This is a genomic window from Pseudomonas putida, from assembly GCF_028682455.1.
In the GTDB taxonomy this organism is placed as follows: domain Bacteria; phylum Pseudomonadota; class Gammaproteobacteria; order Pseudomonadales; family Pseudomonadaceae; genus Aquipseudomonas; species Aquipseudomonas putida_AA.
Window position 1 is genome coordinate 57,672 of record NZ_JANHLD010000003.1, and the last position, 918,748, is coordinate 976,419.

General features: G+C 61.8%; 832 protein-coding genes, 5 tRNA genes, 3 rRNA genes, 1 other RNA gene and 13 pseudogenes (2 of these 854 only partly in view). 404 read left to right on the forward strand and 450 right to left on the reverse strand.

Annotation, left to right across the window (positions count from 1 at the left end):
- From NPS58_RS17355 to NPS58_RS17370, 4 genes are all read left to right on the forward strand, one after another.
- Positions 1-462: the 3' portion of a dicarboxylate/amino acid:cation symporter gene (locus tag NPS58_RS17355; protein ID WP_046815806.1), read on the forward strand. 867 nt of this gene lie to the left of the window's left edge; only the last 462 of its 1,329 coding nucleotides appear in the window; the start codon falls outside the window, past its left edge; it ends in the stop codon at positions 460-462.
- A 19-nt stretch (positions 463-481) separates the two neighbouring features.
- On the forward strand, positions 482-1,381 hold the full coding sequence (ttdA, locus tag NPS58_RS17360) for a L(+)-tartrate dehydratase subunit alpha (RefSeq protein WP_080956980.1): 900 nt from the start codon (positions 482-484) through the stop codon (positions 1,379-1,381).
- Positions 1,378-1,986 carry a L(+)-tartrate dehydratase subunit beta gene (gene ttdB, locus NPS58_RS17365; protein ID WP_046815804.1) on the forward strand — a complete coding sequence of 203 codons (609 nt, stop codon included), beginning with the start codon at positions 1,378-1,380 and terminating at the stop codon, positions 1,984-1,986. Before ttdA ends, ttdB begins: the two co-directional genes overlap by 4 nt.
- A gap of 134 nt (positions 1,987-2,120) precedes the next feature.
- Positions 2,121-2,987 (forward strand): isocitrate lyase/PEP mutase family protein, encoded by an 867-nt coding sequence (locus tag NPS58_RS17370; RefSeq protein WP_105753634.1) that lies wholly within the window; start codon positions 2,121-2,123, stop codon positions 2,985-2,987.
- Positions 2,988-3,129: 142 nt separating this feature from the next.
- Here the strand turns inward: NPS58_RS17370 and NPS58_RS17375 are convergent, their stop codons facing one another.
- Complete coding sequence (locus NPS58_RS17375) at positions 3,130-3,381, reverse strand: FAD-dependent oxidoreductase (protein ID WP_425313082.1); 252 nt, start codon at positions 3,379-3,381, stop codon at positions 3,130-3,132.
- On the opposite strand from NPS58_RS17375, the pseudogene NPS58_RS29655 reads away from it, so the two are divergent.
- Positions 3,375-3,623, forward strand: a pseudogene (locus NPS58_RS29655) (MFS transporter); the annotation flags it as partial. The gene NPS58_RS17375 and the pseudogene NPS58_RS29655 overlap by 7 nt on opposite strands.
- A gap of 41 nt (positions 3,624-3,664) precedes the next feature.
- Here NPS58_RS29655 and NPS58_RS17385 read toward each other — a convergent pair.
- From NPS58_RS17385 to NPS58_RS17400, 4 genes and pseudogenes are all read right to left on the reverse strand, one after another.
- Entirely contained in the window at positions 3,665-4,366 is a 702-nt protein-coding gene (locus NPS58_RS17385) for a TraX family protein (RefSeq protein ID WP_274116595.1), read from the reverse strand.
- Positions 4,363-4,795: pseudogene (locus NPS58_RS17390) on the reverse strand (YqaA family protein). Before NPS58_RS17390 ends, NPS58_RS17385 begins: the two are co-directional and overlap by 4 nt.
- Before the next feature lie 11 nt (positions 4,796-4,806).
- Positions 4,807-5,940, reverse strand: coding sequence for a nickel/cobalt efflux protein RcnA (locus NPS58_RS17395; RefSeq protein ID WP_274116596.1), 1,134 nt, complete (start codon positions 5,938-5,940; stop codon positions 4,807-4,809).
- Between the two features lie 7 nt (positions 5,941-5,947).
- A complete protein-coding gene (locus tag NPS58_RS17400) occupies positions 5,948-6,247 on the reverse strand; it encodes a metal-sensing transcriptional repressor (RefSeq protein ID WP_032894820.1) in 300 nt (99 codons plus the stop codon).
- Positions 6,248-6,760: 513 nt separating this feature from the next.
- Here NPS58_RS17400 and NPS58_RS17405 point away from each other — a divergent pair.
- Positions 6,761-7,498 carry a HupE/UreJ family protein gene (locus NPS58_RS17405; RefSeq protein WP_187679971.1) on the forward strand — a complete coding sequence of 246 codons (738 nt, stop codon included), beginning with the start codon at positions 6,761-6,763 and terminating at the stop codon, positions 7,496-7,498.
- Positions 7,499-7,510: 12 nt separating this feature from the next.
- Complete coding sequence (locus NPS58_RS17410; RefSeq protein WP_274116597.1) at positions 7,511-8,182, forward strand: transmembrane anchor protein; 672 nt, start codon at positions 7,511-7,513, stop codon at positions 8,180-8,182.
- Between the two features lie 293 nt (positions 8,183-8,475).
- On the opposite strand, the gene NPS58_RS17415 is transcribed toward NPS58_RS17410, so the two are convergent.
- Positions 8,476-9,858: a heavy metal sensor histidine kinase gene (locus NPS58_RS17415; protein WP_274116598.1), complete on the reverse strand. Its 1,383-nt coding sequence runs from the start codon at positions 9,856-9,858 to the stop codon at positions 8,476-8,478.
- Entirely contained in the window at positions 9,855-10,538 is a 684-nt protein-coding gene (locus NPS58_RS17420; protein ID WP_274116599.1) for a heavy metal response regulator transcription factor, read from the reverse strand. Before NPS58_RS17420 ends, NPS58_RS17415 begins: the two co-directional genes overlap by 4 nt.
- Before the next feature lie 276 nt (positions 10,539-10,814).
- Between NPS58_RS17420 and NPS58_RS17425 the strand changes: the two genes are divergently transcribed.
- Positions 10,815-11,261, forward strand: a complete 447-nt coding sequence (locus NPS58_RS17425) for a DUF411 domain-containing protein (RefSeq protein WP_274116600.1) — start codon at positions 10,815-10,817, stop codon at positions 11,259-11,261.
- Between the two features lie 51 nt (positions 11,262-11,312).
- On the opposite strand, the gene copD is transcribed toward NPS58_RS17425, so the two are convergent.
- Positions 11,313-12,248, reverse strand: a complete 936-nt coding sequence (gene copD / locus NPS58_RS17430; protein WP_274116601.1) for a copper homeostasis membrane protein CopD — start codon at positions 12,246-12,248, stop codon at positions 11,313-11,315.
- A gap of 2 nt (positions 12,249-12,250) precedes the next feature.
- Positions 12,251-12,634: a copper homeostasis periplasmic binding protein CopC gene (gene copC, locus NPS58_RS17435; RefSeq protein ID WP_274116602.1), complete on the reverse strand. Its 384-nt coding sequence runs from the start codon at positions 12,632-12,634 to the stop codon at positions 12,251-12,253.
- A gap of 190 nt (positions 12,635-12,824) precedes the next feature.
- Here copC and tnpA point away from each other — a divergent pair, with 190 nt between their 5' ends.
- The 3 genes from tnpA (at position 12,825) to tnpC (ending at position 15,086) form a co-directional block, all read left to right on the forward strand.
- Positions 12,825-13,157, forward strand: a complete 333-nt coding sequence (gene tnpA / locus NPS58_RS17440) for an IS66-like element accessory protein TnpA (RefSeq protein ID WP_009684096.1) — start codon at positions 12,825-12,827, stop codon at positions 13,155-13,157.
- Positions 13,154-13,489, forward strand: coding sequence for an IS66 family insertion sequence element accessory protein TnpB (tnpB, locus tag NPS58_RS17445; protein WP_009684097.1), 336 nt, complete (start codon positions 13,154-13,156; stop codon positions 13,487-13,489). The genes tnpA and tnpB overlap by 4 nt, the downstream gene beginning before the upstream one ends.
- A gap of 61 nt (positions 13,490-13,550) precedes the next feature.
- Entirely contained in the window at positions 13,551-15,086 is a 1,536-nt protein-coding gene (gene tnpC / locus NPS58_RS17450) for an IS66 family transposase (protein WP_009684098.1), read from the forward strand.
- 33 nt (positions 15,087-15,119) lie between these two features.
- On the opposite strand, the gene NPS58_RS17455 is transcribed toward tnpC, so the two are convergent.
- The 6 genes from NPS58_RS17455 to NPS58_RS17480 form a co-directional block, all read right to left on the reverse strand.
- Positions 15,120-15,653: an NUDIX hydrolase gene (locus NPS58_RS17455; RefSeq protein ID WP_024947944.1), complete on the reverse strand. Its 534-nt coding sequence runs from the start codon at positions 15,651-15,653 to the stop codon at positions 15,120-15,122.
- A gap of 91 nt (positions 15,654-15,744) precedes the next feature.
- Positions 15,745-16,596, reverse strand: coding sequence for a universal stress protein (locus NPS58_RS17460; protein ID WP_024947943.1), 852 nt, complete (start codon positions 16,594-16,596; stop codon positions 15,745-15,747).
- Between the two features lie 11 nt (positions 16,597-16,607).
- Positions 16,608-18,095 (reverse strand): SulP family inorganic anion transporter, encoded by a 1,488-nt coding sequence (locus NPS58_RS17465; protein ID WP_053870531.1) that lies wholly within the window; start codon positions 18,093-18,095, stop codon positions 16,608-16,610.
- Between the two features lie 418 nt (positions 18,096-18,513).
- Positions 18,514-19,446 carry a copper resistance protein B gene (locus NPS58_RS17470; RefSeq protein ID WP_274116603.1) on the reverse strand — a complete coding sequence of 311 codons (933 nt, stop codon included), beginning with the start codon at positions 19,444-19,446 and terminating at the stop codon, positions 18,514-18,516.
- Between the two features lie 10 nt (positions 19,447-19,456).
- On the reverse strand, positions 19,457-21,319 hold the full coding sequence (locus NPS58_RS17475) for a copper resistance system multicopper oxidase (RefSeq protein WP_274116604.1): 1,863 nt from the start codon (positions 21,317-21,319) through the stop codon (positions 19,457-19,459).
- 148 nt (positions 21,320-21,467) lie between these two features.
- The gene (locus NPS58_RS17480; RefSeq protein WP_253148584.1) at positions 21,468-21,677 is read right to left on the reverse strand and encodes a co-regulatory protein PtrA N-terminal domain-containing protein; all 210 of its coding nucleotides are present in this window, start codon (positions 21,675-21,677) and stop codon (positions 21,468-21,470) included.
- A 285-nt stretch (positions 21,678-21,962) separates the two neighbouring features.
- On the opposite strand from NPS58_RS17480, the gene NPS58_RS17485 reads away from it, so the two are divergent.
- The 6 genes and pseudogenes from NPS58_RS17485 to NPS58_RS17510 all read left to right on the forward strand — a co-directional run.
- A complete protein-coding gene (locus tag NPS58_RS17485) occupies positions 21,963-22,358 on the forward strand; it encodes a hypothetical protein (RefSeq protein ID WP_274116605.1) in 396 nt (131 codons plus the stop codon).
- 99 nt (positions 22,359-22,457) lie between these two features.
- A complete protein-coding gene (locus tag NPS58_RS17490; protein ID WP_274116606.1) occupies positions 22,458-22,859 on the forward strand; it encodes a hypothetical protein in 402 nt (133 codons plus the stop codon).
- Between the two features lie 125 nt (positions 22,860-22,984).
- Positions 22,985-23,236: a DUF2933 domain-containing protein gene (locus NPS58_RS17495; protein ID WP_075948124.1), complete on the forward strand. Its 252-nt coding sequence runs from the start codon at positions 22,985-22,987 to the stop codon at positions 23,234-23,236.
- Between the two features lie 90 nt (positions 23,237-23,326).
- Positions 23,327-25,597, forward strand: coding sequence for a heavy metal translocating P-type ATPase (locus tag NPS58_RS17500; protein WP_425313097.1), 2,271 nt, complete (start codon positions 23,327-23,329; stop codon positions 25,595-25,597).
- Positions 25,598-25,711: 114 nt separating this feature from the next.
- On the forward strand, positions 25,712-25,984 hold the full coding sequence (locus NPS58_RS17505; RefSeq protein ID WP_274116608.1) for a heavy-metal-associated domain-containing protein: 273 nt from the start codon (positions 25,712-25,714) through the stop codon (positions 25,982-25,984).
- 27 nt (positions 25,985-26,011) lie between these two features.
- Positions 26,012-26,125: pseudogene (locus NPS58_RS17510) on the forward strand (DUF411 domain-containing protein); the annotation flags it as partial.
- 108 nt (positions 26,126-26,233) lie between these two features.
- Here the strand turns inward: NPS58_RS17510 and NPS58_RS17515 are convergent.
- The 4 genes from NPS58_RS17515 to NPS58_RS17530 all read right to left on the reverse strand — a co-directional run bounded on the left by NPS58_RS17515 (position 26,234) and on the right by NPS58_RS17530 (position 27,848).
- Positions 26,234-26,464, reverse strand: coding sequence for a hypothetical protein (locus NPS58_RS17515; RefSeq protein WP_274116609.1), 231 nt, complete (start codon positions 26,462-26,464; stop codon positions 26,234-26,236).
- 55 nt (positions 26,465-26,519) lie between these two features.
- Entirely contained in the window at positions 26,520-26,903 is a 384-nt protein-coding gene (locus NPS58_RS17520) for a hypothetical protein (RefSeq protein ID WP_274116610.1), read from the reverse strand.
- Positions 26,904-26,993: 90 nt separating this feature from the next.
- Positions 26,994-27,440: a hypothetical protein gene (locus NPS58_RS17525; RefSeq protein WP_274116611.1), complete on the reverse strand. Its 447-nt coding sequence runs from the start codon at positions 27,438-27,440 to the stop codon at positions 26,994-26,996.
- A gap of 42 nt (positions 27,441-27,482) precedes the next feature.
- Entirely contained in the window at positions 27,483-27,848 is a 366-nt protein-coding gene (locus tag NPS58_RS17530; RefSeq protein WP_425313098.1) for a DUF6957 family protein, read from the reverse strand.
- Positions 27,849-28,106: 258 nt separating this feature from the next.
- Here NPS58_RS17530 and NPS58_RS17535 point away from each other — a divergent pair, with 258 nt between their 5' ends.
- The 4 genes from NPS58_RS17535 (at position 28,107) to NPS58_RS17550 (ending at position 30,067) form a co-directional block, all read left to right on the forward strand.
- Positions 28,107-28,589, forward strand: a complete 483-nt coding sequence (locus NPS58_RS17535; RefSeq protein ID WP_274116613.1) for a helix-turn-helix domain-containing protein — start codon at positions 28,107-28,109, stop codon at positions 28,587-28,589.
- A gap of 7 nt (positions 28,590-28,596) precedes the next feature.
- Positions 28,597-28,962 (forward strand): hypothetical protein, encoded by a 366-nt coding sequence (locus tag NPS58_RS17540; RefSeq protein WP_274116614.1) that lies wholly within the window; start codon positions 28,597-28,599, stop codon positions 28,960-28,962.
- A 98-nt stretch (positions 28,963-29,060) separates the two neighbouring features.
- The gene (locus tag NPS58_RS17545; protein WP_033038730.1) at positions 29,061-29,396 is read left to right on the forward strand and encodes a hypothetical protein; all 336 of its coding nucleotides are present in this window, start codon (positions 29,061-29,063) and stop codon (positions 29,394-29,396) included.
- Positions 29,397-29,515: 119 nt separating this feature from the next.
- A complete protein-coding gene (locus tag NPS58_RS17550) occupies positions 29,516-30,067 on the forward strand; it encodes an arsinothricin resistance N-acetyltransferase ArsN1 family B (RefSeq protein ID WP_274116615.1) in 552 nt (183 codons plus the stop codon).
- 106 nt (positions 30,068-30,173) lie between these two features.
- Here NPS58_RS17550 and NPS58_RS17555 read toward each other — a convergent pair whose 3' ends face one another.
- The 10 genes from NPS58_RS17555 to NPS58_RS17600 form a co-directional block, all read right to left on the reverse strand.
- Complete coding sequence (locus tag NPS58_RS17555) at positions 30,174-30,356, reverse strand: DUF1289 domain-containing protein (RefSeq protein ID WP_274116616.1); 183 nt, start codon at positions 30,354-30,356, stop codon at positions 30,174-30,176.
- 2 nt (positions 30,357-30,358) lie between these two features.
- The gene (locus NPS58_RS17560; RefSeq protein WP_274116617.1) at positions 30,359-30,730 is read right to left on the reverse strand and encodes a hypothetical protein; all 372 of its coding nucleotides are present in this window, start codon (positions 30,728-30,730) and stop codon (positions 30,359-30,361) included.
- A 38-nt stretch (positions 30,731-30,768) separates the two neighbouring features.
- Positions 30,769-31,695: a CDF family Co(II)/Ni(II) efflux transporter DmeF gene (gene dmeF / locus NPS58_RS17565; RefSeq protein WP_274116618.1), complete on the reverse strand. Its 927-nt coding sequence runs from the start codon at positions 31,693-31,695 to the stop codon at positions 30,769-30,771.
- Between the two features lie 19 nt (positions 31,696-31,714).
- Positions 31,715-31,990 carry a metal/formaldehyde-sensitive transcriptional repressor gene (locus NPS58_RS17570; RefSeq protein ID WP_274116619.1) on the reverse strand — a complete coding sequence of 92 codons (276 nt, stop codon included), beginning with the start codon at positions 31,988-31,990 and terminating at the stop codon, positions 31,715-31,717.
- 285 nt (positions 31,991-32,275) lie between these two features.
- Positions 32,276-32,698: an arsenate reductase (glutaredoxin) gene (gene arsC / locus NPS58_RS17575; protein WP_274116620.1), complete on the reverse strand. Its 423-nt coding sequence runs from the start codon at positions 32,696-32,698 to the stop codon at positions 32,276-32,278.
- A 20-nt stretch (positions 32,699-32,718) separates the two neighbouring features.
- Positions 32,719-33,432 (reverse strand): arsenical resistance protein ArsH, encoded by a 714-nt coding sequence (gene arsH, locus NPS58_RS17580; protein WP_096143209.1) that lies wholly within the window; start codon positions 33,430-33,432, stop codon positions 32,719-32,721.
- A 47-nt stretch (positions 33,433-33,479) separates the two neighbouring features.
- Entirely contained in the window at positions 33,480-33,950 is a 471-nt protein-coding gene (locus tag NPS58_RS17585; RefSeq protein ID WP_274116621.1) for an arsenate reductase ArsC, read from the reverse strand.
- Between the two features lie 16 nt (positions 33,951-33,966).
- Complete coding sequence (locus NPS58_RS17590; RefSeq protein WP_274116622.1) at positions 33,967-35,250, reverse strand: arsenic transporter; 1,284 nt, start codon at positions 35,248-35,250, stop codon at positions 33,967-33,969.
- Between the two features lie 24 nt (positions 35,251-35,274).
- Complete coding sequence (locus NPS58_RS17595; protein ID WP_060708143.1) at positions 35,275-35,631, reverse strand: metalloregulator ArsR/SmtB family transcription factor; 357 nt, start codon at positions 35,629-35,631, stop codon at positions 35,275-35,277.
- Positions 35,628-36,050, reverse strand: a complete 423-nt coding sequence (locus NPS58_RS17600) for an arsenate reductase ArsC (RefSeq protein WP_274116623.1) — start codon at positions 36,048-36,050, stop codon at positions 35,628-35,630. Before NPS58_RS17600 ends, NPS58_RS17595 begins: the two co-directional genes overlap by 4 nt.
- Positions 36,051-36,191: 141 nt before the next feature.
- Between NPS58_RS17600 and arsN2 the strand changes: the two genes are divergently transcribed.
- The 4 genes from arsN2 to NPS58_RS17620 all read left to right on the forward strand — a co-directional run bounded on the left by arsN2 (position 36,192) and on the right by NPS58_RS17620 (position 38,836).
- Positions 36,192-36,644, forward strand: coding sequence for an arsenic resistance N-acetyltransferase ArsN2 (gene arsN2 / locus NPS58_RS17605; protein WP_274116624.1), 453 nt, complete (start codon positions 36,192-36,194; stop codon positions 36,642-36,644).
- Between the two features lie 72 nt (positions 36,645-36,716).
- Positions 36,717-37,085: a hypothetical protein gene (locus tag NPS58_RS17610; RefSeq protein ID WP_274116625.1), complete on the forward strand. Its 369-nt coding sequence runs from the start codon at positions 36,717-36,719 to the stop codon at positions 37,083-37,085.
- 61 nt (positions 37,086-37,146) lie between these two features.
- On the forward strand, positions 37,147-38,319 hold the full coding sequence (locus NPS58_RS17615) for a DUF3800 domain-containing protein (RefSeq protein ID WP_274116626.1): 1,173 nt from the start codon (positions 37,147-37,149) through the stop codon (positions 38,317-38,319).
- Positions 38,312-38,836, forward strand: a complete 525-nt coding sequence (locus tag NPS58_RS17620; RefSeq protein WP_274116627.1) for a hypothetical protein — start codon at positions 38,312-38,314, stop codon at positions 38,834-38,836. The genes NPS58_RS17615 and NPS58_RS17620 overlap by 8 nt, the downstream gene beginning before the upstream one ends.
- Before the next feature lie 203 nt (positions 38,837-39,039).
- On the opposite strand, the gene NPS58_RS17625 is transcribed toward NPS58_RS17620, so the two are convergent.
- Both NPS58_RS17625 and NPS58_RS17630 read right to left on the reverse strand, forming a co-directional pair.
- Positions 39,040-40,482, reverse strand: a complete 1,443-nt coding sequence (locus NPS58_RS17625) for a hypothetical protein (protein WP_274116628.1) — start codon at positions 40,480-40,482, stop codon at positions 39,040-39,042.
- The gene (locus NPS58_RS17630) at positions 40,479-41,465 is read right to left on the reverse strand and encodes a nucleoid-associated protein (protein WP_274116629.1); all 987 of its coding nucleotides are present in this window, start codon (positions 41,463-41,465) and stop codon (positions 40,479-40,481) included. Before NPS58_RS17630 ends, NPS58_RS17625 begins: the two co-directional genes overlap by 4 nt.
- 328 nt (positions 41,466-41,793) lie before the next feature.
- Here NPS58_RS17630 and NPS58_RS17635 point away from each other — a divergent pair, with 328 nt between their 5' ends.
- The 3 genes from NPS58_RS17635 to NPS58_RS17645 all read left to right on the forward strand — a co-directional run bounded on the left by NPS58_RS17635 (position 41,794) and on the right by NPS58_RS17645 (position 46,997).
- On the forward strand, positions 41,794-42,423 hold the full coding sequence (locus NPS58_RS17635) for a hypothetical protein (protein WP_274116630.1): 630 nt from the start codon (positions 41,794-41,796) through the stop codon (positions 42,421-42,423).
- Between the two features lie 732 nt (positions 42,424-43,155).
- Complete coding sequence (locus NPS58_RS17640) at positions 43,156-45,591, forward strand: membrane-bound PQQ-dependent dehydrogenase, glucose/quinate/shikimate family (RefSeq protein ID WP_274116631.1); 2,436 nt, start codon at positions 43,156-43,158, stop codon at positions 45,589-45,591.
- A 113-nt stretch (positions 45,592-45,704) separates the two neighbouring features.
- Positions 45,705-46,997, forward strand: coding sequence for a carbohydrate porin (locus NPS58_RS17645; protein WP_274116632.1), 1,293 nt, complete (start codon positions 45,705-45,707; stop codon positions 46,995-46,997).
- An 83-nt stretch (positions 46,998-47,080) separates the two neighbouring features.
- Here NPS58_RS17645 and NPS58_RS17650 read toward each other — a convergent pair whose 3' ends face one another.
- Positions 47,081-47,242: a hypothetical protein gene (locus NPS58_RS17650; RefSeq protein ID WP_274116633.1), complete on the reverse strand. Its 162-nt coding sequence runs from the start codon at positions 47,240-47,242 to the stop codon at positions 47,081-47,083.
- Positions 47,243-47,314: 72 nt separating this feature from the next.
- Entirely contained in the window at positions 47,315-47,968 is a 654-nt protein-coding gene (locus NPS58_RS17655; protein WP_274116634.1) for a hypothetical protein, read from the reverse strand.
- 252 nt (positions 47,969-48,220) lie between these two features.
- Between NPS58_RS17655 and NPS58_RS17660 the strand changes: the two genes are divergently transcribed.
- A complete protein-coding gene (locus tag NPS58_RS17660) occupies positions 48,221-49,012 on the forward strand; it encodes a lipopolysaccharide biosynthesis protein (protein WP_274116635.1) in 792 nt (263 codons plus the stop codon).
- Here the strand turns inward: NPS58_RS17660 and NPS58_RS17665 are convergent.
- Positions 49,000-49,809 carry an AraC family transcriptional regulator gene (locus NPS58_RS17665; protein ID WP_274116636.1) on the reverse strand — a complete coding sequence of 270 codons (810 nt, stop codon included), beginning with the start codon at positions 49,807-49,809 and terminating at the stop codon, positions 49,000-49,002. The genes NPS58_RS17660 and NPS58_RS17665 overlap by 13 nt on opposite strands.
- Before the next feature lie 86 nt (positions 49,810-49,895).
- Between NPS58_RS17665 and panB the strand changes: the two genes are divergently transcribed.
- The 11 genes from panB (at position 49,896) to NPS58_RS17720 (ending at position 61,540) form a co-directional block, all read left to right on the forward strand.
- Positions 49,896-50,714: a 3-methyl-2-oxobutanoate hydroxymethyltransferase gene (panB, locus tag NPS58_RS17670; RefSeq protein ID WP_274116637.1), complete on the forward strand. Its 819-nt coding sequence runs from the start codon at positions 49,896-49,898 to the stop codon at positions 50,712-50,714.
- A 72-nt stretch (positions 50,715-50,786) separates the two neighbouring features.
- Positions 50,787-51,245, forward strand: a complete 459-nt coding sequence (locus NPS58_RS17675) for an Lrp/AsnC family transcriptional regulator (protein ID WP_274116638.1) — start codon at positions 50,787-50,789, stop codon at positions 51,243-51,245.
- Between the two features lie 227 nt (positions 51,246-51,472).
- Positions 51,473-53,155 (forward strand): flavin monoamine oxidase family protein, encoded by a 1,683-nt coding sequence (locus tag NPS58_RS17680; RefSeq protein ID WP_274116639.1) that lies wholly within the window; start codon positions 51,473-51,475, stop codon positions 53,153-53,155.
- A gap of 13 nt (positions 53,156-53,168) precedes the next feature.
- On the forward strand, positions 53,169-53,966 hold the full coding sequence (locus NPS58_RS17685; RefSeq protein WP_274116640.1) for a carbon-nitrogen hydrolase family protein: 798 nt from the start codon (positions 53,169-53,171) through the stop codon (positions 53,964-53,966).
- A gap of 38 nt (positions 53,967-54,004) precedes the next feature.
- On the forward strand, positions 54,005-56,371 hold the full coding sequence (gene pqqF, locus NPS58_RS17690; protein ID WP_274116641.1) for a pyrroloquinoline quinone biosynthesis protein PqqF: 2,367 nt from the start codon (positions 54,005-54,007) through the stop codon (positions 56,369-56,371).
- A gap of 140 nt (positions 56,372-56,511) precedes the next feature.
- Positions 56,512-56,583, forward strand: coding sequence for a pyrroloquinoline quinone precursor peptide PqqA (gene pqqA / locus NPS58_RS17695; protein ID WP_008365141.1), 72 nt, complete (start codon positions 56,512-56,514; stop codon positions 56,581-56,583).
- A 67-nt stretch (positions 56,584-56,650) separates the two neighbouring features.
- Entirely contained in the window at positions 56,651-57,562 is a 912-nt protein-coding gene (gene pqqB, locus NPS58_RS17700) for a pyrroloquinoline quinone biosynthesis protein PqqB (RefSeq protein ID WP_274116642.1), read from the forward strand.
- 8 nt (positions 57,563-57,570) lie between these two features.
- Complete coding sequence (gene pqqC, locus NPS58_RS17705; RefSeq protein WP_274116643.1) at positions 57,571-58,326, forward strand: pyrroloquinoline-quinone synthase PqqC; 756 nt, start codon at positions 57,571-57,573, stop codon at positions 58,324-58,326.
- Entirely contained in the window at positions 58,323-58,598 is a 276-nt protein-coding gene (gene pqqD, locus NPS58_RS17710; RefSeq protein WP_274116644.1) for a pyrroloquinoline quinone biosynthesis peptide chaperone PqqD, read from the forward strand. The genes pqqC and pqqD overlap by 4 nt, the downstream gene beginning before the upstream one ends.
- Entirely contained in the window at positions 58,570-59,730 is a 1,161-nt protein-coding gene (gene pqqE, locus NPS58_RS17715; RefSeq protein ID WP_274116645.1) for a pyrroloquinoline quinone biosynthesis protein PqqE, read from the forward strand. Before pqqD ends, pqqE begins: the two co-directional genes overlap by 29 nt.
- Entirely contained in the window at positions 59,696-61,540 is a 1,845-nt protein-coding gene (locus NPS58_RS17720; RefSeq protein ID WP_274116646.1) for a S9 family peptidase, read from the forward strand. The genes pqqE and NPS58_RS17720 overlap by 35 nt, the downstream gene beginning before the upstream one ends.
- 130 nt (positions 61,541-61,670) lie before the next feature.
- Here NPS58_RS17720 and NPS58_RS17725 read toward each other — a convergent pair whose 3' ends face one another.
- The 3 genes from NPS58_RS17725 to NPS58_RS17735 form a co-directional block, all read right to left on the reverse strand.
- Positions 61,671-61,829, reverse strand: coding sequence for a YqaE/Pmp3 family membrane protein (locus NPS58_RS17725; RefSeq protein WP_003177654.1), 159 nt, complete (start codon positions 61,827-61,829; stop codon positions 61,671-61,673).
- A 161-nt stretch (positions 61,830-61,990) separates the two neighbouring features.
- Positions 61,991-63,271 (reverse strand): aspartate aminotransferase family protein, encoded by a 1,281-nt coding sequence (locus tag NPS58_RS17730; RefSeq protein ID WP_274116647.1) that lies wholly within the window; start codon positions 63,269-63,271, stop codon positions 61,991-61,993.
- Complete coding sequence (locus tag NPS58_RS17735; protein ID WP_274116648.1) at positions 63,268-63,966, reverse strand: MOSC domain-containing protein; 699 nt, start codon at positions 63,964-63,966, stop codon at positions 63,268-63,270. Before NPS58_RS17735 ends, NPS58_RS17730 begins: the two co-directional genes overlap by 4 nt.
- A gap of 102 nt (positions 63,967-64,068) precedes the next feature.
- Here NPS58_RS17735 and NPS58_RS17740 point away from each other — a divergent pair, with 102 nt between their 5' ends.
- On the forward strand, positions 64,069-64,992 hold the full coding sequence (locus NPS58_RS17740; RefSeq protein ID WP_274116649.1) for a LysR family transcriptional regulator: 924 nt from the start codon (positions 64,069-64,071) through the stop codon (positions 64,990-64,992).
- A 238-nt stretch (positions 64,993-65,230) separates the two neighbouring features.
- Here the strand turns inward: NPS58_RS17740 and NPS58_RS17745 are convergent, their stop codons facing one another.
- The 8 genes from NPS58_RS17745 to bioB all read right to left on the reverse strand — a co-directional run bounded on the left by NPS58_RS17745 (position 65,231) and on the right by bioB (position 75,253).
- Positions 65,231-67,009, reverse strand: a complete 1,779-nt coding sequence (locus NPS58_RS17745) for an acyl-CoA dehydrogenase C-terminal domain-containing protein (protein WP_274116650.1) — start codon at positions 67,007-67,009, stop codon at positions 65,231-65,233.
- A gap of 123 nt (positions 67,010-67,132) precedes the next feature.
- A complete protein-coding gene (locus NPS58_RS17750) occupies positions 67,133-68,416 on the reverse strand; it encodes a GGDEF domain-containing protein (RefSeq protein ID WP_274116651.1) in 1,284 nt (427 codons plus the stop codon).
- 194 nt (positions 68,417-68,610) lie between these two features.
- Entirely contained in the window at positions 68,611-70,416 is a 1,806-nt protein-coding gene (locus NPS58_RS17755; protein WP_274116652.1) for a phenylacyl-CoA dehydrogenase, read from the reverse strand.
- Between the two features lie 375 nt (positions 70,417-70,791).
- Positions 70,792-71,472, reverse strand: a complete 681-nt coding sequence (gene bioD, locus NPS58_RS17760) for a dethiobiotin synthase (RefSeq protein ID WP_274116653.1) — start codon at positions 71,470-71,472, stop codon at positions 70,792-70,794.
- Between the two features lies 1 nt (position 71,473).
- The gene (gene bioC, locus NPS58_RS17765) at positions 71,474-72,298 is read right to left on the reverse strand and encodes a malonyl-ACP O-methyltransferase BioC (RefSeq protein WP_274116654.1); all 825 of its coding nucleotides are present in this window, start codon (positions 72,296-72,298) and stop codon (positions 71,474-71,476) included.
- On the reverse strand, positions 72,291-73,022 hold the full coding sequence (locus NPS58_RS17770) for an alpha/beta fold hydrolase (protein ID WP_274116655.1): 732 nt from the start codon (positions 73,020-73,022) through the stop codon (positions 72,291-72,293). Before NPS58_RS17770 ends, bioC begins: the two co-directional genes overlap by 8 nt.
- Positions 73,015-74,187, reverse strand: a complete 1,173-nt coding sequence (gene bioF, locus NPS58_RS17775) for an 8-amino-7-oxononanoate synthase (protein WP_274116656.1) — start codon at positions 74,185-74,187, stop codon at positions 73,015-73,017. The genes NPS58_RS17770 and bioF overlap by 8 nt, the downstream gene beginning before the upstream one ends.
- A gap of 7 nt (positions 74,188-74,194) precedes the next feature.
- Positions 74,195-75,253, reverse strand: coding sequence for a biotin synthase BioB (gene bioB, locus NPS58_RS17780; RefSeq protein ID WP_274116657.1), 1,059 nt, complete (start codon positions 75,251-75,253; stop codon positions 74,195-74,197).
- 88 nt (positions 75,254-75,341) lie between these two features.
- On the opposite strand from bioB, the gene NPS58_RS17785 reads away from it, so the two are divergent.
- The 5 genes from NPS58_RS17785 to rarD all read left to right on the forward strand — a co-directional run bounded on the left by NPS58_RS17785 (position 75,342) and on the right by rarD (position 80,934).
- Positions 75,342-76,079, forward strand: a complete 738-nt coding sequence (locus tag NPS58_RS17785) for a ComF family protein (RefSeq protein ID WP_274116658.1) — start codon at positions 75,342-75,344, stop codon at positions 76,077-76,079.
- A gap of 60 nt (positions 76,080-76,139) precedes the next feature.
- Positions 76,140-76,904, forward strand: a complete 765-nt coding sequence (locus NPS58_RS17790; protein ID WP_274116659.1) for a TOBE domain-containing protein — start codon at positions 76,140-76,142, stop codon at positions 76,902-76,904.
- A gap of 64 nt (positions 76,905-76,968) precedes the next feature.
- Entirely contained in the window at positions 76,969-78,870 is a 1,902-nt protein-coding gene (locus tag NPS58_RS17795) for a PhoX family protein (RefSeq protein WP_274116660.1), read from the forward strand.
- 137 nt (positions 78,871-79,007) lie between these two features.
- The gene (locus NPS58_RS17800; RefSeq protein ID WP_274116661.1) at positions 79,008-79,982 is read left to right on the forward strand and encodes a serine/threonine protein kinase; all 975 of its coding nucleotides are present in this window, start codon (positions 79,008-79,010) and stop codon (positions 79,980-79,982) included.
- Between the two features lie 64 nt (positions 79,983-80,046).
- Complete coding sequence (gene rarD / locus NPS58_RS17805) at positions 80,047-80,934, forward strand: EamA family transporter RarD (RefSeq protein WP_274116662.1); 888 nt, start codon at positions 80,047-80,049, stop codon at positions 80,932-80,934.
- A gap of 211 nt (positions 80,935-81,145) precedes the next feature.
- Here the strand turns inward: rarD and NPS58_RS17810 are convergent, their stop codons facing one another.
- Positions 81,146-81,664 carry a glycine cleavage system protein R gene (locus NPS58_RS17810; protein ID WP_274116663.1) on the reverse strand — a complete coding sequence of 173 codons (519 nt, stop codon included), beginning with the start codon at positions 81,662-81,664 and terminating at the stop codon, positions 81,146-81,148.
- A 437-nt stretch (positions 81,665-82,101) separates the two neighbouring features.
- On the opposite strand from NPS58_RS17810, the gene NPS58_RS17815 reads away from it, so the two are divergent.
- On the forward strand, positions 82,102-84,279 hold the full coding sequence (locus tag NPS58_RS17815; protein WP_274116664.1) for a malate synthase G: 2,178 nt from the start codon (positions 82,102-82,104) through the stop codon (positions 84,277-84,279).
- A gap of 63 nt (positions 84,280-84,342) precedes the next feature.
- Here NPS58_RS17815 and NPS58_RS17820 read toward each other — a convergent pair whose 3' ends face one another.
- A complete protein-coding gene (locus NPS58_RS17820) occupies positions 84,343-84,786 on the reverse strand; it encodes a response regulator (RefSeq protein WP_337994269.1) in 444 nt (147 codons plus the stop codon).
- A gap of 234 nt (positions 84,787-85,020) precedes the next feature.
- On the opposite strand from NPS58_RS17820, the gene NPS58_RS17825 reads away from it, so the two are divergent.
- The 7 genes from NPS58_RS17825 (at position 85,021) to NPS58_RS17855 (ending at position 93,106) form a co-directional block, all read left to right on the forward strand.
- Positions 85,021-86,958 (forward strand): DUF294 nucleotidyltransferase-like domain-containing protein, encoded by a 1,938-nt coding sequence (locus NPS58_RS17825; RefSeq protein WP_274116666.1) that lies wholly within the window; start codon positions 85,021-85,023, stop codon positions 86,956-86,958.
- The gene (locus NPS58_RS17830; RefSeq protein WP_274116667.1) at positions 86,955-87,659 is read left to right on the forward strand and encodes a 3'-5' exonuclease; all 705 of its coding nucleotides are present in this window, start codon (positions 86,955-86,957) and stop codon (positions 87,657-87,659) included. Before NPS58_RS17825 ends, NPS58_RS17830 begins: the two co-directional genes overlap by 4 nt.
- A 94-nt stretch (positions 87,660-87,753) precedes the next feature.
- Positions 87,754-88,272, forward strand: coding sequence for an RNA polymerase sigma factor (locus NPS58_RS17835; protein ID WP_274116668.1), 519 nt, complete (start codon positions 87,754-87,756; stop codon positions 88,270-88,272).
- Entirely contained in the window at positions 88,269-89,225 is a 957-nt protein-coding gene (locus NPS58_RS17840; RefSeq protein ID WP_274116669.1) for a FecR domain-containing protein, read from the forward strand. The genes NPS58_RS17835 and NPS58_RS17840 overlap by 4 nt, the downstream gene beginning before the upstream one ends.
- 160 nt (positions 89,226-89,385) lie before the next feature.
- Positions 89,386-91,809 carry a TonB-dependent siderophore receptor gene (locus NPS58_RS17845; RefSeq protein ID WP_274116670.1) on the forward strand — a complete coding sequence of 808 codons (2,424 nt, stop codon included), beginning with the start codon at positions 89,386-89,388 and terminating at the stop codon, positions 91,807-91,809.
- Entirely contained in the window at positions 91,809-92,936 is a 1,128-nt protein-coding gene (locus NPS58_RS17850) for a PepSY-associated TM helix domain-containing protein (RefSeq protein ID WP_274116671.1), read from the forward strand. Before NPS58_RS17845 ends, NPS58_RS17850 begins: the two co-directional genes overlap by 1 nt.
- Entirely contained in the window at positions 92,933-93,106 is a 174-nt protein-coding gene (locus NPS58_RS17855) for a hypothetical protein (RefSeq protein WP_274116672.1), read from the forward strand. The genes NPS58_RS17850 and NPS58_RS17855 overlap by 4 nt, the downstream gene beginning before the upstream one ends.
- Before the next feature lie 43 nt (positions 93,107-93,149).
- On the opposite strand, the gene NPS58_RS17860 is transcribed toward NPS58_RS17855, so the two are convergent.
- The 8 genes from NPS58_RS17860 to glnE all read right to left on the reverse strand — a co-directional run bounded on the left by NPS58_RS17860 (position 93,150) and on the right by glnE (position 103,198).
- Positions 93,150-94,586: a lipopolysaccharide kinase InaA family protein gene (locus NPS58_RS17860; RefSeq protein ID WP_274116673.1), complete on the reverse strand. Its 1,437-nt coding sequence runs from the start codon at positions 94,584-94,586 to the stop codon at positions 93,150-93,152.
- The gene (locus tag NPS58_RS17865) at positions 94,586-95,338 is read right to left on the reverse strand and encodes a lipopolysaccharide kinase InaA family protein (protein WP_274116674.1); all 753 of its coding nucleotides are present in this window, start codon (positions 95,336-95,338) and stop codon (positions 94,586-94,588) included. Before NPS58_RS17865 ends, NPS58_RS17860 begins: the two co-directional genes overlap by 1 nt.
- Positions 95,335-96,069 (reverse strand): lipopolysaccharide kinase InaA family protein, encoded by a 735-nt coding sequence (locus NPS58_RS17870; RefSeq protein ID WP_274116675.1) that lies wholly within the window; start codon positions 96,067-96,069, stop codon positions 95,335-95,337. The genes NPS58_RS17865 and NPS58_RS17870 overlap by 4 nt, the downstream gene beginning before the upstream one ends.
- On the reverse strand, positions 96,069-96,875 hold the full coding sequence (gene rfaP / locus NPS58_RS17875; RefSeq protein ID WP_274116676.1) for a lipopolysaccharide core heptose(I) kinase RfaP: 807 nt from the start codon (positions 96,873-96,875) through the stop codon (positions 96,069-96,071). Before rfaP ends, NPS58_RS17870 begins: the two co-directional genes overlap by 1 nt.
- Positions 96,872-97,996, reverse strand: a complete 1,125-nt coding sequence (locus NPS58_RS17880; RefSeq protein WP_274116677.1) for a glycosyltransferase family 4 protein — start codon at positions 97,994-97,996, stop codon at positions 96,872-96,874. The genes rfaP and NPS58_RS17880 overlap by 4 nt, the downstream gene beginning before the upstream one ends.
- Positions 97,996-99,054, reverse strand: a complete 1,059-nt coding sequence (waaC, locus tag NPS58_RS17885; RefSeq protein ID WP_274116678.1) for a lipopolysaccharide heptosyltransferase I — start codon at positions 99,052-99,054, stop codon at positions 97,996-97,998. The genes NPS58_RS17880 and waaC overlap by 1 nt, the downstream gene beginning before the upstream one ends.
- Entirely contained in the window at positions 99,055-100,104 is a 1,050-nt protein-coding gene (gene waaF, locus NPS58_RS17890) for a lipopolysaccharide heptosyltransferase II (protein WP_274116679.1), read from the reverse strand.
- 157 nt (positions 100,105-100,261) lie between these two features.
- Positions 100,262-103,198, reverse strand: a complete 2,937-nt coding sequence (gene glnE / locus NPS58_RS17895) for a bifunctional [glutamate--ammonia ligase]-adenylyl-L-tyrosine phosphorylase/[glutamate--ammonia-ligase] adenylyltransferase (protein ID WP_274116680.1) — start codon at positions 103,196-103,198, stop codon at positions 100,262-100,264.
- 428 nt (positions 103,199-103,626) lie between these two features.
- Between glnE and aceE the strand changes: the two genes are divergently transcribed.
- From aceE to NPS58_RS17920, 5 genes are all read left to right on the forward strand, one after another.
- Positions 103,627-106,272 carry a pyruvate dehydrogenase (acetyl-transferring), homodimeric type gene (aceE, locus tag NPS58_RS17900; protein WP_274116681.1) on the forward strand — a complete coding sequence of 882 codons (2,646 nt, stop codon included), beginning with the start codon at positions 103,627-103,629 and terminating at the stop codon, positions 106,270-106,272.
- 13 nt (positions 106,273-106,285) lie between these two features.
- Positions 106,286-107,920, forward strand: a complete 1,635-nt coding sequence (gene aceF, locus NPS58_RS17905) for a dihydrolipoyllysine-residue acetyltransferase (RefSeq protein WP_274116682.1) — start codon at positions 106,286-106,288, stop codon at positions 107,918-107,920.
- Between the two features lie 298 nt (positions 107,921-108,218).
- Positions 108,219-110,912: a putative bifunctional diguanylate cyclase/phosphodiesterase gene (locus NPS58_RS17910; protein WP_274116683.1), complete on the forward strand. Its 2,694-nt coding sequence runs from the start codon at positions 108,219-108,221 to the stop codon at positions 110,910-110,912.
- A gap of 84 nt (positions 110,913-110,996) precedes the next feature.
- Positions 110,997-111,662, forward strand: a complete 666-nt coding sequence (gene msrA, locus NPS58_RS17915; RefSeq protein ID WP_274116684.1) for a peptide-methionine (S)-S-oxide reductase MsrA — start codon at positions 110,997-110,999, stop codon at positions 111,660-111,662.
- Positions 111,663-111,671: 9 nt separating this feature from the next.
- Positions 111,672-112,298 carry a glutathione S-transferase gene (locus tag NPS58_RS17920; RefSeq protein WP_274116685.1) on the forward strand — a complete coding sequence of 209 codons (627 nt, stop codon included), beginning with the start codon at positions 111,672-111,674 and terminating at the stop codon, positions 112,296-112,298.
- Positions 112,299-112,437: 139 nt separating this feature from the next.
- Here the strand turns inward: NPS58_RS17920 and creD are convergent, their stop codons facing one another.
- From creD to NPS58_RS17940, 4 genes are all read right to left on the reverse strand, one after another.
- Positions 112,438-113,766, reverse strand: coding sequence for a cell envelope integrity protein CreD (gene creD, locus NPS58_RS17925; protein WP_274116686.1), 1,329 nt, complete (start codon positions 113,764-113,766; stop codon positions 112,438-112,440).
- A gap of 95 nt (positions 113,767-113,861) precedes the next feature.
- Positions 113,862-115,295 carry a two-component system sensor histidine kinase CreC gene (gene creC, locus NPS58_RS17930; RefSeq protein WP_274116687.1) on the reverse strand — a complete coding sequence of 478 codons (1,434 nt, stop codon included), beginning with the start codon at positions 115,293-115,295 and terminating at the stop codon, positions 113,862-113,864.
- Positions 115,295-115,972, reverse strand: coding sequence for a two-component system response regulator CreB (gene creB / locus NPS58_RS17935; RefSeq protein WP_274116688.1), 678 nt, complete (start codon positions 115,970-115,972; stop codon positions 115,295-115,297). The genes creC and creB overlap by 1 nt, the downstream gene beginning before the upstream one ends.
- A 112-nt stretch (positions 115,973-116,084) precedes the next feature.
- Positions 116,085-116,588: an ATP-dependent zinc protease family protein gene (locus NPS58_RS17940; protein WP_274116689.1), complete on the reverse strand. Its 504-nt coding sequence runs from the start codon at positions 116,586-116,588 to the stop codon at positions 116,085-116,087.
- A gap of 180 nt (positions 116,589-116,768) precedes the next feature.
- On the opposite strand from NPS58_RS17940, the gene NPS58_RS17945 reads away from it, so the two are divergent.
- Positions 116,769-117,653 carry an acyltransferase gene (locus tag NPS58_RS17945; RefSeq protein ID WP_274116690.1) on the forward strand — a complete coding sequence of 295 codons (885 nt, stop codon included), beginning with the start codon at positions 116,769-116,771 and terminating at the stop codon, positions 117,651-117,653.
- A 132-nt stretch (positions 117,654-117,785) separates the two neighbouring features.
- Positions 117,786-119,129, forward strand: coding sequence for an APC family permease (locus NPS58_RS17950; RefSeq protein WP_274116691.1), 1,344 nt, complete (start codon positions 117,786-117,788; stop codon positions 119,127-119,129).
- Between the two features lie 6 nt (positions 119,130-119,135).
- On the opposite strand, the gene NPS58_RS17955 is transcribed toward NPS58_RS17950, so the two are convergent.
- From NPS58_RS17955 to NPS58_RS17990, 8 genes are all read right to left on the reverse strand, one after another.
- Complete coding sequence (locus NPS58_RS17955) at positions 119,136-119,705, reverse strand: DUF2780 domain-containing protein (RefSeq protein WP_274116692.1); 570 nt, start codon at positions 119,703-119,705, stop codon at positions 119,136-119,138.
- Positions 119,706-120,045: 340 nt separating this feature from the next.
- The gene (gene fdhA / locus NPS58_RS17960; protein WP_028942224.1) at positions 120,046-121,245 is read right to left on the reverse strand and encodes a formaldehyde dehydrogenase, glutathione-independent; all 1,200 of its coding nucleotides are present in this window, start codon (positions 121,243-121,245) and stop codon (positions 120,046-120,048) included.
- A gap of 156 nt (positions 121,246-121,401) precedes the next feature.
- The gene (purU, locus tag NPS58_RS17965) at positions 121,402-122,259 is read right to left on the reverse strand and encodes a formyltetrahydrofolate deformylase (RefSeq protein WP_274116693.1); all 858 of its coding nucleotides are present in this window, start codon (positions 122,257-122,259) and stop codon (positions 121,402-121,404) included.
- Between the two features lie 11 nt (positions 122,260-122,270).
- The gene (locus NPS58_RS17970; RefSeq protein WP_274116694.1) at positions 122,271-122,903 is read right to left on the reverse strand and encodes a sarcosine oxidase subunit gamma; all 633 of its coding nucleotides are present in this window, start codon (positions 122,901-122,903) and stop codon (positions 122,271-122,273) included.
- A 96-nt stretch (positions 122,904-122,999) separates the two neighbouring features.
- Positions 123,000-126,017 carry a sarcosine oxidase subunit alpha gene (locus NPS58_RS17975; protein ID WP_274116695.1) on the reverse strand — a complete coding sequence of 1,006 codons (3,018 nt, stop codon included), beginning with the start codon at positions 126,015-126,017 and terminating at the stop codon, positions 123,000-123,002.
- Entirely contained in the window at positions 126,014-126,343 is a 330-nt protein-coding gene (locus tag NPS58_RS17980; protein ID WP_274116696.1) for a sarcosine oxidase subunit delta, read from the reverse strand. Before NPS58_RS17980 ends, NPS58_RS17975 begins: the two co-directional genes overlap by 4 nt.
- A gap of 14 nt (positions 126,344-126,357) precedes the next feature.
- Positions 126,358-127,608, reverse strand: coding sequence for a sarcosine oxidase subunit beta family protein (locus tag NPS58_RS17985; RefSeq protein WP_274116697.1), 1,251 nt, complete (start codon positions 127,606-127,608; stop codon positions 126,358-126,360).
- A 20-nt stretch (positions 127,609-127,628) separates the two neighbouring features.
- Entirely contained in the window at positions 127,629-128,882 is a 1,254-nt protein-coding gene (locus NPS58_RS17990; protein ID WP_274116698.1) for a serine hydroxymethyltransferase, read from the reverse strand.
- A 232-nt stretch (positions 128,883-129,114) separates the two neighbouring features.
- On the opposite strand from NPS58_RS17990, the gene NPS58_RS17995 reads away from it, so the two are divergent.
- Entirely contained in the window at positions 129,115-130,155 is a 1,041-nt protein-coding gene (locus NPS58_RS17995; protein ID WP_274116699.1) for a low specificity L-threonine aldolase, read from the forward strand.
- A gap of 141 nt (positions 130,156-130,296) precedes the next feature.
- On the opposite strand, the gene NPS58_RS29660 is transcribed toward NPS58_RS17995, so the two are convergent.
- The 4 genes and pseudogenes from NPS58_RS29660 to NPS58_RS18010 all read right to left on the reverse strand — a co-directional run bounded on the left by NPS58_RS29660 (position 130,297) and on the right by NPS58_RS18010 (position 132,921).
- On the reverse strand, positions 130,297-131,034 hold the full coding sequence (locus tag NPS58_RS29660; protein ID WP_425313099.1) for a methyl-accepting chemotaxis protein: 738 nt from the start codon (positions 131,032-131,034) through the stop codon (positions 130,297-130,299).
- Positions 131,035-131,160: 126 nt separating this feature from the next.
- Positions 131,161-132,234: pseudogene (locus tag NPS58_RS29665) on the reverse strand (HAMP domain-containing protein); the annotation flags it as partial.
- 157 nt (positions 132,235-132,391) lie between these two features.
- Positions 132,392-132,694, reverse strand: coding sequence for a cell division protein ZapA (locus NPS58_RS18005; protein WP_274116701.1), 303 nt, complete (start codon positions 132,692-132,694; stop codon positions 132,392-132,394).
- Positions 132,691-132,921 carry a hypothetical protein gene (locus tag NPS58_RS18010; RefSeq protein ID WP_028942234.1) on the reverse strand — a complete coding sequence of 77 codons (231 nt, stop codon included), beginning with the start codon at positions 132,919-132,921 and terminating at the stop codon, positions 132,691-132,693. The genes NPS58_RS18005 and NPS58_RS18010 overlap by 4 nt, the downstream gene beginning before the upstream one ends.
- 289 nt (positions 132,922-133,210) lie before the next feature.
- Here NPS58_RS18010 and NPS58_RS29670 point away from each other — a divergent pair.
- Together NPS58_RS29670 and NPS58_RS29675 are read left to right on the forward strand one after the other, a co-directional pair.
- Positions 133,211-133,966, forward strand: a pseudogene (locus NPS58_RS29670) (MCP four helix bundle domain-containing protein); the annotation flags it as partial.
- Positions 133,958-134,821 (forward strand): methyl-accepting chemotaxis protein, encoded by an 864-nt coding sequence (locus NPS58_RS29675; protein WP_425313100.1) that lies wholly within the window; start codon positions 133,958-133,960, stop codon positions 134,819-134,821. The pseudogene NPS58_RS29670 and the gene NPS58_RS29675, both read left to right, overlap by 9 nt.
- 61 nt (positions 134,822-134,882) lie before the next feature.
- On the opposite strand, the gene gbcB is transcribed toward NPS58_RS29675, so the two are convergent.
- Positions 134,883-135,980 carry a glycine-betaine demethylase subunit GbcB gene (gbcB, locus tag NPS58_RS18020; protein ID WP_274116703.1) on the reverse strand — a complete coding sequence of 366 codons (1,098 nt, stop codon included), beginning with the start codon at positions 135,978-135,980 and terminating at the stop codon, positions 134,883-134,885.
- Here gbcB and NPS58_RS18025 point away from each other — a divergent pair.
- Both NPS58_RS18025 and gbcA read left to right on the forward strand, forming a co-directional pair.
- Complete coding sequence (locus NPS58_RS18025) at positions 135,979-136,122, forward strand: hypothetical protein (RefSeq protein WP_274116704.1); 144 nt, start codon at positions 135,979-135,981, stop codon at positions 136,120-136,122. The two genes, gbcB and NPS58_RS18025, sit on opposite strands and share 2 nt — an antisense overlap.
- Positions 136,123-136,265: 143 nt before the next feature.
- On the forward strand, positions 136,266-137,558 hold the full coding sequence (gene gbcA, locus NPS58_RS18030) for a glycine-betaine demethylase subunit GbcA (RefSeq protein ID WP_028942237.1): 1,293 nt from the start codon (positions 136,266-136,268) through the stop codon (positions 137,556-137,558).
- Positions 137,559-138,065: 507 nt separating this feature from the next.
- On the opposite strand, the gene NPS58_RS18035 is transcribed toward gbcA, so the two are convergent.
- The 6 genes from NPS58_RS18035 to NPS58_RS18060 form a co-directional block, all read right to left on the reverse strand.
- Positions 138,066-138,836, reverse strand: a complete 771-nt coding sequence (locus NPS58_RS18035) for an electron transfer flavoprotein subunit beta (RefSeq protein WP_274116705.1) — start codon at positions 138,834-138,836, stop codon at positions 138,066-138,068.
- A gap of 15 nt (positions 138,837-138,851) precedes the next feature.
- Positions 138,852-140,075 (reverse strand): electron transfer flavoprotein subunit alpha/FixB family protein, encoded by a 1,224-nt coding sequence (locus NPS58_RS18040; protein ID WP_274116706.1) that lies wholly within the window; start codon positions 140,073-140,075, stop codon positions 138,852-138,854.
- Positions 140,075-142,024, reverse strand: a complete 1,950-nt coding sequence (dgcB, locus tag NPS58_RS18045) for a dimethylglycine demethylation protein DgcB (protein WP_274116707.1) — start codon at positions 142,022-142,024, stop codon at positions 140,075-140,077. Before dgcB ends, NPS58_RS18040 begins: the two co-directional genes overlap by 1 nt.
- A gap of 91 nt (positions 142,025-142,115) precedes the next feature.
- Positions 142,116-144,176, reverse strand: a complete 2,061-nt coding sequence (gene dgcA, locus NPS58_RS18050; RefSeq protein ID WP_274116708.1) for a dimethylglycine demethylation protein DgcA — start codon at positions 144,174-144,176, stop codon at positions 142,116-142,118.
- 15 nt (positions 144,177-144,191) lie between these two features.
- Entirely contained in the window at positions 144,192-144,722 is a 531-nt protein-coding gene (locus NPS58_RS18055) for a 4-vinyl reductase (RefSeq protein WP_003177589.1), read from the reverse strand.
- 75 nt (positions 144,723-144,797) lie between these two features.
- Entirely contained in the window at positions 144,798-145,775 is a 978-nt protein-coding gene (locus NPS58_RS18060; protein ID WP_274116709.1) for a dipeptidase, read from the reverse strand.
- Between the two features lie 301 nt (positions 145,776-146,076).
- On the opposite strand from NPS58_RS18060, the gene NPS58_RS18065 reads away from it, so the two are divergent.
- A complete protein-coding gene (locus tag NPS58_RS18065) occupies positions 146,077-146,481 on the forward strand; it encodes a lysozyme inhibitor LprI family protein (RefSeq protein ID WP_274116710.1) in 405 nt (134 codons plus the stop codon).
- A gap of 19 nt (positions 146,482-146,500) precedes the next feature.
- Positions 146,501-146,920: a DUF3010 family protein gene (locus tag NPS58_RS18070; RefSeq protein WP_274116711.1), complete on the forward strand. Its 420-nt coding sequence runs from the start codon at positions 146,501-146,503 to the stop codon at positions 146,918-146,920.
- A gap of 601 nt (positions 146,921-147,521) precedes the next feature.
- Here NPS58_RS18070 and NPS58_RS18075 read toward each other — a convergent pair.
- From NPS58_RS18075 to NPS58_RS18085, 3 genes are all read right to left on the reverse strand, one after another.
- Positions 147,522-148,112, reverse strand: a complete 591-nt coding sequence (locus NPS58_RS18075) for a DUF4225 domain-containing protein (RefSeq protein WP_425313083.1) — start codon at positions 148,110-148,112, stop codon at positions 147,522-147,524.
- Entirely contained in the window at positions 148,100-148,579 is a 480-nt protein-coding gene (locus NPS58_RS18080; protein ID WP_274116712.1) for an Hcp family type VI secretion system effector, read from the reverse strand. The genes NPS58_RS18075 and NPS58_RS18080 overlap by 13 nt, the downstream gene beginning before the upstream one ends.
- A 235-nt stretch (positions 148,580-148,814) precedes the next feature.
- A complete protein-coding gene (locus tag NPS58_RS18085; protein WP_274117568.1) occupies positions 148,815-149,762 on the reverse strand; it encodes a GlxA family transcriptional regulator in 948 nt (315 codons plus the stop codon).
- 171 nt (positions 149,763-149,933) lie between these two features.
- Between NPS58_RS18085 and choX (NPS58_RS18090) the strand changes: the two genes are divergently transcribed.
- From choX (NPS58_RS18090) to NPS58_RS18110, 5 genes are all read left to right on the forward strand, one after another.
- Positions 149,934-150,878: a choline ABC transporter substrate-binding protein gene (gene choX / locus NPS58_RS18090; protein WP_274116713.1), complete on the forward strand. Its 945-nt coding sequence runs from the start codon at positions 149,934-149,936 to the stop codon at positions 150,876-150,878.
- 77 nt (positions 150,879-150,955) lie between these two features.
- The gene (locus NPS58_RS18095; protein ID WP_274116714.1) at positions 150,956-151,840 is read left to right on the forward strand and encodes a 3-keto-5-aminohexanoate cleavage protein; all 885 of its coding nucleotides are present in this window, start codon (positions 150,956-150,958) and stop codon (positions 151,838-151,840) included.
- Between the two features lie 15 nt (positions 151,841-151,855).
- On the forward strand, positions 151,856-152,821 hold the full coding sequence (locus NPS58_RS18100; RefSeq protein ID WP_274116715.1) for an L-carnitine dehydrogenase: 966 nt from the start codon (positions 151,856-151,858) through the stop codon (positions 152,819-152,821).
- Between the two features lie 13 nt (positions 152,822-152,834).
- Positions 152,835-153,299, forward strand: a complete 465-nt coding sequence (locus NPS58_RS18105; RefSeq protein WP_274116716.1) for a thioesterase family protein — start codon at positions 152,835-152,837, stop codon at positions 153,297-153,299.
- Between the two features lie 319 nt (positions 153,300-153,618).
- Entirely contained in the window at positions 153,619-153,873 is a 255-nt protein-coding gene (locus NPS58_RS18110) for a hypothetical protein (protein WP_274116717.1), read from the forward strand.
- A gap of 64 nt (positions 153,874-153,937) precedes the next feature.
- Here NPS58_RS18110 and NPS58_RS18115 read toward each other — a convergent pair whose 3' ends face one another.
- On the reverse strand, positions 153,938-155,041 hold the full coding sequence (locus tag NPS58_RS18115; protein WP_093378649.1) for a GlxA family transcriptional regulator: 1,104 nt from the start codon (positions 155,039-155,041) through the stop codon (positions 153,938-153,940).
- Between the two features lie 408 nt (positions 155,042-155,449).
- Positions 155,450-156,826 carry an L-serine ammonia-lyase gene (locus NPS58_RS18120; protein ID WP_274116718.1) on the reverse strand — a complete coding sequence of 459 codons (1,377 nt, stop codon included), beginning with the start codon at positions 156,824-156,826 and terminating at the stop codon, positions 155,450-155,452.
- A 449-nt stretch (positions 156,827-157,275) separates the two neighbouring features.
- Between NPS58_RS18120 and NPS58_RS18125 the strand changes: the two genes are divergently transcribed.
- The 3 genes from NPS58_RS18125 to choV all read left to right on the forward strand — a co-directional run bounded on the left by NPS58_RS18125 (position 157,276) and on the right by choV (position 160,312).
- Positions 157,276-158,223, forward strand: a complete 948-nt coding sequence (locus tag NPS58_RS18125) for a choline ABC transporter substrate-binding protein (RefSeq protein WP_274116719.1) — start codon at positions 157,276-157,278, stop codon at positions 158,221-158,223.
- 65 nt (positions 158,224-158,288) lie between these two features.
- Positions 158,289-159,137 (forward strand): choline ABC transporter permease subunit, encoded by an 849-nt coding sequence (gene choW, locus NPS58_RS18130; RefSeq protein WP_274117569.1) that lies wholly within the window; start codon positions 158,289-158,291, stop codon positions 159,135-159,137.
- Positions 159,134-160,312, forward strand: coding sequence for a choline ABC transporter ATP-binding protein (gene choV / locus NPS58_RS18135; protein WP_274116720.1), 1,179 nt, complete (start codon positions 159,134-159,136; stop codon positions 160,310-160,312). Before choW ends, choV begins: the two co-directional genes overlap by 4 nt.
- Positions 160,313-160,382: 70 nt before the next feature.
- On the opposite strand, the gene hisF is transcribed toward choV, so the two are convergent.
- The 6 genes and pseudogenes from hisF to NPS58_RS18165 form a co-directional block, all read right to left on the reverse strand.
- Complete coding sequence (hisF, locus tag NPS58_RS18140; RefSeq protein ID WP_010221324.1) at positions 160,383-161,153, reverse strand: imidazole glycerol phosphate synthase subunit HisF; 771 nt, start codon at positions 161,151-161,153, stop codon at positions 160,383-160,385.
- Positions 161,154-161,163: 10 nt separating this feature from the next.
- On the reverse strand, positions 161,164-161,901 hold the full coding sequence (gene hisA, locus NPS58_RS18145) for a 1-(5-phosphoribosyl)-5-[(5-phosphoribosylamino)methylideneamino]imidazole-4-carboxamide isomerase (protein WP_028942259.1): 738 nt from the start codon (positions 161,899-161,901) through the stop codon (positions 161,164-161,166).
- A gap of 85 nt (positions 161,902-161,986) precedes the next feature.
- Complete coding sequence (locus NPS58_RS18150) at positions 161,987-162,250, reverse strand: DUF2164 domain-containing protein (protein WP_274116721.1); 264 nt, start codon at positions 162,248-162,250, stop codon at positions 161,987-161,989.
- A complete protein-coding gene (gene hisH, locus NPS58_RS18155) occupies positions 162,250-162,888 on the reverse strand; it encodes an imidazole glycerol phosphate synthase subunit HisH (RefSeq protein ID WP_274116722.1) in 639 nt (212 codons plus the stop codon). Before hisH ends, NPS58_RS18150 begins: the two co-directional genes overlap by 1 nt.
- Positions 162,888-163,481 carry an imidazoleglycerol-phosphate dehydratase HisB gene (gene hisB, locus NPS58_RS18160; RefSeq protein WP_028942262.1) on the reverse strand — a complete coding sequence of 198 codons (594 nt, stop codon included), beginning with the start codon at positions 163,479-163,481 and terminating at the stop codon, positions 162,888-162,890. The genes hisH and hisB overlap by 1 nt, the downstream gene beginning before the upstream one ends.
- A gap of 141 nt (positions 163,482-163,622) precedes the next feature.
- Positions 163,623-165,222, reverse strand: a pseudogene (locus NPS58_RS18165) (OFA family MFS transporter).
- Between NPS58_RS18165 and NPS58_RS18170 the strand changes: the two are divergent.
- From NPS58_RS18170 to NPS58_RS18205, 8 genes are all read left to right on the forward strand, one after another.
- Positions 165,152-165,358 (forward strand): hypothetical protein, encoded by a 207-nt coding sequence (locus tag NPS58_RS18170; protein WP_274117596.1) that lies wholly within the window; start codon positions 165,152-165,154, stop codon positions 165,356-165,358. The pseudogene NPS58_RS18165 and the gene NPS58_RS18170 sit on opposite strands and share 71 nt — an antisense overlap.
- 122 nt (positions 165,359-165,480) lie before the next feature.
- Positions 165,481-165,885, forward strand: coding sequence for an aspartate 1-decarboxylase autocleavage activator PanM (gene panM / locus NPS58_RS18175; RefSeq protein WP_274116723.1), 405 nt, complete (start codon positions 165,481-165,483; stop codon positions 165,883-165,885).
- Positions 165,886-165,982: 97 nt separating this feature from the next.
- Complete coding sequence (locus tag NPS58_RS18180) at positions 165,983-168,235, forward strand: AsmA family protein (RefSeq protein ID WP_274116724.1); 2,253 nt, start codon at positions 165,983-165,985, stop codon at positions 168,233-168,235.
- Positions 168,232-169,296, forward strand: coding sequence for an A/G-specific adenine glycosylase (gene mutY / locus NPS58_RS18185; RefSeq protein ID WP_274116725.1), 1,065 nt, complete (start codon positions 168,232-168,234; stop codon positions 169,294-169,296). The genes NPS58_RS18180 and mutY overlap by 4 nt, the downstream gene beginning before the upstream one ends.
- Complete coding sequence (locus NPS58_RS18190; RefSeq protein ID WP_028942267.1) at positions 169,296-169,568, forward strand: oxidative damage protection protein; 273 nt, start codon at positions 169,296-169,298, stop codon at positions 169,566-169,568. Before mutY ends, NPS58_RS18190 begins: the two co-directional genes overlap by 1 nt.
- A 91-nt stretch (positions 169,569-169,659) precedes the next feature.
- Positions 169,660-169,735 (forward strand) — tRNA-Phe (locus tag NPS58_RS18195).
- Positions 169,736-169,880: 145 nt separating this feature from the next.
- The gene (gene ppk2 / locus NPS58_RS18200; RefSeq protein WP_274116726.1) at positions 169,881-170,921 is read left to right on the forward strand and encodes a polyphosphate kinase 2; all 1,041 of its coding nucleotides are present in this window, start codon (positions 169,881-169,883) and stop codon (positions 170,919-170,921) included.
- A gap of 125 nt (positions 170,922-171,046) precedes the next feature.
- Positions 171,047-171,487, forward strand: a complete 441-nt coding sequence (locus tag NPS58_RS18205; protein WP_274116727.1) for a hypothetical protein — start codon at positions 171,047-171,049, stop codon at positions 171,485-171,487.
- A gap of 61 nt (positions 171,488-171,548) precedes the next feature.
- Here the strand turns inward: NPS58_RS18205 and gabP are convergent, their stop codons facing one another.
- Complete coding sequence (gene gabP, locus NPS58_RS18210; protein ID WP_274116728.1) at positions 171,549-172,943, reverse strand: GABA permease; 1,395 nt, start codon at positions 172,941-172,943, stop codon at positions 171,549-171,551.
- 610 nt (positions 172,944-173,553) lie between these two features.
- Between gabP and NPS58_RS18215 the strand changes: the two genes are divergently transcribed.
- The 5 genes from NPS58_RS18215 to NPS58_RS18235 are packed head-to-tail and all read left to right on the forward strand — an operon-like array spanning position 173,554 to position 177,807.
- Complete coding sequence (locus NPS58_RS18215) at positions 173,554-174,327, forward strand: ABC transporter ATP-binding protein (RefSeq protein ID WP_274116729.1); 774 nt, start codon at positions 173,554-173,556, stop codon at positions 174,325-174,327.
- A gap of 13 nt (positions 174,328-174,340) precedes the next feature.
- Positions 174,341-175,102 (forward strand): ABC transporter substrate-binding protein, encoded by a 762-nt coding sequence (locus NPS58_RS18220; protein ID WP_274116730.1) that lies wholly within the window; start codon positions 174,341-174,343, stop codon positions 175,100-175,102.
- Between the two features lie 57 nt (positions 175,103-175,159).
- The gene (locus NPS58_RS18225) at positions 175,160-175,855 is read left to right on the forward strand and encodes an ABC transporter permease (protein WP_274116731.1); all 696 of its coding nucleotides are present in this window, start codon (positions 175,160-175,162) and stop codon (positions 175,853-175,855) included.
- Positions 175,852-176,541 (forward strand): ABC transporter permease, encoded by a 690-nt coding sequence (locus NPS58_RS18230; protein ID WP_274116732.1) that lies wholly within the window; start codon positions 175,852-175,854, stop codon positions 176,539-176,541. Before NPS58_RS18225 ends, NPS58_RS18230 begins: the two co-directional genes overlap by 4 nt.
- A gap of 45 nt (positions 176,542-176,586) precedes the next feature.
- Positions 176,587-177,807 carry a methyltransferase gene (locus tag NPS58_RS18235; protein ID WP_274116733.1) on the forward strand — a complete coding sequence of 407 codons (1,221 nt, stop codon included), beginning with the start codon at positions 176,587-176,589 and terminating at the stop codon, positions 177,805-177,807.
- Between the two features lie 240 nt (positions 177,808-178,047).
- On the opposite strand, the gene mdtI is transcribed toward NPS58_RS18235, so the two are convergent.
- Positions 178,048-178,377, reverse strand: a complete 330-nt coding sequence (gene mdtI / locus NPS58_RS18240; protein ID WP_274116734.1) for a multidrug/spermidine efflux SMR transporter subunit MdtI — start codon at positions 178,375-178,377, stop codon at positions 178,048-178,050.
- Positions 178,371-178,730 carry a multidrug/spermidine efflux SMR transporter subunit MdtJ gene (locus NPS58_RS18245; RefSeq protein ID WP_028942277.1) on the reverse strand — a complete coding sequence of 120 codons (360 nt, stop codon included), beginning with the start codon at positions 178,728-178,730 and terminating at the stop codon, positions 178,371-178,373. The genes mdtI and NPS58_RS18245 overlap by 7 nt, the downstream gene beginning before the upstream one ends.
- A gap of 680 nt (positions 178,731-179,410) precedes the next feature.
- Here NPS58_RS18245 and NPS58_RS18250 point away from each other — a divergent pair.
- A tRNA-Thr gene (locus NPS58_RS18250) sits at positions 179,411-179,486 on the forward strand.
- Positions 179,487-179,971: 485 nt separating this feature from the next.
- A complete protein-coding gene (locus NPS58_RS18255) occupies positions 179,972-181,351 on the forward strand; it encodes an NAD(P)-binding domain-containing protein (protein WP_274116735.1) in 1,380 nt (459 codons plus the stop codon).
- Here the strand turns inward: NPS58_RS18255 and rfaD are convergent.
- Positions 181,348-182,379: an ADP-glyceromanno-heptose 6-epimerase gene (rfaD, locus tag NPS58_RS18260; protein ID WP_274116736.1), complete on the reverse strand. Its 1,032-nt coding sequence runs from the start codon at positions 182,377-182,379 to the stop codon at positions 181,348-181,350. The two genes, NPS58_RS18255 and rfaD, sit on opposite strands and share 4 nt — an antisense overlap.
- A gap of 70 nt (positions 182,380-182,449) precedes the next feature.
- The gene (locus NPS58_RS18265) at positions 182,450-183,649 is read right to left on the reverse strand and encodes an MFS transporter (RefSeq protein WP_274116737.1); all 1,200 of its coding nucleotides are present in this window, start codon (positions 183,647-183,649) and stop codon (positions 182,450-182,452) included.
- Between the two features lie 219 nt (positions 183,650-183,868).
- Here NPS58_RS18265 and NPS58_RS18270 point away from each other — a divergent pair, with 219 nt between their 5' ends.
- Complete coding sequence (locus NPS58_RS18270; RefSeq protein WP_274116738.1) at positions 183,869-185,533, forward strand: FMN-binding glutamate synthase family protein; 1,665 nt, start codon at positions 183,869-183,871, stop codon at positions 185,531-185,533.
- Between the two features lie 72 nt (positions 185,534-185,605).
- Here NPS58_RS18270 and NPS58_RS18275 read toward each other — a convergent pair whose 3' ends face one another.
- Positions 185,606-186,895 (reverse strand): OprD family porin, encoded by a 1,290-nt coding sequence (locus tag NPS58_RS18275; RefSeq protein WP_274116739.1) that lies wholly within the window; start codon positions 186,893-186,895, stop codon positions 185,606-185,608.
- A 426-nt stretch (positions 186,896-187,321) separates the two neighbouring features.
- Between NPS58_RS18275 and NPS58_RS18280 the strand changes: the two genes are divergently transcribed.
- Positions 187,322-189,424 carry a TonB-dependent receptor gene (locus NPS58_RS18280; protein ID WP_274116740.1) on the forward strand — a complete coding sequence of 701 codons (2,103 nt, stop codon included), beginning with the start codon at positions 187,322-187,324 and terminating at the stop codon, positions 189,422-189,424.
- Between the two features lie 450 nt (positions 189,425-189,874).
- Here the strand turns inward: NPS58_RS18280 and aguA are convergent, their stop codons facing one another.
- From aguA to NPS58_RS18300, 3 genes are all read right to left on the reverse strand, one after another.
- The gene (aguA, locus tag NPS58_RS18290; protein WP_274116742.1) at positions 189,875-190,981 is read right to left on the reverse strand and encodes an agmatine deiminase; all 1,107 of its coding nucleotides are present in this window, start codon (positions 190,979-190,981) and stop codon (positions 189,875-189,877) included.
- 59 nt (positions 190,982-191,040) lie between these two features.
- A complete protein-coding gene (gene aguB / locus NPS58_RS18295; protein ID WP_274116743.1) occupies positions 191,041-191,919 on the reverse strand; it encodes an N-carbamoylputrescine amidase in 879 nt (292 codons plus the stop codon).
- 184 nt (positions 191,920-192,103) lie between these two features.
- Entirely contained in the window at positions 192,104-195,013 is a 2,910-nt protein-coding gene (locus tag NPS58_RS18300) for an aminotransferase (RefSeq protein WP_274116744.1), read from the reverse strand.
- Between the two features lie 237 nt (positions 195,014-195,250).
- Here NPS58_RS18300 and rfbB point away from each other — a divergent pair, with 237 nt between their 5' ends.
- Genes rfbB through NPS58_RS18335 form a run of 7 tightly spaced genes read left to right on the forward strand, consistent with a single transcriptional unit; the run spans position 195,251 to position 202,321 of the window.
- Positions 195,251-196,333, forward strand: coding sequence for a dTDP-glucose 4,6-dehydratase (gene rfbB, locus NPS58_RS18305; protein ID WP_274116745.1), 1,083 nt, complete (start codon positions 195,251-195,253; stop codon positions 196,331-196,333).
- The gene (gene rfbA / locus NPS58_RS18310) at positions 196,330-197,205 is read left to right on the forward strand and encodes a glucose-1-phosphate thymidylyltransferase RfbA (RefSeq protein ID WP_274116746.1); all 876 of its coding nucleotides are present in this window, start codon (positions 196,330-196,332) and stop codon (positions 197,203-197,205) included. The genes rfbB and rfbA overlap by 4 nt, the downstream gene beginning before the upstream one ends.
- Positions 197,202-197,747, forward strand: a complete 546-nt coding sequence (gene rfbC, locus NPS58_RS18315; protein ID WP_274116747.1) for a dTDP-4-dehydrorhamnose 3,5-epimerase — start codon at positions 197,202-197,204, stop codon at positions 197,745-197,747. Before rfbA ends, rfbC begins: the two co-directional genes overlap by 4 nt.
- 2 nt (positions 197,748-197,749) lie before the next feature.
- The gene (gene rfbD, locus NPS58_RS18320; RefSeq protein ID WP_274117570.1) at positions 197,750-198,610 is read left to right on the forward strand and encodes a dTDP-4-dehydrorhamnose reductase; all 861 of its coding nucleotides are present in this window, start codon (positions 197,750-197,752) and stop codon (positions 198,608-198,610) included.
- 35 nt (positions 198,611-198,645) lie between these two features.
- The gene (locus NPS58_RS18325; RefSeq protein WP_425313084.1) at positions 198,646-200,460 is read left to right on the forward strand and encodes a sensor histidine kinase; all 1,815 of its coding nucleotides are present in this window, start codon (positions 198,646-198,648) and stop codon (positions 200,458-200,460) included.
- Positions 200,457-201,869: a sigma-54-dependent transcriptional regulator gene (locus NPS58_RS18330; RefSeq protein WP_274116748.1), complete on the forward strand. Its 1,413-nt coding sequence runs from the start codon at positions 200,457-200,459 to the stop codon at positions 201,867-201,869. The genes NPS58_RS18325 and NPS58_RS18330 overlap by 4 nt, the downstream gene beginning before the upstream one ends.
- Positions 201,866-202,321, forward strand: a complete 456-nt coding sequence (locus NPS58_RS18335) for a YiiD C-terminal domain-containing protein (RefSeq protein WP_274116749.1) — start codon at positions 201,866-201,868, stop codon at positions 202,319-202,321. The genes NPS58_RS18330 and NPS58_RS18335 overlap by 4 nt, the downstream gene beginning before the upstream one ends.
- Here the strand turns inward: NPS58_RS18335 and cysQ are convergent.
- Entirely contained in the window at positions 202,310-203,137 is an 828-nt protein-coding gene (cysQ, locus tag NPS58_RS18340; protein WP_274116750.1) for a 3'(2'),5'-bisphosphate nucleotidase CysQ, read from the reverse strand. The genes NPS58_RS18335 and cysQ overlap by 12 nt on opposite strands.
- Positions 203,134-203,700, reverse strand: a complete 567-nt coding sequence (gene nudE / locus NPS58_RS18345) for an ADP compounds hydrolase NudE (RefSeq protein WP_274116751.1) — start codon at positions 203,698-203,700, stop codon at positions 203,134-203,136. The genes cysQ and nudE overlap by 4 nt, the downstream gene beginning before the upstream one ends.
- A gap of 80 nt (positions 203,701-203,780) precedes the next feature.
- Here nudE and yrfG point away from each other — a divergent pair, with 80 nt between their 5' ends.
- Positions 203,781-204,443 carry a GMP/IMP nucleotidase gene (yrfG, locus tag NPS58_RS18350; protein WP_274116752.1) on the forward strand — a complete coding sequence of 221 codons (663 nt, stop codon included), beginning with the start codon at positions 203,781-203,783 and terminating at the stop codon, positions 204,441-204,443.
- A 3-nt stretch (positions 204,444-204,446) separates the two neighbouring features.
- On the opposite strand, the gene lysM is transcribed toward yrfG, so the two are convergent.
- Complete coding sequence (lysM, locus tag NPS58_RS18355) at positions 204,447-204,887, reverse strand: peptidoglycan-binding protein LysM (protein WP_274116753.1); 441 nt, start codon at positions 204,885-204,887, stop codon at positions 204,447-204,449.
- An 84-nt stretch (positions 204,888-204,971) separates the two neighbouring features.
- Here lysM and NPS58_RS18360 point away from each other — a divergent pair, with 84 nt between their 5' ends.
- The 4 genes from NPS58_RS18360 (at position 204,972) to NPS58_RS18375 (ending at position 209,809) form a co-directional block, all read left to right on the forward strand.
- Complete coding sequence (locus NPS58_RS18360; protein ID WP_274116754.1) at positions 204,972-205,859, forward strand: LysR family transcriptional regulator; 888 nt, start codon at positions 204,972-204,974, stop codon at positions 205,857-205,859.
- A gap of 92 nt (positions 205,860-205,951) precedes the next feature.
- Complete coding sequence (gene fdhD, locus NPS58_RS18365) at positions 205,952-206,788, forward strand: formate dehydrogenase accessory sulfurtransferase FdhD (RefSeq protein ID WP_274116755.1); 837 nt, start codon at positions 205,952-205,954, stop codon at positions 206,786-206,788.
- Positions 206,785-209,121 (forward strand): FdhF/YdeP family oxidoreductase, encoded by a 2,337-nt coding sequence (locus tag NPS58_RS18370; protein ID WP_274116756.1) that lies wholly within the window; start codon positions 206,785-206,787, stop codon positions 209,119-209,121. Before fdhD ends, NPS58_RS18370 begins: the two co-directional genes overlap by 4 nt.
- Positions 209,122-209,335: 214 nt before the next feature.
- Positions 209,336-209,809: a glycine zipper domain-containing protein gene (locus NPS58_RS18375; protein WP_274116757.1), complete on the forward strand. Its 474-nt coding sequence runs from the start codon at positions 209,336-209,338 to the stop codon at positions 209,807-209,809.
- Positions 209,810-209,833: 24 nt separating this feature from the next.
- Here NPS58_RS18375 and NPS58_RS18380 read toward each other — a convergent pair whose 3' ends face one another.
- From NPS58_RS18380 to NPS58_RS18395, 4 genes are all read right to left on the reverse strand, one after another.
- Positions 209,834-210,262, reverse strand: coding sequence for an acyl-CoA thioesterase (locus NPS58_RS18380; protein WP_274116758.1), 429 nt, complete (start codon positions 210,260-210,262; stop codon positions 209,834-209,836).
- A gap of 181 nt (positions 210,263-210,443) precedes the next feature.
- Entirely contained in the window at positions 210,444-211,985 is a 1,542-nt protein-coding gene (locus tag NPS58_RS18385) for a phosphoenolpyruvate carboxykinase (RefSeq protein ID WP_274116759.1), read from the reverse strand.
- 179 nt (positions 211,986-212,164) lie between these two features.
- Positions 212,165-213,058 (reverse strand): Hsp33 family molecular chaperone HslO, encoded by an 894-nt coding sequence (gene hslO / locus NPS58_RS18390; protein ID WP_274116760.1) that lies wholly within the window; start codon positions 213,056-213,058, stop codon positions 212,165-212,167.
- 115 nt (positions 213,059-213,173) lie between these two features.
- Positions 213,174-213,572 carry an RNA-binding S4 domain-containing protein gene (locus NPS58_RS18395; protein WP_274116761.1) on the reverse strand — a complete coding sequence of 133 codons (399 nt, stop codon included), beginning with the start codon at positions 213,570-213,572 and terminating at the stop codon, positions 213,174-213,176.
- Between the two features lie 141 nt (positions 213,573-213,713).
- Between NPS58_RS18395 and NPS58_RS18400 the strand changes: the two genes are divergently transcribed.
- Positions 213,714-214,196, forward strand: coding sequence for an ATP-dependent zinc protease family protein (locus tag NPS58_RS18400; RefSeq protein WP_274116762.1), 483 nt, complete (start codon positions 213,714-213,716; stop codon positions 214,194-214,196).
- Positions 214,193-215,098, forward strand: coding sequence for a 30S ribosomal protein S6--L-glutamate ligase (gene rimK, locus NPS58_RS18405; protein WP_274116763.1), 906 nt, complete (start codon positions 214,193-214,195; stop codon positions 215,096-215,098). The genes NPS58_RS18400 and rimK overlap by 4 nt, the downstream gene beginning before the upstream one ends.
- Here rimK and NPS58_RS18410 read toward each other — a convergent pair.
- Positions 215,095-216,408: an ATP-binding protein gene (locus tag NPS58_RS18410; RefSeq protein ID WP_028942310.1), complete on the reverse strand. Its 1,314-nt coding sequence runs from the start codon at positions 216,406-216,408 to the stop codon at positions 215,095-215,097. The genes rimK and NPS58_RS18410 overlap by 4 nt on opposite strands.
- A 127-nt stretch (positions 216,409-216,535) precedes the next feature.
- Complete coding sequence (gene ompR / locus NPS58_RS18415) at positions 216,536-217,276, reverse strand: two-component system response regulator OmpR (protein ID WP_028942311.1); 741 nt, start codon at positions 217,274-217,276, stop codon at positions 216,536-216,538.
- 241 nt (positions 217,277-217,517) lie between these two features.
- Here ompR and NPS58_RS18420 point away from each other — a divergent pair, with 241 nt between their 5' ends.
- The 4 genes from NPS58_RS18420 to NPS58_RS18435 all read left to right on the forward strand — a co-directional run bounded on the left by NPS58_RS18420 (position 217,518) and on the right by NPS58_RS18435 (position 222,617).
- Entirely contained in the window at positions 217,518-219,836 is a 2,319-nt protein-coding gene (locus NPS58_RS18420; protein WP_274116764.1) for a Tex family protein, read from the forward strand.
- On the forward strand, positions 219,833-220,219 hold the full coding sequence (locus NPS58_RS18425; RefSeq protein ID WP_274116765.1) for a PaaI family thioesterase: 387 nt from the start codon (positions 219,833-219,835) through the stop codon (positions 220,217-220,219). Before NPS58_RS18420 ends, NPS58_RS18425 begins: the two co-directional genes overlap by 4 nt.
- A gap of 153 nt (positions 220,220-220,372) precedes the next feature.
- The gene (gene gshA, locus NPS58_RS18430) at positions 220,373-221,959 is read left to right on the forward strand and encodes a glutamate--cysteine ligase (protein WP_274116766.1); all 1,587 of its coding nucleotides are present in this window, start codon (positions 220,373-220,375) and stop codon (positions 221,957-221,959) included.
- A 1-nt stretch (position 221,960) separates the two neighbouring features.
- Positions 221,961-222,617 (forward strand): TetR/AcrR family transcriptional regulator, encoded by a 657-nt coding sequence (locus NPS58_RS18435; RefSeq protein WP_274116767.1) that lies wholly within the window; start codon positions 221,961-221,963, stop codon positions 222,615-222,617.
- A 24-nt stretch (positions 222,618-222,641) separates the two neighbouring features.
- Here NPS58_RS18435 and NPS58_RS18440 read toward each other — a convergent pair whose 3' ends face one another.
- The 9 genes from NPS58_RS18440 to NPS58_RS18480 all read right to left on the reverse strand — a co-directional run bounded on the left by NPS58_RS18440 (position 222,642) and on the right by NPS58_RS18480 (position 231,625).
- Positions 222,642-222,857, reverse strand: coding sequence for a TOBE domain-containing protein (locus tag NPS58_RS18440; RefSeq protein WP_028942316.1), 216 nt, complete (start codon positions 222,855-222,857; stop codon positions 222,642-222,644).
- A 19-nt stretch (positions 222,858-222,876) separates the two neighbouring features.
- Positions 222,877-223,689 (reverse strand): aliphatic sulfonates ABC transporter ATP-binding protein, encoded by an 813-nt coding sequence (gene ssuB / locus NPS58_RS18445; protein ID WP_274116768.1) that lies wholly within the window; start codon positions 223,687-223,689, stop codon positions 222,877-222,879.
- Positions 223,686-224,480 (reverse strand): aliphatic sulfonate ABC transporter permease SsuC, encoded by a 795-nt coding sequence (gene ssuC, locus NPS58_RS18450; protein ID WP_274116769.1) that lies wholly within the window; start codon positions 224,478-224,480, stop codon positions 223,686-223,688. Before ssuC ends, ssuB begins: the two co-directional genes overlap by 4 nt.
- Before the next feature lie 10 nt (positions 224,481-224,490).
- On the reverse strand, positions 224,491-225,639 hold the full coding sequence (gene ssuD / locus NPS58_RS18455; RefSeq protein ID WP_274116770.1) for an FMNH2-dependent alkanesulfonate monooxygenase: 1,149 nt from the start codon (positions 225,637-225,639) through the stop codon (positions 224,491-224,493).
- A 58-nt stretch (positions 225,640-225,697) separates the two neighbouring features.
- Entirely contained in the window at positions 225,698-226,663 is a 966-nt protein-coding gene (locus NPS58_RS18460) for a sulfonate ABC transporter substrate-binding protein (protein WP_274116771.1), read from the reverse strand.
- Positions 226,664-226,750: 87 nt separating this feature from the next.
- On the reverse strand, positions 226,751-227,344 hold the full coding sequence (gene ssuE, locus NPS58_RS18465) for an NADPH-dependent FMN reductase (protein ID WP_274116772.1): 594 nt from the start codon (positions 227,342-227,344) through the stop codon (positions 226,751-226,753).
- A gap of 233 nt (positions 227,345-227,577) precedes the next feature.
- Positions 227,578-228,216, reverse strand: coding sequence for a peroxiredoxin (locus tag NPS58_RS18470; RefSeq protein WP_274116773.1), 639 nt, complete (start codon positions 228,214-228,216; stop codon positions 227,578-227,580).
- A 182-nt stretch (positions 228,217-228,398) separates the two neighbouring features.
- Positions 228,399-229,820 (reverse strand): group II intron reverse transcriptase/maturase, encoded by a 1,422-nt coding sequence (gene ltrA / locus NPS58_RS18475; RefSeq protein ID WP_003253430.1) that lies wholly within the window; start codon positions 229,818-229,820, stop codon positions 228,399-228,401.
- Positions 229,821-230,296: 476 nt separating this feature from the next.
- Positions 230,297-231,625 carry an OprD family porin gene (locus tag NPS58_RS18480; RefSeq protein WP_274116774.1) on the reverse strand — a complete coding sequence of 443 codons (1,329 nt, stop codon included), beginning with the start codon at positions 231,623-231,625 and terminating at the stop codon, positions 230,297-230,299.
- 452 nt (positions 231,626-232,077) lie between these two features.
- On the opposite strand from NPS58_RS18480, the gene tauA reads away from it, so the two are divergent.
- The 4 genes from tauA to tauD all read left to right on the forward strand — a co-directional run bounded on the left by tauA (position 232,078) and on the right by tauD (position 235,635).
- Positions 232,078-233,052, forward strand: coding sequence for a taurine ABC transporter substrate-binding protein (tauA, locus tag NPS58_RS18485; protein WP_274116775.1), 975 nt, complete (start codon positions 232,078-232,080; stop codon positions 233,050-233,052).
- A gap of 105 nt (positions 233,053-233,157) precedes the next feature.
- Entirely contained in the window at positions 233,158-233,952 is a 795-nt protein-coding gene (gene tauB / locus NPS58_RS18490; RefSeq protein WP_274116776.1) for a taurine ABC transporter ATP-binding subunit, read from the forward strand.
- Complete coding sequence (tauC, locus tag NPS58_RS18495) at positions 233,949-234,782, forward strand: taurine ABC transporter permease TauC (protein WP_274116777.1); 834 nt, start codon at positions 233,949-233,951, stop codon at positions 234,780-234,782. Before tauB ends, tauC begins: the two co-directional genes overlap by 4 nt.
- Positions 234,783-234,801: 19 nt before the next feature.
- Positions 234,802-235,635 (forward strand): taurine dioxygenase, encoded by an 834-nt coding sequence (gene tauD, locus NPS58_RS18500; RefSeq protein WP_274116778.1) that lies wholly within the window; start codon positions 234,802-234,804, stop codon positions 235,633-235,635.
- Positions 235,636-235,692: 57 nt separating this feature from the next.
- Here tauD and betT read toward each other — a convergent pair whose 3' ends face one another.
- Complete coding sequence (gene betT, locus NPS58_RS18505; protein ID WP_274117572.1) at positions 235,693-237,654, reverse strand: choline transporter BetT; 1,962 nt, start codon at positions 237,652-237,654, stop codon at positions 235,693-235,695.
- A gap of 257 nt (positions 237,655-237,911) precedes the next feature.
- Positions 237,912-238,844, reverse strand: coding sequence for a serine O-acetyltransferase EpsC (epsC, locus tag NPS58_RS18510; protein WP_274116779.1), 933 nt, complete (start codon positions 238,842-238,844; stop codon positions 237,912-237,914).
- 192 nt (positions 238,845-239,036) lie between these two features.
- Between epsC and NPS58_RS18515 the strand changes: the two genes are divergently transcribed.
- From NPS58_RS18515 to NPS58_RS18560, 10 genes are all read left to right on the forward strand, one after another.
- The gene (locus tag NPS58_RS18515) at positions 239,037-240,035 is read left to right on the forward strand and encodes a D-cysteine desulfhydrase (RefSeq protein ID WP_274116780.1); all 999 of its coding nucleotides are present in this window, start codon (positions 239,037-239,039) and stop codon (positions 240,033-240,035) included.
- Between the two features lie 108 nt (positions 240,036-240,143).
- The gene (tcyJ, locus tag NPS58_RS18520; protein ID WP_274116781.1) at positions 240,144-240,932 is read left to right on the forward strand and encodes a cystine ABC transporter substrate-binding protein; all 789 of its coding nucleotides are present in this window, start codon (positions 240,144-240,146) and stop codon (positions 240,930-240,932) included.
- On the forward strand, positions 240,932-241,597 hold the full coding sequence (gene tcyL, locus NPS58_RS18525; RefSeq protein ID WP_274117573.1) for a cystine ABC transporter permease: 666 nt from the start codon (positions 240,932-240,934) through the stop codon (positions 241,595-241,597). Before tcyJ ends, tcyL begins: the two co-directional genes overlap by 1 nt.
- 3 nt (positions 241,598-241,600) lie before the next feature.
- On the forward strand, positions 241,601-242,362 hold the full coding sequence (gene tcyN / locus NPS58_RS18530; protein ID WP_274116782.1) for an L-cystine ABC transporter ATP-binding protein TcyN: 762 nt from the start codon (positions 241,601-241,603) through the stop codon (positions 242,360-242,362).
- A gap of 258 nt (positions 242,363-242,620) precedes the next feature.
- Positions 242,621-243,862 (forward strand): SfnB family sulfur acquisition oxidoreductase, encoded by a 1,242-nt coding sequence (locus NPS58_RS18535; protein WP_274116783.1) that lies wholly within the window; start codon positions 242,621-242,623, stop codon positions 243,860-243,862.
- Positions 243,863-243,883: 21 nt separating this feature from the next.
- A complete protein-coding gene (locus tag NPS58_RS18540; RefSeq protein WP_274116784.1) occupies positions 243,884-245,089 on the forward strand; it encodes an SfnB family sulfur acquisition oxidoreductase in 1,206 nt (401 codons plus the stop codon).
- Complete coding sequence (locus tag NPS58_RS18545) at positions 245,089-246,474, forward strand: LLM class flavin-dependent oxidoreductase (RefSeq protein WP_274116785.1); 1,386 nt, start codon at positions 245,089-245,091, stop codon at positions 246,472-246,474. The genes NPS58_RS18540 and NPS58_RS18545 overlap by 1 nt, the downstream gene beginning before the upstream one ends.
- On the forward strand, positions 246,467-247,273 hold the full coding sequence (locus NPS58_RS18550; RefSeq protein WP_274116786.1) for a MetQ/NlpA family ABC transporter substrate-binding protein: 807 nt from the start codon (positions 246,467-246,469) through the stop codon (positions 247,271-247,273). The genes NPS58_RS18545 and NPS58_RS18550 overlap by 8 nt, the downstream gene beginning before the upstream one ends.
- Before the next feature lies 1 nt (position 247,274).
- Positions 247,275-248,402 (forward strand): methionine ABC transporter ATP-binding protein, encoded by a 1,128-nt coding sequence (locus NPS58_RS18555; RefSeq protein ID WP_274116787.1) that lies wholly within the window; start codon positions 247,275-247,277, stop codon positions 248,400-248,402.
- Positions 248,392-249,036, forward strand: coding sequence for a methionine ABC transporter permease (locus tag NPS58_RS18560; RefSeq protein WP_133216410.1), 645 nt, complete (start codon positions 248,392-248,394; stop codon positions 249,034-249,036). The genes NPS58_RS18555 and NPS58_RS18560 overlap by 11 nt, the downstream gene beginning before the upstream one ends.
- A 73-nt stretch (positions 249,037-249,109) precedes the next feature.
- Here NPS58_RS18560 and NPS58_RS18565 read toward each other — a convergent pair whose 3' ends face one another.
- From NPS58_RS18565 to NPS58_RS18575, 3 genes are read right to left on the reverse strand one after another with little or no spacing between them, the layout of a single operon-like run.
- Complete coding sequence (locus NPS58_RS18565) at positions 249,110-252,157, reverse strand: efflux RND transporter permease subunit (protein WP_274116788.1); 3,048 nt, start codon at positions 252,155-252,157, stop codon at positions 249,110-249,112.
- Entirely contained in the window at positions 252,154-253,227 is a 1,074-nt protein-coding gene (locus NPS58_RS18570) for an efflux RND transporter periplasmic adaptor subunit (protein WP_274116789.1), read from the reverse strand. Before NPS58_RS18570 ends, NPS58_RS18565 begins: the two co-directional genes overlap by 4 nt.
- Positions 253,224-254,315: an efflux RND transporter periplasmic adaptor subunit gene (locus NPS58_RS18575; RefSeq protein ID WP_274116790.1), complete on the reverse strand. Its 1,092-nt coding sequence runs from the start codon at positions 254,313-254,315 to the stop codon at positions 253,224-253,226. Before NPS58_RS18575 ends, NPS58_RS18570 begins: the two co-directional genes overlap by 4 nt.
- Before the next feature lie 148 nt (positions 254,316-254,463).
- Here NPS58_RS18575 and NPS58_RS18580 point away from each other — a divergent pair, with 148 nt between their 5' ends.
- Entirely contained in the window at positions 254,464-255,660 is a 1,197-nt protein-coding gene (locus tag NPS58_RS18580) for an AAA family ATPase (protein WP_274116791.1), read from the forward strand.
- 58 nt (positions 255,661-255,718) lie between these two features.
- Here NPS58_RS18580 and NPS58_RS18585 read toward each other — a convergent pair whose 3' ends face one another.
- From NPS58_RS18585 to NPS58_RS18615, 7 genes are all read right to left on the reverse strand, one after another.
- Positions 255,719-256,609 (reverse strand): ABC transporter permease subunit, encoded by an 891-nt coding sequence (locus NPS58_RS18585; protein ID WP_274116792.1) that lies wholly within the window; start codon positions 256,607-256,609, stop codon positions 255,719-255,721.
- Positions 256,606-257,526 (reverse strand): ABC transporter permease subunit, encoded by a 921-nt coding sequence (locus NPS58_RS18590; RefSeq protein WP_274116793.1) that lies wholly within the window; start codon positions 257,524-257,526, stop codon positions 256,606-256,608. The genes NPS58_RS18585 and NPS58_RS18590 overlap by 4 nt, the downstream gene beginning before the upstream one ends.
- Positions 257,523-258,665: a polyamine ABC transporter ATP-binding protein gene (gene potA, locus NPS58_RS18595; RefSeq protein ID WP_274116794.1), complete on the reverse strand. Its 1,143-nt coding sequence runs from the start codon at positions 258,663-258,665 to the stop codon at positions 257,523-257,525. The genes NPS58_RS18590 and potA overlap by 4 nt, the downstream gene beginning before the upstream one ends.
- 59 nt (positions 258,666-258,724) lie before the next feature.
- Entirely contained in the window at positions 258,725-259,819 is a 1,095-nt protein-coding gene (locus tag NPS58_RS18600; protein WP_274116795.1) for a polyamine ABC transporter substrate-binding protein, read from the reverse strand.
- Between the two features lie 162 nt (positions 259,820-259,981).
- Positions 259,982-261,079 carry a polyamine ABC transporter substrate-binding protein gene (locus tag NPS58_RS18605; RefSeq protein ID WP_028942347.1) on the reverse strand — a complete coding sequence of 366 codons (1,098 nt, stop codon included), beginning with the start codon at positions 261,077-261,079 and terminating at the stop codon, positions 259,982-259,984.
- A 169-nt stretch (positions 261,080-261,248) separates the two neighbouring features.
- Entirely contained in the window at positions 261,249-262,607 is a 1,359-nt protein-coding gene (locus NPS58_RS18610; protein ID WP_274116796.1) for an aspartate aminotransferase family protein, read from the reverse strand.
- Positions 262,608-262,654: 47 nt separating this feature from the next.
- Positions 262,655-264,013 carry a glutamine synthetase family protein gene (locus NPS58_RS18615; protein ID WP_028942349.1) on the reverse strand — a complete coding sequence of 453 codons (1,359 nt, stop codon included), beginning with the start codon at positions 264,011-264,013 and terminating at the stop codon, positions 262,655-262,657.
- A 602-nt stretch (positions 264,014-264,615) separates the two neighbouring features.
- Here NPS58_RS18615 and NPS58_RS18620 point away from each other — a divergent pair.
- Positions 264,616-265,992, forward strand: a complete 1,377-nt coding sequence (locus tag NPS58_RS18620) for a glutamine synthetase family protein (protein ID WP_028942350.1) — start codon at positions 264,616-264,618, stop codon at positions 265,990-265,992.
- A 94-nt stretch (positions 265,993-266,086) separates the two neighbouring features.
- Here NPS58_RS18620 and argA read toward each other — a convergent pair whose 3' ends face one another.
- Complete coding sequence (argA, locus tag NPS58_RS18625) at positions 266,087-267,385, reverse strand: amino-acid N-acetyltransferase (RefSeq protein WP_274116797.1); 1,299 nt, start codon at positions 267,383-267,385, stop codon at positions 266,087-266,089.
- Positions 267,386-267,500: 115 nt separating this feature from the next.
- Positions 267,501-268,658 carry an acetylornithine deacetylase gene (argE, locus tag NPS58_RS18630; RefSeq protein ID WP_274116798.1) on the reverse strand — a complete coding sequence of 386 codons (1,158 nt, stop codon included), beginning with the start codon at positions 268,656-268,658 and terminating at the stop codon, positions 267,501-267,503.
- Positions 268,659-268,783: 125 nt separating this feature from the next.
- Between argE and NPS58_RS18635 the strand changes: the two genes are divergently transcribed.
- Positions 268,784-270,175, forward strand: a complete 1,392-nt coding sequence (locus NPS58_RS18635; RefSeq protein WP_274116799.1) for a CYTH domain-containing protein — start codon at positions 268,784-268,786, stop codon at positions 270,173-270,175.
- Between the two features lie 3 nt (positions 270,176-270,178).
- On the opposite strand, the gene NPS58_RS18640 is transcribed toward NPS58_RS18635, so the two are convergent.
- Positions 270,179-270,649: an Lrp/AsnC family transcriptional regulator gene (locus NPS58_RS18640; protein ID WP_274116800.1), complete on the reverse strand. Its 471-nt coding sequence runs from the start codon at positions 270,647-270,649 to the stop codon at positions 270,179-270,181.
- Positions 270,650-270,774: 125 nt separating this feature from the next.
- Here NPS58_RS18640 and NPS58_RS18645 point away from each other — a divergent pair, with 125 nt between their 5' ends.
- From NPS58_RS18645 to NPS58_RS18655, 3 genes are all read left to right on the forward strand, one after another.
- The gene (locus tag NPS58_RS18645; protein WP_274116801.1) at positions 270,775-271,092 is read left to right on the forward strand and encodes a hypothetical protein; all 318 of its coding nucleotides are present in this window, start codon (positions 270,775-270,777) and stop codon (positions 271,090-271,092) included.
- A gap of 85 nt (positions 271,093-271,177) precedes the next feature.
- On the forward strand, positions 271,178-272,830 hold the full coding sequence (locus tag NPS58_RS18650) for a GspE/PulE family protein (protein ID WP_274116802.1): 1,653 nt from the start codon (positions 271,178-271,180) through the stop codon (positions 272,828-272,830).
- Between the two features lie 53 nt (positions 272,831-272,883).
- Positions 272,884-273,198 (forward strand): DUF2388 domain-containing protein, encoded by a 315-nt coding sequence (locus NPS58_RS18655; protein WP_274116803.1) that lies wholly within the window; start codon positions 272,884-272,886, stop codon positions 273,196-273,198.
- Between the two features lie 51 nt (positions 273,199-273,249).
- Here NPS58_RS18655 and gcvP read toward each other — a convergent pair whose 3' ends face one another.
- The 10 genes from gcvP to NPS58_RS18705 all read right to left on the reverse strand — a co-directional run bounded on the left by gcvP (position 273,250) and on the right by NPS58_RS18705 (position 285,519).
- Positions 273,250-276,123 carry an aminomethyl-transferring glycine dehydrogenase gene (gene gcvP, locus NPS58_RS18660; protein WP_274116804.1) on the reverse strand — a complete coding sequence of 958 codons (2,874 nt, stop codon included), beginning with the start codon at positions 276,121-276,123 and terminating at the stop codon, positions 273,250-273,252.
- Between the two features lie 81 nt (positions 276,124-276,204).
- On the reverse strand, positions 276,205-276,588 hold the full coding sequence (gene gcvH, locus NPS58_RS18665; protein ID WP_274116805.1) for a glycine cleavage system protein GcvH: 384 nt from the start codon (positions 276,586-276,588) through the stop codon (positions 276,205-276,207).
- Between the two features lie 45 nt (positions 276,589-276,633).
- Positions 276,634-277,716, reverse strand: a complete 1,083-nt coding sequence (gene gcvT / locus NPS58_RS18670) for a glycine cleavage system aminomethyltransferase GcvT (protein ID WP_274116806.1) — start codon at positions 277,714-277,716, stop codon at positions 276,634-276,636.
- A gap of 122 nt (positions 277,717-277,838) precedes the next feature.
- Entirely contained in the window at positions 277,839-279,461 is a 1,623-nt protein-coding gene (locus tag NPS58_RS18675; protein WP_274116807.1) for an ABC transporter permease, read from the reverse strand.
- A 138-nt stretch (positions 279,462-279,599) separates the two neighbouring features.
- Positions 279,600-280,601 (reverse strand): extracellular solute-binding protein, encoded by a 1,002-nt coding sequence (locus tag NPS58_RS18680; protein WP_274116808.1) that lies wholly within the window; start codon positions 280,599-280,601, stop codon positions 279,600-279,602.
- Between the two features lie 102 nt (positions 280,602-280,703).
- Positions 280,704-281,921: a 2-octaprenyl-3-methyl-6-methoxy-1,4-benzoquinol hydroxylase gene (locus NPS58_RS18685; RefSeq protein WP_274117574.1), complete on the reverse strand. Its 1,218-nt coding sequence runs from the start codon at positions 281,919-281,921 to the stop codon at positions 280,704-280,706.
- A 9-nt stretch (positions 281,922-281,930) separates the two neighbouring features.
- A complete protein-coding gene (locus NPS58_RS18690) occupies positions 281,931-282,413 on the reverse strand; it encodes a DUF4442 domain-containing protein (RefSeq protein WP_274116809.1) in 483 nt (160 codons plus the stop codon).
- A gap of 2 nt (positions 282,414-282,415) precedes the next feature.
- The gene (ubiH, locus tag NPS58_RS18695) at positions 282,416-283,609 is read right to left on the reverse strand and encodes a 2-octaprenyl-6-methoxyphenyl hydroxylase (RefSeq protein ID WP_274116810.1); all 1,194 of its coding nucleotides are present in this window, start codon (positions 283,607-283,609) and stop codon (positions 282,416-282,418) included.
- The gene (pepP, locus tag NPS58_RS18700) at positions 283,606-284,940 is read right to left on the reverse strand and encodes a Xaa-Pro aminopeptidase (RefSeq protein WP_274116811.1); all 1,335 of its coding nucleotides are present in this window, start codon (positions 284,938-284,940) and stop codon (positions 283,606-283,608) included. The genes ubiH and pepP overlap by 4 nt, the downstream gene beginning before the upstream one ends.
- A gap of 24 nt (positions 284,941-284,964) precedes the next feature.
- Positions 284,965-285,519: a YecA family protein gene (locus NPS58_RS18705; protein ID WP_274116812.1), complete on the reverse strand. Its 555-nt coding sequence runs from the start codon at positions 285,517-285,519 to the stop codon at positions 284,965-284,967.
- A gap of 152 nt (positions 285,520-285,671) precedes the next feature.
- On the opposite strand from NPS58_RS18705, the gene NPS58_RS18710 reads away from it, so the two are divergent.
- The 4 genes from NPS58_RS18710 (at position 285,672) to NPS58_RS18725 (ending at position 287,081) form a co-directional block, all read left to right on the forward strand.
- A complete protein-coding gene (locus NPS58_RS18710) occupies positions 285,672-285,881 on the forward strand; it encodes a TIGR02449 family protein (protein WP_028942368.1) in 210 nt (69 codons plus the stop codon).
- Complete coding sequence (locus NPS58_RS18715; protein ID WP_274116813.1) at positions 285,878-286,195, forward strand: cell division protein ZapA; 318 nt, start codon at positions 285,878-285,880, stop codon at positions 286,193-286,195. Before NPS58_RS18710 ends, NPS58_RS18715 begins: the two co-directional genes overlap by 4 nt.
- 18 nt (positions 286,196-286,213) lie before the next feature.
- Positions 286,214-286,391: non-coding RNA, 6S RNA (ssrS, locus tag NPS58_RS18720), on the forward strand.
- Positions 286,392-286,472: 81 nt separating this feature from the next.
- The gene (locus NPS58_RS18725; protein ID WP_274116814.1) at positions 286,473-287,081 is read left to right on the forward strand and encodes a 5-formyltetrahydrofolate cyclo-ligase; all 609 of its coding nucleotides are present in this window, start codon (positions 286,473-286,475) and stop codon (positions 287,079-287,081) included.
- Between the two features lie 18 nt (positions 287,082-287,099).
- Here the strand turns inward: NPS58_RS18725 and NPS58_RS18730 are convergent, their stop codons facing one another.
- Entirely contained in the window at positions 287,100-287,240 is a 141-nt protein-coding gene (locus NPS58_RS18730) for a hypothetical protein (RefSeq protein WP_165392175.1), read from the reverse strand.
- A 180-nt stretch (positions 287,241-287,420) separates the two neighbouring features.
- Here NPS58_RS18730 and NPS58_RS18735 point away from each other — a divergent pair, with 180 nt between their 5' ends.
- The 4 genes from NPS58_RS18735 to NPS58_RS18750 all read left to right on the forward strand — a co-directional run bounded on the left by NPS58_RS18735 (position 287,421) and on the right by NPS58_RS18750 (position 292,761).
- A complete protein-coding gene (locus NPS58_RS18735; protein WP_274116815.1) occupies positions 287,421-287,870 on the forward strand; it encodes an EVE domain-containing protein in 450 nt (149 codons plus the stop codon).
- Positions 287,871-287,963: 93 nt separating this feature from the next.
- Positions 287,964-288,923: an HlyD family secretion protein gene (locus NPS58_RS18740; RefSeq protein WP_274116816.1), complete on the forward strand. Its 960-nt coding sequence runs from the start codon at positions 287,964-287,966 to the stop codon at positions 288,921-288,923.
- Positions 288,920-291,643, forward strand: coding sequence for a ribosome-associated ATPase/putative transporter RbbA (gene rbbA, locus NPS58_RS18745; protein WP_274116817.1), 2,724 nt, complete (start codon positions 288,920-288,922; stop codon positions 291,641-291,643). The genes NPS58_RS18740 and rbbA overlap by 4 nt, the downstream gene beginning before the upstream one ends.
- On the forward strand, positions 291,643-292,761 hold the full coding sequence (locus tag NPS58_RS18750; RefSeq protein WP_274116818.1) for an ABC transporter permease: 1,119 nt from the start codon (positions 291,643-291,645) through the stop codon (positions 292,759-292,761). The genes rbbA and NPS58_RS18750 overlap by 1 nt, the downstream gene beginning before the upstream one ends.
- Before the next feature lie 12 nt (positions 292,762-292,773).
- Here NPS58_RS18750 and NPS58_RS18755 read toward each other — a convergent pair whose 3' ends face one another.
- Positions 292,774-293,178 (reverse strand): flagellar basal body-associated protein FliL, encoded by a 405-nt coding sequence (locus NPS58_RS18755; protein ID WP_274116819.1) that lies wholly within the window; start codon positions 293,176-293,178, stop codon positions 292,774-292,776.
- Between the two features lie 156 nt (positions 293,179-293,334).
- Here NPS58_RS18755 and NPS58_RS18760 point away from each other — a divergent pair, with 156 nt between their 5' ends.
- Complete coding sequence (locus NPS58_RS18760) at positions 293,335-294,312, forward strand: NADPH:quinone oxidoreductase family protein (protein WP_274116820.1); 978 nt, start codon at positions 293,335-293,337, stop codon at positions 294,310-294,312.
- A gap of 23 nt (positions 294,313-294,335) precedes the next feature.
- Here NPS58_RS18760 and NPS58_RS18765 read toward each other — a convergent pair whose 3' ends face one another.
- The 6 genes from NPS58_RS18765 to trxA all read right to left on the reverse strand — a co-directional run bounded on the left by NPS58_RS18765 (position 294,336) and on the right by trxA (position 300,421).
- Positions 294,336-294,962: an energy transducer TonB gene (locus tag NPS58_RS18765; protein WP_274116821.1), complete on the reverse strand. Its 627-nt coding sequence runs from the start codon at positions 294,960-294,962 to the stop codon at positions 294,336-294,338.
- A 168-nt stretch (positions 294,963-295,130) separates the two neighbouring features.
- Positions 295,131-295,763: a gamma-glutamylcyclotransferase gene (locus NPS58_RS18770; RefSeq protein ID WP_274116822.1), complete on the reverse strand. Its 633-nt coding sequence runs from the start codon at positions 295,761-295,763 to the stop codon at positions 295,131-295,133.
- A 277-nt stretch (positions 295,764-296,040) separates the two neighbouring features.
- Positions 296,041-297,009: a CDP-6-deoxy-delta-3,4-glucoseen reductase gene (locus tag NPS58_RS18775; protein WP_274116823.1), complete on the reverse strand. Its 969-nt coding sequence runs from the start codon at positions 297,007-297,009 to the stop codon at positions 296,041-296,043.
- Positions 297,010-298,476 carry a 4-hydroxy-3-polyprenylbenzoate decarboxylase gene (gene ubiD / locus NPS58_RS18780; protein WP_274116824.1) on the reverse strand — a complete coding sequence of 489 codons (1,467 nt, stop codon included), beginning with the start codon at positions 298,474-298,476 and terminating at the stop codon, positions 297,010-297,012. It lies immediately after the preceding gene.
- Positions 298,477-298,602: 126 nt separating this feature from the next.
- Positions 298,603-299,862: a transcription termination factor Rho gene (rho, locus tag NPS58_RS18785; RefSeq protein ID WP_010221159.1), complete on the reverse strand. Its 1,260-nt coding sequence runs from the start codon at positions 299,860-299,862 to the stop codon at positions 298,603-298,605.
- Between the two features lie 229 nt (positions 299,863-300,091).
- Positions 300,092-300,421, reverse strand: coding sequence for a thioredoxin TrxA (gene trxA / locus NPS58_RS18790; protein ID WP_136478672.1), 330 nt, complete (start codon positions 300,419-300,421; stop codon positions 300,092-300,094).
- 242 nt (positions 300,422-300,663) lie between these two features.
- Here trxA and ppx point away from each other — a divergent pair, with 242 nt between their 5' ends.
- Positions 300,664-302,166 (forward strand): exopolyphosphatase, encoded by a 1,503-nt coding sequence (ppx, locus tag NPS58_RS18795; RefSeq protein WP_274117575.1) that lies wholly within the window; start codon positions 300,664-300,666, stop codon positions 302,164-302,166.
- On the opposite strand, the gene ppk1 is transcribed toward ppx, so the two are convergent.
- Both ppk1 and hemB read right to left on the reverse strand, forming a co-directional pair.
- The gene (gene ppk1 / locus NPS58_RS18800; protein ID WP_274116825.1) at positions 302,153-304,393 is read right to left on the reverse strand and encodes a polyphosphate kinase 1; all 2,241 of its coding nucleotides are present in this window, start codon (positions 304,391-304,393) and stop codon (positions 302,153-302,155) included. The two genes, ppx and ppk1, sit on opposite strands and share 14 nt — an antisense overlap.
- A gap of 19 nt (positions 304,394-304,412) precedes the next feature.
- Positions 304,413-305,423, reverse strand: a complete 1,011-nt coding sequence (hemB, locus tag NPS58_RS18805; RefSeq protein WP_274116826.1) for a porphobilinogen synthase — start codon at positions 305,421-305,423, stop codon at positions 304,413-304,415.
- A gap of 207 nt (positions 305,424-305,630) precedes the next feature.
- On the opposite strand from hemB, the gene NPS58_RS18810 reads away from it, so the two are divergent.
- Positions 305,631-306,275, forward strand: a complete 645-nt coding sequence (locus NPS58_RS18810) for a DedA family protein (protein WP_274116827.1) — start codon at positions 305,631-305,633, stop codon at positions 306,273-306,275.
- 549 nt (positions 306,276-306,824) lie between these two features.
- On the opposite strand, the pseudogene NPS58_RS18815 reads toward NPS58_RS18810, so the two are convergent.
- Positions 306,825-307,403: pseudogene (locus NPS58_RS18815) on the reverse strand (sterol desaturase family protein); the annotation flags it as partial.
- A 113-nt stretch (positions 307,404-307,516) separates the two neighbouring features.
- Here NPS58_RS18815 and elbB point away from each other — a divergent pair.
- Positions 307,517-308,182, forward strand: a complete 666-nt coding sequence (gene elbB, locus NPS58_RS18820; RefSeq protein ID WP_274116828.1) for an isoprenoid biosynthesis glyoxalase ElbB — start codon at positions 307,517-307,519, stop codon at positions 308,180-308,182.
- Positions 308,183-308,185: 3 nt separating this feature from the next.
- Here the strand turns inward: elbB and NPS58_RS18825 are convergent, their stop codons facing one another.
- The 6 genes from NPS58_RS18825 to NPS58_RS18850 form a co-directional block, all read right to left on the reverse strand.
- Positions 308,186-308,671, reverse strand: coding sequence for a YaiI/YqxD family protein (locus NPS58_RS18825; protein ID WP_274116829.1), 486 nt, complete (start codon positions 308,669-308,671; stop codon positions 308,186-308,188).
- Positions 308,672-308,731: 60 nt separating this feature from the next.
- A complete protein-coding gene (locus NPS58_RS18830) occupies positions 308,732-310,630 on the reverse strand; it encodes a cytochrome c/FTR1 family iron permease (protein ID WP_274116830.1) in 1,899 nt (632 codons plus the stop codon).
- 169 nt (positions 310,631-310,799) lie between these two features.
- Positions 310,800-312,221, reverse strand: coding sequence for a group II intron reverse transcriptase/maturase (ltrA, locus tag NPS58_RS18835; protein WP_003253430.1), 1,422 nt, complete (start codon positions 312,219-312,221; stop codon positions 310,800-310,802).
- Between the two features lie 476 nt (positions 312,222-312,697).
- Positions 312,698-313,330, reverse strand: coding sequence for a LysE family transporter (locus NPS58_RS18840; RefSeq protein ID WP_274116831.1), 633 nt, complete (start codon positions 313,328-313,330; stop codon positions 312,698-312,700).
- An 83-nt stretch (positions 313,331-313,413) separates the two neighbouring features.
- Positions 313,414-314,001, reverse strand: a complete 588-nt coding sequence (locus NPS58_RS18845) for a mechanosensitive ion channel family protein (protein WP_274116832.1) — start codon at positions 313,999-314,001, stop codon at positions 313,414-313,416.
- Positions 314,001-315,911, reverse strand: a complete 1,911-nt coding sequence (locus NPS58_RS18850; RefSeq protein ID WP_274116833.1) for an ATP-binding cassette domain-containing protein — start codon at positions 315,909-315,911, stop codon at positions 314,001-314,003. The genes NPS58_RS18845 and NPS58_RS18850 overlap by 1 nt, the downstream gene beginning before the upstream one ends.
- 50 nt (positions 315,912-315,961) lie before the next feature.
- Between NPS58_RS18850 and NPS58_RS18855 the strand changes: the two genes are divergently transcribed.
- Positions 315,962-316,444 carry a TIGR02444 family protein gene (locus tag NPS58_RS18855; protein ID WP_274116834.1) on the forward strand — a complete coding sequence of 161 codons (483 nt, stop codon included), beginning with the start codon at positions 315,962-315,964 and terminating at the stop codon, positions 316,442-316,444.
- Here the strand turns inward: NPS58_RS18855 and NPS58_RS18860 are convergent.
- Complete coding sequence (locus NPS58_RS18860) at positions 316,420-317,499, reverse strand: AlgP family protein (RefSeq protein ID WP_274116835.1); 1,080 nt, start codon at positions 317,497-317,499, stop codon at positions 316,420-316,422. The two genes, NPS58_RS18855 and NPS58_RS18860, sit on opposite strands and share 25 nt — an antisense overlap.
- Positions 317,500-317,725: 226 nt before the next feature.
- Between NPS58_RS18860 and NPS58_RS18865 the strand changes: the two genes are divergently transcribed.
- Positions 317,726-318,391, forward strand: coding sequence for an FKBP-type peptidyl-prolyl cis-trans isomerase (locus NPS58_RS18865; protein ID WP_425313101.1), 666 nt, complete (start codon positions 317,726-317,728; stop codon positions 318,389-318,391).
- A 16-nt stretch (positions 318,392-318,407) separates the two neighbouring features.
- Here the strand turns inward: NPS58_RS18865 and NPS58_RS18870 are convergent, their stop codons facing one another.
- From NPS58_RS18870 to NPS58_RS18905, 8 genes and pseudogenes are all read right to left on the reverse strand, one after another.
- Positions 318,408-318,878, reverse strand: coding sequence for an Rsd/AlgQ family anti-sigma factor (locus NPS58_RS18870; protein WP_028942396.1), 471 nt, complete (start codon positions 318,876-318,878; stop codon positions 318,408-318,410).
- Positions 318,879-319,103: 225 nt separating this feature from the next.
- Positions 319,104-319,625 carry a disulfide bond formation protein B gene (locus tag NPS58_RS18875; protein WP_274116836.1) on the reverse strand — a complete coding sequence of 174 codons (522 nt, stop codon included), beginning with the start codon at positions 319,623-319,625 and terminating at the stop codon, positions 319,104-319,106.
- Positions 319,626-319,841: 216 nt separating this feature from the next.
- Positions 319,842-321,080, reverse strand: a complete 1,239-nt coding sequence (locus tag NPS58_RS18880) for a heme biosynthesis HemY N-terminal domain-containing protein (RefSeq protein WP_274116837.1) — start codon at positions 321,078-321,080, stop codon at positions 319,842-319,844.
- Positions 321,077-322,171: a uroporphyrinogen-III C-methyltransferase gene (locus NPS58_RS18885; protein WP_274116838.1), complete on the reverse strand. Its 1,095-nt coding sequence runs from the start codon at positions 322,169-322,171 to the stop codon at positions 321,077-321,079. The genes NPS58_RS18880 and NPS58_RS18885 overlap by 4 nt, the downstream gene beginning before the upstream one ends.
- Before the next feature lie 45 nt (positions 322,172-322,216).
- Positions 322,217-322,984: a uroporphyrinogen-III synthase gene (locus tag NPS58_RS18890; RefSeq protein WP_274116839.1), complete on the reverse strand. Its 768-nt coding sequence runs from the start codon at positions 322,982-322,984 to the stop codon at positions 322,217-322,219.
- Positions 322,981-323,922, reverse strand: coding sequence for a hydroxymethylbilane synthase (hemC, locus tag NPS58_RS18895; RefSeq protein WP_274116840.1), 942 nt, complete (start codon positions 323,920-323,922; stop codon positions 322,981-322,983). The genes NPS58_RS18890 and hemC overlap by 4 nt, the downstream gene beginning before the upstream one ends.
- Positions 323,923-324,031: 109 nt before the next feature.
- Positions 324,032-324,778 carry a LytR/AlgR family response regulator transcription factor gene (locus tag NPS58_RS18900; protein ID WP_274116841.1) on the reverse strand — a complete coding sequence of 249 codons (747 nt, stop codon included), beginning with the start codon at positions 324,776-324,778 and terminating at the stop codon, positions 324,032-324,034.
- Positions 324,775-324,882 (reverse strand): annotated as a pseudogene (locus NPS58_RS18905) (sensor histidine kinase); the annotation flags it as partial. The gene NPS58_RS18900 and the pseudogene NPS58_RS18905, both read right to left, overlap by 4 nt.
- Before the next feature lie 215 nt (positions 324,883-325,097).
- Here NPS58_RS18905 and argH point away from each other — a divergent pair.
- Positions 325,098-326,492, forward strand: a complete 1,395-nt coding sequence (argH, locus tag NPS58_RS18910) for an argininosuccinate lyase (RefSeq protein WP_274116842.1) — start codon at positions 325,098-325,100, stop codon at positions 326,490-326,492.
- 52 nt (positions 326,493-326,544) lie between these two features.
- Here argH and NPS58_RS18915 read toward each other — a convergent pair whose 3' ends face one another.
- On the reverse strand, positions 326,545-327,207 hold the full coding sequence (locus tag NPS58_RS18915) for a glutathione S-transferase (RefSeq protein ID WP_274116843.1): 663 nt from the start codon (positions 327,205-327,207) through the stop codon (positions 326,545-326,547).
- Positions 327,208-327,353: 146 nt separating this feature from the next.
- On the opposite strand from NPS58_RS18915, the gene NPS58_RS18920 reads away from it, so the two are divergent.
- The 3 genes from NPS58_RS18920 (at position 327,354) to NPS58_RS18930 (ending at position 330,979) form a co-directional block, all read left to right on the forward strand.
- Positions 327,354-327,638, forward strand: coding sequence for a hypothetical protein (locus NPS58_RS18920; RefSeq protein ID WP_274116844.1), 285 nt, complete (start codon positions 327,354-327,356; stop codon positions 327,636-327,638).
- A gap of 84 nt (positions 327,639-327,722) precedes the next feature.
- Positions 327,723-327,968 (forward strand): TIGR02647 family protein, encoded by a 246-nt coding sequence (locus NPS58_RS18925; RefSeq protein WP_274116845.1) that lies wholly within the window; start codon positions 327,723-327,725, stop codon positions 327,966-327,968.
- Between the two features lie 161 nt (positions 327,969-328,129).
- Entirely contained in the window at positions 328,130-330,979 is a 2,850-nt protein-coding gene (locus NPS58_RS18930) for a class I adenylate cyclase (protein ID WP_274116846.1), read from the forward strand.
- Between the two features lie 3 nt (positions 330,980-330,982).
- Here NPS58_RS18930 and rnk read toward each other — a convergent pair whose 3' ends face one another.
- From rnk to cyaY, 3 genes are all read right to left on the reverse strand, one after another.
- Positions 330,983-331,402, reverse strand: coding sequence for a nucleoside diphosphate kinase regulator (gene rnk, locus NPS58_RS18935; protein WP_274116847.1), 420 nt, complete (start codon positions 331,400-331,402; stop codon positions 330,983-330,985).
- Between the two features lie 133 nt (positions 331,403-331,535).
- The gene (locus NPS58_RS18940) at positions 331,536-331,757 is read right to left on the reverse strand and encodes a DUF1289 domain-containing protein (RefSeq protein WP_274116848.1); all 222 of its coding nucleotides are present in this window, start codon (positions 331,755-331,757) and stop codon (positions 331,536-331,538) included.
- 1 nt (position 331,758) lies between these two features.
- Positions 331,759-332,091, reverse strand: a complete 333-nt coding sequence (gene cyaY, locus NPS58_RS18945; RefSeq protein WP_274116849.1) for an iron donor protein CyaY — start codon at positions 332,089-332,091, stop codon at positions 331,759-331,761.
- 194 nt (positions 332,092-332,285) lie between these two features.
- Between cyaY and lptM the strand changes: the two are divergent.
- The 6 genes and pseudogenes from lptM to NPS58_RS18975 form a co-directional block, all read left to right on the forward strand.
- Positions 332,286-332,420 (forward strand): annotated as a pseudogene (lptM, locus tag NPS58_RS18950) (LPS translocon maturation chaperone LptM); the annotation flags it as partial.
- A 12-nt stretch (positions 332,421-332,432) separates the two neighbouring features.
- Positions 332,433-333,680: a diaminopimelate decarboxylase gene (lysA, locus tag NPS58_RS18955; protein WP_274116850.1), complete on the forward strand. Its 1,248-nt coding sequence runs from the start codon at positions 332,433-332,435 to the stop codon at positions 333,678-333,680.
- A 4-nt stretch (positions 333,681-333,684) separates the two neighbouring features.
- Positions 333,685-334,515, forward strand: coding sequence for a diaminopimelate epimerase (gene dapF, locus NPS58_RS18960; protein WP_274116851.1), 831 nt, complete (start codon positions 333,685-333,687; stop codon positions 334,513-334,515).
- Positions 334,516-334,528: 13 nt separating this feature from the next.
- A complete protein-coding gene (locus NPS58_RS18965; protein WP_274116852.1) occupies positions 334,529-335,266 on the forward strand; it encodes a DUF484 family protein in 738 nt (245 codons plus the stop codon).
- Positions 335,266-336,165 carry a tyrosine recombinase XerC gene (gene xerC / locus NPS58_RS18970; RefSeq protein ID WP_274116853.1) on the forward strand — a complete coding sequence of 300 codons (900 nt, stop codon included), beginning with the start codon at positions 335,266-335,268 and terminating at the stop codon, positions 336,163-336,165. Before NPS58_RS18965 ends, xerC begins: the two co-directional genes overlap by 1 nt.
- Positions 336,162-336,857: an HAD family hydrolase gene (locus tag NPS58_RS18975; RefSeq protein ID WP_274116854.1), complete on the forward strand. Its 696-nt coding sequence runs from the start codon at positions 336,162-336,164 to the stop codon at positions 336,855-336,857. Before xerC ends, NPS58_RS18975 begins: the two co-directional genes overlap by 4 nt.
- 102 nt (positions 336,858-336,959) lie before the next feature.
- Here NPS58_RS18975 and sutA read toward each other — a convergent pair whose 3' ends face one another.
- From sutA to glnK, 3 genes are all read right to left on the reverse strand, one after another.
- On the reverse strand, positions 336,960-337,283 hold the full coding sequence (sutA, locus tag NPS58_RS18980) for a transcriptional regulator SutA (RefSeq protein WP_274116855.1): 324 nt from the start codon (positions 337,281-337,283) through the stop codon (positions 336,960-336,962).
- 475 nt (positions 337,284-337,758) lie between these two features.
- Entirely contained in the window at positions 337,759-339,090 is a 1,332-nt protein-coding gene (locus tag NPS58_RS18985) for an ammonium transporter (protein WP_274116856.1), read from the reverse strand.
- A gap of 41 nt (positions 339,091-339,131) precedes the next feature.
- On the reverse strand, positions 339,132-339,470 hold the full coding sequence (gene glnK, locus NPS58_RS18990; protein WP_002555808.1) for a P-II family nitrogen regulator: 339 nt from the start codon (positions 339,468-339,470) through the stop codon (positions 339,132-339,134).
- Positions 339,471-339,877: 407 nt separating this feature from the next.
- Between glnK and NPS58_RS18995 the strand changes: the two genes are divergently transcribed.
- From NPS58_RS18995 to NPS58_RS19010, 4 genes are all read left to right on the forward strand, one after another.
- Positions 339,878-340,141, forward strand: coding sequence for an accessory factor UbiK family protein (locus NPS58_RS18995; RefSeq protein WP_038615819.1), 264 nt, complete (start codon positions 339,878-339,880; stop codon positions 340,139-340,141).
- Between the two features lie 207 nt (positions 340,142-340,348).
- Complete coding sequence (locus tag NPS58_RS19000) at positions 340,349-341,839, forward strand: YifB family Mg chelatase-like AAA ATPase (protein WP_274116857.1); 1,491 nt, start codon at positions 340,349-340,351, stop codon at positions 341,837-341,839.
- Positions 341,840-341,944: 105 nt separating this feature from the next.
- Positions 341,945-342,844 (forward strand): DUF4852 domain-containing protein, encoded by a 900-nt coding sequence (locus tag NPS58_RS19005; RefSeq protein ID WP_274116858.1) that lies wholly within the window; start codon positions 341,945-341,947, stop codon positions 342,842-342,844.
- Positions 342,845-342,968: 124 nt separating this feature from the next.
- Positions 342,969-344,399 (forward strand): mechanosensitive ion channel family protein, encoded by a 1,431-nt coding sequence (locus NPS58_RS19010; RefSeq protein ID WP_274116859.1) that lies wholly within the window; start codon positions 342,969-342,971, stop codon positions 344,397-344,399.
- 2 nt (positions 344,400-344,401) lie between these two features.
- Here NPS58_RS19010 and NPS58_RS19015 read toward each other — a convergent pair whose 3' ends face one another.
- Positions 344,402-345,688, reverse strand: a complete 1,287-nt coding sequence (locus NPS58_RS19015) for an L-pipecolate oxidase (RefSeq protein WP_274116860.1) — start codon at positions 345,686-345,688, stop codon at positions 344,402-344,404.
- Between the two features lie 122 nt (positions 345,689-345,810).
- On the reverse strand, positions 345,811-347,301 hold the full coding sequence (locus tag NPS58_RS19020) for an L-piperidine-6-carboxylate dehydrogenase (RefSeq protein ID WP_274116861.1): 1,491 nt from the start codon (positions 347,299-347,301) through the stop codon (positions 345,811-345,813).
- A 135-nt stretch (positions 347,302-347,436) separates the two neighbouring features.
- Here NPS58_RS19020 and NPS58_RS19025 point away from each other — a divergent pair, with 135 nt between their 5' ends.
- Together NPS58_RS19025 and hglS are read left to right on the forward strand one after the other, a co-directional pair.
- Entirely contained in the window at positions 347,437-348,348 is a 912-nt protein-coding gene (locus NPS58_RS19025; protein WP_274116862.1) for a LysR family transcriptional regulator, read from the forward strand.
- A gap of 80 nt (positions 348,349-348,428) precedes the next feature.
- Positions 348,429-349,826 (forward strand): 2-oxoadipate dioxygenase/decarboxylase HglS, encoded by a 1,398-nt coding sequence (gene hglS, locus NPS58_RS19030; protein ID WP_274116863.1) that lies wholly within the window; start codon positions 348,429-348,431, stop codon positions 349,824-349,826.
- A 54-nt stretch (positions 349,827-349,880) separates the two neighbouring features.
- Here the strand turns inward: hglS and NPS58_RS19035 are convergent, their stop codons facing one another.
- Positions 349,881-350,798 (reverse strand): LysR substrate-binding domain-containing protein, encoded by a 918-nt coding sequence (locus tag NPS58_RS19035; protein WP_274116864.1) that lies wholly within the window; start codon positions 350,796-350,798, stop codon positions 349,881-349,883.
- 155 nt (positions 350,799-350,953) lie between these two features.
- On the opposite strand from NPS58_RS19035, the gene NPS58_RS19040 reads away from it, so the two are divergent.
- Positions 350,954-352,336 carry a NorM family multidrug efflux MATE transporter gene (locus tag NPS58_RS19040; protein ID WP_274116865.1) on the forward strand — a complete coding sequence of 461 codons (1,383 nt, stop codon included), beginning with the start codon at positions 350,954-350,956 and terminating at the stop codon, positions 352,334-352,336.
- A 57-nt stretch (positions 352,337-352,393) separates the two neighbouring features.
- Here the strand turns inward: NPS58_RS19040 and NPS58_RS19045 are convergent, their stop codons facing one another.
- Positions 352,394-354,058 carry a putative bifunctional diguanylate cyclase/phosphodiesterase gene (locus NPS58_RS19045; protein WP_274116866.1) on the reverse strand — a complete coding sequence of 555 codons (1,665 nt, stop codon included), beginning with the start codon at positions 354,056-354,058 and terminating at the stop codon, positions 352,394-352,396.
- 265 nt (positions 354,059-354,323) lie between these two features.
- Here NPS58_RS19045 and rep point away from each other — a divergent pair, with 265 nt between their 5' ends.
- Both rep and NPS58_RS19055 read left to right on the forward strand, forming a co-directional pair.
- A complete protein-coding gene (gene rep, locus NPS58_RS19050; RefSeq protein WP_274116867.1) occupies positions 354,324-356,333 on the forward strand; it encodes a DNA helicase Rep in 2,010 nt (669 codons plus the stop codon).
- A 63-nt stretch (positions 356,334-356,396) separates the two neighbouring features.
- Positions 356,397-356,969 (forward strand): xanthine phosphoribosyltransferase, encoded by a 573-nt coding sequence (locus tag NPS58_RS19055; protein WP_274116868.1) that lies wholly within the window; start codon positions 356,397-356,399, stop codon positions 356,967-356,969.
- A 64-nt stretch (positions 356,970-357,033) separates the two neighbouring features.
- Here the strand turns inward: NPS58_RS19055 and NPS58_RS19060 are convergent, their stop codons facing one another.
- The 6 genes from NPS58_RS19060 to dadA all read right to left on the reverse strand — a co-directional run bounded on the left by NPS58_RS19060 (position 357,034) and on the right by dadA (position 363,095).
- Positions 357,034-358,941 (reverse strand): acetyl-CoA hydrolase/transferase C-terminal domain-containing protein, encoded by a 1,908-nt coding sequence (locus NPS58_RS19060; RefSeq protein WP_274116869.1) that lies wholly within the window; start codon positions 358,939-358,941, stop codon positions 357,034-357,036.
- A 138-nt stretch (positions 358,942-359,079) separates the two neighbouring features.
- Positions 359,080-359,502: a c-type cytochrome gene (locus tag NPS58_RS19065; protein ID WP_028942436.1), complete on the reverse strand. Its 423-nt coding sequence runs from the start codon at positions 359,500-359,502 to the stop codon at positions 359,080-359,082.
- A gap of 139 nt (positions 359,503-359,641) precedes the next feature.
- Complete coding sequence (locus tag NPS58_RS19070; protein ID WP_028942437.1) at positions 359,642-360,190, reverse strand: cupin domain-containing protein; 549 nt, start codon at positions 360,188-360,190, stop codon at positions 359,642-359,644.
- A 108-nt stretch (positions 360,191-360,298) separates the two neighbouring features.
- Positions 360,299-361,372, reverse strand: a complete 1,074-nt coding sequence (gene alr / locus NPS58_RS19075; RefSeq protein ID WP_274116870.1) for an alanine racemase — start codon at positions 361,370-361,372, stop codon at positions 360,299-360,301.
- Positions 361,373-361,468: 96 nt separating this feature from the next.
- Entirely contained in the window at positions 361,469-361,822 is a 354-nt protein-coding gene (locus NPS58_RS19080) for a RidA family protein (RefSeq protein WP_274116871.1), read from the reverse strand.
- Positions 361,794-363,095 carry a D-amino acid dehydrogenase gene (gene dadA / locus NPS58_RS19085; protein WP_274116872.1) on the reverse strand — a complete coding sequence of 434 codons (1,302 nt, stop codon included), beginning with the start codon at positions 363,093-363,095 and terminating at the stop codon, positions 361,794-361,796. Before dadA ends, NPS58_RS19080 begins: the two co-directional genes overlap by 29 nt.
- Before the next feature lie 156 nt (positions 363,096-363,251).
- Between dadA and dadR the strand changes: the two genes are divergently transcribed.
- The gene (dadR, locus tag NPS58_RS19090; protein ID WP_008366790.1) at positions 363,252-363,740 is read left to right on the forward strand and encodes a transcriptional regulator DadR; all 489 of its coding nucleotides are present in this window, start codon (positions 363,252-363,254) and stop codon (positions 363,738-363,740) included.
- A gap of 3 nt (positions 363,741-363,743) precedes the next feature.
- On the opposite strand, the gene NPS58_RS19095 is transcribed toward dadR, so the two are convergent.
- Complete coding sequence (locus NPS58_RS19095) at positions 363,744-364,097, reverse strand: YkgJ family cysteine cluster protein (RefSeq protein WP_274116873.1); 354 nt, start codon at positions 364,095-364,097, stop codon at positions 363,744-363,746.
- A gap of 115 nt (positions 364,098-364,212) precedes the next feature.
- On the opposite strand from NPS58_RS19095, the gene NPS58_RS19100 reads away from it, so the two are divergent.
- Positions 364,213-365,517 (forward strand): NAD(P)/FAD-dependent oxidoreductase, encoded by a 1,305-nt coding sequence (locus NPS58_RS19100; protein ID WP_274116874.1) that lies wholly within the window; start codon positions 364,213-364,215, stop codon positions 365,515-365,517.
- On the opposite strand, the gene NPS58_RS19105 is transcribed toward NPS58_RS19100, so the two are convergent.
- Entirely contained in the window at positions 365,514-365,744 is a 231-nt protein-coding gene (locus NPS58_RS19105) for a DUF1127 domain-containing protein (protein WP_274116875.1), read from the reverse strand. The genes NPS58_RS19100 and NPS58_RS19105 overlap by 4 nt on opposite strands.
- Positions 365,745-365,922: 178 nt before the next feature.
- Here NPS58_RS19105 and NPS58_RS19110 point away from each other — a divergent pair, with 178 nt between their 5' ends.
- Both NPS58_RS19110 and NPS58_RS19115 read left to right on the forward strand, forming a co-directional pair.
- A complete protein-coding gene (locus NPS58_RS19110; RefSeq protein ID WP_274116876.1) occupies positions 365,923-367,353 on the forward strand; it encodes a PLP-dependent aminotransferase family protein in 1,431 nt (476 codons plus the stop codon).
- Between the two features lie 59 nt (positions 367,354-367,412).
- Positions 367,413-368,969, forward strand: a complete 1,557-nt coding sequence (locus NPS58_RS19115; RefSeq protein WP_274116877.1) for a phospholipase D family protein — start codon at positions 367,413-367,415, stop codon at positions 368,967-368,969.
- Here NPS58_RS19115 and NPS58_RS19120 read toward each other — a convergent pair.
- Both NPS58_RS19120 and NPS58_RS19125 read right to left on the reverse strand, forming a co-directional pair.
- Positions 368,966-370,105, reverse strand: coding sequence for an MFS transporter (locus tag NPS58_RS19120; RefSeq protein ID WP_274116878.1), 1,140 nt, complete (start codon positions 370,103-370,105; stop codon positions 368,966-368,968). The two genes, NPS58_RS19115 and NPS58_RS19120, sit on opposite strands and share 4 nt — an antisense overlap.
- 94 nt (positions 370,106-370,199) lie before the next feature.
- Complete coding sequence (locus tag NPS58_RS19125) at positions 370,200-371,693, reverse strand: aldehyde dehydrogenase (protein WP_028942447.1); 1,494 nt, start codon at positions 371,691-371,693, stop codon at positions 370,200-370,202.
- A gap of 198 nt (positions 371,694-371,891) precedes the next feature.
- Between NPS58_RS19125 and NPS58_RS19130 the strand changes: the two genes are divergently transcribed.
- Positions 371,892-372,251 carry a cupin domain-containing protein gene (locus NPS58_RS19130; protein WP_274116879.1) on the forward strand — a complete coding sequence of 120 codons (360 nt, stop codon included), beginning with the start codon at positions 371,892-371,894 and terminating at the stop codon, positions 372,249-372,251.
- A 122-nt stretch (positions 372,252-372,373) separates the two neighbouring features.
- Here NPS58_RS19130 and rpmG read toward each other — a convergent pair whose 3' ends face one another.
- Together rpmG and rpmB are read right to left on the reverse strand one after the other, a co-directional pair.
- Positions 372,374-372,529, reverse strand: a complete 156-nt coding sequence (rpmG, locus tag NPS58_RS19135; protein WP_010225867.1) for a 50S ribosomal protein L33 — start codon at positions 372,527-372,529, stop codon at positions 372,374-372,376.
- Between the two features lie 11 nt (positions 372,530-372,540).
- Positions 372,541-372,777 (reverse strand): 50S ribosomal protein L28, encoded by a 237-nt coding sequence (rpmB, locus tag NPS58_RS19140; RefSeq protein ID WP_010225868.1) that lies wholly within the window; start codon positions 372,775-372,777, stop codon positions 372,541-372,543.
- A 363-nt stretch (positions 372,778-373,140) separates the two neighbouring features.
- Here rpmB and NPS58_RS19145 point away from each other — a divergent pair, with 363 nt between their 5' ends.
- Positions 373,141-374,730, forward strand: a complete 1,590-nt coding sequence (locus NPS58_RS19145) for an ABC transporter substrate-binding protein (protein WP_274116880.1) — start codon at positions 373,141-373,143, stop codon at positions 374,728-374,730.
- Here NPS58_RS19145 and radC read toward each other — a convergent pair.
- Positions 374,714-375,400, reverse strand: coding sequence for a RadC family protein (radC, locus tag NPS58_RS19150; RefSeq protein WP_274116881.1), 687 nt, complete (start codon positions 375,398-375,400; stop codon positions 374,714-374,716). The genes NPS58_RS19145 and radC overlap by 17 nt on opposite strands.
- 133 nt (positions 375,401-375,533) lie before the next feature.
- Here radC and coaBC point away from each other — a divergent pair, with 133 nt between their 5' ends.
- From coaBC to argB, 4 genes and pseudogenes are all read left to right on the forward strand, one after another.
- The gene (coaBC, locus tag NPS58_RS19155; protein WP_274116882.1) at positions 375,534-376,742 is read left to right on the forward strand and encodes a bifunctional phosphopantothenoylcysteine decarboxylase/phosphopantothenate--cysteine ligase CoaBC; all 1,209 of its coding nucleotides are present in this window, start codon (positions 375,534-375,536) and stop codon (positions 376,740-376,742) included.
- A gap of 6 nt (positions 376,743-376,748) precedes the next feature.
- On the forward strand, positions 376,749-377,204 hold the full coding sequence (gene dut, locus NPS58_RS19160) for a dUTP diphosphatase (RefSeq protein WP_274116883.1): 456 nt from the start codon (positions 376,749-376,751) through the stop codon (positions 377,202-377,204).
- A gap of 134 nt (positions 377,205-377,338) precedes the next feature.
- Positions 377,339-378,715: pseudogene (locus NPS58_RS19165) on the forward strand (phosphomannomutase/phosphoglucomutase); the annotation flags it as partial.
- Positions 378,716-378,744: 29 nt separating this feature from the next.
- Positions 378,745-379,650, forward strand: a complete 906-nt coding sequence (gene argB, locus NPS58_RS19170) for an acetylglutamate kinase (protein WP_274116884.1) — start codon at positions 378,745-378,747, stop codon at positions 379,648-379,650.
- Between the two features lie 603 nt (positions 379,651-380,253).
- Here argB and pyrE read toward each other — a convergent pair.
- Positions 380,254-380,895 carry an orotate phosphoribosyltransferase gene (gene pyrE / locus NPS58_RS19175; protein WP_038998028.1) on the reverse strand — a complete coding sequence of 214 codons (642 nt, stop codon included), beginning with the start codon at positions 380,893-380,895 and terminating at the stop codon, positions 380,254-380,256.
- Positions 380,896-380,975: 80 nt separating this feature from the next.
- On the opposite strand from pyrE, the gene NPS58_RS19180 reads away from it, so the two are divergent.
- Entirely contained in the window at positions 380,976-381,755 is a 780-nt protein-coding gene (locus tag NPS58_RS19180; RefSeq protein ID WP_028942456.1) for an exodeoxyribonuclease III, read from the forward strand.
- 66 nt (positions 381,756-381,821) lie between these two features.
- Here NPS58_RS19180 and NPS58_RS19185 read toward each other — a convergent pair whose 3' ends face one another.
- Positions 381,822-382,190, reverse strand: a complete 369-nt coding sequence (locus NPS58_RS19185; protein ID WP_028942457.1) for a DUF4870 domain-containing protein — start codon at positions 382,188-382,190, stop codon at positions 381,822-381,824.
- 24 nt (positions 382,191-382,214) lie between these two features.
- Positions 382,215-382,937, reverse strand: coding sequence for a ribonuclease PH (gene rph, locus NPS58_RS19190; RefSeq protein ID WP_274116885.1), 723 nt, complete (start codon positions 382,935-382,937; stop codon positions 382,215-382,217).
- 244 nt (positions 382,938-383,181) lie between these two features.
- Between rph and NPS58_RS19195 the strand changes: the two genes are divergently transcribed.
- Together NPS58_RS19195 and gmk are read left to right on the forward strand one after the other, a co-directional pair.
- Entirely contained in the window at positions 383,182-384,045 is an 864-nt protein-coding gene (locus tag NPS58_RS19195; protein WP_274116886.1) for a YicC/YloC family endoribonuclease, read from the forward strand.
- Positions 384,046-384,058: 13 nt separating this feature from the next.
- A complete protein-coding gene (gene gmk / locus NPS58_RS19200) occupies positions 384,059-384,679 on the forward strand; it encodes a guanylate kinase (protein ID WP_274116887.1) in 621 nt (206 codons plus the stop codon).
- Positions 384,680-384,700: 21 nt separating this feature from the next.
- On the opposite strand, the gene NPS58_RS19205 is transcribed toward gmk, so the two are convergent.
- From NPS58_RS19205 to NPS58_RS19220, 4 genes are all read right to left on the reverse strand, one after another.
- Complete coding sequence (locus NPS58_RS19205; RefSeq protein ID WP_274116888.1) at positions 384,701-386,254, reverse strand: APC family permease; 1,554 nt, start codon at positions 386,252-386,254, stop codon at positions 384,701-384,703.
- Positions 386,255-386,364: 110 nt separating this feature from the next.
- Positions 386,365-387,144 carry a gamma-glutamyl-gamma-aminobutyrate hydrolase family protein gene (locus NPS58_RS19210; protein WP_274116889.1) on the reverse strand — a complete coding sequence of 260 codons (780 nt, stop codon included), beginning with the start codon at positions 387,142-387,144 and terminating at the stop codon, positions 386,365-386,367.
- Positions 387,145-387,158: 14 nt separating this feature from the next.
- Entirely contained in the window at positions 387,159-388,652 is a 1,494-nt protein-coding gene (locus NPS58_RS19215) for an aldehyde dehydrogenase (RefSeq protein ID WP_274116890.1), read from the reverse strand.
- An 18-nt stretch (positions 388,653-388,670) separates the two neighbouring features.
- On the reverse strand, positions 388,671-390,053 hold the full coding sequence (locus NPS58_RS19220) for a glutamine synthetase family protein (protein WP_274116891.1): 1,383 nt from the start codon (positions 390,051-390,053) through the stop codon (positions 388,671-388,673).
- Positions 390,054-390,299: 246 nt separating this feature from the next.
- Between NPS58_RS19220 and NPS58_RS19225 the strand changes: the two genes are divergently transcribed.
- The 5 genes from NPS58_RS19225 (at position 390,300) to NPS58_RS19245 (ending at position 395,027) form a co-directional block, all read left to right on the forward strand.
- The gene (locus tag NPS58_RS19225) at positions 390,300-391,178 is read left to right on the forward strand and encodes a LysR family transcriptional regulator (protein ID WP_274116892.1); all 879 of its coding nucleotides are present in this window, start codon (positions 390,300-390,302) and stop codon (positions 391,176-391,178) included.
- Between the two features lie 216 nt (positions 391,179-391,394).
- Positions 391,395-391,661, forward strand: a complete 267-nt coding sequence (gene rpoZ / locus NPS58_RS19230; protein WP_028942466.1) for a DNA-directed RNA polymerase subunit omega — start codon at positions 391,395-391,397, stop codon at positions 391,659-391,661.
- A gap of 60 nt (positions 391,662-391,721) precedes the next feature.
- Positions 391,722-393,830, forward strand: a complete 2,109-nt coding sequence (spoT, locus tag NPS58_RS19235; protein ID WP_274116893.1) for a bifunctional GTP diphosphokinase/guanosine-3',5'-bis pyrophosphate 3'-pyrophosphohydrolase — start codon at positions 391,722-391,724, stop codon at positions 393,828-393,830.
- Positions 393,831-393,853: 23 nt separating this feature from the next.
- Positions 393,854-394,234, forward strand: a complete 381-nt coding sequence (locus NPS58_RS19240) for a RidA family protein (RefSeq protein ID WP_038615925.1) — start codon at positions 393,854-393,856, stop codon at positions 394,232-394,234.
- 58 nt (positions 394,235-394,292) lie between these two features.
- Entirely contained in the window at positions 394,293-395,027 is a 735-nt protein-coding gene (locus tag NPS58_RS19245) for a hypothetical protein (protein ID WP_274116894.1), read from the forward strand.
- 12 nt (positions 395,028-395,039) lie between these two features.
- Here the strand turns inward: NPS58_RS19245 and NPS58_RS19250 are convergent, their stop codons facing one another.
- Positions 395,040-395,900 (reverse strand): SDR family oxidoreductase, encoded by an 861-nt coding sequence (locus NPS58_RS19250; protein ID WP_274116895.1) that lies wholly within the window; start codon positions 395,898-395,900, stop codon positions 395,040-395,042.
- A 195-nt stretch (positions 395,901-396,095) separates the two neighbouring features.
- Here NPS58_RS19250 and exbB point away from each other — a divergent pair, with 195 nt between their 5' ends.
- The 6 genes from exbB (at position 396,096) to NPS58_RS19280 (ending at position 402,814) form a co-directional block, all read left to right on the forward strand.
- On the forward strand, positions 396,096-397,073 hold the full coding sequence (gene exbB / locus NPS58_RS19255; protein ID WP_274116896.1) for a tonB-system energizer ExbB: 978 nt from the start codon (positions 396,096-396,098) through the stop codon (positions 397,071-397,073).
- 3 nt (positions 397,074-397,076) lie between these two features.
- Complete coding sequence (gene exbD, locus NPS58_RS19260; protein WP_028942472.1) at positions 397,077-397,502, forward strand: TonB system transport protein ExbD; 426 nt, start codon at positions 397,077-397,079, stop codon at positions 397,500-397,502.
- Entirely contained in the window at positions 397,499-398,236 is a 738-nt protein-coding gene (locus NPS58_RS19265) for an energy transducer TonB (RefSeq protein ID WP_274116897.1), read from the forward strand. The genes exbD and NPS58_RS19265 overlap by 4 nt, the downstream gene beginning before the upstream one ends.
- Positions 398,237-398,329: 93 nt before the next feature.
- Complete coding sequence (locus NPS58_RS19270) at positions 398,330-399,250, forward strand: hydrogen peroxide-inducible genes activator (protein ID WP_028942474.1); 921 nt, start codon at positions 398,330-398,332, stop codon at positions 399,248-399,250.
- A gap of 9 nt (positions 399,251-399,259) precedes the next feature.
- The gene (gene recG, locus NPS58_RS19275) at positions 399,260-401,335 is read left to right on the forward strand and encodes an ATP-dependent DNA helicase RecG (protein WP_274116898.1); all 2,076 of its coding nucleotides are present in this window, start codon (positions 399,260-399,262) and stop codon (positions 401,333-401,335) included.
- Positions 401,336-401,413: 78 nt separating this feature from the next.
- A complete protein-coding gene (locus tag NPS58_RS19280; protein WP_274116899.1) occupies positions 401,414-402,814 on the forward strand; it encodes an aminoacyl-tRNA deacylase and HDOD domain-containing protein in 1,401 nt (466 codons plus the stop codon).
- Between the two features lie 22 nt (positions 402,815-402,836).
- Here NPS58_RS19280 and NPS58_RS19285 read toward each other — a convergent pair whose 3' ends face one another.
- The 4 genes from NPS58_RS19285 to NPS58_RS19300 all read right to left on the reverse strand — a co-directional run bounded on the left by NPS58_RS19285 (position 402,837) and on the right by NPS58_RS19300 (position 405,210).
- Complete coding sequence (locus NPS58_RS19285) at positions 402,837-403,211, reverse strand: helicase (RefSeq protein WP_274116900.1); 375 nt, start codon at positions 403,209-403,211, stop codon at positions 402,837-402,839.
- A gap of 181 nt (positions 403,212-403,392) precedes the next feature.
- The gene (locus NPS58_RS19290) at positions 403,393-403,668 is read right to left on the reverse strand and encodes an HU family DNA-binding protein (protein ID WP_003213368.1); all 276 of its coding nucleotides are present in this window, start codon (positions 403,666-403,668) and stop codon (positions 403,393-403,395) included.
- Between the two features lie 189 nt (positions 403,669-403,857).
- Positions 403,858-405,006, reverse strand: a complete 1,149-nt coding sequence (locus NPS58_RS19295) for an NAD(P)/FAD-dependent oxidoreductase (RefSeq protein WP_274116901.1) — start codon at positions 405,004-405,006, stop codon at positions 403,858-403,860.
- A gap of 36 nt (positions 405,007-405,042) precedes the next feature.
- The gene (locus NPS58_RS19300) at positions 405,043-405,210 is read right to left on the reverse strand and encodes a rubredoxin (protein ID WP_028942479.1); all 168 of its coding nucleotides are present in this window, start codon (positions 405,208-405,210) and stop codon (positions 405,043-405,045) included.
- A 167-nt stretch (positions 405,211-405,377) separates the two neighbouring features.
- Here NPS58_RS19300 and NPS58_RS19305 point away from each other — a divergent pair, with 167 nt between their 5' ends.
- Both NPS58_RS19305 and ubiA read left to right on the forward strand, forming a co-directional pair.
- The gene (locus NPS58_RS19305; protein WP_274116902.1) at positions 405,378-405,941 is read left to right on the forward strand and encodes a chorismate--pyruvate lyase family protein; all 564 of its coding nucleotides are present in this window, start codon (positions 405,378-405,380) and stop codon (positions 405,939-405,941) included.
- Positions 405,941-406,831 (forward strand): 4-hydroxybenzoate octaprenyltransferase, encoded by an 891-nt coding sequence (ubiA, locus tag NPS58_RS19310; protein ID WP_274116903.1) that lies wholly within the window; start codon positions 405,941-405,943, stop codon positions 406,829-406,831. The genes NPS58_RS19305 and ubiA overlap by 1 nt, the downstream gene beginning before the upstream one ends.
- Before the next feature lie 34 nt (positions 406,832-406,865).
- On the opposite strand, the gene NPS58_RS19315 is transcribed toward ubiA, so the two are convergent.
- Positions 406,866-407,237, reverse strand: a complete 372-nt coding sequence (locus NPS58_RS19315; protein WP_274116904.1) for a COG4315 family predicted lipoprotein — start codon at positions 407,235-407,237, stop codon at positions 406,866-406,868.
- A 145-nt stretch (positions 407,238-407,382) separates the two neighbouring features.
- Here NPS58_RS19315 and phoB point away from each other — a divergent pair, with 145 nt between their 5' ends.
- The 3 genes from phoB (at position 407,383) to NPS58_RS19330 (ending at position 410,881) form a co-directional block, all read left to right on the forward strand.
- A complete protein-coding gene (gene phoB / locus NPS58_RS19320; RefSeq protein WP_028942483.1) occupies positions 407,383-408,072 on the forward strand; it encodes a phosphate regulon transcriptional regulator PhoB in 690 nt (229 codons plus the stop codon).
- A 78-nt stretch (positions 408,073-408,150) separates the two neighbouring features.
- Positions 408,151-409,425: a phosphate regulon sensor histidine kinase PhoR gene (gene phoR / locus NPS58_RS19325; protein ID WP_274117577.1), complete on the forward strand. Its 1,275-nt coding sequence runs from the start codon at positions 408,151-408,153 to the stop codon at positions 409,423-409,425.
- 115 nt (positions 409,426-409,540) lie between these two features.
- Positions 409,541-410,881 (forward strand): hemolysin family protein, encoded by a 1,341-nt coding sequence (locus tag NPS58_RS19330; RefSeq protein ID WP_274116905.1) that lies wholly within the window; start codon positions 409,541-409,543, stop codon positions 410,879-410,881.
- 6 nt (positions 410,882-410,887) lie between these two features.
- On the opposite strand, the gene NPS58_RS19335 is transcribed toward NPS58_RS19330, so the two are convergent.
- The 8 genes from NPS58_RS19335 to NPS58_RS19370 all read right to left on the reverse strand — a co-directional run bounded on the left by NPS58_RS19335 (position 410,888) and on the right by NPS58_RS19370 (position 421,368).
- Positions 410,888-411,784, reverse strand: a complete 897-nt coding sequence (locus tag NPS58_RS19335) for a peptidoglycan DD-metalloendopeptidase family protein (protein ID WP_274116906.1) — start codon at positions 411,782-411,784, stop codon at positions 410,888-410,890.
- A gap of 165 nt (positions 411,785-411,949) precedes the next feature.
- Entirely contained in the window at positions 411,950-412,837 is an 888-nt protein-coding gene (locus NPS58_RS19340; RefSeq protein WP_274116907.1) for a response regulator, read from the reverse strand.
- A 164-nt stretch (positions 412,838-413,001) separates the two neighbouring features.
- On the reverse strand, positions 413,002-413,760 hold the full coding sequence (gene phoU / locus NPS58_RS19345) for a phosphate signaling complex protein PhoU (protein WP_274116908.1): 759 nt from the start codon (positions 413,758-413,760) through the stop codon (positions 413,002-413,004).
- 119 nt (positions 413,761-413,879) lie between these two features.
- Positions 413,880-414,713, reverse strand: coding sequence for a phosphate ABC transporter ATP-binding protein PstB (gene pstB / locus NPS58_RS19350; RefSeq protein WP_274116909.1), 834 nt, complete (start codon positions 414,711-414,713; stop codon positions 413,880-413,882).
- 85 nt (positions 414,714-414,798) lie between these two features.
- Positions 414,799-416,469, reverse strand: a complete 1,671-nt coding sequence (gene pstA, locus NPS58_RS19355) for a phosphate ABC transporter permease PstA (protein WP_274116910.1) — start codon at positions 416,467-416,469, stop codon at positions 414,799-414,801.
- Between the two features lie 17 nt (positions 416,470-416,486).
- Positions 416,487-418,775, reverse strand: coding sequence for an ABC transporter permease subunit (locus NPS58_RS19360; protein WP_274116911.1), 2,289 nt, complete (start codon positions 418,773-418,775; stop codon positions 416,487-416,489).
- Positions 418,776-418,914: 139 nt separating this feature from the next.
- A complete protein-coding gene (locus NPS58_RS19365) occupies positions 418,915-419,916 on the reverse strand; it encodes a phosphate ABC transporter substrate-binding protein PstS (RefSeq protein ID WP_274116912.1) in 1,002 nt (333 codons plus the stop codon).
- A 162-nt stretch (positions 419,917-420,078) separates the two neighbouring features.
- Positions 420,079-421,368, reverse strand: coding sequence for an MFS transporter (locus NPS58_RS19370; RefSeq protein WP_425313085.1), 1,290 nt, complete (start codon positions 421,366-421,368; stop codon positions 420,079-420,081).
- Positions 421,369-421,740: 372 nt separating this feature from the next.
- Between NPS58_RS19370 and NPS58_RS19375 the strand changes: the two genes are divergently transcribed.
- Entirely contained in the window at positions 421,741-422,142 is a 402-nt protein-coding gene (locus NPS58_RS19375) for an acyl-CoA thioesterase (protein WP_274116913.1), read from the forward strand.
- Between the two features lie 72 nt (positions 422,143-422,214).
- Positions 422,215-423,111 carry a D-hexose-6-phosphate mutarotase gene (locus NPS58_RS19380; protein WP_274116914.1) on the forward strand — a complete coding sequence of 299 codons (897 nt, stop codon included), beginning with the start codon at positions 422,215-422,217 and terminating at the stop codon, positions 423,109-423,111.
- Between the two features lie 60 nt (positions 423,112-423,171).
- Here the strand turns inward: NPS58_RS19380 and NPS58_RS19385 are convergent, their stop codons facing one another.
- The 5 genes from NPS58_RS19385 to NPS58_RS19405 all read right to left on the reverse strand — a co-directional run bounded on the left by NPS58_RS19385 (position 423,172) and on the right by NPS58_RS19405 (position 426,785).
- On the reverse strand, positions 423,172-423,705 hold the full coding sequence (locus NPS58_RS19385; RefSeq protein WP_274116915.1) for a DUF3299 domain-containing protein: 534 nt from the start codon (positions 423,703-423,705) through the stop codon (positions 423,172-423,174).
- 44 nt (positions 423,706-423,749) lie between these two features.
- Entirely contained in the window at positions 423,750-423,995 is a 246-nt protein-coding gene (locus NPS58_RS19390; RefSeq protein WP_028942497.1) for a GlsB/YeaQ/YmgE family stress response membrane protein, read from the reverse strand.
- 93 nt (positions 423,996-424,088) lie between these two features.
- A complete protein-coding gene (locus tag NPS58_RS19395) occupies positions 424,089-425,171 on the reverse strand; it encodes a 5-(carboxyamino)imidazole ribonucleotide synthase (protein ID WP_274116916.1) in 1,083 nt (360 codons plus the stop codon).
- A 10-nt stretch (positions 425,172-425,181) separates the two neighbouring features.
- On the reverse strand, positions 425,182-425,673 hold the full coding sequence (purE, locus tag NPS58_RS19400) for a 5-(carboxyamino)imidazole ribonucleotide mutase (RefSeq protein ID WP_028942499.1): 492 nt from the start codon (positions 425,671-425,673) through the stop codon (positions 425,182-425,184).
- 203 nt (positions 425,674-425,876) lie between these two features.
- The gene (locus NPS58_RS19405; protein WP_274116917.1) at positions 425,877-426,785 is read right to left on the reverse strand and encodes a LysR substrate-binding domain-containing protein; all 909 of its coding nucleotides are present in this window, start codon (positions 426,783-426,785) and stop codon (positions 425,877-425,879) included.
- Between the two features lie 178 nt (positions 426,786-426,963).
- On the opposite strand from NPS58_RS19405, the gene aspA reads away from it, so the two are divergent.
- From aspA to NPS58_RS19430, 5 genes are all read left to right on the forward strand, one after another.
- Positions 426,964-428,388, forward strand: coding sequence for an aspartate ammonia-lyase (aspA, locus tag NPS58_RS19410; RefSeq protein ID WP_274116918.1), 1,425 nt, complete (start codon positions 426,964-426,966; stop codon positions 428,386-428,388).
- 201 nt (positions 428,389-428,589) lie between these two features.
- Complete coding sequence (locus NPS58_RS19415) at positions 428,590-429,570, forward strand: asparaginase (protein WP_274116919.1); 981 nt, start codon at positions 428,590-428,592, stop codon at positions 429,568-429,570.
- Between the two features lie 66 nt (positions 429,571-429,636).
- On the forward strand, positions 429,637-430,629 hold the full coding sequence (locus NPS58_RS19420) for an AraC family transcriptional regulator (RefSeq protein WP_274116920.1): 993 nt from the start codon (positions 429,637-429,639) through the stop codon (positions 430,627-430,629).
- 120 nt (positions 430,630-430,749) lie between these two features.
- Positions 430,750-431,790, forward strand: a complete 1,041-nt coding sequence (locus NPS58_RS19425; RefSeq protein ID WP_274116921.1) for a histone deacetylase family protein — start codon at positions 430,750-430,752, stop codon at positions 431,788-431,790.
- A gap of 2 nt (positions 431,791-431,792) precedes the next feature.
- A complete protein-coding gene (locus NPS58_RS19430; RefSeq protein ID WP_274116922.1) occupies positions 431,793-432,893 on the forward strand; it encodes a polyamine ABC transporter substrate-binding protein in 1,101 nt (366 codons plus the stop codon).
- A gap of 3 nt (positions 432,894-432,896) precedes the next feature.
- On the opposite strand, the gene NPS58_RS19435 is transcribed toward NPS58_RS19430, so the two are convergent.
- Positions 432,897-434,426, reverse strand: coding sequence for a PLP-dependent aminotransferase family protein (locus tag NPS58_RS19435; RefSeq protein WP_274116923.1), 1,530 nt, complete (start codon positions 434,424-434,426; stop codon positions 432,897-432,899).
- 90 nt (positions 434,427-434,516) lie between these two features.
- Between NPS58_RS19435 and NPS58_RS19440 the strand changes: the two genes are divergently transcribed.
- From NPS58_RS19440 to NPS58_RS19450, 3 genes are read left to right on the forward strand one after another with little or no spacing between them, the layout of a single operon-like run.
- Positions 434,517-435,146: an FMN-binding negative transcriptional regulator gene (locus tag NPS58_RS19440; protein ID WP_274116925.1), complete on the forward strand. Its 630-nt coding sequence runs from the start codon at positions 434,517-434,519 to the stop codon at positions 435,144-435,146.
- A gap of 11 nt (positions 435,147-435,157) precedes the next feature.
- Positions 435,158-435,604, forward strand: a complete 447-nt coding sequence (locus NPS58_RS19445; protein ID WP_274116926.1) for a GNAT family N-acetyltransferase — start codon at positions 435,158-435,160, stop codon at positions 435,602-435,604.
- A 16-nt stretch (positions 435,605-435,620) separates the two neighbouring features.
- A complete protein-coding gene (locus tag NPS58_RS19450) occupies positions 435,621-436,292 on the forward strand; it encodes a GNAT family N-acetyltransferase (RefSeq protein WP_274116927.1) in 672 nt (223 codons plus the stop codon).
- Between the two features lie 113 nt (positions 436,293-436,405).
- Here the strand turns inward: NPS58_RS19450 and oadA are convergent, their stop codons facing one another.
- Both oadA and NPS58_RS19460 read right to left on the reverse strand, forming a co-directional pair.
- Complete coding sequence (oadA, locus tag NPS58_RS19455; RefSeq protein WP_274116928.1) at positions 436,406-438,214, reverse strand: sodium-extruding oxaloacetate decarboxylase subunit alpha; 1,809 nt, start codon at positions 438,212-438,214, stop codon at positions 436,406-436,408.
- Between the two features lie 11 nt (positions 438,215-438,225).
- The gene (locus tag NPS58_RS19460; protein ID WP_028942511.1) at positions 438,226-439,641 is read right to left on the reverse strand and encodes an acetyl-CoA carboxylase biotin carboxylase subunit; all 1,416 of its coding nucleotides are present in this window, start codon (positions 439,639-439,641) and stop codon (positions 438,226-438,228) included.
- A gap of 204 nt (positions 439,642-439,845) precedes the next feature.
- On the opposite strand from NPS58_RS19460, the gene NPS58_RS19465 reads away from it, so the two are divergent.
- Positions 439,846-440,793: a LysR family transcriptional regulator gene (locus NPS58_RS19465; protein WP_167332095.1), complete on the forward strand. Its 948-nt coding sequence runs from the start codon at positions 439,846-439,848 to the stop codon at positions 440,791-440,793.
- Here NPS58_RS19465 and NPS58_RS19470 read toward each other — a convergent pair.
- Together NPS58_RS19470 and hexR are read right to left on the reverse strand one after the other, a co-directional pair.
- Positions 440,735-440,953 carry a PA3496 family putative envelope integrity protein gene (locus NPS58_RS19470; protein ID WP_274116929.1) on the reverse strand — a complete coding sequence of 73 codons (219 nt, stop codon included), beginning with the start codon at positions 440,951-440,953 and terminating at the stop codon, positions 440,735-440,737. The two genes, NPS58_RS19465 and NPS58_RS19470, sit on opposite strands and share 59 nt — an antisense overlap.
- Before the next feature lie 158 nt (positions 440,954-441,111).
- On the reverse strand, positions 441,112-441,978 hold the full coding sequence (gene hexR / locus NPS58_RS19475) for a transcriptional regulator HexR (RefSeq protein ID WP_274116930.1): 867 nt from the start codon (positions 441,976-441,978) through the stop codon (positions 441,112-441,114).
- Positions 441,979-442,082: 104 nt separating this feature from the next.
- On the opposite strand from hexR, the gene zwf reads away from it, so the two are divergent.
- A complete protein-coding gene (zwf, locus tag NPS58_RS19480; protein ID WP_274116931.1) occupies positions 442,083-443,525 on the forward strand; it encodes a glucose-6-phosphate dehydrogenase in 1,443 nt (480 codons plus the stop codon).
- Here the strand turns inward: zwf and NPS58_RS19485 are convergent.
- Positions 443,522-446,392 carry a GGDEF and EAL domain-containing protein gene (locus NPS58_RS19485; protein ID WP_274116932.1) on the reverse strand — a complete coding sequence of 957 codons (2,871 nt, stop codon included), beginning with the start codon at positions 446,390-446,392 and terminating at the stop codon, positions 443,522-443,524. The genes zwf and NPS58_RS19485 overlap by 4 nt on opposite strands.
- Before the next feature lie 222 nt (positions 446,393-446,614).
- Between NPS58_RS19485 and uvrD the strand changes: the two genes are divergently transcribed.
- The 3 genes from uvrD (at position 446,615) to NPS58_RS19500 (ending at position 450,379) form a co-directional block, all read left to right on the forward strand.
- Complete coding sequence (gene uvrD, locus NPS58_RS19490; RefSeq protein ID WP_274116933.1) at positions 446,615-448,798, forward strand: DNA helicase II; 2,184 nt, start codon at positions 446,615-446,617, stop codon at positions 448,796-448,798.
- A gap of 207 nt (positions 448,799-449,005) precedes the next feature.
- Positions 449,006-449,860, forward strand: coding sequence for a Tim44 domain-containing protein (locus tag NPS58_RS19495; protein WP_274116934.1), 855 nt, complete (start codon positions 449,006-449,008; stop codon positions 449,858-449,860).
- A gap of 111 nt (positions 449,861-449,971) precedes the next feature.
- Positions 449,972-450,379, forward strand: coding sequence for an SMI1/KNR4 family protein (locus NPS58_RS19500; protein ID WP_028942518.1), 408 nt, complete (start codon positions 449,972-449,974; stop codon positions 450,377-450,379).
- 143 nt (positions 450,380-450,522) lie between these two features.
- Here NPS58_RS19500 and NPS58_RS19505 read toward each other — a convergent pair whose 3' ends face one another.
- Positions 450,523-452,283: a cation:proton antiporter gene (locus tag NPS58_RS19505; RefSeq protein ID WP_274116935.1), complete on the reverse strand. Its 1,761-nt coding sequence runs from the start codon at positions 452,281-452,283 to the stop codon at positions 450,523-450,525.
- A 323-nt stretch (positions 452,284-452,606) separates the two neighbouring features.
- Here NPS58_RS19505 and NPS58_RS19510 point away from each other — a divergent pair, with 323 nt between their 5' ends.
- Positions 452,607-453,092, forward strand: a complete 486-nt coding sequence (locus NPS58_RS19510; RefSeq protein WP_274116936.1) for an acyl-CoA thioesterase — start codon at positions 452,607-452,609, stop codon at positions 453,090-453,092.
- On the opposite strand, the gene pdxY is transcribed toward NPS58_RS19510, so the two are convergent.
- Positions 453,089-453,961, reverse strand: coding sequence for a pyridoxal kinase PdxY (gene pdxY / locus NPS58_RS19515; protein WP_274116937.1), 873 nt, complete (start codon positions 453,959-453,961; stop codon positions 453,089-453,091). The two genes, NPS58_RS19510 and pdxY, sit on opposite strands and share 4 nt — an antisense overlap.
- A gap of 118 nt (positions 453,962-454,079) precedes the next feature.
- On the opposite strand from pdxY, the gene NPS58_RS19520 reads away from it, so the two are divergent.
- Positions 454,080-454,472, forward strand: coding sequence for a DUF3301 domain-containing protein (locus tag NPS58_RS19520; RefSeq protein ID WP_274116938.1), 393 nt, complete (start codon positions 454,080-454,082; stop codon positions 454,470-454,472).
- Here NPS58_RS19520 and NPS58_RS19525 read toward each other — a convergent pair.
- Entirely contained in the window at positions 454,469-455,431 is a 963-nt protein-coding gene (locus tag NPS58_RS19525; RefSeq protein ID WP_274116939.1) for a CobW family GTP-binding protein, read from the reverse strand. The genes NPS58_RS19520 and NPS58_RS19525 overlap by 4 nt on opposite strands.
- A gap of 49 nt (positions 455,432-455,480) precedes the next feature.
- On the reverse strand, positions 455,481-456,689 hold the full coding sequence (zigA, locus tag NPS58_RS19530; protein ID WP_274116940.1) for a zinc metallochaperone GTPase ZigA: 1,209 nt from the start codon (positions 456,687-456,689) through the stop codon (positions 455,481-455,483).
- Between the two features lie 135 nt (positions 456,690-456,824).
- On the opposite strand from zigA, the gene folE2 reads away from it, so the two are divergent.
- Positions 456,825-457,712 carry a GTP cyclohydrolase FolE2 gene (folE2, locus tag NPS58_RS19535; RefSeq protein WP_274116941.1) on the forward strand — a complete coding sequence of 296 codons (888 nt, stop codon included), beginning with the start codon at positions 456,825-456,827 and terminating at the stop codon, positions 457,710-457,712.
- A 12-nt stretch (positions 457,713-457,724) separates the two neighbouring features.
- On the opposite strand, the gene NPS58_RS19540 is transcribed toward folE2, so the two are convergent.
- Positions 457,725-458,252 (reverse strand): DUF3617 domain-containing protein, encoded by a 528-nt coding sequence (locus NPS58_RS19540; protein ID WP_274116942.1) that lies wholly within the window; start codon positions 458,250-458,252, stop codon positions 457,725-457,727.
- Between the two features lie 127 nt (positions 458,253-458,379).
- On the opposite strand from NPS58_RS19540, the gene cls reads away from it, so the two are divergent.
- Positions 458,380-459,819 (forward strand): cardiolipin synthase, encoded by a 1,440-nt coding sequence (gene cls, locus NPS58_RS19545; protein WP_274116943.1) that lies wholly within the window; start codon positions 458,380-458,382, stop codon positions 459,817-459,819.
- Between the two features lie 4 nt (positions 459,820-459,823).
- On the opposite strand, the gene cfaB is transcribed toward cls, so the two are convergent.
- Complete coding sequence (cfaB, locus tag NPS58_RS19550; protein WP_274116944.1) at positions 459,824-461,008, reverse strand: C17 cyclopropane fatty acid synthase CfaB; 1,185 nt, start codon at positions 461,006-461,008, stop codon at positions 459,824-459,826.
- Positions 461,009-461,207: 199 nt separating this feature from the next.
- Here cfaB and lpdA point away from each other — a divergent pair, with 199 nt between their 5' ends.
- Positions 461,208-462,608 carry a dihydrolipoyl dehydrogenase gene (gene lpdA, locus NPS58_RS19555; protein ID WP_274116945.1) on the forward strand — a complete coding sequence of 467 codons (1,401 nt, stop codon included), beginning with the start codon at positions 461,208-461,210 and terminating at the stop codon, positions 462,606-462,608.
- 2 nt (positions 462,609-462,610) lie between these two features.
- Here the strand turns inward: lpdA and NPS58_RS19560 are convergent, their stop codons facing one another.
- The 12 genes from NPS58_RS19560 to NPS58_RS19615 form a co-directional block, all read right to left on the reverse strand.
- Complete coding sequence (locus NPS58_RS19560; RefSeq protein WP_274116946.1) at positions 462,611-463,816, reverse strand: benzoate/H(+) symporter BenE family transporter; 1,206 nt, start codon at positions 463,814-463,816, stop codon at positions 462,611-462,613.
- An 83-nt stretch (positions 463,817-463,899) separates the two neighbouring features.
- Complete coding sequence (catA, locus tag NPS58_RS19565; RefSeq protein ID WP_274116947.1) at positions 463,900-464,832, reverse strand: catechol 1,2-dioxygenase; 933 nt, start codon at positions 464,830-464,832, stop codon at positions 463,900-463,902.
- Between the two features lie 38 nt (positions 464,833-464,870).
- A complete protein-coding gene (gene catC / locus NPS58_RS19570) occupies positions 464,871-465,161 on the reverse strand; it encodes a muconolactone Delta-isomerase (protein WP_274116948.1) in 291 nt (96 codons plus the stop codon).
- Positions 465,162-465,172: 11 nt separating this feature from the next.
- A complete protein-coding gene (locus NPS58_RS19575; RefSeq protein WP_274116949.1) occupies positions 465,173-466,294 on the reverse strand; it encodes a muconate cycloisomerase family protein in 1,122 nt (373 codons plus the stop codon).
- 19 nt (positions 466,295-466,313) lie between these two features.
- A complete protein-coding gene (locus NPS58_RS19580; protein ID WP_274116950.1) occupies positions 466,314-467,075 on the reverse strand; it encodes a 1,6-dihydroxycyclohexa-2,4-diene-1-carboxylate dehydrogenase in 762 nt (253 codons plus the stop codon).
- Positions 467,076-467,140: 65 nt separating this feature from the next.
- Positions 467,141-468,151: a benzoate 1,2-dioxygenase electron transfer component BenC gene (gene benC / locus NPS58_RS19585; RefSeq protein ID WP_274116951.1), complete on the reverse strand. Its 1,011-nt coding sequence runs from the start codon at positions 468,149-468,151 to the stop codon at positions 467,141-467,143.
- A 25-nt stretch (positions 468,152-468,176) separates the two neighbouring features.
- On the reverse strand, positions 468,177-468,665 hold the full coding sequence (benB, locus tag NPS58_RS19590; protein ID WP_274116952.1) for a benzoate 1,2-dioxygenase small subunit: 489 nt from the start codon (positions 468,663-468,665) through the stop codon (positions 468,177-468,179).
- On the reverse strand, positions 468,662-470,020 hold the full coding sequence (benA, locus tag NPS58_RS19595) for a benzoate 1,2-dioxygenase large subunit (RefSeq protein ID WP_274116954.1): 1,359 nt from the start codon (positions 470,018-470,020) through the stop codon (positions 468,662-468,664). The genes benB and benA overlap by 4 nt, the downstream gene beginning before the upstream one ends.
- 106 nt (positions 470,021-470,126) lie before the next feature.
- Positions 470,127-471,083 carry an AraC family transcriptional regulator gene (locus NPS58_RS19600; RefSeq protein WP_274116955.1) on the reverse strand — a complete coding sequence of 319 codons (957 nt, stop codon included), beginning with the start codon at positions 471,081-471,083 and terminating at the stop codon, positions 470,127-470,129.
- Between the two features lie 102 nt (positions 471,084-471,185).
- Positions 471,186-472,439: an OprD family porin gene (locus tag NPS58_RS19605; RefSeq protein WP_274116956.1), complete on the reverse strand. Its 1,254-nt coding sequence runs from the start codon at positions 472,437-472,439 to the stop codon at positions 471,186-471,188.
- A gap of 93 nt (positions 472,440-472,532) precedes the next feature.
- Positions 472,533-473,864 (reverse strand): MFS transporter, encoded by a 1,332-nt coding sequence (locus tag NPS58_RS19610; RefSeq protein ID WP_274116957.1) that lies wholly within the window; start codon positions 473,862-473,864, stop codon positions 472,533-472,535.
- Positions 473,865-474,011: 147 nt separating this feature from the next.
- The gene (locus NPS58_RS19615) at positions 474,012-474,968 is read right to left on the reverse strand and encodes an AraC family transcriptional regulator (RefSeq protein WP_274116958.1); all 957 of its coding nucleotides are present in this window, start codon (positions 474,966-474,968) and stop codon (positions 474,012-474,014) included.
- 129 nt (positions 474,969-475,097) lie between these two features.
- On the opposite strand from NPS58_RS19615, the gene NPS58_RS19620 reads away from it, so the two are divergent.
- Entirely contained in the window at positions 475,098-475,991 is an 894-nt protein-coding gene (locus NPS58_RS19620) for a LysR family transcriptional regulator (RefSeq protein ID WP_274116959.1), read from the forward strand.
- A 26-nt stretch (positions 475,992-476,017) separates the two neighbouring features.
- Here the strand turns inward: NPS58_RS19620 and NPS58_RS19625 are convergent, their stop codons facing one another.
- The 22 genes from NPS58_RS19625 to rpmH form a co-directional block, all read right to left on the reverse strand.
- Positions 476,018-477,262, reverse strand: coding sequence for a serine hydrolase domain-containing protein (locus tag NPS58_RS19625; protein ID WP_274116960.1), 1,245 nt, complete (start codon positions 477,260-477,262; stop codon positions 476,018-476,020).
- Positions 477,263-477,522: 260 nt separating this feature from the next.
- Positions 477,523-479,358, reverse strand: a complete 1,836-nt coding sequence (glmS, locus tag NPS58_RS19630; RefSeq protein ID WP_274116961.1) for a glutamine--fructose-6-phosphate transaminase (isomerizing) — start codon at positions 479,356-479,358, stop codon at positions 477,523-477,525.
- On the reverse strand, positions 479,358-480,137 hold the full coding sequence (locus NPS58_RS19635; RefSeq protein ID WP_274116962.1) for a DeoR/GlpR family DNA-binding transcription regulator: 780 nt from the start codon (positions 480,135-480,137) through the stop codon (positions 479,358-479,360). Before NPS58_RS19635 ends, glmS begins: the two co-directional genes overlap by 1 nt.
- 207 nt (positions 480,138-480,344) lie before the next feature.
- Complete coding sequence (gene glmU / locus NPS58_RS19640) at positions 480,345-481,712, reverse strand: bifunctional UDP-N-acetylglucosamine diphosphorylase/glucosamine-1-phosphate N-acetyltransferase GlmU (RefSeq protein WP_274116963.1); 1,368 nt, start codon at positions 481,710-481,712, stop codon at positions 480,345-480,347.
- Between the two features lie 126 nt (positions 481,713-481,838).
- Entirely contained in the window at positions 481,839-482,255 is a 417-nt protein-coding gene (locus NPS58_RS19645; protein WP_128322008.1) for a F0F1 ATP synthase subunit epsilon, read from the reverse strand.
- Between the two features lie 44 nt (positions 482,256-482,299).
- Complete coding sequence (gene atpD / locus NPS58_RS19650; RefSeq protein WP_028942549.1) at positions 482,300-483,676, reverse strand: F0F1 ATP synthase subunit beta; 1,377 nt, start codon at positions 483,674-483,676, stop codon at positions 482,300-482,302.
- A 27-nt stretch (positions 483,677-483,703) separates the two neighbouring features.
- Complete coding sequence (gene atpG, locus NPS58_RS19655) at positions 483,704-484,564, reverse strand: F0F1 ATP synthase subunit gamma (RefSeq protein ID WP_274116964.1); 861 nt, start codon at positions 484,562-484,564, stop codon at positions 483,704-483,706.
- Between the two features lie 50 nt (positions 484,565-484,614).
- Entirely contained in the window at positions 484,615-486,159 is a 1,545-nt protein-coding gene (gene atpA, locus NPS58_RS19660; RefSeq protein ID WP_274116965.1) for a F0F1 ATP synthase subunit alpha, read from the reverse strand.
- Positions 486,160-486,180: 21 nt separating this feature from the next.
- A complete protein-coding gene (locus tag NPS58_RS19665; RefSeq protein WP_274116966.1) occupies positions 486,181-486,717 on the reverse strand; it encodes a F0F1 ATP synthase subunit delta in 537 nt (178 codons plus the stop codon).
- 12 nt (positions 486,718-486,729) lie between these two features.
- On the reverse strand, positions 486,730-487,200 hold the full coding sequence (locus NPS58_RS19670) for a F0F1 ATP synthase subunit B (RefSeq protein WP_028942553.1): 471 nt from the start codon (positions 487,198-487,200) through the stop codon (positions 486,730-486,732).
- A gap of 57 nt (positions 487,201-487,257) precedes the next feature.
- Positions 487,258-487,515, reverse strand: coding sequence for a F0F1 ATP synthase subunit C (gene atpE / locus NPS58_RS19675; protein ID WP_003097235.1), 258 nt, complete (start codon positions 487,513-487,515; stop codon positions 487,258-487,260).
- 142 nt (positions 487,516-487,657) lie between these two features.
- A complete protein-coding gene (atpB, locus tag NPS58_RS19680) occupies positions 487,658-488,527 on the reverse strand; it encodes a F0F1 ATP synthase subunit A (protein WP_010222723.1) in 870 nt (289 codons plus the stop codon).
- 16 nt (positions 488,528-488,543) lie between these two features.
- Positions 488,544-488,951: a F0F1 ATP synthase subunit I gene (locus NPS58_RS19685; RefSeq protein ID WP_010222722.1), complete on the reverse strand. Its 408-nt coding sequence runs from the start codon at positions 488,949-488,951 to the stop codon at positions 488,544-488,546.
- A gap of 149 nt (positions 488,952-489,100) precedes the next feature.
- A complete protein-coding gene (locus tag NPS58_RS19690; RefSeq protein ID WP_274116967.1) occupies positions 489,101-489,973 on the reverse strand; it encodes a ParB/RepB/Spo0J family partition protein in 873 nt (290 codons plus the stop codon).
- Between the two features lie 9 nt (positions 489,974-489,982).
- Positions 489,983-490,774, reverse strand: a complete 792-nt coding sequence (locus NPS58_RS19695) for a ParA family protein (RefSeq protein ID WP_028942555.1) — start codon at positions 490,772-490,774, stop codon at positions 489,983-489,985.
- A gap of 18 nt (positions 490,775-490,792) precedes the next feature.
- Positions 490,793-491,437, reverse strand: a complete 645-nt coding sequence (gene rsmG, locus NPS58_RS19700) for a 16S rRNA (guanine(527)-N(7))-methyltransferase RsmG (protein WP_274116968.1) — start codon at positions 491,435-491,437, stop codon at positions 490,793-490,795.
- Positions 491,434-493,326, reverse strand: a complete 1,893-nt coding sequence (gene mnmG / locus NPS58_RS19705) for a tRNA uridine-5-carboxymethylaminomethyl(34) synthesis enzyme MnmG (protein WP_274116969.1) — start codon at positions 493,324-493,326, stop codon at positions 491,434-491,436. The genes rsmG and mnmG overlap by 4 nt, the downstream gene beginning before the upstream one ends.
- A 515-nt stretch (positions 493,327-493,841) precedes the next feature.
- Positions 493,842-495,212, reverse strand: coding sequence for a tRNA uridine-5-carboxymethylaminomethyl(34) synthesis GTPase MnmE (gene mnmE, locus NPS58_RS19710; RefSeq protein WP_274116970.1), 1,371 nt, complete (start codon positions 495,210-495,212; stop codon positions 493,842-493,844).
- 82 nt (positions 495,213-495,294) lie between these two features.
- A complete protein-coding gene (gene yidC, locus NPS58_RS19715) occupies positions 495,295-496,977 on the reverse strand; it encodes a membrane protein insertase YidC (RefSeq protein WP_274116971.1) in 1,683 nt (560 codons plus the stop codon).
- Between the two features lie 2 nt (positions 496,978-496,979).
- Positions 496,980-497,225: a membrane protein insertion efficiency factor YidD gene (gene yidD / locus NPS58_RS19720; protein WP_082071379.1), complete on the reverse strand. Its 246-nt coding sequence runs from the start codon at positions 497,223-497,225 to the stop codon at positions 496,980-496,982.
- Entirely contained in the window at positions 497,218-497,622 is a 405-nt protein-coding gene (rnpA, locus tag NPS58_RS19725) for a ribonuclease P protein component (protein ID WP_045186563.1), read from the reverse strand. The genes yidD and rnpA overlap by 8 nt, the downstream gene beginning before the upstream one ends.
- 13 nt (positions 497,623-497,635) lie before the next feature.
- Entirely contained in the window at positions 497,636-497,770 is a 135-nt protein-coding gene (rpmH, locus tag NPS58_RS19730) for a 50S ribosomal protein L34 (protein WP_002551315.1), read from the reverse strand.
- Between the two features lie 580 nt (positions 497,771-498,350).
- Here rpmH and dnaA point away from each other — a divergent pair.
- From dnaA to gyrB, 4 genes are read left to right on the forward strand one after another with little or no spacing between them, the layout of a single operon-like run.
- Positions 498,351-499,865: a chromosomal replication initiator protein DnaA gene (gene dnaA / locus NPS58_RS19735; RefSeq protein WP_274116972.1), complete on the forward strand. Its 1,515-nt coding sequence runs from the start codon at positions 498,351-498,353 to the stop codon at positions 499,863-499,865.
- A gap of 39 nt (positions 499,866-499,904) precedes the next feature.
- Entirely contained in the window at positions 499,905-501,008 is a 1,104-nt protein-coding gene (dnaN, locus tag NPS58_RS19740) for a DNA polymerase III subunit beta (protein ID WP_274116973.1), read from the forward strand.
- Between the two features lie 19 nt (positions 501,009-501,027).
- Entirely contained in the window at positions 501,028-502,131 is a 1,104-nt protein-coding gene (gene recF / locus NPS58_RS19745; protein ID WP_028942563.1) for a DNA replication/repair protein RecF, read from the forward strand.
- Positions 502,132-502,135: 4 nt separating this feature from the next.
- Positions 502,136-504,553 (forward strand): DNA topoisomerase (ATP-hydrolyzing) subunit B, encoded by a 2,418-nt coding sequence (gene gyrB, locus NPS58_RS19750; RefSeq protein ID WP_274116974.1) that lies wholly within the window; start codon positions 502,136-502,138, stop codon positions 504,551-504,553.
- 60 nt (positions 504,554-504,613) lie between these two features.
- Here the strand turns inward: gyrB and NPS58_RS19755 are convergent, their stop codons facing one another.
- The gene (locus NPS58_RS19755) at positions 504,614-505,930 is read right to left on the reverse strand and encodes a sigma-54 interaction domain-containing protein (protein WP_425313086.1); all 1,317 of its coding nucleotides are present in this window, start codon (positions 505,928-505,930) and stop codon (positions 504,614-504,616) included.
- Positions 505,931-506,178: 248 nt separating this feature from the next.
- Here NPS58_RS19755 and NPS58_RS19760 point away from each other — a divergent pair, with 248 nt between their 5' ends.
- The 3 genes from NPS58_RS19760 to NPS58_RS19770 are packed head-to-tail and all read left to right on the forward strand — an operon-like array spanning position 506,179 to position 509,188.
- On the forward strand, positions 506,179-507,063 hold the full coding sequence (locus tag NPS58_RS19760) for an MBL fold metallo-hydrolase (protein WP_274116975.1): 885 nt from the start codon (positions 506,179-506,181) through the stop codon (positions 507,061-507,063).
- Between the two features lie 38 nt (positions 507,064-507,101).
- A complete protein-coding gene (locus NPS58_RS19765; protein ID WP_274116976.1) occupies positions 507,102-508,373 on the forward strand; it encodes an NAD(P)/FAD-dependent oxidoreductase in 1,272 nt (423 codons plus the stop codon).
- Positions 508,370-509,188, forward strand: coding sequence for a sulfite exporter TauE/SafE family protein (locus NPS58_RS19770; protein WP_274116977.1), 819 nt, complete (start codon positions 508,370-508,372; stop codon positions 509,186-509,188). Before NPS58_RS19765 ends, NPS58_RS19770 begins: the two co-directional genes overlap by 4 nt.
- Before the next feature lie 3 nt (positions 509,189-509,191).
- Here NPS58_RS19770 and NPS58_RS19775 read toward each other — a convergent pair whose 3' ends face one another.
- On the reverse strand, positions 509,192-510,079 hold the full coding sequence (locus tag NPS58_RS19775) for a LysR family transcriptional regulator (RefSeq protein ID WP_274116978.1): 888 nt from the start codon (positions 510,077-510,079) through the stop codon (positions 509,192-509,194).
- 137 nt (positions 510,080-510,216) lie between these two features.
- Between NPS58_RS19775 and NPS58_RS19780 the strand changes: the two genes are divergently transcribed.
- Together NPS58_RS19780 and NPS58_RS19785 are read left to right on the forward strand one after the other, a co-directional pair.
- Positions 510,217-511,866, forward strand: a complete 1,650-nt coding sequence (locus NPS58_RS19780) for a GMC family oxidoreductase (protein WP_274116979.1) — start codon at positions 510,217-510,219, stop codon at positions 511,864-511,866.
- 100 nt (positions 511,867-511,966) lie between these two features.
- Positions 511,967-513,589: an MFS transporter gene (locus NPS58_RS19785; RefSeq protein ID WP_274116980.1), complete on the forward strand. Its 1,623-nt coding sequence runs from the start codon at positions 511,967-511,969 to the stop codon at positions 513,587-513,589.
- A gap of 170 nt (positions 513,590-513,759) precedes the next feature.
- Here NPS58_RS19785 and NPS58_RS19790 read toward each other — a convergent pair whose 3' ends face one another.
- The 4 genes from NPS58_RS19790 to glyQ all read right to left on the reverse strand — a co-directional run bounded on the left by NPS58_RS19790 (position 513,760) and on the right by glyQ (position 518,127).
- Positions 513,760-514,530 carry a lysophospholipid acyltransferase family protein gene (locus NPS58_RS19790; protein WP_274116981.1) on the reverse strand — a complete coding sequence of 257 codons (771 nt, stop codon included), beginning with the start codon at positions 514,528-514,530 and terminating at the stop codon, positions 513,760-513,762.
- A gap of 61 nt (positions 514,531-514,591) precedes the next feature.
- Positions 514,592-515,125 carry a D-glycero-beta-D-manno-heptose 1,7-bisphosphate 7-phosphatase gene (gene gmhB / locus NPS58_RS19795; RefSeq protein WP_274116982.1) on the reverse strand — a complete coding sequence of 178 codons (534 nt, stop codon included), beginning with the start codon at positions 515,123-515,125 and terminating at the stop codon, positions 514,592-514,594.
- A gap of 3 nt (positions 515,126-515,128) precedes the next feature.
- A complete protein-coding gene (glyS, locus tag NPS58_RS19800; protein ID WP_274116983.1) occupies positions 515,129-517,183 on the reverse strand; it encodes a glycine--tRNA ligase subunit beta in 2,055 nt (684 codons plus the stop codon).
- The gene (glyQ, locus tag NPS58_RS19805; RefSeq protein WP_116551285.1) at positions 517,180-518,127 is read right to left on the reverse strand and encodes a glycine--tRNA ligase subunit alpha; all 948 of its coding nucleotides are present in this window, start codon (positions 518,125-518,127) and stop codon (positions 517,180-517,182) included. The genes glyS and glyQ overlap by 4 nt, the downstream gene beginning before the upstream one ends.
- A gap of 82 nt (positions 518,128-518,209) precedes the next feature.
- Between glyQ and NPS58_RS19810 the strand changes: the two genes are divergently transcribed.
- Positions 518,210-518,761, forward strand: a complete 552-nt coding sequence (locus NPS58_RS19810; protein WP_274116984.1) for a DNA-3-methyladenine glycosylase I — start codon at positions 518,210-518,212, stop codon at positions 518,759-518,761.
- A gap of 39 nt (positions 518,762-518,800) precedes the next feature.
- Entirely contained in the window at positions 518,801-519,688 is an 888-nt protein-coding gene (locus NPS58_RS19815; RefSeq protein WP_274116985.1) for a lysophospholipid acyltransferase, read from the forward strand.
- 61 nt (positions 519,689-519,749) lie between these two features.
- On the opposite strand, the gene NPS58_RS19820 is transcribed toward NPS58_RS19815, so the two are convergent.
- From NPS58_RS19820 to def, 5 genes are read right to left on the reverse strand one after another with little or no spacing between them, the layout of a single operon-like run.
- On the reverse strand, positions 519,750-520,061 hold the full coding sequence (locus NPS58_RS19820; protein WP_191833208.1) for a hypothetical protein: 312 nt from the start codon (positions 520,059-520,061) through the stop codon (positions 519,750-519,752).
- An 11-nt stretch (positions 520,062-520,072) separates the two neighbouring features.
- On the reverse strand, positions 520,073-521,446 hold the full coding sequence (gene trkA / locus NPS58_RS19825; protein ID WP_274116986.1) for a Trk system potassium transporter TrkA: 1,374 nt from the start codon (positions 521,444-521,446) through the stop codon (positions 520,073-520,075).
- 19 nt (positions 521,447-521,465) lie between these two features.
- Positions 521,466-522,776, reverse strand: a complete 1,311-nt coding sequence (gene rsmB, locus NPS58_RS19830) for a 16S rRNA (cytosine(967)-C(5))-methyltransferase RsmB (RefSeq protein WP_274116988.1) — start codon at positions 522,774-522,776, stop codon at positions 521,466-521,468.
- Entirely contained in the window at positions 522,773-523,705 is a 933-nt protein-coding gene (gene fmt, locus NPS58_RS19835) for a methionyl-tRNA formyltransferase (RefSeq protein WP_274116989.1), read from the reverse strand. The genes rsmB and fmt overlap by 4 nt, the downstream gene beginning before the upstream one ends.
- A 57-nt stretch (positions 523,706-523,762) precedes the next feature.
- A complete protein-coding gene (gene def, locus NPS58_RS19840) occupies positions 523,763-524,269 on the reverse strand; it encodes a peptide deformylase (protein WP_028942594.1) in 507 nt (168 codons plus the stop codon).
- A gap of 242 nt (positions 524,270-524,511) precedes the next feature.
- Between def and dprA the strand changes: the two genes are divergently transcribed.
- Together dprA and NPS58_RS19850 are read left to right on the forward strand one after the other, a co-directional pair.
- A complete protein-coding gene (gene dprA / locus NPS58_RS19845) occupies positions 524,512-525,618 on the forward strand; it encodes a DNA-processing protein DprA (RefSeq protein WP_274116990.1) in 1,107 nt (368 codons plus the stop codon).
- Between the two features lie 37 nt (positions 525,619-525,655).
- The gene (locus NPS58_RS19850) at positions 525,656-526,213 is read left to right on the forward strand and encodes an L-threonylcarbamoyladenylate synthase (RefSeq protein WP_274116991.1); all 558 of its coding nucleotides are present in this window, start codon (positions 525,656-525,658) and stop codon (positions 526,211-526,213) included.
- Between the two features lie 60 nt (positions 526,214-526,273).
- On the opposite strand, the gene NPS58_RS19855 is transcribed toward NPS58_RS19850, so the two are convergent.
- Complete coding sequence (locus NPS58_RS19855; protein WP_274116992.1) at positions 526,274-527,251, reverse strand: NADPH:quinone reductase; 978 nt, start codon at positions 527,249-527,251, stop codon at positions 526,274-526,276.
- A gap of 129 nt (positions 527,252-527,380) precedes the next feature.
- Between NPS58_RS19855 and hemF the strand changes: the two genes are divergently transcribed.
- On the forward strand, positions 527,381-528,307 hold the full coding sequence (gene hemF / locus NPS58_RS19860) for an oxygen-dependent coproporphyrinogen oxidase (protein WP_274116993.1): 927 nt from the start codon (positions 527,381-527,383) through the stop codon (positions 528,305-528,307).
- Between the two features lie 57 nt (positions 528,308-528,364).
- Positions 528,365-529,189, forward strand: coding sequence for a shikimate dehydrogenase (gene aroE / locus NPS58_RS19865; protein ID WP_274116994.1), 825 nt, complete (start codon positions 528,365-528,367; stop codon positions 529,187-529,189).
- Between the two features lie 57 nt (positions 529,190-529,246).
- Here aroE and NPS58_RS19870 read toward each other — a convergent pair whose 3' ends face one another.
- From NPS58_RS19870 to betC, 3 genes are all read right to left on the reverse strand, one after another.
- Positions 529,247-530,818: a SulP family inorganic anion transporter gene (locus NPS58_RS19870; protein WP_274116995.1), complete on the reverse strand. Its 1,572-nt coding sequence runs from the start codon at positions 530,816-530,818 to the stop codon at positions 529,247-529,249.
- Positions 530,819-530,890: 72 nt separating this feature from the next.
- Positions 530,891-531,811, reverse strand: a complete 921-nt coding sequence (choX, locus tag NPS58_RS19875) for a choline ABC transporter substrate-binding protein (RefSeq protein ID WP_274116996.1) — start codon at positions 531,809-531,811, stop codon at positions 530,891-530,893.
- Between the two features lie 18 nt (positions 531,812-531,829).
- A complete protein-coding gene (gene betC, locus NPS58_RS19880; protein ID WP_274117580.1) occupies positions 531,830-533,341 on the reverse strand; it encodes a choline-sulfatase in 1,512 nt (503 codons plus the stop codon).
- Positions 533,342-533,455: 114 nt separating this feature from the next.
- Between betC and NPS58_RS19885 the strand changes: the two genes are divergently transcribed.
- Positions 533,456-534,361 (forward strand): choline sulfate utilization transcriptional regulator, encoded by a 906-nt coding sequence (locus tag NPS58_RS19885; RefSeq protein WP_274116997.1) that lies wholly within the window; start codon positions 533,456-533,458, stop codon positions 534,359-534,361.
- Here NPS58_RS19885 and NPS58_RS19890 read toward each other — a convergent pair.
- Positions 534,358-534,975 carry an NAD(P)-dependent oxidoreductase gene (locus tag NPS58_RS19890; protein ID WP_274116998.1) on the reverse strand — a complete coding sequence of 206 codons (618 nt, stop codon included), beginning with the start codon at positions 534,973-534,975 and terminating at the stop codon, positions 534,358-534,360. The genes NPS58_RS19885 and NPS58_RS19890 overlap by 4 nt on opposite strands.
- 77 nt (positions 534,976-535,052) lie before the next feature.
- Here NPS58_RS19890 and NPS58_RS19895 point away from each other — a divergent pair, with 77 nt between their 5' ends.
- A complete protein-coding gene (locus NPS58_RS19895) occupies positions 535,053-535,382 on the forward strand; it encodes a DOPA 4,5-dioxygenase family protein (protein ID WP_274116999.1) in 330 nt (109 codons plus the stop codon).
- A gap of 57 nt (positions 535,383-535,439) precedes the next feature.
- Here NPS58_RS19895 and trpA read toward each other — a convergent pair whose 3' ends face one another.
- Positions 535,440-536,252 (reverse strand): tryptophan synthase subunit alpha, encoded by an 813-nt coding sequence (trpA, locus tag NPS58_RS19900; protein WP_274117000.1) that lies wholly within the window; start codon positions 536,250-536,252, stop codon positions 535,440-535,442.
- Positions 536,249-537,466, reverse strand: a complete 1,218-nt coding sequence (trpB, locus tag NPS58_RS19905; protein WP_274117001.1) for a tryptophan synthase subunit beta — start codon at positions 537,464-537,466, stop codon at positions 536,249-536,251. The genes trpA and trpB overlap by 4 nt, the downstream gene beginning before the upstream one ends.
- A 109-nt stretch (positions 537,467-537,575) precedes the next feature.
- Here trpB and NPS58_RS19910 point away from each other — a divergent pair, with 109 nt between their 5' ends.
- Positions 537,576-538,472 carry a LysR family transcriptional regulator gene (locus tag NPS58_RS19910; RefSeq protein WP_274117002.1) on the forward strand — a complete coding sequence of 299 codons (897 nt, stop codon included), beginning with the start codon at positions 537,576-537,578 and terminating at the stop codon, positions 538,470-538,472.
- On the opposite strand, the gene NPS58_RS19915 is transcribed toward NPS58_RS19910, so the two are convergent.
- Positions 538,469-538,795 carry a DUF883 family protein gene (locus NPS58_RS19915; protein ID WP_274117003.1) on the reverse strand — a complete coding sequence of 109 codons (327 nt, stop codon included), beginning with the start codon at positions 538,793-538,795 and terminating at the stop codon, positions 538,469-538,471. The genes NPS58_RS19910 and NPS58_RS19915 overlap by 4 nt on opposite strands.
- A 154-nt stretch (positions 538,796-538,949) precedes the next feature.
- On the opposite strand from NPS58_RS19915, the gene NPS58_RS19920 reads away from it, so the two are divergent.
- Together NPS58_RS19920 and NPS58_RS19925 are read left to right on the forward strand one after the other, a co-directional pair.
- On the forward strand, positions 538,950-539,165 hold the full coding sequence (locus tag NPS58_RS19920) for a dodecin (RefSeq protein ID WP_274117004.1): 216 nt from the start codon (positions 538,950-538,952) through the stop codon (positions 539,163-539,165).
- 105 nt (positions 539,166-539,270) lie between these two features.
- Positions 539,271-539,492: a DUF1161 domain-containing protein gene (locus NPS58_RS19925; RefSeq protein WP_274117005.1), complete on the forward strand. Its 222-nt coding sequence runs from the start codon at positions 539,271-539,273 to the stop codon at positions 539,490-539,492.
- A gap of 66 nt (positions 539,493-539,558) precedes the next feature.
- Here NPS58_RS19925 and NPS58_RS19930 read toward each other — a convergent pair whose 3' ends face one another.
- On the reverse strand, positions 539,559-540,563 hold the full coding sequence (locus NPS58_RS19930) for an LLM class flavin-dependent oxidoreductase (protein ID WP_274117006.1): 1,005 nt from the start codon (positions 540,561-540,563) through the stop codon (positions 539,559-539,561).
- Between the two features lie 183 nt (positions 540,564-540,746).
- Between NPS58_RS19930 and NPS58_RS19935 the strand changes: the two genes are divergently transcribed.
- Both NPS58_RS19935 and NPS58_RS19940 read left to right on the forward strand, forming a co-directional pair.
- A complete protein-coding gene (locus NPS58_RS19935; protein ID WP_274117007.1) occupies positions 540,747-541,172 on the forward strand; it encodes an OsmC family protein in 426 nt (141 codons plus the stop codon).
- 73 nt (positions 541,173-541,245) lie between these two features.
- Positions 541,246-541,479 (forward strand): DUF1161 domain-containing protein, encoded by a 234-nt coding sequence (locus NPS58_RS19940; protein ID WP_274117008.1) that lies wholly within the window; start codon positions 541,246-541,248, stop codon positions 541,477-541,479.
- A 3-nt stretch (positions 541,480-541,482) separates the two neighbouring features.
- On the opposite strand, the gene NPS58_RS19945 is transcribed toward NPS58_RS19940, so the two are convergent.
- A complete protein-coding gene (locus tag NPS58_RS19945; protein ID WP_274117009.1) occupies positions 541,483-541,896 on the reverse strand; it encodes a hypothetical protein in 414 nt (137 codons plus the stop codon).
- 53 nt (positions 541,897-541,949) lie between these two features.
- Positions 541,950-542,363, reverse strand: a complete 414-nt coding sequence (locus NPS58_RS19950) for a hypothetical protein (RefSeq protein WP_274117010.1) — start codon at positions 542,361-542,363, stop codon at positions 541,950-541,952.
- A gap of 68 nt (positions 542,364-542,431) precedes the next feature.
- Between NPS58_RS19950 and NPS58_RS19955 the strand changes: the two genes are divergently transcribed.
- Positions 542,432-543,559 carry an aminopeptidase gene (locus NPS58_RS19955; protein ID WP_274117011.1) on the forward strand — a complete coding sequence of 376 codons (1,128 nt, stop codon included), beginning with the start codon at positions 542,432-542,434 and terminating at the stop codon, positions 543,557-543,559.
- A gap of 5 nt (positions 543,560-543,564) precedes the next feature.
- On the opposite strand, the gene NPS58_RS19960 is transcribed toward NPS58_RS19955, so the two are convergent.
- Together NPS58_RS19960 and NPS58_RS19965 are read right to left on the reverse strand one after the other, a co-directional pair.
- The gene (locus NPS58_RS19960) at positions 543,565-544,215 is read right to left on the reverse strand and encodes an HAD family hydrolase (RefSeq protein ID WP_274117012.1); all 651 of its coding nucleotides are present in this window, start codon (positions 544,213-544,215) and stop codon (positions 543,565-543,567) included.
- A 29-nt stretch (positions 544,216-544,244) separates the two neighbouring features.
- Entirely contained in the window at positions 544,245-544,793 is a 549-nt protein-coding gene (locus NPS58_RS19965) for a gamma carbonic anhydrase family protein (RefSeq protein WP_274117013.1), read from the reverse strand.
- Positions 544,794-544,884: 91 nt separating this feature from the next.
- Between NPS58_RS19965 and prlC the strand changes: the two genes are divergently transcribed.
- The 5 genes from prlC (at position 544,885) to NPS58_RS19990 (ending at position 551,036) form a co-directional block, all read left to right on the forward strand.
- Positions 544,885-546,936: an oligopeptidase A gene (prlC, locus tag NPS58_RS19970; protein ID WP_274117014.1), complete on the forward strand. Its 2,052-nt coding sequence runs from the start codon at positions 544,885-544,887 to the stop codon at positions 546,934-546,936.
- Positions 546,933-547,214, forward strand: coding sequence for a YheV family putative zinc ribbon protein (locus NPS58_RS19975; protein WP_274117015.1), 282 nt, complete (start codon positions 546,933-546,935; stop codon positions 547,212-547,214). The genes prlC and NPS58_RS19975 overlap by 4 nt, the downstream gene beginning before the upstream one ends.
- Before the next feature lie 76 nt (positions 547,215-547,290).
- Entirely contained in the window at positions 547,291-548,352 is a 1,062-nt protein-coding gene (locus NPS58_RS19980) for a PA0069 family radical SAM protein (RefSeq protein WP_274117016.1), read from the forward strand.
- A 246-nt stretch (positions 548,353-548,598) separates the two neighbouring features.
- Positions 548,599-549,318, forward strand: a complete 720-nt coding sequence (locus NPS58_RS19985) for a carbonic anhydrase (protein ID WP_028942622.1) — start codon at positions 548,599-548,601, stop codon at positions 549,316-549,318.
- Between the two features lie 185 nt (positions 549,319-549,503).
- The gene (locus tag NPS58_RS19990) at positions 549,504-551,036 is read left to right on the forward strand and encodes a SulP family inorganic anion transporter (RefSeq protein ID WP_274117017.1); all 1,533 of its coding nucleotides are present in this window, start codon (positions 549,504-549,506) and stop codon (positions 551,034-551,036) included.
- Between the two features lie 49 nt (positions 551,037-551,085).
- On the opposite strand, the gene NPS58_RS19995 is transcribed toward NPS58_RS19990, so the two are convergent.
- Entirely contained in the window at positions 551,086-551,733 is a 648-nt protein-coding gene (locus NPS58_RS19995; protein WP_274117018.1) for a hypothetical protein, read from the reverse strand.
- 369 nt (positions 551,734-552,102) lie between these two features.
- On the opposite strand from NPS58_RS19995, the gene coxB reads away from it, so the two are divergent.
- Genes coxB through NPS58_RS20015 form a run of 4 tightly spaced genes read left to right on the forward strand, consistent with a single transcriptional unit; the run spans position 552,103 to position 556,367 of the window.
- Entirely contained in the window at positions 552,103-553,230 is a 1,128-nt protein-coding gene (gene coxB, locus NPS58_RS20000) for a cytochrome c oxidase subunit II (RefSeq protein ID WP_274117019.1), read from the forward strand.
- A gap of 52 nt (positions 553,231-553,282) precedes the next feature.
- Positions 553,283-554,872 (forward strand): cytochrome c oxidase subunit I, encoded by a 1,590-nt coding sequence (gene ctaD, locus NPS58_RS20005; protein ID WP_028942626.1) that lies wholly within the window; start codon positions 553,283-553,285, stop codon positions 554,870-554,872.
- 25 nt (positions 554,873-554,897) lie between these two features.
- Positions 554,898-555,467 carry a cytochrome c oxidase assembly protein gene (locus NPS58_RS20010; RefSeq protein WP_274117020.1) on the forward strand — a complete coding sequence of 190 codons (570 nt, stop codon included), beginning with the start codon at positions 554,898-554,900 and terminating at the stop codon, positions 555,465-555,467.
- 12 nt (positions 555,468-555,479) lie between these two features.
- Complete coding sequence (locus NPS58_RS20015; protein WP_274117021.1) at positions 555,480-556,367, forward strand: cytochrome c oxidase subunit 3; 888 nt, start codon at positions 555,480-555,482, stop codon at positions 556,365-556,367.
- A gap of 6 nt (positions 556,368-556,373) precedes the next feature.
- Here the strand turns inward: NPS58_RS20015 and NPS58_RS20020 are convergent, their stop codons facing one another.
- Complete coding sequence (locus tag NPS58_RS20020) at positions 556,374-556,577, reverse strand: twin transmembrane helix small protein (RefSeq protein ID WP_274117022.1); 204 nt, start codon at positions 556,575-556,577, stop codon at positions 556,374-556,376.
- Positions 556,578-556,640: 63 nt separating this feature from the next.
- On the opposite strand from NPS58_RS20020, the gene NPS58_RS20025 reads away from it, so the two are divergent.
- The 5 genes from NPS58_RS20025 to NPS58_RS20045 are packed head-to-tail and all read left to right on the forward strand — an operon-like array spanning position 556,641 to position 560,545.
- Positions 556,641-557,381 carry an SURF1 family protein gene (locus tag NPS58_RS20025; RefSeq protein WP_274117023.1) on the forward strand — a complete coding sequence of 247 codons (741 nt, stop codon included), beginning with the start codon at positions 556,641-556,643 and terminating at the stop codon, positions 557,379-557,381.
- Positions 557,347-557,940, forward strand: a complete 594-nt coding sequence (locus NPS58_RS20030) for a hypothetical protein (RefSeq protein ID WP_274117024.1) — start codon at positions 557,347-557,349, stop codon at positions 557,938-557,940. The genes NPS58_RS20025 and NPS58_RS20030 overlap by 35 nt, the downstream gene beginning before the upstream one ends.
- Positions 557,941-557,949: 9 nt before the next feature.
- On the forward strand, positions 557,950-559,032 hold the full coding sequence (locus tag NPS58_RS20035) for a COX15/CtaA family protein (protein ID WP_274117025.1): 1,083 nt from the start codon (positions 557,950-557,952) through the stop codon (positions 559,030-559,032).
- Complete coding sequence (gene cyoE / locus NPS58_RS20040) at positions 559,017-559,916, forward strand: heme o synthase (RefSeq protein ID WP_274117026.1); 900 nt, start codon at positions 559,017-559,019, stop codon at positions 559,914-559,916. The genes NPS58_RS20035 and cyoE overlap by 16 nt, the downstream gene beginning before the upstream one ends.
- Positions 559,913-560,545, forward strand: coding sequence for an SCO family protein (locus tag NPS58_RS20045; protein ID WP_274117027.1), 633 nt, complete (start codon positions 559,913-559,915; stop codon positions 560,543-560,545). The genes cyoE and NPS58_RS20045 overlap by 4 nt, the downstream gene beginning before the upstream one ends.
- A gap of 72 nt (positions 560,546-560,617) precedes the next feature.
- Here NPS58_RS20045 and NPS58_RS20050 read toward each other — a convergent pair whose 3' ends face one another.
- The 3 genes from NPS58_RS20050 to NPS58_RS20060 form a co-directional block, all read right to left on the reverse strand.
- On the reverse strand, positions 560,618-561,388 hold the full coding sequence (locus tag NPS58_RS20050; protein WP_274117028.1) for a MetQ/NlpA family ABC transporter substrate-binding protein: 771 nt from the start codon (positions 561,386-561,388) through the stop codon (positions 560,618-560,620).
- A gap of 62 nt (positions 561,389-561,450) precedes the next feature.
- Complete coding sequence (locus tag NPS58_RS20055) at positions 561,451-562,122, reverse strand: methionine ABC transporter permease (RefSeq protein WP_028942636.1); 672 nt, start codon at positions 562,120-562,122, stop codon at positions 561,451-561,453.
- Positions 562,122-563,129 carry a methionine ABC transporter ATP-binding protein gene (locus tag NPS58_RS20060; protein WP_274117029.1) on the reverse strand — a complete coding sequence of 336 codons (1,008 nt, stop codon included), beginning with the start codon at positions 563,127-563,129 and terminating at the stop codon, positions 562,122-562,124. Before NPS58_RS20060 ends, NPS58_RS20055 begins: the two co-directional genes overlap by 1 nt.
- A gap of 141 nt (positions 563,130-563,270) precedes the next feature.
- Here NPS58_RS20060 and katE point away from each other — a divergent pair, with 141 nt between their 5' ends.
- Positions 563,271-565,493: a catalase HPII gene (gene katE / locus NPS58_RS20065; RefSeq protein ID WP_274117030.1), complete on the forward strand. Its 2,223-nt coding sequence runs from the start codon at positions 563,271-563,273 to the stop codon at positions 565,491-565,493.
- A 37-nt stretch (positions 565,494-565,530) separates the two neighbouring features.
- Here katE and NPS58_RS20070 read toward each other — a convergent pair whose 3' ends face one another.
- From NPS58_RS20070 to zur, 4 genes are all read right to left on the reverse strand, one after another.
- Positions 565,531-566,244, reverse strand: a complete 714-nt coding sequence (locus NPS58_RS20070) for a PA5502 family lipoprotein (RefSeq protein WP_274117031.1) — start codon at positions 566,242-566,244, stop codon at positions 565,531-565,533.
- Positions 566,245-566,372: 128 nt separating this feature from the next.
- A complete protein-coding gene (znuB, locus tag NPS58_RS20075; protein ID WP_274117032.1) occupies positions 566,373-567,155 on the reverse strand; it encodes a zinc ABC transporter permease subunit ZnuB in 783 nt (260 codons plus the stop codon).
- Positions 567,148-567,927, reverse strand: coding sequence for a zinc ABC transporter ATP-binding protein ZnuC (gene znuC / locus NPS58_RS20080; RefSeq protein ID WP_274117033.1), 780 nt, complete (start codon positions 567,925-567,927; stop codon positions 567,148-567,150). The genes znuB and znuC overlap by 8 nt, the downstream gene beginning before the upstream one ends.
- Entirely contained in the window at positions 567,927-568,409 is a 483-nt protein-coding gene (gene zur, locus NPS58_RS20085; RefSeq protein WP_274117034.1) for a zinc uptake transcriptional repressor Zur, read from the reverse strand. The genes znuC and zur overlap by 1 nt, the downstream gene beginning before the upstream one ends.
- Before the next feature lie 66 nt (positions 568,410-568,475).
- Here zur and NPS58_RS20090 point away from each other — a divergent pair, with 66 nt between their 5' ends.
- A complete protein-coding gene (locus NPS58_RS20090) occupies positions 568,476-569,399 on the forward strand; it encodes a zinc ABC transporter substrate-binding protein (RefSeq protein ID WP_425313087.1) in 924 nt (307 codons plus the stop codon).
- Positions 569,400-569,465: 66 nt separating this feature from the next.
- Here the strand turns inward: NPS58_RS20090 and NPS58_RS20095 are convergent, their stop codons facing one another.
- Positions 569,466-570,416 carry a homoserine kinase gene (locus NPS58_RS20095; RefSeq protein WP_274117035.1) on the reverse strand — a complete coding sequence of 317 codons (951 nt, stop codon included), beginning with the start codon at positions 570,414-570,416 and terminating at the stop codon, positions 569,466-569,468.
- 64 nt (positions 570,417-570,480) lie between these two features.
- Positions 570,481-570,768: a DUF2782 domain-containing protein gene (locus NPS58_RS20100; RefSeq protein ID WP_274117036.1), complete on the reverse strand. Its 288-nt coding sequence runs from the start codon at positions 570,766-570,768 to the stop codon at positions 570,481-570,483.
- Between the two features lie 74 nt (positions 570,769-570,842).
- Between NPS58_RS20100 and polA the strand changes: the two genes are divergently transcribed.
- Positions 570,843-573,605 carry a DNA polymerase I gene (polA, locus tag NPS58_RS20105; RefSeq protein WP_274117037.1) on the forward strand — a complete coding sequence of 921 codons (2,763 nt, stop codon included), beginning with the start codon at positions 570,843-570,845 and terminating at the stop codon, positions 573,603-573,605.
- Positions 573,606-573,906: 301 nt separating this feature from the next.
- On the opposite strand, the gene yihA is transcribed toward polA, so the two are convergent.
- Positions 573,907-574,539: a ribosome biogenesis GTP-binding protein YihA/YsxC gene (yihA, locus tag NPS58_RS20110; RefSeq protein WP_101293813.1), complete on the reverse strand. Its 633-nt coding sequence runs from the start codon at positions 574,537-574,539 to the stop codon at positions 573,907-573,909.
- Positions 574,540-574,732: 193 nt separating this feature from the next.
- Here yihA and NPS58_RS20115 point away from each other — a divergent pair, with 193 nt between their 5' ends.
- The 7 genes from NPS58_RS20115 (at position 574,733) to NPS58_RS20145 (ending at position 581,848) form a co-directional block, all read left to right on the forward strand.
- Positions 574,733-575,035, forward strand: coding sequence for a c-type cytochrome (locus NPS58_RS20115; RefSeq protein ID WP_274117038.1), 303 nt, complete (start codon positions 574,733-574,735; stop codon positions 575,033-575,035).
- A 33-nt stretch (positions 575,036-575,068) separates the two neighbouring features.
- Positions 575,069-575,686, forward strand: a complete 618-nt coding sequence (locus NPS58_RS20120) for a c-type cytochrome (RefSeq protein WP_274117040.1) — start codon at positions 575,069-575,071, stop codon at positions 575,684-575,686.
- A 172-nt stretch (positions 575,687-575,858) separates the two neighbouring features.
- Entirely contained in the window at positions 575,859-576,491 is a 633-nt protein-coding gene (gene dsbA / locus NPS58_RS20125; RefSeq protein ID WP_274117041.1) for a thiol:disulfide interchange protein DsbA, read from the forward strand.
- A gap of 12 nt (positions 576,492-576,503) precedes the next feature.
- Complete coding sequence (locus NPS58_RS20130) at positions 576,504-577,358, forward strand: endonuclease/exonuclease/phosphatase family protein (RefSeq protein ID WP_274117043.1); 855 nt, start codon at positions 576,504-576,506, stop codon at positions 577,356-577,358.
- A 28-nt stretch (positions 577,359-577,386) separates the two neighbouring features.
- Complete coding sequence (locus tag NPS58_RS20135) at positions 577,387-579,315, forward strand: GGDEF domain-containing protein (protein WP_274117045.1); 1,929 nt, start codon at positions 577,387-577,389, stop codon at positions 579,313-579,315.
- A gap of 61 nt (positions 579,316-579,376) precedes the next feature.
- Entirely contained in the window at positions 579,377-580,150 is a 774-nt protein-coding gene (locus tag NPS58_RS20140; RefSeq protein WP_274117047.1) for an N-acetylmuramoyl-L-alanine amidase, read from the forward strand.
- A gap of 78 nt (positions 580,151-580,228) precedes the next feature.
- Positions 580,229-581,848, forward strand: a complete 1,620-nt coding sequence (locus NPS58_RS20145) for an EAL domain-containing protein (RefSeq protein WP_274117049.1) — start codon at positions 580,229-580,231, stop codon at positions 581,846-581,848.
- 12 nt (positions 581,849-581,860) lie between these two features.
- On the opposite strand, the gene NPS58_RS20150 is transcribed toward NPS58_RS20145, so the two are convergent.
- Positions 581,861-583,648, reverse strand: coding sequence for a KinB sensor domain-containing domain (locus tag NPS58_RS20150; RefSeq protein WP_274117051.1), 1,788 nt, complete (start codon positions 583,646-583,648; stop codon positions 581,861-581,863).
- Entirely contained in the window at positions 583,645-584,991 is a 1,347-nt protein-coding gene (algB, locus tag NPS58_RS20155) for a sigma-54-dependent response regulator transcription factor AlgB (protein WP_274117053.1), read from the reverse strand. The genes NPS58_RS20150 and algB overlap by 4 nt, the downstream gene beginning before the upstream one ends.
- 208 nt (positions 584,992-585,199) lie before the next feature.
- Here algB and NPS58_RS20160 point away from each other — a divergent pair, with 208 nt between their 5' ends.
- The 6 genes from NPS58_RS20160 to NPS58_RS20185 all read left to right on the forward strand — a co-directional run bounded on the left by NPS58_RS20160 (position 585,200) and on the right by NPS58_RS20185 (position 590,642).
- A complete protein-coding gene (locus tag NPS58_RS20160; protein ID WP_425313088.1) occupies positions 585,200-586,036 on the forward strand; it encodes a BON domain-containing protein in 837 nt (278 codons plus the stop codon).
- Between the two features lie 173 nt (positions 586,037-586,209).
- Positions 586,210-586,482 carry a hypothetical protein gene (locus NPS58_RS20165; RefSeq protein WP_274117055.1) on the forward strand — a complete coding sequence of 91 codons (273 nt, stop codon included), beginning with the start codon at positions 586,210-586,212 and terminating at the stop codon, positions 586,480-586,482.
- Positions 586,483-586,524: 42 nt separating this feature from the next.
- Positions 586,525-586,689 (forward strand): DUF1328 domain-containing protein, encoded by a 165-nt coding sequence (locus NPS58_RS20170; protein WP_009401691.1) that lies wholly within the window; start codon positions 586,525-586,527, stop codon positions 586,687-586,689.
- Between the two features lie 2 nt (positions 586,690-586,691).
- Positions 586,692-587,162 (forward strand): inhibitor of vertebrate lysozyme family protein, encoded by a 471-nt coding sequence (locus NPS58_RS20175; RefSeq protein WP_274117057.1) that lies wholly within the window; start codon positions 586,692-586,694, stop codon positions 587,160-587,162.
- A gap of 749 nt (positions 587,163-587,911) precedes the next feature.
- Positions 587,912-589,243 (forward strand): glutamate/aspartate:proton symporter GltP, encoded by a 1,332-nt coding sequence (gltP, locus tag NPS58_RS20180; RefSeq protein ID WP_028942660.1) that lies wholly within the window; start codon positions 587,912-587,914, stop codon positions 589,241-589,243.
- A gap of 169 nt (positions 589,244-589,412) precedes the next feature.
- The gene (locus NPS58_RS20185; protein ID WP_274117059.1) at positions 589,413-590,642 is read left to right on the forward strand and encodes a nucleoside recognition domain-containing protein; all 1,230 of its coding nucleotides are present in this window, start codon (positions 589,413-589,415) and stop codon (positions 590,640-590,642) included.
- Here the strand turns inward: NPS58_RS20185 and NPS58_RS20190 are convergent.
- From NPS58_RS20190 to NPS58_RS20220, 7 genes are all read right to left on the reverse strand, one after another.
- Complete coding sequence (locus NPS58_RS20190) at positions 590,624-591,259, reverse strand: ABC-type transport auxiliary lipoprotein family protein (RefSeq protein WP_274117061.1); 636 nt, start codon at positions 591,257-591,259, stop codon at positions 590,624-590,626. The genes NPS58_RS20185 and NPS58_RS20190 overlap by 19 nt on opposite strands.
- The gene (locus NPS58_RS20195) at positions 591,256-592,194 is read right to left on the reverse strand and encodes an MlaD family protein (protein WP_274117062.1); all 939 of its coding nucleotides are present in this window, start codon (positions 592,192-592,194) and stop codon (positions 591,256-591,258) included. The genes NPS58_RS20190 and NPS58_RS20195 overlap by 4 nt, the downstream gene beginning before the upstream one ends.
- A gap of 1 nt (position 592,195) precedes the next feature.
- On the reverse strand, positions 592,196-592,966 hold the full coding sequence (locus NPS58_RS20200; RefSeq protein WP_425313102.1) for an ABC transporter ATP-binding protein: 771 nt from the start codon (positions 592,964-592,966) through the stop codon (positions 592,196-592,198).
- A 29-nt stretch (positions 592,967-592,995) separates the two neighbouring features.
- The gene (locus NPS58_RS20205) at positions 592,996-594,129 is read right to left on the reverse strand and encodes an ABC transporter permease (protein WP_425313089.1); all 1,134 of its coding nucleotides are present in this window, start codon (positions 594,127-594,129) and stop codon (positions 592,996-592,998) included.
- Between the two features lie 51 nt (positions 594,130-594,180).
- Positions 594,181-595,203, reverse strand: coding sequence for a DUF5924 family protein (locus NPS58_RS20210; RefSeq protein WP_274117065.1), 1,023 nt, complete (start codon positions 595,201-595,203; stop codon positions 594,181-594,183).
- Between the two features lie 121 nt (positions 595,204-595,324).
- Positions 595,325-596,704 carry a M16 family metallopeptidase gene (locus tag NPS58_RS20215; RefSeq protein ID WP_274117066.1) on the reverse strand — a complete coding sequence of 460 codons (1,380 nt, stop codon included), beginning with the start codon at positions 596,702-596,704 and terminating at the stop codon, positions 595,325-595,327.
- Between the two features lie 37 nt (positions 596,705-596,741).
- Positions 596,742-598,400, reverse strand: a complete 1,659-nt coding sequence (locus NPS58_RS20220; RefSeq protein ID WP_274117067.1) for a Na/Pi cotransporter family protein — start codon at positions 598,398-598,400, stop codon at positions 596,742-596,744.
- Between the two features lie 635 nt (positions 598,401-599,035).
- Between NPS58_RS20220 and ltrA (NPS58_RS20225) the strand changes: the two genes are divergently transcribed.
- Positions 599,036-600,457 carry a group II intron reverse transcriptase/maturase gene (ltrA, locus tag NPS58_RS20225; RefSeq protein WP_003253430.1) on the forward strand — a complete coding sequence of 474 codons (1,422 nt, stop codon included), beginning with the start codon at positions 599,036-599,038 and terminating at the stop codon, positions 600,455-600,457.
- Between the two features lie 83 nt (positions 600,458-600,540).
- Here the strand turns inward: ltrA (NPS58_RS20225) and NPS58_RS20230 are convergent, their stop codons facing one another.
- Positions 600,541-601,314: a TerC family protein gene (locus NPS58_RS20230; RefSeq protein WP_274117068.1), complete on the reverse strand. Its 774-nt coding sequence runs from the start codon at positions 601,312-601,314 to the stop codon at positions 600,541-600,543.
- 73 nt (positions 601,315-601,387) lie between these two features.
- Positions 601,388-602,695: a CitMHS family transporter gene (locus NPS58_RS20235; RefSeq protein ID WP_274117069.1), complete on the reverse strand. Its 1,308-nt coding sequence runs from the start codon at positions 602,693-602,695 to the stop codon at positions 601,388-601,390.
- 301 nt (positions 602,696-602,996) lie between these two features.
- Here NPS58_RS20235 and NPS58_RS20240 point away from each other — a divergent pair, with 301 nt between their 5' ends.
- Complete coding sequence (locus NPS58_RS20240) at positions 602,997-603,398, forward strand: GFA family protein (RefSeq protein ID WP_274117070.1); 402 nt, start codon at positions 602,997-602,999, stop codon at positions 603,396-603,398.
- 3 nt (positions 603,399-603,401) lie between these two features.
- Here the strand turns inward: NPS58_RS20240 and NPS58_RS20245 are convergent, their stop codons facing one another.
- From NPS58_RS20245 to NPS58_RS20270, 6 genes and pseudogenes are all read right to left on the reverse strand, one after another.
- Positions 603,402-605,360 carry a DUF4105 domain-containing protein gene (locus NPS58_RS20245; protein ID WP_274117071.1) on the reverse strand — a complete coding sequence of 653 codons (1,959 nt, stop codon included), beginning with the start codon at positions 605,358-605,360 and terminating at the stop codon, positions 603,402-603,404.
- On the reverse strand, positions 605,357-605,677 hold the full coding sequence (locus NPS58_RS20250) for a DUF2388 domain-containing protein (protein ID WP_274117072.1): 321 nt from the start codon (positions 605,675-605,677) through the stop codon (positions 605,357-605,359). The genes NPS58_RS20245 and NPS58_RS20250 overlap by 4 nt, the downstream gene beginning before the upstream one ends.
- A 27-nt stretch (positions 605,678-605,704) precedes the next feature.
- Positions 605,705-605,998 carry a DUF2388 domain-containing protein gene (locus NPS58_RS20255; protein WP_274117073.1) on the reverse strand — a complete coding sequence of 98 codons (294 nt, stop codon included), beginning with the start codon at positions 605,996-605,998 and terminating at the stop codon, positions 605,705-605,707.
- Between the two features lie 120 nt (positions 605,999-606,118).
- Positions 606,119-606,436, reverse strand: coding sequence for a DUF2388 domain-containing protein (locus NPS58_RS20260; RefSeq protein ID WP_274117074.1), 318 nt, complete (start codon positions 606,434-606,436; stop codon positions 606,119-606,121).
- 296 nt (positions 606,437-606,732) lie between these two features.
- On the reverse strand, positions 606,733-606,948 hold the full coding sequence (locus NPS58_RS20265) for a DUF1127 domain-containing protein (protein WP_274117075.1): 216 nt from the start codon (positions 606,946-606,948) through the stop codon (positions 606,733-606,735).
- Positions 606,949-607,267: 319 nt separating this feature from the next.
- Positions 607,268-608,760 (reverse strand): annotated as a pseudogene (locus NPS58_RS20270) (acetyl-CoA hydrolase/transferase family protein).
- A 587-nt stretch (positions 608,761-609,347) separates the two neighbouring features.
- Between NPS58_RS20270 and ltrA (NPS58_RS20275) the strand changes: the two are divergent.
- Positions 609,348-610,769, forward strand: coding sequence for a group II intron reverse transcriptase/maturase (ltrA, locus tag NPS58_RS20275; protein ID WP_003253430.1), 1,422 nt, complete (start codon positions 609,348-609,350; stop codon positions 610,767-610,769).
- 88 nt (positions 610,770-610,857) lie between these two features.
- Here ltrA (NPS58_RS20275) and NPS58_RS20280 read toward each other — a convergent pair whose 3' ends face one another.
- The 4 genes from NPS58_RS20280 to NPS58_RS20295 all read right to left on the reverse strand — a co-directional run bounded on the left by NPS58_RS20280 (position 610,858) and on the right by NPS58_RS20295 (position 615,081).
- Positions 610,858-612,294, reverse strand: a complete 1,437-nt coding sequence (locus NPS58_RS20280) for an NAD(P)(+) transhydrogenase (Re/Si-specific) subunit beta (RefSeq protein ID WP_274117076.1) — start codon at positions 612,292-612,294, stop codon at positions 610,858-610,860.
- Between the two features lie 2 nt (positions 612,295-612,296).
- On the reverse strand, positions 612,297-612,614 hold the full coding sequence (locus NPS58_RS20285) for an NAD(P) transhydrogenase subunit alpha (protein ID WP_274117077.1): 318 nt from the start codon (positions 612,612-612,614) through the stop codon (positions 612,297-612,299).
- A gap of 11 nt (positions 612,615-612,625) precedes the next feature.
- Entirely contained in the window at positions 612,626-613,747 is a 1,122-nt protein-coding gene (locus tag NPS58_RS20290; protein ID WP_274117078.1) for a Re/Si-specific NAD(P)(+) transhydrogenase subunit alpha, read from the reverse strand.
- A gap of 407 nt (positions 613,748-614,154) precedes the next feature.
- The gene (locus NPS58_RS20295; RefSeq protein ID WP_274117079.1) at positions 614,155-615,081 is read right to left on the reverse strand and encodes a LysR family transcriptional regulator; all 927 of its coding nucleotides are present in this window, start codon (positions 615,079-615,081) and stop codon (positions 614,155-614,157) included.
- Between the two features lie 160 nt (positions 615,082-615,241).
- Here NPS58_RS20295 and NPS58_RS20300 point away from each other — a divergent pair, with 160 nt between their 5' ends.
- The 7 genes from NPS58_RS20300 to rrf all read left to right on the forward strand — a co-directional run bounded on the left by NPS58_RS20300 (position 615,242) and on the right by rrf (position 623,358).
- Positions 615,242-616,423 carry an acyl-CoA dehydrogenase gene (locus tag NPS58_RS20300; RefSeq protein ID WP_274117080.1) on the forward strand — a complete coding sequence of 394 codons (1,182 nt, stop codon included), beginning with the start codon at positions 615,242-615,244 and terminating at the stop codon, positions 616,421-616,423.
- A 14-nt stretch (positions 616,424-616,437) separates the two neighbouring features.
- On the forward strand, positions 616,438-617,658 hold the full coding sequence (locus NPS58_RS20305; protein WP_274117081.1) for a CaiB/BaiF CoA transferase family protein: 1,221 nt from the start codon (positions 616,438-616,440) through the stop codon (positions 617,656-617,658).
- Between the two features lie 553 nt (positions 617,659-618,211).
- Positions 618,212-619,748 (forward strand): 16S ribosomal RNA (locus NPS58_RS20310).
- 85 nt (positions 619,749-619,833) lie between these two features.
- Positions 619,834-619,910: transfer RNA gene (locus tag NPS58_RS20315), tRNA-Ile, on the forward strand.
- A gap of 10 nt (positions 619,911-619,920) precedes the next feature.
- Positions 619,921-619,996 (forward strand) — tRNA-Ala (locus NPS58_RS20320).
- Between the two features lie 222 nt (positions 619,997-620,218).
- Positions 620,219-623,109 (forward strand): 23S ribosomal RNA (locus NPS58_RS20325).
- A gap of 133 nt (positions 623,110-623,242) precedes the next feature.
- A 5S ribosomal RNA gene (gene rrf / locus NPS58_RS20330) occupies positions 623,243-623,358 on the forward strand.
- The 16S, 23S and 5S rRNA genes sit together here with 2 tRNA genes alongside, the layout of an rRNA operon.
- Positions 623,359-623,418: 60 nt before the next feature.
- Here rrf and NPS58_RS20335 read toward each other — a convergent pair.
- The 5 genes from NPS58_RS20335 to NPS58_RS20355 all read right to left on the reverse strand — a co-directional run bounded on the left by NPS58_RS20335 (position 623,419) and on the right by NPS58_RS20355 (position 629,597).
- Positions 623,419-624,594 carry a PepSY-associated TM helix domain-containing protein gene (locus NPS58_RS20335; protein ID WP_274117082.1) on the reverse strand — a complete coding sequence of 392 codons (1,176 nt, stop codon included), beginning with the start codon at positions 624,592-624,594 and terminating at the stop codon, positions 623,419-623,421.
- A gap of 86 nt (positions 624,595-624,680) precedes the next feature.
- Positions 624,681-627,098, reverse strand: a complete 2,418-nt coding sequence (locus tag NPS58_RS20340; RefSeq protein ID WP_274117083.1) for a TonB-dependent siderophore receptor — start codon at positions 627,096-627,098, stop codon at positions 624,681-624,683.
- A 175-nt stretch (positions 627,099-627,273) separates the two neighbouring features.
- Positions 627,274-628,242 carry a FecR domain-containing protein gene (locus NPS58_RS20345; protein ID WP_274117084.1) on the reverse strand — a complete coding sequence of 323 codons (969 nt, stop codon included), beginning with the start codon at positions 628,240-628,242 and terminating at the stop codon, positions 627,274-627,276.
- 6 nt (positions 628,243-628,248) lie between these two features.
- Positions 628,249-628,752 (reverse strand): sigma-70 family RNA polymerase sigma factor, encoded by a 504-nt coding sequence (locus tag NPS58_RS20350; protein ID WP_274117085.1) that lies wholly within the window; start codon positions 628,750-628,752, stop codon positions 628,249-628,251.
- 152 nt (positions 628,753-628,904) lie between these two features.
- On the reverse strand, positions 628,905-629,597 hold the full coding sequence (locus NPS58_RS20355; protein ID WP_274117086.1) for a GntR family transcriptional regulator: 693 nt from the start codon (positions 629,595-629,597) through the stop codon (positions 628,905-628,907).
- A gap of 280 nt (positions 629,598-629,877) precedes the next feature.
- Here NPS58_RS20355 and lapG point away from each other — a divergent pair, with 280 nt between their 5' ends.
- Complete coding sequence (gene lapG, locus NPS58_RS20360) at positions 629,878-630,594, forward strand: cysteine protease LapG (protein WP_274117087.1); 717 nt, start codon at positions 629,878-629,880, stop codon at positions 630,592-630,594.
- Between the two features lie 10 nt (positions 630,595-630,604).
- Positions 630,605-632,551 (forward strand): cyclic di-GMP receptor LapD, encoded by a 1,947-nt coding sequence (gene lapD, locus NPS58_RS20365; protein WP_274117088.1) that lies wholly within the window; start codon positions 630,605-630,607, stop codon positions 632,549-632,551.
- Between the two features lie 35 nt (positions 632,552-632,586).
- Here lapD and NPS58_RS20370 read toward each other — a convergent pair whose 3' ends face one another.
- Positions 632,587-632,928 (reverse strand): tryptophan synthase subunit beta, encoded by a 342-nt coding sequence (locus NPS58_RS20370; protein ID WP_274117089.1) that lies wholly within the window; start codon positions 632,926-632,928, stop codon positions 632,587-632,589.
- A gap of 158 nt (positions 632,929-633,086) precedes the next feature.
- Positions 633,087-647,876: a retention module-containing protein gene (locus NPS58_RS20375; protein ID WP_274117090.1), complete on the reverse strand. Its 14,790-nt coding sequence runs from the start codon at positions 647,874-647,876 to the stop codon at positions 633,087-633,089.
- A gap of 346 nt (positions 647,877-648,222) precedes the next feature.
- Here NPS58_RS20375 and NPS58_RS20380 point away from each other — a divergent pair, with 346 nt between their 5' ends.
- The 3 genes from NPS58_RS20380 to NPS58_RS20390 are packed head-to-tail and all read left to right on the forward strand — an operon-like array spanning position 648,223 to position 653,122.
- Positions 648,223-649,560: a TolC family outer membrane protein gene (locus tag NPS58_RS20380; RefSeq protein WP_274117091.1), complete on the forward strand. Its 1,338-nt coding sequence runs from the start codon at positions 648,223-648,225 to the stop codon at positions 649,558-649,560.
- Positions 649,561-649,602: 42 nt separating this feature from the next.
- Positions 649,603-651,759, forward strand: coding sequence for a type I secretion system permease/ATPase (locus tag NPS58_RS20385; protein ID WP_274117092.1), 2,157 nt, complete (start codon positions 649,603-649,605; stop codon positions 651,757-651,759).
- 1 nt (position 651,760) lies between these two features.
- On the forward strand, positions 651,761-653,122 hold the full coding sequence (locus tag NPS58_RS20390) for an HlyD family type I secretion periplasmic adaptor subunit (protein ID WP_425313103.1): 1,362 nt from the start codon (positions 651,761-651,763) through the stop codon (positions 653,120-653,122).
- Between the two features lie 59 nt (positions 653,123-653,181).
- Here the strand turns inward: NPS58_RS20390 and NPS58_RS20395 are convergent, their stop codons facing one another.
- The gene (locus NPS58_RS20395; protein ID WP_274117094.1) at positions 653,182-654,186 is read right to left on the reverse strand and encodes a helix-turn-helix transcriptional regulator; all 1,005 of its coding nucleotides are present in this window, start codon (positions 654,184-654,186) and stop codon (positions 653,182-653,184) included.
- A gap of 206 nt (positions 654,187-654,392) precedes the next feature.
- Between NPS58_RS20395 and NPS58_RS20400 the strand changes: the two genes are divergently transcribed.
- The 6 genes from NPS58_RS20400 (at position 654,393) to NPS58_RS20425 (ending at position 660,323) form a co-directional block, all read left to right on the forward strand.
- Entirely contained in the window at positions 654,393-655,211 is an 819-nt protein-coding gene (locus NPS58_RS20400; RefSeq protein ID WP_274117095.1) for a tetratricopeptide repeat protein, read from the forward strand.
- A 94-nt stretch (positions 655,212-655,305) separates the two neighbouring features.
- On the forward strand, positions 655,306-655,758 hold the full coding sequence (locus NPS58_RS20405) for a MarR family winged helix-turn-helix transcriptional regulator (protein WP_274117096.1): 453 nt from the start codon (positions 655,306-655,308) through the stop codon (positions 655,756-655,758).
- Positions 655,755-657,845 (forward strand): FUSC family protein, encoded by a 2,091-nt coding sequence (locus NPS58_RS20410; RefSeq protein WP_274117097.1) that lies wholly within the window; start codon positions 655,755-655,757, stop codon positions 657,843-657,845. The genes NPS58_RS20405 and NPS58_RS20410 overlap by 4 nt, the downstream gene beginning before the upstream one ends.
- Positions 657,842-658,054: a DUF1656 domain-containing protein gene (locus tag NPS58_RS20415; RefSeq protein WP_157190716.1), complete on the forward strand. Its 213-nt coding sequence runs from the start codon at positions 657,842-657,844 to the stop codon at positions 658,052-658,054. Before NPS58_RS20410 ends, NPS58_RS20415 begins: the two co-directional genes overlap by 4 nt.
- Positions 658,051-658,926, forward strand: a complete 876-nt coding sequence (locus tag NPS58_RS20420; RefSeq protein ID WP_274117098.1) for an efflux RND transporter periplasmic adaptor subunit — start codon at positions 658,051-658,053, stop codon at positions 658,924-658,926. Before NPS58_RS20415 ends, NPS58_RS20420 begins: the two co-directional genes overlap by 4 nt.
- The gene (locus NPS58_RS20425) at positions 658,923-660,323 is read left to right on the forward strand and encodes an efflux transporter outer membrane subunit (RefSeq protein ID WP_274117099.1); all 1,401 of its coding nucleotides are present in this window, start codon (positions 658,923-658,925) and stop codon (positions 660,321-660,323) included. Before NPS58_RS20420 ends, NPS58_RS20425 begins: the two co-directional genes overlap by 4 nt.
- A 55-nt stretch (positions 660,324-660,378) precedes the next feature.
- Here the strand turns inward: NPS58_RS20425 and NPS58_RS20430 are convergent, their stop codons facing one another.
- Both NPS58_RS20430 and NPS58_RS20435 read right to left on the reverse strand, forming a co-directional pair.
- Positions 660,379-661,125, reverse strand: a complete 747-nt coding sequence (locus NPS58_RS20430) for a slipin family protein (protein ID WP_274117100.1) — start codon at positions 661,123-661,125, stop codon at positions 660,379-660,381.
- Positions 661,126-661,127: 2 nt separating this feature from the next.
- Positions 661,128-662,501, reverse strand: a complete 1,374-nt coding sequence (locus tag NPS58_RS20435; protein ID WP_274117101.1) for an NfeD family protein — start codon at positions 662,499-662,501, stop codon at positions 661,128-661,130.
- 101 nt (positions 662,502-662,602) lie between these two features.
- On the opposite strand from NPS58_RS20435, the gene NPS58_RS20440 reads away from it, so the two are divergent.
- The 3 genes from NPS58_RS20440 to NPS58_RS20450 all read left to right on the forward strand — a co-directional run bounded on the left by NPS58_RS20440 (position 662,603) and on the right by NPS58_RS20450 (position 664,066).
- Complete coding sequence (locus tag NPS58_RS20440; protein ID WP_045181194.1) at positions 662,603-663,061, forward strand: aminoacyl-tRNA deacylase; 459 nt, start codon at positions 662,603-662,605, stop codon at positions 663,059-663,061.
- Between the two features lie 61 nt (positions 663,062-663,122).
- On the forward strand, positions 663,123-663,362 hold the full coding sequence (locus NPS58_RS20445) for a DUF2789 domain-containing protein (protein WP_274117102.1): 240 nt from the start codon (positions 663,123-663,125) through the stop codon (positions 663,360-663,362).
- A 65-nt stretch (positions 663,363-663,427) separates the two neighbouring features.
- The gene (locus tag NPS58_RS20450) at positions 663,428-664,066 is read left to right on the forward strand and encodes a hypothetical protein (protein ID WP_028943811.1); all 639 of its coding nucleotides are present in this window, start codon (positions 663,428-663,430) and stop codon (positions 664,064-664,066) included.
- A gap of 15 nt (positions 664,067-664,081) precedes the next feature.
- On the opposite strand, the gene NPS58_RS20455 is transcribed toward NPS58_RS20450, so the two are convergent.
- The 15 genes from NPS58_RS20455 to NPS58_RS20525 form a co-directional block, all read right to left on the reverse strand.
- Positions 664,082-664,522, reverse strand: coding sequence for a CBS domain-containing protein (locus NPS58_RS20455; protein WP_274117103.1), 441 nt, complete (start codon positions 664,520-664,522; stop codon positions 664,082-664,084).
- Positions 664,523-664,688: 166 nt separating this feature from the next.
- Positions 664,689-666,545 carry a DUF3857 domain-containing transglutaminase family protein gene (locus NPS58_RS20460; protein WP_274117104.1) on the reverse strand — a complete coding sequence of 619 codons (1,857 nt, stop codon included), beginning with the start codon at positions 666,543-666,545 and terminating at the stop codon, positions 664,689-664,691.
- A gap of 72 nt (positions 666,546-666,617) precedes the next feature.
- Positions 666,618-667,892 carry a VWA domain-containing protein gene (locus NPS58_RS20465; RefSeq protein WP_274117105.1) on the reverse strand — a complete coding sequence of 425 codons (1,275 nt, stop codon included), beginning with the start codon at positions 667,890-667,892 and terminating at the stop codon, positions 666,618-666,620.
- Positions 667,893-667,904: 12 nt separating this feature from the next.
- Positions 667,905-669,128, reverse strand: a complete 1,224-nt coding sequence (locus tag NPS58_RS20470) for a hypothetical protein (RefSeq protein ID WP_274117106.1) — start codon at positions 669,126-669,128, stop codon at positions 667,905-667,907.
- Positions 669,129-669,176: 48 nt separating this feature from the next.
- On the reverse strand, positions 669,177-669,680 hold the full coding sequence (locus NPS58_RS20475; protein ID WP_274117107.1) for a hypothetical protein: 504 nt from the start codon (positions 669,678-669,680) through the stop codon (positions 669,177-669,179).
- A gap of 9 nt (positions 669,681-669,689) precedes the next feature.
- Positions 669,690-670,421, reverse strand: coding sequence for a hypothetical protein (locus tag NPS58_RS20480; protein WP_274117583.1), 732 nt, complete (start codon positions 670,419-670,421; stop codon positions 669,690-669,692).
- A 32-nt stretch (positions 670,422-670,453) separates the two neighbouring features.
- Entirely contained in the window at positions 670,454-671,902 is a 1,449-nt protein-coding gene (locus NPS58_RS20485) for a formylglycine-generating enzyme family protein (protein ID WP_425313104.1), read from the reverse strand.
- Between the two features lie 91 nt (positions 671,903-671,993).
- Complete coding sequence (locus tag NPS58_RS20490; RefSeq protein WP_274117109.1) at positions 671,994-673,217, reverse strand: ABC transporter permease; 1,224 nt, start codon at positions 673,215-673,217, stop codon at positions 671,994-671,996.
- The gene (locus NPS58_RS20495; RefSeq protein ID WP_274117110.1) at positions 673,201-673,899 is read right to left on the reverse strand and encodes an ABC transporter ATP-binding protein; all 699 of its coding nucleotides are present in this window, start codon (positions 673,897-673,899) and stop codon (positions 673,201-673,203) included. The genes NPS58_RS20490 and NPS58_RS20495 overlap by 17 nt, the downstream gene beginning before the upstream one ends.
- A 5-nt stretch (positions 673,900-673,904) precedes the next feature.
- Positions 673,905-675,863: a vWA domain-containing protein gene (locus NPS58_RS20500; protein WP_274117111.1), complete on the reverse strand. Its 1,959-nt coding sequence runs from the start codon at positions 675,861-675,863 to the stop codon at positions 673,905-673,907.
- On the reverse strand, positions 675,860-676,867 hold the full coding sequence (locus NPS58_RS20505) for a hypothetical protein (RefSeq protein ID WP_274117112.1): 1,008 nt from the start codon (positions 676,865-676,867) through the stop codon (positions 675,860-675,862). The genes NPS58_RS20500 and NPS58_RS20505 overlap by 4 nt, the downstream gene beginning before the upstream one ends.
- 4 nt (positions 676,868-676,871) lie before the next feature.
- Complete coding sequence (locus NPS58_RS20510) at positions 676,872-679,583, reverse strand: virulence factor SrfC family protein (protein WP_274117113.1); 2,712 nt, start codon at positions 679,581-679,583, stop codon at positions 676,872-676,874.
- Positions 679,580-682,663, reverse strand: coding sequence for a virulence factor SrfB (locus NPS58_RS20515; RefSeq protein WP_274117114.1), 3,084 nt, complete (start codon positions 682,661-682,663; stop codon positions 679,580-679,582). Before NPS58_RS20515 ends, NPS58_RS20510 begins: the two co-directional genes overlap by 4 nt.
- A gap of 17 nt (positions 682,664-682,680) precedes the next feature.
- Entirely contained in the window at positions 682,681-684,150 is a 1,470-nt protein-coding gene (locus NPS58_RS20520; RefSeq protein WP_274117115.1) for an SrfA family protein, read from the reverse strand.
- Positions 684,151-684,396: 246 nt separating this feature from the next.
- Positions 684,397-684,531 (reverse strand): hypothetical protein, encoded by a 135-nt coding sequence (locus NPS58_RS20525; protein ID WP_274117116.1) that lies wholly within the window; start codon positions 684,529-684,531, stop codon positions 684,397-684,399.
- 159 nt (positions 684,532-684,690) lie between these two features.
- Between NPS58_RS20525 and NPS58_RS20530 the strand changes: the two genes are divergently transcribed.
- The gene (locus NPS58_RS20530; protein WP_274117117.1) at positions 684,691-685,602 is read left to right on the forward strand and encodes a hypothetical protein; all 912 of its coding nucleotides are present in this window, start codon (positions 684,691-684,693) and stop codon (positions 685,600-685,602) included.
- A 64-nt stretch (positions 685,603-685,666) separates the two neighbouring features.
- Here the strand turns inward: NPS58_RS20530 and NPS58_RS20535 are convergent.
- Positions 685,667-685,743: transfer RNA gene (locus NPS58_RS20535), tRNA-Arg, on the reverse strand.
- A gap of 259 nt (positions 685,744-686,002) precedes the next feature.
- Between NPS58_RS20535 and gabD the strand changes: the two genes are divergently transcribed.
- The 3 genes from gabD to NPS58_RS20550 all read left to right on the forward strand — a co-directional run bounded on the left by gabD (position 686,003) and on the right by NPS58_RS20550 (position 690,257).
- Positions 686,003-687,445 (forward strand): NADP-dependent succinate-semialdehyde dehydrogenase, encoded by a 1,443-nt coding sequence (gabD, locus tag NPS58_RS20540; protein ID WP_274117118.1) that lies wholly within the window; start codon positions 686,003-686,005, stop codon positions 687,443-687,445.
- 183 nt (positions 687,446-687,628) lie between these two features.
- A complete protein-coding gene (gene gabT / locus NPS58_RS20545) occupies positions 687,629-688,909 on the forward strand; it encodes a 4-aminobutyrate--2-oxoglutarate transaminase (RefSeq protein WP_028943828.1) in 1,281 nt (426 codons plus the stop codon).
- A gap of 139 nt (positions 688,910-689,048) precedes the next feature.
- A complete protein-coding gene (locus tag NPS58_RS20550; protein ID WP_274117119.1) occupies positions 689,049-690,257 on the forward strand; it encodes a response regulator in 1,209 nt (402 codons plus the stop codon).
- Positions 690,258-690,337: 80 nt separating this feature from the next.
- On the opposite strand, the gene NPS58_RS20555 is transcribed toward NPS58_RS20550, so the two are convergent.
- Positions 690,338-691,327: a GGDEF domain-containing protein gene (locus tag NPS58_RS20555; RefSeq protein WP_274117120.1), complete on the reverse strand. Its 990-nt coding sequence runs from the start codon at positions 691,325-691,327 to the stop codon at positions 690,338-690,340.
- A 137-nt stretch (positions 691,328-691,464) separates the two neighbouring features.
- A complete protein-coding gene (desA, locus tag NPS58_RS20560; protein WP_274117121.1) occupies positions 691,465-692,649 on the reverse strand; it encodes a delta-9 fatty acid desaturase DesA in 1,185 nt (394 codons plus the stop codon).
- A gap of 151 nt (positions 692,650-692,800) precedes the next feature.
- On the opposite strand from desA, the gene dibA reads away from it, so the two are divergent.
- From dibA to NPS58_RS20625, 13 genes are all read left to right on the forward strand, one after another.
- Entirely contained in the window at positions 692,801-694,696 is a 1,896-nt protein-coding gene (dibA, locus tag NPS58_RS20565) for a phosphodiesterase DibA (RefSeq protein ID WP_274117122.1), read from the forward strand.
- Positions 694,697-694,874: 178 nt separating this feature from the next.
- Positions 694,875-695,057, forward strand: coding sequence for a sulfur starvation response protein OscA (gene oscA / locus NPS58_RS20570; protein ID WP_007941032.1), 183 nt, complete (start codon positions 694,875-694,877; stop codon positions 695,055-695,057).
- Between the two features lie 86 nt (positions 695,058-695,143).
- The gene (locus tag NPS58_RS20575) at positions 695,144-696,151 is read left to right on the forward strand and encodes a sulfate ABC transporter substrate-binding protein (protein ID WP_274117123.1); all 1,008 of its coding nucleotides are present in this window, start codon (positions 695,144-695,146) and stop codon (positions 696,149-696,151) included.
- An 89-nt stretch (positions 696,152-696,240) separates the two neighbouring features.
- Positions 696,241-697,059 (forward strand): sulfate ABC transporter permease subunit CysT, encoded by an 819-nt coding sequence (gene cysT / locus NPS58_RS20580; protein ID WP_274117124.1) that lies wholly within the window; start codon positions 696,241-696,243, stop codon positions 697,057-697,059.
- Between the two features lie 14 nt (positions 697,060-697,073).
- Positions 697,074-697,946 (forward strand): sulfate ABC transporter permease subunit CysW, encoded by an 873-nt coding sequence (gene cysW, locus NPS58_RS20585; protein ID WP_274117125.1) that lies wholly within the window; start codon positions 697,074-697,076, stop codon positions 697,944-697,946.
- A gap of 3 nt (positions 697,947-697,949) precedes the next feature.
- Positions 697,950-698,939: a sulfate/molybdate ABC transporter ATP-binding protein gene (locus NPS58_RS20590; RefSeq protein ID WP_274117126.1), complete on the forward strand. Its 990-nt coding sequence runs from the start codon at positions 697,950-697,952 to the stop codon at positions 698,937-698,939.
- Positions 698,940-699,290: 351 nt separating this feature from the next.
- The gene (locus NPS58_RS20595; protein ID WP_274117127.1) at positions 699,291-701,633 is read left to right on the forward strand and encodes a TonB-dependent receptor; all 2,343 of its coding nucleotides are present in this window, start codon (positions 699,291-699,293) and stop codon (positions 701,631-701,633) included.
- A 244-nt stretch (positions 701,634-701,877) separates the two neighbouring features.
- Positions 701,878-702,660, forward strand: coding sequence for an energy transducer TonB (locus NPS58_RS20600; RefSeq protein ID WP_274117128.1), 783 nt, complete (start codon positions 701,878-701,880; stop codon positions 702,658-702,660).
- A gap of 26 nt (positions 702,661-702,686) precedes the next feature.
- Entirely contained in the window at positions 702,687-703,409 is a 723-nt protein-coding gene (locus tag NPS58_RS20605; protein WP_274117129.1) for a MotA/TolQ/ExbB proton channel family protein, read from the forward strand.
- Position 703,410: 1 nt separating this feature from the next.
- Entirely contained in the window at positions 703,411-703,812 is a 402-nt protein-coding gene (locus NPS58_RS20610) for an ExbD/TolR family protein (RefSeq protein WP_274117130.1), read from the forward strand.
- A 227-nt stretch (positions 703,813-704,039) separates the two neighbouring features.
- Positions 704,040-704,621: an alpha/beta hydrolase gene (locus NPS58_RS20615; protein WP_274117131.1), complete on the forward strand. Its 582-nt coding sequence runs from the start codon at positions 704,040-704,042 to the stop codon at positions 704,619-704,621.
- A 64-nt stretch (positions 704,622-704,685) separates the two neighbouring features.
- Positions 704,686-705,627, forward strand: coding sequence for a sigma 54-interacting transcriptional regulator (locus NPS58_RS20620; protein WP_274117132.1), 942 nt, complete (start codon positions 704,686-704,688; stop codon positions 705,625-705,627).
- Between the two features lie 128 nt (positions 705,628-705,755).
- Positions 705,756-706,541 carry a MetQ/NlpA family ABC transporter substrate-binding protein gene (locus NPS58_RS20625; RefSeq protein WP_274117133.1) on the forward strand — a complete coding sequence of 262 codons (786 nt, stop codon included), beginning with the start codon at positions 705,756-705,758 and terminating at the stop codon, positions 706,539-706,541.
- A 253-nt stretch (positions 706,542-706,794) separates the two neighbouring features.
- Here NPS58_RS20625 and NPS58_RS20630 read toward each other — a convergent pair whose 3' ends face one another.
- Positions 706,795-709,164: a penicillin acylase family protein gene (locus NPS58_RS20630; RefSeq protein ID WP_274117134.1), complete on the reverse strand. Its 2,370-nt coding sequence runs from the start codon at positions 709,162-709,164 to the stop codon at positions 706,795-706,797.
- Between the two features lie 84 nt (positions 709,165-709,248).
- Between NPS58_RS20630 and NPS58_RS20635 the strand changes: the two genes are divergently transcribed.
- On the forward strand, positions 709,249-709,815 hold the full coding sequence (locus tag NPS58_RS20635; protein WP_274117135.1) for a sugar O-acetyltransferase: 567 nt from the start codon (positions 709,249-709,251) through the stop codon (positions 709,813-709,815).
- On the opposite strand, the gene NPS58_RS20640 is transcribed toward NPS58_RS20635, so the two are convergent.
- Positions 709,794-710,363: a DUF6436 domain-containing protein gene (locus NPS58_RS20640; protein WP_274117136.1), complete on the reverse strand. Its 570-nt coding sequence runs from the start codon at positions 710,361-710,363 to the stop codon at positions 709,794-709,796. The two genes, NPS58_RS20635 and NPS58_RS20640, sit on opposite strands and share 22 nt — an antisense overlap.
- Positions 710,364-710,460: 97 nt before the next feature.
- On the opposite strand from NPS58_RS20640, the gene NPS58_RS20645 reads away from it, so the two are divergent.
- Complete coding sequence (locus NPS58_RS20645) at positions 710,461-711,402, forward strand: alpha/beta hydrolase (RefSeq protein ID WP_274117137.1); 942 nt, start codon at positions 710,461-710,463, stop codon at positions 711,400-711,402.
- On the opposite strand, the gene NPS58_RS20650 is transcribed toward NPS58_RS20645, so the two are convergent.
- Entirely contained in the window at positions 711,403-712,152 is a 750-nt protein-coding gene (locus NPS58_RS20650) for a DUF2059 domain-containing protein (RefSeq protein WP_274117138.1), read from the reverse strand.
- 113 nt (positions 712,153-712,265) lie between these two features.
- Here NPS58_RS20650 and NPS58_RS20655 point away from each other — a divergent pair, with 113 nt between their 5' ends.
- Complete coding sequence (locus tag NPS58_RS20655; RefSeq protein ID WP_274117584.1) at positions 712,266-712,898, forward strand: 2OG-Fe(II) oxygenase; 633 nt, start codon at positions 712,266-712,268, stop codon at positions 712,896-712,898.
- A 4-nt stretch (positions 712,899-712,902) separates the two neighbouring features.
- A complete protein-coding gene (locus tag NPS58_RS20660; protein WP_425313105.1) occupies positions 712,903-713,385 on the forward strand; it encodes a DUF523 domain-containing protein in 483 nt (160 codons plus the stop codon).
- Between the two features lie 47 nt (positions 713,386-713,432).
- Here NPS58_RS20660 and NPS58_RS20665 read toward each other — a convergent pair whose 3' ends face one another.
- Positions 713,433-714,200, reverse strand: coding sequence for a transporter substrate-binding domain-containing protein (locus NPS58_RS20665; RefSeq protein WP_274117140.1), 768 nt, complete (start codon positions 714,198-714,200; stop codon positions 713,433-713,435).
- Positions 714,201-714,428: 228 nt separating this feature from the next.
- Between NPS58_RS20665 and NPS58_RS20670 the strand changes: the two genes are divergently transcribed.
- Positions 714,429-714,902 carry a DUF4399 domain-containing protein gene (locus tag NPS58_RS20670; RefSeq protein ID WP_274117141.1) on the forward strand — a complete coding sequence of 158 codons (474 nt, stop codon included), beginning with the start codon at positions 714,429-714,431 and terminating at the stop codon, positions 714,900-714,902.
- Positions 714,903-714,985: 83 nt separating this feature from the next.
- Here the strand turns inward: NPS58_RS20670 and serA are convergent, their stop codons facing one another.
- On the reverse strand, positions 714,986-716,215 hold the full coding sequence (serA, locus tag NPS58_RS20675; RefSeq protein WP_274117142.1) for a phosphoglycerate dehydrogenase: 1,230 nt from the start codon (positions 716,213-716,215) through the stop codon (positions 714,986-714,988).
- Between the two features lie 173 nt (positions 716,216-716,388).
- On the opposite strand from serA, the gene NPS58_RS20680 reads away from it, so the two are divergent.
- From NPS58_RS20680 to NPS58_RS20695, 4 genes are all read left to right on the forward strand, one after another.
- Positions 716,389-717,786, forward strand: coding sequence for an FAD-binding oxidoreductase (locus NPS58_RS20680; protein ID WP_274117143.1), 1,398 nt, complete (start codon positions 716,389-716,391; stop codon positions 717,784-717,786).
- A gap of 41 nt (positions 717,787-717,827) precedes the next feature.
- Positions 717,828-718,493, forward strand: coding sequence for a fumarylacetoacetate hydrolase family protein (locus tag NPS58_RS20685; RefSeq protein WP_274117144.1), 666 nt, complete (start codon positions 717,828-717,830; stop codon positions 718,491-718,493).
- 152 nt (positions 718,494-718,645) lie between these two features.
- Positions 718,646-719,578: an SdiA-regulated domain-containing protein gene (locus NPS58_RS20690; RefSeq protein WP_274117145.1), complete on the forward strand. Its 933-nt coding sequence runs from the start codon at positions 718,646-718,648 to the stop codon at positions 719,576-719,578.
- 89 nt (positions 719,579-719,667) lie between these two features.
- A complete protein-coding gene (locus NPS58_RS20695) occupies positions 719,668-720,579 on the forward strand; it encodes an SdiA-regulated domain-containing protein (RefSeq protein ID WP_274117146.1) in 912 nt (303 codons plus the stop codon).
- Between the two features lie 58 nt (positions 720,580-720,637).
- Here the strand turns inward: NPS58_RS20695 and rpiA are convergent, their stop codons facing one another.
- Positions 720,638-721,309, reverse strand: coding sequence for a ribose-5-phosphate isomerase RpiA (rpiA, locus tag NPS58_RS20700; RefSeq protein ID WP_028943859.1), 672 nt, complete (start codon positions 721,307-721,309; stop codon positions 720,638-720,640).
- Positions 721,310-721,445: 136 nt separating this feature from the next.
- On the opposite strand from rpiA, the gene ilvA reads away from it, so the two are divergent.
- Positions 721,446-722,960, forward strand: coding sequence for a threonine ammonia-lyase, biosynthetic (gene ilvA / locus NPS58_RS20705; RefSeq protein ID WP_274117147.1), 1,515 nt, complete (start codon positions 721,446-721,448; stop codon positions 722,958-722,960).
- A gap of 39 nt (positions 722,961-722,999) precedes the next feature.
- Entirely contained in the window at positions 723,000-723,428 is a 429-nt protein-coding gene (locus NPS58_RS20710; RefSeq protein WP_274117148.1) for a DUF2269 domain-containing protein, read from the forward strand.
- A gap of 68 nt (positions 723,429-723,496) precedes the next feature.
- On the opposite strand, the gene NPS58_RS20715 is transcribed toward NPS58_RS20710, so the two are convergent.
- Complete coding sequence (locus NPS58_RS20715; protein WP_274117149.1) at positions 723,497-724,153, reverse strand: HAD family hydrolase; 657 nt, start codon at positions 724,151-724,153, stop codon at positions 723,497-723,499.
- A 140-nt stretch (positions 724,154-724,293) separates the two neighbouring features.
- On the opposite strand from NPS58_RS20715, the gene NPS58_RS20720 reads away from it, so the two are divergent.
- A complete protein-coding gene (locus NPS58_RS20720; protein WP_010222140.1) occupies positions 724,294-724,773 on the forward strand; it encodes an RNA pyrophosphohydrolase in 480 nt (159 codons plus the stop codon).
- 22 nt (positions 724,774-724,795) lie between these two features.
- Positions 724,796-727,075, forward strand: coding sequence for a phosphoenolpyruvate--protein phosphotransferase (gene ptsP, locus NPS58_RS20725; RefSeq protein ID WP_274117150.1), 2,280 nt, complete (start codon positions 724,796-724,798; stop codon positions 727,073-727,075).
- A gap of 48 nt (positions 727,076-727,123) precedes the next feature.
- Here the strand turns inward: ptsP and NPS58_RS20730 are convergent, their stop codons facing one another.
- Positions 727,124-727,870, reverse strand: a complete 747-nt coding sequence (locus NPS58_RS20730) for an NRDE family protein (protein WP_274117151.1) — start codon at positions 727,868-727,870, stop codon at positions 727,124-727,126.
- Positions 727,871-728,000: 130 nt separating this feature from the next.
- Between NPS58_RS20730 and NPS58_RS20735 the strand changes: the two genes are divergently transcribed.
- Genes NPS58_RS20735 through NPS58_RS20745 form a run of 3 tightly spaced genes read left to right on the forward strand, consistent with a single transcriptional unit; the run spans position 728,001 to position 730,626 of the window.
- Positions 728,001-728,783, forward strand: a complete 783-nt coding sequence (locus NPS58_RS20735) for a sulfite exporter TauE/SafE family protein (protein WP_274117152.1) — start codon at positions 728,001-728,003, stop codon at positions 728,781-728,783.
- Positions 728,784-728,797: 14 nt separating this feature from the next.
- The gene (gene lgt, locus NPS58_RS20740; protein WP_274117153.1) at positions 728,798-729,607 is read left to right on the forward strand and encodes a prolipoprotein diacylglyceryl transferase; all 810 of its coding nucleotides are present in this window, start codon (positions 728,798-728,800) and stop codon (positions 729,605-729,607) included.
- A 47-nt stretch (positions 729,608-729,654) separates the two neighbouring features.
- Positions 729,655-730,626: a thymidylate synthase gene (locus tag NPS58_RS20745; protein ID WP_274117154.1), complete on the forward strand. Its 972-nt coding sequence runs from the start codon at positions 729,655-729,657 to the stop codon at positions 730,624-730,626.
- A 66-nt stretch (positions 730,627-730,692) separates the two neighbouring features.
- Here NPS58_RS20745 and cadR read toward each other — a convergent pair whose 3' ends face one another.
- Positions 730,693-731,136, reverse strand: a complete 444-nt coding sequence (cadR, locus tag NPS58_RS20750) for a Cd(II)/Pb(II)-responsive transcriptional regulator (RefSeq protein ID WP_274117155.1) — start codon at positions 731,134-731,136, stop codon at positions 730,693-730,695.
- Between the two features lie 83 nt (positions 731,137-731,219).
- On the opposite strand from cadR, the gene NPS58_RS20755 reads away from it, so the two are divergent.
- The 7 genes from NPS58_RS20755 (at position 731,220) to NPS58_RS20785 (ending at position 740,196) form a co-directional block, all read left to right on the forward strand.
- Entirely contained in the window at positions 731,220-733,439 is a 2,220-nt protein-coding gene (locus NPS58_RS20755; RefSeq protein WP_274117156.1) for a heavy metal translocating P-type ATPase, read from the forward strand.
- 11 nt (positions 733,440-733,450) lie between these two features.
- The gene (locus NPS58_RS20760) at positions 733,451-734,335 is read left to right on the forward strand and encodes a LysR family transcriptional regulator (RefSeq protein WP_274117157.1); all 885 of its coding nucleotides are present in this window, start codon (positions 733,451-733,453) and stop codon (positions 734,333-734,335) included.
- Between the two features lie 148 nt (positions 734,336-734,483).
- A complete protein-coding gene (locus NPS58_RS20765) occupies positions 734,484-735,548 on the forward strand; it encodes a putative 2-aminoethylphosphonate ABC transporter ATP-binding protein (protein ID WP_274117158.1) in 1,065 nt (354 codons plus the stop codon).
- 1 nt (position 735,549) lies between these two features.
- A complete protein-coding gene (locus tag NPS58_RS20770; protein ID WP_274117159.1) occupies positions 735,550-737,274 on the forward strand; it encodes a putative 2-aminoethylphosphonate ABC transporter permease subunit in 1,725 nt (574 codons plus the stop codon).
- A 40-nt stretch (positions 737,275-737,314) separates the two neighbouring features.
- Positions 737,315-738,340, forward strand: coding sequence for a putative 2-aminoethylphosphonate ABC transporter substrate-binding protein (locus NPS58_RS20775; RefSeq protein ID WP_028943873.1), 1,026 nt, complete (start codon positions 737,315-737,317; stop codon positions 738,338-738,340).
- 163 nt (positions 738,341-738,503) lie between these two features.
- Positions 738,504-739,631: a TIGR03364 family FAD-dependent oxidoreductase gene (locus NPS58_RS20780; protein WP_274117160.1), complete on the forward strand. Its 1,128-nt coding sequence runs from the start codon at positions 738,504-738,506 to the stop codon at positions 739,629-739,631.
- Positions 739,632-739,641: 10 nt separating this feature from the next.
- A complete protein-coding gene (locus NPS58_RS20785; protein ID WP_274117161.1) occupies positions 739,642-740,196 on the forward strand; it encodes a phosphonate degradation HD-domain oxygenase in 555 nt (184 codons plus the stop codon).
- Positions 740,197-740,234: 38 nt separating this feature from the next.
- Here NPS58_RS20785 and NPS58_RS20790 read toward each other — a convergent pair whose 3' ends face one another.
- Together NPS58_RS20790 and NPS58_RS20795 are read right to left on the reverse strand one after the other, a co-directional pair.
- Positions 740,235-741,599: a GTPase/DUF3482 domain-containing protein gene (locus NPS58_RS20790; protein ID WP_274117162.1), complete on the reverse strand. Its 1,365-nt coding sequence runs from the start codon at positions 741,597-741,599 to the stop codon at positions 740,235-740,237.
- A complete protein-coding gene (locus NPS58_RS20795; protein ID WP_274117163.1) occupies positions 741,592-742,983 on the reverse strand; it encodes a DUF2868 domain-containing protein in 1,392 nt (463 codons plus the stop codon). The genes NPS58_RS20790 and NPS58_RS20795 overlap by 8 nt, the downstream gene beginning before the upstream one ends.
- A 63-nt stretch (positions 742,984-743,046) precedes the next feature.
- Between NPS58_RS20795 and NPS58_RS20800 the strand changes: the two genes are divergently transcribed.
- The gene (locus NPS58_RS20800; RefSeq protein ID WP_274117164.1) at positions 743,047-743,565 is read left to right on the forward strand and encodes a dihydrofolate reductase; all 519 of its coding nucleotides are present in this window, start codon (positions 743,047-743,049) and stop codon (positions 743,563-743,565) included.
- A 59-nt stretch (positions 743,566-743,624) separates the two neighbouring features.
- Here the strand turns inward: NPS58_RS20800 and NPS58_RS20805 are convergent, their stop codons facing one another.
- Positions 743,625-745,016, reverse strand: a complete 1,392-nt coding sequence (locus NPS58_RS20805; protein ID WP_274117165.1) for an L-cystine transporter — start codon at positions 745,014-745,016, stop codon at positions 743,625-743,627.
- A gap of 230 nt (positions 745,017-745,246) precedes the next feature.
- Here NPS58_RS20805 and NPS58_RS20810 point away from each other — a divergent pair, with 230 nt between their 5' ends.
- The 3 genes from NPS58_RS20810 to NPS58_RS20820 all read left to right on the forward strand — a co-directional run bounded on the left by NPS58_RS20810 (position 745,247) and on the right by NPS58_RS20820 (position 749,287).
- A complete protein-coding gene (locus NPS58_RS20810) occupies positions 745,247-745,780 on the forward strand; it encodes an RNA polymerase sigma factor (RefSeq protein ID WP_274117166.1) in 534 nt (177 codons plus the stop codon).
- 29 nt (positions 745,781-745,809) lie between these two features.
- Positions 745,810-746,754, forward strand: coding sequence for a FecR family protein (locus tag NPS58_RS20815; RefSeq protein WP_274117167.1), 945 nt, complete (start codon positions 745,810-745,812; stop codon positions 746,752-746,754).
- Between the two features lie 127 nt (positions 746,755-746,881).
- Complete coding sequence (locus NPS58_RS20820) at positions 746,882-749,287, forward strand: TonB-dependent siderophore receptor (protein WP_274117168.1); 2,406 nt, start codon at positions 746,882-746,884, stop codon at positions 749,285-749,287.
- Positions 749,288-749,372: 85 nt separating this feature from the next.
- Here NPS58_RS20820 and ilvD read toward each other — a convergent pair whose 3' ends face one another.
- Complete coding sequence (gene ilvD / locus NPS58_RS20825) at positions 749,373-751,214, reverse strand: dihydroxy-acid dehydratase (RefSeq protein ID WP_274117169.1); 1,842 nt, start codon at positions 751,212-751,214, stop codon at positions 749,373-749,375.
- Between the two features lie 284 nt (positions 751,215-751,498).
- On the reverse strand, positions 751,499-752,695 hold the full coding sequence (locus NPS58_RS20830; protein ID WP_274117170.1) for a class I SAM-dependent rRNA methyltransferase: 1,197 nt from the start codon (positions 752,693-752,695) through the stop codon (positions 751,499-751,501).
- Positions 752,696-752,849: 154 nt separating this feature from the next.
- Between NPS58_RS20830 and NPS58_RS20835 the strand changes: the two genes are divergently transcribed.
- Both NPS58_RS20835 and mutM read left to right on the forward strand, forming a co-directional pair.
- A complete protein-coding gene (locus tag NPS58_RS20835; protein WP_274117171.1) occupies positions 752,850-753,716 on the forward strand; it encodes an HDOD domain-containing protein in 867 nt (288 codons plus the stop codon).
- A 3-nt stretch (positions 753,717-753,719) separates the two neighbouring features.
- A complete protein-coding gene (gene mutM, locus NPS58_RS20840) occupies positions 753,720-754,532 on the forward strand; it encodes a bifunctional DNA-formamidopyrimidine glycosylase/DNA-(apurinic or apyrimidinic site) lyase (RefSeq protein ID WP_274117172.1) in 813 nt (270 codons plus the stop codon).
- Between the two features lie 6 nt (positions 754,533-754,538).
- On the opposite strand, the gene ggt is transcribed toward mutM, so the two are convergent.
- The 6 genes from ggt to NPS58_RS20870 form a co-directional block, all read right to left on the reverse strand.
- Positions 754,539-756,227, reverse strand: a complete 1,689-nt coding sequence (gene ggt / locus NPS58_RS20845; protein ID WP_274117173.1) for a gamma-glutamyltransferase — start codon at positions 756,225-756,227, stop codon at positions 754,539-754,541.
- Positions 756,227-756,478, reverse strand: a complete 252-nt coding sequence (locus tag NPS58_RS20850; protein ID WP_010222176.1) for a YfhL family 4Fe-4S dicluster ferredoxin — start codon at positions 756,476-756,478, stop codon at positions 756,227-756,229. Before NPS58_RS20850 ends, ggt begins: the two co-directional genes overlap by 1 nt.
- A 108-nt stretch (positions 756,479-756,586) precedes the next feature.
- A complete protein-coding gene (coaD, locus tag NPS58_RS20855) occupies positions 756,587-757,066 on the reverse strand; it encodes a pantetheine-phosphate adenylyltransferase (protein ID WP_028943888.1) in 480 nt (159 codons plus the stop codon).
- A 112-nt stretch (positions 757,067-757,178) separates the two neighbouring features.
- Positions 757,179-758,777 (reverse strand): GMC family oxidoreductase, encoded by a 1,599-nt coding sequence (locus tag NPS58_RS20860; protein ID WP_274117174.1) that lies wholly within the window; start codon positions 758,775-758,777, stop codon positions 757,179-757,181.
- A gap of 28 nt (positions 758,778-758,805) precedes the next feature.
- A complete protein-coding gene (locus tag NPS58_RS20865; protein ID WP_274117175.1) occupies positions 758,806-759,339 on the reverse strand; it encodes a twin-arginine translocation pathway signal protein in 534 nt (177 codons plus the stop codon).
- Positions 759,340-759,361: 22 nt separating this feature from the next.
- Positions 759,362-760,795 (reverse strand): coniferyl aldehyde dehydrogenase, encoded by a 1,434-nt coding sequence (locus tag NPS58_RS20870; RefSeq protein WP_274117176.1) that lies wholly within the window; start codon positions 760,793-760,795, stop codon positions 759,362-759,364.
- 147 nt (positions 760,796-760,942) lie between these two features.
- Between NPS58_RS20870 and NPS58_RS20875 the strand changes: the two genes are divergently transcribed.
- Both NPS58_RS20875 and NPS58_RS20880 read left to right on the forward strand, forming a co-directional pair.
- Complete coding sequence (locus tag NPS58_RS20875) at positions 760,943-761,608, forward strand: TetR/AcrR family transcriptional regulator (protein WP_274117585.1); 666 nt, start codon at positions 760,943-760,945, stop codon at positions 761,606-761,608.
- Between the two features lie 39 nt (positions 761,609-761,647).
- Positions 761,648-762,502: a sulfurtransferase gene (locus NPS58_RS20880; RefSeq protein WP_274117177.1), complete on the forward strand. Its 855-nt coding sequence runs from the start codon at positions 761,648-761,650 to the stop codon at positions 762,500-762,502.
- A gap of 60 nt (positions 762,503-762,562) precedes the next feature.
- Here the strand turns inward: NPS58_RS20880 and NPS58_RS20885 are convergent, their stop codons facing one another.
- The 4 genes from NPS58_RS20885 to NPS58_RS20900 form a co-directional block, all read right to left on the reverse strand.
- Positions 762,563-763,555, reverse strand: coding sequence for a hydrolase (locus NPS58_RS20885; protein ID WP_274117178.1), 993 nt, complete (start codon positions 763,553-763,555; stop codon positions 762,563-762,565).
- A 72-nt stretch (positions 763,556-763,627) separates the two neighbouring features.
- Entirely contained in the window at positions 763,628-764,221 is a 594-nt protein-coding gene (gene rsmD, locus NPS58_RS20890) for a 16S rRNA (guanine(966)-N(2))-methyltransferase RsmD (RefSeq protein ID WP_028943895.1), read from the reverse strand.
- On the reverse strand, positions 764,221-765,720 hold the full coding sequence (locus tag NPS58_RS20895; protein WP_274117179.1) for a M16 family metallopeptidase: 1,500 nt from the start codon (positions 765,718-765,720) through the stop codon (positions 764,221-764,223). The genes rsmD and NPS58_RS20895 overlap by 1 nt, the downstream gene beginning before the upstream one ends.
- Entirely contained in the window at positions 765,713-767,068 is a 1,356-nt protein-coding gene (locus NPS58_RS20900) for a M16 family metallopeptidase (protein ID WP_274117180.1), read from the reverse strand. Before NPS58_RS20900 ends, NPS58_RS20895 begins: the two co-directional genes overlap by 8 nt.
- 230 nt (positions 767,069-767,298) lie before the next feature.
- On the opposite strand from NPS58_RS20900, the gene ftsY reads away from it, so the two are divergent.
- The 5 genes from ftsY to NPS58_RS20925 all read left to right on the forward strand — a co-directional run bounded on the left by ftsY (position 767,299) and on the right by NPS58_RS20925 (position 772,117).
- A complete protein-coding gene (ftsY, locus tag NPS58_RS20905) occupies positions 767,299-768,810 on the forward strand; it encodes a signal recognition particle-docking protein FtsY (RefSeq protein WP_274117181.1) in 1,512 nt (503 codons plus the stop codon).
- Complete coding sequence (gene ftsE / locus NPS58_RS20910; protein WP_274117182.1) at positions 768,807-769,478, forward strand: cell division ATP-binding protein FtsE; 672 nt, start codon at positions 768,807-768,809, stop codon at positions 769,476-769,478. Before ftsY ends, ftsE begins: the two co-directional genes overlap by 4 nt.
- Positions 769,475-770,503 (forward strand): permease-like cell division protein FtsX, encoded by a 1,029-nt coding sequence (gene ftsX / locus NPS58_RS20915; protein ID WP_274117183.1) that lies wholly within the window; start codon positions 769,475-769,477, stop codon positions 770,501-770,503. Before ftsE ends, ftsX begins: the two co-directional genes overlap by 4 nt.
- Before the next feature lie 113 nt (positions 770,504-770,616).
- Positions 770,617-771,471 (forward strand): RNA polymerase sigma factor RpoH, encoded by an 855-nt coding sequence (gene rpoH, locus NPS58_RS20920; RefSeq protein ID WP_274117184.1) that lies wholly within the window; start codon positions 770,617-770,619, stop codon positions 771,469-771,471.
- A gap of 136 nt (positions 771,472-771,607) precedes the next feature.
- A complete protein-coding gene (locus NPS58_RS20925) occupies positions 771,608-772,117 on the forward strand; it encodes a DUF1993 domain-containing protein (RefSeq protein WP_274117185.1) in 510 nt (169 codons plus the stop codon).
- A 63-nt stretch (positions 772,118-772,180) separates the two neighbouring features.
- Here the strand turns inward: NPS58_RS20925 and mtgA are convergent, their stop codons facing one another.
- Positions 772,181-772,939, reverse strand: a complete 759-nt coding sequence (gene mtgA, locus NPS58_RS20930; protein WP_274117186.1) for a monofunctional biosynthetic peptidoglycan transglycosylase — start codon at positions 772,937-772,939, stop codon at positions 772,181-772,183.
- 33 nt (positions 772,940-772,972) lie between these two features.
- On the opposite strand from mtgA, the gene NPS58_RS20935 reads away from it, so the two are divergent.
- From NPS58_RS20935 to trmB, 4 genes are all read left to right on the forward strand, one after another.
- Entirely contained in the window at positions 772,973-773,344 is a 372-nt protein-coding gene (locus NPS58_RS20935) for a DUF423 domain-containing protein (protein ID WP_274117187.1), read from the forward strand.
- 101 nt (positions 773,345-773,445) lie between these two features.
- Complete coding sequence (thiS, locus tag NPS58_RS20940; protein ID WP_274117188.1) at positions 773,446-773,646, forward strand: sulfur carrier protein ThiS; 201 nt, start codon at positions 773,446-773,448, stop codon at positions 773,644-773,646.
- A gap of 48 nt (positions 773,647-773,694) precedes the next feature.
- Positions 773,695-774,489, forward strand: coding sequence for a thiazole synthase (locus NPS58_RS20945; RefSeq protein ID WP_038615579.1), 795 nt, complete (start codon positions 773,695-773,697; stop codon positions 774,487-774,489).
- Between the two features lie 9 nt (positions 774,490-774,498).
- Positions 774,499-775,221: a tRNA (guanosine(46)-N7)-methyltransferase TrmB gene (gene trmB / locus NPS58_RS20950; RefSeq protein ID WP_274117189.1), complete on the forward strand. Its 723-nt coding sequence runs from the start codon at positions 774,499-774,501 to the stop codon at positions 775,219-775,221.
- A 91-nt stretch (positions 775,222-775,312) separates the two neighbouring features.
- Here trmB and NPS58_RS20955 read toward each other — a convergent pair whose 3' ends face one another.
- The 9 genes from NPS58_RS20955 to NPS58_RS20995 form a co-directional block, all read right to left on the reverse strand.
- A complete protein-coding gene (locus NPS58_RS20955; RefSeq protein WP_274117190.1) occupies positions 775,313-775,636 on the reverse strand; it encodes a DUF3392 domain-containing protein in 324 nt (107 codons plus the stop codon).
- A 9-nt stretch (positions 775,637-775,645) separates the two neighbouring features.
- Positions 775,646-776,860: a radical SAM family heme chaperone HemW gene (hemW, locus tag NPS58_RS20960; protein WP_274117191.1), complete on the reverse strand. Its 1,215-nt coding sequence runs from the start codon at positions 776,858-776,860 to the stop codon at positions 775,646-775,648.
- Positions 776,857-777,453 carry an RdgB/HAM1 family non-canonical purine NTP pyrophosphatase gene (gene rdgB, locus NPS58_RS20965; protein WP_274117192.1) on the reverse strand — a complete coding sequence of 199 codons (597 nt, stop codon included), beginning with the start codon at positions 777,451-777,453 and terminating at the stop codon, positions 776,857-776,859. Before rdgB ends, hemW begins: the two co-directional genes overlap by 4 nt.
- The gene (locus NPS58_RS20970) at positions 777,450-777,884 is read right to left on the reverse strand and encodes a DUF4426 domain-containing protein (RefSeq protein WP_028943910.1); all 435 of its coding nucleotides are present in this window, start codon (positions 777,882-777,884) and stop codon (positions 777,450-777,452) included. Before NPS58_RS20970 ends, rdgB begins: the two co-directional genes overlap by 4 nt.
- Positions 777,885-777,906: 22 nt before the next feature.
- Entirely contained in the window at positions 777,907-778,527 is a 621-nt protein-coding gene (gene metW / locus NPS58_RS20975) for a methionine biosynthesis protein MetW (protein WP_028943911.1), read from the reverse strand.
- A 7-nt stretch (positions 778,528-778,534) separates the two neighbouring features.
- Positions 778,535-779,674, reverse strand: coding sequence for a homoserine O-succinyltransferase MetX (metX, locus tag NPS58_RS20980; RefSeq protein WP_274117193.1), 1,140 nt, complete (start codon positions 779,672-779,674; stop codon positions 778,535-778,537).
- A 130-nt stretch (positions 779,675-779,804) separates the two neighbouring features.
- Positions 779,805-780,395, reverse strand: a complete 591-nt coding sequence (locus NPS58_RS20985; RefSeq protein WP_274117194.1) for a YggT family protein — start codon at positions 780,393-780,395, stop codon at positions 779,805-779,807.
- Between the two features lie 10 nt (positions 780,396-780,405).
- Positions 780,406-781,224: a pyrroline-5-carboxylate reductase gene (proC, locus tag NPS58_RS20990; protein ID WP_274117195.1), complete on the reverse strand. Its 819-nt coding sequence runs from the start codon at positions 781,222-781,224 to the stop codon at positions 780,406-780,408.
- A 38-nt stretch (positions 781,225-781,262) separates the two neighbouring features.
- Positions 781,263-781,949: a YggS family pyridoxal phosphate-dependent enzyme gene (locus tag NPS58_RS20995; RefSeq protein ID WP_274117196.1), complete on the reverse strand. Its 687-nt coding sequence runs from the start codon at positions 781,947-781,949 to the stop codon at positions 781,263-781,265.
- A gap of 66 nt (positions 781,950-782,015) precedes the next feature.
- Between NPS58_RS20995 and NPS58_RS21000 the strand changes: the two genes are divergently transcribed.
- The gene (locus tag NPS58_RS21000) at positions 782,016-783,044 is read left to right on the forward strand and encodes a type IV pilus twitching motility protein PilT (RefSeq protein ID WP_274117197.1); all 1,029 of its coding nucleotides are present in this window, start codon (positions 782,016-782,018) and stop codon (positions 783,042-783,044) included.
- Here the strand turns inward: NPS58_RS21000 and NPS58_RS21005 are convergent.
- A complete protein-coding gene (locus NPS58_RS21005) occupies positions 783,041-783,664 on the reverse strand; it encodes a C40 family peptidase (RefSeq protein ID WP_274117198.1) in 624 nt (207 codons plus the stop codon). The two genes, NPS58_RS21000 and NPS58_RS21005, sit on opposite strands and share 4 nt — an antisense overlap.
- 247 nt (positions 783,665-783,911) lie before the next feature.
- Here NPS58_RS21005 and NPS58_RS21010 point away from each other — a divergent pair, with 247 nt between their 5' ends.
- Positions 783,912-784,331, forward strand: a complete 420-nt coding sequence (locus tag NPS58_RS21010) for a TM2 domain-containing protein (protein ID WP_274117199.1) — start codon at positions 783,912-783,914, stop codon at positions 784,329-784,331.
- Between the two features lie 44 nt (positions 784,332-784,375).
- On the opposite strand, the gene NPS58_RS21015 is transcribed toward NPS58_RS21010, so the two are convergent.
- The 3 genes from NPS58_RS21015 to NPS58_RS21025 all read right to left on the reverse strand — a co-directional run bounded on the left by NPS58_RS21015 (position 784,376) and on the right by NPS58_RS21025 (position 789,164).
- Positions 784,376-785,065 carry an SPOR domain-containing protein gene (locus NPS58_RS21015; protein WP_274117200.1) on the reverse strand — a complete coding sequence of 230 codons (690 nt, stop codon included), beginning with the start codon at positions 785,063-785,065 and terminating at the stop codon, positions 784,376-784,378.
- 1 nt (position 785,066) lies between these two features.
- Positions 785,067-786,803 carry an arginine--tRNA ligase gene (gene argS, locus NPS58_RS21020; RefSeq protein WP_274117201.1) on the reverse strand — a complete coding sequence of 579 codons (1,737 nt, stop codon included), beginning with the start codon at positions 786,801-786,803 and terminating at the stop codon, positions 785,067-785,069.
- A gap of 141 nt (positions 786,804-786,944) precedes the next feature.
- Positions 786,945-789,164, reverse strand: a complete 2,220-nt coding sequence (locus NPS58_RS21025; protein WP_274117202.1) for a primosomal protein N' — start codon at positions 789,162-789,164, stop codon at positions 786,945-786,947.
- Positions 789,165-789,332: 168 nt separating this feature from the next.
- Between NPS58_RS21025 and rpmE the strand changes: the two genes are divergently transcribed.
- From rpmE to NPS58_RS21040, 3 genes are all read left to right on the forward strand, one after another.
- The gene (gene rpmE / locus NPS58_RS21030; protein WP_274117203.1) at positions 789,333-789,548 is read left to right on the forward strand and encodes a 50S ribosomal protein L31; all 216 of its coding nucleotides are present in this window, start codon (positions 789,333-789,335) and stop codon (positions 789,546-789,548) included.
- 2 nt (positions 789,549-789,550) lie between these two features.
- Positions 789,551-790,372 (forward strand): thermonuclease family protein, encoded by an 822-nt coding sequence (locus NPS58_RS21035; protein WP_274117204.1) that lies wholly within the window; start codon positions 789,551-789,553, stop codon positions 790,370-790,372.
- 178 nt (positions 790,373-790,550) lie between these two features.
- Positions 790,551-791,819 (forward strand): malic enzyme-like NAD(P)-binding protein, encoded by a 1,269-nt coding sequence (locus NPS58_RS21040; RefSeq protein WP_274117205.1) that lies wholly within the window; start codon positions 790,551-790,553, stop codon positions 791,817-791,819.
- Positions 791,820-791,948: 129 nt separating this feature from the next.
- On the opposite strand, the gene NPS58_RS21045 is transcribed toward NPS58_RS21040, so the two are convergent.
- Positions 791,949-794,396 carry a penicillin-binding protein 1A gene (locus NPS58_RS21045; protein WP_425313106.1) on the reverse strand — a complete coding sequence of 816 codons (2,448 nt, stop codon included), beginning with the start codon at positions 794,394-794,396 and terminating at the stop codon, positions 791,949-791,951.
- A 177-nt stretch (positions 794,397-794,573) separates the two neighbouring features.
- Here NPS58_RS21045 and pilM point away from each other — a divergent pair, with 177 nt between their 5' ends.
- The 11 genes from pilM to NPS58_RS21100 all read left to right on the forward strand — a co-directional run bounded on the left by pilM (position 794,574) and on the right by NPS58_RS21100 (position 809,573).
- Positions 794,574-795,512: a type IV pilus biogenesis protein PilM gene (gene pilM, locus NPS58_RS21050; RefSeq protein ID WP_274117207.1), complete on the forward strand. Its 939-nt coding sequence runs from the start codon at positions 794,574-794,576 to the stop codon at positions 795,510-795,512.
- On the forward strand, positions 795,500-796,027 hold the full coding sequence (locus NPS58_RS21055; protein WP_274117208.1) for a PilN domain-containing protein: 528 nt from the start codon (positions 795,500-795,502) through the stop codon (positions 796,025-796,027). The genes pilM and NPS58_RS21055 overlap by 13 nt, the downstream gene beginning before the upstream one ends.
- A 77-nt stretch (positions 796,028-796,104) precedes the next feature.
- Complete coding sequence (locus NPS58_RS21060; RefSeq protein ID WP_274117209.1) at positions 796,105-796,956, forward strand: pilus assembly protein PilP; 852 nt, start codon at positions 796,105-796,107, stop codon at positions 796,954-796,956.
- A gap of 51 nt (positions 796,957-797,007) precedes the next feature.
- Positions 797,008-798,267: a type IV pilus secretin PilQ gene (locus NPS58_RS21065; protein WP_425313107.1), complete on the forward strand. Its 1,260-nt coding sequence runs from the start codon at positions 797,008-797,010 to the stop codon at positions 798,265-798,267.
- A 4-nt stretch (positions 798,268-798,271) separates the two neighbouring features.
- Positions 798,272-798,790, forward strand: coding sequence for a shikimate kinase AroK (gene aroK, locus NPS58_RS21070; protein WP_028943928.1), 519 nt, complete (start codon positions 798,272-798,274; stop codon positions 798,788-798,790).
- Between the two features lie 99 nt (positions 798,791-798,889).
- Entirely contained in the window at positions 798,890-799,987 is a 1,098-nt protein-coding gene (gene aroB / locus NPS58_RS21075) for a 3-dehydroquinate synthase (protein WP_274117211.1), read from the forward strand.
- Positions 799,988-800,003: 16 nt separating this feature from the next.
- Positions 800,004-801,593, forward strand: coding sequence for an SPOR domain-containing protein (locus NPS58_RS21080; RefSeq protein ID WP_274117212.1), 1,590 nt, complete (start codon positions 800,004-800,006; stop codon positions 801,591-801,593).
- A gap of 362 nt (positions 801,594-801,955) precedes the next feature.
- A complete protein-coding gene (gene gltB, locus NPS58_RS21085) occupies positions 801,956-806,401 on the forward strand; it encodes a glutamate synthase large subunit (protein WP_274117213.1) in 4,446 nt (1,481 codons plus the stop codon).
- Between the two features lie 33 nt (positions 806,402-806,434).
- Complete coding sequence (locus tag NPS58_RS21090; protein WP_274117215.1) at positions 806,435-807,853, forward strand: FAD-dependent oxidoreductase; 1,419 nt, start codon at positions 806,435-806,437, stop codon at positions 807,851-807,853.
- 196 nt (positions 807,854-808,049) lie between these two features.
- Positions 808,050-809,114 (forward strand): uroporphyrinogen decarboxylase, encoded by a 1,065-nt coding sequence (hemE, locus tag NPS58_RS21095; protein ID WP_274117216.1) that lies wholly within the window; start codon positions 808,050-808,052, stop codon positions 809,112-809,114.
- Between the two features lie 111 nt (positions 809,115-809,225).
- Complete coding sequence (locus tag NPS58_RS21100; RefSeq protein WP_274117217.1) at positions 809,226-809,573, forward strand: YgiW/YdeI family stress tolerance OB fold protein; 348 nt, start codon at positions 809,226-809,228, stop codon at positions 809,571-809,573.
- 60 nt (positions 809,574-809,633) lie between these two features.
- On the opposite strand, the gene NPS58_RS21105 is transcribed toward NPS58_RS21100, so the two are convergent.
- A complete protein-coding gene (locus NPS58_RS21105; protein ID WP_425313108.1) occupies positions 809,634-810,860 on the reverse strand; it encodes an MFS transporter in 1,227 nt (408 codons plus the stop codon).
- Positions 810,861-811,012: 152 nt separating this feature from the next.
- On the opposite strand from NPS58_RS21105, the gene NPS58_RS21110 reads away from it, so the two are divergent.
- Positions 811,013-811,918: a LysR family transcriptional regulator gene (locus NPS58_RS21110; protein WP_274117219.1), complete on the forward strand. Its 906-nt coding sequence runs from the start codon at positions 811,013-811,015 to the stop codon at positions 811,916-811,918.
- Positions 811,919-811,922: 4 nt separating this feature from the next.
- On the opposite strand, the gene NPS58_RS21115 is transcribed toward NPS58_RS21110, so the two are convergent.
- The 17 genes from NPS58_RS21115 to NPS58_RS21195 are packed head-to-tail and all read right to left on the reverse strand — an operon-like array spanning position 811,923 to position 826,757.
- Complete coding sequence (locus NPS58_RS21115) at positions 811,923-813,149, reverse strand: beta-ketoacyl-ACP synthase (protein WP_274117220.1); 1,227 nt, start codon at positions 813,147-813,149, stop codon at positions 811,923-811,925.
- A complete protein-coding gene (fabG, locus tag NPS58_RS21120; protein ID WP_274117221.1) occupies positions 813,149-813,877 on the reverse strand; it encodes a 3-oxoacyl-ACP reductase FabG in 729 nt (242 codons plus the stop codon). Before fabG ends, NPS58_RS21115 begins: the two co-directional genes overlap by 1 nt.
- Complete coding sequence (locus tag NPS58_RS21125; protein ID WP_274117222.1) at positions 813,870-814,340, reverse strand: hotdog family protein; 471 nt, start codon at positions 814,338-814,340, stop codon at positions 813,870-813,872. The genes fabG and NPS58_RS21125 overlap by 8 nt, the downstream gene beginning before the upstream one ends.
- Positions 814,337-815,536, reverse strand: coding sequence for a beta-ketoacyl-[acyl-carrier-protein] synthase family protein (locus NPS58_RS21130; RefSeq protein ID WP_274117223.1), 1,200 nt, complete (start codon positions 815,534-815,536; stop codon positions 814,337-814,339). Before NPS58_RS21130 ends, NPS58_RS21125 begins: the two co-directional genes overlap by 4 nt.
- Positions 815,533-816,018 carry a hypothetical protein gene (locus NPS58_RS21135; protein WP_274117224.1) on the reverse strand — a complete coding sequence of 162 codons (486 nt, stop codon included), beginning with the start codon at positions 816,016-816,018 and terminating at the stop codon, positions 815,533-815,535. Before NPS58_RS21135 ends, NPS58_RS21130 begins: the two co-directional genes overlap by 4 nt.
- Entirely contained in the window at positions 816,015-818,330 is a 2,316-nt protein-coding gene (locus NPS58_RS21140) for an MMPL family transporter (RefSeq protein WP_274117225.1), read from the reverse strand. Before NPS58_RS21140 ends, NPS58_RS21135 begins: the two co-directional genes overlap by 4 nt.
- Complete coding sequence (locus tag NPS58_RS21145) at positions 818,320-818,922, reverse strand: outer membrane lipoprotein carrier protein LolA (RefSeq protein ID WP_274117226.1); 603 nt, start codon at positions 818,920-818,922, stop codon at positions 818,320-818,322. Before NPS58_RS21145 ends, NPS58_RS21140 begins: the two co-directional genes overlap by 11 nt.
- Entirely contained in the window at positions 818,919-819,344 is a 426-nt protein-coding gene (locus NPS58_RS21150; RefSeq protein ID WP_274117228.1) for an acyl-CoA thioesterase, read from the reverse strand. Before NPS58_RS21150 ends, NPS58_RS21145 begins: the two co-directional genes overlap by 4 nt.
- Positions 819,334-820,881: an HAL/PAL/TAL family ammonia-lyase gene (locus NPS58_RS21155; protein ID WP_274117229.1), complete on the reverse strand. Its 1,548-nt coding sequence runs from the start codon at positions 820,879-820,881 to the stop codon at positions 819,334-819,336. Before NPS58_RS21155 ends, NPS58_RS21150 begins: the two co-directional genes overlap by 11 nt.
- Positions 820,862-821,800: a glycosyl transferase gene (locus NPS58_RS21160; protein ID WP_274117230.1), complete on the reverse strand. Its 939-nt coding sequence runs from the start codon at positions 821,798-821,800 to the stop codon at positions 820,862-820,864. Before NPS58_RS21160 ends, NPS58_RS21155 begins: the two co-directional genes overlap by 20 nt.
- On the reverse strand, positions 821,797-822,531 hold the full coding sequence (locus NPS58_RS21165) for a glycosyltransferase family 2 protein (RefSeq protein ID WP_274117231.1): 735 nt from the start codon (positions 822,529-822,531) through the stop codon (positions 821,797-821,799). The genes NPS58_RS21160 and NPS58_RS21165 overlap by 4 nt, the downstream gene beginning before the upstream one ends.
- Positions 822,524-824,203, reverse strand: a complete 1,680-nt coding sequence (locus tag NPS58_RS21170; RefSeq protein WP_274117232.1) for an AMP-binding protein — start codon at positions 824,201-824,203, stop codon at positions 822,524-822,526. Before NPS58_RS21170 ends, NPS58_RS21165 begins: the two co-directional genes overlap by 8 nt.
- Positions 824,200-824,745, reverse strand: coding sequence for a hypothetical protein (locus NPS58_RS21175; RefSeq protein WP_274117233.1), 546 nt, complete (start codon positions 824,743-824,745; stop codon positions 824,200-824,202). The genes NPS58_RS21170 and NPS58_RS21175 overlap by 4 nt, the downstream gene beginning before the upstream one ends.
- Positions 824,742-824,996 (reverse strand): acyl carrier protein, encoded by a 255-nt coding sequence (locus NPS58_RS21180; protein WP_274117234.1) that lies wholly within the window; start codon positions 824,994-824,996, stop codon positions 824,742-824,744. The genes NPS58_RS21175 and NPS58_RS21180 overlap by 4 nt, the downstream gene beginning before the upstream one ends.
- A gap of 9 nt (positions 824,997-825,005) precedes the next feature.
- Positions 825,006-825,278, reverse strand: coding sequence for a phosphopantetheine-binding protein (locus NPS58_RS21185; protein WP_274117235.1), 273 nt, complete (start codon positions 825,276-825,278; stop codon positions 825,006-825,008).
- Positions 825,253-826,065, reverse strand: coding sequence for a lysophospholipid acyltransferase family protein (locus tag NPS58_RS21190; protein ID WP_274117236.1), 813 nt, complete (start codon positions 826,063-826,065; stop codon positions 825,253-825,255). Before NPS58_RS21190 ends, NPS58_RS21185 begins: the two co-directional genes overlap by 26 nt.
- On the reverse strand, positions 826,041-826,757 hold the full coding sequence (locus NPS58_RS21195; RefSeq protein ID WP_274117237.1) for a beta-ketoacyl synthase chain length factor: 717 nt from the start codon (positions 826,755-826,757) through the stop codon (positions 826,041-826,043). The genes NPS58_RS21190 and NPS58_RS21195 overlap by 25 nt, the downstream gene beginning before the upstream one ends.
- A 310-nt stretch (positions 826,758-827,067) precedes the next feature.
- Between NPS58_RS21195 and NPS58_RS21200 the strand changes: the two genes are divergently transcribed.
- On the forward strand, positions 827,068-827,841 hold the full coding sequence (locus NPS58_RS21200) for a ParA family protein (protein ID WP_274117238.1): 774 nt from the start codon (positions 827,068-827,070) through the stop codon (positions 827,839-827,841).
- A 59-nt stretch (positions 827,842-827,900) separates the two neighbouring features.
- Here the strand turns inward: NPS58_RS21200 and trxC are convergent, their stop codons facing one another.
- Genes trxC through NPS58_RS21220 form a run of 4 tightly spaced genes read right to left on the reverse strand, consistent with a single transcriptional unit; the run spans position 827,901 to position 835,027 of the window.
- Positions 827,901-828,335 (reverse strand): thioredoxin TrxC, encoded by a 435-nt coding sequence (gene trxC, locus NPS58_RS21205; RefSeq protein WP_274117239.1) that lies wholly within the window; start codon positions 828,333-828,335, stop codon positions 827,901-827,903.
- A 37-nt stretch (positions 828,336-828,372) separates the two neighbouring features.
- A complete protein-coding gene (gene selO, locus NPS58_RS21210) occupies positions 828,373-829,833 on the reverse strand; it encodes a protein adenylyltransferase SelO (protein ID WP_274117240.1) in 1,461 nt (486 codons plus the stop codon).
- A 58-nt stretch (positions 829,834-829,891) separates the two neighbouring features.
- Positions 829,892-833,245, reverse strand: a complete 3,354-nt coding sequence (gene mscK, locus NPS58_RS21215; RefSeq protein ID WP_274117241.1) for a mechanosensitive channel MscK — start codon at positions 833,243-833,245, stop codon at positions 829,892-829,894.
- 39 nt (positions 833,246-833,284) lie between these two features.
- The gene (locus NPS58_RS21220; protein WP_274117242.1) at positions 833,285-835,027 is read right to left on the reverse strand and encodes a potassium/proton antiporter; all 1,743 of its coding nucleotides are present in this window, start codon (positions 835,025-835,027) and stop codon (positions 833,285-833,287) included.
- Positions 835,028-835,202: 175 nt separating this feature from the next.
- On the opposite strand from NPS58_RS21220, the gene NPS58_RS21225 reads away from it, so the two are divergent.
- A complete protein-coding gene (locus NPS58_RS21225; protein WP_274117243.1) occupies positions 835,203-837,425 on the forward strand; it encodes a dermonecrotic toxin domain-containing protein in 2,223 nt (740 codons plus the stop codon).
- A gap of 66 nt (positions 837,426-837,491) precedes the next feature.
- Here NPS58_RS21225 and betA read toward each other — a convergent pair whose 3' ends face one another.
- The 3 genes from betA to betI all read right to left on the reverse strand — a co-directional run bounded on the left by betA (position 837,492) and on the right by betI (position 841,502).
- On the reverse strand, positions 837,492-839,183 hold the full coding sequence (gene betA, locus NPS58_RS21230) for a choline dehydrogenase (protein WP_274117244.1): 1,692 nt from the start codon (positions 839,181-839,183) through the stop codon (positions 837,492-837,494).
- Positions 839,184-839,333: 150 nt separating this feature from the next.
- Complete coding sequence (gene betB / locus NPS58_RS21235; protein ID WP_274117245.1) at positions 839,334-840,806, reverse strand: betaine-aldehyde dehydrogenase; 1,473 nt, start codon at positions 840,804-840,806, stop codon at positions 839,334-839,336.
- A gap of 30 nt (positions 840,807-840,836) precedes the next feature.
- A complete protein-coding gene (gene betI / locus NPS58_RS21240; RefSeq protein ID WP_274117246.1) occupies positions 840,837-841,502 on the reverse strand; it encodes a transcriptional regulator BetI in 666 nt (221 codons plus the stop codon).
- Positions 841,503-842,141: 639 nt separating this feature from the next.
- On the opposite strand from betI, the gene NPS58_RS21245 reads away from it, so the two are divergent.
- The 5 genes from NPS58_RS21245 (at position 842,142) to NPS58_RS21265 (ending at position 849,251) form a co-directional block, all read left to right on the forward strand.
- A complete protein-coding gene (locus NPS58_RS21245) occupies positions 842,142-842,918 on the forward strand; it encodes a BRO-N domain-containing protein (protein WP_274114620.1) in 777 nt (258 codons plus the stop codon).
- Positions 842,915-844,285, forward strand: coding sequence for an ISL3 family transposase (locus tag NPS58_RS21250; protein ID WP_274112684.1), 1,371 nt, complete (start codon positions 842,915-842,917; stop codon positions 844,283-844,285). Before NPS58_RS21245 ends, NPS58_RS21250 begins: the two co-directional genes overlap by 4 nt.
- Positions 844,286-844,514: 229 nt before the next feature.
- Positions 844,515-846,461, forward strand: a complete 1,947-nt coding sequence (locus tag NPS58_RS21255) for a BCCT family transporter (protein WP_274117586.1) — start codon at positions 844,515-844,517, stop codon at positions 846,459-846,461.
- A 481-nt stretch (positions 846,462-846,942) separates the two neighbouring features.
- A complete protein-coding gene (gene ltrA / locus NPS58_RS21260) occupies positions 846,943-848,364 on the forward strand; it encodes a group II intron reverse transcriptase/maturase (RefSeq protein WP_003253430.1) in 1,422 nt (473 codons plus the stop codon).
- 146 nt (positions 848,365-848,510) lie between these two features.
- The gene (locus tag NPS58_RS21265; protein WP_274117247.1) at positions 848,511-849,251 is read left to right on the forward strand and encodes a substrate-binding periplasmic protein; all 741 of its coding nucleotides are present in this window, start codon (positions 848,511-848,513) and stop codon (positions 849,249-849,251) included.
- Here the strand turns inward: NPS58_RS21265 and NPS58_RS21270 are convergent.
- The 4 genes from NPS58_RS21270 to gpmI form a co-directional block, all read right to left on the reverse strand.
- Complete coding sequence (locus tag NPS58_RS21270; protein WP_274117248.1) at positions 849,242-850,009, reverse strand: divergent polysaccharide deacetylase family protein; 768 nt, start codon at positions 850,007-850,009, stop codon at positions 849,242-849,244. The genes NPS58_RS21265 and NPS58_RS21270 overlap by 10 nt on opposite strands.
- A 9-nt stretch (positions 850,010-850,018) precedes the next feature.
- Positions 850,019-851,338, reverse strand: a complete 1,320-nt coding sequence (locus tag NPS58_RS21275; RefSeq protein WP_274117249.1) for a S41 family peptidase — start codon at positions 851,336-851,338, stop codon at positions 850,019-850,021.
- 93 nt (positions 851,339-851,431) lie between these two features.
- Entirely contained in the window at positions 851,432-852,715 is a 1,284-nt protein-coding gene (locus NPS58_RS21280; RefSeq protein ID WP_274117250.1) for a murein hydrolase activator EnvC family protein, read from the reverse strand.
- A gap of 154 nt (positions 852,716-852,869) precedes the next feature.
- On the reverse strand, positions 852,870-854,405 hold the full coding sequence (gene gpmI / locus NPS58_RS21285; RefSeq protein ID WP_274117251.1) for a 2,3-bisphosphoglycerate-independent phosphoglycerate mutase: 1,536 nt from the start codon (positions 854,403-854,405) through the stop codon (positions 852,870-852,872).
- A gap of 215 nt (positions 854,406-854,620) precedes the next feature.
- Between gpmI and NPS58_RS21290 the strand changes: the two genes are divergently transcribed.
- The 3 genes from NPS58_RS21290 to secB are packed head-to-tail and all read left to right on the forward strand — an operon-like array spanning position 854,621 to position 855,822.
- Complete coding sequence (locus NPS58_RS21290; protein WP_028943969.1) at positions 854,621-855,034, forward strand: rhodanese-like domain-containing protein; 414 nt, start codon at positions 854,621-854,623, stop codon at positions 855,032-855,034.
- A 1-nt stretch (position 855,035) separates the two neighbouring features.
- Positions 855,036-855,290, forward strand: a complete 255-nt coding sequence (gene grxC / locus NPS58_RS21295) for a glutaredoxin 3 (protein WP_028943970.1) — start codon at positions 855,036-855,038, stop codon at positions 855,288-855,290.
- Positions 855,291-855,330: 40 nt separating this feature from the next.
- Positions 855,331-855,822: a protein-export chaperone SecB gene (gene secB, locus NPS58_RS21300; protein WP_274117252.1), complete on the forward strand. Its 492-nt coding sequence runs from the start codon at positions 855,331-855,333 to the stop codon at positions 855,820-855,822.
- An 81-nt stretch (positions 855,823-855,903) separates the two neighbouring features.
- On the opposite strand, the gene NPS58_RS21305 is transcribed toward secB, so the two are convergent.
- The gene (locus NPS58_RS21305; RefSeq protein ID WP_274117253.1) at positions 855,904-856,359 is read right to left on the reverse strand and encodes a tRNA (cytidine(34)-2'-O)-methyltransferase; all 456 of its coding nucleotides are present in this window, start codon (positions 856,357-856,359) and stop codon (positions 855,904-855,906) included.
- Between NPS58_RS21305 and NPS58_RS21310 the strand changes: the two genes are divergently transcribed.
- Entirely contained in the window at positions 856,358-856,795 is a 438-nt protein-coding gene (locus NPS58_RS21310; RefSeq protein WP_274117254.1) for a hypothetical protein, read from the forward strand. The two genes, NPS58_RS21305 and NPS58_RS21310, sit on opposite strands and share 2 nt — an antisense overlap.
- A gap of 255 nt (positions 856,796-857,050) precedes the next feature.
- Here NPS58_RS21310 and ntrC read toward each other — a convergent pair whose 3' ends face one another.
- The 3 genes from ntrC to glnA form a co-directional block, all read right to left on the reverse strand.
- Positions 857,051-858,484: a nitrogen regulation protein NR(I) gene (ntrC, locus tag NPS58_RS21315; protein WP_274117255.1), complete on the reverse strand. Its 1,434-nt coding sequence runs from the start codon at positions 858,482-858,484 to the stop codon at positions 857,051-857,053.
- Entirely contained in the window at positions 858,481-859,566 is a 1,086-nt protein-coding gene (glnL, locus tag NPS58_RS21320) for a nitrogen regulation protein NR(II) (RefSeq protein ID WP_274117256.1), read from the reverse strand. Before glnL ends, ntrC begins: the two co-directional genes overlap by 4 nt.
- A 360-nt stretch (positions 859,567-859,926) precedes the next feature.
- Complete coding sequence (gene glnA, locus NPS58_RS21325; protein ID WP_274117257.1) at positions 859,927-861,333, reverse strand: type I glutamate--ammonia ligase; 1,407 nt, start codon at positions 861,331-861,333, stop codon at positions 859,927-859,929.
- A gap of 331 nt (positions 861,334-861,664) precedes the next feature.
- On the opposite strand from glnA, the gene thiI reads away from it, so the two are divergent.
- The 3 genes from thiI (at position 861,665) to ltrA (NPS58_RS21340) (ending at position 866,971) form a co-directional block, all read left to right on the forward strand.
- Positions 861,665-863,119, forward strand: coding sequence for a tRNA uracil 4-sulfurtransferase ThiI (gene thiI / locus NPS58_RS21330; RefSeq protein ID WP_274117258.1), 1,455 nt, complete (start codon positions 861,665-861,667; stop codon positions 863,117-863,119).
- Positions 863,120-863,247: 128 nt separating this feature from the next.
- Complete coding sequence (gene typA, locus NPS58_RS21335; RefSeq protein ID WP_274117259.1) at positions 863,248-865,071, forward strand: translational GTPase TypA; 1,824 nt, start codon at positions 863,248-863,250, stop codon at positions 865,069-865,071.
- A gap of 478 nt (positions 865,072-865,549) precedes the next feature.
- Positions 865,550-866,971 carry a group II intron reverse transcriptase/maturase gene (gene ltrA, locus NPS58_RS21340; RefSeq protein ID WP_003253430.1) on the forward strand — a complete coding sequence of 474 codons (1,422 nt, stop codon included), beginning with the start codon at positions 865,550-865,552 and terminating at the stop codon, positions 866,969-866,971.
- 157 nt (positions 866,972-867,128) lie between these two features.
- Here the strand turns inward: ltrA (NPS58_RS21340) and NPS58_RS21345 are convergent, their stop codons facing one another.
- Positions 867,129-867,536: a YkgJ family cysteine cluster protein gene (locus tag NPS58_RS21345; RefSeq protein WP_274117260.1), complete on the reverse strand. Its 408-nt coding sequence runs from the start codon at positions 867,534-867,536 to the stop codon at positions 867,129-867,131.
- A 199-nt stretch (positions 867,537-867,735) separates the two neighbouring features.
- Between NPS58_RS21345 and NPS58_RS21350 the strand changes: the two genes are divergently transcribed.
- The 3 genes from NPS58_RS21350 (at position 867,736) to NPS58_RS21360 (ending at position 871,938) form a co-directional block, all read left to right on the forward strand.
- Positions 867,736-870,186, forward strand: a complete 2,451-nt coding sequence (locus NPS58_RS21350; protein ID WP_274117261.1) for a glycogen/starch/alpha-glucan phosphorylase — start codon at positions 867,736-867,738, stop codon at positions 870,184-870,186.
- Between the two features lie 141 nt (positions 870,187-870,327).
- Entirely contained in the window at positions 870,328-871,338 is a 1,011-nt protein-coding gene (locus NPS58_RS21355; RefSeq protein WP_274117262.1) for a class 1 fructose-bisphosphatase, read from the forward strand.
- 3 nt (positions 871,339-871,341) lie between these two features.
- Positions 871,342-871,938 carry a DUF924 family protein gene (locus NPS58_RS21360; protein ID WP_274117263.1) on the forward strand — a complete coding sequence of 199 codons (597 nt, stop codon included), beginning with the start codon at positions 871,342-871,344 and terminating at the stop codon, positions 871,936-871,938.
- A gap of 61 nt (positions 871,939-871,999) precedes the next feature.
- Here the strand turns inward: NPS58_RS21360 and NPS58_RS29680 are convergent, their stop codons facing one another.
- Together NPS58_RS29680 and NPS58_RS29685 are read right to left on the reverse strand one after the other, a co-directional pair.
- A complete protein-coding gene (locus tag NPS58_RS29680) occupies positions 872,000-872,800 on the reverse strand; it encodes a methyl-accepting chemotaxis protein (protein WP_425313109.1) in 801 nt (266 codons plus the stop codon).
- A gap of 54 nt (positions 872,801-872,854) precedes the next feature.
- Positions 872,855-873,892, reverse strand: a pseudogene (locus NPS58_RS29685) (HAMP domain-containing protein); the annotation flags it as partial.
- Positions 873,893-874,126: 234 nt separating this feature from the next.
- Between NPS58_RS29685 and NPS58_RS21370 the strand changes: the two are divergent.
- The 5 genes from NPS58_RS21370 (at position 874,127) to NPS58_RS21390 (ending at position 876,571) form a co-directional block, all read left to right on the forward strand.
- Positions 874,127-874,381 carry a hypothetical protein gene (locus NPS58_RS21370; RefSeq protein WP_274117265.1) on the forward strand — a complete coding sequence of 85 codons (255 nt, stop codon included), beginning with the start codon at positions 874,127-874,129 and terminating at the stop codon, positions 874,379-874,381.
- A complete protein-coding gene (locus tag NPS58_RS21375; RefSeq protein ID WP_274117266.1) occupies positions 874,378-874,953 on the forward strand; it encodes a lipocalin family protein in 576 nt (191 codons plus the stop codon). The genes NPS58_RS21370 and NPS58_RS21375 overlap by 4 nt, the downstream gene beginning before the upstream one ends.
- A 141-nt stretch (positions 874,954-875,094) precedes the next feature.
- Positions 875,095-875,580 (forward strand): Hcp family type VI secretion system effector, encoded by a 486-nt coding sequence (locus NPS58_RS21380; RefSeq protein ID WP_274117267.1) that lies wholly within the window; start codon positions 875,095-875,097, stop codon positions 875,578-875,580.
- Positions 875,577-876,290, forward strand: coding sequence for a DUF4225 domain-containing protein (locus NPS58_RS21385; protein ID WP_274117268.1), 714 nt, complete (start codon positions 875,577-875,579; stop codon positions 876,288-876,290). Before NPS58_RS21380 ends, NPS58_RS21385 begins: the two co-directional genes overlap by 4 nt.
- Entirely contained in the window at positions 876,287-876,571 is a 285-nt protein-coding gene (locus NPS58_RS21390) for a hypothetical protein (RefSeq protein WP_274117269.1), read from the forward strand. The genes NPS58_RS21385 and NPS58_RS21390 overlap by 4 nt, the downstream gene beginning before the upstream one ends.
- Positions 876,572-876,635: 64 nt before the next feature.
- On the opposite strand, the gene NPS58_RS21395 is transcribed toward NPS58_RS21390, so the two are convergent.
- Positions 876,636-878,000 carry a formimidoylglutamate deiminase gene (locus tag NPS58_RS21395; protein ID WP_274117270.1) on the reverse strand — a complete coding sequence of 455 codons (1,365 nt, stop codon included), beginning with the start codon at positions 877,998-878,000 and terminating at the stop codon, positions 876,636-876,638.
- Positions 878,001-878,142: 142 nt separating this feature from the next.
- On the opposite strand from NPS58_RS21395, the gene hutC reads away from it, so the two are divergent.
- From hutC to NPS58_RS21465, 14 genes are all read left to right on the forward strand, one after another.
- Entirely contained in the window at positions 878,143-878,853 is a 711-nt protein-coding gene (hutC, locus tag NPS58_RS21400; RefSeq protein ID WP_274117587.1) for a histidine utilization repressor, read from the forward strand.
- Entirely contained in the window at positions 878,850-879,422 is a 573-nt protein-coding gene (locus tag NPS58_RS21405; protein ID WP_274117271.1) for a HutD/Ves family protein, read from the forward strand. The genes hutC and NPS58_RS21405 overlap by 4 nt, the downstream gene beginning before the upstream one ends.
- A gap of 298 nt (positions 879,423-879,720) precedes the next feature.
- Entirely contained in the window at positions 879,721-881,400 is a 1,680-nt protein-coding gene (hutU, locus tag NPS58_RS21410; protein ID WP_264652324.1) for a urocanate hydratase, read from the forward strand.
- 67 nt (positions 881,401-881,467) lie between these two features.
- Positions 881,468-883,000: a histidine ammonia-lyase gene (gene hutH, locus NPS58_RS21415; RefSeq protein ID WP_274117272.1), complete on the forward strand. Its 1,533-nt coding sequence runs from the start codon at positions 881,468-881,470 to the stop codon at positions 882,998-883,000.
- An 89-nt stretch (positions 883,001-883,089) separates the two neighbouring features.
- Positions 883,090-884,502, forward strand: a complete 1,413-nt coding sequence (locus NPS58_RS21420) for an amino acid permease (RefSeq protein ID WP_274117273.1) — start codon at positions 883,090-883,092, stop codon at positions 884,500-884,502.
- 15 nt (positions 884,503-884,517) lie between these two features.
- Positions 884,518-885,723 (forward strand): imidazolonepropionase, encoded by a 1,206-nt coding sequence (gene hutI / locus NPS58_RS21425; RefSeq protein WP_274117274.1) that lies wholly within the window; start codon positions 884,518-884,520, stop codon positions 885,721-885,723.
- 14 nt (positions 885,724-885,737) lie between these two features.
- A complete protein-coding gene (gene hutG / locus NPS58_RS21430) occupies positions 885,738-886,532 on the forward strand; it encodes an N-formylglutamate deformylase (protein ID WP_274117275.1) in 795 nt (264 codons plus the stop codon).
- Between the two features lie 163 nt (positions 886,533-886,695).
- Entirely contained in the window at positions 886,696-887,667 is a 972-nt protein-coding gene (gene pip, locus NPS58_RS21435; protein ID WP_274117276.1) for a prolyl aminopeptidase, read from the forward strand.
- A complete protein-coding gene (dtd, locus tag NPS58_RS21440; RefSeq protein WP_274117277.1) occupies positions 887,664-888,101 on the forward strand; it encodes a D-aminoacyl-tRNA deacylase in 438 nt (145 codons plus the stop codon). Before pip ends, dtd begins: the two co-directional genes overlap by 4 nt.
- 262 nt (positions 888,102-888,363) lie before the next feature.
- On the forward strand, positions 888,364-890,079 hold the full coding sequence (locus NPS58_RS21445) for a glucan biosynthesis protein G (protein ID WP_274117278.1): 1,716 nt from the start codon (positions 888,364-888,366) through the stop codon (positions 890,077-890,079).
- Positions 890,072-892,645: a glucans biosynthesis glucosyltransferase MdoH gene (gene mdoH / locus NPS58_RS21450; RefSeq protein ID WP_274117279.1), complete on the forward strand. Its 2,574-nt coding sequence runs from the start codon at positions 890,072-890,074 to the stop codon at positions 892,643-892,645. The genes NPS58_RS21445 and mdoH overlap by 8 nt, the downstream gene beginning before the upstream one ends.
- Before the next feature lie 183 nt (positions 892,646-892,828).
- Positions 892,829-893,629, forward strand: coding sequence for a transporter substrate-binding domain-containing protein (locus NPS58_RS21455; protein WP_028945550.1), 801 nt, complete (start codon positions 892,829-892,831; stop codon positions 893,627-893,629).
- A 78-nt stretch (positions 893,630-893,707) separates the two neighbouring features.
- A complete protein-coding gene (locus tag NPS58_RS21460) occupies positions 893,708-894,670 on the forward strand; it encodes an amino acid ABC transporter permease (protein ID WP_274117280.1) in 963 nt (320 codons plus the stop codon).
- Positions 894,663-895,397, forward strand: a complete 735-nt coding sequence (locus NPS58_RS21465; RefSeq protein ID WP_274117588.1) for an amino acid ABC transporter ATP-binding protein — start codon at positions 894,663-894,665, stop codon at positions 895,395-895,397. Before NPS58_RS21460 ends, NPS58_RS21465 begins: the two co-directional genes overlap by 8 nt.
- 58 nt (positions 895,398-895,455) lie before the next feature.
- On the opposite strand, the gene NPS58_RS29690 is transcribed toward NPS58_RS21465, so the two are convergent.
- The 11 genes and pseudogenes from NPS58_RS29690 to ubiE all read right to left on the reverse strand — a co-directional run bounded on the left by NPS58_RS29690 (position 895,456) and on the right by ubiE (position 903,428).
- Positions 895,456-896,328 carry a methyl-accepting chemotaxis protein gene (locus NPS58_RS29690; protein WP_425313110.1) on the reverse strand — a complete coding sequence of 291 codons (873 nt, stop codon included), beginning with the start codon at positions 896,326-896,328 and terminating at the stop codon, positions 895,456-895,458.
- A pseudogene (locus NPS58_RS29695) lies at positions 896,311-897,372 on the reverse strand (methyl-accepting chemotaxis protein); the annotation flags it as partial. The pseudogene NPS58_RS29695 and the gene NPS58_RS29690, both read right to left, overlap by 18 nt.
- A 79-nt stretch (positions 897,373-897,451) precedes the next feature.
- A complete protein-coding gene (locus NPS58_RS21475) occupies positions 897,452-898,159 on the reverse strand; it encodes a 16S rRNA (uracil(1498)-N(3))-methyltransferase (protein ID WP_274117282.1) in 708 nt (235 codons plus the stop codon).
- Positions 898,156-898,947, reverse strand: coding sequence for a twin-arginine translocase subunit TatC (gene tatC / locus NPS58_RS21480; RefSeq protein ID WP_274117283.1), 792 nt, complete (start codon positions 898,945-898,947; stop codon positions 898,156-898,158). Before tatC ends, NPS58_RS21475 begins: the two co-directional genes overlap by 4 nt.
- On the reverse strand, positions 898,944-899,324 hold the full coding sequence (tatB, locus tag NPS58_RS21485) for a Sec-independent protein translocase protein TatB (protein ID WP_274117284.1): 381 nt from the start codon (positions 899,322-899,324) through the stop codon (positions 898,944-898,946). The genes tatC and tatB overlap by 4 nt, the downstream gene beginning before the upstream one ends.
- 3 nt (positions 899,325-899,327) lie before the next feature.
- The gene (locus NPS58_RS21490) at positions 899,328-899,603 is read right to left on the reverse strand and encodes a twin-arginine translocase TatA/TatE family subunit (protein WP_274117285.1); all 276 of its coding nucleotides are present in this window, start codon (positions 899,601-899,603) and stop codon (positions 899,328-899,330) included.
- Positions 899,604-899,628: 25 nt separating this feature from the next.
- Positions 899,629-899,964 (reverse strand): phosphoribosyl-ATP diphosphatase, encoded by a 336-nt coding sequence (locus NPS58_RS21495; protein WP_274117286.1) that lies wholly within the window; start codon positions 899,962-899,964, stop codon positions 899,629-899,631.
- Between the two features lies 1 nt (position 899,965).
- Positions 899,966-900,358 carry a phosphoribosyl-AMP cyclohydrolase gene (gene hisI / locus NPS58_RS21500; protein ID WP_274117287.1) on the reverse strand — a complete coding sequence of 131 codons (393 nt, stop codon included), beginning with the start codon at positions 900,356-900,358 and terminating at the stop codon, positions 899,966-899,968.
- A gap of 72 nt (positions 900,359-900,430) precedes the next feature.
- On the reverse strand, positions 900,431-902,038 hold the full coding sequence (gene ubiB / locus NPS58_RS21505) for a ubiquinone biosynthesis regulatory protein kinase UbiB (protein ID WP_274117288.1): 1,608 nt from the start codon (positions 902,036-902,038) through the stop codon (positions 900,431-900,433).
- On the reverse strand, positions 902,035-902,658 hold the full coding sequence (locus NPS58_RS21510; protein ID WP_274117289.1) for a ubiquinone biosynthesis accessory factor UbiJ: 624 nt from the start codon (positions 902,656-902,658) through the stop codon (positions 902,035-902,037). Before NPS58_RS21510 ends, ubiB begins: the two co-directional genes overlap by 4 nt.
- Positions 902,658-903,428, reverse strand: coding sequence for a bifunctional demethylmenaquinone methyltransferase/2-methoxy-6-polyprenyl-1,4-benzoquinol methylase UbiE (gene ubiE / locus NPS58_RS21515; protein ID WP_028945562.1), 771 nt, complete (start codon positions 903,426-903,428; stop codon positions 902,658-902,660). The genes NPS58_RS21510 and ubiE overlap by 1 nt, the downstream gene beginning before the upstream one ends.
- A gap of 125 nt (positions 903,429-903,553) precedes the next feature.
- Between ubiE and NPS58_RS21520 the strand changes: the two genes are divergently transcribed.
- The 3 genes from NPS58_RS21520 to NPS58_RS21530 all read left to right on the forward strand — a co-directional run bounded on the left by NPS58_RS21520 (position 903,554) and on the right by NPS58_RS21530 (position 905,217).
- Positions 903,554-903,829 (forward strand): polyhydroxyalkanoic acid system family protein, encoded by a 276-nt coding sequence (locus NPS58_RS21520; protein WP_105642370.1) that lies wholly within the window; start codon positions 903,554-903,556, stop codon positions 903,827-903,829.
- A 187-nt stretch (positions 903,830-904,016) separates the two neighbouring features.
- The gene (locus tag NPS58_RS21525; RefSeq protein WP_274117290.1) at positions 904,017-904,436 is read left to right on the forward strand and encodes a phasin family protein; all 420 of its coding nucleotides are present in this window, start codon (positions 904,017-904,019) and stop codon (positions 904,434-904,436) included.
- Between the two features lie 10 nt (positions 904,437-904,446).
- The gene (locus NPS58_RS21530) at positions 904,447-905,217 is read left to right on the forward strand and encodes a phasin family protein (RefSeq protein ID WP_274117291.1); all 771 of its coding nucleotides are present in this window, start codon (positions 904,447-904,449) and stop codon (positions 905,215-905,217) included.
- Positions 905,218-905,291: 74 nt separating this feature from the next.
- On the opposite strand, the gene NPS58_RS21535 is transcribed toward NPS58_RS21530, so the two are convergent.
- The 15 genes from NPS58_RS21535 to NPS58_RS21605 all read right to left on the reverse strand — a co-directional run.
- Complete coding sequence (locus NPS58_RS21535; protein ID WP_274117292.1) at positions 905,292-905,906, reverse strand: TetR/AcrR family transcriptional regulator; 615 nt, start codon at positions 905,904-905,906, stop codon at positions 905,292-905,294.
- 13 nt (positions 905,907-905,919) lie between these two features.
- Complete coding sequence (phaC, locus tag NPS58_RS21540; RefSeq protein ID WP_274117293.1) at positions 905,920-907,602, reverse strand: class II poly(R)-hydroxyalkanoic acid synthase; 1,683 nt, start codon at positions 907,600-907,602, stop codon at positions 905,920-905,922.
- A gap of 116 nt (positions 907,603-907,718) precedes the next feature.
- Positions 907,719-908,567: a poly(3-hydroxyalkanoate) depolymerase gene (gene phaZ, locus NPS58_RS21545; protein WP_274117294.1), complete on the reverse strand. Its 849-nt coding sequence runs from the start codon at positions 908,565-908,567 to the stop codon at positions 907,719-907,721.
- A gap of 62 nt (positions 908,568-908,629) precedes the next feature.
- Positions 908,630-910,309: a class II poly(R)-hydroxyalkanoic acid synthase gene (gene phaC / locus NPS58_RS21550; RefSeq protein ID WP_274117295.1), complete on the reverse strand. Its 1,680-nt coding sequence runs from the start codon at positions 910,307-910,309 to the stop codon at positions 908,630-908,632.
- 348 nt (positions 910,310-910,657) lie between these two features.
- Positions 910,658-911,035 carry a DUF971 domain-containing protein gene (locus tag NPS58_RS21555; protein ID WP_274117296.1) on the reverse strand — a complete coding sequence of 126 codons (378 nt, stop codon included), beginning with the start codon at positions 911,033-911,035 and terminating at the stop codon, positions 910,658-910,660.
- 94 nt (positions 911,036-911,129) lie between these two features.
- Positions 911,130-912,467 carry an ATP-dependent protease ATPase subunit HslU gene (hslU, locus tag NPS58_RS21560; RefSeq protein ID WP_274117297.1) on the reverse strand — a complete coding sequence of 446 codons (1,338 nt, stop codon included), beginning with the start codon at positions 912,465-912,467 and terminating at the stop codon, positions 911,130-911,132.
- A gap of 77 nt (positions 912,468-912,544) precedes the next feature.
- A complete protein-coding gene (hslV, locus tag NPS58_RS21565) occupies positions 912,545-913,075 on the reverse strand; it encodes an ATP-dependent protease subunit HslV (protein ID WP_028945572.1) in 531 nt (176 codons plus the stop codon).
- Positions 913,076-913,224: 149 nt separating this feature from the next.
- A complete protein-coding gene (locus NPS58_RS21570; protein WP_274117298.1) occupies positions 913,225-914,496 on the reverse strand; it encodes a dihydroorotase in 1,272 nt (423 codons plus the stop codon).
- Positions 914,493-915,497 carry an aspartate carbamoyltransferase catalytic subunit gene (locus NPS58_RS21575; protein WP_010221491.1) on the reverse strand — a complete coding sequence of 335 codons (1,005 nt, stop codon included), beginning with the start codon at positions 915,495-915,497 and terminating at the stop codon, positions 914,493-914,495. The genes NPS58_RS21570 and NPS58_RS21575 overlap by 4 nt, the downstream gene beginning before the upstream one ends.
- 12 nt (positions 915,498-915,509) lie before the next feature.
- Entirely contained in the window at positions 915,510-916,028 is a 519-nt protein-coding gene (gene pyrR / locus NPS58_RS21580; protein ID WP_274117299.1) for a bifunctional pyr operon transcriptional regulator/uracil phosphoribosyltransferase PyrR, read from the reverse strand.
- 60 nt (positions 916,029-916,088) lie between these two features.
- Positions 916,089-916,523: a Holliday junction resolvase RuvX gene (gene ruvX / locus NPS58_RS21585; RefSeq protein ID WP_425313090.1), complete on the reverse strand. Its 435-nt coding sequence runs from the start codon at positions 916,521-916,523 to the stop codon at positions 916,089-916,091.
- The gene (locus tag NPS58_RS21590; RefSeq protein ID WP_274117300.1) at positions 916,523-917,092 is read right to left on the reverse strand and encodes a YqgE/AlgH family protein; all 570 of its coding nucleotides are present in this window, start codon (positions 917,090-917,092) and stop codon (positions 916,523-916,525) included. Before NPS58_RS21590 ends, ruvX begins: the two co-directional genes overlap by 1 nt.
- Positions 917,093-917,367: 275 nt before the next feature.
- Positions 917,368-917,745, reverse strand: coding sequence for a hypothetical protein (locus NPS58_RS21595; RefSeq protein ID WP_274117301.1), 378 nt, complete (start codon positions 917,743-917,745; stop codon positions 917,368-917,370).
- A 365-nt stretch (positions 917,746-918,110) separates the two neighbouring features.
- On the reverse strand, positions 918,111-918,488 hold the full coding sequence (locus NPS58_RS21600) for a hypothetical protein (RefSeq protein ID WP_274117302.1): 378 nt from the start codon (positions 918,486-918,488) through the stop codon (positions 918,111-918,113).
- 2 nt (positions 918,489-918,490) lie between these two features.
- Positions 918,491-918,748, reverse strand: partial view of a hypothetical protein gene (locus NPS58_RS21605; RefSeq protein ID WP_274117303.1) — the 3' end only. The gene runs 1,245 nt beyond the window's last position; only the last 258 of its 1,503 coding nucleotides appear in the window; the start codon falls outside the window, past its right edge — the gene reads right to left on this strand; the stop codon is at positions 918,491-918,493.

Genomic DNA, 918,748 nt, shown 5'->3' on the forward strand with positions numbered 1-918,748 from the left:
GTAGTAGGCCTGGTTATCCCTTCCGGCTTGACCTTCAACCCTGATGGTCAGTGCATCTACTACACCATGGCGGCCATTTTCATTGCTCAGGCTACCAACACCCCATTGACTCTAATGGATCAGTTGATCGTTCTGGGCGTCCTGTTACTGACCTCCAAGGGCTCGGCGGGCGTGACAGGCTCGGGTTTCATCACGTTGGCTGCCACTCTGGCAACGATGGACAACATTCCGGTAGCCGGCATGGTGCTCCTGCTGGGCGTCGACCGCTTCATGTCCGAAGCACGGGCCATCACCAACACCATCGGTAACGCAGTCGGCACCATGGCAATCGCCAAGTGGGTTGGTGCTCTCGATAAGAAAAGAGTGGACTTCGTATTAGACGGCGGAATCGTGCCTGAGCAAAACCAGGTACAGGAAGCATCGCCGCTCAATATGTCGAGTCCGGTCAAATCAGCCTTGTGATGCAGTTAGGAGAGTAATCGTGGATAAAGAAGCAGCTGTTGAATCACTAACCGACGTGATGGCGAAGTTCACCGCGTACATCGGCAAGCGCTTGCCAAAGGACGTGAAAGAGAAGACTGCGAAGTTGCGGGCAGCGGAAACTAATCCGTTGGCCATTGCTGTCTACGACTCGATGGCTGACAACCAGGAGTACGCCGACAAGCTGAATCGTCCCAGCTGCCAGGACACTGGTGTGATTCAGTATTTCATCTCTGCTGGAGCCCAGTTCCCACTACTGAGTGACCTGGAGGGCATCCTGGAGAATGCGACAAAGGAGGCGACTATTAAGGGCCCACTGCGTCACAACGCCGTGGAGACCTTTATCGAGAAAAACACCGGTACCAATACTGGTTCGAAGATTCCATGGCTGGACTGGCAAATCATTCCTGACGCCGACCACGCGATCATTGATGTGTACATGGCTGGCGGCGGTTGCACTCTGCCAGGCTCGGCCAAGGTTCTGATGCCCGGCCAAGGCTATGAAGGCGTGACCGAGTTCGTCTTCGATGTGATCACCTCGCGGGGTATCAATGCTTGCCCACCACTGTTGGTCGGCGTGGGCGTGTCCACCTCGGTGGAAACCGCCGCGCGTCTATCTAAGCTGGCGATCCTGCGTCCAGTGGACTCCAGCCATCCGAACGAAAGCGCTGCGATGATGGAAAAGCTGCTGGAGGATGGCCTCAATGAAATCGGTATTGGCCCGCAGGGTCTGACCGGCAACAGTAGCGTAATGGGAGTAAACATCGAGTCTTCGGCGCGCCACCCTTCGACCATCGGTGTGGCCGTATCCACTGGTTGCTGGGCCCACCGTCGCGGCAAGATCCGAATCAACGCCGACTTGTCCTACGACATCCTCTCCCATGAAGGAGTAGTTCTGTGAAGAAGATACTGAATACGCCAATCAAGGACGAGGATCTGGCTGACCTGAACGTTGGTGACGTGGTTTACCTGACCGGCCAGTTGGTGACCTGCCGTGACGTCGCGCACCGCCGCTTGATCGAGCTCAAGCGCGAGTTGCCGGTAGATCTGCGTGGTGGGGCGATCTTCCACGCGGGGCCAATTGTTCGCAAAAAAGACGATGGCAGTTTCGAGATGGTCTCCATCGGCCCGACCACCAGCATGCGGATGGAAAAGTTCGAGAAAGAGTTTATTGAGCAAACCGGCGTAAAGTTGATCGTTGGTAAGGGCGGGATGGGGCCGGAAACGACCACAGGCTGCCTGGAGAACAAAGCGGTGCATGCTGTTTTCCCCGGCGGCTGCGCGGTACTGGCGGCGACTCAAGTCGAGGAAATTGTTCGAGCGGAATGGCAAGACCTTGGTATGCCGGAGACTCTATGGGTGAACCGAGTACGCGAATTCGGCCCGCTGATCATCTCCATCGATACCAAGGGCAACAATTTGTTCGAGCAAAACAAACTGCGCTTCAACGAACGTAAAGGCGCGGTGATCGAGAAGATCAACAGTCAGGTGCGCTTCATTAAGTGAACCAGTTGCCCGGCCATAGCGATCACGCTTTGGCCTGGCACTCGCCCGACAGTTTGCACCGCCGTCGCAACGACGAGCGCATTGCCCTCCAGGTAGTTGCACGGCGTACCTCAATGTAAACTACAGAGATTGCCATGCATAAAACCAGTCCTCACGAACTGCGCAAAATTTTCCGAGCCCTCCTTGCCGGCCAGAAGTCACTCACAACCGCCTCCGTCTTCGATCCTCTGTCAGCCCGTATAGCTGCCGATCTCGGCTTTGAGGTCGGTATCCTTGGCGGTTCGGTTGCCTCGCTGCATGTGCTCGGTGCCCCCGATATCGCGCTGATCACGTTGAGCGAATTTGTTGAGCAGGCAAGGCGTATCGGTCGGGTCGCCCAGCTGCCAGTGATTGCCGATGCCGATCACGGGTACGGCAACGCCCTTAACGTCATGCGTACCGTAACGGAGCTGGAGCGCGTCGGCATTGCTGCATTGACCTTGGAAGATACTCTCCTGCCAGCTCCGTTTGGAGGCCCAGCCTTTTCTCTTATTAGCATCGAGGAAGGCATCGGCAAACTGCGAGCCGCTCAGCGAGCTCGTCAAGATGCTGAATTGGCCCTGATCGCTCGTACCCACGCCAGCGCGCAACCGCTCACCGAAGTCATCAAGCGTATTGGGGCCTATCAAGATGCGGGGGCTGATGGAATTTGTTTGGTTGGCGTGCGGGACTTCGAGCATCTCGAAGCGATTGCCGAGGGTCTGCGGATACCGCTGATGCTGGTTACCTACGGCAATGCCGCATTGCGCGACCAGCAACGCCTCAGCCAACTTGGCGTGCGCATTGTGGTGAACGGGCATGCTGCTTGTTTTGCTGCGATCAAAGCAACCTACGATAGCTTACGGGCACAGCGTGAGATTGCCGACAAGGACAATCTGACTCCCTCGGAGTTGTCCCACCGATACACCTCTCCGAATGAATACATCACTTGGGCAGAAGAATTCATGAGCGTGACGGGATAACCATTCATTCCGTTTGCGTGAGGCTCTTTACGATTGGGAAGTGGGAGGAATGCCTAGTCTGTCGTGTTCAATTCTACTTCCTCTCTACTACAGCAAGCCTGCGATACCCTGTACTGATGCTCATAGAATGGATCACCCGGCCCTAAATGAAGGGCAGTCGTGCTTGCTCGTAACTACTCAGCACTGATGCAAACGAATCTTTGGGATTACGGGTTTCCAGTAGCTGTGCCAATATTGACGCGTCTTCCATTCCAGTCAAAAGACCTCGACCTGTCATAGGCCAGATAACATGGGCAGCGTCACCGAGAATCGCCAGGTTGCCTCGGACAAGTAGCTCTGGTTTGTACTCGGCGATGGGTGCACCACTTAATGTCTCGGGTGAGCTGATACCCATTGGCGGGATGGCTGGGTGCCAACATCAGCCTCACCGCGTCGTTTGTTGGACTCGCTGTCGTGGCCGGTAGCGCACTGCTGGTCAGCATTGTGATCTGGCGTCCGGCTCATGACCAAGAGTCGATCAAACACGCCCATGAGAACCTGCAGGACGATCACACTCACCTCGACGGCCAAAATGGCGTCGATCACGAACACCCACACGTGATCGATGATCAGCATCGCCGATGGCCCAACGGGTGATCGTAAATTCCTAAGATTTGCTAAGGCTGGTTGGCGGATATTCAGACCAGGAACCGTAGGACTTGCAGAGCGGCAAGGTGGCCGGGATAAAACCAGTAGCCCCATTGCCGCACCGGCCAGACCTTGAAGGTGAAGGCCTGACGCAGAAGCCAGAGTCCGATCAGGGGAGCAGCGAACGCAGTGCTCAAAGCCAGCAATGAATAGGTCTCAAAATCCATCGCCCTGGCCAATATGCTGCTGCGGGTGTTGATCAACAGGCATAGAGTCGCTGGCAGCAACCAAAGAATGCCGGGCCTCTTGATCGCCAACAAGACAGTCGCAGGAACGAGTGCACCGTAGAAGCCATACATCAGTGGATCATCCAGCCCATAGGCAACTATGGCGGCAATCAACGCCATAACGCCGCTCAACAAGGTACGATGCTGCCAACCCCAGGCAATCACCAGCCCTAACACCAGCGTAACCAATACGTTGAACGATCCCGAGGTGCTGATGTAGCGATAAGGCACTTCTGAAATGGCGGCGAACAACAGCATCAACGCGAGGTATCGACCGTTCGCGACAGTCATTAATTCACCTGGCTTAGAGCGCACCAAATTGGCAGCAATGGCGACGCAGAACAGCGGAAAAGAGAGCCGCCCCGGAATGAACAGAGTGGTCAGCATCGCCACCCACTTGATCAGACCCAGGCTGCTGCTTCGGCTCCTGAGCAAGGCATGCTGGGTCGTATGAGCCGTTGTCATGCCCGCCCCAGTGTGACGGCGGCCAGCACGAGATAACGCACGCCCTTGGCCAGGGTGACAATCAGCACGAAGCTCCAGAGTGGCTCGCGCATGACTCCGGCGACGATTGTCAGCGGATCGCCAATGATCGGCACCCAGCTCAGCAGCAACGACCAGCGCCCGTAGCGCAGGTAGGAATTCCGGGCCTTTTCAAGCTTGCTCTCGCTCACCGGGAACCAGCGCTTGTGGCGCAATCGCTCAACGGAGCGACCGAGAATCCAGTTCAATGCAGAGCCAAGAACGTTGCCAAGGGTGGCGACCGCCAAGAGCGTTGAAGCGACGTACTGATCGGAACATTCCAGCCAGTACCGCTTCAGACTGCATCGGCAGCAGCGTGGCGGCACCGAATGCCGCCAGAAACAGACCAAGGTAGCTGGTGAGTTCAAACACTCATCTTCACCTTATGCGTTCAAACCAACCCAGCCGTGGATGCCCACGTAGAGGCCGACTCCAATAATCAGCACGCTGGACAGGTAAGGTGCGCGGCGAGCAACAGTGCCCAACCATGGCCAGCGGTTGGACGCCTGTCTAGCACCAATGGCCGCAGCAGCACCCACCGTCACCAAAGTGATCGCCAAGCCGATGCTGAAGCACACAACGAGCATGCCACCTAGCGCCACTTCTTTGACCTGAAGACACAACAACAGAACGGTGATGGCAGCAGGACAAGGAATCAAACCGCCCGTCAAACCGAACACGACGATCTGGCCCGTGGTGACCTCACGATTGGTGAAGCGCTTACGGATATCGTTGGCATGTGCGCGCTCGTGCGCATCCTGGTAGCCATCAATCGACAACTCCAGACCTTCCAGTTCGGAATGCGCATGCTCGTGATCATGCTCCTGGTAGTCCAGATCATAATCATGGGAGTGGCCCGCATGCCCAAGGCTCAAGCGAGCACTGAACTCATGAGGTTCCGGAATATCGACTGCCGATTCCAGGAAGCCTTCGCGCTCGACGAAAGAGAACGACTGGGTGCTGCCGTCTGGACGGGTAGTCATCAGGCGAACATCTGAGGCAGCCCAGGCATGTCCGGTCAATGTCTTCAGGCGCCAATGCGGTGGCATACCCACTTCAAAAATCGACAGTTCGATGCGCCCGTGGCCGGTATCGATTCGATGAGTTTCATCATGATGATCGTGGTCATGCGAACCGTGGTGGTCATCAGCTTGCTCGAACTTGAACATCTGCTCGCCGCGCCAAGTGCGCCAGAGCATCCATAGCGCAATCACGATAATCAGTGCAGAAGAGGCAAGTTGGAAGTACGGCTCAGTGGTTTGCGCATCCAGGCCTTTGCCCAGGTACATGCCGCCGATGGCGACCAACCACACCACTGCGGTATGCGACAACGTCGCGGCCAAACCTAACAAAACAGCCTGTTTGACCGAGCCACGGATGGCTACGATGAAGGCAGCCATCATGGTTTTGGAATGTCCCGGCTCCAGGCCATGCAAGGCGCCGAGCAGGATCGCGCTCGGAAAATACAGCCAGGCGTGAGCCCCGCCTTGTTGCAGCAGTTCAGCGAAATTGGGCATGTCAGACCTAGAGGTACTTGGTGATTTGCTTGAAAGCTTCCAGTGGTGCGCGCTCGCCATTGCCTAGCGCCGAAACGGTATCCTCCAGGCAGTGATCAATGTGATCCTGGATGAGCGTACGTTTGGCCTGGCAAACTGCTTTTTCAACCGCATGCAGCTGCTGGGCGATGTCCACGCACTCACGACCCTCTTCGATCATGGTGATGATGCCGCGTAAATGCCCATCCGCCCGTTTGAGACGTTTGATGATCGCCTCATGACTTTGGTGGGTGTGGGGATGGCTGTGTTCGTGTTCGTGCTCACTCATGACTTGAGCCTCAGGCCTCAATGAATTACGCTGGCATCCTATCCCCCCCAGGGGGATGCGGTCAAACGCGTAAAAGCCCTATAAACCGAGTTGAAACCCTAACGCCATGTTCAGCAGAACACTGACAACTACGGTGGTAATCGCGCTTGCTCTCGCCATGTTGGTGGCGTGGGCCGGGCATACCTATTCGTTATCAGTGGCGTCGGAACAGCCAGTCTGGGAGATCGCGCAAGACGCCCATCACTCGCACGGCGAAGAGGCCTCAGCCAGCTACTCGAGTCTTTCAGATCACTACCATTCGCCATTGACCCCTGATCACCAGCACGAAACACCGCAACTCACAGCGGCGTTGATGCTGGCGACATCCCCAATGCTATCCATCCGGGTCGATGCGCTTCGAGACTCTATTCCCCTGCCGCCGATATTCTTGATCGAGCGTCCACCCCGTCCTTCGTTCGCATCTTGACCTTGGCCGCACTGCGGCCTTCGATCTCTGCAACGTAGGATTGATATATGCATTCGTACTCGATGAGCGGCGTCGGCGCGTTTACTGCGCCTTTGCACCGCCCCGTATTGCTGTTGTTTTTACTTGTCGCTGCACTTTTCCTGGGAATGCCCGAGGCGATGGCTCACGCCGTCGCGGAAGGTGACAAAGGCTTCATCCAGGAAAGCTCCGGCGTCATGTTGCTGCCCTTCATTTACATGGGCGCCAAGCACATGATGACCGGGTACGACCACCTGCTGTTTCTGTTCGGGGTGATCTTCTTCCTCTATCGCCTGAAAGACGTGGGGCTGTATGTCACGCTGTTCGCTGTAGGCCATTCGGTCACGCTGCTGCTTGGCGTACTTACAGAGGTCAGCATCAGCTCGTACATCATCGACGCCATCATCGGCTTCTCGGTGGTGTACAAGGCGCTCGACAACCTGGGCGCATTCCAGCGCTGGTTCGGTTTCCAACCCAACACCAAAGTGGCCACGCTGATCTTCGGCTTGCTCCACGGTTTTGGTCTGGCGACGAAGATCCAGGAATACGAGATCTCACCTGATGGCCTGATTCCGAACCTGATCGCCTTCAACGTTGGTGTTGAGATCGGCCAGTTACTGGCCCTCAGCGCGATTCTCATTTTGATGGGTTATTGGCGGCGCACCGGCAGTTTTTGGCGCCACGCCTATACCGCCAACGTCGCCATGATGAGTGCCGGTTTCCTCTTGATGGGTTACCAGATCACCGGCCTGTTTGTCTCCGCGTAAGGAATTCTGACCATGTTCAATACTCCGCTTCCAACTGTTAATGAATTGCCAAGCACTCGCAAACTGGTGCGCTCCACTGTTATTGCCCTGCTGACTGCGGTCGGCCTGCTGGTGACAGTGGTTATGCCTTCGGAATATGCCGTCGATCCAACGGGTGTGGGCCGAGCACTGGGACTGACCCAAATGGGCGAATTGAAGATCATCCTTGCCCAAGAGGCTTTAGCGGATGCAGCTCCGCCGCAAGCATCGGCATCGGCATCGGCATCGGCTCCAGCTCCAGCTCCAGCTCCAGCTCCAGCTCCAGCTCCGGAGGTTGCGCAAGTCCAACCGATTGCGAAACCGGTGGCGACACCTGCCCCTACTTTGAAAACGGATCAAATGACCGTCACGCTCAAGCCTGGCGAAGGGAAAGAAATCAAACTTGAAGTCCTCAAAGGCAAGACTGTTAGCTATGAATGGACTGCGGTTGGTGGGCCAGTAAATTACGAGACTCACGGCGAGCCGTACAACGGTGAAAAGGGCTACTTCCATAGTTACGGAAAAGACAGGCAAGTCAAAGATAACAAGGGGCAGTTCACCGCAATTTTTGACGGCACTCATGGCTGGTTTTGGCGTAATCGCAGCAACCAGGACGTGACTATCTCACTGAAAACCAACGGCGATTACTTGGGCGTCAAACAGTAATCCGGAGCAGCGAAGGCTGCTCTACTGCCAGAGAGGCTGAGTTCAGGTTGCCCACATGCCATTCAATTTCATTCATTTATGAAGAGTCTTCCAATGAACACCCCAACAACCTTGATCCGTTCGATGCTCCTGATCTGCTTCCTAGGCTTGATGACCGCGTGCGGTGGTGGTGAAAAAAACGCAACCTCCGAGAGCGCCGAACACGGTCATTCACACGAGTGACGCCATAAATAAACAAGGCCGCAATGCGGCCTTGTTCCACCAAGAAGGGCCGCCCGAGCTTTCTTTTGTTCTTAGTCAGCAGGCCACGCAGGTAAGCGGATCACGAAGGTCGTATGGCAGTCTCTGGAGACGCATCCGACGGTGCCGTCATGGGCGTCAACCAATGATTTGACGATTGCCAAACCTAGCCCAGCATTGTTTGTAGCACCATCTCTACGTGCGGGATCAGCTCTGTAAAAGCGGTCAAACAGGCGGGGCAGATGCTCTGCTGCTATCTCCTCTCCGAGATTCGTCACTGACACGCTGATCATGCTACCCAACGACTCGATTTTTACGGAGACAGTGCAGTCAGGAGGGGTATACCTGAGCGCATTAGAAAGTAAATTCGAGATCATCCTATCCAACATCGTACCGTCACCATAGACCGCGCCGTGTCCGGAGACTTGTAGCTTTGCTCCGGTGTCTTCTGCCAGCAACTGGTAATACTCGAAAAGTTTTTCGACCACCGAACGCAACTCGACTTTCTCTTTGGCAGGTAGAACCAGACCGTTGTCCGATTTTGCTAAGAAAAGCATGCCGTCAATAATGCTGGAGAGTCGGTTCAGATCCTCCAGGTTTGAATAGAGATTCTCTTCATAAGTGTCCGGTGCACGTTTCTTTGAAAGGATGACTTCGGTGTGTGTACGCAGATTGCTGATAGGGGTTCGTAGCTCGTGCGCAATATCGGCTGAAAAGTTGGACAGCCGAACAAAAGACTCTTCAAGGCGAGCAAGCATGGCGTTGAAAGAAGAGACAAGGCTCTCAAGCTCACGAGGCACCGAGTCCATCGGGATGCGTTCTTTCAGCGAACCGGCTGACATTGAGGCCGCGACTTGCGTCACCTGTGCGACCGGCTTTAACCCGCTGCGCGCCACCAGCCACCCTAACGCTGCGCTGACCAGAGCGCTGATAGCCAGCCCAATGACCAGCCACCAACGCAAAGTTTCAACGAAGTGCATGTGACTGGTGATATCCATACTTAACCATGCGGTTAGTGGCTCAGCTTCATTCACTAAATGAACTTGGGCCTTCATGCCCCTATACGTATGGCCGCCAGCCGTCCACGCCAACAAACCTTCCCCAGCCTCATGAACCTCAGCGGTAGGCTGTGCAGTTCCGTTGGGAGTAGCGAAGATCGTCCTCCCTCCGTTGGTGACAATCGATGCTGAAAGCTCCTGATGGGCGCCCAGCAGGGCTTGCAGTTGTAACACCACTTCTGAAGAGTCTACGGAGCCGGCCTCGCCATCCATGATTTGCCGAATGGATACGAGCTTTTCCGTCATCGCTTGACGGTCGAGCACTTTGAAGTGATGTCTACTAAACGCATCGAAGGTAAAGCCTGCTACAACCAGCACGGCTACCACGGCACAGACAAACATCATGCTCAAACGGAAGGTAAGAGATACACGCTTCATTCAGTATCCGGCGCATCTAGCATGTAGCCCATTCCCCTGGTGGTCTGAATCAGCTTAGTGTCGAAATCATCATCGATTTTGGCCCGGAGCCGGCGAATTGCTACTTCGATCACGTTGGTATCACTGTCGAAGTTCATATCCCAAACCTGCGATGCGATCAGTGATTTTGGCAGGACTTCCCCTCTACGGCGCATAAGGAGTTCTAAGAGGGAGAATTCTTTGGCGGTGAGGTCAATGCGTCGACCTGAGCGGGAGGCACGTCGTTTCAGAAGATCGACCTCCAGATCGCCGATTTTGATAGATGTTTGGTTGGGTACGGCTGAACCACGGCGGAGCAAGCTTCTGACGCGAGCAAGCAATTCGGAAAATGCGAAAGGTTTGACTAGATAATCGTCCGCTCCTAGTTCCAATCCTTTGACCCGGTCATCAACCCCATCCCTGGCTGTCAGAAACAAAACAGGAACTGAGCTCCCGGCTGTGCGGACAGATCGAATGACCTCCCAGCCGTCCAGGCCGGGCATCATTATGTCCAGGATCAGAAGGTCATAGGTCTCATTTAACGCATGGTGCAACGCCTCTGTTCCCGTCACAACCCGGTCAACAGTGAAGCCAGCCTCCACCAGACCCTGCTGTAGGTACATTCCGATTTTGGGTTCGTCTTCTGCGACCAAGAGTTTCATGCCCAGGCTCCGGTTTGCGGTGTTCTAGTGTGCTACCAATCTGACAACAGTGCGCAAGCTTACGTAAATGTAATTGCCTCAACAGCCAACACATACCTCCCATTCACGATAGGCCGGCGTCCGATGACAGCGGCTGTCAGGCGGCTTACAAAAATGTAATCAGCGATCTGAGCTTTTTGCGCTTAACCTACCTCCAACCACTGCGGAAGCACGGCTGCTGGCCAAGACTAGGGCTTGCAGAGCAACCGCATACTAAAACGCTACGAGGTACATCGAATGTTCAAACGAAAGCTATCGCTCGCCGTGGCCTTGATGATTTGTGGTGTCGCGCAGGCAGCTGAGCCGCTCACAATCGATGTGCATCGTGACGCGAACTGCGGATGCTGCAAGGAGTGGGTCAAGCACCTCGAATCGAATGGATTCAAGGTGGTCGACCACGTGGAAACCAACATGAACGCTATCAAGCAGAACTTGGGCGTGCCACAGGGACTCGCTTCATGCCATACGGCTGTAATCGACGGCAAATTCGTGGAGGGTCATGTCCCAGCGGATGAAATCAAGAAACTGACGGGGCGTTCAGACCTCGCAGGAGTTGCAGTGCCAGGCATGCCGGCAGGTTCTCCTGGTATGGACTACGGCCAGACTCATCAACCTTATCAAGTCCTGGGGCTCACCAAGGCAGGTGCGCAAGAGGTGCTCGCTGACTACCCGATCAGTCGATAATCGATGTCAAGATCTGAGTACCCTCGGGGTCGCTCGGATCTAGCTCCTGGATCACCCTTGAGCCATCTCGATTGAGGGGCTCAATGTTCCTAGCCAAGCCACCAAGCAAACGATGACGACAGCACAGGTCGCTTCGATCAAGACACTTTTCTTCAAAGCAGTTGCTGCCATCCAGTAATCCCCTGCTTCTAGAGCGCGCTCTAGTGAGGGACTCAGGTAGAAACGATTGAGGGTAGCAAGTCCAATCATGCCGGCGAAAAGCAAAACTTTAATTATCAGAAGAATGCCATAGGTGCTAGTTACGAGTTCGATCACTGTCGGCCCGACAATGAAGAGATAATTAGCGACGCCAGTAATTATGATTGTGCCAACAATAAATCCGCCCGCTGTTTCGAATCCTTTAAGCGCTCGTGACAGCACTCTAACGAGTTGCTCCGAATTAGCCCCTTTAATCCTCAACATGAGACTAAAGGCCGCGAGAGCTCCGATCCAGCCGCCAGCGGCGAGGAGATGCAGAATATCAGCTGCAAAGTGCCAGAATCGCTGAGTACCTTCGTCCATCGCCCCATGACCTGTCCACGCGAGCGTAGACAAAGCGATGCCGCCTGCCAAGGTCGCAACCCAGAGGCTCCCTGTTGGCCATCGCGTGCTCTGACTTGCGACAAAAATCACCGCTGCCAGCGAGATCACGCGCGTCATCCAGCTATAGCCAATCTCAGTCTCGTACAACATCATTTCCAGATGAGGTTGCAGCTCCGCCCAGTCGGATGCGCCGCTCATATTTTTTGCCATGACGATGAAGGTGGCTATCGACAAAAACACACCAACAGCAGCGATGCCAGGTATTAGCGACCCAAAATGCAACACCGCGCCTGAGACGCGCTCTTTTCCCCGAAAGCTGTAAAGCCCGAAGACTGCTAGGCCGAACAGGAGCATCAGGTCTAAGTAGAGCGCGAATCGCAGCACCACATTTAATGAGTCGCTCATACTTATTTCACTTTGAACGTTACGGCGCCGGTGATCGGGTGGGTGTCGGACGAAACGGCTCGCCACTCCACTTTATAGGTGCCGGTTGTGAGGGGTGAGACAGGGGTAACGATCATCGTTTTAGGATCACTGCCGCCGGCCACGCTCGCCTTCACACCCATAGGTGAGTTTGGCATACCAGGCATGTCGGTCATGATCAACTTGGCTCCGGAAAACTGGGTTACCAAATTCTCGGAAAAGTGCAGCTCAATTTTTGCTGGGGCCTGACCGTTCTCACCTTCAGCCGGAGTTGAAGACAACAACTTTGGGTGAGCTTGCGCAACTGCACTGAGCAGTAGGCTGGATGCAATAGCGACGGCAACAACACAGGACTTGAAAACAGACATGCAAGGCTCCTCACAGCGCTTAGCTGTTGTAATGAGGTTAGGTAATTATTTGGTGCCGCTAACTTCGATTTAGAACCACACTCGGACGTAACCGTCCGGCCAACTCACCTTCCTGACCCCGACGCCAAAGGCGATGGTGTCCACCTAATTTAAGTGGACACCATTTCTAGCCTTTTAAGCGGGTCTTTCCATGCAGTCACAACGCCGTTCCTATTCAAAATCCTTCAAGGCCCAAGTTGTCCAAGAGTGCGCCCAGCCCGGCGCATCGATTGCCAGCGTCGCGCAGAAGCACAGCCTTAACGCGAACCTCGTACATAAATGGATTAGGGTACTCACGAACAAAACCATGGCGCTGCAACCTGCTTTCATTCCAGTGCCCTTGCCGCTAGCCGGAGGACATTCGCAGGCAGCTTCATCAAGTATCTGCATTGAAATCCAGCACCCGCGTGGCACCGTCAAAGTGAACTGGCCGACCGAAAGCGCTGTCGCCTGTGCCACCTTTCTGCGAGACCTGTTGGAATGATTCGGATCGATGCCATCTGGCTTGCCACCGAGCCTATGGACATGCGCGCCGGTACCGAGACCGCGCTGGCCAGGGTGATCGCGGTGTTCGGTGTGGCGAAGCCGCACTGCGCATACCTCTTCGCTAATCGCCGTGCCAACCGAATGAAAGTCTTGGTGCATGACGGTGTGGGCATTTGGCTGGCAGCGCGACGATTGAACCAAGGCAAGTTTCATTGGCCCGGCATCCGTCACGGATCGGAAGTCGAACTCGATAACGAGCAACTTCAAGCCTTGGTACTGGGTTTGCCGTGGCAGCGGGTCGGCGCAGGCAGCGCGATCACAGTGCTTTAGCCCCTGCCATTAGCCCATCGGTTTATCGCTGTTGACGACCTACTCTGACACAATCAGCGGCATGACTTCCTCGCCCAATCTCGACCAGATGACACCGGAACAGCTGCGCGGCTTGGCCGAACAGGCTATGCAGTTGCTGTCCCAGGTCGACTCCATGAGCCAGAAAATCCAACGCCTCGAAACGGTCAACGAGCAACTGGCTCATGAAATCGCCATCCTCAAGCGACACAAGTTCGCCAAGCGCAGCGAGCAACTGAGCCCCGACCAAGGCAGTCTGCTTGATGATCTGCTCGATACCGATATCGCAGCTATCGAAGCCGAGCTGAAGGCAGCCAATCCGCCGGCCGCACCGGCCGAGCCACGTCATAAGCCCAAGCGTGCACCACTGCCGCCGCAGTTTCCGCGAACCGTGATCCGTCACGAACCAGAGAATACTCAGTGCGTGTGCGGCTGCCAGCTTCAGCGAATCGGCGAAGACGTCAGCGAGAAGCTCGATTACACTCCGGGCGTGTTCACAGTTGAGCGGCATGTGCGTGGAAAATGGACGTGTCGTCAGTGTGAAACACTGATCCAGGCGCCTGTACCGGCCCAAGTGATCGACAAGGGCATCCCGACCGCAGGCCTGTTGGCCCACGTGATGGTGGCGAAGTTCGCCGACCATTTACCGCTGTACCGGCAGGAGAAGATTTTTGGTCGGGCCGGACTGCCCATCGCCCGTTCGACACTGGCGCAATGGATCGGACAGACCGGTGTGCAGCTCCAGCCTCTGGTCGATGCGCTGCGTGAGCATGTGTTGGCCCAGGGCGTGATCCACGCCGATGAGACCCCGGTTCAGATGCTCGCACCAGGCGAAAAGAAAACCCACCGCGCTTACGTGTGGGCCTATAGCACCACGCCTTTCTCGGCCCTAAAGGCCGTGGTCTACGACTTCAGCCCCAGCCGTGCCGGCGAACATGCGCGTAACTTCCTGGGCACGTGGAACGGTAAGCTGGTCTGCGATGACTTCGCCGGCTACAAGGCCAGCTTCGAGCTGGGCATCACCGAAATCGGCTGCATGGCCCATGCACGCCGCAAATTCTTCGACCTGCATGCAGCCAATAAAAGCCAGTTGGCGGAGCAGGCGCTTCACTCGATTGGCGGGTTGTATGAAGTCGAGCGACACGCCAAGGAAATGAGCGACGAAGCCCGCTGGCGATTACGTCAGGAAACAGCGGTGCCCATCGCTGAAAAACTGCATGAGTGGATGTTGGCCCAACGCGAACTTGTGCCCGAGGGTTCGGCCACGGCCAAGGCCCTGGATTACAGCCTTAAACGCTGGGTAGCGCTGACGCGCTACCTGGAAGATGGTGCTGTGCCCATCGACAATAACCAGATCGAGAATTTGATCCGGCCGTGGGCGCTTGGGCGCTCGAACTGGTTATTTGCCGGGTCGCTGCGCAGTGGAAAAAGGGCGGCGGCAATCATGAGCCTGATCCAGTCGGCGCGTATGAATGGGCACGATCCGTATGCCTATCTCAAGGATGTACTGATGCGGCTTCCGACACAGCGGGCGAGCGAAATCACGCAATTACTCCCGCAGCATTGGATGCTTGCCTGAGGCAGGCTAAGTGGACTTCGCCAAATAGTCAGCTCAAAGGCTGATTGGCATCAACAATTCGGAAGCGACTTTTCTCAGCATGTAGGTTTCGCGCAGAATTGATTGCCCCATCGAAGACTCGTGCCGCTGCATAACGGCTTCATTGTGCGTGATTGCTTCATGCAGGTTGATCCAGACAGGCCGCATACCATTAGCGATTTCGTGGCTTTCCATTCTCACGGGCTCTAGCTGGGGCGCTACTTCGCATTGATAAAAATGCGAGGTCATGTGCATCAGATCGTACTGTGGCTTCCAGTAGGACCGGTACTCCTCGATGTAACCGTAGTGCTGGAGCACCTGTATTTCACGGGCACCAGTCTCTTCCTCCAGCTCACGCTTCAGGCCTGTGACAATGTCCTCGTCAACATCAAGGCCGCCTCCAGGAAAGCTGAAGTCGTTATAGCGCTCGGTGAACAGCAACAGGATCTGCTCACCCCGCATCACGATGCCGCGTGCTGCATGTCGACGGAATACTCTGCCCTGCTTGGATTTCAGCTCGGGGTGAACAATTTCAGTTATGAGTTGCATGGGGCTCGTTACGGCAAGATCAGTTAGTCATCGTCCAGGGTGGCCACGGCATTTCCGCAGTTCTGGAAATACTGTGGCCAGTGGAACTGGCTCAGCGAAGCAGCAATACGGGTAAAGTGGATGTTCGCAGCATCGTCGTGGTCGTGCTACCTATCAGAAACTGCCTGATGCGTGAGTGCCCGTACGCCCCCATGACCAAGAGGTCAATGCCGTGCTCTGCCTGATACGCATGCAGTGTGGACTCTACTTCGCCTGGGCGGATCTCGGTATGCACCAGCGAGCCGGAAGAGGCAAGCGTGGTTCGTGCCTTCTCCAGCGCGTTCTGGTTGTCTTCAGAATCCGCTCCAACCATGACGATATGAATTGGCAGGCCTTCACACAGCGGGCTTGAAGCAAGCATCTGTACGGTCTTGTGGCATGTAGCACTGCCGTCAAATGCCACCATGACCGTTTCAGGTTTCCTGAAATGGCTGGTTGTAATCAGGATGGGGCGGTGGATAGTTCGGACTACCGCTTCAATCTGGCTGCCAAGACTTTGGGCACTGCGCGTGCTGTCCTCACCGACTCTTCCAATCACCAGTAACCGAATATCGTCTTGGAGATCGCTCAGGCTCTCGACGAGATGGCCATGGCGCTGCTTCATATCGGGTGACATGGCGCCAGAGTGGACTGTTCGCTCGCGAGCTTTTTCAAGCATGTGCTGCCCATGCTCCAAGGCCAGTTTTGCCCGCTGCGCATCCAGCGTGGCCAACTCTTCCAGTAGATGTTCTCTGCTACCGAGACCGATATTGCCGCTAAGATCAGCGGATGCAGGATACTTCTCCTTATCCAGCACATGAAGCAAGGTCAGGGGAGCGCTGAGTCGTTGCGAGGCCCATGCTGCGTAATCGCAGACCGCCAATGAGGATTGTGAGTTATCAATGCATGCCATTACGTGGGTCATTGTCGTTCTCCTTAGTGGCTCATGAGCTTGTCGATGGCGCCGGGCTTGTCATGCACGCCGAAGCGGTCAACGATTGTTGCGCTGGCTTCATTGAGACCGAGCACTTCAACCTCAGCTCCTTCGCGTCGGAACTTGATTACGACCTTATCCAGCGCTGCGACGGCGGTGATATCCCAGAAATGCGCCTGTGTGAGATCGATGGTGACCTTGTTGAGCGCCTCCTTGAAGTCAAAAACCTCAGTGAACTTGTCCGCAGAGCTAAAGAACACCTGGCCCACGACGCGGTAAGTCCGATGCGATTTCGTCTCTTCAAGAGTGCTCTTGATATCCAGGTAGTGCCCGACCTTGTTTGCGAAGAACAGGGAGGCCAGCAGCACACCTACCAGTACGCCGTAAGCCAGATTGTGAGTGGCCACGACGACCACGACGGTCGCCACCATGACGAGGTTGGTCGACAGCGGATGCTCTTTCAGATTACGCAAGGAATCCCAGCTAAAGGTGCCGATGGACACCATGATCATTACAGCCACGAGTGCGGCCATAGGGATTTTGGAGAGCCATTCGCCAAGAAATACCACCATCAGCAGCAGGAAAACGCCGGCACACAATGTCGAGAGACGGGTGCGGCCGCCAGATTTCACGTTGATGATCGACTGGCCGATCATGGCGCAACCTGCCATACCGCCAAGCATGCCGGCAGCGATGTTGGCCACACCCTGGCCTTTGCACTCGCGGTTTTTGTTGCTGGTGGTATCCGTCAGGTCGTCGACGATGGTCGCGGTCATCATCGACTCCAGTAGGCCTACAACTGCCAGCGCTGCGGAGTAAGGAAAGATGATCCGCAGGGTTTCAAAGTTCAGCGGCACTTCAGGCCACAGAAAAATCGGCAGCGTGTCCGGCAGTTGGCCCATGTCACCGACGGTGCGGATATCCAAACCGAGGTAAATGGCGATGGCAGTCAGCGTCAGAATGCACACCAACGGAGAGGGAATCAGCTTGCCGATTTTCGGTACATACGGGAACAGGTAGATGATTCCCAGGCCCGCAGCGGTCATGGCATAGACATGCCAGGTGACATTGGTCAGCTCAGGCAATTGCGCCATAAAAATCAGAATCGCCAATGCGTTTACGAAGCCGGTGACTACCGAACGTGAAACAAAGCGCATCAACGAGCCAAGCTTCAGGTAGCCGGCAAGGATTTGAAGTACGCCACATAGTAGAGTCGCGGCCAGCAGGTACTGGAGTCCATGCTCTTTTACCAGCGTAACCATCAGCAGTGCCATGGCGCCTGTCGCCGCCGAGATCATTCCGGGGCGCCCGCCGACAAAGGCGATGACAGCACAGATACAGAAGGAGGCGTAGAGACCGACTTTGGGATCTACCCCGGCGATGATGGAAAAGGCGATGGCTTCCGGGATCAGCGCGAGTGCGACCACCAGCCCCGCGAGCACGTCGGCACGGACGTTGGAAAACCACGTTTGTCTAAGTTTTTGCAGCATATAAATATCCAAGGCAAAGCATCGCGCACGCCAAGGGAGTGGCGAGCGAATCGATACAAATTCAAATTTTGAGGATTTTTTGCTGTGTGCTTAAGGTGTAAAACCAGGCGTACAGCAGTGAGCACCCGCGAGCGAGGCTAGCGGAAGCAGGTTGTTGCGAGGGGGCGTAGCGCTAAGGCGGCGTAGGCTGCCAGTAGATCGTTTGGAGTACAGTCATGCTGATGTTCCTGTAGCTCAAGGGGTATGCGGAGCCGAAGTATACAATGAAGCCATCGTCGATTGCGACCCGCTGGCAGGCTCTGCATGACCTACGTCAGATACAGGCTTATTCAATGGGTATACCTGCGGGCAAGGCTTTGTTTTCCACCCGTTCTTGTCCGAGCTGGTCTGTGTGCTGAGGGGTGAGTTGGCCAGACGGTTACACTCGGACGCCGAGCACTAGGCGTGCTTCGTTATTATCTTCGCCTTCATCGCGGGCATAGTCTGCGGTTTTGCCGTAAGCCCGATTCCAAGTTACACCGACGTAAGGTGTGAATTGCGGACGGATTTCGTACCGGAGCCGCAAACCAATCTCACTTTCAGACAGCCCTGATCCAACTCCACGTTGGGGATCGTTTTTGCCATAGAAATTGAATTCTGCCGTCGGTTGCAGAATCAGCTTATTGGTAAGGAGAATGTCGTAGTCACCCTCCAACCGAGCAGCGGTCTGGCCACCTTCACCCAGATAAGCAGTAGCCTGGGCCTCGAAATTGTAGAGCGCCAGGCCCTGAATACCGAAAGCAGCCCACGTTTGTGGGTCGCCTGGTTTGAAGTCTTGACGAACCCCACCGACTAAATCCCACCAAGGGCTAATGGAGTGGCCCCAAAGTGCCTGAACCTCTGCTTCCTCAGTCTTCCCATTGGTGCGCTCACCTTCGGAGCGCAACCATAGCCGATCAACATCTCCCCCTATCCAACCTTGTGCTTCCCAGTTCAGCGCGCTTCCATCGTCAGCATCCTGCCATTCCAGTTTTTCAAATATAAAAAATGAGTTGATTGCAGTGTCATGAACTTCATGACCACCAGGGGCGTTATAGACTGCGGCTCTGTCAGCATCGGTAAGTGGTGGTATCGGAGTCCGGCTTTGAGTTAGTGGTTGCTTGGCGGGCTGCATACCCTCCATTTTGCTGTGATCCATGCCCTGCATCTGGCTGTGATCCATGCCCTGCATTTGGCCGTGATCCATGCCCTGCATCTGCCCAGCGGCCACGCCCTGGCTAGACTCAGCAGCTGCCGGCAAGGCAACACCAGCAGTGAGAGCGACCGTGAGTACAGCCGAGTGCATGCGAGTCCCGCTTAAGAAATTACTCATAGCCATCTCCTTATTCCTCCACGCGCACTTCACGGAACATGCCCATTTCCATGTGGTATAGGAGATGGCAGTGATAGGCCCAGCGTCCCAGCGCATCTGCAGTCACCCGGTAGCTGCGCTTTGATCCTGGCGGCATATCGATGGTGTGTTTGCGGACAAGGAATTGCCCGTTTTCGTCTTCAAGGTCGCTCCACATGCCGTGCAAGTGGATGGGATGGGTCATCATTGTGTCGTTGACGAGAACGATGCGGACTCGCTCGCCATATTTCAGCTTTAATGGCTCGGCGTCCGAAAACTTCACGCCGTTGAAAGACCAGGAAAACTTCTCCATATGACCGGTCAAATGCAATTCGATGGTTCGACTTGGCTCACGGCCATCCGGATCTTCAAATGTGCTCTTTAGGTCAGAGTACGTCAGTACCTTTCGGCCATTCTCCCGAAGGCCCATGCCAGGATCATCAAGCTTTGGCGACGTTGACATGGCCTGCATGTCGACGAGAGGATTGTTGAACTCTGTGGCTGGGTGCGACTGCATTTCCCCCATACCACTCATGCCGCCCATGGACATCTTGCTGTGATCCATTCCCTGCATGCTGTCCATACCGGACATGCCTTGCATAGCACCAGAGCTATCTTTCATGTCGCCGCCGTCCATCCCCGACATACCCTGCATTGAGCTGTCTTCCGTACCGGCCATCTTGCTGTGATCCATTGCAGCCATGTCGCCCATACCACCCATCGCGCCATGATCCATACCGGCCATACCCATGTCGGCCATGGTGACTAGAGGACGAGGGTCTAGCGCAGGTACTGGAGCAGTCATGCCAGACCGGACAGCCAAGGTGCCTCGGGCGTAACCCGACCGATCCATCGACTGCGCAAACAGTGTGTAGGCCTCTTGCGTGGGTTCGACGATCACGTCGAAAGTCTCGGCAGTGGCGATCCTGAACTCATCCACGCTTACCGGTTTGACGTATTGGCCATCAGCGGCCACAACAGTCATCTTCAAACCTGGAATTCGTACATCAAAGTAGGACATGGCTGAACCATTGATGAACCTCAACCTGAGCTTTTCGCCAGGTTTGAAGGTGCCAGTCCAATTGGAGTCCGGAGCCTGTCCGTTCATCAAGTAGGTGTACGTCGCACCACTGACGTCCGCAATGTCCGTAGGATTCATCTTCATCTCGGCCCACATCTTGCGATCAGCGACGGTCGCTGACCAACCTTTGTCAGCCACGTCATTGATGAAGTCACCCACTGTTCGCTTATGGGTGTTGTAGTAGTCCGCCTGTTTCTTCAGTGTTTTCATCAGCGAAGCAGGATTTTCATCAGTCCAGTCACTAAGCATCACCACGAGGTCGCGGTCATACTCAAAAGGCTCAGGCTCTTTGGCATCGATGACCAGTGGGCCGTACACACCAACCTGTTCTTGGAAGCCGGAGTGACTGTGATACCAGTACGTTCCGTTCTGCTTGACCTTGAACTGATAGACGTACGTGCCATCAGGCTCAATTCCATGGAAGCTAAGGCCTGGCACACCGTCCATGTTTGCCGGAAGGATAATTCCGTGCCAGTGGATAGAAGTCATATCCTTGAGGCGGTTCTTGACCCGCAAGGTCACGGTATCGCCCTCACGCCAGCGCAGCTGGGGCCCAGGAATCCCGCCATTTATGGTCATGGCCGTCCGGGAGTTCCCAGTGATATTTACCGGTGTTTCTCCGATGAAGAGGTCAAACTCTGTACCTGACAAGACATTGGCATCGCCCACTCTAGGGGCGGCCCAGATAGGGGTATGCCAGAGGCCTAAACCACCGAGAATCCCGCCTGCGGTGAGTCCTTTCACAAAGGTGCGCCGAGAGGTTTTGGCTTGCATACCGATTCATGTCCCGTCAGTCGGATGTTAGATGTGCGCACTGGGCGTGCCCCTAAGGGCTAACGCTAGACGAGCTAGTGCGCTTGATGTATCGGAAGATGCCATAAGCCAGCAAACGGGGTGATTACATTTCAGTAAGCTGGTTGGCTCAGCAATGGTGAGGCTGCTTTTCAGCCTTGAGCTTCTCTTGTGCAATATTTTCTTGCGCCTCAGCTCCGGGGGCAGACTTTCCGGTGGCCATTGCCGTCTGGCGAGCTTGTTCCATGCGCTCAACCGCACGGTCGCCGCCACCTTCGGCAAAGGCCAGGGACGATATAGCCAAACTGAGTGTAAGAATCACAACGTTGGTTGCTTTCATAGTGCATCTCCTTCAAGGAATTGACTCTCGATGAAACCAGAGAGTTTGAGCGTCAGCTCGATGAGGATGATGAGGGGACGTACCTGTCAGCACGCTTAGCCGGTGATTACACTTTTGACAGCACACGGAGAAACTCAACATCTGAAAGATCGACGGGCGTCATAAAATTTGACCGCACCACAGAACCGACAGCCGGCTGCATAAATTGATGTAGATCAACCGTGGCACTTCAATGTGGCGTATGTTGAAAAATCAAAATCCGCTAATCAGTACCGGAGATTCTCCATGTTCTGGTTTCGCCATCGTCAACCAACGTTCATACGCCTCGCCATCGTGCTGTGGGTGTTAGCGTTTGGTCTGGCAGCGACCCAGGGATGTCTGGCACAGCCCAGCCACAATCCGGCTACAACTCATGTCTCGCTGATCACCACGCAAGATCACGATAGCCACGACGCCCATGCCCTCGGTTGCCTTCAGCACTGCGCCGATGCGGCAATAGCTGTAAGTCCTTCGCTCCATCTTCAAATATTTGACCTGTTCAGTTGGACGTTTCTGCTCCTTATCCCAGCGTTGCTGATTTTGTATCCCGCCAATCCCTCCGCTTTTGCCTTTCTTGCATTACGGCGCCCTGTACCGGCCAGACCTCCTGCCCGCCTGATTTTCGTCCGTTTCAACGATTAATCCGACCTTCTGCGCGCCGATCTTCGGCGCACTGTCTGACTGCGCCAACCTGGCGCGGCTTGGTATTACCTGAGTTGTCCTGACCCTTTGGAGATTGCCATGCATGCCACATTGAAATTTATCCTCGCCACCCTGCTCGTGAGCAGCCCACTTATCGCCTCGGCAGTCGATGAGCATCACCCGGAGGGGCAGACCGCGCCCGCCAAGACAAGCGAAGCAGCTACGCCGATGCAAAACAATGTCATGACCGAGCAAATGCAAAAAATGCAGGCTGCACACGACAAGGCAGCCGCCGCCAAGACCCCTGCCGAGCGACACGCCGCCATGCAGGAGAGCATGAAGACGATGAAGGACAGCATGGCCATGATGCATAAGAACTGTCATGGCAAGGGCATGGGCATGGACGGCAACAAAGACGGCATGGAGATGGGAATGATGAACATGATGATGAAAATGATGGATCAGCAAACGAGCATGATGAACATGCCGATGAGCAAGTGACGCGCACAAGCCTGTAGGCAATGCAGCGACGGTTTTACCTTAACCAATATGCCAAGGGTAAAACTGCCGCCCGTTGCACCTTTACGACGTATCACTAAACCGCACTCCCTCAGGAGTACAGAACCATGATGAATTCGCCACATTCCGCTAACACCTCTCCAACATTTTGGAGGAGCAAACCCGGCATAGCACTGGGTATGCTGCTGGTGATCGTGCTGTTCTATCTGGCAAGAGAACACTACGGCCATATGCTGGGTTTACTGCCTTATATGATTTTGCTGTTGTGCCCGCTGATGCATTTTTTCGGGCACCACCACGGTGGTCACAATCATCACGGCGAAACCTCAGTCTCAACCAAGGATGCGAACAGGAGTTAGCTCATGCACACCCCTGAGGTTCGTCAAGAGCACGGCCCAATACAGAACTCTGAACCCCAAGCCACTGGCTCCCATGACCCGGTATGTGGCATGACCGTGAGTAACGACAGCCAGTTCAGCACGGAATATGAGGGGCAAAACTACCGGTTCTGCAGCCAGAAATGCCAAACGACCTTCAGGGCAGCGCCCGAGCGTTATCGAATATCTCAACTGAAAATCGAACCAGTCCCTCAGACAACAACAGAACCGTTAACGGGTGCCGCTGAATACACATGTCCCATGCATCCGGAAATTCGCCAGATCGGCCCCGGCGTCTGCCCTAAGTGCGGCATGACCTTAGAGCCGGTGATTCCCGAATTGGAGGAAGAAGAGAACTTAGAACTCAAGGACTTCACCCGGCGCTTCTGGTGGACATTGCCACTGACAGTGATCGTAACCGTGCTGGCTATGGGTGGCCATGCCCTGGTGCTGTTCCATGGCACCACGCAAAATTGGGTCGAGCTGGGATTGGCTACACCCGTCGTGCTGTGGGCTGGCTGGCCGTTTTATGTGCGTGGTGTGCGTTCGGTGATTCAGCGAAGTCCGAACATGTGGACGCTAATCGGCCTCGGCACGGCGGCGGCCTTCCTTTACAGCGTCGTGGCCACCCTGACCCCCGATGTATTCCCCAGCAACTTCATGATGGAGGGCCGCATCGGTGTGTACTTCGAAGCGGCGGCTGTGATCATCTCACTGACCCTTCTCGGCCAGATGCTTGAACTCAAGGCTCGCTCGCAAACCTCGGCTGCCATCAAGTCGCTGCTTGGACTGGCACCCAAAACTGCCCGACGGATCAATGCCGATGGCACGGAAGAAGACATCCCTCTGACACACGTACACAGCGGCGACACGTTACGTGTGCGACCGGGCGAAAAAGTGCCTGTCGACGGTCAGGTGTTGCAAGGCGAAAGCGCTGTAGATGAGTCGATGCTCACCGGCGAACCGATACCGATCATGAAGAGAGCCGGCGACGCGCTGATTGGCGCCACTCTCAACATCCACGGCAGTCTGGTGATGCAGGCGCAGAAGATAGGGTCGGCGACCCTGCTCGCACAGATTGTGCAGATGGTTGTGCAGGCACAACGCTCAAAAGCGCCAATGCAACGGCTGGCAGACGTGATTGCCAGTTACTTCGTGATTGTGGTGATTGCTATCGCCGCGCTGACTCTACTCGGCTGGGGGCTGTGGGGGCCCGAGCCAAGTTGGGTGTTCGGACTAATCAACGCTGTCGCGGTCATGATCATCGCCTGTCCCTGTGCCCTTGGCCTAGCGACACCAATGTCAGTCATGGTTGCCACCGGCAAGGCTGCTGGCAGTGGAGTATTGTTTCGCGATGCCGCCGCCATCGAAAACCTGCGCAAGATAGACATCTTGATAGTCGACAAAACTGGCACCCTCACTGAAGGTCGACCAGCGTTCCATAGCGTCGAGGCCGTACACGGATTTACTCAGGATGAAGTGTTGCGCCTGGCCGCAAGTCTCGATCAGGGCAGTGAGCATCCATTGGCCCACGCCATCGTCGAGCAGGCTCGTGCCGCAGGGCTAAAACTGGTGACACCTGAAACCTTCGAGTCAGCCTCAGGTATCGGTGTAAGCGGTCAGGTGGAGGGTCGCCGCCTGATGCTAGGCAATACCGCGTTGATGCAGGAGGCGGGCGTTTCCACCAAGAGCTTGCAAGTACATGCCGAGAAGCTACGCGGCGACGGTACGAGCATCATGTACCTGGCAGTCGATGGCGCCCTGGCTGGTTTGCTGGCTGTTGCCGACCCCATCAAACCCACCACGAAGCTGGCCGTAGAGCGTCTGCAGGCGGATGGCGTCAAGGTCATCATGGCCACTGGCGATGGCCTTACGACTGCTCGCTCGGTAGCTCGCCAATTGGGTATCGAGGAGGTTCACGGCGAGGTCAAACCGCAAGATAAAGAACGTCTGGTGGCATCTCTGCAACAAGCCGGACACCGGGTGGCGATGGCCGGCGACGGCATTAATGATGCCCCCGCACTGGCTCGCGCTGATGTAGGTATCGCCATGGGCACTGGCACTGACGTGGCGATGAACAGCGCTCAGGTCACCCTGGTCAAGGGTGATCTGCTCGGTATCCTGCGTGCTCGCAGCCTGTCAGTCGCAACGGTGAGAAATATGCACCAGAACCTGATCTTCGCCTTCCTTTACAACGCCATGGGTATCCCACTGGCTGCCGGCTTGTTCTTTCCACTTACCGGTCACCTTCTGTCACCGCTCATTGCCGCACTGGCCATGAGCGTGAGCTCGGCGTCGGTAGTATTCAACGCCTTGCGTCTGCGCCAGGCTTCCATTGATTGAGTGAAAACGACCGCTTGACCTTGCCATGGCAGCAAGGTTGAGGATAAGCCAACGCCGCAGAAAAGCCTCATGCGTCAGTCTTTCCATGATCAACTTTGTTGTGAGGAGTCACCAATGGAAACTGTTGAACTGCAAGTCCAAGGCATGAACTGTGGTTCATGTGTCAAACATGTCACCGAAGCGCTGCGCCCAGTTGAAGGCGTGAGTGACGTAGCAGTGGATTTACAAGCCGGACGGGTGAAGGTCAGCGGCGATTCGGACAGCCAAGCGCTGCTTGCGGCCCTGGAGAACGCGGGCTATCCAGCACAGCTGGCGACAGTGGAAAGCGTAGCGAGTAATAAAAGCTCCGGCTGTGGCGGGAACGGCGGCGGTTGCTGCTGCCGGTAAGCATTTTTTATAAACAGGAGAACTCCCATGAATGCCAGTCTGCGAATTGTTGCGTTCACGACACTACTCATGACCGGAGCGGCACAAGCCGCTGAAGTCATCGACGTTTACCGCGATCCTAACTGCGGCTACTGCAAGGCAAACCATCTCAGCTCTATCGCTACCATCATGACGCTTTAGTAAAATGCTTGAAGCGTCGTCATCAAAGGTCATCCTGCTCTTCCCGAATGTCGACTTCGCCCATCGCTCCTAGGTAAATTTTGCGACAAGGAAGCTGGTGATGAGCCCGTTTTCGAAAAGCACCCTGGGAATATCGCCAAACAAACTCGACACTTCCCATTTCTCTGTGAGCGGCTTCACTGCCTCTGCTATTAATGAATCGAGGTCGAAGTCCTGCGTTGCAACAAAGGGCCCCGCGCGGTCGTAATTCTCAAAAATGCCCGAGGCAATGCAGATGACTTCGCCTGCCTTGACGATCATGACACCACCTCGAAGCCATTCAGGAGGGTTCGCCAGTGGAAGAAGACCACGACCATTACTGTGACCCTCGCGGGGTGAAGTGGTGCATCCCCTCTGCAAGCCGCAGAAACTCACGCAGGCTTGCACGTCCATTACCCCTCTGGAACGTAGCGATGACGTACCTGGAGTTGACTGTAGTAAGTACCCAAAATCTGCCCTCGCGCTCCGCTTTAATCACGTCAGATGTTCGGATTAGATGACCATCGCTGAACCGACCATACTGGTCTTTACGGTTGTGACCAAACACTACGCCTATGCCCGCTCGGGCTTTGATCGAGGCGCCGCAGAGATACGCGGTGACGGGTCTATCGAAGCCTTGCGCCTGGGCTTTTATGATTCGTGTTAGGTCGAATTCTGTGTGGCGCTTACCATGAAAATTCAGATCAATCATGTTCAGCATTGTTGCATTCCGTTGGCGGTGTATACGGCTTAACCAGGAATTCCACACGGAACCATCCGAGCTGGTAGCGTGCAAGAATCCTGGTTAGTCTCAGGCTGATCGAATCATGTTTGCGTGATAGATAAAACGAAGGTTGCTCAGTGCATCGCAACTGAAGCCAGGCTGGTGTGAGCTGTGGTATTCGGAGCCTGTCTCGACCTCCAGCAGGCACACAACGCACTCGTTTTCGTCTTCGCCAAGTGTCACTTTCGTCAATACCTCCATCCGCCATCCCGCAGTCCCGTTCATGTGCGCCGGCGTGACTACCTGAACGTCAGTGATGATCGTATCGGCGTCTTGGGCGATCAGGATTTGCTGCAGGCGAGGCTCGTTGTCGACCATCAGAACCGCCTCGCTGATTCGCCCCCGTTGCTTGGCCTGGATGGTGACGTGATACCAGTGAGTACGTAGCACTCTAGAAATCTGATGCCATTGGCACTGACCTTCGCCAAACATACCCGGCAGGCCGAGCATGTCGTTGTCGTGTGTTCTGAACATCGTATGTCCTTGGGACTCAAGGGGCTCCGATGCGGAGCGTGGTTAGCAGAAAGAGAAAACGTCCTTCAGGGTTGCGGGCTGTTCGTGACCAGGGCCAATTAAGGCGTAAACGGTGTTTCTGGTTTCGAACAGAACACCTTCGTTGAGGCTGGTGCACATGGTCGAACGAACCCAATCGCCACGCTCGAAACGGCCCTGGCTGTCCTCGGCCACGCTGTGAGCAAACACGACCATCGGGAGCTGGCCCGTTGCATGAACCTTGGAGAGCTCTGCGGGGGTGACTTCGATGTGAAATATTGTCCAGTCCCGAATCAAGCAGTATGGCTTTTGGGGGAAACGCTGGCTCACCAAGGCTCGTGCTTCTGAGCTGCCAGACAAGCCCTCTCGGGGCGTCCGTGGCCCTTTCATAAAATCGGGTTCTACGACGCTAGCCATAAGGCATCCCCTCAGTAATTACCATCAAATTGACAATTCCAACCCTCGCTACCTACTGCTCACGACGGCTTGGCTGATCCACAACAGCGCTCCGTTCCCTAGGCCGAGGCGCATGGGCAAAGCCATTAAACCTCTACACAAGCCCGAAGGCAATCATAATGAACCTAATTGGGCGTGTTATGGCGCTTCCGAGTGTGGCTTTATCCTCAGATTTGATTGGGGAAAAAACCGATGGATGCGGCAGAAGCACTGGCTGTCGTGGTTCGCGGGATTCGCAGAGGCCAAGGTTTGTCCCAAGAGGACATCAACAATCTCGGGCGCTCTCATTTCAGCCGGATAGAGCGGGGGGAAGTAAGTATCGGACTCGATGTCTTGGTGAAGCTCGCCGGAATCCTAGGCCTCGATCCGGCTACGCTCCTGCTTATGGCGACCTCCATGCAAAATCACGAATCATTCAAAGAAGGTCAAAAACGTCTTTCGAAGCAGCTGGCAAGGATCAGAAAGGCAGGGATTGACCTTGAGATTGAGTCGCAGGCTCGGGTTGGGAAGCCACGTCCTGGTCGACCAGTTCGTCCGGAGGCGGCTATTAATGCCATTGAGGCCAATCGATTGAAGCAGTCGGGAATGCCTGTCGCTGAGATCGCGGAAAAGTTGGGGCTTTCAGAAGCGACTGTTCGTAGGTATCTGAAAACAACCAAGCCCGAACAGCCGTGATCTTTGAATGACCAGCGCCAGGCTGAAAATGTCCCAAGAAGGTTTGCTGTGGAAGACTGCCCTGAGCCATCTTGGCCCCACAGAATTGCATCAATTCGTGGTCGGCTTATGGGTAGAAGCAGGGCCTTCCGCCCGAGCAACGGTCGAGTATCTGGACGCCGAGCACGTTGGCGATGAGGTGCTGAGCATACTGAGAGATGTCCAAACTCATGTGGGCGCGGTGGTACCTTACAGGCCGGTTGAGTCAGACAGAATCGCGATCTATTCCGCTCACGCGGAGCATCTTGCCGACAAGTTGTTGCAGGCCATGCCAGTCGGAAAGCTGCCGCCCAGCTTGAAGGGTGTAAGGCTTGAGATTGATCTGGGAATGTAGATCGAGCACCGCGTGAGTCACACATGCTCCCAGAGGACGCACTGGAGCAGCCATCCTAGTAGAATTGTCGAGCTAATTGCCGCGCCTTTGAGATGTCTATGAACCCTGATTTAACTGAAGAAGAAATGCGACACGCCCTGTTTGGTACGGCTCAGCCCGAACATCAGGTGGCTGCTCCTCAAGTACAGGAGTCTTTGCTAGACGTTGTGCCTACAACGCCGGTAGTAGCTCCCCTAGTCAAGAAGAGAGCAGCAAAAGCGTTTACGCCCAGACTGCGAGTCACACTCCGGGTTGGGAACGAGTTTGAGGGGAAAATGATCGAGGTGACTCACGAGGCTGATACGTTGAGCTCGTTGCTTGCCGAGCAAGAGGCTGTGAAAGCTGCCAGAAAGAAGTACAAATATGTCGAGGTCGTATCAGTCAGATCGATGTAGAGGCCCTAGTTGAACTACTTAGGCGAATGGCAGCGCTTATAACATCTTCATATTTCGAACATGTCCAGGGCTGATCTAAAAACGGGTAATGTTCAACTTTCGAATCAGGGACGACTTACATGGCTTTGGAAATCCGTACGGCATTGGTGGTTGATGCTGTAGCCATCCAGCGCATTTACGCCTCCATCGTTTCAACAACGGCCATCTCGTTCGAGGAGATTCCGCCAAGCACTGAGGAAATCGCTCAGCGAATAGCGACAACGCTTCAGACATATCCTTACTTGGTGGCCGAAGAAGGCGGGGAGATCAGAGGCTATGCGTACGCAAGCCAACATCGAGCCCGTCCGGCCTATCGATGGGCCGTGGACGTGACGGTGTACATAGCCGAATCGGCTCGCCGTCAGGGCGTTGGCCGTGAACTCTATGAGGCTTTGCTTCCGATTCTTGAAAGGCAGAGGTTTCGAGCAGCTTACGCCGGAATTGCGCAGCCCAACGAGGGCAGTGTGGGTCTGCACGAGTCTCTGGGGTTCATCCATATCGGGACATATCCAGAGGTAGGCTTCAAGCTAGGGAAATGGCACGACGTCGGCTACTGGCGACTCGGGCTCTGCCAAGCCACCCCTCCGTTGGAACCTATTCTGTTCCCCCAGCTTGAGGTCGTATCACAGTAGGTGCCGATGTACGTCGCGGCTATCCGGCTGTGGTAGTGGATTGCCTTGTTCTTGCTTGGCCACATCTCGGGGAGAACGATCCGCAACGGTCATCGAATGCAAGTGACTAGCCGTGCGCGTTCTTCAGACCGTTCAATCGCACGTTCGCCCTTTGCACAGCGGCCATTTTTTCAGGCCGCTTCATGCGTTTCCACTTTCTGATGTCATCCTTACTTCGCCCGCAACTCACACACAGATCACCACTCAGCTGGCAAACCGAGATACAGGGATTTTCGATTTCTTTAGCCATTGTCAGTTACCTTTGAGCGCGCCTGGTTGAGCCAGACGATGTTTCCAGTCGCCACCATGGCTACGCTGGCACTCTTCCTCAGAGTCAAATCGGACGTAGCGGTCTGACAGGTTCAAGCTGATGTTGGCCTCCTTCAACGCGGTGGTAGTTAACTCAACAATGCGCGCCTTCGCGTGAATTTGGGCGAGCTTCCTATCAGCCAGCGTTTCGAACACCCAAATTACTTTCAAGGTTTCAGTCAGGGCATTCAGGTCAGCGGTATGGGTGAGCCAGGTAAAGCCTTCGATCTCATCTTTTGCTGTTTCGCACGCTTCGGTGAGCGTGGCAATTAACCGGCGTTCGATGCGCGCTAGCTCACGCTTCCCTGGTGGCATTGGGGTTCCTATGAAATCAATGGTAGGAAGATGGTGGATCAGACAGGTCGAAACTCGACCGTTAGGTGGCTTACTTCGTGAACAGGCTTGAGTCGTTCACGAATGCTTTCAGCGTTCGCAGTGGCTTTGCCAAGCACGCTTACGATAGCCGCATGCGCTTCTGGCCCGACCCGCCAGACATGCAGATCTGTAATGGTTGCATCACCTGGCTTCTCAACCAGCTCTCGAATTTCCTCTGCAACGTGCTCATCAGTTTGATCCAGCAGTACAGCAGAGGTCACACCCATCAAGCTCCATGCCCAACGCGCAATAACGATGGCCCCGACAATGCCCATTACCGGATCCAGCCATACCCATCCGAGATACCGGCCAGCTAGCAGTGCAGCAATTGCCAGGACGGAGGTCAGAGCGTCCGCTATTACATGGACGTAAGCTGATTTCAGGTTGTTATCGTTTCCGTGATGCCCATGCCCATGCCCATGATGATCATGCCCATGACTATGACCATGGCCCAGCAAAAGCGCGCTTACAATGTTAACGATCAAACCTACAATTGCGATGATCGTAGCGGTTCCGAACTGAACCTCTGTAGGCTGCAAAAGACGCATGACCGACTCTACGGCGATTACCAAGGACACAATGCCGAGAATGAGCGCCGACGCAAACCCACCCAGGTCTCCAACCTTTCCCGTACCAAAGCTGTAACGCTTGCTGGAAGCGTGGCGTTTTGCGTATCCGTAAGCAGCCGCAGCAATGCCCAAAGCACCTGCATGTGTCGCCATGTGAAAGCCATCGGCAAGTAAAGCCATGGAGCCAGTGATATAGCCGGCGGTGATTTCGCCAACCATCATCACCACCGTGAGCGCTACAACCCAGAGGGTACGCTTGGCATTTTCTTCGTGCGCTGACCCAAGGAACACGTGGTCATGTACGTGGTTAATCTCGATATTGGGGCTGCTACTCATGGACATGTACCTGGATTCTTCACTTGGAATAGCGGCGAATGGCTTCAAGAAGCTCTTCGACACCCTTATTGCGCTCTTCATCACTGAGTGATGGGTTCGCTACATGCTCTCTGGCGTGATCCTCAATAATTTCGTCCATCAAGCCGTTGATGGCTCCTCGTGTGGCAGCTACGAGATGCAATGTTTTCGCGCAATCGGCATCCGACTCCAGTGCACGCTCAACGGCTTGGATTTGCCCCGCGATGCGTTTCACGCGCTTGAGAAGATCGTCTTTGTTTGAAGCTATATGGCCCATGAGAGAACCCCCTTTAACTGTGCATACACGCATCATAGGTATACCCCCTATACCTATGCAATCACCGTTTAACGGAAAGCTCATAAACGGCTCTTTGCTGAAACTGAGGCTTCAAATTGGAGGAAGGGCGGAACAGGATGACCAGGATCTGCTATTGGCCGCTCGTTGCTATCATCGTGACAAGGCGAGCAGGTCAAACGAGATGCAATTGCTGGTCAGTTCGAATTCAAACGGTGGCTAAGTGGAGTGCGAATGGCACTCCAGGCCCACGTACTTCGGGTGGGATCAAATCCTGCGACCATGCTCATCAATTACGACTTTGCCGTCCTCTTTGACAAAGCTTCCACGCTGCTCTTGTGGTAGCAGGTCTAGGACTGCCTCTGACGGGCGACACAAGCGTGTGCCCAACGGCGTCACAACGATGGGGCGATTAATCAGGACAGGGTGAGCCATCATGGCATCGATGAGCTGTTCGTCCGTCAGCGATGCATCACCCAATCCCAGCTCTTCGTACGGAGTTCCTTTGATACGCAAAAGAGCCCGCACCCCGATACCCATATCCCCGATGAGCCTGACAAGTGTGGTGCGATCAGGCGGGGTCTTCAGGTACTCGATAACCGTCGGCTCTTCTCGGCTGTTACGAATCAACTCCAAGGTATTGCGAGAGGTGCCGCATTCGGGGTTGTGGTAGATCGTGATCTGGCTCATATCGCTTCCTCGTGCTGACGTTAGATGGAGCGCTGGTTGACGCGTTTGGACAGCTCTTCGGCGGACTCTTTACGCTCGGAGTACCGATCAACCAAATAATCCTGGCGATCCCGCAACAGCAGGGTGAACTTCATCAGTTCTTCCATCACGTCCACGAGACGGTCGTAGTATGAGGAGGGTTTCATACGGCCTGCTTCATCGAACTCGGTGAACGCCTTTGCCACCGAAGATTGGTTAGGGATGGTAAACATCCGCATCCACCGTCCAAGTACCCGCAGTTGGTTAACCACGTTGAAGGATTGGGAGCCGCCACAGACCTGCATCACAGCAAGGGTTTTGCCTTGCGTAGGTCGTACAGCACCTATCGCCAGCGGAACCCAGTCAATTTGGGCTTTGAATACTGCACTCATGGAGCCGTGACGCTCAGGGGAGCACCACACCTGTCCCTCAGACCATTGCATCAGCTCGCGCAGCTCAGCGACCTTGGGATGTGTATCGGGTGCGTCATCCGGAAGCGGCAGACCCGATGGGTCAAAGATCTTGGTTTCAGCACCAAACTCATTCAGCAGGCGTGCCGCCTCTTGCGTGACTAACCGGCTGAATGAGCGCTCTCGCGTTGATCCATACAGCAGAAGAATGCGAGGTTTATGGAGCGAAGGCGTACGAGGCGACAGTTGCTCCAGCGAAGGAATGTCGATCAGGTCGGCGTGTACGTTCGGCAATGTATCTTGCATAAAAACTCCTACGGCGGCGCCAGGTTGGGCACCGCCTCGGTTGATCTTTAAAGCGAACCGATGCGATTCAGTTCAGCTTTCAACTGTTCAGCGCTGATGGTCTTCAGTGGCAGCGCAAGAAATGCGCTCACGCGCTCGTGAATTTTGGCGAGTGTGGTTTCAAACGCTGCGGTGATCTCGGCTTCCGACCCGCTAGCGTCAGACGGGTCGGCCAGCCCCCAATGCGCCTTCAAAGCTGGCCCAAAGAAGATTGGGCATGCCTCACCCGCTGCCCGGTCACAGACAGTGATCACGATATCTGGAGGCGAGCCTTCAAAAGCATCCGAAGCCTTGCTGCTCAAGCCCGCAGTGGAGGTACCCGCCGCCTCCAGCGTTTGCAATGCCCGTTGATTCACCCGGCCACTGGGAAAGCTTCCTGAACTGACGGCTTCTACACCCTCGGGCGCCAAGTGGTTGAAAAGCGCCTCTGACAGAATGCTGCGGCAGCTGTTGTGGGTGCACATGAACAAGACTTTCATCAGACGATTCCTTGATTCAAAAACTGAGGCGCAGTGCCAGGGCGGACAATGTGGCGACGAGGATGGGCACGGTCAGCATGATCCCGGTCTTGAAGTAGTAACCCCAGCTGATCGTTATATTTTTCCGGGCGAGCACGTGCAGCCACAACAGAGTTGCCAAGCTCCCAATTGGGGTGATCTTCGGGCCCAGGTCGCAGCCGATGATGTTGGCGTAAACCATCGCTTGCTGGACAACACCATCGACTTCGGCGGCATGAATGGATAAGGCGCCTACCAGAACGGTGGGCATGTTGTTCATGATCGAAGACAGCAACGCTGTCAGCAGCCCTGTACCAAGGGACGCGCCCCAAACGCCATAACCGGCGAACACGTTCAGGATCTGCGCGATGTGGTCGGTCAGGCCGGCGTTCTTCAGGCCATAAACAACCAGGTACATACCCAAAGAAAAAATCACCACCTGCCATGGCGCCTCTTTGAGCACTTTGCTTGTATTGATGGCGTGACCACGAGCCGCGATGACGTAAAGAATGAATGCACAGACCGCTGCAATGGCGCTGATTGGCACACCCAATGGCTCAATGGCAAAGAAGCCGATCAGGAGAAGTGCCAACACCCACCAGCCGGCTACGAAAGTGGCCCGGTCGTGGATTGCCTCGTCCGGATTGTCCAGTTGGTTGAGGTCATAGGTCTTTGGTAAATCCTTGCGGAAAAACCACAACAGCATGGCTAACGTCGCTGCCACGCTGACGATGTTTACCGGCACCATGATCGATGCATATTCGTTGAAGCCTATATCGAAGTAGTCGGCAGAAACGATGTTGACCAGGTTGGAAACCACCAGCGGTAAGCTCGCCGTATCGGCGATAAAACCGGCTGCCATGACGAATGCCAACGTAGCCGCGGGAGAAAAACGCAACGCCAGCAACATCGCGATCACAATGGGTGTGAGGATCAATGCTGCTCCGTCATTGGCGAACAGGGCCGACACCGCTGCGCCCAGCAGGACGATAAATGCGAACAGCTTGCGGGTGCTCCCGCCTCCCCATCGGGCCACATGCAGCGCAGCCCATTTGAAAAAGCCTGCCTCATCAAGCAACAGACTAATAATAATGACCGCGATGAACGTTCCGGTAGCGTTCCAGACTATGCGCCAAACCTCTGGTATGTCGGCAAGGGTAACGACACCTGCCAGCAACGCCACGATGGCACCAAACATCGCACTCCAGCCAACTCCAAGCCCCTTGGGTTGCCAGATGACAAGGACGATGGTGACGATAAAGATCAATACGGCAATCAGCATTTCATTAATCCGGTTGGGCGTGAATCAGCTACACACGGCTTGGTTGATCGGACGGTCGTTCATGCCGCAGAGGCGCTTAGCCTCGGTTTCCAGCCATTGCTGATTGGCGTCTACCACTTCCTTCAAAACTGCAGTCACCCACGCGGGCAAATCAGGATTCAGTCGGTAGTACACCCATTGGCCTTGGCGACGATCCAACAGCAAACCGGCAGAGCGCAGCAGCGCCAAATGACGAGAAATCTTCGGCTGACTCAGGTCGAGTGCTGCCGTTAGCTCGCACACACACAGCTCACCTTCACTCACGACAAGCAGCGAAATTTTTGCTCGAGTGTCATCAGCCAGGCACTTGAATAAGGTGGTGGGGTTCATGGGTTCTGTCATAGATCCTCCAGGTGTTTGGTTTTGACCAAAACGAAGAGCTTGATGCGCTCGTGGATGTCGTGGAGCGTATGGCGAAATGCGCCAGGATCATCGCTAGTTACTGGGTCGGGGAAATCCCAGGCAATGACTTCACCTGCACTGGGCATTGGAAGGCACTCGCTTGCGGATTTATCACAAAGAGTGATTACGTAATCGAATCGATCAGCTTGAAACTCGCTGATGGCCTTGCTGCGCAGGCCCGTTGCATCGACTCCAACTGCCTCCAATGCCTGAGTCGTGCGCAGATCAACCTCAGACGGTTCGGCTCCTGCGCTGAAGGCCTCAAAGCGCGGGTCGGTGTGCCGCAGCAAAGCCTCTGCAAGCAGGGAACGGGCTGAGTTGGCAACGCACACGAAAAGCACTTTGATAGCAGGGCTCATGGTTGAACTCGATGTATATGGAAAATCGAATATACGCTTTGGCGAATATTCGGTAAAGCGAATATGATGACTTCTGCTTCGGCTTGAGCTGTAACAGTCCATGCAAAGCGGCACACAGGAGATGAAAGGATGGAGAGGGAGATGATTATCCAGGCAACGGAAATAGCCGGAGGGCAATGGCAGCGCTTTCGCGATGCACTGAAATCTGCTGACCTTCCATCAGACGATATTGATCTTTCGGGCCGAACCTTTTTTGAGCTCACACTGGACGGTGAGACGGTCGCATGGGGAGGATTCGAAACGCATGGTACGGACGGGTTGCTGCGCTCCATGGTCGTAGAGCCGGCGTACAGATCGAAAGGGGTTGGGGCTGAAGTGCTTCGAGCCATTGAAGCAATAGCTTCCGAGCAGGGAATCGCTCGATTTCATTTGCTGACAACCACTGCGTCAGGCTTTTTTGAGCAACAGGGCTATGCAGTAAATCAACGAGGCTCAGCGCCACCTCTGATTTCTCAAACGGAGCAGTTCAGGGGGCTTTGCCCTGGCTCGGCTTGCTACATGTGCAAAGCGTTATCTGCGAATGCACGAGAATAGCTGATCACCTTGGTGATGGATTTTAGCCTCGATGCCGGCTAGATTTGGAGCTTTCTACGATCAAGGAAGGATATGAAAAAGTTCATCGCAGTAATGGGTATCTGTGTCGCACTAGGCGGTTGCGCTACGTCCCACTACACCGCAGGACGAGACTTTCCGTCGGCCAGTGTAGCGAGCATCACCAAAGGCAAAACGACGACTACTGAGTTGAAGTCCCTGTTTGGTGAGCCCTACGCCAAGAGTGCTGTCAGCGAGACTGACGAAAAGTGGATCTACACCTACACCAATGGCTCAGCCCATGCCCAAAGCTACGTGGTCACCATGAAGGTGACGACTACGGGCTCTCAGAAAACTCTCGACGTTTTGATTCGTAATGACGTGGTCATTAACTACACGTTCAGCGAAGGCCCCGCTCCAGGCACTACCACTGCGACGAACTGAGTTCGCCACCTTGCCATTGGACGACCCACCGCGCTCAGTACGTTGTTGATGGAGCAAGCTCATGGACAGAACATATGCTTTCGTGGATGAGTCCGGGAATTCCGACCTTGATATGTCAAAGGGAGGAAGCTCGGGCTTCTTCATCGTGTGCTCCATTCTGGTGGCAGAGAAAGATCTGGAAGCTGCTTATGCCCAAGCTGAAGCACTCCGCATGCGTCATTTTCAAAAAGGTGAGATCAAATCCAGCAATCTAAAGCCGAAGGATTCAGATCGCCGTGCCCGAATCCTCAACGAGCTAGCTGAGCTGCCTTTCAAGCTCTATTTCACCGTCGTTGATAAGTCCCGAATTCACAAAGACGGCGGCCTCCGTATCAAAACCTCGTTCATAAAATACGTGAACGGGTTGCTCTATGAACGTTTGTTCCGCGCATACCCTGACCTCCAGATGATCGTAGACGAGCATGGTGGCCAGGAATTTCAGGAGAGCCTCAAAAGCTACGTTGCAGAACGATTCGTGGACGACCTCTTTGGCGATAAGGATGCCTTCCAGACGATAGCCAGTAAGGACAACGTTTTGGTTCAGGTCGCAGATTTTTTTGCTGGCTCAGTGGCTCAGATTTACGAGGAGAAAGCATCGGAAGAAGCAGTTCTTGCCTATAAGAAGATCCTCCGCAGCCTGACTCTTGGAATGCTGGAGTGGCCATCCAAGTACCAGTCTCTTCTGCCGCCACCAACGAATGAGGCTGGATATGCAGACTATCAAATACACCAGGAAGCTTTACGCCAAGCAGACCATTTTAGCGAGCGCGTTGAGGAGCATCCTGATGAGAATGAGCACCTGCAGCTAAGCATTTTACGATTCTTGAGATTTCAGAGCGAATTCGTCACCAAAGACTACGTGCCAACTGCAGAGATCATTGCCCACCTCAAAGATAGTGGCTTCGGAGAGGTCAACGACCAGAGAATTCGCTCCAGTGGCGTTGCAAAACTTCGCGACGCGGGGGTAATTATCTCTAGCGCCGTTAAGGGTTATAAAATTCCCCAAACACGTGCGGACATTAATGACTTCCTAGAGCGGGCATCAGGCATCGTCGTCCCTCTTCTCGAGCGCGTTAAAAAGGCACGAGAGGTGTATCGGCTGAGTAGTCGAGGAGAATATGACATCGTGACTGCAGCCAACCTGACTGAGCTAGCCAAGCTGCTCGCTGCGCTCGAGGCATTTGCAGATGACTGAACTCAGTCATGGCCAGGAACCTCACCAGGCTGCATTAATACAGGATGAAATCCTAGAGATCCTGAAAGAAGCCAAGGTGCTCGCGCGTAGATTCTATCGCCTCACCGGCAAGCCGCTGGGCGTGACCGGCGAGGTGGCAGAGTACGAAGCTGCTACTAGACTCGGGCTGTCACTACATCCAGCAAGGCAAGCAGGTTACGACGCTACAGAGACGCTGGAAGATGGCGTCGCGAGAATCCAGATCAAGGGCCGCTGTATCCTGAACCCGCTAAAGATTACAGGCCGTATGGGTGCAATTGATCTACGACAGCCCTTCGATATTGTGCTTTTGGTGCTGCTTGATTCTGAGTTCAACGCATTTGCAATGTACGAAGCGAGTCGTGCCAAGGTAGAGGCAGCGCTGACCTTGCCTGGGTCGAAAGCCAGAAATGAACGTGGAGCGCTGGCTATTAGGCAATTCATGTCGATAGCTAGCTTGCGCTGGGCTCGCCAAGAGCCCAGCGAATCAGAAAGTTAACTGCCAACTAGAGTCGAGACCTAGTGGTAGGGTGCTCTGAGATGCAAATTTAATGTCCCCAATACGGCACATTAACCGTCATTTTTAGGCTTAATGACCCTATCTGGGGACATTACGCTGAGCAACGGAAGACAGACAAAGGTGACTACAACTCCTACCTCAGCCTGCAACCATAAAAAGCCAACCGTAGTTATATTATAGCTTTATGAAAAAAAGGTTGTAATGTAGTTCCACGCGCAGAAAAAATAATAGTCGATGTAATTCGCTACAAAGCTAGGTGCCGCAAGTGATAGGAAGTAATGGACAATCGCTGCGTACAGACAGAAACACACAGTCCAAGCAAGCCAGTAAACTGTACGTCCGGAGGATATAGGTTTTTCAACCAAACGCTTCCAGTCGTCCGCAGACATGAAGTTGTAGATCTTCTTCCGCCATCCTTCTCGACTGCTGTCAGCAAGGCTGTTAAAACGCAAGGTGGATAGAGTGTTGATAGCTATGCTCAATATGAGAAGCGCAGAAACGCCGAGATACAGAATAGTGGTTGCTGTATCGGCTACGCCTGTAGTCGCTATCGGAGTCTTGAGAGCTAAGACAATACCCGCCACCGCGAAATCACGCCAGAGAGCTGATATTAAATCCCTTGTCGCAGTTTGTGTCTTATTAACCTCTTCCTGCAAACCCTTGCGCAGATCCCCCAGGCTTTTGACAGCCTCTTTGCTTTGATCCTGGAGATGAAAGGCGAACGCTTCCTTGGCCCCGGAGAGACTATTTTTTAATAGCGTCGTTGAGCCAGATGGCCATGTTGTCCCACTGCTCCAGTTGATAGCAATGTGGTTGTTGAAAAGTTGAAATTTCGTTTCAGACTCCCTAGGGGTAGAGTAGATCCACTGGCAGGTGTCGTGAAGTGTTTCAAACTTGATATCAGCCCAGTTAATAGGCTTGTCTATAGGTATGGGAAGCGAGCGCCCACCTCGGAATATTACGTGAGTCTCATCATCTTCCTTGCGAATCTCAGCAGGCAAGCAAAATGAAAGCTTTTCCACCGCCACGCGTTTCCAGGCTGTAAAAGGTTCGCTTTCACCAATTGGCTCAGCAGTTAGCAGCCATGGCTCAAGCGACGGAGGGGTAAGGGAGTGGGTAAGATCCCGTACCATCTTCCAAGGCTTTTCAGGATGTTGAGTGGCAGTCGGTAAATTTTTATCTCCACCCATTTCTTTCACTAGAAACTGATGGGTAGAAAACTCAAAGGTTTCTCCTGCAACCCACACACACATCTTTTTCTGTGAGTTCTGTGTTGAAAATTGATTTGTTCTCAGCCAATTTTCGAAACCTTTAATGGTGAGAAAATAACACCAGCCATCACCCGCTGGCTTTTCCAGGATGACTGTTAGTCTGTCATTTTCCACATCCGCTAAATCGAAATCTTGGATTTCTATGCTATCGGAAACTTCTCCAAAAAGCTCTATTGTTCCGATGCCCTCAGAACCAACACGCAAGGTAAGATCTTTCAATTCTCGAACAAAGTCGGAGGATGTAACGCTTACTTCATCAATTCGAAGAACAGTTGCGGTTTCGACCTGCGCAGCACCACCCGACGCTGAAAGTCGCTCAAAGAAGCTGCGGAGCTCCAGCGCTAGATGCTTCATGATTCACGCAAGCGACTTGTACGAATAGTAATGACAGTCTCATCCTTTCCATTTTCAATAGTTAAGCTTCCCTTTGCCCGTGCAGGCATATTGATGGTTATGCCTTCACTTGTTACGTATTTCTTTGCCTCATTGGTAGGTAACTCATCCTCATCATATGAGAAAACCTCGCCAGTCAAATTTAGGCCTTCCAATTCCTTGTCGAAGGTTGCCCGAATTTCATCCTGACCATTGATGCCAAAAAAATCTGTGAAAAACTCATCGACTTCAAAGTCTTTACGTTTCTTTGCAATCTCAACGACTTTCTCAGCGACTTTTGATGTTATAGCAGGAGGCAAATCACCCAGGTGTGTCCTTACAGTTTTTTTGATTGCCTTAACCAAATCTACTGTCATTTCCTTTGAGTTCCGTAGACGCTCAACTCCTAGAAATTCCTTGAAGAAGTCACTGATTCCCGAGCGACTCATTTTATCAATGATCACTACTTCTGAGTCTTTGGAATCCAAATCAATAAGGGCTGATTTCTGAAGCGCCTTTGGTGATTCAGTAAAATTGTTGGTGACGGCTTGAAGTATCGCCTGGGCACCCTTGGTTTCAAATGTCACAACTTTTTCAGAGTCATACTTTATTAAGGAATAAAATTTTTTAGCGCCTGTAACTAAACCAATTACAATCAATACGCCTGACTTCATTCGTTTATCGCCAAGGCGATGAAATTGCCGCGCCAAGCTTTTGGAGATATCGACAAAATTCGACTCGCCCTTTTCCCAACTATTTAGCTTGGCCTTTACTTGGGATATTTCAGCGAAAGAAAACTTATTTCCCTTGAGGGTTTCTTTGATGCGGTCAATGAAGAACGGCTCGAAGGTGCTTAAGGGGGTGTCGTCAAAAAGTATCGGATCATCGGCGCGATGGTGCACCACGTGAAAAATGAAATTCTCGATTTTCAGGGCGTCGATTTCTTTATCAGTAAGAGTGGCCAAGTTGAATCCTCATCCTTGCTGGTGGCTACATGCCATTAAAATTAATCTAAGCACCTTTCCAGCGTTATGCATAGCACCCACCCCAGGGCATAGCACGCGAACAACTGTATGAATATACACCTACAGGAAGCAATTGGCTGCCCTATGCTCCACCCAGGATTACTTGTCCGATGGAAGGGTCACTGGTGAGCGTGTTCTAGCGCCCATGAAAGCTGAAAACCTAGGTTGCATTTTCATTAATGCGTTTTTTGCTTTTTTGTAAAAGCACAGATTGATTTTATTTTTTTACCATGGGATGCTTCGCCTCATCTGACAGGAGATCCATCCCATGAACGACATTATTGCGCTCATCGAAAACGCCGCGAAGACGAAGAATGACCTGGCGTCCGCATCTATCCGCATGCCCAAGGAGCTCTACTCCTTCATCGAAGGTTTGGCTGATCAGCTCGACCTGAGTCGCCAGGAGACAATGCTGAAACTGCTCGAGAAGGGGGTTGAAGCTGCCAAGGCTGCTCTGAAGCTTGATGACAAAGAGCAAGCGGCGGTAGACATCGAGCTACTCGAACCATCGAGCTTCCACCTTCTGAACACGAACAAACGTCATTCATTGGAAGACCATGACCGTATGCTGAGCGAGGGTAGCGCAGCAGCTTTTTATGCCCCTTGGAAGTACAACATTGACCGTATACAAAAAGGTGATGTGGTCTTCTTGTACGAAAATGGCAAGGGGATCGTCGCCTTCGGCCAAGGTACTGGCGAAACTGAAAAGCGTGAGCATCACGGCTATCTCGAAGAGTGCCATTTTCAGCGTTTGACGGATTTCACCATCTTGGATAAGCCGATTTCAGCTGCGGAGATCAAGAGGGCGGTGCAGAAGAACGTCGTTTTCTTGCGCACGATGTCTCCTATGCCAGATGGCCAGTTGCTGCTGAATCTGATCCAGAAGCGCTCCGAGTGAAGCCTAATGGGGCCTAGTCAAAAACCATCCCAACAGAGACCAGGATCGGCTCGGTACGTTGCAGGGGAGCCAACTGCACAAGGTCAATCTCTCCCTGAGTCTGCTCAGCGCATCTCTAAAGGTTGGGATAGTACAGAGCCTACAAACACAACACCTGGGTTGTATTTATAGAATACGAAAAGATAAGTAATTTACGGCTGGACTACCCAGTATTTACTGAGTATTTATGCCATCATGGCCGGACGGACAGTACCCTTACGAACAATTTACGCACCACATAATGGTTCAAGTCCGTGTGGGCCCACCAAATACGAAAAGCCGCGCATCTGCGCGGCTTTTTCGTTCTTGCGATTTGCCTGCATCGCAGCCGGCCGGCTCTCACAAATTGTTACCATTTCAAAAATACTCTTTTCCAACCTGCTCGATTTATCCAACCGGTCCAACGCCTTAAACTTGAAACAACGCCAAGTTCCTGTACCGATCACTTGATCGCGCCACTTCGTTAAACATTGTTTTAACCCATCACAAAGCTACACCGTGCTGACCTACAGCCAGGATTAATGGCATGCCCTCTATCGCACTAACGCTTATGGCGAACTTTGCCAGTGGCGAAGCCGTGCACCGAATTCCTGTACGTACTACCCGCAACAACCTGCCGCGGCCCGCACCTCGGCCTGGTTGCGCGCGCCCTGAGGGAACAGCCATGTACTCACCAACAGAGCTTATACAACTATGACGGATCACAATCGCTGCAACGCTGGGAGGCGGTCGTTAAGCACTGCCGGGCGACTTATTTTTTCGCTACTTGTAATGTGTGTAGCGCTGGCATTGATTTACGGCGGCTCCAAGCTTCTGGCACTGGGTGGCTCAAGTTACTACTTGCTGGCGGGACTTGCCTACGCAGTGCTGGCGGTACTCGCGTTCTTGCGCCAACGAACCAGTATTGTACTTTCCTGCCTGATATTCCTTGCCACCTGCGCCTGGGCCTTTTATGAAGTAGGACAGCTCAGCTATTGGCAACTGCTGCCTCGCCTGGTCGTTCCAGCCATCATCCTGACCCTGAGCCTGTGGGTTGGCGCTGCTCTGCCCACTATCTCTTCGCGCACACGCCGGGTCGCCAACCGGTCCGGGTTTGCCGTGCTCCTGGCATTGATCGCCACGTTCATCGCCGCCTTCTTCCCGCATGGCGGGATCTCGAACCCGATCGCAGCAGGTAGCCAGCCGGCCCCGGACGCGACCTCCACAGCCCCGAATAACTGGGAGTTCTTCGGGCGCAACGCCTCGGGAACGCGCTTCGCTCCCTACACGCAAATCACCCCGGAAAACGTCAAGGACCTGCAAGTTGCCTGGACCTACAGGACCGGCCGCAGAACCACCGGCCCGGGTGCAGGTGTCGACGAGAACACGCCTTTGCAGATCGGCAATGTCCTGTACTCGTGCACGCCAGAAAACCTGATCACCGCGCTTGATGGCGATACCGGCAAACCCCTCTGGAAGTTCGACCCTCACGCCAAAAGCGCCGAGCACGTGACCTGCCGTGGCGTGGGCTATTACGACATCGACCGGGACGACAGCCTGAGCGCCGAGGTAAAGGCCTCTCACGCCAGCGAGCAGCAATGCCGCCAGCGCATCCTGGTGTCGTCTGTAGATGCCCGGTTGTTTGCCCTGGATGCCCACACCGGCACCCTTTGCCCCAACTTCGGCGAGGAGGGCTACGTTGACCTCAAGAAAGGCATGGGGCCAACGGAAGACAGCAAGCGCTACCACCCCACATCTCTACCTGTAGTCATGGGCCACCTCACGGTGGTGGGTGGCTGGGTGCGTGACATCGTGGCCGGCGAGCCTTCCGGTGCCGTGCGTGCGTTCGATGTGCTGACCGGCTCGTTGGTATGGGCCTGGGATGTCGGTGCGCCTGAGGGTACGGACACGGCGGCGGCCGACCATCAGTTCGCACTTGAAACACCTAATGTATGGACCATTCCCACCTACGACAAAGAACTGAACCTGGTCTACCTGCCTACCGGCAATGGCCCACCCGACTATTGGGGTGGTGACCGCAACCAGGTGAAAGAGAAATTCGGTACAGCGATTGTCGCGGTCGATGCATCGACGGGTAAGGCCAAGTGGGTTTTCCAGACTGTCCATCATGACGTATGGGACTACGACCTACCTTCGCAACCCGTGCTTTACGAGATGAAAAACGCACAAGGGGTCAAGACTCCGGTCCTGATCCAGACCACCAAGACAGGCCACATTTTTGTGCTGGACCGCCGCACTGGCCAGCCAGTCACCGAAGTTCAGGAGCGTCCTGTTCCCACTTCACCGGCTGCAGAAGGCGAACACCTGTCACCGACCCAACCTTACTCGGCTGGCATGCCAGTGATTGGCGCAGACCCGCTGACCGAGCAGTCGATGTGGGGCGTGTCCACTTTCGACCAACTGTACTGCCGCATCATGTTCAAGGACTCGGTGTACGTCGGCCCGTTCACACCGCCCACTGAAAAGCCGTACATCGAATGGCCTGGGCTGTTGGGTGGCATGAACTGGGGTGGTATTTCCATTGATGAAAACACCGGCATGATGTTCGTCAATGACATGCGCATGCCGCTGCGCATGTCGTTGGTGACCAAGGAAAACACCCGCAAATACAAAGTGTCGACCGACGAGGTGCCTGGCTTCATGGGCACTATTCGCCCGCAGGTCGCGGGTATCTATGGCGGTGTGAAGATCGACATCCTCCAGTCTCCCCTGGGCGTGCCATGCAACACGCCACCGTTTGGCAGCATGAGCGCCATTGACCTCAACACCCAGAAGCTGGTGTGGCAAGTGCCACTGGGCACGGTCCAGGATACCGGCCCACTGGGAATCAAGACGCACATGCAGATCCCGCTGGGAATGCCGACCCTTGGCGGCCCCACCTCGACGGCATCCGGCCTGGTGTTCTTCGCCGGCACCCAGGATTACTACCTGCGTGCGCTCGATTCGGCAACCGGCAAAGAAGTCTGGAAGGCCCGCTTGCCAGTGGGTGCCGTTGCTGCACCGCTGATCTACAAGTCCCCCACTACCGGCAAGCAGTACGTGGTGATCTCCGCTGGCGGCATGAGCCACTCGCCAGATGTTGGCGATTACGTCATCGCTTACGCGTTGCCTGACAGCAGCAAGCCGTAACCGCTGGTTGGTGCACTACGAAAATCCCCGCTCGCGGGGATTTTTTTTCCCGCCAGTCAGCCCATCACGCAAAGCCTGAACTGTGCAAAGACTTCTCATGGAGCCTGCCCAAAATGTCACTCTCCCTCCGCGCCGTGCTGACCAGCAGCCTGTGCAGCGGTTTGCCCCTATGCCTTCTGCCACTGTCCTGCGCACTGGCAGACACTGCCAACCTGATGACGCAACCTACACTCACCGGTAGCTGGGGCGGCCAGCGCCAGAAGCTGGAAGACCAAGGCATAAAGCTGACGGGCGACTACACCTCGGAAACCCTTTCCAACCTGCATGGCGGTATCAAGCGCGGCACTCGCTATGCACAACAAATACGTTTGGGTGCGCAGTTTGACTTGAGCAAACTGCTCGATATTCCAGATGCCGGGCGCGTGCAAGTGCTGGTCAATGATCGTCGCGGCCACAGCGCCACCGAAGACCTGATTGGCAACCGCATGTCCGCGCAAGAAATCTATGGGGGCCAATACACCCGGCTGACCGAGTTGAGTTATCAGCGCAATTTGTTTTCGCCAGTGCTGTCCGCCAAGGTCGGCTATATGGTCATGGGTACCGAATTCGGCGGCATGCCGATCCTGTCCAATTTTGTCAGCGCCGGCTTTTGCGCGCATCCGCTGACCATGTCCAGCGGGAGCGGCTGGGGCAACTACCCGACAGCACATTGGGGTGGCGAGTTGCGTTATGACGTCAACCCGTCGCTGACGCTGCAAACGGCCGTGTTCCAGGTCAATCCCGAGTACAACGCACGCGTCTCCAAAGCCTTCGCCATGCCCAGCAACGGTACGACGGGCGCCATCATGCCGCTGGAGGCGATCATCAACAACCGTGCATTGCTCGATGGCCAGTACAAGGTTGGCTGGTACTACGACACATCCGACTACCCCAAGATTGGCAGCACGGGAGAAAGCAGCGGCCGTACCGGCGCCTACCTGCTGGTCGACCAGGCGATCTGGCGCGATGAGCAAGACCCGGCCAGTGTCCTGCGCTTGTTCGGGCAAGCGGCCACCAGTAACGCCGCAACCTCGCCAATGCGCCGCTGGTACTCGCTGGGCCTGGTCAAACAAAAGCCGTTTGCCAACCGCCCACAAGACTCCATTTCCTTTGGCTATGGCCGCGCCGTCATCAACCCACGCACGCGGGATGTGCTGGAAGCTGGCGCAGCCACCCCAGCGGACTCTGCTGTAGTTACTGGCCTCGATAGCGGCGAGCAAGTGCTGGAACTCAACTACGGTGCGCAAGTGACACCGTGGCTACTGCTGCGTCCCGACTTGCAGTACTACATCGAGCCAGGGGCGTTCTTCGGCAAGCAACGAGGCAACGCGCTAGCGGTTGGACTGCAGATCAAGATGACGTTCTGACAGGCCGGCTCTCGACCTGCCGCTGGTTGTAGAGTAACCAGCGCCAATAAAACCGCGCATTGCGCGGTTTTTTCATGTCGGTATCAGCGTCGCGGCCCCGTGCGCTTGAGCTTTTCCAATAGCCAATCCCCGACAATCAACGGCACCCATACCAGCGGCACCAACAACAGGCTGAGCGCTGCCAGCGCGCTCAGCACGACGTTTTTCACTGATTGAAGAACGCGAAAGGCCTTATCCTGACTCATCTCGACTCCAGAGTATTGGAACCCGCACGGCATCCCTTGCGTCGGCAACGTCCAGACTCTAGTTCGATTCCCTCAGAAACGCACTCGCAATAGTGTTCGCCAGAAGTTCTTCAGCGGCGAAATGCGATGTTTTTCCCAGTTGCGCTCCCAGAACGCATCCTCGTTTCGAACCACACTTTCGATATCGCTGCCGGTAGCTGAAGCCGCATGCTGGCGAAACAGCATCGGGAACGCGCAGTGCTGCTTGATCCGCTGCTTGAACACCACATCCACCGGGGTACCGTCGTAGGGTGTCTGGGCCAGGATCCGACAGCCTTCGGGCGACAGGATGTAGGCGTGAAGCGCCACCACCCGCCCACGGGCGATGTAAGGGAACCAGGTCAGCCAGGTCTTGCCCATGCTGTAGCCCAGGTGCAGGGCCTCGAATTGGCGTGTGCGGATGAAGCGGTTGATCCAGCGTACCGGGGTCGCCTTGAGCGTGTAGGCCTTGACGTCATCCTCGAAAATCAGCACCCGCTGCAACCCTTGTTCCAGTGCTTGCCGGGCCAACGCCTGGTGCGACTCATAACAGCCCTTGACCGGGTCATCGCTGCGCTCGGCCAAGTGAAAGGTCACCGGGTTGCGAATCAGGCAGCCGACGGTCTGGTTGAACAGCTCACGCCGGTCCTGGCGCTCTTTGAGGGAAATGCAATAGACGGCATCTACGTCGAATTCGATCGTACTCACCACACCTGACCTTTGAACACCAACTGCTCTCCCGTGTGGTTCAGCCCAAAGGCGGCGATTCTACGCGCAGCAACTGCCATTACAAAGCCACTAATTACTGCGTCGCATTCCACAAGGAACCGCTATCGGTGAAAAACGGTCGAACCTTTTAACAATTCATTACACCTCAGTAAAAAAGCTACTATTTTTTTGTGGGCTTTAGCAGGTTCAAACCATCTCTTGATCGAAGATCGTTTCGTAAGGACTGGATGTATGGGCCCTTCTACAGCGCCCCCGCACGACGATGCGTTCACAGTGCATAACTTCGAGGACTGTCGGAACATCCGCTCAGGTGCGGTGTTCATCATTGCTTCGGGCCAGTCGGCGAAGGACTTTCCGATTGCGGATTTCAGCGACGTCCCCATGATCACGATGAACGGCGCCATAGCCCTGTTCGTCGACACACCCATACGGCCGTTTTTCTATGCCTGCACCGATACGCACTTTTCCATACAGCAACCCGAACTATTTGCTGAAGCCCTTCGGCGAAGTGAGCGGGTGGCGCTCTGGGAAGATCATTTTCGCGCGACACACGCAGATACCCATGCGCAGGTGTACTTCCTGAAGAAGGCGCCCAAGCCGAAACTGGCAGACCTGTGGTTGCGCAAAGATCCGCAGCTGATTCGCTACCGCTCCCTTGCAGGCTGCAGAAAGAAAGCCGGCTTCAGCAAGAACATGGCACGCGGTTTCTTCGATGCGCGCACAGTGGCTTACCTGGCGTTGCAGATCGCCTACCATGCGGGTTTCAGCAAGGTCTTCCTGGTCGGGGTGGACCTCAACCAGAACCTCCCAAGGTTCTATGAGCGCCAGGGCATTGAGCGCTCTCCTTGCGGCCTGGACCAACACTTCGCGTCACGCATTCTTCCGTCCTTCGAGCTGGTTGCCACGTCGGTGGTCGATGAGCGATTCGCTGTCTATAACCTCTCCGCTTCCTCACGGATACCGCGCAGCGTCATCCCCTATAAGACCCTGGCGGAGGTGAAGGCACTCATTCAAACCAACTGACCTGTACCCAGCCGGGCAGCATACAGACCAGGGGTCACACCATAATGGCGGGCGAACAAGGCGATAAAGGCGGATACCGAGTCGTACCCCAGCTCATTGGCCAGGTCTGTGACACTCATGCCTTGTGCCAACAGTGGCAACGCCGCCAGTAAGCGCAGTCGCTGGCGCCACTGGCGAAACGAAAGCTGTGTCTGGGACTGGAACAGCCGCACCAGCGTACGCCGCGACGCACCGGCGCACTGCGCCCAGTCTTCGATACTGCGATTGTCCGCAGGGTTGGCCTGCAGCGCCTCAGTGATCCGGCGCAGGCGCGGGTCGCTGGGCAGGGGCAAGCCAAACGGGGCTTCGGGCAAGTCGCGCAGTTCGTCGACCAGCACCTGCAACAGCCGCGCCTGCCGGCCGTGGGCGGGATCGTCGGCGGGGAAGTGGCTGGCTTTCTCGATCAACTCGCGCACCAGCGGTGTCACCTGCATCACGCCACAAGGGCGCTGATAGCCTTCAAGCAGCGAGTCATCCAGGTACAACCCTCGAAACTCCAGAGCCTGCGCACTGTAGGCCGTGTGCTTGACCCCGGCCGGAATCCACAACGCACATTGCGGCGGCAGCAGGTAACTGTGGTGCTCGGTCAGTACCTGCATGATGCCCGCACTGGCGTAGGTGAACTGCACCCAGGGATGGCTGTGCATCTCGACCCGATGGCCTGCCGGAATGGCAAACATGCGCCGGTACACCGGCCCCGGCAACTGCTCGAATTGCGGAAGTGGCGGTACCTCGATGGATTGGCTCGTTTGCAGCATTGCCTGTCTCCTTTGCTCAAGTGAGCCGACAGAGGCCGATGTTAGCCTGCGCCCGCACTCGTTGAACAACCCCTTTGGAGAGCCCCATGAGCAGCCATGTGCAAGCAACCCGAATGAGCATTCCTGCGATCGAGCAGCGCAAAGGTGCCGGTACGCTGGTGGCACTGACCGCCTACAGCACCCCGATGGCTCGCTGGGTGGATGCGGTGGCCGACGTGATCATTGTCGGCGATTCCGTCGGCATGGTCCTGTACGGCATGCCCAGCACCCTGGGCGTAACCCTGGACATGATGATCGCCCATGGCCAGGCGGTGATGCGTGGTTCACAACGGGCCTGTGTTGTCATCGACCTGCCGTTTGGCAGCTATCAGGCCTCGCCCGAACAAGCCTTCCTGAGTGCATCGAGGGTGCTGCGGGAAACCGGTGCCCACGGCATCAAGCTCGAGGGCGGCGAAGAGATGGCCGAGACGGTGGCCTTTCTCGTGCGCCGCGGAGTCCCGGTAATGGCCCATGTCGGATTGATGCCCCAGCAGGTCAACAGCCTGGGCGGTTTCAAGGCCCAGGGCCGCGATGAGAGCAGCGCCGCAAAAGTGCGCAAGGATGCACTGGCGATGCAAGCTGCCGGGGCTTTCTCGGTAGTACTCGAAGGCATTGCCGAGCCTGTGGCGCGCCACCTGAGTGAAGCGCTGAGGATTCCCACCATCGGCATCGGCGCTTCTGCGGCCTGTGACGGCCAGGTACTGGTGACGGAAGACCTGCTGGGGCTGTTCAGCGATTACCAACCGCGCTTCGTCAAGCGCTTTGCCGATCTGCAAGGGCAGATCAACCAGGCGCTGGACGGCTACGCCCAGGCGGTGCGCAACGGCAGCTTCCCCGCGCCAGAGCATTGCTTCAAGGCCCACTGACGCTCGCGCCTTGCTGGGCGGTAGGTTGAGTGGATAGGCTATCGCGCTTATCCCGTGTGCCAGAGAGTGCCCATGTCCGACAGCCGCCCCGTCGCCCTCGATGAAATCGACCGCCAGCTGATCTCACTGTTGCAGATCAACGCCCGCGAAAGCGTCGCCATGCTCGCCCGCCAACTGGGCATCGCCCGCACTACCGTCACCTCGCGCCTGGCTCGGCTGGAAAAGACCAAGGTCATCAGCGGCTACGGCGTGCGCCTGGGCCAGCGCTTGATTGATGGCGGCCTGCAGGCCTATGTCGGCATCACCGTTCAGCCGCGCTCAGGCAAGGATGTGGTGCGCCGCCTGAGCGCCATGGGGCAGATCCAGCAGCTGTGTGCGGTGAGCGGAGAATTCGACTATGTGGCCTGGCTGCGCAGCGACTCCCCGGAGCAGCTCGACCAGTTGCTCGACCAGATCGGTAGCGTCGAGGGCGTGGAAAAGACCACCACCTCGATCATCCTCAGCAGCAAAGTCGACCGCGGCCACCTGTAGGAGCGGGCTTGCCCCGCGATAGCGATGTGGCGAAAAAATCGCTATCGCGGGGCAAGCCCGCTCCTACATTTCGTCTATTTGATATACATGCTCGTCATTTAGCCTTCAGACAAATCAAATAGACGACACTCTGCATCTTAATTACGTAATCCCCGCCCTCTAAACTGGCCGCCAGCGTTTTCCTATACTCAAGCTCCGCACCCCGCGCAGCCCTGGCAAGGTCTCCCATGAACAAGAACAATCGTCACCCCGCCGACGGCAAGCAACCCATCACCATCTTCGGTCCGGACTTTCCATTCGCCTTTGACGACTGGATCGAGCACCCGGCCGGGCTGGGCAGTATTCCGGCCGAACGCCATGGCGAAGAAGTGGCGATTGTCGGTGCCGGTATCGCCGGCCTGGTGGCCGCCTACGAGCTGATGAAACTGGGCCTCAAGCCTGTGGTGTACGAAGCCTCGAAGATGGGCGGACGCCTGCGCTCCCAGGCTTTCGAAGGCACCGACGGGATCATCGCCGAGCTTGGCGGCATGCGCTTTCCGGTATCGTCCACGGCGTTCTACCACTATGTGGACAAGCTGGGGCTGGAAACCAAACCCTTCCCCAACCCGCTGACCCCGGCCTCGGGCAGCACGGTCATTGACCTGGAAGGCCAGACCCACTACGCCGAGAAGCTCGCCGACCTGCCCAAACTGTTCCAGGAAGTGGCCGACGCCTGGGCCGATGCCCTTGAAGACGGTGCCCGCTTCGGCGAGATCCAGCAGGCCATTCGCGAGCGTGACGTAGCGCGCCTCAAAGCGTTGTGGAACACACTGGTTCCACTGTGGGACGACCGCACCTTCTACGATTTCGTCGCCACCTCCAAGGCCTTTGCCAAGCTCAGTTTCCTGCACCGGGAAGTCTTCGGCCAGGTTGGCTTCGGCACCGGCGGCTGGGACTCGGACTTCCCCAACTCGATGCTGGAAATCTTCCGCGTGGTGATGACCAACTGCGACGATCACCAGCACCTGGTGGTGGGCGGCGTCGAGCAGGTTCCCCTGGGTATCTGGCGCCATGTACCCGAACGCTGCGCCCACTGGCCGGCAGGCACCAGCCTCAGCTCGCTGCATCGTGGCGCCCCGCGCCCGGGGGTCAAGAGCATCGCCCGCGATGCCGATGGGCGCCTGGCGGTCACCGACAACTGGGGCGACACCCGTCACTACGCCGCCGTGCTCACTACCTGCCAGAGCTGGTTGTTGACCACCCAGATCGAATGCGAGGAATCACTGTTCTCGCAGAAGATGTGGATGGCCCTGGACCGCACCCGCTATATGCAGTCGTCGAAAACCTTCGTGATGGTCGACCGGCCGTTCTGGAAGGACAAGGACCCAGAAACCGGCCGCGACCTGATGAGCATGACCCTCACCGACCGACTCACCCGCGGCACGTATCTGTTCGACAACGGCGACGACAAACCGGGGGTCATCTGCCTGTCGTACTCGTGGATGAGCGATGCCCTGAAGATGCTCCCGCATCCGGTGGAAAAACGCGTGAAGCTGGCCTTGGATGCCCTGAAGAAGATCTACCCGAAAGTCGACATTGCCGGGCATATCATAGGCGACCCGATCACCGTGTCCTGGGAAGCCGACCCGCATTTCCTCGGTGCCTTCAAAGGTGCCCTGCCCGGCCACTACCGCTACAACCAGCGCATGTATGCCCACTTCATGCAGCAGGACATGCCCGCCGAGCAGCGCGGCATATTCATCGCCGGGGACGATGTGTCCTGGACCCCCGCCTGGGTCGAGGGCGCGGTGCAAACCTCGCTCAATGCGGTGTGGGGTATCATGACTCACTTCGGGGGGCATACCCATCCGGACAACCCAGGCCCAGGCGATGTGTTCCACGAGATCGGCCCCATCGCCCTGGCCGACTGAAGGGAGAATCGCCATGCGCATCGGCCTGTATCAAGGGGCTCCGCAGCCACTGGATGTACCGGGAAACCTCGAGCGCCTGCACCAGCAGGCGCAGCTGGCCGCCGCTCGCGGCATCGAGCTGCTGGTCTGCCCGGAGATGTTCCTGACCGGCTACAACATCGGCAGTGAAGCAGTGGCGCGCCTGGCCGAGGCCGACGATGGGCCCTCGGCCATGGCCGTGGTAGAAATCGCCCAGAGCAACCGCATCGCCATCGCCTACGGCTACCCCGAGCTTGCCGACGATGGCCAGGTATACAACGCCGTACAGTTGATCGACGCCCACGGCAGCAGCCTGTGCAACTACCGCAAGACCCACCTGTTCGGTGGCCTGGACCGGGCGATGTTCAGCCCCGGCCCCGACCACTTCCCGGTGGTGGAGTTGAACGGCTGGCGCCTGGGCCTGCTGATCTGCTATGACATCGAATTCCCGGAAAATACCCGTCGCCTGGCCCTGGCCGGTGCCGAGCTGATCCTGGTGCCGACGGCGAACATGGTGCCGTACGACTTCATTGCCCAGGTGACCGTACGCGCCCGTGCCTACGAGAACCAGTGCTACCTGGTCTATGCCAACTACTGTGGCGCCGAAGACAAAATCCACTATTGCGGGCAAAGCAGCATCATCGGCCCCGACGGCAGCATCCTGGCCATGGCCGGTCGCGACAGTGCCTTGCTGCAGGCCGACCTCGAGCTGCAACGGGTACACGAAGGACGCGCCAGCACACCGTACCTGCACGACCTGCGTCCGGAGCTCTACGCGCCGCGCCGCGGATAATCCGCTAGCATGACGGTTCGTGCTACAACGGAACCGTCATGCCCACCGCCCTTCGACACCTCACCCTGGACAACGGCCTGCAGGTCACCCTGCGCCATGCGCCGCAGCTCAAGCGCTGCGCGGCGGCCGTGCGGGTCATGGCCGGCAGTCATGACGCCCCCCGCGCGTTTGCCGGCCTCGCGCACTTTCTCGAGCACCTGTTGTTTCTCGGCAACGAGCGCTTCCCCCTCGACGATGGCCTTATGCGCTATGTGCAGCGCCATGGCGGCCAGGTCAATGCCAGCACCCGCGAGCGCACCACCGATTACTTCTTCGAAGTGCCCCAGGCGGCCTTTGCCGGTGGGCTTGAGCGTTTGTGCGAGATGCTCGCGCGGCCTTCCTTCGAACGGGCGGCCCAGGCGCGCGAACGCGAAGTCATCCATGCCGAGTTCATCGCCTGGTCTCGCAATGCCCAGGCACAGGCTCAATTCGCGCTGCTGCAGGCCGTCTCCAAACGCCACCCCTTGAGTGGTTTCCAGGCGGGAAACCGCTACAGCCTGCCGATCCACAGTGCATATTTCCAGGTGGCGTTGCAGGGCTTTCACCAGCGCTTCTACCAGGCCGGCCAGATGACCTTGAGCCTGTGCGGCCCGCAAAGTCTCGACGTGCTGCAAACGCTGGCAAACAGCATTGCGAGCCAGATTGCCGTAGGGGCGAAGGTTGCCCAGCACCCCCCACCCGCGCTTGCCGCGCATGCGCTGGAACCGGTGCTGAACGGGTCGCAACTGGAGCTGCTGCAGGCGGTCGAGCAATTGCCTGCAGGCGCAGACCAGGCCATCGACTTCCTCACCACCTGGCTCACCGATACCCGGCCCGGCGGGCTGCTCGCAGCACTGCGTGAACGTGGATGGGCACACGCCATTGAATGCTCAGCGCTGTACAGCTTTGCCGGCCAGGCGCTGCTGCACACGCGCCTGATGCTCAGCGATCCCGCTGTTGTCGACCCGGCACAGGTACTGCTGCTCGACTGGCTGAGGTTCTTGCGTGGCGCCGACTGGACCGCGCTGAATGCGGAATATGCAGGGCTGCAACGTTGCCGTAGCCAGGCAGCAACAGCCCTCGACCTCGCCCGCCGCGACAGCACCGCGCAACCCTTTGCAGCACTGACCGAGCAAGGCCAGGCAGCCTTGCGCAGCTTGCTCGACACATTGCTGCTCGGCGCTCGACCAACGCGCCGACACGCCTGGCAATTGCCCGCCCGCGAACCTTTGCTCAATCCACAAAGCCTGGATACCAACGCCTGTGCCGCACCTGTCGGGTTGACCTGGAGCCCGATACTGCCCGCCCTGCGCCAGCAAGGCGTGGTGTACCTGCGCTGGCAGCTCACCTCCGCCCTTCGCGATCGTTTGTGGCATGTCCTCGACCGTGCCTTGCAACCGCTGCGCGAGCGTGCGGCAAGGGCGGCGGTGGAACTGCAGTTCAATACCGCGAGCGAGTTCTGGCAGGTGCGCTGCGCGGGGGTGCCGGTAGCCGTCATCGTGGTGGTCAACGAGCTGCTGGAGATACTGCCCCGGCCTTCTGCCGCAAGTTGGCGCGCCGAAGCAACCGTTGAGCCTGATTCGATGCCGATCCGTGCCTTGATCAAGCAACTCCCCGAGCAGCTCGCAGGTCCCAGCCAAGGCCCATTACCCGCCTGCACACTGAGCCAGGGCGATCTGGATGCGCTATGGCTGCACGCCACCTGGCAGGCCATGGCCATAGGCTTCGACGAACCCGCCCAACAGGCGCTCAACCGCGTGTTGCAGGCCGTTCCCGGACAACCCGGTGCGCAGCGTGCAGTCGCCATCGAACCCATTCGCCGCTGGCAGCGGCTGCCACCGCCCGCCAGCGAACAGGCCCTGCTGCTGTTCTGTGCACTGCCGGCGAGCGATGAAGCGTGCGCGCGGCTACTGGCGCAGCAGATCCAGGGGCCGTTCTACCAGCGCCTGCGCGTCGAGCTGCAATTGGGTTATGCCGTATTCAGTGCCTACCGGCAGCTTCAGGGCTGCAGTGGACTGGTGTTTGGCGTGCAGTCACCCAGCGCCAGCCATGCACAGATCCTCACCCATATCGAGGAATTCCTCGCCACGTTGCCGGGGAGCCTGACCTGCACGGCCGAGTCCCGCAAGGCGCTGGCCGAGCAATGGGAGGAAGCCTCGATGAGCAATGCCGACGTCGCCGAGTGGGCCTGGCAGGCGCATCTGGCCGGGCGACCGGGGGTACGCCTGGAGGATCTGCAGGCATCCATTCTCAGCATCCATGAAGACCAGCTGCGGCAATTGGTCGATGACCTGCAGCGCGCCACACACGGTTGGCTGTGCCTGGCCAATGGCCCTGCGGCCACTGAAGACTGGGTGATGGCCGATCCATTATTACCGAACATGTAACAGCGTTTATCTCAGGTTTAACCATTCAGTCCGTATTTTTTAGTAAGATAGCGCAATCCCGGCTATTGGAACCCCTCACCCGGAGGGTGGACTAAGTAAGTAGCTGCCAAACCCCAGACCTATCCGGAAGGAGTAATTCCATGTGGACCAAACCTGCTTACACTGACCTGCGTATCGGCTTTGAAGTGACCATGTATTTCGCAAGCCGCTGAGTCTGCTTGCGGTACAACGCCTCGGTCAGCCGGGGCGTTTTTATTTCAAGACGCGGCAGGAGTGGCCATGTACATCCAGATTCTAGGTTCCGCCGCCGGTGGCGGGTTCCCGCAGTGGAACTGCAACTGCGTGAACTGCAAGGGCTTTCGCGACGCAACCTTGCGCGCCACCGCGCGTACCCAATCGTCGATCGCCCTCTCTGACGACGGCGTCCACTGGGTACTGTGCAACGCATCGCCCGATATTCGTGCACAACTGCAAGCTTTTGCGCCCATGCAGCCGGCCCGCGCCCTGCGCGACAGCGGTATCGACGCCATCGTCCTGCTCGACAGCCAGATCGACCACACCACCGGCCTGTTGAGCCTGCGTGAAGGCTGCCCGCACCAGGTCTGGTGTACCGAGATGGTCCATCAGGACCTGACCACCGGTTTTCCCCTGTTCACCATGCTCAGCCACTGGAACGGCGGGCTGAAGTGGAACCGTATCGAGCTTGAAGGCAGCTTCGTCATCGACGCCTGCCCCAACCTGCGTTTCACCCCCTTTCCACTGCGCAGCGCCGCCCCGCCCTACTCGCCCCACCGCTTCGACCCGCACCCGGGCGATAACCTCGGGCTGATGGTCGAGGACCTGCGCACCGGCGGCAAACTCTTCTATGCCCCGGGCCTGGGCCAGGTCGACGACAACTTGCTGCAGATGATGCGCGAGGCCGACTGCCTGCTGGTCGACGGCACCCTCTGGGAAGATGATGAAATGCAGCGCCGCGGTGTCGGCACCCGCACCGGACGGGAGATGGGTCACCTGGCCCAGAACGGCCCGGGTGGCATGCTCGAAGTGCTGGAAGGCTTCCCTGCGCAGCGCAAGGTACTTATCCACATCAACAACACCAACCCGATCCTCGATGAAGACTCGGCCGAGCGCGCCGAACTGGATCGGCGCGGCGTCGAAGTGGCCTTCGACGGCATGAGCATCACCCTCTAGGAGCCGACATGAGCGACGCCAAAGCGCTGTCCCCCGCCGAATTCGAACAGGCCCTGCGTGCCAAGGGTGCCTACTACCACATCCATCATCCCTACCATGTGGCGATGTATGAAGGCCGCGCCAGCCGCGAACAGATCCAGGGCTGGGTGGCCAACCGGTTCTACTACCAGGTGAACATCCCGATGAAGGATGCCGCGATCCTGGCCAACTGCCCTGACCGCGAAATCCGCCGCGAGTGGATCCAGCGCCTGCTCGACCATGACGGCGCGCCCGGCGAAGACGGTGGCATCGAGGCCTGGCTGCGCCTGGGCCAGGCGGTAGGCCTGGACCCGGATCAGCTGCGCTCGCAGGAGCTGGTACTGCCCGGCGTGCGTTTTGCCGTCGATGCCTATGTCAACTTCGCCCGCCGCGCCAGCTGGCAGGAGGCAGCCAGCAGTTCACTGACCGAGCTGTTCGCCCCGCAGATCCACCAGTCGCGCCTGGACAGCTGGCCACAGCACTACCCGTGGATCGACCCGGCCGGCTACGAGTACTTCCGTACCCGCCTGGGCCAGGCGCGCCGCGATGTGGAGCACGGCCTGGCAATCACCCTGCAGCACTACACTACAGTTGAGGGCCAGCAGCGCATGCTGGAGATCCTGCAATTCAAGCTGGATATTCTCTGGAGCATGCTCGACGCCATGAGCATGGCCTACGAACTGAACCGCCCGCCCTATCACAGTGTCACCAGCGAACGGGTCTGGCACAAAGGAATCGCCCTATGAGTTTCGATCGCGCGCAAATCCCAAAATGGCGCCCGGGCTACCGCTTCCAGTACGAGCCGGCACAAAAGGCCCATGTCCTGCTCTACCCCGAGGGCATGATCAAGCTCAACGAAAGTGCGGCCCTGATAGGTGGGTTGATTGACGGCCAGCGTGATGTGGCGGCGATCATTGCCGAACTCGACAAGCAGTTTCCCGGTGTACCCGAGCTCGGTGACGACATCGAGCAATTCATGGAGGTCGCCCGTGCCGAACACTGGATCGTCCTTGAGTGAAGTACCGGCCAAGCCTGAGGTCGGCCTGCCGCTGTGGCTGCTCGCCGAGCTGACCTACCGCTGCCCGCTGCAGTGCCCCTACTGCTCCAACCCGCTGGACTTCGCCGCCCAGGGCCAGGAGCTGAGCACCGAGCAATGGTTCAAGGTCATGGCCGAAGCCCGGGAGATGGGCGCAGCGCAGCTGGGCTTTTCCGGCGGCGAGCCACTGGTGCGCCAGGACCTTGCCGAACTGATCGGCGAAGGTCGGCGCCTGGGCTACTACACTAACCTGATCACCTCTGGCATCGGCCTCACCGAGCAGAAGATCGCGGCCTTCAAAGACGCCGGCCTGGACCACATCCAGATCAGCTTCCAGGCCAGCGACGAGCAGGTCAACAACCTGCTGGCCGGCTCGAAGAAGGCATTTGCGCAGAAGCTGGAGATGGCCCGGGCGGTGAAAGCCCATGGCTATCCGATGGTGCTGAACTTCGTCACCCACCGGCACAATATCGACAAGATCGACCGCATCATCGAGCTGTGCATTGCCCTTGAAGCCGACTTTGTCGAGCTCGCCACCTGTCAGTTCTATGGCTGGGCGCACCTGAACCGTGTCGGCCTGCTGCCGACCCGCGCGCAACTCGAACGCGCCGAGCGCATCACCAACGAATACCGGGAAAAACTCGCCGCCGCCGGCAACCCGTGCAAGCTGATCTTCGTCACCCCGGACTACTACGAAGAACGTCCCAAAGCCTGCATGAACGGCTGGGGCAGCGTGTTCCTCACCGTTACACCCGACGGCACGGCATTGCCCTGCCACGGCGCACGCCAGCTGCCGGTGCAATTCCCCAACGTGCGCGAGCACAGCATGCAGCACATCTGGTACGACTCGTTCGGCTTCAACCGCTTTCGCGGCTATGACTGGATGCCCGAGCCGTGCCGCTCGTGTGACGAAAAGGAAAAGGACTTCGGCGGCTGTCGCTGCCAGGCCTTCATGCTCACCGGTGATGCCAGCAACGCCGACCCGGTGTGCGCCAAATCGGCCGAACACGGCATCATTCTCAAGGCGCGCGAGGAAGCTGAGCACGCCCACTTGAACATCGACGAGCTGACCTTCCGCAATGAGCGCAACTCCCGTGTCATCGCCCGTGGTTGAGCGATTCAGTGCCGAGCAGGCGGTGGCAGCCGGCACCGACTTCGCCGAGTTGCGCGTCGGCCCCCAGGGGTTGTTCTGGAACGAGTTTCGTCCACGCGATGGCGCCTGCAGGATCTGGCACTGGCGCGATGGCCAGGCCCGTTGCCTGACACCCGATGGTTTCAGCGTACGCAGCCGAGTCTACGAATACGGCGGCGGCAGTTTCTGCCTGAGCGATGACGGCCTGGCGTTCGTCAACGAGGCCGACCAACAGCTTTACACCCAGGACCTGGCCGGTGGACTGCCCCAGCCGTTGACCCAGGGACAGTGCCGCTATGGCGACCTGCGCTGGGCCGACGGGCGTGTGCTGGCCGTGGAAGAAACCCACGCAGCCGATCAGGTGGAGCATCGCCTGGTGGCCATCGGTGCCGGGCAGCGCGATGTGCTGGCCGAGGGCGCGGACTTCTACGCCGCCCCCACCCTGAGCCCCGATGGCACACGCCTGGCCTGGATCGAGTGGAGTCGCCCCGAGCAGCCCTGGACCGCCACCCGCTTGCTCTGCCGCGAGCGCCTGAGTGATGGCCGATGGACGCCGCCGCGGTGCATCGCCGGCGGCCACGGCCCGGCGCAATCCCTGCAGCAACCTCGTTTCGACGGCGACGGCCGCTTGCATTGCCTGTCCGATCGCAACGGCTTCTGGCAACCCTGGGGCGAAACTCCGACGGGTTGGCGTGCACTGCCAGCAGCACCTGCCGATCACGCCGCCGCACCCTGGCAACTGGGCGCCAGCACCTGGCTGCCACTGGGCGAGCAGTGCTACCTGGCCACCTGGTTCGAAGACGGCTTCAGTCACCTGGGCCTGTGCCATGCCGACGGCACGCTGCAAGCGGTCGATGTCGACTACAGCCGCCTGCGCTGCCTGGACCTGGACCACGACCATCTCTACGCCATCGCCGCCTCGCCGATCAGCCCGCCGGCGGTGATCGCCATCGACCGCCACAGTCACCACGTGCAGGTATTGGCCGGTGGCGTACCGCCCTTGCCAGCCGAGCGCATCAGCCAGCCGCAATCGCTGCGCTATGCCAGCGGCGATGGAATCGCCCACGGTTTCTTCTACCCGGCCATCGACTCTGCAGACCGTCCCCCGCTGGTGGTGTTCATACATGGTGGCCCGACCTCGGCCTGCTACCCGGCACTCGACCCGCGCATCCAGTACTGGACCCAACGCGGCTTTGCCGTGGCCGACCTCAACTACCGGGGCAGCAGCGGCTACGGTCGCGACTACCGCCAGGCCCTGCACCTGCGCTGGGGCGAAATTGATGTCGAAGATGCCTGCGCGGTGGTCGACCACCTGGCCAAGCGCCAATTGATAGACCCGACCCAGGCCTTTATCCGCGGCGGGAGCGCCGGTGGCTACACCACCCTGTGCGCGCTGGCGTTCCATGATGTCTTCCGGGCCGGCGCAAGTCTCTATGGCGTCAGCGATCCCCAGGCCCTGGCCCGGGCCACGCACAAGTTCGAAGGCGACTACCTGGACTGGCTGATCGGCGATCCGCTCGAGGATGCCGAGCGCTACCGGCAACGCACACCGTTGCTGCATGCAGAGCAGATCAAGGTGCCGGTGATCTTCTTCCAGGGTGAGCTGGATGCCGTCGTGGTCCCCGAGCAGACCCGCTCGATGCTGGCCGCGCTCAAGGCCAACGGTGTTCATGCCGAAGGGCATTTCTACCCGTCGGAGCGTCATGGATTTCGTACAGCGGCCAACCTGGCGCATGCGCTGGAGGAGGAATGGCGCTTCTACCGCAGGGTGCTCGAAGTCGATCGCACTTGATGTCGAGAATTTCGACGCCAGCGACCTCAGCGACCGCTACTCCCTCGCCGCTTGCTTCTTTGCCCTGGCGTGCAACATGGGTGAAGGGCGCAAGGTCGTGGCAGAGCTGAGTTACCGTTGGCGAACGGCCTTAGCGCTTGGCGATGATGTACACCGCATGCACGATCCCCGGGATGTACCCCAGCAGCGTCAGCAGAATGTTGAGCCAGAAGGCACCGCCGAAGCCGACCTGCAGGAACACGCCAAGCGGGGGCAGGAGAATGGCGATGATGATGCGGATAAAGTCCATGTGGCAGCTTCCTTGAATGATGTACAACAACTGACTGTAGCGCTGCGCCGGGGTTCAACGCGTCATACGCGGATAAAAAAACGCCCCAGGCCAAAAACTTCAGGCCCGGGGCGATGCGCAGGAACGCGAGACGGTTCGGTTACTTCACAGAACGTGAGAAATCAGGCAGTGGCTTCGCGCCGCTGGTGTTGCTGCGCCGAGTGCACGCGGGCAAAGGCCCGGGCGAGGCGCAGGAGCATTTCATCGATGTTGCCCTTGCTCACCGTGAGTGCAGGCGAGAAGCGCAATACATCCGGTTGCGGGGCATTGAGCAGCAAACCTTCGTGGAGGGCGGCCTTTACCAGCTCCGCGGCGTTGTCTTCGCTCAGTTGCAATGCCCACAGCAGGCCCTGTCCGCGTACCTGGTTCTGGGCATAGCGACCAGCCAGCCGGCTCAGGCCATCGCGCAGGTGCCGTCCGGTATCCTGGACCTGCTCGAAAAATCCCGGTTCCAGCACGGTTTGCAGCACGGCAAGGCCTGCGGCGCTCATCAGCGCATTGCCGTGATGGCTACCTTCCAGCTCGCCCGCTGCAGCGCAACAGGCACTGCCACGGGCCAGCAACGCAGCCAGCGGCACGCCGCCACCCAGGCCCTTGCCCAGGGTGATGATGTCGGCGCGCACGCCGTAGGTTTCTTCGGCCAGCAGCGCGCCACAGCGGCCAACACCGGTCTGCACCTCATCGAGGATCAACAGGATGCCCAGCTCGCGGCACAGGCGCTCGACACCTTTGAGATACTCGGCCGTGGCGGGAATCACCCCGGCTTCCCCCTGGATCGGTTCCAGCATGATCGCCACAGTGCGCGAGTCGACCGCGGCATGCAGTGCGGCGAGGTCGTTGAACGGCACCTTGCTGAAACCCGGCAGGCCCGGTTCGCAACGGTTGCACGGCGACGGGTCGGAAGCGGACAGCGCCCCCAGGCTGCGGCCATGGCAGCTCTGGCTGGCGGTGATGATGTGATAGGCGCCGTTGCGGTGCAGCTGGCCCCATTTGCGCGCCAGCTTGATCGCCCCTTCACAGGCTTCGGCGCCGCTGTTGAGCAGGTAGGCCTGGTCGCTGCCGGTACTCTGGCACAGACGATTGACCAGAGTCAGCAAGCCTCGGTTATGAAAACCGGCCCCCGGATTGATCAGCGCCTGGGCCTGGCCACTCAACGCCTTGACCAGCACGCTGGGGCTATGGCCCAGGCTGTTGACCGCGCAGCCTTGGGTGAAGTCCAGGTAGGCATGCCCTTCGCTGTCCCACAACCAGGAGCCCTGGCCACGGACAAACACCTGGGGAGCACGCTCGGTGGCGGGCATCAGGCACTCGCGAGACAAGTCTTCGCTCGCCGGCCGTATCACAGGCACGACCTTGTGCTGGGTCTGTTCCGCCGTCGGGCGCCGCAAGTTGAACAGGTTCATGCGCGCAGCCCTTCCAGCGGCAGGCCGAGCAGACGCGAGGTCCAGTCTTCGACCACACCGGTGCGCAGCCGCTTGATCGCAATATCGCGCCAGCGGGAAGACAGGGCCGGACAATCCACCAGCTTTTTCAAACCTGCATGCTCCAGAGGTTCACGGTAAAAAGTGCGCAGTGCCCAGGCCACGGTCAGCCCCGGGTAACTGCGTTGAATCAATTCAAACGGTTCTTCAGCGCTGACAAAACCAGGCTTGAGCACCCGGTAGAACCAGCCGCAGCGACCACTGTCCTGGGCCTGGCGGGGCAAGCTCGGCAGGCCCCAGCGATGGCTCAGGCGATAACAGGGTGAACGGGGCTGGCTGATCTGCAACAACGCCCCGCCCCAGCGAAACAGGTCACCCAGGCACACCTGCTCTTCGCACAGGCCGTGGGTCGAGAGGTTCTCGCCGAAGGCCGGCGCGCACCATTCAATCTGTGGATAACGTTGCCGCCACCAGGCGTAGTGCTCGGCTGGGTAGTGGTGCAATGCCCGCTCGGGGCCGGTATGAAAGCGTGGGTCGCCGTGTTCGTCGCTACCCAGCCCCTGTGGCCATAGCCACAACCGCCTTGCCACCTCTTCCTTATCGATATCGGTGAGAAGACCCAAACCGATGTTTTTTGCCTTGCCTATGTAAACGCCATCCACATACACGGTGTTCATCGCGCCTTCTGGCCCTGTAAACCTTGTGAATACGGGATAGACTAGGCTTCTTGCAGGCTAACGGCCATTTGGTTTTTCCAGCTTTTTTGATAAGTATTTCTTATGGATTTTCGCCAACTGCGTTATTTCGTCGCGGTGTATGAAGAGGGTCATGTCGGCCGAGCTGCCGAGCGGCTGTCGTTGTCGCAGCCGGCCCTCTCGCAACAGATCCGCCAACTCGAACACAGCCTGGATGTCAGCCTGTTCGAGCGCGGCAACAAACGCCTGTTGCCGACCCTGGCCGCGCATACCCTGTACAACCATGCCCTGCCCTTGCTCGACGGCCTGCAGCGCGCACGCGAGGCCTTGCGCAACTTCAAGGGCCAGTCGCTGCGTACCCTGGCCATTGGTGTACTGCAGACCGTGCGCCCGAGCCTGGTGCCCCAGCTGCTCGACCGGGTACGCAAGGCACAGCCGCACCTGGTGGTACAGATCTACGAGTTGTCGGGCCTGGAGATCGAACGGCGCCTGCTCAATGGCAGCCTGGACATCGGCATCAGCTACCTGCCCCCTCGCCAGCCGGGGCTACACGGCTTGCTGTTGTACGAAGACGAGTTGCAGCTTGTAATCCCCAATACCCACCCACTGCGGGAATTCAAGAAGGTTTCGCTCAAACAGGCGGCCGAGCTACCCATGTTGTTGCTGGGCGAGGAATTCCAGGTTCGACAGATCTGGCAGACGCAACTGGCCAACCTCGGACGGCGTCCCCAGGTGCAGGCGGAGATGAACAACATGGGTGGGATTCTCGACAGCCTGGCACACACCTCGCTGGCAACGGTGCTGCCGGGGCGGGCCAAGGAAGTGGTCGAGGATGATCAGGAACTGCTCTGGAAACCGCTGAGCGAACCACGGGTGCCGCTGAAGATCGGCCTGGTATTTCGCGATGCGCAGCGCCAGCAGGCGTCGGTCGAGCTGCTGCGTACGCTATTGGAAGAGGAAGCCGACCCACGTCATATCGGGGTGTCGCCGCTGGATGTGCTGGGCTGAAGCGGCCCGGACTTTTCTTTGGGCAAAAGAAAACCCCGCCGAGGCGGGGCTTTGCAGACTGTTTCCCTGACATCCATTTCGCCCCACCATCCTGGCAGGAATCCTTCGTGTCCATGTTCTGTACTTTGCGCTTCCTGCGCTACGTCCATGAGAGAAGATTAACTGTGGATCCAATCTTGCGATAGAGGCGAAAAGTCACCGCGTCGTGTAGGAAAAAGCTTACAAAATCCCGCCCCAATTAAAACTGCGCCGCATCGAGCAGGTACAGCGATTCGCTACCGGCTTTGACCGAAGCGCTGAGCGAGTGGATACGCGGCAGCAAACGGGCGAAGTAGAAGCGTGCTGTGCCCAGCTTGCTGGCGTAGAAGTCATCCTCGCCCTGCTTGGCCAGCGCGGTGCGCGCCATCAACGCCCACATATAGGCATAGGCGGTGTAGCCGAACACCTGCAGGTACTCCACCGACGCTGCACCGATTTCGTTCGGGTTGTTCCTGGCCCGGTCCAGCACCCAGGCGGTCAGGTCGTCGAGGTTGTCCAGGGCAGCGTTCAGCGGTTTGACGAATTCTTCCAGGTCGGCACCAGCACTGGCGGTGAAATGGCGGATTTCGTCGGCGAACAGCTTGTACAGCGCCCCCCCGCTACCCACTACCTTGCGGCCCATCAGGTCCAGTGCCTGGATGCCGTTGGTGCCTTCGTAGATCTGGGTGATGCGCACATCACGCACCAGTTGCTCCTGGCCCCACTCACGGATGTACCCGTGGCCACCGAACACTTGCTGGCCGTGCACTGCCGACTCAAGGCCCAGGTCGGTAAGGAAGGCCTTGGAAACCGGCGTCAGCAACGCGACCAGCTCTTCCGCGCGCTTGCGGGTGGTGGCGTCTTCGCTGTACTTGGCGGTGTCCAGCTGCATGGCGACATAGGTAGAGAAGGCACGGCCGCCTTCATTCAAAGCCTTCATGGTCAGCAGCATGCGACGCACGTCCGGGTGGACGATGATCGGGTCGGCGACCTTGTCCTTGGCTTGCGGGCCAGTGGGTGCGCGGCTTTGCAGACGGTCACGGGCGTACTCGATAGCGTTCTGGTAGGAGCGCTCCGCCGACGCCAGGCCCTGGATGCCGACGCCAAGGCGCTCGTAGTTCATCATGGTGAACATCGCCGCCAGGCCCTTGTTCGGCTCGCCGACCAGATAACCCACCGCTTCATCGAAGTTCATCACGCAGGTGGCCGAGGCCTGGATGCCCATCTTGTGCTCGATCGAGCCGCAGTTGGCCGGGTTGCGGGCCCCCAGGCTGCCATCGGTGTTGACCAGGAACTTGGGTACCAGGAACAGCGAGATACCTTTCGGTCCTGCCGGTGCATCCGGCAGCTTGGCCAGCACCAGGTGGATGATGTTCTCGGTCAGGTCGTGCTCACCGCCGGTGATAAAGATCTTGGTGCCGCTGACCTTGTAGCTGCCGTCCGCCTGTGGCTCGGCCTTGGTGCGGATGATCCCGAGGTCGGTACCGGCATGTGGCTCGGTCAGGCACATGGAGCCTGCCCAGACACCGGCATACATGTTCGGCAGGTACTGTTCCTTGAGCGTGTCGCTGGCGTGGGCGTTGATCGAGAGGCAGGCGCCGGCGGTCAGCATCGGGTACAGGCCGAAGGCAAGGCTCGACGAGTTGACCATTTCCTCGACCTGGGCCGAGATCACCTTGGGCATGCCCATGCCGCCGTAGGCGGGATCGCCGCCTACGCCCACCCAACCGCCTTCGGCGTAGGTCTTGTAGGCATCGATGAAGCCGGCGGGGGTGCGCACTGCACCGTTGTCCCAATGGCAGCCTTCTTCATCGCCACTGCGGCTCAGCGGCGCGATGCTCTTGCCAGTGACCTTGCCGGCCTCCTCCAGCACCGCCAGGGCGGTATCTTCATCGACGGCCTCGGCCAGGCCCGGCAATTGCGCCCAGAGCTTGGAAACTTCGAAGACTTCGTTGAGGACGAAGCGCATATCGCGCAGGGGCGCTTTATAGTCAGCCATGGCAACCTCTCACACTTGAGTCGGGACGGCCCCACGGGACCGTTTTACTGTTATGAAATCCAGTGTACCCGAACAACTTTTGCGAGACATAGGGTCATCAAGCGACCCTATAGTCACCTGCAGTCACGCCGTGCGCACCGCGCCCCGCTTGGCCTGGTGACCATAAGCCATGACACAGTTACGCCCGGCGCCCTTGGCGCTGTAGAGAGCCTGGTCGGCCGACTTGAGCACTTCGTCGGGGGAGCGGTGATCGACCAGCCGCTCGCTGACACCAATGCTGATCGTCACCGACACGCTGGAGGCCGCCGACGCTCCGCGACGCTGGCGACCTTGCTGGTCGTCCTGGGGGCGGCTGTCCTGGTTGCGTAGCTGGATGTTGTAGTTGGCGATCACCTCGCGCACCGCCTCAAGGTGCGGCATGCACTCCTCGATGCTTTTGCCGGCAAACACCAGGGCAAATTCCTCGCCGCCATAGCGGTAGGCACGACCGCCACCGGTCACCTTGGACAGCTTGCTGGCCACCAGGCGCAGCACCTGGTCGCCCACATCGTGGCCGTGGGTGTCGTTGAATTTCTTGAAGTGATCGACGTCGGTCATCGCCAGCACATAGTTGCGGCCCAGCCGCTGCATGCGTTCGTTGAGGGCACGGCGACCAGGCAGACCGGTCAGCTCATCGCGAAAAGCCATCTGATAGGCCTCATGGGAAACCGCCGCGGCGATCATCAGCATCACCTGGCTGCACATGATGTTCAGGGTGAACGGCAGGATGAAGGTTTGCGGCAGCATCCAGAAAATCCCGATCAGGCCGATGATCTGCGCGGCATGCAGCGGCCTGGGCTCGCGCAGGTACTGCACCACCAGCACCCCGAAGGCAACGAAGAACACCGGGTAGGCCAACTGGATCAGGCTCATCCATTGGCCATGCAGCGACGGCCAGCGAATCTCCGCCAGCCAGCCGAGCAGCACCTGTGGGTAACTCTGCTCCAGCCCCAACGCCACACTGCCGACCGCCAGTAGCACGGCGAAGCGCGCGATCATGTCCTGGAACAGGTGCGTGCGCTCCTGCCAGGCGCCGTACAGCGTGAACATCAGCGGCAACAACAGACAAACCAGGTGGAATACGACGGCCGCATCCTCGCGTACCCGGCCATTGTCCCGATAGAAATCGGTCTGGGTATCGAGCAGAAAATAGGCGATGTACACCGTGACCATCAGGAACAGTTCACGCTGACGGCGGTAAACGGCGCAGTAGGCGCCCCCCAACAACAGGACCAGGGTAGGCAGTACATTGAACAGCGACGTGAAGAAGACACTGAGGTCCCTCACATAGGCAGCCGCGAGCCCTGACACCAGCAAACAGACGGATGGCAGGAAGTGGCTCGGGCGTACAGCGGATAAACGAAACAAGGGTAATCTCCGACCCGGCAGATCAATAATGGCATTGTGCCTTTAATGTGTCGGCAGCGCACATGAATAGATGAGCGCCATTGTCGGAGATGGTACGAGCGGGCTTGAGCCCGCTCCCACAACAAGCCCGCATCTACAGGGCAAAAAAAAACGCCTGCCGGTGAGGGCAGGCGTTTTCGCTACAGCGCTTTGACTCAGTACGAGAGACCGAAGTGCTCTTCGTTCATGTCCATCAGGTTGTTGGCACCCGACAGCATGGTCGCCACGTGAGCACGGGTACGCGGCAGGATGCGCTGGAAGTAGAAGCGCGCAGTCTGCAGCTTGGCGGTGTAGAAGGCTTCTTCGCTGGTACCGGCAGCCAGTTTCTCGGCAGCCAGGCGTGCCATGTCGGCCCAGAAGTAGGCCAGGCAGGCGTAGCCGGAGTACATCAGGTAGTCCACCGAGGCGGCACCGACTTCTTCACGGTCTTTCATCGCAGCCATACCGACCTTCATGGTCAGCTCGCCCCACTCTTTGTTCAGTTGGGCCAGCGTTGCGACGAACTCGCTGATGGCTTCGTTGCCTTCGTTACCCTGGCAGAACTTGTGCACGATCTTGGTGAAGCCCTTGAGCGCTTCGCCCTGGGTCATCAGCACTTTACGGCCGAGCAGGTCCAGTGCCTGGATACCGGTGGTGCCTTCGTACAGCATGGAGATTCGGCTGTCGCGAACGTTCTGCTCCATGCCCCACTCGGCGATGAAGCCGTGGCCGCCATAGATCTGCACGCCGTGGTTGGCTGCCTCGAAGCCGACTTCGGTCATGAAGGCCTTGGCGATCGGCGTCATGAACGCCAGCAGTGCGTCGGCTTTCTTCTTCTCTTCTTCGTCCTGGCTGTACTTGACGATGTCGACCTGCTTGGCAGTGAAGTAGACCATGGCGCGGTTGCCTTCGGCGAACGCCTTCATGGTCAGCAGCATGCGACGTACATCCGGGTGCACGATGATCGGGTCAGCAGCTTTGTCCGGTGCTTTCGGGCCGGTCAGCGAACGCATTTGCAGGCGGTCGCGAGCGTATTTCAGGCCGCCCTGGAACGCCACTTCAGCGTGGGCCAGGCCTTGCAGCGCGGTACCCAGTCGAGCAGTGTTCATGAAGGTGAACATGCAGTTCAGGCCTTTGTTGGCCGGGCCGATCAGGTAGCCGGTGGCAGCGTCGAAGTTCATCACACAGGTGGCGTTGCCGTGGATGCCCATCTTGTGTTCGATGGAGCCACAGGACACCGCGTTGCGCTCGCCCACGGTGCCTTCGGCAGTCGGCAGGAACTTCGGCACGATGAACAGGGAAATACCTTTGGTGCCAGCCGGCGCATCGGGCAGGCGGGCCAGAACGATATGGACGATGTTGTCGGCCATGTCGTGCTCACCGGCCGAGATGAAGATCTTGGTGCCGGTGACTTTGTAGGAACCGTCGGCCTGAGGTTCGGCCTTGGTGCGCAGCATGCCCAGGTCGGTACCGCAGTGAGGCTCGGTCAGGCACATGGTGCCGGTCCACTCACCGGATACCAGCTTGGTCAGGTAGGTCTCTTGCTGCTCGGCGGTGCCGTGCTCGGAGATGGTGTTCATCGCACCGTGAGACAGGCCAGGGTACATGCCCCAGGACCAGTTCGAGCCACCGACCATTTCGCTGACCGCCAGGCCCAGCGACTCCGGCAGGCCCTGGCCGCCGTGATCGACGTCATGGGCCAGGCTTGGCCAGCCGCCTTCGACGAACTGCTTGTAGGCTTCCTTGAAACCGGTCGGGGTCTTAACGCCCGACTCGCTCCAGGTGCAGCCTTCCAGGTCACCCACACGGTTCAGCGGAGACAGTACCTGTTCACAAAACTTGGCGCCTTCTTCGAGGATGGCGTTAACCATGTCTGGAGTGGCGTCCTGGCAAGCCGGCAGGCTCTGATAATGCGCTTCGTAGCCGAGCAGCTCGTCACGAACGAAGCGAATATCACGCAAGGGGGCTTTGTAATCAGGCATAGCGATGAACCTCGGCTGATGAATCCTGGATAGGGAGACCGCGATATACCGACCAGCTCTAGGCGGCTTTCGGTCAAACAGTTGTTTGAAACATACGTTTACGCCGAAAACTTGTCAAGCATCAACCAGAGGGCAGTTCTGCCATGCCAGACTGCGCGATCGTCGTGAAAAAATCCGCCAAACAGGCGGCCGAGTGCCTGCCTGCAAGGCCAGGGCACTGATACTCAAAGATTAGTTGAGCCGCGCAGCGTGGGCTGCGGGCGCGTCAGGTGGCGGTGCAGATCAAGCTGGCGAGCATTTCGTCCGATGCTTTGGCCAATTTGGCACCTCATTCGACCGGGTGCCTGGCCTGGGCATCTGCCTGACAGCCCCGAGCTAGTCCAGCAAATCCAGCTGCAGGTGTTCGGCCACCAGTTCAGCCGAGGCCTGCTTGAGCTTGGGCACCCGCCCAAGGCAGGGCGCCGGCAAACGCTCGGCAAGGCTGGCGAGGTTTTCTTCCAGGCGCGAAGTGCGCGGCTCGACGATATTGGCAACCCAACCGGCCAGTTGCAGTCCGTCACGGGCGATAGCCTCGGCGCTGAGCAGTGCATGGTTGATGCACCCCAGGCGCACACCCACCACCAGAATCACCGGCAGCCTCAAGGCAATCGCCAGGTCCGACAGACTGGCCTCGCCCGACAACGGCACACGCCAGCCACCAGCCCCCTCGATCAGCGTGAAGTCCGCGCCCTGTTCCAGAATCTGCCGCATGGGCGCCAACAGCGCTTGCACACTCAACGCCACACCCGCCTCACGGGCTGCCAGGTGCGGCGCGATCGCAGGTTCGAAGGCGAAGGGGTTGATTTGCTCATACGGCAGCTTGACCGAACTCTGCGCAATCAATGCCAGCGCATCATCATTGCGCAGCCCCTTTGCGGTGACGGCGCACCCCGACGCCACGGGCTTGGCGCCCAGGGTGCTGAAACCCGCTTGTTGCGCCGCGTACAGCAAACCTGCGGCAATGGTCGTCTTGCCGACGTCTGTGTCGGTACCTGCGATGAAATAGGCTGGGCTCATCTCACTCCCCTTCTACCAACGGCTTTTGCAGTACACCGTAGACCACTTGGTAGGTGGCAGGCAGGCCTTGCTCCTCACGAAACTGTTCATAGGCCTGCAACAACCCCTGCATGCGCGCCCGTCCGGTCAAGCCGGCAGGACGACCAGGGTTGAGGTTGTGCGCGCCCAGGGCCTTGAGTTCATGGGTCAGGCTACGCAGGTCGGGGTAGTGCAGCACATGGGGACGGGCCTCCAGGCCCAGCACCTGCAGCTCACTTTCGGCACACAACCGTTGATAGTCCGCCAGCTGACGGAAGCGGTTCACATGCACCAGCCCGTCCACCGCCTGCCAGCTCGCGCGCAGTTCATCCAGGGTGCCAGCGCACAGGCTGGCGAAGGCCAGCACGCCACCCGGCTGCAGGACTCGATGGGCCTCGGCGAGCACTGCACGAAAGTCCGAGCACCACTGCACTGCGAGGCTGGTGAAGATCAGCTCGATACCGGCATCGCTCAGCGGCAGGCGCTCCGCATCACCGGCCACGTGGTAGTGCGCCCCGCCCAGCGTTCGCGCGTGCTGCAGCATGCCTTCGGCAATGTCCACGGCGATGCCGCTTGCCTGTGGAAAACGTGCTTGCAAGACACGGCTGAAATAACCGGTGCCGCTGCCCAGGTCCAGCCAATGGCGGGGATCGGTCTCGCTTGGCAATTGCTCGAGCAAGCGGTTGCCAACCGCGCGCTGCAGCTCGGCGACACTGTCGTAGCTGGCCGCGGCGCGGGAGAACGAGGCTGCCACCTGACGTTTGTCTGGCAGCACTGCAGGCAAGCCCGGTTGGGAAAAATCAGTCATCGCCACTCTCATGTACAAAGGCCTTGATTGCCGCCGCCAACTCATGCGGTGTTTCCATCACAAAACCATGAGCACTGTCTTCCAGCAGCCCGACTTCCACGTCGGGCAGTTCTTCCAGCAACACCCCGGCGACTTCGGCCGGCACCAGCCCGTCGCGCCCGGCAAACAGGTGCAATTGCGGGCCGCCATAGGCCTGCAACGCCGCCCGGGTGTCGAGCTTGCCGAGCACTTCGAGCCCGGCCACCAGCAGTTCCGGCGCTGGGTCCGGCAGGCTGGCGGCGAGCAGGCGTGCCAGGCTGCGCGGTTCTTCAGCGCCCTGGCTGCACAGCGAAACGAAGCGTTTGAGGGTGACCTGGGTGTGATAGCGGCAACCTTCGAGAAAGGTCTGGAAGGTGTCTTGCGCCATGCCATGAGGCCAGTCCGGGCGGCTGACGAAACTGAGGTTGCTGCCCAGGGTGATCAACCCGCGGCAATCATCGCCGCGCCGTGCAGCCAGCTCGGCGGCGAGCATGCCGCCCAGCGACCAGCCGCCCAGCCAGACAGTGCGTGGCAACTGGCGGTCAAGCTGGTCGAGCCAGTCCTTCGGGTCGTGGGAGGCGAGGTTGGGCAGCGCCTGGATCTCGACCCGCAGTCCCGGGTCGATGGCCCGCAGGGACGCCACCAACGGCTGCAAGGTAGAACTACCCAGGCCCCAGCCTGGCAACAGAATCAGGTGATTACGCATCAGCAGGCTCCAGCAGCGGATAACAGTCAGCCAATGCATCCAACAATAGCTGTACCTGCGCCTCACTGTGCGCCGCGCTCAAGGTCACCCGCAGGCGTGCGCTGCCGGCCGGTACGGTCGGCGGGCGAATCGCGGTCACCAGCAAGCCGCGCTCGCGCAGCATCTGCGACAGGCGCAAGGCCCGGGCACTGTCGCCAATCAGGATCGGCTGGATAGGCGTGAAGCTATCCATCAACCGCAGGCCGATCTGCTCGGCGCCGCGGCGAAACTGCTCGATCAAGGCTGCCAGGTGCTCACGCCGCCAGTGCTCGCCGCGCAGCAGCTGCAGGCTGCGCAAGGTAGCGCAGGCCAGGGCCGGTGGCTGGCTGGTGGTATAGATGTAGGGGCGGGCGAACTGGATCAGACATTCGATCAACTCGTCGCTCCCTGCGACAAATGCGCCGGCCGTGCCGCAGGCCTTGCCCAGGGTGCCGATCAGCACCGGCACCTGTTCATCGCTCAAGCCAAAATGCTCGACGACCCCGCCGCCGTTGCGGCCCAAGGTGCCAAAGCCGTGGGCATCATCGACCATCAGCCAGGCATCGCGCGCCTTGGCCGTCGCCGCCAGCGCCGGCAGGTCGGCAATATCGCCGTCCATGCTGAACACCCCGTCAGTGACCACCAGGGTGTTGCCCACCGCCTTGTCCAGACGGTTGGCCAGGCTGGCCGCATCGTTGTGCAGGTAGCGGTTGAAGCGCGCGCCACTGAGCAACCCGGCATCGAGCAGCGAGGCGTGGTTGAGACGGTCCTGCAATACCGTGTCGCCCTGGCCGACCAACGCCGTCACGGCGCCCAGGTTGGCCATGTAGCCGGTGGTGAACAGCAACGCCCGCGGGCGCCCGGTGAGATCGGCCAGCGCTTCTTCAACCTCGTGATGCGGGGTGCTATGGCCAATCACCAGGTGGGAGGCGCCGCCTCCTACGCCCCAGCGCTCGGCGCCAGCGCGCCAGGCGGCGATCACCTCGGGATGGTTGGCCAGCCCAAGGTAGTCGTTGCTGCAGAACGCCAGCAGCGGTCGTCCGTCCACCACCACCTGCGGGCCCTGGGGGCTCTGCAGCAAGGGGCGCTGGCGGTACAGGTCGGCAGCGCGGCGTTGTTCCAGCCGCGCGCGAAGATCAAAGGCCATGGCCGCCTCAGGCCGAGGCGGCGTTGTAGAACAGCTCGCTGCTCTTCTGCTCGATCAGTGCCTGCTCGATGGCGGCCTGATGAACCTCGTCGGCATGCTCTTCACGGGCCTCAGGCTGGATGCCCAGGCGGGTGAACAGCTGCATGTCCTTGTCGGCCTGCGGGTTGGCGGTGGTCAGCAGTTTTTCGCCGTAGAAAATCGAGTTGGCGCCGGCGAAGAACGCCAGTGCCTGCATCTGCTCGTTCATCGCCTCGCGACCTGCAGACAGGCGCACATGGGATTTGGGCATCAGAATCCGTGCGACGGCGAGCATGCGGATGAAGTCGAACGGGTCGACCTCCTCGGCATTCTCAAGCGGCGTACCGGCCACCTTGACCAGCATGTTGATCGGCACCGACTCCGGGTGCTCCGGCAGGTTGGCCAGCTGGATCAACAGGCCCGCGCGGTCGTCCAGCGACTCGCCCATGCCGAGGATCCCGCCCGAGCAGATCTTCATCCCGGCATCGCGTACGTAGGCCAGGGTCTGCAGGCGTTCGCTGTAGGTGCGGGTGGTGATGATGCTGCCGTAGAACTCAGGCGAGGTGTCGAGGTTGTGGTTGTAGTAGTCCAGCCCGGCCTCGGCCAGGGCCTGGGTTTGTTCCTGGTCGAGCTTGCCCAGGGTCATGCAGGTCTCCAGGCCCATGGCCTTGACCCCTTTGACCATCTGCAACACGTAGGGCATGTCTTTGGCCGACGGGTGCTTCCAGGCCGCACCCATGCAGAACCGGGTGGAGCCGATGGCCTTGGCGCGGGCCGCCTCCTCCAGGACCTTCTGCACTTCCATCAGCTTCTGTTTTTCCAGCCCGGTGTTGTAGTGGCCGGACTGCGGACAATATTTGCAATCTTCCGGGCAGGCGCCGGTCTTGATCGACAATAAGGTGGATACCTGGACGCGGTTGGCGTCGAAGTGCGCGCGATGCACGGTTTGCGCCTGGAACAGCAGGTCATTGAACGGTTGCTGGAACAGCGCCTTGACCTCGGCCAGGGTCCAGTCGTGACGTGTTGTTGCAGTTGTGCTGGCGCTCATCGGCGGTTCCTTGTTTAGGCTTTGTCTGGCGCCGGTACAGGAAACCCGCCAGCGCATCACGGATAGTTCGCATAGTTAAGGAAGCTCGATGCGCTGTCAACCACGACTCAAAAGCATGGTTTACAAGTGGTTAAATAATAACCATACCTGTTTGCTCTGCAACGAACCCGCCGAACAGCCCTACCCGCTGTGCGTGCCCTGTGAGGCCGAGCTGCCCTGGTTGCAGGACGGCTGCCAGGTCTGTGCCCTGCCCCTGCCGATGCAGGGCCTGACCTGCGCCCAGTGCAGCCGCCGCACACCCGCCTACTTTCGGGTCGAAGCGCCCTGGTACTACGGATTTCCACTGGATGCGCTGATCAGCCGCTTCAAATACAACAGCCAGTGGCCATTGGGGCATCTGCTGGCCCAACTGCTCGGTCGCTGGCTGAGCCATTGCTACAGCGAAGGCTTGCCGCGCCCGGCGTTGCTGATACCGGTGCCACTGGCCCGGCGCCGCTTGCGCCAGCGCGGCTACAACCAGGCGGCGATGCTGGCGAGGTGGCTGAGCGGGCACACCGGTATCACCTGCAATGAGCAAGTGCTCAAGCGCCTGATCGACACACCCGCACAACAAGGCCTCAAGGCCCGGGCGCGCCAGCGCAACCTGCGCCATGCCTTTGCCGTGATCAATCCCCACCTGATCGAGGGCCGGCACCTGGCGCTGGTCGACGATGTGCTGACCACCGGCGCCACCGTCCAGACCTTGGCCAGCCTGCTGCTCAAGGCGGGCGCGCGACGGGTCGATGTCTACTGCCTGGCCCGTACGGCCAAGCCTGGCAGCGCTTGACTTGCTGCCAGGGTGCGGGCACTTTCACCGCTGACGATTCCTATATGCCTGCCCTCACTCATGTCCTTGCCCGCCCTGCTCACCCAGCACATCGTTCGCCGCCCGCAACGCATTGCGTTGCTGCAGCACATCGCCGAACAAGGCTCGATCACCCGCGCGGCAAAGAGCGCTGGCATGAGCTACAAGGCAGCCTGGGATGCCATCGACGAACTCAACAATCTGGCCGCCAAACCCTTGGTGGAGCGCAGTGTGGGTGGTCGCGGCGGCGGTGGGGCCAAGTTGTCCCAGGAAGGCCAACGGGTGCTGCGCCTATACCAGCACCTGCAAGCCCTGCAGACCCAGATCCTGGAAGCCGCCGAAGACGCCAGCGACCTCGACCTGCTGGGGCGCCTGATGCTGCGCACCAGTGCCCGCAATCAACTGCACGGGCAAGTCAGTGCGATTGAGGCACAAGGGCATTACGACCGGATCACGCTGGCCCTTGCCGGCGACTTGAGCATCGATGCGCTGATCACCCGTGACAGCACCCAGCGCCTGGAGCTCACCCCCGGCACCACGGTTGTAGCCTTGATCAAGGCAGGCTGGCTGACCTTGCTCAGCCCGCAGGAACAAGCGCTGGAGGGCTACAACTGCCTGCAGGCGACGGTCGAGCAATTGCTCGACAATGCCCCTGAGCCCACTGAAGTACGCCTGGCCCTGTGCAACGGCCAGACCCTGTGCACCTTTGCCGAACCCGCCTGGCTCACAGCCCATGGCATTGTTGCCGGCAGTGAAATACGCGTGCAGTTCCAGCCGTCCTATGTGCTCATCGGCACCCCGTTATAAAAACCGACACAAAACCGTCATGACCCCTGACTAAGGTGACTGCCAAAACCGCAGGAAGCCTGTCATGAACCTCTTGAAAGACCATCAGCAAACCGACCTCGAACAGCTTGTCAACCTCAGCCGTCGACGTTTCATCGGTGCCGGCGCCCTGTGCGGCGCGGCCCTGTTCCTGAGCGGTAATGTGCTCAGCCGTAGCGTCATGGCCGCCAGCATCGGCGCCGCCAACAGCAGCCTGCTCGGCTTCACCAGCATTCCGGCGGCCACAGCCGACAGCATCAGCCTGCCACCGGGCTACAAGGCCTCGGTACTGATCAGTTGGGGCCAGCCCTTGCACGCCAACGCTCCGGCCTTCGATGCCTCGGGCACCGGCACGGCCAAGGACCAGGAGCTGCAGTTTGGCGACAACAATGACGGTATGAGCCTGTTCCCCTTCCCGGATGACGACAACCGGGCGCTGATGGCGATCAACAACGAATACACCAACTACCGCTACCTGTTCAGCCATGGCGGCCAGCCGGCCTCGGCCGAGGATGTACACAAGGCCCAGGCTGCCGAAGGCGTCTCGGTGATCGAGGTCAAGCGCAGCAACGGCCAGTGGCAGTTCGTCCAGGGATCGCCTTTCAACCGACGCATCCACGGCAACACGCCCATTCGCGTCAGTGGCCCGGCCGCCGGCGATGCCTTGCTCAGAACCGGCGCAGACAACAGCGGCCGCAAAGTGCTGGGCACCTTCCAGAACTGCGCCAACGGCAAGACGCCCTGGGGCACCTACTTGACGTGCGAAGAGAACTTCACCGATTGCTTCGGCAGCAGCGACCCGGCCCAGGTATTCGATGCCGGGCAGAAACGCTACGGTGCGTCGGTCACCGGTAAAGAGGTGGGCTGGCACCAACACGACCCGCGCTTTGACCTGGCCAAGAACCCCAATGAGCTGAACCGTCACGGCTGGGTGGTGGAGATCGACCCGTTCGATCCGGACTCGACCCCAGTCAAGCGCACTGCCCTGGGCCGGTTCAAGCACGAGAACGCCGCCCTCGGTGAGACCCTCGATGGCCGAGCCGTGGTCTACATGGGCGACGATGAACGCGGTGAATTCATCTACAAGTTCATCAGCCGCGATCGCATCGATCACAAGAATCCCAGCGCCAATCGCAGCCTGCTCGACCACGGCACCCTGTATGTGGCGCGCTTCGACGACGGCGACAACAATGCCGACCATCCGCGAGGCAAAGGCCAGTGGCTGGAACTGACCCACGGCAAGAACGGCCTGATCGCCGCCAATGGCTTTGCCAGCCAGGCCCAGGTGCTGATTCACGCTCGCCTCGCCGCCAGCCAGCTCAAGGCCACGCGCATGGACCGCCCGGAATGGATCGTCGTCAGCCCCAAGGATGGCCAGGTGTATTGCACCCTGACCAACAACGTCAAACGCGGCGAAGAAGGCCAACCGGCGGGCGGTCCCAACCCCCGCGAGAAAAACCTCTACGGGCAGATTCTGCGCTGGCGTGAAACCGAGGACGACCACGGCGCCATGAGCTTCGACTGGGACCTGTTCGTGGTCGCCGGCAACCCCTCCGTGCACGCGAGCGACGCCAAGGGCGGTTCGAGCAACATCACCGCGCAGAACATGTTCAACAGCCCCGATGGCCTGGGCTTCGATGCCGATGGCCGGTTGTGGATTCTCACCGACGGCGACTACAGCAATGCCGGCGACTTTGCCGGAATGGGCAATAACCAGATGCTCTGCGCCGACCCGGTGAGCGGTGAGATCCGCCGCTTCATGGTGGGTCCGGTGGCTTGTGAAGTGACCGGTATCGCCTTTGCGCCAGACCAGCGCACCTTGTTCGTCGGCATCCAGCACCCTGGCGAAACCGGCGGCTCGACCTTCCCGGATCACCTGCCCAACGGCAAGCCACGTTCATCGGTGATGGCCATAAGCCGTGAAGACGGCGGCATCGTCGGCACCTGAACATCTTCGGTAGGAACGGGCTTGCCCTGCGCTCGCGATGTGGCTGACACACCGCTAGCGCAGGGCAAGCCCGCTCCAACAGATGTGCGGTACCATGCCTGCATGATGCGGCCACCTGCCGCACAGCAGGAGCGAACATGTCCCACCCCTTCGAAACACTTACCCCCGACCTGGTCCTCGACGCCGTGGAGAGCATCGGCTTTCTCAGCGATGCCCGTGTGCTGGCGCTCAACAGCTATGAGAACCGCGTCTACCAGGTGGGCATCGAAGGGAGCGAGCCGCTGATTGCCAAGTTCTACCGCCCTGATCGCTGGACCGATGCGGCAATCCTCGAAGAGCACAACTTTACCTCCGAACTGGCCGAATGCGATGTACCCGTGGTGGCGCCACTCATCCACAACGGCGAAACCCTGTTCGAACACAGCGGCTTCCGATTCACCCTGTTCCCCCGCCGCGGCGGCCGCGCACCGGAACCGGGTAACCTGGACCAGCTCTATCGCCTTGGCCAGCTACTGGGTCGCTTACATGGGGTCGGCGCCACGCGCCCGTTCGAACACCGTGAAGCCCTGGCGGTGGATAACTTCGGCCATGCCTCGTTGAACACCCTGCTCGAAGGCAACTTCGTACCCAAGAGCCTGCTGCCGGCGTTCGAGTCGGTCGCCCGCGACCTGCTCAAGCGGGTCGAAGCCGTGTATGCCAGCACCCCGCACCAGACCATTCGCCTGCACGGTGACTGCCACCCCGGCAACATGATGTGCCGCGACGAAGTGTTCCACATCGTCGACCTCGACGATTGCCGCATGGGCCCTGCGGTTCAAGACCTGTGGATGATGCTCGCCGGTAGCCGCCAGGAGCGCCTGGGCCAACTGACCGAGCTGATGGATGGCTACAACGAATTCCACGACTTCGATCCGCGCGAACTGGCCTTGATCGAACCATTGCGCGCCCTGCGCCTGTTGCACTACAGCGCCTGGCTCGCGCGCCGCTGGGACGACCCGGCGTTTCCACGCAGCTTCCCATGGTTCGGCCAGGAGCGTTATTGGGGCGATCAGATACTTGCCCTGCGTGAGCAGATGGCTGCCCTGGATGAAGAACCGCTGAAATTGTTCTGAAGCGCGGGCCAGACTGTCTACAATAGCCACTGCTTTTAGTTAGCTGCCTAAGCAAGGAATCTGCATGCACGCCGCCAACCCGCGCCGCGGGTACATCCTGGGCCTGAGCGCCTACATTATCTGGGGCTTGTTCCCGCTCTACTTCAAAGCGCTGCAAAGCGTGCCCGCCGTAGAAATCATCGTTCACCGAATACTCTGGTCGGCGCTGTTCGGCTCGCTGCTGCTGCTGGTGTGGAAACACCCCGGCTGGTGGCGTGAACTGCGTGACAATCCCAAGCGCCTCGCCATCCTGGCGCTGAGTGGCTCGTTGATTGCCGGTAACTGGCTCACTTATGTGTGGTCGGTGAACAACGGCCGCATGCTCGAGGCAAGCCTGGGCTACTACATCAACCCGCTGATCAACGTGCTGCTGGGCATGTTGCTGCTCGGCGAGCGCCTGCGACGGTTGCAATGGGTGGCGGTAGGCCTGGCGGCGGTGGGAGTGGCACAGCAGGTCTGGCAAGTGGGTAGCTTGCCTTGGGTTTCACTGGTGCTGGCACTGAGCTTCGGCTTTTACGGCCTGATCCGCAAACAGGCGCCGGTAGCGGCCCTGCCCGGCCTTGTAGTGGAAACCTGGATGCTGGTGCCCCTGGCCATCGGCTGGCTGCTGCTCAACCCCCTGGCAACCAGTGCCCAGCCAAGCTTCTACAGCAGCACCGAGGCGCTCTGGCTGATGGCTGCCGGGCCGGTCACGCTGGTCCCGCTGGTGTGCTTCAACGCCGCCGCCCGGCACCTGCCCTACACCACCCTGGGCTTCTTGCAGTACCTGGCGCCCACCCTGGTATTGCTGCAGGCCGTGCTGCTGTTTGAAGAGCATCTGTCGAGCAGCACCCTGGTCGCCTTCATGTTTATCTGGGCGGGCCTGGCCCTGTACAGCGTCGATGCCTGGCTGAGTTTGCGCCGGCGAAGCTGATCAAAAAACGTACAAACCTTTGCAGGCCACGTAATCCGTGGCCTGCAGCAACCTCTCCCAAGGTTATCCACACCCTCATCCCCGCGCTTTGTGCACAAGCCGCTGATTATTGGTGGTTTTTTGCTCAATCGAGGCAAAGCCACGGCCCGCCTGGGCTGGCGTCGGCTTCCCCCAGCTTATCCACAGGCCGGTCCCCGACAAATCGGGATAACTAGTCTTCCGGGCGCAGCTTGAGTTCCACCATCAAATCGTCGGCCAGCGCCTCGAGCTTGGTCTGCAAGCTATCCAGGGACAACGTCAGCGGCATGGCCAGTAAGGCATCGGCGTGAAACAGCGGTTCGCTGCTCATCGGTGCTGGCCGCACGTCGGTGGTAAAGCGCTCCAGGTTGACCCCTTGCTCGGCCAGTAGGCGAGTGATGTCGCGCACGATACCAGGGCGATCATTGCCTACCAGCTCCATCGCAATCGGTTTCCAGGTGCACGACGGTTCGATGCCGCTTTCGGCGATCAACACGCGAATGTCGTACTTTCCCAGGGCCTGTAGTGCCTCGACCAGTTCATCATACGACTCGGCCGGCACCGCCACCCGCAGGATCCCGGCAAATTGCCCGGCCATGCGCGACATGCGACTCTCCAGCCAGTTACCGTTATGCTCGGCAATGCACTCGGCGATACGCTCGACCTGGCCTGCCTTGTCCGGGGCGATTACTGTCAATACGAGATGATCCACGCGCCTTACCTCTGCTGGTTGCCCTTCGGACGCCCGAAAATCAAGGGCGCGCAGAAAGTATAGGCAAGGCGCGGCAACCTGCCGCAGCTGGCCCTCAGAACAAATCGTGTACTGTTTCAAGATTTATCTGGAACAATCTGCCACTTTTTTGAGAACATACTGGCTCCCAGCGTGACCCTCTGCGACCAAATGGTCGCAGAACGACGTATTTAGTCTGATTTTCACAACCGCAGCGCATCATGTAGTATGCCGCAGCGCGGACTACAAAACGTCGAATCGATGTCTGCCAAAGGCGCCTGTGAAAATACGCAACCGCCCGCCAGCCCGTCTGGCTGGCCGCACCCAGCCGCCCATAGGGCAAGTTCTGGTGCCGTGTTTAGAGAAGCGCGCAAGGCTTAAATAGAAGAGCTGAATAGCTGAGCAGAGTGAGGCAAGCAATGACTGAACACGTTCAAGTCGGTGGCCTTCAGGTCGCCAAAGTCCTGTTCGACTTCGTGAACAACGAAGCCATTCCTGGAACCGGCGTCAACGCCGAGCAATTCTGGGTGGGGGCAGAAAAACTCATCAACGACCTCGCTCCAAAGAACAAAGCACTGCTGGCCAAACGTGATGCACTGCAGGCACAGATCGATGCCTGGCACCAGGCGCGCAAAGGCCAGGCTCACGATGCCGTGGCTTACAAATCCTTCCTCCAGGACATCGGTTACCTGCTGCCAGAAGCTGCAGACTTCCAGGCCTCGACCCAGAACGTCGATGACGAAATTGCCCGCATGGCCGGCCCGCAGCTGGTAGTGCCGGTGATGAATGCGCGCTTTGCCCTGAACGCCTCCAACGCCCGTTGGGGCTCGCTGTACGATGCCCTGTACGGCACCGACGCCATCAGTGAAGAAGGTGGCGCAGAAAAAGGCAAAGGCTACAACAAGGTCCGTGGCGACAAGGTGATTGCCTTCGCCCGCGCCTTCCTCGACGAGTCCGCGCCGCTGGCGGCCGGCTCGCATGTCGACTCTACCGCTTACCGCATCGAAGGCGGCAAGCTGGTCGTTGCCCTCAAGGGCGGCAGCAACAGCGGCCTGCGCGATGACGCGCAACTGATCGGCTACCAGGGCGATGCCTCGGCACCGACCGCCATCCTGCTCAAGCACAACGGCCTGCATTTCGAGATCCAGGTCGATGCCACCACCCCGGTTGGCCAGACCGACCCTGCCGGTATCAAGGACGTGCTGATGGAAGCCGCCCTGACCACCATCATGGACTGCGAAGACTCCGTCGCCGCCGTCGATGCCGATGACAAGGTGGTGATCTACCGCAACTGGCTCGGCCTGATGAAGGGCGACCTGTCCGAAAGCGTCAGCAAGGGCGGCCAGACCTTCACCCGCACCATGAACCCGGACCGCGAGTACACCGCGCCCAACGGTGGCTCGGTCACCCTGCACGGTCGTTCACTGCTGTTCGTGCGCAACGTTGGCCACTTGATGACCATCGACGCCATCCTCGACAAGGACGGCAACGAAGTGCCGGAAGGCATCCTCGACGGCCTGATCACCAACCTCGCGGCGATCCACAACCTCAACGGCAACACCAGCCGCAAGAACAGTCGCACCGGTTCCGTGTACATCGTCAAACCGAAGATGCACGGCCCTGAAGAAGCCGCGTTCACCAACGAGCTGTTCGGTCGCATCGAAGACGTGCTGGGCCTCAAGCGCAACACCTTGAAGGTCGGCATCATGGACGAGGAGCGCCGTACCACGGTCAACCTCAAGGCCTGTATCAAGGCTGCCAGCGAGCGCGTGGTGTTCATCAACACCGGCTTCCTCGACCGCACCGGCGACGAAATCCACACTTCCATGGAAGCCGGCGCCGTGGTGCGCAAAGGCGCCATGAAGACCCAGAAGTGGATCGGTGCCTACGAGAACTCCAACGTCGATATCGGCCTGGCTACCGGCCTGCAAGGCCGCGCCCAGATCGGTAAAGGCATGTGGGCCATGCCGGACCTGATGGCCGACATGCTCGAGCAGAAGATCGCTCACCCACTGGCGGGTGCCAACACCGCCTGGGTACCTTCGCCGACCGCTGCCGCGCTGCATGCGCTGCACTACCACAAGGTTGACGTCTTCGCCCGCCAGGCCGAGCTGGCCAAGCGTGCACCAGCGTCGGTGGATGACATCCTGACCATCCCGCTGGCCACCGACACCAACTGGTCGGAAGAAGAAAAGCGCAACGAACTGGACAACAACGCCCAGGGCATCCTTGGCTATGTCGTGCGCTGGATCGACCAGGGCGTAGGCTGTTCGAAAGTGCCGGACATCAACGATGTCGGCCTGATGGAAGACCGCGCCACCCTGCGTATCTCCGCCCAGCTGCTGGCCAACTGGCTGCGCCACGGTATCGTCACCGAGGCCCAGGTACTGGAAAGCCTCAAGCGCATGGCGCCGGTGGTCGACAAGCAGAACGCCAACGACCCGCTGTACCGCCCGCTGGCACCAGACTTCGACAACAACATCGCCTTCCAGGCGGCGGTCGAGCTGGTCGTCGAAGGCACCAAGCAGCCAAACGGCTACACCGAGCCGGTACTGCATCGTCGTCGTCGTGAGTTCAAGGCCAAGAACGGTCTGTAAGTAACCTGTCGCGGGGCAAGCTCGCTCCTACAAGCTGTTTGTAGGAGCAGGCTTGCCCCGCGATCATTTGATCCCCAGTTCCCTGCGCACCAGTTCCATCAAGCGGTCCAGGTCAATCGGCTTGAGCAGGAAGTCGACGACACTCAAGTGCATCGCCGCAATGGCGTCCGGCACATCGGCATCACCCGACACGATGATGATCGGCAACGCCGCTTTCTCCGATTCGCGAATCTGCCGAATCAGCTCCAATCCGTCGAAAGGCTCCATGCGCAGGTCTGTAATCAACAAGCCGATATCGCGTTCGCCCTTCAGGTACGCCAGCGCCCGCTCGGCATTCTGCGCGGCCAGGCACGGGATACCTTTACTCTTGAGGTAGCTGCCCAGAGCTTCGCGCGCCTGTGCGTTGTCATCGACGATCAATACCTTCTGCGGCGCAGCCGTAGGCGCTGTCACCGCCGCCAGTGCTTCACGCTCGGCGTCACTCAGTATGTCGTCTTGGTCAGGCATGGCCGTCTCGTTGAAAATCATTCGAAAAATTTCCCTTGAATCAAGTTCAGACCGCTTTTGATCGGCTTGCAACCCACTGTCGTCGGCAATTTGACACCCGTCGTGTTTATCACCCTGGCCGTCGCGCCATTTAGACTTACGTCCAATGGGCACTGGACGCGTGGCGACCGACCATGAAAGCCGAAAACAACAAGGCCGGCGCCCCTGCGCTGCCATAAAGACGCGGTAAGGTTCATGAGCAAAATGGACGCCTTCGCCCAGGCAGGAAAGACTGCAGTACTGCAGAACATCCAAGGGACCCTGCAGTTTCTGCAACGCTTTCCACCGTTCAATCTGATGGAAAACGCCCACCTGGCGTTCCTGGTGGAACAGTGCCAGCTGCGTTTCTATGCGGCCAACGACAGCATCATCAAGCCCGGCGACGGGCCGGTCGAACACTTCTACATCGTCAAGCAGGGCCGCGTGGTCGGTGAGCGCCAGCACGTGACCCGCCCCGGCACCGAGACTACCTTCGAGATCACCAGCGGCGAGTGCTTTCCGCTCGCCGCCCTGCTCGGCGAACGCGCCACCCGCACCGAACACCTCGCCGCCGAAGACACCTTCTGCCTGCAACTGAACAAGGCTGCGTTCATCCGCCTGTTCGCGTTGTCCGAAGCCTTTCGCGACTTCGCCCTGCGCGGCGTCAGTAGCTTGCTCGACCAGGTCAACCAGCAGGTCCAGCGCCGCGCGGTAGAAACCCTGGGCACCCAGTACTCGCTCAACACCCGCCTGGGTGAACTGGCCATGCGTCACCCGGTGGTCTGCGACCGGCAAACGCCGCTGCGTGAAGCCGTGGCCCTGATGCACGACCAGCAAGTGGGCAGCATCGTGATCGTCGATGCACAGCGCTTTCCCATCGGGATCTTCACCTTGCGCGATTTGCGCCAGGTGGTGGCCGATGCCAGCGCCGACGTTGCCCAGCCCATTGGCGGCCACATGACCGCCAATCCGTTCTACTTGAGCCCCCAGGCCAGCGCCTTCGACGCAGCCATTGCCATGACCGAGCGACATATCGCCCACGTCTGCCTGGTGGAAGACAAGCGCCTGTGCGGCGTGGTTTCGGAGCGTGATCTGTTCTCCTTGCAACGTGTCGACCTGGTCCACCTGGCCCGAACCATCCGTCATGCCACGCGCATAGAAAGCCTGGTATCGCTGCGCGGCGAGATCGGCCAGCTGGTCGACCGCATGCTCGCCCATGGTGCGTCGTCGACCCAGATCACCCAGATCATCACCCTGCTCAACGACCACACCGTATGCCGGGTGATCGAACTGGCCATCGAGGACAAGGGCGACCCGGGTGTGCCCTTCAGCTGGTTGTGCTTTGGCAGCGAAGGCCGCCGTGAACAGACCCTGCACACCGACCAGGACAACGGCATTATTTTCGAAGCCCGCGATGCCGCCCACGCCGCCGAGATCCGCGGCCGCCTGCTGCCTTTGGCGCAGCACATCAACCAAGGGCTGGCCCAGTGCGGCTTCACCTTGTGCAAGGGCTACATCATGGCCGGCAACCCCGAGCTGTGCCTGTCGCGCGCCGAGTGGGCCCGACGCTTTGCCGCCTTCATTCGTGAAGCCACGCCGGAAAACCTGCTGGCCTCGAGCATCTACTTTGACCTGCGGGTGGTCTGGGGCGCCGAGGAGCCGTGCGAGCAGTTGCGCCAGAGTATCCTCGAGCAGGTTGCCGACAACCGCCTGTTCCAGCGCATGATGGCCGAGAACGCCTTGCGCCAGCGGCCACCGGTGGGGCGTTTTCGCGAGTTCGTGCTGACCCGCAAGGGCAACGACAAGGCCGCCACCCTCGACCTCAAGGTCCAGGGCCTCACCCCCTTTGTCGATGGCGCCCGCCTGCTGGCCCTGGCCAACGGCATCAGCGCCAACAACACCCTGGAGCGCCTTCGCGAGTTGGTCAGCCACGAGGTGATCGACCCGCTCGATGGCGCCGCCTATGAGGAGGCCTACCACTTCATCCAGCAGACGCGCATGCAGCAGCACCAGTTGCAGAGCCGGCAGAACCAGCCCTACTCCAACCGTGTCGATCCCGACAGCCTAAATCACCTGGACCGGCGCATTCTGCGCGAGTCCCTGCGCCAGGCCCAGCGCCTGCAAGGCAGCCTGGCCCTGAGGTATCAGCTGTGAGCCTGTTCACCTGGTTGCGCCCCCGACAGATCGAGGACAGCGTTCGCCAACGAGTCGCTGGAATCCCTGTCCCCGCGCCCCTGAACGATGACACCCTGCGCCGTCAGCGCTGGGTAGTGCTCGACCTGGAGACCAGCGGCCTGAACACCAATCGCGACCAGGTGCTGTCCATCGGTGCTGTGGTGATCGAAGACGGCGCGATCGACTTCAGCCAACAGTTCGAGCGCACCCTCTATCAACGCGATCACAAGCTCACCTCCAGCGTGCTGATTCATGGCCTGGGGCCCAGCGCCATTGCGGCCGGCTGCGACCCGGCCGAAGCCTTGCTGGACCTGATGAACTTCGTTGGCGACAGCCCGGTGCTGGCTTTCCACGCACCGTTCGACCAACGCATGCTGACCCGGGCACTGAAGGACCACCTGGGGTACCGCTTGCAGCATTTCTTCTTCGATGTTGCCGAGCTTGCGCCGCTGCTCAACCCGCAGATCACCCTGCGCGAAGCCGGGCTGGATGACTGGACCGCGTGCTTCGGCCTGGAAGCCATCGAGCGGCACAACGCCAGCGCCGATGCCATGGTCACCGCCGAACTGGCCTTGATTCTGTTCAGCCAGGCCCGGCGCCAGCAGCTGGACAGCCCGGCGTTGCTCGACCAGCAGCTGCAACGCTGGCGGCGTCGGCGCCACCAGAGTCATGGCTTCTAGCGTCTTCCGATGAGCGTCAATTGCGTTTAACAAACACATTCTGCGACAATCGCGAATAATTCTCGTTAGTTAACGCATCTTTTCGGGGAACACCTTGTCGTCCGTGCAAAGCCCACACAGTGAGCTGGTCGGTACCCTCTATCGCGACCACCGCAGCTGGCTACTCGCCTGGCTGCGGCGCAACATCGTCTGCGCCGAGCGCGCCGAAGACCTGAGCCAGGACACCTTCGTGCGCTTGCTCGGGCGCGATCAGCTGCCTGCACCGCGCGAGCCCCGGGCGTTTCTGCTGGCCATTGCCAAGGGCCTGTTGTTCGATCACTTCCGTCGCGCAGCCCTGGAGCAGGCCTACCTGGCCGAACTGATGCTGGTCCCCGAAGCCGAACAGCCCTCCCCGGAAGAACAACACCTGATCCTCGAAGACCTCAAGGCCATCGACCGTCTGCTCGGCAAACTGTCGAGCAAAGCCCGCGCGGCCTTCTTGTACAACCGGCTCGACGGCCTCAATCATGCCGAGATCGCCGAGCAACTGGGGGTTTCGGTGTCCCGGGTGCGTCAGTACCTGGCCCAGGGCATGCGCCAGTGCTACATCGCGCTGTACGGTGAGCCCACATGAACAACAAACCGGTCAGCGCCCGGGTGCTGGACGCAGCAATCGCCTGGCAACTGTGCCTCGACTCGGGCAGCGGCAGCAGCGAGGAGCGCGCCGAGTTCAGCCGCTGGCTCGCCGCCGACGAAGAGCACGCACGCGCCTGGATGCAACTGGGCATGCTCGATCAACGCTTCACCGCGGCGGCGGGCCCGGCGCGCCAGGCCCTGCTGCAGTCGCGCGCCAGCCTGCGCCAGCGTGTGCGCAAGCTGGGCCGCGGCGTCGCCAGCCTGGTACTGGTGGTGGGCTTGCTCAGTTGGGTCAGCGCGCACCAGTCGCTGGGCTACTGGCTGGCCGATCAGCGCACCGCGACCGGCGAGCAACGCACCCTGCGCCTGACCGACGGCACGCTGATCAGTCTCAACACCCACTCGGCGGTAGACATCCGCTTCGATGAAAAAGAGCGCCTGATCGTCCTGCACGAAGGGGAAGTTTCCATCGAAACCGGCCACAAGGACGACAGGCCGTTCGTGGTGGCGAGCGCAGACGGACGCATGCGCGCGCTCGGCACCCGCTTCCTGGTCAAGATGGAGGACCAGGGCACCCGCCTCAGTGTCCTGCAATCGGCAGTGGCGGCACGCCCCCAGGACAGCGGCGACGAGCAGATCCTGCATGAAGGCCAGCAAGTGCTGATGACCCACGATCAGCTCGGCAAGATTACCAGCCTGGGTGTCGGCGCCGATGCCTGGACCCGCGGCATGCTGGTGGTCGACAACGTGCGCCTGAGCGACCTGATCGACGAACTGGGCCGCTACCGCAGCGGTTACCTGAATGTCGCCCCGGAAGTGGCCGACCTGCGCATTACCGGCAGTTTCCCGCTCAACGACACCAACCTTGCCCTGACCTCGTTGCTGCCCACCTTGCCGGTGCAGATCGAGCAGCACACCCCGTGGTGGGTGACGGTGGTGGCTCGCCCCTAATCCCTTTTCGCGGGGCAAGCCCGCCCCCACCGATGGGAGCGGGCTTGCCCCGCGAAAGACCCGCAATACAAATCAAAATAATTTTCACTAAGCCCTGTCACTTTTTCCAACTCACTCGGCAAGGAAGCTAGTTAGCACTTATCCGTCGAGGAGCCGCTGCATGACCCGTGCCTTTGAAACCTTCCTGCGCCCCAGCCTGCTGGCCATGGCTATTGCCCTGTCCGCCCCGCTGGTGAGCAGCCCGCTGATCGCTGCCGAGCAGTCCGCGATGCGCAGCTACGACCTGCCCGCAGGCCCCCTGTCGAGTACCCTGAACCAGATCGCCAGCCAGGCCGGCATCGCCCTGAGCCTCGACCCGAGCCTGGCGGCAGGCCGTACCTCGGCAGCGGTCAAGGGCCAGTACAACGGCGTCGGCGCCCTGCAGGCAGCCCTGCGCGGCACCGGCCTGCAACTGCAGCAGAGCAACGCGGGCACCTACAGCCTGATCGCCACTCCCGAAGGCACCCTGGCCTTGCCGGAAACCAGCATCAATGCCACCGGCGACTATGAAAGCGCCTGGGGGCCGGCCACCGGCTTCACCGCCACCCGCACCGCTGCAGGCACCAAGACCGATACGCCAATCGTTGAAGTTCCACGCTCGATGAGCGTCATCACTCGCGAGCAGCTCGATGACCGTCAGGTGCTCAACCTCAACGATGCTCTGCGCTACACCGCCGGTGTACAGAGCAGCGGCTACGCCTCCGACCCCCGTTCCGACTGGTTGCGTGTACGCGGCTTCGATCCGACCCAGTTCCTCGACGGCCTGCCCTTGCCCAAGGGCTCGTTCGCCAACCCGAAAGTCGAGCCCTGGAACCTTGAGCGCATTGCAGTACTGCGCGGCCCGGCCTCCTCGGTTTACGGTCAGACTCCGCCCGGCGGCATGCTCGATATGGTCAGCCGTCGCCCGCAGGCCGAAAGCGCCCATCAGGTCGAAGCGCAGGTGGGCAGCAACAACCACCGCCAGATCAACTTCGACAGCACCGGCAAGGTTGACGATGAGGGCCAGTTCCTCTACCGCGTCAGCGGTGTGGTACGCGACAGTGACTCGCCGACCGACCACGTTCCCGACAAGCGCTACAACATCGCGCCGAGCCTGACCTGGAACATGGATGAAGACACCAAGCTGACCTTCATCACCCAGTACACCCGCGACGATACTGGTATCTCCGGCCAGTTCCTGCCGCTGCAAGGCACCAAGCTGGACTCCCCTGCGGGCGACATCTCCCACCACAAGAACCTGGGCGATCCGGACTGGGAATTCTACGACCGCACCTACTATGCGCTCGGGTATGCCTTCGAGCACCGCCTGAACGATGTCTGGCAGTTCCGCCAGAACCTGCGCTACACCAAGAGTGACCTGTCGTTCCAGGGCATCAACGTAGCGACCATGAACAACAACACCATCCAGCCTGATGGCACCGTCCCGCGTGAAACCGGCATCGTCGACGAAGACATCAGCCAGTTCGCCGTGGATAACAACTTCCAGGCCGACTTCCAGACCGGTGACCTGAGCCACACCCTGCTGGTCGGCCTGGACCACCAGCGCTCGAACACCAACTACAAATGGGACTACGGCCTGAGCTTCAGCGTGCCGCCGGGCAATGTGATCCGCCCACCGTACGGCCAGGACTTCTCCAACGTGTCGTACTTCACCATGTACGACTATGGCCAGAAGACCTACCAGACCGGTTTCTACGTCCAGGACCAGATCGCCCTGGACAACTGGCGCCTGACCCTGGGCGGCCGTGAAGACTGGGTACACACCGGCACCACTTTCCACAACCAGAACGATGCGACCAACACCCAACGCGACAAGGCCTTCACCGGCAACGTCGGTCTGAGCTATGTCTTCGACAACGGTGTGACGCCGTACTTCTCCTACACCGAGTCGTTCCAGCCAACCACCGGCGCCGCCGCCAACACTACCGAGTCGCTCAAACCGACCGAGGGGCGTCAGTACGAGGTGGGCGTTAAGTACCAGCCGGTAGGCAGCAAAAACCTGTACACCGCTGCGGTGTATGACCTGCGCCAGGAAAACGTGGAGGTGACTGAAGGCAACATTACCCGCCAGGTTGGCGAACTGCAGGTTCGCGGCCTCGAACTGGAAGCCGTCACCCAGGTAACCGACAACCTCAAGCTGGTCGGCTCCTACAGCTACACCGATACCGAAATCCTCAAGGGTAATGCCGGAGAAAAAGGCAACCGCATGGCGCTGATCCCGCGCAACCAGGCTACCCTGTGGGCCGATTACACTTGGCACACCGGTGTGCTCGACGGCTTCGGCGTGGGTGGTGGCGTGCGCTATGTAGGCGACAACTACGGCAACACCACCAATACCGACCTGGGTTATGTCGGCTCCTACACCATCTATGACGCGTCGGTGCATTACGACCTGGGTCGTAAGGTCAACACCCTCAAGGGCATGACCGTAGCCGTGGAAGCCAAGAACCTGTTCAACAAGGACTACCTGGCCAACTGCGACGGTTACTGGTGCTACTACGGTGACGAGCGCAACGTGGTTGCCAGCGTGAACTACAAATTCTGATGAAAAGCTCGACCATACGCCGCTGGTCCTTCATCCACACCTGGACCAGCCTGATCTGCACCCTGTTCCTGCTGATGCTGGCAGTGACCGGTTTGCCGCTGATCTTTCATCACGAGATCGACCACCTGCTGGGCGATGCTCCGGAACTGAAAGTAATGCCCGCCGACACACCCAAGCTGGACCTCCAGCAACTGGTGCTCAAGGCCCAGGCCCATCGGCCCGGCGAGGTGATGCAGTATTTTGGCTGGGATGAGGACGACAGCAACGGGGTGGTGGCGATCATGGCTGCCACTGCCGGCACCGAACCCAACTCGTCACACACCTTCATGCTCGATGCCCGCACCGGCGATGCGCTGGAAATGCCTTCGGCCAACGGCGGCTTCATGATGATCATGCTGCGCCTGCACGTGGACATGTTCGCCGGCCTGCCCGGCAAGTTGTTGCTGGCATTCATGGGCTTGCTGTTCGTGGTGGCGATCGTCTCCGGCGTGGTGCTGTATTCACCGTTCATGCGCCGGCTCAAGTTCGCCACCGTGCGCCATGAGAAATCGCGGCGCCTGCGTTGGCTCGACCTGCACAACCTGATCGGTATCGTCACCCTGACCTGGGCGCTGGTGGTGGGTGTGACCGGGGTGATCAGCGCCCTCTCGGACCTGGTCATTGCCGCTTGGCGCAACGACAGCCTCAGCGCCATGGTCGCCCCTTACCGCGATGCCCCGCCCCTGACCGAACTGGCCCCTGTCAGCCGGGTATTGGACATCGCCGCCGAGGCTGCGCCAGGCATGGTGCCGGACTTCATTGCCTTCCCGGGCACGCGCTTTTCCAGCGAACACCACTATTCGGTGTTCATGAAAGGCGGCACCCACCTGACGGCGCACCTGCTGACACCGGTACTGATCGATGCGAAGACCCTGGCAGTGACCGCCGTGGGCGAGCGGCCCTGGTACATGGACGCCATGCTACTGTCGCAGCCGCTGCACTTCGGTGACTACGGCGGCCGGCCGATGCAGATTCTCTGGGCCCTGCTGGATGTGCTGACGATTATCGTCCTGGGCAGTGGCGTGTACCTGTGGGTGGTTCGGCGCCGGGCTGCAGTGCCGGCGGCACAGGCGCAGGTGACGCAATGAAGCGCAAGTCATCAAGCCTGCGTTCAGTGTTCGGGATGCCCGCACTGATCGCCCTGCTGGGTGCTGCAGGGCTGTTCGCGGCGTTGCTGGGGGATGGCTGGTGGGATGCACTGGCCTGGGTCGGGCTGGGATTGCCGGCCTGGTACAGCCTGCGCGGGTTCTGCCGGTAGCCAAACCGGTAGAAGCGGGCTTGCCCCGCTCCTACCGATCAGTTCACAGCTTGGGCAAGCACTCATCCAGGCGCTTGTACAACGCGCTGCCACTGGGCCAGTTGCGCAACAACCGGGCCCGATCACGGGCGTAAGCCGGGGCGAAGCTGAGCTGGGTGGTGTGCTGGCACATGGCATCCAGGTCGATCAGCGACCATTGGCCATCCTGCCAGAACAGGTTGTGGCCCTTCATGTCGCCATGGCTGATACGCTCGTGGATCAGCTGCGTCAACAGCGCCTGCAAAGCCGACAACTGCTCCTCGGGCACCTCGCCACTCTCGACGTAAGGCGTAAAACACTCGATCAGGTCCGGCCCGTCGGCATACTCGGTCACCAGATAAGCCCGGCTGCGCAAGCCCATGAAGCGCAGTTCCTGAACGGCCAGCGGCTTGGGCGTGGCGATGCCGAGAAACTCCAGGCGATGCCCTTCGATCCACGAATGCCAGGCCCGGCTCGGGCGCCAGAAGCGCTTGAACCAATGGGCAGTGTTCTTGATGTTGTAGCGCTTGAGTACCAACGGCCGCCCGTCCACGTCCACACGGGCGACGCTGGCCGCGCCACCGGTCTTGTACAGGTGGCCCTGGTCAATCAGCGTGTCGGCCTGCTCCAGTACCGGCAACAGCGCCTGCACCTCGTTGCGGCGAATCGAGCGCAAGCCGGAGGGGCCCCGCTCGACGCTGAACAACGTGCATTCACGCCCGGCCTTCTCCAGATAATCCTTCAGGCGCCAGCTGCGCACTTTGTCGATCTGCTTTTGCAGGGCTTCGAGCGGCAACGCATGCTCGGCGTTGGCCAGCAGGTAGTGCACCAGCAGCTCTTCAATGAACGGCTCCAGGCGCTTGGGCAACTGGGCGAACAGCACACCGAGGTTCTGCAACACCTGCGGGCGCGACAGCGGCGTGCCCTGGGTTTCAGCCTTGATACCGGCACCGTCGATCAGGTACAGCTGGCCGTCATGGCGCAGCAGGTTGTCCAGGTGCAGGTCTTCCTGCCACAGGCCCTTGGCGTGCATCAGCGCCACCGCCACCAGGGCTTCACCCAGCACCGCTTGCTGTTCATCGGCCAGCGGCGGCAAGGCTTCGACGTCGGCCCAGGCTTCGGCAAGGCTCTGGGCGCCTTCGAGGAATTCGAACAGCAGCCAACCACCCTCACCTTCGCGCAGGCCATCGGCGAGCAACAGTGGGGTGGTCAGGCCCTGGGCGGCCAGCAGGCGCGCGCCTTCGAGCTCGCGCTGAAAATGCCGTGCGGCACTGCTGCCGACCAGCAACTTGGCCAGTACCGGCTTGCCGCGCCAGACGCCAGCGCCCACATAGCGCTGCCCGGGCAATACCCGCAACAGGCTGAGCAGTTGCAATTCGGCACTGCCGGCGGCGTCGGCCAGGCTGATGTTCAGGGGCAGGTCCGGGGTACGCCCGGCATCCTTGAGTTCGGACAAACGCATCAGCGAGCCTCTTTCTCACGGCGGCGGCGCGTCAGGCGCTGCAGCCAGGTATCGACCAGCGTGCTGTCGGCGGGCTGGTCCAGGTAGGACGACAGCATCACGCGTACTTCAGCTTCGCTCCAGACCGGCGCCCGGCGCAACAGCGGTTCAAGGTCCTTGAGCCGGTCGCGCATGCCCAGCAGCAATGGTCGGGTTTTTTCCAGGTCGATCAATTGCGCCTGCCAGCCATCACTGCGGGCCCGCAGGAAAATATGCTTGGGGTAGAAACAGCCATGCACCTGGCTGGCCGCGTGCAGGGTGCGGGCCAATTGGCCACAGGCACGCAGGATGCCCTGGCGCTGGCCAACGTCCATCTCCGGCCATTGGGCCAGCAAGCCGTCCAGGTCGCTCCAGTCATCCAGGGCACGGGTCATCAGGATGGCGCGGCGTTCGCCGTCGATCTTGCGCTCGCCGTAGTACACCGCCTGCAAGGCGGGAATCCCCAGCTTCTGGTAGCGGCTGATATTGCGAAACTCGCGGGCAAAGGTCGGCTCGCCGAACGGGCTGTGCAGGGTGCGGGTCAGGTAGTCGCTCTGACGCTTGAGGTAGTAACCCTTGCCCTCCAGCTCCAGGCGGAACACGCTGCTCCAACCGCCACGGCCGGTGTTGGGCTCATCCACCGCATCCAGTTGCAGCGCCCAGAGCTGGTCGAAGCCGTTCAGGCCATGGCGCTCAAGCAGCGCCACGTCGGCACTGGCCAGAAAATCAGTCATTCGCGTCCCTCGAAAAACGTCACGACGTGCCGGATGCGGCGCTTGTCCGATTCATTGAGGCGCTCACGCCCGCGGTATTGCAGGTAGAAGCGCAGGCGCTGGGTAGCCGACAGGTGATACTTGGCCACCTTGTCCAGGCAGGCCAGGTCCTTGGTGATCCGGTAGCGCAACATGAACCCCCACCAGAAGTCGCCGGTGGGACAGTCGATGAAGAATAGCGTGGCCTGGTCGTCCACCAGCAGGTTGCGCCACTTCAGGTCGTTATGGGTGAAGTGGTGATCGTGCATCACCCGGGTATGCCGGGCCAACTGGCGGCTGATGTGATCGACCCAGCCACGCTGGGCCAGGCGCGGATCCCTGCGTTCGGCCAGGGCCGAGAGGTCTTCGGTGCGCGGCAACTCGCGGGTGATCATCGCCCCGCGACCAAAGGCCAGGCCCTTGCGCTCCAGGCCCCAGGCCACCACTTCAGCGGTAGGAATATCCCATTTGGCGAACTGCTTGAGGTTCTGCCATTCGGCCTTGATCCGCGGGCGCCCCAGGTAACGGCGCAGGCCCTTGCCGGCACCGATGTAACGCTTGACGTAGTAGTTGACCCCATCGCGCTCGACGCGAATCACTTCGCTCAGCGGGTCGTGGGTCAGGCGTTCGCCCTTGAGGGCAAAGACCGCCTCGATACTGCCAAAATCCGCCGCCAGCGCCTGGTAGCCAGGCTCCAGTGTCCAACCCGCCATCAGAGCGCGTCCCCGTATCGTTGTTTACGCTCGTAGAGCTTCTGCGCCTTGCCTTCGAGCCAGCTCAGCAGGGCCGCTTCCTCGGCCAGGATCTGGCGCAGCGGCTGCTGGAAGTAACCGCGCAGGAAGCGCAGTTTGTCGCGCCGGGTCAGGCCGATATCCAGCGCCGAGAAATACAGCGCCGCCAGGTCCTTGTTGCGCCAGCGCCGGGAGATGGTCGCACGGGTCTGGGCGCGGTGCAGGTCGATGACCGACAGCTTGAAGTCATCGGCCGTCACTTCACGGTCGGTGTGCAGCAGGAAATGGCAGATGTAGCAGTCGCGATGGTTGACCCCGGCGCGGTGCATCATGCCAGTCATGCGCGCCACCTCGGCAATCAGCGCGCGCTTGAGGCGCGGTGCCGGCGGCTGCTTGACCCAGTCGATGCTGAAGTCTTCCAGGCTGATGGTCGGTGCCAGCTCTTCGGTGACGATGAACGAATGCTGCGCCGCCGGGTTGCTGCCCCGTTCACCGTAAGCCACGGCAGTCATGGTCGGCACACCCACCTGGTGCAAGCGCTCGATGGCCTGCCATTCCTGGCCGGCACCGAGGACCGGCAGCTTGGCGGTGAACAGGTTCTTGAAGATCTCGCCCCAGCCGATGCCACGGTGGATCTTGACGAAATAGCCCCGCCCTTCGACTTCGGTGCGCAGGGTGCGACGCCCTTCCAGCTCGCGGTACACCTGCCCTTGCAGGCCCTCCACGGCATCGAAGGCATCGCGCCCGGCCCACAGGCGTTTGAACGGCTCGGCCAGTATCAGTTTCATGTACGCTCCGGGGCCAGGATCACATCGGCAGCATGCTCGGGCATGCTGTAGAGGTCGGCGGTGTCGGCAAACGCCAGGCCGTTGCGCGCCCAGGCGGCGCGGGCGGCGTCGTCTGCGAGCATGCGCTGCAGGTACTGGTTGAGCTGCTCTTGCTCGAACGGCTCATCGAGTACCAGGCCACTGTCGGCCTCGGCAATGTAATGGGCATAGCCACAAACGGCCGAGACCAGCACAGGCAAGCCTGCCACCAGCGCTTCGAGCAGCACGGTGCCGGTGTTTTCGTTGTAGGCAGGGTGAATCAGCAGGTCGGCGCCGAGCAGAAAGCGCGGGATGTCGCTGCGCCCCTTGAGGAATTGCACCTGGTCGCTCAGGCCCAGGGTCGCGCTTTGCAGCTGGAACACCTTGGGATCGTCCTGGCCGATCACCATCAGCCGGGTACGCTTGCGCAGCGCCGACGGCAGGGCGGCCAAGGCCTTGAGGCTGCGATCGACACCCTTGGTCTTGAAGCCGGAGCCGATCTGCACCATCAGCAACTGATCGTCCTTGAGGTCGAACTCGCGCCGAAACTCTGCACGGATTTCAGCGGCGTTGGCCGGTGCCCGACGGTCCTGGGAAATGCCCGGTGGCAGCAGGTGAAAACGCTCCAGCGGTGTGCCGTAGTGCTTGATGAACAGTGGCTGCTGGACCTCGGAAATCATCAGGACTTCGGTCTTGGCATCCTTGGCGAACACCGCCCGCTCGTACTCGGCGAAATGACGGTAGCGGCCCCAGCGCCGGTACAGAGGATTGCGCAGGGTCTGCGCCTTGTCTTCGAAGCAGCCGTCGGCGGCGTAGTAGACATCCAGCCCCGGCATCTTGTTGAAGCCGATCAGGCGGTCCACCGGACGCTTGGCAAGGTCGGCCTCCATCCAGGCGCTGAGCTTCTCGTTGCGACGGTGGTTGAACAACGCCTTGACCGGCGCCACCAGCACTTCGAAGCCCTCAGGCACATCGCCTTCCCAGATCAGCGTGTAGACGCGGATCTTGTGGCCACGGCGCTGGCACTCCAGGGCAATGCGCATGAAGTCACGCTGCAGGCCGCCGAAGGGGAAATATTTGTACAGCACAAAAGCCAGTTGCATCAACGAACATCCTCAGCCAGCAGCAACGCGCGCAATTGGCTCGCCACACGCTCGGGATTCAGGCGAGTGAAGCACAGTGGCCACTCGCGTTTGAGATCGAACCGGCGCTGATCATCAGCGCTCGGTTTATAAGTGCATTTTTTCTGCAGGCAGGGTGCGCAGGCAAAGTCGCTGGCCAGGTGCACCTGGGACTTGCCGTAGGCCCCGGTCAACCCCGGGTTGGTGGGGCCGAACAATGACAGGGTCGGCACATCCAGTGCCGCCGCCAGGTGACCCAGGCCGGTATCCACCGCCACGCAGGCCTTGGCAGCCGCCAGCACCCGGGCAACACCGGCCAGGTTCAATTTGGGGAGTACCTGGCAGTTGTTCAAGCCCTTGGCAATGCGCTCGGCGCGCGCCTGTTCGGCCGGGTTGCCCCAGGGCAGGCGTACCTCGAGACCTTGCTGGCCCAGGCGCTCGGCCAGCTGGCGCCAGTAAGCCTCGGGCCAGTGCTTGGTGGCCCAGGTGGTGCCGTGCAGAAACACGACAAAAGGGGCAGCAGGGGGCAGTTGCAGGCGATTCAGGTCCAGGCCGTAGTCACCCAGGCCGGCCGGCAGGTCGTAGCCCAGGGCCAGGCCGAACAGCTGGCGCACCCGCTCCACCGCATGTTGCCCGCGGGCCACCGACAAACGCCGGTCATAGAAGCGGCTGGACAACCCTTCGCGCGCCGAATAGCGGTCGAGCCCGGCCACCGGCGCCTTGACGTAGCGGGTCAGCCAAGCCGACTTCACCAGGCCCTGGGCGTCGATCACCAGGTCGTACTTGCTTTCCCGCAGGCGCTGCTTGAACTGGCGCCATTCGCCATTCTTGAAGGTCTGCCAGAGGTTCTTGCGCCAGCGACGGATCGCCACCGGGATGACCTTGTCCACCGCCGGGTGCCAGCTGGGAATCTCGGCAAAGCCTTCCTCGACCACCCAGTCGAAGCGTATGCCGGGAATCGCTCGGGCCGCATCGGTCAGCGCCGGTAGCGCATGAATCACATCCCCCAGGGACGAGGTCTTGATCAGCAGTACCCGCACTTAGTCGACCTCGGCCATGACATCAACAAGGGTCGGCCCGTCGAGACGCTGCAGGGCCGCCACCACCGCCTGCGGTTCGAGCTGGCGCAGGCAATTGTAGTGCCCGAAGCGGCAGGTACGGTCGAAGCAGGGGCTGCACTCAAGGCCCAGGCGCACGACCTCGACCTGATCGGCCAGCGGCGGGGTGAAACCCGGCGAGGTCGAACCATAGACCGCTACCAACGGCCGATTGAGCGCTGCAGCCACGTGCATCAGGCCCGAGTCGTTGGACACCACCGCATCGCTGCACGACAGCAGGTCGATGGCCTCGGCCAGCGAGGTCTCGCCGCTGAGGTTGCTGGCTTCTTCGCGCAGGCCGGGGATCAGCCGGTCGCGGATCGATTCGCCCACGGCGTGATCGTTCTTCGAACCGAACAGCCACACTTGCCAGCCTTCGCGGATCTTGACCTCGGCGACCTTGGCGTAATGTTCCGACGGCCAGCGCTTGGCCTCGCCGAACTCAGCCCCCGGACACAGCGCCAGCACCGGGCGGTCGAGGGTCAGGCCGAACTTGGCCAGGGCCGCGTCACGGCTGGCCGCTTCGATCTGCAGGTTCGGGCGTGGATAAGGTTTGGGCAGCTCGGTACCGGCCGGGTAGGCCAGGGCCATGAACCGCTCGATCATCAGCGGGTAGCGCGCCTTGTCGAGCTTGCGCACATCGTTGAGCAGGCCGAAGCGCAGCTCGCCACGCCAGCCGGTGCGCTTGGGAATGCCGGCAAAGAACGGCACCAGCGCCGACTTGAGCGAGTTGGGCAGCAGGATGGCCTGGTCGTACTGGCCGGCCAGGGACTTGCCGATACGCCGCCGGGTTGCCAGTTCCAGCGCACCGTGGCCGAGCGGAAAGCTCAAGGCCTGGCGCACTTCAGGCATGCGTTCGAGGATCGGCCGGCTCCACTCGGGGGCCAGCACGTCGATCACACACGCCGGGTGCTGCTGCTTCAGGCACTGGAACAGGGTCTGCGCCATTACCATGTCGCCCACCCAGCTGGGGCCAATGATCAAAATTCTCATGCTTTATCCAGAAACGATCAGGGAGGCTACAGACTGTCCGCGAACCGCCTGGCCTCCCCTCTTTATATTCAGGCTATATGTCGACCAGTGTACGCCACTCGGGCTGTAGTGTGGTCCTGGCAGGCTCCCTGCCGCCTGATTCGCCTGGTTCAACGACTCATGTCAGACCCAGCTCGCCCCAGATCCGCCGCACCTCGCGACGCTCCTGCACGAACAGCCCGGCATCGATCACCCCGGCCTGTTTCTGCAGCGCCTGGCGGTGCGCGGCGGAGCGAAACGCCTTGTACACCTCGCGCAGCAGCACCGCATCGCTGGCGGGCATCAACCCGGCCTGCTCAAGCTCTTCGAGGATGCGGATGTTGTCGGTCCAGCGCAGCAAGGCCGGATGGTCGTGAGACCAGGCCAAAGCGGCGTATTGCACCATAAATTCGATATCGACGATACCACCGGCATCCTGCTTGATATCGAAGGGCACACCGGCGTCATAGGCATTGGCACCCGTACCGGCCGTGCTGAGCCTGGTTCCCAGGTTGTCGCGCATCTTGGCGCGCATCTCACTGACTTCGGCGCGCAGCTTGGCCAGGTCCTGGAGTTGTCCAAGCACCCGCGCGCGCACCTCTTCAAAGGCTTTGCCCACTTGCGGGCAGCCCGCCAGCACCCGGGCACGCACCAGCGCCTGATGCTCCCAGGTCCAGGCCTCGTTCTGTTGATAGCGCTCGAAGGCACCCAGCGAGCTGACCAACAGGCCCGACGCCCCCGAGGGACGCAAGCGCATGTCCACGTCATAGAGCTGGCCGGAGTTGGTCTGGGTGGTCAGCAAATGGATGATGCGCTGGCCCAGGCGGGTGAAGAACTGGGCGCTATCGATCGGCTTGGCGCCGTCGGTTTCGGCTTGCGGGTCACCGTCATGGATGAACACCAGGTCCAGGTCCGAGCCGTGGCCGAGCTCGATACCGCCGACCTTGCCATAGCCCACAATAATGAAGCCCGGATCACACAGGCTGCCGTCACTGCGCTTTGGCTGGCCATGCCGGGACACGGTCTGGCGCCAGGCCAGGGCCAGCACCTGGTTGAGGATGGCTTCGGCCAGCCAGGTCAGGTAGTCGCTGACCTTCATCAGCGGCAGGTTGCCGGCGATTTCCGAGGCGGCGACCCGCAGGCTGTGGGCCAGCTTGAAGTGGCGCAGCGCTTCCATCTGTTGTTCGAGGTCGTCCTCGGGGATGCGCGTCAGCCGCTCACGCAGTTCGGCCGCCAGTTCCGGCGCCTGCGGCGGACTGAACAGGCGGCCTTCGTTGAGCAATTCATCGAGCAGCAGCGGGAAGCGGGTGATCTGCTCGGCGATCCACGGGCTTGCCGCGCACAGTGTCAGCAGGCGACGCAGTGCGCCGGGGTTTTCAGTGAGCAATACCAGGTACGCCGAACGCCGCGCCACGGCCTCGACCAGGGGCAGCACCCGCTCCAGCACCAGGTCCGGATCGGCATGCTCCACCGCCTGGGCCAGCAAGCGTGGAATAAAGGCATCCAGGCGCTCGCGGCCGAGCCGCTGCATGGCGCGCAACTGCGGGCTGGCACGCAGGCCGGCCAACTGCTTGAGCGCCTTGCCCGGATCGGCAAAACCGGCGTCCTCCAGCTGGCGGCACGCGGCTTCTTCATCCTGGGCTTCTTCCCAGAGCGGCAGCCACTCGCCGCCGACAATCACTTCGCCTTCTTCGCTTTCATCTTCATCCGGATCGGCGATCACCTGGCGGAAATGCCAGTCGATCCGCCCGCGCCAGTGCATCAACTGAGCATGGAAGCTGGCCCAATCGGCAAAGCCGAGCATGAAGGCGATGCGGGCACGGTCCAGCTCATCGTCCGGCAGCATCTGGGTCTGGCGGTCGGCGATGGCCTGGATGGCATGTTCGGTGTAACGCAAGAACTCGTAGCCTTCGCGCAGCTCGGCGATGACCTTTGCCGGCAGATAGCCCTGGCCCTCCAGGGTGGCGAGCACCTTGAGCAGGGGCCGCTGCTGCAGACTCAGGTCGCGACCACCATGAATCAGCTGGAATGCCTGGGCGATGAACTCGACCTCGCGAATGCCACCGGCACCGAGCTTGATGTTGTCGACCATGCCCTTGCGCCGTACTTCCTGCTGGATCAGCTGCTTCATGGTGCGCAGCGCGTCGATGGCCGAGAAGTCCAGGTAACGCCGGTAAACGAAGGGGCGCAGCATATCCAGCAACTGCGCACCGGCCACCTGGTCGCCTGCCACCACCCGCGCCTTGATCATGGCGTAGCGCTCCCAGTCGCGGCCCTGGTCCTGGTAGTACTGCTCCAGTGCATTGAAGCTGAGCACCAGGGCACCTGCCGAGCCGTACGGGCGCAGGCGCATGTCGACACGGAACACAAAGCCGTCGACGGTGATCGGGTCGAGGGCCTTGATCAGGCGCTGGCCCAGGCGGGTGAAGAACTCCTGGTTATCCAGCGAGCGCTTGACCCCTTCGGTTTCACCGCCCTCCGGGAAGGCGAAGATCAGGTCGATGTCCGAGGACAGGTTCAGCTCCACCGCGCCGAGCTTGCCCATGCCCAGCACTACCATATGTTGTGGCTGCCCGCTGCGGTGGCCAATGGGCGTGCCGAATTGCTGGCAGTGGCGTGGGTAGAGCCAGTTGTAGGCCTGGTCGATGGCGGCATCGGCAAGGTCCGACAGGTCGCGGCAGGTCTGCACCAGGTCGGCCTGGCGATTCAGATCGCGCCAGATGATCCGTACCTGCTGGCGGTTGCGCTGGCGACGCAGGTTACGCGCCAACTCGTCTTCGGTGCCGGCGGCCTGGGTCGCGGCTTCGATCTGCGCGCACAACTCGCCTGGCGCAAAGCTGCGGTCCAGTTCACCGCTGCGCTCGAGATCGATCAACAGGGCCGGATCACGCACGCACTGCTCGAGGACAAAATCGCTGGCGGCCGCGACCCGGGCAAACTGCGCCCAGCGCTCCGGCGTCCAATGTTCGATCGACAGCTCGGGGTGCTGGGCGATGGCGTTGCGCAGCGATTGTTCGTTGCGACTGACCAGCGGTACGAGGGTGGCTGGCAGGTCGACCAGCAAAGGCAGGCTCATGGTCTATCCTTGATCGGCGAGAAAGAGTGTAGGAGCGGGCTTGCACCGCCAAAGCATTTTGTCTGGCAAATTGCATTGCGGGGCAAGCCCGCTCCTGCCGACCACGGTTGGACTGTCATACAAAAGTTAGAAATAGCTGAAAAACCTGATTCTCTGGCAGAAACCATCGCAGCAAACCTTTTCGCAACTTGTTTTTAACCACCGGTATCGTTTTATCCCACAACCCGAACAGCAGCCACGAGCCATTTTTCTGTAGTTTTACTACTGCTTCGTCACTTCAAAAGCATGAAATGGTGATTCATTTGTAGTAAAACTACACAACGCCGGTACACTCTCCGGTAATCCAAGAATTTCATGTCGTCTGCCCAAAAGGCCAGTCGCAAACTCAGGCAACCGATTCTGGAAGCCTTTCCGCCCTGGAGCAAGCCATGCAAGACCTCGATCCCGTCGAAACCCAGGAATGGCTGGACGCCCTGGAGTCGGTTCTCGACAAAGAAGGCGAAGACCGCGCTCACTATCTGATGACCCGTATGGGCGAGCTGGCCACCCGTAGTGGCTCCCAGCTGCCGTACGCCATCACCACGCCATACCGCAACACCATCCCTGTCACCCACGAAGCACGCATGCCTGGCGACCTGTTCATGGAACGCCGCATTCGCTCGTTGGTCCGTTGGAACGCGCTGGCAATGGTGATGCGCACCAACCTGAAAGACTCGGACCTGGGCGGCCACATTTCGAGCTTCGCCTCCAGTGCCACCCTGTATGACATCGGCTTCAACTATTTCTTCCAGGCCCCGACCGACGAGCACGGCGGCGACCTGATCTTCTTCCAGGGCCACGCCTCGCCTGGCGTCTACGCTCGCGCCTTCATGGAAGGCCGCATCAGCGAAGACCAGATGAACAACTTCCGTCAGGAAGTCGATGGCCAAGGCCTGTCGTCCTACCCGCACCCATGGCTGATGCCTGACTTCTGGCAGTTCCCGACCGTTTCGATGGGTCTGGGCCCGATCCAGGCGATTTACCAGGCACGCTTCATGAAGTACCTGGAAGCGCGCGGCTACATCCCTGCCGGCAAGCAGAAAGTCTGGTGCTTCATGGGCGACGGCGAGTGCGACGAGCCGGAATCGCTGGGTGCAATCTCGCTGGCTGGCCGCGAGAAACTGGACAACCTGATCTTCGTCATCAACTGCAACCTGCAGCGCCTCGACGGCCCGGTTCGCGGCAACGGCAAGATCATCCAGGAACTCGAAGGCGTGTTCCGTGGCGGTGGCTGGAACGTCAACAAAGTGGTCTGGGGCCGTTTCTGGGACCCACTGCTGGCCAAGGACACCAACGGTGCCCTGCAACGCCGCATGGATGAAGTCATCGACGGCGAATACCAGAACTACAAGGCCAAGGACGGCGCGTTCGTCCGTGAGCACTTCTTCAATACTCCAGAACTCAAGGCTATGGTCGAAGACCTGTCCGACGACGAAATCTGGAAGCTCAACCGTGGCGGCCACGACCCGTACAAGGTCTATGCGGCCTACCACCAGGCGGTCAACCACAAAGAGCAGCCGACCGTCATCCTGGCCAAGACCATCAAGGGTTACGGTACCGGTGCAGGTGAAGCCAAGAACACCGCGCACAACACCAAGAAAGTCGACGTCGACAGCCTGCGTCAGTTCCGCGACCGCTTCGACATCCCGGTCAAGGACGACGAGCTGGAAAACCTGCCGTTCTTCAAACCTGAAGAAGGCAGCGCAGAGGCCCGTTACCTGGCCGAACGTCGCACTGCCTTGGGCGGTTTCGTGCCTCAGCGCCGCGCCAAGAGCTTCAGCATCCCGACCCCGCCACTGGAAACCCTCAAGGCGATCCTGGACGGTTCGGGCGACCGCGAAATCTCCACCACCATGGCCTTCGTGCGGATCCTCGCGCAGCTGGTCAAGGACAAGGAAATCGGCCAGCGCATCGTTCCTATCATCCCGGACGAAGCCCGTACCTTCGGTATGGAAGGCATGTTCCGCCAACTGGGCATCTACTCGTCCGTCGGCCAGCTCTACGAGCCAGTCGATAAAGACCAGGTGATGTTCTACCGCGAAGACAAAAAGGGCCAGATCCTCGAAGAAGGCATCAACGAAGCGGGCGCCATGTCCTCCTTCATCGCGGCCGGTACTTCGTACTCGAACCACAACCAGCCGATGCTGCCGTTCTACATCTTCTACTCGATGTTCGGCTTCCAGCGTATCGGCGACCTGGCCTGGGCCGCTGGCGACAGCCGTACCCGTGGTTTCCTGATCGGCGGTACCGCCGGCCGGACCACCCTCAACGGTGAAGGTCTGCAACACGAAGACGGTCACAGCCACCTGATGGCCGCAACCATCCCGAACTGCCGCACCTACGATCCAACCTACGGCTACGAGCTGGCGGTGATCATCCAGGACGGCATGAAGAAGATGACCGAAGAGCAGCAGGACGTCTTCTACTACATCACCGTGATGAACGAAGCCTACACCCAGCCAGCCATTCCGGCCGGCGCCGAGGAAGGCATCATCAAGGGCATGTACCTGCTCGAGGAAGACACCCGCGAAGCGGCACACCACGTACAGCTGATGGGCTCCGGCACCATCCTGCGTGAAGTGCGTGAAGCGGCGAAGATCCTGCGTGAAGAGTTCAACGTCGGCGCCGACGTGTGGAGCGTCACCAGCTTCAACGAACTGCGTCGCGACGGCCTGGCCGTAGAGCGCAGCAACCGCCTCAAGCCTGGTCAGAAGCCACAGATCACCTACGTTGAAGAGTGCCTGGCTGGCCGTAAGGGCCCGGTTATCGCCTCCACCGACTACATGAAGCTGTTCGCCGAACAGATTCGCCAGTGGGTGCCGAGCAAAGAGTTCAAAGTCCTGGGTACCGATGGTTTCGGTCGCAGCGACAGCCGCAAGAAACTGCGTCACTTCTTCGAAGTCGACCGTAACTTCGTCGTGCTGGCTGCACTGGAAGCCTTGGCTGACCGTGGCGAGATCGAACCCAAGGTTGTGGCCGACGCCATCGCCAAGTTCGGTATCGACCCGGACAAACGCAACCCACTGGACTGCTGAGGAGTATTTTTAAGTGAGCGAACTCATTCGCGTACCTGACATCGGCAGCGGTGAAGGTGAAATCATTGAGCTGTTCGTCAAAGTCGGCGACCGCATCGAGGCTGACCAGAGCCTGCTGACCCTGGAGTCCGACAAGGCCTCCATGGAGATCCCGGCCCCCAAGGCCGGTGTGATCAAGTCGCTGAAGGTCAAGCTGGGCGACCGCCTCAAGGAAGGCGACGAGCTGATGGAACTGGAAGTCGAGGGCGCAGCCGCTGCGCCCGAGGCTCCGGCCGCCGCACCGGCTGCCGAAGAGAAGCCTGCTGCAGCCCCGGCTGCAGCGGCAGCTCCAGCGCCTGCCGCCGCACCGGCTGCTGCCACCGTCCAGGACATCCACGTTCCGGACATCGGCTCCTCGGGCAAGGCCAAGATCATCGAAGTGCTGGTCAAGGTCGGCGACACCGTCGAAGCCGACCAGTCGCTGATCACCCTGGAGTCGGACAAAGCCTCGATGGAGATCCCGTCTCCAGCCGCGGGCGTTGTCGAAGCCGTGATCGCCAAGCTCGACGACGAAGTCGGCACTGGCGACCTGATCATCAAGCTGAAAGTCGCCGGCGCAGCCCCTGCCGCCGCTCCAGCACCTGCCGCTGCCGCACCGGCGCCAGCCAAGGCTGAAGCTGCACCGGCTGCCGCGCCTGCACCTGCTGCGGCCCCGGCCGCTGCTCCTGCTGCAGCCCCTGCTGCTGCCAGCGGTGCCAAGGTTCACGCCGGCCCTGCCGTGCGTCAGCTGGCCCGCGAGTTCGGCGTCGAGCTGAGCGCCGTTGCGGCCTCTGGCCCGCACGGTCGTATTCTCAAGGAAGACGTGCAGGTCTACGTCAAGGCCATGATGCAGCAGGCCAAGCAAGCGCCAGCCGCCGGTGCAACCGGTGGTGCAGGCATCCCGCCGATCCCGGAAGTCGATTTCAGCCGCTTCGGCGAAATCGAAGAAGTGCCGATGACTCGCCTGATGCAGATGGGTGCTACCAACCTGCATCGCAGCTGGCTGAACGTGCCTCACGTCACCCAGTTCGACAGCGCCGACATCACCGAGCTGGAAGCCTTCCGCGTTGCGCAGAAAGCCGTTGCAGAGAAGGCCGGCGTCAAGCTGACCGTACTGCCACTGCTGCTCAAGGCATGTGCTCACCTGCTCAAGGAACTGCCGGACTTCAACAGCTCGCTGGCGCCTAGCGGCAAGGCGATCATCCGCAAGAAATACGTCAACGTCGGTTTCGCCGTAGACACCCCGGATGGCCTGCTGGTCCCTGTGATCAAGAACGTCGACCAGAAGAGCCTGCTGCAACTGGCGGGCGAAGCGGCGGCCCTGGCTGAAAAAGCCCGGACCAAGAAACTGTCGGCCGACGACATGCAAGGCGCCTGCTTCACCATCTCCAGCCTCGGCCACATTGGCGGCACCGGCTTCACGCCGATCGTCAACGCGCCGGAAGTGGCGATCCTGGGTGTTTCCAAGGCCACCATCCAGCCTGTCTGGGACGGCAAGGCCTTCCAGCCCAAGCTGATGCTGCCGCTGTCGCTGTCCTACGATCACCGTGTGATCAACGGCGCGGCTGCCGCACGCTTCACCAAGCGCCTGGGCGACCTGCTGACCGACATCCGCACCATGCTGCTGTAATGCTGTCCCCTGTCTCCTCCTGCCGGGGGAGACAGGCTCCCTTTTCGAGCTGCCACGCTCGTACCTCAACCCCGTCACTTTGGCGGGGCTTTTTTTGCCCGTAGAAGCGGGCTTGCCCCGCGATAGCTTTCTCACAGTCCACCGCATCGCGGTGCTAGCCCGCTGCTACAGAATTTCGTGTCCCTGCCGACACAATGGTATTGCTTGCTAGCCTCAAGCTCATCATGCAACCTTGCCCAACCCGTGTAGTCGCAACGTGCGCTACCTGCACGAACAGCCTTCTTGAAGCGAGCTCTCGATGAAAAGCCAACCCGATGCCGCCAGCCGTATGGCGGCCGAGGTAGTGACGCAATTGCCGGTGCCCTCGCGGCTCGGCATGCTGCGTTTCGAGCGGCTAAATGAAGCCAGCTGGGCACTGCTTTACCTCGATCCCGCCTGCGAACGCCAGTTCGGCGTGGCGGCGGTCGATCTCTGCGCCCTGGTCGGCTCGCCCTACGCCAGCCTGATGGAGCCTGAGGCCCGCTACAAACTGCATGACGACATCCAGCTGCAACTGGGCCAGCGCCCCAGCTACCTGGTGCGCTACACCCTGCACACCGCCCAAGGGCCGTTGCACCTGCTGGAACTGGGTGAAGCCTACAAGCAACACAACCGCCAACTGCTTCGCGGCTACCTGATGGTGATCGACACCCAGCCAGGCGACGCCCCGGACCTGAGCGCCGCCGACCTCGAAACCCGCAACAACCGCCTGCAGATCGCCCTGCAGCTAAACCAGCGGGCCCAGCAGGAGCAACTCGAACACCTTGAGCGAGTGAGCGCCCAGCAGGAGCTGATCCTGCACCTGGCGCGCCATCGCTACACCGCCAGCAACTCGCTGCTCGAAGCCGCGGAGTTGATTACCCGCAGCGCCTGCGAGATCTACAAGATCGACTGCGCGAGCATCTGGTACCTGGAAGGCCAGCGCCTGGAGCCGATCTCCGCGTACTACCGGGCAACCCAGGCGTACACCCTGCCCGAACCCATCGACGTGGGTCGCTTTCCCGACTATCTCGACGCCCTGCACACCAGCCGCGCCATCGACGCCCACAATGCCAGCCACGACCCGCGCACCCGCGAGATGGCCGAGAGCCTGCGCCCGCGCGACATCAACGCCATGCTCGATGCCAGTATCCGTATCGACGGCCAGGTGGTCGGTGTGCTGTGCCTGGAGCAGACTGGCTCGCCGCGGGCCTGGCAATCGGATGAAATCGCCTTTGCCGGCGAGCTGGCCGACCAGTTCGCCCAGGTCATCAACAATCACAACCGCCGCACCGCCACCAGCGCCCTGCACCTGTTCCAGCGTGCGGTGGAGCAAAGCGCCAACGCCTTCTTGCTGGTCAACCGCGACGGCGTGGTCGAGTACGTCAACCCAAGCTTCACCGCCATCACCCAGTACAGTACCGACGAGGTGCACGGGCAGCGGCTTTCGGAGCTGCCCGCCCTCGAGAACCTCAGCGAACTGCTGTTCGACGCTCCCTCGAGCCTTGCCATCGGCAACAGCTGGCAAGGTGAGTTCAAAAGCCGGCGCAAGAACCTGGAGCCCTACTGGGGACAGCTGTCGATTTCCAAGGTCTACGGTGATAACCGCGAACTGACCCACTACATCGGCATCTACGAAGACATCACCCAGAGCAAGCTGGCCCAGCAGCGCATCGAGCGCCTGGCCTACACCGACAACCTCACAAGCCTGGGCAATCGCCCCGCGTTCATCCGCAACCTCGACGAGCGCTTCAGCCGGGACAGCGACAGCCCCATCAGCCTGCTGCTGGTGGACATCGACAACTTCAAGCGGATCAACGACAGCCTCGGCCACCAGACCGGCGACAAGTTGCTGATCAGCCTGGCCCGGCGCCTGCGCAACAGCCTCAGCCCTGGCGGCAGCCTGGCGCGCTTTGCCAGCAACGAATTTGCCGTGCTGCTCGAACACACCGACCTGGACATCGGTCAGCAGGTCGCCCAGCAACTACTGCGCACCCTCGACAAGCCCATGTTCGTCGACAACCAGTTGATCAACGTGACCGCCTCCGTGGGCCTGGCCTGCGCGCCCCTGCATGGCCGCGACCCGCAGACCCTGATGAAGAACGCAGGCCTTGCCCTGCACAAGGCCAAGGCCAACGGCAAGCATCAGGTCCAGGTGTTCACCGAGGCCTTGAACGCCGAAGCCAGCTACAAGCTGTTCGTCGAGAACAACCTGCGCCGGGCCCTGACCCAGAACGAGCTGGATGTGTTCTACCAGCCCAAGCTGTGCCTGCGCAGCGGCCGTTTGCTCGGCCTGGAGGCGCTGCTGCGCTGGAACCACCCGGAGAAGGGCATGATCCGCCCGGACCAGTTCATCAGCGTGGCCGAAGAGACCGGCCTGATCATCCCCATCGGCAAGTGGATCGCCCGCCAGGCCTGCCGCATGAGCCAGCTGTTGCGCACCGAAGGGCTGGGCAACCTGCAGGTGGCGATCAACCTCTCGCCCAAGCAGTTCTCCGACCCTGACCTTGTCGCCTCGATCGCCAACATTCTCAAGGAAGAAGCCCTGCCGCCACACCTGCTGGAACTGGAGCTGACCGAAGGCCTGCTGCTCGAGGCCACCGAAGACACCCACCGCCAGCTCGACCAGCTCAAGCAGCTGGGCCTGACCCTGGCCATGGACGACTTTGGCACCGGCTATTCCTCGCTCAGCTACCTGAAGAAGTTTCCGATCGACATCATCAAGATCGACCGCAGCTTCATCCACGAGATCCCGGACAACCAGGACGACATGGAGATCACTTCGGCGGTGGTGGCCATGGCCCACAACCTCAAGCTCAAGGTGGTCGCCGAAGGCATCGAGACCGCCGAACAGCTGGCGTTCCTGCGTCGCCACCGCTGTGATGTGGGCCAGGGCTACCTGTTCGACCGGCCGATTCCCGGTAGCGAGCTGATCGAGAAGCTCAAGCGTTACCCGCGCGGCCCCAGCGCCTGACAGCGACGTAACAGTCGGGCAATATAGGGTCCCTGTAAGAGCGGGCTTGCCCCGCGATGGGCAAACACTAAAAGAGGAACAGCTATGGTCCTGCGCTCGGAAATCCTGGTGAATAAAAACGTACTGCCAACTGCCGAACAGGCACTGCCTGGCCGCGAAACCCCAATGACCCTGCCCGAGAAGCACTTCGTGTTCAAGGACACGCCGCTGCTTGGTCCGTTCTTCGAGAACGTCGATTTTGCCATCTTCGGCCTGGGTTGCTTCTGGGGCGCCGAACGACGCTTCTGGCAGCGTGAAGGCGTGGTCAGCACCGTTGTCGGCTACGCCGGCGGTTTCACCCCCAACCCGACCTACGAAGAAGTCTGCTCGGGCCTGACCGGCCACACCGAAGTGGTGCTGGTGGTGTTCGACAAGGACAAAGTCAGCTACCGCGAGCTGCTGGCCATGTTCTGGGAACTGCACAACCCGACCCAGGGCATGCGCCAGGGCAACGACATCGGCACCCAGTACCGCTCGGTGATCTACTGCACCAGCCCCCAGCAACTGGAAGAAGCCCTGGCCAGCAAAGCGACCTACCAGGCTGAACTGACCAAGGCCGGCTTCGGCGAAATCACCACCGAGATCGACCAGGCACCGACCGTGTACTTTGCCGAGGCCTACCACCAGCAGTACCTGGCCAAGAACCCCGAAGGCTACTGCGGCATCGGCGGTACCGGCGTGTGCCTGCCGCCCAGCCTGCAAGGCAACTGAGGAGCGCGCATGTCTGCACCAACCATGACGCTGTTCCACTCACCCGCCTCGCCCTTCGTGCGCAAGGTCATGGTGGTACTGCATGAAACCGGGCAAACCAATCGGGTAGCCGTGCACAGCATCAGCCTGAGCCCGGTCGCACCCGATGCCGACCTGAACCAGACCAACCCGGCCGGCAAGATCCCGGCCCTGCGCCTGGACGACGGCAACGTGCTGTTCGACAGCCGGGTGATCTGCGAATACCTCGACCTGCAGCATGTGGGTAACCCGCTGATCCCCAAGGAAGGCGCGGCGCGCTGGAACCGCCTGACCCTGGCGGCCCTGGCAGATGCGATCATGGACGCAGCAGTCCTGACCCGCTACGAAACCTTCCTGCGTCCGCAAGACAAGCGCTGGGACACTTGGGTCGACGCGCAGCAGGACAAGATCCGTCGCGGCCTGGCCAACCTCGAGCAGCAGCACATCGCCGAACTGGCGTCAGTGTTCGACATCGCCGCCATCGGCGTGGCCTGTGCCCTGGGTTACCTCGACCTGCGCATGCCGGACCTTGGCTGGCGCGAGCGCCAGCCAAAGCTTGCGGCGTGGTATGCAGAGGTGAGTCAGCGTGAGTCGATGCGGGCTACCGAGCCGTCTTGACCGACCTTATCGCGGGGCATGTCCGCTCCCACCGGCGGATGTCTGTGGGAGCGGGCTTGCCCCGCGATCTCTCCCTCCCAAATGATCGCAATGTTCAGCGCCATCACCGCCCCCAGCCTCCTCTCCTCCCGCAGCCCGCTCATTGCCCTCTCCCGATGCTGTACCAGTCAAGCCGGCGGGTCAGCACCATGAATACACCCAACAGCCCGAACAGCAGCAGCGCGCCCATCAGCAACGCATAGTCCTCGGCGCTGAGCAGCCCGTAGAGCATGCCGTAAAGCACCGCCAGGCCCACGGCAAAGCCCAGCGCCCGCCACAGGCTGTGCAGCACGTGGCACAGGTAGAAGCCGATCAACAGGACACAGGCCCCGGCCGACAGCAGGTACGCCAGGCCGAAGCCCAGGTGCTCGGACAACGACAGCAGCAACAGGTAGAACAACGCCAGCGCCGCGCCGACCAGGGCGTACTGGATCGGGTGCACGCTGAGATTCTTGAGAATTTCGAAGAGGAAGAAGCCAGCAAAGGTCAGGGCGATGAACAGCAACGCGTATTTGATCGCCCGCTCGCTCTTGAGGTACTGGTCCACCGGGTCGACGAAGCTGACGCCGAATGCCCGGCCCCGGAAATCCTCGCAGTTGGCATTGGCCTGACACTGGTTCAAGGCGTCTTCCAGGTTGGTGGAAAAAAACGAAGTCTGCCAGCGGGCGGAAAAGCCCCCCGCGTCCACCTTGCGACTGCTGGGCAGGTAGTTGCCGACAAAACTTGGATGCGGCCAGTTGGAGGCCATGCTCACGCTGGTGGTGCGGCCCACCGGCAGTACATGCAACTGCCCGGTGCCCTGCAGGCTGAGGTCGAAGCTGTAGTCGAGCCGGCTCTCGGCTTGAGCGTCGAGGGCGCCCAGGGCTGCATGCACGCCGCTGCCCAGCCAGCCCAGGCGGGTACCCGGCTGGAAATCCAGGCGCCGGTCATTGAGCTGCAATTGCAGGCCCTTGTCGATACCGCGGATATCGCTGATACCCACCGCCAGGAAGGCCGGCTCGAAGCGGTAATCGGCGTAGTCCTCGGTAATGCCCCATTGCGCGGGCAGTTTGAAATGCCCACTGATGTGGTTGTCCGCGTGGAACAGCCGGGCCTGGTAGATCCCGCGTGAACGCAGCTCGGTGTCGACGCTCGCTTTCAGCTCGAAGGTTTCCGGCAAGAAGTACAGGTGACCGCTGACTTGGCTGGTTTCCTGGGTCGTCTGGCCATCCTGGAGCTTCCAGCGCCGTTCGGTCTTGCGGTACGGCACCACCAGCACCGGCCCGATGATCTGCTGGCTGAAGCTGGAGCTCTGGGCAATGTCCTGCACCACGCTGTCACGCAGCGCCTGACGCTCGCCAATCAGGCCGCCAATCATCAGCAGAGGGATCAACAGCAGGATGATCAAGAAGGCGATGGCGCCGAGTTTGATACTCAAGGATCGGTTCATGAAGAAGGCTCCGGTTTCGATGGGCAGAGTCTGCGCACGCGAAATGGAGCCTTTGAGAAGCTATGTGGAGAGCATATGGAGCTTGTGTGAAGTTTTCAGCCCAGGCGCTTTGCCGGTAGCCACAGGCGCACGCGTACACCGTCTTCGACGTTGGCCACATCGAGCGAGCCGCCGTGCAGTTGCATCACTTCCTCGACGAAATTCAGCCCGAGGCCGGTACTCTTGCGACCACCGAACGGGCGCGGCAACGAATAGAAACGCTCGCTCACTCGCCCCAGCGCATAGTCGGGAATCGCCTCGCCCTGGTTGAACAGGCTCAAGGCCACGCGCTCGTTGCGTCGCTCCAGCTCGAACAGCAGCAAGCCGCCCGGCGGGGTGAAGTCCAGGGCGTTGTCGAGCAGATTGGCGATGGCCTGGCGCATCAGGAAAGGCTCGCACAGCAAGCGTACATTCCCCGGCACCCGCTGGCGCACCTGCAGACCGATGCTTTCGATACGCGCGCCCTGGGCCACCAGCAGTTCATCGACCAGCGCCGCCAGCGCTACGTGCTGCTGCTCTTCCAGCGCCTGCATCTGCTCGACCTGCGCAAGGTTCAGCAGGCGCTCGATCAACTGCTGCATGCGCGCGCTTTCACTCTCGATATTGCCGGCAAAGCGCTGGCGCTGCGTCTCGTCCATCGGCCCCTGCAACAGCTCCGAGGCACCCCGGATGGCCGCCAGCGGGCTTTTCAGTTCGTGGGTCAGGGTGTGTACGTAGCGCTCCACATAATCCTTGCCCTCGAGCTGCGTGCGCATGCGCTCCACCGCCGCCGCCAGTTGCCCCAGTTCACCGCCCCGATAATGCGGCAGCGCGGTGCGCTCACCCTCGCTCACCGCCTGGGCGTAATGGGTCAGGCGCCGCAGCGAGCGCGCCAGCCACCACGACAACGCCGCGCCCACCAACAGGCCCAGGCCGATCAACCCCAGCCCCAGGTACAGCAAGCGCCGTTCCGAACGATCGATATACGGCTGCAGCGACTTGTTCGGCTTGGCCACGGTCACCACGCCGATGATCTTGCCCTCATCGAGAATCGGCGCTGCCACGTGCATCACCGACGACTCCGGGTCATCCGGGTCGCTGCGGGTGGAGCGCGCGCCGTACTCGCCGCGCAGGGTCAGGTACACATCGTTCCAGCGCGAATAGTCCTCGCCCACCGCGGCCCCGCTGGAGTCGAGCAGTACAATACCCTTGGCGTCGGTGACATAGATGCGGTGGTTCACCTGGTTCTTCGACAAGCCCCAGATATCGGCCTTGGGTTGCCGCTGGCCATAGGCGCGCAGCAACTGCGGCAAGCGGCTCTGGCCGAGGGTGCCGGCCTTGACGTCGTCGTGCAGGATTTCGGCCAGCAGGTTGGCGGTGTCGACCAGGGTTTCTTCCGTGGACTGCCGCACACCGGGGCGGATCTCTTCGCGCACGGTGCTGAGTATGAAAAAGCCGATCAGCCCCACGAACAGGAAATAGACCAGGAAAATCCGGATCCCCAGGCGCATCAGCTATGGCTCGGGCTGTAGCTGTAGCCCAGGCCGCGATGGGTCTGGATCGGTTCGGCACTGGCGGCCACCTGGCGCAGCTTGGCACGCAGGCTCTTGATATGGCTGTCGATGCTGCGCTCGTAGCCGGCATCGGCGGCAACCCCCACGGCGTCGAGCAACTGCTCGCGGCTGAACACCCGCTCGGGCTGCTCCAACAGGCACTGCAACAAGCGAAATTCGTGGCGGGTCAGGGCCAGGGCCTGGCCGCGGTAGCTGATCTGCATGCGTAGGGTATCGAGCTGGAACACGCTGGCAGCTTCAGGCTCGGCACGCGGTGCCATGCGCTTGAGGATCGCCCGCACCCGTGCGGCGACTTCCCGGGGGCTGAAAGGCTTGACCACATAATCGTCAGCGCCGATCTCAAGCCCCACCACCCGGTCGATCTCACCGTCGCGGGCACTCAGGAACATCACCGGCACCTCAGTGAAGCGGCGCAACTGCCGGCAGGTTTCAAAGCCGCTGATATCCGGCAGGCCGATATCCAGGATGATCAGGTCGGCCGGACGCAGGCGTTGCTGCTCGAGCGCAGCGCTACCCAGGGTGACCCACTCGGTGCTGTGACCATCACCCTGCAAGGCGAAGATCAGGGTATCGGCGATGGCGGCTTCGTCTTCGACGATCAGGATATGGGGCATCTGGAACGGCAAGCCTCAAGCGACAAGCTTCAAGTGGAAGCGGATTGCGTGACGTTACACTGAAGCGCTTTTTCTTGCAGCTTGCAGCTTGAAACTTGCCGCTTGAAGCGCATCAACAGTCTGGCTTGCCCGCGGTAAACCGCCGTGCCGGGTTCACCGCCGCCTTGAACTCACGCAAGGCCTTGGCGCCGATCAGCAACGGGTAGTTGAAGCTGCTGCGGTCGGTCAGGTTGACCTCCACGGTGCGCTTGACGTCGCCCAGGCACAGCTCGAGGTCCACTACCGGGCGCTTGCTGATGTCGGCACCTTCGCCATCTTCGTCTTCGTCGGCGCGGTTCTTGATCTTGCTCATGCGCGCCAGCTTGTGTTCATAGACCTTGCCGTCGGACTCCTTGGTCGCCAGGCGAAAGCGTACCCAGTCTTCACCGTCGCGGGTGAACCGCTCGATGTCCTTGGCCGACAACGATGCGGTCAGGGCGCCGGTGTCCATCTTGGCCTTGAGGGTTTCACCGCCAAACTCCGGGAGCTTGATGTATTCGTAGCGACCGTAAAGGGTCGGGTCGGCGGCCATGACCGGCAGCGCGAGCAGGGACAGCAGTACAAGTACAGATTTCACAGGATCCGCTTCCTTGAGAAAAGACAGTGTTTAGACTGCGAAGGCAGGATAGGTTCGCGCGAATAGCTTACTCAACACAAAGTGAAACATTTGTGCGACCCGGCCAGAGCGGAGCATTTGGCGTACGCCCGGCGGCTGCTTATCATTGCCGACCGCTTACTTGAATATAAGAGCTTTCTTATGCGCCGCTTACTGACGGGCATTCTTGTGACCATGCTGTTGCTGCTCAACACCCTGGTCCTGATCGGCCCGCTGATGGTCTTTGCCCTGCTCAAACTGGTCCTGCCCGGCCGTTACCGTGACTATGCCTCGTGGGCAGTGATGTGGATCGCCGAAACCTGGGCCGAGATCGACAAACTGATCTTCCGCCTGTGCATCCCCACGATCTGGGAGGTGCGCGGCGCTGCCGACCTGCGCCTCGATACCTCGTACCTGGCGGTGAGCAACCACCAGAGCTGGGTCGATATCCCGGCACTGATCCAGGCCCTCAACCGACGCATTCCGTTCTTCAAGTTCTTCCTGAAAAAAGAGCTGATCTGGGTGCCCCTGCTGGGCCTGGCCTGGTGGGCGCTGGACTACCCATTCATGAAGCGCTACAGCAAGGCATTCCTCGATAAACATCCAGAACTCAAGGGCCAGGACCTGGCGATCACCAAGGCGGCGTGCGAGCTGTTCAAGCGCCAGCCGGTGACCGTGGTCAACTACCTGGAAGGCACGCGCTTCACCCAAGCCAAGCGCATAGCCCAGCAGTCACCGTTCCAGCACCTTCTCAAACCCAAGGCCGGCGGCGTGGCTTTCGTGCTGGCTGCGCTGGGCGAGCAACTGGACGCCCTGCTCGACGTCACCATCGTTTACCCCGGCAAGCAGGCCCCCGGTTTCTGGGACCTGCTCAGTGGCGCAGTGCCCAAGGTGATCATCGACATCCAGGTGCGTGAACTCGACCCGGCCCTGTGGAATGGCGACTACGAAAACGACCCGGTCTTCCGCCAGACCGTGCAGGACTGGGTCAACCAACTCTGGCATGACAAGGACGCACGCATCGAAGCACTGCGCGCCGAACTGTAGGCCAAGCCCGCCCCTCCAGAAGCCGATTAAAATCTGTATTTATAATTGAGATTAGGGATTCTTTCGTTGCTATTAGCGGTTTAACTGGATAAAAATCGATCAGCTAACAATTACAAAAAGCCAGGATCGATAATGGCCAATTCCTCCAGCAATACCCAGCTACGCCGCGTCCTGGGCCTCCCCGCCCTGGTGTTCTTCGGTCTGGTCTATATGGTCCCGCTGACCATCTTCACCACCTACGGCATCGTCACCGAACTCACTGGCGGGCGCACCGCCGGTGCCTACCTGGTCACCCTGGTGGCCATGTTGTTCACAGCCACCTCGTACAGCTTCATGGTGCGCCGCTTCCCGGTAGCCGGGTCCGCCTACTCCTACACCAACCTGGCATTCGGCCCCAATATCGGCTTTCTGGCCGGCTGGTCGCTGCTGCTCGACTACCTGTTCATCCCAATGATCAATTACCTGCTGATCGGCCTGTTCCTGAACATCGCCTTTCCGAGCATCCCGGTGTGGACCATCATCCTGGCCTCGATTGCCCTGGTCACCGTGCTCAACGTGATCGGCATCCACTCGGTGGCTAAAACCAGCAACCTGATCGTCGGCGCGCAGATCGTGTTCATCGGTGTGTTCGTGGCGATGTCGTTCAAGACCCTGGGCGGCCAGCCCATCGATGTGCTCTCGCCCTTGACCGGCGACGGCAGCCAGCCGGGCTTCGGCGCGCTGATGGCAGGGGCTGCGGTGCTGTGCCTGTCGTTTCTGGGCTTCGATGCCGTTTCGACCCTGGCCGAGGAAACCAGGGACCCGGAGCGCAATGTGCCGCGGGCGATCATTCTCACCACCCTCGGCGCCGGCCTGCTGTTCACCCTGCTCGCCTACATCAGCCAGTTGGTGCTGCCGGGCAGCCATTTCGCCAACACCGATGCCGCTGCCAACGAAGTGATGTTCAAGGCTGGCGGCCAGTTCCTGGCCAACTTCTTCACTGCCGCATTCGTCGCCGGCAGCCTGGGTTCGGCCCTGGCTTCGCAGGCGGCGGTGTCGCGGATTCTTTACACCATGGGCCGCGACAAGGTCCTGCCGCAGCGTTGCTTCGGTCGCCTTTCACAGCGCTTTGGAACACCGGTGATGGCCACCCTGGTGGTGTCGGCCTTCTCCCTGCTGGCGCTGGTGATCGACCTTTCCACCCTGGCGTCGCTGATCAGCTTCGGCGCGCTGGTGGCCTTCTCGGCCGTGAACCTGGCGGTGATCCGCACTCACCTGGTCAACGAAACCTGCCACCGTAACCCTGCAGGGTTGCTGCGCTACGGCCTGGTACCGCTGGTGGGCATGAGCCTGACCCTGTGGCTGTGGACCAGCCTGTCGTCCCTGACCCTGACCATTGGCCTGAGCTGGTTCGGACTGGGGCTGGCCTACCTGCTGGTGCTGACATCCGGCTTCCGTCGTCCGGTGCGGATGGTGGACTTTTCGCAAGCCAGTTGAACGTTCTTACACCGACGGTACGGTGGCCGGGGTAGTCGTCCACAGACTGCCCAGGTTCTGCAGCAGTGAACCGGCCACGCCCTGCTGGCCGAGGTATTGAAGGATCAGCGGGGCGAACTGGCCGATCATGCCAGTGTCCATGCCCAGCGCGCTGAAGGCCTGGTTGAGGTCATTGGTGTCTTTGACGTTGTTGCCCAGGGCGTTGCTCAGGGCCGAGGAATTGCCGCTCTTGCCGAGCAGGTCGCCCAGGCCGCTCAAACCGCCCAGGGCGTTTTCGCCGGAGAGCATGTCCAGGCCAGGAACGGCCTTGCTCAGTTGCTCGTAGTCGGTGCTGCTGAGCTGGTTACGGGCAAGGCCCAACAGGGCGCCGGTACCGCCGATGGCTTGTTCGGGGGTGATCTTCAGCTCGCTGCCGAGGGTATTGAGCAAATTCGCCGAGGCGGCTGGTGCCTGTACGGCAGCACCGTCCTTGTTGCCTTGCATGGCAGAGACGGCATTGGCCGCATCGCTGAGATTGAAGGCAAACACCGGGCTGGCGGCCAGGGTCATCAGGGTGACCAGTGCGAAACGTTTCATGAAAATAACCTCGTCAGCCATAAAGGCAGGGAAAACGTGGATTGGACTATACAGGCAGGGGATTGTTCCGTGGAGGCTTGCCCGGCATCGCCGGGCAAGCCCGCTCCTACCGCAAGGCCCAGTAACCGTAATCGCTCACCCTTTTTTGCAGAATTCCATGCAGCACGCGCCATCGTCGTGCAGTTCCGTCAGGCCCAACAGGAAGGCGCCGCACGCACCCTGGCCTGGGTGGTGATGCCGGTGGAAAGATTGGCGGACTATCCGCATTGGGATGCGGTTTGGTTGTAGGGCGTATCGCGTGGCAAGCCCGCTCCTGCGCGGGCTTGCCACGCGATTTGGTTTACGCCGCGCTGAACAGCTTGTGCGGATCGATCACAAACTTCTTCGGTACACCCGCGTCGAACTCGCCATACCCTTCAGGCGCCTGATCCAGGCTGATCACCTGCACACCCACCACTTCGGCGATGTTGATGCGATCCCACATGATCGCCTGCATCAGTTGGCGGTTGTATTTCATCACCGGGGTCTGCCCCGTGTGGAAGCTGTGCGACTTGGCCCAGCCCAGGCCAAAGCGGATGCTCAGGCTACCGATCTTGGCCGCAGCATCCACCGCACCTGGGTCTTCGGTCACGTACAGGCCGGGAATACCGATCTTGCCCGCCACCCGCACCACGCCCATCAGTGAGTTGAGCACGGTGGCCGGGGCTTCGTGCTTGGCGCCGGCATGACCGTGGCCACGGGCCTCGAAGCCCACTGCATCGACGGCGCAATCGACCTCTGGCTCACCCAGCAGGTTGGCGATCTGTTCGTGCAGCGGCGTGTCCTGGGACAGGTCGGCGATCTCGAAGCCCTGGGCCTTGGCATGAGCCAGGCGCACCGGATTCACATCCCCCACGATCACCACGGCAGCCCCCAGCAGGCGCGCCGACGCGGCAGCCGCCAGGCCGACCGGGCCGGCCCCGGCGATGTACACCGAGCTGCCCGGGCCGACACCGGCGGTGACAGCACCGTGATAGCCGGTTGGCAGGATGTCCGAGAGGCAGGTCAGGTCGCGGATTTTCTCCATGGCCTTGTCGCGGTTCGGCAGTTTCAACAGGTTGAAGTCAGCATACGGCACCAGCACGTATTCGGCCTGGCCGCCGGTCCAGTCGCCCATGTCGACATAACCGTAGGCGCCACCTGCGCGGGCCGGGTTTACCGTCAGGCAGACACCGGTGTGTTGCTCCTTGCACGAGCGGCAGCGCCCGCAGGCAACGTTGAAAGGTACCGAGACCAGGTCGCCGATCTGCAGGTTCTCGACGTCCCTGCCCTTCTCGATCACCTCGCCGGTAATTTCATGGCCCAGCACCAGCCCGACCTGGGCGGTGGTACGACCACGCACCATGTGCTGGTCGGAGCCACAGATATTGGTGGAGACCACCCTGAGGATTACCCCGTGCTCGATCTTCTTGCCACGTGGGTCCTGCATTTTCGGGTAGTCAATTTTCTGCACCTCGACCTTGCCAGCGCCGAGATACACCACACCACGATTACCAGACATGCTTTTACCTCGCTAAAGTTTGTTGTTATGTAGCGGTGCAAAGTGCGCAGCCCTTGGGTTGCGCTGTGTTACTGGAATCAAGTTTCCGCTTCGAAGGCCCTATCGCTGGAAAGCCAGCTCCCACTGTGGGAGCTGGCTTGCCAGCGATGGCGGCCGTCAGAGCACTACCGTCCTGTTGGCGTTCAAGAATACCCGCCGCTCGATGTGATACCCCACCGCCCGCGCCAACGTCAGGCACTCGATGTCGCGCCCCCTGGCGATCAGGTCTTCGGGGTAATGGCTGTGATCCACTGCCTCGACACCCTGGGCAATGATCGGCCCTTCGTCGAGGTCGTTGTTGATGTAATGGGCCGTGGCGCCCACCAGTTTCACGCCCTTGTTGTAGGCCTGGTGGTACGGCTTGGCACCCTTGAAGCCCGGCAGTAGCGAGTGGTGGATGTTGATCGCCCAGCCGTCGAGCTTGCGGCACAACTCCGGCGACAGCACCTGCATGTAGCGGGCAAGGATCACCAGTTCCGCACCGGACTCCTCGATCACCTGCAGCACCTTGCGCTCCTGAGCCGGCTTGTCGAGCGGGTCGAGGGCGAAGTGGTAATAGGGGATTCGATGCCAGTGGGCCAGCGGCTCGAGGTCGGGATGGTTGGAGATCACCGCCACCACATCCATGCCCAACTGACCGATGCGCTGGCGATACAGCAGGTCGTTGAGGCAGTGATCGGCCTTGGAGACCATGATCACCACTTTGGGCCGGTGCTTGGGTGCGGTCAGCTCGAACAGCATGCCGAAGGCTTCGCCGCGCTCGGCAAGGCCGGCCCGGAAGCTGGCTTCGTCGAAGTCGTCGGCCTGGCGAAACTCCACCCGAATGAAGAAGCGTCCCGACAAACGATCATCGAAGGAATGATGCTCGGTGACATAGCACTGCTGCTCGTACAGGTAGCGCGTCACCACATCCACCGTGCCGAGCAGGCTCGGACAGTCAGCGGTGAGAATCCAGGTGTCCGGTGCTCGGCTCATGACAACGCTCCCTAGGCCTCGATGGCCAAACCGTACTCGGCTGCCGCATCCTGCAGCCACAACCACCAGTAGTCGGAGAAGCTGCGGCGAATCAGCAGTTCCCAGGTTTCCTCGCCGGTGCGGCGGATCACCAGTTGCGACTTGGCGAACACCGTGCCCACGGCCTTGCCGACGGGGAAGTTGTTCGGATGTACATCATAGCTGGTGGATTTCATCAGCACTTCGCGCACGTTGGGGCCGCTCAGTTCCAGCAGGGTCTGCCCGCCGCTGACGTTGACCACCTGGATATGCTGGCCATCGAGGGCATCGCGCAGCTTCTGCTCGACGGCAAACTCCTGCCCGCCCGGAACGATCAGCAGCCACTCATCCGGGCCCAGCCATTGCAGCGACATCTCGCCATTGGCGACCACGGTCAGGGCCACGGGCAGCTCCAGGCCCAGAGCCTTGAACACACCACCGGCGAAGGCCGGGTCGCGGCCGTCGCCACGCAGGGTCAGGTGACCGAGAAACTTGTGTTCCCGCAGGGTCACCCCGGCGTTCTTGCGGCCTTTGCCGACCAGGCTGCGCAGGTCGGCATGGTGAAGCGGCGACTCGGCCTTGACGCTGGTGCCGGGGCATTGCTGGTAAACATTGACTGTGCTCATGACTCACCTGCCTTGAATTCTGGGGACTTTGTAGGAGCGGGCTTGACCCGCGATCGCGGTCTGTCAGGCCCACTGTCTCGCGGGGCAAGCCCGCTCCTACACGTTCTGCCGTTCGCCCTTCGGATCGAAGAACACCGAGGAACAGATCTGCGCTTCGATCACGCTGCCATCCGCCTGGGGCGAGTACACCCGCTCACCCAGGCGCTTGAGCCCACCCTTGACCACGCCCATGGCGAATGAGTAACCCAGGGAGTTGCTGGCGTAGCTGGAGGTCACGTGGCCGACCATGTCCATCGGGATCGGTTGCTTGGGGTCGAACACCAGTTGCGCGCCTTCCGGCAGCCACTGGTTCGGGTCGACCGGCTTGAGGCCCACCAGTTGCTTGCGGTTTTCGCGCACGCAGTCCTCACGGTTCATCCCGCGCCAGCCGATCCACGAGAACGGCTTGGTGCGGCCCACGCACCAGCCCATGTTCAGGTCGTCCGGGGTCATCGAGCCATCGGTGTCCTGGCCGACGATGATGAAGCCCTTCTCGGCCCGCAGCACGTGCATGGTCTCGGTACCGTAGGGGGTCAGGTTGTACTGCTTGCCGGCCTCGACGATTTTCTCCAGCACACCCATGGCGTAGTTGGCCTGGATGTTGACCTCGTACGACAGCTCGCCGGTGAACGAGATCCGAAACACCCGCGCCGGCACACCGGCAACCAGGCCTTCCTTCCAGGTCATGAACGGGAAGGCGTCCTTGTCCAGGTCGATGTCGGTCACTTCGCCAAGCAGCTTGCGGCTGTTGGGCCCGGACAACGTAAGGGTCGCCCAGTGGTCGGTCACCGAGGTGAAGTACACCTTCAGGTCCGGCCATTCGGTCTGCTGGTAGATCTCCAGCCATTGCAGCACACGGGCCGCACCGCCGGTGGTAGTGGTCATGATGAAGTGGTTCTCGCCGACGCAGGCGGTGACGCCGTCGTCGAAGACCATGCCGTCTTCCTTGCACATCAGGCCGTAGCGCGCCTTGCCCACATCGAGCTTGGTCCAGGCGTTGGTGTAGATGCGGTTGAGGAACTCGCGGGCGTCCGGCCCCTGGATGTCGATCTTGCCCAGGGTCGAGGCGTCGAGCAGGCCGACGCTATCGCGCACGGCCTTGCACTCGCGGGCCACGGCAGCATGGATATCCTCGCCATTGCGCGGGAAGTACCAAGGGCGCTTCCACTGACCGACGTCTTCGAACTCGGCGCCATTCTTCAGGTGCCAGGCATGCAGTGCGGTAAAGCGCACCGGCTCGAACAGGTGGCCACAGTGCCGCCCGGCCACCGCGCCGAAGGTGATCGGCGTGTAGTTGGGACGGAACATGGTGGTGCCCATTTCCGGGATGGTGATGCCCATGGAGCGGGCAGCGATGGCCAGGCCATTGATATTGCCCAGCTTGCCCTGGTCGGTACCGAAGCCCAGAGCGGTGTAGCGCTTGACGTGCTCGACCGACTCGAAGCCCTCGCGGGTAGCCAATTCGATAGCCGCTGCGGTCACGTCGTTCTGCTGGTCGACGAACTGCTTCGGCGCCCGTGCAGTGTTCTTGTCGTGGGGTACCTGGAACAGGGCCACGGTGGCTTCTTCCTGACGTGCCAACACTTTCGGCAGGCTACCGGCTACCGCCTTGAAGCCGGCTTCGGTGGCAGCGCGCACGCCCCCTTCGAAACCATCGGCCAGGGTGTCGCCCAGGGCGAATACACCGTTGATGCCACCCACGCAGACGCGTTTTTGCGGTGCATCACCGGGCACGAAGCCAAGGATGTCCTCACGCCAGATCGGCTTGCCGCCCAGGTGCGAGGCCAGGTGGACCACTGGGCTGTAGCCGCCGGAGGTGGCGACCAGGTCGCAGTCCAGCCACTCGCCTGGGCTGGTCACTGTGTGTGCCTTGACGTCGATGGCGGCGACCCGGGCAGCGGTAACGTGCTTGCTGCCACGCGACTCGATCACAGCGCTTGAAGTGAGGATACGAATGCCTTTGGCCCGTGCTTCTTCCACCAGCGAACCCCGCGGGTTGTGGCGGGCATCGGCGATGGCGACCACTTTCAGGCCGGCGTCGTGCCAGTCCAGGGCAACGCGGTAGGCATGGTCATTGTTGGTCGACAGCACCAGGTTGCGGCCCGGCGCCACGCCGTAACGACGCACGTAGGTAGAGACTGCGCCAGCGAGCATGTTGCCCGGCACATCGTTGTTGCCATACACCAGCGGACGCTCGTGGGCGCCGGTAGCCAGCACCACGCGCTTGGCGCGAACCCGGTGCATGCGCTGGCGCACCTGGCCGATCGGCGCGCGATCGCCCAGGTGATCGGTCAGGCGCTCGTGAATGGTGAGGAAGTTGTGGTCGTGGTAGCCGTTGACCGTGGCGCGTGGCAGCAGGGTCACTTCCGGCAGGGTCTTGAGCTCGGCAACCACGGCCGCGACCCACTCGGCGGCCGGTTTGCCGTCGAGGGTTTCGCGGCTGTCGAGCAGGCTGCCGCCGAACTCTTCCTGCTCATCGGCGAGTATCACGCGGGCGCCGCTACGGCCTGCAGCCAGGGCTGCGGCAAGGCCCGCCGGGCCTGCGCCCACCACCAGCACATCGCAGTGCTGGCTCATGTAGTCGTAGGTGTCCGGGTCGTTTTCAAGTGGCGCGCGGCCAAGGCCGGCGGCTTTGCGGATGTACTTCTCGTAGGTCATCCAGAACGACTGCGGGTACATGAACGTCTTGTAGTAGAAGCCCGGCGGCATCAGCTTGCCGCCGACTTTGCCGAGAATCCCCATGACGTCGGTGTTCACGCTCGGCCAGCCGTTGGTACTGGTGGCCACCAGGCCCGCGTACAGCGCCTGTTGGGTGGCCCGCACGTTAGGCACCTGGGTACCCTCGGTGGCGCCGACCTGCAAGATGGCGTTCGGCTCTTCGGAACCTGCGGCGATGATGCCGCGCGGGCGCGAGTACTTGAAGCTGCGCCCGACGATGTCCACGCCGTTGGCCAGCAAGGCGGCCGCCAGGGTGTCGCCGGCGTAGCCCTGGTAGGGCTGGCCGTTGAAGGTGAAGTTCAAGACCTTGCTGCGATCGATACGACCGCCGTTGGACAGGCGATAGACCTGGCTCATACCTTTTCTCCCTGACCACTGACTGCCAACTGCGGGCTGGTGTTTTTGCCGGTCACTTGCGGCTTGGCGCCGATCGGATAGGTTTCCAGAATTTCGTAGGTCACCGTGTCACGGGTGGCGTTGAAGTACTGGCGGCACCCGGCGGCGTGAATCCACAGCTCGTGGTGCAAGCCACGCGGGTTGTCGCGAAAGAACATGTAGTCGCCCCACTCCTCGTCGGTGCAGGCGTTGGGGTCCAGAGGCCGCGGAATGTGCGCCTGACCTGCGGCATGAAACTCCTCTTCGGAGCGCAGCTCGCCGCAATGGGGACAGAAGATATGCAACATGGGGATTTCTCCTGTTAGTGGGCGACAGCGGCGGCGCCGTGTTCGTCGATCAGTGCACCGTTGTGGAAACGGTCGATGGAAAAGGGTTTGGCCAGCGGGTGCATTTCGCCCTTGGCCAGGCTTGCGGCAAAGACGTTGCCCGAGCCCGGAGTGGCCTTGAAGCCACCGGTTCCCCAGCCACAGTTGAAGAACATGTTCTTGACCGGGGTCTTGGAGATGATCGGGCAGGCGTCTGGCGTGGTGTCGACGATGCCGCCCCATTGGCGGTTCATGCGCACCCGCGAAAGAATCGGGAACATCTCGACGATAGCTTGCAGGGTGTGCTCGATCACCGGGTAGGAGCCCCGCTGGCCGTAGCCGACCCAGCCGTCGATGCCGGCGCCGATGACCAGGTCGCCCTTGTCGGACTGGCTGATGTAGCCATGCACGGCGTTGGACATGATCACGCTGTCGATGATCGGCTTGAGTGGCTCGGACACCAGCGCCTGCAGCGGGTGCGACTCGATTGGCAGGCGGAAGCCGGCGAGCTTGGCCATGTGCCCGGAGTTACCGGCAGTGACCACGCCGACGCGCTTGGCGCCGATGAAGCCCTTGTTGGTCTCCACGCCGATGACCACGCCATTTTCCTTGCGAAAGCCGATCACTTCGGTCTGCTGGATCAGGTCCACGCCCAGGGCGTCGGCGGCGCGGGCAAAGCCCCAGGCCACGGCGTCGTGACGGGCCACGCCACCGCGCCGCTGCACAGTGGCGCCCATGATTGGATAGCGGGTGTTCTTGGAGCAGTCCAGGTAGGGAATCTCTTCGGCCACCTGCCTGGCGTCGAGCAGCTCGCCGTCCACGCCGTTGAGGCGGTTGGCGCTGACCCGGCGCTCGGAGTCACGCATGTCCTGCAGGGTGTGACAAAGGTTGTAGACGCCGCGCTGGGAAAACATCACGTTGTAGTTGATGTCTTGCGACAGGCCTTCCCAGAGCTTCATGGCGTGCTCATAGAGGTGCGCCGACTCGTCCCACAGGTAGTTGGAGCGCACGATGGTGGTGTTGCGCGCGGTATTGCCGCCACCCAGCCAGCCTTTCTCGACCACTGCCACGTTGGTAATGCCGTGTTCCTTGGCCAGGTAGTAGGCGGTTGCCAGGCCGTGCCCGCCACCGCCGACGATGACCACGTCGTAGACCTTCTTCGGGGTGGGCGTGCGCCACATGCGCTGCCAGTTTTCGTGGTGGCTGAGCGAGTGCTTGAAAAGGCCGAAGCCTGAGTAACGTTGCATAGTCTTTACTCCTGGACCACTCAGCGATAAACCGGAAAATCTGCACACAGTGCCGACACGTTCTTCGCGACATCGGCCTCGACATCGGCATCGCCGAGGTTGTCGAGGATGTCGCAGATCCAGCCGGCCAGCTCCACGCACTGGACAACCTTGAAGCCGCGGCTGGTGACTGCCGGGGTGCCGATACGCAGGCCCGAGGTCACGAACGGCGACTGCGGGTCGTTCGGTACGGCATTCTTGTTCACAGTGATGTGGGCCCGCCCCAGGGCGGCGTCGGCGTCTTTGCCGGTCAGCCCCTGGCGGATCAGGCTGACCAGGAACAGGTGGTTGTCGGTGCCACCGGACACCACGTCATAACCACGGTCGATGAACACCTGGGCCATGGCCTGGGCGTTGTCGATCACTTGCTGTTGATAGGTCTTGAAGCCTGGCTCCAGCGCCTCCTTGAAGCACACCGCCTTACCGGCGATCACGTGCATCAGCGGGCCGCCCTGGGCGCCGGGGAACACCGCGGCATTGAGCTTCTTCTCGATTTCTTCGTTGCTGCGCGCCAGGATCAGGCCGCCACGGGGACCGCGCAGGGTCTTGTGGGTGGTGGTGGTGACCACGTCGGCGTAGGGCAGCGGGTTCGGGTACAGGCCAGCGGCGACAAGGCCGGCAACGTGGGCCATGTCGACGAACAGGTAGGCACCGACCTTGTCGGCGATCTGGCGAAAGCGAGGGAAGTCCAGGGTCTTGGAGTAGGCCGAGAAGCCAGCGACGATCATCTTCGGCTTGCACTCAACGGCCAGGCGCTCGACTTCGTCGTAGTCGATCAGGCCCGTCCTGGTGTCGATGCCGTACTGCACGGCGTTGTACAGCTTGCCCGAGGACGACACCTTGGCGCCGTGGGTCAGGTGGCCGCCGTGGGCCAGGCTCATGCCCAGGATGGTATCGCCCGCTTGCAGCAAGGCCAGGTACACGGCGCTGTTGGCCGAGGAGCCGGAGTGCGGCTGGACGTTGGCGTAGTCGGCGCCGAACAGCTGCTTGGCACGATCGATGGCCAGTTGCTCGACTTTATCCACATGCTCGCAACCGCCGTAGTAGCGTTTGCCCGGGTAGCCTTCGGCGTATTTGTTGGTCAGGCCGCTGCCCTGGGCCTGCATGACGCGCTTGCTGGTGTAGTTCTCCGAAGCGATCAGCTCGATGTGATCTTCCTGGCGTTGCTCCTCGGCATCCATCGCCGCCAGCAGTGCATCGTCGTAACCCTGGATCTGGTCTTGCTTGCTGAACATCGCGTCTCTCCCGGCAGCGGCATCGGTCTTGTGGGGCATTTGCCCTTTTCAGCGATGGTATGACCGACGCAGACGGCCCAGATGCCTACGCACGCCTTGCAGTGGTGCGTTTACGACATGCCCCTTGTCGCGGGGCAAGAGCCACCTGTAGGCGCGGGCTTGCCCCGCGACGCTTCTCCGTTCATCCCGGTTGTTTTACAGTGCTCTCCTGCGTCGTACTCAGGACACCGTCATGACAGATCAAAGCCAGCAATTCGCCAGCGACAACTATTCCGGTATCTGCCCCGAAGCCTGGGCCGCAATGGAAAAAGCCAACCAGGGTCATGACCGCTCATACGGCGACGACCAATGGACTGCCCGCGCCGCCGAGTACTTCCGCCAACTGTTCGAAACCGACTGCGAAGTGTTCTTCGCCTTCAACGGCACCGCCGCCAACTCCCTGGCGCTGTCGTCCCTGTGCCAGAGCTATCACAGCGTGATCTGCTCGGAGACCGCCCACGTCGAGACCGACGAGTGCGGTGCCCCTGAGTTCTTCTCCAACGGCTCCAAGTTGCTGACCGCCCGCAGCGTGGCCGGCAAGCTCACCCCCGAGTCGATCCGCGAAGTCGCTCTCAAGCGCCAGGACATCCACTACCCCAAGCCACGGGTGGTCACCATCACCCAGGCTACCGAAGTGGGGACCGTTTATCGCCCTGACGAGCTCAGGGCGATCAGCGCCACCTGCAAAGAGCTGGGCCTGAACCTGCACATGGACGGCGCCCGCTTCAGCAACGCCTGCGCCTACCTCGGCGTCTCGCCGGCCGAGCTGACCTGGAAGGCCGGGGTCGATGTGCTGTGCTTTGGCGGCACCAAAAATGGCATGGCGGTAGGTGAAGCGATCCTGTTCTTCAACCGCAAGCTGGCTGAAGACTTCGACTACCGCTGCAAGCAGGCCGGCCAGCTGGCCTCGAAGATGCGCTTTCTATCCGCCCCGTGGGTGGGCCTGCTGGAATCCGGTGCCTGGCTCAAGTACGGCAGCCATGCCAACCGTTGCGCGCAGTTGCTCAGCGAACTGGTCAGCGATGTGCCGGGTGTGGAACTGATGTTCCCGGTGGAAGCCAACGGGGTATTCCTGCAGATGTCGGAACCGGCCCTGGAAGCCTTGCGCAACAAGGGCTGGCGGTTCTATACCTTCATCGGTAGCGGCGGCGCGCGGTTCATGTGCTCGTGGGATACCGACGAGGCGCGGGTGCGGGAATTGGCGGCGGATATCCGCGCGGCCATGGGGGCCTGAAGCCCCCTGTGGGAGCCAGTGGCGCAGTGACTGGCGCAACATTCGGTAATAGCTGAGCGCTGTGGAAGCTGGCTTGCCAGCGATGGCAAAACCGGCCCTATGCCCATGCTCCCACACCATCCAAACCATCTAAACCGCCTCCTACAGCCTGAACCCACCCATCTGCCGCGCCAGGTCCTCGGCCAGTCCCCGCAGCGCCCGGCAATCCTCCCGACAGCCCTGCACTTCAGCCGCCGTCTGGCGCGCCAGATCGGAAATCCCCTGCACATTACGGTTAATCTCGTCGGTCACCGCCGACTGCTCCTCCGTCGCCGTCGCCACCTGCAGGTTCATGTCGCTGATGTGTTCCACCTGCCCGGTAATGGTGGTCAATGACGCCCCGGTGCGCTGGCTCGACTCCAGCCCGGTGCCCGTCGCCGCCTGCCCGGCATGCATCGAGGCCACCGCATTGCCAGCCCCCTGCTTGAGGCGCAGGATCATGTGCTGGATCTCATCGGTCGACACCTGGGTACGTTGCGCCAGGGTGCGTACCTCATCCGCCACCACGGCAAAGCCACGGCCCATTTCGCCCGCCCGCGCCGCCTCGATCGCGGCATTGAGCGCCAGCAGGTTGGTCTGCTCGGAAATGCTGCGGATCACCGCCAACACTTCGTCGATGGACGCCACCTCCTCAGCCAGCTGGGTCACCGCCCCCGCCGCCAAGCCAATCTCGCCCGACATCCCCTCGATGTGGGCAATCGAACGCTGCACCACTTCACGGGCATGAAGGGCCTCGCTGCGGGCGGTCTGCGAAGCCTGGGCGGCGTTGCCTGCATTCTGGGCGATGTCTTGCACGGTGAGCCCCATCTGGTGCACGGCCGTCGCCACCATCTCGGTCATTTCCTGCTGGCGCAGCGAACGGTCCGCGGTGTTTTCCACCACTTCGGTCACCTGGCTTACAGCCCTGTGCAGATGCTCGGTGGTTCGCAGCACCTCGCCGATCAGGCCGCGCTGGTTGTCCAGGAACCGATTGAACCCCCGCGCCAGATCTCCCAGCTCGTCGGCACGGGCTTCATCCAGCCGGTGAGTCAGGTCGCCACCACCATTGCCGATGGCCATCAAGGCACCGGTTACCCGGCGAATCGGGCGAACAATGCCCCGCGCCAGCAATACCACCAGCAACAGCGACAGCAGGGCAATCGCACCGCCGATCAGGCTGGTCATCCATACCGTATCGCGCACCGGGGCATAGATCTGTGCCTCCGGCACTTCGGCGACCAGCGTCCAGTTCAGGTCGCGCAAAGGCAGGCTCAACGCCAGGTAACCTTCACCGTCACGCTCGAAGCGACTGCTGTGCAGGCTGTCCTTGCGCTCCAGCACGGCCTTGGCGGCCGACTCTCCGATCTGCTCGGCGAGTGTGCGTTGGCCGCTGAGCTGCTGGTCGGGGTGGACCTGGATCAGCCCGTCGCCCCGCACCAGGAACACCCGACCGCGCTCACCGAAGCTGAAGTTGTGGATCAGCTCCGACAGTTCGGTCATGCGCAGGCCCAGGCCGGCGATACCCACCAGCTTGCCGGCCTTTTCCACTCGATAGTCGATGAACAACGCCAGTTCGCCCGTGCTGCCATCGGTGTCGATGTTGAGCAAGCGCGGGTTGCCGCTGTCGATGAAACCGTAGAACCATTTGTCGGCCGGATTGCTGCGACTCAAAGTCCGGTCCAGGCCCTTCTCGTTGTAGTAGTGGCTGGTTTCGGTGGCCGCGAACAACGCGGTGAAGGCCTGGTTTTGCTGCCGTAGGGCTTGCAGGTACTCGACAAACTGCCCCGCCTGGGCCGGGTCTTCGCCCGCCGCCAGCCAGTCGCGCAGCAAGGTGTTGTTGGCGATGTCGGCCGCCGCGGTCAACGGACGGGCGAGCATACGCTCGATGTCGTTACGAATCGCCTCAATGCTCGCCGGCAAGGCGGTCTCGACCAAGTAACGCTCGGTCAGGCGGTTGACCGCCACCGAGTAGATTCCCACCACGACAAGGATGCTCACCAACAGGGCTGCGCCCATGCTTGCGATCAATTGCCATTGGATACTGCGCCGCCAGAACTGCATGAATCTTCCCCTGAGTAAATAAGCCCTGTACTGCAATAGACAGGCCAATTGTATACAGAAGGAAATACAATTATTCCAGTGACCCACGACAATGCCGCCCACTGCCGTCGGGGCAGTGAGCGAGCAAAAGAAGGGTGAACGGTTTTGCGAGGGCCGATCAGCTGTTGCCGATGGTCCGGGCAATCACATCGACCGTGGCGCTGACTTGCTCTTGGTAACGGTCGAGGGCCTGCTGGTGCTGCTGTTGCAGTTCGATCTGCTGGGAGCACAGGTTGAGGGCTGCCAGTACCAGCAGCTTGTCACCGATCAGGGTGGGGTACTTGCGCTTGGTCTCGGCCAGCGACGCATTGAGCATCTGCACGGCCTGGGCCAGGGCCTGCTCCTGGCCTTCGGGGGCCTTGATCGAATAGTCGCTGCCAAGAATCGACACGACATTGATCGGCTGTGCTGGAGTTCTCATGCGTTGACGGCACCGACGCTGGCGCGCTCGACCAGGGCCTGGATACGTGCAGCGGTGGCGCCCTGCTTCTCTTCCTGCTCCATCAGCGACAGCTGCAGGCTTTCGTTTTCGTCCTTGGCCTGGGCCAGTTCGGCGCTGATCTGGGCGTTGCGTTCGGCCAATTCCTGATTTTTCTGTACCAGGTCGCCGACCAGTTGTTCCAATTGACTGAGGGAAGTTTCCAACATGATTACCTTCTCGGGGTTTTTCGGGGGGCGCACACGATAATGAAAAGTCCGCGTGCTAGCCAGGGATATCGGGTTTAGACGCTTCGCGCTGGTGCAGATTGACCCGGCATCCGGGGTCCGGTTCCCCATATTGGCAGCCGCCCGTCAGGAAAGAAGATAGCGGGCTCACTAATTCATCTTCAGCCCCTCAAGAGTTGATTCAGCTGACCGATAGGCAAGTCAGTCTTGAATCTGTCGCACGGATCGCGCCTCCCTTTCCCTCCCGGAATACACCATGTCCCTACGAAACATGAACATTGCCCCACGCGCGTTGCTGGGGTTTTCCTTGATCTGTGCCTTGATGCTGGGCCTGGGGCTGTTCGCCCTGAACCAGATGAGCAAGATCCGCCAGGCCGGCGAGATCATCGAGCAGTCCACCGTCCCGAGTATCACCAACCTCGACCAGCTGACCCAACTGACCCTGCGCCTGCGCACCCTCTCGTACCGCCTGCTGATCAACCGCGAAGCCGAGACGGTGCGAAGCACCCTGCAACTGATCGACCAGCGCCACCAGCAGATCGACGATGCCCGACGGATCTATGAGCCGCTGATTTATGGCCCCCAGGAGCGCGCGGCCTACAACCAGTACGTGCAGTTGCTGACCCAGTACCGGCAACTGGAAAACCGCATGCGTCTGGTCTCGCAGAACAATGACCTCGAGGCCCTGCGCCAACTGATCAACGGTGACATGCTCGAAAGCTCCGAGCAGATCAACAAGATCATGGATCAGTTGGTGGCCATCAACACTGAACAGACCCGGGAGATCAACCAAACGGCGGCCGACCAATACAGCCATGCCGTCGCCCTGGTGATCGGCCTGTTGCTCGCCGCCACGTTGCTGACCCTGCTCTGCGCCCTGCTGCTGACCCGCAGCATCGTCAAGCCCATCGACGAAGCCCTGCAGGCCGCCGAGCGCATCGCCGAAGGCGACCTCACCCGCCGCATCGAAGCCGATGGCCAGGACGAAGCCGCGCGTCTGCTGCGGGCCATGGCCAAGATGCAGAACAAACTGCGCGACACCCTGCAGTTGATCGCAGGTTCCGCCACCCAACTGGCCTCGGCGGCCGAAGAGCTCAACAGCGTCACCGATGAAAGCGCCCGTGGCCTGCAACAGCAGAACAACGAGATCGAACAAGCCGCCACCGCCGTCACCGAAATGACCAGCGCCGTGGAAGAAGTGGCCCGCAACGCCGTCAGCACTTCCGAGGCCTCCCAGGCAGCGACCCGTTCAGCCGGCGACGGTCGTGACCTGGTCCTGGAAACCGTTACGGCCATCGAGCGCATGAGTGTCGATGTGCAAGGCACCGCCGACTTGATCGGCAACCTGGCAGAAGAGTCGCGGGACATCGGCAAGGTACTGGATGTGATTCGCGGCCTGGCCGACCAGACCAACCTGCTGGCCCTCAACGCCGCCATCGAAGCGGCGCGCGCTGGTGAAGCCGGTCGCGGCTTTGCCGTGGTGGCCGACGAAGTACGCGCACTGGCCCACCGCACGCAACAGTCGACCAGCGAAATCGAACGGATGATCGGTAGCATCCAGGGCGGCACCGAGCAGGCGGTCAACTCCATGCGCAACAGCACCGAACGTGCCGAGTCGACCCTGAACATCGCCCGTGGCGCCGGCCTTGCGCTGGACACCATTACCGACGCCGTGGCCCAGATCAACGAACGCAACCTGGTGATCGCCAGCGCGGCCGAAGAGCAGGCCCAGGTCGCCCGTGAAGTGGACCGCAACCTGGTCAACATCAACGACCTGTCGGTGCAGTCGGCCACCGGCGCCCACCAGACCAGCGCCGCGAGTGCCGAGCTGTCGCGCCTGGCCGTGGACCTCAACGGCCTGGTGGCACGCTTCAGCGTGTAGTCATCGCGGGGCTGGCCCGCTCCTGCCGACCTGCTCCACAGGTCGAGTGTTGGTCGCGGTATCAGTACTCGATCCGCACATCCCCTTTCGGCACGCTGCAGCACGACAGGATGTAGCCTTCGGCGACGTCGTCATCGGTGATGCCGCCGTTGTGCTCCATCTCCACCTCCCCGCCCAGTTTGAGGACCTTGCAGGTGCCGCAGATCCCCATGCCGCAGGCCTTGGGAATCATCAGGCCCAGCTTGGCCGCCGCGGCATGCACGGTCTCGCCTGGCGCCACGCGGATGCTTTTGCCGGCCGCGGTGAACTCCACCTGGTGCAGGTCGGCATTGTCCACTTCCGGCGCATCGGCAGCCTGCTCGGCAAGCTCCACCGCGTCGGCCTTGACCTCGGCCGGGGTCGCCCCGAACGACTCCTCGTGGTAGCGGCTCATGTCGTAGCCGCTGCCTTCGAGCAGGCGCTTGACCGCATGCATGTAGGGCGTGGGACCGCAGCAGAAAATCTCGCGCTCCATGTAGTCCGGGGCAATCAGCTCCATCAGTTTCTGGTTCAGGTAGCCGCGGTAACCGGCCCACGGCTCACCCAGGCCGTGCTTCTCGCAAATAATGTGCAGACTGAAGTTATCGATCCGCGACGCCATGTGCTCAAGCTCGCGGTGATAGATGATGTCCTTGGGCGAGCGGGCGCTGTGCACGAACACCATGTCGACATTGCCATTGGTGTCATAGAACCAGCGGGCCATGGACATCACCGGGGTGATGCCGACGCCGCCGCTCAGGTACAGCACCTTGGGGCTCGGGAAGTCGATGGCGTTGAACAGCCCCACCGGCCCGTGCACCGCCAGCTCCTGGCCTTCGTGCAGGGTGTCGTGCAGCCAGTTGGAGACCTTGCCGCCCGGCACCCGCTTGATTGTCACCGAGAAGCTGTAGGGCACCGATGGCGAGCTGGAGATGGTGTAGGAGCGCATGATCGGCACGCCGTCGATCTCAAGCTCCAGAGTCACGAACTGGCCCGGCTTGAAGAAGAACATGATCGGTTGGTCGGCCATGAAACAGAAGGTGCGCACATCCCAGGTTTCCTGGATCACCTTGACGCAACGGACGATGTGGCGGCCGTTGGCCCAGGTCTGGGTGCTGACCGGATTGAGGAAGTTGGACATGCTCGTCTCCACGGCCGACTGCGGCCTGATGGCTGCGATTCTGATCAAGCTGCGACACGAGCACTTTCCTATCCGCGACATCGGCGTGCTTATCGCGACCAGCCCCCTGCTGCAAGGGCTCGCGCGTCGGAAACGGATCTGATCATGTCGTCCATGGATATGGTTCAAGGCGGCTTCGAACGCACACTCCATCGCAAATGAACTGCTGTATCTGAGCCTTGCGTCGCCATAACAACGATTAGCCACTTTCACCGGCCACAAGCACTGGCCACGAGGACCTACACGATGGACGTCACCGCAACTTTGAGTCTGGGCGATCCACTGGAACCTGCGCGCAAGGCCACCGCCGAGATGCTGCAGAACCGCGAGCGCACCTTCTCGCTGCCGCAGCCGTTCTATTGCGACGAGCGCCTGTTCCAGATCGACATGGAAGAAATCTTCCAGAAGGAATGGCTGATCGCCGGGATGACCTGCGAAATCCCGACCAAGGGCAACTTCCTCACCCTGCAGATCGGCAAGAACCCGATCCTGGTGGTGCGCGGTGCCGAAGGCCAGGTGCATGCCTTCCATAACGTCTGCCGTCACCGTGGCTCGCGCCTGTGCACCAGCGAGAAGGGCAAGGTGGCCAAGCTCGTCTGCCATTACCACCAGTGGACCTACGAGCTCGACGGCCGCCTGCTGTTCGCGGGCACCGAAATGGGCGCTGACTTCGACATGAAGCAGTACGGTCTCAAGCCTGTGCATGTAAAAACCGCCGGTGGCTACATCTTCATCAGCCTGGCCGAGAACCCGCCGGCCATCGACGACTTCCTCGCCACCCTGGCTCACTACATGGAGCCCTACGACATGGAGAACACCAAGGTGGCGGTGCAAACCACCCTGATGGAAAAGGCCAACTGGAAGCTGGTGCTGGAAAACAACCGCGAGTGCTACCACTGCAGCGGTTCGCACCCGGAACTGCTCAAGACCCTGCTGGAATGGGACGACGTCACCGACCCACGGGCCGACCAGGCGTTCAAGGACCACGTCGCAGCCTCTGCTGCGGCCTGGGACGCGGAGAAGATCCCCTACGCCCATGCAAGCTTCGGCCTGCGCAACCGTATCGTGCGCATGCCGCTGCTCAAAGGCACCGTGTCCATGACCCTGGACGGCAAGCAGGGCTGCCAGAAACTCATGGGACGGATCAAGAACCCCGACCTTGGCTCGATGCGCATCCTGCACCTGCCGCATTCGTGGAACCACTGCATGGGCGATCACATTATCGTCTTCACCGTGTGGCCGATCAGCGCTCAGGAAACCATGGTCACCACCAAGTGGCTGGTACACAAGGATGCGGTCGAAGGTGTGGACTACGACCCGGCGCGCATGCGCCAGGTGTGGGATGCGACCAACGACCAGGACCGTCGCCTGGCCGAAGAGAACCAGCGCGGGATCAACTCCACGGCCTACCAGCCAGGGCCTTACTCCAAGACCTACGAGTTTGGCGTGGTGAACTTTGTGGACTGGTACAGCGAGCGGGTGCTGAGCAACCTGGGGGCGGCGCCTGCGCCTTATCTCAAAGGTGTGGCTGCACAGTAGCGACCATTAGCGGGGCAAGCCCGCTCCTACCTTGTAGGAGCGGGCTTGCCCGGTGATGCTGTACAAAAAACAACCACCACTCGCAACCCCCCGCCCCCACTGGCCCGCCCCACACAGCAAACACTTTATCCACAGGACAACCCACAGCAATTGTGGGAAACCTGGCTTCGCCCCTGTGGAAAACTTCATCGTCATCAAATCAGGCTAATTGGACGTTTTTTGACCAATACTCTGCAAGCCTTTGAATACGCGGCCCCCAGAGGAAGGCGAACACCTTATCCACAAAGCGACCAACAGACTTTGTGTGCAAAAGTACGGCGCAGGGAAAGGACTTGTGGATAACGCTGAAAGCCGTGTAATTACACGGCTTTAGCGTTATGGAAGGGGGGAAAACAGCAATCTGGACGTTTTTTGATCAATTCTCTGAAAGCCTTGATCCACGGGGCTTTCAGTCATAGGCGAACATATTATCCACAGAGCCACCAACAAGGATTGTGGGTAAGGCGCTCAGCGCAGGACGCCTTCTTCCACCAGCAGTTTGAGAATGGCCTCGGCGCCCGCTTCGGGGCTCATATCCTTGAGAACCTGGCCACCGCCGCCACTGGCCTTGGCAGTCGCCGCTTTCATACGGTCGGCACCGCTCTTGGCCTTGATCACTTTCAGGCGCTTGGGACGTGGCTTGGCCGGTTGCAGTTCTGCACCTGTGAACAACTCGTCTTCGACGATTGCCACTTGCCGTGCAGCCAGGATGCCGCGTCGCGCCGGACCAAAGGCACTCTGGCGCGGCTTGGGCGCGGCGTTATCCACAGTGGCGAGCAGCGGCAGGCGCACCTTGAGCCGGCGCCGCTGCCCACGGGGCAGGGCTTGCAGCACTTGGGCCACACCGTTGTGGATAGATTCGACTTCCGCCAGGCCCACCACCAGTGGCCAGCCCAGACGCTCGGCCAGCAGGAAGGGCAACATGCCCGAACCTTCCCCGGTTTCCGCCTGGCTGCCGGTGAGCACCAGCTGGGCGCCGGCATCGCGCAAGTAATCCCCAAGCACGCCCAGGGCATCGGCACCCGCCGGCTGTTCGAGCACATCAAGCTGCGCCAGCCCCATGCCCAAGTAGGCCCGCAAGGCCGGCTCCCGGGGGTCGCCGGCATGCAGCACCTGCAAGTTATCCCCAGCCAGTTGCAACCCCAGCTCCACGGCCCGGGCGTCTTGCTCGGCCCGCCGGCTGCGGCCCGAGCTTGGGTGGGCACCGATGGAAACCAGACTGACGACCTTGGTACTCATAGTTATCCCCTGCCCTTATGCCGCATCGCGCTTGGCGTCGTTGCGGTAGTTTTCCACAGCCTGGATCAGCGCTTGCAAAATCGCCGCGCTGTCGCCGATCACCGATAGGTCGGCACGTTTGATCATGTCGCAACCCGGGTCCATGTTGATCGCCACCACCTTGTCGCAGGCGCCGATGCCCTGCAGGTGCTGGATGGCCCCAGAGATACCCACAGCCACATAGACCCGCGCCGTGACCCAGGTGCCGGTCGCCCCCACCTGGCGGTTACGCGGCATGAAGCCGTCGTCCACCGCCACCCGCGAGGCACCCTCGGTGGCGCCGAGGGCGATGGTTGCGCGGTGGAACAAGTCCCAGTCCTTGACGCCGTTGCCGCCGGAGACGATGAACTCGGCTTCGGCCATGGCAATCGCTGCCGGGTCCACGGCCACCGGGCCGAGGTCTTCGATGCGCGGCAAGCTGCGCGCCACGCTTGTGGATAACGTTTCGGGCAATGCTTCGTGCCGGGTTTCGCTGACCGGCTCGGCGCATTCGGCGGCCGCCAGGATCAAGCGGGGCAAGCCGCTAATGAGATCCTGCTGGCCGGCACCGGCGCGACCGCTGCACTGCCCGTCCTTGACCTGCCACACCCGCGTGGCCGGGCGCTCGCCCAGGGCCGCGGCAAAGCGCCGGCCCAGTTCGCCGCCACCGGTGCGGCTGTCGGGCAGCAGCCAGTGGCGCGGGTTGAACTGGTTATCCACAGCCCGCAGGCCCTGGACCAGTTGCTCCGGCGCATAACCGTCGAACTCGTCGCCTTCGATGACCAGCAGGCGGTCGACACCGGCTGTGGAAAAGTTGTTTTCCTTGTGCTCGCCGAATATCACCGCCAGCACCGCCCCATCACTGCCGGCCAGGCTGTGGGCAAGGCCGAGGAGGTCGCGGTCGTGGCTGCCCAGGCGACCACCGACCATGTCGGGTACCACGGCGATGTAGAACGCCGGCGCGGGCACCTGGTGCAACGGCAGCTCGACCGCCACCGCTGCCGTACGCTTGTTGCTGGTGCCCTGCTGAACACCGCTGCGGTCGATGCGCTTGATGCCGTTGGGGCCGATAAAGCCGACTCCGTGGGGGTTCTTGCGGACGATGCCGTTAGGGCCCATCCAGCTGTGCTGCTGGGTCTGCTGCATGGCCGCATGCAACGGGTGCAGGCGGTTGCGGGCGATCCATTCGGCGCGCGGGTCACGGCGAATAATGTCGCTCATCAGTGCACCTCCGCAGGTTCACGCTTTGCCGGTGCCGGTTTGTTCGCAAGCGCCTGCTCTTCGAGCAGGGCATCGGCCACCAGCTCGGCCAGGTCCTTGATCAATGGTCGCGGTTCGACCACGCCTTCGAGCATCGCGGTGCACTGTGGACAACCCACGGCAACCAGTTCGGCGCCCGTCTCGCGGATGTCGTCCATGCGCATGTCGGGAATCCGCTGCTTGCCGGGGATGTCGGTGATCGGCGCACCGCCGCCACCGCCGCAGCAGCGGGAACGAAAGCCCGAACGCTGCATTTCCTTGACCTCGATACCCAGGGCGCGCAGCACCTCGCGGGGCGCCTGGTATTCGCCGTTGTAGCGGCCCAGGTAGCACGGGTCGTGATAGGTCACGCTGCCGCCCTTGTGCTGGCCGAGGTTCAAGGCGCCGGCACCGATCAATTCGGCAATGTAGGTGCTGTGATGCTGCACAAGGTATTCGCCGCCAAAAGCCCCGTACTCGTTCTTGAGCACATGGAAGCTGTGCGGATCGCAGGTGACGATGCGCTTGAAGCTGTACTTGGCCAGGGTCTGGATATTACGCCTGGCCAGTTGCTGGAAGGTCGCTTCATCACCCAGGCGCCGCGCCACGTCGCCGCTGTCTCGTTCCTCCAGGCCCAGCACGGCAAAATCCACCTGGGCTGCCTTGAGCACTTTGACGAACGCACGCAGGGTGCGCTGGTTACGCATGTCGAAGGCACCATCGCCCACCCAGAACAGCACGTCGGTGACCTTGGTGTCGCTGAGCAACTTGAGGCTCAGGTCCGCCGCCCAGTTCATCCGCCCGCCCGGGGCAAAGCCGCCGGGGTTGTCGGTGGCAATGAGGTTGTCGAGGACTTCGGCGCCCTTGTTCGGTGTCGCGCCCTTTTCCAGGGTCAGGTGGCGGCGCATGTCGACGATGGCATCGACGTGCTCGATCATCATCGGGCACTCCTCCACGCACGCGCGACAGGTGGTGCATGACCAGAGGGTTTCGGCATCCACCAGGCCGTTGACGATCGGCTGGTGCGGGTTGCCGCCGTGCTCGCCGATCGGTTTGCCCGGGTAGGGGCTGCCGGCGAACTTGGCATCGGTGCCGCCGGCCAGGCCGACGACCATGTCCTGGATGAGCTTTTTCGGGTTCAGCGGTTGCCCGGCGGCGAAGGCCGGGCACGCCGCCTCGCACTTGCCGCACTGCACGCAGGCATCGAAACCGAGCAGCTGGTTCCAGGTGAAATCCTTGGGTTTTTCCACACCCAGCAAGGCCTGTGGATCTTCCAGGTCGAGCGGTTTAAGGCCGGTGGAGCGGCCACCCGCAAAGCGCTCGGCGCGCCGGTGCCAGGCCAGGTGCAAGGCACCGGCGAAGGCGTGCTTCATCGGCCCGCCCCAGGTCATGCCAAAGAACAGCTCGGACACACCCCAGAGCACCCCGAGCCCCAGCAGCGCAACCAGTACCCAACCGCCAAAGCCTTCGGGCAGGATTCCGGCCACCGGCAAGGTGGCGATGAAGAAGCTGGCAGCGAACACCAGCAGGCTTTTCGGCAGGCGCATCCACGGGCCCTTGGACAGGCGCGAGGGCGGGGCAAGGCGGCGCTTGTAGACGAACAGCGCCCCGGTAAACATCAACACCGTGGCGAACAGCAGGGCATAGCCGAGGATCTTGTTGTGCAGGCCGAAACCGTGCACCAGGATCGCCAGCAGCGCCGCCAGGACAAAACCACCGGCTGTGGCGACGTGGGTATTGGCCATGTATTTGTCGCGGGCGACCACATGGTGCAGGTCGACCATGTAGCGCCGGGGCATGGCCAGCAGCCCACCGAGCAGATCGACTTTCGACGGCCGGCCTTGGCGCCACATCCGCATGCGCCGCAAGGCGCCGAGGACAGCCAGGCCCAGGGCGGCGAACAACAAAATGGGGATCAGGGTGTTCAACATGGGAAGCTCCCAGTAGGAGCGGGCTTGCCCCGCGATGGCGGTGTATCGGACCTACCGCTATCGCGGGGCTAGCCCGCTCCTACAACACAGGTCAGAAGTCTTTGCACAGGCGCAAGGCGTCGTAGATGGCGGCATGGGTGTTGCGCTGCGCCACGCAGTCGCCGATGCGGTACAGCAGGTAGCCCTCGCCCGGCTGGCTGAGAATCGGCTGCGGCTGGATCGCGAACAGGGCCTCGATGTCAATCTGGCCCTTGTTGCGCGAACCTTCCTTGAGCCCGTAGTAGAGCGCTTCGTCCGGTCGCACGCCGTTCTCGATCACCACCTGGTCCACCACCCTTTCCTCTTTGGCACCTGTGTATTCGTTCTCCAGCACCGCCACCAGCTTGTCGCCCTCGCGGTAGACCTTCTCCAGCATCAGGTCGCCGGTCATAATCACTTCCTTGGGGTACATGCTGCGGTAGTAGGTGGGGAACGACGTACCTCCTATGGCCACACCCGGCTTGATGTCGTCGGTGACGATCTCGACCTGGCTGCCCTTGTCGGCGAGGTAGTCGGCCACCGACATGCCGGTGAACTCGCAGATGGTGTCGTACACCAGCACGTTCTTGCCCGGCGCGACCTTGCCGTCGAGCACGTCCCAGCTACTGACCACCAGGCCTTCGGCCGCGCCCCAGTGCTCGTTCTGCTCAAGGAACGGATGCCCGCCCACGGCCAGTACGATCACATCCGGGCGCAGGTCCTGGATGGTTTCGATATCGGCGGCAGTGCCCAGACGCAGATCGACCTTCAAGCGTGCCAGTTCCAGCTGGTACCAGCGGGTAATGCCGGCGATCTGGTCGCGTTGCGGGGCCTTGGCGGCGATGGTGATCTGCCCGCCGATGGCGTCCTTTTTCTCGAACAGGGTGACGTCATGGCCACGCTCGGCCGCCACCCGCGCCGCTTCCATGCCCGCAGGGCCGGCGCCGACCACCACCACCTTGCGCTTGGGCCCGGTGGATTTTTCGATGATGTGCGGCACGCCCATGTATTCACGTGAGGTGGCGGCGTTCTGGATACACAGAACATCCAGGCCCTGGTACTGGCGGTCGATGCAGTAGTTGGCACCCACGCACTGCTTGATCTGGTCGATCTGGCCCATCTTGATCTTGGCGATCAGGTGCGGGTCGGCGATGTGCGCACGGGTCATGCCGACCATGTCCACATAGCCGCCCTCAAGGATCCGCGTGGCCTGGTTCGGGTCCTTGATGTTCTGTGCGTGCAGCACCGGTACCTTGACCACTTCCTTGATACCGGCGGCCAGGTGCAGGAACGGCTCCGGTGGATAACTCATGTTGGGGATAACGTTGGCCAGGGTGTTGTGGGTGTCGCAGCCCGAGCCGATCACGCCGAAGAAATCGAGCATGCCGGTGGCGTCGTAGTACTTGGCGATTTCCTTCATGTCCTCGTGGCTCAGGCCATCGGGGTGGAATTCGTCACCACAGATACGCATGCCCACGCAGAAATCCGGGCCAACCTCGGCACGCACGGCCTTGAGCACTTCCAGGCCGAACTTCATGCGCCCTTCAAAGCTGCCGCCCCATTCGTCGGTACGCTTGTTGACCCGCGGGCTCCAGAACTGGTCGATCATGTGCTGGTGCACAGCCGACAGCTCGACACCGTCCAGGCCGCCCTCCTTGGCCCGGCGCGCCGCTTGCGCGTAGTTGCCGATCACCCGCCAGATCTCCTCCGGCTCGATGGTCTTGCAGGTGGCGCGGTGCACGGGTTCGCGGATGCCCGAAGGCGACATCAGGGTGGGCCAGTTGAAGCCGTCCCAGCGCGATCGACGGCCCATGTGGGTAATCTGGATCATGATCTTGGCACCATGCTTGTGCATGGCATCGGCCAGGTTCTGGAAGTGCGGAATGATGCGGTCGGTGGACAGGTTCACCGACGCCCACCACTCCTGCGGGCTGTCGATGGCCACCACCGAGGACCCCCCGCAGATGGCAAGGCCGATACCGCCCTTGGCTTTCTCTTCGTAGTACTTCACATAGCGGGCGGTGGTCATGCCGCCATCGGTGGCGTAGACCTCGGCGTGCGCGGTGCTCAGGACCCGGTTGCGGATGGTCAGTTTGCCGATCTGGATCGGCTGGAACATTGCTTCGAAAGCCATGGCGGGATCCTCGACTTACAACGGCTTGACGATGAACAGGCCGTCGTCGTGGCCTTCTTCCGAACCGCCGTAGACTTGCTCGGCGACCGTGCGAATCTTGCTGCCGCGCGCTGCCAGGATCTGATCCATGGCCCCGGCGAACCAGCCGGTGAACATGTAGTCGACCTTGCGCCCGACCTTGCCGTACACATAGACGAAGGCCGAGTGCTCGAGCTTGACGCTGGCAGTGCCCTTGTCCAGGTCGATGTCCTGGATCTTGAACAAGCCCCAGCCCCGCTGCGACAGGCGCTTCATGTAGTGCTCGAACACCGCCACACCTTCCAGGCCGTGGCATTCAGCCTCTTTTTCGCACCAATGCCAGGCAGACTTGTAGCCGGCCTTGTAGAGGATCTCGGCGTAGGCGTCTGCGCCCAGCACTTCCTCGATGCCCATGTGGTTGTTGACGAAAAAATGCCTTGGCACGTACAGCATCGGCAGGGCATCGCTGGTCCATACACCGGTTTCGCTGTCGACTTCGATAGGCAATTGCGGGGCGATCTTGGCCATGGAAACTCAACTCCAGAAAATAGGATTGGCTGCCCCTGCGCCTGTGGCAGGGGTCGAAAGACAGTGACTGGCGGCTTATTCGCCCCAGACTTCACCGAGGATGTTCACCCAGTTCTCGCCCATGATCTTGCGCACCACGCGCTCGGAATGGCCGCGCTTGAGCAGGGTCTCGGTGAGGTTGGGGAACTCGCCCACGGTGCGGATGCCCAGCGGGTTGATGATCTTGCCGAAGTTGGTCAGGCGCCGGGCGTAGCCCTTGTCGTGGGTCAGGTACTCGAAGAAGTCCTGGCCATGGCCCTGGGTGAAGTCGGTGCCGATACCGATAGCGTCTTCGCCGACGATGTTCATGGTGTATTCGATGGCTTCGGCGTAGTCGTCGATGGTCGAGTCGATGCCCTTGGCCAGGAACGGCGCAAACATGGTCACGCCGACGAAACCGCCGTGGTCGGCAATGAACTTGAGTTCCTCGTCAGACTTGTTGCGCGGGTGCTGCTTGAGCCCGGAGGGCAGGCAGTGGGAGTAGCACACCGGCTTTTTCGATTCGAGGATGACTTCTTCCGAGGTCTTGGAACCGACATGGGAGAGGTCGCACATGATGCCTACACGGTTCATCTCGGCGACGATCTCGCGACCGAAACCCGACAGGCCGCCATCGCGCTCGTAGCAGCCGGTGCCCACCAGGTTCTGGGTGTTGTAGCACATCTGCACGATGCCCACGCCCAGCTGCTTGAACACGTCTACATAGCCGATCTGGTCCTCGAAAGCGTGGGCGTTCTGGAAGCCGAACAGGATGCCGGTCTTGCCCAGCTCCTTGGCCTTGCGGATGTCGGCGGTGGTGCGTACCGGCATGACCAGGTCGCCGTTCTCGCGGATCAGCTTCTGGCTGGCGGCGATGTTGTTGACCGTGGCCTGGAAGCCCTCCCAGACCGACACCGTGCAGTTGGCAGCGGTCAGCCCGCCCTTGCGCATGTCCTCGAACAGCTCGCGGTTCCATTTGGCAATGATCAGCCCGTCGATAACGATGCTGTCGGCGTGTAATTCGGCTGGGCTCATCAGGCTGTCCCCTTTATTGGCGTTACCTGCGCCGAATCGTCTGCCGGCGCTTTGGGACCAGCATATGCCTAGGCGACAGGTCGCTAAGATGCAAAAACGACAGGGGAATTACCGAAAGCGTCAAAGCGCGACAAAGGCTGGGCGAAAGCCTGGGCAGCGGCGCTTTGCTAGTTCCATCGGTGAATAAATGTTCATCTACGCCGCACGCTTTTTTATAGCGCCAGCGGCTACCCTGTTCTTTGCCCAGGCGCTGAGCGAGAATCGGCGCCCATGTTTTTGCAGGCTTTGGAGGATGTCGCAGATGAGATCGATGGTAGGGCTGGCCCTGGTGTTGCTGGCATTCGGCGCCCAGGCGCAGGAGGACGAGAGCGCCACACCGTGCGACAACGTGGAAACCGACCCGCAGGCCTATGAATGCGCCCTGTACAGCCGCCAGAGCGCCGAACGTGAACTGACTGCCGCCTTCAACGACCAGCTCGATCGCATCAAGGAGCAATACAGCGGCCAGCCGACGCAGATTGCCGAGTTGAGCAAGCGCCTGCGTGACGCCGAGGCCGTGTGGCAACAGCTGCGTGACGCCGACTGCAAGGTCGAGACCTACGCCGAGAAACCTGGCAGCACAGCCTTCGAAGTCGCCCAGAACACCTGCCTGGCCCAGCGCAGCGATGATCGCTCCGAGTACTTGCAATCGCTCGGCCTGCAATAACCCCTATCCCGAGGTATGAATGAAAGTCTGCGGAATCGAAATCAAGGGCAGTGAAGCCCTGCTGGCCGTTGTCGTGCTGGAGGCCGGGAACCCGGTCCATATGGCCCTGGCGACGAAAAAGATCGCTCTGGAAGACAACGAACTGGCGGACAACGTCAAAACCTTCGCCAGCCACGCCCGGCAATTTGTCACCGAGCACGGCATCACCCACCTGGCCATAAAGAAACGCAGCAAGAAAGGCGACTTCGCCGGTGGCCCCACCACTTTCAAGATCGAGGGCCTCCTGCAGCTGCTGGAGGCGTGCGAAGTGGCACTGGTTTCGCCACAGACCGTCAGCGCCCAGGCCAAGAAGCACAACATCGAGCCGCCCGCCTCGATGAACAAATACCAGCACGAAGCCTATAAAAGCGCCTGCGCCCTGCTGCTCACCCGCCGCTGATCGCCGCCGCCCTATCGCCTTGCAGGCTTCTCAGGCGGGCATTTCCCCAAGACTCAGGCCATTGATTCCAATCCCCCACCAAGGGATCGGATGAATGGCGGTTGAGTTAGGAAGATAGTTAGAAGTGCGAGCAGCTATGAGTTCACTTTGCGTGAAAACCAGCGCCTCGGCTTTACTTTGCCAGGAAGGCAAAACGCCTGAATAATGGCACTTATAAAAGCGACCCACCTTATTACGTAATCATTCCCGAAAACATGTTCGGAAGGCCGATAAAATATCACATAGCCATTGGCCGCCACACTGTACTGGCACACACCCAACAGCATGAAAAAAGTAAAAAATACCCAAAAAACTCCAGGTGTAAGATTAGGACCTGAAATCCTTCTTGAGATCGCGTAAACAATCAAGAGTATCACTAGAGACACTAAAGCATACAAAACCTGCACAGCAACAGAATTAATCGTCACGTTCACCGGCCTCCAAATACATAGCACCTATTGTTATTCCATCGGAAAAAGCCCCAAGCGCCAAAGCCCCTTTACTTGTATTTTCGTACCCACGCACATAATCAGCCCGTACATACCTGAACAGTCGCCATGCATCATGGTTTTAATACAAGCCTGCCAATGCCGTAGGCAGATAACCCTAGATCCATAGCACCATACGCCATATTTCCTTCGAAAGTTCCACCGCCCATATTTTCGGCGATTTTCTGATACACCGTCCTGACAGGCCCTTGTGTATCTGAACGACCTTCCCACAAGTTCCGCCCATTTTCATACACATTGTTGGCCCCATGAGCCATCAGAGGTGCCCCCGCAAAGGCGCACAGCGTGCCAGCTGAGCCATAGCAGATCCCAGCACCAGCGGCGAATTGCACCACGCCTGCAATCGTACCAACGCCTTTCCGAGCGATCTCCAATGATTGACTGAGCAAGCTACTCTGTTCGCTCTTTATGGCTTTCAGAGCCTGGTCAGCTGTTTTTTTTCCTTGCGCAACGTCATTTACAATGGATTTCGCATAATAAGAGACTTCTCGATTAAATCGAATTCGCAATGTGCCATCTTCAATGTGGCGAGCGCCAATCGTACAGGCTTGATTCATCAAGCTACCAGCCGCCTTGCTCACCCCCCAGTAATCACAACTGCTGGGTATGCAGTTGTTCTTTAACGGCACTTTTACTCGCTCCATGAGCTGTACCCACTGGTCCCTGCCAAGTGATGAGTCCAGGTAATATCACGGTATCGAATGGCGAGGTGCTCTTGAGGTTCAACATCATTTTGTAAAACAATATGGGGCATATCAAGCGTCATATCCACAACAAGTGCACCTGAAATTTTAACCGTATAGAACTTCTCCTGAATGCCAAAAGAAGAAATTCGGTAGAAATCTATAACGCAATTTAGCTCCTCTCTACTCGATAGTGCTTGAGCCAGCAAAGGCGATGATTTATCAACATTCTTTGTAATGGTGACCGGATTGTGAGTTGACTTGTTAATATTCCCGATACTGGCCATGTTATGAGTGTACGACAGCACCATAATTTCGTCCGCATGCGCTGTTTGACATTTATTACCAATAGACGCTTGAGTTGAACAGCCCGCAGAAATAAGACCTTGAGCCTTGCCAACAATTTTCATGTAGCCATGACTGGACATACAACCGTTTCCTTTTGATTGGTGTACTCGGCATCCTATTCCAAGCGCCTAAGGCGCACTGTAGGTAAATCCCGAAACTTCTTGCGGAACATTTAAAACTTAGGACGGATAGCTTAAATAGCTGACCCATTCATTGGATGAGTCATCTCTTCTTGACGTGTTTACTTATCTATTTGCATTGCCCAGTAAACGGAATATCGCGCATAAGGCCGTGAACCAAGAATTACGACCGCGACTACGAAAGCGCCTGCGGCTTGCGGTCTTCGCGCGGGCAGCGCTCGAAACGCCCGCGATAGCAGCGGGTGAAATAGGACGCCGACTCGAAACCGCAGGCAATCCCCACCTCCAACACACTCATGTCGGTCTGGCGCAGCAGTTGCCGCGCCTTGTCCAGGCGCAGGCGCAGGTAGAAGCCGCTGGGGGTGTCTTGCAGGTACAGGCGAAACAGCCGCTCCAGCTGGCGCCGGGTCACCTGAACCTGTTCGGCCAGCACCAGGGTACTGAGCGGTTGCTCGGTGTTGCGCTCCATCTCGCCGATCACCTGGACCAGCTTCTTGTTGCTGATCCCATAGCGTGAGGCGATCTGCATGCGCTGGTGGTCCTGGCGTGGTCGAATACGACCCAGCACGAATTGCTCCGACACCTGGATCGCCAGGGGCGCGCCGTGGGCCTGGGCGATCAGGTCGAGCATCAGGTCGATGGAGGCGGTGCCGCCGGCCGAGGTGATGCGCCGTCGATCCACCTCGAACAGTTCCTGGGTCGCCTGCAGTTGCGGATACGACTCCTTGAACGCCTCCAGCGCTTCCCAGTGCAGGGTCACCCGGTGGCCGTCGAGCAAACCGGCCTCGGCCAGTACGACGGAGCCGGTGTCGATACCACCGAGCACCACGCCGTCGTGATCGAGCTTGCGCAGCCAGTGTTGCAGCGCCGGGGTGAAACTGCCCAGCGGCTCGAACCCGGCCACCACCAGCAGGGTTGCACCCTTGGACAAAGGCTGCAGCGCCCCGTCGACATTGACCGACATGCCATTGCTGGCCTGCACCGCCCCGCCCTCTATGCTCAAAACCTGCCAGCGGTACAACCCGCTGCGAAAGCGGTTGGCCACCCGCAGCGGTTCGATCGCCGAGATAAAGCCAATGGCGGAAAAACCGGGGAGCAACAGAAAGTAGAAATCCTGGGGCATAGCGAACGACTCGACGGCCACGGGTCTGCGGTTAATACCCTGCAGGTCGCCACTGTGCAAGTGCTGGTCGCCAGGGTGCGATTTTTCCCGGTGACGGGCGCGTAGTTTGATCAGCACGGCACGCAGAGGCCGCCCCTTATAACAATTAGAACTGCCGTTGGAGGAGCCACCATGAACAGATTGATCAGCCGTAGCCTGCTGACGCTCGTCGGTACCGCAATCCTCAGCACCAACGTATGGGCAGCCGAACCTGCTGCCTGCAAGAATGTGCGCCTTGGCGTGGTCAACTGGACCGATGTGATGGCCACCAGCGCCATGACCCAGGTGCTGCTCGACGGCCTGGGCTACAAGACCAAGCAGACCAGCGCCTCGCAACAGATCATTTTCGCCGGTATTCGCGACAATCGCCTGGACATGTTCTTGGGTTACTGGAACCCGATCATGACCCAGACCATCACCCCCTTCATCCAGCAGAAGCAGGTCAAGGTGCTCGACCAGCCGAGCCTCGACGATGCCCGTGCCACGCTCGCAGTACCCAAGTACCTGGCCGACAAGGGCCTGAAGACCTTCGCCGACATCGCCAGGTTCGAGAAGGAGCTGGGCGGCAAGATCTACGGCATCGAGCCAGGCTCGGGCGCCAACACCCAGATCAAGGCGATGATCAGCAAGAACCAGTTCGGCCTGGGCAAGTTCCAGCTGGTCGAATCCAGCGAGGCCGGCATGCTCGCCGCCGTCGACCGCGCAGTGCGGCGCAAGGAGGCGGTGGTGTTCTTCGGTTGGGCGCCGCACCCGATGAACGTGAACATCGAGATGGCCTACCTGAGCGGCAGCGAAGACGCCCTGGGCCCGGATGAAGGCCGCGCCACGGTGTGGACCGTCACCGCCCCGGATTACGCCGAGCGTTGCCCGAACGTAAACAGGCTGCTGACCAACCTGACCTTCAGCGCCGAAGACGAGAGCCGCATGATGCAGCCGCTGCTCGAACACAAAGACGCCCTGGCCTCCGCCCGCCAGTGGCTCAAGGATCACCCCGAGGACCAGAAGCGCTGGCTCGAGGGCGTGACCACCTTTGACGGCAAGCCGGCTGCCGACAACCTTCAGCTCACTGCCAACTGACAGGCCTCATCGCGGGGCAAGACCGCTCCTGCAGGGAGTGGCTTGCCCGCCAAAAGCCCCGACCAAGGAACCCCGCCATGAACCATGACGTCATCATCACTTGCGCCCTCACCGGTGCTGGCGACACCGCCAGCAAGAGCCACCTGGTGCCGGTTACCCCCAAGCAGATCGCGGCAGCGGCGGTCGAAGCCGCCAAAGCCGGTGCCACGGTTGTCCATTGTCATGTGCGCGACCCACAGACCGGCCGCTTCAGTCGTGATGTGGCGCTGTACCGCGAAGTGATGGAGCGCATCCGCGAGTCGGACGTGGACATCATCGTCAACCTTACCGCCGGCATGGGCGGCGACCTGGAGATCGGCCCGGGCGAAACGCCGCTGGAGTTCGGTGCCGGCACTGACCTGATCGGCCCGCTGGAGCGCCTGGCCCACGTCGAGGCGCTGCTGCCGGAAATCTGCACCCTGGACTGCGGCACCCTCAATTTTGGCGACGGCAACAGCATCTACGTCTCGACCCCTGCGCAGCTGCGCGCCGGCGCCAAGCGCATCACCGAACTGGGCGTCAAAGCCGAACTTGAGATCTTCGACACCGGCCACTTGTGGTTCGCCAAGCAAATGATCAAAGAAGGCCTGCTCGACGACCCGTTGTTCCAGTTGTGCCTGGGCATTCCATGGGGCGCGCCGGCCGACACCACCACCATGAAGGCCATGGTCGACAACCTGCCGGCAGGCGTCACCTGGGCAGGCTTCGGTATCGGCCGCATGCAGATGCCCATGGCCGCGCAGGCGGTGCTGCTGGGTGGCAACGTGCGGGTGGGCCTGGAAGACAACCTGTACCTGGACAAAGGCGTACTGGCCAGCAACGGCCAGTTGGTGGAGCGCGCCAGCGAGATCCTCAGCCGCCTCGGCGCACGGGTACTCAGCCCTGCCGAAGGTCGCGCAAAAATGAACCTGACCCGTCGCTGAACACTGGAGAACACGATGAGCTTTATCACCGAGATCAAGACGTTCGCAGCCCTGGGCAGCGGTGTGATTGGCAGCGGCTGGGTCGCCCGTGCCCTGGCCAACGGGCTGGACGTGGTGGCCTGGGACCCGGCGCCCGGCGCCGAGGCGGCGCTGCGCAAACGCATCGCCAATGCCTGGCCCGCCCTGGAGAAACAGGGCCTGGCACCGGGTGCCGCGCAAGAGCGCCTGCGCTTTGTCGACACTATCGAGGAGTGCGTACGGGATGCCGACTTCATCCAGGAAAGCGCGCCTGAGCGCCTGGACCTGAAACTCGACCTGCACAGCAAGATCAGCGCCGCGGCCAAGCCCGATGCCCTGATCGGCTCCAGCACCTCGGGGCTGTTACCCAGCGAGTTCTATGAGTCCTCGACCCATCCTGAGCGCTGCGTGGTCGGTCATCCCTTCAACCCTGTGTACCTGTTGCCGCTGGTCGAAATCGTCGGCGGCAACAAGACCGCGCCCGAGGCCATCGAGGCGGCGAAAACCGTCTACACCCGCCTCGGCATGCGCCCCTTGCATGTACGCAAGGAAGTCCCGGGCTTTATCGCCGACCGCCTGCTCGAAGCGCTGTGGCGCGAAGCCCTGCACCTGGTCAATGACGGCGTGGCCACCACCGGCGAAATCGACGACGCCATTCGTTTTGGCGCAGGCCTGCGCTGGTCGTTCATGGGTACCTTCCTGACCTATACCCTGGCCGGTGGCGATGCCGGCATGCGCCACTTCATGGCCCAGTTCGGCCCGGCACTGCAATTGCCCTGGACCTACCTGCCGGCACCGGCGCTCACCGAAGGCCTGATCGATGCTGTGGTCGAAGGCACCAGCGAGCAACTGGGCGAACGCAGTATCAGCGCGCTGGAGCGCTATCGTGATGACTGCCTGCTGGCCGTGCTGGATGCGGTCAAGACCACCAAGGCCAAGCATGGCATGGCCTTCAGCGACTGACCGGAGAGTTGTGATGCCCGCCTTGATCACCTACCAGACTCCAGTCCAGGCGGACTGGGTCGACTACAACGGGCATCTGCGCGATGCCTTCTACCTGTTGATCTTCAGCTATGCCACCGATGCCTTCATGGACCGCATCGGCCTGGACAGCGACAACCGCAGCGCCAGCGGGCACTCGCTGTTCACCCTGGAGTGCCACCTGAACTACCTGCACGAAGTGAAGCTGGGCACGCAGGTGTGGGTGCAAAGCCAGGTGATCGGCTTCGATCGCAAGCGCCTGCACCTGTATCACAGCCTGCACCGTGAGGGTTTCGACGAAGCCTTGGCGGCCAGTGAACAGATGCTTTTGCATGTGGACCTGGCCGGTCCCCGCTCTGCCCCCTTCGCGCCAGAAGTTGCGCAGCGGTTGCAAGGCATCGTGGATGAGCAACAAGACCTGCCGGCAGCGCAGTTCGTTGGCCGAGTGATCGGACTGTAGGAGCAGGCTGGCCCCGCGATAGCGGTGCATCAAACCTGCCGCTATCGCGAGGCAAGCCTTTCCCACCCATAAAAAAACCCCGGTAAGCCGTGACGCAACCGGGGTCAAGCAAGAGCATCTGCATGCGCGAAGCGGGAGGTGACCAAACCTTCCTGTAACTGTGCATGGCCCCAGTGTGCCGCCTCCTCGCCCTGTCGATTTAGCCGAAAACGACCTGTTCATAGCCAATGCGGCCATTGCGACATTCTGCCCTTGCCGCGGTCCCCCCACGCCCACAGAATCGACTCACGATCACACCTGCAAAAAAGGGACAACAACCATGATGCATGCGGATTTGATTGATCAGGACGACCTGCTGGGCCAGCTGCGCGCGCTAGGGTTCGAGATGCCGGCCGACGCCAGTGCCGAACAGGCCTGCGAGTGTGCGGTACGGGGTTTGAGCGAGCCGCGGGCCAAGGCCCTGAAGGGGATGGTGGAACAGATGTACACCGGTAACGCGACGATTCTGCCGGCGGTGCGCCAGGCGATCGAAAAGCAGTTGTTGCCGGCGTTGGCGCAGTTTAAAAATCGTTAGAAGCATCGCGGGGCAAGCCCGCTCCTACACCGGTAGGAGCGGGCTTGCCCCGCGATCAGCGCCCTTAAAGCCTCACACTGGCAAACGTCGACTCGTTGCGCGCCTGGCTCAACGCCGACATCGGCCCCGCCAGCGGCGACAGCACCAGCGCCTGCGGAATCGGCATCATCGCCACCTGCTGCGCGGTATTGGACCCTACCCGCTCGTCACGCGGCGGAATGCCGAAATACTCGCGGTAGCACTTGGAGAAGTGTGGCGTGGAGACAAACCCACACACCGACGCCACTTCGATGATCGACATCGGCGTCTGCTTGAGCAACTGCCGGGCACGGATCAGGCGCAGCTTGAGGTAGTAGCGCGACGGCGAGCAGTGCAGGTACTTCTGGAACAGGCGCTCCAGCTGGCGACGCGACACCGATACATACACAGCCAGTTCGTCCAGGTCGATCGGCTCCTCCAGGTTGGCTTCCATCAGCGCGACGATTTCCTGAAGCTTGGGCTGGTTGGTGCCAAGCATGTGCTTGAGCGGCACGCGCTGGTGATCCTGCTCGTTGCGGATGCGCTCGTAGACGAACATCTCGGAGATCGCCGCCGACAGTTCGCGGCCATGATCGCGGCTGATCAGGTGCAGCATCATGTCCAGCGGCGCGGTGCCACCGGAGCTGGTGAAGCGGTTACGGTCGAGGGTGAACAAGCGGGTGCTCATGCTCACCCGCGGGAAGGCTTCCTGCATGGCTGCCAGGCACTCCCAGTGCACGCTGCAGTCGAATCCATCGAGCAGCCCGGCGCAGGCCAGCGCCCAGCTGCCTGTGCACACCGCACCCAGACGGCGCGACTGGCGGGCCTGGCTCTGCAGCCAGGTCACGTGCTCGCGGGTGACGGTGCGTTGGATACCGATACCGCCGCAGACAATCACGGTGTCCATCGCCGGCGCCTTGTGCATGGCCGCGTCCGGGGTGATCTGCAAGCCGTCGCTGGCCCATACCTGACCGCCATCCACACTCAAGGTGCTCCAGCGATACAGTTCACGGCCAGACAACTGGTTGGCCATGCGCAGCGGCTCGACCGCAGACGCCAGGGAGATGAGAGTGAAGTTGTCCAGCAGCAGGAAGCCGATGGATTGAGGTGTGCGGTTCTGGGTTGGGGTCCCGGAGTTGTACGACGTCATCGCGGTATCTCCTCACACAATGCAGGGTGCGCCTCAGGCAGGCACGGGCTTTTTTTGTCACGGCCCCGATTCGAATGCAGGGGCTTTGCCAATCACAACGCAAATGCCATGCCTGAAATTGAATGGCTATTCAATAAAACCCAAAAACGACGTCGCGCAGCGTCTATATGGCACCTGCTCAAATACCCGGACGCAAACGCAAACCACCGGGCTAGGCCGCCGTGTAGGAAAAATGAGCAATTCGGTAGCACTTGTGGGAAGGATGCTCAGAAACGACATGTGACAAATGTCACCCAAGCACCAGGGAGGGAGGTAACAGGACGTTTAAAGCCAAGGGGCCGGGCCGCGCGCCAAAAGGTGGCGCGCATGCCGCTCATGTACGAAAAAAGCGCAGCGCCTGCACCGCACTCAACACTCGATGGCGCTGACCGCCAGGCCTCCGCGTGAGGTTTCCTTGTACTTGTCGTGCATGTCGGCGCCGGTATCGCGCATGGTGCGAATGACCCGGTCGAGGGAGATGAAGTGCTCGCCGTCCCCGCGCAGGGCCATCTGCGCGGCATTGATCGCCTTGACCGCGGCAATGGCATTGCGCTCGATGCACGGCACCTGCACCAACCCGCCCACCGGATCGCAGGTCAATCCCAGGTTGTGCTCCAGGCCGATTTCGGCCGCGTTCTCCAGCTGCGCCGGGGTTGCGCCCAGCACTTCGGCAAGTCCGGCCGCCGCCATGGCGCAGGCTGAACCGACCTCACCCTGGCAACCGACCTCGGCACCGGAGATCGATGCATTCTTTTTGCACAAAATGCCCACGGCCGCGGCGCCGAGGAAGAAGTCGACCACGTTCTCTTCGCTGACTTCATCGCTGAAGCGCATGTAGTAGTGCAGCACCGCAGGGATGATCCCCGCCGCGCCGTTGGTGGGTGCAGTCACCATGCGCCCGCCAGCGGCGTTTTCCTCGTTCACCGCCAGGGCATAGAGATTGACCCACTCCATGGCGCTCAGGGTCGAGCCGATCACGTTGGGCTTGTTCAACTCCTGCAGGCTGCGGTGCAGTTTGGCTGCGCGACGTTTCACATTCAGCCCGCCGGGCAGAACGCCTTCGTACTTCAAGCCATTTTCGACACAGGCCTGCATCGCGTGCCACAGCTTCAACAGGCCGGCGCGAATTTCCGCTTCGCTGCGCCAGACCTTTTCGTTTTCCAACATCAATTGCGACACGCGCAGGTCGTTTTGCTTGCACAGCTCCAGCAGTTCCACGGCACTGTTGAAGTCATAGGGCAGCACGGTGGTGTCGGCATCCAGCACGCCGCTGGCAGCCTGGGCGGCATCGACCACAAAACCGCCCCCGACCGAGTAGTAGGTGTCGCGATGCAGCTCGCCCGATGCGCCTTCGGCGATCAGGGTCATGGCGTTGGGGTGGTAGGGAAGGTTCTCGTCGAGCAACAGCATGTCGCGTGCCCAGACAAAACCGACCTCGAGCCGACCGTCGAGCAGCAAGGTGTCTGTCTCACGCAAGGTGGCGATGCGCTGGCCGATCTGTGACGGGTCGATGGCATCCGGCCATTCGCCCATCAGGCCCATGATGACCGCGTTGTCGCTGCCATGCCCGATGCCGGTGGCCGACAACGAGCCATACAGGCGCACTTCGATGTGCCGCACCTGCTCGAGCTCGTTGCGTTCGCGCAGGCCCTGGACGAACAGCGCCGCGGCGCGCATCGGGCCGACGGTATGGGAACTGGAAGGGCCGACGCCGATCTTGAACAGGTCGAACACACTGATGGCCATGCCACCTACCTCCTGATTGAGCAGCCGCCCCGGCCCAAGCCAAGGACGGTGCAACTGCTACGCTGATTAGGCGGCAATCCGCCGAATTCGCGCATCATCAGGCTTTTGACCGCAAGTCTGACGTCTGCAACCGACGTGCTCTTGCTCAGCAACGCCGCCAGTTGTCACCCGCGTCCATGCGCCGTTTTTCTACGGTGCAGATGCACTGAAACCACGTTTACGGGGTGGTAAAAATCTGTAAACGACCTCATCGACACTGGATGCGACCCTGTCTGTACTGGATACGACGCACCCTGTAGGCGTTTGATTTTCGCTGTTAGATGATCGGTATCGACTCGATTGCACGGCACCTGTCCCGCTGTCGCCCGACAGCCAGGCCCGACCGACTGCAAACCATAAAGCACGGCGGTCCCGTGGGACGTCCGAGAAAAACATCAGGAGTCCATCGCATGAAAGGTTCACCTTCGCTGTTGCTGGCCGCGGCGCTGAGTCTGCCGATGCTGGCCCAGGCCGCCGAGCCCGAGCAGTGTCATACCGTCAACTTCTCCGATGTCGGCTGGACCGACATCACTGTGACCACCGCAGTCACCAGCGTGGTGTTGCAGTCGCTGGGCTACAAGACCAAGACCACGATGATCTCGGTACCGGTGACCTACAAGTCGCTGGCCGATGGCAAGAACATGGACGTGTTCCTCGGCAACTGGATGCCGACCATGGAAAACGACATCAAGCAGTACCGTGATGCCGGCACCGTGGAAACCGTTCGGGCGAACCTCGAGAACGCCAAGTACACCCTCGCAGTCCCCCAGGCGCTCTACGACAAGGGCCTGAAAAACTTCGCCGACATCCCCAAGTTCAAGAAGGAACTGGACGGCAAGATCTACGGCATCGAGCCTGGCAACGACGGCAACCGCACTATTCAGACCATGATCGACAAGAACGCCTTCGGCCTCAAGGACGCCGGTTTCAAGGTGGTCGAATCGAGCGAAGCCGGAATGCTCTCGCAGGTTGAACGCGCCCAGCGCCGTGACACCGCCGTGGTGTTCCTGGGCTGGGAACCCCACCCGATGAACACCCGCTTCAAGATGAAATACCTGGACGGTGGCGATGAGTTCTTCGGCCCCGAATACGGCAAGGCCACCGTGCTCACCAACACCCGCAAGGGCTATGTGCAGGAATGCAGCAACGTGGGCCAGTTGCTGAAAAACCTGTCCTTCACCCTCGACATGGAAAGCACCCTGATGGGCAACGTCCTGGACGACAAGATGAAGCCCGACGCCGCAGCCAAGGCCTGGCTGAAAAAGAACCCTCAGGTACTCGATACCTGGCTGGCAGGGGTTACCACCGTTGACGGCAAACCGGGCCTGGAAGCGGCCAAAGCCAAACTGACGCAGTAAGCACCACTTGCGGCGGGTTCGCCCGCCGCAGGCTGTCTTCAATCTTTTGCAGGTGGACGCTCGCTATCATGCTGATCGATCAAAAAATACCACTGGGCCAGTACATCGCAGGCTTCGTCGAATGGTTGACCCAACACGGCGCCAACTACTTCGATGCCTTCGCCGAAGCACTGGAATTCATGATTCACGGGGTAACCGGGGCACTGACCTGGTTCAATCCTTTCGTCCTGATCGGCCTGATTGCAGTGATCGCGCACCTGATCCAGCGCAAATGGGCGCTGACCGCGTTCTGCGCACTGTCATTCCTGCTGATCCTCAACCTCGGTTACTGGCAAGAAACCATGGAAACCCTGGCCCAGGTGCTGTTCGCCACGCTGGTCTGCGTGGCCATCGGTGTTCCGCTGGGCATCCTCGCCGCTCATAAACCGATGTTCTACACCGCCATGCGCCCGGTGCTGGACCTGATGCAGACGGTGCCCACCTTCGTCTACCTGATCCCGACCCTGACCCTGTTTGGCCTGGGCGTGGTACCGGGGCTGATCTCCACGGTGGTGTTCGCCATCGCCGCACCGATCCGCCTGACCTACCTGGGTATCTGTGACGTGCCCCAGGAGCTGCTCGACGCCGGCAAGGCCTTTGGCTGCTCCCGTCGCCAACTGCTCTCGCGTATCGAACTGCCCCACGCCATGCCGAGCATCGCTGCCGGCGTCACCCAATGCATCATGCTGTCGCTGTCGATGGTGGTCATTGCCGCCCTGGTGGGCGCCGACGGCCTGGGCAAACCCGTGGTCAACGCACTGAACACCGCCGATATCGCCCTGGGCTTCGAAGCAGGTCTTGCGATCGTGCTGCTGGCGATCATGCTCGACCGTATCTGCAAACAACCCGACGCACCGGTAAGGAGTGAAGCATGAGCATTATTCGCTTCGAAGATGTAGACGTTATCTTCTCCAGCCGACCGCGTGAGGCCTTGAGCCTGCTCGACCAAGGACTTTCGCGGGAGCAGATCCTGAAGAAGACCGGGCTGGTAGTCGGCGTCGAAAAGGCCAACCTGGATATCAACAAAGGTGAAATCTGCGTGCTGATGGGCCTGTCCGGTTCAGGCAAGTCGAGCCTGCTGCGCTGCATCAACGGCCTGAACACCGTCAGCCGTGGCAAGTTGTTCGTCGAGCACGAAGGCTCGCATATCGACATCGCCCATTGCACCCCGGCAGAGCTGAAGATGATGCGCACCAAGCGCATCGCCATGGTGTTCCAGAAGTTCGCCCTGATGCCCTGGCTCACAGTGCGCGAGAACATCAGCTTCGGCCTGGAAATGCAGGGCCGCCCCGAGAAGGAACGCCGCAAGCTGGTCGACGAGAAACTCGAACTGGTCGGCCTGACCCAATGGCGTAACAAAAAGCCCGACGAACTCTCCGGCGGCATGCAACAACGGGTGGGCCTGGCCCGCGCCCTGGCGATGGACGCCGACATCCTGCTGATGGACGAACCCTTCTCCGCCCTCGACCCGCTGATCCGCCAGGGCCTTCAGGACGAGCTGCTGGAACTGCAGCGCAAGCTGAGCAAGACCATTGTGTTCGTGAGCCACGACCTGGACGAAGCACTGAAGCTGGGCAGCCGTATCGCGATCATGAAAGACGGGCGGATCATCCAGTACAGCAAGCCTGAGGAGATCGTGCTCAATCCGGCCGACGAATACGTGCGGACCTTCGTCGCCCATACCAACCCGCTCAATGTGCTGTGCGGTCGCAGCCTGATGCGCACGCTGGACAAGTGCAAGCGGATCAACGGCTCGATCTGCCTGGATCCGGGCGGCGATTCGTGGCTGGACCTGGCAGAAGGCAACACCATCAAAGGCGCGCGCCAGGGCGTCAACGGCCTCGACCTGCAGAACTGGGCACCGGGTGAAGCCGTGGAAGGCCTGGGGCGTAAACCGACCCTGGTCAACGCCAGCATCGGCATGCGTGAAGCGTTGCAGATCCGTTACCAGACCGGTAACAAGCTGGTGCTTCAGGAAGGGAATTCAGTGGTGGGGATTCTTGGCGACAGTGAGCTGTATCACGCGTTGCTGGGCAAGAATCTGGGGTAAAAGCATCGCGGGGCAAGCCCGCTCCTACCAGGTCGGTGGGAGCGGGCTTGCCCCGCGATCGGCTTTCGGATCAGCGAACGACGATACCTTGCTTGGCCATGAAGGCCTTGGCTTCCGGCACGGTGTACTCACCGAAGTGGAAGATGCTCGCCGCCAGTACCGCGCTGGCATGGCCTTCGATGATGCCGTCGGCCAGGTGCTGCAGGTTGCCCACACCACCGGATGCAATCACCGGAATCCCCAGCGCATCGCTGATGGCCCGGGTTACGCCCAGGTCGAAGCCGTTCTTCATGCCGTCCTGATCCATGCTGGTCAGCAGGATCTCACCGGCACCCAGGCCTTCCATCTTCTTGGCCCATTCAACCGCATCCAGGCCGGTTGGCTTGCGACCGCCGTGGGTGAAGATCTCCCAGCGCGGGGTTTCGCCCGGGCCGGAAACCTTCTTGGCATCGATAGCCACCACAATGCACTGGGAGCCGAAATGCGCCGCGGCTTCGCCGACGAACTCCGGGTTGAACACCGCGGCCGTGTTGATCGAGACCTTGTCGGCACCGGCGTTGAGCAGGTTGCGGATGTCTTGCACCGTGCGCACGCCCCCCCCCACGGTCAGCGGGATGAACACCTGGCTGGCCATGCGCTCGACGGTATGCAGGGTGGTGTCACGACCATCGACGCTGGCGGTGATGTCGAGAAAGGTGATCTCGTCGGCGCCCTGCTCATCGTAGCGACGGGCGATTTCCACCGGGTCACCGGCGTCACGGATGTTCTCGAACTTGACGCCCTTGACCACTCGGCCGTTGTCCACGTCCAGGCAAGGGATGATGCGCTTGGCCAGTGCCATGTGGGAGTCCTCAGCCTTTGTAGGCGTCGCAGAAGGCTTGCGCCTCGGCGACGTCCAGGGTGCCTTCATAGATGGCGCGGCCGGTGATCGCACCGATGATACCTGGCGCCTTGGCGTCGAGCAGGGCCTTGATGTCACCCAGGTTGTGGATACCGCCGGAGGCGATCACCGGGATCTTGGTAGCTTCGGCCAGGGCAGCGGTGAACGGTACGTTGCAGCCCTGCATCATGCCGTCTTTGGCGATGTCGGTGTAGACGATGGCCGAGACGCCGTCAGCCTCGAAACGCTTGGCCAGGTCAATGACCTGCACGGTGCTGACTTCAGCCCAGCCGTCGGTGGCGACGAAGCCGTCCTTGGCGTCCAGGCCAACGATGACCTTGCCCGGAAAGGCACGGCAGGCCTCTGCGACGAACTCAGGCTCTTTCACCGCTTTCGTGCCGATGATCACGTAACTGACGCCAGCCTTGACGTAGTGCTCGATGGTTTCCAGCGAACGGATACCGCCACCGATCTGGATCGGCAGGTTCGGGTAGCGCTTGGCAATGGCGGTCACCACTTCACCGTTGACCGGCTGGCCTTCGAAGGCGCCGTTCAGGTCGACCAGATGCAGACGACGGCAGCCGCCTTCGACCCATTTGGCGGCCATGCTCACCGGGTCATCGGAAAATACGGTGGAGTCTTCCATGCGGCCCTGGCGCAGGCGTACGCAAGCACCGTCCTTGAGATCGATAGCGGGGATGATCAGCATGCTTTTTTCCTTCGTAAAAAAGAGCTGCAAGTTGCGAGCTACAAGCTGCAAGCATGCGCGTCTGTTCTGTTGCAGCCTGTGGCGTTCAGCTGCCCTTTTCTAGCGACCAGAGGTCGCTCTCGATACTTTCGAACCGCTCTTTGAGGTGCGCCTGCACATCGAAAATCGCCCTGTTGTAGTAGTGCGGGGCAATCTCTCTGCTGAACACGTCCAGAACCTCGGCCACCTCGAACGACCCCAGCTGCAGCTCGAAGCGGTCTTCAAGGAAGCGCTTGAGTACATCCAGTGCCTCGCGCTCCTGTTCGGGTGCGAGGGTGAGGATCGGTGCCTTGGTCCTGGACTTGCTCATTACCAGCGTCCGTCCCACGCCGCGAAGTTCTGCAGCAGCTGCAGGCCATGGGTATGGCTCTTCTCCGGGTGGAACTGCACGGCAAAGCGCGATCCTTCGGCCAGCGCAGCGGCAAAATCGACGCCGTAATGACCACGGCCCACCACCTGCACGGCCTTTGCCGCGGCGATGTAGTAGCTATGCACGAAGTAGAAGCGCGCAAGGTCGGGGATGTTGTGCCACAGCGGATGATCGATGGACTGGGCAACTTCGTTCCAGCCCATGTGCGGCACCTTCAGGTGCTCGCCGTCTTCGTGCAGATCTTTGCCGAAGAACTTCACGTTGCCGGGGAACAGCCCGATGCAGTCGACACCGTCGTTCTCTTCACTGTGATCGAGCAGCGCTTGCATGCCGACGCAGATGCCGAGGAACGGACGGTCCTGGCTGACTTCACGCACCAGGCTGTCAAAGCCCAGGCGATGGATTTCAGCCATGCAGTCGCGGATCGCGCCAACACCCGGGAACACTACGCGGTCAGCCTCGCGAATCACCGCTGCATCGCTGGTGATCAGCACCTTGCCGGCGCCGACATGCTCCAGGGCCTTGGCTACCGAGTGCAGGTTACCCATGCCATAGTCGATAACGGCAACTGTCTGCATTACAGGCAACCCTTGGTCGACGGCATTTGACCGGCCATGCGCTCATCGAGCTCGATGGCCATGCGCAGGGCGCGGCCGAAAGCCTTGAACACGGTTTCGATCTGGTGGTGGGTGTTGTGCCCACGCAGGTTGTCGATGTGCAGGGTGACGTTGGCGTGGTTGACGAAGCCCTGGAAGAATTCCTGGAACAGGTCAACGTCGAAGCCGCCTACCGAGGCGCGGGTATAGGGCACATGCATCTGCAGGCCTGGGCGGCCGGAGAAGTCGATGACCACGCGCGACAGTGCTTCGTCGAGCGGTACATAGGCGTGGCCATAGCGGCGGATGCCTTTCTTGTCACCGATGGCCTGGTTGAATGCCTGGCCCAGGGTGATCCCGACGTCTTCGACGGTATGGTGATCGTCGATATGCAGGTCGCCCTTGCATTCGATGTCGAGATCGATCAGCCCATGTCGGGCGATCTGGTCGAGCATATGTTCAAGGAAAGGCACACCGATATCGAATCGGGCCTTGCCGCTGCCATCCAGGTTGATCGAGGCCTTGATCTGGGTCTCCAGAGTATTGCGCTCGACGGAAGCCTTACGTTCGACCATCACCAGCTCCGCAAAATCATTGGGCGAAAAAGGCGATCATTATAGGCCCAGATGCGTCTGGCATGAAACGAAGATGACATGTGGCAGGGGATTTACCTGGTAAATCCCCCGAATTGCACAAATCGCTCCTACCCGCCCAGGTCAGTTGAACAGCACTGCCGTCTTCTGCAATGTCACCCAGATACCCCAGGCCAGCGGGATGCCCACCACCAGCCAGGCGGCGATCACCAGCGGCAAAGTGCCCGGCGCCGCATGCCACTCCAGTACCTGGGCATTGCTCTGGTCATGGCCCAGCGCCTGCTCGGCCGCCAGCTGCTCGTCGGTCATGAAGTATTTGTCGGCCACCGGGCGAACCAGCGTGTTGCAGATAAAGCCCAGTACCAGCAGGCCAGCAAGGATGTACAGGGTGATGTCGTACACCGCCGCACGATCGACACCCAACGACAGCTGGTACTCGCGCAGATAGGTGATCAACACCGGGCCAAGCACCCCGGCAGCCGCCCAGGCGGTCAGCAGGCGACCGTGGATAGCGCCAACCATCTGCGTACCGAACAGGTCGGCTAGATAGGCCGGGACCGTGGCAAAGCCACCGCCATACATCGACAGGATGATGCAGAACGCCGCCACGAACAGGGCGATGTTGCCCACATGTCCCATGTTGGGCACCAGTGCGTACAAGGCGACGCCCAGCGCGAAGAAGGCAAAGTAGGTGTTCTTGCGCCCGATATAGTCGGAGAACGACGCCCAGAAAAACCGTCCGCCAATGTTGAACAGGCTGAGCAACCCGGTGAAACCGGCGGCAATGGCGGCAATCTGCGCCAGTTGCGCGGTGTTGAGCTGGCTGAAGGTCAAGTCGTTACCCAGCAGCTTGCCGGCAAAGACTTCCTGCAGCAGCGGCGAGGCCATGCCCAGGATGCCGATACCTGCCGACACGTTCAGGCACAGAACCAGCCAGATCAACGCAAATTGCGGCGTTTTCCACGCCACACTGACGTGGACGTGACGGTGGGTGATCATGGCGTTGCTGGCTTTCTTGCGCGGGGCTGTCCAGCCTTCGGGCTTCCAGCCGGTGGGCGGCACGCGGTAGGCCAGGGCGCCGCCGATCATGAACACGAAGTAGATCGCCGCCATGACCACGAAGCTCTGCCACACGCCAACCCCTTCAGGGCTGGCGAAATGGTTCATCAGGGCTGCGGCCAGCGGCGCGCCGACCATGGCCCCACCACCAAAGCCCATGATCGCCATGCCGGTGGCCATGCCGCGCTTGTCCGGAAACCACTTGATCAGCGTCGAGACCGGCGAGATATACCCCAGGCCAAGACCGATACCGCCGATCACCCCCGAGCCCAGCCACATCAGCCAGAGCTGGTGGGTGTAGATACCCAGCGCCGAGAGCAGCAAGCCACCGCACCAGCAAAGCGCCGACAGCCTTGCGAGGCCCAGCATGCTCAAGCCAGCCACCCCAGACGGCCGCCGAACAACCAAGGAACACGAAGAACAGGGTATAGATCCAGCTCAGCATCGAGATCTGCCAGTCGCACTCGGCGCTGAACAGGCGAGCGAAAAAGCTCATGTCGGGCGCACAGGCAACTGGCGCCGTGACACCAATGGCCTGGGACAACGGCAGCCAGAACACCGAAAAGCCATAGGCCATGCCGATGCACAGGTGAATGGCCAAGGCTGCTGGCGGCACCAGCCAGCGATTGAAGCCAGGCCTTGCGATAATCCGTTCCTTGGTCAAAAAACCAGGAAGGCGGGCGATGTCGCCTGCCGTGATGCTGTTCATTGTTATTGCCCCTCGTAGATATGGTCAGCTCACGGCTCTCGACCTTGGCCGGCAGGCATTGATCGTCTTTTTTGGCACAATTGCCCTGTAAATCGCGACAAAACGCCACTACAGGACCCGCGAGCGGCGAAAGAGTAGCATTAGCCGCCCGCCCTGAAAGCAGGCTGATCCCGTCTTTTGCTCAACAACTGAACCTGTGTGCAAGGAACTGTCATGCCCATCGTTGTCGAAACCCTGACCGAGCCGAGCCCGCAAGACCTGCAGGATCTGGCCAGGCTCTATGCCGACGCCCCCACCTGGATGCTCGCCAGCCCTGAACAGGCCCTGGCCCTGGTCAACGCGGCACTCGCGGACGGCAGCCTGATTGCCGCACGGTTCAACGATCGCCTGCTCGGCGCTGCTCGCCTGCAGCGTCGCGATGGAACCTGGCACTTGAGCGACCTGTGCGTACGCTCATTGACCCGGCGCCGCGGCGTCGGGCTGCGCCTGGTCAACGAAGCGCAGCGGCTGGCACGGGAAGCAGATGCCGGTTTGCGGCTGTATTCCAAACAGGAAAGCGCCGAAATGCGTGCGTTATTGGCACCCCTGAACCTGTCGCTGGACCTGGCTCGGCTGTAGTGGAATTTACAGGCCATTCGGGATCACTCCAGCGTCAACGACCGCAGCGCTATACTCTGCGGCTGAATTTTAGAAATCGGACTACAAGGACTCGCCCATGAAAGCGTTCGGCAAAATCCTGGGGCTGGTGCTTCTCGGGCTGTTGCTGATCATTGTGGCTCTGGGCTTCGCCCTGACCCACCTCTTCGATCCCAACGACTACAAAGACGAGATTCGCCAGCTGGCACGCGACAAGGCCCACATCGAGCTGACGCTCAATGGTGATATCGGCTGGAGCCTGTTCCCCTGGCTGGGGCTGGAGCTGCATGAAGCCAGCATCGCCACCCTGAACAACCCGAAAGTGCCGTTTGCCGACCTGCAGATGCTCGGCCTGTCGGTGCGTGTCCTGCCCCTGCTGCGCCGCGAAGTGCAAATGAGCGATGTACGCGTCGAAGGCCTGAACCTGATCCTCAGCCGCGACGAGAACGGCCACGGCAACTGGGAAGACATCGGCAAGCCTCTGCCCGCCGCTACGCCTGCGCCAGCCGAAAATGCCAGCACGCCAGCGCCAGGCGAGACCACCGCCCAGGCCGAAAGCAAGAGCGACGTCAGCGACCGGCCGGTGAAGCTGGACATCGACAGCCTGACCGTGAACAACGCCCGGGTGCAGTACAGCGATGCCCGCAGCGGCCAGACCTTTGGCGCCGAGAGCATCCAGTTGAGCACCGGCGCCGTGCACGAAGGCGTGAACATCCCGCTGAAAATGACCGCCTTCCTCAGTGCCGGCCAGCCGGTAGTCAAGGCGCGCACCGAGCTCAACGGCGAGCTGCGCTTTGATCGCCGCCTCAAGCGCTACCAGTTCGAAGACATGAAACTCAGCGGCGAAGCCTCCGGCGAGCCGTTGCAGGGCAAGACCATGAGCTTCGCCGCCCAAGGCCAGTTGCTGGTCGACCTGGCAGCCAACGTCGCCGAATGGAACGGCTTGAAGCTGTCGGCCAACCAGTTGCGCGCCCTTGGCGAGCTGAACGTGCGTGACCTGGACAAAACCCCGCAACTGACCGGCGGCCTGTCCATCGCCCAGCTCGACCTGCGCACCTTCCTCGACAGCATCGGCCACCCTCTGCCGGCCTCGGCCGACACCACCACGCTGAGCAAGTTCGAGATGGTCAGCCGCCTGCAAGGCAGCCCTACGAGCCTTGCCCTGGAAGACCTGGCGGTAAAACTCGACGACAGTACCTTCAGCGGTCGCCTGGCCGTCGAGGACTTCGCCAAACAGGCCCTGCGCATCCAGCTCAAGGCCGACAAGTTCGACGCCGACCGCTACATGCCGGCCAAGAGCGAAGCAGCGGCAAGCGCCACAGCGGCGCGTCAGGCCGAGGTCAAGAGCAAGGAAGACAGCGCCCTGGCCACTGCCGGCAACACCCCGCTGCCCGACGCCCCGACCCAGGTGGCCTGGAGCAACGACAAGCTGCTGCCGGTGGATCGCCTGCGTAAAGTCGACCTGCAAGCCGACCTCACCTTTGGCCTGCTGACCCTGGAGAAGCTGCCCATCGAGAACGCCCACCTCAAGGCCCAGGGCCAGGGTGGCCTGATTACCCTCGAAACCCTGAGCGGCGGCCTCTACAACGGCGATTTCGCCACCAAGGGCACCCTCGATGTGCGCCCGGCGGTGCCGCAGATCGGCCTGAACACCAAGATCAACCGGGTGCCGGTGGAACACTTCATCAAGAGCCAGACCGAAACCCCGCCGGTCAAGGGCCTGCTGACCCTGAACAGCGACCTGACCGCCACCGGCAACAGCCAGAAGGCCCTGATCGATACCCTCAACGGCAACGCCAGCTTCGTCATCAACGACGGCATCCTGGTCAACGCCAACCTCGAACAGCAGCTCTGCCAGGCCATCGCCACCCTCAACCGCAAGGCCTTGAGCGGTGAGCCACGAGGCAAGGACACCCCGTTCCAGGAGCTCAAGGGCAGCCTGGTGCTGCGCAACGGCGTAGCCAGCAACCCCGACCTGAAGGCGCGCATCCCGGGCCTGACCGTCAACGGTCGTGGCGACGTGGACCTGCGCGTGCTGGGCATGGACTACCGCATAGGCGTAATCGTCGAAGGCGACAAGCGCGACATGCCCGACCCGGCCTGCCAGGTGGGCGAGCGCTATGTCGGCCTTGAGCTGCCACTGCAGTGCCGTGGCCCGCTGGAGCTGGGCGCCAAGGCCTGCCGCCTGGACAAGGACGGCCTGGGCAAGGTTGCCGCCAAACTTGCCGGCGATCGCGTCAGCGAGAAGCTGAGCGAGAAGATCGACGAGAAGCTCGGTGACAAGGTGAGCCCGGAACTCAAGGATGCACTCAAGGGGTTGTTCAAGCGATGAGTCCCGAGCAGTTTTCCAGCGCCGTGCTGGAGTGGTACGACCGTAACGGCCGTCATGACCTGCCCTGGCAACAGGGCATCAACCCCTATCGGGTCTGGGTCTCGGAGATCATGCTGCAGCAGACCCAGGTGAGCACCGTGCTCAATTACTTCGGCCGCTTCATGGAGGCCCTGCCCACCGTGCAGGCCCTGGCACAGGCCCCTGAAGACGAAGTACTGCACCTGTGGACGGGCCTGGGCTACTACACCCGGGCGCGCAACCTGCAAAAGACCGCGAAGATCGTCGTCGAGCAGTACGGCGGCGAATTCCCCCGCGATGTCGAGAAGCTCACCGACCTGCCCGGCATCGGCCTGTCTACCGCCGGTGCCATCGCCAGTATCAGCATGGGCCTGCGCGCGCCGATCCTCGACGGCAACGTCAAGCGCGTGCTGGCCCGCTACACCGCCCAGGAGGGCTACCCGGGGGAACCCAAGGTGGCCAAGGCACTGTGGGCCAACGCCGAGCGCTACACCCCCCACGCCCGGGTCAACCACTACACCCAGGCGATGATGGACCTGGGCGCTACCTTGTGTACCCGCAGCAAACCCAGTTGCCTGTTGTGCCCGCTCAAGCTCGGCTGCGAAGCGCACATGCTCGGTCAGGAAATCCGCTACCCGGTCCCCAAGCCGCGCAAGGAGCTGCCCCAGCGGCGCACCCTGATGCCGCTGCTGGCCAACCACGAAGGCGCCATCCTGCTTTACAGGCGCCCCTCCAGCGGCCTGTGGGGCGGTTTGTGGAGCCTGCCGGAGCTCGACAACCTCGAGCAGCTCGAGGATCTAGCCGACCAGCACGGCCTGAGCCTTGCCGAGAGCCAGGCACTGGACGGCCTGACCCACACCTTCAGCCACTTCCAGCTGGCCATCGAACCCTGGCTGGTTCGGGTCGATGACGCCCGTGCCCACGTGGCCGAGGCCGACTGGCTCTGGTATAACCTCGCCACCCCGCCGCGCCTGGGCCTTGCCGCCCCGGTGAAAAAACTGCTTAAACGCGCGGCCGACGTTTTGATTGCAGGAGAGTCGTGATGACCCGCACCGTAATGTGCCGCAAGTACAAAGAAGAACTGCCAGGCCTCGAGCGCCCACCGTACCCCGGCGCCAAGGGCCAGGACATCTACGAGCACATCTCGCAGAAGGCCTGGGCCGACTGGCAGAAAGAACAGACCATGCTGATCAACGAGAAGCGTCTGAACATGATGAACGCCGAGGACCGCAAATTCCTCCAGGGCGAGATGGACAAGTTCTTCTCCGGCCAGGAATACGAAAAGGCCGAAGGCTACGTTCCGCCTGCCGAATAACCCCCGAAAATCGTAAGCGACGGAATTAATTTAAAAAATTTTCAAAAAGTCGTTGACGTAAATCCGAAAAACCCTTTTAATGCGCCCCGTTGCCCAGATAGCTCAGTCGGTAGAGCAGGGGATTGAAAATCCCCGTGTCGGCGGTTCGATTCCGTCTCTGGGCACCACTAATACCGAAAACCCCTGAATCGCGAGATTCAGGGGTTTTTTCATTCGTGCCGCAAAAACCTGGTGCCGTTGACCACCGTCAATACGCTCCTGGCCCAATGCCGTATGCTGCCTGGTGGATATTAGAGAACCAACAGGCCCACCATGAGCGAAGATTCCACAGCCCTTCCCCTGCCCTTACCCGCCACCGAAGCACCCGCGAGCACCAGCAAGACGCCACCGCGCAAGCCCACCACTACCCGCCCACGTCGTCCGCGCACTTCGCGCGCCCCTGCGACCGCCAGCACCGATACACCGATCAGCACCATCAGCCAGCAGCCGGCTGCGCTGACAGTCGCCTCGGCCCCACGCGGCTCGAACGAGGACAGCACCTCGGCCAAACTGCCGGCCAGCTACCCCTACCGCACCCGCATGCGCCGCGCCGAATACGACAAGGCCAAGCACGAACTGCAGATCGAACTGTTAAAGGTACAAAGCTGGGTCAAGGAAACCGGCCAGCGCATCGTCGTGCTGTTCGAAGGCCGTGACGCCGCGGGCAAGGGGGGCACCATCAAGCGCTTCATGGAGCACCTGAACCCGCGTGGCGCTCGTATCGTGGCCCTGGAGAAGCCTTCAGAGCAGGAAAAGGGCCAGTGGTACTTCCAGCGTTACATCCAGCACCTGCCGACCGCAGGCGAAATGGTGTTCTTCGACCGCTCCTGGTACAACCGCGCCGGCGTCGAGCGGGTGATGGATTTCTGCACCCCACTGCAGTACCTGGAATTCATGCGCCAGGCACCCGACCTCGAACGCATGCTCTGCAACAGCGGCATTCTGCTGTTCAAGTACTGGTTCTCGGTGAACCGCGAAGAACAGCTGCGCCGCTTCATCTCCCGGCGCGACGACCCGCTCAAGCACTGGAAACTGTCACCTATCGACATCAAGTCGCTGGACAAGTGGGACGAGTACACCGCCGCCAAAGAGGCGATGTTCTTCCACACCGACACCGCCGATGCGCCGTGGACGGTGGTCAAGTCCGATGACAAGAAGCGCGCGCGGATCAACTGCATCCGTCACTTCCTGCATTCGCTGGACTATCCGGGCAAGGATCCGCGTGTGGCCCACCATCCTGATCCACTGCTGGTGGACCGGGCATCGCGAGTGCTGGTGGAGGAAGACCGCAGCGGCTCGCCACAGCCCGCCTGAGGGCACCCAGAAGCCGGAAGTGACTGCCATCCGAGCAACAGCCTGACAGCCAGGGTGGAATGCGGCTTGGGTTTCCCTGCCAACTGCGATTCAATACGCAAAATTTTACGAAGCAGGGTTCTCCGATGGCCTCCAACAGCAAACAACAGAAACGCGCCAAGCGCGCCGCCGCCAAAGCTCGCGAAAACCGCATGGTGCGTAGCGGCCAGGCGGTCAAGAGCAGTGGCGAAAGCTCCAGCGCAAGCGTTGAGCAAGTATTCAACAAGGCAATGGATTCGGGCAGCTACAACGCCCTGTTCGATAAGATGAAGGCAGCTCAGGAAGGTGGGCTGGTGCCCCTGATCTCGGTATTCCTGGTCGATCCGTTGCTGGCCCTGGTGCTCAAGGGCCACAAGGAAGAACACGCCACCGACTACATCGTCATGGTTTTCACCGCCTACCGCAAATGGCTGGACGGCGCAGACGAGGACACCACCATGGCGTGGCTGGAGAGTGACGAGTTCCAGGAAGCCTACATCTCGGCCTCGGAGGCCGTGGCCAAGACTCAGCAGAAGCAGTTCGGCTGAGTTTCGCGGGGCAAGCACGCTCCTACCGGTAGGAGCAGGCTTGCCCCGCGATTTCACCCCATCAATTGTTCAGCACCACCCGCCCAGCCGCCTCGGCCTTGCGCTTGCGCGCCACCAGCAGCCCCGCCGCAACAACTGCAATCGACAGCAACCCTGTCGCCACGATCTCGATGCGATGGTCCGGACGGATCAGCATCACCGTCAAAATGCCCACGATGAACACAATGGTCGCCCAGGTCAGGCCCGGGAACAGCCACATCTTGAAGGCAATCTTCTCGCCACGGGCCATGCGCTGACGGCGCATGCGCAACTGCGATACGGCGATCACCAGGTACACCAGCAAGGCAATGGCACCGGAGCTGGCCAGCAGGAACTCGAACACCTGGGCCGGCGCCAGGTAGTTGGCGATCACGGTGAGGAACGCCGCCGCCGTCGACAGCACCACCGCGCAGTACGGGGTCCCCGTGGAGGTGGTGCGCTGGGCAACTGCAGGCGCATCACCGCGCTTGCTCAGGGAAAAGAGCATGCGCGAGGAGGTGTACAGCGCCGAGTTCAGGCAACTGGTCACGGCAATCAGCACGACGATGTCGACGATCAGCTTGGCATTGGGGATGCCCATCAGGTTCAGCACCGTCTGGTAAGAGCCCACTTCAGCCAGATCGCTGTGATTCCACGGCACCAGGGCCACCACTACGAAGATCGACACGAGGTAGAACAGGAAGATCCGCCAGATCACCGAGTTGGTGGCCTTGGTGATCTGCTTGCCCGGGTCCTTGGACTCGGCGGCCGCAATGGTGACGATCTCGGTACCCATGAACGAGAACATGGTGGTCAGCATTGCTGCCAGCACCGCGCCCATGCCGTTGGGCATGAAGCCCTGGGTGTCGAACAGGTGGCTGACCCCACTGACCTGGCTGTTGGGCAGCAGGCCGAAGATCGCCGCCACGCCCAGTACGATAAAGCCGATGATGGCCACCACCTTGAGCAAGGCGAACCAGAACTCGAACTCGCCGTAGTTCTTCACGCTGAACAGGTTGGTCGCCGTCAGCAGCAAGGTGATGACCAGGGTGAACACCCAGATCCCGACATCAGGGAACCAGGCATGCAGGATGGTGGCGGCGGCGTTGGCCTCCAGTGGAATCACCAACACCCAGAACCACCAGTACAGCCAGCCGATGGTAAAGCCGGCCCAGTGGCCGATGGCCTTGTCGGCGTAGGTGGAGAACGAGCCGGTGTCGGGCGAGGCGATGGCCATTTCGGCCAGCATGCGCATCACCAGCACTACCAGGGTGCCGGCGGCGGCATAGGCCAGCAGCACGGCAGGGCCGGCTTCGGCAATGGCGTGGCCGGAGCCGACGAACAAACCGGCGCCAATGACGCCAGCAATGGACAGCATGGTGACATGCCGTTGTTTGAGCCCCTGAGCGAGGTCATTGGAATTGTGCGTACCGCTCATAAAACTACCTTTGCAAGGAGTGGCTTTCTGTCCTGCTTGATTCAGGAGCGCCCCTCCACGGAGGGTCGCAACATCCTGTTACCAACCAGGAACGCAAATACCGCGCCAGCTCCATGACCGTTCGGTCGAAATTATCTACGGCCGCGTGCAACAAGGCTTACAGGTCTTTCAGCCAGATACTGGCCGAATGCCCACCTAAAAACGGGCTGAATGGGTTAATTACTGAAATACCCACTTACAATTACCGGGTCGCACCAAAACCCGTCGCCGGTAACACCTCACGCACAACCCTGGAGCAAAAAGGTACAACCGTGCAGGCGCAACCAAACCCTGCAATCAATGGCCAAAGCTGTATGGAAGGTCAGAAACGGCTTCCCAGCACTGGCCAAAAATGGCACCATCGCGCCTTTTTTCATCAAGGCTCCGGCCCTGGAACGAGGGCAGGCGGACATCCGCGCGACAGTCAGCTGCAGCGATGCGACACCCGCCCTCCCGGCAACCCGTTGCCCCTCCCGTCGTTGTTGGCTGTCATTCAGCCGCTATGCTAGCTTGGCGCTCGCCAAGAAGGCCGCCAACAGCAGGAGCGCAGCAGAACACATGAGGACCGCACATGGCTGAGGCCACGCCCGCGCTGGAAATCCGCAACCTGCATAAACGCTACGGCGACCAGGAGATTCTCAAGGGCATCTCGCTGACCGCACGCGATGGCGACGTGATCTCGATCCTGGGATCCTCCGGCTCCGGCAAGTCCACTCTGCTGCGTTGCATCAACCTGCTGGAAAACCCGCACCAGGGCCAGATCCTGGTGGCCGGCGAAGAGCTGCGGCTCAAGTCGGGAAGAAACGGCGAACTGGTGGCCGCCGACAACAAGCAGATCAATCGCCTGCGCAGCGAGATCGGCTTCGTGTTCCAGAATTTCAACCTGTGGCCGCACATGAGCATCCTCGACAACATCATCGAGGCTCCTCGCCGCGTGCTCGGCCAGAGCAAGGCCGAGGCCATCGAGCATGCCGAAGCGCTGCTCAACAAGGTCGGTATCCACAACAAGCGTCACAGCTATCCGGCCGAACTGTCCGGTGGACAGCAACAGCGTGCGGCCATTGCCCGCACCCTGGCCATGAAGCCCAAGGTCATCCTGTTCGACGAGCCGACCTCGGCCCTGGATCCGGAAATGGTCCAGGAAGTGCTTAACGTTATCCGCGCCCTGGCCGAAGAAGGCCGTACCATGCTACTGGTTACACACGAAATGGGCTTCGCCCGCCAGGTGTCCAGCGAAGTCGTCTTCCTGCACCAAGGGCTGGTCGAAGAGCAGGGAACGCCGCAGCAGGTTTTTGAGAACCCGAACTCGGCGCGTTGTAAACAATTCATGTCCAGCAACCGCTAACGGAGCAACACGCATGCAGACCTATAAGAAATTCCTCCTGGCCGCTGCCGCCACGCTGGTGTTCTCGGCCAATGCAATGGCTGCCGAAAAACTGAAGATGGGCATCGAAGCGGCCTACCCGCCGTTCAACAACAAGGACGCCAGCGGCCAGGTCGTGGGCTTCGACAAAGACATCGGCGACGCCCTGTGCGCCAAGATGAAAGTCGAGTGCGAAGTGGTTACCTCCGATTGGGACGGCATCATTCCGGCACTCAATGCCAAGAAGTTCGACTTCATCGTCTCCTCGCTGTCGATCACCGACGAGCGCAAGCAGGCCGTTGACTTCACCGACCCCTACTACTCGAACAAGCAGCAGTTCATCGCGCCGAAGAACGTCGACTTCAAGACCGACCCTGCTTCGCTCCAGGGCAAGACGCTGGGCACCCAGCGCGCAACGCAGGCCGCTACCTGGCTTGACGATAACGGCGGCATGGACGGCAAGTTCAAAGTCAGCCTGTACGACACCCAGGAAAACGCCTACCTGGACCTGACCTCGGGCCGCGTCGATGCCCTGCTGGCTGACAAGTACGCCAACTACGACTGGCTCAAGTCCGACGCCGGTAAAAACTACGAGTTCAAAGGCGAGCCGGTGAACGAAAGTGACAAGGTCGGCATCGCCGTGCGCAAAGGTGACAATGAACTGCGCAACAAGCTGAACGCTGCCCTGAAGGAAATCGTTGCCGACGGCACCTACAAGAAGATCAACGAAAAGTACTTCCCCTTCAGCATCTATTGATTCGCCCCGACTGGCATCGCCCTGGAGGCGATGCCGGTCCTTTGAACAAACCTGCCCATGAATATTGATCTCTACGGATTCGGTCCGGCCTTGTTGGCCGGGACGCTGATGACCGTCAAACTCGCGTTGTCGGCCCTATGTCTGGGGCTGGTGCTGGGGCTGCTTGGCGCCCTGGCCAAGACTTCGCCGTACAAACCCCTGCAATGGCTGGGTGGCTTTTATTCCACGCTGGTGCGTGGCGTACCCGAACTGCTCTGGGTACTGCTGATCTACTTCGGCACCGTCAGCCTGATGAACCGGCTTGGCGAAGCCCTGAACATTCCTGGCCTGGAGCTCAACGCCTTTGCCGCTGGCGTGATCGCCCTGGGCTTGTGCTTCGGCGCCTATGCCACGGAAGTCTTCCGTGGCGCGATTCTGGCCATCCCCAAGGGCCACCGTGAAGCAGGCCTGGCCCTGGGCCTTTCCAGAGGGCGGATCTTCTCCAAGCTTGTCCTGCCGCAAATGTGGCGCATCGCCCTTCCCGGGCTGGGCAACCTGTTCATGATTCTGATGAAGGACACCGCGCTGGTATCGGTGATCGGCCTGGAAGAGATCATGCGTCACTCGCAGATCGCCGTGACGGTGAGCAAGCAGCCTTTCACCTTCTATATGGTCGCCGCCGTTATCTACCTGGGGTTGACCATCCTTGCCATGACCGGCATGCACTTCATGGAAAAACGTGCCGCACGCGGCTTCGCGAGGCCCAACCAATGAACTGGGAAGTCATCATCAAGTGGCTGCCACGCCTGGCCCAGGGCGCCACGCTGACCCTCGAACTGGTAGCCATCGCAGTCATTGCCGGCCTGATCCTCGCCATTCCGCTGGGCATTGCTCGTTCGTCGCGGCATTGGTATGTGCGTGCCTTTCCGTTCGGCTACATCTTCTTTTTCCGCGGCACGCCACTGCTGGTTCAACTGTTTCTGGTGTACTACGGACTTGCCCAGTTCGAAGCCGTTCGTAGCAGCGCCTTGTGGCCCTACCTGCGCGATCCGTTCTGGTGCACGGTGCTGACCATGACCCTGCACACCGCTGCCTACATCGCCGAGATCCTGCGCGGCGCGCTGCAAGCCATCCCACGGGGTGAGATCGAAGCGGCGCGGGCGCTGGGCATGTCCCAGGCCAAGGCACTGTTCTACATCATGCTGCCGCGTGCTGCGCGGATCGGCTTGCCGGCCTACAGCAACGAAGTGATCCTCATGCTCAAGGCCAGCGCCCTGGCGAGCACGGTGACCTTGCTGGAGCTGACCGGCATGGCTCGAACCATCATTGCGCGCACCTACTTGCCGGTAGAGATTTTCTTCGCTGCCGGTCTGTTCTACCTGCTGATTTCGTTCCTGTTGGTACAAGGCTTCAAGCAACTGGAACGCTGGCTGCGCGTCGACGCCTGCCAAGGCCGCTGAACCTGTATAACGGGGCTGATCACAGCCCCGTTTTTGTATCCGACCATGACCACTGCCCTCCCTCTCGCCAATGACCAACTGCTCAGCCGCTTCCAGGCGCTGGACAGCTTCTTGCGCGAGCACCAGCATTTGTGGCGGCCACGCCCGTTCACCCAACTGCACCTGCCCTGGGAAGCTAAGCACCCGGCCCTGGCGACCTGGTTGCGAGGGCGATCGCTGACGGAGGCGGAAGCAGCGCACAACCATCCCCAGCAACTGGACGCACCGGCACCTTTTCCACAACTGGCAAGCATGGCTGCACGGCTGACCGAAGTCGGCGAGTTATCCACAGTCGCCCTGCCAGCGGCGGGCCATCGCCTGAATGTGGATGTACCGGGGCGCAAATGGCAGCAGATCGAAGCCTTCGCCAGCCACCTGGACCTTGCCGATGTACCACGGCACTGGCTCGACTGGTGTTCGGGCAAAGGCCACCTGGGGCGGCGCTTGCTGCAAGCGGACAGCCAGCAACTGACTTGCCTGGAATACGACCCGGCGCTGGTCGAAGCCGGGCGGCAACTGAGCGAGCATCACGGCCTGAACGCCGAACACGTGCTGCAGGACGTTCTAGCCGAGGACGCCACCCTGCGCCTGGACAACACCCACACTGCCGTCGCCCTGCACGCCTGTGGCGACTTGCACGTGCGCCTGATGCAAGTGGCCAGCCGCCAGGGCTGCCGTCAGCTGGCAATTGCGCCCTGCTGCTACAACCGCATTCAGGCGACGCAGTACCAGCCACTCTCGGCCGCCGCCATTGCTTCCAACCTGCAGCTGTCGATCGATGACTTGGGCCTGCCCCTGAGCGAAACCGTCACCGCCGGTGCACGGGTGCGCCGCCAGCGCGATGAGTCGATGGCCAGGCGCCTTGGGTTCGATTGGTTGCAGCGTGAACTGCGAGGAATGGATGAGTACCTGCCGACCCCATCGTTGCCGGTCAGCTGGCTGCAAAAACCCTATGCCGACTACTGCCGGGAATTGGCGGCGCTCAAAGGGCTGTCGATAGACCACACCGCCGATTGGGACGCACTGCAGGCCAAAGGCTGGCAACGCTTGGCCGAGGTTCGCAACCTGGAGCTGCTGCGCAACCTGTTCCGCCGCCCGCTGGAGTTATGGCTGGTGCTCGACCGTGCGTTGTACCTGCAGGAACAGGGCTACCACGTACGGCTAGGGGTGTTTTGTGAACAGCCCCTCACACCACGCAATCTGATGCTCCTGGCGGAACGCCGGTAGCCCTGTGCCGGATGTGCGCAGCCTGTGGATAAGTCTGTGCGCAACCTTTTGAAAAAACCCTCAAAAACCTTGGATCCAAGCGCTTTCGACCGTTGGTCGTTTTTTGCTCAGCGGCTTATCGCCAGCAAAAACAGCCATTTGCGCAAAGACCAACGGCAAGCGTTGGTCCGATGGATGCGCCACTGATCTGGCACGCGCCTTGTGCATAAGCGTTTTAACCAAATGCTCTAAGCAGCAAAATCAGGCCAGTTTCAGCAGGCTCATACCGACCAGCAGCAGGGCCAGCCCCAACCAGCCGCGTCCGGCCAGGCGCTGGCCAAACAGTGCCCAGCCCATTGCCACGGTAGCGAGGATTCCGAAGCCACCCCAGACGGCATAAGCCAGCGACAGTTCGATATCGCGAACAGCCTGGGCCAAGGCCGTAAAGGCGGCCAGCACACACAGAATCGAGACAATGCCGTAGCCGCGCTTGCGGAAACCATCGGAATACTTGAGCAGCAGGTTGGCGATCACTTCCAGCACGATTGCCAGGCCAAGCCAGGCGAAGGGAATCCAGTTCATGGTTAGCATGGCAAGGCCTCCATCTCGCGCTTGGCAGGTGCCGCACGGGTACCGGCCTTGATCAGCAGGATACCGGCGATCATCACACCCAGGCCTGCAGCCTTGAGCAAGCCAATGCTCTCGCCGAGCCAGGTCACACTGATCAGGGTAATCAGCACGATGCCGATGCCTTCCCACAGTGCGTAGGCAACGCCCACCGGCACACGCTTGACGGCCAGGGCGAGGAAGAAGTACGACAGACCGATCATGGCGTACATCAGGCCATGACCCAGAATGGCGGAGTGAGTGGCGGCGAACTTCATCGACGCGGTACCGATCACCTCAGCGATGATGGCGATAAACAAATAAATCCAGGAACGCATGATGCCCTCCCACGGGCGACAACACACCGCGCGCACTTGCGGCGACGGCTACAGACAAAAAGAGAAAAAAGCTGATTGTCGAGGGAGGCGCTACAGACCGCCGGTCCAGTGATTTTCACGGGTGGCCAGACGAGGGATGAGGAGCAGAAACGCTTTAGTGTTCAACATAATGAACAACAAATTAGCTGAAGGCATCGCCGAAGTCAAATCGATAGAGAATCACTAATTAAAAATCGCGTACTTGATAATACATTCAGGTAAAAGCCCTTAAAGCTTACCGAAAGCTTCGTAAATTATATTCCCCACCTTGTAGGAGCGGGCTTGCCCCCGCAGAAGCACCCCATCACCCAACGGAATTCAATTGAAAGCCCTCTACCCTGTCGCCCTGCTCGCCACCCTGACCATCCTCCCCGGCTGCAGCAGCCCAAACCACCCCACCCCTCTTCCTGGGACACCCCACTACACCCCCTGCCCGCCCAGCCCACCACTTACTGCAACAAGCGTGGCTGCCACGAACAAAAACCGCTGATTTTCGACCCGACCCAAAGCGAACCCGACGCCACGACATTGCACCGTGGCTGGTAATTCAATGCCTTGATACGCGCTGAAACCGGGCATCACAACGAATCTTGCAGAAGTAGTTTACAGATGCAAACTGATCGCTATAATGGCGACCCTGTGCCGGTATAGCTCAGATGGTAGAGCAACTGACTTGTAATCAGTAGGTCCCGGGTTCGATTCCTGGTGCCGGCACCATATGCAGTACAAAAAGGCTCACCGCAAGGTGGGCCTTTTTTGTTTCCGTCGAAAAACCACGATTCTTCGTGGGTGTCCGCATTGCTGACGAAGTCTGCAAAGCTTGCGGCACCGAAACTTGTAATCCCCCTTCCCATCCGTTATAGCTAAAAAGGCATCCATAACCAAAAGAGGCAGAATCAGCCCGTCATGAACGAGACCACACGTATCTTTCGCCCCCAAGGCCCGTTTGCCGCGCTGTTCGGCAATACCTACGGGCCCGACGCTGTCGCTGATCTTTCGTTGACCAGCTCTCCCCTCTCGACACTGTTCCACGCGCTGTCGATTCCCCCCCGCGACGCCTTGCTCGCGCACAAACGCAAACGCCCTGTCCCTCCGCCTGCCAGCTGACGCCTGAATTTTCCGCATTCCATTGCCCTCGGTTTTTGCCGTTGAGGGCTGGAGACGCTTTGCATTTTTTTCAGTGTTTTCTGTCAGGAAGTCTTATGAGTATTCGTGTTGCCATTATCGGCGCAGGCCCGTCTGGCCTGGCGCAGCTGCGTGCCTTTCAATCCGCTCATGCCAAGGGGGCGGTGATGCCCGAGGTGGTCTGTTTCGAGAAGCAGGCCGACTGGGGCGGGATGTGGAACTACACCTGGCGCACCGGGCTGGATGAGCACGGCGAGCCGGTGCACGGGAGTATGTACCGCTACCTGTGGTCGAACGGCCCGAAGGAGTGCCTGGAGTTCGCCGACTACAGTTTTGATGAGCATTTCGGTCGGCCGATCTCGTCTTATCCACCGCGTGAGGTGTTGTGGGATTACATTCAGGGCCGGGTGAAAAAGGCCGGTGTGCGCGATTACATCCGCTTCAATACGGCGGTCAAGGCGGTGCGTTTCGATGAGGCCAGCCGCACGTTCACGCTCACCGCCCACGACTACGCCCAAGGCCTGAGCACCGAGCAGGTGTTCGATTATGTGGTAGTGGCCAGCGGGCATTTTTCCACGCCCCATGTGCCGGACTTCGCCGGGTTCGAGCGTTTCTCCGGACGCATTCTGCACGCCCACGATTTTCGCGATGCTCTGGAGTTCAAGGGCAAGGATGTGCTGATCGTCGGCAGTAGTTATTCGGCCGAAGATATCGGCTCGCAATGCTTCAAGTACGGTGCGCGCTCGATCACCAGCGCCTATCGCACTCAGCCCATGGGCTACAAGTGGCCCAAGGGCTGGGAAGAGCGCCCGCAATTGCAGCGGGTGGAAGGTGAGCTGGCGTTCTTTGCCGACGGCTCGAGCAAGCGGGTGGATGCGATCATTCTGTGCACCGGCTATCAGCATCACTTCCCGTTCCTGCCCGATGAGCTGACGCTCAAGACCGGTAACCGCCTGTGGCCGCTGGGTCTGTACCAGGGCGTGGTGTGGGAGCAGAACCCGCAGCTGATCTATCTCGGCATGCAAGACCTCTGGTACAGCTTCAACCTGTTCGACGCCCAGGCGTGGTTCGCCCGGGACTACATGCTGGGCTTGAAAAAGCTGCCAGCAAAGGCCGAGATGCAGGCCGACAGCGCTCGCTGGCGCGCCGAGGAAGAGGCGCTGCAAACCACCGCACAGATGTACGAGTTCCAGGGCCGCTACATCAAGCACCTGATCGAACAGACCGACTACCCAAGCTTCGATATCGACGCGGTGAACCGGATCTTCCTGAAATGGAAGTCTGACAAGAAGCAGGACATCATGGGCTATCGCGACAAGTCCTACCGCTCGGTGATCACCGGTACCGCCGCCGTGCCACATCACACGCGCTGGATGCAGGCGCTGGATGACTCACTGGTGGAATACCTGCGTGAAACCTCCGCCAAGGGCAATGTAAAAACCCTGCGCCAGCACTAAGCCACAGCCGCCTGCCTGTACTGGGCGGGCGTCGCTATCTCGATGCCTTGCAGCCAGTCGCAATACCGCGCCACGCCCTGTTCGACGGTGAGCATCGGCTGCTGGAAGCCCGCCTCGCGCAGGCGGCTCAGGTCGGCGCAGGTGTAGCACTGGTACTTGCCCCGCAGGTGGTCAGGGAATTCGCTGTATTCAAGGATGCCTTCGAGCAGGGCCATCTCCCGCGACAGCGGGGGCTGGTCCTGCTGCTCGCGCAAGCGATTGATCACCGCCATGGCGACATCGTTGAACGGCTGGGCCCGGCCGCTGCCGACGTTGAACAAGCCGCTGAGCTGCGGATGGTCGAGAAAGTGCAGGTTGACCTTGACCACATCCTCCACCGACACAAAGTCACGCAGGTGTCCGCCGCTGGGGTAGTCGCCATAGCTGCCGAACAGGCTGACCTTGCCGTTGGCCTGGTACTGATTGAAGCAATGCAGGGCGACCGAGGCCATGGCGCCCTTGTGTTGTTCGTGGGGGCCGTAGACGTTGAAGTAGCGCAGGCCGATGATCTGGCTGCGCGCCGCAGGCAACAGCCTGCGCACGTGTTGATCGAAAAGGAATTTGGAGTAGCCGTAGACGTTCAGCGGCCGCTCGCACTCGCGTTGTTCGCGAAAATCGCGTCCGGCGCCGTACACCGCTGCCGACGAGGCATACAGCATGGGCACTTGCAGGGCCTGGGCCGCATCGAGCAGATTGCGGCTGAAGCGATAGTTATTGTCCATCATGAAGCGCCCGTCACCTTCGACGGTGCTGGAGCAGGCGCCCTGGTGCAGCACCGCGCGGACCTTGCCGAACTGGCCGCGGGCAAAGCGCTCGAGAAAGTCATCCTTGTCCAGATAGTCGGCAATCTCGCAGTCGACGAGGTTGCGGAATTTGTCGCCATCGGTCAGGTCGTCGACGGCAATGATTTCGGCTTCATTGCGTCGATTCAGGGCCTGGACGAGGTTGCTACCGATGAAACCGGCGGCGCCGGTCACGATGATGGTCATGCCTTGTCCCCCTTCGAGGGTGCAGAGCGTTCAGTTTAAGGCTGACCATTTGAACAAAAATTAACCAGGATCAATAAAACGGCGATGCCTCGCGCGAGCGAGCGCGCCAGCGTCCGAGCAGTCGAGCGGCGCTGACCAGCCAGTTGAGCAAGGCGATACCCATCAGGCAAAGCATCATCGCCTCGGTGCCGCCGCTGACGATCAGGTTGCCCGCCAGCCAAGGGAAGCCGAACACCCCGAGAAAGTACGCCAGGCTGAACAACAGCAAGGCCTGCGGGGTGTGCCCGGCCGGCGCCTGGTTGGCGGCCAGGCCATTGATCACCGAGTAGTTCAGGCCGTAGCCGACACCCAGCAAGGCGGCGGCCAGCAGGTAGCCGAGGTTGTCCTGCACCCACCAGCCCAGCGCCAGCACGGCAAGCACGGTGAAGGCACAGAGCAGGCAGGAGGCCCCGCAGGCATCCCGCTTGACCACCCAGCCGGCGACCAGCAATCGACAACCGATGGCCGCACTCATGAAACCGATGAAGAACAGCGAATAATCCAGGCCGCGCGCCGCTGCGTAAGAGGTCTGGAAACTCCCCAGGCCGCCGAAGATCGCACCGCCCAGGCCGACCATCAGAATCGGCCAGCGCGCTGGCGAACCCAGCACCTGAGCGCTGGCCCTGCGGCTGATGCCGACGGGGCTCGCGGCCTGCCGGGGCTGGCGGGCCAGGTGGTTGAATATCATCAGACCAAGCACTGCCGCCGCCGCGGCGGTGAAGAACGCCGTCTGTACCGGCAGGTGAAAGAAGCTGGCGAGTTTGCCCGCCAACGGCCCGGAGCCGATGCCGCTCATCATGCTGCCCGAGAGCAAGGCGAAGCAGTGCGTGCGCCGCGTGGGCTCGACCCGTTCGGCAACCAGGATCGGACCCAGGGTGTAGAACGCGCCCCAGCCCAGGCCCAGGATGAGGCCGCAAAGCATCAGGCCCAGACCGGTACCGGCCATGAGGGCAAAGCCCAGGCAGGCCGCTACCAGGCAAAGTGCCGAGAGCGCGATGGCCCGCGCCGAACCCAGGCGATCAGCCAGGTGTCCACTGCCGAGCACGGCCACGATGGTGCTGAGCATCGCCAGGGAAATGATCCGTCCCGCATCCTGCTCGTTGCCGCCACGGGTGCTGACCAGCAACGACAACAAAAAGGTCGAGCCGTACGACAGCGACAACAGGTAGCTGGCCAGGCACAGCAGGCCAAAGCCCTTGTTCGCGGGCGCGGTGCGGGTAGCGGCGGTCACAGGGGTTCACTCGCAAAAAAAAACGGTACGAGCCTTGTAGCACGCTGGTTGCAGGCGGCAGTTATGCAAGTGCCGGAGTTGGGTTCAGTCATTGGCAAACAATTGCGCGAGCAGCGGGTCAAGCACGCCGGGGATAAAAGTCTTTTACCGAAACCACGGGTTTTCTGCACAGGGGCTTGCCCTATCCTAGGAAGGATCTCTCACATCAGCGGAAGATCCATGAAAGCTTCGCTTCCCAGCCGCTACGCCTGTCTGGCCGGCTGCTTGCTCTTCACCTGTGTCAGCCTGCCCTTCCTTGCGACCCACACCTGGCTCTGGCCCTTTAGCGTACTCTGCGCCGTGCTCAGCCTGGTTGGCCTGAACGACCTGAGACAAAGCCATCACGCGGTGCGACGCAACTATCCGATCTTGGGCAACATCCGCTACCTGATCGAAACCATCCGCCCGGAAATCCGCCAGTACCTGCTCGAAGGCGATGATGACAAGCTGCCCTTTTCCCGCGCCCAGCGCTCGCTGGTCTACGCCCGGGCCAAGAATGAAAGCGCCGAGAAGGCCTTTGGCACGCTCAATGATGTGTACCGCCCGGGCTTTGAATTCATCAGCCATTCGATGCTGCCCAGCGACACTCCCGACCCAGCGTCGTTTCGCATCGCCATCGGCGGCCCGCAGTGCCGCCAGCCCTACTCGGCCTCGATCTTCAACATTTCTGCCATGAGTTTTGGCGCCCTCAGCGCCAACGCCATTGCCGCCTTGAACCAGGGTGCCCGGCGCGGGCGCTTTGCACATGACACAGGCGAAGGCAGTATCAGCCCGTACCACCGCGAACATGGCGGCGACCTGATCTGGGAAATCGGCAGCGGCTATTTTGGTTGCCGCACCGCCGAAGGCCGCTTCGACCCCGAGCGTTTTGCCGACCAGGCTCGCGACGCTCAGGTGAAGATGATCGAGATCAAGCTCAGCCAGGGCGCCAAGCCCGGGCATGGCGGGATCTTGCCCGGGCACAAGGTCAGCGCCGAAATTGCCGCCACACGCGGGGTGACGGTGGGGGAAGACTGCATCTCGCCTGCCGCCCACAGCGCCTTTCGCACGCCGCTGCAGTTGCTGCAGTTCATCGCCCGGTTGCGTGAGCTTTCAGGCGGCAAACCGGTGGGCTTCAAGTTCTGCCTGGGCCACCCCTGGGAATTCATGGGCATCGCCAAGGCCATGCTGGCGACCGGCATCGTGCCGGACTTTATCGTGGTCGATGGCAAGGAAGGCGGTACTGGCGCTGCGCCCAGGGAGTTCAGCGACAACATCGGTGTGCCGATGCGCGAAGGTCTGATGTTCGTGCACAACACTCTGGTCGGCCTGAACCTGCGCGACAAAGTGCGCATCGGTGCCGGGGGCAAGATCGTCAGTGCGTTCGATATCGCCAGCGTGTTGGCCATTGGCGCCGACTGGGTGAACTCGGCGCGCGGCTTCATGTTCGCCATTGGCTGCATCCAGTCGCAAAGCTGCCACACCAACCAGTGCCCCACCGGGGTCGCCACCCAGGACCCGTTGCGCCAACGCGCGCTGGTGGTGCCCGACAAGGCCGACCGGGTCTACAGCTTTCACCGCAATACCCTGCATGCCCTGGCCGAGATGCTGGCGGCGGCGGGGCTCGACCACCCTTCGCAGTTGAAGCCCAAGCACCTGGTGCGACGCATCAGCGCCAGTGAGATTCGTCTGTTCTCGCAGTTGCACGTGTTCCTCAAGCCCGGTGAATTGCTCAGCGGCGAGATCAACAGTGAATTCTATGCGCGGTTGTGGCGGATGGCCCGTAGTGACAGCTTTGAGCCTGAGATGGGGGAGGCGCCGCAGCTGAAGACCTCAGAGCGCCGAAAAGAAACAACCCCGGCATAGGCCGGGGTTGTGGTTCGCGGGGCAAGCCCGCTCCTACAGTGTTTGTGGGAGCGGGCGCCCTGGAACATCCAATCAGAAAATGCTGATCGGGTATTCGACGAATACGCGGACTTCGTTGCCGTCGTCGTTGTAGCCGTTCTGACGAACGCTGTCAGAGGTACGCAGGAACGAGCTACGCAGTTTGACGGACAGGTCCTTGGCAGGGCCTTCCTGAACGACGTATTTGATCTGGTTGAAGATCTCGCGCTCTTTACCTTCGCCGAAACCGTGGGTGTTGATGTTGTCACCACGCACGTACGCCACGTTGTACTTCAGGCCCGGCACGCCGAAGCTGCTGAAGTCCAGGCCGTAGCCGATCTGCCAGGAACGCTCGTCTTCAGCGTTGAAGTCGGACCAGTAGGAGTTGGCCAGGTAGATGGTCGAACCACCGTCACCCACGCCACCACGGTTCTGGTACCAGCCGTACTGGTAGCCGGTGTCGCCGGTGCTGCGCTGGTGCGCGATGGTCACCGAGTGCGGACCGAAGGCGTAAGTGGCTGCCAGGCTCCAGATGGTGTTGGAGTCGCCGGTCAGGCCAGCTTCTTTGACGTACTTGTTGTTGATGTCCGACTTGTAGCCATTGAAGTCCAGGGTCAGGGACTGGTCAGCAGCGATCGGGTGAACATAGTTCACGCCCAGGTAGTACTTCTGCAGTACGTCCTCGACATCGGAGCCGTATACGGCCGCCGACAGGTTTTCGGTGAACTTGTAGCTACCGCCGAGCACATTGATCGACTTCAGGCCACCGCTGTCACGGCCTTCGGCACTCTTGCGTGCTTCCTGGGTGAAACGACCGGCGTTCAGTTCCAGGCCCTTGATCTCCTTGGAGGTGATCATCGTGCCGGTGAAGCTTTCTGGCAGCAGACGGGCATCGTCATACTGCAGGACTGGCAGCGCTGGCATCTGGTCGCCGTACTTGAGCACGGTGTTGGAGACACGCAGTTTTACTGCGGCGCCGCCACGGGCCAGGTTGTGCGGGGAGTTGGCCTGAGCACCATCGCTAGGCTTGAAGAAGTCGACACCGGCGCCGCCGTTGTGACCCTTGCCACCGTCCAGACGCACGGCGTACAGGCCGAAAGCGTCGACACCCACACCGACGGTGCCCTGGGTGAAGCCGGAGGAGAAGTTGGCGATGACGCCCTGACCCCATTCAATCTGGTCGTCGGTGCCGTGCTTCTTGTCACGGTTGATGTAAGCGTTGCGCAGCAGAACATTCATGCTGCTGTCTTCTACGAAGCCCTTGGCCGCGGCCTGGTCATTGGCCATAGCCTGAGTCGCGGTCAGAAGGCCGAGCGCGATCAGACTGATCCTGGTTTTCAACATTTTATTTTCCTTATTACTTAGTCAAAGACGCTCTGCGACCTACGCCAAAAACCACGCCCCCTGCGTGGGTTGACGCTCGCGGGTCAGAAATAAAAAGCCCGCGTGCGAGTGATCGCAGCGGGCCTTTTATTCTGGACTCTTGGCCGGTGGGCCTACAGGCGTTGACCGAATCCTATCCGTGAGTTCATCAATGTGTCAAAAATTCGTGAAAAGTCGTTCACATTAGCCGCCGATGGCAACGCTACGCGACAGAATTGCAAGGATGTTTCAGCCGTGTAACACCGGTTTCCCTAAGCAATATTTTGAAACAAATACCCGCAACAAACGATTAGAAACAATTAACACTAGTAAATAGCACGCATTATCATTCACGCCGAATTTGTCATCCCCTCCTTTCGTCTACCTCTACCCTTGCGGATGTCTTTAATGCCTGCCCCTAGCCGCCTGTCACCCTTGACCCTGGGTGTTTCCCTGTTCCTCAGTTCCGGCCTGGCCCTCGCCGCCAGCACCACCCTGCCGGAGATGTCGGTGACCGCCGAAAGCGAACGCGATCAGGATGATCCACGGGTCAAGGAAGTGACCACCGCAACCCGTACTGCCACCCCGGCCCGCTACGTGCCCCAGGCCATCGACTCGGTGAAGACCAGCAACGTGCTGGACTACGGCACCGATGATCTGGGCCAGGCCCTGAGCGGTATTCCCAACGTGAGCACCGGCGCCGACACCCGTTTCGACAGCGTGCGTATCCGGGGTTTCGATGCCAGCAACGACTTCTATCTGGACGGTATTCGCGACGACAGCCAGTACGTGCGCGACCTGCACAATATCGAGCGGATCGAAGTGCTCAAAGGCCCTGCCGCGGTGCTCTATGGCCGGGGCAGCCAGGGCGGTATCGTCAATCGCGTGAGCAAGACGCCGGAGGCCGGCCGGCGCTCGAGCATCGAAGCCCAGGGCGGCAGCGAAGATCTGCGCAGCCTGTATGCCGACCTCAGTGCCGACCCGACCGACAACATCAGCCTGCGCCTGAACATGGGCAACCAGGACAACAACAGCTTCCGCGACGGCATCGACGGCAACCGCCAGTTGTTCGCACCGTCCATGAACTGGCAGCTCACCCCGGACCTGAACTGGCTGGTGCAGTACGAATACAGCCGCTATAACCGCACCCCCGACCGCGGTGTTCCAAGCGTCAACGGGCGCCCTGCCGATGTCGGCCGCGATACCACCTACGGCGACACCCAGCGCGACTACATCGACGACAAGGCCCAATCCCTGCGTTCGCGCCTTAACTACCAGCTCAGTGACACCTGGCAGGTTCGCCATACCCTTGGCCTGTTCAAGCTCGACAGCGACTTCGACAACACCTATCAGACCGGCTACAACGCCACCACCGGCCAGGTCACCCGCCAGCGCTGGCAGCAGGACCTGAACACCCGCAACCTGTTCAACAACGTCGAACTGGAAGGCAACTTCGATACCTACGGCCTGCAGCACACCCTGCTGACCGGTATCGAGATCGGCAACCAGCGCCGCGACCCGCTGCTCTACACCGCAGCCACCTCGGGCCCCGGTGCGAGCCCGGTGCCGAGCGTCGATCTGTACAACCCCAACCGCAGCCTGCAGCACAACGGCACCATGGTGCCGTCGAGCAACAACCACACCGTGGTCGACAGCCGTGGCCTGTATGTTCAGGACCAGATCCGCCTCAACGATCAATGGCAGGTACTGGCCGGCGTGCGCTTTGACCAGTTCGAAGTGGAAACCACCAACAAGCTGCGCGGCATTTCCGAGAACCAAGACAGCGACAGCACCAGCCCGCGCCTGGGCGTGGTGTATTCGCCGTGGCGCGACCACTCCTTCTACGCCTCCTGGAGCAAGACCTTCTCGCCAGTGGGTGGCGGCTTGATCGGTATCACCCCGGGTGCTGCCGGCAACGCCAACGAAACCAGCCCGGAAGAAACCCGGCAGAAGGAAATCGGGGTCAAGAGCGACTGGCTGGATGAACGCCTGAGCACCACCCTGGCCGTCTACGAGCTGGAGCTCTACAACCGTCGCACCAGCGACCCGAACAACCCGGGTATCACCCTGCTGACCGGCTTGCAACGTTCGCGCGGGGTTGAGCTGACCGCTACCGGCAACATCGTTGGCAACTGGTATGTGCGCGGCGGCATTGGTTTACAGGACGCCACCATTGTCGAAGACAACAATGGCCAGGAAGGCAACCGCGTGAGCAACGTTGCCAAACGCAATGGCAGCCTGTTCCTGACCTGGAAGCCGGAGATGGGCTGGTATGGCGAAACCGGCCTGACCCTGGTGGGTGAGCGCTATGCCGACAACCAGAACACGGCGGTGTTGCCGGGCTATGGCCGCTGGGATGCCCTGGCCGGATTCCGCACCAGGAACTGGGACCTGCGTGCGGCGCTGAACAACATCACCGACAAGACCTACTACAGTTCGGCCACCAGTGCCGCACAGATCCAGCTCGGCGATCCGCGTAGCCTGGTGGTGACCGGAACCTATAGCTTCTGACAGTTGGAACGGGCTTGCCCCGCGATTTTGGGTGCCTTCAATGGCCTCATCGCGGGGCAAGCCCGCTCCTGCCTTTCACTCGTCCAGCAGGGCTGCAAGCTCTGCATCGGTCAACAGGCCTGCTGGATATCGCTCTCTCAACACTCGACGTGTGTCGGTCTTCCTGACCCGGATTGCTCCATTGTGTTTCAACCATTGCGCCACACGTTGCAGCGCTTCGGGGTTGACGGCCGATGGGGGCGAAGCCGGCTCACTTGCTGCATTCATTTCGACACGTACTCCCTGGGGTCGTGAGCGGCTAATTTATTCAAACTTTGTGACAGAACGATGCCGTCCTATCTTGTTGAAATACAATGCAAAACAAATACAAGAGGTATGCCAGCACCTGCGCCGGTTGTCGCTTGCCCATAAAAAAACCCGTCAAGCGACGGGTTTTTTATTTGCCGGTTTTCAGCCCTTGGCCGGGGCCGGTTGCTGCTGGGTCAGGCAGTGGATGTTGCCGCCGCCCAGGAGCATTTCGCGCCCCGGGATCATGACCACTTCGTGGTCGGGGAACACCTTGCCCAGAATAGCTCTAGCCTCGGCATCTGCCGGGTCGTCGAAGCTCGGGGCGATGATGCCGCCGTTGACAATCAGGAAGTTGACGTAGGAACCGGCCAGGCGGACCGAAGGGTTGCGCTCCTGGCTGCCGGCCACCGGATCGACACCGTCGCACTCTTCTTCAGTGGCGTACAGCGGCCCCGGAATCGGCATTTTGTGCACGGTAAAGGTGCGACCCTTGGCGTCACGGCTGTTCTGCAATACCTCGAGCGCGGCATGGCAGCGTGCGTAGTTGGGGTCTTGCGGATCATCTGTCCAGGCCAGTAACACTTCACCCGGGCGCACGTAACAGCAGAAGTTGTCGACGTGGCCATCGGTCTCGTCGTTGAACAGGCCATCGGGCAGCCAGATGATGGTGTCCACCGCCAGGTGATCACGCAGTACCGCTTCGATCTGCTCGCGGTTCAGGTGCGGGTTGCGGTTGTGGTTGAGCAGGCATTCTTCGGTGGTGATCAGGGTGCCTTCGCCGTCGACATGGATCGAACCGCCTTCCAGTACAAAGCCTTCGGTTTGGTAACGCTGGCAGCGCTCCATTTCCAGGACCTTGCTGGCCAGTTGTTCATCGCGGTTCCACGGCGCGTACAGGCCACCCTCGAAACCACCCCAGGCATTGAAGCCCCAGTCGACGCCGCGCACTTCGCCGCTGTCGTTGATGACGAAGGTCGGCCCGGTGTCACGCACCCAGGCGTCGTCGTTGCTGATTTCCACGACGCGAATGTTCGGTGCGTCCAGGCGGGCGCGGGCGTTGTCGTACTGGGCAGCAGAGACGGCCACGGTGACCGGTTCGAATCGGGCGATGGCCTTGGCCAGGGTCACGTGTGCTGCCTGTACCGGTTTACCGCCCAGGCGCCAGTTGTCCGGGCGCTCCGGCCAGACCATCCATACCTGGGTTTGCGGCGCCCATTCGGCTGGCATGTAGAAGCCGTCGGCGCGTGGGGTGCTGGTCAGGGTTTTCATGAGTCAACCTTTGCAGTGTCCGACGCGGGACCAAGGCCCGCGTCGAGATCATTGAATGTTCAGGATTCCAGCGCGCCGTCGAGGGTTTTCACCGGGCCGTACAGGTTCGGACGGCGGTCACGGAAAGTACCCCAGGCGCTGCGGATGTGCTCCAGTCTATCGAGATCGAAAGTATGCACCAGCACACCCTCTTCGGTCTCATTGAGCTCCTGGACTTTCTCGCCGAACTGGTTGGCGATGAACGACGAGCCATAGAAGGTGATGTCGTAGCCGTCCTGCTCTTCGGTACCGATGCGGTTGCTGGCGATCAGCGGCATCAGGTTGGCGCCGGCATGGCCTTGCTGCACGCGCTGCCAGTGGTCACGGGAGGAGATGGTCTTGTCATGCGGCTCGCTGCCGATGGCAGTCGGGTAGAACAGCACTTCGGCACCCAGCAGTGCCATGCTGCGCGCGCACTCCGGGAACCACTGGTCCCAGCAGATGCCCACGCCGATCTTGGCGTAGCGAGTCTGCCAGACCTTGAAGCCGGTATCGCCCGGGTTGAAGTAGTACTTCTCGTGGTACCCAGGGCCATCCGGAATATGGGTCTTGCGGTACACACCCAGGTTGCTGCCGTCGGCATCGATGATCGCGATGCTATTGAAGCGGGCGCGGCCGGCCAGTTCGAAGAAGCTGATCGGCAATACCACTTCCAGTTCCCTGGCGATCTGCTGGAAGTGCTCGATGGCAGCATTGATCTCGACCGGCGTTGCCAGTTGCAGGTAATCGGGGTTCGGCTTCTGGCAGAAGTACGGGGTTTCGAACAGTTCCTGGATCAGGATGATCTGCGCGCCTTTGGCTGCGGCTTCGCGCACCAGCTTTTCAGCGGTGGCGAGGTTGGCCTGGCGATCCCAGGTACAGGCCATCTGGGTGGCGGCGACGGTGACGGTGCGGCTCATGAAAACCTCCTCGAAGGGTGACTGGGCCGTCTGACCGTAGCAGGCGACCGATGACAGAATGCAGCGTTGTGGGCGCAGTTATATCCGATAAATATCGGCTTTAAAAGCTGTGTTTAGAAAATAACAGCCACAAAAAAGCCGGTTAACCCGATAACAATCGAATTAACCGGCTCTAGATTGAGGGTTACAGGTCTTCTGAAAGCACCTTGTCGATGCTATCGACGAAGAAGTCGACACTGGCGCGGGTGGTGCACATGGGCGGCTTGATCTTGAGGATGTTCAGATAGTCGCCAGTGGGCTGCATGAAGATGCCCAGGTCGCGCAAGCGGTTGCACAGCGTGGTGGTTTCTTCAGTCGCCGGCTCCAGGGTGTTGCGGTCGCGCACCAGCTCCAGCCCCAGGTAGAAACCCGAACCGTGGACGGCACCGGCCAGCGGATGTTTATCGACCAACGCTTGCAGGCGCGCCTTGAAGTGCCGGCCGACATCCCGGGCGTTGTCCCACAGGCCTTCTTCACCCATGACATCTAGCACCGCCATGCCGATTCGGCAACTGACCGGGCTGCCGCCGGCCGACGAGAAGAAGTAACCTTCGGCTTCCAGCGCCTCGGCGATCTCGCGCCGGGTGATCACCGCGCCCAGCGGGTGACCGTTGCCCATGCCCTTGGCCATGGTGATGATGTCGGGCACCACGCCCTGCTCCTCGAAGCCCCAGAAGTACTCGCCGAGGCGGCCATAGCCCACCTGCACCTCATCGGCGATGCACACCCCGCCCGCAGCACGGACCTTGGCATAGGCCTGTTTCAGATAGCCGGGCGGCAGGGAGATACCGCCCGCATTGCCGTATACCGGCTCACAGATGAAGCCGGCCAGCTGTCGCTGCTCAGCTGCCAGGGCGTCGAGCTTGGCATCGACATCGGCCAGGTACTCGGTCGCGCTGTCTTCACCACGGTAGGCGCCGCGATAGGTATTCGGGGCAATCACCGGATGTACCCACTCTGGCCGCGTGCTCAGCGCCTGGGGGTTGTCGGCGATGGAGGTGGAGATCGCATCGGTAGCCACCGACCAGCCATGGTACGCCTCCAGCACGCTGAGCATGTCGCGCCCGCCGCTGTAGGCCCAGGCCAGGCGGATGGCCAGGTCGTTCGCTTCGGTACCGCTGTTGACCAGGAACACCCGGTCCATGCCCTCGGGTGCCAGTTCCAGCAGGCGCTCGGAAAACTCGGCAATGGCCGCGTAGTGGAAGCGCGAGTTGGTATTGAGCAAGGACCATTGCCGTGCCGCTTCGCTGACCATGCGTGGATGGCCGTGACCCAGCACTGCGACGTTGTTGAGCATGTCGAGGTAGGAGCGGCCCTGCATGTCGATCAAGTAGTTGCGCCAGCCGCGTTCGATATGGGGTGGTTGTTGGTAGTAGTGCTTCTGCGAGCGGGCGAAGCTGGCATCGCGCCGCTCCAGCAATTGGCGAGCATCCACCAGCGGTTCGGCATCGCAAGCGAAACCCAGCAGCGCTTGCGGTGACGGGCACAAGGCCTGCCAGGCGGCAGCGCGCGATGGCACGACAAAGGCCGGCGGCTGCAGGCCCGCAACGCGGCACAGCTGCACGATGAGCAACCCGCGGCTGTGCCCCAGCGACTGCCCGGCACTCACCTGCGTGCCCGGCGCCGGCGCATTGGCCAGCCCCTGCACCCAGAGGCTGCACTGTTCACCTTGCAGGCAGCCATGCCCCTCTGCCGCCTGCTGCCAGGTGCCCGTCCAGGGGGCTTGCAGGGCAGTGCCCGCCGGCACCTGCAATTCGACGTTCAAAGCGAAGGTCGCAGGCTCCTGGGGATTGTCGATATGGGTCCGGGAAAGCCGGTACTGGCCATACAACGAGCAGGCCGCGCCCTGCTCGCCTGCCTGCTCGCGCAACAGGTTCTGGTCGATACCCGGCTGTTCCCAGTTGCCGGCCTGGAAGTGCGTGCTAAGCACGCCCAGGTCCACTGCGGCCACCGGCTGTCCGTGCAGGCCAGGCAGCAGCGCTGCGCTGGCGGCGAGGTCCAGGCCTGGCACCTCCTGGCCCGCCACCTGCAGGATCGCGGCTTCCATCAATTCGAGCGGCACACTGGTGGCCACGTCGAAGATTTCCCATTCGTGGGCCAGGTTATCGCGGCTATAGGTGTTGCCCGGGTCGACACTCAATTGCTGCTCGCTGCTCAGCACCAGTACCGCCGCGCGTGCCACGATCATCGGCCACAAGGCCTTGAGCTCGGCGTCGGTCAGAGGGTTTAGCGCGTGATAGGCCTGCACCGCCGGCAGGATACGCAGCGGGTCGCCCTCGGCATGGTGCAGCAGCGCCGCACAAGTCACCGACAGGTCGGCGATGCGCCAGGTGTGCATCAGGTCGCCGAAGTCGATTACCCCTTGCAACTGCCACTGGCGCTGCGCGTCGCGTTGCCACACGGCATTGTCGTCGGTGATGTCCAGGTGCACCGCCTGCATCGGCAACTGCTCGAGCAAAGGTTGCAGGCGTTGTTCGGCCCTGCGCGCGGCTTCACGCACCTGGGCCTTGCGTGGCCCCTCGGCGAGTACTGGCAGCAGATGCGCGATCAGCGCCTGGGCATGGCGAGGGTCCCATTGCAGGGTGCGCTCGAGCCCAGGGTGGCTGAAGTCGGCCAGGGCCTGGTCGATACGGGCGCACAACCGGCCCAGCTCTGCGATCAGCTGCGGCTCCATGTGCTTGAGGCGGGTGATGGACTGACCTTCGATATAGTCGAGCAGGCGCACGCGCAACGGCTGGCCTTGCAGGTCCAGCGCCAGCAGTTGCTCTCCGGATGCAGCGGTGATGACCGCCGGAACCGGCAGCCCACGTTCGCGCAGGAAACCCAGGGCCGCATGCTGGGCCTCGAGCTCGGCGACGGCATAAGTGCCATGGCAGATTTTCAGCACATAGCGCCCCGTCGGGGCGTCGACGCGAAAGTTCAGATCCTGCTGGCTGCCCAGCGATTGCAACGAACCGCCAAGCCCGTAGCGCTCCTGCAGTAAAAGCAGGGCCTGCTGCTCGCTGACATCTGGGCAGGGCTGGCTGGAGCGGTGGATCAGGGTACTGAGCGGCATGACGGGACCTCGTTTTTTTTGCTGCTTATATCGCCACTGCTTCCGTCGATAAGCAAGTACGGCACGAAAAAAGCGATGGATGCAGGAGCCGGCCTGCCCGGCGATGCAGCCAGTGAAGGTTGCAGCCGCTTTACGGCGGGTCGCGGGGCAAGGCCCGCTCCTACTTGTGTGTTGAGCAAGACACCGACAAGCTAGTCTTCAACAGATCACCGTCAGCAACGCGAAAGGTCCTTGAACATGCGTATTCTCATTACCGGCGGCGCCGGTTTCATCGGTTCAGCCCTGATTCGCCACCTGATCGACACCACCGAACATGAAGTGCTGAACCTCGACAAACTGACCTACGCCGGCAACCTGGAATCCTTGTCCAGCATCGCCACCAATACCCGCTACGAGTTCGTCCAGGCCGACATCGGCGACTCGGCAACGGTGAGCGCGGTGCTGCAGCGCTTTGAACCCGACGCGATCATGCACCTGGCGGCCGAGTCCCATGTGGATCGCTCGATCGACGGCCCGGCGCCGTTCATCCAGACCAACATCGTCGGGACCTACGCCTTGCTCGAGGCCACCCGCGCCTACTGGCAAGCGCTGCCTGACGCGGCGCGCAGCAGCTTTCGTTTCCACCAGGTTTCCACCGATGAAGTGTACGGTGACCTGAGCGACACCGATGCGCTGTTCAGCGAAACCACCGCCTACGCGCCCAGCTCGCCCTACTCGGCAAGCAAGGCGGCAGCCGACCACCTGGTACGCGCCTGGCATCGCACCTACGGGCTGCCGGTGGTCATCAGCAATTGCTCGAACAACTACGGGCCGTTCCAGTTCCCGGAAAAGCTGATCCCGCTGACGCTCCTCAACGCCCTTGCGGGCAAACCATTGCCGGTCTATGGCAATGGCCTGCAGGTGCGCGACTGGCTCTTGGTCGATGACCATGCCCGTGCGCTGCTCAAGGTGGTGACCGAAGGCGAGATCGGCCAGACCTACAACATCGGCGGCCATAACCAGCAGAAGAACATCGATGTGGTGCGCAGCATCTGCGCCCTGCTCGAAGAACTCGCACCACAGCGACCGACAGGCGTGGCGAACTACGCCGACCTGATCACCTTCGTCGACGATCGCCCCGGCCACGACCTGCGCTACGCCATCGACGCCGGCAAGATCGAGCGCGAACTGGGTTGGATGCCGGACGAAACCTTCAGCACCGGCCTGCGCAAGACCGTGCAGTGGTACCTGGAGAACCTGGAGTGGTGCCAGCGGGTCCAGGACGGCAGCTATCAAGGCCAGCGCCTGGGCAATAGTGACTTCAAGGATCTGATTGCATGACCAAGGGCATAGTCCTGGCGGGGGGCGCCGGTACCCGGCTGCACCCCATCACCCTGGGCGTCTCCAAGCAACTCCTGCCGATATACGACAAGCCGATGATCTACTACCCGATCTCGGTGCTGATGCTCGCTGGCATTCGTGAAATCCTGCTGATTTCGACCCCTCAGGATTTGCCCCAGTACCGCCAGCTGTTCGGTGATGGCAGCGCGTTCGGCATCCAGCTCAGCTATGCCGAACAACCTTCTCCCGACGGTTTGGCCCAGGCCTTTCTGATCGGCGAACAGTTCATAGCGGACGACTCGGTGTGCCTGATTCTGGGTGACAATATTTTCTATGGCCAGGGCTTCGGCGAGCAGTTGCAGCGGGCCATCGACCAGCCCGGCGGCGCCACCGTGTTCGGCTACCGGGTCAAGGATCCGGAGCGCTTTGGCGTGGTCGAGTTCGATGCCCAGGGCCGGGCTTTGTCCATCGAAGAGAAGCCGCTGCAGCCGCGATCCAGTTACGCCGTCACCGGGCTGTACTTCTATGACAACGACGTGATCGAAATCGCCAAAGGCATCAAGCCCTCGGCCCGCGGCGAGCTGGAAATCACCGACGTCACCAATGCCTATCTGCAACGTGGCGACCTGCGGGTGGAGCGTTTTGGCCGAGGCTTCGCCTGGCTGGACACCGGTACCCATGACAGCCTGCTCGAAGCCTCGCAGTACGTGCAGGCCATCGAGCATCGCCAGGGCCTGAAGGTCGCGTGCCTTGAAGAAATCGCCTACCAGCAAGGCTGGATCGATCGCGATCAACTGCTGGAGCGCGCCAGGATCTTCGGCAAGATCGGCTACGGCCAATATCTCTACCGCCTGGCTGATGAGCAACCATGAACGTCATCCCTACCGCCTTGCCTGGCGTGCTGATTCTCGAACCCAAGGTGTTCGGCGACGCCCGCGGCTTTTTCTACGAAAGCTTCAATGCGCGCACCTTCGAGCAGCACACCGGCGTGGCTACGCAGTTTGTGCAAGACAACCACTCCGCCTCGGGTCGCGGTGTGCTGCGCGGCCTGCACTATCAACTGGAAAACACCCAGGGCAAGCTGGTTCGAGTAACCCGTGGCGAGGTGCTGGATGTAGCCGTGGACATTCGCCGCAGCTCGCCCTGCTTTGGCCAGTGGGTAGCCGTGCGCCTATCGGCAGACAACTACCGCCAGCTCTGGGTACCCGAAGGCTTCGCCCACGGCTTTGCGGTGCTGAGCGAAAGCGCCGAGTTCCTGTACAAGACCACCGACTACTACAACCCGAGTGCCGAGCGCTGCATCCGCTGGGATGACCCGGACCTGGCCATCGACTGGCAGCTCGACGGCCCGCCGCAGCTTTCCGCCAAGGACCAGGCCGGTCAGTGGTTGAAGGACGCGGAGCTGTTTCCATGAGCCTGAACATCCTCATCATCGGCCAGCACGGCCAGGTATCCCAGGCCCTGCAACAGCGCTTGCACGACTTTGGCCCGCTGCAGGTGCTGGGCCGCGACCAACTGGACCTGGCCCGGCCCAGCAGTCTTCTTGCCCCCTTGCAGCGGCTCAGGCCGGAGCTGATCATCAACGCCGCCGCCTACACCGCCGTGGACCAGGCCGAAAGCGAACCTGAGCTGGCGTTCGCGATCAATGCCCAGTCGCCTGGCGTGTTGGCCGAGGAGGCGGCGCGCCTTGGCATTCCGTTGATCCACTACTCCACCGACTACGTGTTCGACGGCAACAAAGCCACGCCCTACACCGAAGACGATCTGCCACACCCGTTGAACGTCTATGGCCGCAGCAAGCTGGCCGGCGAACAGGCGATCAAGGCCGCCGCGGGCCAACACCTGATCGTGCGCACGAGCTGGGTGTACTCGCTCCACGGCCGTAACTTCTTGTTGACCCTGCAACGCCTGCTGCAGGAAAAGCCACAACTGCGCATCGTCGCCGACCAGATCGGCGCCCCCACCTGGGCCGACACCATCGCCCAGAGTACCCGTGCCCTGATCGAACGCTGGCAAGCAGGTAAGGCCGGCCCCTGGGGTACCTACCACCTGACGGCCCAGGGCGAAACCTCCTGGTTCGGCTTCGCCCAGGCCATTGCCGAGCATCTGCGGGCGCAGGGGCTACCCTGCGCCGAGTTGCTGCCGATTCCCTCCAGCGACTATCCGACGGCGGCCAGCCGGCCACTGAATTCACGGCTCGATTGCAGTCGCCTGCAGCGTGAGTGGCAAGTCAGCCAGCCTCATTGGCAGCAGGCGCTGATCGACTGCCTGAAGTAGCGCATAATGCGCCAGATCACCCTGGCGCATTTGCGATGACCATGACTCCACCTCCTCCCCGCCGCCCTCGCTGGCGCAGCCTGGCCCTGTTGGCAATTTGCCTGGCTCCGTTGCTCTGGCCCCTGCAACACCTTGCCGAACGCTACTACCAGGAAGAACTGGCCAGCCAGAATCGCCAGACCCTCGACCTGTACGTGGCCAACCTGCTGGGCACCCTGCACCGCTATGAAACCCTGCCGCAGATCCTCGGCGACCTGCCGGCCCTGCGGGCGGTGCTGGCCGACCCGCTGCGGCTCGAAACCCTGACCAACGCCAACCGCCTGCTCAAGGACATCACCACCCAGACCGGTGCCGAAGTCATGTACCTGCTGGACACCAACGGCAACACCCTGGCGGCCTCCAACTGGGACAAGCGCGACAGCTTCATCGCCCGCAACTTCACTTTCCGGCCTTACTACAGCGAAGCCATTGCCGGACGCCTGGGGCGCTTCTTCGGCCAGGGTACGACCTCCGCCAAGCGCGGCTACTACTTTGCCGCTGCAGTACGCGACGGTGAGAAAATCATCGGTGCGCTGGTGGTCAAGGTCGACCTGGACCACACCGAAAACCTGTGGGGCAAGACGCCAGAACAACTGCTGGTGACCGACCACAACGGCGTGGTCATTCTCACCTCGCGCCCGGACTGGCGTTTTCGTGCCACCCGGCCACTGACCGATGCCGAACGTGAAGCCATCGTCGCCATCAAGCCTTACCCGACCCAGGCGCCGCAGCCGCTCAACCTCGACAAGGCGGCCTGGCTGATCCAGACCGAAGCCATCGAAGAAACCGGTTGGCAAGCGAGCATCCTGGCGCCCCGGGCAATCGTCGACCGCTCGGTGAGTACGGTGCTGGCCATTGGTGCCGCAGCCCTGCTGGTACTGATGTTGCTGCTGGGCCTGATGATGCAGCGCCGACGCCATTACATGGACCGCATCGACTTCGAGGCCCACGGGCGTCATGAACTGGAAAAGCGTGTCATCGAACGTACCGCCGACCTCGAGGGCCTCAACAGCCGCCTGAAAAACGAGGTACTGGAACGCGAGCAAGCCCAACAGGAACTGGTACGGGCCCAGGATGAACTGGTCCAGGCTGGCAAGTTGTCGGTGCTGGGGACCATGTCGGCAAGCATCAGCCACGAGCTCAACCAGCCGTTGGCGGCCATCCGCAGCTATGCAGAAAACGCCGAGATCCTCCTCGATCACCAGCGCACCGACGATGCCCGCAGCAACCTCAAGCTGATCAGCGAGCTGACCGGACGCATGGCCTCGATCATCGCCCACCTGCGCGCCTTTGCCCGCCGCGACCGCCATGCACCCGAGAGCGTGGCGTTGCAACCGGCGCTGGACGACGCCCTGGCCCTGCTGGCCAAGCGTCGCCGGGCCATGGCCGTGGAGCTGGTACGCGACCTGCCCGACGCCACCCTGTGGGTCCAGGCCGGTGAAACCCGCCTGCGCCAGGTGCTGGGCAACCTGCTGGCCAACGCCCTGGATGCGCTGACCGAAAAGGCCAACCCGCGCAAACTCTGGCTAAGTGCCGAACAACGCGACGGCAACGTCTACCTGTACATTCGCGACAACGGCCCGGGCTTCTCCAGTGAAGCCCTGGCCCGCGCCCGCGAGCCGTTCTTCACCACCAAGACACGTACCCAGGGCCTTGGCCTGGGCCTGGCGATCTGCGATACCTTGATGCGGGCGCTGGGCGGCGAACTTGTGCTCGGCAACCACCCCGAAGGTGGCGCCCTGCTTACCCTGCAACTGCGCGTGGCCAAGCCTGGCGCCAATCTGCAACCCTCGGAGGACCCATCGGCATGACGACCGAGCCGCTCATCGACAGCCGCGTTCAGGTGATTCTGGTCGACGACGACCCGCACCTGCGCCAGGCCCTGAGCCAGACCCTGGACCTTGCCGGCCTCAAGGTCCTGTCGCTGAGCGACGCCCAGGGCCTGGCCGCGCGCATCGAGCAGGACTGGCCCGGGGTGCTGGTCAGCGATATCCGCATGCCCGGCATCGACGGCCTGCAGCTGCTGGAACAGGTACAGGCGCAGGATCCGGAACTGCCGGTGCTGCTGATTACCGGCCACGGTGACGTGCCCCTGGCGGTTCAGGCCATGCGCGCCGGGGCCTACGACTTCCTTGAAAAGCCCTTCGCCAGCGATGCCTTGCTCGACAGCGTGCGCCGCGCCCTGGCCTTGCGCCGCCTGGTGCTGGACAACCGCAGCCTGCGCCTGGCCCTGAGCGACCGCCAGCAGTTGAGCGCCCGCCTGGTGGGCCAGTCTGCGCCCATGCTGCGCCTGCGCGAGCAGATCGGTGCCTTGGCCGGGACCCGTGCCGACGTGCTGATCCTCGGCGAGACCGGTGCCGGCAAGGAGGTCGTGGCCCGTGCCCTGCATGATTTGTCGAGCCGCCGTGACGGCCCGTTTGTAGCGATCAACGCCGGAGCCCTGGCCGAATCGGTGGTCGAGAGCGAGCTGTTCGGCCATGAGCCGGGCGCCTTCACTGGCGCGCAGAAGCGCCGGATCGGCAAGTTCGAATTCGCCAACGGCGGTACCCTGTTCCTCGATGAAATCGAGAGCATGAGCCTGGATGTGCAGGTCAAGCTGCTGCGCCTGTTGCAGGAGCGAGTGGTCGAGCGACTCGGTGGAAACCAGCAGATTCCCCTGGATATCCGCATCATCGCGGCCACCAAGGAGGACCTGCGCCAGGCCGCCGACCAGGGGCGCTTTCGTGCTGACCTGTACTACCGCCTGAACGTGGCGCCGCTGCGTATCCCGCCGCTGCGCGAGCGCGGCGACGATGTCCTGGTGCTGTTCCAGCATTTCGCCGATGCCGCCAGCGACCGCCACGGTTTGCCCGCCCACACGCTGCAACCTGCACAACGCGCCCAATTGCTGCGCCACAACTGGCCGGGCAATGTACGTGAGCTGCAGAATGTCGCGGAGCGCTTCGCTCTGGGCCTGGAGCTGGCCCTGGATGGCGAAGCACCACCGCCCGCTCACACCCAGGCCGCGCCGGTGAACAGCGGCAACCTCAGCGATCAGGTCGAGCAGTTCGAACGCTCGCTGATCGCCGCCGAACTGGCTCAACCGCATAGCTCCATGCGCAGCCTGGCCGAAGCCCTGGGCATTCCCCGCAAAACCCTGCACGACAAGCTGCGCAAGCACGGCCTGAGCTTCGCCGACAGCAACGCCGGCACTGACGAAATGGAGGACAACCGACCATGACCACCGACAGCCGTTATCTCGAATCAGTGCTGCACGGTGACATTCCCCTGACACGTGAAATGGGCCTGCAGGTGCTCGACTGGGAGCAGCAGCGCTTGCGCCTGCAATTGCCGCTCGAAGCCAACGTCAATCACAAGAGCACCATGTTCGGCGGCAGCCTGTATTGCGCCGCCGTACTGGTCGGTTGGGGATGGTTGCACCTGCGGCTGCGCGAGGCGGGGATCGACGATGGGCACATCGTCATTCAGGAAGGACAGATCAGCTATCCGCTACCGGTGACCGGCGCGGCCATCGCCCTGTGCGAAGCGCCGGAGGAGAAAGTCTGGGAACGCTTCATCACCACCTACCAGCGTCGCGGCCGGGCACGCCTGAACCTGCACACCCGGGTGACCAACGCCGGTAGCGATGAGGCCGCCGTGGTATTCAGCGGCCAGTACGTGCTACATCGCTGAAGCCAGTTGCAGCAGCCGCTCACGCCAGGGAGCGGCGGCAGGCAAGGCCAGGAAGAAGGGATTGAGCAAGGATTCGCGCGGCGGGTAGACGAACACCTGGCCATCCAGGCCGAGCACTTCGCCACCCGCGCCTTCGAGCACCCCCTGGGCGGCGGCGGTATCCCACTGCGAGGTGGGCGCCAGGCGTGGGTAGCAGTCGGCAGCACCTTCGGCCAGCAGGCAGAACTTCAGCGAGCTGCCGATATTGGCCAGCTCCAGCTCACCCACCGCCGAACTCAGGCCGGCCAGCAAGGCTTCCTGCTGCGGGCTGGAGTGGCGACGGCTGGCCACCACGGTAAAGCCCTGCCCCGCAGGCGGTACCACACGCACGTGAATTTGCTGGGCAGCCCCATCGACATCGGCACGCCAGGCGCCCATACCCTGGCCACCGTAATAGCAGCGGCCAGTGGTGGGGATCGCCACCACCCCGAACACCACCCGGCCTTGCTCGATCAGGGCAATGTTGACGGTAAATTCTTCAGTACCGGCAATGAACTCCTTGGTGCCATCCAGCGGATCGACCAGCCACCAGCGTTGCCATTGCTGGCGCTCGCTCAACGGTATCTCGCAGTCTTCTTCGGATAACACCGGAATCTGTGGGGCCAGCTCGCGCAGGCCCTTGGCGATCACTTCATGGGCCGCCAGGTCGGCCGCGGTGACCGGCGACTCATCGGCCTTGGCCGTCACCGCCACACCAGCACGCCAGAACGGCAGGATGGCCTCGCCGGCCTGGCGTGCCAGCTCGACCACGGCCTGCATCAATTGCCCATCGCTCATGCTCCGAACGCTCCGCGCTGGGTCAGCAGGTCACGCACCAGGTACAACGCCGCCAGGGCGCGGCCCTCGGAAAACTGCGGATGCTGGGCCAGGGCCGAAAGCTCACGCAGGCTGACCTTGTCGACACGCATGGGCTCGGGCTCATCGCCTTCCAGGCGTTCTTCATACAGGTCGGTGGCCAGCACCACCTGGATCTTCTGGCTCATGTAGCCCGGCGACAGTGAGAGCTCGGTCAGGTGCTCCAGCTGGCGGGCGCCAAAGCCGGCTTCTTCCTTGAGCTCACGGTCGGCAGCGGCCAGGACGTCTTCACCCGGCTCGATCAGGCCCTTGGGCAAAGACAACTCGTACTCGTCTGTACCACCGCAGTATTCTTCGACCAGCACAGCGTGCTCGCTGTCGAGCATCGCCACGATCATCACCGCGCCATAACCGTTGCCGCGCCCCACCAGCCGCTCGTAGGTGCGCTCGTTGCCATTGGCAAAGCGCAATTGCACAGCCTCGACCCGGAACAGGCGGCTGCTGGCGACAATCTCGCGGGAGAGAACGGTGGGTTTCTGGCGCATGGGGCGGCTCCTTGGCGTGAACGGGTTACTATACCGTGGCTTGCCCGGCCGCCGCTGCCCTGACTGTCCGAGAATTTCATATGCCCGTTTTAGCCTGGTCCACCATCGACACCGTACTGCTGGACATGGACGGCACTCTGCTGGACCTGCATTTCGACAACCACTTCTGGCTCGAACACCTGCCCCAGCGCTACGCCGACCTGCACGGTATCAGCCGGGCCATCGCCGAGCTTGAGATGCAGCCATTGTTCGAGCGGCACGCAGGCTCGCTGAACTGGTACTGCCTGGACTTCTGGAGCCGCGAGCTGAACCTGTCGGTACGCGACCTGAAGCTGGAAACCGCTCATCTGATCGCCCTGCGCCCAGACGCCGACACCTTCCTGCAGGCGATCAAACAGGCCGGCAAGCGGGTGATCCTGATCACCAACGCACACCGCGACTCGCTGTCATTGAAACTGGAGAGGGTGGAGCTTGCGCCCTACTTCGAGCGCCTGATCAGCTCCCACGACTACGGCTATCCCAAGGAAAACCCGCAGTTCTGGGACGCCCTGCAGGCCGATATCGGCTTTGAGCCGGGCCGCAGCCTGTTTATCGACGACACCCTGTCGATTCTGCGTAGCGCCCGCGACTTCGGCGTGGCGCACCTTCTTGCGGTGCGCCAGCCGGACAGCCGCAAAGGGCCGCGTGATACCGAGGAGTTCGCCGCCGTGGAGGACTACCGGACGCTGCTCGAGGGGCTTTGAACACTATTCGGGAATACGCAGGGACTGACCTGGGTAGATCTTGTCCGGGTGCTTGAGCATCGGTTTGTTGGCTTCGAAGATCTTGTTGTACAGGTTCGCGTTGCCATAGACGGCCAGGGAGATTGCACTGAGGGTGTCGCCTTTCTTGACCACCACAAAGCGTGCCGCCGCCATGACCGGGCCGGTCACGGTGATCTGGTCATCGACCTCGGCGACACCGGCGATGTTGCCCAGCGCCAGGAGGATCTTTTCCTTTTCCTCCTGGCTGGCCACCTCACCGGTGACCGTCACCTTGTCGCCCTCGACCGTAGCCTTGATGTTCGGGTTACCGAGGCCAACCGCTTCTACGTGCTTTTGCAATTGCTCACTGGCATTGGCATTACCCGGCGTCAGCAGGTCGATGATTTTCTCACCGGCCTCTTTGATGAAACTGAAAATGCTCATACCGCTCTCCTTGGTGATGAATCTCGGAGCCTGCAGTCTAGGACAGGTTAGAATGCTTCGCCTGCTTTGCGCCGTGGATCGACGATGGACATCAAACAGCTCAAATTCCTCATCGCGCTTGATGAAACCCGACACTTCGGCCAGGCCGCCGCCCGTTGCCACGTGACCCAACCCACCCTGTCGATGCGCCTGCGCAACCTGGAACAGGAACTGGACCTGGCCCTGGTCAATCGCGGCCAGCGCTTCGAAGGCTTTACCGCCCAGGGCGAGCGCGTGCTGGCCTGGGCCCGCTCGGTGATGGCGGCCTACGACGGCCTGCACGCCGAAGCCGCTGCCTGTCGCGGGCATCTGGTCGGCAACCTGCGCCTGGGCGTGGTGCCGTTGTCGAGCTTCGATCCACTGCCTTTGCTGCAGCGCCTGCACGAGCTCCACCCAGAGCTGAACTTCGAACTCAGCGCGCTGAGCTCCGAGCAAATCCTTGATCAGCTCACCAGCAATCGCCTGGACCTGGGCGTGTCGTACCTCGAACGCCTGGACAACGAGCGCTTCCTGTCCCTGCCCCTTGGCGAGACGCGCATGGGCCTGTTGTATGACCCAGGTCACTTCCAGTTCGACGATCAACCCTTAAGCTGGCAAGCACTGACTGAACTGCCCCTGGGCCTGCTGACCGCCGGCATGCACTTTCGCCAGTCGATCGACCACAACTTCCATAGCCGGGGCCTGCAGCCACGGCTACTGGTGCAGACCGACGCCGTCCATCAGTTGGTGCAGTCGGTAAACGGCGGCTTGTGCTGCGCGATCATGCCGCTGGCAGCCGGCCTCGAGGCGCTGACCGAACGCCTGCGCCTGCAACCGATCGAACAGGCCAGCACCCTCGCGCCACTGGGCCTGATCATGCGCCGCACGGCGCCCCGCTCGGCGTTGGCCGAAGCCTGCCTGGCCGAATTCCAGGCGCTGCACAACAGTGCGTGATCGACCGCATCTATCAAGGCATCAGCATTAGCGATTAGACGATACCCGAGCGCAAGCCTAGGCTTAAACCAGACCAGCCGCCGGTATCTCCAATGAGCACAAAACCTCCGGCCTGCGCGGCGTCCGCCCCCCTGACTGCGCCCGCGGCCAGTAACCGCTACGACTATATCCACCTGACCGACGACAGCCAGGCCAGCACCGCACTGGCTGAAGAGGTCGCCCTGGCCATTGCCTATAACGGCATCAACCAGGCCGTGATGCTGGTCAGCCCGACCGACCTTGAAGACTTCATCGTCGGCTTCAGTATCGGTAGCGGTATCATTGCCTCGCCCGACGATATCTATGACGTGAAGCTCAGCGGCCGGGGCTCGGCCATCAGCGCAGAGGTGGAAATTGCCAGCCGCGCGTTCTGGAACCTGAAGAACCAGCGCCGCCAACTGGCCGGCACCAGCGGCTGCGGCCTGTGTGGTGTCGAAGCCCTGGAGCAGGCCCTGCCGGAGTTGAACGTATTGCCCGGCGCGCCCCTGCCGCCGGCGCACTGGCTCGACGGCCTGCGCCAACGCATCGATGCCTTCACGCCCCTTGGCCAGCACTGCGGTGCGGTACATGCGGCGCTGTTCATGAACGCTCAGGGTGAGTTGCTGATGGGCCGCGAAGACATTGGCCGGCACAACGCCCTGGACAAGTTGATCGGCGCCCTGCTGCGCCAGCACTTGAGCCTGGACGGCGGCCTTGCCATCGTCACCAGCCGCTGCAGCCTGGAGCTGATCCAGAAGGTGCTGCGGGCGGGCATCCAGACCCTGGTCAGCCTGTCGTCCCCGACAGGCCTGGCCCTGCAGTGGGCCCGCCGGCACAACCTCAACCTGATCCATCTGCCTAAACACAGTGCGCCACGGGTGTTCAGCCCCGTGCGGGAGAACCGATCTTGAGCCTGCACCACCAAGCCGACCAGAAGCCTGTTCCTCGCTACAAACCCTATAAAGGTGCCGCCGGCGGCTGGGGAGCCCTGCGCAGTGTGGCCCAGGCCTGGATCGGTAGCGACAACGCGCTGAAGAACATCCGTGCCCTGCTCAAGACCAACCAGAACGGCGGTTTCGACTGCCCCGGCTGCGCCTGGGGCGACTCGCCGGAAAGCGGCATGGTCAAGTTCTGCGAGAACGGCGCCAAGGCGGTCAACTGGGAAGCCACCAAACGCCGTGTCGACGCGGCGTTCTTCGCCCGCCACAGCGTCACTTCGCTGCTGGCCCAGAGCGATTACTGGCTGGAATACCAAGGGCGACTGACCGAACCGATGGTCTATGACGCCGACACCGACCGTTATCGCCCCATCGACTGGGAAGGCGCCTTTGCACTGATCGCCAGCCACCTGCGCAACCTGGCCAGCCCCGACCAGGCCGAGTTCTACACCTCTGGTCGCGCCAGCAACGAGGCGGCGTACCTGTACCAGTTGTTCGTACGCGCCTACGGCACCAACAATTTCCCCGACTGCTCGAACATGTGCCACGAGGCCAGCGGCGTGGCCCTGGGCCAGAGTGTCGGGGTCGGCAAAGGGACCGTGACGTTTGATGACTTCGAACACGCCGAGGCCATTTTCGTCTGGGGCCAGAACCCTGGCACCAACCACCCGCGCATGCTCGAACCGCTGCGCGAGGCGGTCAAGCGTGGTGCCCAGGTGGTCTGTATCAATCCTCTCAAGGAACGTGGCCTTGAGCGCTTCCAGCACCCCCAGCATCCGCTGGAGATGCTCACCAATGGCGACCGCCCGACCAACACTGCGTATTTCCGCCCGGCCCTGGGCGGCGACATGGCGGTGCTGCGCGGCATGGCCAAGTTCCTGCTGCAGTGGGAACGCGAGGCACAGGCCAGCCAGGCGCCGGCGATCTTCGATCAGGACTTCCTCGCCGAGCACACCCAGGGTGTGGACGACTACCTGGCCGCCGTCGACGCGACTCCGTGGGAACAGATCCAGAGCCAGTCGGGCCTGAGCCTTGCCGAGATCGAGCAGGCCGCGCGCATGTACTGCAAGGCCAGGACAGTCATCATGTGCTGGGCCATGGGCATTACCCAGCACCGGCACTCGGTGGCGACCATCCAGGAAATCGCCAACCTCATGCTGCTGCGCGGCAACCTTGGCGTACCCGGCGCCGGCTTGTGCCCGGTACGTGGCCACAGCAACGTGCAGGGCGACCGCACCATGGGCATCAACGAGCGCCCTCCGGTGGCCCTGCTCGATGCGCTGGAACGCCGATTCGACTTCAAGGTGCCGCGCCGCAACGGCCACAATACCGTGGAAGCCATCGGCGCGATGCTCGCGGGCCAGGCCAGGGTATTCATCGGCCTGGGCGGCAACTTTGCCCAGGCGACGCCCGACACAGAGCGCACCGCCCAGGCCTTGCGCAACTGCGAGCTGACCGTGCAGATCAGCACCAAGCTCAATCGCAGCCACCTGGTTCATGGCAAGCAGGCGTTGATCCTGCCGTGCCTGGGCCGCACCGACATCGACCTGCAAAGTGAAGGTCCGCAGGCGGTCACGGTGGAAGACTCCTTCAGCATGGTCCATGCCTCCAACGGCCAATTGCAGCCGCTGTCGCGACAGATGCGCTCGGAGCCTGCGGTAATTGCCGGTATCGCTGCCGCCACACTGGGCGCCAAACCGGTGGACTGGAACTGGCTGGTGGCCGACTACCGGCGCATCCGTGACCTGATCAGCGACACCATTCCCGGCTTCGACGAATTCAACCAGCGCCTGGAACACCCGGGCGGCTTCTACCTGGGCAACAGCGCCGGACAGCGGCAATGGAAGACCGCCAGTGGCCTGGCCAACTTCAAGGCCAACGGCCTGCCCGACGACCTGCTCCATGAGCGGGTGCGCGCCACCGGCCAGGTACCGGACCTGATCATGCAGTCGATGCGTTCCCACGATCAGTACAACACCACCATCTATGGCCTGGATGATCGCTACCGCGGGGTCAAGGGCCAGCGCAATGTGCTGTTCGCCAACGAAGCCGATATCATCCGCCTGGGCTTTCATCCGGGGCAGAAGGCCGATATCGTTTCGTTGTGGAGCGATGGTCGCGAACGTCGGGTCAAGGGGTTCACCCTGCTGGCGTTCGATATACCGGCGGGCCAGGCAGCGGCGTACTATCCGGAGGTCAATCCGCTGGTGCCGCTCGAGAGCGTCGGCGACGGCAGCCACACACCCACCTCGAAATTCGTTGCGATCAAACTGGAACCTGCCAGCGACAACGCCCGCATCCTCTGACAGACTCGCAGTACTTCAGACACAAAAAAAGGCCCTGGCAGCGATGCCGGGGCCTTGTCTCAAGTAAGCTCAGACAGCCAAAAACAAAGAAAGTTTCATAGTTAAAACAGTAACTTAGAGAATTGTGTACAACTCGTGTTACTCGTCGGATTTCCGTTGCCAGCCCCCCTCGCCAGCCTCAGGATCGCCTCGTCATCCCTATGAGGCTCTCTTGATGAAGTACTCCTCGATTCTGTTGTTGTCTCTCGGCCTGCTCAGTGGCGTTGCCTCGGCAGGTGGCACCACCGAAGCCGGTATTGGCGGCGCATTGGGTGGGGTACTGGGTTCGGTGGTCGGTCAGTCGATCGGCGGCAGCACCGGCTCGGCAATCGGTGCGGGTCTGGGCGGCGCGGCAGGCAGTGCCGTCGGCGCCGACAAACGCAGCCGTGGTGAAGCCGCTATCGGTGGCGCCCTGGGCGCAGCCGGCGGCAACGTGGTGGGTCGCAGCGTAGGCGGCACCACCGGTAGCTACATCGGTGCAGCCGCAGGCGGTGGTGCCGGTGGTGCCCTGGGTAACTACATGGGCAACAAGAGCGACGACGAAGATCGCCGCTACCGCAACCGTGGCTATGACGACCGTCGCCACTACCACGACCGCGGCCACCATTACGGCCACCGCAAGCACAAGAAGCACTGGCGTCACCGTTAAGAGCGCCGGCAGCTAAAGCATGCCTCAGCCCTGAATACGTACCAGCGCTGCCTGAAGCCCTTCAGGTAGCGCTGCAGGGCGTCCCGAGGCGCGTTCGACGAACACCTGCACCACCTTCCCCGCTGCACACGCCTGCACCTCCCCTACCTTGAACAGCGCCACTTGATACTCCACCGAACTGCCTGCAAGGCGCGCAACGCGCAGGCCCACTTCGAGGGTGTCGGGAAACGCTGGCAACGCAAAGAAATCCGCCGCCGAACTGACCACGAATCCCATCACCTCGCCTTCCTGAAGATCCAGGCCGGCTTGCTGCTGCAGGAAGCCCTGGATCGTCGTATCGAAATAGGCATACACCGTGGCACCGGCGATAAAACCGTTGAGATCACTGTCTTGCCAGCGCGTGAGGATGGGTTGCAGGTGGGGATAATCGTGGCGTTGAGGGGATTCAGACATGGCGGGCCTTGGTCACTGAGCATGAGAGGCAGAAGCTTCCCACAAAGGTGCCGCAAGTCCCATAGTTGCAACCAGGCAGGCCCATGAGGCCGCCTACGAAGAATGGTCTTAGACAACCGGAATGGAAGAAAGCAAAAAGCCGCCCCTGGGGGCGGCTTTTTCGTTTCACGCGGGCTTTAGCTTACAGCTGTGGGCCAGCAGCCTTGATGGCGTCGGAAACTTCGAACTTCTTGAAGTTCTCGATGAACAGGTTGGCCAGGCCCTTGGCTGCTTCATCGTAGGCAGCTTGGTCAGCCCAGGTGTTACGTGGGTTGAGCAGCACAGTTTCAACACCGGCAACGGCTTTTGGCACGTCCAGGTTGATGATATCCAGGTGTTCGGTCTCGGCACCGACCAGAGCACCGCTCTGGATGGCTGCGATCACGGCACGGGTGGTCGGGATGTTGAAGCGCTTGCCGACGCCGTAGCCACCGCCGGTCCAGCCGGTGTTGACCAGGTAGACCTTGGAGCCGAAGCCACGGATACGCTTGATCAGCAGTTCAGCGTACTCGCCAGCCGGGCGCGGGAAGAACGGTGCGCCGAAGCAGGTGGAGAAGGTCGACTTGATGCCGCTGCCCGAACCCATTTCGGTGGAACCGACCAGTGCGGTGTAGCCCGACAGGAAGTGGTAGGCCGCTTGCTCTTCGCTGAGGATCGACACAGGCGGCAGTACGCCAGTCAGGTCGCAGGTCAGGAAGATCACAGCGTTAGGCTCGCCGCCTAGGTTCTTCTCGGAACGCTTCTCGACGTGCTCCAGCGGGTAGGCGGCGCGGCTGTTCTGGGTCAGGCTGCCATCGGCGTAGTCTGCTTTCTTGTCACCGTCCAGAACGACGTTTTCAAGAACGGCGCCGTGCTTGATGGCTTTCCAGATGACCGGCTCGTTCTTCTCGGACAGGTCGATGCACTTGGCATAGCAACCGCCTTCGATGTTGAACACTACGCCTTCGCCCCAGCCGTGCTCGTCGTCACCGATCAGGTAGCGGCTTTCATCAGCCGACAGGGTGGTCTTGCCGGTACCGGACAGACCGAAGAACAGGGTCACGTCGCCTTCTTCGCCGATGTTGGCAGCGCAGTGCATTGGCAGCACGTCGGCAGCCGGCAGCAGGAAGTTCTGCACCGAGAACATGGCTTTCTTCATCTCGCCGGCGTAGCGCATGCCAGCGATCAGCACTTTCTTCTGTGCGAAGTTGATGATCACGCAACCATCGGAGTTGGTGCCGTCACGCTCTGGCACGCACTCGAAGTTGGCAACGTTCAGCACTTGCCACTCATCACGGCCGGCAGGGTTGTACTGCTGCGGGTTGATGAACAGGCAACGGCCGAACAGGTTCTGCCAGGCAGTCTGGGTAGTCATCTTCACGGGCAGGTAGTGCTCGGTGGCCGCACCTACGTGAACATGGGAAACGAAATGCTCTTGGGCGTTGTTGAACGCCTCGACGCGGTTCCACAGGGCATCGAACTTGTCGGCCGGGAACTTGCGGTTGATCGGGCCCCAGGCGATGGCGTCCTGCGTGGACGGCTCTTCGACGATGAAACGGTCAACCGGCGAACGACCGGTACGGTGACCGGTTTTCACGACCAGGGCGCCAGTATCGGCCAGCTCGCCTTCACCGCGGTTCAGCGCTTCTTTTACCAGCTCATCGACGCTCAGGTCGGTGTAGACGGTGTTGTTGGCTTGCGTCATGAGATTCCCCATCCGGCCTGCGGCCGAGTGCTCCAAACGTTTTGTAGTAGAGCTTTGAAAACTACTACAGCGAAAAAAGTGGCCGGATTATGCCAGAAACGCCCAAAAAAAGTAGGGCCCTCCTGTCAGAACACCCGGTTTACGGCATTCGACAGGAGTTTTTCCTGTGGTGAAACGTTTTAGTGCCGAGTATCTGAGGGCGTGTCTACACCGCCACCTGCGAACAATTGCTCGATATCCGCCGCGTCGAACTTGTAGCTCTGGTTGCAGAACTGGCAATCGACTTCAACGCTACCGCCATGCTCGGCTGCCAGCTGTTTGGCGTCTTCCAGCCCGAGGCTGACCAGGGCGTTGCCGGAGCGCTCGCGCGAGCAGCTGCAATGGAAACGCAGCGGCTGGATATCGAACAGGCGCACGGCCTCTTCGTGATAGAGACGGTGAAGGACTGTCTCGTTGTTCAGGCCCAGCAGCTCTTCGGCTGTCAGGGTGCTGGCCAGGGCCGTCACGTGCTGCCAGCTTGCAGCACGCTCTTCTTCGTCTTTCTCGCGGTCGGCGGGCAGTTGCTGCAGCAACAGGCCGCGGGCGTGCTTGCCATCGGCGTTCAACCAGAACTTGGTATTCACCTGCTGGGACATGACGAAGTAGTTGGTGAAGCACTCCGACAGGGTCTCACCGTCCAGGTCGACGATACCCTGGTAGCGCTGGCCCTGGGTAGGGTCGACGGTCATGGCCAGCACGCCGCTGGGCATCAGGTCCGCCAGGGTTGCACCCTCGCTGATGTCCTCGGCGTTGTAGCGGGCCAGGCCGCGAATATCGCGCTCGCTGGAGCATTCGATCATCAGCAGGGGCACCGGGCCCTCGGAACGGGCTTGGAGGATCAGCAAACCATCGAACTTGAGGGTCCCGACCAGCAGCGCAGCCGCTGCCATGAACTCGCCCAGCAGTTGCTGGACCGGCAGTGGGTAATCGTGCTTGGCCAGGACTTCGGCGTAGCTGTGCTCCAGCGCGACGAGTTCACCGCGCACGTCGCGCTCGTCGAAGATGAAGCGTTGGGTGTAATCGGTATCAGACATGAATGCTGGCTTTCTGAAGAGAAGGATGGGCGTATTTTATGGGCAATTGCCCCCTGTTCCAAGCAAGGACACCGTTTGCTCCCTCGCGGTTGCCAGCGTGCGACGAATGGTGCCCTTACTGGTTGTCGTGAAACTGGTGGAACTGACGCCGCTGTTTCTTGGTCGGCCGACCATCGGTGCTTACCCCCAGGGCCCCTGCTTTACGCTGTGCCGCGGCCTGTTCACGCTTGTCGATACTCTGCTGGGTTTCTTCGTAGAGCGCCTGGGCCTCGGGGGCACCGCGGCGGACAATTGACAACGCCCTGACCACCACCGTGCGTTCATCGAACCCGGTACGCAGCACGAACTCGTCGCCCACACGTGGCTCCTTGCCCGGCTTGCAACGCTCCCCGCGACAGTGCACCTTGCCACTTTCGATGGCCGCCTTGGCCAGCGCCCGGGTCTTGTAGAAACGCGCCGCCCATAACCACTTGTCCAGGCGGACCTTGTCGTCCTCTTCCGGCTTTTGTGCCATGACATTTCCCCAATGATTTTCCTTAACGGAACTGTACTACCGTAACTGGCGGATGCAAAAAAACCGCCGCGTGCTTACAGTTCACCGAACTGTCGCACACGCCGGTTCCGGCCTGACGATTTCCTACGCTGGTTGAGCATTTTGAAGACATTTGACCATTTGACTGTGATTGGCCTGCGCGAGTGGGTAGCCTTGCCCGACCTCGGCGTGGCGGGCCTGCGCGCCAAGATCGACACCGGTGCCAGCACCTCGAGCCTGCACGCCACCGAAGTCGAGCCCTTCGAGCGCAATGGCGAGCAATGGGTACGGTTCAACGCCCACCTGGGCTCGGTCGTACAATTGCGTCATCGTCGCTGCGAGGCGCCGCTGGTGACCATGAAGACCATCAAGAGCTCCAACGGCCACGCCCAGACTCGCTACGTCATTCGCACGGCCCTGGCGCTGGGCGACCGGGTCTGGGAGGTCGAGTTCACCCTGGCCTGCCGCAAAGCCATGCGCTATCGCCTGCTACTGGGTTCCAAAGCCCTGATCCATGGCCAGTTGGTGGTCAATCCGGGTCTCAAATACATTCAGGACAAGCCGGCATTCCCGGCCACTATTTCCCCCTCCACAGGTGTTGCATGAAGATCGCCGTGCTGTCGCGAAACCCGCGTCTGTATTCCACTCGTCGCCTGGTAGAAGCCGGTACCGAACGAGGCCATGAGATGGTTGTGATCGATACCCTGCGCGCCTACATGAATATCGCCAGCCACAAGCCGCAGATCCACTACCGCGGCAAGCCGCTGGAGGGCTTCGACGCGGTGATCCCACGCATCGGTGCCTCGGTGACCTTCTACGGCTGCGCGGTACTGCGCCAGTTCGAGATGATGGGCGTGTTCCCGCTGAACGAGTCAGTGGCCATCGCCCGCTCCCGCGACAAGCTGCGCTCGCTGCAGTTGCTGTCGCGACGCGGGATCGGCCTGCCGGTGACGGGCTTCGCCCACTCGCCGGATGACATCCCCGACCTGATCCAGATGGTCAACGGTGCTCCCCTGGTGATCAAGGTGCTCGAAGGCACCCAGGGCATCGGTGTGGTGCTGTGCGAAACCACCAAGGCTGCCGAATCGGTGATCGAGGCGTTCATGGGCTTGAAGCAGAACATCATGGTCCAGGAGTACATCAAGGAGGCCGGTGGCGCCGATATCCGCTGCTTTGTGGTCGGCGACAAGGTCATTGCCTCGATGAAGCGCCAGGCCAAGCCCGGCGAGTTTCGCTCCAACCTGCATCGCGGCGGCAGCGCCAGCCTGATCAAGATCACCCCGGAAGAACGCATGACGGCCATTCGTGCGGCCAAGGTCATGGGCTTGAGCGTGGCGGGGGTCGACATCCTGCGCTCCAATCACGGCCCGCTGGTGATGGAAGTGAACTCTTCGCCGGGCCTCGAAGGCATCGAAGTGACCACCGCCAAGGACGTTGCCGGGATGATCATCGAACACCTGGAAAAGAACGGCGGGCCAAACCTGACCCGCACAAAGGGCAAAGGCTAGACCGCGTCGCGCGGCAGCAACAGGCCCAGCGGCAGGCGCACCCGGGCTTCCAGCCCGCCGCCGGAGCGGTTGCGCAATTCGACATTGCCGCCATGCTGGGCGGCAATGCGCTTGACGATCGCCAGGCCCAGGCCGGTGCCCTTGCCGCTGCGGGCACGGTCACCCCGGATGAATGGGTTGAAGATGCCTTCCAGCTCGTTCGGGTCGATGCCCGCCCCCCTGTCCAGCACACTGAGCACCACGTAAGGCGCGCTGCTGTCGCCCGATACGTAGGCCGCCACCTCGACCCCTTTGCCGGCGTGATAAAGCGCGTTGCCGATCAAGTTGTTCAGCAGCCGCTTGAGCGACACCCGCCGCAACGGAAACGGAGGAATCGGCTCAAGGCACAGGCGCACCCGTTCTTCAGGCTGATTGAACGGCGCTACCACTTCACGTACCAGGTCGCTCAGGTCGACCTGCTCAACCGGTTCGTCTCGTCCATCGCGGATGAAAGCCAGGAACTGGTCGAGAATCGCATCCATGTCTTCGATATCGCGCACCATGTCGTCGGTGAGGTCGCTCTCGTTGGCCAGCAGCGACAACGACAAACGCAATCGGGTCAGCGGCGTACGCAGGTCATGGGAAACCCCTGCCAGCATCAACTCCCGCTCGCGCCCGGCTTGTTCGACATCTTCGGCCATCTGATTGAAGGCGCGGTAGACCTCGGTCATCTCACTGGGCGTATCACTGATCGGCAACCTCACGCTACGCCCCTGGCCCAGTTGTCGTGCCGCGAATACCAGGCGCTTGAGTGGCTGGTTGAGCTGGCGCACGAAGATCCAGGCCGAGGCCGTGGACAACAAGCCAATGGCCAGGAACCAGCCCAGCACGCTCCAGATCTTCTGGCCGCGCAACGGGTGCGGGTAGAGTGGAACCTTCAGCCAGCCATCCCCCAGGCTGGGCGCCCTGACCCACAGCGCCGGTGGTGCATGGATGCGCAGGCGAACCTCGGTGTCGGCACCCAGTTCGGCCTGCATCTGGCGCTGGTAGATTTCACTGTAGGGCCAATGCTGTTCCCCCTCCGGGACACCGGAGCCCACCACGCGGATCAACCCGGCCGCTTCAGCGATCTTGTCCCGATCAGACTCATCTGCCGCCCAATAGGCCCTCAGGGTCAAGGCTACGCCGTGGCTGTACTGTCGATCGACCAGCACGTCCTCGTTCATCAGCAGGTAGACAAGGGTCAGGGCCTTGGAGAAGAGCACGACGATGAGCACCAGCCAGAGGGTGCGGGCGAAGAAGCTTTGCGGGAACCACAGGGGTGTTTTCATCGACAGCGGCTACACACTTTGCAGGCGCGAGCTGAACTCGCAGGCTTTGCAGGCCTCAGCACACACAAAAACAGGGCAACCCATAGGACCACCCTGTTCGTCATGACTGATGCCTACAAACGAAACATCACTTGCTGGCATTACCATCCGGTACGAAGACGTAACCGACACCCCATACAGTCTGAATATAACGCGGCTTCGACGGGTCGGGCTCGATCATGCGACGCAAGCGGGAAATCTGCACGTCGATGGAGCGCTCGAGGGCGTCCCATTCGCGGCCACGGGCCAGGTTCATCAGTTTGTCGCGAGTCAACGGCTCACGGGCATGCATCACCAAGGCCTTGAGCACGGCGAACTCACCGGTGGTGAGCATGTGCACTTCTTCGCCGCGCTTGAGCTCGCGGGTAGCCAGCGACAGCTCGTAGTCGCCGAAGGTGACGGTTTCGTCTTCGCTGCCGGGCGCGCCCGGAACGGTCGGCGCCTGGCGGCGCAATACGGCCTTGACCCGGGCCATCAACTCGTCGGGGTTGAACGGCTTGGCCAGGTAGTCGTCAGCGCCCAGCTCCAGGCCCTTGATGCGGCTCAGCTCGTCGCCCTTGGCGGTGAGCATGATGATCGGGATCTGGTTGTTCGCGGCGCGCAACCGGCGACACGCGGTCAGGCCATCTTCGCCAGGCAGCATCAGGTCGAGCACCACCAGGTTGAAGACCTCACGGGCCAGCAGGCGGTCCATCTGTTCGGTGTTGGGTACTGCGCGAGCGCGGTAGCCCTTGCTGGTAAAGAAACGCTCCAGCAGGCTGCTCAAGCCCGGGTCGTCGTCGACGATGAGGATTTTTTCGCCTTCAGCGGTTTGTGCAGTGCTGCTCATGGGTAGCTCCTTTAATCTCGGCACGCATTATGGCTTAGCCGCCATTGGCCGTGCCGTGTGCATTGTTAGCAGATTTTTCCCCTTGTGCCAGTTTTGCCCGGCCACCAACTGGCTCCCTGCCATCACCGCAACCCCGACGCACTGGGTATAATGCGCCGCTTTCGGATAGCGCCGCATTGACTTTCAGCGCCCTCAGGCGCCCGCCCGCGGCCTTTGTATTCACAATATGTCAGGTGGTTTTATGGACAGCATCAACAGCCGCATCGCCGAGGAACTCGGTGTCCGCCCGCAACAGGTCGAAGCGGCCGTGGCCCTGCTTGATGAAGGCTCGACAGTGCCTTTTATCGCCCGTTACCGTAAAGAAGTGACCGGCAGCCTGGACGACACCCAACTGCGCCATCTGGAAGAACGCCTGCGCTACCTGCGCGAGCTGGACGATCGCCGCGCCAGCATCCTGGCCAGCATCGAGGAACAAGGCAAGCTGACCCCGGAGCTGGCCCGCGAAATCAAGCTGGCCGACACCAAGACCCGCCTCGAAGACCTTTACCTGCCCTACAAGCAAAAACGCCGCACCAAGGGCCAGATCGCCCTGGAAGCCGGCCTGGGCGAACTGGCCGACGGCCTGTTGAATGACCCGCAACTGACCCCTGAGGTCGAAGCCGCGCGCTTCGTCGATGCCGACAAAGGCGTGGCCGACGTCAAGGCCGCACTCGAAGGCGCCAAGTACATTCTCATGGAGCGCTTTGCCGAAGACGCCAGCCTGCTCGACAAGCTGCGCAGTTTCCTCAAGCAGGAAGCGGTACTCAGTGCCCGCCTGGTCGCCGGCAAAGAGGAAGAAGGCGCCAAGTTCCGCGATTACTTCGAACATGACGAGCTGCTCAAGAGCGTACCGTCACACCGCGCCCTGGCGATTTTCCGTGGCCGCAACGAAGGCGTGCTGGCCGCTTCGCTGAAAGTCGGCGAAGAACTGCCAGGTACCCTGCACCCATGCGAGATGATGATCGCCGAGCGTTTCGGCCTGCGGAACCAGAACCGTCCTGCCGACAAATGGCTGGCCGAAGTGGTGCGCTGGACCTGGAAGGTCAAGCTCTACAGCCACCTGGAAACCGACCTGTTCGGCGAGCTGCGCGACAACGCCGAGAGCGAGGCGATCAACGTCTTCGCCCACAACCTGCACGACCTGCTGCTAGCCGCACCGGCCGGCCCACGCGCCACCCTGGGCCTTGACCCGGGCCTGCGTACCGGCTGCAAGGTCGCGGTCGTGGATGCCACCGGCAAGCTGCTCGACACCGCCACCGTGTACCCTCACGTACCGAAGAACCAGTGGGACCAGACCATCGCCGTGCTCGCCGCCCTGTGCGCCAAGCACTCGGTGGAACTGATCGCCATCGGTAACGGCACTGCCAGCCGCGAAACCGACAAGCTGGCTGCCGAGCTGATCAAGAAATACCCTGCCCTGAAGATGACCAAGATCATGGTCTCCGAAGCCGGCGCATCGGTGTATTCGGCCTCCGAGCTGGCCGCCCGTGAATTCCCCGACCTGGACGTGTCGATCCGTGGCGCGGTGTCCATCGCCCGTCGCCTGCAGGACCCGCTGGCGGAGCTGGTGAAGATCGACCCCAAATCCATCGGTGTCGGCCAGTACCAGCATGACGTGTCGCAGCTCAAGCTGGCCCGTGGCCTGGACGCCGTGGTCGAGGACTGCGTGAACGCCGTCGGCGTCGACGTCAACACCGCCTCGGTGGCCCTGCTGGCCCGCATCTCCGGGCTCAACAGCACCCTGGCGCAGAACATCGTTGCCCACCGTGACGCCAATGGCGCCTTCAAGACCCGCGCAGCGCTGAAGAAAGTCAGCCGCCTGGGCGAGAAAACCTTCGAACAAGCCGCAGGCTTCCTGCGCGTGATGAACGGCGACAACCCACTGGACGCCTCGGCGGTGCACCCTGAGGCCTATCCACTGGTGCAGCGAATCGCCGCCGAAACCGACCGCGACATCCGTTCGCTGATCGGCGACAGCGGGTTCCTCAAGCGCCTGGACCCGAAGAAATTCACCGATGAAACCTTCGGCCTGCCAACGGTTACCGACATCCTCCAGGAACTGGACAAACCCGGCCGCGACCCGCGCCCCGAGTTCAAGACTGCCGAGTTCCAGGAAGGCGTCGAAGACCTCAAGGACCTGCAACTGGGCATGATCCTCGAAGGTGTGGTCACCAACGTCACCAACTTCGGTGCCTTCGTCGACATCGGCGTGCACCAGGATGGCCTGGTCCATATCTCGGCACTGTCGGAGAAGTTCATCAAGGACCCACGCGAGGCGGTCAAGGCCGGCGACGTGGTCAAGGTCAAGGTCATGGAGATCGATATCCCGCGCAAACGCGTCGGCTTGTCGATGCGCATGAGCGACACCCCGGGTGAGAAAGTCGATGGCGCCCGTGGCAGCCGTCCGGGCTCGGCCCCGCGCCAGCAAAGCGCCCCGGCCCGCGCCAAGGAAACCCCGGCCCCGACCAACAACGCGATGGCAGCGCTGTTCGCCAACGCCAAGCAGTTGAAGAAGAAGTGACGGACGCTGCGCAAGAAGTCACCCTGAGCGCCTTCAGCCAACTGCTCGGCTGCCGCCTGCAACGCCTGGAAGCAGGCGTTGCAGAAATGACCCTGGCCCTGGAACCGCACCTGCGCAACCGGGGCGGCAAGCTGCATGGCGGCGCGATCTTCAGTTTGGTCGACACCGCCATGGGCCTGGCCTGCTCGAGCGCCCACGGCTTCGACCAGCAGAGCGTCACTCTGGAATGCAAGATCAACTACCTGCGCGCCGTCGGCGACGGTGAGGTGCAGTGCATCGCCCGGGTATTGCATGCCGGACGCCGCACCCTGGTAGTCGACGCCGATGTGCTTCAGGACGACAAGCTGGTGGCAAAAGCACAAGGGACATTCGTCGTCCTCTAGCCGCAAACGGCCAAACTGCGATACTTTCGGCAGAGCGCAGGCACTGCCGGAAGCCGGCCAACACCAGGCGACAACGCCAGTTCCTTTGTCCACCCTTGTAGACCGTCATCTCTACCCCCATATTGCGGCGACTGACGTGTGAAGGAATCCATCTTGAGCGAACTTCTCAACCGCCGCCTGAGCCTGCTCGGCCAAGGCGACAACCTTTCCCTGCTCAAGCAGTGCCTGCACGGCATCGAGCGCGAATGCCTGCGTGTGACCGAGGACGGTCGCCTGGCCCAGACCCCGCACCCCGAGACCCTCGGCGCGGCACTGACCCACGAGCAGATCACCACGGACTATTCGGAGTCGCTGCTGGAGTTCATCACCCCAGCCCTGGCCGACCCTGCGCAGACCCTCGAAAGCCTGGAGAACATCCACCGCTTCGCCTATACCCAGCTGGGCACCGAGTATTTGTGGAGCCCGTCGATGCCCTGCCCGCTGCCGGCCGAGGAAGACATTCCGATCGCCTGGTACGGCACCTCCAACATCGGTCAGCTCAAGTACGTCTACCGCAAGGGCCTCGCCCTGCGCTACGGCCGCACCATGCAGTGCATCGCCGGTATCCACTACAACTTCTCGCTGCCGGAAAAGCTCTGGCCGCTGCTGCGTGGCGCCGAAGACAGTCAGCTCGATGACCGCGACTACCAGTCGGCCGCCTATATCGCCCTGATCCGCAACTTCCGTCGCTACAGCTGGCTGCTGATGTACCTGTTCGGTGCCTCGCCCGCCCTGGATGCCGGCTTCCTGCGTGGCCGGGCGCATCAGCTCGAACAGTTCGATGCCGACACCCTGTACCTGCCCTACGCGACCAGCCTTCGCATGAGCGACCTGGGTTACCAGAGCAACGCCCAGGCCGGCCTGACGCCCTGCTACAACGACCTCAGCAGCTACACCGACAGCCTGCGCAGGGCCGTAGCCACCCCTTACGCACCTTATGTCGAGATCGGCACCCACAAGGATGGCGAGTGGGTCCAGCTGAACACCAACATCCTGCAGATCGAAAACGAGTACTACTCCAACATTCGCCCCAAGCGCGTGACCTACAGCGGTGAGCGACCGATCCAGGCGCTGATGGCCCGTGGCATCCAGTACGTCGAAGTCCGCTGCCTGGACATCAACCCGTTCCTGCCGACCGGTATCGACCTGCCCGAGGCGCGTTTCCTCGATGCCTTCCTGTTGTTCTGCGCCCTGGAGCAAAGCCCGTTGCTGGGTCACCTGGAATGCGGCAACTGCACCGGCAACTTCCTCAGCGTGGTCAAGGAAGGCCGTCGTCCTGGCCTGCAACTGCAGCGCCACGGCAAGCCGGTCGAGCTCAAGCAATGGGCCGACGAGTTGCTCGAACGCATTGCGCCGCTGGCCGAACTGCTCGACCGCAGCCAGGGTGGCGAGGAACACGCCAAGGCCCTGCAACTGCAAAAAGCCAAGGTCAGCGACCCGTCCCTGACGCCGTCGGCCCAGGTGCTGGCGAGCATGACCGAGCACAAGGAAAGCTTCAGCCGCTTCGCCCTGCGCCAAAGCCAGGCCCATGCCGAGTTCTTGCGCGCCAAGGCGTTGCCGGCCGAAGAACAGCAACGCTTCGAAGCGGCAGCGCGCGCCTCGCTGGAGGCCCAGGCCAAGTTGGAGCGTGAAGAGGACAAGGCCGATTTCGACCTGTTCGTCAGCGCCTACCAGGCCAGCATCCTGGCGATCAGCAACTGACATGACGCGCACTGTCACCCCACGCAAACCCCGCGCCCGCAGCCAGGCGCGGATCGACTCGATCCTCGAGGCAGCGCGCACGCTGCTGGCCAGCGAGGGCGTGGCCAGCCTGTCGATCTACAGTGTGGCCGAGCGGGCGCAGATCCCGCCGTCCTCGGTGTACCACTTCTTCGCCAGCGTCCCGGCCTTGCTCGAAGCCCTGACCGCCGACGTGCATGGTGCCTTTCGCGCCTGCCTGCAGGCGCCTATCGATGGCGCCGGGCTCAATACCTGGCACGACCTTTCGCGCCTGATCGAGCAGCGTATGCTGAGCATCTACAACCAGGATGCGGCGGCACGCCAACTGATCCTCGCCCAGCATGGCCTGAGCGAAGTGACCCAGGCCGACCGCCAGCACGACCTCGAACTGGGCGACCTGATGCACAAGCTGTTCGCCCAGCACTTCCAGCTCCCGGCGCTGCCGGAAGATGTGGACGTGTTCGCCCTGGCCATGGAGTTGGGGGATCGGGTGTATGCGCGCTCGGTGCAATTGCACGGGCAGATCACGCCGCGCATGGCTGAGGAAGGCATGCGCGTGTTCGATGCTTATCTGGGGTTGTACCTGCCGCCGTTTCTACCGAAGCATCGCGGGGCAAGCTCGCTCCCACAGGGCCTGTAGGAGCGGGCTTGCCCCGCGTTGGCATCACAGCTTGGCAATCGAAACCTCAGTCGATTTCACAAAGGCAATCACCTCGCTGCCAATGGCCAGCTCCAGCTCGCGTACCGAGCGGGTGGTGATCACCGAGGTGACGATGCCCGAGGCCGTCTGTACATCGATTTCCGACAGCACCGGCCCCTCCAGGATTTCCTTCACGGTGCCTTTGAACTGGTTACGCACATTGATCGCTTTGATAGTCATCTGCTGGGTTCCTTACAGGTCAGAGGGCCCAACGCAATTGCGTCGGCAATGGAGCTACAGGTTCGGGCTCGGGCGGTGTGCCCGGGATCGCCAGTACCCGGTTGAGAACTTCGGTTTCCAGGGCCGCCAGCCGGTGTGAGCCGCGTACCCGTGGTCGTTGCAGGTCGACATTCAGGTCCAGGCCGACTTCACCGTCTTCGATCAGGATCACCCGGTCAGCCACCGCGACCGCTTCGCTGACATCATGGGTAACCAGCAGCACGGTAAAGCCATGCTGGCGCCACAGCCGCTCGATCAGTTGCTGCATCTCGATCCGGGTCAACGCATCCAGCGCCCCCAACGGCTCGTCGAGCAGCAACAGCCGCGGCTTGTGAATCAAGGCCCGGGCCAGAGCCACGCGCTGCTTCTGCCCGCCCGAGAGCGCCGCCGGCCACTCATTGGCGCGCTCGGCCAGGCCGACCGCTTCCAGGGCCTCCAGCGCCTGTGGGCGCCAGTTGCCGGACAAACCCAGGCCAACGTTGTCGATCACCTTCTTCCAGGGCAGCAAGCGCGCTTCCTGAAACATCAGCCGGGTATCTTCGCGCGCTTCGCTCAAGGGCGCGGAGCCGGCCAGCAACTCGCCGCCCGAGGGTTGGTCGAGCCCTGCCAGCAATCGCAGCAAGGTGCTCTTGCCACAGCCGCTACGGCCCACGATGGCCACGAATTGCCCGGCTGGAATGTGCAGGTCGATATCGCGCAGCACCTGCCGCTGGCCGAAGGTTTTCTGCAGGTTGTTCGCCGCCAGCGGAATCCCGCGCAGCAGGCGTTGTGGTGGTTCCTTGAGGATGGTCATGCGCCCTCTCCCCGGGTCGGTTGATACGCCGGATGCCAGCGCAGCCAGACCCGCTCGAGGCCTCGCGCGGCCAGATCGGCAAGCTTGCCCAGCACCGCATACAGGACGATGGCCAACACCACGACGTCGGTCTGCAGGAACTCGCGGGCGTTCATGGCCAGGTAGCCGATGCCGGCGTTGGCCGAAATGGTCTCGGCAACGATCAGGGTCAGCCACATGAAACCCAGGGCGAAACGCACTCCCACCAGGATCGAAGGCAAGGCGCCGGGCAGGATCACCTGGCGAAACAGCTCGAAGCCCGACAGGCCATAGCTGCGCGCCATTTCAACCAGCGCTGGATCGACGTTGCGGATGCCGTGGTAGGTGTTCAGGTAGATCGGAAACAAGGTGCCCAGGGCGACCAGGAAAATCTTCGCCGACTCATCGATACCGAACCACAGGATCACCAGCGGGATCAGCGCCAGGTGCGGCACATTGCGGATCATCTGCACGGAGCTGTCGAGCAGGCGTTCGCCCCACTTCGACAGACCGGTGATAAAACCCAGTGCCAGGCCGATCGCGCCACCGATCAGGAACCCGACGGCGGCACGCCAGCCACTGATTGCCAGGTGCGTCCAGATCTCGCCGCTGCGCACCAGCTCGACCCCGGCGCTGAGTACCGCGCTCGGTGCCGGCAGGATGCGCGTCGACAGCCAGCCTGCGCTGACCGCCAGTTGCCAGACCGCCAACAGCAGCAGCGGCAGCGCCCAGGGCGCCAGGCGCTGCGGCCAGGGAGTGGATGCTCGACTCATGGCCCGACCCTCAGCGCTGTGCTGTGGATTTGGGCAGGATGTCGTTGGCCACCATCTCGCCGAAGGGGCTCACATAACCGCCACTTTTCGGCAGCTCCGGGCGCTCCACGTCCAGGTGCGGGAACAGCAGCTCGGCAACCCGGTACGACTCTTCGAGGTGGGGGTAACCCGAGAAGATGAAGGTGTCGATGCCCAGCGCGGCATATTCCTTGACCCGCTCCGCCACGGTCGGTCCGTCTCCCACCAGCGCGGTACCGGCACCGCCACGCACCAGGCCGACGCCGGCCCAGAGGTTGGGGCTGACTTCCAGGTTGTCGCGGTTGCCGCCGTGCAGCGCGGCCATGCGCTGCTGGCCCACCGAGTCGAAGCGCGCCAGCGAGGCCTGGGCACGGGCAATGGTGTCGTCGTCCAGGTGCGAGATCAGGCGCTCGGCGGCTTGCCAGGCTTCGGCATTGGTTTCGCGCACAATCACATGCAGGCGAATCCCGAAACGCACCGTGCGCCCCTGCTTGGCGGCCTTGGCACGCACCTGCTCGATTTTCTCGGCAACGGCGGCCGGTGGCTCGCCCCAGGTCAGGTACAGCTCGACCTGCTCGGCTGCCAGGTCCTGCGCGGCCTCCGAGGAGCCGCCGAAATACAAGGGCGGACGCGGCTGCTGGATCGGCGGGTAGAGCAATTTGGCGCCCTTGACCTGGATATGCTGGCCATCGTAGTCGACGGTTTCGCCTTCCAGCACACGCCGCCAGATGCGGGTGAACTCCACCGACGCCTGGTAGCGCTCCTCGTGGCTGAGGAACAGGCCATCGCCGGAGAGTTCTTCCGGGTCGCCACCGGTGACCAGGTTGAACAGTGCACGCCCGCCCGAGAGCCGGTCCAGGGTTGCCGCCTGACGTGCCGCCACAGTTGGCGAGATGATGCCCGGGCGCAGGGCAACCAGGAACTTCAGACGCTGGGTCACCGGAATCAGCGAGGCGGCAACCAGCCAGGAATCCTCGCAGGAACGCCCGGTGGGAATCAGCACGCCGCCAAAGCCCAGGCGGTCGGCAGCCTGGGCGATTTGCTGCAGGTAGCCGTGATCGACCGCGCGGGCACCTTCGGCGGTGCCCAGGTAGTGGCCGTCGCCGTGGGTGGGAAGAAACCAGAAAATGTTGAGGCTCATTGGAGTTGTCTCCTAAGGGGAACGCAAACCGGGGCGGCGCCCCGGCACGGGCGAATCGTCAAGGCGCTGTGGCGACCTTGGCCGGGGGAGTCCAGATCACATCCTTGATGCTCAATGGCTTGGGAATCAGCTTGAGTGTGTGGAAGGTGTCGGCGATTTTCTGTTGGGCGCTGACCACTTCCGGGGTCAGGAAATGAGCTCCGTAGCCCTGGCGCTTGACCGAGGTGAGGGTGATGTCGGCCGGCAAGCCGAGCAGTGGCGCGACCTGGTCGGTGACCTCCTGCGGATTGGCCTTGGACCACTCGCCCACGGCGCGCACTTCCTCGACCAGGGCGTTGATCACCTCAGGGTGTTTCTGGGCGTAGGGCTTGGTCGCCAGGTAGAACTGATGGTTGTCGACGATGCCCTTGCCGTCACGCAGGGTGCGTGCCTGCAGCTGTTGCTCGGCAGCGGCCTGGTAGGGGTCCCAGATCACCCAGGCATCGACACTGCCACGCTCGAAGGCGGCGCGGGCATCGGCAGGCGGCAGGAACACCGGCTGGATATCGGTGTATTTGAGACCGGCATCTTCAAGGGCGCGCACCAGCAGGTAGTGCACGTTGGAGCCCTTGTTCAGCGCAACTTTCTTGCCCTTGAGTTCCTTGACCGACTGGATCGGCGAGCCTTTGGGCACCAGGATCGCTTCGCTGTGCGGCGCCGGCGGCTCATAAGCCACGTACAGCAGGTCGGCACCGGCGGCCTGGGCAAACACCGGCGGGGTTTCGCCGGTAACGCCGAAGTCGATGGAGCCTACGTTCAGGCCTTCTAGCAGCTGCGGGCCACCGGGGAATTCAGTCCATTGCACCTGCACGCCCTGGGTGGCCAGGCGCTTTTCCAGCGAGCCCTTGGCTTTGAGCAGCACCAGGGTGCCGTACTTCTGATAACCGATACGCAGGCTTTCAGCTTGAGCTTGAGTGATGGCGCCGAAGGACACAGCCGCAGCAAACAGAGCGACCAGGCCACGACGCAAAATGACAGTGCGCATAGCGCTCTCCTTTTGCTGTTGGGTTCAGGCTGCACCTGCTTGCCCGTTGGCGGGCGAGTAAGGTGGGAATGACAGATTGAGTGGGACTCAAATGCTCCAGCGAGCACTGAGCAGACGTTCGTTCAATACACCTGGAGCAACCGGCTTGGGCCGACGCGCCAGGGCGCTGTGGAACAGGTCCAGCGATTCGTTCAAGCGCAACTCCAGGGCCGGGGCCAGCTGCGCGGCTGAGCTGCCTTCGCCATAGGCGATCTGGCTGTCGTCGGCGAAGATCCCTTGCAGGGTCTCTTCGGCCTTGAGTGCCGAGAGCACCGGCTTGAGCGCATAGTCCACCGCCAGCATGTGGGCGATGCTGCCGCCGGTGGCGATGGGCAGTACCACCTTGTGGCGCAGAGCGCGTTCGGGTAGCAGATCGAGCAATGTTTTCAGGGCGCCGGCAAAGGAGGCCTTGTACACCGGGGTGGCGACGATCAGGCCATCGGCCTGTTCGACCAGTTGCAGGAAGTGCTGCACTTTCGGGCTGTCGAAGCGGGCATGCAGCAGGTCCTCGGCCGGAAAATCCCGCACCTGGAATGTCACCACTTCCACGCCCTGCTCTTGCAGCCACTGACGGCTGCGCTCAAGCAGCACGCCGGAGCGTGAACGCAGACTGGGACTACCACCGAGAGAAACAACCAGCATTGGAACGCTTCCTTGATCGTGTTCTAGAGGGCCGCGAGGTTATGTTCTCGCTGGAGTGGAGTGACCTTAACAGCTGGATACATATATCAATAAATCATATTTTTTCATTTGTTTATTCGTTTTTGAGCTATGCAAGTGTCGCGAACCAAACCCGCGTGCAGGAGCGGGGGTTGCCCCGCGATCAAGCATAAAAAAGGGCCGTCGAAACGGCCCAAATATCCCTGCTATTGGATTCAGCGATTGGGTTGGGGCGTCAAGCGCAGGTACGGCTTGACCGTTCGATAGCCCTTCGGAAAGCGTTGCTTGATTTCATCTTCGTCCTTGAGCGACGGCACGATCACCACTTCATCACCGTCCTGCCAGTTGGCGGGTGTTGCCACCTTGTGGTTGTCGGTGAGCTGCAGCGAGTCGATCACCCTGAGGATTTCGTGAAAGTTGCGCCCTGTGCTTGCCGGATAGGTGATAGTCCGGCGGATCTTCTTGTTCGGGTCGATCACGAACAGGGAGCGCACTGTCAGGGTGTCACTGGCGTTGGGGTGGATCAGGTCGTAGAGGTCCGAGACCTTGCGATCGGCATCGGCCAGGATCGGGAAGTTGACCACGGTGTTCTGGGTTTCGTTGATGTCGTCGATCCAGCGGTGGTGGGAATCCACTGGGTCGACCGACAGGGCAATCGCCTTGACGCCACGCTCGGCGAACTGCTCCTTGAGCTTGGCGGTAAAGCCCAGCTCGGTAGTGCACACCGGGGTGAAGTCGGCAGGATGCGAGAACAGTACGCCCCAGCTGTTGCCCAGCCATTCATGGAAACGGATCGTGCCGGCGCTGGATTCCTGTTCGAAGTCGGGGGCGATATCGCCGAGTCTGAGGCTCATGGTGCGGCTCCTTGGCTGGGTTCGTTATGGGTTCACTGTGCCTGCAACCAATAGAAATTAAAAAGAATAAATATCGATTTATTTATAACCTTTAAATCTATATAGGCGCAGATCGAGTAGGAGGCGGATTCACACCCGCCGTCCTCTCACACCACCGTGCGTACGGTTCCGTACACGGCGGTTCAGGTTACGCGGCTAAGCCGGTTAATCGTATCCAGTATCGAGACCAGCCCGAGCCGGTCCCACAGTTTCTTTGGCAGCGCGTAGTTCATATGTTGCGCTCCCGAATTCCACCATGGACCTCGGCCATTGAAGGCTGACTTGTTGGCACGCTCCTCGCTCAACCCCAGGCGCATCAAGTTTCTCAGCCTCGTGGGAGGCTGCTTCCATTGACGCCAGATGACGCAGCGGAGTTTGTGCCTGACCCAACCATCCAGTTCCTCAAGCGGCCGCTTGCTCTGGCTGAGCTTGAAGTAGCTAGCCCAGCCTCTCAGGACGGGGTTGATCCGCTCGATGACAGTCGCCATTTTGCGAGCCCGTACGCTGCGCAGCAGCATTCTGAGCCGGTCGCGTAAGCGGTCTAGGCTCATCCTTGCCACGCGCAGCCTTGGCTGCTGGTGCCAGCTTATCCCATAGCCTAGGTAGTCGCACTTCCACGCCCTTGCCACTTGGCTTTTCTTCCTGTTCACCGTCAGCTTCAGACGTTCTCTCAGGAAGCGCTCGACGCTGACCAACACCCGTTCGCCGGCCCGGGGACTGCGTACATAGATGTTCGCATCATCGGCATAACGTACGAAGCGATGGCCCCGTCGCTCCAGCTCGCGGTCGAGTTCGTCGAGCAGGATGTTCGACAGCAACGGCGAAAGCGGGCCGCCTTGCGGCGTCCCCTCCTGCCGTGGGCTGACGACACCGCCCGACATGATCCCGGCTTCAAGGTAGCGGCGGATAAGCCTGAGTACGCACTTGTCTTTGATCCGACGTTCGATGCAGGCCATGAGGATGTCGTGATTGACCCGATCGAAAAACTTCTCCAGATCGAGTTCCACGCACCAGCGGTGTCCCGCTGTCACATGAGCACGAGCCATCTCGATGGCTTGATGCGTACTTCTGCCCGGACGAAAACCATAGCTGTAGTCCGAGAACAGTGGGTCGAAGATAGGTGTGAGCTGCTGCTGCAGTGCTTGCTGGATCAGGCGATCCACGACGCTGGGGATTCCCAGTTGCCGTGTGCCGCCCTGCGGCTTGGGAATTTCAACCGCTCGCACTGCTTGGGGCTGGTATTCACCGGCCAGTAACCTGGCCTTGAGGGTTGGCCAATACTGTCTCACGTAGCCCGCCAAGTCAGCAACCGTCATGCCATCGGCACCCGGTGCTCCCTTGTTGCTGACCACGCGTTGATACGCACGTCTGAGGTTGGCCGGTGCAAGCACCCGCTCCATCAGCGTGTCCGGCTCCGCGTTCGTCCACGTCACGGACGCCGTCGATACCTTTGCACTGTCAGGCGTTACCCTCGGCTTCTGGCCGGAGCTCGGGATGACAGTTTCCGCTGTGGGAAATTTCTGCATTACGGTTACCAACGAGACGGCGACGCCTACTGGCGGCATAACCTGTTCGGCCCTTGGTGGCGCGGTTAACCGCCACTTACTACGGCTTCGGCTGACTTCTGCACGCTCATCCCGTCGCCTTTCGACGCGCGGTAGCACAATGGCAAACGTACAGATCTCCCAGGGTAATTCGCGCGACCTTCCTGCTTATGCCTGTCGGATCTACGTCACAGCGTTCCGTGCAAGTATTGGGCTTTGGCGATTTGTGCCACCTCACCCCGCTGTGCCGCCTCTATCCGCTTCCTGTTCGTCAGGCCAGCATTTTGCCTCGGGCTTCCTTCAGATTCGCGGTCACCCGCGACACCCTTGCCTCCGGCTAACACTTCCCCCTTGCCGGGTGTGTAGAGGACTTTCACCTCCAAGTCACCCGCTTGGCCACCACAGCCAAGCGGGTTGCGCTTACGCGCAACGCGCCATGCCTGGCGCACACAAAAAAAAGCCTCGCACCAAGGCGAGGCTTCTCTTTTCAACCGTACTTACATGAAGCTGTAAGTGTAGTTGAAGATCAGACGGGTCTGATCCTGGTCGGCGCTGGCTTCGCTGCTGCCGCCGCGGTACACACCGTGACGCAGGCTGGCGCCCAGGCCCTTGAGGGTACCTTCCTGGATCACGTAGTCGATCCGGGCGTCGCGCTCCCACTCGCTGTAGTCGCTACCACCACGGTTGCTACGAATGTCATCACCACGCAGGTAGGAGATCGAGGTCTTCAGACCAGGAACACCCAGGCGGGCGAAGTCATAGGAGTACTGACCGAAGGTGGTGTTTTCACCGGCACGGGCAAATTGGTTGATCATGCTATCGGTGAACAGGTAGAAGCTCGAGCCAGCGGCGCCTTCGTTGCGGCCATTGCCGTCAACCACGCTACCCTGGTTCAACCAGACGAAACCACCGTCATCACCGATCTGCTGGTGACCCAGCAGGAAGGCATGGCCACCCAGGGAGTAGGTGAACATGGCGCTCCAGGTCTTGTTGTCGACCTCGCCAGCGTTCTTGGCATAGCCACCGTTGTTGTTGAAGGCGTAGCCGGTTTCACCGTTCTTGCCATCGCTGCTGCTGTCGAAGTAGCGGATGTCGGTCTTGAACGACTGGTCTTCAGCGATCGGCAGAACGTGTACCAGGCCCAGGAAGTGCTGTTTGTAGAAGTCTTCCAGGTTCGAGTAGTAGTACTGCAGGGTCAGGTCTTTGGTGACCTTCCAGTCGCCACCGGCGAACTGGAACTTGTTGCTGTCCTGGGAAGCACCGGCGACCGACAGGCCAGTACGGTTGCTCGAGGCACGGCCCATGGCGTGGGTCAGCTGACCCGCGTTGAGGGTGAGGTTGTCGATTTCCTTGGACTGGATGGTGCCGCCTTCAAAGGTTTGTGGCAGCAGGCGACCATCGTTGGCAACCAGGATCGGCAGGTTAGGCGCCAGGGCGCTACCGAAGTGAGCTTCGGTCTTGGAGAAGCGCGCCTTGGCGTTGGCACCGAAACGAGCCCACTGGCTCGAGGCCGAACCATCAGTGTCGCTTGGGAAGAAGCTGCTGTTGTCCGGGTGGTGGCCGCGGCCACCGTCCAGGTGGATACCCCACAATGCTTGTGCATCAACACCAAAACCAACGGTACCTTCGGTGAAGCCCGAAATGTAGTCGACTTTGAAACCCTGGCCGGATTCACGGTTGTCAGCGCCGCCGTCACGGTTGTCGTTGTTGAAGTACATGGTGCGGGAGCTGAGCGACAGCTTGCTGTCTTCAACGAAACCGGCGGCACCTGCCTGTTGGGCCAGAACCCCTACGGCCACGGCGATTGCCAAGGTCGACTTGTACATGTTTTGCTCCTCTGATTTCTAATTTTTGTGTTTCGCTTACGGCAAGATCTGAAGTCCTGCTCGTTGTCGATTGGCGATTAGCACCAAAGCGTGACCGTCAAGTCAATCGTAACTATTCATTTCACTACTTTGGTCTAATGCGCCAGCCCATTGGCTCAAGGATAATAACAATCCTATAAATCCAAAAAGCCTTATTTCAGAATTTTTCAGACTATTCTGGAATATATTCCGAATTTTTCTTGGCCGGTTGTGTCCAGAATTTTTTTAATTCCCAAAAGTTATAACATATGGTCTTTTTAGATCTACCTTCCTGAGTGCTGCCCTCCGGCCCCCAACAACCTTAAATCAAATGACTCCTAAGCTAATTCTAAAAAGTTATTTATTTTAACTTTCTTAGATCATTTAGCCTTTCTTCTCTCGCACCTCCACCACCGCCTGAGAAGGAGTTCACCATGACCCTGCATGCCCCACTGCGCCTGTTTGCTGCCCTGACCCTGGCCGGCGCCAGCTGGTTGGTTCAGGCGGCCGATCTGACCGTGGCTTACCAGACCACCGTAGACCCGGCGAAAGTCGCCCAGGTCAACGGCGACTACGAAAAAGCCAGCAAGGCCAGCATCGACTGGCGCAAATTCGACAGCGGGGCCGATGTGATCACCGCCGTGGCCTCCGGCGACGTGCAGATCGGTTATCTCGGCTCCAGCCCATTGGCGGCCGCAGCCAGCCGCAAGCTGCCGGTGGAAACCTTCCTGATCGCCACCCAGATCGGCGCGGCCGAAGCCCTGGTGGCCCGCAACGGCGCCAACATCAACTCGCCCCAGGACCTGATCGGCAAGAAAATCGCCGTGCCGTTCGTATCGACCGGCCATTACAGCCTGCTGGCTGCGCTCAAGCAGTGGAACATCGACCCGTCCAAGGTGCAGATCCTCAACCTGGCGCCACCGGCGATCATCGCAGCCTGGAAGCGCGGCGACATTGATGCCACCTACGTATGGGACCCTGCCCTAGGTGTCGCCAAGGAGACCGGCAAAGTGCTGATCACCTCTGGCGAACTGGCCCAGAAAGGGGCTCCGACCTTCGACGCGTGGATCGTGCGCAAGGACTTTGCTGCCAAGTACCCGGACATCGTCAAGGCCTTCGCCACCGTGACCCTGGGCGCCTACGCCGATTACCGCAAGGACCCGCAAGCATGGCTGGCCAACTCGAGCAACGTCGACAAGCTGGTCAAGCTGTCCGGTGCCAAGGCCGGCGATATCCCGGGCTTGCTGCAAGGCAACGTATACCCACTGGCCGCCGACCAGGTGGCAGCCCTGGGCGCACCCACCACCCAGGCCATTACCGATACCGCCACCTTCCTCAAGGCGCAGGGCAAGGTCGACGCCGTCCTGCCGGACTACGCGCCCTTTGTCAGCGCGCGGTTCGTGCAGTAGGAGCGGACTTGCCCCGCGATAGCGATCGTTCAGTCACATCGAACCGCGGGGCAAGCCCGCTCCTACGCCACACCACACCAAACCACCATTGCCCTGGAGCTTGTCATGGCATTGCTTGAGCTGGAGCGCATCAGCGCACAGTACCCCGGCGCAGCCGTACCGGTGCTGACCGACATCAACCTGAGCCTCGGGCCCCGGCAATTGCTGGTGGCCCTGGGCCCCTCCGGCAGTGGCAAGACCTCGCTGCTGAACCTGATCGCAGGATTCGTCACGCCCAGCGCAGGCCGTATCACCCTCGATGGTGCTCCAGTACAAGGTCCCGGTGCCGAACGCGGCGTGGTGTTCCAGGACGATGCCCTGCTGCCCTGGCAGAACGTATTGGCCAATGTCGCCTTCGGCCTGGCACTGGCCGGTGTGCCGCGGATCGAGCGCGAACGCAAGGCCCGGGAGATGCTGGCACTGGTTGACCTGAACGACTTCGCCGAGCGGCGAGTCTGGCAATTGTCCGGCGGCCAGAAGCAGCGCGTGGGCCTGGCCCGCGCATTGGCCGCCGACCCACGGGTGTTGTTGATGGATGAGCCGTTCGGCGCGCTGGATGCCTTTACTCGTGAACAGATGCAGGAGCTGCTGCTACAGGTGTGGCAACGCACGGCCAAGCCGGTTTTCCTGATCACCCACGACATTGAAGAGGCGGTGTTCCTGGCTACCGACCTGATCCTCCTGGCGCCCAATCCCGGGCAGATCGTCGAGCGCCTGCAGCTGGACTTCGGCCAGCGTTATGCCGCCGGCGAGTCCGCCCGGTCGATCAAGTCCGATCCACGCTTTATCGAAACCCGCGAGCACGTATTGGCCCGGGTCTTTTCCCAACGCAGCGCCGCCGTGCGGCAGGAGTTCGCATGAACAGCCTGGAAGTGCTCGCACCTCATCACCACGCACCGAGCCCGATCAAAGCCCAGCCACGGCGCTTGAGTACCCGCTGGATCAGCGGCATCACCCTGGCCAGCCTGCTGCTGCTGTGGTGGGCGGTGACCGCCGCCGAATGGATCGAACCGCTGTTCCTGCCATCTCCCGGCGCGGTGCTGGCCAAGGCCTGGCTGCTGCTGACCCAAGGCTACATGGAGTCCACCCTCTGGCAGCACCTGGGCGCAAGTCTGGGGCGCATCGGCCTGGCCCTGGGTGCCGCCATTGTCACCGCGATCCCGATTGGCATCGCCATCGGCCACAACCGGATTGCCCGCGGCATCCTCGACCCCTTGATCGAGTTCTACCGCCCGATTCCACCACTGGCCTACCTGCCCTTGATCGTGATCTGGTGCGGTATCGGCGAGCTGTCGAAAGTGCTGCTTATATACCTCGCCATCTTTGCTCCCATCGCCATTGCCACGGCCACCGGCGTGCGCACGGTCGACCCGAGCAAGCTGCGCGCAGCGCAGTCGTTGGGCGCCTCGCGGGCGCAGCTGGTTCGCCATGTGATCCTGCCCAGCGCCCTGCCCGACATCCTCACCGGGGTGCGCATCGGCCTGGGTGTGGGCTGGTCGACCCTGGTTGCCGCCGAGCTGATCGCCGCCACCAGCGGCCTGGGCTTCATGGTCCAGTCGGCGGCGCAGTTCCTGGTGACCGACGTGGTGGTGCTGGGCATCCTGGTGATCGCGCTGATCGCCTTCGCCCTGGAAATGAGCCTGCGGGCCCTGCAACGCAAACTGGTGCCCTGGCATGGCCAGAGTCATTGAAGACCAATCGAGAACCCACATGAGCCTGACCATTATCCCGCTCAGCCCTGCCCTCGGCGCCCAGATCAGCGGTATCGACCTGAGCCGCCCGATCAGCGGCGAACAGCGTGACGCCATCGAGCACGCCCTGCTCACCCATCAAGTGCTGTTCTTTCGTGACCAGCCGATCAACCCACGGCAGCAGGCGGAATTCGCCGCGCACTTTGGCGACCTGCATATTCACCCGATCTACCCCAACGTGCCGGAAACCCCGCAGGTGCTGGTCCTCGACACCGCGGTAACCGATGTGCGCGACAACGCCGTGTGGCACACCGACGTGACCTTCCTGCCGACTCCGGCACTGGGCGCCGTGCTCGCCGCCAAGCAACTGCCGGCCTACGGTGGCGACACTTTGTGGGCCAGTGGCATTGCGGCATTCGAAGCATTGTCCGGACCTTTGCAACAGCTGCTGGACGGCCTGACGGCGACCCACGACTTCACCAAGTCCTTCCCACTCGAGCGCTTTGGCAGCACGCCTGAAGACCTGGCCCGCTGGGAAGCGGCGCGGCACAACAACCCTGCGCTGTCGCACCCGGTGATTCGCACGCACCCGGTCAGCGGGCGCAAGTCGCTGTTCGTCAATGAAGGCTTCACCACGCGGATCAATGAATTGAGCGAGGCAGAAAGCGAAGCGATTCTCAAGCTGCTGTTCGCTCACGCCACCCGCCCGGAGTTCACCATTCGCTGGCGCTGGCAGGAAAACGACGTGGCGTTCTGGGACAACCGCGTGACGCAGCACTACGCGGTGGACGACTATCGACCGCAGCGGCGGGTGATGCACCGGGCGACGATTCTGGGCGATGCCCCCTTCTGACACCATCGCGAGGCCCCCCCACTCCCACAGGAGCGGGCTTGCCCCGCGATTGCTGTACTAACGCACCAGATGCAGGAACTGCATGTGCCGCTCGTACTGGTCGAGGATGTCGTTGATGATCTGCTCCTTGCTGTAGCCGACCAGGTCATAGTCCTGGCTGCCTTCGCTCAGGTGCACCTCGGCGCGGTAGTAGCGACGATTCTTCAACTCCTGGGTACCCAACCCCCCCAGGGCGAACGACGGGGTGAAATACCCGCGCATCTGTACCTGGTAGATGAACGGCTGCTCTTCGCCATGGCCGATCTTCAGGCTGACGTTGTCGTGGCTCGGGTCTTCCTGGGTGATGACGTTCAGGCCCTTCTCGACGAACACCTCGGTCACCTCGGCAATCGCCGGGCGCACCACGTCATCCATGAAGCGGTACACCTCATCGCGTGACGGAAAGTGCACGGCCTGGCTCAAGCGCTGGCGCCAGCCACCGCGTCCGCGACGCGAGTTGGCAAAGGGTGCGAGCGAATGCATCTGCGCGATCTGGCGCTGCGACTCCAGGTAGAACGCCTTGTGCAGCCCCCACATCATGGCCAGCAGAATCACCGAGAACGGCAGCGAGGTCAGCACCACGGCCGACTTCAACGAGTCGATACTGCCGGCGAACAACAGGCCGCTGGTCACCAGCGCCGTCATCACGCCCCAGAACACCCGCAACCAGTTGGGACCGTCTTCATCGGCACTGCCGCCACGGGCAGAGAGGGTCGACAACACCACCGTGCCGGAGTCGGCCGAGGTGACGAAGAATACAAAGCTGATGAACACCGTGACGGCAATCACCACCTTGCTCCAGGGGTAGGTTTCGAGCAGCAGGTAGAGGGTCATCGACGGGTTGTCGAGCGCCGATTGGCCCAGCGCGGTCATGCCGTGATCGAGCACCTGGGACATGGCGCTGTTGCCGAAGATCGACATCCACGCCAGGGTGAAGCCCAGAGGAATCAGCAGTACGCCGAAAACGAATTCGCGGATGGTCCGGCCACGGGAAATCCGCGCGATGAACAAGCCGACAAACGGCGCCCAGGCAATCCACCAGGCCCAGTAGAACACGGTCCAGCCACCCAGCCAGTCACTGGCTTCATTGTAGGCGTACACATCGAAGCTCTTGCGCGGCAAGGCGCCCAGGTAGTCGCCCAGGTTCTGGATCAGGGTGTTGAACAGGTGCTGGGTAGGCCCGGCGAACAGCACGAACAGCAACAGCGCACAAGCCAGGACCATGTTGATGTCGGACATCACCCGCACGCCCTTCTCGACGCCAGCCACGGCAACCGCCACGGCCGCGCCCATCATCAGGGTGATCAACGCCACCTGCACCCATTGGGTATGCGGGATGCCGAACAGGTAGTCCAGGCCCGAGTTCAGGTGCAACACACCAAAGCCCATGTCGGCGCCCAGGCCGAACACCGTGGCAATAATGCCGAAGCCATCCACTGCATAACCGATCGGCCCGTTGATCCGCTTGCCGATCAGCGGGTAGAGCGCCGAACGCAGGGCCAACGGCAGGTTGTGGCGGTAGGCGAAATACGCCAGGGCCATGCCGACGAAGGCGAACACGCCCCAGCCATGCAGGCCCCAGTGCAAAAACAGCAGCTGCATCGCCTGGCGCCCGGCTTCGGCCGTGCCAGCCTCGCCCTGGGGCGGCTGGAGCATATGGGTCAGGGGTTCGGAGACGCAGAAGAAGAACAACGTGATGCTGATACCGGCCGCGAACAACATGCCGGCCCACGACAGGTAGCTGAACTCGGGCTCGTCGTGGTCGGCACCGAGCTTGATCTTGCCGTAGCCAGACAAGGCGGTGACCACCACGAAGACCAGGTACAGGGTCATGGCCAGCATGTAGTACCAGCCGACCGTGTTGGCCGCCCAGTTCTGCGCCGCCAGCAACCACTCGCCCGCGGCTTGCGGATTGCTGATAACAGCCAGTGCGAAAAGAAGGATAAAGCTCGCCGCGAAATAGAAAACCGGCGGATTCATGCGGATCTTGCCGCTGGCCAGGGGACTCGGTGCACTCATTTGACGCGCACCTCGAAATGAGGGGAAAGGCTTGGATTGAACGGGTTCAGCAAAGGGTTTCCTCCTTTTGAACGCCGGCAGCGGACCACCGTTTTAACTTGAACAAGCGTTCAAGTTAAACATGGATGGGGTCCGCAATGCGACCCATCGCGGGGCAAGCCCGCTCCTACAACCACAATCCGTAGGAGCGGGTTCGCCTCGTGAAAAGGCCTGAAACCCTACTTCTGCGTTCCGTCATCATGCTGCAGGTTGGCCTGGGTCAGGTTGCTGCCCGGGGCCACGCTGCGGGTCAGCCAGACGTTGCCGCCGATGGTCGAGCCCTTGCCGATGGTGATACGTCCCAGAATAGTGGCGCCTGCATAAATCACCACGTCATCCTCGACGATCGGGTGGCGCGGATGGCCCTTTTGCAGCTGGCCGTCTTCGTCAGCCGGGAAGCGCTTGGCGCCCAGGGTCACGGCCTGGTAGATGCGCACCCGCTCACCGATGATAGCTGTCTCGCCGATCACCACACCGGTACCGTGGTCGATGAAGAAGCTCTGGCCGATCTGCGCCCCCGGGTGGATGTCGATACCCGTGGCCGAATGCGCCAGCTCCGAACTGATCCGCGCCAACAACGGCAGGCCTGCGCGGTACAGGTGATGCGCCAGGCGGTGATGGATCACCGCAAGGATCCCCGGGTAGCACAGCAGCACTTCATCGACACTGCGCGCCGCCGGATCGCCGTGGAAGGCTGCCAGCACATCGGTGTCGAGGATGCTGCGCAGGCCCGGCAACGCCGCGGCGAAGCCCTGGATCAGGCTCAGGGCCTTGGCGTCGACATCGGCCGTGTTGCACTTGCCGTGGCGAGCAACATAGCGAAGCTCCAGGCGAGCCTGGGCCAGCAAGGCGGTTAGCGCCGAGTCGAGGGTATGCCCGACATAAAAGTCTTCGCTCTCCTCGCGCAGGTCCACTGGCCCCAGGCGCATCGGGAACAGCGCCCCGCACAGTTGCTCGAGGATGTGCCGCATGGCTTCGCGCGACGGCAGTTCGCGGCCACCCTGCTCACCACTGCTACGACCATTGCTGCTGCGCCATTTGTCCCGGGCAGTACGCAAGCCGGCGACGATGCCCTGCAATTGCCAATGCCCTGTTTGCGCGTTTTCGCTCACGGTTACGTCTCCTGCCACGGCGGCGGTTGCTGGATTGGAAGGCCGCCTGATAGGCGGCCACTTTACGGCAAATGAGCAGGATGGAAAAAATAACCCTTTATTCCAGATCGCAATAAAGCCGGCATAAGGCGTGGAGTTGCCCCTTGGCCCGGTGCTGCCTATAGTCGGATTTTCCCTCGCAGATGTGTTGCCATGATCGACCGACAGCTCGCCCGCTTCAATCGTCTGGACCTGCTAGGCGCGCCCACCGCGCTGGAAAAGCTGCACCGCCTCTCGGCCTGGGTTGGCCGCGACATCTACATAAAGCGCGATGACTGCACCCCGCTGGCCCTGGGTGGCAACAAGCTGCGCAAGCTCGAATACCTGGCCGCCGACGCCTTGAGCAAGGGCGCCGACACGCTGGTTACGGCCGGCGCGATCCAGTCCAACCATGTGCGCCAGACCGCGGCATTGGCCGCCCGCCTGGGCCTGGGCTGCGTGGCACTGCTGGAAAACCCCATCGGCACCGACTCGCTCAATTACCAGCAGAACGGCAACCGCCTGCTGCTCGACCTGTTCGATACCAAGGTCGAGCTGGTCGACAACCTGGACAACGCCGACGATCAACTCCAGGCCCTGGCAGTGCGCCTGCACGCCAGCGGCCGCAAACCCTACCTGGTACCCATTGGCGGCTCCAACCCCCTCGGCGCCCTGGGCTATGTACGCGCAGGCCTTGAGCTGGCGAGCCAGATCGAACAGATCGGCGAGACGTTTGCCGGTGTGGTCCTGGCCTCCGGCAGCGCCGGCACCCACAGCGGCCTCGGCCTGGCGCTGGCAGAGGCCATACCTCAGCTGCCCGTGATCGGGGTGACCGTATCGCGCAGCGATGAAGACCAGCGACCCAAGGTGCAGGGTCTGGCCGAACGCACCGCCGAACTGCTCGGCGTGCAGTTGCCCGGCAGCTTTCATGTCGAACTCTGGGACGAGTATTTCGCTCCCCGCTATGGCGAGCCGAATGCCGGCACCCTGGCCGCCATTCGCCTGCTGGCCAGCCAGGAAGGTCTGTTGCTCGATCCGGTGTACACCGGCAAGGCCATGGCCGGGTTGCTCGATGGCATCGCCCGCCAGCGATTCGATGACGGCCCGCTGATTTTCCTGCATACCGGTGGGGCTCCGGCATTATTCGCCTACCCTGAGGTCTGGAACAGCTGAACAACTTATAGATAAATAATATAAGAAAATAAATTTATATTATTTTTAAGTCTATATGGCTTCACCCTATTGTCGTCTCCCACTACACAACAACATTGGGGCTTCGTCATGACAGTAATCGGTAAACAGATTCTCAATGCAGGCGTTGCCCTGCTGCTGGGCGCCACCCTGCTCGGCCAGGCCGTCGCCGGCGAGCAGTTGAAGACCATCAAGGACAAGGGTGTGATCAGCGTCGGCCTGGAGGGCACCTACCCACCCTTCAGCTTCGTCGACGCCGACGGCAAGCTGGCCGGCTTCGAAGTGGAGCTGTCGGAGGCACTGGCCAAGGAGCTGGGGGTCAAGGCCAAGCTGCAACCGACCAAATGGGACGGCATCCTCGCTGCCCTCGAGTCCAAGCGTCTGGACGTGGTGATCAATCAAGTGACCATCTCGGACGAGCGCAAGAAAAAGTACGACTTCTCCGAGCCCTATACCGTTTCCGGTATCCAGGCGCTGACCCTGAAGAAGAACGAAGGCTCGATCAAGAGCGCCGCTGACCTTGCCGGCAAAAAGGTCGGTGTAGGCCTGGGTACCAACTACGAGCAGTGGGTGAAATCAGCCGTGCCCGAGGCGGTCGTGCGCACCTATGACGATGACCCGAGCAAGTTCCAGGACCTGCGCGTGGGCCGTATCGACGCGATCCTGATCGATCGCCTCGCCGCCCTGGAATACGCGAAGAAAGCCCAGGACACGGCGGTGGCAGGCGACGCCTTCTCGCGCCTGGAGTCCGGTATTGCCCTGCGCAAGGGCGAGCCCGAACTGCTCGACGCCATCAACAAGGCACTGGACAAGCTGCGCGCCGACGGCACCCTGGCCAAGCTGTCCGAGAAGTACTTCGGCGCCGACGTGACTAAATGATCGAAGACAGTCTGCAGCTTGCCCTCGATAGCGTGCCCTTTCTGCTCAAGGGCGCGTACTACACGGTAATTCTCAGCCTGGGCGGGATGTTCTTCGGCCTGCTGCTGGGCTTTGGCCTGGCGCTGATGCGCTTGTCGTCGTTCAAGCTGCTGAGCTGGACAGCACGGGTCTACGTGTCGTTCTTTCGCGGCACGCCGCTGCTGGTGCAGCTGTTCATGATCTACTACGGCCTGCCGCAACTGGGCCTTGAGCTCGACCCGTTACCCGCAGCGCTGATCGGCTTCTCGCTGAACATGGCCGCCTACGCCTGTGAAATCCTGCGTGCTGCCATTGGCTCCATCGACCGTGGCCAGTGGGAGGCCGCCGCCAGTATCGGCATGACCCGTGGCCAGGCAATGCGCCGGGCGATCCTGCCGCAGGCGGCGCGCACCGCCTTGCCGCCGCTTGGCAACAGCTTCATTTCGCTGGTCAAGGACACCGCCCTGGCGGCCACCATCCAGGTGCCGGAGCTGTTCCGCCAAGCGCAGCTGATCACCGCCCGCACCTTCGAAATCTTCACCATGTACCTTGCCGCCGCCCTCATCTACTGGGTGCTGGCCAGCGTTCTCGCGCACTTTCAGAACCGTCTGGAAGCGCGGGTCAACCGGCACGACCAGGAGTCCTGAGGCATGATCGTGGTAGACCGACTGAGCAAGCAGTTCAACGGCCAGACCGTGCTGAACGACATCAGCCTGAAGGTCGAGGCCGGCGAGGTGATCGCCATCATCGGCCCCAGCGGCTCCGGCAAGACCACCTTCCTGCGCTGCCTGAACCTGCTGGAAACCCCCAGCAGCGGGCGCATCCAGGTCGGCGATGTGCAAATCGACGCCAACCGCCCGCTAGGCCAGCAGCAAGGGCTGATCCGCAAGCTGCGCCAGCAGGTCGGCTTCGTGTTCCAGAACTTCAACTTGTTCCCCCATCGCACGGCACTGGAGAACGTTATCGAAGGGCCGCTGGTGGTCAAGAAGACCCCGCACGAGCAAGCCGTGGCGCTGGGGCGAAAGCTGCTCGCCAAGGTGGGCCTCGCTGGCAAGGAAGATGCCTACCCACGCAAGCTTTCGGGGGGCCAGCAACAACGGGTGGCCATTGCCCGGGCCCTGGCCATGGAGCCGGAGGTGATTCTGTTCGACGAACCGACCTCGGCCCTGGACCCCGAGCTGGTCGGTGAAGTGCTGGCCACCATCCGCGGCCTTGCCGAAGAGAACCGCACCATGATCATCGTCACCCACGAAATGAGCTTTGCCCGCGACGTTGCCAACCGGGTGATCTTTTTCGACAAGGGCGTGATCGTCGAACAGGGTGAGGCCAAGGCGCTGTTTGCCCACCCCCGTGAAGAACGTACCCGCCAGTTCCTCGGCAAGTTCCTCGGCACCCAGAACACCGGTTACTGAGCCCCTCCCCTCGCGCCTCCTCGCTGCCGCCTGCTGCTCTGGCCCGGGCGGCAGCAACACTTCTATCTATATTCCTAAAAGTTAGTTTATTTAATTTTTATACACCATTAGGGTATATGAACCGGACCACCGGACCAGCGCATTCTCGTCGGCGCCCTCGCGCCGACCTTTCCAATACGTGAGGTAAGGTATGGTCAGGAACACAATCACCCCAGTGCGTAACGCCAGGGCATTGAGTGCAGCCAAGGAGCAGTACTGATGTCCAGTCTGGCAACCACCCATGTCCACAGTGATCTGGACAGCGCCCCCCTGCTTTTGCCAGCCAAGGTGCTGCGCAATGACGCCGAGGCCCTGCAGGCCGCCCATGAGCTGGCCGAAGCCGCCCGCAGCCAGGCTGCCCGCCGCGACCAGCAGCGCAAGCTGCCCTGGGCAGAAGTCGAGCAGTTCACCCGCAGTGGCCTGGGCAGTATTTCCATTCCCCACGCCCATGGCGGAGCCCAGGTGTCGTTTGTCACCCTCGCCGAGGTGTTTCGCATCATCAGCGCCGCTGACCCGGCGCTGGGGCAAATTCCCCAAAACCAGTTCGGCATCCTGCAACTGCTCAAAGGCGCCGCCAGCGACCGGCAGAAAGACCTGCTGTTCAAGTCGGTGCTCGACGGCTGGCGCATCGGCAACGCCGGCCCCGAACGCGGCAGCAAGAACACCCTGGAGCTCAAGGCCCGGATCACCCGAAAAGGCGATCAATCGGTGATCGATGGGCAGAAGTTCTATTCGACCGGCGCCCTGTTCGCGCACTGGGTGGCCGTCAAGGCACTGAACGATGAGGGCCGCCCGGTGATGGCCTTCGTTCGCCGTGGAACACCCGGGCTGCGTATCGTCGATGACTGGTCCGGTTTCGGCCAGCGCACCACGGCCAGCGGTACAGTGCTACTGGATCAGGTACAGGTCGACAACGATCTTGTCGTCGACATCTGGCGCCAGAGCGAGGTGCCGAACATCCAGGGCGCGGTTTCGCAATTGATCCAGGCCGCCATCGACGCCGGCATTGCCGAGGCGGCCGTGACCGAGACCATCGCGTTCGTCCGCGAGCGAGCCCGCCCCTGGATCGACGCCAAGGTCGAGCGCGCCAGCGACGACCTCTACGTGATCGCCGACATCGGTCGCCTGCAGCTTGAACTGCACGCCGCCCAGGCCCTGTTGGCCAAGGCTGCACGTACCCTCGATGAAGTCGACGCGGGCCCGCTGGATGCCACTGCCGCAGCCCGTGCCTCGATTGCCGTGGCAGAAGCCAAGGTGCTGACCACCGAGATCGCCCTGCAGGCAAGCGAGAAGCTGTTCGAACTCGCCGGCAGCCGCGCCACCCTCGCCGAGTTCAACCTCGACCGACACTGGCGCAATGCCCGGGTGCATACCCTTCACGACCCGGTGCGCTGGAAATACCACGCCGTCGGCGCCTATCACCTCAACGGTACCTTGCCTGCGCGGCACGCCTGGATCTGACCAGACCACTGGAGCCCTGTTATGAGCCTTCTCCCACAACCGCACGAAAACGTCGCGGTGATCCACACTGACGCCCAGGCGTTGGACGTTGCCGAGCAACTGGCCGGCGAACTGCGCCGTGACAGCATCCTGCGCGACCGCGAACGTCGCCTGCCGCACCCGGAACTTGCACTGTTCTCGCGCTCCGGCCTGTGGGCCATCAGCGTTCCCAAGGCCTTTGGCGGCGCGGGTGTTTCCAGCGTCACCCTGGCCAAGGTGATCGCCCGCATCGCACAGGCCGATGCCTCGCTGGGCCAGATCCCGCAGAACCATTTCTACGCCCTTGAAGTGCTGCGAGTGAACGGCAGCGCTGCGCAACAACAGCGCCTCTATGCCGAGGTACTGGCCGGCAAACGCTTTGGCAATGCCCTGGCCGAACTGGGTACCAAGACCGCCCACGACCGCACCACGGCGCTGACCCGCGAAGGCGACGGCTACCGCATCAACGGGCGCAAGTTCTACGCCACCGGTGCCCTCTACGCCCAGCGCATCCCTACCTCGGTGGTCGATGAGCACGGCGTTCAACAACTGGCCTTCGTGCCCGCCGACAGCGCCGGGCTCAAGGTGATCGACGACTGGAGCGGCTTCGGCCAACGCACCACCGGCAGCGGTTCGGTGCTGTTCGACAATGTGTCGGTTGCCGCCGATGACGTGGTGCCCTTCCAGAGCGCCTTCGAACGCCCGACCACGGTCGGTCCGCTGGCGCAGATCCTTCATGCCGCCATCGACACCGGCATCGCCCGCGCCGCCTATGAGGACGCCCTGCAGTTCGTGCGCACCCGCACCCGGCCATGGATCGACTCCGGCATTGACAAGGCCAGCGAAGACCCCTTGACCCTGAAGTCCTTCGGCCATCTGGCGATCCGCCTGCACGCCGCCGAGGCGCTGCTCGAACGCGCCGGCGAATTCCTTGACCGGGCCCAGGCCGAGCCCGACGCCAGCAGCGTGGCCGCCGCTTCCATCGCCGTGGCCGAAGCCCGGGCGATCAGTACCGAGATCTCCCTGGCCGCCGGCAGCACCTTGTTCGAGCTGGCAGGCAGCCAGGCCACCCTGGCCGAGCACGGCCTGGACCGTCACTGGCGCAACGCGCGCGTACACACCCTGCACGATCCGGTGCGCTGGAAGTACCACGCCATCGGCAACTATTACCTCAACGATGAAAACCCACCGCTGCGGGGGACCATCTGATGGCCAAGAAAAAGATCCTGCTCAATGCCTTCAACATGAACTGCATCGGGCACATCAACCACGGTCTGTGGACCCACCCCCGGGACACCTCCACTCAGTACAAGACCCTCGAATACTGGACGGAGCTTGCGCAGTTGCTTGAGCGCGGCCTGTTCGACGGGCTGTTCATCGCCGACATCGTCGGGGTCTATGACGTGTACCAGAACGCGGTGGATGTACCGCTCAAGGAGTCGATCCAGCTGCCGGTCAACGACCCATTGCTGCTGGTCTCGGCCATGGCCGCGGTGACCCGTCACCTGGGCTTCGGCCTGACGGCCAACCTGACCTATGAGGCGCCCTACCTGTTCGCCCGCAAGCTCTCCACGCTCGACCACCTGAGCCGCGGCCGCGTGGGCTGGAACATCGTCACCGGCTACCTGGACAGCGCCGCCCGGGCCATGGGCCTGGAACAACAGGCCGAGCACGACCGCCGCTACGACCAGGCCGATGAGTACATGCAGGTGCTGTACAAACTGCTCGAAGGCAGCTGGGAAGATGGCGCCGTGCTCAACGACCGCCAGCAACGGGTCTACGCCAGGCCAGACAAAGTGCACAAGGTGCAGCATCAGGGCGAGTTCTACCGGGTCGAGGGGTATCACCTGTGCGAGCCTTCGCCGCAACGTACCCCGGTGCTGTTCCAGGCCGGCAGTTCCGAGCGCGGCCTGGGCTTTGCCGGTCATCATGCCGAGTGCGTGTTCATCAGCGGCCAGACCAGGCAGGCGACTCGCGCCCAGGTCGACAAGGTGCGTGCCGCCGCCGTCGCGGCGGGACGTGATCCGCAAGCGATCAAAGTGTTCATGGGCCTGACCGTGATCGTCGCCCGCACCGAGGAGCAAGCCCGGGCCAAGCATGCCGAGTACCTGCGCTATGCCAGCCCCGAGGCGGGTGTTGCGCACTTTTCCAGCTCCACCGGCATCGACTTTTCCGCCTATGAACTGGACGAGCCGATCCAGTACGTCAAGAGCAATGCCATCCAGTCCGCGACCAAGGCCCTGCAGAACAACGACTGGACCCGTCGCAAACTGCTCGACCAGCACGCCCTGGGCGGGCGCTACATCACTTTGGTGGGCTCGCCCACCCAGGTTGCCGACGAGCTGGAAAGCTGGATCGAGGAAACCGGCCTGGACGGCTTCAACCTGACCCGCACCGTCACCCCGGAAAGCTACGTCGACTTCATCGACCTGGTGATCCCCGAACTGCAACGTCGCGGCGCCTACAAGACCGCCTACGAACCCGGCAGCCTGCGCGAAAAACTCTTCGCCAGCCAACAACCCCACCTGCCCGCCGACCACCCCGGCGCCAGCTATCGCCACACCACCCCGACCGGAGCGCCACAGCATGCTTAAGACCTTCCTTGTCCGCCCTGTCGCGGCCCTCGCCCTGGCCCTCGGCCTGTTCAGCACGGCCCAGGCCGGCGAAGAACCGTTGAAAGTCGGCACCACGGCCGCCTTTTCCATCCCGCTGGAAGCCGCCGTCGATGAGGCGAAAAAACAGGGGCTGCCAGTCGAGCTGATCGAGTTCAGCGACTGGATCGCGCCGAACGTGAGCCTGGCCAGCGGCGACATCGACGTGAACTACTTCCAGCACATTCCCTTCCTGGAAAACGCCAAGGCTGCCGCCGGTTTCGACCTGGAGCCCTACGCGCCGGGGATCATCAACAACGTCGGCCTCTATTCGAAAAAGTACAAAAGCTTCGACGCGCTGCCCCAGGGCGCCAGCGTGGCCATCGCCAATGACCCGATCAACAGCGGTCGCGGCCTGCAGCTGCTGGCCAAGGCAGGCCTGATCACCCTCAAGCCGGGGGTTGGCTACAAGGCCACCGAAGAAGACATCGTCGCCAATCCCAAACAGCTGAAGATCCTCCAGGTAGAAGCCGTGCAACTGGTGCGCGCCTATGACGATGCCGACCTGGTCCAGGGCTACCCGGCCTACATCCGCCTGGCCAAGACATTCGATGCGACCTCCGCACTGCTGTTCGACGGCCTGGACCACAAGGAATACGTGATCCAGTTCGTGATCCGCCCGCAATCGAAGAGCGATCCGCGCCTGGCCAGGTTCATCGATATCTACCAGCACTCGCCTGCCGTTCGCGCCGCGCTGGAGAAGGCCCACGGCAAGCTCTACCAACCCGGCTGGGAGAGCTGAGATGAGCGCTGCCACCACCCCGCTTGCACAACAGAGGCAAACCTTCGAACCGTTGCAATGCGCCCAGCAACGGGCCTTGCGCCCGGAGCTGGGCAACGCTCATGTACGCTTTCTAGGCCTAGCCAAGACTTACCCCGGCCAATCGAGCCCGGCGCTGGAAGGCATCGACCTGAACATCCAGCGCGGCGAAATCTTCGGCATCATCGGCCGCAGCGGCGCGGGCAAGTCGTCGCTGATCCGCACCATCAACCGCCTTGAACAACCGAGCAGCGGCCGGGTGCTGATCGATCAGGTCGACATCGGCGAGTTCGATGAAGACCATCTGGTACGCCTGCGCCGACGCATCGGCATGATCTTCCAGCACTTCAACCTGATGTCGGCCAAGACGGTCTGGCAGAACGTCGAACTGCCGCTCAAGGTGGCTGGCGTGCCCAAGGCCGAACGTCAGCGCAAGGTGGCCGAGCTGCTGGAGCTGGTGGGTCTGGAGGAAAAGCATCAGGTGTATCCGGCGCAGTTGTCTGGCGGGCAGAAGCAGCGCGTCGGCATCGCCCGGGCGCTGGTGCATGACCCGGACATCCTGCTGTGCGATGAAGCCACCTCGGCGCTCGATCCGGAAACCACAGCGTCGATTCTCGAGCTACTGCGCGACATCAACCGGCGCCTGGGGCTGACCATCGTCCTGATCACCCACGAGATGGCGGTGATCCGTGACATCTGCCAGCGGGTGGTGGTGCTCGAACGCGGGCGCATCGTCGAACAGGGCGCGGTGTGGCAAGTGTTTGGCAATCCGCAGCATGAGGTCAGCAAGACCCTGCTCGCACCCTTGCAGCCAGCATTGCCAGCCGCCCTGCAATCGCGCCTGCAGGCACAGGCAGCCAGCCCTGGGTCGGCGCTGGTGCTGAACCTCAAGATCAGCGGCAGCGAACGCCAGGCGCCGGAGCTATCCACATTGTTCAATCACCTGGGGGGCCGCATCAGCCTGCTGCAGGGCGGGATCGAGCCCATCCAGGGACGGCCGCTGGGGCAACTGGTGGTGTCGGTGGCGAATTCGCCGCACAGCCATGAACAGGTCATCGAACGCGCCCGGGCGTGGGCCACGCAGGTGGAGGTATTGGGTTATGTGGACTGATCGATTGATTCAGGGCGTGCTCGACACCCTGCTGATGGTGGGTGTGTCATCGCTGATCGCCTTGCTCGCCGGCATACCGCTGGCAGTGATCCTGGTTACCAGCGGCAAGGGAGGCATCTTCGAAGCACCCACGTTGAACCGGGTGCTGGGGGCGTTCGTCAATTTGTTCCGCTCGATTCCGTTCTTGATCCTGATGGTCGCGCTGATCCCCTTCACCCGCCTGATCGTGGGCACTACCTATGGCGTCTGGGCGGCCGTGGTGCCGCTGACCATCGCAGCCACCCCTTTCTTCGCCCGCATCGCCGAAGTCAGCCTGCGTGAGGTCGACCATGGCCTGATCGAAGCGGCCCAGGCCATGGGGTGCCGCCGTTGGCACATCGTCTGGCACGTCCTGCTGCCCGAGGCGCTGCCAGGTATCGTCGGCGGCTTTACCATCACCCTGGTGACCATGATCAACTCGTCGGCCATGGCCGGCGCGATTGGCGCGGGTGGGCTGGGCGACATCGCCTACCGCTATGGGTATCAGCGCTTCGACAGCCAGATCATGCTGACAGTGATCGTCATGCTGGTGGCGTTGGTGGCGCTGATCCAACTGGGTGGCGATCGCTTGGCCAAGGGCTTGAACAAGCGCTGAAAGCATCGCGGGGCAAGCCCGTTCCTACATGCCGGCCCTTGTGGGCACTGGCTTGCCAGCGATGCGTTTCACATCAAGCCTGCTGCGGCTCGCGGATCTTGTACCAGGCCACGTACAGCGCCGGCAGGAACAGCAGGGTCAGCAGGGTGGCAACGATGATCCCGCCAATCATGGCGTAGGCCATCGGTCCCCAGAACACTTCCCGGGCAATCGGGATCATCCCCAGGCTCGCCGCCGCTGCCGTCAGCAGGATGGGCCGACGACGGTGGTTGGTCGCCTGGAGCACCGCCGCCCAGGGCGAGAAGCCCTGGGCTTCGTACTCGTCGATCTGGGTCACGAGAATCACCGAGTTGCGGATGATGATGCCGATCAGCGCAAGGATGCCGAGGATCGCCACAAAGCCCATGGGCGTCCCCGTCGGCACCAGCGCCAGCACGACCCCGATCAACCCCAGGGGCGCCACGCTGATCACCAGGAACAGCTTCTGCACACTCTGCAGCTGGATCATCAGGAAGGTGCCCATCAGGAACAGCATCAGCGGAATGACTTTGGCGATCGGCCCCTGGGCCTTGCCGCTTTCTTCCACGGTACCGCCGGTTTCCACGTAGTAGCCAACCGGCAGCTTGCTGGCGAAGTCGTCGATCTGCGGCTTGAGCTCGGCCACCAGGTCGGTCGGCTGGATGTCACCGCGCACCGAGGCCTTGATGGTGATGGTCGGCTTGCGGTCGCGACGCCACACCAGCGGCTGCTCCAGTTCGTAACGCACCGTGGCGAACGCCAGCAGCGGGATCGACGTACCGTTGGGGGTGACGATCTGCAGGTTCTGCAGGGTCTGCGGCGAACCCCGTTCGGAGTCCTCGGCGCGGGCAACCACATCGATCAGGTAGATGTTGTCGTTGACCTCGGTAATCGGTGCGCCGGTAACGATGCTGTTCATCACCTGCGCCACATCCTCGGACGACAAGCCAAGCTGACGCGCCTTGTCCTGGGCGATCTCGACCCGCAGCACTTTGCCCGGCTCGTTCCAGTCGTAAATCATTTCGCCGATGTGCTCATTGCGATCGAGCAGCGATGCCAGGGCAATGGAGTGCTTGCGCACTTCGTCGATCTCCTTGCCACTGACCCGGTACTGGATCGGGCGTCCCACCGGCGGGCCCATCTCCAGCGACTGGACGTTGGTGCCCACGCCCACGAAGTCTTCACGCAGGCGCTGTTTCAAGCGCGTCATCAACCCCTCGCGCTCTTCGAAGCCCTTGCTGACGATTACCAACTGGGCGTAGTACGGGTTCTGCAGCTGTTGGTCGAGCGGCAGGTAGAAACGAATGGCGCCCTGGCCGATATAGGTACTCCAGCGCACGATGTCCGGGTCACCCTTGAGGGTCGCTTCGAGCTTGTCCACCGCCTTGCGGGTTTCCTCGATCGAGGCGTTCTGCGGCAGGTTGAGGTCGACGAGAATCTCCGGTCGGTCCGAGGCCGGGAAGAACTGGTTCTGCACGAAGCGCATGCAGAACACCGCCAGTACGAACAGCAGCACCGTACCGATGATGGTCAGCCAGCGATTGCGCATGCACCACAGCAGGCTGCCTTCGAAGGCCTTGCCGAGCCGACCGGGCTCTTCGCTGTGCGGCTTCACCTTGGTGCTGAGAATGTGCACGCCCAGCACGGGGGCAAAGAGCACCGCGACCACCCACGACACCAGCAAGGCGGCGGCGATTACCGCAAACAGGGTGTAGGTGTACTCGCCCGCGGAGCTGCCGTTCAGGCCGATCGGAACAAAGCCTGCCACGGTCACCAAGGTACCTGTGAGCATCGGGAAGGCCGTCGAAGTGTAGGCGAAGGTCGCCGCCTGCTCCTTGGTCTCGCCCATCTCCAGGCGCGTGACCATCACCTCTACGGTGATCATCGCATCGTCCACCAGCAGCCCCAGGGCAATGATCAAGGCGCCCAGCGAGATCCGCTGCATGGTGATGCCGCTGTACTCCATGAAGATGAACACCATGGCCAACACCAGCGGAATCGAGCAGGCCACCACCAGTCCGGCGCGCACCCCGAGGCTGATGAAGCTCACCACCAACACGATGATGACCGCCTCGAACAGCGCGCTGGTGAAGCCACCCACCGCCTCTTCGACCACCACTGCCTGGTCAGACACCGTGTGCACGCCAACGCCCACTGGCAATTCGGCCGTGACGCTTTCCATCTTCTTGTGCAGCAGTGAACCAAAGACCTGGATGTTGCCACCGGCTTTCATGCCGATGGCAAGGCCGATGGCGGGCTGGCCGTTGAACCGGAACATCGGCGCCGGTGGATCGACATAGCCCCGCTCGATCTCGGCGATGTCCGCCAGGCGGAAGAAGCGGTCATTGATTCGCAGGTTGACCGCCTCGAGGTCTTTTTCGGAGGCGAACTGGCCGGTGGTCCGCACCGAAATCCGCTCGGGCCCCGCTTCGATGACCCCGGCCGGGGTCACCGCGTTCTGGGCTTGCAAGGCCTGCAGTACCTGACGCTGGTCGATGCCGAAGGACGCCAGTTTGCGCGTGGAGAAGTTCAGGTAGAGCACTTCGTCCTGGGTGCCGATCATCTCGACCTTGCCCAGGTTGGGTACCTCGCGGATCTCGGCACGCACCTGCTCGACGTAGTCGCGCAACTGACGCATGGTCAGGCCGTCGGCAGTAAAGGCATAGATCGAGCCGAAGACATCACCGAATTCGTCGTTGAACGCCGGCCCCTGGATACCCTGGGGGAACTGGCCGCGGATGTCCTGGATCTTCTTGCGCACCTGGTACCAGATCTGCGGAATGTCCTCAGCCTTGGTGGTGTCGCGCAAATTGACGTAGACCGTCGACTCACCGGGGCGGGTGTAGCTCTTCACATAGTCGAGCGAGTCCAGCTCTTCGAGCTTTTTCTCGATGCGGTCGGTGACCTGGTAAAGGGTTTCGTCCTGGGTCGCGCCCGGCCAGCGGGTCTGGATGACCATGGTCTTGATGGTGAACGAGGGGTCTTCTTCGCGCCCCAGGTTCATGTAGGAGAACACGCCCATCAGCAAACCGACGAACATCAGGTACCAGACAAAGGATTGGTGCTTCAGCGCCCATTCCGAGAGGTTGAAGCTTCCTTTCATTGCGCGTCTTCCTCGTCGACGATGACCTTCTGGCCCGGTTTTAGACTGTTCACACCTGCAGTCACCACGCGCTCCCCAGCTTGCACGCCGGAGGTCAGCACCACGGTGCCAGGCGTACGCTCAAGCAACTTCACATCACGGGTGGACACGGTTTTTTGCTGCGGATCGACGATCCAGACGCGGGTCTGCCCATCGCTCTCCAGCAGGGCAGATGCCGGCAACTCGCTGCGCGGCGATACGGCAGAGGTCAAGGTGACGCTGATCGAGGTGCCCAGGCGGAAAGCGCTGGGTGTGCTGGCCAGGGTCAGGCGGGCGCGCCGGGTACGGGTGGCGGCATCAGCCTGGGGCTCGAGCTCGCGCAGGGTGGCACTGGTGTTGATGCTCGGGTCCAGCTGCGCGGCCACCATGAATTTCAGGTCAGGGGTCAATTGCTCGGCCAGATAGGTCGGCAGGTCGATCACCGCTTCCTTGATCTGCGGCTGCGCCAGCGTCACCACGGCCTGGCCGGCACTGACGGTCTGCCCGGCCTCGGCCTGCCAATTGGTGACGACGGCGGGATGATCGGTGCGCAGTTCGCTATAGCTGAGCTGGTCGCGAGCCTGATCGACGGCTGCCCGTGCTTGTTCCAGCGAAGCCCCGGTGGTTTTCAGGTCGGTCTGGGCAATATCGAGCTGTGCCTGGGCCCCTACGCCCCGGTCGAACAATTGCTGCTGACGACGGGCGTTGGCCTGGGCATTTATCCACAGGGCCTGCACCTTGGCCAGGTCGCCTTCGGCTGCACGCAACTGGTTGCGTTGATCGGTCGGGTCGAGGCTGGCCAGTACATCGCCCGGCTTCACCTGGCTGCCGACATCCACCCAACGCCGGGCAATGCGGCCACCCACGCGAAAACCCAGGGTGCTCTCGTAGCGTGCCTGGATACTGCCGGCAAAACGCCCCAGGCTTGCCTGCACCTGCGGCTGGACAATCATCGACAGCACCGGCCGTACCGGCTCGGGGGCTGCAGCTTCTTTGCCACAGCCCGTGAGCAACAACACGACGCTGCCCAGGGCGAGGATCATCGCTTTCATTGCACCACCCCGATGTCCTTGAACGGTGCGATTTCCACTTCCATACCTGGATTGAGCAATTGACCCCCTGCCACTACCACGGTTTCACCTTCCTTGAGCCCCTCACCCACGACAATCTTGCCCGTGAGATAACGCGTGACCTTGACCTTCTGCAAGCTGACCTTGTTGCCCTCGCCCACCAACCACACTGCAGGTTCGTGCAGGTCCTTGGTCAAGGCTGACCAGGGCAGCTCGATACTCGGCTTGCCCTGGACATTGCCGGTAGCGGTGACGGGCGAGCCCAGCTCCATGCCGGCAGGTACGTCGCGCAGCGCCACCTTCACTTGTACCGTACCGCTTTGCGCCGAGACGGTCGGGGTGACCTCACGCACACGGCCCTGCGCCTTGATATTGGGGTTGTCCACCAGGCTCACGGTGATCGCGTCGTCGGGCGCAGCCGACAACAGCAACGCCTCATAGACGTTGAACACCGCATCGCGGTCGCCATCGCGGGCCAGGCCAAAGATCGGCACCGTGGCCTGCACCACCTGGCCGACCTCAGCCTGGCGATCGGTGATGACCCCGTCCGCCTCCGCCAGCAGGGAGGTGTAGCTCAGTTGTTCGCGGGCGTTGGCCAACTGCGCCTGGGCTGCCTTCAAGGCGCTCTGGTTGCTGAGCAATTGCGCCTGGGCAGCGTCGTACTCGCTCTGGCTGGTATAGCCCTTGGGCAGCAGCTTCTGCTGGCGGACGAACGCGGCGCTCGATTGCGTCACCCGCGCCTGCGCGGCAAACACCTCGGCCTTGGCCGAGTCGACGTTGGCCTGCAGGTCTTTGGGGTCGAGCTTGGCCAGCACCTGGTTGGCTTTCACATGATCCCCCACGTCGACGCTACGGGAGATGATCTTGCCGCCCACACGGAAAGAGAGATCAGTCTGCACCCGTGCCTGAACGTCGCCGGTCAGCGTCACGGAAGCAGCGAAATCAGCAGGTTCTACACGTTGTACGCCGACCCTGGGCATTTCGGCTTCGGCGGCTTTTTTCTCACCGCATCCACCCAGCACGAGCAATGTTCCCAGGCTGACGATCAATACAGGACGCAACACCGTCATGCAGGCTCCTTGCATGTGCCAATTCGATATAGAGATGCGAGTGTTAGCGTAGATCAGGGTTCCCCTAGTCGCTCGCGACAAACGCAATTCATTCAAGCTTTTACAATAAGCGATACTGAGGTTCCTCCGCACGCGCAAGGATGCCTTGATGCTCACCACTCTGGCGGTTGCCAACTACCGTTCGATCAATCATTTAGTGCTGCCACTGGCGCGCCTGAATGTCATCACCGGGCCCAATGGCAGCGGCAAATCCAACTTGTACAAGGCCCTGCGCCTGCTGGCTGAAACGGCCCAGGGCGGTGTGGTCAATGCGTTGGCCGGTGAAGGGGGGCTCGAGTCGACGTTCTGGGCCGGCCCCGAGCGCATCAGCCGGCGCATGAGCCGTGGCGAGGTGGCCGTCGAAGGAGGCCCACGCCAGGACGTCAAGCGCTTGCGCCTGGGCTTTGCCAGCGAAGACTTCGGCTATGCCATCGGTCTTGGGCTGCCAGCGTCCAGCGGACATTTCATGCTCCCGGGGCATAGCTTGCCCATCGCCTCGCGCTTTACCCTCGACCCGCAGATCAAGCGTGAATGCATCTGGGCCGGGCCGGTGTATCGCCCGGCCAGCCTGCTGGTGGATCGCCAGGGCGCCATGATCCGTGCCCGCGAGGGACGCCAGTGGGACGTGCTGGCCCAGCACACCCCCGACTACGACAGCCTGTATGACCAGGTCGGCAACCTGCGCTCTTCGCCGGAAGTGGTGCACTTGCGCGAGCGGATTCGCGGCTGGCGCTTCTACGATCACTTTCGTACCGACCGCGATGCACCGGCGCGTCGCCCCCAGCTGGGTACCCGTACCCCCGTGCTGCACCATGACGGCCGCGACCTGGCCGCCGCCCTGCAGACCATCATCGAGATCGGCGATGCCCAGGCCCTGTGGGCCACCCTCGGCGATGCCTTTCCCGGCTCGCACCTGACCATCGATGCGGTGCCCGGTGGCTTGTTCAATCTGCAGTTCCATCAGGAAGGCCTGCTGCGGCCGTTGGCGGCGGCGGAACTGTCGGATGGGACGTTGCGTTTCCTGCTGCTGGTGGCGGCGTTGCTGAGCCCCAGGGCGCCGACCATGATGGTGCTCAACGAACCGGAGACCAGCCTGCACCCGGACCTGCTGCCAGCGTTGGCACGCTTGATCATTCGCGCGACCGAACATTGCCAGGTATGGGTGGTATCGCATGCACGGCGATTGGTGGCCGCACTGGAACAGGATGCGACCTGCAACTCGATTGTGCTGCAGAAGGAACTGGGACAGACCCGGGTGGCGGGTCAGGGGATGCTGGATGAGCCGGCCTGGTATTGGCCGGACTGAACGTAATCGCGGGGCAAGCCTGCTCCTACAAGTAGGAGCAGGCTTGCCCCGCGGTCTATCACGCCGAGACAGGCGCCGGTGCGCGACGCACGTCCGGTTGTTTCCAGGAGTCGGCGGCGCTCTCCTCGATAGCCTGCTGGATCGCCCGACGACGACGCTCTTCAGCACGACGGCTGAAGTACCAGACCATGAAGGTCACCAGCGACACCGACAGCAGGATCAAGCTGGCCACCGCGTTGATTTCCGGCTTCACGCCCAGACGCACGGCAGAGAAGACTTCCATCGGCAAGGTGGTCGAACCAGGGCCCGACACGAAGCTGGCCAGTACCAGGTCATCCAGCGACAGGGCGAAGGACATCATGCCGCCCGCCGCCAGCGAAGGCGCAATCATCGGGATGGTGATCAGGAAGAATACCTTCCACGGTTTCGCGCCCAGGTCCATGGCCGCTTCTTCGATGGACAGGTCCAGCTCACGCAGGCGGGCCGACACCACGACCGCCACATAAGCGGCGCAGAACGTGGTGTGAGCGATCCAGATGGTGACGATGCCACGCTCCTGCGGCCAGCCGATCATCTGCGCCATGGCCACGAACAGCAGCAACAGCGACAGACCGGTGATCACCTCGGGCATTACCAGCGGCGCTGTGACCAGGCCACCGAACAGGGTGCGGCCCTTGAAGCGGGTCACCCGGGTCAGCACGAAGGCCGCCAGGGTGCCCAGCGCCACGGCGGCGACCGCGGTGTAGCAGGCGATCTCCAGCGAGCGCATCACCGAGCCCATCAACTGACTGTTGTCGAGCAGGCCGACGTACCACTTCACCGACCAGCCACCCCAGACCGTTACCAGCTTGGAGGCGTTGAACGAGTAGATCACCAGGATCAGCATGGGCAGGTAGATGAACAGCAAGCCCACGATCAACATCAGCTTGGAGAAACTGAAACGCTTCATGCCCGGCCCTCCATCTCTTTAGCCTGACTACGGTTGAAGAGCAGGATCGGCACGATCAGGATCGCCAGCATCACTACCGCCAGGGCGGACGCCACCGGCCAGTCGCGGTTGTTGAAGAACTCTTGCCACAACACCTTACCAATCATCAGGGTTTCCGGGCCGCCGAGCAGCTCAGGAATGACGAACTCGCCCACCACCGGAATGAACACCAGCATGCAGCCGGCGATGATGCCGTTCTTCGACAGCGGCACGGTGATTTTCCAGAAGCTGTTGAAGGTGCTCGAACCCAGGTCCGATGCCGCCTCGAGCAGGCTCTGGTCGTGTTTGACCAGGTTGGCGTACAGCGGCAGGATCATGAATGGCAGGTACGAATAGACCACACCGATGTACACCGCCAGGTTGGTGTTGAGGATCTGCAGCGGCTGGTCGATCAGGCCCAGCCACATCAGGAAGGCATTGAGCAGCCCGTTGTTGCTGAGAATACCCATCCAGGCATAGACGCGGATCAGGATCGCGGTCCAGGTCGGCATCATGATCAAAAGCAACAGGACCGTCTGGGTTTCCTTGCGCGCATTGGCGATGGCATAGGCCATCGGATAGCCGATCAGCAAGCACAGCAGCGTGCTGAAGAAGGCCATCTTCAACGAACCCAGGTAGGCCGAAATGTACAGTTCATCCTCGGTCAACAGGCCATAGTTGGCCAGGTTGAGCACCAGTTGGACCTTGTCTTCGACGTAGCTGTAGATCTCGGTGTACGGCGGAATCGCCACGTCCGCTTCAGCGAAGCTGATCTTCAGGACGATGAAGAACGGCAGCATGAAGAACAGGAACAGCCAGATGAATGGCACCCCGATCACCACGTGGCGACCCTCGGGCTTTATTCGATTGAAGGCTCGCTTGAGCTTGCGCATGTTCATGACCGCAGTACCACGCCGCTGTCATCCTCCCACCAGACGTATACCTGGTCGTCCCAGGTAGGTCGGGTGCCCTGGCGCTCGGCGTTGGCGACGAACGACTGGACGATCTTGCCGCCAGGCAGTTCGACGTAGAACACCGAGTGGCCGCCCAGGTAGGCAATGTCGTGGACCTTGCCGCGCGACCAGTTGTGCTCGCAGGTGGGTTGCTCGGTGGTCACCAGCAGTTTTTCCGGACGCAGCGCGTAGGTGATGCGCTTGTCTTCGACCGAAGTGGTGACACCGTGGCCGACATAGATCTTGCGCTCAAGCTCTGGGCTGGCAATCACCGCATGGCCCTCGGCGTCCTCGACCACTTCACCGTCGAACAGGTTGACGTTGCCGATGAACTCGCAGACCAGGCGGCTGGTGGGGGTCTCGTAGACGTCGATCGGGCTACCGATCTGGGCGATCCAGCCCAGGTGCATGATGGCGATGCGCTGGGCCATGGTCATGGCCTCTTCCTGGTCGTGGGTCACCATGACGCAGGTCACGCCCACGCGCTCGATGATCTGCACCAGCTCCAGCTGCATCTGCGAACGCAGCTTCTTGTCCAATGCACCCATCGGCTCGTCGAGCAGCAGCAGCTTTGGACGCTTGGCCAGCGAACGGGCCAGGGCCACGCGCTGGCGCTGGCCACCGGAGAGCTGGTGCGGCTTGCGCTTGGCGTACTGGGTCATGTGCACCAGCTTGAGCATCTCGCCGACACGGGCGTCGATCTCGGCCTTGGGCATACGGTCCTGCTGCAGGCCGAAGGCGATGTTCTGCGCTACGGTCATGTGCGGGAACAGCGCATAGGACTGGAACATCATGTTGATCGGCCGCTCGTAGGGCGGCATATCGGTGATGTCTACACCATCGAGGAAAATCCGGCCTTCGGTCGGACGCTCGAAGCCGGCGAGCATGCGCAGCAACGTGGATTTACCGGAACCGGAACCGCCCAGCAGGGCGAAGATCTCGCCCTTCTTGATTTCCAGGGACACATCGTCCACGGCGACCGTTTCGTCGAACTTTTTTGTAACCCGATCGATTTTGACCAGCACCTGTTTAGGTTGCTGATCGCCCTCGAGGGCTTTTTTATAGGCACCGGAGGCAACTGCCATGTGTGGAACTCCCAACAAGATTTTTTGCGTCCGCCCCTGCCGTGACGGACCCTGGATATTTACTTGCCCGACTTGACCTTGGTCCAGCTACGGGTCATCAAACGTTGCACTTTGGGCGGTAGCTCAGAGTTGACGTACAACTTGTCCAGCACTTCTTGCGGTGGGTAGACCGCTTCGTCGGTTCGCACGCTCTGGTCCATCAGATCGCCAGCCTTGAGGTTCGGGTTGGCATAACCGACGTAATCGCTGACCTGGGCAATGACCTCAGGCTGCAGCAAATAGTTGATGAAGGCGTGGGCCTCTTTGACATTGGTGGAATCCTTGGGGATCGCCAGCATGTCGAACCAGAGGTTGCCGCCTTCCTTGGGAATCACATACGCCACGTCCACGCCTTTGCCGGCTTCTTCGGCACGGGACTTGGCCTGGAATACATCGCCGGAGAAACCGGCAGCCACGCAGATGTCGCCGTTGGCAAGGTCGGAGATGTATTTGGAGGAATGGAAGTAGGTCACATAGGGACGCACGGCCAGCAGCTTCTTCTCGGCATCGGCGTAGTCCTTGGGATTGGTGCTGTTGGGGTCGCGCCCCATGTAGTTGAGCACCGCCGGCAACATCTCGTCAGCCGAGTCGAGGAAGGCGACACCGCACTTGGAGAGTTTCTTGATGTTTTCCGGCTCGAACAGCATGGCCCAGGAGTCGATCTTGTCGGTACCCAGCACAGCCTTGACCTTCTCGACGTTATAGCCGATGCCATTGGTGCCCCACAGGTAAGGCACGGCGTACTGGTTGCCCGGATCGTTCTTTTCCAGGCGCTTCATCAGCTCGGGGTCCAGGTTCGAATAGTTCGGCAGCAGCGACTTGTCGAGCTTCTGGAACGCGCCCGCCTTGATCTGCTTGCCAAGGAAATGGTTGGACGGCACCACCACGTCATAGCCGGTACGGCCGGCCAGCAGCTTGCCTTCCAGGGTTTCATTGGAATCGAAGACGTCCTGCACCGGTTTGATCCCGGTGGCTTTCTCGAAGTCTGCGAGTGTGGTCTGACCGATATAGTCCGACCAGTTATAAATGTGCACCGTGGGCGCCGCTTGGACGCTGATCGCCAGCGTCAGACCCGCTCCAGCCAGCATGGCCTTGCGAAATACAGAAATAGACAAGTGGGAGGTCCTCACAATAGTGCCAGTGGCAAACGACAGAAATACCTGCCGTAAACGCAAACCGGCGCGCAACTTACCTTCGATGCACTCTTGTCGCAAAAAAAAATTTGCCCTGTTAAGCCCCTGGGCGTGATTGACACCGCGCCCAGGGGTAATACGTGCTTACTTGCCCGACTTGATCTTGGTCCAGCTGCGAGTGATTTCGCGCTGTGCCTTGGCACCTGGGTCAGCAATTGCGTACAGCTGCTTCTTCACATCTGCCGGTGGGTAGATGCTCGGATCGCCAGAGATGTCCTTGTCCACCAGCGGGGTAGCCGCCTTGTTGCCGTTAGGGAAACGCACGGCGTTGGTGATCTCGGCCATGACTTCCGGCTGCATCAGGAAGTCCATGAACTTGTAGGCGGCGTCGACGTTGGCGGCATCCTTGGGAATGGCAACCATGTCGTAGAAGGTACCGGCACCTTCTTTTGGAATGATGTAGTCCAGCTTGACCTTGTCACCGGCCTCGTGGGCGCGGGCCTTGGACTGCTCCAGGTCACCGGAGTAACCCACGGCCACGCAGATGTTGCCGTTGGCCAGGTCCGAGATGTACTTGGAGGAGTGGAAGTAGGCGATCGATGGGCGAACCTTGAGGAACAGCTCTTCGGCAGCCTTGAGGTCAGCCTTGTCGGTGCTGTTGGTCGGCTTGCCCAGGTAGTGCAGCGCCGCCGGGATCATCTCGGTCGGGGCGTCGAGGAAGCTCACGCCGCAGCTCTTGAGCTTTTCGATGTTCTCAGGCTTGAACACCACGTCCCAGGAGTCGATCTTGTCGACGCCCAGCGCAGCCTTGACCTTTTCAGGGTTGTAACCGATACCGATGGAGCCCCACATATAGGGGAAGGCATATTTGTTGCCCGGGTCGCTGGCATCACCGACGGCCTTGAGCAGGTCTTCGTCGAGGTTCTTCCAGTTCGGCAACTTGGAACGGTCCAGCTCCTGGTAAACGCCTGCCTTGATCTGCTTGGCCAGGAAGTTGTTGGACGGTACGACCACGTCGTAACCGGACTTGCCCGCCAGCAACTTGGCTTCGAGGGTCTCGTTACTGTCGAAGACGTCGTAGACCACCTTGATGCCCGATTGCTTTTCGAACTTGGCGACGGTATCCGGTGCGATGTAATCGGACCAGTTATACACGTGCAGCACTTTGTCATCCGCCTGAACAGCACTGGCCATGGCGCCCATCAGGGACACAGCCAACAACGTCTTGCCCAATTTCTTCATGCGTAATGCTCCAGAATTTTTTATTAAGCCATCTGTTCAGCGGCCGGCTCTCTACGGCGCAAGCACTGGGCGACTGAAACAGTCGCTAGTCTGGCAAGTTCCAAGGCGCTCTTTCAACAAAAGAGCGCCTTGAATCACGATGATGCCATTACGCTAGCCTAGCACTTGGCTATTTCAGCGCTTCGAGCGTCAAGTCCAGGCATTTGCGTGCCTTTTCAACCAACTCGTCAATCTCTTCACGGCTGATGACCAGCGGTGGTGCAATGATCATGGTGTCGCCAACCGCGCGCATGATCAGACCGTTGTCGAAGCAGTGCTGGCGGCAGATCATGCCGGCGCCCTGGCCTTCGTAACGGGCCCGGGTGGCCTTGTCCTTGACCAGTTCGATAGCACCGAGCATGCCCAGGCCGCGCACCTCGCCCACCAACGGGTGATCGTTCAGCTCGCGCAGACGTTTTTGCAAATACGGTGCCGTTTCCTCCTGCACGCGCTCGATAATTTTCTCGTCGCGCAGGATTCGCAGGTTTTCCAGGCCCACGGCCGCTGCCACTGGATGGCCGGAGTAGGTGAAGCCGTGGTTGAAGTCGCCGCCTTCGCTGACCACCTTGGCCACTTCGTCACGGACGATCACGCCACCCATCGGGATGTAACCGGAGGTCAGTCCCTTGGCGATGGTCATCAGGTCCGGCTTGAGGTCGTAGTAGTCGGAGCCGAACCACTCGCCGGTGCGCCCGAAGCCACAGATCACTTCGTCGGCGATGAACAGGATGTCGTACTTGGCCAGGATTTCCTTGACCTTCGGCCAGTAGGTTTCTGGCGGAATGATCACCCCGCCTGCGCCCTGGATCGGCTCGGCAATAAAGGCAGCGACATTGTCTTCGCCGACTTCGAGGATTTTCTTTTCCAGTTGCTCGGCCGCCCACACGCCGAACTCGTCCGGGGTCATGTCGCCGCCTTCACCGAACCAGTAAGGCTGCGGGATGTGCACGATGCCCGGGATCATGCCGCCCTGGGCGTGCATGCCGCTCATGCCACCCAGGCTCGCGCCGGCCACGGTCGAACCGTGGTAGCCGTTGACCCGGCCGATGATCACCTGCTTTTGTGGCTTGCCCTTGATCGCCCAGTAGTGGCGGACCATGCGCAGGATGGTGTCGTTGCCTTCAGAACCGGAGCCGGTGAAGAACACATGAGTCATGCCTTCGGGCGCTACGTCAGCGACCGCCTTGGCCAGCTCCAGCGCCGGTGGATGGGCGGTCTGGAAGAACAGGTTGTAGTACGGCAGCTCACGCATCTGCTTGGCAGCCACTTCAACCAGCTCTTCACGGCCGTAGCCAACAGCCACGCACCACAGGCCCGCCATGCCGTCGAGGATCTTGTTGCCCTCGCTGTCCCACAAGTGAACACCTTCAGCTTTTGTGATGATGCGCGGGCCCTTCTCTTTCAGCTGCTTGTAGTCACTGAAAGGCGCCAGGTGATGATCACGGCTCAGGTCCTGCCACTCGCGGGTTTGCGGGTTGTTGACACTCATGTGCTTCTCCGTTTTCTGACGGCCGCGGTCCTGCGGCTCCGGGTTGATCAGACCGCAAACAGCAGGAACTCACGTTCCCAGGAGCTGATTACGCGTTTGAAGTTTTCATGTTCGGCGCGCTTGGTGGCGACGTAGCCGGTGATGAATTTCTTGCCCAGGTACGGCTCCAGGGCCTGGCAGTTCTCCATCCGCTCCAGCGCATCCTCGATGGTCAGTGGCAGGCGCAGGTTGCGCCGCTCATAACCGCGGCCCTGCACGGGTGCACTTGGCTTGATGCCTTCGACCATGCCGATGTAGCCGCACAGCAGGCTGGCGGCAATGGCCAGGTACGGGTTGGCATCGGCGCCTGGCAGACGGTTCTCGACCCGGCGGTTCTGAGGGCCGGCATCCGGTACGCGCAAGCCCACGGTACGGTTCTCTTCGCCCCACTCGACGTTTACCGGTGCCGAGGTGTCGGGCAGGAATCGGCGGAACGAGTTGACGTTCGGGGCGAACAGCGGCAACACGACCGGGATGAACTTCTGCAGGCCGCCGACGTGATTGAGGAACAGCTCGCTCATGCGGCCATCTTCGTCAGAGAAGATGTTCTTGCCGGTATGCACGTCGATGATGCTCTGGTGCAAGTGCATGGCACTGCCCGGCTCGCCGGTCATCGGCTTGGCCATGAAAGTGGCGGCGACGTTGTGCTTGAGGGCCGCCTCGCGCATGGTCCGCTTGAACACCAGGATCTGGTCGGCCAGGGCCAGGGCGTTGCCATGACGGAAGTTGATTTCCATCTGCGCGGTGCCGTCTTCGTGGATCAGCGTGTCCAGGTCCAGGTTCTGCAGCTCGCACCAGTCGTAGACATCCTCGAACAGCGGGTCGAATTCGTTGGCAGCTTCAATGGAGAACGACTGGCGACCGGTTTCCGGGCGGCCCGAGCGACCGATTGGCGGCTGCAGCGGGAAGTCCGGGTCTTCGCAACGCTTGGTCAGGTAGAACTCCATTTCTGGCGCCACGATCGGCTGCCAGCCCTTGTCGGCATAGAGCTTGAGTACCTTCTTGAGCACGTTGCGCGGCGACAGCTCGACCGGGTTGCCCTGCTTGTCGTAGGTGTCATGGATCACCTGGGCCGTTGGCTCGATGGCCCATGGCACGAGAAACACCGCGTTCTCGTCGGGGCGGCAGATCATGTCGATATCGGCCGGGTCCAGCAGTTCGTAATAGATGTCATCGTCGACGTAGTCGCCGGTAACTGTCTGCAACAGGACACTCTCGGGCAGGCGCATGCCTTTTTCGGCGATGAACTTGTTGGTCGGAGAAATCTTGCCACGGGTGATCCCGGTGAGGTCGCTGATCAAGCACTCCACTTCGGTGATCTTGTGTTCTTTCAACCAATCGGTGAGCTGGTCGAGGTTGTTACTCATAAATACCTCAGGAGGTAAATGTCTGGACAGTCGTCAGGACACCCGGAGTGGGCCGTCCCAGACATTCTGGATGCCCCTCGGAGCTAAAGCAAAAGCCAGACGCAGGGAGACCACGACGGGTATTACCCGCAAGGCTGGCGAGCCCGCTATAGTGAAGGCAGAGGTCGTTCGAAGAGGTGTCGACAGCGAGCAGGACGCTCAAGCCGTCAATTATTTCAGCCGGGGCGCACGCCGCTGGCGCGTGGCGTTGGCCACTCGCGAGGAATGCGTGCAAACCAATCTGCGAACGGCAGACGGTGATGCCAGTTGTCGGCAAGCGTGACATGTAACCCCCGGTATTATTGATGTTATGGGTTGCCACCGAGCTTAGCCTTGTTCATTTTTTTACACAACACCCCCGTAAAAAATAGAACACGGCCCGCTCAAATCGGCCGATACCGTACGAAAGGAGCCCTTGCTCGCGCCCTCTATTGCAGCAAAAATGCCGCTGCGAGGCCATTTTAGGGCATCATGGGGCTGGCTTGACTTCAGCATGGCTTTCGGATTGACTGAACCTGCAAGCCCCCATTGATTGATATTTTTAACAACAAAGGTGTTGCATCATGTCGGTACCCCCGCGTGCCGTTCAGCTTAACGAAGCGAACGCGTTCCTTAAGGAACATCCTGAGGTTCTCTACGTTGACCTTCTGATTGCAGATATGAATGGTGTGGTGCGTGGCAAGCGCATCGAGCGCACCAGCCTCCACAAGGTTTACGAGAAAGGCATCAACCTGCCGGCCTCACTCTTCGCATTGGATATCAACGGCTCCACGGTCGAAAGCACTGGCCTGGGCCTGGACATCGGCGATGCCGACCGCATCTGCTATCCAATCCCGGACACCCTGTCCAACGAACCCTGGCAGAAGCGCCCTACCGCGCAACTGCTGATGACCATGCACGAACTCGAAGGCGAGCCGTTCTTCGCCGACCCGCGGGAAGTCCTGCGCCAGGTCGTGAGCAAGTTCGACGAGATGGGCCTGACCATCTGCGCCGCGTTCGAGCTGGAGTTCTACCTGATCGACCAGGAGAACGTGAACGGTCGCCCACAGCCACCGCGCTCGCCAATCTCCGGTAAACGCCCGATGTCGACCCAGGTCTACCTGATCGACGACCTGGACGAGTACGTCGACTGCCTGCAGGACATCCTCGAAGGCGCCAAGGAGCAGGGCATTCCTGCCGACGCCATCGTCAAGGAAAGCGCCCCGGCGCAGTTCGAAGTCAACCTGCACCACGTTGCCGACCCGATGAAGGCCTGCGACTACGCGGTATTGCTCAAGCGACTGATCAAGAACATCGCCTACGACCATGAAATGGACACCACCTTCATGGCCAAGCCCTATCCGGGCCAGGCGGGTAATGGTCTGCATGTCCATATCTCGGTGCTGGACAAAGATGGCAAGAACATCTTCACCAGCGAGGATCCCGAGCAGAACGCCGCACTGCGTCACGCGATCGGCGGTGTGCTCGAGACCCTACCGGCGTCGATGGCGTTCCTGTGCCCGAACGTCAACTCGTACCGCCGTTTCGGTGCCCAGTTCTACGTGCCCAACTCGCCAAGCTGGGGCCTGGACAACCGTACCGTTGCCCTGCGCGTTCCAACCGGCACGCCGGACGCCGTGCGTATCGAACACCGCGTTGCCGGTGCCGATGCCAACCCGTACCTGCTGATGGCGGCCGTGCTGGCTGGCGTCCACCATGGCCTGACCAACAAGGTCGAGCCGGGTGCGCCGACCGAAGGCAACTCCTACGAGCAGAACGAGCAGAGCCTGCCGAACAACCTGCGTGATGCACTGCGCGAGTTGGACGACAGCGAGATCCTGGCCAAGTACATCGATCCGAAGTACATCGATATCTTCGTGGCCTGCAAGGAAAGTGAGCTGGAAGAGTTCGAACACTCCATCTCCGACCTTGAGTACAACTGGTACCTGCATACCGTGTAAAAGCGGTTGTCGCCAGTAATGAAAAACGCCGTCGAACGACGGCGTTTTTTTTGGCAGTAGGAGCGGGCTTGCCCCGCGAAAAGCCAATGCCCCGCTACAAACTCTTCTCGAAAATCTTCGAATTACGCTGGTAGTTGTACAGCGAAGCCCGCGCCGCCGGCAGCCGCTCCACCCCGCTCGGCACAAAACCCCGCTCCCGGAACCAATGGGCAGTACGCGTCGTCAGCACGAACAGCGTACTGAGCCCCATCTCCCGCGCCCGGGTCTCGATGCGCTCCAGCAACTCGTCGCCGCGCCCGCCATGGCGATACTCAGGATTCACCGCCAGGCACGCCAGCTCCCCGGCTTCGGAGTCGGCAATCGGGTACAACGCCGCGCACGCGATGATCATGCCTTCGCGCTCAACCACACTGAACTGCTCGATCTCGCGCTCCAGTACCTCACGCGAACGACGCACCAGAATGCCCTGCTCCTCCAGTGGGCTGATCAGGTCGAGCAAGCCACCGACGTCCTCGATCGCCGCCTCGCGCACCTTCTCGAACTGCTCCTGGGCCACCAGGGTACCGCCACCGTCACGGGTGAACAGCTCGGTCAGCAGGGCGCCATCCTCGGCATAGCTGACGATATGGCTGCGGGCCACACCACCCCGGCACGCTTCGGCCGCCGCGTCGAGCAACTCGCCCTGGTAGTCGCTGCCCAGGCGTTGCAGGTGCGCCGGCACCTGCTGCGGACGCAGTTCGCGAACCAGCCGCCCCTGCTCGTCGAGCAGACCGCGCTCGGCACCGAACAGCAGCAGCTTGTCGGCCTCCAGCTCGATGGCCGCGCGGGTGGCGACATCCTCGCAGGCCAGGTTGAAGATCTCGCCCGTGGGCGAGTAGCCCAATGGTGACAGCAGCACGATCGAGCGCTCGTCGAGCAGGCGGTTGATACCTTTGCGGTCGACCCGGCGCACTTCACCGGTGTGGTGATAGTCGACCCCTTCGAGCACGCCAATCGGCCGTGCGGTGACCAGGTTACCGGCAGCGACACGCAGGCGAGAGCCCTGCATCGGCGAAGCGGCCATGTCCATCGACAGGCGTGCCTCGATGGCGATGCGCAAATGGCCCACCGCGTCGATCACGCACTCCAGGGTAGCGGCATCGGTGATGCGCATGCCGCGATGGTAGTGCGGGGTCAGGCCGCGGCTGGCCAGGCGGCTTTCGATCTGCGGGCGCGAGCCGTGCACCAGCACCAGGCGAACCCCCAGGCTGTGCAGCAGGACCAGGTCGTGGACGATATTGCCGAAGTTGGGGTGCTCGACCCCGTCACCAGGAAGCATGACCACAAAGGTGCAGTCGCGGTGGGCATTGATGTAGGGCGAAGCATGACGCAGCCAATTGACGTATTCGGGCATAACCACTGAGCCTGTAGAAAAGAGAGACAAGTACGGGAAAGCAGACAGCGCTCGAAGGGTTATCGTCGGAACAGGCTTGGCGTCACGCGCAATCTCCTTGGGGAAAGGGCTGAACTCAGCGGGCAATTACCGGGTTCAGGCAATAATGTTCGATCAACTCACGCAATAGACGCACGGTAGGCTGCAAGCGTGACATTTCAAGGTATTCACCCGGCTGGTGGGCGCAGGCGATGTCCCCCGGGCCCAGCACCAGGGTTTCGCACCCCAGGCGCTGAAGATAAGGCGCTTCGGTGCCAAAGGCTACCGCTTCGGCCCGATGGCCGGTTAGACGTTCGGCTACCCGCACCAGTTCGGCATCGGCCGCCTGCTCGAACGGTGGCACCTCCGGGAACAGCGGCGCGTAGTCGATCTGCACCTGGTGCTGCTCGGCCAGCGGTGCAAGCTTTAGCCGGATGGCGGCGCGCAGGGCTTCAGGATCCATGCCCGGCAACGGCCGCAGGTCGAACTCCAGGGCACACTGGCCGCAGATTCGGTTGGGGTTGTCCCCGCCGTGAATGCAACCGAAGTTCATCGTCGGTTGAGGCACGCTGAACTGGGCGTTGTTGAATGTTTTCTGCCATTGCCGGCGTAGCCCCATCAACTCGCCCATTACCTGATGCATGGCCTCAAGAGCACTGTGGCCAAGGCTTGGGTCCGACGAATGGCCACTACGACCGAGGATGTCGATGCGCTCCATCATCACCCCCTTGTGCAGGCGAATCGGCTTGAGCCCGGTCGGCTCGCCGATCACCGCCGCCCGGCCCAATGGCCGCCCCGCCTCGGCCAATGCACGGGCACCCGACATCGAGCTTTCTTCGTCGCAGGTGGCGAGGATCAGCAGCGGTTGCTTGAAGTCATGGGCCAGCAGCGGCTGCACCGCCTCGATGACCAGGGCGAAAAAGCCCTTCATGTCGCAGCTGCCAAGGCCGACCCAGCGGCCGTCGACCTCGGTCAGTTTCAGCGGATCGGTTTGCCACAATTGAGGATCGTAGGGGACGGTATCGCTGTGCCCGGACAGCACCAGCCCGCCCGGACCGCTGCCGTAGGTGGCCAGCAGGTTGAACTTGCCGGGGGTGACCTGCTGGATATCGCAGGTAAAACCCAGGTCATCCAGCCAACCGGCCAGCAGGTCGATCACCGCACGGTTGGATTGGTCCAGCGCAGCTTGGGTACAACTGACCGAAGGCGCGGCAATCAACGCGGCGAACTGGTCTTTGAGCGATGGCAATGGCATGCGCATTCTCCACGGGGCGTGGCCCATCATAGGGCCATCGGGCACCGGGAATAAACCGCCACGAGCCGACTCCTGTACACTGCGCCCCACGACGCTCCCTGTCATTCGAGCCTGGATCACCAGCAATGCATAAAGAAACCGAAATCAAACTGCGGGTCAGCCGCGAGACCCTCGCCGCCTTGCGCGAGCACCCATTGCTGAAGAAGCGCAACAAGTCTGGCTGGCAACAGCGCGAGCTGCTCAACCAGTACTTCGACACGCCGGAGCGTGACCTGGCCGCCGCCAAGGTTGCCCTGCGCCTGCGCCGCGACGGTGAGGTGGTCATCCAGACCCTCAAGACCCGAGGCCAGAGCGTCGCCGGTTTGTCCCAGCGCAACGAGCACGAATGGCAGTTGCCCAAGGCCAAGCTGGACCTGAAGAAACTTGACGAGCAATGCTGGCCGGCCGAACTGGCCGACGTCGACAAAAAGGCCATCAAGGCGCTGTTCACCACCGATTTCACCCGCGAGTATGCAGAAATCGCCTGGGGTCGCGGCAAGGCCAAAGTAGTGATCGAGGCGGCTCTGGACCTGGGCACCGTGGTCGCCGGCAAGCAGAAGGAAGAAATCTGCGAGCTGGAACTGGAACTGCGCGAAGGCGAGCCAGAGGCGTTGCTGGAACTGGCCGCCGAGCTGTCCGCCACGCTGGCACTGTTCCCGTGCGACATCAGCAAGGCCGAACGTGGCTACCGCCTGCTCGACCCAAGCAGCTACGCCCTGAGCCTGCCTGGCGCCGAGCTGAACGCCGAAATGTCGCTGGATGACGCCTTCGCCGCCCTGGCCTGGCAACTGCTGGGCAGCAGCCAGCGCCTGGCTGAACAGTACCGTTTCAATGGCCATTGGCGCCTGCTGCAGGACTGGGTCCAGTCCCTTTGCGAACTGCGTGCCCTGGCCAGCAGCCTGGGCCAGGCTGCCCCACGTGCGACCACCCGTACACTGCGCGCCAGCCTCGACGCACTGCTGGAAGACTGGCGCCCGCTGGTACTGGCCGGCAACGACGACGAAGACGTACGTCGTGCAGCACCCGAGCAGTTCGCCGAGGAGTTGCTGGACACCCGCTGGGGCCAGTTCTCTCTGGAAACCTCGCGCTGGCTGCTGGCCCGCGGCTGGACCATCGAGCGCAACAAGCGCGGCGACCGTCAGGGCGCTGCACAGCTGGCCAACTGGCTGAACGTACTGCTGGCCGACGAGGCCAAGGACCTGCAACTGCCGCTGTACCACCGCCAGCCCGAAGACCTGGCCGAGCAACTGCCACGTATCGAGCGCCTGCTGGCCTGGCTGCACCATGCCCGCCAGGTACTGGAGAGCCCGGACCTGGACCGCCTGTTCGGTGAATTGAACAAGCTCCACGAATTGGCCAACCTGCCGATCAGCGACGAAGTGGAAGCGGATGTGCGCACCGAAGTGCTCGAGGCCCGCGCAGACCAGGCCATGGCTGTGTTCCAGAGCCGCGGCTGGAAGCACTTGCTGCGCAAGTAAGGCTCAGCGCAGCAGCGGCAGACTCGTCGTGGACTTGATCTCGGACAAGGCCACGATCGAGTTGACCTCCTGGATCCCCGGCACCATCGACAGCTTTTCGAAGAAGAAACGTTCGTAGGCTTCGATGTCCGGGGTGACAATGCGCAACAGAAAGTCCACCGCCCCCATCAGCACATAACACTCCAGCACTTCAGGAAAGCCGCGAATTGCCTCGGTGAACTCGGTGAAGTTGGAACGTCCGTGGGCGTTGAGTTTGACCTCGGCGAAAATCTGCGTGTTCAGGCCGATCTTCTTGCGATCGAGCAAGGTCACCTGGCTGCGAATCACCCCCTCCTCCTTCATGCGCTGAATGCGCCGCCAGCACGGCGACTGTGAAAGCCCCACTCGCTCGGCGATCTGCGCACTGGAAAGCGAGGCATCCTCCTGCAACAGCGCCAGGATGCGTCGATCGTAGGCATCTAATTCACTCTGCATAATTTTTCCTCCTGAACGACACTTTACGAATCATTCAATTCGTTGATCTCCGATATCTGTCGATCATAGAGAAAAATTTCCCGCGCGCGCATGTAAAAATTTCCGCATTGATTCCGGAGATCACCATGAGCGCACTCGAACGTTTCGACAGCCCCCTGACGCCGCTGCGTGAAGACGTCTGGGCCGCCAGCGCCGCCCACAGCAACGTGCGCTACCAGCTTCAGGTCGAGGCCGAACCCGATAGCCTGTGCCGCGTACTGAACCTGTTCGCCCTGCAATTTCTCACGCCGTATACCGTGCAGATGAAACAGCAGGACGACCTGCTGGAAGTCCAGATCGAAATTACCGGCCTGAGCTGGCACCGCGCGGAACTCATTGCGCAAAAAATGCGCAACCTGATCTGTGTCGACGACGTCCGACTGCAGCCAGCGCATGCCTTGTAATGCTTCCATGCACTGGCCGACTTCAATAATCGCCATGCTCCGCTAGGCTTGTCGGTGCCCCTTCAGGCAACGGCAAGGACGCCACATGACCACCACCTCCCAGGATCGCTGGCTGAGCCTGGACAGCCTGCTCGCCGAGCTGCTCGACGCTCAGCTCATCGCCCCTGCCAGCGCCCGGCTACTGGGCACCCATGTACTGGCCGAGGATGAACACCCCCTCGAACTTGTCGCCCGCCAGCACCTGCCCGATCCACGTAGGGCCGACCACCACCTGGACCTGGAGACCCTGTGCCTGTGGTTGGCAGAGCGCGCCGGGCAGCCTTATCTGTACATCGACCCCCTGCAGCTTGACCTGAGTGCGACAGCCGACCTGATGTCGGCCGCCTTTGCCCGGCGCCACGGCATCCTGGCCGTCGCTGCCGATGCCCAGTGCGTCACGGTGGCCAGCGCGCAGCCCTTTGTGCGGTCCTGGGAGATGGACCTCGCACAGGTACTGCGCCGTCCGATCAAGCGCGTGCTGGCCAGCCCCGTACAGATCCGCCAGTTCAGCCGGGCGTTCTGCGAGCTTGCCCGCTCGGTCAATGGCGCTAGCGGCAACACGGCCCGTCGCGATGATGACGAAACCCATGTCGTCACCATCGTCGACTGGCTTTTGCAGTACGCCTTCGACCAGCGCGCCAGTGATATCCACATCGAGCCCCGGCGCGATCACGGCCAGTTGCGCTTTCGCATCGATGGGTTGATGCACCCGATCTACCAGTTCCCCGCCGACGTTACGCTGGCAGTGGTCAGTCGCTTGAAAACGCTGGGGCGCATGAACGTCGCCGAAAAGCGGCGCCCACAGGACGGCAGGATCAAGACCCGACTCACAGCCGGCAACGACGTCGAACTGCGCCTGTCGACCCTGCCCACCACGTTCGGCGAAAAACTGGTGCTGCGCATCTTCGATCCGTTCCTGTTGCAGCAGGACTTCCCCCAACTCGGCCTGGAAGGCGACGACCTGACGCTTTGGCAGCGCGTGGTAGGCCAGCGGCACGGCCTGATCCTGGTCACAGGCCCCACAGGGTCCGGCAAAACCAGCACCCTTTACGCCACCCTCAAGTACCTGGCTACGCCCGAGGTCAATCTGTGTACGGTCGAAGATCCGATCGAAATGGTCGAACCGACGTTCAATCAACTGCAGGTTCACCCGGCCATCGACCTGGGCTTTGCAGAAGGTGCCCGCGCCCTGCTTCGCCAGGATCCGGACATCATCATGATCGGTGAGATACGCGACCTGGAGACGGCCCAGGTGGCGTTCCAGGCCGCACTCACAGGCCATCTGGTGCTGTCTACCCTGCACACCAACGACGCCTGCAGCGCCATTACCCGCCTGCTGGAGCTGGGCATAGCCCCCCACTTGATCAAGGCCGGACTGATCGGGGTGATGGCCCAGCGCCTGGTGCGCACACTGTGCAACGCCTGCAAGCAGCCAGCACCCGCGCACGAGGCGGGGTTCCGGGCCAGGGGCTGCAACGAGTGCCGACAAACCGGCTATCACGGCCGTACGGGGATCCATGAAGTGCTCTGCGTCAGTACCGCGTTCGCTGACCGTATCGGCGGCGACGCAGACGTGGCTGCGCTTCGTCGCCAGGCACGTGACGATGGCCTGCGCAGCTTGCACCAGAGCGGGACGCACAAGGTGGCGCTGGGCCTGACTTCAGCCCTGGAAGTGCTGCGGGTGGCACCAGGGAACTAGCGCAGGGCGATTCGATCAAAGCGCTCAGTTCAACTCAGCTGGAGTCACCCGTAATGCGTGTCAAATTTGCAGTCGCAACCCTTGCCCTGCTGTCCTTGCCTGTCGGTTCGGCCATGGCCGATACGTTCTGGCGCAATGTCATTTCCTCCGGCGCAACCACCGGCTCCACCTACCTGACCTTCAAGGACCACAAACTGGTCGTTGCAGCGCAGGACGATGCCGGCAGCTTCGTTGCCAGTGAAGGCAGCATCCGTGGCCCTTACCTGGAAGCGGCCATGCACAAGGTCCGGGCCGACAACCCTGGCCTGGAAGTGAGCGATATGGAGCTGGCCAACGCGATTCTGGCCAAGAATGCGGTAGGCGAGTGATGAGGCATCGCGGGGCAAGCCCGCTCCTACTGGAGCGGACTTGCCCCGCGATCACCGGTAGTCCTCCACCGGCACACACGCACAGAACAGGTTGCGGTCACCAAACACGTTGTCGACCCGATTCACTGCCGGCCAGTATTTGTGCAAGCGCACATGGTTGCTGGGCGCAATGCCCTGGACAATGCTGTACGGGCGCTCCCATACCCCCAATACATCCGCCAGCGTGTGCGGCGCATGCTTGAGCGGGTTGTCTTCGGCCGGCCAACTGCCGTCCTGCACTTCTCGAATTTCCGCGCGGATGCACAGCATCGCCTCGACGAAGCGGTCCAGTTCGGCCTTCGACTCGCTTTCGGTCGGTTCGACCATCAAGGTGCCAGGCACCGGGAATGACATGGTCGGCGCATGAAAGCCGTAGTCCATCAAACGCTTGGCCACATCTTCTTCGGTGATCCCGGTCAGCGCCTTCAACGGCCGCAGATCTAGGATGCACTCATGGGCGACGCGCGCGTTACGCCCGCGGTAGAGCACCGGGAATGCCCCGCCCAGTTGCTCGGCCAGGTAGTTGGCCGACAGGATCGCCACCTCGCTGGCATCCGCCAGCTGCGGGCCCATCATGGCGATGTACATCCAACTGATCGGCAGAATGCTCGCACTGCCCCAGGGGGCTGCACTGACCGCCGTGTTCTGCGGATCCGGCCCTGGAACAGGCACTACCGGATGGCTGGCCACGAACGGCGCCAGATGAGCCTTGACCCCGATCGGCCCCATGCCCGGGCCACCGCCGCCGTGGGGGATGCAAAAGGTCTTGTGCAGGTTCATGTGTGACACATCGGCGCCGATATCGGCGGGCCGGGTCAGCCCCACCTGGGCATTGAGGTTGGCCCCGTCCATGTACACCTGGCCACCTTGCTGGTGGATGACCTCGCAGATTTCACTGATGCCCTCCTCATACACCCCGTGGGTCGACGGATAAGTCGCCATCAGGCACGACAGGTGCTCACCGGCGGCCTGCGCCTTGGCCTTGAGGTCGGTCAGGTCGACGTTGCCCGCTTCGTCGCACTCGACGATCACCACCTGCATGCCCGCCATTTGCGCCGAGGCCGGGTTGGTGCCGTGGGCCGACGAGGGAATCAGGCAGATATCGCGCTGGGGCTGGTGGCGACTACGGTGATACTTGGCAATAGCCATCAGCCCGGCGTACTCGCCCTGGGCGCCCGAGTTGGGTTGCATGCAAATGGCATCGAACCCGGTGATCGCACACAGCCAGGCCTCCAGTTCGTCGATCATGGCCTTGTAGCCCTGCACCTGTGCCTGCGGGGCAAAGGGATGCACGTTGGCAAAGCCCGGCCAGGTGATCGGAATCATCTCGCTACTGGCGTTGAGTTTCATGGTGCAGGAACCCAGTGGAATCATCGACTGGTTCAGGGCCAGGTCCTTGTTCTCCAGTTGCTTGAGGTAACGCAGCATCTCGGTTTCGCTGTGATGCAGGTTGAACACAGGGTGGGTAAGGAACGCAGAGCGGCGTGCCAGTGCGGCGGGAATGCCCTCGGGCAGGGCCTGGGCATCGAGGCTGGCGATATCCAGGCCGTGGTCTGCCCCCAGGAAGATGTCGAACAGGCGCAGCACCGTGGCTTCGTCGCAGGTTTCGTCGAGGCTGACACCCAGGTGACCGCGCCCCAGTATGCGTAAGTTGATCTGCGCCGCCTCGGCGCTTTCGATGATCGCTGTCTGGCTACCGCCGACATCCAGGGTCAAGGTGTCGAAGAAGTGTTCGTTGAGGCGCTTGATGCCCTTGCTCTCAAGACCTGCGGCCAGGATGAAGGTAAGCGCATGTACTCGCTGGGCAATGCGCAGCAAGCCTTGCGGGCCGTGATAGACCGCGTAGAACGCGGCAATGTTGGCCAACAGCACTTGCGCGGTGCAGATGTTGGAGTTGGCCTTCTCGCGGCGGATATGTTGCTCGCGGGTCTGCAGTGCCATGCGCAGCGCCACGTTGCCCCGGGCATCCTTGGAGACGCCGATGATGCGCCCAGGCATGGCCCGCTTGAACTCGTCGCGACAGGCAAAGTAGGCCGCGTGGGGTCCGCCGTAGCCCATGGGAACACCAAAGCGCTGCGAGGTGCCGAGCACCACATCGGCGCCCTGCTCGCCTGGCGGGCTCAACATCAGCAGGCTCAGCAAGTCGGCAGCCACGCAGGCCAGGGCTTGCTGTTTGTGCAGTTGCTCCACCAGCGGGCGCAGGTCGCGGATATCGCCATGGGTATCGGGATACTGCAGCAAGGCCCCGAACACCTGGTAGTTGCCGAGGTTATCCACTGAATCGACCACCAGTTCGAAGCCAAAGCCATCGGCGCGCGTCTGCAACACCGAGAGCGTTTGCGGGTGGCAGTGTTCGTCGGCAAAGAACACGTTGCTTTTCGACTTGGCCATGCGCTTGGCCAGGGCCATGGCTTCGGCTGCGGCGGTTGCCTCATCAAGCAAGGAGGCGTTGGCCAGGTCGAGCCCGGTGAGGTCGATGATCATTTGCTGGAAATTCAGCAGCGCTTCGAGCCGGCCCTGGGCGATTTCCGGCTGATAGGGCGTGTAGGCGGTGTACCAGCCCGGGTTCTCGAGGACGTTGCGCAGAATGACGGTTGGGGTGATCGTGCCGTGGTAGCCCATGCCGATCAGGCTGGTCCATACCTGGTTCTGTTCGGCGTAGCCCCTGAGCTTGTTCAGGGCGGCCTGTTCATCCAGGGCGGCGGGCAGGTCCAGCGCACGGTTCAGGCGAATTCCCGGCGGGACGGTCTGCTCGATCAGTTCGCGACGGCTGCCCAGGCCAAGGGCCTCGAGCATGGCCTGCTGCTCCGAGGCATCGGGGCCCAGGTGACGACGCAGGAAAGGATTGGGGTCGTGCAGTTGGCTCAGGGACGGCGACTGGGACATAGCGGCTCTCTCTTCCTAGACCAAGCCCCGACCAGTCGAGGCATATTGAGTCTAGGAAGAGATTGCCGCTTTGTGTGAAAACTATTCGCCGATGGCGGCTTTGTAGCCGGCGGCGTCGAGCAGTTTGTCCAGTTCGGCCTTGTCGCTTGGCTTGAGCTTGAAGATCCAGCTGCCATACGGATCGCTGTTCAGCGACTCGGGGCTGTCAGCCAGCGCCTCGTTCACCGCGATCACTTCGCCGCTGACCGGCGCGTAGATATCCGAGGCTGCCTTGACCGACTCGACCACGCCGGCAGCATCACCTGCAGCGAACACCTTGCCGATTTCCGCCAGCTCGACGAACACCACGTCACCCAGGGCTTCCTGGGCATGGTCGCTGATGCCGACGGTCACGCTGCCATCGGCTTCCAGCTTGGCCCACTCGTGGCTCTCGGCAAAACGCAGGTCGGCGGGGATATTGCTCATCTTGTTGTCCTCGATAGGGTCAGCGGTAAGCCCGCCAGAATAGGTTCAGATCAGAATCTTGCCATGGCGCACGAAGGTCGGCTTGACCACCCGCACCGGGTACCACTTGCCGCGAATCTCCACCTCGGCACGATCGGCGGTTGCCATCGGCACCCGCGCCAGCGCGATCGATTTGCTCAGCGTAGGGGAGAAACTACCACTGGTGATCTCTCCTTCGCCAATACCGTTCACGCGTACCACCTGATGGGCACGCAGCACGCCACGTTCCTCAAGCACCAGACCGACGAGTTTCTGCTCGACGCCATGCTCGATTTCCGCCAGCAAACCATTGCGACCGATGAAATCGCGCCCAGCCGGTTCCCAGGCGATGCTCCAGCCAAGGTTCGAGGTCAAGGGGGTATGGGCCTGGTCAATGTCCTGGCCGTACAGATTCATGCCCGCTTCGAGGCGCAACGTGTCGCGTGCACCCAGGCCGCTTGGAGCGATGCCCGCGCCGACCAGGTCGTTGAAAAACGCCGGCGCCTGCAGTGCTGGCAGGATGATTTCCAGGCCGTCTTCACCGGTGTAGCCGGTGCGAGCGATAAACCAGTCACCTTCGGCACGGCCTTCGAAAGGCTTGAGATCGCGGATCAGGGTTGAGCGTGCGGCGCTGACCAGTTCAGCGACCTTGGCCCTGGCCTCGGGGCCCTGGATGGCAAGTATGGCCAGCTCGGGGCGCTCATGGAGCTCGACCTCGTAACTGCCTTTGCAGGCATCGAGCCAGGCCATGTCCTTGTCGCGGGTCGACGCGTTGACCACCAGGCGATAACCTTCCTCGCAGCGGTAGACAATCATGTCGTCGATCACCAGACCTTGCTCGTCGAGCATGGTGCTGTACAGGGCCTTGCCAGGTTCGTTCAATCGACCGACGTCGTTGGCCAGCAAGTGCTGCAACCAGACTTCGGCCTGCGCGCCTTGAACATCGATCACGGTCATATGGGAGACATCGAATACCCCACAGTCACGGCGCACCTGATGGTGTTCCTCGACCTGCGAGCCGTAATGCAGGGGCATGTCCCAACCGCCAAAATCGACCATCTTGGCGCCTAGCGCCAGGTGCAGGTCATAAAGAGGCGTACGCTGTCCCATGGGTTTCTCCTTCCGGGCGTGGCGAAGCTAGCGGCTGAAGGCAGCATTGCAGCTACCGGGTCTGTAGGACCGACCGCAGCGAATGCCGCGCATTGTAGCCGCAAGCTGGAAGGCTTACACCCTCAGCGCGTTTGACCGATGTGCCGCGCTGAACGTCGTATCAGGCCGATGACCGGCAACAGGCCGACCAGGATCAGCGTCAGCGCCGGCAACGACGCCCGCGCCCACTCGCCTTCGCTGGTCATTTCAAAGACGCGCACCGCCAGGGTGTCCCAGCCGAACGGACGCATCAGCAGGGTTGCCGGCATTTCCTTGAGCACATCGACGAACACCAGCAGCGCAGCACTCAAGGCGCCGGGGACCAGCAATGGGAGATACACCTTGAAAAACAATTTTGGACCACTGACACCCAGGCTACGAGAGGCCTCGGGCAGCGAAGGCCGGATCCGGTCCAGGCTGTTTTCCAGTGGCCCGTACGCCACGGCGATGAAGCGCACCAGATAGGCCAGCAGCAGCGCAAACAGACTGCCCAGCAACAACGGCCGGCCTGCGCCTCCCAGCCAGCTCGAGAGCGGGACCACCAAGTGGTTGTCCAGGTAACTGAACGCCAGCATGATCGACACAGCCAGTACCGAACCTGGTAGCGCGTAACCAAGGTTGGCCAGGCCAACGCCGGCGCCAATGGCCGCAGTCGGTGCCTGACGCCGGGCAAAGGCCAGCAGCAGCGCAACACACACCGTGATCAGCGCCGCCATCGCGCCCAGGTAGAGGGTATGCAGGATCAGCGCGCCATAGCGCTCGTCGAGATCGAATCGGCCACGCTGCCAGAACCACACCAGCAACTGCACGACAGGAATCACAAACGCGCAGGCAAACACCAGCAGGCACCATCCACTGGCGGCCAGCGCCTTGATGCCGCGCAGTTGATACAACGCCTTGCCCCTTGGCCGCTCATTGCTGCCACGTACCGCTCCACGGGCACGACGCTCGCCGTATAACACCAGCATCACCACCAACAGCAACAGGCTGGCAAGTTGAGCCGCACTGGAAAGGCTGAAGAAGCCGTACCAAGTCTTGTAGATCGCGGTGGTGAAAGTGTCGAAGTTGAACACCGATACGGCGCCGAAATCCGCCAGCGTCTCCATCAAGGCAAGGGCGACACCCGCACCGATCGCCGGGCGAGCCATGGGCATTGCCACCCGCCAGAAGGCTTGCAAGGGCGAGTGGCCCAGCACCCGCGCCGCCTCCATCAGCCCTTTGCCCTGGGCCATGAACGCGGTGCGCGCCAGCAGGTAGACGTAGGGGTAGAACACCAGGACCAGGACGATGATCACCCCACCGGTGGAGCGCACCCGTGGCAAACGCATGGGACCGAACCACTCGCGCAACAGGGTTTGCACCGGCCCGGAAAAATCCAGCAGACCGACAAAAACGAACGCCAGCACATACGCCGGAATGGCAAACGGCAGCATCAGTGCCCAGTCGAGCCAGCGCCGCCCGGGGAATTCGCAGAGGCTGGTGAGCCAGGCCAGGCTCACGCCCAGCACGGTGACCCCCACACCGACGCCGACGATCAGGGTCAGGGTGTTGCCCAACAGGCGGCTCATCTGGGTGTCGAGCAGGTGCGACCAGATCTGCATGTCGACCGACTGCCAGGACACCAGCAGCACGCTCAGGGGCAGCAAGACCAAGGCGGCAATGACGAAAACCAGGGGGTACCAGCGGCGTTGGGCGGGGTGAGCCAAAAGACAAATCTCGATTGTAGGAGCGGCGGTGCGACGTCTCGACTTGCCGCGCGATCCCATCAGGTCCAAAGACCCAGTGCGGCACAAGGCCGCTCCTGCGTGTGCAGGAGCGGCCTTGAGAAGGATAAAGCCTTGCGCTTAGTTCCAGCCAGCCCGATCCATCAAGCGAATCGCTTCAGCCTGGCGCTTGCCCGCGATTTCCACCGGGATGGAGTCAGCCTTGAACGAACCCCAGGCAGCCACTTCTTCCGATGGCTTCACCTTCGGGTTGGCCGGGAATTCCTGGTTCACATCCGCGAAGAGCTTCTGGGCTTCTTCACCGGTCATCCACTCGACCAGCTTCTTGGCAGCCTCCGGGTGCGGGGCATACTTGGTCAGGCCGATACCCGACAGGTTGACGTGGACACCGCGGTCAGCCTGGTTAGGCCAGAACAGCTTGACCGCCAGCTTCGGGTCCTGCTTGTGCAGGCGACCGTAGTAGTAGGTGTTGACGATACCGACATCGCACTGGCCGGCATTGATGGCCTGCAGCAACGCGGTGTCATCGGAGAACACATCGGTGGACAGGTTGTTGACCCAGCCCTTGATGATTTCCTCGGTTTTCTTCTCGCCGTGAGTCTCGATCAGGGTGGCGGTCAACGACTGGTTGTACACCTTCTTCGCCGTGCGCAGGCACAGGCGACCTTCCCAGTTCTTGTCGGCCAGGGCTTCGTAGGTGCTCAGCTCTTCTGGCTTGACCCGCTCCGTAGAGTAGGCAATGGTCCGGGCGCGCAGGCTAAGGCCTGTCCAGTCGTGGGACGAAGCGCGATACTGCTTGGGAATGTTGGCGTCGATAACGTCGGACTTGATCGGCTGCAGGATGCCCATCTGCTCGGCCTGCCACAGGTTGCCGGCATCGACGGTGAGCAGCAGGTCGGCGGTGGCGTTCTTGCCTTCGGCCTTGATGCGCTGCATCAGCGGCGCTTCCTTGTCGGTGATGAACTTGACCTTGACCCCAGTCTTGGCGGTGTAGGCGTCAAACACCGGCTTGATCAGCTCGTCGATGCGCGAGGAATACACCACCACCTCGTCCGCTGCCTGGGCAGTGCCGCCCAACAGGGTCAGAGCCAGGGCGGCCAGTACGTGCTTGCGTGGCAACATGGTGCAGTCCTCGGTGTTCAATTAGAGGCGCAAATGGTAGTTAATGCCATTTAGCTTCTCAACCAAACTCACCGGGGAGGAGTTACCAGATGTTACCGAGACTCAAGCACGTGCCAGCTCCGGCAGATCGCCACTCAGGCCCATGGCCTGGCGAACGAACAGCGCCTTGGCCTCGGGCAGTTGCTCCACCCATTTGAGGCCACTGTTGCGCAACCAGCGCACCGGCAGCGGATCGGCCTGGAACAGGCGCTCGAAACCCTCCATGGCTGCCATCAGCGCCAGGTTGTGCGGCATGCGGCGACGCTCGTAGCGACTGAGCACACGTACGTCCGCCAAGCGCTCGCCACGCTCGTAGGCATGCTGCAGCTCCTCGGCCAGCACGGCGGCATCGAGAAAACCCAGGTTGACGCCCTGCCCGGCCAACGGGTGGATGGTGTGGGCAGCATCGCCGATCAGGGCCAGGCCTTCGGCCACGTAACGCTTGGCATGGCGCTGGCGCAAGGGAACGCAGACTCGAGGGTCGGCCTGCAGCACCGCGCCGAGCCGGCCTTCGAAGGCGCGCTCAAGCTCGGCGCAGAAGGCGTCGTCTTCCAGCTTCATCAGGTGCTCGGCCTGCTCCGGCGTGGTCGACCATACAATCGAGCACCAGTCTTGCTGGCCATCGCGCAGCAGCGGTAGGAACGCCAGCGGACCGTCATCGGTGAAACGCTGCCAGGCCGTGGCCTGGTGAGGCTTGGCGCAGCGTACGCTGGTAACGATGGCGTGATGCAGGTAATCCCACTCGCGGGTTTCGCAACCGGTCAGGCGGCGCACCGCCGAGTTGGCCCCGTCGGCGGCGACCACCACCGGCGCACGCAAGGTGCGGCCATCGGCGAGGGTCAGCAGCCACTCGTCACCCGAGCGGCGCATCTGCTCCAGGCGCGCATTGGCCAGCAGACCGATCTCGCTGTCGTGCAAGCGTTCCAGCAGGCCATCCTGTACCACCCGGTTCTCGACGATATGCCCCAGCACATCGGCGTGAACGCTGGCGGCCGAAAAATGGATCTGGCCTGTACCGCTCCCGTCCCAGACACGCATGTCCGAGTAGGGGCTCAAGCGTCGCTCGCTGATACCCTGCCAGGCGCCGACACGCTCCAGGATCCGCTGGCTGGCCATCGACAGGGCACTGACCCGCGGCTCGAAAGCGGACTGCTCATCGAAGGGTTTGATCGACAGCGGGCTGCCGTCGAGCAGGAGAATCTCCAGGCCACTGTGCTGCAACGCCAGGGCCAGGGCGCTGCCGACCATACCGGCACCGACAATCAACAGATCTGCGCGCATTTCCATGCCTTAAGCCTGTCTCGCTTGCGGCTTGAGCCGCACATAAAGGGTTTTGTCGACCCGCGCCACCAGCTCGCCGGCAGCGTCTCGGATATCGACCTGAAGTCGTGGCAGGTACTTTTTGCCGCCTGCGGTGTGTTCGCGAATATCGGTCAGCAGGGCGTCATCAATGCGCAGCTCGGCAAAAACCGGGCCTTTGCCCGGTGAGATGAAGTCGATGCTCGCTGCCTTGTCCCAGACGATGTACTCGCGGCCCAGCAATTCCATCAGCATCAGCATGTAGAACGGATCGACCATCGAATACAGGCTGCCGCCGAACTGGGTATGAACGTAGTTGCGGTTGAACCAGTGCAGGCCCATGCGCACCTTTACCTGGCGCAGGTCGGGGCTGATGCTCTGCACGCGGATACCGGCACCGATGTAGGGCGGGTAGAAATTCAGCACCCAGCGCAGCATGCGCGCACGTCGCGCCAGTTTTCGCGAGTCGCTCATGCTCAGCTCCGCGGGTCCGGACGAGTTCCCAGGCCCATGGCCTGACGGGCGAACCAGCGTTTGGCCGGTGGCAGCAGATCGAGCCCCAGCAACCCCAGGTTACGCCCCGCCGCCACCAGCGGCTGGGCATTGCCGAACAGACGGGTAACGCGGTCGGAGAAGCCCACCGTCAGGTCCTGGTCCAGGCGTTGGCGCTCGCGATAGGACTGCAGGGTGGCAAAATCTCCAGGTATCGCCGGGCCAGCCAACAGGGCTTCGGCCAACGACTGCACATCGCGCAGCGACAGGTTGAAGCCCTGCCCCGCAATCGGGTGCAGGCTGTGGGCAGCATTGCCCAGCACCACCAGATGCGAACGCACCTGCTCCTGGGCCTCGATCAGCGACAAGGGGTACAGATGTCGCGCACCGACCTGGCGCAATGTGCCCAGGCGATAGCCGAACACACCCTGCAACTCGGTCAGGAAACTGCGCTCGTCCAGTTCGGCCAAGCGCTTTGCATCCATCCCCGCACGGGTCCAGACCAGCGCACAGCGATTCTCCGGCAAGGGCAGCAAGGCCATCGGGCCTTCATCGGTGAAGCGCTCGAATGCCTGTCCGCAATGGGCCTCACTCGGGGTGATGTTGGCGATCAGTGCACTCTGGTTGTATGGCCGCTGGCTGACATGAATGCCCAACTGCTCGCGCAAGCCCGAGCGCCCGCCATCGGCCAGTACCGCCAGGTCGCACTCGACGGTAGTGTCATCATCGAGCGACAACCGATAGCCATCTTCCAGCGCCTGCAAGGCAGTAACCTGCGCCGGGCAGCGCCAGCTGACCACATCGGCATCCAGGCCTTTCCACAGGCATTGGCCGAGCCAGGCGTTTTCCACTACATAGCCCAGGGCCGGGACACCCTCCTCCAGCGCATCCAGGCGCGTGGCGCCAAAGCGTCCACGGTCGGAAACCTGGATCTGTCGAATGGGCTCGGCGCGGCGGCTGATCTGCTGCCAAAGCCCCAGGCGTTCGTAGATCTGGCGGGTGCCAAAGGACAACGCCGAGGAGCGTGCGTCATAACTTGGCTGGTAGGTATCGCCCGGCGCGAAGGGCTCGATCAGCAGAATGCTCCAGCCACGCGCCTTGGCACCGGCTTGCAGAGCCAGGGCCAGGCTGGCGCCAACCAGGCCACCGCCGATGATCGCCAGATTCACTCGACTCATGCCGCGACACTGCGCGCTGCAGCCATCAAGGCTTCGATTTCGGCGACCGTTTTCGGCACGCCGGAGGTCAGGATTTCACAGCCCTGCTTGGTTACCACTACGTCATCCTCGATACGTACACCAATACCGCGCCATTTCTTTGCGACGCTCTGGTTGTCGGCACCGATGTAGATGCCCGGCTCCACCGTCAGCGCCATGCCGGGCTCAAGCACGCGCCACTGGCCGCCAACCTTGTATTCCCCGACATCATGTACATCCATGCCCAGCCAGTGCCCGGCGCGGTGCATATAAAAGGCCCGGTAGGCCTCGCTCTCGATCAATTCCTCGACCGTGCCCTTGAGCAGGCCAAGCTCCACCAGCCCTTCGGTAATCACCTGCACGGTTGCCTCATGGGCGTGATTCCAGTGCTTGCCTGGGGCGATGACCGCAAACGCTGCTTCCTGGGCCTTGAGGACCAGTTCGTAGATTGCTTTCTGTTCCGGCGAGAACCGCCCGCTGACCGGGAAGGTACGGGTGATATCGCTGGCGTAGCAGTCGATCTCGCAACCGGCATCGATCAACACCAGGTCGCCATCCTTGAGCAGCGCATCATTCTCCTGATAGTGAAGAATGCAGCTGTTGCGTCCGGCAGCGACGATCGAGCCATAGGCCGGCATCTTTGCCCCGCCCTTGCGAAATTCGTAGTCAAGCTCGGCTTCCAGGCTGTATTCCCGCAAGCCCGCACGACAGGCCTGCATGGCCCGCACATGGGCGCGAGCGGAGATTGCCGCAGCCTCGCGCATCACTTTCACTTCTGCCGCCGATTTATACAGGCGCATGTCGTGAAGCAGATGATCCAGGGCAACGAACTCGTTCGGCGGCTGGGCACCGAGCCGGGCCTTGGAGCGGATCACGTTGATCCACTCCATCAGGTGACGATCGAACTCCGGGTTGCTGCCCATGGCTGAGTAGACCCGGTCGCGACCTTCGATCAGGCCGGGCAGGATGTCGTCGATATCGGTAATGGGAAAGGCGTCGTCGGCGCCGAAGTCGCGGATCGCGCCTTCCTGGCCGGCGCGCAGCCCATCCCAGAGCTCACGCTCGGGGTTGCGTTCGCGGCAGAACAACACATATTCGCCGTGCTCCCGGCCGGGGATCAGGGCGATCACCGCCTCTGGCTCGGGAAAGCCGCTCAGGTACTGGAAGTCGCTGTCCTGTCGATACACATGCTCGACGTCGCGGTTGCGAATGGCAACCGCGGCGGCAGGCAATATGGCAATGCTGTTGGGCTCCATCTGCGCCATCAGCGCCTTGCGTCGACGGGCGTATTCCGACTTGGGGATATGGCTCATGGGCAGGTGGGTCCCTCTGTAGAATCAGTGCAGCGACGGTTTGGGTGCAGGCTCGACTGGCTTGGCCAGCTCCGTGTACAGCAGCAGCGGAGCGACCCGCAGGTACTCCATGACTTCCATATAGTCGTTTTCGCCGTCTTCGGACTCCTCAAGGGCGTCTTGAACCTGGGAAATGGCGACCAGGTCCTGCAACACCTCCTTGGCTTCGGTGCTCAGCTCCTTGCCGCCAGCGTTCAGGCCAAAGCCGGAAATGAAGCCCTGGCACCATTGGCCCAGAGCGGTAGCACGATCGGTCAGGGGCAGTTCGTCGCCGGGCAACAACAGCACGACAGTGATATCGTCGCTGGTGAGTTCGCCCTTGACCATTTCCTGCAAACCGATCAAAGCGTTACGAACGTTGTCAGAAGGTTCGACCTCGAGCAGCTGAGCGGCGTCAGCCAACCAGCCCTCGGCATCGAAGCCGGCCCCGGCACAGCTGCGTCCGAGCAACAGCCCGTGCAGTTCGGCAGGGGAAACAGGATGCCCGTTGCTGGTGAGCAAGGTGGCGAAGGCGGTGTACGGCGAATTGGTATTGGGCATGGGCAACTAGGCGCCAGACGGCGCAATGACTAGAATGAAGACCTTGTATCCTAGCACCGGCAGGCGCGCCAAGACCATCGACGCGGCCAACTCGGGGCAGGCCGGGGCATAATCCGGGCAACCACCCGCCAGACCGAATCGAGTGGCAACCAATGCAAGAGAACGATCTGCAAACGCTGATGGGCCGATTCGAACTGCTGATTGAGCGAGTCGAGCAACTAAAACGGCAAAATGCACTCCTATTAGCTCAGGAAAAGTCCTGGCGCGAGGAGCGCGCCCACCTCATCGAAAAAAACGAAATCGCCCGGCGTAAGGTCGAATCGATGATTTCGCGGCTCAAGGCCCTGGAGCAAGACTCATGAGTTCAAGCAATAGCGTCACCGTTCAGATCCTCGATAAAGAATATTCGATCATCTGTCCGCCCGAAGAGCGCAGCAACCTGGTCAGTGCAGCCCGCTACCTCGATGGCAAGATGCGCGAGATCCGCAGCAGCGGCAAGGTGATCGGCGCCGACCGTATTGCCGTGATGGCAGCCCTGAACATCACCCACGACCTGCTGCACAACCAGGAACGCCCCGAAGCGCCCGCCGGTGGCGCGACCCGTGAACAGGTGCGTGACCTGCTCGAACGTGTCGACCAAGCGCTGGCCGACGATGCGGATACAAAATCCAGTTGAGTTTCAGTATACTGGCGCCACTCCCTGGAGTGCTTGCCAGTCGGTCATGTCCCTGAGCCGATACGCACAACCACGGGGGTTGCACGTGGGGCCGGTGTGCATGTCCGCTTGACGGAAAGCCTTAACGCCTCCTGCAATCTCCACCTTGAACTTTCGGGTTCAAGGGCTACACCGACAGCGGTTCGTCGGGGAGCCTGAATTACCTCTGCTCGCGCCATCCAGCGGGCAATCGAGCTGTCGCCCCAGCGCGACGGCCCTCTCTGGGAACGCCCGTGCCATGACCGACACCGCGCTGCTAACCCGCCCCCAACTTCGCCGCCTGCTTCGTGATGCCCGTCGCGCCTTGAGCCCGGCCCAGCAACGTCAGGCCGCGCAAGGCCTGTACCGCCAGCTGGCCCAGCATCCCCTGTTCCGCCGTGCCCGGCACATTGCCCTCTACCTGCCCAACGACTGCGAGATCGATCCGCGCCTGTTGCTGCGCGAAGCACAGCGTCGCGGCAAGCGTACCTATCTCCCGGTGCTGCACGCCTGGCCGAAGAGCAAGATGGTCTTCCAGCGCATCGAGCCTGGCGAGAAGCTGCGGCCCAACCGCTTTCGCATCCCCGAACCGCACATCAGCCTGGCCCGGCAACGGCCGATCTGGGCGCTGGACCTGATCCTGCTGCCGCTGGTGGGATTTGATGAAGTGGGCGGGCGACTGGGCATGGGCGGCGGCTTCTATGATCGAAGCCTGGCCTATCAGGCACGCCGCAAGACCTGGAAAAAGCCGTTGTTGCTCGGCCTGGCCCATGAATGTCAGAAGGTTGAAAAGCTGGCCCAAGCCAGTTGGGACGTACCGCTGCAAGGAACGGTCTCGGACCGTGGCTGGTACCTGGCGCCTTGCTGAAAGGCGCCAGCACAGTGATTAACGCTGTTGCGGATTGACCGGCATTTCGTAAGGGGCGTCGAGCTTGCGTTCCCAAAGGCTTTGCGCATAACCGGTAGTGACAACACCCAAACCGAACAGAAATACCAGAATCCAGAGCAAGTCCGGTTTGCGATTCATCGATTGCCCCCCTAAGGCAAACTGATCACGTTGTCAGCAACGTTTTTTAATGGTTGCAGCAGCGTCAAGCTTAAAATGGGCGCATTCTCCGACAACCTGCGGCAACACGCAAACCTTGACGCCAACCGACCGTCGGTTTGATAAAAGAGGTTATTACATTTTTTGTCAGGAGCAACATCCATGGCCTATTGGCTGATGAAATCCGAACCCGATGAACTCTCGATCAAGGACCTGGCACGCCTGAAAGAAGCCCGCTGGGACGGGGTTCGCAACTATCAGGCACGCAATTTTTTGCGCAGCATGGCGGTGGGTGACCAGTTTTTCTTCTACCACTCCAGTTGCCCAGAGCCTGGTATCGCCGGCATTGCCTGTATCAGTGCAGCCGCCTACCCCGACCCAACCGCTCTGGACCCACAAAGCCATTATTTCGACGCCAAGGCCAACGACGAGAAGAACCCCTGGAGCGCCGTCGACGTGGCCCACGTCGAAACTTTCGGCAAGGTCCTGGGACTGGGCTACCTAAAGCAGCAGGCTGCCCTCGCCGAACTCCCCCTGGTGCAAAAAGGCAGTCGCCTGTCGGTGATGCCGGTCACCCCTGAACAATGGGCGGCAGTACTCGCCTTGCGTTAAACCGGGTAGGATTGCCGCACATTTGACGAACATCAACGCACCAGGAACGGTGCCACGTCACAATCCGACGTGAATGCAGCAGGATGCAGACTGATGAGCCAACATACTCCGAAACTCTTCGCCGGCGCCTTGATCGCCTTGCTACTGGCCGCCGGTGGCCTGGGCTACTGGAAGTCGCTGCACGATCGCTTGCCCGACGGCCTGAGCATGGGCAACGGCCGACTCGAGGCCACCGAGGTGCAGATCGCCAGCAAGATTCCCGGGCGCCTGGCCGAAGTGCTGGTCGACGAAGGCGACACGGTTCGCAAGGGCCAGTTGCTGGCACGTATCGATACCCGCACCCTCGAAGCGCAGCGCAACCAGGCCGAGGCCGAGGTGCTTCGCGCCCAGGAAAACTACTCCGCCGCCCAGGCCAATGTACAACTGCGCCAGAGTGAATTGCTGCTGGCCAGCCAGGAACTCAAGCGGGTCCGGGAAATCTTCCAGCGCAAGTACGCCAGCCAGCAGTTGCTCGACCAACAACAGGCCCGCTACGACACCGCCAACTCCGCCGTGGTCGCAGCACGTGCACAACTGGCCGCGATCAAGGCGGCCATCGGTGCCGCCCAGGCCCAGGTTGCCCAACTCACCAGCGAGATCGACGACAGCAGCCTGCGCGCGCCCATCGATGGTGTTATCCAGTTGCGCCTGGCCGAGCCCGGCGAAGTGCTCGGTGCCGGGGGTCGCGTGCTGATGCTGATCGACCCGGGCGATCAGTACATGAACCTTTATCTGCCCGCCTCTACCACCGGCCGCCTGACCGTAGGCGACCAGGCCCGCGTGGTGCTCGACGCCCTGCCGGAAAAGTCCCTGCCGGCCAAAATCACCTTTGTCGCCGCCAAGGCCCAGTTCACGCCCAAACAGGTAGAGACCCGCGACGAGCGGCAGAAGCTGGTCTTCCGGGTCAAGCTGCGCCTGACCGAGCCCAGCGCCGTGCCGCAGGCCAAGCCGGGCATGCCCGGTGCGGGTTACGTACGCACCGCTGACGTGGACTGGCCGGCCAACCTGCAATGACCGCGCTGGCGCTCGAGGCACAGGGCATCAATCACCGCTACGGCTCCCTGGATGCCCTGCAGAACATCACGTTCAACCTGCCCGCCGGCACCCGCTGCGGCCTGATCGGCCCTGACGGCGCAGGCAAGTCCAGTCTGCTCGGCTTGATTGCCGGGGTGAAAAAGCTCCAGGACGGCGAGCTGTCGGTACTGGGAGGCTCGATTCGCAAGCGGCGCCACCGCAACAGCCTCTACCCACGTATCGCCTTCATGCCCCAGGGCCTGGGTGGCAACCTCTACCCTGAGCTTTCGATCAGCGAGAACATCCGCTTCTTCGCCACCCTGTTCGGCCTGGGCAAGGCCGAATGCGAGCAGCGCATGCACGGCCTGTTGCTGGCGACTGACCTTGCGCGCTTTGCCGATCGCCCGGCGGGCAAGCTGTCGGGCGGCATGAAACAGAAGCTCGGTTTGTGCTGCGCGCTCATTCACGAACCGGATTTGCTGATCCTCGATGAGCCGACCACCGGTGTAGACCCGTTGTCACGTCGACGCTTCTGGGAGTTGGTCGAGCAGGTTCGCCAGCAGCGACCGCAGCTGACCTTGTTGGTCGCCACCGCGTACATGGAAGAGGCCGAGCAGTTCGAACACTGCCTGATGCTCGATCGCGGCAAGCTGATTGCCGCAGGCCTTAGCCAGACGCTGGCCAGCGTCACCCCCAGCGGGAAGTTGGATGACGCCTTCACCCACTACCAGGGCGACGGCGCCCACAACGCGCAACCGCTGCAGATTCCGCCACGGCCCGAAGGCGACACCACCATTGCCATCGAAGCGCACGAACTGACCCTGCGCTTTGGCGACTTCACCGCAGTGAACAAGGTCAGCTTTGCCATCGGCCGTGGCGAGATCTTCGGTTTTCTCGGCTCCAACGGTTGCGGCAAGACCACCACCATGAAAGTGCTCACCGGTCTGATGCCCGCCAGCGAAGGCAGCGCCACGTTGCTGGGGCGTCCGGTGGATGCCAAGGACCTGGCCACGCGCAAGCGTGTCGGCTTCATGTCGCAGAGCTTCTCGCTGTATGGCGAACTCAGCGTGCGACAGAACCTGGAGCTGCACGCGCGACTGTTCGATCTGCCCAAGGCCGAGAGTGCCCCGCGCATCGTCGAACTGATCGAGCGCTTCGACCTGGGCGAGATCGCCGACCAGCAATCCGGCGCCCTGCCCCTGGGCTTGCGCCAGCGCCTGTCGTTGGCGGTGGCTGTGCTGCACCGGCCTGAAGTGCTGATCCTCGACGAACCGACTTCAGGCGTCGACCCGGCTGCCCGCGATGATTTCTGGCGCCTGCTGATCGAGTTGTCGCGGGACCAGGGCGTGACCATCTTCCTGTCCACCCACTTCATGAACGAAGCCCTGCGCTGCGACCGCATCTCCCTGATGCACGCCGGCAAGGTGCTGGCCTGTGACACACCCGCCGCCCTGCAACAGCAGTTTGCCGGCGCCACGCTGGAAGACGCTTTTGTCACCTGCCTGGAGCAAGCACAAGGCGCGAGCGAAACGCCCGAAGCCAGCGCCCAGCTCGAGGCCCCGGCTGGCGCAGCGCCACCCGCGATGCGCCAGGGCTTCAGCATCAAGCGCCTGTTTGCCGTGGCCACCCGCGAAGGCAAGGAACTATTGCGCGACAAAGTGCGCCTTGCGTTCGCCCTGGCGGGTGCGTTGTTCATGATGGTGATTTTCGGCTACGGCATTTCGCTGGATGTGGAAAACCTCGCCTTCGCCGTCTACGACCAGGATCAAAGCCCGCAAAGCCGGGCTTATCTGGAAGCATTCCGCGGCTCGCGCTACTTCGAAGAGCAACCGCCGATCCGCGACTCGGCTCAGTTGCACAAGCGCCTGCAGCGTTCGGAAATCAAGCTGGCCCTGGAGATCCCGCCAGGCTTCGGACGCGATCTGCATGCAGGGCGGCAACCGGTGGTAGCGGCCTGGCTTGATGGCGGCATGCCCTTTCGCGCCGAGACCAGCCGCAACTACGTCGAGGCTGTACACCAGGCCAACCTTGAACAAATCGCAGCCCTGAACAGCAAGGCCTTGCCCGGACAATCGCCGGTACGCCTGGAAACCCGCTTTCGCTACAACCAGGACGTGGTCAGCGTCAACGCCATCGGCCCCGGTGTCATGGCGCTGATCCTGGCCTTTATCCCGGCCATGCTGACAGCCCTGGGCATCGTGCGCGAAAAAGAGTTGGGCTCGATCACCAACTTCTACGCAACCCCCTTGACCCGTCTGGAGTTCCTGCTCGGCAAACAGGCGCCGTACCTGGCCATCAGCCTGGTCAACCTGGCATTACTGGTAGCCATGAACCGCTGGTTGTTCGGCGTGCCGTTCAAAGGCAGCGCGCTGACCCTGGCCCTGGGCGGCTTCTTGTACCTGCTGGCAACCACCAGCCTGGGCTTACTGATCTCGGCGTTCACCCGCACGCAGATTGCCGCGATCCTCGGCACCATGATCATTACCAGCCTGCCGACCATCCAGTTCTCGGGCCTGATCGTGCCACGCTCCTCGCTGGATGGGTCCGCGGCGTTGATGGGGCAGTTGTTCCCGGCAGGCTATTTCCTCGACATCGCCGTCGGCACCTTCACCAAGGCGCTGAGCCTGCGTGAGCTATGGCCGCAATGCCTGGCACTGCTGGGGTTCTTCCTCGGTTTTACCGGCCTTAGCCTGGCCATGCTGAAGAAGCAGGAGGTCTGATGCACTGTCTTGCACACACTTTGCGCCTGGGCCTCAAGGAGCTCACCAGCCTGCGCCACGACAGCGTACTGCTGCTGTTCCTGCTCTATGCCTTCAGTGTGGCGATCTACATGCCGGCGGCAGGTTCGATCATCGGCGTGCACAACGCCAGCGTTGCAGTGGTGGACGAAGATCACAGCCAGCTTTCACGCAAGCTGGCTGAAGCGCTCCAGCCTCCGGAGTTCCAGCCTGCGGTCCCCCTGGCCTACGACCAGCTCGACGACGCCATGGACAGTGGCCTGTACACCTTCGTGATCAACGTGCCGGTCAATTTCCAGAGCGACCTGCTGGCGGGGCGCTCCCCGGAGCTGCAAGTCAATGTCGACGCCACGGCGATGAGCCAGGCCTTCATGGGCGCCGGCTACATCGGGCGAATCTTCGAGCGAGAGCTACTCGAATACGCCAATCCAGGTTCAACCGCTGCCAACAGTCCGGCGCTGATCAGTCCAAGGGCACTGTTCAACCCGAACCTGGAAGGCGGCTGGTTCCTTGCCGTCATCCAGATCGTCAACAACATCACCATTCTGGCCATTGTCCTGACCGGCACGGCTCTGCTGCGCGAACGTGAACACGGCACGCTCGACCACCTACTGGTACTGCCGTTGACGGCGCTGGAAATCATGCTGGCGAAGATCGGCAGCAACGCCCTGGTGGTGGTGCTGTGCACCTGGGTATCGCTGGAGGTGGTGGTCAAAGGTGCCCTGGGCGTACCGCTGGCCGGGTCCCTGGGCTTGTTCCTGGCGGTCACGGCACTCTATCTGTTTGCCAGCACGGCGCTGGGGATCTTCCTTGCTACCCTGGCGCGCTCGACTCCGCAATTCGGCCTGCTGGCAATCCCGGTGATCATCCCGATGCTGTTGCTGTCGGGCGGCAGCACGCCGCTGGACAGCATGCCGCAATGGCTGCAGTGGGTCATGCAACTCTCGCCTTCGACCCACTTCGTCAGCCTTGGCGCCGCGATCCTGTTCCGTGATGCCGGGTTGAGCGTGGTCTGGCCCGACGTGCTGGCCCTGGCCGCGATTGGCCTGGCGTTTTTCGGTATCGCCCTGGGGCGCTTCCGGCGCAGCCTTACTTCCTAGGCCCTAAGCGGTTTACTGGACGATCAGGTTGTTGAACAGCAAGTCATCCACCAATGGCTTGCCTTCTTCGGTTTCGAGCACCTGCTGAACCTGCTTGAGGGCTTCCTGGCGCAGCTTTTCCTTGGACTCGACGTTGCTCAGGCTTTCCAGGTTCTGCTGGGTGAACAGTGCCACAAGCTGGTTACGGATCAACGGCTCATGGTGACGCACCGCAGCGGCAGCCGCGTCGCTGTTGACCCGCAGGGCCACGTCAGCCTTGTACACCCGCAGTTTCGGGCCTCCATCGAGGGCATAGTTGCCGACAAAGGGTGGGGTCAGGGAAATGTAGGAGACCTTCGGCACTCCTTCCTTGGCTTCTTCGGCCGTTGCCGCAAACGGCAGCATCAGGGCCAGTACCATCAAAATCCACGCTTTCACGAATTCGCTCCTCAAACAGTTGGCGCCAGCATACCCAGCGCACCGGTCAATCCCAAGCCCAGACTTATGCCGGCTTATCAGGGCGGGCCATGCTCATTGACCCGGCAACTGACCCACCTACACTTATCGGCCACTACGCGCAAAGGAATAGTCCCGATGAAAGCAGTGTTGTGCAAAACCCTCGGCCCGGCGCAGAACCTGGTCCTGGAAGAAGTTGCCAGTCCCGTCCCGAAGCGCAATGAAATCCTCTTGGATGTGCATGCGGCCGGGGTCAATTTTCCCGACACCCTGATCATCGAGGGCAAGTACCAGTTCCAACCGCCGCTGCCCTTCTCTCCGGGAGGCGAGGCCGCTGGCGTGGTCAGTGCCGTGGGCGAGAAGGTCAGCGATCTAAAGGTCGGCGACCGGGTCATGGCGCTCACTGGCTGGGGCAGTTTTGCCGAGCAGGTGGCGGTGCCGGCCTACAACGTACTGCCTATCCCGCCGCAGATGGACTTCACCCAGGCTGCCGCCTTCGGCATGACCTACGGCACCTCGATGCACGCCTTGCAGCAACGTGGCCGACTCAAGGCTGGTGAAACCCTGCTGGTGCTGGGTGCGTCGGGCGGTGTGGGGCTAGCGGCGGTAGAGATCGGCAAAGCCATGGGCGCGCGGGTGATTGCCGCGGCCAGCAGCGCCGAGAAACTCGCCGTGGCCAGGGCGGCCGGTGCCGATGAGTTGATCAACTACAGCGAACACAGCCTCAAGGACGAGATCAAGCGCCTGACTGGCGGCAACGGCGCCGACGTGATCTACGACCCGGTCGGTGGCGACCTGTTTGACCAGGCGGTGCGCGGTATTGCCTGGAACGGCCGGCTGCTGGTGGTGGGCTTTGCCAGCGGCCGCATCCCCGAGCTGCCGGTGAACCTGGCTCTGCTCAAGGGAGCGGCGGTGATCGGGGTGTTCTGGGGCGCTTTTGCCCAGCGTCAGCCCGCTGACAATGCGACCAACTTCAAGCAACTGTTTGCCTGGTTCGCCGAAGGCAAACTCAAGCCGCTGGTGTCGCAGACCTTCCCATTGGCAGAAGCCGGCGCGGCAATCGATACGCTGGCTCAGCGCCGGGCCGTGGGCAAACTGGTGGTCACCACACGCTGAACCCTGGCCGATCCAGCGGCGCCTCAGAGTCGCTGGATCAGGCGCTGGCGCAAGGCGGCAGGCCACACATCGACAAAGTCGATACCTGGAAAGGCCTGGCACTTCTGCAGGATGCCGGGCAGTGCCTTCTGGAAGGATTCTGCAGTGGCTCGCGACTCTTTGTAGCTGGTGACCCCATCGACATTGAAGTGCGACATCATGCGAACCGACACCAGCGTGGTTTCCATATCCTCGAGCGAGCGGGCCGGCTCATCCTTGCGGTACAACGCCACTTCCTCGTTGAACTGCTTGCAGGTCTTGAGCACCAGCCCGGCGCGCTCGTAGATGTCCCACCACTCTCTCTTGTCATTCAGACGAAAATGCAGATCGTTGCGCACATCAAGGAACGCCGGGTTTTCCTTGGTTACCGTCCAGGGCTTGAAACGCCATTGCCGAACGGCTTCAAGGGCCGCATTGGCAAAGGCTGGCTCGCTGCTACGAATCACCTTCACATCAGTGACCGAGCCGTCAGCCATGACCCGAAAACCGACTTTGACGGAACCGGTGATGATCGCCTTGCGCAATTCGGCCGGGTATACCGGAATGATCTTCTGGACAAATTCCAGCCCGATATCCGCCTGCGCCATCCCTGCCGCCATCACTAGCAACATCGCAAACCACTTCATCCCTGAGCCTTGCCTGTCCGTGAATTAAAGGCGCGATAGTAGCGGCCCAGAGCCTTCCAGGCAAAGTAACAATTCTCATTACAGCTACAGGAACGGGCTTGCCCCGCGATGCAAAAGTGACTGACAGTTTGCGATCGCGGGGCAAGCCCGTTCCTATAGACGTTTGAACCTTGCTTCCAGATTGCGATCAGGCATGGCATGGCTGCGCAGGGCATTGAGGGTTTGTTCGACGTAGTCGCGGGTGCTGCCATAGCGCCCCTTGGCGTTGGCGAAAATCATGCTGAGCAAGTCGTCCGGCAAGTTGCCGGCGTAGCACGGCAAGTGCCGCTCCAGCACGAAGCCCAAGGCCTGGACCTTGGTGCCGTCCTCAAGGCGACAATTGAGCCAGTGCGGCCGATACGCCGGGTAAGGCATTTCGCGCTGCCACAGGGCCAGCAAGGACTCCTCGAGGCAGTCGTCTGGCAGGCGATAAGCGAAGCCGCTGCAGGAACCACCACGGTCCAGCCCGAACACCAGGCCCGGGCACTCCGGGGTACCCCGGTGCTCATGGGACCACAGGTACAGGCCGCGATGATATCCATGCACCCTGGCGCGTCGACGCTCGGCTGCAGAGCATTCCGGGCGCCAGATCAGCGACCCATAGGCAAACAGCCAGACCGGGCCGCCGCGGTGACGGGACATGGTGTGATGAACCGAAAGTTTAAGTTGCTCTTGGGACAGTTGCTGTCCGAAGTCGAGCAACGGAGGATAGGCCACATTCAAAGATGCAGTTTCGATCGCCGACATAGCTGCCGCCAGAATTCCTCGTGAACTACTGAAGTGAGTCACTGTAAACGAATACGTTATCCGCGTACTTACCGTACGGCAGATTGTGCATTGAACACAAGCCTCACCTCGCCCCGGAAGCGCCCTGCAATGGGGCTTTGAGCAAACAACCGGGTGTTGTTTCAAGTGTAGCGAAAGTTACTTGCACCGCAGGCAATAATTAAGTGGCTTATGCCAGGCATACACAACGACGGTTATTAATCCCGGCACGCTATTGCAGCGTGCCTTATTCCGTCATTCAACCGCGCGGGGCATAAGCGAATACATCGGCGCGCATCTGGTGAGCATCCATTCCTGCTTCAACCAGGGCATCGAGGGTGGCATAGATCATATTGGGCGAACCGCTGGCATATACGTGTACGCCCGCCAGATCGCTCAAGTCTTCGCAAACAGCTTCATGCAGCATTCCGCAGCGCCCTTCCCAGCCACACAAGTCGCTGACGACCTTGTGCAGGAACAGGTTAGGCAAACGCTCCCACTCGGCCCAGTGCTCGATCTCGTAGAAGTCTTCAGGGCGGCGAACCCCCCAGTAGAGGTGGACCGGATGCTTGAAGCCCTGGGCCCGGCAATGCTCGAGCAGGCTGTGCATCTGCGCCATGCCGGTACCGGCGGCGATCAGCACCAGCGGCCCGTCTGGCAGCTCGGCAAGGTGGGTATCGCCAAAGGGCATCTCGATCCGCGCCATGCGCGTGCGCTGCAATTGCTCGATCAACTGCTGGGCGCTGTTCTCGCGGGCCAGCACGTGCATTTCCAGGTCGCGTCCACGATGGGGTGCCGAGGCCAGCGAGAAGGCGGCCTTGTCACCGCCTTCGCGCTCGATCATCAGATATTGCCCGGCGTGGTAGCGTGGCGGCTTGCCGGCAGGCGCGCGCAGGCGCACACGCCAGACGTCGCCACCGACCTCGACGCACTCACTCAGCTGACAGGCCAGTGTCCGTACCGGCAACTCGCCCAGGGCGAGCACGCCATCCCACAACAACACGCAGTCCTCCAGTGGCTCGGCGATACAGGTGAACAGCTCACCGTGATCGCGCACATGGCCCTCTTGACGCACCCGGCCTTCTACCAGCAATGCGGCGCAGACATGGCAGTTGCCATTGCGACAGCTCTGCGGGCAGTCGTAGCCCAGTCGGCGCGCCGCATCCAGAATCCTTTCTCCGGGCTTGATTGCCAACACGGCCCCGGACGGCTGCAAGGTTACCTGCATTTAGTCTATTCCCAACTGGTTCCACAGCTCATCGATCCGCCGGGTGACAGCTTCATCCTTGACGATGACCCGTCCCCATTCGCGAGTGGTTTCACCTGGCCACTTATGAGTGGCATCCATCCCCATCTTCGATCCCAGCCCCGAGATCGGCGAGGCGAAGTCCAGGTAGTCGATCGGGGTGTTGTCGATCATCACCGTGTCGCGCTTGGGGTCCATGCGCGTGGTGATAGCCCAGATCACATCATTCCAGTCCCGCGCATTGATGTCGTCGTCGGTGACGATAACGAACTTGGTGTACATGAACTGTCGCAAAAACGACCAGACACCGAGCATGACGCGCTTGGCATGCCCCGGATACTGCTTCTTCATGGTCACCACCGCCATGCGGTAGGAGCAGCCCTCGGGCGGCAGGTAGAAGTCGGTGATCTCCGGGAACTGCTTTTGCAGGATCGGCACGAACACTTCGTTCAGCGCCACACCGAGAATCGCCGGCTCATCAGGCGGACGGCCGGTGTAGGTGCTGTGGTAGATGGGCTTCTGTCGGTGGGTGATGCGTTCGACCGTAAAAACCGGGAAGCTGTCGACTTCGTTGTAGTAGCCGGTATGGTCGCCGTACGGGCCTTCCGGGGCCATCTCGCCTGGGTGAATCACACCTTCGAGGATGATTTCCGCAGTGGCCGGCACTTGCAGGTCATTGCCACGGCATTTGACCAGCTCGGTGCGGTTGCCGCGCAGAAGGCCGGCAAAAGCGTACTCGGACAAGGTGTCGGGTACCGGCGTCACTGCGCCAAGGATGGTCGCCGGGTCCGCGCCCAGGGCCACGGAGACCGGGAATGGCTGGCCCGGATGCTTCTCGCACCATTCGCGATAGTCCAGGGCGCCGCCACGGTGGCTGAGCCAGCGCATGATGACTTTGTTGCGACCAATCACCTGCTGGCGGTAGATGCCCAGGTTCTGGCGGTCCTTGTTCGGCCCGCGGGTCACGGTGAGGCCCCAGGTAATCAGAGGCGCCACGTCGCCCGGCCAGCAATGCTGCACCGGCAACATGCCCAGGTCGACATCGTCGCCTTCGATGACCACTTCATGGCACGCCGCATCCTTGACCACCTTGGGGGCCATGGACACGACTTTCTTGAAGATTGGGAGTTTCGACCAGGCATCCTTGAGGCCTTTTGGTGGCTCAGGCTCCTTGAGGAAGGCCAGCAGCTTGCCGATCTCGCGCAATTCGCTGACCGACTCGGCGCCCATGCCCATGGCCACCCGTTCCGGAGTGCCGAACAGGTTGCCCAGCACCGGAATGTCGAAGCCCGTGGGTTTCTCGAACAGCAAGGCCGGGCCTTTGGCGCGCAGGGTGCGGTCGCAGACTTCGGTCATTTCCAGGACTGGAGAGATCGGAACCTGGATGCGCTTGAGTTCGCCGCGCTGTTCCAGGCCACGGATAAAGTCGCGCAAATCGCGATACTGCATGCAAAAGCCTCGTATTCGCCGTACCGGTCGGGGTGCAAAGTGTATCGCCTAACCCGGCCAGCCAGAATAGCCAAAGTACAGATAGCAAAAAGCCGGGTTGCCCCGGCTCTTGCGTACCGCAACAGTTTACTTGCGCTTCATCGACAAGAAGAACTCGTCGTTGGTCTTGGTCTGCTTGAGCTTGTCGACCAGGAACTCGATGGCGGCGACTTCATCCATAGGGTGCAGCAGCTTGCGCAGGATCCACATGCGCTGCAGCTCGTCGTCGGCGGTCAGCAGCTCTTCGCGACGGGTACCCGAACGGTTGATGTTGATCGCCGGGAAGACGCGCTTCTCGGCGATCTTGCGGTCCAGGGGCAGCTCCATGTTGCCGGTGCCCTTGAACTCTTCGTAGATCACTTCGTCCATCTTCGAGCCGGTTTCGACCAGCGCGGTGGCGATGATGGTCAGCGAGCCGCCTTCTTCGATGTTACGTGCGGCACCGAAGAAGCGCTTCGGCTTCTCCAGGGCGTGGGCATCGACACCACCGGTCAGGACCTTGCCGGAGCTCGGGATCACGGTGTTGTAGGCACGGGCCAGACGGGTGATGGAGTCGAGCAGGATGACCACGTCTTTCTTGTGCTCAACCAGGCGCTTGGCCTTCTCGATGACCATTTCGGCAACCTGCACGTGGCGGGTTGGCGGTTCGTCGAAGGTGGAGGCAACCACTTCGCCGCGCACGGTGCGCTGCATTTCGGTCACTTCTTCCGGGCGCTCGTCGATCAGCAGGACGATCAGGTGACACTCGGGGTTGTTACGGGTGATGTTCGCCGCGATGTTCTGCAGCATGATGGTCTTGCCCGCTTTTGGCGGAGCGACGATCAGGCCGCGCTGGCCTTTGCCGATCGGGGCGCAGAGATCGATAACCCGGCCGGTGAGGTCTTCGGTGGAACCGTTGCCGGCTTCCATCTTCAGGCGCTCGTTAGGGAACAGCGGCGTCAGGTTTTCGAACAGAATCTTGTTCTTCGCGTTTTCCGGCCGGTCGAAGTTGATGGTGTCGACTTTCAGCAGGGCGAAGTAACGCTCGCCTTCTTTCGGCGGGCGGATCTTGCCGACGATGGTGTCGCCGGTACGCAGGTTGAAGCGACGGATCTGGCTTGGCGAGACATAGATATCATCCGGGCCGGCCAGATAGGAGGCATCAGCCGAACGCAGGAAGCCGAAGCCGTCCTGGAGAATCTCCAGCACGCCGTCACCGGAGATTTCCTCGCCGCTTTTCGCATGCTTTTTCAACAGGGAGAAAATCACATCTTGCTTGCGCGAACGGGCCATATTTTCTATGCCCATCTGTTCGGCCATTTCGAGCAGATCGGTAATCGGCTTTTGCTTGAGTTCAGTCAGGTTCATAAGGGGAGTGACGTAATCATGTAAGAAGGGGGAATTAAGCTTCTGGCTTAATGAAGCCGCGCCGCAGAGAAGGCGACAGGATCGCGTACTGATTCGAATTAGGGATGCGTCGGCGACGGCGTGCAGAGGGCACCGAAGAAACAGTGCGAGGCCGAATGTAACACCTGCATTTTCTGGCGTCTAGTCACCCGCTAAAGAAAAGCCCCGACGAATGCGGGGCTTTTTTGACTCAGATATTGGCGTCCAGGAAGGCTGCCAACTGAGACTTGGACAGTGCGCCGACCTTGGTGGCCTCGACGTTGCCGTTCTTGAACAGCATCAGGGTCGGGATGCCACGCACGCCGTGCTTGGCCGGGGTTTCCTGGTTTTCGTCGATGTTCAGCTTGGCGACGGTCAGTTTGCCCTGGTAGGTAGCGGCGATATCGTCCAGAACCGGAGCGATCATTTTGCATGGGCCGCACCATTCAGCCCAGTAGTCGACCAGCACCGGGCCTTCAGCCTTCAGTACGTCGGCTTCGAAGCTGGCGTCGGTGACGTGTTTGATAAGATCGCTGCTCATGGAAGTCTCCAAGGTCGTAAGCAAAAAAAACGTGGCCCATCATAGCCGCACCGGCGACGGACAGGAAGTCGCGGACGATTGAGTGTAACTATAGTTGTGCATGACGGTTCATATCGACCCTGTCACAGGAAGGTCATATTTCCTGTTCCACCTGCCCCATATCAAGCCTTGATACGCTGCGCGTTGGCGTCAGCCGTGGATCGTGGCAGGATTGCCGGGTTATCGACCGAGACCCCATGACCATGCCGCAAAACACAGCCAAGAATCTGTCCTTGATCGCTGCTATAGACCTGGGCTCCAACAGTTTCCACATGGTGGTAGCCAAGGCTCACCATACCGAGATCCGCATCCTCGAGCGCCTCGGCGAGAAGGTCCAGCTGGCCGCCGGCATCAACGAAGAACGCCAGCTCAACGAAGAGTCCATGCAGCGCGGCCTGGATTGTCTCAAGCGTTTTTCCCAGCTGATCAGCGGCATGCCTGACGGCGCAGTGCGCATCGTCGGCACCAACGCCCTGCGCGAGGCGCGCAACCGCGGCGAATTCATCCGCCGCGCCGAAGCGATCCTCGGCCACCCGGTAGAAGTGATTTCCGGCCGGGAAGAAGCCCGCCTCATCTACCTGGGCGTCTCCCACACCCTGGCCGACACCCCCGGTAAACGCCTGGTCGCCGACATCGGTGGCGGCAGTACCGAGTTCATCATCGGCCAGCGCTTCGAGCCGCTGCTGCGTGAAAGCCTGCAGATGGGCTGCGTCAGTTACACCCAGCGCTATTTCCGTGACGGCAAGATCACCCCGGCACGTTACGCCCAGGCCTACACCGCCGCGCGCCTGGAGCTGATGAGCATCGAAAACGCCCTGCACCGCCTGACCTGGGACGAGGCCATCGGTTCTTCCGGGACCATCCGCGCCATCGGCCTGGCGCTCAAGTCAGGTGGCATGGGCAACGGCGAAGTCAACGCCGAAGGCCTGGCCTGGCTCAAGCGCAAGCTGTTCAAGCTGGGCGAGACCGACAAGATCGACTTCGAGGGCGTCAAGCCGGATCGTCGGGCGATCTTCCCCGCGGGCCTGGCTATCATGGAGGCGATTTTCGACGCCCTGGAACTGCAGCGCATGGACCACTGCGACGGCGCACTGCGCGAAGGCGTGCTCTATGACCTGCTAGGCCGCCATCACCATGAAGACGTGCGCGAGCGCACGCTCAGCTCGCTGATGGAGCGCTACCACGTCGACCAGGGGCAGGCAGCCCGGGTCGAGCGCAAGGCGCTGCATGCCTTCGACCAGGTGGCCAAGGCCTGGGACCTGGAGGATGGGATCTGGCGTGAACTGCTCGGCTGGGCCGCCAAGGTGCATGAGGTGGGCCTGGATATCGCCCACTATCACTACCACAAGCACGGCGCCTACCTGATCGAGCACTCGGACCTGGCCGGTTTCTCCCGGGAAGACCAGCAGATGCTCGCGCTGCTGGTGCGCGGCCATCGTCGCAACATCCCCAAGGACAAGTTCGCCGAGTTCGGCGATGAAGGCGTGAAGCTGATTCGCCTGTGCGTGCTGCTGCGCTTTGCGATCCTGTTCCACCACATCCGCGGCACCCAGCAGATGCCGAAAGTGACGCTGCACGCGGCCGGTGAAAGCCTCGACGTCGAGTTTCCGGCAGGCTGGCTTGAACAGAACCAGCTGACCCAGGCCGACTTCGGCCTGGAGGCTGAATGGCTGGCCCGGGTCGGCTTCGTCCTCAGCGTACGCTGAGGACCGGATTGCTCAGGCGTTCCAGCAAGGTCGCCTGGGCACTGCGCGGGTTCTGGTTGCCGGTCGGTGTGCTGCGTACGTAGCGACCGTCCGGCTGCAGAATCCAAGCGTGGGTATTATCGGTCAGGTACCCTTCCAGTTCCTTTTTCACCCGCAGGATCAGCTTCTTGCCCTCGACCGGGAAGCAGGTCTCGACGCGCTTGTCGAGGTTGCGCTCCATCCAGTCGGCGCTGGACAGGAACATCTGCTCCTCACCACCGTTGAGGAAGTAGAACACCCGGGTATGCTCCAGGAAGCGGCCAATGATCGAGCGCACCTGGATGTTGTGCGATACCCCGGCAATACCCGGACGCAGGCAGCACATGCCGCGCACCACCAAGTCGATACGCACGCCTGACTGACTGGCCTTGTACAGGGCACGGATGATCTTCGGGTCGGTCAGCGAGTTGAACTTGGCGATGATGTGCGCAGGCTTGCCATCGAGGGCGAACTGGGTTTCCCGCGCGATCATGTCGAGCATGCCCTTCTTCAGGGTAAACGGCGCGTGCAGCAGCTTCTTCATGCGCAGGGTCTTGCCCATGCCGATCAGTTGGCTGAACAGCTTGCCGACGTCCTCGCACAGGGCATCGTCGGAGGTCAGCAGGCTGTAGTCGGTGTACAGGCGGGCGTTGCCGGCGTGATAGTTACCGGTACCCAGGTGGGCATAGCGCACGATCTCGCCGGCTTCGCGACGCAGTATCAGCATCATCTTGGCGTGGGTCTTGAAGCCCACCACACCGTAGATCACCACCGCACCGGCGGCCTGCAGGCGGCTGGCCATCTGCAGGTTGGACTCTTCGTCAAAGCGGGCCCGCAATTCGATCACCGCAGTGACCTCCTTGCCGTTACGCGCCGCATCGACCAGCGCGTCGACGATCTCCGAGTTGGCACCGCTGCGGTACAGGGTCTGGCGCACGGCCAGGACGTGGGGGTCCTTGGCGGCCTGGCGCAGCAGATCGACCACCGGGGTGAACGACTCGAAGGGGTGCATGAGCAGGATGTCCTGCTTGCCAACCACGCTGAAAATGTTCTCGGCGTTCTGCAACAGCTTGGGAATAGCTGGCGTGAACGGGGTGTACTGCAGCTCGGGGTGGCTATCCAGGCTGGTGATGCTGAACAACCGGGTCAGGTTGACCGGGCCGTTGACCTGGTACAGCTCGCTTTCACTTAGGCTGAACTGCTTGAGCAGGTAGTCCGACAGATGCTTGGGGCAGGTATCGGCCACTTCCAGGCGCACCGCATCGCCGTAGCGGCGCGAGAACAACTCGCCACGCAGGGCCCGGGCAAGGTCCTCGACGTCTTCGGAGTCCAGCGCAAGGTCAGCGTTACGGGTCAGCCGGAACTGATAGCAACCCTTGACCTTCATGCCCTGGAACAGGTCATCGGCATGAGCATGGATCATCGACGACAGGAACACGTAGTTGTCGCCCGCACCGCCAACGTCCTCCGGCACCTTGATCACCCGCGGCAACAACCGTGGAGCAGGAATGATCGCCAGGCCCGAATCGCGGCCAAAGGCGTCCACACCCTCGAGCTCGACGATGAAGTTGAGGCTCTTGTTTACCAGCAACGGGAACGGGTGCGTCGGGTCCAGGCCGATCGGGGTGATGATCGGCGCGATTTCGTCACGGAAGAAGCGCCGTACCCAGGTCTTGATCTTGGTGTTCCAGTGACGGCGGCGGATAAAGCGGATCTGGTGCTTTTCCAGCTCCGGCAGCAGCACATCGTTGAGGATCGCGTATTGGCGATCGACTTCGCTGTGCACCACCTCACTGATACGCGCCAGGGCCTGGTGCGGCTGCAGGCCATCGGCCCCGGCCTGCTCACGGGCAAAGGTGATCTGCTTCTTCAGGCCCGCCACACGAATTTCGAAGAACTCATCGAGGTTGCTGGAAAAGATCAGCAGGAACTTCAACCGCTCCAGCAATGGGTAGCTCTCGTCCAGCGCCTGCTCGAGCACGCGGATGTTGAACTGCAGCTGGGACAGCTCGCGGTGAATGTACAGGCTGCTGTCATCCAGGCCAGGGATAGCGATGGCCGGTGCCACCGGTGCCGGTGCCGGGGCAGGCGCCTCGACCTCGGCCACCGGAACAGGCACCGCAGCAGGCTCAGGCGGGGTTTCGAGCATCTGCTCGGGCACGGGCTGGGCTTGCTTCATGTCGACATCACTCAGTACTTCGTTATTCATCTGGCGTTCCTGAAGGGCGTTACTGCCCTCTCATCAATTGAGCAGCGCGAACAGCGAAATAGGTCAGGATGCCATCAGCCCCTGCCCTTTTGAAGGCCGTGAGGGACTCAAGGATCACTCCTTCACTGAGCCAGCCGTTCTGGATCGCGGCCATGTGCATGGCGTACTCGCCACTGACCTGATAGACAAAGGTCGGGACCTTGAATTCATCTTTGACGCGATAAAGGATGTCCAGGTACGGCATACCTGGCTTGACCATCACCATATCGGCGCCTTCGGCCAGGTCTGCAGCCACTTCATGCAAGGCTTCGTGGCTGTTGGCCGGGTCCATCTGGTAGGAGGCCTTGTTGGCCTTGCCCAGGTTCAGCGCCGAGCCGACTGCATCGCGGAACGGGCCGTAGTAAGCACTGGCGTACTTGGCCGAGTAGGCCATGATACGCACGTTGACGTGGCCGGCCAGCTCCAGGGCTTCGCGGATGGCGCCGATACGGCCGTCCATCATGTCCGAAGGAGCCACCACCTGGGCGCCGGCTTCAGCATGGGACAAGGCCTGGCGCACCAGGGCATCGACGGTAATGTCGTTCTGTACGTAGCCTTCCTCGTCGAGGATGCCGTCCTGACCGTGGGTAGTGAACGGGTCCAGGGCGACGTCGGTGATCACACCCAGCTCCGGGAAGCGCTCGCGCAAGGCGCGAGTGGCACGCTGGGCGATACCGTCCGGGTTCCAGGCTTCGGCACCGTCCAGCGACTTCTTCTCCGTGGGCGTGACGGGGAACAGGGCCAGGGCCGGAATGCCCAGGTTCACCCACTCTTGCGCAGCTTCCAGCAACAGGTCGATGCTCAGACGCTCGACACCTGGCATCGAGGCGACTTCTTCGCGGCGGCTCTCACCATCCAGGACAAATACCGGCAGGATCAGGTCATCGACGGTCAGTACGTTTTCGCGAACCAGACGACGGGAAAAATCGTCACGACGGTTGCGACGCAGACGAGTGGCAGGAAACAAACGGTTAGCGGGGGTAAAGCTCACGGCAGACTCCTGAGCCCGCGCAGGCGGGCGAGCGCGACAGTTATAAGCGGCCATTATGACGCTTGAATGACAGCCTGGGACAACCCTGCGACTTGAGGACGCAGTCATTGTCCGTGTAGGAAATGTTAACGTCGAGACACATTTGGATACTTTCCCCAACGGCCACGAAGGGTTAGGCTGCGCGTTCATTTCGCCAGCACCCAGAAAATGCTCCAACAATTCCTGCAGGATTTTGGCTACTTTGCCCTTTTTCTCGGCACGTTTTTCGAAGGTGAGACCATCCTGGTTCTCGCAGGCTTCCTTGCGTTCCGCGGATACATGGATATCAACCTGGTGGTCCTGGTGGCGTTCTTCGGCAGCTATGCCGGCGACCAGCTCTGGTACTTCATGGGGCGCAAGCATGGGCGCAAGCTGCTTGCGCGCAAACCGCGCTGGCAACTGATGGGCGACCGGGCGCTTGAGCACATCCGCCGCCATCCGGACATCTGGGTATTGAGTTTTCGCTTTGTGTACGGCCTACGTACCGTGATGCCGGTCGCTATCGGCCTGTCCGGCTACCCACCGCGCCGCTACCTGCTGCTCAACGGCATCGGCGCGGCAGTGTGGGCCCTGGCCCTGGGCGCCGCCGCCTATCACTTCGGCGCCATTCTCGAGGGCCTGCTGGGCAACGTTAAGAAGTACGAGCTATGGGTGCTCGGCGGCCTGCTGGCCCTCGGTGGCTGCCTGTGGCTGCGTCGCCGCTTCCGTGCCGCGCGCATTGCCCGCAAGGAAGCGGCTGCCGTACAGGCCGAGCAAACTGAGCAGGCTGTAAGCAAGCAGCCCGACCCAGACCAGGGCAGTGACCGGCCATAGGCCGGTAATCCCGGCCAGTGCCATCGCCGGGATGTTCAGCCCCAGGCGCGCCTGCTCCAGCCTGAACGCCCAAGGACGATTCTCCAGGGCAACGCCGAACACGTACAACCCGAACGCCATTACCCCCCACCCCAGCACCAGGGCTGCCACCGAAAGTCGGTCTGCATGCTCCATCAGGTAGCTGCCCAAGCCCACGTACACCGCGAACTGCAGCGTCACATACAGCTGCTGCGGCCACCCCAGTGGTACCTCGAATTTACGGAAACGGCTCAGGTCCTGCTTGGCCTGTGGAAAACGCCGGGCTACATCCGCCGGCCGCCAGCCGGTCGGCATGAACCAGATCCGCAGCTTGTCCCACCAGCGTTCGGCATGCCGGGCGTCATGCCACAACTGGACATAGAACTGCAGGTTGGCCCAGAGCGGATTCCAGCTGGCCAAGGGCGTGGTCACCCCGAAAACGACCGGTTCCTTGTCATCCTCTTCCTGGAAGGTGCCAAACAGGCGATCCCAGACAATGAACACTCCGCCGTAGTTGCGATCCAAGTACAAAGGATTCTGCGCATGGTGGACGCGATGATTGGACGGTGTGATGAACACCCACTCGAACCAGCCCAACTTGGGAATGTGTCGGGTATGCACCCAGAACTGGTACAGCAGGTTCAATGCGGCAACGGTGATGAACACCAGCGCAGGAACACCCAACACCGCCAGCGGCAGGTAGAAGATCCACGACAGCAGGAAGCCGCTACTGGTCTGGCGCAGTGCCGTGGACAGGTTGTAGTCCTCACTCTGGTGATGCACCGAGTGCGCCGCCCACAGGATGTTGCGCTCGTGGCCGCAGCGGTGCAGCCAGTAGTAGCACAGGTCGTACAGCACGAAGGCCAGCACCCACACCCACAGCGCATCCCCCGGCAACGAGAACAGCGCCAGGTGCTCCCACGCCAGGGCGTAGGTCACCAGCCCTACCCCCTTGGTCAGCAGGCCCGTGGTAGTCGACAGCACACCGGTGCTGAGGCTGTTGATGGCGTCGGCCAAACGGTAGGTACGCATGCCGCGCAGGCGGTCGGCGAGCAACTCGACCACAATCAGGACAAAGAAGAACGGTACCGCCAACAGGATCAGATCCATGGGTCATCCATCTCCAGGCTATTACACAAGATTAGGCCTGGAATGCCCCAGACCCTATGGCGACATCTGCCAATTTAGAGGACATTTAGCGCCTCGACTCGGGAGTAGTGAGCATGACCAAAAAAGTTGCAGTGATTCTTTCCGGCTGTGGTGTCTATGACGGCGCCGAAATCCACGAAAGCGTGATCACCCTGCTGCGCCTCGACCAGCGTGGCGCCAAGGTGCAGTGCTTTGCGCCCAACATTGCGCAGATGCATGTGATCAACCACCTGACCGGCGAAGAAATGCCCGAAGCGCGTAACGTGCTGGTGGAGTCGGCACGCATCGCCCGCGGCGATATCAAGGACCTGCGCGAAGCCGACGCCAAGGAGTTTGACGCCCTGATCGTGCCAGGCGGCTTCGGCGCGGCGAAAAACCTGTCCAACTTTGCAGTCGAGGGCACCAACTGCACCGTGAACCCGGATGTGCTGGCCCTGGCCGAAGCCTTTGCCGAGGCAGGCAAGCCGGTCGGCCTGATCTGCATCTCACCGGCGCTGGCGGCGAAGATCTACGGTCCTGGCGTGGTCTGCACCATCGGCAGCGATGCCGACACCAGCGCAGCCATCGTCAAGATGGGTGGCACCCATGAGGAATGCGATGTCCATGACATCGTCGAGGATACCCAGCGCAAACTGGTCAGCACCCCGGCCTACATGCTCGCCAAGAGCATCAGCGAAGCCGCTGGCGGCATCTACAAGCTGGTTGACCGGGTGCTGGAGCTGACCCACGAGAACGACTGAGCCTTACCGCGGGGCGCCTGCAGGCGCGGGCTTGCCCCGCGATGACGCCAGCCGGGTAAGAATGCGGTCCAGCGAGTTGGCAAACGCCTGCTTCTCGCGATCGCCATAAGGCGCCTGGCCGCCACCGACCTGCCCCTGCTCGCGCAGGTCGGTGAACAGGTTACGCACGGCCAGCCGCTCCCCCATGTTGCGCTCATCGAATTCGCGACCGCGCGGGTCGAGACAGGCGACACCCTTCTTGACCAGGCGATCGGCCAGCGGGACATCGCTGCAGATCACCAGCTCACCTGGCACGGCATGCTCGACCAGGTAGTCGTCTGCCGCATCCGGCCCACTGGGCACCACGATCAGCCTGACGCAGGCAAATGCGGGCTTGATCTGGCTCTGACCGGCCACCAGCACCACCTCCAGCTGGCGCTTGAGAGCGAATTTGACGACCTGATCCTTGGCCGCCTTGGGGCAGGCATCGGCATCGATCCACACACGCATGACAGAACATTCCAACAGAAACGGGTTAACAGTATCCCTGCTCACCCGCTCGGCTTCAAATCAACCCGCTGGCAGGCGGCGCTTCTCGGCCAGGCGGCTGCGCCCATAGAGAATCGCGATTGCCAGCAAGGCGACCACTTGCGCCGCCAACGAGTACATATCGGCATGAATGCCCAGCCAGTCGAACTCGAAGAACGCCACCGGACGGGTGCCGAACACCCCGGCCTCTTGCAGCGCCTTGACCCCGTGCCCGGCGAACACCACCGACAGCGCGCAGAGCAATGCGGCGTTGATGCTGAAGAACAGCGCCAGCGGCAACCTGGCCGAACCGCGCAGAATCACCCAGGCCAGGCCCACCAACAGCACCAGCGCCGTGGCCCCGCCGGCCAGTACCGCGTTATGGCCAGCGGGGCCGGCCTGCAGCCAGAGAGTTTCGTAGAACAGGATCACCTCGAACAATTCGCGATACACCGAGAAGAACGCCAGTACCGCAAAGCCGAAGCGTCCACCGCCACTGAGCAGGCTGCTCTTGATGTAGTCCCGCCATGCCGCCGCATGCCGACGGTCATGCATCCACACTCCAAGCCACAGCACCATGACACTGGCAAACAGAGCCGTGCAGCCTTCGAGCAGTTCACGCTGCGCACCGCTGACATCGATCACATAGGCTGCCAGGGCCCAAGTGCCCAGGCCTGCCAACAGCGCCAGCCCCCAGCCGACGTTGACACTGCGCACTGCCGACTGCTGGCCGGTGTTGCGCAGGAAGGCCAGGATTGCCGCCAGCACCAGGATTGCTTCCAGGCCTTCGCGCAGCAGGATCAGCAATCCGGAGATATAGCTCAGCGACCAGCTCAGGCCATCACCGCCCAACAGCCCTGCCGCCTCCTTGAGCTTGACCTTGGCGGCTTCCAGGCGTTGCTTGACCTGCTCGAGCGGCAGGCCGTCCTGCAAGGATTGCCGATAGGCCATCAGCGACTTTTCAGTGTCCTTGCGAACGTTGGCGTCGACGTTGTCCAGCGAGCTTTCAACCAGCTCGAAACCTTCCAGGTAGGCAGCCACCGACAGGTCGTAGGCCTGCTCATGGTCACCGGCCTGATAGGCCGCCAGGCTCTTGTCGAGGGTGCTGGCGGTGTAGTCGAGCAACTGCGCCGGCCCACGCTGGACCTGCGGCGGCTGTGCTCGCTGGGTGCGGAACACGGCTGCGGACGCGGCGCCCCGGGACGCTTCGATTTCCAGGGGCGTCTGGCGCGCCAGGTCGGCAAGGTTGTAGGGGGTGTCGCCTTTGGCTTGGGCCGGGTCGGCGGTGAAGCTGGCAATATAGGTCGCCAGGTCCCACCGTTGGCGCTCGTCGAGTTGGTCGGCGAACGACGGCATGTCGGTACCTTCGATGCCCTGCCCCAAAGTGTTGTACAGGTCGTACAGACTCAGGCGATCAAGGCGCTCGCTGCTGCGCAGATTGGCCGGCGGCGGGGTCAGGCCAAGGCCCGCCGGGCCGTCGCCAGCACCGGTGTCGCCATGGCAGACCGAACAGTGCTGGGCGTAGAGAGGCGCCCCACGGGCAGGGTCGGGGGTAATGATCGGTGCCTGGCTGACTTCATAAGCCACCGCCAGCTGTGCGCCGAGCTGACGCGCCTGGCGGGCGACACTGGCACCGTCCTGACGCTGGCCGATGGCCTGGCGCAGCTTCTCCACCCCCTGCTCCAGCGCCTGCTGCTCGGCGCGGGCCGGCAATCCGCCGATCACACCTTGCAGTACGTCGGTGAATTCCAGCTGCTCGCGGTATTCCCCCTCGTCCACCACCTTGCCGCCCGCTACCGTCGCCGGGTAGTCGGCACCAATGTAGTCGAGTAGGTGCAAGGCCTTGGCGGCGTCATCGACGGTGTCGGCCCACACCACCGAGCTGCTCAGCGCCAGCACCGGCCAGAGCAGCCAGGCAAACAAGCGGGAACGGGAAATCATCAGGCAATCTCAAATAGCAATACGAGGTATTGCATTGTTCACTTCCAATGGCGATCCCTCAAGGAATCCCGCAAAATTTAGTGACAATTTAATCTTCAATCGAGTAGGAGGCGGATTCACACCCGCCGTCCTCTCACACCACCGTGCGTACGGTTCCGTACACGGCGGTTCAGGTTACGCGGCTAAGCCGGTTAATCGTATCCAGTATCGAGACCAGCCCGAGCCGGTCCCACAGTTTCTTTGGCAGCGCGTAGTTCATATGTTGCGCTCCCGAATTCCACCATGGACCTCGGCCATTGAAGGCTGACTTGTTGGCACGCTCCTCGCTCAACCCCAGGCGCATCAAGTTTCTCAGCCTCGTGGGAGGCTGCTTCCATTGACGCCAGATGACGCAGCGGAGTTTGTGCCTGACCCAACCATCCAGTTCCTCAAGCGGCCGCTTGCTCTGGCTGAGCTTGAAGTAGCTAGCCCAGCCTCTCAGGACGGGGTTGATCCGCTCGATGACAGTCGCCATTTTGCGAGCCCGTACGCTGCGCAGCAGCATTCTGAGCCGGTCGCGTAAGCGGTCTAGGCTCATCCTTGCCACGCGCAGCCTTGGCTGCTGGTGCCAGCTTATCCCATAGCCTAGGTAGTCGCACTTCCACGCCCTTGCCACTTGGCTTTTCTTCCTGTTCACCGTCAGCTTCAGACGTTCTCTCAGGAAGCGCTCGACGCTGACCAACACCCGTTCGCCGGCCCGGGGACTGCGTACATAGATGTTCGCATCATCGGCATAACGTACGAAGCGATGGCCCCGTCGCTCCAGCTCGCGGTCGAGTTCGTCGAGCAGGATGTTCGACAGCAACGGCGAAAGCGGGCCGCCTTGCGGCGTCCCCTCCTGCCGTGGGCTGACGACACCGCCCGACATGATCCCGGCTTCAAGGTAGCGGCGGATAAGCCTGAGTACGCACTTGTCTTTGATCCGACGTTCGATGCAGGCCATGAGGATGTCGTGATTGACCCGATCGAAAAACTTCTCCAGATCGAGTTCCACGCACCAGCGGTGTCCCGCTGTCACATGAGCACGAGCCATCTCGATGGCTTGATGCGTACTTCTGCCCGGACGAAAACCATAGCTGTAGTCCGAGAACAGTGGGTCGAAGATAGGTGTGAGCTGCTGCTGCAGTGCTTGCTGGATCAGGCGATCCACGACGCTGGGGATTCCCAGTTGCCGTGTGCCGCCCTGCGGCTTGGGAATTTCAACCGCTCGCACTGCTTGGGGCTGGTATTCACCGGCCAGTAACCTGGCCTTGAGGGTTGGCCAATACTGTCTCACGTAGCCCGCCAAGTCAGCAACCGTCATGCCATCGGCACCCGGTGCTCCCTTGTTGCTGACCACGCGTTGATACGCACGTCTGAGGTTGGCCGGTGCAAGCACCCGCTCCATCAGCGTGTCCGGCTCCGCGTTCGTCCACGTCACGGACGCCGTCGATACCTTTGCACTGTCAGGCGTCACCCTCGGCTTCTGGCCGGAGCTCGGGATGACAGTTTCCGCTGTGGGAAATTTCTGCATTACGGTTACCAACGAGACGGCGACGCCTACTGGCGGCATAACCTGTTCGGCCCTTGGTGGCGCGGTTAACCGCCACTTACTACGGCTTCGGCTGACTTCTGCACGCTCATCCCGTCGCCTTTCGACGCGCGGTAGCACAATGGCAAACGTACAGATCTCCCAGGGTAATTCGCGCGACCTTCCTGCTTATGCCTGTCGGATCTACGTCACAGCGTTCCGTGCAAGTATTGGGCTTTGGCGATTTGTGCCACCTCACCCCGCTGTGCCGCCTCTATCCGCTTCCTGTTCGTCAGGCCAGCATTTTGCCTCGGGCTTCCTTCAGATTCGCGGTCACCCGCGACACCCTTGCCTCCGGCTAACACTTCCCCTTGCCGGGTGTGTAGAGGACTTTCACCTCCAAGTCACCCGCTTGGCCACCACAGCCAAGCGGGTTGCGCTTACGCGCAACGCGCCATGCCTGGCGCACACAAAAAAAGGCGACCCTGAGGCCGCCTTTGTGTCTGCCTGGCAGCGCATCAAACCGGTGCGCGTCGGATCGTCGCGAGCAGCGATGCAGCACCGAGGAACAGGCCGGCAAAGGTCCGGTTCATCCGTCGCTGCTGCTTGGGCGTGCGCAGCAAACGCAGCACCCGCGCGGCCAACCCGGTGTAGCCGGCCATCACCAGCAGATCGACGCTGATCATGGTCGCGGTAATGATCAGGTACTGGGGCAACAACGGCGCATGCGGGTTGATGAACTGCGGAAGCACCGCCAGCATGAAGACCAGCGCCTTGGGGTTGCTGACGTTGACCAGAAAACCGCGAAACACCAGGGCCAGAGGGTTGCCGATTGGGCGAATCGCGGATTCGTCGCTGAGGTCGGCCGGTAATGCGCGCCACTGCTTGACCGCCAGGTACACCAGGTAGCCAACGCCGAACCACTTGATCAGCTGGAAGGCGGTGGCCGAAGCCGCGAGGATGGCACCGACGCCCGCCGCAATGATCGCAATCTGCAGCACCAGGCCCAACTGCAGGCCCAGGGCGTTCCAGTAGCCGCGCCAGAAGCCGTAGCGCAGGCCACACGACATCGAGGCAATGGCTCCGGCGCCTGGCGACAGACTGATGACCCAGCAAGCGGCAAAAAATGCCAACCATGTTTCCAACGACATCGCGCACCTCGGCCTTGAATTGTTACAAAACCCTAAGCTAGTGCGCTGGCGAAAAAATAACCACGATTATTTTCAGCCGTCGATCATTTTCCGATCAGCTTGTCGTCGCCCACCAGCGGCACCACTTCGGCGCCACGCCAGCGTCGGACCGACTTCTGGAAGAACTGGCTGTTGGGCACCTGAACCAGTGCGCCACCGGCTTCGGGCATCTCGATCAGGGTAGTGAACAGCAGGTTGATGGCTACCACCCGACCCTTCACCCCGGGCTTGTCGATGGTCTCGACCAGCTCCACCACATCGCCGATACGAAACGGCCCGACGGTGAAGATCAGCACCGCACACAGCAGGTTGGACAACACACTCCACATGGCGAAGAACGCCACCGCCGCCACGGCAACAAAGCCCGACAGCGCCGTCCACAGTACCGTGGCGGAAACCCCGAGGCGCTCCAGCACGAACACCAGCGCGCTGCCCATGATCAGCCAGCGCAGGCCACCACGCACCGGCATCATCAGCTCCGGCGGCAGCGGGTAGCGTTCACCCAGGCGCTTGAGGCATCGTCCTACCAGGCGCTGCAGTACAAACGCCGCGCACAGGATCAGCAGGATCTGCAAACCCAGCCAGAACGGCGCAATCCACTCCGGCGGCACCGGCAGTTGCAACGACGCCATCAAGACAGCGCCTCCAGCTCCGCCTGCATGGTTTCTAGCTGCTCAAGGGCTTCCATCCAGGCTTCTTCCAGCTCGGCTTCGCGGACTTTCAGCTTGGCCTGCTGGGCCAGCAGGTCGCGTAGCTCGTCCTTGCGCGCGGCTTCGTAGAGGGCGCTGTCGCCCAGGCTGGCGTCGATCTTCGCCAGTTGCTCATGCACCGTACCCAGCTCTCGCTCGAGCTTGTCGGCTTCACGCTTGTGCGGTGCCAACTGCTGGCGCAGGGCCGCCGCCGCCTGACGCTGGGCTTTCTTGTCGGTCTTGTCGGCATTGACCGGCGCGCTGCTCACCGGCGCGTTGCGCTGACGGTACTCGACCAGCCAACGGGTGTAGTCGTCCAGGTCGCCGTCGAACGTCTCGACCTTGCCGTCGGCCACCAGCAGGAAATCGTCGGTGGTGCTCTTGAGCAGGTGACGGTCGTGAGAGACCACCAACACCGCGCCACTGAATTCTTGCAGGGCCATGGTCAGCGCCAGGCGCATTTCCAGGTCCAGGTGGTTGGTCGGTTCGTCGAGCAGCAACAGGTTCGGCCGCTCCCAGGCGATCAGTGCCAGCGCCAGGCGCGCCTTTTCACCACCGGAGAAATTCAGCACCGGCTCGTCGATGCGTGCACCGCGAAAGTCGAAGCCACCGAGGAAATCGCGCAAGGTTTGCTCACGCTCGGTCGGGGCCAGGCGCTGCAGGTGCAGCAATGGGCTGGCCTTGTTGTCCAGCGAGTCGAGCTGGTGCTGGGCAAAGTAGCCAACCGACAGGTTCTCACCGCGCACCAGGCGCCCGCCTAGCGGTTCCAGTTCGCCTGCCAGGTTCTTGATCAAGGTCGACTTGCCGGCACCGTTGGGGCCGAGCAGGCCAATGCGCGCACCTGGGGTGAGCTGCAGCTTGACCTTCTCCAGAATCGTCTTGTCGCCATAGCCCAGGCGGCCTTCGGACAGATCGAGCAAGGGACTGGAGATTTTCTCCGATTCGCGGAATGTGAAGTCGAAGGGGGAATCGACATGGGCCGCCGACAGCTCCTCCATGCGCTCCAGTGCCTTGATCCGGCTCTGGGCCTGGCGCGCCTTGGTGGCCTGGGCCTTGAACCGGGCGATGTACTTCTCCATGTGCGCGCGCTGGGCCTGCTGCTTCTCGTAGGCCTGCTGCTGCTGGGCCAGACGCTCGGCACGGGTGCGCTCGAATGCGGTGTAGCCGCCGCGATAAAGCGTCAGCTTGCACTGCTCGACATGTGCTACATGGTCGACCACGGCATCGAGAAAATCGCGGTCGTGGGAGATCAGCAACAGCGTGCCCGGATACCCTTTGAGCCAGTCTTCCAGCCAAAGGATTGCATCGAGGTCCAAGTGGTTGGTGGGCTCGTCGAGCAACAGCAGGTCGGAGGGGCACATCAGCGCCTGGGCCAGGTTGAGGCGCATCCGCCAGCCGCCCGAGAAATCCCCTACGCGGCGATCCATCTGCTCGTTGGTAAAACCAAGGCCAGCCAGCAATTTGCGCGCACGCGCATCGGCGGTGTAGCCATCGGCGCTGTCGAGCTCGATATGCAGGCGAGCCAGGGCCGTGCCGTCGTGGGCCGCCTCGGCCGCTGCCAGATCGGCCTGGACCTTGCGCAGACGTGCGTCGCCATCGAGCACATAGTCGACGGCCAGTCGCTCGAGGGTATCGACCTCCTGGCGCATGTGCGCGATGCGCCAGTCGGCGGGCAGCTGGCAGTCGCCCGAGTCGGGCGTCAGCTCACCGCGCAGCAAGGCGAACAGGCTGGATTTACCGGCGCCGTTGGCACCGATCAAGCCGGCCTTCTGACCGGCGTGCAAGGTCATCTCGGCGCCTTCTAGCAGGCGCTGGGGACCACGCTGTAAAGTGAGGTTCGATAGTCTGATCATAATGGCCGCGGAGTCTACCAGCTTCGTCGGCAACTGGCGCGAGTAGGACCATGCACACCGACCTGTGGAATTTTGCCTTGAATCTGTACGCCCGCCCAGGCGTCGAAGCGGCTTGCCTGCAATGGCAGGACCAGGGTGGTGATGTCTGCTTGCTGCTGTGCGCCGCCTGGCTTCATGAACGCGGCGTGACACCGAACGAGCAGCAGGCCCGCGAGCTGTGCGAGTTGGCCAACGCCTGGCAGGTCGACGTGGTAACGCCTTTGCGAAAGCTGCGCCAGCAATGGCGAGCGGCATCGGGACAGGATGAAGAACTGGCGCACTTGCGCAAGCAAGTGAAGGGGCTGGAGTTGGCGGCAGAGCGCGTGTTGCTGGAACGCCTGGAGGCTATCAGCGAAGCCTGGGAAAAGAGTGGTCCGCTGGACTCGCTCTGGATGCAATGGGCAGTCCCGTCAGGCTCCAGCGTGCATCACGACGCGCTGCAAAAGCTGCGCGCCGTGATGCTGACAACTCAGGACGCCGAAGACGGAGTCTGAGGGGTCGATACCGAAGCTGCAGGTGCAGTCGAAGGCGTAGTTGCCGGTGCGCTGGCAGTTGCCGGCGTGGCAGCTGGAGCTACTGGCGCTGGCGATGCAGTGGCGGGCCTGGCGGCTGCGGGCTGCGCTGCGGGCTTGGCGGCTGGCTTTGCTGGTGCTTTGGCAGCAGGTCGGGCTGCTGGCTTGGCCGCTGGTTTCGCAGCCGCTGGCTTGGCGGCTGGCTTGGCCGGCGCTTTTGCAGCTGCAGGTTTAGCAGCGGGCTTGGCAGCAGGTTTGGCGGCAGCGGTTCTGGCAGCTGGCTTGGCGGCGGGTTTTGCGGCAGCAGGTTTAGCAGCTGGCTTGGCAGCCGGTTTGGCTGCGGCAGTTTTGGCCGCTGGCTTGGTGGCAGGTTTTGCGGCAGCGGGTTTAGCAGCTGGCTTGGCAGCCGGTTTGGCTGCGGCAGTTTTGGCCGCTGCTGGCTTGGCTGCAGGTTTTGCTGCGGCAGTTCTGGCAGCTGGTTTGGCGGCCGGTTTTGCTGCAGCAGGTTTGGCAGCTGGCTTGGCTGCAGCCGTTTTGGCAGCGGGTTTAGCCGCGGTTTTGACTGCTGGTTTTGCAGCTGGCTTGGTCGCAGTTCTAGCGGCTGGCTTGGCAGCTGCTACAGGTGCAGGTTTTGCCGAACGCTGAGTCAGCGCCTTGGCAGCGGCTTCCCTGACCTTGCCAACACCCTGGGCCAGTTTCAGGCTTTCCTGGGCATCACGCTTAAGTTGCAGGATGTAGGTGCGAGTCTGCGACTGGCGCTCCTTGAGCGAGTCGAGCAGCGTCTCGAGTTCACCTACTGCCGACTTGGCCTTGGCTTGCGCCTTGGCTTTGCCGGACTTGGCTGCGTCCTGCAGTTTGAGGCGGGATTTGTGCAGTTTCTCTTGAGCCTTGCCACGTTGTTTTTCCAACTTGGCGAGCAGTTTTTCAGCATCAGCCAGCGCTTGCGAGCAGGCATTTTCCAAATGATCGAGCAGGCTGCCCGAGAGTTGCTGGAGCAGGTGCAACGGCGTACTTACTGGCTTCTTATTGGCCGACATGGTTTACCTCCTGGCTGACGAGAGTGCGGCTCATACTATGCTTCTGCTGCTACCGCCGCTAGGGCATGTTGACAGTATTAAAGGCGCCGCGTTGCATGCCTGGGCAAAGTTGTTATCGCTGCAGCTGGAAGCAAGTGTAGATGCTGCACAAAGTGTTGCTGATATTTACACGAAGTAGCGAGTGAAGACTGGCATACTTTATTTCCGCAGAAGCAGGAGTGAGCCAGTGTCGCGTTATCTAGTATTAGCTCTTTTTCTATTGCCGGCGTCGCTCATGGCTGCGCCTGCGGACACCCCCGAAAGTGATCACGACCTGGCCTACAGCTTGGGCGCAAGCCTGGGCGAACGGTTGCGCAGCGAAGTTCCCGACCTGCAATTGGATGCCTTGCTGGAAGGCTTGCGACAGGCATACCAGAACAAGCCGCTGGCCCTGAGTAAAGAGCGTATGACGGCGATACTCAGTGAACATGAAACCCAGGCCAACCAAGCCGCGTTACAGGCACACAGCGAACAGTTGCTGACCGCGGAAAAACGTTTCATGGCCACAGAACGAGCACGCGCAGGTGTGCGCGAATTAGCCGCAGGTATTCTGGTGACCGAGCAGGTCAAAGGGACGGGCGCCAAACCTTCAGCGCAGGGGAAAGTCCAGGTCCGCTACGTCGGCAAGTTGCCAGACGGAACAGTCTTCGATCAGAACCAGCAAGCGCAGTGGTTCAACCTGGACAGTGTGATCGAGGGATGGCAACGAGCATTGCCAGAGATGGCGACTGGGTCGAAGTGGCGCCTGGTGATTCCTTCAGCCCTGGCCTATGGTGCCGAAGGCGCGGGCGACCTGATTGCGCCCTATACGCCACTTGTGTTCGAGATCGAACTGCTGGGTGTCGCCGAATAAACCATCGGCTCACCGATCACGCCTGTACGGCAGCTTCTTCGCTATGCGCGTTGTGCAGTACTTCGATCAGGCAATCTTCAAGCTCGAAGCGCTCATGCAGCAAGCTACCCAGTTCGTTGAGCTTCTTTGCGAAGCGCTCTGGGTCGTTGCAGTCGCCTTTATCGCAATGATCGTTGAAGGCGGAGGCAATTTCGGTGATCGCATCGATGCGCGGGCTGATCTGCGTAGCCAGCTCCAGGCCTCGCGTATCGCCAAACGCCTTGGCTTCGCTGACCAACTGCTCGCTGACTTCAAAATGCCAGGCCGATACGTAGTCGATCAACACGGCGCAAAAGTCACGGCTCTTGTCCTTGTCGGCGAAGGCCGGCTTGGCATCGCGTAACTCACGAAAGGCTGTCACCAGCTCTGCACGCTCATCCAACCAGCGGTCAATGAGCTTATGAACCCCACCCCAGCGTTCCTGAGCATTCTGACAACTATCTAGCATGGCGATCTCTTCCCTTCTGGGTAATGCCCCCGCTCCCCGCTCGCAAGTGTGCAAAGCAAAGGTGACGTCAGCAGGGCAGCATCGAGCAGCTGTATTTTCGGTATGCGTGCAGGGAGATTATTCCCGTGCGCCCTAGGCTTCAAGGTACGCAGGCGACAAAGTTCATACAAGTGTTTAATACCACCCTGACTAGCCGCCGGTCGTTTGTAGACGGAAATGACTGACTCAGTTTTTCGCCGGATAATTGAACAATGCATGGTTGCGCCCGAACAGGCGCAGTAAAGCCAACACTACCAGCAAGACAAACGCCAGCAGGCTCCACTCGGGAATCGTCAGGTCAAGAAAGCTCCAGTTCAACCGTACGCAGTCGGGACTACCGATCAACATCAGCTTGAACTGGTGAGACAGCGACAGGCTATCGACACCAAGAATTTCAGGTGGCGAGCAGTCGCTGGAAATAGGCAGCGGCACGCCCTGCAGCCACACGTGCCGGGCGGCGAGAATCGCACCGCACAAAGCGCAGAGCAGCGCCAACGCCGCATAGACACGCGCTCCCAGGCACCCCGGGCCATGGAGCACCGCACACAAGCACACCAGCGAGAATGCCCCCAGGAACAATCGTTGGCTATAGCACAAGGGGCAAGGCTCCAACCCCACTTCCCATTCAAGGTAGAACGCAGCCGCCAGCATCAGCACCGAGACCACAAAGGCCAGGAGGAACATTGAGCGCAAGGAGGCCGACGGCATGGGAGATCCGGTGGGGTAGAAAGAGAGGCGTCAACGGTAGAGGAAGTACGAGGCTTGTTTCAAGCCACTAAAACTGAGACAAATCACTGATTAGTAAGGGAATAATCCCATCATGGATATGCCTTTTCTTTGACCGCCCAAAGAAAAAGCCGATGCACGCGTAGGGAATTTCGACAAGGGCTTGGGCTCGCGGCTTGGCGCGAGCCCAAGGGTTACTCAAGCACGTACGTTGTCTGGCAGTGGCAATGCCAGCAAGCGGTCATCCAGCAGGCCCAGGCCTTCCTGGAACAGTTGGTTGCTGCGATCCGTATCGCCCAGCCCAGCCAACAAACGGGCGAGTTCAGCACACGCCTCGGGATTGCGCTGCAATCGCAAGCTGCTCTCCAGGTAGTCACGGGCCTTGCCCCACAAGCGGTTCTGCAGGCTCAAGCGGCCCAGGGTGAGCAGCAGGCCGGGATCATCGCCATGTTCCTTCAGCCATCCCTCGGCCGTTTGCAGCTGGCGCGCCAGGTCGGCACCGCGCACCAGGCCGTAGAGCCGGGCAAGGTGGCTTTCATACTGACGCTTGAGAGCCGTGCGTAGCGCCTCTTCAGCTTCGCTCCCGGCACCCAGCTGGCGCAGTTGCTCGGCATAGGCGAGCACCAGTTGCGGCTCCTGGCGCTGGGCGGCCGTCAATTGCTGCCAGGCGCGCTCCAGGGACTGACGCGCACTTTGCTCCTCCCCTTCGCGGCTGGCGGCAAGGGAGAGGTTTTCTCCCCAGGAACGCCGCTCAAGCTCTTCCAGTTCGGAAGTCGGAAGTACTTTCCCCTTGCGCAACTCCGGCAACAGGCGGATGAGCGCCGACCAGTCACCCCGCTCGCGGTACAACCGTTGCAGCAGCCGCAGCACCTGGGCGTTATGCGGGTGGCGCTCCTGCATCGCCTGCAAGGTTTCCAGCGCTGCCTCGCTTTCACCGTTATCCATCTGCATCTGCGCATGGCTCAGTGCAATGGCCAGCTCCGCTTCTGGCTGGCGCTCCAGCGCGCGCTCAAGCAGCTTGTCGCGATCTTCGATTCGTCCCAGTTCATTGGCGGCCCGCGCCGCGCCAAGGTAATACAACAACGGTTGGCGCTCGGCTTCGGCAGCCCGGTGGAGGTGACGCTGGGCACTGGACCAGCGCCCCTCGGCAAGATCCAGCTGGCCCTGCTCTATGGCCAGCCGGGTGCGACGACTGCGATTGCGCCGGGACCACGGGTTGACCACACCGCTGGAGGTCAATACCAGGCCCACCAGGTAGCGCACCAGCACTACCAGCAACAGGATGGCGACTAGCGCCGCCAGCGCCGCCCACAACCCCGATTGATAGCGAAAGCTGCCATAGGAAATCAGCACGTAGCCGCTATGCTTGGCGATCGCGACCCCGAGCGCGGCAGCGACCGCGATGGCCACCACCATCAGCAGGTACACGCGCTTCATGGCTTGGTCTCCTCGACCGGCAGGTGCCGACGCTCAAGGTAGGCCTGGACCGCACTGAGGCTATCGGCCAGGTCAGGCACCACCACCGAGACCGGCTCGTCAGCCAGGGCATTGAGGCTGTCGAGCATCGCCTTGCTTTGCGGGTTGTCCGGATTGAAGTTGGCCAGCAAGACGCTGCGTGCATCGTCCAGGGCCTGGGTGTAGACCTTGGCCTCACCGTTGAGCGCGGCCCACTGGGCCTGCTCGATGGTCAGGCTCAGGGCCAGGCGCAGTTGGTTGAGCGATTGTCCGGCAAGCAGCGGACGGACGTTGTCGTCGGCATTGAAATCGATCTGGAAGTACTTCGAAAGCTCCGCCCACCATTGCGACCAGCGACTGGCGCCGTCGCCATCGGCCGTCAGGGCCCCCAGGGCATCGGCATCGCTGGTGAACTCAGGGGATTGAGCACTGAGCTGCTGTACCTGCTCGCGCTGGGCCGCCAGCTTCAGGAACAGGCCGGTGCGATCAGGTTGCTGGACGCTGTTGAGGGTAGCCAGGCTCTTGGCCAGTTGCTCACGGGCAGCGAACGCGCCCGGATCACTCTGCTCGCGCAAGATATCATCGGCGCCCTGGACCAGCGCACGGGCGCTGACGATGTCCTGCAAGGCAGACAAGCGCAGGCTGGCCAGACGCAACAAGTGCTCGGCTTCAGCCAGGCGCCAATCCTTGCGGCTGGCACCCAGGATAGTCTCCAGGCGCTGGCTCAACCGCTGCTGGTCACCCTGCAATTGCGCCACCAGGCGGCGGCGGTCTTCAAGTTCGGTAGCAGGAGGCAGACTGGCCAGCTGCGCCGAGATCTGCTGCTCACGCAACTGCAGCGCCTGGGTCTTCTCGCTCAAGCCTTGCAGATACTGGACCTGACCCTGTTCGGTGCCCTGAAGCTGGCGCACCTGCCATACGCCCCAACCTCCTACGGCAACACCCGCTGCACCGAGCAGCAAGGCCAGGATCGCCAAGCCGTTACCCGAGCGCTTGCCCGGCGTGGCGGCGGTGGGTTCAGACGCCTCGGGCGTCGATTGCAGGTCATCGTTGGGCAAGACAGTTTCGCTCACGTATCCATCCTTTGCATTGGGCTCGTCGCCAATCAGCTTAGCGCCTCAGGGTGCAGGTGCAGGTGTTTGCTGCAGCGCTGCCAACAAAGCCGCGGCACTGGCACCGCGACAATCCACTACATTCTGTGCCCCGGCATCACGGGCCTGCGCGGCAACACGAGGGCTGGGCACGAACAGCGGCAACTGCGCCAGCTGCGGCCAGTCGCCTGCAGCCAGCTGCTGCAAGTGTTCAAGACCCTGCCCACTGCTGACCACCAGGCCATTCAGGCGTTCCCCGCAAACGCGCGCAGACAGCGCACTGCTCGGGTAAACCGGCAGGCAGCGGCGATAGAGTTGCAGATAATCGACACTAGCACCTAGTTCAGCGAGACGCTCGGCGAGCAATTCACGCCCCCCTTCGCCCCGCATGATCAACACCCGCGGTGCCGGGTGGGCAATGGCCTGGTGCAGCGCCGGCAGTGCTAGCAGTGCCTCGCTGTCGTCACCCGCCTCGGGGTAACTGACCTGGCAGCCCTGGTCCTGCAGAATCTGTGCAGACGCCGCCCCCACCGTGAACCACGCCCGGGACGGCAGTTGCGGCCAGAACGGCGAGAGTGCAGCCAGCCCCAGACGAGCTGCCGGCTTGCTGACCACGATGATTGCAGCGTAGCGATCGAACCTGCGCAGTATGTCGAGCTGGGGCTCGTCCAGCGGCAGCGGCTCGATCTCGAGCAATGGCATGCAACTGCTGGCCACGCCGTGTTCAGCGAGTGTCTGTGCCAACGCAGTGCATTCTTCGGCCGGCCGGGTCAGGAGCAGGCGCCATGTGCTCACGGGTGACCGGCCTCGCCATACACCGCCTTGAGAATGTCTTCGGCACCTTGCTTGAGCAGGTCTTCAGCGACCTGGATACCCAAGGCCTCGGCATCGGCGCGCGAAGCACGGGCCTGCGCCGTCAGCAGCTTGCCACCGCTGGGTTCGCCGACCAGGCCACGCAGCCACAACTGGTCGCCTTCGAGCACCGCATAACAGGCAATCGGTACCTGGCAACCGCCATTGAGGTGCTTGTTCAGCGCACGCTCGGCAACCACGCGGTCGGCGGTGTCCTGGTGGTGCAGTGGCGCCAGCAGCGCGTGGATCTCGCTGTCGGCGCTGCGGCATTCGATACCCACGGCACCCTGGCCACCGGCGGGCAGGCTGTCGTCGACGCTGATACCCGAGGTGATGCGGTCTTCGAAGCCCAGGCGAATAAGGCCTGCGGCGGCGAGGATGATCGCGTCATATTCTCCAGCGTCGAGCTTGGCCAGGCGGGTGTTGACGTTGCCACGCAGGAAGCGGATCTCGAGGTCTGGGCGACGAGTCAGCAACTGGGCCTGGCGGCGCAGGCTGGAGGTGCCTACCACGCTGCCGGCGGGCAGGTCGTCCAGGCTCTTGAAGGTATTGGAAACGAAGGCGTCACGCGGGTCTTCACGCTCGCAGATGCAATACAGGCCCAGCCCTTCAGGGAAGTCCATCGGCACGTCTTTCATCGAATGCACGGCAATGTCGGCCTGGTTGTCCAGCAGCGCGGTTTCAAGCTCCTTGACGAACAAGCCCTTGCCGCCGATTTTCGACAGCGGCGAGTCCAGCAGCTTGTCGCCACGGCTGACCATCGGCACCAGGCTCACGACCAGACCGGGGTGCGCCTGCTCCAGGCGGGATTTGACATATTCGGCCTGCCACAGGGCCAAGGCACTTTTGCGGGTGGCAATGCGGATTTCGCGAGTGGACATGGAACGATCCGTACGAGATAGATTCGCCCGATGATAACAGTTCAACCCAACCCGCTTGCAGATCTAAATCACGAGAGCAGCCGGCCATCCCTGGCCGCGCGCAGCAATGTCAAAGCTGCTGCATCATCTTGCGCACGCCGGCCACATGGCGGCGGCTGACAATCAGGGCGTCGCCATTGAGGCCCTTGAGAAACAATTGAAAATGCCCAAGGGGTGTCCGCTGCAGGCGCTCGATGCGACTGCGGGCAACCAGCGCATTGCGGTGAATACGCACGAATCGTTCGCCAAATTCGTCCTCCAGTGCCTTGAGCGGCTCATCCAGCAGGACTTCGCCACCTTCGTGCCGCAGGGTCACGTACTTGTGATCGGCGATGAAGTAGATCACCTGGTCCAGCGGGATCAGCTCGATGCCCTTGCGGGTCCGGGCACTGATATGACTGCGCGGCCCGCTGCCGCTCTCGGCGGCAGGGCGAGTCAGCGCCGCCAGTTGTACCCGACTCGGGCGCTCGGCCTTTTTCAAGGCTTCGCGTAGGGTATCGGGCTGCACCGGCTTGAGCACGTAACCCAAGGTACTGTCCTTGAAGGACTGCACGGTGAATTCATCATCACCGGTACAGAACACCACGGCAGGCGGGGCTTCGCGCTCGCACAGGCGAGCAGCGACCTGAAGGCCATCCAGGCCCGGCATGCGGATGTCCAGCAGGACCACCTCGGGTTTGAGGCTGTCAATCAGGGCCAGGGCCTCTTCGCCATTGGTGGCGCTGGGCTCCAGCACGGTATAGCCCTCCAGTTCACCGAGCAGTCGGCTCAAGCGTTCCCGGGCTTGGGGTTCGTCATCAACGATCAGGACATTCATATTGCGCTGGATTCCTGCGTGAGTCTCGCACAAGGATAGCGTAGACAGGTGAGGTGACGACCGTCACGGCGATCCACGCTCAGACTCGCACGATGGCTAAAGATTCACTGGCGCGGCAGGAAACATGCCGGGCCTCTGTCCAACTGTAGACGGTTGCCGGAACGCTGCCGTTCAATCGCTAAATATCCTGTTGCATGCCGCCTTTGCAGCCAAAACCCGCATTCACCCGCATTTGCCCCGACCGCCGCCCTGCGGCGCAGGTGTCAACCCTGCTATTATCGGCACCACTTTTCCGTTCACGCCTTCAACGAGTGAATCCATGAGCACCGACAAGACCAATCAGTCCTGGGGCGGCCGCTTCAGTGAGCCCGTCGACGCCTTCGTCGCCCGTTTCACCGCCTCCGTCAATTTCGACCAGCGCCTGTACCGCCACGACATCATGGGTTCGATCGCCCATGCCACCATGCTGGCGAAGGTCGGCGTGCTCACCGACGCCGAGCGCGACACCATCGTCGATGGCCTCAAGACCATCCAGGCCGAAATCGAGGCGGGCAACTTCGACTGGCGCGTCGACCTCGAAGACGTGCACATGAACATCGAAGCACGCCTGACCGACCGCATCGGTATCACCGGTAAAAAACTGCACACCGGGCGTAGCCGCAATGACCAGGTCGCCACCGACATCCGCCTGTGGCTGCGTGACGAGATCGACCTGATCCTGGCCGAGATCACTCGCCTGCAACAAGGCCTGCTGGAACAGGCCGAGCGTGAAGCCGAGACCATCATGCCCGGCTTCACCCACCTGCAGACGGCCCAGCCGGTAACCTTCGGCCACCACCTGCTGGCCTGGTTCGAAATGCTCAGCCGCGACTACGAGCGCCTGGTCGACTGCCGCAAGCGCACCAACCGCATGCCCCTGGGCAGCGCCGCACTGGCGGGCACCACCTACCCGATCGACCGTGAGCTGACCTGCCAGCTGCTGGGCTTCGAAGCAGTAGGCGGCAACTCGCTGGACGGCGTTTCCGACCGCGACTTCGCCATCGAATTCTGTGCGGCCGCAAGCGTGGCGATGATGCACCTGTCGCGCTTCTCCGAAGAGCTGGTGCTGTGGACCAGCGCCCAGTTCCAGTTCATCGACCTGCCTGATCGCTTCTGCACCGGCAGCTCGATCATGCCGCAGAAAAAGAACCCGGACGTTCCAGAGCTGGTACGTGGCAAGACCGGTCGCGTGTTCGGCGCCCTGACCGGCCTGCTGACCTTGATGAAAGGCCAGCCCCTGGCCTACAACAAGGACAACCAGGAAGATAAAGAGCCGCTGTTCGACGCCGCCGACACCCTGCGCGACTCGCTGCGTGCCTTTGCCGACATGATCCCGGCGATCAAGCCGCGTCACGCCATCATGCGCGAAGCCGCCCTGCGTGGCTTCTCCACCGCCACCGACCTTGCCGACTACCTGGTGCGTCGTGGCCTGCCGTTCCGTGATTGCCACGAAATCGTCGGTCACGCGGTCAAGTACGGTGTCGATACCGGCAAGGACCTGGCCGAGATGAGCCTGGACGAACTGCGCCAGTTCAGCGACCAGATCGAGCAGGACGTGTTCGCCGTGCTGACCCTCGAAGGCTCGGTCAATGCGCGTAACCACATCGGCGGCACCGCACCTGCCCAGGTGCGCGCAGCCGTGGCTCGCGGCCAGGCGCTGCTGGCCAGCCGCTAAGCCCCACGCCCAGGCTCGTCGGCGCCCTGCCGCGAGCCTGGAGCATCAGCCGTCAACGCTTGCCGCTACGCACCATCTCAAGGAATGCAGGCATCTGCGCTTCCTTGTCTGCCGTGATTTTCTCCACGTTCGGGTTTTGCCTGAGCTGCTTGAGCAACCCCTTGGCTTCTGGGAAGTCCGCCAGCAGGTCCATATCGAATACATCCCTGCCTACCGCACTGGCCAGATCAAGGCTGAAGCAGAACTTCATGTCGGCAATCGTCAGCTCGTTGCCGGCAACGTAGGGCGAGAACTTGCCGTTGCGCTTGAGGGTTTCCACACCGGCCACCAGCTCTGCCTTGGCCTTGTCCTTGATGGCCGGGTCGACCTTGGCGCCAAAGAACGCCTCGGGATAGCAGGCGCGCGCCGGTAGTTCGATGTACAACTCGATCTCCTTGGCGAGCTCACGCACCTTGGCCCGGGCAAAGGGCTCGGCCGGCAGCAGGGGTTTGCCTGGCTGGGTCTGCTCGATGTACTCGAGGATCAGGCTGGTTTCGCTGAGGAAGCCGTGCTCGGTCTCAAGCACCGGCACCTTGCCCCGCGGACTGACTTTCAGCGCTTGTGGGCTCTGACCACCAAAAAACAGCACCTCTTCGAACGGAATGCCCTTTTCCAGCAGCGCCAGTTTGACCATGTTGTAGTAGTTGCTGACTGCGAATCCATGAAGCTTGAGCATGAAAACAGCCTCCAGGCCGTAAAGGGGTTGGCGGGGCAGTTATAGACCCACCCGGGGATACTGACCAGCATCATGGCGATCGTCGATAGCCAGGCATTACCGATAATGCCGTGGCAAACTGAGCATCCATCCAGAGGAGTCCGCCGATGAGCGAGCACAACGAAATCGACAACGATGAAGAAGAATTCGCCGAGTCGACCCTGATCCAGGCGATCGAAAACCAGATCGAAAGCGACAACCCACCAGCGGCCAAGGCCATCTTCAACAAGCTGACCCTGGTCGGTTACGAACGTGACGACATTCTCAATCTCATGGCCCATGTACTGGCGATCGAGATCGACGCCATGCTTGATGAAGACCGTGCGTTCAATACCGAATGGTACGAAACCGCCCTGCGCGCCCTGCCCGAGCTTCCTCCAGAAAAGGACTGAAGCAAAAGCGGATTTACCTGACTACACTGCAAAGCCAGGCACCGGCGACGGTGCTGCCCTCCTTGTCTGGAAGTCGGAGTCTCTATGTCGTTTACCCCCGATCTGATTGCCGAGCTTGAAGTCCTTGCCCTGTTCAACCTGGATAGCAGCCAGGAAGGGATCAAGGTCCATAACACTGCCTCCAAAGAGCTCATCGCTGCAGCCAAGCGCCTGTACGACAAACAACTGACCGACCAGCCCGATGGCGGCTACCTGACCAGCCTGGGGCACGATGCTGCCGAGCACGCGCAGCAACTGCTGACCATTCTGAGAGTCGCCCAGCCTGCCTGACACCTGAAAATCGCGGGGCAAGCCCGCTGCCACAGGCCAAATCCAACCTGTGGCAGCGGTCTTGCCCCGCGACGCATTGAAGCGCTAGTAAAATGGCGTCAAAAACCCCGCCACAAAGGCTACACTCGCCGGTGCTCCCCTGACGGCCAGTTTTAGCGCGCATGAACCACCCCCATGAAATCCGCCCCGACCTCGACGAGGGCATCGACCGCAAGGTGCTCAGCCAACTGCGCACACGCTTCCTCACGCTCAATCGAGGGCGCCTGGAGCGGGCCAGAGAGGGGTTGTCCAACCGCCAGCAACTGGTCCTGACGCTGCTGCCGCTGTTCCTCCACGTCAATCACCCGCTGCTGCCAGGCTATGTTTCCGGCACGACCCCGGCGGGCGTCTCAGGTTTTGAGCCTGACGCACAGGTACTTGCCGAGGCCCAGCGCCTGACCCGCTCCTTTTCTTACAAGGCGCGGCGTGGCAATCCGCCCCAGCCGATCCTCGGCCTGTTCCTGATGGGCAGCCTGGGCACCCTGGCCCAGGCAGAGCAGAGCGACATGGACGTGTGGGTCTGCCATGACGCCGCGCTGAGTGAAAACGAGCTGGTCGAACTGCGCAAAAAGTGCCAGCTGCTGGAAGCCTGGGCAGCCAGCCAGGGCGCCGAAGCCCACCTGTTTTTGATCGAACCCCAAAGCTTCGTGCAAGGTGAGCGCGACAGCCAGCTCAGTTCCGACGACTGTGGCACCACCCAACATTATTTGCTGCTCGATGAGTTCTACCGCACCGCCATCTGGCTGGCCGGGCGCACCCCGCTGTGGTGGCTGGTCCCGGTCTATGAAGAGCCACGCTACCGGGACTACATCGAAACCCTGCTTTCAAAGCGCTTCGTGCGCGCCGAAGACAACCTGGACCTGGGCCATCTGGCGCACATCCCGCCTGGCGAGTTCGTCGGTGCCGGGCTGTGGCAGCTGTACAAGGGAATCGAGTCGCCCTACAAATCGGTCCTCAAGCTGCTGCTGACCGAGGTCTATGCCAGCGAGTATCCCCATGGGCAGTGCCTTAGCCTGCAATTCAAGCAGGCCGTGTTCGCCAACCGCCTGGACCTCGATGAGCTCGACCCCTACATAATGGTGTACCGGCGCATCGAGCAATACCTGCTCGGGCGCGGCGAAAAAGAGCGTCTGGAGCTGGTAAGGCGCAGTCTGTACCTGAAGGTCAACAAGAGGCTCAGTGGCCTCGCGCCACAGCGCACCCACAGCTGGCAGCGCAACCTGCTGCAGCGCCTGAGCCAGGAATGGGGATGGGACGAGCGCCAACTGGCCCTGCTCGACAGCCGCAGCCAGTGGAAGGTGCGCCAGGTCGCCGTCGAGCGCCGGGCACTGGTCGCCGAACTGAACTACAGCTACCGCTTTCTCTGCCAGTTCGCCCGTACTCGCCATGCCACCCACCGCATCGACCAGCGCGACCTGAGCGTACTCGGCCGACGCTTGTATGCAGCCTTCGAGCGTCGTGCCGGCAAGATCGAGTTCATCAACCCCGGGGTGGCCCCGGACCTGGCCGAAGACACCCTGACCCTGGTCCAGTCGCCCAACCGCAAGGAGCCCGGGCAGCATCACTGGGGGTTGTACAACGGCAACCTGGGCGTCCATGAGTGGGAACACTTCGCGCCGATCAAGCGCTGCCACCAGTTGCTTGAGCTGCTGGCCTGGGCCCACCGCAATGGTGTCATCGACAGCAGCACCCGCCTGGCCCTGCACCCAGGTGTCAGTGACTTGAGTGAGTACGAGCTGTTCAACCTGCTCGGCAGCCTGCAACAGAGCGTGGCCCTGCCGCTGCCCCCGGTCAGCGATCAGCGCCTGCTGCAACCCAGCGTGGTCGATGAAATGCTGGTACTGGTCAATGTCGGGATCGACCCGCTGCAGCAGCACCGTGACCTGAACATCCTGATGACCACCGAGCGTACCGACTCGCTCAGTTATGCCGGGGTACGCGAGAACCTGGTGCTGACACTGGACCAGGTCACGCTCAACAGCTGGAATGAAGTACAGGTTCAGCGCTACGACGGCGAGCATGCGCTGATGCGCTGCCTGCGCGACTACCTCAACAGCCTGGGCAACGCCGGGCATCGGCCGCTATTGCGGGTGCGCTGCTTTTGCCATAACCGGGCACAGGCCATCGCCCAGCGGGTCGAGGAAGTGTTCACCACCGCCCAGGCGCTGCTCGCCCAGGGCCAGAACCACCGCTACCTGTTGCAGGTCCAGCAACACACCCATGTGCTGGAACTGCAAGCCGGTGCAGTCGAGTTGGTCACCCTGGACGATCACAAGGCGCTGCTGGGCTACCTGTGCGAAGAACGTGTCGACTACAGCCCCGTGTACCTGGACGCCAACGCCCTGCAGGCGCTGGAGCTGGCGCAGGTCTTGCCTTTGGGCTTGCCCCATTGCATCCAGGTGTTCTACCGGGTCCAGGATGCCTGGGCAGATCTCTATGTGCTGGATGAGCACAATGCCCTGTGGCAACAGCGCCTGCCGTTTCATCACGAAAGCGCCCTGCTGCTGCCGCTGCAGCGCTTCTTGCAGTCGATCATTTTTCGTCGTGACGCTCGCCAGCCACTGGACAACCTGCACGGGCAGGGCTCACTGGAGGTGCTCTACTACCAGCTGGCACCCCCGGGCCCGGGCAAAGCCCGCTCGGCCGAACCACGTCCGGCGCCGAGCCTGAGCATCGATGCGCCCTACTACGAAGTGCAGGCCATCGTGCAACCCGGCATCGACGACGATGTCCAGGTCACGCTCTACTGCAATCAGCGGGAATTTTCAGAGCTCGAACATGGCGACCAGCTCTATGTCATGGTCGCCCGGGAAATCATCGAGCAGCGTCGGGAAACCGAGCGCTATCGTTGCTACATCACCGACCTGGACCTGTCCGGCCTGCTGGCCGACGGGCAAGGTTCGAGCATGCTCTACCTGCGCTACAAGGGTGAACTGGAGCGTTCGCTCAACGAAGCCCTGGCGCAGGTCTGAGGCTCAGAGGTCGTAGTTGCCCGCGGCTTCTGGCTGGTACTCGACTTCCAGCAGCTTGAGCTTGAGGGTCTTGCCGCCCGGGGCCGGCCAATCGATCTGCTCGCCTACCGACAAGCCCAGCAGTGCACTGCCGATCGGTGCGAGGATCGAGATCTTGCCTTCGTCGGCATTGGCGTCCTTGGGGTACACGAGCGTGAGGTGATAGTCCTTGCCGCTGGCTTCTTCGCGGCAATGAACCCGGGAGTTCATGGTCACGACACCGGCCGGAACTTCCTCGTGACCGACCTGATCGGCGCGGTCCAGCTCGTCCTGCAAGGCGAGCACACCCGGCGACTCCTGCATCTTTTCATCGAGGCTGTCGATCAGACGCTCGAGACGCTGTACGTCCAATCGGGTGACGATAATGGAAGGCTTGGTGCTCATGATCCAGTCAGACTCCTTTTTTTGAGCGATATAAAGCAAAACCCCGCCCAAGGGCGGGGTTTGCAGGAATTCGGCACTGCCGAAGCAAGTTCGACACTACCACAGCCAATTAAATACACAATAGCTGAAGGGTCTACGCCAATCCGGCCAATTGTCGGCGGGCCTGGGCCTCCTGGCAGATCTGCCGGCGGCGCTGGTCATCGGCCGAACGCCACAGGCGAATGTCCTCGACATGGCGGTAGCAGCCAATGCAGACCTTGTGCTCATCCAGCCGGCAGGTGCTGATGCAAGGCGATGGCACGGCCGGACTGACATTACTGTAGAGCGGCTTGGCCGGCTTCGGCGGAGTGCTCATATCAGATATCTTCGAAATCGAGCTTCTCGCCCACGCGCTCCCAGACGATCCGCTCGAGCATCTCGCCCAGCAGCTCTTCGGTCTTCTCGCAGGTCCACTTGCCGCTCTGTTCGTCGTAGTCGAAGTGGAAGCCGCCGGACTTGTCGGCCAGCCACAGCTGGCGCAGCGGCTCCTGGCGACTGAAGATCAGTTGGCTGCCGTTGTCGAACTTGATGGTCAGGACCCCAGCGGAGTTCTCCATGTCCAGATCCAGGTCAGTGTCATCGAACAGGTCTTCCAGTGCCTGTTGGGTCGCATCGACCAGGTCGTGAAAACGCGCTTCGGTCAAACTCATTGCAAGAACCTCAAAAATGTCTGCACACACGCAAGCCGGGCAAGATACGAGTGCCGCGCACCGAATGCAAAGGATAACGCCCCGTCCATACCCCCGCAGCCACCCCCCGCCCGACGGCGGGGCGCCTGCATAGGCAAGGCGGCAGGTGCTCGGTATACTCGGGCGCAATACTGCTTATTTCAAAGGATTACGCCATGAAGCGCCTGATCTCCACCCTCGCGGCGCTCGTCGCGGTTGCCTGCCTTGTTTCCGCCTGTGGCCAGAAGGGCCCGCTGTACCTGCCAGACGACGGCAAAGACGGCAAGAAATCGCAATCGCACCAGCATCAGTAAGGGTAAACCATGGACGCTTTCAACTACCGCGACGGTGATCTGTTCGCGGAAGGTGTGGCCTTGTCGGCCATCGCCGAACGTTTCGGCACACCGACCTACGTTTACTCGCGCGCCCACATCGAGGCCCAGTACCGTAGCTACACCGACGCCCTGCAGGGTGTTTCGCACCTGGTGTGCTTCGCCGTCAAGGCCAACTCCAACCTCGGCGTGCTGAACCTGCTGGCCCGCCTGGGCGCAGGTTTCGACATCGTTTCCGGCGGCGAGCTGGAGCGTGTCCTGGCCGCTGGCGGACGCGCCGATCGCGTGGTGTTCTCCGGCGTCGGCAAGACCCGCGAAGACATGCGCCGCGCACTGGAAGTCGGCGTGCACTGCTTCAACGTCGAGTCCACCGACGAACTGGAGCGCCTGCAAGTGGTTGCTGCCGAGATGGGCGTACGTGCGCCGATTTCACTGCGGGTCAACCCGGACGTCGATGCCGGCACCCACCCGTACATCTCCACCGGCCTTAAAGAGAACAAGTTCGGCATCGCCATTGCCGATGCCGAAGAAGTCTACATCCGTGCGGCCCAGCTGCCGAACCTGGAAGTGGTCGGCGTCGACTGCCACATCGGCTCGCAACTGACCACCCTGGAACCCTTCCTCGACGCCCTCGACCGCCTGCTGGCGCTGATCGACCGCCTCGGCGACTGTGGCATCCACCTGCGCCACCTGGACCTGGGCGGCGGAGTCGGTGTGCGCTACCGCGACGAAGAACCGCCACTGGCCGGTGAATACATCAAGGCCATTCGCGAGCGTGTCGACGGCCGCGACCTGGCCCTGGTATTCGAACCGGGTCGCTACATCGTGGCTAACGCCGGCGTGCTGCTGACCCGTGTCGAATACCTCAAGCACACCGAGCACAAAGACTTCGCCATCGTCGATGCGGCCATGAACGACCTGATCCGCCCAGCCCTGTACCAGGCCTGGATGGACGTCACCGCCGTGCAGCCGCGCGAAGGTGAAGGCCGCGCCTACGACGTGGTCGGACCGATCTGCGAAACCGGCGATTTCCTGGCCAAGGAGCGCACGCTCAACCTGGCCGAAGGCGACCTGCTGGCTGTTCACTCGGCGGGTGCCTATGGTTTTGTCATGAGCTCGAACTACAACACCCGTGGCCGCTGCGCCGAAATCCTGGTCGATGGTGACCAGGCCTTCGAAGTGCGCCGTCGGGAAACCGTGGCCGAGTTGTTCGCCGGCGAAAGCCTGTTGCCGGAGTAAACCCATGCTGCTGCGTTTTACCAAGATGCATGGGCTGGGCAATGACTTCATGGTCCTGGACCTGGTCAGCCAGCATGCGCACATTCTGCCCAAGCACGCCAAGCAATGGGGCGACCGGCACACCGGCATCGGCTTCGACCAACTGCTGATTGTCGAGGCGCCGAGCAATCCGGAAGTGGATTTCCGCTACCGGATCTTCAACGCCGACGGTTCCGAGGTCGAGCAGTGCGGCAACGGCGCCCGCTGCTTTGCCCGCTTCGTTTTGGACAAGCGCCTGACCGCGAAAAAACGCATCCGCGTCGAGACCAAGGGCGGCATCATTGAACTGGACGTGCGCAACGACGGGCAGATCTGCGTCGACATGGGCCCGCCGCGGCTGGTGCCGGCCGAGATTCCGTTCGACGCTCCGGCCCAGGCGCTGAGCTACCCACTGGACGTGGCCGGGCAGCAGGTCGAACTGGCCGCGGTGTCGATGGGTAACCCTCACGCCGTGCTGCGCGTCAACGACATCAACAATGCTCCGGTCCACGAACTGGGGCCAAAGATCGAACATCACCCGCGCTTCCCGCAACGGGTCAACGTCGGCTTCATCCAGGTCATCGATCGCCACCGCGCCCAGTTGCGCGTCTGGGAGCGCGGCGCCGGGGAAACCCAGGCCTGCGGTACCGGCGCCTGCGCAGCGGCCGTCGCGGCGATCAGCCAGGGCTGGATGGATTCGCCACTGCTGATCGACCTGCCCGGTGGACGCCTGTCCATCGAGTGGGGCGGCCCCGGCAAGCCGGTGCTGATGACCGGCCCTGCCGTACGCGTGTTTGAAGGACAGGTTCGTCTATGAGTGAGTATCGACCATGACCGATCAGCCCCAGGCTCCCGCCGAACAGCCCACCGACCTTAGCGCCGAGGGCTCGACGCCCGCCCTCGGGGCTGAGGCCGTGGTTGCCTACCTGCGCAGCAATCCGACGTTCTTCGCCGAGCACGATGAATTACTCAGCGAACTGCACATCCCCCACCAGCGCGGCGACACCGTCTCGCTGGTGGAGCGCCAGCTCAAGCTGCTGCGCGACCGCAACATCGAAATGCGCCACCGCCTGTCGCAGCTGATGGATGTGGCCCGCGACAACGACCGCCTGTTCGACAAGACCCGCCGCCTGATCCTCGACTTGCTGGATGCCGACAGCCTGGAAACCGTGGTCATGGCCGTCGAAGACAGCCTGCGCCAGGAGTTCAAGGTGCCCTTCGTCAGCCTCATCCTGTTCGGTGAAAGTGCCGCCCCGGTCGGCCGCTGGGTCAACAGCGCCGACGCCCAGCAAGCCATTGGCGGTCTGCTGTGCAGCGGCAAGACAGTCAGCGGCAACTTGCGCGAGCATGAGCTGGACTTCCTGTTTGGTGAAGAGCAACGCAAAGAAGTCGGCTCCACCGCTGTCGCCACCCTCAACCATCAGGGCCTGCACGGCGTGCTGGCGATCGGCAGCCGCGACCCACAGCACTACAAGAGCACGGTCGGCACCCTGTTCCTGGGCTATATCGCCGAAGTGCTGGGCCGCGTCGTACCGCGCTTCACCCAGACCCTGCGCCCGGTGCGCTGATGGAACGCCAGCTACAGGCCTTCAGTGCGCACCTTCGCAATGAACGCCAGGTGTCCGAGCACACCCAGCTGGCCTATCGCCGCGACCTGGAAAACGTCCTGGCGTTCTGCAGCAAGAACGCCATCGGCAGCTGGAATGACCTGCAGATCCAGCACCTACGCCAGTTCATCGCCCGCCAGCATCACCAGGGCCAGTCTTCACGCAGCCTGGCGCGTTTGCTTTCGGCGGTACGTGGCTTCTACCGTTACCTCAATCGCGAAGGCCTGTGCAGCCACGACCCGGCCAACGGTTTGTCGGCCCCCAAGGGCGAACGACGCCTGCCCAAGACCCTCGACACCGACCGCGCCCAGCAACTGCTCGAGGGTGCTGTAGAAGATGAGTTTCTCGCCCGCCGCGACCAGGCCATGCTCGAGTTGTTCTACTCCTCCGGCCTGCGCCTGTCGGAGCTGACCAGCCTGAACATCGACCAACTGGACCTGCCCGCCGGCCTGATCCAGGTACACGGCAAAGGCAGCAAGACCCGCGTACTGCCGGTAGGTCGCAAGGCCCGCGACGCCCTCGAGCAATGGCTGCCCCTGCGCGCCGGCAGCGGCCCGCAGGACGGTGCGGTGTTCGTCAGCCAGCAAGGACGACGCCTGGGCCCCCGCGCCATCCAGGTGCGGGTACAGGCCGCCGGCATACGGGAGCTGGGCCAGAACCTGCACCCGCACATGTTGCGTCACTCCTTTGCCAGCCACTTGCTGGAGTCGTCCCAGGACCTGCGCGGGGTGCAAGAGATGCTCGGCCATGCCGACATCGCCACCACGCAGATCTACACTCACCTTGATTTCCAGCACCTGGCCGCCGTCTATGACAGCGCCCACCCCCGGGCCAAACGCAGTAAGGGCAGCGATTCATGAGTATCAAGCTGATCACATTCGACCTCGACGACACCCTGTGGGACACCGCACCGGTGATTGTCAGCGCCGAAGCCGTCCTGCGCGACTGGCTGGCCGCCAATGCACCAGACCTTGGCGCAGTTCCCGTGGAGCACCTGTACGCGATACGCGAGCGACTGGTGCAAGCCGAGCCCGGGCTCAAGCACCGCATCAGCGCCTTGCGCCGGCGCGTGCTGTTCCACGCCCTGGAAGACGTCGGCTACAGCGAGAACAAGGCCCGGGAGCTTGCCAACGAAGGGTTCGAGGTGTTCCTGCACGCCCGTCACCAGATCGATATCTTCCCTGAAGTTCAGCCGGTGCTGGAGATCCTGCGCCACCACTACACCCTGGGCGTGGTCACCAACGGCAATGCCGACGTACGCCGCCTGGGCCTGGCCGACTACTTCAAGTTCGCCCTCTGCGCCGAAGACCTGGGGGTTGGCAAGCCCGACCCGCAACCCTTCCTTGAAGCCTTGCGCCACGGCCAGGTCGACGCTCACGCCGCCGTGCATATCGGCGACCACCCGGGCGATGACATCGCCGGGGCACAGCGAGCTGGCCTGCGGGCCATCTGGTTCAACCCCCAGGGCAAGGCCTGGGAAGCCGACAACCCTCCAGACGCCGAGATCCAGCGCCTGTCGCAGTTGCCCGAACTCCTCAACAGCTGGCGCTGACACCCCTGATGTGTGGGGGCTTGCCCCTCGACAAGCCCAGCCAAAAACACGAGGCACAAAAAAGCCCGCAGCGACGGCGGGCTTTCTTGTTGACGCAACCACTCAGATAGGGCGGCTGCCGTACTTGTTGTCTGGCTTCTTGGGCGGATCGGCGACCACGTTGGCCTCCACTTCCTGCACCTTGCCGCCACGGGAGAGGAACTCTTCCATGGCCTTGGCCAGCGCATCACGCTCTTTCTGCTTGGCTTCCATGCTCGGCATCTCGTCTACCGAGACGGCGGCCTTGGACTTGCCTTTGGCTACGGGAGCCGGGCTGTCGTCGCCGCTATCGTCGGATACGTCATCAGCTGCCGCTTCGAGGCCTTCATCGCCTTCGTCTTCATCGCCTACTTCGAGGTCGTCATTTTCCAGATCGTCGTCGCTCATGTTCTACCTCATGACTTGCGAAAAGCAGATTAGTTATAGACCAGCAGCGCCGGGAATCGACAGCTACCGGAAAAAATTCAAGGGCCGCGGGTTTGCCGCCACCTCAGGCGTGCGCCATGGCACATGGCGAACGCCGTGCAGGCCCCGCTCTTGGCAGGACCTGACAAAATAAAAGAGCTGCCGACATTACGTCGTCGACCTACCCTGGCGTGATCAGCCTGCTCATTGGCAAGCCTAGCAAAGGGTAGCGAAGTTTGCGGACAGCTTGTCTGCACCCTTCGGCGCGCATTCTAGCGTGCTCAGAGAAAAAGCAAAGTGCCTAAATATCACTCCGGCCTGTAAGTTTTCGACCTTGCGCAAGACAGCTAGAAAAGCAGCGGCAAAAGCACCGGGAGAAACCGTTTGCGCAGTAGGAAATCGACAAACTGCAGACAAAAAAATGCCCGGCAAGCCGGGCAAGTTTTTTCCGCGGGCGTTACAGGTTGTAGCCGCGCTCGTTGTGTTGCGCCAGGTCGAGACCGACCGACTCTTCTTCTTCGTTGACCCGCAGACCCATGACCAGATCCAGCACCTTGAGAATCACGTAGGTGACAATCGCGGTGTAGATCACGGTGAAGCCGACGCCCTTGGCTTGAATCCACACTTGGGCGCCGATGTCTTCCACGGTGCCGAAGCCTCCCAGTGCCGGGGCTGCAAACACGCCGGTCAGGATGGCGCCGACGATACCGCCGATACCGTGTACGCCGAAGGCGTCGAGCGAGTCGTCGTAGCCGAGTTTGCGCTTGAGGCTGGTGGCGCAGAAGTAGCAGATCACACCCGCCACCAGACCAATCACCAGGGCACCCATCGGGCCTACTGTACCGGCTGCCGGAGTAATCGCGACCAGGCCTGCCACCACACCCGAGGCGATGCCCAGGGCACTTGGCTTACCGTGGGTCAGCCATTCGGCGAACATCCAGCCCAAGGCTGCTGCTGCGGTAGCGATCTGGGTAACCAGCATGGCCATGCCGGCAGTGCCGTTGGCGGCAGCGGCGGAACCTGCGTTGAAGCCGAACCAGCCGATCCACAGCATGGCGGCGCCCATCAGGGTGTAGCCCAGATTGTGGGGAGCCATTGGCGTGGTCGGGAAGCCTTTGCGCTTGCCCAGCACCAGGCAGGCTACAAGGCCCGCGATACCGGCGTTGATGTGCACCACGGTGCCGCCGGCGAAGTCGAGTACGCCCCAGTCCCACATCAGGCCACCGTTGCCGCTCCAGACCATATGGGCAATCGGTGCGTAGACCAGGGTGAACCAGATGGCCATGAAGATCAGCATCGCCGAGAACTTCATGCGCTCGGCAAAGGCACCGACGATCAGAGCCGGGGTGATGATCGCGAAGGTCATCTGGAAGGTAATGAACACGGCCTCAGGGAACAACGCCGCGGAAGACGTCAGGCTCGCAGGCGTCACGCCAGCCAGGAAGGCTTTGGACAAGCCACCGACGAAGGAATTGAAGTTGACTACGCCTTGCTCCATACCCGTGGTATCGAACGCCATGCTATAGCCGTAGACCACCCACAGGACACTGATCAGGCCTGTGATCGCAAAGCACTGCATCATCACCGAAAGCACGTTCTTGGAACGCACCATACCGCCGTAGAACAGGGCCAGACCAGGGATGGTCATGAACAGTACCAGGGCTGTGGCGGTCAACATCCAGGCGGTGTCGCCGGAGTTGAGGACGGGGGCTGCCTCCTCTGCCAGGGCCAGGCCGGGCATTACGAGGGACAAAAGGGCTCCTAGCCCTGCGAATTGACGCAGAGTCATGTTGTTATCTCCTGGGGCGTTGGGGTTTGGTGAGGCTTTTTTTAGATCGCGTCGGTATCGGTTTCGCCGGTACGGATGCGAATCGCCTGCTCCAGATTGACCACGAAAATCTTGCCGTCACCGATCTTGCCGGTGTTGGCTGCCTTGGTGATTGCCTCGATGACCCGATCCAGATCCTTGTCGTCGATGGCAACGTCGATCTTCACCTTTGGCAGGAAATCGACCACATATTCAGCGCCGCGATACAGCTCGGTATGACCTTTCTGCCGACCGAAGCCTTTGACCTCAGTGACAGTAATGCCCTGCACGCCGATTTCGGACAGCGACTCGCGCACGTCGTCCAGCTTGAACGGCTTGATGATGGCAGTGACTAGCTTCATGAAACTCTCTCCCGAATTGGTGGACTTGCCCCAGGAAAACAAACCCGACTCAAGTCTAAGCGCAGCGCCTGGCTTTGTAACGCACCGTCGACCTCATATCCCCGGCCAACACCAGAAACCGCACATGACGAAACAGCGTGATACTCCGCCTGCACCCTGGCTCGTCACGGTGACTGCATCAGTGCATGGGTCATGAAGGTCTTAGCAGAAACCTTGCCAGATCCGATAAGTCACCCAATTACAGGGACTTACGTTTACTTGCCGACCTTGGCCAGTCGCCAGCACCGTTTCGGCGCACAACAACGGTGCGCGACATTTCACCGCGATGCGCGAAAACCGTGCAGGGCAAGGCCCGCAAAGCTGCGTGCTACACTGGCGCCCCTTCTGGATACTGCGGATAGCCCAACATGCTCGCGCCCAAAGCTTTTCTCGATGCCCTGAGCGACCAGGCCTCGCGCCTGTTCAGCGGCGACACCTCGCAGCCACGCGCCGAACTCGAAAGCCAGTTCAAGGCCCTGCTGCAAAGCGGTTTCAGCAAACTGGAACTGGTCAGCCGGGAAGAATTCGACAGCCAGATGGTAGTCCTGGCCCGCACCCGCGCTCGCCTTGAAGCACTGGAAGCCAAGGTTGCCGAAATGGAAGCCCGCCTTAACCCGCCAGCGGCCGAGTAAATCCATTTCGCGGGGCAAGCCCGCTCTGCTGGGAGCGGGCTTGCCCCGCGACTGCAATGTCGCTTACCCACTGCAATCACTGGGGTTTGCCCACTCCTCCCATTGCACCGAAAAAAGCTGATTCACTCTTCCCCGCGCCCACCCTCGCCACCCCACTATGCTTGCAACGCCGCAGGACGCGGCCTTTGCAATGATCATGGAGTGCTCATGTCTCTCGCCCTTGTCCACAGCCGCGCCCAGGTGGGCGTATCGGCCCCGGCGGTCAGTGTCGAAGCTCACCTGGCCAACGGCCTGCCCGCCCTGACCCTGGTGGGTCTACCCGAGGCCACCGTCAAGGAAAGCAAAGACCGGGTACGCAGCGCGATCCTCAATTCGGGCCTGGAGTTTCCCGCCCGACGCATCACCCTCAACCTCGCCCCGGCAGACCTGCCCAAGGACGGCGGCCGCTTCGACCTGGCCATTGCACTGGGGATCCTGGCCGCCAACGGACAGTTTCCGATCAAGGCCCTGGACGATGTCGAATGCCTGGGCGAACTGGCGTTGTCGGGCGCCGTTCGGCCGGTGCAAGGGGTACTACCCGCGGCATTGGCGGCACGAGAATCCGGCCGGGCACTGGTGGTGCCACGCGAGAATGCCGAAGAGGCCTGCCTGGCCGGTGGCCTGGTAGTTTACGCCGTCGAACACCTGCTGGAACTGATAGGACATTTCAACGGCCTGGCACCGCTGAACCCCTATTCCGCCAATGGCTTGCTGCTGCAGATACAACCCTATCCCGACCTGAATGAAGTGCAGGGCCAGCAAGCCGCCAAACGCGCCCTGCTGGTGGCCGCCGCCGGAGCACACAACCTGCTTTTCAGTGGCCCTCCCGGCACTGGCAAGACCCTGCTCGCCAGCCGCCTGCCCGGCCTGTTGCCACCACTGGATGAGCGCGAAGCGCTTGAGGTGGCGGCGATCCAGTCAGTGGCCAGCCATGTGCCGCTGAGCAGCTGGCCGCAGCGCCCTTTCCGTCATCCTCATCACTCTGCATCGGGCGCCGCACTGGTCGGTGGCGGGAGCCGCCCGCAACCGGGAGAAATAACGCTGGCCCACCATGGCGTGCTGTTCCTGGACGAGCTGCCTGAATTCGAGCGCCGGGTACTGGAGGTACTGCGCGAACCGCTGGAATCGGGCGAGATCGTCATTGCCCGGGCCAAGGACAAGATCCGCTTCCCCGCCCGCTTCCAGCTCGTCGCCGCCATGAACCCCTGCCCCTGTGGCTATCTGGGCGATCCCACCGGCCGCTGTCGCTGCGGCACCGACCAGATCCAACGCTACCGCAACAAGCTCTCAGGCCCCTTGCTCGACCGCATCGACCTGCACCTGACCGTCGCCCGCGAGGCCACCGCCTTGTCGGCCACCTGCAACAACGGTGAGAGCAGTGCGAGCATTGCCGCGCTGGTTGCCCAGGCCAGGGAGGTCCAGCAACAACGCCAGGGGTGCGCCAACGCCTTCCTCGATCTGCCGGGCTTGCGCCAGCACTGCGCGTTAGCCACAGCCGACCAACAGTGGCTGGAAAGCGCCTGCGAACGCCTGACACTCTCACTGCGCGCCGCCCACCGGCTGCTCAAGGTCGCCCGCACGCTGGCAGACCTGGTCCAGGCCCCAGACATCAGCCGCGAGCATCTGGCCGAGGCACTGCACTATCGACCCGGCAACTAATAATTAGATGCCATTGAAGTGCCATTATTCGTATGATGAAATAACGAACGTTATAAATCGACAGAAACCGCGCAACTAACTCCCCTCGCATAAGTATTCAAAACCATGATTAGCTTCAAACAGCTTACGCTCGCCACAAGTATCGGTGCCCTGTCCCTGGCGCTGGCCGCCTGCTCGGACAGCGAGACGCCAGCCTCGGCAACTACCCCTGCCAGTGCACCCGCAGCCGTCAAAGAAGCCGAACCAGCCGTAAACCCCGATGCCGCCGTAGTCACCAGCCTGCCAGCCCGCCCACTGCAAGATGATCGCTCCGTGTACTGGGAGATCAACTCGGGCACCCAGGCAGCCTTCATCTACAACGGCAAAACGCCTGCGCCAGACGGTACCGTGGCCGTTATCAAGACCTTGGACACTGGCCGCTACTTCCGGGGCACCGATGAGCTTTCCGAGCTGCTGGACACCTACTCGAAGACCCGCGACGAGTTCGTCAAAAAAGACCTCGAGAAAACCATTACACCGCTGCTCCAAGAGCAAATCACAAAGTTCGGCACTCACGATTTCTATAAGAAGACGCTGAGCGCCCATACCATCGACATGAAGCCTTACGACTTCGAGAAAGAAGAATTCCCGCTGACCAGCACGCTGTTCAGCTCGATGGACGAGAAGCTGCTCTCGGCAAGAACCCCGAATAAATACAAAGTCTCCAATAGTGGCCACCACTATTTGAACTTCTATGATGCCCGTGATTTTCGCTTCGGCTTTTCCAACGGTGAGCAGTTGAAGTCCATCAAGGTCAAGGGCGATGAAGCGCGCGCCATCGAAGCGGTACGTATCGCCGGCGGCGGTGACCATCTTGAAATGCACGTTTACGGCTACTTTGACAAAACCATCAAGGGTGATGTCCGGGCCACTGACCCGATCCGTGCCGTCCTCCTGTCGGCGCAGTACATCGAGCTGGTCGACAAGACCAAGCCAAACGTTGTGCTGTACCGCCAGACGCTGTAGTCGAGCAACAGCCTGACAGCGTTGTCCTCCAATGGCTTGCCGCTGACCGGCAGGCCATTTCTTTATTGCCGGCCGCTGCGACCTACTCTTTACTAGAGCACACCCCCTTCGCACCGAGACCACCATGCTGGCGTTCATCCAGGCCTCCCCCCTGCTGCTTGGCATCTTCCTGCTGCTGCTCGACCTGTTGCTCTGGCAAGTCATCCCGATTGAACGCCGCTCACTGCGCATCGGTCTGCGCCTGGCCATGTTCCTGCTGTTTACCTGGGTGCTGATCGGCGCTGGCGTAAGCCCCTTGCAGCCTGCCCCCTGGGTCGACGACGTACCCCGCAACCTGCTGGCGACAGTGCTGGCCATTGCCTGGTGGTTGTTCGCTGCACGCACCGTCACCGTGATATTCGGCCTGCTGATCATCTCCCGCAGTGGCCATGCCGGGCGCTTGCTGCAGGATGTGGCCGGGGCGCTGATCTTTCTTGCCGCCATCGTCGCAGCGGCCGCCTATGTGATGCAGCTGCCGGTCAAAGGCCTGCTGGCGACGTCCGGGGTCATGGCCATTGTCATCGGTCTGGCGCTGCAGAGCACGCTGAGCGATGTGTTCTCCGGCATCGTGCTCAACACCACCCGTCCCTATCAGATCGATGACTGGATCAGCATCGACGGCACCGAAGGCAAGGTGATCGACATCGACTGGCGCGCCACTCGCCTGCTCACCAGCAACGGCAGCATGGCGGTGATTCCCAACTCGGTGGCAGCCAAGGCCAAGCTGCTCAATTTCAGCCGGCCCAGCGATGTCCACGGTGTTTCCATCACCGTGGTGGTGCCGGCGCAGGTACGCCCCAAACGGGTGATCGACGCGCTGGAAAAAACCCTGCAGGGCAGTCGCATACTGCTCGCCACGCCAAGCCCCAAAGTGACAATAAAGAGTTCGACCCTCGAATACGTCGAATACGAGGCCAGTGGCTTCATTCGTTCAATGGGCCAGAAAACCGAAGTGCGTAACCAGATGTTCGACCTCGCCCACCGCCACCTGGAGGCCACCGGCGTCGTCTGGAATGCCGACTCGCCGTCTTCCCTGGCCTGGAGCCGACAACGCGCCCTGCTCGAAGATGTGCGGATCTTCCGCTCGTTGAGCAACGACGAGAAAGACAGCCTGAGCCAGCGCATGACTTCGGTGGAGTACCTGGCCGACCAGGTCATTCTGGGTGTTGGCGACAGCTCGGATTATCTGCTGGTGATTGGCACCGGCGTGGTGTCGGCATCCATTCGCGATGGCGACCAGTTGATCGAAGCTGGGCGCATGGGCCCCGGTGAAGTACTGGGTGCCGAAGGCCTGCTGGACGAAGACCAGTCCATTGCCGAGTTCCGCAGCCTGACCAGCTGCCTGCTGTACCGCATCGACAAGGACAACGTGCGCAGTTGCCTGGAGGAGCGCCAGGAGGTCAAGACAGCGCTGACCAAACTGCAGCGCATCCGCCAGCAAACCAACCAGTCACTGCTGGAGCAAAAACCGGCAGCCATCAAGAAAGGCGGCTTTCTCAGCTGGCTGCACAAGTAGGCCTAAAGCACCACGCGCAGGCACTGGCCGGCGTGATACAGCGAGAACCCGGTTTCGTAGAAGCCGGTGCGCAGCGCCGGGGCCGAAACCGGCTTCATCGCCGAGAACGGAATCGGCAATGCATCCGGGTTGTCCTGCAGCAGGAACTGCGCAAAGGCCTTGCCAATCACTGTACCTGTGGTGTTGCCACGACCGTTGTAGCCGGTCACGGCAACCAGGCCCGGGGCCGGCTCGAACAGGCGCATCAGGTGGTCAGGGGTGAAATCGATGCAACCGGTCCAGTGCATCTCCCACTCGACCTTGCCCAGCTGCGGGAAATAGTGGTTCTGGATGCGGTCGGCCCAGCTGCGGATAAACCAGTTGGGCTTGTTGTCGACCCGGCCCAGGCTGCCGAGCAGCAGGCGGCCTTCGTCATCGCGGCGGATGCTGCTGAGCACCGTGCGCGTGTCCCAGGAGCCCTGGCCGTGCCTGAGCACGTTGTCGGCAGCCTCGCCTTGCAACGGCACCGAAGCCACCTGGTAGTAGTAGCCGCGGAAAAAATGCTTCTGCAGGGTGGTCCAGTCGCCCTCGGTGTAGGCCCCGGTGGAGATCACCACCTTGTCGGCGCTGACCGAGCCCTTGGCGCTCTTGACGCGCCAGCCGCGACCTTCACGCTCCAGGCCCTCGACAGCCGATTGCTGGAAAATCTGCCCGCCCAGGCGCGTGACCGCCGCAGCCAGGCCCTGGGTGTAGGCCATGGGATTGATGGTGCCGGCGCGGCGGTCGAGCAGCGCGGCGGAAATCTTGTCGGTACCGCAGTATTCCTCGCAGCGCGCACCGGTGAGCAGCTCGACATCGGCGCCGCGCCGGGTCCATTGTTCATGGCGGGCTTCAAGGTCGGCCACACCCGTGGCGTTGTGGGCCATGTGCAGGGTGCCGGTGTTGTGTGCCTGGCAGTCGATGCCCAGGCGCTCGATGGTGGCGAAGACTTCGGCGGGCGCCTCACCCAACACCTTGTTCAGGCGGCTGCCCTGCTTCTGGCCGAGGGTGGCTTCGACGTCGTCGGGGCGAATCCAGGTGCCGGCATTGACCAGGCCGACGTTGCGACCGGAACCGCCATGGCCGATGGTCCAGGCCTCCAGCAGGATGACCGACTTGCCTGCTTCGAGCAGGTGAATCGCGGCGCTCAGGCCGGTGATGCCGCCGCCGATAATGCAGACGTCGGCCTTGAGTTCGGTGGCCAGCTTATCGACCGGCGCAGCGAGCCTGGTTACGTGTTCCCACAAACATTGTTGACGCAGCTCTGGCATGGCCGGCCTCCTTCATTGTTCTTGTTCGGTGGTGCCCCAGTCGCTGGCACGCCAGCTCCCACAGATAGGCATCCACCCTACCCTATGGGAGCTGGCTCGCCAGCGACGAAGCCGACGCGTGATCAGTCGAACACGATCCCCTGCGCCAACGGCAGCTCACGGGAGTAGTTCACCGTGTTGGTCTGCCGACGCATGTAGGCCTTCCAGGAATCGGAGCCCGACTCACGACCGCCGCCGGTTTCTTTCTCGCCGCCAAAGGCGCCGCCGATCTCTGCACCGCTGGTGCCGATGTTGACGTTGGCGATACCACAGTCGCTGCCCGAGGCACTCTGGAAACGCTCGGCTTCACGCAGGTCAGTGGTGAAGATGCACGACGACAGGCCTTGTGGCACTTCGTTGTTCAGGCGCAGGGCCTCTTCGAAGTCGTCATAGGCCAGCACGTAGAGGATCGGGGCGAAGGTTTCGTGACGTACCACCGCGCTCTGCGCCGGCATCTGGGCAATGGCCGGAGACACGTAGTAGGCGCTCGGGTACTGTTCCTGCAGTTGGCGTTCGCCACCGAATACCTGGCCGCCTTCGTCGCGGGCACGCGCCAGGGCATCCTGCATGGCATTGAACGACAGCTTGTCGATCAGCGGGCCGACCAGGTTGTCCTTGCGAGGATCACCGATACGCACTTTGGCGTAAGCGGATTTGACCCGCGCCACAACTTCGTCCTTGATCGAGCGGTGCACGATCAGGCGGCGCAGGGTGGTGCAACGCTGGCCGGCGGTGCCGACGGCGCTGAACAGGATACCGCGCACGGCCAGGTCAAGGTCGGCGCTCGGGGCCAGGATCATGGCATTGTTGCCACCCAGCTCGAGGATGCTGCGACCGAAGCGTGCGGCCACACGCGGGCCGACTTCACGTCCCATGCGGGTGCTGCCGGTGGCGCTCACCAGCGGTACGCGCGGATCATCGACCAGGGCTTCGCCGGCGTCACGGTCACCGATGACCAGTTGGCTCAGGCCTTGCGGCGCATCGCCAAAGGCTTTCAGGGCTTTTTCGAACAGCGCCTGGCAAGCCAGGGCGGTCAGCGGCGTCTTCTCCGAGGGCTTCCACACCACGGCGTTGCCGCACACCAGGGCCAGGGTGGTGTTCCAGGCCCAGACCGCGACCGGGAAGTTGAAGGCACTGATGACACCGACCACGCCCAGCGGATGCCAGGTTTCACGCATGTGGTGGCCCGGGCGCTCGGAGGCGATGGTCAAACCGTACAGCTGGCGCGAAAGGCCGACCGCGAAGTCGCAGATGTCGATCATTTCCTGCACCTCACCCAGGCCTTCCTGGGTGATCTTGCCGGCTTCGATGGACACCAGCTCACCCAGGTCGGCCTTGTACTGGCGCAGTACTTCGCCGAACAGGCGGATCAACTCACCGCGACGCGGCGCTGGAACATTACGCCAGGCCTGGAATGCCTGTTCGGCCTGGTCGATCTTGGCCACGACCTGGGCTTTGCTTTCCAGGTGCACCGAGGCAATCGCGCTGCCATCGATAGGGGTGTGAACGGGATGGTTGCCGTGGGTGTAGGCACTGGCCGGGACACCGAGGCGGTCTAGCAGTCCATCAACCATTTTCTTCTCCTGCATGCGATGAGTGGTTGAATTAGTGATCCGGATCAGTATTAATCCGATCACTCTGGCGCAACAAACGACCTTTATTCTGCATATCATTCCGCCAGGTAATGATCTACCTGCTTAGAGACCGCTATGTCCAAACGTCTGGTGCCATCGATGGCCGCCCTGCAGTGTTTCGAGGCCGCCGCCCGGCACCTGAGCTTCACCCGCGCCGCCGAAGAACTGCACCTGACCCAGAGCGCGGTAAGCAAACAGGTGGCGCAACTTGAAGAGATGCTGCGCCATCACCTGTTCCTGCGGATACGCCGTCGGCTGCAACTGACTCCAGCAGGCGCGCTGTACCTGGCCGAGGTCAACAAGATTCTCACCCAGGTCGACATGTCCAGCCGCTACATCCTCTCCTACGGCCAGCAGACCGAAGTGCTCAAGGTGGCCACCCAGCCGAGCTTCGGCGTGCGCTGGCTGATTCCGCACCTCAAGGGCTTCGGCAAACATCACCCGAACATCCACCTGGATATCCGCAACGAGATGGAGCCCTTTGCCCTGCTCCAGGGCAAGGCCGACGTGGTGTTCTTCTACGGCCAGGGCACGTGGCCGGGGGCCACCTGCGTGGAGTTGTTCGGCGAAGAGGTGCTGCCGGTCTGCGCGCCGGAGCTGTTGCAGGGCCGTAGCCTGAAGGACGCCAGTGAACTGTCCGAGCTGGTGCTGCTGCAAAGCACCTCGCGCCCCGAGGCCTGGCATGAATGGTTTCTCGAACAAGGGCTGCATTCGGCCCACAGCTATCACGGCCCGCGCTTCGATACGTTCTATATGAGCCTGAGTGCCGCCCAGGCCGGCTGTGGGGTGGCCCTGGTGCCGCGCTACCTGGTGGCCCAGGAGCTGGCCGAGGGCAAGCTGGTGGTGCCCTGGCAGCACAGCATGCGCAGCAGCGGCGCGCATTTTCTGGCCTTTGCCGAGCACGCCGCCGAAGTGCCCAAGGTGCGTGCGCTGGTCGACTGGATCGGCGCAGAACTCGCGCCCCAGGATCACGAAATAACGGAATGACTGATCGACTTTTTTTCGCTTGCGGGAGCAGTGCATTCCTCGCTTTCATGTAGCGGTGCCCACTCACCAGGAAGCTTTCGATGCCCGCTCAAGATTTCGTCAGCCCGGACAGCATTCGCGCGCAGTTCTCGGCCGCCATGTCGCTCATGTACAAGCAAGAGGTGCCGCTGTACGGCACGCTGCTGGCGCTGGTGAGCGAGATCAACCAGCAGGTGATGAGCCAGCAACCGGCGGTTGCCCAGGCCCTGCGCTGGACCGGCGAGATCGAGCGCCTCGATCAGGAACGCCACGGCGCCATCCGCGTCGGCACCGCCGAAGAGCTGGCCACCATCGCCCGCCTGTTCGCGGTCATGGGCATGCAGCCAGTGGGTTACTACGACCTGAGCTCGGCCGGCGTGCCGGTGCACTCCACCGCGTTTCGCGCCGTGCACGAACAGTCGCTGCACATCAGCCCGTTCCGGGTGTTCACTTCGCTGCTGCGCCTGGAGCTGATCGACAACCCGGCGTTGCGAGAGCTGTCCCGCGAAATCCTCGCCAAGCGGCAGATCTTCACCCCGCGCGCACTGCAGCTGATCCAACAGTTCGAACGTGATGGCGGCCTGAACGCCGATGATGCCCGTACCTTCGTCGACGAAGCCCTGCATACCTTCCGCTGGCACCACGACGCTACCGTGACCGCCGAGCAGTACCAGCAACTGCACGACCAGCACCGTCTGATTGCCGATGTGGTGGCTTTCAAGGGCCCGCACATCAACCACCTGACACCCCGTACCCTGGACATCGACGCCATCCAGCAGGGCATGCCGGCCAAGGGTATCCCGCCCAAGGCGGTGATCGAAGGCCCGCCACCGCGCCGCTGCCCGATCCTGCTGCGCCAGACCAGCTTCAAGGCCCTGCAGGAAAAGGTCGCGTTCAGCGATCAGCACGGTGAAGCCGGCGGCAGCCATACCGCGCGCTTCGGCGAAATCGAACAGCGCGGCGCGGCGCTCACCCCCAAGGGTCGCCAGCTGTACGACCAATTGCTCGACGCCGCTCGCGATGCGCTGGGCGGTGTTCCGGCCGAGGCCAACGCCGAACGCTACATGAGCCTGCTCAAGGAGAGCTTCCAGGCCTTCCCGGATGACCTGGCGCTCATGCGCGAGCAAGGGCTGGCGTACTTCCGCTACTTTGCCACCGAGCGCGGCATGGCGGCGCGCTGCGACGCCAGCCGGCCGACCTCGCTGCAGGGCCTGATCGACGCTGGGCACGTGCATTTCGAAGCACTGGTGTACGAAGACTTCCTGCCGGTCAGTGCGGCGGGGATCTTCCAGTCCAACCTGGGTGACGACGCCCAGAGCGAATACGGCAGCAACGCCAACCGGGACGCCTTTGAGCTCGCGCTGGGCAAGGCGGTGCAGGACGAGCTGGCGTTGTATGCGCAGAGCGAGCAGCGCTCGTTGCAGGCCTGTGCGCAGGCGCTGGGGTTGCCTGGTTTTTGAGCGTGATCGCAGGGCCAGCCCGCTCCTTCGATAGGAGCGGGCTGGCCCTGTGAGTCAAAGCACCGCCACCTTCGGCAGGTCCATGGCATCCGCCTCACCCTGCAAAAAATCGCTCAAGCGCCGCAAGCGCTCCCCACCCGGCCGGGTTTTCGGCCACACCAGGTAATAGTCCAGGCCGCTGGCCACCGCCGTCGGCCAGGGCAGGCTCAAGCGTCCCTGGGCCACGTCCTCGGCCACCATCAGCAGATCGCCCATCGACACCCCATAGCCCCGGGCAGCGGCGATCATCCCCAACTCCAGCGTATCGAACACCTGCCCGCCCTTGAGCGACACCTTGTCGGTCAGCCCCATGCGCGCCAGCCAGGCACGCCAGTCGCGTTTGTCGGGGGTCGGGTGCAGCAGCTCGACCCCGGCCAGGCGCCGGACATCCCACGGGCCTTCATCCAGCAGTTCAGGCGCGCCCACCGGTATCAGCAGCTCGGAGAACAACCGGGCCACTTCCCAGTCCGGTGGAAAGTGCCCATCGCCCAGCAATACGGCGCAGTCGAAGGGTTCGTGGTTGAAGTCCACATGGTCCACGTCCATCCAGGCGCTGGTCAGCTGCACCTCGTTGCCCGGCTGCAGGTGACGAAAGCGACTGAGCCGGGCCAACAGCCAGCGCATGGTCAGGGTAGAGGGGGCTTTCATGCGCAGGATGTCGTCTTCGCTGCGCAGGGTATTGCAGGCCCGCTCCAGCGCGGCGAACCCCTCGCGAACACCCGGCAGCAACAACCGGGCGGCCTCGCTCAACTGCAGGCTACGGCCATTGCGCACAAACAGGCGGCAGGCGAAGTGCTCTTCGAGGGTGCGGATGTGCCGGCTCACCGCACTTTGGGTAATCGATAACTCATCCCCGGCGCGGGTGAACGAGCTGTGCCGGGCAGCGGCTTCAAATGCCCGCAAGGCGTACAGGGGCGGTAAACGACGAGACATGGGAAAGCGTCCAGGCAAACCGGGAGTGGGTCCAGAGGATCATACTCGTATGAGTTTTAATCATGCCAATGATCGTTTTTATCCTTTTGTGGATCTGCGGATAAAAGCCCAGACTCCGAGACTTTCCCTCACCTCGCGTCAGAAAGGACGAAACAATGCAGGCTGCACCGACACATGAACTCAAGGCACTGCTGCGCCTGGCCGGTCCGTTGATCGCCTCGCAGCTGGCCCACATGCTGATGGTGCTGACCGACACCCTGATGATGGCCCGTATCAGCCCCCAGGCCCTGGCCGGCGGCGGCCTGGGCGCGGCCAGCTATTCGTTCGTGTCTATTTTCTGCCTGGGTGTGATCGCCGCTGTCGGTACGCTGGTGGCGATTCGCAAAGGGGCCGGTGATATCGCCGGCGCCACCCGCCTGACCCAGGCCGGGCTCTGGCTAGCCTGGGCCATGGCGCTGGTGGCGGCACTGGCGCTGTGGAACCTGGAACCGGTGCTGTTGCTGCTCGGCCAGAGCCCGAACAACGTCGAGTCGGCCGCCCAGTTCCTGCTCCTGCTGCCGTTGGCCCTGCCCGGCTACTTGAGCTTCATGGCCTTGCGCGGCTTTACCAGCGCCATCGGCCGCTCGACGCCGGTGATGGTCATCAGCCTGATCGGTACGGTAGCCAACTTCCTGCTCAACTATGCGCTGATCGAAGGCATGTTCGGTTTGCCCAAGCTGGGCCTGGTCGGTATCGGCCTGGTCACCGCAGTGGTCGCCAACTGCATGGCGGTGGCCATGGCGCTGTACATCCGCTGGCACCCGGCTTATGAGCCCTACCCGATCCGCCAGGGCCTGAGCCGCCCCTCGTGGCCGGCCCTGCGTGAACTGTGGCGCCTTGGCCTGCCCATTGGCGGCACCTACACCGTGGAAGTCGGCCTGTTCGCCTTTGCCGCACTGTGCATGGGCGTGCTGGGCAGCACTGAGCTGGCCGCTCACCAGATCGCCCTGCAGATTGTCTCCACGGCGTTCATGATTCCGGCGGGGTTGTCTTATGCGGTGACCATGCGGGTGGGGCTCTACTACGGCGCCAACAACCTGCCTGGTGCCCGCCATGCCGGCCGCGTGGGAATCGGCTTCGGGGCGGCGATGATGCTGGGGTTCGCCATCTTGTTCTGGCTGTTGCCGGACCCGCTGGTGGGCCTGTTCCTCGACCATGGCGACCCGGCCTTTGCCGACATTATCCAGCTGGCCGTGAGCCTGTTGATGGTCGCCGCCTGGTTCGAGCTGTTCGACGGCGTGCAGACCATCGCCATGGGCTCGATTCGCGGCCTCAAGGACGCCAAGACCACCTTCCTGGTCGGGCTGTTCTGTTATTGGGTGATTGGTGCACCCGCGGCCTGGTTGCTGGCGTTCACCCTGGGCATGGGCGCGGTGGGTGTCTGGTGGGGCCTGGCCCTGGGCCTGGCGTGCGCGGCGATCAGTTTGACGCTGGCATTCGAGTGGCGGATGAAGCGGTTGCTGGGGAAGTCCGCGGCGGTGAGGGCTTCGGTGGCTTGAGTCATTTATCGCGGTGCAAGCCCACTCCTACAAGCGGGCTTGCACCGCGATATTTGTCTACAGGGCAACCGACTGCTGCCCCGCCCCGCTCAGTAAAAAACCCATCAACTCATCGATCGGCAACGGCCGACTGATCAAAAAGCCCTGCACCTGGTCGCAGTCATAGCTGCGCAGCAACGCCATCTGCTCCGCTGTTTCCACGCCCTCGGCCACCACTTCCAGGTTGAGGTTGTGCGCCAGGTTGATCATGGCGTGCACCAGCTTGCGGTTCTCCTCGCGCAGCTCCATGCCGCCGACAAAACTGCGATCGACCTTGAGCAAGGTGATCGGCAGGCTATTGAGGTGCACGAACGATGAAAAACCGGTGCCGAAGTCGTCGAGGGAGAAGCGCACCCCCAGGCGCCCGAGGGCGTCCATGGTTTGCTTGACCAGGTCATTGCGGCGCATCACCGCGGTTTCGGTCAGCTCGAACTCCAGCCAGCGCGCGTCGACGCCATGTTCGATGATCAGCCGGCTCAGGGTCGCCAGCAACTGGCTGTCCTGGAATTGGCGAAACGACAGGTTCACCGCCATGTGCAACGGCGCCAGGCCTTGTTCGCGCAGCGCCTGCATGTCGCGCAGGGCCCGGGAAATCACCCAATAGCCCAAGGGCACGATCAGCCCGCTCTGCTCGGCCAGGGGCACGAACTCGCTAGGTGGCAGCAAGCCACGTTCGGCATGGCGCCAGCGCACCAATGCCTCCAGGCCGACGATGCGACCGTCGGCCAGGTCCAGGCGTGGCTGGTAATGCAGCTCCAGTTCGTCCCGGCGCAGGGCGCGGCGCAGCTCGCTCTCCAGGTCGGCAAGGCTGCGGGCATTGCGGTTGATCCGCTCGTTGAAGATATGGAACGTGCAGCCCTGGGTGCCCTTGGCCTGCTGCATGGCAATGTGCGCATGCCACATCAAGGGGTCGGCACCGCCCTGGGCGCGGGCATGGGCCACGCCCAGGCTGCAGCCGATCAACAGGCTCTCGCCGTCGACCCAGTAGGGTTCGGCCAGGGCTTCGGTAATGCGTTCGGCCATCCACTCGGCGCGCTGGGGTTCGCGGCGGGTATCGATCAACAGGGCAAATTCATCACTGCCCAGGCGTGCAACCTGGTCCCCTGCTTCGAGCTGGCTCTTGAGCCGCCCCACCACCTGCAGGATCAACCGGTCCCCGGCCTGGTGGCCGAGGGCGTCGTTGGCATGGCGAAAGTTGTCCAGGTCCAGGTGGCCGAGGGCCACGCCTCGTCCTTCGTTGTCGGCCAGCCGCGCGGCCAGCAAGGTCTGGAAACCCTGGCGGTTGGCGATGCCGGTCAGGGGGTCCTGTTCGGCCAGACGCTGCAAGGTTGCTTCCAGTACACCACGCTCGCGCACGTGGCGCAGGCAGCGGCGCAGGGCATCGGCATTCAAGTGATCGAGCACCAGCCAGTCGCTGACGCCAGGCGGCGGCACCTGCGGCTCATGCTCGAGCAGCAGGACCATCGGCAAGATACAACGCCCTGGGGCCGGCTGCAGCGCCGGGGTGGCCAGCACCACGGCATTGCGATCATTGGCAAACAGGCTGTCGACAGCGTCCCAGTTTGGTGCGGTCAATATCACCGCACTGCCTGCCAGCGGTACCAGGCAATCGCGCAAGGCCGCGGCCCACTCGGGCTCGTCGGCCAGCAGGAGCAAACGCAAGGGTTCGACAGGCGTGGACAAGCTGGCTCCTTAGGACGTAGGCACAGTCAAATGACAATGGGCAGCGAGGATGGTCATCCTAAACCATTAGTGAAAATGATTTTCACTTGAAGTCATGCCATTCCATTGCCGACATCCCGCAGGTTTCGCCACGCATCCTGCGGGAAAGTATCAAAAGCGGCAAATTTAGATCGAGTGGTACGTCACACTGTCAGACGGTCGCGGCAGAATCTTTCTACCCCTGCTAAAATGCGCGGCTATTTTTCTAGCGACCCCGGTTTCTGTCATGTCCCGACTCAACCCCCGGCAACAAGAAGCCGTGAACTACGTCGGCGGCCCACTATTGGTGCTCGCCGGTGCTGGCTCCGGCAAAACCAGCGTGATTACGCGCAAGATCGCGCATCTGGTGCAGAACTGCGGCATTCGTGCACAGTACATCGTGGCCATGACCTTCACCAACAAGGCCGCGCGGGAGATGAAAGAGCGGGTCGGCACCCTGTTGCGCAAGGGCGAAGGGCGCGGCCTGACCGTGTCGACCTTCCACAACCTGGGCCTGAACATTATCCGCAAGGAGCATGAACGGCTGGGCTACAAGCCGGGGTTCTCGATCTTCGACGAGACCGACGTCAAGGCCCTGATGACCGACATCATGCAGAAGGAATACTCGGGCGACGACGGCGTCGACGAGATCAAGAACATGATCGGCGCCTGGAAAAACGACCTGATCCTGCCACCCGAGGCGCTGGAAAAAGCCCGCAATCCCAAGGAACAGACCGCCGCCATTGTCTACGCCCACTACCAGCGCACGCTCAAGGCGTTCAACGCGGTGGACTTCGACGACCTGATCCTGCTACCGGTAAAGCTGTTCGAAGAGCACACCGACATCCTCGAAAAGTGGCAGAACAAGGTGCGTTACTTGCTGGTAGACGAATACCAGGACACCAACGCCAGCCAGTACCTGCTGGTGAAGATGCTGATCGGCACGCGCAACCAGTTCACCGTGGTAGGTGACGACGACCAGTCGATCTACGCCTGGCGCGGTGCGCGCCCCGAAAACCTGATGCTGCTCAAGGACGACTACCCCTCTCTGAAGGTGGTGATGCTCGAGCAGAACTACCGCTCCACCAGCCGTATCCTGCGCTGCGCCAACGTGCTGATCTCGAACAACCCCCATGCTTTCGAGAAGCAACTGTGGAGTGAGATGGGCCACGGTGACGAAATCCGTGTGATCCGCTGCAAGAACGAGGAAGCCGAGGCCGAACGCGTGGCCATGGAGATCCTCAGCCTGCACCTGCGCACCGACCGGCCGTACAGCGACTTCGCCATCCTCTACCGGGGCAACTACCAGGCCAAGCTGATCGAACTGAAGCTGCAGCACCACCAGGTGCCGTATCGCCTGTCAGGCGGCAACAGCTTCTTCGGCCGCCAGGAAGTGAAAGACCTGATGGCCTACTTCCGCCTGCTGGTGAACCCGGACGACGACAACGCCTACCTGCGGGTGATCAACGTTCCGCGCCGTGAAATCGGCTCGACCACCCTGGAAAAACTCGGCAACTACGCCACCGAACGCAAGATCTCGATGTATGCCGCCAGCGAAGAGCTGGGCCTGGGCGAGCATCTGGACAGCCGCTACACCGACCGCCTGCAGCGCTTCAAGCGCTGGATGGACGGGGTGCGCGAACAAGTCGCGCTGGAAGACCCCATTGCCGCCCTGCGCAGCATGGTCATGGATATCGACTACGAGAACTGGATTCGCACCAACAGCTCCAGCGACAAGGCCGCGGACTTTCGCATGGGCAACGTCTGGTTCCTGATCGAGGCGTTGAAAAACACCCTGGAGAAGGACGAAGACGGTGGCATGACCATCGAGGAAGCCATCGGCAAGCTGGTGCTGCGCGACATGCTCGAACGCCAGCAGGAAGAGGAAGACGGTGCCGAGGGTGTGCAGATGATGACCCTGCACGCCTCCAAGGGCCTGGAGTTCCCCTACGTGTTCATCATGGGCATGGAAGAAGAGATTCTGCCGCACCGTTCCAGTATCGAAGCCGACACCATCGAGGAAGAACGACGCCTGGCCTACGTGGGCATTACCCGCGCACGCCAGACCCTGGCGTTTACCTATGCCGCCAAGCGCAAGCAGTACGGCGAGATCATCGACTGTGCGCCGAGCCGTTTTCTCGACGAGCTGCCCGATGACGACCTGGCCTGGGAAGGCCTGGATGATGCACCGACGGAAGTGAAAGCCGCTCGCGGCAATAATGCACTGGCCGATATCCGCGCCATGCTCAAACGTTAGATAATCAACCTTTGCTGCGGCGTATTGCCGTGGCCACTCTTGCTACATCGAGGAATTACCACAGTGGAAGCACTGCACCAGAAGATTCGCGAAGAAGGCATCGTGCTTTCCGATCAGGTTCTCAAAGTCGATGCGTTTCTCAACCATCAGATCGACCCTGCGCTGATGCAACTGATCGGCGACGAGTTCGCCCGTCTGTTCGCCGACTCCGGCGTCACCAAGATCGTCACCATCGAAGCCTCCGGCATTGCCCCGGCGGTGATGACTGGCCTGAAGCTGGGTGTACCGGTGATTTTCGCGCGCAAGCACCAGTCGCTGACCCTGACCGAGAACCTGCTGACCGCCTCGGTGTATTCCTTCACCAAGCAGACCGAAAATACCGTGGCGATCTCCCCGCGCCACCTCAACAGCAGCGACCGCGTGCTGGTGATCGACGACTTCCTGGCCAACGGCAAAGCCTCCCAGGCACTGATCTCGATCATCAAGCAAGCCGGTGCCACCGTTGCCGGCCTGGGTATCGTTATCGAGAAGTCGTTCCAGGGCGGCCGTGCCGAGCTGGACAGCCAGGGCTACCGCGTTGAATCGCTGGCCCGGGTGAAGTCGCTCAAGGACGGTGTGGTTACGTTTATCGAGTGATCGCAGGGCTCGCGGGGTCAGCCCGCTCCTACCGTAGGAGCAGGCTGGCCCCGCGAAAACCCCCTCAAGCCGTCGCCTGCAACCCCGCCAGCAACAAGCGCTGATACAACTCCTCCTTCAGCCCCTGCGGCTGTGCCAGGCCCATCCGCGCCAATTGCGCCGGATACGCCTCAGGCGCCGGTGCATCCAGAGCCGCCTTGCCCAGTTCCAGTACCTCGCTCAGCTTGAACTTGCTCTTGAGCCAGTTCAGAGCGCGCAACAGGTCGCGCTCCTCGGCGGTAAAGTCACTGCCCAGCGGATATTCCGGAAACAACCGCGCATGCCGTTCGCGTATCTGCTGCAAACGCTGCGGGGTGTTTTCGGTATAGCGCGGATCAAGCCGAAAATCCTTGGCCAGCTTGCCGGCCTTCTGCGCCTGCTCGATCAGCTCCGGTTGAAAACGTGAGTCGGTGATATTCAGAAGCCTTGTGATCACCTGGACATCGGTTTGCCCGCGCAGGTCGGCGATACCGTATTCGGTGACAACGATGTCGCGCAGGTGCCTGGGGATGGTGCAATGGCCGTAGCTCCAGACCAGGTTGGAGCTGACCACCCCGCCCGCTTCGCGCCAGCTGCGCAGCAGCAGGATCGAGCGCGCGCCCTCCAGGGCATGGCCCTGGGCAACGAAGTTGTATTGCCCCCCCACGCCACTGAGCACCCGTCCGTCTTCCAACTGGTCGGCCACTCCGGCGCCCATCAGGGTCATGGTGAATACCGTGTTGATAAAGCGCGCATCGCGGCGCTGCAAACGCTTGAGTGACTCGTGGCCATAGAGTTCGTTGATGTAGCTGATCGCGCTCATGGAAATGCGTTTTCGCGTCGCCAGTGGCATTTCCCGCAAACGCTCATAGAAGGCCCGCGGACCAAGGAAGAAGCCGCCATGCACCAGGACGCCCTGATCGTCCCGCTGGCCGTCGTTGGCCGCCTGCTGACGCTGCTCGTCGGCGTACACCGGGCGCTGGATGATGCCTGCGTCGAGCAGTGCGAGCAGGCCGTTGACGAACATCTCACTGCAGCCATAGAGGCCCTGGGCGAACGGTTCGATACCGCCTTCGCGCTCAATCAGCGCGTGCCACGGTTGCAGGTCGATGTCCGCCAGCAGTGCCTGGTAGCGCTCGCAGTCGGCCTGGCGTGCCAGCACAGCGGCAGTCAGAGCGTCGCCCATGGCGCCAATCCCGATCTGCAGGGTGCCGCCATCACGCACCAGGGCGCTGGCGTGCAATCCGATGAAGTGATCCTGGGTGGTCACCGGCATGTTCGGTGTCGAGAACAGGCGCCTGTGCTCGACGGCGTCGATCAACAGGTCGAAATTCTGCCGGGGCAGCTCGCTGGTGCCCGGCATGTAGGGCAGTTCGGCGTGCACTTGCCCCAACAGCAGGATGGTTTCCCCGGCGGCGCGGCGGCGGGCGATCATGGGCAGCAAGTCGAGGGTGATGTCCGGGTTGCAGCTCAGGCTCAGATGATCCGGGTGCTGCGGGCTTTGCGCCACCAGCTGGGCCACCAGGTTCAGGCCCTTGGCATTGATGTCTCGGGCGGCATGGCTGTAGTTGCTGCTGACGTAATCCTGCTGGGCAGTGGCGCTGTGCAGCAGGCTACCTGGCTGCATGAAGAACTGCTCGACACGGATGTTGGCCGGCAGCCGATCCTTGCGCAGGTCGTCCAGGTAGGCGAGCTCTTCATAGTCGGCAAACACCCGCTCGATGAAGGGCTCGAGAAAACGCCGCTGCAAGCCATCGCCCAAGTCAGGGCGTCCGAGGCTCAGGGCGGTGTAGATCGTCAATTGTCGCTCGGGTAGCTGCCGGACCCGTGCATACAGCGCGTTGACGAATGCATTGGGCTTGCCCAATCCCAGGGGCAGGCCCATGTGGATATGTGCTGGCAATCGTGCCAGCACCTCGTCCACGGCCTTTTCAATCGAGCAATCGAGCGTCATCTACGCCTCCCGGTCATCCTTGCAGGTTCGACCGAGCATGCCCCGTGTTTGCTTCACAGGCCAGCGTTTAAATCGCAGTGGGGATGCGAATACAACAAAGCCCGCACAAGGCGGGCTTTGTTCGAAAAGCGCGAAGGCTTACAGGCCGGACATCTTCTTGATAGCGCCCATCAGGTCGTCATCCGAGCAATCGGCGCAGGTGCCTTTTGGCGGCATGGCGTTCAGGCCGGTGATGGCCTTGGCCAGGATACCGTCCAGGCCACCCTGGTGGTCGGCACGCTCTTTCCAGGCGGCAGTGTCGCCGATCTTCGGCGCGCCCAGCAGGCCGCTGCCGTGGCAGGCGTTACAGTGTTTGGCGATGATTTCGTCCGGGGTCTTGGCACCGCCACCACCTGCGGAGGCAGCCACTTCCATTCCCTTGCATTCCTGACCTTGTACACACACCTGGCCAACCGGTTCCAGCCGTTTGGCGATGTCGTCGTTGGTCGCAGCTTGTGCGCTGACTGCCCAAAGGGCCAATACGGCAGCTGGTACGGCCAGCATTTTCTTGATTAGATTCACACGTACACCCTCATGGTGGCTAGTCACGCCCGCGGCCACGGATTCGCAGGCGGCGCAAGTATAACGGGAACCCTGCCTCACTGAAACAACCCTAGAGTCCAAAGGGTCTTAGCCGCGACAATCCGCCGCGTGCTGCACCTTAGAAGTTGGCCGGCGTCGCTGCGCTGATCAGCCGGGCCGGCTCGTCGTACGGATTGCGAAAACGGTGCGGCTTGGTACTTTCAAAATAGTAGCTGTCGCCCGCTTCGAGGATAAAAGTTTCAAGGCCCACCACCAGTTCCAGGCGACCTTCAAGAAGGATGCCGGTCTCTTCACCGTCGTGGGTGAGCATCTCTTCGCCCGTGTCGGCGCCCGGTGGATAGACTTCGTTGAGAAAGGCGATGGCCCGACTCGGGTGCGCCTTGCCGACCAGTTTCATGGTCACCGCACCGTCGGAGATATCGATCAGTTCGTGGGCCTTGTACACGATCTGCGTGGGGTTTTCCGGTTGCAGCTCTTCGGAAAAGAACTCGACCATCGACATCGGAATACCGCCCAGCACCTTGCGCAGCGAGCTGATCGAAGGGCTGACGCTGTTTTTTTCGATCATCGAGATCGTGCTGTTGGTAACGCCCGCCCGTTTGGCGAGTTCACGCTGAGACAGGCCCTTGAGCTTGCGAATGGCTTGCAGTCGTTCACCGACGTCCAATGCTGGAGCCCTCCTAAACGAACGAGTGGGGTCGAAATTGAACGTTATCATCGCAACAGCGTTCAGTATTTACAACACTTCGACCCGCAGCCCGTCCGCTTTGGCGCTTCAGTCGCCGATATAGTCCAACGGCACGCGCTTGAGGTTGCAGAAGATCTGATAAGGGATCATGCCGGCCTGCATGGCCACGTCGCTGGCCAGTACATTCTTGCCCCACAACTCCACAGGGCTGCCGACGCCCGCTTCCGGTACATCGGTCAGGTCAATGCAGAGCATGTCCATCGATACCCGGCCAATCAGCTGGCTGCGCTTGCCGGCTACCAGCACCGGTGTACCAGTCGGCGCCTGGCGCGGATAACCGTCGGCATAGCCCATCGCTACCACCCCGACCCGGGTCGGGCGCGGGCTGATGAATTTGGCGCCATAGCCCACCGGCTCACCGGCCGGCAGCTCGCGCACGCTGATGACTCGCGATTGCAGGGTCATCACCGGCTGCAAACGCGCCGCTTCAGCCTGCGGGACTTCGAACGGGGTTGCGCCGTAGAGCATGATGCCCGGTCGTACCCAGTCACTTGGAATGGCCGGCCAGCCGAGTACGGCCGGCGAGTTGCGCAGGCTGACTTCGGCACTGAGGCCCTGGCGAGCGGCCTGGAACACCGCGACCTGGTCGTTGCTGGCACTGCTGTCGAGTTCATCGGCGCGGGCAAAGTGGCTCATCAGAACGATGCGAGTCACTTTGCCGCTAGCCAGCAGGCGCTGGTAGGCGGACTGGTAATCCTTCGGGTGCAGGCCCACCCGGTGCATGCCGGTGTCCATCTTCAGCCACACGGTGATGGGCTTGTTGATCCGCGCTTGTTCGATAGCCTCCAGCTGCCACAGCGAATGCACCACGCACCACAAGTCATGCTGGGCGATCAGCTCCAGTTCGCCGGCCTCGAAAAAGCCCTCGAGCAGCAGTACCGGCGCCTTGATCCCGGCAGCCCGCAGCTCCAGCGCTTCCTCGATGCAGGCCACGGCGAAACCATCGGCCTGTTGCTCGAGCGCCAGGGCGCAGCGCACGGCACCGTGGCCATAGGCATCGGCCTTGATCACGGCCAGGGCTTTGGCGCCGGATAGTTCGCGGGCCAGTTGATAGTTGTGACGCAGGGCTTGGAGGTCGATCAGGGCACGGGCAGGACGCATGACGGCAGCCTTCTGGGCAGTCTGGTTGGAAGTAAAAAACCCGGTGCCCAACTGCAGCTTGTGGGCCGCCAGCGGCACCGGGTGAGGGATTGCGGGTTAAGGCAGCGCGGCGACTACCGACAGTTCAACGAGGATTTCCGGTTCGCACAGCTTGGCCTCGACCGTGGCGCGAGCGGGCGCGACGCCTTTTGGCAGCCACGTGTCCCACACCGCGTTCATACCCTGGAAATCGGCGTCGATGTCCTTGAGGTAGATGGTCACCGAGAGCAGACGGCTTTTATCGGTGCCCGCCAGGTCCAGCAGGCGCTCGATGTTGGCCAGGGTTTCACGGGTCTGCTGTTCGATGCCGGCGTTCATGTCGTCACCCACCTGGCCCGCCAGGTAGACGGTGCCATTGTGGGTAACGATCTGGCTCATGCGCTCATTGGTGAGCTGGCGCTGGACTGACATGCTTTGCAGACTCCTGGTGTTTTCCATAACGCGAAATATCGAGGCCTTCGGCGCTGATTTGCGGCTTTTTGCGCGCCATCAGGTCAGCCAGCAGGCGGCCGGAACCGCAGGCCATGGTCCAGCCCAGTGTACCGTGGCCGGTATTGAGGAACAGGTTGCGAAACGGCGTGGCACCCACGATCGGCGTACCGTCCGGGGTGGTCGGACGCAAGCCGGTCCAGAAGCTAGCCTGGCTCAGGTCGCCGCCGCGAGGATAAAGGTCGTTGACGATCATCTCCAGGGTTTCACGTCGACGCGGATTCAGCGACAGGTCAAAACCGGCGATCTCGGCCATGCCGCCCACCCGGATGCGATTGTCGAAACGGGTGATCGCAACCTTGTAGGTTTCATCGAGAATGGTCGAAGTCGGTGCCATGGCCGGATCGGTGATCGGCACGGTCAGCGAGTAGCCCTTGAGCGGGTAGACCGGTGCGCGGATGCCCAGGGGCTTGAGCATCTGCGGCGAGTAGCTGCCCAGCGCCAGCACGTAGCGGTCGGCGGTTTCCAGCTTGCCGTCGATCCATACTCCGTTGATGCGATCGCCGGCGAAGTCCAGGCGCTGGATGTCCTGGCCGAAGCGGAATTCGACGCCCAGCTTGATCGCCATTTCCGCCAGGCGGGTGGTGAACAGCTGGCAGTCGCCGGTCTGGTCGTTGGGCAAACGCAGGGCGCCGGCCAGAATGTCGGTGACGTTGGCCAGGGCGGGTTCGACGCGGGCAATGCCTTCGCGGTCGAGCAACTCGTAAGGCACGCCGGACTGCTCGAGGACGGCGATGTCCTTAGCCGCGTTGTCCAGTTGCGCCTGGGTACGGAACAGCTGGGTGGTACCCAGGGTGCGGCCTTCGTAGGCGATGCCGGTTTCGGCACGCAGCTCGTCGAGGCAGTCGCGGCTGTACTCGGACAGACGGACCATGCGCTCCTTGTTCACGGCATAGCGGCTGGCGGTGCAGTTGCGCAGCATTTGCGCCATCCACAGGTATTGATCAACATCGGCGGTAGCCTTGATGGCCAGGGGCGCATGACGCTCAAGCAGCCACTTGATGGCCTTGAGCGGCACGCCTGGTGCAGCCCAGGGCGAGGCGTAGCCTGGCGAGACCTGGCCTGCGTTGGCAAAGCTGGTTTCCATGGCGACTGCCGGTTGACGGTCGACCACGACCACCTCGTACCCCTGCCGTGCCAAATAGTAGGCACTGGCGGTTCCGATCACACCGCTACCAAGTACCAGAACTCGCATGTTGATTACCCTCGACGCAGCGTACCGCTGACATTTGTTGTTAATGGCGTAGATGGGCGCAGTATAGGAAGGTATGGCCAGTGCTTTTCACTATATAAAAGCCTATATTTGGCGAGAATTCTCGGCAAGGTTGGCTTTTACGGAGGGGCATCCACTATGAGAACCCAGCACCAAAGCAAGCGTGAACTGGACAAGATCGACCGCAACATCCTGCGTATCCTGCAGGCAGATGGGCGTATTTCATTCACTGAACTGGGCGAGAAAGTCGGCCTGTCGACCACGCCCTGCACCGAGCGGGTCCGGCGCCTGGAGCGCGAAGGGATCATCATGGGCTACAACGCCCGGCTCAATCCCCAGCACCTCAAAGGCAGCCTGCTGGTGTTCGTCGAGATCAGCCTGGACTACAAGTCGGGCGATACGTTCGAGGAGTTCCGCCGCGCCGTCCTCAAGCTTCCCCATGTGCTGGAGTGCCATCTTGTGTCGGGCGACTTCGACTACTTGGTCAAGGCGCGAATCTCGGAAATGGCTTCCTACCGCAAGCTGCTGGGCGACATCCTGCTCAAGCTGCCCCACGTGCGCGAGTCCAAGAGCTATATCGTGATGGAAGAGGTAAAAGAGAGCCTCAACCTGCCGATTCCGGACTGAGCCTCAGACCAGCACCTGACGGGTGCTGGCGATGTACTGGTGCACCAGTTTCTCGGCCTGGGGATCGATCATTTGTGCAGGTCCCCGACCGTTAGGGCACGGCAGGCGCGGGGTAGTACCGAACAGCCGGCAGATCAGCGGCCGCTCTTCATACACCGTGCAGCCCTCGGGCCCCAGGTGCACACAGTTCAGTTCGTTGAGGGCGGCTTCCTGCTCGGCAGCGCTCTTGCGCGGCAGGCGAGCCATTTCCTCGGATGACGTGGTCACCGGCCCACAGCAGTCATGACAGCCCGGGACGCACTCGAACGACGGGATCTGATCGCGCAGGAAGCGGATCTTGTGGCTGTTGCAACTCATGGCGACCTGCGGCGAAGAAGAAGGAATGTCGCTATTTTGCCCCATGGTTGCCCGGTGCCGAAAGCGCAGCTTATCCTGCGTCAATTTTTCTAAACATATCAATCAGGACTCATCCATGAGCGCCTCTGTTCAACAACCCGCCTCCCACACTGCTTCCTATTACACCGCCAGCAGCCTGCCGCAGCCGGAATATCCGCCGCTGGCCGGCGAGTCGAGCTGTGATGTGTGCGTGGTGGGCGGTGGCTTTTCCGGGTTGAACACGGCGATCGAGCTGGCTGAGCGCGGCCTGAGCGTAATTGTGCTGGAAGCTCGCAAGATCGGCTGGGGTGCCAGCGGGCGCAACGGTGGGCAGCTCATTCGTGGCGTGGGCCATGGGCTGGAGCAATTCGCACCGATACTGGGCAACGACGGCGTTCGCCAACTGAAGCTGATGGGGCTGGAGGCCGTAGACATTGTCCGCGAACGCATCGAGCGTCATGCCATCGCCTGCGACCTGACCTGGGGCTACTGCGACCTGGCCAACAAACCGCGCGACCTGGAAGGATTTGCCGAGGATGCCGAAGAATTGCGCAGCCTGGGCTACCGCCATGACCTGCGCCTGGTGCAGCCTGAGCAGATGCATACGGTGGTGGGCTCCGACCAGTATGTCGGCGGCCTGATCGACATGGGCTCCGGGCACCTGCATCCGCTGAACCTGGCCCTGGGTGAAGCGGCCGTCGCCAGCCAGTTGGGCGTCAAGCTGTTCGAGCAATCGGCGGTGACCCGCATCGACTACGGCCCGCAGGTACGTGTTCACACCGCCAGCGGTTCAGTGCGGGCCAACACCCTGGTGCTGGGCTGCAATGCCTACCTCAATGACCTCAACCCCACACTTGGCGGCAAGGTGCTGCCTGCCGGCAGCTATATCATTGCTACCGAGCCCCTCAGCGAAGCCAGGGCGCGGACACTACTGCCGCAGAACATGGCCGTGTGCGACCAGCGAGTGGCCCTCGACTATTACCGCCTGTCGGCTGACCGGCGCCTGTTGTTCGGGGGCGCCTGCCACTACTCCGGCCGCGACCCGCAGGACATCGCCGCCTACATGCGGCCGAAGATGCTCAAGGTGTTCCCGCAACTGGCCGACGTGCGCATCGACTACCAGTGGGGCGGCATGATCGGCATCGGTGCCAATCGCCTGCCGCAGATTGGCCGCCTGCCCGACCAGCCGAATGTGTATTTCGCCCAGGCCTACTCCGGTCACGGGCTCAACGCCACTCACCTGGCCGGCAAGCTGCTCGGCGAGGCCATCAGCGGCCAGCAGAGCGGGCGCTTCGACCTGTTCGCCCAGGTGCCGCACATCACTTTCCCGGGCGGCAAGCACCTGCGCTCGCCGCTGCTGGCCCTGGGTATGCTCTGGCACCGCCTCAAAGAGCTGGTCTAACCGCGCCAGAAGGGTTTTAGCCCCTCTGCGCGGGCCTGCGCCGCACTCAGGCCAATATCGCGCAACTGGTCGGGTGTCAGTTGCAGCAGCGCACGACGACTGTGCCAACGGTGCGCCATCAGCCCCCAGCGGCCGAGTCCGGCTGGCACACTGACCAGTTGCACCGGTTGTTCAGGGCTCAGTTCTTCGGCGTGCAAACTCAGGCGCACATCGCTCATACCGCTCATTGCTTGATTCCTCCGGGGTGGGATAACCGTAGGAAAAGCATGCGCGCTCGCTCAAAAGCATTACAGATTCAACGTACCGCTATTATTCCCATACAGAATTGGCAAGTTTCCCACTGAATGCTGTATTTTTTCCGCATCTGTATCGGTCACCCGCCAAAGCCTGCTTCGGGAGTATGCAATGACCCTCTACGTCAACCTTGCCGAGCTGCTCAGTGCCCGCATCGAGCAAGGCCTGTACCGCCCCGGTGACCGCTTGCCCTCGGTACGCGCCCTGAGCGTGGAACACGGGGTCAGCCTGAGCACGGTGCAACAGGCCTATCGCCTGCTGGAAGACAACGGCCTGGCGGCACCACGGCCGAAATCGGGTTATTTCGTGCCCACCGACCGCAGCCTGCCGGCCCTGCCCGACGTCAGCCGCCCGGCACAGCGACCGGTGGAAATTTCCCAGTGGGAGCAGGTCATCGAACTGGTACGCAGCGTGCCGAGCAAGGATGTGGTGCAACTGGGGCGCGGCATGCCGGATATCGACAGCCCGACGCTCAAGCCCTTGCTGCGCAGCCTCGCCCAGCTCAGTCGGCGCCAGGACATGCCCGGCTTGTACTACGACACCATCTCTGGCACCCAGGCCCTGCGCCAGCAGATCGCCCGGCTGATGCTCGATTCCGGCTGTACGGTCAGCCCCGACGACCTGGTTGTGACCACCGGCTGCCACGAAGCCCTGTCGGCCAGTATCCGCGCGGTGTGCCAGCCCGGCGATATTGTTGCCGTGGACTCGCCCAGCTTCCACGGCGCCATGCAGACCCTCAAGGGCCTGGGCATGAAGGCCCTGGAGATTCCCACCGACCCGATCACCGGCATTAGCCTCGAAGCCCTGGAACTGGCCCTGGAACAGTGGCCTATCAAACTCATCCAGATTACCCCCAGCTGCAACAACCCGATGGGCTACATCATGCCCGAGGCCCGCAAGAAAGCCTTGCTGACCCTGGCCCAGCGCTTCGATGTGGCGATCCTGGAAGACGATGTGTATGGCGACCTGGCCTACACCTACCCTCGCCCGCGCACGATCAAGTCGTTCGACGAAGACGGCCGGGTGCTGCTGTGCAGTTCGTTCTCCAAGACCCTGGCCCCGGGCCTGCGCATCGGCTGGGTCGCGCCCGGACGTTATCTGGAACGGGTGCTGCACATGAAGTACATCAGCACCGGCTGCACGGCGACCCAGCCGCAACTGGCGATCGCCGACTTCATCGAAGGCGGGCACTACCAGCCCCACCTGCGGCGCATGCGCAGCCAGTACCAACGCGGTCGCGACCAGATGAGCGACTGGGTCACTCGCTACTTTCCGCCCGGCACCCGCGCCAGCCGGCCGCAAGGTGGCTTCATGCTGTGGGTGGAGTTGCCGGAAAGTTTCGATACGCTGCGCCTTAACCGGGCTTTACTTGGGCAAGGTGTACAGATCGCCGTGGGCAGCATTTTTTCTGCCTCGGGCAAGTACCGTAACTGCCTGCGGATGAACTTCGCCGCACGCCCAACCAGCGAGATCGAAGCAGCCGTGCGCAAGGTTGGCGAGACCGCCATTCGTCTACTGGTTGAAGACGGCAACGGCGGGTAACTTTCCGCCGCCGCTCGCGGTCCAACCCCATAAGCCTTTGTCGTTAAGGACTCATCGCCTTGAGAAACCCGCGCGCGCTGCCCTTGATGCTGTCGCTGATGTTCGGCCTGGGTGGCTGTGCCGCTGTCAGTCAGCCGCGGGAAGTGACGCAGGCGCTGCCCGCCGGCGACTCGGCGTTCGGACGCTCGGTGCAGCGCCAGGCTTCGGCCTACGAAGGGCGCTCGGGCTTTCGCCTGCTGCCCAACAGCAATGAGGCCTTCCGGGCCCGCGCCGAGCTGATCCGCAATGCCCAATCGAGCATTGACCTTCAGTACTACATCGTCCATGACGGCCTGAGCACCCGCGCCCTGGTGCATGAGCTGCTGCAGGCGGCCGATCGCGGCGTGCGTGTACGCATCCTGCTCGACGACACCACCAGCGATGGCCTCGATGTGCAGATGGCCACCCTCGCCGCCCACCCCAACATCCACATCCGCGTGTTCAACCCGTTGCGCCTTGGACGCAGCACCGGCGCGACCCGGGCCGTGGGCCGCCTGTTCAATCTCAACCTGCAGCACCGGCGCATGCACAACAAGCTGTGGCTGGTGGACAACAGCATGGCCATTGTCGGTGGCCGCAACCTGGGCGATGAGTACTTCGATGCCGAGCCCAACCTGAACTTCACCGACATCGACCTGCTCGGCGTCGGACCTGTGGCCGAGCAACTGGGCCACAGCTTCGACCAGTACTGGAACAGCGCACTGAGCAAACCGATCGGCGACTTTCTCCTGAGCCAACCCGATGCCAGCGACCTGCGTGACAGCCGCCAGCGCCTGGAAGCCTACCTTGCCGATGCCAGGATCGAGCGCAAGGCCCTCTACGACCGCTTGATGGCCTACCAGACCAACCCGCGCCTGGACGTCTGGCGCAACGAGTTGATCTGGGCCCATAACCAGGCACTCTGGGATGCGCCGAGCAAGGTACTGGCCAGTGACGAGCCCGACCCGCAGCTGCTGATGACGCAGCAGCTGGCCCCCGAAATGAACGACGTGCAGCATGAGCTGATCTTGATCTCGGCCTACTTCGTTCCCGGCGAGCCCGGCCTGCTGTACCTGACCAGCCGCGCCGATGCCGGTGTGTCGGTCAAGCTGTTGACCAACTCCCTGGAAGCCACTGATGTGCCGGCGGTTCATGGCGGCTACGCGCCCTACCGCCGGGCATTGCTGGAGCACGGCGTGCATTTGTACGAGCTGCGCCGCCAACCGGGCGACCCCAGCGCCAACCGGGGTTTGCGCCTGTATGGCAGCTCCGACTCGAGCTTGCACAGCAAGGCGATCATCTTTGATCGGCGCAAGACCTTCATCGGCTCGTTCAACTTCGACCCACGCTCCGTGCTGTGGAACACCGAGGTGGGCATTCTGGTCGACAGCCAGGAACTGGCCGAGTACGCCCGCGAGCTGGCGGTGCAAGGTATGGCCCCGGCATTGAGCTACCAGCCGCAACTGGTGAACGATCAGATCGTGTGGGTCACCGAAGACAACCACCACCTGCACACTCTCACCACCGAGCCCGGTGGGCTGTGGCGGCGCTTCAATGCCTGGATCAGCAAGGCGGTGGGCCTTGAGCGCATGCTCTAGACCGGCGCCGGCTCGAACGCGTTCGGTCGCCGCGCCAGCAACACCAGGCCGGCAGCGCCCACCGCCATCAGCAATGGCAAGGCATGCCCGCTGATCCACTGGCTGCCCGCACCGGCGGCCAGTGGTCCAATCAGGCAACCAATGCCCCACAATTGCGCCACATGCGCATTGGCGCGCACCAGCGCATCATCTCGGTAGCGCTCACCGATCAGCACCAGCGACAAGGTAAACAGGCCGCCAGCACTGGCGCCGAACAATACCCACAGCGGCCATATCATCCAGGTATGCATGAACAGCGGAATGGCCAGGCTCGATAGCAACAGGGTCAATGCGCAGCCGCTGAACAAGGTGCGCCGCGACATACGATCGGCCAAGGCCCCGATGGGCAACTGCAGCAACGCGTCGCCCACCACCACCGTGCTGACCATGAACAAGGCAAGCTCCGTGCTGAAGCCTTGTTGCAGGCAATAGACTGGCAGCAGGGTCAGGATCATCGCCTCGAACGCGGCAAACAGGGCAATGGCCCAGGCAATCACCGGCATGCGCCGGCAAAAGCCAAGCAGGTCGTTGAAGGTAACGCTGCAGGATTCCGAAACAGGCGCCCCGCTGCGCCCCAGCAGCGCCAGCGGTGCCACCACCAACAGACCGGCCCCCACCCAGAAGCCGAGATCATCCTCCGACCCCACCACCCCAAGCAGCAGCGGGCCGGCCAACTGGCTCAAGGCATAAGTGCTGCCGTACAGCGCCACCAGCCGCCCGCGCCATTGCTCGACCACCAATTGATTGATCCAGCTTTCCCCCAGGATGAAGACAATGGTCAGGATCACGCCGATCAGCAGCCGCAATACCAGCCACACCGGGTAGCTGGGCAACAGCGCCAGCAAACCGATGGACAACGCACCAGCCCAGAGGCACAGGCGCATCAGCCCGGGAGTGCCGAAGCGGGCAGCCAGACGGCTGGACACCTTGGCGCCGACCAGCACGCCGATTGCAGGCATTGCCGCCATCACGCCAATGGCGAAACTGCCGTAACCCCAGCCTTCCAGGCGCAGGGACACCAGCGGCATGCTGACCCCCAACGCAAGACCGACACTGAGCACCGCCGAGAGCACGGCGAAATAGGTACCCCAACGCATTGCAGCCTCCCAGGCTGTTGTGACTGAGCAGAAACAACACAGCCGGACCTGCGTCGAGCAAGGTCCGGCTGTGAACGGGGTCGAACGGCTGTGGTTACAGCTTGATCCAGGTCGCCTTCAGCTCGGTGTACTTGTCCAGTGCGTGCAGCGACTTGTCACGGCCGTTGCCCGACTGCTTGAAGCCGCCGAACGGTGCGGTCATGTCACCACCGTCGTACTGGTTGACCCAGACGCTACCGGCACGCAGGGCCTTGGCGGTCAGGTGAGCCTTGGAGATATCGGCGGTCCACACACCGGCGGCCAGGCCGTACGGGGTGTCGTTGGCGATGTTGATCGCTTCTTCGACGGTGTCGAAGGTGATCACCGACAGCACCGGGCCGAAGATTTCTTCCTGGGCGATCTTCATGGCGTTGGTCACGCCGTCGAAGATGGTTGGCTCGACGTAAGTGCCGCCGGTCTCTTCGAGAATACGCTTGCCACCGACCAGCAGCTTGGCGCCGTCGCTGTGTCCGGCATCGATGTACGACAGGACGGTATTCATCTGCTGGGTATCGACCAGCGCACCCACGGTGGTAGCCGGGTCCAGCGGGTTGCCAGGCTTCCAGGCCTTGAGGGCTTCGAGGACCAGGGGCAGGAACTTGTCCTTGATCGAACGCTCCACCAGCAGGCGCGAGCCTGCGGTGCACACTTCGCCCTGGTTGAAGGCGATGGCGCTGGCGGCTGCTTCAGCGGCGGCGTTCAGGTCCGGTGCGTCGGCGAAGACGATGTTCGGGCTCTTGCCGCCGGCTTCCAGCCAGACGCGCTTCATGTTCGACTCGCCGGCATAGATCATCAGTTGCTTGGCGATCTTGGTCGAACCGGTGAACACCAGGGTATCCACGTCCATGTGCAGGGCCAGGGCCTTGCCGACGGTGTGGCCGTAGCCTGGCAGCACGTTGAGCACGCCTGCAGGGATACCGGCTTCAATGGCGAGCTGGGCAATACGGATGGCGGTCAGCGGCGACTTTTCCGAAGGTTTGAGCACCACCGAGTTACCGGTGGCCAGGGCCGGGCCGAGTTTCCAGCAAGCCATCAGCAGCGGGAAGTTCCACGGCACGATGGCGGCAACCACGCCTACCGGCTCACGGGTCACCAGACCCAGCTGATCGTGCGGGGTGGCGGCGACTTCGTCGTAGATCTTGTCGATGGCTTCGCCGTTCCAGCTCAGCGCCTGGGCTGCGCCCGGGACGTCGATGTTCAGCGAGTCGTTGATCGGTTTGCCCATGTCCAGGGTTTCGAGCAGCGCCAGCTCCTCGACGTTTGCATTGAGCAGGGCGGCAAAGCGGATCATGGTGGCTTTGCGCTTGGCCGGGGCCAGGCGCGACCAGACGCCGGAGGCGAAGGTGGCGCGGGCGTTCTCGACGGCACGCTGGGCGTCGGCATCGTCACAGCTGGCAACCTGAGCCAGCAGGCGGCCATCGACCGGGCTGAGGCATTCGAAGGTCGCGCCGGAAACGGCGGCGGTGTATTCACCGTTGATGAAGGCGCGGCCTTCGATCTTCAGTTGCTGGGCACGCTGTTCCCAATCCGCACGAGTCAGGGTGGTCATACGAAACTCCTCCTCTTGTATTAAGGTGCAGTGCCGCATGAGGGCTCAGGGGCACTGTCAAAAATTCTGGCCGGGCGAGCTACGCGCACAGGCACCTGCCACCCTAAACCACTGGCGACCCAATTATCAATATATTTGACATAATCAGCCCAAACACCTACTGATGTTCATTTTATTAAACAAACAAGAGAGCTAGCCATGCGCATCGACCAGATCATCGACTTCGCCCAGGTCCTCACCGAAGCCGAACGCTACCGCCCAGCCGCGGAGAAAGTGCTCAAGGGCGACCCTGAGCAGGCCGTCTACAACCACTATTCCAGCCCATGCGGCCAATTTGCGGCGGGTGTCTGGGAAGGTGAAGTCGGCCAGTGGACCGTCAATTACACCGAACACGAATACTGCGAAATCGTGCAGGGCGTTTCGGTGCTGCGCGATGAAAACGGCGGGGCGAAGACCTTGCGTGCCGGCGATCGCTTTGTCATCCCGGCGGGCTTCAAGGGCACCTGGGAAGTGCTCGAGCCGTGCCGCAAGATCTATGTGATGTTCGAACAGAAATAACGAGCAAGGGCGGGATTGCTCCGCGATAGCTTGCTTCGCCGGGCAATCCCGCTTCTGCCGAACCGCCAAAAAAAAGGGCCCGTATCCAGAGATACGGGCCCTTTTTTCGTCAGCCGGATCAATTACTTGATCTTGGCTTCCTTGTAGATCACGTGCTTGCGAACAACCGGATCGAATTTTTTGATTTCGATTTTGTCCGGAGTGGTGCGCTTGTTCTTGTCGGTGGTGTAGAAGTGGCCGGTATTAGCGGTCGACACCAGACGGATCAATTCACGCATGATTCTCTCCCTTAGACCTTGGCGCCGTTACGGCGAATGTCGACCAGAACGGCATCAATGCCGCGCTTGTCGATGATGCGCATGCCTTTGGCAGATACGCGCAGACGCACGAAACGCTTCTCGGACTCGACCCAGAAGCGATGATGCTGCAGGTTCGGCAGGAAACGACGACGGGTTTTGTTGTTTGCGTGGGAAATGTTATTCCCGGTTACCGGACCCTTACCGGTAACTTGACAGACTCTCGACATGCCTCAGCCCTCTAAAACCACATGCCCAACCCGGCATGGGTTGGCCGCTTAATCTCTCAGTCTTTGGCGCCAGGCGCCGTGTTTCTTCAGGGTCTTATCGACTCAATCAGCAGATGCGACAAGCCGAGCCCCTAGAAAAGAGCGCTGCTTTATACCAGAAAGACCAGAGCACAACAACAGAAGATGTGCTTTGGCTTGATGATGAAGACGCCGGAGCAGCATAACGACTGGCCCGGCAAGGTGTCGACCACTCGTCGCACGATTGGCAAAAAAGGATATGGTCATTTGTGAGCCAGCGCACTAGGGTAAGACGTTTCCAGACTGCACTGGCAGATGGGCCAACGATCAGCCAAGGAATTCCCCATGCGTGCTGCTGCTCTACCCCTGTTGTTCGCCACCCTGCTCGGCCCGGCACTCGCCCAGGCCGCCGCGCTGAGTGTGTGCACCGAGGCAAGCCCGGAAGGCTTCGATGTGGTCCAGTACAACTCGCTGACCACCACCAATGCCTCCGCCGACGTCCTGATGAACCGCCTGGTCGAGTTCGATGCTGCCCAGGGCAAGGTCGTACCGAGCCTGGCCGAGAGCTGGACAGTCTCGCCCGACGGCCTGGTCTACACGTTCAAGTTGCGCCCCGAGGTCAAGTTCCACAGCACCGGCTACTTCAAGCCCAGCCGCAGCCTGGACGCCGACGATGTGCTGTTCAGCTTCCAGCGCATGCTCTACCCGGCCCACTCCTGGCACAAGATCGCCCAGAGCGGCTATCCCCATGCCCAGTCGTTGCAGCTGCCCAGCCTGATCAAGCAGATCGAGGCTCCGGAGCCACTGACCGTGCGCTTTACCCTCAATCATGCCGATGCGACCTTCCTGCCGACCCTGAGCATGGGTTTCGCCTCGATCTATTCGGCCGAATATGCCGACCAGTTGCTCAAGGCCGGCACGCCGGAAAAACTCAACAGCCAACCGATCGGCACCGGTCCGTTCGTGTTCAACCGTTTCCAGAAGGACGCGGTGATTCGCTACCGGGCCAACCCAGACTACTTTGCCGGCAAGCCGTCGGTCGACCCGCTGATCTATGCCATCACCCCGGATGCCAACGTGCGCCTGCAGAAGCTCAAGCGCAACGAGTGCCAGATCGCCCTGTCGCCCAAGCCGCTGGACATCGCCGCCGCCAATGAAGATGCAGCCTTGAAGGTCGAAAAGACCGAAGCCTTCATGACCGCGTTCCTGGCCATCAACAGTCAGCATGCGCCGCTGGACAAAGTGGAAGTCCGGCAAGCCATCAACCTGGCCTTCGACAAGGCCAGCTACCTCAAGGCAGTGTTCGAAGACACCGCCGTCGCCGCCAACGGCCCCTACCCGCCCAATACCTGGAGCTACGCCAAGGACCTGCCCGGCTACCCCACCAACCTCGACAAGGCACGTGCCCTGCTGGAAAAAGCCGGCCTGAAGGACGGCTTCAGCACCACGATCTGGACCCGCCCACAAGGCAGCCTGCTCAATCCCAACCCAAGCCTGGGCGCGCAGTTGCTGCAGGCAGACCTGGCCAAGATCGGTATCAAGGCCGAGATTCGCGTCATTGAGTGGGGCGAACTGATTCGCCGGGCCAAGGCGGGCGAACATGACTTGCTGTTCATGGGCTGGGCCGGTGACAACGGCGATCCGGACAACTTCCTCAGCCCGCAGTTCGCCTGCGCGGCGGTCAAGTCCGGAACCAATTTCGCCCGCTACTGCGACCCGCGCCTGGACCAGTTGATCAGTGCCGGCAAGACCACCACCGACCAAAGCGTGCGCAGTCGCCTGTACCAGCAAGCCCAGGCCCTGATCCAGCAGCAGGCACTGTGGCTGCCGCTGGCGCACCCAACGGCTGCAGCGTTGATGCGCCAGGGAGTGGAGGGCTACACCGTCAGCCCGTTCGGCCGCCAGGACTTTGCCAAGGTCAGTACGACGCGCTGAACCAGCCCTGCTCGACCATAGAAAGCGGCTCACCATCGCCCACGATAAAATGGTCGAGCAGCCGCACCTCGATAAACTCCAGCGCCGTCTTGAGGCGCTGCGTGAGGCGCAGGTCAGCCTGGCTTGGCTCTGGAATTCCCGACGGGTGGTTGTGGCAGAGAATCAGCGCGGCGGCATTGTGCGCCAGCGCGCGCTTGACCACCTGCCGGGGATAGACGCTGGCACTGTCGATAGAGCCGTGAAACAGCGCCTCGAATCCCAGCAGGCGGTGCTTGGTATCGAGGAACAGGCAGGCGAAGACCTCATGGGGCTCGTGGCGCAACTGAGCCTTGAGGTAGTCCTTGACCGCCGTCGGGCTTTCCAGCGCCGAGCTGCGCCGTAGCCGGTCGGCCAGGTGGCGCCGGGACATTTCCATCACCGCCTGCAATTGCGCGAACTTGGCTGGACCCAGGCCAAACTCCTTGTTGAAACGTACGCCATCGGCCTCGAGCAATTCGCGCAGGCCGCCGAATTGCCCGAGCAGATGCCGGGCCAGATCGACAGCGCTGAGACCGCGCACACCGGTGCGCAGGAATATCGCCAGCAACTCCGCATCCGAAAGGCTGACTGCTCCTTGTTCCAGCAGTTTTTCCCGCGGTCTCTCCGCCGCAGGCCAGTCCCTGATACTCATGCCCCACCTCCGTGTCTATCGGTTACTGCTCCTGTGTGACAGCCCGTGCTACATTAGCCCCTCTTTTTTCCGCGACGATTCGGCCTGGGGAGGCGTCGTCGCCGCGTGCAATCACTGAGCAAAAGGCAAGCCTATGCAGCGGCTGTATCGTAAGCGCATCGTTCTCGGCGTCGGCGGCGGCATCGCCGCCTACAAGAGTGCCGAACTGGTTCGCCGACTCCTGGAACACGGCGCGCAGGTGCGTGTCGTCATGACCCGCGGCGGCGCTGAGTTCATCACCCCGCTGACCCTGCAAGCACTGTCCGGCCACCCGGTGCACATGGACCTATTGGACCCTGCTGCCGAAGCGGCGATGGGCCATATCGAACTGGCCAAATGGGCCGACCTGGTGCTGATCGCCCCTGCCACTGCAGACCTGCTGGCCCGCCTGGCCCAAGGCGTGGCCGACGACCTGCTGACCACCCTGGTGCTGGCCACCGACGCCACCGTGGCGGTCGCACCAGCGATGAACCAGGCCATGTGGCGCGACCCGGCCACCCAGGCCAATCTCGACCTGCTGCAAAGCCGTGATATCAAGGTATTCGGGCCGGCTTCCGGCAGCCAGGCCTGCGGCGATGTCGGCCTTGGCCGCATGCTCGAGGCCAACGACCTGGCCTGGTGCGCCGCCGAGAGCTTCCAGCGCCAGTCGCTGACCGGCAAGCACATCGTGATCACCGCCGGCCCGACCCAGGAAAACATCGACCCGGTGCGCTATATCACCAACCATAGCTCCGGCAAAATGGGCTTTGCCCTGGCCGAAGCCGCCGTCGAGGCGGGTGCCAAGGTGACGTTGATCAGCGGTCCGGTTCACCTGCCAACGCCTGACCGGGCGTCCCGCATCGACGTCGTCAGCGCCCGCGACATGCTGGCGGCCTGTGAAGCGGCCATGCCCTGCGATATTTTCATCGCGTCGGCCGCGGTCGCAGACTACCGCCCCGAAGTGGTCGCCCCACAAAAACTCAAGAAAGACCCTACGACAGGTGACGGCCTGCTGCTGCAGATGGTCCGCAACCCGGACATTCTCGCCACCATCGCCACCCGTCCCGATCGCCCGTTCAGCGTCGGCTTCGCCGCCGAAACCGAACACCTGCTCGATTACGCAGCGCGCAAGCTCAAGGACAAGAACCTCGACCTGATTGTCGCCAACGATGTGGCCAACCCCAGCATTGGCTTCAACAGCGAGGAAAACGCCTGCAGCGTGATCGATCGCCAGCTCCACGAAACACTCTTCGCCCAGACCAGCAAGGGCAAGATTGCCCGCCAGCTGGTTGCTTTCATTGCCGAACGTCTCAACCAGGTTTAACTCTGCATGCACGCTCTACAAGCCAAGATTCTCGATCCACGCATCGGCAACGAATTCCCGTTGCCGCAGTACGCCACACCAGGTTCGGCTGGCCTCGACCTGCGCGCCATGCTCAAGGAAGACACCGTCCTCGAGCCGGGCCAGACTCTGCTGATCCCTACCGGCCTGTCGATCTACATCGGCGATCCGGGCCTTGCCGCCATGATCCTGCCCCGCTCGGGCCTGGGCCACAAACACGGCATCGTGCTGGGCAACCTGGTCGGCCTGATCGACTCCGACTACCAGGGCGAGCTGATGGTGTCGTGCTGGAACCGTGGCCAGACGCCGTTCACCATCGCCATTGGCGAGCGCATTGCGCAGCTGGTACTGGTGCCTGTGGTACAGGCGCATTTCGATATCGTCGAAGCCTTCGACGAGAGCCAGCGCGGCGCTGGCGGCTTCGGTCATTCCGGCAGCCACTGACCCCTAGACTCACTACCTCGCGCCAAGGACGGCGAACTCTCCGGCGAAATCATCGTCAAAGCGTTCAGTTTGAGCCTGCCCTGCGCCCTCGATATTGGAGCTTCCCAGAGATGAACGACATGGCACACCTGGTCCCTGTACTTCCAGAGAGCATCTTCCGCGCCTACGACATTCGTGGCGTGGTCGGTGACACCCTGACCGCCGAAACCGCCTACTGGATTGGCCGCGCCATCGGCGCCCAGACCCTCGCCCAGGGCGAACCCGACATTGCTGTCGGCCGCGACGGTCGCCTGTCCGGCCCGATGCTGGTCGAGCAACTGATCAAAGGCCTGGTCGAAGCCGGTTGCCAGGTCAGCGACGTCGGCCTGGTGCCGACCCCTGCCCTGTACTACGCCGCCAATGTGCTGGCCGGCAAGTCCGGTGTGATGCTTACCGGTAGCCACAACCCGCCGAACTACAACGGTTTCAAGATCGTCATCGCTGGCGACACCCTGGCCAACGAACAGATCCAGGCCCTGCTGACCCGCCTGAAAACCAACGACCTGAGCCGTGGCGAAGGCCGCGTGGAGAAGGTCGAGATTCTCGAGCGCTATTTCCAGCAGATCACCAGCGACATCAAGCTGGCGAAGAAACTCAAGGTGGTTGTCGACTGTGGCAACGGTGCTGCAGGCGTGATTGCCCCGCAACTGATCGAAGCCCTGGGCTGCGAAATGATCCCGTTGTTCTGCGAAGTCGACGGCAACTTCCCTAATCATCACCCGGACCCGGGCAAGCCAGAGAACCTGGTGGACCTGATCGCCAAGGTCAAGGAAACCGGCGCCGACCTGGGCCTGGCCTTCGACGGCGATGGTGACCGCGTCGGCGTGGTGACCAACACCGGCAGCATTGTCTACCCGGACCGCCTGCTGATGCTGTTCGCCCAGGATGTGCTCGAGCGCAACCCGGGTGCCGAGATCATCTTCGACGTCAAATGCACCCGCCGCCTGACCCCGCTGATCGAGCAATACGGCGGTCGCGCGCTAATGTGGAAGACCGGTCACTCGTTGATCAAGAAGAAGATGAAGCAAACCGGCGCCTTGCTGGCCGGCGAGATGAGCGGACACATCTTCATCAAAGAGCGCTGGTATGGTTTCGACGACGGTATCTACAGTGCCGCGCGCCTGCTGGAGATCCTCAGCAAGGCCAAAACCGACGCCGAACAGCTGTTCGCCGCATTCCCGAACGATATTTCCACGCCGGAAATCAACATTGATGTGACCGACGAGGGTAAATTCAGCATCATTGATGCGCTGCAACGCGAGGCCGACTGGGGCCAAGATGCCAACCTGACCACCATTGACGGTGTACGGGTCGACTATCCCCACGGCTGGGGCCTGGTACGCGCCTCCAACACCACACCGGTGCTGGTGTTGCGCTTCGAGGCCGACAACGACGCCGAACTGCAGCGCATCAAAGAGGTATTCCGCGCACAGCTCAAGCGCGTAGCCGCTGACCTGCAAACACCGTTCTGACCGACCATTTGTTCCAATTGGAGCCCTGCATGACCCTCGATCGCGATGCCGCCACCCATGTCGCCAAGGTTTTGTCCGAAGCGCTGCCTTACATTCGCCGCTTTGTCGGTAAAACCCTGGTGATCAAATACGGCGGCAACGCGATGGAGAGCGAAGAGCTCAAAACCGGCTTTGCTCGCGATGTGGTGCTGATGAAAGCCGTGGGTATCAACCCGGTGGTTGTCCACGGTGGCGGCCCGCAGATCGGTGACCTGCTCAAGCGCCTGTCGATCGAAAGCCACTTCATCGATGGCATGCGCGTTACCGACGCACAAACCATGGACGTGGTGGAAATGGTCCTGGGCGGCCAGGTAAACAAGGACATCGTCAACCTGATCAACCGTCATGGCGGCAGCGCCATCGGCCTGACCGGCAAGGATGCCGAGCTGATTCGTGCGAAAAAGCTCACCGTCACCCGCCAGACGCCGGAGATGACCACGCCGGAAATCATCGACATCGGTCATGTCGGCGAAGTGGTCGGGGTTAACACCGACCTGTTGAACATGCTGGTCAAGGGCGACTTCATTCCAGTGATCGCGCCGATTGGCGTGGGCGCCAACGGTGAGTCTTACAACATCAACGCCGACCTGGTCGCGGGCAAGGTAGCCGAGGCACTGAAAGCTGAAAAGCTGATGCTGCTGACCAACATCGCCGGTCTGATGGACAAGCAAGGCACCGTGCTCACTGGCCTGACCACCGAGCAGGTAAACGAGCTGATCGCCGACGGCACCATCTACGGTGGCATGCTGCCGAAGATCCGCTGCGCCCTGGAGGCGGTGCAAGGTGGTGTGAACAGTTCGCACATCATCGACGGCCGGGTACCCAATGCGGTGCTGCTGGAGATCTTTACCGACAGCGGCGTGGGTACTTTGATTACCAATCACAAACCGCGCTGACAGTGGGTTTCGCGGGGCAAGCCCGCTCCCGCGACCCAGACACAAAGAAGGCGACCTGATGGTTAATGCCAGTCAGTTAAGACTGAGACATTGACCTTTATCCCGTAGGCCGCAAAATCCGATGCTTGGGAACGAGCATCGGATTTTTTTATGCGCCTGTCACAAGCCCTGCCCCTCATTCACGAAATGGCATCGCGGCCAAATGCTCTTGAGGGCCTGGTGTGGTGCATCATTGGTATGGCGAGATGATTGCCCAAGAGCTGCGGGGGCGTGCTCTTGGGCTACAACCTTTTGCGGTATCAGATGGTGCAGATGTCGAGGCAGAGCCTGGGTGTCTATCCATGCGAAATGAGCTTTACCGCCTGCAGTTGGGCAATCTTAGGCTTGCTGCATGGCACATCACTCAATCATCCCGGCAATTTGCCTGGGTTTCTAGCAGATCTGCAGGCATCAGCAGCGCAGTATGTTCTGCCTCATCGGCGACCTGATCGATGGTTTCCACGGACGGTAAAGCAGCGGCCAGCAAAATATCCGACCCGAAAATAAAAATGCCAGTCAGCTTAACTGACTGGCATTAACCTGATGGTCGCCTTTTTATTTGCCTCAGATCCCGTACTGGGCCCGATAGGCCTCTACGGCCGGCAAGTGTTGCTTGAGTGCGGGATCGTCCGCGAGGAACTGCAGCACCTGGGTCAGCGAAACGATGCTGACCACCGGAATGCCGAAGTCGCGCTCTACTTCCTGGATCGCCGACAGCTCGCCGTTGCCCCGCTCCTGGCGGTTCAAGGCGATCAGAACGCCAGCAGCCTTGGCCTGCTGGCCCTGAATGATCTGCATGACCTCGCGGATGGCAGTGCCTGCAGTGATCACGTCGTCGATGATCAGCACGTCGCCGGTCAGCGGGGCACCCACCAGGCTGCCACCTTCGCCGTGCGCCTTGGCTTCCTTGCGGTTGAAGCACCAGGGCAGGTCGAGGTCGTGGTGCTCGGCCAGGGCCACTGCGGTCGCCGCTGCCAGGGGGATACCCTTGTAGGCGGGGCCGAACAGCACGTCGAACGGAATCTTGCTGTCGACGATCGCCGCCGCATAGAAACGTCCGAGCTGGGCCAGGGCCGAGCCGCTGTTGAACAGGCCGGCATTGAAGAAATACGGGCTGGTGCGGCCCGACTTGAGGGTGAATTCACCGAAGCGCAGAACCCCGCGGTCGATGGCAAAACGAATGAAGTCGCGCTGATACGGCTGCATGAAGAGTCCCGGATACCACGGATTTAGCTAATTGAGTACAGCTCGGGTATCATACACGCACGAGATTTTTGGGGCCATTTATGCGGATCATCAGTGTGAACGTTAATGGCATTCAGGCTGCAGTCGAGCGTGGTTTGCTCAGCTGGTTGCAAGCCCAGAATGCTGACGTCATCTGCCTTCAGGATACCCGCGCCTCGGCCTTTGAACTCGACGACCCAGCTTTCCAGCTCGATGGCTACTTCCTTTATGCCTGCGATGCAGAAGTTCCCGCCCAAGGCGGCGTGGCACTTTATTCGCGGTTGCAGCCCAAGGCAGTCATCAGCGGCCTGGGCTTCGAGACAGCCGATCGCTACGGACGTTACCTGCAGGCCGATTTCGACAAGGTAAGCATCGCAACGCTGCTGCTGCCTTCTGGAATGAACGGCGACGAAGACTTGAACCAGAAGTTCAAGTTGATGGACGACTTCGCCAAGTACCTGGACAAGCAGCGACGCAAGCGTCGTGAATACATCTATTGCGGCTCGTTGTACGTGGCGCAGCAGAAGCTCGACGTCAAGAACTGGCGCGACGGCCAGCAGTCGCCGGGTTTCCTGGCGCCGGAAAGGGCCTGGATGGACACCGTTGTCGGTGACATGGGGTATGTCGACGCCCTGCGCGAAGTCAGCCGTGAAGGCGACCAGTACAGCTGGTGGCCAGACAACGAGCAGGCCGAGATGCTCAACCTGGGCTGGCGCTTCGACTACCAGCTGCTGACCCCTGGCCTGCGTCGCTTTGTGCGTAGCGCTCGCCTGCCACGTCAGCCACGCTTTTCCCAGCACGCGCCACTGATCGTGGATTACGACTGGACGCTGACGATCTGATTCGCGCAGCCACAAAAAAGCCGACATCACGTCGGCTTTTTTGTGGCTGCTGGTTTCAACTGATCATTATTTGATCGGGCGCCAGGTCAGCGGGTAGCGATAGGGCTGGCCATCGTTGGCCTTGACCCCGGCGATGATGGTCAGGACCAGCACCGCGACCATCAACATCCCGAAGAGCACGATGCCGACCAGCACGAACATCAGCGCAAAGCAGATGATCGAGGCCAGGAACACGGTGAGCTGGAAATTCAGCGCCTCCTTGCCCTGGGCATCGATGAAGGGATCGAGGTCTTTCTTCCAGATCCACATCACCAACGGTCCCAGCAAATTGCCGAACGGGACGATCAGGCCCAGCAGCGCTGCAAGGTGGCAGAACATCGCCCACTGACGAATCTCGGCATTGGGGGTGGGCAACTGCAGGGGTTGCTCGCTCATGTTCTGCTCCTTGCGTTGGCGAAATCAGTCAGCCAGCGAGGCCTTCTGCAATTCGAACAGATCGACCATGCCTTTTTGTGCCAGCGCCAGCATGGCATTGAGTTCCTCTGGCTGGAACGGTGCGCCTTCAGCAGTACCCTGGACTTCGATGAAGCCACCCTGGCTGGTCATTACCACGTTCAGGTCGGTCTCGGCAGCCGAGTCTTCCAGGTAGTCCAGGTCGAGCACGGGCTCGCCCTGGTACATGCCGACCGATACGGCGGCGATCATGTGCTTGAGCGGGTCGCCGCCCTTCAGGCCGCCACGCTTCTTGACCACGCGCAGTGCGTCGACCAGTGCGACCATTGCGCCAGTGATCGAGGCGGTGCGGGTACCGCCATCAGCCTGGATCACGTCGCAGTCGACGTACAGGGTGATGTCGCCCAGCTTGCTCATGTCCAGCGCGGCACGCAGCGAACGGCCGATCAGGCGCTGGATCTCGAGGGTGCGGCCACCCTGCTTGCCGCGAGCGGCTTCACGCTGGTTACGCTCGCCGGTGGAGCGTGGCAGCATGCCGTACTCGGCGGTCAACCAGCCCTGGCCCTGGCCCTTGAGGAAGCGCGGCACGCCGTTTTCGACACTGACCGTGCACACGACTTTGGTGTCACCGAACTCGACCAGTACTGATCCCTCGGCGTGTTTGGTGTAGTTGCGGGTGATGCGGATCGAGCGGAGCTGATCGGCAGCGCGACCACTTGGACGTTTCATTTGGGATACCTGTACTGGGTTTGAATCTGCCCGCCATTATAGAGTGCGCCGGCCCTCGTGGACACGCCTATTGTCGCAACCCCCGAAACAGACGGTCCAACGGCGTTGGTCCGGTTTATTACGGGGACCGCCAGACTGTTTGTAACATCAGTGGATTGGGAGCTGGCGCCGCACTGCGCTACAATCCTGCGCCTTTGCAGCCGGTTGGCTTTCCTTGACCCTTCTTTAATGCGAGGTACTTCCCATGGTGCACAGCATGACCGCTTTTGCTCGTGTCGAGCGCGCCGGTAGCCAGGGCACCCTGATCTGGGAACTGCGCTCGGTCAACCATCGCTACCTGGAACCCCACCTGCGCCTGCCCGAGGCCCTGCGCGACCTCGAGGGTGCAGTGCGTGAAGCCCTGCGCCAGGGCCTGTCACGCGGCAAGGTGGAATGCACCTTGCGCTTCAATGAAGAGAGCACCGGCAAGCCACTGCAGGTGGACCGCGAGCGCGCCGCCCAATTGGTGGCGGCCGCCGAGACCGTCGCCAGCCTGATCAAGCAGCCGGCGCCGTTGAATCCGCTGGAGGTGCTGGCCTGGCCTGGCGTGCTCGTGGCAGATGCCAGCGATCCCCAGACCCTCAACAACGAGGCTATCGCCTTGTTCGAAGAGGCACTCACGGAGCTCAAGAATGGCCGTGGCCGCGAGGGCAGCGAACTGGCCCGCCTGATCAACGAGCGCCTGGACAGCATCACCAGCGAAGTCACCACCCTGCGCGCCCTGGTGCCGCAGATGCTGGCCGCCCAGCGCCAGAAGGTCCTCGACCGCTTCGCCGACATGCAGGCCGAACTCGACCCGCAACGCCTGGAACAGGAGATGGTGTTGCTGGCGCAAAAGAGTGACGTCGCCGAAGAGCTCGACCGCCTGAGCACCCACGTCACCGAAGTCCGCCGGGTGCTCAAGTCCGGTGGTGCTACCGGCCGACGCCTGGATTTCCTGATGCAGGAGCTCAACCGCGAAGCCAACACCCTGGGCTCCAAAGCCTTCGACCCACGCAGCACCCAGTCCGCGGTCAACCTCAAGGTACTGATCGAGCAGATGCGTGAACAAGTACAGAACATTGAGTAAGGCCACCCCGACCATGAATCACAGCAGCGGCACCCTTTATATCGTTTCGGCTCCGTCCGGTGCCGGCAAGACCAGCCTGGTCAAAGCCCTGATCGACGCCCAGCCGAGCATCCGCGTATCGGTCTCGCACACCACCCGCGCCATGCGCCCAGGCGAAGAGCACGGGGTGAACTACCACTTCGTCGACCACGCCGAGTTCGCCCGCATGATCGATCAGGGTGACTTCCTCGAGCAGGCCGAGGTGTTCGGTAATTTCTACGGAACTTCGCGCAGCGCGTTACAGCAGACCCTCGACCAGGGCCATGACCTGATCCTGGAGATCGACTGGCAAGGTGCCCAGCAGGTGCGCAAGCTGATGCCCGAGGCGCGTTCGATCTTCATCCTGCCGCCGACCCAGGAAGCCCTGCGCCAGCGCCTGACCAACCGTGGCCAGGACAGCGACGAAATCATCGAAGGCCGGATGCGTGAAGCCGTCAGCGAAATGAGCCACTACGACGAGTATGACTTCGTCATCATCAACGATGACTTCGCCACTGCGCTGGAAGACCTCAAGGCGGTGTTCCGCGCCAACCGCTTGCTGCAGGCGAACCAGCAGCAGCGCCATGGCCAGTTGCTCAAGCAATTGCTTGCCTGAGCAACCGGCAACTCCGGCCGCTTAGCGGCGGCTGGAGACCGTGGCGTGGCGGTGCAGGGTCATGCCCAGGAAGAACGCCGGCGCCCGCAGGCGTGACAGCAACATCAGTCCCAGCCCCAGCAGTGTGATGATCACTGCGATCACGAACACCAGTCCCAAGCCCCCTACATGAGAACCGCTGCCGAACGAAGGCGAAGCGCTGTCGTAGGCCGTCTGCAGGAAAATCACCGAGAGAATGCCACCGCCCAGCAGTGGGCACAGGCCACGCATCAGGAAGTGACGCACGCTGTCGAACAGGCTATGGCGGAAGTACCAGACGCAGGCGTAGGCAGTCAGCGAATAGTAGAAGCAGATCATCATGCCCAGGGCCGTGATGGTATCTGCCAGCACGTTCTCGCTGAGCGTTCGCATGGTGACGTAGAACACACCCGCCGCCACACCGGCACAGATGGTGGCGTAACGCGGCGTTTTCGAACGCGGGCAGACGCTGGCGAAGCGCTCGGGTACCGCGCCGTAGTACCCCATGGCCAGCAAGGTGCGCGCCGGTGATACGAAGGTGGACTGCAGCGAAGCGGCAGTGCTGGCCAGCACGGCGATGGACATCAGGATCGCCAGCGGCCCCATGACCGGGCCGGCCAGGTGGGCGAAGACGTTTTCCTGGATGCGCGGGTTGTTCAGGCCCAGGCCGATATCGCCGATACCGGCAAACTGCAGGGTGGCGATCGCCGTGACCAGATACAGGCCCAGGATCAGCAGCACTGTCAGGGTCGCTGCGCGGCCAGGAGTATCACCACTGCCTACCGACTCCTCGCTGATGCTCAGACAGACGTCCCAGCCCCAGAAAATGAAGATAGACAACGACAGGCCCGCGGTAAACGCCGAGAACGACTCGACGCCAAACGGGTTGAACCAGTCGAGATCGAACGCCAGGGGCGGCGTCTCGGCAGCAGATCCACCGAATGCGGCCAAGGCAAAACCCACCAGGACCACCAGTTGCAACGCCACCAGGCCATATTGCACGGTCATGGTGGTGGCGATCCCGCGGCAGCAGATCCACACCGCCATGGCGATGAACACGCAACAGGTCACCACGTTGATCAACAAGTTGTCGCTCAGCGCAGCCACCTCATGGCTGCCGGTGATCTGTCCGAGAAAGAGGTAAAAGAAGTCCACCGCCACGCCGGCGAGGTTGGACAGCACGATAGTGGTTGCCGTCACCAGCCCCCAACCGCCGATCCAGCCGATCATCGGGCCAAACGCCCGCGCCGACCAGGTAAAGGAAGTACCGCTGTCTGGCTCCGCCGAATTCAGCTCGCGGTACCCCAGGGCTACCAGCAGCATGGGCAGGAAGCCAACGATGAACACTGCCGGCAGATGGGCGCCGACCTCGCGCACGGTAGGACCGAGCGCGCCGGTGAGGGTGTACACCGGTGCAATGGTGGAAATGCCAAGCACAATGCTCGCCAGCAGCCCGAGCCGGCCCTTGGCCAGCCCCTTGGTTGCTTTCGCTGCAGTGTTTGCCTGGGTGCGAGCCTGTCCCATACCTGGGGACAAGCCTGCTTCGAATTCGCTCATGAGTAGTGCCGCCGCTTTTGGTATTGTTTTTCAGGACGCCCCGCAGGGCGTCCGCTTTCACTCATTCAAACCTGTTGCCGATACTGCATATCCGGATCACCCGGATGACCTCATAGGGCCTTCTCCCGGTGGCGCTCGCCCCTTGCGTGGGCCAGGCATGCCTCACGAAACGCCTGGAACAGACGCAGCGAGACCGGATTTTCAGCCATGCGGTACTCGGGGTGCCATTGCACACCGACCACGAAACCCGGGGCGTCTTGCATCGACACCGCTTCGATCAACCCATCCGGCGCCCGCGCTTCCGCGCGCAAACCACCCGCCAGGCGATCGATGCCCTGGCTATGAAGGGAATTGACCATGAAGCTGGGCTCCAGCCCAAGACGCTCGAACAACCCGCCGGGCTGAACGGTGACGCTATGGCGTGGGCTGTATTGCTCTTCCAGTGGGGCATCCTGTGGCTCGCGGTGATCCAGGAAACCTGGCAGCTCCTGCACCCGCTGGTGCAAGGTGCCGCCCAGGGCGACGTTCAATTCCTGAAATCCACGGCAGATGCAGAACACCGGCACACCACTGGCAATGGCGGCCTGCAGCAAAGGCAGGGTCAAGCGGTCGCGAAACACATCGTGCTTCGTACCTTCCACGCTGGGGGCGCCATTGTAATGATGCGGCTCGACATTTGAAGGCGAACCGGTAAAAAGAATGCCATCCAGGCGCTCAAGCACGCGCTGTGGATCAACCGGCTCGGCCCGCGCCGGGAGAATCAGCGGAATCCCGGCGAAGCCTGCCGCCTCGACATACTTGTCGCCCACCGTGTGCGACGAGTTGTGGCCAAGCTGCTGACGACACGCCGAGATGCCAATCAATGGCGGCAGGTCAGTGGTAGTTTGCATGGGTTCACCCTCCCTTACAGCTTGATCCAGGTCGCCTTGAGTTCGGTGTATTTGTCAAAAGCGTGCAGCGACTTGTCCCGACCATTGCCCGACTGCTTGAAGCCGCCGAACGGTGCGGTCATGTCACCGCCGTCGTACTGGTTGACCCAGACGCTACCGGCACGCAGGGCACGGGCGGTCTTGTGGGCGCGGGAAATGTCGTTGGTCCACACGGCTGCGGCCAGGCCGAAAGGCGAGTCGTTGGCGATGGCCACGGCTTCTTCGGCGCTGTCGAAGGTGATCACCGACAGCACCGGGCCGAAGATTTCTTCGCGGGCGATGCGCATGGCGTTGGTCACGCCATCGAAGATTGCCGGCTGTACATAGACGCCACAGGTGTCTTCCAGTACGCGCTCGCCACCGGTCAGCAGCGTGGCGCCATCGGCCTTGCCGGCCTCGATGTAACCCAGCACGGTATCCAGTTGCGTGGTATCCACCAGGGCGCCGACGCGGGTCTGCGGGTCCAGTGCATGGCCCGGCTTCCAGGCCTTGAGCGCCTCGACCACCATGGGCAGGAAGCGCTCCTTGATGCTGCGCTCGATCAGCAGGCGCGAACCGGCAATGCACACTTCGCCCTGGTTGAAGGCGATGGCTGCGGCGGCAGCTTCAGCGGCGGCCGGCAGGTCGGGTGCATCGGCGAACACGATATTCGGGCTCTTGCCACCGGCTTCCAGCCAGACCCGCTTCATGTTCGACTCACCGGCGTAGACCATCAGTTGCTTGGCAATGCGGGTAGAGCCAGTGAACACCAGGGTGTCCACGTCCATGTGCAGGGCCAGGGCCTTGCCCACGGTATGGCCGTATCCGGGCAACACGTTCAGCACGCCGGCCGGGATACCGGCTTCGAGGGCCAACTGGGCGATACGAATCGCCGTCAGCGGTGATTTTTCGGACGGCTTGAGGATCACCGAGTTACCGGTGGCCAGGGCCGGGCCGAGTTTCCAGCAGGCCATCATCAGTGGAAAGTTCCACGGAACAATGGCCGCGACCACGCCGACCGGCGAGCGGGTGACCAAACCCAGCTGGTCGGACGGGGTCGCAGCAACTTCGTCGTAAATCTTGTCGATGGCTTCGGCGTTCCAGCGAATGGCATTGGCCGCCGCCGGAATATCGATGCTCAGGGAATCGGCAATGGGCTTGCCCATGTCCAGGGTTTCCAGCAACGCCAGCTCCTGGGCATTGGCCAGCAACAGGTCGGCAAAGGCAATCAGCACGCGCTTGCGCTGGGCGGGCGCCTGGTCGGCCCAGACACCACTGTCGAATGTGCGGCGCGCAGCGGCCACCGCGCGCTCGGCGTCGGCGCTGTCGCAACTGGCGATCTGCGCCAGGTGGCGACCGTCGACCGGGCTCGAACAATCGAAAGTGTCACCAGCGACACTGGTGCAATACTGCCCGTCGATGAAGGCGCGGCCTTCGATCTTCAGGGTCTGGAACAGCTGTTCCCAGTGTTCACGTGGTGCAGTTGCCATTGTTGTTTTCTCCGGGCATCACACGGTATGCAGGTACCAGTTGTATTCGAGGTCGGAAATCGACACCTCGAACTCGGCCATTTCGCTTTCCTTGCAGGCGACAAAAATGTCGATGTAGTCCGGGCTGATGTACTGGTTCAGCACTTCGCTGTCATCGAGTTCACGCAGCGCATCGCGCAAGTTGTTCGGCAGGCTCTGCTCCAACTGCTCGTAGGAGTTGCCTTCTATAGGCGCACCCGGCTCGATCTGGTTGGTCAGGCCGTGGTGAATACCGGCCAGGATCGCTGCCATCATCAGGTAGGGGTTGGCATCGGCGCCGGCAACACGGTGCTCGATGCGCACGGCATCGCTGCTGCCGGTAGGCACGCGGACCGCCACGGTACGGTTGTCCAGGCCCCAGCTCGGCGCATTGGGCACATAGAACTGGGCGCCGAAGCGGCGGTACGAGTTGATGTTCGGGCACAGGAAGGCCATCGACGCCGGCATGGTTTCCAGCACGCCTCCAATGGCGTGGCGCAGGGTCTGGCTCTGCAGTGGATCGTCGCTGGCGAAGATGTTCTTGCCGGTCTTCTTGTCCAGCAGCGAGATATGTACGTGCAGGCCATTGCCGGCCTGGCCCGGGTAGGGCTTGGCCATGAAGGTGGAGTCCATTTCATGGTCGTAGGCGATGTTCTTGATCAGGCGCTTGAGCAGCACCGCGTAGTCGCACGCCTTCATCGGGTCGGCGACGTGGTGCAGGTTCACTTCGAACTGTGCGGGGGCGCTTTCCTTGACGATGGCATCGGCCGGGATGCCCTGCTCCTTGGCTGCCTCGAGCATGTCCTGCAGGCAGTCGACGTATTCGTCCAGGTCATCGATCAGGTACACCTGGGTCGACTGCGGGCGCTTGCCGGAAATCGGCGAGCGCGGCGGTTGCGGACGACCGTTGAGGTTGTCCTGGTCGATCAGGTAGAACTCAAGTTCGAAGGCCGCGCAGATGTCCAGGCCCAGCGCGTCGAATTTCTCCACCACGCCACGCAGCACTTCTCGCGGGTCAGCGAAGAACGGCTTGCCGTCCAGCTCGTGCATGGTCATCAGCAATTGAGCGGTAGGGCGCTTCTGCCAGGGTTCGTAGCTCAGGGTGCCGGGAATCGGGAAGCAGACACGATCCGCATCGCCGATATCCAGGCCCAGGCCCGTGCTTTCGACAGTAGAACCGTTGATGTCCAGGGCGAACAACGATGCCGGCAGGTTGATGCCTTTCTCGTAGACCTTGACCAGGCTCGCACGCTCGATGCGCTTGCCTCGTACCACGCCGTTCATGTCTGCGATCAGCAGGTCGACAAATTGCACCTCAGGGTGGGCCTTGAGAAATTCACCCATCTCGTCGAGAGGGATGGCGCACGGAGAGACCGACGTCATGGCTAGGCATCCTTTGATTTTTTATCGGGCGACTGTGGGGAGGTACTGCTGCGCTATCGGGAGCGGCGATGGTTTGGTTTGTTGTTTTAAGGAGTCCCATCGTGGGGAACTGCCGGACGTCGCCTTTAATAGGACGCACGTTCCAAAATTCTGACAGCGTTGTGAGTTGATTCACCGCTGCCGCTTCACTATAGAATGGCCCCAGCGCAACAGACATTGGCATTTAGGCAAGCAAAGAGTGCACCCATGCAATATCAGATCAATCACACCGACCTATCGCTGGTCCTCGCCCTGGTGCGCGGACGCTCGCTTGCCAAGGCGGCAGAGCTGCTGCGGGTAGACGTTTCTACGGTGTTTCGCTCGATCCGGCGCATGGAAGCCGCCCTGGGTACCGCGTTATTCGTCAAAAGCCGCAAGGGTTACATCCCCACCGGTACTGCCCAGGCCCTGGCCGAACAAGCCGAGCGCGCCGAGCAAGCCCTGGATGCCGCACGGGTGGCGCTCGAACATGGCGAACAAGTAGTCAGCGGCACTGTGCGCCTGACCTGCACCGACGCGGTGCTGCATAGCCTGTTGTTGCCGGCACTTGCCGAGTTCATGCCGGCCTACCCTGCGCTGTCGCTGGAGCTGGCCACCTCCAACACCTTCGCCAACCTGAGCCGTCGCGATGCCGACCTCGCCCTGCGCCTGACCAACTCGCCACCCGAGCATCTGGTCGGCCGCTGCCTGGGCAAGGCCTCCTACGTGGTGTGTGGTCGCGAGGAGTTTCGTGAAAAACTCAAGGAGTCCCCCGCCAACCTGCCCTGGATCGCCCCCGATGACACCATGCAGGACCATTCCACGGTGGTCTGGCGCAGCGAGCACCTGCCAGGGGTGATGCCCCGCTACCGCTGCAGCAGCATCTCTGCCATTGCTCAATTGGTGAGCGCCGGAATGGGCGTGGCCGCCCTGCCCGACTACATGGCCCATACCCTGCCGGGCGTCGAGCCCTTGAGCGATGCCTTGCCCGGTTGTGACACCGAGCTCTGGTTGCTGACTCGCCCGGACTGCCGCGCGCTGCGCTCGGTGCAGACCCTGTTCGATGAACTGACCCCGCGGTTGCGTGATGCGCTTGGGCGCCAATGAGGTCTTTTTGCGAGACATGCCCGCGCCCACGGATCATTGCACTGGAAATCACCGCTGCAACAGGACACTTGAACTAGAGCCCTGTAACTGGCTATTGTCGGCCTATCAAGGACTCGAATCGAAATCAGCGCTTCCCTAAAGGCTGGTGATTTTTTAAACTATCGAGTCCGCTCGCCCATTCGGGCTGAACACCGCATTTGCTACTTGAGGAAGACCATGGCCCGCGTAACCGTTGAAGACTGCCTAGAACACGTGGATAACCGTTTTGAGCTGGTCATGCTCTCTACCAAGCGTGCCCGTCAGCTGGCCACCGGCGGCAAAGAGCCGAAAGTGGCATGGGAAAACGACAAACCTACTGTCGTTGCCCTGCGTGAAATCGCCGAAGGCATCTGCACGCCAGAATTCATTGCTGCCGAATCCATCGTCGAAGTCGAGCCTGCCTTTGCATTCGGTAGCGAGGAAGAGGCCAACGAGGCCGTCTAAGCCTATGCCTGGTCGACGCAGTACGGCGCAGGGCCCCATTCCTCGGCAGGAGGTAACACTGTGCCGAGCATAGACGCCCTCGCCGATCGTCTGTCGACCTACCTCGGCACCGACCAGGTCAACCTGGTGCGCCGAGCGTACTTCTACGCCGAACAAGCCCACGACGGCCAGCGCCGTCGTAGCGGCGAAGCCTACGTCACGCATCCGCTGGCGGTGGCAAGCATCCTTGCCGACATGCACATGGACCATCAGAGCCTGATGGCGGCCATGCTCCATGACGTGATCGAAGACACCGGCATTGCCAAAGAAGCGCTCAGCTCGCAATTTGGCGAAACCGTGGCCGAACTGGTCGACGGGGTCAGCAAGCTGACCCAGATGAATTTCGAGACCAAGGCCGAGGCCCAGGCGGAGAACTTCCAGAAAATGGCCATGGCCATGGCCCGGGACATCCGCGTGATCCTGGTCAAACTGGCCGACCGCCTGCACAACATGCGCACCCTCGAAGTGCTGTCTGGCGAAAAACGTCGCCGCATCGCCAAAGAAACCCTCGAAATCTACGCCCCCATCGCCAACCGCCTGGGCATGCACAGCGTGCGCGTGGAATTCGAGGACCTGGGCTTCAAGGCCATGCACCCGATGCGTTCGGCGCGCATTTACCAGGCCGTCAAGCGCGCCCGTGGCAACCGCAAGGAAATCGTCAACAAGATCGAAGAGTCGCTGGCCCATTGCCTGGCCGTCGATGGCATCGAGGGCGAAGTCAGCGGCCGGCAAAAGCACCTCTATGGCATCTACAAGAAGATGCGCGGCAAGCGCCGCGCCTTCAACGAGATCATGGATGTCTATGCGTTTCGCATCATCGTCGACAAGGTAGACACCTGCTACCGCGTGCTCGGCGCCGTGCACAACCTGTACAAGCCGCTGCCCGGCCGCTTCAAGGACTACATCGCGATTCCCAAGGCCAACGGCTACCAGTCGCTGCACACCACCTTGTTCGGCATGCACGGCGTTCCCATCGAGATCCAGATCCGCACCCGCGAAATGGAAGAGATGGCCAACAACGGCATCGCCGCCCACTGGCTGTACAAGTCCAGTGACGACGAGCAGCCCAAGGGCACCCATGCCCGCGCTCGCCAGTGGGTCAAGGGCGTGCTGGAAATGCAGCAACGTGCCGGCAACTCGCTGGAGTTCATCGAAAGCGTGAAGATCGACCTGTTCCCGGACGAGGTCTACGTATTCACGCCCAAAGGCCGGATCATGGAACTGCCAAAGGGCTCCACGGCGGTCGACTTCGCCTATGCGGTACACACCGATGTCGGCAACAGCTGTATCGCCTGCCGGATCAACCGCCGCCTGGCGCCGTTGTCCGAGCCCCTGCAGAGCGGCTCGACCGTCGAGATCGTCAGCGCCCCGGGCGCTCGCCCGAATCCTGCCTGGCTCAACTTCGTGGTCACCGGCAAGGCCCGCACGCACATTCGCCATGCCCTCAAGCTGCAGCGCCGCTCCGAGTCCATCAGCCTGGGCGAACGCCTGCTGAACAAGGTACTCAACGGTTTCGACAGTGCCCTGGACAAAATCCCGCAGGAGCGCATCCAGGCCATGCTCAGCGAGTACCGCCTCGAGCAGATCGAAGACATGCTCGAAGACATTGGCCTGGGCAACCGCATGGCCTATGTGGTCGCCCGTCGCCTGCTGTCCACTGAAGGCGAACAGCTGCCGACCCCGGAAGGTCCGCTGGCCATTCGCGGTACCGAAGGCCTGGTGCTGAGCTATGCCAAATGCTGTACGCCGATTCCGGGCGACCCCATCGTCGGCCACCTGTCGGCGGGCAAAGGCATGGTCGTGCACTTGGAGAACTGTCGCAATATCAGTGAAATCCGCCACAACCCGGAAAAATGCGTCCAGCTGTCCTGGGCCAAGGATGTCACTGGCGAATTCAATGTCGAACTGCGCGTCGAGCTGGAACACCAGCGTGGCCTGATTGCCCTGCTGGCCAGCAGCGTCAATGCCGCCGACGGCAACATCGAGAAAATCAGCATGGACGAACGCGATGGTCGCATCAGCGTGGTCCAACTGGTGGTCAGCGTGCACGACCGCGTACACCTGGCCCGCGTGATCAAGAAACTGCGCGCCCTGACTGGCGTGATCCGCATCACCCGCATGCGTGCGTAGCCCAATAACAGCAAGGAGTCATCATGACCAAGACCGTCATCACCAGTGACAAGGCCCCAGCCGCCATCGGCACCTACTCCCAGGCAATCAAGGCCGGCAACACGGTGTACATGTCCGGCCAGATCCCGCTGGACCCGAAAACCATGGAACTGGTTGAAGGCTTCGAAGCCCAGACCGTCCAGGTCTTCGAAAACCTCAAGGCCGTTGCCGAAGCCGCTGGCGGTTCGTTCAAGGACATCGTCAAGCTGAATATCTTCCTGACCGACCTGAGCCACTTCGCCAAGGTCAACGAGATCATGGGCAAGTACTTCGAACAGCCTTACCCTGCCCGCGCCGCCATCGGCGTTGCCGCCCTGCCACGCGGCTCGCAGGTCGAAATGGACGCGATCCTCGTCCTCGAGTGATCCCCCGCGCGGCGAGCCGTCCGGTTCGCCGCCGCACTACCCCGGAAGGACCCCCGACATGCGCCATGCGCTTGCCTTGGCATTGGCCGCCGCACTGCTGAGCGGCTGCTCCAGCCACAAACCCGAAGACTACAACGGCATCTGGATCAACCAGAAAGCCATCGATGCCGCTGCCGAAGGCGTCAGCCTGCGTCAAGCGCTGCGTGAAAACGGCCCGAACTACGAGTGGAAGGTCAACGTCGCGGCCAATCAGGCCAGCTACACCAATGGCTTCGAAATCGTCGAAGGCCAATTCCAGGCCGGTGAAAAACAGAGCCAGGTCGAATTCGGCGATGGTCAGCCGCAGATCCTGACCCTGGACGGTGATGAGCTGGTGCAGAATGCCAGCCAACAGCTGACGCAACAGAATTTCGAGAAACCCAAGTCCTCCGCACCTATTGCTGCGCGCACCGGCACCAGCTTCGAGCAGGCGCTGTACAGCGCCTACCTGGGCGGCAAATGGGAAATCATCGAAGGGCCAGGCCAGGGCGGCGTGGTGCGCTTTGGTGACAATGGCAGTGTCGAAGGCCTGCCGAACCTGGATCGCTATGCCCTGTGCCTGGCGGGCGACTGCGCCGACATGACCGGTGAGTTCGACAGCCTCTGGCTCGAGCGCAACAAGCACGGCGCCCCGTGGATCTTCAAACGCGACGGCGACCAGCTGGAAATCCTGCGAGCCCTCAACAGCGCCAAGCCGGATGAAAAGCCACAGCTCTATCCCGGCGCCCGCCAGTGGTTGCTCGAGCGCGACTGACTGCCTGGTGCGCTACTCGCTACGCCCTTCAAGGATTGCCGCATAGCCTTCCTTATAGCTCGGGTACTGAGGCGCCCAGCCCAGTGCCCGGGCCCGCGCGTTACTGCAACGCTTGCTGCCGGTACGGCGCACTCGCTCCTGCTCCGACCACTGGGTAACCCCCAAGTATTCGCGTAGCCAGGCCACCACTTCGGCCAACGGGGCCGGAGCGTCATCCACACCTATATAGCAGTCATCCAGCGCCTGCCCCTGGTCGTCGGCCTTGAGCAGGAAGGCCAGCAAGCCTGCGGCATCCTCGGCATGAATGCGATTGCCATAGAGCGGCGGCTCTTCAGTCACTCGATAACCTTGGCGCACCTGAGTGAGCAGCCATTCACGGCCGGGCCCGTAGATGCCCGTCAGGCGCACCACGGTCGAGGGAACGGGACTGGCCAGGGCCAGCTGTTCGGCCTCGAGCATGACCGTGCCCGAGTAGCCTTGCGGTTCAGTCGCCGCCGTTTCGTCGATCCATTCACCGTCCTGCTGGGCATAGACGCTGCTGCTGGATACGAACAGCAATCGCCGGGGCGTTTGCCCGCGCTCGGCCAACCAGCCCAGCACATGCTTCAAGCCGTCGACATAGGCCGCCTTGTAGCCGGCCTCGTCATGCTGGCTGGCTGCTGTGCAGTAGACCAGATAATCCGGTGTTTCAGCCGGCCAGGTCGCCGGGCACTGCGCATCGAACACGTCGGCAGCAATGCCCTCCACGCCAGCTGGCAACTGCCCAATATTGCGGCGCAGGCCACTCACCTGCCAGCTGCATGCCAGCAATTGCTTGGCCAAACGGCTACCAACATCGCCGCAACCGACGATCAGAACTGAAGGCGCAGACATCCCGAAACTCCGCAAATCAAAGGCCCAGCCTATCCAAATAACTCGATAGGCGGCTAGGTATTATGGAAAAAAAGTAACTTTATTACTTCTGCTAACAAGAATTACTTGCAATAATGGCCGCCCAAAATTTGTTCTCGGCCCGCCTCGAGGCCTAGAAGGACAATCACCTTTTCTTCTTCATCAGGTCCGGCCAGCATGACACGTATTCAACCTTCCGCTTCGCCAACCACGCCGCGCGCATGGCGCGCCATCGCCGCGCTGATGTTCAGCCTGGTCATGGCCCCTGTTGCCCTGGCCGATGAGCCGACCGCACCGCCTGCCACCCCTGCTGCAGTCGAGGCACCCGCCGCCCCAGGCGCTGCTACCCCGGTCGATCCTGCCGCCGCCCCGGCTGTAGCTCCGGTCGATGGCCAGGCAACCACCGAAGCCGAAGAAGTTGAAGCACTGGTCGAAGACACCAGCCTGGGCATGGCCCACGACCTATCCCCATGGGGTATGTACAAGAACGCCGACATCGTCGTCAAAATCGTAATGATCGGCCTGGCCATCGCCTCGATCATCACCTGGACCATCTGGATCGCCAAAGGCTTCGAGCTGATGGGCGCCAAACGCCGCCTGCGCGGCGACATTGCCCTGCTGAAAAAATCCGCCTCCCTCAAGGAAGCCAGCGACGCAGCCAACAAAGAAGGCACACTGGCCCATCTGCTGGTTCACGATGCGCTGGATGAAATGCGCCTGTCGGCCAACGCCCGCGAGAAAGAAGGCATCAAGGAACGCGTCAGCTTCCGCCTCGAGCGCCTGGTAGCCGCCAGCGGCCGCAACATGAGCAGCGGCACTGGCGTACTGGCCACCATCGGCTCCACCGCACCGTTCGTCGGTCTGTTCGGTACTGTCTGGGGCATCATGAACAGCTTCATCGGTATCGCCAAAACCCAGACCACCAACCTCGCCGTGGTTGCCCCCGGTATCGCCGAGGCCCTGCTGGCCACTGCACTGGGCCTGGTTGCAGCGATTCCGGCCGTGGTGATCTACAACGTCTTCGCCCGCTCCATCGCCGGTTACAAGGCGCAGGTCTCCGATGCCTCCGCCGAGGTCCTGCTGCTGGTCAGCCGCGACCTGGACCACCAGACCGGCGAGCGCTCCTCTGCCCCTCACATGGTGAAAGTGGGGTAAGCCATGGGCCTGCATCTTAATGAGGGTGGCGACGATCTCGCCGAAAACCACGAAATCAACGTCACGCCGTTCATCGACGTGATGTTGGTCCTGCTGATCATCTTCATGGTGGCAGCGCCATTGGCGACCGTTGATATCAAGGTCGACCTGCCAGCCTCCACGGCCAAGCCCGCGCCAAGGCCCGAGAAGCCGGTATTCCTCAGCGTCAAGGCTGACCAGAACGTCTATGTCGGCGAAGAACAGGTCCAGCGGGACCAGCTCGGCGCGGTACTCGATGCCAAGACCAAGGGCGACAAGGACACCACGATCTTCTTCCAGGCCGACAAGGGCGTGGACTACGGCGATCTGATGGAAGTCATGAATACCCTGCGCGCGGCCGGTTACCTGAAAGTCGGTCTGGTCGGACTTGAGACGGCAGCCAAGAAATGATCAAGACGCGGCATAAGCTGGCGCGTTACAGCAGTAGTCTGGCGGTTGTGCTGGGGATCCATGCCATCGCCGTGCTGCTGACGCTCAATTGGTCGGTGCCCCAGGCGATCGAGTTGCCCCCCGCGGCAATGATGATCCAGATGGCTCCGATGCCTGAACCGGCGCCTCCTCCACCGCCCAAGGTGGTAACCCCGCCACAACCGCCAGCGCCGGTAGAAGAGCCGCCGCTGCCGAAACTGGCCGAGGCACCGAAACCCAAGATCGCCGTCGCCAAACAGGTGAAGCCGAAGGCCAAACCGCAGCCGCCCAAGCCTGAGAAGAAGCCTGAGCCACCGCAGGAAAAGCCTGCCGACGAGGAAGTGGTCGACACGCCACCGAACACCGCACCGGCACAAAAGTCGGCAGCTCCGGCACCGAGCATCGCCAGTAACAGCAATGCCCTGCCTACCTGGCAGAGCGACCTGTTACGCCACCTGGCCAAGTACAAGCGCTACCCGGAGAACGCCCGGCGCATGCGCATGGAAGGCATCAACCGACTGCGCTTCGTAGTCGATGGCGAGGGCAAGATTCTTTCTTACGCCCTGGCCGGTGGTTCGGGCAGCGCGGCACTGGATCGGGCAACCCTGGAGATGATCCGCAGGGCCCAGCCGGTTCCACCACCGCCCAAGGAATTGCTCACTAACGGCAGCATCGAGGTGATCGCGCCTTTCGTCTACTCGCTGGACAAGCGCTGACGCATTGTTTCTGTCACACATAAGCAACTCTGATAACGTGCGTCTATCGAGTGCAGCCGCTATGCTGGGGCCGCAACTTCATGGACGCACGTTATGACCCTCACAGAATTGCGCTACATCGTCACCCTCGCCCAGGAACAGCACTTCGGCCATGCCGCTGAACGTTGCCATGTCAGCCAGCCGACCTTGTCGGTGGGTGTGAAAAAGCTTGAGGACGAGCTGGGTGTTCTGATCTTCGAGCGCAGCAAAAGCGCTGTACGCCTGACGCCGGTTGGCGAAGGCATCGTCGCCCAGGCCCAAAAAGTGCTCGAGCAGGCACAGGGCATCCGCGAGCTGGCCCAAGCCGGCAAGAACCAACTCACCGCCCCCCTGAAAGTCGGCGCCATCTATACCGTTGGCCCGTACCTGTTCCCGCACCTGATTCCACAACTGCACCGGGTCGCCCCGCAGATGCCGTTGTACATCGAAGAGAACTTCACTCACATTCTGCGCGACAAGCTGCGCAATGGTGAGCTGGACGCGGTGATCATCGCCCTGCCGTTCAACGAAGCCGACGTACTGACCATGCCGCTGTACGACGAACCCTTCTATGTGTTGATGCCCAGCGAACACCCCTGGACCCAGAAGGAAACCATCGACGCCAGCCTGCTCAACGACAAGAGCCTGCTGCTGCTCGGCGAGGGCCACTGCTTCCGCGACCAGGTGCTCGAGGCTTGCCCGACCCTGGCCAAGGGTAGCGACGGCTCCAAGCACACCACCGTCGAATCCAGTTCCCTGGAAACCATCCGCCACATGGTCGCCTCGGGCCTTGGGGTATCGATCCTGCCGCTGTCTGCGGTGCACAGTCACCACTATGCCCCCGGCGTCATCGAAGTACGGCCCTTGAGCCCACCGGCACCGTTTCGCACCGTAGCCATTGCCTGGCGCGCCAGCTTCCCGCGGCCCAAGGCCATCGAGATCCTCGCCGACTCCATCCGTCTGTGCTCGGTGGCCAAGCCGCCAGTGAGCCAGTAGGAACCCACCATGCCGGAGTTGTCCCAAGTATCGGTGACTGCATTGAAGGGCGTGGGCGAGGCCATGGCCGAAAAGCTCGCCAAGGTCGGCCTGGAAAACCTCCAGGACGTGCTCTTCCACTTGCCGCTACGCTATCAGGATCGCACCCGCGTGGTACCGATCGGCGCGCTACGGCCAGGGCAGGATGCGGTGATCGAAGGCGTGGTCAGCGGCACCGATGTGGTCATGGGCAAGCGCCGCAGCCTGTTGGTTCGCCTGGGCGACGGCACCGGCGTGCTGAGCCTGCGCTTCTACCACTTCAGCAATGCGCAGAAGGAAGGCCTCAAGCGCGGCACCCACCTGCGCTGCTATGGCGAAGCCCGCCCTGGCGCGTCAGGCCTTGAGATCTACCACCCCGAGTACCGCGCCCTGACCGGTGACGAACCTGCGCCAGTCGAGCAGACCCTGACCCCGATCTACCCCACTACCGAGGGCCTGACCCAGCAACGCCTGCGCCAGCTGTGCCAGCAAAGCCTGGCGATGCTCGGCCCCCGCAGCCTGCCTGACTGGCTGCCACAGGAACTGGCCCGCGACTACCAACTGGCGCCGCTGGACGACGCCATTCGCTACCTGCACCACCCACCCGCCGATGCCGACGTCGACGAACTGGCCAAGGGCCAGCACTGGGCCCAGCACCGCCTGGCCTTCGAAGAGTTGCTGACCCATCAGCTTTCGCAGCAACGCCTGCGCGAGAGCCTGCGTGCCCAGCGGGCCCCGGTGCTGCCCAAGGCGACTCGATTGCCCCAGCAGTACCTGGCAAACCTGGGCTTCGCCCCCACGGGTGCCCAGCAACGGGTCGGCAACGAAATCGCCTACGACCTGAGCCAACCAGAGCCGATGCTGCGCCTGGTCCAGGGAGACGTGGGCGCAGGCAAGACCGTGGTCGCCGCGCTGGCTGCGCTGCAGGCCCTGGAAGCCGGTTATCAGGTCGCGCTGATGGCCCCCACCGAGATTCTTGCAGAACAGCACTTCGTCACGTTCAAGCGCTGGCTGGAACCGCTTGGAATAGAAGTCGCCTGGCTGGCGGGCAAGCTCAAGGGCAAGGCCCGCGCCAGTGCCCTGGAGCAGATCGCTGGCGGTGCACCGATGGTGGTCGGCACCCATGCCCTGTTCCAGGAAGAGGTGAAGTTCAAGAACCTGGCCCTGGCGATCATCGACGAACAGCACCGCTTCGGTGTGCAACAACGCCTGGCACTGCGCCAGAAAGGCGTGGGTGGCCAGCTCTGTCCGCATCAGCTGATCATGACCGCCACCCCCATCCCGCGCACCCTGGCCATGAGCGCCTATGCCGATCTGGACACCTCGATCCTCGACGAGCTCCCCCCCGGCCGTACACCGGTAAACACCGTGCTGGTTGCCGACAGCCGACGCTTCGAGGTGGTCGAGCGGGTTCGCGCCGCCTGCGCCGAGGGGCGCCAGGCGTACTGGGTCTGTACCCTGATCGAAGAGTCCGAGGAGTTGACCTGCCAGGCCGCCGAAACCACTTTCGAAGAACTCGGCAGTGCCTTGGGCGAGCTGCGGGTCGGCTTGATCCACGGGCGCATGAAGCCTGCTGAAAAGGCTGCGGTCATGGCCGAGTTCAAGCAAGGCCATCTGCAATTGCTGGTCGCGACCACTGTCATCGAGGTCGGCGTCGACGTGCCCAACGCCAGCCTGATGATTATCGAGAACCCCGAACGCCTGGGCCTGGCCCAGTTGCACCAGTTGCGCGGCCGCGTCGGTCGGGGCAGCGCGGTGAGCCATTGCGTGTTGCTCTATCATCCGCCACTGTCGCAGATTGGCCGGGAACGCCTGGGGATCATGCGCGAAACCAACGATGGCTTCATCATTGCCGAGAAAGACCTGGAGTTGCGCGGCCCCGGTGAAATGCTCGGCACTCGCCAGACCGGCCTGCTGCAGTTCAAGGTCGCCGACCTGATGCGCGACGCGGACCTGCTTCCCGCCGTGCGCGATGCCGCCCAGGCGCTGCTTGCACGCTGGCCGGAACATGTCAGCCCGCTGCTCGAGCGCTGGCTGCGCCATGGTCAACAATACGGACAGGTGTGACGCCTGTCCCAGAATGGATCCAGCTTGCGGCCCAAGCTGGTTATACTCTTGCGATTGTAAAATTTCTGGATACAGACCATGACTGAAGTTGCCCTGGACACCGCAACCCCCCACGCTCCGTCTGTTATCCGGCTGCTGCTCGAAAAACTCGGCATCGCCTACCGCGAAGTGCTGGATCACTCGCAGCTGCTGTCCGAGCGCAAGGTCCAGGCCGTATTGCTCGATGACGCAGTCGGCGCGCTGATGGTGCTGTTTCCGCAGAGCCAGTTGCTCGACCTCAATCGCCTCGCCGAACTCACTGGCCGCAAGTTGGCCGCCGTGCCCCTGGAACGCCTCAAGCACATGCTCGAGAAGCATGGCCTGAAGATGCTCCCGGGCATTCCTGCGCTGACCAGTTCGCCCTGCCTCTATGAAGAAAGCCTGCTCAAGCCGGAAAAACTGCTGGTGCACTCCGGTGAAGCCGGCTTGCTGCTGGAAATCGAACGCGACGACTTCAAGAAAATGCTCAACAAAGCCAGCGCCGGCAACTTCGGCGAGCGTCTGAGCAGCATTCGCCCCAACCTCGATCGCCCGGCCGACGACCGAGAGGAAATCACCCAGGCGGTCCAGGCCTTCACTGCCCGACGCATCCAGCAGCGCCTGGAAAGCACCATCGAGATTCCACCGCTCGCGGAAACCGCGCAAAAAATAATCAAGCTGCGCGTCGACCCCAACGCGACCATCGACGACATTACCGGCGTGGTCGAGACCGACCCGGCCCTGGCTGCCCAGGTGGTCAGCTGGGCAGCGTCGCCCTACTACGCCTCGCCGGGCAAGATCCGCTCGGTCGAAGACGCCATCGTCCGCGTGCTGGGCTTTGACCTGGTGATCAACCTGGCGCTGGGCCTGGCGCTAGGCAAGACCCTGAGCCTGCCCAAGGACCATCCGCAGGACACCACGCCGTACTGGCAACAGTCGATCTACACCGCCGCCGTGATCGAAGGCCTGACCCGCGCCATCCCTCGCGCCGAGCGCCCCGAAGCCGGCCTGACGTACCTGGCCGGCCTGCTGCACAACTTCGGCTACCTGTTGCTGGCGCATGTATTCCCACCGCATTTTTCGCTGATCTGCCGCCACCTGGAGGTCAACCCGCACCTGTGCCACAGCTATGTCGAACAGCATTTGCTGGGGATCAGCCGCGAGCAGATAGGTGCCTGGTTGATGCGGTTCTGGGACATGCCCGAGGAACTGGCCACCGCCCTGCGCTTTCAGCATGATCCGCAGTACGACGGCGACCATGCCGCGTTCCCCAACCTGGTGTGTCTGGCGATTCGCCTGCTGCGTGCCCGGGGTATCGGCTCGGGGCCGGTGGAATCCATACCCGACGCGTTGCTGGAGCGCCTGAACATCCCCCGCGAAAAAGCCGAGGATGTGGTGAACAAGGTGCTTGAGGCCGAAGTGCTGCTGCGTGAGCTGGCTTCGCAGTTCAATCAGCACTGAGGCATGAGCCTGACCCCACGGGTCAGGCTTTCTTTTTCGGTTTCAGGTACTTCATCAGGCCCTGGAACCAGATCACCAGCGCCGGATTGCCCTTGATCTGGATGCTCTTGTCCTGAATCCCCTGCATGAATGCCAATTGCTTGTTTTTCGCCTGCAAGGTGGCAAAGCCGAACGCGGCATCCTTGAAGGCAATGGCAAAGGCCGGCGCTGCATGGGTGCCGGACTGGCTACGGATACGCATATCCTTGACGATAAAATGGCGAGCCACCTTGCCATCGAGAGTCTGTAGCTGGAACACCAGATCCTTGTCGGCCAGTTGTTGCTGGAATGCCGGATTCTTGCGGCTGGCCTTGGCCATCAGCAACCCCATGGCCCAAAGGAGAAAGCGAAACTTCATGTACGCGCCTCGACTAAAAAGTGACTGGCGGAGCAGTTTATAGTCTCGCTGCGAAAACGCCATAGGCGACGGGTCTATATCAACGCGATCACTGCATCGCTCTGTAGCGGCATGTTGCGCAAAAAAAAACGGGCACCGTGTCGGGTGCCCGTTCTCTACTGCAATCGATCTGTGCGAGGCATCACGGATTGACGCTGTCCTTCAGGGATTTACCTGGTTTGAAAGCCACGGTGTTGCTGGCCTTGATCTTCACCGGCTCGCCGGTTTGCGGGTTCTTGCCGGTGCGGGCACCGCGATGGCGCTGCAGGAACGTACCGAAGCCGACCAGCGTAACGCTGTCCTTGCGATGCAGGGCGCCGGTGATTTCTTCGAGCACGGCGTTGAGAACGCGGTTGGCTTGCTCTTTGGTGAGATCGGCCTTTTCAGCAATGGCTGCGGCGAGTTCTGGTTTACGCATAGTGAAGCCTCTTTGACGGTTTTTTTGTTGTTATGCCGTGCTGCTCTTCATGGAGCAGCGCCCAAGGCACCGCAGGCTCTAAACTGCGGCAGACGGGAGTGAGGATGGCACGCCGTCAGGGGCCGCGCCAGTCTCTGGACGGCCATTGTTGGTGCAATAGCAGGGGTAATCCGACAGAACGCCCGCTGTTTACGCCATTAACGCCGGAAGTTGCCGATTCAGAGCCAGCTTTTCCATCACCGCCGAGCCGGTCAGGGCATAGCCCAGCAAGTTGCCGTCCGTATCGTGACAAAGCACCTTGAGGTCGAGCCCCTGCCCCTCGACGTGCCAGTTGCCCTCACGGCCATGGGGCGGTGGCGAGACCACCAGGGGGCAGGCAGGGGTCTTTACCGTCACTGGCATCGGGCCGTAGGCAACCGCTGTAGGATTGCCGGCCAGGGTCTGGGCCAGGGCCCGGGCGCACGTCATCAGCGGCATGACATAGAGCAGGTTGAGGCCGTCGACCTCGGCGCAGTCGCCCAAGGCGAAGATGTTGTCATGGGAGGTACGCAGTTGACGGTCGACCACGACGCCACGGTTGACCTGCAAGCCGGCTGCAGCGGCCAGGTCGATGCGTGGACGCAGGCCAACGGCCGACACCACCAGATCACACGGAATGAGCGTACCGTCGGACAGGTGCGCTTGCAGGCCATTGCCGACCCGCTCCAAGCGCGTCAGCACCGGCCCCAGGTGGAACCGCACGCCAAGCCCTTCCAGGCCTGCCTGCACAGCTGCGGCGGCGGCCGGATGCAGCAGCGTCGGCATGACCTGCTCGCACGGCGCCACCAGCTCGACCTCGAAGCCTCCCAGGCTCATGTCGTTGGCGAACTCGCAACCGATCAGGCCGGCACCCAGGATCAATACCCGCTGCTTGCCTGCGGCTGCAGCGCGAAAGCGAGCGTAGTCCTCCAGGTCGTTGATCGGGAAGATCGCCTCGCCGGCATCGCCCTCGACCGGTACCTGCACGGTCTGCGCGCCCCACGCCAGGATCAGGTCGCGGTAAGGCACCTGCTCCTCGCCGATCCACAGGCGCTTGTGGCCCGGGTCGATACCGCTGATGCGGGTATGGGTGCGTACTTCGGCCTTGAGCTGTTCGGCCATGGCGCCGGGCTCTGCCATGCTCAGGCCATCGGCGTCCTTGTTCTTGGCGAAACCAGTGGAAAGCATCGGCTTGGAATATGAACGACCATCGTCGGCAGTAACCAGCAGCAACGGCGTTTCGCCGTCGAGCTTGCGAAATTCGCGAGCCAGGTTGTAGCCCGCCAAGCCTGTACCGACAATTACCACTGGAGCCGTCATGCCATGCTTTCCTTAAAGTTCCTGGTTAAAAAACGATCAGCCGATTGCGATCATTTCGAAGTCCATCTTGCCGACACCACAGTCAGGGCACAGCCAGTCTGCGGGCACATCTTCCCAGCGGGTACCGGGCGCAATACCGTCATCCGGCCACCCTTCGGCCTCGTCGTAGATCAGGCCGCAAACAATACACTGCCACTTTTTCATCACTCACATCCTCAACAGGCACAGGCTTTGGAGTGGTCGCTCTGGGAAATATTACGGTGGCGACCATCACGGAGGGGCTTTGTACTGGAGCCAGGTGCCAGCATGCAAGCCGGATTGGGCATTCATGCTAAGCTCGCGGTCTCTTTGGCCTGTTAATCCATACCATCGTGCCGTACGAAACATCGCAAGCGCCCGCTGCAGAATGGTTGCAGTACTCGCAGGTAGCAGACAGCGCAACGCCTGGCTGCCTTGACTGGTTGTTCGATGAAGGGTCCCTGACCCGTCGCCTGACCCAATTATCCGCCGATCACTTTTCTGTTACACCCCTTTGCGAGGGCTGGCAGCCGCTGCGTGATGACGAATGCCAGGCGCTGGACCTGCCGCCTGGCAGCGAAGGCTGGGTACGCGAGGTGTATTTGCGCGGTCATGGCCAGGCCTGGGTGTTCGCCCGCAGCGTGGCAGCACGCAGCGCCCTGGAAAGCGGCGGGCTGGACATGGAAGCACTGGGCAGTCGCTCGCTGGGCGAGCTGTTGTTCTGCGACCAGGCCTTTACCCGCCGGCCCATTGAAGTCTGTCATTACCCCAAGGCCTGGCTGCCCGTCGCAGACGCCAGCGACACCTTGTGGGGGCGCCGCTCACGCTTTGATCGCGCCAGCCTGAGTGTGCTGGTTGCCGAAGTCTTCCTGCCCGCGCTATGGCAGGCCGCCGATATTTCCGGGGAGATCCGCTGATGTACCTGCAGCTGCTCAAGTCGCTCAATCGCCTGCACCCACGGGCCTGGGACTTCATCCAGCTGAGCCGCATGGACCGGCCGATCGGCATCTACCTGCTGCTGTGGCCCACCCTCTCGGCCGTATGGATAGCCGCCAAGGGGGCACCGACCCTGGCCAACGTGGTGATCTTCACCCTGGGTGTAGTGCTGATGCGTGCGGCCGGTTGCGCCATCAACGATTTCGCCGATCGCAAGGTCGATGGCCACGTCAAGCGTACCGCCGACCGGCCGCTGGCTGCCGGCCGAATCAACGCCCGCGAAGCCCTGGTGCTGTTCGCGATACTCGTCGGTGTGAGCTTCCTGCTGGTGCTGTGTACCAACGCCACCACTGTGTGGCTTAGTTTCGGCGCGGTGGCGCTGGCGGCCTGCTATCCATTCATGAAGCGCTACACCTACTACCCGCAGGTGGTGCTCGGGGCTGCCTACTCCTGGGGCATCCCCATGGCCTTCACCGCCGCCAACGGCGAACTGCCGGCCATTGCCTGGCTGCTGTACATCGCCAACGTGCTGTGGACCGTGGGCTACGACACCTACTACGCCATGGTCGATCGCGACGACGACCTGAAGATCGGTGTCAAATCGACGGCGATCCTGTTCGGTGAAGCCGACCGGACGATCATTCTGACCTTGCAGGTATTGTCACTGGGGTGCTTGCTGCTGGCCGGCAACCGCTTCGAATTGGGCGGCTGGTTCCACCTGGGGCTGGTGGCAGCGCTGGTGTGCTTTGTCTGGGAGTTCTGGTCGACCCGCAACCTGGATCGCGAATCCTGCTTCAAGGCCTTCCTGCACAACCATTGGGCCGGGTTGCTGATTTTCCTCAGCATCGTTGTCGACTACACCCTGCGCTGACGACTCGCGGGCCGCCAGCGCAGGGTCGGCCCGATTACTTGATCACGTGCCACACATCCTTCATGCCGTCGCCGGTCATGTCACCGGCTTTCTTGTCCTTGACGAAGGTATACACCGGCTTGCCCTTATAGGCCCATTGCATCGAACCATCATCGCGCTTGATCTGTGTCCAGCCCTCCTCGGCCATATCGCCGTCCTTGACCATCAGCGGTGGCCAGTTCTTGGCACATTCATCGTTGCACATGGATTTGCCGCCCGAATCCTTGTCGAAGGTATAGAGCGTCATTCCCGCATGGTCGACCATCACACCGTCTTTCATCATGGCATGATGGGCCGACGCTATCCCTGGCAAGGCCAGTGCCACAGCAGTAAAAAGCGCCATCCAGTTCAGCGTATGTCGTGTCATTGGATCCACCGTGATTCTCGGGAGAGGGAATTAAAGCCTAGTCCAGTAACAGAATGTTGCTGCAACAGCCCACGACCTGTCACACGACTGCAATAATTCCGTTATCTAATGCGGGCCAAGACACCTGAATGGAAGAGGTTTGAACATGGTTGGCAGAAACATTCTGATCGTCGACGACGAAGCGCCGATTCGCGAGATGATCGCCGTTGCATTGGAAATGGCCGGCTATGACTGCCTGGAAGCGGAAAACTCCCAGCAAGCCCACGCCATCATCGTCGACCGCAAGCCGGACCTGATCCTGCTCGACTGGATGCTGCCGGGCACCTCGGGCATCGAGCTGGCTCGCCGCCTCAAGCGCGATGAGCTGACCGGCGACATCCCGATCATAATGCTCACTGCCAAGGGTGAGGAAGACAACAAGATCCAGGGTCTTGAAGTGGGTGCCGACGACTACATCACCAAGCCGTTCTCGCCGCGCGAGCTGGTAGCCCGCCTCAAGGCTGTGCTGCGTCGCGCCGGCCCAAGCGATGGCGAAGCCCCGATCGAGGTCGGTGGGCTGTTGCTCGACCCGATCAGCCACCGCGTGACCATTGATGGCAAGCCGGCCGAAATGGGCCCGACCGAATACCGCCTGCTGCAGTTCTTCATGACCCACCAGGAGCGTGCCTACACCCGCGGCCAGTTGCTCGACCAGGTGTGGGGCGGCAATGTGTATGTCGAGGAGCGCACCGTCGACGTGCACATCCGCCGCCTGCGCAAGGCCCTGGGTGAAGCTTACGAAAACCTGGTACAAACGGTCCGCGGCACCGGTTACCGCTTCTCCACCAAGAGCTGAACCGATTTTCACGCCAACGCTTTGGAAAGGACGCGTCGTTAATTGAACCAGAACTGGCATGGCACCCTGATTCGTCACATGCTGTTGTTGATCACCGCCTGCCTGCTGGTGGGCCTGATCAGCGGCTATTACGGCTGGAGCCTGGCGGTGGGCCTGGCGATTTACCTGGGCTGGACCCTCAAGCAACTGCTACGCCTGCACGAATGGCTGCGCCTGCACAAACCCGATGAAGCACCACCCGACGGCTACGGCCTGTGGGGCGAGGTATTCGACAGCATCTACCACCTGCAACGACGCGACCAGCGCGTACGTGGTCGCCTGCAAGCGGTGATCGACCGGGTGCAGGAGTCGACCGCCGCCCTCAGGGACGCGGTGATCATGCTCGACAGCGACGGCAACCTGGAGTGGTGGAATCGCGCCGCCGAGACCCTGCTGGGCCTCAAGACACCACAAGACAGCGGCCAGCCGGTGACCAACCTGGTACGCCATCCACGCTTCAAGGAGTACTTCGAACAGGAGAACTACCTCGAGCCACTGGAAATCCCCTCACCGATCAACGACCGTCTTCGCGTACAACTGCACATCACCCGCTATGGCAACAACGAGCACTTGATGCTGGTGCGCGACGTCACCCGCATCCATCAGCTCGAACAGATGCGCAAGGACTTCGTCGCCAACGTCTCCCACGAACTGCGTACCCCCCTGACGGTGATCGCCGGCTACCTGGAAACCCTGCTCGACAACGTCGAAGAGGTGAACCCGCGCTGGGTCCGGGCATTGCAGCAAATGCAGCAGCAGGGCGGCCGCATGCAGACCCTGCTCAACGACTTGTTGCTGCTGGCCAAGCTGGAAGCCACCGACTACCCCTCCGACAACCAGCCCGTGGCCGTCGAAGCACTGCTGCAGTCGATCAAGGGCGATGCCCAGGCCCTGTCCGGCCAGCGCAACCAGCGCATCACCCTGGAAGCCGACCCTGGCATTCGCCTCAAGGGCAGCGAGGCCGAGCTGCGCAGCGCCTTCTCCAACCTGGTGTTCAATGCGGTCAAGTACACCCAGGATGAAGGCCAGATCCGCATTCGCTGGTGGGCCGACGAACAGGGTGCGCACCTGAGCGTGCAGGACTCCGGCATCGGTATCGACGCCAAGCACCTGCCCCGCCTGACCGAGCGCTTCTATCGGGTCGACTCCAGTCGCGCCTCCAACACCGGTGGCACTGGGCTTGGCCTGGCGATCGTCAAGCACGTCCTGCTGCGTCACCGCGCGCGCCTGGAGATCAGCAGCGTACCGGGCCATGGCAGTACCTTCACCTGCCATTTTGCGCCCGCCCAAATTGCCCTGCGCATGGCCTCCTGAAGCCGCGCCCCTAGGCAATCGAGCCCTCAGCCGCTACATTGGCGGACCGGTGCCAGCGCATGCTGGCACTCTACTTCTCTCTTTTTTTAGATGACGGACCCCGTAAAACCCCATCATGGACCCTTCCCCTGGTATTAGCCTCGCTTCACTGTTCGCCGATTTCGGCATGATTCTTTTTGCTCTGCTGCTGGTTCTGCTCAACGGCTTCTTCGTTGCCGCCGAGTTCGCCATGGTCAAATTGCGCTCGACCAAAGTCGAGTCGATTGCCGTGAAGCATGGCTGGCGCGGACAGATCCTGCGCACCGTACACAACCAGCTGGACGCCTATCTTTCCGCCTGCCAGCTGGGTATCACCCTCGCCTCCCTGGGCCTGGGCTGGGTCGGTGAGCCGGCCTTCGCGCACCTTCTCGAACCCCTGCTGGCCGCCGTCGGCGTCCAGTCCCCGGAGGTGATCAAGGCGGTGTCGTTCTTCAGCGCCTTTTTCGTGATCTCCTACCTGCACATCGTGGTCGGCGAGCTGGCTCCCAAGTCCTGGGCGATCCGCAAACCCGAACTACTGTCGCTGTGGACCGCCGTGCCGTTGTACCTGTTCTACTGGCTGATGTACCCGGCCATCTACCTGCTCAATGCCAGCGCCAACGCCATCCTGCGCATTGCCGGCCAGGGCGAGCCGGGCCCGCACCACGAGCACCACTACAGCCGTGACGAACTGAAACTGATCCTGCACTCCAGCCGCGGCCAGGACCCGAGCGACCAGGGCATGCGCGTACTGGCCTCGGCGGTGGAAATGGGTGAGCTGGAGGTGGTCGACTGGGCCAACTCCCGCGAAGACATGGTCTGCCTGGACGCCAATGCACCGCTCAAGGAAATCCTCGCGATGTTCCGCCGGCACAAGTTCAGCCGCTACCCGGTGCTCGACGCCGAACGGGGTGAGTTCATCGGCCTGCTGCACATCAAGGACCTGCTGCTGGAGCTGGCCGACCTGGACCACATCCCCGAGTCCTTCAATCTTGCCGAGCTGACTCGCCCCCTGGAGCGGGTGTCGCGCCACATGCCGCTGTCCCACCTGCTGGAGCAGTTCCGCAAGGGTGGCGCGCATTTCGCCCTGGTCGAAGAAGCCGACGGCAAGGTCATCGGCTACCTGACCATGGAAGACGTGCTCGAAGTGCTGGTGGGCGACATTCAGGACGAACACCGCAAGGCCGAGCGCGGCATCCTCGCCTATCAGCCGGGCAAGTTGCTGGTGCGTGGCGACACCCCGCTGTTCAAGGTCGAGCGCCTGCTGGGCGTGGACCTGGACCACATCGAGGCGGAAACCCTCGCAGGCCTGGTCTACGAGACGCTCAAGCGGGTTCCGGAAGAAGAAGAGGTGCTGGAGGTCGAAGGCTTGCGCATCATCATCAAGAAAATGAAAGGCCCGAAAATCGTCCTGGCCAAGGTGCTCAAGCTCGATTGAGTCGCCTCAGGGGTTGCCGGCGGTGAAGTTCGGCAACCCACCGACGGGCTGGTTGAACTGGTAGGGGATCGACTCCAGGGCCAGCCCCACGTTGCGTTGCACCACAAAGTGCAAATGCGGGCCGGTGCTGTTGCCGGTATTGCCGGACTTGGCCAGCGCTGTACCGTAGACCACCCGCTGCCCCTCGCTGACCACTACCGAACCGCGCATCAGGTGCAGGTACACGCCCATGGTGCCGTCGTCGTGCAGGATCCGTACAAAATTCCCCGCCGGGTTCGTCCCGCGCCCGCTCTGGTTATTCTCGGTCTTGATCACCACCCCGGCCCTCGCGGCAATGATCGGCGTGCCTTCGGGCATGGCAATATCCATGGCATAGCGGCCCTTCGGGCCGAAATGGCTGTAGCGCCCGTTGGCGCCCTGAGTCAGCCGGAACGGTCCACCGCGCCACGGTAACGGATAACGAAACGCCTGCTGGCGCTGGGCGGGGTTGCCCAGCGCGTATTGGAACTTCTCCTGATACCGCACCGGTTTGCCTGGCTGGCGTGCACTGAGCAGCGTCAGCGGCACCGTGGTGCGCGGCGGCAGCACCCGCCTGACGATGCGCGATGTACCGCCCTGGACGTTGCTCAAGCGCTCCAGGCGCAGCTCCACCTCGACCGGTGCATAGGTATCGTTGCGTGCGCTGAAGCGCACTCCCCCGGTGAACGGGGTGGCCTGAAGGTGTACCTGGTGCTGCAGTTGCTCGACCATTCGATCGCGAAAGACAAAGGCACTGGCGCCCACTATTGGCCGGTCGGAATAGGAGACCACGCCGAATTCATCGGTGTGCCTGTAGAGGGTCATGGCCAGCGCCGGGCCGCAAGCCGCGAGCAAGGCGCAGAACAGCAAGGTGCGTGCGGGCATGGGTAGTGGCTTTTTGACAGTTCGAGATCTGTCGAAGCCTAGCAGCAGATTCTGGCGTAAGCCGGGTGGGGGTGTTGCGGGGTTGTACCAGTGGACGAATGGTTATTCCTTTCGCGCGGCAAGCCCGCTCCTGCGGTTGGGGCGGGTTGGCCTGCGAGGGAGTGATCAAGCGCCTGGAACGAAGTGCTTCTGCGCCGTACCGCGGGCAATCAGCCGCGACAGGTAATCGAGCTTCTGGGCATCCTGATCGACGAACTTGAAGGTCAGTTGCAACCAATCACTGTCGGGTTTGGGCTCCAGCGCCGCGACGGCGTGAAGGTAGCCGTTGAGCCGGGCCACCTCGGCGTTCTCGCCCTGTTCAAGGTCCAGCACAGCCCCTTCCAGTACCTGTGGCAGGGGCTCGCCGCGACGTACCACCAGCAGCGCTTCCTTTAGGCTCAGGGCCTTGATCACACAAGGCTGGACACCGCCTGGCAGGCGCAACTGGCCCTGGCCACGACCTGCGGGCGACGCTGGTTTCGGCGCGTCGATCAAGGGTTTGGCGGCTACGGGCGCGGGGGCCGGAGCAGGCTTGACCGCCTCGGCGCGGCCTCCCGTCAGGGCGTTCAGCGAATCGTTGGCAAAAGCCGAGTTGGCCCGGGTCGGGGCGCTGGCCAACAAAGTGTCGAGCTTGCCGACCTTGGTCAGGGCCTTTTTCACTTTGGTTAGCAGTTGCTCATTTGTGAACGGCTTGCCGACAAAGTCCGAGACGCCCGCCTGGATCGCCTGCACCACGTTTTCCTTGTCGCCACGGCTGGTCACCATGATGAACGGCAAGGTCTTCATCGACGCTTGCTCACGGCACCAGGTCAACAGCTCAAGCCCCGACATCTCCGGCATTTCCCAGTCACACAGCACCAGGTCGAAGGCTTGGCGGGCCAACAAGGCCTGCGCCTTGCGACCATTGATGGCGTCTTCGATGACCACGCCCGGAAAATGATTGCGCAGGCACTTTTTCACCAGGTCGCGAATGAACGGCGCATCATCGACCACCAACACACTGACTTTACTCATCGCCACTCCTATCGCATCCCGACCAGCATAACGCTGAATGATGGCCACTTGCCAAGCATCGACTCGCACCGGGACGCATGATTCCGTTCGCGGCTGCCTTTTAGGTACTCGCCCCACAAACGAAAACGCCCGGCCTAGGCCGGGCGTTGTTACTCGGGGCAGTCTTACTTATCGTCAGCTACCGCCGAAACATTAGCCTTTTCGCTACCGCCCTCGACCTCTTCCTTCATGCGCTTGAGGCCCAAGTGACGCACATCGGTACCGCGCACCAGGTAGATCACCAGCTCGGAAATGTTGCGCGCGTGGTCGCCGATACGCTCCAGCGAACGCAGGGCCCAGATGACATTGAGCACTCGCGAGATCGATCGCGGGTCTTCCATCATGTAGGTGACCAGCTCGCGCAGGGCCGTCTTGTATTCCCGGTCGATGGTCTTGTCGTACTGGGCCACCGACAGCGCCAGGTCGGCGTCGAAACGGGCGAACGCATCCAGTGCGTCACGGACCATGTTGCGCACCTGGTCGCCGATATGACGCACTTCGACGTAGCCACGCGGCGACTCACCTTCTTCGCACAGCTGGATGGCACGGCGAGCGATCTTGGTCGACTCGTCACCGATGCGCTCCAAGTCGATCACCGACTTGGAGATGCTGATGATCAGACGCAGGTCCGAGGCGGCCGGCTGGCGACGGGCGAGAATCCGCACGCACTCCTCGTCGATGTTGCGCTCCATCTGGTTGATCTGGTCGTCGACTTCACGCACCTGTTGGGCCAGGCCCGAGTCGGCATCGATCAGCGCGGTGACCGCGTCATTGACCTGTTTCTCGACCAGGCCGCCCATCGCCAGGAGGTGGCTGCGAACCTCTTCGAGCTCGGCGTTGAACTGCTGGGAGATGTGGTGGGTAAGGCTGTCTTTATCGATCATCTTTCGCTCCGCGAACAAGCCGCTGGCTTCAAGCCGCAAGCTTCAAGTCATACATGTTATGCCAGGCACCGCCGTCTTCTTGCCGCGTGTAGCGTGCAGCTTGAAGCAGTCGCCCGGCCCTAGCCGTAGCGACCTGTAATGTAATCTTCGGTCTGCTTCTTCGCCGGGTTGGTGAACAAGGTGTCGGTGTCACCAAACTCGATCAGCTTGCCCATGTACATGAAGGCGGTGTAATCGGAAACCCGCGCCGCCTGCTGCATGTTGTGAGTAACGATGACGATGGTGTACTTGGACTTCAACTCGTAGATCAGCTCTTCGACCTTCAGGGTCGAGATCGGGTCGAGTGCCGAGCACGGCTCGTCGAGCAGCAGGACTTCCGGCTCCACGGCGATGGTACGGGCAATCACCAGACGCTGCTGCTGACCACCGGACAGGCCCAGTGCCGACTCATGCAGGCGGTCCTTGACCTCATCCCACAGCGCCGCGCCCTTGAGCGCCCATTCAACGGCTTCGTCGAGCACGCGCTTCTTGTTGATGCCCTGGATACGCAGGCCGTACACCACGTTCTCGTAGATGGTCTTGGGGAACGGGTTAGGCTTCTGGAACACCATGCCGACGCGGCGACGCAGCTCGGCCACGTCTTCGCCCTTGCGGTAGATGTTGTTGCCGTACAGGTTGATCGCACCCTCTACACGGCAACCGTCAACCAGGTCGTTCATACGGTTGAAGGTACGCAGCAAGGTCGACTTGCCGCAGCCGGACGGGCCGATGAACGCGGTCACGCGCTGCTTGGGGATGTTCATGCTGACGTCGAACAGCGCTTGCTTGTCGCCGTAGTACAGGCTCAGGCCAGGCACTTCGATGGCAACGGTTTCTTCTGCCAGACGCAGGCTTTGCTTGTCGCGACCCAGGGCCGACATATCGATGCCGTGGGCGTGGGATTCATGCTGCATGGTTAGGCTCCATACGCTATCAATTTCGTTTCATCGAACCGCCCGGTTCAACACACGGGCGGCACTTGCAAAAAGGGTGTGGCGATCAGCTGTCCAGCGCCTTGTACTTCTCGCGCAGGTGGTTCCGAATCCATACCGCCGACAGGTTCAAGGTGGCGATCACCAGGACCAGCAGCAACGCGGTGGCATACACCAGCGGCCGCGCGGCCTCGACGTTGGGGCTCTGGAAGCCGACGTCGTAGATGTGGAAGCCCAGGTGCATGATCTTCTGGTCCAGGTGCAGGTACGGGTAGTTGCCATCAACTGGCAGCGACGGTGCCAGCTTCACCACACCCACCAGCATCAACGGCGCCACTTCACCCGCGGCACGGGCCACGGCGAGGATCATGCCGGTCATCATGGCCGGGCTGGCCATCGGCAGCACGATCTTCCACAGGGTCTCGGCCTTGGTTGCACCGAGCGCCAGCGAACCTTCTCGGACGGTGCGAGGAATCCGCGCCAGGCCTTCTTCGGTGGCCACGATCACCACCGGTACCGCCAGCAGGGCCAGGGTCAAGGAGGCCCAGAGCAGGCCAGGGGTACCCAGGGTCGGCGCGGGCAATGCCTCAGGGAAGAACAGGCGGTCGAGCGAGCCACCCAGCACATAGACGAAGAAGCCCAGGCCGAATACCCCGTAGACGATCGCCGGGACACCGGCGAGGTTGTTCACCGCGATACGGATCAGGCGAGTCACCGGGCCCTGGCGTGCATATTCACGCAGGTACACTGCCGCCAGTACACCGAACGGGGTGACGATCACGGCCATGATCAGGGTCATCATCACCGTACCGAAGATGGCCGGGAAGATCCCGCCTTCGGTGTTGGCTTCACGCGGGTCGTCGCTGAGGAACTCCCAGACCTTGGCGAAGTACACGCCCAGCTTGGTGAAGGTGTTCATACCGTTCGGCTGGTAGGCGTGGACCACCTTGCTCAGGTTGATCTCGACTTCACGGCCATTGCCGTCCTTGGCAACCAGGCTGTCGCGACCGAAGTCTTGATGCAGGCTGCCCAGGCGCTCTTCGATGGCCTTGTAGCGGTTGTTCAGCTCGGCGCGCTCAGCTTCGATATCGGCCTGGGCGGCAGCGTCCAGCTTGCCATCGAGCTCCAGCTTGCGGGTCTGCAGGCGCAGACGCTCAAGGCCGTAGTTGATTGCACCGATGTCTTTCTTCTCGAGCTTCTGCAGCTCGCCGGCGAGCTTGTCGGCACGCTTGAGGCGCGCCTGCAGCTCGGCCCAGGCCGCCTTGCCTTCGGCGACCACCTTGCCATCTTCCTTGACGCTGACCAGGTAGCCGTAGAAGTTGCCCCACTCGCGACGCTCCAGGGCAATCAGGTCGACCGGGGTCTGCTGGTCGGTCAGCCACTCGCCGACCACCCAGGTGAAGTCACTGCCGTTGAGGTCACGGTTACCGACCTTGATCAACTCACGGGTCATGAACTCCGGGCCCTCGTCAGGCACCGGCAAGCCGGCCCCCTTCAGACGCACGCGCGGTACTTCTTCCTTCTGTACCACCTCGCCGACCACCACGTGGCTGGCCTGGCCCGGCACGGTGTAGTTGGCCTGAACCAAATCGGCCGGCCAGAAGTGGCCCAGGCCACGCACAGCGATCACAGAGAGCAGACCAATGGTCATGATCACCGCGATGGCGACCGCGCCACCGCTGATCCAGACGCCAGGGGCGCCGCTCTTGAACCAGCTTTTGAGGGAATCCTTTTTCACGGATCTCTACCTTTCTATCAAAGCGACGAGTATTTCTTGCGCAGACGCTGGCGAATCAGCTCGGCCAAGGTGTTCATCACGAAGGTGAACATCAGCAGCACCAACGCGGCGAGGAACAGCACGCGGTAATGACTGCCACCGACTTCCGATTCGGGCATCTCCACGGCAACGTTGGCCGCCAGGGTACGCATGCCTTCGAACAGGTTCAGCTCCATGACCGGGGTGTTGCCGGTGGCCATCAGCACGATCATGGTTTCACCTACCGCACGGCCCATACCGATCATCAGCGCCGAGAAGATGCCTGGGCTGGCGGTCAGGATGACCACGCGGGTCAGGGTCTGCCACGGCGTCGCACCCAGCGCCAGGGAGCCCAGGGTCAGGCTGCGCGGCACGCTGAACACGGCGTCTTCTGCAATCGAATAGATGTTCGGGATGACCGCGAAGCCCATGGCGATACCGACAACCAGGGCGTTACGCTGGTCATAGGTGATACCCAGGTCGTTGGTGATCCACAGGCGCATGTCACCGCCAAAGAACCAGGTTTCCAGGAACGGGCTCATGTACAGGGCGAACCAGCCGGTGAACAGGATCACCGGGATCAGGATCGCCGCCTCCCAACCATCCGGAACCCGCAGGCGCAGCGACTCAGGCAAGCGGCTCCAGGTGAAGCCGGCGACCAGGATGCCGATCGGCATCAGCAGGAACAGGCTGAACACACCCGGCAGGTGTCCTTCCAGGTACGGCGCCAGGAACAGACCGGCGAAGAAGCCCAGGATCACCGTCGGCATCGCTTCCATCAGCTCGATCACCGGCTTGACCTTGCGGCGCATGCCCGGGGCCATGAAGTAGGCGGTGTAGATGGCGGCGGCAATGGCCAGCGGAGCCGCGAGGATCATTGCGTAGAACGCGGCCTTCAGGGTACCGAAGGTCAGCGGCGAGAGACTCAGCTTGGGTTCGAAGTCGGTGTTCGAGGCGGTCGACTGCCAGACGTATTTCGGCTCGTCATAGTTCTCGTACCAGACCTTGCTCCACAGCGCGCTCCAGGACACTTCCGGATGCGGGTTCTTCAAGGTCAGCGGCAGCAGCTTGCCACCTTCTTCGATGATGATGCGGTTGGCCCGTGGCGACAGCGCCAGAACGCCTGCGCCTTCGGCAACCGGCTCGACCAGCAGCGTACGGTGGGCGGTACTGTGGAACACGCCGAGCTCGCCGGCGGCATCCAGGGCGATGAAGCCTTTGCGACGCTCTTCGGCATCGATCTGCACGATTGGCGCCTTGCCCATCTGGAACTCGCGAATGCGCTTGAAGCGCTGCTCGCCGTCCGGGTCGCGGGCCATGAACCACTGCGCCAGGCCACCCTTGGAGTCACCGATGATCAGCGAGATACCACCGACCAGCTGGGCGCTTGCCGTGACTTCGGCATCGCCGTTGTCGAGCAGTTTGTAGCGACCATTCAGGCTTTTTTCGCGCAGGCTGAAGACATCCGCCTGGGCCCGGCCATTGATCACGTACAGCCATTGCTGACGTGGGTCGATAAAGATCGATTTCACCGACTCGGTCATCTGCGGCAGGTCGATACGGCTCTGCTCGCTGGTGACCTCGCCGGTCATCATGTTCTCTTCGCGGCTCAGCGAGACAACCTGCAGGTGCGCACCGGTGGAACCGGCCACCACCAGGGTCTCGCCATTCACGTTGAGGCTCACATGCTCCAGGGCACGGCCCTGCTCATCGAGCACGAAAGGCTCCTGGCCATAGGGGTAGTCGATGCCAGGTGTGATGGTTTTCTTGTTGTCCGGGTAGGTGATCTTGTAGCTGTGGCTGAACGCCAGCGCCTGGCCGTTGGACAGGCCCAGCACCACCAGCGGGTTGCCCGGCTGGTCATTACCGATCGAGGTCACCTGGGTGCCGGCTGGCAGTGGCAGGTCGACGCGCTTGAGTTCGGCACCGGTCTTGGTGTCGAAGAACAATGCCTGGCCCTTGTCGGACACACGCATGCCCACCAGATTCTGCTCTTCCAGGGCGATCATCAGCGGCTTGCCGGCGTCCTGGCTCAGCCAGGTCGGCTCCAGCGCCTTCTTGCTGGTCAAGGTAGCGCCCTGGAACAGTGGCACGACCACGTAGGCCAGGTAGAAGAAGATCAAGGTGATCGCCGCCAGCACGGCAAGCCCGCCCACCAGTACATACCAGCGGGTCAGGCGATCCTTGAGCGCACGCAGGCGACGCTTGCGTTGCAGTTCGGGCGTATTGAAATCAATCCGCACGGGGGGAGAATTTTGGGTCATGGTGGAGTTGGCCAGATCATTCATGCGCACACCCTAGCGGTCCCGTATTACAAAAACATGACAATGAAGTGACGCAAAAAAGCCCGCCGCTCAGGGGTCCCTGGCAGCGGACTCGCAATTTGCGGTGGGGGCTGGTCATTTCCAGGCCCCACCTGTCTCACACTCAGTTCTTCGCGACGCCTTTGTTGGCGTGGCTCAGGCCCAGGTCGGCCAGGGCTTTTTCAGCCACTTTGGCAGGCAGTGGGATGTAGCCGTCCTTCACGACAACTTGCTGGCCAGCCTGGGACAGGACCAGTTTGACGAACTCGGCTTCCAGCGGGGCCAGAGGCTTGTTCGGCGCCTTGTTGACGTAGACGTAGAGGAAGCGCGACAGCGGGTAGGTGCCGTTCAGGGCGTTGGCTTCGTTGTCTTCAACGAATGCGCCACCTTCTTTCTTGGCCAGAGGCACGGTCTTGACGCTGGCAGTCTTGTAGCCGATGCCCGAGTAGCCGATGCCGTTCAGCGAGCTGCTGATCGACTGTACGACCGAAGCCGAACCAGGCTGTTCGTTGACGTTTGGCTTGAAGTCGCCTTTGCACAGGGCTTCTTCTTTGAAGTAGCCGTAGGTGCCGGATACCGAGTTACGACCGAATAGCTGGACTGGCTTGTTGGCCAGGTCGCCGGTCACGCCCAGGTCAGCCCAGGTCTTGACGTCGGCCTTGGCACCGCACAGGCGAGTGGACGAGAAAATCGCATCGACCTGAGCCATGGTCAGGCCCTTGATCGGGTTGTCCTTGTGTACGAACACGGCCAGGGCGTCGACGGCAACCGGAATGGCGGTTGGCTTGTAGCCGTACTTTTGCTCGAACGCCTGCAGCTCGACGTCCTTCATCTTGCGGCTCATCGGGCCGAGGTTGGCGGTGCCTTCGGTCAGCGCGGGTGGCGCGGTGGAGGAGCCGGCAGCCTGGATCTGGATGTTTACGTTCGGGTATTCCTTCTTGTAGGCCTCAGCCCACAGAGTCATGAGGTTCGCCAGGGTATCGGAACCGACGCTGGAGAGGTTGCCCGACACACCGGTGGTCTTGGTGTAGGTCGGAATAGCAGGGTCAACAGCGGCAACCGCATTGGCGGTAGCAACGCCAGCGGCGACGAAAGTCAGGGCCGCCATCAAACGCTTCAGTTTCATGCCTTACTCCTAGCAGGAATTGGGGGTGAGATGGATCGGGCCCAAGTATCTGCAGGCCGTATGAACACTCTATGAACCGAATGTGACAATTAGATGAAAGGCCATCACCGAATCTCGGTGATGGCCTTTTCAAAATGTTGCGAGGGGCGGGCTAGAGGGATATCAGCGTTTCTTGGCGAGCAGATAGAGGCCGACCAGCAGACCAATGGTGCAGATGCCGGCCACGTAGTAGGCCGGGCCCATCGGGCTGAACTTGAGCAGGTAGGTGACCACCATCGGGGTCAGACCACCGAAAATCGCGTAGGCCAGGTTGTAGGAAAAGGACAACCCGCTGAAGCGCACCACCGCCGGGAATGCATGGACCATTACATAAGGCACCGCGCCGACGATGCCGACAAACAGACCGGTCAGGGCGTAGAGCGGGAACAACAGTTCCGGGTGCTCGAACAGGGTGTGGTAGAAGCACCAGGAACTGGCCAGCAGCGCCAGGCTACCGACCACGAACACCCGCCCTGCCCCGAAGCGATCGGCCAGCATCCCAGCCACGACGCAACCCAGGCTCAGCAGCACAATGGCCAGGCTGTTGGCTTGCAGGGCCACGGTGGGAGCAATGCCATAGATCGTCTGCAACACCGTCGGGGTCATCAGGATGATCACGATGATCCCGGCCGACAGCAGCCAGGTCAGCAACATCGACAGCACGATGGCGCCACGGTGGTCGCGCAGTACAGCCCGCAGCGGCACTTCCTCGGCCAGGGCCTTGCGCGCCTGCAGTTCGGCGAACACCGGGGTTTCATGCAACCAGCGACGCAGGTACACCGCGAACAGCCCGAACACACCCCCCAGCAGGAACGGGATCCGCCAGGCGTAGTCGGCCAACTCTTCAGGCGTGTAGATACTGTTGATGGCCGTGGCGACCAGCGAGCCGAGCAGAATGCCGGACGTCAGCCCCGCCGTCAGCGTGCCGCAGGCGTACCCGATATTGCGCGAAGGCACGTGCTCGGACACGAATACCCAGGCACCCGGCACCTCGCCGCCGATGGCCGCGCCCTGGATCACACGCATCAACAGCAGCAGGATCGGCGCCCACATGCCGATCTGCGCGTAGGTAGGCAGCAGGCCCATGATCAGCGTCGGCACGGCCATCATGAAGATGCTCAGGGTGAACATCTTCTTGCGCCCCAGCAGGTCGCCGAAATGCGCCATGACGATGCCGCCCAGTGGGCGCGCCAGGTAGCCGGCGGCAAAAATCCCAAACGTTTGCATCAAGCGCAGCCATTCGGGCATGTCCGCAGGGAAAAACAGCTTCCCGACGACCGTGGCGAAGAACACGAAAATGATGAAGTCGTAGAACTCCAGCGCTCCGCCCAGGGCGGAAAGCGACAGGGTCTTGTAGTCACTGCGGGTGAGCGGCCTCGAAGGCTGCGCGATACTGCCGGGCACGGAGGTCATAGGTATCTCTTATTGGTATCGCTGATTGGTACTGCAGGCCGCCTGCCGCGCGGGTTTCGGGCCTGGTGGGCCTCGAACGATAGCAAATTGCAAGAAAAAGCACAGTGCGCACAAATTCAATACAAGTATTCATAAATGCATGGTCGTCGCTGCGCTTTCTGCTCTATATACTGGCCGCCTGTATCAAAAGGTTGCGTCTATAGAAGGATGTTGTGCGAAAACGCCGCTAGGTATGCTTAGTCGGTTTCGCAGAGTTTCCCTTCGCCGCCTGGCAAAGCGAAAGCAGCGTAGTATGGTTGTGCTGAATCGTTTTTCGAGGCGTCTGCATTAGCGCCAACCAACGAAGCGTCACGGGTCAGAGGCACCCCCGGCATGATTGAACTCGAACAAGAAGATCCCATCCCGCAAGGCGACCTGGCCTTGCAGATCACAGCATTGCCGCGTGAAACCAATGGTTTCGGCGATATTTTTGGCGGCTGGCTGGTCGCCCAGATGGACCTGGCCGGCACCGCCATGGCCAGCCGCGTCGCCGGTGGCCGGGTGGCCACGGTCGCTATCGACCGCATGGCCTTCCTGGTCCCGGTGGCCGTCGGCGCGCAGTTGTCCTTCTATACCCAGCCCCTGGAAATCGGCCGTAGCTCGATCCAGATGATGGTCGAAGTGTGGAGCGACGACCCGCTGTCCAGCGAATGGCGCAAGGTCACCGAGGCTGTGTTCGTCTTCGTTGCCATCGACGGCAGCGGGCGCACCCGTTCGGTTCCTCCTCGTCGCTGAGGCGGCTGCGCGGTAAACTCGGGGGTATGCAAGCAGTCCAAGACTGTACGGCAAACCCAAGAGATCAAGCGCATGTCCACACCCAAGGTCGAATCCGAACAACACGGCGAGCTCAATTGCTGGCGCATCACCACTGACAGCGCCGAACTGCTGGTCGCCCAGCAGGGCGCCCAGGTGTTGAGCTACCAGCGGCTCGGCGAACCACCCTTGTTGTGGTTGAGCGAACAGGCCATCTTCAAGCAGGGCAAATCCGTGCGAGCGGGAGTTCCGGTGTGCTGGCCCTGGTTTGGCAGCCTGGGCCGCAATCCGCAGGCCGTACAGGCCATGTACCACGGCAATGAGGCCCCTGCCCACGGCCTGGTGCGTGGGCGCGACTGGCAGCTGCTGGCTATCGCTGAAGAAGCCGGCGCGGTACGCGTCGACTTCAACCTGCCAGACACTCAAGGCGATCTCCCCGGCTGGCCCCACACGGTCGAGCTCACGTTGAGCATTGTCATGGGGGAACAGCTGACCGTCACCCTCACCAGCTACAACCTCGACAACGTCCCGGTGACCATCAGCCAGGCACTGCACAGCTATTTCGCCGTCAGCGACGTGCGCAATGTGCGGGTGGAAGGCGTCGAGGGCCTGGGCTACATCGAGACGCTGGCAAACTGGGAGCAACGTACACAGTCGGGCGCATTGACCTTCGCTGGCGAGACCGACCGTATCTACCTGCAGTCACCAGACTCCTTGAGCATTGTCGACCCTGACTGGAACCGGCGTATTCGCCTGACCTGCAGCGGCTCTCGCTCAGCCGTCATCTGGAACCCCTGGACCGACCGCGCTGCAGCACTGGCGGATATGGCCGACGATGGCTGGCAGCGCATGTTGTGTATCGAGACCGCGAACGTCTGGGATGACGTGGTGACATTGGCGCCGGGCGCCAGTCATTCGTCGAGCGTGAGCATTGGCAGCGAAGGGCTTTAGATAGTTGTCGCGGGGCAAGCCCGCTCCTGCCGGTAGGAGCGGGCCTGCCCCGCGATGCGGTTACAGATCGGCATCCTCCACTACCCGCACCTTCGCCGCATCCAGGGCATAAGCCGCATCAGCCAGGTCATTGCTGACCTTTTCGACCTTCAGGGTGCCGCTGACCCACAGCGGTGTGTAGATATCGTCCAGCTTCACGCCACGGGGATAGCGCACCAGCACCAGTTGGTTGGGCGGCGGTGGCGGGACATGGATGCAGGCGCCCGGATAGGGCACGAGAAAGAACAAGGTGCTGTTGCCCTTGGCGTCGCTTTCCAGCGGTACCGGATAACCACCCAGGCGGATCTGCTTGCCATTCATGGCGGGCACCGTCTTGGTTGAGTACATCACCGCCGGCAGGCCTTTGCTCTGCTTCATGCCGCCCTTCTCGGTGAAGGTGCCCATGGCTTCGGGAGAGTTGTGGTCGATCTCGGGCATCAGCTCCAGGGCTTTCTGGTCCGACTTGGGCATCAGTTCCAGCCAGTCGGTTTCCGGCAGCTCGGCGCGGGCAAGGCTGCTGATGAGCAGCAGTGAAACCAGTAAGACACGGCGCATAAAAATGCTCGGCAACGAAAATTGCCGAGCATTCTAGCCTGCCGTCAGTTCTTTTTGACCATACCGTAGATCACCAGCAGGACCACCGCGCCCACCAGTGCTCCCAGGAAGCCTGCGCCTTCGCCCGCCTGGTAGATGCCCAGCGCCTGGCCGCCGTAGGTCGCTGCAAGCGAGCCGGCAATGCCCAGGAGAATGGTCATGATCCAGCCCATGCTGTCGTCGCCTGGCTTGATGAAGCGTGCCAGCAGACCGACGATGAGGCCGATGAAGATGGTTCCGATGATACCCATGGCAATCCCTCTGAGTGAAATGGCGCACGCCAAAGCCTAGTCAGCGCTTTGGCATCCTGCCATCAGAGGGACTGCAGAGAAGGATGGTTCCCTTCAGGCCTGGATAAGGGCCTCGACCTGCTGGATCTTCTGCTCCAGGGTCGCCATGTCGTCGCAACGCAGGGTGGCGTGACCGACCTTGCGCCCGACCTTGAAGGCCTTGCCGTAGTGGTGCAGGTGGCATTCGTCGATGGCCACTACCTTGTCTACCGCCGGTATTTCACCGATGAAGTTGAGCATGGCGCTTTCGCCGACCTTGGCTGTCGAGCCCAGCGGCAGGCCGGCAACGGCACGCAGGTGGTTTTCGAACTGGCTGCACTCGGCGCCTTCGATGGTCCAGTGACCGGAGTTGTGCACCCGCGGGGCGATTTCGTTGGCCTTCAGGCCGCCGTCGACTTCGAAGAACTCGAATGCCAGCACACCGACGTAGTCCAGCTGCTTGAGCACGCGGCCCGCGTAGTCTTGCGCCAGGCCCTGGAGCAAGTGATCTTCACTGGCTACCGACAGACGAAGGATGCCGTTCTCATGGGTGTTGTGCACCAGCGGGTAGAAGCGGGTCTCGCCATCACGTGCACGCACCGCAATCAGCGATACTTCGCCGGTGAACGGCACGAAGCCTTCCAGCAGGCAAGGCACACTACCCAGTTCGGCGAACGTACCCACTACATCTTCGGCAGAGCGCAGCACTTTCTGGCCTTTTCCGTCATAACCCAGGGTACGGGTCTTGAGGACGGCAGGCAGGCCGATGCTGGCAACGGCGGCGTCCAGGTCGGCTTGCGACTGGATATCGGCGAACGCCGGGGTCGGAATGCCCAGGTCCTTGAACATGCTCTTTTCGAACCAGCGATCACGGGCGATGCGCAGGGAGTCGGCACTCGGGTAGACCGGCACGAACTGGGACAGGAAGGCGACGGTTTCAGCCGGCACGCTTTCGAACTCGAAGGTGACCAGGTCGACTTCGTCGGCCAGCTGGCGCAGGTGGTCCTGGTCGCCGTAATCGGCACGCAAGTGCTCGCCCAATGGCGCAGCGCAGGCATCCGGCGCGGGGTCCAGGAAGGCGAAGTTCATACCCAGCGGCGTTCCTGCCAGGGCCAACATGCGACCCAGCTGGCCGCCACCGATTACACCGATTTTCATGGGTTTGACCTCAAGCCTGGCGCGGATCTGGATTGTCCAGAACGTTGTCTGTCTGCTCAGCGCGGAACTGCTTCAGCACGCTGTGGAACTGCGGGTGCTTGGCGCCCAGGATGCTCGCCGAGAGCAGCGCGGCGTTGATCGCGCCCGCCTTGCCGATGGCCAGGGTGGCAACCGGAATACCGGCCGGCATCTGCACGATCGACAGCAGCGAATCGACGCCGGAGAGCATCGACGACTGGACGGGCACGCCGAGCACCGGCAGGTGGGTCTTGGCGGCGCACATGCCAGGCAGGTGGGCAGCGCCACCGGCACCGGCGATGATCACCTCGATGCCACGGCCTTCGGCCTCTTCGGCATACTGGAACAGCAGGTCCGGGGTACGGTGGGCGGAGACCACCTTGACCTCGTAGGGAATGCCGAGTTTTTCCAGCATATCGGCGGTGTGGCTAAGGGTGGACCAATCGGACTTGGAGCCCATGATCACGCCAACCAGTGCACTCATCGTCGAGCCTCTTCTCTTGGGCGCCCGCAGGCGCGTCAAAAAACAACAAGCCACGCGGGGACGACCGGCGTGGCTTGTTATGCGAATTAGGGTCGGGAAAAACCGACCGAAGGCCGCGCAGTATAACGTAAGCCAGTGCGTTTAAGGCACCCCGGCGACCAACTGTCGGGCCTTATTTTTCGGGGCTTTGGCTGACTTTAGAGTCAACCTGCGGCTGCCGGCCCACCCTCCAGCTTGCGCCAGAGCAAACGTACGTTGGCCTTGCGCACCAGCGCACAGCGATACAGGCGGATTTCCAGCGGTACGTGCCACTGCGGGCCGCCACAGATCACCAGCTCGCCGCGCTCAAGCTCGGCGCGTGCCGAAAGCCGCGGCACCCAGGCAATGCCCAGGCCCTCCAGGGCCATACTCTTGAGGCTGTCGGCCATGGCCGTCTCGTACACCGTGGTAAAGCGCAGGGCGCGCTGGCGCAGCAACAGGTTGACCGACCGGCCGAGAAAGGCTCCGGCGCTGTAGGCCAGCAGCGGCACGCTGCCCTCGCCTTCAAGGTCGAACAGCGGCTTGCCGTCGGCATCCGCCGCGCACACCGGGAGCATCTCGGTATGCCCCATGTGCAGCGACGGGAAGATTTCCGAGTCCATCTGCAGGGCCGCATCCGGGTCGTAGAAGGCCAGCATCAGGTCGCACCCGCCTTCGCGCAAGGCATGCACCGCATCACCGACGTTGGTAGCCACCAACCGGGTCGCGATGTTCAGGCCATCGTTGCGCAACTGGGCAATCCAGCGCGGGAAAAACCCCAGCGCCAGGGAGTGCGCCGCCGCGACCTGGATCACTTCGCCCTGCCCGCCTTCCAGGTGGTGCAGATGGCGCAGCACTTCACCCAGTTGATCGACCACCGTGCGGGCCGTAACCAGGAACAGCTGACCGGCCGCCGTCAGCTCGATCGGGGTACGCGAGCGGTTGACCAGGGTCAGCCCCAGCGCCGCCTCAAGGCTGCGGATGCGCCGGCTGAAGGCCGGCTGGGTCACAAAGCGGCGTTCGGCGGCCTGGGAGAAACTGCGCGTCGCCGCCAGGGCGCTGAAGTCTTCCAGCCATTTGCTTTCGAGGTTCATCTGTCTCTCCAGGCGCGCACCAAAATGGCACACGCTCGAATGTCGGTTGGCGTCACATTAACCATTATGCCGTTTGTGCATAGGTTAGCGTGCAACAGCATTGGCCGCAAAATCGCCGCAGGCCTAGGATTGGCGCCATTCCGGCATGTGCCGGGCCAAATTCGAGATGATATTTATCATGTCCGCTGCTGCATCGTTCCGCGTCGAAAAAGACCTGCTTGGCACCCTTGAAGTCCCAGCTGATGCCTACTACGGCATCCAGACCCTGCGCGCTGCCAACAACTTCCACCTCTCCGGTGTTCCGCTGTCGCACTACCCTAAATTGGTGGTGGCCCTGGCAATGGTCAAACAGGCTGCTGCCGACGCCAACCGAGAGCTGGGTCACCTGAGCGATGCCAAGCACGCTGCCATCAGCGAGGCATGTGCCCGCCTGATCCGCGGCGACTACCACGAGCAGTTCGTGGTCGACATGATCCAGGGCGGTGCTGGTACTTCTACCAACATGAACGCCAACGAAGTCATCGCCAACATCGCGCTGGAGGCCATGGGCCACCAGAAAGGCGAGTACCAGTACCTGCACCCGAACAACGACGTGAACATGGCGCAGTCGACCAACGACGCCTACCCGACCGCGATCCGCCTGGGTCTGCTGCTCGGTCACGACGCCCTGCTGGCCAGCCTCGACAGCCTGATCCAGGCCTTCGCCGCCAAAGGCCAGGAATTCGACCACGTACTGAAGATGGGCCGTACCCAGCTGCAGGACGCCGTGCCGATGACCCTGGGCCAGGAATTCCGTGCCTTCGCCACCACCATGACCGAAGACCTCAACCGTCTGCGTTCCCTGGCGCCTGAGCTGCTGACCGAAATCAACCTGGGTGGTACCGCCATCGGTACCGGCATCAACGCCGACCCTGGCTACCAGTTGCTGGCCGTCCAGCGCCTGGCGACCATCAGCGGCCAGCCGCTGGTACCGGCTGCCGACCTGATCGAAGCCACCTCCGACATGGGCGCCTTCGTACTGTTCTCCGGCATGCTCAAGCGCACCGCGGTCAAGCTGTCGAAGATCTGCAACGACCTGCGCCTGCTGTCCAGCGGCCCACGTACCGGCATCAACGAAATCAACCTGCCAGCGCGCCAGCCCGGCAGCTCGATCATGCCAGGCAAGGTCAACCCGGTTATCCCGGAAGCCGTCAACCAGGTGGCCTTCGCCATCATGGGCAACGACCTGGCCCTGACTGTCGCGGCCGAAGGCGGCCAGCTGCAACTGAACGTGATGGAGCCGCTGATCGCCTACAAGATCTTCGACTCGATCCGCCTGCTGCAACGCGCCATGGACATGCTGCGCGAGCACTGCATCGTCGGCATCACCGCCAACGAACAGCGCTGCCGTGAACTGGTCGAACACTCGATCGGCCTGGTCACCGCCCTCAACCCGTACATCGGCTACGAAAACGCCACCCGTATCGCTCGCATTGCGCTGGAAAGCGGCCGCGGCGTACTGGAACTGGTACGTGAAGAAGGCCTGCTGGACGAAGCGATGCTCAACGACATCCTGCGTCCGGAAAACATGATTGCTCCGCGCCTGGTTCCGCTCAAAGGCTGACCGACGCTGTAACACCGCTCACCAGGTCGAGGGACTAGACACCTCTCACCTTTTGAGGGCCCAGGGATCATTCCCCCGGGCCCTTTTTTTTGCCTGCACGATAGCGGCGGGCTTGCCCCACGATGCGATGCAGTAGTTAGATCGCCATTGCGGGGTACGCCCGCGCCTACCCGTACGATGGCCATCCACGGAGACCGCCCCATGGCAACCGCAACCCCCGCTCGCAACATCATGGTGCTGTACACCGGCGGCACCATTGGCATGCAGGCCAGCGCCAACGGCCTGGCTCCGGCCTCGGGCTTCGAGCAGCGGATGCGCGAACGCCTGGTCGGCGTGGCCGATATCCCTGACTGGCAATTTCGCGAGCTGCTGCCGCTGATCGACAGCGCCAACATGACCCCCGAGTACTGGCAGCGCCTGCGCGAAGCGGTGATCGACGCCACTCGGAACCAGGGCTGCGATGGCGTATTGATCCTACATGGCACCGACACCCTGGCCTACAGTGCCGCCGCCCTGCGCTATCAATTGCTGGGCTTGTCGGCACCTGTGCTGTTCACCGGTTCGATGCTGCCGGCCGGTGTTGCCGACAGCGATGCCTGGGAGAACCTGATCGGCGCGTTGCACGCGCTGGGCCGGGGCCAGGCATCCGGCGTGCAGCTGTACTTTCACGGCGAGCTGCTCGACCCACTACGCACGGCCAAGGTGCGCAGCTTCGGTCGCCACCCTTTCGTAACCCTCAAACGCTCTGCCGGTGCCGCAAAGGCCACGCAACTGCCTGGTGCACTCGACTATCGCCAACCCAGGCAGCCGGCCACCGTGGTCGTGCTGCCGCTGGTGCCAGGCTTCGGCGCCCCGCTGCTGCAAGCGGCGCTCGACAGCGGTGCGCAAGGGCTGATCCTGGAGTGCTTCGGCAGCGGTACCGGCCCCGCCGACAACCCGGCGTTTCTCGCCGCACTTGGCCAGGCACAAGCCAAAGGCGTCGTGGTGATGGCGATCACGCAATGCCACGAGGGCGGTGTCGAGCTGGATGTTTATGAGGCGGGGAGCCGCCTTCGCCAGGTCGGCGTGCTGTCCGGAGGCGGCATGACCCGCGAGGCAGCCTTTGGCAAGTTGCAGTGGTTGCTGGGTGCCGGCTTGCCGGTGCACGAGGTGCGGCGGCTGGTCGAACTGGATCTGCCATGACGCAATAAGCCTGGCAAGGCACACATATTGCTCGGTAACCTGCAGCCCTTCAGCAGGAAGCCGAGCATGCTCCACTCACACCTCACCACCCTCAATGCCGTCTCACTGGTTCTGCAGGCCTTTGAGGGCGATGACTCAAACGCCCAGGCCCTGCTCGAAGGCAGCGGTATCAGCCTGGCCGACCTGGGCCGCGCCGATTCGCGCATTACCACCCGCCAGGAGCTGCAGGTGTGCGCCAACGCTGTGGCCCGGCGCCGTGAAGTGGGGCTGGAACTGGGACGGCGCATGCATGTGTCCTGCTACGGCATGCTCGGTTACGCCCTGCTCTCCAGTGCCACCTTAGGTGACGCTTTGCACCTGGCCATGCAGTACCCGGCGCTACTGGGAACACTTTTCCAGTTGCGCCTGGTCGATGACGGCCAGCGGATCTGGTTCAGCGCCAGCGGCTATGGCGAAGACCCGCAGTTGGCCGCCTTCAACGCCGAGTTTTGCCTGACCTCCCTGAAAGTCATCTGCGACGACCTGCTCGGGCAGACACTGCCGCTGCTGGATGCACGCTTTGCCCATGCCGCGCCCGACTACCACCGGCTGTACACTCAAACCTTCGATTGCCCCCTGCAGTTTGCAGCCGACGACAACGCCTTCGCCTTCGAGCGGCGCTGGCTGAGTACGCCCCTGCCCCTGGCGGATCAGGTCACCCACCGGGCCATGAGCGAGCGCTGCCGCCGGCAGAACCTTGAGTTCACCGGACGCCAGGCCTGGCTCGGACGGATCCGCCAGTTGCTGCTCGATCAGCTGGGTACCGCACCGGGCCTGGAAGGCTTGGCGCGCCAGATGAACTGCTCTTCGCGCACCTTGCGCCGACACTTGCAGGAAATGGGCAGCAGCTACCAGCAATTGCTCGACGAGTTGCGTTTCGAGCGAGCCAAGCAACTGCTGGCCGATGACCTGTTGCCGATCTATCGCATCGCCGAGGAGCTGGGCTTCAGCGAAACCGCCAGTTTCCGCCATGCCTTCCTGCGCTGGAGCGGCGTAGCCCCCAGTCATTTCCGTCCCTGACGGTTCAATCTGGTCAAGCAGGCTGGCCATATCGATCCCCTTTTGGCCGTTTATGCCGTTCTACCCCGGGTCGCGCCCATCAACAATGGATCACACGCCAGTGACTTCGGAGAACAACAAATGCTGACGATCTATTCAGATGACCACCGCTTGCACCACGGCCGCTGCGAGTTGATCGACGGGAAACTGATGCCCTGCTTCGAAATGCCTTCGCGCGCCGACCATGTACTCGAACAGGTCAGGAACCGCGAGCTGGGGCCCGTCAGGGGCCCTGCCGACTATGGCCGCGCACCGCTGCTGCGTGTCCACAGTGCCGACTACCTGAACTTCTTCGAAGGTGCATGGCTGCGCTGGGTGCAGCTGGGTCACGAGGGCGACCTGCTGCCCTTCACCTGGCCTGCGCGCACGTTGCGCAGCATCAAGCCCAGTGGCCTGCACGGCGAGCTCGGCTACTACAGCTTCGACGCCGGTGCGCCGATTACCGCCGGTACCTGGAAGGCTGCCTACAGTGCAGCCCAGGTCGCACTGACAGCCCAGGCTGCCATCCAGGGCGGCGCCCACAGCGCATTTGCCTTGTGCCGTCCACCGGGACACCACGCCGCCAGCGACGTGATGGGCGGCTACTGCTACCTGAACAACGCCGCTATCGCCGCCCAGGCCTTCCTCGACCAGGGCCGGCAAAAAGTGGCGATCCTCGATGTGGACTACCATCACGGCAACGGCACCCAGGAAATCTTCTACCAGCGCAACGACGTGTTCTTCGCCTCGATTCATGGCGACCCGCAAGCCGAGTTTCCGTTTTTCCTGGGCTATGCCGATGAACAAGGCGAAGGTGAAGGCGAAGGCTTCAATATCAACTACCCACTGCCGGCCGGCAGTGACTGGCCGACCTGGAGCAATGCCCTGGATCAGGCCTGCGAACGTATCGCTGCCTATGCGCCGGATGTGCTGGTGATTTCGCTGGGGGTCGATACCTTCAAGGACGATCCAATCTCCCAGTTCAAGCTGGATAGCCCCGACTACCTGCAGATGGGCGAACGCATTGCGCGCCTCGGCAAACCGACCCTGTTCGTCATGGAAGGCGGCTATGCGGTGGAGGAAATCGGCATCAACGCGGTGAACGTCCTTGAAGGTTTCGAACGCGCCCAACAGGAAGCTTAACGATGACCCGACTCAAGCACCTGATCGCTCCACTGCTGTGTAGCACCCTGCTCGCCGGCAGCCTCCAGGCTGCCGAGCAACGTACCCTGCGGGTCTACAATTGGTTCGACTACATCACCCCGCAAACCCTGGTGGACTTCCAGAAAGACGCCCAGGTCAAGTTGATCTACGACATCTTCGACACCAACGAAGCGCTCGAAGCCAAGCTGCTGACCGGTAATTCCGGCTATGACGTGGTGGTGCCCTCCAACGTGTTCCTGGCCAAGCAGATCGAAGCCGGGGTGTTCCAGCCGCTGGACCGCGGCAAACTGCCGAATTGGCACCACCTGGACCCCAAGCTGATGAAGCTGATCGAGGCCAACGACCCCGGCAACAAGTTCGCCGTGCCCTACATGTATGGCACCGTGCTGATCGGCTTCAACCCTGACAAGGTCAAGGCAGCGCTGGGTGACAGCGCACCGGTGGACAGCTGGGACCTGATCTTCAAGGAAGAGAACATTGCCAAACTCAAGCAGTGCGGCGTCGCCCTGCTCGACTCGCCCTCGGAGATCCTGCCCCTGGCCCTCCAGTACCTGGGCCTCCCACCCAACAGCGACAAACCGGCTGACTACAAGCAGGCCGAGGCGCTGATGATGAAGATCCGCCCGCACATCACCTACTTCCACTCCTCCAAGTACATGGCCGACATCGCCAACGGCGACATCTGCGTGGCCGTGGGCTACTCGGGCAGCTTCTCCCAGGCGGCCAACCGCGCCCTCGAGGCGAAGAACGGTGTGGTGGTCGACATGCGCCTGCCCAAGGAAGGTGCGCCGATCTGGTTCGACATGCTGGCGATCCCCAGAGGCGCTGCCAACCCGGAAGATGCCTACACCTTCATCAACTACCTGCTGCAGCCCGACGTAATCGCACCGATCAGCGACTTCGTCGGCTACCCCAACCCGAACAAGGACGCCACCGGGCAGGTCGCCCCGGCAATTCGCAACAACCCCAACCTGTACCCGACCGAAGACGCCATGGCCAAGCTGTATACCTTGCAGCCGCTGGCCCGTGACGCCGAACGCGCCCGCACCCGGGCCTGGACCAAGATCAAGGCCGGGACCTGACCGTCACCCACGCCAGGCACGCCGCAAGCGTGCCAGGGCGTCGGCAATGAGGGCTTCGCCCACGGCGGCGAAGCCCAGCACCAACCCGGCGCGGTTATCCACAGAGGTAGTGGAGTCGGGCAACCAGTAGTCGCTCAGGGCGTTGAGCTCGACGCCTACGGCCTCGGCGCGAGCGATCAGTTCCTGCTCACGGGCATAGCTGTCCACATCGACCTTCACATGCAGCCCGGCCGCCACCTCCGGCATCGGCCCCAGGCCTGGCACATCCACAGGCCAGCCGGCCTGCAAGACGTTGCGCCGACTCAGGGCCGCTCGCCGCACTCGGCGAATGTGGCGCTGAAAATGCCCCTTGGCCATGAACTGGGCCATGACCGCCTGGGTGCCGACTTCCGAATGCCGCACCGCCAGCGCCCGACAACGGGAAAACGCCTGCACCAGCTGTTGCGGCAATACCAGGTAACCCAGGCGCAGCGCTGGAAAGGCAATCTTGCCGAAAGTACCGATGTACAGCACCCGCCCGCTGCGATCCAACGCTGCCAGCGGCGCCAGCGGTGCCCCGCTGTAGCGGTACTCGCCATCGTAGTCGTCCTCGATGATCCAACCGTCCTTGCGCTGCGCCCACGCCAGCAACTCGAGACGCCGGGCCAGGCTCATGGTGACGCCCGTGGGGTACTGGTGCGACGGCGTGACATAACTCAAGCGACAGTTCGCCAGGGCGTCGAGCGCCGCGCAATCCAGGCCCTCGTTATCCACCGCCACCCCGTGCACTTGGGCACCGGTTAGGGCGAAGGCATTTCCGGCAGCGCGGTAGCCCGGGTTTTCCACAGCCACGCTCTCTCCGGGCTCCAACAGCAGCTGTGCACAAAGGCTTATTGCCTGCTGCGCACCACTGGTGATCACAATTTGTTCAGCCGTGCAGTAAAGCCCGCGCGATCGACGCAAATAGGTCGCAATCAGCTCACGAAGCTGCGATTCGCCGGCCGGATCGCCGTAACCCAGGGCAGCGGGATCCGGGTTGCGCCAAAAACCCGCCTGCAGCTTGGCCCAGACATCGAAAGGGAAGAGATCGAGCGCCGGTAAACCGACGCGAAAAGCACGTGGCGGCCCGCTTTTCGGGGCGGGTAGATGATGGTTTTCCAGGCGCGCCAAAGGCCCGGTGTGGATAACTTTACTGGACAAAACCTCAGTATTTTCCGTCGATTTTGTGGATAACCCTGTGGGTAAACCCAGGGATAACCCTGTGGATACTTTTGTGGATAGTTTCGGTAGCTGGCTTACGTAAGTGCCATCGCCGACCCTGCTCTCGATGAAGCCTTCGGCATAGAGTTGGTCATAGGCACGCACCACACTGTTGCGCGACAGGGCCAGGGCCGTAGCCATGTCACGGGTGGCAGGCAGCCGTGTTCCACTGCTCAAACGCCCATCCAGCACCCGCATGCGCAGCGCCTGGTAGAGCTGTCGGCTCAACCCCTGGCGACGATCGAGCACGATCCCGGTGGGGTCGAACGGCAGGGTGAAGGGGCGCTCGCTCATGACAATGGACCTATCAAATTAGCCATTAATGGCTCTTACCATAGACCAATAGCCTGCCTAGGATTGAGCCATTCGCCAAGGACAATCCTCATGTTCACACCTTCGAGCTACAAGGAAACCGACCTCGACCAGTTGCACCATCTGATCGAGCAGACTCGCCTGGCTGTCCTGGTGACCCAGGACGAACAGGGACTACAGGCCAGCCACCTGCCCTTGCTGCTAGACCGCAGCCAGGGCAGCAACGGCACACTCTACGGCCACTTCGCCCGGGCCAACCGCCAGTGGCAAGCCCTGGAAAACGGCGCCGAGGCCCTGGTGGTGTTCGCCGGGCCAGATGCCTATGTCAGCGCCGGCTACTATCCAAGCAAGGCCCAGGACCCGCGCACCGTACCTACCTGGAACTATGTGGCCGTACACGCCTGGGGCAAGGCTCAGGTCTTTCATGACGCCGATCACCTGCTGGACATCGTCCGGCGCCTGAGCGACCACCACGAACAACGGCAAGCCAAGCCCTGGTCGGTGGATGAAGCGCCTGCCGACTACATGGCCGGAATGCTAAAGGCCATCGTCGGCTTCGCCCTGCCCATAAATCGTTTGCAAGGCACCCGCAAGCTCAGCCAGAACCGCACGACCATCGACATCGAAGGTGTGCGTACAAGCCTTGGCAACAGCCCCGACCCCCTGGACAACCTATTGGCCGCCCAGATGCGCCCACTCTGAAGGAAACCGCCATGCCGACCGTAACCATCCGCCCAGTCACCGCCGACGATCGCAGCGTCTGGCTACCCTTGTGGCAGGCGTATCAACGCTTCTACGAAACCCGCATTGCCGATGAAGTGACGAACGTCGCCTGGCAGCGCATGCTCGATACCAGCGAACCCACCCATGCAGCGCTGGCCTGGGTCGACGGCAAGGCAGTGGGCATGGTCCACTGGATCTATCATCGTTCCAACTGGAGCATCGAAAACTCCTGCTACCTGCAGGACTTGTACGTCAACAGCGAACAACGCGGCCTGGGTATCGGCCGTCAACTGATCGAGTATGTCTACGACACAGCGCGCGATGCAGGGTGCGCCAAGGTCCATTGGTTGACCCACGAAACCAATGCCACCGCAATCAGCCTGTACGAGCAGGTTGCCGAACGCCCAGGCTTCATCCAGTTTCGCAAACCGCTGTAATCCCAGGAGCCGCCCAATGAGTGAAACCCTGAACTGGCACCCGGCCAAGCGTCCGCACCCCACCCCGTTGGTCGGGCGCTTCATCCGCCTGGAAAAGCTCGATCCCCGGCGCGACAGCGAAGACCTCTGGGAAGTGTTCCAGGGTCCCAGCGCCGATCCCAGGCTCTGGGACTACCTGGCCTACGGCCCTTTCACCGAACGCGAAGACTTCGACCACTGGCTCGACAGCAACGCAGCCAGCAGCGATCCCTTGTTCTACAGCGTCATCGACCTGGCCAGCGGCCAGACCCAGGGCATCCTCAGCTTGATGTCCATCGTCCCTGACCAGGGCCGCATCGAAATCGGCCACATCGCCTTCGGCGCCGCCATGCAACGCACCCCCAAGGGCACCGAAGCGGTCTATCTGCTGGGTAAACTGGGGTTCGAACTGGGCAACCGTCGCCTGGAATGGAAGTGCAACGATGCCAATGCCCGCTCCAAACGAGCGGCGCTGCGGTTCGGCTTCACATTTGAGGGCGTATTTCGCAAGCACATGGTAATCAAGGACCGAAATCGGGATACGGCCTGGTTTTCGATCACCGATGAGGAATGGCCTGCGATCGCGGCGGGGTTCGAGCGATGGTTGAGTGCCGACAATCAGCGGCCGGAAGGTCAGGCACGAACGCTGGAAGCTTGTCGCCAGGACTGAATGAAGGCTACGCCCGGATCGGTGGGAGCCAAGCCCCCCCCCCGGAAATCTTCAGAAAAAAAGGGGAGCAATCGCTCCCCAGAGGTTAACCGCTTGTCAATCGGGGCCTGTAATCAGCCCTCGATCTCGATCAGGATTTCGCCCGGGTTGACCCGGTCGCCCTTGGCCACGTGGATAGCGGTGACCTTGCCGGCAATGGCTGCCTGAACTTCGGTCTCCATCTTCATGGCTTCGGTGATCAGTACCGGCTGGCCGGCCTTGACCATGTCACCTTCCTTGACCAGCACATCGACGATATTGCCGGGCATGGTAGTGCTGACGTGGCCCGGTGCGCTGGCCTGCTTGCGCTTGCTGCTGCCACCGCCGACGAACTCGTTGAGCGGCTCGAACACCACTTCTTCCGGCATGCCGTCGATGGACAGGTAGAAGTGGCGCTTGCCTTCGGCCTTGACGCCCACACCGGTGATGTCGACGCGGTAGGTTTCGCCGTGAACGTCGATGACGAACTCGGTCGGTACACCTTCGCCACCGGCCGAGGCCACAGCGCCGGCTTCTGGAATCGGCAGCAGCGCTTCAGGGGTCAGGGTGCCGGCTTCACGCTCTTCGAGGAACTTGCGCCCGATGTCCGGGAACATGGCGAAGGTCAGCACGTCTTCTTCAGACTTGGCCAGGCTGCCGATGTCGGCGCGCAGCTTGGTCATTTCCGGTTTGAGCAGGTCGGCTGGGCGTACGTCGATGACTTCTTCGCTACCGATGGCCTGGCGACGCAGTTGCTCATCGACCACACCTGGGGCCTTGCCGTAGCCACCTTGCAGGTACAGCTTCACCTCGTTGGTGATGGTCTTGTAGCGCTCGCCGGCCAGCACGTTGAAGAAGGCCTGGGTGCCGACGATCTGCGAGGTCGGGGTAACCAGCGGCGGGAAGCCGAGGTCTTCGCGAACCCGTGGAATCTCGGCCAGCACTTCGTTCATGCGGTTGAGTGCGCCTTGTTCCTTGAGCTGGTTGGCCAGGTTGGAAATCATCCCGCCCGGTACCTGGTTCACTTGCACACGGGTATCGACGGCAGTGAACTCGCTCTCGAACTGGTGGTACTTCTTGCGTACGGCATAGAAGTACAGGCCGATTTCCTGCAGCAGCTCCAGGTCCAGGCCCGTGTCGAATTCACTGCCCTTGAGAGCGGCTACCATCGACTCGGTACCCGGGTGGCTGGTGCCCCAGGCAAAGCTGGAGATGGCGGTGTCGATGTGGTCGGCACCGTTCTCGATCGCCTTGAGCTGGCACATGGCGGCCAGGCCAGCGGTGTCATGCGAGTGGACGAATACGGGCAGCGACTGCTCGGCCTTGAGTGCCTTGACCAGCTCGCCGGTGGCGTACGGGGTCAGCAGGCCGGCCATGTCCTTGATCGCGACTGAGTCGCAACCCATGGCTTCCATCTGCTTGGCCTGGGCCACGAACGCGTCGATGGTGTGCACAGGGCTGGTGGTGTAGGCGATGGTGCCCTGGGCATGTTTGCCGGCGGCCTTGACCGCTTCGATGGCCACGCGCAGGTTACGCACGTCGTTCATGGCATCGAAGATACGGAACACGTCGATGCCGTTGACGGCGGCCTTGGCAACGAAGGCCTTGACCACGTCATCGCTGTAATGGCGATAGCCGAGCAGGTTCTGGCCGCGCAGCAGCATCTGCAGGCGGGTGTTGGGCAACGCGGCGCGCAGCTTGCGCAGGCGCTCCCACGGGTCTTCCTTGAGGAAGCGCACGCATGCGTCAAAGGTTGCGCCGCCCCAGACTTCCAGCGACCAGTAGCCGACTTTGTCGAGCTTGTCGCAGATCGGCAGCATGTCTTCGGTACGCATGCGGGTAGCCAGCAGGGACTGATGGGCGTCGCGCAGGATTGTGTCGGTTACAAAAATTTTCTTGGACATTATCGGGTTCCTCACAGGCCTGCGTGGGCGGCGATGGCGGCAGCGATGGCCAGGGCCAGCTCTTCGGGTTTGCGCTTGATCGAGTAGTTGGTCAGTTCGGGATGGCTTTCAACGAAGCTGGTATTGAACTGGCCGCTGCGGAATTCCGGATTGCGCAGGATTTCCTGGTAATAAGCGGCGGTGGTCTTGACCCCTTGTACGCGCATGTCGTCCAGGGCGCGCAGGCCACGGTCCATGGCTTCTTCCCAGGTCAGCGCCCAGACCACCAGTTTCAGGCACATGGAGTCGTAGAACGGTGGAATGGTGTAGCCGGTATAGATCGCCGTGTCGGTACGCACGCCCGGACCGCCGGGTGCGTAGTAACGGGTGATCTTGCCGAAGCTGGGCAGGAAGTTGTTCTTCGGATCTTCTGCATTGATCCGGAACTGCAAGGCGAAACCGCGGTGCTGGATGTCTTCCTGCTTGACCGACAGTGGCAGGCCCGAAGCGATGCGGATCTGCTCGCGAACGATGTCGATACCGGTGATTTCTTCGGTGATGGTGTGTTCCACCTGCACCCGGGTGTTCATCTCCATGAAGTACACCTCGCCATCGGCGAGCAGGAACTCCACGGTGCCGGCGTTCTCGTACCCCACGGCCTTGGCGGCGCGTACCGACAGGTCGCCAATGTAGGCGCGCTGTTCAGGGGTCAATTGCGGGCTTGGGGCGATTTCGATGAGCTTCTGGTTACGACGCTGGATCGAGCAATCGCGCTCGAACAGGTGCACCACATTGCCGAAGCTGTCGCCGAGAATCTGCGCCTCGATGTGCTTGGGGTTGACGATGCACTTTTCCAGGAAGACTTCTGCAGAACCAAAGGCCTTGGTCGCTTCGGAAATCACCCGCGGGAAAGCTTGTTCCAGCTCTTCACGGCTGTTGCAGCGACGAATGCCGCGACCGCCACCACCGGAGGTGGCCTTGAGCATCACCGGATAACCGATGCGATCGCCTTCCTCGAGTGCTTCATGAATGTCGGCAACGTTACCTTCAGTGCCGGGCGTCACGGGGACACCGGCCTTGATCATGCTGCGACGGGCTTCGGTCTTGTCACCCATGCGGCGAATGACTTCGGCCGCAGGACCGATGAACTTAATGCCACGTTCGGCGCAGATGTCTGCAAGCTCAGCGTTCTCAGACAAGAAGCCATAACCGGGGTGCAAGGCATCGCAACCGGTTTCCACTGCCAGGTTCACCAGCTTGCGCGGGTTCAGGTAGCCGGCCAGGGGCTCGGCTCCAATGCTGTGGGCCTCGTCGGCACGCTTGACGTGCAAGGCATGGCGGTCGGCGTCGGAGAAGATCGCCACGGAACGGATGCCCATCTCGGCGCAGGCACGCACGATTCGAACAGCAATTTCACCGCGGTTGGCGATCAGGATCTTTTTTATCACTGGAATAATTCCCAAGGCCGCTAGAACAAACGAGCCGGCAATACCGGTCGGCGCGTGACCAATCGTCGCTGGCCAGTCGCATCTTTACCCTAGCGCTGTCTCGGAATAAACAAAAATCAATATTTATTAGGGCGAACATTAGCAAAAGCTTATAGTGCTGTTACAAGGTTTTGCCGGGACACGGATAAAATGCGTAAGTCATTGATGCGTATGACATTGCGTCAATTGCAGATCTTCAATGAGGTCTGTGATTTGCGTTCCTATAGCAGGGCCGCGGAAGAGATGAACCTGACGCAACCCGCCGTTAGTCTACAGATCCGCCAGCTCGAAGAACTGGTGGGCCAGCCGCTGTTCGAGTACGTCGGCAAGAAGCTCTACCTGACCGAGGCCGCTGAAGCACTGCAACGGGCCAGCCGGGATATCTTCGGGCGCCTGGAGAGCCTGGACATGCAGCTCTCCGACATGCAGGGCTCGCTGCAGGGGCATTTGAAGCTTGCTGTGGAATCCAGCGCCAAGTACTTCGTGCCGCACCTGTTCGCCGCCTTCAAGCGCTTGCACCCGGAAGTCAACCTGACCCTTACCGTGGTCAATCGCGCCCAGGCGATTCGCAGGCTATCCGACAACCGCGACGACCTGATCATCATGTCGATGGTACCCCAGGATATGGGCCTGGAGTTCCTGCCCTTCCTCAACAATCCGATTGTCGCCGTGGCGCCGCCCGAGCATCCGCTGTGCAAGCTCGAGAAGCTGCGCCTGCAGGATCTTGAGCCCCACACCCTGCTGGTGCGTGAGCAAGGTTCCGGGACCCGCAAGGCCTGCGAGGAATACTTCAAGGACAAGCGCGTGCACTTCACCCAGACCCTTGAAGTCGCCTCGGCCGATGCCCAGCGCGAATGTGTGATTGCAGGCCTGGGCATTGCCCTACTGACCCGCCATGCGCTCAACCTGGAACTGGCTACCGGCGTGCTGCGCGAGTTGCCGGTGGAGGAGCTGCCGCTGTACCGCAGTTGGTGCGTAGTGCAGGCCAAGGCCAAGCGGCAGTCACCGGTGGCCTTGGCCTTTCTTGCGTTCATCCGCAGCGAACGAACGCAAATCAGCGGGCTTGTTGAGCGTTTTTCGGGGAACTTGCCGCCGATACCTGCCACACATTGATGGCCTGCAATTCGGGAAAATCGGCTATTTCCTGTAGAAGGCGACGCTGCTCGGAGTAACTTTCGATCGCGCGGCGAAACTCCATGCGGCGCTGGTCTTTCTCCTGCTGCTTACGGGATTTGGCGTTGGGTTGATACGAGCCATCGAGTTCACGAGCCATTGCATATCTCCCTGATCGAGTGCGGGAGTTCAGCGTGGCCCTGGCGGGTTACAAGGTAATTACAGGTGGGTGAATCTATGTAGGAGCGGGCTTACCCCGCGATCGAGGCCGGCATGATGGGCCTTATCGCGGGGCAAGCCCGCTTTTACAGAGGGGATTCAGTCGTCCATTGCCTTCACGGACTTGGGTGACAGGCGCAGGCTGCGCAAGCTGCGCTTGACGCTCTTGAGGTGGTTGACCAGGCTTGGGCCACGGGCCATGGCAACGCCCATGGCCAGCACATCGATCACCACCAGATGGGCAATACGCGAGGTCAGTGGGGTGTAGATCTCGGTATCTTCGTGCACATCGATAGCCAGGTTGACCGTCGACAGCTCGGCCAGCGGCGTCTGGCTCGGGCACAGGGTTATCAGCGTGGCACCGCTTTCACGCACCAGGTTGGCGGTGATCAGCAAATCCTTGGAGCGACCCGACTGGGAGATGCAGATGGCCACATCACCTGGCTTGAGGGTCACGGCCGACATGGCCTGCATGTGCGGGTCGGAATACGCCGCCGCGGTAAGCAGCAGGCGGAAGAACTTGTGCTGGGCATCCGCAGCCACCGCACCCGAGGCACCAAAGCCGTAGAACTCGACCCGCTGGGCATTGGCCATGGCCGTCACAGCACGCTGCAAGGCTTGGGGGTCGAGGTGCTCGCGCACCTCCATCAAGGTATGCAGGGTGGTGTCGAAAATCTTCAGGCTGTAGTCGGCAACCGAGTCGTCTTCATGAATGGCGAACTGGCCAAAACTGGCACCGGCCGCCAGGCTCTGGGCCAGCTTGAGCTTGAGGTCCTGGAAGCCGGAGCAACCGATGGCACGGCAAAAGCGCACGATGGTCGGTTCGCTGATACCAACGCTGTGGGCAAGATCGGCCATGGAGCTATGCATGACGGCTGCGGGATCCAGCAGCACGTGATCGGCAACCTTCAGTTCCGATTTGCGTAACAGATGGCGCGACTGGGCGATGTGTTGCAACAGATTCAAGGGCAGGACTCGGTTATGATCGACTGACCGGGTTGTAGCTTTCTTGTAGTTATACTACATGACCGGCGACCCGCCCAGCTAAACGAACTAGGAGAGTGGTGGTATTGACTATCCCTTGCGACATATTGGTATTCGGCGGCACCGGTGACCTGGCCCTGCACAAACTGCTCCCGGCGCTCTATCACCTGTATCGCGAGGGGCGCCTGCACAATGCCGTACGCATCATTGCGCTGGCCCGGCGCACACTGCCACGCAATGAATTTATCAAGCTCACCGAACGTCGCTGCCGGGCCCAGATCGCCCCCAACGACTTCGACGAGGATGTCTGGGCTCGTTTTTGTGCTCGCCTGGACTACTTCTCCATGGACGCGTCGCAAAGCGCCGACTTCGGTCGCCTGGCGCGCTTTCTCGGCGAGCCGGGTGGCCTGACCCGTATCTACTACCTGGCCACCGCACCGAACCTGTTCGTGCCCATCGCCAACCACCTGAAAGTGGCGGGCCTGGCCGACAGCGAAGCACGCATCGTGCTGGAAAAACCCATCGGGCACTCGCTGGAGTCAGCCACGGCGATCAACCAGGCGATTGGCGAGGTGTTCGACGAATCCCAGGTGTTTCGCATCGACCACTACCTGGGCAAGGAAACCGTACAGAACCTCATGGCCCTGCGCTTTGCCAACGCCCTGCTGGAGCCTGTGTGGCGCAACAACCAGGTCGACCATGTGCAGATCAGCGTCTGCGAAACCCTGGGGGTGGAAAACCGCGGGGCCTACTACGACCGCGCCGGCGCCACGCGCGACATGCTGCAGAACCACCTGCTGCAACTGCTCTGCCTGGTGGCGATGGAGCCGCCAGCGCAGTTCGAAGCCGAAGCGGTACGCGATGAAAAGGTGAAGATCCTCAAGGCTCTCAAGCCCATCTGCGGCCAGGATGTGCAAGACAAGACCGTGCGCGGCCAGTACAGCACCGGCAAGATCGGCGGGCAGGAAGTGCCCGCCTACTACTTCGAGAAAGATGTCGACAACGACAGCGATACCGAGACCTTCGTCGCCGTAGAAGCCCATATCGACAACTGGCGCTGGGCCGGCGTGCCGTTCTACCTGCGCACTGGCAAGCGCCTGGCCAAGCGCTCTTCGCAGATCGTCATCCAGTTCAAGCCGGTGCCTCACCGCCTGTTCGAGGGCGATCAGGCCAACCAATTACTGATCCAGCTGCAGCCGGACGAACGCATCAGCCTGCAGATGATGACCAAGAGCCCTGGCAAGGGCATGCGCCTGGAACCGGTAGAACTGAATCTCAACCTCGCCCAGGTGTTCGGCCAGACCCGTCGCTGGGAGGCTTACGAGCGGCTGCTGCTGGATGTGCTCGACGGCGATTCGACGCTGTTCATGCGCCGAGACGAAGTCGAGGCCGCCTGGGCCTGGATCGACCCGATCCTCACCGGCTGGCAGGAGCACTTCCAGGCCCCACGCCCCTACCCCGCGGGATCCAACGGCCCGGACCAGGCCCACAGCCTGTTGGCGCACCAGGGGCGCGCCTGGCACCTCTAGAAACGGTAAGGGCTGGCCAACAGGCCAGCCAGTTCCGCCGCCGGCACAGGCCGGCTGATCAGGTAGCCCTGTACTTCGTTGCAGCCCTGCTGGCGCAGGAACTCCAGTTGCTCGCGGGTTTCGACCCCTTCGGCGACCACCTTCAGGTCCAGGCTCTGGGCCATGACAATGATCGCCCGGGTAATGGCGGCGTCTTCGCTGCCCTCACTCAGGCCACGAATAAAAGCCTGGTCGATCTTCACGTAATCCACCGGAAAGCGCTTGAGATAGCTCAGTGACGAGTAGCCGGTGCCGAAATCATCGATGGCGAGCTTTACCCCAAGCTCATGCAACTGACCGAAGGTCGCGATGATATGCTCGACACTGTCGAGCAACTGGCTTTCGGTCAGCTCCAGCTCCAGCAAGTGAGGCGCCAGCCCACTTTCGTCCAGCACTTGGCGCACCAGGCTGACCAGCTTGCCCTGGCGCAGTTGATAGACCGACAGATTGACCGATACACGGATCGGCTCCAGCCCCTGGCGCTGCCACTCGCACGCCTGCCAACACGCCTGGCGCAGCACGAACTCGCCCATCGGCGCGATCAACCCGGTCTCTTCGGCAAGCCCGATGAAATCGCTCGGCGGCACCATGCCCCATTGTGGATGGTGCCAACGCACCAAAGCTTCGGCGGCGAGCAGGCGCCCGGTGGCCAGGCACAGTTTCGGCTGGTAGTAGACCTGCAGCTGACGCTCTTCGATGGCCTTGCGCAGGTGGTTTTCCAGCTGCAGCCGCTGCAGCGTGCTGGCCTGCAGGCTTTCGGTGTAGAACTGGAAATTGTCGCCCCCCAGGTGCTTGGCATGTTGCATGGCCATGTTGGCCTGGCTGACCAGCGCCGTCACATCACGGCTGGAATCGGACTGCAGGCTGATGCCTACCGAAGCGCTGATCACCAGTTCATGGCCGTCGGCCCGCAACGGCACGCGCAGCTTTTCCAGCAGCCGGGTCGCAACCCTGACCAGGCTCGACAGGTTGGAGTAGCCATCGAACAGCACACAGAACTCATCCCCGGACAACCGCGCCACGGTATCGGCCTCGGGCATGGCATTGCCGATCCGCCGGGCCATTTGCTTGAGCAAGTGATCGGCCATCTCATGGCCCAGGCTGTCGTTGAGCAGCTTGAACCGGTCAAGGTCGATATGCAGCAAGGCCAGGCCCCGTCCGCTCAAGCGCACGCGCTGTGCGGCCTCGTGCAGGCGCAGGCGAAACAGCGCGCGGTTGGCCAATCCGGTCAGTTCGTCGTAGTGGGCCAGGTAGCGCAAGCGCTCTTCGGACTCACGCCGGGCCGACAGGTCGGTAAAGAAGCCGACGATGCTGCTCAGGTTGCCCCGTGCATCGCGCACGCCATTGAGTTGCAGCCACTGTGGATACAGCTCGCCACTCTTGCGCGCCTCGACCAGTTCGCCCTGCCAACTGCCCTGTTGTTCCAGGGCCTGCTCGATCGCCTGATGATGACGCCAGGCATCGCGGCTGCAGGGCAACTCCAACAACTTGCCCCCCAGCAGTTCCTCACGCATGTAGCCTGTAACCTGGCAGAACGCCTGGTTGACCGCCAGAAGGTTGTAGTCGGGGTCGAGAATCACAATGCCTTCGCTGGCGGCTTCAAACACCGTGGCCGCCAGCCGCTGCTGTTCTTGCTGGGCCTTGCGCTCGCTGATGTCCCGGCGCGTACCGAGCATACGCAGCACCCGACCATTGGCACCGCGCTCCACGGCGCGGCCGCGATCCTCGATCCAGCACCAGTGCCCCTGGCTGTGGCGCACCCGGTACTCGATGCGGTAGCCCTCGGTGCGCCCCTTCAGGTGCTCGACCAAGGTGCGCTTGAGCAACGGCACATCGTCTGGATGAAGGCGTGGCCTGAGGTGCGTGCGCATTTCCCGAACCGCTTGTGGGTCAATGCCGAACAGCTCATGCAACTGGGTGTGGTGGATCTCGTCGGTTTCAAGGTTCCAGTCCCACAGCCCCAGCTCACTGGCTTCCAGCGCCAGCGCCAGGCGCTGCTTGCTCTTGGCCAGGGCGTGGTTGGCCTGGTCCAGTTCCTGGCTGCGCTGGGCCACTCGCGACTCCAGCCCGGCCTGGGCCTCGCGCAGTTGCTCCTCGACCAGCCGCCGTTGCTCCACTTCCCCCACCAACGCCTGGTTGAGTCGCTCGCTGCGCGTCTGGGCGGCTTGCAGGTGCTCGATCAAAGCCTGGTTCTGGAAGCGCCGCAACAAGCCGTCCTCGATCAGACGGTTGACCTGCCAGGCCACCACCAGCAAGGCGCCCAATAAAATCAACCCGAGCCAACCCCACCCATGCTGGTGTTCATCACCATTCCAGAACAGGAAGGCAATGGGCGGTAGCAGGCAAGGCAAGGTGAAACTGAGAAAGGCCGGCAAACTGACGGCATAAGCAATGCTCGCAGACAGCGTCGCCGCTCCCAACAAGCCGAACACCCAGGCCTGCTGCACAAAGTTGTCCACAGGCACCAAGGCAATGGCGGCGCTGGCCAGGGTCAGGCCACTGAAGGCCGAACCCAGCAGAAACATTCGCCACCAACTCGGCTGGGCCTGGCGATCGGGCATGGCCGAATCGAACGCCGCCACCTGGATCACCCTCAGGGCCACCAGGGCCATCAGCCACACCACCCAGACGCTGACCAGCAGGTAGCGCGCCGGGCTCCAGAGCAACCAGGCACAGACCAGACCATTGAGCAGCATGAACAGGGTGGGCAGCAACGAGCCTTGGTAGAGCAGCCGGGTGCGCTCTACCGCCAGTGGTGTAGCGAAGTGTTTGCGGATACTCCCACGTGTCTGCAAAGGCACGCCGACGGAGTCGGAACCGGATGTCATAGGCAGTGTTCTTGTAATGGTTAGCCCTAAACGTGGACGGAGCATACACAAGCAAGGGCCCCCGCCAAACTGCTCTGGATCATTATTCATCGGATCGATTTTCCGACGAAAGCGCTCAAGCGCGCCGGCCCTGGGCTGCGGCCGGTGACCGCCCGGTCGTCAGGACAAAGTTTTTCTACTGTATATTTGCCCAAGGGTTGCCCGCGCCCCTAAAATGCCCGGATGCGCGATGATCTCTCTCTCCTGTTGAACTCTCTCAACGACGCCCAACGCCAGGCCGTAGCCGCCCCTGTTGGTCGTCAGTTGGTCCTGGCCGGTGCCGGCTCCGGCAAGACCCGTGTGCTGGTGCACCGCATCGCCTGGTTGATCCAGGTCGAGCAGGCCTCGCCGCATTCGATCCTGTCGGTGACCTTCACCAACAAGGCCGCTGCCGAGATGCGCCAGCGCATCGAGCAGTTGATGGGCATAAACCCGGCCGGCATGTGGGTAGGCACCTTCCACGGCCTGGCGCACCGCCTGCTGCGGGCGCACTGGCAAGAGGCCGGGCTGAACCAGAACTTCCAGATCCTCGACAGCGATGACCAGCAGCGCCTGGTCAAGCGCGTGATCCGCGAGCTGGGCCTCGATGAGCAACGGTGGCCCGCACGCCAGGCTCAGTGGTTCATCAACGGCCAGAAAGACGAAGGCCTGCGCCCGCAACACATCCAGGCCAGCGGCGACCTGTTCCTGGGCACCATGCGCAGCATCTATGAAGCCTATGAAGCCGCCTGCCAGCGGGCCGGCGTCATCGACTTCTCCGAATTGCTGCTACGCGCCCTGGACCTGTGGCGTGACCACCCAGGCCTGCTGGAGCACTACCAGCGGCGCTTCCGCCACATTCTGGTGGACGAATTCCAGGACACCAACGCCGTGCAGTACGCCTGGCTGCGCCTGCTGGCAAAGGGCGGCGACAGCCTGATGGTGGTCGGCGACGACGATCAGTCCATCTACGGCTGGCGCGGCGCCAAGATCGAGAACATCCACCAGTACACGGTCGACTTCCCTGACGCCGAACTTATTCGCCTGGAGCAGAACTACCGCTCCACCGCCGGGATCCTCAAGGCTGCCAACGCCCTGATCGCCAACAACAGCGGTCGCCTGGGCAAAGAGCTGTGGACCGATGGCGGCGACGGCGAGCCATTGAGCCTCTACGCCGCCTTCAACGAACACGATGAAGCGCGCTACGTGGTCGAGACCATCGAGAGCGTGCTCAAGACCGGTCTCGCGCGCAGCGACATTGCCATCCTCTACCGCTCCAACGCCCAGTCGCGCGTACTTGAAGAAGCCCTGCTGCGCGAGCGCATTCCTTACCGCATCTACGGCGGCCAGCGCTTCTTCGAGCGCGCCGAAATCAAGAACGCCATGGCTTACCTGCGCCTGCTCGAAGGCCGTGGCAACGACGCTGCGCTTGAACGGGTGATCAACGTACCGCCACGCGGCATAGGCGAGAAAACCGTCGAAGCGATTCGCGACCACGCCCGTCATGCGCAAGTGTCGATGTGGGAATCGATGAGCCTGCTGATCGCCAACAAGGGCCTCAAGGGTCGTGCTGCCAGCGCCCTGGCCGCGTTCATCGAGCTGATCGAGAACCTCGCCGCCAAGGTCATGGAGATGCCGCTGCACCTGATGACCCAGACCGTCATCGAACAGTCCGGGCTGATCATCTATCACCAGGAAGAAAAGGGTGAAAAGGGCCAGGCACGGGTAGAAAACCTTGAGGAACTGGTGAGCGCTGCACGCAACTTCGAAAACAGCGAAGAAGACGCCGAGCTCTCGCCCCTGGCGGCCTTCCTCGGCCACGCCTCGCTGGAAGCCGGCGACGCCCAGGCTGACGAGCATGAAGACAGCATTCAGCTGATGACCCTGCACAGCGCCAAGGGCCTGGAATTCCCTCACGTGTTCCTGGTGGGTATGGAAGAAGGCCTGTTCCCGCACAAGATGAGCCTGGAAGAGCCCGGCCGCCTGGAAGAGGAACGCCGCCTGGCCTATGTCGGCATCACCCGGGCCATGCAGCAGTTGGTGATGACTTATGCCGAGACCCGACGCCTCTATGGCAGTGAAACCTACAATAAGGTGTCGCGTTTCGTACGCGAAATTCCAGCGGGCCTGATCCAGGAAGTGCGTCTGTCCAACAGTGTCAGCCGCCCATTCGGCGCAACGCAGAAAACCAACACCAGCAGCCTGTTCGCCAATGCGAACATCCCGCAGACGGCGTTCAACCTTGGCCAGCGGGTGCAGCATGCCGTGTTTGGCGAGGGTGTGATCCTCAACTTCGAGGGTTCCGGCGCCCAGGCCCGGGTGCAGGTCAACTTCGCCGAAGGCAGCAAGTGGCTGATGCTCGGCTACGCCAAGCTGGAAGCGCTGTAGCGCGCGATAGAACGGGGCAAAAACCCAGGTTGACTGCCCCGCCCCTTGCCGCCCTGGCAATTGGCGGGGAATTCGCCGAGGTGTAACAGCCGTGTCGCGCAAGTGGACACTTCAGGCAAAAGCTAGAAACATTATGGCGCTGGTCATGTGTCCTACAACCTGTGCACCATGACGCGCGTGCAATCCACAAAACGGGAATACCCTTCTATGCAACGTTTTCTTAGCATCGCTTTGGCGCTGTGCATCGGCCTGACGATGAGCCTCGACGCCAACGCCAAGCGCTTCGGCGGCGGCAAGAGCTCGGGCGCCGCGCCAACCCACCAGACCCGCCAGGCCGCCCCCGCTACACCGGCTGCCTCGCCAACCGCTCCAGGTCGTGCACCTGCAGCCGCCAGCGGTGCTTCGCGCTGGCTCGGCCCTCTGGCCGGTATCGCCGCCGGTGGCCTGCTGGCCTCGATGTTCATGGGCGATGGCTTCGACGGTATGCAGATCTTCGACATCCTGATCATTGCGCTGATCGCCTTCCTGGCGTTCCGATTCATCGCCGCCCGTCGTCGCAAGCAGCAGCCACAAATGGCCGCCGCCGGCCACGCCCCTTACGAGCGTGAAGTGCACCAGCAGCCTGCCCAGCCGTCGATCTTCGGTGGTTCGGCCGCCCCTGCCGCGGCAGCCCGCCCGGTGATCAACGCTCCGGCCTGGTTCAACGAGCAGAGCTTCCTGGCTGCCGCCCGCAACCACTTCCAGTCGCTGCAGCAGCACTGGGATGCCAACGAAATGGACAAGATCGCCGAGTTCGTAACCCCTCAGTTGCTGCAGTTCCTCAAGCAGGAGCGGGCCGAGCTGGGCGAAGGCTTCCAGTCCACCTACATCGATAACCTGGACGTGCAGCTAGATGGCGTCGACGATCGTGCCGACAAGACCATCGCCACCCTGACCTTCAGCGGTGTGTCCAAAACCTCGCGCTTTGACCAGGGCGAAGTGTTCAGCGAAAGCTGGAACATGGAGCGCGCCCAGGGCGAGAACCAGCCTTGGCTGGTCGCAGGGATCCGCCAGAACGGCTGATCTTGAGGCATTGCACAAAAAAACCCCGGGCTTGTCCCGGGGTTTTGCTTTTTCGCAGCGGGCTACTAGGGTATAACGCGCAGCGTGTCGCAAAAGGTAGAGGATAGAACCGTGGAAGAAGTCATCGAACAGCTCCGAGAAGCCAACGAACCAGTGCCGGTGCCGCTTGAGCTGCCGGATGAAGACCAACTGGTCGAGATTGAAGAAGAGCTGTTCATCAATATTCCGTTCGTCTTCAAGGAATACCTGCTGACGGTCAGCGATGTGGTCTATGGCAGCCTTGAGCCTGTCACTGTCACCGATCCACAGTCGCATACCTACCTGCCAGAAGTGGCGGCCAACGCCTGGGATGCCGGTGTACCCCGCGATCTGATTCCGATCTGCCAGGATGGTGACGATTACTACTGTGTCGAAGAAGATGGCACCGTGGTGCTGTGGTCGGGCGAAGAAGAAATCGTCACCGAAGAAAGCTGGGAATCGGTCTGGCACTGGGTGCGAGATGTCTGGCTGGAAAGCTGAATGAGAAATATCCTCACAAATTGATGGCTCTTGGCTATTAATGTTCGTAGAATCGCCACGCCTTCCTGCGCGGCGATTCGCTACCGCTCCATCCCCTCGGACATTCGAATTGTCCCGCGCAGGAAGCGTTTCCTCTCATCACCCTAGTGGTGATTCTCCTGATGGTTGTCCAGTGTCTCCAGCAAGGCGACCTGCATCCGTGTGTGCACCCGAATAAGCCAGCGCCACAGCAAGGCCGCCACCACCGCCGCTACCACCACGATCAGCACCAGCAGTTCACTGGTAGGCAGGATGCTCGCCGAGAGTGCCGAGAGCAGCAGGAAGATCACCAGCAACGACAACAGCGGGATGACTTCGGCAATCACCCGACGCACCCGCTGGGTATGCCTGCCGGCCATTTCCGGCTTGACCCCCATCTCGGCCAGCAGCATCGACAGCGCCTTGAGCTTGCGATAGGCCGCGATCAGGAACGGTAGCGAGAGTAACAACGCCGCGCCCCAGATCATCGCCTTCTGTTGGCCCACATCGCTCACCCACTCCCCGAGATACTCACCGATTCGCGCAGCGAAATAGCCGCCACTGAAGAAGATCGCCACCACCAGTGCCAGGTTCACCCCCACCTGCAGTAGGATGCGCCGGATCATCGACGCCAGCAGCGCCCCTTCACCCTGCGGCTGAATGCTGCGCAACCATTCGCCATACAACGACAGTACCCGTGCCAGACGCGTTGGCACCACCTTGGACAGCTTCAGCGACAAAGGGTCGGCGCCACGGATCAGGTACGGTGTCATCAGCGTGGTGATGGCCGATACTGCCACCGCGACCGGGTACAGGAAGTCGCTGGTGACCTGCAAGGTCATGCCCAGAGCCGCGATGATGAACGAAAATTCGCCAATCTGTGACAACCCCATACCTACTCGCAGCGACGTACGTCCGTCGTTGCCGGCAATAAAGGCGCCCATGCCGCAAGAGAGCATCTTGCCCAGCACCACGGCGATGGTGATCACCACGATCGGCCAGGCATATTCCACCAGCACCAGCGGGTCGATCATCATCCCGATGGCGACAAAGAAAATGGCACTGAACAGGTCACGAACCGGCTCGATCAGTCGTTCGATCTTCACCAACTGACGGGATTCGGCCATGATCGCGCCAATCAGGAACGCGCCCAGCACCATGCTGTATTCCAGCTTGACCACCAGGAGACAAAAACCGAAGCACAGCCCCAGCACGGTAATCAGCAGCATCTCGTTGCTTTCGAAGCGCGCGACATAAGCCAGCAAGCGCGGCACCAGCAGAATACCGACCACCAGCGCGACAATCATGAACAGCGACAGCTTGCCGACGGTAGAGAACACCTCGCCGGAGCTGACCGAACCACTGACCGCGATGCCCGACAGCAAGGCAATGATGCCGATGCCGAGGATGTCCTCGACGATCAGGACACCGAAGATCAGCTGCGCGAAGCGCTCGTTTTTCATCTTCAGGTCATTGAGTGCCTTGACGATGATGGTGGTCGAGGAGATTGCCAGGATGGCACCGAGGAACAACGAGTCCATGGTGCTCCAGCCGAACCAGCGGCCGATCTCGAAACCGATCCAGATCATCAGGACGATTTCCAGGAACGCGGCGATGAACGCCGTGGCTCCCACCTTGAACAGCTTGCGCAGGCTGAACTCCAGGCCCAGGCAGAACATCAGGAAGATCACTCCCAACTCCGCGAGGGTCTTGATGGTGTCTTCATCGTGGATCAAGCCGAACGGCGGGGTGTGCGGGCCAATGATGAAGCCGGCAACGATGTAGCCCAGCACCACCGGCTGCTTGAAGCGGTGAAAGAGGATGGTGACCACACCGGCGACGAGCATGATCACTGCCAGGTCCTGGATGAAGCTGATGGCATGCACGGCGTGGATCTCCTTACCCCAAGACAAATGAACCACCCGCGACTCACTCAGGGTTTGACTGATTGAGTTACAGGTACATAGTGTTTTTAATGTAGGAAAGCCCACTTTGCATGGGCTTCCTCAGGTTAACACCGCCGCTTGTTACGAAAAGCTGGTGCAATAAGTGGAAACAGATCGACCAAATCAACGCCGTTAATGGCACAAACAGCGTGACGGCAAGGCCGCTGTCAGCGTCCCGTCATTAGATGGGAATCGTAATAGGGGATAGAAGCGTGAATACCAGTCGCCACCCCGCCTCAGCGCAACCTCACCGTGAGCACACTATGGAACCTGGAAACGCCCAGCTGTCGATGACTGTCCTGATGACCCCGGACATGGCCAACTTTTCTGGCAACGTTCATGGCGGCACTCTGCTCAAGTACCTCGATGAAGTCGCCTACGCCTGTGCCAGCCGCTATGCCGGCCGTTATGTGGTCACCTTGTCGGTGGACCAGGTGGTGTTTCGCGAGCCGGTGCATGTCGGCGAGCTGGTGACCTTTCTTGCCTCGGTCAACTACACCGGCAACACGTCGATGGAAGTGGGCATCAAGGTGGTCACCGAAAACATTCGCGAACGCTCGGTCCGCCATAGCAACAGCTGCTTCTTCACCATGGTTGCCGTAGACGACGACCGCAAGCCGGTGGCTGTCCCCCCCCGGCATCCAGAAAGCAGCGAAGAAAAGCGCCGCTTCCTGCAAGGCAAGCAGCGCCGGCAGATTCGCCAGGAGCTGGAAAAACGCTATCAGGAACTCAAGGGCGACGCGCTTTAAGTATCAAGACGCCGCGCCTCGAACCGCACCCGAGGGTGCACGATGCGGTCCTGGGCCCGCACCAGCTCAAGCTCGTAGCTGGCGCAGGCCTGGGTTTCGAGCAACACCTCATGGACGGCGGCAGCGGCGAATTCGAATGCTGCCACCCAGTCATCGCCCAATAGCACCCGCGCCATGAACAAACCCGAGGTGAGGTCGCCCACGCCCACCGGCTGACGCGGAAACGCCAGCAAAGGGCGGCGCAGGTGCCAACTCCCCTCGGCCGTCACCAGCAGCATTTCGAAATCCTGCGCTTCGCGTCCCGGATAGGCCAGGTGCTTGACCAGCACCGCCTTAGGCCCGCGTTCAAGCAGGCTGCGGGCCATCGCCACGCAGTCTTCCAGCGACGTTGGGCGACGATCACAGAAGCTGTCCAGCTCCAATTGGTTGGGGCATAGCACGTCTGCCACCGCCACGGCTTCTTCGAGCAGAAAGGCGCTGACCTCGGCCGGGACGATGCAGCCCTTTTCCGGGTGGCCCATCACCGGGTCGCACAGGTACAAGGCCTTGGGATTGACAGCCTTGATCCGAGACACGCCACTGAGGATCGCCCGACCCTGTTCTGCACTGCCCAGGTAACCCGACAACACCGCGTCGCAATTGCCCAGCTCGCCGATCGCCGCAATGCCTTCTACCAGTGCGGGGATTTGCGCTGGGGCAAGCACTTCCCCGGTCCACTGGCCATACTGAGTGTGGTTGGAGAACTGCACCGTATTGAGTGGCCACACATTCACCCCGACCCGCTGCATGGGAAACACCGCCGCGCCGTTACCGGCGTGACCGAAAACCACATGGGACTGGATGGCGAGCAAATGCGGCGTACGTTTCATGCAGAACTTCCGAAGCAGAGAATATGAAAAACACGGCGCGCAGTATGGCGCTAATTGGCACCTGTACGACAGACCGCAGAGGCAGTTAAGCTGGGTGTACTTCGTTGGAGCAAATGTAATGTTGACCCTGGGTAATCTCTTTGTGCTGATGGTGCTGGGTGCTGCTGGTGCCTGGCTGTGGCATAACCATGGATTGCGTGAGAAGGCCCTGGAACGGGTCAAGCAGCACTGTGCAAAACTCGATCTGGAACTGCTCGACGGCAACGTGGCGCTCAAGCGCATCGGCTTTGTTCGCGATGCCCAGGGCCGCAAGCGCCTGGCCCGTGTGTATAACTTCGAATTCACCGTCACTGGCGAACAACGCCACCCGGGCACCGTCACCCAGTTCGGTGCCCACAGCATGCAGATCGAACTGGCGCCCTACCCGTTCGAAATCAAACCCGCTGCGCATGCCGATAACGTCATTGAAATGAATCAGTGGCGCCAGGACCACAACCGCTGGCGAAACTAGACGCGACAGGCCTGCATGGCCTGTTGCAAGGCCGTTTGGTCCTGGGCTGTGGAAAAAATCAGTTCGAGCCGTGAATCACGCCGCCATTCGCTGGGCTGCCACTGCAACGCGTCCTGCCCCGCCACTGCATTGATAGATTGCCAGCCGTTCGGGCTGTGGATAACCAGCTTGGCCCGGCGCCAGTCAAAATCACGTAATAGCTGTTCGATGCGCTGTGGATAAAAAATCTGCCGCGGATGCCAGCGCCAGCCAATGCTCCACCCCGCGTCAGCGTCCTGCACACTGCAAATAGGTTCGTCTGGATTTATCCACAAGCTGGTTACTGGCCCGTTTTCATTAGGTACTGTCAGCTTACCCACAGCCGCGACAGCACTTATATCAACAGGCAATGCAGACAGCGGCAGCTCACCGTGATCGGTCCAGAACAGCGCACACTCTGGCAATCGTGACGTTATCCACAAGCGCTTTTCACTATCCACACCCCGCGATTTGTTCAACACCAGCAAACCCGCGCCACACAAGGCTTGCTGCTGGGCATCCGGCAAGGCAATACCTGCGGCCAATTGCTCGGCATCCAGCACCACGATAGCCGGCTGGACGGCCAGCACGCCACGCCATGGCGGCTGTCGCAACTGTTCGAGCAACTGCATTGGGTGTCCCAGACCCGAAGGCTCGATGAACAACCGGTGCGGCCTGGCCTTGCGCAACAGGCGCCCCAAGCCGACCTGGAAAGGCGCGCCGTTGACGCAACACAGGCAACCGCCTGCCACTTCCCCCATGGCTATGCCCTGATCGTCGGTACTCAGCAAGGCAGCATCCAGGCCAATCTGGCCAAACTCGTTGATCAACACCGCCCAGCGCTCTTCGGGCGGTCGCTGGGCCAGCAATTGGCGTATCAGGCTAGTCTTGCCGGCCCCCAGGGGGCCAGCAATGACGTGGGTAGGAATGTTCTGCAGCATAGGGCGCCACGTGCTCAGGATTTTCGTCACTATGCCTTGGGGTCACCCCTCAAGCCACCTCCTCGACGTACCAGGGGCCGAATGGATCTGGCAATTGCCCCCAGGCTTCTACCCCCTCGGCCAACTCCGCATCATTCAGCAGGCAGGCCTCCAGCTCGGCATTGAGCTGCGCAAAATCGATGTTCTGGCCAATGAATACCAACTCCTGGCGACAGTCGCCGCAGTCTGCCGTCCAGTGCTTGAGGATCGTGGCCGTGCTTTGTTCGTCCTGCGGCCAGTGCTCGCGCGGCACAAAACGCCACCAGCGACCGGCAAAGCCATAACGCATCATGCCTCCGGCCTGGGACCAACTACCCGCATCCTGGTGCTTGCTGGCAAGCCAGAAGAAGCCCTTGGAACGCAACAACCGGCCATTGCTCCAGGGCCCGTTGATAAAGTTGAAGAAGCGCTGCGGGTGCAATGGCCGCCGCGCCTGCCAGGTATTGGCGGCGATGCCGTATTCCTCGGTCTCAGGAACATGTTCGCCACGCAGCTCCTGCAACCATCCAGGTGCCTGGGCAGCACGATCGAAATTGAACAGGCCGGTATTGAGGATTTCGCCCAGCGGCACCTGGCCCATCACAATGGGCATTATCCGCGCATGAGCGTTAAGGCGACGCAGGATGGCGCTCAACTCATCACGTTCATGGCTGCTGATCAGGTCGATCTTGCTGAGCAGGATCACATCGGCGAACTCCACCTGTTCGATCAGCAGGTCAGTAATCGAACGCTCATCTTCCTCGCCCAGTGTTTCCCCTCGGCTGGCCAGGCTCTCAGCCCCCTGGTAGTCGCGCAGGAAATTAAGCCCGTCTACTACCGTGACCATGGTGTCCAGCCGCGCCTGGTCGGCCAGGCTGCGGCCTTGCTCATCTCGGAAGGTAAAGGTTTCCGCGACGGGCAACGGCTCGGAGATGCCGGTGGATTCAATCAGCAGGTAATCGAAGCGCCCCTCACGGGCCAGTCGACCGACCTCTTCCAGAAGATCCTCACGCAAGGTGCAGCAGATGCAACCGTTACTCATCTCCACCAGTTTTTCCTCGGCCCGATTGAGGCTGACGTTGCGCTGCACCTCACTGGCATCGATGTTGATTTCACTCATGTCGTTGACGATCACCGCCACCCGCAAGTTTTCTCGGTTACGCAGGACATGATTGAGCAAGGTGCTTTTACCGGCGCCCAAGAAGCCGGAAAGCACGGTAACGGGAAGTCGGTTGGGCATGTTCGGATCCTCATCGGGCAGGTGCATTCGAATGATGCGTTGCGCAACGTTATATTATAACAATACAATCTCGGCAACCCGCTCTGCCTTAGCGGTTGCCTTTGGCGCCCTACCGTCACCCTATTCGAGCCGTTCATGACTGCACTCACGCTTCCTGATATTGCCGCACAAGCCATCCATACAGACTTGCCGCTGGAGTGGGTTGGCATGTGCAATATCGCCCTGCCGGTACGCTGGGCAGGCAACACTCTTCGCGCCAGCGTCGACGCAGGTGTCAGCCTGGACGACGGCGCTTCTCGCGGTATCCATATGTCGCGCTTGTATCTGGCATTGAATGTTTTTGGAGCGGAGCCTCTGAGCGCTCACTTACTCCGCAAAGTGCTGGAGACTTTTCTGGAGAGCCATCGAGGATTATCGGGCAGCGCATTCCTGAAGCTGCGCTTTGAAATCTTGCTTGAGCGGCCTGCCTTGGTCAGCCCGCTGGTTGGTTGGAAAGCATACCCGGTGGTTCTTGAAGCGCACCTCATCAATGAAGTGTTCCACGTGGAACTAAAAGTGGAGCTGGCCTATTCCTCCACTTGCCCCTGTTCGGCAGCCTTGGCGAGGCAGTTGATTCAACAGCAATTTCAGATCGATTTCGGGAAAAGCGAGCTGAGCCATGAAACCGTTTTGAGCTGGCTGGGTAGCACAAAAGGTATTGTTGCAACGCCACACAGTCAACGAAGCGTGGCGAAGTTACAGACGCGCTTGAAGCCAGAAGTGGGTGAGCTGCTGATCATCGAGCTGATCGACCAGGCTGAAGCCGCGTTAGGCACGGCCGTGCAAACCGCGGTCAAGCGGTCCGATGAGCAGGCCTTCGCATTGGCCAACGGTCAGAACCTGATGTTCTGTGAGGATGCCGCCCGACGTTTGCACTTTGCCTTGCAAAGCCTTGAATGGCTGACCGGTTTCAAGCTGCGGGTGGAACATGCAGAAAGTCTGCATGCCCACGATGCAGTCGCCGAGAGTCAGTGGTGCTGGTAGCGCCACTGCAGATCAGGTGCGCGGTTTGACCGTGCCGCAGTCATTACCCAACCAGACCGCACGCGTATTCATGCTGCCCTGCTGCTGCACACCCGAAGCATTGAAAGTACCGCTGACCTGAGTGAGGAACTCGCGGTCGCTGAGGAAAGTAGCCTGTCCTGCCCCCTGTGCTTTCGGGCAACTGAAAGTGAATTTCCACACGTTGCCGGTACGCTCGGTGATCTTCTGGGTACAGCCCGACTTCGGATCCTGCAGCGGAATATCGTCGGTCTTCACTTGCTCAGGCGTAAGGCATGAGCGCACTCCCTGGCCCGCCACACTGATTCCCTGCTGGGCCAGACCACCTTCGATCATCGCTCGCTGCTCAGGCGGCAGGTTCTTCAATTGGCCGAGCATGAAGCCCATGTCTGGCAGCGGCTTGCCATCGACCTGCATGTTGCTGGTCGTCAGCTCCCACAACCCCGGTTGCAACATCTGCGCATGCACCAACGGACTCGACAGCCCCAACGCCAGTGCGAGCATCGGCAGACGACTTTTCATGTAATGACTCCTCGAAACTCCAGCCCCAAGCTGGAACAGAGCTTAGACGTCAATTTGGGCTTTGGGTTGCAACGGGGGGCTGGAACATGCTCTGTTAGAGGCCGAGCCTCTGGACTGCAGGATGCGTATGGATTACCACAGCCCCTACTTCTTCGGTTACCTCATCGGTGCCCTGCACCTGCTCGGGGCCATCGCCGCCACCCATGCGGTACTCACCGTACGCACCGCCCAGGGTGCCATTGCCTGGGCCCTTTCGTTGCTGTTCATTCCCTACTTCACCTTGATCCCTTACCTGATATTCGGCAGCCGGACCTTCGACGCCTACATCAAGGCGCGGCGCCAGGCCAACCGTGAAATGCACGTGGCCATGGCCGATCTCAACTGGCGCCCTTGGGTCGAGGAAGCGCTGGCGGCGCGCAACTCCGAATCCTATGGCGCGCTGCGGGCCATGCCAAAACTCGGTCGGATGCCATGCCTTGCCAATAATCAGGTGCGCCTGCTCATCGATGGCAAGGCCACCTTCGACGCTATCTTCGCGGCCATCGCCGACGCCCGCGACACTGTGCTGGTGCAGTTCTTCATCATTCATGACGACAACCTGGGAAGATCCCTCCAGACCCTGCTGCTCAAAAAAGCCGCCGAGGGAGTGAAGGTCTATGTGCTGTATGACCGGGTGGGCAGCCATGCCCTGCCCGCCGCCTATAGCCAGGCCCTTCGTGACGGGGGCGTGAACGTCCGTGCCTTCGCTACCCGTCGGGGCTGGTTCAACCGCTTCCAGGTGAACTTTCGCAACCACCGCAAGATCGTCGTGGTCGATGGGCTGCAGGGCTTTGTCGGTGGACATAACGTGGGCGATGAATACCTGGGCGGCAAGCCGAAACTCTCCCCTTGGCGCGACACCCATGTGCAGGTCAGCGGCCCGGTGCTGGCCTGCCTGCAGGAGTCGTTTGCCGAGGACTGGTTCTGGGCGGCGCGCCAGCTACCGCCTCTCATTCTGCCCGACACCTACCCTGAAGACGGCGTGCTCTGCCAGGTACTCGCCAGTGGCCCGGCCGACCCGCAGGAAACCTGCTCGCTGTTTTTCGTCGAGGCCATTCACGCGGCGCGCGAGCGCCTGTGGATTACCAGCCCCTACTTCATTCCTGATGAAGCCGTCTTCGCGGCGCTTCGCCTGGCAGTGCTGCGTGGCGTGGATGTGCGTATCCTCCTGCCTTCACGCGCCGACCACCGTATCGTGTATGCGGCCTCCAGCCTGTTCGCGTTCGAGGCGGTGCGCGCCGGGGTGAGGATGTTCCGCTACGGACCAGGCTTCCTGCATCAGAAGGTGGTGCTGATCGACAACGAAATCAGCGCCATCGGTAGCGCCAACCTGGACAACAGGTCGTTCCGGCTCAACTTCGAGGTGATGCTGTTGACGGTGGATCGCACCTTCGCCGACCAGGTCGAAACCATGCTCATGCACGACTTCGACCTGGCCCGGGAAATCACCGCCGAAGACAGTGAAGACACTCACCGCCTGCAACAGTTGGGCATGCGGATCGCCCGGCTGATCTCACCGATTCTCTGAACGCCTAGCGGTAAAGATCCTCGCGGGTCAGCGGCAGGTCATGATGGCCGTCGGCAAAGGGTTTGACCGCGAGGATCTGGTGCAGGTTGATCCACCCCTTGGCGAAGGCATAGGAACAGCCGGCCAGGTACAGGCGCCAGATCCGCAGGGCTTTCTCCGGCACCAGCGTCGAGGCTTTATCCAGCTGGCTTTCCAGGCGATCACTCCAGTGCTGCAGGGTGCGCGCATAGTGCAGGCGCAGGCTCTCGACATCGACAATCTCAAGCCCGGCATGGCTGATGGCCGCCGAGATCATCGAAAGGTGCGGCAGCTCGCCGTGGGGAAACACGTAACGTTCGATGAAATTACCCGCGCCCCGCCCTACCGGACGTCCATCCACATGCTTGGCGGTAATGCCATGGTTCATCACCAGGCCACCTTCGCGCACCGCACCGAACAGGCGCTGGCAGTACAACGCCAGGTTGGCATGGCCCACGTGCTCGAACATACCGACACTCACCACCTTGTCGAAACGGCCATCCTGGGGAATGTCGCGGTAGTCGAGGATCTGCAGGTCCACCTTGTCCTGCAGGCCTTCGGCCTTGACCCGTGCCCGTCCCAGCTTGAGCTGCTCCTTGCTCAGGGTGATGCCCATTACCTTGGCGCCAAATTCGCGGGCGGCAAAGCGTGACAACCCACCCCATCCGCAGCCGACATCAAGCAGATAGTCGCCCTGCTGCAGGCGCAACTTGCGGCACAGGTGCTCGAACTTGTTCTGCTGGGCCTGTTCCAGGGTGTCCTGGCCGGTTTTGAAATAGGCACAGGAATAGGCCATGTCCTTGTCCAGCCACAGCTGGTAGAAGTCGTTGGACAGGTCATAGTGATAGGAAATCGCTGCCTCATCGGTGGCCTTGTCGTGCTCCCGACGCACCGGCTGGGCGTCGACTTCATCCTTGAGCAGCGCTTCGCTGAGTTCGTCGCAAACCCGGATCACCTCACTGATGGTGCCTTCCAGCTCCAGCTTGCCTTCGACGAAGGCAGCGCCCAGTTCGTCCAGGCTCGGATGGGTCAGTTGGGTAATAAGCTGCGGGTCCTTGACCAGAATGGTGACCTGCGGCATTGGCCCCAGATCATATTCATGACCATCCCACAGCTTCAGGCGCAGGGGTAGTCGCAGGCTTTGCAGAACAGGTGGAAGTTGCGCAAGCATGAAATGAACCCTCCTTTTTTCTTCGGACGTCACCGCAGAAGGGTAGTTCATAGTTTGCAACTTTCAGCCTATCGCGACCATAGTCTTACGCTGTCGCTCCCGTTCCAGACCCTCGGGAGGCGCGATAAATTGTATACAATCAATCGTCCGGCAGACTAATCTTGGCGCCATTGTCGATTCTTCATCCTGGAGTACAACAATGAAAACCTATGATGTAGTGATCATCGGCGGCGGTCCGGGCGGCTACAACGCCGCTATTCGTGCCGGCCAACTGGGCCTGAGCGTGGCCTGTGTAGAAGGCCGCTCGACCCTCGGTGGTACCTGCCTGAACGTGGGCTGCATGCCATCCAAGGCACTGCTGCACGCCTCCGAGCTTTATGAGGCGGCGGTAGGCAGCGAATTCGCCAACCTGGGTATCGAGGTCAAGCCGACCCTGAATCTCGCCCAGATGATGAAACAGAAGGACGAAAGCGTCACCGGCCTGACCAAGGGCATCGAGTTCCTGTTTCGCAAGAACAAGGTCGACTGGATCAAAGGCTGGGGACAGCTGGCAGGCCCGGGCCGGGTCAATGTGAGCGCCGAAGATGGCAGCGTCACCGAACTGCAGGCCAAAGACATCGTCATCGCCACCGGTTCCGAACCGACCCCGCTGCCGGGCGTGACCATCGACAACCAGCGTATCATCGACTCCACCGGTGCCCTTTCGCTACCGGGCGTCCCCAAACACCTGGTGGTAATCGGTGCCGGGGTGATCGGCCTGGAGCTGGGCTCGGTATGGCGTCGCCTGGGCAGCCAGGTCACCGTTATCGAATACCTGGACCGCATCTGTCCGGGCACCGATGAAGAAACCGCCAAGACCCTGCAACGCTCGCTCGCCAAACAAGGCATTACCTTCAAGCTGGGCAGCAAGGTGACCCAGGCCAGCGCCTCGGCAGACGCCGTCAGCCTGACCCTCGAGCCTGCCGTCGGCGGCGCCAGCGAAAGCCTGGAAGCCGACTACGTGCTGGTCGCCATCGGCCGCCGCCCGTACACCAAGGGCCTGGGCCTGGAAAGCGTCGGGCTGGAAACCGACAAGCGCGGCATGCTCGCCAACGAGCATCACCGCACTTCGGTGCCAGGAATCTGGGTCATTGGCGATGTCACCTCAGGCCCGATGCTCGCGCACAAGGCCGAGGACGAAGCAGTTGCCTGTATCGAGCGGATTGCCGGCAAGCCCCATGAGGTCAACTACAACCTGATTCCTGGTGTGATCTACACCCGGCCGGAACTGGCCAGCGTCGGCAAGACCGAAGAGCAGCTCAAGGCCGAAGGGCGTGAATACAAGGTCGGCAAGTTCCCCTTCACCGCCAACAGCCGGGCCAAGATCAACCACGAGACCGAAGGCTTCGCCAAGGTCCTGGCCGATGCCAAGACCGACGAAGTACTGGGTGTGCACCTGGTCGGCCCGAGCGTCAGCGAGATGATCGGCGAGTTCTGCGTGGCCATGGAGTTCTCCGCCTCGGCCGAAGACATCGCCCTTACCTGCCACCCGCACCCGACCCGTTCCGAGGCCTTGCGCCAGGCCGCGATGAACGTCGAAGGCATGGCCATGCAGATCTGACTTCAGTCAGCTCGCAGCCCTGCCCTGCTCGCCTGTGGCGCTGGTCGCCGCAGGTTGAGCAGCAGGTGGGCGAACAGGCCGAAGATCAGCCCCCAGAACGCTGCCGACAGGCCCATGAATGACATGCCCGAGGCCGTCACCAGAAAGGTGATAAGCGCAGCTTCGCGATCGCTCGGCACGCTCATCGCCCCTGCCAGTGCGCCACCGATGGCACCGAATAATGCCAGCCCCGCCAACGCCGCAATCAAGGCCGCCGGAAAGGCTGTGAATAGCGACACCAGGGTCGCTCCGAACACGCCCAGCAACAGGTACAGCACCCCGCCCGACACCCCGGCCCAATAGCGCTTTCCCGGATCGTCATGGGCTTCGCGGCCCGTGCAGATCGCTGCAGTAATCGCCGCGAGGTTCAGGCCATGGCAACCAAAAGGTGCCAATAGGACACTGGCCAGAGCATTGCTGGAGATGATCGGGCTGGCAGGTGTGCGGTAGCCGTCGTTGCGCAACACGGCAATGCCTGGCACGAACTGCCCGGTCAGCGCCACCATCACCAACGGCAAGCTGATGCTCAACAGCGCATGCCAGGTGAACACCGGCGCGGTCCACACCGGCGTGGCAAGGCCGATCACCAGCGCCGAACCGTTCATTTCGCCACTGAACACGGCGATGCCCACCCCGCACACCAGCACTGCCAGGACCGCGTAGCGCGGGGCAATGCGCTTGAACACCAGGTAAGTGACGAACATCGCCAGTACCAGCACCGGTTGCGACTTCAGGGAGACGAACAGCCCGGTACCAAAACTGAACAGAATGCCCGCCAGCATGGCGGCGGAGATGGCCGGTGGCAGTTTGCTGACGATGCGGTCGAAGGCGCCCGAAACCCCCACCAGCAAGATCACCAGGTTGGCGACGATATAGGCCCCCACCGCCTCGGCGAAAGCGATATCCGGCAGCAGCGCCACCAGCAGGGCCGAGCCCGGGGCGGACCAGGCAATCACCACGGGCACCTTGAAGCGCAGGCTGAGTACCACTCCCAGTACACCGCTGCCAATGGAAATGGCCCACACCCACGAAGACAGCTCGGCCGCCGATAGCTGTGCGCTGTGGGCGGCCTGGAAAATGATCACCAAGGGGCCTGCGTAGGAAATCAGGGTGGCGATGAAGCCGGCGACCAAGGCGGAAAGGGAGAAGTCGTGGATTATTGTTTTCATTGATCATCCTTAAAGAGCATCGCGGGGCAAGCTCGCTCCTACCGTAGGAGCGGGCTTGCCCCGCAATGGATTCAACCGGGATATCAAGCGTCCTGCAATGCCCGCGGCCGCTTGCTGCGTACCTCACTCGCAGGCTTGGGTGCACTGAGCAGCTGGAAGTCAAAGTCCATCTCGGCGAAGCGCCCTTGCACACCGCGTGCATCGGCCGCCGCGGCATCCTCGACAAAGCGCAGCTCGCCGATCAGCCCGTCTCGGGTGGCATAGGCAAAGTCATCCCACAGGTACTCATCGCCCGCCAGGTTGATCTGGGTGGTCAGGTGACGATACCCCGGTGCCGATATGAAGAAGTGGATGTGCGCCGGGCGATTGCCATGACGACCAAGCTGGTTGAGCAGCTCCTGGGTCGGGCCGTCCTCAGGGCAGCCATAGCCCGACGGCACGATGCTGCGCGCGCGGTAGCGGCCTTCGGCATCGGTGACGATACGTCGGCGCAGGTTGAAGTCCGATTGGGTGCTGTCGAAGTAGGAGTAGGTGCCCTGGGTATTGGCGTGCCACAGGTCCACCACCGCACCGGCCACCGGCTGACCCTGCTCATCGACTACGCGACCCTGGAGGAACATCACCGTACCTGGGTCCAGGCCATCGTCCATCCGCACCTCGCCTTCGGCCATCGGGGCGCCTGCCACATACAGCGGCCCTTCGATGGTGCGCGGGGTACCGCCGGTGATGCCGGCCTCGGCATCCTGGGCATCCAGTTGCAGGTCCAGGTAGTGCTCCACGCCAAGGCCCGCGACCAGCAGGCCGGCTTCCTGGCGGCTACCCAAGCGGTTGAGGTAGTCCACGGCCTTCCAGAACTCATCGGGAGTTACTTGCAGGTCTTCGATGATGCGCGCTACATCGTTGACGATACGGTTGGTCAGCAGCTTCAGGCGTGGGCTGCCCAGGTCATTGTTCAGGCCACTGACTTCTTCGAAGAATTTCTGGACGTCGGCAGTGTGGGCAATTTTCACGGTCATGACAGGTACCTCGAATTGTTGTTATCGGCGTTTGGCGTTCAACGGTCGTCGCTGTGGATGGATGACGGGTGGCGACACAGGCCATCGATCTCGATGTCCATGTACGGGAACAGCGGCAGCTGCATCAGGGTGTCGTGCAGCGCCTCGACGCTGGGCAGGTCGAACACGCTGTAGTTGGCGTAGTGCCCGGCGATACGCCACAAGTGGCGCCAGCTGCCTTCTTGCTGCAGGCGCTGGGCCAGCGCCTTCTCGTCGGCCTTGAGTTGCGCGGCTTTGGTCGGGTCCATGTCCAGGGGCAGGTTCACGGTCATTTTCACGTGGAACAACATGGCTTCTCTCCTTAGGTGCGGCTGAAGAACGCCAGGCGCTCTTCGTCCAAAGTCAGGCCCAGGCCTGGGGTACGCGGTACGTGCAAGGCGAAGTCGCGGTACACCGGCGCTTCGATCACGATTTCTTCGGTCAGCAGCAACGGGCCGAACAGCTCGGTGTGCCAGGTCAGCTGGTTGAGGGTGACGAAGGCATGCGCAGCGGCCAGGGTGCCGATGGAGCCTTCGAGCATGGTGCCGCCGTACAGGGCGATGCCTGCCGCTTCGGCAATCTGTGCCGTGCGAAGCACCGCACGGGGGCCACCGTTCTTGGCGATCTTCAGGGCGAAGATGCTGGCGGCGCCGTCGGCGGCCAGGCTGAAGGCATCCTCGACGCTTTCGATCGACTCATCGGCCATGATCGGTGCCGGGCTGCGCTGGTTCAGGCGAATCTGCCCGGCGCGGTTGATGCGCGAGATCGGTTGCTCGATCAAGTCGATACCGTTGTCGCCCAGCACCTGGCAGGCGCGGATCGCCTGGGACTCGTCCCAATACTGATTGACGTCGACACGCACACTGGCGCGCTCGCCCAGGGCACGCTTGATGGCGATCACATGCTTGAGGTCATGGGCCACGTCGTTGGCGCCGATCTTCAACTTGAAGATGCGGTGCCGGCGCAGGTCGAGCATCTGCTCGGCCTCGGCGATGTCGCGGCCGGTGTCGCCGCTGGCCAGGGTCCAGGCCACTTCCAGGCTGTCGCGTACGCGCCCGCCCAGCAGTTCGCTGACGGCCAGGCCAAGGCGTTTGCCCTGGGCATCGAGCAACGCGCTTTCGATGCCGGAGCGGGCGAAGGTATTGCCTTTGATCACCTTGTCCAGGCGCTGCATGGCGGCATTGATGTTGCTGGCGTCCTGGCCGATCAGCAGCGGTGCAAAGTAGCTGTCGATGTTCTGCTTGATGCTTTCCGGGCTTTCATTGCCATAGGCCAGACCACCGATGGTGGTGGCCTCGCCCAGGCCTTCGATACCGTCGGAGCAGTGCAGGCGGATGATCACCAGGGTCTGCTTTTGCATCGTGTGCATCGCCAGCTTGTGCGGGCGAATGGTGGGCAAGTCGACGATCAGGGTCGAGATGCGTTCAATCAGGGGATGACTCATCGAGGATTCTCCAGGGCGCTCAACCAAGGTCGCCGCCGCCAACCGGCAACACCGTGCCGGTGATGTAGGAAGCCTCGTCGGAGGCCAGGAAGAGGATCGCGCCAACCTGCTCGTCGAGGTTGCCGTAGCGTTTCATCAGGCTGCTGTCGAGGGTCTGATCGACTATCTGCTGGTACCAGACTTTCTCTTGCGCGCTCTGCTCGGCACTGTTGCGCGGCACCCGGCGAGGTGGCGCCTCGGTGCCGCCCGGTGCGGTGGCGTTGACCCGCACACCGCGCCCGGCGGTTTCGAACGCCAGGCAGGCCGTCAGGGCGTTCACCCCACCCTTGGCCGCGCCGTACGGCACGCGGTTGACACTGCGGGTGGCAATCGACGACACGTTGACGATGGCGCCACTGCCCTGCTCCAGCATGTAGGGCAGCGCTGCGTGGCAGCACCACAAGGTGGGGAACAGCGAGCGACGGACTTCAGCCTCGATCTGCGCGGCTTCGTAATGCTCGAACGGCTTGGCCCAGATGGTGCCGCCCACGTTGTTGACCAGCACATCCAGCCGGCCGAAACGCTCCACCGCCGCGGCCATAACCCGGCTGCACTCACTGTGTTGCTCAAGGTCGGCTGTCAGGGTCAGCACACCCGCGCCTTGCAGTTCGTGAACCAGTTCCGAGCGGTCCACCGCCACCAGGGTCGCGCCTTCTTCGAGCATGCGCTCGCACAAACGCCGGCCAATCCCCTGCGCCGCGCCGGTAACCAGCGCGACCTTGTTGTCGAATCTGTTGTTCATGACAACCTCGAATAAAAAAGGGACCGACCGTACCCGCACGATGCGACCGGCCCCAAAAAACGGGTTCAGGCAGCGGCGGCAGCGAATTTTTCGTAGTAGAAGTTCGCCGGGGTGATGCCCTGTTCGCGGATGTACTGGCTGACCGCCTCGACCATCGGGGGCGGGCCGCACAGGTAGACATCGACATCACCTTCGTTCAGGTGGCATGGCTCGATGTGCTGGGTGACATAGCCCTTGAGCGGATGCTGGCTCTCGGGGTTGGCCACGCAGGCGCTGAAACTGAAGTTGGCAATGCGCTCGGCAAAGGACTGCAAGCGGTCGAGCTCGACCAGGTCGAAGTCGTTGGTCACGCCATAGATCAGGTGCAGCGGATGTTCGCTACCCTCCTCGGCGATCTTCTCCAGCATCGCGGTAAACGGCGCCAGCCCCGTGCCACCGGCCAGCAGCAGCAGTGGCCGACGAATTTCGCGCAAGTAGAAACTGCCCAAGGGGCCGGCCAGGGTCATGCTGTCGCCGGCCTTGGCAAGGCCGGTGAGGAAGCTGCTCATCAGGCCACCCGGCACGTTGCGGATCAGGAAGCTGACTTCGCCATCCTTCTGCAGCGAGCTGAAGGAATAGGCGCGGGTCTGCTCGCTTCCCGGTACGCCAAGGTTGACGTACTGCCCCGGCAGGAAGGCCAGGCGGCTCAGCGCCTCGCCCTTGATCGACAAGGCAATGGTGCTGTCCGAAAGCTGGCGTACCGCACTGATGCTGGCCTGGTAGCTGGACTGTTCGGTCTTGCACACCTGCGACGATGCCGGAATGCGCACCACGCAATCGCTTTGCGCACGCATCTGGCAGGTGAGCACATACCCCTGCTCGGCTTCCTCTTCGCTCAAGGCGTCTTCGATATATTCCTGGCCCAGGTCGTAGCGCCCGGCCTCGGCGAAACATTTGCAGGTACCGCAGGCGCCGTCACGGCAGTCCAGCGGGATGTTGATACCCTGGCGGTAGGCGGCGTCGGCCACGGTTTCGTCAGCGGTGGCGTCGATGAAACGGGTGACCCCGTCCTCGAAATTCAAGGCGATCTTGTGCATGGCGCACCTCGCATAAAAGCTGGATTCAGATGTGGTAAACGTCGATGACCTGACGTACGTAGTCGTTCTTGAGCACCACCTTCTTGGCCTTGATCAGCGGCCGCTCGCCGCGCACATCAAGGGTGTAGAAACTGGTACCGAAGTGACTGTCCACGGTCTTGTAGCGAAAGCTCAGGGTGTGCCAGTTGAAGCGCACCTTGCACTGGCCTTCGCCCTGCTCCAGCAGCTCGATGTTGCTGATGTTGTGCGAGGTCCGGGTATCGGGCATGGTCGCACTGGAGCGTTCGGTCTTGATGCGAAATACCCGGTCTTCCAGGCCGCCTCGGTTGCCGTACCAGATCAGCGAAATTTCCCGTTGCGGGTCTTCGGTGAGCTGGTCGTTGTCGTCCCAGGCCGGCATCCAGAAGGTCGCATCGCTGGCGTAGCACTCCAGCCACTGGTCCCATTGGCTGTCGTCCAGGTAACGCGCCTCTTCGTAGAGAAAGTCGCGTACTTGCTCGAAGGAAATGCTCATTGCACGGCCTCCACGGGGATCAGCTGCTGGTCGGCGGCAAGCGCCTTGAGCATGGTTTCCTGCCAGTACTTGTGTTGCAGCACGAACAGGCCTTCATCTTCAGTGCGCACACCGCTCAGTTGCGGATGCAGGTCGATTTCCTGGGCGGCCGCGTCGGCACCTTCAACCCAGTGCGTGGCGCCACGGGACATATCGTTCCAGCCGCGCCCACCCTGGTAGCCCATCTGGCAGGAGCGGAATTCTTCCAGGTCGTCCGGAGTGGCCATGCCACTGACGTTGAAGAAATCCTCGTACTGGCGAATACGTTGGGCACGGGCTTCGGCACTCTCGCCCTTGGGCGCGATGCAGTAGATGGTGATCTCGGTCTTGTCCACGGCAATTGGCCGGGCAATGCGGATCTGCGAGCTGAACTGGTCCATCAGGTACACGTTCGGGTACAGGCACAGATTGCGCGAGTTCTCGATCATCCAGTTGGCACGAGCCTGGCCGAAGTCGGCAGCCAGTTCGTCGCGACGCTCGAACAGCGGACGGTCCTCCGGGTTGGCCCAGCGGGTCCACAGCAGCAGGTGGCCTTTGTCGAAGGAGTAGAAGCCACCCCCGCTCTTGGCCCAGCCGCCGGCACTCATCGTTTTGACTTCATCGCCGGCTTCGCGCTGCTTGCGCTGGTTCTGGGTGGCAGCGTAGTTCCAGTGCACGGCACTGACGTGATACCCGTCGGCGCCGTTCTCTGCGGTCAGCTTCCAGTTGCCTTCGTAGATGTAGGACGACGAGCCGCGCAGCACTTCCAGGCCTTCAGGCGACTGGTCGACGATCATGTCGATGATCTTGGCCGACTCGCCCAGGTGCTCCACCAGTGGCACCACGTCCGGGTTCAGGCTGCCGAACAGGAAGCCGCGGTAAGACTCGAAACGAGCGACTTTGGTCAGGTCGTGGGAGCCTTCGCAGTTGAAGCTGGCCGGGTAGCCGGCATCGACCGGGTCCTTGACCTTGAGCAACTTGCCGGAGTTGTTGAAGGTCCAGCCGTGGAACGGGCAAGTGTAGGAGGAGCGGTTTCCGCTCTTGTGCCGGCAGAGCATCGCACCGCGGTGGCTGCAGGCATTGAGGAAGGCATTGAGCACCCCATCCTTGTTGCGCGCGATAAAGATCGGCTGGCGCCCCATGGTGGTGGTGAGAAAGTCGTTCTTTTCGGGAATCTGGCTCTCGTGGGCAAGGTACAACCAGTTGCCTTCGAAGATGTGTTTCATTTCCAGATCGAACAGACGGGGGTCGGTGAACATCTCGCGCTTGCAGCGAAAGACGCCCTTCTCCTGATCTTCTTCAAGCAGGGAATTAAGGTAATCGAATCCCAGGGACATGGCCGGGGCCTCCGTTGTTATTGTGTTCAGGCCATGTCAGGTTAGGGAGCGAAGGGCACGGCAAATATCCGCTTTGTGCAGACCTTTATCCGTTTTCTGCAAAGTGTCAGGAGCGACGCTTGAGGGTATCGGAGGGGAGTTCGCCGAACAGCGACTTGTAGTTTTCCGAGAAACGGCCCAGGTGGACGAAGCCGTAGTCCATGGCAAGTTCGGTGATATTGCGCACCGTACACTGCGGGTCGCTGAGGCTGGCGCGGATGCGCTCGAGTTTTTTATCGCGGATGTAGATCTTGGGCGTGGTGCCGGCGTTGCGTTCGAACAGAATGTAGAGCGAGCGCAGGCTCATGCTGGCCTGGCGGGCCAGTTGTTCACTGCAGATGTCCTGCTTCAGATTCGTCTCGATGTACTCGGCGATGCGCTCGAACGACGACGTTTGCCCACCCAGCGCCTCGCGGCTGACGTTGGTCGGCATCAGGGTCAGCAGCTTGCTGGCGACGATCTGGCTGTAGTGCTCCTGCACCCGCAGCAATGGCTCGCTGGCTTCGGCTTCATGGCAGACCATGGCCAGCAAACCGGAGAACCCTTCCAGCGCCAGCAACTGGTAATGGTTCTGGATGAACCGCACGCCTTCGCTGGGTCGTTGCCAGCGTTGTTCGTCACAGACGCTTTCGAGCAAGCGGTTAGGCAGCTTGAGGATGAATTTCTCGCAGTCGGCCGAATAGGCAAGGTCGACCGGTTCGTCCGGGTTGATCAGCAGCAGCTCGCCTGGCCCGAGCAAACGCTCGGCACGCCCGCGCCGCCACAGGCAATGGCCACGCAGCAGGATCTGCAGGTGAAAGACGTTTTCCAGGGCTGCCGACATCACCCGCACTTCGCCGCCATAGCTGATCCGGCACAGATCGAGGCTGGCAAATTTGCGGTGGTCGAGGCACGCCTCGGGATGCCCGTAGCGCGGCAATCGGATGTGGTGCACCCCCACATGCTGATTGACATAGGTCGATACGGCATGAGGATCGGCACGCTCGAAAACCCGGCTGCGCTCACTGAGCAGGGGACTCTCCATACCAGGACACTCGTTGTAGTTGTCCGGTCAGTCTAAGCGATCCTCTGCTCAGTGGCCCAGCCTGGGGATGGACGGTGAAGCGATCGCGGGGCAAGCCCGCTCCTACAACAGACTCCAGGTGTACGTCAGGATCAGCCGATTTTCATCGATGTCCGAGCGGTAGTTCGACCGCGCCACGGCATTGCGCAATCGCACCCCCAATCCCTTGAACACCCCGCTCTGCACCGCGTACCCCAGGTCCAGGTCGCGCTCGTGCTCCTTGCCCTCGAAGCCGAGCCCGGTGTCGACATTGTCGCCTTTGAGATAGCGCACGGTCGCCGTCAGCCCCGGTATGCCCATGGCCACGAAATCGTAGTCGTAGCGCACCTGCCACGAACGTTCATCGGCATAAGAGAACTCGTAAGTCGGCACTTCGTTGCCCAGCGGTGAAATGTTCGGAAACACTCTGGGGAACGCGTTCTCGCCATAGATCCCCTGGTAGCCCACGCTGAAGGTATGCCCGCCCCGTCTGGCCGACAGCAGCGAATAAAACGCCTGGTTGTCGATATCGCCGATGCGGCTTTCCCCCTGCTCACTGGCGGTGAAGTAACCAAGGTTGGCGCCCAGCACCCAATCGCCCACCGGCTCGCTGTGCTTGAGACCGACGAATCCTTGCTGGTAGATATCCTCCAGGCGTCCATACCAGAGACTCAAGGTGCTGCGGCTGGCGTTGAAGCTGTAGTCGCCACCGACGAAGTTGAAGGCATCGCTCTCGGCTTGGCGCTGCGGCAGATGCCCGAGCATTGCGATCAACTTTTCGTCACCCGCTTCATTGCGCAGGCTGGTGGAACTCAAGTGCCCGGCCTGCAGGGTGAGGCCGCTGATCTCGGCCGAAGTGATGCTGACGCCCTGATACGTCGGCGGCAGCAGGCGGGAGTCGTTGTATTGCAGGATCGGCAGGTTGGTCTGCAGCTCACCGACCTTGAGCTCGGTTTTCGAGTAACGCAGCTTCAAGGTCGCCCCGAGCCGGCTGTACTCATCGGCCGCGCGGCCATCGTCCTGGACCGGCAGCAGGCCGGTGCCGGTACGATCCGGACTGCTGTCGAGCTTGAGCCCGAGCAAGCCGATGGCATCGACACCTATGCCGACGACGCCCGGGGTGTAACCGGATTTGTAGTTGAAGATGAAACCCTGCCCCCACTCCTCGGCTTTGGACTGCTGGTTGGCGCCGACGATGTCGGAAAAGTCGCGGCTGAAGTAGTAGTTGCGAGCTTGCAGGGTGGCGGTGGAGTCCTTGAAGAAATCGGCTTCGGCGGCCTGGGTGGTAAAACTCAGGGCGAGCAGGGGCAGCAACCCGGCTTGGCGGAGGTTGTTCATGGTTGGTGTGCTCTTTTTTTATTGTTGTTCTGGATCGCGGGGCAAGCCCGCTCCCACTCCTACCACCGTGGGAGCGGGCTTGCCCGCGATGACTTAACCCGAAACCGGCAACCCGGCTCGGCTCTGCGCCACACCCCGGCTGGCAAACACCATCATCGCCACCGCAGCCACGGCCCCCGGAACGGCAAAGGCCATGAAGTTGAGCGCCAGCGGCAACTGGATGCCCAGCAGCATGCCGCCCAGGATCGGCCCCACAATCGCCCCGCTGCGACCAATACCCGAGGCCCACCCCAGGCCCGTGGAACGAATACCCATCGGGTAGTACTGGGCGACACAGGCGTAGGCCAGAATCTGCGTGCCGATGGTGGTTGCCCCGGCGATGGCGATCAGCAGGTACAGCACCGGTGTCGGGCTCTTGAAGCCGAGCAGGCTGATCGACAGGGCGGCCACGGCGAAGAACACCACCAACACCCGGTCGAGCTTGAAGCGGTCACCAATCCAGCCACCGCCCACTGCACCGAAGATCGCACCGAAGTTGAGCACCAGCAGGAACGCCAGGCTCGAACCCAGGCCGTAACCGGCGTTGGTCATGAGTTTGGGCAACCAGGAATTGAGTGCGTAGACCATTAGCAAGCAGCAGAAAAACGCCACCCAGAGCATCAAGGTGCTCAGTGCCCGGCCCTCGCGAAACAGCTGTGGCACAGAGCCGCCGACCTCGGTACCGGTAACCACGTCCAAGCGATCACCCGCCTGAGGCTGGTAGCTCGGCTCTACCCGCGCCAGCAACTGGCCGGCCTGTTCGGTACGCCCCTGGCGAACCAGAAACCCCAGGGACTCGGGCAGAAAACGCAGAATCAACGGCAACAGCAGCAAGGGAATGATTGCCACGTAAAACACCGACTGCCAGCCAAAGCGCGGCAACAGCACAATGCCCAGGCCCGCCGAGAGCATGCCGCCCACCGAGTATCCGCTGAACATGATCGCCACCAGGGTGCTGCGCATGCGCTTGGGGGCGTACTCATTCATCAGCGCCACCACGTTGGGCATCACCCCGCCGATACCCAGCCCGGCCAGAAAGCGGCAGATGCCAAACTCGGTGGGATTGCGGGCAAAGCCGTTGAGCACGGTAAAGCCGCTGAACAGGATCACGCAAATAGTGATGGCTTTCTTGCGGCCGATACGGTCCGACAACGGGCCGAATACCAGTGCACCGAACATCATGCCGAACAGTGCATAGCTGCCCAGGGCACCGGCCTGCAAGGGCGTCATGCCCCACTCTTGCATCAGCGCCGGGAGCACCACGCCATAGATGACCAGGTCGTAGCCATCGAAGATGATGATCAGCGCGCACCAGAACAGCACACGCCAGTGAAAGGCATTGAACTTCGCCTGATCGACCAGGCTGTTGATATCGATCGTTCGCATGAGGCGTGTCTCTTTTGTTGTTGTTATCGAAACCGGATGGCGAACCTGCCGAGCAGTGTTCGCAGCCTCAGGTTAGGAGCACTGCAAAAGGGCCAATAGCCGTTTCCTGCGAATCGATATCCAGTTTGCGCAAGGCGCGATCAGGGGTCAGCGGTAGCGTTTGAAGGTGACGGAGGGCAACTCGCCAAAGCGCTGGCGATAGCTCTCGGCAAAGCGGCCCAGGTGCAGGAAACCGAAGTCCAGGGCGATTTCGGTGACATTGCGCACCGGGCTTGCCGGGTCTTGCAGCGCCGCGTGAATCCGCTCCAGCTTGCGCTGTCGCACATACCCCTTCGGCGACAAGCCTGCATGGCGTTCGAACAGCGAATACAAGGAACGCTCGCTCACCCGCGCTACGTTCATCAATTGCGCGACACTGATGTCCTGGTGCAGATGGGCATCGATATAGGCGGCCAGTTGCTCGAATGAATGGGTTTGCTGCGCAGGCTCGCTGCGCTGGACATTGTTGCCCAGCAAGCTGAGCAACTTGCTGGCGACGATGCGTGCGTAATGCTCCTGCACCTGCAGCAACGACTGGGTGGACTCGGCTTCTTCGCAGATCAGCCCGAGCAGACCGATGAACCCTTCCAGCTCGTGCGTGACATGACGCGCGCTGGTAAAGCGGATGCCGCCTTCGGGTACCTGCCAGCGCTGGTCGACGCAAGCCTGCTCCAACAGGCCAACCGGCATTTTCAGGATGAACTTCTCGCAGTCGGCTGAGTACGTCAGGTCCACAGGATCATCGGGATTGATCAGCAACAGCTCGCCAGGGACATAGTGGTGCTCGTTGCCACGACAGCTGGATTGGCAGTGGCCGCTGAGCAACACCTGAAGGTGATACAACGTCCCCAGCGCCGGCGAGGTAATCCGCGCCTTGCCGCCGTAACTCAGGCGACACAGATCGAGGCTGGCGAACTTGCGATGGTTGATGCTCGCCTGCAGGTCGCCCGTGCGGGGCAGGCGCAGGCTGTGGCCACCGACATGCTGATTGACGTACTCGGACACGGCGTGAGGATCGGCGCGCTCAAACACACAACTGCGCTCGCTCAACAGGTGGCTGCTCATGGGCTGCCCTCTTCTTGTTCTTGGCGGACGATATCCACAGGGTCTGATTATCCACAAGACGCCAGCTTGCTTCAGGCCCGCCAGGCAGTCCAATATCTGTTGGGTGGGCAACAATACCCAGGAGGTATCATGGAACTGCGCCATCTGCGTTACTTCCGGGTGCTGGCGCAGACCCTGAACTTCACCCGCGCCGCCGAGCAACTGCACATTGCCCAACCGCCCTTGAGCCGGCAGATCCGCCAGCTGGAAGAAACCTTGGGTGTCGAACTGCTGGAGCGCAGCCGCCCACTGCGCCTGACCGAGGCCGGGCGCTACTTTTATGAACAAAGTTCAATGCTGCTGGATCAGCTCGAACAGATTGGCGACGGCACCCGACGTATCGCCAACAGCGAGCGCCAGTGGCTGCGCATCGGCTTTGCACCCTCGACGCTCTACGACCTGCTCCCTGATCTGATTCGCCAACTGCGCAATCAGCAAGCACTGGAGCTTGGCCTTCAGGAAATGATCACCCTGCAACAGGTCGAGGCCCTGAAGGCAGGACGCATCGATATCGGCTTTGGCCGCATCCACATCAAGGACCCGGCCATCGACCAGCACGTGCTGCGCGAAGAGCCGCTGGTGGTCGCCTTGCCCTGTGGACATCCGCTGATCGGCCGGCCAATCGACCTCGTGCGCCTGGCTTTCGAACCCTTTGTGCTCTACCCCGTCACGCCGCGCCCAAGCTATGCCGACCACATCATGGCCTTGTTCACCAACCAGGGCCTGAGCGTGCAGGTTATCCAGTGGACCAACGAGCTGCAGACCGCCCTCGGCCTGGTTGCCGCGGGCCTGGGGATAACACTGGTGCCCGCCTCGGTGCAGCGCCAGCATCGCGACGACATCGTGTATGCACCGCTGAGTGAGTCGGCGGCGGTTTCACCGATCATTCTCAGTCGTCGGGCTGGGGATAACTCGCCGCAGGTCACGCACTGTCTGGGTTTGATTGAAACCATGATCGGCCATCGGGTCGCACCATCGAGGTAGGCCAAAACAGGACAGCTGTGGACCCGCTACCAGTTGCCGTACTGCTGAACCACGCCTCGCCACAGTGCATTGGCGTCCTTGAACAACCGAGCAGGCTTGGCCTCGGCGGCGGCGCTCGTCTGGACCATGACCAGTTTGAGTTCCGGGTCGATGAAAATCATTTGTCCAAACACACCCAACAGCAGGAAGCGTCGTTTCTCGCCCGGAGAAAGCCAGATCTGATAGCCATAGCCGTAAGAGCCAGTGGCCTTTCCTGGTTGAAACGCCTGCGGGACTTTGTGCCAATCCGTTGCGTCGAGAAGGTAGTCTCGGGGAATGATCTGCTTGCGTTGTGGGTCGTCGGGCCGCACCCCATCATTGGCCAGAACGATGGCCAGGCGAGCGTAATCTCTCAATGTCGCATTGAAGCTTGTAGAGGCGCGCTCCAGTCCGGTTTTATCGGCACGCCACAACGCCGAGGTTTCGGCACCGATGGGTTGCCAGAGTCGCGGGGTCAAGTATTCGCTGAGCGTCATGCCGGTAGCCCCGCGCAAAACGATGCCAAGCATGTCGGTTTCGGCGCTGCTGTATGAGAAACGCGACCCTTGTGGCGCCTCGCGCTCCGTCATGTTCCTGGCCGCCGCCTGCATGCCATCACGGGTGAGAGCCTGGATGTAACGCGCTCGATCATCCTGACCGTCATAGCGCTCGGTGAATCGCACGCCAGAGCCCATCCGCAACAGATTGCGAATCGTCGTTTCGCCGTACAACGTACCCGCCAGTTCAGGGGCATAGCGATCGGCGCGATCATCTAGTGAGTGGATCTTCCCTTCCTGCACTGCAATGCCGATTGCGAGCGACGTAATCGACTTTGCCATCGAATTGGACAGGAAGCGTTGCGAAGGTTTGCGGTCATACTGATACCGCTCTACCTGGACCACACCATCTTTGACAATCAACAACCCCATGACGCGCTGGCGCGCCAGGTAATCGTCTACCGTCAGGTTTTGCAGTTGATCCGCATCCCAACGGATTGAAGGCTCACGGTCACTGCGAAGCAGAGGCATCGGCGTGTCACTTGCAGCCAGCACATTGGATTTGCCGGCGAAAATGCCTGGGATTTCTCCCTGGGAGGTAAAGGTCCCAACGCGTACCGACTCGTTGGTGAACCAGGTTTCGGCCGTACCGGCCGGATAACCTTGGGCCTTGCCCAGCTTGTCTTCATCCGGTGCCGCGATAGCCGAACCGCCGAGTGCCGCCAAGAGCACTGAAAGCAGGTATGGAGGCATCATGCTTTTCCCTTTTTATTGTTCTGGTCGAGGTGAGCTATTCGCTTTCCACGAAACAATCTGGCAGGGAAAACACGCCTTGAATCGCTCAAAGGCGCCACGCTATTTGGCATCCGACGCCAAAGACGCTAGCGCTCGGCCTCCAGGCACTAGCTAATAAAAACTGCCGCGGATCTACGCCTTCCAGCAGCTGCACCTGAGCGGCCTGGCGCCAGGTGCGGATTGGTAGGGCGCGACAGTTTTCATTCGCTATGACCTGACGGTTATTCCACGGTCACCGATTTCGCCAGGTTACGCGGCTGGTCGACGTCGGTGCCCTTGAGTACGGCCACGTAGTACGACAGCAGTTGCAGGGGAATGGTGTAGAGGATCGGCGCCAGCGCATCGATGATGTGCGGCACAGCGATCACGTGAGTACCTTCGCCATTGCTCATGCCAGCCTGTGCATCGGCGAACACGATCAGCTCGCCACCGCGGGCCCGTACTTCCTGCAGGTTGGACTTGAGCTTCTCCAGCAGTTCGTTGTTCGGCGCCACGGTCACGACCGGCATGTCGCTGTCGACCAGCGCCAGCGGACCGTGCTTGAGCTCACCGGCAGGATAGGCTTCGGCGTGGATGTAGGAGATTTCCTTGAGCTTCAAGGCACCTTCCATCGCGACCGGGAACTGAGCGCCACGACCAAGGAACAGGGTGTGGTGCTTGTCGGCGAACAGCTCGGCGGTTTTCTCGACGATCGCGTCCATGGCCAGGGCTTCTCCCAGGCGGGCCGGCAGGCGGCGCAGCTCTTCGACCAGCTCGGCTTCGACACCGGCTTCCAGGGTGCCACGCACCTGGCCCAGGGACAGGGTCAGCAGCATCAGCGACACCAACTGGGTGGTGAATGCCTTGGTCGAGGCCACTCCGATTTCCGGGCCGGCCTGGGTCAGCAAGGTCAGGTCGGATTCACGCACCAACGAGCTGATGCCAACGTTGCAGATCGCCAGGCTGCCGAGGAAGCCCAACTCCTTGGCATTGCGCAGCGCGGCCAGGGTGTCGGCGGTTTCACCAGACTGGGAGATCGAGACAAACAGGGTATCGGGCTGCACTACCACCTTGCGGTAGCGGAACTCGCTGGCGACTTCGACCTGGCAAGGAATGCCGGCCAGGCTCTCCAGCCAGTAACGGGCAACCATACCGGCGTGGTAGCTGGTGCCGCAGGCAACGATCTGTACATTGCGAACCTTGGCGAACAGCTCGGCGGCTTGCGGGCCGAACGCCTGGACCAGCACATGGTCCTTGCCCAGGCGCCCTTCCAGGGTACGTTGCACCACAGTTGGCTGCTCGTGGATTTCCTTGAGCATGAAGTGGCGGTATTCGCCCTTGTCGGCCGCTTCGGCACCCTCGTGGTACTGCACGGTTTCGCGCTGGACCTGGGTACCGGCCACATCCCAGATGGTCACCTGGTCACGGCGGATCTCGGCGATATCGCCTTCTTCCAGATACATGAAGCGGTCGGTGACCTGGCGCAGGGCCAGTTGGTCGGAAGCCAGGAAGTTTTCACCATGGCCCAGGCCGATGACCAGCGGGCTACCGCTACGGGCGGCCAGCAAACGATCTGGTTGATGCGCGCTGATCACGGCCAGGCCGTAGGCGCCATGCAGTTGCTTGACTGCAGCCTTGAGGGCGTCGGCCAGGTCCGGCAGGGACTTGAGGGTGTGATGCAGCAGGTGGACGATGACTTCGGTGTCGGTCTGGGAGCTGAACACGTAGCCCAGGCCCTTGAGCTGCTCACGCAGTTCCTCGTGGTTCTCGATGATGCCGTTGTGCACCACCGCCAGTTCGTGACCTGAGAAATGCGGGTGGGCATTACCTTCGGTCGGGGCACCGTGAGTTGCCCAACGGGTGTGGGCAATGCCCAGGTTGCCGGCCAGCGGCTCGGCGGCAACCGCCGCTTCCAGCTCGCTGACCTTGCCGATACGACGACGGCGCTCCAGATTGCCTTGCTGGGTATAGACGGCCAGCCCGGCGCTGTCGTAGCCGCGGTATTCCAGGCGCTTGAGACCTTCGATCAGGATGGTAGTGATGTTACGTTCGGCGACGGCACCAACGATTCCACACATTATTCATGCTCCTTGGAGAGTGCGGCGCAAATCACATGGATGCCGCGGGCTTCAATCTGTTCACGTGCCTCAACGGGCAAGCGCTCATCGGTAATAAGGGTGTTCACGCTGCCCCAGGGCAGCTCGAGGTTGGGGATCTTACGCCCGACCTTGTCAGACTCGACCATGACGATCACTTCACGTGCCACCTCGGCCATCACCCGGCTCAGGCCCAGCAACTCATTGAAAGTTGTGGTACCTCGGGCAAGGTCGATGCCATCGGCGCCAATAAACAACTGGTCGAAATCGTAAGAGCGTAGTACCTGCTCGGCGACCTGCCCCTGGAAGGATTCGGAATGCGGATCCCAGGTGCCACCGGTCATCAACAGCACGGGCTCATGTTCCAGCTCACTCAGGGCGCGGGCCACATTCAGGGAGTTGGTCATCACCACCAGGCCGGGCTGATGGCCCAGCTCGGGAATCATCGCCGCGGTGGTACTGCCACTGTCGATGATGATGCGGGCGTGTTCGCGGATACGTCCGACTGCCGCCCGGGCGATAGCCTGCTTGTACAGCGAGACGGGTTGGCCTTGATCGGCGATCAGTTCCTGAGGCATGGTCACTGCACCGCCGTAGCGACGCAGCAGCAGACCATTGGCTTCCAGGGCAGCAAGATCCTTGCGGATGGTCACTTCCGAGGTTTCGAAACGCTTGGCCAGGGCATCGACGCTCACCTCGCCCTGTTCATTGAGCAAGGCAAGAATGTTGTGCCGGCGTTGAGGTGTGTTTCGTTTCGACATGTTGCCTTTAAGTTTCGTTTCGAAAGATAACAGTGCCAATCAAAACCTAAAGCAGGAAATGCGTCAAGCGGGGATGCGAAAAAATTCTTCTGTGGATAACTCTATCGCGGGGAGTTCTGTGGAAGCGGGCATCCACGATGAGGCTGTCCATAAAAAAGGCCGACTTATGCACAATCCAGTCGGCCTCTCTGTCCAGCTGTGTACAACTCAGTTCTTCTTGATCTTCTCCGGCCGCTTCCAGCCGTCGATGTTGCGTTGACGCGCGCGTCCCACCGCCAGCTGGCTGGCTTCTACATTCTGGGTGATGGTGGAACCGGCCGCAGTGGTAGCCCCTGCACCGATATCCACAGGCGCGACCAGCGAGTTGTTGGAACCGATGAATACATCTTCGCCCAGGACGGTCTTGAACTTGTTCGCGCCATCGTAGTTGCAGGTGATGGTGCCGGCACCGATGTTGGAACGTGCACCGATCTCGGCATCGCCCAGATAAGCCAGGTGGCCGGCCTTGGCGCCTTCACCGAGGTGGGCGTTCTTCAGTTCGACGAAGTTACCCACATGGGCACGGGCATCCAGCACGCTGCCTGGACGTAGGCGGGCGAATGGACCTGCATCGCTACCTTCACCCATGATCGCGCCTTCGAGGTGGCTATTGGCTTTGACGATCGCGCCTTTGCGCAGGGTACTGTTCTTGATCACGCAGTTCGGGCCGATCACCACGTTGTCTTCGATGACCACACGACCTTCGAGAATCACGTTGATGTCGATCAGCACGTCGCGGCCGACGGTGACTTCACCGCGTACATCAAAACGCGCGGGGTCACGCAGGGTCACGCCCTGGGCCATCAGGCGGCGCCCTTCGCGCAACTGATAGTGACGCTCCAGCTCAGCCAACTGGCGACGGTCGTTGGCGCCCTGCACTTCCATCGCGTCCAGCGGCTGCTCGGTGGCAACGACCAGGCCATCGGCAACGGCCATGGCGATCACGTCGGTGAGGTAGTACTCGCCCTGGGCATTGTTGTTCGACAGGCGCCCCAGCCATTCGGCCAAACGTGCACCCGGAACAGCCAGGATGCCCGTGTTGCCTTCCTGGATGGCTTTTTGTGCATCGCTTGCGTCTTTGTGCTCGACGATGGCCACCACCTGGCCCTGGGCATCGCGAACGATGCGGCCATAGCCGGTCGGGTCATCGAGGGTGACGGTCAGCAGGCCCAGTTGTTCGGCGGTTACCTTGGCCAGCAGGCGCTTGAGGGTATCCACTTCGATCAGCGGTACATCGCCATAGAGGATCAGTACGGTATCGGCGGTCAGTGCTGGCAGGGCCTGGGCGACTGCATGGCCGGTACCCAGTTGCTTGTCTTGCAGGACGAAATTCAGATCGTCGGCAGCCAGGCGCTCCCGAACAAGCTCCGCGCCGTGCCCGATCACCACATGAATACCCTGGGGCTCAAGCTGGCGGGCGCTTTGGATAACATGGCCAAGCATGGAGTCGCCAGCGACCGGGTGCAGTACCTTGGGCAGCGCCGAGCGCATGCGAGTGCCTTGGCCTGCGGCGAGAATAACGATATCGAGGGACATTGACTGGCTACCAATCCTAGGAGGTCAGCGATGTGACCAGAAGAAGAAATTGCAGAAAAAGAAAAAGGGTAGCCGAGGCTACCCTTTAACTCAATCACGCCAGAAGTGAACGGTCGTAATGCCCGATTACTTCTTGCGCATTTGCTGGACGGTGCGCAGCTGGGCTGCGGCTTCGGCCAGACGTGCAGCGGCGGCACTGTAGTCGAAATCCGCGCTCTTTTCGTGCAGGGCTTGCTCAGCAGCTTTTACAGCATCCTGAGCCTGGGCTTCGTCCAGGTCAGCAGCACGTTGCACGGTATCGGCAAGCACCTTGACCATGTTCGGCTGGACCTCGAGGAAACCACCAGAGATGTAGAACACCTCTTGGGCGCCACCCTGCTTGGTCAGCGTGATCGGACCTGGCTTCAGATTAGTGATCAGCGGCGCGTGGCCTGGAGCGATACCAAGATCACCCAGGTTACCGTGCGCAACCACCATCTCGACCAGACCGGAGAAAATCTCTCCTTCCGCGCTGACGATATCGCAATGGACTGTCATAGCCATCTGCTTGCCTCAACCTGATTAGCGCCCCTTTCGGGGCGCCGGGATTACAGTTTCTTGGCTTTCTCGACCGCTTCTTCGATGCCGCCGACCATGTAGAACGCTTGTTCTGGCAGGTGGTCGTAGTCACCTTTGAGGATGCCGCTGAAGCCAGCAATGGTGTCTTTCAGGGAAACGTATTTGCCTGGAGAACCGGTGAAGACTTCTGCCACGAAGAACGGCTGGGACAGGAAACGCTGGATCTTACGAGCACGGGATACCAGTTGCTTGTCGGATTCGGACAGTTCGTCCATACCCAGGATCGCAATGATGTCTTTCAGCTCTTTGTAGCGCTGCAGCACGTACTGGACGCCGCGAGCGGTGTCGTAGTGCTCGTTGCCGATCACGTTCGGGTCCAGCTGGCGCGAAGTCGAGTCCAGTGGATCGACCGCTGGGTAGATACCCAGGGAGGCGATGTCACGGGACAGTACGACGGTGGCGTCCAAGTGGGCGAAGGTGGTCGCTGGCGACGGGTCGGTCAGGTCGTCCGCAGGTACGTATACGGCCTGGATCGAGGTGATCGAACCTTCCTTGGTCGAAGTGATACGCTCTTGCAGAACGCCCATCTCTTCAGCCAGGGTCGGCTGGTAACCTACTGCCGAAGGCATACGGCCCAGCAGTGCGGATACTTCGGTACCGGCCAGGGTGTAACGGTAGATGTTGTCGACGAACAGCAGAACGTCGTTACCTTCGTCACGGAACTTCTCGGCCATGGTCAGGCCGGTCAGCGCTACGCGCAGACGGTTTCCTGGTGGCTCGTTCATTTGGCCGTAAACCAGGGCAACCTTGTCCAGTACGTTGGAATCCTTCATCTCGTGGTAGAAATCGTTACCCTCACGAGTACGCTCACCCACACCGGCGAACACGGAATAACCGCTGTGCTCGATGGCGATGTTACGGATCAGTTCCATCATGTTTACGGTTTTGCCTACACCGGCACCACCGAACAGACCAACCTTACCACCCTTGGCGAACGGGCAAACCAGGTCGATAACCTTGATGCCGGTTTCCAACAGGTCGTTGCCGCCTGCCTGGTCAGCGAAGGAAGGCGCTTGGCGGTGAATACCCCAACGCTCTTCTTCGCCGATCGGGCCAGCTTCGTCGATCGGGTTGCCCAGGACGTCCATGATACGGCCCAGGGTCGCTTTACCGACCGGTACCGAGATGGGAGCCTTGGTGTCGACGACGTCCAGACCGCGCTTCAAGCCTTCGGTCGAACCCATCGCAATGGAACGAACTACGCCGTCGCCCAGCTGCTGCTGAACTTCCAGAGTAGTTTCCGCGCCTTGTACTTTCAGCGCGCTATAGACATTCGGAACGCTGTCACGTGGGAATTCCACGTCGATGACGGCGCCGATGATTTGAACGATACGTCCGCTACTCATAGCTGGATCCTCTGAATATTTGAACCGTTAAACCGCGGCAGCGCCGCCGACGATTTCCGAGATCTCTTGGGTGATCGCAGCCTGACGCGCCTTGTTGTAGATCAGCTGCAATTCGCTGATCAGATCACCGGCGTTGTCGGTGGCGTTCTTCATTGCGATCATCCGGGCAGCTTGTTCAGCTGCGTTGTTCTCGACCACCGCCTGGTAGACCTGCGACTCCACGTAACGCACCATCAGGCCGTCCAGCAGCTCTTTGGCGTCAGGTTCGTAGAGGTAGTCCCAGTGGTGCTTGAGTTCTTGATCCGGGGTTGCTACCAACGGAATCAACTGCTCGACCGTTGGCGTTTGCGTCATGGTATTGATGAACTTGTTCGATACCACGGACAGACGATCGATACGACCATCCAGGTAAGCGTCCAGCATGACCTTGACGCTGCCGATCAGATCATTGATCGACGGCTCTTCGCCCAGGTGGCTGATTGCCGCGACGACGTTACCGCCGAAGCTGCGGAAAAACGCCGCACCTTTGCTGCCAACCACGCAAAGATCGATCTCGATACCTTGCTCGCGGTTGACCGCCATGTCCTTGACCAGGGCCTTGAACAGGTTGGTGTTCAAACCGCCGCACAGACCACGGTCACTGCTCACCACGATATAACCGGCGCGCTTTACAGGGCGGTCGATCATGAACGGGTGGCGGTATTCCGGGTTGGCGTTGGCCAGATGACCAATTACCTGGCGGATACGCTCCGCATAAGGACGGCTAGCAGCCATGCGCATTTGAGCCTTGCGCATCTTGCTGACCGCCACTTTTTCCATGGCGCTGGTAATTTTTTGCGTGCTTTTGATGCTCGCAATCTTACTGCGAATCTCTTTTGCGCCTGCCATGTAACACCTATCAGGTTAGCAAGCGGGGGCTGCAAAGCCCCCGCTGCGGCTTACCAGGTTTGGGTGGCCTTGAACTTCTCGATACCGGCTTTGATGCCAGCGTCGATTTCGTCGTTGAAGTCACCCTTCACGTTGATCTTCGCCATCAGGTCGGCGTGATCACGGTTGAAGTAAGCAATCAGCGCTTGTTCGAAGCTGCCGACTTTGGCGATTTCAACGTCGGTCAGGAACCCACGCTCAGCGGCATACAGCGACAGCGCCATGTCCGCGATGGACATTGGAGCGTATTGCTTCTGCTTCATCAGCTCGGTAACACGTTGACCGTGTTCGAGTTGCTTACGGGTGGCTTCGTCCAGGTCAGATGCGAACTGGGCGAATGCCGCCAGTTCACGGTACTGAGCCAGAGCGGTACGGATACCACCGGAGAGCTTCTTGATGATCTTGGTCTGAGCGGCACCACCCACACGGGATACCGAAACACCGGCGTTAACTGCAGGACGGATGCCCGAGTTGAACATGGCCGATTCCAGGAAGATCTGACCGTCGGTGATGGAAATCACGTTGGTCGGAACGAACGCGGAAACGTCGCCAGCCTGGGTTTCGATGATCGGCAGTGCGGTCAGGGAACCGGTCTTGCCAGTTACAGCGCCGTTGGTGAACTTCTCGACGTACTCTTCGGAAACGCGCGATGCACGCTCCAGCAGACGGGAGTGGAGATAGAACACGTCACCTGGGTATGCTTCACGTCCTGGTGGACGGCGCAGCAGCAGGGAGATCTGACGGTAGGCAACGGCCTGCTTGGACAGGTCATCGTATACGATCAGCGCGTCTTCACCGCGGTCACGGAAGAACTCGCCCATGGTGCAACCGGCGTATGGCGCCAGGAATTGCAGTGCGGCGGATTCCGAAGCACTGGCAACCACCACGATGGTGTTGGCCAGGGCGCCGTTTTCTTCCAGCTTGCGAACGATGTTGGCAACGGTGGAACGCTTCTGGCCGACGGCTACATAAACACAGAAAATACCGCTGTCTTTCTGGTTAATGATGGCGTCGATCGCCATGGCGGTCTTACCGATCTGACGGTCACCGATGATCAGCTCGCGCTGGCCACGGCCGACCGGGATCATGGCGTCGACGGATTTGTAGCCAGTCTGTACAGGCTGGTCTACCGACTTACGCCAGATCACGCCCGGAGCAACTTTCTCGACCGCGTCGGTCTCGGTGTTGCCCAGTGGGCCTTTGCCGTCGATTGGGTTACCCAGTGCGTCGACAACGCGACCCAGCAGTTCCTTACCAACTGGAACTTCGAGGATGCGACCGGTGCACTTGGCGCTCATGCCTTCAGCGAGGGTGTCGTATGCGCCCAGTACTACCGCACCAACGGAGTCTTGCTCCAGGTTGAGGGCCATACCGAACACGCCACCTGGAAACTCGATCATTTCGCCGTACATAACGTCGGCCAGACCGTGAATCCGCACGATACCGTCAGAAACGCTGACGACGGTACCTTCGTTGCGGGCTTGAGAGGCTACATCGAGATTCTCGATGCGGCCCTTGATGATTTCACTAATTTCGGAAGGATTGAGTTGCTGCATTGCTCTGCTGCCCCTTCAAACTCAAGATTTCAATGCTTCGGCCAGTTTCGCGATTTTGCCGCGAACCGAGCCATCGATTACCAGGTCGCCGGCGCGGATCACGACACCACCGATCAGGGAGGCGTCCTCCGTCGCATGCAGGCGCACTTCCCGGCTGAGCCGTGCACTGAGAACCTTGGCGAGTTTGTCTTGCTGTTCTTGGTTCAACGCAAAAGCACTAGTGACTTCCACGTCCACGGATTTTTCTTGCTCGGCCTTGTACAGCTCGAACAAAGACGCAATCTCCGGCAACAGCAGGAGACGGTCGTTTTCCGCGGCAACATGAATGAAATTCTGTGCCTGTGCATCGAACTTGTCACCGCACACGTCAATAAACGCGGCGGCCTTTTCTGCGCTCGTCAGTCGCGGGGCCTTGAGCAGGCGCTGCATTGTGCCGTCTTCCGACACTGCAGCAGCCAGGCCGAGCATGGCTGACCAATTGGCCAGTTGCTGATGGGCCTGGGCGTGCTCAAAGGCCGCCTTAGCGTAAGGTCGGGCCAACGTGGTCAGTTCTGCCATGATCGCCCTCGCTTAAATTTCAGCGGCCAGTTTATTAACCAGCTCCGCATGCGCGTTTTGATCGATTGTGGCGCCAAGGATCTTTTCAGCACCGCCAACGGCCAGGCTACCCACTTGGGCGCGCAGCGCGTCTTTGACGCTGTTAATTTCCTGCTCGATCTCGGCTTGAGCCTGAGCCTTCACACGGTCAGCTTCGACGCGGGCCTGATCACGGGCTTCCTCGACGATCTGAGCACCGCGTTTCTTGGCTTGCTCAATGATTTCGGCTGCCTGAGCTTTCGCTTCGCGCAGTTGCTGACCCGCTTTATCTTGGGCCAACTCCAGGTCGCGAGCTGCTCGGTTGGCAGCGTCCAGTCCATCCGCGATCTTCTTCTGACGTTCTTGCAATGCCGCGATGACCGGAGGCCACACGAACTTCATGCAGAACAGCACAAAAATGAAGAACGCAACGGACTGACCAATCAGGGTTGCATTAATGTTCACGCCAACACCTCGCTCGTTCTTTGTCCATCACACCAAACCACTCGAGAATTCGAGTGATTAGCCGGCGATTTGACCAACGAAGGGATTAGCGAAGGTGAAGAACAGAGCGATACCAACACCGATCATGGTTACGGCGTCGAGCAGACCGGCAACGATGAACATTTTAACTTGCAGCATTGGAACCATCTCTGGCTGACGAGCAGCGCCTTCCAGGAACTTGCCGCCCAGCAGGCCGAAACCAATGGCGGTACCCAGAGCACCCAGGCCGATCAGCAGAGCAACAGCGATAGCGGTAAGACCAACTACAGTTTCCATCTTTCCTCCCGACTTTTACGTCGTATTGGTTAGGTTTTTAGTTTGAAGCGGTAAAACAAAATCGTTTGGTACAGCTGCCCTTGCGGACGATTTCGACCCTCCCCCATACCAGCAGAAGGGTCATCAGACACGCCAGGCGGTCTTAATGGTTATCTTCGTGAGCCATCGACAGGTAGACGATGGTAAGCATCATGAAGATGAACGCTTGCAGGGTGATGATCAGGATGTGGAACACAGCCCACGCCCATTGCAGCACCACACCCAGGCCGCTCAGCCACAGCAGGCCGCTGCCGAACATCACGGCGATCAGGATGAACACCAGCTCGCCGGCATACATGTTGCCGAACAGACGCAGTGCCAGCGAGATCGGCTTGGCGATCAGGGTGACGAATTCGAGCAGGAAGTTGACCGGAATCAGCAGGATCTGAACGAAGATGTTCTTGCTGCCGAACGGGTGCAGGGTCAGTTCGCCGAGGAAGCCGCCGATACCCTTGACCTTGATGCTGTAGAAGATGATCAGGGCGAACACGCTGAAGGCCATGGCCAGGGTCGCGTTCGGGTCGGTGGTCGATACGGCACGGAAAGGAATGTGCGGATCACCGGAGATCAGGATGGCCAGCTGAGGAATCCAGTCGACCGGGATCAGGTCGATGGCGTTCATCAGGAAGACCCAGACGAAGATGGTCAGTGCCAGTGGGGCGATCACCGGGCTGCGACCGTGGAAGCTGTCCTTGACGCTGCCGTCGACGAACTCCACCAGCACTTCAACGAAGTTCTGCAGGCCGCCAGGCTGGCCGGAAGTTGCCTTCTTGGCTGCCATGCGGAACAGGAATACGAAAAGCAGACCCAGTGCGACCGACCAACCCAGGGTATCCAGGTGGAAAGCCCAGAAGCCCATTGCTTTGGCTTCTGCTGCGGAATGGGCAAAGCCCCAACCGCCGTCTGGTAGTTGACCGAAGGTCAGGTTCTGCAAGTGGTGCTGGATATAGCCCGAAGCGGTTTCTGCTGCCATGGTTGCCTCAAACGCCCTAAGGTCTCGAAAGTCTTATATTCATCAGCAGGGGCGCGAACCAGCTGACCAACTGGGTCAGCAGAAAGACACCGAAGACTGCTAACGGCGCCAATGGCTTCACTCCTGCAAACGTCAGTGCGAAAAGCACTGCCGTCAAAATCAATTTGCCTGCTTCGCCTGCGTAAAACGACTTGACGATTGCCTGCGCTGCCCTGGCCCCCGTGTAACGAAAAGCCTTCCAGGCGAAATACACATTTGGCAGCCAGGCAATCAGTCCTCCGCAGAGTGCTGAATATCCACTGACCGCCCCGTGCCACTGCCACAACGCCAAAGTTGCCAACAGAAACACGACACATTGAGCCAACAGTACCGGAAAAACCGCCCAGCGATGGAAAGGCAGGCGGTTTGGCGTGCGGGTTTCCATCACAACTGCTCCTCGAAAGTCGACCAACCAGTCAGCAATGACTTGGCATAATTTGTGCCGACAAAATGCGCGCAGAGTATAGGGGCGGTTTAACCCCTATTCAACTGCCGGGTAGTGATTTCCGACTACGCGCTACAAAAGGAATTGTTTCAGCGGATGTGTGCTAGCACACCTTGCAACTCATCTAACGAGTTGTAACGGATAACTAGTTGGCCTTTGCCCTTGTTGCCGTGGCGTATCTGTACTGACGAGCCCAAACGCTCTGCCAGACGCTGTTCAAGGCGAGTGATGTCCGGGTCAGGCTTGGAGGGTTCGACAGGCTCTGGCTTGCCATTGAGCCACTGGCGAACCAGTGCTTCGGTCTGGCGCACGGTCAGTCCACGTGCGACAACATGACGCGCCCCATCGACCTGTTGTTCATCCGGCAAACCGAGCAATGCCCGAGCATGGCCCATCTCCAGGTCCCCATGGGACAACATGGTCTTGATCACCTCAGGCAGCGAGATCAGACGCAGCAGGTTGGCTACGGTCACCCGCGACTTGCCCACGGCATCGGCGACCTGTTGCTGGGTCAGCTGGAATTCCTGCTGCAGACGCTGCAGGGCGATGGCCTCTTCCACCGGGTTGAGGTCTTCGCGCTGGATGTTCTCGATCAGGGCCATGGCGATGGCCGCTTCATCGGGCACATCGCGAACCATGGCAGGGATGGTTTCCATACCGGCCTGCTGGCTGGCGCGCCAGCGACGTTCACCCGCGATGATCTCGTAGCGGTTCTCGGCAATCGGACGGACCACGATAGGTTGCATTACGCCCTGGCTCTTGATCGACTGGGCCAGTTCTTCGAGTGCCTGCGGGTCCATGTCCCGGCGTGGCTGGTACTTGCCGCGCTCAATCACGTCGAGCGGCAGATGTTGCAGTTCTTTCTGGTCGACCTTTACAGCCTGCTCTTCGAGCGCGCTGACGGTAGGACCACTGAGCAGTGCATCCAACCCACGTCCGAGACCCCGTTTCTTAACGGCCATGCGGATTCCTTAAGTTGTTTGTGCAGTGCGAGATGGACGGCGCTGACGGCGTACGAGTTCCCCAGCCAGGGCCAGGTAAGCCAGTGCTCCACGCGATTGCTTATCGTAGGCCAGGGCCGGCATGCCGAAACTCGGCGCCTCGGCCAGGCGAATGTTACGCGGGATCACCGTGTCGTAGAGCTGATCGCCAAAGTGCTCCTTGAGCTGCGCCGACACATCGTTGATCAGGCTCAGGCGCGGGTCGTACATGGTCCGCAGCAGGCCTTCGACCTTCAGGTTCGGGTTCAGGCGTTCGCCAATGCGCTTGATGTTATCCACAAGGTCGCTCAAGCCTTCCAGGGCAAAGTATTCACATTGCATCGGAATGATGACGCCATCGGCAGCCACCAGCGCGTTGAGGGTCAGCATCGACAGCGACGGCGGACAGTCGATCAGAATGTAGTCGTAGTTCTCGCGAATGGGCGCCAGCGCCGTGCGCAGGCGACTTTCCTTCATCTGCATTTCCAGCAGCACTACCTCGGCAGCGGTCAGGTCGCGGTTGGCCGGCAGTAGTTGGTAACCACCGTGTTCGGAGAAATGCATGGCCTGGGCCAGGTCGCACTCCCCGATCAGCAGGTCGTAGACCGAGTGTTCCAGGACGTGTTTATCCACACCGCTACCCATGGTGGCGTTGCCCTGTGGATCGAGATCGATCAGCAGTACGCGGCGCTTGGTAGCCACCAGCGATGCTGCGAGATTGATGCAGGTGGTGGTTTTACCCACGCCACCCTTCTGGTTCGCGATTGCGAATACCTTAGCCATTCTTGCTTGTGTTCCCAGTCATGCCGTGCGGCGCAGTATCAGCAGATGGCGTTGGCCTTGGCAACCCGGAACGGTCAAGGCCTGCTCGCTATCTACTCTGAAATCTGCCGGCAATGCTACCAGTTCATCGGCAGGATGCAGCCCTTTCATTGCAAGCCACTGCGTCTTGTCGTCACCGAGGTGGCGCGTCCAGTTGGTGAAGTTCTCCATGCTGCTGAAGGCACGAGAAACAATTCCAGTGAACGGGAGTGGCGGCTGGTACTCCTCGACCCGCTTGTGGATAACTTGCAGGTTGTCCAGCTTGAGCTCCAGTTTTACCTGGGTCAGGAAGCGGGTTTTCTTGCCGTTGCTGTCGAGTACCGTGACTTGTTTGTCCGGATGCAGGATAGCCAGCGGAATGCCAGGCATGCCGCCACCGCTGCCGACATCGAGCCAACGCTCGCTGTGGATAAACGGCATGACACTCAAACTGTCGAGCAGATGGCGGGACACCATTTCGTCCGGATTGCGCACGGCGGTCAGGTTGTATGCCTTGTTCCACTTGATCAGCAAGGCCAGGTAGGCCAGCAATTGCGCGTGCTGGGCCTCGCTCAGCTCGACGCCGAGCTGGCGGGCACCTGTGGACAACTCTTCGGCGTGTTGAGGGGTGACCAGAGAACTCAAGCGCTTTGCTCCAACTCGCGGCCTGCGCCACGTTTTTTCAGATGAATCAGCAACAGGGAAATGGCCGCCGGGGTCACACCCGGGATACGCGATGCCTGGCCCAGAGTCTGCGGCCGGGTCTGGCCGAGCTTGCTCTGAATCTCCTTGGACAGACCGGAAATACCGCTGTAATCGATATCTTCCGGCAGGCGGGTGTCTTCGCTGGCACGCAGGCGGGCGATTTCTTCCTGTTGCCGGTCGATGTAACCGGCGTATTTGGTCTTGATCTCGACCTGCTCGGCGACCTGTGGATTGATTTCGGCACCACCGGTCACTTCCATCAGGCCGGCGTAGTCGATTTCCGGCCGGGTCAGCAGGTTGAGCAAATTGTATTCATGGCTCAACGGCGTGCCGAATTTCTCGGCAATGGCCTGACCTTGAGCGGTATCCGGACGCACCCAGGTAGATTTCAGGCGCTGCTCTTCCTGTTCGATACCTTCGCGCTTGGCGCTGAAGGCTGCCCAACGCTGGTCATCGATCAAGCCCAGTTCACGGCCTTTTTCGGTCAAGCGGAGGTCGGCGTTGTCTTCGCGCAGGATCAACCGGTATTCGGCGCGCGAAGTGAACATGCGGTACGGCTCCTGGGTACCCAGGGTAATCAGGTCATCGACCAGTACACCGATGTACGCCTCGTCGCGGCGTGGACACCAGCTTTCGCGGCCCTGGGCGCGCAGTGCGGCGTTGGTCCCGGCCAACAGGCCTTGAGCACCGGCTTCTTCGTAGCCGGTGGTGCCGTTGATCTGCCCGGCGAAGAACAGACCGCCGATGACCTTGGTTTCCAGGCTGTACTTGAGGTCACGCGGATCGAAATAGTCGTACTCGATGGCGTAGCCGGGGCGCACGATGTGCGCGTTTTCCATACCGCGGATCGAACGGACGATCTCCAACTGCACATCGAACGGCAAGGATGTGGATATCCCGTTCGGGTACAGCTCGTGGGTATTCAGCCCTTCGGGCTCGATGAACACCTGGTGGCTTTCCTTGTCGGCAAAGCGGTGAATCTTGTCTTCGATCGACGGGCAGTACCGAGGACCAATACCTTCGATCACCCCGGAGTACATCGGCGAACGATCGAGGTTCGACGCAATGATCTCGTGGGTACGGGCATTGGTATGGGTAATCCAGCAACTGACCTGACGCGGATGCATGGCCTTGTCGCCCATGAACGACATCACCGGGATCGGCGTATCGCCTGGCTGCTCGGTCATCACCGAGAAATCCACAGAACGACCATCGATGCGCGGAGGGGTACCGGTTTTCAGGCGCCCGACACGCAGCGGCAATTCACGCAGGCGATGGGCCAGGGCGATGGCAGGCGGATCTCCGGCGCGGCCGCCGGAGTAGTTTTGCAGACCAATGTGGATAAGTCCGCCCAGGAAAGTCCCGGTAGTCAGCACCACTGAGTCGGCCATGAACCGCAGGCCCATTTGGGTGACCACGCCGCGGACTTGGTCTTGCTCGACGATCAGGTCATCGCAGGACTGCTGGAATATCCACAGGTTGGGTTGGTTCTCAAGAATCTCGCGCACCACTGCCTTGTAGATGGCGCGGTCGGCCTGTGCGCGAGTAGCGCGCACAGCTGGGCCTTTGCGGTTATTCAATACACGGAACTGGATACCGCTCTTGTCAGTGGCCAGTGCCATGGCACCGCCGAGCGCATCGATTTCCTTGACCAGGTGGCTCTTTCCGATACCACCGATGGCCGGGTTGCAACTCATATGACCGAGGGTTTCCACGTTATGGGTCAACAGCAGGGTTTTTACGCCCATGCGTGCAGACGCAAGCGCAGCCTCGGTACCGGCATGGCCGCCGCCGATGACGATCACTTCAAAACGGGAAGGGAAATCCACCACGCACCTCGTGCCTGTTTCGGGAATAGATAGGAATAACGCACAAGTATAGGGACTTACCCCCCTCTAAAGGAACCTTTTGCACAAAATTTAACCAGGCTGTGGATGAGTGGCGAACAATAGAAATAAAGAGAGAGAAATTTATTAAAGCTTTGTTTTTATGTTTATTCTTATGCACCACCTGTTCTGTGGATAGATCTCTACAGGCCTTTATTTACTGTATGTACAGCGATTCAAAACCCTGTGGTCTAGTGGCCATGAGTGCTATGGATAAGCGCTTTAAGCCTGTGGATGAAAGCCCTACTTACCCACAGGCGCAGTTATCTTCAGTTTTGAAGGCCAGTTATCAACGGAGCTGAAGGCGAGTTTTCCACAGGGCTTATTGCACAGAAATGTGGAAAGGCAGGCGCGTGAGAAGACAGGACGAGCGCAGTCGCTGTCCTGAATAGAAGGGAGTCAGGGGATAAAAGTGCGTCAGCCGGGCCCGTTGCAGGCCCGGCTGTGAATAACGACGCTTACTTGCCGATGCAGAAGCTGGAGAAAATTCGACCCAGCAGGTCGTCGGAACTGAAGGCGCCGGTGATCTCACCCAGGGCCTGCTGGGCCTGGCGCAGGTCTTCGGCCAGCAGCTCCCCAGCACCGGCCAGGGTCAACTGGGCCCGACCATGCTCAAGGTGTGCACTGGCCTGACGAAGCGCTTCCAGGTGCCTTCTGCGCGCACTGAAGCTGCTTTCGGCGGTCTGCTCGTAACCCATGCAGGCCTTGAGGTGCTCGCGCAGCAGCTCAAGCCCCATGTCCGTGTCCTTGGCACTGAGGGTAATGGTCACGTGGCCATCCTCACTCTGTTCCATGGCAATAGTCTCGCCACTCAGGTCAGCCTTGTTGCGGATCAGCGTGACCTTGGCAGGATCCGGACGCAGATCGAGGAACTCTGGCCACAAGGCAAAGGGGTCGCTGGCTTCGGGCGCCGTCGAATCGACCACCAGCAGCACCCGATCGGCTTCAGTGATTGCCTTGAGTGCACGCTCCACGCCGATTTTTTCCACATGGTCATCGGTGTCCCGCAGGCCTGCGGTATCAACGACATGCAGGGGCATGCCATCGATGTGGATATGTTCACGCAGAATATCCCGGGTGGTGCCGGCGATGTCGGTGACGATGGCCGCTTCACGCCCGGCCAGGACGTTGAGCAAACTGGACTTGCCGGCATTCGGACGCCCGGCGATGACCACGGTCATGCCATCCCGCAGCAAAGCGCCCTGCCCGGCTTCACGCTGCACTGTGGATAAATTGGCGCGCACGTCATCGAGCATGCTCAACACGTGGCCGTCGGCGAGGAAGTCGATTTCTTCTTCCGGGAAGTCGATTGCCGCTTCCACGTAGATGCGCAAGCTGATCAGTTTCTCGGTGAGGTTATCCACTCGACGGGAGAACTCACCCTGCAACGAGCGCAAGGCATTGCGCGCAGCTTGTGCAGAACTGGCCTCGATCAGGTCTGCAATCGCTTCGGCCTGGGCGAGGTCGAGTTTGTCATTGAGGAATGCCCGCTCGCTGAACTCGCCCGGCCGGGCCAGGCGACAACCCAGTTGTACACAGCGCTGCAGGAGCATATCCAACACCACCGGACCACCGTGGCCCTGAAGCTCCAGGACGTCTTCACCGGTGAAAGAGTTCGGTCCGGGGAAGAACAGGGCAATTCCTTCGTCCAGAACCAGGCCGTCTTCAGCCCGGAAAGGCCCGTAATGGGCATGGCGTGGCGTCAATTCACGACCACAGATAGCCAGCCCGGCCTGCTTTGCCAGGGGGCCGGAAAGCCGCACGATCCCCACTCCCCCACGTCCCTGGGCGGTAGCGATGGCGGCAATGGTTTCACGCACAGTGTTCATGTTCGAAGCCTCACAACAAAAACGACAGATAGCAAAACGCCCCACGAGGGGGCGTTTGTCCACAGGTTAGCTGACTAACCCGTTAAGCAGCGGCTTTACTGGTAGCCTTTTCGATACTGCGAGTGATGTACCACTGCTGTGCGATCGACAGGCAGTTGTTCACAACCCAGTACAGCACCAGACCTGCAGGGAACCACAGGAAGAAGAAGGTGAAGATGATTGGCATCAGCTTCATCACCTTGGCCTGCATCGGATCCGGCGGAGTCGGGTTCAACTGCTGCTGGATGAACATGGTTGCACCCATGATGATCGGCAGGATGAAGAACGGATCCTTGATCGACAGGTCAGTGATCCAGAACATCCATGGTGCCTGACGCATCTCGACGCTTTCCAGCAGAACCCAATACAGCGAGAGGAAGACCGGCATCTGCACCAGGATTGGCAAGCAGCCACCCAGCGGGTTGATCTTCTCTTTCTTGTATAGCTCCATCATGGCCTGCGACATTTTCTGCCGGTCATCACCATGTTGTTCTTTCAGGGCTGCAAGTTTCGGAGCCACGGCGCGCATACGTGCCATCGATTTGTAGCTGGCGGCCGACAGCGGGAAGAACAGCAGCTTGATCAGCATGGTCAGGACGATGATCGACCAGCCCCAGTTGCCGAGTAGGCTGTGGATATGTTGCAGCAACCAGAAAATAGGCTGTGCGATGAACCACAGGATGCCGTAGTCGACGGTCAGTTCCAGACCTGGGGACAACTCTTTGAGCTTCTCCTGAATCTTGGGACCGGCGTACAGCACGGTGCTGGTTTCGCCTTTGGCGCCAGCCGCTACGTTCAGCGCCGGGCCAGTGAAGCCAATGATGTAGTTGCCCTGGCTGTCCTTACGGGTCTGAACGATGTTGTTGTCAGACTTGTTTGGAATCCAGGCGGTAACGAAGTAGTGCTGCAGCCAGGCTACCCAGCCACCGGAAACATTTTCTTTCAGATTTCCCTTGTCGATGTCTTTCATCGACACTTTTTTATAGGGCTCCGAACTTGTCCACAGGGCTGCGCCGAGGTAAGTCGCGGTACCTGTAGCGGTGCTCGAGGATGGATCCGAGCTCGCGTCGCGCTTGAGTTGCGCGAACAGGTTACCGGTCCAGGGCTGTGCGCTCTGGTTGTCGATCAGGTAGGTAACGGTCAGGTCGTACTCACCGCGCTTGAAGGTAAAGCGCTTGATGTAGTTGACGCCGTTGTCGCTGAACTTCAGGTCGACAACCATTTGGTCCTGGCCATCAGCCAGCTGGTACGTTTTCTGATCAGCGGCATACAGGGGGCGGCCGGTTGGGCGCGCATCCGGACCGTTGACGCCGGTCAGGCCACTTTGGGCCAGGTAGGTACGCTCGCCGCCGTTGTCGAACAACTGGAACGGAATATCCGGATGATCTTGACGACGCGGATACTTCGGCAGCATCAGCTGAGCGATATCACCGCCGTTTGGATCGATAGCCAGGTCCAGGACATCAGTCTTGACGCGAATCAGGTCCTTGCTGACTGCAACCGGAGCCAGCTCGGCAGGGCTGGATTCAGCGTTGGCGCTCGGCACATCGGCGCTGGCGCCAGTGTTGCCGGCCTGCGCAGTGTCCGGCAGGGCCGGGGCAACATTGCTGGCAGCAGTATTCTGAGTCGGCAGGGCAGCTTGGCCGTAGTCCTGGTTCCAATTAAGGACCAGAACGTAGGACACGATTGCCAGGGCGACGATCAGGATCGTGCGTTTAATATCCATGATTACTCGGCTATCGAAGAAGAACGGGAAGAGGGAGCTGGCGGAACCGGGTCAAAACCGCCGGCATTCCACGGATGACAACGCCCCAGGCGACGAACGGTTAGCCACCCACCGCGTAGAAGGCCATGGTTTTCGATGGCTTCTAGCGCATAGCAGGAGCAACTGGGGTAGAAACGACAGTGGCTGGCCATCAGTGGACTAATGGCATAACGGTAAAACTGGATCGGAACGAGCGCCAGTTTACGCATCTTGACTGTCTACCCCCACAGAGTCGGTGTTCACCACTGGAGCGGGCCGACTGCGTGCGAGGCGCTTCCAGAGCTTGCCAAAATGTTGGTGCAATTCTGGGTTTTCAATCTCGCCCAACCCTTTGCGCGCGACGATCACGATATCCCAACCTGCAAGCAAGTGCTGGTTCAGGCGAAACGAATCGCGCATCAGGCGTTTCAGGCGATTGCGTTGAACGGAGAGCTTGACGCTCTTTTTCCCGATCACAAGCCCCAGGCGGGGGTGATCCAGACCGTTCTCGCGGGCAAGGAGCAGCAGGTTTTTCCCTGGAACCTTGCCGGTTGGGGAGTCGAAGACCGCTTTGAAGTGTCGGGGGATAAGCAGACGCTTTTCCCGACTGAAGTCCTGACTCACCACCAGTGCCGAAAAATCAAACTGCCAGACGCTTACGGCCTTTGGCACGGCGACGCGACAGAACGGCACGACCGTTCTTGGTAGCCATACGGGCACGGAAACCGTGAGTGCGAGCGCGCTTGATGGTGCTTGGTTGGAAAGTACGTTTCATGGCGTGTTACCTGGTTCGTCCACAACGGGCCGGAATGGCCCCCGTTTTAAGAGACCGGCGATTCTAGAGAAAGCAGGGCCACAGGTCAATTTCCAACCAGGTTTTCCTTATAGACGGAAAATCACACCCGCTGACCGGTAAGCCAAGGTTCGCGAACCAACACGTGCTTAAACATAAAAAAAGAGAGAGGAATTATTTAAAGCTTTTCTGTAAAACTTATAGAACTTAAGCGGAGTATTTCTGTGGATAAAATGCTACAGGCCTTAATATACGTTATGTACAGAGATCTGAAACCTTGTCGAGAAGACGTGCTGCGGCTGTGTTGAATGCTCGGAAAACCTGTGGATCAAAACGATGGTTATCCACAGGTGAGTTATCCACCGATTTCAGCCCCCACTTGTGCAAAGACCTCAGGCGCGGTTATCCACAGAGCTTATTCACAGTTCTGAAAGGCCATTTTGGTCACTAAGCTGCTGATTTATCGCCACCCTTCGCGCACCTGCATGTGGATAACTGCGCTGGTGCTCGGTACAATGGCGGCTTGTTTTTGCCTCACCGGCTTTCAACTCAGGGGATATCCGTGTCAGTGGAACTTTGGCAGCAGTGCGTGGAGCTTCTGCGCGATGAACTGCCTGCCCAGCAATTCAACACCTGGATCCGTCCGCTACAGGTCGAAGCCGAAGGCGACGAGTTGCGCGTCTATGCGCCCAACCGTTTTGTTCTCGACTGGGTCAATGAAAAGTACCTGAGCCGTCTGCTCGAGCTGTTGGGCGAACACGGCAACGGCATTGCGCCTGCCCTTTCCTTATTAATAGGCAGCAGACGCAGTTCGGCACCTCGTGCTGCACCCAATGCGCCATTGGCAGCGGCCGTCGCTGCTTCCCAGGCTCAGGCTGCACAAACCGCCGTGGTCAAGGAGCCTGTCCAGGCACCCGCTGCTACGCCGGTGGTGGCTGAAGTCGAGGATGCGCCTTCGCGTGACAGCTTTGATTCGATGGGCGAGTCCAACAACGCCCCGGCCCCAAGCGGTCGTACCGAACAACGCACCGTGCAGGTCGAGGGTGCGCTCAAGCACACCAGCTACCTCAACCGTACCTTTACCTTCGAGAACTTCGTCGAAGGTAAGTCCAACCAGTTGGCCCGGGCGGCTGCCTGGCAGGTCGCCGACAATCCCAAGCATGGCTACAACCCACTGTTCCTGTACGGTGGCGTAGGCTTGGGTAAGACGCACTTGATGCATGCTGTGGGTAACCACCTGCTCAAGAAGAACCCGAACGCCAAGGTTGTCTACCTGCATTCCGAGCGTTTTGTCGCTGACATGGTCAAGGCACTGCAGCTCAATGCAATCAATGAGTTCAAGCGCTTCTACCGCTCGGTAGACGCCCTGCTCATCGATGACATTCAATTCTTCGCCCGTAAAGAGCGCTCCCAGGAAGAGTTTTTCCACACCTTCAATGCCCTGCTCGAAGGCGGTCAGCAGGTCATCTTGACCAGTGACCGTTATCCAAAAGAGATCGAAGGACTGGAAGAGCGCTTGAAGTCGCGTTTCGGTTGGGGCCTGACCGTGGCGGTCGAGCCGCCGGAGCTGGAAACCCGCGTCGCGATCCTGATGAAGAAAGCTGACCAGGCCAAGGTAGACCTGCCTCATGATGCTGCATTCTTCATTGCCCAGCGCATTCGCTCCAACGTCCGTGAACTTGAGGGTGCGCTGAAGCGGGTGATCGCCCACTCGCACTTCATGGGGCGCGACATCACCATCGAGCTGATTCGCGAATCGCTCAAGGATCTGTTGGCACTTCAGGACAAGCTGGTGAGTGTGGATAACATCCAGCGCACCGTGGCCGAGTACTACAAGATCAAAATTTCCGACTTGCTGTCCAAGCGTCGTTCCCGTTCGGTTGCCCGTCCACGCCAGGTGGCCATGGCACTGTCCAAGGAATTGACCAACCACAGCTTGCCGGAGATCGGTGACGTGTTTGGCGGCCGCGACCACACCACGGTGTTGCATGCGTGCCGCAAGATCAACGAACTCAAGGAATCCGATGCGGATATCCGCGAGGACTACAAGAACCTGCTGCGGACCCTGACGACGTGATTGGCGTCAGCGCAGCTTATTAAGGCAAGGGACTAGACCATGCATTTCACCATTCAACGCGAAGCCCTGTTGAAACCCCTGCAACTGGTCGCAGGCGTCGTCGAGCGCCGCCAGACCTTGCCGGTATTGTCCAACGTATTGCTGGTGGTTCAGGGTCAGCAGCTGTCGCTGACCGGTACGGACCTGGAAGTGGAACTGGTTGGCCGCGTGCAACTGGAGGAGCCTGCCGAGCCGGGCGAGATCACGGTACCTGCGCGCAAGCTGATGGACATCTGCAAAAGCCTGCCGAATGACGCACTGATCGACATCAAGCTCGACGAGCAGAAGATCGTGGTCAAGGCTGGCCGTAGCCGTTTTACCCTGTCGACCCTGCCTGCCAACGACTTCCCGACGGTGGAAGAAGGCCCGGGTTCTCTGACCTGCAACCTTGAGCAAAGCCGTCTGCGTCGCCTGATCGAGCGCACCAGCTTTGCCATGGCTCAGCAGGACGTGCGCTACTACCTCAACGGCATGCTGCTGGAAGTCTCCACTGACACCCTGCGCGCCGTGGCGACCGACGGTCACCGCTTGGCCATGTGCTCGATGCGTGCCGACATTGGCCAGGCCGATCGCCATCAGGTCATCGTGCCACGCAAGGGCATCCTGGAGCTGGCGCGCTTGCTCACCGAGCCCGATGGCATGGTCAGCATCGTCCTGGGCCAGCATCACATTCGTGCCACTACCGGAGAGTTCACCTTCACCTCCAAGCTGGTCGATGGCAAGTTCCCGGATTACGAGCGCGTGCTTCCTAAAGGCGGCGACAAACTGGTTGTCGGCGATCGTCAGGCGCTGCGTGAGGCGTTCAGCCGTACTGCCATCCTGTCCAACGAGAAGTACCGCGGTATCCGCCTGCAACTGGCCAACGGCCAGCTGAAGATCCAGGCGAACAACCCCGAGCAGGAAGAAGCGGAAGAAGAAATCAGCGTCGACTACAACGGTAGCTCGCTGGAAATCGGCTTCAACGTCAGCTACCTGCTGGACGTACTGGGTGTGATGACTACTGAGCAAGTTCGCCTGATCTTGTCGGATTCCAACAGCAGTGCGCTGCTGCAGGAAGCTGACAACGACGACTCCGCTTACATTGTCATGCCGATGCGTCTGTAACTTGTCCAGCAGACTCTAGATGTCCCTCAGTCGCGTTTCTGTCACCGCGGTGCGTAACCTGCACCCGGTGACCTTCTCTCCCTCCCCCCGCATCAATATCCTGTACGGCACCAACGGCAGTGGTAAAACCAGTGTGTTGGAAGCCGTTCATCTACTGGGCTTGGCCCGCTCTTTCCGTAGTACCCGCCTGACGCCGGTGATTCAGTATGAGCAATTGGCTTGTACGGTATTCGGTCAGGTCGAGCTCAATGAAGGCGGCACCAGTAACCTGGGTATTTCGCGGGATCGGCAAGGTGAGTTCACCATCCGCATCGACGGGCAGAACGCCCGCAGTGCTGCACAGCTGGCGGAGATTCTGCCGCTGCAATTGATCAACCCGGACAGCTTTCGCTTGCTCGAAGGTGCTCCAAAAATTCGCCGGCAGTTCCTTGATTGGGGTGTGTTCCACGTGGAACCACGCTTCATGGCCACTTGGCAACGCCTGCAGAAGGCTTTGCGGCAGCGGAACTCATGGTTGCGGCATGGTACACTTGACGCTGTTTCGCAAGCGGCCTGGGACCGAGAGCTGTGCCTGGCCAGTGCTGAAATAGATGAATACCGCCGAAATTACATCAAGGCCTTGAAGCCAGTCTTTGAGCGAACCCTGAGCGATTTGGTCGAGCTCGAAGGGCTGACCCTGAGCTATTACCGTGGCTGGGACAAGGATCGAGAACTCAGTGAAGTCCTCGCTTCGTCCCTGCAACGAGATCAGCAGATGGGCCATACCCAGGCCGGGCCACAACGAGCTGATTTGCGCCTGAGACTCGGCGCTCATAATGCCGCCGATATTCTTTCTCGGGGCCAGCAAAAACTTGTGGTTTGCGCGTTGCGTATCGCCCAGGGACATTTGGTCAGCCAGGCTCGGCGCGGCCAATGTATTTATCTAGTGGATGACTTGCCGTCAGAGTTGGACGAGCAACACCGCCGCGCACTTTGCCGCTTGTTGGAAGACTTACGCTGCCAGGTATTTATCACCTGTGTAGACCACGAATTATTGAGGGAAGGCTGGCAGACGGAAACGCCAGTTGCTCTGTTCCACGTGGAACAGGGCCGTATCACCCAGACCCACGACCATCGGGAGTGAAGGCATGAGCGAAAATCAAACGTACGACTCCTCCAGCATTAAAGTGCTGAAAGGGCTAGATGCCGTGCGCAAGCGTCCCGGTATGTACATTGGCGACACCGATGATGGTAGCGGCCTGCACCACATGGTGTTCGAGGTGGTCGATAACTCGATCGACGAGGCACTCGCCGGCCACTGTGATGACATCACCGTAATTATTCACCCGGATGAATCCATCAGTGTTCGCGACAACGGTCGCGGCATTCCAGTTGACGTGCATAAAGAGGAAGGCGTATCCGCCGCCGAGGTCATCATGACCGTCCTGCACGCTGGCGGTAAGTTCGACGATAACTCCTACAAAGTATCCGGCGGTCTGCACGGTGTAGGTGTATCTGTGGTGAACGCCCTGTCCGAGCAGTTGATCCTCACCGTTCGCCGCAGTGGCAAGATCTGGGAACAGACTTATGTTCACGGTGTGCCTCAAGCGCCGATGAAAATCGTTGGTGAGAGCGAAACCACCGGTACCCATATCCACTTCAAGCCGTCGGCTGAAACCTTCAAGAACATCCACTTCAGCTGGGACATCCTGGCCAAGCGGATTCGTGAACTGTCCTTCCTCAACTCTGGCGTTGGCATCCTGCTGAAGGATGAACGTTCGGGCAAGGAAGAGTACTTCAAGTACGAAGGCGGTCTGCGTGCCTTCGTTGAGTACCTGAACACCAACAAGACTCCGGTGAACCAGGTGTTCCACTTCAGCGTTCAGCGTGAAGACGGCGTGGGCGTGGAAATCGCCCTGCAGTGGAACGACAGCTTCAACGAGAACCTGTTGTGCTTCACCAACAACATTCCGCAGCGTGACGGTGGTACGCACCTGGTCGGCTTCCGCTCGGCATTGACGCGTAACCTGAACAACTACATCGAGCAGGAAGGCCTGGCCAAGAAGAACAAGGTCTCGACTACCGGTGACGATGCCCGTGAAGGCCTGACCGCGATCATTTCGGTGAAGGTACCGGATCCTAAGTTCAGCTCCCAGACCAAAGACAAGCTGGTGTCCTCGGAAGTGAAAACTGCCGTGGAACAGGAGATGGGCAAGTACTTCTCCGACTTCCTGCTGGAGAACCCCAACGAAGCCAAGGCGGTTGTCGGCAAGATGATCGACGCCGCGCGTGCTCGTGAAGCAGCGCGCAAGGCGCGGGAAATGACCCGCCGCAAAGGTGCGCTGGATATCGCCGGCCTGCCAGGCAAACTGGCGGACTGCCAGGAGAAGGACCCTGCCCTTTCCGAACTCTACCTGGTGGAGGGTGACTCCGCAGGTGGATCGGCCAAGCAAGGTCGTAACCGCAAGACCCAGGCGATCCTGCCGCTCAAGGGTAAGATCCTCAACGTCGAGAAAGCACGTTTCGACAAGATGATCTCGTCCCAGGAAGTGGGCACCCTGATCACCGCCCTGGGTTGTGGTATCGGTCGCGAAGAGTACAACATCGACAAGCTGCGCTATCACAACATCATCATCATGACCGATGCTGACGTTGACGGTTCGCACATCCGTACCCTGCTGCTGACCTTCTTCTTCCGCCAGCTCCCGGAACTGGTCGAGCGCGGCTACATCTACATTGCCCAGCCGCCGCTGTACAAGGTCAAGAAAGGCAAGCAGGAGCAGTACATCAAGGACGACGAGGCCATGGAAGAATACATGACCCAATCGGCCCTCGAAGATGCCAGCCTGCACCTGGACGAATCCGCACCACCGGTGTCCGGCGTTGAGCTGGAGCGCCTGGTCAACGAATTCCGCACCGTGATGAAGACTCTCAAGCGCCTGTCGCGCCTGTACCCTCAGGAGCTGACCGAGCACTTCGTCTATCTGCCTGCCGTATCGCTGGAGCAACTGGGCGACCACGCTGCCATGCAGGAATGGCTGGGCAAGTTCGAAGAACGTCTGCGTACCAGCGAGAAGTCGGGCCTGCTGTACAAGGCCAGCCTGCGCGAAGACAAGGAGCGTAATGTCTGGCTGCCGGAAGTGGAAATCACCTCCCATGGCCTGGCCAGCTACGTCACCTTCAACCGCGACTTCTTCGGCAGCAACGACTATCGCACCGTCACCGCCCTGGGCGCACAACTGAGCACCCTGCTCGGCGAAGGCGCTTATGTTCAGCGTGGCGAGCGTAAGAAAGCTATCAACGAGTTCAAGGAAGCACTCGACTGGTTGATGACCGAAAGTACCAAGCGCCACACCATCCAGCGATACAAAGGTCTGGGTGAGATGAACCCAGACCAGCTGTGGGAAACCACCATGGACCCAACCGTGCGCCGTATGCTCAAGGTGACCATCGAAGACGCGATCGCTGCCGATCAGATCTTCAACACCCTGATGGGCGACGCCGTCGAGCCACGTCGTGAGTTCATCGAAAGCAACGCACTGGCGGTATCGAACCTGGACTTCTGATCAGGCTCACATACCCCAAACACAAACCCCGGCCTTTGCCGGGGTTTGTCGTTTCTGGGGTCAAAGTCCGAGTTCACGCAAGCGTCGGTACAGGGTGCGTTCACTCAAACCCAGATGCCTTGCCAGTTCACTGCGTGAGCCGTCGAAGTTTTCCAGGGCCTGGGCCAGTTGCCCGAGGTTGTCCTTGGAGCGTCGTCTACCAAGCGGTTCGGCTCTGCCCTCCTCGCTTCCCAGCTCTGCCGGCAAGTGCTCGGCGCGGATGATGCCGTCATCGGCAAACAGCCGTGCCCGCTCGAGGATGTTCCGCAGTTCGCGGATGTTGCCGGGAAAGCTGTGCAGGCTGAGCCGCTTCATGGCCTGGCTATCGACCTGCGGCGCTGCCTTGCCGGCCAGTCGTTGCAGTAGGCTTTCGACCAATAGCGGCAAATCACCCACCCGTTCCCGAAGCGCCGGCAACCGGATGGGAAAGCCGCTGATGCGGTAGTAGAGGTCTTCACGGAAGGTGCCGGCGACGGCCATTTCCTTGAGCGGTTTGTGAGTCGCCGAGATCAGGCGGAAGTCCGAGTGGACGGTGCGCAGGCTGCCTACCGGGCGAAAGCTGCCAGATTCGATCAGGCGCAACAGTTTGACCTGCATGGCCAAGGGCACTTCCCCAATCTCATCGAGGAACAAGGTTCCGCCATGCGCTGCTTCGGCGAGGCCGATCTTGCGCTGCAGGGCACCAGTGAAGGCACCCTTCTCGTAGCCAAACAGTTCGCTCTCGAACAGTGACTCGGTCAGGCCGGTGCAGTCGACCACTACCAACGGACCATTGGCCCGCGGGCTACCCAGGTGCAAGGCACGGGCGAAGAGTTCCTTGCCGGTACCGGATTCGCCCTGCAGGAGTACAGGAATTTGCGCAGGGGCGGCACGTTGTAAGCTGGCCAATGACTCCTGGAACGCCGGCGAGCGCCCTACCAGCCCCTGCTGCTGGGGTTGGGCCGAGGCCACGGCGATGCTGGTCAATCGCTCGACAAAGGCCACGACCTCGCCCTGCTGGTCGAGGATCGGACGCAGCTCGACATCCACGTGTTCAGGTCCACGCGGGGTGTGATGTACATGCAGTACGCGTTCCGGCGCGCGGCTCTCCCAGGCTTTGCGCATCGGGCACAGCTCACCGGCCTGGTCGCACGGCACGGCATAGTGATGGGATACCCGGTGGCATTTGCCGCCGATTGGGGGCTGGCCGTCTACACCGAACTGGCGTTGATAAGCTGCATTGGCCGCCAGGATGTTGTAGTCGGTGTCCAGCACGATGGTTGGTTGTACGTCATGCTCAAGATAGGACACCAGCGCCTGGACGGCGGGGTCGGGCACTGCTCGCGAAGAATAGGACATAAGGCACCAGGAAAAGCACTCAAGCAGCTTAACTGAAGGCGGGAGGGACTGCCAAAAACTGCCAGGGACTGCCATGACCTGACAGACACAACGGCAGTTTGCCATGGGCCAACCCATGAGGCCCCCATGAAAGCGGCGTCCAAGTGCTGCCCAGGCGCAGATTATTGGTGGCACATATCTTGATGACAGCTTGGCCAATGCCCGAAGAAGGCTCGAAGCCATGGCACCTGGAAATCTGGAGAGCGGTAATGATCATCGGCGGCAATTTGTATGTGGAAGCGTTGTTCGACAGCGCGACCTCGACCATCAGCTATCTGCTGATGGATCGTGGCAGCGGCCACTGTGCGTTGATAGACAGCGTACTGGACTACGACCCCAAGTCCGGCCGAACCAACACCGAGTCGGCCGACAAACTGATTGCCCGGGTGAAGGCGCTCGGAGGCCAGGTGCAGTGGATCCTGGAAACCCACGTTCATGCCGACCATCTCTCGGCGGCGGCATATCTCAAGCAGACACTGGGTGGCCAGGTTGCCATCGGCAACCAGATCACTCAGGTCCAGAAGGTGTTTGGCGCCCTCTTCAATGCCGATTCCAGCTTTGCCCGCGACGGCAGCCAGTTCGATGTGTTGTTCGAGGATGACCAGGCGTTTGCCATCGGCAGCGTGCGCGCCCGCGCACTGCACACCCCGGGTCATACACCGGCATGCATGACCTATGTGGTGGAGATCGACGGGCACTGCATCGCCTTTGTCGGCGATACCCTGTTCATGCCGGACTACGGCACCGCGCGCTGCGATTTTCCCGGTGCCAGTGCCCGCACCCTGTATCGCTCGATCCGGCGCATCCTCGCCCTGCCCGCGGATACACGGCTGTTCATGTGCCATGACTACCTGCCCGGTGGTCGCGAACTGCGCTACATGACCACTGTGGCCGAACAACGCGCCAGCAATATACATGTGCGCGAAGGCATCAGCGAAGACAGTTTCGTGGCCATGCGCGAAGCCCGCGATGCCACCCTCGACATGCCGGTACTGATCTTGCCGTCTGTCCAGATCAACATGCGCAGCGGCCAGTTGCCAGAGCCCGAGGACAACGGCGTGCGCTACTTGAAGATCCCGCTCAACGCACTTTGAGCAAAGCCCCATAATTATTATTAAAGGAAGACCCTGCCATGCCTGCACACTCACCCTCGCCCAAAGGCGATCACCACAAGGTCCTGATTGTTGGCGCGGGGGCCGCTGGCATCGCTGCGGCATCCAGCTTGATCTGCCGCGACCCATCGCTGGACATCGCCATCATCGATCCGGCCGACACCCATTACTACCAGCCGGGCTGGACCATGGTCGGCGCAGGTATATTCAATGCCCCCAGCACAGCGCGAAGCATGGCCTCGACCATTCCCTCCGGCGTACGCTGGATCAAGGCCCGTGTCGAAGGCTTCAATCCCCATGCGCAGACCGTAAACCTGGATGACGGCCGCCTGTTGAGCTACGAGCAACTGGTGGTGTGTCCTGGGCTGAAGCTGGATTGGAATGCCATCGACGGCTTGAACGAGACCTTGGGTCGCAATGGCGTGACCTCCAACTATCGTTACGACCTGGCGCCTTATACCTGGCAGCTGGTGCAGAACCTGCGCGAGGGGCGTGCGTTGTTCAGCCAACCGCCCATGCCGATCAAATGCGCCGGCGCACCGCAAAAGGCGCTCTACCTCTCCTGCGACTACTGGCTGCGCAATGGTCGCCTTGGCAACATCCAGGCGCAGTTCTTCAATGCCGGTGCGGTGCTGTTTGGCGTGGCGGACTATGTGCCGGCGCTGATGGAGTACATCGACAAGTACGCTGTAGACCTGCAGTACGCCCACCGATTGGTCGCGGTCGATGGCCCAGGCAAGCAGGCCACCTTCATTCGCACCCTGCCCGATGGCAGCAGCGAAACCTGTGTGCAGCCGTTCGACATGCTGCATGTGGTACCGCCGCAAGTCGCCCCCGACTTCATCCGCGACAGCCCCTTGGCTGATGCGGGCGGCTGGATCGATGTCGATCCGGCAACCCTGCGTCATCGCAAATTCTCCAACATCCATGCCCTGGGCGACGGGGTGAACACCACCAACGCCAAGACTGCCGCAGCCGCGCGCAAGCAGGCGCCGGTGGTGGCCAACAATGTGTTGGTCGCCCTTGGCCGCTTGCCGAATCTTGCGCATTACGACGGCTATGGCTCATGCCCGTTGACCGTCGAGCGCGGCAAGATCGTACTGGCCGAGTTCACCTATGGCGGCAAGGTTGCGCCAAGCTTTCCGCGTTGGCTGCTGGATGGCCGTCGCCCGACGCGCCTGGCCTGGTTGCTCAAGGCGCAGATCCTGCCGCCCCTGTACTGGCGCTGCATGCTCAAGGGACGTGAGTGGCTGGCCAAGCCGCAGCCGGCACCGGTCGAGGTTCGGCAGTGATCGAACAGTCTTTTTTCGCGACAGGATTGGGGGCAATCATTGGGGCTGTGCTGGCATTGACCGGGGCCGGAGGCGGCATCCTGGCCGTGCCGTTGTTGGTCTTCGGTCTTGGTTTGTCGATGGTCGAGGCGGCGCCGGTGGGCTTGTTGGCGGTCGGTATGGCAGCGATGGTCGGTGCGGTGCTGGGACTGCGCCAGGGGGTGGTGCGTTATCGGGCGGCGGCGTTTGTCGCGCTGATCGGCATCGTCGCCGCACCGTTCGGCTTGATGCTGGCGCACCGATTGCCGAACGCGCCCTTGGCGCTGGCCTTCGCGGCTGTGCTGGTATACGCCTGCGGTCGCATGCTGCTCAAGGCCCGTCGCGAGCTGCGCGGTGAGCCGCCCTTGGGAGAGCGCAGCCTGATGCCCTGTGTGCTCAACCCCTTGCAGGGGCGTTTGCGCTGGACATTGCCCTGCGCCCGGGCGCTGGCGTTCACCGGATTGTTGTCGGGGCTGCTTTCCGGCTTGCTGGGCGTGGGTGGCGGCTTTGTGATCGTGCCGGCCCTGAGTCGCTACACCAACTTGCCAATGAAAAGCATCGTCGCCACCTCGCTGGCGGTGATTGCCCTGGTATCCACTGGCAGCGTGGTGAGCGCCAGCATCGGCGGGGTGATGCATTGGGCCGTGGGGGCGCCCTTTGCCATCGGTGCGGTGCTGGGTCTGCTGGCCGCTCGTCCATTGGCCAGCCACCTGGCCGGGCCACGCCTGCAGCAACTGTTCGCGGCGGTCGGCATCGGCGCTGCCGTGTTGCTGGCGGTGAAAGCCCTGGGCAATTGAGCCTTACTCCGCAAGCAAGGTGCCCTGCTCTTCGGCGCACAGCGCCAGAAGGAAATCCCACACCACCCGCAGGCGGACGGACTTGTGCAGTTCGCGGCGGGTGCAGATCCAGTAGCTGCGCTGGATAGTCTCGCTGGGCAGCACGCGCACCAGCGCCGGGTCATGTCGAGCCATGTAGTTGGGCAGCACGGCGATCCCCAGCCCGGCCCTTGCGGCCTGTTGCTGGGCAATCACGCTGGTGCTGCGAAACACCACATTCGGCGCTCGGCAGAAGCTGTTGAGAAACAGCAGCTCCTGGCTGAACAGCAGGTCGTCGACGTAGCCGATCCAGCAGTGCTTGGCCAGGTCCTCGCGGTGCTCGAGCGCTGGCGCCTTGGCCAGGTAGTCGGGGCTGGCGTACAGCGCCAGCCGGTAATCGGTGAGCTTTCGAGTGATCAACAGGTCGGCGTTGGGCCGCTCCAGGTGGATGCTGATTTCTGCCTCGCGGTTGAGGATGCTGACAAAGCGCGGCACCGCGACCAGTTCCACCTCCAGCCCCGGATAGCGCTCGAACAGGCTACCCATGCGCGGGGTGAAGAACATGATGCCGATGCCTTCGGTGACGCCGAGGCGGATCTTGCCCAGCGGTGTGATGGCCTGGGTGATTTCTTCCTGCGCCAGCAATGCGACGTTTTCCATGGCTTCGGCGTGCTTGAGCAGGGCTTGCCCGGATGGCGTCAGTTCGTAGCCCTGGGCGTGCTGGACGAAAAGTGCAGTGCCCAGGCTTTGCTCGATATTGTCGATATGCCGGGCCACGGTGCTGTGGGTGGTGTTGAGGCGCTTGGCGGCGGTCAGCAGGCGGCCGCTACGCTGCAACTCGAGAAAAAACCGCAGATCATTCCAGTCGAACATGCTTTTCCTTGTGAATCAGTTGTTCACGAACGTTGTTCTAAAACGCACAGCACATGAGTGAAATCTAACGTTTTCATCTCGAAATTAATCAATAACATGGACGGGGACAAGAATAATAATCAGGCGCGAGGTTGCCCATGCCATCAGCCGATCCTGTCTACGACTATGTGGTCGTGGGTGCCGGCCCAGCCGGATGCCTGCTGGCCAATCGTTTGTCCGCCAACCCGGGCTGCCGGGTGCTGCTGCTTGAAGCGGGCGGTCGCGACAACTATCCCTGGATTCACATTCCGGTGGGTTACCTCTACTGCATTGGTAATCCCCGCACCGACTGGTGCTTCAAGACCGAAGCCCAGCCAGGCCTCAACGGGCGCGCCCTGGGATATCCACGGGGCAAGGTGCTCGGAGGCTGCTCCTCGATCAACGGCATGATCTACATGCGTGGCCAGGCCGGCGATTACGATCGCTGGGCCGAGCAAGGAAACGCCGGTTGGGCCTGGAAAGATGTGCTGCCCTTGTTCAAGGCCAGCGAAAACCACTTTGGCGGCGCCAGTGAGATACACGGCAACGAAGGTGAGTGGCGGGTCGAACAGCAACGTTACTCCTGGGCGATTCTCGATGCCTTCCGCGATGCCGCTGCGCAAAGCGGCATCGAGACCGTCACCGACTTCAATGGTGGCGATAATCAGGGCTGTGGATACTTTCAGGTCAACCAGCGTTCCGGCATTCGCTGGAACTCGGCCAAGGCCTTCTTGCGGCCTGTGCTCAAGCGCCCCAACCTGACCGTGCTGACCGATGTGTTGGTGGATCAGGTAGTCCTCGACAACGGCCGCGCGTCGGCGGTGCGGGCACGCTGGCAAGGCAGCTGGCAGCAGTTCAGCGCCCGCCGCGAGATCATCCTGTGCGCAGGTTCGGTAGGCTCGCCCGGTATCCTGCAGCGCTCGGGTATCGGCCCGCGTGGCCTGCTGGAGAGCGTGGGCATTGCAGTGCGTCACGAGCTGCCCGGGGTCGGCGGCAACTTGCAGGATCACCTGCAGCTGCGCCTGATCTATCAGGTGAGCCAGGCGCGTACCCTCAATCAGGTCGCAAACAGCACATGGGGCAAGCTGGGCATGGGGCTGCGCTATTTGTATGACCGCAGCGGTCCGTTGGCCATGGCACCGAGCCAACTCGGTGCCTTTGTGCGTTCTGGACCTGAGCAGGCGTCAGCCAACCTGCAGTATCATGTCCAGCCGCTGTCGCTGGAGCGCTTCGGCGAGCCGCTGCACCGCTTTGCGGCTTTTACTGCCTCTGTGTGCAACCTGCGCCCGGCCAGCCGTGGGCGTATCGATATCCGCTCGGCCAACCCGGACGATGCCCCGCTGATCGACCCCAACTACCTGAGTGACCCTGAAGACCTGCGCGTAGCTGCCCAGGCGATTCGCATCACCCGCAAGATCGTCCAGGCCCCTGCCCTGGCGGCGTTCAGACCCAAGGAGTATTTGCCAGGACCGGATCTGAACAGCGAAGAACAACTGCACGAAGCCGCGGGCCAGATCGGCACAACAATCTTCCATCCGGTGGGCACTTGCCGGATGGGCAATGGGCCGCTGGATGTGGTCGATGACCAGCTGCGCGTGCATGGCGTGCCGGGGCTGCGCATCGCCGACGCCTCGATCATGCCGCAGATTGTCTCCGGCAATACCTGCTCACCCACCTTGATGATCGCCGAGAAGGCGGCGCAACTGATTGCACGGGGGAAGTTATCCACAACCCGGATCGACGAAGAAACCGCAATACCGACGCCCTGACCAGGGTGCGTGGCAACAACGACGCCGGACGCGGTCTGCCGGTGTCGACAGTGGAACAACAAGAATAATCACTGGGGCCTTCTGGCCGAGGACAGCAACGATGTCGGATTACATTCAGGAGCAGGGCGCGGCAACGACCAGCAACAGCCGCCGTGAAGAGCGCAAGATCATTTTTGCGTCATCCCTCGGGACGGTGTTCGAGTGGTATGACTTTTTTCTCTATGGGGCACTGGCCGCTGTTATCAGCAAACAGTTCTTCGCGGGTGTGAACGACACCACTGCCTTTATCTTTGCCTTGATGGCCTTTGCCGCCGGCTTTCTGGTGCGCCCATTCGGCGCACTGGTGTTCGGGCGCCTGGGGGACATGATCGGGCGCAAGTACACCTTTCTGGTGACCATTGTGCTGATGGGGCTGTCGACCTTCGCTGTCGGTTTGCTGCCTACCTACGCCAGTATCGGCATCGCCGCACCAATCATCCTGGTGATATTGCGCATGCTCCAGGGCCTGGCGCTGGGCGGTGAATATGGTGGTGCGGCGACCTATGTGGCCGAGCATGCGCCGCCGGGCAAGCGCGGGTTTCACACCGGCTTCATCCAGTCCACCGCCACCCTCGGTCTTTTGCTGTCGCTGCTGGTCGTGCTGGGCAGCCGCTACATCAGTGGCGACCAGTTCGAAGTGTGGGGCTGGCGCCTGCCGTTCCTGCTGTCGATCGTGCTGCTGGCGATCTCGACCTGGATCCGCATGAGCATGCACGAGTCACCCGCCTTCGTGAAAATGAAGGCCCAGGGCAAGGCCAGCAAGGCACCGATTCGTGAATCCTTCGGCTCGTGGGCCAACCTCAAGGTGGTACTCACCGCGCTGTTCAGCATCAACGCAGGGCAAGCGGTCACCTTCTACACCGCGCAGTTCTACGTGCTGTTCTTCCTCACCCAGATGCTCAAGATGGACCCGGCCCAGGCCAATACCCTGTTGATCATCAGCGTGGTGATCGGTGCACCGTTCTTCGTGTTTTTCGGTTGGTTGTCGGACCGGGTCGGACGCAAGCCGATCCTCATGCTCGGCCTGTTGTTGGCCACCGTGCTCTACTTCCCGCTGTTCAAGGCGCTGAGTCATTACGCCAACCCGCAGATCGATGCCGCCAGCCGCCAGGCTCCGATTGTGGTCATGGCCGATCCGCAGGGCTGCACCTTTCAGTTCGACCCAGTGGGCAAGGCACGTTTTGACAGCCCTTGCGACAAGGTCAAGACCTTCCTGGTCAAGCAAGGCCTGCCTTACAGCTCCCAGTCGGTTGCCCCAGGCAGCGAGGTCGTGGTGACGGTGGGCAACCAGCGCATCGACGGTTTCGATGAAGCGGCGCTGCGGGTTGCCATCGAGAAGGCGGGCTATCCGGCCAAGGCTGACCCTGCCAGCGTGAACGAAACCATGGTGGTGGTGCTGATCGTGGCGATGATCCTGATCGCCACCATGACCTACGGCCCGCTGGCGGCGGTGATGGTCGAGCTGTTCCCGACCCGCATCCGCTACACCTCGATGTCGCTGCCCTACCATATCGGCAACGGCTGGTTCGGCGGCTTCCTGCCCACCGTGTCGTTCGCCCTGGTGGTGTACACCGGCGATATCTTCTATGGGCTGTGGTACCCGGTGTTGATCACTGGTGTGAGCCTGGTGGTGGGATTGTTCTGCCTTAAAGAAACCCGCGACGTGGATATCGACAAGGTCTGAGTTTTCACAGATAAAAAAACCGGCGTAAGCGCCGGTTTTTTTATGCCGCGAGAAAACTTATGCACGATTTTCAGAAAACAGTCATACAGAGAAATAAGTAGCTAAATTAATAACTTAGCGATTTTTTTGGCAAGAAATCCAAATACTGTACACAAGTTATCCACAGAACGTCAGGCTACGCCTTCGGCAGCGTTGGGTGCCGCTGCAGGCAACGAACCCAGGTCGCGTTGTGTCTGCTCGTTCCAGGCGGCTGCACGGTCATTGAGGGCGGCGATAGCCCGAGGACCTGTGCCTTCGGCATACATCGGCTCGCCAATCACTACCTCGATGGTCCCGGCACGCTTGCCCCAGCCCTGCTTGGGCCAGAACTTGCCAGCGTTGTGGGCAATCGGCAGCACCGGCAACCCGGCGTTCACCGCAAGGGCAGTCCCGCCGCGGGAGAACTTGCCGATCTGGCCGAAGGGCACGCGGGTACCTTCGGGGAAGATCAACACCCAGACGCCGTCCTTGAGCAGTTTGTCGCCTTCGCTGGCGACTTGCTTCAGGGCGGCCTTGGGGTTGTCACGGTCGATGGCAATCGGCCGCAGCATGGCCATGGCCCAGCCGAAGAACGGCACATACAGCAGTTCACGCTTGAGCACCTGGCTCAAGGGCGAGAAATAGGCAGAGAGGAAGAAGGTCTCCCAGGTGCTCTGGTGGTTGGACAGAATCACGCAAGGGGTTTTGGGGATGTTCTCGGCCCCGCTGACCTTGACCTTGATATTGAGGAACACCCGCACCAGTACCAGCGCAAAGCGGCACCAGTAGACGTTGATGAAGCGATAGCGGGCGCTGAAAGGCAGAAACGGCGCGATGAAAAAGCTCAGGGTGCACCACAGCAGGGAGCTGGTACCCAGCAGCAGGTAAAAAAGAAAAATTCTGATCGCCTGCAGGATCGACATAGCGGCATGTACCGTTGCGGGCTTGCCCGCCTAGTAAAAGTGCGCCTGGTTCGCAGACGCCCTATTTGTGGATAAGTTCTCTGGCGATGGCTGCCAGATCATCGAAAATCAGCGTGTTCTCTGGAATGCCCTTGCTCAGGGTCTTCTCGCCTTTTCCAGTTTTTACCAGAATCGGTTGAGCATCGACGGCCAAAGCGGCCTCCAGGTCACCCTTACTGTCACCGACAAACCATACACCGGCCAGATCGACCTGGTAGTGCGCGGCAATGGTCCGCAGCATGCCCGGCTTGGGCTTGCGGCACTCACAGCCATCATCGGGGCCATGGGGGCAATGGACGATCAGCCCGACCTCGCCACCCTGCTCGGCCACCAATGCGCGCAAGCGTGCATGCATGGCGTCGAGGGTGGCCAGCGGGTAGTAGCCGCGAGCGATGCCGGACTGGTTGGTGGCAACTGCCACCGTCCAGCCGGCTTTGCTCAACTGCGCAATTGCCTCGATGGAGCCAGGGATCGGTATCCACTCGTCCAGCGACTTGATGTAGGCGTCGGAGTCCTGGTTGATCACACCGTCCCGATCGAGAATCAGCAGCTTCAAGACTTACCCCAGCAGCGAAATGTCGGCAACGCCCAGGAACAGACCGCGCAGGCGGCTGAGCAAGGCATAACGGTTGGCCCGCACATTGGCGTCGTCGGCGTTGACCATCACCGCCTCGAAGAAGGCGTCGACCGGTTCACGCAAGGCTGCCAGACGCGCCAGCGACTCGCTGTACTGGCGCGCAGCGGCCATTGGCTGCACCGCCTGGTCTGCCTGCTGGATCGCCGAGTACAGGGAGAACTCGTTGGCGTTGTCGAAGTACTTGGGCTCGACCGTGGCGGCAACCGCGCCTTCGGCCTTGCTCAGCAGGTTCGACACGCGCTTGTTCACCGCGGCCAGGGCAGCGGCTTCCGGCAACTGGCGGAAGGCTTGGACGGCCTGCACGCGCTGGTCGAAGTCCAGTGCCGAGCCCGGCTTGAGCGCACGCACCGAGAGGTAGGTGGCAACGTCGATACCTTCGTCTTCATAACGCGCACGCAGGCGGTCGAAGACGAATTCCAGTACCTGGTCGGCCAGGCCTGCGGCCTTGACCTTGGCGCCGAACTGGGCGACGGCGAACTCCACCGCTTCGTTCAGGTTCAGGTCCAGCTGCTTCTCGATCAGGATACGCAGCACACCCAGGGCGGCACGGCGCAGGGCGTAGGGGTCTTTGCTGCCGGTAGGCAGCATGCCGATACCGAAAATGCCCACAAGGGTGTCGAGCTTGTCGGCGATGGCCACGGCTGCGCCGGTCAGGGTCGATGGCAACTCGGCACCGGCACCGCGCGGCATGTACTGCTCGTTCAGGGCCAGGGCGACGTCTTGCGGCTCGCCGTCGTTGAGAGCGTAGTAGTAGCCGGCAACGCCCTGCATTTCCGGGAATTCGCCGACCATCTCGGTGGCCAGGTCGCACTTGGACAGCAGGCCGGCGCGGGCTGCGCGCTGGGCGTCGCCGCCGATGCGCTGGGCGATGAACGAGGCGAGCTTGGCAACGCGCTCGGCCTTGTCGAAGACGCTGCCCAGCTGGGCCTGGAACACCACGTTCTTGAGACGCTCGTTGAAGGCTTCCAGCGGCTGCTTCTTGTCTTGCTTGAAGAAGAACTCGGCGTCGGTCAGGCGTGGGCGTACCACCTTCTCGTTACCTTCGACGATCTGCTTCGGATCGCGGCTTTCAACGTTGGCCACGGTAATGAAGCGCGGCAGCAGCTTGCCGTCGGCATCCAGCAGGCAGAAGTACTTCTGGTTGTCCTGCATGGTGGTGATCAGGGCTTCCTGCGGGACTTCAAGGAAACGCTCTTCGAACGAGCACACCAGCGGCACCGGCCATTCGACCAGCGCGGTGACTTCATCGAGCAGTGCTGGCGGCACGATGGCAGTGCCTTCCTGCTGCATGGCGAGTTCCGCCGTGCGCTTGCTGATGATCTCGCGACGTTCGGCGAAGTCGGCCAGCACATACGCGCTGCGCAGGTCTTCGAGGTAGTTTGCCGGAGCGCTGATGCGCACGTCTTCCGGGTGATGGAAGCGGTGACCGCGCGAGTCGCGGCCAGCCTTCTGGGCGAGGATGGTGCAGTCGATGACGTTGTCACCGAGCAGCATGACCAGCCACTGGGTCGGACGCACGAACTCTTCCTTGCGCGCACCCCAACGCATGCGTTTGGGGATCGGCAGGTCGTTCAGCGAGTCTTCAACGATGGTTGGCAGCAGGCTGGCAGTCGCCTTGCCCGGGATGTGCTGGGAGAAGCGCAGCTTGGCACCGCTCTGGTCGATCTCGTCGAGTTCGACGCCGCACTTCTTGGCAAAGCCCAGGGCAGCCTGGGTCGGGTTGCCTTCGGCATCGAAGGCGGCCTGGCGTGGCGGGCCGTCGAGGTTGACGCTGCGGTCCGGCTGCTGGGTGTCGAGCTGACGGATCAGCACGGCCAGGCGGCGCGGTGCGGCGTATACCTGCTTGCCGGTGTAGTTCAGGCCAGCGGCCTGCAGGCCTTTCTCGATACCGGCGAGGAAGGCATCACCGAGGCTGCTCAGGGCCTTGGGTGGCAGTTCTTCGGTGCCCAGTTCAACCAGGAAATCTTGAGCACTCATTGTGCAGCCTCCAGCTTAGCCAACGCTTCATCACGCAATTCGGGGGACGCCATCGGGAAGCCCAGCTTGGCGCGGGCTTGCAGGTAGCTTTGCGCCACGGCCCGGGCCAGGGTCCGTACACGCAGGATGTAACGCTGGCGCTCCGTTACCGATATGGCCCGGCGGGCGTCCAGCAGGTTGAAGGTGTGCGAGGCCTTGAGGACCATTTCATAGGTCGGCAGCGGCAGTTCCAGCTCGATCAGGCGATTGGCTTCGCTTTCGTAGAAGTCGAACAGTTCGAACAGCTTCTCGACGTTGGCATGCTCGAAATTGTAGGTCGACTGCTCCACTTCGTTCTGGTGGAACACGTCGCCGTAGGTCACCTTGCCGAACGGACCGTCGGTCCAGACCAGGTCGTAGACCGAGTCGACGCCCTGCAGGTACATGGCCAGGCGCTCCAGGCCATAGGTGATTTCACCGGTCACCGGCATGCACTCGATGCCGCCCACTTGCTGGAAGTAGGTGAACTGGGTGACTTCCATGCCGTTGAGCCAGATTTCCCAACCCAGACCCCAGGCACCGAGGGTCGGCGATTCCCAGTTGTCTTCGACGAAGCGGATGTCGTGTACCAGTGGGTCGAGGCCGATGGCCTTGAGCGATCCCAGGTACAGTTCCTGGAAGTTCGCCGGGTTCGGCTTGAGCACCACCTGGAACTGGTAGTAGTGCTGCAGGCGGTTGGGGTTTTCACCATAACGACCGTCGGCTGGGCGACGGCTAGGCTGCACGTAGGCGGCGTTCCAGGTTTCCGGGCCGACGGCGCGCAGGAAAGTGGCGGTATGGAAAGTGCCGGCGCCTACTTCCATATCGTAGGGCTGAAGTACCACACAACCTTGCTCGGCCCAGTAGTTCTGCAGGGCGAGGATCAGGTCTTGGAAGGTACGCACGGCTGGCGTAGGCTGGCTCACGAAATTCACCTGTTTCTAGGGCTGCGAATATAAAGAGCGGGAGTATAACCCGATTCGCGCAGGCCTCTACCCTTGGAGCCTTATGCCACGCTGCTTTTGGTGTACCGACGATCCGCTTTATCAGGCTTACCACGATCAGGAATGGGGCACGCCGCAGCGCGACCCGGTGCAGCTGTTCGAGATGCTGCTGCTCGAGGGCTTCCAGGCCGGTCTGTCGTGGATCACCGTGCTGAAAAAACGCGAGCGCTACCGCCAGGTGCTGTTCGGATTTGACCCACAGCGCCTGGCGCAAATGAGCGACGAAGAAATCGAAGAACGCATGCTCGACCCCGGCATTATCCGCAATCGCCTCAAACTCAACGCCGCACGGCGCAATGCCCGCGCCTGGCTTGAGCTGGAGAACCCGGGCCAGTGGCTGTGGTCGTTCGTGGGCGGCTCGCCGAAAATCAATCATTTCACCCAGCGCAGCGACGTGCCGGCCGTCACCGACGAAGCCAAGGCCATGAGCAAGGCCCTGCAGAAAGCCGGCTTCACTTTTGTCGGCCCGACCATCTGCTACGCCTTCATGCAGGCCACCGGGATGGTCATGGACCACACCACCGATTGTGATCGCTACGCCGCGCTGCTGCGCTGAGGGGTACAATGGCCGGCTTGCAGAAAGAGGAACCAGCCTGTGGATAAATTCAAAGGCGCCTTGATGGTCGGGGCGTTGCGGTTGTTTGCCAAGCTCCCTTGGGGCGCGGTACAGCGGGTCGGTGCAGCGATCGGCTGGATCATGTGGAAAGTGCCTAACAGCTCGCGCAACGTGGTACGCATCAACCTGGCCAAGTGCTTTCCGGAGATGGACCCGGCAGCGCGCGAGCAACTGGTCGGCCGTACCCTGATGGACATCGGCAAGTCGTTCACCGAAAGCGCGTGTGCCTGGATCTGGCCGGCCCAGCGCTCGATCGACCTGGTCCGCGAAGTCGAAGGCCTGGAAGTCCTGCATGCAGCACTGGCGTCGGGCAAGGGCGTGGTTGGCATCACCAGCCACCTGGGCAACTGGGAAGTGCTCAACCACTTTTATTGCAACCAGTGCAAACCGATCATTTTCTACCGTCCACCCAAGCTCAAGGCGGTCGATGACCTGTTGCGCGAACAGCGCGTGCAACTGGGCAACCGCGTGGCGGCGTCGACCAAGGAAGGCATCCTGAGCATCATCAAGGAAGTGCGCAAAGGCGGTCAGGTCGGTATTCCGGCAGACCCGGAGCCGGCCGAGTCGGCCGGGGTCTTCGTGCCCTTCTTCGCCACCAAGGCACTGACCAGCAAGTTCGTGCCGAACATGCTGGCTGGCGGCAAGGCGGTCGGGGTGTTTTTGCATGCCCTGCGCCTGCCGGACGGTTCCGGCTTCAAGGTGATCCTCGAGGCGGCGCCCGAAGCGATGTACAGCGAAGACACCGAAACCTCGGCTGCGGCCATGAGCAAGGTGGTTGAGCGGTATGTGCGCGAGTATCCGAGCCAGTACATGTGGAGCATGAAGCGCTTCAAGAAGCGTCCGCCCGGAGAGGCGCGCTGGTATTGAGGCCGCTTTCGCGGGGCAAGCCCGCTCCTGCACCGTAGGAGCGGGCTTGCCCCGCGATGGTTCAGCCAGCTTTATCCAGCTTCTTGAGAAACACCGTCATCTCTTTCTCGGCCTGCTTGTCGCCATGGGCCTTGGCGGCTTCCAGCCCTTGTTCCCAGGCTAAGCGAGCCGCCGCTTTGTCGCCCTGCAGCTGATGAGCCTTGCCCAGCAGCTTCCAGGCCGCCGAATACTTCGGATCGAACTCGACGCAGCGCTGCAGGTGCACCGCGGCCTCGGCGCCATTGCCTTCATCGAGCCAGGCCTTGCCCAGGCCGAAGCGCAACAGGGCGTTATCCACACCCTTGGCCAGCATCTTTTCCAGTGATTCGCGCATGTCCTGCTCCTTCAGAAGAAGCTCAACCCTACATGGAACAGCTTCTCGACGTCACGGATGTACTTCTTGTCCACAACAAAGAGGATCACATGGTCTCCCGCCTCGATCACTGTATCGTCGTGGGCGATCAGCACTTCTTCGTCACGGATGATCGCGCCGATGGTGGTACCGGGCGGCAGGGCGATGTCTTCGATGGCCTTGCCGATCACCTTGCTCGATTTCGAGTCACCGTGGGCGATGGCCTCGATGGCTTCCGCCGCCCCGCGACGCAGCGAGTGTACGCTGACGATATCGCCGCGGCGCACGTGGGCCAGCAAGGTGCCGATGGTCGCCAGTTGCGGGCTGATGGCGATGTCGATATCGCCGCCTTGCACCAGGTCGACATAGGCCGGGTTGTTGATGATGGTCATCACCTTGCGCGCACCCAGGCGCTTGGCCAGCAGCGAGGACATGATGTTGGCCTCGTCATCGTTGGTCAGGGCCAGGAAGATGTCGGCCTCGGCGATGTTCTCTTCAAGCATCAGGTCGCGGTCCGAGGCGCTGCCTTGCAGTACCACGGTGCTGTCGAGAGTGTCGGAGAGGTAGCGGCAGCGGGCCGGGTTCATCTCGATGATCTTTACCTGGTAGCGGCTTTCGATGGCCTCGGCCAGGCGTTCGCCGATCTGCCCGCCACCGGCGATGACCACCCGCTTGTTGGTTTCGTCGATGCGGCGCAGTTCGCCCATCACCGCGCGGATGTGGGCCTTGGCGGCGATGAAGAACACTTCATCATCGGCTTCGATCACGGTATCGCCCTGGGGCAGAATCGGCCGGTCGCGGCGGAAGATCGCCGCCACGCGGGTGTCGACATTGGGCATGTGCTCGCGGATCTGGCGCAGTTGCTGGCCCACCAGCGGGCCGCCATAGTAGGCCTTGACCGCTACCAGCTGCGCCTTGCCTTCGGCGAAGTCGATGACCTGCAGGGCACCGGGATGCTCGATCAGGCGCTTGATGTAGTGGGTAACTACCTGCTCGGGGCTGATCAGCACGTCGACCGGGATGGCTTCATTGTCGAACAGGCCGGCACGGGTCAGGTAGGCCGACTCGCGCACCCGGGCGATCTTGGTCGGGGTGTGGAACAAGGTATAGGCGACCTGGCAGGCGACCATGTTGGTTTCGTCGCTGTTGGTCACCGCCACCAGCATGTCGGCGTCGTCGGCACCGGCCTGGCGCAACACGGTAGGGAACGAGGCGCGGCCCTGGACGGTACGGATGTCCAGGCGGTCGCCGAGGTCGCGCAGGCGCTCGCCATCGGTGTCGACCACGGTGATGTCGTTGGCTTCGCTGGCCAGGTGCTCGGCCAGCGTACCGCCGACCTGCCCTGCGCCCAGGATGATGATCTTCATCCGCTCTTCCCTTCTCTTGTTATCCGCGCGCGGCGGCGATTTTGATCAGCTTGGCATAGTAGAAGCCGTCGTGTCCGCCTTCCTGGGCCAGCAACTGGCGGCCATGGGGCTGGCGCACGCCGGCCTGGGTCGCCAGGTCCAGTTCGCGGGCACCCGGGGTGCGGGCGAGGAACGCTTCGATGACTTCGGTGTTTTCCGTCGGCAGGGTCGAGCAGGTGGCGTAGAGCAGGATGCCGCCGACTTCGAGGGTTGGCCACAAGGCATCGAGCAGCTCGCCCTGCAGGCTGGCCAAGGCCGGAATATCGTCGGCCTGGCGGGTCATCTTGATGTCGGGGTGACGGCGGATCACACCGGTGGCCGAGCAGGGCGCATCCAGCAGGATGCGCTGGAAGCTCTTGCCGTCCCACCAACTGGCGGTGTCGCGGGCATCGCAGGCAATCAGCTGGGCATCCAGGCCAAGGCGGTCGAGGTTTTCCCGCACGCGGGTCAGGCGCTTGGCCTCAAGGTCGATAGCGACCACAGCGTCGAGGCCGGCCTGGGCTTCGAGCAGGTGGCAGGTCTTGCCACCCGGCGCACAGCAGGCATCGAGCACGCGCTGGCCCGGAGCCAGGTCCAGCAGGTCGGCAGTCAGTTGCGCCGCTTCGTCCTGGACGCTGATCCAGCCTTGGTCGAAGCCAGGCAGGCTGCGCACGTCGCAGGCCTGGGCCAGCACAATGCCATCGACACTGAACTGGCAAGGACTGGCTTCAATGCCAGCCTCGCCCAGTAACTGCAGGTAGGCATCCCGGCCGTGATGACGGCGATTGACCCGCAGGATCATCGGCGGGTGGGCATTGTTGGCGGCGCAGATGGCTTCCCATTGCTCCGGCCAGAAGGCTTTCAGCGATTTCTGCAACCAGCGTGGGTGGGCGGTGCGCACCACGGGATCGCGTTCGAGTTCGGCGAGGATATCGCTGCTTTCGCGTTGTGCCCGGCGCAGTACGGCGTTGAGCAAGGCTTTGGCCCAGGGCTTTTTCAGCTTGTCGGCGCAGCCCACGGTTTCACCCAAGGCGGCATGCGCCGGGATGCGGGTGTACAGCAGCTGGTACAACCCCACCAGCAGCAATGCCTCAACGTCGGCATCGGCCTTCTTGAAGGGTTTTTGTAGCAGGCGTTCGGCCAGGGCCGACAGCCGTGGCTGCCAGCGCGCAGTGCCGAATGCCAGGTCCTGGGTCAGGCCACGGTCACGCACCTCGACCTTGTCCAGTTGCGCAGGCAGTGAACTGTTCAGCGAGGCTTTGCCGCTCAGAACTGCCGCCAGAGCGCGGGCGGCCGCCAGACGTGGATTCATTGGCCAAGCACCGTGCCGATGGCGAACTTCTCACGACGGCTGTTGAACAAGTCGCTGAAGTGCAGCGCCTTGCCGCCGGGCAGTTGCAGGCGGGTCAGGCACAGGGCCTGCTCACCGCAGGCGACGATCAAGCCGTCTTTGCTGGCGCCAAGGATTTCGCCCGGCTGGCCTGCGCCTGTGGCCAGGCTGGCCGCCAGCACTTTGACCGCTTCACCATTGAGGGTGCTGTGGCAGATCGGCCAGGGGTTGAAGGCACGGACCAGGCGCTCCAGCTCAACGGCCGGGCGGCTCCAGTCCAGGCGGGCTTCGTCCTTGTTCAGCTTGTGCGCATAGGTGGCCAGGCTGTCGTCCTGGACTTCGCCTTGCAAGGTGCCAGCGGCAAGGCCGGCTACAGCTTGCAGTACCGCAGGCGGGCCCATTTCGGCCAGGCGGTCGTGCAGACTGCCACCGGTATCGGTGGCGCGGATCGGCGTGGTCACCTTGAGCAGCATCGGGCCAGTGTCCAGGCCGGCTTCCATGCGCATCACGGTCACTCCACTTTCGCTGTCACCGGCTTGGACTGCGCGCTGGATGGGCGCGGCACCGCGCCAGCGAGGCAGCAGCGAGGCGTGGCTGTTGATGCAGCCCAGGCGCGGGATATCCAGTACCGCCTGCGGCAGGATCAGGCCATAGGCGACCACCACCATCAGGTCAGGCTTGAGCGCCGCGAGTTCGGCTTGCGCCTCGGCATTGCGCAGGGTCGGCGGTTGCAGCACGGGAATGCCGTTATCCACAGCCAGCTGTTTGACGGCGCTGGGCATCAGCTTTTGCCCGCGGCCGGCTGGACGGTCCGGTTGGGTGTAGACCGCCACCACGTCATAGGGGCTGTCGATCAGGGCCTTGAGGTGTGCGGCGGCAAACTCTGGGGTGCCTGCGAAGACAATGCGCATGGAGTTCTCGCTTAAAAAGAAAAAGGCTTGCCGGAGCAAGCCTTCTGGAAGAGGGGATCAAGCTTGCTGGCGGTGCTGCTTTTCCAGCTTCTTCTTGATGCGGTCGCGTTTGAGCGTCGACAGGTAATCAACGAACAGTTTGCCGTTGAGGTGATCGCATTCGTGCTGGATGCAGACGGCCAGCAGGCCTTCGGCGATTTCTTCGAACGGCTTGCCGTCGCGGTCCAGCGCCTTGATCTTGACCCGTACCGGGCGATCGACGTTCTCGTAGAACCCTGGCACCGACAGGCAACCTTCCTGGTACTGGTCCATGTCGTCGGTCAGCGTTTCGAGTTCGGGGTTGATGAACACCCGTGGCGCGCTGCGATCTTCGCTCAGGTCCATGACTACGACGCGCTTGTGTACGTTGACCTGGGTGGCGGCAAGGCCGATGCCAGGGGCTTCGTACATGGTTTCAAACATGTCATCGACCAACTGGCGGATGCTGTCGTCGACTTCCGTCACCGGTTTGGCGAGGGTACGAAGGCGCGGGTCCGGGAATTCGAGAATGTTCAGAATGGCCATAAGCGTATGAGCTGCACTGTGCGATGAAATACAAACATGAATACACATAATAAAGGGATTCGCCGGATTCGGCACCTGGCAAAGGTCGGCTAAGGTGTTTCAAAGCCCCCGTGTCCCTGTTTCGGCAAGCCCGAAAGGCCGCGACCCAGGGCAATCCTTCAACCGGTTGTCAAAGTATTATCAACAGAGTTATCCACAGCTTGTGCAAGGCACGGATACTCGCTCGATCAAGGATGATCGTCATGGCGCAGTTACCTTTCCCCGGCTGTTCGCCAGCCGAACTCGAGGCGCGCTTGCGCCTGCACCGGATGCCGGCACTGGGCCCGCATCGCTTCCACGTACTCATTCAAGCCTTCGGCAGTGCCTCGGCAGCGCTGAGCGCGCCGGCCGGTGCCTGGTATTCCCTGGGCATCCCGGCGGTCAGTACCGAATCACGCCGCAGCCCGCAGGTGCGCGAAGGCGCTGCGGCTGCATTGGCCTGGCTAGAGCGGCGCGACCAGCATTTGCTGATGTGGGACAACCCCGCCTACCCTGCCTTGCTGGCCCAAGTGGATACCGCCCCGCCGCTATTGTTCGTAGCCGGTAACCCCGCCCTGCTGGAAAAACCGCAGTTGGCGATTATCGGCAGTCGCCGCGCTTCGCGACCGGCACTGGACACCACCGCAGCCTTTTCTCGCAGCCTGGCGCGGGGCGGTTTTGTCATTACCAGCGGCCTGGCCCTGGGCGTCGACGGTGCTGCCCACCAGGCGGCGCTGGATGTCGGAGGGCACACCATCGGCGTGCTGGGCACAGGCTTGCAGAAACTTTATCCACAACGTCACCGTGCCCTGGCCACCGCGATGATCGAGCGCGGCAGCGCGGTGGTTTCGGAGTTTCCACTGGATGCAGGGCCGGTTGCGGGCAATTTTCCCAGGCGCAACCGCATCATCAGTGGCCTGTCACTGGGTGTGCTGGTGGTCGAGGCAAGCCTGGCCAGCGGCTCGTTGATCACCGCGCGGCTGGCGGCCGAGCAGGGTCGTGAGGTGTACGCCATTCCAGGCTCGATTCACCATCCGGGAGCCAAGGGTTGCCACCAGTTGATTCGCGATGGCGCGTTGCTGGTTGAGAACGTCGAGCAGATCGTTGAAACCCTGCAGGGGTGGCAGCGGTTGCCGCCTGCCCCGGGCGGTGAAACGTCCGGGGCCCGCCATGTTCTCGAGGAGTTGCTGCTGGCGGCACCGCAAACGTGCGAAGGGCTTGCCATCAGCGCTGGCTGGCCGTTGCCCAGGGTACTGGCGGCATTGACCGAGCTTGAAGTGGCTGGCCGGGTTTGTAATGAAGCTGGGCGTTGGTTTGCCCGGCCTGCCTAAGTACACTGCTCATCAGCCTTTACGCGGAGAGATATCAATGGTGAGCAGTTGGCGTGTGCAACAAGCCGCGCGTGAAATTCGAGCCGGTGCGGTGATTGCCTACCCAACCGAGGCTGTCTGGGGCCTGGGCTGTGACCCATGGAACGAAGAAGCGGTGGACCGCCTGTTGGCGATCAAGTCGCGCTCGGTCGACAAGGGGCTGATCCTGATCGCCGACAATATCCGCCAGTTCGACTTTTTGTTCGACGATTTTCCGCAAGTCTGGCTCGATCGCATGAGCAGTACCTGGCCTGGGCCGAATACCTGGCTGGTACCGCACCAGAACATGCTGCCAGAGTGGATCACCGGGGTGCATGACACCGTTGCCTTGCGGGTCAGCGACCATCCGGTGGTGCGTGACCTGTGCGCGCTGGTCGGGCCATTGGTCTCGACCTCGGCCAACCCCCAGGGCCGGCCGGCGGCGCGTACCCGGTTGCGGGTCGAGCAGTACTTTCGCGGGCAGTTGGACCTGGTGCTGGGTGGTGCCCTCGGTGGGCGACGCAATCCCAGTGTGATTCGCGACCTGGTGACGGGCGATATCGTCCGGGCGGGTTGAGAAGCCGATCGCGGGGCCAACCCGCTCCTGCATCAGGAGCGGGCTGGCCCCGCGATCAGTTCAAGGCAACAACACAGTAGACCCCACGGTACGCCGCGCCGACAGTTCAGTCTGCGCCTTGGCCGCTTCACTCAGTGCATAGCGCTGCTGGATATCCACCGTCACTTTGCCGCTGGCGATCATCGCGAACAGGTCATCGGCCATCGCCTGGGTGTTGGCTGCGTTATTGGCATAGGAGGCCAGGGTCGGCCGCGTGACATACAGCGAACCCTTCTGTGCCAGGATCCCCAGGTTGACCCCGCTCACCGCGCCCGAGGCGTTGCCGAAGCTGACCATCAAGCCGCGTGGCGCCAGGCAATCGAGCGAAGTGAGCCAGGTGTCCTGGCCGACGCCGTCATACACCACCGGGCATTTCTTCCCATCGGTCAGCTCCAGCACCCGTTTCGCCACGTCTTCACGGCTGTAGTCGATGGTTGCCCAGGCCCCCAGCGCCTTGGCGCGCTCGGCCTTTTCGGCGCTGCTGACAGTGCCGATCAGTCTGGCGCCCAGGGCCTTGGCCCACTGGCAGGCCAGCGAGCCGACGCCGCCGGCGGCGGCATGGAACAGAATGGTGTCGCCAGGTTGCACGGCGTAGGTTTGCTTGAGCAGGTACTGCACGGTCAGGCCCTTGAGCATCACCGCGGCTGCCTGTTCGAAGCTGATGCTGTCGGGCAGCTTGACCAGATTGGTCTCGGGCAGCACATGCACTTCGCTGTAGGCACCCAGCGGGCCGCCGGCGTAGGCCACGCGATCGCCTACCTTCAGGCGCGTCACCTGATCGCCGACGGCTTCGACCACTCCGGCACCTTCGGTGCCCAGCCCGGATGGCAAGGCCGGCGGTGGATACAGACCGCTGCGAAAATAGGTGTCGATGAAGTTCAGGCCGATGGCCTGGTTGCGGACGCGCACTTGTTGCGGGCCGGGGGCCGCAGGCTCGAAATCGACCAGTTGCAGGACCTCGGGGCCCCCATGCTGGCTGAACTGGATACGCTTGGCCATCTGCACTCTCCTGTCGGGTTCGCAAAACCCCTATCGGACGCCTTTGCTTGATCGCCGTCAACTGCGGCCCGCCTGCCGCCGGTGGTATGCTACGCGCCGAATTTGTTCATGCCCGCTCCAGGTGACCTGATGACTAGCCGCACCGAGGCCGTGAAAGCCTACCTGCTCGACTTGCAAGACCGTATTTGTGCCGCCCTCGAAAGCGAAGACGGCGGTGCCCGCTTTGTCGAAGACGCCTGGACACGTGAAGCCGGCGGCGGCGGCCGTACCCGGGTGATCGGCGAAGGCAAGGTCATCGAAAAAGGCGGTGTGAACTTCTCCCACGTCTTTGGCAGCGGCCTGCCACCCTCGGCCAGTGCCCATCGTCCGGAACTGGCCGGTCGTGGTTTCGAGGCATTGGGCGTGTCGCTGGTGATCCACCCGCACAACCCCCATGTGCCGACGTCCCACGCCAACGTGCGTTTCTTCATTGCCGAAAAAGAAGGCGAAGAGGCCGTCTGGTGGTTCGGTGGCGGTTTCGACCTGACGCCCTACTACGGCAACGAAGAAGACTGCCTGCACTGGCACCAGGTGGCCGAACGCGCCTGTGCGCCGTTCGGTGCGGACGTCTACCCGCGCTACAAGGCCTGGTGCGACCGCTACTTCCACCTCAAGCACCGTGGCGAGCCGCGCGGTATCGGCGGTTTGTTCTTCGATGACCTGAACGAGTGGGACTTCGACACCTGCTTCGCCTTCATGCGCGCCATTGGCGATGCTTATGTCGAGGCCTACCTGCCGATCGTGCAGCGTCGCAAGGCCATGGCCTATACGGCCGAGCAGCGCGAGTTCCAGGAGTTCCGCCGGGGCCGCTACGTCGAATTCAACCTGGTCTACGACCGCGGCACGCTGTTCGGCCTGCAGTCGGGCGGTCGCACCGAGTCGATCCTGATGTCGCTGCCACCGCAGGTGCGTTGGGGGTACGATTGGAAACCTGCACCGGGTAGTGAAGAGGCTCGCCTGACCGAGTACTTCCTGCAGGATCGCGACTGGATTGGCGAGGCCAAGCCCGTTCGTTGAAACCGCTGTGTGGATAACTTTGCCGGGCAAACCGGCCCCGACCCAGGAACCGCGTGAATGGACCAGTACGTTGTATTCGGCAACCCGATCGGCCACAGCAAGTCGCCGTTGATTCACCGGCTGTTTGCCGACCAGACCGGCCAGCAGCTGGAGTACAACACCCTGCTGGCGCCGCTGGACGACTTCACCGTGTGTGCTCTGGGGTTCTTCAAGCAAGGCCTGGGCGCCAACGTCACGGTGCCGTTCAAGGAAGAAGCCTACCGCCTGGTCGACAGCCTGACGCCACGGGCCAAGCGCGCCGGGGCGGTGAACACCTTGAGCAAACTGGCCGACGGCAGCCTGCAAGGCGACAATACCGATGGTGCGGGCCTGGTGCGTGACCTGACCGTCAACGCCGGGGTCCAGTTGCGCGGCAAGCGTATTTTGCTGCTGGGCGCCGGTGGTGCTGTTCGCGGGGTACTGGAGCCACTGCTGGCGCATGACCCGGCGTCGCTGGTGATTGCCAACCGAACCGTGGAAAAGGCCGAGCAACTGGCCCGTGAGTTCGCCGACCTAGGCTCGGTGGCGGCCAGTGGATTCGGCTGGTTGCAGGAGCCGGTCGACCTCATCATCAACGCCACTTCGGCAAGCCTGGCCGGTGAACTGCCACCCATCTCCGCCCACCTGATCGAGCCGGGCAAGACCGTGTGCTACGACATGATGTACGCCAAGGAGCCTACGCCGTTCTGCCAGTGGGCCACTGAGCACAAGGCGGCCAAGGTGCTGGATGGCTTGGGCATGCTGGCCGAGCAGGCTGCCGAAGCCTTCTTCATCTGGCGTGGCGTGCGGCCTGAGACCGGGCCGGTGCTGGATGAGCTTCGTCGTCAATTGGCGCGAGGCTAGTAGTTGAATCGCGGGGCAAGCCCGCTCCTACAGGAGCAGGCTTGCCCCGCGATGTTTTCACCCCTCAAATCGTATCGGGCAGTTCGTCGCCCCTTCCAGCTTGTGCAATTCCTCGATCACCTGCGGTCGCGCCCGATGCAGCGTCAGGCTGCCCCCTGCCCGGCCCAGGCGGCGGGCTTCGCGGTGGAGCATGTCGACCCCGGAATAATCGATGAAGTTGATCTGCCGGGCATCGATGATCACATCGGGGCCCTGGCAACGTTGCAGGCGCACCTGCAGGTAATGGCTGGCGCCGAAGAATATCGACCCCCCGACCCGCAGCACATCGGCATCACCTTCACGAAATTGTTGCACCCGTGGGCGCGAGGTGCGCTTGAGGTAGAAGAACAGCGATGCCAGCACGCCGGCATAGATGGCGGTCTGCAACTCCAGCAGCAAGGTCGCCGCCGCGGTCAGCGCCATCACCAGGAACTCGGAACGGCTGACCCGCCACAACGCGCGCATGGCTCGGTGATCGTTCAAGCCCCAGCAGATCAGCAGGATGCTGCCGGCCATGGCCGGGATCGGAATATGCGCGATCAGGCCGGCACCCGCCACCGCAAACAGCGCGACCCAAAGTGCCGAGAACACGCCCGCGAGCGGCGAGTGGGCCCCGGCGTCATAGCTGAGCCCTGAACGGGTGAAGGAGCCTGACGACAGGTAGCCGGAGAAAAAACTGCCGACAATGTTCGACAAGCCCTGGGCGCGGATTTCCTGGTTGGCATCGATCAGCTGCTCCGAGCGTGACGACAGCGAGCGGGCAATCGACAGGCTCGTCACCAGGCCTAGCATGCCGACCGCCACGGCGCTGGGCAGCAGGCGCAGGATCAGCTCCAGGTCCCACAACGGCAAAGGGCTCAAGGGCGGCAACTGGCCGACGAACCCGGGCACCAACTGCACATGGCCGAACACGCCGGGCAACAGCCAGACCAGCCCACCGGCGATGCCCAGGGTTATCAACAGGCCGGGCCAGCGTGGACGCAGCAGCTTGAGGGCAACGCCCAGCACCAGGGTGCCCAGCCCCAGCGCAAGGGATGGCCAATCCACCTCGCCGGCATGTTCCAGCAGGCTTTCCAGGGTTTTCAGTGCGGTGGCCTGGCTGGGCAGGTCAAGACCCATCAGGTTTGGCAGTTGCCCCAGGGCGATGACCACGGCGGCGCCGAGGGTGAAGCCCAGCACCACCGAATGAGAAACGAAGTTGACCAGGGCGCCAAAGCGCAGCAGTCCGAGCAACCACTGAAAGACCCCGCCCAGGAACGTCAGCAGCAGAATCAGGGTGATGTAGTCGTCGCTGCCGCTGATGGCCAGCGGGCTGACGCTGGCATAGAGGACGATGGAGATCGCCGCCGTCGGCCCGCAGATCAGGTGCCACGACGACCCCCAGAGGCAGGCGATAAGCACCGGCACAATGGCAGCGTACAGGCCGTATTCGGCGGGCAGGCCGGCGATCAGCGCGTAGGCGATCGACTGCGGCAGCGCGAGGATCGCGCCACTCAAGCCCACCAGCAGATCACGGCGCACACTGCCACGGGTCTGCTGGGGCAGCCAACTGAGGAACGGCAACAAACGGTGGCGATCAGGCCGGGCCATGGACAGTCTCTATCGCATGCACAAGCTGTACAGGGTGCGGTGTCCGGCTTGTCGGTGCAAGTTGCGGCGCCATTACAGTCTGGCTTTCACGGCCGACAATGCATCGCCACCATCGAGGTGGGTTACACCTTCGAGCCAATGGTCGAGCTGCGCCGGGTGTGCCTTGATCCAGGCTCTGGCTGCTGCCTCGTAGCTGACTTTGTTATCCACAACCTGCGCCATGATGGTGTTCTCCATGTCCCGGCTGAAGGTGAGGTTGTCGAACAGCCGCGCAACGTTCGGGCAAGCCTGTGGATAACCTTTGCGGGCCAGGGTATAGACGCTGCCGGTGCTGCCGAACCACTGCTCGCCTCCACTCAGGTAGCGCAGCTTCATCTGCACGTTCATGGGGTGCGGCGTCCAGCCCAGGAAGGCGATGAACCGCTGGCGCTTGGCCGCGCGATGGACCTGGGCGAGCATGGCTTGTTCACTGGACTCCACCAGCTTCCAGCCGCCGAGGTTGAAGGCATTCTTGCTGATGATGTCCTTGAGCGACAGGTTGGCCGGTGCGCCTGCGCCGATGCCGTAGATCTTCTGGTCGAACCGGTCGGCAAAGCGTTGCAGGTCGGCGAAGTCCCGCACACCTGCATCCCACACATACTCGGGCACGGCCAGGGTGAATTGAGTACCTTCCAGGTTGCGCGCCAGTTGCTGTACCTCGCCGCTGGCGACGAACCTGTCATGGAAACCCTGCTGGGCCGGCATCCAGTTGCCGAGAAAGACGTCCACCAACCCATCCTTGAGCCCGCCATAAATGATCGGCACGGCCAGGCTGTCGACTCGGGTCTTGTAGCCCATGCCTTCGAGCAACAGACGGGCCACGGCGTTGGTGGCGGCGATGTCGCTCCAGCCGGGGTCGGCCATCTTCACCGTACTGCAATCGCTCTCGGCGCGGGCGCCGAGGCTGGCAAGGCTCAAGACAACCGCAATGATGCTTGTGGATAACCTTTTCATGACAGCCTCGCGGGATGATTACTGGGCGGGTTGTGGATAACGTGCCTTGCGTTCCAGGTCGTCGAGATCAATGTGATTGCGCATGTACTGCTGGCTGGCATCCACCAATGGTTGGTGGTCCCAGCTCTTGAGTGTGCCGATGGCCAGGGCCTCGGCCACCAGGCGACGACGGCGCTGGCTGTCGAGTACTTGCTGGCGCAGCACCGGGATGTCCCAGCGCTGTCGGGCTTCATCGACAAATGCCTGCAGCAGCGCCTGGTGATCAGGGCTGCCTGCCAGGTTTTCGCACTCCTGTGGATCGTGCTCAAGGTCGTACAGCAGGCAAGGGTCGTCTTCGCTGTAGATGAATTTGTAGGCCCCGCGGCGAATCATCATCAAGGGCCCGACAGTGCCTTCGGCCATGTATTCGCCGATCACTTCATCGTGGCCGCCCTGGCCCTGCAGATGGCCCAGCAGCGAGCGTCCATCGAGCGGCAACTGCGGCTCCAGGCTGCCGCCAGCGAGGGCCACAAGGGTCGGCAGCAGGTCGCAGGTGGATACGGCAGCGCTGACACGCGCCGGCTTGAACTGTCCGGGCGCGTACACCAGCAGCGGCACCCGCGCCGACATCTCGAACCAGTGCATCTTGTACCAGAGGCCGCGCTCGCCAAGCATGTCGCCATGGTCGCCGGAGAACACGATCAACGTGTCGTCGGCCAGCCCGGTTTCTTCCAGGGTCTGCAGCAGCTTGCCGATGTTGCTGTCGATGTAGCTGCAGGCGCCGAAGTACGCGCGGCGGGCATCGCGGATCTTATCCACAGGTAGCGGTTTATCCCACAGGTCGTAGACCTTGAGCAGGCGTTGGGAGTGGGGGTCCAGCGTTTCCTGGGGGTAGCGCTGGCTCGGCAACGGAATCTCGTCGTTCTGGTACAGGTCCCAGAAGGCTTTGGGAATGGTGTACGGGTCGTGGGGATGGGTCATTGACACGGTCAGGCAGAATGGCCTGTCACCAGCCTCGCGCACGTGATCGAACAGGTACTGGCGGGCCTTGAAGACCACCTCCTCATCGAAATCCAGCTGGTTGGTGCGTACGCAAGGCCCGGCCTGCAGCACGGATGACATGTTGTGGTACCAGCTGGGACGCACATCGGGCGCGTCCCAATTGACCGCCCAACCGTAGTCGGCGGGGTAAATGTCGCTGGTCAATCGTTCTTCGTAGCCGTGCAACTGGTCGGGCCCGCAAAAGTGCATCTTGCCCGACAGCGCGGTGCGATAACCCAGGCGCCGCAGGTAATGGGCATAGGTGGGGATATCGGCGGGGAAATCTGCCGCGTTGTCGTAGGCGCCGATCTTGCTCGGCAATTGGCCGCTGACCAGGGTAAAGCGCGACGGCGCACACAGCGGACTGTTGCAATAGGCGGCATCGAAGACCACAGCCTCGCTGGCCAGGCGAGTCAAATGCGGCATCTTGATCGGCGAGGAGGCGTAGATGGGCAACAAGGGCGCCGCCATTTGGTCGGCCATGATGAAAAGAATGTTCTTGCGCTTCATGGAGTCACCGCGTTCCATAGGTGTTCGTTATGGGAAAGTGCTGTAATCGAGCATGCGGCTGTGGGTAACTACGGTAAAGCCCATGGCGGGCAATGACTGGGATTAGCAGAGCTTATGTTTGAGCGCCTTGATGGTTTGTCACTGGACGCCTTGCGGGTGTTCGAAGTCGCTGCTCGCCAGCGCAGTTTCACTACCGCGGCGGTCGAGCTGGGCACCACCCAACCTGCGGTCAGCCAGCAGATCAAGCGACTTGAAAAGCAGCTGGGCGCGCGCCTGTTCGATCGCATCTATCGCGGTATCGAACTGACCGAGGCCGGCCAGGTGCTGTTCGAGCAGGTTCATCAGGGCATGGTGTGCCTGGACGAGGGCGTGGCGCAGGTCAGTGGCCGCGACCAGCATGAGGTGCTCCAGGTCGCAACCGACTTTGCCTTTGCGGCCTATTGGCTGATGCCGCGGTTGCAGCGCTTTCATCAGGGCAACCCGCAGGTCGATGTGAGCCTGGTAACCAGCGAACGCAGCCACGCCATGCTGCGCCCGGATGTCGACGTGGCGATCCTGTTCGGTGATGGGCGCTTTCATCAGGGCGAAAGCCACTGGCTGTTCGATGAACAAGTGTTCCCGGTCTGCAGCCCCCGCCTGGTCGAGCAGCAGGCCGTGCCCCTGCCGGCGCGCAGCCTGCTGCAATTGCCCTTGCTGCATTTGCGCGGCGAGAGCGCCAGCCGCTGGTTCGACTGGGGCGGCGTGTTCCGCCAGTTGGGTATCGCCAGCCCGCCGAGCCAAGGTCCGTTGCGTTTTGACAACTACACCCTGCTCATTCAGGCGGCCATCGCTGGCCAGGGCGTCGCCATCGGCTGGCGTCACCTGGTGGATGACCTGCTGGATCAGGGCCTGTTGTGCCGGCCTATCAGCGAGCAGGTGAGCTCTTCGCGGGGGTACTACGTGGTGCTGCCACCGCGCAAACGTCGTGGCGCGCTGATCGAACGCTTTGTCGAGTGGCTGCGGGACGAGCAGGCGCGCTAGAGCACGAAGTTCACATGCTCGCCCTGATGCAGCTTGAGCTCCAGGGTATCGGCCATACCGGCGGCGATCCGGGACAGGCGTTGCAGTGGTTCGGCAAGGCCCGGTTCGAGGGTGCCATGGGTGTGATGGAAGTGCTCGATGCCCAGGCCGGCGACCTCCTGCGGGGCGTTGATCAATGTCCATTGCAAGGTGCTGCGTTGCAACAGATCGACCATATGGCCGATGCACTGGCGTTGTTGCTCGCTATGCTGGTCGGGATGCTCGAGGACGCTGAAATCGCCGACCAGCAGGAGCCGGCGTATAGTCGTGCGAGACATGCCATCGAGCAGGGCGTGGACACAATGCAGCTGTGCGCGAGGGTCGTCTGGGGCCAGTGCGGGTAACAGGCAAATCACCGCTGAGCTGCCCGCCACGCTCTGCTCGGCCTGGTCGGTGTCTTTCAGGCCACCGTACTTGCAGTGCAGGCCCGGGCGAGGTGCCAGCTGGTTGAGGTCGTCGATGATCACGATCACCTCATGCTGGCGCTTGAGCAGTTCGGCCATCAGCGCACTGCCCAGGCCACTCAAGGCGCCGAACAGCGTGACCTTGAAGGTGTAGGTTTCGGCATTTTTCACGGCATCACTCCGTCGCTTACGGGTGATCGTTTGACTCTCGGGCGCAGGCTCGGGTTCGCAGAGATTCAGGAGTTTTCGTGCAGAGGATCAAGGGATATCACGCCCACGTTTACTACGACGCCAGCACCATGGAGCAGGCCCGAGAGTTGTGTGAAGAGGCAGCCAAGCTGTTTCCGGTGACCATGGGGCGCATGCACCAAAAGCCCGTCGGACCGCATCCGGACTGGAGCTGCCAGTTGGCGTTCGGGCCGGAGGTGGTGGGGGTGGTGTTGCCCTGGTTGGCGTTGTACCGGCGGGGACTGGTGGTGTTTCTGCATCCGCTGACCGGGGATGAGCTGGCGGATCACCGGGATCATGCGATCTGGATGGGGGCTGTGCGCCCCCTGGATCTGTCGATCTTTGAATAGTCATCGCTGGGCAGGCCCGCTCCTACGGTAGGAGCGGGCCTGCCCAGCGACCGGGCCTCACGCCTTGCGCGCGCCCCGCACACCCTGGGCCAGCGCCGAGCACAGCTCAAGCACATCGCCCACGGCCTGCTCGGCAGTCTTGGCATTGGCGATCTTGTCGACCAGTGCAGACCCCACCACCACTCCATCGGCCAGTTTGGCAATGGCCGCCGCCTGTTCTGGCGTGCGAATACCAAAACCAACGCTGATTGGCAGGTCGGTGTGCCGACGCAGGCGTTCGATGGCGCTGCTGACGTGCTCGGTGGTCGCTGAACCCGCACCGGTCACGCCCGCGACCGATACGTAGTAGACGAAACCGGAACTGCGCTCCAGCACGCGCGGCAGGCGCACATCATCGGTGGTCGGCGTGGTCAGGCGGATGAAGTCGATGCCGGCGGCCTGGGCCGGGGTTGCCAGCTCGGCGTCGTGTTCGGGCGGCAGGTCGACGATGATCAGGCCATCCACACCGACTTCCTTGGCCTGGGCCACGAAGGCCTCGACGCCAAAGCGGTGGATCGGGTTGTAGTAGCCCATCAGCACGATCGGTGTGGTCTGGTTGTCGACGCGGAACTCGCGAACCATCTGCAGGGTTTTAGCCAGGGTCTGTCCGGCATCCAGGGCGCGCAGGGTAGCCAGCTGGATGGCCACGCCGTCGGCCATCGGGTCGGTGAACGGCATGCCCAGTTCGATCACGTCGGCGCCGGCAGCCGGCAGGCCCTTGAGGATCGCCAGCGAGGCGTCGTAGCCCGGGTCGCCGGCGGTGACGAAGGTAACCAGTGCAGAGCGGCCTTCGGCCTTGAGCTCAGCGAAGCGTTGTTCAAGACGGCTCATGCCTGTTTCTCCTGGGCGGCCATATGGCTCATCACGGTTTGCATGTCTTTGTCGCCACGCCCGGAGAGGCATACCACCATCAGGTGATCCTTGGGCAGGGTCGGGGCGCGTTTGATCGCTTCGGCCAGCGCGTGGGAGGTTTCCAGCGCAGGAATGATGCCTTCCAGGCGGCAGGTGGTGTGGAATGCAGCCAGGGCTTCGTCGTCGGTGATGCTGACGTATTCGACGCGCTTCACTTCATGCAGGTAGGCGTGCTCCGGGCCGATGCCAGGGTAGTCCAGGCCTGCGGAAATCGAGTGGGCGTCAGTGATCTGGCCGTCGGCATCCTGCAGCAGGTAGGTGCGGTTGCCGTGCAGTACACCCGGCACACCGCCGTTGAGGCTGGCAGCATGCTTGTCGGTATCGACACCATGTCCACCGGCTTCGACGCCGATGATCTGCACGCTGGTGTCATCGAGGAAGTCGTGGAACAGGCCCATGGCGTTGGAGCCGCCGCCGACGCAGGCGATCAGGCTGTCGGGCAGGCGCCCTTCCTTGGCCTGCAGTTGCTCGCGGGTTTCCTTGCCGATGATCGACTGGAAGTCGCGGACCATGGCCGGGTACGGATGCGGGCCGGCAACGGTGCCGATCAGGTAGAAGGTGTCGTCGACGTTGGTGACCCAGTCGCGCAGGGCCTCGTTCATGGCGTCCTTGAGGGTGCCGGTGCCGGCGGTGACCGGAACGATCTCGGCGCCCAGCAGCTTCATGCGAAATACGTTGGCCTGCTGGCGCTCGATGTCGGTGGCGCCCATGTAGATCACGCAGGGCAGGCCGAAACGTGCAGCCACGGTGGCGGTGGCCACACCGTGCATGCCGGCGCCGGTTTCGGCGATAAGGCGTTTTTTGCCCATGCGCTTGGCCAGCAGCACCTGGCCGATGCAGTTATTCACCTTGTGGGCACCGGTGTGGTTGAGTTCTTCACGCTTGAAGAAAATCTTCGCGCCGCCGCAGTGCTCGGTGAGGCGCTCGGCGAAGTACAGCGGGTTGGGGCGGCCGATGTAATCGCGCTGGAAGTAGGCCAGCTGCTCAAGAAACTCGGGATCGGCCTTGGCTGCTTCGTATTCGCGGGCAAGGTCGAGCACCAGCGGCATCAGGGTTTCAGCCACGTAGCGGCCGCCGAATGCGCCAAACAGGCCATTGGCATCGGGGCCGGCGCGGAAGTTGGTCTGAGTCATGGGTCGCTCCAGGGCGTTATCAAGACGGGGAATGGCTTTACTGTAACCACGACACGCCCGGCTGAAAACCGATAAGATTGCGACAACACGTCAGGAAAACTCACACGTCATGCGCCAGGACCTGCCTCCTCTCAATGCCCTGCGGGCGTTCGAAGCCACTGCCCGGCTCGGTAGCGTCAGCCAGGCAGCCGAACAGCTGCATGTGACCCATGGGGCCGTCAGCCGACAATTGAAGGTGCTCGAAGAGCATCTGGGCGTGAGTTTGTTCGTCAAGGACGGGCGTGGCATTAAACTCACAGATGCCGGGTTACGCCTGCGTGATGCCAGTTTCGATGCCTTCGACCGTTTGCGTAGTGTCTGTACAGAACTGGGCCAGAGCGGCGCCGATGCGCCGTTCGTGCTGGGCTGCTCCGGCAGCCTGCTGGCGCGCTGGTTCATTCCGCGTCTTGGTCGGCTCAAGGCCGACCTGCCCGAACTGCGCTTGCATCTATCGGCGGGCGAAGGCGACCTGGACCCACGACGCCCGGGCCTGGACGCCTTGCTGGTGTTCGCCGAGCCGCCGTGGCCGGCCGACATGCAGGTCCATGTGCTGGCCGAGGAGCGTATCGGCCCGGTGCTGAGCCCGCACTTTGCCGGCTTCGCCCGCCTGCAGCAGGCGCCCGCTCGGGCCCTGCTGGAAGAAACACTGCTGCAGACTACTTCGCGCCCGCAAGCCTGGCCGAACTGGGCCCGGCAACAGGGGATCGATCCCGAGTCGCTGCGCTATGGGCAGGATTTCGAGCACCTGTATTACTTGCTGGAAGCTGCGGTGGCGGGCTTGGGGGTGGCGATTGCACCGCAGCCACTGGTAGCCGACGACCTGCGCGCCGGACGCTTGGCGGCGCCCTGGGGCTTTTGCCAGACCCAGGCGGCGCTGGCGCTATGGGTGCCGCGACGCGCCGCAGACGGGCGCGCCGAGCAATTGGCCGGATGGTTGCGCGCCGAGTTGGCGCGCCAGGTCGCTTAGTTGCCGCGTTTGCACATCAGGTACGCCGCGAGCAGCCCCAGTGCGCCGACGGCGACACCGGCGGTGGTCCAGGGATGTTGTTGGGCGTAGTCGCGGGTCGCCAGGCTGGTCTCGCGAGTTTTGGTCTTCACTTCTTCGTAGGCATCGCTGAGCAGGCTGCGCGAGTGACGCAAGGCGTTCTCGGCGTTGCCCTTGAGCGTCTTCAGGGTTTTGCGCGACTCGTCCGAGGCGTCGTCCTTGAGGCTTTCCAACGACTTGAGAAGGCTTTCGATCTCCGCTTCCATGCTTTGCAGCGACGCTTTACGCAGCGAATGGTTGGCCATGGTGACTCTCCTTCGAGGTGTGAGTGAACTGTTCTGGTTCCGACTTCGCGGGGACCGGAAAGTGCAGTCGAACTTTTCCCGGTGTTTGCCGCTCGCAGGTAAAACAGCCCTGCACTGCTAGGCTCAAAGCTCATACCCGAAAAGGAGACTGCTCATGTCCGATCACCACACCTACAAGAAAATCGAACTTGTCGGCTCGTCGCCCACCAGCATAGAAGACGCGATCAACAATGCATTGGCCGAAGCCGGCAAGAGCATCAAGCACCTTGAATGGTTCGAAGTGATCGACACCCGTGGCCATATCAAGGACAACAAGGCGGCGCATTTTCAGGTAACGCTGAAGGTGGGCTTCCGTATCGCCAACAGCTGATCCGTGCCACTGGCTTGTGCGGATCAATTGGGTTACACAGTCCTGAGGCGACCGGACGTGCGCCGGCGCCCTTCTCTACTTTGATCTGAACAAGGAAAGCGATCGATGAAGACGTTGGTAGTTGCACTGGGATTGATGACGCTGGCAGGCACTGCGCTGGCAGCGGGCAAGCCCTGTGAAGAATTGAAGAGTGAAATAGCCGCCAAGATCGACGCCAAGGGCGTCAGCGGTTATTCACTGGAGATTGTCGACAAGGGCGCTGCCACTGACGGCAAGGTCGTAGGTACCTGCGAAGGCGGGACCAAGGAAATCGTCTATAAACGTTGAAAATATCGCGGGGCAAGCCCGCTCCTGCACATCAGGTAGGAGCGGGCTTGCCCCGCGATCAGTCTCTCAATTGCCCCGCATCACCTGCGCCAGCAGCTCATAGGACCGAATCCGGTCCGCATGTTCATACACGTCACAGGTAAAAATCAGCTCATCGGCCTGGGTCTGCTCCAGCAGCACCTCCAGCTTGGCGCGGATCTTCTGCGGCCCGCCAACCATCGCCAGGCCCAGGAAACTTCCCACCGCCTCGCGCTCATGGGGCAGCCACAGGCCGTCCATGGTCTGCACGGGCGGGCGCTGCACCAGGCTCTGACCGCGCATCAGGGCGAGGATGCGCTGGTACACCGAAGTCGCCAGGTAATCGGCCTGCTCGTCGGTATCGGCAGCGACCAACGGCACCCCGAGCATCACATAGGGCTTGTCGAGCACCGCCGAAGGCTGGAAGTGATCGCGGTAAATGCGGATGGCTTCATGCATATAGCGGGGTGCGAAATGCGAGGCGAAGGCATAGGGCAGACCGCGCATGCCGGCCAATTGGGCGCTGAACAGGCTCGAGCCGAGCAGCCAGATCGGTACCTGGGTACCATAGCCCGGTACGGCAATGACTTTCTGATCCGGTGTGCGTGGGCCCAGGTAGCGCACCAGCTCTTCTACGTCATCGGGAAAGTCGTCAGCGCTGCCGGAGCGTTCACGGCGCAAGGCGCGGGCGGTCATCTGGTCGGAGCCCGGCGCACGACCCAGGCCCAGGTCGATACGGCCGGGATATAGGCTTTCCAGGGTACCGAACTGCTCGGCAATCACCAGCGGGGCATGGTTGGGCAGCATGACGCCGCCCGCACCGACGCGGATGGTCGAGGTGCCGCCAGCCAGGTAGCCGAGCAGCACGGACGTTGCAGAGCTGGCTATGCCGTCCATGTTGTGGTGTTCAGCGACCCAGAAGCGGTTGTACCCGAACTTTTCCACATGCTGCGCCAGATCCAGCGAGTTGCGCAGGGATTGCGCCGGGCCACCCTCTGCACGAACCGGAACCAGATCGAGGGTGGAAAACTTGATGTCTGCAAGTCGCGTCATGGGCTGCTGAGCCTCCTGGGCAGTCGTGCGGCCGGCAGTACGCCAAGGCCTTTCCAACTCTGTATGGGCAGATCCCGAGGAATCAATGCCTGGAGTGAAATCGGGCTGAACTTGCCCGCATGGGTGTCCTCTGAACTTTAGGCAGCGCATCCACCCGCGCCGTACATACACCCAGGAGGCGGTATGAAAAAGACAGCATCAGCCATTTGGCAAGGCGGCCTGAAGGATGGCAAGGGCCTGCTCTCTACCGAAAGTGGCGCGCTCAAGCAGAACCCCTATGGGTTCAACACCCGTTTCGAAGGCCAGCCAGGCACCAACCCGGAAGAATTGATCGGCGCAGCCCATGCCGGTTGTTTTTCCATGGCCTTGTCGATGATGTTGGGCGAGGCAGGCTTTACGCCCGATCGCATCGATACCATCGCCGAGGTGACGCTCGATAAAAAGGACGATGGCTTTGCTATCACGGCCGTGCACCTGATTCTCAAGGCCAAGGTGCCCGGCGCCAGCCAGGAGCAGTTCCTCGAGATTGCCAACAAGGCCAAGGCCGGCTGCCCGGTCTCCAAAGTGCTCAATGCAACCATCAGCCTGGACGCCACCTTGGTGGGTTAAGGCAGAACCGGGGCACGCTTCTTGTGGTCAAATGGGCGTCGGCAAACTATTTGCCGTCACAAGGAGCTGTCCCATGATTCGTGTCGCAATCGCTGTGCTGGCGTCATTGCTGGCGACTACTGCACTGGCTGCGCCCAAACCCTGCGAAGAACTCAAGGCCGAGATCGAGGCGAAGATCCAGGCCCGCGGGGTAACGTCCTATACCCTGGAAATCGTGCGTAACGACGAAGTCCACGACCAGAATATGGTGGTGGGCAGTTGCGACGGGGGCACCAGGAAAATCATCTACCAAAAGAATGATCGCTAAGCGTCAGGGGATGCAGAAGATGTCGTTGTCTTCTTCGGCAACGACCTTGCGCTGCGGGTCGTAGAGATAGGCGCTGGGCTGCATGGCCGGAGCCCGGGCTTCGAGGCGGTAGCGTTTGCCGGCTTCGAAGTGGTCGTAGCGCACTTTCAGGTAGCAGGTGCGGTCGACCGGATCGACCGAGAAGCCGCCGGCATACACCTCGTAGTCGAACCTTACGGTCAGCTCGTGCTTGCCGGGGGTGACCTGGAAATAACGCCCGTCGCTCAGGCGCTCGCCGTCCAGGCGGTCGGCCATCAGCAACTTGCCAGGCGTCATGGTATAGAGGTCGACCCAGGCCTGCTTGCTGTCGACTGGCGGCAAGGGGCTGGCGCAAGCCCCCAGGGTACTGAGGGCGATCAGCATCATTGGCTGGCGCATGGCAAACTCCCGCTTGCAACCTACAAAGCACAAGCATAGCGCCATTCGCACTATCAGGTGCGCTGGCAGCCCGCCGGTAGACCTTTGCCGACCAGTTTTCCCTGACCGTCGAACAACCTGGCCCACGGCCGGAAACCAATACTGCCGGCTTCCAGGTGGTAGCGCTGGCCGGCATTGAAATCCTTGTATTTCACGTTCAATTGGCAATCGCGCCATAGCGGCTCGCTGTCCGGGCCGATGTTGCTCGGTGTCACCGGGAACAGGTAGCGCACGGTCAGCTCATGGCTGCCTGGCGGTACTTCAAAGTAGCGCTTGTCGGCCCAGTCGCGATCATCCACTTGCACGGCGTGCAAGGCTTCATCCGGGTTCGACGCAAGGTCGATCCAGGCCTGGTTGGGATCGGGGGCGGGTAGCCCGGCACAGCCGGACAACAGCACAAAACCGCTAACGACAAGCAGTGTACGCATGGCAAAACTCCAGCCGGGCAGGATAGTCTTGAAGCGGATAAACCCTTGAGCGAGAAGACAGGACGCGGATGCTTCGACTATTTCTTTTGTTGCGCTCAAGTCACCGGGCACTCGACCGCATTTTTCGCTGTTTGGTTCCCTTGTCGCTGGGTGTCCTGCTGAACGGTTGTGCCAGCGTCAGTTACTACGGGCAACTGGCCAGTGGCCAATGGCAGCTGCTGCAAGCCCGTAAACCCGTGGCGGATATGTTGGCCGACCCCGCTACGCCCCCCATGCTTCGCCAGCATCTGCTGCAGGCCGAACACGCCCGGGCGTTTGCCAGCGAGCGTCTGAAACTGCCGGATAACCGCAGCTATCGGGTGTATGCCGACCTCGAGCGTCCGTTCGTGGTCTGGAACGTGTTCGCCACCCCGGAGTTTTCCCTGGAGCCCAAAACCCACTGCTTTCCGATTGCCGGATGCGTCGCCTATCGCGGCTTCTACAGCCAGGGCGCGGCCCGTGGCGCGGCGGCGTTGCAGAAGCAGCAGGGACTGGATGTGTACATCGGTGGGGTGGAAGCCTATTCGACACTGGGCTGGTTCGATGATCCGATCCTCAACACCATGCTGCGCTGGGGGGATGAGCGACTGGCCACGGTGATCTTCCATGAGCTGGCGCATCAACGTTTCTATGTGGCGGACGACACCGCCTTCAATGAGTCCTTCGCCACCTTCGTCGAACAGGAGGGTACCCGCCAGTGGCGAGCGGCCCGCGGTTTGCCACCGCAACAGCGGGACGAGAACCGGCAGCGTGACCAGTTTGTCGAGCTGGTGCTGGCCAGCCGGGAACGGCTCAAGGCGTTGTATGCCTCGCCGCTCACCGAATCAGCCAAACGGGCGGGCAAGCAGGCCGAGTTCGAGCGCTTGCGTCGAGAGTACCGGGCGATGCGGGATACCCAGTGGAACGGCGCTGGACGGTATGACGGCTGGATCAATGCACCGATGAACAATGCCAAGCTGCTGCCGTTTGGATTGTATGACCAGTGGGTGCCGGCGTTTGCGGGGCTGTTTGCGCAGGTGAGTGGGGATTGGGAGGTGTTTTACGCAAGGGTTGAGGGGTTGGGGCGCCTGCCGGTCGAGCAGCGCCATCGACAGCTTGAAGACATCGCGGGGCAAGCCGGCTCCCACATCGGCAGGAGCGGGATTGCCCCGCGATAGGGCCTTCAGGCCCGCATGAATGCCCGGTGCAGCTCACTCAGCGTGGCAAAGTGATAAGCCGGTTGCTCCGCCGTGAGTTCTTCATGGCTACCAAACCCGTACCCAACCGCGACCGCCTCCAGGCCATTGCTGCGGGCACCGATCAGATCGTGCTTGCGATCGCCGATCATCAGCGTCTGTGCCGGGTCCAGCGACTCTTCAGCCAGCAGGTGGGCAATCAACTCGACCTTGTTGGTCCGGGTGCCGTCCAGCTCACTGCCGTAGATCACCTTGAAGTGATGATCGAACTCGAAATGCCGGGCGATCTCACGGGCGAACTCCCACGGTTTGGAGGTGGCGATGTACAGCGTCCTGCCCTGCCCGTTCAGGGCCTGGAGCAGTTCGCTGACGCCATCGAACACCTGGTTCTCATAGAGTCCCGTCACCTTGAAGCGCTCGCGGTAGAAGTTCACCGCCTCCCAGGCCCTGGCCTCGTCGAAGTGGTAGAACTGCATGAAGGCCTGCAGAAGCGGCGGGCCGATGAAGTGCTCCAGGCGAGCGAGGTCCGGCTCGTCGATACCGAGCTTGGCCAGGGCGTACTGGATCGAACGGGTAATACCCAGGCGCGGATCGGTCAGGGTGCCGTCGAGGTCGAAAAGGATGTTTTGCTGGTGCATGGCAATCTCGATTAGTGCGTCAGGCAGGTTTACTCAGGCAGGTGGTAGCCTTCGGCCAGGTGCTGGTCCTTGAGTTTGACGTAGTTGCTGGCGCTGTAGGGGAAGAACGCACGTTCCTTTTCGGTCAGCGCGCGGGCTTGCTTGACCGGGCTGCCGACGTACAGAAAGCCGCTTTCAAGCCGCTTGCCCGGGGGCACCAGGCTGCCGGCGCCGATGATCACGTCGTCCTCGACCACGGCGCCATCCATGATGGTGCTGCCCATGCCTACCAGGATCCGGTTGCCCAGGGTGCATCCGTGCAGCATGACTTTGTGACCAATGGTTACTTCATCGCCGATCAGCAGCGCAAAGCCTTCGGGGTTGAACGGCCCGGCATGGGTGATGTGCAGCACACTGCCGTCCTGCACGCTGGTGCGCGCACCGATGCGGATACGGTGCATATCGCCGCGGATCACGGTCAGTGGCCACACCGAGCTGTCAGCACCGATCTCGACGTCTCCCAGCACCACCGCACTGCGGTCGACGAAGGCGCGTTCGCCCAGGCGGGGGGTGTGGTTCTGGAAGCTGCGGATGGCCATGATAGGAGTTCTCTTTGGTATTGATAGGGCTGCGGTCGGCGTCGATTGTAATTAAGATGGTCCAGTGTTTCTTCTGCCAAGGTGTTTAACCGTGAGTGCGACCAACCCGCTACTGCAGTCTTATGACTTGCCGCCCTTCTCGGCGATCCGTGCCGAGCATGTGCAGCCGGCGATTGAACAGATCCTGGCCGACAACCGTACCGCGATTGCCCAGATTCTCAAGACCCAGGGCCAGCAGCCAAGCTGGGCCGGCCTGATCCTGGCCATGGACGAGCTCAACGACCGGCTGGGCGCCGCCTGGAGCCCGGTGAGCCATCTCAATGCCGTGTGCAACAGCGCCGAACTGCGCGAGGCCTATGAGGCCTGCCTGCCGGCATTGAGTGCCTACGCCACCGAAATGGGCCAGAACCGTGAGCTGTTCCAGGCCTATGAGGCGTTGATTGCCAGCCCCGAGGCCGCAGGCTTCGATGTGGCGCAAAAGACTATTCTCGAACACGCCCTGCGTGACTTCCGCCTGTCGGGTATCGACCTGCCGGCCGACCAGCAGCAGCGTTATGCCGAAGTACAGAGCAAGCTCAGCGAACTGGGCAGCCGCTTCTCCAACCAGCTGCTCGATGCCACCCAGGCCTGGACCAAGCACGTTACCGACGAAGCCGCCCTTGCCGGCCTGACCGAATCGGCCAAGGCGCAAATGGCCGCAGCTGCCCAGGCCAAGGGCCTTGAAGGCTGGTTGATCAGTCTCGAGTTCCCAAGCTACTACGCGGTGATGACCTACGCCCAAGACCGCGCCCTGCGCGAAGAGATCTACGCCGCCTACTGCACCCGCGCCTCCGACCAGGGCCCCAATGCCGGCCAGTTCGACAATGGCCCGGTGATGCGCGAGATCCTCGACCTGCGCCAGGAGTTGGCCGAGCTCCTCGGCTATGCCAACTACGCCGAGCTGAGCCTGGCGACCAAGATGGCCGAATCCAGCGACCAGGTACTGAGTTTCCTGCGCGACCTGGCCAAGCGCAGCAAGCCGTTCGCCCAGCAGGACCTGGCCCAGCTCAAGGCCTATGCCGCCGAGCAGGGCTGCCCGGACCTGCAAAGCTGGGACAGCGGCTTTTATGGCGAAAAACTGCGTGAGCAGCGCTACAGCGTTTCCCAGGAAACCCTGCGTGCCTACTTCCCGATCGACAAGGTGCTGTCCGGCCTGTTCGCCATCGTCCAGCGCCTGTACGGCATCGAGATTGCCGAGCTCAAGGGCTTCGACACCTGGCACCCGGATGTTCGCCTGTTCGAGATCAAGGAGCACGGCCAGCACGTGGGGCGCTTCTTCTTCGACCTCTATGCCCGCGCCAACAAGCGTGGCGGCGCCTGGATGGATGGCGCCCGCGACCGTCGTCGCGCCGCCGACGGCCAGTTGCAAAGCCCGGTGGCCAACCTGGTGTGCAACTTCACGCCGGCGGCGCCCGGCAAGCCGGCGCTGCTGACCCACGACGAAGTCACCACCCTGTTCCACGAGTTCGGTCATGGCCTGCACCACCTGCTGACCCGCATCGAGCACGCCGGTGTTTCCGGCATCAACGGTGTGGCCTGGGATGCCGTGGAGCTGCCAAGCCAGTTCATGGAAAACTGGTGCTGGGAGCCTGAAGGCCTGGCGCTGATCTCCGGTCACTACGAAACCGGTGCGCCACTGCCCCAGGACCTGCTGGAGAAAATGCTCGCGGCGAAGAACTTCCAGTCCGGCCTGATGATGGTCCGCCAACTGGAATTCTCGCTCTTCGACTTCGAACTGCATGCCAGCCATGGCGATGGCCGCAGTGTGCTGGAAGTGCTCGAAGGTATCCGCGACGAGGTATCGGTCATGCGCCCACCGGCGTACAACCGCTTCCCCAACAGCTTTGCGCATATCTTCGCCGGTGGTTACGCGGCCGGTTACTACAGCTACAAGTGGGCTGAAGTGCTCTCGGCCGATGCCTTCTCGCGGTTCGAAGAGGAAGGCGTGCTCAATGCCGACACCGGTCGTGCCTTCCGCGAAGCCATCCTCGCTCGCGGTGGCTCCCAGGAGCCGATGCTGCTGTTCGTCGACTTCCGTGGCCGAGAGCCTTCAATCGATGCACTCTTGCGCCATTGTGGCCTGAGCGAGGAAGTGGCGGCATGAGTGATGCGCCCGTGATCAAGACGAAAAAACGCTTTATCGCCGGGGCAGTCTGCCCCGCGTGCAGCGAGCCGGACAAACTCATGATGTGGAGCGAAGACAGCGTTCCACACCGTGAGTGCGTGGCCTGCGGGTTTTCCGACACCCTTAACGAACAGGGGTTGTCGGTGCCCAAGGAACTGGGTACCCGGGTCAACAAGGTCGAGTCGAAACCGGCCGAGGCCAAGGTACAGACCGTGCAGTTCTTCCCCAATCCAAAGCTGAAGAAACCAGCCGAGTAAGGCGGGCGCTCAGCGGTACTGGAATCACGCAAACGCCCCGTGTACTGTATGTATAAACAGTATGCGGAGCGTTTTCATGTTTACTCCTCAAGGCCCGGTGCGGGGGCGTGGTACCGCGACCAATCCGCATAACCGCTTCGCCCCGAACCGCTCGGTGGCCGAGGACGACGGCTGGTATCAGGAAGTGCCCCTGACCCAAGGCACCGAAGTGCGGATCGAAACCGCCAAGACCATCATCACCCGCAACAGCTCCCCAGACCTGCCCTTCGATCGTTCGATCAACCCCTATCGTGGTTGTGAGCACGGTTGTATCTACTGCTATGCACGACCCAGCCATGCCTATTGGGACCTGTCGCCCGGGCTGGATTTCGAGACCAAGCTGATCGCCAAGACCAACGCGGCCGCGGTGCTTGAGCAACAATTGTGCAAGCCAGGCTATGTATGTGCGCCGATCAACCTGGGTTCCAATACCGACCCCTACCAACCTATCGAGCGTGAGCAAAAGCTCACCCGGCGGTTGTTGGAAGTGCTGCTGCGTTATCGCCATCCCGTCACCATTGTCACCAAGGGGTCGCTGATCCTGCGCGACCTCGATCTATTGACCGAGCTTGCTCGACAGCGGCTGGTGGCAGTGATGATCAGCCTCACTACCCTGGACGACGAACTCAAGCGCACCCTGGAACCTCGCGCCGCAGCGCCAAAGGCACGGCTGCGGGCCATCCGTGTACTCAGCGAGGCGGGTATTCCTGTTGGCGTACTGTGTTCACCGATGATTCCGATGATCAACGACAGCGAGCTTGAACACCTGCTCGAGGCGGCGAAGGGCGCCGGCGCGCTCAGTGCTGCCTACATGATGTTGCGACTCCCGCTGGAAGTAGCGCCGCTGTTCGAGCAATGGCTGCAGGACCACTACCCGCAGCGGGCCAACCATGTGTTGAGCCTGATCCGCCAAAGTCGTGGTGGCGAGTTGTATGACAGCCGTTTTGGCGCGCGCATGCGCGGCGAGGGGGTGTTTGCCGATCTGCTGGCGCAGCGTTTCAGCAAGGCGATTCGTCGCTTGGAACTCGACCGCCGCAATGGCTATACCCTTGATTGCAATGCATTTTGCCCGCCAGGTGGGCAGATGTCGCTACTCTGAAAAGCAATAATGGGTATTGGCCATTAATGTTTTTTTGATACTATCTGTCGAACTTGTTTCATTTCCTGGAACGCCCGTTCTAGAGCCTCCGAATTCAGTTTGAGTTAAGTTTCGCCGAGTAGCGTAGGAATTCAGCCAACGATTTAAGTGATTATTGGCTGGCACTTGTCATCTAAATGCCATGTGCTGTTCCAATCATCAACCCGGTAAAATGGACTTAACCTAAACCGTCAAAGAGGATGAAACATGCCCGTAAAGGACCCATCCAAGGCTGTCCCGGAAGTTCCCGCCGAGAGTGCCGATGCCGCCCTGAAGCATATCGTCGACGGCTTTCTGCGCTTTCACCATGATGTCTTCCCCGAGCAGCAGGAGCTGTTCAAGAAGCTCGCCACCGCGCAAACGCCCCGTGCGATGTTCATCACCTGTGCCGACTCCCGCATCGTGCCCGAGCTGATTACCCAGAGCTCGCCGGGCGACCTGTTCGTCACGCGTAACGTCGGTAACGTTGTGCCGCCCTACGGGCAGATGAACGGCGGCGTCTCCACCGCCATCGAATATGCCGTCCTGGCACTTGGCGTACACCACATCATCATTTGCGGTCACTCCGACTGCGGCGCCATGCGCGCGGTACTCAACCCCAACAGCCTGGAGAAGATGCCGACGGTCAAAGCCTGGCTGCGTCATGCCGAGGTGGCTCGCACGGTGGTTGAAGACAACTGTTCGTGCGGCAGCGAGCACGAAAGCATGCAAGTGCTGACCAAGGAAAACGTCATTGCCCAGTTGCATCACCTGCGCACGCACCCTTCGGTAGCATCGCGCCTGGCGGCTGGCCAGTTGTATATCCATGGTTGGATCTATGACATCGAAACCAGTCAGATAGAAGCGTACGACGCCGCCAGCGACAGCTTCCTGCCCCTTGCTGCAGGCCAGCCAATCCCCTGCGCAACCCCGAGAGGACGCTACTAAGCGTCCCTGAAACCCCCACGACACGCTGATTGACGGCCGCCCCTGCAGGGTGCGGCCTGGTCATCGGCTGCCTTGAATTTCCCTGATTGCCTGCCGGCTCGTCTGGCGGTCTGCGCCTGCGCGTCTGTCAGGGGTGTGCCATCGGCCATTGGAATGGCTGTGAACGAGAAGGAAGGAGTGACACGGTGAACAAGACACAAGTCAAAGCGGCCTTGCCGCGTGAATTGCTGGCCTCGGTGGTGGTGTTTCTGGTGGCACTGCCTTTGTGCATGGGTATCGCAATTGCCTCGGGCCTGCCGCCGGCCAAAGGCCTGATCACAGGAATTATCGGTGGAATCGTGGTGGGCTGGTTGGCCGGCTCACCGTTGCAGGTCAGCGGTCCGGCGGCAGGCCTTGCGGTGCTGGTGTTCGAGCTGGTGCGCCAGCATGGGGTAGCCATGCTGGGCCCCATCCTGTTGTTGGCTGGGTTGCTGCAGTTGTTGGCTGGGCGCTTGCGGCTGGGCTGCTGGTTCCGGGTAACGGCGCCGGCCGTGGTGTATGGCATGCTGGCCGGCATTGGCGTGCTGATCGTGTTGTCACAGGTGCACGTGATGTTCGACAGCGCACCGCAGCCGTCCGGGCTTGCCAATGTGCTGGGGTTTCCCGATACCGTACAGCAGGCGCTGGCGCTTGAAGGCCCAGGTACGGGTTGGCAGGCAGGGGTATTGGGCTTGGGCACCATTGCGGTGATGTGGGGGTGGGAGCGCTTTCGACCGCAAGCGTTGCGCTTTGTACCGGGCGCTCTGCTGGGTGTTGCCCTGATGACCGCGATCAGCATCTGGCTGACGCTGCCGGTCAACCGGGTCCAGGTGCCGGCTGACCTGAGCCAGGCCATCGACTGGTTGCACCCGGCCGATCTGCTCGATCTGGCGGATCCCAACCTGCTGGTTGCCGCCTTTGCCCTCGCCTTCATCGCCAGCGCCGAAACCTTGCTGTCTGCAGCAGCGGTGGACCGCATGCACAACGGGCAGCGCTCGGACTTTGATCGCGAATTGTCAGCCCAGGGTGTGGGCAATATGCTCTGCGGGGTGTTGGGTGCGTTACCGATGACCGGCGTGATTGTGCGCAGCTCCGCCAATGTGCAGGCCGGTGCGCGAACGCGCTTTTCGGCCATCCTGCATGGGATATGGTTGTTGGCGTTCGTAGTGGTGCTCAGCAGCACGCTGCAGCAGATACCGGTGGCAAGCCTGGCGGGCGTGCTGGTGTACACCGGGATCAAACTGGTCGATCTCAAGGCGTTTCGCGGCCTGGGACGCTATGGCCGGATGCCGATGTTCACCTATGCGGCGACGGCGCTGGCGATCATCTTCACCGACCTGCTGACGGGTGTTCTGCTCGGCTTTGCCCTGACGCTGCTCAAGCTGGCACTCAAGGCGGCACGCTTGAAAATCAGCGTGGTCAGCCTCGATACGCCGGGCCATCTGGAGCTCCGGCTCATCGGTGCGGCGACCTTTCTCAAGGTGCCGGCGTTGGCCCAGGCGCTTGAGGGTATCCCCGCCGCTACCACGCTGCATGTGCCGCTGGCGAACCTGAGCTACATAGACCACTCGTGCCTTGAATTGCTGGAGGATTGGGGCCGCGCCAATGCGGGCAAGGGATCGAGGTTGGTGATCGAGCAGCGTCGTCTGAAGCGACGCGTCGAAGGGAGGGTGCGTATGACTGCCGGCCTCGGCGCTTGAGGTCAGCAACGCCGACTCCACACGCTGTAGGAGCCGGCGTTGCCTCATATCAGGCCGACTGATCCAGCTCCAGCCCTACGCCCAGCTGGCGCGACAGGCAGGGCCAGCGCTTCCATGCGGCGCCAGTTTCAGGGCTGCTGAGTTTGTCGCGGTACTGCTCCACCGACTCCAGTGCGAAGCTCTCTTCATTGAGCATTTCGTCCACCGAGTGATGCACCACTTCATCGAGCTGGTTGGCGAATTCTTCGCCGATCAGCTGGTGAGCGATCAGGTTGGCCACGGTGGTGTCCAGCGGAATCAGCGGTTGATTGAAGTGCTTGATGTACAGGTCGTTGACTTCTTCCACCAGGCGATGCGCCAGGTACGCTTCGTCCAGCAGGCATCCCAGGCCCAGGTGGGTGTTGGTGATGGCCGGCGGTTGCAGGAAATACTGCTCGGCGATTTTCAGCACCGGCTTGATCTGCGATTCGATACCCGCCTCGCGGGCAACGGAATTGGCAGCTTCCAGCATTTCTGGAACCTGCTCGATGTAAGCGCCGACGAAGCGGGTCAATGCACCTTGTGCGTCGATTTCAGGCAGCTGGATCGAGGGGTGCAGGTGCGGCAATTGTTGGACGAGTTGCGCTTTCAGTTGGCCGGTTTCGGTCTCATGTTGATGGGCACGGGTGATCTGCTCGCGCAAAGCGGCGATGTTCATGACAACTCCAGGGTAAAGGCGTGACAAACGGAAGACACTAAGTTAGCTCTATTCTGCAATTGCCTAAGACGCATTTGGCATAAACCGAAGCCACTTATAGTCAGCGATTATATCGAAATGCCATCATTGTGCCGCACGCCAGGTAAAACGCGGGCTGGCGCGCAAACGTTCAACCTGTTGCCTTTGATTTCTCGGCTCGCGTTGCGTGGTCGAGGTCGCTGTCTATACTCCGGTTTGAAAGTGATTCGCTGATGAGGCCCGACTGCAGTTCGCAGGGGCTCGGTCGTCGAAGTTCGCAGTCTTGGCCGCCGTACCCTTAGCCGTAGGTCCACGCCTCCGGGATAACAAGAACGATAAGGGGAACCCGCAATGATGCGACATCCACATGTCTGGATGGGCCTCCTGTTGTGGTCGGTATTCGGTCAGGCCAACGCCGCCTGGACCGTGAACATGGCGCCAGGGGCGACTGAAGTCAGCAACGCAGTGTTCGACCTGCACATGACCATCTTCTGGATTTGCGTGATCATCGGCCTGGTGGTCTTTGGCGCGATGTTCTGGTCGATGATCATCCACCGTCGTTCGACCGGCCAGCAGCCTGCGCATTTCCACGAGCACACCTGGGTCGAGATCATGTGGACGGTAGTGCCGTTCCTGATCCTGGTGGCCATGGCCATTCCAGCGACCAAGACCCTGATCGACATCTACGATGCCAGCGAATCGGATGTGGATATCCAGGTCACCGGCTACCAGTGGAAGTGGCATTACAAATACCTGGGCCAGGACGTCGAATTCTTCAGCAACCTGGCCACCCCCGCCGACCAGATCCACAACAAAGCCCCCAAGGACGAGCATTACTTGCTCGAAGTCGACCAGCCGCTGGTGCTGCCGGTGGGTGCCAAGGTGCGCTTCCTGGTCACCGCTGCCGATGTCATCCACTCATGGTGGGTGCCGGCCTTTGCGGTCAAGCGTGACGCCATCCCTGGTTTCGTCAACGAGGCATGGACTCGGGTCGAGAAGCCCGGCATCTATCGCGGCCAGTGCACCGAGTTGTGCGGCAAGGACCACGGTTTCATGCCGGTGGTGGTCGAGGTCAAGTCCAAGGCCGACTACGAGACCTGGCTCGGCGAACGCAAGGCCGAAGCGGCCAAGCTCAAGGAGCTGACCAGCAAGGAATGGACGCTGCAGGAACTGGTCGAGCGTGGTGACAAGGTCTACCACACCACCTGTGTGGCCTGTCACCAGGCCGAAGGCCAGGGCCTGCCGCCGATGTTCCCGGCACTCAAGGGTTCGAAAATCGCCACCGGACCCAAGGAAGATCACCTGGGCATTGTCTTCCATGGCAAGCCGGGCACCGCCATGGCCGCCTTCGGCAAGCAATTGTCGGAAGTGGATATCGCCGCGGTAGTGACCTACGAACGTAACGCCTGGGGCAACAACAAGGGCGACATGGTCACGCCAAAAGATGTGCTGGCGATCAAGCAGGCAGAAAGCAAATGAGCCGGCTCGACGCGTGTACCCGCACCAGCCACCGGACTGCAGGAGACAGGACATGAGCGCAGTGATCGACGACCACAGCCACGGTCATGACCACGCCCACGGGCCGGCCAAGGGCCTGATGCGTTGGGTGCTGACCACCAACCATAAAGACATCGGCACGATGTACCTGTGGTTCAGCTTCATCGCCTTCCTGCTCGGCGGCTCGTTCGCAATGGTGATCCGCGCCGAGCTGTTCCAGCCGGGCCTGCAGATCGTGCAGCCGGAATTCTTCAACCAGATGACCACCATGCATGGCCTGGTGATGGTGTTCGGTGCGGTGATGCCGGCGTTCGTCGGCCTGGCCAACTGGATGATTCCGTTGATGATCGGCGCGCCCGACATGGCCCTGCCGCGAATGAACAACTTCAGCTTCTGGCTGTTGCCGGCGGCGTTCCTGCTGCTGGTCTCGACCCTGTTCATGCCCGGTGGCGGGCCGAACTTCGGCTGGACGTTCTACGCGCCGCTATCGACCACCTACGCACCGGAAAGCGTGACGTTCTTCATTTTCGCCATCCACCTGATGGGGATCAGCTCGATCATGGGCGCGATCAACGTGATCGCCACCATCCTCAACCTGCGTGCCCCGGGCATGACCCTGATGAAGATGCCGCTGTTCGTCTGGACCTGGTTGATCACTGCTTTTCTGCTGATTGCAGTGATGCCGGTACTGGCCGGTGTGGTGACCATGATGTTGATGGATATCCACTTCGGCACCAGCTTCTTCAGCGCCGCCGGTGGCGGTGACCCGGTGTTGTTCCAGCATGTGTTCTGGTTCTTCGGCCACCCCGAGGTGTACATCATGATCCTGCCGGCGTTCGGCGCGGTCAGTTCGATCATCCCGGCGTTCTCGCGCAAGCCACTGTTCGGCTACACCTCGATGGTCTATGCCACCGGCGCAATCGCTTTTCTTTCCTTTATTGTCTGGGCGCACCACATGTTCGTGGTGGGTATCCCGGTGGTCGGCGAGTTGTTCTTCATGTACGCCACCATGCTGATCGCAGTGCCTACCGGGGTGAAGGTGTTCAACTGGGTCAGCACCATGTGGGAAGGTTCGCTGACCTTCGAGACTCCGATGCTGTTCGCCATTGCCTTTGTCATCCTGTTCACCATCGGCGGATTCTCCGGGCTGATGCTGGCCATTGCCCCGGCGGACTTCCAGTACCATGACACCTACTTCGTGGTTGCCCACTTTCACTACGTGCTGGTGCCTGGTGCGATCTTCGGCATCTTCGCCTCGGCCTACTACTGGTTGCCGAAGTGGACCGGGCACATGTACGACGAGACCCTGGGCAAGCTGCACTTCTGGTTGTCGTTCATCGGTATGAACCTGGCGTTCTTCCCGATGCACTTCGTTGGCCTGGCGGGCATGCCGCGGCGGATTCCCGACTACAACCTGCAGTTCGCCGACTTCAACATGGTTTCCTCGATCGGGGCCTTCACCTTCGGTGCCACGCAGATTTTCTTCCTGTTCATCGTGATCAAGTGCATTCGGGGCGGCAAGCCTGCGCCGGCCAAACCCTGGGATGGTGCCGAGGGCCTTGAGTGGTCGGTGCCGTCGCCAGCCCCCTATCACACCTTCCAGACGCCACCGGAAGTGAAATGAACGGCCAAGGCCGAAGGAGAGAATCATGAGTGAAGGGACTTCGCTCAAGCGCCTGGTCATGCGGCTGATGCTGCTGACCGTGGTGATGTTTGCCTTCGGCTTTGCTCTGGTGCCGATCTACGACGTGATGTGCAAGGCCTTCGGCATCAACGGCAAGACCGGGGGGCAATACGAGGGGACGCAGGTCAGTGATCCGGACCGTACGGTGAAAGTGCAGTTCATGTCGACCAATGCCAGCGACATGGTCTGGGAATTCCACTCCACCGCCGACCAGATCGACGTCAATCCCGGTGCGGTCAATCAGATGGTGTTCATTGCCCGCAACCCGACCGACAGACCCATGAGTGCCCAGGCCATCCCCAGCATTACCCCGGCCGAGGCGGCGGCGTACTTCCACAAGACCGAATGCTTCTGCTTTACCCAGCAGGTGCTGCAACCGGGAGAGCGCATAGAGATGCCGGTGCGTTTCATCGTCGACCGCGACCTGCCCAAGGATGTGAAACACCTGACGCTTGCTTACACGTTGTTCGATATCACCGCTCGCCACCCGCCGGTTGCACAATTGGCGGGCCAGGACGCACAGGGCGCCCGATAAGGAGAACACTCAATGGCTTCGCATGAGCACTATTACGTACCGGCGCAAAGCAAGTGGCCGATCATTGCCACCATCGGCATGTTCATCACGGTGTTTGGCCTGGGCACCTGGTTCAACGACCTCAAGGCCGGGCGACCTGACTCTCATGGGCCATGGATCTTCTTCCTGGGGGCGTTGTGCCTGGCCTACATGATGTTCGGCTGGTTCGGTGCGGTCATTAAAGAGAGCCGTGCCGGGCTCTACAGCCCGCAGCTGGACCGCTCGTTCCGCTGGGGCATGTCGTGGTTCATCTTCTCCGAGGTGATGTTCTTCATCGCCTTTTTTGGTGCCTTGTTTTATGTGCGCAACCTGGCCGGCCCTTGGTTGGGCGGGGAAGGTGCGAAAGGCGTGGCGCACATGCTCTGGCCGAACTTCGAATTCGCCTGGCCGCTGCTCAATACGCCTGATCCGAAACTCTTTCCGCCACCCAGGGACATCATCGATCCCTGGCACCTGCCGCTGATCAACACCATCCTGCTGGTCAGTTCCAGTGTCACCGTGACCATCGCCCACCACGCCCTGCGCAAGAACCACCGGGGTCCGCTCAAATTCTGGCTGGCACTGACCATCGTGCTAGGCATCTCCTTCCTGATCCTGCAGGCCTACGAATATCACGAGGCCTATACCGAACTGGGCCTGACACTGGGTTCGGGCATCTACGGCGCGACCTTCTTCATGCTCACAGGCTTTCATGGTGCCCACGTGACCATGGGCACGTTGATCCTGTTGGTGATGCTGGTACGGATCATGCGCGGGCACTTCAACGCCGACAAACACTTCGGTTTCGAGGCGGCCAGCTGGTACTGGCACTTCGTGGATGTGGTCTGGGTGGGGCTGTTTATCTTCGTGTATGTGCTGTAGCACGGGTCAGAACGGTGCGTGAGACACCAGCTGGCCGCTGTAGAAGCCCCAGGTAATCAGCGCCAGGGTCAGCGCAGCGAGGGTGACCCGCACGGTCAGGGCCTTGAGCAGGCGCGTGGACTGTCCGTCGTCCTTGACCAGAAAGAACAGGCCACTGAACAGGCTGGCGATGGTGGCCAGCAGCATCAGGACAATCGCGGCTTTGAGCATGGCGAAACTCCGGGGGGATGCATCGATGACCTTAAGTATAGCGATTGACCATGGGGTGACCGGGTGAAGCCCTTTCGCCCAGGCTGGGTTCCGACCCTGGTGGTGCTGATGCTGCTGCCCGGCCTGATTGCATTGGGTTGCTGGCAACTGGATCGCGCCGAGCAAAAGCGCGTCCTGCTCGCCAGCTATGCCGAGCGCCAGGCCAGTGACGCCCTGGGTGCTGCGCAGCTGTCGCAACTGCCGGACCCTGCCTATCGTCGGGTGCATCTGTTCGGCCGTTTCGACCGCCACCATAGCCTTCTGCTCGACAACCGAATTCGTGACGGCCAGGTCGGCGTCGAGCTGCTGCAACCTTTTCTCGACCAGGCCAGTGGCGAGTGGCTGCTGGTCAATCGTGGCTGGCTGCCCTGGCCGGATCGGCGCAACCCTGTGCAATTCAGCACGCCGGAGCAAGCGCTGAGCCTGGATGCCTGGGTGTATGTCGCGCCCGGTGCCACTTTCCAGCTGCATGCCGACCCTGAAGGCGGCGACTGGCCGCGATTGCTCACAGCCATCGATGCAAGACACCTCTGGTCGCAGCTGTCTCGCGAAGGATTTGCCCATGAATTGCGCCTGGAACCGGGCCAGGCCAGCTATCGGCTGGACTGGCCCGTCGTCGCCCTGGGCCCGGAAAAACACCTGGGCTACGCCGTGCAGTGGTTTGCCCTGGCGTTGGCCCTGGTGCTGCTCTACCTCTACTTCGGCTGGCATAACAACAAGGAGAAACAGCATGGGAGTCGCCACGAGTCCACTCAACATGTCTGACGGCAAGACGCCGGCAGGTCGCACCCGGGGGCGCCTGCAACTGGTGCTGATCCTGCTGGTGGTGATCGGCCCGATGCTGCTGGCCACCGGCATGTACAAGTTCCAGTTCTGGGTGCCGGACAGCCGCAGCTACCACGGCGAGATGATCGGCAACGGCCAGAGTCGCGCCGACCTGGGCGTGAGTGCAGACGAGCAGCGCTGGCAGTTGCTGGTAAGTGCACCCAGGGATTGCGGCCTGGATTGCCAGCAGCTGGTGTACCTGGCGCGGCAGATCCAGATCGGCCTGGGCCGCGATGCCAGCCGCGCCAGCCATGCCCTGGCCACTGCTCAGCCGGTGGGTGCCGACTATCAAGCCCGGCTTGAGCGTGAATACCCGCAGCTGCAGCGTTATCCGCTGGACCTGGGCAAATACGGCGCGGCCAGCCAGGGCAAGCAGGAAGCACAACTGTGGATCGTCGATCCCCACGGCAACCTGGTGCTGCGCTACGACGCCAGGGTCAAGGGCAAAGACTTGCTCAACGACCTGCGCCACCTGCTGAAACTGTCCAATATCGGGTAGGACTCCACCATGGCCAGACCTGGATTTCGCCTCGCTGTGTTCGCCACCTTGCTGGCACTGGTGGTCGTCCTGCTCGGTGCCTACACCCGCCTCACCCATGCCGGCCTGGGCTGCCCGGACTGGCCGGGATGCTATGGCTTTATCAGCGTGCCCAAGACCGAGGCGCAGCTTGCTCATGCCGAGTTGCACTACCCGGACACGCCGGTAGAAGTCCACAAGGGCCGCAACGAGATGGTCCACCGCTATTTCGCAGGCACCCTGGCATTGGTGATCACCCTGCTGGCCTGGCAAGCCTGGCGTCGCCACGGGCGTGAAGGTCAGCCCTACCGCCTGCCCTTGATGCTGCTGGGCGTGGTATTCGCCCAGGCGGCCTTCGGCATGTGGACGGTGACGCTCAAGCTGTGGCCGCAGGTGGTCACCGCCCACTTGCTGGGCGGCTTCGCCACCTTGAGCCTGCTGTTCCTGTTGAGTTTGCGCCTGTCCCGGGCCTTTGCCCCGCTACCTCGGCTGCCCCTGAGTGTGCGGCGGATCGCGGCCCTGGCCTTGCTGGTGGTGATCGGACAGATCGCCCTGGGCGGTTGGGTGAGCGCCAACTACGCGGCAGTGGCCTGTATCGACCTGCCCACCTGTCACGGCCAGTGGTGGCCGCAGGCGGATTTCGCCAACGGCTTTCATCTCACCCAGCACATCGGCCCCAATTACCTGGGCGGGCAGTTGGACAGCGATGCACGCACCGCTATTCATATCAGCCATCGCCTGGGGGCGCTGATGGTCACCTGCGTACTGTTGTTGCTGAGCTGGAAGTTGCACCGTCACGGCCTGGGCAAATTGTCGCGGCTGGTGCTGCTGGCGCTGGCCGTGCAGATCGGCCTGGGCATCAGCAATGTGCTGTTCCACCTGCCACTGGCGGTCGCCGTGGCCCATAACGCCGGGGGCGCGATGCTGTTGTTGTGCATGGTGCTGGTCAATTACCGCATTCGCGTGGTGGCCCGGGCGAAGGCTCGTCGGGTCAGCCAGGGCTGGCGCCTGACGCCGCTGAACACGGGCGGCGTGGTTCACTATCTGGGAGATAACGCATGGCGACGCTTCTGAGCGAGCGCAGGCTGCAAGCGGGCTGGCGCGACTACCTGGAGCTGACCAAGCCCAAGGTCGTTGTGCTGATGCTGATCACTTCGCTGGTGGGCATGTTCCTCGCCACCCGTGCGGGAGTGCCCTGGACGGTGCTGCTGTTCGGCAACCTGGGCATCGCCTGTTGTGCAGGCGCGGCAGCGGCGGTCAATCATGTGGTGGACCGGCGCATTGACGCGCTGATGGCCCGCACCCATAAAAGGCCGTTGGCCGAAGGCCGGGTCGCACCGGCGGCTGCGCTGGTCTTTGCCTTGCTGCTGGCGCTCACGGGCATGGCCTTGCTGTTGGTGTTCACCAATGCCCTCACGGCCTGGCTGACGCTGGCCTCGCTGTTGGGCTATGCGGTGATCTATACCGGCTTTCTCAAGCGCGCCACCCCACAGAACATCGTCATTGGTGGCCTGGCCGGGGCGGCACCGCCATTGCTGGGCTGGGTGGCGATCAGCGGGCACATCAGCGCAGAGCCCTTGCTGCTGGTGCTGATCATCTTCGCCTGGACCCCGCCGCACTTCTGGGCCCTGGCCATCCACCGCAAGGAAGAATACGCCAAGGCGGATATCCCCATGCTGCCGGTGACCCACGGCGAGCACTACACAAAAGTGCATATCCTGCTTTACACCCTGGTACTGCTGGCGGTCAGCCTGCTGCCTTTTGTCATTCACATGAGCGGTGTGTTGTACCTGGCCTGCGCCGTGGTGCTGGGCGCACGCTTCCTGCAATGGGCCTGGGTGTTGTACCGTGGCAGCCGGCCGCACGCGGCGATCAAGACCTTCAAGTACTCTATCTGGTACCTGTTCCTGTTGTTCATCGCGCTGCTTGTAGACCACTACCTACTGTTGAACCTATGACTCGAACCCAGAAAACCGTCTTCATTCTCGTTGCCCTGGTCGCCGTGATCCTTGGGCTTACTGTCAACAAGGTGCTCAATGGCCGCAGCGAGGGCAATCCCACCGAGCTGATCGACGCCGGCATCATTTTGCTGCCGCAAAGCCGCACCGTGCCGAGCCTGGAAATGACCGATGAAAAGGGTCAGGCCGTGGCGGTGGATGAACTCAAGGACAAATGGTCGCTGCTGTTCTTCGGCTATACCTTCTGCCCGGACATCTGCCCGACCACCCTCGCGCAGCTGCGCCAGGTTAAGAGCGAACTGCCTAAAGAGGCAGCGGATCGCCTGCAGGTGATTCTGGTCAGCGTGGACCCCAACCGCGATACCCCGGCGCAGCTGCAGCAGTACCTGGGTTATTTCGACAAGGATTTTCGTGGCCTGACCGGCTCACTGGAGAACATTCAGAAACTGGCCAATGCGGTGAGTATTCCGTTCATTCCGGCCGATACCAGCAAGCCGAACTACACCGTCGATCACAGCGGCAACCTGGCCTTGATTGGGCCGGATGGCAAACAGCGCGGCTTCATTCGCGCGCCGTTCAACAACCAGAAGCTGGTTGCTCAGTTGCCGGGGTTGGTTAAGCGGGATTGAAAAAAAATCGCGGGGCAAGCCTGCTCCTACACTCACGGTAGGAGCGGGCTTGCCCCGCGATCAATTACAGAATCAGAACGCAGGCTTGACCGCGCCCTTGTACTTCTCTTCGATGAACTTCTTCACTTCCGGGGTGTGCAGGGCTGCAACCAGCTTCTTCACCGCCTCGGCATCCTTGTTGTCTTCGCGGGTTACCAGAATGTTCACATAAGGCGAGTCGCTGCCTTCGATGACCAGTGCGTCCTTTTCAGGGCTGAGCTTGGCTTCCAGCGCGTAGTTGGTGTTGATCAGCGCCAGGTCGACCTGGGTCAGCACGCGCGGGATGGTCGCCGCTTCCAGTTCACGGAACTTGAAGTTCTTGCTGTTCTCGGTGATGTCTTTGACGGTGGACAGGATGTTGGTGTTGTCCTTGAGCTTGATCACGCCGGACTTGTCCAGCAGCAGCAAGGCACGGCCGCCGTTGGTGGCATCGTTTGGGATGACCACGGTGGCAGTCGATGGCAGTTCGTCGAGCTTCTTGTACTTGCTGGAGTAGGCGCCCAGGGGCTCCAGGTGTACACCGGCAACGCTGACCAGATGGGTATTCTTGGCCTTGTTGAACTCGTCCAGGTAGGGCTGGTGCTGGAAGAAGTTGGCGTCCAGGCGCTTTTCGGCAACCTGGACGTTCGGCTGGATGTAGTCGGTGAATACCTTCACCTTCAGGTCCACGCCTTCTTTGGCCAGGGCCGGTTTGACGAACTCGAGGATCTCGGCGTGGGGAACCGGGGTGGCGGCCACGGTCAGGGTCTCGGCCTGGGCAGAGAAGGCCGCGACGGCGGCGACAACAGCAAGCAGCTTTTTCATCAAATCACTCCTTGTGAGGGCCGGTCCGGCCCCCGGTGCGTCGGCAGCGCCGACCCATGGGGTTACTTACGGGAAAAATGCACAACCAGTTTGTCGCCCACGCTCTGCAGCACTTGAACCAGGATCAGCAGCAGGACCACGGTGACAATCATGACGTCGGTCTGGAAGCGTTGGTAACCAAAGCGGATCGCCAGGTCGCCCAGGCCGCCCGCGCCCACCACACCCGCCATGGCGGTGTATGACACCAGGGTAATGGCGGTAACCGTGATGGCCGCGAAGATACCCGGACGGGCTTCCGGCAACAGGGCATTCATGATGATCTGGCGAGTAGTGGCACCCATCGACTGGGTCGCTTCGATGATGCCTCGATCGACTTCGCGCAGGGCGGTTTCCACCAGGCGGGCAAAGAACGGCGTGGCGCCCACCACCAGCGGTGGAATGGCCCCGGCGACGCCCAGCGAGGTGCCGGTGATCAGCACCGTGAAGGGAATCATCACGATCAGCAGGATGATGAACGGCAGCGAGCGCAGGATGTTGACGACCAGCGACAGCAGCGCGTACACGCCTTTTTGCTCGAACAGCTGACGCGGGCCGCACAGGAACAGCAACACGCCCAACGGCAGGCCCAGCAGCACGGTGAAGAACAGCGAGCCGAACAGCATGATCATGGTGTCGACGGTGGCCAGCCAGATTTCGGCCCAATCGACGTTGGCAAAGAAACTCAGGAATTCCATTAACGCAGTACCTCCATATGAACATCAGCCGCCGTGAAGCGAGCGAATGCCGCTTCCATGTCGCCGCCGGTGACGGCCAGGGTCAGCTGCCCATACGGGGTGTCTTTGATGCGATCGATGCGGCCCGCGAGGATGCTGTAGTCCACACCGGTTTCCCGGGCCACGGTGCCCAGCAGCGGCGCATAGGTGGCGTCGCCCTGGAAGGTCAGGCGGATGATCCGGCCCGGCACATGGGCGAAGTCGTCGCGCTGCTCGGCTTCGTCGACCTGCTCGTCTTCCTGGACGAAGCGCTTGGTGGTCGGGTGCTGCGGGTGCAGGAATACATCGGCAACCGGCCCCTGCTCGACGATCTGCCCGGCGTCCATGACCGCCACGCGGTCGCAGACCCGACGGATCACGTCCATTTCATGGGTGATCAGTACGATGGTCAGTTTGAGTTCGCGGTTGATCTCGGCCAGCAATTGCAGCACCGAGGCGGTGGTCTGCGGGTCGAGCGCGCTAGTGGCCTCGTCGCACAGCAGGATCTTCGGCTTGGTGGCCAGGGCGCGGGCGATGCCTACCCGTTGCTTTTGGCCGCCCGACAGCTGCGCCGGGTACTTTCGGGCGTGATCCGACAGGCCGACGCGAGCCAGCAACTCATTGACGCGGGCGTCGATGTCCTTGCGCGACAGCTCGCCGGCCAGGGTCAGTGGCAGGGCGACGTTGTCGGCCACGGTCTTGGAGGCCAGCAGGTTGAAGTGCTGGAAGATCATCCCGACTTGCTGGCGGAAGCGACGCAGGTCGTTGGCGTTGAAGGCGGTGACGTCTTCGCCGTCGACAATGATCTTGCCGCCGCTTGGGGCTTCCAGGCGGTTGATCAGGCGCAGCAGGGTACTTTTACCGGCACCGGAATGGCCGATCAGTCCGAACACCTGGCCGTCTTCGACACTCAGGTTGGTCGGGTGCAGCGCGGGGATGTCCCTACCGGCGACGCGGTAGGTTTTATGCACATTTTGAAACTCGATCACGTAGCGAACCTTGTGGGGCGCATGGAAATTTGGTCAGCGGTTAGCCGGGCGCGCATTTTAGCCTGTTCGTATAGAGGTTCTTAGCATTTATTTCGTAATAGACCAATGCTACGGGAATAACGCGATCAGTGGTAAATCCGAATGAACGCTCGCAGTACCTGGTCAGTCACTACTGAAAGGGCCCGCCGTGGGGTCGAACCGAGACTGATCGAGGAGAGCGTTCCAATGCCCAGCAAGAAGAATCCGCCCAAGGAAAGTCAACTGGCCGGCACCCAGACCCCGGACCGGGCCAACACCAATGCCAAGCTGCAGAGTCTGGAAACCTTTCGCAGCGACGCAACAGGCCAGGCCTTGCGTACCAATCAGGGGGTCAAGGTTGCCGACAACCAGAACACCCTGCGCGCAGGCGATCGCGGCCCGTCGTTGCTCGAAGACTTCATCATGCGCGAGAAGATCACCCACTTTGACCATGAGCGTATTCCCGAGCGGATCGTCCACGCACGGGGTAGCGGCGCCCATGGCTACTTCCAGGCCTATCAATCCCACGCAGCGCTGACCAAGGCCGGATTCCTGCAGGATCCGGAAAAAATCACCCCGGTGTTCGTACGTTTTTCAACCGTCCAGGGGCCACGAGGGTCGGGAGACACCGTGCGTGACGTGCGCGGCTTTGCTGTGAAGTTCTTCACCGAGGAAGGCAACTTCGACCTGGTGGGTAACAACATGCCGGTGTTTTTCATCCAGGATGCGATCAAGTTCCCTGACTTCGTCCATGCGGTAAAACCCGAGCCCCATAACGAAATGCCCACGGGCGGCTCGGCCCACGACACATTCTGGGATTTTGTCTCGCTGGTGCCGGAGTCTGCACACATGGTGATCTGGGCGATGTCGGACCGGGCCATTCCGAAAAGCCTGCGCACCATGCAGGGATTTGGCGTGCACACCTTTCGCATGATCAACGCCAAGGGCGAGTCGCACTTCGTCAAGTTCCACTGGAAGCCCAAGGCGGGTGTCTGCTCGCTGCTCTGGGATGAAGCGCAGAAGTTGGCCGGCAAGGACACCGACTATCACCGTCGTGACTTGTGGGAGGCCATTGAAACCGGAAATTACCCGGAATGGGAGTTCGGCGTGCAGATCGTGCCGGAGGCGGACGAACACAAATTCGACTTCGACCTGCTCGACCCGACCAAGATCATTCCTGAAGAGCTGGTGCCGGTAACCCCTCTGGGCAAGATGGTGCTCAACCGCAACCCCGACAATTTCTTCGCCGAGACCGAGCAAGTTGCGTTCTGCCCAGGCCATATCGTCCCCGGCATCGACTTTTCCAACGATCCGCTGCTGCAGGGCCGGCTGTTCTCCTACACCGACACCCAGATCAGCCGCCTGGGTGGGCCCAACTTCCACGAAATTCCGATCAATCGGCCGTTGGCACCGAACCACAATGGCCAGCGTGACGCCCAGCACCGGGTGACCCTGGACAAGGGCCGGGCCTCCTACGAGCCCAACTCGATTGACGGCGGCTGGCCGAAGGAAACGCCGCCGGCGGCCAGCGATGGCGGTTTCGAGTCTTACCCCGAGCGGATCGAGGCACACAAGGTGCGTCAGCGCAGCCCTTCGTTCGCCGATCACTTTTCCCAGGCACGACTGTTTTTCAACAGCATGAGCAACACGGAAAAGGAACACATCATCAGTGCCTACAGTTTCGAGCTGGGCAAGGTCGAGCGTGAGCACATTCGTGCCCGGGAAGTGAACGAGATCCTCGCCAATATCGACCTTCAACTGGCCAAGCGGGTGGCCGAGAACCTCGGCTTGCCAGCGCCGAAGAAAGGTACGGTGCAGGTGCCCGAGACCAGCGTGAAGAAATCCCCTGCCCTGAGTCAGATGAACCTGTTGGGAGAGGGGATCAAGGGGCGCAAGGTCGCGGTGCTGGTGGCCGATGGGGTAGACGGCGGTAGCGTCGATGGGCTGGTCAAGGCACTGGAAGCCGAAAGTGCCCAGGTCAAGCTGCTGGGCCCGACCTCTGCAGCGGTCAAGACCGCCCAGGGCAAGGCGCTGGCGGTGGACGCCTCGATGGAAGGGATGCCATCGGTGGCCTTCGATGCGTTGTGGGTGCCCGCCGGCAAGGCGTCGCTACAGGCGCTCTCGGGCAATGGCGTGGCGTTGCACTTTCTACTCGAGGCCTACAAGCATCTCAAGCCCATGGGGTTTGCCAAAGAGGCGCAGACACTGCTCGATACCCTGAAGTTGAAAGCCGATGGCGGCCTGCTGCTGGGCGACGATCCCAACACCTATAAGGCGTTCATCACGGCTATCAGCAAGCATCGGGTGTGGGAACGGGAGGCCGCAGCCCAGGCGATTCCGGCCTAGCTGCTGGAAGCGGGTGCCCCTGTGGGCACCCGATCACTCATGGACGGCGGGGTACCAGCACCACTTGCGCGGGCTGTTCGCGATGGATTTCGTGGGACTGCTCAAGGGCGAACTCGCTGTCGAGCTTGTTGACGCGCTTGCTCAACAGAGTCTTGAGCCACGGTGCGTCATCCTTGCGCGGCACCTGGAACACCACGTCGCATTGGTAGTTCACGACATCGGCGGCGATATCGTCGAGCTGCTTGCGCATCTGGGCGATGTTGCGGGTTTTGAGCGCAATGACGGTGCTCGGCGCGGTCGGGTCGATGACCCGGGCCTTGGGCCGGGCTTCAGCCGCCTTGAGGGCCGCTTCGGCCTTTTCCAGTTCCGCCTTGCGGGCCTGGGCAATGGCGCCGTTGACGCCGCCGGTCAGGGCCGGTGCCTTGGGCATCAGCGCGCGGGCGCGGCTCAATGCGGTGGCAGCGGCATTCACATCACCTTTTTGCAGAACGATCTGGCTGCGTTGCAGATAGGCTTCTGCCAGCTGGCGCTGGTATTGCTCGACCCGGCTGTCGTTGGGGGCCTGGGCTTGCAGCGCGGCCAGCTGATCTTCAGCGGTGGCCAGCTCACTGCTGGCGATGCTTTGCTCCAACTGCTGCCAGGCATCGGCCTGGGCGGGTGCTGCGGCGTTATCGGCCGGGGTGCTGGAGCACGCAGCCAGGATCAGGGAAAACGCGGCAAGGAGCAGATAACGGGAGGCGAACGGCTTCATTCCTGCGACTCTCTATTTGCGCAAAAAGCGAGCAAGTCTACACCCAGTCCGCAGACTCGAAAATAAATCTTGAGGCCCGGCATGATTTATATGCTGCAGGGTGCAACCGTCAGGCTGCACCCCGAGGTTCAGCGCCGGGGCCAGGCCAGGCTCAGCAAGAATAGCACTGCCGCACAGACCACGATCGAAGGACCGGCCGGGGTGTCCTTGAACCACGACAGTGCCAGGCCGCCGCAAACGGCCGTGACGCCAAGCAGGCTGGCGCCCAGGGCCATTTGCTCGGGCGAGCGGGCGTGACGCTGGGCCGCAGCCGCCGGGATGATCAGCAACGAGGTGATCAACAGCACACCGACAATCTTCATCGCCACCGCGATGACCACTGCAATCAGCAGCATCAGTGCCAGGCGCAGTGCGGCTACGGGCAAGCCTTCGACCATGGCCAACTCTTCGTGCACGGTGACTGCCAGCAGCGGCCGCCATAGGGCCACCAGCAGCAACAGTACCGCGGCACTGCCGCCGAGAATCCAGGCCAGGTCGCCCGGGCTGATCGCCAGCAGGTCACCGAACAAGTAAGCCATCAGGTCGATGCGCACATCGTGCATGAAGCTCAGGACCACCAGGCCAAGCGACAGGGTGCTCGGGGCGAGAATCCCCAGCAAGGTATCGGAGGCCAGCGGCTGGCGTTGCTGCAGGGTAACCAGCAGGATCGCCAGCAGCAGGCAGCCGACCGTGACCGCCAGCGCCGGGCTGATATCCAGCACGAAGCCCAGGGCCACGCCCAGCAGTGCGGCGTGAGACAGGGTGTCGCCGAAGTAGGCCATGCGCCGCCAGACCACGAATGAACCCAGGGGGCCAGCAACCACGGCAAGGGCCAAGCCTGCGAGCAGGGCGTAGAGCAGAAAATCAGCCATGCTTGCAGTGTTCTCCGTGTACGTGCCCGCCTTGGGCCGGGGCAACCACAGAACCATGCAAGTCGTGGCTGTGGTCGTGATGGTGGTGGTAGATCGCAAGGCTCGGTGCATTACTGCCGAACAACTCGACAAAGGCCGGGTCGCCGCTGACCTGCTCCGGGTGACCGGAACAGCAGACGTGGCGATTCAGGCAGACCACCTGGTCGGTGGTGCTCATGACCAGGTGCAGGTCATGGGACACCATCAGCACGCCACAGCCATGACGGTCGCGCAGGCGAGTGATCAAGCTGTACAACTCGGCCTGGCCCGCTACATCGACGCCCTGTACAGGTTCGTCGAGCACCAGCAACTCAGGCTCGCGCAGCAGGGCGCGAGCCAGCAGCACACGCTGCATTTCGCCACCGGAGATGGTCTGGATCGGGCTGTCGATCACCTGCTCGGCACCGACTTCATTGAGCGCCGACAGCGCTGCGGCTCGATCCACGCCCGGCACCAGGCGCAGAAAGCGCAGCACCGACAGTGGCAGGGTGGCATCCACTTGAAGCTTCTGCGGCATGTAGCCGATGCGCAGGCGTGGTTTGCGCCAGACTTTGCCGGTGTGCGGCTTGAGCAGGCCGAGTACGGCGCGCACCAGGGTGGTTTTGCCGGCGCCGTTGGGGCCGATCAGGGTAACGATCTGCCCGGGTTCCACCGCCAGGTCGATGCTGTCGAGCACCGCCTGCCCGGAGAACGCCACGCCAACCTGTTCAAGACGAATCAACGCGTTGCTCATCAGGCGCTCCGGCAGTTTCCGCACAGGCCGACGACTTCGACGGTCTGCGTCTCGACGCTGAAACCGACATCCTTGGCACTGGTAACGATGGCGTCGCTGATGCTGGTTTGCTCGAGCTCGATCGCCACATGGCACGTGCGGCAAATCAGGAACTGGCCCTGGTGGGCATGTTCCGGGTGGCTGCAGCCTATAAAGGCGTTGAGCGAAGCGATGCGGTGCACCAGGCTGTTCTCGAGGAGAAAATCGAGGGCGCGATAGACCGTCGGTGGCGCGGCCCGACGACCGTCCTGTTCGCTCAGTACAGCGAGAATGTCGTAGGCGCCCAGCGGTTTGTGGCTCTGCCAGACCAGTTCCAGCACGCGGCGGCGCAAGGCAGTCAGGCGCAGGCCCTGGCGTGCGCACAGGGCATCGGCCTCGGCCAGGGCGCTGTGCACGCAATGGGAGTGGTCGTGGGGGCGGTTGGCCAGCGGGGTTTTAGGCATGGGCGGCGACGGTTCTGATTAGAGACGTTATTATGTTACCTGTTCCTGCCCCATTGAGTGGTCATCGTGTCCCGATTTTTTGCCCTTTTTGTCGCTTTAATCACCGCCTTGGTGATGGCCCAGGTACAGGCCGAAGTCCGTGTCCTGACCAGCATCAAGCCGCTGCAACAGATCGCTGCGGCCGTTCAGGACGGTGTCGGCAGCCCTGAAGTGCTGCTCCCGCCAGGGGCCTCGCCCCATCACTATGCCCTGCGCCCATCCGACGTACGGCGGGTGAACGATTTCGATCTGCTGTACTGGATCGGGCCGGACATGGAGGGTTTCCTGCCCCGGGTGCTCAAGGGCCGCAGCAAGCCGAGTGTTGCTGTGCAGGGCCTGCCAGGCTTGCAACTGCGTCACTTTGGCGAAGACAGCCATTCCCACGATCATGACGACGATGCCGACGAGCATGATCACGATCATCGCCCCGGCAGCCTCGATGCCCACCTGTGGTTGTCGTCGGTCAATGCCCGGGTGATCGCCGCGAAAATGGCCAGCGACCTGAGTGTTGCCGATCCTGCCAATGCCGCCCGCTACCAGAGCAACCTGAAGGCCTTCGGCGAGCGTCTGGATGCCCTGGATGCGCGCTTGAAGACGCGCCTCGCCGGTATCAGCGGCAAGCCCTACTTCGTGTTCCATGAAGCTTTCGACTACTTCGAGTCAGCCTATGGCTTGAAACACACCGGCGTATTCAGCGTGGCCGCCGAAGTGCAGCCGGGCGCCCAGCACGTGGCGGCCATGCGCAAGCGCCTGCAGGAAGTGGGCAAGACGTGTGTGTTCAGCGAGCCTCCATTGCGCCCCCGATTGGCCGAGACGTTGACGGCAGGCTTGCCGGTTACGCTGGCCGAGCTGGATGCGTTGGGCGGCACAGCGCCCGCCAGTACCCGGGGGTATGAGCAGTTGCTGGAGAAGCTGGGGGACGATTTGGCAGGGTGCCTGGAGAAACTCTGAGAAGCTGATCGCGGGGCAAGCCCGCTCCTGCCAAGTGGCCAGGAGCGGGCTTGCCCCGCGATCGTTTTACAAGGCGAACGGCAAGGCGATCTCGACGTGTTGGCGCGCTGCCAGGCGCACTTCAAAGTCGGCAGGATCGTGGATCAGAACATCCATTCCGGCAAACGACTGCGCAGCGATCAGGCGCGACAGCCAGAATCGCACGCAGGCAATGCGCAGCATCACCGGCCACAGGTGGGCCTCGGCCGAGGTAAACGGCCGCAGGGCCGCATAAGCCCCCAGCAACGCCCGCGCCCGAGGGCCATCGATCTTCCCAGTGTCGTCGCAGCACCAGTCGTTGAGGGTGATTGCCAGGTCGTAGAGCATCGGGCCGGAGCAGGCATTGTAGAAGTCGATCAGGCCGGTGAGATGGGTGCCTTCGAACAGCACGTTGTCGCGGAACAGGTCGGCGTGCAGGTTGGCGCGCGGCAGCGCCATTATGTGCGCCTGGTGTTCAACGATTTCGTCCAGGCAGGCCTGCAGCAGTTGGCGCTGCTGTGGGTTCAGGCGCGGCATCAGTTCGGCGCCCGTCTCCAGCATCCAGTCCAGGCCACGGTCGGTCTTGCGCTCCAGCACCTTGTTGCGGGTAGCCAGGTGCAGGTGGCCGAGCAATTCGCCGATCTGCACGCAATGCTGGTTGTTAACCTCCTTGATGTGCTTGCCAGGCAGGCGTGGCTGCAGCAGCGCCGGTTTGCCGGCCAGCTCGCGCAGGGCCACGCCGTCGTTGCCCCGCAAGGCGTATGGCACAGGCAGGTCTGCTTCATGCAGCACGTCGAGCAGTTCGATGAAGAACGGAAGGTCCTGGATCGGACCGCGCTCGACCAGCGTCAGCACGAACTCACCCTGTTCGAGGCTGACGAAAAAATTGCTGTTCTCGGTACCGGCGGCAATGCCCTGGAAGTCCCGCAGGCGACCCAGGCCGTACGGCGCCAGAAAGGTTTCCAGCTCAGGCCGGGTCAGGGGGGTGAAGACTGACATGATCAAAAATTGCCCATACGGGCACTTCTGCAGGGAAGTGCCAGGTTGATATGAAGGGTACGTCCTACCACTCGAAGATCTTCCACGAGGGGATCAGCATGTCCGGCTGGTCGGAGCGAATGAAATTGCCCTCCGAGCCATCGGCACGTACCAGGAAGTAAGGCTTGCCGACTTTCGGTGTGACCTTGATGGCATACAGAAAACCATTCTGGCGGTATTCCTGAATGGTTTTATCGCCTTCCGTGCGAATGGTTACATCTGGATCGGCCGATGGCGCGTCATCCGCGGCCAGGGTGACGACCGGCGTGACCGCCAACAGACCGAGCAGCAACAGGCGATTTAGTGTACGCATGATAACCTTGTCCCTTTGTCGTCAATGTTCCGGACATTCTAGCGCCGGGCCCGTCGAAAAGGTTGATTCTGCTCATGAGCCAAGCTCCCCTCGTCCTGGTGGACGGTTCCTCATACCTCTACCGTGCCTTCCACGCGCTGCCGCCACTGACCACTTCAAAGGGCATGCCGACCGGTGCGGTCAAAGGCGTACTGAACATGCTCAAGAGCCTGCGCAAACAGTACCCGGACAGCCTGTTCGCCGTGGTGTTCGATGCCAAGGGCGGTACGTTCCGCGATGAAATGTTCGCCGAGTACAAGGCCAACCGGCCGAGCATGCCCGATGACCTGCGGGTGCAGATCGAACCGCTGCATGCCAGCGTTCGGGCCCTGGGCTACCCGTTGTTGTGCGTCGAAGGCGTCGAGGCCGACGATGTGATCGGTACCCTGGCCCGCAGCAGCGCCGCCGCAGGCCGGCCGGTGATCATCTCCACTGGCGACAAGGATATGGCGCAACTGGTCGACGGACACATTACGCTGGTCAATACCATGACCGGTAGCGTGCTGGATGTGCCTGGCGTGCACGAGAAATTCGGCGTCGGTCCTGAGCACATCATCGATTTTCTCGCCCTGATGGGCGACAAGGTCGACAACATTCCGGGCGTACCGGGGGTAGGCGAGAAAACCGCCGTGGGCCTGCTGACCGGCATCGGTGGTGGCCTGCGTGACTTGTACGAGAACCTCGACAAGGTACCGGCGCTGGCCATTCGAGGTGCCAAGACGCTACCGGCCAAGCTCGAGGAACACCGCGACGCGGCATTCCTCTCCTATGAGCTGGCGACCATCAAGATCGACGTGCCACTGGAGGTGGAAGTCGATGCGCTGGTGTGCGGCGAGCCGGACCGTGAGGCACTGCTCGAGCTGTACACGGAAATGGAGTTCAAGAGCTGGATCGATGAAGTCCAGCGTGAAGCCAAGCGTGCCGGCCAGGCGATCGTCGCCGACGAGCCCGAGGTGGTGGTTGAAGCCCGGTATGAAACCATCCTCGATCAGGCGCGCTTCGATGCCTGGCTGGAAAAACTGCGCCAGGCGCCGCTCTTCGCCTTTGATACCGAGACCACCGGGCTGGATGCACAGCAGGCGCAACTGGTGGGCTTGTCGTTTGCCGTGCAAGCCCATGAAGCCGCCTATGTGCCGCTGACCCATTCCTACATGGGCGCGCCCGAGCAACTGGACCGTGACAGCGTGCTGCTCGCGCTCAAGCCGCTGCTGGAAGACCCGAACAAGCTCAAGGTTGGGCAAAACGCCAAGTACGACATGAACATCCTGGCCAACTGCGCCATCGGTGGCGATATCGCCAACGGTATCCTCATGCAGGGCGTGGCCTACGACACCATGCTCGAGTCCTACGTGCTCGACTCCACCGCCACCCGTCACGACATGGACAGCCTGGCGCTCAAGTACCTGAACCACACCACCATCGGCTTCCAGGACATTGCCGGCAAGGGCGCCAAGCAGCTGACCTTCGACCAGATCGCCCTGGAGCAGGCCGGCCCGTATGCGGCAGAAGACGCCGACGTCACCCTGCGCCTGCACCAGGTGTTGCAACAGAAGCTGGCCAAGGTCCCGAGCGTGCAGCCGGTATTGACCGACATCGAGATGCCGCTGGTGCCGGTGCTGGCCAAGATCGAGCGCCAGGGGGCATTGGTCGATGCCAACCTGCTCGGTATCCAGAGCGTGGAGCTGGGCGATAAACTGGTAGCGCTGGAGCGCGAGGCGTTCGAGATCGCCGGTGAAGAATTCAACCTTGGCTCGCCCAAGCAGCTCGGGGTGATCCTCTACGACAAGCTCGGCATGCCGGTGCTGGACAAGACCGCCAAGGGCCAGGCCTCGACTGCCGAGGCGGTGCTGGCGGAACTGGCCGAGATGGACTTCCCGCTGCCCAAGGTGCTGATGCAATACCGCTCCCTGAGCAAACTGAAAAGTACCTACACCGACCGCTTGCCAGAGCAGATCAACCCGCGCACCGGGCGCATCCATACCTCTTACCAGCAGGCAGTGGCGGCCACGGGCCGGTTGTCGTCCAGTGACCCGAACCTGCAGAACATTCCAATCCGCACCGCCGAAGGCCGACGCATCCGCCAGGCGTTCGTCGCGGCTCCAGGCTACAAGCTGCTGGCAGCGGACTACTCGCAGATCGAACTGCGCATCATGGCCCACCTGGCCAAGGATGAAGGCTTGTTGCATGCCTTCCGTAACGACCTGGACGTGCACCGGGCCACGGCGGCCGAAGTGTTTGGCGTGGAGCTGGACGATGTCACCACCGATCAGCGGCGCAGCGCCAAGGCGATCAACTTCGGCCTGATCTATGGCATGAGCGCGTTTGGCCTGGCCAAGCAGATTGGCGTGGATCGCAAGCAGTCCCAGGCCTACATCGACCGCTACTTTGCCCGTTACCCCGGCGTACTGGCCTATATGGAGCGCACGCGTGCCCAGGCTGCCGAGCAAGGTTTCGTCGAGACGTTGTTCGGCCGCCGGCTATACCTGCCGGAGATCAACGCGAAGAACCCGGCCCTGCGCAAAGGCGCCGAGCGCACGGCAATCAACGCGCCGATGCAGGGCACGGCAGCCGACATCATCAAGCGTGCGATGGTGGCGGTGGATAACTGGCTTACCGAGTCGGGCCTCGATGCCCGGGTGATCCTGCAGGTACACGACGAACTGGTGCTGGAAGTGCGCGAAGACCTGGTCGAACAGGTGCGCGAACAGATTCGTCCACACATGAGCAATGCCGCTCAACTGGATGTTCCGCTGCTGGTAGAGGTCGGAGTGGGGGCAAACTGGGACGAAGCGCACTAAAAATGCGTTGAAAATCGGAGAAAAGCTGCGGCATATCGTCGCGGCTTTCGAGGTTTTATGGCGCGATGGCGAGAGAAATTGCCCTCTTATTGCAAATAGTTTTTAAACCTCCGGAACTAAACCGGTGAACTGCGACTCAGAGTAACTGAATGGCTGGTGAAGCCCTTCGATGCTCCTATGTTGTGTTAAGTGTTGGCAGATATCTGGACCCCGCCCTAGCGGTCCGGAACTTGAACCCCGAACTTCCCCCTCCCCATACGAAGTCCGGGGTTTTTTTTGCCCGGCGTTTACCGGGCAGCCCTTATTCTGCGGGCTTGTCGGCCAGTTCCATCCACTTGGCCAGCACACCGTAGGCCTCTTCCAGGCCCTGGCGCTTGGGCGCCGAGAACAGCTGGATGGTCACCGCATCGCCCCACCCCTTGCGGATTTCCGACTGCACCTTGAGCAACGTGTTCTTGGCGGCGCCAAAGGTCAGTTTGTCGGCCTTGGTCAGCAGGATGTGCATCGGCATGCCGGCAGCCTGGGACCAATCGAGCATCATCTTGTCGAAGTCGGTCATGGGGTGGCGCACGTCCATCATCAGGATCAGGCCCTTGAGGCACTCGCGGCTGCCCAGGTAGGCCTCCAGGTGCTTCTGCCAGTGCTGCTTGAGCGGGATCGGTACTTTTGCATAACCGTAACCCGGCAAGTCGACCAAACGCCGTTCATCGTCCAGACTGAAGAAGTTCAACAGCTGGGTGCGCCCCGGGGTTTTCGAGGTGCGCGCCAGGCTGGCGTGGGTCAGGGTATTCAGGGCGCTGGACTTGCCGGCGTTGGAGCGACCGGCGAAGGCCACTTCATAGCCCTGGTCATCCGGGCATTGGTCGACCTTGGCAGCGCTGAGGGCGAATTTGGCCTGTTGGCAGAGACCGAGGATGGGGTTTTTGACTTGCATGGGATATCCGGTGTGGGTGTTGCCAGAGGTGGGCTCGGCAAGCGGTGTCGTTTCCGTTTCAGTAACGGCAGTATATAATGCCCCAGATTTTGTGTGCACATTATCCCAGCGTAGGAGGATGTGCACGGGGGCTTCTGATTCAAGCTTGCGCATTAGAACGCAGTGCAGCCCCCAACCCTGAAAGGTCGTTCGCATGACGAAATGGCTGCTTGTTGTCGGTGTCTTGATACCGTTTTTCAGCGCTCAGGCTACACAGGATCCCGAGGCGTTGTACAACCGCAGTTGTGCGGCTTGTCACGCCGGGCAGCTGCCACAGGCACCGAAGGTGGGTGACCGTGGAGCCTGGGAGCCAAGGCTGGCGCAGGGTATGGAGGTACTGGTGGTGCATGTCACCCAGGGTTTCAAGGCTATGCCGCCGCGTGGATTGTGCATGGACTGCAGTGCCGAGGACTACCAGGCGATCATCCAGTGGATGAGCCGGAGTCCCGATACATAACTCTTTCACCCTTAGCCGTAGTTGGATTAGCTGATGAACAAACTACTCGTGAGTCTGCTGTTGACCTTGGGCATCACCGGCGTCGCCAATGCCGCAGAGCCTGTCAAAGGGGATGCCGCTGCTGGTCAGGCCAAAACTGCTGTATGTGGCGCGTGCCACAATCCGGACGGCAATAGCCTGGCGCCGAACTTCCCTAAACTTGCAGGCCAGGGTGAGAAGTACCTGGAAAAACAATTGCACGACATCAAGTCGGGCAAGCGCACCGTGCTGGAAATGACCGGCATGCTGGCCGCCTTCAGCGACCAGGACCTGGCCGACATCGCCGCTTATTTCTCCAGCCAGAAAGGCAGCGTGGGTGCGGCGGATCCGAAGCTGGTCGAGCGTGGCCGCGCACTGTTCAACGGCGGTGATGTCGAGAAGGGCCTGCCAGCCTGCACCGGCTGCCACTCGCCTAATGGCGCAGGCATCGCCCTGGCCGGCTTCCCGCACCTGGGTGGCCAGCACGCCAGCTATGTAGCCAAGCAGCTGACCGATTTCCGCGAAGGCAACCGCACCAACGATGGCGATGCCACCACGATGCGTACCATTGCCTCCAAGTTGAGCAACAAGGACATCGAAGCGCTGTCCAGCTACATCCAGGGTCTGCACTGATCCGTAGCGCAATGTTAACGCCGGGTTAATACTGCGGCGCAAAGATGAAAAGGGCGGCTTCGGCCGCCCTTTTTTATGCCCGCTGCCGTTACACTAACGAACTCGGGCCCGCCTCGGCCTGTCTTACCACAGGTCGCGTCGAGGCGACCAATAGACTGCTCAGGAGTGAAGCATGCGTAATCTGATTCTCAGCGCCACGTTGGTCGCCGCCAGCGTATTCGGTATGACCGCGCAGGCCGCAGAGCCTATCGAGGCCGGTAAACAGTACATGGAGCTGAGCAACCCGGTACCGGTGTCGGTGCCTGGCAAGATCGAAGTGGTCGAGCTGTTCTGGTATGGCTGCCCGCACTGCTACAGCTTCGAGCCGGTTGTTAATCCATGGGCTGAGAAGCTGCCAGCCGACGTCAACTTCAAGCGCATTCCAGCCATGTTCGGTGGCCCATGGGATGCCCACGGCCAGATGTTCCTGACGCTCGAGGCGATGGGTGTGGAGCATGACGTGCACGCCGCCGTGTTCGATGCCATCCAGAACCAGCGCAAGCAATTGACCAAGCCTGAAGACATGGCCGACTTCCTGGCCACCCAAGGCGTCGACAAGGACAAGTTCCTCGCCACCTTCAACTCCTTCGCCATCAAAGGCCAGGTGCAAAAAGCCAAGGAGCTGGCCAAGAAGTACGAAATCACTGGCGTACCGAGCATGGTCGTCAATGGCAAGTACCGCTTTGACCTCGGCACCGCCCAGGGCCCACAAGGTGTCCTGAACGTCGCGGACCAACTGATCGCCAAGGAGCGCGCCGCCAAGTAAGCGGCGCCTACCATGCGCCGGTGGAGAACTGAGCGAGGCGTCGGCCTGCACGATCCGCAGGTCAACGAACATCACCTGCAGGCCAACGGCCTGCCAGAGGATGGCCGGCTGCGGCTGCTCAGTTTCAATATCCAGGTAGGCATCAGCACCGAGCGGTACCGGCACTACCTGACCAAGAGCTGGCAGCATCTGCTGCCGCACAACGGGCGTGCCGGCAACTTGCAGAAGATCGGTGATCTGTTGAGCGACTTCGATCTGGTGGCGCTGCAGGAAGCCGATGGCGGCAGCCTGCGCTCCGGCTACGTCAACCAGGTGGAACACCTGGCCCAGCTCGGTGCCTTCCCCTACTGGTACCAGCAGCTCAATCGCAACCTCGGGCGTTTTGCCCAACACAGCAACGGCGTCCTCAGCCGACTCAAGCCACAATTGCTCGAAGATCACCCCCTGCCCGGCCCTGCCGGTCGCGGTGCGATCCTGGTGCGTTTTGGCGAAGGTGAAGACGCGCTGGTGGTGGTCATGATGCACCTGGCCCTGGGTTCCAAGACCCGAGCGCTGCAACTGGCCTACATCCGCGAGTTGATCGGCGGCTATCGCCACCAGGTGCTGATGGGCGACATGAACACCCATGCCAATGATCTGCTCGAAAAATCGCCACTGCGCGACCTGGGCCTGGTCGCTCCCCAGGTGCAAGCCACCTTTCCAAGCTGGCGTCCGCAGCGCTGCCTTGATCATATTCTGCTTAGTCCGAGCCTGACCCTGGAGCGGGTCGAGGTGCTGGCCCAGCCTATTTCCGATCATCTTCCGGTCGCGGTTGAGATTCGTTTGCCTGATGCCCTCGCTGTGGATACGCTGCCCGCTTTGAGCTAATTGCCATCACCCCTCTGCGGACCCAGGCATGACCGACGAAGCCCAGCGCTGGAAAGAAAAGTACCTCAAGAGTATCGAACAGCAGGAAAAGCTCGAGCGCCGTTGGGAAGCCCGCCTCGACTTGTTGCGCCGTGGCCTGGTGCGCAGCACCTTGGCCGCTGAAGGCAGCGACCGTGCAGTGGACCAGTGCATGAAGGAAATGCGCGAGGTCATCCGCACCGACAATATGGATGCCGCCCTCGCCGGCCTGATCCCACGGCTGGAAAAAGCCGTGCTCGATTCCGAGCAGCGTCGTGAAACCCGAATTGCCCAGGTCGGCACGGCGCTGACAGCCCTGGTCACTCAATTGCAGCGCATGCCCTTGCCCAACGAGGTCAGCCGTGCGCTGAAGAAGTTCGCCAAGCAAGTCGAGGCCCGCGCCAGCCAATCGCGCGAGATGCCTTTGCTGTTGGGTGAGCTGAGCAGTTTGCAGGATCAAGCGCTCTCAGCCCTGGATCGACCAGAAGAAGCGCCGCGTCCGGGCTTGCTGCAGCGTTTGTTTGGCTCCCGCGAGGCCGAGGCTGAAGAGCTGAAACTGGCGATGGCCGGTTCGGCACCCGATGCCTTCGAACAGCCGCTATCGGCGCCGCCCCCCCCTGGAAAGCCCGACATCAGTACCTCGGCTGCTGAAGTCGATGAGCTGCAACCACTGCAGCAGGTTCATGAGGCTGCCCTGGAATCGCTGAATGAACCGCAGCTGGTCCCGGACCTTGAGCCTGCACCACTTCCCGCGCCATATTTGGTAGAAGCGATCGATGCTGTGCCGGCAGTGCCCGGGCACGGTCTGCCGACGCAACCAGAGCCTCATCCCGAAAGCCTCGAACCCGAGGACACCGAGGCCCATTTCGAACTGCCTGACGGTACCGAGCCCACCTACAGCTCGGTCGCCGCCCACATCGAGGAAACACTGCTCGGTCTGCTCGACGACCTGACCTTGCCGGAGCGCTACAAGGCCCAGGCGCAATCCCTGCGCGAACGCCTGGAGCACGGCCTGAACTGGTACGAACTGTTGCCGGTGCTCGATGACCTGGCGGTGCTGATGCTGGCGATCAACGATAGCGGCCAGCATGAGTTCGAGCGATACCTGCAGCAACTCAACGAACGCCTCGAGTCGTTCCAGAGCCATTTGCACGAAGCCAGTGAAGGTCATGCCGACAACTCTTGCGCAGCACGTGACCTGGACAACCAATTGCGCGAGCAGGTCGATGGCCTGCAGAGCAGCGTGCAAGGTGCTGCCGATCTGGACAGCCTCAAACACATCCTGGAAAACCGTCTTGAAGGCTTGCTGGGAACGATGGACGCGCACAGACACCAACGCGATCAACGCGAGCAGGAAATGGCCAGCCGCCTGCAGGGTTTGGCCGAGCGTGTGGCCAGCATGGAACAGGAGGCCCTGGGCTATCGCGAGCATCTGGAGGAGCAACGCCAAAAGGCCTTGATCGATCCCTTGACCGGCCTGCCCAATCGGGCTGCCTGGTCGGAGCGGGTCGATCAGGACGTGATGCAGTGGCAGGAGCAGGGTGGGCATCTACTGATGGCTATCCTGGACCTCGATCACTTCAAGCGAATCAACGACAGCTACGGTCACCTGGCCGGCGACAAGGTGCTCAAGATCGTTGCCAATGTGTTGCGCAAGCGCCTCCGGCCGAAGGATTTCATTGCCCGCTTCGGTGGCGAAGAGTTCGTCATGCTGATGCCACAGACGGCCCTGGCTGCCGGTTGTCAGCTCGCCGAAAGCCTGCGCGCCGCTATCGAGGCCTGTCCGTTTCACTTCAAGGGTGAGCGCGTCACCATTACCTTGTCGATCGGTATCAGTATGTTTCGCCCCGGCGAGCGTAGCGACATCGTGCTCAAGCGGGCCGACGAAGCCCTGTACCGGGCGAAACATCTGGGTAGAAACCGGGTCGAACAGGGATAAGTGGCATCAGCGCGGATACGTTATGCTATTGCATTGCAGATCATCACATGTGCCCTTCCCCATGAAAGCCTTTATTACCGCACTCCTGCTGCTGACCCTGGCAGGTTGCAGCAGTGGCCTGCGGATCGACCGTAACCACCCTTCGGCCAACCAGGACAGCCGCATCCAGTTCGTCGTGCTGCACTACACCAACGCCAACCTGGAGCGTTCCCTGCAATTGCTGACCCATGGTGAAGTCAGCAGTCACTACCTGGTGGGTGATTCGCCGGCGACCATTTATCAGCTGGTGGATGAAAGCCGCCGTTCCTGGCATGCCGGCGATAGCCAATGGGATGGGCGTACCTGGCTCAACTCCAGCTCGATCGGCATCGAAATCGTCAATCCGGGCTTCACCGACACACCGACCGGGCGCGTCTGGCATCCGTACACCGAGGAGCAGGTCCAGGCCCTCATCGCTTTGCTCAAGGACATCGTCCAACGCAATAACATCCAGCCGCGCTACATCATTGGCCACAGCGATATTGCGCCGCTGCGCAAGCTAGACCCCGGCCCGTTGTTCCCCTGGAAGCGCCTGGCCGACGCCGGTCTCGGCGTGTGGCCGGATGCCCGGGCAGTGGCCCAGCAACAAGCGCGTTTCAACGTCAATCCGCCCAGTATCACCTGGTACCAGCAGCAACTGGCCCGCTTCGGGTATGCCATCGAGCAGACTGGTGTATACGACGTCAGCACCAAGCATGTGCTGGCGGCATTCCAGATGCGCTTTCGTCCGCAGCGTTTCGACGGGGTGCCAGACGCCCAGACTGCGGCCATGTTGCAGGTGCTCAACAACCGTTGAGGACGGGCGCCGCCCAACGGCCAGGCTGATTTGACCGGCAGTTGCTATACCTCTTGGTATTCAACTGGATGTTTATTCATGTCAGCTGCCTTGTCTGTGCTGCGCCACGTGTTCTACCGCCCCTGGTTGCTGGCCTCATTTGCGGCTTCGGCCAGCGCGATCCTCTTGCTTATCGCCAGCATCGGCGTAGCCATGCATCAGATGCAGCAGAGCGAAAGCGATCAGATGAACGCCAAGGGTGAGCGGTTTCTCGAGCGCCTCGAGCAGATTTTCGGGCAGTTGCGCGAAGGTGTCGACGAGCTGCAGGCTCAAGCTATTCGTGGTTGCGATGCGTCGATGCTACGAGCGTTGCAGGAGGTCGCGTTTCGCTATCGCTTCGTCTATGAAGCTGCCTATGTGGATGGCACGGCCGCCTGTTCCAACCGGATAGGAGAGCGCATCATCAATCCGCTGCGTCCGGCGGATATCCAGGGCCCTACCTATAGCTACTGGCTCAATACCACCACCGAACCTGACGACAACCTTGCCGCGTTGATGCTCGGGCGTGGCAGGTTCCTGGTGGCAACGTCCCGCGGGCACATCACCGATGTCGTCGACCTGCCGCCACAGGGCAGCCTGCTGGTGGTTCTGGACAACGGTACCCGGGCCGTCCCGGTGCTGGGGCCGCCGCAAACCTGGCCACCGACCGAGCAATGGCCGCCCACGTCCAAGGAAGCCTTGCTGGAGTTACCCGACCGGCTGATCTACCGCATGCCGACCAAATCGCCGGACTATCAGCTGGTGCTGATCGCGCCGCGGGCCAGCTTGCCGCTGAAGATGAACGGGGTGCTTTGGCTGCTGTTTCCCGGCAGCCTGTTGCTGGCCTGGTGCATCGGCTGGCTGGTACTGCAAATGGTGCGTCAGCGTCGCTCCATGAGTTCCGAACTGCAGATGGCCTTGCGCCGGGGCGAGCTGCAGGTGCTGTACCAACCCATTTTCGAACTCAACAGCCGCCGCTGTGTGGGGGCTGAAGCCTTGGTGCGCTGGCGCCGGCCGGACGGCACGCTGACCAGTCCCGACCTGTTCATTCCCTTGGCGGAGAACACTGGCCAGATCCGGCAGATCACCGATTTTGTCTTGCAACGTGTTCTGGAGCAGCTCGGCCATCTGCTGCGCGCCAACCGACAGCTGTATATCTCGGTCAACCTGGCGGCCTGCGATGTGATGGTGCCCCGGATCGGCCGGGTCGCGGCACGATTACTGGCCTTGCACCATGTTTCTGCAAGCCAGATCGCGTTCGAGGTGACCGAGCGCGGGCTCATCGACGTGGTGGTCGCCCGCGACAACCTGCAAGCCCTGCGCGCGGTGGGCCACCAGGTGCTGATCGACGATTTCGGCACCGGCTATTGCAGCCTGGCGTACCTGCAGACACTGCCGGTGGATTGCCTGAAAATCGACAAGGCGTTCATCGATGCCCTGGGGCACGACGCCGCCAGCAGTGGCGTGGCGCCGCACATCATTCGCATGGCCCATGCCCTGCAGCTAAGGGTGATTGCCGAAGGCATCGAGTATGAAGACCAGGCCTTGCTGCTCAACAGCGAGGGGGTCAACTATGGCCAGGGGTGGCTGTTCGCCCATCCCCTCAGTGCGCGTCAGTTCGTGGAGCTGATCACGCGGGGCCGACGCATGGCACCGCGGCGAATCGATGATGAAGCCTGAGACCGGGTAGCTTCACACCGGCAAGGCCATGTAGAACTGCGTGCCTTGTCCGGGGCGTGAGTACACTCCCATGCGTCCGCCATGCAGCTGGACGATTTCCTTGCACAGTGCCAGGCCAAGGCCTGCCCCCCCTTTCTTGCGACCGACCTGGACGAAGGGTTCGAAGATCCTCCCCTGTTGCCCGTACGCAATGCCCTCGCCGTTGTCTTCGATGCTGATAATGACCCGCTCGGCATGACGTCTCGCGTGCAGGCGAATGTGTCCAGCCGCTGGTGTATGCCGCACGGCATTGTCCAACAGGTTGTCCATCACCCGGTCCAGCTGCAAGGGGTCGGCCTGGATGCGTGGCAGCGGTGTTTCCAGCTCGATCTTGATCTCGATCTGCTTGTCGGCGGCCGGTCCCGCAAAGCGCTCGCAGGCGCGGGCCAGCAAGTCGTCGACGGCGCAGGGGGTCAATTCAAGCTTCTGTTGGCCGCTCTGGTAGCGCGAGAAGTTGAGCAGGTCGTTGATCAACTGGGTCAGGCGCTGCATTTCTTCAGCGATGGTGTCGAGCAGGTCGGTCTCTCGCGATTGCGCCGGGAATTTCAGGCGTTCGCGCAACAGTCCGAAGGCCATGTGCATCCCCGTGACCGGTGTACGCAGTTCGTGGGAGGCGCGCAGCACGAATTCGCTGCGTACCCGTTCGAAGGTGCGCTGTTCGGTGACGTCGTGGAGCACCATGACCGCGCCGAGGATCTGCCCGCCGGGATGACACATCGGCGTCAGGCTGTAGGCCAGCAAGCGGGGCTCTTCGTCTATTTCCAGGCTCAGGTCTTCCGGTGGGCGGTCCAGGCTGCCGCCACGCAGCACCAGGTGTAGTTGCTCGTCCAGCTCCGGACGCTGCAGCGCCTCACCCAGGCCGCTGCCCAGCCGACTGTCATCCCAACCGAGCTGGCGTTGGGCGACGGGATTGATGTGCTCCAGGTGGCCCTGGCGGTCGATGATCAGCAGGCCGTCATCAATGCTGTCGAGTACGGCTTGCAGGCGCTGCTGGCCGGCGAGCAGCTCATCGACATTGGTGGCCTGGTGTTTGCGCAGGGCTTCGGCCATCAAGCCGAAGCGCCGGGTCAGTTGGTTCATTTCCAGGGCCTGGACCACAGGCAGGGTCACGTCGAAGTCGCCCTGGCCTATCTGGTCTGCAGCCTTCGCCAGCGCTTCGATGGGTTGGCCAAAGCGCCGAGCAATGCCGTGGGCGGTCACGAACCCCAGGATCAACACGGCCAGGCCCACCAGGCCGAGCAGGCTGGAAATCAGCAAGGCACGATCATGGGCCTGCTGCTGGCTTTGATTGATGTGCTCCAGGGCGTGCTTGTGGGCGTTGACCAGATCGGCGCGCAGGGTGTTGAAGGCCTGGCCCAGGGGATGGTCGACGCCGAGGCTGCGCGCCGGTTCGCGGCTGTCGTGAAAGGCCTGGAGATAGTGCTGGTAATGCTGGTTGGCTTGAGCAAAACCTTCATTGGCCGCTTTTTCCGACTCATGGCTGGTGCCCTCGTCGAGCAACTGCTGGAACTGCGTTTGCAGCTGCTCCAGCGCATTGGTATTGACCGTGTCATCAAGCATCAACGTCAGCTGTTCGCCGAGGTTCTGCCGCAGTTTCAAGCCAAGGTCGAGGGTAAAGGCGTTCTCGCGGATCAGTGCCTGTTGGGCGCTGGACATCTGCAACACGCTGACCAGGCCCAGCAACAGGCCGAACAGGGCTACGGTAATCAGTGCCGAGATGCTGAGAAAAAGCCGCGTGCGCAGCTTCATCGTCCATTTCATAGGTTGTACTGCTTGCGCTTGCGGTACAGGGTCGAGGCATCGATGCCGAGGGTCTTGGCGGCCTGGTCGAGGGTGTCACTGGTCGCCAGCACCGCGCCGATGTGCGCCCGCTCCAGCTCATCGAGGCTCAGCGCTGCACCGATGCGCGGGGCATTGCTGGCCGGTTGCTCGGCCATGCCCAGGTGACTGACCTCGACCCGCTCCTGGGCACAGATGATGCTGGCCCGCTCGATCACGTTGCGCAGCTCGCGAATGTTGCCCGGCCAGCGGTAGTTGAGCAGTGCTGCGCGGGCTTCGTCGCTGAAACCACGGGCCGGGCGTGAGTATTCTTTGACGAAGCGGGCCAGGAAGCGATCGGCCAGGGCCAGGATGTCTTCACTGCGCTCGCGCAGCGGTGGCAGGTGCAGGGTGATGACGTTGAGGCGGTACAGCAAGTCTTCACGAAAACGCCCGTCGCGAACCATGTCTTCCAGGTTGAGGTTGGTCGCCGCCAGGATGCGCACATCGGCGCGACGGGTCACCGGGTCGCCGACCCGTTCGTATTCCTTGTCCTGGATAAAGCGCAGCAGCTTGGGCTGGAGCGGTAGCGGGAAATCACCGATTTCGTCCAGGAACAGGGTCCCGCCATCAGCCTGATTGACCCGCCCCAAGGTGCTTTCGCTGGCCCCGGTAAAGGCGCCGCGGCTGTGGCCGAACAGCTCGCTCTCCATGAGCTCGGCGGTCAACGAGGGGCAGTTGATGGTGACGCATGCCTTGCGGGCGCGTTTGCTCCAGCCATGGATGGCCCTGGCCAGCTCGCCCTTGCCGGTGCCGGATTCACCCAGAATCAGGATGTTGGCATCGGTGCTGGCTACCTGGCGGGCCGTTTCCAGGACCACCATCATGGCCGGGCTGTGCGAGTCCAGGCCGTCCTTGGGTTTGCGTACCTCGTCTTCCAGTGCTTCCAGGCGCGCAGACAACTGGCGCACTTCAAGCTGCTTGGCAGTGGCCAGGCGCAATTGGTCGGGGCTGCAAGGCTTCACCAGGTAGTCGGCGGCACCGGCCTGGATGGCATCGACGGCGGTGTCGACCGCCGAGTGGGCGGTGACGATCACCACGCGCATCCAGGGCGCCTGAATGCGCATCTGCGCCAGCACGTCCAGGCCGTTGTCTTCGCCCAGGCGCAGGTCGAGGAAGCATAGGTCGAAGACCTGGCGCTGCAGCAAGGTTTCGGCCTGGACGGCGCTATTGGCGGTGGCCACGCTGTAGCCTTCATCTTCAAGGCAGTAGCGGAAGGTACGCAGGATGGCAGTCTCATCATCGACCAGCAGAATGCGGCCTTGATGTTCCTGGGATGATTCCATTTCCTGCGCTCCTTTGAGATTGATCTTGGTTAGTGTCAGAAAAATCGGGCAAGTTGCATGATTCGCTCTGATTCTTTCCTGCCTCTGCATGGTAGCCCTTCGCCTCGTACATATCTAACCGGCTGAATAAAGGGCGGTTGTATCCGCTGTCGGACCTTGGCGCGTTGGATGCGGTCCAATGACTCTCTGGCCTATCGGAGGTTATCCCATGCCTGTTCCGCATCCCTTGGTAGTCGCCACTGCCATGCTTTTATTGTTGCCGGCTGTTGCCTCTGCCGCCGACCCTCAACCCGCTGCACGGCAGGAAGCTCGGCTGGAAGGTGCGTTGCAAACCGCTCTGGCGCTTAACCGGCTGCTCAATCCGTTCAAGATCGAGGTCGACGTGCAAGGGGGGACGGCGCGGCTGCAAGGCCAGGTCGAGAACGACGTCGAACGGCAACTGGCCGAGCAAGTGGCGCTGGCGACCCGGGGTATCGACAAGGTGCAGAACGATCTGCAAGTCAATGCCGACCTGGTCGAGCAGCCGCTGGAGCGCCGAGCCTATGCTCAGCGCCTGGAGGACGCGACCCTGGCGTCGATCATCCGTGCCCGCCTGCTGTGGAGCACCCGTACCCAGGCGTCGCCCATAGAGGTACAAAGCCGTGAAGGTGTGGTCACGCTGCGTGGCCAGGTCAACAGTGCCGAGGCCAAGGAACTGGCGGGTGTGCTGGCGGGTTCGACCGAAGGTGTGTTCCTGGTGAACAACCTGATCAGCCTCAGCGCCGCCGACATGGCCAAGCTGCGAGAAGAGCAGCAGGAGGTCAGGAGTGATCCGCAACTGAGCGACGCCTGGATCAACAACAAGGTCCAGACCAGTTTCATGTACAGCCGCAACCTCGATGGCCCGAACATCAAGGTCGCCACCCAGGATGGCGTTGTCAGGCTGTCGGGAGAAGTGGTCAGCGATGAGCAGAAGACCATCGCGGTCGAAGTCGCCCGGCAGATCCGCGGAGTCAGAGGCGTGGATGCCGACATGCTCAAAGTGGCGACCAAGGTGCAGGGCTGATCATGCAAAACGCACGAAGCGATAGGGGCTATCGTGCAGGATACGTCCTACAGATGCTTGGCTTTGTTTAGTAAGTAATTGAAAAATAAAGATTTTATTTATCAAGAAAGACTGGCATGCGCTCTGCAATGACTACTGCAAGTCAACAACAATTGCAGCAGGAGGAGCACGGCATGAACCGCCATCCCGCCACCCTTGTGCAGGTATCGCCGCTTCAGCTGCGCCAGGGGCTGTTTTTCAGCTTGGCACTGCTGCTGACCCTGATTGCCGGTCAGCTCTACCACAGCTGGCAGGTTGCCCAGGACGCCCGGGCTATCACCCCCCGCGCCGACCTGGTGGTCAAGGCGCCAACGCCCGCCGCCAGCGCATTGATACATGCAAAGCCTGCAGCAGTTACCGCTGCCACGATCGATAGCAGGACGCCGCGTGAGCGTTGGGTGTTCTGAGTACGCAGAGCAGTTCTTTCTAAAACGGTAAGGAGAATCACCATGTTGAGCTGGGCTATCACCTTCCTGATTATCGCCATTGTCGCTGCCGTGCTGGGCTTCGGTGGTATCGCCGGCGCCGCTACCGGTATCGCGAAGATCCTCTTCATTGTCTTCCTGGTGCTGTTCGTGGCTTCTTTCTTCTTCGGTCGTCGCGGTAGAGGTTGAATATGAAAGGGACGCTATACAGAGCCCTGGCTGCCGCCCTGCTTGTGGGCGGCAGCACAGCGGCGATGGCGGCCAATGATGGCCAGGTCCGGGTCAACCAACTGTTGGCCTCGGACCCCGAATATCGGGAAACCTGGCAAGAGGCTGTCGAAAAAGAGGAGCGCCTGCCCGAGTGGGTGCTCAACCTCAGCGGGGTTTCCGAGCAACAGATGTCGGCCGTGGAGGAAGACGGCGACAAATACCTGGTCGGCCCGCTCTGCGAGACCGAGCAGAAATGCCTGAACAAGCGGCTGATCGTGGCTTTCAGCTGGGACAAGGATGACGCCTACGGGATGCTGGTCGAGGTTCCGGAGGGCTTGCCGCAAGACAAGTCGCCCACCCGCCATGCCGATTATCGCTGGCTGGGGAAGCCGGACCCAGGCATGCAGAAGCTGCTGATGGAGCAGCTCAAACGTGATCCGAACTGGTACTGAATGCCGCCGGGCCATTCATGTACATATATAGAAGCTGAACCTTTTGCCGTTTCCAGCTTCTATGATGCGCCCGCCTGAGGAAGGCTGGCGCATGACCAAGGGGCCGGGCCGCTCTGATTGTTGCAGGATCGGAGGGGCCTAGGGGTACAGGGAGTGCCTCCGATGAGGGCCGGGTCAGGTGAAGCAGCAACGGAAGTTTCAGGTCGGGCGACCCGTTTCAAGGGAGATGCCTGACCGAGCTTCCGTAGCGCTTTGACTATCTGTCGGTATTTCTTCCTTGCTTACTTCCACTTTCCTACAAAGTACGTCGACGCATATTTTCGCTCGACCGTATATCTATATTTTTTCGCCCCGTTTCTGCCTTCGACTGAGAGCCGTTTCACGCATTCGGATTGTCGAACAATGGCCTTTTGCATTCAGGTGGATACGTCCAAATCGGCCGTAATATGGCGCTTTGGCCATCGTCGGAATTCCGAACGCCCCCTTCGCAACCCTCTGGGACGCTCGTTTTCGTGCAGAAATATCATGCCGATTCGGCATAGGGTAGTCGTTTACGGCATTAGACGGAGACTCCCTGCGTGGGAATAGTTGCGCCTTTTTTCGCTGGCCTGAGCGTTCAAACGCTCGCTCGCGGTGACCTTCTACGGAGTCGCCTGCCGATCGCCATCAATGATCCATGACGCTGGAAACAGCTCTGGATCGCGGTTATCAGCGTGGTGCCCGTGTCCACTTCAAGAAAAGGTAACGACATGAAGAAGGCAAAGCTAAGCCTCGCCTGGCAGATCCTCATCGGTCTGGTACTGGGGATTGCCATCGGCGCTTTACTGAATCATTTCAGTGCAGAAAAGGCATGGTGGATCAGCAACGTCCTGCAACCTGCCGGTGACATCTTCATTCGCCTGATCAAGATGATCGTCATCCCGATCGTGATTTCGTCGCTGATCGTGGGAATCGCCGGAGTAGGCGATGCGAAAAAACTGGGCAGTATCGGTCTGAAGACCATCATTTACTTCGAGGTGGTCACCACCATCGCGATCGTGGTCGGCCTGGTTCTGGCCAACCTGTTCCACCCGGGTGCCGGCATCGACATGAGCACCCTGGGTACCGTGGATATCTCCAAGTACCAGGCCACGGCGGCTGAGGTTCAGCATGAGCACGCGTTCATCGAGACCATCCTCAACCTGATCCCGTCGAACATCTTCGCAGCGCTGATGCGCGGTGAAATGCTGCCGATCATCTTTTTCTCGGTGCTGTTTGGCCTTGGTTTGTCGAGCCTGCAGGCCGACATCCGCGACCCGCTGGTGAAAACCTTCCAGGGCGTCTCCGAAGCCATGTTCAAGGTCACTCACATGATCATGAACTACGCGCCAATCGGTGTGTTCGCGTTGATTGCGGTGACGGTCGCCAACTTCGGCTTCGCCTCGCTGCTGCCGCTGGCCAAGCTGGTGCTGCTGGTGTACTTCGCCATCGCCTTCTTCGCCTTCATGGTGCTGGGCCTGATCGCTCGCCTGTTTGGCTTCTCGGTGATCAAGCTGATGCGCATCTTCAAGGACGAGCTGGTGCTGGCCTACTCCACCGCCAGTTCCGAAACTGTGCTGCCGCGCGTGATCGAGAAGATGGAAGCCTACGGTGCGCCGAAAGCCATCTGCAGCTTCGTGGTACCGACCGGCTACTCGTTCAACCTGGACGGCTCGACCCTGTACCAGAGCATCGCGGCCATCTTCATCGCCCAGCTGTATGGCATTGACCTGTCGCTGAGCCAGCAGCTGCTGCTGGTGTTGACCCTGATGGTCACCTCCAAGGGTATTGCTGGTGTTCCAGGCGTGTCCTTCGTGGTCCTGCTGGCCACCCTGGGCAGCGTTGGTATCCCGCTGGAAGGCCTGGCCTTCATCGCCGGTGTCGACCGTGTGATGGACATGGCACGTACAGCCCTCAACGTGATCGGCAACGCCCTGGCTGTTCTGGTCATCGCTCGCTGGGAAGGCATGTACGACGATGCCAAGGGCCAGCGCTACTGGAACTCCCTGCCACACTGGCGCAGCAAGGAAGCTGCCCCAGCCGGCAAGACTGCCAACCACTAAGGTGCAGTCTGGCTGAACAGAAAGCCCCGACATGGTCGGGGCTTTTTTGTGTCTGGCATTTGTAGGCGCGGGCTTGCCCCGCGATAGCCGTCCAACTGCTACACCGTATCGCGGGGCAAGCCCGCGCCTACCTGTGGCATCATTTGTCGCAACTTTGGGGGGACATCGAATGCTCAACGGCCTTTGGCTTGGTTTTTTCGTGGTCGCGGCCATCTCCGCGCTGGCGCAATGGCTGGTCGGCGGCAACGCCGGAATTTTTGCCGCAATGGTCGAGAGCATTTTTGCCATGGCCAAGCTGTCGGTCGAGGTTATGGTGCTGTTGTTCGGTACCCTGACGCTCTGGCTGGGCTTTCTGAAAATCGCCGAGCAGGCCGGCATCGTCGACTGGCTGGCCAAGGCCCTCGGCCCCCTGTTCGCCCGGTTGATGCCCGAAGTGCCACCCGGTCACCCGGCCCTGGGCCTGATCACCCTCAACTTCGCCGCCAATGGCCTGGGCCTGGATAACGCCGCTACGCCAATTGGCCTGAAGGCCATGCGTGCACTGCAGGAGCTCAACCCCAGCTCCACGACCGCCAGTAATGCGCAAATCCTGTTCCTGGTGCTCAACGCCTCGTCCTTGACGCTGTTGCCGGTGACCATCTTCATGTACCGCGCCCAGCAAGGGGCCATGGACCCGACCCTGGTGTTCCTGCCCATCCTGTTGGCCACCAGTGCCTCCACCCTGGTGGGCCTGCTGTCGGTCGCCGTCATGCAGCGCCTGCGGCTGTGGGACCCGGTGGTGCTCGCCTACCTGATACCCGGGGCGTTGCTGCTGGGCGGCTTCATGGCGTTTCTTGGCACCTTGTCGGCCACGGCGCTGGCCGGGTTGTCGTCGATCCTGGGCAACCTGACCCTGTTCGGCCTGATCATGCTGTTCCTGGTGATTGGCGCGTTCAAGCGGGTGAAGGTGTACGAAACCTTCGTGGAAGGCGCCAAGGAGGGCTTTGACGTCGCCAAGAGCCTGCTGCCCTATCTGGTCGCCATGCTCTGCGCGGTCGGCGTGCTGCGCGCCTCAGGGGCCCTGGAACTGAGCCTGGACGGAATCCGCCATGTAGTGGAGTGGCTGGGCATGGATACGCGCTTCGTCGAGGGCTTGCCCACCGCCCTGGTCAAGCCGTTCTCGGGCAGCGCGGCACGGGCCATGCTGATCGAGACCATGCAGACCCACGGTGTCGACAGCTTCCCTGCCCTGGTGGCAGCGACCATCCAGGGCAGCACGGAAACCACGTTCTACGTGCTGGCGGTGTACTTCGGTGCGGTGGGCATCCAGCGCGCCCGCCATGCGGTGGGCTGCGCCTTGCTGGCCGAGTTTGCCGGGGTGGTTGCGGCCATCTGCGTCTGCTACTGGTTCTTTGCCTGAACCTGCAGCTGGTTGGCCTGAGCCATCGTCCAGGCTACCAACTGCATCATCAGCTGGTCTGTGGCGCCGCCGAAGCCGTTGACCACCGCCGGTACCTGTTTGTCGCTGACCGCTTGATGCACTTCGAACCGACGGCTGGCAAGAATACGTTGGGTGCGCCCTTCCACCAGCCGCGCGTCGTAGCGAATCAGCACCTCCAGGCCGTTGGCGCTGTACTCGCTCTGAAAGGCCTGCAGCTCCCCGGCCAGCTCATAGTCGGCCTGCAGGTTGCTGTCATCGGCACTCAGTCGTGGCACCCGTCCATCACGCTGGAAGGCATCGAGCATACGGTTGCGCAGCAGCAAGGGTGCCGGGTCGCTCCAGCGCGCGCCCTTGTAGGTACTGACCAGGTTGCCTTCGGGCACCACGGCAATCTTCGGGCTGTTGAGCACGTCGCTGGCCAAGGGTTTGTTCACTCGCAGTGACCAGCTCGCCACCGCACCTTGCGGTGCCGGCCGGCTGGCTTGTGCCGACGGCAGGCGATAGACGTCGGCAGGTTCGGCCTGTGGCAGGATGGAGCAGGCACTGCCCAGGCTCAGCGCGGCAGCCAGGGCCAGGTAGCGGCAGGTACGACTCATGGCGTGAACTCCTTGTTTGTGTCACGGCCGAGCAGGTAGCCGCTGGGGTTGGCTTCCAGGCGCTGGGAGATCGCCTTCAGCGAGTTGAGCGTTTCGCGAAGCTCACGAATGGCTGGCGCCAGTTGGTTCAGCCCTTGGGCGCCGCCATCCAGGGCTTGGCGATTGTCGTTGAGCAGGCTGTTGATGGTGGCTGTGCTCTGGGCCAGGTTCTGCATGGCCAGTTCCGCGCTGCCGAACGCCTGCTTGCCCTGGCTGCTGAGCAGGCCATTGGCGTTGCGCATCAACTCGCTGGTCTGCTGGAGCATCGAACTGGCCTGGTTGCCCACTTGTGCCAGTTGCTGGATTGCCGTGCGGATATCGCCGCGCTGGTCGCTGAACGCCGCTGTAGTCTGCTCCAGGTTGGCCAGGGTGTTGCTCAGGCTCGTGGCATTGTCTTCGGAGAACAGTTTGTTGGCGTTGTGCACCAGCATGTTGATATTGGTCAGCAGGTCACTGCCGTCATCAAGCAGCCGGGCAATGGGCGATGGTGAGGCGTAGATCACCGGCAACCCGCCATCCTTGCCCTTGAGTTCCGGGCTTTGCGGCGTGCCGCCACTGAGCTGGATGAAGGAGGTACCGGTAATGCCGGTCAGGGTCAGCTTGGCCCGGGTGTCTTCCTTGACCGGGGTATCGGCGCTCAGGCGTACCTGCGCCAGTACCCGGCGCGGATCCTTGGGGTCGAGGCGCAAGCTGGTGACGTCGCCCACCTTGATGCCGCTGTACTGCACCGAGCTGCCTCGGGACAACCCTGACACAGCTTCGTTGAACACCACTTCGTAATCCTTGAAGGTGCTGTCGACGCTGGACTTGGTCAGCCACAGGCCGAACAGCATGGCGCCGGTGATCACAATGACCGTGACCAGGCCGATCAGCACGTGATGTGCGCGAGTTTCCATCTCAGAGCTCCTTTGCCGCGGTGGCGGCCTGATACGCCGCGCGGCCACGCGGGCCGTGAAAATATTCGTGAATCCAGGCGTCGTCGGTGTCTTCGACCTGGGCAATGGGGCCGGCGACCAGCACCTTTTTCTGCGACAGCACCGCCACCCGGTCGGTGATTGTGTAGAGGGTGTCCAGGTCGTGGGTGATCAGGAACACGCTCAGGCCAAGGGCATCGCGCAGTGTCAGGATCAGCTGGTCGAAGGCGGCTGCACCGATCGGGTCCAGGCCCGCGGTGGGCTCGTCGAGAAACAGGATGTCGGGGTCAAGGGCCAGCGCCCGGGCCAGCGCGGCGCGCTTGATCATGCCGCCGGAGAGCGACGAGGGGTATTTGTCGGCGGCGGTAATCGGCAAGCCGGCCAGCGCCAGTTTCACCCCCGCCAGGTGCTCGGCATCGGGGCGGGACAGGCCGGCGTGTTCGATCAGCGGCAAGGCGACGTTCTCGGTGACGGTCAATGAAGAAAACAACGCGCCCTTCTGGAACAGCACGCCAAAGCGTCGTTCGACCTTGGAGCGCTGCTCGTCATTCAGGCCCGTGAGGTCCTGGCCAAAAACCTTGACCTGCCCTTCGTTGGGCCGCCGCAACCCGACGATGCTGCGCAGCAACACCGACTTGCCACTGCCCGACCCGCCTACCACGGCGAGGATTTCGCCCCGGTACAGGTCTAGGTCCAGCTGTTCATGCACGCTTTGGGTTCCGAAGCGGTTGCAGATGCCCCGGGCCTCGATCACCGCCTCGCGGTTGTTGGGGGTTACCTGGCTCACCAGCTCATCTCCATGAAGAAAAGTGCGGCTACCGCATCCAGGACGATCACTACGAAAATCGACTGAACAACACTGGAGGTGGTGTGAGCGCCCACCGACTCGGCGCTGCCGCTGACCTTGAAGCCCTCCAGGCAGCCGATGGCGGCAATAAGGAAGGCAAAGAACGGCGCCTTGGCCAGGCCGACCAGAAAATGCTGCACACCGATATCGCTTTGCAGCAACGAGAGGAACATGGCCGGCGAGATGTCCAGCGATAGCGCGCAGACCACAGCGCCGCCAATGATCCCGCAGATCATCGCCAGGAAGGTCAGCAGCGGCAGCGCGATCAGCAGCGCCAGCACGCGTGGGACTACCAGCAGCTCCACCGGATCCAGGCCGAGGGTGCGGATGGCATCGATCTCTTCGTTGGCTTTCATAGAGCCGATCTGCGCAGTGAATGCGCTGGCGGTGCGACCGGCCATGAGGATGGCGGTCAGCAATACGCCGAACTCACGCAGGAAGGAGAATGCGACCAGGTCGACCGTGAAGATACTGGCGCCGAATCCGGCCAGTACCGTGGCACCCAGGAAGGCCACCACGGCGCCGACCAGGAAGGTCAGCAGGGCGACAATGGGCGCTGCGTCCAGGCCGGTCTGCTCGATATGGGCGACCACTGCCGTGACACGCCAGCGCCGGGGCTGGAATAGACGAAGGAAGATGGTCTGCAGGATCAGTCCGACAAAGCCGAGGATTTGCAGGGTGTCCTGCCAGAGGGTGTCGACCGCACAACCGATACGGCTGAGCAACTGGATGAGCACCGACTGCTGGGGTTGCTTTTCCGGGATGCAGAAGTTCTGCACCGAGCAGTAGACCGTCTGCAGCAGGGCACGGCTGGCTTCGGGCAATTGCGCCGACTCGGCCAGGTGCGACAGGCGTTCAGGCCCAAGCAGTTCGACCAGCAAGGCGGCGCCGGCGGTATCGAGCTTGCCCAATTGACTGAGGTCGACGTCGGTGCTCTGGTCATACTGCCCCTTCAAGCCATCGCTGCGCTGCTTGAGATCGGCATAGTGAGCCAGGGTCCAGTCACCGACGATCTGCAGGCGTGTCGGTGTGCTAGTGGTGTCCAGGGTTGCGCCAGGCGAGTTGATCATAAGCTCCATGCTGTCTGGCGGCGCGGTACTGCGCCGCCACAGAGCATAGCGTTACTGGCTCGCGGTTGCTTGACCATCGTCAATCACACGAAAGCGCAGCACGCCGATGACCTGGCCATCCTCGGTCAGCACCCTCACCTGCCAGCGGCCCACCGGATTGCCAGGGAAGTTCTGCTTGTGGGTCCAGGCCCGGTAGCCTTCCTTGCGCCCGCCATGAATATCCAGAGCAATGCGGTCGACTTCTTTGCCGTCGAACTGCCACACATGGTAGATGCGCTCGTTCAGCCCGCGCGGCGCGTTGATGGCCGTAAAGGCGTAGAGGCCGCTGCTGCGGATCTGACTGGCCTTGATTTCCTCGAGGCTCTTGCCGGGGGTGCGGTTCTCGACCTGGGTACTGACCGCCACTTCGGCCATCCACAGGGTTGCCGGTGGTACCCAGGAGCGCAGCATCCAGCCGCTGGCGCCGACGGCCAGGGTCATCACCACCAGCATCACACCGCGTCGCCAGTGGCTGATCGGGAAGCTGCTGGCAAGGCTTGGGAACGACAACAGCATGGCGATGCCCAGTGCCAGCTTGAAGCTCTGCGAGGTGGTCAGGTGCAGGATGATCGGCAGCGCGGTGAGCAGTGCGGCGAACAAGGTCAGGGTATGCAGCGCAAGGAACAGCCAGCGCCGTGGCGCCAGCCATTTGTAATACAGCGGGTCGATGATCGAGATCAGCCCGGCGGCCCCCAGCAAGCCGGTAAAGACCAGCTGGCCGCTGTTCCAGGTGGTGGTGACGAAAAAGAACGGCAAGACGAAGAACAGGCTTTCCTGATGAATCATCTGCGTGGCATAGCGCAGCAGCGGCTGGGGAATCTCGCGCTTGAAGACCTTGGTGAACAATTGGGTGAAGGTGTTTTCCATCATCAGCCAGATCCAGCTGATCAGCATGACGATGGCGATCCAGCTGGCCAGGCTTTCCTGGCGGTCAACCAGCATGAAACTGGCAATACCGGAGATGAAACCGCCGAGGGCGATTACGCCGGGATAGCGCTTGATCAGCTCGATCAAGCGCTGGAGATACTGAGGCATTAGAGGGGTTCGCAGGGTGAGGTAATAAACGCTTACAGGATTTTAACCCATTCCCCGGAGGAGCGGGCTTGCCGGCGATGGCATTCTGATTTGTTGCAGCGAACGCGGGGCAAGCCCGCTCCTACCGTTGCCTGCGGTGTTTTATCCACAGGAGGATGCCCGCCAGGATCAGCCCCAATCCCAGTGCTATCAACCCATACAGCTCGTTGTAGCTGATCAGCGGTCGCTCGACTCGCACGTACCCAGGTTTGGCCAGCAGTTGCTTCAAGGCCTGGTTGGCATCCTCCAGGCTGACTCGGCGCAGGGTTCGCGCCGGGTCGGAGAAGCGGCCGTCGAGGTAATCGTTCAGCGCCCCCCAGTAGTAATCTGCCAGGGCCGAGTTGCCCTGCGTCGTCCAGGCCTCGCGATCGATTGCCGCTTGTTTGATCCGCGCGAAGGTGGCCGGGTCCAGGCCGTTCTTGCGCAATCGATCGAGCATGTTACCCAGGGCCTGTTCGGCTTCCTTGAGGTCGGCGCGGTCCAGGTCGGCATTGAGGCTCATCACGCCGGTGTCGCCAAAGGTTTCCCGTTGAGTGTACGGCCCGTAGGACACACCGTGCTTGAGGCGGAGTTCTTCGTACAACGCCCAGTCGAGGTAGCGTTGCAGGAGGTCGAAGGTCTGGCCGTGGTCGTTGTCCAGTACCGGCTCCAGAAACAGCCAATGCAGTTTTGCACTGTCGCCGAGCCAGCCCCGGTCCAGCTCGCGGCGGGTCTCGGCTTTTTGTGTGACGCCGTCCAGTGCCCGGCGCTCGCCCGGTTCGGCGGGTGTGAGTTCGCCATAGGAGCGTTCCAGGTAGGCGGGCAGCAACCGGTCAAGGCCGCCGACCACAATCAGGCTCATGTTGTTGGCGGCATACCAGTGCTGGCGAAGGTTGTTGACTTGCTCCAGGGTCATCTCGTCGATCGACGAGCGTTCGGCGCATTTGAGCCCCAGCTCCACCGCCAGCTGATCGCTGGAGCGGTGGCCGATGTCCTGGCGGTCGAGCCAGCGTTGCAGATGGGTGTAATGTCCGCCGTCCTCGCGCTCTACTATCCGTTTCGACAGCGCCAGGTCGTCTTCATCGATCTCGGTGTCCTTGATCACCGCCAGCAACAGGTCGAGCACCTTGCGTTGATTGCGGGCGGGGGCCTCGATCACGAACGTGGTGTCGGCGCTGCTGGTATAGGCATTCCATTCACCGCCCAGCGCCTGCATGCGTTTCTCGAGGCCGCCTTCCCCGCTCTCGTCGATCCCACTGAACAGCAGGTGTTCCAGCAGGTGCGGCAGTTCTTGCTGTTCACAGGGGAAGTCGTCGAAGCCAACGCCAACCACCAGGCGAATGGACACATGGTTGCGCTCATAGCCCGATTTGAGCAGTACCTGCAGTCCATTGGGCAGCAGGTAGCCCTCGACCTGCGAGCGGTCGAGCGCAAAGGCGGGCAAGGTGCCTAACAGCAGGCACAGGAACATCAGGCAACGCATGGCGAGCTTCCTTGCGGGAGTGCTTGAGGGGCGCAGGTCAAGGTGAATGGGCATCATCCGGCACGCTGTCGAGCAGCAGGCCACCGGTATCGGAACCACCCAATACGACATAGGCACTGCTGCAGAACAAGGAGTTCAATCGTTTCATATCGGCTATCAGCTCCAGGTGCAAGGCACTGGTTTCGATACTTTGCACCACTTTACGTTGCAGTCGGCTGACATGGGCGTGGGCCAGGCGCCGCTCCTGGGCGCGGAAGCGGCGCTTTTCCCGCAGTAGCTGGCGGGCACTTTCCGGGTCGGCGCTCAGAAATACCGACAGGCCCAGGCGCAGGTTGGCGAGCAGTTGACTGTGCAGCCCGGCCAGCTCCTCCAGGCCAACGTCGGAAAACTCCCGTCGCTGAGACGTCTTTTGCTGCTGCACCTTGCGCAGCATACGTTCGATCAGGTCGCTGGCCAGCTTGAGGTTGATGGCAAGCTCGATGATTTCCGCCCAGCGCTTGCTGTCCTGGTCGCTGAGGTCTTCGCGGGGCATTTGTGCCAGGTACAGCTTGATGGCGTTGTTCAGGGCCTCGACATCCTCGCCCAGGCTGCGGACCTGCTGGGTCATGGCTGTCTGAGTGCCGCGCAGTACGCCTTGCATGGCTTCGAGCATGTTGTCGATCAAGTCGCCCATGCGCAGGGTTTCGCGCACTGCGTTGGCCAGGGCCAGGCTGGGGGTGCCGAGGGCTGCCGGGTCCAGGTGGCGTGGACGAGCGCGGCCATTGGTTTCTGCGCGCTCCGGCAGCAGCCAGCTGCACAGGCGGGCCATCGGGGTGACGGTCGGCAGCATGACCAGGCAGCGCAAGCTGTTGTAGAGCAGGTGGAAGCCGATCACCAGTTCCTGGGCGCTGAAGGTCAGGGTATCCATCCACTTCACCAGCGGGTCGAGCACAGGAATGATGAGAATCAGGCCGATCAACTTGTACAGCAGGCTACCCAGGGCCACCTGGCGCCCTGCCGCGTTCTGCATGCTGGTGCTGAGGAACGCCAGCAGGCCGCTGCCGATGTTGGCGCCAATGACCAAACCAATGGCCACCGGCAGGCTGATCAGCTCGGCGCCGGCCAGGGTCGCGGTCAGCAGAACGGCGGCCAGACTGGAATAGGAAATCAGGGCGAACAGGGCGCCGACCAGGGCGTCGAGCAGAATGTCGCCGGTCAGCGAGGCGAACAGCACCTTCACGCCCTGGGCCTGGGTAATCGGTGCCGCGGCTTCGACAATCAACTGCAAGGCCAGGATGATCAGGCCCAGGCCGATACCGACACGGCCCAACTGCCCGGCGCGGGTTTGCTTGCGAGACAGGAAGAAGATCACCCCGAGGAAGATCAGCAAGGGTGAAAGCCAGGACAGGTCGAAGGTCAGCACCCGGGCCATCAAGGCGGTACCGACATCGGCGCCGAGCATGATTGCCAGCGCCGGGGTCAGGGACATCAGGCCCTGGCCCACGAACGAGGTCACCAGCATCGCCGTGGCGTTGCTGCTCTGCACCATGGCAGTCACCAGGATCCCGGCCACGAATGCCAGCGGTCGCTTGGACATGTTCTGGCTCAATACCCGCCGCAGGTTCGATCCATATACCCGCAGTATCCCGGTACGCACGATGTGGGTGCCCCAGATCAGCAGCGCCACGGCGGAAAGCAGATTGAGCAGGGTCAGCATTGAACAGGCCCCCTGTTGAGCGCGCCCCAGCGGGGCAAATGGATGATGCTGTGAGCCTGGCCTGATGACAGGCGATTTTTCCCAGTGCTCACTTAAGCTGTAGTCGGCTGAATGCCTTGGCGCCAGCATCGCATAGCCGACAGAGGCATTGAAACAAAACCGTCATGAAGACGGATGAAAAAAAGGGCCCCGAAGGGCCCTTTTTTGTGTGCGCCAGGCATGGCGCGTTGCGCGTAAGCGCAACCCGCTTGGCTGTGGTGGCCAAGCGGGTGACTTGGAGGTGAAAGTCCTCTACACACCCGGCAAGGGGAAGTGTTAGCCGGAGGCAAGGGTGTCGCGGGTGACCGCGAATCTGAAGGAAGCCCGAGGCAAAATGCTGGCCTGACGAACAGGAAGCGGATAGAGGCGGCACAGCGGGGTGAGGTGGCACAAATCGCCAAAGCCCAATACTTGCACGGAACGCTGTGACGTAGATCCGACAGGCATAAGCAGGAAGGTCGCGCGAATTACCCTGGGAGATCTGTACGTTTGCCATTGTGCTACCGCGCGTCGAAAGGCGACGGGATGAGCGTGCAGAAGTCAGCCGAAGCCGTAGTAAGTGGCGGTTAACCGCGCCACCAAGGGCCGAACAGGTTATGCCGCCAGTAGGCGTCGCCGTCTCGTTGGTAACCGTAATGCAGAAATTTCCCACAGCGGAAACTGTCATCCCGAGCTCCGGCCAGAAGCCGAGGGTGACGCCTGACAGTGCAAAGGTATCGACGGCGTCCGTGACGTGGACGAACGCGGAGCCGGACACGCTGATGGAGCGGGTGCTTGCACCGGCCAACCTCAGACGTGCGTATCAACGCGTGGTCAGCAACAAGGGAGCACCGGGTGCCGATGGCATGACGGTTGCTGACTTGGCGGGCTACGTGAGACAGTATTGGCCAACCCTCAAGGCCAGGTTACTGGCCGGTGAATACCAGCCCCAAGCAGTGCGAGCGGTTGAAATTCCCAAGCCGCAGGGCGGCACACGGCAACTGGGAATCCCCAGCGTCGTGGATCGCCTGATCCAGCAAGCACTGCAGCAGCAGCTCACACCTATCTTCGACCCACTGTTCTCGGACTACAGCTATGGTTTTCGTCCGGGCAGAAGTACGCATCAAGCCATCGAGATGGCTCGTGCTCATGTGACAGCGGGACACCGCTGGTGCGTGGAACTCGATCTGGAGAAGTTTTTCGATCGGGTCAATCACGACATCCTCATGGCCTGCATCGAACGTCGGATCAAAGACAAGTGCGTACTCAGGCTTATCCGCCGCTACCTTGAAGCCGGGATCATGTCGGGCGGTGTCGTCAGCCCACGGCAGGAGGGGACGCCGCAAGGCGGCCCGCTTTCGCCGTTGCTGTCGAACATCCTGCTCGACGAACTCGACCGCGAGCTGGAGCGACGGGGCCATCGCTTCGTACGTTATGCCGATGATGCGAACATCTATGTACGCAGTCCCCGGGCCGGCGAACGGGTGTTGGTCAGCGTCGAGCGCTTCCTGAGAGAACGTCTGAAGCTGACGGTGAACAGGAAGAAAAGCCAAGTGGCAAGGGCGTGGAAGTGCGACTACCTAGGCTATGGGATAAGCTGGCACCAGCAGCCAAGGCTGCGCGTGGCAAGGATGAGCCTAGACCGCTTACGCGACCGGCTCAGAATGCTGCTGCGCAGCGTACGGGCTCGCAAAATGGCGACTGTCATCGAGCGGATCAACCCCGTCCTGAGAGGCTGGGCTAGCTACTTCAAGCTCAGCCAGAGCAAGCGGCCGCTTGAGGAACTGGATGGTTGGGTCAGGCACAAACTCCGCTGCGTCATCTGGCGTCAATGGAAGCAGCCTCCCACGAGGCTGAGAAACTTGATGCGCCTGGGGTTGAGCGAGGAGCGTGCCAACAAGTCAGCCTTCAATGGCCGAGGTCCATGGTGGAATTCGGGAGCGCAACATATGAACTACGCGCTGCCAAAGAAACTGTGGGACCGGCTCGGGCTGGTCTCGATACTGGATACGATTAACCGGCTTAGCCGCGTAACCTGAACCGCCGTGTACGGAACCGTACGCACGGTGGTGTGAGAGGACGGCGGGTGTGAATCCGCCTCCTACTCGATTGACGCTCCAGGTTACTGACCCGGAATGTCCTTGCGAAGTTTCACCGGCTCGCCCTGTTCCTGGTTCCGCTTGCGGGCCATGGCGGTGCGCATCTTGATGTTGATGGCCTCGACCGCCAGCGAGAAGGCCATGGCGAAGTAGACATAGCCCTTTGGCACATGCACTTCGAACGCTTCGGCGATCAGGACGGTACCGACCACGATCAGGAACGACAGGGCCAGCATCTTGAGCGACGGGTGCTTGTCGATGAAGTTACTGATGGCGCCTGCGCAGAGCATCATGACCAGCACGGCCACGACGATTGCGGCGATCATCACCGGTACGTGGGAGACCATGCCGACCGCGGTGATCACCGAGTCCAGGGAGAACACGATGTCGATGATGGCGATCTGGATGATGGTGTAGAGGAACTTGCCACCTTTGCCGGTTGGCTCTTCGTGGGTCTCGTCCTCGCCTTCCAGGCCGTGGTAGATCTCCTGGGAGCTTTTCCACAGCAGGAACAGGCCACCGAAGAACAGGATCAGGTCGCGACCGGAAATACCCTGGTCGAACACCACGAACAGATCGGCCGTCAGGCGCATGACCCAGGTGATCGACAGCAGCAGGAGGATACGGGTGACCATGGCCAGGGCCAGGCCGAAAATCCGGGTGCGCTGCTGCATGTGCTTGGGCATGCGGCTGACCAGGATCGAGATCATGATGATGTTGTCGATGCCGAGAACAATCTCAAGGGCCGTCAGTGTAAAAAAGGCAACCCAGATCTCTGGGCTGGTCAGCCATTCCATGTGTATTCCTTCGTGCGGTATATGCAGGGCGCCCGGGCAAGGAGCGCCACTGCGATTGGGTGAATCCGTTGATTTATAGGCTGCTGAACAGTGGGAAAATTCCCATGAGCAGCGCGGCGAGCATTATGCACAGGCAGACCAGCACTGCCCACTTCAGGGTGAAGCGCTGGTGATCGCCGAACTCGATGCCGGCCAGGGCCACCAACAGATAGGTAGAGGGTACCAGCGGGCTGAGCAGGTGCACGGGTTGGCCGACGATCGACGCGCGGGCCATCTCCACCGGCGAGATTCCGTAGTGGCTGGCTGCTTCGGAGAGTACCGGCAGGACGCCGTAGTAGAAAGCATCGTTGGACATGAAGAAGGTGAACGGCATGCTGACGATGGCGGTGATCACCGCCAGGTAAGGGCCCAGGGCGTCTGGAATCACTGCCAGCAAGCTTTTGGACATCGCCTCGACCATCCCGGTACCCGAGAGAATACCGGTGAAGATACCGGCGGCGAAGATCAGGCCAACCACGGCCAGTACGCTGCCGGAGTGGGCTGCGACGCGGTCCTTCTGCATTTGCAGGCAGGGGTAGTTGACGATCATGGCGATACTGAAAGCAACCATGAACAGCACCGGTAGCGGCAGCAGGCCGGCGATCAGCGCGACCATCAAGGCGGCGGTCAGGGCGCCGTTGAACCAGATCATCTTCGGCCGGCGCGCATCGGGGAACTGCGACACGCTGATTTCGCTGTGATCGATTTCGTCACCCGGCAGGTGCAGTTCACCCAGGCGTGTGCGCTCACGTTTGCCGTACATGTAGGCGATGGCAAGAATCGCCACGACACCGGCAAGCATGGCCGGGATCATCGGCACGAAGATGTCCGACGGGTCGACATGCAGGGCGCTGGCCGCGCGGGCGGTCGGGCCACCCCAGGGGGTCATGTTCATGACCCCGCCGGCCAGAATGATCAGGCCCGCCATGATCCGCGGGCTCATGCCCAGGCGGGCGTACAGCGGCAGCATGGCGGCCACGCAGATCATGTAAGTGGTGGCACCGTCGCCATCCAGTGACACGACCAGGGCCAGCACGGCGGTACCCACCGAGACCTTGAGGGGGTCACCCTTGACCATTTTGAGGATCTTGCGCACGGCTGGATCGAACAGGCCGGAGTCGATCATCAGGCCGAAGTACAGAATGGCGAACATCAGCATGACCCCGGTCGGGGCCAGCTTGGTGATGCCTTGCAGCATCATCGGGCCGATATCGCCCGAGAAACCGCCAAACAGGGCGAACAGAATCGGCACCAGAATCAGGGCGATCAAGGCCGACAGGCGCTTGGTCATGATCAGGTACATGAAGGTGATGACCATGGCAAAGCCGAGGAAGGTCAGCATGGGAGTACTCCAGGCGTATCGCGTCGAATAAACGGGTCGGGCGGATCAGCGCGCGAGGCGCGGCGCGTGGAATAGCGGAGGGCGTGCAGCGGGGAGGCGGTTGAAAGCGAACATCAGAATCACCATTGTTGTTGTTAATTGGGCCAGGCGACTGTGGAAAAATCAGACGCTCTGACTGACCGGTCTGTGCCGGAAGTGGGATTCATCCTAAATCGACAAGCTTTCAGCCAGCTTTCGCTGGCCCAAAGGTGACGAGAGGTGCATTGTTTGCTATCGGCCAATGGCCGGGGAGGAGGATGCGATGAGCCAAACGTATGAAGGTGGCTGCCATTGCGGCGCCCTGCGTTATCAGATCAGAGGACCATTGACCGACGTTGCCCACTGTCATTGCTCGGTTTGCCGACAGGTCAGCGGTGGTTTGTTGATCACCTGGGTGACCCGCCCCTGCACTGACTTCCAATGGCTCGGCGGTACGCCGCAGCGCTACGATTCCTCACCCAGCTGCGTGAGGTACTTCTGTAGCCGGTGTGGGGCTCATGTGGCACTGACCACCGACTTGAGCCCTGAGACAATCGATATCACCGTCACTACCCTGGACAATCCGGAGTTGGCCCAGCCCAAGCGGCATATCTGGACCGACAGCCGCCTACCCTGGCTGCACCTGGATGAGCACCTGCCAGGAGAGCCGCACGAAACCCTGTAGTCGTCAGGGAAGTTGCAGGCCGCCAGCCGCCTTGTGCAGGGCGCGCAGATGCTCACCGACCTGCTTGATGTTGGCCTCCACAGCGGCGATTTCCGCGGCGCGAGCCGGGCCGAGCAGTGCGCGTACTTCTTTGTCGAGATCGGCGCTGAGTGCTTGCAGCTGTTTTTGCCGCTGGCTGGACTCGCTGATCAACTGCGTACGTTCGCTTGCTTGCGGCAAGCCGTAGCCCTGGGTACCAAGCAGCTCTGCCGGACGGCTGAGAAAGCCGCTGTTGGCAAGAATCTGCTGCAAGGTGCCATTGGCCTTGGCCACGGTGGCATCGTTCTCGGTTCGGCCGGTCAGGTAGCGTTGCTTGACCTCGTCCTGGGCCAGCAGCAGCTGGCGGCGCAGGCTGGCTTGCTCCAGCAGGAGCAAGGCTGCACTGGTGCGCAGATCGGCTTGCTTGAACCACTGCTGGCGTTGTTCGGCAGATTGCTCCAGCCACGACTCGACACTGTTCTGGGGAATCGGCAATTGCTGCTTGAGAACCAGGAACATGGCCTGGTAGCGGTCGCGGTAGGAGTCGAAGCGGTAGCCCAGGCGCAATGCCTCGCGTGGATCGTCGAGGACGCTGACATCCGCCAGGCCGCGACCTTGCAGCACTTCCAGCAAGCCGTTGGGCATGATGCTGTCCAGGTCGGTCAGGCGTGGGTTGGCGGTGCCGCTGCGCAGCAACTTGAGGGTTTCCACCGCACAGTTGTTGGACAGGAAGTAGTAGTTGCCGTCATAGCTCCAATGCATTTCCGCCGCTTGGCGAACCAGGCTTTCTAGCTCGGTGCGACCCAGCTTGAGGGGGATCGAGGCCAGGCTGCGCAGCTCGGTCTTGGTGTACTCGTCGATCACTTGTGCCAGTGGCAGCACGAACAGGCGCGATGGATAGGCGCCTGTCAGACCGTCCCAGCTCGACAGTTGCACATCATTGACGAACGCCCGATATGACAGCACCAGGTGCTGGTCCAGGTCGAGACGGCAATCGGGTCCGCGTGGCCGACCGGGGGCACAGATCACCAGGCGCAGCATGCTGTGGCCCCAGCGGCTGACCCAGTTCTGGTTGGCTTCGGCCAGCAAGTAGTCCACCGCGTAGACGCGTTCGGGGTCGATTTCACCCAGCGGTGCCTTGGCGAAATCGTTGCCAGCGTTGAGGAAAGGCAAGGCCTGTGGACATGCCGGATGCTCCGGTGCCCAGTCGAAGTGTGCCTTGAGGTAGGTCTGCAGGGCTGGCCGGCGGCAGGCGAAGCTCGGGTCGAGGAGGAAATACTCCATGTTGACCGCGATGAATTCCTTGGGGCTGCTCAGCTCGTAGCTATCAGGGCTGCGGGCCACCTGGCGGTTGTGTTGTTCGCGTTCCCCTCGCCTGCCTACATATTGCTGCCAGCCCGCGAGGTCGAGCAGGCGCGGATCATCGCTCAGGGTGAAGCGGCGTTCGGTTTGGCCGCGACATTGCTCCGGCAGGCCTACCTTGCCCTGGCTGCTCAAATGGCGGGTGCACTGGGTGATCAGGCGCCGGTCCTGGCCTTGCCAGAGGCGCGCGCGGTCATAGATGTGGGTCAGCTCGTGCAGCACAGTGGCCAGCAGTTCCTGGCGTACGGTGCCATGGGGGCGCCCCGTCTTGAGGGTGGCGGCACTGCCGTCGGTGAGGCCGGGCAGCAACGTGCGGTTGAGCTCAAGGGTGGAGACCAGAGAAGCCTGGCCGTAGGCGTCTTCGGGCATCTTCGTGCCCCAGCTGACTTCGATGCGACGGTCCAGGCGCGCCTTGAAGCTGGCCGGCAGCGTCTGCATGGCTTCATCGAGCAGGGCCTGGCTGGCGTGCTGTTGTGCTGGCGTCAGGCCGTCACTGTTGAGGTGCAGCTGCAAGCCGGCCAGCGCCGGCGTGCCCAGCAGCGTCAGCAGGCCGCCGAGCAGCCAGGCGCGCAGATTTTTCACAGGGCCAGAATGGCTTCAGCCAGCACCTGGTCACTGGCCTGGCGTGCTTCAGGCACGCGCTGGCGCAGGGTATCGAAGGCGGCTTCGAGCTGGGCACCACGGATTTCACCGTTGCTGGCGACATAGCTGGCGGCATCGTCACGGGCTTCGCGCACGACTTTGGAGTCGCGAATCGAGGTGGTGGTGTCGGAAGTGAAGTCGATCGAACGACCGAAAGCGCGCACGATGATGTTGCTGGTGGCCACCAGGGTTTGCGCCTGGGCTACATCGGCCAGCAACAAAAAGCCAAGGGTGGCGGCAATCAGCGGTTTACGCATGGAGCATCTCCGGAAGAGCAGGGGTAATCATTGGACGAGAATTGCCTGTGCCAGTTCAAGGTCGTCGGCATGAAGTTCAGGGTTGGACTGGCGCAGCCGATTCAACGCAGCTTGCAATCGGGCACCGCGCAACTGGCCGTCGCTGGCGACAAACGCCGCTGCAGCATCCTGAGCATCGAATAGCAGTTTGCGATCGAAGGGGGCCGAGGTCACCTTGCTGGTGACGTAACCACTGACGACAAGGTTATTGGTGGTGAGGTCCAGTGCCTGGGCAGCGCTGCTCCAGCAGAGAACAAGCAACAGCAATGACAGATAACGCATGAGTCTCGTAGGGCTGGTGAGTCAGCCGGCAAGGCTATCCCAATGCGCTGGCAAGAACCAGCGCAGGGTGCCCGGCTTCGTTGCATGTTGTTACACGCCAGAAGCCGGAATCAGGCGATCTCAGATCGCCAGGATGGCCTGGGCCAGTTGTGCGTCACTCGCCTGCAGGCCTGGTGCCTGCTGACGAATGTGGGCGAAGGCGCTCTCGAGCTTAACACCGCGGATTTCGCCGTGGCTGGCAACGAAGCTGGCGGCGTCGTCACGGGCGGCGCGTACGATCTTGTCGTCACGGAACGAGGAGGACACATCGGAGGTGGCGTCGGTGGAAGCCGCTACACCGCGAACGATGGTGTCGGTGGTCACGACGAAGCTAGTGGCGTTGGCGGTGGAAGCCAGGGCCAGCAACAGTGCGGCGCCAACAAAGCGTGAACGGAACATGGTCGATCTCCTGAAAAAGGCTGGTTCTTGTGTCAGACGCACGCTCAGCTTGTTGCGCTACTTATTGTTACCAAGCTGGGTGCATTAAGGGTATCACGCGATCAGCGTCCGTGAGTTGGACAGGATACTAGCAAGATTTATCAACTGTACCTGTTGAAAATAACTCTTTATAAACTGTACCTATTGCGTGCGCAGCCGCTCTATTCTGCGGCTCTTGAACGACAAAACCCGTCAGCAGTCACCTGCGACGGGTTTTGTGGAATTCGAGGTGCCGGCCTTGGCCGGCGAGCCCTGCATCAACGCCAGAACGGCTTGCTCAGCTCTTCGTAGCGTTGTGCTTCGCTGATGCCGGCGTCGGCCAGCAGGCGGGAGTCCAGGCGGGCCAACTGGTGGCGGCTGGCGATGCGGCGTTGCCACAGCATCAGGTTAGCCAGTACGCGCAGTGGCAGCGCAGCCTTGGATTGTTGGGCGGTGTTTTCGAAAACCAGGCCGGAACTGAGGGTACGTTCCATGATGTCATCCTTCCGCTTGTGGCGGCATTAGGTAGTGATTTAACTGATGCCAATGATCCTCCTCTGTCGTCCATAACAGTAGATACAGTTCATCTACATTGTGATGGTCCAGTTAACTGTTTAAGTGCACTGTTGCACTCTAAATAGACGTAACTGTACTGGTCAGCACTCAAATGGTGCGTTTATGTGCGAGGGTGGGGGATTGAAGCGGAAAACCAGGGTGAAAATACCGGTACAGTAGAACAGTTTTTGCGGTTTTATAGTTCGCAACTGTGCAGCCGGTGAGCATTGCGCATCACCGGCTGAATTACAGCACGGCTCAGCTGGCGAGCATGCGCCCGGTTTCTTCCAGGTTTTCGTGCCAGGCCAGGGCTTCGCGCAGGATGTGCGGGGTGTGCCCGCCCCGCTCGCAGGCGCGGGTGAAGTAGTCATTCAGTGCAGCGCGATAATCCGGGTGCACGCAGTTGTCGATGATCACCCGCGCGCGCTCGCGCGGTGCCAGGCCGCGCAGGTCGGCAAGGCCCTGCTCGGTGACGAGGATGTCGACATCGTGCTCGGTGTGGTCCACATGGCTGACCATCGGCACCACGCTCGAGATCGCACCGCCCTTGGCGATGGACTTGGTGACGAAGATCGCCAGGTGGGCGTTGCGGGCGAAGTCGCCGGAACCGCCAATGCCGTTCATCATCCGCGTACCGCAGACGTGGGTGGAGTTGACGTTGCCGTACAGGTCGAACTCGAGGGCGGTGTTGATGCCGATGATGCCCAGGCGGCGGACCACTTCAGGGTGGTTGGAGATCTCCTGGGGCGCAGCACCAGTTTGTCCTTGTAGCGCTCCAGATTGCCGAACACGTCTGCGTTGCGGCGGGTCGACAGGGTAATCGAGCTGCCCGAGGCAAAGCTCAGCTTGCCGGCGTCGATCAGGTCGAAGGTCGAGTCCTGCAGGACTTCGGAGTACATGGTCAGGTCTTCGAACGGCGAATCGATCAGGCCGCACATCACCGCGTTGGCGATGCTGCCGATGCCTGCCTGCAGCGGGCCGAGCTGGTTGGTCATGCGCCCTGCGGCCACTTCCTGCTTGAGGAAGTTGATCAGGTGGTTGGCGATGCCCTGGGTTTCGTCATCCGGTGGCAGGACGGTGGACGGCGAGTCCGGCTGCTCGGTGATGACGATGCCGACGATCTTGGCCGGGTCGATCGGGATCGCGGTGCTGCCGATGCGGTCGTCGACCTTCACCAGCGGGATCGGCGTACGGGTTGGGCGGTAGGTCGGGATATAAATGTCGTGCAGGCCTTCCAGGTTGGCGTTGTGCGCCAGGTTGATCTCGACGATCACCTGTTTGGCGAAGATCGCGAAGCTGGCCGAGTTGCCCACCGAGGTGGTCGGCACGATGTGGCCTTGTTCGGTGATGGCAACCGCTTCGATGACCGCGATATCCGGCAGCTTGAGTTGCTGGTTGCGCAGTTGCTCGACGGTTTCCGACAGGTGCTGGTCGATGAACATGACCTTGCCGTCGTTGATGGCCTTGCGCAGGGTGCTGTCGACCTGGAATGGCATGCGACGGGCCAGGACACCGGCCTCGGTCAGTTGCTTGTCCAGGTCGTTGCCCAGGCTGGCGCCAGTCATCAGGCTGATTTGCAGGGGCGACTGCTTGGCGCGCTCGGCCAATGCATGGGGCACGGCCTTGGCTTCGCCGGCGCGGGTGAAACCGCTCATGCCGACGGTCATGCCGTCCTCGATCAGGCCAGCGGCATCAGCCGCACTCATTACCTTGCTGTGCAGGGAGGACAAGCGGATACGATCACGGTACATGGATTGTTATCTCGGGCTACTAAAGCTAGATGCGCAGTCTAGTGTTTTAGCAACGCGCCGTCCCGCGACCAAGGTCGAATGCTAAGCCCTGTATTAGAGCCTTCTGTCGGCTGGCCGGGCATGAAAAAGCCCCAGCCGGTACCGCGCTGGGGCTATTTGTGTGCGCCAGGCATGGCGCGTTGCGCGTAAGCGCAACCCGCTTGGCTGTGGTGGCCAAGCGGGTGACTTGGAGGTGAAAGTCCTCTACACACCCGGCAAGGGGAAGTGTTAGCCGGAGGCAAGGGTGTCGCGGGTGACCGCGAATCTGAAGGAAGCCCGAGGCAAAATGCTGGCCTGACGAACAGGAAGCGGATAGAGGCGGCACAGCGGGGTGAGGTGGCACAAATCGCCAAAGCCCAATACTTGCACGGAACGCTGTGACGTAGATCCGACAGGCATAAGCAGGAAGGTCGCGCGAATTACCCTGGGAGATCTGTACGTTTGCCATTGTGCTACCGCGCGTCGAAAGGCGACGGGATGAGCGTGCAGAAGTCAGCCGAAGCCGTAGTAAGTGGCGGTTAACCGCGCCACCAAGGGCCGAACAGGTTATGCCGCCAGTAGGCGTCGCCGTCTCGTTGGTAACCGTAATGCAGAAATTTCCCACAGCGGAAACTGTCATCCCGAGCTCCGGCCAGAAGCCGAGGGTGACGCCTGACAGTGCAAAGGTATCGACGGCGTCCGTGACGTGGACGAACGCGGAGCCGGACACGCTGATGGAGCGGGTGCTTGCACCGGCCAACCTCAGACGTGCGTATCAACGCGTGGTCAGCAACAAGGGAGCACCGGGTGCCGATGGCATGACGGTTGCTGACTTGGCGGGCTACGTGAGACAGTATTGGCCAACCCTCAAGGCCAGGTTACTGGCCGGTGAATACCAGCCCCAAGCAGTGCGAGCGGTTGAAATTCCCAAGCCGCAGGGCGGCACACGGCAACTGGGAATCCCCAGCGTCGTGGATCGCCTGATCCAGCAAGCACTGCAGCAGCAGCTCACACCTATCTTCGACCCACTGTTCTCGGACTACAGCTATGGTTTTCGTCCGGGCAGAAGTACGCATCAAGCCATCGAGATGGCTCGTGCTCATGTGACAGCGGGACACCGCTGGTGCGTGGAACTCGATCTGGAGAAGTTTTTCGATCGGGTCAATCACGACATCCTCATGGCCTGCATCGAACGTCGGATCAAAGACAAGTGCGTACTCAGGCTTATCCGCCGCTACCTTGAAGCCGGGATCATGTCGGGCGGTGTCGTCAGCCCACGGCAGGAGGGGACGCCGCAAGGCGGCCCGCTTTCGCCGTTGCTGTCGAACATCCTGCTCGACGAACTCGACCGCGAGCTGGAGCGACGGGGCCATCGCTTCGTACGTTATGCCGATGATGCGAACATCTATGTACGCAGTCCCCGGGCCGGCGAACGGGTGTTGGTCAGCGTCGAGCGCTTCCTGAGAGAACGTCTGAAGCTGACGGTGAACAGGAAGAAAAGCCAAGTGGCAAGGGCGTGGAAGTGCGACTACCTAGGCTATGGGATAAGCTGGCACCAGCAGCCAAGGCTGCGCGTGGCAAGGATGAGCCTAGACCGCTTACGCGACCGGCTCAGAATGCTGCTGCGCAGCGTACGGGCTCGCAAAATGGCGACTGTCATCGAGCGGATCAACCCCGTCCTGAGAGGCTGGGCTAGCTACTTCAAGCTCAGCCAGAGCAAGCGGCCGCTTGAGGAACTGGATGGTTGGGTCAGGCACAAACTCCGCTGCGTCATCTGGCGTCAATGGAAGCAGCCTCCCACGAGGCTGAGAAACTTGATGCGCCTGGGGTTGAGCGAGGAGCGTGCCAACAAGTCAGCCTTCAATGGCCGAGGTCCATGGTGGAATTCGGGAGCGCAACATATGAACTACGCGCTGCCAAAGAAACTGTGGGACCGGCTCGGGCTGGTCTCGATACTGGATACGATTAACCGGCTTAGCCGCGTAACCTGAACCGCCGTGTACGGAACCGTACGCACGGTGGTGTGAGAGGACGGCGGGTGTGAATCCGCCTCCTACTCGATCACAGGCCGCAAAGGGCTTAGTCGACGGCCTTGACCATGTCTTCGATGACCTTCTTGGCGTCACCGAAAACCATCATGGTCTTGTCCAGGTAGAACAGCTCGTTATCAAGCCCCGCATAGCCGCTGGCCATCGAGCGCTTGTTGACGATGATGGTCTTGGCCTTGAAGGCTTCGAGGATCGGCATACCGGCGATCGGCGACTTGGGATCGTTCTTGGCCGCCGGGTTGACCACGTCGTTGGCACCGAGCACCAGCACCACGTCGGCCTGGCCGAACTCGGAGTTGATGTCTTCCATCTCGAACACCTGGTCGTAGGGCACTTCGGCTTCGGCCAGCAGTACGTTCATGTGGCCCGGCATGCGGCCTGCCACCGGGTGGATCGCGTACTTCACGTTCACACCGTTGTGGACCAGCTTCTCGGTCAGTTCTTTGAGCGCGTGCTGGGCACGGGCCACCGCCAGGCCGTAGCCCGGAACGATGATCACGGTGTCGGCGTTGCTCAGCAGGAAGGTTGCGTCGTCGGCCGAACCGGATTTCACCGGACGGGCCTCCTGGGCACCTGCTGGGCCGCCGGCATCCGTTGCGCCGCCGAAGCCGCCGAGGATCACGTTGAAGAACGAGCGGTTCATCGCCTTGCACATGATGTACGACAGGATCGCACCGGAGGAACCTACCAGGGAGCCGGCAATGATCAGCATCGAGTTGTTCAGCGAGAAACCGATACCCGCCGCCGCCCAACCCGAATAGCTGTTGAGCATCGACACTACCACCGGCATGTCGGCGCCGCCGATCGGGATGATGATCAGCACGCCCATGATGAACGCCAGGATCAGCATCAGCGCAAAGGCACTGTAGCTACCGGTGAAGGTGAAGATCAGCCCCAGGCCGATGGTGGTCAGGCCCAGGATCAGGTTGAGCTTGTGCTGGCCGGCGAACTGTACCGGTGCGCCCTGGAACAGGCGGAACTTGTACTTGCCGGAGAGCTTGCCAAAGGCGATGACCGAGCCTGAAAAGGTGATCGCACCAATGGCTGCGCCCAGGAACAGCTCAAGGCGGTTACCGGTCGGGATCGGGTCGCTGATGCTGGAGACGATGCCCAGCGACTGCGGCTCGACCACCGCTGCAATGGCGATGAACACCGCGGCCAGGCCGATCATGCTGTGCATGAAGGCAACCAGCTCAGGCATCTTGGTCATTTCAACGCGCTTGGCCATGATCGAGCCGGCGGTACCGCCGACCAGCAGGCCGACGATCACGTAGCCGATACCGTCAGTGGCCAGCTCTGCACCCAGCTTGTAGATCAGGCCGACAGTGGTGATGACTGCCAGGGCCATGCCGAGCATGCCGAACAGGTTGCCGCGCCGCGACGAAGTCGGATGCGACAGGCCCTTGAGCGCCTGGATGAAGCACACCGAGGCGACGAGGTAGAGAAGTGTTACCAGGTTCATGCTCATGTTTACTGCTTCCCCTCAGCCTTTGCGGCTTTCTTCTTGAACATCTCCAGCATGCGCCGGGTGACCAGGAAACCACCGAATACGTTGACCGCTGCCAGGGCCACCGCGAGGGTGCCCATGATCTTGCCCAGCGGTGTCACGGTCAGGGCGGCGGCCAGCATGGCGCCGACGATGACGATGGCGGAAATGGCGTTGGTAACCGCCATCAGGGGGGTATGCAGTGCAGGGGTGACGTTCCACACCACGTGGTAGCCGATATAGATCGCCAGCACGAAAATGATCAGGTTATAGACGCCGTGAGAGATCAGCATGTCTTCCATTGTCTGGCTCCTTATCCGTTCTTGCGGATGATCTGGCCGTCGCGGCACATCAGGCACGCGGCGACGATATCGTCTTCGAGGTTGATCACCAGCTGGCTGTCCTTGTCGAACAGCAGCTTCATGAAGTCGAGCAGGTTGCGGGCATACAGTGCCGAAGCATCCGCTGCGACCTGCGCCGGCAGGTTGGTCGGGCCGACAATGGTCACGCCATTTTCGATCACCACCTGGTCGGCGACAGTCAGCGGGCAGTTGCCACCTTGGGCGGCGGCAAGGTCGATGACCACGGAACCTGGCTTCATTTGCGCAACGGTCTCGGCGCTCAGCAGCGTCGGCGCCTTGCGGCCTGGGATCAGCGCGGTGGTGATGACGATGTCGGCCTGCTTGGCGCGCTCGTGCACCGCCAGGGCCTGGCGTTGCATCCAGCTGGCAGGCATTGGGCGGGCATAACCGCCGACACCTTCGGCACATTCGCGTTCTTCATCGGTTTCATAGGGCACGTCGATGAATTTGGCGCCCAGCGACTCGATCTGCTCTTTCACCGCCGGACGCACGTCCGAGGCTTCGATCACCGCACCCAGGCGCTTGGCCGTGGCGATGGCCTGCAGACCCGCTACACCCGCGCCGAGAATCAGGACGCGAGCGGCTTTGACGGTGCCTGCGGCAGTCATCAGCATCGGCATGAAGCGTGGGTAGTGATGGGCTGCCAGCAGCACCGACTTATAGCCGGCAATGTTGGCCTGCGAAGACAACACGTCGAGGCTCTGCGCCCGCGAGGTGCGTGGCGCTGCTTCGAGGGCGAAAGCGGTCACGCCGCGTTCAGCCATCTTGGCAATGGTTTCGTTGTTGAACGGATTGAGCATCCCCACCAGGACGGTGCCGTTGTTGATCTGGGCCAGTTCGCTGTCGTTGGGTGCTACGACCTTCAACACCAGCTGTGCACCAAACGCATCGGCAGCGCTGCCTATAGAGGCGCCTGCTGCTTCATAGGCACTGTCCGGAACGCTGGCGTTGATGCCGGCGCCGCTCTGGACGGTGACCTGATGCCCCTGGCCAATCAGTTTCTTGATGGTTTCCGGGGTTGCAGCAACCCGTGTTTCGCCCGTCTGCGTTTCGAGTGGAACACCAATGTGCACGTCAAATCTCCTGCGTGATCTTTTGTTGGTAAACCAGCGCACTGCGGATGGTGCGTCTGGGGCGGCCGATCAGCACGATCCCGCCGAATTCAGGCGGGGCGCGGCATTTTGCAGGCGATTACGGAATCGCTTCAACCAGTTTTGAAGGGTGACGGTAATCAAACTACAAGTCACCCTGTGACCGAATGTCGCAAGAACAGGCCTGGAGCCCGCCAAGCACGGGCTTCAGGGAGATTACGGTAAATTTTGAAAAAATTCCGCCGAATTCTCTAAATGCCCTGTCAAAAACACGATTTATGCTGCGAAAGCCGCATGGACAGCAGGGTTAAGGGGTGTTTGAGGGGGTGCCAAAACAGTTGTGATAATTGCGACATTTACGTACATCTGTAGGGTTCAGTTTTTGCTGACTACGGAGTCAGGTTGTTGCTGTGGTCCTTATGGGCTGCGGTATAGCGGTCGGCTTCGGCTACCAGCCAGTCGCGAAAAGCGCGCAGCGACGCGGATTCGACCTTGCGCTCCGGAATCATCAGGTAATACGCCTTGATGCTCGACAGCGCATGTCGGTTGGCCACGACCAGGCGCCCTTCTGCCAATTCGCGCTGGATCAGGAACGGTGGAATCAGCGCCACGCCCATCTCGTGCATGGCCGCCTGAGCAAGCATCGAGAATAGCTCATAGCGCGGGCCGGTCATGTCCCGCGGGACGTTCATGTCCAGGCTGTTGAACCATTGGCGCCACGCATAAGGACGAGTGGTCTGTTGTAGCAAGGGCAACTGGGCAAGTTGTTCGGCAGCAAGCTGCCCCGCTCCACCCAGCAATGCCGGGCTGCACACAGGCAAGGGATTTTCGCCCATGAGTCGATGTGACTGCGTTCCTGACCAATCGGCATCGCCGAAATAGATAGCAGCATCGAAACTGGTATCGGCAAACAGGAATGGCCGGGTGCGGTTGGTGAGGTTGACGGTGACTTCAGGGTGGCGAAGTTGGAAGTCCTTGAGCCTGGGCAGCAGCCACTGGGTACCGAAGGTCGGGACCACGGCGAGCTCGATCACGTTGGCGCCCTGCTGCCCCATCACCGACAAGGTGTCGCGCTCCACGGCATCGAGCTGCGCGGCGACCCGGCGGCTATAGGAGAGCCCCGCCTCCGTGAGTTTTACGCCGCGACGCGAGCGGCGAAACAACTCGACGTTAAGAAACTCTTCCAGACCGGCGATTTGCCGACATACGGCGCCCTGGGTCAGGGACAGTTCCTGGGAAGCCTTGGTGAAGCTTTCGTGGCGGGCGGCTGCCTCGAAACATACCAGGGCGGCGGTACTGGGGATCTTGCGTCGCATGTACGTCAACCTCACTAATAAGGCGCAAAGAAAGGCTTTGCTGGTGTTACGGAGTGAGAAATTATCACAAGAGCTTGCGCATTCCTCGTTTGTCTCGTCGGCTGATCAGGCCTAGGATCAATGCACAACAACTCTGGTCCCATCTTTCGAGGATTCGCTCATGGCCGGTAAAGCAAGCTTCAACTGGATCGATCCGCTGTTGCTCGACCAACAGCTCACTGAAGAAGAGCGCATGGTGCGTGACAGCGCTTATCAGTTCGCCCAGGACAAGCTGGCCCCGCGCGTGCTGGAGGCCTTCCGTCACGAGCAGACCGACCCTGCGATCTTCCGGGAGATGGGCGAAGTCGGCCTGCTCGGCGCCACTATCCCCGAGCAATACGGTGGCAGCGGCCTGAACTATGTGTGCTACGGCTTGATCGCCCGTGAAGTGGAGCGCATCGACTCCGGCTACCGCTCGATGATGAGTGTGCAGTCGTCGCTGGTGATGGTGCCTATCAATGAATTCGGGAACGAAGCGACCAAGCAAAAGTACCTGCCCAAGTTGGCCAGCGGTGAATGGATCGGTTGCTTCGGACTGACCGAGCCTGACCATGGCTCGGATCCGGGCTCGATGATTACCCGCGCCAAGAAGGTCGACGGCGGCTATCGCCTGACCGGCAACAAGATGTGGATCACCAATAGCCCGATTGCCGATGTGTTCGTGATCTGGGCCAAGGACGATGCCGGCGATATCCGCGGCTTCGTCCTGGAAAAGGGCTGGGAGGGTCTGAGTGCCCCGGCGATTCACGGCAAGGTTGGCCTGCGCGCCTCGATCACCGGTGAAGTCGTCATGGACAACGTCTTTGTCCCTGAAGAGAACATCTTCCCGGAAGTGCGTGGTCTCAAGGGCCCGTTCACCTGCCTGAACTCGGCTCGCTATGGCATCTCCTGGGGCGCCCTGGGTGCCGCTGAGGCCTGCTGGCATACCGCTCGCCAGTACACCCTGGACCGCAAGCAGTTTGGTCGCCCGCTGGCCGCCAACCAGCTGATCCAGAAGAAGCTTGCCGACATGCAAACCGAGATCACTCTCGCCCTGCAAGGCTGCCTGCGTCTAGGACGGATGAAAGATGAGGGCACCGCCGCGGTCGAAATCACTTCGATCATGAAGCGCAACTCCTGTGGCAAGGCGCTGGACATCGCTCGCCTGGCGCGTGACATGCTCGGCGGTAACGGTATCTCCGATGAGTTCGGTGTAGCCCGTCACCTGGTCAACCTGGAAGTGGTCAACACCTATGAAGGTACCCACGACGTGCATGCGCTGATTCTGGGGCGTGCACAAACCGGTATCCAGGCCTTCTATTAATAAGGAGCCAGCCCATGGGCGCGCTATCTCATCTGCGGGTGCTGGATCTGTCGCGAGTACTGGCCGGGCCGTGGTCCGGGCAGATCCTGGCGGATCTCGGGGCCGAAGTAATCAAGGTCGAGCGCCCGGGGACTGGCGACGATACGCGCGCCTGGGGCCCACCCTTCCTCAAGGACGCCTACGGCGAGAACACCAGCGAGGCGGCCTATTACCTCTCGGCCAACCGCAACAAGCGGTCAGTGACCATCGACTTCACTCAGCCTGAAGGTCAGCGCCTGGTGCGCGAGCTGGCGGCCAAGTCGGATGTGGTCATCGAGAACTTCAAGGTGGGTGGCCTGGCTGCCTACGGGCTGGACTATGAAAGCCTGAAGGCAATCAACCCGCAGCTGATCTATTGCTCGATCACCGGCTTCGGCCAGACCGGGCCGTATGCCAAGCGTGCAGGCTACGACTTCATGATCCAGGGGCTAGGTGGGCTAATGAGCCTAACCGGGCGCCCTGAGGGTGACGAAGGCGCTGGGCCTGTGAAGGTTGGTGTTGCGCTGACCGATATTCTGACGGGCCTCTACTCGACAGTGGCCATCCTGGCCGCCCTCGCCCATCGCGACCATGATGGCGGCGGCCAGCATATCGATATGGCGTTGCTCGATGTGCAGGTGGCCTGCCTGGCCAACCAGGCAATGAACTACCTCACGACCGGCAACCCGCCAAAGCGGCTTGGCAACGCTCACCCGAATATCGTGCCGTACCAGGACTTTCCTACTGCCGATGGTGATTTCATCCTTACCGTGGGCAACGATGGCCAGTTCCGCAAGTTCGCTGAAGTGGCGGGTCAGTCACAATGGGCGGATGACCCGCGCTTTGCTACTAATAAGCAGCGCGTAGCCAATCGGGTAGAGTTGATTCCATTGATTCGCCAGGCAACGGTATTCAAGACCACTGCCGAATGGGTATCGCAGCTTGAAAAAGCGGGCGTGCCGTGTGGGCCTATCAATGATCTGGCGCAGATGTTTGCCGATCCCCAGGTAAAGGCCCGGGGTCTGGCAATCGAGATCCCACATCCTTTGGCTGGGGTGGTACCGCAGGTGGCTAGCCCGATTCGGCTATCGGAGACGCCGGTGGAGTATCGCAATGCGCCACCGCTGTTGGGTGAGCACACCGAACAGGTTCTGGGCGAGGTGCTGGGGCTGGCGGCAGCGGAGATTGGTCGGCTGCGGGGTGCTGGGGTGTTGTAGTGCCCTCCTCTTCTATATGGAAACGGCGCGTCATCGGCTTATTGTCATAAGTTTGAAATAAGTCCTTGACGCGCCGTTTTATCTCTCTATAATTCGCCCCACTTCCGGCGTGGTCGGAGCCGAAAACTCCTTGAGTTTCAAAGAGTTAGCGGTTTCAGGTGGTGCTGGAGGGGCTTCGATCGAAAGATCGGCAGCGGTGAAAAAGGTGGTTGACAGCGAATTGAAACGCTGTAGAATTCGCCTCCCGCTGACGAGAGATCGCAGCGAGTTAAGCGGTTGAAGTTGAAAGGCTTTTTGCTAAAAACTTCAAAATAAACGCTTGACACACTCTGAGGAAAGCGTAGAATGCGCGCCTCGGTTGAAGCGAAAGACTTCAGCCAACGCTCTTTAACAATCGAATCAAGCAATTCGTGTGGGTGCTTGTGAGCTCAGACTGATAGTCAAAAAGATTATCAGCATCACAAGTGACTACACGAGAAGTCGAAAGACTTCGAATAAGTCATTTGAGATTGCTGAGCCAAGTTTAGGGTTTTCTCAAAACCCAAGCAGTATTGAACTGAAGAGTTTGATCATGGCTCAGATTGAACGCTGGCGGCAGGCCTAACACATGCAAGTCGAGCGGATGACGGGAGCTTGCTCCTTGATTCAGCGGCGGACGGGTGAGTAATACCTAGGAATCTGCCTGGTAGTGGGGGACAACGTTTCGAAAGGAACGCTAATACCGCATACGTCCTACGGGAGAAAGCAGGGGACCTTCGGGCCTTGCGCTATCAGATGAGCCTAGGTCGGATTAGCTAGTTGGTGAGGTAATGGCTCACCAAGGCGACGATCCGTAACTGGTCTGAGAGGATGATCAGTCACACTGGAACTGAGACACGGTCCAGACTCCTACGGGAGGCAGCAGTGGGGAATATTGGACAATGGGCGAAAGCCTGATCCAGCCATGCCGCGTGTGTGAAGAAGGTCTTCGGATTGTAAAGCACTTTAAGTTGGGAGGAAGGGCATTAACCTAATACGTTAGTGTTTTGACGTTACCGACAGAATAAGCACCGGCTAACTCTGTGCCAGCAGCCGCGGTAATACAGAGGGTGCAAGCGTTAATCGGAATTACTGGGCGTAAAGCGCGCGTAGGTGGTTCGTTAAGTTGGATGTGAAATCCCCGGGCTCAACCTGGGAACTGCATCCAAAACTGGCGAGCTAGAGTAGGGCAGAGGGTGGTGGAATTTCCTGTGTAGCGGTGAAATGCGTAGATATAGGAAGGAACACCAGTGGCGAAGGCGACCACCTGGGCTCATACTGACACTGAGGTGCGAAAGCGTGGGGAGCAAACAGGATTAGATACCCTGGTAGTCCACGCCGTAAACGATGTCAACTAGCCGTTGGAATCCTTGAGATTTTAGTGGCGCAGCTAACGCATTAAGTTGACCGCCTGGGGAGTACGGCCGCAAGGTTAAAACTCAAATGAATTGACGGGGGCCCGCACAAGCGGTGGAGCATGTGGTTTAATTCGAAGCAACGCGAAGAACCTTACCAGGCCTTGACATGCAGAGAACTTTCCAGAGATGGATTGGTGCCTTCGGGAACTCTGACACAGGTGCTGCATGGCTGTCGTCAGCTCGTGTCGTGAGATGTTGGGTTAAGTCCCGTAACGAGCGCAACCCTTGTCCTTAGTTACCAGCACGTTATGGTGGGCACTCTAAGGAGACTGCCGGTGACAAACCGGAGGAAGGTGGGGATGACGTCAAGTCATCATGGCCCTTACGGCCTGGGCTACACACGTGCTACAATGGTCGGTACAGAGGGTTGCCAAGCCGCGAGGTGGAGCTAATCTCACAAAACCGATCGTAGTCCGGATCGCAGTCTGCAACTCGACTGCGTGAAGTCGGAATCGCTAGTAATCGCGAATCAGAATGTCGCGGTGAATACGTTCCCGGGCCTTGTACACACCGCCCGTCACACCATGGGAGTGGGTTGCACCAGAAGTAGCTAGTCTAACCTTCGGGAGGACGGTTACCACGGTGTGATTCATGACTGGGGTGAAGTCGTAACAAGGTAGCCGTAGGGGAACCTGCGGCTGGATCACCTCCTTAATCGACAGACATCAGCTGTCTTATAAGCTCCCACACGAATTGCTTGATTCATTGAAGAAGACGATATCGGTAACAGCTCTTAACTGGGTCTGTAGCTCAGTTGGTTAGAGCGCACCCCTGATAAGGGTGAGGTCGGCAGTTCGAATCTGCCCAGACCCACCAGTTTCTTGTTGGGGCCATAGCTCAGCTGGGAGAGCGCCTGCCTTGCACGCAGGAGGTCAGCGGTTCGATCCCGCTTGGCTCCACCACCCCTTGCTACCGTGTCAAAGCTTAGAAATGAATATTCGCGTCGAATATTGATTTCTGAACTTTTTCAGAATCGTTCTTTAAAAATTTGGGTATGTGATAGAAAGATAGACTGGACAACACTTTCACTGGTGATTGTTCAGGCTAAGGTAAAATTTGTGAGTTTTCATGAATTTTCGGCGAATGTCGTCTTCACAGTATAACCAGATTGCTTGGGGTTATATGGTCAAGTGAAGAAGCGCATACGGTGGATGCCTTGGCAGTCAGAGGCGATGAAAGACGTGGTAGCCTGCGATAAGCTTCGGGGAGTCGGCAAACAGACTTTGATCCGGAGATCTCTGAATGGGGGAACCCACTCAGCATAAGCTGAGTATCTTGTACTGAATACATAGGTGCAAGAGGCGAACCAGGGGAACTGAAACATCTAAGTACCCTGAGGAAAAGAAATCAACCGAGATTCCCTTAGTAGTGGCGAGCGAACGGGGACTAGCCCTTAAGTGGCTTTGAGATTAGCGGAACGCTCTGGAAAGTGCGGCCATAGTGGGTGATAGCCCTGTACGCGAAAATCTCTTAGTCATGAAATCGAGTAGGACGGAGCACGAGAAACTTTGTCTGAATATGGGGGGACCATCCTCCAAGGCTAAATACTACTGACTGACCGATAGTGAACCAGTACCGTGAGGGAAAGGCGAAAAGAACCCCGGAGAGGGGAGTGAAATAGAACCTGAAACCGTATGCGTACAAGCAGTGGGAGCCTACTTTGTTAGGTGACTGCGTACCTTTTGTATAATGGGTCAGCGACTTATATTCAGTGGCGAGCTTAACCGAATAGGGGAGGCGTAGCGAAAGCGAGTCTTAATAGGGCGCTTAGTCGCTGGGTATAGACCCGAAACCGGGCGATCTATCCATGGGCAGGTTGAAGGTTAGGTAACACTGACTGGAGGACCGAACCGACTACCGTTGAAAAGTTAGCGGATGACCTGTGGATCGGAGTGAAAGGCTAATCAAGCTCGGAGATAGCTGGTTCTCCTCGAAAGCTATTTAGGTAGCGCCTCATGTATCACTGTAGGGGGTAGAGCACTGTTTCGGCTAGGGGGTCATCCCGACTTACCAAACCGATGCAAACTCCGAATACCTACAAGTGCCGAGCATGGGAGACACACGGCGGGTGCTAACGTCCGTCGTGAAAAGGGAAACAACCCAGACCGTCAGCTAAGGTCCCAAAGTCATGGTTAAGTGGGAAACGATGTGGGAAGGCTTAGACAGCTAGGAGGTTGGCTTAGAAGCAGCCACCCTTTAAAGAAAGCGTAATAGCTCACTAGTCGAGTCGGCCTGCGCGGAAGATGTAACGGGGCTCAAACCATGCACCGAAGCTACGGGTATCACTTAGGTGATGCGGTAGAGGAGCGTTCTGTAAGCCTGTGAAGGTGAGTTGAGAAGCTTGCTGGAGGTATCAGAAGTGCGAATGCTGACATGAGTAACGACAATGGGAGTGAAAAACTCCCACGCCGAAAGACCAAGGTTTCCTGCGCAACGTTAATCGACGCAGGGTTAGTCGGTCCCTAAGGCGAGGCTGAAAAGCGTAGTCGATGGAAAACAGGTTAATATTCCTGTACTTCTAGTTATTGCGATGGAGGGACGGAGAAGGCTAGGCCAGCTTGGCGTTGGTTGTCCAAGTTTAAGGTGGTAGGCTGAGATCTTAGGTAAATCCGGGATCTTAAGGCCGAGAGCTGATGACGAGTTGCCATTAGGCGACGAAGTGGTTGATGCCATGCTTCCAAGAAAAGCTTCTAAGCTTCAGATAACTAGGAACCGTACCCCAAACCGACACAGGTGGTTGGGTAGAGAATACCAAGGCGCTTGAGAGAACTCGGGTGAAGGAACTAGGCAAAATGGCACCGTAACTTCGGGAGAAGGTGCGCCGGTGAGGGTGAAGGACTTGCTCCGTAAGCTCATGCCGGTCGAAGATACCAGGCCGCTGCGACTGTTTATTAAAAACACAGCACTCTGCAAACACGAAAGTGGACGTATAGGGTGTGACGCCTGCCCGGTGCCGGAAGGTTAATTGATGGGGTTAGCTAACGCGAAGCTCTTGATCGAAGCCCCGGTAAACGGCGGCCGTAACTATAACGGTCCTAAGGTAGCGAAATTCCTTGTCGGGTAAGTTCCGACCTGCACGAATGGCGTAACGATGGCGGCGCTGTCTCCACCCGAGACTCAGTGAAATTGAAATCGCTGTGAAGATGCAGTGTATCCGCGGCTAGACGGAAAGACCCCGTGAACCTTTACTATAGCTTTGCACTGGACTTTGAATTTGCTTGTGTAGGATAGGTGGGAGGCTTTGAAGCGTGGACGCCAGTTCGCGTGGAGCCATCCTTGAAATACCACCCTGGCAACTTTGAGGTTCTAACTCAGGTCCGTTATCCGGATCGAGGACAGTGTATGGTGGGTAGTTTGACTGGGGCGGTCTCCTCCTAAAGAGTAACGGAGGAGTACGAAGGTGCGCTCAGACCGGTCGGAAATCGGTCGTAGAGTATAAAGGCAAAAGCGCGCTTGACTGCGAGACAGACACGTCGAGCAGGTACGAAAGTAGGTCTTAGTGATCCGGTGGTTCTGTATGGAAGGGCCATCGCTCAACGGATAAAAGGTACTCCGGGGATAACAGGCTGATACCGCCCAAGAGTTCATATCGACGGCGGTGTTTGGCACCTCGATGTCGGCTCATCACATCCTGGGGCTGAAGCCGGTCCCAAGGGTATGGCTGTTCGCCATTTAAAGTGGTACGCGAGCTGGGTTTAGAACGTCGTGAGACAGTTCGGTCCCTATCTGCCGTGGACGTTTGAGATTTGAGAGGGGCTGCTCCTAGTACGAGAGGACCGGAGTGGACGAACCTCTGGTGTTCCGGTTGTCACGCCAGTGGCATTGCCGGGTAGCTATGTTCGGAAGAGATAACCGCTGAAAGCATCTAAGCGGGAAACTTGCCTCAAGATGAGATCTCACTGGAGCCTTGAGCTCCCTGAAGGGCCGTCGAAGACTACGACGTTGATAGGTTGGGTGTGTAAGCGCTGTGAGGCGTTGAGCTAACCAATACTAATTGCCCGTGAGGCTTGACCATATAACACCCAAGCAATCTGCAGCGCAGATTGTGGTGGTGAAGACGCATTGAACCGAAAGTTCAAAAAAACCACAGATTGTCACATACCCGATTCGCTGGAGTGTCTGCACAAGACCTTCTGGCAACAGAATTTCTTGACGACCATAGAGCATTGGAACCACCTGATCCCATCCCGAACTCAGCAGTGAAACGATGCATCGCCGATGGTAGTGTGGGGTTTCCCCATGTGAGAGTAGGTCATCGTCAAGATTCAATTCCAGAACCCCTGTCTGCACTGCAGACAGGGGTTTTGTCTTTCTGGCGGCTTGCTTATGTCTTCCTTGCCTTGCCACTGCGCCGCGCCTGCAACTTGCGCCACCAGATGTACACCCCAGTCAACGACAGCACTGCAATCATCACCCCTAGCACCGCAATCAATACCTGGCCTGTCATGCCAATGATGCGTCCGCCATGTATGGGTAACTGCAAGCGATAAAAGCGTTCCCCCAAGGTGCCTTGCCCAGCGATCTCCTTACCCAGCAAATGCCCATCGGTGCCGTGGAAGAACAACCACGATTTACCCTGGGTATCGGTATCGTGCTGGCCAAATCCTGCGCCGTAGAAGTTGTACTCGAAGCTGTAGTACAGCTCGCCGATCGGGGCTGTCAGCCCCAGGCGCTGGCCTTCCTGTAGAGCCAGCTGATAGGCCTGCTGGTACGTAAGCAGTGTCTGCCCCAATTCCTCCTTCGGCAGCTCGCCACGGGCCTCATAGACGCTTGGTTCCACGGCCGAGAACAATGACACCGCCGGCTTGAACACTTGGGCTGGCAAGTTCATGGCCACGCTGCTGATCGCCACTGGCAACAGCAGCAACCACAGCCACAACCCACCAGCCCTGTGGATATCCATGTTCAAGCGGTAGGCGTGGCCAACCTTGATCTTCCAGGCAGTGGACCACTTGCGCCAGAACGGTCGTCCGCGAGGCAACGTCAGCAGCACCGCGATGAAGCAATCGACGACCCATAGAATCGCCACCACGCCCATCAGCAGGATCCCCCAATTGCCGGGTAGGGTAAGGCTGTAGTGCAGTTCGAGCATGAACGGCATGAAGTTCTCGCGAGAAAAGCAGCACTCGCCCCAGTAGCGCTGGCCGAGGGGCTGCCCGCTGACCGGGTCGAGGTAGAACACTGTGTTCTTCTCGGCATAGGGCTGCCCGGTCGCCGGGTCATTGCGTGGAACAGCCGCCAGTAACGCAGCATGCGCGGGCTCGTTCGGGTATTCCATGTACCAGACCTGCAGCCGTGGATGTGCAGCCTGGAGCTTATCCACAAGCACCCCCGGCTGTTGTCGTTCACCCACCCCCGGGGCTTCATAGAAGGAGGGGTTGAGCCATTCGTCCAGCTCGTGATGAAAGGCCAGCACGCTGCCTGTGAGGCCCGCCATGGCCAGGAACAGTGCGGTGACCAGGCCAAGGTAGCGATGCAGTAGAACGTAGAGGGAACGCATGATCGAAAGTCCGAATTGAAGTCGCCAGATGCGACAAAGCCAGCGCCCGGAATCCGGTGCTGGCCTTGTAGTTCATTGCCTTGGAATCAGAACTGGTAGCTGACCGTGGCACTCACGTTGCGTTCTTCGCCCATGTAGCAGTAGCTGAGGCTCGCGCAGGAGGCGATGTAGCTCTCGTTGGTCAGGTTGTTGGCGTTGAGCCGTACATCCATACCCTTGAGGCCGATCTTGCCTAGGTCGTAGCCGACAGAGGCATCGAACAGGGTGTACGACGGCACCTTCATGGTGTTCTCCGCATCGACCCAGCTGTAGCCCACGTAGCGTACCCCGCCACCCAGGCGCAGCCCGTCCAGCGCACCTTGGCGGAAGTTGTAGTCAGCCCACAGCGACGCCATGTGGCGCGGCGCCTGGGTGGGCGAGTTGCCGTTGTTGTCCAGGTCGGCGGCTACCAGGCTCGGCATCGCTTTGGAGTACTCGATGTCGGTGAAGGTGTAGCTGCCCAGCACCTTGAGGTTGTCGCTGACCTGCACATGAGCCTCAAGCTCGAGGCCTTGGGAGCGGACCGCACCCACCGGGCGATAGAAGTCTTCGTTCGGTTGCTTGGACGCCAGGTTTTCCTGCTCGATGTGGAACACCGATGCGGTGAACAGATTGTCAGTACCTGGCGGCTGGTACTTGATACCGGTTTCCCACTGGGTGCCTTCGGTCGGGGCCAGCGGCTTGCCGTTCTGGTCGGAAACGCTGTTGGGGTTGAACGACTCGGAGTAGCTGATGTACGGCGCGATGCCATTCTCGAAGACATAGAGCACGCCAGCGCGCCCGGTGAGTTTGGTCGGCGAGTCGCTGACCCGGCTGCCTTCGATATCGCGATTTTCCTCGGAAGTTTTCACCCAGTCCTGGCGCAAGCCCAGGGAGAAGCGCCAGTTGTCCAGTTCGATCAGGTCCTGCATGTACACGCCGGTTTGCTGCAGGCGTCGCAGGTAGCGGTTTTCGCCAAGGATCTGCAGGTCACCGTTGCCGTACTGCGGATTGCCTGCATCGAGGCTGTTGACGCTGCCGTAGCGCCAGTCCACCCGAGCCTTGCGACGCTGGTAGTCGGCGCCGGAGAGCAAGGTGTGCTTGGCAGAGCCGGTGAAGAATTCAGCCTGCAGCATATTGTCGATGATGAACGAGTGAAGCCGCTCGTCACCGCCGGTATAGGCGCGGTTCATCTCGTTGGTGGCAGGGTCGGCCCAGCCGGCGAAATAGACCTGGTCCATCGACACGTCCGAATCCTGGTAGCGGAAGTTCTGCCGTGCAGTGAAGACATCGTTGAAGCGATGTTCGAACTGGTAGCTGAAGGACTGCTGGGTACGCTCGTAATTGTCGCTGTCAGGCTCGCCTTCGAAGAAGTGATCGGAAAGGCGCAGCCCATTGCGTGGGTGCAGGGCGCCATCGGCCGGCAGGGCACCGTGATAGCCCCCATTGGGATCGTGCTGCAGGTACGCTTGCAGGGTCAGCGAAGTGTCCTCGCTGAAATTGATGCTGACCGACGGCGCCAGCGCATAGCGTTCCTCTTTGTTGTGATCGAACTGGGTGTCGGAAGCATCGGCCAGACCCGTCAGGCGATAGGCGATGCGCTTGTCGTCATCCAGCGGCCCGCTGAAATCGAAACCGGCGCCGCGCTGGCCCTGGGTGCCTACGGTCGCTTGCACCTGGTGGAACGCTTCGAACAAAGGCTTCTTGCTGGTCAGGGCGACCAGGCCGCCCGGCGAGCTGCGGCCGTAGAGTACCGATGACGGCCCTTTGAGTATGTCGATACGTTCAAGAAAGTACGGGTCTACCTGCATCGTGCTGTAGGTGCCGTTGTCCCCCATGGACTTCAGGCCGTCCAGGTAGATGTTATCCACAGAGCCATCGTTGAAGCCGCGCATGGCCACATAGTCGTAGCGGTGGGTAGCACCGTACGGGTTGGTCAGCACGCCGGGGGTGTAGCGCATGGCCTGGGCCACGGTTTGCGAACCCTGGTCATCCATCTGCTGGCGGGTTACCACCGAAACCGATTGCGAGGTTTCCAGCAAGGCCATGCTGGTCTTGGTCGCGACCTGGCTGTGGGTGGCGTTGTAGCCTTCCATGCTGCCCAGAGCATTGCCCAGGGCGAACTCGCGTACCTCGGTGGTGGGCAAGGAGAGGGCGGCGTCCTGGGCTTGGGCATGCAATACATAGCTGCTGCCATCCTGGCTGCTGGCGTCGAGCCCGGAACCGTTGAGCAACTGGCGCAGGGCTTGATCTGTGCTGTAGCTGCCCGACAGGCCTGGCGATCGCAGGCCTTCGGTCAACTGCGGAGTGCTCGACAGGGTTATACCCGCCTGCCGGGCGAACTGGTTGAGTACCTCATTCAGCGAGCCGGGTGCAATGTTGTACTGCTGGCTGACACTGCCTGCCTGTTCTGCCATTGCCAGCGTGGGCAGCGCTGCCACGCCCAGGGCTGTACCGAGTAGGGCGGCGCGAATGGCATTGCCCAAGGTACTGCGGCAGGCAGAATCTAAGACAGGTTGAAAATCATTCTTTTTGGTGGGCCGCAGCAATGGCGAAGCATTTCGCATGGAGAACATCCGTCAAGTCGGTAAGGGCAGAAGAGTCGCTTACTGTCCTAGCCGGACTTGCGAGAGAAACCCGCCAGTAATTTCCGCAAAAAAATCAGGCCAGCCGTTCGAGGCGAACCCACCAGCGCGTGCGGTAGCTGAGCTTGACTGGCAGTGTCTGCGGCAGCAGTTGCAGCAGCTTGTCGGTGTCTTGCAGGCGGAACACTCCCGACAGACGCAGATCGGCAATGTCATCGGCGCAGCTCAGGTAACCATGCCGGTAGCGACCGATCTCGGCAAGGAACTCGGCCAGGCGCATGTCGCGGGTGACGATCAGGCCCTCGACCCAGGCACCGGCATCCATGGTCTGCTGCTGGAGCAGGCTGACGCCCAGCACATCCACCCGCACCGACTGACCGGCGCTGAACCACTGCAACGCCCCCGGCGCATGCACTGCGAGGTTGCCCTGGCTGATGCTCACCTGGGTACAGTCCGCCTCCTGGCGTACCACAATGCGCGCGTCGAAGCCTTCGAGCAGTGCATGGCGGGTTTGCACCAGCAGCGGGCGACCCGCTGGGTGAGCCGTGTCGTTGGCGCAGGTCAGCATCATTTCGCCGCGTTTGAGGCGGATCAGGCGTTGCCGACTATCGAAGGCGAGGTCAGCGGCACTGTCGGTATTGAGTTGCAACAGTGAGCCATCGGGCAGGCGGAAGCTTCGACGCTCACCTGTGCCGCTGGCGTAGTCCGATGTCCAGTCATCGAGTGCCTTGAGGTCTTTGCCCAACCACGCAGCCGAGCCGAGTATCACGGCGCCACCGAGCAACTTCAGCGCCTGGCGTCGATGCAGGCGCTGGTTGCTGTTCTCCAGGGTTTGCAACGCGACCCCGGCCCCCGGCAGCGCGCGCAGGTTGAGTTCCTGATGCAGTGACTGTACACGTTGCCAGGCCAGCTCATGTTCCGGCTGGGCGGCGCGCCAGTGCTCGCACTGTTGCTGCAGGAGCGGGTTATTGCCGTTTTCACGAAGCTTGAGCATCCAGTGGATGGCCTGCTTGACCACACGCGAGCCAGGAGTGAGGACGCTCATACCGGCTTACTCCTGCGACTCGTAGCGCAGCAGGTAGCAGTGGTACAGCGCATCGGCCACATAGCGTTCGACCGAGCGCAGGGAGATGCCCATCTGTAGTGCAATTTCTTTGTGGGTCAGCCCTTCGCACTGCGCGAGCAAGAATGCCCGTCGCACTTTGGGCTTGAGTCCGTCGAGCATTTGCGCGATGCGCTGGAGCAACTCCAGTAGCAGTTCGCGGGTCTCGACCGAGGGGACTTCAGCCTCCGGCAGATGTGCCAGGGCTTCCAGGTAGGCCCGGTGCAATTCTTCCCGGCGCCAGTGATCAATCACCAGCCCCCGGGCAATTGTGCGCAGGAATGCCCGGGGGGCAGTGAGTTCGAATTGCTCGCTGCGCTGCAACAGGCGCACGAAGGTGTCCTGGGCCAGGTCCGCTGCATCGGCGGCATTCCCCAGCTTGCTGCGCAGCCAGGTGTTCAACCAACTGTGGTGGTGACTGTAAAGCGAATGCACGGACTCTTGGGAAGACATGGGGGCGCGCTGCTGGAGGGGTCACAAATGATAATTAGTCGCATTGTTGGCGCGTCGGGAATATTTTGCAACTTTTCTCGCCAACGCTACGCGGGAGGGGCGTTGTAGCCGCTACCGTCAGGCTGCGGCTACAAGGAGGTACCTGAAGGGGATTATTCGGCGGGGCGACTGTTGAGGTAGGCCCTGATGGTGGTATCGGCCTTGTTCAGGTGGCGTTCGAGGACACGAATGGCATCGTCGACCGACTTGTCGCTGGCGGCATCTGCCAGGGCATTGTGGTCATCCTGGGTCAACTTGCCCAGGCCCATCGAAGACAGGTGGAAACGCAAAAAGCGCTCCTCTTCGTTGAGTTCGATTTCAATCAGGCGCAGCAGTTTCTTGTTGCTCGCCTTGCTATACAGGCTCATATGGAACAGGCGATTGAGCCGACCAATTTCGGCATGGCGGGTTTCGTTTTCCAGTTGCGCGATGTAGCTGCGGGCCAGGGCAATGTCCTCTGGCTCCAGCAGCGGGATCGACTGGCGGAGCGCCTCGGACTCCAGGATCACCCGCAGTGCATAGGTGTCCATCGCGTCTTCACCAATCAGCGGGGCGACCACGGCGCCCTTGTGTGCCACCACCTGCAACAGCGACTGCGCTTCAAGCTGGCGCAGCGCTTCGCGCACCGGCATCCGGCTGACGCCGAAGAGCGTGGCCAGTTCCTGCTGGCGCAGGGCCTGGCCAGGTGCCAGGCGACCATCGAGGATAGCGCTGCGCAACCGCTCTTCAATCACACTACGAGCCAGGTTCGGTGGCACTTGCTCACCGCCCAGAATTTCGCTCAGAGGCCTGGATTTTTCGGTCACGCTTTACGCTGCCCTTGTGTAGAGGTGTGTTGATGATTGGATCCAATCACACTAGTTAGAGGATATTTGCTTGTCAAACCGCGGGCACAGGCGCCCAAAGATGCCAGCAGGCAGCGGGCGCGGCGGTAGTTGCTATCGTGAATGAAGTTTTTCCCCAAGGGAAGCTGCGCCGACAGACCGGCAGGCCGAGACTTTGCTGCAGGCCAGTAGGTGGATGGCGAAGTGATTGTAAGGTGCCATTGTTTTTTAATGGTCCAGGCCGCACCATCGGTGCTTTTCCATGAGTCTGCGCGGGTTCTTCGCAGTGGCGATACGTTGGGCTGTTCACTTGACCATGCGCCGGCTGGGCCTTGCCGTTGTGCTCGGCTGCCTGCTGCTGGGCGGCCTGCAGGCCGATTGGGACTTCTCCCAGATCAGCCGTCGCGCCCAGTCCCTGTACGGGCCACTGGGGGCGGGACAAGGCCGTATAGATGCCTGGCAGAGCCTGCTGACCACACAAAAGCAGGGCAGTGAGGCCGAGCAGCTCAAGCGGGTCAACCTGTTCTTCAATCACCAGCTGCGCTACGTCGAGGACATCGACCTGTGGCGCGAAGTCGACTACTGGTCAACACCCATACAGTCCCTGATCAAGGGGGCGGGCGATTGCGAAGACTATGCTATCGCCAAGTACTTCAGCCTGCGGCGCATGGGGGTGCCGGCTGACAAGCTGCGCATCACCTACGTCAAGGCGCTGCGTCAGAACCGCGCGCACATGGTCCTGACCTACTATTCGAGCCCCAACGCGATGCCGCTGGTACTCGACAGCCTGATGGATGCGATCAAGCCCGCCAGTGAGCGTACCGACCTGCTGCCGGTCTACTCCTTCAACGGTGAAGGGTTGTGGCTGACGGGGGCAGGGGGTAACAAGAAGGTCGGCGACACGAAGCGCTTGTCGCGCTGGCAGGATCTACTGAAAAAGATGCAGGCCGAAGGTTTCCCGGCCGAGCCGGTTTACTAAAGGAGCACAGATGTCACTGTTCAAACAATTGCTGCTTGCCATCTGCCTGTTCCTGGTAGTCGCTTTCAGCGGCAGCTTCATGGTCAGTCTGGAGAGCTCGCGCAGCCAATACGTCAATCAGTTGCGCTCCCATGCCCAGGATGCGGCCACCGCCCTGGCGTTGTCGCTGACCCCTAATATCGACGACCCGGCGATGGTTGAACTGATGGTCAGTTCCATCTTCGACAGCGGCTATTACTCGAGCATCAAGGTCATCGACCTGGGCTCCAATGCCGTGCTGGTGGAGCGCCACGCCGAGGCCGATGCGGGCGGTGTGCCGGCCTGGTTCATTCGCCTGATCGGCCTTGAGGCCGCCGGGGGTGACGCCATCGTCAGTCGCGGCTGGCAGCAGGCGGCACGGGTCGAGGTGGTCAGCCACCCGATGTTCGCTCTGGCCAAGCTCTGGCAGAGCGCCCTGGGCAGCCTGGGCTGGTTGCTGCTGTGCGGTGCCTTGAGTGCGGTGCTGGGTGCCCTGTTGCTGCGTCGTCAGCTCAAGCCGCTGGACTACATGGTGGAGCAGTCGCACGCTATTGCCCGCCGAGAGTTTCTCAGCCTGCCGGAGCTTCCGACCACGCCCGAATTGCGGCGCGTAGTCCAGGCCATGAACCAGATGGTCGAGAAGCTCAAGGCCCTGTTCAAAGAGCAGGCCGAGCGCAGCGAGAAGCTGCGGGTCGAGTCTTACCAGGACAGCCTGACCGGCCTTGCCAACCGGCGCTATTTCGAAATGCAGCTCAATGCCCAGGTCAGCAACATGGAAGAGGCCCGTCCTGGTTACCTGCTGCTGTTGCGGGTCAAGGACCTGGCAGGGCTCAACCAGCGCCTTGGTGGCCAGCGAACCGACCAGTTGCTCCAGGCGGTGGGTCAGCAACTGCAGCGTACCTGCGCCAATTATCCGGAAACCAACAACCTGATCACCCGTAGCCGTGGCGGCGAGTTCGCCGTGCTGGCGCCGGGGCTGGTGCATGAAGAGGCGGTGCAGCTGGCCCAGGCCCTGGAAGTGACCTTGCAGAGCCTGGCCGACACTGGCGCCACCGATGTCACGCCGGTCGCCTGCATCGGCATGGCCCCCTACAGCCCTGGCGATTCGCCGCAGGCATTGCTCAAGCTGGCCGACGAAGCCCTGGCTCGGGCCGAGAACCAGGTGGAGCCGGGCTGGGTATGCCTGGAGCAAGGTACCGCACCGCAGGCCGGCGATACCCATCATGCCTGGCATACGCTGCTGGACGAGGCGCTGCAGCAGGGGCGGTTCCAGTTGTTCTTCCAGCCGGTGGTGGCCTGCAACGCACCGGAGCAGGTGCTTCACTACAAGGTGATCTCGCGCGTGCTCGATGCTCAAGGCCAAGCCATTGCCGCCGGACGCTTCCTGCCCTGGCTGGAGCGCTTTGGCTGGTCGGCGAGGCTCGATGTGCTGATGATCGAAAAGGTACTCAAGCACCTGCAGACTCACACCGAAGCGCTGGCGCTGAACCTGTCGGCGGCGACCCTGGCCGATCCCAAGGCCTTGCAGCGCGTCTACGAGCTGCTCGGCCAGCAGCCCTCTCTGGGCCGCCGGTTGACCCTGGAAATCGGCGAAGAGCAGCTACCCGAACAAGCCGTACTCGAGCAACTGACCCGACGCTTGCACGCATTGGGGTACAGCTTGAGCCTGCAGCGATTTGGTGGCCGTTTCAGCATGATCGGCAACCTGGCCCACCTGGGGCTGGCGTACCTGAAGATCGACGGCAGCTACATTCGAGCCATCGACCAGGAGCAGCACAAGCGCCTGTTCATCGAAGCGATCCAGCGCGCCGCGCACAGCATCGACCTGCCGCTGATTGCCGAGCGGGTAGAAACCGAAGGGGAGCTCAAGGTGTTGTGTGAGATGGGTATCCAGGGCGTTCAGGGCCGCTTGGTGGGTGAACCCGCACCCTGGCGCTGAAGCGGCTGAGCGGGCCTGGGGAAGGCCCGCTGCGATCAGATCAGACCGCTTTCTTCACTGTCGTCGATCAGGTTGTTCAGGCCGCCCAGGGCTTCACGGGCGCTGGAGCGGTTGAGCAACTTGGCCTGCGCTCCGGCGGGCAGGTCGGTGATGCTGATCACGCCTTTCGTGGTCAGCACCTCGATCAAATCTTCAAGCACCCGGATCATGTCCAGGTCGCTTTGCTTGAGTTGCTTGAGGCTGTTCTCGACAACGTCGTCGGCGAACCATTCCTGAACCTCGGCGTGGTCGGCCGGCAACTCCTCCGTGTACCCATCGAAGGCTGCAGCTTCTACTCGAAGCAGCTGGCCCTGTGCATCGCGTTGCACGTAGAACATGGGGTATCCCTCGTCAAATTGAGTCCGTATCCGCAGTCAGCAGCATAGGTCAAGCTCGCCGGGCTGTGGGCCCGGCGAGCGAGTATGCAATGTGAAAACGGTACTGGCAAAGCCCAGGCGCTGCGCTAGCCAGACATCGGCTAGCGCAGCGCAAGGCATCAGCTGTTGGAGTGGTCGATCTTGATGGTCGGGTCAGCGCCGGTCACCAGCGAGTTGATCGTGGTGTTGGCCCAGTTGACGCCTTCGAGCTTGATCGTCACATCGGCATTGGCCAGGCCACCGGCGGCGTTGAGCTTGCCTTCGGAGCTGACCTGCAGGGTCGACTCACCATTGACCGTCGTGATCTTCAAGAAGTTGTCGATGGTGCTGGCCTTCTCGCCCTGGAGCAGATCGCTCAGGTCCAGACGGTCACCGTCGGCAGGCTTGAAGTCCTTGATCACATCCTTGCCCGTGTCGCCGGCTTTCCACACGAAGGTGTCGGCGCCGCTGCCACCGGTGAGGATATCGTCGCCCTTGCCGCCGAACAGCAGGTCGTTGCCCTCTCCACCGAGCAGGGTGTCGTTGCCTTCACCACCGTACAGCGTGTCCTTGCCGCTGCCGCCCAGCAGGATGTCATTGCCCTTGCCGCCATCGAGGTAGTCGTCGCCACCCTGGCCGAAGAGAATGTCATTGCCGTCGCCGCCCAGCAGTGTGTCCATACCATCGTTGGCGCGTGACACATCGAACTCGCTGACGTGTTCAGTGATGTACTGGTGCAGCACACGGCCGTCGACATCACCCAGTTGTATACCCAGCCGGCCTGCGACATAGGCCTGCATTGCCTCGACGCCGTTGCCGGCAATACCGTCGAAGCTGACCAGGTCGCCGAACAGGATGTCGTGACCGTCGCCACCACTGACTGCATCGTTGCCCGGTTTGGTTGCTTCTGTGTGGCCAAGAATGGCTTCGGCCAGCTTGCTCGGGTCAATGTTGGTCTGCGGTTTGCCGTCGGTGTCGTATGGCTTCAGGTCGTTGGCATTGACACCGTTGTTCAGACCGATTGCCTCGACGCTCGAGTGCTTGGACAGCAACAGGAATGACTCTTGGGTGTTGCTATTGACGTACCGGCCGCTGGAGCTATACGACAACTCGTACGTACCATCGCCCTGGGCATGCAGCTCGCCCGAGGCGTAGTTGTCGTCATACCAGTAGCGGCCGGACTTGTACTCGGCCGTGAGGTAGCCATTTTTGTTGATGCTGATCCGGTTGTTGCCGAACTCGTAGTTTTTGACCACGTCACCCATTTGGTAATTCAGCTCAGCCAACACGGTATCCATCTTGACGTTGGAATAGATGAACGTCGGGTTGGGTTTCTCGCCCGTCTGATAGATGTTCGGCTGCCCATCGGTTATGAAGAACGTCTGGTTGTCACCCTTGCTGCCAGCGTTTTCAAGGTTCTGGAACCAGTTGGCCGTAGTCTTGAACGCATCCTCGTAGTTGGTACCGCCACCGGCCTTGAGTTTGTCCAGTACCGCTTGCAGTGCTTTCAACGGATCCGTGTCGGCCAGGTTGACCGAGACGGTGGCATTGACGTTCGCGGAGAAGTCCACCAGCAGGATATTCACCGTGCCCGACTGTGCGCCTTTGACACTGTTGGCCAGCGTGGCGAACACCGATTCCAGGGATTTTTTCGCAGCGTTGACGCCGGATGTTTCCATACTGCCCGAGGTATCGACGATGAACGCCAGGTTGTAGTCCTTGCCTGGCGTGACATGCAAGCCGTTGACATCGGCAACGACGATGTCGTTATCGGTGCCATAGGTCTTGGTGTCGTGGCCATCCGTCAGGTTTTGCGAGACGTAGTTGTCCGGATAAACCGTGACCGTGATCTTGCCCGGGGTGGAGGCGGAATCATTGTTGGCCTTCTCGGTCGCAGTCGCGGTGACTGCGATATCGAAGGTGCCCTGGTAGTAAGCCGGTGGCTTGATGCTCAGGCCGTTGAGGTTCCAGCCCGTCACATCCACTTCAGTCTTGCCGACTGTCACGGTATGGCCGGCGCCATCGCTGAGTACCGAGCCTTCCGGAATGCCGCCCAGCTTGATGCTGAGTTTTTCCGAGCCATCGGTGTCGACCAGGCCGGACGAGATACCCACCAGCTTGACGGTGCCGTTCTCGGCGCCTTCATTGAGCTTGTAGCCCTGGTAGTAGCCACCACTGTTGTCACCGTGCAGCTCGCCGACCGTCACGCCAGCGTTGCTCAGGTCGTTGACGCTCGGGTACATCGGGATGTTGGTGTTGCTCAGGTCGACCGGCGTACTGCCATTGACCGACAGATTGACATCGAAGCTGCCCGGGCCGCTCTGGTTGGCGTGGTAGATATCCAGGGTGTAGTAACCGCTGATCGTCGGCGTGAACGAGCCGTTGATCGCGCCACCGGCACCCCAGGTGGCCGAAGCCACTTTGTTGCCGCCAATGTTGATCTGCAGGCTGTCGTCACCCACGCCGCTGAAGCTGTAGGTCTTGCCGGCTTCCAGGAAAATCAGGCCGGAAGTCTTCGAGCCCGAACCCCCGGTCACACTGCCGCTGGACTGGGCATTGGTCACCGTCGAGCTGCTGTTGGCTTTACCGGAGTTATCGAAGACCGTCTTCAATGCGTCCCCGGAGATGCCGTTGCCGTTGGTGCCCAGGCCATTCAGGCTGTTCCAGGTTTCCTGGATCAACCCGATCGAGTTCACGTTGTTGCTGCCGATGGTCAGGGTCGGCGCATCGGCAACCGGCGTGATATCGACCTTCAGGGTCGCCTCGTTGCCTTTGCCCTGGCCGTCGGTCGGCTTGAACTGGATCTGTGCGTAGTCGGACTTCTGGTCACCCACACCGCTGGTGTTGGCGTTGATGCCCGATTCGTTCAGGTCTGGTACGAACTTCAGCTTGCCGGCATCGATGTCGGCCTTGCTGAAGACTTTGCCTGCATCGACATCGGCCTTGGTCAGGGTTTTCCAGGTATTGCCATCCTTGTACTGCAGCACGCCATCGGCAGGCAGCTTGGTGATGGTCAGGCCCAGGTTGGCGGCAGGGGTATCGGCATCGGTGATACCGAAGTTTGCCCAGGTCAGTACCAGGTCGGTGTCCTCGGTACCGGTCACGGCGCCGCCTGCAGCCACCGGCGCTTCGTTGCTCTGGATAGTGGTATTGACGAAGCTGTTGCCGCCGATTTCCAGTTTCTCGAAGTTGCCACCGGTAGCCCCGGTGATCTGCACTTTGAAGGATTCAGCGCCTTCGGCAATGCCATCACGATGGATTGGCACACTGAAGGTCCCGACGGTGCTGCCTTTTAGAATCGTCACGGTAGTCACACCGGTGAAGTCCGAACCATCTTTGGCTGGGCCGGAGTAACTCAAGGTGATGGTGACATCAGCATCGGCCTTGTTGGACAGTGTCAGGGTGTAGGTGGCGTTCTCGCCTTCGGCAACCGATGTCGTGCCGGTAATCCCGACCGTCGTGGTGTTGAGGGTATCGGCTACGAAAGTGACCGCGGGCTTGTCGCTGACATCCAGTTTTTCAAAGTTGCCGCCGGTGGCGCCAGTGATGGTCGCGCTGACGTTGCCGGCATCGATGTACACGTCATCATCCGGCGCATTAATGGTGATGCTGGCGCTGGTTTCCTTCGCACCGATGATGATGGTCTGGCCATTGCTCAAGGTCACGGTCACCGGGGTGCCTGCCGGATTGCTCAGGGTGGCGGTGTAGGTGATCTTGCCACCTTCGTCGACTGACGGGGTTGCCGTCAGTTTCAGGGTGGTGGTGTCGATGGTGTCGGTCACTTTGGTAACCGCAGTGGAGCCGTCGATTGACAGTTTCTCGAAGTCACCACCGGTGGTGCCAGTGATCTTTGCACCCACGTTGCCCGTATCGATATAGACGTCATCGTCTGGCGCATTGATGGTGACGGTACCGGTGGTTTGGCCCGCCGCAATGGTAATGGTTTCGCCATTGTCCAGTGTGACGGTCATGTTGGTACCGGCCTTGTTGGTCAAGGTGGCGGTGTAAGTGATCTGGCCGCCTTCGTCGACCGACTTGGTTGCGGTCAGCTTCAGGCCGGTATCGTCCTGGGTTGCAGGGCTGTCGGTAACAGTGACAGCGGTGCTACCGGAGCTGACCAGGTGCTCGTAGTTGCCGCCGGTGAAGTCCTTGATGCTGTTGATCAGAGGAACGTTGCTGTTGTGCACGTTGTTCGGCGCAGTGAACTGCACAGTACCCGAGGTGCCATCGACCGGGATGGTGATTTTCTGGCCATTGGTGAGGTTGATCACCAGTGGCTCGCCCTTGACCGCATGGCTCAGGGTCACGGTGTAGGTGATCACGCCGCCTTCACCGATGGTGGTGACGTCGGCAGACAGAGTAACGGTCGATTGGTCAGGGGTGTCGGTCACTTCGGTGACGGCTGGGGTGGTGTCCACCACCAGCTTCTCGAAGTCACCACCATCGGTGCTTTCGATCACCGCCTGGACTTCACCGGCGTCGATGTAGACGTCATCTTCCGGCGCGTCGAATTCTACGGTGCCGACCTTCTCACCCGCCTTGATCAGGATGACCGCCCCGTTATCCAGGGTGATGGTCATGTCGGTACCGGCCTTGTTGGTCAAGGTCGCGGTGTAGGTGATCTGGCCACCTTCGGCCACGGACTTGCTGGCAGTCAGGGACAGACCGGTGGTGTCGTCGGTACCTGGACCGTCGGTGACCGGGATGGTGGTTTCACCCACAGCCACCAGGTCTTCGTAGTTACCGCCGCTGAAGTCCTTGATGCTGTTGGTCAGGTCAAGGTTGGTCTCATGCACGTTATCCGGTGCGGTGAACTCGACGGTACCGGTGGTCTGGCCGAGGCCGATGGTGATCTGCTGGCCGTTGGTGAGGTTGATCACCAGTGGCGAACCGGTTACCGGTGCGCTGACGGTAGCGGTGTAGGTGATCACGCCGCCTTCACCGATGGTGGTGACGTCGGCAGACAGAGTAACGGTCGATTGGTCCGGGGTGTCGGTGACTTCGGTGACGGCTGGGGTGGTGTCCACCACCAGCTTCTCGAAGTCGCCGCCATCGGTGCTTTCGATCACCGCCTGGACTTCACCGGCGTCGATGTAGACGTCATCTTCCGGCGCGTCGAATTCTACGGTGCCGACCTTCTCACCGGCCTTGATCAGGATGACCGCCCCGTTATCGAGGGTGATGGTCATGTCGGTACCGGCCTTGTTGGTCAAGGTCGCGGTGTAGGTGATCTTGCCGCCTTCAGCCACGGTGTCACTGGCAGTCAGGGTCAGGCCGGTGGTGTCGTCGGTACCTGGGCCGTCGGTGACAGGGATGGTGGTTTCACCCACAGCCACCAGGTCTTCGTAGTTACCGCCGCTGAAGTCCTTGATGCTGTTGGTCAGGTCCAGGTTGGTTTCGTGGACGTTATCCGGTGCAGTGAACTCGACGGTACCGGTGGTCTGGCCGAGGCCGATGGTGATCTGCTGGCCGTTGGTGAGGTTGATCACCAGCGGGGAACCGGTTACCGGCGCACTGACGGTGGCGGTGTAGGTGATCACGCCGCCTTCGCCGATGGTGGCGACGTCGGCAGTCAGGGTAACGGTCGATTGGTCAGGGGTGTCGGTCACTTCGGTGACGGCTGGGGTGGTGTCCACCACCAGCTTCTCGAAGTCGCCGCCATCAGTGCTTTCGATCACCGCCTGTACTTCACCGGCGTCGATGTAGACGTCATCTTCCGGCGCGTCGAACTCTACGGTGCCGACCTTCTCGCCAGCCTTGATCAGGATGACCGCCCCGTTATCCAGGGTGATGGTCATGTCGGTACCGGCCTTGTTGGTCAAGGTGGCGGTGTAGGTGATCTGGCCACCTTCGGCCACGGACTTGCTAGCAGTCAGGGACAGACCGGTAGTGTCGTCGGTACCTGGAGCGTCGGTGACCGGGATGGTGGTTTCACCCACAGCCACCAGGTCTTCGTAGTTACCGCCGCTGAAGTCCTTGATGCTGTTGGTCAGGTCAAGGTTGGTCTCATGCACGTTATCCGGTGCAGTGAACTCCACGGTACCGGTGGTCTGGCCGAGGCCGATGGTGATCTGCTGACCGTTGGTGAGGTTGATCACCAGTGGCGAACCGGTTACCGGTGCGCTGACGGTAGCGGTGTAAGTGATCACGCCACCTTCGCCGATGGTGGCGACGTCGGCAGACAGGGTAACGGTCGATTGGTCAGGGGTGTCGGTCACTTCGGTGACGGCTGGGGTGGTGTCCACCACCAGCTTCTCGAAGTCGCCGCCATCAGTGCTTTCGATCACGGCCTGTACTTCACCGGCGTCGATGTAGACGTCATCTTCCGGCGCGTCAAATTCTACGGTACCGACCTTCTCGCCAGCCTTGATCAGGATGACCGCCCCGTTATCCAGGGTGATGGTCATGTCAGTGCCAGCCTTGTTGGTCAAGGTGGCGGTGTAGGTGATCTTGCCGCCTTCAGCCACGGTGTCACTGGCAGTCAGGGTCAGACCGGTGGTGTCGTCGGTACCTGGAGCGTCGGTGACGGTGATGGTGGTTTCACCGGCAGTTGCCAGTTTCTCGTAGTTGCCGCCAGTCACCGACTCGATGCTGTTGGTCAGATCGAGGTTGGTCTCATGGACGTTATCCGGTGCGGTGAATTCGACGGTACCAGTGGTCTGGCCGAGGCCGATGGTGATCTGCTGACCGTTGGTGAGGTTGATCACCAGTGGCGAACCGGTTACCGGCGCACTGACGGTAGCGGTGTAGGTGATCACGCCGCCTTCGCCGATGGTGGTGACGTCGGCAGACAGAGTAACGGTCGATTGGTCCGGGGTGTCGGTGACTTCGGTCACCGCAGGCGTCGTATCGATGTTGAGTTTCTCGAAGTCACCGCCATCGGTGCTTTCGATCACGGCCTGTACTTCACCGGCATCGATGTAGACGTCGTCTTCCGGCGCGTCGAACTCTACGGTGCCGACCTTCTCACCCGCCTTGATCAGGATGACCGCCCCGTTATCCAGGGTGATGGTCATGTCAGTGCCAGCCTTGTTGGTCAAGGTCGCGGTGTAGGTGATCTGGCCACCTTCGGCCACGGACTTGCTGGCAGTCAGGGACAGACCGGTAGTGTCGTCGGTACCTGGAGCGTCGGTGACGGTGATGGTGGTTTCACCGGCAGTTGCCAGTTTCTCGTAGTTGCCGCCAGTCACCGACTCGATGCTGTTGGTCAGATCGAGGTTGGTTTCGTGGACGTTATCCGGTGCAGTGAACTCCACGGTACCGGTGGTCTGGCCGAGGCCGATGGTGATCTGCTGACCGTTGGTGAGGTTGATCACCAGTGGCGAACCGGTTACCGGCGCGCTGACGGTAGCGGTGTAGGTGATCACGCCGCCTTCACCGATGGTGGTGACGTCGGCAGACAGGGTGACAGTCGATTGGTCAGGGGTGTCGGTCACTTCGGTGACGGCTGGGGTGGTGTCCACCACCAGCTTCTCGAAGTCACCGCCATCGGTGCTTTCGATAACCGCCTGGACTTCACCGGCATCGATGTAGACGTCGTCTTCCGGCGCGTCGAACTCTACGGTACCGACCTTCTCGCCAGCCTTGATCAGGATGACCGCCCCGTTATCCAGGGTGATGGTCATGTCGGTGCCAGCCTTGTTGGTCAAGGTCGCGGTGTAGGTGATCTGGCCACCTTCGGCCACGGACTTGCTGGCAGTCAGGGACAGACCGGTAGTGTCGTCGGTACCTGGAGCGTCGGTGACGGTGATGGTGGTTTCACCGGCAGTTGCCAGTTTCTCGTAGTTGCCGCCAGTCACCGACTCGATGCTGTTGGTCAGATCGAGGTTGGTTTCGTGGACGTTATCCGGTGCAGTGAACTCCACGGTACCGGTGGTCTGGCCGAGGCCGATGGTGATCTGCTGACCGTTGGTGAGGTTGATCACCAGTGGCGAACCGGTTACCGGCGCGCTGACGGTAGCGGTGTAGGTGATCACGCCGCCTTCACCGATGGTGGTGACGTCGGCAGACAGGGTGACAGTCGATTGGTCAGGGGTGTCGGTCACTTCGGTGACGGCTGGGGTGGTGTCCACCACCAGCTTCTCGAAGTCACCGCCATCGGTGCTTTCGATCACCGCTTGGACTTCACCGGCGTCGATGTAGACGTCATCTTCCGGCGCGTCGAATTCTACGGTGCCGACCTTCTCACCGGCCTTGATCAGGATGACCGCCCCGTTATCGAGGGTGATGGTCATGTCGGTACCGGCCTTGTTGGTCAAGGTCGCGGTGTAGGTGATCTTGCCGCCTTCAGCCACGGTGTCACTGGCAGTCAGGGTCAGGCCGGTGGTGTCGTCGGTACCTGGGCCGTCGGTGACAGGGATGGTGGTTTCACCCACAGCCACCAGGTTTTCGTAGTTACCGCCGCTGAAGTCCTTGATGCTGTTGGTCAGGTCAAGGTTGGTCTCGTGGACGTTATCCGGTGCGGTGAACTCGACGGTACCGGTGGTCTGGCCGAGACCGATGGTGATCTGCTGACCGTTGGTGAGGTTGATCACCAGCGGGGAACCGGTTACCGGCGCACTGACGGTAGCGGTGTAAGTGATCACGCCACCTTCGCCGATGGTGCTGACGTCGGCAGACAGAGTAACGGTCGATTGGTCAGGGGTGTCGGTCACTTCGGTGACGGCTGGGGTGGTGTCCACCACCAGCTTCTCGAAGTCACCACCGTCGGTGCTTTCGATCACCGCCTGGACTTCACCGGCATCGATGTAGACGTCATCTTCCGGCGCGTCGAATTCTACGGTGCCGACCTTCTCACCCGCCTTGATCAGGATGACCGCCCCGTTATCGAGGGTGATGGTCATGTCGGTGCCAGCCTTGTTGGTCAAGGTCGCGGTGTAGGTGATCTGGCCGCCTTCAGCCACGGTGTCACTGGCTGTCAGGGTCAGGCCGGTGGTGTCGTCGGTACCTGGGCCGTCGGTGACAGGGATGGTGGTTTCACCCACAGCCACCAGGTCTTCGTAGTTACCGCCGCTGAAGTCCTTGATGCTGTTGGTCAGGTCCAGGTTGGTCTCATGCACGTTATCCGGTGCGGTGAATTCGACGGTACCGGTGGTCTGGCCAAGGCCGATGGTGATCTGCTGGCCGTTGGTGAGGTTGATCACCAGCGGGGAACCGGTTACCGGCGCACTGACGGTAGCGGTGTAGGTGATCACGCCACCTTCACCGATGGTGGTGACGTCGGCAGTCAGGGTAACGGTGGACTCGTCGATGGTGTCGGTAACGTCAGTGACCGCCGGGGTGCTATCCACAACCAGGTTCTCGAAATCACCACCGGTGGTGCCTTCGATGGTGACTTCGACATTGTCGCGGTCGATGTAAACGTCGTCTTCCGGCGCATCAACAGTGACGGTGCCGCTGGTGGCACCGGCCGCGATGTTGATCACGGCGCCGTTGCTCAGAGTCACGGTCATCGCCGTGCCAGCCGGGTTGGTCAGCGTTGCGGTGTAAGTGATCTGGCCGCCTTCGTCGACAGCTTTGGTCGCGGTCAGGGACAGACCGGTAGTGTCGTCGGTACCTGGGCCGTCTGTGACCGGGATGGTGGTTTCACCCACAGCCACCAGGTCTTCGTAGTTACCGCCGCTGAAGTCCTTGATGCTGTTGGTCAGATCGATGTTGGTCTCATGGACGTTATCCGGTGCAGTGAATTCGACGGTACCGGTGGTCTGGCCGAGGCCGATGGTGATCTGCTGACCGTTGGTGAGGTTGATCACCAGCGGGGAACCGGTTACCGGCGCGCTGACGGTGGCGGTGTAGGTGATCACGCCGCCTTCGCCGATGGTGCTGACGTCGGCAGTCAGGGTAACGGTGGACTCGTCGATGGTGTCGGTGACGTCAGTGACCGCCGGGGTGCTATCCACAACCAGGTTCTCGAAATCACCACCGGCGGTGCCTTCGATGGTGACTTCGACGTTGTCGCGGTCGATGTAAACGTCGTCTTCCGGCGCATCGACAGTGACGGTGCCGCTGGTGGCACCGGCTGCGATGTTGATCACCGCGCCGTTGCTCAGAGTCACGGTCATCGCCGTGCCAGCCGGGTTGGTCAGCGTTGCGGTGTAAGTGATCTGGCCGCCTTCGTCGACAGCTTTGGTCGCGGTCAGGGACAGACCGGTAGTGTCGTCGGTACCTGGGCCGTCGGTGACCGGGATGGTGGTTTCACCGGCAGTTGCCAGTTTCTCGTAGTTGCCGCCAGTCACCGACTCGATGCTGTTGGTCAGGTCCAGGTTGGTCTCATGGACGTTATCCGGTGCGGTGAATTCGACGGTACCGGTGGTCTGGCCGAGGCCGATGGTGATCTGCTGGCCGTTGGTGAGGTTGATCACCAGTGGCGAACCGGTTACCGGCGCGCTGACGGTAGCGGTGTAGGTGATCACGCCGCCTTCGCCGATGGTGGTGACGTCGGCAGTCAGGGTAACGGTGGACTCGTCGATGGTGTCGGTGACGTCAGTGACCGCCGGGCTGCTATCCACAACCAGGTTCTCGAAATCGCCACCGGTGGTGCCTTCGATGGTGACTTCGACGTTGTCGCGGTCGATGTAAACGTCGTCTTCCGGCGCATCAACAGTGACAGTACCGCTGGTGGCACCGGCTGCGATGTTGATCACCGCGCCGTTGCTCAGGGTCACGGTCATCGCCGTGCCAGCCGGGTTGGTCAGGGTCGCGGTGTAGGTGATCTGGCCGCCTTCGTCGACAGCTTTGGTCGCGGTCAGGGACAGACCGGTGATGTCTTCGCTACCTGGGCCGTCGGTGACGGTCACAGTGGTGTCGCCAGAAGCCACCAGGTCTTCGTAGTTGCCGCCAGTCACCGACTCGATGCTGTTGGTCAGGTCGAGGTTGGTCTCATGCACGTTATCCGGTGCAGTGAACTCCACGGTACCCGTGGTCTGGCCGAGACCGATGGTGATCTGCTGGCCGTTGGTGAGGTTGATCACCAGTGGCGAACCGGTTACCGGCGCGCTGACGGTGGCGGTGTAGGTGATCACGCCGCCTTCGCCGATGGTGGTGACGTCGGCAGACAGAGTAACGGTCGATTGGTCAGGGGTGTCGGTGACTTCGGTCACCGCAGGCGTCGTATCGATGTTGAGTTTCTCGAAGTCGCCGCCATCGGTGCTTTCGATCACGGCCTGTACTTCACCGGCATCGATGTAGACGTCGTCTTCCGGCGCGTCGAATTCTACGGTGCCGACCTTCTCACCGGCCTTGATCAGGATGACCGCCCCGTTATCCAGGGTGATGGTCATGTCAGTGCCAGCCTTGTTGGTCAAGGTCGCGGTGTAGGTGATCTTACCGCCTTCAGCCACGGTGTCACTGGCTGTCAGGGTCAGACCGGTGGTGTCGTCGGTACCTGGAGCGTCGGTGACGGTGATGGTGGTTTCACCGGCAGTTGCCAGTTTCTCGTAGTTGCCGCCAGTCACCGACTCGATGCTGTTGGTCAGATCGAGGTTGGTCTCGTGGACGTTATCCGGTGCGGTGAACTCCACGGTACCGGTGGTCTGGCCTAGGCCGATGGTGATCTGCTGGCCGTTGGTGAGGTTGATCACCAGTGGCGAACCGGTTACCGGCGCACTGACGGTAGCGGTGTAGGTGATCACGCCACCTTCACCGATGGTGGTGACGTCGGCAGTCAGGGTAACGGTGGACTCGTCGATGGTGTCGGTAACGTCAGTGACCGCCGGGGTGCTATCCACAACCAGGTTCTCGAAATCACCACCGGTGGTGCCTTCGATGGTGACTTCGACATTGTCGCGGTCGATGTAAACGTCGTCTTCCGGCGCATCGACAGTGACGGTGCCGCTGGTGGCACCGGCCGCGATGTTGATCACGGCGCCGTTGCTCAGGGTCACGGTCATCGCCGTGCCAGCCGGGTTGGTCAGCGTTGCGGTGTAAGTGATCTGGCCGCCTTCGTCGACAGCTTTGGTCGCGGTCAGGGACAGACCGGTAGTGTCGTCGGTACCTGGGCCGTCTGTGACCGGGATGGTGGTTTCACCCACAGCCACCAGGTCTTCGTAGTTACCGCCGCTGAAGTCCTTGATGCTGTTGGTCAGATCGATGTTGGTCTCATGGACGTTATCCGGTGCAGTGAACTCCACGGTACCGGTGGTCTGGCCTAGACCGATGGTGATCTGCTGACCGTTGGTGAGGTTGATCACCAGCGGCGAACCGGTTACCGGCGCGCTGACGGTGGCGGTGTAGGTGATCACGCCGCCTTCACCGATGGTGGTGACGTCGGCAGTCAGGGTAACGGTGGACTCGTCGATGGTGTCGGTAACGTCAGTGACCGCCGGGGTGCTATCCACAACCAGGTTCTCGAAATCACCACCGGTGGTGCCTTCGATGGTGACTTCGACATTGTCGCGGTCGATGTAAACGTCGTCTTCCGGCGCATCGACAGTGACGGTGCCGCTGGTTGCACCGGCTGCGATGTTGATCACCGCGCCGTTGCTCAGGGTCACGGTCATCGCCGTGCCAGCCGGGTTGGTCAGCGTTGCGGTGTAAGTGATCTGGCCGCCTTCGTCGACAGCTTTGGTCGCGGTCAGGGACAGACCGGTAGTGTCGTCGGTACCTGGGCCGTCTGTGACCGGGATGGTGGTTTCACCCACAGCCACCAGGTCTTCGTAGTTACCGCCGCTGAAGTCCTTGATGCTGTTGGTCAGATCGATGTTGGTCTCATGGACGTTATCCGGTGCAGTGAATTCGACGGTACCGGTGGTCTGGCCTAGACCGATGGTGATCTGCTGACCGTTGGTGAGGTTGATCACCAGCGGGGAACCGGTTACCGGCGCGCTGACGGTGGCGGTGTAGGTGATCACGCCGCCTTCGCCGATGGTGCTGACGTCGGCAGTCAGGGTAACGGTGGACTCGTCGATGGTGTCGGTGACGTCAGTGACCGCCGGGGTGCTATCCACAACCAGGTTCTCGAAATCACCACCGGCGGTGCCTTCGATGGTGACTTCGACGTTGTCGCGGTCGATGTAAACGTCGTCTTCCGGCGCATCGACAGTGACGGTGCCGCTGGTGGCACCGGCTGCGATGTTGATCACCGCGCCGTTGCTCAGGGTCACGGTCATCGCCGTGCCAGCCGGGTTGGTCAGGGTCGCGGTGTAGGTGATCTGGCCGCCTTCATCAACGTTGCCCGTAGCCGTCAGCGACAGGCCGGTAGACGCGTCGGTCCCCGGGCCATCGGTCACGGTAGTTACCGGGTTGCCGGTGGTTTCCAGGTTCTCGTAGTTGCCGCCGGTGGTGCCGGTGATGCTGTTGGTCAGGTCCGGGTTGGTGGTATGGACGTTGTCAGGGGCAACGAACTCGACCGAACCGGTGCTTTGGCCCACAGGAATGGTGATTTGCTGACCGTTGGCCAGGGTGATGACCAGGGCCGAGCCGGTCACAGGGGCAGTGACCGAGGCGGTATAGGTCACCACACCGCCCTCAGCGACGCTTGGGGTCGCGGTCAGGGTGACGGTGGAGGTGTCGATGGTGTCGGTGATTTCGGTCACCGCAGGCTCTTTGCTCACCACCAGGTTTTCAAAGTTGCCGCCTTCGGCCTTGTCGATGGTCACGCCAACATTACCGGCATCGATGTACACGTCATCGCCAGGCGCGGCCACGCTGACGCTGCCTTCGGTCTGGCCGGCCGCGATGGTGATCACCGCGCCGTTGCTCAGGGTGATGGTCACCGGCGTGCCGGCCGGGTTGGTCAGCGTGGCGGTGTAGGTGATCTGGCCGCCTTCGGCAACGGTGCCGGTGGCGGTCAGGCTCAGGCCGGTGTTGTCGATCGAGTCGGTAATGGTGGTGACGGCCGGCGTCGGGTTCGGCACCAGGTTTTCGAAGTTGCCGCCCGTGGCGCCGGTGATGGTGGTGCTGACGCTGCTGCCGTTGTTGTAGACGTCGTTCGGTGGCGTCTGTACATCGACGGTGCCAGTAGTCTGGCCAGCGCCGATGGTGATGGTGGTGCCATTGGACAGGGTGACGGTCACCGGCGTCTGTGCCGGGTTGGTCAGGGTAGCGGTGTAGGTGATCACGCCGCCTTCAGTGACACTCGGGTTCGCCGTCAGGGTGACCGTGGTGGTGTCGATGGTGTCGGTGATCTGGGTGACCGCGGGGGTGGTGTCCGGGGTGACAACGAGGCCACCACCGCCAGTGGTGCCGGTGATGGTCGCGGAGATTTCGCTGCCATCCACGTACACAGTGTCGTTCGGCGGGATGGTCACGCTGACGCTGCCGGTAGTTTGGCCGGCGCTGATGACGATGACCTGGCCGTTGGACAAAGTTACGGTCAGGTCGGTCAGCGGCGGCTGGCCAAGGGTGGCGGTGTAGATGATCACGCCGCCAGCTTCGGTGATCGACGGCGTGGCGGTCAGGGTCAGGCCGGATTCACGCACAGGCGTGGTGGTATTCGGGTTGTTGGCATCGTCCAGGCCGCCCAGTTCCAGGCGGTTGTCGTTAAAGCCAGTGCCGATGGGGCCGGTAGGGAAGCCAATAGTTGGATCGACCGAACCTGCTGTGGCATCGAGCATGACGAAGCTGTGGCCGCCGCCAGCGGCGCCTGAACCTGCGGCAGTCGGGCCGGCAGCGGTGGCTTCGAGCTCGGTGGTCGGGTCGAGACCGGCGACGATGGCCTGTTGCAGCTCTTCGACCGACGGTGCGGCTTGCGCGGTGGCAGCGGCGAGGTCCGTGCTGCTGTCGGGCGCGTCGGCACTCCATTGGGTGTCGCGGCCCAGGTCGAGGGTGCGGCCGTCGGCCAGCTCCAGGGTGACAGCGCCTGCAAGGCCCGTCAGTACCTGCTCGCCAACGAACAGGCGATCACCCTCAATGAGAACGCGACGAACCCCTTCAGGGGATACCGCGATTACTTGGCCAACAATGCTTTTGACGATTGCGACAACATTGCTCATTGGATTCTCCGAACTACCCGTTCAATTGGCTTCCATGCCCAGCTGGCGCTGATTGCCGCTACCGATGGAATGTTACAAATCGATGTTTTGACGCTTTAAATCGTCAAAAATACGTCAATAACTATTGGCTATTAAGTTTATGCCAAAGTATTGACCTTCCTCTCGCCATCCTAAACAATCAGCCCCGTAATGTCACATTGATATTTGAGCGGCTGCCCCTCTTCCTACGTACGTCCAAGTACCTCTCTGGAAGTTTCCGACATAAGGTCAAATCGGTTGCCATTTTCGAATGCAGCAACGTTTTTTGCTGTGATTTGGGACAAGATGTCCCTGGGAAATAAGTTAAATGCGCGCGTCACTGTTCACTGCTCTTCCATTCGCCCTCGCTGCCAGTTTTGTTCAAGCACAATCCCTGCCAGAGGCCATGCAGAAAGCCCTTGAGGTGCATCCGGAAATCCAGGCCGGGGTCAACAGCCGTATCGCCGCCGACTACCAGTTGCGGGCTGCCAAGGGCGGCTATCTGCCGCGGGTCGATGTGCTGGCAGGCTACGGTCGCGAAGGCACCGACAGCCCGAGTACCGGCAACCGCTGGGAGACGCTGGATCGGGGTGAGTCCAGCGTGCGACTGCGGCAAATGGTTTTTGACGGTTTTGCCACCTCCAGTGAGGTCGGGCGTCAACAAGCCACCGTCAACTCCCGCGCCTATTCCTTGCTGGGCTCCTCGGAGCGCACCGCATTGACCGTAGCCCAGGTGTATCTGGATGTCCTGACCCGTCGTGAAATGGTGCGCCTGGCCGAAGACAACCTGCGCAGCCACGAACGCATTTTCGACCAGATCAAACTGCGTACTGCTCGCGGCGTAGGTCGGCTGGCTGACCTGGACCAGGCCGAAGCGCGCCTGGCGCAGGCCCAGAACAACCTGATCACCGAGCAGACCAACCTCGCAGACGCCAAGACCAACTACCTGAGCGTGGTCGGGCAGATGCCCGATGAGCTGAGCGCACCGGCACCATTCATTGATTTGCTGCCGGCCAACCTCGATGAAGCCCGTCAGCAAATGATCGAAAGCAGCCCGGTCCTGCGTTCGGCAGAGTCCGACATTGCGGCGGCCGAACAGCAATATGAAGCGGCGAAATCTTCGTTCTATCCTCGCTTCGATGCAGAGCTGGGTCGCACTGCCGATAACGATCTTGATGGAATGAACGGCCACAACAACGAATGGCAAGCTATGCTTCGCATGAGCTTCAACCTGTATGCCGGTGGTAGTAACAAGGCCGACCTGGAATCCAAGTCGTACTTGACCAACCAGGCGCTGGACATTCGAAACAATGCCTTGCGCCAGCTCAATGAGGAATTAGGCTTGGCATGGAATGCTATGGATAACGCCAACGCGCAATTGCCTATTGCCCAGCAATACGTCGATCGCAGCAGCAGCGTACGCGCTGCCTACCAGAAGCAATTCAGCCTTGGCGAGCGTACTTTGCTCGACTTGCTCGATAGCGAGAACGAACTCTTCACTGCCCAGCGCCGCCTGACGGAAGTGAAGTTCATTCAAGTGTTTACTCAATATCGAATCAAGGCGACCATTGGTCAGCTGCTCAAGAGCCAGGGTGTTGTCGCGCCAATGGCCACCGTTGTGCAGAACGATATGAAACCTAAAGTGAGCCTGCCAGGGATGAACTGAGGCTCGCTTTAATCTCCGAACGCAATTATCAAGAGAAGCCGCGTGGAATCAGAAGTCAGTCGAGTCCAACTCACCCATGATCCGCGCAGCCAGCACGACGATCCGTTGCTGGACAGCTTGCTGTCACTCTGTGTGCTGCACCAGAAGCCCGCCAGCCGGGCGATGTTGACCACCGGCCTGCCGTTGCCGGCCCAGCGCCTGAGCCCGGAGCTGCTGCCTCGTGCAGCGGCCCGTGCCGGTCTGCAGGGGCGTTTGCTGCAACGCAAGCTGGAGCAGATCCCGAGCATCGCCATGCCGGCCATGCTGCTGCTCAAGGATGGTCGCAGCACGGTATTGCTGGGCTGGGAGAACGAAGACACGGCGCGGCTGTTGCTTAGCGAGAGCGACGGCGGCGAGGTGCATGTCAGCCGCGAAGCCTTGCTGAGCGACTACAGCGGGCGGGTGTTCTTCGCCCAGCCGCAGCACAAGTTCGACGTCAATCACGGCACCTTGATCCCGCGTGCGCGCTCCTGGTTCCGTGACACCCTCAAGCGCAGCCGCTGGCTGTACATCGATGCCATCGCCGCAAGCCTGGTGATCAACCTGATCGCCCTGGCCGCGCCGCTGTTCGTGATGAACGTCTACGACCGCGTGGTACCCAACCAGGCCACCTCGACCCTCTGGGTGCTGGCCATCGGTATCAGCGGCGCCTACCTTTTCGACCTGGTGCTCAAGGGCTTGCGCAGCCTGTGCCTGGACCTTGCCGGTAAAAAGACCGACCTGATCATTTCCGCCACGTTGTTCGAGCGCATTGTCGGCATGGCAATGAAGTATCGCCCGGCACGGGTCGGCAGCTTTGCCCAGAATATCCACGAGTTCCAGGGGCTGCGGGACTTCCTCGCTTCGCTGACCCTGACCAGCTTGATCGACCTGCCTTTCACCCTGCTGATCCTGCTGGTGATCGCCATCATCGGTGGTCACCTGGTGTGGATCCCGATCATTGCCTTCCCGCTGGCCCTGGGCATCGGCTATGCCCTGCAGAAGCCCCTGGTAGCGACCCTTGAGCGCACCATGGCCCTGGCCTCCGAGCGCCAGTCGAGCCTGATCGAGACCCTGGCCGGCCTCGATGCGGTCAAGGTCAACAACGCCGAGAGCGAGCGCCAGTACATGTGGGAGCAGACCATCGGCACCCTCAGCCGCCTGGAGCTGCGGGTCAAGGTGCTGTCGGGCCTGGCGATGAACATCACCCTGCTGATCCAGCAACTGGCGGGCGTGGCGCTGATCTGTGCCGGTGTGTACCAGATCATGGCCGGCAACCTCAGCATGGGCGGCCTGATTGCCTGCTACATGCTCAGTGGCCGCGCGCTGGGTCCATTGGGCCAGCTGTCCGGGTTGTTGACCCGTTACCAGCAAGCCAAGGTCACCATGGTTTCTACCGACCAGATGATGGAGCTACCCCAAGAGCGCAACTTCGAAGAACGCCCACTGAGCCGTCGGGTGCTGCAAGGCGCCATCGAGTTCCGGGGTGTCGACTTTACCTACCCCAACCAGCAGAACCTGGCCCTCAAGGGCATCAACCTGACCATTCGCCCCGGCGAGAAGATTGGCATCATCGGCCGCAGCGGCTCGGGCAAGAGCTCACTGGCCAAGCTGGTGGTAGGCCTGTATGAAGCCGATCGAGGCTCGCTGCTGGTCGATGGCGTGGACATTCGCCAGATTGACGTCAGTGAGCTGCGCCACAACATCGGCTACGTACCCCAGGACATCCAGCTATTGGCAGGCACCTTGCGTGACAACCTGGTCAGCGGTGCCCGCTACGTCGAAGACGAAATGGTCCTGCAGGCCGCCGAGCTCTCGGGTGTTCACGAATTCGCCCGCCTGCACCCGCAAGGCTACGAGCTGCAGGTCGGCGAGCGCGGCCAGAACCTTTCCGGTGGTCAGCGCCAGAACGTTGCGTTGGGCCGGGCACTGTTGCTCAACCCACAGATCCTGCTGCTCGACGAACCTACCAGCGCCATGGACAACACCGGCGAAGAACGCCTCAAGCAACGCCTGCAAGCCGTCATCGAGAACAAGACCGTGGTCCTGGTTACCCATCGGGCATCGTTGTTGTCACTGGTTGACCGCCTGATCGTCGTGGACCGTGGACAGATTGTTGCGGATGGCCCGAAAGCCGCCGTCATGGATGCGCTGAAGAAGGGGCAGATCAGTGTTGCTTAAGATGGATATGGGGCAGTTCAAGGACAGCCTGCGCAAGTACTTCAAAGGCTCCGAGTCGTTCAGTGGCCAGCCACTGCCCGAGGTCAACAAGGCGCTGATCGAAGACGCGCCGCGTATCGTGCGCTTGACCATCTGGGGCGTGATCGCCTTCTTCCTGTTCCTGGGACTCTGGGCCAACTTCGCCATCATTGACGAGGTCACCCGCGGCGAAGGCAAGGCGATCCCGTCGTCCAAGCTGCAGAAGATCCAGAACCTGGAAGGCGGCATCGTTGCGCAGATCTACGCCAAAGAGGGAGAGATCGTCGAAATCGGCGATCCGCTGCTGCGCCTGGACGACACCCGTTTTGTCTCCAACGTTGGCGAGACCGAAGCCGACCGCCTGGCCATGGCCCTGCGGGTCGAGCGACTGAGTGCCGAGGTCGAAGACCGCCCACTGAAGATCGACGAAGAAATCCGCAAGGCTGCGCCCAGCCAGGCGGCCAACGAAGAGTCCCTGTACCAGAGCCGCCGCCAGCAACTGCAAGATGAAATCGGTGGCCTGCAGGAGCAGCTGGTGCAGAGGCAGCAGGAACTGCGCGAGTTCAGCTCCAAGCAGAGCCAGTACCGCAACAGCCTGCAGTTGCTGCGCCAGGAGATCAGCATGTCCGAGCCCCTGGTCGCCCAGGGCGCGATCTCCCAGGTTGAAGTGCTGCGGCTCAAGCGCGCCGAGGTAGAGAACCGCGGCCAGCTGGATGCCACCTCGCTGGCCATTCCACGCGCCGAGTCGGCGATCAAGGAAGTCGAGCGCAAGATCGACGAGACTCGCGGTAAGTTTCGCAGCGAAGCCCTCACCCAGCTCAATGAGGCACGTACCGACCTGAGCAAGGCCCAGGCTACCGGCAAGGCCCTGGATGATCGTGTCAGCCGCACCCTGGTGACCTCGCCAGTGCGCGGTATCGTCAAGCAGCTGCTGGTGAACACCATCGGTGGCGTGATCCAGCCCGGCAGCGACCTGGTCGAGATAGTCCCGCTGGATGACACCTTGCTGGTGGAAGCGCGCATACGTCCGCAAGACATCGCCTTCCTGCACCCAGGCCAGGAAGCCATGGTCAAGTTCACCGCCTATGACTTCACCATTTATGGTGGCCTCAAGGCCAAGCTGGAGCAGATCGGCGCCGATACCATCACCGACGAAGACAACAACACCTTCTATGTGATCAAGCTGCGCACCGAGCGCAGTCACCTGGGCACCGACGAGAACCCGCTGCTGATCATTCCCGGCATGGTGGCTTCGGTGGATATCATCACCGGCAAGAAAAGCGTGCTGAGCTATCTGCTCAAGCCGATCATCCGCGCGCGGGCTGAAGCACTGCGCGAACGCTGACAACATCGCGGGGCAAACCCGCTCCTCCTGTAGGAGCAGGCTTGCCCCGCGATTGCGTATCAGGCGTACTGAGCTGCTGCGTTGCTCAAGGTTTGCGCAATCTGCTGGCGCAATACCAAGGGCTGCTCGACGATCAGCCCATCCCCCTGACTCAACAACCACCAGCGCAACTGCCAGCTATTACTCACTGTCGCCCGCAAGCGGTGCCCTTGGTCCAGCGGGGTCAGTTGCATGTCTGCCGACAACGGCGTCTCGCGTACCAGGCGCGCCAGGTTATCGCTGATCCAGGCCTGCAGCTCGATCTTGTCGGTATCGCCAAACTGCAGGGCGTCGCTGCGCAGGTAGGCTTGCAGGTCGAAATCACGCAAGCCCTGGGTGGCTTGGTCGAGAATGCGCAATTTGCGAAAACGATGCACGGCGAACTGGCGAATATCGCCATAGGGCACAGCGGTCGCGATGAGGTAGCTGATCTGGCCTCGCTGGATCAATGCCAGCGGATTGAGGGTCAGCTCGCTTAGCTTGTCGTTGTGCGCCGAGTAGTACTGGCAGTGCAGCTGGTATTCCTCAAGCAAGGCCTGCTGCACGGTTTCCAGGATGCTGTCGGGCACTTCCGGGGCCTGCATGTTCAGGTCGGCGCGCACGCTGGCGACTTTGTCCAGCCAGCGCGCAACCTTGTTTGCCCCGGACAGGTGCTCGAGCTTTTGCCGGGCATGGCTGAAACGCGCATCCAGCACCTTGAGCATGCTTCCAGGCAGCAATGGTCGAACCGCTTCTTCGACCAGGGCCAGGCTCAGGGCTTCGTTGACACTGATCCCGCGCAGCTCGACGCAGGCATTGGCTGCCCAGTGCCAACCATACGGGATGCTCTTGTCGTTGCGCTCGAGCGGGAAGATCAGCGACAACTCGTTCAGGTCACGTTCGATGCTGCGCTTGCTGATGGAAAAGCCTGCATCCTGCAGGCGCGCAACCAACTCGGCACTGGTCAATCCCGGTGAGCGGCTGGGCAACTGGCGCAGCAACTCCCATTGACGGCTGAGGGTGGCGCGGGTGGTGGCAGAGGGCAAAAGAGGGCGTCCTTGTCTAATCTTGCGGTTGTAGCATGGCTTCAACGCAGTGATATGGCAATTAGCCATTTCAGTATCCAGATCAAGGACGAGCAGTTGATTTGCCCCGACCGAATCGTTCGCGACAGGTTTTGTCGTGACCCTGAGCAGAATCACGCCTCATTACACCCGCTGTCGGAACCGTGGGTTGTTCAATGAGGATGAACATGTCAGCTGCCAGCAACATCTACCCACTGCTCGAGCGCTTGCTGCCCGAGCGCATCGTGCCTGCGCCTGGACGCCCCGGCCATTTGCAGCGGTTGTATGCCGGGGTGGGCATGCCCAGCCAACGGGCAGTGCTGGGCGATAGCTTCAGCCTGATCAACCGGCTGGAGGAGGCCAGCGACCTGCAGGCCCTGTATACCGACCTGCGCAGCCATGCACTCGAGGGTAATGTGGCCGCGCTCAACGACCTGGGGTGGATTTGGCTCAACGGCAAATACTGGCGTGCCGACCCCACGCTTGCCGGGCACCTGCTGCGCATGGCCGCGCTGCAGGGCAGTGCGCCGGCCTGGTTCAACCTGGGCCAGCAGTATTACTTCGGCAAGGGCGTGCAAGTGGCCTATGCCACCGCGGCGGAGTACTACCAGCAAGCCTTCGAGCGCGGCCTTGAGCAGGCCGCCGCGACGCTGGGCGACCTCTACGAGGAAGAAATCTGCGACAGCGACGAGCAGCTCTGGAGTGTCGACTTGCACCAGGCCTATCGCTGGTTCCTGCGGGGGGCGCAGCGGGGCGATGCACGTTGCCGCTTTGAGGTGGGCTACCGGCTGCTGCATGGGCAAACGGTAGCGGTCGACCACAAGGCCGGCATCTATTGGCTGGAGCTGGCGGCCGTGGCTGGCGTGATGCAGGCGGCCGAAGAGCTGGCCGTGCATTTCAGTCTGTCCAGCAACGCCTTGCGCTACCTGTTCTGGCGCGATCAGGCCATCAACCTCGGCAGTCCACTGGCCTTGAGCATGAAACTCGACGATCAGCTGCAGCCGTGAGCGTAACGCCTGTCAGCGCTGCTTGACGTCGGGGGTGGGGGACGAAGTATATTGATAGTTAGCAAACTATGAATATGGCGACGACCTTCCTTTCATGACTCTCGATGCACTGCAGCAGAACATCAGCAGCGGTATGGTGGTGGCCGGTCGGCACTGGCGGCGGATCTGCCAGGCGACCCTGGCCGGCTATGGTGTTTCCGAAGCCTGCGCAATACCGTTGCTGATGATCGTGCGCTTGGGCGATGGCGTGCACCAGGTGACTGTGGCCCAGGCCGCCGGGCTTGAAAGCCCGTCGCTGGTGCGCCTGCTCGATCAGCTGTGCAACGCCGGGTTCGTCTGCCGAAGTAGTGATCCGGTGGATCGCCGCGCCAAGGCCTTGAGCCTGACGCCAAGCGGCCGTGTGCTGGCCGAGGCTATCGAAGGCGAACTGGTGCGCCTGCGTCGCGAGGTTCTGCAAGGCATCGAAGAAGCCGACTTGCTGGCCACCCTGCGCGTATTGCGCGCCTTTGAGACTGCGGCCCAACGTACCCCGGGTGTACCGTCATGAAAGGTTTCTTCAGCACCCTGCCACCGGCCCGCGACTGGTTCTACGGCGTACGTACCTTCACCGCCTCGATGATCGCCCTGTACATCGCCTTGCTCATGCAACTGCCTCGGCCCTATTGGGCCATGGCCACGGTGTACATCGTCTCCAGCCCCTTTGTCGGCCCCACCAGTTCCAAGGCGCTGTACCGTGCCATGGGTACCCTGCTGGGGGCGGCGGGGGCTGTTTTTCTGGTGCCGTTGCTGGTACAGACGCCGGTGCTGCTGACCGTGGCCATCGCCCTGTGGACCGGCACCTTGCTGTTCCTTTCGCTGCACCTGCGTACCGCCAACAGCTACGCGCTGATGCTGGCCGGCTACACCTTGCCGATGATCGCCCTGCCCGTGGTCGATGACCCGCTGAGGGTGTTCGACATCGCCTCGTCCCGGGCCCAGGAAATCTGCCTGGGTATCGTCTGTGCCGCCGTGGTCGGGGCCATCTTCTGGCCGCGCCGGCTGACCCCGGTGGTGGTGGGCGCGACGGGCAACTGGTTCAACGAAGCCATCCGCTACAGCGACACCTTTCTTGCCCGCACGGCCTCGCCCGAGTCCGTCGGCAGCCTGCGTGCATCGATGGTCGCTACCTTCAATACGCTGGAGCTGATGATTGGCCAGCTGTCCCACGAAGGTGCCCGCCCGCAGACGGTGAAAAACGCCCGCGAGCTGCGCGGGCGGATGATCCACTTGTTGCCGGTGGTCGATGCCCTGGACGATGCCTTGCTGGCCCTGGAAGCCCGCGCGCCGGCGCAGGCCGAACAGCTGAAGCCGGTGCTGGAACAGGCGCGCGAGTGGCTCAAGAACACGGCCAGCGATGCCACGCCAAGCCGCTGGTCGACCTTGCGCGCACAGCTCGAACACTTGCAGCCCAGCGCGGCAGACCTCGACGAGCGCGCCTCGCTGTTGTTGTCCAACGCGTTGTACCGCCTGGCCGAATGGGTCGATCTCTGGCAGGACTGCTGCAGCCTGCAGCATGCCATTCGCAATGAAGACCTGTCGCCCTGGCGTGCGGTGTACCGGCACTGGCGCCTGGGCCGGCTGACGCCGTTCTTCGACCGTGGGCTGATGCTCTACTCGGTATTCTCCACCGTCACCGCTATCATCGCGGCCACCACCTTGTGGATTCTCTCGGGCTGGAACGAGGGCGGCAGCGCGGTGATTCTCGCCGCCGTGGCCTGCAGCTTCTTCGCCGCCATGGATGACCCTGCACCGCAAATCTATCGGTTCTTTTTCTGGACGGCCGCATCGGTGGTCTTTGCCAGCCTCTACCTGTTCCTGGTGTTGCCCAACCTGCACGACTTCCCCATGCTGGTGCTGGCTTTTGCGGTGCCTTTCATTTGCGTGGGTACCCTGACGGTACAGCCGCAGTTCTACCTCGGCACCTTGCTGACCATCGTCAACACCGCCTCGTTCATCAGCATCCAGGGTGCCTACGACGCCAACTTCCTGACCTTCGTCAACTCCAACCTGGCAGGGCCGGTGGGGCTGCTGTTCGCCTTTATCTGGACCCTGGTGATGCGCCCGTTCGGCGTGGAGCTGGCGGCCAAGCGCCTGACCCGTTTCAGCTGGCGCGACATCGTCGGCATGACTCGCCCGGCGACCCTGGCCGAGCACCGGCGCCTGGGCGTGCAGATGCTCGATCGGCTGATGCAGCACCTGCCGCGCCTGATCCAGACCGGCCAGGACACTGGTACCGCCCTGCGTGACCTGCGCGCCGGCCTGAACCTGCTCGACTTGCTGGCCTACATGCCACGGGTCGGCGAACAGCCACGGCAGTTGCTGGCGCAGGTGGTGGAGGAGGTGGGCGAACACTTCCAGGCCTGCCTGGACGCCCGCCGCCGCCTGCATGTGCCCCCTGTGCTGCTGCAGAGCATGGAACGGGCCCGCCGTGCCCTCAACCTCAATGACCTGGCCGACAGCGCCGAAGCCCGTGTGCACCTGCTGCATGCCTTGAGCGGCTTGCGCCTGGCGCTGCTGCCTGGCGTCGAGGTGGTGCTGGAGCCCTCCGACGATCAGCCGCAACTACCCTATGGCATCGATGGAGCGCCCCTGTGATCGGTGAGCTGGATATCAGCGGGGTCTTTCTGCCCACGCTGCTGGTGATGATGGTACTGACCTACCTGTTGTTTCTCGGGGTGCACGCCGTGCTCACCCGTATGCATTTCTACCGCCTGGTCTGGCACCGGGCGTTGTTCAACGTTGCGCTTTACGCCGTGCTGCTCGGCACGGTCGACCACTTTTGCCGAAACCTGATGCTGCCATGAAAAAACCCTTGTTTACCCTGGGCCGCGTGGTCCTGACCCTGCTGGTAGTGACCCTGGCGACCGTACTGGTCTGGCAGATGGTCATGTACTACATGTTCGCCCCCTGGACCCGGGACGGGCACATCCGCGCCGACGTGATCCAGATCGCCCCCGACGTGTCCGGGCTGATTCAGAAGGTCGAGGTGCACGACAACCAGGTGGTCAAGCGCGGCGACGTGTTGTTCACCATCGACCAGGACCGCTTCAAGCTGGCCCTGCGTCATGCCCAGGCGAGCCTGGCCGAGCGCAAGGAAACCCTGGCCCAGGCCAGCCGGGAAACCCGCCGTAACCGTGGCCTGGGTAACCTGGTGGCGCAGGAACAACTGGAAGAGAGCCAGTCCCGCGAAGCACGGGCCCAATCGGCGCTGGCCGAGGCGCAGGTGGCCGTGGACGCCGCGCAGTTGAACCTGGACCGCTCGGTGGTGCGCAGCCCGGTGGACGGCTACCTCAACGACCGCGCGCCACGGCCCCATGAATTCGTCAGCGCGGGCAAGCCGGTGCTCTCGGTGGTCGACAGCAACTCCTACCACGTCGATGGCTACTTCGAAGAAACCAAGCTGTCAGGCATCCATATCGGTCAGGCTGTGGATATCCGCGTGATGGGCGACAACGCTCGCTTGCGCGGCCATGTGCAGAGTTTTGCCGCCGGCATCGAAGACCGCGACCGCAGCAGCGGCGCCAACCTGCTGCCCAACGTCAACCCGGCGTTCAGCTGGGTGCGCCTGGCCCAGCGTATTCCGGTACGGATCGCCTTCGACGAAGTGCCGGCTGACTTTCGCATGATCGCCGGGCGTACCGCGACCGTGTCGATCATCGACGGTAAATATCAATGAAACGCCTGTCGCTGCTGGGCCTGAGCCTGATGCTGTCGGCTTGCCAGATGGTCGGGCCGGACTACAAGGTGCCCGAGAATGCGGCCGTCCAGCGCCCCGACCTGCAGGGTGCGCTGCGCCAGGATGCCAACAGTGTGGTGTCTGCGCCGGTGCCCCGGGACTGGTGGCACCTGTACAAGGACCCGCGGCTCGACAGCCTGGTCAACCAGGCCCTGGCCGCCAACACCGAACTGCGCGTAGCGGCCGCCAACATCGCCCGTGCCCGCGCCCAGGTTGAAGTGGCCGAATCCCAGGGTGGCCTCAACGGTGGCGTGAAGCTCGGTGCCCAGCGCTTGCAGGAGTCTGGCGAGGCCTTCCTGCAGCCCGAGAAAGTGCCGGTGGCCAATATCGGCGAGGCCATTATCAGTGCCTCCTACCAGTTCGACCTGTGGGGTACCCTCAAGCGCGGTGTCGAAGCCGCCCAGGCCAATGCCGATGCTACCCAGGCCGCGGCTGATACCGCCCGCATCACCCTGGTGGCCGACGTGGTGCGCGCCTACACCCAGGTGTGCGCGGCCAACGAGGAATACCATATTGCCCGCGCGTCGCTGGACCTGCAGGAGCAAAGCGTGACCCTCACCCAGCGCCTGCGCGACGCCGGGCGTGGCGATGAAACCCAGGTGACCCGGTCGCAGACCCAGTTCAAGTCGCTGCGCGCCGAGCTGCCCCGTTACCAGGCTGCGCGGGAAGCTGGCTTGTACACGCTGTCGATGCTGTTGGCCAAGCCGGTTGACCAGTTGCCGGCCGGCACTGCCGAGTGTGCGGAGCTTCCGCATATTGCCCAGGTATTGCCCGTGGGTGATGGCGCCGCCCTGCTCAAGCGCCGGCCGGATATCCGCCAGGCCGAACGCAGCCTGGCGGCGGCCACCGCGACCATCGGCGTGGCCACCGGCCAGCTGTACCCGGACATCAGCATCGGCGCCCAGGTGGGCACCATCGGTATTCTGGACAACCTTGGCGAACCTGCGACCAACCGCTGGGGCTTTGGCCCGTTGCTGACCTGGACTGTGCCGACCAATGGCTCACGGGCCCGTATCCGCCAGGCCGAGGCCTCGACCCAGGCGGCGCTGGCGCATTTTGACGGCGTGGTGCTCAATGCCATCCGCGAGACCCAGACCAGCCTGGCCACGTACAGCGCATTGCTGCAGCGCCGCGACGCGCTGGCCGATGCCGAGCGTTCGGCGCAACTGGCGGCCGACCAGACCCACCGCTTCTACAAGGCCGGGCGCGAATCGTTCCTGGCCGACCTGCAGGCGACGCGCACCTACACCGACATGCGCTCGCAACTGGCGATGGCCAATACCCAGGTGGCCATTGGGCAGATCGGGTTGTTCCTGGCGCTAGGCGGCGGTTGGTAGGGGCGGGCTTGCCCCGCGATGCCTACCACCAGTCCCCCAGGCCTGCGCAATCAGCTCACTTGTCCATAAACCCCTTGAGCATCTCGATCGGCAACGGAAACACGATGGTCGACGACTTGTCCCCGGCGATGCTGCCCAAGGTCTGCATATAGCGCAGTTGCATGGCTCCCGGCTGGCGCCCGAGCATTTCGGCCGCCTGCATCAGCTTCTCCGATGCCTGCAGCTCACCCTCGGCATGGATCACCTTGGCCCGCCGTTCACGTTCGGCCTCGGCCTGGCGGGCAATGGCGCGAATCATCGACTCGTTGAGGTCGACATGCTTGATTTCGACATTGGCCACCTTGATCCCCCAGGCGTCGGTCTGGGCGTCGAGCACCTGGCGAATGTCGAGGTTCAGGCGTTCGCGTTCGGCCAGCAGCTCATCCAATTCATGCTTGCCCAGCACCGCGCGCAAGGTGGTCTGGGCCAGTTGGCTGGTGGCCGTGAGAAAGTCCTCGACCTGAATGATCGCCTTCTGCGGGTCGAGCACGCGAAAGTAGATCACCGCGTTGACCTTCACCGAGACGTTGTCGCGGGTGATCACGTCCTGCGGCGGCACATCCAGCACCACGGTGCGCAGGTCCACCCGGACCATCTGCTGGATACCCGGAATCAGCAGCACCAGCCCCGGCCCCTTGACCCGCCAGAAGCGGCCGAGCTGGAACACCACGCCCCGCTCGTACTCGCGAAGGATGCGAAACGCCGACAGCAACAGCACTGCGGTCAATGCCAGCAGTGCGCCGAAGCCCAGTTCGAAAAACATGCTCAGTCTCCTTGCGCCGCGGCGCTGACGTCCAGAAGTACGCCCTTGCGAGAGATCACCCGGACGCGTTGCCCCACCTGCAATGGCGTCTGGCACTGGGCCTGCCATTGCTCACCCTGTGCCTGGACGGACCCGATGAACGGGTCGCTGTCGTTCACCGCCATGACCGTGGCAAGGCTTCCCACCAGCCCGGCATCACCGCTGACCAGCGCGCGCCTGCGCGCTTTCATGGCCATGCCCAGCACGCCGCCAAGCAGCAGCGCCGAAAGCACGGCCAGGAACAGGATCAACGGCAAGGGGATACCGAAACCGGGGACGTCGGTGTCCATCAGGATCACCGCACCCACCACGAAGGCGACGATGCCGCCAAAGCCGACCACGCCAAAACTGGGCATGAACGCTTCGGCAATCATGAAGGCCACGCCCAGCAGAATCAGCCCGATACCGGCATAGCTCACCGGCAGCAGTTGCAAGGCATACAAGGCCAGCAGCAGGCAGATACCGCCAATCACCCCGCCCACGCCGGAACCTGGGCTCATGAACTCGAACATCAGGCCGTACACACCGATCATGATCAGAATCAGCGCCACGCTTGGGTTGGTGACAACCGCCAGCAGCCGTGTGCGCCAGTCGGGCTGGCGCTCGATCAGCGGTGCGCTGGCGGTATCGAGCAGCACTGTTTGTCCGGCCGCCTCCAGGGACTTGCCGTCGAGCTGGCGCAACAGATCGGGCAGGTCGTTGGCCACCCGGTCGATCACTTTCAGGCGCAAGGCTTCACTCGCCGGCAGGCTCACGGCTTCACGTACCGCCTGCTCGGCCCAGTCGGCGTTGCGCCCGCGCAGTTGGGCCAGCCCGCGGATATAGGCGGCCGCATCGTTGACCTGCTTGCGCGTCAGGGTGTCCTGTTCGTTCGGCGCGGGTTGCTTGTCGCCGGTCGGTGCCGCCGGCGGGGCGGCCGGGTCCTTGGGGGCGCCGGGCAGGCCGCCGATCTGCACCGGTGTGGCGGCGCCCAGGTTGGTGCCCGGGGCCATGGCCGCGACATGACTGGCATACAGGATGTAGGTGCCGGCACTGGCGGCCCGGGCGCCGCCAGGGGCGACAAAGCTTGCCACCGGTACGGGGCTGGCGAGGATTGCCTTGATGATCTCGCGCATCGAGCTGTCCAGCCCGCCCGGGGTGTCGAGGCGGATCACCACCAATTGCGCCTGCGCGGTCTTGGCGTGGTCCAGGCCACGCACCAGATAATCGGCACTGGCCGGACCAATGGCGCCGTCGATGCTCAGTACCAGCACCGGCTGGCCGGACGCAGCCTGGCTGCCCGCAAGCCCGCCGAGCCACAACAGCAGTAGCAGGTATCGACACCAACGAGCGATCACCTGAATTCACCCGGTTTGTGCGTGTCCAATAAGTTTAGTCCGCTGCCTCAGGCAGCACGGCCTAAACTTCAGAAGTGGGGGGCTACAACCGGAGGTGCATCATGCGTATGGCAAAAACGCTGCAGCAGTGCCTGGACAAGGCTGGCTGCGACTACGACATCGTTCCTCACGCGCACTCATCCACCAGCCTGGAGTCGGCACGCATGGCGGGGGTGCCCGCCGAGCGGGTGGCCAAGTCGGTCATGCTCGACGACCGCCATGGCAATTACCTGATGGCCGTGCTGCCCGCCAACCGCCACCTGGACATGAGCAAGGTACAGGCCACCGGCCAGTGGCACATGACCTCGGAAAGCAACCTGCCCCACCTGTTTGGCGATTGCGAACGCGGCGCCATTCCGGCGATGGGGGATGCCTACTCGATCAAGATGCTGGTCGACCCGACCCTGACCCGCCAGGGCGATATCTATGTCGAGGCTGGCGATCACGACCACCTGATCCACATGAACATGACGCAGTACCTGAAACTGGTGCCGAACGCCGAAGTGCGCGAGGTTTGCTGATGATCAACCCACTGCCAGGCTGGCGTCGTGGATGCCCGGCCTGGCCCTAAGGAGCGACCCCATGGAAGCACCCAACCATAAGTTCTCGGAATTGTTCAAACAGCTGGGCCTGCCCGACGATCCTGTCGGTATCGACCAGTTCATTACCAGCCATTCACCCCTCAAGGGCGACATAAAACTGGTGGATGCGCCGTTCTGGACACCGGCCCAGAAGGCCTTTTTGCAGGAGAGCGTGACCGAAGATGCCGACTGGGCGGTGATGTTCGACCAGCTTAACGAGGCGCTGCGAAATAAACGCTGAGCGGCACCTGATACCGGCGTTCGGCGTTGCTATGCTCAGAAAAAAACAACAGGGGGATAGCGCCAATGAAAGATCCCTATGCCGTCGGTTTCTGGTGTGCCGTAACAGCCTTGGGTCTGCTGACCGTCGGTTATTTCTATGGTGTCAAACAGACTTACCAACTGCATCAGGCGATGGTGTTCCTCTATGCCGCCGGGGGCGTGATCGGAGCGCTGGCCTTGACCGCGCTGGCCTGGATTGCCTGGCAGCAGTTGCGGGTCAGCAAGCGCCAACTGGCCCAGGGGCGCACGCTGGTCGCCATCTGGAATACCAAGGTGGCCTTGCGCCGGGTCGAGACCGTGTTCGACCGCTACTTCTGGGGCAGCTACTGGCAGCCGGGGCGCACGTTCCAGGAAGTCATGGGCGAGCTTGAAGGCACGCCTCTGGAGCAAAGCCTCGAAGCCCTGAAACGTCAGTGCCGGGAGCTGGACAAGGAAACCCATGACCTGCGCCGTCACTGGCTGGACAACGCCCGAGAGCTGTCCACCGTTGCGACGGCGATGGCCCGCGAGCGGTATCAATTGGACTTGTGCGATTCACAGCAAAGCAGCGGTCGTGGTGGTGCGGTGCTCAACCGCGACCTGGAAGTGCTGGTGTACACCTGGTCGGCCCGCCTGCGCAGCTTCGACCACCAGCTCGACGAGCTGGAGGGCGAATACCGCTGAGGGCGTCGCGGCGCATCAATCGCCGCGAATGTACTGTTCCAGCTGCAGGATCATGTTGGCCTGCTCGGCGATGGCTTCTTTGACAAGGTCACCGATCGACAGCAGGCCCAGCAGCTCGCCGTTCTCTACCACCGGCAGGTGACGCAGGTGGCTGTTGGTCATCATGTTCATGCAGTACTCGATGTTCTGGTGCGGGTCCACCGTGATCACCGGCGCGCTCATGATCGCGCTGACAGGCGTGCCGACCGATGAGCGACCCTTGAGCACCATCTTGCGCGCATAGTCGCGCTCACTGACGATCCCCACTACATGCCCGCCCTCGACCACCGGCAGGGCGCCGACGTTCTTCTCGGCCATCAACTTCAGCGCATCGAGCACCATCTGGTTTGGGCCAATGGTATGAACCTGATGGTGCTGCTGGGCTTTGGTTTTAAGAAGCTGTGCCACGGTTTTCATAGAGGCCTCTGCAATGCTGGGAGTTGATGACGGCAGATACCTACAGAATCGTGTACAGATGGCCCTACGGCAAGGGAGAAAGCGGCATCGACCCGATTGAAAAACGTCATGGCCGGCAATCGCGCTGCCCCGCCGGGTTGTCACTCGACCCGGCGGGGCCTTTGGTTCAGCCCTTGTGCACGATCACCTGGCTGTTCAGGTCATTGAGCATGGCGTCTACCACAGGCCTCATCTTCTCGTAGTCGGCAATGCTGCAGACCGCCTTGGGGTAGTGGAAGTCCATGCGGCGCTTGACCACCACATTGTTGCCCTGCTGGGTGTACTCGGCGGAGTAGTCAATGAACTCGTCCTTGAGGGTCACCGTCTTGGGCGCGGCCAGAATCTTCACATCCGCCGGGAATTCGTAGCGGGCCTGCTCCTCGGTCACACCCGAGATACAGGTGAAGGGCTGGGTGCGTTGTTTCTCGGCGACAAAGCCGAACACGTTCTGGGCGATGCCACCGGCCAGGCTGGTGAGGGTCGGCACGCCGATCGGACCTGGCAGGTTGGCCAGGTTCTCGCTGCGACCGGTTATCTGGATTTCGAAGGCACCGCTGCCGTTGAGGTCGTCGCTGCTGGTCTTGCCGCTACCGGTCTGGCCGTAGGAGGCGAGGATCTGCTGGACCATCAGGTCGCGCTGGGCCGGGGTCATGTTGCGAACGCCCCAACGGTTCAGCTCTGCCGCCCAGCCGTCGATCCTCGAGACATGCTGGAAGTCGGCTGCGCCACTGCCGGTCACGGTGAAGGTGGTGCTGTTTTGCACCTTGCTCAATTGCCTGGCCGGGGTGTGGCCCAGGGTGCCAGTGCGGGCCAGCAGGGTGGGTTTGTCCAGCACCGGCACCGGCAGGTAGCCGCTGGCGATGGATTCGACAGTGGAGTCCAGGTACAGGTCCAGGCTCGGGATGTAGGTGATCACATGGTTGATCACCCCCAGGGTGGCTACCTTGGGCAGCGCAAAGGCATTGCCCAGGTTGACCAGCGCCGGGGTGCTGTCGATGTCCACTGCGGCCAGCAGGGCTTCGAGCAGGGCGACATGGTCCTTGCAGTCGCCATAGCGATTGCTCAGTACGGTATCGGCGGCATGGGGCACCACGCCACCGGCGCCGATGTACACCGCCACGTAGCGAATGTTGCGGCGCACCCAGTCGCCCAGCGCCAGGGCTTTGTCCCGTGGGTTGTCGAGCTTGGCGGTCAGCGAGTGGGCCAGTTCACGGATGGCCGGGGTGACTTCGGGTGTGGCCCGCGCGGCGTAGGCCTTGGCGAAAGCGCTGTAGTCAGCGAAGGTCGAAACGGCCAGGTACTTGCCGTAGTCCGAGTACGCTACGGCGCCCAATTCGACACGGGCATTGTCGCCCTGCACGTAGTCCCACTGGTACACGGTGCGTCCGCCAGTAGTCTTGGGTGGCGTGGCCTTGAAGCCTCTGGCGTCGGCATGCAGCTTGAAGTCTGCCGGCAGATCGTAGATCTGGGTGAACTGTTTGGTCGGGTGGAACTGAGGCATTGTCAGGTCTTCGAACTGGCCGGGAAACAGCGGCGTCTTGCGCTGTTTCTTGACGCTCAGCACCAGCCGATCACCCACCGCCACCTCGGGGAAGATCACCACCTTGACCAGGCTGTCGTGGAACATCGGTGCTTGCGCCGACTGTTGCTCCTGTTGTTCCTTGATTTGCTCGGGGCCGACCACAACCTTGCGGCCGTCGGGCTTCTGGGTATAGGCCTGGAGTACCTCGAGGGTTTCCAGGGTGCGGTTGTAATACAGCGAATGCTGGGCGCGGTACTGGATTGCGCGCTCTTCGTTGATCAGGCTGACCAGCTCCTGCGTGGTCTCATAGCTGCCGTCGGCGGCAACGGTGGTGCGTTGAATGTCCTTTTCAATGGTGACAGAGGGGTCGGTGCCGTCATCGTTGGCCTGGGCCAGGTTGAGCATCAGCAAACAGCACAGCAGCCCGACCAGTCGGGTCGGGGTCAAAGCGAGGCGCTTCATAAAGATCCTTCTCGTGTAGAGGAATTCCAGCGGACTGATTGGCGAATGCGAATCAGTCCGCTGTATTTTGCCTCAATTGCACCCCGACGCGCTGGAAACTTCCTGGCTGGCCTCTTGCAACGCGGCTGCCACGGCGGCGGCATCGTTGGCGGTGTACACCCGGCCACCGGTGTTCTTTGCCGCGCAGTTGGAGCCGGAGCTTGCGCTGATGTTGACGATGTTGATACGCAAGCGCGGTTGTTGCTCGGCGATCTGGCGCGACACCGCACACACGCTTTGCCCACAGCTGTCACTGCCGTCGACGAACATGATGATCACCCCATCGCGGTTACGGCCGTTCATTCTCGCTGCGGCCGCTTCCAGGCTGATGCCCAGCGCGGTCCCGCCCTGGGGCTGCAACTGACTGATGCGCTGGGTCAGTTCGCCACGCTGGCTGGGGTCGAACACCCCATGATCCACCGGCGTGCGGCAACCATCGAAGGTCACCAGGCGCATATCGATGCCCTGATGCAGGTTCTGGATCACGGTCGTGAGCGAGCTTTTGGCGACATCCATGCGCGAGACTCGCTGGTTGGTGTCATACGGCAAGAACTCCTCCACCAGCGGCACCTGGCGCAGCAAGGTGATGTACCACGCCTCGTTTTCGCGCTTGATCCGGATTCGCTCGTCCATCGACCCCGAGGTGTCGAGCACCACGGCAAACTCCGAGGCCTGGGAGTTGCCGCCCGGCGTACAGATCTGGGCTTGTGGGGTAAAGGTTATCCACAGTTGGCGCAACCACGGCCACCCCAGGTACAGCCCGTACAGCAGGGCGAGCAGCAACAGGCCCAGCAGCCAGGGCCACAGCACCAGCGGGCGGCGGGGAGGCACCGGGAGGGGCGGCGGCGGTGCGGGGGCGGGCCTGGGCGCGGCCATGGGCGGCGCAGGCGCTTTGGGTGCAATCGGTGCCTGCGCCGGTTGTGGCTGGCCCCAGCGCACCACCAGCGGCTCGCCATTGATGCTGTACAGGTTGTTCAGGTCCGGGGCGCCGATCAGCCTGGCCAGCGCTTGGGCAGCCGCACCCTGACCGCGTCGCTCGAGTTCCCGGGCCAACTGCTGGACCGCTGCCTGACGCTCTTCATAGCGCTGCAGCAGCACGGCCTGTTGCTGGCGCTCGAGGCTGGCGTAGAGATGCGGCTGGCCTTCCAGCGCCGTCCACCATTCCAGCACGCCATTGCTGCCCTGGCGCGGTGTGGCGTAGAGGTGGGCGATGCTGGGCGGAAAGTGCTGGCGTATGAGCCCCACTGTCTGTTCAAGCGCCTCGGCGGCGTCCTGGTTGGCCTGGGTATCGCGCAGTACTCGTTGCATGGTTTCGATTCCCTAGTCGCACTTGGCAGTGCCAGACACATCCTGGCTGGCCCCTTCCAGGGCCACCGCCAGCTGCGAAGCATTGTTTGCCGAATACACCCGGCCCCCGGTGCTGTCGGCGATGCAGTCGGCCAGGCTGTTGTTGCTGATGTTGATCAGGTTGACCTTGAGCCGCGGTTGCTCGCGGGCAATGCGTTGCGCCACGTCGCAGACGTTCTGGCCGCAACCGTCCGCGCCGTCGACGAACATCACGATCACGCCATCGCGCTCGCGACCATCCATGCTGCGCGCGGCCGCCTCGAGGCTGGCGCTCAGCGCCGTACCATCGTTGGCCACCAGCCCCTGGATGCCCTGGATCAACGCGGGTCGCTGGGCAAGGTTGAACACGCCGTGGTCTACCGGCGTGCGGCAGCCGTCGAAGGTCACGATGCGCATGTCGATGGCAGGGTGCAGGTCGTTGACCATCTGCGTCAGCGACTGTTTGGCCACCTCCATGCGCAGCGGGGCGTGGGTGATGCGGGACAGGCGTTCAAGATCCCGCTCTGGGTTGTCCTGGTTCTCGAAGAACCATTTTTCGTCCTCGAGCGTGGCGTCGACACTCAGTTGCATGGAGCCTGAGGTATCCAGTACCACCGATAGCTGCGGTGGTTGTACCTGGGGATCCTTGACGCAGGCAAAGGGCTTTGCCGGCTCGCTGTGCAACCAGCGTTGCAGGTAGGGCCAGCCGAACCACAACGCCGCCAGCAGGGCCAGTAACGCCAGCAATGGCAGCAGGAACCACGGCAGCCAGATCCATTTGCGGCGGGACCTGGCCACAGGCCTGGCCGCTGGCGGTGGTGCCACGGCTGCAGGCTCACCCCAGCGCACCAGCAACGGGTAGCCGTTGACGCTGTAGAGGTTGTTCAGATCGGCCGGGCCGATAAGGCGGCGCAAGGCCGACGCGTCACTGGCCTGGCCACGGCTGTCCAGCTCGCCCGCCAGCTGGCGCAGGGCATCCTGGCGCTGCTCGTACAGGCTCAACAACGCCGCTTGCTGTTCGGCGCCTAGCTCGCCATATGAACGCGGCTGCCCCTCCAGCTCCGTCCACCATTCCCGCGCGCCGTCCTTGCCCGTACGCGGGAGGGCATACAACTGGGCAACGCTGGGGGGAAAGTGCTTGGTGATGATCGCGACTGTCTGTACGAGCGCGGCCAGGCCGTGGTGGTCCGGCCCGGCATCACGGGTAACCCGTTGCATGGTGATGTCCTGAAAAAAGATCGGCAGCCGAAGCTGCCGAGAGGGGGCTTACTCGTAACCCAGACTCAACTGCAGGCGACTGACCTGCTGCTGCAGTGCCTTGAGTTGCTGCTTGCGAGCTTCGACCTGGGCGTTGCTGGCATTGCTAGCCGGGGCGCTCTGGGCAGACTTGAGCTGTTTTTCCAGCCCGGCAATCTGCTGCTGCACGTCGCCCTTGTTTGCGTGCCGGGCCTTGAGCGTACTCAGCAAACCGTTGAGCGACTTCTCAAGGTTGGCCTGCTGACGCTGCTGGGTAGCCAGGTCCTGGCGGGTGGATGCCTGCAGGGCGCTGAGCTCGTCAAAGACTTGGTTGAACTGGCGGTTCTGCTCGCGAGCGGCGACCAGCTCCTGTTCGCTGTTGTGCACCTGCTCGGCATAGCCGCCGCCGTAGTCGCAATTGAGCTTGCTGACCAGGCTGGCGCTGCTGTCGGAGGCGTTGCACTGCGAGGCGGTGGTGGTGCAGCCGGCCAGGGTGGTCAGCATCAGGGCGCTAAGGCCGATTCGTACCAACATGGAATGTCCTCAGCCCAGGGTGATTGCCGAGCGCTGGTTGTAGAGGCCATCGACCTCCTGCTGCAGCGATGCGACCTTGTTGTTCATCTTGGCGATTTCGGCTTCGACCTTCTGCACCTCGGCCTGGCTGGAGCCGCTGTTGCGCTCGGCCTGGGCGACCTTCTCGAACTCGGTGACGCGCGAGCGCATGTTGCTCAGGTCCTTGCGCATCAGGGTGATGTTCTTGTCGATGTTGGCGATGTCCAGCTGGGCCTTGGCTTTGTCGACCGACTTGGCCTTGATGGCGCGCTGGATGTCGGCGATCTGTTGCTTGTCGTCATTGATCACCCGCTGCAGGGTGTTGGTGCGCTCGGCGACCTTTGCGGTCTCTTTCTGCACGTCGCTGGTCATCACGTTGAGGCGCTGGGTGGTGTCGGCGTACTTGGCGCGGCGGTCGTCCAGATAGTAGTTGGCGCCCATGGCCACGCCACAGGCGGCAAGGCCGGCTGCGGCGGCACAGGCCACCTTGTTGCCCGAATCGGACAAGGTGCAGATGAGAATGCCCCCGGCGGCGGCAACGGCGCAGGCCTGGTAGCCCGAGGCGCTGAAGAACTTGGCGTCGGTGCTTTCGGTCAGGCGCGGGTCAGCGGTGCCTGGCGTGTCTTTGGTGAACGGGCTACCGGTGCTGGCGCAACCGCTCAGTACCAGGCTCAGCGCCATCATCAGGCCAATCCACACCCGGGTAATACCTGGCTTGTTCATGTTCACGTTCGCTTTCCTTGTTCGCTGTGGGTTCAGTGGGTCACGGCCTTGCAGCTGTTAAGCCAGGCGTTGATGTCGATTTTCTGGGTCTTCAGGAACGCCGCCTGGTTGGCCCAGTGGGTCTTGAGGTAGGGCGCCAGTTCGCTGAGGTTGCTGTTGGCCGTCAGTACCCCTTCGAGCACTGGAACCTGAGCCTCCAGCAGGGCCTGGCCGTAGAGCGAGCCGGCGTCCACCAGGGAGCTTGCGTAGTAGCGGCTGAGCTTGTGCAGGCGGTCGTTTTGTTCGTCCAGCTTGGTCTTGCGCATGCCGCAGGTCGGGTCTTCTTCACCGGCGTTGCAGTTGGCGGCGTAATTCTTCTGCAAGAAGTCCAGGTACTGGCCGTCATCGAGCATCTTGGTGCACAGGAAGGCGCCCAGGTTCAGGCTGGCGCGGATCGCCTGGTCACGGGCTTCCTGCTGTTGCTGGTTGCTGGCGCGCAGCTGGTTTTCCACGGTCTTGAGCTGATCCTTCAAGCCCTGGTCCTCGACACTGGATGCCAGGTCTTCCAGGGCTTTGACGGTGCCTTTGTCTTTGGGATTGCTCGACGGTTGATCGTTGCCCAGCGTGCCCCAGCTCTTCTCGATGCTCTTGACCCGCTCGCGGGAGGTCAGGGTCGGTGACACCAGGACCAGGCGCAGGCCATTGGTTTTCTTGCTCACCGGGCCCTGGTCGTTGTAGTAGGGCTCCTCCTGGCGCAGCGCGGTGCGCAACTGGCCTTCGGCGGTCAGGTAGTTGCCACCGCGCACCACATAGCCACCTGCCTGGCCGTGCTGGCGATCCAGCTTGTTCAGGCGGAAGGGCTCGAACATCATCTCGCTGGCGTTGCCGAGCATGTCGTGCAGGCCCAGTGGGTTGGCTTTGAGCAGGCCGCTGAGCTGCAACTTGCCATTGGCCGATTGCGCGCCGGCAAACCATTCGTAGGCATTCAAGCCCTCGGGCATGGGGTAGCGACCGTCACGAAATTCGGCGGTACTGACCTGCAGGCCACCCCGGGCCGCGAACTCCCATTCGGTCTCGGTAGGCAGGCGCAAAAAGCCCTGGGCGCCATCTTCGCTGGGCAGCTTGGCGGCGGCATTGGCGCGCAGCCAGCGGTTGTACTTGTCGGCCGCCTGCAGGGCGTCCAGCCAACTGACCGACACCACCGGCAGGCGCAGCTTGTTGGACGGGGCAGGGCAGCTTTCGTCCATCAGGGCCTTGTACTGCAGCTGGGTCATCTCGTACTTGGCCATCAAGTAGTAGCGAGACTTGTCGCCCTTGCCGCTGGTAAAGCTGCCGGCGATAAAGGCCGGTCGGGTCTGCTCCACATAGCCGAACTCGGCGCTGTCCTGGCCGATATTGATCGGGTAGTCATCCAGCGGGTCGGCCAGCGGGATCAGCACCTTGCGAAACACCATCGCGCCTTCGCAGGGCATTGGCAGCACCACGTCATCGGCCTCGGGCATCGGGTTGTAGTGCTTTTCGTCCCAGGCCGCGGCCGAAGCGTTGAGCAGGTAGCCGAAACCAAGAGGTACGAATAGAAGACGGCAGCAGGCTTTAAAGCTCACGCAAACTCTCCGCAGGTTGAATGCTGATGGCCCGCAGGGCACCGATCAAGGCGACCAGGACTGCGACCAGAAAGGCCAGGAACAAGGCCACCAGGCCATGCCAGACGGTGATGTGACAAACGAAGGTGCCGGTGGCCTGGCTGCTACCCAGCAGATGGTCGAACAGCAGGCTGCCAACGAAGTAGCTGCCAAGCCCGCCCAGGTAGCCGACAACACTGAGCAGCAACGCTTGCAGCACCACATAACCGGCCACTGCCGCGCTGCCGAACCCAAGTAGCCGAAGTACGGCCAGGTTGCGCCGCTTACGGTCGATGTTGGCCAGGAACGCCCCCACCAGCGAGGCGATGCAACCGATCAGGGCCGCCCCGGCAATGACTCCGAAGATCAGCCCCAGTACATGATTGATCGCCTTGACGCTGTCGATCTCGGCCAATCGGCTGCTGGTTTCGATGCGCTGCCCATTGAGCCAGCGCTCCAGCGCTTCGACGCTGTCGATATCGCGGGCATACAACCGGGCGCGGGCATAGCCGACCTTCACACCATCCATGGGTTTGCCGGTGACGCCGCCAAGGCCCGCTACCTGATAGCCATCGCGGTAGTACTCCAGGTCCAGCAGCAGCTCGGGGCTGACGAACGCCGCAGGACGGGCAAAGCGCGCCGGCTCCAGCACCGCCAGCACCTGCAAGGTGCGCTCACCGCGCTCGTTGACGCTGTCGAGGCGCCGGGCAACGCGCAGGCGCACACTGTCGCCCGCCTTGGCCGACAGGCGTTCGGCGGCGCGGGCACTGAGAATTACCTGGTCGCCCTCAAGGGCACTCAGGCGCGACTTGAGCAATGGGTCGTTTGCCTGGGTGGGAATCACCTCGACGTTATCGACGAACCGGCCGCGCTCACCGAGCAGGTCGGCCTGGGTATTGAGCGACCGCGTCTGGCCAATGGCGAAGGCGACTTCAGGCTGCTGGCGCAGGCGCTCCAACCAGTCACGGTCGTAGTGACCGCTGCTGAGCATCTTGATTTCCAGATTGCGCGGATCGCTCAGCAGCTCCTCCTGCAACTGGCTGACCACCCCGTGCTTGAGGCCGAACAACAGCAGCAATGGGGCGATCACCGCCACCAGGGAGGCGGCCATGCACAAGGTGACCTTGCGGTCGTGCCAGAGGTCGGCCAATGACAGCCGGACCAGCAGGCCGAGGCGCTTATGCCAGGGGTTCAAAGCGCGTCTCTCCTTCACCGTTGACTGCGCCCAGGCGCGGCAGGCCGAATTGCTCGATCAACGGCCAGTCGTGCGACACCACCAGGGCACTGAGGCCCAGCTCGCTGACCAGGTTGAGCAATAGCTCGAACAGGCGCCGGGCGTTGTTCGGGTCCAGTGCGGCGGTGGGCTCGTCGGCCAGCAGCAGGCGCGGCTCATGGGCAATGGCCCGCACGCACGCCACGCGCTGGCGCTCACCGATCGACAGGGCCTGGGGCAGCTTGTCGAGCAACGGCCCCAGGCGCAGCGCCTCGACGGCCTTGTCCACCGCCTGGCTGTGGTGGCCGAGGCCGAGCATTCGCCGCGGCAGCTGGATGTTGTCGCGCACATTCAGGAACGGCAGCAGGCCACCGTTCTGCAGCACGAAACCCAATTGCTGCGAGCGCACGGCGGCAAGCTGCGGCTGACGGTCTTCGGCCAGCAACTGGCCGACATCCAGCGCCTCGGGGCCCAGGTGGTAGTGGCCCAGCGACTGGGGCGCGAGCAGCAGGCCGATGGCTTCGAGCAGGGTGCTCTTGCCACAGCCGCTTTCCCCGGTGATCGCGCAGATCTCCCCTTGGCGCAGCGTGAGCGCGTCGAGCCTCACCCGGTGGGCGTGCGGGCCTTGCCCGCGCACCACCAGCAGTCCTTTGATATCGAGCATGGGGCTCAGGGCATCATTTCAAGCGGGACGGGGTAGACGTTGTCGCGGCTGTCGCTGCCGGGCGCCAGGGCTACCCAACGGTCCACGTCGGCGTTGTAGCGCTGGTAATGGCGCAGCTTGGTACTCAGGTTGCGGATGAATTTCTCCTGGGCCAGCCCGTCCAGGCCCTTCCAGGTTTCTTCATCCAGGTTGAGCACTTCGCTCTGGTACGGCAGGTCTTCCAGGTACTCGCCCAGCACGCCAAGGTCGGCCACGCGGGTGGTGGACCCTTGCTTGAGCTGGTTCGGGTCGGCGCCCATGGTCGCGGCCACCGAACGCAGGCGGGTGAACATCTCGCTTGGCGAGATCATGCCTTCGTTGGCCGCATCGACGATCTGCTTGAGCACATCGCTCAAATCGCTGAGCTGGGCCTTGGTCAGCAGCACCCGCACGTCGGTGGTCGGCAAGTTCTGCTTGATCAGGTCGCGGTCGCTGATCCAGGCCTGGAACACCGGTGGAGCCTGGGTACCGGTGGCCTTGCCAAGGTAGGCCAGTTGCATGGCGTGGCCGATCAGGGCAGCGTCTTCGAGCATCTTCTGCTCGCCCGGGTCGACCTTGGCATGGGTGGCGCTGCCGATGGCGTCTTCGCCCAGGTAGGCCGACTTCACCTGCTGGGTAATCGCGGCCGCCAGACCGTCGACCTTGCGACCGAAGGCTTCGACGTCGCCAGCGTTGACCGGGTAGTAGAGCGAGGTGTTGGTGCCCGGGTAGTTCGACAGGGTCCGGTACTGTGCCTCGGCACTGCTGTGGTTCTTCATGCCGCTGGGGGTTTTCAGGTGCAGAGTGTAGAGCGCGACACCAGGGTTGCTGGCTTCGATCTTGACCTGCTCTGCGCCAAGGCCCGTGCCCGACAGCTTGTCGGTGCCGTCGATGGCCCCGGCGTCGGTGATCAGCACCACATAGCGGGCGCCAAACTGGCTCCAGTCGACCTTGTCCACCGCATGCATGACACCGGCATAGGCGTCTTCATCGAAGGTTTTGCTCGAAACCTTGGCCTGCTTGAGGTCGGCGACCTTGGCCATGAAGTCGGCACCGTCCTTCACCGTGTTGGGGTCGGCGTACATCTTGCTCACGTACTCAAGCCCCGGCACGGCCGTGGTGCTGGAACGGTAGGCAACCAGGCCGAACTTGACCTGCTTGCCCAGGTTTTCCTTCTCGATCTGCGTGTACACGCGCTTGATCGCCTCGCGGGTGCGATCGATGTACGGGTCCATGGAAATGGTCGAGTCGATGACGAACACCACGGCTGCGCTGAACGCCTTCATCTGGGTCTTGGCGGCAACGGCAGGGTTGGCGGCCGGTGCGTTGCCGGCGGCGTCGGCCTTGCTCACCGAGGCGACGTTGAGAATACGGGTACGGAAGCCCTCTTCTGTCATCACCTCTTCGCCACTGAGCACTGGCAGCAGGTAGAAGTTCTTTTGCAGGTCGACGAAGTATTCCGGTTCCTGGGCCAGGACGCCGGGCGCATCGGCGCCCTGCTTGAGCTTGGCGCGCAGCGGGGCGACCTGGCTGACCGGGTCCGGGGCATCGAGGATCCCCTCCAACTGGCTGCGTTCCTTGAAGAACATCAAGCGGTCGCGGTTGGCCGGGTTGGTGAAGGCCAGGGTCAGTTGCATCTTCCATTCGACGGTGCAATCGCCCGGCAACCAGCCGATGCTCTTGCCTTGAGTGTCCGGGCCGACCCGCAGCCATTCCTGCGTGCCCACGGTGCTGCGTTCGTAAACGTAGAAGCGGCTGAAGGCCGGTTGGGCAGTACCGGCGGCATCGCCTGCGGCGCTACCGAGCTTGCAGCTGGGCGTGGTCAGCACGCGCTGGAACAAGGTCTTCTTGCCGGCTTGAAGCAACGGCTGGTCGGCCGCCTGCACCACCGGGCTGAGGCTTATGGCCAACAGGGCAGCGGCCAGGCCGCGTAGTGGCAGGCTCATTGCTTGAGCTCCTCGAAGCGCTGCTTGGCTTCGGCATTGTTCTGGTCAAACGCCAGGATGGTTTCATACCAGTACGCGGCAGTGGCGTTGTCGGGTGCCTTGAAGCACTCGCTTGGCTGGAGGTACTTGGGGTCGTACTCGCGGGCATAGGCGCTGGCGATCTCGATGTCGCCCCCTTGCGCGCGGTTGGCATACAAGCGCTGGGCGACCGCACAGTGGTTGTTGGCCTTGGCCAGGTTGATCACTTCCAGCAGGGCGGCGCTGCCCGGTGCCTTCTGGATGCAGGCCTGGACGAAGGCAAGTTCCGGCTGGCTCTGCATGCTTTCCAGCGTGCAGGCCTGCGCCTCGGTCGGCGGGGCCGGTGGGGGCGGCGTGGGTGCGGGTGCGGCATCGACCATGGCGGGCTTTTGCATGAACCACCAGAGGCCTCCGGTAACAATCAGTGCCAGTAGTGGCAGCAGCCATACCAGGCGATTGATCTTTGTCGCGGCAACCGGCGGCGTGGCCGCCTGGGTGGGTTCTGGCGCAGGTTCCGGCATGGCCGGCGTTTCGACCACCGGTGCAGGCGCTTCGACCCGGGCCACAGGTGCGGGTGCAGGCGTCGGTGCAGGCGCTGGCGCAGGCTCGGGGGCTTTCGCGCCGGTCCAGGCAATCGACGAGACCAGGTGCTTGTCCAGGCGAACCATGGTCACTTCGCTCTCGCCCAGGTTCGGGTTGTTCAGCTCGAAGCGAAAGTTGGCGCTGCCGCTGGCGGCCAGCAGGGGGTCGACAAAGTCAGGGCCTACCTGGACCTGAAGCGCACCGTCCACCGCAACCAGGCCCGACAGCGGGAACCAGTGGGCAACATTGCTCCACTGTTTTCCAGGCTGCAGGAAATCGCGGGTCTGGCTGCTTTGCACCGAGTACACCAGACCTTCGCTGGCCTCTTCCCAGCCGCTGATCCGCAACCACCCCTGCCCAGGGGTGTTTTCGCTCAACGGCAGCACATCAACTCTGATACCCATGCAATCAACTCGCTTCGAATGTGTTCAGCAAGACCGCCAGCTGGCGGCGTTGCTCGGTGGTAATTTCGGGGTCGGCGCCACTCTTGGCGTTTTCCTGGGTAAGCCAGGCCAGGCCCGATAACCAATCCACCTGGTAACGCTGCTCTTGATGCGAAGGCTGCTCCGACAAGATCGGCAACTCGCCCGCAGGCACCGAGCGATAGAAGCTGAACACCGGTGCCGGAGCGCCGAGCAGGCACTTGGGGCGCTCTGCCTCAGGCTTGGCCAGCAGGCCGAACCACGAGAGGAAATCGCGCATCGCCAGCTGTACCGCCAGCACCTGGCGCTGCACCATCTGTTCGCGGCGCACGCCACCCTGCGCGCGATGGGTCACGGCCTCGTCCAGCTGCGCCATGAAGGTCTTGCTGCGCACCGCGCTGATCAGCTCTTCGGTGAGGGCTTCGACCACGTCCTTTTTCTGGCGCAGGCGTTGCAGCAGCAGCGGGCGCGTACCCAGGTCGCGCATGTGCTTGATCCAGGCCTTGAGCGCGGCGCGGGCAAAGCGCTGCTCGGCGGTCAGGCGCTGGGTCAGGGCTTGCTTGGGCGCAGCGACAGGTTCGGCCTGGGGCGTGGCGAACAGGTTGCCAAAGTTGAGCGCCGGCGCCAGGTTGGCCGGTGCATTGAAGGGCTGCTCGGGTTCTGCCTCGGCTTCGGCATCCAGGCCCTCGATGTTGTAGATGCCGCCCAGGTACAGGTCGCGCAGCTCTTCGACCGGCACTTGCAGTGCATGGATCAGCTCACCGATGGCATCGGGATCGGCCCCCAGGTTATTGAGCAAGAACTGGGTCTTCTGGCGTTTCTTGTCCAGCAACTGCTCGAAGTCTTCTTCGCGCCACACATACAAACCGTGTTCCAGCAGGTCGGTACGACACTGCTCCAGTTGCTCTTCGATGCGGGTCAGCTTGAAGTCGATATTGGCGACGCTCGTGAAGCTGTTGCTGAAGCGGGTGATACCGCCATCGTTGAGGCCGAGCATCGCCTGGAAGGCTTCCTGCGGCTCCTTCACATGACGCTGCACCGACGAGTTGGCGGCGAAGCACTGCTTGAGGTCGTCCAGGCGCGCCACATGCCGGGGGGTGAACTGGCCTTCGTCACCGCTGTCGGCATCCAGATCGACGAAGGCGGTGTCCTCGCGGCGCGGCTTGCGCACCAGGTAGGTGTTGTTGAAGGGCTGGCCAGACCAGTCTTTCATCCATTCAAGGTTGCCGAAGCGCTCGACCATGGTCAGCTTGATCATGTTCTCGCAGCCTTCGGGCAAGGCTGCTTTCTCCAGGCCAAGGGTGCTGCCGACGAAGGTGTCGAGCATGGTCAGGGCCCAGATCAGGCCAGGCGCGCGCTTGCTGCGCTCCTTGGGGGTGGCGCCTTGGGTGTTGTGAATCCAGCGGGTCAGCACCGGGCCGACGGTCACCACTTCACTTTGCTTGTTGGTGGTGGTGCACAGCACCAGGGCGTTCATCTGCTGCGAGTCGCTGTAGCGCTCGAACAGGTACGCCACCTTGCCACGCAGCAGCAGGGTCGCGATCGGGTTGATCTCTTCGACCGCGCTCGCGCTCGCGGCGTCTTCGATGCGCAGCAGTTTCTGGCGCGTGCGGTAGCCTGGGAAGTCGAGCAGGTCGACCTCCTTGACCACCGGGTCCTTGGGCTGGTTGCTCAGGCAGAAGGTCATCTCGACCGTCAGTGCCGCCAGCTGGGCCACGGTCAGGCCGGTGCTGGACTGCGGCTTGCCGTCGCGTACCGGCAACACGTTCACCGACACATCACGCCCGGTCCCCAGGCGCCCGAGGATGTCCACGTTCATGATGTTGTGGACCTGGACCAACACGCCATCGACCTCATGGACCAGGACACTGAGCGGTGCGTACACGGTCTGCGGGAAACCCATTTTCTGCAGGGCGCCGACCAGTTGCTCGTAGGTCTCGGTCAGCAGGTCCTGCTCGCCCCAGAGGATCGAGAACAGCTTGGCCCGCTGGCGGTAGTTCAGGCGCGGGGCCAGTTTCATCACCCGTGGCCAGTACGTGTCGGCCAGCTTGCGCACCGACTTTTCGTAGTTGCCCTTGAGGTAGTCCCACAGCGCGACAACGTCATCGGCGGTGACACCGGGCTGCAGGTTTTCTGCCTCGCGGCCTTCGAACGCCTTGAGCGCCGACTGGATGCGCTCTTCGGTGAACTCGTAGTCGAGCCGTTCCTGGTCGAAATCTTCGAACCAGGTGTTGGCGAGGACCTTGGCCACTTCGATTTCGCTGAACAGCTTGAGCTGCACCGGGAAGCTGGCGTCGGGGCTTGGCTGTGCCCAGCGGGTGAAGCGGGTCACCACACCGGTGGCTTCCTTGCCAAGGCCGGTGGGGTTGACGTGCTTGAGGAAGTCGATGGGCTTGCCGCCGAGTTCGGTCATCAGGCTGCCGCTGGTGTCGGCGGCCAGCGAAGAGATCAGGTACGACTTGCCCGCCTGGGACAGGCCGAAAAAGCCGATCACCATCGGCGTTGCCGCGGCCTGCTGCAGGTCTCTGGCCCGGTTGCGGGCCCGGTGCAGGCGCAGGCTCAGGCCGTCGGCCTCGGCCTCGACACTGGCGGCGTTGCCACGGACCTGGTCAATCCACGCCAGCGCCTCGTCGGCGCCTTTGTGTACGGCGCCCCAAGCGCCCATCAGTTGTTGCTGCTTCGGCGTTAGATTGCTCATTTTCCTTTGACGTTCCCGCTGTCGAGCCAATAGTCACTGCCACTCAGGTTGCTGTTGGGCATGGTGTTGAGTGAGAGCTCAAGATCCCGTTCGAAGTCGAAGTCGGCATCCTGGATGTTCGATTTCAGGTCGCAAATCACCAGCTTGTCGCTGATCAGTCCTTGCTCGAGGAGCAAATCCGATGGCTCCTCGACGGCCAGGCGTAGGCGCAGCACCGGTGCTTTGCCACCCTTGCCCAGGGCCTGGGAGAAGTTGCGACTGCCACGGGGGGTGAAACGCAAGGTGTAGAGGGGTGATGCCGACCAGCGTTCGGCAGCCAGTTGCCGGTAGCCCAGGTGCATGTCGCCACGCATCTCCAGCCAAGGCGTACCGCGCTCATCGCCTTCACCGACCACAGGCAGCTCGATGCGGCCCTTGTTGGAGGTGAGGTTGTGATAGAGCACGTCGGCATGCTTGATGGTGCCGGCGTTGTCGATCTGGCCGAAGTGGCGGATGGTCGAGTAGGGCTTGAGCGCGGCGGTGCGGAAGTAGAAGTTCGGCACGCTGTGCTTGGCGCACAGCAGGCAGATCATCGCCCCGACCGACGCCGTGCTTTTCGGGTCATCGATCAGGCCGTTCTTGTGGAACGGGTACCAGCCGCCCGTACGGTAGTTCTGCAGCGGCAGAATGCGCCCCGGGGGCAAAGGCAGGCGCTGGCGAATGAACGCCTGGATACCCGGCAGGCGCGACGGCCGTCCGGTCAGCAGCAACACGTCGCAGCTGTAGTGGGAGATCACTTCGCACAGCTCGCTGAGCACTTTGGTGATGTTGATCTGCCCACCGATAAAGGCGTCGTGGACCTTTTCAAGGTCCAGCGCCAACGGCGTGTCCAGCAGCTCAAGCGTGCCGTCGCGGCCGACCTCACGGCGCACGGCGGCATTGACGAACTCCAGCACGCTGTCGCTGACGACGGCGTCGCCCAGCAGCTGTTGCCAGCTCTGCTCAACGACCGGCAGCGGGGTTTCCGGGTTGTAGTGCTCGTAGGCCTTGAGCAAGGCCAGGCCCAGCGGCACGAACACCTGCAGGTTCAGTTGCTGGCGCAGTACGCGCTCCTGGGCACTGGCCTCGCCGTTGCCGCACAGGCGCGACATCAGTGCATCCGGGGCGTATACCCCGGCCTGCTGCAGGGCGCGGCTGAACGACGGCAGGATGAATGCCTGGATCACATCCAGGAGGATGTCATCGCCGGCAATCTTGAAGCCGTCGCGAAAGCGTTGCTCCGGCACGATGTGTACGTTGGCGCCGTTGCCACCACCGTTGTTGCCACGGTCCAGGCGGTAGTCGGTAATCACCAGGTCGGTGGTGCCGCCGCCGATGTCGATGGTCGCCAGGGTGATCTGTTCGGCCTCGGTCTTGTCGGGGCGGGCGAGTGTTTCGAAGAACTCTTCCGGGTGGCCGGCGAAGTTCTCGATTACCTCGTTGTACAGGTACACCAGCTGGCCGCAACTGGCCTCGTCCCACTCCACGCGAATGCTCGGCAACGGCGTGCGCGGGGTGATGCTTTTGTCCTTGAACGGGTTGCTTTCGCCTTCATGCCAGCCAAGGCTTTTCCATACCAGGCCGACCGCTTCGAACATGCGATTGCTGAGGATGCTGCGCTCTGCCTGGGGCATGCCAGGCGGCACGGTCAGGGTGATGCTGTTGAGCACGCGCGGTACCCGGGCGTGGCCCTGGCGCGAGCGCTGTGCCGGGCTGTTGATTTGCGACAGCGCCTGGGTCACGACTTCGGCGAGCATGAAGGTCATCAGGTTGCTGCGCGAATAGTGCGGGGTGAAAACCGGCATGTCGTTCTTCGGCGGCAGGTACAGGGCCTGGCCGAGGTCGTTGATCAAGTGCGAGAACGGCGCGGCGGTTGCCAGCGGCTCCTTGTCGGTCTTCACGTAGGAGGCGTTGAAACGCCAGCCATGACCGTAGGCTTTCTCGTCCCACAAGTAACGTTTCGGGCTGGACAGGCCGGTCGAGCCCTCGGTGCCGCGGCGGCGGCTGGCCAGGCGCCCGGCCTCGCCGCCGACGCGGGCGATGGTCGGCCACTGGAAGGCGTTGTGGCGCCCGCTCTTGATCGAGCAATGGTCTTTGCCGAAGTACGCCTGGGCAAACTCGACACGGCTTTCGAAGGCCTGGTTGTAGATGTGCTGCGGTTCGCACAGGTCGCGCAGTTCAAGCACATAGTTGTTCTGCATGCCGGAGCCGGCCTGGCCGTGGTCTTCGATCAGGATGCCGCACGTGCGCGAGTTGCCGACGTCCAGCACCAGGTCGACCGGGATCGGGCGGACAACGCCCTGGACATCGTTGGCCACCACGCGGATTTCCGGGATTTCGACCTTGGGCTTCTCGCTGCTTTGCTCGGCCGGGACCGGACGACGCAACAAGCTCAGCAGGTTGAGGTAGTGGCCGAGGTGGCGATTACCCTGCAGGTCGCGGTCCAGGCGCTCGCGGGTCCAGTCGGCGCGGGCTTCGGTGTACAGCTCGGTCAACCATTCGCGAATCCAGCTCTGGGTCAGGAACCAGCCGTATTCGCGGGCGCTGCAGGCAATCTTGAAGGCCACGCCTGAGCGTACGTCCTCCTCGTTGGGGGCCAGGTATGCGGCGCCATTGAGGGTCGGCAGGATGCGGCTGTCGAAGGCCAGGGTCAGCCGGTGGGTGTTGCCGTCGATATCCGGCTCGGGCAACTTCACCAGGCGCATCCGCGCCCAGTTGTTCGGCCCCTCGTCGAAGCGATAGGGCGGCATGAAACGCAGGAAGGGAATCGGCAGCCAGACGCCATCGAAGAGCTTCAGGCTTTCTTCCATGCTCAGGCGAAAGTGGGTGTCTTCGCTGGAGTCGAACTCCACCTGGACCACCTTTTCCGGCTCCGGCTCGTAGAAGTCCTTGTACTCCTTGGACCACAGCAGACGGGTGGGGACCATACCGTTGTTGAGCTGCACGAACTTGCCGGCCTGCTCGCCATCGGGGCCCAGGTGCAGGGCGAAATCCATGAACTGGATGCCGGTGTCACTGACCAGCGTGACCGTTTCTTCGAACTGGGTGATTTCAGGCAACATCTTCTGCGTTTCTCGTGTTATTGGCCGGCTGGTTTCATCAGCATGTCGAAGTCTTTCGCACCGTAGTTACCCTTGCAGTCGGCGACACTTTGCGCGCCGGGTTTGCAATTCACTTGGGGAAGTTCGTAGCTGCTGCCATCGGCGCAGGCCGCCTGGCCTTCGCTGTTGATCGACAGCGTGCCACCGCTCATGGAGGCGGCCACCGGGGCATTGCAGCGCACACCATCGGAGCGGCTGACCGTGGCCTGGCCCTTGCCATTCTGGAAGTCGTACTTCAGGCGCAGCGACTTGCCGGTGCCGACTTCCTGGATGCCGGCACCGTTGTACTTGCCGTTGAGAAAGTCTGCCGCGCCGTCGCCGGCCTCGGGCGGAATGGTCAGCTGGGGCGCCTGCGCCTGCGCCTGCGCGTCAGGTGGCAGCTCGGGCGGTGCCGGAGGCTGTTGTGCCTGGAGCTCTGCGGGAGGTGCCTCGGCTGCGGGGTGCTCTGTACCGGCTTCTGGAGGAGTGGTTTCGGGGGCACCGGGTGAATTGGACGCCCCAGGTTCCGTCGCTGGCGGTATAGCGCCTTCGGGGGCGCCGCCGAGTGGGTTCTGCGTGCCGGGTGCCGTGCCATCTGCCGGCAGTGCCGCGCCAGTTCCCGTGCCTGTGCCTGCTCCGTGACCGGTCACCGACAAACCGTTGCCGCCAGGCAGGCCAAGGTGTGTTACGCCACCGTCTGCGGGCAGGTTTTGCCCGGGCACGTCGAACGCCGGGGCGTTCAGGCCGCCCAGGCCCAGGCCTGGCCAGCAGCTGCGCAGGCCGAACAGCAGCAGGGCCAGCAGCGGCAACAGCAGCAACAGCCACATCCAGCGACGCCACCAGGGGCGCCTGGCAACCTCGGCGATCACCGGCGCTGGCGCAGGCGCTGGCGGCGCGATAGGGGCTGCTGGTGCAGGGGCGACAGGTTCGGCCGCTTTCGCGGTGCTGGGGTAGAGGCAGTGCAGGGGCTGGCGGCTGCGCTCGGCGCCGGCGTGGATAAAGCCCCAGAAGGTCAGTACCGGCTTGCCGTCGACCAGATAGACAAAGTTCTCGTCAGGGAAGGGCACCACGCAGGTCAGCAACTTGCCGAACACCGTGCGATCGCCCTGGGCGCCGGGCTTGCTGCCGGGCAGCGGCTGGCCATTGGCGTCGAGGCCGAGAAGGTCGTTGCTCAGTTCGTTGATCTTGCGTTGCAGCACCTCCAGTTCCGCGCGTGCAGGGGCGCGTTCTTCTTCGGTGGCACTACTCCAGGGAATCACATCGCCGGGGCGGTCGCTGTACCAGTCGATGGTACTGCCGCGCTCGTCCGACTGCGGAATGGCAAGGTGTTCAACCAATTCGGGATGGTCGGGATTTTTGCGCCGAATGGCTTCGCGCAGCTGCAAGGCGGCCCGGTACACCGGCTGGCCGGTTTCGCCCAGCGCAGTAAACGACTCACTTTTACCGCTGCGTAGCAGTACTCCGCGCATCCTTGCCCTACCTTCTCGCTCTTCCAATAAGCTCGGACGCGTCATAAAGGAGGCGCCAGAAATGTTGAGCAACACTAACGGCATGCGCAGAGGGCGTCAATTCAAATGGATGGCATTTTGCTATTGGTTGGCAAGGTAGCCCTCGAATGGGCTGAATCGGGTAGAAGCGGGCTACCCCGCGATGGCGATCAGACAGTCAAATCGCATCGCGGGGCAGGTCGAGACGTCGCACCGTCGCTGCTACGGTCAGCTGTCTTCTATGCCATCGAGCAACGCATCCACCAGCCCCTTGGCCATTTCTACCGAATGCAGGGTGGACCAGGGAAAGCCCTTGTGGGCCGGGTCGATGTCGTCGAATTCCCGGGGACAATCAGACGGCATTCGACAGGCGAGGTCGGGTATTTCCTAGGGCGTACAAACAGCCAGCCCTTTCACTGTGCTCGAAATAAAATCTGACATTCCTGGCCCAGCCAACAGGTAGACTGATGGCGCACTGCCATGCGCGGCGTATTCATAGAAGAAGCGTTGAGAGGATAGAGAATGAGTCTCTGGGATGACCTGAAAAAGAAAGCCGTCGACGCCAACCCCGAACTGGCTGCCAAGGCGGCCCAGGCACTGACCAAGGCCAAGGAGTTGGCAGTGGAGGCCGGCCAGAAGGCGGCGCCGGTGCTCAAGGAAGCGACCGAGAAGGCCGCCGCCTATGCCAACGAAAAGACCCCGATCCTCAAGGCCCAGGCGCTCAAGGCGATCGACGACGCCAAGGTGCGCCGCGCCGAGCTCAAGGAGCGCGCCAAGCATGACAAGGCTGCCCGCGACGAAATGATCCGTACCATGTACGACATCAGCCTGTCGGCCGAAGACCCCAACTTTATCGACGAGCCGTTCAACCACTACGACCGCCAGCTGTGTTTCTTCGTGGTCAGCGGCCAGGTACTCGACACCCAGAAGCGCAACCAGACGCACCTGAGCGCCAGCCATTCGCACCACTCCGGTGGCGGCTACATGATCAATGGCTATGGATCGGTCGGCGGCAGCTCGTCGTCGATGCACGTCAGCAGTCACCAAGTGCAGGAGCACGAGTTCTGGGTTCGCCTGGACGACGGCAAGGAAGCCTGCTTCCAGTTCAACAACAGCAACGTGCGCATCCGTGAAGGGCAGTACGTCAGCATGCTGTTCGCACGCCCTGCCGACAGCAACAACGGCAGAATGGTCGCGCTCTACAACCACAACGCCGAAGCCAACTACAGCGTGGCCTCGGCGGCCGAGATCAACCAGATGTTCAACCTGTACACGGTCGAGCCCGGGCTGTTCAACAAGACCGAGGTGACCACCACTCGCAAGCGGCTGTTGATGGAACTGGAGCGACGCCTGGGGCAGTTGGCAACCTACTCGGCGCTGCACGGCAAGGCGCCGGTGCAAGGGCAGTTGATCGAGGGCCAGCCCCAGGGCTGAAGAGGCGGGGCTGCGTAGGCAAAAAAAAAGGGCCCAGGTTTTCACCTGAGCCCTTTCATTTATATGGCGCACTCGGCGGGATTCGAACCCACGACCCCTGCCTTCGGAGGGCAGTACTCTATCCAGCTGAGCTACGAGTGCAACGCGGGCGCCATGATACCCATCTAGACTAGCGGCGTCCATCGTCAGAATCTGTGTGGTCGATTTCGCACACTCAGCTGTCTATAGATGTCGTTGATCCGAAAAAAGTCGCCGCACAGCGCTTTTTGTTCTTTTTTTCGAACACCCTATTGTCCTTTCTGTTCGTTGATCCTAGGATTCGTTTGAGATTTCAAACGCTCTCCTTTTTCTACAATCAATAATTCGCCCGTGCCTGCACGGTGCCGTTAAGGAAGCCGACATGCAGCTTAAAGACGCCCAGTTGTTCCGCCAGCAAGCCTTCATCGATGGCGTGTGGTTGGACGCGGACAACGGTCAGACCATCAAGGTCAATAACCCGGCCACCGGCGAGATCATCGGCACTGTGCCGAAGATGGGCGCGGCCGAAACCCGCCGTGCCATCGAGGCCGCCGACAAGGCGCTGCCGGCCTGGCGCGCACTGACCGCCAAAGAGCGTGCTGGCAAGCTGCGTCGTTGGTTCGAATTGATGATCGAGCACCAGGACGACCTGGCCCGCCTGATGACCACCGAGCAAGGCAAGCCACTGGCCGAAGCCAAGGGCGAAATCGCCTATGCCGCCTCGTTCATCGAGTGGTTCGCCGAAGAAGCCAAGCGCGTGTATGGCGACACCATTCCAGGCCACCAGCCAGACAAGCGCCTGATCGTTATCAAGCAGCCCATTGGTGTCACCGCCGCGATCACCCCGTGGAACTTCCCGGCCGCGATGATCACCCGTAAAGCCGGCCCGGCCCTGGCCGCTGGCTGCACCATGGTCCTCAAGCCTGCTTCGCAGACCCCGTACTCCGCCCTGGCCCTGGTCGAACTGGCCCAGCGTGCCGGCATCCCGGCTGGCGTGCTGAGCGTGGTCACCGGCAGCGCCGGCGACATCGGCAGCGAGCTGACCGGCAACCCGATCGTGCGCAAGCTGTCGTTCACCGGCTCCACCGAGATCGGTCGCCAGCTGATGGCCGAATGCGCCAAGGACATCAAGAAGGTTTCCCTGGAACTGGGTGGCAACGCCCCGTTCATCGTGTTCGACGACGCTGACCTGGACAAGGCCGTTGAAGGCGCGATCATCTCCAAGTACCGCAACAACGGCCAGACCTGCGTCTGCGCCAACCGTATCTACGTGCAGGATGCTGTCTACGACGCCTTCGCCGAGAAGCTCAAGGCCGCTGTGGCCAAGCTGAAAATCGGTAACGGCCTGGAAGACGGCACCACCACTGGCCCGCTGATCGACGAGAAAGCGGTCGCCAAGGTCCAGGAGCACATTGCCGATGCAGTCGGCAAAGGCGCCCAGGTACTGACCGGCGGCAAGCTGATCGAAGGCAACTTCTTCGAGCCGACCGTACTGGTCAACGTGCCGAAGAACGCCGCAGTAGCCAAGGAAGAAACTTTCGGCCCACTGGCACCGCTGTTCCGTTTCAAGGACGAGGCAGAAGTCATTGCCATGTCCAACGATACCGAGTTCGGTCTGGCCTCGTACTTCTATGCCCGCGACATGAGCCGTGTGTTCCGTGTTGCCGAAGCGCTGGAGTACGGCATGGTCGGTATCAACACCGGTCTGATCTCCAACGAAGTCGCGCCGTTCGGCGGTATCAAGGCCTCGGGCCTTGGCCGCGAAGGTTCCAAGTACGGCATCGAGGACTACCTGGAAATCAAATACCTGTGCATCAGCGTCTGATCGCAGCGTAAGGCTTTACCTCTGCCAGCGGGGCGCGAGAGCGACGTCCCGCTGGCCTTTTTACACCGTACACCCGGTGGCCAGGGCCCCTGCAGCAGTCGATCAACGCATGCTGCGTGCAGTTGAATACCGGCCACTCCGACTTGAATCGCGCCACCTTGCGTGTGGCGAATTGAGGACATTATGAGCAAGACCAACGAATCTTTGATGCAACGTCGTGTCGCCGCTGTTCCACGCGGTGTTGGCCAGATCCACCCGATCTTCGCCGAGTCGGCAAAAAACGCCACCGTCACTGACGTCGAAGGCCGTGAGTTCATCGACTTCGCCGGCGGTATCGCGGTACTGAACACCGGTCACGTGCACCCGAAGATCATCGCTGCCGTTGAAGCCCAACTGCACAAGCTGACCCACACCTGCTTCCAGGTACTGGCCTACGAGCCTTACGTCGAGCTGTGCGAAAAGATCAACGCCAAGGTTCCTGGCGACTTCGCCAAGAAGACCCTGCTGGTCACCACCGGTTCCGAAGCCGTCGAGAACGCCATCAAGATCGCCCGTGCCGCCACTGGCCGTGCCGGCGTGATCGCCTTCACCGGCGCCTACCACGGTCGTACCATGATGACCCTGGGCCTGACCGGTAAAGTCGTTCCTTATTCGGCCGGCATGGGCCTGATGCCAGGCGGCATCTTCCGCGCCATCTACCCGAACGAGCTGCACGGTGTGAGCGTCGACGATTCGATCGCCTCCATCGAGCGCATTTTCAAGAACGACGCCGAAGCCCGTGACATCGCTGCAATCATCCTCGAGCCAGTTCAGGGCGAAGGTGGTTTCTACGTTGCACCTAAAGAGTTCATGAAGCGTCTGCGTGCCCTGTGCGACCAGCACGGCATCCTGCTGATCGCTGACGAAGTACAGACTGGCGCTGGCCGTACCGGTACCTTCTTCGCCATGGAACAGATGGGCGTTGCTCCCGACCTGACCACCTTCGCCAAATCCATCGCTGGCGGCTTCCCGCTGGCCGGTGTGTGCGGCAAGGCCGAGTACATGGACGCCATCGCTCCAGGCGGCCTGGGCGGCACCTACGCCGGTAGCCCGATCGCTTGCGCCGCGGCCCTGGCCGTGATGGAAGTGTTCGAAGAAGAAAAACTGCTGGACCGCAGCAAGGCTGTTGGCGAGCGTCTGGTCGCTGGCCTGCGCAAGATCCAGGACAAGCACCCGATCATCGGTGACGTGCGTGCCCTGGGTTCGATGATCGCTGTCGAAGTCTTCGACAAAGCCGGTTCCCACACCCCGAACGCCGCTGCAGTGGCCTCGGTTGTGGCCAAGGCGCGCGACAAGGGCCTGATCCTGCTGTCGTGCGGCACCTACGGCAACGTCCTGCGGATCCTGGTTCCGCTGACCTCGCCTGATGAGCAACTGGACCAAGGTCTGGCAATCATCGAAGAGTGCTTCGCAGAACTCGCGTAAACTGTGACGCACTAGAAGAAAACCCGCTTCGGCGGGTTTTTTTTCGCCCAAAGGAATGCCAGGGGGCTAAGGTTCCCCGTAAGGAGACACCTAGGAAGGTGCACTGGATGACGTGTAGAGAATTATCGGAGAGTCGAGTATGAGCGTTGCCAACCCAGCCAAGGCACCTTGCGTGCTGATTGCCGAAGGCGACCCCTGGGTGCGGGACATGCTGAGCCAGATGCTCCTGAGCGTGCGCTGCGATGCACGCTTGCAGGTTTGCGCCGATGGCTCGCAGGCGCTGGCGGCGTTGTCGTGCCAGCCCGACCTGATCATCGCCGCCCGCGAGTTGCCCGGTGGCGACGGCCTGGATCTGCTGCGCAACGTGCGGGCCAAGGGCCGTCAACCGGCCTTGCCGTTCATTCTGATGAGCAACCGCAGCGACAGCGCCAGCGTGCGCGAAGCCTTGCCGTTCGCGCCCACGGCGTACCTGAGCAAGCCCTTGAACATGGATTCCTTGCGTCACCGCCTGGAAGACCTGCTGGTCAAGGTGGGTGAAGAAATCGCCTGCCCGGTGGTGCCGCTGCAACCGGGCATGACCCTGCCGCGGTTTCTCGAGGGGCGCCGCGCCACGGCCGATGGCGGCCCGTTGCTGGCCGATGTGCAGCAGGCGATCAAGCGCAGCCTCAACCCCCAGGGGCTCAATCTAAAGACGCTGGAAGAAGAGATCCGCAACGATCCGCAGATCACTGCCGTGTTGATCGCCGCGGCCAACAGTGCCACGCTGCACCGTGACGGCACCGTGCAGACGCTGCTGCAGGCGCTGAACAAGCTGGGGACGACCCAGAGCATGAACCTGATCCTGGGCCTTGTCTTGAAGCGCAGCGCCAGGCTCAGCGACCCGCTGCTGTCGCGCCATGCCGAGCACTTCTGGGAACTGTCGCTGCATGCTGCCGAGTTCGCCCGGACCCTGGCGCGGATGCTCGAGCTGGACCAGGAGCGCTGCTATTGCGCAGGGTTGCTGCATTGCCTGGGCGACCTGGCGCTGCTGCGCTGCTTGCAGGAGTGGCGCCTGGCCGGTGGCGAGCTGGATGACGAAGCCATCGAGCGGTCGCTGACGGAATTTGCAGCGGCCTTCGGTTCGGCCTTGCGTACCCGCTGGCGCTTGCCGCTGGAGCTGCGTGAACTGATTGCCGCGATCTACCAGTTGGGCGGCGGGGTGTATTCGCGCGAGGCACTGGTGATGAACCTGGCCGGGCAGCTGGCGCGGTTGCCGGCAGGTCAGGGGCTGGAGGCGTTGGCCGAGAGCAAGACGGCGCGGTTGCTCAAGGTAGGGATGGCTGAGCTGGGTCGCCTGCGCAAAGACTGAAGGGCGGCCCAAACGCTGGCAAGCCAGCTTCCACAAGGATTGCGTGAACCTTGTGGAAGCTGGCTTGCCAGCGATACTTTTCAGTCAGTCACAATCTGGTTCTTGCCCTGGCGCTTGGCCTGGTACATCGCAGCGTCCGCCCGGGCGAACACGCTGTCGAGGCTTTCATCGGCGTCGGTGATGCCGGCCAATCCCTGGCTCACGGTCACGCCGAACGTCTTGTTTTCATGGCTGAAGCTCAGCCGCTGGATCTCCCGCTGCAACCGCTCGGCTATCTGTTGGGCGATCTGCGGGGTACAGCCTGGGAACACCGCCGCAAACTCCTCGCCACCGATGCGCCCGAACAGGTCGCCCCGGCGCAGCACCGCCTTGCCGGTGTCGGCGATGCGCTGCAGAACATAGTCGCCCTCCTGGTGGCCGTAGGTGTCGTTGATCTGCTTGAAGTCATCGATATCCAGCAGCAGGAAGGTCAGGGGCGTTTCGTCCAGCCGGGCGGTTTCGAAGGCGTGGTGGGCGCAATCGAAGAAGTGCCGGCGGTTGCTGCTCTGGGTCAGCACATCGGTGGTGGCCAGGCGTTGCAGTTCACCTTCGAGTTGCTTTTTCTCGGTGATGTCTTCGGCCATGCCGACCACGATCACTCGCTGGTCGTTGTCGGCCTGCTGGTTGATAAAGCATTTGTCGCTGAGCCAGCGGATTTTCCCGTCGGCGGCGATGATGCGGTACTCGCGGTCTTCCACGGCGCCCTTTACCAGCACCTCGGCCAGGCTGCGCTCGGCGTAGTCGAGGTCGTCGGGGTAGATGCTGTCGCGCCATTCGTTGAAGTCGGCCAGCAACAGGCCGGCGGGACGCCCGAAAATGCGTTCGTAGGCCGGGCTCACGTAGAGCACCTGGCGCGACTCCCAGTCGAAGGCCCAGAGCACGGCGTTGACGCTGTCGAGCAGCGAACTGAACAACTGCTCGCGTTCACTCAAGCGGGCGACTTCACCTTGGGCGTGCATGAGCGCCAGCAGGGTCTGGGCGGCTTCGGGGGGCGGATTGCAAGGTTGGGACGACGGTTTTTTCTTGACCATGAGCGCGCAACTTTTCTCACACTGAGGTGGGCGGCCACGACCTGGCCCGCCACGCGGGCGATATGCCAGTCAGAGTGAGAATAGTTGGTGAAGTTCCAGGCGGTGTGCTCCGGGCCGAAGCACACCGATCAACGGCATCAGCCCAGGGCAGGGCGCAGGGAGTAGGTTTTCAGCTGGGCGGCAAAGTCGCGCAGGGACTGGATGCCACTGGCCTCGGCCTCGTGTACCCAGTCTTTGATGGCGGCCAGCATGTCGTGGCCGTTGGCGCTGGTGCGGCCCCAGATCTGCTGCAGGGCCAGGCGTTTTTCGTAGATGGTCTTCAGCGCCTGGCTGTGCTCTAGCATGGTCTGGATGCGCAGGTGATGGCGATCTTCAAGCAGGCTGGTTTCCCGCGACAGCAGGCGCTTGGCACGACGGAACTGGTGGCGAACCGAATCGTCGACCCGCGCCAGCTCCTGCTTGACCAGCGGTGCGATCACCAGCTTGCGGTACTGGGCCATGATCTGGAAGCGGTTGTTGAGGATCGCCATGGCGGTGTCCATGTCGAGCTGGCCCTTGCCTTCGACCCGGTGGGCGATGGGGGCGACCCGCTGTACCTTGGCCAGGCGCAGCCAGCAGAACAACTTGATCCAGGCCCAGCCCATGTCGAACTCCCAGCGCTTGACCGACAGCTTGGCCGAGTTGGGGTAGGTGTGGTGGTTGTTGTGCAGCTCTTCGCCGCCGACGATGATGCCCCAGGGGATGAGGTTGGTGGCTGCGTCGCGGCATTCGAAATTGCGGTAGCCCACGGCATGGCCCAGGCCGTTGATCACGCCGGCGGCCCAGAAGGGAATCCACATCATCTGGATGGCCCAGATGGTGATGCCGATGGTGCCGAACAGCAGCAGGTCGATCACCGCCATCAGGGCGATGCCGCCGAGTTTGTAGCGCGAATAGAGATTGCGCTCGATCCAGTCTTCAGGGCAGTTCTTGCCGTAGATACGCAGGGTTTCCGGGTTGCGCGCTTCTTCGCGGTACAGCTCGGCGCCCTTGCGCAGGACGGTGGACAGGCCCTTGATCACCGGGCTATGCGGGTCGTCGACGGTTTCGCACTTGGCGTGGTGCTTGCGGTGGATGGCCGTCCACTCGCGGGTGTTCTGCGCCGTGGTCAACCACAGCCAGAATCGGAAAAAGTGCTTGAGCCCGGCGTTGAGTTCCAACGAGCGGTGGGCGGAATAACGGTGCAGGTAAACGGTGACACTGACGATGGTCACATGGGTCATGACCAGGGTGACTGCCAGCAGTTGCCACGCCGACAAGTTCAGCAAACCTTGGTACCACATAGGCGTAGGGGCCCTCTAGAACATAAGGAACAGCAGGGAAGCATTATCCCTGCGCGGGCAAATAAAACCAGTCGGCCTTTTAGATAGGAGGTCACGGGATGTTTCTACCTTATAATCCCCCAACTTTTTCAGTGGGCTTGTTCAGGACCTTATGTCTGCTTCCATTCGAGACGCCTTGCGCATGGCGGCGCTTTACCTGGTGCTGTCCGTGCTCTGGCTGGCGCTGTCTGATCAAATATTGAGCAGTCTTTTCGATAATCCGCAGCAACTGGCCCGCTGGCAGTTGCTCAGTGCCCACCTCTGGGTGTTGTGCAGCGCGTTGTTGATCTTCTCTTCCCGTGCCCGGCTGTTGAACTTCATTGGCGTGGGGGCGCGCCTGCGTCGCGAGGACCGCGAGCGCCTGCGCATGGCGGCAGCGGTGTTCGACAGCACGCTGGAAGGTGTCCTGGTGACGGACTGCGACGGAGTGATCGTGCATGTGAACCGCGCGTTCATGCAGATCACCGGCTACGAGAAAGACGAGGTGCTCGGCCAGCGTCCGAGCAAGTTCAAGTCCGGGCGTCACGGCCCCGCGTTCTACCAGCAGATCTTCGCCACCCTGGCGGAGAAGGGCGAGTGGAGTGGCGAAATCTGGAACCGGCGCAAAAGCGGCGAGGTGTACCCACAGTGGCAGACCATCTGCTCGATCCGCGACGACAGTGGCGAATTGAGCCACTACGTCGCGGTGTTCAGTGATATCAGCGCGATCAAGCACAGCGAGCGCGAGCTGGCCTACCTGGCTCATCATGACCCGCTCACCGACCTGCCCAACCGCCTGCTGTTCAACGACCGCGCCGAACAGGCGCTGGCATCGGCCCAGGCCAACAAGCGAGGTTGCGCCTTGCTGTTGCTGGATCTGGACCACTTCCAGAGCATCAACGATGGCCTTGGCCACAATGTTGGCGACCAATTGCTCAAGGTGGTGGGCGAACGGCTCAAGAGCCTGCTGGGCAACGGCGTGACCCTGGCGCGCCTGGGCGGTGACGAGTTTGCCGTGCTGGCCGAGAACTGCCCGCAAGTGGGGCAGGCGGCGGCGTTGGCGCAACGCATTATCGACGGCATGAAGGAGCCATTCGAACTCGATGCCCAGCGATTGTTCATCAGCGTCAGCATCGGTATCAGCCTGTTCCCCGGCGACGCCCTGAGCGCCGAGCAACTGCTGCGCAATGCCGACTCGGCGTTGTTCAAGGCCAAGTCGTGCGGGCGCGCCGGGTATGCGTTGTACACCGAGGAACTGACCGCCCACGCCCAGCAGCGGGTCGAGACCGCCGGTGAACTGCGCCGGGCGCTGGAGCAGGAAGAACTGCGGGTCTACTACCAGCCGGTGCATGACCTGCGCAGCGGCAGGATGATCGGCGTCGAGGCGCTGGTACGCTGGCAGCATCCGCAGCGTGGCCTGGTGCCGCCTGGTGAGTTCATTCCGATTGCCGAGCGCACCGGTTTGATCGCCGACATCGACACCTGGGTGCTGCACCAGGCCTGCGCGCAGATGGTGGCGTGGCAGGCTGCCGGCCAGCAGCTGGAGTTTGTGGCGGTGAATCTTTCCAGCCGCCTGTTTGGACAGCGCGATCTGTACCAGCAGGTGGCCAAGGTGCTGCATGACACTCGACTCGATCCGGGCCTGCTGGAGCTTGAGGTGACGGAGAGCGCGGTGATGGAGGACCACGAAGTCGCACTGGAGCAACTGCATCGCCTGCGCGAGCTGGGCTTGCGCCTGGCCATAGACGACTTCGGCACGGGGTATTCCTCGTTGCTGCGCCTCAAGCGCTTGCCAGTACAGAAGCTCAAGATCGACCAGGGCTTTGTCGCCGGGTTGCCGAGCGACGAGGACGATGCCGCGATCGTGCGGGTGATCATCGCCCTGGGCCGGAGCATGGGCATGGAGGTGCATGCCGAAGGTATCGAACAGGCCGAGCAGGCGCGCTTCCTGCTGGATCACGAGTGCCAGATGGGGCAGGGCTATTGGTTTGGCCGGCCGGTGCCAGCGCAGCAATTGCGTTGGCTCTGAAGCCCCTTGCGTACTTGTAGGCGCGGGCTTGTCCCGCGTTTATTTTTGGTTATATAAAAATTCTTAAATAGTATTTTTAAGAATATTCACGCCCCCCTAAGATTGCCCTCAAGCCAGGCGCAGTCGCTTTCTCACTCACGCTTCTGCACGGCACCTCTTAGTTCACAGGAGCACGAGCATGAGCGCATCTCTGCGTAGCGTTGACGGTCAGGACGAAGCCACCATTCTGCGCGAAATCCAGAGCGCCCTGCGCGACCTGCGGTTTGGTGCGGTGGAGATCACCGTGCACAACGCCCAGGTCGTCCAGATCGAACGCAAGGAAAAGTTCCGACTGCAAAACCCCGGCAACAAGCCCAGCTGATACAGCGGCGGGACCTGTGGGAGCGGGCTTGCCCCGCGATAAACGCGCCACCCAATTAAAAAAATACGCCAATCGGGAGCTTCACCATGTCCATCCGCCGTTATGCCCTGGCTGCCCTTGCCAGTGCCGTGTTTACCGGTTCCGCCATCGCCAAGGATTACGAGCTGTTGAACGTGTCCTACGACCCGACCCGCGAGCTGTACCAGCAGTACAACGCCGAGTTCATCAAGCACTGGCAGCAGGCTCATCCGGACGACAAGGTGAAGATCCAGCAGTCCCACGGTGGATCGGGCAAGCAGGCCCGGGCGGTGATCGACGGCCTGCGCGCCGACGTGGTGACCCTGGCCCTGGCCGGCGACATCGACGAAGTGGCCAAGCTCGGCAAGACCTTGCCGGAGAACTGGCAGAACCGCCTGCCGCAAGCCAGCACGCCCTACACCTCGACCATCGTGTTCCTGGTCCGCAAGGGCAACCCCAAAGGCATCAAGGACTGGGGCGACCTGATCAAGAAAGATGTCTCGGTCATTACCCCGAACCCGAAAACCTCCGGCGGTGCGCGCTGGAACTTCCTCGCCGCCTGGGCCTACGGCCTGAAGGCCGGTGGCAGCGAAGCCAAGGCCCAGGAATACGTGCAACAACTGTTCAAGCACGTACCGGTACTGGACACCGGCGCCCGCGGCTCGACCATCACCTTCGTCAACAACGGGCAGGGTGACGTGCTGCTGGCCTGGGAAAACGAAGCCTTCCTGGCCCTCAAGGAAGACGGTGGCAGCGACAAGTTCGAGATCGTCGTGCCGTCGCTGTCGATTCTTGCCGAGCCACCGGTGGCCGTGGTCGACAAGAATGCCGAGAAGAAAGGCAATACCGAGATCGCCAAGGCCTACCTCGAGCACCTGTACAGTCCGGCCGGCCAGAAAATCGCCGCCGACAACTTCTACCGCCCGCGTGACACCAAGGTTGCTGCCGAATACGCCAAGCAGTTCCCGAATCTGGACCTGGTGACTATCGACAAAGACTTCGGTGGCTGGAAAACTGCCCAACCCAAGTTTTTCAACGATGGTGGTGTGTTCGACCAGATCTACACGGCGCAGTGATTACATGCCCGTCAGGATAATCGCCGTTCAGTAGCCAGCATGGGCCCGGGATTTTGTCCCGGGCTTCGTGCGTTCAACCAGGGACCTTTATGTCACGTCGTATCTCCCCCGTCATACCCGGCTTCGGGCTGACGCTGGGCTACACCTTGGTGTACCTCAGTCTGATTGTGCTCATACCGCTGGCGGCCATGTTCGTGCATGCCGCCCAACTCACCTGGGAGCAGTTCTGGGCCATCGTCAGTGCGCCGCGTGTTCTCGCCGCGCTCAAGCTGAGCTTTGGTACCGCGCTGTTCGCCGCCATCATCAACGGCATCATCGGCACCCTGCTGGCCTGGGTGCTGGTGCGCTACACCTTCCCGGGCCGCAAGATCATCGAGGCGATGATCGACCTGCCGTTCGCCTTGCCCACCGCCGTTGCCGGTATCGCCCTGACCGCGTTGTATGCGCCGGCAGGCCTGGTCGGCCAGTTCGCCACGGACCTGGGCTTCAAGATCGCCTACACCCCGTTGGGCATCACCCTGGCACTGACCTTCGTGACCTTGCCGTTCGTGGTGCGTACGGTGCAGCCGGTACTGGCCGACATCCCGCGCGAAGTCGAAGAAGCCGCCGCCTGCCTGGGCGCCAAGCCGCTGCAAGTGTTCCGCTACGTGCTGCTGCCGGCCCTGCTGCCTGCCTGGCTGACCGGCTTTGCCCTGGCCTTCGCCCGCGGTGTCGGTGAGTACGGCTCGGTGATCTTCATCGCCGGCAACATGCCGATGAAAACCGAGATCCTGCCGTTGCTGATCATGGTCAAGCTCGACCAATACGACTACACCGGCGCCACCGCTATCGGCGTGCTGATGCTGGTGGTTTCCTTCATCCTGTTGCTGCTGATCAACTTGCTGCAGCGGCGCATCGAAACCCCTTGAAGGAGGCCACGTCCATGTCTGCATCTACAATTGGCGCGGCCGCTTCGGCCAATGCCGCCCGCCGCGGCAGCGCTACATCGCGGCGAATCCTGATCGGTCTTGCCTGGCTGATCTTCGGCCTGTTCCTGCTGCTTCCGCTGGTGATCGTGGTGTCCCAGGGCCTGAAGATGGGCCTGGGTACGTTCTTCGAGGCAATCTTCGAGCCCGACGCGCTGTCGGCCCTCAAGCTGACCCTGATCGCGGTGGCCATCTCGGTGCCGCTGAACTTGGTGTTCGGGGTCAGCGCGGCCTGGTGTGTGAGCAAGTACAACTTCCGCGGCAAGAGCATCCTGGTCACCTTGATCGACCTGCCGTTCTCGGTGTCGCCGGTGATCGCCGGTCTTGTCTATGTGTTGATGTTCGGCGCCCAGGGCCTGTTCGGGCCATGGCTGCAGGATCACGACATCCAGATCGTCTTCGCCTTGCCGGGCATCGTGCTGGCGACCATCTTCGTCACCGTGCCTTTCGTGGCGCGTGAGCTGATCCCGCTGATGCAGGAGCAGGGCACCCAGGAAGAAGAAGCCGCGCGCCTGCTCGGGGCCAACGGCTGGCAGATGTTCTGGCACGTGACCCTGCCCAACATCAAATGGGGCCTGATCTACGGCGTGGTGCTGTGTACCGCGCGGGCGATGGGTGAGTTCGGTGCGGTGTCGGTGGTTTCCGGGCACATTCGCGGGGTGACCAACACCTTGCCGCTGCACGTCGAGATCCTCTACAACGAATACAACCATGTCGCGGCTTTCAGCGTGGCCAGCCTGTTGCTGATCCTGGCGCTCTTCATCCTGCTGCTCAAGCAGTGGAGCGAGTCCCGCATTAACCGTCTGCGCCACAGCGCAGCGGAGGAATAATTCATGTCGATCGAAGTTCGTAACGTCAGCAAGCGCTTCAACGCTTTCCAGGCCCTGGACAGCATCAACCTGGATATCCACAGCGGCGAGCTGGTGGCCCTGCTTGGACCGTCCGGCTGTGGCAAAACCACCTTGCTGCGGATCATCGCGGGGCTGGAAACTCCCGACCAGGGCAGCATCGTGTTCCACGGTGAGGATGTGTCCGGTCACGACGTGCGTGATCGCAACGTCGGTTTCGTGTTCCAGCACTACGCGCTATTCCGCCACATGAGCGTGTTCGACAACGTCGCCTTCGGTTTGCGCATGAAGCCCAAGGGCGAGCGCCCGACCGAAAGCAGGATTGCCGAGAAGGTCCATGAACTGCTGAACATGGTCCAGCTCGACTGGCTCAGCGACCGCTACCCCGAGCAGCTGTCCGGCGGCCAGCGCCAGCGTATCGCCCTGGCCCGTGCCCTGGCCGTGGAGCCCAAGGTGCTGCTGCTCGACGAACCCTTCGGCGCCCTGGATGCCAAGGTGCGTAAAGAGCTGCGCCGCTGGCTGGCGCGCCTGCACGAAGACATCAACCTGACCTCGGTGTTCGTGACTCACGACCAGGAAGAGGCCATGGAAGTCGCCGACCGCATCGTAGTGATGAACAAGGGGGTGATCGAGCAGATCGGTTCGCCCGGCGAGGTGTACGAGAACCCGGCCAGTGATTTCGTCTATCACTTTTTGGGAGACTCCAACCGACTGCACCTGAGCGAAGGTCATCACGTGCTGTTCCGCCCGCATGAAGTATCGCTGTCGCGGCATGAAATCGAAGGTCACCATGCGGCTGAAGTGCGTGATATCCGGCCGCTGGGCGCCACTACCCGGGTGACCTTGAAGGTAGAAGGACAGAGCGACCTGATCGAGGCCGAAGTGGTCAAGGATCACGACAGCCTGACCGGGCTGGCCCGTGGCGAGACATTGTTCTTCAAGCCCAAGGTCTGGCAGAAAGTCGCCAACCTCTGACGCATTCGCGGGGCAATGTGGGAGCCGGCTTGCCGGCGATGAGGCCAGTGCAGCCTGCAGATCAGGGGTTGCCTGGTTTACGGCCGCGGTGCGGCCGATCGCGGGCAAGTCCCGCTCCCGCGAGTTCCGCGCTCATTATTTCCCCCCGCTAAAAATCCCGCCTTCCGGCAGGCCCGCCCGTGCCTGCGCCTAAATCCCGCTAATGCATTTTCCTCATGAAAAGTATCGGCCAAAGGCATTTGCCGTGCCTTGGGTGGACTCCTTATAAAGGCAATCTCTTATTCAATATGAATATTTCAATTAATAAATAAATAACTAACAGGAATATGCCTTCCTGATCAGGAGCCGTCCATGAGCCCGTCCCTTCGCGCCGCACCACTTTCATCGAGGCGACTCCAGCGCCTGCCCCTGGCCTTGCTGCTGGCGGGCAGCGCGCACTGGTTGCCGGCCCAGGCGGCAACGCCCGAGAAGACCGAGGCCAGGGCCAGCGACAGCCAGCTCAAGACCGTTACCGTGACCGCCCGCCGCCGCGAAGAGAGCGCCCAGAGCGTACCGACGCCCATCAGCGTGCTCGACGGCCAGGCCCTGGAAAGCCAGCGGGTGTACCGCATCCAGGACCTGCAGCAGTTGGTGCCCAGCGTCAACGTGGCCTACATGCATGCACGCCAGTCCAGCGTGTCGATCCGCGGCCTGGGCAACAACCCGGCCAGCGACGGCCTGGAAGGCAGCGTCGGTCTGTATCTGGACAACGTCTACCTGGGGCGGCCGGGGATGGCGGTATTCGATCTGATGGACATCGAGCAGCTGGAAGTGCTGCGCGGTCCACAGGGCACCCTGTTCGGCAAGAACACCACGGCGGGCGTCATCAACATCAGCACCCGCGCACCGAGCTTCACGCCGGAGCGCAGCATCGAGACCTCGGTGGGCGAGGATGGCTATTTCCAGACCAAGGGCACGTTGTCGGGCCCGTTGAGCGAAACCCTGGCCGGACGTATCTCGGCCTACCGCACCCGTAACGACGGCGACATCAAGAACGAGTACGACGGCCACACCCTCAATGGCGGTGCGCGCCAGGGTTTTCGTGGTCAATTGCTGTACAAGCCCAGCGAGCAGTTCAACCTGCGCTGGATCGGCGACTACAACGAAGAGGACTCCAGCGCCGGTACCCGCCTGCTGTTCAGCACCGGCCCGACCATCAATGGCGTCAACCGCTACGAAGCCCGGGCCCAGGCGGCGGGGGCCACGCTGATCGATGGCAGCAAGCGCAAGGTCAATCTCGACACCGACCAACAGGTCACGGTGTTCCAGGGTGGCACCTCGCTGGAAGCTAACTGGACCCTGGACAACGACTTCACCCTGACCTCGGTCAGCGCCTACCGCTGGTGGAATTTCACCCCGCGCAACGACGAGGGCTTGAACGTGCCGGCGGCCTACAACTCCGGCGTCTCGGTGCGCGATAAACAGTATTCGCAGGAGTTTCGCCTGGCATCGCCGACCGGCGGGTTCTTCGACTACGTGTTGGGCGCCTACTACTTCGGCTCCGACCTGGATAACAAATCCTTCGTTTACTACGGTCCCCAGGCGGATATCTGGAATGGCACCCCGGTGGGCGCCCTGGCCAATGTCACCACCCTGGGCAAAGGGCATATCAACACCGACAGCTTCGCCTTGTTCGCCCAGGGCACCTGGCATCTCACCGAGCGACTGGATTTCACCGCGGGCATTCGCGGTACCTACGAAGAGAAAAGCGCCTGGGTCGATCGCGCCGCGCCGGTGGGCGGCGCGGCCGTCAGCGGGGCAGCTGCGGCCGCTCGGCAGGGGCGTGTAGGCGCCTATGACTCGGGCGACCTGAACCAGTACAGCTTCAGCCCCTCGGGCTTGTTGAACTTGAGCTACCGCTTTACCGACGACCTGCTCGGCTACGCCACCCTGTCCCACGGCGAGAAATCTGGTGGGGTGAACCTGGCCGTGGCCACCGCGCCGGTTGCCGGCGCCGACTCGCTGCTGGTGGGCACCGAGCGCGCCAACAACGCAGAGCTTGGCCTCAAGAGCACGCTGTGGGACCGCCGCCTGCAACTGAACGCCAACCTGTTCTGGACCGAGGTCCACGGCTACCAGACCAACGCCTATGACGAAGCCAACCGCGTCCAGTACCTGACCAACGCAGGCTCCGTGCGCTCGCGCGGGGTGGAGGTGGAAAGCACCCTGGTACCGCTGCGCGGCCTGACGTTGAACCTCAACGGCTCCTACAACGATGTGCGGTACCTCTCCTACAAAGATGCTCCGTGCGCTCCGGAAGTCGCCTTGCAGCCAGGGGCGCCGGCAGCTTGCGACCTCACCGGGCACCAGGTGGTCGGTGCCTCGAAGTGGATCGGCAACGCCAACGGCCAGTACCAATGGGACCTGGATAACGGTCTGCAGCCCTACGTGACGGCCAGTTATGCGTTCCGCTCCAAGGCGGTGGGTACGGTGGAGGATTCCGACTTCGCGCAGATCCCTAGCTATGCCGTGGTCAACCTCTCGACGGGTTTGCGCGGCGACCTCGGGCAGGGCCAGTGGGATGTCTCGCTGTGGCTGAAGAACGCCTTCGACAAGACCTACTACACCACCCTCTGGAGCGCCGCCAACGGCGGCTATGAAGGGCTGATTGGCACGCCAAGAACCTTGGGCCTGACCGGTCGCTACGACTTTTAAGGACGGTTTTCCATGCCTGCGCTGAATACTTTCAATGCCGTGCAGGCATGGCGAATCGGGCGCCTGGCGCCAGGCCTTGAACGGCGCGGCGTTGAGGGCAAGGGTCGACTTTTATATTCCTTAATCTTCTATTCATAACTTCAAAGATTACTTTAAGAAATAAGTAGTGCGCAGTGATGATCCATCCCAGCGACGGCAAATGAGCTGCCTTCGATGAAACGAAAGAGATCCCAGGAGTTGATCAATGGGTAATGTCCAGACCGCCGCCACCGCGCTCGATGTGCTTTGGCGCCAGACGCCGAGCGGCGAACTGGTCGACTTCGGCCGACCACACCGCCTTGCGCTGGCGTACCAGCGCCTGCAGCGCACCCCCAAAAGCGCGCTGGGCCGCCGGGAAAAAGTCCTGTTGGGCATTTTCGCCCTGGCCCTGCATGGCGCGGTGGCTTACTGGGTCAGCCAGGCGCCGGCGCCGGTGCTGCCCGTGGTGCCGCCGGAAATTCCACCGATGACCATCGAGTTTTCCCAACCGGCGCCGCCGGTAGTGCAACCCCCACCACCCGCGCCACCGCCGGCGGTGGTGGAGCCGCCGCCACCAGTGGTTGATGAGCTGGCGGCCAAACCCGCGCCCAAGCCGGTGCCCAAGCCTAAACCCAAGCCCGTGCCCAAGCCCGTGCCCAAGGCCGTCGAGCAACCACCGGCACCGCCCAAGCCGGTCGCGCCACCGGCGCCGCCTGCACCGGCACCGGTGACACCGGCCTCGGCCAACGCCGGGTACCTGAAGAACCCGGCGCCGGAGTACCCGGCACTGGCCCACCGTCGCGGCTGGGAAGGCACGGTGCTGCTGCGGGTGCATGTATTGGCCAGTGGCAAGCCGGGTGAGATCCAGTTGCAGAAAAGCAGTGGTCGCCAGGCGCTCGACGATGCCGCGCTGGCGGCGGTCAAGCGCTGGAGCTTTGTGCCGGCCAAGCAGGGCGAGGTCGCCCAGGACGGCTGGGTCAGCGTCCCGATCGAATTCAAGATTCACTAATTCGCGCTAACAGAGAGAGTACTGACATGACGTTATTGGCATCCCCCCTCGAATCCATCGAAAGCGCGGTGATCTGGCTGCTGGTGGGCTTCTCTGTCATCACCTGGGGCCTGGCCCTGGTCAAGGGCGTGCAGTTCGTACGCTTGAAGAACCAGGACAAGCGCTTCCACAAGCAGTTCTGGGCGGCATCCAGCCTGGACGCCGCAGCAGAACTGAGTGATTCCCAGCCCGGAGCGGCTGCCCGTGTAGCCCAGGCCGGCTACGCCGCCATTGCCGTCGGTGAGCCTGGCCAGGCCAGCGACCTGAGCCAGGCCATCAATCACCAGGACCGCCTGGAGCGCGCTCTGCGCCAGCAGATCGTGCGTGAGCGCCGCTCGTTGGAAACCGGGCTTGCCGTGGTTGCCAGTATCGGCAGCACCTCGCCCTTCATCGGCCTGTTCGGTACGGTCTGGGGCATCATGGAAGCCCTCAAGGGCATCAGCGCAGCGGGTTCAGCCAGCCTTGAAACCGTGGCCGGTCCGATTGGTGCGGCGCTGGTGGCCACCGGTGTGGGGATCGCCGTCGCGGTACCCGCGGTGCTGGTTTACAACTATTTCCTGCGCCGCCTGAAGCTTACCGCTGCCGACCTCGATGACTTTGCCCACGACTTCTACAGCCTGGCGCAGAAGAGTGCCTTCCGCGTGCTGGTCCACCCTGCGGCCTACAAGGCAGCCGGGACCAGCGCGCAAAGAGTGAAGGAGGCTTCCTGACATGGCCTTCTCGACCCAGGACAGCGACGAAGTACTCAGCGAGATCAACGTAACGCCACTGGTGGACGTGATGCTGGTGCTGCTGGTGGTGTTCATCGTCACCGCGCCCCTACTGACCAACGCCATTCCCATCAACCTGCCCAAGACCGAGGCCGTGGCGCCGGTGGAGCAGAAGGACCCGCTGGTGGTGAGCATCGACGGCGGCGGCAAGTTGTTCATCAACAAGGACGAGATCCAGCCCGAACTGCTGGAAACCAGCCTGCAGACCGCCAAGGCCAAGGACCCGGAGCTGCGTGTGCAACTGCAGGCCGACGACGGCGTGAACTATGGCGAGGTGGCACGGGCCATGGCCGCCATCGAGCGCGCGGGCATTACCAAGCTGGCGGTGATCACCGCCCGCTGAACAGGCAAGGCTTCAGGGACCATTTCCGTGGCAGGGGATGGTCCCTTTTTTTCGTGGGCGCGGGCCTGCCCCGCGATAGCGATATACCTGACAGAACGCTATCGTGGGGCAAGCCCGCGCCTACAGCTTGCATTTTGGTTATTAATAAATAGCTTCTTATTCCTTTACGAATATAACTGCCTCCCTATACTTGGCCTCATGCACGCAAACCAGCAGGAGGCGTTCCCATGCGCAATGAGTCGATCCGTTACCTGATTGTGCCGGGCTGGCAAGGTTCGCCAGAGGATCATTGGCAGAGTCACTGGCAGCAGGTATTGCCCAACAGCGCACGGGTCGAGCAGGCCGACTGGCTGACGCCAAAGCGTGAGGATTGGGTCGCGACGCTGGAGCAGGCCGTGGCCGCCGACGATTCGCCGGTGATCCTGATTGCCCACAGTCTTGGTTGCATCACCGTCGCCCATTGGGCAGCGCAAGCCAGTGTGAGTTTGCTGCGTCGCGTTCGTGGCGCATTGCTGGTGGCCCCGGCCGATGTCGAGCGTCCGACCTGCGCCCAGGCGCTGCGCAACTTCGCGCCGATTCCACAGCAGTTGCTGCCGTTCCCAAGCCAGGTGGTCAGCTCCGACAACGACCCGGCCGTGAGTGCCCCGCGTGCCATGCAACTGGCCAGGGCGTGGGGCGCCGAGGCGGGCTTTCTGGCCGGCGCCGGGCACATCAACGTCAAGTCCGGCCACCGTCGCTGGGAACAAGGCTTCGCCTACCTGTACCGTCTGCAGAACCGCCTGGAACAACACGCCCTTCGCCGCGCCTGATTGCGGGCGCTGACCTTCGCCAGATCCGACGCCCGGCCTCAGGTGCCGAGGGCGGGAGTTTGCCATGAGTATCCATGACACCTTGGGCCAGCCCTTGCTGACCTTCCCTGAACAGGACAAAAGCCCGCTGAGCATCCGCGCCAAGGCGCTGGTGTTCGTCGACCCGCGTTCGCGGCAACTGCGCGCAGAACTGGAACTGCTGGCGCCGCTTGCATTGCCGGTGCTGATTCGCGGCGAGACCGGCACCGGCAAGGAACTGCTGGCCCGGCAGATCCACCGCGCCAGCGATCGTGGCGGCCTGTTCGTTTCAGTCAACTGCGCTGCCATCAGCCCCACCTACGCCGACGCCGAACTGTTCGGCTACAGCGCCGGCGCCCACCCTGGAGCGGCCAGCAGCCGGGCCGGCTGGTTCGGCTCGGCCAACGGCGGCACCCTGTACCTGGACGAGATTGCCGACTTGCCCCTGGCGATCCAGGTCAAGCTGCTCGCGGCCCTGGAAAACCATGAAGTCACTCGCGTTGGCGCGCAGCAACCCCACCCGGTGGATGTCCGCCTGGTGGCGGCATCGAGCATTGACCTGGGCGAGGCGGTAAATGCCGGCAAATTCCACGACCGTCTCTACCACTACCTGCGCGAGGGCCGGTTGGAGCTGCCGGCATTGCGTGAGCGGGTGGGCGACATTCTGCCGCTGGCCGAGTATTTCGTCGGCATCTACAGCCCGCGGCTGAACCTGCCGGTGCCATTGATCAGTGAAGCGGCGCAGCGGGTTCTGGAGCTGCACAGCTGGCCGGGCAATACTCGCGAGCTGGAAAACGTCATTCATTTCGCCTTGCTGGTCAGCAGTGGCGCAGAGATTCTGCCCCAGCACCTGAATCTGCCCACACCGCTGCAAGGGCTGGCCAGGCAGCTCGAACAATTGTGTGAGCGGGTCGAGGCGGGAGAGCACAGTGCATTGCAGGGATTGCTGGAACAGGCATTGTTGCGGCTGTCGTTAAAAAAGGCATAAGCAGCTAAGTAAAAGATATTGTTACGGCATAAAGAATCTCGGTATTGTCCGCTTCACGCCAGCTAGCAAAGTGCTGGCAACCAAATTTGCCGTCGACCGATGGCCACGTATTCGAATAAGGACTGCGCATGAAAAAGGCTCTGTTGTTCACTGCTCTGGCGGCCGCTCTGTCGGTTGCAGGTTTTGCCCAGGCGGGCGAGAAACTGGTAGTTGCCGCTACCCCTGTACCGCATGCCGAGATTCTCGAGCTGATCAAACCGACCCTGGCCAAAGAAGGTGTGGACCTGGAGATCAAGGTGTTCACCGATTATGTGCAGCCTAACGTGCAGGTCGACCAGAAGCGCCTGGACGCCAACTACTTCCAGACCCTGCCATACCTGAAAAACTTCAACGAAGGCAAAGGCACTCACCTGGAAACCGTGATCGGCGTTCACGTCGAACCTTTCGGCGGCTACTCCAAGAAGGTCAAGAGCCTGAGCGAGCTCAAGGACGGCGCCACCGTCGCCATTCCTAACGAAGGCAGCAACAGCGGTCGTGCCCTGCTGCTGTTGCAGAAGGCGGGCCTGATCACCCTCAAGGATCCGAAGAACGCCCTGGCGACCCCGAAAGACATCGCCGAGAACCCGAAGAAACTGAAATTCCGCGAGCTTGAGTCGGCCATGCTGCCGCGCGTGCTGGATCAGGTGGACCTGGACATGATCAACACCAACTACGCCCTGGAAGCCGGCTTGAATCCGGCCAAGGACGCCCTGGTGATCGAAGGTGCCGATTCGCCGTACGTGAACTTCCTGGTGGCCCGTCCGGACAACAAGGACAGCGAGGCGATCCAGAAGCTGGCCAAGGCCCTGACCAGCCCTGAAGTGAAGAGCTTCATCGAGAAGAAGTACAGCGGTGCGGTACTGCCGGCGTTCTAAGTCGCCGCAGTCCGGATCGCCCGAAAAACGCCGACGCAGGCTATGCCGCGTCGGCGTTTTTGCGCACGGCGCGCATCAGCGCAGCCAAGAGTTTCAACAGGTCCTGGGGATCGTGGTGCGCAGTGTTGTTCATTGTGGTGTTCTGCCTTGAGGGAGACGCGATAGCGCTTGGAGTGCGCGCCTGGCTGAAAGATCCCGGCGCCCTCAATGAAATTGCAATCGCTTGCAGGAGCGAGCTGGCCCCGCGAAGCCCCTAGCGCCCAGGCACCAGCCTCAAGGTGCTCCTCGCCGCCGCATCCCCCAGCTGCGCCCGGTGATACTGCCCCTCGATGTAGTCCTTGGCCTGGTCGGCATAGTGCTTGTCGAACAGCACGCCGCTTTGCCCCACCGGGTTGATGGTCAACGCCTGCCCGGCATCGGCGAAGTCGATCAGGCGTCGGGTAGAGGGCCCATAGGTGACAGGCCAGGGGGCCGGGCCAATTTTTGCCGACAGGTTGTTCGGCACTTCATGGCTACCCGGCGCGGCAAAGGCGCCGACGTTGAACAGCAGGTTCAATGGCTTCTGCAGCCCCAGTGGATGGTTATGGGTCAGGGTATGCGCCTTGCCCCATTGCCAGTCCGATGGGTTGTTGCCCAGTGTTTCGCGCAGGTGCGCAAGGCTGGCTTGCCAGGCCCGTTTCACGGCTTCGCTGCGACTGCCATGCTCGCTGCTGCCGTGCTGCCCCCACCAGGGCGACTCGGCATCGGCGGCCAGGCGAGGCAGGGCAGCGTCGATGGCGCGGGTGCTGATCAGTGTCTGGAACCAGGCATCGCCCAGCTCGTCATGCATCGCGGCGTAGGCCAGGTCGTAGAGGAACTGGTTGAACAGCGTGGCGCTGACTGAATCCAGCGGATAGTCGCCGCTCCAGCCGGCCAGTTGCTCGACCAGCTCCTTTTCCTGGTCGCCCTGGGCCACTTCGCGCAGCACGCCCAGCAACGGCGCCAGGGTCCGTTGGCCGTAGCCGGTGGCGGTGTCGAGCTGCAGCGCCTGGCTGTTCTGGGTGTCCCACTTGATTTGCGGGTCGGCCAGGTGGCGATCCAGCTGCTGGCCTCGATCGGCAAGGTTGTAGTAGCCCGGAATCGGCAGGGCGGCGGGCGGCTGGAAGTTGGCCGAGACGATATAGCCGCTGGCCGGGTTCTCTTGCTGCGGGTTGGCACTGAACGGGTAGAAGCCAAGCTTGTCGGCCTGGGGCGTGCTGCCATCGAGGATGAAGGTCGGGTCGACCCCCTCCGGGCGAATCGGCAGTTGCGCGGCGGCCCACCAACCGATATCGCCGCTGGCATTGGCCCATACCAGGTTGAGCCCGGGTGCCTGGATCTTCGCGGCGGCAGCGCGCATTTTGTCCAGGGTGTCGGCGCGGTTGACCTGGTAGAAGCCGTCGAGAATCGGATTCTCGGTTTCAAGGAACGCCCACCACATGGCAATCGGCGTGGGCCCTGCATTACTGCCGATCACATCGTTGACGATCGGCCCGTGGGGCGAGCGGCGCAGGGTGATGGTGACCGGTGCTTCACCTTTCACCGCGATGCTGTCCTGGGTGACGGTCAACGGTTGCCACTGGCCGTTGATGCGCACCTGGTCGGGGTTGTCGGGGTTTACCTGTTCGGCGATCAGGTCGACATCGTCGTTCTGGAACATGGTCAGGCTCCAGCCGAACTGGCGATTATGCCCAAGCGATGCGAACGGATTGAGTGCCTGGTGATAGCCGTACAGGTTGAAGCCGGGCGCCGACAGCTCGGCTTCGTACCACACCGCTGGCACCGCAAAGCTGATGTGCGGGTCGCCTGCCAGCAGCGGCTTGCCACTGCGGGTGCGACTGCCTGAAACGGCCCAGGCGTTGCTGCCTTCGTATTGAGGAATGCCGGCTTCGCTCAGGGCCTGCTGGCTGGCCCGGGCCAGGTGTTCAAGGCTTTTCCAGTCGGCAGCGGCCAGCGGCGGGCTGCTCTGCACGGCCCCCTGCGGGTTCCAGCCAAGGTCGAAGATGTTCAGGTACTCGGCGCCCAGTTGGTCGCGTACATAGGTCATGGCCGGTTCGGTGCGAAACGCTGCTGCAAAGCTGTAGGCCATGTAGCCGGCGATGCTCAGGGTGTCTTGCGCGGTGAAGGGCCGCGGGGTGATGCCCAGCACATCGAATTCCATGGGCTTGGGATGGCTGGCCTGCCAGGCGTTGACGCCATCGAGGTAGGCCTGAAGTGCGAGCCAGGCCGGTGACTGTTTGTCCTGGCGCTCGACATAGCGCTCGGCCTGCTCGCGGATGCGCAAGGCGCGGAACAGGGTATCGGTGGGCACCAGCTTGCTGCCGAGGATCTCGGCCAGTTCGCCACGGGCCAGGCGCCGGACGATCTCCATCTGGAACAAGCGGTCCTGGGCATGCACGTAGCCCAGGGAGCGGTACAGGTCGATCTCGTTCTGGGCCTGGATATGCGGCACGCCGCGATCGTCGTAGTGCACGCTGACCGGGGCCTGCAGGCTGGCCAGGGCCACCTCGCCCTCGCGCTGCGGCAACTTGCCCTGCACATACCAATAACCGCCGCCGGCCGCCGCGGCAATGGCCACGGCGAGGAAGGTCAGGCTGCGCTTCATCGGAACTCCTTGTACGTTTTGGCGGATAGTGTGGTCCGATCATCGAGGTATTCGCGCACAGAGGATAGTCCCAAAGGAGGCAACATGGACCTTAGCGAAAAACAGAAAATGCTCACCGGCCAGCTCTACCGCGCCACGTGCCCGGAGCTGCAGGCCGAACAGGTCGCCAACAAGCTGTGGATGCACCGCTACAACAGCAGTGCCGACCAGCTCAACGACTACCGTCATGGCCTGCTGCTGGAGCACTTCAGCGAAGTGGGTGAGGGCGCGGTCGTTCGCCCACCGTTCCATTGCGACTACGGCTACAACATCAGCGTTGGCCAAAACGTGTTCATGAACTTCAACTGCGTGATCCTCGATGTGTGCCCGGTGCGCATCGGCGACGACTGCCAGATCGGCCCTGCGGTGCAGATCTATACGGCCGACCACCCGATGGACCCCGCGTTGCGCCGCAGCGGCCTGGAAAGCGGTCGACCAGTGGCGATCGGCAACAACGTGTGGATCGGTGGCGGGGCGATCATCTTGCCGGGGGTTACGGTGGGGGATAACGCGGTGATTGGGGCCGGCAGCGTGGTGACCCGGGATGTACCGGCGGGTGCGACGGTGGTGGGCAACCCGGCGCGGGTGCGTCAGTTATCCCAGGGGCAGTAGCAGCCCACCGCCATTGTGTGGGTGGCGCTGACCGATCGACCCTGGCTCAGTGCCAGAAGAATGGGCTCGATAAAGCTGTTGCTCGAATTACAGGTAGCCCCCTCGCTGTAGGGGCCGAAGTAGGCCAGGTTGCCCTGGCGGTCCCAGATCGCCACGGCGGGGCTGGCGGGCAGGTGTTCGGCGCCGGGCAGCGCGGGCAAGGGCTTGAGTGCGCCCAGGGTGGCCGGCAACTGGCCACGGCTGCCGGGCTTTTGCACGGCATAGAACTCAACGCCTTGAGGGCCAAAGTGCTCGATCAGCTCGGCCAGGTGCTGCTGGTTGCCGACATTGCACGGGCAGGCCGGGTCCCAGAAGTGCACCAGGCGGATCGGCCCGGGGCCGGCGATGGCGTCTGGCAGTTGCAGGTGATCGCCGGAAAACAGTGCGGTCTGGTTGTCGAAGGTACGCAGGTAGCGGCTTTGGAAACCGTCATAGGCCCACCACAGGCCAACAGCGCAGAGAGCGGTGACGAGCAGGCCGAGCAGGGTTCGGGTGGTGGGTGCGCGCATGGGAGGGTTTCCGGAAAATGTCGCCTAGCTTGCCATGCTGCCGGCGACAGCTGAATATCACAGGTCAATATCCCGCTTCTTGTGTTCGGAAATGCTTATGCCTGCGTCATTTCAGCCTGACTCGTTACGCGCCAGCCTCTCGCCTCTGGTTGCGCGTCAGCCACTGTCGACGCAGGCCCAGGCCTATCAGCGCTACTACGGGCTCGACCTGCCGGCGCGCAAGGTCCAGCCACAGCGCTGGCTGGGTCGTTTCGAGGCCGCGGGGTTCGAACTGGTCGGGCAGGTCTGGCTGCCTGCCACGCCGGTGGCGACCCTGGTGATGCTGCATGGTTTCTATGACCACATGGGCTTGTACCGCCATGTCATCGACTGGGCGCTGGACCAGGACTACGCGGTAATTGCCTGTGACTTGCCGGGTCATGGCCTGTCCAGCGGCGAGCGGGCCAGTATCGACGATTTCGCCGCCTACCAGCAGGTCCTGCAGGCGCTGTTCGAGCAGGGCCGCGCCCTGGGGCTCCCACAACCCTGGCACTTGTGTGGGCAGAGTACCGGCGGGGCGATCGTCATCGACCACCTGCTGCACGGTGGGGGGCAAAGCCCGGCCCAGGGGCAGGTGATTCTGTTGGCACCCTTGGTGCGGCCGCGCTCGTGGCGCTGGTCGAAACTCAGCTATCGCCTGCTGCGGCCCTTCGTCAAAGGCATTGAGCGACGCTTCAGTGAGAACTCCAACGACCCCACCTTCCTGCCGTTCCTGCAGGCCGACCCGCTGCAGCCACGACGCTTGCCGACCGCCTGGGTGGGGGCGCTGGTGGCGTGGGTCAAGCGCATCGAGGCGGCGCCTGCCAGTGCGCGGCGGCCGTTGATCATCCAGGGCGAGTCGGACATGACCGTGGACTGGCCGTACAACCTCAAGGTTCTGCGGGAGAAGTTCGCCGAGCCCGAGATCCTGTTGATCCCCGAGGCACGGCACCACCTGGCCAACGAGCTGCCGGCGATCCGGCAGCGCTACTTCGACTTTATCGACCAGCGTTTGGGCTGATCACTTCAGCTCCGAGGTGTTCTGCCCCACCGCCAGGCCTGCGCGAATGGCAGCCAGCGCGGCCTTGTAGTACGCCTGGCCTTCGTTGGACTCGGCGAAGGTGGCGAAGGCTTCCAGTTCGGCGTCGGTCAGGTCGCGGTAGACGTACAGCAGGGTGTTGTTCAGTTCGCTGCCGATCTGCGACATCAGGCGCTGGCGCTGGCCATCGAGCAGGCTCTGGGCCTGACCGCCACCGAGCAGGCCGGGGATCATCTGGCTCAAGCTGTCGGCGGCAACCCCGGCAATGGCCAGGCTGACTTCGGCGCCGGCCTCGCGGGCAGGCAGGGCCTGGGCCAGGTGGCCGATGATCAGCAGGCGGTCGTCGCTGGCCTCGACCTTGGGCAGGCCCTTGGCGTTCTTGGCCAGTTGGTCGCGACGGGTCGCCAGCAGCTCGGCCGCGACGATCTTGCGCCCCAGGGGCGACTCGAAAAAGGCCAGTGCCGGCACCGGGTTGCTCAGGTTGGCGCGCAATTGTGCCTGCGCGCGCTTGTCCACGGCCTGGGCCTGGAAGCGCTGGTTGCTGTTATTGACCAGTGCCTGGTAAACGGCAGGCGGCAAGCTGTTGCGATAGCGCTGCTGGGCGGCATCGAGGGCATCGGTAAAGTGGGCGCGCTGCTCAGGCCAGCCGGCGACCTTGTAGAGTTGGTCGAGGCTGTCTGCCCAGACAGGCGTGGTGCAGATCATCATCAGCAGAAAAAACAAACGGCGCATTCAGGACTCCTGTCGGCAGGGCGCTATTGTCTTGGCCCGGCCGGGCTTTGTCGAGACGCCATTGCATACTCTCGGCCAAGTGGCGCTGTCGGATTTCGCAGCACATGGATACTATGCGCGCCATGCACTTACCTTCTGATCACCCGCTGCTGTTGCGCATCGTCGACGACCTGGCCACCTGTGGCTGGTCGCAGGAGAACATCTTCCTGCCAGGGCCTTTGACCCTGGCGCTGGCGGCTGAGTGCCGCAAACGTGCGGCCGAAGGTGAGCTGGCGCCGGCGGCCGTAGGCCGCGGGCCCTCCCAGGAGGTGCGTGAAGGTATTCGCGGCGACCACATCCAGTGGCTCGAACCCGGCCAGGCCGAGTGCTGCGATCAGTACCTGAACCTGATGGACAGCCTGCGCGAGGCGCTCAACCGCGGCCTGTTCCTGGGGCTGGAAGACTTCGAGTGCCACTTTGCCCTGTACCCGCCAGGCGCGTTCTACCGCAAGCACCTCGACCGTTTTCGCGACGACGACCGGCGTATGGTCTCGGCGGTGATCTACCTCAATCCCGAATGGCTGCCGGAGGATGGCGGGCAGTTGCGCATGACCCTGAAGAACGACGTGGAGCATGACGTGCAGCCCATCGGTGGCTGCCTGGTGGTGTTCCTCTCGGGCGACATTCCCCATGAAGTGCTGCCGGCTCAACGCGAGCGGTTGTCGCTTACCGGCTGGTTCCGCCGTCGTGGCAACGAACCCTTCTAAGCTGCTGCACAAGGTCCTGGTCAGCGCCTGCCTGCTGGGCCAGCCGGTGCGTTATGACGGGCGCTCCAGTGGTCATCCCGATTTGTTGCAGCAATGGCAAGGCGAAGGCCGGATTGTGCCCTTGTGCCCGGAAGTGGCGGGCGGCTTGCCGACCCCACGGCCACCGGCGGAGATTCCCGGTGGCCAGGGCGGGGCGGTGCTGGAGGGCGAGGCGCAGGTCATCACGGTAGGGGGCGAGGATGTCACCGCGCAGTTTGTCGCGGGCGCGCAGTTGGCGCTGGAGTTGGTGCGCAAGCATGGCATTCGCATTGCGGTGCTCAAGGCCGGCAGCCCGTCGTGTGGCAACCAATTGACCTATGACGGTACCTTCAGCGGCACCAAGGTAGCGGGCGAGGGCGTGACGACGGCATTGCTGCGCCGGGAAGGGGTGCTGGTGTTCAGTGAGCTGGAGCTTGAGGCGGCCGAGTTGGCGCTGGGGCGGCTGTAGCGGGTTTCGCGGGGCAAGGTGTGGGAGCGGGCTTGCCCCGCGATCTGTCATTTGGGCGGCTTGCTGGCATCCATTCCGAACCACTTCTGCGACAGTTCGCTCAGCCGGCCATCGGCCTTGATTCGTTGCAGGGCGTTGTCTACAGCGCTCTGGAAGGCCGGGTTACCTTTCTGGAACGGAATCGCCAGGCTGAGGATCGGCCCGACGGTAGCGCCCTTGGTTACCGGTTGCTCGCTGTCACGAATGGCATAGGGCACCAGCAGGCGGTCGCTGATGGCCGCGTCGATCTGATCGTTGGCCACGTCCTTGATCGGTTGGGTCGCCTCAGGGTAGCTGCGCAGGTCAACGCCTTCGACCCCACGCGCCTGTTCGGCGAACTGGCTGCCCTGGACCACACCCAGGCTATGGCCCTTGAGTGCATCAAGAGTGCTCAGCGGGCGCTTTTCTTCCTTGCGCACGATCAACTGGGCGCTGGAGTAGCCATACGGCTCGCTGAAATCCAGGCGTTCCTTGAGTTGCGGGGTAACGGCGATGTGGTTCAGGGCGATGTCGTACTTGCCGCTTTCGACGCCTGGCAGCAAGTCGTCGCGATCGGTGACGACGAACTCGGCGCGCACATCCAGCTCATGTGCCAGTAGTTGCCCCAGTTCGATCTCGAAGCCGGCCAGTTTCTCTTCTTTCTTGAAGTTGAACGGCGCCATGTTGGCTTCGACGGCAATGCGAAGTTCTCCGCGGTCATTGATGTCGTCGATCAGTTCTGCATGCGCCCATGGGCTGAGCAGGGTGGCAAGCAGTACTCCTGTGGTCAAACGCATCTAAGCCCCTTAATCCTTTGGCAGTAAAAATGTCAGTCGCCGTCGCTTTGTGATGATGCCACGGTCGCGCGCAACTTAGGACCGCATCCTTTCCAGGATGTTTGATACCGGGAGAAATATTTTCCCGCGGCATTCCTGAACATATTTTGATTCATTTGTTCTATGGTTACAGATCGTTGTCATACGTTTCAGTGGCAACGGGTTTGAAGTAAATCACAGGAGAAGTGAATGAAAAGCCTAGTTTCGCGTGCTGCCGTCGCCGGCTTGCTGATGGGAGTCTCGGTATTTGCCGCCGCTGAAGGCCTGAAGAGCCAGGAGCCGCCGAAAGATGCCAAGGTCTTCATCGTTTCCCCTGCCGATGGCGCGACGGTCGACAAGACCTTCACCGTCAAATTCGGCATCGAAGGCATGGCGCTCAAGCCTGCGGGTGACCAGACCCCGCACACCGGCCATCACCACCTGCTGGTAGACGTTGACAACGAACCGGCTGCCGACCAGGTACTGCCGACCAGCCTGCTGCCGGAAAACAAGGCACCTCTGCCAGCCGGCCCGCAAGTGCTGCACTTTGGCAAGGCGCAAACCGAAGTCGAACTGACCCTGACACCCGGCAAGCACACCCTGCAACTGGTGCTGGGCGACAAGTTCCATGTGCCTTTCAAGCCAAGCGTCGAATCGAAGAAGATCACCGTTACTGTTAAGTAACCGCTTAAAACGATCGCGGGGCCAGCCTACTCCTACGCAAGGTAGGAGCGGGCTGGCCCCGCGATTTTTGTCGCCTGAATAACTTAGAACAGTACGCGGGAACGAATGGTGCCCTTGACCTGTTGCAGTTTTTCTTGCGCCAGATCCGAGTACTCGGCGTCAACGTCGATTACCACGTAACCGACTTTCTCGTTGGTCTGCAGGAACTGACCGGAGATGTTGATACCGTTTTCGGCGAAGACTTTGTTGATCTCGCTGAGTACGCCTGGAATGTTTTCGTGGATGTGCAGCAGGCGGTGCTTGCCTGGGTGCGCCGGCAGGGCCACTTCAGGGAAGTTGACCGACGATACCGAAGTACCGTTGTCGCTGTACTTGACCAGCTTCTCGGCTACTTCCAGGCCGATGTTTGCCTGGGCCTCGGCGGTGGAACCACCGATATGCGGGGTCAGGATCACGTTATCCAGGCCACGCAGCGGGCTTTCGAACTCTTCGTCGTTGGAGCGTGGCTCCACCGGGAATACGTCGATGGCCGCGCCGATCAGGTGCTTGTCCTTGATTGCGGCGGCCAGGTGATCCAGCTCGACCACGGTGCCGCGGGCGGCGTTGATCAGGATGCCGCCTTTCTTGATGGCACGGATTTCCTTCTCGCCCATCATCCACTGGGTGGCGGCGGTTTCCGGTACGTGCAGCGAAACGATGTCGGACATCGCCAGCAGCTCGTGCAGGTTGCCTACCTGAGTGGCATTACCCAGCGGCAGCTTGGTAATGGTGTCGTAGAAGTACACCTGCATGCCCAGGCCTTCGGCCAGAACCGACAGTTGGGTACCGATCGAGCCGTAGCCGACGATGCCCAGCTTCTTGCCGCGGATCTCGAAGGAGTTGGCTGCGCTCTTGATCCAGCCGCCACGGTGGCAGGAGGCGTTTTTCTCCGGGATGCCGCGCAGCAGCAGGATCGCTTCGGCCAGCACCAGCTCGGCGACCGAACGGGTGTTGGAGTAGGGTGCGTTGAACACCGCGATACCGCGCTCGCGAGCGGCTTCCAGGTCGACCTGGTTGGTACCGATGCAGAAACAGCCGACAGCGACCAGTTTCTTGGCGCAGTCGAAAACCTCTTCGGTCAGTTGAGTGCGTGAGCGGATGCCGATGAAATGGGCATCAGCGATCTTTTCCTTCAGATCGGCGTCTGGCAGGGAGCCAGTGAGGTACTCGATGTTGCTGTACCCGGCGGCCTTGAGGACGTCCACGGCGGATTGGTGGACGCCTTCGAGAAGAAGGAACTTGATCTTGCTCTTATCGAGAGAAGTCTTGCTCATCTGCGTAAACCTGTGTCCCGGAGAAAAATGGCAGGGAAGTGAAGCGCTCGCAGTATCGGCCTCAAGGCACGATCAGCGGGGGGCGTATGCTAGCATGAGTACCCCCCGATACGCCCATCCCTGGCACGTGAAGAGTGCTCAGGGTGACTATGAATAGTTCGAGAGTTCTGTCGATGACCGATTCTGCGTTGCTTGATGAGCTGATGACCCTGGTTGAGCCGGGCAAGATGCTGACTGATGCGGCTTCCCTCGAAGCATATGGCAAGGATTGGACCAAGCATTTCGCCCCGGCGCCGCGGGCTGTCGTATTCCCCAAGAGCACCGAACAGGTCCAGGCCATCGTCCGCTGGGCCAACCAGCACAAGGTTGCCCTGGTGCCATCGGGCGGTCGCACCGGGCTTTCGGCGGCGGCAGTGGCGGCCAATGGCGAAGTGGTCGTGTCGTTCGACTACATGAACCAGATCCTGGCGTTCGATGAGTTCGACCGCACCGTGGTCTGCCAGCCGGGCGTGGTCACCGAGCAACTGCAGAACTTTGCCGAAGACAAGGGCTTGTACTACCCCGTCGACTTCGCCTCCGCAGGTTCAAGCCAGATTGGCGGCAATATCGGCACCAATGCCGGCGGTATCAAGGTCATTCGCTACGGCATGACCCGTAACTGGGTCGCCGGCCTGAAAGTGGTCACCGGCAAGGGCGAACTGCTCGAGCTGAATAAGGACCTGGTCAAGAACGCCACCGGTTACGACCTGCGCCAGCTGTTCATCGGCGCCGAGGGCACCCTGGGCTTTGTGGTCGAGGCGACCATGCGCCTCGACCGGGCGCCGAACAATCTCACCGCGATGGTGCTGGGCACGCCCGACTTCGATTCGATCATGCCGGTGCTGCATGCCTTTCGCGACAAGCTCGACCTCACCGCCTTCGAATTCTTCTCCGACAAGGCCCTGGCCAAGATCATGGGCCGCGGCGATGTTCCCGCACCGTTCGACACGCCTTGCCCGTTCTATGCCCTGCTGGAGTTCGAAGCCAGCAATGAAGAAGTGGCCAATGAAGCCCTGGCCACCTTCGAGCACTGCGTGGAGCAAGGCTGGGTACTCGATGGGGTGATGAGCCAGAGCGAACAGCAGTTGCAGAACCTCTGGAAGCTGCGCGAGTACATCTCCGAAACCATCTCGCACTGGACGCCGTACAAGAACGACATCTCGGTGACTGTTTCGAAAGTGCCGGCATTCCTGCGGGATATTGATGCGATCGTAGAACAAAACTACCCGGATTTCGAAGTGGTCTGGTATGGCCACATCGGCGACGGCAACCTGCACCTGAACATCCTCAAGCCCGATGCCTTGAGCAAGGACGAGTTCTTCGCCAAGTGCACCAAGGTGAACAAGTGGGTGTTCGAGATCGTGCAGAAGTACAACGGTTCGATTTCTGCCGAACATGGCGTGGGTATGACCAAGCGGGATTACCTGACCTACAGCCGATCGCCCGCTGAAATCGAATACATGAAAGCCGTGAAGGCGGTGTTCGACCCGAACGGGATCATGAACCCCGGCAAAATCTTCGCGGTCGAGTGAGTTATAAGTACAAGAGCTTCCAATAGCGCCAGGAGTCGGTAATGAGCTATCAGCACCAGTATGTAGACGGCACGCGTATTCACTTTCCCCTGGGCAAGGTGGTGTGCATCGGGCGCAACTATGCCGAGCACGCCAAGGAACTGGACAACCCGATCCCGACCGAACCGTTGTTGTTCATCAAGCCAGGCAGCTGCGTAGTGCCGGTGGATGGCGGCTTCAAGATCCCGACCGAGCGCGGTTCGGTGCATTACGAAGCAGAAATCGCGGTGTTGCTGGGCAAGTCGTTGTCGCCGGAGCCGAGCGAAGAAGAAGTGCTCGATGCCATTTCCGGCTTCGCCCCGGCCCTGGACCTGACCCTGCGCGACCTGCAGGCCGAGCTCAAGGCCAAGGGCCTGCCGTGGGAGCGCGCCAAATGCTTCGATGGGGCCTGTGTGCTGGCGCCCTTCGTATCGGGCGGCACCTTCGAAGACCTGGCCGATATCGGCATTCGCCTGACCATCAACGGCGAGGTGCGCCAGGACGGCAACAGCGCCCTGATGCTCAACCCGGTCGTGCCGATGATCCAGCACATGGCCTCGCAGTTCACCCTGCAGGCAGGCGATGTCATTCTCACCGGTACCCCGGTGGGCGTCGGCCCGCTCAACCCGGGCGATGAGTTGGTGCTGGAGCTGCCAGGCGCCAGCCGTTTCGAAAGCAAGGTGTTGTAATTCCCTCCCGGGGCGGCCGGTGAAACGGCTGCCCTGCGCTCTGTCGGCTTTTGTCATTTTTTTCACAATCAATCCGGATAATGCTTGCGGATTCGGCTCTGTGAACGTGCCGGTAATGTGTTATTAACTGGCAAAAAAGAGCACAAATTCCCATGGCCACTCCTGTCCCCTCCAGTAAATCCGTACCTTCTGCGCGCAAGCGTGGGCTCGCCCTGCGTTGGTCAACCTGGCTGGCAGCGGCGGCCATCATTGGTTATGGCGTGGCGATTGCCATGCACTGGGACGATCGTGGCCTGTTGTGGATCAAGGAGAGCTTCGAAACCCCGGTCGAGCAGCAAGCCAGCATCTGGCTGCCGGACTACCAGGTGGATATCGATGCCAAGGTGCTGCCGGGCATGGAAGACGACGAGGCCTCCGACCTGTCGTACAACCCGGTGAGCAAGACGTTGTTCGCGGTGATGGGCAAGAACCCCTTCCTGGTCGAGCTGAACCTTGACGGCGATGTACTGCGCAAGATGCCCCTGGTGGGCTGGAGCAATCCTGAAGGCGTGGCGGTGCTCGAAGGTGGTCGCCTGGCGATCGTCGATGAGCGTGATCACAAATTGACCATCGTGACCCTCGCAGCCGATACCCAGTCGCTGAATATCGCTGACTTCCCGCAGTATGACCTCGGCCCTTCGAAGAACCAGAACAAGGCGTTCGAAGCCGTGGCCTGGGACCCGGCGCAGCAGCGCATCATCCTGGGCGAAGAGCGTCCGCCGGCACTGTTCACCTGGGCCAGCGATGGCAAAGGCCCGCTGACGGGCGACAAGCAGTCGCTGCCAAGCGACGAGCTGGACCTGCGCAACCTCTCGGCGCTGGGCGTGGACCCGCGCACCGGACACCTGCTGGTGTTGTCGGCCGACTCCAACATGTTGCTGGAGCTGGACGAGCAAGGCGAACAAGTCAGCTTCATGACCTTGCTCGGCGGCTTCAATGGCTTGAGCAAGCGCATTCCTCGCGCCGAAGGTGTGGCGATGGACGAGCATGGCACCCTGTATATCGTCAGTGAGCCTGACCTGTTCTATCGGTTCAAGAAGCCCTGACTAGACTTGTGTGCTGCCAACGCAGATTTTAAGTTTGGCTTCAGTTGAATGTGATCTGATTCAGGCTGTCACCTATCGAGTCCCCCTGAATGCGCCGCTACATCCGCCTGCCCCTGATCGCCCTGGTTGTCAGCCTGATTGCCCTGCTCCTGCTTGCAGTAGCGGGGCAGCACTATCGTCTTTACGAGCGTGGTTGGTTCAACCTCAAGACCTGGTGGCAACCGGCTGAGCAGAGCATGGGGCTCGATCAATACCGTGTCGTCCTCCAGGCCAAGCCCATCGACGGGCTGGATGAAGACATCTCTGCGCTGACCTTCGACCCGGATCGCAACAGCTTGTTCACGGTCACCAACAAGCAGCCTGAGTTGATCGAGCTGTCGCTGGACGGGCGCATCCTGCGGCGCATACCGCTGACCGGGTTCGGCGACCCCGAGGCAGTGGAGTATGTAGGCCTTGGCAGCTACGTGATTACCGATGAGCGCGAGCAGCGCCTGATCCGTGTGCGCCTCGACGACAGCACGCTGTTCCTCGATGCCAACGACTCCGAGCAGTTGAGCCTGGGCATTGGCTTGAACGGCAACAAGGGTTTTGAAGGGCTGGCCTATGACTCGAAGGGCAAGCGCCTGTTCGTGGCCAAGGAGCGCGACCCGATGCTGATCTACGAAGTGCATGGCTTTCCCCATGACAACCCCGAGCAGCCGTATGCCGTACACGTCGTTCAAGACCGCAAGCGTGATTCGCGGTTGTTCGTGCGTGACCTGTCGAGTTTGCAGTTTGACGAGCGCAGCGGCCACTTGCTGGCCTTGTCGGATGAGTCGCAGCTGGTGCTGGAGCTGGATACCACTGGCAAGCCGCTGAGCAGCCTGTCGCTACGCAAGGGTTTCCAGGGGCTGGAGAAGAGCGTGCCGCAGGCAGAAGGCATCGCCATGGACGATGCCGGGACCATCTACCTGGTCAGCGAGCCGAACCTGTTCTACGTGTTCAAGAAGCCGACCGAATGACCTGAGCGCGGGGCAAGCCCGCTCCTGCCGGCAGGAGCGGGCTTGCCCCGCGATGCGTTCAGGCCTTGAGGGTTTTCACACCTTCAGCCGTACCCAGCAGCAGCAGGTCTGCCGGCCGCGCTGCGAACAGGCCATTGGTGACCACACCGACAATGGCGTTGATCTGGCGTTCCAGTTCCACCGGGTTGGTGATCTGCATGTTGTACACATCGAGGATGATGTTGCCGTTGTCGGTCACCACGCCTTCGCGGTAGACCGGGTCGCCGCCCAGCTTGACCAGTTGGCGCGCCACATGGCTGCGGGCCATTGGAATCACTTCGACCGGCAGCGGGAAGGCACCGAGTACCGGTACCAGCTTGCTGGCGTCGGCGATGCAGATGAAGGTCTTGGCCACGGCGGCGACGATCTTCTCGCGGGTCAGGGCTGCGCCGCCGCCCTTGATCAGGTTCAGGTGTTCGTCGCTTTCGTCGGCGCCATCGACGTAGAACTCCAGGTCGCTGACGGTGTTCAGTTCATAGACCGGGATGCCGTGGCCCTTCAGGCGTGCGGCGGTGGCTTCGGAGCTGGCGACCGCGCCGTCGAAGGCAGTCTTGTGTTTGGCCAGGGCGTCGATGAAACAGTTGGCGGTCGAGCCGGTGCCGACGCCGACGATGCTCTTGTCGTCGAGCTTGGGCAGAATGAAGTCGACAGCGGCCTGGGCGACAGCCTGTTTGAGTTGGTCCTGGGTCATGCGGGCTCCGAAGCGGGGAGGAGTATCGTGAAGGCGCGTAGTATAGCGGCTAAAACCGCAGACTTGCTGTGGTCGCCCGACGGGGCGCTGGGGTAGACTCCAAGCCCCCGCCCAACCGCCCAGTGATGCTTTCCCGATGCTCGAACAGTACGTCAAGAAGATCCTCACCTCGCGCGTTTACGACGTTGCGGTCGAAACCCCGTTGCACACGGCCGGCCAGTTGAGCAAGCGCCTGGGCAACAACATCCTGCTCAAGCGCGAAGACTTGCAGCCGGTGTTTTCCTTCAAGATTCGTGGCGCCTACAACAAGCTGGCGCAACTGACCCCGGAAGAACTGGCCCGTGGCGTGGTCACTGCCTCGGCGGGCAACCACGCCCAAGGCGTGGCGCTGGCGGCGCGGGAACTGGGGATCAAGGCGACCATCGTGATGCCCAAGACCACCCCGGAGATCAAGGTCGAAGGCGTGCGCTCGCGCGGCGGCAAGGTGGTGCTGCACGGTGATTCCTTCCCCGATGCGCTGGCCTATTCGCTCAAGCTGGTCGAGGAAAAGGGCTTCGTTTATATCCACCCTTACGATGATCCGCACACCATTGCCGGGCAGGGCACGGTGGCCATGGAAATCCTGCGCCAGCACCCGGGCCAGCTGGATGCGATCTTTGTTCCGGTAGGTGGTGGCGGGCTGATCGCGGGCATTGCCGCCTATGTGAAGTACCTGCGGCCTGAGATCAAGGTGATCGGCGTCGAGCCGGATGATTCCAACTGCCTGCAGGCGGCCATGGCCGCGGGCGAGCGAGTGGTGCTGCCCCAGGTCGGACTGTTCGCCGACGGCGTGGCGGTGGCGCAGATCGGCCAGCACACCTTCGACATCTGCAAGCAGTATGTCGATGAGGTGGTGACGGTCAGTACCGATGAAATCTGCGCGGCAATCAAGGATATCTACGACGATACCCGCTCGATCACCGAACCTGCTGGCGCGCTGGGCGTCGCCGGGATCAAGAAGTACGTCGAGCTCAAGGGCGTCAGCGGGCAGACCCTGGTGGCCATCGACTCGGGCGCCAACGTCAACTTCGACCGCCTGCGCCATGTGGCCGAGCGGGCCGAGCTGGGGGAAGGTCGCGAAGCTATCATCGCGGTCACCATCCCCGAGCAGCCGGGCAGCTTCAAGGCGTTCTGCGAAGCCATCGGCAAGCGCCAGATCACCGAATTCAACTACCGTTATCACGCCGATGGCGAGGCGCATATTTTCGTCGGTGTGCAGACCCATCCGGACACCGACCCGCGTAGCGCGCTGATCCAGAGCCTGACCGAGCAAGGCTTCCCGGTGCTTGACCTCACCGATAACGAACTGGCCAAGCTGCATATCCGCCACATGGTCGGTGGCCATGCGGCGCGGGTCAGTGACGAGCTGGTGCTGCGCTTCGAGTTCCCGGAGCGTCCGGGGGCGCTGTTCAACTTCCTCAACAAGCTGGGCGGTCGCTGGAATATCTCGATGTTCCACTACCGCAACCATGGTGCGGCCGATGGTCGCGTGGTAGCTGGCCTGCAGGTTCCGGATGATGAGCGCCACCTGGTGCCGGCAGCCCTGGCCAAGATCGGCTACCCCTATTGGGATGAGACCGATAACCCGGCGTACCGATTGTTCCTGGGCTGAGCAGCTAAGCTCAGTTCAGTCTAAAAGGAAGCAAATGACATGGAACACCTGACCACCCTCAAAGCCCTGCACGTCCTGGCCACCGTGATTCTGCTGGGCAGTGCCCTGGGCCTGGCGATCTGGACCTGGATCGCGCGACGCAAAGGCGACGCACAGGCTCACACTCGCCTGATGCAGCGTCCGCTGGTGTTCGTCTGGCTGTTGATGGGCATCAGCTTGGTGAGCATGCCGTTCACGGGGTGGTGGCTGGTGCACCTGATTGGCTGGCCGCTGGGGCAGACCTGGTTGCTGGGCTCCAGCGTGATCTACACCTTCGCTGCTTTGAGCTGGTTCTGGTTGCTGGCGCGGGTTAGTCGCTGGCGTACGGCGCCGAGCGCAGGTAATCCGAAGTTCACCCTGGCGCTGGCGGTGTTCAGTGGGGTGTGTTTTATCGCTATCGCAGGGTTGATGGGCGCAAAGCCGGTCTGACTCATATGCATCGCGGGGCAAGCCCTCTCCTACGATAGGAGCGGGCTTGCCCCGCGCAACGCTTCACATCAGTCGCGCAGGCTGATCACCGGCCAGCCGCGTTTCTCGGCCTCGGCACGCAGGTTAGGGTCAGGATCGACCGCAACCGGGTTGGCCACCTGCTCCAGCAGCGGCAGGTCGTTCATCGAGTCGCTGTAGAAGTAGCTGCCTTCCAGGTTGTAGCCATTATCTTCCAGCCAGCGGTTCAGGCGCGTCACCTTGCCTTCACGGAAGCACGGTACATCTGTGCTGCGTCCGGTGTAGCGGCCGTCGACCATCTCGCATTCGGTGGCCAGCAGGGTCTCGACGTCCAGGCGCTTGGCAATCGGGCCGGTAATGAAACGGTTGGTGGCGGTGATGATCACCAGTTTGTCGCCAGCGTCGCGGTGCTTCTTCAGCAAGGCCAGAGCCTTGGGCTGAACGATCGGTTCGACGCAGTCACGCATGAAATCGCGATGCCATTCGTCGAGTTGCGCCATTTCGGTCGCCGCCAGGATCTCCAGGCTGAAGTTCAGGTAGGCATCCAGGTCCAGCTTGCCGGCCAGGTAGTCCTGGTAGAAGGCATCGTTGCGGTTCTGGTACTCCACCGGGTCGAGAATCCCGCGGGCGCAGAGGTAGTCGCCCCAGGCGTGATCGCTGTCGCCGCCGAGGAGGGTATTGTCCAGATCGAATAAAGCCAGGCGCATTGAAGTCACTCGCATAACATCTGAAAAGTCCCACAGAATACGGACTTTTCACAACGATGCACATAAGGTAAACAGGCGCGTTGCTGGCCTTGTGACCTTTGTGGAACAATGCCGTGACATGCGTTTGCGAGGTTGCTGCCGTGATCGACCCCGATGGTTTTCGCCCCAATGTCGGGATCATTCTGACGAATGATCTTGGGCAGGTGCTATGGGCTCGACGGATCAACCAGGATGCCTGGCAGTTTCCCCAGGGTGGGATCAATCCTGAAGAAACGCCGGAAGATGCCCTGTACCGCGAGCTGAACGAAGAAGTGGGGCTTGAGCGGGATGATGTTGAAATTCTTGCCTGCACCCGCGGCTGGTTGCGTTATCGTTTACCCCAACGTCTGGTCCGCACCCACAGCCAACCGCTGTGCATCGGCCAGAAGCAAAAATGGTTTCTCCTGCGCCTGGTCTCCAACGAGCAGCGGGTGCGGATGGATCTGACCGGGAAACCGGAGTTCGATGGCTGGCGTTGGGTCAGTTATTGGTATCCGCTGGGCCAGGTGGTGACATTCAAGCGCGAGGTTTACCGCCGCGCTCTCAAAGAGCTTGCCCCGCGCCTGCTGGCGCGCGACTGACGACGGAGTTCGACCCCGAGCCATGCTCAATACGCTGCGCAAGATCGTCCAGGAAGTTAACTCCGCCAAGGATCTCAAGACGGCGTTGGGGATCATTGTGTTGCGCGTCAAAGAGGCCATGGGCAGTCAGGTGTGCTCCGTCTACCTGCTGGATCCGGAATCCAACCGTTTCGTGCTGATGGCCACCGAGGGCTTGAACAAGCGCTCGATCGGCAAGGTCAGCATGGCACCCAACGAGGGCCTGGTCGGCCTGGTCGGCACCCGCGAAGAGCCGCTGAACCTGGAACACGCCGCCGACCACCCGCGTTATCGCTACTTCGCCGAAACCGGTGAAGAGCGTTTCGCCTCCTTCCTCGGTGCACCGATCATCCACCACCGGCGTGTGGTCGGGGTCCTGGTTATCCAGCAAAAGGAGCGTCGCCAGTTCGACGAGGGCGAAGAAGCCTTCCTGGTGACCATGAGCGCCCAGCTCGCCGGTGTTATCGCGCATGCCGAGGCCACGGGTTCGATCCGTGGCCTCGGTCGTCAGGGCAAGGGTATCCAGGAAGCCAAGTTCGTCGGTGTACCAGGTTCGCCCGGCGCGGCGGTGGGCAAGGCGGTGGTCATGCTGCCCCCGGCCGACCTCGATGTGGTGCCCGACAAGACTGTCGAAGACATCGACGCTGAACTGCAGCTTTTCAACAATGCCCTTGAAGGGGTGCGCGAAGACATGCGCAACCTCTCTGCCAAGCTTGCCAACCAGCTGCGCCCGGAAGAGCGCGCGTTGTTCGACGTCTACCTGATGATGCTCGACGACGCGGCCCTGGGCGGCGAAGTGGTACAGGTGATCAAGACCGGCCAGTGGGCCCAGGGCGCCCTGCGCCAGGTGGTGGGCGAGCACGTCAATCGCTTCGAGCTGATGGACGACGCCTACCTGCGTGAGAGGGCCTCCGACGTGAAGGATCTGGGCCGGCGTCTGCTGGCCTACCTGCAAGAGGCAAGGCAGCAGACGTTGGTCTATCCCGACAACACCATCCTGATCAGCGAAGAGCTGACCCCGGCCATGCTCGGCGAAGTGCCGGAAGGCAAGCTGGTGGGGCTGGTGTCGGTACTGGGTTCGGGCAACTCCCACGTTGCGATCCTCGCCCGCGCCATGGGTATTCCCACCGTCATGGGCCTGGTCGACCTGCCGTATTCGAAGGTCGATGGCATCGACATGATCGTCGATGGCTACAAGGGTGATGTCTACACCAACCCCAGCGACGTGCTGCGCAAGCAGTATGCCGAGGTGGTCGAAGAAGAGCGTCAGCTGGCCCAGGGGCTCGATGCCCTGCGCGAACTGCCGTGCATCACCCTCGATGGCCACCGCATGCCGCTATGGGTCAACACCGGGCTGCTCGCCGATGTGGCCCGCGCACAGCAGCGCGGCGCCGAAGGGGTGGGGCTGTACCGCACCGAAGTGCCGTTCATGATCAACCAGCGTTTCCCCAGCGAAAAGGAACAGCTGGCGATCTACCGCGAGCAACTGGCGGCCTTCCACCCGTTGCCGGTGACCATGCGCAGCCTGGACATCGGCGGTGACAAGGCGCTGTCGTATTTCCCCATCAAGGAAGACAACCCCTTCCTGGGCTGGCGCGGTATCCGCGTTACCCTCGATCATCCGGAAATCTTCCTGGTGCAGACCCGCGCCATGCTCAAGGCCAGTGAAGGCCTGAACAACCTGCGCATTCTGCTGCCGATGATTTCCGGTATCCACGAGCTCGAAGAAGCCCTGCACCTGATCCACCGTGCCTGGGGCGAGGTGCGCGACGAGGGCACCGACGTGCCGATGCCGCCGGTGGGTGTGATGATCGAGATCCCGGCAGCGGTGTACCAGACCCGCGAGCTGGCGCGCCAGGTGGACTTCCTGTCGGTCGGCTCCAACGACCTGACCCAGTACCTGTTGGCGGTCGACCGCAACAACCCGCGGGTCGCCGACCTCTACGACTACTTGCACCCGGCGGTGCTGCAGGCTTTGCAGAACGTGGTGCGTGATGCCCATGCCGAAGGCAAGCCGGTCAGTATCTGCGGCGAAATGGCGGGCGATCCGGCGGCGGCGGTGCTGTTGATGGCGATGGGTTTCGACAGCCTGTCGATGAACGCCACCAACCTGCCGAAGGTGAAATGGATGCTGCGCCAGGTGAGCCTGAGCAAGTCCCAGGAGTTGCTGGCCCAGGCGATGGGTATCGACAACCCGCAAGTTATCCACAGCTCGCTGCAGCTGGCCCTGAAGAACCTGGGGCTGGCGCGCATGATCAATCCAGGGTCGTCCAAGACCTTGTGACATCGCGGGGCATGTAGCCATGCTCGGTGGGAGATGCCCCGCGATGCGTCAGACCTGCAAGTCCACCTCGCCCAGATGCCCCCCGAACGGCCCGAAGCTGCGCTCGACCAGGCGCCGCCGGCCATCCGCCTCGACAATCAGCACGGTACTGGCCCGCGTGCCGTAGTTCTGGCTGGCAATGAACACGCTCGACAACAAACGCTCGGTACTCATCCCGACGCCGGTTTCCGGCAGTTCGCTGTCCGCCGCCTGCTGGTTGTCCCCCAACAAGTCCAGTAGCTGTGCAGGCTGGGGGTCGGCCAGGTGCTGCTGCAAGCCTGCCCGTGCCTTGACCAGCTTCGGCCACGGCGTATCCAGGCCGGCATTGGAGAGCCCGTATACGCCCTCGCTCAGTAGCTGCGGCGCTGCCCCGCGGGCATTCAGGTACCCCAGCTGCCCGCTATCGCCCACCAGCAGGTTGAACCCCGAATAGTGCTGGCTGCGGCTGGCCACCTGGTCCAGGTAGGCCTCGACCCCTACTTCACCACGCAAGAACGCCGCCACCAGCTCACCCCGTGTGCGGGCGCCCTGGGCTTGCTGCGGGTCGCGGATGTTGGTCAGGGCGGCGAAACGACCTGCCGGACCCACGCCCAGCCAGGTGCCCCCGGCCTCCAGGTCCCGTCCGGCATAGACGCCGGGTGCGTCGTCCCAGGCTTCGAGCACGCGGCTGGGACGGGCGTAGAACTCATCGCGGTTGGCCGCGACGATCAACGGCTGGGGATGTCCGGGCCGCCAGGCGAAAACGATCAGACACATAGGTGGTCCTCTGTGTTTTTTCCCCACTCTACCGATAGCGTCCGCGCTGTTCCATCGACTTCACGTGTCTTCACTAGAGCCTTGGGCCTACCTTCCGTTACCATGCCGGACTGAATTTACGGGGGCGACAATGGAATTCGTGCTCTATCTGCTGCTGGGCGCCTGTGCAGGCGTGCTGGCCGGGCTGTTCGGCGTGGGCGGCGGGATCATCATCGTGCCGGTGCTGGTGTTCAGTTTTACCCTGCAGGGCTTCGATGCCTCGGTGCTGACCCATCTGGCGGTGGGAACTTCCCTGGCGACCATTGTCTTTACCTCGGTCAATGCCATCCGCGAGCACCATCGCAGAGGTGCGGTGCAGTGGCCGATATTCGTCTGGATGACCCTGGGTATCCTGGTCGGTGCCGGTATCGGCGCCAAGACCGCTTCGGCGATCCAGGGCCCGATGCTGCAGAAAATCATCGGCGTCTTCGCCCTGGTGATCGCCGTGCAGATGGCCCTGGACCTCAGGCCCAAGGCCAGCCGCGGCATTCCTGGCAAGCCCGGGTTGACCGCAGCCGGGGGTGTGATCGGCTGGGCTTCGGCGATCTTCGGCATCGGCGGTGGGTCGTTGACCGTGCCGTTCCTGACCTGGCGCAGCCTGCCCATGCAGCAAGCCGTGGCGACGTCCTCGGCCTGCGGTTTTCCGATTGCCGTGGCCAGCGCCCTGAGCTTTATCTGGCTGGGTTGGCACGACCCGCACCTGCCCGACCATAGCCTGGGCTTCGTGTACTTGCCCGCACTGCTGGGGATCGCCCTGACCAGTATGTTTTTTGCCCGCTTTGGCGCGCGTCTGGCACACAAGCTGTCGCCACGCTTGCTGAAACGGTTGTTCGCCGCGCTGCTGTTCTGCGTGGGCCTAAGCTTTTTGCTTTAACGAGAGGAGTCACCATGCTGCCTTACCCGCAGATCGATCCAGTGGCCATTGCCCTGGGTCCGCTGAAAATCCATTGGTACGGCCTGATGTACCTGATCGGCATCGGCGGCGCCTGGTTGCTGGCGTCGCGCAGGCTCAACCGTTTCGATTCGACCTGGAGCCGGGAGAAACTCTCCGACCTGGTGTTCTGGCTGTCGATGGGTGTGATCGTCGGCGGACGTCTCGGCTACGTGCTGTTCTATGACCTGCATGCGTACCTGGCCAACCCGGCGCTGATCTTCGAGGTATGGAAGGGCGGCATGTCGTTCCACGGCGGCTTTATCGGCGTGATGCTGGCAGCCTTGTGGTTCGGCAAGCGCAACAACAAGTCGTTCTTCGAGCTGATGGATTTTGTCGCACCGCTGGTGCCGATCGGCCTGGGTGCCGGGCGTATCGGCAACTTCATCAACGCCGAGCTGTGGGGCAAGGCTACCGACGTGCCGTGGGCCATGGTGTTCCCGCCGTTCAGCGATCCGTCCCAACTTCCACGTCACCCGTCGCAGCTGTACCAGTTCGCCCTGGAAGGTGTGGCATTATTCCTGATTCTTTGGCTGTACTCGCGCAAGCCGCGCCCGACCATGGCCATTTCCGGCATGTTCGCGCTGTTCTACGGCATCTTCCGCTTCATCGTCGAGTTCGTGCGGGTTCCCGATGCCCAGCTGGGCTATATCGCCTTCGGCTGGTTGACCATGGGTCAGTTGCTCTGCGTGCCGATGATCCTCGGCGGCATCGGCCTGATCTGGTGGGCCTACAACCGCAAACCCACGGCCAAGGCCGCCGTTTGATTTTCCACGGCAGGGTGATCCCCTGCCGTCCTTGTTACAGGTAAGCCATGAAACAGTATCTAGATCTGGTCCGTGATGTGATCGAAAACGGCACCCTGCAGGGTAACCGTACCGGTATCCGTACCATCAGCCTGCCGGGCGCCATGCTGCGCTTCGACCTGCAGAAAGGCTTCCCGGCCATCACCACCCGCAAGCTGGCGTTCAAGTCGGCCATCGGCGAAATGGTCGGCTTCCTGCGCGGCGTGAAAAACGCCGGCGAGTTCCGCGAGCTGGGCTGCAAGGTCTGGGACCAGAACGCCAACGAAAACGCCCAGTGGCTGGCCAACCCGTTCCGCCAGGGGCATGACGACCTGGGCGAGATCTACGGCGTGCAATGGCGCCAGTGGCCGGCCTACAAGCGCATTCCCCTGAGCAACCCGGCGGCTATCGAGCTGGCCCAGAGCCAGGGTTTCCAGCAGATCGCCCAGGCCGAAGAAGACGGCCAAGCCTTCGTTGTGCTGTACAAGGCCATCGACCAGATCCGCCAGTGCGTCGACACCATCATCAACGACCCGGGCAGCCGCCGCATCCTGTTCCACGGCTGGAACTGCGCCCAGCTCGACGAAATGGCCCTGCCGCCGTGCCACCTGCTGTACCAGTTCCACCCCAATGTCGAGACCAGGGAGATTTCCCTGACCCTTTACATTCGCTCCAACGACCTGGGCCTGGGCACGCCGTTCAACCTCACCGAAGGCGCAGCGCTGCTGTCGCTGGTAGGCCGCCTGACTGGCTATACGCCGCGCTGGTTCACCTACTTCATCGGTGACGCGCACGTGTATGAAAACCACCTGGACATGCTCAACGAGCAGCTCAAGCGCGAGCCGCTGGCAGCGCCCCGGCTGGTCATCAGTGATCGTGTACCTGAGTTCGCCAAGACCGGCGTGTACCAGCCCGAGTGGCTGGAGAAGATCGAGCCGAGCGACTTCAGCCTCGAAGGTTACGAGCACCACGCGCCCATGACAGCCCCAATGGCCGTCTGATCACCCCTGGTAGGTGCGGGCTTGCCCCGCGATAGCGATCTGTCATTCACATCGCATCGCAGGGCATCAATGCCCGTGGCTGCGGCCAACGTGTGAATGCTCCGCCTCCGGGGCCGTCACCGCGCCATTGACCTCCAGATGCTGCAGGATCGAGCACTGCACCTCCTTCGGATGGCAGTGCTGGCGCAGTTCCAGCAGTTGCGCCTGCAATGCCTGCAGCCCATCGATACGCGCCTTGACGTGCTGGATATGCTCGTCGATCAGCGCATTCACGCTCTCGCACTGGTCGTCCGGGCTGTCGCGCAGGCGCAACAGGCTGCGGATTTCCTCCAGGGTCATGTCCAGGGTGCGGCAGTTGCGGATAAAGGTCAGGCGCTCCACATGGGCCTGGGTGTACAGCCGGTAGTTGCCTTCGCTGCGTGCCGGTTCCGGCAGCAGGTTTTCCCGCTCGTAGTAGCGAATGGTCTCCACGGCGCAGTCGGTGGCCTTGGCCAGTTCTCCGATCTTCATCTGCAAATACCTCGACAGGTGGCTTGACCCTATAGTGGCTACAGGGTGTTCACTTGGCAACAGGACATTTTAAGGATGAACTCATGAACCAGCCTGTCAGCCCCAATGCGCCCCACGATCACGCCAAGCACGCCCACAGCTGTTGTTCCCATGATGCCGCACCGGCCCTGGTGCAGTTGAGCGAGGCGGCCAGTGGTGACGCGCGCCTGAGTCGCTTCCGAATTGAGGCCATGGATTGCCCGACCGAACAGACCCTGATCCAGAACAAGCTGGGCAAGCTGGCAGGCGTCGAGCAACTGGAATTCAACCTGATCAATCGCATCCTCGGGGTGCGTCATACCCATGCCGACACCCGAGAAATCGAACAGGCCGTCGCCTCGCTGGGCATGCAGGCCGAGCCCCTGGTCGAGAGCAGCGAACAGCCTGCCGCCACCCCGGCACCGGCGAAGAAGCACTGGTGGCCGCTGGCGTTGGCGGGTGTTGCCGCACTGGCTGCCGAGGGCGTTCACTTCGCCGAGGTGGCACCCGATTGGATGGTGGCGGTGCTCGCCCTGGTGGCCATTCTCAGTTGTGGCCTGAGTACCTACAAAAAGGGCTGGATCGCCCTGAAGAACCGCAACCTCAATATCAACGCCTTGATGAGCATCGCCGTGACCGGCGCCGTGCTGATCGGCCAATGGCCGGAAGCGGCCATGGTGATGGTGCTCTTCACCCTCGCCGAGTTGATCGAAGCGCGCTCGCTGGACCGCGCACGCAACGCCATTGGCGGCCTCATGCAACTGAGCCCGGACATGGCCACCGTGCAGCAGGCCGATGGTCAGTGGCGTGAGCTTGAGGTCAAGCAGGTCGCCCTGGGCGCCCTGGTACGAGTGAAGCCAGGTGAGCGGATCGGCCTGGATGGCGAGGTTGTCAGCGGCCAGTCGAGTATCGACCAGGCGCCCATTACCGGTGAGAGCCTGCCGGTGGAGAAGGGCCCGGGCGACAAAGTGTTCGCCGGTACCATCAACCAGGCCGGCGCCTTGGAATACCGGGTCACGGCTGCGGCCGGGCAATCGACCCTGGCGCGAATCATCAAGGCGGTAGAAGAAGCCCAGGGCGCGCGGGCACCGACCCAACGCTTCGTCGATCAGTTCTCGCGCATCTACACCCCGGCAGTGTTTGCCCTGGCCCTGGCAGTGGCGGTGATTCCGCCGCTGTTCATGGCCGGCGCCTGGTTCGACTGGATCTATCGCGCCCTGGTGTTACTGGTGGTGGCGTGCCCGTGCGCGCTGGTGATTTCGACCCCGGTAACCATCGTCAGCGGCCTGGCCGCGGCGGCGCGCAAAGGCATCCTGGTCAAGGGCGGCGTGTATCTCGAAGGCGGGCGCAAGCTCGACTTCCTGGCCCTGGACAAGACCGGCACCATCACCCACGGCAAGCCGGTGCAAACCGACCATGTGGTGCTCGACCCGCTGTTCGAGGGCCGCGCCCAGGCGCTGGCGGCAAGCCTGGCCGACCGCTCCGATCACCCGGTGTCCCGTGCCATCGCCGTGTACGCTGGCGAGCAGCAACTGGCTCTCAGTGAAGTGAGCGCTTTCGAAGCCCTGGCCGGCCGTGGCGTGCGTGGTGAAATCGACGGCGCGCTGTATCACCTGGGCAACCATCGCCTGGTCGAAGAACTGGGCCTGTGTTCGCCGCAGCTCGAAGCACAGCTCGATGCCCTGGAACGCCAGGGCAAGACCGTCGTGCTGTTGCTCGACGCGTCTGGCCCGCTGGCGCTGTTCGCCGTGGCCGACACCGTGAAGGAAACCAGTCGCCAGGCGATTGCCGAGTTGCATGAGCTGGGTATCAAGACTGTCATGCTCACCGGCGACAATCCGCATACGGCCCAGGCCATTGCCGCCCAGGTGGGGATTGACCAGGCCCATGGCAACTTGCTGCCCGCCGACAAGCTCAAGACCATCGAGGACCTTTACGCCCAGGGCCATCGGGTCGGCATGGTCGGCGACGGTATCAACGATGCCCCGGCCCTGGCACGGGCCGAGATCGGCTTTGCCATGGCCGCGGCCGGTACCGACACGGCCATCGAGACGGCCGACGTGGCGCTGATGGATGATGACTTGCGCAAAATCCCGGCCTTCGTCAGGCTCTCGCGTCACAGTGCGGCGATCCTGACCCAGAACATTGTGCTGGCGTTGGGCATCAAGGCGATATTCCTGGCGATCACCTTTGCCGGCATGGCAACCATGTGGATGGCAGTGTTCGCCGACATGGGCGTGAGCCTGTTGGTGGTGTTCAACGGCCTGCGTCTGTTGCGTAAGTAAATCGAGGATGTATGTTGAGTTCCGAGTTGAAAGCCTTCTACATGGTTGCCCGCCTGGGCAGCATCACTTTGGCGGCGAAGAAACTCGGGCTCAGCCAACCGACAGTCACCACCCAGATCCGCAATCTGGAAAGCCAGTATGCGGTGGAGCTGTTCTACCGCGGCGGCCGCCGCCTGACCTTGAGCGATGACGGCGCGCGGCTGCTGCCGATGGTCAAGGCGCTGATGCAGCAGGAAGCCGACATCGAATTCTTCCTGCGCAACAGTGGCCAGGCCCAGGGCAGCTTGCGCATCGCCGCCACCGCGCCGTACTACATCCTCGACCTGGTGAAGATCTTTCGCGAGCGTTTGCCACAGGTCGAAGTGTCGGTCGAGATCGGCAACTCCCAGCAGGTCCTGGAGCTGCTGGAAGACTATCGCGTCGACCTCGCCGCCTCCTCGCAGTTGGTAGAGGACGCCCGCCTGGTGCGTCGGGTGCTGGGGACCGACCCGCTGGTGGTCGCGGTGCACCGCAATCATCCCCTGGCCAGCCGTGAATCGCTGCCGCTTTCGGCGTTGGCGGGGCATTGCCTGCTGGTGCGCGAGCAGGGCTCGACCACGCGCAAGCTGACCGAACAGATGCTCGAAGCTGCAGGGGTCAAGGTAGGCTCGATGCTGGAAATCGGCAGCCGCGAGTCGATCCGCGAAGCGGTCCTGCGCAACATCGGCATCAGCCTGATCGCTCGCCATGAAGTGCCGCATAACCCGGAGCTGCGGGTGCTGGCGCTAGAGAACGCGCCGGTGATGCATGAGTACCTGTACTGCCTCAAGGAGCGGCGCCAGGCACGATTGCCTGCCGCGTTCCTGGGACTGACCCAGGAAGTTGCAGGGGCGGGCTTGCCCCGCGACACGGTGTAACCGACAGGTCGCTATCACGGGGCAAGCCCGCTCCTGCACACCCACACCCAAATCTGCCTATACCACTATCGGCAGCTTTTGCTTCCCAGCCACAGAACCTTCGCATTCCCCCCCTAGCATGGCCTCATTCGTTCGATGAGGTCCTGCCATGAACACTCCGGTCGCAAACCCAGGCGCACAGATGAAAGTGCGCGGTATCCACAAGCGCTTCGGCGCCTTTACCGCCCTGCAGGATGTCTCGCTCGACATTGCCGCCGGGGAGCTGGTGTGCCTGCTCGGCCCGTCCGGCTGTGGCAAGACCACGCTGCTGCGCTGCATCGCAGGCCTTGAGCGCCAGGATCGCGGCACCCTGTACATCGGCGATCGCGACATTTCCGAGCTGCCACCCCAGGCCCGTGACTACGGCATCCTGTTCCAGTCCTACGCGCTGTTCCCCAACCTGACCGTCGAGGCCAACATCGCCTATGGCCTGGCCGGCAGCGGTCGTGACGAAGTGCGTCAGCGAGTGGCGCAGATGCTTGAGCTGGTGGGCCTGTCGGGCAGCGAGAAAAAGTACCCCGGCCAGCTTTCCGGTGGTCAGCAACAGCGCGTGGCCCTGGCTCGCGCCCTGGCCCCGGCCCCATCGCTGCTGCTGCTCGACGAGCCAATGTCGGCTCTCGATGCACGGGTTCGCGAGCACTTGTGCACCGAGCTGCGCCAGTTGCAGCGCCAGCTTGGCATCACCACCCTGATGGTCACCCACAACCAGGACGAGGCCATGCTGATGGCCGACCGTATCGCGGTGATGAACAACGGCCAGGTCGAGCAGTACGCCACGCCCCAGGAAATCTACGACAAGCCGGCCACACCGTTCGTGGCCGAGTTCGTCGGCCAGGGCAACTGGCTGCCGTTCCAGCGTCACAGCGACAGCCACGCCCAGGTCGGTGCCTTGAACATGCGCCTGGCCGACGGTGCCGGCCAGGCGCGCAGCGGTCGTTTGTTCTGCCGCCCGGAGGCCATCAGCGTCAACCCGCCTGTGCACGAAGAGAACCTGTTCCCGGCCCGGGTGCGCGAGATCACCTTTCTCGGCAACCGCTGCCGCATGAGCTTCGAATTCAACGAGCTGCCGGGCCATGCCTTGCTGGCTGAAGTCGCGCCCGAGTCGATGCCGCGTCTGGGCTCTCAGGACATCTGGGTAGCCCTGCCTCCGCGCAGCCTGCAGGTGTTTGCCTGAGATGGCCGCGCCAATGACCATGCCGATCGCGCACGCGAAGGCAGCACAGCGCTCCGGCGCCTCCCTGGGCGATCGACTGTTTGTGGTCGGCGGTAAATGGTTGCTGCTGTTGCTGCTCACCGTGGCCGTACTGATGCCATTGATGGCGATCTTCTGGCGCGGATTCAGCAGCGATGCCGGGCAGGGCGGTGGTCTGCTGGCCGCACGTGAACTGTTTGCCAGCGCCAACTTCCACTGGCTGCTGGGCAACAGCCTGAAGGTGTCGCTCAGCGTCGCTGCCATTGTCGTGCCGCTGGCCTACCTGTTTGCCTATGCGCTGCAGCGCACGCTGATCCCCGGCAAACGCATCTGGCGCGGTATCTCGTTGCTGCCGCTGCTGGCGCCTTCGATGCTGCCGGCCATTGCCCTGGTCTACCTGTTCGGCAACCAGGGGCTGCTGCGCAGCCTGCTCAGCGACAATATCTATGGTTTCTGGGGCATTGTCCTGGGTGAAGCCATCTACACCTTTCCCCATGCCCTGATGATCCTGCTGTCGGCGCTGTCGCTGGCCGACGCGCGCCTGTTCGATGCCGCATCGAGCATGGGTGCAGGGCCTTGGCGTGCCTTTCGCAGCATCACCTGGCCGGCCACCCGCCAGGCCGTGTTCGCCGCCTTCTGCCTGGTGTTCACCCTGACCATCACTGACTTCGGTGTGCCGGTTGTGGTGGGGGGTGACTACCAGGTGCTGGCGCTGGAAGCCTACAAGGCCGTGGTCGGCCAGCAGCAGTTCGGTCGCGGCGCCTTGATCGGCATGGTCCTGCTGGTGCCGGCGCTACTGAGCTTCACCGTCGATGCCTGGCTGCGTCGCCGCCAGGGCGACTCGATGAGTGGTCGTGCCCAGGTGTTCCAGCCGCAGCCCTCGCGTCGTCGCGATGCCTGGTTCCTGGCGGTGGTGGTGATGGTGTGCGCGGTGCTGCTGTTGGTGGTGGGGATGGCGGTGTACTCGTCGCTGGTCACCTTCTGGCCCTACAACATGACGTTGTCGCTCAAGCACTACCAGTTCGACGAAACCGCCGGCGGTGGCTGGCTGGCCTACCAGAACAGCCTGACCATGGCCCTGTGCTCGGCATTGATCGGCAGTGCGGTGATCTTCACCGGCGCCTACCTGATGGAAAAGACCAAGGGCCAGCGCGCGCTGAACCTGGTGCTGCGCCTGCTCAGCTTCGTGCCGATGGCAGTACCGGGCTTGGTGCTCGGCCTGGGCTACGTGTTCTTCTTCAACCTGACCAGCAACCCCTTGCACGTGTTCTACGGCAGCATGGCGCTGCTGGTGGTGTGCACCATCGCCCACTACCTGACCACCGCAAACATGACCGCCACCACCGCCCTGCGCCAGCTCGACGGTGAGTTCGAGGCCGCCGCGCTGTCGCTCAAGGCGCCGCTGTACCGGCACTTTTTGCGGGTCACCGTACCGATCTGCCTGCCGGCGCTGCTGGACATCATCCGCTACCTGTTCGTCTCGGCGATGACCACGGTCTCGGCGGCGATCTTCCTCTACAGCCCCGACACCATCCTTGCCGCTGTCGCCGTGTTGAACATGGACGATGCCGGCAACGTGGGCGGCGCAGCGGCCATGTCGACCCTGATCCTGCTGACCAGCGCCAGCGTTTCGCTGCTCCTGGCCTGGGCCTCGCGCGGCCTGCTGCAACGTTCCCAAGCCTGGCGCCAGCGCGCGCCGGGCAACTGATTGCCTTACCCAACCCTGTACCGTTCAAAGGAACCGCATCATGTTCAAGCCACTTGCTCTTGCCGCTGCCGTCCTCACTGCGTTCAGCCTGCAGGCCACTGCCGCCGATACCCAGCTGACGGTCTACACCGCGCTCGAAGCCGAACAGCTCAAGAGCTACAAGCAGGCCTTCGAAAAGGCCAACCCGGATATCGAAATCAAGTGGGTGCGTGATTCCACCGGCATCATCACCGCCAAGCTGCTGGCCGAGAAAGACCGTCCGCAAGCCGACGCCGTGTGGGGCCTGGCTGCATCCAGCCTGGCGATCCTCGACCAGCAGGGCATGCTGCAAAGCTATGCGCCCAAGGACCTCGACAAGATCGGCGGCAACTACCGCGATGCCGCCAACCCACCGGCCTGGGTCGGCATGGACGTGTGGGCCGCCACCATCTGCTTCAACACCATCGAAGCCGAAAAGCAGGGCCTGACCAAGCCGGTGAGCTGGCAGGACCTGACCAAGCCTGAGTACAAAGGCAAGATCGTCATGCCGAACCCGGCGTCCTCCGGCACCGGCTTCCTGGATGTCAGCGCCTGGCTGCAGACCTTCGGCGAGAAGCAGGGCTGGCAATACATGGACGACCTGCACCAGAACATCGGCCAGTACGTTCACTCCGGCTCCAAGCCGTGCAAGCTGGCGGCAGCCGGCGAGTTCCCGATCGGTATCTCGTTCGAGTACCCGGCCGTGCAGCTCAAGCGCCAGGGCGCGCCGCTGGATATCGTCCTGCCGAAAGAGGGCCTGGGCTGGGAGATCGAAGCCACTGCCGTGCTCAAGGGCAGTAAGCATGAAGCCGCCGCCAAGCGCCTGGCCGACTTCTCCGCAAGCCCGGCGGCCATGGAGCTGTACAAGGAAAACTTCGCGGTGCTCGCCCAGCCTGGTATTGCCAAGCCGCAGACCGAACTGCCGGCCGACTACGAGCAGCGCCTGATCAAGAACGACTTCGCCTGGGCCTCGCAGAACCGCGACACCATCCTGGCCGAATGGCGCAAGCGCTATGACGGCAAGTCGGAGAAGGTGGCGCAGCAGTAAACGCTGCCTGCACAACTCTCGGAGCTGGCTTGCCAGCGAAGAGGCCAGTGCAGCCTGAATCACGACCGCTTTGCGGTCGATCGCCGGCAAGCCGGCTCCCACACCGCCTGTGCAAGACAGTGGGAGCCGGCTTGCCCCGCGATCCTTTCTAAAGGATTTCCCCATGACCGATCTACTGATCGTCGGCGCCGGCATTCTTGGCCTGTCCCACGCCTACGCCGCGGCCCGCCGGGGCCTTAAGGTGCGGGTATTCGAGCGCACCGCTACCCCACTGGGTGCCTCGGTTCGCAACTTCGGCCAGGCCCTGGTTACTGGCCAACCGCCAGGCGAGATGCTTGAGCTGGCCAAGGCCAGTCGTGGTATCTGGGCGCACTGGTCGCGCCAGGCCGGCTTTGATTTGAAGAGCAACGGCTCGCTGCTGTTCGCCCGCACCGCCCTTGAGCAGGAACTGCTTGAAGCATTCTGCGCCGAGCGGGCCGTGGAGCATGGCTACAAGGTCGAGCTGCTGTCGGGTGCGGCCCTCAATGACTTGTACGGCGGCCAATTCCGCCACCACCGCGCCGCCTTGCGCGGCCTGGACGACCAGCAGCTGTACTCGCGCGAAGCCCTGCCGACACTGATCCGCTTCCTGCAAACGGAAATGGATGTGCAGTTTCATTTCTCCACCCTGGTGCGCGGTATCGAGCCCGGCCGGGTGTCGACCACAGCCGGCGATTTCAGCGCGCGGCAGATCGTTGTCTGCTCCGGCCACGACTACCAGACCTTGCTCGCCGAGCCGCTCGCCACCCTGCGGCCCCAGGTGTGTCGCCTGCAGATGCTGCGCGCCCGACCACGTTTCAAACTGGACCTGCAGCACGCCTTGCTGACCGGCCTGAGCTGCGTGCACTACGGCGCCTTTGCCGAGTTGCCCCAGGCCCAGGCACTCAAGGCGCAACTGCAGACCAACAGCCCGCACCTGATGGAGCACGGCATTCACCTGCTGGTCAGCCCTACGCCGCATGGCGAGCTGATCATCGGCGACTCCCACGCCTATGGTAGCGATGTCTCTCCGTTCAATGCCGAGCAGATCGATAACTGGATGATCGAGCTGGCCGAGCATACTCTCGGTGGTCGTATCGAGGTGGTCGAACGCTGGCAGGGCGTCTATGGTTCAGGCGGCCCTGGGCCGTTCTCGTTGCTGCACGTGGCGCCTGGTGTCAGTGCGGCGCTGATGCACAGCGGCGTCGGCATGAGCGTCGGCCCGGCCCTGGCCGAGCGGCATATCGCTCGACTGCTCGATGAAACCGATTGAGGGGATAACCATGAGAACAGCCGAACAGGTTGTCAGCGAAATCTTCGCCCTGTACCAGCAGCATGGCGATGACGATTACATCGGCGAGCCGGTGTCGCAGTTGGAGCACATGTCCCAGGCGGCCCAGCTGGCGCTGGATGAAGGGTTCGACGATGAGGTGGTATTGGCTGCGTTCTTCCATGACATCGGCCATCTCTGCGGCGGCGCCGACGGTGACATGGGCGGCTACGGTGTGGTCAGCCATGAGCAGGTGGGCGCCAATTACCTGCGCCGCTGTGGTTTCAGCGAGCGCCTGGCGACGCTGGTGCAGTACCACGTCGAGGCCAAGCGCTACCTGACCTTGCGTAAGCCGGGCTACTACGAGCGGCTGAGCGAAGCCAGCCGGCGCACCCTCGAGTATCAGGGCGGGATGATGAGTGATGCCGAGGCCGATGCGTTCGAGCGCGACCCCCTGTGTGCGGTGAGCCTGCGCATGCGTGAGTGGGATGAGCTGGCCAAGGTGATGAACGTGCCGGTGATTGACCTGGAGTTGCTCAAGGGCAAGGCCCTGGGGCTCTTGCACTAAATTCGACTTGGCATCGCTGGCTTGCCAGCGATGAGGCCCTAAAGCTCTTGCACCAGTGCCTCGATCTGCTCCTGGCGCTCCACCTGGTTCACCTTGGCCCCGGGATTGAGCGACGACCACTGCGGATGTGCCCGCGCCTTGCTCAAGGCTTCCGGCAACTTGCCTTCGCGCCAGCTCTGTTCCTGCGGCGCGCTCAACTTGATCTGCCCCATCGCCGCGTGCCCACGGCTGTCCAGTGCCTGGATCAGCTGATGCTGACGCAGGGCCAACAGGCGCAATACGCTGTCATCCACGGTCAGTTCCCGCTGCCCCTTGAGCTTGCCCAGCAGGCGGGAGCCGTAGCTGCGCGCGGTTTGCAGAGCGCCACCGGCAATCGCACCGGCCAGTGCTGCCGCCCCGAGGGTGATGCCACCCACCAGCAGGTCGATGCCCGCACCTGCCGCCGCACCCGCGGCCACGCCACTGCCCAGGCGAACGCCCAATAGCTTCAGGGTTTCGGGGTTGAACAGGTCGTCGCCCCAGCGCCCGTCGAGCAGGGGCAGGTCGCTGGCGCTGGCGTCGTCCTTGCGAAAGGCATAGAGCTTGAGCAAGGCTTCGACGCAACGTTGTTCGCGCTGGCGAATGTCCTTACGCAGTGCCTCGATGGCCGCCGCTTCTGCGCCAGGCTCGGTGACCACGCTGCGTCGGCACGCGGCGCAATCGAGCAGCAGTTCGGCCACCAGGCGCTTGGCACTGACCTGCCGGGCCGCACGTTGTGCCTGCTGGTCGTCGATCAGCCGTTGCAGGGCTGGGCGGGACTTTTCCAGCATCAGCGCCAGGCTTTCGTAGAGGCGTCGCTCGCCATCTTCCGGTGGGGCAACGCTGTCGAAGCGCACCAGGGCGTGCAGGCCAAGTCGCGCCAGGGCCTCACGCCAGTCCGGCTCGCGATGGTCACTGCTGGCAACGAAGTTGAGCACCGGCAACAATGGCTTGCCGCAACCGGCGAGCACTTCCAGTTCATCCCGGTATTTGGCGAGCACCGGCTCGCGCGCATCGATCACATACAGGCCGGCGTCGCTGGCCAGTAATTGGCGCAGCACCTTGGCTTCCTGTTCGAATCGCTGGCGCGCCTCGCTGCCCTGGAGAAACCGCTCCAGCCTGGCCGGGCCATCGAGGCGCTCGCCCGGGCGCTCCAGGCGCTCGAGGTAGTCGAGCAGGGCGATGGCGTCTTCCAGTCCGGGGGTGTCGTACAGCTCCAGCAGCGGTTCGCCGTCTACCGACAGGCGCGCGCCTTCGACATGGCGAGTGGTACTGGGGCGATGGGAGACTTCGCCGAAACCGACATCGCGGGTGAGGGTGCGCAGCAGGGAGGTCTTGCCGACATTGGTGTGACCGACCACGGCCAGTTTCAATGGCTTAGTCATGCCCATGCTCCAGCCAGTTCAAGGGTGCACTGTCGGCGTACGCCAACCCCAGTTGTTCCAGGGCCTGGTGCCAATCGCCCAGACGGTCGGCGTCAAGGGCCTGGCCGGGCAGCGCCTGCAACAACCAGATACGCGTGGCGCCGGCGTTGCGGGCAAGTTCGGCGAGCAGTGCCAGGCTGCCGCGATCCGGCGAACGGCGTGGGTCGCAGGCAATGGCCAGGCGCGCCGGTGGAAAGCGGCTGAGTTGTTCGAGCAACTTGTTGCGTGATTCACGGCTGTCGAGGATGCCCGCGTTGCTGACGGTTTTTGGCAGGGCTGGCGGCCAGGGGCGCTTGTCATCCAGCTCCAGGCCAACCAGCAAGGCACCGTCGCTGTGTTCTTCACCCACGCCACGGGCAATCTGTGGCAGGGCCTCTGGCGCGGCATCGTTGACGCCCAGGCGTTCGCTGCTGGGCATCAGGGCTTCGCGCAAGTGGCTGTAGCCGGGCAGGTTGAGGTCCAGTTGCAAGCGATCACGCCCGCTGCGCCAGCGCCAGAGGCACACGGCTGCCAACACCAGGCGAGGGACGATGCCGTATACCAGCAACACTCCGAGCAGCCAGCCTGCCCAGGCCTGGCGGGCCAGTTCCAGGGCTGGTTGGCTGTCGCCGCTGGCGCGGATCATTGCGACGTCCGGCACGCTGAACCCCAGCAGTGAAGGCAGCGCGCCCAGGGCCTGGGTGAGGCCCACGAAGGTGTCGGCACCGAGGATGGTGGTTTCCCAGACAAAGCCGTAGCGCCGGGTGGCGAGCAGGATCAACAGCATCACCAGCGCCGTGCCCAGGGCGACCAGCCACAGGCCATGCACCAGTAACCCCAGCAGCCAGCGGTTGAGCCTTTGCCGTTGCAGCAGCACCAGCAGGGCAGGTGCCAGGTGGGCGGCCTGGGCGTCGCGGGCGAATTTTTCACTGAGCCACATCCACAGCCGGCCCAGGGTCGCCCCTTGCTCGCCGGCGAACAAGAACCCCAGCGCCCAGCCCAGCAGCAACAGCAGGTTCAGGCCGAGCAGGCTGCCCAGGGCCCAGAACACATTGACCGGGCGCTGGCTGTCGCCCAGGGCCGCCAGGGCCAGGCCGGCGCCGCTGAATAGCGCGAGCACCAGCAGCAGGACCAGCGCCAGGCGGGCGCCTTGTTTCCAGTGCAACAGGGCACTGCGCATGCCGTCGCGTTCGGCCAGCCAGAGGGCGCGCTGCTCGATGCGCGTTGGCAGGTCGCCGCCGTGTTGGCGGGCGCGGCGATTGGCTTCCTGGTCTTCCAGCGGGCCTGCTTGTTCTTCGCGCAGGCGCACGGCTTCGGTGAGCCAGCGTTTGTCCAGGTCAGTCAGTGCAGTCACACAGTCTTCCATTGATCAAGTGAGCCCAAAGCATAACCCAGGCATCGAAGATCGGGCTTTGCTATCCTCGCCGGCATGAAAACATCACTCCCCCTCAGCCTGATCGCGGCACTCGCCGAGAACCGCGTGATCGGCATCGACAACAGCATGCCCTGGCACCTGCCGGGGGATTTCAAGTATTTCAAGGCCACCACCCTGGGCAAGCCGATCATCATGGGTCGCAAGACCTGGGACTCGCTCGGCCGGCCGTTGCCGGGGCGCCTGAACCTGGTGGTCAGCCGCCAGGCAGGGCTGCAGCTGGAAGGCGCCGAAGTGTTCGCGTCGCTGGATGAGGCCATGCTGCGCGCCGAACAGTGGGCACTGGCGCAGGGCGTCGATGAGCTGATGCTGATTGGTGGGGCGCAGTTGTATACCCAGGCCATCGAGCGCGGTCTTGCGGACCGGCTTTACCTGACGCGGGTCGAATCGAGCCCGGAAGGGGATGCGTGGTTTCCCGAGTTCGATACAGCGCAGTGGACGTTGGCGTCGTCTCGGGAAAATCCGGCTGAAGGTGAGAAGCCGGCTTATCACTTTGAGGTTTGGGAACGGGTTTGAGCATTATCGCGCGGCAAACCCGCTCCTACAGGTAGGAGCGAGCTTGCCCCGCAATCAATTCAGGAGTGCGTCAGTTGCGCGTGCTCCTGAGCCTCCAGCACGGTCTTGTCCGTCTGCTGCAGCATCTGGCTGGTAATCGCCCCGGCCGTCATCGAGCCGTTCACGTTCAGCGCCGTACGGCCCATGTCGATCAGTGGCTCGACCGAGATCAGCAGGGCTACCAGTTCGACCGGCAAGCCCATGGCCGGCAGGACGATCAACGCGGCAAAGGTCGCTCCGCCACCCACGCCGGCCACACCGGCCGAGCTCAGGGTCACGATGGCCACCAGGGTGGCGATCCACAGCGGGTCGAGCGGGTCGATGCCCACGGCGGGCGCGACCATCACCGCCAGCATGGCCGGGTACAGGCCGGCACAGCCGTTCTGGCCAATCGTCGCGCCAAACGAGGCCGCGAAGCTTGCGATTGACTGCGGAATGCCCAGGCGGCGGGTTTGCGCTTCGATGCTCAGCGGGATGCTGGCGGCGCTGGAGCGGCTGGTGAAGGCGAATGTCAGCACCGGCCAGACCTTGCGGAAAAAGCGCAGCGGGTTCACGCCACTGATCGCCAGCAACACGCCGTGGACCACGAACATCAGGCCCAGGCCGATGTACGACACCACCACGAAACTGCCGAGCTTGAGGATGTCGTCCAGGTTGGAACTGGCGACCACCTTGGTCATCAACGCCAGTACACCGTACGGGGTGAGCTTCATCACCAGGCGCACCAGGCGCATGACCCAGGCTTGCAAGGTGTCGATGGCGGCCAAAGCCCGATTGCCCTTGTCGGCGTCATCCTTGAGCAGTTGCAGGGCAGCCATGCCGAGGAATACGGCGAAGATCACCACGCTGATGATCGAGGTCGGCTTGGCGCGGGCCAGGTCGCCCACCGGGTTGCTGGGGATGAACGACAGCAGCAACTGCGGGATGTTCAGGTCGGCGACCTTGCCCACGTAGTCGCTCTGGATGGCCTGCATCCGTGCGGTTTCGGCAGTGCCGGCCACCAGGCCCTCGGCGGTGAGGCCGAACAGGTTGGTCAGGGCAATACCGATCAGCGCGGCGATGGCCGTGGTGAACAGCAGGGTGCCGATGGTCAGGAAGCTGATCTTGCCCAGCGACGAGGCGTTGTGCAGGCGAGCCACGGCGCTGAGGATGGAGGCGAAGATCAGCGGCATGACGATCATCTGCAGCAACTGCACATAGCCGTTGCCGACCAGGTCGAGCCAGCTGATGGTGGCCTTGAGCACCGGATTGCCGGCGCCATAGATGGCATGCAGGGCACCACCGAAGAGCACGCCGAGGATCAGGCCGACCAGGACTTTCTTGGCCAGGCTCCAGTTGCCATGACGGGTTTGCGCCAGGCCCAGCAGCAACGCCAGGAACGCCAGCAGATTGAGAGACAGCGGCAGATTCATTGAAGCTCCAGAGAAAAAGCGGGGGCATCGCCTCTGTGTGCGATTGCGAACGGAAATGCTAACAGCATGAAAACGAACGAATTTATATCGAAATGGAATTTGTTTAGATGTTTTTGGAATAACCAGGTGCGAATCAAGTTCGCTGGTTTCGGGAAATAGATATCAATTGCGAATTTATCTCATCTTCTGCTAGCGTGCGCTCACCTTGAGACCCCCCGCCAGGAAGTACCGTGTCTTCGTGGAATACGCAGATTGCCCGGTTGTTCGCCGAGCACAAGAAAGCGCTGGAAGCCTTTGTTGCGCGACGCACCGGCAATTCTCAGGTGGCAGCCGATCTGACCCAGGAATCGTTCCTGCGCCTGGCGCGGCTGCCGGCCGACAAGAAAATCGACAACCTGCCAGCCTTTCTCTTCACCATTGCCAGCAACCTGGTGCGCGATCACCAGCGCCAGGCGATTCGCCGCGAGCGCCTGGACGGCGGCGAGCCGAGCGAGGAGCTGGCCTGCAATGCACCCGGCGCCGAAGAGCAGCTGTGGGCGCAGCAGGAGCAAGCCTTGATGCACGAGGCCATCGAGGCGCTGCCTGAAGCGACCCGGCATATCTTCCTGCTTTATCATGTCGACGAATGTTCCTACCGGGAAATCGGCGAACGGCTGAAAATTTCCCCGCGGAGTGTCGAATACCAATTGCGTCGTGCGCTGATCGACTGCCGGGCCTTCATCAAGGCGCGGTTGCTCAGCGATGCGTCAGGGCCGTCTCGATGAACCGGCCGCCAGCAGCTACGGATACCCCGATGACCGATCCTTGTGCCACGGATGCCGACGACCTGTTCGCTCAAGCCAGTGGCTGGTACTACCGCCTGCAAGCCGAGGACCTCAGCGCCAGTGAACGCGAGGCTTTCGCCGCCTGGTTGGCCCTGGGCCCCGACCAGACGCAGGCTTGGGGCGAGGTATTGAACTTGCTGGGGGCGTTGCGCGAACCGGCCCGGCAGATCCGCCAGGCCCAGCGTGCGCGCTGGAACCGGCCACGGATTCGGGTATGGGCCAGTGCAGCGGCGGTACTGCTGATGGTGGGCCTGCTGGCCAACAGCCCCTGGCCGGACCGCTGGCGCGCCGACTATGTCACCACTACCGGTGAAACCCTTTCCATCGCCCTGGTCGATGGTTCGCAGCTGCAGCTCAACACCGACACTGCCGTGCAAGTGGAACTGGGCCATGGCGAGCGACGGGTGCGCCTGCTGCGCGGCGAGGCCTGGTTCGACGTCAGCGCCGATACGGCGCGGCCCTTTGTGATCCGCTCTGGCGATGGCTGGGTCAAGGTGGTGGGCACCCGCTTCAGCGTGGCCCGGCAGGGCGACCAGACCCGTGTGCGGGTGGCGCAGGGCAAGGTTCAGGTCAGTGCCGACAGTACGCATTCGGTGCTGCTGGAGCCTGGGCGCGGGGTGGAATACAGCGGTGTGCACCTGGGTGCGGTGCATGGCTTCGACGGCGCCGCCGAATTCGCCTGGCGCCAGCGCCAACTGGTGTTCCGCCAGCAACCGCTGGCCGAGGTCGTCGACGAGCTCAATCGCTATTGGCCCGGCCAGACCCTGGTGCTCGGCGATGCCTTGCGCCGGCGCAAGGTGTCGGGGGTGTTCGAGATCGACAAGCCGCAAGCCGTACTCAAGGCCCTGACCCACACTCTGGGCCTGCGAGCCGAGCAGTACACCCCGTACGTACGGGTGCTGCGCGAAGGTTGAAAATAATCAGAAAGTTTTCAGGGTTTCCCCGCGGCATGACGTCCTTGAACTCGTAGGCGCAAATAATAAGCACTCTCAGACAGTGCCGCGCCATTCAACGATTTCGACGTTTTGGGGAGCACCACTGATGGAAAACACCACCGCCACCCGGCGCCTGCCCGGCCTGCCGACCCTGCTGAGCCTGGCCATTGCCCTGGGTTGCGGCGTGCAGGCCATGCCGACGCTGGCAGCGCCCGCTGCACATGCTCAGGTCTATCGCTTCGACATTGCGGCGCAGTCGCTGGATGCAGCGCTGGTCGACTTCAGTGCCGTTACCCGGATGCAGGTGCTGGTCGGTGCGCAAGTGACCCAGGGGCTGCGCTCCCCGGGACTCAACGGCAGTTATCCACAGGACCAGGCGCTGGCCCGGTTGCTCGCCGGTACCGGCCTGACGGCCACCTACATCGATGGCGACACCGTCACCCTGGAAAAGCGCCTGGGCGACGACAAGGCCCTGCAACTGGGGGCTACCAGCATCACCGGCCAGCAACTGGGCGCCACCACCGAGGGTTCGCACTCCTACACCACGGGCGCGTTGACCATCGGCAAAGGCGAACAGAAGCTCAAGGACATCCCGCAGTCGGTGTCGGTGGTTACCCGCCAGCGTCTGGACGACCAGAACATGAACAGCCTGCAGGACGCCATGCGCCAGGTTACCGGGGCAACCATCAAGACCTACAACGCCGGCTCCAGCCTCAACGATGTCTACATGCGTGGCTTTCTCGTCGACCAGGTGCAGGTCGACGGTGTGTCCCAGGCCACCGGCCAGGGCGACCTGATGACCAGCTTCGACCTGGCGATGTTCGACCGGGTCGAGGTGTTGCGCGGGCCTTCGGGCCTGTACCAGGGCGCGGGCGAGCCGGGCGGCACCATCAACCTGGTGCGCAAGCGAGCGCTGGGGCAGTTCGCCTTGAGTGGCGAGCTGTCGGCGGGCTCCTACGATCACTACCACTCGACGGTGGACATCACCGGTCCGCTCAACAGCGAAGGCAGCCTGCGCGGGCGCTTTGTCACCGCTTATGAAGACAACAAGTCCTTCGTCGACTATGCCCAGAACGAGCGGCCGATGGTCTATGGCCGGCTGGAGTACGACGTGACCCCGGACACCACCTTGTCGCTGGGTGGCGCCTACCAGCACAACCATTCGACCCCGGCGTTCGGCCTGCCGGCCTATGCCGACGGCAAGTTGCTGGACGTGAAGCGCTCCACCTTTGTCGACGCCAAGTGGAACGAGCTGGACGAGCACGTCTGGGAGAGCTTCTTCGAAGTCGACCATGCCCTGGACAACGGCGGCCAGTTCAAGACCTCGCTGACCTACCGCGACGCCGAAACCCCGACACGCAACTTCACCTGGGCCGATGGCGCAGTGGACCCCGACACCGGCGCAAGTTCGGCGGTGGCCTATTCCTACTACACCCACATCAAGACCCTGGGCGTGGACAGCTTCGTCACCCTGCCGGTGGAAGCCTTCGGCCGTACCCACGAATTCACCGCCGGGGTCGAGTACCAGCACCTGGACAAGGATTTCACCTACGGGGGCGGCGAGTACTTCGACATCAACGTGTTCGACCCCGGCAGCATCAACATCCCCAAGCAGAAGTTCGAGATGGATAACGGCAACTGGTCGAAATCGCACCAGTACGGCCTCTATGCGCGTACCAAGATCAGCGCCACCGACTGGCTGGACGTGATCCTCGGCAGCCGGGTGACCTGGTTCGAGAGCGAAGCGCATAACGCCAACGCCTTCTTCAACAACTTCACCACCACCGACACCAGCATCAACCGCAAGGTCATCCCCTACGCGGCACTGGTGGCCAAGCTGACCCCGGAGCTGTCGGCCTACGCCAGCTATACCAGCGTGTTCAAACCGCAGACCGAGGTCGATGCCGACGGTGAGACCATCGACCCGCGCAAGGGCAAGCAGTATGAGCTGGGGCTCAAGCGTGAGTTCTATGAAGGCCGCCTCAATGGCAGCGTGGCGCTGTTCCGTATCTACGACGAGAACCGCGCCGAACTGGTTGCCAACGCCCAGTACAACGAGCCGCAGGGCAAGATCCGTAGCCAGGGTTGGGAAACCGAGCTGAGCGGTAACCTCACCGACAACTGGAGCATCACCACGGGTTACGCCTTCACCATGCTCAAGTCAATGAGCGGCGAAGACACCAACCAGGGCACGACCATCACCCCCAAGCACAACTTCAACCTGTGGACGCGCTACGAATTTGCCGATGGGCCGTTGAAGGACTTCAGCGTCGGTGGCGGGGTGCGCGCGGTGAGTGCCACTTACTACAAGCGTGACGTGGACTTCGTGCAAGGTGGCTACAGCATTGCCACGGCCCAGGTAGGGTATGCGTTCAACAAGCACCTGTCGGCGACGCTGACAGCCAACAACCTGTTTGACCGGACTTACTATGAGCGGGTGGACAGCGCCTGGGGCTCGAACTTCTATGGTGAGCCGCGCAACCTGACGTTTACTGTACGGGCCAAGTATTGAGGGATTCGCGGGGCAAGCCCGCTCCTACAGTGCTTGAATAAAAAAACCGGCGCAAAAGGCGCCGGTTTTTTATTGCCGCAATGCCTTACAGGCCATCGAGCATCGCTTTGTTGCGTACCGCACCCTTGTCGGCGCTGGTGGCCAGCAGGGCGTAGGCCTTGAGCGCGGTGGTCACTTTGCGTGGACGCGACTCGACCGGCTTCCAGCCTTTCTTGTCCTGCTCGACGCGGCGTGCCGCCAGCTCTTCGTCGCTGACCAACAGGTTGATCGAGCGGTTAGGGATGTCGATCAGCACTTTGTCGCCGTCCTGCACCAGGCCGATGGCGCCACCGGCTGCGGCTTCTGGCGAAGCGTGGCCGATGGACAGGCCCGAGGTGCCGCCAGAGAAGCGACCGTCGGTGAGCAGGGCGCAGGCCTTGCCCAGGCCCTTGGACTTGAGGTAGGAGGTCGGGTAGAGCATCTCTTGCATGCCCGGGCCGCCCTTCGGACCTTCGTAGCGGATGATGACGATGTCGCCAGCCTTCACTTCGTCGGCGAGGATGCCACGCACGGCGCTGTCCTGGCTTTCGAAGATCTTGGCGTTGCCTTCGAACACATGGATCGACTCATCGACGCCTGCGGTTTTTACCACGCAGCCATCCAGGGCGATGTTGCCGTAGAGCACGGCCAGGCCGCCTTCTTGCGAGTAGGCGTGTTCCACGCTGCGGATGCAGCCGTTCTCACGGTCGTCGTCCAGGGTTTCCCAGCGGGTCGACTGGCTGAAGGCGGTCTGGGTCGGGATACCGGCCGGGCCAGCCTTGAAGAAGTGGTGTACGGCTGCGTCGTCGGTCTGGGTGATGTCCCACTTGGCGATCGCTTCTTCCATGCTCGGGCTGTGCACGGTCGGCAGGTCGGTATGCAGCAGGCCACCACGGGCCAGCGAACCGAGGATGCTGAAGATGCCGCCGGCGCGGTGGACGTCTTCCATGTGGTACTTCTGGATGTTCGGCGCAACTTTGCACAGCTGCGGAACCTTGCGCGACAGGCGATCGATATCGCGCAGGTCGAAGTCCACTTCCGCTTCCTGGGCCGCAGCCAGCAGGTGCAAGATGGTGTTGGTCGAACCGCCCATGGCGATGTCGAGCATCATGGCGTTCTCGAACGCCTTGAAGTTGGCGATGTTGCGCGGCAGGACGCTCTGGTCGTTCTCGCCGTAGTAGCGCTTGCACAGCTCGACGATGGTGCGGCCGGCCTGCAGGAACAGCTGCTCGCGGTCGCTGTGGGTGGCCAGGGTCGAACCGTTGCCCGGCAGGGCCAGGCCCAGGGCTTCGGTCAGGCAGTTCATCGAGTTGGCGGTGAACATGCCGGAGCACGAACCACAGGTCGGGCAGGCGCTGCGCTCGTATTCGGCCACTTTTTCGTCGCTGGCCGAGGAGTCGGCGGCGATGACCATGGCATCGACCAGGTCCAGGCCGTGGCTGGCCAGCTTGGTCTTGCCGGCTTCCATCGGGCCGCCGGAGACGAAGATCACCGGGATGTTCAGGCGCAGGGCGGCCATCAGCATGCCGGGGGTGATCTTGTCGCAGTTGGAGATGCAGACAATGGCGTCGGCGCAGTGGGCGTTGACCATGTACTCGACCGAGTCGGCGATGATCTCGCGGCTCGGCAGCGAATAGAGCATGCCGTCGTGGCCCATGGCGATGCCGTCATCGACCGCGATGGTGTTGAATTCCTTGGCCACGCCACCGGCGCGTTCGATTTCGCGGGCAACCAGCTGGCCCAGGTCCTTCAGGTGCACATGGCCCGGGACGAACTGGGTGAAGGAGTTGGCGATGGCGATGATCGGCTTCTTGAAGTCGTCGTCTTTCATCCCGGTGGCGCGCCACAGGGCACGAGCGCCGGCCATATTGCGACCGTGGGTGGACGTTTTAGAGCGGTAATCAGGCATGAAGCACTCCTGGCGGCTAATCAGGTAACAAAAAGGGGAAGTGAGCTTCTCTTGTCCTTTGCACCGAAGGCAGGTGGCCGCTGGTACGGATGAAGCCGATGACGCCGCGGGATCGCCGTGCGCTCGGCCAGAGCTCATAAACCCGCCGGGATACTGGCGATGAATAGCCCGATTCTACACCGCTGGGGGCTTCTGGGAATGGCGTTGTGGATGGTCGGCCGCTTTTACTGATCGCGGGGCAAGCCCGCTCCTACCCGGTAGGAGCGGGCTTGCCCCGCGAATGCTCAGCTGTTGGGCAGCAAGCGGCAGGTGATGCTCTTGATGTAGCGGGTTTCCGGGATGGCCGGGTGAACCGGGTGATCCGGGCCCTGGCCGCCGCGCTCGAGCAGCTGGATGTTGCGGTCCAGGTGGCGGGCGCTGGTGAGCAGGATGTTCTGCAGGTCGTCTTCGGGCAGGTGCATCGAGCACGATGCGCTGACCAGGATGCCGTCCTTGCTCAGCAGGCGCATGGCCTGTTCGTTCAGGCGGCGGTAGGCGCCTTCACCGTTCTTCAGGTCTTTCTTGCGCTTGATGAAGGCGGGCGGGTCGGCAACGATCACGTCGAAGCGTTCTTCGGAGGCCTTGAGTTCCTTCAGGGCTTCGAACACATCGCCTTCGATGCAGGTGAGCTTCTCGGCAAAGCCGTTGAGCCCGGCATTGCGCTCGACGCCATCCAGGGCGAAGCCGGAGGCATCGACGCAGTACACTTCGCTGGCGCCGAAGGCACCGGCCTGCACGCCCCAGCCGCCGATGTAGCTGAACAGGTCGAGCACGCGCTTGCCCTTGACGTACGGCGCCAGGCGCGCGCGGTTCATGCGGTGGTCGTAGAACCAGCCGGTCTTCTGGCCTTCCATGACCGGCGCTTCGAACTTCACGCCGTTCTCTTCCAGGGCGACCCACTCCGGCACCAGGCCGAAGACGGTTTCGACGTAGCGGTTCAGGCCTTCGGCGTCGCGGGCGGCCGAGTCGTTCTTGAACAGGATGCCGGTTGGCTTGAGGACCTGGACCAGGGCGGCGATGACGTCGTCCTTGTGCTGTTCCATGGTGGCCGAGGCCAGCTGCACCACCAGGATGTCGCCGAAGCGGTCGACCACCAGGCCCGGCAGCAGGTCGGAGTCGCCGTACACCAGGCGGTAGAACGGCTTGTCGAACAGGCGCTCGCGCAGCGACAACGCGACATTGATGCGGTGCACCAGCAGCGATTTGTCCAGGGCCAGCTTGCTGTCGCGCGACAACAGGCGTGCGCAGATAAGGTTGTTCGGGCTCATGGCGACGATGCCCAGGGCCTTGCCGCCCGCGGTTTCGAGGATCGCCTGGTCACCGGCCTTGAAGCCATGCAGCGGGGTCGCGGCGACGTCGATTTCGTTGCTGTAGACCCACAGGTGGCCGGCGCGCAGGCGGCGGTCGGCATTGGCTTTGAGACGAAGGCTGGGCAGGGACATGACGTCGCTCCGGGAAAAAAGAGCGGGATTATAACCCGATGCCTGCCGTGCAGATTCGTCGTCGCGACAAATAGCAGGGTATCGCGCGCCTTTGGCTTGCCCACCGGGCGTGGCGATCGGGTTAGAATCGCGCCTCAGCCCCGAGTGTGTACATATGTCCCAGGAACTCTCCGCCGAACAGATCCAGCAAGCCCTGCAAGGTATCAGCGTACCGCCGCAACCGCAGATCATGGTTGACCTGCAGTTCGAGCAATACATGCCCGATCCTGACCTGGAGGTGATCGCCAAGCTGATCTCCCAGGACCCTGGCTTGTCCGGCGCCTTGCTCAAACTGGTCAATTCGCCCTACTACGGTTTGAGCAACAAGATCGCCTCGATCCAGCGCGCGGTGAACCTGCTGGGCAGCCGGTCGATCATCAACCTGATCAACGCCCAGTCGATCAAGGGCGAGATGAGCGACGAGACGATCGTCACCCTCAATCGCTTCTGGGATACCGCCCAGGACGTCGCCATGACCTGCATGACCCTGGCCAAGCGCATCGGCTCCCAGGCCGTGGACGAAGCCTATGCCCTGGGCCTCTTCCACGACTGCGGCGTGCCGCTGATGCTCAAGCGCTTCCCCGACTACATGAGTGTGCTCGAAGACGCCTACGCCAGTGCCGGCCCCAACCAGCGGGTGGTAGACACCGAGAACCAGGTGTTCAACACCAACCACGCGGTGGTCGGCTACTACACCGCCAAGTCCTGGCGCCTGCCGGAGCACCTGAGCAACGCCATCGCCAACCATCACAACGCCCTGGCGGTGTTCAGCGATGATTCGGCGCGCAACAGCCAGCTCAAGAACCTGCTGGCGATCCTCAAGATGGCCGAGCACATCTGTGCGTCGTACCGGGTGCTGGGTAATCAGAACGTGGACCACGAGTGGAATACCGTCGGGCCGCTGGTGCTCGACTACATCGGTTTGTCGGAGTACGACTTCGAGAACCTCAAGCAGACTATCCGCGAGTTGGGCGGTCACTGATTCATGCCGGAACTACCTGAAGTCGAAACTACCCGGCGCGGTATCGCGCCTTACCTGGAAGGCCAGCGGGTCAGCCGGGTGATCGTGCGCGACCGCCGCTTGCGCTGGCCTATCCCTGAAGACCTCGACATTCGCTTGTCCGGGCAGCGTTTCGTCAAGGTGGAGCGGCGGGCCAAGTACCTGCTGCTCAACGCCGAGGTGGGCACCCTGATCAGCCACCTGGGCATGTCGGGCAATTTACGCCTGGTCGAAATCGGCCTGCCGGCCGCCAAGCACGAGCATGTAGATATCGAATTGGAGTCGGGCCTGGCCCTGCGCTACACCGATCCGCGTCGCTTCGGTGCGATGCTCTGGAGCCTGGACCCGCTCAATCATGAGCTGCTGATCAAGTTGGGACCGGAGCCCCTGACCGACCTGTTCGATGGCGAGCGCCTGTTCCAGCTGTCGCGCGGCAAGCACGTGGCGGTCAAGCCGTTCATCATGGACAACGCCGTGGTGGTCGGGGTGGGCAATATCTACGCGACCGAGGCGCTGTTTGCCGCCGGTATCGACCCGCGCCGCGAGGCCGGGAGTATTTCCCGGGCGCGGTACCTGAAGCTTGCGATCGAGATCAAGCGCATCCTGGCCTGCGCCATCGAGCGCGGGGGCACCACCTTGCGCGACTTCATCGGTGGCGATGGCCAGCCAGGCTACTTCCAGCAGGAGCTGTTCGTGTACGGGCGGGGCGAGGAGCCTTGCAAGGTGTGCGGGAGCATTTTGCGCGAGGTCAAGCTGGGCCAGCGCGCCAGCGTCTTTTGCCTGCGCTGCCAGAAGTGAACCTGCTCAGCGCGGGCTGAGCACTGCCGATTCACCCACGCCGCGTGGATCGCTCGCGGCTTCCAGGGTGTTGGCGGCCTTGTTCCAATACAGCACCTGTTGATTGCCGTAGGTCCGCCCCAGGTCCTTGAGCGTGTAGCCGCGTGCCTGCAGTTCGCGTTGTTGCGCGGGGCTGAAGGTGCCGGGCTCATGCTCGACCACGTCCGGCAGGTACTGGTGGTGATAGCGCGGCACCGCGGGCCACTCGGCAATCGGTTTGCCCTCCAGAAAGCCCATCATCGACAGCAGCACCATGCTCGGAATCCGGCTGCCGCCGGGTGTACCGAAGGCGGCGAACTGGGTGGGGCTTTCGATGAAGCTTGGGCTCATGCTCGACAGCGGACGCTTGCCGGCCGCCACGGCGTTGGCCTGGCTGCCTGCCAACCCGTAGCTGTTGCTGCCCCTGGGGTCGGCGGCGAAATCGTCCATTTCGTTGTTCAGCACCACGCCCGTGCCGGGTGCGCTGAATGCGGCACCGAAGGGCAGGTTGACCGAGAGTGTCGCGGCCACGGCGTTGCCGTCGGCATCGATCACCGCAAAGTGGGTGGTGTGGTCGCCTTCGCGCCAGGCGGGGGCAACTGGCAGGCGGCTGCTCGGTGTGGCCTGGTACGCCTCGATGCTGTCGGCAAGGCCAGTCAGGTAGGGGCGAGCGAGCAATTGGGTGACGGGGTTGGCAACGTAATCCGGGTCGCCCAGCAGGCCGCGGTCGCGGTAGGCCCTGCGCAGGACCTCCAGCACATAGTGGCTGCGTTGCACGGGCTCTGCGCTCTGCCACGGCAAGCGTTGGAGCATGGCCAGGCTCTGCGCCAGGGCGACGCCACCGGCCGAAGGGGGTGGGGCGCTGATCAGTTCGCGTTGGCCGGCCAATTGATAGCGCAGCGGTTCACGTGTGGCGGTGCGGTAGTTGGCCAGGTCGTCGAGGCTCCAGATACCGCCTGCAGCTTGCACACCGTTGACCATGGCCTTGGCGGTGGGGCCGGCGTAGAAGCCATCGTGGCCCTGGCTGGCCAGGCGTTCGAGGGTAACGGCCAGCTCCGGTTGGCGGATTTGCGTGCCCAGTGTGGGGACCTCGCCCTGCTTGAGGAACAGGCGGGCGCTTTCCGGGTCGTCGCGCAGGGCGCTCAAGCGCATGGTCGCCCGGTCGCGGTAAATGCGGTCGACGGCAAAGCCTTCGTTGGCCAGGCGGATGGCCGGGGCCAGGGTGCTTTTGAGGGGCAGCTTGCCGTAGTGTGCGGCCAGGTCAGCCAGGGCTGCCGGCAGGCCGGGGATGGCTGCCGCCAGCGGGCCATTGATCGACAAGCCGGCCTGGACCTTGCCGTCCTTGAGGTACATGGCTTCGCTGGCCTTGCCCGGCGCTCGCTCGCGGGCATCCAGGAAGGCATAGCGTGCCGGGGTGTCGGCCTCGCGCAGGAGGAAGAATCCACCACCGCCCAAGCCCGAGCCATAGGGCTCGACCACTGCCAGCGCGGCGCTAACGGCAATGGCCGCATCGAAGGCGTTGCCGCCTTGTTCGAGGATTTCCCGTGCGGCCGCGGTGGCCTGGGCGTGAGGACTGGCGATCGCAGCCTGCCCCGGCCCTTGTGCCTGGGCACAGGCTGCCCCGAGCGCGAGCAGCGCGCCAAGGATCAGGGGGGACAGGCGGGCGACGAACGGCATCAGGCCTTGCCGGTGATTCGGCGGTATTTTTCCATCAACTGCTCTTCGGTCTCCGGATGGGCTTCATCCAGGGGGATGCAGTCAACCGGGCAGACTTGCTGGCATTGAGGCTCGTCATAGTGGCCCACGCACTGGGTGCACAGGTTCGGGTCGATCACGTAGATCTCTTCGCCCTGGGAAATAGCGGCGTTCGGGCACTCGGGTTCGCAGACGTCGCAGTTGATGCAATCGTCGGTGATGATCAGGGACATGGGGACTCCGGCCAGGGCTCAGAACCCTGGCATTTGAAAACCAATGGGCACAATTGTGCCGCATTAGCGCCCGTAGTGCACGCGGGCGCGGTCGTCAAATCACCGATGTCACTTCTTGAAGCGTTCGGTCAGGGCGTCGGCCACGATCGGATGGACGAACTTGGTGATGTCGCCACCCAGCGCCGCAATCTCCCGGACCAGGGTCGAGGAAATGAACGAATAACGCTCGGAGGGGGTCAGGAACAGGCTCTCGACATCGGGGGCGAGCTGACGGTTCATGTTCGCCAGCTGGAACTCGTACTCGAAGTCGGAGACCGCCCGCAGGCCGCGCAGGAACACATTGGCCTGCTGTTCCTTGGCGAAATGCGCCAACAGGCTGGAGAAGCCGATGACTTCGACATTGGGCAGGTGCTTGGTGACCTCACGAGCCAGTTCCACCCGTTGTTCCAGCGGGAACAGCGGGTTTTTCTTGGGGCTGGCGGCGACCGCAATGATCACCTGGTCGAACAGCCGCGAGGCACGCTCGACCAGATCGCCATGGCCCTTGGTAATAGGGTCGAAAGTACCTGGGTACAACACTCGGTTCATCGCGTCGTCCTGGCAGGAGTGCGTTGGGGAGTCGGATGGTATCGCAGCAGTGGCAGTCGGCCAAGTCGCCTGCGCACGCTGAAGGCACTATAGACAGTGTGTTGATTTGTTGTCATCTGCTGGCTACCAGGCGCTCGATCAGGGCATCAGTGAGCCGGGCGGTGAGGCCGTACACCGACAATTGCGGGTTGGCGCCGATGCTGGTGGGGAACAACGAGCCGTCGTGAATCGACAGGTTGGCCAACTGATGATGCCGTCCCAGGCTGTCGCAGACCGCCCGGCGCGGGTCTTCGCCCATGGCGCAGCCGCCCATGACGTGGGCGCTGCCCAGGCGGGTGCGAAACAGTTCCAGGCTGAGGTCGTCGATCATTTGCCGGGCTTGGGTCAGGGTATTCACGTAACGACCGTCACTGTGCATTGGCATGACCGCCTCGGCCCCGGCGGCGAACTGGATCTCGGCCATGCTGTGGAAGGCGCGGCGCACGCCATCCCACAGGTAGGGGGACACGGGATAGTCGAGCACCGGGGTGCCGTCGTCGCGCAACTGTACGGTGCCACCGACGCTGTCCGGGTGAAAACCGTCGCGCAGCAGCGCGAGCATGACGTGGGTGTTGGGCAACTGCTCCATGCGCAGGGCATTGTCGTGGCCAAGGCCACCGAGCAAGGTGGCGGCCAGCGCCGGTTGCAGCGGTGGCACTTCAAGCTTGTAACCGACCGGGCCGGTGGCGCCGTCGCGCCATTGAAAGTGATCGGAGTAGATCGACTGCGGTGCACCGTAGAACGGGTTGACCTTGTCCTTGAACAGGCCGGAGCTGAAGTTGACCAGGTGCAGGAAGGTGCGTTTGCCCAGGCGCTCATGCGGGTCGGGGGCGTCGGAACGCAGCAGCAGGGCCGGGCTGTTGATGCCGCCACCGGCGAGAATGTAATGCCGCGCCTTGACCTGGATCTGCCGGCCGGTAGGGTGCACGCAGCGCTCATCCATGGCGACGCATTGCAGGCTGCCGATGCGCTCGCCATCGTGGATCAAGCGTTCGGCGCGGGCCAGGTAGAGCAGCTCGCCGCCTTTTTCCAGGGTGGCTGGAATGGTCGTCACCAGCATTGACTGCTTGGCGTTGACCGGGCAGCCCATGCCGCAATAGCCCAGGTTCCAGCAGCCGCGCACGTTGCGCGGAATCACCTTCCAGCTGTAGTCCAGCGCCTCGCAGCCGCGGCGCAGTACCTCGTTGTTGGCATTGGGCGGCATGGCCCAGGGTGCGATGCCCAGGCGTCGTTCCATGCGTTCGAAATAAGGCGCCAGCTCGGCGCTGCCCAAGCCTTTGACGTCGTGATCGCTGGCCCAGTGCTGAAGGGTCTGCTCGGGGGTGCGAAAGCTCGATGTCCAGTTGATCAGGGTGGTACCTCCCACGGCACGGCCCTGCAAAATGGTGATGGCGCCATCCTTGCTCATGCGGCCGATGCCTTCCTGATAGAGGCTGGCATAGGCCTGGTCTTCGAGCAGGTGGAAGTCGCTGCTGGTCTTGAGGGGGCCTTCTTCGATCAGCAGCACCTTGAAGCCGGCGGCGCTGAGCAGCTCCGCGCTGGTGGCACCACCGGCGCCGCTGCCGATGATGGCGATATCGGCTTCCAGGTTCAGGTCGTGGTCCAGGCGCGAGGCGTCATGGGCTTTCCAGCCGCGGGCAAGGCCTTCGCGAAACAAGTCGGGTACGGGCATCTTCAGCCTCTTGTCGTTATGTTGTGGTTCAGACCTTGGGCGGGCCTGGATAGCCGCAATGCGCCCAGGATTCGGGCATTTCGTACCAGGCCATCTGCAACAGCTGCAGCAGCGAGGCATGCCCCATGCGCAACAGGTTCAGCGAGCTGTTTTCCCAGCGCCGCAGGAAGGCCTCGATCTGCTCGCCGCTGGCGTTTTCCCAGCGGCCCCAGACGCCGGTCAGTGGCCCGCGAGTGACCGGCAGGGCCAGCACATCGAACAGTTGTCGGGTCAGCTTGAGCATGGCCGGGGACAAGCTGGCGAGCTTGATGTCCAGGCGGTGCAGCAGGGCGTCGCGGGTATCGGAGGCTGCAGTACCGGCGAGGATCACCGGAATTACAGCCTGAAGGAGGGGCAGATCGCCCTGGCGCAGGGTAATGAAACCGCTGGCTGGGGTCTGTGCCGAGCAGCCGCTGAGGCTGGCGCCAAGCCCGGCGGTGGCCAGGAAGGCACTGGCGCCGAGGCTGAACTTGAGCAGGCCGCGGCGGCTCAGGGCGGGTGCGGCAGGCAGGCTTGTGGTCATTGTTGTCATGCCTGTGAGGGGGTTAGCGAATGAACAGTTTGTACACCAGCTTGATCAACGATTTGCCATAGGGTGGGTAGATGAACCGCGCAGCGTTGAAGCGCTGCTTGGCGAACACCGCCTTGGCCTGGCTGAAGGTCAGGAAGCCCTCGTGGCCGTGGTAGTGGCCCATGCCCGATGGGCCGACGCCGCCGAAGGGCAGGTCGTCCTGGGCTACATGCAGCAAGGTGTCATTGAGGCAGGCGCCGCCGGAATGGGTGTTTTCGAGCACTTTCTGTTGCTCGGCCCGGTCGTAGCCGAAGTAGTACAGCGCCAGGGGGCGAGGGCGCTGGTTGATATACAGCAGCGCTTGATCGAGGCTGTCGTAGGGCACCAGCGGCAGCAGCGGCCCGAAGATCTCGTCCTGCATCACGCGCATTTCGTCGCTGACCTGCAGCAGCAGGTGAGGTGGCAAGCGGCGGCCCTGACGAGGCTCCTGCGGGTACAGGTCAACCACCTTCGCGCCCTTGTCGCGAGCATCGCTCAGGTAGCTTTCCAGGCGCGCCAGGTGGCGTGGGTTGATGATCGCGCTGTAGTCCTGGTTGCCGGCTACGGTCGGGTAGAAGCGGTGAACCACGCTGCGATAGGCGGTGGCGAAGTCATCCAGGCGCTCGCGAGGTACCAGCACGTAGTCTGGCGCCACGCAGGTCTGCCCGGCATTGAGGGTCTTGCCGAAGGCGATACGCTCGGCGGCATCGGCGAGCGGAACGCTGGTCGAGACAATCGCCGGCGATTTGCCGCCCAGCTCCAGGGTGACCGGGGTCAGGTTCTGCGCCGCTGCCAGCATTACATGGCGACCGACACTGGTTGCGCCAGTGAACAGCAGGTGATCGAAGGGTAGGCGCGAGAACGCTTCGCCAACCTCTGCTTCGCCCAGCACCACGCTGATCAGGTCGTTGGGGAATACCGCTTCCAGCAATTGCTTGAGCAACAGGCCGGTGGCCGGAGTGGATTCGCTGAGCTTGAGCATGACCCGGTTGCCTGCGGCCAGGGCTCCGGTCAACGGGCCAATCGCCAGGAACAGCGGGTAGTTCCACGGCACGATGATCCCGACCACGCCCAAGGGCTGGTACAGCACTTTGGCGCTGGCGGGCTGGAAGGCCAGGCCTACTTTGCGGGGCGACGCCTTCATCCATTGCTTGATGTGGCGTTCGGCGTGGTGCAACCCCTGGATGCTCGGCATCAGCTCGGCCAGCCGGGTTTCGTCGGCGCTGCGGCCGCTGAAGTCTTCGCTGATGGCGCCGACCAGAGCGTCCTGATGGGTGAGCAGCATCTGGCGCAGGCTCTTGAGCCACTGTCGGCGTTGCGCCAAGGGCGGCATGGGGTTGCCGGCGAACGCCTGACGCTGGGCGCTGAATTGCGCGGTGAGTTCTTCAACGGCGGTCGCAGGCAAAAGACGAGCAGCATTGGCGGTCATGCGAAACTCCACGGCAGCGTTTTTTCTAGAGCTTATACTCTAATCAGGCCTTGATGCGACCCCTTTTTGACGACAGGCAGGTACATCCGCATCGGGATAAACCGTAAGATGGACTCATTCATTCAAGCCCGGTATCTGGAACTGATCATGGCCCCGCGTATCAAGACCCGCGAGCGCATCGTGCAAAACAGCCTGGAGCTGTTCAACCAGCAGGGCGAACGCAGTGTCAGTACCAACCACATTGCCGCCCACATGGAGATTTCCCCGGGCAACCTGTACTACCACTTCGCCAACAAGCAGGAAATCATCGCCGTGCTCTTCACCCAGTATGAAGAGCTGGTGGAGAGCTTCCTGCGCCCGCCCCAGGGGCGCCCTTCGACGGTCGATGACAAGCGCTTCTACCTGAAGGAGCTGCTGGCGGCGATGTGGAACTACCGCTTTTTGCACCGCGACCTCGAGCACCTGCTCGACAGCGACAAGGAGCTGGCGGCCCGTTACCGGCGCTTCTCCCAGCGCTGCCTGATCCAGGGCCAGGCCATCTATCGCGGTTTCGTCGACGCCGACATCGTCAAGATGGATGCCGTCCAGATCGAATCGCTGACCCTCAATGCCTGGATCGTGCTGACCTCCTGGGTGCGTTTTTTGTGCACCACCCGGGAGAACTCGGCGCACTTGAGCGAGGACGCCTTCAAGCGTGGGGTCTATCAGGTGTTGGTGCTCGAACTCGGTTTTGTCACCGCCACCGCTCGTCCGGCGGTGGATGCGCTGTGCCAGGAATTCTACGTTTCGCTCAATCAGGCCCTGGAGCAATAAAGCCCGGGCCCTACTCGTTCAATCGTTCAGGAGACTGTCATGCCCCTCGCGCAACTGATCACCGCCCAGCAATTGGCCGAGCGCCTGGAGGCGCCGGCGCTGGTGATTCTCGATTGTCGTTTTGCACTGGAAGACAGTGACTATGGTCAGCGCAGTTACGCCGAGGGGCATATCGCCGGGGCGCATTTCGCCGACCTTGAGCGTGACCTCAGTGGCCCAATCGTCAAGGGTGTGACGGGGCGTCACCCCCTGCCCGACCCGCATCGCCTGGTCGAGCGCTTGCGCAGTTGGGGCATCGATAACGACAGTGAGATCGTCCTGTATGACGACGGCCCAGGTGCCTTTGCCGCCCGAGCCTGGTGGCTGCTGGCCTGGCTGGGCAAGCGCAGCGGGGTGGCAATCCTCGATGGCGGCCTGAAGGCCTGGCACGCAGCCGGGTTGCCCTTGAGTCTCGATCCGCCGAACCGCCGCGAGGGCAGCTTCAGCGGTGAGCCGGACATGAACCTGGTCATTGATGCCGAGCAGTTGGCCGAGCGTCTGGGCCAACCTGACCTGACCCTGATCGACGCCCGTGGCTTGCCGCGTTTTCGCGGTGAAGTCGAACCGATCGACCCGGTGGCCGGGCACATCCCTGGGGCGCAGTGCGCGGCATTCACGGACAACCTGGGCGCCGAGGGCCGCTTTTTGCCGGCCGACCAGCTCAAGCAGCGCTTTGCCGAAAAGATCGGCAAGCGCGCGCCTGAACAGCTGGTGGCCTACTGCGGTTCGGGCGTGACGGCGTGTCACAACTTGTTTGCCCTGGCGCTGGCCGGGTATCCGCTGGGCAAACTGTATGCGGGGTCCTGGAGCGAGTGGATCACCCAGCCGCAACGGCAGGTGGCGACGGGCGATTGAGACAGCATCGTGGGGCAACCCCGCTCCTGCAGGCTCTGTGGGAGGGGCTCGCCCCGCGATTCAACTCTGCGCCAACCACTGCGGAATCCGCCTCTCCAGGTAGTACCCGGGGTTGCGCAGGCTGCCATCGACAAAACCGACATGCCCACCGCGTGCGTGTAGCTCGAAGGTGGTCTGTGGCGGCAGTTCATTGGCCGAAGGCAAGCTGTGGCTGAACACGAACGGGTCGTCGCTGGAGTGGATGATCAGCGTCGGCGTGCGGTTTTCACCGAGGAAATAGCGGCTCGAAGCCCGGCGGTAATAGTCCTTCGCATCGACAAAGCCGTTGAGCGGCGCCGTCACCCGGCCATCGAAATCCCAGAACGTGCGCAGGTTTTCCAGCGGTCCGAGACGCTCCAGGGCGGCAAGGCCTTCCTGGTGGTCGTGATGCTTGAAGTGCCGCTGTTTGTCTTTCACGTACGCCAGCATCGCGCGCATGAAGTGCGCCTGGTACACCTTGGAAAAGCCGAGGCCGATGCGGTCGGCGCACTGGTCCAGGCGAAACGGCACCGACACCGCTACCGCTGCCTGCAACTGGCTCGCCGAGCCGACTTCCCCCAGGTGCTTGAGCAACACGTTGCCCCCCAGCGAATACCCCACGGCATACAGCGGTGCCTGCGGGCGGCTGGCGCGCAGGTGACCGATGGCCTCGGCGAGGTCTTCGCTGGCGCCGGAGTGATAGCTGCGCGCAAGCAGGTTCGGCTCGCCCGAGCAGCCGCGCCAGTTCAGCGCCACGCTGGCCCAGCCACGGCCAGCCAGGGCCTGCTGCAAGCCGATCACATAAGGGGAGTGGGACGATCCGGTCAGCCCATGCAGTACCAGTACCAGCGGTGTGGTGGCTTGGTGCGGGCCGTGCCAGTCGAGATCAAGAAAGTCCCCGTCGCAGAGCCACAGCCGTTCACGTAGACGGTTCAGCACTGCGGATCTGCGCCACAGCGGCCCCCATAGCGTCTGCATATGCGGGTTGCCCAGCCCCAGGGCGGGTTTGAAGGGGCTGGGCGCAGAAGGGGACATCGGGGTTATCTCGGCAAAAAGGCGCAATGGTTGGTTACAAGTGTAACGTCCGTTGCGCCTTTGTGCGTTGAATCAGCCGCGCTGCCAGAGTGCGTAGTACACCTGGCCGGCTTTCTTTTCCCGGTGCAGGCGCCAGTTGCCGGGCAGCTGCAGGGTCGAGGGCGGGGTTTCGCTTTCGGTGTAGATCCAGGCGTTGGCGGCCAGCCAGTTGCGCTCTTCGAGCAGGGCGCAGGTAGTGGGCAGTAGCTCCTGATGGAACGGTGGGTCGAGGAACACCAGGTCGAACGCCATTTTCGGCTCGCCCTGCAGGTAGCGCTGGGCGTCGCTCTGGATCAACTGGCCACGCGGGCAGCGCAGCAGCTCCAGGTTCTGTCGCAGGCTGGCGATGGCAGCCGGGTTGCTGTCCAGGGCTACCGCCTCGCTGGCGCCGCGCGACAGCGCCTCAAGGTACAGCGCGCCGCTGCCGGCAAAGGCATCGAGCACCTTGGCGCCTTCGATATGCGGCGCGAGCCAGTTGAACAGGGTCTCGCGCACCCGGTCTGGCGTTGGGCGCAGGCCGGGGGCGTCGGGGAAGCTCAGGCGACGGCTGCGCCATTCGCCGGCGATGATGCGCAGTTGGCCGGTGCCGTGATGTGGCTTGGCCGATTTTGCAGATGGACTGGCCATTAATGCTCCGGTACGCCAAGCGGTTGCTCGGCGGGTTTGTCGGTGGGCGGCGGCAAAGGCTTTTGCGGCACGCTTGGGCCGGCGGTGACGATGACCATCTTATCCGCGGCCAGATGTTTGTTCAGGGCTGCCTTGACCTGTTCGGTGGTCAGGGCCTGGGATTGTTGCATGTAGTCTTCCAGCCAGGTCAGCGGCAGGTTGTAGAAGCCGATGGCGCCCAGTTGGCCGACGATGCTCGCGTTGCTGGCGTTGGACAGCGGGAAGCTGCCGGCCAGTTCACGCTTGGCGTCATCCAGCTCCTGCTGGCTCGGGCCGGTCTTGAGGTAGTCGCTGAGGATGTCCTGGACCAGCTTGAGGGTGCCCTCGCTGAGTTCGGCGCGGGTCTGCAGGTTGATCATGAACGGGCCACGGACCTGCATCGGGCTGAATACCGAGTATACGCCGTAGGTCAGGCCGCGTTTTTCGCGCACTTCGCTCATCAGGCGGGTACCGAAGGTGCCGCCACCGAGAATCTGGTTGCCCAGCGACAGCGCAGCGTAGTCCGGATCGTTACGGTCGATACCCAGCTGGGCCAGCATCAGGTGGGTCTGCTTGGACGGGAAGTCGATATGCGTGGTGCCACCCTTGGGCTCGGTGGGCTGGTCCGGCTTGGCCAGCGCCGGACCCTTGGGCAGGGCGGCCGAGACCTGTGCGGCGATGGCTTCGGCTTCGCTGCGGCTCAGGTCGCCGACCAGGGCAATGACCGCGTTGCCGGCGGTGTAGGCCTTGGCGTGGAAGGCGCGCAGCTGCTCAAGGGTAATCGGCGGAATGCTCTTGGCGGTGCCGTCACTGGGGTGGGCGTAAGGGTGGCTGCCGTACAGGCGCTCGAACAGCGCGATGCTGGCCTGCTTGCCCGGGTTCTGCTTCTGGTACTCGAAGCCTGCCTGCAGCTGGTTCTTGATGCGCTCGAGGGCATCCTGCGGGAAGGTCGGCTTGCCGACGACCTCGGCGAACAGTTTCAGCGCCGGCTCGCGTTTGTCTGCCGCGCTCAGGCTGCGCAGGGTGGCCACGGCCATGTCGCGGTAGGCACCGTTGCCAAAGTCGGCTCCCAGGCCTTCGAAGCCTTCGGCGATGGCGGTGACGTCCTTGCCGGCCACGCCTTCGTTCAGCATGGCATTGGTCAGGGTCGCCAGGCCTGGCGTATCGCCGTCCTGGCTGCTGCCCGCGGCGAAGGTCAGGCGCAGGTCGAACATCGGCAGCTCGCGGGCTTCGACGAACAGCACCTTGGCGCCTTCCGTGGTGTTCCAGGTCTGGATGTTCAGTTGACGGCGGCTTGGCGCCTTGCCATCCAGCTCGGCCAGTGTCTGCAGGGTGTTGGCGGGCTTGGCTGCGGAGGCGCTGGCAGGTTGCGCCGCGTTGTCCGACTGGGCCGGCTTGGCCAGGAAGAACGCCAGCACGCCAACCAGCAGCAGGACGCCGAGGCCGATCAAGGTGTAGCGGGGTGCGCTGCGGTCACTCATGAGCGGTCTCCTCGGGCAATACGTGGGCAACGCTCAGGCGTTCACGGGTGAAATAGGTGCGCGCAGCGTTCTGGATGTCGGCCGGGGTCACGCTCTTGAGCTCATCGAGTTCGCTGTCGATCAGTTTCCACGACAGGCCGACTGTTTCCAGCATGCCGATGGCGGTGGCCTGGCTGCTGATGGAGTCGCGGTCGTAGACCAGCCCGGCGATCACCTGGGCCCGTACACGCTCCAGTTCTTCAGCCGACGGCGGGGTGCTCTTGAGTTCGTCGAGCAGCTTCCAGATGCCGCCTTCCACCTCGGCTAGGGTCTTGTTCTTCTGCTGGTTTGGTGTGGCCGAGATCAGGAACAGGCTGTCGCCACGGGTGAACGGGTTGTAGTTGGATGAGGCGCCGGATACCAGCTCCTGGCCGCGCTCCAGCCGGCTCGGCAGGCGGGCGCTGTAACCGCCGTCCAGCAGCGCGGAGATCAGGCGCAGGGCGTGCACGGTGCGCGGGTCCTTGGCGGTGGCCAGGCCCGGGACGTTGAAACCGTAGATCAGGCTCGGCAACTGGGTGCGTACATGCAGGGTGGTTTCCCGCAGGCCCGGCTCGGCCAGCTCCAGTGGCAGCTTGACCGGTGGGATCGCACGCTTGGCAATCGGGCCGAAGAAGCGCTGGGCCAGGCCCTTGACCTCTTCGGCGGTGACGTCACCGACTACCACCAGGGTGGCGTTGTTCGGCGCATACCAGGATTCGTACCAGTGACGCAGTTCCTCGACCTTCATGCGGTCCAGGTCGGCCATCCAGCCGATGGTCGGGGTGCGGTAGCTGCTGGCGGGGAAGGCCATGGCGCTGAACAGCTCGAACGCCTTGGCGCTGGGCTGGTCGTCGGTGCGCAGGCGGCGCTCTTCCTTGATGACCTCGATTTCGCGGCTGAACTCGTCGGCCGGCAGGCGCAGGCTGGCCATGCGGTCGGCTTCAAGCTCCAGGGCGACCGGCAGGCGGTCGCGGGCCAGCACCTGGTAGTAAGCGGTGTAGTCGTCGCTGGTGAAGGCGTTTTCTTCGGCGCCCAGGTCACGCAGGATGCGCGAGGCTTCGCCGGGGCCAAGTTTCTCGCTGCCCTTGAACATCATGTGCTCCAGGGCGTGGGACAGGCCGGTCTGGCCCGGGGACTCGTAGGTGGAGCCCACCTTGTACCAGATTTGCGAAACCACCACCGGCGCCCGGTGGTCCTCGCGCACGACCACTTTCAGGCCGTTGTCGAGAATGAACTCGTGGGTGGGTTGCGGATCGGCGGCAAAGGCGGCGAGCGGCAGAAAAACTGTGCTGAGCAACAGGCCAGCGGCGCGGCGGGCTAGAGCATTCATACGTTGTTTAACCTGTAGGACTGCCCGCGTGGTCTTAGCGTCAGCGGGCTAGGAGGTGCTAGGATACTGATCCGGTTGCCTGACGACCATGCCTGTCGTGGATCTGACCCGCAGGCCACAAGACAAAATGTTGCGCATGAACGAGCCGGAATAAAAGTAGTCTGTTCTGCGTTAAAAGTATTTTCGAGGCGCCGCAGTGGCGCATCGCTACCCTGAGATAGCCGTCTTCCATGTTTGGTTCCAACGACGACAAAAAGACGCCGGCCGCGGCTGGTGAAAAGAAAGGCCTGTTCGGCTGGCTGCGCAGAAAGCCGCAGCAACCCGTTGCCGAGCAGCCGCAAAGCCCTGAACCGACCGAACCGGAGCAGCCTGCAGCGCTGGCCGCCGAGGCAACGGCTGCCGTTGCCCCGGTCGAGGTTGTACCTGCAACTGCAACCGTATCCGTGCCGGAACCTGTGCCTGTCGCCGCGTCGGAGCCTGTGCCTCCAGTGGTTGCAGTCGAGCCTGAGCCGCACGCCGGCCTGGTCCTGCCTGTGCCTGAAGAGCCGGTCGCCCTGGTGCCCGACCTTGAGCCGCATACCCCGCCGCCTATCCCCGAGCGCCCGGCCCCTGTCGTGCCGCCGGTGACCGAGCCTGCACCGGTAGTGGTTGCCCAGCCTGAACCTGTTGCCACGCCGGTCGTTACGCCCGAGCCTGCGCCTGTAGCGCCTGTAGCGCCTGTAGCGCCTGTAGCGCCTGTAGCTACCGTTGCGCCAGTGGTCGCGCCTGAGCCTGTCGAGGCACCTGTTCCGGAGCGCAGCGAAGAGAGCAAGGGCGGGTTCTTTGCCCGCCTCAAGCAGGGCCTGTCGAAGACCAGCGCCAGTATCGGCGAGGGGATGGCGAGCCTGTTCCTGGGCAAGAAAGCCATTGACGACGACCTGCTCGACGAAATCGAAACCCGCCTGCTGACCGCCGACGTTGGCGTCGAGGCCACCTCGGTGATCGTCCAGAGCCTGACCCAGAAGGTCGCGCGCAAGCAGCTGGCCGACAGCGATGCCCTGTACAAATCCCTGCAAGGTGAACTGGCCGACCTGCTCAAGCCGGTCGAGCAACCCCTGCGCATCCAGGCACAGGCCAAGCCTTTCGTGATCCTGGTGGTCGGCGTCAACGGCGCCGGCAAGACCACTACCATCGGCAAGCTGGCGAAAAAGCTCCAGCTCGAAGGCAAGAAGGTCATGCTGGCTGCGGGTGACACCTTCCGTGCTGCCGCGGTCGAGCAGTTGCAGGTGTGGGGCGAGCGCAACCAGATCCCGGTGATCGCCCAGCACACCGGCGCCGACTCGGCCTCGGTGATCTTCGATGCAGTCCAGGCCGCCAAGGCCCGGGGCATCGATGTACTGATCGCCGATACCGCCGGTCGCCTGCACACCAAAGACAACCTGATGGAAGAGTTGAAGAAGGTTCGTCGGGTCATCGGCAAGCTCGACGCCGACGCGCCGCACGAAGTCCTGCTGGTGCTGGACGCCGGCACCGGCCAGAACGCCATCAACCAGGCCAAGCATTTCAATCAGAGCGTCGAGCTCACGGGCCTGGCGCTGACCAAGCTCGACGGCACCGCCAAGGGCGGGGTGATCTTTGCCCTGGCCAAGCAGTTCGGCCTGCCGATCCGCTATATTGGCGTGGGCGAAGGCATCGATGACTTGCGCACTTTCGAAGCCGAACCCTTCGTGAAAGCACTGTTTGCCGAGCGGGAGCATCCATGATTCGATTCGAACAGGTCGCCAAGCGCTACCCCAATGGCCACGTTGGCCTGCATGAGTTGAGTTTTCGGGTGCGTCGGGGCGAGTTCCTGTTCGTCACCGGCCATTCCGGCGCTGGCAAGAGCACCTTGCTGCGCCTGCTGCTGGCCATGGAGCGTCCTACCAGCGGCAAACTGCTGCTGGCCGGGCAGGACCTGGGGCAGATCAGCACGGCGCAGATTCCCTTCCTGCGCCGTCAGATCGGCGTCGTGTTCCAGAACCACCAGCTGTTGTTCGACCGTACCGTATTCAACAACGTCGCCCTGCCGCTGCAGATCCTCGGCCTTTCCAAGGTGGAGATCGCCAAGCGGGTCGATTCTGCGCTCGAGCGCGTGGCCCTGTCGGACAAGGCCGTTCTGTTCCCGGGCGATCTGTCCACCGGCCAGCAACAACGTGTCGGCATCGCCCGCGCCATCGTTCACCGCCCGGCCTTGCTGCTGGCGGACGAACCCACCGGTAACCTCGACCCGCGCCTGGCCGCGGAGATCATGGGTGTATTCGAAGACATCAACCGCCTGGGCACCAGCGTGCTGATCGCCAGTCACGACCTGGCGCTGATCGCGCGCATGCGCCATCGCATGCTGACCCTGCAGCGCGGCCGCTTGATCGGCGACGGGGAGGCCGGGCAATGAGTGCAACACGTAGTCCCAAGGTTTCCGAGCGGGTAGCGCCAAAGGCCGCTGATCCACAACCGGAAAAGAAAAAGCGCGACAGTCATGACGACGACGGCCCAGATTTTCGCACCCTGTTGCATGCCTGGCTGGAAAGTCACCGTTCAAGCCTGATGGACAGCCTGCGCCGCCTGGGCAAGCAGCCCATCGGCAGCTTCTTCACCTGCCTGGTGATGGCGGTGGCCTTGAGCCTGCCCATGGGGTTGTCGCTGCTGTTGAGCAACGTCGAACGGCTCGGTGGCTCTTGGCAGCGTGCGGCGCAGATCTCCCTGTACCTCAAGCTGGACGCCAGCAGCAGTGACGGTGAAGCCCTGCGTGAGCAGATCAAAGGCCTGCCCGGCGTTGCCGAGGCCGAGTACGTGAGCCGCGAGAAGGCGCTGGAAGAGTTCCAGCAGCAGTCCGGCCTGGGTGACGCCCTTCGCGAGCTGCCTGAGAACCCGCTACCCGGCGTGGTGGTGGTGACGCCGGCAGAAGTCGACAAACCGGCCCTTGAAGCCTTGCGCCAGCGCCTGGCGGAACTGCCCAAGGTCGATGTGGCGCAGTTGGACCTGCTGTGGGTCGAACGCCTGGCTGCCATCCTCAAGTTGGGCGACCGTTTTGTGTTCGGCCTGACCGTATTGCTGGTTTCTGCGCTGCTTTTGGTAATTGGTAACACAATTCGCCTGCACATCGAGAACCGTCGTACCGAGATCGAGGTGATCAAGCTGGTAGGCGGCACGGACAGCTATGTTCGCCGACCTTTCCTGTACATGGGCGCCTTGTACGGCCTGGGGGCCGGGGTATTGGCCTGGGGGGTGCTGGCGTTTGGCCTTAACTGGCTCAACGACGCGGTTATCGGGCTTTCCGGCCTGTATGGCAGCGATTTCGCCCTGGCAGGGGTGCCATCAGCCGATGGTCTGTCGCTCTTGCTTGGAGCCGTGCTGTTAGGGTATATCGGTGCTTGGATTGCGGTCGCCCGCCACTTGAGCGAGCTTGCACCGCGATAGTGTCTTTTTGCTGCTATTGACTCTTTTCATTTTTAGGAAACTTTTTCCCTGGTTTCCGGTCAATGTTGGCAGTGCCCACGGGCACGAGTTTAGTGAGTCGGAGGTTTTTTCGTATGACCACTTCGTTGCAACCTGCCTATGCCCTGGTTCCCGGCGCAAACCTGGAAGCCTACGTGCACACGGTCAACAGCATTCCATTGCTGACGCCGGAGCAGGAGCGTGAACTGGCCGAGAGTCTCTACTATGAGCAGGATCTTGAGGCGGCTCGGCAGATGGTGCTCGCCCACCTGCGGTTTGTCGTACATATCGCCCGCAGCTATTCCGGCTACGGGCTGGCCCAGGCCGACTTGATCCAGGAAGGCAACGTTGGCCTGATGAAAGCGGTCAAGCGTTTCAACCCTGAAATGGGCGTACGCCTGGTGTCCTTTGCCGTGCACTGGATCAAGGCGGAAATCCACGAGTTCATCCTGCGCAACTGGCGCATCGTCAAGGTGGCCACCACCAAGGCCCAGCGCAAGCTGTTCTTCAACCTGCGCAGCCAGAAAAAGCGTCTGGCCTGGCTGAACAACGACGAAGTTCATCGGGTTGCCGAAAGCCTGGGTGTGGAGCCGCGCGAAGTGCGCGAGATGGAAAGTCGCCTCACTGGCCAGGACATGGCCTTCGATCCGGCGTCCGAAGCCGACGACGACAGCGCGTTCCAGTCGCCGGCCAACTACCTGGAAGACCACCGGTACGACCCGGCGCGTCAGCTCGAGGATGCCGACTGGAGCGATAACTCCACCAGCAACCTGCATGAAGCCCTGCAAGGCCTGGACGACCGTAGCCGCGACATCCTCTACCAGCGCTGGCTGGCCGAGGAGAAAGCCACGCTGCATGACCTGGCCGAGAAATACAGCGTATCCGCCGAGCGGATTCGTCAGCTGGAGAAGAATGCGATGAACAAGGTGAAAGCCTTGATCGCAATCTGAGTCGTGCGACAGCAATAGTCAAAAAGCCCCGACGTGTCGGGGCTTTTTTATTGGGGCTGAGTTTCAGGTAGCAGCGCGGGTCTATAATCGCGCCACGTTGGTCCCGTCATTTTTCCGTCACCCTGTAGAGACTGTTATGACCATTTCCTTGTACGCCGCTTCTGTTCCTGTCTTCAAGCAGATGCTCAACGCCTTGAGTGGGGTCCTGAACAAGGCCGAAGCTCACGCCACGGCGAAAAACATTGACCCGAGCGTCTTCCTGCAGGCTCGCCTGTATCCGGATATGTTTCCATTGGTTCGCCAGGTGCAGATCGCTGTTGATTTCGCCAAGGGTGTATCGGCGCGCCTGGCTGAGGTCGAGTTGCCCAAATACGATGACAACGAAACCACCTTTGCTGAACTGCAAGCGCTGATCACCAAGGTTCTGGCTTTCCTGGACGGCGTTACGCCAGCGCAGATCGATGGTAAGGAAGGCATCGAGATCGTGACCCGTCCGGGCACGCCGAAAGAGAAACGCTTCAGTGGCCAGGCATATTTGCTGACCTACGGCCTGCCGCAGTTTTTCTTCCACGTCACCACGACTTACGCAATCTTGCGTCACAACGGTGTGGAAGTGGGCAAACGTGACTACATGGGCGCGTTCTAAGGCGTTTGCCCGGTAATCAGCAAACAATAAAAGCCCGGCAAAGTATGCGCTTTGCCGGGCTTTTTATTGGCTCCAGGGCGCCTTGCGCGGGCTTTCGAGCTGCGCGAGGTAGCCACTGCCGCCTAGCTGGCGCATCTGCTGACGGATCCAGCCGGCACGCCGCGCCACGTAGCTGCTGGGGCGGCTGGCGCTCCAGTTGAGCGGGCTCGGTAGCACCGCGGCCAGCAGGCTCGCCTGCTGCCGGCTCAAGCGGCTGGCGTCGACACCGAAATGGTGCTGCGCGGCGGCTTGGGCACCAAACACCCCTTCGCCCCACTCGGCGCTGTTGAGGTAGACCTCAAGAATTCGCTCCTTGGACCACAGCAGCTCGATCAAGGTGGTGAACCAGGCCTCAAGCCCTTTGCGCAACCAACTGCGCCCCGCCCATAGAAACTGATTCTTGGCCACTTGCTGGCTGAGGGTACTGGCGCCGCGAAGGCTGCCACCGCGTTCGTTATGGGCCAGCGCCGCCTGGATGGCGTTCAAGTCGAAGCCCCAGTGGTTGGCGAACTTCTGGTCTTCACCGGCGATTACCGCCACCTTGAGCTCATCGGAAATGCGCTCCCAGGGCTCCCAGTCGCGTTGCAGGTCGATTGGCTGGCCGTTGAACCAGGACTCGACCTTGCGTTCGACCATCAGCGCAGTGCCGGGTGGTGGTACCCAGCGGAACACCAATACCAGCAGCACGCTGCCAACGGCAAACCAGAGCAGGGCGCGGGTGAGGCGGCGGAAAATGGAAGACAACATAGGTGATGGCTTGGCCGAACCGATGGAGCGGGCCATTATACAGACCCTGTGCTGACTAGGAGTCATCCCATGCTTCGTAGCTTTCTGCTGCTTGCGGCGTTTTTCGGATTCACCGGCGTGGCCCTGGGCGCCTTCGCCGCCCATGGCCTCAAGGGACGCTTGAGCAGCGAGTACCTGGCGATCTTCCAGACCGGTGTGACCTATCAGCTGGTCCATGCCCTGGCCCTGCTCGGAGTTGCCGTGCTGGCCACGCAGTTGCCCGGACGCCTGGTGGGCTGGGCCGGTGGCCTGTTCGCCCTGGGGATCGTGTTGTTTTCCGGCAGCCTGTACCTGCTGACCCTCAGCGGCATTGGCAAGCTGGGCATCATCACCCCCATCGGTGGCCTGGCATTCCTCGGTGGCTGGCTGTGCCTGGGCCTTGCTGCCTGGCGCCTGGGTTGACCCGGCAGTCCAAATCGAGACGAATGGCGATGCTTGGCCTTGGTCGCAGCACCTGATCGGGGCTAGAATGCTGGCCCCTAAAAATAATGGTGGCCGTGCGCATGCGCATTCAATTGAACGGTGAACCCTTCGAGTTGCCCGACGGCGAAAGCGTCGAGGCCCTGCTGGCCCGCCTGGACCTTGTCGGGCGCCGCGTCGCGGTAGAGCTCAACCTGGATATCGTGCCACGTAGCCAGCATGCAGCCACGTCGCTGCGTGACGGCGATCAGGTCGAAGTCGTGCATGCCATCGGCGGCGGCTAGGGCCCCAGGATTACCTTGCAAGTCCCTCAACCTTTCAGAGGATTTCCGATGAGCAACCTTCGCAGCGACAAGCCCTTCACCCTGGCCGGCCGTACCTTCCAGTCGCGCCTGCTGGTCGGCACCGGCAAGTACCGTGACCTTGAAGAAACCCGCCTGGCCATCGAGGCTTCGGGTGCCGAGATCGTCACCGTGGCCGTGCGTCGCACCAACATCGGCCAGAACCCGGGCGAACCGAACCTGCTCGATGTGCTGCCGCCGGACCGTTACACCATCCTGCCGAACACTGCCGGTTGCTACGATGCGGTCGAGGCCGTGCGTACCTGCCGCCTGGCCCGTGAGCTGCTCGATGGCCACAACCTGGTCAAGCTGGAAGTACTGGCCGACCAGAAGACCCTGTTCCCCAACGTGATCGAAACCCTCAAGGCCGCCGAAGTGCTGGTCAAGGACGGTTTCGACGTGATGGTCTACACCAGCGACGATCCAATCATTGCCCGCCAGCTGGCCGAGGCCGGTTGTATCGCCGTGATGCCGCTGGCCGGCCTGATCGGTACCGGCCTGGGGATCTGCAACCCGTACAACCTGCAGATCATCCTCGAAGAATCGAAAGTGCCCGTGCTGGTCGACGCCGGTGTCGGTACCGCGTCCGACGCGACCATCGCCATGGAAATGGGCTGCGAGGCAGTGCTGATGAACTCGGCCATTGCCAACGCCCAGCAGCCGATCATGATGGCTGAAGCCATGAAACACGCCATCGTTGCCGGCCGCCTGGCCTACCTCGCCGGGCGTATGCCGAAAAAACTCTATGCCAGCGCCTCGTCGCCGCTGGATGGTCTGATCAAGTAAGAGCCCCTGATGACTGAATCGCAAGAAACGCCGATCTCTACCGAAGGCGAAGAGCGCCAACACCGTCGCATCAAGAGTTTCGTGATGCGCGCCGGGCGCATGACCGAAGGCCAGCAACGTGGCCTGGAGCAGGGTGGGCCGCTGTTCATCCTGCCACTGGCCGACAGCCCGGTGGACTACGACCAGGTGTTTGGCCGCTCGGCTCCGCGCACCCTGGAGATCGGTTTCGGCATGGGCCATTCCCTGCTGGAAATGGCCGCCGCCGCGCCTGAGCAAGACTTCATCGGTGTCGAAGTACACCGTCCGGGTGTGGGTGCGCTGCTCAACGGCGTACTGACCCAGGGCCTGAAGAACCTGCGGGTGTATGACTGCGATGCCATCGAAGTGCTCAACAAGTGCGTGGCCGACAACAGCCTCGATCGCCTGATGCTGTTCTTCCCAGACCCGTGGCACAAGAGCCGTCACCATAAGCGTCGTATCGTGCAGCCGGAGTTTGCCGAGCTTGTGCGCAGCAAGCTGAAGGTGGGCGGTGTATTCCATATGGCTACCGACTGGGAGCCCTATGCCGAGTACATGCTGGAGGTGATGAATGTCGCCCCGGGTTATCGCAACCTGGCCGCCGACGGCAAGTGCGTGGAGCGTCCGGCCGAGCGCCCGATCACCAAGTTCGAACGCCGTGGCGAGCGACTTGGGCATGGGGTGTGGGACTTGAAGTTCGAAAAACTGGCGTAAATCTGCGAGCGCTTTACGCTCGATCGCCGGCAAGCCGGCTTCCACAGGGGGTTGTGATCAACCTGTGGGAGCCGGCTTGCCGGCGATGCTTTTAGCGGCGGTCAGCGACCACGCCAATCAACACCAGCACAATCAGCAACACCGGCGCCAACGCATAGTTGTTGAACTGCGCCAGCCCCTTCACCACCCAGGGCGTGGCATAGATCAACGCGGCGCCACTGCCGATCATCACCAGCACAGCCATGAACGGTACACGCAAGGCGCCTGCCAGGCCGCCCAGGCGTTGTTCTACCCAGCCTTTGATGTCGGTGCCGAACAGCACCAGCAAGCAGCCTACAAGCGCCAGTGAGATCTCCGACAAGTTGCTGCGACTCCAGCGGGAAACGGTCGAGAGCAGGTCGAGTACCAGGTCCATTCGCAATCCTTAGGTCAAGAAATACTGCAGCAGGTCGTTGAGGAACAACTGGCCTCGCGGGGTGGCGACCAGTCGCGTCGTTTCGACCTGCAATAAGCCTTTTTGTTCGGCCTCGCGCCGTGCCTCTGTCAGTTGTTCCAGCGCCAGTCCCGTGCGCTGGCTGAACAGCTCGGCGTCCACACCCTGGGTCAGGCGCAGGGCGTTCATCAGGAACTCGAACGGCAGCTCATCTACCGGCAGCAGCTTCTCGCCCGCCTTGAAGGGCTTGGCCGGATTCAGGTAGTCCTTGGGCAGGCGGGTCTTCCAAGTGCGCAGGATGCGCCCGTCCGGATGGCTGAGCTTGCCGTGGGCACCGGCACCGATGCCGATGAAATCGCCAAAGCTCCAGTAGTTGAGGTTGTGCCGGGCCGCCCGACCGGGCTGGGCGTAGGCCGAGACCTCGTACTGGGCGTAGCCGTGGCTGGCGAGCAGGGCTTGTCCGGCTTCCTGGATATCCCAGAGGATGTCGTCTTCGGGCAGCAGCGGCGGCTGGTTCCAGAACACGGTGTTCGGTTCCAGGGTCAGCTGGTACCAGGACAGGTGCGTGGGCGCCAGCGCGATAGCCTGGCGCAGGTCGCCCAGGGCGTCGTCCAGGGATTGATCGGGCAGGCCATGCATCAGGTCGAGGTTGAAGTTGTCGAAGCCGGCATTGCGGGCCATGTCGGCAGCGCGAATGGCTTCGTCACCATTGTGGATACGCCCGAGGGCTTCGAGCTTGGCCTGCTCGAAGCTCTGGATACCAATCGATAGGCGATTGATCCCCAGTTGCCGATAGGCCTTGAACTTCTCCTGCTCGAACGTCCCCGGGTTGGCTTCCAGGGTAATTTCGATATCGCTGGCGAACGCAACGCGTTGCTCCACGCCCGCCAGCAAGCGGTCCAGGGCGCCAGCGCTGAACAGGCTGGGGGTGCCGCCACCGAAGAATATCGAGCTGATCGAACGGCCGTATACCGCGCCAAGCTCCTGGTCGAGATCGGCCAGCAACGCATCGACGTACTCTTCTTCCGGCAGCTCGGGCGTTGCGGCGTGGGAGTTGAAGTCGCAGTACGGGCACTTGCGCACGCACCACGGGATATGAATGTATAGCGCCAGGGGTGGCAGTTGTGCCAAGGCCACCCGTGGTGTCCGGGAGGTAAAGCCAGCCTCGCCCAGGTGCAGTTGCTGTGCCGGCGAATGATCGGTCATGCCAGGCCCAGACGTTGACGCAGCAGGCTCATGGCACGGGCACGGTGGCTGATCAGGTTCTTGTCGGCAGGGTTCAGGTCGGCGCTGGAGCAGTCGCGCTCCGGTACCCAGAACAAGGGATCGTAGCCAAAGCCGTGTTCGCCGCTGGCCTCGGTCAGGATGCGGCCGTGCCACAGCCCTTCGCAGAGAATCGGCAACGGGTCGTCGGCATGGCGCACCAGGGCCAGGACACAGACGAACTGCGCGCCGCGCTCGGCCTCAGGTACATCCTTGAGGGCTTCGAGCAGCTTGGCGTTGTTGGCTGCATCGCCCTGGCCATCGGCATAGCGCGCCGAGTAGATACCCGGTGCGCCGCCGAGGAAGTCCACCGCCAGGCCCGAATCGTCGGCCAGCGCCGGCAGGCCGGAGATGCGCGCAGCATTGCGCGCCTTGAGGATGGCATTCTCGACGAACGAGAGGCCGGTTTCTTCCGGCTCTACACTGCTGAATTCGCCGATGGAGCGCAGCTGCACGGTGTCACCGAGCATGGCCTGCAGTTCCTTGAGTTTGCCAGCGTTGTGGCTGGCCAATACGAGTTGCTGGAAAGTCATCATTCGCCTGGGAAAAGCTCTTGGTTGAAACTGATGGTCTCGGTCTTGCCATCAATGCCAACGTTAATGGTGAAGGTACGGGTTTCCTGTTGTTCGACAGGGAACTGGGCGATGTAGTAGATCGCACCTTGCTCGGTAATCTGCTTGAACTTCAGCGGGACCGAGGCGCTGGTCAGGTCCTTGACGGTGCCGTTGACCTGGGTGACCACGGGCTTGCCGGCCTTGATCACCGAAACGTTGATCACACCCTGGTTCTTGCTGCGGATCAGTTCGGCGGCCTTGGCCGTGTCCGGTTGCAGGAAGGTGGAAATGAAGGTGCTGTAGTGCACCGTGGTATCCCCGAAGACTTCCTTGCGTTCACCCTTGATGGCATCGGCAGCGACTGCCGATGCGCTCAGGCAGGCAACCAGTAAAAAGCTCAACAAACGGCGCATGTTCGTTCTCCTCAGCTGATGGTTAGACAGCGACCTTGTGTTCCAGAAGGCCGGGGCTGCTGACACGGTAAATGCCGATCTCCCCTAGAAGATTAGGCCATAGCCTGCTCGCCCACCCGTGGCGGTGCAAGTGGTCGACCGCCAGGCGGTCGAGTACCTGGGCGCGACGCTCGCTGCACAGCGCCTCGAAGTCTTCGAAGGTACAGAAGTGGATGTTCGGCGTGTTGTACCAGGTATACGGCATGAAGTCGGAAACGGGCATGCGACCCTTGGTCGCCAGGTACCAACGGCACCGCCAGTGGCCGAAATTGGGGAAGGTGATGATGCACTGGCGACCCACGCGCAGCATCTCGTCGAGGATCCGGTCGGGATATTCCACGGCCTGCAGGGCCTGGGTCATGACCACCACGTCGAAACTGTTGCTGGCGAAGTTGCCCAGGCCCTTGTCCAGGTCCTGTTCGATGACGTTGACGCCCTTGGCCACGCACTGGGCGATGTTGTCAGGGTCGATCTCCAGGCCATAGCCTGCGACCTGCTTGTTGTCGCGCAGCGAGGCCAGCAGCTCGCCGGTACCGCAACCGAGGTCGAGTACCCGGCTACCGGCGGGGATCCAGTCTTGGATGATTTCCAGGTCGGCTCTCATAGGGTCCTCAGCAGACGATGCGGTTCATGTAGTTCGTGAATCCCGTGATGTAGCGCGGGGTCGGGATCAGGAAGGCATCGTGGCCATAGGGCGAGTCGATATCCAGGTAGCAGACGTTCTTGCGCGCGGCGATCAGCGCATCGACGATCTCCCGCGAGCGCGCCGGCGAAAAGCGCCAGTCGGTGGTGAACGACATCACGCAGTAGTCTGCGGTGACATGGGCCAGGGTGGCCGCGAGGTCGCCACCGTGGGCGGCGGCCGGGTCGAAGTAGTCCAGCGCCTTGGTCATCAGCAGGTAGGTGTTGGCGTCGAAACGCCCGGAGAACTCCTCGCCCTGGTAGCGCAGGTAGCTTTCCACCTGGAACTCGACGCTGTGGAAGTCGTAGTTGAGCTTGTCACTCTTGAGCTCGCGGCCGAATTTCTCGCCCATGGAGTCATCGGACAGGTAGGTGATGTGCCCGACCATGCGCGCCAGCATCAGGCCGCGCTTGGGGATCACGCCGCGGTCCTGGAACGAGCCGCCATGAAACTCCGGGTCGGTGAGGATGGCCTGGCGAGCCACCTCGTTGAAGGCGATGTTCTGCGCCGAGAGCTTGGGCGCCGAAGCGATGTCCAGGCAGTGGCGCACGCGATCCGGGTAGGTGATGGTCCATTGCAGGGCCTGCATGCCACCCAGGCTGCCACCGACGACTGCGGCCCATTGCTGGATGCCCAGGCGATCCGCCAGGCGCGCCTGGCTGTGCACCCAGTCTTCGACGGTCAACACCGGGAAATCGGCGCCATAGGGCTTGCCGGTGGCCGGGTTGACACTGCTCGGGCCGGTACTGCCATTGCAACCGCCGAGGTTGTTCAGGCTGACCACGAAAAAGCGATTGGTGTCGATCGGTTTGCCCGGGCCGATGCAGCTGTCCCACCAGCCCGGCTTGCGGTCGTCGGGGCTGTGGTAGCCCGCCGCATGGTGATGGCCGGACAGCGCATGGCAGATCAGCACAGCATTGCTGGCTGAGCTGTTGAGCGTGCCGTAGGTTTCGTAGATCAGTTCATAGGAGGTCAGCGAGCGACCGCAGGCCAGCGCCAGGGGCTCGTTGAACTGCGCCAGTTGCGGTGTTACCAGACCGACCGAATCTTCGGGAAAGACAGTGGACATCGACCCTGCTCACGCTTAAATGAGGCGTAAGTCTAAAGACCACTGATGAGTGCGGCAAGGAAAGCATCGCGGCGCAAGCCCGCTCCCACAAAAGCCGCAGGAGCGGGCTTGCCCCGCGAAGAATCCACGATCAAACCAGCAGGCGCAGCATCTCCGGCATACCGGTCATGGCCGCCAGGTTGTTGATGACCAGCATGTCGATCAGCTTGAGTGCCATGAACGCCAGGATCGGCGAGATATCCAGGCCGCCCAGGTTCGGCAGGATGCGGCGGAACGGGGCCAGGAACGGATCGCAGATCTGGTTGATCAGCTCGGCGCCCGGGTTGTGGCTGCCCGGTGCGACCCAGGAAAGGATCACGCTGATGATCAGGGCGAAGAAGAAGATCTTCAGGAACAGGGCGGTCACGCCAATGATCGACCAGATCAGCAGTTGCACCGGGTTGCCGGTGGTGCCGTAGGCCAGCAGCAGCGTCAGGCCCATGATCAGCATTTGCACGATGATCGCCAGCAGCAGCGACGACATGTCCAGGCCGAACAGGCTCGGGATGATTCGGCGCATGGGCTTGAGCAGGGGTTGGGTGGCGCGTACGGCGAACTGGCTGAGCGGGTTGTAGAAGTCGGCGCGCACCAGCTGCAGGATGAAGCGCAGCATGATGATGAGCAGGTAGAGGCTGCCCAGGGTTTGCAGGATGTAAATGGCAGCGGTGTTCAATCCGATCATGTTCGGCTCCTTAGTTGCCCAGTTGTTCGGCCATCTCGGCCGAGCGATGCGCCGCGGCGCCCAGCGCTTTCTCCACCAGCGCTTCGAAGCCATCGGCCTGGAACGACTTGATCGCCGCTTCCGTGGTACCGGCTGGCGAAGTGACGCGGCGACGCAGCTCGGCGGCGTCGACATCGCTGCTGACGGCCATGTGGGCAGCGCCCAGGGCGGTTTGCAGGGTCAGTTTGGCAGCGGTTTCCCGTGGCAGGCCGAGTTTTTCACCGGCGGCTGTCATTGCCTCGATCAGCAGGAAGAAGTAGGCAGGGCCGCTGCCGGACACGGCGGTGACAGCGTCGAGCTGTTGCTCGGTGTCCAGCCACAGGGCGATGCCTACCGCCGACAGTAGCTGTTCGGCTTGCTGGCGCTGCGCGGCCGAGACCTGGGCGGTGGCATACAGGCCGCTGACGCCCTGGCGCAGCAGCGCCGGGGTGTTGGGCATGCAACGCACGATGGGCTGGGCGCCGAGCCAGTTGTTCATGCTCGCGCAGGTGATCCCGGCGGCAATCGAGACCACCAGTTGCCCGGGCTTGAGGCGTGGCTTGAGGGCTTCGCACACGGCTTTCATGGCCTGCGGCTTGACCGCCAGGACGATAACGTCGGCACCGTCGATGGCCTGGGCGTTGTCGGCGAACATTTCGATGCCGTGCTCGGCATGGATCTTGGCCCGTTGCTCGGCACCCGGGTCGCTGGCGCAAAGCTGCGAAGCGTCCAGACCTTGGGCGCGCAGGCCGCCGATCAGGCTGGCGGCCATGTTGCCGGCGCCGATAAAGGCAATACGAGTCTTGCTCATGTCAGGTCCTTGAGGGGAAAGATTGAAAAAGGCATGGGTCAGGGCTGGCCGTAGTCGCGGGCGCCAAACAGCGCCGTTCCGATACGGACCCAGGTCGCGCCCTGGGCGATGGCCGCTTCCAGGTCGTGGCTCATGCCCATGGAAAGGGTGTCCAGCGCCAGGTCCAGGCTGGCCTGCAGCTGGCGAACCTGGGCGAAGGCGGCTTCTTGTGCGGCGCGATCGTCGGTGGGCTCGGGAATCGCCATCAGCCCGCGCAAGCGCAGGCGCGGCAGTGCAACGATGGCACGTGCCAGGTCGGGCAGCTCGTCGGGGCTGCAGCCGGATTTGCTGGTTTCGCCACTGACATTCACCTGCAGGCAGATGTTCAGCGGTGCCAGGCCATCGGGGCGTTGCTCGGACAGGCGTTGGGCGATCTTCAGGCGGTCCACGGAATGTACCCAGTCAAAATGCTCGGCGATTGCACGCGTCTTGTTCGACTGAATGGGGCCGATGAAGTGCCAGGTCAAGGGTAGGTCGGTCAATTCGCCCTGTTTGTTCAAGGCTTCCTGCAGGTAGTTTTCACCTACGTCACGCACCCCGGCGGCAAAGGCCTCGCGCACCGCGGCGGCGGGTTTGGTCTTGCTCACCGCGAGCAGGCGGATGTCGGAGGGTTCGCGCCCGGCGGCCTGGGCGGCGGCACTGATGCGTGCGGCAAGCGCGGAAAGGTTGTCTGCTATGGTGGACATTGATCGATGCCAGCGGCTCTTTGGGTCTGCGGCATTCTACCTGCTTGGCAGCCTTTGGGGAGTCTCATGGATGTGACTGAACTGCTTGGCCTGGCAACCAGGGCCGGCGCCTCGGACCTGCACCTGGCTGCAGCCGAGGTGCCAGCGATCCGTCTGGATGGATGCATCAGCCGCCTCAGCCTGCCGGCGTTCAGCGCTGAGCAGGTGCATGGTTTGCTCGGGCAATTGATGTCCGAATCGCAGAAGAAGGATTTTGAAACTCATCTGGATATAGACTTTTCGGTCGCTGTGCCGGGGCTTGGGCGATTTCGGGTCAATGCGTTCAATCAGCTGCAAGGTCCGAGCGCGGTAGTGCGGGTGATTGCAGGCAAGGTGAGCACCCTGGCCGAGTTGGGCCTGGGGGACGTGTTTCGCCAGATCGCCGAGTTGTCGTCGGGCCTTGTGCTGGTCACCGGGCCTACCGGCTCCGGCAAGACCACCACTCTGGCGGCCTTGCTCGATCACCTGAACCGGGAGCGCGCGCTGCACATCCTGACGCTCGAAGACCCCATCGAATTTATCCACAGCCCCCAACGCAGCCTGATCAGCCAGCGCGAAGTCGGCAGGCACAGCCGGGGGTTCGCCCAGGCCTTGCGCGCTTCGCTGCGCCAGGACCCGGACGTGATCATGCTGGGCGAGCTGCGTGACCAGGAAACCATTCGCCTGGCCCTGACCGCCGCCGAGACCGGGCACCTGGTATTGGCGACGGTTCACACCGGGTCGGCGGCAAAAACCATCGACCGTCTGGTGGATGTGTTCGCCGCGCAAGAGAAACAGCTGGTCCGCGCCATGCTGGCTGAAGCGCTGCAGGCGGTGGTGTCGCAGGTGCTGGTGGCACGGACAGGGGGCGGCCGGATCGCGGCCCATGAGGTGCTGCTGGCCACCCCTGCGGTGCGCAACCTGGTGCGCGAGGGCAAGGTGGCCCAGCTGTATTCGACGATTCAAACCGGGGGAGCGTTGGGTATGCAGACCCTGGACAGTTGCCTGCAGGGCCTGCTCCAGCGTGGGCTGATCAGCCCGGACAGCGCCCGGGAGCGGGCGCATGGCGGTTTTTAGTGATTGGCAGCCAGGGCCAATTGCTGGCTTTTCGGCAGGACGCGCTTGGCCACCACATAGCGGCTGCGCCAGTAGGGCTTGCTCAAGGTGTCGATGCTCACCCGCTTGCCCGTGCGAGGGGCATGGATGAAGCGGTCGTTACCCAGGTAGATGGCGACGTGGTTTACCCGACGGCTCTTGATATTGAAGAAGATCAGGTCGCCCGGCTTGAGCTCGTCGCGATCGACCTTGATACCGTGGCCCTGGGCCATCGCGTTGGAGGTGCGTGGCAAGTCGACTTCTTCAACTTCGTGGAAGGCGTACTTGACCAGGCCGCTGCAGTCGAAGCCCTTGCTTGGGCTGCTGCCGCCCCAACGGTACGGGGTGCCCAGTACATTGACGGCGCGGCTGAGCACATCGCTGCTTTGCTGGGGCGACATCGACGCCACCGGCAGGCTTGGTTTGCTGGAGCGGGTGCGGTTCTGGACCTTGTGACTGACGTTCTGGGGGGAACGCACAGCCGATGAATTGGTGGTGTACCCGGAAAAGCCGTTGGGTAAACGTTGCTCACGGTTGGTGGCGTGGGCGGCCAGTGGCAATAATAGGCAAAGGGTCAGCCATGTCTTGAAAAAAGGACGCATAGGCAGGGCTCTTGTTGGTTAAGCGCGCAACTTTATAACAGCTTTTTGATCAATTTCTGATCCGTTGGTCGATTGCAACGGCCTTGAAAACCGGCCACATTGCAGCAAAAAAATGCTTTGGAGTGGCGCGGGCCAGGCGGGGCAAGCTTTTGCGCGAAGCAAGTGGGGCAAATGCCACACGTCGGCTCGACACAAAGAAGTCACATTTTTTCTTAGAAAATTTTCCGATAACCCTCAGAGGCTATGAATGAACAGTTATCAACAGGACGGACAGCTGCATGACACTCACAGCAAAGTGATCGGTTATCTGCTGTGGATTTTTGGCTTCACTGGCGCCCACCGCTTTTATTACGGCAAGCCGGTCACCGGTACGATCTGGTTCTTCACCCTTGGCCTGCTGGGCATCGGTTGGCTGATCGACCTGTTCCTGATCCCGGCCATGGATCGCGAGGCAGACCTGCGCTTTCACGCCGGCCCCCTGGACTACAGCCTGTCGTGGATCCTGCTGACCTTCCTGGGTGTATTCGGCGTGCACCGCATGTATCAGGGCAAATGGATCACCGGGATCCTCTACCTGTTCACGGGTGGGTTGTTTCTGGTGGGGGTCTTGTACGACTTCTGGACGCTGAACACCCAGGTGTCGCTGGCCAACGCACAACGGCGCTGAAAAAGACTGCGGCCTTGTCGATGTCGACAAGGCCGCAGGCGGTTTTACTGGCGGGTCTGGCGCTGCTGCAACAGCAGGTTGCTGAAGCCGCTGCCGGCCAGTTGCTTCTGGGCGACGGTCAGTTGTTCACGGTTGCTGAACGGACCGACCAGTACCCGGTACCAGGTTTCATCTTTCACTGTCCCGGACTCCACCTTCACCGCCTGGCCGAGCAGAATGATCTGCGCGCGCACCTTGTCGGCATCGGCCTGCTTGCGGAACGAACCGGCCTGCAGGAAGAACTGGGTGGTCGCCGCCGGCTTGATCACCGGTGGTGCAGGCGGTGGCGTCTGCCCCATCAGCGCCGCCTGGGCGCGGGCGGTATCGATCTTCGCGGCTTCAGCCGGCGTGACCGGCGGCTGCGCCGGGACTGGTGGGGTTTTCTCCGGCACGGCTTCTGGCGGCACGATCACTTCAGACTCGGGCAGCAAGGTATAGAAGTCATACTTGGGTTTCACCGGCTGCTGTGGGCTGGGCGCAGTCTTATTGGCTTCGGCGGTCTTCTCGGCCTTGTGCTGCTCGGGCTTGGCGCGCTTGACCTCTTCGTTGCCAGGCTCGAGTTTCATCAGGAAAACCACGAAGGCGCCGACGCTCAGGCCAATCGCCAGCCACAGCCAACCCGGGATTGGCTGCTTGGCAGGTGGCTGGTAGCGACTGGCGCCGCGCTTGGGTGCAGGTTTTTTCTTGGCAGCCAACTTACATGCGCTCCAGGGTTTCCAGGCCGAGCAGTTCCAGACCTTGCTTGAGGGTGCGACCGGTCAGGGCTGCCAGGCGCAGGCGGCTCTGCATTTGTTCCGGGGTTTCGGCGGCCAGGATCGGGCAGTTCTCGTAGAAGCTGGAGAACAGGCCGGCCACGTCGTACAGATAGGCGCACAGTACGTGTGGCGTGCCTTTTTCGGCGACGTTGTTCAGGATTTCGCCAAACTGGGCCAGGCGTGCAGCCAGGTCCTGCTCTTGAGGCGCTTGCAGGATGATCTGCCCGTCGACCTCGTCGAAGCCTTTGCCCAGCTTGCGGAATACGCCGGCCACGCGGGTGTAGGCGTACAGCAGGTACGGTGCCGTGTTGCCTTCGAAGTTGAGCATCAGCTCGAAGTTGAAGCTGTAGTCGCTGGTGCGGTGCTTGGACAGGTCGGCGTACTTGACCGCGCCGATGCCCACCACCTCGGCGATGGCGCGCAGTTCGTCCTCGGCAAGCTCGGGGTTCTTCTCCTTGACCAGGGCGTAGGCGCGCTCCTTGGCTTCGGTGAGCAGGTCGATCAGCTTGACGGTGCCGCCGTCACGGGTCTTGAACGGACGGCCATCGGCGCCGTTCATGGTGCCGAAGCCCATGTGTTCCATTTGCATCGGGTGACCGACAAAGCCCGCCAGACGGGCCACTTCGAACACCTGGTTGAAGTGCAGGGCCTGGCGCTGGTCGACGAAGTACAGGGCGCGGTCGGCCTTGAGCACGTTGCTGCGATAACGCACGGCAGCGAGGTCGGTGGTGGCGTACAGGTAGCCGCCGTCGGCCTTCTGCACGATCACCGGCAGGGGCTCACCCTCGGCAGTCTTGAAGTCTTCGAGGAACACGCACTGGGCGCCCTTGCTCTCGACCAGCATGCCTTTGGCCTTGAGGTCGGCGACCACGTTGGCCAGGTCGTCGTTGTAGGCGCTCTCGCCCATGACGTCGGCCATGGTCAGCTTGACGTTGAGCAGCTCGTAGGTCTTCTGGCAGTGGGACAGGGAGATGTCCTTGAAGCGGGTCCACAGCTTCAGGCATTCCTCGTCACCGGCCTGCAGCTTGACCACCAGGCCACGGGCGCGGTCGGCAAACGCTTCGGACTCGTCGAAGCGCTTCTTCGCGGCGCGGTAGAAGTTCTCCAGGTCCGACAGCTCATCGCTGGTGATCGGGTTTTCCTGAAGGTAAGCCATCAGCATGCCGAACTGGGTACCCCAGTCGCCGACGTGGTTCTGGCGAATCACGGTGTCGCCGAGAAATTCCAGTACGCGCGATACCGCATCGCCAATGATGGTCGAGCGCAGGTGGCCGACGTGCATCTCTTTTGCAAGGTTGGGGGCCGAGAGGTCGACCACTACCTTCTGCTGCGGGCCGGCCTTGCGTACGCCCAGCCTGGCGTCGGCCAGGGCGGTGTCGAGGCGGGTAGCCAGGGCCTGGGTGTTCTGGAAGAAGTTCAGGAAGCCGGGGCCGGCGATCTCGACCTTGCTGACCTGCGGGTCGGCAGGCAGGGCGTTGATGATTTTCTCGGCCAGGTCACGGGGCTTCATGCCTGCAGGCTTGGCCAGCATCATCGCGATGTTGCTGGCGAAATCGCCGTGGGTCTTGTCACGGGCGTTTTCTACCTGGATCGCCGGCGTCAGCCCTTCAGGCAGCACACCGTCGGTGACGAGTTGGGTGAGGGCTTGCTGGATCAGCTGGCGAATGGTGTCTTTCATGGGCTTCTCTTTCGACCGCAAGCGCGGCGGCGCTTCGATGCGCAGGTGGAAAAACTGAACATTATCCGTTGCCGGGGCGGGGTTGCCAACCTTTGGGGGATTTACGGTGTCGGGATCGCGGGGCGAACCTGCTCCTGCGGTTCAATAGAGATCCACGGGGTCCACATCCAAAGACCAGCGTACCTGCCGCCCGGACGGCATCTGCTCCAACAGTAGCAACCAGGCACTGATCAGTCGATGCAAAGGCGCCCGGGCATTGGCCTGGAGCAATAGTTGTGCGCGAAAACGTCCCGCGCGTCGTTCCATGGGGGCCGGCACTGGGCCGAGCAGCTCGACGCCGTGCAGGTTGTGCTCGGCCAACAGCTGTTCGGCAGCGCTGCAGGCTTCATCGAGAAAACCTTCTGCCTGGCCGGGCTTGTGGGCTTCGGCACGCAGCAGCGCCAGGTGGGCAAAGGGCGGCAGGCCGGCGGCGCGACGCTCGCTCAGGGCCTGTTCGGCGAAGGCGAAGTAACCCTGTTCGGTCAGTTGCACCAGCAGCGGGTGGTCGGCCAGGTGCGTCTGGATAATCACCTTGCCCGGCTCTTCGGCGCGTCCTGCGCGGCCTGCGACCTGCACAATCATCTGGGCCATGCGCTCGCTGGCGCGAAAATCGCCAGAGAACAACCCGCCGTCCGCATCCAGGATCGATACCAGGGTCACCCGCGGGAAATGGTGCCCCTTGGCGAGCATCTGGGTGCCGACCAGGATGCACGGCTGGCCACGCTGGATCGTGGCGAACAGCTGGTTCATGGCGTCCTTGCGCGACGTGCTGTCGCGGTCCACGCGCAATACCGGGTAGTCCGGGAAAAGAATGCTCAGGCGCTCTTCGGCACGCTCGGTGCCTGCACCCACCGGGCGCAGATCGACCTTGTTGCATTGCGGGCACTGGCGCGGCACGCGTTCGTCGTAGCCGCAATGGTGGCAGCGTAACTCGTTGGAGCGCTGGTGCACGGTCATGCGCGCATCGCAGCGCGGGCATTCGGACATCCAGCCGCAGTCGTGGCACAGCAGGGTGGGGGCGAAGCCGCGTCGGTTGAGGAACACCAGCACTTGCTGGCCGGCGGCGAGGGTCTGGCCGATGGCTTGTTGCATCGGCCCGCTGATGCCGCTGTCCAGGGGCCTGCTCTTTACGTCCAGGCGCAGGAAGCGTGGTTGCTGGGCGCCGCCGGCACGCTGGTTGAGGCGCAGCAGGCCATAGCGACCGGTGTGGGCGTTGTGCAGGCTCTCCAGCGAAGGCGTCGCCGAGCCGAGCAGGATCGGGATGTTTTCCTGGCGGGCGCGCACCAGGGCCAGGTCGCGGGCGTGGTAGCGCAGGCCTTCCTGCTGTTTGTACGAGCCGTCGTGCTCTTCGTCGATGATTATCAGCCCCGGATGTTTCATCGGGGTGAACAGCGCCGAACGGGTGCCGATAATGATATCGGCCTCGCCATCGCGGGCCGCCAGCCAGGCGTCCAGGCGCTCACGGTCGTTGACTGCCGAGTGCAGCAGAGCGATACGGGCATTGAAGCGCTGTTCGAAGCGCGCCAGGGTTTGCGGGCCGAGGTTGATCTCCGGGATCAGGATCAGCGCCTGCTTGCCGGCTTCCAGGGTCTCGCGGATCAGTTGCAGGTAGACCTCGGTCTTGCCGCTGCCGGTGACGCCGGCCAGCAGGAATGCATGAAAACTGTCGAACCCCGAGCGCACGGCATTGAAGGCGGCGCGCTGTTCGTCGTTCAGGGGCAGTTCCGGCTGGGCCAGCCAGTGCTCGTGGCGTTCCTGGGGCAGGTGCCGGCGTACTTCCACCTGAACCAGCTCCTTGGCCAGCAGCAGGTCGAGGCTGTCCTTGCTCAGCATCAGTTTGCTCAGCAGGGTATGGGCGACGCCGTGAGGGTGCTGGGCCAGGGTAGCCAGCGCCTCGCGCTGGCGCGGTGCGCGGGCGATGCGCGGGTCATCGAGGCGCGCGCCCGGGGCAACCTGCCAGAAGCGTTCCTGGCGTGCCTCGGCCAGTTCGCCCTGGCGCAGCAGCACTGGCAGGGCCCAGCTCAAGGTATCGCCAAGGCTGTGCTGGTAGTACTGGGCTGTCCACAGGCACAGCTTGAACAAGGAGGGTGGCAATGGCGAGACTGGATCGAGCAGGGCGATCGCCGGCTTGAGTTTGTCGGCCGGCACCTCGCTCTTGTCGGTGATCTCGATCAGAATGCCGATCATTTCCCGGCGCCCGAATGGCACGCGGATACGCATGCCCGGCGTCAACGCCTGGCGCGCCATGCTCGCCGGGGCCCTGTAGTCGAACAGTCGCCGCAGGGGCGAGGGCAGGGCGAGGCGCAGAATGACGTCGGACACGCGAAGAGTTCTCTGAGGGGGATTTGCACGATCCGGCGAGCCTAGCAGACGACGGCCGGTGCAAGCGACAACTTGCGTTGACAGCATGCTCTGGTATTATTCGCCGCCTAATTACGTGCGGTATTCAACAATGGTGTTGGGTGGCGGCACGCAGTCGAGGAAGTGACCATGAAGCCAGCAATTCACCCGAATTATGAAGTAGTCGCAGTCACCTGCAGCTGCGGTAACAAGTTTGAAACTCGTTCGACCCTGTGCGCTCCACTGGGTACCGACGTATGCAACGAGTGCCACCCGTTCTACACCGGTAAGCAGAAGACTCTGGATACCGGCGGCCGCGTCAAGCGCTTCGAAGATCGCTTCGCAGCGTTCGGCAGCAAGAAGTAAGATTGCGCATCGCAGGCCTTTCGGGCTTGGCAATGCTGCTGAAAAAGGCGTCCCTTGTGGGCGCCTTTTTTATGGGCGTCATTTGGCAGTTGCCGGCGCACGCCTTCTGCCCGTCCCCGGTCGATCCGCAACGCGTGGGCGTGCGTCAGGTGGTCGATGGCGATACCGTGCGTCTGGTGGATGGCCGCAGTGTGCGCCTGATCGGTATCAATGCACCGGAAATCGGTCGTAAGGGGCGAGCCAGCGAACCCTTCGCCGAAGCCGCCCGTCAGCGCCTGCAGGCCCTGGTCAAGGCCAGCGGGGGTGAAGTGGGGTTGGTGCCGGGCGTCGAGTCCAAAGACAAGTACGGTCGTACCCTGGCCCACATCTACGGGCGCTCTGGCGACAATTTCGAAGCACAACTGCTCAGTGAAGGCCTGGGCTTGCGCGTGGCGGTGGCACCGAATGTCAGCCTGACCCAGTGCCAGCAACAGGCCGAACGCACCGCGCGTCAGTTGAAGGTCGGGTTGTGGCGGCAAACCCCGGTATTGTCGGCGTCGCAGGTGCAGCGCTCCGGATTCGCGCTGATCGCTGGCAAAGTCAACAGTATCCAGCGCAATCGCGGCGGGATCTGGATAGAAGTCGACGACGCACTGGTGTTGCAAGTGCCGGCCCGGTTGCAGCGCAACTTCCCCTCTTCCTTCTTTGATGGTCTCAAAGGCAAGACAGTCGAAGCCCGCGGCTGGGTGCTGGATCGTTCCCGCAAAGGCGGCCTGAAAGCCGGGCAGCGGCGCTGGTTGCTGCCATTGACCGATCCTTCGATGCTGGAGCGGGTCGAAAGATAAATAATTGTGGACATTTTTTTGTACGATTGTACACATTGAAACCCTTGCGGGCTGCGGCTCTTGGCGGAAAGTCGTAGGTTAAAGGCCTTGACACAAGTGACCGGGCAGTCTTGTCGGCCCTTTGCTCTTTGCGTATCCTCGGCGGTCCGTCAGAACAGTAAATAGCGGAATGCCCACCATGTCAGATTTGAAAACTGCCGCTCTCGAATACCATGCTCAGCCTCGTCCGGGGAAACTGAGCGTCGAGCTCACCAAACCTACCGCGACTGCTCGCGACCTGGCGCTGGCCTACAGCCCTGGTGTGGCCGAGCCGGTACGTGAAATTGGTCGCGACCCGGAGCTGGCCTACAAGTACACCGGCAAGGGCAATCTGGTAGCAGTCATTTCCGACGGCACCGCCATCCTCGGCCTGGGTAACCTCGGCCCACTGGCCTCCAAGCCTGTCATGGAAGGCAAGGGTGTTCTGTTCAAGCGTTTCGCCGGTATCGACGTGTTCGACATCGAAGTCGACTCCGAAAGCCCGCAAGCCTTCATCGACACCGTCAAGCGTATCTCCATCACCTTCGGTGGCATCAACCTGGAAGATATCAAGGCACCTGAGTGCTTCGAGATCGAGCGCGCCCTGATTGAACAGTGCGACATCCCGGTATTCCACGATGACCAGCACGGCACTGCGATCGTGACCGCTGCGGGCATGATCAACGCCCTGGAAATCGCCGGCAAGACCCTGGCCGACGCCAAGATCGTCTGCCTGGGCGCAGGCGCTGCCGCCATCTCCTGCATGAAGCTGCTGGTGAGCATGGGTGCGCAGATCGAGAACATCTTCATGGTTGACCGTACTGGCGTGATCCACGCTGGCCGTGACGACCTGAACCAGTACAAGGCAGTCTTCGCCCATGCGACCGACAAGCGCACCCTGGCGGATGCCCTGGAAGGCGCTGACGTTTTCGTCGGCCTGTCCGGTCCGAACCTGCTGAGCGCCGAAGGCCTGAAGTCGATGGCGCCAAACCCGATCGTCTTCGCCTGCTCCAACCCTGATCCGGAAATCTCCCCGGAACTGGCTCACGCTACCCGTAGCGACGTGATCATGGCCACCGGTCGTTCCGACTACCCGAACCAGGTCAACAACGTACTGGGCTTCCCGTTCATCTTCCGTGGTGCCCTGGACGTTCGCGCCAAGCGCATCAACGAAGAGATGAAGATTGCCGCCGCCAACGCCCTGAAAGACCTGGCCAAGCTGCCAGTGCCGAAGGAAGTCTGTGCAGCCTACGGCGTGGACGCGCTGGAATTCGGTCGTGAGTACATCATTCCGAAGCCAATGGATGCCCGCCTGATCACCGTCGTCTCCGACGCAGTCGCCAAGGCCGCTATCGAGACCGGTGTGGCAACCCTGCCGTATCCAAAGAACTACCCGCTCAAGAGCGTGGATGACGTATTCAACGGCTAAGCCGTTGTAGCGTTGTAGCAAAAAGCCCCGGCTCGCAAGAGTCGGGGCTTTTTGTTGGGGGTCCGTTCGCGGGGCAAGCCCGCTCTTACACAATTCTGTAGGAGTGGGCTTGCCTCGCGAGCCATTGGATCAGAACAGATCGATCGGCGCCGCTTCATCCGCTGGCAGCGGGCTGCCCGGCACCGCACCGTTACCCAGCTCGTTCACCGACGGTGGCGTGTCTTCGGCCTTGAACAGCTCGAAGTAGGCGTTGGGCGTGCCAGGCGATGCCGCTCGGCCACTGACCGGGTCGACCCGCAGGCTGAGGATGCCTTCCGGCTCGACCGGGGCATGGTTGGGCTTGTCCTTGAGCGCTGCCCCCATGAAGCTCATCCAAATCGGCAGTGCCACGGTGCCGCCGTATTCGCGGCGCCCCAGGGTTTCTGGTTGGTCGAATCCGCTCCACACGGTAGTCACCAGGTCGGCGTTGTAGCCGGAGAACCAGGCGTCCTTGGATTCGTTGGTGGTACCGGTCTTGCCCGCCAGGTCGGTGCGGCCCAGGGCCAGGGCGCGTCGCCCGGTCCCGCGCTTGATCACGTCCTGAAGCATGCTGGTGAGAATGTACGTGGTGCGGCCATCAATGATGCGCTCGGCAACCGCTGGAGGCTGCGCGATGGCGGGCTCGCTGCCGGTGGTTGCCGCGGGTTCGCCCGGGAACTGCACATTGATTGGCGACTCCGGTGCGGCCAGCCCTGCCTCGACCGGCTCCGATTGCGGTACCCGTGGCGGATTGGCAGTGAACAGGGTTTCGCCGTTGCGACTCTCGATGCGTTCGATCAGGTACGGGGTGATCTTGTAGCCGCCGTTGGCAAAGGTGCTCCAGCCGGTGGCGATTTCCATCGGGGTCAGTGTGGCGGTGCCCAGGGCCAGGGAAAGGTTGGGGGGCAGGTCCTGCTTGTTGAAGCCGAACTTGCTGATGTAGTCGATGGTCTTGCCTACGCCCATGGCCTGCAGCAGACGGATCGACACCAGGTTGCGCGACTTGTACAGCGCCTCGCGCATGCGAATCGGGCCGAGGAAGGTGTTGGTGTCGTTCTTCGGGCGCCAGACCTTGTCCAGGTACTCGTCGACGAACACGATGGGGGCGTCGTTGACCAGGCTGGCGGCGGTGTAGCCGTTATCCAGCGCCGCGGCATAGACGAATGGCTTGAAGCTGGAGCCCGGCTGGCGCTTGGCCTGCATGGCGCGGTTGTAGTTGCTCTGCTCGAAGGAAAAACCGCCGACCAGGGCGCGAATGGCGCCGGTGTTCGGGTCCAGCGAGACCAGTGCGCTTTGTGCGCCGGGCACCTGGCTGAACTTGAGGCTGCCGTTATCCAGGCGTTGGACGCGGATCAGGTCGCCAACCTGGGCGACATCCGAAGGCTGTTGCGGCGCCCGGCCCTGGCTGTTGGTATTGAGGAACGGACGAGCCCACTTCATGGTTTCCCAGGCCACGGTCTCATGCTCGCCGGCACGGGTCAGTACCTGCAGCCCGGTCTTGTCGACTTGGGTGACAATGACCGGCTCCAGGCCGCCCAGGGGGCGCTGCTTGCTCAGTTCCTGCAGCCAGGCGGCCTGGGTCTTGCCCGGGAAGCGCGCTTCCGGGCCACGGTAGCCATGGCGTTCGTCGTAGGCGCTCAAACCATCGAGCACGGCCTTGTTGGCGATTTCCTGCAGGTCGCTCGGTACCGTGGTGGTGACCCGGAAGCCTTCGGTGTAGGCGTCGCTGCCATAGCGACCGACCATCTCGGCACGGGCCATTTCGGCAATGTATGGTGCGCTGACTTCAGGTGTCGGTACGTGGTAGCTGGCGTTGATCGGTTCGGCGAGGGCCGCCTGGTAGCTGGCTTCGTCGATCTTGCCCAGCTTGTACATGCGCCCCAGGATCCAGTCGCGACGCTCCTTGGCGCGCACTGGGTTGGCCAGCGGGTTGAAGCGCGAGGGGGCCTTGGGCAGGCCGGCGATCATGGCCATCTGGGCCAGGCTGATGTCGCGGATCGACTTGCCATAGTAGACCTGTGCCGCTGCCTCGATGCCGTAGGCGCGGTTGCCCAGGTAGATCTTGTTGACGTAGAGCTCAAGGATTTCATCCTTGGTCAGCTCACGTTCGATCTGCAGGGCCAGGAGGATCTCGTTGGTTTTGCGCGAGAAGCTGCGTTCGCTGCTGAGGAAGAAGTTTTTCGCCACCTGCATGGTGATGGTGCTGCCGCCGGTCTGGATGTGCCCGGACTTGAGCAATTGTGTTGCAGCACGCATCAGGCTGCTGGGGTCGACCCCATAGTGATTGGCGAAATTGTCGTCTTCGGCCGAGAGCAAAGCCTGGATGAAATGGGGGGGAATGTCGGCGAAACGGATAGGAGAACGACGCATCTCGCCGAACTCTGCAATCAGCTTTCCGTCGCTGCTGTAGACCCGCAAAGGGATCTGCAACTGGATACTTCTGAGGGCCTCTACCGAGGGCAAGCTGGGGCTAAGATACAGAAACGCGCCGCTCAGACCGAGCACGAGGGCGCAAATGACTGCGACGAAAGACCACCAGAAGAACTTCAGCAGGCGTATCAAGGCTTTTGGGCGTCCAGTTAAAAGAATGGGTTGCGCGCGGGGCCAGCGGACAAGGAAAAACGCTGGGCATTATAAGCATTTTTCGCACGGCCGCGTTATTGGCGCGGGTGCCAAGGAATCCGTCAGGTCTTGCCGGGATAACCCCATCGACCTGCCACCACCAAGGAAAATTCGATGCTTGGACGCTTCGGCAGGGATGCCGGTTCACTGCTGGGGGTGGAAATTACCCCTCCATTCATCAGGCTGGTGCATGCGCACCGTCGTCAGGGGCGCTGCCAGGTCAATGCCTGGGCCGTAGAGCCCTTGCCGCCGGCGGCCTTGCACGACGGCTGGATCGTTGACCCCGAACTCGTTGGGGCCGCCCTGCTCAAGGCGGTTCGCCGCAGTGCCATGCCGGGGCGGCGCGTAGCGGTCGCGCTGCCGGGTGACCTGGTGGTGGAAAAACTGATCGCGATGCCCATCGGCCTGGATGACGACGCCCTCGTCGAGCAACTGCCTGACGAGGCCAGCGCCTTCATTCCCTTTGCCCTGGAGGATGCGGCCCTCGACTTCCGGGTGATGGGCCCCGACCTGGAGAATCCGCAGTGTCAGCGGGTTGTGATGGCCGGCTGTCATGTGGCGATGCTGGAGGTGTTGCATGCCAGCCTCGAGTTTGCTGGGTTGCGCGCCTGCGTGGTGGAGGCCGATCACCATGCCATGCGCCGCGCCTTGCCAGCCGGCCCATCGGGTGAGGCATTGCTGCTGCAGGTCGAAGGCCGCTCGGTGATCTTTCACGAAGCGGGCAACGAGTTCATTGGGCTGCGTCGGCAGATTTCGCTCGGCGTCCAGCACGCCGATGCCCAGACGTTGGCCGCAGCGGTGGACAGCTACCTGTTGTCCAGTCCCGGGCGAGCATTGCCTGATCGCTTGCAGCTTCTGGGCGGGGGCGTACTGGAGGCTCAGTTGCCCGGGCAGTTGCAGCAACGTCTTGGTATCGAGGTGCGTCATGCTGACCCCTTCGGGGCGGTAGCGTTGGCCCCGGGCCTGGCATCGGAACTCCTGACCGTGCAGGCGCCCAGCCTTGCGGTTGCCTGCGGCCTGGCCATGCGAGTGGATGACCGATGCCTGGATTGAACCTTCTGCCGTGGCGAGAACAGCGCCGTCAAACGGCCATCCGGCGTTTACAGGCCATGTTCGTGGCCGCGGCCTTGCTGGCCGCAATGGTGGCCTGGCTATTGGATGCTCGAGGGCGACAGGCGTTGCAGCGTCATCTGCTGGACAGTGGCGCGGCGCGCCAGGCCATCGAGCAACAGGATGCCCGGCTGGCAATGCTCGCGCAGTATGAGGTGGAGCTCGAGCAGATACGGCAGCAGCACCAATCGCTCGAACATCTACATGCACGGCGATTTGCGCTTGTCGATCTGTTCGATCAGGTCGAGCGCGCAGTACCCGAGGGGGTTTACCTCACCGCGGTGACCCGGCAGGGGCCGCGCCTGAACATCAGCGGGCTGGCTCGCTCGGGGTCGCTGATGGCACAAATGATGCGCATGCTGGCCGCCGAAATTGGCGAGGTTCAGATGCATCAGATGAAAGCCGTTGAAGAGGGTGAGGCATTCGAGCTGGGTGTGATCCTGCGGGGGATGTCGTGAGCGTAGTGTCGTGGCCTGGTTTGCAGCGGTGGGCAAGCGGCCCGCGCTTAAGGCTGGTGATGCTGCTGGTGGTTGGAGTGTCACTGTTGTTGGGGTTGGCCTATGTCGTTCACTTTCGGGCGCTGCTCGCGGAGGTCGACCGGGCAGCCGGGCAAACACGGCAGCTATGGGCGGAGCAGGTCGAAAAGGTCGAGCGTGTCCAGGCGTTGTCAGCCAGCGATGCACAGCGTGCGCTGGCCGCTCGGGCCCTCGACGCGTCGCGCTGGCAGTTGGCGGCCGATGGTGAAACCGCCAGCTTGCTGGAAGCCATCACCCATCAGGGCCAACAGCACGGGGTGTTCATCGAACAGTTGGAACTGTTGCCAGAGGTCCTTCAGGGGGAGCATGTCGAACTGCCGATGCAACTGCAGTTGCGAGGTAGCTACCCGGCATTGGCCGCTTTTACCCAAGGCCTGGCCCAAGTGGCTCGCCTCATTACGCTGCAGGATTTCTCCCTTGCGCCTGTTCGGGCCCAATACCCGGCGCAGTTGCGTATGCAGCTGCACGCCAGTGCTTACCGCAGCGAGCGACCAGGTATTGCCCCCCTGGTCGCCGGTTCTGCTGTCGAGCGACCTTCTCTGGATTTCTCGCGCAATCCCTTCGAGCCTGCTGCGTTGCAGCAGCACCGCCAATTCCTGGAAACCCTGCCAATAGAGCAATTCGAGCTGGTGGGCAGTATTGCGCGCCAGCACACGCGCTTTGCCCTGCTGCGCGTTGCCGGTGTGGTGCATCGTCTGCAACTGGGCGACCGGCTGGGACGGGACAGGGGGCGGATCGTGGCCATCGAGGAACGGCAGGTCGAGATCGTCGAAGAGGTTTTTGTGGCGGGCAAGGGGTGGGAGGAGCGGCGGCGCACGCTGGGCCTCAAGGCCGCAACCGGTTCGGGATAGCACTACAGGCCAGGGAGGTCGCTGATGGGCGCAAAAAGGTACGTGACGATAATGGGGGTGGTGCTGGTTGCCCAGGCATTGGCCGGGGTGCCAGTAGATGCGCGGGAGCGCGAGTCTCTGTCGTTGAATTTCCAGGATGTCGAAGTGCGCACGGTGTTGCAGGTGCTGGCCGATTTTTCCGGCGTTAACCTGGTCGCCAGCGACGCGGTGCAAGGCAAGGTCACCTTGCGCCTGCAGGAGGTGCCGTGGGAGCAGGCGCTGGACTTGGTGCTGCGCAGCAAGGGCCTGGAAAAGCGCATGGAAGGCAATGTGCTATTGGTAGTGCCGGCCGGTGAGCTGGCAGGCCAGGATCGGCAAGCATTGGAGGATCGCCAGTACGCAGCTGCGTTGGAGCCCACTCAGCAGGAACTGTTATCTGTGCATTACGCCCAGGCTGCCGATATCGCTTCTGTTTTCCAGTCGCTTGCCATCAGCGATCCATTCGGGCCCGCCCAGGGCATGGTCAGTGTCGATGAAAGAACCAACACCTTGATAGTGCGCCAGACGCCGGAGCGTCTGGCGCAGTTGCGTCAGTTGATCACTCGCCTGGATGTGCCGGTGCGCCAGGTAATGATCGAGGCGCGAATCGTCGAGGCCAATGTCGATTACGAGAGAAACCTCGGCGTGCGCTGGGGCGGCGAGTTCCGCTTGGGTGGTGGTCTGACCCTGGGGGGTGACACCACCTTTGTCGATCTCGGCGCGGCACGAGCGACATCGGCCATCGGTATCGGGCTGGTGCGTGACAATGCACTGCTCGACCTCGAGCTCAGCGCCATGGAGAAATCCGGCAATGGTGAAATCATCTCCCAGCCCAAGGTGGTCACCGCCGACAAGGAAACGGCGCGCATCCTCAAGGGTACCGAGGTGCCTTATCAGGAAACCAGCGGCAGCGGCGCGACATCCGTGAGCTTTCGTGAAGCCTCGCTGTCGTTGGAGGTGACACCGCAGATCACCCCGGACAACCGGGTGATCATGGCCGTCAGGGTGACCAAGGACGAGCCGGACTACATCAATGCCCTGGGTAACGTACCGCCAATCAAGAAAAACGAGGTCAATGCCAAGGTTCGGGTCAACGATGGCGAGACCATCGTAATTGGCGGCGTGTACTCCACAGTGCAAAGTAAAGTTGTCGACAAGGTGCCATTTTTCGCCGATGTGCCGTATGTTGGGCGGCTGTTTCGTCGCGATGTTCTACAAGAGAAAAAATCCGAGCTGCTGGTCTTCCTGACTCCGCGTATCATGAGTGACCAGGCGATTGCTGTGAGTCGTTGATTCTGTGCGAAATTTGATACTTGTGGGGCCCATGGGTGCTGGTAAAAGCACCATCGGCCGCCTGCTGGCCAAAGAGCTGCGCCTGCCGTTCAAGGATTCCGACAAGGAAATTGAACTGCGTACGGGCGCCAATATCCCGTGGATCTTCGACAAGGAAGGCGAGCCGGGCTTTCGTGATCGCGAGCAGGCGATGATCGCCGAGCTGTGCGCTTTCGATGGCGTGGTCCTGGCCACCGGCGGCGGTGCGGTGATGCGCGATGCCAATCGCCAGGCCCTGCATGCCGGGGGGCGGGTGGTATACCTGCACGCCTCGGTCGAGCAGCAGGTCGGGCGTACCGCGCGTGATCGCAACCGTCCGTTGCTGCGCACGGCCAATCCGGAGGCCACCTTGCGTGCGCTGCTGGAGGTTCGCGATCCGCTCTATCGCGAGATTGCCGATCTGGTCGTCGAAACCGACGAACGGCCGCCACGAATGGTGGTGCAGGACATTCTCGAGCGCTTGCAGAAGTTGCCGCCCCGTTAAGCCAGGCTTATCCTCGGCGACCAGTCATGCCGTGACAGGGCACACCGTTATCGCGCGGGTCGAGTCATCGATGCCGCGCCTCGTTCATTGTGGGGACACATGCAGACACTTAAGGTCGAGCTGGGCGAACGTAGCTACCCGATCTACATTGGCGAAGGCCTGTTGGATCAATCCGAACTGCTGGCACCGCATATTGCCGGTCGGCAGGTCGCCATCGTTTCCAACGAAACGGTTGCCCCCCTCTACCTCGAGCGTCTGAGCCGTACCCTGGGTGCCTATTCGGTGCTGCCGGTGGTGCTGCCGGATGGCGAAGCCCACAAGAACTGGGAAACCCTGCAACTGATTTTCGATGCCCTGCTGACCGCTCGCCATGACCGTCGAACCACCGTGGTTGCCCTGGGCGGCGGTGTGATAGGCGACATGGCCGGTTTTGCCGCCGCCTGCTACCAGCGTGGTGTGGACTTTATCCAGGTGCCGACCACCTTGTTGTCCCAGGTCGACTCGTCCGTGGGCGGCAAGACTGGCATCAACCACCCACTGGGCAAGAACATGGTCGGCGCGTTCTACCAGCCCAACGCGGTGCTGATCGACACCACCAGCCTCACCACCCTGCCGCCGCGCGAGCTGTCGGCGGGGCTTGCCGAGGTGATCAAGTACGGCCTGATTTGTGACGAGCCTTTCCTTGGATGGCTCGAAGCCAATATGGATGCGCTGCGTGGCCTGGACCAGGTCGCACTGACTGAAGCCATTCGTCGCTCCTGCGCCGCCAAGGCAGCCGTGGTCGGCGCCGATGAGCGTGAATCCGGCGTTCGGGCCACGCTCAACCTTGGCCATACTTTCGGCCACGCCATCGAAACCCACATGGGCTATGGTGTGTGGCTTCATGGCGAGGCAGTGGCGGCAGGCACGGTGATGGCGCTGGAAATGTCCATGCGCCTGGGCTGGATCAGCCAGCAGGAGCGTGACCGTGGCATTCGCCTGTTCCAGCGAGCCGGTCTGCCGGTGGTACCGCCCGAAGAAATGGCCCCTGCCCAGTTCATGGAACACATGGCAGTGGATAAAAAGGTACTCGACGGTCGTCTGCGTCTGGTCCTGCTGAGCCAGATGGGCGCGGCAGTGGTCACCGACGACTACCCGAAAGAGATTCTTCAGGCCACGCTGGCCGCGGATTACCGCGCGATCGTGGCCCAGCTTTGAGGTTGATGAGAGTTCGATGACTAGTCTGCATGCCGACGAGGCCTTTCTCGGCCATTACCAGTTGAACCATGACCCCTTCGCTGCACGGGTGCCTGGTTTCAAATTCTTCCCGGCCCAACGCAAGCCGGTCCTCGGCCAGTTGCATCACCTGGCCCGCTACAGCCAGCTGTTGCTGGTGGTGACGGGCCCCGAGGGCAGCGGCAAGACCTTGCTGCGCCAGGCCCTGGTCGCCAGCACCAACAAGCAGTCGGTGCAGAGCGTGGTGGTTTCCGCCCGTAGTGCCACGGATGCCGCCAGTGTCCTGGGCCAGGTCGCCCAGGCCCTGGGTGTGGCGCAGCCTGAAGTGCCCGAGCTGCTTGCCCAGGTGGTGCAGCTGGCGTTGACCGGGCAGGAAGTCTATCTGCTGGTGGATGATGCGGAACAACTGGGCGAGTCGGCACTCCAAGCCTTGCTGGAACTGGCGGCGGGTACTCCGGAAGGGCGCCCGCACGTGTTCCTGTTTGGCGAGCCGTCACTGATCGCCGGGCTGGAAGAGCTCAATGCCGATCAAGAACGTTTTCACGTCATCGAGCTTGCGCCCTACAGCGAAGAAGAAACCCGGGAGTATCTCGAGCAGCGCCTGGAGGGTGCGGGTCGCGGTATCGAAGTGTTCACCAGTGAACAGATTGTCGATATTCACCAAAACTCGGACGGCTGGCCTGGGGCAATCAACCAGGTGGCCCGCGATACCTTGATCGAAGCCATGATCGCCAGCCGAAACACGGCGAAGCGACCATCAATGGGGTTCAATATGCCTAAGAAACACGTGCTGGCGCTGTCTGCAGTCGTAGTGGTCGCCGTTGCCGCGGCCGTGCTGATGCCCAAGAAGGGCGACCAGGCGCCGACGGCGCCTGCAGAGCAGGCTCAGTTGCCGCTGGGCCAGGGGCAGCCGGGCAACGCCCAGTCGAACAATGGAGGCCCGGCCATCGAATTCGCCGGTAACTCGCAGCCCATGCCCCTGCCACTGGTCGGCCAGTCTCAGCCAGTGATGCGCGGCCCGCTGGCCGAAGCGGCTGGCATGGGTGAAGGTGAGGAGGGCGGGCCTGCCGGTGATACTGCGCTGCAGCCGCCTACCGTGACCACCATCGCGCCGCCGGCGGGTGTTGCGGCCGGTCCTGCGCCTACCCCCGCCCAGCCGATTGCCCAGGCACCTGCACATCAGGTTGCGCCTGCTGCGAGCAAGCCGGTTGCACCTGCCGCCAAGCCAGCACCTGTCCAGGTTGCAACGGCCAAGCCTGCTCCCAAGCCTGCTGAAAAGCCAGCCGCCAAGCCTGCTGCCGGTGGCAGCTGGTATGCCGGTCAGAAACCGGGCAATTACGTCGTGCAAATCCTCGGCACCAGCTCCGAGGCTTCTGCCCAGGCCTACGTCAAGGCACAGGGTGGCGACTATCGCTACTTCAAGAAAACCCTGCAGGGCAAGCCGCTGTACGTGATCACTTACGGCAACTTCGCCAGCCGCGATGCAGCCTTGGCTGCAATCAAGGCCTTGCCAGCCAAGGTCCAGGCTGGTAAACCTTGGCCACGTACCGTCGCCAGCGTCCAACAAGAACTGGCTGCGACCCGCTGACCTAGCCGGGTGGCACTACCCCCGCCACCTGCGAGCGACTCCTGAACTTCGGTCAAGCCTGCTGCGTACTGCGCGGCAGGCTTTTCTGTCCCAGACTGCCGGCCACAAGCCCATCTTGCAGTCCAGGCTGAAACGCTTCAGACTCGAGCAATGCCGTTACCACGGCGCAAGCTTAAAAACATTCAAAAATGCGACATGGACTTATGGATATTCGCCATAAATTTGTGGGCTTCCCTGTCGCTGTGCAACAATGGCTCCCCTATTGCCCCCGCAAAGCTGGCGTTCGTTCGGCGTGGATGGTAAGTGGTTGTACTAAAAAGAGATTTGCCTTGGTGAGAGGCGAACCTGGTGAGAAAGTGTCTATGAAAACAGGTCTGTACCATCCCGAAGAATTCAAGGATAACTGTGGTTTCGGCCTGATCGCCCATATGACGGGCGAACCCAGCCACCACCTTTTGCAAACAGCCATGCAGGCCCTGACCTGCATGACCCACCGCGGTGGGATCAACGCCGACGGCAAGACCGGCGACGGTTGTGGCCTGTTGATGCAAAAGCCCGATCAGTTCCTGCGGGCCGTGGCCCAGGAGCAGTTCGGCGTTGAGCTGCCCAAGCAGTATGCGGTTGGCATGGTGTTCTTCAATCAGGACAACGCCCGCGCCGAAGCTGCTCGCGAGAACATGAACCGTGAGATCCTCGCCGCCGGCCTGCAGCTGGTGGGCTGGCGCAAGGTCCCGATCGACACCAGCGTCCTCGGCCGCCTGGCCCTTGAGCGCCTGCCACAGATCGAGCAGGTGTTCGTTGGCGGCGATGGCCTGAGCGATCAGGAATTCGCCATCAAGCTGTTCAGCGCCCGTCGTCGCTCCTCGGTGGCCAACGCCGCTGATACCGACCACTACATCTGCAGCTTTTCCCACAAGACCATTATCTATAAAGGCCTGATGATGCCGGCGGACCTCGCCGCCTTCTATCCAGACCTGGGTGACGAGCGCCTGCAGACCGCCATTTGTGTGTTCCACCAGCGCTTCTCCACCAACACCCTGCCGAAATGGCCGCTGGCGCAGCCGTTCCGCTTCCTCGCCCACAACGGCGAAATCAACACCATCACCGGCAACCGCAACTGGGCCCAGGCCCGTCGTACCAAGTTCGAGAACGAACTGATCCCGGACCTCGAAGAGCTCGGCCCGCTGGTCAACCGCGTAGGCTCCGACTCCTCGAGCATGGACAACATGCTCGAGCTGATGGTTACCGGTGGCATCGACCTGTTCCGTGGCGTGCGGATGATCATTCCGCCTGCGTGGCAGAACGTCGAGACCATGGACGCCGACCTGCGCGCGTTCTACGAGTACAACTCCATGCACATGGAGCCGTGGGACGGTCCGGCCGGCGTGGTCATGACCGAAGGTCGCCACGCAGTCTGCCTGCTCGACCGTAACGGTCTGCGTCCGGCGCGCTGGGTGACCACCAAGAACGGCTACATCACCCTGGCCTCGGAAATCGGTGTCTGGGACTACAAGCCCGAGGACGTGATCGCCAAGGGCCGTGTAGGCCCTGGCCAGATCTTTGCCGTGGATACCGAAACCGGCCAGATCCTCGACACCGACGCCATCGACAACCGCCTCAAGTCGCGCCACCCGTACAAGCGCTGGCTGCGCCAGAATGCCCTGCGTATCCAGGCCGACCTGAGTGACGATCAGGGCGTGGCCAGCTACGACGCTGACCAGCTCAAGCAATACATGAAGATGTTCCAGGTCACCTTCGAAGAGCGTGACCAGGTACTGCGTCCGCTCGGCGAACAAGGCCAGGAAGCAGTCGGCTCGATGGGCGACGACACGCCGATGGCGATCCTGTCCCAGCGCGTGCGTTCGACCTACGACTATTTCCGCCAGCAATTCGCCCAGGTCACCAACCCGCCGATCGACCCGCTGCGTGAAGCGATCGTGATGTCGCTGGAGATCTGCCTGGGTGCCGAGCGCAACATCTTCCAGGAGTCCCCGGAGCATGCCTCGCGGGTGATCCTCAGCTCGCCGGTGATCTCGCCAGCCAAGTGGCGTTCGCTGATGAACCTCGACCGCCCGGGCTTCGAGCGTCAGCTGATCGACCTCAACTACGAAGAGAGCCTGGGGCTGGAAGCGGCGGTGCGCAACATCGCCGACCAGGCCGAAGAAGCCGTGCGTAGCGGCAAGACCCAACTGGTGCTGAGCGACCGCCATATCGCCCCGGGCAAGCTACCGGTGCATGCCTCGCTGGCCGTGGGTGCAGTGCATCACCGCCTGACCGAACTGGGCCTGCGTTGCGACAGCAACATCCTGGTTGAAACCGCCACCGCTCGCGACCCGCATCACTATGCCGTGCTGATCGGCTTCGGTGCTTCGGCCGTGTATCCGTACCTGGCCTACGAAGTGCTGGCCGACCTGATCCGCACCGGCGAAGTACTCGGTGACCTGGATGAGGTGTTCAAGTACTACCGCAAGGGCATCTCCAAGGGCCTGTTGAAGATCCTCTCGAAGATGGGCATCTCGACCATCGGCTCTTACCGTGGCGCCCAGCTGTTCGAAGCAGTTGGCCTGTCGGAAGAGGTTGTTGGCCTGAGCTTCCGTGGCGTTGCCAGCCGCCTGAAGGGCGCGCGCTTCGTCGACATCGAGAACGAACAGAAACTGCTGGCTGCCGAAGCCTGGAGCGCGCGCAAGCCGATCCAGCAAGGCGGCCTGCTCAAGTTCGTCCACGGTGGCGAGTACCACGCCTACAACCCGGATGTGGTCAATACCCTGCAGGCTGCCGTGCAGCAGGGCGACTACGAGAAATTCAAGGAATACACCGCGCTGGTCGACAAGCGCCCGGTGTCGATGATCCGTGACCTGCTCAAGGTCAAGGTCGCCGACCAGCCGCTGGCGCTGGAAGAAGTCGAGCCGCTGGAGGCCATCCTCAAGCGCTTCGACTCCGCGGGTATCTCCCTGGGCGCACTTTCGCCGGAAGCCCATGAAGCCCTGGCCGAGGCGATGAACCGCCTGGGCGCGCGCTCCAACTCCGGTGAGGGCGGCGAAGACCCGGCCCGCTACGGCACCATCAAGAGCTCGAAGATCAAGCAGGTGGCGACCGGCCGCTTTGGCGTGACCCCCGAGTACCTGGTCAACGCCGAAGTGCTGCAGATCAAGGTGGCCCAGGGCGCCAAGCCCGGCGAAGGTGGCCAGCTGCCTGGCGGCAAGGTCAACGGCCTGATTGCCCGGCTGCGTTATGCAGTGCCTGGCGTGACCCTGATCTCGCCTCCACCGCACCACGACATCTACTCGATCGAAGACTTGTCGCAGCTGATTTTCGACCTCAAGCAGGTCAACCCGCAGGCGCTGGTCTCGGTCAAGCTGGTGGCGGAAGCCGGCGTTGGCACCATCGCCGCCGGTGTGGCCAAGGCCTATGCCGACCTGATCACCATTTCTGGCTACGACGGCGGCACCGGCGCTTCGCCGCTGACCTCGATCAAGTACGCCGGCGCCCCGTGGGAACTGGGGCTGGCCGAAACCCACCAGACCCTGCGCGGCAACGACCTGCGTGGCAAGGTCCGGGTACAGACCGACGGCGGCCTGAAAACCGGCCTGGATGTCATCAAGGCTGCCATCCTCGGCGCCGAGAGCTTCGGCTTCGGCACCGCGCCGATGATCGCCCTGGGCTGCAAGTACCTGCGCATCTGTCACCTGAACAACTGCGCCACCGGCGTGGCCACCCAGAACGACAAGCTGCGCAAGGACCACTACATCGGTACTGTCGACATGGTGGTGAACTTCTTCACCTACGTGGCCGAAGAAACCCGTGAGTGGCTGGCCAAGCTGGGCGTGCGCAGCCTCGGCGAACTGATCGGGCGTACCGACCTGCTGGAAATGCTCCCCGGCGAAACCGAGAAGCAAAAGCACCTGGACCTCAGCCCGCTGCTGGGCAGCCCGCACGTGCCGGCCGACAAGCCGCAGTTCTGCGAAGTCGACCGCAACCCGCCGTTCGACAAGGGCGTGCTGGCCGAGAAGATGGTCGCCATGGCCCTGCCGGCCATTCGCGACCTCAGCGGCGGCGAGTTCAACCTCGATATCTGCAACTGCGACCGCTCCATCGGTGCACGGATCTCTGGCGAAGTGGCCCGCCTGCACGGCAACCAGGGCATGGCCAAGGCGCCGATCACCTTCCGCTTCAAGGGTACCGCTGGCCAGAGCTTCGGCGTGTGGAACGCCGGTGGCCTGAACATGTACCTCGAAGGTGATGCCAACGACTACGTCGGCAAGGGCATGACCGGTGGCAAGCTGGTGATCGTGCCGCCCGCGGGCAGCCCGTTCGCTACCCAGCACAGCGCCATCATCGGCAACACCTGCCTGTACGGCGCCACTGGTGGCAAGCTGTTCGCCGCGGGTACCGCAGGCGAGCGCTTCGCGGTGCGTAACTCCGGCGCCCATGCGATTGTCGAGGGCACAGGCGATCACTGCTGTGAGTACATGACCGGTGGTTTTGTCTGCGTACTGGGCAAGACCGGCTACAACTTCGGCTCGGGCATGACCGGTGGTTTTGCCTATGTGCTGGACATGGACAACAGCTTCGTCGACAAGCTCAACCACGAACTGGTCGAGATCCAGCGCATCAGCGGCGAGGCGATGGAGGCTTATCGCAGCCACCTGTCGCGCGTGCTGGCCGAGTACGTCGAAGAAACCAACAGCGAATGGGGTCGTGAGCTCTGGGAAAACCTGGACGACTACGTGCGTCGCTTCTGGCTGGTCAAGCCGAAGGCGGCAAACCTGAAGAACCTGCTGTCCAGCACCCGTGCCAACCCGCAGTGATATGCGCCTGAAGAGTTTGATGAGGTTTTGAACATGGCTGAACGTCTGAGTAATGACTTCCAGTTCATCGAGGTCGGGCGCAAGGATCCGAAGAAGAAACTGTTGCGTCAACGCAAGAAAGAGTTCGTGGAAATCTACGAACCCTTCAAACCCCAGCAGTCGGCCGAACAGGCCCACCGCTGCCTGGGCTGTGGCAACCCGTACTGCGAATGGAAGTGCCCGGTACACAACTTCATCCCCAACTGGTTGAAGCTGGTGTCCGAAGGCAACATCCTCGCCGCCGCGGAGCTGTCGCACCAGACCAACACCCTGCCGGAAGTGTGCGGCCGGGTCTGCCCGCAGGACCGCCTGTGCGAGGGTGCCTGCACCCTCAACGACGGCTTCGGCGCGGTGACCATCGGTTCGGTGGAGAAGTACATCACCGACACCGCCTTCGCCATGGGCTGGCGCCCGGACATGTCCAAGGTCAAGCCGACCGGCAAGCGCGTAGCCATCATCGGCGCGGGCCCTGCGGGCCTGGGCTGTGCCGACGTGCTGGTGCGTGGCGGGGTGACCCCGGTGGTGTTCGACCGCAACCCGGAAATCGGCGGCCTGCTGACCTTCGGTATCCCTGAGTTCAAGCTGGAAAAGACCGTGCTGAGCAATCGCCGCGAAGTCTTCACCGGCATGGGGATCGAGTTCCGCCTCAACACCGAGGTGGGCAAGGACATCTCCATGGAGCAACTGCTCGAAGAGTACGATGCCGTGTTCATGGGCATGGGCACCTACACCTACATGAAGGGCGGCTTCCCCGGTGAAGACCTGCCGGGCGTGCACGACGCCCTGGATTTCCTGGTGGCCAACGTCAACCGCAACCTGGGCTTTGAAAAGTCGCCGGAAGATTTCGTCGACATGAAGGGCAAGAAGGTCGTGGTACTGGGCGGCGGCGACACGGCGATGGACTGCAACCGCACCTCCATCCGCCAGGGCGCCAAGGCAGTCACCTGTGCCTACCGTCGTGACGAAGCGAACATGCCCGGCTCGCGCAAAGAGGTGAAGAACGCCAAGGAAGAAGGCGTGAAGTTCCTCTACAACCGCCAGCCAATCGCCATCGTGGGTGAAGACAAGGTCGAAGGCGTGAAGGTGGTCGAGACCCGTCTGGGCGAACCGGATGCCCGTGGCCGTCGCAGCCCCGAGCCGATCCCGGGCTCCGAAGAGATCATCCCGGCCGACGCCGTGGTCATTGCTTTCGGTTTCCGTCCAAGCCCGGCGTCATGGTTCGAGCAGTTCAGCATCCAGACCGACAGCCAGGGCCGCGTCGTGGCCCCGGAAAAAGGTCCGTTCAAGCACCAGACCAGCAACCCGAAGATCTTCGCCGGTGGCGATATGGTCCGGGGTTCTGACCTGGTGGTGACGGCGATCTTCGAAGGCCGTAACGCGGCCGAAGGGATCCTGGATTACTTGGAAGTGTGACCCACCCAATGGGAGCGGATTCATCCGCGATGGATCGCGAAGCGGCCCCTGCGCAGTCCTTCGCGGAGGAATCCGCTCTCATGCAATAAGAAATCTATTGACCCACCGCAGGTCGATAGACAAAAGGCACGGTACTTACCGTGCCTTTTCCGTTGGTGTCTGAGAAAATGCCCGCACTTTTTTTCCGGATGCCGACATGACTGCCTTGAAGAACGATCGTTTTCTGCGCGCCCTGCTCAAGCAACCCGTAGACGTCACCCCGGTGTGGATGATGCGCCAGGCCGGCCGCTACCTGCCGGAATACCGCGCCAGCCGCGCCAAGGCCGGTGATTTCATGAGCCTGTGCATGAACCCGCAGTTTGCCTGCGAGGTCACCCTGCAGCCGCTGGACCGCTACCCGCTGGATGCTGCGATCCTCTTCTCCGACATTCTCACCATCCCCGATGCCATGGGCCAGGGCCTGTACTTCGAAACCGGCGAAGGCCCGCGTTTCAAGAAGGTCATCAGCACCCTGGCCGATATCGAAGCGCTGCCGATCCCCGATCCGCAGAAAGACCTGGGCTACGTGATGGATGCGGTCAGCACCATTCGCCGCGAGCTCAACGGTCGCGTCCCGCTGATCGGTTTCTCCGGCAGCCCCTGGACCCTGGCCACCTACATGGTCGAAGGCGGTTCGTCGAAGGACTTCCGCAAGACCAAGGCCATGCTCTACGACAACCCGCAGGCCATGCACCTGCTGCTCGACAAGCTTGCCCAGTCGGTCGTCACCTATCTCAACGGCCAGATCCTGGCCGGCGCCCAGGCCGTGCAGATCTTCGACACCTGGGGTGGCAACCTGTCGGCGGCGGCGTACCAGGAGTTCTCCCTGGCCTACATGCGCAAGATCGTCAGCGGCCTGATCCGCGAGCACGAAGGGCGCAAGGTGCCGGTGATCCTGTTCACCAAGAACGGCGGCCTGTGGCTGGAAAGCATCGCCGACGCCGGGGCTGACGCTCTGGGCCTGGACTGGACCTGCGATATCGGCGAGGCCCGCCAGCGTGTCGGCAACAAGGTCGCCCTGCAGGGCAACATGGACCCGACCGTGCTGTACGCCAAGCCTGAGGCCATCCGCGCTGAAGTCGGGCGCATCCTGGCCAGCTACGGCCATGGCTCCGGCCACGTGTTCAACCTGGGCCACGGGATTACCCCGGAAGTCGATCCGGAGCATGCTGGCGCGTTCATCAACGCCGTGCATGAGTTGTCGGCGCAGTACCACCAGTAAGCACTGCTGCACAAAAAGCGCCCGGCCAATGCCGGGCGTTTTGCTGGTTAAGGTTCAATTCAGCCTGCCTGGGTAATCTGTCCTCATCGAAACCCAAACAGGATCTGCACCATGAAAACCCGTTACCTTGCCCTGCTGCTTGCCCCCCTGTTCAGCACCGCTGCCTTGGCCGCCGGCTACACCGGCCCAGGCGCCCAGCCGGTGACCACCGTTGCCGCCGCCAACGATGCCGCTGACGACACGCCGGTGGTACTGCAGGGTTTTGTGGTCAAGCAACTGAACAACGATGACAAGTTCGAGTTCAAGGACAACACCGGCACCATCACCGTCGAGATCGACAAGGAAGACATGCCGGCGGTGCCTTTCAACGACAAGACCAAGGTCAAGTTGACGGGTGAGGTCGAGAAGAAGTTGATGAGCCGCGAGATCGATGTCGATCTGGTTGAAGTGGTCAACTGAAATTGTTCGCGGGGCAAGCCCACCCCTACCGTAGGAGCGGCTTGCCCCGCGATGTGCATCTCACGCCTTGGCCGGCAACCGGCTCAAATGCAACGCCACCAGCAATGCCATCACCAGCAGGCTGCCGATGAACAGCCCGATGCCGTTCCACCCCGCCTGATGCCAGAACACCCCACCGGCCGTACCGGCCACACTCGATCCCGCGTAGTAGCTGAACAAGTAGAGCGATGACGCTTGCCCCTTGGCGTGGGTCGCGCGTCGGCCGATCCAGCTGCTGGCCACCGAATGTGCGCCAAAGAAGCCGAAGGTGAACACCAGCATGCCGACGATCACCAGCAGCAGGGGCGAGAACAAGGTCATCAGCAGGCCGCTGAACATCAGCACGATGGTCGCCCAGAACACCTTGCGCCGGCCCAGCTTGTCGGCCAGGGCGCCGACCTGCGCCGAACTGTAGATGCCCGACAGGTACACCACCGACAGCAAGCCCACCAGTGCCTGGCTCATGTGATACGGCTCGGCCAGCAGGCGGTAGCCGATGTAGTTGAACAGGGTGACGAAGGCGCCCATCAACAGGAAGGCTTCAAGGAACAGCCAGGGCAGGCCGGCGTCGCGAAAGTGCAGGGTGAAGCCTTCGAGCAGGCTGCGCGGGTTGAGCGAACGCGGGCGGAAGTTGCGTGATTCGGGAAGTATCTTCCAGAACACCACGGCAGCGATCAGCGCCAGGCTACCGATGACCAGCAGCGCCGTGTGCCAACTGACGAAGTCGATCAGTACCCCGGTGATCAGCCGGCCGCTCATGCCGCCGATGGCGTTGCCGCCAATGTACAGGCCCATGGCCAGGCCGATGTGTTGCGGGTGGATCTCTTCGCTCAGGTAGGTCATGGCCACTGCGGCCAGCCCGCTGAGCGACAGGCCCAGCAGCGCCCGGGTCAGCAGCACCGCCTGCCAGCTCGGCATCAGGGCGCTGACAATCGTGCACAGGGCCGCGCAGAACAGTGCCGCCACCATTACCGGCTTGCGCCCGATGCGGTCGGAAATCGGCCCGGTGATCAGCAGCCCGACCGCGAGCATGGCGGTGGACACCGAAAGGATCAGGCTGCTTTGCGCCGCATTGATGGAAAATTCCTTGGACAGCATGGGCATCATCGGCTGCACGCAGTAGAGCAACGCAAAGGTGGCAAAGCCGCCGCAGAACAGCGCCAGTACCGTGCGCAAAAAGGCTGGGGTGCCTTTTTCGATCCAGCTTTCGGTAACCGCGACGCGTGCGTCGATGGGGGTGGGGGGGATGTCGTGGGCGAGTGGAGCAACAGCAGTTTTCACGGGTGACCTCGGGCGTCACAACCTGGCAGGCAGTGAAAAAAGCATATAGCTGGCTAATGATCATTTCCAATATATTGTTCGACCTGTTTAAGAGGTTCTGCGACCTATTGGAGCGCCCCATGGAACTGCGACACCTGCGCTATTTCATCGCCGTGGCCGAAGAGCTGCATTTTGGCCGTGCTGCCCAGCAACTGGGGATCTCCCAGCCACCCTTGAGCCAACAGATCCAGGCCTTGGAACAGGAACTGGGTGCACGCCTGTTCGAGCGTACCAATCGTCGGGTCGCACTCAGCGAGGCAGGGCGGCTGTTTCTGGAGGAGGCACGCCGGGTGCTGGCGCAGGTCGACAAGGCCGCCGACGTGGCCCGTCGCGCGCAACTGGGCGAGTTGGGCGAGATGAAGATCGGCTTCACCTCCTCGGCGCCGTTCAACTCGAGCATCTCGGCGGCGATCTATACGTTTCGCCAGCGTTTTCCAGCCGTGCACCTGAACCTGAACGAAATGAGCAGCCAGGCGGTGGCCGACGCCCTGTTGGACGAAAGCATCGACGTCGGCCTGATGCGGCCGCTGGCGCTGCCGGAAAACCTGGTCGCCGCGGAGTTGTTGCGCGAGCCGCTGGTCGCGATCATCAACGCCACTCACCCGTTGGCCCGCGGCAGCGAAGGCGGGCTGCACATGGCGGCGCTGGCCAATGAGCCGTTCGTGTTCTTTGCGCGCAGCTATGGCAGCGGCCTGTACGCGCAGTTGCTGAGCCTGGCCCGGCAGGCAGGCTTCAGCCCGCATTTTGCCCAGGAGGCCAGCGAGGCGATGACCATCATCGGCCTGGTGTCGGCGGGGTTGGGGGTGTCGGTGCTGCCGGCTTCCTTCCAGCGCATGCGCATGGAGGGCGTGGTCTACCGGACCTTGCTCGACCGTGATGCGATGACAGCGGTATGGGTGGTGCAACGACGCCAATCGACCTCGGCCATGGCCCGGGCGTTCGTGTCGTTGCTCAGCGGATGCGAAGCGCCCGCGCCCAAGGGCTGAGGCCTCAGCGCCAGCGACGGAAGATCAGTGAGGTATTGACCCCGCCAAAGGCGAAATTGTTGTTCATCACGTACTCGTTGCTCATCGCTCGCCAGTCGCCGCACAGGTAATCCAGCTCGCCGCACTGCGGGTCGATGTTCACCAGGTTGAGGGTGTGTACGTAACGGTCGCTGTTCATCATCTCGATGCTGAACCACGATTCAAGCGCTCCGCAGGCGCCCAGGGTGTGACCGAGGAAACTCTTTTGCGAGCTGATCGGCATGCGCGGGCCGAACAGGCTGCTGGTGGCCAGGGTTTCGGCGATGTCGCCCTGCTCGGTGGCGGTGCCATGGCCATTCACATAGCCGATGGCGTCGGGCGCGAGCTGGGCGTCGTCGAGGGCCAGCTCCATGGCGCGGCGCATCGTCACCTGTTCCGGGCGGGTGGTGTGCTGGCCGTCGGCGTTGGTACCGAAACCGACGATCTCGGCATAAATGTATGCGCCACGGGCCAGGGCATGTTCGAGTTCTTCCAGTACCAGCATGCCGCCCCCTTCACCGATCACCAGGCCGTCGCGGCCACTGTCGTAGGGGCTGGGCGTGCTCTGCGGGGCGTCATTCTTCAGGCTGGTGGCGTACAGCGCATCGAACACCATGGCCTCGGTGGGGCACAGCTCTTCGGCGCCACCGGCGAGCATCAGCGGCAGGCGTCCGAACTTGATCGCTTCATAGGCGTAGCCGATGCCCTGGCTGCCGCTGGTACAGGCACTGGAGGTGGGGATCAGGCGTCCGGTCAAGCCAAAGAAGATGCTGATGTTGGCCGCGGTGGTGTGCGGCATCATGCGCACGTAGGAGTTGGCGTTCAGGCCTTCGGCGACCGAATTGAGCAGCATGTTGCCGAAGGTTTTCATCTCGTCGGTGCTGCCGGTGGACGAGCCACAGGCCACGCCCATGCGACCGTCGCGAATCATCGGGTCGTCCAGCAGGCCGGCATCGCGCAGGGCCTTCTCGGCCGCCGCCACCGCCAGGCGCGACACCCGGCCCATGCTGCGCAGCTGTTTGCGGGTCCAGGCGTCGGGTACCACGAAATCATCGACCGGGCCCGCCAGGCGCGTATTGAGCTCCTCGAAGCGGTCCCACTCGTGCATCCGGCGAATGCCGCTGCGGTGGTTGGAGAAGTGCCCGGCGATGGTCGCCCAGTCGCTGCCCAACGAGGTGATGCCGGCCATGCCGGTAACCACTACGCGTTTCATCAGCACAGCCCTCCATTGACGGCCAGTACCTGGCGGGTGATGTACGCAGCCTCTGCAGACATCAGGAAATTCACCGCACCTGCGACTTCTTCCGGGGTGCCCATGCGTTGGGCGGGGATCATTTTCAACAGTTCATCGACCGGTACATGCTCATCGAGCATGGCCGTGTCGATCAGCCCGGGCGCCACGCAGTTGACGGTGATCCTGCGCTTGGCCAGCTCAATGGCCAGGGCCTTGGCGGCGCCGATCACACCGGCCTTGGAGGCGCTGTAGTTGACCTGGCCACGGTTGCCGATCATGCCGGACACCGAGGTGATGCAAACGATGCGGCCTGCGGCACGACGGCGGATCATCGGCATCATCAGCGGGTGCAGCACGTTGTAGAAACCATCGAGGTTGGTGCGCAGTACCTGGTCCCAGTCGTCTTCGCTAAGCGCCGGGAAGGCGCCGTCACGGGTCAGGCCGGCGTTGCACACCACGCCGTAGTACGCGCCATGGGTTTCGACATCGTCGCTGAGGATGGCGGCGCAGGCTGCGCGGTCGGCGACGTCGAACTGCAGCACCCGGGCCTGCCGGCCCAACGCCCGGACTTCATCGGCAACGACCTCGGCCTCGCTGCGGCCGCTGCGACAATGCAGGACCAGGTCGAAACCGGCGCGCGCCAGGCGCAGGGCGATGGCCCGGCCAATGCCGCGGCTGGAGCCGGTAACCAGGATGGTGTCAGTCATGGGTGGACTCCTGCGGGCCTGGTTCGGCCAGGTAGCTGGCCGCCTGCGGCGGGCTGAATACGTTCAATCGGGCCGAGGCATGAATACCAGGGCCGTGCAGATGACATTCGAACACACCCATGCCGTTCTCGTCTTCGAGCGAGCGTTGGGCATGGATACGCAGCGCGGTGCCGGCGGGAAAGCTCTCGACATTGCATTCGAACTTGCGGGTGCCAAGCAGAAAGCCCAGTCCTGCAGGTTTGCCCTTGGCGCGGGCGCGGCAACCGGCGAAGGCGGCAACGCTCTGGGCCATCAGCTCGATGCCGACCCAGGCGGGCAGGCTGCCGTCGGCACGGTTGAACAGCCCGTCGGGGCGTACCGTCAGGTGGGTGTGCACCTGCTCCTCGTCGAAGGTATCGACCGCATCGATCAGGATCATGTCGCCGGCATGGGGCAGTAGTTCGGCCAGGGGCCAGGTGATCATGACGCGTCTCCGAGAATCAGGCTGACATTGTTGCCGCCGAAGGCGAACGAGTTGCTCATCAGTCGCCGTGGCCCTGCCGCTGGTAGGCGCTGGCGGGTATCGACCAGGTTCAGGGCCGGCAGTTGCGGGTCGATGGCGCCATCCCAGACGTGAGGCACCAGGCGCCCGTCGGGGTTGTGCGCCGACAGGCTCAACCAGCAGAACGCCGCTTCCAGTGCGCCGGCTGCACCCAGGGTATGGCCGGTCATGGGTTTGCTTGAAGAACAGGCCAGCTGGCTGCCGAACAGCGCATGCACCGCCTGGCTCTCCATGGCGTCGTTGTGCGCGGTGGCGGTGCCGTGCAGGTTCAGGTAGTCGATCTGGGCGGGCTGCAGGCCTGCATTGTCCAGCGCCTTGGCCATGGCCTGCAAGGCGCCCTTGCCCTGCGGGTCGGGCGCCGAGATATGGTGCGCATCGGAGCTGGCGCCGGCGCCTAGCAAGGCGACAGTGGGGCCTTCGCGGTTCGCCTCGCGGGTCATCAGGAACACGACGGCCGCTTCGCCAATGGTGATGCCGTTGCGGTTGACCGAAAACGGGTTGCAGCGTTTTGCGCTGACCGCCTCGAGTGCACTGAAACCGTTGAGGGTGAGCTTGCACAGGCTGTCGACACCGCCGCAGATCACTGCATCGCACATGCCCAGGTCGAGCAGGCGGCGGGCGCTCATCAGCGCGCGGGCACTGGAGGTGCATGCGGTCGAGATGACATAGGCCGGGCCGTTCAGCTGCAGCCAGTCGGCGAGGAAGCTGGCGGGCGCACTGAGTTCCTGTTCGGCGTAGTCATAGCCGGGCGGAAACTGCTGCTCGCGCAGGTAATGGGCAATGCCTTCGCCCGCCTCGGCAATGCCTGAGGTGCTGGTGCCCAGAACGATCGCGACCCGATCCCGGCCATGACGGGCAATGGCGTGTTCAAGCTGTGGGGCAATCTGCAGGCAGGCCTCGTACAGTAGTTGGTTGTTGCGGCTGTGCCGTGGTTGCAATTCGGCCGGCAAGGGCAGCAGGGCACCGCGTACAGCCGCAACCGGGACGCGGCGCTGCGGCACCCAGCCGTCTTCTTCGCGCACGCCGGTGCAATCGCCGGCGAACAGGTGGCGGGCGACGTCGGCCTGATCGCGCCCAAGGGCACAGACCAGGCCCAGGGCATTGAGAAAAGCACTCATGGCGGGGTCTCGCTGGGCAGTGGGCCGACTAGATAACGCAGGCCCTGCGCAAGGTTCAAGGTGAAGTCGTCGGCGTGCCGGTAGTCGACCCGCCAGCGTTCGCCCAGCCAGCGCTGCTGGCCGTGCTGGCGTGCTTCAGGATAACGCTGTTGCAGCTGCGCGTCGGGGGTCAGGGCAAACAGCAGGGCCGCAAACAGTTCCCGCGCCGCCGGGTTGGGCGGTAACAGGCCGTCAGCCTGCCACTGGCCATCGTCGAGCAATTGCCGCGCCTGGGGAATACCCAGCAAATCGAGCATCGACCAACGCAGGCTGCTGCCCTCTTGCTGGATCACCAGCAACCAGTCCTGGCGTTGCCCGGCCTGCTCGCGCTGGATGTGCAACTGCATCGGCAGCGGCAGTGCGGGTAGCTGTTCGGGCAGCGGTGGCTGGCTGGTGCAGGCGCCGAGCAGGACCAAGGCCAATGCCAGCAGCAGGCGTGTCATGGATGCTCCTTGTGGCGGGTGGCGGCCCAGGGCGCCAGGAGGAAGCTGAACACCAGCCCCAGGCTCACGGCCAGGCCAAAATTGCTCACTGCCGGCGTACGGGACACCGCCAGCAGGCCGAACGACAGCCACGTGGTGGTAGCGGCCAGCAAGGTCCCCAGCAGGCTGACCGCAGCGCCGCCAATCTGTTCGTGCATGAGGATGGCGTAGTCGACGCTGATGGCGGTGACCAGCAACAGCCCGAACAAGCTGAACAGGGTCAGCGGCTGGCCCAGCCAGCCGAGGCTGGCCAGGCTGCACAAGGCTGCCAGCAAGGGCAGGGCCACGATACGCAGGGCGCCACCCATGCCGAACGGAACAATCAGCAGCACCACGATCAATGCACAGGACAACAACTTGAGCTCGGCGGCGCTGATCTGCGTGGCGGCGAATACCCGGTTCAACTCGCCGAGGCGATCCACCAGTTGGACGCCTGCCAGGTCATTGGCCTGCAGTTGCAGCAAGGCCGGGTCACTCAGCCCCTGCAAGCTGACGATGGCTGCAACCCCCTGGTCGTCGGTGCCCAGCCACAAGGTGCGCCAGGGCTCGCTCAGCGGGCCGCCGAGGGCGTGGTCGATGTCCAGGGGGGGCAGTGCCTGCAGCTGACTCAACTCGGCCTGCAGCGCGCCTTGTGGCACGCCCAGGGCCAGCAGCGGCTGCCAATGCTCGGGCAGCTTGCCCAGCGCATCGCGCAATTGCTGTTGTTCGGCGGTGCTGGCGACCAGTTGGTCAAGCGCCAGGTAGCCCTTGAGCTTGTCGGTTTCGACCAACTCGTCGAGACGTTCGCCCAGGGCATGCAGGCGATCGAGCAATTCGCCCTGGTCGGCGCCTCGCACCAGGTAGAACTGGCTGGTGGGCTGGTAGCCGGTAATGCGCGCTACGGCGCGGGCTTCATCGAGCAGTTGCGGCGAGCCGTCGACCCACTGGCGGATATCGTTACGACTGTCCAGCTGCCACAGGCCGGCGGCGCAAAACAGGAGCATCAGGCCGAGCAGGGCCGGGCTGGGCACCTTGGCCAGCAGCCGGCTGCGCAGGTCCATCAGCCACTGCGCAACCTGCAGCGGCCACTGCGCCGGTTGCAGGTTCATGCCCTTGAGCAGCGCCGGCAGCAGGCACACCGCACTGAGGTAGGCGCCGAGCAGGCCGGCGGCGGAGAATACGGCGATCTGGGTCAGCGCGGCAAAGGGGGTGAAGGCCAGCGCCAGGTAGCCGATGCAACTGGTAACCAGGCTCAGGCTCAGCCCCGACAGGGTCAGGCGCAGGGCTGGCCAGGCCTGCCAGGGTCGCAGGCTCCAGCTTTTCGACAGGTAGTGCAGCGGATAGTCCACCGCCACGCCGATCAGGCTGGAACCCAGTACCAGGGTGATCACATGCATTTGGCCGAACAGAGCAACACAGGCCACCGCGCCGAACAGCATGCCGACCATCACCGGCACCAGTGCCAGCAGCACGCGCAGGCGCCGGAATGCCAGCAGCAACAGCAGCACGATGCCGACCGTAGCGCCGCCACCGACCCAGGTGATTTCCTGGCTGGCCTGGCGCTGGCCGTTGGCGGCGTACAACAGGCCGCTTGCAGCCAGCAACGTGGCGCCTTGTGCGTGGGCTTGCCGGCGGCTGCTGTCGAGCAAGGCAGCCACTTGCATCGGCAGGTGCACATCGAAGGCATTTCCCTGGGTGTGGGCCCGCAGCAACACCCAGGTCTGGCCGTCGGCCTCGGCCAGCAGGGCACCGCTGGCGGTGTCCAGTTGCACGGCAGCAGGGCGTGGCTGGCTACGCTGGATGCGTGCGGTCAGGCCCAGCCAGTCGTCCTGGCTGGGCACCAGGCTCATGCCGGCAAACGGGTCGTAGAGGCTTTGCACGCGCTCTTCGAGAAAACCCTGTGGGTCGTCGATAAGGGCCTGGCGGTCGTCGCGCGACAGCATCGCCAGGCGGCCTTGCAGCAGTTGTGCCCGTACTGCCTGCAGGTCGGCCTGCACGTTCCATTGCACCTTGGTGAACACGCCGCTGGCCTGCCACTGCTCACCCAGGTGCCTGGCAACGGCAATGGCCTGGTCGCGTTGCGGGTGCCCCACCAGCACCAGCATCTCGCGGTTCAGCGGCGCCTGCATGCGTTGTTCCGCGCGTTTTACCAGTGGGTCCTGGGCGGCGCCGGGTACCAGGGTCATCAGGTCGGCATTGAGGGGCGCGCCGCGATGCCACTGCCAGCCGGCCAGGGCCAGGACCGCTACCAGCAGCACCAGGAACAGTCGTGGCAACACGCGCTCACTTGGCAAAGTCGCGGCGCTCCGTGTCACTCAGTGCATTGGCGCTGCTGCTCGCGGGCATGCGCAACACCGTGCTGTCGCCCTGGGTTTCGAGCATCTGGATGCGCTCCACAAATTGGCCGCCGTCGATGTCGATCTGCTTGAACACTTGCTTGAGCAGCATCGAGCGGGGTGTCAGGCGCAGTTGCCAGTGCTGCGCATCGCCTTGCAGGCTGAGCTCGAAGTCGCGCTGCAGGCCGCTGCTGTCACCTTGCAGCACGGCGAAGAACAACCGGTTCTGCTCGGCCCCGGCGCTCTTGTTCGGCAGCGTCTGCCAGCCATCCGGATCACGGCGCGAGATGCCCTGGGCGTCGAGGCGGTAGTCCTGCTTGAGGGGCGCTTGCAGCAGCCAGAGCAAACCGTGATCGCGGGCCAGGACGAACTGACCCTTGCTCACCAGGGGCTGGGGCAGGGCGCGCAGGTGTTTTTCCTGGATGAACGGGCCCTTGACCACTGCCGGCTCACCGAGCTGCTTGCTCAGCTCATCCAGGCCAAACGCCTGGGCCAGGCCGGCGGCGAGCATTAGAGTGGCGCACAGCAGGCTGCGCAGCAGGGCTTTCATGCGAGCACCCTGGCCACGGCATCGAGCATGGCCTGGGGCGAGGCCAGCTGCATCTCGCCGCTGGCGATGTCTACCGCCACCTGGACCGAGCTGGCGCGGGTCATGCGCTCGCCGGTGACGACGTCGCTGATCAGGTAGTTGATCTTCAGGCGGCTCTCCCATTCCACCAGGCTTGCGCGCACGTTAAGGCGCTGGCCGAACACGGCCCCGCGCACGTAGCGCAGTTGCAGGTCGATCACTGGCCACATATAGCCCGAGTCGCGCATCTGCAGGTAGTTGTGGTCGAGCCGGTCGAGCAGCGCACAACGCGCCACCTCGAGGTATTTGACGTAGTGGCCATGCCAGACCACCTGCATGCTGTCGACATCAAAAAACGGCACCTGCACTTCGGTGTCGACGTGCAGCACTCCCTTACTGCGCATGCAGCCTCCAGTGTTGTTCGGCAATTCGGGTCAGGCACAGGCGCAGGTCGCTATCGAGCGCGCGGTCCTCGATGACCGGGGCGAAGTCGCCCAGCAGTTCCTGGTGCATGGCGGCCAGGGCCGGTGGCAGTTCGCGGGCCTCGGCCTCGCGGCTGCGTAGCCATACCCCTTGGTGGGCTGCCAGCAAGGTGGCGGCGGCCACCTGTTCGGTCAGCTCCAGTACACGCAAGGCATCACGGGCAGCGATGGTGCCCATGCTCACTTTGTCCTGGTTGTGGCACTCGGTGGAGCGGGAGAACACGCTGGCCGGCATCGTCTGCTTGAGGGCTTCGGCGGTCCATGCGCTGGCGCCGATCTGCACGGCCTTGAAGCCATGGTTGAGCATGCTCCGTTCGGCGCTGGCGCCCGACAGGTTGCTGGGCAGGCCGTGGTTGTAGCGCACGTCCACCAGCAGGGCGAACTGGCGGTCGAGCAGGTCGGCGACATTGGCCACCAGGGTCTTCAGGCTGTCCATGGCGAAGGCGATGTGCCCGCCGTAGAAATGCCCGCCGTGCAGCACCCGTTCGGCCTCGGCGTCGATGATCGGGTTGTCGTTGGCGCTGTTGAGTTCGGTCTCGATGAAGCCGCGCAACCAGCCCAGGCTATCGGCCAGCACGCCCAGCACATGCGGCGCGCAGCGCAGCGAGTAGCGGTCCTGCAAGCGGTGCAGCGGCGCGGTGGGGGCGTCGATGGCCAGGTCCTGGCGCAGCCACGCGGCGACCTGCATCTGCCCGGAGTGCGGTTTGGCGGCGAACAGGCGCTCGTCGAAGTGCTCCGGATTGCCCTGCAGGGCTACCACGTTCAGGGCCGTGATGCGGGTGGCCAGCTTGAGCAGGTAGTCGGCGCGGGCGAAGGCCAGGCAGGCGAGGCCGGTCATCACGGCGGTGCCGTTCATCAGCGCCAGGGCCTCCTTGGGGCGTAGCACCAAAGGCTGCCACCCCATTTCACGGTGGACGTCCGCGGCGCTGCGGCGCTCGCCGTGGTACATGACCTCGCGTTCCCCCGACAGGGTCGCGGCGACATAAGACAGCGGCGTCAGGTCGCCGCTGGCGCCCACCGAGCCTTCTTCCGGAATCAACGGCAAGATGTCGTGGGCCAGGAAGGCCTGCAAGCGTTCCAGCAGTTCCACCCGCACCCCCGACACTCCCTGGCAAAGCGACTGCAACCGCGCGGCCAGCACCGCACGGGTCGAAGGCGCATCCAGCATCCGCCCCAGGCCACAGCCGTGGAAGGTGAACAGGTGCCGGGGCAGGGCCTCGACATGCTCCAGCGGCACTGCCACCACGCACGAGTCGCCATAGCCGGTGGTAACGCCGTAGATCACCCCTTCCTTGTGTAGCAAGGTGTCGAGAAACTGCGCGCCACGGGCGATGCGGGCACGGTAGGGGGTGTCGTCCTGCAGGCGTGTTGGGGCCTGGTGGTGGGCCAGGGCCAGAACGTCTTCGATCGCAAGCGGCGACTCGCCGAAGGTCACAGGCTCATGCACGGGCATCGTCATCGGTCTTCCAGAAAGGGTAGAAATTGAACCATTGCTGCGGCGCTTGCAGGCAGTAGTGCCCCAGGCGTTCGGCGTAGCGGCCGGCCCAGTCGGCGATTACCTGCTCGCGCTGGCCACGGCGCCATTCGATGGCGCTGGCGAAGGGTTCGAGCGTCACCTGGTAGCGTCCTTGCTGCTTGAGGCCGAACAGCAGGTTGAGTGGGCACTTGAGCAGGCCGGCCAACAGCCACGGGCCTTGGGGAAATGCTGCCGGGTGACCGAGGAAGTCTACCTCCACGGTACGCGCGCCGTGCAGCGGGACGCGATCACCGGCAATCGCCAGCCATTCGCCGCGCTCCAGGCGTTCGCTCAGTTGCAGCATGATCGCCGGGTCAAGCTCGCTGACCTGGATCAGGCGCAGGTGGCTGGCCCCGGCTTCGCCGAGCAGGCGGTTGAAGCGCTCGGCATGCTTGGTGTGCACCAGTACGTTCATGGTGACCTGTTCGCCCAGCTCGGCCAGGGCGCGACAGACTTCAAGGTTGCCCAGGTGGGCGCCGACCAGCATCTGTCCGCGCTCGCCGCGCAACTGCTGGCGCAGTTGGGCCGGGTCAATGATCTCGATCTGCTCCAGGCGCAGTTTGCCATTCCAGACGTCGAGCTTGTCGAGCAAGGCATCGGCAAACGCCATGAACTGGCCGAACACCCGCCTGTGGCTGGGGCGCAAGTCGGGGCGTGCGCTCCAATCGGCCAGGCGCTGCTGGTACTGCCAGGCGCTGCGACGGGCTCGTCGGCCGAACAAGAAGAAGTACAGCACCACGCCATAGAGGATCGGGCTGAGCAGCCGCCGGCCCAGCAGCCGGGTGCCCAGGGCGGTCAGTTTCATCAGCCAGAAGCTGCCCCGTTCCTGCTGCTCGGCCCAGTGCTGTTCACTGCGCCTCATGCCAGCCACCGCCGCCAGAGAATCACCGGGGCGCGCAGCAACATGCCGAAGAACAGCTTGGCGTGCATCCGTGAAATCAGCGCGTTGTCGTGGACCAGGCGAAAGTGCGACAGGCCGTCGGCCGGGTAGTGCACCCGCGTCGGCAGCCAGCGCATCGGCTGGTTGCGCCAGGCCAGGCGCACGAGAATTTCCGTGTCGAAGTCCATGCGCTTGCCCAACTGCACCGAATCGATCAGTGCCAGCACGGGCGTCAGGGGGTAGACGCGAAAGCCGCACATAGAGTCGCGGATCTGCAGGGACAGGGTGTTGATCCACACCCACACATGGGTGAGGTAGCGGGCATACAGCCGGCCTTTGGGCACACTGGCGTCGAACTGTGGGTAGCCGCAGATCAGCGCCTGCGGGTACGCCTCGGAGTGTTCGAGAAAACCGCGCACATCGGCCAGGTCGTGCTGGCCATCGGCGTCCACCTGCAGGGCATGGGTAAAGCCGAGGTGCACCGCCTCGCGCAGGCCGGCCATGACGGCGCCGCCCTTGCCCTGGTTGACCGCAAGTGACACCAGGTGCACCCGCTCGTGCTCGGCCAGTTGGTGCAGCACCGCAGTGCAGGCAGGGCTGCTGGCATCGTCGACCAGCACGCAGGGCAGGCCCGCAGCGAGCAGTTCGGCGACCACCGTCGGTACGGCGCGTTCATGGTTGTAGACCGGGATCACCGCACAGGGCCTATGCACCGATGGCCTCCAGCACGATGCGGCCGCTGGAGCAGGTTTCACCGGCGTTGCTGTAGGTGAAATAGAGCTTGCCGCGCTCGCTGTCGAATCGCAGCTGCAGCACCAGCAGGTCACCGGGGCGTACCACGCGCTGGAACTTGATCACTTCCATGCCGACAAAGCGTCGAGGACAGTCCAGCAGGACCTGGCCCAGTTCGATGGCCCAGTCCACCTGCACCACCCCCGGTAGTACCGGTGTCTGTGGAAAGTGGCCGTTGAAGTAGGCCAGATCCGCCGACACCGCCACCTCAAGGTGCAGTTCGGTGCCATGCCGGGCCTGGCTGATGACCTCGGGACCGGTTGGGCGTGGAGCCATCAGCAGGCTTTCGACCTCGACCTGGGGCAGCTTGCCCTGGCTGTTGAAGGGTAGTTGACGCAGCAGGCGCCAGCGTCGGGGCAGGGCCAGGGTTTCGCAATGCTGGCCCAGGTGCGTACGCAAGCCTTCGGTGATCGCCCGTCGTCCCAGGTTGCGCAAGGCATGCAGCCCGGCCGCGCTGAGCACCAGCAAGGCGCCCAGCGAGGCACGGCTTTCCTGGACCACGGCAAGCCGCGCATCCGCTACCCAGGGATGTTCGAGCAGGGCCTTTTCCAGCATGGGCAACGAGATGCGCTTTTCTTCGAGTTTGACGATGCGATCCAGGCGCCCGAGCAAACGAAAGCGTCCGTCGGCGGCGAATTCGACGGCGTCGGCGCTTTGCTCGACATGGCCGACGGGCAGGTAGGGCGACTCGATGCGCAATGCGCCGTCGGCGTTCTGCCCCAGGCGCACCCCGGCGAACGGCTGCCACAGGTTGTCGCCCTGGCGCCAGGCGATGCCGCCCGTCTCGGAACTGCCGAGAATCTCCGTTGGCCACTGCCCCAGGCGTTGCTGCAAGACGTGTGCGGCACCTGCGGGTAATTCGCCGCCGGAGGAAAACACCCGGCGTACCTGGCTCAGGGCCGGCCAGTCGAGGTTGTCACCCATGCGCTTGAGCAGGGCGGGGCTGGCGACCCAGGCAAAGGCCGGATGCTGGCGGCTGGCACGCTGAAGGTCTTCGGGGAAGGGCAATTGACGACGCAGGAACGGGCGCCCGGCACACAGCGGCCAGAGCACGCGAAACAGCAGGCCGTAGATGTGCTGGGCGGCGACGCTGCCGATGATGCAGGCACTGCCCAGTTCGGCGCCCCAGCAGTGCTCCAGGGCCAGTACTTCGTTGGCCAGCTGACGCAGGGTCTTGTCGATGCGCTTGGGCTCGCCACTGGAGCCGGAGGTACACAGGCTCAGGTGGCAGGTGTCCAGGTCGAGGTCGGCGGCAGTCAGGGGCGTTTCGTACAGCGTTTCGAGTGCCTGGTCCTGCGCCTGGTCGCTGATCCACAGGTCGACGGCGTCGTGCCAGCGCAGGCGGGTCTGGGGCTGCAGGTCGGCGGGCAGGAGCACCTGCACGCCGGCGCGCCAGGCCCCGAGCAGGGCGATGGCCAGCTCGGCGGCATCTTCCAGGTGTACGGCCAGGCGGCGCACCCCACGGCGCCGAAGGCCTGCGGCCAGTTGCAGGGCCTGGCCGCAGAGCGTGGCATGCTCCAGCGCCGGGTCGAAGGTGACCGGGCGCGGCGCAGGTGCCGGGTGCAGGAGTTGCTCAAGGTTCAACCAGGTCATGAACGTCCTCGCACGCGTTGCCTTACCAGCCATTCAATGGCAAATAGCAGACCCATCAAGCCATAGGCGATCAGGCCGTTGTACAGGGTCCACCAGCTCAGCGGCGCCCACAGCGTCAGCGCCATGGCAACCAGGCCGTTGGCCAGGAAGAACACGCACCACACTTGGGTGACCTGGCGGGTATAGCGGATGGCGGCGTCCGGCAGCTCGGGTTCCCGCAGCCGTGCCAGGCGCTCGACCACGGGCGGGCCGAACTTCAGGCTCAGGCCGAACAGGCCGAGTAGGCAGGCGTTGATCAGTACCGGGTACCAGCGCAGCAGCGCCGGGCTGTCGAGCAGCGCCAGCACAGCACAGAAGCCGATGGCAACCGTTGCCATCCAGTGGCCGCCAGGCCGGCGTGGTTCGCTCAGCGAGCGGGCCAGCCACAGCGCTGCCAGCAACAGGCCGAATTGCCAGGGGGCAAAATGGGCCATGCCGAAATACACCGCAAAGGGGTACAGCAGACCGGCCACGACCAGGCCAAGGCCGATCAAGTGCTTCATGCCGCCGGGCTGACCAGGCGGTACACCGCCTCGACCACGTCATTGACGGTACGCACCGCCTTGAAGTCTTCGGCGGTGATTTTCTTGCCGGTTTGGCGTTTGATGTGATCGAGCAGGTCGACCGCGTCGATGCTGTCGATTTCCAGGTCCTTGTACAGGTTCGAGTCCAGGCGGATGCGCTCGGGCTCCAGTTCGAACAGTTCGACCAGCGCATCGCGCAGGGTGTTGAAGATGTCTTCGCGGGTTTGCATGGTGCTGTCTCAGGCGGCCTGTTTGGCGGTGACGAAAGCGGCGAGGCTGGTCACGCTGGTGAAATGGTTGCGGGTGTCCTTGGCGTCGGCGTCGATCTTGATGCCGTACTTTTTCTGGATGGCCAGGCCGAGTTCCAGGGCGTCCACCGAATCCAGGCCAAGGCCTTCGCCGAACAGGGGCTGATCGTCGTCGATATCCTGGGCGCCGATGTCTTCCAGACCCAGTGCCTCGATGATCAGCAGCTTGATGTCACGGTTAAGGTCTTGCTGTGCGACGCTCATCTTTGGCGAGCTCCTTGATGAAATACTGGTGCAGATAGTCATTGAGTTTGCGCGAGGCCTGGGGGGCGGGCCCCACGGCTACGAACGCCTGCGGGTCGATATCCTCGCCGATCTGCAGGCAGAAGTGCACCCGGCGCAGCGGGATACGGTACCAGGGCTCGGCCTTGGTCAAGGTGGTGGGGCTGACCTTGATGGTCACCGGTGTGATGATCTTCGCACCGCGCAGGGCGATTGCGGCTGCGCCGCGATGAAAGGCCGGAGCCTGGCCGGGCGGTGTGCGCGTGCCTTCGGGGAAGATGATCAGCGTCTGCCCATCGTGCAGGGCGGCGGCCGCGCTGTCGAGCATGTCCATGCTGCCGTCGTTGCTGATGTACTGCGCTGCGCGCACCGGGCCACGGGTGAAGAGGTTGTGGAACAGGCTCTGCTTGACCACGCAGTTGGCCTGGCGCACCAGGCCGATCAGAAACACCACGTCGATCAGCGATGGATGATTGGCGAGGATCATTTGCCCGGGGCGCCCGAGCTTGCGCGCGCCACGCACTTCATAGGTCAGCACGCCGCTGACAGCCATGAAGCGCACGAATCGCCAGAACAGCCAACTGATGGTGTGCCGGGTTCGCTGGCGAAGGCGGGTGCTGTCGCCGGGCAGGCACGCCAGCAGCGGAATAACCAGTACGCGCAGGCACAGGCTGCCGGCCCCGAACAGGCAGAAGCTCAGGGCGGTGGCCAGCAAGCGCCAGTAGTAGTTGTCCTGTGGCCGGTTCAAGGCTTGCGTCGCCAGGTCCATGAGCGGCGCTTCCAGGTATGGGTGAAGGCGGACTGGCCTGTCAGCAGGCTGCGCAGCCAGCTCAGGGCGTGAGGGTCATTGCCGGGTGTCGGGGTGGCGGCGCCTTGCTGGGTCAGGGTCCAGGTGTTGCCGGGGGTCAGCAGCAATGCCAGCGCATAGTCGAACGGCACGTCATGGACCCGGTCGCGGTACGCCTCGGGCGGGTATTCTTCGACGACGATCAGCAGTACGGCCGGTGCGCCTTCGTGCAACAGGCCGGCAGCTTCCAGCACGCCGTGCTCGAAGCCGTCACCGGCGCCGGCAAGGGCGGTCATCTCGCAGGTAGCCCCGCGCATGATCGACCACAGGCCGATCACGGCGTTGTGCACCGAGAGGCTGAACTGGGTGGGCGAGAGCGGCTGTTCCCGGGCCAGGTCGCTGAGGATGGCAAAGGTGCGCGGGGTCTCGCCATGCCGGCAGACAAACACCAGTGGCAGGTCCTGCAACCCTTCGGCCAAGGGCCAGCCGACGGCGAAAGCCATGCGCGCCAGGTGGCTCAGGCGGCGACGTTGCATGGCGGGCAAAAACGCTACATCCGGCGCCTGGTCGGTGGGCGCAAAGGCCTGGCTGTCCTGGCTCCAGCGCTGCCAGTCGGCAGTCCTCTGCAAGCCTGGCGCCCAGGCTCGCCACTGGCTGATGTCGAATGTGATCACGATCTTGTTTCCCGCCCTGAGGGACTGCCTTGCCAAGGGTGTCGCAGCTGATGAACCGGCAGGTTTTGGCGCTAGAACCGAGTGGCGCGCATTATCCCGGTGACGCTGGCGGGTAGCAAATGCTGGTTGCAAATTCGCCCGCCTGTAAAAGACCTCGAAGGATCTGCTTCGTCAGATTAGCCTGATTTTTCCCGACAGACGGTAGTAAACGGTTGTCGGTCGATTCCTCGACATCTTGATCACGCGGCGCTGGTCAAGCTGGCGTCGGCGCCACATACTCGGTCATTCCCTGATACACGGAGGTCATTCCATGCGGCGCGTGGTGTTCAATCAGAAAGGTGGCGTGGGCAAGTCGAGCATTGCCTGCAACCTGGCAGCAGTGAGTGCCAATGAAGGCTATCGAACCTTGCTGATCGACCTGGATGCCCAGGCGAACTCGACCCAGTACCTTACCGGGCTCACGGGCGACGACATTCCCATGGGGATTGCCGATTTCTTCAAGCAGACCCTGTCGTCGGGCCCGTTTGCCAAGAAGAACAAGGTCGATATCTACGAAACACCCTTCGACAACCTGCATGTGGTGACCGCCACCGCCGAGCTCGCCGACCTGCAGCCCAAGCTCGAGGCAAAGCACAAGATCAACAAGCTGCGCAAACTGCTCGATGAGCTGAGCGAAGATTACGATCGGATCTACCTGGATACGCCGCCTGCTTTGAACTTTTACGCGGTTTCCGCATTGATCGCGGCAGATCGCGTATTGATTCCTTTTGATTGCGACAGTTTCTCCCGCCAGGCGCTGTATGGCCTGCTGGCTGAGATCGAAGAACTCAAAGACGATCACAACGAAGACCTTCAAGTTGAGGGCATCGTCGTGAATCAGTTCCAGGCCCGTGCCAGTCTGCCCCAGCAGATGCTCGACGAGTTGTTGGCCGAAGGCCTGCCGGTGTTGCCGGTGTACCTCAACAGTTCGGTGAAGATGCGTGAATCACACGAGGCCAACCTGCCGTTGATTCACCTGGAGCCACGACACAAATTGACCCAGCAGTTCGTCGAGTTGCATGCGCTGCTGGAAGAGAACGCCTAGACCACACCGCGGGGCAGGCCCACTCCTACCGGAGGAGCGCGCTTGCCCCGCGATGGCCTTCAAATCCCCTGGCTACGCAGCCACTCCAGCAACTGCTGAAGTGGAAACGCACCGCTCTGGCGCGCCACTTCCCGGCCATTCCTGAACAGGATCAGGCTGGGAATCGAACGAATCCCCAACTGCCCCGCCAACTGCTGATTGGCCTCGCTGTCCAGCTTGGCCAGGCGGCAGCGGCCGCTCAATTGCCTCGCCGCTTGTTCGAATATCGGCGCGAAGGATTTGCACGGTCCGCACCAATCGGCCCACACATCGATCAATAGCGGCAGGTCGCCCTTGATCTGGCTGGGATAGTCGCCCTGTTTGAGCTCGAAAGGTGCGTTCAGCAGTACCGGGCTTTTGCAGCGGCCGCATTTTGGCGCGTCGCCCAGGCGCTCGCCGGGGATGCGGTTCAGGCCGTTGCAGTGGGGGCAGGGGATCAGCAGGGGTTCGGTCATCGGGGGCTCCGGTTGGTTCAGTGGGGCGGCCTTGCATTCAGGATGAGCAGCTGATTTCCAGGTGCTTGCCCCACTCGGGCGGGCGCTCGGCATAGGCTTGCATTCCCGGCTGTTCTTCGAACGGCTTGCATAGCACCTGGTGCAGGCGCCGCACTTCTTCGTAGTCGCCGCTTTGAGCCGCCTCGATGGCGCGCTGGGCCAGGTAGTTGCGCAGGATGTACAGCGGGTTGACGGCATGCATCCGCTCGCGCCGGCCTTCGGCATTGCCGGGTTCACGGGCTACACGTGCCAGGTAGTCCTGCGACCAGCGATCAAAACCTGCCAGGTCGATGAAGTCGTCGCGAACCACGCGCAGCGCGTGCTCGGCGCTCTGGTCGCCCAATTTGCGGAAGAACAGGGTGTAGTCCACCGCGCCCGGTTGCATCAACTGCAACAGCCGTTCGATCAGCTGCTTGTCGTCGTCTTCTGCCACGGTCAGCCCCAGGCGACGGCGCATCAGGTGCAGGTAGTGGGCTTCGTATAGTGGCAGGAACAGCGCCAGGGTGTCCTTGAGCGCCTCGACACTGATGAACGGCGTCAGGGCCTGGGCCAGGGCGCTGAGGTTCCAGTGGGCGATGGGTACCTGGTTGCTGTAGCTGTAGCGGCCCTGGTCGTCGGAGTGGTTGCAGATGAAGTTGGCATCGAAATCGTCGAGGAAGGCGAACGGGCCGAAGTCGAAGGTAATGCCCAGGATCGACATGTTGTCGGTGTTCATCACCCCATGGCAGAAGCCATACGCCTGCCACAGTGCAATCAGCTCGGCATTGCGCTCGACGATGCTGCGAAACATCGCCAGGTACGGCTCGGGCTCGGTCTGGCATTCGGGAAAGTGCAGGCTCAGCACATGCTCGGCAAGCTGCTTTTGCTGCTCGGGCTGGCGGGTGTAGTAGAAGTACTCGAAGTGTCCGAAGCGCACGTGGCTTGGCGCCAGGCGCAACAGCATGGCGGCGCGCTCCTGGGTTTCGCGCCATACCGGGGTGCTCGAACCGATCACGCACAGGGCGCGACTGCTCGGGATGCCCAGGGCATGCAGGGCTTCGGAGGTCAGGAACTCGCGAATCGAGGAACGCAAGACGGCACGGCCATCGCCCATGCGCGAATAAGGGGTCTGGCCTGCGCCCTTGAGGTGCAGGTCCCAGTGCTCGCCCGCGTCGTTGTACACCTCACCCAGCAGCAGGCCGCGGCCATCACCCAGGCGTGGGTTGTACGAGCCGAACTGGTGCCCGGAATACACCATGGCCCGAGGCTCGGCCTCGCTCCACAGTTTGTGCCCGCCAAACAGCTCGGCGAATACCGGGGAGTGCGCTTCGGTGGGGTCCAGGTCGAGCAGTGCCATGGCCGAGTCGCTGGCTACCACCAGGCGTGGTTCGGCGATCGGCTCGGGCAGCACGGAAGTTGAGAACGCATCGCCCAGGCGGGCGAAGCGGTTGTCGAAGGTCAGTTCGTCGAGGGCTTTCAACGGCCATCTCCAGCAGAATATCCGATCATTCTGCAAGGGTATGGCCGTTGGCGTCCAGTCAGGCCGGCTTGGCGGGTGCGTCGTCGCCAGGCTTGCTGGCGTCGGGGACCGGCGGCAGTACGGTCTTGTCCAGGCTTTCGACCGGAACCATCTTGTACTCCTGGCCCTGCATGTTCTTCAGGTAGATCTCCATCTGGCGGAACGAGATATTGATCTTCTGCTTCTTGAACTCCTTGTTGATGAAGCGGTTGATCTCGTCGAGCACCGGGTTGCGGTCGCCCAGATCACGCACATGCATGCGCAGTTCGTGGTCCAGGGTGCTCTCGCCGAAGTTCAGGAAGTAGACAATCGGCTCCGGCTCCTTGAGCACCCGCGGGTTGTCGTTGGCCGCCTTGAGCAGCAGGGTGCGCACCAGGTCCAGGTCCGAGCCGTAGTCGACGCCGAGCTTGAGCGTTACCCGGGTGATGGTGTCGGTCAGCGACCAGTTGATCAGTTGCCCGGTGATGAAGGTCTTGTTGGGGACGATGATGTCCTTGCGGTCGAAGTCGGTGATGGTGGTGGCGCGGATGCGGATCTTGCTCACTGTACCGGAGAGGTTGCCGATGGTGATGGTGTCGCCGATCCGCACCGGACGCTCGAACAGGATCATGATGCCGGAGATGAAGTTGGCGAAGATCTCCTGCATGCCGAAACCAAGGCCCACCGACAGTGCGGCGACCAGCCACTGCAACTTGTCCCAGCTCACGCCCAGGGCCGACAGGGTGGAGACGAAGCCGACGCCGGCAATCACGTAGGAGAGCAACGTGGTGGTGGCGTAGGCGCTGCCCTGGGCCAGATTCAGGCGTGACAGCACCAGCACTTCGAGCAAGCCCGGCAAGTTGCCGGCCAGGGCGATGGTAATACCGATGATCACCAGCGCGCCGAGCAGGTCGCTGAGGCTGATCGGCACCATGCTCATGGCTGCGCCCGTGCCGCTGGTGTACTCGTACAGGGTGATGTTATCGAGGTAGGCCACCACGCTGATCAGGTCGGACCAGACCCAATACAGCGCCGCGATGAAGCCGCCGAGCAGGGCCAGGCGGATCAGGCGCAGGGACTGCTGGTTGACCTGTTCGATGTCCAGGGTCGGCTCTTCGACGATGACCTCGCCATCGAGCCCTTCCTTGGTGGTCTGCTGGCGCTTGCTCAGTGCCCGCTGGTAGGCAAGGCGCCGCGCCGCCACGGCCAGGCCGCGAACGAAGGCGGCCTCGATCACCAGCCAGAACATCAGCAGGTACAGGGTGTCGATCAGGCGGTCGGTGAGCTTGAGCGCGGTGTAGTAGTAGCCAAAGCACACGGCGATGAACAAGGCCACTGGCAGGATGGTGAAGGCCACGCCGACGAACTTGCGAAACAGCGAGGTGTTCTGGTGGGTCGGGCTGCTGAGCAGCAGGCGGCTGAGCAGCCAGGCCATCAGGGCGTAGCAGGTCAGCACCACGCCGATGCCCAGCACATCGTCGGCCAGCGCCGAGGGTTGGTGTTCAGCTACCGCCACCACGCCGACCAGGGCCAGCACCACGGTGCCGAGGCGACGGATCCAGCCGCGCAGGAACTCGACCTGGGGCTTTTCCCAACGGAAATGCAGCTCGGCCACGCCGCCTGGCGCCAGGATCCGGTAGGCGGTGTAGAACACCAGCCATGCCTGGGCGATCTGCAGCAGGGCCGCGCCGAGGTTGGCGTTCTGGCCACGGGCGTCGATCTGCAGGGCCAGGCCGCACAAGGCCAGGCCCAGGCTCAGCGGCATGGCCAGCAGGATATTGACCAGGATTGCCTGGGGTGTGTGCCACTGGCTGTCGCGCTTGAAGTGGCCAACGTCCTGGTGAACCTTGTTCAGGCGGGCATACAGGTACTTGCGTCGCCACAGCAGGGCGCCGATCAGCAGCAACAAGGGCAGGAACAGCAACGGCCGCTGGGTCAGGCCGTCGGCCAGTTCTTTCACGCCGGAGACCCACGGCAGGCTGACCACCTGTTTCTGCAAGCGCTCGGGGACGGCGCGCAGCCATTCGATGTCCAGCGGCTTGTTGCTGGGAATCCAGAACATCTGCTCATCGAGGGTGGTGCGCAGGCTCTGGGCGGTGCTCAGCAATTGCTTCTGGTTCAACTGCAGGGTGATGGATTCATTGAGCAGGGCGCTCAGTTCTCGGTTCAGTCGCTCCAGCAGGTCGCTACGGGTGATCGCCACTTCCAGCAAGGCCTTGCGCAGTTGCGGGGTGACGTCCTCCTGGGGCTGGTTGGCCAGCAGTTTGTCGACATAGCTGCTGGGGCTGCTGATCTGCTCGCGCTGCTGGTTGATCTCGAACTGGTACAGGCGGATATCGGCGATCTGGTCGGCCAGGTCGCGGTCGACCTTCAGGTGCGGCAGCGCCTGCTTTTGCTTGTAGAGGATCTTGGACAGCAACAGGCTGCCCTTGAGCACGCTGATCTGCTCGTCCAGGGCCTGGTCGGCCTGGGTGAGGCTGTCGAGCTGCTGCTTGGTCTTGAGATTCTGCTGGGTGAGCTCGTTGAGGCGGTCGGTGCTGCGCAGCAGGTAGTCCGAGAGCTTGAGATTGGCCGCGCTCTCGGTAGCCAGCAAGGTGCTGCCGCCGGCTTTCTGGGCTTCGAGGGACTGCTCGGTAACGGTTTGCTGCGACTGGGCCAGGCGCTTCTGGTTGATCAGCGTCTGCAGGTCCTGGATCTCTTGCTCCATTCGAGCGGCGCGTTCTATCAACAGGTCGTGCTGACTGTTGCCCAGGTCCTGCAGCAGGCTGTTGCCGGCCAGCTCCTGGCGACGCAGCAGGGTCAGGGCGTTGATTGCAGCGAGCTCGGCGTTGAGCTGGTTGCGCAGGTCGGGCGTCAGCGGCTTGCCGCCATCCTTGCCGATCTTGAGGCTGTTGTTGATCTGCTGGACGCGGGTCTGGTTGGCGCTGATCTCGGCCTGGGCCCGCTCCGGACGGGTCTGAGAGGTGATGGTCAGGCTGTTGGCTTCAGACAGCGCCTTTTGCAGCTCGCCCTGTTGGGTGGTCCGCTCGGCCAGCATCTGCTCCAGCTGAGGCACGCTCATCGCTGCGTAGCGCTGGGCCACGGGGATCACTTTGCTGGCATTGAGCTTGGCCAGTTCGCGCTGGTTCTCGCGGGTCTGGTTCGGTGCATCGCTGAGCTGCTGCTTGAGCGCGGCGAGTTTTTTCTCGCTGTCTTCCTTGTTGCCAAGGAAGGTCAGGGTCTGTTCGAGCACTTGCTGCAGGGCTTTTTGTTCAGCCTCCGGCAGCTTGCGCTCGGCGATCTTGTCGAGGCTGGACTGGATGGACGCGCTGGTCGGCGGTTCTGCCGCCCAGGCGAAGGAGAGAGACAGGCACAGCCCGAGCAGGGCTGCGCAAACATAGATGCGCAGGGACATAGGCAGAAAATTCATGCAACCAGAGGCGAAGTTCGGAGTTTAAAGGAACAGTCCGGGGCCGGGTCGAGTTCCTTCGGGGAATTTGACGCCCACTTTGAGGATCTTGTTCCCTTCCATCACCGCCACCGTCCATAGCGTGTTGTTCCATTCGATCTGGTCGCCGACCACGGGCGCGCCGCCAACCTTCTGCGCAATGAAGCGACTGAGCGGCATATGCGGGTCCTGGCCATCGAGCTGCAAACCGTACAACGCCGCTACAGCCCCCAGTTCTGCGTCACCTTCGAGCACGAAGTCACCAAAGAAGCGCAAGTCCAGGCCGCGCTGCGGTGCCTGGCTGAACAACTTTCCGAGGGCCGGAAGGTTGTGTTCGTGGCCGATCACGCAGAGCAGATCGTCGACTTCCAGGGTGGTACTTCCCGACGGGTGGAGCAGTTGCTGGCCACGAAACAGGGCCGCGATACGGGTGCCTTCGGGCATTTTCAGCTCGCGCAGGGCGGCGCCGATGCACCACTTTTCCGCACCCAGGCGGTAGACGAACAGTTCCCACTCACTGGTGATGTGCACTTCCAGGGCCGAACGAGAAATGGGCGCGGGGTCCGGTGGTACGGTGACTTTGAGCAGCTTGGCCATCCACGGCAGGCTGGTGCCTTGCACCAGTAGCGAGACCAGCACGATGAAGAACGCCAGGTTGAAGAACAGCTGGGCGTCGGGCAGGCCGGCCATCAACGGGAACACCGCGAGGATGATGGGTACCGCGCCGCGCAGGCCGACCCAGGAAATGAACGCCTTCTCCCGACCATGGAAGGCCTTGAACGGCAGCAGGCTGGCGATCACCGAGAGCGGCCGGGCGAAGATGATCATCCACAGGGCCAGGCCCAGGGCCGGCAGGGCGATGGGCAGCAGGTCATGGGGGGTGACCAGCAGGCCCAGCACCAGGAACATGCCGATCTGCGCAAGCCAGGCCATGCCGTCGAGCATGTGCAGGATGCCGTGGCGGCTGCGGATCGGCCGGTTGCCGAGCACCAGGCCGCACAGGTACACCGCGAGGAAGCCGCTGCCGTGCAGGGCGTTGGTGAGCGAGAACACCACCAGGCCGCCAGCGATCACCAGGATCGGGTAGAGGCCGCCGGCCAGGTTGATGCGGTTGACCAGTTGCAGCATCAGCCAGCCGCCGCCCAGGCCCATCAGGCTGCCGATACCGAACTCGCGAATCAGGTGGCCGAGCAGGCTCCAGTGCAGGCCGGTCTGGCCGCTGGCAATCATTTCGATCAGGGTGACGGTGAGGAATACCGCCATCGGGTCGTTGCTGCCCGATTCGATCTCGAGCGTGGCGGTGACCCGTTCGTTCAGGCCCTTGCCGCCCAGCAGCGAGAACACTGCGGCGGCGTCGGTGGAGCCGACGATGGCGCCGATCAGCAGGCCTTGTATCAGGCTCAGGTCGAACAACCAGGCGGCGACCATGCCGGTCAGGCCGGTGGTAATGAGCACGCCCACGGTGGCCAGCGACAAGGCCGGCCACAAGGCCACGCGAAAACTCGCCACCCGTGTGCGCAAGCCGCCATCGAGCAGGATCACTGCCAGGGCCAGGTTGCCCACCAGGTAGGCGGTCGGGTAATTGTTGAAGATGATGCCGCCACCATCCACGCCGGCCAGCATACCGACGGCAAGAATGATGACCAGGATAGGGATGCCCAGTCGCGATGACAGTGAGCTGACCAGAATACTTGCACCTACCAGCAATGCGCCGATCAAGAACAGGCTATTGATGGTGGACGCATCCAAAGGCGGTACTCCGGGGAAAAGCAGAAAGGGGACCGGCTTGAACAAGCAGGTCGCATGCCAACTGATTCTAACCTGAGGGCTTGGCGGGCTGTAAAGCGTTCCTTGCGTTGATCTCAAATGAGTCGCGAGGTGGTGGATAAATGGCGCCCGCTGGCACGTCCAGGGGGTTGAAGTGATGTCCCTTTCAATCGCTCCAAGGGTCAACACCATGCCAGACTTCGCACTTTCACCTATCCAGCCTGATGCCGCCCGCACGTTGCAAGGCATCGCCGAACGCTACAGCGCCAACTTTCCCGAACTTCATGCTTTGGCACGCCAGGCTGCCGGGCAAATCGTGCGCGAGCAACTGGGTTACTGGATGGACCCTGACCGTATTTTCTGGCACCGCTTCAGTGGTGTGATCAGCAGCAACCGCACCTTCACCGGCTGGCGGCACGAGGGTAAGCCTCTGCGCTCGATGACCCTGAGTGAACTGACCCTGCGCCGTTTTCTTGCCGATGAACAGGCCAACAGCGACCTGCTGAGTCTTTACGGTGGCTTCTACAGGGTCGATGCGGCTCATGGCCGATATGACGAAACCTGCGAAATCAGGCTGCTGCCCGCAACGGTGCAGCAGGCGTTCTGGGCGCTGGATTTTCAGTCCGCTTATCTGGCAGCGGTGACGAAATTCTGGGGCGATGGCGGCGGGGATTTCTGCTTGCTGGCACGGGCAGGCTTTCTTGCGGCGGTTGCCCGTGCCCGGTTGCGTCCAGAGGAGTTGGAGGCGTTGTGCGCTGCAGTCGTGCCGGGTGGGGCGCTCCCTGTGGGGCTGCAGCAGTTGCGCACAAAGGCTGCGCCGGCAAGCGTTTCGCCATTGCATCCCTGCCTGTTGGGTGGTTACAGGGCCCGCGACCTGTTTTGGCTGACACTTTCGGGAAGCCGGCAGGCGCTGTATCTCTGCGGTCAAGGTAACAGTGAGTTGCAGGTGTTCGACAACACGGCGCAACTGAACGCCTGGGTTGTCAGGCAAGTGCGTGACAAGTCTGCCCGCGAGCGTTTCATCACCCATATCCTTGGCGATGCAGCAGCGCTGGCCAATCACGGTGACGCCTTGGGCCTGCTTTGTGATCAGTTGCAGAGTGCAACGGTCTTTCTGGTACGTGATCGGCAACAGATTCGGGGGGATGTGTTCGACGCTTTGTACGGCTCGGCCGTTGACCAGATGGTACGAGATGCCCAGGCACGCACCACCTCCAACAGCGCGCTGAGAAAGGCCCAGTGGATGGAATACCTCAAGCTCGCCCCGCGCTTTGCGACGCCAGCAGCCTTGCTCTGGTGGCCGTTTGCGGGGGTGGCGCTGGGCGCCGGTGTCGGCAGCCTGGTCCTGCATGTGGATCAGGCAGTGCGCGCGCCGCTGCAGGCGCAGCGGCGCGCGGGTTGGAGCGCGGCGTTCATTGATGTGCTGTTCATCCTGATCGACTCGCAGATGCTCAGGGCTGCAGAGGTACTCGAAGCGCCGGGACTTGCCGATGCACCGGCACTGCTCCCGGAACAGGGCTACCTGCCCGGTTCGCTTCGCACCCTGCAAGCTGAAGGGCAGGTGGTGCCGGGGCTGGAGGCACCGTTCTGGGATCTGCACATGCGGGCCTCGGCCGATGAGCTGCTGGCGGTGTCGGACCTGGCCCTGGCCCGTCAGCGTGGGTTACTGGTGCATGTGCCACGAGCCGACCTGGATGCCTTCGGCCAGCCGTTTCGGGTGTATTGCGACGAGCTGGGCTTCCATTCGCGCCACATCAAGCAGTACACCCATTCGCCACAGCGCTACAACAACCTGCTGCGCGGGCTGGCGCTGGAAGACGCGCCGGCCGCCAACGTTGCCAGGGTGCATGACCTGGCCGAAGAGCTGGAGCTGCTGGGCGGTGACAACCAGGTACGCCTGTACCGGGTCGGCGTTGGAGGACGAGAGACGTCGGGTGCGTATTGGCGCGAGGGGCGGATCAAGGTCGGCGATTGCATGCTGACCACCGATTTCACCTCGTTTTCGGAGAACCCGTATCTGGCCTGGGAGTTCTTCAACCATCCAACGGTGCCGGTGGGTAGCGCATTCGCAGACGGTGGCGTCGTGTATGTACTGGAACCGGGTGGGGCGCGGTGTGCGGTGCCGGTGGCACCCTTCTCCGACCTGCAGCATGAGGCCGAGTCGGTGGTACTGCCGGGAAGGTATTTGCAGGTGCAGGATATCGCGCAAGTCAGCGGCGAACATTACCGGTTTGTGCAGGTGCGGTTGCGGGCGCTGGAGGCGGGGAACGGGCCGGCGTTTGAGTTGCGTACCGGGCAGCCGTTTGAGCGGGATCACTATGCGCAACGGTTGGGTGAGGCGGGAGCTTCGGTGGTGGAGCGGTTTTTTGTACGGTATTGAACAAGGGATCGCGGGGCAAGCCCGCTCCTACAATGTAGGTAGGAGTGGGCTTGCCCCGCGATGACCTTACGCCTGTTTCACTTCACGCATCGGCTTGCCTTTGACCGGCGCGCCGTTGGCCACGTAGTACTTGGCAGTGCTGCGCGGCAGCGGCTGGCGGCCACGGATCTTGTCGGCGATTTTCTCGGCGATCATGATCGTGGTGGCGTTCAGGTTACCGGTGATGATGATCGGCATGATCGAGGCGTCGACTACCCGCAGGCCTTGCATGCCATGCACGCGACCCTGGCCATCGACCACCGCCATCTCGTCGTCGCCCATCTTGCACGAGCACGATGGGTGGAACGCGGTTTCGGCGTGCTCGCGGATGAACTTGTCGAGCTCTTCGTCCGTCTGCACGTCGGCGCCCGGGCTGATCTCGCGGCCACGGTACGGGTCCAGGGCTGGCTGGGCCATGATTTCGCGGGTCAGGCGGATGCCGTCACGGAATTCCTGCCAGTCCTGCTCGGTGGCCATGTAGTTGAACAGGATGCTTGGGTGCTGGCGCGGGTCCTTGGACTTGGCCTGGATGCGACCGCGGCTAGGCGAGCGCATCGAACCCATGTGGGCCTGGAAGCCGTGTTCCTGTACGCCGTTGCTGCCGTTGTAGTTAATCGCAACGGGCAGGAAGTGGTACTGGATGTTCGGCCATTCGAACTCAGGACGGGTACGGATGAAACCGCCGGCCTCGAACTGGTTGCTGGCGCCGATGCCGGTACCGTTGAACAGCCACTCGGCGCCAATGGCCGGCTGGTTGTACCAGAGCAGCGACGGGTACAGCGAAACCGGCTGGGTGCACGCGTACTGCAGGTACAGTTCCAGGTGGTCCTGCAGGTTCTCGCCGACCCCAGGCAGGTCGTGGACCACCGGGATGTCGAGGTTTTTCAGCAGTTCGGCCGGGCCGACACCGGAACGCTGCAGCAGTTGCGGCGAAGCGATGGCGCCGGAGCAGACGATGACTTCCTTGCGGGCTCGGGCTTCGACGCGCTCTTCGCTGGCGCCGACCAGGTAGGTCACGCCGACGGCGCGCTTGCCGTCGAACAGCACGCGGTCGGTCAGGGCGTGGGTGACGATGGTCAGGGTCGAGCGCTTCTTGGCGGTGTCCAGGTAGCCACGGGCGGTGCTGGCGCGACGGCCTTTAGGCGTGACGGTACGGTCCATCGGGCCGAAACCTTCCTGCTGGTAGCCGTTGAGGTCTTCGGTGCGCGGATAACCGGCCTGCACGCCGGCTTCGACCATGGCGTGGAACAGCGGGTTGTTGCCGGCCTTTGGCGTGGTCACGCTGACCGGGCCTTCGCCACCGTGCCAGTCGTTCGGGCCGATGTCGCGGGTTTCGGCCTTGCGGAAGTACGGCAGGCAGTCCAGGTAGGTCCAGTCTTCGAGGCCAGGCAGTTGTGCCCAGCCGTCGAAGTCCAGGGCGTTGCCGCGGATGTAGCACATGCCGTTGATCAGCGACGAGCCACCCAGGCCCTTGCCACGGCCGCATTCCATCCGGCGGTTGTCCATGTGCGGCTCTGGATCGGTCTCGTAGGCCCAGTTGTAGCGGCGACCCTGCAGCGGGAAGGCCAGGGCAGCTGGCATCTGGGTGCGGAAGTCCATGCGGTAGTCGGGGCCACCCGCCTCGAGCAGCAGGACAGTAACGCCTGCGTCTTCGGTCAGGCGGGTCGCCAGGGTGTTACCGGCCGAGCCGGCACCGACGATGATGTAATCGAATTCCATGGCTTTCTCCGAAAGCAGTTGCGAGCCTCAAGCAGCAAGCCGCAAGAACAGCGGTTGTGCGAGGCTCGCGAATCAATGGGAGCTGCAAGTACCCCTCGGCGCCATGCGCTAAGGGGGCTACTTGTAGCTTGCCGCTTGAAGCGTGTCGCTTCAGAAAACCGAGTTGTATGCACCCAGCTCGACTTGCACCGACTTGATGCGAGTGTACTGAGCCAGCGAGCTCACGCCGTTTTCACGGCCGACACCGGACTGCTTGTAGCCGCCAACCGGCATTTCGGCCGGCGATTCGCCCCAGGCGTTGATCCAGCAGATGCCGGCTTCAAGCTGGTGGATGATGCGGTGGGCACGGCTGATGTCGTTGGTGCATACGCCAGCGGCCAGGCCGAAGTCGGTGTCGTTGGCACGACGGATGACTTCTTCTTCGGTCTCGTAGGAGAGGATGCTCATCACCGGGCCGAAGATCTCTTCCTTGACGATGGTCATGTCGTCACGGCAGTCGGTGAACACGGTCGGGGCCACGAAGGCGCCCTTGGCGAATTCGCCGTCGGTCAGGCGCTCGCCGCCGCACAGCACGCGTGCGCCCTCTGCCTTGCCCTTGGCGATGTAGCCCAGCACGTTTTCCATGTGGGCGAAGCTGACCAGCGGGCCGAAGTTGGTGTTTTCGTCTTCAGGGTTGCCAACGCGGATACGGGCAACGCGCTCGGCAATCTTGGCTTCGAATGCAGCTTTCATCGAGGCTGGCACGAACACGCGGGTACCGTTGGTGCAGACCTGACCGGAGCTGTAGAAGTTGGCCATCATGGCGATGTCGGCGGCGCGATCCAGGTCGGCGTCTTCGCAGATGATCAATGGCGACTTGCCGCCCAGTTCCATGGTGACTTCCTTGAGCGAGGAGCTCGAGGCGCTGGCCATGACCTTCTTGCCGGTGTCGGTGCCGCCGGTGAACGAGACTTTTTCGATGCGCGGGTGCTCGGTCAGCCAGGTGCCGACTTCACGGCCGCTGCCGGTCAGGACGTTGAACACGCCGTCTGGCAGGCCGGCTTCAGTGTAGATCTCGGCCAGCTTGAGGGTGGTCAGCGAGGTGACTTCGCTCGGCTTGAAGATCATCGCGTTACCGGCCGCCAGGGCAGGTGCGGATTTCCACAGGGCGATCTGGATAGGGTAGTTCCAGGCGCCGATACCGACGGTCACGCCCAGCGGCTCGCGGCGGGTGTAGACGAACGAGCTGTCGCGCAGCGGGATCTGCTCGCCTTCGATGGCCGGTACCAGGCCTGCGTAGTATTCCAGCACGTCAGCACCGGTGACGATGTCGACGTAGCGGGTTTCGGAGTACGACTTGCCGGTGTCCAGGGTTTCCAGGGCAGCCAGCTCATCGTTGCGCTCGCGCAGGATGTCGACGGCACGGCGCAGGATGCGCGAACGCTGCATGGCGGTCATGGCGGCCCAGACTTTCTGGCCGCGCTCGGCGCTTTCTACGGCGCGCTCGACGTCTGCTTGGGTGGCACGCTGCACCTGGGCGAGGACTTCGCCGTTGGCCGGGTTGATGGCGTCGAAGGTAGCGTCGCTGGAAGCGTCGACATAACCACCATCAATGTAGAGTTTTTGCAGTTCGAAACGGGCCATAGTGTCCTCGCAAGTGCATTGTGTAAGTGGCTATCCGAGCGTCGCTCCTGCTTTTTGGGCATTTGCGGCGCGTAGTGGTTCAGAGGCCCGTGCTTGTGTGTTCGGGCTCGTCTGCTTCGCCAGTTGTAGATCCATGTATTCGTAGGCGATTTGTTTCGCCTGGTCGGTATCGAAAGCTTCTCCGGACAACGCTCCGCGCAGCCACAGGCCGTCGATCAGGGCTGCCAGTCCACGGGCCGCGGTGCGTGCCTCGGACAACGGCAGGACACGGCGGAACTGGCAGCACAGGTTGGAATACAAGCGGTGATCGTTGATCCGCTGCAACCTGTGCAAAGACGGCTGGTGCATGCTGGAAGCCCAGAAGGCCAACCAGGTTTTCATTGCCGGGCCGTTGACCTGACTGGCGTCGAAGTTGCCTTCGATGATCACCTGCAGGTGGGCACGCGGACTGTTGTCCTTGAGTGCTTGCCGGTTGGCGACGACGTTCTCGCTCAGCACGCTCATCAGGTACTGCATGGTCGCTGCGATCAGGCCGTTCTTGTCCTGAAAGTAGTGACTGATGATGCCATTCGACACTCCGGCCAAACGGGCGATCAGCGCAATGCTGGCGTCACCCATCCCGACCTGGTCGATTGCCAGTAACGTGGCTTCGATCAACTGTTGGCGGCGAATGGGTTGCATACCGACCTTGGGCATCTTGCAAATCTCCTCAGGCCTGCGAGCAGTCGACGAGCGGCTGCCTCGGCGAAGGCCAGTCTATTTTGTTTTGATTGAACGTTCAATCAACAAAGAATAAGCTCTGCGACAATCTGTGCCATTGACAGGCTTTTGCTGCAGTCTGCGAGCACAAATTGGCACCCCAAAAAGACGTGTAACCCCCGGAATACAAGGTGTTGACGGGTGTAAGCGGCGCGTTGGACAGATCTGCCGAGCGGTACTGCACTGCTCGGCCCACCCTCGGGACGGGGTGTCAGGCCTGTTTTTTTTGGGTATTCATAAAAGGTTGTTGATGGTCTCCCGACTCTCCGTTGCTACAACTGCTTTTTGATTTCGAGAAAAGATGTTGACAGTCATGGGGCAAGGCGTTAGAGTTCATCTCAGGTGCTGAACACACCTCTCTAGGCGGAAGCCGCTCCCGAAAGTCAAAGCGGCTTTTTCACGTCCGTAGGTTTTGCGCTGCCTTCCAATGCGGGACAATGCATGCTTATGGCCGGGTGGCGCGCAGCTATACAAGACCCTTCGGGGGAAATCTGCGGGCCGTCCTAGAGCGGTGTTCAAGCGCCCGGCCGCCTCTCTGAACAGGAGGCGAAATTGAACGATCTCTAGGAGGCCATCGTGGCTGCTCAATCCAATCTGCTCCCTCAGGGCGTCGCTACTGACGACACCCCGCACCAGACCTTCAACTTTGACCACTTGCCAGTTCGCACGGTCAACCGTGATGGCGAAATCTGGTTTGTTGCCGCTGATGTGTGCGCGGCACTTGCACACACCAACCCACGGATGGCAGTGTCAAGGCTGGATGATGACGAAAAGGGTGTAAGTAATGTTTACACCCCTGGAGGCTCACAGGAAGTGATGATCGTCAGCGAATCGGGCCTGTACAGCCTGATTCTGACCAGCCGCAAGGAAGAGGCCAAGCGGTTCAAGCGGTGGATCACCCACGAAGTTCTTCCAGCCATCCGTAAGACAGGGGGTTACCAGAAATTCGAAGCCGCGCCCGCTTTGGACGTGACAGACGCCCCGTCCATGAAAGTTATGCGTGAGGTAGCCGACGACTACCTCAATGCCTACTACGAGGCGATCAAGGCAGGCAAAACACGCCACCACATTGATGGCGTGCAGACCGAAGTACTCCAGGCCATCTTGGCCCATGCGCTGATGAGTCAGCGCATGTTGGTGTCCTTCAATTCCATCGGTCAAATGAACTGCCGCCTGATTCCTGGTGATGCATCTGTTGTGAGCTTTGCCAAGGATGACTACTTCGACATTGCCCAGCATGTCCCGATGGAGCGACTGCCTGACATGTTGGATGCGCTGAACAAGCGCGTAGCCTGCCATCTTGGCGCTTTTAGCGAGCGCTTGCGCCGCGACTCTTCGAGGAAACTGGCGTGAGTGATCTGGCCATCCCGCAAACGCTTTTGCACCCGCTCAAAGCTACGGTAGTGGGCTTCCATGAGGAAGAGAACGAATACAGCTTCCAGGTGGAATATCCCGACCCCGAGGTTTGCCCTAACTGCGGGACGTGCGGCGAGGTGGTCAGATTCGGCAAGAAGCAGGTGAAGTTCCGTGACCTGCCGCTGCACGGGCGGTGGGTCACGCTCTGGCTGGTTCGCCGCCGCTTCATGTGCCGGGCCTGCAACACCACGTTCAGCCCGGCGCTGCCGGAGATGGCCGAGAGCAACCGGATGACCCGGCGGCTGGCCGACTACATCATCAAGGCCACGGTGGGCCGCACCAATAGTGACGTGGGCCGTGAAGTGGGTGTGAATGAGTCGGTCATCCGTACCTTGTTCCGCGACCACTTCGAGGCGCAGAAAGACCGCTACAAGCCTACCGCACCCCGCGTGCTGGGCATTGATGAGCTGTACCTGCAGCGCACCTATCGCTGCGTGCTTACCAACATCGAGGAGGAGACCATCATCGACCTGCTGGAATCACGCACCAAGCCACAGGTGACGGCCTACCTGTCGCGTCTCAAAGACCGCAAGGACATTGAGATTGTGTGCATGGACATGTGGAACCCCTACCGCGAGGTGACAAAGGCACTGATGCCACAGGCCACCATCGTGGTGGACAAGTTCCACATTCAGCGCATGGCCAATGAAGCCATGGAGAAGATCAGGAAAAGCCTGAAGGCCGGGCTGTCACAGCATCGCCGCAGGGCGCTCAAGGGCGACCGAAAGCTGATGCTAATGCGCGAGCACGACCTGAACCCGATGAACAGGATGGTGGTCGATACCTGGCTCAACCAATTCCCGGAGCTGGGCGCGGCCTACCGTCTCAAGGAGGAGTTCCTGAACATCTGGAATTTGGAAAATGAGTCTGACGCCAAAGAAGAATACCGGCGCTGGCATTCCAGCCTAACGCCGGAGGAGCGTCCGCAGTGGGCACCACTGACCACAGCAATGAGCAATTGGGAGGCGGAAATCTTCGCCTACTTCGGTAACGGGCAGCGCAACACCAATGCCTTCACCGAATCGATGAACCGGCAAATGAAAGACCTGAATAGGCTCACGCGCAGCATGTCCTTCGAGATGTTCCGCGCCAAGATTCTGTTCTCGGTCGAGCACAAGATGAAGCGCAAGGAAAAGCCCCGCCGGGAATCGCCATTCACTATGGGCTACGGCCTCCCGACAGATGCCAACCTTGCAGGGCGGGCGCCCTCTATGCGCGACATGGGGGCGCCCATTCGTCCTCTGCTGGAGTTCCTGCTGGAGCCTCCCATCAACATCAACCCGATGCCTTCGGCTGAGGGTTAGGAAGCTCCTGCATCAACAGGCTTTTATGAATACCCTTTTTTTTCAACGCATTCGATTCGGGATCACGGTTTTTCAAGGTGCTTTTATAACACCTGACGCAGTGGGGCTATTGCACCAATTGCGCAGGCAAAGGTTGTTTCGTTTCTCTCGCACTGCCCGGAGCCTATGTGCAATGAGTTCTGCCTCCCTAATCAAGACCCCTGCCGAGAGGGTCCGGGTCAATAGCGTGGTGTTCTACACCTCGACGCTGCTGATCCTGCTTCTGACTGCCTTGCTGATTGCGGTTCCCGAAACAGCCGGCCAACTGCTGAGCCAGGCCCAGGCCTGGTTGTCGCGCAGCTTTGGCTGGTACTACATGCTGGTGATTGGCGGCTACCTGCTGTTCGTCATCGTTCTGGCCTTCTCCAATTTCGGCAAGCTCAAGCTTGGCGGCAAGGACGACACGCCAGACTTCAGCTATGGCGCGTGGGCCGGCATGTTGTTCTCTTCCGGCATTGGTATCTCGCTGTTGTATTTCGGTGCATCCGAGCCGCTGGACCACTACTTCAACCCGCCACAGGGTGCGCCAGAAAGCCTGCAGGCGGCTCGTGAAGGGCTGCAGCTGACATTCCTGCATTGGGGCCTGCACGGCTGGGCGATCTATGCCCTGGTCGGCCTGGCCGTTGCCTACTTCGCCTACCGCCACAACCAGCCGCTGGCCCTGCGCTCGGCGCTGTATCCGCTGGTGGGTGAGCGTTGGGTCAAAGGTGCCGCGGGCCATACCGTGGACATCTTCGGCATGTTCGTGACCCTGCTGGGCCTGGTGACCAACCTGGGCATCGGTTCTATGCAGGTGTCCTCGGGCCTGGAATACCTGTTCGGCATGGAGCACAACAACACCAACCTGCTGATCGTGATCCTGGTCATGAGCACCGTGGCGACCATTGCCGCGGTCTCGGGTGTGGAGAACGGCATCCGCCGCCTGTCCAACCTGAACATCATCCTGTTCAGCGGCCTGTTGCTGTTCGTGCTGCTCAACGGCCCGACCCTGCACCTGCTCAACAGCTTCGTGCAGAACATCGGTGACTACCTCAACGGTGTGGTGCTCAAGACCTTCGACCTCTACGTGTATGAGGGCGACGGTGCCAAGTCCGAACGCTGGCTGGGCCTGTGGACCCTGTTCTACTGGGCCTGGTGGATCTCCTGGGGCCCATTCGTCGGCATGTTCATTGCTCGCATTTCCCGTGGCCGCACCGTGCGCGAGCTGGTGGCCGGTGTGCTGCTGATTCCATTGGGCTTCACCCTGGCGTGGTTGTCGATCTTCGGCAACACCGCACTGGACCTGGTGATCAACCACGACGCGGTGGAGCTGGGACGCTCGGCACTGGAGCAGCCGTCGATGTCGATCTACCAGCTGCTCGAGCACTTTCCGGCGGCCAAGATCGTGGTCGGTGTGGCGGTGTTCGTCGGTTTCGTCCTGTTCCTGACCCCGGCCGACTCTGGCGCGGTGATGATGGCCAACCTTTCCTGCAAGGGCGGCAATGTCGATGAAGACGCGCCGCACTGGCTGCGTATCCTCTGGTCGGCGATCATCACGATAGTCACCGTCGGCCTGCTGTTCGCCGGTAACTTCGAAGCCATGCAAACCATGGTGGTGCTGGCCGGCCTGCCGTTCTCGGTGGTGCTGGTGCTGTTCATGTTCGGCCTGTACAAGGCCATGAAACAGGACAGCCAGGTCGAACAGGAGCAGGCTGAGCTGGCTGCCCGTGGTCGTCGCGGTTTCAGCGAGCGCCTGAGCCAGCTGGACCTGCAGCCGACTCAAGCGGTGGTTCAGCGCTTCATGGACAAGCGCGTCAGCCCGGCCTTGAAGGAAGCGGCAGCACAGTTGCAGGTGCTTGGCTTCCAGGTGCAGACACGCGTGGGCCAGTCGCGCGCGGCCATGGGCCTGCGCATCGAGATGGAGGAGGGCAACCCCTTCGTCTATGAAGTGAGCCTGGACGGCTACCTGGCTGCGCCAAGCGAGGCGCCGGTCGAAGGTGAGAGCGAAGTGCGCCAGCGCTTCTACCGCGCCGAGGTGTACCTGCACAACGGCAGCCAGGAATACGACCTGATGGGCTTCACCCCCGATCAGATCACCCGTGATGTGCTCGATCAGTTCGAAAGCCATCGCCAGTTGCTGGGACGTGTCTACAGCTGATAAAGGCTGAATGACCGCAAAGGGCCCTGTTCCAAGGAACAGGGCCCTTTTTGTGTGCGCCAGGCATGGCGCGTTGCGCGTAAGCGCAACCCGCTTGGCTGTGGTGGCCAAGCGGGTGACTTGGAGGTGAAAGTCCTCTACACACCCGGCAAGGGGAAGTGTTAGCCGGAGGCAAGGGTGTCGCGGGTGACCGCGAATCTGAAGGAAGCCCGAGGCAAAATGCTGGCCTGACGAACAGGAAGCGGATAGAGGCGGCACAGCGGGGTGAGGTGGCACAAATCGCCAAAGCCCAATACTTGCACGGAACGCTGTGACGTAGATCCGACAGGCATAAGCAGGAAGGTCGCGCGAATTACCCTGGGAGATCTGTACGTTTGCCATTGTGCTACCGCGCGTCGAAAGGCGACGGGATGAGCGTGCAGAAGTCAGCCGAAGCCGTAGTAAGTGGCGGTTAACCGCGCCACCAAGGGCCGAACAGGTTATGCCGCCAGTAGGCGTCGCCGTCTCGTTGGTAACCGTAATGCAGAAATTTCCCACAGCGGAAACTGTCATCCCGAGCTCCGGCCAGAAGCCGAGGGTGACGCCTGACAGTGCAAAGGTATCGACGGCGTCCGTGACGTGGACGAACGCGGAGCCGGACACGCTGATGGAGCGGGTGCTTGCACCGGCCAACCTCAGACGTGCGTATCAACGCGTGGTCAGCAACAAGGGAGCACCGGGTGCCGATGGCATGACGGTTGCTGACTTGGCGGGCTACGTGAGACAGTATTGGCCAACCCTCAAGGCCAGGTTACTGGCCGGTGAATACCAGCCCCAAGCAGTGCGAGCGGTTGAAATTCCCAAGCCGCAGGGCGGCACACGGCAACTGGGAATCCCCAGCGTCGTGGATCGCCTGATCCAGCAAGCACTGCAGCAGCAGCTCACACCTATCTTCGACCCACTGTTCTCGGACTACAGCTATGGTTTTCGTCCGGGCAGAAGTACGCATCAAGCCATCGAGATGGCTCGTGCTCATGTGACAGCGGGACACCGCTGGTGCGTGGAACTCGATCTGGAGAAGTTTTTCGATCGGGTCAATCACGACATCCTCATGGCCTGCATCGAACGTCGGATCAAAGACAAGTGCGTACTCAGGCTTATCCGCCGCTACCTTGAAGCCGGGATCATGTCGGGCGGTGTCGTCAGCCCACGGCAGGAGGGGACGCCGCAAGGCGGCCCGCTTTCGCCGTTGCTGTCGAACATCCTGCTCGACGAACTCGACCGCGAGCTGGAGCGACGGGGCCATCGCTTCGTACGTTATGCCGATGATGCGAACATCTATGTACGCAGTCCCCGGGCCGGCGAACGGGTGTTGGTCAGCGTCGAGCGCTTCCTGAGAGAACGTCTGAAGCTGACGGTGAACAGGAAGAAAAGCCAAGTGGCAAGGGCGTGGAAGTGCGACTACCTAGGCTATGGGATAAGCTGGCACCAGCAGCCAAGGCTGCGCGTGGCAAGGATGAGCCTAGACCGCTTACGCGACCGGCTCAGAATGCTGCTGCGCAGCGTACGGGCTCGCAAAATGGCGACTGTCATCGAGCGGATCAACCCCGTCCTGAGAGGCTGGGCTAGCTACTTCAAGCTCAGCCAGAGCAAGCGGCCGCTTGAGGAACTGGATGGTTGGGTCAGGCACAAACTCCGCTGCGTCATCTGGCGTCAATGGAAGCAGCCTCCCACGAGGCTGAGAAACTTGATGCGCCTGGGGTTGAGCGAGGAGCGTGCCAACAAGTCAGCCTTCAATGGCCGAGGTCCATGGTGGAATTCGGGAGCGCAACATATGAACTACGCGCTGCCAAAGAAACTGTGGGACCGGCTCGGGCTGGTCTCGATACTGGATACGATTAACCGGCTTAGCCGCGTAACCTGAACCGCCGTGTACGGAACCGTACGCACGGTGGTGTGAGAGGACGGCGGGTGTGAATCCGCCTCCTACTCGATTTGCGCGCCGTGGCAGGCTGGACAGTCACGCAGGGTACCGGCACTCTTGGCGTTGCCAAGGAGCCCGGTGCCATCATGTTCAAGCGTCTTGTTCTGTTGCTGTGCAGTTGCCTGTCGTTCGCCCACGTTGCCCGTGCGGACGACCCCGTGGTGCTGCTGACCGAGAATTTCCCGCCCTACAACATGTCGATCAATGGCAAGAGCTTTGCCCGCGACGACGGTATAAACGGTATCGCCACCGATATCGTGCGCGAGATGTTCAAACGCGCCGGGGTGCCCTATACCCTGACGCTGCGCTTCCCCTGGCAGCGTATCTACCAGCAGGTGCTGACCACCCCCGGCCATGGGATTTTCGTCATGGCTCGCCAGTCCGAGCGCGAGGCGCTGTTCAAATGGGTAGGCCCGATCGGCCCGGATGACTGGATCCTGCTGGCGCCAGAGGGCAGTGACATCACGCTGAGCAGCCTGGAAGACGCCCGGCGCTATCGGATAGGCGCCTACAAAGGCGATGCGATTGGCAACTTCCTCACCAACAAGGGGCTCAAGCCGGTGTTGGCGCTGCGCGACCGCGACAACGCGCAAAAGCTGATCAAGGGCGAGATCGACCTGTGGGCCAGTGGCGATCCGGCCGGGCGCTATCTGGCCAGGCAGGTGGGCGTCAACAACCTCAAGACCGTGCTGCGCTTCAATGGCGCCGAGCTGTACCTGGCGCTGAACAAGCAGGTACCCGACGAGGTGGTGCGCAAGCTCCAGCTAGCCCTCGAGCAGATGCGCAGCGACGGCTTCGTCGACGCGGTGTTCGCCCGCTACTTGTAGAGGCCGTTGCGACCGTGGCCAGGCATGGCCCGGTTGCTGCGTTCGGCGATCATCTGGCGAATCTCGATCCATTCGATGCCCTGGGCCTTGAGCCTGGGCAGTTCGCGTTCCAGCACTTCCAGCGTCTGCGGATAGGGGTGGCCGATCAGCACGGCCGAGCCTTGCCTGCGTGCCAGGGCAATGCCCTGCTGCAGCTGCCCGGCGATGGCCTCGGGGGTGCGTACATCATCCAGGAACACATCCCGCGAGACACTGGCCAGGCCGATGTTCTGCGCCGACTTGGCCGCCACGGTCGCGGCGCTGGTGCGGCTGTCGACAAAAAACAGGTCGCGCCTTTGCAGCTCGCCCATCAGCCAGGCCATGGGGCCGGCTTCGGCGGTCATGCGGCTGCCCATATGGTTATTGATGCCTGCGGCGTAGGGCACCTTGGCCAGGGCGGCGTTGAGCCGGCGCTCCAGTTCCGGTAGCGGCGTGCCGGGATGCCAGGCGTAAGGGCCGGTGGCCGGGTCCATGGGCATGTGCAGGATCACCGTCTTGCCGGCGCGATGGGCCTGGCGGGCGAAGTCGGTGGCGTGCGGAGTGTCGGGCATGATCGCCAGGGTTACCGGCCCAGGGAGCGCCAGGGTGCGCGAATCGCGGGCCGGGTTCTGACCGAGGTCGTCGATGATCAGGCTGAGGTAGGCCTTGGCCGGTTGAGCCGGTGCCGCCAGGGCGACACCGCTCGACAGGTACAACAGGATGAACAGCAGGCAACGCATCAACTGGCCTTATTTACCCTGGGTAATGCTCAGGCCCTTGAGCAGGCTCAAAGCCTGGCTGAGCTGGAAGTCATCGTCCTGTGGGCGCGCCTTGCTGCTGCCCGCCTTGCCGGACGGGCGGTCGGCGCCGCCGTTGCCGTTGCCCAGGTGGCCTTGCAGGTCGGCTTCCTTGAAGTTGTCGTTGTCTTGTTCAGCGGTGATCTTGGCGCGGCGCACCTCGATATCCGGAACAATCCCCTGGGCCTGGATCGAGCGACCGTTGGGGGTGTAGTACAGCGCGGTGGTGATCTTCAGGGCACGGTCGTTGTTCAGCGGCAGTACGGTTTGCACCGAACCCTTGCCGAAGCTGTCTGTACCCATTACCACGCCGCGTTTCTGGTCCTGCAGGGCGCCGGCGACAATTTCCGATGCCGAGGCGCTGCCGCCGTTGATCAGCACTACCAATGGCACTGCCTCGCTGGCGTCGGCCGGGTCGGCCGAGAAGCGCAGCTCGGAGTTGGCGATGCGGCCCTTGGTGTAGACGATCAGGCCCTTGGTCAGGAAGTGGTCGGCCACTTCTACCGCCGATTGCAGGACGCCGCCGGGGTTGTTGCGCAGGTCCAGTACCAGGCCGCGCAACTTCTTGCCGTTGTCCTTGCGCAGCTTGGCCAGGGCCTTGCCGACTTCTTCGCCGGTCTTGACCTGGAACTGGGTGATGCGGATGTAGCCGTAGCCGTCTTCGAGCAGCTGGCTCTTGACGCTCTTGACCTGGATGACCGCGCGGGCGAGGGTCACGTCGAAAGGATTGCCGCCATCGCGTACCAGGGTAAGGGTGATCTTCTCGCCCACCTTGCCGCGCATCTGGTCGACGGCCTCGGTCATGGTCTGGCCGCGGGTTGGGTGGCCGTTGATCTTGACGATCAGGTCGCCAGCCTCGATGCCGGCACGAGAGGCCGGGGTATCGTCGATGGGGGAGACCACCTTGACGAAACCATCTTCCATGCCGACTTCGATGCCCAGGCCGCCGAATTCACCGCTGGTGCTTTCCTGCAGCTCCTGGAAGTCTTCAGGGCCCAGGTAGGCCGAGTGCGGGTCGAGGTTGCTGAGCATGCCCTTGATGGCGTTCTCCAGCAGGGTCTTGTCATCCACGGGTTCGACATAGGCTGCCTTGATCCGGTCCATGACTTCGGCAAAGGTGCGCAGCTCGTCCAGCGGCAGCGGCGCCTTGGCGGTCGCCGCCGAGGCCGGTACCGCGGCAGGCTTGGCAGGCTCGGCCGCCTGGGCCAGGGACGCGCCAAGGACCATGGCGATGGTCAGGGCCAGCGAGGTGAGGCGAGGCGAATACAGCATGTCGAACGAACTCCTGATCCTGGTAGCGCTCCGCGGGGAGCTTCGGCGTAGCCCAGTAGTGCGCTACGCCGCTAAATAGGGGGTTGGTGGTACCTATCCTTGGGCACGGCACCATTGTGCCGGGTCGCTGGGGCGACCCTGCTGGCGGATGGCGAAGTACAGTCCCGAGCTGTCCTGGCCGCCGCTATTGCCGACGGTGGAGATAGCCTCGCCGGCCTTGACCACGTCTCCGGCGCTTTTGAGCAGGCTCTGGTTATGACCGTAGAGGCTCAGGTAACCGTTACCATGGTCGAGAATGACTAGAAGTCCAGCGCCGCGCAACCAGTCGGCAAACACCACCCGCCCGCCATGCACGGCACGCACCTGGCTGCCGGGAGAGGCGCTGATCATCACCCCGTCCCATTTGGCCCGCGAATCGCCGCCGCGGGTTTCACCAAAGCGCGCAAGCAATCGACCATTGACCGGCCATGGAAGTTTTCCCCGAGCTGAAGAAAAAGCGCCGCCGAAGGTTTCGCCGCTGCTGGAAACCAGTGGGCCGGGCATTGGCTTGGGCTTTTTCGGGGCGTCGCTGTTGGCGGCCAGGGCTTCACGCTGGCGTTGCTTTTCTGCTTCCTGGGCGGCCAGCAGCGCCTTCTGGCGGGCTTCTTCCGCCTCGCGGGCCTGGCGGGCGAGGGTTTCCTCGATGGTCTTGAGGACTTTGCTCAGGTCGGCCTGGTCCTGTTCCCGAGCTTGCAGCTTCTGGTCGCGCGCCTTCACATCGTTATTGAGCTTGGCCAGCACCTGCTGGCGCTCGGCGCGCACCTTTTCCAGCTCCTGGCGCTGGGCATCGAGATTGCCTTGCTGGGCCAGCAACTGGGCCTGCTGCAGGCTGATGTCCTGTTCCACATTGGCCAGCTGGCGCAGGGTTTCGTTGAAATTGCGCAACTGCTCCAGGCGCGCCTGGCTCAGGTAGTCGTAATAGGTCAGCGTGCGGGCGAATTTTTCCGGATTCTGCTGGTTGAGCAGCAGCTTGAGGTATTCCTCGCGGCCGTTCTGGTAGGCCGAACGGGCCTGGATGGCAATCAGGCGTTGTTGTTCAACGCGGGCGCTCTGGAGTTTTTTTTTCTCGTGATCAAGGCGCTCCAGCTCGCCTTCAGTCTTTTTTAGTTCCTGCTGCAGGGCCTCCACCTGCTTTTCCAGCTTGCCGATGTCGGTTTCTGTGCTGCGCAGGTCTTTCTGCACACCGGATTTTTCCTGCTGCAACTTGCCAAGCATCTTTTTCAGCTCGGCAATGTCCTGGCGCGTGGCGTCCAGTTGCTGCTGGGTTTGCGCGCGCTCGTCGGCAAAGGCCGGGCTGAGCAGGCAAGACAGGGCTAGTACGATCAGGGCGCGAAACATGGAGTGGGCGGCACCAGGGATGGAGACGGGCCTAGTATGCCCGCCACAGGCTGCAAAAAAAACGGCTTTAGCTCCAAGCGGCAAGCAAAAAGCGGCAAGAAAAGCGAGCGTGCGCCCGCTGTTTCTTGCCGCTTGAAGCTTGCTGCCTGGCTCTTCAGCCGTCGATCAAAATCGACGTGCCGGTCATTTCTGCAGGCTTTTCCAGGCCCAGCAGCTTGAGCATGGTCGGCGCCACGTCCGCCAGTACGCCACCTTCACGGACCTTCAGGTCACGCTTGCCGACATAGATGAACGGTACCGGCTCGGTGGTGTGCGCGGTGTGCGCCTGGCCGGTGCATTCGTCTTCCATCTGCTCGACGTTGCCGTGGTCGGCGGTGATCAGCGCTTCGCCACCGACCTTGTCGAGGGCTTCGACGATGCGCCCGACGCACAGGTCCAGGGCTTCGACGGCCTTGACTGCGGCTTCGAACACGCCGCTGTGACCGACCATGTCGCCGTTGGCGTAGTTGACCACGATCACGTCGAAGCGCTGCTGCTCGATGGCTTCGACGATGCGGTCGGTGACTTCCGGGGCGCTCATCTCAGGCTGCAGGTCGTAGGTGGCGACCTTCGGCGACGGGATCAGGATACGTTCTTCACCTTCGAACGGCTCTTCGCGGCCACCGGAGAAGAAGAACGTCACGTGGGCGTACTTCTCGGTTTCGGCGATGCGCAGCTGGGTCTTGCCATTTTTCGCCAGGTACTCGCCGAGCACGTTGTTCAGGCTGCCCGGGGCGAACGCGGCCGGGGCCGGGATCTTCGCCGAATACTGGGTCAGGCCGATGTAGGCGGCCAGCTTGGGCAGGCGTGCGCGCGGGAACTCATTGAAGTCGGCTTCGACGAACACGCGGGACAGCTCGCGGGCACGGTCGGCGCGGAAGTTCATGAAGATCACCGCGTCGCCGTCTTCGACCTTGACGGCTTCACCGATGCGCGTGGCCTTGACGAACTCGTCGCTCTCGTCACGGGCGTAGGCGGCTTCAAGGCCGGCAACGGCGGAGTCGGCGCTGTATTCGGCGACGCTGTCGACGATCAGGTTGTAGGCAGTCGATACGCGGTCCCAGCGGTTGTCGCGGTCCATGGCGTAGTAACGGCCGATGAGGCTGGCGATGCGGCCCTTGCCCAGCCTGGCGAAGGTGGCGTCGAGCAGCTCGATCGAGGATTGCGCGCTCTTGGGCGGGGTATCGCGGCCGTCGAGGAAGGCGTGCAGGTAGATCTTCTCGGCGCCACGTTGTGCGGCCAGTTCGGCCATGGCGATCAGGTGGTCCTGGTGGCTGTGCACGCCGCCATCGGAGAGCAGGCCGAGGATGTGCACAGCCTTGCCGGCGCCTGCGGCCTTGTCGACCGCACCGCAGAGCACGGCGTTCTCGAAGAACTCGCCGTCCTTGATGGCCTTGGTTACCCGGGTGAAGTCCTGGTACACCACGCGGCCGGCACCGAGGTTCATGTGGCCGACCTCGGAGTTGCCCATTTGCCCGTCAGGCAGGCCGACGTCCATGCCGGAGCCGGAGATCAAGCCGTGCGGCTGGGTGGCGCGCAGGCGATCGTAGACTGGCGTGTTGGCCGAATAGATGGCGTTGTAGTCAGGGCTTTCGCTGTGACCGAAACCATCCAGGATGATCAGGACCAAGGGTTTTGGCGTGCTAGTCATCAATCCCACTCACGGTTGTTCAGATGATAAAGACACGCATTTTAGGGCAAATTGGTCACGAATGACGAATTAACCTTGTTTGGCACCGGGCACGGGCCGACGGACTGTAGCCGCTTGGCGGGATTTACTGCCCATGAGCCGGTCGGGCGGGCTTTGGCCGACCTTGGGTGCTGTGTATACTGGCCAACATTTTTAATGGCCTGGAACACCTTCCGATGGTTGCTCACCTGATTGAATTCGCAACAAAACACTATTTGCTGGTCGGTATTTTCATCGTTCTGTTGGTGCTGCTGATTATCCACGAAGCGCGCAAGGGCGGCCGCAGCCTCAGCACAGGCGAGCTGACCGCACTGGTCAACGCCGACAAAGGCCTGGTGATCGACATCCGTTCGACCAAGGACTACTCGGCCGGCCACATCGTTGGCGCCCTGAACATTCCGCAGGACAAGTTCGCCGCTCGCATGGGCGAGCTGGAAAAGCACAAGGCCAAGACCCTGATCGTGGTCGACGCCATGGGCCAGCATGCCGGCACCACTGCCCGCGAACTGCTCAAGGCCGGCTTCACCGCTGCCAAGCTGTCGGGCGGCGTGTCGAGCTGGAAGGCCGACAACCTGCCGTTGGTGAAGTGATATGAGCGACGTCATCGTCTACTCCAGCGATTACTGCCCCTACTGCTCGCGGGCCAAATACCTGCTCGAGAGCAAAGGCGTGGATTTCAAAGAGATCAAGGTCGATGGCAAGCCGCAGGTGCGCGCCGAGATGAGCCAGAAGGCCGGCCGCACTTCGGTGCCGCAGATCTGGATCGGCAGTACCCACGTCGGCGGTTGCGACGACCTGTATGCCCTTGAGCGCGCCGGCAAGCTCGACGCCTTGCTCAAGGCCTGAACCAGAACCCCTATAAAGACCCTGGAAAGAAGGATCTGTCATGACTGATCAACAGAACAACGACGCCGCCGCCGCAGCTGAAGACAACTCGCCACAATTCTCCATGCAGCGCATCTATGTGCGCGACTTGTCGTTCGAAGCGCCGAAAAGCCCGGCGATCTTCCGTCAGCAGTGGGAGCCAAGCGTTGCCCTGGACCTGAACACCAAGCAGAAGGGCCTGGAAGGTGACTTCCATGAAGTCGTACTGACCTTGTCGGTGACCGTGAAGAACGGTGACGAAGTTGCCTTCATCGCTGAAGTCCAGCAAGCCGGTATCTTCCTGATCAAGAACCTGGACGCGGCCTCAATGAGCCACACCCTGGGTGCCTTCTGCCCGAACATCCTGTTCCCCTACGCGCGTGAAGCCCTGGACAGCCTGGTAACCCGCGGCTCGTTCCCGGCCCTGATGCTCTCGCCGGTCAACTTCGACGCCCTGTACGCCCAGGAAATGCAGCGCATGCAGGAAGCGGGCGAAGCCCCTTCGCTGCAATAAGTTCTGTGCTGTAGCGAAAAAGCGCCCTGATGGGCGCTTTTTTTATCCATGTGGGAGCGGGCTTGCCCGCGAGGGGCTGCCTCAAACAAACCCCTGCTGCCGCCACGCCTCATACACCGTCACCGCCACCGTATTGGACAGGTTCAAGCTCCGGCAGCCTTCGCGCATCGGCAGGCGCAGGCGCTGTTCGGCGGGCAGGCTGTCCAGCACCTCGGCAGGCAGGCCACGGCTTTCCGGCCCGAACAAAAAGGCATCGCCTGGCTGGAACGCCACTTCGTGGTAAGGGTGCGACGCTTTGGTGGTGAAGGCGAACAGGCGAGGCTGGCCGAGGCTTGCCAGGCACGTGGCAAGGTCGGCGTGACGCTTGAGGGGCGCATACTCGTGGTAGTCCAGCCCGGCGCGACGCAGACGCTTGTCGTCCAGCTCGAAGCCGATGGGCTCGATCAGGTGCAGGTGGCAGCCGCTGTTGGCGCACAGCCTTATAATGTTGCCGGTATTCGGCGGAATCTCTGGTTGGAAGAGGATGACGTGAAACATGCACGGCTCCGAATATAAAGATGGCGAGCATTCTACTCCTGAACCGGACCCGCGTTCGCAGCTATGGCCACGGGTGCTGTTTTCCCTGGCCATTCTCGGCATGTTGGTGGGCTTGATGATCGGCAGGCTGACCGCGCCAGAGCCGCGAGTGCTGGAGCAGGTGCAGGTGGTGGAGGGCGGTCTGGACCTGTGGTTCAGCGAAGAACCCAAGCTGCATGGCGAAGAGGTCGAAGGCACCCTGGCGCTGCTGTTCGATGCCCAGGGCAAGGCGGCGGGAGGCCAGTTGCTGCTGCAGGGCAAGCCTGTCAGCTGGCGGGTTCAGAAGAGTGATGGCGGGTTGCTGGTGACCCTGGTCGCGGCCCGCCCCCTGCACGGCGACTGGGCCGGTGCAGAGGACGATGGGCGTTGGCGAGTGCAGGTGCGACTGCGCGAATAAAAGAGGGGAATCCCCGGCCTGCCTGTACCAAGGTCCCCAAAACGGTTGGTACTCATACTAATGCAGGCTGTGTGCCAATTTTGTTGCAGCGCGCAAAATGGTGGTTTCGGCGGGGTTGGGCGTGATCTGGTCGGGAATTTGTGCGTTGGGACGGTGCATGGGGCACAGCTTCGGTGCAGTTTCGCGGGTCAAGCCGGCTCCACAGGCACAAACAATGGATATGCGGCCCCGCCTTATCGCGGGGCAAGCCCGCTCCTACAGGTCGTCGCCATCCTCGTCACTGCCGTCGACCTTCATCCCCAACTCCTTGATCTTGCGTGTCAGGGTGTTGCGTCCCCAGCCCAGCAGCACGGCCGCGTCACGACGGCGTCCGGCGGTGTGCTTGAGGGCTGTCTCGATCATGATCCGCTCAAAGCTCGGCACCGCGCTGTCGAGCAGGCTCGACTGACCGCGTGACAACGCCTGGTCGGCCCACTGGCGCAGGGCCTGTTCCCAGTTGGTCACCGGGGCGGCGTCTTGCGGCAGGTTCAACAGCTCCGGCGGCAGGTCGCCGACATGCACCTCCCGGCCCGAGGCCATCACGGTGATCCAGCGGCAGGTGTTCTCCAGCTGGCGGACGTTGCCGGGCCACGGCAGATTGCGCATGTACTCTTCTGTCTCGGCCTTGAGCAGCTTGGGCTCAACTGCAAGCTCCTGGGCTGCGCGGCCGAGGAAGTGGCGGGCCAGGGTCGGAATGTCTTCGCGACGGTCGGCCAGGCGAGGGATATGGATGCGGATCACGTTCAGGCGGTGGAACAAGTCTTCACGAAACTTGCCGGCCTGGACCAGGGTTTCCAGGTTTTGGTGGGTGGCGGCAATGATGCGCACATCGACCTTCACCGGTACATGGCCACCGACCCGATAGAACTCGCCGTCTGCCAGCACCCGCAGCAGGCGCGTCTGGGTGTCGGCCGGCATGTCGCCGATTTCGTCGAGAAACAGCGTGCCGCCATCGGCCTGCTCGAAGCGGCCGCGGCGCAAGTTGGCCGCGCCGGTGAAGGCACCTTTTTCGTGGCCGAACAGCTCGGACTCCATCAGGTCCTTCGGAATGGCGGCCATGTTCAGGGCGATAAAGGGGGAGGCCGCGCGCGGGCTATGGCGGTGCAGGGCGTGGGCGACCAGCTCTTTACCGGTACCCGACTCGCCATTGATCAACACGGTGATGTTGGAGTGGCTCAGGCGACCGATGGCGCGGAAAACCTCCTGCATCGCCGGCGCCTCGCCGATGATTTCCGGGGTGCGGGTCAGGGTCGGGGCCACATCCAGGCCTTGCTGTTCCTGAGCGTGCTGGTTGGCGCGCTTGACCAGCGATACCGCCTCATCGACGTCGAACGGTTTTGGCAGGTACTCGAATGCCCCGCCCTGGTAGGAGGCTACCGCGCTGTCGAGGTCCGAATGAGCGGTCATGATGATCACCGGCAGGCGCGGATGCTGCTCGCGGATCTGCGCCAGCAGGTCCAGGCCACTGGCCCCGGGCATGCGGATGTCGGAGATGATCACGTCCGGCTGCTGGCGCGCCAGGCGGCTCATGACGCCGTCGGCACTGTCGAAACTCTGGGTGGTCATGCCTTCTTGTTGCAGGGCTTTTTCCAGGACCCAGCGGATGGAGCGGTCATCGTCGACGATCCAGACGGTTTCACTACGGCTCATGAGGCGGAGGCTCCTTGTTCCAGTGGCAGAAAGATCGAGAAGGTGGTGTGGCCGGGATGGCTGTCACACTCGATCAGACCCTGGTGCTGGCTGATGATGTTCTGGGTGATGGCCAGGCCCAACCCGGTACCGTCCGGACGGCCGCTGACCATGGGGTAGAAGATGGTTTCCTGCAGCTCGGCCGGGATACCCGGGCCGTTGTCGATGATCTCGACCTTGGCCACCAGGCGATGCCGGGTGTGGCCGATAGTGAACTGGCGCATGGCCCGGGTGCGCAGGCTGATGCGGCCCAGGCGCAGCTCGTTCTGGCCGCTGATCGCCTGCATGGCGTTGCGCACGATATTGAGGACCGCCTGGATCATCTGCTCACGGTCGATCAGCACGTCCGGCAGGCTTGGGTCGTAATCGCGCACCAACGTGATGCCGCCCTGGCTTTCGGCCTCCACCAGGCTGCAGACACGTTCGAGCACTTCGTGGATGTTGGTCATCGCCAGCGACGGCAGCTTGTTCGAGCCGAGCATGCGGTCGACCAGGTTGCGCAGGCGGTCGGCCTCTTCGATGATCACATTGGTGTAGTCCTTCAGGCCTTCTTCGGGCAACTCCCGAGACAGCAGCTGCGCCGCGCCGCGAATGCCGCCCAGCGGATTCTTGATCTCGTGAGCCAGGCCACGCACCAGCATCTTGGTGGTCTCCTGCTTGGACAGCTGGGCCTCCTCCTTGGTGATGCGCAGCAAACGATCGCGGGGGTGAACCTCGAGCAACAGCAGGGTCTGCCCTTTGCTCAGGATCGGCGTCACCGCGTAGTCGACGGTTTGGGTCTGGCCGGTCAGGGAGGTCAGCTGCGCTTCGCGCTTGGTGAAGGGGTGGGCGTGTTCCACCGCCTGGCGCAGGGAGTTGAGCGCTTCAGGAGACTCGGTGAACAGCTCGCTGATGAATTGCCCATGGCTGCGCTGGCCGCTGATGGCCAGGAGCATTTCCGCTGCCGGGTTCATGTACTCAAGGCGCAGGTCGGCGTTGAGCAGGATGGTGGCAGTGGTCAGGTTGTCCAGTAGCAGTCGGTGCAGGGCATCGCTGATGGTCATGGGGCGTCTGTGACCTCTTTTGGCGCGAGCGACTCGGGTGGGTGCCCAGGAGCGCGCGTGCGGGTAATCTGCGGTTACAAGGAAAATGCAAAAATTAAACCAAAGCTCCGAAAAGAAGCGTAATCCCCTGAAATGGGGCCATGGCTGCGCAGGAAATCACTGATTTGCCGGGCATTGGCAGATATTTGAACCAAATTGGGCTGTTTCCCGGTTGGTGCAGCTGGGTTATGCACCACTATAGAGCACGCAGGGTTTTCCGCGGGACAAGCCCGCTCCTGTCGGGCGGGCTTGCGCCGAAACGATTCCAAAGGCAAAAAAAAGGCCTCCCGATGGGAGGCCTCTTTACGTCACGTCACCGAATCAGCAGCTGTAGTACAGCTCGTATTCCAGTGGGTGTACGAAGGTGCGGACCTTGATTTCTTCTTCGCTCTTGAGCTCGATGTAAGCATCGATGAAGTCGTCGGAGAACACGCCACCTTTGGTCAGGAACGCACGGCCCTTGTCCAGCTCTTCCAGGGCTTCTTTCAGGCTGCCACAAACCTGTGGGATTTCCTTGGCCTCTTCAGGCGGCAGGTCGTACAGGTTCTTGTCGGCGGCATCGCCTGGGTGGATCTTGTTCTGGATACCGTCCAGGCCGGCCATCAGCAGTGCGGCGAAGCACAGGTACGGGTTGGCAGCCGGGTCCGGGAAGCGCGCTTCGATACGGCGGGCTTTCGGGCTGGAAACGTAAGGAATACGGATCGAAGCGGAACGGTTGCGAGCCGAGTAGGCCAGCATTACCGGTGCTTCGAAGCCAGGTACCAGACGCTTGTAAGAGTTGGTGGCCGGGTTGGTGAAGCCGTTCAGGGCCTTACCGTGCTTGATGATGCCACCGATGAAGTACAGGGCGGTATCGGACAGGCCGGCATAGCCTTCACCTGCGAAGGTGTTCTTGCCGTCTTTCCAGATGGACATGTGGACGTGCATGCCCGAGCCGTTGTCGCCGTACAGTGGTTTGGGCATGAAGGTCGCGGTGCGGCCGTAGGCGTCGGCAACGTTGTGCACGACGTATTTCAGGGCCTGAACTTCGTCGGCTTTCTTCACCAGGGTGTTGAACTTGACGCCGATTTCGTTCTGGCCGGCAGTCGCTACTTCGTGGTGGTGAACTTCGACGGTCTGACCCATTTCTTCCAGTGCGTTGCACATGGCAGTACGGATTTCGTGGTCGTGGTCGAACGGCGGAACCGGGAAGTAGCCACCTTTGACGCCTGGACGGTGGCCTTTGTTGCCGCCTTCCACGTCCTGGTCGGACATCCACGAGCCTTGCTCGGAGTAGATCTTGAACATGGAGCCGGAGATGTCGGACTTGAACTTCACTTCGTCGAAGATGAAGAATTCAGGCTCTGGACCTGCGTATACGGTGTCACCGATCAGGGTGCTTTTCAGGTGCTCTTCGGCGCGGCGGGCGATTGCACGTGGGTCGCGGTCATAGCCCTGCATGCTGGCAGGGTCGATGATGTCGCAGGTCAGGATCAGGGTCGGCTCTTCGGTGAACGGATCCAGTACGGCGGTGGAGTCGTCCGGCATCAGGATCATGTCGGAGGCTTCGATGCCTTTCCAGCCGGCGATGGAGGAGCCGTCGAACATCTTGCCGGTTTCGAAGAAGTCTTCGTCCAGGCCGTCACGGGCAGGCATGGTGACGTGATGCTGGGTGCCCTTGGTGTCAGTGAAGCGCAGATCAATCCATTTAACGTCATGATCTTTGATGAGTTGAACCGACTTCGACATGGTGTCCTCCGGGGTGGGGTGAGCTTGCCTGTGCAGCCCTAGAATTTGGGTGATGCCGGGCGCGAATAGTCGGCCAAGGCAACCTGCCTCACAAGGGAGCAAATTGCATGCCAGTGCCCCGGTATGGAATTTTTGCCCCATTCCTACGCGTTTCAGGGGAATTGGGCCGAAATGTCGGACAATTCATGCACCCTTAGGAGGCGTAAATGAGGCGATATGCACCATTATGGTGCGCAGTAAACCTTCTGTACATTAATTGGTTAAACCTTGAGCAATTTCCGCTATAATCCGCGCCCCACTTTTTTAGTCGGCATTGCGCGCGCTGTTTTCAATGAAACTAATCGTAAAAGTCTTCCCAGAGATCACCATCAAGAGCCGCCCGGTTCGCAAGCGCTTCATCCGTCAACTGGGCCGCAACATCCGTACCGTGCTCAAGGACCTCGATCCTGCGCTCGCGGTTGACGGTGTCTGGGACAACCTCGAGGTGGTCACCCGCATCGAGGACGAGAAAGTCCTGCGCGAGATGATCGAGCGTCTGACCTGCATGCCGGGCATCGCCCACTTCCTGCAGGTCGACGAGTACCCGCTGGGCGACTTCGACGATATCGTCGCCAAGTGCAAGACCCACTTCGGCCACCTGCTGGCCGGCAAGCGCTTTGCGGTGCGTTGCAAGCGCGGCGGCCACCACGACTTCACTTCGATGGACGTCGACCGTTATGTCGGCAGCCAGTTGCGCCAGCAGTGCGGCGCCGCCGGTATCGACCTGCGCACCCCCGAGGTCGAGGTGCGCATCGAAGTACGTGACAAGCTCCTGTATGTGATTCACAACCAGCACAAGGGCATCGGCGGCTACCCGCTGGGTACGCTCGAGCAGACCCTGGTGCTGATGTCCGGTGGTTTCGACTCCACCGTGGCGGCCTACCAGATGATGCGCCGCGGCCTGATGACCCACTTCTGCTTCTTCAATCTTGGCGGCCGAGCCCACGAGCTGGGGGTGATGGAAGTCGCCCACTTCCTGTGGAAGAAATACGGCAGCAGCCAGCGCGTGCTGTTCGTCAGCGTGCCGTTCGAAGAAGTGGTCGGCGAGATTCTCGGCAAGGTCGACAACAGCTACATGGGCGTGACCCTCAAGCGCATGATGCTGCGTGCGGCGACCAACATCGCCGACCGCCTGGAGATCGACGCCCTGGTCACCGGCGAGGCGATCTCCCAGGTGTCGAGCCAGACCCTGCCGAACCTGGCAGTGATCGACTCGGCCACCGAGAAGCTGGTATTGCGCCCGCTGCTGGCCAGCCACAAGCAGGACATCATCGACCAGGCCAACGAAATCGGCACCGCCGAGTTCGCCAAGCACATGCCCGAGTACTGCGGCGTGATTTCGGTGAACCCGACCACGTGCGCCAAGCGTCATCGCGTTGATCATGAAGAAAAGCAGTTCGACATGGCTGTGCTCGAGCGCGCCCTGGAGCGCGCTCGCCTGGTGTCCATCGACAATGTGATCGATGAACTCGGCCAGGATATCCAGATCGAAGAAGTCAGCCAAGCGCTGGCCGGGCAAGTGGTGATCGACATTCGCCACCCCGACGCCCAGGAAGACCAGCCCCTGGAACTGGACGGCATCGAGGTCAAGGCCTTGCCGTTCTACGCCCTGAACAGTCGCTTCAAGGAGCTGGACGCTACGCGCCAGTACCTGCTGTATTGCGACAAGGGTGTGATGAGTCGCCTGCATGCCCATCATTTGCTCAGTGAGGGACATGCCAATGTGCGCGTTTATCGTCCGACATAAAACGCCGGGGCTATATGGCGGGAGCATCCGCCATCGCCCTCCCGACCTGCGGGCCCGTTGAGCGCCATTCATTCATATTGGCCGCCTAGACTGGGCGGCAACCCGAATCCTCTGATCGAGATACACACGTGATCGAAAATCTGCGTAACATCGCCATCATCGCCCACGTTGACCATGGTAAAACCACCCTGGTCGACAAACTCCTGCGTCAGTCCGGCACTCTGGAGCGTAACGAGCTCAACGACGAGCGCGTCATGGACTCCAACGACCAGGAAAAAGAGCGCGGTATTACCATTCTGGCGAAAAACACCGCCATCAACTGGAACGGCTACCACATCAACATCGTCGACACCCCCGGCCACGCCGACTTCGGTGGCGAGGTTGAGCGTGTAATGTCGATGGTCGACTCCGTACTGCTGCTGGTCGACGCTCAAGATGGCCCTATGCCGCAAACCCGTTTCGTGACCAAGAAGGCGTTCGAAGCCGGCCTGCGTCCGATCGTGGTCATCAACAAGGTTGACCGTCCAGGCGCGCGTCCTGACTGGGTTCTGGACCAGATCTTCGATCTGTTCGACAACCTCGGTGCCACCGAAGAGCAGCTGGACTTCAAAGTTGTCTACGCCTCGGCCCTGAACGGCATTGCCGGTCTGGACCACACCGAAATGGCCGAAGACATGACCCCGCTGTACCAGTCGATCATCGACAACGTACCGGCACCGGCCGTTGACCGTGAAGGTCCGTTCCAGATGCAAATCTCGGCACTGGACTACAACAGCTTCCTGGGTGTTATCGGCGTTGGCCGTATCGCTCGTGGTCGCGTCAAGCCGAACACCCCGGTCGTCGCTATCGACGTCGACGGCAAGAAGCGCAACGGCCGTATCCTGAAGCTGATGGGTCACCACGGTCTGCACCGCGTTGACGTTGAAGAAGCCCAGGCTGGCGACATCGTCTGCATCAGCGGTTTCGACGAGCTGTTCATCTCCGACACCCTGTGCAGCCCTGACGCGGTCGAAGCGATGAAGCCGCTGACCGTCGACGAACCAACCGTTTCGATGACCTTCCAGGTCAACGACTCGCCGTTCTGCGGTAAAGAAGGCAAGTTCGTCACCAGCCGCAACATCAAGGAGCGTCTGGACAAAGAGCTGCTGTACAACGTTGCACTGCGCGTTGAAGAAGGCGACTCGGCTGACAAGTTCAAGGTTTCCGGCCGTGGTGAGCTGCACCTGTCGGTTCTGATCGAAACCATGCGTCGTGAAGGCTTCGAAATGGGCGTTGGTCGTCCAGAAGTGATCATCCGCGAAGTCGACGGCGTCAAGCACGAGCCGTTCGAGAACGTCACCATCGACATCCCTGAAGATTCGCAGGGCAAGGTCATGGAAGAAATGGGTCTGCGTAAAGGCGACCTGACCAACATGGTTCCGGATGGCAAGGGCCGTGTACGCCTGGAATACAACATTCCAGCCCGTGGTCTGATCGGTTTCCGTAACCAGTTCCTGACCCTGACCAACGGTGCAGGCATCCTGACCTCGATCTTCGATCGCTACGCTCCGATGAAGTCCGGCCACATGTCCGGCCGTCAGAACGGCGTACTGGTATCGGTAGAGACCGGCAAGGCGCTGACCTACTCCCTGGAAACCCTGCAGGCTCGCGGCAAGCTGTTCGTCGAGCACGGCCAGGAGATCTACAACGGTCAGATCGTTGGTCTGAACAGCCGTGACAACGACCTGGGCGTCAACCCTACCAAGGGCAAGAAGCTCGACAACATGCGTGCTTCGGGTAAAGACGAAACCATCGCCCTGGTTCCACCTGTTCGCTTCACCCTGGAACAGGCACTGGAATTCATCCAGGACGACGAGCTGTGCGAAGTGACTCCTAAGTCGATCCGTCTTCGCAAGAAGATCCTCGACGAAGGCGAGCGTACCCGCGCTGCCAAGAAAGCCAAGGCCAACTAAGCCCGGCTGAACAAAAAACGCCCCCGGTCGAGAGACCGGGGGCGTTTTTGTGTGCGCCAGGCATGGCGCGTTGCGCGTAAGCGCAACCCGCTTGGCTGTGGTGGCCAAGCGGGTGACTTGGAGGTGAAAGTCCTCTACACACCCGGCAAGGGGAAGTGTTAGCCGGAGGCAAGGGTGTCGCGGGTGACCGCGAATCTGAAGGAAGCCCGAGGCAAAATGCTGGCCTGACGAACAGGAAGCGGATAGAGGCGGCACAGCGGGGTGAGGTGGCACAAATCGCCAAAGCCCAATACTTGCACGGAACGCTGTGACGTAGATCCGACAGGCATAAGCAGGAAGGTCGCGCGAATTACCCTGGGAGATCTGTACGTTTGCCATTGTGCTACCGCGCGTCGAAAGGCGACGGGATGAGCGTGCAGAAGTCAGCCGAAGCCGTAGTAAGTGGCGGTTAACCGCGCCACCAAGGGCCGAACAGGTTATGCCGCCAGTAGGCGTCGCCGTCTCGTTGGTAACCGTAATGCAGAAATTTCCCACAGCGGAAACTGTCATCCCGAGCTCCGGCCAGAAGCCGAGGGTGACGCCTGACAGTGCAAAGGTATCGACGGCGTCCGTGACGTGGACGAACGCGGAGCCGGACACGCTGATGGAGCGGGTGCTTGCACCGGCCAACCTCAGACGTGCGTATCAACGCGTGGTCAGCAACAAGGGAGCACCGGGTGCCGATGGCATGACGGTTGCTGACTTGGCGGGCTACGTGAGACAGTATTGGCCAACCCTCAAGGCCAGGTTACTGGCCGGTGAATACCAGCCCCAAGCAGTGCGAGCGGTTGAAATTCCCAAGCCGCAGGGCGGCACACGGCAACTGGGAATCCCCAGCGTCGTGGATCGCCTGATCCAGCAAGCACTGCAGCAGCAGCTCACACCTATCTTCGACCCACTGTTCTCGGACTACAGCTATGGTTTTCGTCCGGGCAGAAGTACGCATCAAGCCATCGAGATGGCTCGTGCTCATGTGACAGCGGGACACCGCTGGTGCGTGGAACTCGATCTGGAGAAGTTTTTCGATCGGGTCAATCACGACATCCTCATGGCCTGCATCGAACGTCGGATCAAAGACAAGTGCGTACTCAGGCTTATCCGCCGCTACCTTGAAGCCGGGATCATGTCGGGCGGTGTCGTCAGCCCACGGCAGGAGGGGACGCCGCAAGGCGGCCCGCTTTCGCCGTTGCTGTCGAACATCCTGCTCGACGAACTCGACCGCGAGCTGGAGCGACGGGGCCATCGCTTCGTACGTTATGCCGATGATGCGAACATCTATGTACGCAGTCCCCGGGCCGGCGAACGGGTGTTGGTCAGCGTCGAGCGCTTCCTGAGAGAACGTCTGAAGCTGACGGTGAACAGGAAGAAAAGCCAAGTGGCAAGGGCGTGGAAGTGCGACTACCTAGGCTATGGGATAAGCTGGCACCAGCAGCCAAGGCTGCGCGTGGCAAGGATGAGCCTAGACCGCTTACGCGACCGGCTCAGAATGCTGCTGCGCAGCGTACGGGCTCGCAAAATGGCGACTGTCATCGAGCGGATCAACCCCGTCCTGAGAGGCTGGGCTAGCTACTTCAAGCTCAGCCAGAGCAAGCGGCCGCTTGAGGAACTGGATGGTTGGGTCAGGCACAAACTCCGCTGCGTCATCTGGCGTCAATGGAAGCAGCCTCCCACGAGGCTGAGAAACTTGATGCGCCTGGGGTTGAGCGAGGAGCGTGCCAACAAGTCAGCCTTCAATGGCCGAGGTCCATGGTGGAATTCGGGAGCGCAACATATGAACTACGCGCTGCCAAAGAAACTGTGGGACCGGCTCGGGCTGGTCTCGATACTGGATACGATTAACCGGCTTAGCCGCGTAACCTGAACCGCCGTGTACGGAACCGTACGCACGGTGGTGTGAGAGGACGGCGGGTGTGAATCCGCCTCCTACTCGATTTGTGCGGGATATGAAGCGGGGTTGGCTTCATCGCTGGCAAGCCAGCTTCCACGCGATCATGCGCGCAGGCCGGCCAGCGATGCTTTCAGCGGCGGGCTGCAGGCTTGGGGATATACGCGCAGTAGCCCGGCCGCGGGCCTACCCGGGGGTGATTGCGGCAGGTATCGGGGCGCTTGTCATAAATGGTGCACAGGCGGCTCTTGCGATCCAGGTACAGGCAGTCGTCGTTGCTCATCTGCGCCAGGGTGAAAATGCCCGACTTCTGGTTGAAGCGATCGATGATCCCTTCCTTTTGCAGGCGCTTGGCAATGGTCTTCGGCGGCTCGCCTAGCTCGAAGTCATCCACGACGCCAATGCGGATCAGGTCTTTGAGTTTCACTTCCACCGGCAATTGGCAGCAGGTGGAGTTGCAGCCACCGCACATATGGCTGGCATACCTTTGCCAGGTATCCAGGCGGTCGACTTCGGCGGCGGCAATCAGGGTCGGTTTCATCAGGTTCAGGTTTTTTGATGTTCGGGTGGGCGCGCGATCATACCGGAGTTGATCAAAATGTGAACAACCATTTGCCGGTTCCAGTCATTGAGGGCCGGCTTTTGCACCTAAACTCCAGAACCTGCGCTTTCGCTCTGTGTCGAAGGGTCTAGGCTGAACACTCTCCATCCGCATTCGTCAACTTGCCCGAGGACATCGCATGTCTCAGGAACCACTCGCACGTGACGCAGAGGTGGCCGCGTTTCGCACCGCTGTACTGGATAAATTGACCTACGCCGTCGGCAAGGACCCGGAGCACGCTTTCGAGCACGACTGGTTCGAGGCCATCGCCCTGGCGGCCCGCGATCACATGGTCGACCACTGGATGGACCACACCCGGCAGATCTACCGCAAGAGCCAGAAGCGGGTGTACTACCTGTCCCTCGAGTTTCTGATCGGCCGCCTGCTCTACGACAGCCTGAGCAACCTGGGCCTGCTGGACATCGCCCGCGAGGCCCTGAACGGGCTGGATGTGGACCTTGAGCGGATCCGCCTGCTGGAGCCCGATGCGGCACTGGGCAATGGCGGCCTGGGCAGGTTGGCGGCGTGCTTCATGGAAAGCATGTCGACCCTGGGCATCGCTGCCCACGGCTATGGCATTCGCTACGAACATGGCCTGTTTCGCCAGGCGGTGGTCGATGGCTGGCAGCAAGAGCAGACCGAGAACTGGCTGGACTTCGGCAACCCCTGGGAGTTCGAGCGGGCCGAGGTGATCTACCCGATCAGCTTCGGCGGCAGCGTGGAGACCGTGCACGACGCCAACGGCCAGCAGCGTCAGGTCTGGTGGCCTGCGGAAACCGTGCGGGCGGTGGCCTACGACACGCCCGTGGTCGGTTGGCGCGGCTCCAGCGTCAATACCTTGCGTCTGTGGCGGGCCCGGGCCCTGGAGGAACTGCACCTTGAGCGCTTCAACGCCGGCGACCATCTCGGCGCGGTAGCCGAAGTGGCGCGTGCCGAAAGCATCTCGCGGGTGCTGTACCCGGCCGACAGCACCGAGGCCGGCCAGGAGCTGCGCCTGCGCCAGGAGTACTTTTTTGTCTGCGCCTCGCTACAGGACCTGCTGCGCCGTCACCTGAACATGCACGACAGCCTGCTCAACCTGCACGAGTCGGCAGCGATCCAGCTCAACGACACGCACCCCTCGATTGCTGTGGCCGAGCTGATGCGTCTGCTGGTCGACCAGCACGAAATTCCCTGGGACACCGCCTGGCAACTGACCGTCGATACCCTGGCCTATACCAATCACACCCTGCTGCCCGAAGCGCTGGAAACCTGGCCGGTGGGGCTGATGGAACGCATGCTGCCGCGGCACATGCAGATCATCTACCTGATCAACGCCTTTCATATCGATGCCCTGCGCGCCAAGGGCATTCATGATTTCGACGTGCTGCGGGCGGTGTCGTTGATCGAGGAAGACAACGGCCGGCGGGTTCGCATGGGCAACCTGGCATTCCTCGGCTCGCACAGTGTCAACGGGGTGTCGGCGCTGCACACCAAGCTGATGCGCAGCACCGTGTTCGCCGAGCTGCACAAGCTGTACCCCGAGCGAATCAACAACAAGACCAACGGCATCACCTTTCGCCGCTGGTTGTTCCAGGCCAACCCGGAACTTACCTCCATGCTGGTCGAGGCGCTGGGCCCCGAGGTGCTGGACGACCCGCAAGGGCGGCTCAGGGCGCTGGAGTCGTTTGCCGACAAGCCGGCCTTCTGCAAACAGTTCGCGGCCCAGCGCCTGCACAGCAAGCGCGCCCTGGCCAGCCTGATCCAGGAGCGACTGGGCACCACCGTCAACCCCGAGGCCATGTTCGATGTGCAGGTCAAGCGCATCCACGAGTACAAGCGCCAGTTGCTCAACCTGCTGCATACCGTGGCCCTCTACCAGGCGATCCGGGCCGAGCCGGGCATGGGCTGGGTGCCAAGGGTGAAGATCTTCGCCGGCAAGGCAGCGGCCAGTTATCACCAGGCCAAGCTGATCATCAAGCTGAGCAACGACATAGCCCGGGTGGTGAACAACGACCCGACCGTGCGCGGCCTGCTCAAGGTGGTGTTCCTGCCCAACTACAACGTGAGCCTGGCCGAAAGCATCATCCCCGCCGCCGACCTTTCCGAGCAGATCTCCACTGCCGGCTACGAGGCGTCGGGCACCAGCAACATGAAGTTCGGCCTCAACGGCGCGCTGACCATCGGCACCCTCGATGGTGCCAACGTGGAGATGTGCGACGAGGTCGGGGCCGAGAACATGTTCATCTTCGGCTTGAGTGCCCAGCAGGTCGAGGCGCGCAAACGCAGTGGCGACTTTGGCGCCAGCGCGGCGATCGGTGCCTCCCATCGGCTCAACGATGTGCTGCAGGCCATTCGTGGCGGGGTGTTCTCGCCCGACGACCCGGCCCGCTACGTGGGGCTGGTGGACTCGCTGGTGGCCTATGATCGCTTTCTGGTGTGTGCCGATTTCGATGCCTACTGGGAGGCGCAACTGCGCGTCGAAGCGCTCTGGCGCGATCCCAAGCAGTGGTGGCGCACCGCGGTGCTCAACACCGCGCGCATGGGCTGGTTCTCCTCCGACCGGACCATTCGCGAGTACGCGACGCAGATCTGGAGGGCCCTGGACTAAGCTGCAGACAGCGGCCCGGGAGCGATGAACTCTCGGGCCGATGTGCCGTCTGATCGGGCAAGCGTGTCTCACTGCTCGCTAGCGCTTCACTCTCCCTGTAAACTGCGTGGGTTTTTATTACCCCATTCTTCGGAGCCTTACATGTCCCGCGTTACCCTGAGTCGCTATTTGATTGAGCAGACCCGCAGCAACAGTACCCCTGCCGATCTGCGCTTCCTGATCGAAGTGGTGGCGCGTGCGTGCAAGGAAATCAGCCATAACGTCTCCAAGGGCGCCCTGGGTGGCGTTCTGGGCAGCATGGGCACCGAAAACGTGCAGGGCGAAGTCCAGAAGAAACTGGACGTGATTTCCAACGACATCCTGCTCGAAGCCAACGAGTGGGGCGGTCACCTGGCCGGCATGGCGTCCGAAGAAATGGACAACGCCTACCAGATCCCGGGCAAATACCCGAAAGGCGCCTACCTGCTGGTATTCGACCCACTGGACGGTTCGTCGAACATCGACGTCAACGTGTCGGTCGGCACCATCTTCTCGGTACTGCGTTGCCCTAACGAGTACCTGAGCCAGAACGAAAGCCTGAACGAGCAGGCCTTCCTGCAGCCAGGCACCAAGCAGGTTGCCGCCGGCTACGCGATCTACGGCCCGCAAACCATGCTGATCCTGACCCTGGGCAACGGCGTCAAGGGCTTCACCCTGGACCGCGAGCTGGGTAGCTTCGTGTTGACCCACGAGAACATCAAGGTGCCGGAAACCACCGCCGAGTTCGCCATCAACATGTCCAACCAGCGTCACTGGGAAGCCCCGGTCAAGCGCTACGTCGGCGAGCTGCTGGAAGGTGAGACCGGCCCGCTGAAAAAGAACTACAACATGCGCTGGATCGCCTCGATGGTTGCCGACGTGCATCGCATCCTGACCCGCGGCGGCCTGTTCATGTACCCGCGCGATGCCCGCGAGCCTTCCAAGCCTGGCAAGCTGCGCCTGATGTACGAAGCCAACCCGATGTCCTTTATCATCGAACAGGCCGGCGGTGCTTCCACCGACGGCAAACAGCGCATTCTCGACATCCAGCCCGAGAGCCTGCACCAGCGTGTGGCGGTGTTCCTCGGCTCCAAGCAGGAAGTCGAGCGCGTTACCGGTTATCACCAGGAGTAAGTCATGCTCGCACCTTGGCAGCCGTTGCTGGAGTGGTGGTTCGGATGGGGCACCAGCCCCCAGGACGTCGCTGACGAGAAGAGTACGCTGTGGTTTGGCAAGCACCACGACGCCGAGGCGCAAGAGCGCTTCGGCGACCTGGTCGAGCAAGCCCTGGCCGGTGGCCTGGAAGAATGGCTACAGAGCCCGCAGGGCTGGCTTGGCCTGGTCCTGCTGCTCGACCAACTGCCGCGCATGATCTACCGCGACACGCCGCGCGCCTTCGATGGCGACCGGCGTGCCCAGGTGCTGGTGATGCAGGGCCTGGACAAGGCCTGGGATTATCAGCTGCTGCCGATCCAGCGGGTGTTCGTCCTGCTGGTGCTGGAGCATGCCGAAGTACTGGACTGGCAGAACGTCAGCATCGAGCGCTATCGCTTGTTGCTCGATGCCCAGCCCGACAGTGACCGGCGCTTGTTCGAGGGTTTCCTCGATTATGCCGAACAACACCAGCGGGTGATTGCCCGGTTTGGCCGGTTCCCGCACCGCAACCTGATTCTGAATCGGCCGAGTACCGATGAAGAGATGGATTTCTTGCTGGAGCCGGGTTCTCGGTTTTGAGCTGAATTGAATCGCGGGGCAAGCTCGCTCCTACGGGGGCGGGCATGCCCCGCGATCATTTTCAGATCCTGAAACTCCCCACCAGATGCTTCAACCGCTCGACCTGATGTTCCAGGTCATTGCAGGCACGCAATGTCGCTTGCAGGTTTTCCACCCCTTCCTGATTCAGCGTATTGATCTCGGTGATGTCGACATTGATCGACTCGACCACGGCTGTCTGCTCTTCGGTGGCCGTGGCCACCGACTGGTTCATGCCGTCGATCTCGCCGATACGCTGGGTCACGCTGCCCAGCCGCGCACCGGCCTGGTTGGCGATTCCCACACTGTGTTCGCTGTGGCTCTGGCTTTCGGTCATGGTGCTGACCGCAACACGGGCGCCGGCTTGCAGCTCCTCGATGATGCGCTGCACCTGTTGCGCCGAATCCTGGGTGCGGTGGGCCAGGTTGCGGACCTCATCGGCAACCACGGCAAAGCCGCGGCCGGCTTCACCGGCGCGAGCCGCTTCGATGGCGGCGTTGAGCGCCAGCAGGTTGGTCTGCTGGGATATGCCACTGATCACCTCGAGGATCTGGCCGATGTTCACCGTGTTGGCGTTCAGGGTTTCGATATTGCCGCACGAATCGCTGATCTTCGCTGACAGCTGGTTCATCACCTCGATGGTCTGCTCGACCACCTGCTGGCCATCGGCGGCCAGGTTGCGCGCTTCGCTGGAGTGCTGGGAGGCGAGGGCGGCGTTCTGGGCGATTTCCTGGGCCGCGGCGCCGAGCTCGTTGATGGCCGCAGCCACGCTACTGGTGCGGCTCGATTGCTGGTCGGCGTTGAGGATCGACGCGTTGGAGGCGCTCACCACTCGCAGGGCCACTTCGTTGACCTGGCCGCTGGCAGAGGCGACTTCCCGGATCGACTCGTGGATGCGCTCGACGAAGCGGTTGAACGATTGGCCGAGGCTGCCGAACTCATCGTGGCCGTGAATGACCAGGCGGCGGGTGAGGTCACCTTCGCCTTCGGCGATATCGTGCATGGCCCGGCCCATCACGTGCAGCGGCTCCATCAATACCCGAATCAGAACGCCCAGCAGGGCGATGATGATCAGCACGGCGATTACAGTTGCGACGATGGCTGTGGTACGCAGTTCGCTGAGCATGGCGAACGCGAAGTCCTGGTCGAGCTCCAGGGCCACGTACCAGTCGGCCGAGGGCACACCGCCGACCTTGGTGAAGGTGATGAACTGGGCGTGCCCGTCGCGTTCGGTTTCCTTGAGCCCGCCGTCGACCCGAGGCGTGTTGCGGGGGTAGGCTTCGCTGAGGGTTTTGAGCACCAGCTTCGCATCAGGGTGCACCAGGATCTTGCCCTCGCCGTTGACGATGAACGCCTGGCCGTGACCGTCGAAGTTCAGGGCGTTGATGATCGTGCTGATGCTGTCCAGGTTGGTGTCCGCACCATTGACGCCGATCAGCCGGCCCTGGTGCTGCACCGGCGTGGCCAGGGTGATCACCAGCTTGTTCGCCGAGGCCGAGATGTACGGTTCGGTGACGATGGTCTGGCCGGCACTGCTGGCGGCCTTGTACCAGCCACGTACGCGCGGGTCGTAGTCGGCGGCGCGGTTGCCCAGCGGCACCGATTGCATGTAGCCGTCCTGGCCGCCGAAATAGGTGAGCAGAAAGTTGTTGCCGTACACCGGCAGGTTGAGGCTGCGGGTCAGGCTGTCTTTGCTGGCACCATCGACGGCCACTTGCTGGGACAGCGACTGCAGGATCTGTATGCGGCTTTGCAGCCAGGTCTGGATGTTGCTGCTGGTCAGGCTACCCAGTTCCTGCATCGACGCCTGGGTATTGGCGAGCAGGGTCTGGCGCTGGCGGTAGTCGTTGAACAGGATGAAGCAGGTGAAGGCGACAGCGACCACCAGGGCGGCGGCGAGCAGAATCTTGTGGCTGAACTTCAGGTTTTTTGTCATTGCGAGGTCTGTCTGCACAAGGCGGGTCAACGGGGAGGGCGCGGCAATACGTCGCAGCGCCTTCCTGTGTCGTCCGCTGTGGGCAAAAGATTAGGCCGATGCAGGTCTATACGACCAAAGGCAGGGATTTGACGCCAGGAAAGCGCGTCAGGCCGGGAACCAGACTGGGTTTTTCCCTTCTAAGCTGTCGGTAGGCCATCGCGCCTGCACCCTCATGTCCAGGAGTGACCCTTCATGTCGTTGCGTTCCCTCGCCCTGCTGTCCTTGTGCGTGTTTCTGACTGCGTGCAACAAGATCAATCAGGAAAACTATTCAAAGATCAAAGCCGGTATGGCGAAGGCCGAAGTCGAGCAGTTGCTTGGTGCTCCCAAGGAGTGCTCCAGTGCATTGGGCATGTCCAGCTGCACCTGGGGTGACGAGAAAACCTTCATCAGCGTGCAGTACGCCGCCGACAAGGTGCTGATGTATTCCGGGCAGGGACTCAAATGAAACGGCTACACCTGCTACTGGCCTTGTGCGCCGGCTTGATCCTGGGTGGCTGTGCCAACTCGGGAACCGGCCCGGTGCCGCCCAAGACGGTCGAAAAGGTCGACCTCAAGCGCTATCAGGGCAAATGGTTTGAGCTGGCGCGCCTGCCGATGTACTTCCAGCGCGATTGCGCCCAGTCCGAGGCGCACTACAACCTCAAGCCTGACGGTACGATGGGCGTTCTCAACCGCTGCATGACCCTGCAAGGCGAATGGCAGGAAGCCAGCGGCACGGCTACACCGCAGGTGCCAGGCAGGACCGACAAACTCTGGGTGAGCTTCGACAACTGGTTCTCGAAGCTGCTGCCCGGTGGCATCAAGGGTGATTATTGGGTGCTCTACATCGGTGATGACTACCAGACCGCACTGGTCGGCAACCCGGATCGAAAGTACCTGTGGATTCTGTCGCGCAAGCCGGTGATTCCGGCAGTGGAGCGTGAGAGCTTGCTGGCCAAGGCGCGCCAGCAGGGGTATGACACCAACCGCCTGATCTGGCGAGTGTCGGATCGGGACATGGCTTTGCACAAGCCTTGAGGCCCATCGCGGGGCAAGCTCGCTCCTACACCGCTAGGAGCGGGCTTGCCCCGCGAACTGTAACAATTTTCAGAAACCCCCTACATACTCTCTAGAACCCACCAACTAGGCTGCGTGCTCTGATCACAGGGAGTACTGCTTATGGCCAGTCACGGTTACTTAACTATCACCGGTAATGCGCAAGGCCTTATCTCGGCCGGTTGTTCAAGTCAGAATTCCATTGGCAATAAATGCCAGGCCGGCCATGTTGACGAAATAATGGTGTTGGCCCTGAATCACGGCATGGCAAATATTGGCAATATCAAACATGCCACGCACAGTCCTGTCGTAATGACCAAAAATATCGACAAGTCCTCACCGCTCTTGGCGCAAGCTCTGGCCAGTCGGGAGGTAATTAGTTGCGTTATCGATTTTTACCGTACTTCTTCATACGGTACGCAAGAGAAGTTCTATACCATCGAACTTGAGGGCGGTCAGATCGCTGATCTGACACTCGATATGCCCCATGCGATCTTGCAGAATGAGGCCGAGCCGCAAGAGCAGCTTTCCATTCGCTATCGCAGTATTACCTGGACCCATCACCTTGCGGGGACCAGTGGTTTCAGCTTCTGGGGCGATGACGAATGAGCGGCCGGCCATCGCCTTATCGTCTGGACAGCAATGCGTATTGGGATGTCAGTGAGGCTGCAGCCCGTTTGACAAAACAGGCGTGCACATCGAGTGCACGGCTGTTCTCCGATGGCAAGCAGCGGATGCAGTTCAATCGGGAGTTTGCCTACTATGCCAAGCGGGTGGTGGATGATGTCGCGCTGGGTAAAAAAGCGCCTGAGCAGGGGCTTTCCGAACTCAATCAGATATTGCGCAGGCTGGCGACTAAGACCGTTGAAATAGGCAGGAAAGGAATAGGGATAGTTGCCGGGGTGGCGCAGGTCGGTACGGGGGCGGGTATTTGCTACGCCTCAGTGGGAACGCTTTGTGCTGTGGCAGGTGTTCCCCTCATGGCTCATGGTGCAAATAATATCTATGAAAACGGCCGGAAAGTTTTAGAGGGGCGTTCCGATGTCGAGGGTCCAGTCAGAAAGGGCTACCAACGAATTTCAAAAGCATTAGGGGGTTCAAGGTCCGAAGGAAATATTGCGTACGCGTCTATGGATTTAGGATTTTCAAGCTACGGTCTGTTTAGAATGATTATAAAACCGGAGGCTTGGCGCCTGTATTATTATCTTCCCTCTGACTATGTTCGCTCTTATCAGCGTGCGGGTGGTTTGTCGCTTGCTGTGGAGGCAGTGACGAATATAGAAAGCATCGTGCAAATACGAGAAGAGCTGGCGAGATGACACTGCTGCTATATTTGGCTTTTCTTGCATTGGGGCTTTGGCTTGGTTACTTGTTTAAGGTCTTTTTTTCTGGCCCAAATATAACTTATCCAAAGCTCTTGTTCTGCTATTTGTTCAATGGTTTTGTAGGGTCGATCCACATTGGGCTTGTATCGAGAGAGTATCTCTTGTTTGTTGGCGATGTTTCCAGTTGGGTCGATGATTATCCACTTGTTCTTTGGCCGGCGCTGATTGGTGCACTTGTGCAAGCGGCTTTATTTCCAACTAGAACGAGACGCTAGGATGGCCCATCGCGGGGCAAGCCCGCTCCTACACCGCTAGGAGCGGGCTTGCCCCGCGATTTGCTTACCCCAGCAACGTACGCAACACCCCGGCAAACGCCCGGGCACTTTCTTCTTCATCGGCATGGCGCCCCTGGCGCACAACCCAGTTGCCGTTGACCATTACATCCCGCACCTGGCGATCGCCGCCGGCAAACAACCAGCGGTTGAGGATGCCGTCGTCACTTGCGGTAGCCAGGTACGGGTCGTTGCCATCGAGCACCAGCCAGTCGGCGCGCTTGCCCACGGCCAGTTCGCCAATCGGTTGTCCCAGCGCCTGGGCGCCGCCGCTCAAGGCGGCGTCATACAAGGTGCGCCCCACCATCGGCTGGTCACTGCGATGCAGGCGATTGCGCCGCTGGTCGCGCAGGCGCTGGCCGTATTCGAGCCAGCGCAGCTCTTCGACGACGCTCAGCGATACATGGCTATCCGAGCCGATACCCAGGCGGCCGCCCTGGGCCAGGTAGTCCACCGCGGGGAAGATCCCGTCACCCAGGTTGGCCTCGGTGGTCAGGCACAGGCCGGCAACGGCGCCACTGCGGGCCATCAGTTGTACTTCGTCCGGTTCGGCATGGGTAGCGTGGACCAGGCACCAGCGCTGATCGACTTCGGCGTTCTCGAACAGCCACTGCAACGGCCGGCGCCCGCTCCAGCCCAGGCAGTCGTTGACTTCCTTCTGTTGTTCGGCAATGTGGATGTGCACCGGGCAAGCCTTGTCGCTGGCCGCCAGCACCTGGGCAATCTGCTCCGGGGTCACGGCGCGCAGGGAGTGGAAGCACAGGCCCAGCTGTTGTGCCGGCTGCTTGGCCAGCAGCGGCGCCAGTTGTGCCTGCAGTTCCAGGTAGCGCTCGGTGCTGTTGATAAAGCGCCGCTGGCCCTCGTTCGGCGCCTGGCCGCCAAAGCCCGAGTGACTGTAAAGCACCGGCAGCAGGGTCAGGCCGATACCGCTGGCGCTGGCGGCCTGGCTGATGCGCCGCGACAACTCGGCAGGGTCGGCATACGCTTGACCCTGGGTGTCATGGTGAACGTAGTGGAATTCGGCGACCGAGGTGTAGCCGGCCTTGAGCATCTCGATGTACAGCTGGCGGGCAATCACCTGCAATTGCTCGGGGCTGATCTTGCCGACCAGGCGGTACATCAGGTCGCGCCAGGTCCAGAAGCTGTCATTGGGGTTGCCGGCCACTTCGGCGAGCCCGGCCATGGCGCGCTGGAAGGCATGGGAATGCAGGTTGGGCATGCCCGGCAACAGCGGGCCGGCCAGGCGCTCGGCGCCTTCGGCCGAGCCGCCGGGCTGGATATGTACCAACAGACCGTCGGTACCGACCTCGATTCGGACGTTTTCGGCCCAGCCCGTAGGCAGCAAAGCGCGCTCGGCAAAGAAGACGGACATCGACCCACACCTCATTGTGATTATTTGTATATACATATACAGACGTTTGCCTGCTGGGTAAACTCCGGCAAGCTACCGTTCATTCAACCGAACAAGGATATCTTCCGTGCCGACACCTCCTGTCTCCGCGCTGGTTGCCCAGATGGGCGAGGGTCCGGCGCCGCTATATGCCCGGGTCAAACAGATGATTGCCCAACAGATCCAGAATGGCAGCTGGCCGCCGCACCATCGAGTGCCGTCGGAGAGCGAGCTGGTCACCCAGCTGGGTTTCAGTCGCATGACCATCAATCGCGCCCTGCGTGAACTGACCGCCGAAGGCTTGTTGGTGCGCATGCAGGGGGTGGGGACCTTCGTGGCCGAGCCCAAGACCCGCTCGGCGCTGTTCGAGGTCAACAACATTGCCGACGAGATCGCGGCCCGTGGCCATGAGCACAGCTGCAAGGTGGTGGTCCTGGCGGAGGAAGCCGCCGGTTCCGAACGCGCCCTGGCCCTGGACATGCGCGAAGGTCAGCGGGTGTTCCATTCCCTGATCGTGCATTACGAAAACGGCATTGCCGTGCAGATCGAAGACCGCTTCGTCAATGCGGCGGTCGCCCCCGATTACCTCAAGCAGGACTTCACCCGGCAAACGCCCTACGCCTACTTGTCCCAGGTCGCGCCACTGACCGAGGGCGAGCATGTGGTCGAGGCGATTCTGGCCGAGCCGGAGGAATGCCGCCTGCTGCAAATCGAGCAGAGCGAGCCTTGCCTGTTGATTCGCCGCCGTACCTGGTCGGGCCGTGTGCCGGTCACGGCTGCTCGCCTGATTCACCCCGGTTCCCGTCACCGTCTGGAAGGACGCTTCAGCAAATGAGCCAGTTGCAGGTTTTACGCGCCAAAGACTACCCCCGCATGCCATGGAAGAACGGCGGCGGCAGCACCGAAGAAATCACCCGCGATGCCGGCGTTGGCCTGGACGGCTTCGGTTGGCGCCTATCGATTGCCGATATCGCCGAGTCGGGTGGCTTTTCCAGCTTCGCCGGGTACCAGCGGATCATCACCGTGCTCGAAGGCGAGGGTATGCGCCTGCTGGTCGATGGCCAGCCCACACGGCCGCTGTTGCCATTCGATGCCTTTGCCTTCAGGGGTGAGAGCCAGGTCAGTTGCACCTTGCTCGGTACCTCGATCCGTGACTTCAACCTGATCTATGCCCCCGAACGTTACCAGGCCCGCCTGCAGTGGCTCGACGGCACCCAACGGGTATTCAGCTCGGCCTCGACCCTATTGCTGTTTGCTGCCTCCTCCCAGGTTGAGGTCGCCGTGGCCGGGCAGGGTGAGCACCTTTTGGGCCGCTACGACTGCCTGCAACTTGACGCTGGCGTCAGCCTGCAGACCTTGAACATACAAGGTCGCTGCTGCCTGATCGAGCTGTCTTCACGCTGAAACCGTAACAGCCTCGGCCACGCGTGTGGGTGGGGCTGTTACCGATTGCCCCGATGTGGTGCAACGCCACTGGTCGGCTTCTTCTCCTGAAAAACCCCCCTTGAAAAAAATATTCCAGACCTGGCCCAAGCGCTCCAGGGCCTTGGCGCCTGTGTTCCGGCCAGGCGAAGGGGGGAATCGGGAAGTTGGCATTTCAATTGCCTATGCTTGTACATACAAGTAAATATGTGTTTGTATAAGTGCCATGACACACCCAATGCCTGGGTTGGTTTGGACCGATCGCTTAGGAGCCATTTCCGTGACTGACAACAATTTCAAAAAATTCCGTGACGTCGAAATCCGCGCAGCCCGCGGCAACAAGCTCACCGCCAAAAGCTGGCTGACTGAAGCACCGTTGCGCATGCTGATGAACAACCTCGACCCGGAAGTGGCAGAGAACCCCAAGGAGTTGGTGGTGTACGGCGGTATTGGCCGCGCCGCGCGCAACTGGGAGTGCTACGACAAGATTGTCGAGAGCCTCACCAACCTGAACGACGACGAAACCCTGCTGGTGCAGTCGGGTAAGCCGGTCGGCGTATTCAAGACCCACAGCAATGCCCCGCGCGTGCTGATCGCCAACTCCAACCTGGTGCCGCACTGGGCCAACTGGGAACACTTCAACGAACTGGATGCCAAGGGCCTGGCCATGTACGGCCAGATGACCGCTGGCAGCTGGATCTACATCGGTAGCCAGGGCATCGTCCAGGGCACCTACGAAACCTTCGTCGAAGCCGGTCGCCAGCACTACAACGGCAGCCTCAAGGGCAAGTGGGTCCTGACCGCAGGCCTGGGCGGCATGGGCGGTGCCCAGCCCCTGGCAGCAACCCTGGCCGGTGCCTGCTCGCTGAACATCGAGTGCCAGCAGAGCCGCATCGACTTCCGCCTGAGCAGCCGTTATGTCGACGAGCAGGCCAAGGATCTGGACGACGCCCTGGCACGCATCGCCAAGTACACCGCCGAAGGCAAGGCCATCTCCATCGCCCTGCTGGGCAACGCTGCCGAGATCCTGCCTGAGCTGGTCAAGCGTGGCGTACGCCCCGACATGGTCACCGACCAGACCAGCGCCCACGACCCGCTCAACGGCTACCTGCCTGCCGGCTGGACCTGGGAGCAGTACCGCGACCGCGCCCAGACCGACCCGGCTGCCGTGGTCAAGGCCGCCAAGCAATCGATGGCCGTCCACGTGCAAGCCATGCTCGACTTCCAGAAGCAGGGCATCCCGACCTTCGACTATGGCAACAACATCCGCCAGATGGCCAAGGAAGAGGGCGTGAGCAATGCCTTCGATTTCCCAGGCTTCGTACCGGCCTACATCCGTCCGCTGTTCTGCCGCGGTATCGGTCCGTTCCGTTGGGCGGCGCTGTCGGGCAACGCTGAAGACATCTACAAGACCGACGCCAAGGTCAAGGAATTGATCGCCGACGACGCCCACCTGCACAACTGGCTGGACATGGCGCGCGAGCGCATCAGCTTCCAGGGCCTGCCGGCACGTATCTGCTGGGTTGGCCTGGGCTTGCGCGCCAAGCTGGGCCTGGCGTTCAACGAAATGGTCCGTAGCGGCGAGCTATCGGCGCCTATCGTCATCGGCCGCGACCACCTGGACTCGGGCTCCGTTTCGAGCCCCAACCGTGAAACCGAATCCATGCAGGATGGCTCCGACGCCGTCTCCGACTGGCCGCTGCTCAACGCCCTGCTCAACACCGCCAGTGGCGCGACCTGGGTCTCGCTGCACCACGGTGGCGGCGTGGGCATGGGCTTCTCCCAACACTCGGGCATGGTGATCGTCTGCGACGGTACCGATGAAGCGGCCGAGCGTATTGCTCGCGTACTGCACAACGACCCGGCCACCGGTGTCATGCGTCACGCCGATGCCGGCTACCAGATCGCCATCGACTGCGCCAAGGAACAAGGCTTGAACCTGCCGATGATCACAGGCTGATCTTCGCCAATTGGTTGATACTGATATCTATGCAGGCGAATACGCCTCACGAGTACGGAGCATTAACGTGACTGAATTGACCCTGAAGCCCGGCACCCTGACCCTGGCTCAGCTGCGTGCGATCTACAAGCAGCCGGTAACCCTCAAGCTGGATGCCAGCGCCGATCAGCAGATCGACGCCAGCGTCGCTTGTGTCGAGCAGATCCTGGCGGAAAACCGCACCGCCTACGGCATCAACACCGGTTTCGGCCTGCTGGCCTCGACCCGCATCGCCAGCCACGACCTGGAAAACCTGCAGCGCTCGCTGGTGCTGTCCCACGCCGCCGGCGTCGGCGCGCCAATCGATGACGCCCTGGTGCGCCTGATCATGGTGCTCAAGGTCAACAGCCTGAGCCGTGGTTTTTCCGGCATCCGCCGCAAGGTGATCGATGCGCTGATCGCCCTGATCAATGCCGAGGTTTACCCTCACATCCCGCTAAAAGGTTCGGTGGGGGCGTCCGGCGACCTGGCGCCACTGGCGCATATGTCGCTGGTACTGCTCGGCGAAGGCAAGGCCCGTCACAATGGCCAGTGGCTGCCAGCTACCGAAGCCCTGGCGGTAGCCGGCCTCGAGCCGCTTACCCTGGCAGCCAAGGAAGGTCTGGCCCTGCTCAACGGCACCCAGGCATCCACGGCCTTTGCCCTGCGCGGCCTGTTCGAAGGTGAAGACCTGTTCGCCGCCGCCATGTCGGTTGGCGCCCTGACCGTTGAGGCGGTGTTGGGTTCGCGCTCGCCGTTCGATGCACGTATCCACGATGCCCGTGGCCAGCGTGGCCAGATCGACGCCGCCGCCTGCTATCGCGACCTGCTCGGTGACGGCAGCGAAGTGTCTGCTTCGCACCAGAACTGCGGCAAGGTGCAGGACCCTTACTCCCTGCGCTGCCAGCCACAAGTCATGGGCGCGTGCCTGACCCAGTTCCGCCAGGCTGCCGACGTACTGGTGGTCGAGGCCAACGCCGTTTCCGACAACCCGCTGGTATTCGCCAAGGAAGGAGACGTGATCTCCGGCGGCAACTTCCACGCCGAGCCCGTGGCCATGGCGGCCGACAATATGGCCCTGGCCATTGCCGAGATCGGCTCGCTCAGCGAACGTCGCATCTCGCTGATGATGGACAAGCACATGTCCCAGCTGCCGCCGTTCCTGGTGGCCAACGGTGGCGTCAACTCGGGCTTCATGATTGCCCAGGTGACCGCCGCTGCACTGGCCAGCGAGAACAAGGCCCTGGCCCACCCGCACAGTGTCGACAGCCTGCCGACCTCGGCCAACCAGGAAGACCACGTGTCGATGGCGCCGGCTGCCGGCAAGCGCCTGTGGGAAATGAGCGACAACGTGCGCGGCATTCTGGCCGTGGAATGGCTCGCGGCCTGCCAGGGCCTGGACCTGCGCGAAGGCCTGAAGACCTCGCCGAAGCTGGAGCAAGCCCGCCAGACCCTGCGCAGCAAGGTCGCCTACTACGAGAAAGATCGCTTCTTCGCACCGGACATCGAGGCGGCCATCGCCCTGCTGGCCGAAGGTCACCTGACCGGTCTGCTACCGGCCAAGGTGCTGCCTAGCCTGTGATCCCCGGGCTGGCCATTGCGCCAGCCACCTGCCGCACGGACCTTCATGGTCCGTGCCGCTTTTCGCCTACAACAAAAACAGGACGCGAAATGCACACTCAAGCACAAGGACTCACGCGCGGACTGAACGCGCGTCATATTCGCTTCATGGCATTGGGCTCGGCGATCGGTACCGGTCTGTTCTACGGCTCTGCCTCGGCCATTCAGATGGCTGGCCCGGCAGTGCTGCTGGCCTACCTGATTGGTGGTGCCGCAGTTTTCATGGTAATGCGCGCGCTGGGTGAAATGGCCGTGCACAACCCGGTGTCCGGCTCGTTCGGCCAGTACGCCAACACTTACCTTGGGCCGATGTCCGGGTTCATCCTGGGTTGGACCTATGCTTTTGAAATGATCATTGTCTGCCTGGCCGACGTCACGGCGTTCGGCATCTATATGGGCTTCTGGTTTCCGGAGGTGGCCCGCTGGATCTGGGTGCTGGGCATTGTCTTCCTGATCGGCGGGCTGAACCTGTGCAACGTCAAAGTGTTTGGCGAGATGGAGTTCTGGCTGTCCTTGCTCAAGGTCGGCGCCATCGTTGCAATGATCCTGGCCGGCTTCGGCATCATGGCGTTCGGGCTGAGCAATGCCGATGCCGGTAACGCGGTGGGCATCAGCAACCTGTTCGAGCACGGCGGTTTCATGCCCAACGGCATCGGCGGCCTGATCGCCTCATTTGCCGTGGTGATGTTCGCTTTCGGCGGCATCGAGATCATCGGTATCACCGCCGGTGAAGCCAAGGACCCGCAGCGGGTCATACCCAAGGCGATCAACGCCGTGCCGCTGCGCATCCTGCTGTTCTATATCCTCACCCTGTTCGTGCTGATGTGCCTGTACCCATGGCCGCAGATTGGCAGCCAGGGCAGCCCGTTCGTGCAGATCTTCAGCAACCTTGGGATTGGCTCGGCGGCGACCGTGCTGAACATCGTGGTGATCTCGGCAGCGGTATCGGCCATCAACAGCGACATTTTCGGCGCCGGCCGGATGATGTACGGCCTGGCCCAGCAAGGCCATGCCCCCAAGGGCTTCGCCAAGATCTCCCGCCACGGCGTGCCGTGGATGACCGTGATGGTCATGGGCGCCGCCTTGCTCGGCGGTGTGGTGCTCAACTACCTGATCCCGGAAAACGTGTTCCTGCTGATTGCCTCGATCGCCACCTTTGCTACTGTCTGGGTCTGGCTGATGATCCTGGTGACCCAGGTTGCCATGCGCCGCAGCATGAGCCGTGAAGAAGTAGCCCAGCTCAAGTTCCCAGTGCCGTTCTGGCCCTACGGGCCGGCCGCGGCCATTGCCTTCATGCTGTTCGTGTTCGGCGTTCTCGGCTACTTCCCCGATACTCAGGCAGCGCTGCTGGTGGGTGTGGTCTGGGTGCTGTTCCTGGTCGCTTCCTACCTGCTGTGGTGCAAGCCGCGTGCAGACAAAGGCGAACTGCCGCTGGCCCAGGATCCTTCTCAATCTCACCGCTAACGACGGAGACATTCCATGAAAACCCTCTGGCAGCACTGCCATGTGGCAAGCATGGCCCAAGGCAGCTACTCGATCATCGAGGACGCGGCGATGGTCACCAGCGCCGGTCACATCGAGTGGATCGGTCCGCGCCAGTCGCTACCGGCCATCACCGCTGACAGAACCGTGGACCTGGGCGGCGCCTGGGTCACGCCGGGGCTGATCGACTGCCACACTCACGCGGTGTTCGGCGGCAATCGCAGCGGCGAGTTCGAGCAGCGCCTGCAAGGCGTGAGCTACGCCGACATCGCCGCCCAGGGCGGCGGCATCGCCAGCACCGTGCGGGCTACCCGCGCGGCCAGCGAAGATGAGTTGTTCGCCAGTGCCCGCCAGCGGGTGCAGGCGCTGTTGCGCGATGGCGTGACCACCCTCGAGGTGAAGTCCGGCTACGGCCTGGACCTGGCCAACGAGCGCAAGATGCTCAAGGTGGCTCGCCGCCTCGGCGATGAGCTGCCGGTCACCGTGCGCAGCACCTGCCTGGCCGCCCATGCCTTGCCGCCTGAGTACAAGGATCGCGCCGACGACTACATCACGCATATCTGCGACGAGATGCTCCCGGCCCTGGCTGCCGATGGGCTGGTCGATGCCGTGGATGCGTTCTGCGAGTACCTGGCCTTTTCCCCGGCCCAGGTCGAGCGGGTGTTCATCAAGGCCCATGAGCTGAAGTTGCCGGTCAAGCTGCATGCCGAGCAACTGTCGTCACTGGCCGGCTCCAGCCTGGCGGCGCGTTATCAGGCGCTGTCGGCAGATCACCTGGAGTTCATGACCGAAGACGATGCCATCGCCATGGCCGCGGCGGGCACGGTGGCGGTGTTGCTGCCGGGTGCCTTTTACTTCCTGCGCGAAACCCAGCTGCCACCCATGGAGGCCTTGCGCAAGCACGGGGTGAAGATCGCCATCGCGAGCGATCTCAACCCGGGCACTTCGCCGGGACTGTCGTTGCGCTTGATGCTCAACATGGCCTGCACCCTGTTTCGCATGACCCCGGAAGAAGCCCTGGCCGGTGTTACCCTGCACGCCGCCACGGCCCTGGGCCTGGGTCACAGCCATGGTTCGCTGGAAGTCGGCAAGGTGGCAGACTTCGTGGCCTGGCAGATCGAGCGCCCGGCAGACCTTTCGTATTGGCTGGGCGGCGACCTGCCCAAGCGAGTAGTGCGCCTGGGCCATGAAATTTTCAACTGAATAAAGGAGGGCCTATGGACAAGGTACTGAGTTTTCACCAAGGCAACCTGCCGCTGCTGATCAGCATGCCCCATGCCGGTCTGCGCCTGACTCCTGTGGTAAAGGCCGGGCTGGTGGCGCAGGCGCAAAGCCTGCCCGACACTGACTGGCACATTCCGCAGTTGTACGATTTTGCCCGTGAGCTGGGCGCCAGTGTGGTGGCGGCCGAGTACTCGCGCTTTGTCATCGACCTGAACCGTCCGGACGACGACAAACCCCTGTACGCCGGTGCCACCACCGGGCTGTACCCGGCCACCTTGTTCGAGGGCGAGCCTTTGTTCGAGGCTGGCAAGGAGCCGTCGGCCGAGGAGCGGGCCGAGTACCTGGAAGGTATCTGGCGCCCGTACCACGACACCCTGCGCCGTGAGCTGGGCCGCCTGCGCGAGCAGTTCGGCTATGCGCTGCTGTGGGATGCCCACTCGATCCGCTCGCATATCCCGCACCTGTTCGACGGCAAACTGCCGGACTTCAACCTGGGAACCTTCAACGGCGCCAGTTGCGACCCGCAGTTGGCCGAGCGCCTGCAAGCGGTTTGCGCCAGGGCCGAGCGCTACAGTCATGTGCTCAATGGTCGCTTCAAGGGTGGGCATATCACGCGTCACTATGGCGACCCGGCCAACAACATCCATGCGGTGCAGCTGGAGCTGGCGCAGAGCACCTATATGGAAGAGGTCGAGCCGTTCAGGTACCGCGAGGACCTGGCTCGACCGACCCAGGTGGTGTTGAAGCAGTTGCTGGAGACCCTGCTCGAGTGGGGTAAGACGCGGTAGCGTGCAGGCGCGGGCTTGCCCCGCGATTGCGATCTCATCGATACATCGCATCGCGGGCCAAGTCGAGACATCGCGCGGCCGCTCCTGCCGCCGCGATGATGCTCAAAGCGCAATTCGGGTTTATGATGCCCAACGGCAGAATAATTCCCACACGGAGTGCGTAATGCAGACCTTGTACCCGCAGATCAAACCCTACGCCCGGCACGATCTGGCCGTGGAAGCACCGCATGTGCTGTATGTCGACGAGAGCGGTTCGCCGGAAGGTCTGCCGGTGCTGTTCATCCACGGTGGTCCGGGCGCAGGTTGCGATGCCCAGAGCCGCTGCTACTTCGATCCCAACCTGTACCGGATCATCACCTTCGATCAGCGTGGCTGTGGTCGTTCGACCCCCCACGCCAGCCTGGAAAACAACACCACCTGGCACCTGGTCGAAGACATCGAGCGCATCCGCAAGCACCTGGGGATCGACAAGTGGGTACTGTTCGGTGGCTCCTGGGGTTCGACCCTGGCCCTGGCCTACGCCCAGACGCACCCCGAACGCGTACACGGGTTGATCCTGCGCGGTATCTTCCTGTGCCGTGCGCAGGAGATCGAGTGGTTCTACCAGGAGGGCGCCAGCCGCCTGTTCCCGGACTACTGGCAGGACTACATTGCACCGATTCCGGCCGAAGAGCGCGATGACCTGGTCAAGGCCTTCCACAAGCGCCTGACCGGCAACGACCAGATCGCCCAGATGCACGCCGCCAAGGCCTGGTCCACCTGGGAAGGCCGCACCGCCACCCTGCGGCCCAATCCGCTGGTGGTCGATCGCTTCTCGGAGCCGCAACGCGCCCTGTCGATCGCCCGCATCGAGTGCCATTACTTCACCAACAATGCCTTCCTCGAACCGGACCAACTGATCCGCGACATGCCGAAGATCGCCCACCTGCCGGCGGTGATCGTGCATGGCCGCTACGACGTGATCTGCCCCCTGGACAACGCCTGGGAGCTGCACCAGGCCTGGCCGAACAGCGAACTCAAGGTGATTCGCGACGCCGGCCATGCCGCGTCCGAACCGGGTATCACCGATGCCCTGGTGCGCGCCGCCGACCAGATGGCCCGGCGTCTGCTGGACCTGCCCTTGGAAGAAGCATGAAGGGGCTGCTGCAACGCGTGCATGGCGCGCGGGTCGATGTAGAAGGGCAAACCGTCGGGGCAATCGACCAGGGCCTGTTGGTACTGGTGGCGGTCGAGCCCGACGACACCCCGGCCCATGCCGACAAGCTCTTGCACAAGCTGCTCAACTACCGGGTGTTCAGCGATCCGCAGGGCAAGATGAACCTGTCGCTCAAGGACATCGGCGGCGGCTTGCTGCTGGTGTCCCAGTTCACCCTGGCCGCCGATACCCAGAGCGGGCTGCGGCCAAGCTTCTCGACTGCCGCGCCACCGGCACTGGGGGCCGAGTTGTTCGACTACCTGCTGGCCCAGGCCAGGCTCAAACATGAAACGGTTGCCAGTGGCCAATTTGGTGCAGACATGCAAGTCCATCTGGTCAATGATGGCCCGGTAACATTTATGTTACAAATCTGATGGCAAAAAACCGCTGTTTGAAGGAAAACAAGGGGTTTTGTGGCAGAAATAGTTTGTTTGGCCTGATGCGTTGTAACGCAGCCTGCTGGATAATCGCGCGCTATGTGGGCCTGCGTTCGTGGGTTCGTTTCACTCTGACTTGAGACTGTCTGGAACCGTTTGGGGAATCATTGCGCCCTTTCGGAGTCCGAACAGTGCTCGCCAACCTGGCATTTGTCGCTGGCCGTTGGTTCTTTAGATCTGTTTTCGGCGAGGGTTGCTCGTGATTGTAAGTCCCTGTAATGCACCAAGAACTCCTGGCAATCGGCTGCGCAAGGCCCTGCTGGCGGGCGCTACGCTGGTAGGCCTGTTCAGCGCTGGCCAGCTCTGGGCGTTCAACCTTGACGATGTCGCGGCCAAGGCGAAGGATCTTGCCGGACAGAAATATGAGGCTCCGAAAAGCAATCTGCCGGCCGTGTTCCGTGACATGAAATACGGTGACTACCAGCAGATTCGCTTCCTTAATGAGAAGGCCGAATGGGCGAATGAGAAGACCCCGTTCAAGCTGTCGTTCTATCACCAGGGCATGCACTTCGACACGCCGGTGAAAATCAACGAAGTCACGGCTACCTCGGTCAACGAGATCAAGTACGACGCGAGCCGCTTCGATTTCGGCAATGTACAGTTCGACCCCAAGGCCACCGAGAATCTGGGTTACGCCGGTTTCCGCGTCTTGTACCCGATCAACAAGGCCGACAAGCAGGATGAGATCATGACCCTGCTGGGCGCCAGCTACTTCCGCGTGGTCGGCAAGGGGCATGTGTATGGTCTGTCGGCCCGTGGCCTGGCCATCGACACCGCGCTGCCGTCCGGCGAAGAATTCCCGCGCTTCACCGAGTTCTGGGTCGAGCGTCCAAAGCCCACCGACAAGCACCTGGTGATCTATGCGCTGCTCGACTCGCCGCGTTCCACCGGCGCCTACCGCCTGACCCTGCGTCCGGGTAGCGACACCATTGTCGACGTCAAGTCCAAGGTGTTCCTGCGTGACCACGTCAGCCGCCTGGGCATTGCCCCGCTGACCAGCATGTTCCTGTTCGGCGGCAACCAGCCGTCCAAGGTGCTGAACTACCGTCCGGCCCTGCACGACTCCGAAGGCCTGTCGATCCACGCCGGCAATGGCGAATGGCTGTGGCGTCCGCTGAACAACCCGAAACACCTGGCCGTGAGCAACTTCAGCGTCGAGAACCCGCGTGGTTTCGGCCTGCTGCAGCGCCAACGTGAGTTCAGCCAGTTCGAAGACCTCGACGACAACTACCAGAAACGCCCAAGCGCCTGGATCGAGCCGGTTGGCGACTGGGGCAAGGGGACTGTCGACCTGGTCGAGATCCCGACCGCCGACGAAACCAACGACAACATCGTTGCGTTCTGGAGCCCGGAAAAACTGCCGGAGCCAGGCACCCCGTTCGAATACGCCTACCGCCTGCACTGGACCATCGACGAGTCCGAGTTCCACTCGCCGAACCTGGGCTGGGTCAAGCAGACCTTGCGTTCTACCGGTGACGTCAAGCAGTCCAACCTGATCCGCCAGCCAGACGGCAGTGTTGCCTTCCTGGTCGATTTCGAAGGCCCTGTGTTGGCTAAACTGCCAGAAGACACCGCTGTGCGCAGCCAGGTCAGCGTCGGCGACAACGCCGAGCTGGTCGAGAACAACCTGCGCTACAACCCGGAAATCAAAGGCTGGCGCCTGACCCTGCGGATGAAGATCAAGGATCCGAGCAAGTCCGTGGAAATGCGCGCGGCGCTGCTGCGTGACGTTCCGGTCGAGCCGGCCAAGCCAGCCAAACCTGCCAAGCAGGACAAAGCTGCGGCCAAGCATGCCAAGGCCGAGAAGCCTGCCGAGCAACCTGCCGCCGACGCGGCGCCTACCACCGGGACACCGGCCACCACCGAACAGGTGTTGACCGAGACCTGGAGCTACCAGTTGCCTGCCGATGAGTAACTCTCAAGCACGGCCAGAATCGCTTGGCGAATACCTGGCCCACTTACCACTGAGCGACGAGCAGCGGGCAGAACTTGCCAGTTGCACCTCGTTCAGCGAGCTGCACCAGCGTTTGTCGGCGCAGCCGACCGTCCGTGATGCCGAGGCCGTGCAGGCCTCGGTGGGCAGTCGCCTGACCTTGACCAGCGCCGCTGAAATGGAAGAGGCCGAGATGCTCGGCCTCGACGCCAGCGGTCGCGTGTGCCTGAAGGCCACACCACCGATCAAGCGTACCCGGGTGATTCCCGAGCCATGGCGGACCAACATCCTGATCCGTGCCTGGCGCCGCCTGACGGGGCGTACCAACGCCCCGCCACCGGCCAAGCGCGAGCTGCCCAAGGCACGCTGGCGCTGGGTCGGTTCCATGCGTCGCTATATCCTGCTGGCGCTGATGCTCGGCCAGACCATCGTCGCCGGCTGGTACATGAAGGGCATCCTGCCGTACCAGGGCTGGTCGTTCGTCGACCTCGACGAAATCATGCACCAGCCGTTGCTGCAAACAGCGACGCAGGTCTGGCCGTATGCGCTGCAGACCAGCATCCTGATCCTGTTCGGCATCCTGTTCTGCTGGGTGTCGGCCGGTTTCTGGACCGCATTGATGGGCTTTCTCGAGCTGTTGACCGGCCGCGACAAGTACCGCATCTCCGGCAGCAGTGCCGGTAACGAGCCGATCGAAGCCGGTGCGCGTACCGCCATCGTCATGCCGATCTGCAACGAAGATGTGCCACGGGTATTCGCTGGCCTGCGTGCGACCTTCGAGTCGGTGGCTGCCACCGGCGACCTGGATCGCTTCGACTTTTTCGTGCTCAGCGATACCAACGACACCGACATTGCCGTGGCCGAACAACAGGCCTGGCTCGAGGTGTGTCGCGAGTCCAAGGGCTTCGGGCGGATCTTCTACCGTCGCCGCCGTCGCCGGGTCAAGCGCAAGAGCGGCAACCTCGACGACTTCTGCCGTCGCTGGGGCAGCGACTACCGCTACATGGTGGTGCTGGACGCCGACAGCGTGATGAGCGGCGAATGCCTGACCAGTCTGGTGCGTCTGATGGAAGCCAACCCGGACGCCGGTATCATCCAGACCGCGCCGAAAGCCTCGGGCATGGACACCCTGTATGCCCGCATGCAGCAGTTCGCCACCCGCGTCTACGGTCCGCTGTTCACCGCCGGCCTGCACTTCTGGCAGTTGGGCGAGTCGCACTACTGGGGCCACAACGCGATCATCCGCATGAAGCCCTTCATCGAGCACTGCGCCCTGGCGCCGCTGCCGGGTAAGGGCGCGTTCGCAGGTGCGATTCTCTCCCACGACTTCGTCGAAGCTGCGCTGATGCGCCGTGCCGGCTGGGGCGTGTGGATCGCCTACGATCTGCCGGGCAGTTATGAAGAGTTGCCGCCGAACCTGCTCGATGAGCTCAAGCGCGACCGGCGCTGGTGCCACGGCAACCTGATGAACTTCCGCCTGTTCCTGGTCAAGGGCATGCACCCGGTGCACCGCGCGGTGTTCCTCACCGGGGTGATGTCGTACCTGTCGGCGCCGCTGTGGTTCTTCTTCCTGGTGCTGTCGACAGCGCTGCTTGCGACCAACACCCTGATGGAACCGCAGTACTTCCTCGAACCGCGCCAGCTTTACCCGTTGTGGCCGCAGTGGCATCCGGAGAAGGCCATCGCGTTGTTCTCCACCACCATCGTGCTGCTGTTCCTGCCCAAGCTGCTCAGCGTCATCCTGATCTGGGCCAAGGGTGCGAAAGAGTTTGGCGGGCGCTTCAAGGTCACCCTGTCGATGCTGCTGGAGATGCTGTTCTCCATGCTGCTGGCACCGGTGCGGATGATCTTCCACACCCGCTTTGTGCTCGCCGCGTTCCTCGGCTGGGCCGCGACCTGGAATTCGCCGCAGCGTGACGACGACTCCACCCCGTGGAGCGAAGCGGTACGCCGTCATGGCCCGCAGACCCTGCTGGGCGTGGCCTGGGCGCTGCTGGTGGCCTGGTTGAACCCGAGCTTCCTGTGGTGGCTGGTGCCGATCGTGGGGTCGCTGATGCTGTCGATTCCGGTGTCGGTGATCTCCAGCCGTGTGCACCTGGGCCTGCGCGCCAAGGACGAGAGCCTGTTCCTGATCCCTGAGGAATACGCCACGCCCCACGAGCTGCTGGCAACCGACCAGTACACCCACGAGAACCGCTGGCACGCCATGCACGACGGTTTCGTCCGTGCCGTGGTCGATCCGCAGCAGAACGCCCTGGCGTGTGCCCTGGCGACTGCGCGTCACGGTGTCGCAGCACCGATCGAGTCGCTGCGGGCCGAGCGAATCGAGATGGCGCTGGACCTGGGGCCGACTGGCCTGGACGGCCACACCCGCCTGGCCCTGCTCAGCGACCCGGTCGCCCTGGCTCGCCTGCACAACCGTGTGTGGGACGAGAAGAACGAGGCCTGGCTGAGCGTGTGGCGTCAGTCGATTGCCAACGATCCGCACTCGCCGTTGCTGCCGTTGCATCCCGAGTCGGTAGCGCAGCCTTCGATGGCCAGCGCCTGATTCATCGCGAGGCCCGCTCCTACCTTTAGGAGCGGGCTTGCCCCGCGACCGCCTCCCTCCTTTTTCCGATACCCACAACGCTGTCCATGCGTTAGCATCCCCTCCGAATATCTCGCACCCGTCTGTAGGACGGTTCGCGACAAAAATAAAATTCGAGCTTTCTTGCTGGGGGATCTGGTGATGTTGAAAAAGTATCTGTCGATGCTGCTGGTCGGCGTCACGGCGCTGGTCGCGGTCAATGCCGCCCAGGCAGCCGGGGCCATTGATGATGCGGTCAAGCGTGGCACCCTGCGTGCAGGCATGGACCCTACCTACATGCCGTTTCAGATGACCAACAAGCGCGGCGAGATCGTCGGCTTCGAAGTCGATATCCTCAAGGCCATGGCCAAGTCCATGGGCGTCAAGCTGGAGATGGTCTCCACCTCCTACGATGGCATCATCCCGGCCCTGATGACCGACAAGTTCGACATCATCAGCAGCGGCATGACCCTGACCCAGGAGCGCAACCTGAAGCTGAACTTCAGCGAACCCTTCATCGTTGTCGGTCAGACCCTGCTGATCCGCAAGGAGCTGGCGGGCGAGATCAAGTCCTACAAGGATTTGAACAACGAGAAATATCGCCTGACCTCCAAGCTCGGTACCACCGGTGAGATGGTCGCCAAGAAACTGATCGGCAAGGCCAAGTACCATGGCTACGACAACGAGCAGGAAGCGGTGATGGACGTGGTCAACGGCAAGGCCGATGCCTTCGTCTACGACGCTCCCTACAACGTGGTTGCCGTCAACAAGGCCGGTGCCGGCAAGCTGCTGTTCCTGGACAAACCGTTCACCTTCGAACCTCTGGCCTTCGGCCTGAAGAAGGGCGACTACGACAGCCTGAACTTCATCAACAACTTCCTGCACCAGATCAAGCACGACGGTACCTATGATCGAATCCACGACAAGTGGTTCAAGGACACCGCCTGGCTCAAGGACATGGAATAAGGTCACGGCCTGGAGCCTGGCTTGAAACCCGACGCGCAGGCTGGCCCTGCGCGTTCGCTTTTACGGACGTACCCTTACGTGATCAAACACAAAAAATCCCAGTGGCCCTGGCACGGGCTCACCGCGCTGGTCCTGGTGGGCCTGGCGTTGAGCCTGTATTACGCGACCTCGATGATCTCCTACGAGTGGAGCTGGAACCGGGTGCCGCAATACTTCGCCTACCAGGCAGAAGTCGCCCAGCGCGCGCCCGAAAACGGCACCATCGAGTCGATCACCCCCAACGGCGACATGGCCACCATCACCGTGCGCGACGAGAGTGGTACCGAGCAGGTGTTCGAGGTCGAACAGGCCAGTGTGCAGCTGTCTCGTGGCGATGATGTTGCCGAAGGCGACCTGATTGGCGTAACCCACCACTGGGCTGCCGGCCCCTTGGCATGGGGGCTGTGGACAACCATCTGGATTTCCGTGGCCTCTGGCGTGCTGGGCCTGGTGATTGGCCTGTTTGCCGGCCTGTGCCGCTTGTCGAGCAACCCGACCCTGCGTGACCTGTCCACGGTCTACGTCGAATTGGTGCGCGGCACACCACTGCTGGTACAGATCTTCATTTTCTACTTCTTCATCGGCACCGTGCTCAACCTGTCCCGGGAGTTTGCCGGGGTGGCGGCGCTGGCGCTGTTCACCGGCGCCTATGTGGCCGAAATCGTCCGTGCCGGCGTGCAGTCGATTGCCAAGGGGCAGGGCGAAGCCGCACGTTCGCTTGGCTTGAGCGCAAGCCAGTCGATGCGCCATGTGGTACTGCCGCAAGCGTTCAAGCGCGTGCTGCCGCCGCTGGCCGGGCAGTTCATCAGCCTGGTCAAGGACACCTCGCTGGTGTCGGTGATTGCCATTACCGAACTGACCAAGAGCGGGCGCGAAGCGATCACGACCTCGTTCTCGACCTTCGAGATCTGGTTCTGCGTTGCCGGGTTGTACTTGTTGATCAACCTGCCGCTGTCGCACATGGCCAGCCGGCTTGAGCGGAGGCTTGCGCAAAGTGATTGAAGTCCGAGATCTGGTAAAAGTCTTCGATACCCGTGGGCAAGTGGTGCGAGCGGTCGATCACGTCAGCACCGACGTCGCCAAGGGCGAAGTGCTGGTGGTGCTTGGCCCGTCCGGCTCGGGCAAGTCGACCTTCCTGCGTTGCCTGAACGGCCTGGAGTCCTTCGACGAGGGCACCGTGGCCATCGATGGCCTGCAACTGGCCGACCCCAAGACCGACGTAAACGCCTACCGCCGCGAAGTCGGCATGGTATTCCAGCATTTCAACCTGTTCCCGCACATGACCGTGCTCGAGAACCTGTGCCTGGCGCAGAAGGTGGTGCGCAAGCGCAGCAAGGTCGAGCGCGAGGTCAAGGCCCGGGCGCTGCTGGAGAAAGTCGGGATCGGCCAGAAGGCCAACGAGTACCCGTCGCGCTTGTCCGGTGGCCAGCAGCAGCGGGTGGCGATCGCCCGCGCCCTGGCGATGGATCCGAAGGTCATGCTGTTCGATGAGCCGACCTCGGCGCTGGACCCGGAAATGGTCGGCGAAGTGCTGGATGTGATGAAGACCCTGGCCCTGGAAGGCATGACCATGGTCTGTGTGACCCACGAAATGGGCTTTGCCCGTGAAGTGGCAGACCGGGTGCTGTTCTTCGACCATGGCAAGCTGCTGGAGGACTCGCCGCCCGAGCAGTTCTTCACCTCGCCCAAAGACCTGCGCGCCCAGGCGTTCTTGCGCCAGGTGCTGTAAGCCCTCGCGGGGCAAGCCTGCTCCTGCCTGTAGGAGCGGGCTTGCCCCGCGATACGGTTCACAACTGGAAGCGCCCGACCAGCGTCTGCAGGTGATTCCCCAACCGCGCCAACTCGACACTGGACGCCGCCGTCTCTTCACTGGCCGCTGAAGTCTGGTCCGACACATCCCGTACGTTCATCACGCTGCGGTTGATCTCTTCAGCCACCGCGCTCTGCTGCTCGGCCGCCGCTGCAATCTGCTGGTTCATCGCCTGGATCGCCGACACCGTACGGGTGATGGTCTCCAGGGACGTGCCCGCGCGACGGGTCAGTTCGACGCTGCTGTCGGTCAGGCTGCGGCTGGCATCCATCACCGTGGCCACTTGCTGGGTACCGTTCTGCAAGCCGGCAATCAATTGCTCGATTTCTTCGGTGGATTGTTGGGTACGCTGGGCCAGGCTGCGCACTTCATCGGCCACCACCGCGAAGCCGCGCCCGGCTTCCCCGGCGCGGGCCGCTTCGATGGCGGCGTTGAGGGCCAGCAGGTTGGTTTGCTGGGCGACCGACTTGATCACATCCAGCACGCTGCCGATCTTGTCGCTCTCGGCCTTGAGCTGGCCCATGGCCTCGCTGGAGTGGTTCACCTCGCTGGCCAAGCGCTCGATCTGGGCGATGGCCTCGCCCACCACCCGGTCGCCTTCGCGGGCCTGCTGGTCGGCTGCCACGGCAGCTTCCGAGGCTTCTTCGGCGTTACGTGCAACTTCATGCACGGTGGCGGCCATTTCATTCATGGCGGTGGCCACCTGGTCGGTCTCGACCTTCTGATTGTTGACCCCGGCGCTGGTCTGCTCGGTGACCGCCGACAGCTCTTCGGCGGCGCTGGCAATCTGGGTGACGCCATCACCGATGCCGCCGATCAGCTCGCGCAGGCTGACGGTCATGCGCTGCATGCTGCGCTGCAGTTGACCCAGTTCGTCGCGGCGCTCGACGTTGAGGTCCTGGCGCAGGTCGCCATTGGCAATGCGGTCGGCGGCGCCGAGGGTGATGCGCAGCGGGATGACGATCTGGCGGGTGATGGCCCAGGCGGCGAGCAGGCTGAACAACAGGGCCAGGACGGTGGCCAGGGTGAGCATGGACTTGGCGTGCTGCGACTCTTCATCGCGCACCTGGGTCAGGGCGGTGGTCAACTGCTGGCTCTGGTCGATCAGGGTCTGGCCCAGGCCGGCCATGTGCTGTGTCGCTTGCTCATTGGCGGCTTGCGCGGCACCGAACTGGACGACCGCTGCGCGGTAGGTGTCCAGGGCCCGTATGGCCTGCTGGAAACTGCTGGTGAAGTTGGCCGGCAGCACCTCGGCCAGTGTCCGCAGTTGGGCGGTGGCCTGGTCGATGGCCTCGAATGCGGCGTGCTGGAATTCTGACTTGGCGCTATAGGTGTAGCCGCGCACCTGGAAGCGTGCTTGCTGCAACAGCTTGCCGGCGCCGACGACGCTGTTGAACAGGTTCATATCGCCACCGCCGAGCAGTTGCTGCTCGACGTCGCTGATCAGGGCCACGGCCTGGTCGGCGCTGCTGGCCATGGCCTGGCGGCTGGCTTCCCGCTGCTTCGAAGCTTCGTCGGCCTGGTGCAGGGCCTGGCGGTAGTCGCGCACGGCCTGCTGCTGCTTCTCGATGTGTTGCTGGTCTTCGGGGCGGGTGATGCGCAGGTCGATCACGTGCAGCTGGCGCTCGAGGTTTGCCAGGGCCTTTTCGAGGTTCTGCGCCGAGGCTTCGTCGCCATGGATCTGGTAGCCCTGGCGGGCGATTCGCAATTCGAGGGTGGCCTGCAGGACCTGGGAGATGCCGCCCAGGGTATCGCCGCGCTGGGTGATGCCACTGATGCCCTGCCAGCCGGTCAGGGTTATGCTCAAGGTCAGCAGCAGCACCAGGCCGAAGCCGATGCCGAGTTTTCGATTGACGCTCACGTTACCCAGGTGCAGGGCTAACCAACGGTACATGGTGGGACTCCATTGCGATCGGCAGAGGCGATTTATTGTTCTGGTGCCAATGCATCGGCGCTGGAGCGCAAAACTGAAGTCAGAACAGACGAGCGAGCAGGGCGGTAACCGCTGTCTCCACGCGCAGGATGCGCTCGCCCAGTTGCACCGGGGCAAGGCCTGCCTTGCCCAGCAGGTCGATCTCGTAGGGGATCCAGCCGCCTTCCGGGCCGATGGCCAGGGTGACCGGCTCGTTCAGGCCGCGCGGGCAGGGGGGGAAGGGGCCCGGGTGGCCGACCAGGCCGAGGGTGCCGGCGGCGATGGCCGGCAGGCGGTCTTCGACGAAGGGCTTGAAGCGCTTCTCGATGATGATTTCGGGCAGGAGGGTGTCGCGGGTCTGCTCAAGGCCGAGGATCAGTTGCTCGCGAATCGCCTCGGGCTCGAGGAACGGCGTTTGCCAGAAACTTTTCTCGACCCGGTAGCTGTTGACCAGGATCAGCTTGGGCACACCCATGGTGGCGACGGTCTGGAACACCCGGCGTAGCATCTTGGGGCGCGGCAGGGCCAGCACCAGGGTCAGCGGCAGCTTGGCCGGTGGTTCTCGGTCGAAACTGACCGCAAGCTCCGCTTCATGGCCTTCCAGGCGCAGCACACGGGCTTCGCCCATCAGCCCGCCGATGCGACCGACGCGCAGGCTGTCGCCCACTGCCACGCGGTGGATGTCCTGCATGTGGGTAAAGCGCCGGTCGGCCAGGACCACGCGGTCGGCCGCGATGAAGTCGGCCTCCTCGAGCAGCAGCAGGTTCACGGCTGGGTCGCTGGCGGCTGGTCGTTATGGTCGTCGGCGGCATCATCGGGCTGCGCGCTGCGCTTGCGGATCAACGAGCCAAACAAGATGCCGATTTCGAACAGCAACCACATGGGCACCGCGAGCAGGGTCTGGGAGAAGATGTCCGGCGGGGTCAGGACCATGCCGACCACGAAGCAGCCGATGATCACGTACGGGCGGATTTTCTTCAGGTACTTCACGTCGACCACGCCGATCCACACCAGCAGCACCACGGCCACCGGGATCTCGAAGGCCACGCCGAAGGCGAAGAACAGGGTCATGACGAAGTCCAGGTAACTGGCAATGTCCGTCATCATCGACACCCCTTCCGGGGTCGCGCTGGCGAAGAAACCGAAGATCAGCGGGAACACCAGGAAGTAGGCGAAGGCCATCCCGGCGTAGAACAGGAAGATGCTGGAGATCAGCAGAGGAATGGCGATGCGCTTTTCGTGGCGGTACAGGCCAGGGGCGATGAAGCCCCAGATCTGCTGCAGGATCAGCGGTATGGCCAGGAACAGCGAGACGATCATGGTCAGCTTGAACGGCGTCAGGAACGGCGAGGCCACGTCGGTGGCGATCATCGTTGCGTTGGCCGGCAAGTGGGCGCGCAGGGGCGCCGAGACCAGGGTGTAGATCTGCTGCGCGAAGGAAAACAGCCCGGCGAAGATCAGGAAGATGGCCGCGACGCAGCGCAGCAGGCGTGTACGCAGCTCGGTGAGGTGCGAAACCAGCGGCATCGGCTGGTCGTTTTCCGGAATATCGCTCATGGGGCTCGCGGGGGCTGTGTCGGTTCGGTGGTCACGCTGGCGGCTGGCGCGGTGTCGCTGCTGGCCGGTGTAGGCGCGGCGGCGGTTTCGCCGCTGGCAGCCGGGGTTGCCGGCGGCTGGGGGCTCACGCTCTGCGGGTTGAGGATCTTACGCGCTTCCTGTTCCATGGAAAGGATGTGCTCATTGTGCAGTTGGCGGCGGATGTCATCGGCACCGATTTCGCGCTCCACTTCCTGCTTGATCGCATTGAAGCTGCGCTTGAGGCGGCCGATCCACAAGCCGGCGGTACGCGCGGCACCGGGCAGGCGCTCGGGGCCGAGTACCAGCAGGGCCACCAGGCCTACGAGCAGAAGTTCGCCGAAGCTGATCCCGAACATTGATCAATCTTTCCTGATGGGCTCTTCGACTTTGTGTGCCTGGCCGTCGATGGTCTGCGGCTGGTTCAGCGGCGAGGCCTGAGGCTGGACGGGCGGTGCAGGTTGTACCGGTGGCGGGGTGGATTCGGCAGGCTTGGACTCTTCCTCGTTCATGGCCTTGCGAAAGCCCTTGATCGATTCGCCCAGGTCGCTGCCCAGGTTCTTCAGCTTCTTGGTGCCGAACACCAGTACCACCACGACCAGCAGGACAACCCAGTGTTTCCAGTCAAAAATACCCATGGTGCAATCCCTCGAGATAATTCAGTTAGGCCGAAGGCTGGCGCGCGGCCTTTTCGGCGTGCCCGGAAAGGCCAAAGCGACGGTCCAGCTCGTCCAGCACCGCCTGCGGGTGCTGGCCCAGTGCGGCGAGCATGACCAGGCTATGGAACCACAGATCGGCGGTCTCGTAGATGACATCGCTGTAATCTCCGCTGTGGGCGGCATCCTTGGCAGCAATGATGGTCTCGATCGACTCTTCGCCGAGCTTTTCCAGGATCTTGTTCAGGCCCTTGTGATACAGGCTGGCCACATAGGAGCTTTCGGGCTCGGCGCCCTTGCGCGACTCCAGTACTTCAGCCAGGCGGGTCAGGGTGTCGCTCATGTCAGTGTCCTGCGCTGTAGATGGCATGGGGATCCTTGAGGACCGGGTCGACGGTTTTCCACTCACCGTTTTCATGGACACGGTAGAAGCAGCTCTCGCGACCGGTATGGCAGGCGATATGCCCCAGTTGCTCGACCATCAGGATGATCACGTCGGCGTCGCAGTCCAGGCGCATTTCGTGCAGTTTCTGCACATGACCGGACTCTTCACCCTTGCGCCACAGTTTGCCACGGGAACGCGACCAATAGATGGCACGCTGCTCGGTGGCGGTCAGGCTCAATGCCTCGCGGTTCATCCAGGCCATCATCAGCACGCGCCCGGTCTTGTGGTCCTGGGCAATGGCCGGTACCAGGCCATCGCTGTTCCAGTTGATCTCGTCCAGCCAGTCTTTCATGTTCGGCTCCAAATCAGGGCCCGATCCTCTGCCGGGCCCTTGCGCTAGTGTGCCAGCCACAGGCGCGGCTGGCTATCGACGCACTATCAGGTAGAGGCCCGCGGCAAGCATCAGCCAGGCCGGCCAGGCAGCCGGGGCGCTGAGGCTCACGGCGCCGGCGGCCAGGGTTGCGCCGCCGGCGAGCAGGCCGGCGCCGAGCAGGCGCAAGGCCCAGCCATCGCCTTTCTGCTGCCAGGGGCTGGGCGGGTCGGCCAGGTGCGGTTGCGACATGCGCTCGAGCAAATCGCGCGTCATGCCGGCCAGGTGCGGAATCTGTTCGACCTGGCCGTGCAGGTTCTGCAGCAGGGTCTTGGGGCTAACGCGCTCGCGCATCCAGCGTTCCAGGAACGGCTGGGCAGTGCTCCACAGGTCCAGCTCGGGGTATAGCTGACGCCCCAGGCCCTCGATGTTGAGCAGGGTTTTTTGCAGCAGTACCAGTTGAGGCTGGACTTCCATGTTGAAGCGCCGCGCCGTCTGGAACAGGCGCATCAGCACCTGGCCGAAGGAGATGTCCTTGAGCGGCTTTTCGAAGATCGGCTCGCACACGGTGCGGATGGCCGCTTCGAATTCGTTGAGTTTGGTGTGGGCCGGTACCCAGCCCGAATCGATGTGCAACTGAGCCACGCGGCGGTAGTCGCGCTTGAAGAAGGCGAACAGGTTGCGGGCGAGGTAATCCTGGTCTTCGGGGGTCAGGCTGCCGACGATGCCGCAGTCGATGGCGATGTACTGCGGGCTCCACGGCTTGACGGTGCTGACGAAAATGTTGCCCGGGTGCATGTCGGCGTGGAAGAAACTGTCGCGAAACACCTGGGTGAAGAAGATTTCGACACCGCGCTCGGCGAGCATCTTCATGTCGGTGCGCTGGTCGGCCAGGGTGGCCAGGTCGGTGACCTGGATCCCGTAGATGCGCTCCATCACCAGCACCTTGGGGCGGCACCAGTCCCAGTACACCTGGGGCACGTACATCATCTCCGAGCCTTCGAAGTTGCGCTTGAGCTGGCTGGCGTTGGCCGCCTCGCGCAGCAGGTCGAGCTCGTCGTAGATTGTCTTCTCGTAGTCGTTGACCACTTCTACCGGGTGCAGCAGGCGGGCATCGGCCGATACGCGCTCTGCGCCACGGGCAATCAGGAACAGCCAGGCCAGGTCCTGGGCGATGATGGGCTTGAGGCCCGGGCGCACTACCTTGACCACCACCTCTTCGCCGCTCTTGAGCTTGGCCGCGTGTACCTGGGCCACCGAGGCCGAAGCCAGGGGTTCGACGTCGAAGCGGCTGAACACCTCGCTGATTTTCGCCCCGAGCTGTTCTTCGATCAGGGCCACGGCCTTTTGAGGGTCGAAGGGCGGCACCCGGTCCTGCAGCAGCATCAACTCATCGGCGATGTCTTCGGGCAGCAGGTCGCGGCGGGTCGAGAGCAGTTGGCCAAACTTGATGAAGATCGGTCCCAGGTCCTGCAAGGCCAGGCGCAGGCGTGCGCCACGGCTGAGCTCGAGAGTCTTGCGGGGGAACCAGCGCCAGGGCATCAGGTGCCGCAGGGCCATCAGCCACCAGGGCAGCGGAAGGTCGAACAGCAGGTCATCGAGTCGGTAGCGGATGACTACGCTCTGGATGCGCAACAGACGGCGGACGGCAAGCAGCTTCATGCGTTATCGCTGGTATCAAGGGATCGGGCAAGGCGCTCGATGCGCGCCTCGAGGCGTTCAATATCGACTTTGAGCGTGTCGAGCTCGCTGAACCGGGCTTCGGCTTCGCGTTGTCCGACCAGGGTACGGGCTTCTTCGGCCAGGTACTCGGAGAGGTTCTGGTTCAAGTTGGCGAAGCCCTGGCGGGTCCAGCTGGCGCGACTGCGCAGGTGGCCGCTGAGCAACTGCGTGGCGACCGGGCCCAGCCAGCGCGAGACTTCGTATTCCCAGTCCAGCTCCAGATCCTGCAGCACCGCGACCAGATCGAGCAACACCGCGCTGTCGCCTTCGAGTTCCACCTGTGGGCTGTGCAGCACCGCCGGTTTGTCCTGGCTGAGGGCCAGGCGCACCAGGCTGCTGGCCGGCGCGCGCAGGGTGCAGTCGGCTTCGACCGCCCAGTGGGCCGCCAGCATCAGGCCATCTTCGCCGGGCAGGATGAACAGTTGCAGTGCCGGCTGGCGACAGTCGATGGCAATGACCTTGCCATTGAGCGCAGCCAGGCGCGGCAGCGCCGTGCTGTCCAGGCGAAGGACACGGTTGAGGCCGTGTTCGACGCTGGCGAGAAGACCGGCCAGGAGCATCAGGGCTTGATACCCCGGTGCAGGGCGACGATGCCGCTGGTCATGTTGTGGTAGGTGACGCGGTCGAAACCGGCCTCGACCATCATGGCCTTGAGGGTCTCCTGGTCGGGGTGCATGCGGATCGACTCGGCCAGGTACCGGTAGCTTTCCGAATCGTTGGTGATCAGCTTGCCGGCCAGCGGCATGAAGGCGAACGAGTAGGCGTCGTAGACCTTGGACATCAGCTTGTTGGTCGGCTTGGAGAACTCCAGCACCAGCAGACGGCCGCCTGGCTTGAGCACCCGCAGCATCGAGCGGATGGCGTCTTCCTTGTGGGTGACGTTACGCAGGCCGAACGCGATGGTCACGCAATCGAAGTGATTGTCGGGGAACGGTAGCTTTTCAGCGTCGGCCTGGACGAATTCGATATTGCCGGCCACCCCACGGTCGAGCAGGCGGTCGCGACCGACCTTGAGCATCGACTCGTTGATGTCGGCCAGTACCACCTGGCCAGTCGGGCCGACCAGTTGCGAGAACTTGGCGGCCAGGTCACCGGTGCCACCGGCAATGTCCAGTACCCGATTGCCGCTGCGCACACCGGACAGCTCGATGGTAAAGCGCTTCCACAGGCGATGCATGCCGCCGGAAAGCACATCGTTCATCAGGTCGTACTTGGCTGCTACAGAGTGGAAAACCTCAGCGACCTTCTCCGCTTTCTGGCTTTCCGGCACGTTCTGATAGCCGAAATGGGTGACGGGTTCGGCGTTGTCGCCTTTGCGCTGATCGTTCATATCGCTTCACCGGAAAAAATTACTGGCCATTCTAGGGCGTACGGTCGGATTTGTCTTGGCGGGGTGTGTCGCAGGTAGGGCGCGGGCATAATAGTCAGTATGCCTCTGAACCCAGGATTGAATGAATGACCCAGATCAGCGTTGAACGCAAACACAGCCTGGGCCGCCAAGCGGCTCGGGAAAAGGCCCAGGCCCTGGTCGACAAACTGGCCCGCGAATACGACCTCACCGCCCGCTGGGACGGCGACCGGGTCGAGGTCAAGCGCAGTGGCGCCAATGGCAGCGTGCAGATCGGCGAAGACAGCATCAAGGTCGAGCTCAAGCTGGGGATGATGCTGTCGATGATGAGCGGGACCATCAAGTCCGAGATCGAGCGGGCCCTCGATAAGGCGCTCGCCTAGCGGCGCAAGCTGCAAGTGGCTCGTGGTGGGGCGAAGGCATCGGGATCACCGCTGCTCTTTCTTTGCCGCTTGAAGCTTGCAGCTGTCCTTATTAGTGTGCCGTTTCTAATTTTTATCCCTACCGTATGCTCAAGCCCAACTTCCATGGGCAGTTCCTCCATATCTATTCGAGCGTGAGGTGCAGAGCATGGCCAAAGTGATCCTGAAGAAGAAAGATGACACCCAGCGTACGCTGGGCGAGGTGCGCGGCTACGCGCGCAAAATTTGGCTGGCAGGCCTGGGTGCTTATGTCCGGGTGGGCCAGGAAGGTGCCGACTACCTGAAAGAGCTGGTCAAGGCCGGTGAAACTGTCGAGAAGCGCAGCAAGAAACGTATCGACCTCGAGCTCGATGCAGCCAACAGCCAGATCGACTCGGTCAAGGGCGAGATCTCCAGTGTGAAGGGCAAGGTCGAAGTCCAGCTCGATAAAATCGAAAAGGCTTTCGACACACGGGTCGCCAGCGCCTTGAATCGCATCGGCATACCGTCTAAACATGACGTGGAGGCACTTTCTGCCAAGCTCGATGAGCTGACGGCATTGCTCGAACGTGTCGCGCGCAAACAATAAGGAGATCGGGATGGCTGGCAAGAAGAATAGCGATAAAGAAAGCAGCTCCTGGGTCGGGGGAATCGAGAAATATTCCCGCAAGATCTGGCTGGCTGGTTTGGGTATCTACTCCAAGATCGACCAGGACGGCAACAAGCTCTTCGAGTCCCTGGTCAAAGACGGCGAGAAGGCTGAAAAGCAGGCCAAGGGTTCCGTTGACGCGGCCAAGGCTTCGGCCAAGTCGGCCACCTCTCGGGTGGGTGATGTGAAAGACCGTGCGCTGGGCAAGTGGAGCGAGCTCGAAGAGGCTTTCGACAAGCGCCTGAACAGTGCCATCTCACGCCTGGGTGTGCCGAGCCGCAATGAGGTCAAGGCGCTGCACCAGCAGGTCGACACGCTGACCAAGCAGATCGAGAAGCTGACCGGTGCCTCGGCCAAGTCGGCTTCCAGCAAGCCTGCTGCCACTAAAGCTACAGCCAAGCCGCTGGCCAAAGCTGCACCGAAAGCCGCAGCCAAACCTGCGGCTAAAACGGCTGCGACCAAACCTGCGACAGCGAAGACTGCAGCGGCCAAGCCGGCTGCCAAACCTGCAGCCAAGCCGGCAGCAGCCAAAGCGACAGCAAAACCTGCCGCAAAACCTGCCGCGGCTAAAAAGCCTGCGGTGAAGAAAGCACCGGCCAAGCCAGCAGCACCAGCGGCCAGTGCGGCGCCTGTACCGAGCGCAGTACCTGCTGCTTCGGCGCCGGCAGCACCGGCGGCTCCTGCGCCATCGGCTTCGGTGAGTCCGCTCAACCCGTCCTGATTTTCAGGCGGATTTTTCGCGGGGCAAGCCCGCTCCCACATGATCTGTGGGAGCGGGCTTGCCCCGCGATGCTTTCAGCCATCCAGGTAGCGCAGGGCAATCTGCTCCGCCGCATGCCGGGAGCCGTTCTCCAGGTGCGGCGCCACCAGCATCATCACCTGGTACACCACCACACCCACTTCCCCCTCACGGGCCAACACCCGCTGGTAGTCGAGGGAGAACAGCAGTGTCAGGGTGATCTGCTCCACCAGTTGCCCCAGGGCTCGCGTATCACTGGTCACCTGTCCCTGGGCCTTGAGGCTGGCGAGCAGGGCAGCGAGGGTGCGCTTGAGGGCGTTGAGCAGGTTGCGCATGCCACGGGCCAGCTTGGGCAGGCGGCCGGTGAGATTCGACAGGTCCTGGAACAGGAAACGGTACTGGGCCATGCGCTCGACGATCAGGTGCAGGAACAGCCAGTAGTCCTCGGCATCCAGGCGCACCTCCAGGGGCGGGTCGAGCAGTGGCGTCAGCTCGTCTTCGAAGCGCTCGAACAAGCCCAGCACCAGCGGCTCCTTGCCGTGGAAGTGGTAGTACAGGTTGCCGGGGCTGATGCCCATCTCGTTGGCAATCTCGAGGGTCGAGACATTGGGCTCGCCCTGCTGGTTGAACAGCTGCAGGGCACATTCCAGAATACGGTCGCGGGTTTTCATCCGTTCTACTTGTTCAGCGCGCCTGCACGTAAGTGCCAGGGGCGGGGTCCATGGGAGGGTAGTTCTGGTTGCCCAGGGTCATCAGGGTTTCGCGCTGGGCACCGGAACGGGCTTGAATCCATTCCAGCCACTGCGGCCACCAGCTGCCGTCGATCTGCTTGGCGTCATAGAACCAGGCGCGTGGGTCACTGCTCAGGCGCGGGTTGTCGACGTAGTGCGCCTTGGGGTTGCCCGGTGGGTTGAGGATGCTCTGCACATGGCCGCTGTTGGCCAGGATGAAACGCTTGTCGCCCCCCAGCAGCAGGGTGGAGCGATAGACCGCATCCCACGGGGTGATGTGGTCATTGCTGCCGGCCACGCTGAAGCTGTCGACATTGACCTTCTGCAGGTCGATCGGTGTGCCGCAGACCTCCAGGCCTGCCGGATGGGTCAGCGGGTTGTGCTTGAAGAAATCCAGCAAGTCGCCGTGCAAGGCAGCGGGCAGGCGGGTGTTGTCGTTGTTCCAGTAGAGGATGTCGAAGGCCGGCGGCGCCTTGCCCAGCAGGTAGTTGTTGACGAAGTAGTTCCAGATCAGGTCGTTGGGGCGCATCCAGGCGAATACCTTGGCGATCTCCCGGCCATCGAGCACGCCTTGCTGGTAGGAACGGCGCTTGGCAGCTTCCAGTGTCTGTTCGTCGGCGAACAGGCTGGCCGGGCTGTCGATCTGGCTGTCGAGCAGGCTGACCAGGTAGGTGGCGCTGCTGATCCGTCGCAATTGGCGCTTGGCCTGCAAGTGGCCCTGCAATGCTGCCATGGTCAGGCCGCCGGCACAGGCGCCCATCAGGTTGACCTCGCGGCTGCCGGTAATCGCCCGGCACACGTTCATGGCCTCTTCCAGCGCTTCGACATAACTCGACAGGCCCCACTCGCGATGGCGCGGGTCAGGGTTGCGCCAGCTGACCATGAAGGTCTGCAGGCCGTTCTTGAGCATGTACTGGACGAAGCTGTTGGCCGGGCTCAGGTCGAAGATGTAGAACTTGTTGATCTGCGGCGGCACCACCAGCACCGGCCGGGCGTATTGGGTTTCGCTCATCGGCTTGTACTGGATCAGTTCCAGCAGCTCGTTGCGAAACACCACCGCGCCCGGGGTGGTGGCAAGGTTCCTGCCGACCTCGAAGGCGTCGGGGTTGACCTGGCGGGGCAGGCCGTCGTTATGGCGCAGATCGTCGATGAGGTGGTGCACCCCGCGTACCAGGCTCAGGCCGCCAGAGTTGAGCAGCTCCTTGACGGCGGCAGGATTGAGCAGGGAATTGCTCGGCGCCATGGCGTCGTTTAGCAAGCTGAAGAGAAAGTGCGCACGGGCGCGGTCATCAGCCTCCAGCTGGCTCTCGTCGATCCACTGGCGGGTCTGCTTCTGCCAGGCCAGGTACGCCTGCAGTCCGCGGCTGTAGAAAGGGTTTAGGCTCCAGGCCGGATCCTTGAAGCGGTTGTCGCGGGAGCTGGGCTGGTGGGGCGTGTCGCCAAGCAGCACGCGGCCCAGCTGGTTGCCCAGGGCGAGCACATGCTTGGCCGTGTGCAGCGGGTGACGCAGGCTGTGACGGCTGACATTGCGCAGCGTTGAAAGCAGGTCGCGGCCACGCAGGCCGCTGATTGCACTCTGCACGTTCATGTAAGTGGCGGGGACCGGTATCGACCCCTTCGCGGGCTTGTCTTTCATCAGGCAACACTCCGTCGTCAGGCCATCAACAAATAGATCAATGCAAGAGCGACACCAACCTCATGCCGCGCACCGGGCCACCTGGCATCCTGCCGCGGGCTCGGGTTGGTTGCGTCTCAGCTGGGGGCTGGCCGAGGGTGCATGACGGCACGTTGGCGCTCTTGCTGGAGGAATTTCATGATGATCGGGGCCACGGCTTCGGCCCGGGTGATCAGGAACAAATGACCATCGTCGATTATGTGTAGCTGGGCATTGGGAATACGCCAGGCCAGCAGGCGCATATTGATCAGCGGAATCAGTGGGTCGTCGTCGCCGGCCAGCACCAGGGTGGGCTGCTGGATCTTGTGCAGCCAGTGGATGCTGGTCCAGCCGAGCCCGGCGAACAACTGCCAGTAGTAGCCCAGCTTGCCCGAGGAACGCACCTTGGCGGCATGGGCCATGGCCAGGTCCGGGTCGCGACGAAAGGCACCGCCATAGATCTGCGGTGCGATGCGGATGACATGCGAGGGCTGGATGTAGCGTCGTGGGCTTGCCATCAACCACAGCACCTTGGGCTTGCCCGGCACCATGACCGCGCCAGCGGCGGTGGCGGCCAGCACCAGCTTCTTGCAGCGCTCGGGATAGTCGTGGGCGAACTGCTGGGCCAGGGCTCCGCCCCAGGACACGCCGATGGCGTTGACCTGGCCGTAGTTCAGGTAATCGAGCATGCGGGCGGTGAGCTTGGCCAGCCCGGGAAACCGGTAGGGATGCCTGGGCGTGGATGAGCCGCCCACGCCGGGCACGTCGAAGGCGATGACCTCCAGGTCCGGGTCCAGGGCCTGGATGAACGGGAATACCAGTTCCAGGTTGGCGCCGATGCCATTGAAGATCAGCAAGGGCGTCAAGTGCGGCTTGCCGGGGCGAACCGCGGTGCGGATGGTCTGGCCATCCAGGTCGACGGTCCGGAATAAATACGGTTGCGGCATGCGCGAAGCCCTGTGGTGGGTGAGGCGCCGTGGCCTGGCAGTGGCCACGGCGGTCGGATGGATCAGCGCTCGTGCACGTAGGTACCCGGTGCCGCTTCGGCCGATGGATAGGCCCTGTTGCCTAGCCGTGTCGGCGCTTTCTTGAGCTCGCCGGAGCGTTCGCTCAGCCAGTTCTGCCAATGCAGCCACCAGGAATCGGTGTGCTTGTGGGCATTCTCCTGCCACTCGACGACGCACGCCGGCCGCTCGCTGCTGGTCATGTAGCGCGCCTTGGGGTTGCCTGGCGGATTGAGAATGCTCTGGATATGCCCGCTGTTGGACAGCACGAACTCGACATTGCCACCAAACAACTGGGCCGAGCGGTAGCAGGCCTGCCAGGGCGTGATGTGATCGGTGGTACCGGCCAGGCTGTAGATGTCGGCGGTGACTTTCTTCAGGTCGATCGGCGTTCCGCACACTTCCAGTGCATCGGCACGGGTCAGTGGATTACTTTTGAACATTTCGATCAGGTCGCCATGGAACGCGGCGGGCAGGCGAGTGGTGTCATTGTTCCAGAACAGGATGTCGAACACCGGCGGCTCGTTGCCCAGCAGGTAGTTGTTGACCCAGTAGTTCCAGATCAGGTCATTGGGGCGCATCCAGGCGAACACCTTGGCCATGTCGCGGCCCTCGAGCACACCGGCCTGGTAGGACTGGCGCTTGGCGGACTCGAGCGTCTGCTCGTCCACGAACAGGGCGACCTGGTTATCCAGTGTGGTGTCGAGCACGCTGACCAGCAGGGTCAGGGCATTGACCTTGGTTTCGCCCAGCGCCGCATAGTGGCCCAGCAGCGCGGTGCAGGTGATGCCGCCGGAGCAGGCCCCGAGCATGTTCAGGTCTTTGCTGCCGGTGATCGCCAGGACCACGTCGACGGCTTCCTTGAGGGCATCGATGTAGGTCGAAAGGCCCCATTCGCGCTGGGCCTTGGTCGGGTTGCGCCAGCTGACGATGAAGGTCTGCACGTTGGAGCGCAGGCAGAAACGCGCCAGGCTCTTCTCGGGGCTCAGGTCGAAGACATAGAACTTGTTTATCTGCGGTGGCACCACCATCAGCGGGCGGCCATGGACCTGCTCGGTGATCGGCCGGTACTGGATCAGCTCCAGCACGTCGTTGCGAAACACCACCGCCCCTTCGCTGGTGCCCAGGTTCTTGCCGACCTCGAAGGCATCCATGTTCACCTGGCTGGGCATGCCGCCATTGTTGACCATGTCCTTGGCCAGGTTCGACAGGCCGTCGAGCAGGCTCTTGCCGCCGGTCTCGAAGAAGCGCTTGACCGCTGCCGGGTTGGCCGCCGTGTTGGTCGGCGCCATGGCCTCGGTCATCAGGTTGATGACGAAATGGCCGCGGCTGATGTCCTGGTCGGAGAGGTTGCTGGTATCGATCCAGTCGTGCAGTTCCTTGCGCCAGGCAAGGTAGGTTTGCAGATAGCGGCGATACAGTGGGTTCTGGCTCCAGGCCGGATCGTTGAAGCGACGGTCATCGGTTTCCGGTTGCAGGCCCGACTTGCCGAAGATCACGTCCTTGAGCTCCATGCCGAAATGCGCGACATGCTTGGCACTGTGCAGCGGTTGACGAATGGCCTGGCGCAGCACCATTCGAGCAGAAGTCAGCAAATCCTTGCGGCGCAAGCCGATTACCGGGTTCAGACCCAGGGTGTTTTCCGAGGCTTGGCGCTGCAGGTCATCGTTGTTCTTGTTACTCATCTACGACGCTCCGTTGTCCTGAGACGAGTACCGGCCTGCTGTGCGCGTTACACAGACAAGTGCCCGGTACTGCTGCTCGGGTGACCAGTGATAACGAACTGCGGTCCTGCGGCCGGATGCAAACGACGATGAGCCATGCGGGTTTTTCTGCGTGTGAAGACAGCCTGCTTTCGCTCGCGACCTCTACATTCCGGCCCGACCCTGCGTCGAATTCGATGCAGGGAACTTGCCAGATCCATTGGTTACCCGACTTTTGGGTGTTGCGCAAGACGGCCATTCATTGGCCGTTGAGCAGGCATTCAAGCAGATAGAATTAGAAAATGCGCTCTAAATCCTGGAGGGCCCGGACTAGAGCATCAGCTTGACGATCGACTCGGAAGGATCGCGGGATTTTCCGGCTTTTGCCAGGTCATCCAGGTACTCGGCCCAGAGTTGATCCTGACGCAGGCACAGCTGCTCCAGGTACTCCCAGGTGAACAAGCCGCTGTCGTGGCCGTCATCGAAGGTCAGTTTCAGTGCGTACTGGCCGGCCGGTTCGATCTGCGACAGACCGACGTTGAGCTTGCCGAATTGCAGGATGGGATTGCCGTGGCCCTGGACTTCGGCGGAGGGAGAGTGCACCCGCAGAAACTCGGCAGGGAGGTGATACACCTCGTCAGGCCCGTACGTCAGCGACAGGGTCTTGGAGGCTTTGTGCAGGTTGATACCGCTGGGAAGTCTGGGCATGGAAAATACTCTTGGGCTATCAGCTGCAAGCTACAAGCAACAAGACAGAGCGTCCAGCGCCCGTCTTGCAGCTTGTAGCTTAGCGCTTGCAGCTTTAGAGAATATAGCGCGAGAGGTCTTCGTTCTGCGCCAGTTCGCCCAGGTGGCTGTTGACGTACTCGGCGTCGATGCGAATCGGCGTTTCGTCGTGGGCGCTGGCCAGGTCACCGGCGCTGAACGACACCTCTTCGAGCAGGCGCTCGAGCAAGGTGTGCAGGCGACGGGCACCAATGTTCTCGGTCTTCTCGTTGACCTGCCAGGCGATCTCGGCCAGGCGCTTGATACCTTCGGCGGCGAACTCGATGTTCAGGCCTTCGGTCTTGAGCAGCTCGCGGTATTGCTCGGTGAGCGAAGCGTGGGGCTCGCTGAGGATGCGTTCGAAGTCTTCCGGGCTCAGCGCCTTGAGCTCGACACGGATCGGCAGGCGGCCTTGCAGCTCGGGTACCAGGTCGCTTGGCTTGCTCAGGTGGAACGCACCTGAGGCGATGAACAGGATATGGTCGGTCTTGACCATACCCAGCTTGGTGTTCACCGTGCAGCCTTCGATCAATGGCAGCAGGTCGCGTTGTACGCCTTCACGGGAAACATCGGCGCCGCCGACGTTGCCGCGCTTGGCCACCTTGTCGATCTCGTCGATGAACACGATACCGTGCTGCTCGACGGCTTCCAGGGCCTTGGCCTTGAGCTCTTCCTCGTTGACCAGGCGGCTGGCTTCTTCGTCGCGTACCAGCTTGAGCGCTTCCTTGACCTTGAGCTTGCGGCTCTTGCGCTTGCCCTTGCCCATGTTGGCGAACAGGTTCTGCAGCTGGTTGGTCATCTCTTCCATGCCCGGTGGCGCGGAAATGTCGACGCCCATGGACTCGGCCACTTCGATCTCGATTTCCTTGTCGTCCAGCTGGCCTTCGCGCAGGCGCTTGCGGAACAGCTGGCGGGTGTTGGAGTCCTGGGTGTTGACCTGGTCTTCGTTGAAACCGGTGCGTGCCGGTGGCAGCAGGGCATCGAGGATGCGCTCTTCGGCGGCGTCTTCGGCGCGGTGGCCAACACGGATGATTTCCTGCTCGCGCAGCATCTTGATGGCGGCATCGGCCAGATCACGGATGATCGACTCGACATCGCGGCCCACGTAGCCGACTTCGGTGAACTTGGTCGCTTCGACCTTGATGAACGGCGCATTGGCCAGCTTGGCCAGGCGGCGGGCGATTTCGGTCTTGCCGACGCCGGTCGGGCCGATCATCAGAATGTTCTTGGGCGTGACCTCGACGCGCAGCTCGGCGGGGAGCTGCATGCGGCGCCAGCGGTTGCGCAAGGCGATGGCGACGGCGCGCTTGGCGTCATCCTGGCCAATGATGTGGCGATTTAGTTCGTGGACGATCTCGCGGGGGGTCATGGACATGGTAGTGATGGTCCTTGGGCTCGATAAGTCAGCGTGGAAAAGCCCGGCCACCGGGGCCGGGCGCCAGAACAGCTGAATTACTCGGCCAGGTCCTGCTCCTCGATGGTCAGGTTGTGGTTGGTGAACACACAGATGTCACCGGCGATGTTCAGTGCGGTTTCGGCGATTTCGCGCGCCGAAAGGTCGGTCTTTTGCAGCAGGGCGCGAGCGGCGGCCTGGGCGTAGGCGCCACCAGAGCCCATGGCGATCAGGCCGTCTTCGGGCTCGACCACGTCACCGTTGCCGGTGATGATCAGCGAAGCGTCCTTGTTGGCGACCGCGAGCATGGCTTCCAGACGGCTCAGGGAACGGTCGGTACGCCATTCCTTGGCCAGCTCTACAGCGGCACGGATCAGGTGGCCCTGGTGCTTTTCCAGCTGGCCTTCAAAACGTTCGAACAGGGTGAATGCGTCGGCGGTGGCACCGGCGAAACCGGCGATGACCTGGCCGTGGTACAGGCGACGGACTTTCTTGGCGTTGCCTTTCATCACGGTGTTGCCGAGAGAAACCTGGCCGTCGCCGCCCATGACGACTTTGCCGTGGCGGCGAACTGAAACGATGGTGGTCAAGGGAGAGTCTCCACGCAGCGGGGCGAAAATGCCTGATGCAGACTCATATGGGGGTGCAGGGAAGAATTTCAACCTTGAATGGCAATCGCGGGGCAGCCGAGACGTGGCACCGCCGCTCCTGCAGGTAGGAGCGGCTGCCCCGCGAGTTGTCAGGCCTCGTGGCTGATGTGCCCGTCGACCAGGGTGTAACGCACTGCCCCCGGCAGGCAGTGTCCGATGAACGGGCAGTTGTCGCCCTTGGAGCGCCATTGCTCGCCGGCAACGGTGGAGGCTTTCGGGTCGAACAGCACCAGGTCTGCCGCCCCACCGGCCTTGAGCTGGCCTGCAGGCAGGCGCAGTGCATCGGCCGGGCCGCTGGACAGGCGCGCCAGCAGCGTTGGCAAGTCGAGCAGGCCGTCTTCAACCAGGGTCATGGCCAGTGGCAACAGCAACTCGACACTGCTGATACCCGGCTCGGTTGCGCCGAACGGGGCGAGCTTGGCGTCACGCTCATGGGGCTGGTGGTGGCTGGAGATTGCCTGGATCACCCCGGACTTGACCGCTTCGCGCAGACCGTCACGGTCGGCATGGGTGCGCAGCGGTGGTTGCACGTGGTAGAGGCTGGAGAAGTCGCGTAGCGCTTCGTCGGTGAGGATCAGTTGGTACAGCGCCACGTCGGCGGTGACCGGCAGCCCCAGTTCCTGGGCCTGGGCGATCAAACGGGCACCACGGGCGCTGGTCAGTTGGCTGAAGTGCGCGCGCACGCCGGTCTGTTCCACCAGCAGCAGGTTGCGCGCCAGGGCCACGGTTTCGGCGGTCTCCGGAATGCCCGGCAGGCCGAGGAAACTGGCCATGGCACCCTCGTGGGCCAAGCCACCCTGGGCCAGGTCGCGGTCCTGGGAGTGGAAAATCACGGTCAGATCGAAGGTGGCGGCATATTCCAGGGCGCGGGCCAGGGTGCGGTTGTTGCCAAACGCATTCAGGCCATTGCCGAACGCCACGCAGCCGGCATCGCGCAGGGCGATCAGTTCGGCCAGTTGCTCGCCTTCCAGGCCTTTGCTCAAGGCGCCGATCGGGAAGACCTTGCTGTGGCCGGCTTCGCGGGCGCGGTCGAGGATCAGTTCGGCGACTGCCGAGGTGTCGAGCACCGGCTTGGTCTGCGGCGGGCAGCACAGGCTGGTGACGCCGCCTGCAGCGGCGGCGCGGGTTTCGCTGGCGATGCTGCCCTTGCGGCTGTAGCCCGGCTCGCGCAGGGCCACGTTGAGGTCGACCAGCCCGGGCGCGGCGATCAGGCCGGTGGCATCGATGCTGCGGGCCGGGGTGAAACCGGCCGGTGCTGCCCCCAGGGCGACAATCTTGCCGGCATCGATGTACAGGTCGGTGACCTGGTCCAGGCCGCTGGTTGGATCAATGACCCGGGCGCCGAGAATACTGAGGGTCACTGGGCGTTCTCCTGCTCGAATTGACGTTGGGCGGTCTGCCCGCTCATGGCCATGGACAGCACGGCCATGCGCACGGCGATGCCGTAGGTGACCTGGTTGAGGATCACCGAGTGGGCACCGTCGGCCACTGCCGATTCGATCTCCACGCCGCGGTTGATCGGTCCCGGGTGCATGACGATGGCATCGGGCTTGGCACCGGCCAGGCGGGCGGTGGTCAGGCCGAACAGACGGTAGAACTCGCCTTCGCTGGGCAGCAGGCCGCCCGCCATGCGCTCACGCTGCAGACGCAGCATGATCACCACGTCGACGTCCTTGAGGCCCTGTTCCAGGTCGGTGTAGACCTTCACGCCGTACTGTTCGATACCGATTGGCAGCAGGGTCTTGGGGCCGATGACGCGGATGTCCGGGCAACCGAGGGTCTTCAGGGCGAGCATGTTCGAGCGTGCAACGCGCGAGTGCAGGATGTCGCCGACGATGGCCACCGAGAGGTTTTCGAAACCGCCCTTGTGCCGACGAATGGTCAGCATGTCGAGCATGCCCTGGGTCGGGTGGGCGTGACGGCCGTCGCCACCGTTGATGATCGCCACCTCCGGGCACACGTGCTCGGCGATGAAGTGCGCGGCCCCGGAATCGGCATGGCGCACGACGAACATGTCGGCGGCCATGGCTTCAAGGTTGCGCAGGGTGTCGAACAGGGTTTCGCCCTTGCTGGTCGAGGAGGTCGACACATTCAGGGTGATCACGTCGGCCGACAGCCGCTGGGCTGCCAGTTCGAAGGTGGTACGGGTGCGGGTGGAGTTCTCGAAGAATACGTTGCACACGGTCTTGCCGCGCAACAACGGAACTTTCTTGACGGCCCGGGCGCCGACTTCGAGGAATGAGTCGGCGGTGTCGAGGATTTCGGTCAGCAGTTCGCGGGGCAAACCGTCGAGCGAGAGAAAGTGGCGCAGCTGGCCCTGATCATTGAGCTGCAGCGGGCGCTTGGCGTCGATTGGCGTCATCGCGAGGGACTCTTAAAGTGCGGAAGCGGAGGCGAGGTCCTGGCGCTCGAGGGCGAGCGGTGCGGGTCCGGTCAATTTTACCCGTTCATGGGCAGCCAGCGACAGGGTGGCACCGACCACATTCGGCCGGATCGGCAATTCGCCGGCATCCAGGTCGAGCAGGCAGACCAGGGTAACGCTGGCAGGACGACCGTAGTCGAACAGTTCGTTTAGGGCGGCGCGGATGGTACGACCGCTCATCAGCACGTCATCCACCAGGATCAGGTGCTGGCCTTCGATCTCGAAGGGCAGCTCCGATGGACGCACTTGCGGGTGCAGGCCGTTCTGGCTGAAGTCGTCGCGGTAGAAGGACACGTCGAGGGTACCGAGGGCGGCATCGCTGCCCAGTTCTTCGAGCAGTGCCTGGGCAACCCAGATGCCCCCGGTACGGATACCGATGAAGCGCGGCTCGGTAATGTTACGACGGGTCAGATGGGCACGAAGATCGACGGCCATCTGCCGGATCAGTTCGGCGGGATTGGGTAGGCTCATGCTTGCTCCTCAAGAGGCCGGGAGCATAGCGCTGGCCCGGCTTGAATCCGATGATCTGGGTCAGGACTGCCCGGTATTGGCCTCCAGCCAGCCTTGCAGCAGCAGGGCGGCGGCAATGGCGTCCACCGGGTTGTCGCGGTAACTGCCGCGCTGACCGCCACGGGCCATGCGCTCGCCTTTGGCTTCAAAGGTGGTCAGGCGTTCGTCGTGGGTATGCACGGGCAGGTTGAAGCGGCCATTCAGGCGCCGGGCGAACTTTTCGGCGCGTTCGCTCATTTCACTGGGGGTGCCGTCCATGTTCAGGGGCAGGCCGACCACCAGCGCGTCGGGCATCCACTCCTTGATGAGCTTTTCCACCTGGGTCCAGTCGGGCGTACCGTTCTGGGCCTTGAGGGTGCACAGCTCGCGGGCCTGGCCGGTAATCACCTGGCCGACGGCGACGCCGATCTGGCGACTGCCATAATCGAAGCCCAGCAACAAACGTACTTCACTCATCAGGCGTGCCCCGCCTGGCTGGTGAGCAGGCTCAGGTTGATGCCAAGGCTTGCCGCGGCGGCTGCCAGGCGCTGCTCGCACGCCATGCCGAAGATGATCTCAGGGTCGAACGGGCAGTTCAGCCAGGCGTTGTCGGCCAGCTCTGCTTCCAGTTGCCCTGCTTCCCAGCCGGCGTAGCCGAGGGTGATCAGGCTCTGCTTGGGACCGAAGCCGTCGGCGATGGCGAACAGGATGTCCTGGGAAGTGGACAGCGACATGCCCTCCAGCTCGATGGTGGCCTGGAAGGCCTTGTCGCTGGTGTGCAGCACAAAGCCGCGATCGGTTTGTACCGGACCGCCCATGTAGATCGGTATCTGCATGCAGTCGGCGGGCGGCTCGACGTCGGGTCGCAATTGCTCAAGGATATCGGCCAGGTTCAGGTCTTGCGGCCGATTGACCACCAGCCCCATGGCGCCATTGGCGTTGTGCTCGACGATATAGGTCAAGGTATGCGCGAAGTTCGGGTCGGCCATGTGCGGCATGGCGATCAGGAACTGGTGCTTGAGGTAACTCGGGCTGAGGTTTTTCATGGTTGATAGTGTGGCGTTGGGGCGCCGGACTGACAAGCCTGCTTTTCCCCGCTCCTATAGGAACAAGCAAATCCTGTGGGAGATGGCTTGCCAGCGATGAGGCCAGTGCAGCCTGCCCCTCAAGTGGTGTTTGTATTGCGACCGCATTTGCGGTCAATCGCCGGCGAGTCCGGCTCCCACAAAGTCTGTGCAAAACAGTTGCTCCCACCTGTATCCGTTGCTCGACAGGCGGGCCCCGCGGGCGAAGTTCCAATTCTAAATTGACAGTCAAAGGGTTACTTCAACCACCCCATGTACTCTCCAATGGCCCAAGCCACAATCATCGAAGTCCCGGCGATATTTATAAAACGGCGTTGGAGGACGACTATTTTTTTTAAGCTTTTCGGGAAATTGTCTATATCCGTCTGGTCAGCGCCTCCGTCCCTCAGGAATAGATGCGGCGCCATCAATACAGCGGAAATGGCTCCCAGCATTAACATACGACTAAAGGGGTCACGCCCCAAATATGTTTTGCGAATCTGAATGGCGCGACAGTTCGAAAGGTACGTCAGCATTTCATCCATTTTTGTATAGGCAATGTAAAGCGCGAAGCCTAACGACATAAATATCAGTAGAAAAACAAAAAGCCAAGTCAGGCCATAATAGTAATACATTTCTAATTCCTCAAATCATAAACTATCTCACCTGCGACTTCGCCACCCAACGCGCCCAACTTGCCACCCACTATTGAAGCGCCTGCCACAACCACTAAACCACAAACAAGCAGTCCCACACCCGCACTTCCAGCACCAATGGCTGCACACATCCCAATGGCTGCTTTGCCTGAAACCAATGCGCCGCCCACGACCCCACCTGCCAGCCCGGATGTATTTACTGGCCCTGGCCACGCCGTCGATATGGGCCGCGCGAAGCACCGTGCGGATGATTTCCAGGCGGTCGATATCGGCCAGTGCTCGGTCATCTCCAGCAGCAAACCATACACCCGCCGAATGGCGGGTCTGAATTCACACTGACAGGGCTATTTCAACCACCCCATGTACTCTCCGATGGCCCAAGCTGCAATCATCGAAGTCCCGGAGATATTTATAAAACGGCGTTGGAGGACGACCACCTTTTTTAAGCTTTTCGGGAAATTGTCTATATCCGTCTGGTCCGCGCCTCCGTCCCTCAGGAATAGATGCGGCGCCATCAATACAGCGGAAATGGCTCCCAGCATTAACATGCGACTAAAGGGGTCGCGCCCCAAATATGTTTTGCGAATCTGAATGGCGCGACAGTTCGAAAGGTACGTCAGCATTTCATCCATTTTTGTATAGGCAATGTAAAGCGCGAAGCCTAACGACATTAATATCAGAATGAAAACAATCAGCCAGCTCAAGGAGTAATAGTTGAGCATTATCAATTACTCAGTTCATAAATGTTCTCGCCTAAGTTTTCGCCACCCAGCGTGCCCAGCTTGCCACCCACTGTTGAAGCGCCTGCCACAACCACTAAACCACAAACAAGCAGTCCCACACCCACACTTCCAGCACCAATGGCTGCACACATCCCAATGGCTGCTTTGCCTGAAACCAATGCGCCGCCCACGACCCCACCTACCAGCCCGCCAGCAAACTTTCCACTTTCGGTATATTTGACCTCCCGACACTGCTCTTC

Coding starts and splice junctions, on each gene's coding strand:
- NPS58_RS17370 (WP_105753634.1), top strand. CDS start 2,121: ATGCATAAAACCAGTCCTCACGAACTGCGCAAAATTTTCCGAGCCCTC.
- NPS58_RS17375 (WP_425313082.1), bottom strand. CDS start 3,381: ATGGGTATCAGCTCACCCGAGACATTAAGTGGTGCACCCATCGCCGAG.
- NPS58_RS17385 (WP_274116595.1), bottom strand. CDS start 4,366: ATGACAACGGCTCATACGACCCAGCATGCCTTGCTCAGGAGCCGAAGC.
- NPS58_RS17395 (WP_274116596.1), bottom strand. CDS start 5,940: ATGCCCAATTTCGCTGAACTGCTGCAACAAGGCGGGGCTCACGCCTGG.
- NPS58_RS17400 (WP_032894820.1), bottom strand. CDS start 6,247: ATGAGTGAGCACGAACACGAACACAGCCATCCCCACACCCACCAAAGT.
- NPS58_RS17405 (WP_187679971.1), top strand. CDS start 6,761: ATGCATTCGTACTCGATGAGCGGCGTCGGCGCGTTTACTGCGCCTTTG.
- NPS58_RS17410 (WP_274116597.1), top strand. CDS start 7,511: ATGTTCAATACTCCGCTTCCAACTGTTAATGAATTGCCAAGCACTCGC.
- NPS58_RS17415 (WP_274116598.1), bottom strand. CDS start 9,858: ATGAAGCGTGTATCTCTTACCTTCCGTTTGAGCATGATGTTTGTCTGT.
- NPS58_RS17420 (WP_274116599.1), bottom strand. CDS start 10,538: ATGAAACTCTTGGTCGCAGAAGACGAACCCAAAATCGGAATGTACCTA.
- NPS58_RS17425 (WP_274116600.1), top strand. CDS start 10,815: ATGTTCAAACGAAAGCTATCGCTCGCCGTGGCCTTGATGATTTGTGGT.
- copD (WP_274116601.1), bottom strand. CDS start 12,248: ATGAGCGACTCATTAAATGTGGTGCTGCGATTCGCGCTCTACTTAGAC.
- copC (WP_274116602.1), bottom strand. CDS start 12,634: ATGTCTGTTTTCAAGTCCTGTGTTGTTGCCGTCGCTATTGCATCCAGC.
- tnpA (WP_009684096.1), top strand. CDS start 12,825: ATGCAGTCACAACGCCGTTCCTATTCAAAATCCTTCAAGGCCCAAGTT.
- tnpB (WP_009684097.1), top strand. CDS start 13,154: ATGATTCGGATCGATGCCATCTGGCTTGCCACCGAGCCTATGGACATG.
- tnpC (WP_009684098.1), top strand. CDS start 13,551: ATGACTTCCTCGCCCAATCTCGACCAGATGACACCGGAACAGCTGCGC.
- NPS58_RS17455 (WP_024947944.1), bottom strand. CDS start 15,653: ATGCAACTCATAACTGAAATTGTTCACCCCGAGCTGAAATCCAAGCAG.
- NPS58_RS17460 (WP_024947943.1), bottom strand. CDS start 16,596: ATGACCCACGTAATGGCATGCATTGATAACTCACAATCCTCATTGGCG.
- NPS58_RS17465 (WP_053870531.1), bottom strand. CDS start 18,095: ATGCTGCAAAAACTTAGACAAACGTGGTTTTCCAACGTCCGTGCCGAC.
- NPS58_RS17470 (WP_274116603.1), bottom strand. CDS start 19,446: ATGAGTAATTTCTTAAGCGGGACTCGCATGCACTCGGCTGTACTCACG.
- NPS58_RS17475 (WP_274116604.1), bottom strand. CDS start 21,319: ATGCAAGCCAAAACCTCTCGGCGCACCTTTGTGAAAGGACTCACCGCA.
- NPS58_RS17480 (WP_253148584.1), bottom strand. CDS start 21,677: ATGAAAGCAACCAACGTTGTGATTCTTACACTCAGTTTGGCTATATCG.
- NPS58_RS17485 (WP_274116605.1), top strand. CDS start 21,963: ATGTTCTGGTTTCGCCATCGTCAACCAACGTTCATACGCCTCGCCATC.
- NPS58_RS17490 (WP_274116606.1), top strand. CDS start 22,458: ATGCATGCCACATTGAAATTTATCCTCGCCACCCTGCTCGTGAGCAGC.
- NPS58_RS17495 (WP_075948124.1), top strand. CDS start 22,985: ATGATGAATTCGCCACATTCCGCTAACACCTCTCCAACATTTTGGAGG.
- NPS58_RS17500 (WP_425313097.1), top strand. CDS start 23,327: ATGACCGTGAGTAACGACAGCCAGTTCAGCACGGAATATGAGGGGCAA.
- NPS58_RS17505 (WP_274116608.1), top strand. CDS start 25,712: ATGGAAACTGTTGAACTGCAAGTCCAAGGCATGAACTGTGGTTCATGT.
- NPS58_RS17515 (WP_274116609.1), bottom strand. CDS start 26,464: ATGATCGTCAAGGCAGGCGAAGTCATCTGCATTGCCTCGGGCATTTTT.
- NPS58_RS17520 (WP_274116610.1), bottom strand. CDS start 26,903: ATGCTGAACATGATTGATCTGAATTTTCATGGTAAGCGCCACACAGAA.
- NPS58_RS17525 (WP_274116611.1), bottom strand. CDS start 27,440: ATGTTCAGAACACACGACAACGACATGCTCGGCCTGCCGGGTATGTTT.
- NPS58_RS17530 (WP_425313098.1), bottom strand. CDS start 27,848: ATGAAAGGGCCACGGACGCCCCGAGAGGGCTTGTCTGGCAGCTCAGAA.
- NPS58_RS17535 (WP_274116613.1), top strand. CDS start 28,107: ATGGATGCGGCAGAAGCACTGGCTGTCGTGGTTCGCGGGATTCGCAGA.
- NPS58_RS17540 (WP_274116614.1), top strand. CDS start 28,597: ATGACCAGCGCCAGGCTGAAAATGTCCCAAGAAGGTTTGCTGTGGAAG.
- NPS58_RS17545 (WP_033038730.1), top strand. CDS start 29,061: ATGAACCCTGATTTAACTGAAGAAGAAATGCGACACGCCCTGTTTGGT.
- NPS58_RS17550 (WP_274116615.1), top strand. CDS start 29,516: ATGGCTTTGGAAATCCGTACGGCATTGGTGGTTGATGCTGTAGCCATC.
- NPS58_RS17555 (WP_274116616.1), bottom strand. CDS start 30,356: ATGGCTAAAGAAATCGAAAATCCCTGTATCTCGGTTTGCCAGCTGAGT.
- NPS58_RS17560 (WP_274116617.1), bottom strand. CDS start 30,730: ATGCCACCAGGGAAGCGTGAGCTAGCGCGCATCGAACGCCGGTTAATT.
- dmeF (WP_274116618.1), bottom strand. CDS start 31,695: ATGAGTAGCAGCCCCAATATCGAGATTAACCACGTACATGACCACGTG.
- NPS58_RS17570 (WP_274116619.1), bottom strand. CDS start 31,990: ATGGGCCATATAGCTTCAAACAAAGACGATCTTCTCAAGCGCGTGAAA.
- arsC (WP_274116620.1), bottom strand. CDS start 32,698: ATGAGCCAGATCACGATCTACCACAACCCCGAATGCGGCACCTCTCGC.
- arsH (WP_096143209.1), bottom strand. CDS start 33,432: ATGCAAGATACATTGCCGAACGTACACGCCGACCTGATCGACATTCCT.
- NPS58_RS17585 (WP_274116621.1), bottom strand. CDS start 33,950: ATGAAAGTCTTGTTCATGTGCACCCACAACAGCTGCCGCAGCATTCTG.
- NPS58_RS17590 (WP_274116622.1), bottom strand. CDS start 35,250: ATGCTGATTGCCGTATTGATCTTTATCGTCACCATCGTCCTTGTCATC.
- NPS58_RS17595 (WP_060708143.1), bottom strand. CDS start 35,631: ATGACAGAACCCATGAACCCCACCACCTTATTCAAGTGCCTGGCTGAT.
- NPS58_RS17600 (WP_274116623.1), bottom strand. CDS start 36,050: ATGAGCCCTGCTATCAAAGTGCTTTTCGTGTGCGTTGCCAACTCAGCC.
- arsN2 (WP_274116624.1), top strand. CDS start 36,192: ATGATTATCCAGGCAACGGAAATAGCCGGAGGGCAATGGCAGCGCTTT.
- NPS58_RS17610 (WP_274116625.1), top strand. CDS start 36,717: ATGAAAAAGTTCATCGCAGTAATGGGTATCTGTGTCGCACTAGGCGGT.
- NPS58_RS17615 (WP_274116626.1), top strand. CDS start 37,147: ATGGACAGAACATATGCTTTCGTGGATGAGTCCGGGAATTCCGACCTT.
- NPS58_RS17620 (WP_274116627.1), top strand. CDS start 38,312: ATGACTGAACTCAGTCATGGCCAGGAACCTCACCAGGCTGCATTAATA.
- NPS58_RS17625 (WP_274116628.1), bottom strand. CDS start 40,482: ATGAAGCATCTAGCGCTGGAGCTCCGCAGCTTCTTTGAGCGACTTTCA.
- NPS58_RS17635 (WP_274116630.1), top strand. CDS start 41,794: ATGAACGACATTATTGCGCTCATCGAAAACGCCGCGAAGACGAAGAAT.
- NPS58_RS17640 (WP_274116631.1), top strand. CDS start 43,156: ATGACGGATCACAATCGCTGCAACGCTGGGAGGCGGTCGTTAAGCACT.
- NPS58_RS17645 (WP_274116632.1), top strand. CDS start 45,705: ATGTCACTCTCCCTCCGCGCCGTGCTGACCAGCAGCCTGTGCAGCGGT.
- NPS58_RS17650 (WP_274116633.1), bottom strand. CDS start 47,242: ATGAGTCAGGATAAGGCCTTTCGCGTTCTTCAATCAGTGAAAAACGTC.
- NPS58_RS17660 (WP_274116635.1), top strand. CDS start 48,221: ATGGGCCCTTCTACAGCGCCCCCGCACGACGATGCGTTCACAGTGCAT.
- NPS58_RS17665 (WP_274116636.1), bottom strand. CDS start 49,809: ATGCTGCAAACGAGCCAATCCATCGAGGTACCGCCACTTCCGCAATTC.
- panB (WP_274116637.1), top strand. CDS start 49,896: ATGAGCAGCCATGTGCAAGCAACCCGAATGAGCATTCCTGCGATCGAG.
- NPS58_RS17675 (WP_274116638.1), top strand. CDS start 50,787: ATGTCCGACAGCCGCCCCGTCGCCCTCGATGAAATCGACCGCCAGCTG.
- NPS58_RS17680 (WP_274116639.1), top strand. CDS start 51,473: ATGAACAAGAACAATCGTCACCCCGCCGACGGCAAGCAACCCATCACC.
- NPS58_RS17685 (WP_274116640.1), top strand. CDS start 53,169: ATGCGCATCGGCCTGTATCAAGGGGCTCCGCAGCCACTGGATGTACCG.
- pqqF (WP_274116641.1), top strand. CDS start 54,005: ATGCCCACCGCCCTTCGACACCTCACCCTGGACAACGGCCTGCAGGTC.
- pqqB (WP_274116642.1), top strand. CDS start 56,651: ATGTACATCCAGATTCTAGGTTCCGCCGCCGGTGGCGGGTTCCCGCAG.
- pqqC (WP_274116643.1), top strand. CDS start 57,571: ATGAGCGACGCCAAAGCGCTGTCCCCCGCCGAATTCGAACAGGCCCTG.
- pqqD (WP_274116644.1), top strand. CDS start 58,323: ATGAGTTTCGATCGCGCGCAAATCCCAAAATGGCGCCCGGGCTACCGC.
- NPS58_RS17720 (WP_274116646.1), top strand. CDS start 59,696: ATGAGCGCAACTCCCGTGTCATCGCCCGTGGTTGAGCGATTCAGTGCC.
- NPS58_RS17725 (WP_003177654.1), bottom strand. CDS start 61,829: ATGGACTTTATCCGCATCATCATCGCCATTCTCCTGCCCCCGCTTGGC.
- NPS58_RS17730 (WP_274116647.1), bottom strand. CDS start 63,271: ATGAACCTGTTCAACTTGCGGCGCCCGACGGCGGAACAGACCCAGCAC.
- NPS58_RS17735 (WP_274116648.1), bottom strand. CDS start 63,966: ATGAACACCGTGTATGTGGATGGCGTTTACATAGGCAAGGCAAAAAAC.
- NPS58_RS17740 (WP_274116649.1), top strand. CDS start 64,069: ATGGATTTTCGCCAACTGCGTTATTTCGTCGCGGTGTATGAAGAGGGT.
- NPS58_RS17745 (WP_274116650.1), bottom strand. CDS start 67,009: ATGGCTGACTATAAAGCGCCCCTGCGCGATATGCGCTTCGTCCTCAAC.
- NPS58_RS17755 (WP_274116652.1), bottom strand. CDS start 70,416: ATGCCTGATTACAAAGCCCCCTTGCGTGATATTCGCTTCGTTCGTGAC.
- bioD (WP_274116653.1), bottom strand. CDS start 71,472: ATGAGCCCAGCCTATTTCATCGCAGGTACCGACACAGACGTCGGCAAG.
- bioC (WP_274116654.1), bottom strand. CDS start 72,298: ATGACTGATTTTTCCCAACCGGGCTTGCCTGCAGTGCTGCCAGACAAA.
- NPS58_RS17770 (WP_274116655.1), bottom strand. CDS start 73,022: ATGCGTAATCACCTGATTCTGTTGCCAGGCTGGGGCCTGGGTAGTTCT.
- bioF (WP_274116656.1), bottom strand. CDS start 74,187: ATGGCCTTTGATCTTCGCGCGCGGCTGGAACAACGCCGCGCTGCCGAC.
- bioB (WP_274116657.1), bottom strand. CDS start 75,253: ATGAGCGCCAGCACAACTGCAACAACACGTCACGACTGGACCCTGGCC.
- NPS58_RS17785 (WP_274116658.1), top strand. CDS start 75,342: ATGCGCTGTCAACCACGACTCAAAAGCATGGTTTACAAGTGGTTAAAT.
- NPS58_RS17790 (WP_274116659.1), top strand. CDS start 76,140: ATGTCCTTGCCCGCCCTGCTCACCCAGCACATCGTTCGCCGCCCGCAA.
- NPS58_RS17795 (WP_274116660.1), top strand. CDS start 76,969: ATGAACCTCTTGAAAGACCATCAGCAAACCGACCTCGAACAGCTTGTC.
- NPS58_RS17800 (WP_274116661.1), top strand. CDS start 79,008: ATGTCCCACCCCTTCGAAACACTTACCCCCGACCTGGTCCTCGACGCC.
- rarD (WP_274116662.1), top strand. CDS start 80,047: ATGCACGCCGCCAACCCGCGCCGCGGGTACATCCTGGGCCTGAGCGCC.
- NPS58_RS17815 (WP_274116664.1), top strand. CDS start 82,102: ATGACTGAACACGTTCAAGTCGGTGGCCTTCAGGTCGCCAAAGTCCTG.
- NPS58_RS17820 (WP_337994269.1), bottom strand. CDS start 84,786: ATGCCTGACCAAGACGACATACTGAGTGACGCCGAGCGTGAAGCACTG.
- NPS58_RS17825 (WP_274116666.1), top strand. CDS start 85,021: ATGAGCAAAATGGACGCCTTCGCCCAGGCAGGAAAGACTGCAGTACTG.
- NPS58_RS17840 (WP_274116669.1), top strand. CDS start 88,269: ATGAACAACAAACCGGTCAGCGCCCGGGTGCTGGACGCAGCAATCGCC.
- NPS58_RS17845 (WP_274116670.1), top strand. CDS start 89,386: ATGACCCGTGCCTTTGAAACCTTCCTGCGCCCCAGCCTGCTGGCCATG.
- NPS58_RS17850 (WP_274116671.1), top strand. CDS start 91,809: ATGAAAAGCTCGACCATACGCCGCTGGTCCTTCATCCACACCTGGACC.
- NPS58_RS17855 (WP_274116672.1), top strand. CDS start 92,933: ATGAAGCGCAAGTCATCAAGCCTGCGTTCAGTGTTCGGGATGCCCGCA.
- NPS58_RS17860 (WP_274116673.1), bottom strand. CDS start 94,586: ATGCGTTTGTCCGAACTCAAGGATGCCGGGCGTACCCCGGACCTGCCC.
- NPS58_RS17865 (WP_274116674.1), bottom strand. CDS start 95,338: ATGACTGATTTTCTGGCCAGTGCCGACGTGGCGCTGCTTGAGCGCCAT.
- NPS58_RS17870 (WP_274116675.1), bottom strand. CDS start 96,069: ATGGCGGGTTGGACACTGGAGCCTGGCTACCAGGCGCTGGCGGCGGAT.
- rfaP (WP_274116676.1), bottom strand. CDS start 96,875: ATGAAACTGATACTGGCCGAGCCGTTCAAACGCCTGTGGGCCGGGCGC.
- NPS58_RS17880 (WP_274116677.1), bottom strand. CDS start 97,996: ATGCAACTGGCTTTTGTGCTGTACAAATATTTCCCCTTCGGCGGCCTG.
- waaF (WP_274116679.1), bottom strand. CDS start 100,104: ATGAGAATTTTGATCATTGGCCCCAGCTGGGTGGGCGACATGGTAATG.
- glnE (WP_274116680.1), bottom strand. CDS start 103,198: ATGAGCCTGCCTTTGCTGGTCGACCTGCCAGCCACCCTCGTACCGCTG.
- aceE (WP_274116681.1), top strand. CDS start 103,627: ATGCAAGACCTCGATCCCGTCGAAACCCAGGAATGGCTGGACGCCCTG.
- NPS58_RS17910 (WP_274116683.1), top strand. CDS start 108,219: ATGAAAAGCCAACCCGATGCCGCCAGCCGTATGGCGGCCGAGGTAGTG.
- msrA (WP_274116684.1), top strand. CDS start 110,997: ATGGTCCTGCGCTCGGAAATCCTGGTGAATAAAAACGTACTGCCAACT.
- NPS58_RS17920 (WP_274116685.1), top strand. CDS start 111,672: ATGTCTGCACCAACCATGACGCTGTTCCACTCACCCGCCTCGCCCTTC.
- creD (WP_274116686.1), bottom strand. CDS start 113,766: ATGAACCGATCCTTGAGTATCAAACTCGGCGCCATCGCCTTCTTGATC.
- creC (WP_274116687.1), bottom strand. CDS start 115,295: ATGCGCCTGGGGATCCGGATTTTCCTGGTCTATTTCCTGTTCGTGGGG.
- creB (WP_274116688.1), bottom strand. CDS start 115,972: ATGCCCCATATCCTGATCGTCGAAGACGAAGCCGCCATCGCCGATACC.
- NPS58_RS17945 (WP_274116690.1), top strand. CDS start 116,769: ATGCGCCGCTTACTGACGGGCATTCTTGTGACCATGCTGTTGCTGCTC.
- NPS58_RS17950 (WP_274116691.1), top strand. CDS start 117,786: ATGGCCAATTCCTCCAGCAATACCCAGCTACGCCGCGTCCTGGGCCTC.
- NPS58_RS17955 (WP_274116692.1), bottom strand. CDS start 119,705: ATGAAACGTTTCGCACTGGTCACCCTGATGACCCTGGCCGCCAGCCCG.
- fdhA (WP_028942224.1), bottom strand. CDS start 121,245: ATGTCTGGTAATCGTGGTGTGGTGTATCTCGGCGCTGGCAAGGTCGAG.
- purU (WP_274116693.1), bottom strand. CDS start 122,259: ATGAGCCGAGCACCGGACACCTGGATTCTCACCGCTGACTGTCCGAGC.
- NPS58_RS17970 (WP_274116694.1), bottom strand. CDS start 122,903: ATGAGCACAGTCAATGTTTACCAGCAATGCCCCGGCACCAGCGTCAAG.
- NPS58_RS17975 (WP_274116695.1), bottom strand. CDS start 126,017: ATGAGCCAGGTCTATCGCCTGTCCAACGGCGGTCGTATCGATCGCAGC.
- NPS58_RS17980 (WP_274116696.1), bottom strand. CDS start 126,343: ATGTTGCATATCTTCTGTCCCCATTGCGGCGAGCTGCGCTCCGAAGAG.
- NPS58_RS17985 (WP_274116697.1), bottom strand. CDS start 127,608: ATGCAACGTTACTCAGGCTTCGGCCTTTTCAAGCACTCGCTCAGCCAC.
- NPS58_RS17990 (WP_274116698.1), bottom strand. CDS start 128,882: ATGTTCAGCAAGCAAGACCAGATCCAGGGTTACGACGATGCACTGCTG.
- NPS58_RS17995 (WP_274116699.1), top strand. CDS start 129,115: ATGACAGATCAAAGCCAGCAATTCGCCAGCGACAACTATTCCGGTATC.
- NPS58_RS29660 (WP_425313099.1), bottom strand. CDS start 131,034: ATGACCGAGATGGTGGCGACGGCCGTGCACCAGATGGGGCTCACCGTG.
- NPS58_RS18005 (WP_274116701.1), bottom strand. CDS start 132,694: ATGAGAACTCCAGCACAGCCGATCAATGTCGTGTCGATTCTTGGCAGC.
- NPS58_RS18010 (WP_028942234.1), bottom strand. CDS start 132,921: ATGTTGGAAACTTCCCTCAGTCAATTGGAACAACTGGTCGGCGACCTG.
- NPS58_RS29675 (WP_425313100.1), top strand. CDS start 133,958: ATGCAGAACAAACTGCGCGACACCCTGCAGTTGATCGCAGGTTCCGCC.
- NPS58_RS18025 (WP_274116704.1), top strand. CDS start 135,979: ATGCTCGTCTCCACGGCCGACTGCGGCCTGATGGCTGCGATTCTGATC.
- gbcB (WP_274116703.1), bottom strand. CDS start 135,980: ATGTCCAACTTCCTCAATCCGGTCAGCACCCAGACCTGGGCCAACGGC.
- gbcA (WP_028942237.1), top strand. CDS start 136,266: ATGGACGTCACCGCAACTTTGAGTCTGGGCGATCCACTGGAACCTGCG.
- NPS58_RS18035 (WP_274116705.1), bottom strand. CDS start 138,836: ATGAGTACCAAGGTCGTCAGTCTGGTTTCCATCGGTGCCCACCCAAGC.
- NPS58_RS18040 (WP_274116706.1), bottom strand. CDS start 140,075: ATGAGCGACATTATTCGCCGTGACCCGCGCGCCGAATGGATCGCCCGC.
- dgcB (WP_274116707.1), bottom strand. CDS start 142,024: ATGTTGAACACCCTGATCCCCATTTTGTTGTTCGCCGCCCTGGGCCTG.
- dgcA (WP_274116708.1), bottom strand. CDS start 144,176: ATGGCTTTCGAAGCAATGTTCCAGCCGATCCAGATCGGCAAACTGACC.
- NPS58_RS18055 (WP_003177589.1), bottom strand. CDS start 144,722: ATGGCCAAGATCGCCCCGCAATTGCCTATCGAAGTCGACAGCGAAACC.
- NPS58_RS18060 (WP_274116709.1), bottom strand. CDS start 145,775: ATGAGCCCAGCCGAATTACACGCCGACAGCATCGTTATCGACGGGCTG.
- NPS58_RS18065 (WP_274116710.1), top strand. CDS start 146,077: ATGAGATCGATGGTAGGGCTGGCCCTGGTGTTGCTGGCATTCGGCGCC.
- NPS58_RS18070 (WP_274116711.1), top strand. CDS start 146,501: ATGAAAGTCTGCGGAATCGAAATCAAGGGCAGTGAAGCCCTGCTGGCC.
- NPS58_RS18075 (WP_425313083.1), bottom strand. CDS start 148,112: ATGGAGCGAGTAAAAGTGCCGTTAAAGAACAACTGCATACCCAGCAGT.
- NPS58_RS18080 (WP_274116712.1), bottom strand. CDS start 148,579: ATGTCCAGTCATGGCTACATGAAAATTGTTGGCAAGGCTCAAGGTCTT.
- NPS58_RS18085 (WP_274117568.1), bottom strand. CDS start 149,762: ATGCCCCAGGATTTCTACTTTCTGTTGCTCCCCGGTTTTTCCGCCATT.
- choX (WP_274116713.1), top strand. CDS start 149,934: ATGAACAGATTGATCAGCCGTAGCCTGCTGACGCTCGTCGGTACCGCA.
- NPS58_RS18095 (WP_274116714.1), top strand. CDS start 150,956: ATGAACCATGACGTCATCATCACTTGCGCCCTCACCGGTGCTGGCGAC.
- NPS58_RS18100 (WP_274116715.1), top strand. CDS start 151,856: ATGAGCTTTATCACCGAGATCAAGACGTTCGCAGCCCTGGGCAGCGGT.
- NPS58_RS18105 (WP_274116716.1), top strand. CDS start 152,835: ATGCCCGCCTTGATCACCTACCAGACTCCAGTCCAGGCGGACTGGGTC.
- NPS58_RS18110 (WP_274116717.1), top strand. CDS start 153,619: ATGATGCATGCGGATTTGATTGATCAGGACGACCTGCTGGGCCAGCTG.
- NPS58_RS18115 (WP_093378649.1), bottom strand. CDS start 155,041: ATGACGTCGTACAACTCCGGGACCCCAACCCAGAACCGCACACCTCAA.
- NPS58_RS18120 (WP_274116718.1), bottom strand. CDS start 156,826: ATGGCCATCAGTGTGTTCGACCTGTTCAAGATCGGCGTCGGCCCTTCC.
- NPS58_RS18125 (WP_274116719.1), top strand. CDS start 157,276: ATGAAAGGTTCACCTTCGCTGTTGCTGGCCGCGGCGCTGAGTCTGCCG.
- choV (WP_274116720.1), top strand. CDS start 159,134: ATGAGCATTATTCGCTTCGAAGATGTAGACGTTATCTTCTCCAGCCGA.
- hisF (WP_010221324.1), bottom strand. CDS start 161,153: ATGGCACTGGCCAAGCGCATCATCCCTTGCCTGGACGTGGACAACGGC.
- hisA (WP_028942259.1), bottom strand. CDS start 161,901: ATGCTGATCATCCCCGCTATCGATCTCAAGGACGGTGCTTGCGTACGC.
- NPS58_RS18150 (WP_274116721.1), bottom strand. CDS start 162,250: ATGAGCAAGTCCAGGACCAAGGCACCGATCCTCACCCTCGCACCCGAA.
- hisH (WP_274116722.1), bottom strand. CDS start 162,888: ATGCAGACAGTTGCCGTTATCGACTATGGCATGGGTAACCTGCACTCG.
- hisB (WP_028942262.1), bottom strand. CDS start 163,481: ATGGTCGAACGTAAGGCTTCCGTCGAGCGCAATACTCTGGAGACCCAG.
- NPS58_RS18170 (WP_274117596.1), top strand. CDS start 165,152: ATGGCCAAGGCTGCTGGCGGCACCAGCCAGCGATTGAAGCCAGGCCTT.
- panM (WP_274116723.1), top strand. CDS start 165,481: ATGCCCATCGTTGTCGAAACCCTGACCGAGCCGAGCCCGCAAGACCTG.
- NPS58_RS18180 (WP_274116724.1), top strand. CDS start 165,983: ATGAAAGCGTTCGGCAAAATCCTGGGGCTGGTGCTTCTCGGGCTGTTG.
- mutY (WP_274116725.1), top strand. CDS start 168,232: ATGAGTCCCGAGCAGTTTTCCAGCGCCGTGCTGGAGTGGTACGACCGT.
- NPS58_RS18190 (WP_028942267.1), top strand. CDS start 169,296: ATGACCCGCACCGTAATGTGCCGCAAGTACAAAGAAGAACTGCCAGGC.
- ppk2 (WP_274116726.1), top strand. CDS start 169,881: ATGAGCGAAGATTCCACAGCCCTTCCCCTGCCCTTACCCGCCACCGAA.
- NPS58_RS18205 (WP_274116727.1), top strand. CDS start 171,047: ATGGCCTCCAACAGCAAACAACAGAAACGCGCCAAGCGCGCCGCCGCC.
- gabP (WP_274116728.1), bottom strand. CDS start 172,943: ATGAGCGGTACGCACAATTCCAATGACCTCGCTCAGGGGCTCAAACAA.
- NPS58_RS18215 (WP_274116729.1), top strand. CDS start 173,554: ATGGCTGAGGCCACGCCCGCGCTGGAAATCCGCAACCTGCATAAACGC.
- NPS58_RS18220 (WP_274116730.1), top strand. CDS start 174,341: ATGCAGACCTATAAGAAATTCCTCCTGGCCGCTGCCGCCACGCTGGTG.
- NPS58_RS18225 (WP_274116731.1), top strand. CDS start 175,160: ATGAATATTGATCTCTACGGATTCGGTCCGGCCTTGTTGGCCGGGACG.
- NPS58_RS18230 (WP_274116732.1), top strand. CDS start 175,852: ATGAACTGGGAAGTCATCATCAAGTGGCTGCCACGCCTGGCCCAGGGC.
- NPS58_RS18235 (WP_274116733.1), top strand. CDS start 176,587: ATGACCACTGCCCTCCCTCTCGCCAATGACCAACTGCTCAGCCGCTTC.
- mdtI (WP_274116734.1), bottom strand. CDS start 178,377: ATGCTAACCATGAACTGGATTCCCTTCGCCTGGCTTGGCCTGGCAATC.
- NPS58_RS18245 (WP_028942277.1), bottom strand. CDS start 178,730: ATGCGTTCCTGGATTTATTTGTTTATCGCCATCATCGCTGAGGTGATC.
- NPS58_RS18255 (WP_274116735.1), top strand. CDS start 179,972: ATGAGTATTCGTGTTGCCATTATCGGCGCAGGCCCGTCTGGCCTGGCG.
- rfaD (WP_274116736.1), bottom strand. CDS start 182,379: ATGACCATCATCGTGACCGGCGCCGCCGGTTTCATCGGTAGCAACCTC.
- NPS58_RS18270 (WP_274116738.1), top strand. CDS start 183,869: ATGAAAGCTTCGCTTCCCAGCCGCTACGCCTGTCTGGCCGGCTGCTTG.
- NPS58_RS18275 (WP_274116739.1), bottom strand. CDS start 186,895: ATGTTGAAAACCAGGATCAGTCTGATCGCGCTCGGCCTTCTGACCGCG.
- NPS58_RS18280 (WP_274116740.1), top strand. CDS start 187,322: ATGCCTGCCCCTAGCCGCCTGTCACCCTTGACCCTGGGTGTTTCCCTG.
- aguA (WP_274116742.1), bottom strand. CDS start 190,981: ATGAAAACCCTGACCAGCACCCCACGCGCCGACGGCTTCTACATGCCA.
- aguB (WP_274116743.1), bottom strand. CDS start 191,919: ATGAGCCGCACCGTCACCGTCGCCGCCACCCAGATGGCCTGTACCTGG.
- NPS58_RS18300 (WP_274116744.1), bottom strand. CDS start 195,013: ATGCCGCTCAGTACCCTGATCCACCGCTCCAGCCAGCCCTGCCCAGAT.
- rfbB (WP_274116745.1), top strand. CDS start 195,251: ATGCGTATTCTCATTACCGGCGGCGCCGGTTTCATCGGTTCAGCCCTG.
- rfbA (WP_274116746.1), top strand. CDS start 196,330: ATGACCAAGGGCATAGTCCTGGCGGGGGGCGCCGGTACCCGGCTGCAC.
- rfbC (WP_274116747.1), top strand. CDS start 197,202: ATGAACGTCATCCCTACCGCCTTGCCTGGCGTGCTGATTCTCGAACCC.
- NPS58_RS18325 (WP_425313084.1), top strand. CDS start 198,646: ATGACCATGACTCCACCTCCTCCCCGCCGCCCTCGCTGGCGCAGCCTG.
- NPS58_RS18330 (WP_274116748.1), top strand. CDS start 200,457: ATGACGACCGAGCCGCTCATCGACAGCCGCGTTCAGGTGATTCTGGTC.
- NPS58_RS18335 (WP_274116749.1), top strand. CDS start 201,866: ATGACCACCGACAGCCGTTATCTCGAATCAGTGCTGCACGGTGACATT.
- cysQ (WP_274116750.1), bottom strand. CDS start 203,137: ATGAGCGATGGGCAATTGATGCAGGCCGTGGTCGAGCTGGCACGCCAG.
- nudE (WP_274116751.1), bottom strand. CDS start 203,700: ATGCGCCAGAAACCCACCGTTCTCTCCCGCGAGATTGTCGCCAGCAGC.
- yrfG (WP_274116752.1), top strand. CDS start 203,781: ATGCCCGTTTTAGCCTGGTCCACCATCGACACCGTACTGCTGGACATG.
- lysM (WP_274116753.1), bottom strand. CDS start 204,887: ATGAGCATTTTCAGTTTCATCAAAGAGGCCGGTGAGAAAATCATCGAC.
- NPS58_RS18360 (WP_274116754.1), top strand. CDS start 204,972: ATGGACATCAAACAGCTCAAATTCCTCATCGCGCTTGATGAAACCCGA.
- fdhD (WP_274116755.1), top strand. CDS start 205,952: ATGAGCACAAAACCTCCGGCCTGCGCGGCGTCCGCCCCCCTGACTGCG.
- NPS58_RS18375 (WP_274116757.1), top strand. CDS start 209,336: ATGAAGTACTCCTCGATTCTGTTGTTGTCTCTCGGCCTGCTCAGTGGC.
- NPS58_RS18380 (WP_274116758.1), bottom strand. CDS start 210,262: ATGTCTGAATCCCCTCAACGCCACGATTATCCCCACCTGCAACCCATC.
- NPS58_RS18385 (WP_274116759.1), bottom strand. CDS start 211,985: ATGACGCAAGCCAACAACACCGTCTACACCGACCTGAGCGTCGATGAG.
- hslO (WP_274116760.1), bottom strand. CDS start 213,058: ATGTCTGATACCGATTACACCCAACGCTTCATCTTCGACGAGCGCGAC.
- NPS58_RS18395 (WP_274116761.1), bottom strand. CDS start 213,572: ATGGCACAAAAGCCGGAAGAGGACGACAAGGTCCGCCTGGACAAGTGG.
- rimK (WP_274116763.1), top strand. CDS start 214,193: ATGAAGATCGCCGTGCTGTCGCGAAACCCGCGTCTGTATTCCACTCGT.
- NPS58_RS18410 (WP_028942310.1), bottom strand. CDS start 216,408: ATGAAAACACCCCTGTGGTTCCCGCAAAGCTTCTTCGCCCGCACCCTC.
- ompR (WP_028942311.1), bottom strand. CDS start 217,276: ATGAGCAGCACTGCACAAACCGCTGAAGGCGAAAAAATCCTCATCGTC.
- NPS58_RS18420 (WP_274116764.1), top strand. CDS start 217,518: ATGGACAGCATCAACAGCCGCATCGCCGAGGAACTCGGTGTCCGCCCG.
- NPS58_RS18435 (WP_274116767.1), top strand. CDS start 221,961: ATGACGCGCACTGTCACCCCACGCAAACCCCGCGCCCGCAGCCAGGCG.
- NPS58_RS18440 (WP_028942316.1), bottom strand. CDS start 222,857: ATGACTATCAAAGCGATCAATGTGCGTAACCAGTTCAAAGGCACCGTG.
- ssuB (WP_274116768.1), bottom strand. CDS start 223,689: ATGACCATCCTCAAGGAACCACCACAACGCCTGCTGCGCGGGATTCCG.
- ssuC (WP_274116769.1), bottom strand. CDS start 224,480: ATGAGTCGAGCATCCACTCCCTGGCCGCAGCGCCTGGCGCCCTGGGCG.
- ssuD (WP_274116770.1), bottom strand. CDS start 225,639: ATGAGCCTCAACATTTTCTGGTTTCTTCCCACCCACGGCGACGGCCAC.
- NPS58_RS18460 (WP_274116771.1), bottom strand. CDS start 226,663: ATGCGCACTGTCATTTTGCGTCGTGGCCTGGTCGCTCTGTTTGCTGCG.
- ssuE (WP_274116772.1), bottom strand. CDS start 227,344: ATGCTGGTTGTTTCTCTCGGTGGTAGTCCCAGTCTGCGTTCACGCTCC.
- NPS58_RS18470 (WP_274116773.1), bottom strand. CDS start 228,216: ATGAGCCTCAGACTCGGCGATATCGCCCCCGACTTCGAACAGGAATCC.
- ltrA (WP_003253430.1), bottom strand. CDS start 229,820: ATGCCGCCAGTAGGCGTCGCCGTCTCGTTGGTAACCGTAATGCAGAAA.
- NPS58_RS18480 (WP_274116774.1), bottom strand. CDS start 231,625: ATGTACAAGTCGACCTTGGCAATCGCCGTGGCCGTAGGGGTTCTGGCC.
- tauA (WP_274116775.1), top strand. CDS start 232,078: ATGACCCTGCATGCCCCACTGCGCCTGTTTGCTGCCCTGACCCTGGCC.
- tauB (WP_274116776.1), top strand. CDS start 233,158: ATGGCATTGCTTGAGCTGGAGCGCATCAGCGCACAGTACCCCGGCGCA.
- tauC (WP_274116777.1), top strand. CDS start 233,949: ATGAACAGCCTGGAAGTGCTCGCACCTCATCACCACGCACCGAGCCCG.
- tauD (WP_274116778.1), top strand. CDS start 234,802: ATGAGCCTGACCATTATCCCGCTCAGCCCTGCCCTCGGCGCCCAGATC.
- betT (WP_274117572.1), bottom strand. CDS start 237,654: ATGAATCCGCCGGTTTTCTATTTCGCGGCGAGCTTTATCCTTCTTTTC.
- NPS58_RS18515 (WP_274116780.1), top strand. CDS start 239,037: ATGATCGACCGACAGCTCGCCCGCTTCAATCGTCTGGACCTGCTAGGC.
- tcyJ (WP_274116781.1), top strand. CDS start 240,144: ATGACAGTAATCGGTAAACAGATTCTCAATGCAGGCGTTGCCCTGCTG.
- tcyN (WP_274116782.1), top strand. CDS start 241,601: ATGATCGTGGTAGACCGACTGAGCAAGCAGTTCAACGGCCAGACCGTG.
- NPS58_RS18535 (WP_274116783.1), top strand. CDS start 242,621: ATGTCCAGTCTGGCAACCACCCATGTCCACAGTGATCTGGACAGCGCC.
- NPS58_RS18540 (WP_274116784.1), top strand. CDS start 243,884: ATGAGCCTTCTCCCACAACCGCACGAAAACGTCGCGGTGATCCACACT.
- NPS58_RS18545 (WP_274116785.1), top strand. CDS start 245,089: ATGGCCAAGAAAAAGATCCTGCTCAATGCCTTCAACATGAACTGCATC.
- NPS58_RS18550 (WP_274116786.1), top strand. CDS start 246,467: ATGCTTAAGACCTTCCTTGTCCGCCCTGTCGCGGCCCTCGCCCTGGCC.
- NPS58_RS18555 (WP_274116787.1), top strand. CDS start 247,275: ATGAGCGCTGCCACCACCCCGCTTGCACAACAGAGGCAAACCTTCGAA.
- NPS58_RS18560 (WP_133216410.1), top strand. CDS start 248,392: ATGTGGACTGATCGATTGATTCAGGGCGTGCTCGACACCCTGCTGATG.
- NPS58_RS18565 (WP_274116788.1), bottom strand. CDS start 252,157: ATGAAAGGAAGCTTCAACCTCTCGGAATGGGCGCTGAAGCACCAATCC.
- NPS58_RS18570 (WP_274116789.1), bottom strand. CDS start 253,227: ATGAAAGCGATGATCCTCGCCCTGGGCAGCGTCGTGTTGTTGCTCACG.
- NPS58_RS18575 (WP_274116790.1), bottom strand. CDS start 254,315: ATGACGGTGTTGCGTCCTGTATTGATCGTCAGCCTGGGAACATTGCTC.
- NPS58_RS18580 (WP_274116791.1), top strand. CDS start 254,464: ATGCTCACCACTCTGGCGGTTGCCAACTACCGTTCGATCAATCATTTA.
- NPS58_RS18585 (WP_274116792.1), bottom strand. CDS start 256,609: ATGAAGCGTTTCAGTTTCTCCAAGCTGATGTTGATCGTGGGCTTGCTG.
- NPS58_RS18590 (WP_274116793.1), bottom strand. CDS start 257,526: ATGAACATGCGCAAGCTCAAGCGAGCCTTCAATCGAATAAAGCCCGAG.
- potA (WP_274116794.1), bottom strand. CDS start 258,665: ATGGCAGTTGCCTCCGGTGCCTATAAAAAAGCCCTCGAGGGCGATCAG.
- NPS58_RS18605 (WP_028942347.1), bottom strand. CDS start 261,079: ATGAAGAAATTGGGCAAGACGTTGTTGGCTGTGTCCCTGATGGGCGCC.
- NPS58_RS18610 (WP_274116796.1), bottom strand. CDS start 262,607: ATGAGTGTCAACAACCCGCAAACCCGCGAGTGGCAGGACCTGAGCCGT.
- NPS58_RS18615 (WP_028942349.1), bottom strand. CDS start 264,013: ATGAGTAACAACCTCGACCAGCTCACCGATTGGTTGAAAGAACACAAG.
- NPS58_RS18620 (WP_028942350.1), top strand. CDS start 264,616: ATGTCGGTACCCCCGCGTGCCGTTCAGCTTAACGAAGCGAACGCGTTC.
- argA (WP_274116797.1), bottom strand. CDS start 267,385: ATGCCCGAATACGTCAATTGGCTGCGTCATGCTTCGCCCTACATCAAT.
- argE (WP_274116798.1), bottom strand. CDS start 268,658: ATGCCATTGCCATCGCTCAAAGACCAGTTCGCCGCGTTGATTGCCGCG.
- NPS58_RS18635 (WP_274116799.1), top strand. CDS start 268,784: ATGCATAAAGAAACCGAAATCAAACTGCGGGTCAGCCGCGAGACCCTC.
- NPS58_RS18640 (WP_274116800.1), bottom strand. CDS start 270,649: ATGCAGAGTGAATTAGATGCCTACGATCGACGCATCCTGGCGCTGTTG.
- NPS58_RS18645 (WP_274116801.1), top strand. CDS start 270,775: ATGAGCGCACTCGAACGTTTCGACAGCCCCCTGACGCCGCTGCGTGAA.
- NPS58_RS18650 (WP_274116802.1), top strand. CDS start 271,178: ATGACCACCACCTCCCAGGATCGCTGGCTGAGCCTGGACAGCCTGCTC.
- NPS58_RS18655 (WP_274116803.1), top strand. CDS start 272,884: ATGCGTGTCAAATTTGCAGTCGCAACCCTTGCCCTGCTGTCCTTGCCT.
- gcvP (WP_274116804.1), bottom strand. CDS start 276,123: ATGTCCCAGTCGCCGTCCCTGAGCCAACTGCACGACCCCAATCCTTTC.
- gcvH (WP_274116805.1), bottom strand. CDS start 276,588: ATGAGCAATATCCCCGCCGACCTGCGTTTTGCCGAGAGCCACGAGTGG.
- gcvT (WP_274116806.1), bottom strand. CDS start 277,716: ATGGGACAGCGTACGCCTCTTTATGACCTGCACCTGGCGCTAGGCGCC.
- NPS58_RS18680 (WP_274116808.1), bottom strand. CDS start 280,601: ATGTTGCCACGCAAGCACGTACTGGCCGCCCTGGCTCTGACCCTGTTG.
- NPS58_RS18685 (WP_274117574.1), bottom strand. CDS start 281,921: ATGCGCGCAGATCTGTTGATTGTCGGTGCCGGTATGGTCGGCAGCGCC.
- NPS58_RS18690 (WP_274116809.1), bottom strand. CDS start 282,413: ATGAGCGACTCGCGAAAACTGGCGCGACGTGCGCGCATGCTGCGCTGG.
- ubiH (WP_274116810.1), bottom strand. CDS start 283,609: ATGAGTCGAGTGAATCTGGCGATCATCGGCGGTGGCCTGGTTGGCGCC.
- pepP (WP_274116811.1), bottom strand. CDS start 284,940: ATGAGCCATATCCCCAAGTCGGAATACGCCCGTCGACGCAAGGCGCTG.
- NPS58_RS18705 (WP_274116812.1), bottom strand. CDS start 285,519: ATGCCCAATACCAATTCGCCGTACACCGCCTTCGCCACCTTGCTCACC.
- NPS58_RS18710 (WP_028942368.1), top strand. CDS start 285,672: ATGCAAGAGAACGATCTGCAAACGCTGATGGGCCGATTCGAACTGCTG.
- NPS58_RS18715 (WP_274116813.1), top strand. CDS start 285,878: ATGAGTTCAAGCAATAGCGTCACCGTTCAGATCCTCGATAAAGAATAT.
- NPS58_RS18725 (WP_274116814.1), top strand. CDS start 286,473: ATGACCGACACCGCGCTGCTAACCCGCCCCCAACTTCGCCGCCTGCTT.
- NPS58_RS18730 (WP_165392175.1), bottom strand. CDS start 287,240: ATGAATCGCAAACCGGACTTGCTCTGGATTCTGGTATTTCTGTTCGGT.
- NPS58_RS18735 (WP_274116815.1), top strand. CDS start 287,421: ATGGCCTATTGGCTGATGAAATCCGAACCCGATGAACTCTCGATCAAG.
- NPS58_RS18740 (WP_274116816.1), top strand. CDS start 287,964: ATGAGCCAACATACTCCGAAACTCTTCGCCGGCGCCTTGATCGCCTTG.
- rbbA (WP_274116817.1), top strand. CDS start 288,920: ATGACCGCGCTGGCGCTCGAGGCACAGGGCATCAATCACCGCTACGGC.
- NPS58_RS18750 (WP_274116818.1), top strand. CDS start 291,643: ATGCACTGTCTTGCACACACTTTGCGCCTGGGCCTCAAGGAGCTCACC.
- NPS58_RS18760 (WP_274116820.1), top strand. CDS start 293,335: ATGAAAGCAGTGTTGTGCAAAACCCTCGGCCCGGCGCAGAACCTGGTC.
- NPS58_RS18765 (WP_274116821.1), bottom strand. CDS start 294,962: ATGTTGCTAGTGATGGCGGCAGGGATGGCGCAGGCGGATATCGGGCTG.
- NPS58_RS18770 (WP_274116822.1), bottom strand. CDS start 295,763: ATGTCGGCGATCGAAACTGCATCTTTGAATGTGGCCTATCCTCCGTTG.
- NPS58_RS18775 (WP_274116823.1), bottom strand. CDS start 297,009: ATGCAGGTAACCTTGCAGCCGTCCGGGGCCGTGTTGGCAATCAAGCCC.
- ubiD (WP_274116824.1), bottom strand. CDS start 298,476: ATGCAGTATCGCGATTTGCGCGACTTTATCCGTGGCCTGGAACAGCGC.
- rho (WP_010221159.1), bottom strand. CDS start 299,862: ATGAACCTGACTGAACTCAAGCAAAAGCCGATTACCGATCTGCTCGAA.
- trxA (WP_136478672.1), bottom strand. CDS start 300,421: ATGAGCAGCGATCTTATCAAACACGTCACCGACGCCAGCTTCGAAGCC.
- ppx (WP_274117575.1), top strand. CDS start 300,664: ATGCCGCAAAACACAGCCAAGAATCTGTCCTTGATCGCTGCTATAGAC.
- ppk1 (WP_274116825.1), bottom strand. CDS start 304,393: ATGAATAACGAAGTACTGAGTGATGTCGACATGAAGCAAGCCCAGCCC.
- NPS58_RS18810 (WP_274116827.1), top strand. CDS start 305,631: ATGCTCCAACAATTCCTGCAGGATTTTGGCTACTTTGCCCTTTTTCTC.
- elbB (WP_274116828.1), top strand. CDS start 307,517: ATGACCAAAAAAGTTGCAGTGATTCTTTCCGGCTGTGGTGTCTATGAC.
- NPS58_RS18825 (WP_274116829.1), bottom strand. CDS start 308,671: ATGCGTGTGTGGATCGATGCCGATGCCTGCCCCAAGGCGGCCAAGGAT.
- NPS58_RS18830 (WP_274116830.1), bottom strand. CDS start 310,630: ATGATTTCCCGTTCCCGCTTGTTTGCCTGGCTGCTCTGGCCGGTGCTG.
- ltrA (WP_003253430.1), bottom strand. CDS start 312,221: ATGCCGCCAGTAGGCGTCGCCGTCTCGTTGGTAACCGTAATGCAGAAA.
- NPS58_RS18840 (WP_274116831.1), bottom strand. CDS start 313,330: ATGTCGTTGGAAACATGGTTGGCATTTTTTGCCGCTTGCTGGGTCATC.
- NPS58_RS18845 (WP_274116832.1), bottom strand. CDS start 314,001: ATGGCGTCGTTGCAACTGCCGGTGCCGCCGGAGTGGATTGCGCCGTTC.
- NPS58_RS18850 (WP_274116833.1), bottom strand. CDS start 315,911: ATGATCAGACTATCGAACCTCACTTTACAGCGTGGTCCCCAGCGCCTG.
- NPS58_RS18855 (WP_274116834.1), top strand. CDS start 315,962: ATGCACACCGACCTGTGGAATTTTGCCTTGAATCTGTACGCCCGCCCA.
- NPS58_RS18860 (WP_274116835.1), bottom strand. CDS start 317,499: ATGTCGGCCAATAAGAAGCCAGTAAGTACGCCGTTGCACCTGCTCCAG.
- NPS58_RS18870 (WP_028942396.1), bottom strand. CDS start 318,878: ATGCTAGATAGTTGTCAGAATGCTCAGGAACGCTGGGGTGGGGTTCAT.
- NPS58_RS18875 (WP_274116836.1), bottom strand. CDS start 319,625: ATGCCGTCGGCCTCCTTGCGCTCAATGTTCCTCCTGGCCTTTGTGGTC.
- NPS58_RS18880 (WP_274116837.1), bottom strand. CDS start 321,080: ATGAAGCGCGTGTACCTGCTGATGGTGGTGGCCATCGCGGTCGCTGCC.
- hemC (WP_274116840.1), bottom strand. CDS start 323,922: ATGTCCACTCGCGAAATCCGCATTGCCACCCGCAAAAGTGCCTTGGCC.
- NPS58_RS18900 (WP_274116841.1), bottom strand. CDS start 324,778: ATGAATGTCCTGATCGTTGATGACGAACCCCAAGCCCGGGAACGCTTG.
- argH (WP_274116842.1), top strand. CDS start 325,098: ATGAGCACCGACAAGACCAATCAGTCCTGGGGCGGCCGCTTCAGTGAG.
- NPS58_RS18915 (WP_274116843.1), bottom strand. CDS start 327,207: ATGCTCAAGCTTCATGGATTCGCAGTCAGCAACTACTACAACATGGTC.
- NPS58_RS18920 (WP_274116844.1), top strand. CDS start 327,354: ATGAGCGAGCACAACGAAATCGACAACGATGAAGAAGAATTCGCCGAG.
- NPS58_RS18925 (WP_274116845.1), top strand. CDS start 327,723: ATGTCGTTTACCCCCGATCTGATTGCCGAGCTTGAAGTCCTTGCCCTG.
- NPS58_RS18930 (WP_274116846.1), top strand. CDS start 328,130: ATGAACCACCCCCATGAAATCCGCCCCGACCTCGACGAGGGCATCGAC.
- rnk (WP_274116847.1), bottom strand. CDS start 331,402: ATGAGCACCAAGCCTTCCATTATCGTCACCCGATTGGACGTACAGCGT.
- NPS58_RS18940 (WP_274116848.1), bottom strand. CDS start 331,757: ATGAGCACTCCGCCGAAGCCGGCCAAGCCGCTCTACAGTAATGTCAGT.
- cyaY (WP_274116849.1), bottom strand. CDS start 332,091: ATGAGTTTGACCGAAGCGCGTTTTCACGACCTGGTCGATGCGACCCAA.
- lysA (WP_274116850.1), top strand. CDS start 332,433: ATGGACGCTTTCAACTACCGCGACGGTGATCTGTTCGCGGAAGGTGTG.
- dapF (WP_274116851.1), top strand. CDS start 333,685: ATGCTGCTGCGTTTTACCAAGATGCATGGGCTGGGCAATGACTTCATG.
- NPS58_RS18965 (WP_274116852.1), top strand. CDS start 334,529: ATGACCGATCAGCCCCAGGCTCCCGCCGAACAGCCCACCGACCTTAGC.
- xerC (WP_274116853.1), top strand. CDS start 335,266: ATGGAACGCCAGCTACAGGCCTTCAGTGCGCACCTTCGCAATGAACGC.
- NPS58_RS18975 (WP_274116854.1), top strand. CDS start 336,162: ATGAGTATCAAGCTGATCACATTCGACCTCGACGACACCCTGTGGGAC.
- sutA (WP_274116855.1), bottom strand. CDS start 337,283: ATGAGCGACGACGATCTGGAAAATGACGACCTCGAAGTAGGCGATGAA.
- NPS58_RS18985 (WP_274116856.1), bottom strand. CDS start 339,090: ATGACTCTGCGTCAATTCGCAGGGCTAGGAGCCCTTTTGTCCCTCGTA.
- glnK (WP_002555808.1), bottom strand. CDS start 339,470: ATGAAGCTAGTCACTGCCATCATCAAGCCGTTCAAGCTGGACGACGTG.
- NPS58_RS18995 (WP_038615819.1), top strand. CDS start 339,878: ATGCTCGCGCCCAAAGCTTTTCTCGATGCCCTGAGCGACCAGGCCTCG.
- NPS58_RS19000 (WP_274116857.1), top strand. CDS start 340,349: ATGTCTCTCGCCCTTGTCCACAGCCGCGCCCAGGTGGGCGTATCGGCC.
- NPS58_RS19005 (WP_274116858.1), top strand. CDS start 341,945: ATGATTAGCTTCAAACAGCTTACGCTCGCCACAAGTATCGGTGCCCTG.
- NPS58_RS19010 (WP_274116859.1), top strand. CDS start 342,969: ATGCTGGCGTTCATCCAGGCCTCCCCCCTGCTGCTTGGCATCTTCCTG.
- NPS58_RS19015 (WP_274116860.1), bottom strand. CDS start 345,688: ATGCCAGAGCTGCGTCAACAATGTTTGTGGGAACACGTAACCAGGCTC.
- NPS58_RS19020 (WP_274116861.1), bottom strand. CDS start 347,301: ATGGTTGATGGACTGCTAGACCGCCTCGGTGTCCCGGCCAGTGCCTAC.
- NPS58_RS19025 (WP_274116862.1), top strand. CDS start 347,437: ATGTCCAAACGTCTGGTGCCATCGATGGCCGCCCTGCAGTGTTTCGAG.
- hglS (WP_274116863.1), top strand. CDS start 348,429: ATGCCCGCTCAAGATTTCGTCAGCCCGGACAGCATTCGCGCGCAGTTC.
- NPS58_RS19035 (WP_274116864.1), bottom strand. CDS start 350,798: ATGTCTCGTCGTTTACCGCCCCTGTACGCCTTGCGGGCATTTGAAGCC.
- NPS58_RS19040 (WP_274116865.1), top strand. CDS start 350,954: ATGCAGGCTGCACCGACACATGAACTCAAGGCACTGCTGCGCCTGGCC.
- rep (WP_274116867.1), top strand. CDS start 354,324: ATGTCCCGACTCAACCCCCGGCAACAAGAAGCCGTGAACTACGTCGGC.
- NPS58_RS19060 (WP_274116869.1), bottom strand. CDS start 358,941: ATGACGCTCGATTGCTCGATTGAAAAGGCCGTGGACGAGGTGCTGGCA.
- alr (WP_274116870.1), bottom strand. CDS start 361,372: ATGCGTCCTGCCCGTGCCCTGATCGACCTCCAAGCCCTGCGTCACAAC.
- NPS58_RS19080 (WP_274116871.1), bottom strand. CDS start 361,822: ATGTCAGTCCAGCGCCAGCTCACCAATGAGCGCATGAGCCAGATCGTT.
- dadA (WP_274116872.1), bottom strand. CDS start 363,095: ATGCGAGTTCTGGTACTTGGTAGCGGTGTGATCGGAACCGCCAGTGCC.
- dadR (WP_008366790.1), top strand. CDS start 363,252: ATGAGAACCCAGCACCAAAGCAAGCGTGAACTGGACAAGATCGACCGC.
- NPS58_RS19095 (WP_274116873.1), bottom strand. CDS start 364,097: ATGAGTTGCAACAGCCACAAGATCCGCTTCCTGCGCGATCAGATCCCG.
- NPS58_RS19100 (WP_274116874.1), top strand. CDS start 364,213: ATGAGCGCCTCTGTTCAACAACCCGCCTCCCACACTGCTTCCTATTAC.
- NPS58_RS19105 (WP_274116875.1), bottom strand. CDS start 365,744: ATGAGCGGTATGAGCGATGTGCGCCTGAGTTTGCACGCCGAAGAACTG.
- NPS58_RS19110 (WP_274116876.1), top strand. CDS start 365,923: ATGACCCTCTACGTCAACCTTGCCGAGCTGCTCAGTGCCCGCATCGAG.
- NPS58_RS19120 (WP_274116878.1), bottom strand. CDS start 370,105: ATGCGTTGGGGTACCTATTTCGCCGTGCTCTCGGCGGTGCTCAGTGTC.
- NPS58_RS19125 (WP_028942447.1), bottom strand. CDS start 371,693: ATGACCACCCTGACTCGTGCGGATTGGGAACAGCGTGCCCAGCAACTG.
- NPS58_RS19130 (WP_274116879.1), top strand. CDS start 371,892: ATGCGCATCGACCAGATCATCGACTTCGCCCAGGTCCTCACCGAAGCC.
- rpmG (WP_010225867.1), bottom strand. CDS start 372,529: ATGCGTGAATTGATCCGTCTGGTGTCGACCGCTAATACCGGCCACTTC.
- rpmB (WP_010225868.1), bottom strand. CDS start 372,777: ATGTCGAGAGTCTGTCAAGTTACCGGTAAGGGTCCGGTAACCGGGAAT.
- NPS58_RS19145 (WP_274116880.1), top strand. CDS start 373,141: ATGCGTGCTGCTGCTCTACCCCTGTTGTTCGCCACCCTGCTCGGCCCG.
- radC (WP_274116881.1), bottom strand. CDS start 375,400: ATGAGTATCAGGGACTGGCCTGCGGCGGAGAGACCGCGGGAAAAACTG.
- coaBC (WP_274116882.1), top strand. CDS start 375,534: ATGCAGCGGCTGTATCGTAAGCGCATCGTTCTCGGCGTCGGCGGCGGC.
- dut (WP_274116883.1), top strand. CDS start 376,749: ATGCACGCTCTACAAGCCAAGATTCTCGATCCACGCATCGGCAACGAA.
- argB (WP_274116884.1), top strand. CDS start 378,745: ATGACCCTCGATCGCGATGCCGCCACCCATGTCGCCAAGGTTTTGTCC.
- pyrE (WP_038998028.1), bottom strand. CDS start 380,895: ATGCAGCCGTATCAGCGCGACTTCATTCGTTTTGCCATCGACCGCGGG.
- NPS58_RS19180 (WP_028942456.1), top strand. CDS start 380,976: ATGCGGATCATCAGTGTGAACGTTAATGGCATTCAGGCTGCAGTCGAG.
- NPS58_RS19185 (WP_028942457.1), bottom strand. CDS start 382,190: ATGAGCGAGCAACCCCTGCAGTTGCCCACCCCCAATGCCGAGATTCGT.
- rph (WP_274116885.1), bottom strand. CDS start 382,937: ATGAAACGTCCAAGTGGTCGCGCTGCCGATCAGCTCCGCTCGATCCGC.
- NPS58_RS19195 (WP_274116886.1), top strand. CDS start 383,182: ATGGTGCACAGCATGACCGCTTTTGCTCGTGTCGAGCGCGCCGGTAGC.
- gmk (WP_274116887.1), top strand. CDS start 384,059: ATGAATCACAGCAGCGGCACCCTTTATATCGTTTCGGCTCCGTCCGGT.
- NPS58_RS19205 (WP_274116888.1), bottom strand. CDS start 386,254: ATGAGCGAATTCGAAGCAGGCTTGTCCCCAGGTATGGGACAGGCTCGC.
- NPS58_RS19210 (WP_274116889.1), bottom strand. CDS start 387,144: ATGCAAACTACCACTGACCTGCCGCCATTGATTGGCATCTCGGCGTGT.
- NPS58_RS19215 (WP_274116890.1), bottom strand. CDS start 388,652: ATGGCAACTGCACCACGTGAACACTGGGAACAGCTGTTCCAGACCCTG.
- NPS58_RS19220 (WP_274116891.1), bottom strand. CDS start 390,053: ATGACGTCGGTCTCTCCGTGCGCCATCCCTCTCGACGAGATGGGTGAA.
- NPS58_RS19225 (WP_274116892.1), top strand. CDS start 390,300: ATGCAATATCAGATCAATCACACCGACCTATCGCTGGTCCTCGCCCTG.
- rpoZ (WP_028942466.1), top strand. CDS start 391,395: ATGGCCCGCGTAACCGTTGAAGACTGCCTAGAACACGTGGATAACCGT.
- NPS58_RS19240 (WP_038615925.1), top strand. CDS start 393,854: ATGACCAAGACCGTCATCACCAGTGACAAGGCCCCAGCCGCCATCGGC.
- NPS58_RS19245 (WP_274116894.1), top strand. CDS start 394,293: ATGCGCCATGCGCTTGCCTTGGCATTGGCCGCCGCACTGCTGAGCGGC.
- NPS58_RS19250 (WP_274116895.1), bottom strand. CDS start 395,900: ATGTCTGCGCCTTCAGTTCTGATCGTCGGTTGCGGCGATGTTGGTAGC.
- exbB (WP_274116896.1), top strand. CDS start 396,096: ATGACACGTATTCAACCTTCCGCTTCGCCAACCACGCCGCGCGCATGG.
- exbD (WP_028942472.1), top strand. CDS start 397,077: ATGGGCCTGCATCTTAATGAGGGTGGCGACGATCTCGCCGAAAACCAC.
- NPS58_RS19265 (WP_274116897.1), top strand. CDS start 397,499: ATGATCAAGACGCGGCATAAGCTGGCGCGTTACAGCAGTAGTCTGGCG.
- NPS58_RS19270 (WP_028942474.1), top strand. CDS start 398,330: ATGACCCTCACAGAATTGCGCTACATCGTCACCCTCGCCCAGGAACAG.
- recG (WP_274116898.1), top strand. CDS start 399,260: ATGCCGGAGTTGTCCCAAGTATCGGTGACTGCATTGAAGGGCGTGGGC.
- NPS58_RS19280 (WP_274116899.1), top strand. CDS start 401,414: ATGACTGAAGTTGCCCTGGACACCGCAACCCCCCACGCTCCGTCTGTT.
- NPS58_RS19285 (WP_274116900.1), bottom strand. CDS start 403,211: ATGAAGTTTCGCTTTCTCCTTTGGGCCATGGGGTTGCTGATGGCCAAG.
- NPS58_RS19290 (WP_003213368.1), bottom strand. CDS start 403,668: ATGCGTAAACCAGAACTCGCCGCAGCCATTGCTGAAAAGGCCGATCTC.
- NPS58_RS19295 (WP_274116901.1), bottom strand. CDS start 405,006: ATGACGGCTCCAGTGGTAATTGTCGGTACAGGCTTGGCGGGCTACAAC.
- NPS58_RS19300 (WP_028942479.1), bottom strand. CDS start 405,210: ATGAAAAAGTGGCAGTGTATTGTTTGCGGCCTGATCTACGACGAGGCC.
- ubiA (WP_274116903.1), top strand. CDS start 405,941: ATGTACCTGCAGCTGCTCAAGTCGCTCAATCGCCTGCACCCACGGGCC.
- NPS58_RS19315 (WP_274116904.1), bottom strand. CDS start 407,237: ATGACACGACATACGCTGAACTGGATGGCGCTTTTTACTGCTGTGGCA.
- phoB (WP_028942483.1), top strand. CDS start 407,383: ATGGTTGGCAGAAACATTCTGATCGTCGACGACGAAGCGCCGATTCGC.
- phoR (WP_274117577.1), top strand. CDS start 408,151: ATGCTGTTGTTGATCACCGCCTGCCTGCTGGTGGGCCTGATCAGCGGC.
- NPS58_RS19330 (WP_274116905.1), top strand. CDS start 409,541: ATGGACCCTTCCCCTGGTATTAGCCTCGCTTCACTGTTCGCCGATTTC.
- NPS58_RS19335 (WP_274116906.1), bottom strand. CDS start 411,784: ATGCCCGCACGCACCTTGCTGTTCTGCGCCTTGCTCGCGGCTTGCGGC.
- NPS58_RS19340 (WP_274116907.1), bottom strand. CDS start 412,837: ATGAGTAAAGTCAGTGTGTTGGTGGTCGATGATGCGCCGTTCATTCGC.
- phoU (WP_274116908.1), bottom strand. CDS start 413,760: ATGATCGATAAAGACAGCCTTACCCACCACATCTCCCAGCAGTTCAAC.
- pstB (WP_274116909.1), bottom strand. CDS start 414,713: ATGCAGCATGAATCCCACGCCCACGGCATCGATATGTCGGCCCTGGGT.
- NPS58_RS19360 (WP_274116911.1), bottom strand. CDS start 418,775: ATGAATGATCTGGCCAACTCCACCATGACCCAAAATTCTCCCCCCGTG.
- NPS58_RS19365 (WP_274116912.1), bottom strand. CDS start 419,916: ATGAAACTGAAGCGTTTGATGGCGGCCCTGACTTTCGTCGCCGCTGGC.
- NPS58_RS19370 (WP_425313085.1), bottom strand. CDS start 421,368: ATGACCTCCGTGCCCGGCAGTATCGCGCAGCCTTCGAGGCCGCTCACC.
- NPS58_RS19375 (WP_274116913.1), top strand. CDS start 421,741: ATGATTGAACTCGAACAAGAAGATCCCATCCCGCAAGGCGACCTGGCC.
- NPS58_RS19380 (WP_274116914.1), top strand. CDS start 422,215: ATGTCCACACCCAAGGTCGAATCCGAACAACACGGCGAGCTCAATTGC.
- NPS58_RS19385 (WP_274116915.1), bottom strand. CDS start 423,705: ATGCGCCGTGTCTTACTGGTTTCACTGCTGCTCATCAGCAGCCTTGCC.
- NPS58_RS19390 (WP_028942497.1), bottom strand. CDS start 423,995: ATGGGTATCATCGGAACCATCTTCATCGGCCTCATCGTCGGTCTGCTG.
- NPS58_RS19395 (WP_274116916.1), bottom strand. CDS start 425,171: ATGAAAATCGGTGTAATCGGTGGCGGCCAGCTGGGTCGCATGTTGGCC.
- purE (WP_028942499.1), bottom strand. CDS start 425,673: ATGAGTGCACTGGTTGGCGTGATCATGGGCTCCAAGTCCGATTGGTCC.
- NPS58_RS19405 (WP_274116917.1), bottom strand. CDS start 426,785: ATGAACCTCGAAAGCAAATGGCTGGAAGACTTCAGCGCCCTGGCGGCG.
- aspA (WP_274116918.1), top strand. CDS start 426,964: ATGTCCGCTGCTGCATCGTTCCGCGTCGAAAAAGACCTGCTTGGCACC.
- NPS58_RS19415 (WP_274116919.1), top strand. CDS start 428,590: ATGGCAACCGCAACCCCCGCTCGCAACATCATGGTGCTGTACACCGGC.
- NPS58_RS19420 (WP_274116920.1), top strand. CDS start 429,637: ATGCTCCACTCACACCTCACCACCCTCAATGCCGTCTCACTGGTTCTG.
- NPS58_RS19425 (WP_274116921.1), top strand. CDS start 430,750: ATGCTGACGATCTATTCAGATGACCACCGCTTGCACCACGGCCGCTGC.
- NPS58_RS19430 (WP_274116922.1), top strand. CDS start 431,793: ATGACCCGACTCAAGCACCTGATCGCTCCACTGCTGTGTAGCACCCTG.
- NPS58_RS19435 (WP_274116923.1), bottom strand. CDS start 434,426: ATGAGCGAGCGCCCCTTCACCCTGCCGTTCGACCCCACCGGGATCGTG.
- NPS58_RS19440 (WP_274116925.1), top strand. CDS start 434,517: ATGTTCACACCTTCGAGCTACAAGGAAACCGACCTCGACCAGTTGCAC.
- NPS58_RS19445 (WP_274116926.1), top strand. CDS start 435,158: ATGCCGACCGTAACCATCCGCCCAGTCACCGCCGACGATCGCAGCGTC.
- NPS58_RS19450 (WP_274116927.1), top strand. CDS start 435,621: ATGAGTGAAACCCTGAACTGGCACCCGGCCAAGCGTCCGCACCCCACC.
- oadA (WP_274116928.1), bottom strand. CDS start 438,214: ATGTCCAAGAAAATTTTTGTAACCGACACAATCCTGCGCGACGCCCAT.
- NPS58_RS19465 (WP_167332095.1), top strand. CDS start 439,846: ATGCGTATGACATTGCGTCAATTGCAGATCTTCAATGAGGTCTGTGAT.
- NPS58_RS19470 (WP_274116929.1), bottom strand. CDS start 440,953: ATGGCTCGTGAACTCGATGGCTCGTATCAACCCAACGCCAAATCCCGT.
- NPS58_RS19485 (WP_274116932.1), bottom strand. CDS start 446,392: ATGACATCCGGTTCCGACTCCGTCGGCGTGCCTTTGCAGACACGTGGG.
- uvrD (WP_274116933.1), top strand. CDS start 446,615: ATGCGCGATGATCTCTCTCTCCTGTTGAACTCTCTCAACGACGCCCAA.
- NPS58_RS19495 (WP_274116934.1), top strand. CDS start 449,006: ATGCAACGTTTTCTTAGCATCGCTTTGGCGCTGTGCATCGGCCTGACG.
- NPS58_RS19510 (WP_274116936.1), top strand. CDS start 452,607: ATGGAACCTGGAAACGCCCAGCTGTCGATGACTGTCCTGATGACCCCG.
- pdxY (WP_274116937.1), bottom strand. CDS start 453,961: ATGAAACGTACGCCGCATTTGCTCGCCATCCAGTCCCATGTGGTTTTC.
- NPS58_RS19520 (WP_274116938.1), top strand. CDS start 454,080: ATGTTGACCCTGGGTAATCTCTTTGTGCTGATGGTGCTGGGTGCTGCT.
- NPS58_RS19525 (WP_274116939.1), bottom strand. CDS start 455,431: ATGCTGCAGAACATTCCTACCCACGTCATTGCTGGCCCCCTGGGGGCC.
- zigA (WP_274116940.1), bottom strand. CDS start 456,689: ATGCCCAACCGACTTCCCGTTACCGTGCTTTCCGGCTTCTTGGGCGCC.
- folE2 (WP_274116941.1), top strand. CDS start 456,825: ATGACTGCACTCACGCTTCCTGATATTGCCGCACAAGCCATCCATACA.
- NPS58_RS19540 (WP_274116942.1), bottom strand. CDS start 458,252: ATGAAAAGTCGTCTGCCGATGCTCGCACTGGCGTTGGGGCTGTCGAGT.
- cls (WP_274116943.1), top strand. CDS start 458,380: ATGGATTACCACAGCCCCTACTTCTTCGGTTACCTCATCGGTGCCCTG.
- cfaB (WP_274116944.1), bottom strand. CDS start 461,008: ATGCTTGCGCAACTTCCACCTGTTCTGCAAAGCCTGCGACTACCCCTG.
- lpdA (WP_274116945.1), top strand. CDS start 461,208: ATGAAAACCTATGATGTAGTGATCATCGGCGGCGGTCCGGGCGGCTAC.
- NPS58_RS19560 (WP_274116946.1), bottom strand. CDS start 463,816: ATGAAAACAATAATCCACGACTTCTCCCTTTCCGCCTTGGTCGCCGGC.
- catA (WP_274116947.1), bottom strand. CDS start 464,832: ATGACCGTGAAAATTGCCCACACTGCCGACGTCCAGAAATTCTTCGAA.
- catC (WP_274116948.1), bottom strand. CDS start 465,161: ATGTTGTTCCACGTGAAAATGACCGTGAACCTGCCCCTGGACATGGAC.
- NPS58_RS19575 (WP_274116949.1), bottom strand. CDS start 466,294: ATGAGTCATCCCCTGATTGAACGCATCTCGACCCTGATCGTCGACTTG.
- NPS58_RS19580 (WP_274116950.1), bottom strand. CDS start 467,075: ATGAACAACAGATTCGACAACAAGGTCGCGCTGGTTACCGGCGCGGCG.
- benC (WP_274116951.1), bottom strand. CDS start 468,151: ATGCACAAGATCGCCTTGAATTTCGAGGACGGGGTCACCCGTTTCATC.
- benB (WP_274116952.1), bottom strand. CDS start 468,665: ATGAGCATTTCCTTCGAGCAAGTACGCGACTTTCTCTACGAAGAGGCG.
- benA (WP_274116954.1), bottom strand. CDS start 470,020: ATGTCCCTGGGATTCGATTACCTTAATTCCCTGCTTGAAGAAGATCAG.
- NPS58_RS19600 (WP_274116955.1), bottom strand. CDS start 471,083: ATGGAGAGTCCCCTGCTCAGTGAGCGCAGCCGGGTTTTCGAGCGTGCC.
- NPS58_RS19605 (WP_274116956.1), bottom strand. CDS start 472,439: ATGAACAACCTCCGCCAAGCCGGGTTGCTGCCCCTGCTCGCCCTGAGT.
- NPS58_RS19610 (WP_274116957.1), bottom strand. CDS start 473,864: ATGCGAACGATCGATATCAACAGCCTGGTCGATCAGGCGAAGTTCAAT.
- NPS58_RS19615 (WP_274116958.1), bottom strand. CDS start 474,968: ATGAGCAGCCACCTGTTGAGCGAGCGCAGTTGTGTGTTTGAGCGCGCC.
- NPS58_RS19620 (WP_274116959.1), top strand. CDS start 475,098: ATGGAACTGCGCCATCTGCGTTACTTCCGGGTGCTGGCGCAGACCCTG.
- NPS58_RS19625 (WP_274116960.1), bottom strand. CDS start 477,262: ATGATGCCTCCATACCTGCTTTCAGTGCTCTTGGCGGCACTCGGCGGT.
- glmS (WP_274116961.1), bottom strand. CDS start 479,358: ATGTGTGGAATCGTTGGTGCCGTCGCCGAACGTAACATCACTACCATC.
- NPS58_RS19635 (WP_274116962.1), bottom strand. CDS start 480,137: ATGTCGAAACGAAACACACCTCAACGCCGGCACAACATTCTTGCCTTG.
- glmU (WP_274116963.1), bottom strand. CDS start 481,712: ATGTCCCTCGATATCGTTATTCTCGCCGCAGGCCAAGGCACTCGCATG.
- NPS58_RS19645 (WP_128322008.1), bottom strand. CDS start 482,255: ATGGCTATGACAGTCCATTGCGATATCGTCAGCGCGGAAGGAGAGATT.
- atpD (WP_028942549.1), bottom strand. CDS start 483,676: ATGAGTAGCGGACGTATCGTTCAAATCATCGGCGCCGTCATCGACGTG.
- atpG (WP_274116964.1), bottom strand. CDS start 484,564: ATGGCAGGCGCAAAAGAGATTCGCAGTAAGATTGCGAGCATCAAAAGC.
- atpA (WP_274116965.1), bottom strand. CDS start 486,159: ATGCAGCAACTCAATCCTTCCGAAATTAGTGAAATCATCAAGGGCCGC.
- NPS58_RS19665 (WP_274116966.1), bottom strand. CDS start 486,717: ATGGCAGAACTGACCACGTTGGCCCGACCTTACGCTAAGGCGGCCTTT.
- atpE (WP_003097235.1), bottom strand. CDS start 487,515: ATGGAAACTGTAGTTGGTCTTACCGCTATCGCTGTTGCTCTGCTGATC.
- atpB (WP_010222723.1), bottom strand. CDS start 488,527: ATGGCAGCAGAAACCGCTTCGGGCTATATCCAGCACCACTTGCAGAAC.
- NPS58_RS19685 (WP_010222722.1), bottom strand. CDS start 488,951: ATGGAAACCCGCACGCCAAACCGCCTGCCTTTCCATCGCTGGGCGGTT.
- NPS58_RS19690 (WP_274116967.1), bottom strand. CDS start 489,973: ATGGCCGTTAAGAAACGGGGTCTCGGACGTGGGTTGGATGCACTGCTC.
- NPS58_RS19695 (WP_028942555.1), bottom strand. CDS start 490,774: ATGGCTAAGGTATTCGCAATCGCGAACCAGAAGGGTGGCGTGGGTAAA.
- mnmE (WP_274116970.1), bottom strand. CDS start 495,212: ATGAACACTGTGCGTGAAACCATTGCCGCCATCGCTACCGCCCAGGGA.
- yidC (WP_274116971.1), bottom strand. CDS start 496,977: ATGGATATTAAACGCACGATCCTGATCGTCGCCCTGGCAATCGTGTCC.
- yidD (WP_082071379.1), bottom strand. CDS start 497,225: ATGCGTAAACTGGCGCTCGTTCCGATCCAGTTTTACCGTTATGCCATT.
- rpmH (WP_002551315.1), bottom strand. CDS start 497,770: ATGAAACGTACTTTCCAACCAAGCACCATCAAGCGCGCTCGCACTCAC.
- dnaN (WP_274116973.1), top strand. CDS start 499,905: ATGCATTTCACCATTCAACGCGAAGCCCTGTTGAAACCCCTGCAACTG.
- recF (WP_028942563.1), top strand. CDS start 501,028: ATGTCCCTCAGTCGCGTTTCTGTCACCGCGGTGCGTAACCTGCACCCG.
- gyrB (WP_274116974.1), top strand. CDS start 502,136: ATGAGCGAAAATCAAACGTACGACTCCTCCAGCATTAAAGTGCTGAAA.
- NPS58_RS19755 (WP_425313086.1), bottom strand. CDS start 505,930: ATGTCCTATTCTTCGCGAGCAGTGCCCGACCCCGCCGTCCAGGCGCTG.
- NPS58_RS19760 (WP_274116975.1), top strand. CDS start 506,179: ATGATCATCGGCGGCAATTTGTATGTGGAAGCGTTGTTCGACAGCGCG.
- NPS58_RS19765 (WP_274116976.1), top strand. CDS start 507,102: ATGCCTGCACACTCACCCTCGCCCAAAGGCGATCACCACAAGGTCCTG.
- NPS58_RS19775 (WP_274116978.1), bottom strand. CDS start 510,079: ATGTTCGACTGGAATGATCTGCGGTTTTTTCTCGAGTTGCAGCGTAGC.
- NPS58_RS19780 (WP_274116979.1), top strand. CDS start 510,217: ATGCCATCAGCCGATCCTGTCTACGACTATGTGGTCGTGGGTGCCGGC.
- NPS58_RS19785 (WP_274116980.1), top strand. CDS start 511,967: ATGTCGGATTACATTCAGGAGCAGGGCGCGGCAACGACCAGCAACAGC.
- NPS58_RS19790 (WP_274116981.1), bottom strand. CDS start 514,530: ATGTCGATCCTGCAGGCGATCAGAATTTTTCTTTTTTACCTGCTGCTG.
- glyS (WP_274116983.1), bottom strand. CDS start 517,183: ATGAGTGCTCAAGATTTCCTGGTTGAACTGGGCACCGAAGAACTGCCA.
- NPS58_RS19810 (WP_274116984.1), top strand. CDS start 518,210: ATGCCACGCTGCTTTTGGTGTACCGACGATCCGCTTTATCAGGCTTAC.
- NPS58_RS19820 (WP_191833208.1), bottom strand. CDS start 520,061: ATGCGCGAATCACTGGAAAAGATGCTGGCCAAGGGTGTGGATAACGCC.
- trkA (WP_274116986.1), bottom strand. CDS start 521,446: ATGAAGATCATCATCCTGGGCGCAGGGCAGGTCGGCGGTACGCTGGCC.
- rsmB (WP_274116988.1), bottom strand. CDS start 522,776: ATGAATCCACGTCTGGCGGCCGCCCGCGCTCTGGCGGCAGTTCTGAGC.
- fmt (WP_274116989.1), bottom strand. CDS start 523,705: ATGCGCATTGTCTTCGCAGGCACCCCAGAGTTTGCCGCCGCACACCTC.
- def (WP_028942594.1), bottom strand. CDS start 524,269: ATGGCCATTCTGAACATTCTCGAATTCCCGGACCCGCGCCTTCGTACC.
- dprA (WP_274116990.1), top strand. CDS start 524,512: ATGGCGCAGTTACCTTTCCCCGGCTGTTCGCCAGCCGAACTCGAGGCG.
- NPS58_RS19850 (WP_274116991.1), top strand. CDS start 525,656: ATGGTGAGCAGTTGGCGTGTGCAACAAGCCGCGCGTGAAATTCGAGCC.
- NPS58_RS19855 (WP_274116992.1), bottom strand. CDS start 527,251: ATGGCCAAGCGTATCCAGTTCAGCCAGCATGGGGGCCCCGAGGTCCTG.
- hemF (WP_274116993.1), top strand. CDS start 527,381: ATGACTAGCCGCACCGAGGCCGTGAAAGCCTACCTGCTCGACTTGCAA.
- aroE (WP_274116994.1), top strand. CDS start 528,365: ATGGACCAGTACGTTGTATTCGGCAACCCGATCGGCCACAGCAAGTCG.
- NPS58_RS19870 (WP_274116995.1), bottom strand. CDS start 530,818: ATGGCCCGGCCTGATCGCCACCGTTTGTTGCCGTTCCTCAGTTGGCTG.
- choX (WP_274116996.1), bottom strand. CDS start 531,811: ATGAAAAGGTTATCCACAAGCATCATTGCGGTTGTCTTGAGCCTTGCC.
- betC (WP_274117580.1), bottom strand. CDS start 533,341: ATGAAGCGCAAGAACATTCTTTTCATCATGGCCGACCAAATGGCGGCG.
- NPS58_RS19885 (WP_274116997.1), top strand. CDS start 533,456: ATGTTTGAGCGCCTTGATGGTTTGTCACTGGACGCCTTGCGGGTGTTC.
- trpA (WP_274117000.1), bottom strand. CDS start 536,252: ATGAGCCGTCTTGAACAACGCTTCGCTGAGCTCAAGGCCGAAGGCCGC.
- trpB (WP_274117001.1), bottom strand. CDS start 537,466: ATGACTCAGACCAACTTCCGCGCCGGCCCCGATGCCAATGGCCTGTTT.
- NPS58_RS19910 (WP_274117002.1), top strand. CDS start 537,576: ATGCGCCAGGACCTGCCTCCTCTCAATGCCCTGCGGGCGTTCGAAGCC.
- NPS58_RS19915 (WP_274117003.1), bottom strand. CDS start 538,795: ATGGCCAACCATTCGCTGCGTAAAGCGTCGCTGCAAAGCATGGAAGCG.
- NPS58_RS19920 (WP_274117004.1), top strand. CDS start 538,950: ATGTCCGATCACCACACCTACAAGAAAATCGAACTTGTCGGCTCGTCG.
- NPS58_RS19925 (WP_274117005.1), top strand. CDS start 539,271: ATGAAGACGTTGGTAGTTGCACTGGGATTGATGACGCTGGCAGGCACT.
- NPS58_RS19930 (WP_274117006.1), bottom strand. CDS start 540,563: ATGACGCGACTTGCAGACATCAAGTTTTCCACCCTCGATCTGGTTCCG.
- NPS58_RS19935 (WP_274117007.1), top strand. CDS start 540,747: ATGAAAAAGACAGCATCAGCCATTTGGCAAGGCGGCCTGAAGGATGGC.
- NPS58_RS19940 (WP_274117008.1), top strand. CDS start 541,246: ATGATTCGTGTCGCAATCGCTGTGCTGGCGTCATTGCTGGCGACTACT.
- NPS58_RS19945 (WP_274117009.1), bottom strand. CDS start 541,896: ATGCGCCAGCCAATGATGCTGATCGCCCTCAGTACCCTGGGGGCTTGC.
- NPS58_RS19950 (WP_274117010.1), bottom strand. CDS start 542,363: ATGCGTACACTGCTTGTCGTTAGCGGTTTTGTGCTGTTGTCCGGCTGT.
- NPS58_RS19955 (WP_274117011.1), top strand. CDS start 542,432: ATGCTTCGACTATTTCTTTTGTTGCGCTCAAGTCACCGGGCACTCGAC.
- NPS58_RS19960 (WP_274117012.1), bottom strand. CDS start 544,215: ATGCACCAGCAAAACATCCTTTTCGACCTCGACGGCACCCTGACCGAT.
- NPS58_RS19965 (WP_274117013.1), bottom strand. CDS start 544,793: ATGGCCATCCGCAGCTTCCAGAACCACACCCCCCGCCTGGGCGAACGC.
- NPS58_RS19975 (WP_274117015.1), top strand. CDS start 546,933: ATGAGTGATGCGCCCGTGATCAAGACGAAAAAACGCTTTATCGCCGGG.
- NPS58_RS19980 (WP_274117016.1), top strand. CDS start 547,291: ATGTTTACTCCTCAAGGCCCGGTGCGGGGGCGTGGTACCGCGACCAAT.
- NPS58_RS19985 (WP_028942622.1), top strand. CDS start 548,599: ATGCCCGTAAAGGACCCATCCAAGGCTGTCCCGGAAGTTCCCGCCGAG.
- NPS58_RS19995 (WP_274117018.1), bottom strand. CDS start 551,733: ATGAACATCGCCGCTTTGCGCGAGCAGATCACCCGTGCCCATCAACAT.
- coxB (WP_274117019.1), top strand. CDS start 552,103: ATGATGCGACATCCACATGTCTGGATGGGCCTCCTGTTGTGGTCGGTA.
- ctaD (WP_028942626.1), top strand. CDS start 553,283: ATGAGCGCAGTGATCGACGACCACAGCCACGGTCATGACCACGCCCAC.
- NPS58_RS20010 (WP_274117020.1), top strand. CDS start 554,898: ATGAGTGAAGGGACTTCGCTCAAGCGCCTGGTCATGCGGCTGATGCTG.
- NPS58_RS20015 (WP_274117021.1), top strand. CDS start 555,480: ATGGCTTCGCATGAGCACTATTACGTACCGGCGCAAAGCAAGTGGCCG.
- NPS58_RS20020 (WP_274117022.1), bottom strand. CDS start 556,577: ATGCTCAAAGCCGCGATTGTCCTGATGCTGCTGGCCACCATCGCCAGC.
- NPS58_RS20030 (WP_274117024.1), top strand. CDS start 557,347: ATGGGAGTCGCCACGAGTCCACTCAACATGTCTGACGGCAAGACGCCG.
- NPS58_RS20035 (WP_274117025.1), top strand. CDS start 557,950: ATGGCCAGACCTGGATTTCGCCTCGCTGTGTTCGCCACCTTGCTGGCA.
- cyoE (WP_274117026.1), top strand. CDS start 559,017: ATGGCGACGCTTCTGAGCGAGCGCAGGCTGCAAGCGGGCTGGCGCGAC.
- NPS58_RS20045 (WP_274117027.1), top strand. CDS start 559,913: ATGACTCGAACCCAGAAAACCGTCTTCATTCTCGTTGCCCTGGTCGCC.
- NPS58_RS20050 (WP_274117028.1), bottom strand. CDS start 561,388: ATGAAAAAGCTGCTTGCTGTTGTCGCCGCCGTCGCGGCCTTCTCTGCC.
- NPS58_RS20055 (WP_028942636.1), bottom strand. CDS start 562,122: ATGGAATTCCTGAGTTTCTTTGCCAACGTCGATTGGGCCGAAATCTGG.
- katE (WP_274117030.1), top strand. CDS start 563,271: ATGAACGCTCGCAGTACCTGGTCAGTCACTACTGAAAGGGCCCGCCGT.
- NPS58_RS20070 (WP_274117031.1), bottom strand. CDS start 566,244: ATGAAGCCGTTCGCCTCCCGTTATCTGCTCCTTGCCGCGTTTTCCCTG.
- znuB (WP_274117032.1), bottom strand. CDS start 567,155: ATGGCTGATTTTCTGCTCTACGCCCTGCTCGCAGGCTTGGCCCTTGCC.
- znuC (WP_274117033.1), bottom strand. CDS start 567,927: ATGAGCAACGCGTTGATTCGTCTTGAACAGGTTGGCGTGGCGTTCTCC.
- zur (WP_274117034.1), bottom strand. CDS start 568,409: ATGCCTAAAACCCCGCTGGCCAACCGCCCCCACGACCACTCCCATTGC.
- NPS58_RS20095 (WP_274117035.1), bottom strand. CDS start 570,416: ATGTCAGTCTTCACCCCCCTGACCCGGCCTGAGCTGGAAACCTTTCTG.
- NPS58_RS20100 (WP_274117036.1), bottom strand. CDS start 570,768: ATGCGTACACTAAATCGCCTGTTGCTGCTCGGTCTGTTGGCGGTCACG.
- polA (WP_274117037.1), top strand. CDS start 570,843: ATGAGCCAAGCTCCCCTCGTCCTGGTGGACGGTTCCTCATACCTCTAC.
- yihA (WP_101293813.1), bottom strand. CDS start 574,539: ATGCAAGTCAAAAACCCCATCCTCGGTCTCTGCCAACAGGCCAAATTC.
- NPS58_RS20115 (WP_274117038.1), top strand. CDS start 574,733: ATGACGAAATGGCTGCTTGTTGTCGGTGTCTTGATACCGTTTTTCAGC.
- NPS58_RS20120 (WP_274117040.1), top strand. CDS start 575,069: ATGAACAAACTACTCGTGAGTCTGCTGTTGACCTTGGGCATCACCGGC.
- dsbA (WP_274117041.1), top strand. CDS start 575,859: ATGCGTAATCTGATTCTCAGCGCCACGTTGGTCGCCGCCAGCGTATTC.
- NPS58_RS20130 (WP_274117043.1), top strand. CDS start 576,504: ATGCGCCGGTGGAGAACTGAGCGAGGCGTCGGCCTGCACGATCCGCAG.
- NPS58_RS20135 (WP_274117045.1), top strand. CDS start 577,387: ATGACCGACGAAGCCCAGCGCTGGAAAGAAAAGTACCTCAAGAGTATC.
- NPS58_RS20140 (WP_274117047.1), top strand. CDS start 579,377: ATGAAAGCCTTTATTACCGCACTCCTGCTGCTGACCCTGGCAGGTTGC.
- NPS58_RS20145 (WP_274117049.1), top strand. CDS start 580,229: ATGTCAGCTGCCTTGTCTGTGCTGCGCCACGTGTTCTACCGCCCCTGG.
- NPS58_RS20150 (WP_274117051.1), bottom strand. CDS start 583,648: ATGAAATGGACGATGAAGCTGCGCACGCGGCTTTTTCTCAGCATCTCG.
- algB (WP_274117053.1), bottom strand. CDS start 584,991: ATGGAATCATCCCAGGAACATCAAGGCCGCATTCTGCTGGTCGATGAT.
- NPS58_RS20160 (WP_425313088.1), top strand. CDS start 585,200: ATGCCTGTTCCGCATCCCTTGGTAGTCGCCACTGCCATGCTTTTATTG.
- NPS58_RS20165 (WP_274117055.1), top strand. CDS start 586,210: ATGAACCGCCATCCCGCCACCCTTGTGCAGGTATCGCCGCTTCAGCTG.
- NPS58_RS20170 (WP_009401691.1), top strand. CDS start 586,525: ATGTTGAGCTGGGCTATCACCTTCCTGATTATCGCCATTGTCGCTGCC.
- NPS58_RS20175 (WP_274117057.1), top strand. CDS start 586,692: ATGAAAGGGACGCTATACAGAGCCCTGGCTGCCGCCCTGCTTGTGGGC.
- gltP (WP_028942660.1), top strand. CDS start 587,912: ATGAAGAAGGCAAAGCTAAGCCTCGCCTGGCAGATCCTCATCGGTCTG.
- NPS58_RS20185 (WP_274117059.1), top strand. CDS start 589,413: ATGCTCAACGGCCTTTGGCTTGGTTTTTTCGTGGTCGCGGCCATCTCC.
- NPS58_RS20190 (WP_274117061.1), bottom strand. CDS start 591,259: ATGAGTCGTACCTGCCGCTACCTGGCCCTGGCTGCCGCGCTGAGCCTG.
- NPS58_RS20195 (WP_274117062.1), bottom strand. CDS start 592,194: ATGGAAACTCGCGCACATCACGTGCTGATCGGCCTGGTCACGGTCATT.
- NPS58_RS20205 (WP_425313089.1), bottom strand. CDS start 594,129: ATGATCAACTCGCCTGGCGCAACCCTGGACACCACTAGCACACCGACA.
- NPS58_RS20210 (WP_274117065.1), bottom strand. CDS start 595,203: ATGCCTCAGTATCTCCAGCGCTTGATCGAGCTGATCAAGCGCTATCCC.
- NPS58_RS20215 (WP_274117066.1), bottom strand. CDS start 596,704: ATGCGTTGCCTGATGTTCCTGTGCCTGCTGTTAGGCACCTTGCCCGCC.
- NPS58_RS20220 (WP_274117067.1), bottom strand. CDS start 598,400: ATGCTGACCCTGCTCAATCTGCTTTCCGCCGTGGCGCTGCTGATCTGG.
- ltrA (WP_003253430.1), top strand. CDS start 599,036: ATGCCGCCAGTAGGCGTCGCCGTCTCGTTGGTAACCGTAATGCAGAAA.
- NPS58_RS20230 (WP_274117068.1), bottom strand. CDS start 601,314: ATGGAATGGCTGACCAGCCCAGAGATCTGGGTTGCCTTTTTTACACTG.
- NPS58_RS20235 (WP_274117069.1), bottom strand. CDS start 602,695: ATGCTGACCTTCCTCGGCTTTGCCATGGTCATCACCTTCATGTACCTG.
- NPS58_RS20240 (WP_274117070.1), top strand. CDS start 602,997: ATGAGCCAAACGTATGAAGGTGGCTGCCATTGCGGCGCCCTGCGTTAT.
- NPS58_RS20250 (WP_274117072.1), bottom strand. CDS start 605,677: ATGCGTAAACCGCTGATTGCCGCCACCCTTGGCTTTTTGTTGCTGGCC.
- NPS58_RS20255 (WP_274117073.1), bottom strand. CDS start 605,998: ATGCGTTATCTGTCATTGCTGTTGCTTGTTCTCTGCTGGAGCAGCGCT.
- NPS58_RS20260 (WP_274117074.1), bottom strand. CDS start 606,436: ATGTTCCGTTCACGCTTTGTTGGCGCCGCACTGTTGCTGGCCCTGGCT.
- NPS58_RS20265 (WP_274117075.1), bottom strand. CDS start 606,948: ATGGAACGTACCCTCAGTTCCGGCCTGGTTTTCGAAAACACCGCCCAA.
- ltrA (WP_003253430.1), top strand. CDS start 609,348: ATGCCGCCAGTAGGCGTCGCCGTCTCGTTGGTAACCGTAATGCAGAAA.
- NPS58_RS20280 (WP_274117076.1), bottom strand. CDS start 612,294: ATGAGCATGAACCTGGTAACACTTCTCTACCTCGTCGCCTCGGTGTGC.
- NPS58_RS20285 (WP_274117077.1), bottom strand. CDS start 612,614: ATGGAAGACATGCTGATCTCTCACGGCGTCTATAACCTGATCATTTTC.
- NPS58_RS20295 (WP_274117079.1), bottom strand. CDS start 615,081: ATGCGACGCAAGATCCCCAGTACCGCCGCCCTGGTATGTTTCGAGGCA.
- NPS58_RS20300 (WP_274117080.1), top strand. CDS start 615,242: ATGGCCGGTAAAGCAAGCTTCAACTGGATCGATCCGCTGTTGCTCGAC.
- NPS58_RS20305 (WP_274117081.1), top strand. CDS start 616,438: ATGGGCGCGCTATCTCATCTGCGGGTGCTGGATCTGTCGCGAGTACTG.
- NPS58_RS20335 (WP_274117082.1), bottom strand. CDS start 624,594: ATGCGTTCCCTCTACGTTCTACTGCATCGCTACCTTGGCCTGGTCACC.
- NPS58_RS20345 (WP_274117084.1), bottom strand. CDS start 628,242: ATGAGCGTCCTCACTCCTGGCTCGCGTGTGGTCAAGCAGGCCATCCAC.
- NPS58_RS20350 (WP_274117085.1), bottom strand. CDS start 628,752: ATGTCTTCCCAAGAGTCCGTGCATTCGCTTTACAGTCACCACCACAGT.
- lapG (WP_274117087.1), top strand. CDS start 629,878: ATGAGTCTGCGCGGGTTCTTCGCAGTGGCGATACGTTGGGCTGTTCAC.
- lapD (WP_274117088.1), top strand. CDS start 630,605: ATGTCACTGTTCAAACAATTGCTGCTTGCCATCTGCCTGTTCCTGGTA.
- NPS58_RS20370 (WP_274117089.1), bottom strand. CDS start 632,928: ATGTTCTACGTGCAACGCGATGCACAGGGCCAGCTGCTTCGAGTAGAA.
- NPS58_RS20375 (WP_274117090.1), bottom strand. CDS start 647,876: ATGAGCAATGTTGTCGCAATCGTCAAAAGCATTGTTGGCCAAGTAATC.
- NPS58_RS20380 (WP_274117091.1), top strand. CDS start 648,223: ATGCGCGCGTCACTGTTCACTGCTCTTCCATTCGCCCTCGCTGCCAGT.
- NPS58_RS20390 (WP_425313103.1), top strand. CDS start 651,761: ATGGATATGGGGCAGTTCAAGGACAGCCTGCGCAAGTACTTCAAAGGC.
- NPS58_RS20400 (WP_274117095.1), top strand. CDS start 654,393: ATGTCAGCTGCCAGCAACATCTACCCACTGCTCGAGCGCTTGCTGCCC.
- NPS58_RS20405 (WP_274117096.1), top strand. CDS start 655,306: ATGACTCTCGATGCACTGCAGCAGAACATCAGCAGCGGTATGGTGGTG.
- NPS58_RS20410 (WP_274117097.1), top strand. CDS start 655,755: ATGAAAGGTTTCTTCAGCACCCTGCCACCGGCCCGCGACTGGTTCTAC.
- NPS58_RS20420 (WP_274117098.1), top strand. CDS start 658,051: ATGAAAAAACCCTTGTTTACCCTGGGCCGCGTGGTCCTGACCCTGCTG.
- NPS58_RS20425 (WP_274117099.1), top strand. CDS start 658,923: ATGAAACGCCTGTCGCTGCTGGGCCTGAGCCTGATGCTGTCGGCTTGC.
- NPS58_RS20430 (WP_274117100.1), bottom strand. CDS start 661,125: ATGTTTTTCGAACTGGGCTTCGGCGCACTGCTGGCATTGACCGCAGTG.
- NPS58_RS20440 (WP_045181194.1), top strand. CDS start 662,603: ATGCGTATGGCAAAAACGCTGCAGCAGTGCCTGGACAAGGCTGGCTGC.
- NPS58_RS20445 (WP_274117102.1), top strand. CDS start 663,123: ATGGAAGCACCCAACCATAAGTTCTCGGAATTGTTCAAACAGCTGGGC.
- NPS58_RS20450 (WP_028943811.1), top strand. CDS start 663,428: ATGAAAGATCCCTATGCCGTCGGTTTCTGGTGTGCCGTAACAGCCTTG.
- NPS58_RS20455 (WP_274117103.1), bottom strand. CDS start 664,522: ATGAAAACCGTGGCACAGCTTCTTAAAACCAAAGCCCAGCAGCACCAT.
- NPS58_RS20460 (WP_274117104.1), bottom strand. CDS start 666,545: ATGAAGCGCCTCGCTTTGACCCCGACCCGACTGGTCGGGCTGCTGTGC.
- NPS58_RS20465 (WP_274117105.1), bottom strand. CDS start 667,892: ATGCAACGAGTACTGCGCGATACCCAGGCCAACCAGGACGCCGCCGAG.
- NPS58_RS20470 (WP_274117106.1), bottom strand. CDS start 669,128: ATGCAACGGGTTACCCGTGATGCCGGGCCGGACCACCACGGCCTGGCC.
- NPS58_RS20475 (WP_274117107.1), bottom strand. CDS start 669,680: ATGTTGGTACGAATCGGCCTTAGCGCCCTGATGCTGACCACCCTGGCC.
- NPS58_RS20480 (WP_274117583.1), bottom strand. CDS start 670,421: ATGAACAAGCCAGGTATTACCCGGGTGTGGATTGGCCTGATGATGGCG.
- NPS58_RS20485 (WP_425313104.1), bottom strand. CDS start 671,902: ATGCCCGAGGCCGATGACGTGGTGCTGCCAATGCCCTGCGAAGGCGCG.
- NPS58_RS20495 (WP_274117110.1), bottom strand. CDS start 673,899: ATGCTCGATATCAAAGGACTGCTGGTGGTGCGCGGGCAAGGCCCGCAC.
- NPS58_RS20500 (WP_274117111.1), bottom strand. CDS start 675,863: ATGAGCCTGCCACTACGCGGCCTGGCCGCTGCCCTGTTGGCCATAAGC.
- NPS58_RS20505 (WP_274117112.1), bottom strand. CDS start 676,867: ATGGGTATCAGAGTTGATGTGCTGCCGTTGAGCGAAAACACCCCTGGG.
- NPS58_RS20510 (WP_274117113.1), bottom strand. CDS start 679,583: ATGAGCAATCTAACGCCGAAGCAGCAACAACTGATGGGCGCTTGGGGC.
- NPS58_RS20515 (WP_274117114.1), bottom strand. CDS start 682,663: ATGTTGCCTGAAATCACCCAGTTCGAAGAAACGGTCACGCTGGTCAGT.
- NPS58_RS20520 (WP_274117115.1), bottom strand. CDS start 684,150: ATGCGCGGAGTACTGCTACGCAGCGGTAAAAGTGAGTCGTTTACTGCG.
- NPS58_RS20525 (WP_274117116.1), bottom strand. CDS start 684,531: ATGCCGTCTGATTGTCCCCGGGAATTCGACGACATCGACCCGGCCCAC.
- NPS58_RS20530 (WP_274117117.1), top strand. CDS start 684,691: ATGAGTCTCTGGGATGACCTGAAAAAGAAAGCCGTCGACGCCAACCCC.
- gabD (WP_274117118.1), top strand. CDS start 686,003: ATGCAGCTTAAAGACGCCCAGTTGTTCCGCCAGCAAGCCTTCATCGAT.
- gabT (WP_028943828.1), top strand. CDS start 687,629: ATGAGCAAGACCAACGAATCTTTGATGCAACGTCGTGTCGCCGCTGTT.
- NPS58_RS20550 (WP_274117119.1), top strand. CDS start 689,049: ATGAGCGTTGCCAACCCAGCCAAGGCACCTTGCGTGCTGATTGCCGAA.
- NPS58_RS20555 (WP_274117120.1), bottom strand. CDS start 691,327: ATGGTCAAGAAAAAACCGTCGTCCCAACCTTGCAATCCGCCCCCCGAA.
- desA (WP_274117121.1), bottom strand. CDS start 692,649: ATGTGGTACCAAGGTTTGCTGAACTTGTCGGCGTGGCAACTGCTGGCA.
- dibA (WP_274117122.1), top strand. CDS start 692,801: ATGTCTGCTTCCATTCGAGACGCCTTGCGCATGGCGGCGCTTTACCTG.
- oscA (WP_007941032.1), top strand. CDS start 694,875: ATGAGCGCATCTCTGCGTAGCGTTGACGGTCAGGACGAAGCCACCATT.
- NPS58_RS20575 (WP_274117123.1), top strand. CDS start 695,144: ATGTCCATCCGCCGTTATGCCCTGGCTGCCCTTGCCAGTGCCGTGTTT.
- cysT (WP_274117124.1), top strand. CDS start 696,241: ATGTCACGTCGTATCTCCCCCGTCATACCCGGCTTCGGGCTGACGCTG.
- cysW (WP_274117125.1), top strand. CDS start 697,074: ATGTCTGCATCTACAATTGGCGCGGCCGCTTCGGCCAATGCCGCCCGC.
- NPS58_RS20590 (WP_274117126.1), top strand. CDS start 697,950: ATGTCGATCGAAGTTCGTAACGTCAGCAAGCGCTTCAACGCTTTCCAG.
- NPS58_RS20595 (WP_274117127.1), top strand. CDS start 699,291: ATGAGCCCGTCCCTTCGCGCCGCACCACTTTCATCGAGGCGACTCCAG.
- NPS58_RS20600 (WP_274117128.1), top strand. CDS start 701,878: ATGGGTAATGTCCAGACCGCCGCCACCGCGCTCGATGTGCTTTGGCGC.
- NPS58_RS20605 (WP_274117129.1), top strand. CDS start 702,687: ATGACGTTATTGGCATCCCCCCTCGAATCCATCGAAAGCGCGGTGATC.
- NPS58_RS20610 (WP_274117130.1), top strand. CDS start 703,411: ATGGCCTTCTCGACCCAGGACAGCGACGAAGTACTCAGCGAGATCAAC.
- NPS58_RS20615 (WP_274117131.1), top strand. CDS start 704,040: ATGCGCAATGAGTCGATCCGTTACCTGATTGTGCCGGGCTGGCAAGGT.
- NPS58_RS20620 (WP_274117132.1), top strand. CDS start 704,686: ATGAGTATCCATGACACCTTGGGCCAGCCCTTGCTGACCTTCCCTGAA.
- NPS58_RS20625 (WP_274117133.1), top strand. CDS start 705,756: ATGAAAAAGGCTCTGTTGTTCACTGCTCTGGCGGCCGCTCTGTCGGTT.
- NPS58_RS20630 (WP_274117134.1), bottom strand. CDS start 709,164: ATGAAGCGCAGCCTGACCTTCCTCGCCGTGGCCATTGCCGCGGCGGCC.
- NPS58_RS20635 (WP_274117135.1), top strand. CDS start 709,249: ATGGACCTTAGCGAAAAACAGAAAATGCTCACCGGCCAGCTCTACCGC.
- NPS58_RS20640 (WP_274117136.1), bottom strand. CDS start 710,363: ATGCGCGCACCCACCACCCGAACCCTGCTCGGCCTGCTCGTCACCGCT.
- NPS58_RS20645 (WP_274117137.1), top strand. CDS start 710,461: ATGCCTGCGTCATTTCAGCCTGACTCGTTACGCGCCAGCCTCTCGCCT.
- NPS58_RS20650 (WP_274117138.1), bottom strand. CDS start 712,152: ATGCGCCGTTTGTTTTTTCTGCTGATGATGATCTGCACCACGCCTGTC.
- NPS58_RS20655 (WP_274117584.1), top strand. CDS start 712,266: ATGCGCGCCATGCACTTACCTTCTGATCACCCGCTGCTGTTGCGCATC.
- NPS58_RS20665 (WP_274117140.1), bottom strand. CDS start 714,200: ATGCGTTTGACCACAGGAGTACTGCTTGCCACCCTGCTCAGCCCATGG.
- NPS58_RS20670 (WP_274117141.1), top strand. CDS start 714,429: ATGAAAAGCCTAGTTTCGCGTGCTGCCGTCGCCGGCTTGCTGATGGGA.
- serA (WP_274117142.1), bottom strand. CDS start 716,215: ATGAGCAAGACTTCTCTCGATAAGAGCAAGATCAAGTTCCTTCTTCTC.
- NPS58_RS20680 (WP_274117143.1), top strand. CDS start 716,389: ATGACCGATTCTGCGTTGCTTGATGAGCTGATGACCCTGGTTGAGCCG.
- NPS58_RS20685 (WP_274117144.1), top strand. CDS start 717,828: ATGAGCTATCAGCACCAGTATGTAGACGGCACGCGTATTCACTTTCCC.
- NPS58_RS20690 (WP_274117145.1), top strand. CDS start 718,646: ATGGCCACTCCTGTCCCCTCCAGTAAATCCGTACCTTCTGCGCGCAAG.
- NPS58_RS20695 (WP_274117146.1), top strand. CDS start 719,668: ATGCGCCGCTACATCCGCCTGCCCCTGATCGCCCTGGTTGTCAGCCTG.
- rpiA (WP_028943859.1), bottom strand. CDS start 721,309: ATGACCCAGGACCAACTCAAACAGGCTGTCGCCCAGGCCGCTGTCGAC.
- ilvA (WP_274117147.1), top strand. CDS start 721,446: ATGCTCGAACAGTACGTCAAGAAGATCCTCACCTCGCGCGTTTACGAC.
- NPS58_RS20710 (WP_274117148.1), top strand. CDS start 723,000: ATGGAACACCTGACCACCCTCAAAGCCCTGCACGTCCTGGCCACCGTG.
- NPS58_RS20715 (WP_274117149.1), bottom strand. CDS start 724,153: ATGCGCCTGGCTTTATTCGATCTGGACAATACCCTCCTCGGCGGCGAC.
- ptsP (WP_274117150.1), top strand. CDS start 724,796: ATGCTCAATACGCTGCGCAAGATCGTCCAGGAAGTTAACTCCGCCAAG.
- NPS58_RS20730 (WP_274117151.1), bottom strand. CDS start 727,870: ATGTGTCTGATCGTTTTCGCCTGGCGGCCCGGACATCCCCAGCCGTTG.
- NPS58_RS20735 (WP_274117152.1), top strand. CDS start 728,001: ATGGAATTCGTGCTCTATCTGCTGCTGGGCGCCTGTGCAGGCGTGCTG.
- lgt (WP_274117153.1), top strand. CDS start 728,798: ATGCTGCCTTACCCGCAGATCGATCCAGTGGCCATTGCCCTGGGTCCG.
- NPS58_RS20745 (WP_274117154.1), top strand. CDS start 729,655: ATGAAACAGTATCTAGATCTGGTCCGTGATGTGATCGAAAACGGCACC.
- cadR (WP_274117155.1), bottom strand. CDS start 731,136: ATGAAGATCGGAGAACTGGCCAAGGCCACCGACTGCGCCGTGGAGACC.
- NPS58_RS20755 (WP_274117156.1), top strand. CDS start 731,220: ATGAACCAGCCTGTCAGCCCCAATGCGCCCCACGATCACGCCAAGCAC.
- NPS58_RS20760 (WP_274117157.1), top strand. CDS start 733,451: ATGTTGAGTTCCGAGTTGAAAGCCTTCTACATGGTTGCCCGCCTGGGC.
- NPS58_RS20765 (WP_274117158.1), top strand. CDS start 734,484: ATGAACACTCCGGTCGCAAACCCAGGCGCACAGATGAAAGTGCGCGGT.
- NPS58_RS20770 (WP_274117159.1), top strand. CDS start 735,550: ATGGCCGCGCCAATGACCATGCCGATCGCGCACGCGAAGGCAGCACAG.
- NPS58_RS20775 (WP_028943873.1), top strand. CDS start 737,315: ATGTTCAAGCCACTTGCTCTTGCCGCTGCCGTCCTCACTGCGTTCAGC.
- NPS58_RS20780 (WP_274117160.1), top strand. CDS start 738,504: ATGACCGATCTACTGATCGTCGGCGCCGGCATTCTTGGCCTGTCCCAC.
- NPS58_RS20785 (WP_274117161.1), top strand. CDS start 739,642: ATGAGAACAGCCGAACAGGTTGTCAGCGAAATCTTCGCCCTGTACCAG.
- NPS58_RS20790 (WP_274117162.1), bottom strand. CDS start 741,599: ATGACTAAGCCATTGAAACTGGCCGTGGTCGGTCACACCAATGTCGGC.
- NPS58_RS20795 (WP_274117163.1), bottom strand. CDS start 742,983: ATGGAAGACTGTGTGACTGCACTGACTGACCTGGACAAACGCTGGCTC.
- NPS58_RS20800 (WP_274117164.1), top strand. CDS start 743,047: ATGAAAACATCACTCCCCCTCAGCCTGATCGCGGCACTCGCCGAGAAC.
- NPS58_RS20805 (WP_274117165.1), bottom strand. CDS start 745,016: ATGAATCTGCCGCTGTCTCTCAATCTGCTGGCGTTCCTGGCGTTGCTG.
- NPS58_RS20815 (WP_274117167.1), top strand. CDS start 745,810: ATGACCGATCCTTGTGCCACGGATGCCGACGACCTGTTCGCTCAAGCC.
- NPS58_RS20820 (WP_274117168.1), top strand. CDS start 746,882: ATGGAAAACACCACCGCCACCCGGCGCCTGCCCGGCCTGCCGACCCTG.
- ilvD (WP_274117169.1), bottom strand. CDS start 751,214: ATGCCTGATTACCGCTCTAAAACGTCCACCCACGGTCGCAATATGGCC.
- NPS58_RS20830 (WP_274117170.1), bottom strand. CDS start 752,695: ATGTCCCTGCCCAGCCTTCGTCTCAAAGCCAATGCCGACCGCCGCCTG.
- NPS58_RS20835 (WP_274117171.1), top strand. CDS start 752,850: ATGTCCCAGGAACTCTCCGCCGAACAGATCCAGCAAGCCCTGCAAGGT.
- mutM (WP_274117172.1), top strand. CDS start 753,720: ATGCCGGAACTACCTGAAGTCGAAACTACCCGGCGCGGTATCGCGCCT.
- ggt (WP_274117173.1), bottom strand. CDS start 756,227: ATGCCGTTCGTCGCCCGCCTGTCCCCCCTGATCCTTGGCGCGCTGCTC.
- NPS58_RS20850 (WP_010222176.1), bottom strand. CDS start 756,478: ATGTCCCTGATCATCACCGACGATTGCATCAACTGCGACGTCTGCGAA.
- coaD (WP_028943888.1), bottom strand. CDS start 757,066: ATGAACCGAGTGTTGTACCCAGGTACTTTCGACCCTATTACCAAGGGC.
- NPS58_RS20860 (WP_274117174.1), bottom strand. CDS start 758,777: ATGCCCGTACCCGACTTGTTTCGCGAAGGCCTTGCCCGCGGCTGGAAA.
- NPS58_RS20865 (WP_274117175.1), bottom strand. CDS start 759,339: ATGACCACAAGCCTGCCTGCCGCACCCGCCCTGAGCCGCCGCGGCCTG.
- NPS58_RS20870 (WP_274117176.1), bottom strand. CDS start 760,795: ATGACCGCCAATGCTGCTCGTCTTTTGCCTGCGACCGCCGTTGAAGAA.
- NPS58_RS20875 (WP_274117585.1), top strand. CDS start 760,943: ATGGCCCCGCGTATCAAGACCCGCGAGCGCATCGTGCAAAACAGCCTG.
- NPS58_RS20880 (WP_274117177.1), top strand. CDS start 761,648: ATGCCCCTCGCGCAACTGATCACCGCCCAGCAATTGGCCGAGCGCCTG.
- NPS58_RS20885 (WP_274117178.1), bottom strand. CDS start 763,555: ATGTCCCCTTCTGCGCCCAGCCCCTTCAAACCCGCCCTGGGGCTGGGC.
- rsmD (WP_028943895.1), bottom strand. CDS start 764,221: ATGGCCAGTCCATCTGCAAAATCGGCCAAGCCACATCACGGCACCGGC.
- NPS58_RS20895 (WP_274117179.1), bottom strand. CDS start 765,720: ATGAGTGACCGCAGCGCACCCCGCTACACCTTGATCGGCCTCGGCGTC.
- NPS58_RS20900 (WP_274117180.1), bottom strand. CDS start 767,068: ATGAATGCTCTAGCCCGCCGCGCCGCTGGCCTGTTGCTCAGCACAGTT.
- ftsY (WP_274117181.1), top strand. CDS start 767,299: ATGTTTGGTTCCAACGACGACAAAAAGACGCCGGCCGCGGCTGGTGAA.
- ftsE (WP_274117182.1), top strand. CDS start 768,807: ATGATTCGATTCGAACAGGTCGCCAAGCGCTACCCCAATGGCCACGTT.
- ftsX (WP_274117183.1), top strand. CDS start 769,475: ATGAGTGCAACACGTAGTCCCAAGGTTTCCGAGCGGGTAGCGCCAAAG.
- rpoH (WP_274117184.1), top strand. CDS start 770,617: ATGACCACTTCGTTGCAACCTGCCTATGCCCTGGTTCCCGGCGCAAAC.
- NPS58_RS20925 (WP_274117185.1), top strand. CDS start 771,608: ATGACCATTTCCTTGTACGCCGCTTCTGTTCCTGTCTTCAAGCAGATG.
- mtgA (WP_274117186.1), bottom strand. CDS start 772,939: ATGGCCCGCTCCATCGGTTCGGCCAAGCCATCACCTATGTTGTCTTCC.
- NPS58_RS20935 (WP_274117187.1), top strand. CDS start 772,973: ATGCTTCGTAGCTTTCTGCTGCTTGCGGCGTTTTTCGGATTCACCGGC.
- thiS (WP_274117188.1), top strand. CDS start 773,446: ATGCGCATTCAATTGAACGGTGAACCCTTCGAGTTGCCCGACGGCGAA.
- NPS58_RS20945 (WP_038615579.1), top strand. CDS start 773,695: ATGAGCAACCTTCGCAGCGACAAGCCCTTCACCCTGGCCGGCCGTACC.
- trmB (WP_274117189.1), top strand. CDS start 774,499: ATGACTGAATCGCAAGAAACGCCGATCTCTACCGAAGGCGAAGAGCGC.
- NPS58_RS20955 (WP_274117190.1), bottom strand. CDS start 775,636: ATGGACCTGGTACTCGACCTGCTCTCGACCGTTTCCCGCTGGAGTCGC.
- hemW (WP_274117191.1), bottom strand. CDS start 776,860: ATGACCGATCATTCGCCGGCACAGCAACTGCACCTGGGCGAGGCTGGC.
- rdgB (WP_274117192.1), bottom strand. CDS start 777,453: ATGATGACTTTCCAGCAACTCGTATTGGCCAGCCACAACGCTGGCAAA.
- NPS58_RS20970 (WP_028943910.1), bottom strand. CDS start 777,884: ATGCGCCGTTTGTTGAGCTTTTTACTGGTTGCCTGCCTGAGCGCATCG.
- metW (WP_028943911.1), bottom strand. CDS start 778,527: ATGAGAGCCGACCTGGAAATCATCCAAGACTGGATCCCCGCCGGTAGC.
- metX (WP_274117193.1), bottom strand. CDS start 779,674: ATGTCCACTGTCTTTCCCGAAGATTCGGTCGGTCTGGTAACACCGCAA.
- NPS58_RS20985 (WP_274117194.1), bottom strand. CDS start 780,395: ATGATCGGATTGAACACCGCTGCCATTTACATCCTGCAAACCCTGGGC.
- proC (WP_274117195.1), bottom strand. CDS start 781,224: ATGAGCAAGACTCGTATTGCCTTTATCGGCGCCGGCAACATGGCCGCC.
- NPS58_RS20995 (WP_274117196.1), bottom strand. CDS start 781,949: ATGTCCACCATAGCAGACAACCTTTCCGCGCTTGCCGCACGCATCAGT.
- NPS58_RS21000 (WP_274117197.1), top strand. CDS start 782,016: ATGGATGTGACTGAACTGCTTGGCCTGGCAACCAGGGCCGGCGCCTCG.
- NPS58_RS21005 (WP_274117198.1), bottom strand. CDS start 783,664: ATGCGTCCTTTTTTCAAGACATGGCTGACCCTTTGCCTATTATTGCCA.
- NPS58_RS21010 (WP_274117199.1), top strand. CDS start 783,912: ATGAACAGTTATCAACAGGACGGACAGCTGCATGACACTCACAGCAAA.
- argS (WP_274117201.1), bottom strand. CDS start 786,803: ATGAAAGACACCATTCGCCAGCTGATCCAGCAAGCCCTCACCCAACTC.
- rpmE (WP_274117203.1), top strand. CDS start 789,333: ATGAAGCCAGCAATTCACCCGAATTATGAAGTAGTCGCAGTCACCTGC.
- NPS58_RS21040 (WP_274117205.1), top strand. CDS start 790,551: ATGTCAGATTTGAAAACTGCCGCTCTCGAATACCATGCTCAGCCTCGT.
- pilM (WP_274117207.1), top strand. CDS start 794,574: ATGCTTGGACGCTTCGGCAGGGATGCCGGTTCACTGCTGGGGGTGGAA.
- NPS58_RS21055 (WP_274117208.1), top strand. CDS start 795,500: ATGCCTGGATTGAACCTTCTGCCGTGGCGAGAACAGCGCCGTCAAACG.
- NPS58_RS21065 (WP_425313107.1), top strand. CDS start 797,008: ATGGGGGTGGTGCTGGTTGCCCAGGCATTGGCCGGGGTGCCAGTAGAT.
- aroB (WP_274117211.1), top strand. CDS start 798,890: ATGCAGACACTTAAGGTCGAGCTGGGCGAACGTAGCTACCCGATCTAC.
- NPS58_RS21080 (WP_274117212.1), top strand. CDS start 800,004: ATGACTAGTCTGCATGCCGACGAGGCCTTTCTCGGCCATTACCAGTTG.
- gltB (WP_274117213.1), top strand. CDS start 801,956: ATGAAAACAGGTCTGTACCATCCCGAAGAATTCAAGGATAACTGTGGT.
- NPS58_RS21090 (WP_274117215.1), top strand. CDS start 806,435: ATGGCTGAACGTCTGAGTAATGACTTCCAGTTCATCGAGGTCGGGCGC.
- hemE (WP_274117216.1), top strand. CDS start 808,050: ATGACTGCCTTGAAGAACGATCGTTTTCTGCGCGCCCTGCTCAAGCAA.
- NPS58_RS21100 (WP_274117217.1), top strand. CDS start 809,226: ATGAAAACCCGTTACCTTGCCCTGCTGCTTGCCCCCCTGTTCAGCACC.
- NPS58_RS21110 (WP_274117219.1), top strand. CDS start 811,013: ATGGAACTGCGACACCTGCGCTATTTCATCGCCGTGGCCGAAGAGCTG.
- NPS58_RS21115 (WP_274117220.1), bottom strand. CDS start 813,149: ATGAAACGCGTAGTGGTTACCGGCATGGCCGGCATCACCTCGTTGGGC.
- fabG (WP_274117221.1), bottom strand. CDS start 813,877: ATGACTGACACCATCCTGGTTACCGGCTCCAGCCGCGGCATTGGCCGG.
- NPS58_RS21125 (WP_274117222.1), bottom strand. CDS start 814,340: ATGATCACCTGGCCCCTGGCCGAACTACTGCCCCATGCCGGCGACATG.
- NPS58_RS21130 (WP_274117223.1), bottom strand. CDS start 815,536: ATGAGTGCTTTTCTCAATGCCCTGGGCCTGGTCTGTGCCCTTGGGCGC.
- NPS58_RS21135 (WP_274117224.1), bottom strand. CDS start 816,018: ATGACACGCCTGCTGCTGGCATTGGCCTTGGTCCTGCTCGGCGCCTGC.
- NPS58_RS21145 (WP_274117226.1), bottom strand. CDS start 818,922: ATGAAAGCCCTGCTGCGCAGCCTGCTGTGCGCCACTCTAATGCTCGCC.
- NPS58_RS21150 (WP_274117228.1), bottom strand. CDS start 819,344: ATGCGCAGTAAGGGAGTGCTGCACGTCGACACCGAAGTGCAGGTGCCG.
- NPS58_RS21155 (WP_274117229.1), bottom strand. CDS start 820,881: ATGACGATGCCCGTGCATGAGCCTGTGACCTTCGGCGAGTCGCCGCTT.
- NPS58_RS21160 (WP_274117230.1), bottom strand. CDS start 821,800: ATGAGGCGCAGTGAACAGCACTGGGCCGAGCAGCAGGAACGGGGCAGC.
- NPS58_RS21170 (WP_274117232.1), bottom strand. CDS start 824,203: ATGACCTGGTTGAACCTTGAGCAACTCCTGCACCCGGCACCTGCGCCG.
- NPS58_RS21175 (WP_274117233.1), bottom strand. CDS start 824,745: ATGAAGCACTTGATCGGCCTTGGCCTGGTCGTGGCCGGTCTGCTGTAC.
- NPS58_RS21180 (WP_274117234.1), bottom strand. CDS start 824,996: ATGCAAACCCGCGAAGACATCTTCAACACCCTGCGCGATGCGCTGGTC.
- NPS58_RS21185 (WP_274117235.1), bottom strand. CDS start 825,278: ATGAGCGTCGCACAGCAAGACCTTAACCGTGACATCAAGCTGCTGATC.
- NPS58_RS21190 (WP_274117236.1), bottom strand. CDS start 826,065: ATGGACCTGGCGACGCAAGCCTTGAACCGGCCACAGGACAACTACTAC.
- NPS58_RS21200 (WP_274117238.1), top strand. CDS start 827,068: ATGCGGCGCGTGGTGTTCAATCAGAAAGGTGGCGTGGGCAAGTCGAGC.
- trxC (WP_274117239.1), bottom strand. CDS start 828,335: ATGACCGAACCCCTGCTGATCCCCTGCCCCCACTGCAACGGCCTGAAC.
- mscK (WP_274117241.1), bottom strand. CDS start 833,245: ATGTCCCTGCGCATCTATGTTTGCGCAGCCCTGCTCGGGCTGTGCCTG.
- NPS58_RS21225 (WP_274117243.1), top strand. CDS start 835,203: ATGTCCCTTTCAATCGCTCCAAGGGTCAACACCATGCCAGACTTCGCA.
- betA (WP_274117244.1), bottom strand. CDS start 839,183: ATGGAATTCGATTACATCATCGTCGGTGCCGGCTCGGCCGGTAACACC.
- betB (WP_274117245.1), bottom strand. CDS start 840,806: ATGGCCCGTTTCGAACTGCAAAAACTCTACATTGATGGTGGTTATGTC.
- betI (WP_274117246.1), bottom strand. CDS start 841,502: ATGCCCAAGGTCGGTATGCAACCCATTCGCCGCCAACAGTTGATCGAA.
- ltrA (WP_003253430.1), top strand. CDS start 846,943: ATGCCGCCAGTAGGCGTCGCCGTCTCGTTGGTAACCGTAATGCAGAAA.
- NPS58_RS21265 (WP_274117247.1), top strand. CDS start 848,511: ATGTTCAAGCGTCTTGTTCTGTTGCTGTGCAGTTGCCTGTCGTTCGCC.
- NPS58_RS21270 (WP_274117248.1), bottom strand. CDS start 850,009: ATGCGTTGCCTGCTGTTCATCCTGTTGTACCTGTCGAGCGGTGTCGCC.
- NPS58_RS21275 (WP_274117249.1), bottom strand. CDS start 851,338: ATGCTGTATTCGCCTCGCCTCACCTCGCTGGCCCTGACCATCGCCATG.
- NPS58_RS21280 (WP_274117250.1), bottom strand. CDS start 852,715: ATGTTTCGCGCCCTGATCGTACTAGCCCTGTCTTGCCTGCTCAGCCCG.
- gpmI (WP_274117251.1), bottom strand. CDS start 854,405: ATGACTAGCACGCCAAAACCCTTGGTCCTGATCATCCTGGATGGTTTC.
- NPS58_RS21290 (WP_028943969.1), top strand. CDS start 854,621: ATGGTTGCTCACCTGATTGAATTCGCAACAAAACACTATTTGCTGGTC.
- grxC (WP_028943970.1), top strand. CDS start 855,036: ATGAGCGACGTCATCGTCTACTCCAGCGATTACTGCCCCTACTGCTCG.
- secB (WP_274117252.1), top strand. CDS start 855,331: ATGACTGATCAACAGAACAACGACGCCGCCGCCGCAGCTGAAGACAAC.
- NPS58_RS21310 (WP_274117254.1), top strand. CDS start 856,358: ATGCACGGCTCCGAATATAAAGATGGCGAGCATTCTACTCCTGAACCG.
- NPS58_RS21305 (WP_274117253.1), bottom strand. CDS start 856,359: ATGTTTCACGTCATCCTCTTCCAACCAGAGATTCCGCCGAATACCGGC.
- ntrC (WP_274117255.1), bottom strand. CDS start 858,484: ATGAGCCGTAGTGAAACCGTCTGGATCGTCGACGATGACCGCTCCATC.
- glnL (WP_274117256.1), bottom strand. CDS start 859,566: ATGACCATCAGCGATGCCCTGCACCGACTGCTACTGGACAACCTGACC.
- glnA (WP_274117257.1), bottom strand. CDS start 861,333: ATGTCGAAGTCGGTTCAACTCATCAAAGATCATGACGTTAAATGGATT.
- thiI (WP_274117258.1), top strand. CDS start 861,665: ATGAAACTAATCGTAAAAGTCTTCCCAGAGATCACCATCAAGAGCCGC.
- ltrA (WP_003253430.1), top strand. CDS start 865,550: ATGCCGCCAGTAGGCGTCGCCGTCTCGTTGGTAACCGTAATGCAGAAA.
- NPS58_RS21345 (WP_274117260.1), bottom strand. CDS start 867,536: ATGAAACCGACCCTGATTGCCGCCGCCGAAGTCGACCGCCTGGATACC.
- NPS58_RS21350 (WP_274117261.1), top strand. CDS start 867,736: ATGTCTCAGGAACCACTCGCACGTGACGCAGAGGTGGCCGCGTTTCGC.
- NPS58_RS21355 (WP_274117262.1), top strand. CDS start 870,328: ATGTCCCGCGTTACCCTGAGTCGCTATTTGATTGAGCAGACCCGCAGC.
- NPS58_RS21360 (WP_274117263.1), top strand. CDS start 871,342: ATGCTCGCACCTTGGCAGCCGTTGCTGGAGTGGTGGTTCGGATGGGGC.
- NPS58_RS21370 (WP_274117265.1), top strand. CDS start 874,127: ATGTCGTTGCGTTCCCTCGCCCTGCTGTCCTTGTGCGTGTTTCTGACT.
- NPS58_RS21375 (WP_274117266.1), top strand. CDS start 874,378: ATGAAACGGCTACACCTGCTACTGGCCTTGTGCGCCGGCTTGATCCTG.
- NPS58_RS21380 (WP_274117267.1), top strand. CDS start 875,095: ATGGCCAGTCACGGTTACTTAACTATCACCGGTAATGCGCAAGGCCTT.
- NPS58_RS21385 (WP_274117268.1), top strand. CDS start 875,577: ATGAGCGGCCGGCCATCGCCTTATCGTCTGGACAGCAATGCGTATTGG.
- NPS58_RS21390 (WP_274117269.1), top strand. CDS start 876,287: ATGACACTGCTGCTATATTTGGCTTTTCTTGCATTGGGGCTTTGGCTT.
- NPS58_RS21395 (WP_274117270.1), bottom strand. CDS start 878,000: ATGTCCGTCTTCTTTGCCGAGCGCGCTTTGCTGCCTACGGGCTGGGCC.
- hutC (WP_274117587.1), top strand. CDS start 878,143: ATGGGCGAGGGTCCGGCGCCGCTATATGCCCGGGTCAAACAGATGATT.
- NPS58_RS21405 (WP_274117271.1), top strand. CDS start 878,850: ATGAGCCAGTTGCAGGTTTTACGCGCCAAAGACTACCCCCGCATGCCA.
- NPS58_RS21420 (WP_274117273.1), top strand. CDS start 883,090: ATGCACACTCAAGCACAAGGACTCACGCGCGGACTGAACGCGCGTCAT.
- hutI (WP_274117274.1), top strand. CDS start 884,518: ATGAAAACCCTCTGGCAGCACTGCCATGTGGCAAGCATGGCCCAAGGC.
- hutG (WP_274117275.1), top strand. CDS start 885,738: ATGGACAAGGTACTGAGTTTTCACCAAGGCAACCTGCCGCTGCTGATC.
- pip (WP_274117276.1), top strand. CDS start 886,696: ATGCAGACCTTGTACCCGCAGATCAAACCCTACGCCCGGCACGATCTG.
- dtd (WP_274117277.1), top strand. CDS start 887,664: ATGAAGGGGCTGCTGCAACGCGTGCATGGCGCGCGGGTCGATGTAGAA.
- mdoH (WP_274117279.1), top strand. CDS start 890,072: ATGAGTAACTCTCAAGCACGGCCAGAATCGCTTGGCGAATACCTGGCC.
- NPS58_RS29690 (WP_425313110.1), bottom strand. CDS start 896,328: ATGCAGCGCATGACCGTCAGCCTGCGCGAGCTGATCGGCGGCATCGGT.
- tatC (WP_274117283.1), bottom strand. CDS start 898,947: ATGAGCGATATTCCGGAAAACGACCAGCCGATGCCGCTGGTTTCGCAC.
- tatB (WP_274117284.1), bottom strand. CDS start 899,324: ATGTTCGGGATCAGCTTCGGCGAACTTCTGCTCGTAGGCCTGGTGGCC.
- NPS58_RS21490 (WP_274117285.1), bottom strand. CDS start 899,603: ATGGGTATTTTTGACTGGAAACACTGGGTTGTCCTGCTGGTCGTGGTG.
- NPS58_RS21495 (WP_274117286.1), bottom strand. CDS start 899,964: ATGAGCGACACCCTGACCCGCCTGGCTGAAGTACTGGAGTCGCGCAAG.
- hisI (WP_274117287.1), bottom strand. CDS start 900,358: ATGAAAGACTGGCTGGACGAGATCAACTGGAACAGCGATGGCCTGGTA.
- ubiB (WP_274117288.1), bottom strand. CDS start 902,038: ATGAAGCTGCTTGCCGTCCGCCGTCTGTTGCGCATCCAGAGCGTAGTC.
- NPS58_RS21510 (WP_274117289.1), bottom strand. CDS start 902,658: ATGCTCCTGGCCGGTCTTCTCGCCAGCGTCGAACACGGCCTCAACCGT.
- ubiE (WP_028945562.1), bottom strand. CDS start 903,428: ATGAACGATCAGCGCAAAGGCGACAACGCCGAACCCGTCACCCATTTC.
- NPS58_RS21520 (WP_105642370.1), top strand. CDS start 903,554: ATGACCCAGATCAGCGTTGAACGCAAACACAGCCTGGGCCGCCAAGCG.
- NPS58_RS21525 (WP_274117290.1), top strand. CDS start 904,017: ATGGCCAAAGTGATCCTGAAGAAGAAAGATGACACCCAGCGTACGCTG.
- NPS58_RS21530 (WP_274117291.1), top strand. CDS start 904,447: ATGGCTGGCAAGAAGAATAGCGATAAAGAAAGCAGCTCCTGGGTCGGG.
- NPS58_RS21535 (WP_274117292.1), bottom strand. CDS start 905,906: ATGAAAACCCGCGACCGTATTCTGGAATGTGCCCTGCAGCTGTTCAAC.
- phaC (WP_274117293.1), bottom strand. CDS start 907,602: ATGAAAGACAAGCCCGCGAAGGGGTCGATACCGGTCCCCGCCACTTAC.
- phaZ (WP_274117294.1), bottom strand. CDS start 908,567: ATGCCGCAACCGTATTTATTCCGGACCGTCGACCTGGATGGCCAGACC.
- phaC (WP_274117295.1), bottom strand. CDS start 910,309: ATGAGTAACAAGAACAACGATGACCTGCAGCGCCAAGCCTCGGAAAAC.
- NPS58_RS21555 (WP_274117296.1), bottom strand. CDS start 911,035: ATGCCCAGACTTCCCAGCGGTATCAACCTGCACAAAGCCTCCAAGACC.
- hslU (WP_274117297.1), bottom strand. CDS start 912,467: ATGTCCATGACCCCCCGCGAGATCGTCCACGAACTAAATCGCCACATC.
- NPS58_RS21575 (WP_010221491.1), bottom strand. CDS start 915,497: ATGACGCCAATCGACGCCAAGCGCCCGCTGCAGCTCAATGATCAGGGC.
- pyrR (WP_274117299.1), bottom strand. CDS start 916,028: ATGAGCCTACCCAATCCCGCCGAACTGATCCGGCAGATGGCCGTCGAT.
- ruvX (WP_425313090.1), bottom strand. CDS start 916,523: ATGAGTGAAGTACGTTTGTTGCTGGGCTTCGATTATGGCAGTCGCCAG.
- NPS58_RS21590 (WP_274117300.1), bottom strand. CDS start 917,092: ATGAAAAACCTCAGCCCGAGTTACCTCAAGCACCAGTTCCTGATCGCC.
- NPS58_RS21595 (WP_274117301.1), bottom strand. CDS start 917,745: ATGTATTACTATTATGGCCTGACTTGGCTTTTTGTTTTTCTACTGATA.
- NPS58_RS21600 (WP_274117302.1), bottom strand. CDS start 918,488: ATGCTCAACTATTACTCCTTGAGCTGGCTGATTGTTTTCATTCTGATA.